The 906,814-nt window shown below is 64.1% G+C and carries 851 protein-coding genes, 14 tRNA genes, 3 rRNA genes, 1 other RNA gene and 16 pseudogenes (2 of these 885 cut by a window edge); 448 read left to right on the top strand and 437 right to left on the bottom strand.

Translation table 11 applies throughout. The features are described 5' to 3' along the window. The 5 genes from RJT37_RS15965 to RJT37_RS15945 form a co-directional block, all read right to left on the bottom strand. On the bottom strand, nt 1-407 hold the 5' end (the start) of the coding sequence (locus RJT37_RS15965) for a DUF5305 family protein (RefSeq protein ID WP_313686002.1). Its footprint begins 616 nt before the window's first position; the window shows 407 of its 1,023 coding nt (coding positions 1-407); it begins with the start codon at nt 405-407; its stop codon lies off the left edge, out of view. A 106-nt stretch (nt 408-513) separates the two neighbouring features. Then, nucleotides 514-1,338, bottom strand: coding sequence for a hypothetical protein (locus RJT37_RS15960; RefSeq protein ID WP_313686001.1), 825 nt, complete (start codon nt 1,336-1,338; stop codon nt 514-516). 222 nt (nt 1,339-1,560) lie between these two features. Beyond that, nucleotides 1,561-3,633, bottom strand: coding sequence for a PKD domain-containing protein (locus tag RJT37_RS15955; RefSeq protein WP_313686000.1), 2,073 nt, complete (start codon nt 3,631-3,633; stop codon nt 1,561-1,563). 146 nt (nt 3,634-3,779) lie between these two features. Further along, nucleotides 3,780-4,304 carry a hypothetical protein gene (locus RJT37_RS15950; protein ID WP_313685999.1) on the bottom strand — a complete coding sequence of 175 codons (525 nt, stop codon included), beginning with the start codon at nt 4,302-4,304 and terminating at the stop codon, nt 3,780-3,782. 278 nt (nt 4,305-4,582) lie between these two features. Further along, a complete protein-coding gene (locus RJT37_RS15945; protein ID WP_313685998.1) occupies nt 4,583-5,131 on the bottom strand; it encodes a hypothetical protein in 549 nt (182 codons plus the stop codon). Nucleotides 5,132-5,475: 344 nt separating this feature from the next. Between RJT37_RS15945 and RJT37_RS15940 the strand changes: the two genes are divergently transcribed. Next, nucleotides 5,476-6,030, top strand: coding sequence for a DUF7344 domain-containing protein (locus tag RJT37_RS15940; protein ID WP_313685996.1), 555 nt, complete (start codon nt 5,476-5,478; stop codon nt 6,028-6,030). Between the two features lie 42 nt (nt 6,031-6,072). On the opposite strand, the gene RJT37_RS15935 is transcribed toward RJT37_RS15940, so the two are convergent. Then, nucleotides 6,073-6,885 carry a DUF7504 family protein gene (locus RJT37_RS15935; protein ID WP_313685994.1) on the bottom strand — a complete coding sequence of 271 codons (813 nt, stop codon included), beginning with the start codon at nt 6,883-6,885 and terminating at the stop codon, nt 6,073-6,075. Nucleotides 6,886-7,294: 409 nt separating this feature from the next. On the opposite strand from RJT37_RS15935, the gene RJT37_RS15930 reads away from it, so the two are divergent. Continuing rightward, nucleotides 7,295-8,824 carry a hypothetical protein gene (locus RJT37_RS15930; RefSeq protein WP_313685992.1) on the top strand — a complete coding sequence of 510 codons (1,530 nt, stop codon included), beginning with the start codon at nt 7,295-7,297 and terminating at the stop codon, nt 8,822-8,824. Between the two features lie 156 nt (nt 8,825-8,980). Further along, the gene (locus RJT37_RS15925; RefSeq protein ID WP_313685990.1) at nt 8,981-9,544 is read left to right on the top strand and encodes a response regulator; all 564 of its coding nucleotides are present in this window, start codon (nt 8,981-8,983) and stop codon (nt 9,542-9,544) included. Between the two features lie 139 nt (nt 9,545-9,683). Here RJT37_RS15925 and RJT37_RS15920 read toward each other — a convergent pair whose 3' ends face one another. Beyond that, the gene (locus RJT37_RS15920) at nt 9,684-10,040 is read right to left on the bottom strand and encodes a response regulator (protein WP_313685988.1); all 357 of its coding nucleotides are present in this window, start codon (nt 10,038-10,040) and stop codon (nt 9,684-9,686) included. 243 nt (nt 10,041-10,283) lie between these two features. Here RJT37_RS15920 and RJT37_RS15915 point away from each other — a divergent pair, with 243 nt between their 5' ends. The 3 genes from RJT37_RS15915 (at nt 10,284) to RJT37_RS15905 (ending at nt 12,468) form a co-directional block, all read left to right on the top strand. Next, on the top strand, nt 10,284-11,351 hold the full coding sequence (locus tag RJT37_RS15915; RefSeq protein ID WP_313685986.1) for a sensor histidine kinase: 1,068 nt from the start codon (nt 10,284-10,286) through the stop codon (nt 11,349-11,351). 91 nt (nt 11,352-11,442) lie between these two features. Beyond that, nucleotides 11,443-11,513, top strand: a tRNA-Gly gene (locus tag RJT37_RS15910). Nucleotides 11,514-11,742: 229 nt separating this feature from the next. Beyond that, the gene (locus RJT37_RS15905) at nt 11,743-12,468 is read left to right on the top strand and encodes a CPBP family intramembrane glutamic endopeptidase (RefSeq protein ID WP_313685984.1); all 726 of its coding nucleotides are present in this window, start codon (nt 11,743-11,745) and stop codon (nt 12,466-12,468) included. 30 nt (nt 12,469-12,498) lie between these two features. On the opposite strand, the gene RJT37_RS15900 is transcribed toward RJT37_RS15905, so the two are convergent. Next, the gene (locus RJT37_RS15900; protein ID WP_313685983.1) at nt 12,499-13,401 is read right to left on the bottom strand and encodes an acyltransferase; all 903 of its coding nucleotides are present in this window, start codon (nt 13,399-13,401) and stop codon (nt 12,499-12,501) included. A 119-nt stretch (nt 13,402-13,520) separates the two neighbouring features. After that, a pseudogene (locus RJT37_RS15895) lies at nt 13,521-13,908 on the bottom strand (heavy metal translocating P-type ATPase); the annotation flags it as partial. 58 nt (nt 13,909-13,966) lie between these two features. On the opposite strand from RJT37_RS15895, the gene RJT37_RS15890 reads away from it, so the two are divergent. After that, a complete protein-coding gene (locus RJT37_RS15890) occupies nt 13,967-15,823 on the top strand; it encodes an SLC13 family permease (RefSeq protein WP_313685982.1) in 1,857 nt (618 codons plus the stop codon). 44 nt (nt 15,824-15,867) lie between these two features. Here the strand turns inward: RJT37_RS15890 and RJT37_RS15885 are convergent, their stop codons facing one another. The 3 genes from RJT37_RS15885 to RJT37_RS15875 form a co-directional block, all read right to left on the bottom strand. Then, complete coding sequence (locus RJT37_RS15885) at nt 15,868-16,167, bottom strand: DUF6360 family protein (protein ID WP_313685980.1); 300 nt, start codon at nt 16,165-16,167, stop codon at nt 15,868-15,870. Nucleotides 16,168-16,319: 152 nt separating this feature from the next. Beyond that, nucleotides 16,320-18,113: a nitrite/sulfite reductase gene (locus tag RJT37_RS15880; protein WP_313685978.1), complete on the bottom strand. Its 1,794-nt coding sequence runs from the start codon at nt 18,111-18,113 to the stop codon at nt 16,320-16,322. 68 nt (nt 18,114-18,181) lie between these two features. After that, nucleotides 18,182-18,514 carry a DUF8134 family protein gene (locus RJT37_RS15875; RefSeq protein ID WP_313685976.1) on the bottom strand — a complete coding sequence of 111 codons (333 nt, stop codon included), beginning with the start codon at nt 18,512-18,514 and terminating at the stop codon, nt 18,182-18,184. Between the two features lie 218 nt (nt 18,515-18,732). Between RJT37_RS15875 and RJT37_RS15870 the strand changes: the two genes are divergently transcribed. From RJT37_RS15870 to RJT37_RS15860, 3 genes are all read left to right on the top strand, one after another. Then, nucleotides 18,733-18,915: a hypothetical protein gene (locus tag RJT37_RS15870; protein ID WP_313685974.1), complete on the top strand. Its 183-nt coding sequence runs from the start codon at nt 18,733-18,735 to the stop codon at nt 18,913-18,915. Continuing rightward, nucleotides 18,912-19,055: a hypothetical protein gene (locus tag RJT37_RS15865; protein ID WP_313690067.1), complete on the top strand. Its 144-nt coding sequence runs from the start codon at nt 18,912-18,914 to the stop codon at nt 19,053-19,055. Before RJT37_RS15870 ends, RJT37_RS15865 begins: the two co-directional genes overlap by 4 nt. A 103-nt stretch (nt 19,056-19,158) precedes the next feature. Beyond that, a complete protein-coding gene (locus RJT37_RS15860) occupies nt 19,159-19,848 on the top strand; it encodes a DUF7119 family protein (protein WP_313685972.1) in 690 nt (229 codons plus the stop codon). 77 nt (nt 19,849-19,925) lie between these two features. Here the strand turns inward: RJT37_RS15860 and RJT37_RS15855 are convergent, their stop codons facing one another. After that, on the bottom strand, nt 19,926-22,211 hold the full coding sequence (locus RJT37_RS15855; protein WP_313685970.1) for a PAS domain S-box protein: 2,286 nt from the start codon (nt 22,209-22,211) through the stop codon (nt 19,926-19,928). A 196-nt stretch (nt 22,212-22,407) separates the two neighbouring features. Here RJT37_RS15855 and RJT37_RS15850 point away from each other — a divergent pair. Together RJT37_RS15850 and RJT37_RS15845 are read left to right on the top strand one after the other, a co-directional pair. Continuing rightward, nucleotides 22,408-22,481, top strand: a tRNA-Lys gene (locus RJT37_RS15850). Nucleotides 22,482-22,683: 202 nt separating this feature from the next. Further along, on the top strand, nt 22,684-23,103 hold the full coding sequence (locus RJT37_RS15845) for a universal stress protein (RefSeq protein ID WP_313685969.1): 420 nt from the start codon (nt 22,684-22,686) through the stop codon (nt 23,101-23,103). A gap of 127 nt (nt 23,104-23,230) precedes the next feature. Here RJT37_RS15845 and RJT37_RS15840 read toward each other — a convergent pair whose 3' ends face one another. Further along, nucleotides 23,231-24,661, bottom strand: coding sequence for an FAD-dependent oxidoreductase (locus RJT37_RS15840; protein WP_313685967.1), 1,431 nt, complete (start codon nt 24,659-24,661; stop codon nt 23,231-23,233). A gap of 226 nt (nt 24,662-24,887) precedes the next feature. Here RJT37_RS15840 and glpK point away from each other — a divergent pair, with 226 nt between their 5' ends. Further along, nucleotides 24,888-26,426, top strand: coding sequence for a glycerol kinase GlpK (gene glpK / locus RJT37_RS15835; RefSeq protein ID WP_313685965.1), 1,539 nt, complete (start codon nt 24,888-24,890; stop codon nt 26,424-26,426). After that, nucleotides 26,426-27,196 (top strand): carbon-nitrogen family hydrolase, encoded by a 771-nt coding sequence (locus tag RJT37_RS15830; protein WP_313685964.1) that lies wholly within the window; start codon nt 26,426-26,428, stop codon nt 27,194-27,196. The genes glpK and RJT37_RS15830 overlap by 1 nt, the downstream gene beginning before the upstream one ends. Before the next feature lie 166 nt (nt 27,197-27,362). Here RJT37_RS15830 and RJT37_RS15825 read toward each other — a convergent pair whose 3' ends face one another. Then, complete coding sequence (locus RJT37_RS15825) at nt 27,363-28,670, bottom strand: dihydroorotase (RefSeq protein WP_345785371.1); 1,308 nt, start codon at nt 28,668-28,670, stop codon at nt 27,363-27,365. 67 nt (nt 28,671-28,737) lie between these two features. Beyond that, nucleotides 28,738-29,370, bottom strand: a complete 633-nt coding sequence (locus RJT37_RS15820; protein WP_313690013.1) for a lipoate--protein ligase family protein — start codon at nt 29,368-29,370, stop codon at nt 28,738-28,740. Between the two features lie 204 nt (nt 29,371-29,574). On the opposite strand from RJT37_RS15820, the gene RJT37_RS15815 reads away from it, so the two are divergent. After that, the gene (locus tag RJT37_RS15815) at nt 29,575-30,579 is read left to right on the top strand and encodes a DUF8155 domain-containing protein (protein WP_313690010.1); all 1,005 of its coding nucleotides are present in this window, start codon (nt 29,575-29,577) and stop codon (nt 30,577-30,579) included. Between the two features lie 72 nt (nt 30,580-30,651). Here RJT37_RS15815 and RJT37_RS15810 read toward each other — a convergent pair whose 3' ends face one another. Beyond that, a complete protein-coding gene (locus RJT37_RS15810; RefSeq protein ID WP_313685962.1) occupies nt 30,652-31,233 on the bottom strand; it encodes a cysteine hydrolase family protein in 582 nt (193 codons plus the stop codon). Nucleotides 31,234-31,349: 116 nt separating this feature from the next. On the opposite strand from RJT37_RS15810, the gene RJT37_RS15805 reads away from it, so the two are divergent. Both RJT37_RS15805 and RJT37_RS15800 read left to right on the top strand, forming a co-directional pair. Beyond that, the gene (locus RJT37_RS15805; protein ID WP_390209100.1) at nt 31,350-32,807 is read left to right on the top strand and encodes an Hvo_1808 family surface protein; all 1,458 of its coding nucleotides are present in this window, start codon (nt 31,350-31,352) and stop codon (nt 32,805-32,807) included. Between the two features lie 107 nt (nt 32,808-32,914). Beyond that, nucleotides 32,915-34,072, top strand: coding sequence for a nicotinate phosphoribosyltransferase (locus tag RJT37_RS15800; protein WP_313685961.1), 1,158 nt, complete (start codon nt 32,915-32,917; stop codon nt 34,070-34,072). Between the two features lie 21 nt (nt 34,073-34,093). Here RJT37_RS15800 and RJT37_RS15795 read toward each other — a convergent pair whose 3' ends face one another. Further along, on the bottom strand, nt 34,094-34,696 hold the full coding sequence (locus RJT37_RS15795) for a TIGR00296 family protein (RefSeq protein WP_313685959.1): 603 nt from the start codon (nt 34,694-34,696) through the stop codon (nt 34,094-34,096). A 195-nt stretch (nt 34,697-34,891) separates the two neighbouring features. Here RJT37_RS15795 and rnpB point away from each other — a divergent pair. The 3 genes from rnpB (at nt 34,892) to RJT37_RS15780 (ending at nt 37,110) form a co-directional block, all read left to right on the top strand. After that, nucleotides 34,892-35,301, top strand: an RNA gene (gene rnpB, locus RJT37_RS15790) — RNase P RNA component. Nucleotides 35,302-35,566: 265 nt separating this feature from the next. Next, the gene (locus tag RJT37_RS15785; protein WP_313685957.1) at nt 35,567-36,673 is read left to right on the top strand and encodes a matrixin family metalloprotease; all 1,107 of its coding nucleotides are present in this window, start codon (nt 35,567-35,569) and stop codon (nt 36,671-36,673) included. Nucleotides 36,674-36,777: 104 nt separating this feature from the next. Next, on the top strand, nt 36,778-37,110 hold the full coding sequence (locus RJT37_RS15780) for a WNWW family protein (RefSeq protein WP_313685955.1): 333 nt from the start codon (nt 36,778-36,780) through the stop codon (nt 37,108-37,110). Between the two features lie 14 nt (nt 37,111-37,124). Here the strand turns inward: RJT37_RS15780 and RJT37_RS15775 are convergent, their stop codons facing one another. Further along, the gene (locus tag RJT37_RS15775) at nt 37,125-38,363 is read right to left on the bottom strand and encodes an MBL fold metallo-hydrolase (RefSeq protein WP_313685953.1); all 1,239 of its coding nucleotides are present in this window, start codon (nt 38,361-38,363) and stop codon (nt 37,125-37,127) included. Nucleotides 38,364-38,472: 109 nt separating this feature from the next. On the opposite strand from RJT37_RS15775, the gene RJT37_RS15770 reads away from it, so the two are divergent. Then, complete coding sequence (locus RJT37_RS15770) at nt 38,473-38,796, top strand: IS1096 element passenger TnpR family protein (protein ID WP_313685951.1); 324 nt, start codon at nt 38,473-38,475, stop codon at nt 38,794-38,796. Nucleotides 38,797-38,934: 138 nt separating this feature from the next. Then, complete coding sequence (locus RJT37_RS15765) at nt 38,935-40,239, top strand: acetamidase/formamidase family protein (protein ID WP_313685949.1); 1,305 nt, start codon at nt 38,935-38,937, stop codon at nt 40,237-40,239. 48 nt (nt 40,240-40,287) lie between these two features. Here RJT37_RS15765 and RJT37_RS15760 read toward each other — a convergent pair whose 3' ends face one another. Next, nucleotides 40,288-40,548, bottom strand: coding sequence for a ubiquitin-like small modifier protein 1 (locus RJT37_RS15760; protein ID WP_313685947.1), 261 nt, complete (start codon nt 40,546-40,548; stop codon nt 40,288-40,290). 193 nt (nt 40,549-40,741) lie between these two features. Further along, nucleotides 40,742-41,614: a DUF5806 family protein gene (locus tag RJT37_RS15755; protein WP_313685945.1), complete on the bottom strand. Its 873-nt coding sequence runs from the start codon at nt 41,612-41,614 to the stop codon at nt 40,742-40,744. 106 nt (nt 41,615-41,720) lie between these two features. On the opposite strand from RJT37_RS15755, the gene RJT37_RS15750 reads away from it, so the two are divergent. The 3 genes from RJT37_RS15750 (at nt 41,721) to RJT37_RS15740 (ending at nt 45,426) form a co-directional block, all read left to right on the top strand. Next, entirely contained in the window at nt 41,721-42,089 is a 369-nt protein-coding gene (locus RJT37_RS15750; RefSeq protein ID WP_311173895.1) for a universal stress protein, read from the top strand. Next, nucleotides 42,086-42,634, top strand: a complete 549-nt coding sequence (locus RJT37_RS15745) for a GNAT family N-acetyltransferase (protein WP_313685943.1) — start codon at nt 42,086-42,088, stop codon at nt 42,632-42,634. Before RJT37_RS15750 ends, RJT37_RS15745 begins: the two co-directional genes overlap by 4 nt. Nucleotides 42,635-43,035: 401 nt before the next feature. Continuing rightward, nucleotides 43,036-45,426 carry an amino acid permease gene (locus RJT37_RS15740; protein ID WP_313685941.1) on the top strand — a complete coding sequence of 797 codons (2,391 nt, stop codon included), beginning with the start codon at nt 43,036-43,038 and terminating at the stop codon, nt 45,424-45,426. Nucleotides 45,427-45,483: 57 nt separating this feature from the next. On the opposite strand, the gene RJT37_RS15735 is transcribed toward RJT37_RS15740, so the two are convergent. Continuing rightward, nucleotides 45,484-45,942, bottom strand: a complete 459-nt coding sequence (locus RJT37_RS15735; protein ID WP_313685939.1) for a universal stress protein — start codon at nt 45,940-45,942, stop codon at nt 45,484-45,486. 116 nt (nt 45,943-46,058) lie between these two features. Here RJT37_RS15735 and RJT37_RS15730 point away from each other — a divergent pair, with 116 nt between their 5' ends. Then, entirely contained in the window at nt 46,059-47,288 is a 1,230-nt protein-coding gene (locus tag RJT37_RS15730; protein ID WP_313685937.1) for a hypothetical protein, read from the top strand. Nucleotides 47,289-47,309: 21 nt separating this feature from the next. Here the strand turns inward: RJT37_RS15730 and RJT37_RS15725 are convergent, their stop codons facing one another. Further along, nucleotides 47,310-48,986 carry a hypothetical protein gene (locus RJT37_RS15725; RefSeq protein ID WP_313685935.1) on the bottom strand — a complete coding sequence of 559 codons (1,677 nt, stop codon included), beginning with the start codon at nt 48,984-48,986 and terminating at the stop codon, nt 47,310-47,312. Nucleotides 48,987-49,068: 82 nt separating this feature from the next. Here RJT37_RS15725 and RJT37_RS15720 point away from each other — a divergent pair, with 82 nt between their 5' ends. Both RJT37_RS15720 and RJT37_RS15715 read left to right on the top strand, forming a co-directional pair. Further along, nucleotides 49,069-50,880 carry an ABC transporter substrate-binding protein gene (locus RJT37_RS15720; RefSeq protein WP_313685933.1) on the top strand — a complete coding sequence of 604 codons (1,812 nt, stop codon included), beginning with the start codon at nt 49,069-49,071 and terminating at the stop codon, nt 50,878-50,880. After that, nucleotides 50,880-51,764 (top strand): phosphatase PAP2 family protein, encoded by an 885-nt coding sequence (locus tag RJT37_RS15715; RefSeq protein ID WP_313685932.1) that lies wholly within the window; start codon nt 50,880-50,882, stop codon nt 51,762-51,764. The genes RJT37_RS15720 and RJT37_RS15715 overlap by 1 nt, the downstream gene beginning before the upstream one ends. An 88-nt stretch (nt 51,765-51,852) precedes the next feature. Here the strand turns inward: RJT37_RS15715 and RJT37_RS15710 are convergent, their stop codons facing one another. The 4 genes from RJT37_RS15710 to RJT37_RS15695 form a co-directional block, all read right to left on the bottom strand. Beyond that, the gene (locus RJT37_RS15710; protein ID WP_313685930.1) at nt 51,853-52,611 is read right to left on the bottom strand and encodes an ABC transporter ATP-binding protein; all 759 of its coding nucleotides are present in this window, start codon (nt 52,609-52,611) and stop codon (nt 51,853-51,855) included. Further along, nucleotides 52,608-53,414 carry an ABC transporter permease gene (locus RJT37_RS15705; RefSeq protein WP_313685928.1) on the bottom strand — a complete coding sequence of 269 codons (807 nt, stop codon included), beginning with the start codon at nt 53,412-53,414 and terminating at the stop codon, nt 52,608-52,610. The genes RJT37_RS15710 and RJT37_RS15705 overlap by 4 nt, the downstream gene beginning before the upstream one ends. A gap of 21 nt (nt 53,415-53,435) precedes the next feature. After that, a complete protein-coding gene (locus RJT37_RS15700; RefSeq protein WP_313685926.1) occupies nt 53,436-54,446 on the bottom strand; it encodes an ABC transporter substrate-binding protein in 1,011 nt (336 codons plus the stop codon). 263 nt (nt 54,447-54,709) lie between these two features. Further along, complete coding sequence (locus RJT37_RS15695) at nt 54,710-56,311, bottom strand: Na+/H+ antiporter NhaC family protein (protein ID WP_313685924.1); 1,602 nt, start codon at nt 56,309-56,311, stop codon at nt 54,710-54,712. A gap of 477 nt (nt 56,312-56,788) precedes the next feature. Between RJT37_RS15695 and RJT37_RS15690 the strand changes: the two genes are divergently transcribed. The 4 genes from RJT37_RS15690 (at nt 56,789) to RJT37_RS15675 (ending at nt 60,286) form a co-directional block, all read left to right on the top strand. Next, complete coding sequence (locus tag RJT37_RS15690) at nt 56,789-57,214, top strand: universal stress protein (RefSeq protein WP_313685922.1); 426 nt, start codon at nt 56,789-56,791, stop codon at nt 57,212-57,214. A 99-nt stretch (nt 57,215-57,313) separates the two neighbouring features. Beyond that, nucleotides 57,314-58,996 carry an outer membrane protein assembly factor BamB family protein gene (locus RJT37_RS15685; RefSeq protein ID WP_313685921.1) on the top strand — a complete coding sequence of 561 codons (1,683 nt, stop codon included), beginning with the start codon at nt 57,314-57,316 and terminating at the stop codon, nt 58,994-58,996. A gap of 295 nt (nt 58,997-59,291) precedes the next feature. Next, nucleotides 59,292-59,741 carry an FKBP-type peptidyl-prolyl cis-trans isomerase gene (locus RJT37_RS15680; RefSeq protein ID WP_313690006.1) on the top strand — a complete coding sequence of 150 codons (450 nt, stop codon included), beginning with the start codon at nt 59,292-59,294 and terminating at the stop codon, nt 59,739-59,741. A 167-nt stretch (nt 59,742-59,908) separates the two neighbouring features. After that, nucleotides 59,909-60,286 (top strand): cupin domain-containing protein, encoded by a 378-nt coding sequence (locus RJT37_RS15675; RefSeq protein WP_313685920.1) that lies wholly within the window; start codon nt 59,909-59,911, stop codon nt 60,284-60,286. A gap of 324 nt (nt 60,287-60,610) precedes the next feature. On the opposite strand, the gene RJT37_RS15670 is transcribed toward RJT37_RS15675, so the two are convergent. Further along, nucleotides 60,611-60,760, bottom strand: a complete 150-nt coding sequence (locus RJT37_RS15670; RefSeq protein ID WP_313685919.1) for a hypothetical protein — start codon at nt 60,758-60,760, stop codon at nt 60,611-60,613. Between the two features lie 485 nt (nt 60,761-61,245). Between RJT37_RS15670 and RJT37_RS15665 the strand changes: the two genes are divergently transcribed. The 3 genes from RJT37_RS15665 to RJT37_RS15655 are packed head-to-tail and all read left to right on the top strand — an operon-like array spanning nt 61,246 to nt 63,150. Further along, nucleotides 61,246-61,692, top strand: coding sequence for a cytochrome c maturation protein CcmE domain-containing protein (locus RJT37_RS15665; protein ID WP_313685917.1), 447 nt, complete (start codon nt 61,246-61,248; stop codon nt 61,690-61,692). Further along, nucleotides 61,689-62,456, top strand: coding sequence for an ABC transporter ATP-binding protein (locus RJT37_RS15660; RefSeq protein ID WP_313685915.1), 768 nt, complete (start codon nt 61,689-61,691; stop codon nt 62,454-62,456). Before RJT37_RS15665 ends, RJT37_RS15660 begins: the two co-directional genes overlap by 4 nt. A 19-nt stretch (nt 62,457-62,475) precedes the next feature. After that, the gene (locus RJT37_RS15655) at nt 62,476-63,150 is read left to right on the top strand and encodes a heme exporter protein CcmB (protein ID WP_313685913.1); all 675 of its coding nucleotides are present in this window, start codon (nt 62,476-62,478) and stop codon (nt 63,148-63,150) included. A gap of 34 nt (nt 63,151-63,184) precedes the next feature. Here the strand turns inward: RJT37_RS15655 and RJT37_RS15650 are convergent, their stop codons facing one another. The 5 genes from RJT37_RS15650 to RJT37_RS15630 form a co-directional block, all read right to left on the bottom strand. After that, the gene (locus RJT37_RS15650) at nt 63,185-63,898 is read right to left on the bottom strand and encodes a halocyanin domain-containing protein (RefSeq protein ID WP_313685911.1); all 714 of its coding nucleotides are present in this window, start codon (nt 63,896-63,898) and stop codon (nt 63,185-63,187) included. 82 nt (nt 63,899-63,980) lie between these two features. Beyond that, the gene (locus RJT37_RS15645) at nt 63,981-64,100 is read right to left on the bottom strand and encodes a CcmD family protein (protein WP_313685909.1); all 120 of its coding nucleotides are present in this window, start codon (nt 64,098-64,100) and stop codon (nt 63,981-63,983) included. A gap of 2 nt (nt 64,101-64,102) precedes the next feature. Beyond that, nucleotides 64,103-64,888: a cytochrome c biogenesis protein CcsA gene (gene ccsA / locus RJT37_RS15640; RefSeq protein ID WP_313685907.1), complete on the bottom strand. Its 786-nt coding sequence runs from the start codon at nt 64,886-64,888 to the stop codon at nt 64,103-64,105. A gap of 3 nt (nt 64,889-64,891) precedes the next feature. Beyond that, nucleotides 64,892-65,509 (bottom strand): cytochrome c biogenesis CcdA family protein, encoded by a 618-nt coding sequence (locus RJT37_RS15635; RefSeq protein ID WP_313685906.1) that lies wholly within the window; start codon nt 65,507-65,509, stop codon nt 64,892-64,894. 99 nt (nt 65,510-65,608) lie between these two features. After that, nucleotides 65,609-66,970 (bottom strand): c-type cytochrome, encoded by a 1,362-nt coding sequence (locus tag RJT37_RS15630; protein ID WP_313685904.1) that lies wholly within the window; start codon nt 66,968-66,970, stop codon nt 65,609-65,611. Between the two features lie 238 nt (nt 66,971-67,208). Between RJT37_RS15630 and RJT37_RS15625 the strand changes: the two genes are divergently transcribed. From RJT37_RS15625 to RJT37_RS15615, 3 genes are read left to right on the top strand one after another with little or no spacing between them, the layout of a single operon-like run. Continuing rightward, complete coding sequence (locus RJT37_RS15625) at nt 67,209-67,778, top strand: thioredoxin family protein (protein WP_313685902.1); 570 nt, start codon at nt 67,209-67,211, stop codon at nt 67,776-67,778. Further along, nucleotides 67,775-70,225 carry a cytochrome c biogenesis protein CcsA gene (ccsA, locus tag RJT37_RS15620; RefSeq protein WP_313685900.1) on the top strand — a complete coding sequence of 817 codons (2,451 nt, stop codon included), beginning with the start codon at nt 67,775-67,777 and terminating at the stop codon, nt 70,223-70,225. The genes RJT37_RS15625 and ccsA (RJT37_RS15620) overlap by 4 nt, the downstream gene beginning before the upstream one ends. Continuing rightward, the gene (locus tag RJT37_RS15615) at nt 70,222-71,442 is read left to right on the top strand and encodes a carboxypeptidase-like regulatory domain-containing protein (RefSeq protein ID WP_313685898.1); all 1,221 of its coding nucleotides are present in this window, start codon (nt 70,222-70,224) and stop codon (nt 71,440-71,442) included. The genes ccsA (RJT37_RS15620) and RJT37_RS15615 overlap by 4 nt, the downstream gene beginning before the upstream one ends. Nucleotides 71,443-71,574: 132 nt before the next feature. Here the strand turns inward: RJT37_RS15615 and RJT37_RS15610 are convergent, their stop codons facing one another. Together RJT37_RS15610 and RJT37_RS15605 are read right to left on the bottom strand one after the other, a co-directional pair. Next, nucleotides 71,575-72,795, bottom strand: coding sequence for a carboxypeptidase-like regulatory domain-containing protein (locus RJT37_RS15610; protein WP_313685896.1), 1,221 nt, complete (start codon nt 72,793-72,795; stop codon nt 71,575-71,577). A 135-nt stretch (nt 72,796-72,930) separates the two neighbouring features. Beyond that, complete coding sequence (locus RJT37_RS15605; protein ID WP_313685894.1) at nt 72,931-73,071, bottom strand: hypothetical protein; 141 nt, start codon at nt 73,069-73,071, stop codon at nt 72,931-72,933. A 78-nt stretch (nt 73,072-73,149) separates the two neighbouring features. Here RJT37_RS15605 and RJT37_RS15600 point away from each other — a divergent pair. Continuing rightward, nucleotides 73,150-73,662 (top strand): annotated as a pseudogene (locus RJT37_RS15600) (transposase domain-containing protein); the annotation flags it as partial. 60 nt (nt 73,663-73,722) lie between these two features. Beyond that, nucleotides 73,723-74,859: a mandelate racemase/muconate lactonizing enzyme family protein gene (locus tag RJT37_RS15595; RefSeq protein WP_313690004.1), complete on the top strand. Its 1,137-nt coding sequence runs from the start codon at nt 73,723-73,725 to the stop codon at nt 74,857-74,859. A gap of 295 nt (nt 74,860-75,154) precedes the next feature. Here the strand turns inward: RJT37_RS15595 and RJT37_RS15590 are convergent, their stop codons facing one another. Next, nucleotides 75,155-76,453 carry a TRAP transporter large permease gene (locus tag RJT37_RS15590; protein WP_313685892.1) on the bottom strand — a complete coding sequence of 433 codons (1,299 nt, stop codon included), beginning with the start codon at nt 76,451-76,453 and terminating at the stop codon, nt 75,155-75,157. Between the two features lie 106 nt (nt 76,454-76,559). Between RJT37_RS15590 and RJT37_RS15585 the strand changes: the two genes are divergently transcribed. Next, nucleotides 76,560-77,375 (top strand): IS5 family transposase, encoded by an 816-nt coding sequence (locus RJT37_RS15585; protein WP_313684617.1) that lies wholly within the window; start codon nt 76,560-76,562, stop codon nt 77,373-77,375. 215 nt (nt 77,376-77,590) lie between these two features. Here RJT37_RS15585 and RJT37_RS15580 read toward each other — a convergent pair whose 3' ends face one another. From RJT37_RS15580 to RJT37_RS15565, 4 genes are all read right to left on the bottom strand, one after another. Continuing rightward, nucleotides 77,591-78,022: a TRAP transporter small permease gene (locus tag RJT37_RS15580; protein WP_313685890.1), complete on the bottom strand. Its 432-nt coding sequence runs from the start codon at nt 78,020-78,022 to the stop codon at nt 77,591-77,593. 92 nt (nt 78,023-78,114) lie between these two features. Continuing rightward, a complete protein-coding gene (locus RJT37_RS15575; RefSeq protein WP_313685889.1) occupies nt 78,115-79,194 on the bottom strand; it encodes a TRAP transporter substrate-binding protein in 1,080 nt (359 codons plus the stop codon). Nucleotides 79,195-79,264: 70 nt separating this feature from the next. Further along, nucleotides 79,265-80,209, bottom strand: a complete 945-nt coding sequence (locus RJT37_RS15570; protein ID WP_313685887.1) for an NAD-dependent epimerase/dehydratase family protein — start codon at nt 80,207-80,209, stop codon at nt 79,265-79,267. Nucleotides 80,210-80,327: 118 nt separating this feature from the next. Beyond that, the gene (locus RJT37_RS15565; protein WP_313685886.1) at nt 80,328-81,335 is read right to left on the bottom strand and encodes a Gfo/Idh/MocA family protein; all 1,008 of its coding nucleotides are present in this window, start codon (nt 81,333-81,335) and stop codon (nt 80,328-80,330) included. Nucleotides 81,336-81,523: 188 nt separating this feature from the next. Here RJT37_RS15565 and RJT37_RS15560 point away from each other — a divergent pair, with 188 nt between their 5' ends. The 3 genes from RJT37_RS15560 to RJT37_RS15550 all read left to right on the top strand — a co-directional run bounded on the left by RJT37_RS15560 (nt 81,524) and on the right by RJT37_RS15550 (nt 85,056). Next, nucleotides 81,524-82,291 (top strand): IclR family transcriptional regulator, encoded by a 768-nt coding sequence (locus RJT37_RS15560; RefSeq protein WP_313685885.1) that lies wholly within the window; start codon nt 81,524-81,526, stop codon nt 82,289-82,291. Nucleotides 82,292-82,751: 460 nt separating this feature from the next. Then, complete coding sequence (locus tag RJT37_RS15555) at nt 82,752-84,383, top strand: thiamine pyrophosphate-binding protein (RefSeq protein WP_313685883.1); 1,632 nt, start codon at nt 82,752-82,754, stop codon at nt 84,381-84,383. A 94-nt stretch (nt 84,384-84,477) separates the two neighbouring features. Further along, the gene (locus RJT37_RS15550; RefSeq protein WP_313685881.1) at nt 84,478-85,056 is read left to right on the top strand and encodes a hypothetical protein; all 579 of its coding nucleotides are present in this window, start codon (nt 84,478-84,480) and stop codon (nt 85,054-85,056) included. A 163-nt stretch (nt 85,057-85,219) separates the two neighbouring features. Here the strand turns inward: RJT37_RS15550 and RJT37_RS15545 are convergent, their stop codons facing one another. Continuing rightward, nucleotides 85,220-86,035 (bottom strand): IS5 family transposase, encoded by an 816-nt coding sequence (locus RJT37_RS15545; protein ID WP_313684617.1) that lies wholly within the window; start codon nt 86,033-86,035, stop codon nt 85,220-85,222. 125 nt (nt 86,036-86,160) lie between these two features. Here RJT37_RS15545 and RJT37_RS15540 point away from each other — a divergent pair, with 125 nt between their 5' ends. After that, nucleotides 86,161-87,015 carry a hypothetical protein gene (locus RJT37_RS15540; protein ID WP_313685879.1) on the top strand — a complete coding sequence of 285 codons (855 nt, stop codon included), beginning with the start codon at nt 86,161-86,163 and terminating at the stop codon, nt 87,013-87,015. A 724-nt stretch (nt 87,016-87,739) separates the two neighbouring features. Continuing rightward, entirely contained in the window at nt 87,740-88,750 is a 1,011-nt protein-coding gene (locus RJT37_RS15535; protein ID WP_313685877.1) for a tyrosine-type recombinase/integrase, read from the top strand. Between the two features lie 436 nt (nt 88,751-89,186). On the opposite strand, the gene RJT37_RS15530 is transcribed toward RJT37_RS15535, so the two are convergent. The 3 genes from RJT37_RS15530 to RJT37_RS15520 form a co-directional block, all read right to left on the bottom strand. Then, on the bottom strand, nt 89,187-90,182 hold the full coding sequence (locus RJT37_RS15530) for a tyrosine-type recombinase/integrase (RefSeq protein ID WP_313685876.1): 996 nt from the start codon (nt 90,180-90,182) through the stop codon (nt 89,187-89,189). A 117-nt stretch (nt 90,183-90,299) separates the two neighbouring features. Continuing rightward, nucleotides 90,300-91,241, bottom strand: a complete 942-nt coding sequence (locus RJT37_RS15525; RefSeq protein ID WP_313685875.1) for a hypothetical protein — start codon at nt 91,239-91,241, stop codon at nt 90,300-90,302. A 257-nt stretch (nt 91,242-91,498) separates the two neighbouring features. Beyond that, the gene (locus RJT37_RS15520) at nt 91,499-92,314 is read right to left on the bottom strand and encodes an IS5 family transposase (protein WP_313684617.1); all 816 of its coding nucleotides are present in this window, start codon (nt 92,312-92,314) and stop codon (nt 91,499-91,501) included. Nucleotides 92,315-92,566: 252 nt separating this feature from the next. Between RJT37_RS15520 and RJT37_RS15515 the strand changes: the two genes are divergently transcribed. Together RJT37_RS15515 and RJT37_RS15510 are read left to right on the top strand one after the other, a co-directional pair. Further along, entirely contained in the window at nt 92,567-93,028 is a 462-nt protein-coding gene (locus RJT37_RS15515) for a hypothetical protein (RefSeq protein ID WP_313685874.1), read from the top strand. Between the two features lie 119 nt (nt 93,029-93,147). Continuing rightward, nucleotides 93,148-93,639 carry a hypothetical protein gene (locus RJT37_RS15510; RefSeq protein ID WP_313685872.1) on the top strand — a complete coding sequence of 164 codons (492 nt, stop codon included), beginning with the start codon at nt 93,148-93,150 and terminating at the stop codon, nt 93,637-93,639. A 174-nt stretch (nt 93,640-93,813) separates the two neighbouring features. Here RJT37_RS15510 and RJT37_RS15505 read toward each other — a convergent pair whose 3' ends face one another. The 4 genes from RJT37_RS15505 to RJT37_RS15490 form a co-directional block, all read right to left on the bottom strand. Beyond that, nucleotides 93,814-94,968, bottom strand: a complete 1,155-nt coding sequence (locus RJT37_RS15505; RefSeq protein WP_313685871.1) for a tyrosine-type recombinase/integrase — start codon at nt 94,966-94,968, stop codon at nt 93,814-93,816. Nucleotides 94,969-95,018: 50 nt separating this feature from the next. Further along, nucleotides 95,019-95,102 (bottom strand) — tRNA-Leu (locus tag RJT37_RS15500). Nucleotides 95,103-95,170: 68 nt separating this feature from the next. Then, entirely contained in the window at nt 95,171-95,413 is a 243-nt protein-coding gene (locus RJT37_RS15495; RefSeq protein WP_313685869.1) for a hypothetical protein, read from the bottom strand. A gap of 95 nt (nt 95,414-95,508) precedes the next feature. Next, complete coding sequence (locus RJT37_RS15490) at nt 95,509-96,222, bottom strand: SDR family NAD(P)-dependent oxidoreductase (RefSeq protein WP_313685867.1); 714 nt, start codon at nt 96,220-96,222, stop codon at nt 95,509-95,511. 97 nt (nt 96,223-96,319) lie between these two features. Between RJT37_RS15490 and RJT37_RS15485 the strand changes: the two genes are divergently transcribed. Next, nucleotides 96,320-97,441 (top strand): pyridoxal phosphate-dependent aminotransferase, encoded by a 1,122-nt coding sequence (locus tag RJT37_RS15485; RefSeq protein ID WP_313685865.1) that lies wholly within the window; start codon nt 96,320-96,322, stop codon nt 97,439-97,441. 42 nt (nt 97,442-97,483) lie between these two features. Here RJT37_RS15485 and RJT37_RS15480 read toward each other — a convergent pair whose 3' ends face one another. Both RJT37_RS15480 and RJT37_RS15475 read right to left on the bottom strand, forming a co-directional pair. After that, on the bottom strand, nt 97,484-98,659 hold the full coding sequence (locus RJT37_RS15480; protein ID WP_313685864.1) for a redox-regulated ATPase YchF: 1,176 nt from the start codon (nt 98,657-98,659) through the stop codon (nt 97,484-97,486). 83 nt (nt 98,660-98,742) lie between these two features. Next, the gene (locus RJT37_RS15475) at nt 98,743-98,973 is read right to left on the bottom strand and encodes a hypothetical protein (RefSeq protein WP_313685863.1); all 231 of its coding nucleotides are present in this window, start codon (nt 98,971-98,973) and stop codon (nt 98,743-98,745) included. Nucleotides 98,974-99,199: 226 nt separating this feature from the next. Here RJT37_RS15475 and RJT37_RS15470 point away from each other — a divergent pair, with 226 nt between their 5' ends. Further along, nucleotides 99,200-100,120 carry a DUF368 domain-containing protein gene (locus RJT37_RS15470; RefSeq protein ID WP_390209051.1) on the top strand — a complete coding sequence of 307 codons (921 nt, stop codon included), beginning with the start codon at nt 99,200-99,202 and terminating at the stop codon, nt 100,118-100,120. Nucleotides 100,121-100,609: 489 nt separating this feature from the next. Here the strand turns inward: RJT37_RS15470 and RJT37_RS15465 are convergent, their stop codons facing one another. Beyond that, entirely contained in the window at nt 100,610-100,759 is a 150-nt protein-coding gene (locus tag RJT37_RS15465) for a rubrerythrin-like domain-containing protein (protein ID WP_311171850.1), read from the bottom strand. A gap of 108 nt (nt 100,760-100,867) precedes the next feature. Then, nucleotides 100,868-101,422 carry a class I SAM-dependent methyltransferase gene (locus RJT37_RS15460; RefSeq protein ID WP_313685858.1) on the bottom strand — a complete coding sequence of 185 codons (555 nt, stop codon included), beginning with the start codon at nt 101,420-101,422 and terminating at the stop codon, nt 100,868-100,870. 101 nt (nt 101,423-101,523) lie between these two features. On the opposite strand from RJT37_RS15460, the gene RJT37_RS15455 reads away from it, so the two are divergent. Then, on the top strand, nt 101,524-101,733 hold the full coding sequence (locus RJT37_RS15455) for an HEWD family protein (RefSeq protein ID WP_313685856.1): 210 nt from the start codon (nt 101,524-101,526) through the stop codon (nt 101,731-101,733). Nucleotides 101,734-101,838: 105 nt separating this feature from the next. On the opposite strand, the gene RJT37_RS15450 is transcribed toward RJT37_RS15455, so the two are convergent. Continuing rightward, nucleotides 101,839-102,519 carry an HAD-IIB family hydrolase gene (locus RJT37_RS15450; RefSeq protein ID WP_313685854.1) on the bottom strand — a complete coding sequence of 227 codons (681 nt, stop codon included), beginning with the start codon at nt 102,517-102,519 and terminating at the stop codon, nt 101,839-101,841. A 234-nt stretch (nt 102,520-102,753) separates the two neighbouring features. Here RJT37_RS15450 and glpA point away from each other — a divergent pair, with 234 nt between their 5' ends. The 3 genes from glpA to RJT37_RS15435 are packed head-to-tail and all read left to right on the top strand — an operon-like array spanning nt 102,754 to nt 107,189. Next, nucleotides 102,754-104,565 carry an anaerobic glycerol-3-phosphate dehydrogenase subunit GlpA gene (glpA, locus tag RJT37_RS15445; protein ID WP_313685852.1) on the top strand — a complete coding sequence of 604 codons (1,812 nt, stop codon included), beginning with the start codon at nt 102,754-102,756 and terminating at the stop codon, nt 104,563-104,565. Beyond that, entirely contained in the window at nt 104,552-105,808 is a 1,257-nt protein-coding gene (glpB, locus tag RJT37_RS15440; RefSeq protein WP_313685851.1) for a glycerol-3-phosphate dehydrogenase subunit GlpB, read from the top strand. Before glpA ends, glpB begins: the two co-directional genes overlap by 14 nt. A gap of 22 nt (nt 105,809-105,830) precedes the next feature. Beyond that, nucleotides 105,831-107,189: an anaerobic glycerol-3-phosphate dehydrogenase subunit C gene (locus RJT37_RS15435; protein ID WP_313685850.1), complete on the top strand. Its 1,359-nt coding sequence runs from the start codon at nt 105,831-105,833 to the stop codon at nt 107,187-107,189. A gap of 51 nt (nt 107,190-107,240) precedes the next feature. Here RJT37_RS15435 and ileS read toward each other — a convergent pair whose 3' ends face one another. The 3 genes from ileS to RJT37_RS15420 all read right to left on the bottom strand — a co-directional run bounded on the left by ileS (nt 107,241) and on the right by RJT37_RS15420 (nt 111,885). Then, the gene (ileS, locus tag RJT37_RS15430) at nt 107,241-110,375 is read right to left on the bottom strand and encodes an isoleucine--tRNA ligase (RefSeq protein ID WP_313685848.1); all 3,135 of its coding nucleotides are present in this window, start codon (nt 110,373-110,375) and stop codon (nt 107,241-107,243) included. A gap of 318 nt (nt 110,376-110,693) precedes the next feature. Next, the gene (locus RJT37_RS15425) at nt 110,694-111,005 is read right to left on the bottom strand and encodes a UPF0058 family protein (protein ID WP_313685847.1); all 312 of its coding nucleotides are present in this window, start codon (nt 111,003-111,005) and stop codon (nt 110,694-110,696) included. A 229-nt stretch (nt 111,006-111,234) separates the two neighbouring features. Continuing rightward, nucleotides 111,235-111,885 carry an HVO_2922 family protein gene (locus RJT37_RS15420; RefSeq protein WP_313685845.1) on the bottom strand — a complete coding sequence of 217 codons (651 nt, stop codon included), beginning with the start codon at nt 111,883-111,885 and terminating at the stop codon, nt 111,235-111,237. 299 nt (nt 111,886-112,184) lie between these two features. Between RJT37_RS15420 and RJT37_RS15415 the strand changes: the two genes are divergently transcribed. Continuing rightward, nucleotides 112,185-112,643 (top strand): DUF7992 family protein, encoded by a 459-nt coding sequence (locus RJT37_RS15415; protein WP_313685843.1) that lies wholly within the window; start codon nt 112,185-112,187, stop codon nt 112,641-112,643. A 42-nt stretch (nt 112,644-112,685) separates the two neighbouring features. On the opposite strand, the gene RJT37_RS15410 is transcribed toward RJT37_RS15415, so the two are convergent. After that, the gene (locus RJT37_RS15410) at nt 112,686-113,981 is read right to left on the bottom strand and encodes an MFS transporter (RefSeq protein WP_313685841.1); all 1,296 of its coding nucleotides are present in this window, start codon (nt 113,979-113,981) and stop codon (nt 112,686-112,688) included. 186 nt (nt 113,982-114,167) lie between these two features. Between RJT37_RS15410 and RJT37_RS15405 the strand changes: the two genes are divergently transcribed. The 4 genes from RJT37_RS15405 to RJT37_RS15390 all read left to right on the top strand — a co-directional run bounded on the left by RJT37_RS15405 (nt 114,168) and on the right by RJT37_RS15390 (nt 119,900). Continuing rightward, a complete protein-coding gene (locus tag RJT37_RS15405) occupies nt 114,168-114,620 on the top strand; it encodes an OB-like fold-containing membrane protein (RefSeq protein ID WP_313685840.1) in 453 nt (150 codons plus the stop codon). Further along, nucleotides 114,620-115,105, top strand: coding sequence for a metal-dependent hydrolase (locus RJT37_RS15400; protein ID WP_313685839.1), 486 nt, complete (start codon nt 114,620-114,622; stop codon nt 115,103-115,105). The genes RJT37_RS15405 and RJT37_RS15400 overlap by 1 nt, the downstream gene beginning before the upstream one ends. Before the next feature lie 179 nt (nt 115,106-115,284). Then, nucleotides 115,285-117,432: a catalase/peroxidase HPI gene (gene katG, locus RJT37_RS15395; protein WP_313685838.1), complete on the top strand. Its 2,148-nt coding sequence runs from the start codon at nt 115,285-115,287 to the stop codon at nt 117,430-117,432. Nucleotides 117,433-117,755: 323 nt separating this feature from the next. Next, nucleotides 117,756-119,900, top strand: a complete 2,145-nt coding sequence (locus RJT37_RS15390; RefSeq protein WP_313685837.1) for a hypothetical protein — start codon at nt 117,756-117,758, stop codon at nt 119,898-119,900. Nucleotides 119,901-120,070: 170 nt separating this feature from the next. Here the strand turns inward: RJT37_RS15390 and RJT37_RS15385 are convergent. Next, nucleotides 120,071-120,145: transfer RNA gene (locus RJT37_RS15385), tRNA-Val, on the bottom strand. Between the two features lie 256 nt (nt 120,146-120,401). Between RJT37_RS15385 and trpD the strand changes: the two genes are divergently transcribed. From trpD to RJT37_RS15365, 4 genes are read left to right on the top strand one after another with little or no spacing between them, the layout of a single operon-like run. Beyond that, on the top strand, nt 120,402-121,424 hold the full coding sequence (trpD, locus tag RJT37_RS15380; RefSeq protein WP_313685835.1) for an anthranilate phosphoribosyltransferase: 1,023 nt from the start codon (nt 120,402-120,404) through the stop codon (nt 121,422-121,424). Nucleotides 121,425-121,428: 4 nt separating this feature from the next. Further along, nucleotides 121,429-122,118: a phosphoribosylanthranilate isomerase gene (locus RJT37_RS15375; RefSeq protein WP_313685834.1), complete on the top strand. Its 690-nt coding sequence runs from the start codon at nt 121,429-121,431 to the stop codon at nt 122,116-122,118. Continuing rightward, nucleotides 122,115-123,878, top strand: a complete 1,764-nt coding sequence (trpE, locus tag RJT37_RS15370) for an anthranilate synthase component I (RefSeq protein ID WP_313685832.1) — start codon at nt 122,115-122,117, stop codon at nt 123,876-123,878. Before RJT37_RS15375 ends, trpE begins: the two co-directional genes overlap by 4 nt. Beyond that, nucleotides 123,875-124,591 (top strand): glutamine amidotransferase-related protein, encoded by a 717-nt coding sequence (locus tag RJT37_RS15365; protein ID WP_313685830.1) that lies wholly within the window; start codon nt 123,875-123,877, stop codon nt 124,589-124,591. Before trpE ends, RJT37_RS15365 begins: the two co-directional genes overlap by 4 nt. A gap of 54 nt (nt 124,592-124,645) precedes the next feature. Here RJT37_RS15365 and RJT37_RS15360 read toward each other — a convergent pair whose 3' ends face one another. Continuing rightward, entirely contained in the window at nt 124,646-124,870 is a 225-nt protein-coding gene (locus RJT37_RS15360; RefSeq protein ID WP_313685828.1) for a DUF8029 family protein, read from the bottom strand. A 501-nt stretch (nt 124,871-125,371) separates the two neighbouring features. Here RJT37_RS15360 and RJT37_RS15350 point away from each other — a divergent pair. Further along, entirely contained in the window at nt 125,372-131,050 is a 5,679-nt protein-coding gene (locus RJT37_RS15350; protein ID WP_390209049.1) for an LAGLIDADG family homing endonuclease, read from the top strand. Nucleotides 131,051-131,271: 221 nt separating this feature from the next. On the opposite strand, the gene RJT37_RS15345 is transcribed toward RJT37_RS15350, so the two are convergent. Beyond that, nucleotides 131,272-131,574 (bottom strand): hypothetical protein, encoded by a 303-nt coding sequence (locus RJT37_RS15345; RefSeq protein WP_313685826.1) that lies wholly within the window; start codon nt 131,572-131,574, stop codon nt 131,272-131,274. A gap of 360 nt (nt 131,575-131,934) precedes the next feature. Here RJT37_RS15345 and RJT37_RS15340 point away from each other — a divergent pair, with 360 nt between their 5' ends. After that, the gene (locus tag RJT37_RS15340; RefSeq protein WP_313685824.1) at nt 131,935-132,081 is read left to right on the top strand and encodes an HVO_2523 family zinc finger protein; all 147 of its coding nucleotides are present in this window, start codon (nt 131,935-131,937) and stop codon (nt 132,079-132,081) included. A 239-nt stretch (nt 132,082-132,320) separates the two neighbouring features. Then, complete coding sequence (locus RJT37_RS15335) at nt 132,321-133,343, top strand: phytoene/squalene synthase family protein (RefSeq protein ID WP_313685823.1); 1,023 nt, start codon at nt 132,321-132,323, stop codon at nt 133,341-133,343. A gap of 53 nt (nt 133,344-133,396) precedes the next feature. Here the strand turns inward: RJT37_RS15335 and cruF are convergent, their stop codons facing one another. The 3 genes from cruF to RJT37_RS15320 are packed head-to-tail and all read right to left on the bottom strand — an operon-like array spanning nt 133,397 to nt 136,612. Beyond that, the gene (cruF, locus tag RJT37_RS15330; RefSeq protein WP_313685821.1) at nt 133,397-134,278 is read right to left on the bottom strand and encodes a bisanhydrobacterioruberin hydratase; all 882 of its coding nucleotides are present in this window, start codon (nt 134,276-134,278) and stop codon (nt 133,397-133,399) included. Beyond that, the gene (locus tag RJT37_RS15325; RefSeq protein ID WP_313685819.1) at nt 134,271-135,107 is read right to left on the bottom strand and encodes a prenyltransferase; all 837 of its coding nucleotides are present in this window, start codon (nt 135,105-135,107) and stop codon (nt 134,271-134,273) included. Before RJT37_RS15325 ends, cruF begins: the two co-directional genes overlap by 8 nt. Before the next feature lie 2 nt (nt 135,108-135,109). Beyond that, nucleotides 135,110-136,612, bottom strand: a complete 1,503-nt coding sequence (locus tag RJT37_RS15320) for a phytoene desaturase family protein (protein WP_313685817.1) — start codon at nt 136,610-136,612, stop codon at nt 135,110-135,112. 177 nt (nt 136,613-136,789) lie between these two features. On the opposite strand from RJT37_RS15320, the gene RJT37_RS15315 reads away from it, so the two are divergent. The 11 genes from RJT37_RS15315 to RJT37_RS15265 all read left to right on the top strand — a co-directional run bounded on the left by RJT37_RS15315 (nt 136,790) and on the right by RJT37_RS15265 (nt 145,222). Then, nucleotides 136,790-137,572: an SDR family NAD(P)-dependent oxidoreductase gene (locus RJT37_RS15315; RefSeq protein WP_313685815.1), complete on the top strand. Its 783-nt coding sequence runs from the start codon at nt 136,790-136,792 to the stop codon at nt 137,570-137,572. A 176-nt stretch (nt 137,573-137,748) separates the two neighbouring features. Next, on the top strand, nt 137,749-138,579 hold the full coding sequence (locus tag RJT37_RS15310; protein WP_313685813.1) for a ZIP family metal transporter: 831 nt from the start codon (nt 137,749-137,751) through the stop codon (nt 138,577-138,579). A gap of 68 nt (nt 138,580-138,647) precedes the next feature. After that, entirely contained in the window at nt 138,648-139,007 is a 360-nt protein-coding gene (locus tag RJT37_RS15305) for a DUF8147 domain-containing protein (RefSeq protein WP_313685812.1), read from the top strand. 88 nt (nt 139,008-139,095) lie between these two features. Further along, nucleotides 139,096-139,563 (top strand): CBS domain-containing protein, encoded by a 468-nt coding sequence (locus RJT37_RS15300; RefSeq protein ID WP_313685810.1) that lies wholly within the window; start codon nt 139,096-139,098, stop codon nt 139,561-139,563. 213 nt (nt 139,564-139,776) lie between these two features. Beyond that, nucleotides 139,777-140,181, top strand: a complete 405-nt coding sequence (locus tag RJT37_RS15295; RefSeq protein ID WP_311171759.1) for a universal stress protein — start codon at nt 139,777-139,779, stop codon at nt 140,179-140,181. Between the two features lie 181 nt (nt 140,182-140,362). Next, nucleotides 140,363-140,788: a secondary thiamine-phosphate synthase enzyme YjbQ gene (locus tag RJT37_RS15290; RefSeq protein WP_313685808.1), complete on the top strand. Its 426-nt coding sequence runs from the start codon at nt 140,363-140,365 to the stop codon at nt 140,786-140,788. Between the two features lie 46 nt (nt 140,789-140,834). Beyond that, entirely contained in the window at nt 140,835-141,620 is a 786-nt protein-coding gene (locus RJT37_RS15285; protein WP_313685806.1) for a class I fructose-bisphosphate aldolase, read from the top strand. A gap of 3 nt (nt 141,621-141,623) precedes the next feature. Continuing rightward, nucleotides 141,624-142,301, top strand: a complete 678-nt coding sequence (locus RJT37_RS15280) for a triose-phosphate isomerase (protein ID WP_313685804.1) — start codon at nt 141,624-141,626, stop codon at nt 142,299-142,301. A 67-nt stretch (nt 142,302-142,368) separates the two neighbouring features. Continuing rightward, complete coding sequence (locus tag RJT37_RS15275; protein WP_313685802.1) at nt 142,369-142,671, top strand: PTS sugar transporter subunit IIB; 303 nt, start codon at nt 142,369-142,371, stop codon at nt 142,669-142,671. 541 nt (nt 142,672-143,212) lie between these two features. Then, nucleotides 143,213-144,742 (top strand): PTS galactitol transporter subunit IIC, encoded by a 1,530-nt coding sequence (locus RJT37_RS15270; protein ID WP_313685800.1) that lies wholly within the window; start codon nt 143,213-143,215, stop codon nt 144,740-144,742. A 27-nt stretch (nt 144,743-144,769) separates the two neighbouring features. Then, nucleotides 144,770-145,222 (top strand): PTS sugar transporter subunit IIA, encoded by a 453-nt coding sequence (locus RJT37_RS15265; RefSeq protein WP_313685798.1) that lies wholly within the window; start codon nt 144,770-144,772, stop codon nt 145,220-145,222. A gap of 3 nt (nt 145,223-145,225) precedes the next feature. Here the strand turns inward: RJT37_RS15265 and RJT37_RS15260 are convergent, their stop codons facing one another. The 5 genes from RJT37_RS15260 to RJT37_RS15240 all read right to left on the bottom strand — a co-directional run bounded on the left by RJT37_RS15260 (nt 145,226) and on the right by RJT37_RS15240 (nt 148,691). Continuing rightward, a complete protein-coding gene (locus RJT37_RS15260; protein ID WP_313685796.1) occupies nt 145,226-145,600 on the bottom strand; it encodes an HPr family phosphocarrier protein in 375 nt (124 codons plus the stop codon). Between the two features lie 56 nt (nt 145,601-145,656). After that, on the bottom strand, nt 145,657-146,631 hold the full coding sequence (locus tag RJT37_RS15255) for an alpha/beta hydrolase (protein ID WP_313685794.1): 975 nt from the start codon (nt 146,629-146,631) through the stop codon (nt 145,657-145,659). Then, on the bottom strand, nt 146,628-146,978 hold the full coding sequence (locus tag RJT37_RS15250) for a DUF8159 domain-containing protein (protein WP_313685792.1): 351 nt from the start codon (nt 146,976-146,978) through the stop codon (nt 146,628-146,630). The genes RJT37_RS15255 and RJT37_RS15250 overlap by 4 nt, the downstream gene beginning before the upstream one ends. 179 nt (nt 146,979-147,157) lie before the next feature. Beyond that, the gene (locus RJT37_RS15245; RefSeq protein WP_313685790.1) at nt 147,158-147,733 is read right to left on the bottom strand and encodes a pyridoxamine 5'-phosphate oxidase family protein; all 576 of its coding nucleotides are present in this window, start codon (nt 147,731-147,733) and stop codon (nt 147,158-147,160) included. A 139-nt stretch (nt 147,734-147,872) separates the two neighbouring features. Then, nucleotides 147,873-148,691 carry a M14 family metallopeptidase gene (locus RJT37_RS15240; protein ID WP_313685788.1) on the bottom strand — a complete coding sequence of 273 codons (819 nt, stop codon included), beginning with the start codon at nt 148,689-148,691 and terminating at the stop codon, nt 147,873-147,875. Nucleotides 148,692-148,753: 62 nt separating this feature from the next. On the opposite strand from RJT37_RS15240, the gene RJT37_RS15235 reads away from it, so the two are divergent. Continuing rightward, nucleotides 148,754-149,248 (top strand): DUF309 domain-containing protein, encoded by a 495-nt coding sequence (locus tag RJT37_RS15235; protein ID WP_313685786.1) that lies wholly within the window; start codon nt 148,754-148,756, stop codon nt 149,246-149,248. Nucleotides 149,249-149,293: 45 nt separating this feature from the next. On the opposite strand, the gene RJT37_RS15230 is transcribed toward RJT37_RS15235, so the two are convergent. Beyond that, nucleotides 149,294-150,319 (bottom strand): AIR synthase family protein, encoded by a 1,026-nt coding sequence (locus RJT37_RS15230; protein ID WP_313685784.1) that lies wholly within the window; start codon nt 150,317-150,319, stop codon nt 149,294-149,296. A gap of 67 nt (nt 150,320-150,386) precedes the next feature. Continuing rightward, nucleotides 150,387-151,079, bottom strand: a complete 693-nt coding sequence (gene udk, locus RJT37_RS15225) for a uridine kinase (RefSeq protein WP_313685782.1) — start codon at nt 151,077-151,079, stop codon at nt 150,387-150,389. 274 nt (nt 151,080-151,353) lie between these two features. Here udk and RJT37_RS15220 point away from each other — a divergent pair, with 274 nt between their 5' ends. Beyond that, complete coding sequence (locus RJT37_RS15220) at nt 151,354-152,739, top strand: ABC transporter substrate-binding protein (protein ID WP_313685780.1); 1,386 nt, start codon at nt 151,354-151,356, stop codon at nt 152,737-152,739. 280 nt (nt 152,740-153,019) lie between these two features. Here the strand turns inward: RJT37_RS15220 and RJT37_RS15215 are convergent, their stop codons facing one another. The 6 genes from RJT37_RS15215 to RJT37_RS15190 form a co-directional block, all read right to left on the bottom strand. Continuing rightward, nucleotides 153,020-153,832: an ABC transporter ATP-binding protein gene (locus tag RJT37_RS15215; protein ID WP_313685778.1), complete on the bottom strand. Its 813-nt coding sequence runs from the start codon at nt 153,830-153,832 to the stop codon at nt 153,020-153,022. Then, the gene (locus RJT37_RS15210) at nt 153,829-154,704 is read right to left on the bottom strand and encodes an ABC transporter ATP-binding protein (protein ID WP_311171742.1); all 876 of its coding nucleotides are present in this window, start codon (nt 154,702-154,704) and stop codon (nt 153,829-153,831) included. The genes RJT37_RS15215 and RJT37_RS15210 overlap by 4 nt, the downstream gene beginning before the upstream one ends. Beyond that, nucleotides 154,697-156,031 (bottom strand): branched-chain amino acid ABC transporter permease, encoded by a 1,335-nt coding sequence (locus RJT37_RS15205; RefSeq protein ID WP_313685777.1) that lies wholly within the window; start codon nt 156,029-156,031, stop codon nt 154,697-154,699. The genes RJT37_RS15210 and RJT37_RS15205 overlap by 8 nt, the downstream gene beginning before the upstream one ends. Beyond that, nucleotides 156,028-157,134, bottom strand: coding sequence for a branched-chain amino acid ABC transporter permease (locus RJT37_RS15200; protein WP_313685776.1), 1,107 nt, complete (start codon nt 157,132-157,134; stop codon nt 156,028-156,030). The genes RJT37_RS15205 and RJT37_RS15200 overlap by 4 nt, the downstream gene beginning before the upstream one ends. A gap of 356 nt (nt 157,135-157,490) precedes the next feature. Beyond that, complete coding sequence (locus tag RJT37_RS15195; RefSeq protein WP_313685775.1) at nt 157,491-158,039, bottom strand: DUF7344 domain-containing protein; 549 nt, start codon at nt 158,037-158,039, stop codon at nt 157,491-157,493. A gap of 123 nt (nt 158,040-158,162) precedes the next feature. Then, nucleotides 158,163-159,008, bottom strand: a complete 846-nt coding sequence (locus RJT37_RS15190) for a ubiquinol-cytochrome c reductase iron-sulfur subunit (RefSeq protein WP_313685774.1) — start codon at nt 159,006-159,008, stop codon at nt 158,163-158,165. Between the two features lie 170 nt (nt 159,009-159,178). Here RJT37_RS15190 and ppc point away from each other — a divergent pair, with 170 nt between their 5' ends. Then, a complete protein-coding gene (gene ppc, locus RJT37_RS15185) occupies nt 159,179-161,872 on the top strand; it encodes a phosphoenolpyruvate carboxylase (RefSeq protein ID WP_313685772.1) in 2,694 nt (897 codons plus the stop codon). Nucleotides 161,873-161,917: 45 nt separating this feature from the next. Here the strand turns inward: ppc and RJT37_RS15180 are convergent, their stop codons facing one another. Next, on the bottom strand, nt 161,918-162,718 hold the full coding sequence (locus RJT37_RS15180; RefSeq protein WP_313685770.1) for an aldo/keto reductase: 801 nt from the start codon (nt 162,716-162,718) through the stop codon (nt 161,918-161,920). A gap of 158 nt (nt 162,719-162,876) precedes the next feature. On the opposite strand from RJT37_RS15180, the gene RJT37_RS15175 reads away from it, so the two are divergent. From RJT37_RS15175 to RJT37_RS15160, 4 genes are all read left to right on the top strand, one after another. Beyond that, entirely contained in the window at nt 162,877-164,019 is a 1,143-nt protein-coding gene (locus RJT37_RS15175) for a saccharopine dehydrogenase family protein (RefSeq protein ID WP_313685768.1), read from the top strand. Nucleotides 164,020-164,132: 113 nt separating this feature from the next. After that, nucleotides 164,133-165,791, top strand: a complete 1,659-nt coding sequence (gene pyrG, locus RJT37_RS15170; protein WP_313685766.1) for a glutamine hydrolyzing CTP synthase — start codon at nt 164,133-164,135, stop codon at nt 165,789-165,791. Beyond that, the gene (gene guaA, locus RJT37_RS15165; protein ID WP_313685764.1) at nt 165,791-166,708 is read left to right on the top strand and encodes a glutamine-hydrolyzing GMP synthase; all 918 of its coding nucleotides are present in this window, start codon (nt 165,791-165,793) and stop codon (nt 166,706-166,708) included. Before pyrG ends, guaA begins: the two co-directional genes overlap by 1 nt. Nucleotides 166,709-166,710: 2 nt before the next feature. Beyond that, nucleotides 166,711-167,046, top strand: a complete 336-nt coding sequence (locus RJT37_RS15160) for a DUF7126 family protein (RefSeq protein ID WP_390209048.1) — start codon at nt 166,711-166,713, stop codon at nt 167,044-167,046. Nucleotides 167,047-167,154: 108 nt separating this feature from the next. On the opposite strand, the gene RJT37_RS15155 is transcribed toward RJT37_RS15160, so the two are convergent. Further along, entirely contained in the window at nt 167,155-168,081 is a 927-nt protein-coding gene (locus RJT37_RS15155; protein ID WP_313685760.1) for a hypothetical protein, read from the bottom strand. Between the two features lie 103 nt (nt 168,082-168,184). On the opposite strand from RJT37_RS15155, the gene cofD reads away from it, so the two are divergent. The 5 genes from cofD (at nt 168,185) to RJT37_RS15130 (ending at nt 172,207) form a co-directional block, all read left to right on the top strand. Further along, entirely contained in the window at nt 168,185-169,177 is a 993-nt protein-coding gene (gene cofD, locus RJT37_RS15150) for a 2-phospho-L-lactate transferase (RefSeq protein ID WP_313685759.1), read from the top strand. After that, entirely contained in the window at nt 169,177-169,926 is a 750-nt protein-coding gene (locus tag RJT37_RS15145; protein WP_313685757.1) for a tRNA-dihydrouridine synthase, read from the top strand. The genes cofD and RJT37_RS15145 overlap by 1 nt, the downstream gene beginning before the upstream one ends. Further along, a complete protein-coding gene (locus RJT37_RS15140; RefSeq protein ID WP_313685755.1) occupies nt 169,923-170,816 on the top strand; it encodes a triphosphoribosyl-dephospho-CoA synthase in 894 nt (297 codons plus the stop codon). Before RJT37_RS15145 ends, RJT37_RS15140 begins: the two co-directional genes overlap by 4 nt. Beyond that, nucleotides 170,813-171,520, top strand: a complete 708-nt coding sequence (locus RJT37_RS15135) for a DUF447 domain-containing protein (protein WP_313685753.1) — start codon at nt 170,813-170,815, stop codon at nt 171,518-171,520. The genes RJT37_RS15140 and RJT37_RS15135 overlap by 4 nt, the downstream gene beginning before the upstream one ends. Nucleotides 171,521-171,598: 78 nt before the next feature. Beyond that, nucleotides 171,599-172,207 (top strand): NUDIX hydrolase, encoded by a 609-nt coding sequence (locus RJT37_RS15130; RefSeq protein WP_313685752.1) that lies wholly within the window; start codon nt 171,599-171,601, stop codon nt 172,205-172,207. A gap of 33 nt (nt 172,208-172,240) precedes the next feature. On the opposite strand, the gene RJT37_RS15125 is transcribed toward RJT37_RS15130, so the two are convergent. After that, nucleotides 172,241-172,447 carry a hypothetical protein gene (locus tag RJT37_RS15125; RefSeq protein WP_313690065.1) on the bottom strand — a complete coding sequence of 69 codons (207 nt, stop codon included), beginning with the start codon at nt 172,445-172,447 and terminating at the stop codon, nt 172,241-172,243. Nucleotides 172,448-172,565: 118 nt separating this feature from the next. Between RJT37_RS15125 and RJT37_RS15120 the strand changes: the two genes are divergently transcribed. Further along, the gene (locus RJT37_RS15120) at nt 172,566-173,915 is read left to right on the top strand and encodes a DEAD/DEAH box helicase (RefSeq protein WP_313685751.1); all 1,350 of its coding nucleotides are present in this window, start codon (nt 172,566-172,568) and stop codon (nt 173,913-173,915) included. A gap of 36 nt (nt 173,916-173,951) precedes the next feature. Here the strand turns inward: RJT37_RS15120 and RJT37_RS15115 are convergent, their stop codons facing one another. After that, nucleotides 173,952-175,298: an APC family permease gene (locus RJT37_RS15115; protein ID WP_313685750.1), complete on the bottom strand. Its 1,347-nt coding sequence runs from the start codon at nt 175,296-175,298 to the stop codon at nt 173,952-173,954. Nucleotides 175,299-175,517: 219 nt separating this feature from the next. Further along, nucleotides 175,518-175,919 carry a transcriptional initiation protein Tat gene (locus tag RJT37_RS15110; RefSeq protein WP_313685748.1) on the bottom strand — a complete coding sequence of 134 codons (402 nt, stop codon included), beginning with the start codon at nt 175,917-175,919 and terminating at the stop codon, nt 175,518-175,520. Nucleotides 175,920-176,038: 119 nt separating this feature from the next. Here RJT37_RS15110 and RJT37_RS15105 point away from each other — a divergent pair, with 119 nt between their 5' ends. Continuing rightward, entirely contained in the window at nt 176,039-177,682 is a 1,644-nt protein-coding gene (locus tag RJT37_RS15105; RefSeq protein WP_313685746.1) for a DUF790 family protein, read from the top strand. A gap of 5 nt (nt 177,683-177,687) precedes the next feature. Here RJT37_RS15105 and RJT37_RS15100 read toward each other — a convergent pair whose 3' ends face one another. Further along, nucleotides 177,688-178,269: a DUF7122 family protein gene (locus tag RJT37_RS15100; RefSeq protein WP_313685744.1), complete on the bottom strand. Its 582-nt coding sequence runs from the start codon at nt 178,267-178,269 to the stop codon at nt 177,688-177,690. Beyond that, nucleotides 178,266-179,204, bottom strand: coding sequence for an RsmB/NOP family class I SAM-dependent RNA methyltransferase (locus tag RJT37_RS15095; RefSeq protein WP_313685742.1), 939 nt, complete (start codon nt 179,202-179,204; stop codon nt 178,266-178,268). The genes RJT37_RS15100 and RJT37_RS15095 overlap by 4 nt, the downstream gene beginning before the upstream one ends. Before the next feature lie 89 nt (nt 179,205-179,293). Between RJT37_RS15095 and RJT37_RS15090 the strand changes: the two genes are divergently transcribed. Both RJT37_RS15090 and RJT37_RS15085 read left to right on the top strand, forming a co-directional pair. Then, nucleotides 179,294-180,034 carry a proteasome assembly chaperone family protein gene (locus tag RJT37_RS15090; protein WP_313685740.1) on the top strand — a complete coding sequence of 247 codons (741 nt, stop codon included), beginning with the start codon at nt 179,294-179,296 and terminating at the stop codon, nt 180,032-180,034. Between the two features lie 119 nt (nt 180,035-180,153). Further along, the gene (locus RJT37_RS15085) at nt 180,154-180,903 is read left to right on the top strand and encodes a nucleotide exchange factor GrpE (RefSeq protein ID WP_313685738.1); all 750 of its coding nucleotides are present in this window, start codon (nt 180,154-180,156) and stop codon (nt 180,901-180,903) included. Between the two features lie 23 nt (nt 180,904-180,926). Here the strand turns inward: RJT37_RS15085 and RJT37_RS15080 are convergent, their stop codons facing one another. After that, nucleotides 180,927-181,985, bottom strand: a complete 1,059-nt coding sequence (locus tag RJT37_RS15080; RefSeq protein WP_313685736.1) for a DUF4349 domain-containing protein — start codon at nt 181,983-181,985, stop codon at nt 180,927-180,929. A 118-nt stretch (nt 181,986-182,103) separates the two neighbouring features. Next, nucleotides 182,104-182,955 carry a polymer-forming cytoskeletal protein gene (locus RJT37_RS15075; protein WP_313685734.1) on the bottom strand — a complete coding sequence of 284 codons (852 nt, stop codon included), beginning with the start codon at nt 182,953-182,955 and terminating at the stop codon, nt 182,104-182,106. Between the two features lie 289 nt (nt 182,956-183,244). Between RJT37_RS15075 and RJT37_RS15070 the strand changes: the two genes are divergently transcribed. Continuing rightward, entirely contained in the window at nt 183,245-183,442 is a 198-nt protein-coding gene (locus RJT37_RS15070; protein ID WP_313685732.1) for a DUF5800 family protein, read from the top strand. Between the two features lie 54 nt (nt 183,443-183,496). Here the strand turns inward: RJT37_RS15070 and RJT37_RS15065 are convergent, their stop codons facing one another. Further along, nucleotides 183,497-184,180 carry a dolichyl-phosphate hexose transferase gene (locus RJT37_RS15065; protein ID WP_313685730.1) on the bottom strand — a complete coding sequence of 228 codons (684 nt, stop codon included), beginning with the start codon at nt 184,178-184,180 and terminating at the stop codon, nt 183,497-183,499. A gap of 76 nt (nt 184,181-184,256) precedes the next feature. Continuing rightward, nucleotides 184,257-185,042 (bottom strand): ribonuclease H-like domain-containing protein, encoded by a 786-nt coding sequence (locus RJT37_RS15060; protein WP_313685728.1) that lies wholly within the window; start codon nt 185,040-185,042, stop codon nt 184,257-184,259. A gap of 137 nt (nt 185,043-185,179) precedes the next feature. On the opposite strand from RJT37_RS15060, the gene RJT37_RS15055 reads away from it, so the two are divergent. Further along, nucleotides 185,180-185,905 carry an SOS response-associated peptidase gene (locus RJT37_RS15055; RefSeq protein ID WP_313685727.1) on the top strand — a complete coding sequence of 242 codons (726 nt, stop codon included), beginning with the start codon at nt 185,180-185,182 and terminating at the stop codon, nt 185,903-185,905. Nucleotides 185,906-185,929: 24 nt separating this feature from the next. Here RJT37_RS15055 and RJT37_RS15050 read toward each other — a convergent pair whose 3' ends face one another. Genes RJT37_RS15050 through RJT37_RS15040 form a run of 3 tightly spaced genes read right to left on the bottom strand, consistent with a single transcriptional unit; the run spans nt 185,930 to nt 189,061 of the window. Continuing rightward, entirely contained in the window at nt 185,930-186,928 is a 999-nt protein-coding gene (locus tag RJT37_RS15050) for an ABC transporter ATP-binding protein (protein WP_313685725.1), read from the bottom strand. Then, nucleotides 186,925-187,914 (bottom strand): ABC transporter permease, encoded by a 990-nt coding sequence (locus RJT37_RS15045; protein ID WP_313685723.1) that lies wholly within the window; start codon nt 187,912-187,914, stop codon nt 186,925-186,927. The genes RJT37_RS15050 and RJT37_RS15045 overlap by 4 nt, the downstream gene beginning before the upstream one ends. Before the next feature lie 25 nt (nt 187,915-187,939). Next, entirely contained in the window at nt 187,940-189,061 is a 1,122-nt protein-coding gene (locus RJT37_RS15040) for an extracellular solute-binding protein (protein WP_313685722.1), read from the bottom strand. Between the two features lie 64 nt (nt 189,062-189,125). On the opposite strand from RJT37_RS15040, the gene RJT37_RS15035 reads away from it, so the two are divergent. The 4 genes from RJT37_RS15035 (at nt 189,126) to RJT37_RS15020 (ending at nt 192,757) form a co-directional block, all read left to right on the top strand. Then, entirely contained in the window at nt 189,126-189,812 is a 687-nt protein-coding gene (locus RJT37_RS15035; protein ID WP_313685720.1) for a TOBE domain-containing protein, read from the top strand. Nucleotides 189,813-189,972: 160 nt separating this feature from the next. Further along, the gene (locus tag RJT37_RS15030) at nt 189,973-191,070 is read left to right on the top strand and encodes a putative sulfate/molybdate transporter (protein WP_313685718.1); all 1,098 of its coding nucleotides are present in this window, start codon (nt 189,973-189,975) and stop codon (nt 191,068-191,070) included. A gap of 38 nt (nt 191,071-191,108) precedes the next feature. Further along, nucleotides 191,109-191,273: a hypothetical protein gene (locus RJT37_RS15025; protein ID WP_313685716.1), complete on the top strand. Its 165-nt coding sequence runs from the start codon at nt 191,109-191,111 to the stop codon at nt 191,271-191,273. After that, nucleotides 191,270-192,757, top strand: a complete 1,488-nt coding sequence (locus RJT37_RS15020) for an MATE family efflux transporter (protein WP_313685714.1) — start codon at nt 191,270-191,272, stop codon at nt 192,755-192,757. The genes RJT37_RS15025 and RJT37_RS15020 overlap by 4 nt, the downstream gene beginning before the upstream one ends. 110 nt (nt 192,758-192,867) lie before the next feature. Here the strand turns inward: RJT37_RS15020 and RJT37_RS15015 are convergent, their stop codons facing one another. From RJT37_RS15015 to RJT37_RS14990, 6 genes are all read right to left on the bottom strand, one after another. After that, nucleotides 192,868-193,263: a hypothetical protein gene (locus tag RJT37_RS15015; RefSeq protein WP_313685713.1), complete on the bottom strand. Its 396-nt coding sequence runs from the start codon at nt 193,261-193,263 to the stop codon at nt 192,868-192,870. 21 nt (nt 193,264-193,284) lie between these two features. Then, nucleotides 193,285-193,746, bottom strand: a complete 462-nt coding sequence (locus tag RJT37_RS15010) for a hypothetical protein (protein ID WP_313685712.1) — start codon at nt 193,744-193,746, stop codon at nt 193,285-193,287. Nucleotides 193,747-193,964: 218 nt separating this feature from the next. Then, the gene (locus RJT37_RS15005) at nt 193,965-194,666 is read right to left on the bottom strand and encodes an energy-coupling factor ABC transporter ATP-binding protein (RefSeq protein WP_313685710.1); all 702 of its coding nucleotides are present in this window, start codon (nt 194,664-194,666) and stop codon (nt 193,965-193,967) included. Then, complete coding sequence (cbiQ, locus tag RJT37_RS15000; RefSeq protein ID WP_313685708.1) at nt 194,663-195,388, bottom strand: cobalt ECF transporter T component CbiQ; 726 nt, start codon at nt 195,386-195,388, stop codon at nt 194,663-194,665. Before cbiQ ends, RJT37_RS15005 begins: the two co-directional genes overlap by 4 nt. Then, a complete protein-coding gene (locus tag RJT37_RS14995; RefSeq protein WP_313685706.1) occupies nt 195,372-195,644 on the bottom strand; it encodes an energy-coupling factor ABC transporter substrate-binding protein in 273 nt (90 codons plus the stop codon). Before RJT37_RS14995 ends, cbiQ begins: the two co-directional genes overlap by 17 nt. Continuing rightward, the gene (locus tag RJT37_RS14990) at nt 195,641-196,303 is read right to left on the bottom strand and encodes an energy-coupling factor ABC transporter permease (protein ID WP_313685704.1); all 663 of its coding nucleotides are present in this window, start codon (nt 196,301-196,303) and stop codon (nt 195,641-195,643) included. Before RJT37_RS14990 ends, RJT37_RS14995 begins: the two co-directional genes overlap by 4 nt. Nucleotides 196,304-196,585: 282 nt before the next feature. On the opposite strand from RJT37_RS14990, the gene cbiT reads away from it, so the two are divergent. From cbiT to RJT37_RS14940, 10 genes are read left to right on the top strand one after another with little or no spacing between them, the layout of a single operon-like run. Continuing rightward, nucleotides 196,586-197,137: a precorrin-6Y C5,15-methyltransferase (decarboxylating) subunit CbiT gene (gene cbiT / locus RJT37_RS14985; protein WP_313685702.1), complete on the top strand. Its 552-nt coding sequence runs from the start codon at nt 196,586-196,588 to the stop codon at nt 197,135-197,137. Next, the gene (locus RJT37_RS14980) at nt 197,134-197,841 is read left to right on the top strand and encodes a cobalt-factor II C(20)-methyltransferase (protein WP_313685700.1); all 708 of its coding nucleotides are present in this window, start codon (nt 197,134-197,136) and stop codon (nt 197,839-197,841) included. The genes cbiT and RJT37_RS14980 overlap by 4 nt, the downstream gene beginning before the upstream one ends. A 26-nt stretch (nt 197,842-197,867) precedes the next feature. After that, nucleotides 197,868-198,701 carry a cobalt-precorrin-4/precorrin-4 C(11)-methyltransferase gene (locus tag RJT37_RS14975; protein ID WP_313690001.1) on the top strand — a complete coding sequence of 278 codons (834 nt, stop codon included), beginning with the start codon at nt 197,868-197,870 and terminating at the stop codon, nt 198,699-198,701. 33 nt (nt 198,702-198,734) lie between these two features. Further along, the gene (gene cbiG, locus RJT37_RS14970; RefSeq protein WP_313685698.1) at nt 198,735-199,703 is read left to right on the top strand and encodes a cobalt-precorrin 5A hydrolase; all 969 of its coding nucleotides are present in this window, start codon (nt 198,735-198,737) and stop codon (nt 199,701-199,703) included. Beyond that, nucleotides 199,700-200,512 carry a precorrin-3B C(17)-methyltransferase gene (locus RJT37_RS14965; protein WP_313685696.1) on the top strand — a complete coding sequence of 271 codons (813 nt, stop codon included), beginning with the start codon at nt 199,700-199,702 and terminating at the stop codon, nt 200,510-200,512. The genes cbiG and RJT37_RS14965 overlap by 4 nt, the downstream gene beginning before the upstream one ends. Nucleotides 200,513-200,514: 2 nt before the next feature. Then, nucleotides 200,515-201,588, top strand: coding sequence for a precorrin-3B C(17)-methyltransferase (cobJ, locus tag RJT37_RS14960; RefSeq protein WP_313685694.1), 1,074 nt, complete (start codon nt 200,515-200,517; stop codon nt 201,586-201,588). After that, nucleotides 201,588-201,860: a ferredoxin gene (locus RJT37_RS14955; RefSeq protein ID WP_313685692.1), complete on the top strand. Its 273-nt coding sequence runs from the start codon at nt 201,588-201,590 to the stop codon at nt 201,858-201,860. The genes cobJ and RJT37_RS14955 overlap by 1 nt, the downstream gene beginning before the upstream one ends. Next, nucleotides 201,857-202,519 (top strand): cobalamin biosynthesis protein, encoded by a 663-nt coding sequence (locus tag RJT37_RS14950; protein ID WP_313685690.1) that lies wholly within the window; start codon nt 201,857-201,859, stop codon nt 202,517-202,519. Before RJT37_RS14955 ends, RJT37_RS14950 begins: the two co-directional genes overlap by 4 nt. After that, nucleotides 202,516-203,727 carry a CbiX/SirB N-terminal domain-containing protein gene (locus RJT37_RS14945; RefSeq protein ID WP_313685688.1) on the top strand — a complete coding sequence of 404 codons (1,212 nt, stop codon included), beginning with the start codon at nt 202,516-202,518 and terminating at the stop codon, nt 203,725-203,727. The genes RJT37_RS14950 and RJT37_RS14945 overlap by 4 nt, the downstream gene beginning before the upstream one ends. A gap of 1 nt (nt 203,728) precedes the next feature. Continuing rightward, a complete protein-coding gene (locus tag RJT37_RS14940) occupies nt 203,729-204,106 on the top strand; it encodes a DUF3209 family protein (RefSeq protein ID WP_313685686.1) in 378 nt (125 codons plus the stop codon). Nucleotides 204,107-204,128: 22 nt separating this feature from the next. Here RJT37_RS14940 and RJT37_RS14935 read toward each other — a convergent pair whose 3' ends face one another. Then, entirely contained in the window at nt 204,129-206,279 is a 2,151-nt protein-coding gene (locus tag RJT37_RS14935; RefSeq protein WP_313685684.1) for an ATP-binding protein, read from the bottom strand. A gap of 48 nt (nt 206,280-206,327) precedes the next feature. On the opposite strand from RJT37_RS14935, the gene cobN reads away from it, so the two are divergent. The 4 genes from cobN (at nt 206,328) to RJT37_RS14915 (ending at nt 213,095) form a co-directional block, all read left to right on the top strand. Further along, entirely contained in the window at nt 206,328-210,209 is a 3,882-nt protein-coding gene (gene cobN / locus RJT37_RS14930) for a cobaltochelatase subunit CobN (RefSeq protein WP_313685682.1), read from the top strand. A gap of 112 nt (nt 210,210-210,321) precedes the next feature. Beyond that, nucleotides 210,322-210,984 (top strand): precorrin-8X methylmutase, encoded by a 663-nt coding sequence (locus RJT37_RS14925; protein ID WP_313689999.1) that lies wholly within the window; start codon nt 210,322-210,324, stop codon nt 210,982-210,984. Next, on the top strand, nt 210,977-211,762 hold the full coding sequence (locus tag RJT37_RS14920) for a cobalt-precorrin-7 (C(5))-methyltransferase (protein ID WP_313685680.1): 786 nt from the start codon (nt 210,977-210,979) through the stop codon (nt 211,760-211,762). Before RJT37_RS14925 ends, RJT37_RS14920 begins: the two co-directional genes overlap by 8 nt. A gap of 13 nt (nt 211,763-211,775) precedes the next feature. Continuing rightward, nucleotides 211,776-213,095 carry a cobyrinic acid a,c-diamide synthase gene (locus tag RJT37_RS14915; protein ID WP_313685678.1) on the top strand — a complete coding sequence of 440 codons (1,320 nt, stop codon included), beginning with the start codon at nt 211,776-211,778 and terminating at the stop codon, nt 213,093-213,095. 70 nt (nt 213,096-213,165) lie between these two features. Here the strand turns inward: RJT37_RS14915 and RJT37_RS14910 are convergent, their stop codons facing one another. Next, a complete protein-coding gene (locus RJT37_RS14910) occupies nt 213,166-213,900 on the bottom strand; it encodes a helix-turn-helix domain-containing protein (protein ID WP_313685676.1) in 735 nt (244 codons plus the stop codon). 89 nt (nt 213,901-213,989) lie between these two features. Here RJT37_RS14910 and RJT37_RS14905 point away from each other — a divergent pair, with 89 nt between their 5' ends. The 4 genes from RJT37_RS14905 (at nt 213,990) to RJT37_RS14890 (ending at nt 218,551) form a co-directional block, all read left to right on the top strand. Beyond that, nucleotides 213,990-215,099, top strand: a complete 1,110-nt coding sequence (locus tag RJT37_RS14905; protein ID WP_313685674.1) for an MBL fold metallo-hydrolase — start codon at nt 213,990-213,992, stop codon at nt 215,097-215,099. A 3-nt stretch (nt 215,100-215,102) separates the two neighbouring features. After that, the gene (locus RJT37_RS14900; protein WP_313685672.1) at nt 215,103-216,374 is read left to right on the top strand and encodes an MFS transporter; all 1,272 of its coding nucleotides are present in this window, start codon (nt 215,103-215,105) and stop codon (nt 216,372-216,374) included. 120 nt (nt 216,375-216,494) lie between these two features. After that, a complete protein-coding gene (locus tag RJT37_RS14895; RefSeq protein ID WP_313685670.1) occupies nt 216,495-216,962 on the top strand; it encodes a DUF4260 domain-containing protein in 468 nt (155 codons plus the stop codon). A 26-nt stretch (nt 216,963-216,988) separates the two neighbouring features. Beyond that, the gene (locus RJT37_RS14890; protein ID WP_313685668.1) at nt 216,989-218,551 is read left to right on the top strand and encodes an ATP-binding protein; all 1,563 of its coding nucleotides are present in this window, start codon (nt 216,989-216,991) and stop codon (nt 218,549-218,551) included. 73 nt (nt 218,552-218,624) lie between these two features. Here RJT37_RS14890 and RJT37_RS14885 read toward each other — a convergent pair whose 3' ends face one another. Beyond that, nucleotides 218,625-220,631 (bottom strand): SLC13 family permease, encoded by a 2,007-nt coding sequence (locus tag RJT37_RS14885; RefSeq protein WP_313685666.1) that lies wholly within the window; start codon nt 220,629-220,631, stop codon nt 218,625-218,627. 247 nt (nt 220,632-220,878) lie between these two features. Between RJT37_RS14885 and RJT37_RS14880 the strand changes: the two genes are divergently transcribed. Continuing rightward, entirely contained in the window at nt 220,879-221,376 is a 498-nt protein-coding gene (locus RJT37_RS14880; protein ID WP_313685664.1) for a hypothetical protein, read from the top strand. Nucleotides 221,377-221,737: 361 nt separating this feature from the next. Here the strand turns inward: RJT37_RS14880 and RJT37_RS14875 are convergent, their stop codons facing one another. From RJT37_RS14875 to RJT37_RS14865, 3 genes are read right to left on the bottom strand one after another with little or no spacing between them, the layout of a single operon-like run. After that, entirely contained in the window at nt 221,738-222,397 is a 660-nt protein-coding gene (locus RJT37_RS14875) for a hypothetical protein (protein ID WP_313685662.1), read from the bottom strand. Nucleotides 222,398-222,437: 40 nt separating this feature from the next. After that, nucleotides 222,438-224,363, bottom strand: a complete 1,926-nt coding sequence (locus tag RJT37_RS14870; RefSeq protein ID WP_313685660.1) for a heavy metal translocating P-type ATPase — start codon at nt 224,361-224,363, stop codon at nt 222,438-222,440. 11 nt (nt 224,364-224,374) lie between these two features. Then, nucleotides 224,375-224,590: a heavy-metal-associated domain-containing protein gene (locus RJT37_RS14865; RefSeq protein ID WP_313685658.1), complete on the bottom strand. Its 216-nt coding sequence runs from the start codon at nt 224,588-224,590 to the stop codon at nt 224,375-224,377. A 188-nt stretch (nt 224,591-224,778) separates the two neighbouring features. Here RJT37_RS14865 and RJT37_RS14860 point away from each other — a divergent pair, with 188 nt between their 5' ends. Next, nucleotides 224,779-225,330, top strand: coding sequence for an ArsR/SmtB family transcription factor (locus RJT37_RS14860; protein ID WP_313685656.1), 552 nt, complete (start codon nt 224,779-224,781; stop codon nt 225,328-225,330). 323 nt (nt 225,331-225,653) lie between these two features. Here the strand turns inward: RJT37_RS14860 and RJT37_RS14855 are convergent. Together RJT37_RS14855 and RJT37_RS14850 are read right to left on the bottom strand one after the other, a co-directional pair. After that, nucleotides 225,654-225,908: pseudogene (locus RJT37_RS14855) on the bottom strand (type II toxin-antitoxin system HicA family toxin). A gap of 3 nt (nt 225,909-225,911) precedes the next feature. Beyond that, on the bottom strand, nt 225,912-226,193 hold the full coding sequence (locus tag RJT37_RS14850) for a type II toxin-antitoxin system HicB family antitoxin (RefSeq protein WP_313685655.1): 282 nt from the start codon (nt 226,191-226,193) through the stop codon (nt 225,912-225,914). Nucleotides 226,194-226,362: 169 nt separating this feature from the next. Here RJT37_RS14850 and RJT37_RS14845 point away from each other — a divergent pair, with 169 nt between their 5' ends. Then, a complete protein-coding gene (locus tag RJT37_RS14845) occupies nt 226,363-227,454 on the top strand; it encodes a DUF7972 family membrane protein (RefSeq protein ID WP_313685654.1) in 1,092 nt (363 codons plus the stop codon). A gap of 579 nt (nt 227,455-228,033) precedes the next feature. Here RJT37_RS14845 and RJT37_RS14840 read toward each other — a convergent pair. After that, nucleotides 228,034-228,495, bottom strand: a complete 462-nt coding sequence (locus RJT37_RS14840; protein ID WP_313685653.1) for a DUF4112 domain-containing protein — start codon at nt 228,493-228,495, stop codon at nt 228,034-228,036. Between the two features lie 574 nt (nt 228,496-229,069). Here RJT37_RS14840 and RJT37_RS14835 point away from each other — a divergent pair. After that, complete coding sequence (locus RJT37_RS14835) at nt 229,070-229,735, top strand: DUF4396 domain-containing protein (RefSeq protein ID WP_313685651.1); 666 nt, start codon at nt 229,070-229,072, stop codon at nt 229,733-229,735. A 150-nt stretch (nt 229,736-229,885) separates the two neighbouring features. Here the strand turns inward: RJT37_RS14835 and RJT37_RS14830 are convergent, their stop codons facing one another. The 3 genes from RJT37_RS14830 to RJT37_RS14820 form a co-directional block, all read right to left on the bottom strand. Then, a complete protein-coding gene (locus tag RJT37_RS14830; protein WP_313685649.1) occupies nt 229,886-231,241 on the bottom strand; it encodes an APC family permease in 1,356 nt (451 codons plus the stop codon). A gap of 446 nt (nt 231,242-231,687) precedes the next feature. Further along, nucleotides 231,688-232,032, bottom strand: coding sequence for a DUF5615 family PIN-like protein (locus RJT37_RS14825; protein WP_313685647.1), 345 nt, complete (start codon nt 232,030-232,032; stop codon nt 231,688-231,690). A gap of 1 nt (nt 232,033) precedes the next feature. Beyond that, nucleotides 232,034-232,327 (bottom strand): DUF433 domain-containing protein, encoded by a 294-nt coding sequence (locus RJT37_RS14820; protein WP_313685645.1) that lies wholly within the window; start codon nt 232,325-232,327, stop codon nt 232,034-232,036. A 270-nt stretch (nt 232,328-232,597) separates the two neighbouring features. Between RJT37_RS14820 and RJT37_RS14815 the strand changes: the two genes are divergently transcribed. Together RJT37_RS14815 and RJT37_RS14810 are read left to right on the top strand one after the other, a co-directional pair. Continuing rightward, nucleotides 232,598-232,879: a DUF433 domain-containing protein gene (locus RJT37_RS14815; RefSeq protein WP_313685643.1), complete on the top strand. Its 282-nt coding sequence runs from the start codon at nt 232,598-232,600 to the stop codon at nt 232,877-232,879. Beyond that, nucleotides 232,879-233,220 (top strand): DUF5615 family PIN-like protein, encoded by a 342-nt coding sequence (locus RJT37_RS14810; protein WP_313685641.1) that lies wholly within the window; start codon nt 232,879-232,881, stop codon nt 233,218-233,220. The genes RJT37_RS14815 and RJT37_RS14810 overlap by 1 nt, the downstream gene beginning before the upstream one ends. A 327-nt stretch (nt 233,221-233,547) precedes the next feature. On the opposite strand, the gene RJT37_RS14805 is transcribed toward RJT37_RS14810, so the two are convergent. The 3 genes from RJT37_RS14805 to RJT37_RS14795 are packed head-to-tail and all read right to left on the bottom strand — an operon-like array spanning nt 233,548 to nt 236,905. After that, on the bottom strand, nt 233,548-233,808 hold the full coding sequence (locus RJT37_RS14805) for a hypothetical protein (RefSeq protein ID WP_313685639.1): 261 nt from the start codon (nt 233,806-233,808) through the stop codon (nt 233,548-233,550). A 52-nt stretch (nt 233,809-233,860) separates the two neighbouring features. Beyond that, nucleotides 233,861-235,240 (bottom strand): NAD(P)/FAD-dependent oxidoreductase, encoded by a 1,380-nt coding sequence (locus tag RJT37_RS14800; RefSeq protein WP_313685638.1) that lies wholly within the window; start codon nt 235,238-235,240, stop codon nt 233,861-233,863. Between the two features lie 57 nt (nt 235,241-235,297). Beyond that, nucleotides 235,298-236,905 carry a hypothetical protein gene (locus RJT37_RS14795; protein WP_313685636.1) on the bottom strand — a complete coding sequence of 536 codons (1,608 nt, stop codon included), beginning with the start codon at nt 236,903-236,905 and terminating at the stop codon, nt 235,298-235,300. Nucleotides 236,906-237,151: 246 nt separating this feature from the next. On the opposite strand from RJT37_RS14795, the gene RJT37_RS14790 reads away from it, so the two are divergent. The 5 genes from RJT37_RS14790 (at nt 237,152) to RJT37_RS14770 (ending at nt 242,595) form a co-directional block, all read left to right on the top strand. Continuing rightward, complete coding sequence (locus RJT37_RS14790) at nt 237,152-238,171, top strand: D-2-hydroxyacid dehydrogenase (protein WP_345785370.1); 1,020 nt, start codon at nt 237,152-237,154, stop codon at nt 238,169-238,171. Nucleotides 238,172-238,609: 438 nt separating this feature from the next. Then, entirely contained in the window at nt 238,610-239,836 is a 1,227-nt protein-coding gene (locus RJT37_RS14785; RefSeq protein ID WP_313685634.1) for an RNA-guided endonuclease InsQ/TnpB family protein, read from the top strand. Between the two features lie 67 nt (nt 239,837-239,903). Next, nucleotides 239,904-240,521: a hypothetical protein gene (locus RJT37_RS14780; RefSeq protein WP_313685632.1), complete on the top strand. Its 618-nt coding sequence runs from the start codon at nt 239,904-239,906 to the stop codon at nt 240,519-240,521. Between the two features lie 123 nt (nt 240,522-240,644). Next, nucleotides 240,645-241,361 carry a ferredoxin Fer gene (gene fer / locus RJT37_RS14775; RefSeq protein WP_313685630.1) on the top strand — a complete coding sequence of 239 codons (717 nt, stop codon included), beginning with the start codon at nt 240,645-240,647 and terminating at the stop codon, nt 241,359-241,361. 88 nt (nt 241,362-241,449) lie between these two features. Continuing rightward, nucleotides 241,450-242,595, top strand: coding sequence for a CBS domain-containing protein (locus RJT37_RS14770; protein ID WP_313685628.1), 1,146 nt, complete (start codon nt 241,450-241,452; stop codon nt 242,593-242,595). 47 nt (nt 242,596-242,642) lie between these two features. Here the strand turns inward: RJT37_RS14770 and radB are convergent, their stop codons facing one another. Next, the gene (gene radB, locus RJT37_RS14765; protein WP_313685627.1) at nt 242,643-243,335 is read right to left on the bottom strand and encodes a DNA repair and recombination protein RadB; all 693 of its coding nucleotides are present in this window, start codon (nt 243,333-243,335) and stop codon (nt 242,643-242,645) included. A 125-nt stretch (nt 243,336-243,460) separates the two neighbouring features. Between radB and RJT37_RS14760 the strand changes: the two genes are divergently transcribed. Continuing rightward, the gene (locus RJT37_RS14760) at nt 243,461-244,261 is read left to right on the top strand and encodes a hypothetical protein (protein ID WP_313685625.1); all 801 of its coding nucleotides are present in this window, start codon (nt 243,461-243,463) and stop codon (nt 244,259-244,261) included. Between the two features lie 5 nt (nt 244,262-244,266). On the opposite strand, the gene larC is transcribed toward RJT37_RS14760, so the two are convergent. Further along, on the bottom strand, nt 244,267-245,745 hold the full coding sequence (larC, locus tag RJT37_RS14755; RefSeq protein ID WP_313685623.1) for a nickel pincer cofactor biosynthesis protein LarC: 1,479 nt from the start codon (nt 245,743-245,745) through the stop codon (nt 244,267-244,269). 183 nt (nt 245,746-245,928) lie between these two features. Here larC and RJT37_RS14750 point away from each other — a divergent pair, with 183 nt between their 5' ends. After that, nucleotides 245,929-248,154, top strand: coding sequence for a CDC48 family AAA ATPase (locus RJT37_RS14750; RefSeq protein ID WP_311171659.1), 2,226 nt, complete (start codon nt 245,929-245,931; stop codon nt 248,152-248,154). A gap of 149 nt (nt 248,155-248,303) precedes the next feature. Then, on the top strand, nt 248,304-248,960 hold the full coding sequence (locus RJT37_RS14745) for a lactate utilization protein (RefSeq protein ID WP_313685620.1): 657 nt from the start codon (nt 248,304-248,306) through the stop codon (nt 248,958-248,960). Nucleotides 248,961-249,049: 89 nt separating this feature from the next. Here the strand turns inward: RJT37_RS14745 and RJT37_RS14740 are convergent, their stop codons facing one another. Then, on the bottom strand, nt 249,050-249,472 hold the full coding sequence (locus tag RJT37_RS14740; RefSeq protein WP_313685618.1) for a universal stress protein: 423 nt from the start codon (nt 249,470-249,472) through the stop codon (nt 249,050-249,052). Nucleotides 249,473-250,146: 674 nt separating this feature from the next. Then, nucleotides 250,147-252,027 (bottom strand): ATP-binding protein, encoded by a 1,881-nt coding sequence (locus RJT37_RS14735; protein ID WP_313685616.1) that lies wholly within the window; start codon nt 252,025-252,027, stop codon nt 250,147-250,149. A 144-nt stretch (nt 252,028-252,171) separates the two neighbouring features. Here RJT37_RS14735 and RJT37_RS14730 point away from each other — a divergent pair, with 144 nt between their 5' ends. Beyond that, nucleotides 252,172-252,519 carry a DUF7113 family protein gene (locus tag RJT37_RS14730; protein ID WP_311171654.1) on the top strand — a complete coding sequence of 116 codons (348 nt, stop codon included), beginning with the start codon at nt 252,172-252,174 and terminating at the stop codon, nt 252,517-252,519. A gap of 66 nt (nt 252,520-252,585) precedes the next feature. Here RJT37_RS14730 and RJT37_RS14725 read toward each other — a convergent pair whose 3' ends face one another. Beyond that, nucleotides 252,586-253,866 carry a DNA double-strand break repair nuclease NurA gene (locus tag RJT37_RS14725; protein ID WP_313685615.1) on the bottom strand — a complete coding sequence of 427 codons (1,281 nt, stop codon included), beginning with the start codon at nt 253,864-253,866 and terminating at the stop codon, nt 252,586-252,588. 59 nt (nt 253,867-253,925) lie between these two features. Here RJT37_RS14725 and RJT37_RS14720 point away from each other — a divergent pair, with 59 nt between their 5' ends. After that, the gene (locus RJT37_RS14720; RefSeq protein ID WP_313685613.1) at nt 253,926-254,585 is read left to right on the top strand and encodes an HAD family hydrolase; all 660 of its coding nucleotides are present in this window, start codon (nt 253,926-253,928) and stop codon (nt 254,583-254,585) included. Between the two features lie 26 nt (nt 254,586-254,611). Here RJT37_RS14720 and RJT37_RS14715 read toward each other — a convergent pair whose 3' ends face one another. From RJT37_RS14715 to RJT37_RS14695, 5 genes are all read right to left on the bottom strand, one after another. Then, nucleotides 254,612-254,995 (bottom strand): DUF7993 family protein, encoded by a 384-nt coding sequence (locus RJT37_RS14715; RefSeq protein WP_313685611.1) that lies wholly within the window; start codon nt 254,993-254,995, stop codon nt 254,612-254,614. Nucleotides 254,996-255,076: 81 nt separating this feature from the next. Continuing rightward, a complete protein-coding gene (locus RJT37_RS14710; RefSeq protein WP_313685610.1) occupies nt 255,077-255,523 on the bottom strand; it encodes a DUF2240 family protein in 447 nt (148 codons plus the stop codon). A gap of 64 nt (nt 255,524-255,587) precedes the next feature. Continuing rightward, nucleotides 255,588-255,788 (bottom strand): hypothetical protein, encoded by a 201-nt coding sequence (locus RJT37_RS14705; RefSeq protein ID WP_313685609.1) that lies wholly within the window; start codon nt 255,786-255,788, stop codon nt 255,588-255,590. 37 nt (nt 255,789-255,825) lie between these two features. Then, on the bottom strand, nt 255,826-256,581 hold the full coding sequence (locus tag RJT37_RS14700) for an AMP-binding protein (protein WP_313689993.1): 756 nt from the start codon (nt 256,579-256,581) through the stop codon (nt 255,826-255,828). Nucleotides 256,582-256,824: 243 nt separating this feature from the next. Further along, complete coding sequence (locus tag RJT37_RS14695) at nt 256,825-257,142, bottom strand: cupin domain-containing protein (protein ID WP_313685607.1); 318 nt, start codon at nt 257,140-257,142, stop codon at nt 256,825-256,827. 127 nt (nt 257,143-257,269) lie between these two features. Between RJT37_RS14695 and RJT37_RS14690 the strand changes: the two genes are divergently transcribed. Next, a complete protein-coding gene (locus RJT37_RS14690; RefSeq protein WP_313685605.1) occupies nt 257,270-257,671 on the top strand; it encodes a hypothetical protein in 402 nt (133 codons plus the stop codon). A gap of 91 nt (nt 257,672-257,762) precedes the next feature. Here RJT37_RS14690 and dnaJ read toward each other — a convergent pair whose 3' ends face one another. Beyond that, complete coding sequence (gene dnaJ, locus RJT37_RS14685) at nt 257,763-258,929, bottom strand: molecular chaperone DnaJ (protein ID WP_313685603.1); 1,167 nt, start codon at nt 258,927-258,929, stop codon at nt 257,763-257,765. A gap of 105 nt (nt 258,930-259,034) precedes the next feature. Here dnaJ and RJT37_RS14680 point away from each other — a divergent pair, with 105 nt between their 5' ends. The 8 genes from RJT37_RS14680 to RJT37_RS14645 all read left to right on the top strand — a co-directional run bounded on the left by RJT37_RS14680 (nt 259,035) and on the right by RJT37_RS14645 (nt 265,760). Then, nucleotides 259,035-260,084 carry a zinc-binding dehydrogenase gene (locus tag RJT37_RS14680; protein WP_313685601.1) on the top strand — a complete coding sequence of 350 codons (1,050 nt, stop codon included), beginning with the start codon at nt 259,035-259,037 and terminating at the stop codon, nt 260,082-260,084. Further along, nucleotides 260,074-260,370, top strand: coding sequence for a DUF7977 family protein (locus tag RJT37_RS14675; RefSeq protein WP_313685599.1), 297 nt, complete (start codon nt 260,074-260,076; stop codon nt 260,368-260,370). The genes RJT37_RS14680 and RJT37_RS14675 overlap by 11 nt, the downstream gene beginning before the upstream one ends. A gap of 198 nt (nt 260,371-260,568) precedes the next feature. Then, nucleotides 260,569-261,516 carry a methyl-accepting chemotaxis protein gene (locus RJT37_RS14670; RefSeq protein WP_313685597.1) on the top strand — a complete coding sequence of 316 codons (948 nt, stop codon included), beginning with the start codon at nt 260,569-260,571 and terminating at the stop codon, nt 261,514-261,516. Between the two features lie 137 nt (nt 261,517-261,653). Next, nucleotides 261,654-262,004 (top strand): DUF5802 family protein, encoded by a 351-nt coding sequence (locus tag RJT37_RS14665; RefSeq protein WP_313685596.1) that lies wholly within the window; start codon nt 261,654-261,656, stop codon nt 262,002-262,004. A gap of 108 nt (nt 262,005-262,112) precedes the next feature. Continuing rightward, the gene (locus RJT37_RS14660; protein WP_313685594.1) at nt 262,113-263,060 is read left to right on the top strand and encodes a Vms1/Ankzf1 family peptidyl-tRNA hydrolase; all 948 of its coding nucleotides are present in this window, start codon (nt 262,113-262,115) and stop codon (nt 263,058-263,060) included. Nucleotides 263,061-263,136: 76 nt separating this feature from the next. Next, nucleotides 263,137-264,177, top strand: a complete 1,041-nt coding sequence (locus RJT37_RS14655) for an N-acetyltransferase DgcN family protein (RefSeq protein ID WP_313685593.1) — start codon at nt 263,137-263,139, stop codon at nt 264,175-264,177. Nucleotides 264,178-264,179: 2 nt separating this feature from the next. Then, nucleotides 264,180-265,241, top strand: coding sequence for a dipeptide epimerase (locus RJT37_RS14650; protein WP_313685591.1), 1,062 nt, complete (start codon nt 264,180-264,182; stop codon nt 265,239-265,241). Between the two features lie 69 nt (nt 265,242-265,310). Beyond that, nucleotides 265,311-265,760 carry a UPF0179 family protein gene (locus RJT37_RS14645; RefSeq protein ID WP_313685589.1) on the top strand — a complete coding sequence of 150 codons (450 nt, stop codon included), beginning with the start codon at nt 265,311-265,313 and terminating at the stop codon, nt 265,758-265,760. A gap of 6 nt (nt 265,761-265,766) precedes the next feature. On the opposite strand, the gene RJT37_RS14640 is transcribed toward RJT37_RS14645, so the two are convergent. Beyond that, entirely contained in the window at nt 265,767-266,516 is a 750-nt protein-coding gene (locus RJT37_RS14640; RefSeq protein WP_313685587.1) for an MBL fold metallo-hydrolase, read from the bottom strand. A 267-nt stretch (nt 266,517-266,783) separates the two neighbouring features. Here RJT37_RS14640 and RJT37_RS14635 point away from each other — a divergent pair, with 267 nt between their 5' ends. Continuing rightward, nucleotides 266,784-269,660, top strand: a complete 2,877-nt coding sequence (locus RJT37_RS14635; protein WP_313685585.1) for an ATP-dependent helicase — start codon at nt 266,784-266,786, stop codon at nt 269,658-269,660. Between the two features lie 102 nt (nt 269,661-269,762). Continuing rightward, a complete protein-coding gene (locus RJT37_RS14630; RefSeq protein ID WP_313685583.1) occupies nt 269,763-271,940 on the top strand; it encodes an N-6 DNA methylase in 2,178 nt (725 codons plus the stop codon). Here the strand turns inward: RJT37_RS14630 and RJT37_RS14625 are convergent. From RJT37_RS14625 to RJT37_RS14540, 18 genes are all read right to left on the bottom strand, one after another. Then, nucleotides 271,937-274,750 carry an AAA domain-containing protein gene (locus tag RJT37_RS14625; protein WP_313685581.1) on the bottom strand — a complete coding sequence of 938 codons (2,814 nt, stop codon included), beginning with the start codon at nt 274,748-274,750 and terminating at the stop codon, nt 271,937-271,939. The two genes, RJT37_RS14630 and RJT37_RS14625, sit on opposite strands and share 4 nt — an antisense overlap. A 31-nt stretch (nt 274,751-274,781) precedes the next feature. After that, nucleotides 274,782-275,027 (bottom strand): hypothetical protein, encoded by a 246-nt coding sequence (locus RJT37_RS14620; RefSeq protein WP_313685579.1) that lies wholly within the window; start codon nt 275,025-275,027, stop codon nt 274,782-274,784. Nucleotides 275,028-275,068: 41 nt separating this feature from the next. Further along, nucleotides 275,069-275,626, bottom strand: coding sequence for a hypothetical protein (locus RJT37_RS14615; protein ID WP_313685578.1), 558 nt, complete (start codon nt 275,624-275,626; stop codon nt 275,069-275,071). A 72-nt stretch (nt 275,627-275,698) separates the two neighbouring features. Next, nucleotides 275,699-276,667 carry a zinc-dependent metalloprotease gene (locus tag RJT37_RS14610; RefSeq protein WP_313685577.1) on the bottom strand — a complete coding sequence of 323 codons (969 nt, stop codon included), beginning with the start codon at nt 276,665-276,667 and terminating at the stop codon, nt 275,699-275,701. A 64-nt stretch (nt 276,668-276,731) separates the two neighbouring features. After that, a complete protein-coding gene (locus RJT37_RS14605) occupies nt 276,732-277,883 on the bottom strand; it encodes an MBL fold metallo-hydrolase (protein WP_313685576.1) in 1,152 nt (383 codons plus the stop codon). A 144-nt stretch (nt 277,884-278,027) separates the two neighbouring features. After that, nucleotides 278,028-278,849: a 30S ribosomal protein S2 gene (rpsB, locus tag RJT37_RS14600; RefSeq protein ID WP_313685575.1), complete on the bottom strand. Its 822-nt coding sequence runs from the start codon at nt 278,847-278,849 to the stop codon at nt 278,028-278,030. Continuing rightward, nucleotides 278,846-280,051: a phosphopyruvate hydratase gene (eno, locus tag RJT37_RS14595; RefSeq protein WP_313685573.1), complete on the bottom strand. Its 1,206-nt coding sequence runs from the start codon at nt 280,049-280,051 to the stop codon at nt 278,846-278,848. Before eno ends, rpsB begins: the two co-directional genes overlap by 4 nt. A gap of 1 nt (nt 280,052) precedes the next feature. Beyond that, on the bottom strand, nt 280,053-280,235 hold the full coding sequence (locus tag RJT37_RS14590) for a DNA-directed RNA polymerase subunit K (RefSeq protein ID WP_311171627.1): 183 nt from the start codon (nt 280,233-280,235) through the stop codon (nt 280,053-280,055). Then, nucleotides 280,232-280,426, bottom strand: a complete 195-nt coding sequence (locus tag RJT37_RS14585) for a DNA-directed RNA polymerase subunit N (RefSeq protein WP_313685571.1) — start codon at nt 280,424-280,426, stop codon at nt 280,232-280,234. Before RJT37_RS14585 ends, RJT37_RS14590 begins: the two co-directional genes overlap by 4 nt. A gap of 12 nt (nt 280,427-280,438) precedes the next feature. Then, complete coding sequence (locus RJT37_RS14580; protein ID WP_313685569.1) at nt 280,439-280,837, bottom strand: 30S ribosomal protein S9; 399 nt, start codon at nt 280,835-280,837, stop codon at nt 280,439-280,441. Beyond that, nucleotides 280,831-281,268, bottom strand: coding sequence for a 50S ribosomal protein L13 (locus RJT37_RS14575; RefSeq protein ID WP_313685567.1), 438 nt, complete (start codon nt 281,266-281,268; stop codon nt 280,831-280,833). Before RJT37_RS14575 ends, RJT37_RS14580 begins: the two co-directional genes overlap by 7 nt. After that, nucleotides 281,265-281,615: a 50S ribosomal protein L18e gene (locus RJT37_RS14570; RefSeq protein WP_313685565.1), complete on the bottom strand. Its 351-nt coding sequence runs from the start codon at nt 281,613-281,615 to the stop codon at nt 281,265-281,267. Before RJT37_RS14570 ends, RJT37_RS14575 begins: the two co-directional genes overlap by 4 nt. 149 nt (nt 281,616-281,764) lie before the next feature. Continuing rightward, a tRNA-Leu gene (locus RJT37_RS14565) sits at nt 281,765-281,849 on the bottom strand. Between the two features lie 190 nt (nt 281,850-282,039). Beyond that, complete coding sequence (locus RJT37_RS14560; protein ID WP_313685564.1) at nt 282,040-282,822, bottom strand: DNA-directed RNA polymerase subunit D; 783 nt, start codon at nt 282,820-282,822, stop codon at nt 282,040-282,042. 9 nt (nt 282,823-282,831) lie between these two features. After that, nucleotides 282,832-283,227 (bottom strand): 30S ribosomal protein S11, encoded by a 396-nt coding sequence (locus RJT37_RS14555; protein WP_121559362.1) that lies wholly within the window; start codon nt 283,225-283,227, stop codon nt 282,832-282,834. Nucleotides 283,228-283,230: 3 nt separating this feature from the next. Continuing rightward, complete coding sequence (locus RJT37_RS14550; RefSeq protein ID WP_311171619.1) at nt 283,231-283,758, bottom strand: 30S ribosomal protein S4; 528 nt, start codon at nt 283,756-283,758, stop codon at nt 283,231-283,233. 1 nt (nt 283,759) lies between these two features. After that, nucleotides 283,760-284,299, bottom strand: coding sequence for a 30S ribosomal protein S13 (locus tag RJT37_RS14545; RefSeq protein WP_313685560.1), 540 nt, complete (start codon nt 284,297-284,299; stop codon nt 283,760-283,762). Nucleotides 284,300-284,322: 23 nt separating this feature from the next. Further along, nucleotides 284,323-284,407: transfer RNA gene (locus tag RJT37_RS14540), tRNA-Ser, on the bottom strand. A 367-nt stretch (nt 284,408-284,774) separates the two neighbouring features. On the opposite strand from RJT37_RS14540, the gene RJT37_RS14535 reads away from it, so the two are divergent. Continuing rightward, nucleotides 284,775-285,131: a thioredoxin family protein gene (locus tag RJT37_RS14535; RefSeq protein ID WP_313685558.1), complete on the top strand. Its 357-nt coding sequence runs from the start codon at nt 284,775-284,777 to the stop codon at nt 285,129-285,131. Between the two features lie 148 nt (nt 285,132-285,279). Here RJT37_RS14535 and RJT37_RS14530 read toward each other — a convergent pair whose 3' ends face one another. Beyond that, on the bottom strand, nt 285,280-286,317 hold the full coding sequence (locus RJT37_RS14530) for a methyl-accepting chemotaxis protein (RefSeq protein WP_313685556.1): 1,038 nt from the start codon (nt 286,315-286,317) through the stop codon (nt 285,280-285,282). 145 nt (nt 286,318-286,462) lie between these two features. Here RJT37_RS14530 and RJT37_RS14525 point away from each other — a divergent pair, with 145 nt between their 5' ends. Next, nucleotides 286,463-287,716 (top strand): RNA-guided endonuclease InsQ/TnpB family protein, encoded by a 1,254-nt coding sequence (locus tag RJT37_RS14525; protein ID WP_313685554.1) that lies wholly within the window; start codon nt 286,463-286,465, stop codon nt 287,714-287,716. On the opposite strand, the gene RJT37_RS14520 is transcribed toward RJT37_RS14525, so the two are convergent. From RJT37_RS14520 to moaA, 3 genes are all read right to left on the bottom strand, one after another. Next, on the bottom strand, nt 287,692-288,084 hold the full coding sequence (locus RJT37_RS14520; protein WP_313685552.1) for a hypothetical protein: 393 nt from the start codon (nt 288,082-288,084) through the stop codon (nt 287,692-287,694). The genes RJT37_RS14525 and RJT37_RS14520 overlap by 25 nt on opposite strands. A 170-nt stretch (nt 288,085-288,254) precedes the next feature. Continuing rightward, the gene (locus RJT37_RS14515) at nt 288,255-288,986 is read right to left on the bottom strand and encodes a type 1 glutamine amidotransferase (RefSeq protein WP_313685550.1); all 732 of its coding nucleotides are present in this window, start codon (nt 288,984-288,986) and stop codon (nt 288,255-288,257) included. A 184-nt stretch (nt 288,987-289,170) separates the two neighbouring features. After that, nucleotides 289,171-290,166 (bottom strand): GTP 3',8-cyclase MoaA, encoded by a 996-nt coding sequence (moaA, locus tag RJT37_RS14510; RefSeq protein ID WP_313685548.1) that lies wholly within the window; start codon nt 290,164-290,166, stop codon nt 289,171-289,173. A gap of 148 nt (nt 290,167-290,314) precedes the next feature. Between moaA and RJT37_RS14505 the strand changes: the two genes are divergently transcribed. The 3 genes from RJT37_RS14505 to RJT37_RS14495 are packed head-to-tail and all read left to right on the top strand — an operon-like array spanning nt 290,315 to nt 292,800. Next, nucleotides 290,315-291,358 carry an Mrp/NBP35 family ATP-binding protein gene (locus tag RJT37_RS14505; RefSeq protein WP_313685547.1) on the top strand — a complete coding sequence of 348 codons (1,044 nt, stop codon included), beginning with the start codon at nt 290,315-290,317 and terminating at the stop codon, nt 291,356-291,358. Between the two features lie 2 nt (nt 291,359-291,360). Continuing rightward, nucleotides 291,361-291,996: a uracil-DNA glycosylase gene (locus RJT37_RS14500; RefSeq protein WP_313685546.1), complete on the top strand. Its 636-nt coding sequence runs from the start codon at nt 291,361-291,363 to the stop codon at nt 291,994-291,996. A 45-nt stretch (nt 291,997-292,041) separates the two neighbouring features. After that, nucleotides 292,042-292,800 carry a TIGR04282 family arsenosugar biosynthesis glycosyltransferase gene (locus tag RJT37_RS14495; RefSeq protein WP_313685545.1) on the top strand — a complete coding sequence of 253 codons (759 nt, stop codon included), beginning with the start codon at nt 292,042-292,044 and terminating at the stop codon, nt 292,798-292,800. A 166-nt stretch (nt 292,801-292,966) separates the two neighbouring features. Here RJT37_RS14495 and RJT37_RS20700 read toward each other — a convergent pair whose 3' ends face one another. Together RJT37_RS20700 and RJT37_RS14490 are read right to left on the bottom strand one after the other, a co-directional pair. Next, complete coding sequence (locus RJT37_RS20700; protein WP_425604918.1) at nt 292,967-293,110, bottom strand: HalOD1 output domain-containing protein; 144 nt, start codon at nt 293,108-293,110, stop codon at nt 292,967-292,969. A 442-nt stretch (nt 293,111-293,552) separates the two neighbouring features. After that, nucleotides 293,553-294,407, bottom strand: a complete 855-nt coding sequence (locus tag RJT37_RS14490; protein ID WP_313685543.1) for a coenzyme F420-0:L-glutamate ligase — start codon at nt 294,405-294,407, stop codon at nt 293,553-293,555. Nucleotides 294,408-294,809: 402 nt separating this feature from the next. Between RJT37_RS14490 and RJT37_RS14485 the strand changes: the two genes are divergently transcribed. Further along, nucleotides 294,810-294,893: transfer RNA gene (locus RJT37_RS14485), tRNA-Ser, on the top strand. A 493-nt stretch (nt 294,894-295,386) separates the two neighbouring features. Beyond that, nucleotides 295,387-296,658: pseudogene (locus RJT37_RS14480) on the top strand (IS4 family transposase). 563 nt (nt 296,659-297,221) lie between these two features. On the opposite strand, the gene RJT37_RS14475 reads toward RJT37_RS14480, so the two are convergent. From RJT37_RS14475 to RJT37_RS14460, 4 genes are all read right to left on the bottom strand, one after another. Next, nucleotides 297,222-297,644 (bottom strand): DUF8133 family membrane protein, encoded by a 423-nt coding sequence (locus tag RJT37_RS14475; protein WP_313685542.1) that lies wholly within the window; start codon nt 297,642-297,644, stop codon nt 297,222-297,224. 114 nt (nt 297,645-297,758) lie between these two features. Continuing rightward, complete coding sequence (locus RJT37_RS14470; RefSeq protein ID WP_313685540.1) at nt 297,759-298,844, bottom strand: DUF7096 domain-containing protein; 1,086 nt, start codon at nt 298,842-298,844, stop codon at nt 297,759-297,761. A gap of 124 nt (nt 298,845-298,968) precedes the next feature. Next, nucleotides 298,969-300,321: a helix-turn-helix transcriptional regulator gene (locus tag RJT37_RS14465; RefSeq protein WP_313685538.1), complete on the bottom strand. Its 1,353-nt coding sequence runs from the start codon at nt 300,319-300,321 to the stop codon at nt 298,969-298,971. 94 nt (nt 300,322-300,415) lie between these two features. Continuing rightward, nucleotides 300,416-300,862 carry an archease gene (locus RJT37_RS14460; RefSeq protein ID WP_313685536.1) on the bottom strand — a complete coding sequence of 149 codons (447 nt, stop codon included), beginning with the start codon at nt 300,860-300,862 and terminating at the stop codon, nt 300,416-300,418. A 117-nt stretch (nt 300,863-300,979) separates the two neighbouring features. Here RJT37_RS14460 and RJT37_RS14455 point away from each other — a divergent pair, with 117 nt between their 5' ends. The 4 genes from RJT37_RS14455 (at nt 300,980) to RJT37_RS14440 (ending at nt 304,976) form a co-directional block, all read left to right on the top strand. Continuing rightward, the gene (locus RJT37_RS14455; protein WP_313685534.1) at nt 300,980-301,666 is read left to right on the top strand and encodes a hypothetical protein; all 687 of its coding nucleotides are present in this window, start codon (nt 300,980-300,982) and stop codon (nt 301,664-301,666) included. A 372-nt stretch (nt 301,667-302,038) separates the two neighbouring features. Then, nucleotides 302,039-303,397: an RNase J family beta-CASP ribonuclease gene (locus tag RJT37_RS14450; RefSeq protein ID WP_313685532.1), complete on the top strand. Its 1,359-nt coding sequence runs from the start codon at nt 302,039-302,041 to the stop codon at nt 303,395-303,397. A 1-nt stretch (nt 303,398) separates the two neighbouring features. Continuing rightward, nucleotides 303,399-304,445: a geranylfarnesyl diphosphate synthase gene (idsA3, locus tag RJT37_RS14445; RefSeq protein ID WP_313685530.1), complete on the top strand. Its 1,047-nt coding sequence runs from the start codon at nt 303,399-303,401 to the stop codon at nt 304,443-304,445. 138 nt (nt 304,446-304,583) lie between these two features. Next, the gene (locus RJT37_RS14440; RefSeq protein WP_313685528.1) at nt 304,584-304,976 is read left to right on the top strand and encodes a DUF7344 domain-containing protein; all 393 of its coding nucleotides are present in this window, start codon (nt 304,584-304,586) and stop codon (nt 304,974-304,976) included. A 352-nt stretch (nt 304,977-305,328) separates the two neighbouring features. On the opposite strand, the gene RJT37_RS14435 is transcribed toward RJT37_RS14440, so the two are convergent. Beyond that, nucleotides 305,329-306,012, bottom strand: coding sequence for a haloacid dehalogenase type II (locus RJT37_RS14435; RefSeq protein ID WP_313685526.1), 684 nt, complete (start codon nt 306,010-306,012; stop codon nt 305,329-305,331). A gap of 134 nt (nt 306,013-306,146) precedes the next feature. On the opposite strand from RJT37_RS14435, the gene RJT37_RS14430 reads away from it, so the two are divergent. The 4 genes from RJT37_RS14430 to RJT37_RS14415 all read left to right on the top strand — a co-directional run bounded on the left by RJT37_RS14430 (nt 306,147) and on the right by RJT37_RS14415 (nt 310,745). Continuing rightward, a complete protein-coding gene (locus RJT37_RS14430; RefSeq protein WP_313685524.1) occupies nt 306,147-307,862 on the top strand; it encodes a glutamate--tRNA ligase in 1,716 nt (571 codons plus the stop codon). A gap of 168 nt (nt 307,863-308,030) precedes the next feature. Then, complete coding sequence (locus RJT37_RS14425; protein WP_313685523.1) at nt 308,031-308,579, top strand: hypothetical protein; 549 nt, start codon at nt 308,031-308,033, stop codon at nt 308,577-308,579. 63 nt (nt 308,580-308,642) lie between these two features. Continuing rightward, the gene (gene hisD, locus RJT37_RS14420) at nt 308,643-309,947 is read left to right on the top strand and encodes a histidinol dehydrogenase (protein WP_313685521.1); all 1,305 of its coding nucleotides are present in this window, start codon (nt 308,643-308,645) and stop codon (nt 309,945-309,947) included. Nucleotides 309,948-309,953: 6 nt separating this feature from the next. After that, nucleotides 309,954-310,745, top strand: coding sequence for a class I SAM-dependent methyltransferase (locus tag RJT37_RS14415; protein ID WP_313685519.1), 792 nt, complete (start codon nt 309,954-309,956; stop codon nt 310,743-310,745). Between the two features lie 6 nt (nt 310,746-310,751). On the opposite strand, the gene RJT37_RS14410 is transcribed toward RJT37_RS14415, so the two are convergent. Continuing rightward, on the bottom strand, nt 310,752-311,177 hold the full coding sequence (locus tag RJT37_RS14410; RefSeq protein WP_313685518.1) for a universal stress protein: 426 nt from the start codon (nt 311,175-311,177) through the stop codon (nt 310,752-310,754). A gap of 134 nt (nt 311,178-311,311) precedes the next feature. On the opposite strand from RJT37_RS14410, the gene RJT37_RS14405 reads away from it, so the two are divergent. The 6 genes from RJT37_RS14405 to RJT37_RS14380 all read left to right on the top strand — a co-directional run bounded on the left by RJT37_RS14405 (nt 311,312) and on the right by RJT37_RS14380 (nt 315,169). Beyond that, nucleotides 311,312-311,680 (top strand): HesB/IscA family protein, encoded by a 369-nt coding sequence (locus tag RJT37_RS14405; protein ID WP_311171595.1) that lies wholly within the window; start codon nt 311,312-311,314, stop codon nt 311,678-311,680. 65 nt (nt 311,681-311,745) lie between these two features. After that, nucleotides 311,746-311,997, top strand: a complete 252-nt coding sequence (locus tag RJT37_RS14400; RefSeq protein ID WP_313685517.1) for a DUF5816 domain-containing protein — start codon at nt 311,746-311,748, stop codon at nt 311,995-311,997. A gap of 202 nt (nt 311,998-312,199) precedes the next feature. Continuing rightward, nucleotides 312,200-312,541 carry a DUF7116 family protein gene (locus RJT37_RS14395; protein ID WP_313685514.1) on the top strand — a complete coding sequence of 114 codons (342 nt, stop codon included), beginning with the start codon at nt 312,200-312,202 and terminating at the stop codon, nt 312,539-312,541. A 287-nt stretch (nt 312,542-312,828) separates the two neighbouring features. After that, nucleotides 312,829-313,035: a dodecin gene (locus RJT37_RS14390; RefSeq protein WP_313685512.1), complete on the top strand. Its 207-nt coding sequence runs from the start codon at nt 312,829-312,831 to the stop codon at nt 313,033-313,035. An 81-nt stretch (nt 313,036-313,116) separates the two neighbouring features. After that, nucleotides 313,117-314,499, top strand: coding sequence for a bifunctional metallophosphatase/5'-nucleotidase (locus RJT37_RS14385; protein ID WP_313685510.1), 1,383 nt, complete (start codon nt 313,117-313,119; stop codon nt 314,497-314,499). Nucleotides 314,500-314,761: 262 nt separating this feature from the next. Continuing rightward, a complete protein-coding gene (locus RJT37_RS14380; protein WP_311171965.1) occupies nt 314,762-315,169 on the top strand; it encodes a universal stress protein in 408 nt (135 codons plus the stop codon). A gap of 115 nt (nt 315,170-315,284) precedes the next feature. Here RJT37_RS14380 and RJT37_RS14375 read toward each other — a convergent pair whose 3' ends face one another. Beyond that, nucleotides 315,285-316,262, bottom strand: a complete 978-nt coding sequence (locus RJT37_RS14375; protein ID WP_313685508.1) for a mechanosensitive ion channel family protein — start codon at nt 316,260-316,262, stop codon at nt 315,285-315,287. A gap of 302 nt (nt 316,263-316,564) precedes the next feature. On the opposite strand from RJT37_RS14375, the gene trmB reads away from it, so the two are divergent. From trmB to RJT37_RS14360, 3 genes are all read left to right on the top strand, one after another. Further along, nucleotides 316,565-317,623: an HTH-type sugar sensing transcriptional regulator TrmB gene (gene trmB, locus RJT37_RS14370; RefSeq protein WP_313685506.1), complete on the top strand. Its 1,059-nt coding sequence runs from the start codon at nt 316,565-316,567 to the stop codon at nt 317,621-317,623. Between the two features lie 108 nt (nt 317,624-317,731). Next, the gene (gene priS / locus RJT37_RS14365; protein ID WP_313685504.1) at nt 317,732-318,889 is read left to right on the top strand and encodes a DNA primase small subunit PriS; all 1,158 of its coding nucleotides are present in this window, start codon (nt 317,732-317,734) and stop codon (nt 318,887-318,889) included. A gap of 10 nt (nt 318,890-318,899) precedes the next feature. Then, nucleotides 318,900-319,886: a hypothetical protein gene (locus RJT37_RS14360; protein ID WP_313685503.1), complete on the top strand. Its 987-nt coding sequence runs from the start codon at nt 318,900-318,902 to the stop codon at nt 319,884-319,886. 42 nt (nt 319,887-319,928) lie between these two features. Here the strand turns inward: RJT37_RS14360 and RJT37_RS14355 are convergent, their stop codons facing one another. Next, nucleotides 319,929-321,605 carry an outer membrane protein assembly factor BamB family protein gene (locus RJT37_RS14355; protein ID WP_313685502.1) on the bottom strand — a complete coding sequence of 559 codons (1,677 nt, stop codon included), beginning with the start codon at nt 321,603-321,605 and terminating at the stop codon, nt 319,929-319,931. A 204-nt stretch (nt 321,606-321,809) separates the two neighbouring features. Between RJT37_RS14355 and RJT37_RS14350 the strand changes: the two genes are divergently transcribed. After that, nucleotides 321,810-323,048, top strand: a complete 1,239-nt coding sequence (locus RJT37_RS14350) for an MFS transporter (RefSeq protein ID WP_313685500.1) — start codon at nt 321,810-321,812, stop codon at nt 323,046-323,048. Nucleotides 323,049-323,051: 3 nt separating this feature from the next. Here RJT37_RS14350 and RJT37_RS14345 read toward each other — a convergent pair whose 3' ends face one another. The 3 genes and pseudogenes from RJT37_RS14345 to RJT37_RS14335 all read right to left on the bottom strand — a co-directional run. After that, a complete protein-coding gene (locus RJT37_RS14345; RefSeq protein WP_313685498.1) occupies nt 323,052-324,671 on the bottom strand; it encodes an outer membrane protein assembly factor BamB family protein in 1,620 nt (539 codons plus the stop codon). Between the two features lie 418 nt (nt 324,672-325,089). Further along, nucleotides 325,090-325,278: pseudogene (locus tag RJT37_RS14340) on the bottom strand (cold-shock protein); the annotation flags it as partial. A gap of 221 nt (nt 325,279-325,499) precedes the next feature. Continuing rightward, nucleotides 325,500-325,790: pseudogene (locus RJT37_RS14335) on the bottom strand (hypothetical protein); the annotation flags it as partial. Nucleotides 325,791-325,882: 92 nt separating this feature from the next. On the opposite strand from RJT37_RS14335, the pseudogene RJT37_RS14330 reads away from it, so the two are divergent. Then, nucleotides 325,883-326,185: pseudogene (locus RJT37_RS14330) on the top strand (non-histone chromosomal MC1 family protein); the annotation flags it as partial. 162 nt (nt 326,186-326,347) lie between these two features. On the opposite strand, the gene RJT37_RS14325 reads toward RJT37_RS14330, so the two are convergent. The 10 genes from RJT37_RS14325 to RJT37_RS14280 form a co-directional block, all read right to left on the bottom strand. Beyond that, entirely contained in the window at nt 326,348-326,821 is a 474-nt protein-coding gene (locus RJT37_RS14325) for a CAP domain-containing protein (RefSeq protein WP_313685497.1), read from the bottom strand. Between the two features lie 3 nt (nt 326,822-326,824). Beyond that, nucleotides 326,825-328,636 (bottom strand): protein phosphatase 2C domain-containing protein, encoded by a 1,812-nt coding sequence (locus RJT37_RS14320; RefSeq protein ID WP_313685496.1) that lies wholly within the window; start codon nt 328,634-328,636, stop codon nt 326,825-326,827. After that, entirely contained in the window at nt 328,637-329,857 is a 1,221-nt protein-coding gene (locus tag RJT37_RS14315; protein ID WP_313685495.1) for an FHA domain-containing serine/threonine-protein kinase, read from the bottom strand. It lies immediately after the preceding gene. A gap of 6 nt (nt 329,858-329,863) precedes the next feature. Then, a complete protein-coding gene (locus RJT37_RS14310) occupies nt 329,864-331,075 on the bottom strand; it encodes a vWA domain-containing protein (protein ID WP_313685493.1) in 1,212 nt (403 codons plus the stop codon). Nucleotides 331,076-331,226: 151 nt separating this feature from the next. Next, nucleotides 331,227-332,156 (bottom strand): double zinc ribbon domain-containing protein, encoded by a 930-nt coding sequence (locus tag RJT37_RS14305; RefSeq protein WP_313685491.1) that lies wholly within the window; start codon nt 332,154-332,156, stop codon nt 331,227-331,229. A gap of 95 nt (nt 332,157-332,251) precedes the next feature. After that, the gene (locus RJT37_RS14300) at nt 332,252-332,575 is read right to left on the bottom strand and encodes a hypothetical protein (protein ID WP_313685489.1); all 324 of its coding nucleotides are present in this window, start codon (nt 332,573-332,575) and stop codon (nt 332,252-332,254) included. 170 nt (nt 332,576-332,745) lie between these two features. Further along, nucleotides 332,746-333,150, bottom strand: a complete 405-nt coding sequence (locus RJT37_RS14295; RefSeq protein WP_313685487.1) for a hypothetical protein — start codon at nt 333,148-333,150, stop codon at nt 332,746-332,748. A 268-nt stretch (nt 333,151-333,418) separates the two neighbouring features. Beyond that, on the bottom strand, nt 333,419-334,084 hold the full coding sequence (locus RJT37_RS14290; RefSeq protein WP_313685485.1) for a hypothetical protein: 666 nt from the start codon (nt 334,082-334,084) through the stop codon (nt 333,419-333,421). Nucleotides 334,085-334,185: 101 nt separating this feature from the next. Next, on the bottom strand, nt 334,186-335,388 hold the full coding sequence (locus tag RJT37_RS14285) for a protein kinase domain-containing protein (RefSeq protein WP_313685483.1): 1,203 nt from the start codon (nt 335,386-335,388) through the stop codon (nt 334,186-334,188). A gap of 143 nt (nt 335,389-335,531) precedes the next feature. After that, a complete protein-coding gene (locus RJT37_RS14280; RefSeq protein ID WP_313685481.1) occupies nt 335,532-336,641 on the bottom strand; it encodes a hypothetical protein in 1,110 nt (369 codons plus the stop codon). Between the two features lie 197 nt (nt 336,642-336,838). On the opposite strand from RJT37_RS14280, the gene bcp reads away from it, so the two are divergent. Beyond that, the gene (gene bcp, locus RJT37_RS14275) at nt 336,839-337,315 is read left to right on the top strand and encodes a thioredoxin-dependent thiol peroxidase (protein WP_313685479.1); all 477 of its coding nucleotides are present in this window, start codon (nt 336,839-336,841) and stop codon (nt 337,313-337,315) included. 166 nt (nt 337,316-337,481) lie between these two features. Here the strand turns inward: bcp and RJT37_RS14270 are convergent, their stop codons facing one another. Beyond that, nucleotides 337,482-339,743: a CDC48 family AAA ATPase gene (locus tag RJT37_RS14270; RefSeq protein WP_313685478.1), complete on the bottom strand. Its 2,262-nt coding sequence runs from the start codon at nt 339,741-339,743 to the stop codon at nt 337,482-337,484. Further along, nucleotides 339,740-339,988, bottom strand: a complete 249-nt coding sequence (locus RJT37_RS14265) for an Hsp20/alpha crystallin family protein (protein WP_313685477.1) — start codon at nt 339,986-339,988, stop codon at nt 339,740-339,742. Before RJT37_RS14265 ends, RJT37_RS14270 begins: the two co-directional genes overlap by 4 nt. Before the next feature lie 169 nt (nt 339,989-340,157). Between RJT37_RS14265 and RJT37_RS14260 the strand changes: the two genes are divergently transcribed. Next, nucleotides 340,158-340,928: an alpha/beta fold hydrolase gene (locus RJT37_RS14260; protein ID WP_313685476.1), complete on the top strand. Its 771-nt coding sequence runs from the start codon at nt 340,158-340,160 to the stop codon at nt 340,926-340,928. Nucleotides 340,929-341,033: 105 nt separating this feature from the next. On the opposite strand, the gene panB is transcribed toward RJT37_RS14260, so the two are convergent. Continuing rightward, nucleotides 341,034-341,840 carry a 3-methyl-2-oxobutanoate hydroxymethyltransferase gene (panB, locus tag RJT37_RS14255; RefSeq protein ID WP_313689990.1) on the bottom strand — a complete coding sequence of 269 codons (807 nt, stop codon included), beginning with the start codon at nt 341,838-341,840 and terminating at the stop codon, nt 341,034-341,036. 353 nt (nt 341,841-342,193) lie between these two features. On the opposite strand from panB, the gene RJT37_RS14250 reads away from it, so the two are divergent. From RJT37_RS14250 to RJT37_RS14240, 3 genes are all read left to right on the top strand, one after another. Next, entirely contained in the window at nt 342,194-342,397 is a 204-nt protein-coding gene (locus RJT37_RS14250; RefSeq protein WP_390209043.1) for a DUF5822 domain-containing protein, read from the top strand. A 288-nt stretch (nt 342,398-342,685) separates the two neighbouring features. Beyond that, a complete protein-coding gene (locus RJT37_RS14245) occupies nt 342,686-343,606 on the top strand; it encodes a hypothetical protein (RefSeq protein ID WP_313685473.1) in 921 nt (306 codons plus the stop codon). Between the two features lie 96 nt (nt 343,607-343,702). Then, nucleotides 343,703-344,551 carry an eIF2B alpha/beta/delta subunit family protein gene (locus RJT37_RS14240; protein ID WP_313685471.1) on the top strand — a complete coding sequence of 283 codons (849 nt, stop codon included), beginning with the start codon at nt 343,703-343,705 and terminating at the stop codon, nt 344,549-344,551. Nucleotides 344,552-344,662: 111 nt separating this feature from the next. Here RJT37_RS14240 and RJT37_RS14235 read toward each other — a convergent pair whose 3' ends face one another. After that, on the bottom strand, nt 344,663-345,154 hold the full coding sequence (locus RJT37_RS14235) for a GNAT family N-acetyltransferase (RefSeq protein ID WP_311171565.1): 492 nt from the start codon (nt 345,152-345,154) through the stop codon (nt 344,663-344,665). A 95-nt stretch (nt 345,155-345,249) separates the two neighbouring features. Continuing rightward, complete coding sequence (locus RJT37_RS14230; protein ID WP_313685469.1) at nt 345,250-345,534, bottom strand: DUF5779 family protein; 285 nt, start codon at nt 345,532-345,534, stop codon at nt 345,250-345,252. 433 nt (nt 345,535-345,967) lie between these two features. Here RJT37_RS14230 and ddfA point away from each other — a divergent pair, with 433 nt between their 5' ends. Beyond that, complete coding sequence (gene ddfA / locus RJT37_RS14225; protein ID WP_313685467.1) at nt 345,968-346,258, top strand: DdfA family disk-determining factor; 291 nt, start codon at nt 345,968-345,970, stop codon at nt 346,256-346,258. A gap of 94 nt (nt 346,259-346,352) precedes the next feature. Here ddfA and RJT37_RS14220 read toward each other — a convergent pair whose 3' ends face one another. After that, entirely contained in the window at nt 346,353-348,161 is a 1,809-nt protein-coding gene (locus RJT37_RS14220; RefSeq protein WP_313685466.1) for a PKD domain-containing protein, read from the bottom strand. A gap of 669 nt (nt 348,162-348,830) precedes the next feature. Between RJT37_RS14220 and RJT37_RS14215 the strand changes: the two genes are divergently transcribed. The 7 genes from RJT37_RS14215 (at nt 348,831) to leuB (ending at nt 357,097) form a co-directional block, all read left to right on the top strand. Continuing rightward, a complete protein-coding gene (locus tag RJT37_RS14215; protein ID WP_345784741.1) occupies nt 348,831-350,102 on the top strand; it encodes a LeuA family protein in 1,272 nt (423 codons plus the stop codon). Nucleotides 350,103-350,537: 435 nt separating this feature from the next. Beyond that, nucleotides 350,538-352,316, top strand: a complete 1,779-nt coding sequence (ilvB, locus tag RJT37_RS14210; protein ID WP_313685465.1) for a biosynthetic-type acetolactate synthase large subunit — start codon at nt 350,538-350,540, stop codon at nt 352,314-352,316. Then, on the top strand, nt 352,313-352,996 hold the full coding sequence (gene ilvN, locus RJT37_RS14205) for an acetolactate synthase small subunit (RefSeq protein WP_313685463.1): 684 nt from the start codon (nt 352,313-352,315) through the stop codon (nt 352,994-352,996). Before ilvB ends, ilvN begins: the two co-directional genes overlap by 4 nt. Beyond that, entirely contained in the window at nt 352,993-354,042 is a 1,050-nt protein-coding gene (gene ilvC, locus RJT37_RS14200) for a ketol-acid reductoisomerase (protein ID WP_313685461.1), read from the top strand. Before ilvN ends, ilvC begins: the two co-directional genes overlap by 4 nt. Before the next feature lie 55 nt (nt 354,043-354,097). Beyond that, nucleotides 354,098-355,519, top strand: a complete 1,422-nt coding sequence (gene leuC / locus RJT37_RS14195) for a 3-isopropylmalate dehydratase large subunit (RefSeq protein WP_313685459.1) — start codon at nt 354,098-354,100, stop codon at nt 355,517-355,519. Next, the gene (gene leuD, locus RJT37_RS14190) at nt 355,516-356,124 is read left to right on the top strand and encodes a 3-isopropylmalate dehydratase small subunit (RefSeq protein ID WP_313685457.1); all 609 of its coding nucleotides are present in this window, start codon (nt 355,516-355,518) and stop codon (nt 356,122-356,124) included. The genes leuC and leuD overlap by 4 nt, the downstream gene beginning before the upstream one ends. Then, nucleotides 356,117-357,097: a 3-isopropylmalate dehydrogenase gene (gene leuB / locus RJT37_RS14185; RefSeq protein ID WP_313685455.1), complete on the top strand. Its 981-nt coding sequence runs from the start codon at nt 356,117-356,119 to the stop codon at nt 357,095-357,097. The genes leuD and leuB overlap by 8 nt, the downstream gene beginning before the upstream one ends. A gap of 39 nt (nt 357,098-357,136) precedes the next feature. Here leuB and RJT37_RS14180 read toward each other — a convergent pair whose 3' ends face one another. Genes RJT37_RS14180 through RJT37_RS14165 form a run of 4 tightly spaced genes read right to left on the bottom strand, consistent with a single transcriptional unit; the run spans nt 357,137 to nt 360,564 of the window. Continuing rightward, a complete protein-coding gene (locus RJT37_RS14180) occupies nt 357,137-358,318 on the bottom strand; it encodes an inorganic phosphate transporter (RefSeq protein WP_313685453.1) in 1,182 nt (393 codons plus the stop codon). Nucleotides 358,319-358,345: 27 nt separating this feature from the next. Beyond that, nucleotides 358,346-358,804, bottom strand: a complete 459-nt coding sequence (locus RJT37_RS14175) for a YeeE/YedE family protein (protein WP_313685451.1) — start codon at nt 358,802-358,804, stop codon at nt 358,346-358,348. Continuing rightward, entirely contained in the window at nt 358,805-359,362 is a 558-nt protein-coding gene (locus tag RJT37_RS14170) for a YeeE/YedE family protein (protein ID WP_313685449.1), read from the bottom strand. It lies immediately after the preceding gene. 8 nt (nt 359,363-359,370) lie between these two features. Further along, entirely contained in the window at nt 359,371-360,564 is a 1,194-nt protein-coding gene (locus RJT37_RS14165; RefSeq protein WP_313685447.1) for an MBL fold metallo-hydrolase, read from the bottom strand. A gap of 244 nt (nt 360,565-360,808) precedes the next feature. Here RJT37_RS14165 and RJT37_RS14160 point away from each other — a divergent pair, with 244 nt between their 5' ends. Together RJT37_RS14160 and RJT37_RS14155 are read left to right on the top strand one after the other, a co-directional pair. Next, nucleotides 360,809-361,054 carry a sulfurtransferase TusA family protein gene (locus RJT37_RS14160; protein WP_313685445.1) on the top strand — a complete coding sequence of 82 codons (246 nt, stop codon included), beginning with the start codon at nt 360,809-360,811 and terminating at the stop codon, nt 361,052-361,054. A 2-nt stretch (nt 361,055-361,056) separates the two neighbouring features. Beyond that, nucleotides 361,057-361,629 carry a DsrE/DsrF/DrsH-like family protein gene (locus RJT37_RS14155; RefSeq protein WP_313685443.1) on the top strand — a complete coding sequence of 191 codons (573 nt, stop codon included), beginning with the start codon at nt 361,057-361,059 and terminating at the stop codon, nt 361,627-361,629. Between the two features lie 124 nt (nt 361,630-361,753). Here the strand turns inward: RJT37_RS14155 and RJT37_RS14150 are convergent, their stop codons facing one another. Genes RJT37_RS14150 through RJT37_RS14140 form a run of 3 tightly spaced genes read right to left on the bottom strand, consistent with a single transcriptional unit; the run spans nt 361,754 to nt 363,796 of the window. Then, a complete protein-coding gene (locus RJT37_RS14150; RefSeq protein ID WP_313685441.1) occupies nt 361,754-362,410 on the bottom strand; it encodes a helical membrane plugin domain-containing protein in 657 nt (218 codons plus the stop codon). Nucleotide 362,411: 1 nt separating this feature from the next. Next, on the bottom strand, nt 362,412-363,557 hold the full coding sequence (locus tag RJT37_RS14145) for an NAD(P)/FAD-dependent oxidoreductase (protein WP_313685439.1): 1,146 nt from the start codon (nt 363,555-363,557) through the stop codon (nt 362,412-362,414). Next, complete coding sequence (locus RJT37_RS14140; protein WP_313685437.1) at nt 363,554-363,796, bottom strand: sulfurtransferase TusA family protein; 243 nt, start codon at nt 363,794-363,796, stop codon at nt 363,554-363,556. The genes RJT37_RS14145 and RJT37_RS14140 overlap by 4 nt, the downstream gene beginning before the upstream one ends. 387 nt (nt 363,797-364,183) lie before the next feature. On the opposite strand from RJT37_RS14140, the gene glpR reads away from it, so the two are divergent. The 7 genes from glpR to RJT37_RS14105 all read left to right on the top strand — a co-directional run bounded on the left by glpR (nt 364,184) and on the right by RJT37_RS14105 (nt 370,195). Then, nucleotides 364,184-364,948 carry an HTH-type transcriptional regulator GlpR gene (gene glpR / locus RJT37_RS14135; protein ID WP_313685436.1) on the top strand — a complete coding sequence of 255 codons (765 nt, stop codon included), beginning with the start codon at nt 364,184-364,186 and terminating at the stop codon, nt 364,946-364,948. Further along, nucleotides 364,948-365,871: a 1-phosphofructokinase gene (pfkB, locus tag RJT37_RS14130; RefSeq protein ID WP_313685434.1), complete on the top strand. Its 924-nt coding sequence runs from the start codon at nt 364,948-364,950 to the stop codon at nt 365,869-365,871. The genes glpR and pfkB overlap by 1 nt, the downstream gene beginning before the upstream one ends. A gap of 105 nt (nt 365,872-365,976) precedes the next feature. Next, the gene (locus RJT37_RS14125; RefSeq protein WP_313685432.1) at nt 365,977-367,131 is read left to right on the top strand and encodes a PTS fructose transporter subunit IIC; all 1,155 of its coding nucleotides are present in this window, start codon (nt 365,977-365,979) and stop codon (nt 367,129-367,131) included. A 184-nt stretch (nt 367,132-367,315) separates the two neighbouring features. Further along, entirely contained in the window at nt 367,316-367,780 is a 465-nt protein-coding gene (locus tag RJT37_RS14120; protein WP_313685430.1) for a PTS sugar transporter subunit IIA, read from the top strand. After that, entirely contained in the window at nt 367,780-368,049 is a 270-nt protein-coding gene (locus RJT37_RS14115; RefSeq protein WP_313685429.1) for an HPr family phosphocarrier protein, read from the top strand. Before RJT37_RS14120 ends, RJT37_RS14115 begins: the two co-directional genes overlap by 1 nt. Continuing rightward, nucleotides 368,049-369,749, top strand: a complete 1,701-nt coding sequence (gene ptsP, locus RJT37_RS14110) for a phosphoenolpyruvate--protein phosphotransferase (RefSeq protein WP_313685428.1) — start codon at nt 368,049-368,051, stop codon at nt 369,747-369,749. The genes RJT37_RS14115 and ptsP overlap by 1 nt, the downstream gene beginning before the upstream one ends. Continuing rightward, nucleotides 369,746-370,195, top strand: coding sequence for a PTS fructose transporter subunit IIB (locus RJT37_RS14105; protein WP_345785369.1), 450 nt, complete (start codon nt 369,746-369,748; stop codon nt 370,193-370,195). Before ptsP ends, RJT37_RS14105 begins: the two co-directional genes overlap by 4 nt. 65 nt (nt 370,196-370,260) lie before the next feature. On the opposite strand, the gene RJT37_RS14100 is transcribed toward RJT37_RS14105, so the two are convergent. After that, nucleotides 370,261-371,061 (bottom strand): class I fructose-bisphosphate aldolase, encoded by an 801-nt coding sequence (locus RJT37_RS14100; RefSeq protein WP_313685427.1) that lies wholly within the window; start codon nt 371,059-371,061, stop codon nt 370,261-370,263. A 66-nt stretch (nt 371,062-371,127) separates the two neighbouring features. After that, the gene (locus RJT37_RS14095; protein ID WP_313685425.1) at nt 371,128-371,610 is read right to left on the bottom strand and encodes a DUF7529 family protein; all 483 of its coding nucleotides are present in this window, start codon (nt 371,608-371,610) and stop codon (nt 371,128-371,130) included. Between the two features lie 86 nt (nt 371,611-371,696). Between RJT37_RS14095 and RJT37_RS14090 the strand changes: the two genes are divergently transcribed. The 6 genes from RJT37_RS14090 to RJT37_RS14065 all read left to right on the top strand — a co-directional run bounded on the left by RJT37_RS14090 (nt 371,697) and on the right by RJT37_RS14065 (nt 378,834). After that, nucleotides 371,697-374,429, top strand: a complete 2,733-nt coding sequence (locus RJT37_RS14090) for an ABC transporter ATP-binding protein (RefSeq protein WP_313685423.1) — start codon at nt 371,697-371,699, stop codon at nt 374,427-374,429. A gap of 50 nt (nt 374,430-374,479) precedes the next feature. Further along, complete coding sequence (locus RJT37_RS14085; RefSeq protein WP_313685421.1) at nt 374,480-376,204, top strand: ABC transporter substrate-binding protein; 1,725 nt, start codon at nt 374,480-374,482, stop codon at nt 376,202-376,204. A gap of 41 nt (nt 376,205-376,245) precedes the next feature. After that, nucleotides 376,246-377,259, top strand: coding sequence for an ABC transporter permease (locus tag RJT37_RS14080; RefSeq protein ID WP_313685419.1), 1,014 nt, complete (start codon nt 376,246-376,248; stop codon nt 377,257-377,259). Beyond that, nucleotides 377,256-378,173, top strand: coding sequence for an ABC transporter permease (locus RJT37_RS14075; protein ID WP_313685417.1), 918 nt, complete (start codon nt 377,256-377,258; stop codon nt 378,171-378,173). Before RJT37_RS14080 ends, RJT37_RS14075 begins: the two co-directional genes overlap by 4 nt. Then, on the top strand, nt 378,166-378,513 hold the full coding sequence (locus RJT37_RS14070; RefSeq protein WP_313685415.1) for a DUF7268 family protein: 348 nt from the start codon (nt 378,166-378,168) through the stop codon (nt 378,511-378,513). The genes RJT37_RS14075 and RJT37_RS14070 overlap by 8 nt, the downstream gene beginning before the upstream one ends. A 171-nt stretch (nt 378,514-378,684) precedes the next feature. Then, the gene (locus RJT37_RS14065) at nt 378,685-378,834 is read left to right on the top strand and encodes a DUF7557 family protein (RefSeq protein WP_311171530.1); all 150 of its coding nucleotides are present in this window, start codon (nt 378,685-378,687) and stop codon (nt 378,832-378,834) included. Between the two features lie 49 nt (nt 378,835-378,883). On the opposite strand, the gene RJT37_RS14060 is transcribed toward RJT37_RS14065, so the two are convergent. From RJT37_RS14060 to RJT37_RS14030, 7 genes are all read right to left on the bottom strand, one after another. Continuing rightward, on the bottom strand, nt 378,884-379,123 hold the full coding sequence (locus RJT37_RS14060; protein WP_311171528.1) for a TrmB family transcriptional regulator: 240 nt from the start codon (nt 379,121-379,123) through the stop codon (nt 378,884-378,886). A gap of 196 nt (nt 379,124-379,319) precedes the next feature. Then, nucleotides 379,320-379,413: transfer RNA gene (locus RJT37_RS14055), tRNA-OTHER, on the bottom strand. A gap of 75 nt (nt 379,414-379,488) precedes the next feature. Next, complete coding sequence (locus RJT37_RS14050) at nt 379,489-381,339, bottom strand: FAD-binding protein (RefSeq protein WP_313685413.1); 1,851 nt, start codon at nt 381,337-381,339, stop codon at nt 379,489-379,491. Nucleotides 381,340-381,354: 15 nt separating this feature from the next. Continuing rightward, complete coding sequence (locus RJT37_RS14045; protein ID WP_313685411.1) at nt 381,355-382,245, bottom strand: succinate dehydrogenase/fumarate reductase iron-sulfur subunit; 891 nt, start codon at nt 382,243-382,245, stop codon at nt 381,355-381,357. 2 nt (nt 382,246-382,247) lie between these two features. After that, nucleotides 382,248-382,619 (bottom strand): succinate dehydrogenase hydrophobic membrane anchor subunit, encoded by a 372-nt coding sequence (locus RJT37_RS14040; RefSeq protein WP_313685409.1) that lies wholly within the window; start codon nt 382,617-382,619, stop codon nt 382,248-382,250. Next, a complete protein-coding gene (gene sdhC / locus RJT37_RS14035; RefSeq protein ID WP_313685407.1) occupies nt 382,619-383,014 on the bottom strand; it encodes a succinate dehydrogenase, cytochrome b556 subunit in 396 nt (131 codons plus the stop codon). The genes RJT37_RS14040 and sdhC overlap by 1 nt, the downstream gene beginning before the upstream one ends. 136 nt (nt 383,015-383,150) lie before the next feature. After that, nucleotides 383,151-384,173 (bottom strand): succinylglutamate desuccinylase/aspartoacylase family protein, encoded by a 1,023-nt coding sequence (locus RJT37_RS14030; protein ID WP_313685406.1) that lies wholly within the window; start codon nt 384,171-384,173, stop codon nt 383,151-383,153. Nucleotides 384,174-384,287: 114 nt separating this feature from the next. Here RJT37_RS14030 and RJT37_RS14025 point away from each other — a divergent pair, with 114 nt between their 5' ends. From RJT37_RS14025 to RJT37_RS13985, 9 genes are all read left to right on the top strand, one after another. Further along, nucleotides 384,288-385,646 (top strand): putative ATP-dependent zinc protease, encoded by a 1,359-nt coding sequence (locus RJT37_RS14025; RefSeq protein ID WP_313685404.1) that lies wholly within the window; start codon nt 384,288-384,290, stop codon nt 385,644-385,646. A 73-nt stretch (nt 385,647-385,719) separates the two neighbouring features. After that, on the top strand, nt 385,720-386,823 hold the full coding sequence (locus tag RJT37_RS14020; RefSeq protein ID WP_313685402.1) for a hypothetical protein: 1,104 nt from the start codon (nt 385,720-385,722) through the stop codon (nt 386,821-386,823). Continuing rightward, complete coding sequence (locus tag RJT37_RS14015; protein WP_313685400.1) at nt 386,820-387,428, top strand: DUF8135 domain-containing protein; 609 nt, start codon at nt 386,820-386,822, stop codon at nt 387,426-387,428. Before RJT37_RS14020 ends, RJT37_RS14015 begins: the two co-directional genes overlap by 4 nt. A 670-nt stretch (nt 387,429-388,098) precedes the next feature. Continuing rightward, a complete protein-coding gene (locus RJT37_RS14010) occupies nt 388,099-388,710 on the top strand; it encodes a hypothetical protein (protein ID WP_313685398.1) in 612 nt (203 codons plus the stop codon). 5 nt (nt 388,711-388,715) lie between these two features. Then, on the top strand, nt 388,716-389,201 hold the full coding sequence (locus RJT37_RS14005; protein WP_313685397.1) for a redoxin domain-containing protein: 486 nt from the start codon (nt 388,716-388,718) through the stop codon (nt 389,199-389,201). Beyond that, nucleotides 389,191-390,714, top strand: coding sequence for a hypothetical protein (locus RJT37_RS14000; protein WP_313685396.1), 1,524 nt, complete (start codon nt 389,191-389,193; stop codon nt 390,712-390,714). The genes RJT37_RS14005 and RJT37_RS14000 overlap by 11 nt, the downstream gene beginning before the upstream one ends. Nucleotides 390,715-390,720: 6 nt before the next feature. Beyond that, a complete protein-coding gene (locus RJT37_RS13995; RefSeq protein ID WP_313685395.1) occupies nt 390,721-391,161 on the top strand; it encodes a type IV pilin N-terminal domain-containing protein in 441 nt (146 codons plus the stop codon). 466 nt (nt 391,162-391,627) lie between these two features. Continuing rightward, the gene (locus RJT37_RS13990) at nt 391,628-391,957 is read left to right on the top strand and encodes a transcription factor S (RefSeq protein ID WP_313685394.1); all 330 of its coding nucleotides are present in this window, start codon (nt 391,628-391,630) and stop codon (nt 391,955-391,957) included. A 62-nt stretch (nt 391,958-392,019) separates the two neighbouring features. After that, a complete protein-coding gene (locus RJT37_RS13985) occupies nt 392,020-392,463 on the top strand; it encodes a hypothetical protein (protein WP_313685393.1) in 444 nt (147 codons plus the stop codon). 19 nt (nt 392,464-392,482) lie between these two features. Here RJT37_RS13985 and RJT37_RS13980 read toward each other — a convergent pair whose 3' ends face one another. Next, nucleotides 392,483-393,220: an alpha/beta hydrolase gene (locus RJT37_RS13980; RefSeq protein WP_313685391.1), complete on the bottom strand. Its 738-nt coding sequence runs from the start codon at nt 393,218-393,220 to the stop codon at nt 392,483-392,485. Nucleotides 393,221-393,280: 60 nt separating this feature from the next. Here RJT37_RS13980 and RJT37_RS13975 point away from each other — a divergent pair, with 60 nt between their 5' ends. The 3 genes and pseudogenes from RJT37_RS13975 to RJT37_RS13965 all read left to right on the top strand — a co-directional run bounded on the left by RJT37_RS13975 (nt 393,281) and on the right by RJT37_RS13965 (nt 396,967). Further along, nucleotides 393,281-394,099 (top strand): PspA/IM30 family protein, encoded by an 819-nt coding sequence (locus tag RJT37_RS13975; RefSeq protein ID WP_313685389.1) that lies wholly within the window; start codon nt 393,281-393,283, stop codon nt 394,097-394,099. A gap of 124 nt (nt 394,100-394,223) precedes the next feature. Then, nucleotides 394,224-395,346: pseudogene (locus RJT37_RS13970) on the top strand (DUF7972 family membrane protein). Between the two features lie 70 nt (nt 395,347-395,416). Continuing rightward, the gene (locus RJT37_RS13965) at nt 395,417-396,967 is read left to right on the top strand and encodes a glutamate-cysteine ligase family protein (protein WP_313685385.1); all 1,551 of its coding nucleotides are present in this window, start codon (nt 395,417-395,419) and stop codon (nt 396,965-396,967) included. Nucleotides 396,968-396,984: 17 nt separating this feature from the next. On the opposite strand, the gene RJT37_RS13960 is transcribed toward RJT37_RS13965, so the two are convergent. Continuing rightward, complete coding sequence (locus RJT37_RS13960; protein ID WP_313685383.1) at nt 396,985-397,404, bottom strand: DUF5820 family protein; 420 nt, start codon at nt 397,402-397,404, stop codon at nt 396,985-396,987. A 362-nt stretch (nt 397,405-397,766) separates the two neighbouring features. Here RJT37_RS13960 and RJT37_RS13955 point away from each other — a divergent pair, with 362 nt between their 5' ends. From RJT37_RS13955 to RJT37_RS13940, 4 genes are all read left to right on the top strand, one after another. After that, nucleotides 397,767-399,836, top strand: a complete 2,070-nt coding sequence (locus RJT37_RS13955) for a PrkA family serine protein kinase (protein ID WP_313685381.1) — start codon at nt 397,767-397,769, stop codon at nt 399,834-399,836. Between the two features lie 124 nt (nt 399,837-399,960). Next, nucleotides 399,961-402,174 (top strand): PrkA family serine protein kinase, encoded by a 2,214-nt coding sequence (locus RJT37_RS13950; RefSeq protein WP_313689986.1) that lies wholly within the window; start codon nt 399,961-399,963, stop codon nt 402,172-402,174. Further along, on the top strand, nt 402,165-403,523 hold the full coding sequence (locus RJT37_RS13945; protein WP_313685379.1) for a YeaH/YhbH family protein: 1,359 nt from the start codon (nt 402,165-402,167) through the stop codon (nt 403,521-403,523). The genes RJT37_RS13950 and RJT37_RS13945 overlap by 10 nt, the downstream gene beginning before the upstream one ends. A gap of 37 nt (nt 403,524-403,560) precedes the next feature. Next, complete coding sequence (locus tag RJT37_RS13940) at nt 403,561-405,576, top strand: SpoVR family protein (RefSeq protein ID WP_313685378.1); 2,016 nt, start codon at nt 403,561-403,563, stop codon at nt 405,574-405,576. A gap of 36 nt (nt 405,577-405,612) precedes the next feature. Here RJT37_RS13940 and RJT37_RS13935 read toward each other — a convergent pair whose 3' ends face one another. From RJT37_RS13935 to RJT37_RS13900, 8 genes are all read right to left on the bottom strand, one after another. Next, nucleotides 405,613-405,888 carry a ubiquitin-like small modifier protein 1 gene (locus RJT37_RS13935; protein ID WP_313685376.1) on the bottom strand — a complete coding sequence of 92 codons (276 nt, stop codon included), beginning with the start codon at nt 405,886-405,888 and terminating at the stop codon, nt 405,613-405,615. A gap of 54 nt (nt 405,889-405,942) precedes the next feature. Next, nucleotides 405,943-406,161, bottom strand: coding sequence for a hypothetical protein (locus RJT37_RS13930; protein ID WP_313685374.1), 219 nt, complete (start codon nt 406,159-406,161; stop codon nt 405,943-405,945). A gap of 62 nt (nt 406,162-406,223) precedes the next feature. Then, nucleotides 406,224-407,384 (bottom strand): AbrB/MazE/SpoVT family DNA-binding domain-containing protein, encoded by a 1,161-nt coding sequence (locus tag RJT37_RS13925; RefSeq protein ID WP_313685373.1) that lies wholly within the window; start codon nt 407,382-407,384, stop codon nt 406,224-406,226. A gap of 3 nt (nt 407,385-407,387) precedes the next feature. After that, the gene (phoU, locus tag RJT37_RS13920) at nt 407,388-408,062 is read right to left on the bottom strand and encodes a phosphate signaling complex protein PhoU (RefSeq protein WP_313685371.1); all 675 of its coding nucleotides are present in this window, start codon (nt 408,060-408,062) and stop codon (nt 407,388-407,390) included. A 4-nt stretch (nt 408,063-408,066) separates the two neighbouring features. Continuing rightward, the gene (pstB, locus tag RJT37_RS13915) at nt 408,067-408,978 is read right to left on the bottom strand and encodes a phosphate ABC transporter ATP-binding protein PstB (RefSeq protein WP_313685370.1); all 912 of its coding nucleotides are present in this window, start codon (nt 408,976-408,978) and stop codon (nt 408,067-408,069) included. Next, nucleotides 408,971-410,581: a phosphate ABC transporter permease PstA gene (pstA, locus tag RJT37_RS13910; RefSeq protein ID WP_313685369.1), complete on the bottom strand. Its 1,611-nt coding sequence runs from the start codon at nt 410,579-410,581 to the stop codon at nt 408,971-408,973. Before pstA ends, pstB begins: the two co-directional genes overlap by 8 nt. After that, nucleotides 410,581-411,702: a phosphate ABC transporter permease subunit PstC gene (gene pstC, locus RJT37_RS13905; RefSeq protein WP_313685367.1), complete on the bottom strand. Its 1,122-nt coding sequence runs from the start codon at nt 411,700-411,702 to the stop codon at nt 410,581-410,583. The genes pstA and pstC overlap by 1 nt, the downstream gene beginning before the upstream one ends. Nucleotides 411,703-411,765: 63 nt before the next feature. Then, nucleotides 411,766-412,959, bottom strand: a complete 1,194-nt coding sequence (locus RJT37_RS13900) for a substrate-binding domain-containing protein (RefSeq protein WP_313685366.1) — start codon at nt 412,957-412,959, stop codon at nt 411,766-411,768. A gap of 199 nt (nt 412,960-413,158) precedes the next feature. On the opposite strand from RJT37_RS13900, the gene RJT37_RS13895 reads away from it, so the two are divergent. From RJT37_RS13895 to RJT37_RS13885, 3 genes are all read left to right on the top strand, one after another. After that, on the top strand, nt 413,159-414,091 hold the full coding sequence (locus tag RJT37_RS13895; RefSeq protein ID WP_313685365.1) for a halo transducer protein: 933 nt from the start codon (nt 413,159-413,161) through the stop codon (nt 414,089-414,091). A 104-nt stretch (nt 414,092-414,195) separates the two neighbouring features. Continuing rightward, the gene (locus RJT37_RS13890; RefSeq protein ID WP_313685363.1) at nt 414,196-414,438 is read left to right on the top strand and encodes a DUF7511 domain-containing protein; all 243 of its coding nucleotides are present in this window, start codon (nt 414,196-414,198) and stop codon (nt 414,436-414,438) included. A gap of 61 nt (nt 414,439-414,499) precedes the next feature. Next, nucleotides 414,500-415,771, top strand: a complete 1,272-nt coding sequence (locus RJT37_RS13885; protein ID WP_313685361.1) for an NAD-binding protein — start codon at nt 414,500-414,502, stop codon at nt 415,769-415,771. A 28-nt stretch (nt 415,772-415,799) separates the two neighbouring features. Here the strand turns inward: RJT37_RS13885 and RJT37_RS13880 are convergent, their stop codons facing one another. From RJT37_RS13880 to RJT37_RS13860, 5 genes are all read right to left on the bottom strand, one after another. Further along, the gene (locus RJT37_RS13880) at nt 415,800-417,236 is read right to left on the bottom strand and encodes a universal stress protein (protein ID WP_313685360.1); all 1,437 of its coding nucleotides are present in this window, start codon (nt 417,234-417,236) and stop codon (nt 415,800-415,802) included. Nucleotide 417,237: 1 nt separating this feature from the next. Beyond that, the gene (locus RJT37_RS13875) at nt 417,238-417,966 is read right to left on the bottom strand and encodes a guanosine phosphorylase (RefSeq protein WP_313685359.1); all 729 of its coding nucleotides are present in this window, start codon (nt 417,964-417,966) and stop codon (nt 417,238-417,240) included. Nucleotides 417,967-418,027: 61 nt separating this feature from the next. Further along, nucleotides 418,028-418,597 (bottom strand): hypothetical protein, encoded by a 570-nt coding sequence (locus RJT37_RS13870; protein WP_313685358.1) that lies wholly within the window; start codon nt 418,595-418,597, stop codon nt 418,028-418,030. Continuing rightward, complete coding sequence (locus RJT37_RS13865) at nt 418,594-419,454, bottom strand: ATP-dependent ribose-1-phosphate kinase (protein WP_313685356.1); 861 nt, start codon at nt 419,452-419,454, stop codon at nt 418,594-418,596. The genes RJT37_RS13870 and RJT37_RS13865 overlap by 4 nt, the downstream gene beginning before the upstream one ends. A gap of 110 nt (nt 419,455-419,564) precedes the next feature. After that, nucleotides 419,565-420,383, bottom strand: coding sequence for a DUF63 family protein (locus RJT37_RS13860; protein ID WP_313685354.1), 819 nt, complete (start codon nt 420,381-420,383; stop codon nt 419,565-419,567). A gap of 175 nt (nt 420,384-420,558) precedes the next feature. Between RJT37_RS13860 and deoC the strand changes: the two genes are divergently transcribed. Then, complete coding sequence (deoC, locus tag RJT37_RS13855) at nt 420,559-421,194, top strand: deoxyribose-phosphate aldolase (RefSeq protein WP_313685352.1); 636 nt, start codon at nt 420,559-420,561, stop codon at nt 421,192-421,194. Here the strand turns inward: deoC and RJT37_RS13850 are convergent, their stop codons facing one another. Continuing rightward, nucleotides 421,195-421,365, bottom strand: coding sequence for a DUF5786 family protein (locus RJT37_RS13850; RefSeq protein ID WP_311171482.1), 171 nt, complete (start codon nt 421,363-421,365; stop codon nt 421,195-421,197). It lies immediately after the preceding gene. A gap of 133 nt (nt 421,366-421,498) precedes the next feature. After that, nucleotides 421,499-421,726 carry a universal stress protein gene (locus RJT37_RS20695; RefSeq protein WP_425604917.1) on the bottom strand — a complete coding sequence of 76 codons (228 nt, stop codon included), beginning with the start codon at nt 421,724-421,726 and terminating at the stop codon, nt 421,499-421,501. Nucleotides 421,727-421,977: 251 nt separating this feature from the next. Between RJT37_RS20695 and RJT37_RS13845 the strand changes: the two genes are divergently transcribed. Continuing rightward, the gene (locus RJT37_RS13845; RefSeq protein ID WP_313685349.1) at nt 421,978-424,716 is read left to right on the top strand and encodes a cation-translocating P-type ATPase; all 2,739 of its coding nucleotides are present in this window, start codon (nt 421,978-421,980) and stop codon (nt 424,714-424,716) included. A 208-nt stretch (nt 424,717-424,924) separates the two neighbouring features. Here RJT37_RS13845 and RJT37_RS13840 read toward each other — a convergent pair. From RJT37_RS13840 to RJT37_RS13825, 4 genes and pseudogenes are all read right to left on the bottom strand, one after another. Then, nucleotides 424,925-425,487 (bottom strand): annotated as a pseudogene (locus RJT37_RS13840) (CBS domain-containing protein); the annotation flags it as partial. A 62-nt stretch (nt 425,488-425,549) separates the two neighbouring features. Then, nucleotides 425,550-426,419 carry a universal stress protein gene (locus RJT37_RS13835; RefSeq protein WP_313685348.1) on the bottom strand — a complete coding sequence of 290 codons (870 nt, stop codon included), beginning with the start codon at nt 426,417-426,419 and terminating at the stop codon, nt 425,550-425,552. A 63-nt stretch (nt 426,420-426,482) separates the two neighbouring features. Further along, nucleotides 426,483-427,361: a universal stress protein gene (locus tag RJT37_RS13830; protein WP_313685346.1), complete on the bottom strand. Its 879-nt coding sequence runs from the start codon at nt 427,359-427,361 to the stop codon at nt 426,483-426,485. Nucleotides 427,362-427,387: 26 nt separating this feature from the next. Next, entirely contained in the window at nt 427,388-427,675 is a 288-nt protein-coding gene (locus tag RJT37_RS13825) for an amphi-Trp domain-containing protein (RefSeq protein ID WP_313685344.1), read from the bottom strand. Nucleotides 427,676-429,481: 1,806 nt separating this feature from the next. On the opposite strand from RJT37_RS13825, the gene RJT37_RS13820 reads away from it, so the two are divergent. From RJT37_RS13820 to RJT37_RS13810, 3 genes are all read left to right on the top strand, one after another. Then, a complete protein-coding gene (locus RJT37_RS13820) occupies nt 429,482-429,907 on the top strand; it encodes a DUF5805 domain-containing protein (RefSeq protein ID WP_313685343.1) in 426 nt (141 codons plus the stop codon). Further along, nucleotides 429,904-430,974 (top strand): tyrosine-type recombinase/integrase, encoded by a 1,071-nt coding sequence (locus RJT37_RS13815; RefSeq protein ID WP_313685342.1) that lies wholly within the window; start codon nt 429,904-429,906, stop codon nt 430,972-430,974. Before RJT37_RS13820 ends, RJT37_RS13815 begins: the two co-directional genes overlap by 4 nt. 155 nt (nt 430,975-431,129) lie before the next feature. Further along, the gene (locus RJT37_RS13810; RefSeq protein ID WP_313685340.1) at nt 431,130-431,651 is read left to right on the top strand and encodes a phosphopantetheine adenylyltransferase; all 522 of its coding nucleotides are present in this window, start codon (nt 431,130-431,132) and stop codon (nt 431,649-431,651) included. A 37-nt stretch (nt 431,652-431,688) separates the two neighbouring features. Here the strand turns inward: RJT37_RS13810 and RJT37_RS13805 are convergent, their stop codons facing one another. Continuing rightward, nucleotides 431,689-431,997 carry a transcription initiation factor IIB family protein gene (locus RJT37_RS13805; protein WP_313685339.1) on the bottom strand — a complete coding sequence of 103 codons (309 nt, stop codon included), beginning with the start codon at nt 431,995-431,997 and terminating at the stop codon, nt 431,689-431,691. 82 nt (nt 431,998-432,079) lie between these two features. Between RJT37_RS13805 and RJT37_RS13800 the strand changes: the two genes are divergently transcribed. Continuing rightward, nucleotides 432,080-432,162: transfer RNA gene (locus tag RJT37_RS13800), tRNA-Leu, on the top strand. A 202-nt stretch (nt 432,163-432,364) separates the two neighbouring features. Here the strand turns inward: RJT37_RS13800 and RJT37_RS13795 are convergent. Further along, nucleotides 432,365-433,219 (bottom strand): hypothetical protein, encoded by an 855-nt coding sequence (locus tag RJT37_RS13795; protein ID WP_313685338.1) that lies wholly within the window; start codon nt 433,217-433,219, stop codon nt 432,365-432,367. Between the two features lie 195 nt (nt 433,220-433,414). Between RJT37_RS13795 and RJT37_RS13790 the strand changes: the two genes are divergently transcribed. Next, nucleotides 433,415-433,930, top strand: coding sequence for a DUF1643 domain-containing protein (locus RJT37_RS13790; RefSeq protein ID WP_313685336.1), 516 nt, complete (start codon nt 433,415-433,417; stop codon nt 433,928-433,930). Nucleotides 433,931-433,945: 15 nt separating this feature from the next. Here the strand turns inward: RJT37_RS13790 and RJT37_RS13785 are convergent, their stop codons facing one another. The 3 genes from RJT37_RS13785 to RJT37_RS13775 form a co-directional block, all read right to left on the bottom strand. Then, on the bottom strand, nt 433,946-435,781 hold the full coding sequence (locus RJT37_RS13785; protein WP_313689983.1) for a cation:proton antiporter domain-containing protein: 1,836 nt from the start codon (nt 435,779-435,781) through the stop codon (nt 433,946-433,948). A gap of 122 nt (nt 435,782-435,903) precedes the next feature. Further along, entirely contained in the window at nt 435,904-436,347 is a 444-nt protein-coding gene (locus RJT37_RS13780) for an SRPBCC family protein (protein WP_313685334.1), read from the bottom strand. Nucleotides 436,348-436,401: 54 nt separating this feature from the next. Next, nucleotides 436,402-437,853: a DHH family phosphoesterase gene (locus RJT37_RS13775; RefSeq protein WP_313685332.1), complete on the bottom strand. Its 1,452-nt coding sequence runs from the start codon at nt 437,851-437,853 to the stop codon at nt 436,402-436,404. Between the two features lie 134 nt (nt 437,854-437,987). Here RJT37_RS13775 and RJT37_RS13770 point away from each other — a divergent pair. Beyond that, nucleotides 437,988-438,061, top strand: a tRNA-Lys gene (locus RJT37_RS13770). A 168-nt stretch (nt 438,062-438,229) separates the two neighbouring features. Here the strand turns inward: RJT37_RS13770 and RJT37_RS13765 are convergent. Then, nucleotides 438,230-438,715, bottom strand: coding sequence for an Lrp/AsnC family transcriptional regulator (locus RJT37_RS13765; RefSeq protein WP_313685331.1), 486 nt, complete (start codon nt 438,713-438,715; stop codon nt 438,230-438,232). Between the two features lie 282 nt (nt 438,716-438,997). On the opposite strand from RJT37_RS13765, the gene RJT37_RS13760 reads away from it, so the two are divergent. From RJT37_RS13760 to RJT37_RS13750, 3 genes are all read left to right on the top strand, one after another. After that, nucleotides 438,998-440,656: a potassium channel family protein gene (locus RJT37_RS13760; protein ID WP_313685330.1), complete on the top strand. Its 1,659-nt coding sequence runs from the start codon at nt 438,998-439,000 to the stop codon at nt 440,654-440,656. Between the two features lie 158 nt (nt 440,657-440,814). Further along, nucleotides 440,815-441,648 (top strand): bacteriorhodopsin, encoded by an 834-nt coding sequence (locus tag RJT37_RS13755; RefSeq protein ID WP_313685328.1) that lies wholly within the window; start codon nt 440,815-440,817, stop codon nt 441,646-441,648. A gap of 89 nt (nt 441,649-441,737) precedes the next feature. Further along, nucleotides 441,738-442,070, top strand: a complete 333-nt coding sequence (locus RJT37_RS13750) for an FUN14 domain-containing protein (RefSeq protein WP_313685326.1) — start codon at nt 441,738-441,740, stop codon at nt 442,068-442,070. Nucleotides 442,071-442,087: 17 nt separating this feature from the next. Here the strand turns inward: RJT37_RS13750 and RJT37_RS13745 are convergent, their stop codons facing one another. Continuing rightward, nucleotides 442,088-442,813, bottom strand: a complete 726-nt coding sequence (locus RJT37_RS13745) for a ribosome assembly factor SBDS (RefSeq protein ID WP_313685325.1) — start codon at nt 442,811-442,813, stop codon at nt 442,088-442,090. Between the two features lie 454 nt (nt 442,814-443,267). Here RJT37_RS13745 and RJT37_RS13740 point away from each other — a divergent pair, with 454 nt between their 5' ends. After that, nucleotides 443,268-443,453 carry a hypothetical protein gene (locus RJT37_RS13740; RefSeq protein WP_313685323.1) on the top strand — a complete coding sequence of 62 codons (186 nt, stop codon included), beginning with the start codon at nt 443,268-443,270 and terminating at the stop codon, nt 443,451-443,453. Between the two features lie 21 nt (nt 443,454-443,474). Here RJT37_RS13740 and trxA read toward each other — a convergent pair whose 3' ends face one another. Both trxA and RJT37_RS13730 read right to left on the bottom strand, forming a co-directional pair. Continuing rightward, nucleotides 443,475-443,813: a thioredoxin gene (gene trxA, locus RJT37_RS13735; protein ID WP_313685322.1), complete on the bottom strand. Its 339-nt coding sequence runs from the start codon at nt 443,811-443,813 to the stop codon at nt 443,475-443,477. Nucleotides 443,814-443,938: 125 nt separating this feature from the next. After that, nucleotides 443,939-444,616: a 2,5-diamino-6-(ribosylamino)-4(3H)-pyrimidinone 5'-phosphate reductase gene (locus tag RJT37_RS13730; protein ID WP_313685320.1), complete on the bottom strand. Its 678-nt coding sequence runs from the start codon at nt 444,614-444,616 to the stop codon at nt 443,939-443,941. A 168-nt stretch (nt 444,617-444,784) separates the two neighbouring features. Here RJT37_RS13730 and RJT37_RS13725 point away from each other — a divergent pair, with 168 nt between their 5' ends. Beyond that, nucleotides 444,785-445,810, top strand: coding sequence for a glycosyltransferase family 4 protein (locus RJT37_RS13725; RefSeq protein ID WP_313689981.1), 1,026 nt, complete (start codon nt 444,785-444,787; stop codon nt 445,808-445,810). Between the two features lie 4 nt (nt 445,811-445,814). Here the strand turns inward: RJT37_RS13725 and RJT37_RS13720 are convergent, their stop codons facing one another. After that, nucleotides 445,815-446,267 (bottom strand): DUF7510 family protein, encoded by a 453-nt coding sequence (locus tag RJT37_RS13720; protein ID WP_313685318.1) that lies wholly within the window; start codon nt 446,265-446,267, stop codon nt 445,815-445,817. A 125-nt stretch (nt 446,268-446,392) separates the two neighbouring features. Between RJT37_RS13720 and RJT37_RS13715 the strand changes: the two genes are divergently transcribed. Then, entirely contained in the window at nt 446,393-447,151 is a 759-nt protein-coding gene (locus RJT37_RS13715; protein WP_313685316.1) for a GNAT family N-acetyltransferase, read from the top strand. A gap of 54 nt (nt 447,152-447,205) precedes the next feature. Here RJT37_RS13715 and acs read toward each other — a convergent pair whose 3' ends face one another. Further along, nucleotides 447,206-449,188, bottom strand: coding sequence for an acetate--CoA ligase (gene acs / locus RJT37_RS13710; protein ID WP_313685314.1), 1,983 nt, complete (start codon nt 449,186-449,188; stop codon nt 447,206-447,208). Between the two features lie 169 nt (nt 449,189-449,357). Here acs and RJT37_RS13705 point away from each other — a divergent pair, with 169 nt between their 5' ends. The 4 genes from RJT37_RS13705 (at nt 449,358) to RJT37_RS13690 (ending at nt 453,795) form a co-directional block, all read left to right on the top strand. Beyond that, nucleotides 449,358-449,969 (top strand): nitrous oxide reductase accessory protein NosL, encoded by a 612-nt coding sequence (locus tag RJT37_RS13705; protein WP_313685312.1) that lies wholly within the window; start codon nt 449,358-449,360, stop codon nt 449,967-449,969. Next, a complete protein-coding gene (locus tag RJT37_RS13700; RefSeq protein ID WP_313685310.1) occupies nt 449,969-451,975 on the top strand; it encodes a NosD domain-containing protein in 2,007 nt (668 codons plus the stop codon). The genes RJT37_RS13705 and RJT37_RS13700 overlap by 1 nt, the downstream gene beginning before the upstream one ends. A gap of 22 nt (nt 451,976-451,997) precedes the next feature. Continuing rightward, nucleotides 451,998-452,786 carry an ABC transporter ATP-binding protein gene (locus tag RJT37_RS13695; protein ID WP_313685308.1) on the top strand — a complete coding sequence of 263 codons (789 nt, stop codon included), beginning with the start codon at nt 451,998-452,000 and terminating at the stop codon, nt 452,784-452,786. A gap of 157 nt (nt 452,787-452,943) precedes the next feature. Continuing rightward, on the top strand, nt 452,944-453,795 hold the full coding sequence (locus RJT37_RS13690) for an ABC transporter permease (protein WP_313689978.1): 852 nt from the start codon (nt 452,944-452,946) through the stop codon (nt 453,793-453,795). Between the two features lie 48 nt (nt 453,796-453,843). Here the strand turns inward: RJT37_RS13690 and RJT37_RS13685 are convergent, their stop codons facing one another. Then, complete coding sequence (locus RJT37_RS13685) at nt 453,844-454,482, bottom strand: FAD-dependent oxidoreductase (RefSeq protein WP_313685306.1); 639 nt, start codon at nt 454,480-454,482, stop codon at nt 453,844-453,846. A 326-nt stretch (nt 454,483-454,808) separates the two neighbouring features. Here RJT37_RS13685 and RJT37_RS13680 point away from each other — a divergent pair, with 326 nt between their 5' ends. The 6 genes from RJT37_RS13680 (at nt 454,809) to RJT37_RS13655 (ending at nt 461,488) form a co-directional block, all read left to right on the top strand. Continuing rightward, a complete protein-coding gene (locus tag RJT37_RS13680) occupies nt 454,809-456,563 on the top strand; it encodes a 2-oxoacid:acceptor oxidoreductase subunit alpha (protein ID WP_313685304.1) in 1,755 nt (584 codons plus the stop codon). Continuing rightward, nucleotides 456,560-457,423, top strand: coding sequence for a 2-oxoacid:ferredoxin oxidoreductase subunit beta (locus RJT37_RS13675; protein WP_311174042.1), 864 nt, complete (start codon nt 456,560-456,562; stop codon nt 457,421-457,423). The genes RJT37_RS13680 and RJT37_RS13675 overlap by 4 nt, the downstream gene beginning before the upstream one ends. 114 nt (nt 457,424-457,537) lie before the next feature. Beyond that, nucleotides 457,538-458,626 (top strand): DoxX family protein, encoded by a 1,089-nt coding sequence (locus RJT37_RS13670; protein ID WP_313685293.1) that lies wholly within the window; start codon nt 457,538-457,540, stop codon nt 458,624-458,626. A 363-nt stretch (nt 458,627-458,989) separates the two neighbouring features. Further along, nucleotides 458,990-460,225, top strand: coding sequence for a digeranylgeranylglycerophospholipid reductase (locus RJT37_RS13665; RefSeq protein ID WP_313685291.1), 1,236 nt, complete (start codon nt 458,990-458,992; stop codon nt 460,223-460,225). 95 nt (nt 460,226-460,320) lie between these two features. Beyond that, complete coding sequence (locus RJT37_RS13660) at nt 460,321-461,103, top strand: aldo/keto reductase (RefSeq protein ID WP_313689975.1); 783 nt, start codon at nt 460,321-460,323, stop codon at nt 461,101-461,103. 190 nt (nt 461,104-461,293) lie between these two features. Further along, nucleotides 461,294-461,488 (top strand): DUF7333 family protein, encoded by a 195-nt coding sequence (locus RJT37_RS13655; RefSeq protein WP_311174045.1) that lies wholly within the window; start codon nt 461,294-461,296, stop codon nt 461,486-461,488. A gap of 30 nt (nt 461,489-461,518) precedes the next feature. On the opposite strand, the gene RJT37_RS13650 is transcribed toward RJT37_RS13655, so the two are convergent. Together RJT37_RS13650 and RJT37_RS13645 are read right to left on the bottom strand one after the other, a co-directional pair. Next, complete coding sequence (locus RJT37_RS13650) at nt 461,519-462,625, bottom strand: DUF373 family protein (RefSeq protein WP_313685288.1); 1,107 nt, start codon at nt 462,623-462,625, stop codon at nt 461,519-461,521. Between the two features lie 125 nt (nt 462,626-462,750). After that, nucleotides 462,751-463,674 carry a coiled-coil protein gene (locus RJT37_RS13645; protein WP_313685286.1) on the bottom strand — a complete coding sequence of 308 codons (924 nt, stop codon included), beginning with the start codon at nt 463,672-463,674 and terminating at the stop codon, nt 462,751-462,753. Nucleotides 463,675-464,027: 353 nt separating this feature from the next. On the opposite strand from RJT37_RS13645, the gene RJT37_RS13640 reads away from it, so the two are divergent. After that, a complete protein-coding gene (locus tag RJT37_RS13640) occupies nt 464,028-464,468 on the top strand; it encodes a DUF371 domain-containing protein (protein WP_345785395.1) in 441 nt (146 codons plus the stop codon). 106 nt (nt 464,469-464,574) lie between these two features. Then, complete coding sequence (locus tag RJT37_RS13635; RefSeq protein ID WP_313685282.1) at nt 464,575-465,429, top strand: endonuclease III domain-containing protein; 855 nt, start codon at nt 464,575-464,577, stop codon at nt 465,427-465,429. A 31-nt stretch (nt 465,430-465,460) separates the two neighbouring features. Here the strand turns inward: RJT37_RS13635 and RJT37_RS13630 are convergent, their stop codons facing one another. From RJT37_RS13630 to RJT37_RS13615, 4 genes are all read right to left on the bottom strand, one after another. Beyond that, nucleotides 465,461-465,958: a VOC family protein gene (locus RJT37_RS13630; RefSeq protein WP_313685280.1), complete on the bottom strand. Its 498-nt coding sequence runs from the start codon at nt 465,956-465,958 to the stop codon at nt 465,461-465,463. A 99-nt stretch (nt 465,959-466,057) separates the two neighbouring features. Then, on the bottom strand, nt 466,058-466,540 hold the full coding sequence (locus tag RJT37_RS13625) for a DUF7332 family protein (RefSeq protein WP_313685278.1): 483 nt from the start codon (nt 466,538-466,540) through the stop codon (nt 466,058-466,060). 539 nt (nt 466,541-467,079) lie between these two features. Continuing rightward, a complete protein-coding gene (locus tag RJT37_RS13620) occupies nt 467,080-467,268 on the bottom strand; it encodes a hypothetical protein (RefSeq protein ID WP_313685276.1) in 189 nt (62 codons plus the stop codon). 127 nt (nt 467,269-467,395) lie between these two features. Beyond that, the gene (locus RJT37_RS13615) at nt 467,396-469,312 is read right to left on the bottom strand and encodes a beta-CASP ribonuclease aCPSF1 (RefSeq protein ID WP_313685275.1); all 1,917 of its coding nucleotides are present in this window, start codon (nt 469,310-469,312) and stop codon (nt 467,396-467,398) included. 227 nt (nt 469,313-469,539) lie between these two features. Here RJT37_RS13615 and RJT37_RS13610 point away from each other — a divergent pair, with 227 nt between their 5' ends. The 4 genes from RJT37_RS13610 (at nt 469,540) to RJT37_RS13595 (ending at nt 473,338) form a co-directional block, all read left to right on the top strand. Next, nucleotides 469,540-470,031 (top strand): DUF7984 family protein, encoded by a 492-nt coding sequence (locus tag RJT37_RS13610; protein WP_313685274.1) that lies wholly within the window; start codon nt 469,540-469,542, stop codon nt 470,029-470,031. Nucleotides 470,032-470,114: 83 nt separating this feature from the next. Next, nucleotides 470,115-471,581 (top strand): proline--tRNA ligase, encoded by a 1,467-nt coding sequence (gene proS / locus RJT37_RS13605; RefSeq protein WP_313685273.1) that lies wholly within the window; start codon nt 470,115-470,117, stop codon nt 471,579-471,581. Nucleotides 471,582-471,671: 90 nt separating this feature from the next. Continuing rightward, nucleotides 471,672-472,487, top strand: coding sequence for a diadenylate cyclase (gene dacZ / locus RJT37_RS13600; protein ID WP_313685271.1), 816 nt, complete (start codon nt 471,672-471,674; stop codon nt 472,485-472,487). Continuing rightward, nucleotides 472,487-473,338 (top strand): mechanosensitive ion channel domain-containing protein, encoded by an 852-nt coding sequence (locus RJT37_RS13595; protein ID WP_313685269.1) that lies wholly within the window; start codon nt 472,487-472,489, stop codon nt 473,336-473,338. Before dacZ ends, RJT37_RS13595 begins: the two co-directional genes overlap by 1 nt. A 33-nt stretch (nt 473,339-473,371) precedes the next feature. On the opposite strand, the gene RJT37_RS13590 is transcribed toward RJT37_RS13595, so the two are convergent. Together RJT37_RS13590 and purD are read right to left on the bottom strand one after the other, a co-directional pair. Next, nucleotides 473,372-473,881 carry an acyltransferase gene (locus tag RJT37_RS13590; protein WP_313689973.1) on the bottom strand — a complete coding sequence of 170 codons (510 nt, stop codon included), beginning with the start codon at nt 473,879-473,881 and terminating at the stop codon, nt 473,372-473,374. A gap of 186 nt (nt 473,882-474,067) precedes the next feature. After that, nucleotides 474,068-475,366 carry a phosphoribosylamine--glycine ligase gene (gene purD / locus RJT37_RS13585; RefSeq protein ID WP_313685267.1) on the bottom strand — a complete coding sequence of 433 codons (1,299 nt, stop codon included), beginning with the start codon at nt 475,364-475,366 and terminating at the stop codon, nt 474,068-474,070. A 217-nt stretch (nt 475,367-475,583) separates the two neighbouring features. Between purD and RJT37_RS13580 the strand changes: the two genes are divergently transcribed. Continuing rightward, a complete protein-coding gene (locus RJT37_RS13580) occupies nt 475,584-477,839 on the top strand; it encodes a thioredoxin domain-containing protein (protein ID WP_313685265.1) in 2,256 nt (751 codons plus the stop codon). A 42-nt stretch (nt 477,840-477,881) separates the two neighbouring features. On the opposite strand, the gene RJT37_RS13575 is transcribed toward RJT37_RS13580, so the two are convergent. Next, nucleotides 477,882-478,601, bottom strand: a complete 720-nt coding sequence (locus RJT37_RS13575; RefSeq protein WP_313685264.1) for a sensor domain-containing protein — start codon at nt 478,599-478,601, stop codon at nt 477,882-477,884. Nucleotides 478,602-478,804: 203 nt separating this feature from the next. After that, nucleotides 478,805-479,203 (bottom strand): thioredoxin family protein, encoded by a 399-nt coding sequence (locus tag RJT37_RS13570; protein WP_313685262.1) that lies wholly within the window; start codon nt 479,201-479,203, stop codon nt 478,805-478,807. 129 nt (nt 479,204-479,332) lie between these two features. On the opposite strand from RJT37_RS13570, the gene RJT37_RS13565 reads away from it, so the two are divergent. Next, nucleotides 479,333-480,340: a PLP-dependent cysteine synthase family protein gene (locus tag RJT37_RS13565; protein ID WP_313685260.1), complete on the top strand. Its 1,008-nt coding sequence runs from the start codon at nt 479,333-479,335 to the stop codon at nt 480,338-480,340. A 29-nt stretch (nt 480,341-480,369) separates the two neighbouring features. Here the strand turns inward: RJT37_RS13565 and RJT37_RS13560 are convergent, their stop codons facing one another. After that, a complete protein-coding gene (locus tag RJT37_RS13560) occupies nt 480,370-482,589 on the bottom strand; it encodes an LUD domain-containing protein (RefSeq protein WP_313685258.1) in 2,220 nt (739 codons plus the stop codon). Beyond that, complete coding sequence (locus RJT37_RS13555) at nt 482,582-483,091, bottom strand: LUD domain-containing protein (RefSeq protein WP_313685257.1); 510 nt, start codon at nt 483,089-483,091, stop codon at nt 482,582-482,584. Before RJT37_RS13555 ends, RJT37_RS13560 begins: the two co-directional genes overlap by 8 nt. A gap of 312 nt (nt 483,092-483,403) precedes the next feature. On the opposite strand from RJT37_RS13555, the gene RJT37_RS13550 reads away from it, so the two are divergent. From RJT37_RS13550 to RJT37_RS13530, 5 genes are all read left to right on the top strand, one after another. Next, nucleotides 483,404-484,096, top strand: coding sequence for a 2-phosphosulfolactate phosphatase (locus tag RJT37_RS13550; protein WP_390209041.1), 693 nt, complete (start codon nt 483,404-483,406; stop codon nt 484,094-484,096). Further along, nucleotides 484,096-484,863: a PHP domain-containing protein gene (locus RJT37_RS13545; protein WP_313685255.1), complete on the top strand. Its 768-nt coding sequence runs from the start codon at nt 484,096-484,098 to the stop codon at nt 484,861-484,863. Before RJT37_RS13550 ends, RJT37_RS13545 begins: the two co-directional genes overlap by 1 nt. A gap of 268 nt (nt 484,864-485,131) precedes the next feature. After that, entirely contained in the window at nt 485,132-485,989 is an 858-nt protein-coding gene (locus RJT37_RS13540) for a DUF8171 family membrane protein (RefSeq protein WP_313685254.1), read from the top strand. 9 nt (nt 485,990-485,998) lie between these two features. Continuing rightward, nucleotides 485,999-487,795 (top strand): ABC transporter ATP-binding protein, encoded by a 1,797-nt coding sequence (locus RJT37_RS13535; RefSeq protein WP_313685253.1) that lies wholly within the window; start codon nt 485,999-486,001, stop codon nt 487,793-487,795. Next, on the top strand, nt 487,792-488,751 hold the full coding sequence (locus RJT37_RS13530; protein ID WP_313685251.1) for an energy-coupling factor transporter transmembrane component T family protein: 960 nt from the start codon (nt 487,792-487,794) through the stop codon (nt 488,749-488,751). Before RJT37_RS13535 ends, RJT37_RS13530 begins: the two co-directional genes overlap by 4 nt. Before the next feature lie 154 nt (nt 488,752-488,905). On the opposite strand, the gene RJT37_RS13525 is transcribed toward RJT37_RS13530, so the two are convergent. Both RJT37_RS13525 and RJT37_RS13520 read right to left on the bottom strand, forming a co-directional pair. Next, nucleotides 488,906-490,870, bottom strand: a complete 1,965-nt coding sequence (locus RJT37_RS13525) for an Nramp family divalent metal transporter (RefSeq protein WP_313685249.1) — start codon at nt 490,868-490,870, stop codon at nt 488,906-488,908. Nucleotides 490,871-491,392: 522 nt separating this feature from the next. Continuing rightward, nucleotides 491,393-492,019 (bottom strand): Fic family protein, encoded by a 627-nt coding sequence (locus RJT37_RS13520; RefSeq protein WP_313685247.1) that lies wholly within the window; start codon nt 492,017-492,019, stop codon nt 491,393-491,395. Nucleotides 492,020-492,404: 385 nt separating this feature from the next. On the opposite strand from RJT37_RS13520, the gene RJT37_RS13515 reads away from it, so the two are divergent. Both RJT37_RS13515 and RJT37_RS13510 read left to right on the top strand, forming a co-directional pair. After that, nucleotides 492,405-494,144, top strand: a complete 1,740-nt coding sequence (locus RJT37_RS13515) for an L-lactate permease (protein WP_313685245.1) — start codon at nt 492,405-492,407, stop codon at nt 494,142-494,144. A gap of 266 nt (nt 494,145-494,410) precedes the next feature. After that, complete coding sequence (locus RJT37_RS13510) at nt 494,411-497,494, top strand: FAD-binding and (Fe-S)-binding domain-containing protein (protein ID WP_313685243.1); 3,084 nt, start codon at nt 494,411-494,413, stop codon at nt 497,492-497,494. Between the two features lie 247 nt (nt 497,495-497,741). Here RJT37_RS13510 and RJT37_RS13505 read toward each other — a convergent pair whose 3' ends face one another. Next, on the bottom strand, nt 497,742-498,326 hold the full coding sequence (locus RJT37_RS13505) for a GIY-YIG nuclease family protein (RefSeq protein ID WP_313685241.1): 585 nt from the start codon (nt 498,324-498,326) through the stop codon (nt 497,742-497,744). Next, nucleotides 498,323-498,751, bottom strand: a complete 429-nt coding sequence (locus tag RJT37_RS13500; protein WP_313685239.1) for a DCC1-like thiol-disulfide oxidoreductase family protein — start codon at nt 498,749-498,751, stop codon at nt 498,323-498,325. The genes RJT37_RS13505 and RJT37_RS13500 overlap by 4 nt, the downstream gene beginning before the upstream one ends. Nucleotides 498,752-498,878: 127 nt before the next feature. Here RJT37_RS13500 and RJT37_RS13495 point away from each other — a divergent pair, with 127 nt between their 5' ends. From RJT37_RS13495 to RJT37_RS13470, 6 genes are all read left to right on the top strand, one after another. Continuing rightward, entirely contained in the window at nt 498,879-501,260 is a 2,382-nt protein-coding gene (locus RJT37_RS13495; protein ID WP_313685237.1) for a DEAD/DEAH box helicase, read from the top strand. 103 nt (nt 501,261-501,363) lie between these two features. Then, the gene (locus RJT37_RS13490) at nt 501,364-502,536 is read left to right on the top strand and encodes an alpha-1 4-glucan-protein synthase (RefSeq protein ID WP_313685235.1); all 1,173 of its coding nucleotides are present in this window, start codon (nt 501,364-501,366) and stop codon (nt 502,534-502,536) included. A 45-nt stretch (nt 502,537-502,581) separates the two neighbouring features. Continuing rightward, a complete protein-coding gene (locus RJT37_RS13485; protein ID WP_313685233.1) occupies nt 502,582-503,760 on the top strand; it encodes an extracellular solute-binding protein in 1,179 nt (392 codons plus the stop codon). 19 nt (nt 503,761-503,779) lie between these two features. Further along, nucleotides 503,780-505,384, top strand: a complete 1,605-nt coding sequence (locus RJT37_RS13480) for an ABC transporter permease (protein ID WP_313685231.1) — start codon at nt 503,780-503,782, stop codon at nt 505,382-505,384. Continuing rightward, nucleotides 505,374-506,585 carry an ABC transporter ATP-binding protein gene (locus tag RJT37_RS13475; protein WP_313685230.1) on the top strand — a complete coding sequence of 404 codons (1,212 nt, stop codon included), beginning with the start codon at nt 505,374-505,376 and terminating at the stop codon, nt 506,583-506,585. The genes RJT37_RS13480 and RJT37_RS13475 overlap by 11 nt, the downstream gene beginning before the upstream one ends. Nucleotides 506,586-506,710: 125 nt before the next feature. Then, nucleotides 506,711-508,873 (top strand): DUF7846 domain-containing protein, encoded by a 2,163-nt coding sequence (locus RJT37_RS13470; protein ID WP_313685228.1) that lies wholly within the window; start codon nt 506,711-506,713, stop codon nt 508,871-508,873. Nucleotides 508,874-508,882: 9 nt separating this feature from the next. Here RJT37_RS13470 and RJT37_RS13465 read toward each other — a convergent pair whose 3' ends face one another. Continuing rightward, nucleotides 508,883-509,134, bottom strand: a complete 252-nt coding sequence (locus tag RJT37_RS13465; protein ID WP_313685226.1) for a hypothetical protein — start codon at nt 509,132-509,134, stop codon at nt 508,883-508,885. Between the two features lie 112 nt (nt 509,135-509,246). After that, nucleotides 509,247-511,415 carry an alpha-amylase MalA gene (malA, locus tag RJT37_RS13460; RefSeq protein WP_313685224.1) on the bottom strand — a complete coding sequence of 723 codons (2,169 nt, stop codon included), beginning with the start codon at nt 511,413-511,415 and terminating at the stop codon, nt 509,247-509,249. Between the two features lie 172 nt (nt 511,416-511,587). Between malA and RJT37_RS13455 the strand changes: the two genes are divergently transcribed. The 3 genes from RJT37_RS13455 (at nt 511,588) to RJT37_RS13445 (ending at nt 519,503) form a co-directional block, all read left to right on the top strand. After that, on the top strand, nt 511,588-516,129 hold the full coding sequence (locus tag RJT37_RS13455) for a DUF7997 domain-containing protein (protein ID WP_313685223.1): 4,542 nt from the start codon (nt 511,588-511,590) through the stop codon (nt 516,127-516,129). A gap of 169 nt (nt 516,130-516,298) precedes the next feature. Then, complete coding sequence (locus tag RJT37_RS13450) at nt 516,299-516,778, top strand: SRPBCC family protein (protein WP_313685221.1); 480 nt, start codon at nt 516,299-516,301, stop codon at nt 516,776-516,778. A gap of 142 nt (nt 516,779-516,920) precedes the next feature. Next, nucleotides 516,921-519,503 (top strand): PQQ-binding-like beta-propeller repeat protein, encoded by a 2,583-nt coding sequence (locus tag RJT37_RS13445; RefSeq protein WP_313685219.1) that lies wholly within the window; start codon nt 516,921-516,923, stop codon nt 519,501-519,503. Between the two features lie 44 nt (nt 519,504-519,547). Here RJT37_RS13445 and cutA read toward each other — a convergent pair whose 3' ends face one another. Next, a complete protein-coding gene (gene cutA / locus RJT37_RS13440) occupies nt 519,548-519,853 on the bottom strand; it encodes a divalent-cation tolerance protein CutA (RefSeq protein WP_313685218.1) in 306 nt (101 codons plus the stop codon). Further along, nucleotides 519,853-520,080: a hypothetical protein gene (locus tag RJT37_RS13435; protein WP_313685217.1), complete on the bottom strand. Its 228-nt coding sequence runs from the start codon at nt 520,078-520,080 to the stop codon at nt 519,853-519,855. The genes cutA and RJT37_RS13435 overlap by 1 nt, the downstream gene beginning before the upstream one ends. A gap of 101 nt (nt 520,081-520,181) precedes the next feature. Here RJT37_RS13435 and RJT37_RS13430 point away from each other — a divergent pair, with 101 nt between their 5' ends. Further along, nucleotides 520,182-520,901 (top strand): SDR family NAD(P)-dependent oxidoreductase, encoded by a 720-nt coding sequence (locus RJT37_RS13430; RefSeq protein ID WP_313685216.1) that lies wholly within the window; start codon nt 520,182-520,184, stop codon nt 520,899-520,901. A gap of 170 nt (nt 520,902-521,071) precedes the next feature. Here the strand turns inward: RJT37_RS13430 and RJT37_RS13425 are convergent, their stop codons facing one another. The 3 genes from RJT37_RS13425 to RJT37_RS13415 form a co-directional block, all read right to left on the bottom strand. Beyond that, complete coding sequence (locus tag RJT37_RS13425) at nt 521,072-522,466, bottom strand: FAD-dependent oxidoreductase (protein ID WP_313685214.1); 1,395 nt, start codon at nt 522,464-522,466, stop codon at nt 521,072-521,074. Between the two features lie 566 nt (nt 522,467-523,032). After that, nucleotides 523,033-523,362, bottom strand: coding sequence for an ArsR/SmtB family transcription factor (locus tag RJT37_RS13420; RefSeq protein ID WP_313685213.1), 330 nt, complete (start codon nt 523,360-523,362; stop codon nt 523,033-523,035). Nucleotides 523,363-523,422: 60 nt separating this feature from the next. Further along, on the bottom strand, nt 523,423-524,805 hold the full coding sequence (locus tag RJT37_RS13415; RefSeq protein WP_313685211.1) for a M20 family metallopeptidase: 1,383 nt from the start codon (nt 524,803-524,805) through the stop codon (nt 523,423-523,425). Nucleotides 524,806-525,538: 733 nt separating this feature from the next. Here RJT37_RS13415 and RJT37_RS13410 point away from each other — a divergent pair. The 3 genes from RJT37_RS13410 to RJT37_RS13400 all read left to right on the top strand — a co-directional run bounded on the left by RJT37_RS13410 (nt 525,539) and on the right by RJT37_RS13400 (nt 528,612). Further along, a complete protein-coding gene (locus tag RJT37_RS13410) occupies nt 525,539-526,600 on the top strand; it encodes an ABC transporter ATP-binding protein (protein ID WP_313685209.1) in 1,062 nt (353 codons plus the stop codon). Continuing rightward, nucleotides 526,597-527,595: an ABC transporter permease gene (locus tag RJT37_RS13405; RefSeq protein WP_313685207.1), complete on the top strand. Its 999-nt coding sequence runs from the start codon at nt 526,597-526,599 to the stop codon at nt 527,593-527,595. Before RJT37_RS13410 ends, RJT37_RS13405 begins: the two co-directional genes overlap by 4 nt. A 198-nt stretch (nt 527,596-527,793) precedes the next feature. Continuing rightward, nucleotides 527,794-528,612, top strand: coding sequence for a universal stress protein (locus tag RJT37_RS13400; protein WP_313685205.1), 819 nt, complete (start codon nt 527,794-527,796; stop codon nt 528,610-528,612). A gap of 33 nt (nt 528,613-528,645) precedes the next feature. On the opposite strand, the gene RJT37_RS13395 is transcribed toward RJT37_RS13400, so the two are convergent. The 3 genes from RJT37_RS13395 to RJT37_RS13385 form a co-directional block, all read right to left on the bottom strand. Next, complete coding sequence (locus tag RJT37_RS13395) at nt 528,646-530,151, bottom strand: carotenoid oxygenase family protein (protein ID WP_313685203.1); 1,506 nt, start codon at nt 530,149-530,151, stop codon at nt 528,646-528,648. Between the two features lie 495 nt (nt 530,152-530,646). After that, a tRNA-Tyr gene (locus RJT37_RS13390) sits at nt 530,647-530,720 on the bottom strand. A gap of 86 nt (nt 530,721-530,806) precedes the next feature. Further along, nucleotides 530,807-532,894, bottom strand: coding sequence for a DEAD/DEAH box helicase (locus RJT37_RS13385; protein WP_313685201.1), 2,088 nt, complete (start codon nt 532,892-532,894; stop codon nt 530,807-530,809). Between the two features lie 911 nt (nt 532,895-533,805). On the opposite strand from RJT37_RS13385, the gene RJT37_RS13380 reads away from it, so the two are divergent. Then, nucleotides 533,806-535,011 (top strand): Cdc6/Cdc18 family protein, encoded by a 1,206-nt coding sequence (locus tag RJT37_RS13380; RefSeq protein ID WP_313685200.1) that lies wholly within the window; start codon nt 533,806-533,808, stop codon nt 535,009-535,011. Nucleotides 535,012-535,044: 33 nt separating this feature from the next. Here the strand turns inward: RJT37_RS13380 and RJT37_RS13375 are convergent, their stop codons facing one another. The 9 genes from RJT37_RS13375 to RJT37_RS13335 all read right to left on the bottom strand — a co-directional run bounded on the left by RJT37_RS13375 (nt 535,045) and on the right by RJT37_RS13335 (nt 545,537). Then, nucleotides 535,045-535,719 (bottom strand): glycerophosphodiester phosphodiesterase, encoded by a 675-nt coding sequence (locus tag RJT37_RS13375; protein WP_313685198.1) that lies wholly within the window; start codon nt 535,717-535,719, stop codon nt 535,045-535,047. A 184-nt stretch (nt 535,720-535,903) separates the two neighbouring features. Then, nucleotides 535,904-536,686, bottom strand: coding sequence for an HAD-IIA family hydrolase (locus RJT37_RS13370; protein WP_313685196.1), 783 nt, complete (start codon nt 536,684-536,686; stop codon nt 535,904-535,906). Nucleotides 536,687-536,855: 169 nt separating this feature from the next. Next, nucleotides 536,856-538,190, bottom strand: a complete 1,335-nt coding sequence (locus tag RJT37_RS13365; RefSeq protein ID WP_313685194.1) for a hypothetical protein — start codon at nt 538,188-538,190, stop codon at nt 536,856-536,858. A gap of 133 nt (nt 538,191-538,323) precedes the next feature. Next, nucleotides 538,324-539,352, bottom strand: a complete 1,029-nt coding sequence (locus RJT37_RS13360; protein ID WP_313685192.1) for an ABC transporter ATP-binding protein — start codon at nt 539,350-539,352, stop codon at nt 538,324-538,326. After that, the gene (locus RJT37_RS13355) at nt 539,353-540,276 is read right to left on the bottom strand and encodes an ABC transporter permease (RefSeq protein ID WP_313685190.1); all 924 of its coding nucleotides are present in this window, start codon (nt 540,274-540,276) and stop codon (nt 539,353-539,355) included. It abuts the gene before it with no gap. Beyond that, the gene (locus tag RJT37_RS13350; protein ID WP_313685188.1) at nt 540,273-541,253 is read right to left on the bottom strand and encodes an ABC transporter permease; all 981 of its coding nucleotides are present in this window, start codon (nt 541,251-541,253) and stop codon (nt 540,273-540,275) included. Before RJT37_RS13350 ends, RJT37_RS13355 begins: the two co-directional genes overlap by 4 nt. Before the next feature lie 4 nt (nt 541,254-541,257). Then, nucleotides 541,258-542,487, bottom strand: a complete 1,230-nt coding sequence (locus RJT37_RS13345) for an extracellular solute-binding protein (RefSeq protein ID WP_313685187.1) — start codon at nt 542,485-542,487, stop codon at nt 541,258-541,260. Nucleotides 542,488-542,841: 354 nt separating this feature from the next. Further along, the gene (locus RJT37_RS13340) at nt 542,842-544,389 is read right to left on the bottom strand and encodes an FGGY family carbohydrate kinase (protein WP_313685186.1); all 1,548 of its coding nucleotides are present in this window, start codon (nt 544,387-544,389) and stop codon (nt 542,842-542,844) included. Beyond that, nucleotides 544,386-545,537, bottom strand: a complete 1,152-nt coding sequence (locus tag RJT37_RS13335) for a Cdc6/Cdc18 family protein (RefSeq protein WP_313685185.1) — start codon at nt 545,535-545,537, stop codon at nt 544,386-544,388. The genes RJT37_RS13340 and RJT37_RS13335 overlap by 4 nt, the downstream gene beginning before the upstream one ends. Before the next feature lie 125 nt (nt 545,538-545,662). Between RJT37_RS13335 and RJT37_RS13330 the strand changes: the two genes are divergently transcribed. Then, nucleotides 545,663-545,914: a DUF7542 family protein gene (locus tag RJT37_RS13330; protein WP_313685183.1), complete on the top strand. Its 252-nt coding sequence runs from the start codon at nt 545,663-545,665 to the stop codon at nt 545,912-545,914. Between the two features lie 752 nt (nt 545,915-546,666). On the opposite strand, the gene RJT37_RS13325 is transcribed toward RJT37_RS13330, so the two are convergent. From RJT37_RS13325 to RJT37_RS13315, 3 genes are all read right to left on the bottom strand, one after another. Further along, nucleotides 546,667-547,482 carry an IS5 family transposase gene (locus tag RJT37_RS13325; RefSeq protein ID WP_313684617.1) on the bottom strand — a complete coding sequence of 272 codons (816 nt, stop codon included), beginning with the start codon at nt 547,480-547,482 and terminating at the stop codon, nt 546,667-546,669. Between the two features lie 92 nt (nt 547,483-547,574). Then, nucleotides 547,575-548,429: a helix-turn-helix transcriptional regulator gene (locus RJT37_RS13320; RefSeq protein ID WP_313685182.1), complete on the bottom strand. Its 855-nt coding sequence runs from the start codon at nt 548,427-548,429 to the stop codon at nt 547,575-547,577. A 262-nt stretch (nt 548,430-548,691) separates the two neighbouring features. Next, on the bottom strand, nt 548,692-549,252 hold the full coding sequence (locus RJT37_RS13315) for a TATA-box-binding protein (RefSeq protein ID WP_313685180.1): 561 nt from the start codon (nt 549,250-549,252) through the stop codon (nt 548,692-548,694). 705 nt (nt 549,253-549,957) lie between these two features. On the opposite strand from RJT37_RS13315, the gene RJT37_RS13310 reads away from it, so the two are divergent. From RJT37_RS13310 to RJT37_RS13290, 5 genes are all read left to right on the top strand, one after another. Then, a 16S ribosomal RNA gene (locus tag RJT37_RS13310) occupies nt 549,958-551,430 on the top strand. Nucleotides 551,431-551,548: 118 nt separating this feature from the next. Next, nucleotides 551,549-551,620, top strand: a tRNA-Ala gene (locus tag RJT37_RS13305). Between the two features lie 306 nt (nt 551,621-551,926). Continuing rightward, nucleotides 551,927-554,849: ribosomal RNA gene (locus RJT37_RS13300) — 23S ribosomal RNA — on the top strand. 265 nt (nt 554,850-555,114) lie between these two features. After that, nucleotides 555,115-555,236 (top strand): 5S ribosomal RNA (rrf, locus tag RJT37_RS13295). The 16S, 23S and 5S rRNA genes sit together here with 1 tRNA gene alongside, the layout of an rRNA operon. A 352-nt stretch (nt 555,237-555,588) precedes the next feature. Continuing rightward, nucleotides 555,589-556,980 (top strand): hypothetical protein, encoded by a 1,392-nt coding sequence (locus RJT37_RS13290; RefSeq protein ID WP_313685178.1) that lies wholly within the window; start codon nt 555,589-555,591, stop codon nt 556,978-556,980. A 101-nt stretch (nt 556,981-557,081) separates the two neighbouring features. Here the strand turns inward: RJT37_RS13290 and RJT37_RS13285 are convergent, their stop codons facing one another. Together RJT37_RS13285 and RJT37_RS13280 are read right to left on the bottom strand one after the other, a co-directional pair. Continuing rightward, nucleotides 557,082-557,534, bottom strand: a complete 453-nt coding sequence (locus RJT37_RS13285) for a hypothetical protein (RefSeq protein WP_313685176.1) — start codon at nt 557,532-557,534, stop codon at nt 557,082-557,084. Continuing rightward, entirely contained in the window at nt 557,531-557,854 is a 324-nt protein-coding gene (locus tag RJT37_RS13280; RefSeq protein WP_313689971.1) for a DUF8124 family protein, read from the bottom strand. Before RJT37_RS13280 ends, RJT37_RS13285 begins: the two co-directional genes overlap by 4 nt. 241 nt (nt 557,855-558,095) lie before the next feature. Between RJT37_RS13280 and RJT37_RS13275 the strand changes: the two genes are divergently transcribed. Both RJT37_RS13275 and RJT37_RS13270 read left to right on the top strand, forming a co-directional pair. Then, nucleotides 558,096-559,286, top strand: a complete 1,191-nt coding sequence (locus RJT37_RS13275; protein ID WP_313685174.1) for a redox-regulated ATPase YchF — start codon at nt 558,096-558,098, stop codon at nt 559,284-559,286. Nucleotides 559,287-559,429: 143 nt separating this feature from the next. Beyond that, complete coding sequence (locus tag RJT37_RS13270; RefSeq protein WP_313685172.1) at nt 559,430-560,131, top strand: cyclodeaminase/cyclohydrolase family protein; 702 nt, start codon at nt 559,430-559,432, stop codon at nt 560,129-560,131. Nucleotides 560,132-560,194: 63 nt separating this feature from the next. Here the strand turns inward: RJT37_RS13270 and RJT37_RS13265 are convergent, their stop codons facing one another. Then, nucleotides 560,195-561,220, bottom strand: a complete 1,026-nt coding sequence (locus tag RJT37_RS13265; RefSeq protein WP_313685170.1) for a hypothetical protein — start codon at nt 561,218-561,220, stop codon at nt 560,195-560,197. Between the two features lie 63 nt (nt 561,221-561,283). Beyond that, nucleotides 561,284-561,733 (bottom strand): universal stress protein, encoded by a 450-nt coding sequence (locus RJT37_RS13260; protein WP_313685168.1) that lies wholly within the window; start codon nt 561,731-561,733, stop codon nt 561,284-561,286. 486 nt (nt 561,734-562,219) lie between these two features. On the opposite strand from RJT37_RS13260, the gene RJT37_RS13255 reads away from it, so the two are divergent. Both RJT37_RS13255 and RJT37_RS13250 read left to right on the top strand, forming a co-directional pair. Beyond that, nucleotides 562,220-562,729: an LUD domain-containing protein gene (locus tag RJT37_RS13255; RefSeq protein ID WP_313685166.1), complete on the top strand. Its 510-nt coding sequence runs from the start codon at nt 562,220-562,222 to the stop codon at nt 562,727-562,729. Next, nucleotides 562,726-564,951 (top strand): LUD domain-containing protein, encoded by a 2,226-nt coding sequence (locus RJT37_RS13250; RefSeq protein WP_313685164.1) that lies wholly within the window; start codon nt 562,726-562,728, stop codon nt 564,949-564,951. Before RJT37_RS13255 ends, RJT37_RS13250 begins: the two co-directional genes overlap by 4 nt. 36 nt (nt 564,952-564,987) lie before the next feature. Here RJT37_RS13250 and RJT37_RS13245 read toward each other — a convergent pair whose 3' ends face one another. The 3 genes from RJT37_RS13245 to RJT37_RS13235 form a co-directional block, all read right to left on the bottom strand. After that, a complete protein-coding gene (locus tag RJT37_RS13245; protein WP_313689968.1) occupies nt 564,988-565,332 on the bottom strand; it encodes an ABC transporter permease in 345 nt (114 codons plus the stop codon). Further along, nucleotides 565,266-566,024, bottom strand: a complete 759-nt coding sequence (locus tag RJT37_RS13240; RefSeq protein WP_313685162.1) for an amidohydrolase family protein — start codon at nt 566,022-566,024, stop codon at nt 565,266-565,268. The genes RJT37_RS13245 and RJT37_RS13240 overlap by 67 nt, the downstream gene beginning before the upstream one ends. A gap of 186 nt (nt 566,025-566,210) precedes the next feature. Further along, nucleotides 566,211-566,720: a universal stress protein gene (locus RJT37_RS13235; protein ID WP_313685160.1), complete on the bottom strand. Its 510-nt coding sequence runs from the start codon at nt 566,718-566,720 to the stop codon at nt 566,211-566,213. A gap of 138 nt (nt 566,721-566,858) precedes the next feature. On the opposite strand from RJT37_RS13235, the gene RJT37_RS13230 reads away from it, so the two are divergent. The 4 genes and pseudogenes from RJT37_RS13230 to lpdA all read left to right on the top strand — a co-directional run bounded on the left by RJT37_RS13230 (nt 566,859) and on the right by lpdA (nt 569,928). After that, a complete protein-coding gene (locus RJT37_RS13230; RefSeq protein ID WP_313685158.1) occupies nt 566,859-567,026 on the top strand; it encodes a hypothetical protein in 168 nt (55 codons plus the stop codon). Nucleotides 567,027-567,047: 21 nt separating this feature from the next. After that, nucleotides 567,048-567,827, top strand: a pseudogene (locus RJT37_RS13225) (thiamine pyrophosphate-dependent enzyme); the annotation flags it as partial. Nucleotides 567,828-567,948: 121 nt separating this feature from the next. Further along, nucleotides 567,949-568,410 (top strand): annotated as a pseudogene (locus tag RJT37_RS13220) (2-oxo acid dehydrogenase subunit E2); the annotation flags it as partial. Nucleotides 568,411-568,503: 93 nt separating this feature from the next. After that, nucleotides 568,504-569,928, top strand: a complete 1,425-nt coding sequence (gene lpdA / locus RJT37_RS13215; RefSeq protein ID WP_313685156.1) for a dihydrolipoyl dehydrogenase — start codon at nt 568,504-568,506, stop codon at nt 569,926-569,928. 147 nt (nt 569,929-570,075) lie between these two features. Here the strand turns inward: lpdA and RJT37_RS20690 are convergent. The 3 genes and pseudogenes from RJT37_RS20690 to mvaD all read right to left on the bottom strand — a co-directional run. Continuing rightward, nucleotides 570,076-570,309 (bottom strand): annotated as a pseudogene (locus RJT37_RS20690) (IclR family transcriptional regulator domain-containing protein); the annotation flags it as partial. Nucleotides 570,310-570,358: 49 nt separating this feature from the next. After that, nucleotides 570,359-570,757 (bottom strand): DUF3237 family protein, encoded by a 399-nt coding sequence (locus RJT37_RS13210; protein ID WP_313689967.1) that lies wholly within the window; start codon nt 570,755-570,757, stop codon nt 570,359-570,361. Nucleotides 570,758-571,513: 756 nt separating this feature from the next. Continuing rightward, nucleotides 571,514-572,488, bottom strand: coding sequence for a phosphomevalonate decarboxylase MvaD (mvaD, locus tag RJT37_RS13205; RefSeq protein ID WP_313685154.1), 975 nt, complete (start codon nt 572,486-572,488; stop codon nt 571,514-571,516). A 418-nt stretch (nt 572,489-572,906) separates the two neighbouring features. On the opposite strand from mvaD, the gene RJT37_RS13200 reads away from it, so the two are divergent. Genes RJT37_RS13200 through RJT37_RS13190 form a run of 3 tightly spaced genes read left to right on the top strand, consistent with a single transcriptional unit; the run spans nt 572,907 to nt 577,834 of the window. Next, nucleotides 572,907-574,445 (top strand): COG1361 S-layer family protein, encoded by a 1,539-nt coding sequence (locus tag RJT37_RS13200; protein WP_313685152.1) that lies wholly within the window; start codon nt 572,907-572,909, stop codon nt 574,443-574,445. 3 nt (nt 574,446-574,448) lie between these two features. Further along, nucleotides 574,449-577,037, top strand: coding sequence for an efflux RND transporter permease subunit (locus tag RJT37_RS13195; protein WP_313685150.1), 2,589 nt, complete (start codon nt 574,449-574,451; stop codon nt 577,035-577,037). After that, a complete protein-coding gene (locus tag RJT37_RS13190) occupies nt 577,034-577,834 on the top strand; it encodes a TrmB family transcriptional regulator (protein ID WP_313685148.1) in 801 nt (266 codons plus the stop codon). Before RJT37_RS13195 ends, RJT37_RS13190 begins: the two co-directional genes overlap by 4 nt. A 29-nt stretch (nt 577,835-577,863) precedes the next feature. On the opposite strand, the gene RJT37_RS13185 is transcribed toward RJT37_RS13190, so the two are convergent. Then, entirely contained in the window at nt 577,864-578,145 is a 282-nt protein-coding gene (locus tag RJT37_RS13185) for an acylphosphatase (RefSeq protein WP_313685146.1), read from the bottom strand. Nucleotides 578,146-578,242: 97 nt separating this feature from the next. Between RJT37_RS13185 and RJT37_RS13180 the strand changes: the two genes are divergently transcribed. The 9 genes from RJT37_RS13180 to RJT37_RS13140 all read left to right on the top strand — a co-directional run bounded on the left by RJT37_RS13180 (nt 578,243) and on the right by RJT37_RS13140 (nt 589,749). Next, the gene (locus tag RJT37_RS13180; protein WP_313685144.1) at nt 578,243-579,625 is read left to right on the top strand and encodes a phosphohexomutase domain-containing protein; all 1,383 of its coding nucleotides are present in this window, start codon (nt 578,243-578,245) and stop codon (nt 579,623-579,625) included. Between the two features lie 307 nt (nt 579,626-579,932). After that, nucleotides 579,933-581,057 carry a BMP family lipoprotein gene (locus tag RJT37_RS13175; protein ID WP_313685142.1) on the top strand — a complete coding sequence of 375 codons (1,125 nt, stop codon included), beginning with the start codon at nt 579,933-579,935 and terminating at the stop codon, nt 581,055-581,057. A 160-nt stretch (nt 581,058-581,217) separates the two neighbouring features. Next, the gene (locus RJT37_RS13170; RefSeq protein ID WP_313685140.1) at nt 581,218-582,807 is read left to right on the top strand and encodes an ABC transporter ATP-binding protein; all 1,590 of its coding nucleotides are present in this window, start codon (nt 581,218-581,220) and stop codon (nt 582,805-582,807) included. Continuing rightward, complete coding sequence (locus RJT37_RS13165) at nt 582,804-584,036, top strand: ABC transporter permease (protein ID WP_313685138.1); 1,233 nt, start codon at nt 582,804-582,806, stop codon at nt 584,034-584,036. The genes RJT37_RS13170 and RJT37_RS13165 overlap by 4 nt, the downstream gene beginning before the upstream one ends. Further along, nucleotides 584,029-585,099 carry an ABC transporter permease gene (locus RJT37_RS13160; protein ID WP_313685136.1) on the top strand — a complete coding sequence of 357 codons (1,071 nt, stop codon included), beginning with the start codon at nt 584,029-584,031 and terminating at the stop codon, nt 585,097-585,099. The genes RJT37_RS13165 and RJT37_RS13160 overlap by 8 nt, the downstream gene beginning before the upstream one ends. Before the next feature lie 158 nt (nt 585,100-585,257). Then, nucleotides 585,258-586,184 (top strand): sulfide-dependent adenosine diphosphate thiazole synthase, encoded by a 927-nt coding sequence (locus tag RJT37_RS13155; protein ID WP_313685134.1) that lies wholly within the window; start codon nt 585,258-585,260, stop codon nt 586,182-586,184. Continuing rightward, on the top strand, nt 586,184-586,849 hold the full coding sequence (tenA, locus tag RJT37_RS13150) for a thiaminase II (protein ID WP_313685133.1): 666 nt from the start codon (nt 586,184-586,186) through the stop codon (nt 586,847-586,849). The genes RJT37_RS13155 and tenA overlap by 1 nt, the downstream gene beginning before the upstream one ends. Further along, nucleotides 586,849-588,237 carry a bifunctional hydroxymethylpyrimidine kinase/phosphomethylpyrimidine kinase gene (gene thiD, locus RJT37_RS13145; RefSeq protein ID WP_313685131.1) on the top strand — a complete coding sequence of 463 codons (1,389 nt, stop codon included), beginning with the start codon at nt 586,849-586,851 and terminating at the stop codon, nt 588,235-588,237. The genes tenA and thiD overlap by 1 nt, the downstream gene beginning before the upstream one ends. A gap of 138 nt (nt 588,238-588,375) precedes the next feature. Then, the gene (locus tag RJT37_RS13140; protein ID WP_313685129.1) at nt 588,376-589,749 is read left to right on the top strand and encodes a geranylgeranyl reductase family protein; all 1,374 of its coding nucleotides are present in this window, start codon (nt 588,376-588,378) and stop codon (nt 589,747-589,749) included. 19 nt (nt 589,750-589,768) lie between these two features. Here the strand turns inward: RJT37_RS13140 and RJT37_RS13135 are convergent, their stop codons facing one another. Both RJT37_RS13135 and RJT37_RS13130 read right to left on the bottom strand, forming a co-directional pair. Further along, the gene (locus tag RJT37_RS13135) at nt 589,769-591,040 is read right to left on the bottom strand and encodes an amidohydrolase (protein WP_313685127.1); all 1,272 of its coding nucleotides are present in this window, start codon (nt 591,038-591,040) and stop codon (nt 589,769-589,771) included. A 155-nt stretch (nt 591,041-591,195) separates the two neighbouring features. Continuing rightward, nucleotides 591,196-592,620, bottom strand: coding sequence for a sodium-dependent transporter (locus RJT37_RS13130; RefSeq protein WP_313685126.1), 1,425 nt, complete (start codon nt 592,618-592,620; stop codon nt 591,196-591,198). A gap of 167 nt (nt 592,621-592,787) precedes the next feature. On the opposite strand from RJT37_RS13130, the gene RJT37_RS13125 reads away from it, so the two are divergent. Further along, the gene (locus tag RJT37_RS13125) at nt 592,788-593,531 is read left to right on the top strand and encodes a proteasome assembly chaperone family protein (RefSeq protein ID WP_313685124.1); all 744 of its coding nucleotides are present in this window, start codon (nt 592,788-592,790) and stop codon (nt 593,529-593,531) included. Nucleotides 593,532-593,634: 103 nt separating this feature from the next. Here the strand turns inward: RJT37_RS13125 and RJT37_RS13120 are convergent, their stop codons facing one another. Continuing rightward, nucleotides 593,635-593,967, bottom strand: a complete 333-nt coding sequence (locus RJT37_RS13120; protein ID WP_311173754.1) for a 30S ribosomal protein S10 — start codon at nt 593,965-593,967, stop codon at nt 593,635-593,637. 261 nt (nt 593,968-594,228) lie between these two features. On the opposite strand from RJT37_RS13120, the gene RJT37_RS13115 reads away from it, so the two are divergent. Continuing rightward, nucleotides 594,229-594,687, top strand: a complete 459-nt coding sequence (locus RJT37_RS13115; protein ID WP_313685123.1) for a bis(5'-nucleosyl)-tetraphosphatase — start codon at nt 594,229-594,231, stop codon at nt 594,685-594,687. A 98-nt stretch (nt 594,688-594,785) separates the two neighbouring features. Beyond that, nucleotides 594,786-595,778 (top strand): DUF5787 family protein, encoded by a 993-nt coding sequence (locus RJT37_RS13110; protein ID WP_313685122.1) that lies wholly within the window; start codon nt 594,786-594,788, stop codon nt 595,776-595,778. A gap of 130 nt (nt 595,779-595,908) precedes the next feature. Here RJT37_RS13110 and RJT37_RS13105 read toward each other — a convergent pair whose 3' ends face one another. Continuing rightward, nucleotides 595,909-596,430: a DUF5797 family protein gene (locus RJT37_RS13105; protein WP_313685120.1), complete on the bottom strand. Its 522-nt coding sequence runs from the start codon at nt 596,428-596,430 to the stop codon at nt 595,909-595,911. A 219-nt stretch (nt 596,431-596,649) separates the two neighbouring features. On the opposite strand from RJT37_RS13105, the gene RJT37_RS13100 reads away from it, so the two are divergent. Beyond that, on the top strand, nt 596,650-596,973 hold the full coding sequence (locus RJT37_RS13100; RefSeq protein ID WP_313685118.1) for a transcription factor S: 324 nt from the start codon (nt 596,650-596,652) through the stop codon (nt 596,971-596,973). Between the two features lie 208 nt (nt 596,974-597,181). Further along, complete coding sequence (locus RJT37_RS13095; protein WP_313685116.1) at nt 597,182-597,736, top strand: DUF6517 family protein; 555 nt, start codon at nt 597,182-597,184, stop codon at nt 597,734-597,736. Between the two features lie 32 nt (nt 597,737-597,768). On the opposite strand, the gene RJT37_RS13090 is transcribed toward RJT37_RS13095, so the two are convergent. From RJT37_RS13090 to RJT37_RS13075, 4 genes are all read right to left on the bottom strand, one after another. After that, the gene (locus tag RJT37_RS13090; RefSeq protein WP_313685115.1) at nt 597,769-598,503 is read right to left on the bottom strand and encodes a methyltransferase domain-containing protein; all 735 of its coding nucleotides are present in this window, start codon (nt 598,501-598,503) and stop codon (nt 597,769-597,771) included. Next, nucleotides 598,500-598,886 carry a nascent polypeptide-associated complex protein gene (locus tag RJT37_RS13085; protein ID WP_313685114.1) on the bottom strand — a complete coding sequence of 129 codons (387 nt, stop codon included), beginning with the start codon at nt 598,884-598,886 and terminating at the stop codon, nt 598,500-598,502. Before RJT37_RS13085 ends, RJT37_RS13090 begins: the two co-directional genes overlap by 4 nt. A 260-nt stretch (nt 598,887-599,146) precedes the next feature. Then, on the bottom strand, nt 599,147-599,614 hold the full coding sequence (locus RJT37_RS13080; RefSeq protein ID WP_313685113.1) for a pyridoxamine 5'-phosphate oxidase family protein: 468 nt from the start codon (nt 599,612-599,614) through the stop codon (nt 599,147-599,149). A gap of 127 nt (nt 599,615-599,741) precedes the next feature. Further along, nucleotides 599,742-600,227 (bottom strand): universal stress protein, encoded by a 486-nt coding sequence (locus RJT37_RS13075; RefSeq protein ID WP_313685112.1) that lies wholly within the window; start codon nt 600,225-600,227, stop codon nt 599,742-599,744. 425 nt (nt 600,228-600,652) lie between these two features. Here RJT37_RS13075 and RJT37_RS13070 point away from each other — a divergent pair, with 425 nt between their 5' ends. Beyond that, nucleotides 600,653-600,916, top strand: coding sequence for a hypothetical protein (locus RJT37_RS13070; RefSeq protein WP_313685111.1), 264 nt, complete (start codon nt 600,653-600,655; stop codon nt 600,914-600,916). A 72-nt stretch (nt 600,917-600,988) separates the two neighbouring features. On the opposite strand, the gene RJT37_RS13065 is transcribed toward RJT37_RS13070, so the two are convergent. Beyond that, a complete protein-coding gene (locus RJT37_RS13065) occupies nt 600,989-605,278 on the bottom strand; it encodes a HEAT repeat domain-containing protein (RefSeq protein ID WP_313685109.1) in 4,290 nt (1,429 codons plus the stop codon). 112 nt (nt 605,279-605,390) lie between these two features. Between RJT37_RS13065 and RJT37_RS13060 the strand changes: the two genes are divergently transcribed. Continuing rightward, on the top strand, nt 605,391-607,229 hold the full coding sequence (locus RJT37_RS13060) for an ATP-binding protein (RefSeq protein WP_313685107.1): 1,839 nt from the start codon (nt 605,391-605,393) through the stop codon (nt 607,227-607,229). A gap of 42 nt (nt 607,230-607,271) precedes the next feature. On the opposite strand, the gene RJT37_RS13055 is transcribed toward RJT37_RS13060, so the two are convergent. From RJT37_RS13055 to RJT37_RS13020, 8 genes are all read right to left on the bottom strand, one after another. Next, nucleotides 607,272-608,027 carry a DICT sensory domain-containing protein gene (locus RJT37_RS13055; RefSeq protein WP_313685106.1) on the bottom strand — a complete coding sequence of 252 codons (756 nt, stop codon included), beginning with the start codon at nt 608,025-608,027 and terminating at the stop codon, nt 607,272-607,274. Nucleotides 608,028-608,051: 24 nt separating this feature from the next. Then, on the bottom strand, nt 608,052-608,696 hold the full coding sequence (tpiA, locus tag RJT37_RS13050) for a triose-phosphate isomerase (protein WP_311173740.1): 645 nt from the start codon (nt 608,694-608,696) through the stop codon (nt 608,052-608,054). Between the two features lie 75 nt (nt 608,697-608,771). Further along, entirely contained in the window at nt 608,772-609,305 is a 534-nt protein-coding gene (locus tag RJT37_RS13045; RefSeq protein ID WP_311173739.1) for a multiprotein bridging factor aMBF1, read from the bottom strand. Nucleotides 609,306-609,357: 52 nt separating this feature from the next. Continuing rightward, a complete protein-coding gene (locus RJT37_RS13040) occupies nt 609,358-610,434 on the bottom strand; it encodes a S1C family serine protease (protein ID WP_313685104.1) in 1,077 nt (358 codons plus the stop codon). A 26-nt stretch (nt 610,435-610,460) separates the two neighbouring features. Beyond that, nucleotides 610,461-610,655, bottom strand: coding sequence for a DUF8143 family protein (locus tag RJT37_RS13035; protein WP_313685102.1), 195 nt, complete (start codon nt 610,653-610,655; stop codon nt 610,461-610,463). Next, on the bottom strand, nt 610,655-610,870 hold the full coding sequence (locus RJT37_RS13030; RefSeq protein ID WP_311173736.1) for a zinc ribbon domain-containing protein: 216 nt from the start codon (nt 610,868-610,870) through the stop codon (nt 610,655-610,657). Before RJT37_RS13030 ends, RJT37_RS13035 begins: the two co-directional genes overlap by 1 nt. Nucleotides 610,871-611,125: 255 nt before the next feature. After that, nucleotides 611,126-612,811, bottom strand: a complete 1,686-nt coding sequence (locus tag RJT37_RS13025; protein WP_313685099.1) for a hydantoinase B/oxoprolinase family protein — start codon at nt 612,809-612,811, stop codon at nt 611,126-611,128. Continuing rightward, a complete protein-coding gene (locus RJT37_RS13020; protein ID WP_313685097.1) occupies nt 612,808-614,823 on the bottom strand; it encodes a hydantoinase/oxoprolinase family protein in 2,016 nt (671 codons plus the stop codon). The genes RJT37_RS13025 and RJT37_RS13020 overlap by 4 nt, the downstream gene beginning before the upstream one ends. Nucleotides 614,824-615,367: 544 nt before the next feature. Between RJT37_RS13020 and RJT37_RS13015 the strand changes: the two genes are divergently transcribed. Continuing rightward, on the top strand, nt 615,368-615,607 hold the full coding sequence (locus tag RJT37_RS13015; protein WP_313685095.1) for a DUF7120 family protein: 240 nt from the start codon (nt 615,368-615,370) through the stop codon (nt 615,605-615,607). A gap of 158 nt (nt 615,608-615,765) precedes the next feature. Here RJT37_RS13015 and RJT37_RS13010 read toward each other — a convergent pair whose 3' ends face one another. The 6 genes from RJT37_RS13010 to RJT37_RS12985 all read right to left on the bottom strand — a co-directional run bounded on the left by RJT37_RS13010 (nt 615,766) and on the right by RJT37_RS12985 (nt 619,757). Beyond that, a complete protein-coding gene (locus tag RJT37_RS13010; protein WP_313685093.1) occupies nt 615,766-617,232 on the bottom strand; it encodes an MATE family efflux transporter in 1,467 nt (488 codons plus the stop codon). Beyond that, the gene (locus RJT37_RS13005) at nt 617,229-617,864 is read right to left on the bottom strand and encodes a TetR/AcrR family transcriptional regulator (protein ID WP_313685091.1); all 636 of its coding nucleotides are present in this window, start codon (nt 617,862-617,864) and stop codon (nt 617,229-617,231) included. The genes RJT37_RS13010 and RJT37_RS13005 overlap by 4 nt, the downstream gene beginning before the upstream one ends. A 185-nt stretch (nt 617,865-618,049) precedes the next feature. Further along, nucleotides 618,050-618,649 (bottom strand): DUF7998 family protein, encoded by a 600-nt coding sequence (locus tag RJT37_RS13000; protein WP_313685090.1) that lies wholly within the window; start codon nt 618,647-618,649, stop codon nt 618,050-618,052. Between the two features lie 63 nt (nt 618,650-618,712). Next, on the bottom strand, nt 618,713-619,033 hold the full coding sequence (locus RJT37_RS12995; RefSeq protein ID WP_313685089.1) for a CGCGG family putative rSAM-modified RiPP protein: 321 nt from the start codon (nt 619,031-619,033) through the stop codon (nt 618,713-618,715). An 80-nt stretch (nt 619,034-619,113) separates the two neighbouring features. Continuing rightward, nucleotides 619,114-619,515, bottom strand: a complete 402-nt coding sequence (locus RJT37_RS12990) for an SRPBCC family protein (RefSeq protein WP_313685087.1) — start codon at nt 619,513-619,515, stop codon at nt 619,114-619,116. Nucleotides 619,516-619,523: 8 nt separating this feature from the next. After that, a complete protein-coding gene (locus RJT37_RS12985) occupies nt 619,524-619,757 on the bottom strand; it encodes a DUF2249 domain-containing protein (protein ID WP_313685085.1) in 234 nt (77 codons plus the stop codon). 174 nt (nt 619,758-619,931) lie between these two features. Here RJT37_RS12985 and RJT37_RS12980 point away from each other — a divergent pair, with 174 nt between their 5' ends. Both RJT37_RS12980 and RJT37_RS12975 read left to right on the top strand, forming a co-directional pair. Then, nucleotides 619,932-620,360, top strand: coding sequence for a universal stress protein (locus RJT37_RS12980; RefSeq protein ID WP_313685083.1), 429 nt, complete (start codon nt 619,932-619,934; stop codon nt 620,358-620,360). A 63-nt stretch (nt 620,361-620,423) separates the two neighbouring features. Further along, nucleotides 620,424-621,650, top strand: a complete 1,227-nt coding sequence (locus tag RJT37_RS12975) for an MFS transporter (RefSeq protein ID WP_313685081.1) — start codon at nt 620,424-620,426, stop codon at nt 621,648-621,650. Nucleotides 621,651-621,687: 37 nt separating this feature from the next. Here the strand turns inward: RJT37_RS12975 and RJT37_RS12970 are convergent, their stop codons facing one another. Beyond that, nucleotides 621,688-622,329, bottom strand: coding sequence for a helix-turn-helix domain-containing protein (locus RJT37_RS12970; protein WP_313685079.1), 642 nt, complete (start codon nt 622,327-622,329; stop codon nt 621,688-621,690). A gap of 123 nt (nt 622,330-622,452) precedes the next feature. Here RJT37_RS12970 and RJT37_RS12965 point away from each other — a divergent pair, with 123 nt between their 5' ends. Continuing rightward, nucleotides 622,453-623,184, top strand: coding sequence for a halocyanin domain-containing protein (locus tag RJT37_RS12965; protein ID WP_313685077.1), 732 nt, complete (start codon nt 622,453-622,455; stop codon nt 623,182-623,184). 173 nt (nt 623,185-623,357) lie between these two features. On the opposite strand, the gene RJT37_RS12960 is transcribed toward RJT37_RS12965, so the two are convergent. Further along, entirely contained in the window at nt 623,358-623,726 is a 369-nt protein-coding gene (locus tag RJT37_RS12960) for a helix-turn-helix domain-containing protein (protein WP_313685075.1), read from the bottom strand. 196 nt (nt 623,727-623,922) lie between these two features. Between RJT37_RS12960 and RJT37_RS12955 the strand changes: the two genes are divergently transcribed. Continuing rightward, the gene (locus tag RJT37_RS12955; protein ID WP_313685073.1) at nt 623,923-625,077 is read left to right on the top strand and encodes a multicopper oxidase domain-containing protein; all 1,155 of its coding nucleotides are present in this window, start codon (nt 623,923-623,925) and stop codon (nt 625,075-625,077) included. Nucleotides 625,078-625,239: 162 nt separating this feature from the next. Beyond that, nucleotides 625,240-627,519: a nitric-oxide reductase large subunit gene (locus RJT37_RS12950; protein WP_313685071.1), complete on the top strand. Its 2,280-nt coding sequence runs from the start codon at nt 625,240-625,242 to the stop codon at nt 627,517-627,519. A gap of 189 nt (nt 627,520-627,708) precedes the next feature. Here RJT37_RS12950 and RJT37_RS12945 read toward each other — a convergent pair whose 3' ends face one another. Further along, nucleotides 627,709-628,902 carry a TIGR04053 family radical SAM/SPASM domain-containing protein gene (locus RJT37_RS12945; RefSeq protein ID WP_313685069.1) on the bottom strand — a complete coding sequence of 398 codons (1,194 nt, stop codon included), beginning with the start codon at nt 628,900-628,902 and terminating at the stop codon, nt 627,709-627,711. Between the two features lie 125 nt (nt 628,903-629,027). Between RJT37_RS12945 and RJT37_RS12940 the strand changes: the two genes are divergently transcribed. Both RJT37_RS12940 and nirK read left to right on the top strand, forming a co-directional pair. Then, entirely contained in the window at nt 629,028-629,297 is a 270-nt protein-coding gene (locus RJT37_RS12940; RefSeq protein ID WP_313685067.1) for a DUF2249 domain-containing protein, read from the top strand. Between the two features lie 220 nt (nt 629,298-629,517). Further along, on the top strand, nt 629,518-630,591 hold the full coding sequence (gene nirK / locus RJT37_RS12935; RefSeq protein WP_313685065.1) for a copper-containing nitrite reductase: 1,074 nt from the start codon (nt 629,518-629,520) through the stop codon (nt 630,589-630,591). Between the two features lie 183 nt (nt 630,592-630,774). Here the strand turns inward: nirK and RJT37_RS12930 are convergent, their stop codons facing one another. From RJT37_RS12930 to RJT37_RS12920, 3 genes are all read right to left on the bottom strand, one after another. Beyond that, the gene (locus RJT37_RS12930) at nt 630,775-631,080 is read right to left on the bottom strand and encodes a cupin domain-containing protein (protein WP_313685063.1); all 306 of its coding nucleotides are present in this window, start codon (nt 631,078-631,080) and stop codon (nt 630,775-630,777) included. Continuing rightward, a complete protein-coding gene (locus RJT37_RS12925; RefSeq protein WP_313685061.1) occupies nt 631,080-631,508 on the bottom strand; it encodes a cupin domain-containing protein in 429 nt (142 codons plus the stop codon). Before RJT37_RS12925 ends, RJT37_RS12930 begins: the two co-directional genes overlap by 1 nt. 76 nt (nt 631,509-631,584) lie before the next feature. Then, nucleotides 631,585-631,893: a hypothetical protein gene (locus tag RJT37_RS12920; RefSeq protein WP_313685059.1), complete on the bottom strand. Its 309-nt coding sequence runs from the start codon at nt 631,891-631,893 to the stop codon at nt 631,585-631,587. A gap of 88 nt (nt 631,894-631,981) precedes the next feature. Here RJT37_RS12920 and RJT37_RS12915 point away from each other — a divergent pair, with 88 nt between their 5' ends. After that, a complete protein-coding gene (locus RJT37_RS12915) occupies nt 631,982-633,328 on the top strand; it encodes a hypothetical protein (RefSeq protein ID WP_313685057.1) in 1,347 nt (448 codons plus the stop codon). Nucleotides 633,329-633,626: 298 nt separating this feature from the next. Next, nucleotides 633,627-634,307: a DUF1405 domain-containing protein gene (locus RJT37_RS12910; protein ID WP_313685055.1), complete on the top strand. Its 681-nt coding sequence runs from the start codon at nt 633,627-633,629 to the stop codon at nt 634,305-634,307. A 29-nt stretch (nt 634,308-634,336) separates the two neighbouring features. On the opposite strand, the gene RJT37_RS12905 is transcribed toward RJT37_RS12910, so the two are convergent. Continuing rightward, a complete protein-coding gene (locus RJT37_RS12905) occupies nt 634,337-634,969 on the bottom strand; it encodes an IS6 family transposase (protein WP_313685053.1) in 633 nt (210 codons plus the stop codon). Between the two features lie 144 nt (nt 634,970-635,113). Beyond that, nucleotides 635,114-635,272 (bottom strand): hypothetical protein, encoded by a 159-nt coding sequence (locus tag RJT37_RS12900; RefSeq protein WP_313685051.1) that lies wholly within the window; start codon nt 635,270-635,272, stop codon nt 635,114-635,116. Nucleotides 635,273-635,377: 105 nt separating this feature from the next. On the opposite strand from RJT37_RS12900, the gene RJT37_RS12895 reads away from it, so the two are divergent. Beyond that, nucleotides 635,378-636,175, top strand: coding sequence for an SDR family oxidoreductase (locus tag RJT37_RS12895; protein WP_313685049.1), 798 nt, complete (start codon nt 635,378-635,380; stop codon nt 636,173-636,175). Nucleotides 636,176-636,350: 175 nt separating this feature from the next. Next, a complete protein-coding gene (locus RJT37_RS12890; RefSeq protein WP_313689965.1) occupies nt 636,351-637,475 on the top strand; it encodes an MFS transporter in 1,125 nt (374 codons plus the stop codon). Nucleotides 637,476-637,520: 45 nt separating this feature from the next. Here the strand turns inward: RJT37_RS12890 and RJT37_RS12885 are convergent, their stop codons facing one another. Genes RJT37_RS12885 through RJT37_RS12875 form a run of 3 tightly spaced genes read right to left on the bottom strand, consistent with a single transcriptional unit; the run spans nt 637,521 to nt 640,816 of the window. Beyond that, nucleotides 637,521-638,498: a YncE family protein gene (locus tag RJT37_RS12885; protein ID WP_313685047.1), complete on the bottom strand. Its 978-nt coding sequence runs from the start codon at nt 638,496-638,498 to the stop codon at nt 637,521-637,523. Next, entirely contained in the window at nt 638,498-639,529 is a 1,032-nt protein-coding gene (locus RJT37_RS12880) for a sulfurtransferase (protein ID WP_313685045.1), read from the bottom strand. The genes RJT37_RS12885 and RJT37_RS12880 overlap by 1 nt, the downstream gene beginning before the upstream one ends. Then, the gene (locus RJT37_RS12875; RefSeq protein ID WP_313685043.1) at nt 639,530-640,816 is read right to left on the bottom strand and encodes a YncE family protein; all 1,287 of its coding nucleotides are present in this window, start codon (nt 640,814-640,816) and stop codon (nt 639,530-639,532) included. A gap of 154 nt (nt 640,817-640,970) precedes the next feature. On the opposite strand from RJT37_RS12875, the gene RJT37_RS12870 reads away from it, so the two are divergent. Then, nucleotides 640,971-642,179, top strand: coding sequence for a YeeE/YedE family protein (locus tag RJT37_RS12870; protein WP_313685041.1), 1,209 nt, complete (start codon nt 640,971-640,973; stop codon nt 642,177-642,179). A gap of 51 nt (nt 642,180-642,230) precedes the next feature. Beyond that, a complete protein-coding gene (locus tag RJT37_RS12865) occupies nt 642,231-643,256 on the top strand; it encodes a PLP-dependent cysteine synthase family protein (protein ID WP_313685039.1) in 1,026 nt (341 codons plus the stop codon). A 34-nt stretch (nt 643,257-643,290) separates the two neighbouring features. Here RJT37_RS12865 and RJT37_RS12860 read toward each other — a convergent pair whose 3' ends face one another. Further along, complete coding sequence (locus RJT37_RS12860) at nt 643,291-643,572, bottom strand: MoaD/ThiS family protein (RefSeq protein ID WP_313685037.1); 282 nt, start codon at nt 643,570-643,572, stop codon at nt 643,291-643,293. 229 nt (nt 643,573-643,801) lie between these two features. On the opposite strand from RJT37_RS12860, the gene ubaA reads away from it, so the two are divergent. Both ubaA and RJT37_RS12850 read left to right on the top strand, forming a co-directional pair. After that, entirely contained in the window at nt 643,802-644,650 is an 849-nt protein-coding gene (gene ubaA, locus RJT37_RS12855) for an SAMP-activating enzyme E1 (protein ID WP_313685035.1), read from the top strand. Between the two features lie 148 nt (nt 644,651-644,798). Continuing rightward, the gene (locus RJT37_RS12850) at nt 644,799-646,004 is read left to right on the top strand and encodes an inorganic phosphate transporter (protein ID WP_313685033.1); all 1,206 of its coding nucleotides are present in this window, start codon (nt 644,799-644,801) and stop codon (nt 646,002-646,004) included. A 1-nt stretch (nt 646,005) separates the two neighbouring features. Here RJT37_RS12850 and RJT37_RS12845 read toward each other — a convergent pair whose 3' ends face one another. The 4 genes from RJT37_RS12845 to RJT37_RS12830 all read right to left on the bottom strand — a co-directional run bounded on the left by RJT37_RS12845 (nt 646,006) and on the right by RJT37_RS12830 (nt 647,604). Then, entirely contained in the window at nt 646,006-646,437 is a 432-nt protein-coding gene (locus RJT37_RS12845) for a universal stress protein (protein WP_313685031.1), read from the bottom strand. Between the two features lie 107 nt (nt 646,438-646,544). Continuing rightward, the gene (locus RJT37_RS12840; protein WP_313685029.1) at nt 646,545-646,955 is read right to left on the bottom strand and encodes a desampylase; all 411 of its coding nucleotides are present in this window, start codon (nt 646,953-646,955) and stop codon (nt 646,545-646,547) included. Between the two features lie 3 nt (nt 646,956-646,958). Continuing rightward, nucleotides 646,959-647,303 carry a rhodanese-like domain-containing protein gene (locus RJT37_RS12835; protein ID WP_313685027.1) on the bottom strand — a complete coding sequence of 115 codons (345 nt, stop codon included), beginning with the start codon at nt 647,301-647,303 and terminating at the stop codon, nt 646,959-646,961. 1 nt (nt 647,304) lies between these two features. Then, nucleotides 647,305-647,604 carry a sulfurtransferase TusA family protein gene (locus RJT37_RS12830; RefSeq protein WP_313685025.1) on the bottom strand — a complete coding sequence of 100 codons (300 nt, stop codon included), beginning with the start codon at nt 647,602-647,604 and terminating at the stop codon, nt 647,305-647,307. Nucleotides 647,605-647,740: 136 nt separating this feature from the next. On the opposite strand from RJT37_RS12830, the gene RJT37_RS12825 reads away from it, so the two are divergent. Continuing rightward, nucleotides 647,741-648,226, top strand: a complete 486-nt coding sequence (locus tag RJT37_RS12825) for a dihydrofolate reductase (protein WP_313685023.1) — start codon at nt 647,741-647,743, stop codon at nt 648,224-648,226. A 98-nt stretch (nt 648,227-648,324) separates the two neighbouring features. On the opposite strand, the gene msrA is transcribed toward RJT37_RS12825, so the two are convergent. The 9 genes from msrA to RJT37_RS12780 form a co-directional block, all read right to left on the bottom strand. Further along, nucleotides 648,325-648,855 carry a peptide-methionine (S)-S-oxide reductase MsrA gene (gene msrA, locus RJT37_RS12820; RefSeq protein ID WP_313685021.1) on the bottom strand — a complete coding sequence of 177 codons (531 nt, stop codon included), beginning with the start codon at nt 648,853-648,855 and terminating at the stop codon, nt 648,325-648,327. Nucleotides 648,856-649,265: 410 nt separating this feature from the next. Continuing rightward, nucleotides 649,266-650,546: a right-handed parallel beta-helix repeat-containing protein gene (locus RJT37_RS12815; RefSeq protein ID WP_313685019.1), complete on the bottom strand. Its 1,281-nt coding sequence runs from the start codon at nt 650,544-650,546 to the stop codon at nt 649,266-649,268. A gap of 240 nt (nt 650,547-650,786) precedes the next feature. Further along, nucleotides 650,787-652,130 carry a glutamate-5-semialdehyde dehydrogenase gene (locus RJT37_RS12810; protein ID WP_313685017.1) on the bottom strand — a complete coding sequence of 448 codons (1,344 nt, stop codon included), beginning with the start codon at nt 652,128-652,130 and terminating at the stop codon, nt 650,787-650,789. Then, a complete protein-coding gene (proB, locus tag RJT37_RS12805; protein ID WP_313685015.1) occupies nt 652,127-652,957 on the bottom strand; it encodes a glutamate 5-kinase in 831 nt (276 codons plus the stop codon). The genes RJT37_RS12810 and proB overlap by 4 nt, the downstream gene beginning before the upstream one ends. 52 nt (nt 652,958-653,009) lie before the next feature. Continuing rightward, nucleotides 653,010-653,783 carry a pyrroline-5-carboxylate reductase gene (proC, locus tag RJT37_RS12800; RefSeq protein ID WP_345785368.1) on the bottom strand — a complete coding sequence of 258 codons (774 nt, stop codon included), beginning with the start codon at nt 653,781-653,783 and terminating at the stop codon, nt 653,010-653,012. A 118-nt stretch (nt 653,784-653,901) separates the two neighbouring features. Then, nucleotides 653,902-654,195, bottom strand: a complete 294-nt coding sequence (locus RJT37_RS12795) for a DUF7521 family protein (protein ID WP_311173683.1) — start codon at nt 654,193-654,195, stop codon at nt 653,902-653,904. Then, nucleotides 654,195-654,569, bottom strand: coding sequence for a helix-turn-helix domain-containing protein (locus RJT37_RS12790; RefSeq protein ID WP_311173682.1), 375 nt, complete (start codon nt 654,567-654,569; stop codon nt 654,195-654,197). Before RJT37_RS12790 ends, RJT37_RS12795 begins: the two co-directional genes overlap by 1 nt. Nucleotides 654,570-654,698: 129 nt before the next feature. Beyond that, nucleotides 654,699-654,977, bottom strand: coding sequence for a DUF8145 family protein (locus RJT37_RS12785; protein WP_313685011.1), 279 nt, complete (start codon nt 654,975-654,977; stop codon nt 654,699-654,701). 3 nt (nt 654,978-654,980) lie between these two features. Further along, nucleotides 654,981-655,487 (bottom strand): macro domain-containing protein, encoded by a 507-nt coding sequence (locus RJT37_RS12780; protein ID WP_313685009.1) that lies wholly within the window; start codon nt 655,485-655,487, stop codon nt 654,981-654,983. A gap of 107 nt (nt 655,488-655,594) precedes the next feature. Between RJT37_RS12780 and RJT37_RS12775 the strand changes: the two genes are divergently transcribed. The 6 genes from RJT37_RS12775 (at nt 655,595) to RJT37_RS12750 (ending at nt 660,828) form a co-directional block, all read left to right on the top strand. Next, nucleotides 655,595-656,461 (top strand): inositol monophosphatase family protein, encoded by an 867-nt coding sequence (locus RJT37_RS12775; protein ID WP_313685007.1) that lies wholly within the window; start codon nt 655,595-655,597, stop codon nt 656,459-656,461. 49 nt (nt 656,462-656,510) lie between these two features. Beyond that, nucleotides 656,511-657,194, top strand: a complete 684-nt coding sequence (locus RJT37_RS12770; protein ID WP_313685005.1) for a YqjF family protein — start codon at nt 656,511-656,513, stop codon at nt 657,192-657,194. A gap of 124 nt (nt 657,195-657,318) precedes the next feature. Then, the gene (locus RJT37_RS12765) at nt 657,319-657,777 is read left to right on the top strand and encodes a CopD family protein (protein ID WP_313685003.1); all 459 of its coding nucleotides are present in this window, start codon (nt 657,319-657,321) and stop codon (nt 657,775-657,777) included. A 6-nt stretch (nt 657,778-657,783) separates the two neighbouring features. Beyond that, entirely contained in the window at nt 657,784-658,251 is a 468-nt protein-coding gene (locus RJT37_RS12760) for a PH domain-containing protein (protein WP_313685002.1), read from the top strand. A gap of 1 nt (nt 658,252) precedes the next feature. Further along, the gene (locus tag RJT37_RS12755) at nt 658,253-660,091 is read left to right on the top strand and encodes a PH domain-containing protein (RefSeq protein WP_313685000.1); all 1,839 of its coding nucleotides are present in this window, start codon (nt 658,253-658,255) and stop codon (nt 660,089-660,091) included. A gap of 26 nt (nt 660,092-660,117) precedes the next feature. Further along, on the top strand, nt 660,118-660,828 hold the full coding sequence (locus RJT37_RS12750; protein WP_313684998.1) for a carbonic anhydrase: 711 nt from the start codon (nt 660,118-660,120) through the stop codon (nt 660,826-660,828). Nucleotides 660,829-660,861: 33 nt separating this feature from the next. Here the strand turns inward: RJT37_RS12750 and RJT37_RS12745 are convergent, their stop codons facing one another. From RJT37_RS12745 to RJT37_RS12735, 3 genes are all read right to left on the bottom strand, one after another. Next, on the bottom strand, nt 660,862-661,521 hold the full coding sequence (locus tag RJT37_RS12745; RefSeq protein WP_313684996.1) for a bifunctional 4-hydroxy-2-oxoglutarate aldolase/2-dehydro-3-deoxy-phosphogluconate aldolase: 660 nt from the start codon (nt 661,519-661,521) through the stop codon (nt 660,862-660,864). 123 nt (nt 661,522-661,644) lie between these two features. Further along, the gene (locus RJT37_RS12740) at nt 661,645-662,406 is read right to left on the bottom strand and encodes an ABC transporter permease (protein WP_313684994.1); all 762 of its coding nucleotides are present in this window, start codon (nt 662,404-662,406) and stop codon (nt 661,645-661,647) included. Further along, a complete protein-coding gene (locus RJT37_RS12735) occupies nt 662,403-663,338 on the bottom strand; it encodes an ABC transporter ATP-binding protein (RefSeq protein ID WP_313684992.1) in 936 nt (311 codons plus the stop codon). Before RJT37_RS12735 ends, RJT37_RS12740 begins: the two co-directional genes overlap by 4 nt. 107 nt (nt 663,339-663,445) lie before the next feature. Between RJT37_RS12735 and RJT37_RS12730 the strand changes: the two genes are divergently transcribed. Continuing rightward, on the top strand, nt 663,446-664,873 hold the full coding sequence (locus RJT37_RS12730; RefSeq protein ID WP_313684990.1) for a PQQ-dependent sugar dehydrogenase: 1,428 nt from the start codon (nt 663,446-663,448) through the stop codon (nt 664,871-664,873). Between the two features lie 48 nt (nt 664,874-664,921). Here RJT37_RS12730 and RJT37_RS12725 read toward each other — a convergent pair whose 3' ends face one another. Beyond that, the gene (locus RJT37_RS12725; RefSeq protein ID WP_313684988.1) at nt 664,922-665,971 is read right to left on the bottom strand and encodes a DUF7547 family protein; all 1,050 of its coding nucleotides are present in this window, start codon (nt 665,969-665,971) and stop codon (nt 664,922-664,924) included. A gap of 85 nt (nt 665,972-666,056) precedes the next feature. Beyond that, nucleotides 666,057-667,145, bottom strand: coding sequence for an NADH:flavin oxidoreductase/NADH oxidase (locus RJT37_RS12720; protein WP_313684986.1), 1,089 nt, complete (start codon nt 667,143-667,145; stop codon nt 666,057-666,059). Between the two features lie 93 nt (nt 667,146-667,238). Between RJT37_RS12720 and RJT37_RS12715 the strand changes: the two genes are divergently transcribed. From RJT37_RS12715 to RJT37_RS12690, 6 genes are all read left to right on the top strand, one after another. Next, nucleotides 667,239-668,915 (top strand): acyl-CoA mutase large subunit family protein, encoded by a 1,677-nt coding sequence (locus tag RJT37_RS12715; RefSeq protein ID WP_313684984.1) that lies wholly within the window; start codon nt 667,239-667,241, stop codon nt 668,913-668,915. A gap of 167 nt (nt 668,916-669,082) precedes the next feature. After that, a complete protein-coding gene (locus tag RJT37_RS12710; RefSeq protein WP_313684982.1) occupies nt 669,083-669,886 on the top strand; it encodes a YihY/virulence factor BrkB family protein in 804 nt (267 codons plus the stop codon). A 160-nt stretch (nt 669,887-670,046) separates the two neighbouring features. Further along, nucleotides 670,047-670,433: a methylmalonyl-CoA epimerase gene (gene mce, locus RJT37_RS12705; protein ID WP_313689961.1), complete on the top strand. Its 387-nt coding sequence runs from the start codon at nt 670,047-670,049 to the stop codon at nt 670,431-670,433. A 57-nt stretch (nt 670,434-670,490) separates the two neighbouring features. Then, nucleotides 670,491-672,152, top strand: coding sequence for a class I adenylate-forming enzyme family protein (locus tag RJT37_RS12700; RefSeq protein ID WP_313684980.1), 1,662 nt, complete (start codon nt 670,491-670,493; stop codon nt 672,150-672,152). 68 nt (nt 672,153-672,220) lie between these two features. After that, nucleotides 672,221-673,372 (top strand): acyl-CoA dehydrogenase family protein, encoded by a 1,152-nt coding sequence (locus tag RJT37_RS12695; protein WP_313684978.1) that lies wholly within the window; start codon nt 672,221-672,223, stop codon nt 673,370-673,372. Nucleotides 673,373-673,442: 70 nt separating this feature from the next. Next, entirely contained in the window at nt 673,443-673,643 is a 201-nt protein-coding gene (locus RJT37_RS12690; RefSeq protein WP_313684976.1) for a DUF7835 family putative zinc beta-ribbon protein, read from the top strand. A 159-nt stretch (nt 673,644-673,802) separates the two neighbouring features. On the opposite strand, the gene RJT37_RS12685 is transcribed toward RJT37_RS12690, so the two are convergent. After that, nucleotides 673,803-675,608 (bottom strand): bacterio-opsin activator domain-containing protein, encoded by a 1,806-nt coding sequence (locus RJT37_RS12685; protein ID WP_313684974.1) that lies wholly within the window; start codon nt 675,606-675,608, stop codon nt 673,803-673,805. A gap of 259 nt (nt 675,609-675,867) precedes the next feature. Between RJT37_RS12685 and RJT37_RS20685 the strand changes: the two genes are divergently transcribed. From RJT37_RS20685 to RJT37_RS12675, 3 genes are all read left to right on the top strand, one after another. After that, nucleotides 675,868-676,032, top strand: a complete 165-nt coding sequence (locus tag RJT37_RS20685; protein ID WP_425604731.1) for a DUF7563 family protein — start codon at nt 675,868-675,870, stop codon at nt 676,030-676,032. A gap of 92 nt (nt 676,033-676,124) precedes the next feature. After that, entirely contained in the window at nt 676,125-677,870 is a 1,746-nt protein-coding gene (locus RJT37_RS12680) for a MutS-related protein (RefSeq protein ID WP_313684972.1), read from the top strand. A gap of 49 nt (nt 677,871-677,919) precedes the next feature. Then, entirely contained in the window at nt 677,920-678,180 is a 261-nt protein-coding gene (locus tag RJT37_RS12675) for a hypothetical protein (protein ID WP_313684970.1), read from the top strand. A gap of 90 nt (nt 678,181-678,270) precedes the next feature. On the opposite strand, the gene RJT37_RS12670 is transcribed toward RJT37_RS12675, so the two are convergent. From RJT37_RS12670 to RJT37_RS12650, 5 genes are read right to left on the bottom strand one after another with little or no spacing between them, the layout of a single operon-like run. Beyond that, on the bottom strand, nt 678,271-679,155 hold the full coding sequence (locus tag RJT37_RS12670; RefSeq protein ID WP_313684969.1) for a CheF family chemotaxis protein: 885 nt from the start codon (nt 679,153-679,155) through the stop codon (nt 678,271-678,273). A gap of 6 nt (nt 679,156-679,161) precedes the next feature. Further along, nucleotides 679,162-680,004, bottom strand: a complete 843-nt coding sequence (locus tag RJT37_RS12665; protein ID WP_313684968.1) for a CheR family methyltransferase — start codon at nt 680,002-680,004, stop codon at nt 679,162-679,164. Continuing rightward, nucleotides 680,004-682,640: a chemotaxis protein CheA gene (locus RJT37_RS12660; protein WP_313684966.1), complete on the bottom strand. Its 2,637-nt coding sequence runs from the start codon at nt 682,638-682,640 to the stop codon at nt 680,004-680,006. The genes RJT37_RS12665 and RJT37_RS12660 overlap by 1 nt, the downstream gene beginning before the upstream one ends. A 3-nt stretch (nt 682,641-682,643) precedes the next feature. Next, nucleotides 682,644-683,846, bottom strand: a complete 1,203-nt coding sequence (gene cheB / locus RJT37_RS12655; RefSeq protein ID WP_313684965.1) for a chemotaxis-specific protein-glutamate methyltransferase CheB — start codon at nt 683,844-683,846, stop codon at nt 682,644-682,646. After that, nucleotides 683,843-683,980, bottom strand: a complete 138-nt coding sequence (locus RJT37_RS12650; RefSeq protein ID WP_313684963.1) for a hypothetical protein — start codon at nt 683,978-683,980, stop codon at nt 683,843-683,845. Before RJT37_RS12650 ends, cheB begins: the two co-directional genes overlap by 4 nt. A gap of 142 nt (nt 683,981-684,122) precedes the next feature. On the opposite strand from RJT37_RS12650, the gene RJT37_RS12645 reads away from it, so the two are divergent. Next, the gene (locus tag RJT37_RS12645; RefSeq protein WP_313684962.1) at nt 684,123-684,611 is read left to right on the top strand and encodes a chemotaxis protein CheW; all 489 of its coding nucleotides are present in this window, start codon (nt 684,123-684,125) and stop codon (nt 684,609-684,611) included. Between the two features lie 4 nt (nt 684,612-684,615). On the opposite strand, the gene RJT37_RS12640 is transcribed toward RJT37_RS12645, so the two are convergent. Then, nucleotides 684,616-686,187: an MFS transporter gene (locus RJT37_RS12640; protein WP_313684961.1), complete on the bottom strand. Its 1,572-nt coding sequence runs from the start codon at nt 686,185-686,187 to the stop codon at nt 684,616-684,618. A gap of 74 nt (nt 686,188-686,261) precedes the next feature. Between RJT37_RS12640 and RJT37_RS12635 the strand changes: the two genes are divergently transcribed. Beyond that, nucleotides 686,262-686,774, top strand: a complete 513-nt coding sequence (locus tag RJT37_RS12635; RefSeq protein WP_313684960.1) for a metal-dependent hydrolase — start codon at nt 686,262-686,264, stop codon at nt 686,772-686,774. A 95-nt stretch (nt 686,775-686,869) separates the two neighbouring features. Continuing rightward, entirely contained in the window at nt 686,870-687,064 is a 195-nt protein-coding gene (locus tag RJT37_RS12630) for a cold-shock protein (RefSeq protein WP_313684958.1), read from the top strand. A 244-nt stretch (nt 687,065-687,308) separates the two neighbouring features. On the opposite strand, the gene RJT37_RS12625 is transcribed toward RJT37_RS12630, so the two are convergent. Next, nucleotides 687,309-688,856 (bottom strand): cryptochrome/photolyase family protein, encoded by a 1,548-nt coding sequence (locus tag RJT37_RS12625; RefSeq protein WP_313684956.1) that lies wholly within the window; start codon nt 688,854-688,856, stop codon nt 687,309-687,311. A gap of 345 nt (nt 688,857-689,201) precedes the next feature. Between RJT37_RS12625 and RJT37_RS12620 the strand changes: the two genes are divergently transcribed. The 5 genes from RJT37_RS12620 to RJT37_RS12600 all read left to right on the top strand — a co-directional run bounded on the left by RJT37_RS12620 (nt 689,202) and on the right by RJT37_RS12600 (nt 694,537). Next, entirely contained in the window at nt 689,202-689,789 is a 588-nt protein-coding gene (locus RJT37_RS12620; protein ID WP_313684954.1) for a response regulator transcription factor, read from the top strand. Nucleotides 689,790-690,130: 341 nt separating this feature from the next. Further along, complete coding sequence (locus RJT37_RS12615) at nt 690,131-690,748, top strand: SRPBCC family protein (protein ID WP_313684952.1); 618 nt, start codon at nt 690,131-690,133, stop codon at nt 690,746-690,748. A gap of 51 nt (nt 690,749-690,799) precedes the next feature. Then, on the top strand, nt 690,800-691,291 hold the full coding sequence (locus RJT37_RS12610; protein WP_313684950.1) for a (2Fe-2S)-binding protein: 492 nt from the start codon (nt 690,800-690,802) through the stop codon (nt 691,289-691,291). Nucleotide 691,292: 1 nt separating this feature from the next. Further along, on the top strand, nt 691,293-693,668 hold the full coding sequence (locus RJT37_RS12605) for a xanthine dehydrogenase family protein molybdopterin-binding subunit (protein ID WP_313684948.1): 2,376 nt from the start codon (nt 691,293-691,295) through the stop codon (nt 693,666-693,668). Further along, nucleotides 693,668-694,537, top strand: coding sequence for an FAD binding domain-containing protein (locus RJT37_RS12600; RefSeq protein ID WP_313684946.1), 870 nt, complete (start codon nt 693,668-693,670; stop codon nt 694,535-694,537). Before RJT37_RS12605 ends, RJT37_RS12600 begins: the two co-directional genes overlap by 1 nt. A gap of 189 nt (nt 694,538-694,726) precedes the next feature. Here the strand turns inward: RJT37_RS12600 and RJT37_RS12595 are convergent, their stop codons facing one another. Further along, a complete protein-coding gene (locus RJT37_RS12595; RefSeq protein WP_313684944.1) occupies nt 694,727-695,527 on the bottom strand; it encodes a creatininase family protein in 801 nt (266 codons plus the stop codon). Nucleotides 695,528-695,607: 80 nt separating this feature from the next. Continuing rightward, nucleotides 695,608-696,741: a bactofilin family protein gene (locus RJT37_RS12590; protein WP_313684942.1), complete on the bottom strand. Its 1,134-nt coding sequence runs from the start codon at nt 696,739-696,741 to the stop codon at nt 695,608-695,610. A gap of 116 nt (nt 696,742-696,857) precedes the next feature. On the opposite strand from RJT37_RS12590, the gene RJT37_RS12585 reads away from it, so the two are divergent. Then, nucleotides 696,858-697,835: an aldo/keto reductase gene (locus RJT37_RS12585; RefSeq protein ID WP_313684940.1), complete on the top strand. Its 978-nt coding sequence runs from the start codon at nt 696,858-696,860 to the stop codon at nt 697,833-697,835. Between the two features lie 45 nt (nt 697,836-697,880). On the opposite strand, the gene RJT37_RS12580 is transcribed toward RJT37_RS12585, so the two are convergent. After that, a complete protein-coding gene (locus RJT37_RS12580; RefSeq protein WP_313684938.1) occupies nt 697,881-699,080 on the bottom strand; it encodes an MFS transporter in 1,200 nt (399 codons plus the stop codon). A 121-nt stretch (nt 699,081-699,201) separates the two neighbouring features. On the opposite strand from RJT37_RS12580, the gene RJT37_RS12575 reads away from it, so the two are divergent. Further along, a complete protein-coding gene (locus RJT37_RS12575) occupies nt 699,202-700,503 on the top strand; it encodes a DUF7405 family protein (protein WP_313684937.1) in 1,302 nt (433 codons plus the stop codon). A 124-nt stretch (nt 700,504-700,627) separates the two neighbouring features. On the opposite strand, the gene RJT37_RS12570 is transcribed toward RJT37_RS12575, so the two are convergent. After that, entirely contained in the window at nt 700,628-701,296 is a 669-nt protein-coding gene (locus RJT37_RS12570) for a DsbA family protein (protein WP_313684936.1), read from the bottom strand. A gap of 119 nt (nt 701,297-701,415) precedes the next feature. Between RJT37_RS12570 and RJT37_RS12565 the strand changes: the two genes are divergently transcribed. Together RJT37_RS12565 and RJT37_RS12560 are read left to right on the top strand one after the other, a co-directional pair. Continuing rightward, on the top strand, nt 701,416-701,637 hold the full coding sequence (locus tag RJT37_RS12565; RefSeq protein ID WP_313684935.1) for a DUF1918 domain-containing protein: 222 nt from the start codon (nt 701,416-701,418) through the stop codon (nt 701,635-701,637). 36 nt (nt 701,638-701,673) lie between these two features. After that, complete coding sequence (locus tag RJT37_RS12560) at nt 701,674-702,132, top strand: RNA-binding protein (RefSeq protein ID WP_313684933.1); 459 nt, start codon at nt 701,674-701,676, stop codon at nt 702,130-702,132. 225 nt (nt 702,133-702,357) lie between these two features. Here the strand turns inward: RJT37_RS12560 and RJT37_RS12555 are convergent, their stop codons facing one another. The 9 genes from RJT37_RS12555 to RJT37_RS12515 form a co-directional block, all read right to left on the bottom strand. Further along, the gene (locus tag RJT37_RS12555; protein ID WP_313684931.1) at nt 702,358-702,921 is read right to left on the bottom strand and encodes a thioredoxin family protein; all 564 of its coding nucleotides are present in this window, start codon (nt 702,919-702,921) and stop codon (nt 702,358-702,360) included. Nucleotides 702,922-703,028: 107 nt separating this feature from the next. Further along, on the bottom strand, nt 703,029-703,454 hold the full coding sequence (locus RJT37_RS12550) for an EamA family transporter (RefSeq protein WP_313684929.1): 426 nt from the start codon (nt 703,452-703,454) through the stop codon (nt 703,029-703,031). Between the two features lie 71 nt (nt 703,455-703,525). Continuing rightward, nucleotides 703,526-704,776 (bottom strand): MFS transporter, encoded by a 1,251-nt coding sequence (locus tag RJT37_RS12545; RefSeq protein WP_313684927.1) that lies wholly within the window; start codon nt 704,774-704,776, stop codon nt 703,526-703,528. A gap of 76 nt (nt 704,777-704,852) precedes the next feature. Beyond that, entirely contained in the window at nt 704,853-705,755 is a 903-nt protein-coding gene (locus RJT37_RS12540; RefSeq protein ID WP_313684925.1) for a DUF58 domain-containing protein, read from the bottom strand. 2 nt (nt 705,756-705,757) lie between these two features. Then, a complete protein-coding gene (locus tag RJT37_RS12535) occupies nt 705,758-706,705 on the bottom strand; it encodes an AAA family ATPase (protein ID WP_313684923.1) in 948 nt (315 codons plus the stop codon). A 60-nt stretch (nt 706,706-706,765) separates the two neighbouring features. After that, nucleotides 706,766-707,851 (bottom strand): DUF7502 family protein, encoded by a 1,086-nt coding sequence (locus tag RJT37_RS12530; RefSeq protein WP_313684921.1) that lies wholly within the window; start codon nt 707,849-707,851, stop codon nt 706,766-706,768. Then, entirely contained in the window at nt 707,841-708,200 is a 360-nt protein-coding gene (locus tag RJT37_RS12525) for a hypothetical protein (RefSeq protein ID WP_313684919.1), read from the bottom strand. The genes RJT37_RS12530 and RJT37_RS12525 overlap by 11 nt, the downstream gene beginning before the upstream one ends. Further along, nucleotides 708,197-710,632 (bottom strand): VWA domain-containing protein, encoded by a 2,436-nt coding sequence (locus RJT37_RS12520; RefSeq protein WP_313684917.1) that lies wholly within the window; start codon nt 710,630-710,632, stop codon nt 708,197-708,199. The genes RJT37_RS12525 and RJT37_RS12520 overlap by 4 nt, the downstream gene beginning before the upstream one ends. Further along, complete coding sequence (locus RJT37_RS12515; protein WP_313684915.1) at nt 710,632-712,443, bottom strand: DUF7408 domain-containing protein; 1,812 nt, start codon at nt 712,441-712,443, stop codon at nt 710,632-710,634. The genes RJT37_RS12520 and RJT37_RS12515 overlap by 1 nt, the downstream gene beginning before the upstream one ends. Before the next feature lie 155 nt (nt 712,444-712,598). On the opposite strand from RJT37_RS12515, the gene RJT37_RS12510 reads away from it, so the two are divergent. Both RJT37_RS12510 and RJT37_RS12505 read left to right on the top strand, forming a co-directional pair. Then, on the top strand, nt 712,599-713,087 hold the full coding sequence (locus RJT37_RS12510; RefSeq protein ID WP_311173625.1) for an Lrp/AsnC family transcriptional regulator: 489 nt from the start codon (nt 712,599-712,601) through the stop codon (nt 713,085-713,087). Beyond that, nucleotides 713,084-714,250, top strand: coding sequence for a pyridoxal phosphate-dependent aminotransferase (locus tag RJT37_RS12505; protein WP_313684911.1), 1,167 nt, complete (start codon nt 713,084-713,086; stop codon nt 714,248-714,250). The genes RJT37_RS12510 and RJT37_RS12505 overlap by 4 nt, the downstream gene beginning before the upstream one ends. A gap of 96 nt (nt 714,251-714,346) precedes the next feature. On the opposite strand, the gene RJT37_RS12500 is transcribed toward RJT37_RS12505, so the two are convergent. Further along, nucleotides 714,347-714,955, bottom strand: coding sequence for a response regulator transcription factor (locus RJT37_RS12500; RefSeq protein WP_313684909.1), 609 nt, complete (start codon nt 714,953-714,955; stop codon nt 714,347-714,349). Between the two features lie 182 nt (nt 714,956-715,137). Continuing rightward, nucleotides 715,138-716,637, bottom strand: a complete 1,500-nt coding sequence (gene guaB / locus RJT37_RS12495) for an IMP dehydrogenase (protein WP_313684907.1) — start codon at nt 716,635-716,637, stop codon at nt 715,138-715,140. Nucleotides 716,638-716,963: 326 nt separating this feature from the next. Between guaB and RJT37_RS20800 the strand changes: the two genes are divergently transcribed. The 8 genes from RJT37_RS20800 to RJT37_RS12460 all read left to right on the top strand — a co-directional run bounded on the left by RJT37_RS20800 (nt 716,964) and on the right by RJT37_RS12460 (nt 722,242). Next, nucleotides 716,964-717,173, top strand: a complete 210-nt coding sequence (locus RJT37_RS20800) for a DUF8099 family protein (protein ID WP_465260711.1) — start codon at nt 716,964-716,966, stop codon at nt 717,171-717,173. Nucleotides 717,174-717,179: 6 nt separating this feature from the next. Beyond that, a complete protein-coding gene (locus RJT37_RS12490) occupies nt 717,180-718,109 on the top strand; it encodes a DUF5794 domain-containing protein (RefSeq protein WP_313684905.1) in 930 nt (309 codons plus the stop codon). A gap of 75 nt (nt 718,110-718,184) precedes the next feature. After that, on the top strand, nt 718,185-718,379 hold the full coding sequence (locus RJT37_RS12485; protein ID WP_313689959.1) for a DUF5795 family protein: 195 nt from the start codon (nt 718,185-718,187) through the stop codon (nt 718,377-718,379). A gap of 80 nt (nt 718,380-718,459) precedes the next feature. After that, nucleotides 718,460-718,638, top strand: a tRNA-Trp gene (locus RJT37_RS12480). Nucleotides 718,639-718,933: 295 nt separating this feature from the next. Then, on the top strand, nt 718,934-719,806 hold the full coding sequence (locus RJT37_RS12475) for a hypothetical protein (RefSeq protein WP_313684904.1): 873 nt from the start codon (nt 718,934-718,936) through the stop codon (nt 719,804-719,806). Between the two features lie 351 nt (nt 719,807-720,157). After that, a complete protein-coding gene (locus tag RJT37_RS12470) occupies nt 720,158-720,520 on the top strand; it encodes an Ig-like domain-containing protein (RefSeq protein WP_313684902.1) in 363 nt (120 codons plus the stop codon). Between the two features lie 533 nt (nt 720,521-721,053). Continuing rightward, nucleotides 721,054-721,842 carry an SDR family NAD(P)-dependent oxidoreductase gene (locus RJT37_RS12465; RefSeq protein ID WP_313684900.1) on the top strand — a complete coding sequence of 263 codons (789 nt, stop codon included), beginning with the start codon at nt 721,054-721,056 and terminating at the stop codon, nt 721,840-721,842. A 256-nt stretch (nt 721,843-722,098) separates the two neighbouring features. Then, the gene (locus RJT37_RS12460) at nt 722,099-722,242 is read left to right on the top strand and encodes a hypothetical protein (RefSeq protein WP_311173956.1); all 144 of its coding nucleotides are present in this window, start codon (nt 722,099-722,101) and stop codon (nt 722,240-722,242) included. Between the two features lie 197 nt (nt 722,243-722,439). Here RJT37_RS12460 and RJT37_RS12455 read toward each other — a convergent pair whose 3' ends face one another. After that, entirely contained in the window at nt 722,440-722,787 is a 348-nt protein-coding gene (locus RJT37_RS12455) for a hypothetical protein (RefSeq protein ID WP_313684896.1), read from the bottom strand. A 166-nt stretch (nt 722,788-722,953) separates the two neighbouring features. Here RJT37_RS12455 and RJT37_RS12450 point away from each other — a divergent pair, with 166 nt between their 5' ends. Both RJT37_RS12450 and RJT37_RS12445 read left to right on the top strand, forming a co-directional pair. Continuing rightward, a complete protein-coding gene (locus tag RJT37_RS12450; protein ID WP_313684894.1) occupies nt 722,954-723,157 on the top strand; it encodes a hypothetical protein in 204 nt (67 codons plus the stop codon). 535 nt (nt 723,158-723,692) lie between these two features. After that, on the top strand, nt 723,693-724,169 hold the full coding sequence (locus RJT37_RS12445) for a hypothetical protein (protein ID WP_313684892.1): 477 nt from the start codon (nt 723,693-723,695) through the stop codon (nt 724,167-724,169). Between the two features lie 75 nt (nt 724,170-724,244). Here RJT37_RS12445 and RJT37_RS12440 read toward each other — a convergent pair whose 3' ends face one another. The 4 genes from RJT37_RS12440 to RJT37_RS12425 all read right to left on the bottom strand — a co-directional run bounded on the left by RJT37_RS12440 (nt 724,245) and on the right by RJT37_RS12425 (nt 728,960). Next, complete coding sequence (locus RJT37_RS12440; RefSeq protein ID WP_313684890.1) at nt 724,245-726,416, bottom strand: type B DNA-directed DNA polymerase; 2,172 nt, start codon at nt 726,414-726,416, stop codon at nt 724,245-724,247. A gap of 2 nt (nt 726,417-726,418) precedes the next feature. Further along, nucleotides 726,419-726,787, bottom strand: coding sequence for a DUF8156 family protein (locus tag RJT37_RS12435; protein ID WP_313684888.1), 369 nt, complete (start codon nt 726,785-726,787; stop codon nt 726,419-726,421). Nucleotide 726,788: 1 nt separating this feature from the next. Continuing rightward, complete coding sequence (locus RJT37_RS12430) at nt 726,789-727,730, bottom strand: hypothetical protein (RefSeq protein ID WP_313684886.1); 942 nt, start codon at nt 727,728-727,730, stop codon at nt 726,789-726,791. Between the two features lie 216 nt (nt 727,731-727,946). After that, nucleotides 727,947-728,960: a Cdc6/Cdc18 family protein gene (locus RJT37_RS12425; RefSeq protein WP_313684884.1), complete on the bottom strand. Its 1,014-nt coding sequence runs from the start codon at nt 728,958-728,960 to the stop codon at nt 727,947-727,949. Between the two features lie 309 nt (nt 728,961-729,269). On the opposite strand from RJT37_RS12425, the gene RJT37_RS12420 reads away from it, so the two are divergent. Continuing rightward, the gene (locus tag RJT37_RS12420) at nt 729,270-729,767 is read left to right on the top strand and encodes a hypothetical protein (protein WP_313684883.1); all 498 of its coding nucleotides are present in this window, start codon (nt 729,270-729,272) and stop codon (nt 729,765-729,767) included. Nucleotides 729,768-729,832: 65 nt separating this feature from the next. Here RJT37_RS12420 and RJT37_RS12415 read toward each other — a convergent pair whose 3' ends face one another. The 6 genes from RJT37_RS12415 to aroC form a co-directional block, all read right to left on the bottom strand. After that, nucleotides 729,833-730,057: a DUF8106 domain-containing protein gene (locus tag RJT37_RS12415; protein ID WP_313684882.1), complete on the bottom strand. Its 225-nt coding sequence runs from the start codon at nt 730,055-730,057 to the stop codon at nt 729,833-729,835. Nucleotides 730,058-730,126: 69 nt separating this feature from the next. Continuing rightward, entirely contained in the window at nt 730,127-731,398 is a 1,272-nt protein-coding gene (gene dinB / locus RJT37_RS12410; RefSeq protein ID WP_313684881.1) for a DNA polymerase IV, read from the bottom strand. A 261-nt stretch (nt 731,399-731,659) separates the two neighbouring features. Next, nucleotides 731,660-732,088, bottom strand: coding sequence for an HTH-type transcriptional regulator LrpA1 (lrpA1, locus tag RJT37_RS12405; protein ID WP_313684879.1), 429 nt, complete (start codon nt 732,086-732,088; stop codon nt 731,660-731,662). A 108-nt stretch (nt 732,089-732,196) separates the two neighbouring features. Then, nucleotides 732,197-733,135: a thiamine pyrophosphate-dependent enzyme gene (locus RJT37_RS12400; protein ID WP_313684877.1), complete on the bottom strand. Its 939-nt coding sequence runs from the start codon at nt 733,133-733,135 to the stop codon at nt 732,197-732,199. Nucleotides 733,136-733,137: 2 nt separating this feature from the next. Then, nucleotides 733,138-735,033, bottom strand: coding sequence for a 2-oxoacid:acceptor oxidoreductase subunit alpha (locus RJT37_RS12395; protein ID WP_313684876.1), 1,896 nt, complete (start codon nt 735,031-735,033; stop codon nt 733,138-733,140). Between the two features lie 382 nt (nt 735,034-735,415). After that, the gene (gene aroC, locus RJT37_RS12390; RefSeq protein ID WP_313684874.1) at nt 735,416-736,621 is read right to left on the bottom strand and encodes a chorismate synthase; all 1,206 of its coding nucleotides are present in this window, start codon (nt 736,619-736,621) and stop codon (nt 735,416-735,418) included. 121 nt (nt 736,622-736,742) lie between these two features. Here aroC and RJT37_RS12385 point away from each other — a divergent pair, with 121 nt between their 5' ends. Further along, nucleotides 736,743-737,204: a pyridoxamine 5'-phosphate oxidase family protein gene (locus tag RJT37_RS12385; protein ID WP_313684872.1), complete on the top strand. Its 462-nt coding sequence runs from the start codon at nt 736,743-736,745 to the stop codon at nt 737,202-737,204. A gap of 97 nt (nt 737,205-737,301) precedes the next feature. Here RJT37_RS12385 and aroA read toward each other — a convergent pair whose 3' ends face one another. From aroA to RJT37_RS12370, 3 genes are read right to left on the bottom strand one after another with little or no spacing between them, the layout of a single operon-like run. Continuing rightward, nucleotides 737,302-738,603, bottom strand: a complete 1,302-nt coding sequence (gene aroA / locus RJT37_RS12380; RefSeq protein WP_313684870.1) for a 3-phosphoshikimate 1-carboxyvinyltransferase — start codon at nt 738,601-738,603, stop codon at nt 737,302-737,304. Nucleotides 738,604-738,635: 32 nt separating this feature from the next. Continuing rightward, nucleotides 738,636-739,085, bottom strand: coding sequence for an acyl-CoA thioesterase (locus RJT37_RS12375; protein ID WP_313684869.1), 450 nt, complete (start codon nt 739,083-739,085; stop codon nt 738,636-738,638). A gap of 46 nt (nt 739,086-739,131) precedes the next feature. Beyond that, on the bottom strand, nt 739,132-740,295 hold the full coding sequence (locus RJT37_RS12370) for a PGF-CTERM-anchored ABC transporter substrate-binding protein (protein ID WP_313684867.1): 1,164 nt from the start codon (nt 740,293-740,295) through the stop codon (nt 739,132-739,134). Between the two features lie 60 nt (nt 740,296-740,355). On the opposite strand from RJT37_RS12370, the gene btuC reads away from it, so the two are divergent. The 3 genes from btuC (at nt 740,356) to RJT37_RS12355 (ending at nt 743,878) form a co-directional block, all read left to right on the top strand. Further along, nucleotides 740,356-741,375, top strand: coding sequence for a vitamin B12 ABC transporter permease BtuC (btuC, locus tag RJT37_RS12365; protein ID WP_313684865.1), 1,020 nt, complete (start codon nt 740,356-740,358; stop codon nt 741,373-741,375). Next, nucleotides 741,372-742,724: a heme ABC transporter ATP-binding protein gene (locus RJT37_RS12360; RefSeq protein WP_390209025.1), complete on the top strand. Its 1,353-nt coding sequence runs from the start codon at nt 741,372-741,374 to the stop codon at nt 742,722-742,724. Before btuC ends, RJT37_RS12360 begins: the two co-directional genes overlap by 4 nt. Nucleotides 742,725-742,855: 131 nt before the next feature. Beyond that, nucleotides 742,856-743,878, top strand: a complete 1,023-nt coding sequence (locus RJT37_RS12355) for a transcription initiation factor IIB (protein WP_313684863.1) — start codon at nt 742,856-742,858, stop codon at nt 743,876-743,878. 27 nt (nt 743,879-743,905) lie between these two features. Here the strand turns inward: RJT37_RS12355 and RJT37_RS12350 are convergent, their stop codons facing one another. Next, nucleotides 743,906-744,436: a halocyanin domain-containing protein gene (locus tag RJT37_RS12350; RefSeq protein ID WP_313684861.1), complete on the bottom strand. Its 531-nt coding sequence runs from the start codon at nt 744,434-744,436 to the stop codon at nt 743,906-743,908. Nucleotides 744,437-744,536: 100 nt separating this feature from the next. Here RJT37_RS12350 and RJT37_RS12345 point away from each other — a divergent pair, with 100 nt between their 5' ends. The 4 genes from RJT37_RS12345 to RJT37_RS12330 all read left to right on the top strand — a co-directional run bounded on the left by RJT37_RS12345 (nt 744,537) and on the right by RJT37_RS12330 (nt 749,486). Further along, on the top strand, nt 744,537-744,815 hold the full coding sequence (locus tag RJT37_RS12345) for an Htur_1727 family rSAM-partnered candidate RiPP (protein WP_313684859.1): 279 nt from the start codon (nt 744,537-744,539) through the stop codon (nt 744,813-744,815). Continuing rightward, complete coding sequence (locus RJT37_RS12340) at nt 744,812-746,026, top strand: TIGR04347 family pseudo-SAM/SPASM protein (RefSeq protein WP_313684857.1); 1,215 nt, start codon at nt 744,812-744,814, stop codon at nt 746,024-746,026. Before RJT37_RS12345 ends, RJT37_RS12340 begins: the two co-directional genes overlap by 4 nt. A 247-nt stretch (nt 746,027-746,273) precedes the next feature. Beyond that, complete coding sequence (locus RJT37_RS12335) at nt 746,274-747,386, top strand: NAD(P)-dependent alcohol dehydrogenase (protein WP_313684855.1); 1,113 nt, start codon at nt 746,274-746,276, stop codon at nt 747,384-747,386. A 180-nt stretch (nt 747,387-747,566) separates the two neighbouring features. Further along, entirely contained in the window at nt 747,567-749,486 is a 1,920-nt protein-coding gene (locus tag RJT37_RS12330) for a beta-CASP ribonuclease aCPSF1 (RefSeq protein ID WP_313684853.1), read from the top strand. Nucleotides 749,487-749,576: 90 nt separating this feature from the next. On the opposite strand, the gene RJT37_RS12325 is transcribed toward RJT37_RS12330, so the two are convergent. The 3 genes from RJT37_RS12325 to RJT37_RS12315 form a co-directional block, all read right to left on the bottom strand. After that, complete coding sequence (locus tag RJT37_RS12325) at nt 749,577-749,978, bottom strand: helix-turn-helix domain-containing protein (RefSeq protein WP_313684852.1); 402 nt, start codon at nt 749,976-749,978, stop codon at nt 749,577-749,579. 121 nt (nt 749,979-750,099) lie between these two features. Beyond that, the gene (locus RJT37_RS12320) at nt 750,100-751,134 is read right to left on the bottom strand and encodes a sulfite exporter TauE/SafE family protein (RefSeq protein WP_313684850.1); all 1,035 of its coding nucleotides are present in this window, start codon (nt 751,132-751,134) and stop codon (nt 750,100-750,102) included. Then, the gene (locus RJT37_RS12315) at nt 751,135-751,299 is read right to left on the bottom strand and encodes a DUF7512 family protein (protein ID WP_313684848.1); all 165 of its coding nucleotides are present in this window, start codon (nt 751,297-751,299) and stop codon (nt 751,135-751,137) included. A 495-nt stretch (nt 751,300-751,794) separates the two neighbouring features. Between RJT37_RS12315 and eif1A the strand changes: the two genes are divergently transcribed. Next, nucleotides 751,795-752,079 carry a translation initiation factor eIF-1A gene (gene eif1A, locus RJT37_RS12310; RefSeq protein ID WP_311173985.1) on the top strand — a complete coding sequence of 95 codons (285 nt, stop codon included), beginning with the start codon at nt 751,795-751,797 and terminating at the stop codon, nt 752,077-752,079. A gap of 61 nt (nt 752,080-752,140) precedes the next feature. On the opposite strand, the gene RJT37_RS12305 is transcribed toward eif1A, so the two are convergent. Both RJT37_RS12305 and RJT37_RS12300 read right to left on the bottom strand, forming a co-directional pair. Further along, nucleotides 752,141-752,506: a DUF7475 family protein gene (locus RJT37_RS12305; protein WP_313684844.1), complete on the bottom strand. Its 366-nt coding sequence runs from the start codon at nt 752,504-752,506 to the stop codon at nt 752,141-752,143. A 26-nt stretch (nt 752,507-752,532) separates the two neighbouring features. After that, entirely contained in the window at nt 752,533-753,669 is a 1,137-nt protein-coding gene (locus tag RJT37_RS12300) for a glycosyltransferase (RefSeq protein ID WP_313684842.1), read from the bottom strand. A 102-nt stretch (nt 753,670-753,771) separates the two neighbouring features. On the opposite strand from RJT37_RS12300, the gene RJT37_RS12295 reads away from it, so the two are divergent. Beyond that, nucleotides 753,772-755,790 (top strand): aldo/keto reductase, encoded by a 2,019-nt coding sequence (locus RJT37_RS12295; RefSeq protein WP_313684840.1) that lies wholly within the window; start codon nt 753,772-753,774, stop codon nt 755,788-755,790. Then, nucleotides 755,787-756,620: a CDP-alcohol phosphatidyltransferase family protein gene (locus RJT37_RS12290; protein ID WP_313684838.1), complete on the top strand. Its 834-nt coding sequence runs from the start codon at nt 755,787-755,789 to the stop codon at nt 756,618-756,620. Before RJT37_RS12295 ends, RJT37_RS12290 begins: the two co-directional genes overlap by 4 nt. Nucleotides 756,621-756,915: 295 nt before the next feature. Here the strand turns inward: RJT37_RS12290 and RJT37_RS12285 are convergent, their stop codons facing one another. The 6 genes from RJT37_RS12285 to RJT37_RS12260 all read right to left on the bottom strand — a co-directional run bounded on the left by RJT37_RS12285 (nt 756,916) and on the right by RJT37_RS12260 (nt 763,960). Beyond that, nucleotides 756,916-758,238 (bottom strand): class II aldolase/adducin family protein, encoded by a 1,323-nt coding sequence (locus tag RJT37_RS12285; protein ID WP_313684836.1) that lies wholly within the window; start codon nt 758,236-758,238, stop codon nt 756,916-756,918. Between the two features lie 96 nt (nt 758,239-758,334). Beyond that, nucleotides 758,335-759,513, bottom strand: a complete 1,179-nt coding sequence (locus RJT37_RS12280) for an ABC transporter ATP-binding protein (protein WP_313684835.1) — start codon at nt 759,511-759,513, stop codon at nt 758,335-758,337. Beyond that, nucleotides 759,513-760,619, bottom strand: coding sequence for a 2-hydroxyacid dehydrogenase (locus RJT37_RS12275; protein WP_313684833.1), 1,107 nt, complete (start codon nt 760,617-760,619; stop codon nt 759,513-759,515). Before RJT37_RS12275 ends, RJT37_RS12280 begins: the two co-directional genes overlap by 1 nt. After that, nucleotides 760,616-761,497, bottom strand: coding sequence for a carbohydrate ABC transporter permease (locus RJT37_RS12270; protein WP_313684832.1), 882 nt, complete (start codon nt 761,495-761,497; stop codon nt 760,616-760,618). Before RJT37_RS12270 ends, RJT37_RS12275 begins: the two co-directional genes overlap by 4 nt. Then, nucleotides 761,494-762,429 carry a carbohydrate ABC transporter permease gene (locus RJT37_RS12265; RefSeq protein WP_313684830.1) on the bottom strand — a complete coding sequence of 312 codons (936 nt, stop codon included), beginning with the start codon at nt 762,427-762,429 and terminating at the stop codon, nt 761,494-761,496. The genes RJT37_RS12270 and RJT37_RS12265 overlap by 4 nt, the downstream gene beginning before the upstream one ends. A gap of 43 nt (nt 762,430-762,472) precedes the next feature. Further along, a complete protein-coding gene (locus RJT37_RS12260) occupies nt 762,473-763,960 on the bottom strand; it encodes an ABC transporter substrate-binding protein (protein ID WP_313684828.1) in 1,488 nt (495 codons plus the stop codon). Nucleotides 763,961-764,227: 267 nt separating this feature from the next. Here RJT37_RS12260 and RJT37_RS12255 point away from each other — a divergent pair, with 267 nt between their 5' ends. Then, nucleotides 764,228-764,983 carry an IclR family transcriptional regulator gene (locus RJT37_RS12255; RefSeq protein WP_313684826.1) on the top strand — a complete coding sequence of 252 codons (756 nt, stop codon included), beginning with the start codon at nt 764,228-764,230 and terminating at the stop codon, nt 764,981-764,983. 563 nt (nt 764,984-765,546) lie between these two features. Here RJT37_RS12255 and dgoD read toward each other — a convergent pair. The 3 genes and pseudogenes from dgoD to RJT37_RS12240 form a co-directional block, all read right to left on the bottom strand. Further along, a complete protein-coding gene (gene dgoD / locus RJT37_RS12250; protein ID WP_313684824.1) occupies nt 765,547-766,698 on the bottom strand; it encodes a galactonate dehydratase in 1,152 nt (383 codons plus the stop codon). Between the two features lie 107 nt (nt 766,699-766,805). Next, entirely contained in the window at nt 766,806-768,335 is a 1,530-nt protein-coding gene (locus RJT37_RS12245) for an FGGY-family carbohydrate kinase (RefSeq protein WP_313684822.1), read from the bottom strand. 68 nt (nt 768,336-768,403) lie between these two features. Next, nucleotides 768,404-769,699, bottom strand: a pseudogene (locus RJT37_RS12240) (RNA-guided endonuclease InsQ/TnpB family protein). A 234-nt stretch (nt 769,700-769,933) separates the two neighbouring features. Between RJT37_RS12240 and pdxA the strand changes: the two are divergent. The 3 genes from pdxA to RJT37_RS12225 all read left to right on the top strand — a co-directional run bounded on the left by pdxA (nt 769,934) and on the right by RJT37_RS12225 (nt 774,050). Then, complete coding sequence (gene pdxA / locus RJT37_RS12235) at nt 769,934-770,941, top strand: 4-hydroxythreonine-4-phosphate dehydrogenase PdxA (protein ID WP_313684820.1); 1,008 nt, start codon at nt 769,934-769,936, stop codon at nt 770,939-770,941. 122 nt (nt 770,942-771,063) lie between these two features. Next, nucleotides 771,064-772,596 (top strand): FGGY-family carbohydrate kinase, encoded by a 1,533-nt coding sequence (locus tag RJT37_RS12230; RefSeq protein WP_313684818.1) that lies wholly within the window; start codon nt 771,064-771,066, stop codon nt 772,594-772,596. Nucleotides 772,597-772,823: 227 nt separating this feature from the next. Then, complete coding sequence (locus tag RJT37_RS12225) at nt 772,824-774,050, top strand: iron-containing alcohol dehydrogenase family protein (RefSeq protein WP_313684816.1); 1,227 nt, start codon at nt 772,824-772,826, stop codon at nt 774,048-774,050. 24 nt (nt 774,051-774,074) lie between these two features. Here the strand turns inward: RJT37_RS12225 and RJT37_RS12220 are convergent, their stop codons facing one another. Beyond that, nucleotides 774,075-774,662, bottom strand: a complete 588-nt coding sequence (locus tag RJT37_RS12220) for a hypothetical protein (protein WP_313684814.1) — start codon at nt 774,660-774,662, stop codon at nt 774,075-774,077. 144 nt (nt 774,663-774,806) lie between these two features. Between RJT37_RS12220 and RJT37_RS12215 the strand changes: the two genes are divergently transcribed. After that, nucleotides 774,807-775,433, top strand: a complete 627-nt coding sequence (locus RJT37_RS12215) for a molybdenum cofactor guanylyltransferase (RefSeq protein ID WP_313684812.1) — start codon at nt 774,807-774,809, stop codon at nt 775,431-775,433. Here the strand turns inward: RJT37_RS12215 and yqeC are convergent, their stop codons facing one another. The 3 genes from yqeC to epsC all read right to left on the bottom strand — a co-directional run bounded on the left by yqeC (nt 775,434) and on the right by epsC (nt 777,712). Beyond that, complete coding sequence (gene yqeC / locus RJT37_RS12210) at nt 775,434-776,204, bottom strand: selenium cofactor biosynthesis protein YqeC (protein ID WP_313684810.1); 771 nt, start codon at nt 776,202-776,204, stop codon at nt 775,434-775,436. A gap of 60 nt (nt 776,205-776,264) precedes the next feature. Next, the gene (locus tag RJT37_RS12205; protein WP_313684808.1) at nt 776,265-776,603 is read right to left on the bottom strand and encodes a CBS domain-containing protein; all 339 of its coding nucleotides are present in this window, start codon (nt 776,601-776,603) and stop codon (nt 776,265-776,267) included. Nucleotides 776,604-776,848: 245 nt separating this feature from the next. Then, nucleotides 776,849-777,712, bottom strand: a complete 864-nt coding sequence (gene epsC / locus RJT37_RS12200) for a serine O-acetyltransferase EpsC (protein ID WP_313684806.1) — start codon at nt 777,710-777,712, stop codon at nt 776,849-776,851. A gap of 508 nt (nt 777,713-778,220) precedes the next feature. Here epsC and RJT37_RS12195 point away from each other — a divergent pair. After that, nucleotides 778,221-778,796: a DUF1684 domain-containing protein gene (locus tag RJT37_RS12195; protein WP_390209033.1), complete on the top strand. Its 576-nt coding sequence runs from the start codon at nt 778,221-778,223 to the stop codon at nt 778,794-778,796. A gap of 50 nt (nt 778,797-778,846) precedes the next feature. Here RJT37_RS12195 and RJT37_RS12190 read toward each other — a convergent pair whose 3' ends face one another. After that, nucleotides 778,847-779,863 carry a BGTF surface domain-containing protein gene (locus tag RJT37_RS12190; RefSeq protein WP_313684802.1) on the bottom strand — a complete coding sequence of 339 codons (1,017 nt, stop codon included), beginning with the start codon at nt 779,861-779,863 and terminating at the stop codon, nt 778,847-778,849. Between the two features lie 217 nt (nt 779,864-780,080). On the opposite strand from RJT37_RS12190, the gene RJT37_RS12185 reads away from it, so the two are divergent. From RJT37_RS12185 to RJT37_RS12160, 6 genes are all read left to right on the top strand, one after another. Then, nucleotides 780,081-781,460: a S8 family serine peptidase gene (locus RJT37_RS12185; protein WP_313684800.1), complete on the top strand. Its 1,380-nt coding sequence runs from the start codon at nt 780,081-780,083 to the stop codon at nt 781,458-781,460. Between the two features lie 112 nt (nt 781,461-781,572). Then, the gene (locus tag RJT37_RS12180) at nt 781,573-782,178 is read left to right on the top strand and encodes an ArsR/SmtB family transcription factor (RefSeq protein ID WP_313684798.1); all 606 of its coding nucleotides are present in this window, start codon (nt 781,573-781,575) and stop codon (nt 782,176-782,178) included. Between the two features lie 104 nt (nt 782,179-782,282). Further along, nucleotides 782,283-782,948, top strand: a complete 666-nt coding sequence (locus RJT37_RS12175) for an SCO family protein (RefSeq protein WP_313684796.1) — start codon at nt 782,283-782,285, stop codon at nt 782,946-782,948. Continuing rightward, nucleotides 782,945-783,484: a TlpA family protein disulfide reductase gene (locus RJT37_RS12170; RefSeq protein ID WP_313684794.1), complete on the top strand. Its 540-nt coding sequence runs from the start codon at nt 782,945-782,947 to the stop codon at nt 783,482-783,484. Before RJT37_RS12175 ends, RJT37_RS12170 begins: the two co-directional genes overlap by 4 nt. After that, nucleotides 783,481-784,134 (top strand): cytochrome c biogenesis CcdA family protein, encoded by a 654-nt coding sequence (locus tag RJT37_RS12165; protein WP_313684792.1) that lies wholly within the window; start codon nt 783,481-783,483, stop codon nt 784,132-784,134. The genes RJT37_RS12170 and RJT37_RS12165 overlap by 4 nt, the downstream gene beginning before the upstream one ends. 52 nt (nt 784,135-784,186) lie before the next feature. Continuing rightward, nucleotides 784,187-785,032 (top strand): VOC family protein, encoded by an 846-nt coding sequence (locus tag RJT37_RS12160; protein ID WP_313684790.1) that lies wholly within the window; start codon nt 784,187-784,189, stop codon nt 785,030-785,032. Nucleotides 785,033-785,065: 33 nt separating this feature from the next. Here RJT37_RS12160 and RJT37_RS12155 read toward each other — a convergent pair whose 3' ends face one another. Both RJT37_RS12155 and RJT37_RS12150 read right to left on the bottom strand, forming a co-directional pair. Continuing rightward, complete coding sequence (locus RJT37_RS12155) at nt 785,066-786,514, bottom strand: hypothetical protein (RefSeq protein WP_313684788.1); 1,449 nt, start codon at nt 786,512-786,514, stop codon at nt 785,066-785,068. 43 nt (nt 786,515-786,557) lie between these two features. Beyond that, a complete protein-coding gene (locus RJT37_RS12150; protein ID WP_313684786.1) occupies nt 786,558-788,924 on the bottom strand; it encodes a heavy metal translocating P-type ATPase in 2,367 nt (788 codons plus the stop codon). A gap of 236 nt (nt 788,925-789,160) precedes the next feature. Between RJT37_RS12150 and RJT37_RS12145 the strand changes: the two genes are divergently transcribed. The 6 genes from RJT37_RS12145 to RJT37_RS12120 all read left to right on the top strand — a co-directional run bounded on the left by RJT37_RS12145 (nt 789,161) and on the right by RJT37_RS12120 (nt 794,957). Then, entirely contained in the window at nt 789,161-789,808 is a 648-nt protein-coding gene (locus RJT37_RS12145) for a nitrous oxide reductase accessory protein NosL (protein WP_313684784.1), read from the top strand. A gap of 4 nt (nt 789,809-789,812) precedes the next feature. Beyond that, nucleotides 789,813-791,741 carry a NosD domain-containing protein gene (locus tag RJT37_RS12140; protein WP_313684782.1) on the top strand — a complete coding sequence of 643 codons (1,929 nt, stop codon included), beginning with the start codon at nt 789,813-789,815 and terminating at the stop codon, nt 791,739-791,741. Continuing rightward, nucleotides 791,738-792,481: an ABC transporter ATP-binding protein gene (locus tag RJT37_RS12135; RefSeq protein ID WP_313684780.1), complete on the top strand. Its 744-nt coding sequence runs from the start codon at nt 791,738-791,740 to the stop codon at nt 792,479-792,481. Before RJT37_RS12140 ends, RJT37_RS12135 begins: the two co-directional genes overlap by 4 nt. Beyond that, nucleotides 792,478-793,290, top strand: coding sequence for an ABC transporter permease (locus RJT37_RS12130; protein WP_313684778.1), 813 nt, complete (start codon nt 792,478-792,480; stop codon nt 793,288-793,290). Before RJT37_RS12135 ends, RJT37_RS12130 begins: the two co-directional genes overlap by 4 nt. A 144-nt stretch (nt 793,291-793,434) precedes the next feature. Further along, a complete protein-coding gene (locus RJT37_RS12125; protein ID WP_313684776.1) occupies nt 793,435-794,118 on the top strand; it encodes an SCO family protein in 684 nt (227 codons plus the stop codon). Between the two features lie 2 nt (nt 794,119-794,120). Then, the gene (locus tag RJT37_RS12120) at nt 794,121-794,957 is read left to right on the top strand and encodes a sulfite exporter TauE/SafE family protein (protein WP_313684774.1); all 837 of its coding nucleotides are present in this window, start codon (nt 794,121-794,123) and stop codon (nt 794,955-794,957) included. 39 nt (nt 794,958-794,996) lie between these two features. Here the strand turns inward: RJT37_RS12120 and RJT37_RS12115 are convergent, their stop codons facing one another. Further along, entirely contained in the window at nt 794,997-795,509 is a 513-nt protein-coding gene (locus RJT37_RS12115) for a winged helix-turn-helix transcriptional regulator (protein WP_313684772.1), read from the bottom strand. Nucleotides 795,510-795,624: 115 nt separating this feature from the next. Then, nucleotides 795,625-795,957 carry a DUF7471 family protein gene (locus RJT37_RS12110; protein ID WP_313684770.1) on the bottom strand — a complete coding sequence of 111 codons (333 nt, stop codon included), beginning with the start codon at nt 795,955-795,957 and terminating at the stop codon, nt 795,625-795,627. Between the two features lie 135 nt (nt 795,958-796,092). Between RJT37_RS12110 and RJT37_RS12105 the strand changes: the two genes are divergently transcribed. From RJT37_RS12105 to RJT37_RS12065, 9 genes are all read left to right on the top strand, one after another. Further along, a complete protein-coding gene (locus RJT37_RS12105; protein ID WP_313684768.1) occupies nt 796,093-797,103 on the top strand; it encodes a zinc-dependent alcohol dehydrogenase in 1,011 nt (336 codons plus the stop codon). Between the two features lie 48 nt (nt 797,104-797,151). Beyond that, nucleotides 797,152-797,568, top strand: a complete 417-nt coding sequence (locus tag RJT37_RS12100) for a 6-pyruvoyl trahydropterin synthase family protein (protein ID WP_313684766.1) — start codon at nt 797,152-797,154, stop codon at nt 797,566-797,568. Beyond that, the gene (locus RJT37_RS12095; RefSeq protein ID WP_313684765.1) at nt 797,565-798,434 is read left to right on the top strand and encodes a class I SAM-dependent methyltransferase; all 870 of its coding nucleotides are present in this window, start codon (nt 797,565-797,567) and stop codon (nt 798,432-798,434) included. Before RJT37_RS12100 ends, RJT37_RS12095 begins: the two co-directional genes overlap by 4 nt. A 137-nt stretch (nt 798,435-798,571) precedes the next feature. Then, nucleotides 798,572-799,573 (top strand): DUF7544 domain-containing protein, encoded by a 1,002-nt coding sequence (locus RJT37_RS12090; RefSeq protein WP_313684764.1) that lies wholly within the window; start codon nt 798,572-798,574, stop codon nt 799,571-799,573. Nucleotides 799,574-799,830: 257 nt separating this feature from the next. Next, nucleotides 799,831-800,427, top strand: coding sequence for an NADPH-dependent FMN reductase (locus RJT37_RS12085; RefSeq protein WP_313684762.1), 597 nt, complete (start codon nt 799,831-799,833; stop codon nt 800,425-800,427). A gap of 86 nt (nt 800,428-800,513) precedes the next feature. Then, nucleotides 800,514-801,101 carry a thymidine kinase gene (locus RJT37_RS12080; RefSeq protein WP_313684760.1) on the top strand — a complete coding sequence of 196 codons (588 nt, stop codon included), beginning with the start codon at nt 800,514-800,516 and terminating at the stop codon, nt 801,099-801,101. Between the two features lie 13 nt (nt 801,102-801,114). Beyond that, nucleotides 801,115-801,717, top strand: coding sequence for a YIP1 family protein (locus RJT37_RS12075; RefSeq protein WP_313684759.1), 603 nt, complete (start codon nt 801,115-801,117; stop codon nt 801,715-801,717). A 75-nt stretch (nt 801,718-801,792) separates the two neighbouring features. Next, nucleotides 801,793-803,940: an OB-fold nucleic acid binding domain-containing protein gene (locus tag RJT37_RS12070; RefSeq protein ID WP_313684758.1), complete on the top strand. Its 2,148-nt coding sequence runs from the start codon at nt 801,793-801,795 to the stop codon at nt 803,938-803,940. Nucleotides 803,941-804,073: 133 nt separating this feature from the next. Next, nucleotides 804,074-805,756 carry a tRNA uridine(34) 5-carboxymethylaminomethyl modification radical SAM/GNAT enzyme Elp3 gene (locus RJT37_RS12065; protein WP_313684756.1) on the top strand — a complete coding sequence of 561 codons (1,683 nt, stop codon included), beginning with the start codon at nt 804,074-804,076 and terminating at the stop codon, nt 805,754-805,756. A gap of 260 nt (nt 805,757-806,016) precedes the next feature. On the opposite strand, the gene RJT37_RS12060 is transcribed toward RJT37_RS12065, so the two are convergent. The 4 genes from RJT37_RS12060 to sod all read right to left on the bottom strand — a co-directional run bounded on the left by RJT37_RS12060 (nt 806,017) and on the right by sod (nt 808,621). Continuing rightward, nucleotides 806,017-806,568 (bottom strand): GNAT family N-acetyltransferase, encoded by a 552-nt coding sequence (locus RJT37_RS12060; RefSeq protein WP_390209029.1) that lies wholly within the window; start codon nt 806,566-806,568, stop codon nt 806,017-806,019. 174 nt (nt 806,569-806,742) lie between these two features. Continuing rightward, nucleotides 806,743-806,937, bottom strand: a complete 195-nt coding sequence (locus RJT37_RS12055) for a cold-shock protein (RefSeq protein ID WP_311172251.1) — start codon at nt 806,935-806,937, stop codon at nt 806,743-806,745. 126 nt (nt 806,938-807,063) lie between these two features. Beyond that, nucleotides 807,064-807,795, bottom strand: a complete 732-nt coding sequence (locus RJT37_RS12050; protein WP_313684753.1) for a DUF7847 domain-containing protein — start codon at nt 807,793-807,795, stop codon at nt 807,064-807,066. Between the two features lie 226 nt (nt 807,796-808,021). Continuing rightward, the gene (gene sod, locus RJT37_RS12045) at nt 808,022-808,621 is read right to left on the bottom strand and encodes a superoxide dismutase (RefSeq protein WP_313684751.1); all 600 of its coding nucleotides are present in this window, start codon (nt 808,619-808,621) and stop codon (nt 808,022-808,024) included. Nucleotides 808,622-808,779: 158 nt separating this feature from the next. On the opposite strand from sod, the gene RJT37_RS12040 reads away from it, so the two are divergent. Continuing rightward, complete coding sequence (locus RJT37_RS12040; RefSeq protein WP_390209034.1) at nt 808,780-809,166, top strand: DUF2237 family protein; 387 nt, start codon at nt 808,780-808,782, stop codon at nt 809,164-809,166. A 10-nt stretch (nt 809,167-809,176) separates the two neighbouring features. On the opposite strand, the gene RJT37_RS12035 is transcribed toward RJT37_RS12040, so the two are convergent. The 3 genes from RJT37_RS12035 to folP form a co-directional block, all read right to left on the bottom strand. Continuing rightward, on the bottom strand, nt 809,177-810,658 hold the full coding sequence (locus RJT37_RS12035) for a cryptochrome/photolyase family protein (protein WP_313684747.1): 1,482 nt from the start codon (nt 810,656-810,658) through the stop codon (nt 809,177-809,179). Nucleotides 810,659-810,751: 93 nt separating this feature from the next. Further along, nucleotides 810,752-811,432, bottom strand: coding sequence for a 6-hydroxymethylpterin diphosphokinase MptE-like protein (locus RJT37_RS12030; RefSeq protein ID WP_313684745.1), 681 nt, complete (start codon nt 811,430-811,432; stop codon nt 810,752-810,754). 157 nt (nt 811,433-811,589) lie between these two features. Further along, on the bottom strand, nt 811,590-812,834 hold the full coding sequence (gene folP / locus RJT37_RS12025; protein WP_313684743.1) for a dihydropteroate synthase: 1,245 nt from the start codon (nt 812,832-812,834) through the stop codon (nt 811,590-811,592). A 479-nt stretch (nt 812,835-813,313) separates the two neighbouring features. Here folP and RJT37_RS12020 point away from each other — a divergent pair, with 479 nt between their 5' ends. Further along, nucleotides 813,314-813,643, top strand: a complete 330-nt coding sequence (locus RJT37_RS12020) for a DUF5827 family protein (RefSeq protein WP_313684742.1) — start codon at nt 813,314-813,316, stop codon at nt 813,641-813,643. Nucleotides 813,644-813,666: 23 nt separating this feature from the next. On the opposite strand, the gene RJT37_RS12015 is transcribed toward RJT37_RS12020, so the two are convergent. Next, complete coding sequence (locus RJT37_RS12015) at nt 813,667-814,245, bottom strand: MBL fold metallo-hydrolase (RefSeq protein ID WP_313684741.1); 579 nt, start codon at nt 814,243-814,245, stop codon at nt 813,667-813,669. Nucleotides 814,246-814,394: 149 nt separating this feature from the next. On the opposite strand from RJT37_RS12015, the gene thyA reads away from it, so the two are divergent. After that, entirely contained in the window at nt 814,395-815,393 is a 999-nt protein-coding gene (thyA, locus tag RJT37_RS12010) for a thymidylate synthase (protein ID WP_313684740.1), read from the top strand. Beyond that, nucleotides 815,390-815,899 (top strand): dihydrofolate reductase, encoded by a 510-nt coding sequence (locus RJT37_RS12005; protein WP_313684738.1) that lies wholly within the window; start codon nt 815,390-815,392, stop codon nt 815,897-815,899. Before thyA ends, RJT37_RS12005 begins: the two co-directional genes overlap by 4 nt. A 93-nt stretch (nt 815,900-815,992) precedes the next feature. Here the strand turns inward: RJT37_RS12005 and RJT37_RS12000 are convergent, their stop codons facing one another. From RJT37_RS12000 to RJT37_RS11990, 3 genes are all read right to left on the bottom strand, one after another. After that, nucleotides 815,993-817,648, bottom strand: coding sequence for a histidine kinase N-terminal 7TM domain-containing protein (locus RJT37_RS12000; protein WP_313684736.1), 1,656 nt, complete (start codon nt 817,646-817,648; stop codon nt 815,993-815,995). Nucleotides 817,649-817,801: 153 nt separating this feature from the next. After that, nucleotides 817,802-818,185: a response regulator transcription factor gene (locus RJT37_RS11995; RefSeq protein WP_313684734.1), complete on the bottom strand. Its 384-nt coding sequence runs from the start codon at nt 818,183-818,185 to the stop codon at nt 817,802-817,804. Nucleotides 818,186-818,617: 432 nt separating this feature from the next. Beyond that, nucleotides 818,618-819,892 (bottom strand): IS4-like element ISH8C family transposase, encoded by a 1,275-nt coding sequence (locus tag RJT37_RS11990; protein WP_313689887.1) that lies wholly within the window; start codon nt 819,890-819,892, stop codon nt 818,618-818,620. A 138-nt stretch (nt 819,893-820,030) separates the two neighbouring features. On the opposite strand from RJT37_RS11990, the gene RJT37_RS11985 reads away from it, so the two are divergent. Continuing rightward, the gene (locus tag RJT37_RS11985) at nt 820,031-820,804 is read left to right on the top strand and encodes a dihydrodipicolinate synthase family protein (protein WP_313684733.1); all 774 of its coding nucleotides are present in this window, start codon (nt 820,031-820,033) and stop codon (nt 820,802-820,804) included. Nucleotides 820,805-821,423: 619 nt separating this feature from the next. Next, nucleotides 821,424-822,266 (top strand): IclR family transcriptional regulator, encoded by an 843-nt coding sequence (locus RJT37_RS11980; protein WP_313684732.1) that lies wholly within the window; start codon nt 821,424-821,426, stop codon nt 822,264-822,266. A 31-nt stretch (nt 822,267-822,297) separates the two neighbouring features. Here the strand turns inward: RJT37_RS11980 and RJT37_RS11975 are convergent, their stop codons facing one another. After that, nucleotides 822,298-822,990: an HAD family hydrolase gene (locus tag RJT37_RS11975; RefSeq protein ID WP_313684730.1), complete on the bottom strand. Its 693-nt coding sequence runs from the start codon at nt 822,988-822,990 to the stop codon at nt 822,298-822,300. 130 nt (nt 822,991-823,120) lie between these two features. Between RJT37_RS11975 and RJT37_RS11970 the strand changes: the two genes are divergently transcribed. Beyond that, the gene (locus tag RJT37_RS11970; protein WP_313684728.1) at nt 823,121-824,323 is read left to right on the top strand and encodes an MFS transporter; all 1,203 of its coding nucleotides are present in this window, start codon (nt 823,121-823,123) and stop codon (nt 824,321-824,323) included. A gap of 102 nt (nt 824,324-824,425) precedes the next feature. Beyond that, complete coding sequence (locus RJT37_RS11965) at nt 824,426-825,586, top strand: ABC transporter ATP-binding protein (protein WP_313684726.1); 1,161 nt, start codon at nt 824,426-824,428, stop codon at nt 825,584-825,586. A gap of 28 nt (nt 825,587-825,614) precedes the next feature. Here RJT37_RS11965 and RJT37_RS11960 read toward each other — a convergent pair whose 3' ends face one another. Continuing rightward, nucleotides 825,615-826,415 carry a sugar phosphate isomerase/epimerase family protein gene (locus tag RJT37_RS11960; protein WP_313684725.1) on the bottom strand — a complete coding sequence of 267 codons (801 nt, stop codon included), beginning with the start codon at nt 826,413-826,415 and terminating at the stop codon, nt 825,615-825,617. 122 nt (nt 826,416-826,537) lie between these two features. On the opposite strand from RJT37_RS11960, the gene RJT37_RS11955 reads away from it, so the two are divergent. From RJT37_RS11955 to RJT37_RS11945, 3 genes are read left to right on the top strand one after another with little or no spacing between them, the layout of a single operon-like run. Then, on the top strand, nt 826,538-827,965 hold the full coding sequence (locus RJT37_RS11955; protein WP_313684723.1) for an ABC transporter substrate-binding protein: 1,428 nt from the start codon (nt 826,538-826,540) through the stop codon (nt 827,963-827,965). A 36-nt stretch (nt 827,966-828,001) separates the two neighbouring features. After that, nucleotides 828,002-828,889: a carbohydrate ABC transporter permease gene (locus RJT37_RS11950; RefSeq protein WP_313684721.1), complete on the top strand. Its 888-nt coding sequence runs from the start codon at nt 828,002-828,004 to the stop codon at nt 828,887-828,889. 1 nt (nt 828,890) lies between these two features. Continuing rightward, entirely contained in the window at nt 828,891-829,769 is an 879-nt protein-coding gene (locus tag RJT37_RS11945; RefSeq protein ID WP_313684719.1) for a carbohydrate ABC transporter permease, read from the top strand. Nucleotides 829,770-830,360: 591 nt separating this feature from the next. Here RJT37_RS11945 and RJT37_RS11940 read toward each other — a convergent pair. After that, nucleotides 830,361-831,875 carry an aldehyde dehydrogenase family protein gene (locus RJT37_RS11940; RefSeq protein WP_313684717.1) on the bottom strand — a complete coding sequence of 505 codons (1,515 nt, stop codon included), beginning with the start codon at nt 831,873-831,875 and terminating at the stop codon, nt 830,361-830,363. Nucleotides 831,876-832,071: 196 nt separating this feature from the next. On the opposite strand from RJT37_RS11940, the gene RJT37_RS11935 reads away from it, so the two are divergent. Both RJT37_RS11935 and RJT37_RS11930 read left to right on the top strand, forming a co-directional pair. Continuing rightward, nucleotides 832,072-833,271 carry an iron-containing alcohol dehydrogenase gene (locus RJT37_RS11935; RefSeq protein ID WP_313684716.1) on the top strand — a complete coding sequence of 400 codons (1,200 nt, stop codon included), beginning with the start codon at nt 832,072-832,074 and terminating at the stop codon, nt 833,269-833,271. Nucleotides 833,272-833,507: 236 nt separating this feature from the next. Next, entirely contained in the window at nt 833,508-835,094 is a 1,587-nt protein-coding gene (locus RJT37_RS11930) for an APC family permease (RefSeq protein ID WP_313684715.1), read from the top strand. Between the two features lie 206 nt (nt 835,095-835,300). Here the strand turns inward: RJT37_RS11930 and RJT37_RS11925 are convergent, their stop codons facing one another. The 4 genes from RJT37_RS11925 to RJT37_RS11910 all read right to left on the bottom strand — a co-directional run bounded on the left by RJT37_RS11925 (nt 835,301) and on the right by RJT37_RS11910 (nt 839,576). Next, complete coding sequence (locus RJT37_RS11925; protein ID WP_313684714.1) at nt 835,301-836,053, bottom strand: hypothetical protein; 753 nt, start codon at nt 836,051-836,053, stop codon at nt 835,301-835,303. A 48-nt stretch (nt 836,054-836,101) separates the two neighbouring features. Next, complete coding sequence (locus tag RJT37_RS11920) at nt 836,102-837,124, bottom strand: metallophosphoesterase family protein (protein ID WP_313684713.1); 1,023 nt, start codon at nt 837,122-837,124, stop codon at nt 836,102-836,104. A gap of 375 nt (nt 837,125-837,499) precedes the next feature. Further along, a complete protein-coding gene (locus tag RJT37_RS11915; protein WP_313684712.1) occupies nt 837,500-838,300 on the bottom strand; it encodes an IclR family transcriptional regulator in 801 nt (266 codons plus the stop codon). A gap of 499 nt (nt 838,301-838,799) precedes the next feature. Then, entirely contained in the window at nt 838,800-839,576 is a 777-nt protein-coding gene (locus RJT37_RS11910) for an enoyl-CoA hydratase/isomerase family protein (RefSeq protein WP_313684710.1), read from the bottom strand. Between the two features lie 226 nt (nt 839,577-839,802). Between RJT37_RS11910 and RJT37_RS11905 the strand changes: the two genes are divergently transcribed. From RJT37_RS11905 to RJT37_RS11885, 5 genes are all read left to right on the top strand, one after another. After that, entirely contained in the window at nt 839,803-840,306 is a 504-nt protein-coding gene (locus tag RJT37_RS11905; RefSeq protein ID WP_311172225.1) for a hypothetical protein, read from the top strand. Continuing rightward, nucleotides 840,303-841,886 carry a UbiD family decarboxylase gene (locus RJT37_RS11900; RefSeq protein ID WP_313684708.1) on the top strand — a complete coding sequence of 528 codons (1,584 nt, stop codon included), beginning with the start codon at nt 840,303-840,305 and terminating at the stop codon, nt 841,884-841,886. The genes RJT37_RS11905 and RJT37_RS11900 overlap by 4 nt, the downstream gene beginning before the upstream one ends. Next, nucleotides 841,883-843,442 carry a UbiD family decarboxylase domain-containing protein gene (locus RJT37_RS11895; protein WP_313684706.1) on the top strand — a complete coding sequence of 520 codons (1,560 nt, stop codon included), beginning with the start codon at nt 841,883-841,885 and terminating at the stop codon, nt 843,440-843,442. The genes RJT37_RS11900 and RJT37_RS11895 overlap by 4 nt, the downstream gene beginning before the upstream one ends. Nucleotides 843,443-843,445: 3 nt before the next feature. Next, nucleotides 843,446-844,570 (top strand): MBL fold metallo-hydrolase, encoded by a 1,125-nt coding sequence (locus RJT37_RS11890; RefSeq protein ID WP_313684704.1) that lies wholly within the window; start codon nt 843,446-843,448, stop codon nt 844,568-844,570. Nucleotides 844,571-844,748: 178 nt separating this feature from the next. After that, nucleotides 844,749-845,903: an acyl-CoA dehydrogenase family protein gene (locus RJT37_RS11885; protein ID WP_313684702.1), complete on the top strand. Its 1,155-nt coding sequence runs from the start codon at nt 844,749-844,751 to the stop codon at nt 845,901-845,903. A 267-nt stretch (nt 845,904-846,170) separates the two neighbouring features. Here the strand turns inward: RJT37_RS11885 and RJT37_RS11880 are convergent, their stop codons facing one another. From RJT37_RS11880 to RJT37_RS11860, 5 genes are read right to left on the bottom strand one after another with little or no spacing between them, the layout of a single operon-like run. Then, nucleotides 846,171-846,425, bottom strand: a complete 255-nt coding sequence (locus RJT37_RS11880) for a PaaD-like zinc ribbon domain-containing protein (protein ID WP_313684700.1) — start codon at nt 846,423-846,425, stop codon at nt 846,171-846,173. Beyond that, complete coding sequence (locus RJT37_RS11875; RefSeq protein ID WP_313684698.1) at nt 846,422-847,201, bottom strand: Phenylacetic acid catabolic protein; 780 nt, start codon at nt 847,199-847,201, stop codon at nt 846,422-846,424. Before RJT37_RS11875 ends, RJT37_RS11880 begins: the two co-directional genes overlap by 4 nt. Further along, nucleotides 847,198-847,401, bottom strand: coding sequence for a phenylacetic acid degradation PaaB family protein (locus RJT37_RS11870; protein ID WP_313684696.1), 204 nt, complete (start codon nt 847,399-847,401; stop codon nt 847,198-847,200). Before RJT37_RS11870 ends, RJT37_RS11875 begins: the two co-directional genes overlap by 4 nt. Further along, nucleotides 847,398-847,772, bottom strand: a complete 375-nt coding sequence (locus RJT37_RS11865; protein WP_313684694.1) for a metal-sulfur cluster assembly factor — start codon at nt 847,770-847,772, stop codon at nt 847,398-847,400. The genes RJT37_RS11870 and RJT37_RS11865 overlap by 4 nt, the downstream gene beginning before the upstream one ends. A gap of 1 nt (nt 847,773) precedes the next feature. Next, nucleotides 847,774-848,694: a Phenylacetic acid catabolic protein gene (locus RJT37_RS11860; RefSeq protein WP_313684692.1), complete on the bottom strand. Its 921-nt coding sequence runs from the start codon at nt 848,692-848,694 to the stop codon at nt 847,774-847,776. Between the two features lie 208 nt (nt 848,695-848,902). Here RJT37_RS11860 and RJT37_RS11855 point away from each other — a divergent pair, with 208 nt between their 5' ends. The 6 genes from RJT37_RS11855 to RJT37_RS11830 all read left to right on the top strand — a co-directional run bounded on the left by RJT37_RS11855 (nt 848,903) and on the right by RJT37_RS11830 (nt 854,933). Further along, complete coding sequence (locus tag RJT37_RS11855) at nt 848,903-849,388, top strand: GNAT family N-acetyltransferase (protein WP_313684690.1); 486 nt, start codon at nt 848,903-848,905, stop codon at nt 849,386-849,388. 1 nt (nt 849,389) lies between these two features. After that, the gene (locus tag RJT37_RS11850; RefSeq protein ID WP_311172214.1) at nt 849,390-849,674 is read left to right on the top strand and encodes a 2Fe-2S iron-sulfur cluster-binding protein; all 285 of its coding nucleotides are present in this window, start codon (nt 849,390-849,392) and stop codon (nt 849,672-849,674) included. 539 nt (nt 849,675-850,213) lie between these two features. Next, a complete protein-coding gene (locus RJT37_RS11845; RefSeq protein WP_313684687.1) occupies nt 850,214-851,098 on the top strand; it encodes a 3-hydroxyacyl-CoA dehydrogenase family protein in 885 nt (294 codons plus the stop codon). Beyond that, on the top strand, nt 851,095-851,901 hold the full coding sequence (locus RJT37_RS11840) for an enoyl-CoA hydratase/isomerase family protein (RefSeq protein WP_313684686.1): 807 nt from the start codon (nt 851,095-851,097) through the stop codon (nt 851,899-851,901). The genes RJT37_RS11845 and RJT37_RS11840 overlap by 4 nt, the downstream gene beginning before the upstream one ends. A gap of 147 nt (nt 851,902-852,048) precedes the next feature. Further along, nucleotides 852,049-853,428 (top strand): FAD-binding oxidoreductase, encoded by a 1,380-nt coding sequence (locus RJT37_RS11835; RefSeq protein WP_313684684.1) that lies wholly within the window; start codon nt 852,049-852,051, stop codon nt 853,426-853,428. Between the two features lie 671 nt (nt 853,429-854,099). Further along, on the top strand, nt 854,100-854,933 hold the full coding sequence (locus RJT37_RS11830; RefSeq protein ID WP_313684683.1) for an enoyl-CoA hydratase/isomerase family protein: 834 nt from the start codon (nt 854,100-854,102) through the stop codon (nt 854,931-854,933). 45 nt (nt 854,934-854,978) lie between these two features. Here the strand turns inward: RJT37_RS11830 and RJT37_RS11825 are convergent, their stop codons facing one another. After that, nucleotides 854,979-855,746, bottom strand: a complete 768-nt coding sequence (locus tag RJT37_RS11825) for an enoyl-CoA hydratase/isomerase family protein (RefSeq protein WP_313684681.1) — start codon at nt 855,744-855,746, stop codon at nt 854,979-854,981. Nucleotides 855,747-855,823: 77 nt separating this feature from the next. Between RJT37_RS11825 and RJT37_RS11820 the strand changes: the two genes are divergently transcribed. Both RJT37_RS11820 and RJT37_RS11815 read left to right on the top strand, forming a co-directional pair. After that, on the top strand, nt 855,824-856,999 hold the full coding sequence (locus RJT37_RS11820; RefSeq protein WP_313684679.1) for a thiolase domain-containing protein: 1,176 nt from the start codon (nt 855,824-855,826) through the stop codon (nt 856,997-856,999). Next, entirely contained in the window at nt 856,996-858,429 is a 1,434-nt protein-coding gene (locus RJT37_RS11815) for a zinc ribbon domain-containing protein (protein WP_313684677.1), read from the top strand. Before RJT37_RS11820 ends, RJT37_RS11815 begins: the two co-directional genes overlap by 4 nt. A gap of 269 nt (nt 858,430-858,698) precedes the next feature. Here RJT37_RS11815 and RJT37_RS11810 read toward each other — a convergent pair whose 3' ends face one another. Both RJT37_RS11810 and RJT37_RS11805 read right to left on the bottom strand, forming a co-directional pair. Beyond that, nucleotides 858,699-860,339 carry an acetate--CoA ligase gene (locus RJT37_RS11810; protein WP_313684675.1) on the bottom strand — a complete coding sequence of 547 codons (1,641 nt, stop codon included), beginning with the start codon at nt 860,337-860,339 and terminating at the stop codon, nt 858,699-858,701. Nucleotides 860,340-860,686: 347 nt separating this feature from the next. Further along, the gene (locus RJT37_RS11805; RefSeq protein WP_313684673.1) at nt 860,687-861,280 is read right to left on the bottom strand and encodes a flavin reductase family protein; all 594 of its coding nucleotides are present in this window, start codon (nt 861,278-861,280) and stop codon (nt 860,687-860,689) included. A 467-nt stretch (nt 861,281-861,747) separates the two neighbouring features. On the opposite strand from RJT37_RS11805, the gene RJT37_RS11800 reads away from it, so the two are divergent. Then, nucleotides 861,748-862,590, top strand: coding sequence for an acyl-CoA thioesterase (locus RJT37_RS11800; RefSeq protein WP_313684671.1), 843 nt, complete (start codon nt 861,748-861,750; stop codon nt 862,588-862,590). Between the two features lie 34 nt (nt 862,591-862,624). Here the strand turns inward: RJT37_RS11800 and RJT37_RS11795 are convergent, their stop codons facing one another. The 7 genes from RJT37_RS11795 to RJT37_RS11765 all read right to left on the bottom strand — a co-directional run bounded on the left by RJT37_RS11795 (nt 862,625) and on the right by RJT37_RS11765 (nt 870,059). Beyond that, a complete protein-coding gene (locus tag RJT37_RS11795) occupies nt 862,625-863,095 on the bottom strand; it encodes a MaoC family dehydratase (RefSeq protein WP_313684670.1) in 471 nt (156 codons plus the stop codon). Nucleotides 863,096-863,100: 5 nt separating this feature from the next. Beyond that, nucleotides 863,101-863,793 carry an ABC transporter ATP-binding protein gene (locus RJT37_RS11790; protein WP_313684669.1) on the bottom strand — a complete coding sequence of 231 codons (693 nt, stop codon included), beginning with the start codon at nt 863,791-863,793 and terminating at the stop codon, nt 863,101-863,103. After that, a complete protein-coding gene (locus RJT37_RS11785) occupies nt 863,790-864,521 on the bottom strand; it encodes an ABC transporter ATP-binding protein (protein ID WP_313684667.1) in 732 nt (243 codons plus the stop codon). The genes RJT37_RS11790 and RJT37_RS11785 overlap by 4 nt, the downstream gene beginning before the upstream one ends. Nucleotides 864,522-864,608: 87 nt before the next feature. Further along, the gene (locus tag RJT37_RS11780) at nt 864,609-865,628 is read right to left on the bottom strand and encodes a branched-chain amino acid ABC transporter permease (RefSeq protein WP_313684665.1); all 1,020 of its coding nucleotides are present in this window, start codon (nt 865,626-865,628) and stop codon (nt 864,609-864,611) included. Beyond that, nucleotides 865,625-866,488: a branched-chain amino acid ABC transporter permease gene (locus RJT37_RS11775; protein ID WP_313684663.1), complete on the bottom strand. Its 864-nt coding sequence runs from the start codon at nt 866,486-866,488 to the stop codon at nt 865,625-865,627. The genes RJT37_RS11780 and RJT37_RS11775 overlap by 4 nt, the downstream gene beginning before the upstream one ends. Before the next feature lie 254 nt (nt 866,489-866,742). Beyond that, a complete protein-coding gene (locus RJT37_RS11770) occupies nt 866,743-868,029 on the bottom strand; it encodes an ABC transporter substrate-binding protein (protein WP_313684661.1) in 1,287 nt (428 codons plus the stop codon). 497 nt (nt 868,030-868,526) lie between these two features. Then, a complete protein-coding gene (locus RJT37_RS11765; protein ID WP_313684660.1) occupies nt 868,527-870,059 on the bottom strand; it encodes a class I adenylate-forming enzyme family protein in 1,533 nt (510 codons plus the stop codon). A gap of 502 nt (nt 870,060-870,561) precedes the next feature. On the opposite strand from RJT37_RS11765, the gene RJT37_RS11760 reads away from it, so the two are divergent. The 9 genes from RJT37_RS11760 (at nt 870,562) to RJT37_RS11720 (ending at nt 880,146) form a co-directional block, all read left to right on the top strand. Next, a complete protein-coding gene (locus RJT37_RS11760; protein WP_313684658.1) occupies nt 870,562-870,945 on the top strand; it encodes a Rid family detoxifying hydrolase in 384 nt (127 codons plus the stop codon). Nucleotides 870,946-871,229: 284 nt separating this feature from the next. After that, nucleotides 871,230-872,201, top strand: coding sequence for a VOC family protein (locus RJT37_RS11755; protein WP_313684656.1), 972 nt, complete (start codon nt 871,230-871,232; stop codon nt 872,199-872,201). A gap of 327 nt (nt 872,202-872,528) precedes the next feature. After that, complete coding sequence (locus RJT37_RS11750; RefSeq protein ID WP_313684654.1) at nt 872,529-874,517, top strand: ABC transporter permease; 1,989 nt, start codon at nt 872,529-872,531, stop codon at nt 874,515-874,517. Further along, nucleotides 874,510-875,298: an ABC transporter ATP-binding protein gene (locus RJT37_RS11745; RefSeq protein ID WP_313684652.1), complete on the top strand. Its 789-nt coding sequence runs from the start codon at nt 874,510-874,512 to the stop codon at nt 875,296-875,298. The genes RJT37_RS11750 and RJT37_RS11745 overlap by 8 nt, the downstream gene beginning before the upstream one ends. Further along, nucleotides 875,295-876,074, top strand: a complete 780-nt coding sequence (locus tag RJT37_RS11740; protein ID WP_313684650.1) for an ABC transporter ATP-binding protein — start codon at nt 875,295-875,297, stop codon at nt 876,072-876,074. Before RJT37_RS11745 ends, RJT37_RS11740 begins: the two co-directional genes overlap by 4 nt. Nucleotides 876,075-876,127: 53 nt before the next feature. Then, nucleotides 876,128-877,474 carry an ABC transporter substrate-binding protein gene (locus tag RJT37_RS11735; RefSeq protein ID WP_313684648.1) on the top strand — a complete coding sequence of 449 codons (1,347 nt, stop codon included), beginning with the start codon at nt 876,128-876,130 and terminating at the stop codon, nt 877,472-877,474. Between the two features lie 58 nt (nt 877,475-877,532). Beyond that, entirely contained in the window at nt 877,533-879,056 is a 1,524-nt protein-coding gene (locus RJT37_RS11730; RefSeq protein ID WP_313684646.1) for an FGGY family carbohydrate kinase, read from the top strand. A gap of 155 nt (nt 879,057-879,211) precedes the next feature. Then, the gene (gene psmA, locus RJT37_RS11725; protein ID WP_311172183.1) at nt 879,212-879,961 is read left to right on the top strand and encodes an archaeal proteasome endopeptidase complex subunit alpha; all 750 of its coding nucleotides are present in this window, start codon (nt 879,212-879,214) and stop codon (nt 879,959-879,961) included. A gap of 110 nt (nt 879,962-880,071) precedes the next feature. Further along, nucleotides 880,072-880,146 (top strand) — tRNA-Glu (locus tag RJT37_RS11720). Between the two features lie 448 nt (nt 880,147-880,594). On the opposite strand, the pseudogene RJT37_RS11715 reads toward RJT37_RS11720, so the two are convergent. After that, a pseudogene (locus RJT37_RS11715) lies at nt 880,595-881,342 on the bottom strand (IS5 family transposase). Nucleotides 881,343-881,854: 512 nt separating this feature from the next. Then, entirely contained in the window at nt 881,855-882,994 is a 1,140-nt protein-coding gene (locus RJT37_RS11710) for an ABC transporter ATP-binding protein (RefSeq protein ID WP_313684644.1), read from the bottom strand. 192 nt (nt 882,995-883,186) lie between these two features. Here RJT37_RS11710 and RJT37_RS11705 point away from each other — a divergent pair, with 192 nt between their 5' ends. The 6 genes from RJT37_RS11705 to RJT37_RS11680 all read left to right on the top strand — a co-directional run bounded on the left by RJT37_RS11705 (nt 883,187) and on the right by RJT37_RS11680 (nt 886,498). Beyond that, nucleotides 883,187-883,804 carry a DUF7437 domain-containing protein gene (locus RJT37_RS11705; protein ID WP_313684642.1) on the top strand — a complete coding sequence of 206 codons (618 nt, stop codon included), beginning with the start codon at nt 883,187-883,189 and terminating at the stop codon, nt 883,802-883,804. Between the two features lie 154 nt (nt 883,805-883,958). Continuing rightward, nucleotides 883,959-884,189: a hypothetical protein gene (locus RJT37_RS11700; protein WP_313684640.1), complete on the top strand. Its 231-nt coding sequence runs from the start codon at nt 883,959-883,961 to the stop codon at nt 884,187-884,189. Between the two features lie 7 nt (nt 884,190-884,196). After that, nucleotides 884,197-884,610: a PIN domain-containing protein gene (locus RJT37_RS11695; protein ID WP_313684638.1), complete on the top strand. Its 414-nt coding sequence runs from the start codon at nt 884,197-884,199 to the stop codon at nt 884,608-884,610. Between the two features lie 178 nt (nt 884,611-884,788). Next, nucleotides 884,789-885,091: an outer membrane protein assembly factor BamB family protein gene (locus RJT37_RS20795; RefSeq protein ID WP_313689951.1), complete on the top strand. Its 303-nt coding sequence runs from the start codon at nt 884,789-884,791 to the stop codon at nt 885,089-885,091. A 39-nt stretch (nt 885,092-885,130) separates the two neighbouring features. Then, nucleotides 885,131-885,889 (top strand): PQQ-binding-like beta-propeller repeat protein, encoded by a 759-nt coding sequence (locus tag RJT37_RS11685; protein ID WP_313684636.1) that lies wholly within the window; start codon nt 885,131-885,133, stop codon nt 885,887-885,889. A 411-nt stretch (nt 885,890-886,300) separates the two neighbouring features. After that, nucleotides 886,301-886,498 carry a hypothetical protein gene (locus RJT37_RS11680; protein WP_313684634.1) on the top strand — a complete coding sequence of 66 codons (198 nt, stop codon included), beginning with the start codon at nt 886,301-886,303 and terminating at the stop codon, nt 886,496-886,498. A 220-nt stretch (nt 886,499-886,718) separates the two neighbouring features. Here RJT37_RS11680 and RJT37_RS11675 read toward each other — a convergent pair whose 3' ends face one another. From RJT37_RS11675 to RJT37_RS11640, 8 genes are all read right to left on the bottom strand, one after another. Next, on the bottom strand, nt 886,719-886,859 hold the full coding sequence (locus RJT37_RS11675) for a hypothetical protein (protein WP_313684632.1): 141 nt from the start codon (nt 886,857-886,859) through the stop codon (nt 886,719-886,721). A gap of 304 nt (nt 886,860-887,163) precedes the next feature. Continuing rightward, on the bottom strand, nt 887,164-887,532 hold the full coding sequence (locus RJT37_RS11670) for a DUF5615 family PIN-like protein (RefSeq protein WP_313684630.1): 369 nt from the start codon (nt 887,530-887,532) through the stop codon (nt 887,164-887,166). Further along, the gene (locus tag RJT37_RS11665) at nt 887,529-887,804 is read right to left on the bottom strand and encodes a DUF433 domain-containing protein (RefSeq protein ID WP_313684628.1); all 276 of its coding nucleotides are present in this window, start codon (nt 887,802-887,804) and stop codon (nt 887,529-887,531) included. The genes RJT37_RS11670 and RJT37_RS11665 overlap by 4 nt, the downstream gene beginning before the upstream one ends. Before the next feature lie 241 nt (nt 887,805-888,045). Then, the gene (locus tag RJT37_RS11660; RefSeq protein WP_313684626.1) at nt 888,046-889,239 is read right to left on the bottom strand and encodes an HNH endonuclease; all 1,194 of its coding nucleotides are present in this window, start codon (nt 889,237-889,239) and stop codon (nt 888,046-888,048) included. A 188-nt stretch (nt 889,240-889,427) separates the two neighbouring features. Next, nucleotides 889,428-889,796, bottom strand: a complete 369-nt coding sequence (locus RJT37_RS11655) for a hypothetical protein (RefSeq protein ID WP_313684624.1) — start codon at nt 889,794-889,796, stop codon at nt 889,428-889,430. A 51-nt stretch (nt 889,797-889,847) separates the two neighbouring features. Then, nucleotides 889,848-890,081 carry a hypothetical protein gene (locus tag RJT37_RS11650; protein WP_313684622.1) on the bottom strand — a complete coding sequence of 78 codons (234 nt, stop codon included), beginning with the start codon at nt 890,079-890,081 and terminating at the stop codon, nt 889,848-889,850. A gap of 58 nt (nt 890,082-890,139) precedes the next feature. Next, nucleotides 890,140-890,430 (bottom strand): hypothetical protein, encoded by a 291-nt coding sequence (locus tag RJT37_RS11645; RefSeq protein WP_313684620.1) that lies wholly within the window; start codon nt 890,428-890,430, stop codon nt 890,140-890,142. Next, nucleotides 890,427-891,038, bottom strand: coding sequence for a DUF8168 family protein (locus RJT37_RS11640; protein ID WP_313684619.1), 612 nt, complete (start codon nt 891,036-891,038; stop codon nt 890,427-890,429). The genes RJT37_RS11645 and RJT37_RS11640 overlap by 4 nt, the downstream gene beginning before the upstream one ends. On the opposite strand from RJT37_RS11640, the gene RJT37_RS20675 reads away from it, so the two are divergent. After that, the gene (locus RJT37_RS20675; protein WP_425604916.1) at nt 891,032-891,268 is read left to right on the top strand and encodes a hypothetical protein; all 237 of its coding nucleotides are present in this window, start codon (nt 891,032-891,034) and stop codon (nt 891,266-891,268) included. The genes RJT37_RS11640 and RJT37_RS20675 overlap by 7 nt on opposite strands. A gap of 163 nt (nt 891,269-891,431) precedes the next feature. Here the strand turns inward: RJT37_RS20675 and RJT37_RS11635 are convergent, their stop codons facing one another. Next, on the bottom strand, nt 891,432-892,247 hold the full coding sequence (locus RJT37_RS11635) for an IS5 family transposase (RefSeq protein ID WP_313684617.1): 816 nt from the start codon (nt 892,245-892,247) through the stop codon (nt 891,432-891,434). A gap of 96 nt (nt 892,248-892,343) precedes the next feature. On the opposite strand from RJT37_RS11635, the gene RJT37_RS11630 reads away from it, so the two are divergent. Further along, entirely contained in the window at nt 892,344-892,709 is a 366-nt protein-coding gene (locus RJT37_RS11630) for a type I glutamate--ammonia ligase (protein WP_313684615.1), read from the top strand. A 6-nt stretch (nt 892,710-892,715) separates the two neighbouring features. Here RJT37_RS11630 and RJT37_RS11625 read toward each other — a convergent pair whose 3' ends face one another. The 4 genes from RJT37_RS11625 to RJT37_RS11610 all read right to left on the bottom strand — a co-directional run bounded on the left by RJT37_RS11625 (nt 892,716) and on the right by RJT37_RS11610 (nt 896,242). After that, a complete protein-coding gene (locus RJT37_RS11625; RefSeq protein WP_313684613.1) occupies nt 892,716-893,651 on the bottom strand; it encodes a glycosyltransferase family 2 protein in 936 nt (311 codons plus the stop codon). Between the two features lie 117 nt (nt 893,652-893,768). Then, nucleotides 893,769-894,626 carry a glycosyltransferase family 2 protein gene (locus RJT37_RS11620; RefSeq protein ID WP_313684611.1) on the bottom strand — a complete coding sequence of 286 codons (858 nt, stop codon included), beginning with the start codon at nt 894,624-894,626 and terminating at the stop codon, nt 893,769-893,771. A gap of 93 nt (nt 894,627-894,719) precedes the next feature. Continuing rightward, nucleotides 894,720-895,532 carry an aldo/keto reductase gene (locus tag RJT37_RS11615; protein WP_313684609.1) on the bottom strand — a complete coding sequence of 271 codons (813 nt, stop codon included), beginning with the start codon at nt 895,530-895,532 and terminating at the stop codon, nt 894,720-894,722. After that, on the bottom strand, nt 895,532-896,242 hold the full coding sequence (locus RJT37_RS11610) for a sugar nucleotidyltransferase (protein WP_313684607.1): 711 nt from the start codon (nt 896,240-896,242) through the stop codon (nt 895,532-895,534). Before RJT37_RS11610 ends, RJT37_RS11615 begins: the two co-directional genes overlap by 1 nt. 261 nt (nt 896,243-896,503) lie before the next feature. Here RJT37_RS11610 and RJT37_RS11605 point away from each other — a divergent pair, with 261 nt between their 5' ends. Further along, on the top strand, nt 896,504-897,616 hold the full coding sequence (locus tag RJT37_RS11605) for an alanine racemase (RefSeq protein ID WP_313684605.1): 1,113 nt from the start codon (nt 896,504-896,506) through the stop codon (nt 897,614-897,616). 46 nt (nt 897,617-897,662) lie between these two features. Here the strand turns inward: RJT37_RS11605 and RJT37_RS11600 are convergent. After that, nucleotides 897,663-898,546, bottom strand: a pseudogene (locus tag RJT37_RS11600) (IS1595 family transposase). A gap of 133 nt (nt 898,547-898,679) precedes the next feature. Here RJT37_RS11600 and RJT37_RS11595 point away from each other — a divergent pair. Together RJT37_RS11595 and RJT37_RS11590 are read left to right on the top strand one after the other, a co-directional pair. Beyond that, complete coding sequence (locus RJT37_RS11595; RefSeq protein WP_313684603.1) at nt 898,680-900,761, top strand: hypothetical protein; 2,082 nt, start codon at nt 898,680-898,682, stop codon at nt 900,759-900,761. A gap of 38 nt (nt 900,762-900,799) precedes the next feature. Beyond that, nucleotides 900,800-901,801 (top strand): N-acetyltransferase DgcN family protein, encoded by a 1,002-nt coding sequence (locus RJT37_RS11590; RefSeq protein ID WP_345785367.1) that lies wholly within the window; start codon nt 900,800-900,802, stop codon nt 901,799-901,801. Between the two features lie 553 nt (nt 901,802-902,354). Here the strand turns inward: RJT37_RS11590 and RJT37_RS11585 are convergent. Beyond that, the gene (locus tag RJT37_RS11585) at nt 902,355-903,215 is read right to left on the bottom strand and encodes a formyltransferase family protein (protein WP_313684599.1); all 861 of its coding nucleotides are present in this window, start codon (nt 903,213-903,215) and stop codon (nt 902,355-902,357) included. Nucleotides 903,216-903,350: 135 nt separating this feature from the next. Here RJT37_RS11585 and RJT37_RS11580 point away from each other — a divergent pair, with 135 nt between their 5' ends. Next, complete coding sequence (locus RJT37_RS11580) at nt 903,351-904,904, top strand: glutamate-cysteine ligase family protein (RefSeq protein WP_313684597.1); 1,554 nt, start codon at nt 903,351-903,353, stop codon at nt 904,902-904,904. Between the two features lie 147 nt (nt 904,905-905,051). Then, on the top strand, nt 905,052-905,867 hold the full coding sequence (locus tag RJT37_RS11575; RefSeq protein ID WP_313684595.1) for an IS5 family transposase: 816 nt from the start codon (nt 905,052-905,054) through the stop codon (nt 905,865-905,867). Between the two features lie 266 nt (nt 905,868-906,133). Here RJT37_RS11575 and RJT37_RS11570 read toward each other — a convergent pair. Beyond that, a pseudogene (locus RJT37_RS11570) lies at nt 906,134-906,814 on the bottom strand (IS4 family transposase) (its annotated part continues 432 nt past the right edge of the window); the annotation flags it as partial.

Here is a 906,814-nt window from a genome sequence, read left to right as displayed (position 1 = left end):
GTCTGGTCGGCAGCGACGAGCTGCTGGTCCTCGTAGAACGTCTGCCCGTCGCGGGTCGCCCGGAGCTGGATGACGTGCCGCTGGGAGACGTTGACCTGCTGGTCGCCCGGCACATCGGTTCGGATGCGCAACGTCAGATCCGGCGACGCCTCGAAGAAGTAGATCGGCATATCGCGCAACACCTGCCCCTCCTCGTAGAGGGGTGTGGCGTTCCGGACGACGGCTGACGTCTCCGTCGACGTCTGGATCGTCTGCGTGTTGGTGTTCTCGGTGACCTCCTCGACGGGCGGGTTCAGGTACGTGTTCGCCGCGCCGCCTACGGCGACGAGTCCCAGAACTACCATCCCGAGGGCGATGAACCGGCCGTACCGGCCGATCACCAGCTCGATCTGCTTTGTTACCGACATAGTCCCCGTGGCCTTCCCGGCATCTATCCGGAATCGTTATTCGAGCGACAAAACTGCTTCGCAGGTCGGTATCGGTCGTGGAACGTTCGGTCGGACGACAGCGGAATCAGGCCGTGTCCTGCACCGTCGCCGTCGAGAAGTTGCCGTCGGCGTCGTATGCGGTCACGGTGAGGGTGTACAGTTGGCCTTTCGCGACGTTGTATTTCGAGTCGTCCGGCTGGATCGTCTCCTTGTTGTTCTTGTAATCGAAGGTGCCGCCGAGCGTGATAGTTTTCGAGGCGACGACCGTGCCGCCGGACTCGCCCTCGGTGACTTCGAGTTCGATCCGGTCGAGGTCACCGTCGCCGTCGTTGTCTTCCACGAAGACTTTCGTCTCCCACTCGTCTTTGTTCCGCCGCGCGCTGAACTCGTTGTCCTTCGTCGGCTTCTTGATCCGGACGACGCCCTTCACGTTGCCGGATTCGGCGTCGACGCTTCCGGAGGTGTCCAGCGAGAAGTTCGAGCCGCTGATACTGACGCTGTACGGAATCGTTCCCGTGACGGCCGCGTCGATGTCGACGTACTGTTCGTTCCCGCTCATCACGTTGAACGTCACCGAACAGCCCGATTCGCCGTCGTTGTCGTAGAGCGTCCCGTCCGAACAGGTGTCGAGCGAGACCGTGATGTCCAGTGCGGCGGGCCTGTTGTTCTCGAATTTGACCATCGGCTCCCGGCTGTTCTTTTTCACGGTCCCCTGGCCGACGACGCCGACCATCGCGTTGTCCGCGGACGCGACGCTGAAGTTCCCGGTTCTCTGCGCGTTCACCGAACTGAACGCCCCCGTCGCGATGTTCTCGCCGCCGAGGCCGATGACGGTCGCCGCGCTACCGAGGACGAGTAGGAATTTGCGGCGACTGCCGCCGCCGGACCGCCGGCGTCGCTTGCGAGGCATCTTATGCACCCCCGCGTTGGCTCCGACAGACGACGATGGGATGGCTGTTGGTCATAGGGGTTCGGTGCCCGCGAGAGACGGTATTCGGGCCTGCTGGTGGTCCGTCGAATATCGACGCTCTGTCGTGTTATTTAGGCTTCACGATGGTAAATGCTTCGCACGATTGTCAGCGCGGCGCAAATGCGGCAGAAGAGCGTCGTCGGCCGCCGCCGACATCGACGATCAGTCGGCGGACATCCCCCGATCGAACCGCGGCTCGAACGTCGGCAGGAACTGCAGCGCCGAGGTCGCAGTGTCCTCGTTTTCGTTCGTATCGGCGGCCCGAATCCGGACGAGGTACTTCTGTGAGGGGTCCACGTCGGCCGTCGGAATTCCCGGGATGTACACGGGCGAAGCCTCGTAAACGTCCGTCCGCCCGAAGTCGACGGTCTGGCGGGCGACTTCGGTCCCCCCGGCCGTGCGGATGGAGATCTCGACGGTCTCGAGGTCGCCGTTCGGATCCTCCACGCGCAGCGTCGAGATCTCGAACTCGTTGCGGTGGGTGTCCCAGGAGGGGTCTTCGAAGGCCGTGATCCGGGGTCCCTGGCGTCGCCGAATCGGGATCGCGACCCAGCCCGGCAGCGACGGGAGGCCGTACCACCACAGCCGGAGCGCCACGATGGGAACGAGGATGAGTAGACTCGCCGTCACGAGCCACGAGAGCACTGGGATCCCCCGAGATGAGACGATACTGAGTACGCCACTGCCGCCGGCAGTAGCGGGACCGACAGTGATCGTCGTCTCCGCTGTCGCGTTCGCGCCGTACTCGTCTTCCGCCGTCGCCGTCACGTCGTAGGATCCGTTCTCGAACGTGTAGTTGACCGTCCGTCCCTCCGCCTGGGTGCCGTTCGGGAGGTCCCAGGTGACGGTGACGTTCCCGACCTCGTCGGTGACGTTGGCGCGGAGGGTCGTCGAGTTGTTCGCGGTGACGCGCTCGGGCGTCTCGATGGCGATCTCCGGTTCGTCGTTCACGAGGATCCGATAGTCCGTCGTGTCCGTATTCCCGAGCGCGTCGGTGACTCGCAGGGTGACGTTGTAGATGCCGGGCTCTTCGAACTCCGACTGGACGTTCTCGCCCTGCACGGTGGTGCCGTCCGGGAGCGTCCACTGGTAGGTGACCTCCGGGCTACTGAACACGGCGAAGGGGCTGAAACCGGTGGTCCGCGCCTCCAGGACGACCGCCTCCTCGGTCGTCGAGACCACGTTCGTCCTGAGTAGCTCCCACCCGTTCTCGGTCAGATGGCCGATCCGGGCGTTCGCGGGATCGGTCACCCCGAGTCGCTCTCTCGACACTTCCATCCGGACCATCGCCGGCTGATCCTCCTGGCCGGGAGGCGCCTGAATGTCGACGGCTTTGACGATCCGGCGCTCGCGGTCGACGCCGTTCGTCCGGTTGATCGTCGACCGCCTGCCGTCCAGTGTGACCTCCTCGCCGACGAGGGTGAGCGTGTCGACACCGCGCGAACGGAGCTGCTCGGTCTGTTTGGCCGATTGCTCCGAGAAGTCTGCCCGCGTGATCACCGCACGCGGCTCAGGCTTCGAGCCGGGGTTCGGATCGTCGGGGATCGTCTCGGGGTCCATCTCCTCGACGGTGAACGATTCCGCCGGTTCCGACTCGGTCCCGTTGTCGGTGCCGTTCTCGGAGACCACCGTCTCCGGGGAGATGGGCTCGACTTCCACGCCTGTCGGTTCCTCCGAGACTCCCGGGCCACCCGTAGTCTCGTTCCCGCCCGTGCTCTCAGTCGTCTCGGGCAGCCGCGCGTGCAGGGAGATCTCGGACAGGAGCCTGTCGCCGACGGCCGTCTCCTCGGACCGCGTATCGACGGCGATGCTCACGACGAGCTGTTCGCCGGGCGCGAGCGTCCTGTCGTTTTCGGCGCCCTGGATCGCCCGCTGCTCGATGACGGGTTCGGTGCGGACGCCGCTCGAAAGCGCCTCGTAGAGGATGACCGAATCGGTCGCGTCGTGCGTGAGCCACACCCGCGCGTCGCGGTCGCCGCGGTTCTCGATCACGAAGACCTGCCGGATGACCGTCCGGCCGTTGTTGTTGACCCCGGGATCGGTCACGTCGACGCTGAGGTTCCCGTCCGCGCCGACGCTGGCGTACTCCCCGTTCGGCCCGTCGTAAGGGGCGAGGACGACGCCGTTGTCGTCGAAGACGTCGTCGGTGGCACCGATCGTGACCGCCCCGGTCGGGACGGCCAAGGCGAGAGCGACGGCGACGAGGAGTATTGGGGTGAGTTTGGTTGACGCCATTTTGTGTAGTCTCAGGGATGAATACGGCTATGTGGCTGTAGACGGTGCAGTGGCTCACGGGAGCAGCGGTAGGGCCGCCGAAGCAGCACCACAGGCTACTTATAGGATCCGCGAAAGATCGGATAACTTCGATTGTCGGGCGGACGTTACGGGTTAGACACGTTGGCGTATATCGTAATGTTGTTCAGGAGCTCAGCGTTCGGATCCACGTTCGTCGTGTCGATGGTCATAGAGACGTTAGCGGAATCTCCCGAACCGAGCTCCAGGTTATCGGGATTGTCACCTGCGCTGTCGACGGTGATGTTGTCGCCCGTGGTAGCGGAGCCGTTGTAGAACGTAACTGCGGTTGCGTTACCTCCTTCGCGGAGAATTTTCACATCGACGCCCTGCGACCCTTGATTCGTAATATTAATCACTTTATCCACTTCGGTAGTCGCATTGGTGTTCACGTTGGTGAGTTGGATTTCTACCTCTCCGTTGTTTACGCTCGCGTACTCCTCACCGTTATTGCTGTCGGCGGGTTGAATTGCCAGCAGCGCGTTCGCGTCACCGGCAGTGTTCACTTCGGCCGTCCGTTCCGCCTGCACGGTCGTGAACGCACCGCTCGCAGTCACCAGGCCGATGGCGGCGAAGACTGCGAACAGCGCGAACAGTTTTCCTTTGGGTCTCATAGTTGGATCGTTGGTTTCGTGTTTTCGTTGCCCGAGAGCCGACGCGACCGTCGCGCCAGCCCGTCAGGGCTTACTACCCCCTACACATCCCACCCCCTTTGTAAGCCCTACCTACCTGATGGTTAGCGGCTGCTAACAGTCGCTGTCAACACGGTTAGCATACGCTAATATTCGCTGAGATGGCAGTTAGGGAGGGCTAACAGCGCGTATTCGGGCAGTACGGGAAGCAGACCGATACGGATACAAACTGGGAAAGCGGCTTGGAAAGCGAGTCGAAGTTAGTTGGTCGTCGCCTGCGCGGTGACGGTGATCTGTCGGATCAGGTTTTCGTTCGCGCCGATGTTGGTCGTATCGACCTTGATGCTGACCGTCACCGACTCGCCGGGGGTCAGCGTATATGCCGTTCCGCCCTCGTCGGGTTCGAGTCCTCCGTCGGATGCTGAAGGGGTCTGGTCAGACGCGTTGTAGAACGTCACCACGTCCGGATTATCACCACTGTCGTTGATACTCACCTCGACCTCCTGGCTTCCCTGATTCGTGATGACGAACACCGACTGTACGTCCGTCGTCGCGTTGGGATTGACCCCGGTGGCGCTGGAGGTGTAGCCGGCGAGGTTAATTTCAAGTTCGCCGTTCGAGATGCGGGCGTACTCGTCGCCGTTCGGCCCCTCAGCGGGGTCCATCGCGAGCAGGGCGCTGCCGTCGCCCGCGACGTTCACTGTCGCCGTCCGGGACGCTTCGACAGAGGTGAACGCGCCGGTCGCGGTCACGAGGCTGACCGCCGCGAAGATAGCGAGGAGTCCGAACAGCCGTGTTTTGCGTCCCATAGTCGTGTGAGGCCGCCGTGCGCTCGTCTGAACGATACGGATCGACGGTGTTGGGGACGCGTACCCGCCTCGATCGAACGCCGCCGAGCGGAGCAGTCGGGTTGTGGCCCCCGCAACGACCGTCGATAAGCCTCTCCTAACTGTCCGTTCGTATCCAAGCCTCTTGTAGGATCCGGTTCTGAAGTCGAGAAGTAGTGGACATTGAAGCTCTTAACCAGCGATTTAGCCCACCATCGCTACAGCACTCGACGAAAGGGACGACAACCGTTGGTCGAGACAAGCGACAACTTTACGCCGAATCAGTCGGTCAAGTCATTTGTTACAGTTAACAGATGGCTACCGAGGTGTCCGAGAGCGAAACCGAGTCTTTATCGAACGACGTCCTCTACGATGCGCTCTCACAGACGCGACGCCGGTACGCGCTGCATTACCTCAAACAGCGCGGCGAACCTGTTTCCGTGCAGGAGCTGGCCGAACAGGTGGCCGCCTGGGAGAACGAAAAGGAGATCGAGGAACTCACCTCCCAGGAGCGAAAACGGGTCTATATCGCGTTCTACCAGTCTCACCTGCAGACGATGGACGACAACGGACTGGTCGAGTACGACGATGACGACGGAACAGTCACCCTCTCGGAGTCGATGCGGGATATCGATCTCTACCTGGAAGTCGTCCCCGAAGAAAGCGTCCCCTGGAGCCTCTATTACGCCGGGCTAGCGGTCGCAAACGCCGCGATCCTGCTGCTCGCGTGGTTGGAGATCCGTCCGTTTACGATGCTTCCCGACCTGGCCTGGGGTGCGGTCGTGCTCGTGACGTTCGGCGTGTCGGCGTTCGTCCAGTTCTACTACAGCCGACAGATGCACATCGGTGACGACGGGCCGCCGCCGGAACTCGCGGAGTGAGTGAATCCGACGCAGGTTACAGGCGGGGCAGGCCGAGGCGGTTCACGGCGCGGAGACGATTTCGAGGTCGCCGTCGTCGGTGATCCGGACGACGGTGTCGAACAGCGATCTGAACACGCCCACGGTCTGTTTGTCGTGCGCGTCGGGGTCCATATGGTAGTGTGCCATCGCGTCGACCGACGACAGTTTCCCCCGGAAGATGTGCAGAAACCGAAACAGACGGCGCGGTTCGACGTACTGAAGCAGCGCGGTCAACGAGTGGACACAGACTGCCGTTCGCTCCTCTTCCGTCGAGATATCGGAGATAAGCCGACTGAGCGTGATTCCGAGGCGGGTGAGATCCGAGGGGTCCGAGACGGTCTCGATCGTGATTTGCTCCGGCCCGCTCTGGGTCGAGATGGTCGTCGAGGCGGGCGCACCACCAGTCTCCTCACCCAGAGAAACGACGACCATACTGGCGGGCGACCCGGAACTGTACCGCTGCCACATCGAGAGCCAGTCGTTCGCGGAGCGCGTGACCGTAACCGCGAGGATGTTCGTCCGGTCCGGAACGGCGTACGACAGAAGCGCTGTACAGTTTCGGTCGCAGTCGGCCCCCTGGACCGGGCCGAGCACCAGGACGTCGGAGGCGTCGTCGATCGTCTCGAAGGGGATGCTGTCGGTCGTTTGTGTCTCCTCCTGCTCCGGGACGTTGACCCACTCGAAGGAATTATCCTCGCGTCGCCCTTTGTCATCCGAGCGTCGCTTCTTGCCCTGTCGCTCCCGGACCGAATTCGCGAGGTCTTCCAGGGAGGCAGAGAGAGATTCCCCGTCGTCGGCCTCATCGTCGGGTTGCAAGTCGTCAGTGCCGTTCATTGCTGTGTTCCTGGGTCAGGGGGCCCTGCATCGGGAGTGAGTCCGTCGAAGAGCGCACGGCAACGGACTGCTCTTTCTGTCCCGCACGTCCCGTGAGTCGATCGCACAGTGTCGCGTCGGCGTCGGGGCAAACGCCGACGGAAGAGGCGCTGCGATCCCTCCGGGGATACCGAGGAATACGTTGGATAGCGAATAAATATACCGGAATTTGTATCGACGGCTGCAGAGAGCGGGCAGGGCGTCCAACGCGCCGCCGTCTCTCCGGAGCGGAGTCATCGGTGGCACCTTGGTATCAATCTACAGAGACATCGGGACCCAATGCGCCGAAGTGCCGAAACTTGGCAAACAGGAGCGGTAACAAAGCTTTTACTCGTACAATCTTTAGTTTCACTCACCGAACAATATCGAGATGTCGGAAGAGTTTCCGGACCCGGGCGGCGATCCGTTCGAAGAGGAGTCCTTCGACGAGTGGCTCGAGCAGCAGGCCGCAACGCAGGGGCTCTCCCGGGAGGAGCTCTTCGAGCAGTTGATCTCTTCGTACTGGACGCTCACCGAGATGACGCAACTGCTTGAGAACACCGGAAGCACCGATCCGCCGTTCGATCCGTCCCAGTCGGAGAGTTCGACCCCGCTGCCGACAGACATCGGATCTGAGGGGACGGACGCCGATCGTCGGGAGCCGAACGAAATACCGTCCGACGACGCCGCGGAAACAGACCGCGGCCACGAAGCCATCGTCGACCGTCTCGATGAACTCCAAGACCGGGTCGACGAACTAGAGTCGACGCTCGAATCGGAAGTCGAGCGCGGGCAATCGCTGGATGCGGTCGCAGAAGCGGTAGTCGAACGGATCTCCGAGATAGAAGCTGAGCTCGACGGACTGGCGACGGAACTGGATTCGACACGCGAGTCAGTAACCGACGACTACGACTCGCTTGCAGAGGACATCGACGACCTGGAGGCTGAACTCAGCCGCGAAAAGGACACGCGTGCCACGGCACAGCAGAAATTAACGGCCGAGCAAGACCAGATCCGTTCGTGGCTGGACACGGAATTCGACAATCTAGAGACAGTTCTCGAGTACCTTATCTCCCGGACCGACGAACTGGAAACCGACATCGAGAGTGCGGACTCACACTACGGGGACGCACTCTCACGGCTCCGCTGGGAGCGCGATGTACTGGATTCGCTCAAACGTGATGCCGCAGCGGCGGGTGTACACGCCGGCGAATGTGAGTCGTGTGCCGAGACAGTCGATCTCGATCTGCTGTCGCGGCCCTACTGTCCGAACTGTGAAAGCATTCTGACTGGGATCGAAGAGCGCGACAAGTGGCTGTTCTTCTCCGAAGCCGTCGTGACGACAAAAGGAAACGGCGCCGGATCCGACGCACACGGGAGTACGAGAGCCGGCGCCGGGATCGAGCCGGCAGAGCACACCACGGCATCGTCTCCCTCTCAAGCAGGACCCGGACAGGACCCCGACGCTCGATCGGCCGACTCAGACCGAACCACTCAGGCCGACGCGTTCGAGAAAGAGCCCGTCGGTGGGGAATCGACCGAGAATGGCGGCGGAGACTTCGGAACTACCGACCGGCCGAAGACAGAGCAGGACAGTTCCCCGGGAGCAGCAATCGATCGCGACGCGTCGTCGTCCGCTTCCCGCGAGTACGGATCGAACGAACCGGAGGAGAGTCCGACGGAAGATACCCCCTTCGAGTTCACCGATGCGATCGAAAACTCACCACCGGAAGAAACCGCCGACCGATCCGGGAATCGCGACGACGCGCAGTCGTTCTCAGCGGACGGCAACCGCGAGCCGATGGATCGCGAAAGGGACGACAGCGACGTGGAGTCTACCTTCGACAACCTCGGAGAGTGGGTGCGACAGGAAGAGCAAAAAACGGACTCCGCAGACGGAAACTCGCGGCGACGTGAGTGATTCTGACTGGGGCCGATCAGCGGGCGCAAAGTCCTTAGGAGAGGTATCACCCGCGAGAGAGGCCGACGTCGGAAGGTCCGCCTGTGGGACGACGGCCGACCCGAAGGCCAGATTTATTCTTTCGGCGGTCAACTAATCTCACACTGTTGGGGTCGTATGGACAATCAATCACACGTACTGGTCGTAGACGACGAAGCGGATCTCGCAGATCTGTACGCTTCGTGGCTCTCGGCGAAGCACACCGTCGAAACAGCCCACAGCGGCTCCGAGGCGATCGAGAACGTCCACGACTCGATCGACGTGGTGCTTCTGGATCGCCGGATGCCGGGGCTCTCCGGGAACGCGGTGCTCGAGGAGATCCGCGAGCGCCACCCCGAGTGCCCCGTGGCGATGATCACGGCAGTCGATCCCGACTTCGACATCCTAGAGATGGGCTTCGACGCCTACGTGACGAAACCGATCTCCGCGGAGGAACTCACGACGGTCGTCGACTGTCTCCTGCGGCGCTCCGAGTACACCGAGACGCTACAGGAGTTCTTCGCCAAACTCTCGAAACGCGAAACGCTTTCCTCCCAGAAGCCACAGTTCGAACTCGAATCGAACGAGCAGTATCGAAAACTGGAGGAGGACATCGAGCGCCTCCGGAAACAGTCGGAAGAACACATCACCGAACTCGACGACGAGGACTTCGAGGCGCTGTTCCACCGCCTGGATGCGTGACGGGTGGTGTCGCCGTCGCTGCAGCCGATCGAAAGATTCGTCACGATCACTCCCGTTTTTTTCCGCCGAGCGCCACCCCCGTGGACGGCACTCGGCGGGAAACAGTGAGCGTAATCGAGATCAGAACACCGCTCCGGTGCTATGCTATCGTCTCTTCGATCGTTTCTAGCAGGTCTTGCCGGCTATACGGTTTGAAGAGATACGCATCGGCGCCGGCTTCGACCGCGCGCATCTTCACCTCGTTACTGACATAGACGGTACTGACGATGACCGAAATAGTGGTGTCGAGTGATTTGATCGACTCAGTCGCGTCGATGCCATTGCCCTCCGCCAGATTGAGATCCATCACGACGACGTCGGGGTTCGTCTCGCGTGCGAGTTCGACCGCGTCGTCGGCGCCGCACACTGTCCCGACGATCGTGTGTTCCTTCTGGACGTAGTTGCGTAACAGCGTCGCCTGCACGTCCGTATCTTCGACGAGTAAGATGGATGCCATATGTAGCTGGTGTGAGCGAATGCGGCAGCGAGCGCGCATTTGCTGCGGGACTCTCTGGAATGTGACTCGTCCTATACGTTCGGCACGTGTATCCTTCACGATTCGTTGCCGGACGTGCGAGACGGTGACAGACGGTAGCCACACAACGCTTTTTCCGAACGCCAACAAAGTTACAGAGGCTATCGGGGCCAACTGGCGAGCAGGACACTGCTGTCGGTCAACCCGATGAAAACAGTGAGTAGGATGTCGACAGAGAGGTGGCCGTACGCCATCGCGGGGACGGGAGCCCTCCTGAGTCTCACCCTCGTCGGGGAACTGTTCGTGTACGTGTCCGTCTCGGGGATGCCGTACAGTGGATTCCCCATCGGGATCCTCACCTCGGTTCCGTTCGTGATCGGCCTCGTGTACGGCGGATACTGGCTCGCCGACAGCGAGTTGCCATCCGAGCGGTACGACCAGGTGGGTCGCTGGTGGGTCGGCGGAACGATCGGGATGATTCTCCTAGTGTTGGTCGTCAACATCCAGATACAGCCTCTCTCGACGATACTCGTCGTCGGGACAGTCCGGTGGAGCGCTGCGATCGGTGGCGGTGCGGGGCTCCTGATGGGGATTCTTCAGGCACAGGCAATTTTGCGGGGCATCGAGGCCGAAAAGGCGCGCAAGCAACGGCAACAAGCCGAACGGGAGAGGGACAATCTCGAGGAGTTCACCCGGATCGTCTCTCACGACCTGCAGAACCCCCTCCACGTCGCGCAGGGTAATCTCGAACTGCTGCGTGAGGACTGCGAGAGCCCACGGATCGACACCATCGAACGGGCGCACGATCGGATGTCGACGATTATCGAGCGAACGCTGACCCTCGCGCGGGCGAGTCGCCCGATCAGTGAGACCGGGCCGGTGGATCTCGCCGCGGTCGCCGAGAGGTCGTGGGAGATGATCGAGTCGGCCGACGCGACGCTCCAGAGAGAAGGCACACAAACGATCTGTGCCGACAGCGACGCGCTCCAGCACCTCTTCGAGAACGTGTTTCGGAACGCGATCGAGCACGGGGGCGACGAGGTCACGGTCCGGGTCGGGGTACTCGAGACCGGGGCGGGGTTTTACGTCGAGGACGACGGCCCCGGGATCCCGGACGCCGATCGCGAGCAGGTGTTCGAATCCGGGTACTCGACCGCGCCAGAGAACCTGGGGTTCGGACTCAGTATCGTCAGGCGGGTCGTCCAGCGTCACGAGTGGGAGATCACGGTCGGAGAAAACGACGACGGCGGGGCGAGATTCGAGATTCGCGGAGTCGAAACACCCGACGACTAGACGCCGGTCCGCTCCGAACCTTTTATACCAGCGGACTGGTGTTCATTACGTACACAGCGGCCCGCCGAAGCAGCACGGGCGGGGTGCTAGCGCGCCAGTGGTCCAGTGGTAGGACAGTGGCTTCCCAAGCCACTAGCCCGGGTTCAATTCTCGGCTGGCGCATTTTCGGCCGAGCACAGTGAGGCGGCCATCGCGACTACCGGGAATCGAATCAGGGAGCGGAGCGACCGTGGTGCAGTTTTCAGATAGGGCACTCCTCTTCTCGTCAACGGCCACACCCGTCGGTGAGTTCCACGTGAGACACCGTCGGCACGCTCGCGTGGGCCTGACCCCGGCCGGCGGTCTGATAGATCGGTGATAATTTCACCGTCGGACTGCGAAGTGGCCCAGTATGGTGGTTTCGACGGCCCGCCTCGAACGGACCGCTGCCCCGTTCGCTGCCCTCCCCGCCCGCTGGCTGCTCCTCCCGCTGGCCCCCGTAGCCCTCACGGCGCTCGTGATCACGATCGGGTACGTCGCGGCCGGCGGCGACGCCCCCGGCTTCCCGCCGCAGTTCCCGACGCTCGCCTACGGCGTCGCGAACGTCGTCGTCGTCGCTCTCCTCTACCGGCGGGTGCCGACAGACGTCTGGAAGGCGGCCGCGCTCTTCCGGAGGCCGTCGAGCCGCGAGATCGCGGTCGGCATCGCGGCGACCGCAGTGGGCATTCTCGTCGGCTGGCCCGCGACAACACTCCTCGCCGACGCGGTCGGCGTGGCGCGCTATACGGTCCCGGAGGTCTCCGGGCCGATCGGGATCGGTTCGCTGTTCTTCGGCGCCGTGATCGTCGCCCCGTTCGCCGAGGAACTGCTCTTCCGCGGGCTGCTCGTGGGGATCCTGCTGGAACGCGGCGTCGACACGGCGGTCGTTGCCGCGGGATCGCTCCTCGTCTTCGCCGCGATACACGTCTTCACCGCGGGCGTCGGCGGCGTCGTCAACGCCGTGCTGCTCGGCGCCCTCCTGACGTGGCTCCGGTTTCGCTTCGACAACCTCGCCGGCGCGTGGCTGATGCACGCGTTCAACAACGCCGCGGAACTGCTCGTGGCGCTGTCGATGGTGCCGTCGCTGTACGCGCTCTAATTCGGTCTATCAGCGACCAACGACGGCGACTCACTCTCCGGGCGGCGCCAGGTCCCGCTGGAACTCGTCGAAGACGTCGAGATCCGCCGGCAGATCGTAGTCGATCCGGCGCTCGGACTGTCGCTTCGGGAGCGAATCCTCGACCGGCGCCGCGACCGACTCCCAGCCCGGTTTGACCTTCAGGCTCTTGGCGGGGATGCCCGCCGCGATGTGGTGGTCCGGGACGTCGCCCTGCACGACCGACCGGGCACCGACGACGGCGTTCTCGCCGATCCGACACCCGGCGCGGACCATCGCGTCGTAGGTGACCCGGGCGTCGTCGCCGACGATGGTGTGGTAGTTTTCGACCGCGGTCTGATCGACGACGTCGTGATCGTGGCTGTAGATGTGGGCGTTGTCGGAGATGGAAGCCCGGTCGCCGATGGTGAGCTTGCCGCGGTCGTCCAGGTGGACGTCGTCGTGGATCACGACGTTGTCGCCGACAGAGATGTTGTGGCCGTACGTGAAGGTGATCCCCTTGAAGAACCGACAGTCGTCGCCGCAGTCCGCAAAGAGGTGAGTGGCGAGCATCTGCCGGAAGCGGAGCGCAAAGGCGACGTTGTCGGCCATCGGCGTCGCGTCGAACTGTCGCCAGAGCCACTGGAGATACTTCGAGCGCTGGAAACGCTCTTCGTCCTTCTCGGCGTAGTACTCGGATTCGAGCGTCGCGTTGCAGGGGTCGTATCCCTGCAGGCGGACGCGTTCGGCCGGAGATATGTCCTCGCCCGCCTGCCAGCGCTCGTACGCTTCACGGTCGCCGTGTAAGTCGACGAGCGTCTCCGTGACGACGCGGCAGGTGTCCTCGTCGGAGGCGAGTCGGTCGTCGACCTCCTCGATGAACGCATCCACGTTCGCTTCCGCCTCCGGAGGAAGGGAGACGTTGACTTTTGTCATCGGCGCCGGGTTCGGACTCCGGCGGCATATCCGTTCGGTTGTGTACTGCGGTCGACAGACCGCGTCGGGGCGGCGAAAATTCCGTCAAGCGTCGGGACGGACACAGCCTCGCTATCTGTCACCGCCGCAAAGGAACCCAGCACTGCGAACTCGAACAGAGAGACGGCGCCGCCGGCCGCGGCCGGACCGCCCGCGACGACGCCCCACAGGGAGAGCGTCCCGACGAACCCTGCGAGTGCCTCGGGGGAGAGGCCCCAGAGGTCGTCCACAGCACGGCGTTGACGATGACCGCGTGGACGAAGTACGCCGAGGTCCGGTCGGCGAGGGTCTGGATCTCCGGCTGCCGGGACTGGGCTTCCTTGACCGTCTGAACGGTCTGCTGGATCGACGTATCCGCCCCGACCCTCGTCGCCTGGACGGCGAGTACGCCGTTTTGTTCACCGTCGAGCCCAGGACCTCGCCGCCGATGCGCTCCCTGCGACTCTCGCCCGGCACGGTGTGCCCACTGCTCGCCCCGTTCGATGCCCCGTAATGTATACCCCGATGCAAGACACTCGGAGAGAGTATGCCGCTTGTCGAGGTGCCCGGCGTCGCCGTCGTCTTCGCCTTGGTCGTCCTCGCGCTCGTCGCGTTCGTCACGGAGGTCGTTCCGAACGACGTCACGGCGATCGCGTTGATGGCCATCCTCGTCGTTCTCGAACCGTGGACCGGTGTCGGCGCCCGCGGCGCCATCTCCGGGTTCGCAAACCCCGCGACGGTGACGATCATCGCGATGTATATGCTGAGTGCCGGGGTCCAGGAAACGGGGCTGATCGACCGCCTCGGCGTCTATCTGGCGGCGTTCACGCGCGGCGACGAGTTCCGGGCGCTGCTTGCGACGGTCGGCACGACCGGGCCGATCGCCGGATTCATCAACAACACCCCGGTCGTCGCCGTCTTCATCCCGATGATCACGGACTTAGCGAAGCGATCGAACACCAGCCCCTCGAAGCTCCTGTTGCCGCTGTCCTACGCGGCGATCCTCGGCGGGACGCTCACGCTCGTGGGGACGTCGACCAACCTCCTCGCCAGCGACTTTGCCCGCCGACTCATCGACGGCCGCGACGGGATCGGGATGTTCGAGTTCACCGCCCTCGGCGCCGTGTTGCTCGTCGTCGGTACCGCGTACCTCCTGACGGTCGGCCGGTGGCTCACGCCCGCCCGGATTCCGGCCGACGCCGACCGCGTCGCGGAGTTCGATCTGTCGGACCATCTCGCGATGGTGCGCGTCCGTTCGGAGTCGCCCGCGGTCGGGACGCCGCTGGACGTATTCGACGAGGCTCAGGCGGAGATCAGATTGCTTCAGCTCCGCCGGGACGGCGACGCGCTCGCAGGGCCGGGAGCGGACACGCCGATCGAAGCCGAGGACGTCCTCGTCGTCCACGGCTCGCTGCAGGCGGTAAACCGCTTCCGGGAGACGGCGGACGTGAGCCACCTCCTCCGGAAGTCCGTCACGGAGGATACGTTCGAGGCGACCGCGACCGACGGCACCCTGGCGCGGGCGCTCGTCCCCGATGACTCCCCGTACGTCGGCGAGAGAGTGGCCGAGACCGGCCTCCGTAAATATCACGCGACGACCGTGCTGGCGGTCCGGCGCGGGGGCGAACTGTTGCGCACCGACCTCGACGATCGGACGCTCCGCGCCGGCGATCTGCTGCTCGTCCGGACGACGCCGTCGTCGATCGGGTACTTCCGCGATACGGGGAAACTCGTCGTCGTCGACGACGGCGCCGCCGCGGGATCGGCTGGCGATAGCGATAGTGGCGACGCCGACGGGGCTCTGCCTCCGATATCGTCGAAGGCGCCGCTCGCGGTCGGGATCCTGCTCGGCGTCGTCGCGGCCGCGGCGCTCGATCTCCTGCCGGTCGTGATCGCTGCCCTCGCGGGCGTCGTCGTGATGGTCGTGACGGGCTGTCTCACCACCGCCGACGCCTACGACGCCGTCTCCTGGAACATCGTCTTCCTGCTCGCGGGCGTCATCCCGCTCGGACTCGCCTTAGACGAGACCGGCGGTGCGGCGTTGCTCGCGGAGTTGCTCGTCGCGGCCGGTGAGGTCCTCCCGCTCGTGGGCGTCGTGTTCGTGCTCTATCTGGCTGTCGGCGTGCTCGCGAGCGTCATCACGCCAGTCGCGACCATCGTGCTCGCGATCCCGGTCGCCGTCGACGCCGCCGCTCGCCTCGGCGCCAACGAGTTTTCGTTCCTCCTCGCGGCGATGTTCGCCGCCGCGACGTCCTTTGCGACGCCCATCGGCTATCAGACCAACCTGATGGTCTACGGTCCGGGCGGCTACGAGTTCGCGGACTTCCTCAGAGTCGGCGGACCGCTGCAGGTGCTCCTGGCCGTCGTGACGACGGTCGGCGTCGCTACGATGTGGGGGCTGTAGCCGGATCGTCGGCGACGCATTCGGCACCCGATCGATGGCTGCCGTCACTCCGCTCTGTCGTCACCGTCACTCGCGGCTTCGACCTTGTCGGCGTGGGACTGCAGCGCATCGGCGACCGTTCGCGCCTCGTCGGGCGAGAGCGTCACCTCGTCGGCGTGGGCCGGCAGCGACTCCAGTTGCGTGTTGTCGAGTTCCAGTTGGAGCTCGACGTGGTCGGGATTCTCGCGCGGTGACGTGACGTTCAGCACTGCGACCGCGGAGTCCTCGAAGTCGTGACTGCGTGCCGTGGCGTCAACGAGATCAAGCGTCGTGTAGGCGTTTACCTTGAGCAGTCGGTTCGGCATCGGTTATATTGGGTGGCGTATCCGTAAGTCGCTGCCGCTCCGGTCGGTGGGAGGGAGTCAGCGCAGCGTTCGGAGGGCCGAGCGCTTTGGGAGGCCCTGCACCTCGGAGGGCTGAATGCCGTCACGCGTTCGAAGAGCCGAGGACGGTCCGATCAGTCGTCAGCGGGCGCCGGCGGCTGTGCGTCCATCCCGTCCTCCTCGGCGTAGGGATACCAGGTCATCTTGGTGTTGTGCATCATCGGATCCTCGTAGTCGGTCTCCTCGGGTTCGATGACTTCTGCGAGTTCCTCGTCGTCGTGGCGGGCGACGAACGCGCGGAAGGATTCACCGTCCTCGCGCTCGGCCGCGAAGTGCTCGATCAGGTTCGCGAGCGCGCCGGGGACCTCGTCGACGGGGACGCGCTGGGTGACCCAGCGGGCGAACTGCGGTTCGTCTCCGAGGCCGCCGCCGAGTCCCACGTCGAGGGCCTCGACCGCGTCGCCGTCCTTGCGGGTCTTCATCCCGCGGAGACTCACGTCGGCGATCTGCGGCTGGGCACACGAGGCGGTGCAGCCGGAGAGGTGGACGTGGAACTGGTCGACGTCCGCGGGCAGATCGACGTTCTCCTTCAGCCAGCGCGCGTAGCGCACCTGGCGGTTCTTCGTCTCGACGATCGACAGCGAACAGAACTCCGTACCCGTACAGGCGACCGAGCCGCGCATAAACGGCGAGGGGTCCGGGGAGTAGTGTTCGAGCAGATCCTCGGCGAGGAAGTCGTCGAGTTCCGAGTCGGGCACGTCGGTGACGATGACGTTCTGCCGCTGGGAGAGCCGAACCTCGCCGGAGCCGTACTCCTCGGCGAGGTCGGCGAGTTCGAGGACATCCGCGGCGCCCATCCGGCCGACCAGGACGTTCAGGCCGACGAAGTTTTTCCCGTCCTTCTGCTCGTGGACGCCGATCAGGTCGTTGCGTTCGCCCTCGCCGGTGTTGTAGGTGTACTCCTCGCGGACGTCACGGCCGGCAGTGTGGAGGTCGAAGTCGACGTACTCCTCCTGGAGCGTCTCTCGGACCTTCTCGGCGCCCCACTCGTCGACCAGGAACTTGATGCGGGCGTTGTAGCGGTCCTCGCGGTCGCCGTAGTCCCGGAAGAGCGCAGAGAGGCCGTCCGCGACGGCGGCGACGTTCTCGGGCCGGGTCCACACGTCGATGTCGCGGGCGAAGCGCGGCTCGTTGCGGGCGAGGCCGCCGCCGACGCGGACGTTGAAGCCGACGACGTCCTCTCCGTCGCCGGACTGCGTCCGGCTGCTCGTCGAGGTCCCCTCGACGGCGTCGACCTCCTTGTACGCGGGCTCGAAAGCGAGGTCGTTGATGTCGCCCTGCCCGGAACCGTCGGCGGAGCCGGTGACCGAGACCTTCCACTTCCGCGGGAGGTTCGAGTGGTCGTCGTTGCCTTTGAACGTCTCGTTGAGGTCGCGGATGACCGGCCAGGCGTCGATGACTTCCTGTGCGTCTTTGCCGGCGACGGGGTTGCCGACGATGTTCCGCCAGGAGTCGCCACACGCCTGCTGTGTCGAGAGGCCGTTCTCCTCGAGTTTCTCGAAGATGTCCGGCACGTCCGAGAGTTCGATCCAGTGCAGCTGGATCGCCTGCCGGGTCGTGAAGTCGGCGTAGGCGTCGCCGAAGATCGGGTTCGTGCCCGGGCCGCGTGCGTATTCGTCGGCAATCTCGCCGACGACGCGCAGTTGGCCGGGTTCGAGCACGCCGTTCGGCGTCCCGATCCGCATCATAAAGTAGCCTTCCTGCCCGTTCCGCTGGTGGTACAGCCCCCACCACTTGAAGCGCTCGAACCACGCGTCGCGCTCGTCGTCGGGGATCGTCTCGAAGCCTTCCTCCGCGAATCTAAACAGGTGGTCCCGGATCTCGTTCCCGTAGACCTCCGATTTCCAGTTTTCGACGTCCGATGGCATCGTTGTCCGATACAGTACCCCCACCTTCAAAGAGGAACTCGTGGCGTCAACCCTTCCCGCTGCTCCCGCTAATCGGAGTCTTTTGCCGGTTCGTCGTCGGGGCGTGCACGGAGGACGCCCTCGCGGTCGAGATCGACGAACTCGCCGTCGACGATCCGGCCGACCGGGACCCACCCAGTCGTCGATTTCGCCCCGCAGACGATACACTGGCCGTAGACGCGCACTTCGACGGTTCGGCCGTCGACCCCGACCTCGAGGAAGTTCTCGACCACCATATCCGCGAGGTCGCAGTCGCAGAACCGCTCGGAGTCGAGCCGCCAGAGTTCGCTCACGCTCACACGGCGTTCGTCGTCGACAGAGAGCCACGCGCCGTCGTCGAGGATGCGGAGTCGAGTCGTCACACCCGACCGTACGGGCCCCGTGACCCCGTCTCTGACGGCGGTCACAAACCGCGACGCTGTCGCTGACGTCGGCTGTGGGGAAGATCCGACCGCTGTCGTGCGATCATCGGCGAATCACCTCGTCGTAGGAGCCGGAACAACGTTCCGGTATCCGGGAGTAGTGGTCCGAATTACTCCGGAAGCGCCCCTTTTACGGGACGGGTCCGTACGGCTGTTCGATGAGTGATACGGTCTCGACTGAGGACGACGCCGCTATCGACGGCGACGCGGGCGGGGTGCGACAGCACGCACCGGCCGACGTCGCGCCGGAGTTGTACCAGCCGACGACGAGCGACACAGTGACAGGCGATCCGACGGCGGACAGTGCAACGACGCGAGACACCGCGACGGAGTACCGATGAGCCAGACGATGGGACTGGAGTCTGACGACGACGCGACCGAGGAGTCGGACGACGACGAGTACAGTCATCTCAAGGATCTCTCTGACGGCGCCGGCTGCACGGAAATCTGGGAGCACCTCTCGGACAGCCGCGAGGAGTAGTTCCGCGACTTTGCGCCGACCGTACGGGGAGCCGGCTGGGCTTCTCGCTGCGGGCGCACGAGGGGGAGAGCCTTTTAATCGCAGCCCCGTTACGTGAACCAAGATGGCAAACGACGACGCCGCCGACCGGGCCGGACGACTCCCGGCCGACCGCGAGGAGCCCGTTGGCGAGCCGGTCGTCCGCGCCGACCCGGCCGTCACCGGGGAGCGCGCCCAGGAGGCGGTGGGGTTCGACCCGGACGACCCCGAAAGCGTCGCCGAGGCCGCCGAAACGGTCCGGGCGTTCTCGGAGAACACCGTCGGCGCCGCGGACAACGTCTATATGCTCCGCGGGGCGGCCGCCTGTGCAGCGCTCGTCAGGGGGGTCGGCTCCTACAAGGAGGCGGTCGAGCGGGCCGGCGGCGACGTCTCAGTCTCCTTCGTCCGCAAGTGGGCGCGCGTCCACGACCTCCCGCAGGCGATCCGCCGGCACGTCGCCCGTGGCGACATCGCGCCGACGGCGGCCAAGCACATTGCCCGCGTCTCCGGCGTCGACCGGTTCGACCTCGCGTGGGCCGTCGTCGACGCCGATCTCACCGTCCGGCAGGTGCGGCGGATCGCAAGCGAAGTCGACGGCGACACGACCGCTGCCGCCGCCCTCGCCGCCCGCGGGATCGAACTCGGGCGGATCGAACTGTCGCTACCGCTCGACGTCTACCGGGAACTGCGGCGACGGGCCTCGATCGAGAACCGCGAACCGGGCGACCTGGTGGCCGAGGCGCTCGAATCGCACTTCGCCGATACCTCACAGTAACTATTGGATTCGCTCCTCGGTGCGCATCGGTATCGAAGTGGTGAGCACCGGGACACAGTTACCACAATCAGTATCGATCAATCGCGGGCGAACGAGTCGGGATCGCCAACCGCCGATTCTTCCGGACCCGACGCACCCGGCGAGTCGAGAACGGCACCCCCCGAATCCGACGGTGCGGACCCGACGTCGGACGATTCCACAGGGACCGGCAGATACAGTTCGGCGACGGTGCCGATGGAGTCGTCGTCGCCATCGTCAGTCTCCGGCGTATCGAACCGCAAGGAGCCGCCGGAGCGACGCGCGACGTGGTGGACGAACTGCAACCCCAGCCCGGACCCGTGGAACAGCGGGGTGATGTCGGTCACCGTCCCTGCCGACTCCCGTTCCATCTCCGGGATCCCAGGGCCACGGTCGGCGACGCTGACGACGATCCGGTCGCCGTCTCGGCGCACCGACACCGACACGTCCGGCGTCTCGCCGCCGTGGGTGATGGCGTTCTCGATCAGTTCCGCCACCGCGTCGCGGAGTTCGGGGATGGCTCGCACCTCGTGGGCGGTGGAGCACTCGAGCGTGATCGGGTAGTCGGGGTACGCGTCACGGAGATCCACGACGACCGTCTCCAGAAGCGGGCGGACGTCGAGCCGTCGTGGCTCCGACTGATTGGTGAGTAGCTCCACGACGCGCCGCTCCTTGTCGGCGAGTCCGACGAGTTCGTCGCCCGTTCGTTGAATCTGCTGTGCGGAGTCCTGCAGTTTCCCGCTCGTCCCCGCTTCGAGGAGTTCCGCGTGGCCCTGGATCAGGTTCATCTTGTTGTAGAGGTTGTGCCGGAGGATCCGATCGAGCACCCGGAGGTGGTGCTCGCGCTCGGCGCGCTCGGTGACGTCCCGACAGATCGCGACCGTCCCGTCGACCTCGCCGTCCTCGCCGTAGTGGGGGTACCGGGTCGTGATGAACGAGCGCTCGCCCTTCGTAGGGAACGTTGGCTCGATCTCGTAGGTGATCGCCCGATCCGCCTCGATGACACGGGCTTTCCGCTCTTGGATCAGCCGCGCCGAGTGATCGTCCATAAACGCGAACTCGTCTTCGCCGGTCAGTTCCGCTTTCGACAGCCCGGCGTAGGTGGCGACCGCATCGTTGACGATCTCGAAGTCCCCGTCGCGATCCTGGAACATAATCGGATCTCCCAGGCGATGGACGATCTCCCGGAAGGTTTCGAGTCGCTCCTTCGTGTGGACCTGTTCGGTGACGTCGGTCTGGATCGCGACGAACCCCTCGATCTCGCCGTCGGCGACGATGGGCGCGATCGTCTCGGAGGCGTGGTAGTGCTCGCCGGATTTCCGCGCGTTGACGATCGGTTCGGACCACACCGCTCCCGAGAGGATCGTGTTCCACAGCCGAGTGTAGTACTCTTGGTCCATCTCCCCGGATTTGAGGATCGACGGATCCCTGCCGATCGCCTCCGCGGCGTCGTAGCCGGTGATCTCCTCGAACGCGGGGTTGACGTACTCGATCGTGCCGTCCTGTGCGGTGATGAAGATCGCGTGCCCGGCGGCCTCGACCGCGCGCTCGAACCGCCGGACGTTCTCCTGGCTCCGCTTCCGCTCGGTGACGTCCTGGAACGCCCCGCGAACACCGACGACCTCGCCGTCCTCGACGATCGGCACGCCGCGGGAGCGGACCCAGCGCTGCTCGCCGTCAGCCTTATAGAATCGGTACGTCTCGTCGAACGGTTCGCCCGCGAGCGCCCCCTCGACGTCGGCACGGACCGACTCCCGGTCGTCGGGATGGTAGAACTCGATCGCCTCCGCCAGCGTCGGTTCGTACGATTCCGAGACGCCGTGAAGCTGGTAGGTCTCGCTCGTCCATCGAAGTTCCTCGCGGTCGGCGTCGAGTTCCCAGCCGCCGACGTCGGCGATCGACGACGTCTGCGCCAGGAGGTCACGCTGTGCTTCGAGTTCGTCGTCGCGCTGGGCAAGTGCATCCTCGACCGCATCCACCAGGAGGGCGCGGTCGGCGGTATCGATCGCACCCGGCACGTACCGGACCGCGTCGCCGTCGGCCGCCGCACGGGCGAATGCGGACACGGGAGTCGACGGAGTCAGGATGACCGGGCAGTCGGTGGCCATCTCGCGGATGTCGTCGACCGGTGACGGGGTGGCTCGATCGGAGTCAATCGTCGAGGATGGTGTGTCCGCCCAGACGACGCAGTCGACCGGGGTGGCAGCGAGCGTCGCCCGCCACGTCGACGCAGGCGTCGTCTCAACGCGAACAGGCGGCGAGCACGCTTCGAGGGCGGCACGGAGCGTCGAGGCGAGTGCGTCGTCCTCGGACACCAGAACCACGAGGTGGGCGGCGGCAGTCATCGTCCACCGCGCGGCCCGGTTCGTCCCCGGCAACGGACAGCCGTCTTCTTCCCCCAGATACCCCCTGTCACAATCACTTTGGGCACCGTTCCGTCGCGAGCGGTTATATCCCTTTTTCTGTGCTGTCAGGTTCGGTCGGGAGCGCAGAGCCCCGAGAGTAAACGCTTATCCCGGCCGCCGGGTTATGCCCCACTGCGGGCCGGTAGCTCAGTTCGGCAGAGCGTCTGGCTTTTAACCAGACGGTCGGGGGTTCAAGTCCCTCCCGGCCCGCTGGTCGTCTCCGAACGACAGTGAGGAGCGACGCGAATACCCGGAGACTTGAACCCGGCTGGGCGCGCGCAGCGGAGCGAGCACGTCCGGGCTCGGTCCAAGTCCCTCCCGGCCCGCTGGTCGTCTCCGAACGACAGTGAGGAGCGACAGGACTCCGACAATCGGACCATCATTTTATCCACATCTGTAGCGTAGTCAAGATATGATCACACGAATTCTCGTCCCGATGGACGGCTCGGAGATGGCCCAGCGGGCGCTCGAGTACGCCCTCGAGAACCATCCCGACGCGGAGGTCACCGTCCTGCACGTCGTGGGCGGACCGTCACCGTGGGGCAGAGAAGCCACGTCACTTGCGCTCGCCGAGGATATCGAAGCGGCCGCAGAGGAGCGCTCGAAGGAGGTGTTCGACGACGCCCGGGAACTCGCCGCCGAGTACGACGCCGAGATCACCACCGAGGTGCAACTGGGGCATCCGGCCCGGGCGATTCTGAACAGGGCCGGCGACTTCGATGCGGTCGTGATCGGGAGCCACAGCGGCTCGTTGTCCGACCGACTGGTCGTCGGGAACGTCACCCAGAAAGTGTTCCGCAACTCGCCCGTCCCAGTCATCACTGCCCGGTAAGCAGCCACCAACTGCGGTCGGCACAGCAACGCGCCTTGGGGTGCTATTCGCTAACGCGATTAGCAACGTGCCTCCGGGTTCCGTTCGTTGACGCGATTGCAAGAAGCGCGGCCGCTCCGCCAGCAGTTCAGGACAGCGAGCCGTTCAGCACCTTCGCCGCGACGAGCACCGGATCCCACACAGGGCTGAACGGCGGCGCGTAGCCGAGATCCTGCCGTTCGAGTTCCGCAACCGTGAGTTCCCCACCGAGCGCGGTCGCGATCGTGTCGATCCGGATCGCCGCCCGATCGGTGCCGACGACGGTCCCGCCGAGGAGCCGTCCGGTCGATCGATCGGCGGTGAGCGTGACAGTCGTCTCCGCCGCGCCGGGGTAGTATCCCGACCGCGACCCACCGGTGATCGTCTCCGAGACGGGGTCGAACCCGGCCTCGTGGGCGAGCTCGTGGTCGATGATCCCTGTTCGGCCGCATTCGAGGTCGAACGCCTTCACCATCGCCGTGTTCGCGACGCTGCCGACCGGTGTCGGGTCGCCGCCGACAGTCGATCCGATCGCGCGGCCGGCGCGGTTCGCCGGGAGGCCGAGCGGGTTCCAGGTCGGGTCGCCGGTGACCATATGCGGCATCTCCGCGACGTCGCCGGCGGCATAGATGTCGTCGACGGACGTCTGCCCGTACGCGTCGGTCGCGACTGCTCCCGACGCGCCGAGTTCGACGGGCGTGCCGTCGAGAAGCGCCGTGTTCGGCCGGATGCCGATCCCGACGAGCGCGGCGTCGATCGCGAGTTCCGCGCCGCTCTCACAGACCAGGCCGGCGACGTGACCGTCGTCCCCGCGGAGGCGGACAACTTCCTCGCCGAGGTGCAGCGTAACGCCGGCGTCGCGGAGGTGCTCGGTGACCGCCTCGCCGACCGCCTCGCCGAAGCCCGGGACCGGACGAGGGCCGCGCTGGAACAGGTGGACTTCCCGGTCCCACGCCCTGAACGCCTCCGCCATCTCGACGCCAACGTACCCACCCCCGACGATGGCGACCGTCTCCGGCGGCTTCATCGCGCCGTACCGCGCTGCGACCGCCTCGTCGAGCGCGTCGCCGCCGCCCAGTGCCGCGACGTCGAACGCGGACGGTTGCGTCAGGTACGCCCGGATCGCGGCCGCGTGATCTAGCCCGTGGAGCGTGAAGACGCCGTCCAGCGAGGCCCCGTCGATCGGCTCCGAGACGGCGTGGGCGCCCGTCGCGACGAGGAGGTCGCCGTAGGGCTGTTCGAACCGCTCGCCGTCGCTCTCGACAGTGACCGTCTTCGCTTCGGTGTCGACGGCGACGACCTCGTGGCCGCGTTGGAGGTCGATCCCGCGCTCGTCGGCCGCCTCCGGCGACAGCGACAGGAGGTCTTCGAGGCGGTCGACCTCGCGTTTCACGAAGTACGGCGTGCCGCAGTGGGCGTAGGATATCCACTGGCCTTTCTCGAAGACAACGACATCCCGGTCCGGATCGGTGCGGAGACACTTGCTCGCCGCCGAGAGACCGGCGGCGTCGCCACCGACGACGACAAACGGAGCAGACATACCGTGGAGTGTGCGGGCCGCCCGTAGATAGCTTTCGCCGGACAGCAACGCTGGTGCACACCCGGCGGCGTCGATGACGGAAACCGAAGTCGTCGACGGCCGAGACCGACGCCTTTTATTCGCCCGGATGTGAGAGTAGTCAACACTCGACACCCGCGGCGTCCACCGCCGCAGCCGCGATCGATCGGAACCGTCACCACACCGAACCGGCTCAGACACACAACAGATGCAGGAGAACACCTACGTCGGCGCGATCGACCAGGGGACGACCGGCACGCGCTTTATCGTCTTCGATCACGCCGGCCAGCCAGTCACAAACGCCTACGAAACGCACGAACAGTACTACCCCGAACCCGGGTGGGTCGAACACGACCCCGAGGAGATCTGGCAGAACACGATCGCTGTCATCCGACGGGCGCTCGCCGACGCTGGGATCGACGCCGCGCAGTTGGCGGCGATCGGGATCACGAACCAGCGGGAGACGACCGTCGTCTGGGATCGAGAATCGGGGATGCCCGTCTACGACGCCATCGTCTGGCAGGATCGCCGGACTACAGAGCGCATCGAGGAACTCGAACGCGAGGGCAAAGACGAGTGGATCCGCGAGCGGACCGGGCTCGAACCCGACGCGTACTTCTCGGCGACGAAAGTCGAGTGGCTCCTGGAGAACGCCGATCCGATCAAACTCCAGCGGATGCGTCCGGAAGACGTCCGCGATCGCGCCGAAGCGGGGGAACTCTGTTTCGGCACGGTCGACTCGTGGCTGATCTACAAGCTGACCGGCGAACACGTGACGGACGTGACGAACGCCTCCCGGACGATGCTCTTCGACATCCACGACCTGGCGTGGGACGACGACCTGCTCGCGGAGTTTGACGTCCCGGCGGCGATGCTGCCCGAGGTCCGCCCCTCCGCTGACGAGTCGTACTACGGCCACACCGATCCCGAGGGGTTCCTCGGCGAGACCGTCCCGGTTGCCGGCGCCCTGGGCGACCAGCAGGCGGCGCTGTTCGGACAGACCTGTTTCGACGCCGGCGACGCGAAGAATACCTACGGGACAGGCTCGTTTATGCTCCAGCACACCGGGACGGAGGCCGTCGCGTCCGACAACGGGCTGCTCACGACGGTGGCGTTTCAGCGCTCCGGCGAGCCCGCGCAGTACGCCCTGGAGGGGTCGATCTTCGTCACCGGCGCGGCGATCGAGTGGCTCGAAGATATGACGCTCATCGACGATCCCGCCGAGAGCGAGGCGCTCGCACGGTCGGTCGATTCGACCGACGGGGTCTACGTCGTGCCGGCGTTCACGGGACTCGGCGCGCCGCACTGGGACGGTCGGGCCCGGGGGACGATTGTCGGAATGACGCGGGGGACGCGCCGCGAGCACGTCGTCCGCGCGACGCTTGAATCGATCGCGTTCCAGACCCGCGACGTCGCCGAGGCGATGGTCGAAGACAGCGGGATCGAACTCACGAGCCTGCAGGTCGACGGCGGCGCGGTGAAGAACAACTTCCTCTGTCAGCTCCAGGCCGACATCATCGGGACTGATATCGTCCGCCCGGAAGTCGACGAGACGACGGCACTCGGCGTGGCCTACGCGGCCGGCCTCGCGGTCGGCTACTGGGACTCGCTGACGGAACTCCGCGAGAACTGGCGCATAGACCGGGATTTCTCTCCCGGCGAGAGCGACGCCGACGAGCGCTACGAGCGCTGGCAGGCCGCCGTCGAGCGGTCGCTCGACTGGGCGCAGGACGGAAAAGGAGAATAATGCAGGTCGCCACCATCCAACTCGCTGCCGAGAACGACCCCGGCGCGAACCGGGACCGCGCCGGTTCCCGGATCCGAGCAGCGGCGGACGCCGGCGCAGATCTGGTGGTCCTGCCCGAACTGTGGCCGGTTGGCTACTTCGCGTTCGACGCCTACGCGGACGCTGCCGAACCGGTTCCCGGGCCGACGACGGAACAACTCGGTGCAGTCGCCGACAAGCACTCGATTGCCCTCCACGGCGGTAGCATCCTCGAACGAGATGGCGAGGATCTGTACAATACCTCACTCCTGTTCGGTCCCGAGGGGGAGTTGCTGGCGACGTACCGGAAGATGCACCTCTTCGGCTACGACTCCGAAGAAGCGACGCGGCTCACCGCCGGTTCGGAGGTCTGTACGGTCGAAACCGATCTCGCGACCGTCGGACTGACCACCTGCTACGACCTCCGGTTCCCGTCGCTGTACCGCTCGCTCGTCGACGCGGGCGTCGAACTCATCCTCGTGACCTCTGCGTGGCCCCGCGAGCGGCTCGATCACTGGCACCTGTTCACCCGCACGCGGGCTGTCGAGAACCAGGCGTTTCTCGTCGCCGCGAACCTCACGGGATCGATCCGCGGCGTCGACCTGGCGGGCGAAAGCGTCGTGGTCGACCCGTGGGGCGTCGAGCGCGCGAACGCCGGAACCGGCGTCCGGACGGCGCACGCACAGATCGATATCGAGGAAGTTCGGGAGACCCGCGAGTCGTTCCCGGCGCTCGCCGACCGGCAGCTCTGAGAAACGACGACGCCCAGTTCGGCGAGAGTTTATATACGATCGCGGGACCACCGATCCCGTGACGTAGCGTCAGCCCCGCGCCGAGCAGCGATTGTCCGGCACATCGGCGCGGGATGCGGTCGTGCCGGCTGTCAGCCCTTCGTCACTGCACTCCCGGTCCGCGTCCTCACGTCGACCGTCGAGCGTTCTCGCCGACCGGCTCGTCGGCGAACTCGCCGTCCTCGTAGACGACGGTCCCGCGAACGACCGTCAACGTCGGGAAGACGCCGTGTTCCCCCTCGAACGGCGTCCACCCGCACTTCGAGTGGAGGTCCTCCCCCCGGATCTCCCGGCTGTCCTCGGGATCGACGAGCACCAGGTCCGCGTCGTAGCCCTCGGCGATCCGACCCTTCTGCGGCAGGTCGAAGATCCGCGCGACGTTCGTCGCGGTGACGTCACGGACGCGCTCGTAGCCGATCTGTCCCAGACGGGCGCGTTCGAGGAGCAGCGGCAGCATCGTCTCGACGCCGGGGACGCCGCTCGGCGCGTCCCAGAGATCGGCGTCTTTCTCGGCTACCGTGTGCGGTGCGTGGTCGGTCGCGACGATGTCGACGTCGCCGCCGACGAGCCGATCCCACAGCGCCGCGCGGCGCTCCTCGCTCCTGAGCGGCGGGTTCATCCGCCCGTAGGTGCCGAGTTCGGTCGCGTCCTCGCGAGAGAGAAAGAGGTGATGCGGCGTCACCTCACAGGTCGCACCGGCCGCGACGGCGGCGTCGACACCCTCGGGTGTGCTCGTGTGGGCGATGTGGATCTCGGCGCCGGCCTCACGACCGACGTCGACGGCGCGCTCGACAGCGGCCGCTTCGGCGTCCGCGCTGCGGTACTGGCTCCAGACGTCCGCGTCGGCGTCGCGGCCGACACCGCTCGCGTCGCGGTCGCGTGCCGACTCGTCGAAGCGGTCGGCGTCCTCAGCGTGGACAGTCACGACGACGTCCGCGGCCGCAGCGCGTTCGACGGCGTCGGCGAATCGGTCGATGTCGATCCCCATCTCGCCCGTCGAGTCCGCGAGGAACACCTCGCCGAGTGCAAACAGCGGCCGCTCGAACAAAGATTCGGGATCCCACTCGGGTGTGACACCGCCGTTGATGCCGTAATCGACGTACGACGCCGCGGCCAGGTCGGCCTTGTCGTCGAACGCCGTGCCCGTGACTGTCGGTGGCGACGTGTTCGGCTGATCGACGACGGTGGTCACGCCGCCCGCCGCCGCGCTCTGTGAACCGGTTGTCCAGGTCTCCTTCTGCGGATCGCCGGGCTCCCGGAAGTGGACGTGGGCGTCGATCGCCCCCGGCAGCAGTAGTTGGCCGCCGGCGTCGATCACGCGATCGGCCGACTCGGCGTCGACCGAGTCGGCGACGGCCACGATCCGCTCGCCCTCGGTTCGGACGTCGCAGACCCGTCCGTCGGCGAGTCGCGCGTCGCGAAAGAGTATCGACATACCCGGGGGTCGCCCGCAGGCGACCTAAGCCCGACGGTTCCGCGCGATCGGTCGCAGAGGCGCAGCTTCAATCGTCGAGCAGAGCCGCAGCCGAGACCCTCTGTCGGGATAGCTCCCCACAGAAGGCGTCGACGAGCGCCTCGATCACGGCCTCGGGGTCTGCGGGCCCCCCGCCGCGTTCGACGCTCCCGACCGAATCCGGGTCGAAGGGAACACCGAGCGCGGCGTAGACCGGATCGAGGACAGCAGCGAGTTCCTCGTGACTGTTCACGACGACGATGCCCGAGACGAGCGCGACGTCCTGACGGATGCGCTGGGCGATTCCGACGATTTTCCCGTGGGCCTGCACGGAGTGATCGCCGGGACAGAACGAGGCCGCCGGTTCTCCCCGGCGTGCGTGAACACCCAGCGCACGGAGTGCGCGCACCACGGCGGTCGTCGCGGCGTCGTACCGGGCCGCCAATCCTCGGCGCGCGTCGGCGATCGGGACCGCGACGGCGAACGCCACGGTCGTGCCCGTGTATGCCACCGCTCGTCCGCCGACGCTCCGCTCGACCGGCGGATAGCCATCGGCTTCAGCGACCGCCCGAGCGAGGTCGTAGCCGTCCGCACGCGTATCCCGGCGGCCGAACGCCACTTGCTGGGGCGGCGTCCACGCGCGAACAGCCGGGACGTCGGTCTCGGCCATCGTGTTCAGCATCGCGGTCGTCACCGACCGGTCGGTCTCGATAGTGGCCGTCCGGTCGCGGAGGACCCGGACCGTCTCGGCGTCGGGAACGGTCTCCTCGATCACGGCCACACCTGCGTGCCGACGCACCTAAGCGCTCCCGGTCCCGCACCGACGTATGATCGGTGATTCCGAGTGACGGGATCGAACGGAAGCGACGGCGGTGAAGAGTCGACAGTGGAGACCGAATACGCCAGCGCAGTTCGGGTTCCGGAATCGACGCTCCAGCGGTACCGACGGTTCTCGCTGTACAACTCGCCGTATCCCGCCCACGACCGGGGCTGTGCGATCGATCTGTATCCGGCGACGAACGATGGCATTTCTCCGGTCGCTGGCGAGGTGCTGGAGACGCGGACGGTCCGCGCACCCTCGAAGCCGTACGGCCACGACGAGGAGTACCTCATCCTCGTCGACGTCGACTGGGAACGGAGCGGTCTCGGATCAGCGGCCGCCACGGGATCTGAATCCGGAAGGGATCATCTCGTCGCACGCATCCTGCACGTGCAGCCGCGCGTATCGGCAGGCGACCGCGTCGCCGTCGGCGACTCCCTCGGTCAGATGGTCCGCTCCGGCTTCTTCGCTCCCTGGGTCGCAAACCACGTCCACCTCGGGTTCCGCCGGAGCGAACAGCACCTCCACCGCGCGGGCGAATCGCTTCTCGTCGTCCCGGATGTCGACGTCGTGCCGGTACCGTGGGACGGGGTCGGAACCGTTGTGGAGACTGGGCCGACGTACGCCCGCCTCGACGCACCTCCCCATCCCGCTCCGGGCGATCGCTTCGCCGGAATCGCCGGGCGATGCACATCCCAGGACGGAGAGACTACCGTAGGAGAGGCAACTCCCGTCGACAGCGAGCGGTCGGTTCTCGACGGTGGCTTCACCCACTACGCCTGCGGCGGCATATTGACCCGCGAAAGAGAGAGAAACGAGACGGCCACCAGTGACACCGGAGAGACGATCTCGTTCCTCGATCACACGGTCGGCGACGTCTCCGGACGAAACGTCACGTGGCGCGATATCGACGTTGTCGCGAACGACGACCGGATCACCGGGCTTTCGCTGTTCGCGGGGATCGGCCCGGAGTTCGGGACGAAACTGGTCTGTCCGGACGGGGAGTTCCAGGAGGGACAGCAGGTTCGGGTGACGATCCGGGACAGCGACGACCCGATCCGACTGGGATAGGTGGATCGCCCGTCGGCCGGTTTTCGGTGTCGCTATCGCCGCCGGAGCGGGGCGATTCGTCGCTTCCGCGACTTACCGGAACGCCACGTCCGAGCGGGCGAGCACTTCCCCGAACAGCCACTCGGCGTGGTCGAGGGCGTACTCCTTGTGGTCGTCCTCGATTGCACCGATCGCGTCCTCGACGAGCGCTGGCCGGTAGTCGCGCAAGCCGGCGCTGCCGGCGGTGTGGAGGACGCAGACGTTCGCGAGCGTCCCGCAGAAAAGCAGGCTGTCGATGCCGCGGGCCTGCAACCACCCGTGGAGTTCGGTCCGGTGGAAGGCGTCGTAGGTGTGTTTTTCCACGACGAGATCGTCTTCACGGACGTCGAGTTCGTCGACGAGTTCGGCGTCCCACGACCCTTCCAGGACGTGTTCGCCCCATCGGTCGAACTCGTCGTAGTAGTGTGCGTCGTCGAACTGCTCCGGCGGGTGAACGTCGCGCGTGTAGACCACCCGCGCGCCGGCATCGCGCGCGTCGGCGACGAGCGCCGCGACGTCGTCGGTGACCGCTTCGCTCCCGGGCGCATAGAGGCTGCCTTCGGGGTGGCAGAACCCGTTCTGCATATCGACGACCACGACGGCGGTTCGGTCAGGATCGAACGACTCCACTGACATACGCGTTGTTCGTCGGTGCAGCGGCAAATGGATTTCTCCTGGCTGGGGTCGTCCGATCCAGCGACGGAGGCGCCGATGCGGAAAGGTACTTTGCCGCGTAGTCCCTCCTGCCCGTAATGACGCAGCGACGCGGACTCGTCGTGGCGGCCGTCGCGCTGCTTATCGTCCTCACCGGGTGCGGCGCGCCGACGATGGAGGCCGGTCCCGAGTCGACGGGCGTGGATGCGGGAAATGAGGCCGTCGCGACGCCCAACGCCGACTTCGACGACCCAGAGCGGGACCTCCTCGGGTGGGAAGACGGCTACTGGTACAACGAGTCGATCGACGTCGATCAGTCCGACGGACTGAGCGACGAGGAACTGCGGGCGTTCGTCGCCCGGTCGATGGCGCGCGTCGAGTACCTCCGCGGTGAAGAGTTCGAAGAGCGCGTGCCGGTGTCCGTTCTCTCCCGAGAGGAGTACGGCAACCGATCGTCCGGCGGCACCACCGACGATCCCAGCGAGTACGACCGCTGGAACGATCAGGTGTGGGAAGCACTGTTCGTCACCGGCGAGTCCGAAAGCAGCGGCACGGCGATCAGTTCGACCCGAACCGCTGCAGTCGCCGGCTTCTACTCGCCGTCTGACGACGAGATCAAGATCATCACCGACGATCCGGAGTCACCGACGATCAACAACGCGACGCTTGTCCACGAGCTCGTCCACGCGCTGCAGGATCAGAAATACGACCTCACGAAAGCGAAATACGGCGGCGACACCCAGGACGAACAGCTCGCGGCCGACGGACTCATCGAGGGCGACGCGAGCTACATCGAGCGGCAGTACGCAGCCAAGTGCGGCGGCGCGTGGGACTGCGTCGACACGCCGGCCAGCAGCGGTGGCGGCGGTGGCGGGGGTGGCGGCGGACAGAACCTGGGGATCCTCCTGACGATCTTCCAGCCGTACTCCGACGGCCCGGTGTACGTCCACGATCTCGTCACCGACGGCGGGTGGGACGCCATCGATCGGCGCTTCGTGAATCCGCCGGTCTCCTCGGAGCAAGTCATCCACCGGACGGACGAACGGCCGGTTCCGATCGAGTACCGCGACCGCGCACAGAACGGGTGGGAGACGTTCGAGAACCAGGGCGAAGACGGCTCCGACACCGTCGGCGAGGCATCGATGTACGTGATGTTCTGGTACCAGGCACGGGAGACAGGTGCGGACACGATCAACCCCGGGAGTATCACCGACGCCGAGAGCCGCTACGACACGTACAACTACGAGTCCGAACCGTCCGCGGGCTGGGGCAACGACCGGCTGTTCCCCTACCAGAAGGGCGAGGGTGAACAGGCCGAGTTCGGCTACGTCTGGGTGACCGAGTGGGACAGCGAGGCCGACGCCCGGGAGTTCAGACGCGCCTACCAAGCGATTCTCGACGCCCACGACGCCGAAAAACGGGCGGAGAACACCTACGTGATCCCCGACGGCGAGTTCGAAGACGCGTTCCGCGTCACCCGCTCGGGGACGCGCGTAACGATCGTCAACGGCCCCGAGGTCGACGACCTCGACGACATCCGGCCGCGGCCGTCCTGACTGCCGGCCCACCGAAACTTCAGCAGTGGACTCGGTTGAAGAAATATGCCCTTCGGAGCGTCGAGCCGAACGAGTGAACTTTTCAACGACCCCGGCGAACGGCGCGTATGGAGTTCGACATCGTCGGTCCCGACGCCATCTCCGAGGGGTCGGCGACGGACGCGTACTTCGATCGGACGGAGACGACGCTCCGGCACGCGGGGCGAAACCCCCGCGTCGTCGCGGAGATCACGGCCGATCAGTTCCCCGACGGCGACTACGAACTGCTCGCAGGCGTGAAAGACGTCGCGGCGCTGCTCGAAGGCCGCGACGTCGACGTCGACGTCATCCCGCCGGGGCGGCTGTTCGACGGCGGCCCGGTGATGCGGATCGAGGGCGACTACCTGGAGTTCGCCCGCTTCGAGACCTCGATTCTGGGGTTTCTCTCCCACGCCTCGGGTGTCGCGACCGCCGCGCTCGACGTTCGGCGGGCCGCCCCCGAGTCGCTCGTGCTCTCCTTCGGCGCGCGGCACGTCCACCCCTCGATCGCCGCGATGATCGAGCGGAGCGCATTGGTCGCCGGCCTCGACGGCTTCTCCCACGTCGCGGGCGGTGAGGTGATCGGACGCGAGGCCGGCGGCACGATGCCGCACGCACTGCTCATCTGTTTCGGCCGCGGGAACCAGGAGGAAGCGTGGCAGGCGTTCGACGAGGCGGTCGGTCCCGACGTCCCCCGGGTGGCGCTGTGTGACACCTACAGCGACGAGACCGACGAGGCACTGCAGGCCGCCGAGGCGCTCGGCGATCGCCTCGACAGCGTCCGCCTGGATACCACGGGATCGCGACGCGGCGACTTCCGGCACATCATCCGCGAAGTCCGCTGGACGCTGGACGCCCACGACCACGAGGACGTCGGTATCTTCGTCTCCGGCGGTCTCGGCCCGGCGGACCTCCGGGAACTCGGAGACGTCGCGGACGGCTTCGGCGTCGGCGGCTACGTCTCCAACGCCGACCCGGTGGATTTCGCGCTCGACATCGTCGAGTTGGAGGGCGAGCCGGCGGCCAAACGCGGCAAACTTACCGGCGTGAAAGAGGTCTATCGGACAGCGGACGGCGGCCACCACGTCGGCCTGCGCGGCCAGGAGGGTCCCGCAGAGGGGGAACCGTTACTCAGGCCGCTGCTCCGTGACGGTGTCCTCGTCGATGAGATCGATCTCGGCATCGACGCCGCCGCAGACCGGGCCGCCGCCGACGCTGGACGGTGTGACTACGGAGCTGAGACCTGAGAAGCACGCGCAGAATCGCCGCTACAGTTCTTCGACGCTGCCGCCGTCGGCGCGCTCGCGGAAGACCTGCCCGTCGAAGAGCGTCACCGTCGTATCGTCGTCCTGCCACGCCAGCGGCGAGAGACCCGCTTTTCGGCAGGCGTGGGTGAGGAACTGCTCTTCGTTCCAGTCGTTCTCGATCGGGATCGTCGGGTAGAGCCAGCCGTGGTTGCCGTCCTTGTCGACGACGACGCCGTGTTTTCCCAGTTCGATGTCGTCGAGCGGACGGTCCGTCTCCGCGTACTCGGAGACGACACACACCGAGACGGTGAGATTCGAGAGCTCCGGCTGTTCGATCTCCGAGCCGCAGGAACTCCCCGAGGCGGCCTGGATTGCGGCGTCGACGATCGCGTGCCCCAGTTGATCGCCACCGCGATACTCGCCCGCACAGCCTCGCAGCCGACCCCGTCCCCGCGTCGATCGGATTCGAACGAACGCCCCGGTTCGGGCGTAGAACGCGTCCCGCATACTGCCCGGTTGCTCACGTTGACCGTGGAGAACGTACGATTCGACCGATTCACGCGCTAATTCGACCGCCCTCGCCCCATCATCGTAGGTGAGACGAACGGTCTGCGCCTCGGACATACTCCGGTAGAAGCGCTCGCCTGACTTGAACGCTTCCCTTCTTTCGGCACCTAATGGGCCTCAGACGGGATATTGGGGGAGTCTGCGGATGGCCGTCGGGTGATTTCGCGGCCTCACGACGGGACTGGGGCAGCGGCAGCGTCCCGTTTCCGGGCGACCGAACGCCTTATTGGACTCACTCGCCTCGGATCGAACGGCAGAGAGAGCTCGGCCCCCGTCGATCCACCAGGATCGATGAGGAAAGTCCCCCCACCGTCCGGACGGGTGACCGGGCGCAAGCCCGGAGTCGGAGACGGCTGGCTCTGGAACAGAGACGAGACCCCTCGGCCCGACCGATGAGACGCGAGCGGCGGATTCCGCCGCCGGCGCCAGCGGGGTGACCCGCGAGCGCGCGAACCGACCCGCAAGGGGAGGGAGTTGACCCGTCGAGGGTCGCGGTCGGGGAACGACCCCGACCGCGTGCGCGATCCCGCGCAGACGGCCGAGAACGGATGGAACGGCGAATCCTCACCGGTGCAAGTCCGCGCCGCAAAGGTAGTCCGGACAGGGCGCGGACGCTCAGCCGAATGCCGAGACGAACAGAAGGGGGCTTACTCCTCTCAGCCGCTCAATACCCCGAGCACCGACTCCGTCCGTATTCCTCCCCGAGCACCGACTCCGTCCGTATTCCTCCCCGAGCACCGACTCCGTCCGTATTCCTCCCCGAGCACCGACTCCGTCCGTATTCCTCCCCGAGCACCGACTCCGTCCGTGTTCCTCCCCCCGAATATCGACTCCGTGCTACAGTCCAGCGCTCACAGTCTCCGGAAGGACGGCAGTAGCCGGGGTCGCGGGCGAACATTCTTATCTATCTCTGCCTTCCGCACGCCTGTGTCGACTCGTCTCTCCCGGGCGGTCCCGCTTGCGCTCGCAGTCCTCATCCTGCTGGCGGGGTGTGCCGGTCCCGTCGTCGACCTCCCCGAAACGGAGCCGACGCCAGCCGCGGACGCGACCGGGACGGAGCAGTCCTCGTCGATCGCCGAGGCGACGACGGAGAGCACACAGAGGACCGACCGCGAGCCAACCCCGACGCCCACCGCCGTCCCGCAGTCGAAGAACCCGTGGGGCTCGGAACCGATCGTCGTCGCCGTCGAGGACACCGCCGGAACCGGACGGGAGTGGACGCCGCTGGTTCGTGAAGCGACGGCGTACTGGGAGGAGAAAGCCGAACGCTTCGCCGGCTTCCCCGTCGAGTACGAGGTCGATCCCGACGCGACGAACCCGGATCTCGTCGTCGAATTCGTCGACGAGGTCCCCGAGTGCGACGGTGCGGCGGACGCCGCGGGCTGTGCGCCACTGATCGATGACAGCCGGGAGATCGACCGCCCGGAGACGGTGTTCGTCCGGACGGACTTTTCCGACGACTCGACGGTCCTGGTGGCCGAACACGAACTCGGGCACACGCTCGGGCTGACCCACGAGGACGCGCCGCAGGACGTGATGGCGAGTCGGTCGGTCCTCTACACGGAGCCGCTGCCGAATGCGACCGAGCGGGCGTTCCCCTGGGACGACGGCGACTTTACGGTCTACATCGACGACGACAACGCCTCGGACCCCGACGGATTCAGGAAGCAGGTCACCCACGCCCTGGAGTACTACGAGGACGACCCGCCGGGGATGCCGACGAACCTCACCTTCACCACAGTCGACGAGCCCGACGACGCCGAGATCGTCGTCAGACCCGCCGAGACGTCGCCGTGCGGCGAGGGCGCGGCCTCCTGCGGCGGCACGATCGGCTGGGATCCCGACGGCGACGGCGCCATCGAGACCTACTCGGAGCTGCGGGTCTCGCTCGTCGATCTCGACACCGACGCAGTCGGCTGGCACGTGGGTTACTGGCTGGCGTACGGCTTCGGTGCCGAGGACGACGACGAGAAGCCGCCGCCGTTCCGCGACGCCTCCTACGAGGAGCGCCGAAGCGAGTGGTGGGAGGAGTAGATCGTTGCGTCGGCGGCGGATCGATCTCGGGCACACGTCGACGACGAGTCGGTCTCGGACACCGCGTCGGCGGTTTCTTCTCTCTGGAGCACGAATCTCGCGGTATGACCAGAAACAGGGATGCAGGCGGCGACGGGGCCCTTTCGACGGCCGAGTTCGACGCCGACGAACTGGCCGCGGCACTTGCGGACGCGTTCGCGGGCACGGACGCGGAGTTCCGCGTCGTCGCCAGACAGGCACGCGACCTCGCGGACGCCGGCATCGTCGCCGCCGACCGCGGGGAACCACTCGCCGTCGACGAGGTGGTTCGGAACCTCGCGGACGCCCCCGACGGATCGAGCGTCGCGGACCGCTGGAACTGGTGGCTCGGCGCCCTGGAGGCGGCCTACGGAGGCTACCGCGAGTTCGAGATCAGGGCGGTTCCGACCGAGGAGTGAGGCACCGGAGAGGGCTATTCTCCGACGACGACCGTCTCCCCGTTTTCAGGGGCGCTCGCGTCGAACCCGTCGGCCGTGAGTTCCGCGGCGAACGCCGAACAGCGGTCGCCGTGGTTCACGAGAATCTCGGCGTCCCGGTAGCCGTCGAGAAACGCCCGGAGACCATCGCGGTCGGCGTGCGCCGAGAAGTCGTACTGTTCGACCTGCGCGCTTACCGGCAGTACCCGACCGTCGATCTCGGCGCTGCCGGTCTCGACCAGGCGCCGCCCGGGCGTTCCCTCGACCTGATAGCCGGTCAGCGTGATCTTGTTCGTCGGGTTCGACCTGATCGCGGGGATGTACGTCATCGCGGGGCCGCCGGAGAGCATCCCGCTCGTGGTGACGATCGCCGCCGGCTGGTCGGTGATCCGTTCCCGCTGCCCGTTTCTGCCGGTGACGAACCGAGCGTGAGACTTCGCCCGCCGGAGCGCGGTGGGATCGCGGACAAACTCGGGGTACCGCAGCAGCATCTCGGTGACGCCCTTGCCCATCCCGTCGACGTAACAGGGGATGTCGTACGCCTCACAGATCAGTAGCATCTCCTGCGTTCGGCCGATCGCGAACGCGGGCACGACGACCGTGCCGCCCTCCCACAGCGTCGTCTCGACGCTCTCGACGAATCGCTCCTCGACGGTCGACCGGGCCTCGTGGTCGACGTCACTGTACGTACTCTCGCAGATGATGACGTCGGCGTCCGGGCGAGCGGTCGTACCGGAGACGAGTCGCTGGTCGTCGGTGTGGAAATCCCCCGTATAGAGGAGCCGCGCGTCGCCGTCGTCGACGAGGACGTGTGCGCTCCCGGGGATATGGCCGGCGTTGGAGAACGTGACCTCGTGGCCCGCTGTCTCGAACGTCTCCTCGTACCCGTGTGTCTCGGAGACCTGCGTGACGCGCCGGACGTCCGTCTCGGTGAACGGACACTGGAGCGTGCCACCGTGGAGTTTCAGCGTGTCGCGGGCGAGGGTGAGCGCCAGTTCGCGGGTCGGCGGCGTCCAGTGGATCGGCGGGCGGGCGTCGCCGGAGAGTAGCGCCGGGACCGCCCCCGCGTGATCCAGGTGCCCGTGGCCCACCACGACAGCCTCGGGCTCTGGGACGTCGATCGGATACTGCGGCGGTTCCCCGGCGAGCATCCCGTAATCCAAGAGCAGCCGGTCGTTGACGAGGATCGCGCTCCGGCCGACCTCGCGGGCGCCGCCGAGAAACTGGAGGTCCATCGCGACAGTGTAGAGAGGTGGGACGTTTGACGGCACCGGTTCGATGAAACGGGAATTCTCCCTCCGAGTCAGCAAATACATAGAGCAACGCCGGCATAGCTGGATCCAGATGACGGCGTATCGCTTCCGCGTGAAGTTCGACCCGGATCCGACGTCGCTGTGGCGCGATGTCGTGGTCGGGTCGGACCGCACGCTCGACGAGCTGCAAAGGACGATCAATACTGCCGTAGGGCTGGATCAGGGTCACCTCTGGTTCTTTGGCGTCGGTGAGGAGTACTGGGATAGCGACGTGAAATATCAGTGTCCCCAGGAGTTCGAAGGGTCACAGGGTAACCCACTGGTGGGACTCGACGAGGAGACGTACGATGCCGCCGAGACGACAGTCGGTGACGCCGTCGATCGCGTCGCTCCATCCACCGGGGATTCATACTGATTACTCTCGTCTCTTCCCGCCGAGCGCCGCCGACGGGGATGGCGCTCGGCGGTACACAGTGAGAGTAATCAGTATCACAGGTGCCGTCTCGTGGACGAGGCTAACGCTTAACCAATCTCAAACGAAAGATCATACACAATGTCTCAGCAAGTCGTCTCCGAACTCGACGTCGACGAGTACACGCTCGGTCTGGTCGGTCCGGATCAGGAGTGGGCGGGAACCGTCGCCGACGGCGGCACCGTGCGGACACACACGCCGCCCGCGTGCTGGGGACCGATGATCACGCCGAAGTTCCGCGGCGGCCACGAGGTCACCAAGCCGATCGCCGTCGAGGGCGCGGCGGTCGGCGACGCCGTCGCGATCAAGATCCGCGACATCGAGGTGACGAGCGTCGCGACGAGCACCGGTTCGATGGACGAACGGGAAGAGGCGTTCGGCGACGACCCCTTCGTCGATCACAAGTGTCCCGAGTGCGGTGCCGAGTGGCCCGAGAGCGTCGTCGAGGGGACCGGCGAGGAGTCGATCCGGTGTGCGGAATGCGGAGCGAACGCCTCGTCGTTCGCCTTCGAGTACGGCATCACGACGGTGTTCGACGACGACTACGAGGTCGGAATCACGGTCGACGAGGCGGCCGCTCACGATCTGGCCGAACGCGCCGCGGAGGCGAGCGCCCTCCCGGAGAACTCGCGGCAACACCCCATTCTCCTCTATGAGCCCTCGGAGATGCCCGGGACGCTCGGACACCTTCGACCGTTCGTCGGGAACATCGGGACGACGCCGCCGATCGAACTCCCGGACTCGCACAACGCCGGCGACTTCGGACAGTTCCTCATCGGCGCCGACCACGACTGGGGGCTCGAAAGCGAGGCGGAACTCGACGCCCGAACCGACGGCCACATGGACATCAACGCGGTCCGGGAGGGCTCGATCCTGATCTGTCCGGTAAAGGTCGACGGCGGCGGCATCTACGTCGGCGATATGCACGCCAATCAGGGCGACGGCGAACTCGCCTTGCACACGACGGACGTCAGCGGGTACACCGAGTTCGAGGTCGAACTCATCGAGGACCTCGATATCGGCGGTCCGCTCCTCCTTCCCAACGAGGAGGACCTCTCGCACATCAGCAAGCCGTACACGGAGGATGACAAAGAGCGCGGACGCGAACTCGGCGCGGAGTACGGCGTCGATGTCGAGACTGAGATGGGACCGATCCAGGTGATCGGGTCGGGCGCGACCGTCAACGACGCGACCGACAACGCTTTCGACCGCGCCGGCGACCTGCTCGGGATGAGCGAGGGCGAGGTCCGCACTCGGTGTACGTTCACCGGCGGCGTCGAGATCGGTCGGCTCCCCGGCGTGGTTCAGCTCACGATGCTCGCACCGATGGACGTCCTCGACGACCGCGGGCTGGCACACCTCGTACGCGAGCAGTACGGGATCTGAGCGGAGCCGACGTCCGGGAATCTCCCAGCAGAGGACCGCAACGGTCGGTCATCCGCCCCGCATCGCAGGATGAACTGCAAGCGTTGCGTCCGCCGGGCACGGTTCGTCGGGATCGGCGGCCCTTCCGTCGACGGAGAGGCGGACGCTCGGCACGAGTCGCCCGTCGGCGTCGAACAGGTGTCGCTCGGCGCGCGGATACGCGTCGACGAAGGCGTCGACGGCATCCGCTACGGTTCCGCCGTCGAAGTCGACGCTGACGCGTTTCCCGCCGGTCGCACTCCGGAGCGGTCCGTACACAGTAACCTCCATAGCCAGTCGTTCGCGTTCGGGACAGTTGGATGCTTCTACGTCGCCGACGCTCGAGTGACTCTGCAGAATCCGGCCGGACGAAGAGAGAGACGGCGGCGGAATCGGGGGTTTCAACCCGACTGTTGTCGTCCCTTCCCGGTGCTCGCCGGCGCCAGGGATGGTGAGCACCCCTGAAGCGGTACAACAGTCCGTATCAGTTGTCGTCGCTTTCGGCGTCCGAGTCGGGGTCGTCCTCCCCGGCTAACTCCTCGGCGCGGAGGTCGGCGCTGGCCTCCCGGACTTCCCGCATCACCGTCGAGATCCGGTCTTCGGCCTCCAGTTCTTCCTCGACGGAGAGGTCGACGCCCTCGACCTCCAAGAGGAACTTCGCGATTTCGGTGACGTCGTACATCAGTTCGTCGAGTTCCTCGGCGGTGAAAAAGCCCGACATCGCCCCGTAGAGGAACGTCGCCCCCGACTTGCGGATCTTGTCCTCGAACGAGGAGCGGGCCTGATTGACCGCCTGCGGGGAGTAGGTGTCCGTCATAAACGGCACGAGTTCCGGGAGGTTCTCGCCGATCTTGGTCATCTCGACCCCCGTCTCGGTCCGGAAATCGGCACACAGCCGGGCGATGGCCCACTCGCGGGCGGTGATGTAGGTTCGGTCCCGGAGGAAGTCGTTGACGCGGTCGTACTGTGCGCCGTCGACTTTCTTGAACCGGGCGTACTTGCGCACGTCCGCGGGCGTGTCGTCGTCCGCGTCAGGTCCGTCGGCAGGAGTCTCCGAATCAGGTCCGTCGGCAGGAGTCTCCGAATCAGGTCCGTCGGCAGGAGTCTCCGAATCAGGTCCGTCAGCAGAAGTCTCCGAATCAGGTCCGTCAGCAGAAGTCTCCGAATCGGCTTCGCCGCTGGTCCCCACCGCCGCTGGATTACCGTCGGTATCGCCGGCGGCCGCCTCCCGCTCGCCGGCGTCCGCTCCATCGTCGGAGACGCCCGATTGCTCCGCCCCCCTCGACCGCGAATCCGACGCGTCGACGTCGCGTCGGGACGCAGCGTCGGCCGACGTCTCGGCGTCGTCGTCGTCCATACTGCGGGGTGTCGTTCCCACGGCAAAAAGCGTTCCCTCGTTCCACGCCGGCGGACGCGGCGGCACACCCGACGATTTTTCTACTCCCGCGGAGACATCCGGGTATATGAGGATCCTCTTGGGCGTCGGCGGCGCCGACGACTCACTCAACGCACTGGAACGGACCGCCAGGCGGGCAGTCGATGCGGGCGACGAGGTGACGGTTGCGATCATCGAGTCGGAACTCGGGGAGCGACCGCTCGCTGACGTCGAAGCCGACGTCGAGCGGGCGCTCGACGAACAGGGTCTCGACGGAGACATCCGTTATATCGACGGCAATGCCGGGAGCAAACTGGTCGACATCGCCGAATCGGAGGGGTTCGACCGAATCGCCTTAGGCGGGGGGACGACCAGCCCGATGGGGAAGATCCAACTCGGGAGCACCGCCGAGTTCGTCCTGCTGAACTCCCACGTCAGCGTGCTTCTCATCCGATGAGTACCGATCGTCACTACCCCGACGAGATCGCGGGTCCGTTCGAAGCGCCGCCGATCGGGTTCGAGGATCGAGAGGGTCGTGAGATCGAGATTCGCGCCTACGAGGGGACCGACGAGGAGTACGAGGCGCTGGCCTCGATGTACGTCGCGTTCGATCCCAGCGACCGCGCACAGGGAATTCCTCCGAGCGACGAAAAGCGGATCCGCGAATGGCTCGACAACATCCTGGCCGATGAGTGTCTGAACGTAATCGCGTGGGACGGTGATCAGGCGGCAGGCCACGCGACGCTCGTCCCGGACGACGACGTCTACGAACTGGCGATCTTCGTCCTGCAGACGTACCAGGAAGCCGGCATCGGCACGCGCCTGATGAAGGCGCTGCTGGGCTACGGCGCCGAATCGGGCGTCGAACGGGTGTGGCTCACCGTCGAACGGTGGAACAAAGCGGCGGTCGGCCTCTACAAGAAGATCGGCTTCGAGGTCAGCGATTCGGAGAGCTTCGAGCTGGAGATGGCGATCCGGCTGGGAGTCGGGGACGAGGACTAGCGGCTGCTGCCGATAGTGGGGTGGGATCGTTCAAAAGAATTATTTCACATTCTTGAGGATGAATCGACCGTTAGACCGAGTGTGCGTGTTGAGCATCCGCGAGCGGAGCGAGCGGAGCGAGCGGTTCACCGGACCCGACCGTAGGGAGGGTCCGGCCTTTTGGCATCAACGGGTTTTCCCGGGGTTTGACCGAGCGATGCGAGGGAAGACCCCGGGAAAAGAGGTTGCTGCAGTGAGCGACTCCGTACGGAGAAGTGCGGACAAAATCGACTATCTCGCTTTCCACGGGCGAAACCGTCGCAGCACGACGGGATACGTCTCTCGGTGGGGGGGCAGACCCCCCACCCGATTTGCACAGGACGAATTATTTTTAGGTCTGGTGTATACATCTGCGCAATATAATGGTGGAGCACACCCGGACGCTGGATTTCAAGATCGCGTTTGCAATCGGGTTAGGGACGATGATCGCTGCAGGTATTTTTTCACTGTCCGGGACTGCAGTCGCCGAGATCGGGAGCAGTGCTGTCATCGCGTTCGTCATCGCGGCACTCGTCGCCGCATTGACTGCGGCATCCTACTCGGAGTTCGCCTCGATCTACTCCGAAAACGGTGGCGGGTATCTCTTTGCGTCCCGAACCTTCGAACACGAGACGCTCATCTACACTGTCGGGGCGATGTTGTTTCTCGGCTACACCGGCACGACCGCGTTTTACCTCGCGACGATGGACGAGTGGGTCGTCCGATTTATTCTTCCCGAATCCCTGCAGTGGCTGCCACACGGCACTTCAGGGGTGGCAGCGGCTATCCTGCTTGGCGTCCTCAACGCTCGCGGCACCGAAGAGAGTGGAACCTTTCAACTGTTTGTGACAGGGGCAAAGGTGGCAGTGTTACTGGCGTTCATCGGCGGAGCCGTTGCCTTCCGTGGCCCGACGACTGCTGTGGGTAACTTCGCCGGAAACTTCTCGGCAGATCCAGTCGGAATCGTCACCATCGCGGCACTCGCGTTCATCACGTTCTTCGGGTTCTCGGCTATCGCGGCCAGCGCCGGGGAGATCATCGAACCACGTCGGACAGTCCCCCTCGCGATCGCCGCGAGTATTGTCACCGTCACGGTCCTCTACGCGCTCGTCATCGTGTCGATGGTCAACTCCCCGGTTCCGGCGGAGATTATCGCAGAGGAAGGCGAGACGGCGATGGGACGCGTCGCCGCGGGATTCCTCGGTCCGGTCGGCCGGTCACTCATCGTCGCTGGTGCGATATTCAGTATGGTCAGTGCCTCGAATGCGAGTATTCTCGCCGCCAGCGGGATCGGGTCGCTGATGGGACGACAGGGCCAGGCACCGCGGCCGTTTTCGCGTATCCACCGCCAGTACAGCACCCCCTTCTGGAGCGTAGTGTCCGCGACAGGGCTCATTGTCGCGCTCATCGTGGTTTTTATCGGTCTCTTTCCGTCGGAGGGAGGCATCGTTCCGTTGGATCTGACAGTCCCGTTTCCCCTCCTCGGATCACTCACACTCACTGAGTTGGGGCTCACGACGCTAACCGGGTTCGCAACGCTGAATCTCCTGTTGCCGCTCTCGGTTGTCAACGTTGCACTCATTTACTCACGGCGGCGGTTCCCCGATATCGACCGCGGGTTCCGCGTGCCTGGCGTCCCGGTGCTCCCGACCGTTGGGGTCATCGCTAACGTCGGCCTCATCTATAACCTTCCAGTAAAGGGTGTCATCGTTGGGATCTTCCTCGTTCTCACGCTCCTTGGAGGCTATCTCGTCTGGGGTGGTGCACCGGACATCGAGGAGCTATACGAGCAGGTGGTTCCACCTACCTCACCGACAGCTCCGGCTGGCGAGACTGCAGGTGTGTCAGCCGACGAGAGTGAAGAAGTGGTGCCTGCCGCAGACGACGCCTACAGAGTACTCGTTGCGGTCGGGCGGCCCGAACGTGCGGCGCGGTATGTCAGGCTGGCAGCGACACTCGGCCAATTTCAGGCTGAGGATCCGTTCATCCAGGTACTTACCGTCACGGAAATTCCCGATCAGACCCCACACGAGGCAGTCAGGGAAACTGCACGCGGGCGGGTTCAGCGGATTCAGGAAATCCTCGCAGCTGAAGAGATTGATGCGGACTACGCTGTCGAGGGCCACACGTGTCGGGATATCGCATTCGACATCGTCCAGACCGCAAGAGATGACGGCGCTGACTTGATTCTGATGGGATACCCCGAGGAGCACACCGACGTCACCGAGCAGGTCGAATACAAGGCCCCCTGTGGCGTGTTGTTCGCCAGCGGCGCGATAGAACCGGCAGATGTAGAGACAATTAATGTCGGTGCCGGCGGCGGCCCCCACCATCTGGATCTGCTGTCGCTCATCGAACGGATGGGCGAGCAGGGGTCAGACGTTCACGTCATCAACGTCACTCCCGAAGGTGGTCCAGGTCGTCCAGAGAACACCGAGGCAACTATTGCTGGGCTGTCGAACGCTCCCTCCGTGCAGGTTCACAATATCACAGCGGGGACAGTCGCGGACGGACTGGTCGATCAGGCCGTCGAGAACGGTGGGATTTTGTTCATCGGTGCAACTCGGACACGGCGTCTCCGACGTCGCGTATTCGGGAGCACGCCCGACAACGTCATCAAACTCGCCAAAGGAACTCCCCTCCCGGTTCTCGTATATGCGAGTGCGCGCGGGGTACAGGGTCCACTCGAGGACTACCTCTATCCCATCTACCGCTACATCAAGGGCAAACGGCGCAGTCCGCCCGAATCAGCAGGAACGGAAATAAAAGAATGAGAAATCTGCTATAGCACATATTCCTGCCATCGTAGCATCTGCAACTGATTGCGCCCGCTACACCGACAGCACCGGCTGACTCGCGTACAGCAGTACGTACTCGGCAGCCTTCGCGAGTACCTCGCCGGGGTCGCCCGACAGCGGCTCCCGCGGGACGACCAGAAAGTCGGCGTCGACCTCCTCGGCTGTATCGAGAACGACGCTCCCTGGATGTCTGAGCTTCATCTTCGTCGAGAAGCCGTACGCGACCGACGTCGAGAGTTCGACGTCGTGGTCGGCGGCGATCCCCTCTGCAGACTCCATTATCGCTTCGCCATCGGCGGCGACCTGCGCCTTGTCGACGTCGCCGTTCTCGATCGCTCGCACGTCGTCCTCCGCGAGCACGTGGACGGCGTGGACGCTCGCGTCGTATTCGGCGGCGATCGCGGCGGCGCACGCGATTGCGTCGACCGACTCGTCGCTGGCGTCCACCGGAACGAGCACGAGATCGACCGAAAGCGGCCGGCGGGTGGGCATACGCCTACGTCCGACGCCCGGCGGCAAAAAGGCTCACTTCGACAACGGGGACGCTTCCTACTCACACACCTGCGCCGGCACGGAGATTCATTACCGATGGGGAACCATACTCGGCCGTGCAATACCGCTGGGTGCTTCTGTTCCTCCTACTCGTCGGCGTCGGCGCGCTGGGGAGCGCCTTCGTCGGCCCCGACGACGTCGGGGAGAGACAGGAGCCGCCGCGGGAGCAACTCCTCCAACCGGCCGACAGTGGAACCTACGTGTGGCCCTACACGAGCCGGAGTCGGTCGGTCGAGGGGCGGACGCTCGCGCTGAACGTCGTGATCGTCGGCACGCCGCGGGAGGTCCACAGCGTTCTCACCGACCGCTCGGAGCTGGAGTGGTCGACGGCGGACGGCGACCAGGGGCTTAACGACTCGCGGTCGGTCTCTCCCTGGCGGTCGGCCCGCGGCGCGGCACGCTACACGTACGTCGGAACCGATGCCGACGATGGGAGGTGGGTCGAATCGGAGTACCAGCTCGCGACCGGGACGTACCTCGGTAGCCGGACGCACATTCGCGCGTATCCCGGGCCGTCCGACGAGTGGACGGCACTGCAGACGCACACGGAGTACTGGGACTGGTACCGGCTGCGACACTCCGTGACCGGCGTCACCGAGGGCGCACGCACCCTCGAAGGCGACCTGCGCAACGAGCCGTTCATCGATTCGGTCAGCCGCGTCTACCACGGCCACGGCGGCGGCGGCAGCGACGGCTGGATGACGGTGATCGAACTCACCGCCGCGGCGCGGGTCGTGAGCGCCGACCCGGTCGAAAATAGCCTCGTCCCCACGCCAGTCGGCGGGATAGAATCAGTCCCGGTCGTCGCGCTCGCGGCCGCACCCCTGGTCGCGAGACTCGCACGCCGGATCCCCCCGGCTCGTCGGGAAGCGGCCAGGGACGCCGTCCTCCCGCTCGTGCTCGTCGGGATCGTTCTCGGCGTCCGCTCGGTCGGGATCGCCGCCGAGGGGCTGTTTCCGGCGGCGAACCCGAAGCTGTTCGCCGGGGTGCTGTATCCGCTTTTGATTGTGGCGCCGCTCGGCGCGACCATACTCTTGGGCCGGGGGCGTCCCGCGACGCGAAGCGCCCTGCTCGCCGCGGCGGGCCTCGGTGCGGGTTTCGTACTCGACCTGGGGGCCGTGGGTGTCACGGTCGTCCCCGTCAGACTCGTCCTCCACCGAACGGCGCTCGTGGGGGCCCTGGGGCTGTTCACCCTCGGTGTCGCTCGCGGCGATCGACGGACGGTCGCCGCCGGCCTGCTCGCCTGGGTCGGGTTCCTCGTCGGCTCGCTTTTCGGGATAGTGTGATCGCGATGCCGCATCGCGTGATCACCTGGGATCGGTGTCACCGACCGCCTCGTAGATCACGACTCCGTCGTTCTCGTAGACCCGCTCCCAGCCGTCGGCACGCTCGAACGAACGCACGAGCGTCCCCGAGTTGGTCGCAAGCTCCCCACGGACCGTGTACCGGTCTTTCGGCACGTAGATGTGGGAGGGATCGCCAGCGACGCCGGCCGCGACGTCCTCGACGCACGCGACGCTTTCGCACCGCGACACCGTCTCGTAGGCCGTCACCTGTCGCTGGTACGCGTCTCCGCTCTCCCACTCGACGCCCCACGGCCCGACGAGGATCGTCCGGTCCGACAGTGCGGGGAACCACTCGGCGGCGTCGCCGAGGACGACGAACGTCGCGTCGGCGTCGGTCTTCGACGCAACCCACTCCGTCGCCGCGACCGCGTCGTCGTCGAGGTATTCGGGCGTCGACGGATCGCTCGGGGACGTGGTCTCGTGGGCGAAGTACGCTCCCCCGGCTACCGTCCCCAAGAGTATCAGGATCACCGCTCCCGCGGCACGTCGGTCGCGGGCGCGGCGGGGGCCGAAACCGATCGCCGTCGACCCGACCGCTTTCGCCCGCGCGAACGCGGCCACAGCCGCCGGGACCAGCAGCGACGCCACCGTGTAGGCGAACCGGGGCTGTCTGAACAGGAGCTCCGCCGCGACGAGCCACGTCGGGAGGAAAACGGACCGTCGGGAGAGGTAATAGAGAACGGCGGGCACCGCAAGCACCAGCCCGGGCGAGAGGCTGCCCCGGAGGGCGTCGGCGCCGCCCCCGATCCCGCCGTGGGTGCCCGCCGCGACGGCGAACACGCCCGGTCCGTGGGTGGCGACGACCCACCACAGCCACGGTGCGGCCAGCAACGCGCCGCCGAGCCCGACGGCGAGACCCGATAGGAGTCCTCGCGGCGTGCGGTGCAGCGTCCCCCAGAGGACGAGGTAGCTTACGACGACGAACAACGCGTACACCGGGTGGGTGAGCACCGTCACGCCGAACGCGACTGCGCCGAACGCGATCACACGCCAGGGGAGGGCCTCCTCACGGTTCGTCCGCGTAAAGATGTGGTACCCCGCGTAGATCGCGACTACCGCGTAGAGGAATCCGAACGCCCGGACGACGCCGCCAGCAGAGACGTGCCACTCGAGAACCTGCGGGTTCAGCGCGACCAGTCCGGCCGCGGCGGCCCCCGCCGGGCGGGAGTCCGCGATGTCGCGGCCGAGCAGATAGAGCGGGACCGACGCAGCCACGACGGCGAAGCCTGGCAAAAGCCGGGAGACGGCGATCGGATCGGCGCCGAGGTCGAGCAGCACAGCGAACACGTAGAACTGCAGCGGGGGATAGGCGAAGGGGACGCCGGTAGCGGTGTACCCCGGGATCCGGACGGGGAGCGCGTAGCCGTTCGCGAGGAGTTCCACAGCAATCTGCGCGTACAGGCCCGCCCCGTGAGCGGGGTAGGCGTTCGTCGCGAGGTAGATGGCGACGGCGACGACGCCCGGGAGTACGGCGAGCACGAGCCAGGGCCGATCCCGGGTGTCGACCGGAAGCGCGCCGCGGATCCGGCGACTGACGGCGCGGGCATCGGTCGATCGCGGTTTCGCGTCGGAGTCGGCGCTCTCGTCCGCTGCCGCCGGTTCACGGTCCGGGTCGTCCGTCGGTTCGTCGCAATTCATAGATCAGAGGGCACAAGGAACGATAGTCGTCCCAGACAGCCAAACCCAAGCGCTATTACTTTCGTCCGGCTACAACATAGCTATGGCGCAGTCGTCGAACGACAGGACTGTCCGGCGGCGAGCGGTACTCGGTACCCTCGCAGCGGGAACCTCGGCCAGTCTCGGCGGCTGTCTCCGGCGCGCTCGGTCGATTGCGGGGTGGAACGCGCAGGACCAGATCAGTCTCCGTATCAAGACGCTGCCGGCGGATTCTGACCCCTACGCGCTCGGGGCCGCCCGGTCGATCGCGTCGTGGTACGGGGCGGCGGGGATCGACGCCCAGGTGGTGCCGGTCTCCGAGGAAGAACTTCTCCGGCAGGTCCTCCTGGGCAACGACTTCGACGTGTTCGTCGCCCGAGGACCGGGCCGGAACCCCGATCCCGACGTCCTCTATGGACTGTTACACTCTCAGTTCGCCGACACGCGCGGGTGGCAGAACCCCTTCGGGTTCGTCGACCTCGACGTCGACGAGTGGCTCGAAACCCAAAGACGGGTCGACGGCGACCGGCGACGAGAGGTGGCCGCCGACCTCCAGCGGTCGATCGTCCGCTCCCAGCCGTTCACCGTCCTCGCGTTCCCCGACGACATTCGCGCCGTCCGACGCGCGAACTACGAGAACTGGCGGATCGCGAACCTCCAGTCATCGCTGGGCTACCTGGTGCTCGAACGGACCACCGAGACCGAAGAGTCGGCGGACGTGCTCCGAATCGCGACGACTGACCGCCGCGCGACGGAGAATCTGAACCCGCTGTCGGTCGAGTACCGTCGATCAGGCGTGTTCACGGGGCTGGTGTACGACACAATCGGCTATTTTACGCCCGAGGGAACGAGCCCGTGGTTGGCCGACTCGTGGACGTTCACCGAGACCGGCGACTCCCCCCGTGTGAGGGTACAGTTGCGATCGGACCAACAGTGGCACGACGGGGAGCCAGTGACCGCCGAGGACGTCGCATTCACGTACGCACTGCTCGCCGACACGTCACTCGGAAAAGCGGGCGAAGAGACGGATACACCGGCGGATTCGCGGATTCCCGCGCCGCGGTTTCAGGGGCGCACAGACCTGGTCGACGACGTCATAGCCGCCGAGCAGGACGTCGCAATCTTCCAGTTTGCCGACTGTTCGCCGCGCGTGGCGACGCGCGCGTTCACTGTCCCGATCCTCCCGGAACACGTCTGGAGGGAGCGGACGGAACCGGCGTCGATCAGCGGCATCGAGGTGGGAACCGCGACGGAGGCGCTCGTGACGAACAACATTCCGCCCGTGGGCAGCGGTCCGTTCCGGTTCGTCCGCAACACGCCGCGGGAGTCGCTGGTACTCGAAGCCAACCCTGATCACTTCCTCGTCGGCGGGACGGACAGCGAGGCGTCGCGGACCGTCGGCCCGCCGGCGTTCGACCGATTCGTCGTCCAGGTCGTCGGCTCCGACGACGCTGCAGTCGGGGTCGTCGCCGAGGGCGACGCCGACGCGACCGGAACCCCCGCCGGGGCGAGCACCGTTCCACGGATCGGCCGGACCCAGTCGCTCGAACTGGTGGTGAAGGAGTCACATATTCCCTATCTCGTCGGATACAACACGCGGACGGCCCCGCTTTCGAACCCCCGGTTCCGGCAGACGCTCGCCCGGATCGTCGACAAAGAATACCTCACCCGCGAGGTGTTCGAAGGATATGCCCGCCCCGCGACGACGCTGCTTTCGGGAACGGAGTGGGAGCCATCGGACCTTCAGTGGGACGGCGGCGATCCGGTTGCGCCGTTTCTCGGCACGGACGGCGAGGTCGACGTCGAACGGGCCCGCACGGCGTTCCGGGACGCCGGATTCAGATACGAAGACGGTCGGCTCGTCGGGGGGGCATAATGGCGCTCGTCGACGTCCTGCTCCAGGTGGCGGTCGTGGTCGTTCTCCTGCATCTCGGCTCGTACTGGCTGGTCGTCACCGGGCGTGCGGATCGCGGGTCGGGCCTCAGGGGGGATCACCTGGACCGGCTCCTGTCGGCGGGCCGGCAGGTGTGGCGGAACCTCACTACCGTCGCCCCAACGCTGGGCGTGCTCGCAGCCGTCCTCGCGGTCAACAAGGTCGTCCGCGACGTCGGTGTCGAGCTCTCGTGGCTCATCGGGATCAACCTGACCCGCTACATCTATCTACTGGAATCGCAGTTCGTCGCGTTCGTCCAGAGCTTCGCCAATCCGGCCCTGACGGCGTACTTCGGCTTCGTGTACGTGTTCGGCTACACGTTCCTGCTGACGTTTCCCATCGTCGCGTACGCCGTCCACGACGACGCCCGGCCGCTGCGTGTGCTGTTCGGCGCGTACATCCTGAACTACGGGCTGGGGCTGCTCTGTTACGTGCTGTTCGTCGCCTACGGGCCGCGGAACTTCATGCCCGAACTGGTCGAGCCGCTTTTGTACACGAGCTGGCCGCAGTCTCAGTTGCTCGTCCAGCAGGTGAACACGAACACGAACGTGTTCCCCTCCCTGCACACGTCGCTTTCGGTGACGGTCGCCCTGCTTGCCTCACGGTTCCGCTCGGTCTATCCCCGCTGGTTCCCCATCGCGGTCGTGCTGGCTGCCTCGATCACCGCCTCGACGATGTACCTCGGGATCCACTGGGCGACGGACGTCGTCGCGGGCATCGGCGTGGCCTGGGTGAGTGTCGCGGTCGCGGAGCGACTCGACCGGGAGTCGCTGAAACGGTTGCGCCGCCGGTGGCGACAGCGGAAGTCCAGAACGCTCTCGAAGTGAGCGAGTCGCCGGGAAACGGAATCCTGTCGTGACTGCAACGGCGCCGCGGATCCGACTGGCTACGCAAGCGGCGGTCGGGCGGGGCCGCCTACGATTGGATGAGATCCAGAATCCGTTCGTAGTACTCGCCGAACCGGGCGCTCGACCGGGAGCGCGGTCGGTCGATGTCGATCTCGACGTGTTCGCGGACGTGTCCCGGCTCCGTCCCCATCACGATGACCCGGTCGGCGAGGGTGATCGCCTCGTCGACATCGTGGGTGACAAAGAGGATCGTCTTTCCCGTCTCCGCCCAGATATCGAGCAGTTCCGCCTGCAGCATCCGCTTGGTCTGGGCGTCGACGGCGCCGAACGGCTCGTCCATCAGCAGCAGTTCCGGATCGACCGCGAGCGCCCGGGCCAGCGCCACCCGCTGTTTCATCCCGCCCGAGAGGTCCCGTGGGTAGCTGTCGGCGAAGTCGTCGAGGCCGACCAGATCGAGCAGTTCGTCCACCCGACGCTGCCGTTCTGCGGCACCGACGTCCTGCCGCTCCAGCCCGAAGCCGACGTTGCCCGAGACGGTCCGCCACGGGAAGAGGTGATACTCCTGGAAGACGAGGCCGAGGTTCGGGCCGGGGCCTTCGACGGGGTCGCCATCGAGGGAGACCGTCCCCGATGTCGGCGATTCGAGGCCGGCGATAATCCGAAACAGCGTCGTCTTGCCGCTGCCCGACGGCCCCACGATGCAGACGAATTCGCCGGTCTCGACGTCGAATGAGACGTCCTGCAGCGCCTGGACGGTCCCCTGCGGGCTGTCGTACCGCCGGCCGATGCCGTCGACGCGGACGCGGGGGTAGTCCTCGCCCGTCATCGCCACGAGAGCGCCCTCCGTTGGATCGCGCGGAAGCCGGTGTCGACGACAAGAAAGAGGAGGCTCAACACCAGGATGTAGGTGATGACGACGTCGACCCGGAGGTTGTTCGATGCGCGGAGGATCTCCCGGCCGATGCCGGGGACGCCGAAGATCTCGGAGGCGACGACCAGCATCCAACAGCGGCCGATGCCGGTCCGGATCCCGGTGGTGATCTCCGGGAGCGAGGCCGGCAGAACGACCGAGCGGATCAGTTCGAGGTCGCCCTGCACGCCGAGGCTCCGCGCCACGTCCAGCAGGTCCTCCGAGACGCCCTCGACGCCGCCGTAGGCGGCGTAGAAGTTGATCCAGAAGGCGCCGACCGCGATGATGAATGCGGCGCCGGCGTGGTTGATCCCCAGCCAGGCGATCGCAAAGCCGATGAGCGCAAGCGGTGGCACCGGTCGCAAGACCCGTACGACGGGCGCCGAGAAGTCATCGAGATACGGGCTCCACCCGAGCGCGACGCCCGCGGCGATGCCCAGCCCGGTGCCGATCACCGCGCCGGGCATCCAGTGGAGGATACTGCTGGCCAGTGCCGCCGTCATCGTGCCGGACGCCGCCTCGGCGACGAACGTCTCGGCGACGGAAAGCGGGGTCGGCAGGATGTACGAGGGCTGCGTCAGCGCGACGGCCCACCAGAGTGCGAGGAAGGCGACGATGCCGCCGAACCCCCGGACCGCCCGCCGCGGATCGAGGTCGGACAGTCCCGACGCAGCCGCTGTGTCGCCCCGGGCCACCTCGTCACCGACGTCGACTGCCATCGTCACCTCTCTTGGCTCCGCTCATAGGCTGTCGTACACACTGTAATCGAAGATGTCGTCGAGCGCGAGCTGTTCGTCGATTTGGCCGTTCTCGTTTGCGAACGCCGAGAAGATCTCGGTCCCGTTTTCGATCTCCTGTGGGTCCGTGACGAAGTTCGAGAGCGGCCCTTCCAGCGCGGACTGCGCCTGATCGGCCGCCATCCCGATGCCCGATTCGACGATGTCGGCCGTCGCCGCGGTGTTGTCCCGGATGAACTCCGTCGCCCTGACGTGCCCCTCGAGGAACTGCCCCGCGACGTCCGAGTCCCGCACCTCGTCGCTCATCAGCGTCACCGCCGCGGGCTGGCCCGGCATCACCTCGGCAGCGGTCCGGAACGTCTGGACGGGAACGCCTTCCTCGGCGGCCCGCGTCGGCACCGGCTCCATAATTGAGGAGCCGTCGATCTCGCCGTTGGCGATGGCCTGCCACACCGCGTTCGCGCCGCCGATCTCGATGATCTCGACGGTCGACTCGTCGACGCCCTCCTGTTGGAGCCAGTATCGGAGGAGGACGTCCGGGACCGATCCCTGCGGGAAGGTGCCGAAGCGGAACTTCCGGCCGCGTTCTTCCTCCCAGACGGCGAAGGCGTCGCTGCCGTGTTCGTCCCACAGCGGCCGCAGGTCGTCGTGGGCCATAATCGCCATCGGCTCTTTGATGTTCGCCGCGGCCACCTTCGCCGGGATGCCCCTGTCGATGACGATCATCGATGGGACGATCCCGAACATCGCGACGTCGAGTTCGCCGCTCCCGTAGGCCTGGACGATCGCCGGCCCGTCGGTGAACTCGCGGTCGTCGATGGTCGCGTCAATCTCGTCGAGGTATCCCTCCTCCTCCATCACAAACCACTGGAGGTCGGGGAAGATCGGCATATACGCCACCGTCAACTCGTCGATGCCGTCGGACCCGAGACAGCCTGCTACGCCGAGGGTTGCGGCCGCCCCGGCGCCCTGCAGATAGGTGCGTCTGGAGAGGAGCGTTCGTTCGGTTTCCATTCACGACGCGTACGCGCTGTAGATTCATATGTCGCACACCGGAGGCAACGACGGCATCTTTCGGTGATGTCCGTATAGCGGCGTTACAGCGGTGTGCTGTCTATTGCGGTGGAAATCTCGTCGTTGTATGGTCCCCTCTCTGTCATCGATACAAGCAACGATTTCTGCCTCTGGCGTATCTGGTTTCCCATACGACGGTCGCAACCGGCAGGTTAGCACGGTCGCCGTCGTCACAACGTCCGTTTCACAGTGACAGTCTCTTCTCAGTCGTCCTCAGCCGGCGCGATATCGGACGCATCGACCGCCTGGATGGGCTCTAGACCGCGCATCCTGGCGTGGAGTTCCGAGAGCCCATACACGAGTCCGACGAGGATGACGATCCCGGCCAAAAGCAGCAGGACCGGGGAAATACCGGTGAATCCCCAGACGAGCATCAGCACCGCCACCACGATGGCGACGGTCCCGGCGTAGTACAGTTGCGTTCGGACGTGGTCGATGAGGTCGGCGCCCGTGAACGTCGAGGACAACACAGTCGTATCCGAGATGGGCGAGCAGTGATCCCCGAAGATCGCCCCGGAGAAGATCATCCCGACCATCACCGACACTAGCTGGTGGCTGCCGGCAAGATCCCAGGCAACGGGGATCGCGATCGGCGTCAGGATCGTCATCGTCCCCCAGGAACTGCCGGTCGTGAAGGCGATGAACCCGGCGGTGACGAACACGACCACCGGCAGGAGTTCGGGCGTGAGGAATGCGTTGACGACGCTGGCGACGTAATCGCCCGTGCCCAACGCGGAGACGACCTCGCCCAGCGACCACGCGAGCACCAGGATGGTGACCGCCGTGAGCATAATCCCGAACCCGTCGATCGTCGTATCGACGCTCTCGCCCAGCGAGAGGATGTCGAAGACGTACCCGAGGATGTACGTCGAGACGACCATCGCAAAGGACCCGAGGACGAGCGCCAGCGCGTAGTCGGCGTTTTCGATCGCGCCGCGGAGCGTCGCGTCACCGAAGAGCCCCCCACTCCACAGCGCGGTCACGAGGACGCCCGCGATCAACACGAGGATCGGGACGATGAACGACGACAGTCGGGGGTCGTCGACGTTCGGGCTGCCAAGGTCGCCCTCGACGTCCTGCATCGGTCTGGCGTCGTCGCGGGTGACCTTCCCGGTCTCGGCGGCGCGTCGCTCGGCGGTCAGCATCTCCCCGTAGTCCCGCTGGGAGAGGACGATGATGCCGACCATCGCGATGGCGAGGATCGAGTACATATTGTACGGGATCGAGTTCAGAAAGACGGTAAAGGAGTCCGGAATCTGTCCCTGGGGGATCCCCGTCGCCTCGTACCCCTGTTCGATCATCGAAAGCTGGAACGCGACCCACGAGGAGATGGCGAGCGTCGCCACCGGCGCGGCCGTCGAGTCGACGAGGTAGGAGAGTTTCTCCCGGGAGACGTGGAGGTTGTCGGAGATGTCCTTCATCGTGCTCCCGACGACGGCCGTGTTGGCGTAGTCGTCGAAGAACAGGATGACGCCCAGGACCCACGCCATCACCCCGGCCTTGCGCTGGGTGTCGACCTTCTCGAGCGCCCAGTTGCGGATCGCGTGTGAGCCTCCGAGTCGCCACATCATCGCCACGGACGACCCCAAAAGCAGCGTGAAGATGATGATCTGTGCGTGGAACACGCTCTCCCCGACCGCCGTCGCGACCCAGTCGAACGTCTGGACGATCCCGAGGTTCTCGGCGTAGATAATACCGCCGGTCCAGATGCCCAGGAAAAGCGAGAGGACTGCCTTGCGGGTGACGATCGCCATCACGATGGCGATCAGGGGCGGGACAACCGAGAGGAATCCACCTTCAGCCATGAGAGTTGCTATCTAATAACAGCTATTTATACGTGTGGGAATAAACGCCGACTGCGGTGGACGATTGCTCGGTCGGCGCGGGGGCAGGTGCAAAGACGCATATCGTCCAACGTCGTTGTGGATCTCATCGAACGTTCACAGAGTGGATGCTATCGTACGGTAGACGTCCTGGGGAGAGCGTCCGCGAGCGAGGCCGAAAGCCGAGTGAGCGGCCCGTTTTTGGTCCACCGTGAGACGCAAGCGTCTCACGAGCCTCGCTTCGCTCCGCTCAGCGAGACAGCTTTTTGCAAGGAGGGCGAGACGGCGGAGTCGTCTCGCTTCCCCACGGGCGACCTGCGGGTCGCCCGTGGAGAGCGGTGGGCCGCAAGCGCACCCGACGCAGTAAAAAGCTGGGCTGTACTGACCGATTCTGTTTTGAGTGTGGTGCCATCCTTATCACACCCTTGTTATTAGTATCCGAATACAGACATACGCGGTATGGACACCGTCTTGATCCCATACGACGGATCGACGATGGCACGCGGGGCACTGGAGTTCGCCTGCGAGACGTTCGACGACGCTGAGCTGGTCGTTCTGTACGTCGTCAACACCTCGATCACCTTCGAACCGGAGACGTACGTCGGGGTGAAGTTGGGCGAGATCTACGAGAAACGGGAAAAAGAGGGGGAGAAACATCTCGACGAGGCAGTAGAGATCGCCGAGGAGTACGGCCGGTCGATCACGACGGTGCTCGACCACGGCGAGCCGTCGAAGGTGATCCTCAAGCAGATCGAGGAACGTGACGTCGATCACGTGGTGATGGGGAGTCACAGCCAGGGAACCATCGAGCGGTTCTTCCTCGGCAGCGTCTCCGAGCGCGTCGTCGAACGGGCGCCCGCGTCCGTGAGCGTCATCCGGGAGTGACGCGCCCCGGGAGCGAGGTGCGGAAGGATTTATTCTATGACAGGTACGAGTGAGGGGTATGGCTACAAGGACACTGTCGTCGTTCGGTGATTCGGAGCGATGACACTCACGGCCGAGTGGGAACGAGACGTCGAGCGGACGGCCCGCATCCGGTACTGTCGGCCCGGTGTCGTCTGCGTGCCGATCCCCGAGTCCGAAGACGGGCCGGCTGTGAGACTACTCTCTGCGGCGACCGGCACCGAACGCAGCAGCATCGAACTTTCCAGGGGGTTCCGAGGCGCCGTCTACCGCGAAGCCCCGGACCTCCTCTTCGTCCTCACAACCGGGGACGACGTGTACGCTGTCGACCCGGAGACGGGCGAAACGCAGTGGGAGGCGAACGCCGCGTCCGTCGGCCCGGCGACCGAAGATATGGTGTACACGTACGGTGGCTCCACCGTGTGGGCGGTCCGAGCCGTCGACGGCACGCGTGAGTGGACGGCGGTCCTGCCCGATGCAGTGAGCAGCGTCCACAGTCCTGACCGGCTGGACGGGGAGACGCTGCGTCTGACCGTCGGCGACCACCGCGACACCAGTCTCGTGGGAATCGACGCCGACACCGGAACGGAGCGGTTCCACCACCAGTCCCCGGACGTCAAGGAGTATCTCGTCGACGGACGAACGATCCTCGCGCTCGTCGAGGACGAATATCAGGTACAGGAGGTCGTCCGAATCGACGAGCGAACGGGCGGGGAGCAGTGGTCGCATACGCTCGCGGACCCAGGCAACGTCGACCAAGATACCGTCGAGGTTCGCGACGATGCGATCTACCTCGGCACGGCCGAGGACGACGGAATCACCGTCCTGGATCCGGTGACCGGCCGGCTGATAGAAACGCTGTCGGGATACAACGGGCTCTTTTTCGACTCCGGGATGCTCTACTCGACGAAGAACGGCGCCGTCGATTCGCTCGAACTCCACGCGATCGACCCGGAAACGCGGCGGGTCGCGTGGCGCACGGGAATCGATCACCAACTGGCTGGTATCGCGTTCGACGGCGAGTCCGAGGACCTCTACCTGAGCGGTGGCGGCGAGGACGAACCCAGCACAGTGTATCGAATCAACGGGGCAACAGGACAGGTCAGGTGGGAGTGTCCGATCGGCGAGACGGTCGATTCGATGCTGGCCGAGGCGTCGCCGCTTCTGGCGCACAGTTCGCTCCATCCGATGATGGCTGAGATGTTCAGCGGCGACGACAGAGCCGATCAGAGCATCTACGCGATCGACAAACGGCGCGGCCGCGCCGTCTGGAACTTCTCCGCCGGAAGCGCGGACGTGAGCGCCGCGACCGACAGACACGTCGTGATTCCGGACGACGGCAAACTCTTCGTGCTCGACCGGGACGACGGCCGGATCGAACTGGAAGTCGACTACGACGACTACGATCTCGATGCCGACGCGCTGTTTTCGGTGACGGGAACGACGCTGTCGGCGTATCCCCTGAGCGAAACGTCGGCCGCGTTCTCAGCCGGGGGCGCGGCGACGGACGACGACGGGGATACGGCGATCTACGACGATACGGAAACAGCGACCCGGGAAACGGACCTCGGAGCGGCGAACACGAGCGCGACGGAGCGACGGAGCGAGGACGACGACGAGACGTCCCCTTCGGAAGGAGCCACCAGGGCGTTTGTCAGCAGTGATTCCGGCTCCCCGTCGTTCTGTCCCGGGTGTGGCACCGATCTCGGTTCCCACTCCGACGCCAGCTTCTGTCCCGACTGCGGGACCAGCCTCACCGACTGATACTGATTACTCTCACTTTTCACCGCCGAGCGCCACCCCCGTTGGCGGCGTTCGGCGGCAAGAGACGAGGGTAATCATACTGTCGGACATAAGTTCGTGGAACATTTCGGCACCTCGTGGTGCCGAGAATTTCCAGATAGTTACGTCCGACAATATCAGTATCAGAGCCCTGATCCCTGTTCGAAGAAGCTTGCGGGAGTTTGCGCGGAGGATCGGCGGAGGTGAGCCGACAAATACGATGGGTTTTCCGTACGGGGAGCGTTGTTCTAGTGTGACAATAGCTACTGGCGACGCGGTGACGTTCGAGTACACTGGACGGCTGGACGATGACGGCGTCGTCTTCGACACCTCGCGGAAATCGATCGCGGAAGAGACCGGCCTCGCCGACGCCCAACCGCAGCGGGAGTACGGAGCAATAACGGTTGAAGTCGGCGCCGAGCAGGTAATCCAGGGCCTGGACGAAGGACTCGTCGGATTGGAACCGGGCGAGACGAAGACGTTCGCGGTCCCCCCGGAGAAGGCCTACGGCAAGTGGAGCGACGAGCGAGTCCAGGAGTTCGAAACGGACGAACTCCGCGAGGTCCTCGGCGGGAAAACCCCCGAAGAAGGCACATTCCTAGAGGCTCAAAGCGGCGAGCAGGGCGAAGTGATCGACGTCGACGACGACCTCACCAGGGTGGATTTCAACTCCGAACTCGCAGGAGAGACGCTGGAGTTCGAGGTCGAGATCGTCTCGATCGACTGATCCTGTCGGCCGGCCAGGACCGCGGTTTTGCCGACTGACAAGGCTTTTGCAACTGTCTTCGGGGAGCACAGTAGGGCGGCTGACTGACGACCGATGAGCCCCGCCCCACCCCAGAAGCAGCAAAGACCGTGGATAAATCCAAGTTCTCGCCCACGAATACGTGCGTGATGGCAGAGACAGATTCGACACCGCGCATCCGCCGGGCAGCCGAAATCGCCTACGAGTCGGTCGAGTTGGCCGAGGGACTGCAGAAAGGCGTCCTGTTAGGTGACGAACAGGGCACCCCGAACTTCAATATGCGCCGCTTCGTGCTCGAACCGGGCGCACGCGTCCCGCGGCACACGAACGAGGTCGAACACGAACAGTTCGTGGTCGAGGGCGAATACGAGGTTGGGATCGGTGAGGAGACACACACCGTCTCGGCGGGCGATTCCCTGCTGATTCCGGCCGGCGTCGAGCACTGGTACCGGAACGACAGCGACCGGCAAGGGTCGTTCCTCTGTGTCGTCCCGAAGGACGACGATCAGATCACCGTGCGCGAGTAAACGCCGTCGCTTCGGGGGTTCTTGCCCGCTCGCTCACTCCGTTCGCTCGCGGTGCGCAGCTCCACTGTCGCCCAACAGCGACGATATGATGATACTGATTACTCTCGTCTCTTCCCACCGAGCGCCGCCACCGGGGGTGGCGCTCGGTGGTAAACAGTGAGAGTAATAAGTATGAGTCGCTCGATTCCACGTCGGAGGAGACCACTGGCTGCAGGTTGCGAGATGTCCAGATCAGTGGCGATGACGAAGGTTTCTGGGAACGGTCCGGTTCGATTGGTCGACACTGGAGTGGGTCGGATGCTGTTGGTCTTTCGACAGGAGAATCTACTTCCGCGGTCCGACCTGGTGGTTGAATAGCGTGGCCCAGAGACCCTCGAACCGGCTACTCATAAATGACGGGCCAACCCCGGCGGGGAGGTAGAATTTCGGGTCAGTCGCTCTGGCTCGGTCGTCGGTGTGGTTCCGCTGTGCCATACAGAGAATGGACGACCGGTAACCGTATGATTCTGTAGCTTAACCGTTTAATCGACTTATACCGGGTTCAGAATACTTGATGGATTCCGGACCGCTTCCGCCCGTTACTCGGTGGCAACGGTGAGAACGACGGAAGAGGAGAGATACTGTCGGTGCAGTCGCTCGCCTCGCTGCGGGCGAGCAGGCGTCTCATACTATCGGCTGTACGTCTGTGAAGCATTTCGCGACCCCGGGGTCGCGAATGTCTTGAAATATAGTAGCGTTTGCAAGTCTTCACTCACACGATCGCAGGCAGTCGTGCGATCGGATGTGCAATCAGTTGCAAACGCTACTATAGGTACAGCCGACAGTATCAGGACGTTCGACAGGACAGTAGTGTTTGTCGGCCTTCGATCACGCGGTCGCACGACAGCACGTGGTCGGCTGCGCAATCAGTTCCGAACCCGACGACGGTTTTCGAGCGGCAGTGCCGTCCGGAACACCTGATGCAGCCAGGGTCCCGACCGCAGTTGTTCGGTACAATGAAGGGCGACCACGTACGAACCACACAAGTGCGCCGGAAGAACAAACTGCTCGTCGCAACCGTCGGGATACTCGTCCTCTTGGCCGCACTGGGCGTGACGAGTATGAACGCCTCGGCCGCGTTCGTATCACCGACGCAACTCTCCGAATCGGACGGAACGTATCAGGAGGAGTGGGTCAACCTCGAAGGCGTCGTCACCGACCTCAATGTCGACGGAGAGACGATCACCTTCGAGGTGACAGACGAGAACCACACCGTTCCCGTGGTATACGAGGGGACAGTCCCCGACACGCTCCAAGACGGCCGTATCGTCGTCGCCAAAGGGCAGTTCGAGGGAGACCGGCTGGTCGCAAACAAGCTCTCCGTCCGCGCCCACGAAGGCGAGGAACGGCCAGAGAGCGCTCGATGACGCCGGACGTGGAACGCGCGGAGACGACCTCGAAACGACCGGCTATCGAGGTCGAACGCGTGACGAAATCCTACGGCCACTTCACTGCCGTCGATGATCTGTCGTTCGCCGTCGAGCGCGGCTCGACGCTCGGGCTGTTCGGCCCGAACGGTGCGGGCAAGACGACGTTGCTTCGGATGATGGCGGGGCTCGCGCGACCGACTCACGGAACGATCACGATCGACAGCGTGGAAGTCACCCCGGACGACCACACCATCTACCGAACGATCGGTGTCGTCACTCACGAGACGATGCTGTACGACGACCTCACCGCCCGAGAGAACCTCAGGTTCCACGCGGACCTCCACCGCGTCGACGACCCTGCAGATCGGTGTGCGTCGGTGCTCGATACAGTCGGCCTCTCCCACCGCGGGAGCGGCCGACCGGCAGCGTTCTCACACGGCCTGCGAAAGCGGCTGTCGCTCGCCCGAGCACTGCTCCACGACCCGGACGTGCTGTTGCTCGATGAACCGTACACCGGACTCGACCAGCGCTCCGTCGCAGATCTCGAATCCGTCCTCGACGGCTTCGACGATCGGACCGTCGTTCTGACGACGCACGACCTCGAACGCGGGGTCGCCCGCTGCGACCGGGCACTCGTCGTCGACCGTGGTCGTCTCGAAACGGATCTCGCGCTCGACGACGCGGCGTCGTTCCCCGCGGAGTATCGGCGGGCGATCGGGGTCGAGTCCGACCCGGAACGCACCGGAGAAACGGCGCGATGACAACCGCCGGCACGAGGCGATGAAGGCATTTCTCCAAGCGATCTACCGGGTGTTCAGGAAGGATATCCGGATCGAACAGCGGACGAAGCAGGTGACGACAACTGTCGTCGTTTTCGCGCTGCTCGTCGTGCTCGCGTTCGCATTCAGTTTCGTCCAGACGCTACAGCGTTCGACGGTGCTCGGACGCGGTGCGCTGTGGATCGCCTTCGTGTTCGCCGGGACCGTCGGCGTCACGAAGATAGTCGAACTCGAAGACCGAAACGGGGCACTCGACGGGATGCTGGTCGCCCCGGTCGACCGGTCGGCAATCTACCTGGGGAAGGTGCTCAGTGCAGCAGTGTTCATTTTTGCGGTGAGTCTGGTGACGCTCGGCGCGACCACGGTCTTTCTTGGGTACAGTCCGTCGATCCCCACGGCAGTCTCGGTCGCGGCAGTACTCCTCGTTGCCGCCATCGGATTTGCCGCTATCGGCGTCGTCGTCTCGGTGCTGACGTTCCGGTCGGGCCTCGACGAACTCGCGCTGCCGGTCCTCCTCGTTCCGCTCGTCGTTCCGCTGCTCCTCGCCGGGGTCGAACTCACCGCGGCGCTCGAGAGCGGGTCGCCGCTTGGCGGTTGGCTCAGATTGCTCGGGCTGTACACCGGGATCGTGCTACTCGCTGGCGTCGCAACCTTCGAGTACGTCGTCGAGACGTGACACCGGACGCGACGCTCGTGGAGTGCCCCGTAGTTCACTCGGTTCTCGTCGGCGGTTCCGCGGAGTCGGGTTCCTGTAACAGGAGGAAGATGCCGAAAAAGATCGGAGAGAGGATTCCGAGGGCGAGGATGGTGATGAATGTCCCAATCTCGAAGGAGATCGGCGTCCCGGACCCATCGGAGTCGCTCTCCGAGCCGCCGTCAGATTCAGCTTCCGATTCGCCACCCTCGCCGCTGGCTTCGAGAAGCGGCTGTTCGACCTGGCTCGAATCCAGGCCGCCGCTGCCGCCGACGACCACTGCCCCGAGCATTCCGAGCGACTGGTGCGGCACACAGTAGTACTTGTACATCCCCTCGCTCTCGAAGGTATGTTCGAACGTCTCGCCGGGAGCGCTGTAGAGTTCGCTCTCGAAGCTCCCGTCCTCGGCGACGACGTTGTGACTGTTCCCTTCGCCGGTCCACTCCCAGACGACGGTGGTCCCGGGGTCGACCCGGATCGCCGCGGGGCCGAACCCGAAGTATCCACCGTTGGCCTCGGAGCCGACCGCGACGGTCACCTCCGATTGGCCGGTGTAGTCGTAGGTCCCCTCGAAGTTGGACACCCCCTCGAACCAGCCGCCGTAGTCCGGTTCAGATTGCGCGGCCACGGTGTCGCTGGCGAGGCCGATCGTCGCTGCCGCGCCGATTCCAGTCGCGGTCCGGCGCAGGAACGCTCGTCGGTCGGTCGATCTGTTGAGTTGCGCTGACATAGTGTATCGGTCGTAAATCGCCTGTGTTTTCGGTGTGCTGTCGGATTCGATCGGTCGACGGGATCGACCCGCCGGATCGGTCTTACGCCTGTACGTCTTCGAGTCGTCGTTCGAGCCGGGCCATCCGGCGTTGCAGGTACGTCACGTATCCGAAGAGCGCGACGAAGAGCGCGGAATAGCCGACCAAGAGTAGTGGTTCCATCGTTATCTCCTCTGTGAGAGCCGTGCTGTGCGAACGTCCTGTTCGAGTTCGTCGATGCGGATCCGAATGCCCAGAAGGTAGAGATAGAGGAACGTCGCCGCGACGAGCGTCACGACGAGCGTCAGCGGGTCGATGTTCGCGCTGACGCCACTGTTTCCGATCGTCGTCTCGTGGAACGTCGGCGTCCAGAGCCGCGTGGACGCGTACGACAGCGGCACGGTCACGAATCCGACGACGCCGTAGACCGCCGCGTACCGGTCGCCGGACTGGGCGTCGGTCGCGGAGTAGACGACGAGATAGCCGGCGTAGATGAACCACACGATCAGGAACGTCACCAGCCTGACGTCGGTCCACTCCCACCAGGAGTTCCAGATGACGCGTCCCCACGCACTGCCGAGGAGCAGTGTCAACGTCGCAAAGAGGAAACCCAGTTCACCGGAGCTGTGTGCAAGCCGGCTCCAGAACGGTCCCCGATAGCGTAGATACAGCGCGCTGCCGACGAACGTCGATCCGAGTGCGGCTGCAGCCACCCACGCGAGCGAGATGTGCCAGTACGCGAGGAGGTTCGCGCCGTGTTCGATCCCGTACATCGTGTCCGAGGCGGCTCCGAAGATCAGCACAAAAGAGAGCAGCCCGAAGCCGAACGCCCCCCACGCGACGAAGCGACTTCTCGTCACCCGGTGGAGGAAGGCCGTGACCGCTCCGAGGATTCGGGCGAACCGAACGTTGCTGCCGCTGTTCCCGCGAGCGCGCGAATCGCCGTCATCCGTCGATGGGTTGCCGTTCATATGTTAGAGCCACGTCGTCACCGACGTGAGTGCAAGTTTGTCGAGACCAAAGAGCACAGCGATCCCGAGTGCGACGAGCGCGTAGCCGGTCGCCGTCCTGAACAGTTCGGTGGACGCTCCGCTCGTAACCGAGTCGAGCAGTCGGGTGCTGCCGGCCTGCCCGAGGTACGCGACGCCCAAGAGCGGGACTGAAAAACCGGCCCCGTACGTCGCCAACAGCCAAGCGCTGCCGACGATGTCCGACGTCGTCCCGACGTACGCCAAGACACCACCGAGAACGGGCCCGACGCAGGGAAGCCAGATGACGCCCAGAAGCAACCCGACCGCGAACGCGTTACCCAGCGGGTGAGCGTTCTCGTCGATACGGCCGGTGAGCCGCGACGCCCGCCCGGCGAGACGAGAGGCATACCGCGAGTAGAGTTCGTTGAGGTCGTCGTCGGCCATCACGGCCCCGAACACCAGCATCAAGATAGCGAACGGCGCGCGGACGGTGTCCGGCGTCACGGAGCCAACCATTCCGGTCAGGACGCCGAGCGCGGTGAAGGTCAGCGTGCTCCCGACGACGATTGCGACCGGCCGCAGCGCGTGCCCGTTCGCGCCGACGACGAGAACGGGAACCATCGGGAGACAACACGGGGTCAGGATCGTTAAAAACCCCGCGAGAAAGACGGTGACAGCGGTCGGGTCAGTTATCATTCGATACTGATCGTCGTGGGGTCGTTAGCTCGCCGTCTCGCTTGTGGATTGCTCGGTCGCAAAGGCAGTCGTGACCGCGTCCTGTGCGGTCACCGACGACTGGTTTGCGGCATCGTCACTCGTCGAGTTGTCGACGTCCTCGTAGGTCCGGATCCACGTCGTCTCCCACGAGCCGTCGACGGATTCGTTCCGAAGCGGCTGGTCGTACCGTTCGACGTTGTCGGGGATCACGCTCTCGTTGATCTCCGAGTCGTCGATCGGGATGTCCGCGAGCATGAGCTTCTTCGTCATCGGGTTCATATCGTATCCGAGACGCTGCTGCGTGCGGTTGTAGTAGACCGCTTCGTCGGGCGCACCGGCGGCAGCCCAGTCTTTGGGCTGTCGGGGGAGGTGCGGTCGCTTGTGAGCGTTCATAAACCCGGCGACGTCCTGGACGTCCTCCCAGTCGGAGAACGTATGTGCTGCGCCGTAGGGCATCGCCTCGCGAGTGAAGCCTGCGGACGTGTAGATGCGGCCCATTCCGGCCCCATCGTTGAACGAGCCCTCACCCCAAAGCGGCGGATACTGCCCCTCGACCCCCTGTCCGTCGGCCCCGTGACAGGAGGCGCAGTTCTCGAGGTACAGTTCGGCCCCGCGGACGGGATTGACCTCCGAGACCGGGACCTTCTCGTCGCCTTCAGGCTTTTCGATGTGCCGCCAGTAGGGGACGGTCTCGCTCGGCGTCCCCTTGTTAAGCCAGACCATATACGACTCCATCGCCTGGATCTCTCGGCTGTCGTACGCGGGGACGCCCTCCTCGGAGCCCGGGGAGTTCATACTCCGGAGGAAACAGCCCATAATCCGCTGACGCATGTCCCGCATCCGCTGGGTGCGGCCGGTCCACTCCGGATAGCCCGCCGCGGTCCCGACGAGCGGGATCATATTGATGTCCTGTCCGACCATTCCGGTGGTCGTGGGGAGGTCGCCGCCGCCGTGACAGTTCGCACACGAGAGGTCGTTCCCGACGTGTTTGGGCATCTCATTGGACGTGTTCGCGAAGATCGCACGCCCCTCACGGATGAGCTCCCGGCGGTGTTCGTTTTCCGGGAGCGTCGAGTTGTTCATCTCCTTGGGGACGAAGTTGACCTCCTCGCCCGCAGTCGCGTTCTTGTACTCGAATCCCTGCTCGCGCAGGTCTTCGCTGTACCACTTGCTGCCGTTCCACGTGCCAGGGAGTTCGCGGACCTCGCCACCGCCACCGTCGGCGCTCGGGGCCGGTGCGTCCGCCGGGCCGCCAAGGAACGCGATGGCACCGTTGATGGCGAACACGACCACGATGGCCGCGAAAACCGTCCCAAAGAGGAGAAGGACGGGTTTGAGCAGAAGCGTCGAGTCGCCCTGACTCATCCGTTGATCCACCTGGAAGTTAGCTCGTCTGTCATATACTGTATCCCTCGACAGTACCGTGTTTCCGAATCAGGCAGGTGGATAATAAAGGTGATCCTCTACACAACCGTAAGGGCAGGATTCCGAATACCGGTGGGCGGCAACTACTGTATCGTGTTGAGTAAGTTCAATGTTGTACTCGACTAGTGGGACAACTGCGGTAGACTTTACTGTCACAGTCCAGTAGCCGGGGATATCGATGAACCCTCGAAAGGCGATGACGATCGCCTTCTTGGCCGCACTGCTCGGAATCGGCTACTTCTCGATGAACGCGGCACCCGTGCTCTCCGGAGAGGGATACTCCTCCCACGGAGAGACGCGGTGGCAGACCGATTACGCCGACGCCGTCGAAACCGCCGCCGCCGAGGACGAACCGGTTGTGATCTATTTTTGGACGACGTGGTGTACGTACTGTGAGGACTACAACCAGAACCACTACAGCGATCCGGCGGTGCGGTCTGAGCTCGACGGATTCACGAAGGTAGCGGTGAACTTAGACAGCGACGCCGAGGATGCCACGCAGTTACAGCAGCGCTACAACGTCAATTATCCGCCGCAGCACGTCATCGTGACGCCGGAGGGAGAGGTGCTCACGCGGATTCCCGGCTACGCCCCGACGGAGGACTTCCTCGCGTACCTGGAGTCGGCCAAGGAACGCTATCAGTCCGGTGGGACGGCCGGTAACGGGTCGACGACGGGGACGCCCAGTGCCGGACCGACCGAGACTGCCGGAACCGGGACGGAGCCGACGACGGAGGCCGCACAGTGAACCCCGGAACGATCCTGCTGGCGCTCGCGTTCCTCGCCGGATTAGCGAGTACGTCCCTTCTCACGCGCTCGTATCTCGTCGACGACGACCAGTACCTCTCGTACGTCCCGGAACTGACCGCGGGGACGGCGGTGCTTCTGGTTGCCGCCCTGGCGCACCTCACCTACCAGTTCGTGAGTCTCGACTACTCGAACGCGTACGTGTGGGAGAACACCGCAGCGTACCTTTCGATGCTCTACCGCGTGACAGGCGTGTACGCGGCCAACGAGGGGTCGGTGCTCCTGTGGGCGTCGATCGTCGCCGTCGTCGCGATGGTCGCCGGCGCGACGCGGGGCTTCCCGACGCGACGCGGTAAACTCGTCCACGCGCTCACCATCGGCGTCGTGACGTACTTCTCGGCGATGCTGTTGCTGCAGAGCCCGTTCGCCTCGATTCGGACGGCGTTCCCCAACGCGCCGCCGGGGTTCACACCGACGAGCGGGCAGGGACTGAATCCCCTCCTCGTCGACCCGTATATGGCGATCCACCCGCCGGTGATGTTCGTCTCTTATGCGCTGCTGACGATGCCGTTCGCAATCGGGGCTGCACACTTTATTGCGCTGTTCCGCGGCGATGACGGCCTCTTCTCGGCGTGGGTCGGTAGCGTTACCCGCTGGCTTCGACTCGGGTGGCTGTTTCTCACCGCCGCCGTCGCGCTGGGTGGACTCTGGTCGTACACGGTGCTCGGCTGGGGCGGTATCTGGGCGTGGGACCCGGTCGAGACGGCCATCCTGATCCCGTGGCTGTTCCTGACGGCGACGTTGCACGCGGTCACGAACTACCGCCCGGGCGGGCGGTATCGGATCCTCGCCCCCGCGATGACGGCCAGCGTGTTCGCGCTCGCGGTGTACACGACGTCAGTGGTCCGCAGCGGCGTCTTCAGGAGCGTCCACTCGTTCGCCGACGGAGGAATCGGCGCGTCGTTCCTCGTGCTGATGGGCGTGACAACCGTTCTCGGCGTCGTGCTGCCGCTCACCTACTGGGCACTGACCGAGGAGAGCGGCGACGACACGTCGGACGCCGAGGCGACCGATGAGAGCCGTCTCGCAAGATGGATCACCCGCTCGAACCTGCTTCACCTCGCCGTCCTCCTCTTCGGACTGCTGACCTTCGTTTCGCTGTGGGGGCTCTCGTTCCCGGTACTGCGGAGCGCGATGACGGGGCTCGAGGTGTCGGTCGAGTCGCGCTACTACAACCTGTGGAGTTTCCCGCTCGTCCTCGCGGTGTTGCTCCTCCTCGGGTTCTATATGGATTACGACCGGGAGGGCCTGCACCGGAGCCTCGCCGGACTGGCGGTGTTCGGCCTCGCGACGCTCGTCGGTGCCGCTGTCGCGCCCTCGGAGATGTGGCGACTGGCGTCCACTCGCCCGGGCGACGCCCTCATCTATCAGGTAATCGGGAACGCGAGCGCGCTCTCGGTGCTGCCACCCGTCGCGTACGCGATTCTCGGGACCGTCAAGCGAACAGGGGGACGGATCGCCGCGACGGAGAGTCGAGACGCGAAACTGAAAGAGACGGGGATCACGCTGATCCACGTCGGCGCGGCGCTGCTCGTGCTCTCGTTGCCGTTTATGTATCTCTTTGCCGGACAGGCGTCGGTGATAGCAACCGGCGTCGCGGCCGGCGCAGTCGACACATCCCAGCGCGACGTCGGTGCATCCTCGTACGACATCCGCGTCCTCGGGTACGAGCGAAACGAGTTCCCGAACGATCCCGAGCCGGGAACGTACGCGCTCACCTCGTCGCAGGTCCTCACTCGCGGCCAGTCGTTGAACACGTCGGTGCAGACCGTCCACGGGACGGTGACGGCGATACGCGAGGGACCACAGGCGACAGTGGTACAACTCGACGACTCCCAGCTGTGGGTCGGCATCGCAGGGAACGGAACGGTGGGCGTCGAAACCGGCCAAGAGATCGTCGCCCGCGGGCAGGTGATGTGGGAGTTCGTCCCGACCGCTGATGCCATCGTTCTCGCCGGACCCGAAACCGTCGGGCCCGCCGACGACCCCCCGGACGCGGCTGTTCCGACTCGGGTGATTGCCACCGGCGTGTCGGCCGCAGTGTACGACGATAGCGGTCTCGTCGTCTCCGGCGTCGCCGGACAGCGAGAGTACCCCGAGCAGGGCGGGCTTCAGGTCAGAGACGTGCTGATCGATCGCGGACCGCTCGTCGACACGTACGTCATCGCCGGAGTCAGTGACGGGACCGCCTCGATTTCCGTCAAGCGGGTTCCCTTTATGACGCTGATGCGGCTGAGTATCGTGTCGCTACTCGTCGGTATGGTACTCGTTTTAATCTTCGACCCGCGACACGGCGTTCGAACGAACTCGATCGCCGGGTCCGGAGAGTCAGCCTCGTCGTCGGCGCAGAGTCGTCCGGCGGGCGTCAGGGAGGTGTCGGACCGATGAGGAGACTGCTCGCGCTCCTCGTCGTCCTCAGCGCGCTCGGGTACGTCCCCGTCGCCAGTGCGACGACGACAGTGGGCGGCACGGTCACCGTAGCCGACGGGAGTGCAGACGGCGCTCGCGTCGAGGTTGTGCCCCTCACCGAGCAGCGGCAGCGGGCGGAGGACGCGGTGACTACGACGGTCGAGGGATCGTCCTTCTCGGTCGACGCGCCGGATGCGCCGGCGTATGCCGTCCGGGTCGAACACGGCGGCGCGACGCACTACGAGGTGCTGCAGAACCGAACGCAGGTCGAATTCGAGCTTTCCCAGCGGCTCTCTGGGCAGGTTGTCGACGCCAACGGGACCGCACAGTCCGGCGCGGTCGTCGAACTGATCGACGAAAACGAGTTCGTCGTCGACACCCGACGGACGAACAAGACAGGCGCGTTCGCGTTCGGCCCCCTCGAATCCGACGAGACCTACGAACTCCGCACCACGGTCGGGGATGCGGAGTACCGGCAGACAGTGGACCCCTCGACGAGCCAGAGCGTGACGGTCACTGCGCGGCCGCCGACGAACGACACGTCCGTACTCGGGGTTGCGAACCGGACCCCGACCGGCCACGTCGTCCAGATCGTGCCTCCCGGGAACGACTCGGAGGCCCCGAGCGCCATCGAGACGATAGCCTTCGAGAATCCGAGTGACCGGCCGTTCCTCGGGACCGTGACGATCGGACTGCCCGCCGACGCGTCGCCGTACGCCGCGATGGTCGACGGCTCACGGGCGGAGTATCGCCAGGCGGATGCGGGCGTCGAACTGAACGTCAGCGTTCCGGCGAACGGAAGTGCGCAAGTCGGCGTGGCCTACGACCTCACCGGGACGCAGTTCGAAAAAGTAATCCGACGGAATACGACATCGCTCGCGGTCGTGCTACAGGGTTACGATCCGTCCCGGGTGCGTCACTCCGAAAACCTCCGAACCGGATCGGCACCGATCCCGATGCTCACCACGAACGAGTCGTTGGAGGCAGGCGAGACGATCAGCGTCGATGTCGCCGGTGCCCGGACGAACGCTGCGGAGTCGACAGCGGGCAGCGACTCGGCGTCCAATGCGGTCGGGGCATCGTCGTCCGAAAGCGGGTCAATCCCCGCTTTCCCGGGCGTCCCGATACTCGTCGGGATCTTTGGAACAGTCACCGTCGGTCTAGGCGCGTACCGAGTGACTCGTTCAGAGGGCTAATTGCGGCGCGCTCGCCGGCGTCGCGGGCGGGCGAACTGTTGACGACCTCGCGGGGATGGCAGAAGGCGCGCCGGTCGCTCGCCCTGGTCGGGCCGCCAGCCCACGGACGTCGGCCGCTAATCGGCCCCGCGCTCAGCGACGACGGAGCGCGAAGATCGAAAGCGACACGACGATAGCGAGTACCGCAGTGAGGGGCGTGAAGCCCGGAGTACTGGAGCCGGAACCGGGCGAGGTCTCGGCCGTCGTCAGCGTCTGCGTCGACGTTTCCGTCGCCGTCTCCCCCTCCTCGGGAATTGCGCGGATTGTCACCGAAGAGGAGTTCAAGCCGTCCTTGGTGGCGGCGAGCGTGTGATTCCCCGGCTCCTCGACGGTCACTACCGCACGGCCGTCGGCGTCGGTGGCGCTGACGTCCTCACCGTCGAGCAGGATGGTTGCGCCCTCGACGGGTTCGGAGTACTCGTCGACGACTCTGACACCCAGCCGTTCGCCCGCCACGACGCGCGTGTTCATCGGTTCGAGCTGCAATGACGGTGTCCGGTTCGCCGAGACGTTCACGCGGAGATCGGATTCTTCGACCGCTACGCGCTTCGTTACGTCGTTGTACTCCTCCTTCTCGACTGTGATCGACAGGTCGGTGTTGACCGGCACGCTGACGCGTGCCTCTCCGCCGGCGAGCGTCTGGAGTTGACCGACTGAGCCGACACGAACTGTGGCATTATTGATGGGACGGGGTGGCGAGAAGTGCGGGTCCCGCACTGTGACGGTCAGCGAGACGGTTCCGCGTTCGACGAGTATTCGAGTCCGATTCGACGCGCCGACCTGCACGGTAGTGACGTTCCGGAAGTACCCCGGCTTCACTACGGCGACAGTGTACTCGCCTTGCTCTATGGGTTCCGAGGCGAACACCCCGCTTTCGTTGGTCCTCACCTGCGACACGATCCGTCCGTTCTGCCGGAGGACGATTCGCGCGTCGGCGACTCCCCCGCTATCGTCGGCGACGACGACCGACAACTGACCCTGCTGGTACGCCGGGACCGTTATGTCCTGCTCGGTCGCGTTCTGAACGACGAACGGTTGGTTGCGGATATACTCGGGGTGTGATACGGTGATTGTGACGTTCGCCCCCTGTTCGACGTCAATGAACGCCTTGCCGTTGTTTGCGGTCATTTCGGTCACCGAACCGTTCTCCCAGGTCGCCGTCAACGCGACGTTGCCGATCGGATCACCGTCCTGATCGACGATCGAGACGGTCAGCGTGACCGGATCGGACGACTGCGCGGCCACCGTCGTTGCCGCCGGACCGGTCAGGAGAAGACCGGTCACCGCTAGCGCGACCAAAAGCCGGGCTCTCATACAGTGTGGTTGTTCTGAAATGATTAAATTATGGGCCGATTACTCGGCCTGAGCGGGGTACGCGCAGCGAGAATTACCACGCCCTCCTCGTGCATACAGCGTCGTATGACTCCCCTGCGTGGGCCAAAACCCCACCTACCGTCTCTCGCATTTCGTCTCGGCGCGGCGTTCGGAGATGATCTGATCGACCGTCGAGGCTTTCAGCCCCCGACGCCGTTTTTCGGCGCGGCGTTCCCAGTCGTCTCTCGCGGCTTCGATCTCCGACTCGCGGGTCAAATTCGCTCGGTGGAACTGTGGACGGCTTGAACGATATATGCCCGTCGCACAATTACATTGCTGTTCGGATCTGCTATACTCTTGCTTTCGAATACAATTTCTTATATTGATATATTTGGTGTCCAGCGTGCTCGATCAACCGTCCATAATTGGGATCATATGACCGATCTACAGCCCGAATCTGATCGGTGTCCGGATCACGTTTCGGTTGACGAAGCCGTGATCCGACTCATCGATGAGCAAAATGGCTGTATGCCGCTGTCGATCCCGAGGCAAACAAATTGCTCCATACTAAGCTCGAGACGACAAGAAAAAGGTTATCGCTAATTCGTTTCTTGCGGAGCTCTTCGAGGAACACGACGTCTCCGACGCCCTGTGTCTCATCGGAGGATCGCACTCCTTACAAGATGCGTGTCAGCGACACGGCTTCGATTTCAGATACGAAAATATGGAAATTGGAATACTGTTGAACATATATTTAAATATATAAAACGGAGAAATGTTCGTTTTTCAAACCTTTTCAGCAACGCCGAAGCAGAAACCGCGGACGACTGGATCAGAGCGGTCAGTTTCGTATGGAATCAGCTCATCTGGACACTCGGAGTCTCCCACAGCCGAGATTTATATAGTTTGGTAATCTTTATAGTTTGTATGGAAGTCGAGTCCATCGAAGCGATTCCGTTATCGTATACTCTCGACGGCGGTCGAGAATACGGAAGCTCACGAAACACTATCCCGACTCGAACTGCAACGCTGGTTCGAGTTGAAACTACGGACGGCATCATTGGGTGGGGAGAAGCTTTCGGACCACCGAAAACCAACGCTGCGCTGCTAGAGGAAGTCGTCTCCGACTTCGTCATAGGAATCGATCCGTACGATGTCCAAAGCCTGTTTGAGCGAGTATATGGGCGGCTCTATCATCTCGGATATGGCGGCATCCTCGCCTGTGTTCTAAGCGCGGTCGACATTGCACTCTGGGATGTAATTGGTAAATCCGTCGGGCGTCCTGTCGGAGAGATCCTCGGTGCTAGACGTCGAGACGCGGTGACACCATACGCGTCGACGCTATACATTACGAATTGGGAGCAAGACTGCGAATCTAGCATTGAGGCAGTCGTTGATGAGGGATTCAACGCGGTAAAGATCAAGATCGGGCGTGGCGTTGATGACGACCGTGCTCGCGTGGAAGCCACACGTGAAGCACTGGGCGAGGACGGCCTTATTATGATAGATTTCAACGGTAACTACCGTCCTGCTCAGGCCGTTCAAACGATACGCGAGGTTTCGAAGTATAATATTCACTGGGTCGAGGAACCAGTTCCACCTGAGAATGCTGCGGGATACCAACAAATCAAGGGCAAGACAAATGTGTCACTTGCGGCCGGTGAGGCAGCGTATACCCGTTTTTCATTTCAAGAGATCCTCTCACAACACCTTGTCGACGTGATCCAACCAGACGTCACGAAGTGTGGCGGTTTATCGGAAGCACGACTTATAGCTGAAATGGCTATGACCGAATCGATTGCGGTCTCACCACACTGTTGGTCGACAGGCGTGGGATTTGCTGCTGGCCTGCAGCTCGCGAGTGTCATACCAGAATATCCCCATACTAGCAACCGACCAGAACCGGTACTATTTGAGGTCGACCGCGGGGAGAACGAACTGCGAGAAGAACTCGTCGAGGAGACTTTTAGCGTCTCTAATGGACGATTAGAGATTCCACGGAAATCTGGGTTGGGCGTTACGATCGACCGCGATGCATTGGAAAAATATCGAATCACTGAGTAATGACCTACTGAGTGGCTATTCGTTGAAGCATATTCCACCATTTGTGATTCTACTGAGAAGTAATTCTTTCTGGGCTAAGTTCGAAAACGGATTTCAGACGCGCTAAGCGCCGAAAGAATCTATCCGATGGAGTTCTACAAGATACGCCTATGTCCGCAGCGTTCCGGAACGGCGTCAGCGGTTCGTGGACTGATTCCGAAACCGGCGGGTCCTTCGAGATGTACAATCCAGCTACCTACTCTGCTCGGTAAATGGGGGGTATGAAGAACATTCACGACCAAGGCCGTTAGGGGCGTCAACCGAAGTAGTGGTTCGGGATGTACATCGTTAGTTCGGGGAACAGGATAATGATGAGAATCGTAATGATCAGGGGAATGTAGAACGGTAGCATCGATCGAGATATTAGCTCCACCGACGTGTCGGTTACCTTCGAGAGGACGAACAACACAGGCCCGACCGGGGGCGTCAGTAACCCAAGCATCAGAGCCAGCATTATGACTATTCCGGCGTGCACTGGATCAAGTCCGAGCGTATGCATCTCGGGGGCGAGGATGGGCACGATTAGGATCAGGATTGTTAACGGGTAGAGGCCAATGCCCAGAATAACCATACTGGCTGCGATGATCATCAATATCCCGGTCGGACCCAAGTTGAGACCGACGAGCGCGTCAACGAGCAGTCCAGGGATGCCCGTCCGGAGAACAGTGAACGAGTATATCTCCGTCGTCGCGAGGATGAGCATTATCGCGGTCACGTCGTGTAGCGATTCACGCGCCGCCTCCCAGATACCCGCGAGCGACAGATCGCGATAAAAGAGCATCCCGATCGCGATTGACCAGATGACGGCTATCGCACCGGCCTCCGTGGCGGTGAACGTGCCTGTCAGGATACCGCCGATGATCAAAATGATCGTGAATATGGCGGGTCCGGCGTACAGTGCCGTCCGTCCGATGCGGGCGACGTTCCAGTCCTCACCGCTGGGATAATTCCTCCTTTTCGACAGGTACACGATGAGGACCATAATGGAAACGCCCATCAGGAGTCCGGGGACAATGCCCGCCAAGAAGAGGCGTCCAATAGACTGACCAGCGAGGACCCCGTATACGATCAGCAGGATGCTCGGCGGGATAATCGGACCGATAACCGCCGAGGAGCCGATGACGGAAACAATGAACCCGTCGTCATATCCGGAGTTTTTCATCATCTCGTATTCGATCTTTCCGAGTCCGGCGGCGTCTGCGACCGCAGAGCCGCTCATCCCCGAGAAGATGATGCTCGCGATGACGTTTACGTGTGCCAGTCCGCCTTGTATAGGGCCCGTCACTGCCTTCGAGAACTCGAATATGGCCTCCGTTGCGGAACTCGCGCTCAAGAGGCGACCAGCGAATAAATAAAACGGGATGGCCAGGAGGATGAAACTCGTGCTCGAACGGAGCATCCGGATTGCTACCGGACGCAGCGTTAATGAAGGACCGATCGGCAGCAGCATTATGACAAGCGCGCTTATCCCGATAGCGTAGGCAACCGGAACTCCAAGAAGCAGGGGGACGAAAAGGACCACGATGAAGACGAGGACCAGGGAAAGCAGTTCCATTATTGAAGATCAGTTGCCTTGTTTTGCCGCTAGCTGACTGTAGTTTCAGACGCTCTCACAGGAAAATACCGTCAAGCTAACCGGGAATTGGACGCCGTCTGGCGATATGGGATCGCTCAGACGGCTCGCTCGGATGTGTCGAGATCTTGCCAAACAGCACGTAGATGACCCTGACGTACCCGCCGCGCCGAACGGCGCGGACGGGTACGCCAAGTGGACACAGATTGCGTTGATTTTGTTCCGCGTTGAGTTGGAGAAGAGTCTTCGTGAGACTGAAGACTACCTCAACGAGATGCCCGGTATCCTCGCCGTATTTGATCTCAACGAGGCACCACACTACAGTTCGTTCTGCCGGTGGGAAGACGAGTATCGGATGCGTGAACTCCGCCGCCTGCTCCGCGCTTCGGCGGAGCAGGCGGGCTGGAGTGGTGAAGCCGCAATCGATGCAAGTGGCTTCCAGCGTGATCAGACCAGCTATCACTACCGTGACCGTGCGAACTACTCGTTCCAGTCGATGAAGACAACCATCTTGATCGACGTGAACTCGCTAGCGATCAAAGACGTTCATTTCACGACACAGAAGGCGTGGGACGGCCACATCGGGATGCAGGTCTTCCGCCGGAACGCGGAAGACCTGCGTGTATTGTCTGCTGACGCGAACTACTCGTGGGGCGAACTCCGTGAGGAGTGTCGCTCGAACTCAACGCGACCACTGATCAAGCACAGGGAACAAACACCGTTGCAGAAGGCCCACAACGCCCGAATGACCGAGGATTACAACCAACGCTGGATGAGTGAGACGGGCTTCTCGCAGTTGAAAGAAGACGACGGCGAGAAGCTCCGCTCCCGGAGCTGGCACGGCCAGTTCCGGGAGCTGACTCGGAAGTGCATCGTCCATAACCTAACGCAGGCGGCGAGTTAGGGCTCGCCGCCTGCTCCCCTTCTCCGGACGTATCCGGGAGAGGCATCGCCGTCGTCACCGAAACAACGAAGCAAGATACCATAGTTTTGACCCTTCGGCAACCGCTGTCAGTAACAGCCGCTGTATCTTCTGACTGTAAGAACGCACCTCTGACAGCGTGAGACTACAAACAATCGACCCTACCCCGTCGCTGTCTTGCGTTCAACAAGGCAAGATCAGTTGTCGGGAATTCGGTTGCGCTCGGCGCGCCACTCCGCGAGGTTGCGAGCCGCCAGTGCCGCCTCCGAAATCGCGATCAACGAGAAACCCATCAGGATGAATGCGTACAGGTAGCCGGAATGGAACCACTGGATGGCGAGTCCACCGCTCCCCCAAGCCGCACGTGTCTGGGCGTACGCGGCGGAGACCACCACTCCTGCGAAGACGAGTCCGAACAGGTGGATCAACACCTCATACAGGTACGGTACCCGCTCGGTGATGCGGTCGCTTACGATCGTGATCTTGATGTGTTCTCCGCGGATCTGCGTCGCTGCGGAGCCGACGAATATAACGAAGATGAACATATTCGTCGCCAGCTCTGCCGTCCAGATGAACGAGAGACTGCCGCCGAGTTGGTCGGGAAGAAACCGCGATAGGACCTGTAACACGGCCAGAGCTATAATCAGCAGAAAAGCGAAAACACTGATTGCTTCGAATAGACGGAACGGACGACCCTCCGACAGCTTCGTGTGGTCCATTTCTAAGGCGCGAGGTCTTGGATCTCGTCCAGGGTCAATACGGCGTCGTTCTCTTCGATGAGTCGCTCCATAGCAGGCGTGGCGGCCTCACGGAAAGACGAGAGTTCGGTGTTTCGAACGATAGTCATACTCTCTGATAGAGACTCGATCTGGTCCTCTTCCGCGGCTCTAATCTCCTCAGCAGCGTTTTGACCAGCTGAGGTCGCCGCTTCTGACACAAGATCTTGGTCTTCCTCGGGAAGGTCGTCGTAGAGGTTGGTGTTGATGTGTAAGCTATTCTGCGTGGGGTAGTGAGACGTGAAGCTCAGGTGACTCTGTACCTCATCCCACGACTCCGCGGCGATCTGGAAAGGGTCGCCTTCGGCCGCGGACACAGTCCCCGCCTGCAACGCCTGGTACACCTCGTCGAGGGCCAGCGAAGTCGGCTCGAAGCCGATGGCACTCCAGATTGCGTGCCAGCCGAGGAGTTCCGGCACCCGAATCGTGATGCCTTCCGTGTCAGATGCCGACCGGATCGCCGTGTTCGAGGTGTGGTGGCGCATTCCGGCGTAGTTCGGATCGCCGAGGATTTTGGCGCCAGATTCCTCGAGTTGATCATACATACCGATCCTGTTGTCGACCTCTTCGATCATATTGAGCCAGTGCTCCCACACGGGTTCTTGATAGATGAACGAACTCGCGAGCGTGGCGATCACGGGTGCGTCGAACTCCACGTTGAGCACGATCACGAATCCGCTGGAGGTCATCTCGATGCCGCCCGACTGGAGTGTCTCGAGTTGCTCAACATCGCCGCCGAACGCTCCACCGGAGGCGACATCAATACTGAACCGACCGTCGGACATTGACTCCAATTCCTGTTTAAAAGCCGATGCAGCACGCTCGAACGCATGGCCTTCGCTCGCTGCGGTTGCGATCGTCCAGTCGTATGACTGCTGACCTCCACCATTTCCTTGGGTTGTCGTGACACCGGATCCGTCACCATCGCCACCACCATTTCCTGCGCACCCAGCGACACCGGCAATTCCGGCTGCCCCAACAGTTTTGAGGAATCGACGTCTACCCTCTCGATTAATTGTTCCCATACTTACTACATCTTGTTATAGCATATATATCTTTTGCCGGTGTCTATATTTGTGGCGGGATGACGGCGTGTTATTCTCTGAGAGTCTCTACGTAAGTTCGGACTCCTTCTTCAAGTCCGTATTCAGGAGCGTATCCGAGATCGGCACGTGCAGCGCTGTCATCGATTCTCTGGGTCCACGGCAACTTACCCTCATTCGATACCGTAATGTCAGCGTCGGGTAGCACCGACCGGACGACGTCGGCCATCTCGGAGATAGTCGACGCTTCCCCCCCGGCGTTGTATACTCTCTGTGAGAGTGCCGACTCCGGGGCTGTGAGCGCACACACGAATGCCTGTGCGAAGTCCGCGATGTACTGCCAATTGATGTACTGGTCCCCGTACTCGACGCTAACCGGTTTGCCTCGTGCCGGTTGTTCAATAAGATCTCGAACGAAGGTAGCTGCCCCTCGCTGGCGGTACGGACCGTACGCGAGTCCGAGCCGTAACCCGACAGTCGTCACATCATACTCGCTTGCGTACGTGTTCGCCTGGCTCTCGTTGTACGCCTTTGTCGCCCCATATAGTGAATCCGGCTGTGTGAGTTCCGCTTCAGTAACCGGGAACTGTTGGTAACGGTTTGGTGGGGCGTAGACCGCTGCACTCGATGCCCAGACGACACGTTCAACAGTCTCGTCCAGAATCCGTGACGTCTCGAACACCGAATTAGTTCCACAGATATTGACGTCGATTCCCACTCGGGGATTTGCTGGTACAGCATCGGCCAGCAGGGCTGCTAGGTGGAGGATCAACGAACTTCCAGTGCGCTGAGTCGTCCGGACGATGTCGAGCGGGTCTGTCACGTCACCTTTCACTACCTCAACGTCGTTTGCGACACCGAGTGCCTCCAAAATACTGGTATCTGTTGATGTGTCGTACGCTACCACGTCGAATCCCTCTTTGAGAAGGGCACGGCAAGAGTATGACCCGATGAACCCGGTTCCACCCGTTATGAGTACCGTTTGATCGTCTGCCATCTATCGATGTAGGTATTTCCGCAGGGGGCAATAACCTTGTCATATGTTGCCGAGTAGTCCCCTGGTAGAAGTGGCCCGCGTCTCGGGACGAACGGACCCGCAGCCAATATTCTTCGAGTTACGGTTCGAAATCCTCGAGGGAGATCCAGTCACCCTGATCGGCTGACTGGCGAGCAGCGAAGGCTATTCGGAGTGAACGAAGGTTATCTTCGGCTGTCGTCGGTGCTGGTTCATTCTCTCGGACTGCGGCGACGAACTGTTCGAAGTAGCCGATAAACGCATCCGGAACGTAGGATGTGGTGATAGGCGTCACTGTTTCCGAAACCTTCCCGGCGGGCGTATAGACGACCTCTGGAGGGATCATCTCCGGCTTATAAGCTTCGTGACCTCGAACAGTCCCCTCTGAGCCCCCGAGTCTGAATTGCCATCGCAAGGTCGTACTCGAGGAGAGTTCATCCCACACCTGGGCCATAAGTTCATCTTCAAACTCGATCCAAGTCGCAAATACGTATCGATCATCGGATGTCTGTCTCTTGTGCCAAGCGTTCACTCGTACCGGCTCTCGTCCGGCCCAGTATCGAAGCAGATCGAAGTTGTGGACCGAGAACGCAACTCGCCGCTCCTTCCCCGCAAATGGTAGGTCAGAAGAGATGCGGACTGTCCGGAGCGTCCCAAGGTCACCGTGGGAGATCAGTGACTTCGCCTTCGTAAATGCGCCCGCGTAGCGTGCCTGCTGATTCACCGAAAGAATTTGATCTACCGCGTCGGCCTTCTCTGCAAGTTGCTGACCAGTCCTGTATTCTGTGACGAACGGCTTCTGGCACGTTACGTGTAGTCCGTTCTCTAAGGCTGTATGTATGGCACTTTCCTTTGCCTCGCCTGCAGGAATCGTTATATCGACAAAATCTAGGTCCTCGGTATTTACCAACGCCTCGTAGTCAGAGAACTCCGAAACGTCTAGGTGACCGTGTTTACGGAGGCAGGTCTGTGCGCCTGCTCGTGCTGATTTGTCTGGGTCAGCAATTCCCACGATATCTACACCGTCTAGTACGCTCCAAGCAGGTATATGCGCGTGCTGGCTTATCATACCGGTCCCGATGAGACCGGCACGTACTGAGTTACCCATACGTCAAACGACCACACCGTACTGTATAAAGTTACGTCTCACACGACCTACGGCCTTCTGTACGCTATGACGCCTCGGCATATCACCGAACCGGTAGCCAAAACAATCTGTTCGGAAGGACGATACCGGAATTCGGGAGAGGAAAACGGTAGCATAATGTTTTGTACTTACAGCACTTCTTCAATTATATGCAACGCCAGTCCGGAAATCGGGTGCCGGTCCAAGCTGTCGAGACGACACTCGGTATTCTCCACCTCCTTCAGGAGAGCGAGCGAAAAATCACTGAAATCGCCGACGAACTCGATATCGCAAAGAGTACTGCACACAGCCACCTCAAAACCCTGGAACAGTCCGCCTATGTCGTTTGTGAAGACAACGAATATCGGCTTGGATATAGGTGCCTTAATTTGGGCGGTCACGTTCAGGCGTCTGAGCCACTTTACCACGCCGCAAAAGAAGAGGTCAATGAACTGGCCGAAGAGACGGGCGAGCGGTGTCAGGTAATGGCAGAACAACACGGACGTGGCACGTATCTCTATCAGGCCAGCGGTGAGCGGGCAATTCAGACCGACTCTCACATTGGAACTCGCGTTTACCTCCATTCAACCGCTCAGGGAAAAGCGATTCTTGCGCATCTACCCACTGAGCGAGTGAATGAAGTCATCGAACGTCATGGGCTTCCAGCGAAGACAGATCGAACAGTCACGACCAAAGAGGAGCTATTTGCGGAACTTGAACAGATTCGTGAGTATGGCGTCTCTTACGACGATGGAGAGCGTATAAAGGGTATGCGGTGTGTCGCTGCACCGATCTGTAACGAAGACGCGGAGGCAGTCGGAGCAATTAGCATTTCTGGACCAGTAAAGCGGTTAAAAAGCGAGTACTACCGAGAAACCCTCCCAGAGATAGTCTCAAGTACAGCTCGGACGATCGAAATAAAAACGATGTATTCGTAATGCTGCCATAGCTTCTGCGCACCTTCTCCCACCAAAAAGTGCTTAATCACCCCCTCATCCGTTCGTATTTGCATAGGTCGAATGGTTGTTCCGTTAGTGCGAACAGATTAGGTCGAACTAGTGGATCCAGTATATGGCATATGTACTAATGATGCCACGTGGACGCCCTCCTCGCTGACAGAGTTTGGAAACGGGGAGCGAGTGCTTTACACTAATAGTATTGTAATTCCTTTATCGCCCGCTATGTTGAGGGCAGTCACAGTTAGCGTTGCTCCGCGATAGCTGTCGAACCTTCGGAACAGCTGTTTGTACTGGGCGAACGGCTCAATTAAACCGAGCTAGCACTTTCCTCAGAAGGACCACAATCACACTAGTTGTTCTTAGCCCCGGATTTGCCCGAACGTCACTCAGTACTAAGCCAACGCACAGATTTATAAGTCCTCATTCGGTTGGTAGGGGTATGTCAATACGAGACGCCGTGCTAGACCAGCTACTAGCCGCTGGAATCGACACGGTGTTCGGGATTCCGGGCACACAGACACTTCCACTGAACAAGGGAATACAGAATCGGCAGGACATTAGATACGTAATGGCGCGTCACGAGACCGCGGTTACACACCAGGCGTGGGGCTACACTGAAACGACTGGCCAAATTGCAGCTACGCTCGTCGTTCCTGGTCCTGGGGATATGAACGCTATGAACGGGCTTAAGAACGCATTGAACGACTGCACGCCGCTCCTCCACATTTCGATCGAGACTGAACCCGAAGTACGGGGGGGAGAGGGGATCCACGAAACACCACCGGACACGTACGACAACGTAGTGAAAGAAAATATTACAGTCGAAACACCCGAGAGTACCCCCGTTGCAGTTAAACGTGCTATTGCGAAGTCATTGACTCCCCCGAAGGGTCCGGTCCGCGTTGGCATTCCAAAATCGTTCTTCGATAAGGATGTATCCGCTGCAGAATCGAGTTCATTTACTCATACCTACTTGACAGATGTTCCGGAGTTAGCCTTAGACGATGCGGCCAAAAAGCTCGATAGCGCGACTCAACCGTCAATCCTCGCTGGAGGTGGCATTCGATCGGCGAACGCTAGCGATGAGTTACAGGCCATTGCGGAGCGGTTAGACGCCCCAGTCGTGACGACATACAAGGGAAAGGGTGTTCTCCCCGAAGATCACGAGTTGAGTGCCGGGGTTCTCTGTGGCGGCTCTCCGCCCGAATTGATCGACACACTGGCCGATTCAGACGTTTTACTGGCCATAGGAACTGACTTCGATGCAGTCGCGACTCAGAAGTGGACCGTCGAAATGGGCGAAATGCTGATCCACATCACGCTCAATGAGGATGATGTGGGCAACGGCTACAATCCAGCGATCGGCATCGTTGCTGATGCGAAGGACGCCCTCGACTACCTCATTTCGACGACCTCGCCCGGTGAGCGCGAAGGGACGGATCGCGCTCAAACCGCACGAAACGGCGTCTGGGACCGAATCCCAGAACTGCTTGACATAGAGGAAGCACCCTTTACAGCGGCGCGAACTCTCAAGACGGTGCGTGAATCAATTCCTAACGAAACAATCGTCACTGTTGACGCCGGTGGGTTCAGGCTATGGACGCTCGTGATGTTCAAAGCAATGGGGCCACACCGGTATGTTAACCCTGGTTCGTGGGCTACAATGGGTACAGGCGTCCCGTCAGCAATCGGTGCGCAGACAGGGAATCCGGATACGCCGGTCGTCGCTCTAACGGGTGACGGAGGGCTAATGATGTGCCTGCACGAACTCCACACAGCAGTCGCGGAGGAACTTCCGATAGTCGTTGTGTTGTTAAATAACAACGACTATGCTGTGATCTCTGATGACGCAGAGTCGAACTACGGGTTCGAAAAAGGAACGTATGCTTGGCGGGAGGCACCAATCGACTTTAATGCGATCGCCGAAGGTGTCGGAATGGATGCCAGCAAAATAGGGTCGATTGACGAACTTGAACAATCTATACGTGATGCCCTCGAAAACAATCAGCCGACACTGCTGGAGGTCCCTATCGTTTCGACGGATCCGCAGGCGTACACCCTGGTCGACTAGCGCCTCTGTCTCAAACGTTTCTGTGGTTAGAGTAATCGTCTGATTTCGAGTGCCGTAACTTATTTACGGAGTCGAATTATCTATCAGATAGGCAATGAGCTACCAGACTTTAGAGGATATCCTCCCACCTAGCCGTGAGATCGCCGATTGGTTCCGCGGGATGGATATCAAACATACCGTGTATTCGCCTTCTGACGCTAGCGCATTTCCCGACGAATATACGAACTGGATCGAAGAACAACGAGCGGTACAGGAAACGTGTGTGCTTGTGGATCAGTCACACCATATGATTTCTCTGCACGTCGAGGGTCCTGACGCATTGCAGTTGTTCTCTGATCTAGGAGTGAATAGTTTTGAAAATTTCAAGACGGGAGAACCGCCGCAAGCGAAGCATCTCGTGATGTGTAACCACGAAGGCTACCAGATACGAGACACAGTGCTGTTTTACCTCGATGCGAACAAGTTTGTCTCAGTCGGATCTCCAGTCGGGAATAATTGGATCGCATACAACCTAGAAACCGGCGACTACGATGCCTCTATCGACAGACCAGTGTATAGTCCGAACGGGGAGTATCACCCGCTCGGTTCTGGTGACGTGTCTCCTCCGGACTGTAGGTTCGAGATTGCCTTGTTGAACGCAAGACAGCGACGGGGTAGGGTCGATTGTTTGTAGTCTCACGCTGTCAGAGGTGCGTTCTTACAGTCAGAAGATACAGCGGCTGTTACTGACAGCGGTTGCCGAAGGGTCAAAACTATGGTATCTTGCTTCGTTGTTTCGGTGACGACGGCGATGCCTCTCCCGGATACGTCCGGAGAAGGGGAGCAGGCGGCGAGCCCTAACTCGCCGCCTGCGTTAGGTTATGGACGATGCACTTCCGAGTCAGCTCCCGGAACTGGCCGTGCCAGCTCCGGGAGCGGAGCTTCTCGCCGTCGTCTTCTTTCAACTGCGAGAAGCCCGTCTCACTCATCCAGCGTTGGTTGTAATCCTCGGTCATTCGGGCGTTGTGGGCCTTCTGCAACGGTGTTTGTTCCCTGTGCTTGATCAGTGGTCGCGTTGAGTTCGAGCGACACTCCTCACGGAGTTCGCCCCACGAGTAGTTCGCGTCAGCAGACAATACACGCAGGTCTTCCGCGTTCCGGCGGAAGACCTGCATCCCGATGTGGCCGTCCCACGCCTTCTGTGTCGTGAAATGAACGTCTTTGATCGCTAGCGAGTTCACGTCGATCAAGATGGTTGTCTTCATCGACTGGAACGAGTAGTTCGCACGGTCACGGTAGTGATAGCTGGTCTGATCACGCTGGAAGCCACTTGCATCGATTGCGGCTTCACCACTCCAGCCCGCCTGCTCCGCCGAAGCGCGGAGCAGGCGGCGGAGTTCACGCATCCGATACTCGTCTTCCCACCGGCAGAACGAACTGTAGTGTGGTGCCTCGTTGAGATCAAATACGGCGAGGATACCGGGCATCTCGTTGAGGTAGTCTTCAGTCTCACGAAGACTCTTCTCCAACTCAACGCGGAACAAAATCAACGCAATCTGTGTCCACTTGGCGTACCCGTCCGCGCCGTTCGGCGCGGCGGGTACGTCAGGGTCATCTACGTGCTGTTTGGCAAGATCTCGACACATCCGAGCGAGCCGTCTGAGCGATCCCATATCGCCAGACGGCGTCCAATTCCCGGTTAGCTTGACGGTATTTTCCTGTGAGAGCGTCTGAAACTACAGTCAGCTAGCGGCAAAACAAGGCATTCGAGATCCAGGGTCCAAATGCCTTCGAAGTAATGGAAGAGGTGACTGACGATCCGCTACCGAAAATCCCCTTCTTCAAGATGGCTGAGATCTCGATTAACGGACGTGATCTGTACGCTCTGGGACACGGTATGGCCGAAGCACCGGGTCTGGAAATCTTTGGTCCCTACGAGTACCACCACGAGGTCAGAGATACTATCTTAGAGGCTGGTCAGGAGTATGGGATGCGGCAGCTCGGTTCGATGGTATACAAAACCGGCAAGATCGGTTCGGGCTGGATCAAGCTCCCTGTGCCAGCAATCTATGACAGCGATGAAATGAAGGGGTACAGACAGTGGCTAGGGGCAGATACTATAGAAGCCAATATGTCCATCGGCGGGAGTTTCAACTCGGACGACATCACTGACTACTATATGGAACCTGTCGAACTTGGCTACGAGCGTCATATTTCCTTCGACCACGATTTTATCGGACGGGAGGCGCTCGAGAAACGAGTTGATACTCCACGGCGAAAGAAGGTCACATTCGTCTGGGATGCCGACGATGTTGTTGACGTCTACGCCTCACTATTTCGAGATGGAGAGACCTACAAGTATATCGATATCCCTGATACCGCCAACCGTTGGTCAAAGACACACTACGATAAAGTATTGAAAGGCGGAGATATTGTCGGTATATCAAAGTATCCAGGATATCTTATATATAAACGTGAAATGCTCTCCTTAGGGGTTATTGATATCGAACACAGTGATCCAGGAACAGAAGTTACATTCGTATGGGGAGAAAAAAATTCGAATAAATCGCGGGTAGAACGTCACGAAGAAAAAGAAATTCGGGCTAAAGTTGAACCATCCCCCTATGTACACGGTGGCAGGCGAGAAATATAACCAATCTAATAAGTTTGATTATATTATTCTATTATTACCATAATTTTGGATTATACTATAGCACATACTACGCAATTAATCTATTTAGTTAGGAGTGAAATCGGAGGATCGAGGACTTTGGAAGCCCGCGCTCTCGATATCCTCAGACGAGGCGCCGACTGCCAGAGGCACCAGGGATTCCCTCCTTGGCTGCGACTCGCTGTCGTTCGGAAGAGGCTCTTTGCCTTTCGTGATGTCGGCAGAACCCGTAGGATTCTGCCCGGCTGCAAGAGTAAATCTATCAAAGACGAGAGGGCTCCTCTCTCGAACCACGGTCCTCAAACTGCGTCCGACGGTCCTTGCGTTGTATCGCTCCTGGAGAGTGCAGCCCCTTCCGTTCCCACCCGAAAGCAGTTTCCCGGCCAGCGATCGCCTAACTAAACACGACCACACCCACCACCCAAAGGATTCAGTACACCTCCGTTGTATGTATTTACGAACCGCAAGACGGCGACGACCCCGTTACGCTAGGTGACGAACTCAAAATCGTAAGAACGGTATTGGCTTATATACACCCGCCGCCGTCCGTTGAATTCGCCCCGTCAGAAAATCTGACGGACCCGACGGGCCTTGGGCATTCTGCGTGACCACACGTCCTTTTGCCCGAGTCAGTCGCTATCACCGCTGGTTCGTGATTGGGAGCACCCGGGACTCACACGATTCGTGCCCTTGGAGTAAACCAACTATGAGTCTCGAACCAATCGATGCCGAGTCCGCGTTAGAATTGTACCTCACAGACAGAGCCACCGAGCTCTCCGAAGCCTCACTGAAGAGCCACGAATACCAGCTCAAGCATTTCATCCGCTGGTGTGACGAGCAAGAGATTGAGAACCTCAATTCACTCGGGGGACGGGACCTGCAGAGGTTTCGTCTCTGGCGGCGTGAGGATGGTGATCTGAACAAGGTCAGTGAGCGATCTCAGATGAACACGTTCCGGGTTTTCATTCGGTGGTTAGAATCGATGGATGGTGTCGAACAAGATCTGAGTCAGAAGGTGATGTCGCCATCGCTCACTCCTGATGAGAACGCTCGGGATGTGATGCTGGACAGCGATCGTGCACCGGCTGTACTCGCCCATCTGGAAAAATACGAGTACGCCACAGTCCCGCACGTTGCTATCTCCCTGATGTGGCATACGATGATGCGTGTCGGCGGTGTTCACGCACTCGACGTAGACGACTACTCGCCGGATGATCAGTGTGTTGAGGTTCAGCATCGTCCGGATACGGGAACCCCGATCAAGAACCAAAGTAAGGGTGAGCGGTTGGTCGCACTCTCAGATCAGGTATGTGACCTGCTCGACGACTGGTTATCCACTCAGCGACCCGACGTGACTGACGAGTACGGACGGACGCCGTTGTTAGCCTCTCGCCAGGGACGGACGAAAAAGTCCACACTTCGAAGCTACGTCTACCGATGGACACGACCGTGCGTCTACGACGACGAGTGTCCCCACGACCGTAACCCAGATGAGTGCGAAGCGATGACCCGTGATTCTGCATCGCGGTGTCCGTCAAGCGTGAGTCCACACGCGATTCGCCGCGGGAGTATCACGCATAGCCTAAACAACAATATGCCTGATAAGGTGGTCAGCGACAGGGCCAACGTCAGCCAGCGAGTGCTCGACAAGCACTACGACCGCCGCACAGACCGCGAAAAGATGGAGCAACGGCGCGAATACCTAGACAACATCTAGTACACTATCGAATACGGCTTCGGATTCTTCTCTTACAATCTTTTTCGGTATTTGCGTAGCCTCTATAAGAGAAAGCCATAGAGGATTTTCCGCAGCAAACAGGAATGTTCAGTACAGAGAAGTCACCGACCGATTTACATCGAATAGGTTGGATGGCGGAATATGTCCGACCGCACAGATCGACTGCTGGCTGTTCTCGTCATCCTATTGGCCTTGCTGGTTGTGTCTCAGACGACCGTCGTACCACGAAACCAACTCTTGGGTACGATAGGACTCCTGTTCGGAGTCAGCGCTATCCTTTATGCACTCTTCGAGTTGGTGAAAGCACGCTAACTTCCACCGTCCGAATCAGTATGTTCGCACGTACGTCCTAACGGCTGATTCAGCTGTTTCTCCGAAAAATAAACCACCGTGGTAAGACTTCTATCACACCTCGCTATGGTGCTGGGGTTGTGGCTTCTGATCCGTCGGATTCCAACAGGCGTGTGTATCCTCGGGTGTCCAGCATCGACACGTATGCGCGGTCGATATCCCGGCCCGACAAATGTACGTATCTTCCTGGAACTCGTGAGCCGGGCACCCACCCGAACCACGTGCACATCTGTGCTTCTGTCAGGTGATTCGCTAGGTAGGTTGCGCGGCTGTGCCTGAAGTGATGGGGATTCACTGGCTTGTTGATGCCTGCCTGTTCTCGGGCTTTGTCTAAGATCCGGAGTCTGATGTACTGGTAACTGATCGTTTCATCAGGCGATCCTTGTTTCGTATCGATTTTACACCACAACGGCGCGTCAGTTTGCCAGTTCGGATGAACTGTCAGCCACGAGTCGAGGTACGATTCCGATTCAAGCAAGAGTAACCGACGCGACCCGGTTTTTCCAGACACAATCATTTGCCTGCCGAATGCCGATTGTTCGATGTCGCCCACTTGTAGGTCGATGAGTTCTCCGATACGAGCTCCGGTTTCCCACAGAACCGCGATAAACGCCCGATCGCGGTTATTGTGACAGGCTTCCAGTAGTGACTGAATGTCTGCTGGTGTAAGCAGACTCTGTGGAAGGATCCGTTTCTGTTCGATCGGCCCGCGTTTGATCCATTTCGTCTCTTCAGGATCCTCACCGTTGTTGAGCCATTTCCAGAACTGTTTGATCGCCTGCTTGTAATCAACGACTGTTGACGGGGCTGTTCCGCGGGTGTACAACCACGCGACTAACTCAGTTATATCATCCTTGTCTAAATCCACGAACCGTGTTTCGCCTACGTGATCGGTTATGATCTTGAAGTGGGCGAGGACTTTCTGCTGTTGTGCGGCGCTGATGTCTGCAAGAAGCATATCTCGGTGATAGTCTTTGATCAACTGCTTGTTCTCCGGGTGAATGTGATCCGCAGAGTCGATATATGCGAGTATTCGTGCTGCAGCTGCCTCATAATCCATCGTAGGCATACTCCTCTCAGAAGCGTCCGGAGACGATAACACGAACGGAACTTGACTCAAAGAGAAACGTCGTCATCTATACTAGCGACACGCTGGGGATCGAACTTGATTCTCGGTTCAACTATGATCGAATCCGGAGTCTGAATCATTTTCCGCATTCCTAAATTCGTTATCGTAGCGCTCGCGCTCTTCGGTCTGGTCAGGCAAGTCGTAGTGCCGGTCCTGTACGCGGGGCGATGCATCACACCGCTGCTCGATTGCATCCGATGAGACGCCTCGATTCCGTTGATCAGTAATATAGCCAGTTCGGATATGGTGAGGCGCACGGCTACTCGGACATCTGAATGCGTCGTTATTGCTCTGTGCTGCCTCACACGAGGTCGGATCACGATCGTGCGGACACTCTTCGCCGACCTTGCACGGGCGCGTCCACTTATACACGAGTTTCTTCAGGTACGACGGACTGATTCTTCCGTCTCCTTTCGTCAGCAGGGGGTTCCGTCCGTGTTCATCGGTTACCGGCGGGCGCCGCTCATCGAGGTGGTCCTGAATGATCTCCGGGACCTCACCGTACAAATCGACTTCCCGCTCGCTTTCTTCATCCTTCTTTAGTGGTGTCGAGGGTCGATGCGCGTAATTGAGGATACAGTTATCGTACTCGAAGTCCTGGACATCACGCCCCCATACTCCTGACTTCCGTGGCCCTGAATGACAGAACAACTCCATCGCCACGTGGTCTACGTCGGCGTAGTGGTACTTCCGTAGGTACTCCAAGATCGTCTTCGCTCGCTCCGGAGTAAGTCTTTTTTCATCAACACCATCCCTATCTCCGCGGTCTGTGTCTGGGATCTCGACAGCGTTCTCGAAGCGCTTGGGGGCCAGTCGGTGTTTGACCAAATACTCGATGAACTCACGGAACAGGTACATATCATCCTGCAACGTGGTTGTCCCCAGCGGTTTCTCACGATCTAACGATTCGTATTTCCGCCACTTACTGTACCGCTCAACATCCTCACTACCAAACTCCTCAGTCGTTTCCAGTTCAAGTTCTTCCAGCAAGTACGTCTCAATATAATCTAACTTTCTGCTGTATTGCTTTTCAGATGCCTTGTTGAACGCAAGACAGCGACGGGGTAGGGTCGATTGTTTGTAGTCTCACGCTGTCAGAGGTGCGTTCTTACAGTCAGAAGATACAGCGGCTGTTACTGACAGCGGTTGCCGAAGGGTCAAAACTATGGTATCTTGCTTCGTTGTTTCGGTGACGACGGCGATGCCTCTCCCGGATACGTCCGGAGAAGGGGAGCAGGCGGCGAGCCCTAACTCGCCGCCTGCGTTAGGTTATGGACGATGCACTTCCGAGTCAGCTCCCGGAACTGGCCGTGCCAGCTCCGGGAGCGGAGCTTCTCGCCGTCGTCTTCTTTCAACTGCGAGAAGCCCGTCTCACTCATCCAGCGTTGGTTGTAATCCTCGGTCATTCGGGCGTTGTGGGCCTTCTGCAACGGTGTTTGTTCCCTGTGCTTGATCAGTGGTCGCGTTGAGTTCGAGCGACACTCCTCACGGAGTTCGCCCCACGAGTAGTTCGCGTCAGCAGACAATACACGCAGGTCTTCCGCGTTCCGGCGGAAGACCTGCATCCCGATGTGGCCGTCCCACGCCTTCTGTGTCGTGAAATGAACGTCTTTGATCGCTAGCGAGTTCACGTCGATCAAGATGGTTGTCTTCATCGACTGGAACGAGTAGTTCGCACGGTCACGGTAGTGATAGCTGGTCTGATCACGCTGGAAGCCACTTGCATCGATTGCGGCTTCACCACTCCAGCCCGCCTGCTCCGCCGAAGCGCGGAGCAGGCGGCGGAGTTCACGCATCCGATACTCGTCTTCCCACCGGCAGAACGAACTGTAGTGTGGTGCCTCGTTGAGATCAAATACGGCGAGGATACCGGGCATCTCGTTGAGGTAGTCTTCAGTCTCACGAAGACTCTTCTCCAACTCAACGCGGAACAAAATCAACGCAATCTGTGTCCACTTGGCGTACCCGTCCGCGCCGTTCGGCGCGGCGGGTACGTCAGGGTCATCTACGTGCTGTTTGGCAAGATCTCGACACATCCGAGCGAGCCGTCTGAGCGATCCCATATCGCCAGACGGCGTCCAATTCCCGGTTAGCTTGACGGTATTTTCCTGTGAGAGCGTCTGAAACTACAGTCAGCTAGCGGCAAAACAAGGCATCTTGACTTCTACTTCAAACACATCACGACGGTCAAAGCAGGAGGCTACTACGAGTACCGCTCACAGTACGTCGAAAAGCTTCCCTGCATCACCTCAGAACCTAATGGCGAATTCGCTACGCTCCGGGACAAAGCAGACAAAATCACGGATACAATCGACTTGGAGAGTAGGACTGAGCGCTTCCCTGAAGCCTACCTCGGCGACTTCGACGGCGACCTCGGATACATCGACTACGAGTGGCAGACTCGGCGCTACCCGGTGAACGCCGACATTCAGGAAAAGGCAGATCAACGATTTGCCGTGACCGCTGGTCGCTCCGACGAAATCACGGACCCATTGATGGATAGAGGCGACAGAGAAGAGCAGAAGCTTCGAGCAAAGTACGTCCACGCCGCCGTTGATGGGCGGAGTATGAAGAGCGGCGAAGAGCAGACGATCCCGATTCCGCAGTCTCGGGACGGCGTAGAACAACTTATTGAGGCGTTGGAGGCTGACCGGCAGACGGTTGAAGAAACAAGTATCGAAGACCTCGAAGCTGAGATTGATCAGACGGTGTACGATCTGTTCGATCTAACGGAGGATGAGCGGGAAGTTATCGAGAACTACCTCGAAGTCTTCTAAGTAATCGGTTTGAAGGGGTAAGCTTCGTATCGCCGGCTTTCCGCCTGTACAGATTGGAATCTATGAGATTGGAGCCATTGGAGAGATAAATCTATCTTCTACCTCTCCTTTCGAGATTTATGGATTGCGAAAAAAAGAAGCATACCTATTCAGTCAGCGAGTATACGCATTATGTACCCGCGAGATATTGGCTCAACAAACACTTCTGGTTTGAGGATTATGAGCGGGTTGAGGATTTATTCGAGAGACAAGAACGCGGAGAATTGAATCTCGACATATTAGATACGGACAATCATACGATCTTGGAAGTTCGGTTCGATATTAACCAAACGCCAAATGAATCCAAGTGGAACCCTGATGGAAGGAGTATTTGGCTTAGCATTCGGGCCGACTATGAAACTGATTTCCCTTCCGATAATCCCCATTATGCCCCGACGTTAGAAGAGTGTTCAGTGGGTGATATGTATCTAACAAAAACTGAGACGATACTAAATCACCTTGGCTATGATTATGATACCCACGAAGTTATTGCTGTGAGAACGGCTGAGGACAAAGATGGAGTGTATGTGACTGTCAGAGAGCGATTGAATCATCCGACAAAATTGGAATAGATCTCGCGTGCCTCTCACTTCTTAATCCGTTTTAGCTCTATTGAAGCGCCCGCAAACCCGCTTGTCCGTTCGGAAATAGTACCGACAGAAGACCCGCATTCAGAGTTGGTGTGATGTGGGGTCTCCGAAGCGTGTGCGCGGCTTTCCGCTGGGAGACTAAACTGTAGCCCGCCGTTATCCCATCCGAGTGAGAGAGTCCGTTCGATCCTCAGTAGGGGCGGCGTCGTACTTCATCGTCGTCTCGGGTCGCTTGTGACGTAACTGCTCTTTCGTAGAAGCGAGATCCCGGTCATCGGTCATATACGTCCCAACAGAGTGACGAATGGAGTACCACGAGACTTTCCGATTCTCCGTTTCAATGCCCGCCTTATCGCAGACGTGATGAAGGAGATTTCGGAGCGAATTTGATCCGTAGGGTTTGCTCTGAGTCGTTAGCCACAGTTTGTCGGTGTCGTCGTACTTCGGATAGTGACGACGCTCGTAGCGCCAATTTTCGAGCGCGGTGGAAGTCTTCGGGTGAAGGGCAACTTTCCAATTCCCCTCGTTCTTCGTGGAGTCCTCTTTCGGAATCAGTAGACGATTGTTTTCGAGATCAAGCCATTTCGTGCTGGCCTTGGCTACTTCGGCTGGTCGGAGTCCTGCATCAAGGCTGGTCCACACTAAGGAGGTGAACTTCCACGATTCGACCCCGTCCCAATCATCTATCGACACCAACTCAGTAGGTTTGTCTCGGTATTCGGCTACGTATGGCTTGAGGCGTTGTAGTCGCTCCCCATCCGATTTGACAGTCGAATACGATGGTATCTCTCCGATCTGTAAGGCGGCCTGTCGTAGCTTGAACCGTTCCTCTTTGGTGAAGTAGTCCTGCGGCTGCTGCCCGTTTCCGTTGGAGGCGAAAGATCTGGCCGGTTCCCAATCTTCCTCTCCGTACTTGTGGTGTCGCCATTTGAAGTACCGCTTGAGTGCGTGGAGACACCCGTGCTTGTGGCTCTGTGATTTCTCTGAGTAGGCAAGCGCCTCAATGTATTGATCCGCGTGACCGTGATCGAGGATAGGGATGTACTGTTCGTACTCGCGCCAGATCACGCGTTCACAGTACGAGAGACGGTACATCGAGCGCTTAACCGTATCCGTGCTGTATCCCTTCGCTTCTTGAGGATCTTTGCCCTCCATCAATAGCCACGTTGCGAGGGCTTTCCGGTTTTCCGTATAGTCCACTAATTCCTTCTTTGAGAGCATCTGCTCCGTCTTTTCAGGAACAAGCGGGAAGGAAATCTCTACGTCTCGTCGGTCGCCAAGTACCATTTCTTCGGTGGAACCGAGTTTCATCGTTGGTCCTACACCGATTCCGCGGTTTTCGGGCGCGTGAGCGCCTGAAGTGCGAGGGGAGGGATTTGAACCCACGGACTCCTACGAGAGCGGATCTTGAGTCCGCCGCCTTTTCCAGACTCGGCCACCCTCGCGCAGTCACCGATTCGATTCCGCGGCGGTTTAAGCCTCCGGTTTTTTCCCGTCCGGTCGGCCGCGGACCCTACGCAAGATACTCCCGAACCCGCGACGGAACTTCGAGGGCGACTAGTGCCGCAATGGCGGGGACGAGGACCGCGAGGAGGACGAGCGCGACACCACCGCCCACGATCACGAGCCCGAGCAGGCCGACGAGCAACAGCGGAACGGCAGCGACGATCAGCCCGCGTGCGACCACGTCGCCGACGCCCGCGGCGTAGTCCGCGATGACTCCCGGGAGTTCGCGGAGTCCCACGTCTTCGGTCATACCGGGAGAAAGGCGGCCCGGGATCAAAGCGTTGTCCCACGCGGTTCGCTTCCGCAAGCCGGATCGCAGTCGGCCGGGATGCCTGCGTCGACCGCTCACCACTCGATGATCTCGCGATCGCGCCAGAAGTGCCCGGCCGGCGAGCCCGGCTGGAACCGACAGAGCCACGTCGGCGTCTCCGCGCCCTCCTCGATCGATCGGTCGGCCTCCTCGCCGCCCATCTCGGTCCGGACCCAGCCCGGGGACACCGAGTTGGCGAGCAGTCCCTCGTCGGCGTACTCACCGTGCAGGTACGCGGTGAGGCCGTTCACGCCGGTCTTCGAGACACGGTAGGCGGGGGAGCCGCCGGTCTGTTCCTCCGCGAGTGCACCCATCCCCGAAGAGAGGTTGACCACGCGCCCGCCGTTGGTCTGGAGCAGCAGCGGTACAGTGTGCTTGCAGACGAGCATCGGCCCGCGCAGGTTCGTCGCGAGCGTCCTGTCGATCGTCTCGACGGGTTCGGAGACGATGTCGGAATCGAACTCCGCGATCCCGGCGTTGTTGACGACGATGTCCAACCGCCCCGCGGACTGGAAGATTTCGTCGGCCGCGCCGGAGATCTCCCCCTCCTGAGTGACGTCCACGAGCAGGTGTTCCCACTCGTCGGGGACGTCGTGCTGCATCGACCGCGTGGCGGCGAAGACGGTCGCCCCGAGATCGTGCAGGTTCGCGGCGATCTGTCGGCCGAGTCCGCGGTTGGCGCCCGTGACGAGCGCGACCTGTCCCTCCAGCGAATCGTACAGTTCCGGCTCCGGGCGGTTCTCAGTCATCGCCCGGGTCGACGGCGCGGGCGCCAAAGGGCGTTCCGCATCGGGTCGCTCGACCGAGGAAGCAAAACCTAACCCGGTGGCCGACACCGGAGAGAGTATGGCGCACTTTTCGGACCGAGTCGAGCAGGTGTCGATCAGCGGGATCCGCGAGGTCTTCGAGGCCGCGGGCGAAGACGCGATCAACCTCGGGCTGGGACAGCCGGACTTTGCGGCGCCGGCCCACGCCCGCGAGGCCGCCGCCGAGGCCATCCGCGAGGGACTCGCCGACGGCTACACCGAGAACAAGGGGATGCAGTCGCTCCGCGAAGCCATCGCCGACAAACACGCCCGCGATCAGGGCGTCGATGTCGACCCCGGCGACGTGATCGCCACCGCGGGCGGGTCGGAAGCGCTCCACATCGCCCTGGAGGCCCACGTCGACGCCGGCGACGAGGTGCTGATCCCCGATCCGGGCTTCGTCTCCTACGACGCGCTCACGCGACTCACTGGGGGCTCACCCGTCCCGGTTCCGCTCCGCGACGATCTGACGCTCGATCCAGCGGCGGTCGAGGCGGCGATCACCGACGACACCGTCGCGTTCGTCGTCAACAGCCCCGGGAACCCGACTGGCGCCGTCTCGCCGCCGGAAGACATCCGCGAGTTCGCGCGCATCGCTGACGAACACGACGTCCTGTGCATCTCGGACGAGGTATACGAGTACACCGTCTTCGACGGCGAGTTCCGCTCCCCCATCGAATTCGCCGACAGCGACAACGTCGTCGTCGTCAACTCCGCCTCGAAACTGTACTCGATGACGGGCTGGCGGCTCGGATGGGTCACGGCCTCCACGCCCCGGATCGAGCGGATGCTCCGCGTCCACCAGTACGCGCAGGCCTGTGCCGCCGCACCCTCGCAGTTCGCGGCCGAGGCGGCGCTCACCGGGCCGCAGGACCTCGTCGGAGAGATGACCGAGTCCTTCCGCCGCCGCCGCGACATCGTCGTCGACGGCCTCACCGACATCGGACTGGACGTCCCCACGCCCGGCGGCGCGTTCTACTGTATGCCGGAGGTGCCAGAGGGCTTCGTCGACGAGTGTCTGGACCGTGGCGTCGTCGTCGTCCCGGGCGAAGCGTTCGGCGACGCCGGAGCGGGCTACGCGCGACTCTCCTATGCGACAGACGAGGAATCGCTGCGCGAGGCGCTGGAGATAATGGAAGACGCCTACGACGCGGTCGCCTGATCGTCGACTCCGCCGATCCGAGATCTCCCTGCTCTCCGCCGGCTACGTCGCCGTGCTGACGATCTTCACGACGTCCCCCTCGTCGAGTTCGTAGTCTTCGGCGATCCGGCGGTTCGACCGGGCGTCGACGGCGTGGAGGTAGCCCTCGCCGATGTCCGAGTGGACCGCGTAGGCGAGATCCCGCGGCGTCGACCCGCGGGGCAGGAGGAAGGCGTCAGGGAGCATCTCGCCGGTCCCGTCGGTCCATCTGGTCTCGTTTTCGACGGGGTAGGCGGTCACCATATCCAGGACGTCGTAGACCGCGGTGTCGATCGCGGCCTGGACGCCGGTTCCGCCGTATTCGCTCATCACCTCCCGGATCGTCTCGAGGCCGTTCCGCTGGGTGTCGGAGACGTCGCCGACGACGTCGAAATCCTCATCGCCTGGAAGATACTCCACGACGCCAGCCTCGGCGGCGTTCCGCAGCGCGAGTTCGCCGTCGGCGGTGGCGGGAACGACCGGCTTTTCGACCTCGCCCAGCCGATCGAGGTTCTCTGCCGGCGCGATGTCGGCCTTGTTGGCGACGAGCACGATCGGCTTCGTCCGTTCCCGGACGTCACGTGCGAGCCGTTCGCGGTCCTCGTCGCTCCACTGCTGTGGGTCGCCGGGGTACTCGACCGCCCGCAGCGACGCCGCGACGTCGTACTCCGATGCACCGAAGCCCGTCAGCATCTCCGTGAGCGCCGCGTCGATGTCGAAGTCGGGCGAGCGGGATTTCCGGACGACCGTCTCCCAGTTCCGCTCGATGATCCCCGCGAGCCACTGTTCGAGTTCCGCCTCGACGAAGTCGGCCTCTTCGAGCGGGTCGTACGTGCCCACCTCGACCGGTTCGCCCTCGGCGTCCGTGCCGCCTGCGGCGTCGAGGACGGTGAGAATGGCGTCAGCGTCGGTGAGCGCGTCGAGGAATTGGTTTCCAAGCCCGCGTCCTTCGTGTGCGCCGGGGACGAGTCCGGCGACGTCTAAGAGTTCGACCGGGACGTACCGGACGCCGTCCTCGCAGTTGCCGCAGCGTTCCTCGCGGTCGAGGCAGGGACAGCGCGTTCGGGCGTGGGTCACCCCGCGGTTGGGGTCGATCGTGGTGAACGGGTAGTTGCCGACGTCGACATCGGCCATCGTCGCGGCCCGATAGAAGGTAGACTTGCCCGCGTTGGGCTTGCCCGCGAGCGCAAGCGAGAGCATACCGGAAGGAGAATCGACGGCGGGAAGTAGGTTTCCGTCCCGTCGCCCCCGACGGCGCGATTTGCCCAGTATTTTGCTACTGACTACCGCGACTCCGCCTCGATACGCTCCCGGGCGATCTCGTCCATCTTCGACGCCAGTTCCTCGGCGTCCGCCTCGGTGAGTTCCGTCTCCTCGGTGAGTTCTTCGAGCAGTTCGAGTTTTTCCAGCCGCTCTCTGATGGCCTGCTGGACGACTTCGTCCCAGTCGGCGTCCGGCTGCTCGTCCATCCGCTGTTTGAGATCCCGGTCGACTTCGACGGTGATTATTGGCATATGCGAACATATCTCAATGCAAACTACTGTTTCTTTCGGCGGATTCCCTCGTTCGCTGTCCACGCCACGAAACGAAAGCCCGGAGTGGGGGGCTCCCGAACGGGGTGGTATGTCGAAAGAGCGGGACGGGTCGCGAACCGCCGGGGAGACGAGAAGCGAGAGCGCGGCGGCGGCGCTCGATCCGACGGGGACGTCGTGGCTCGTCGTCTACCTGAAAGGCGTCTGTATGGGGGCAGCAGACGCCGTCCCCGGGGTTTCGGGCGGGACGATCGCACTCGTGACCGGCATCTACGAGCGGCTGATCGTCGCGATCACCGCCGTCTCGCCCGCTCGCATCTACGCGGTCCTGACTGGGATACTCCCGGACCGCCGCGCGGACGCGATCGAAGCGCTCCGCGCGGTCGACGCGGGATTCCTCGTCGTCCTCGGTGCGGGGATCGCAACCGCTATTGTCACGATCACTCGCGTAGTCCATATCGGAATTCAGACGGTCCCGGTCGTCACATTCGGGTTCTTCTTCGGACTCATCGCGGCCTCGGCGTGGGTACTGTTCTCCGAGGTCGCCGTGGATACGCCGGCGCGTGTCGGTGCCGCCATCGCGGGATTCGTCTTCGCCTTCGTCGTTTCGGGGCGCGCGGCCGCGACGCTGGGCACCGGGCTCCCTGTGACCGTCGTCGCGGGTGCAATCGCTGTGAGTGCGATGATTCTGCCGGGCGTCTCCGGGTCGTTGCTGCTCATCATCCTCGGCCAGTACGAGTATATGACCGGGACGCTCTCGTCGTTCGTCGACGCCCTGCTCGCGCTCGTAACGGGCGGGCCGATCGCGCCGCTCCGGGAACACGGCGCCGTCGTGGTCGCGTTCCTGCTCGGTGCGGTCGTGGGCCTGTTCACGGTCGCCCACGCGGTCCGCTGGGCGCTCGCACGTGCCCGGGCAGCGACCCTCGCGTTCCTCGTCGCGCTGATCGTCGGCGCACTTCGCGCACCGGTCGCCCGAGCAGGGACGCACCTCGCGGAACTGGGACGGACCTGGACGCCGACTGCGGTCGCGGCGTTCTCGGCGGCCGCGGTCGTCGGAGCGCTCCTCGTCGTCCTCCTCGATCGATATACTGGGATCGCCGAGATCGACGGAGAGACGCAACCTGACTGAGCCTCAGCGCGCTTTCGAGTATTCGGAGCCGACGTATTGAGGCGCAAAGCCGATGGACAGTCCCGCCCAGCAAGCAACGGCAGAACAGAATCCGATGCCGGATCGAACGCGCGGCGGAGTAGAGGCAGAGGTAGTCCGAGCGGTTCCAGCAGCGTTCGTCGTCGACAATCGTGCACACAGTGGCACGGACTACCGGATTCGACCGTGTCGGCGGTCGGGGAGCCGCCGGCAGAGCAGACGGCGACGCCCCGAGCGATCCGGCGAACTCGGGGGATCCGCACGGTCGAATTGTGTGGCCAGTTGTAGTAGCGTTTGCAACTGATTACTCACCCGGTCGCACGGCGGCGTGCGATCGGGTGAGCGAAGACGTGCAAACGCTACTGTCGTGCCGGCGGCCGACGGGAGTAGATGCCACCCGACCGACGGGACTGCATCCCGCGTGGCATCGCCCGTCCGGCGTCGCCGGCGGTTTCGCGTTCCCCAGCCAGATCACTCCCGTGGGACCGCGATGTTCTGTAACGATTCACTGCCACAGGCGTCGCAGACGCCGCCGGAGTCTGCGCGTGCGCCGCAGACACAACATTCGTACCGGCTCTCTTCCGGATGGTATGGATCGATGTCTCGGTTGTATATCACCATATATGGTAGCAGTTCACAAGGACTCAAAAGGGTTCCGTTAATATAGCAGAATGAATATACATACCTATAATCTCTTAATATTAGGTCGATTATTAGCCGCTTTTGAACCTATCTGGACGCGACGTGGACGAACGTCTCTCGCCGTGAGGACGCTTCGACCGTCGTGAATCCGGCCTCCTCGAACGCCTCGACGGCGTCTGCGAGCCCGAAGCGTTCGTCCATCGGCGGACCGTCTGCGCCCGCGCCAGTCTTCGACCAGTCGACGGTAACGACGCGATCACCGGGGCGGATCACCCGCGCCAGTTCCGCGAACGCCTCGGGGGCGGCGAACTCGTGGTAGGTCATCGTCGAGAAGACGCCGTCGAGTTCGTCGTCAGCGAAGGGAAGCGACGCGGCGTCGGTCGTCACGAACTCGACGTTGTCCGGGACACCGTTCTCCCGGTACAGGTCGTGCATCTCGGGCTGTACGTCGATCGCATAGACTCGGTCTGCGTGTGGCGCGACCTCGTCGGTGTAAAAGCCCGTCCCGCTCCCGATGTCGGCGACAACGTCTTTGGGAGCGAGGTCCAGGGCGGCCAAAAGCTCCTCGCGCGAACAGAACCGGTAGCGACCGGGGTCCTCGAGGTCGGCGGCCCGCTCGTGGTCGAACGTGTGGAATCCCATACGCAACGAACGAGTGGCGCGGGCAAAAGGCTGTTCGACCTGACTTGCGGCCGCTGCCGAAGGAGTCACTGTTAAATCACTCGGGCGTGCCATCTCCAGTAATGACATCGGGACTCCGCACACCGAGCGAACGGATCTGCGAACGCTGCGGACGGATCGAAGAGTGGGACGACGACGCCGGTAGATGGCAACTCGCCGTGAACGACGAGGGTGAACCCCACACTGTGGGAAGTCCCTACTGTATCCACGAGTGGGACATCAACGGCACGTTCGTCCCGTTCGACGACAAGAGCGACGCCGCCGAAGCGTAGCGACACCCCCGAACGAATTTCATCCTCCGACTCGGTCACCTCGACCTGAGCGAACCGTTCTTGCGACCAGTCACGCCGACCTGAGCGAACCCTTCCCGTGACCGGTTACGCCGACCTGAGCGAGTCCAGTACCGAACTCGTCCCGTCGAAGTACGATTTCTCCACGACAGTGCCGGCGGCCTCGCGCGCGTCGGTGTCAGCGTTGGCGACGGCGAACGACCGGCCCGCGGCCCGGAACAGCGAGACGTCGTTCACGCTGTCGCCGATCGCGACGAAGTCCGTCGGTTCGCGGTCGAGCACGTCGGCGACGGCTTCGAGGCCGGTGCCTTTCTCGACGCCCGGCGTCTTGACGTGGTAGGCGTAGCCGGTATCGAAAACTTCCAGGTCGTACTCGGCGGCGACCGTCCGCAGGAGGTCCAGGTCGGCCGCGGTGTTGACAGCGACCTCCGTCTCGCGCCACTCGTTGAGTGCAGCGAAGCCGGGCCAGCCGAGATCGCCCCCCCGCGCGACGAATTCGTCGGCAACGGCCTGCGCGCGGTCGCGATCGCCCTGATACGAGACGGCCCCCTTAGCGAGCACGACGCCGCCGTTCTCGGCGATCACGTTGTTTTCGAGGCCGAAGTAGTGACAGAGGCTCACTGGGTACGGAAACGCCTTTCCCGTCGCGAGTACGACGGGTGCATCCCAGTGCGGCAGATACTCGAACGTCCGCGGGTCGAGGCGGCCCGAGCCGTCAGTGAGTGTTCCATCGATATCGAGGACGAGCGGCGGTGTGTCGGCAGTCATTGCTCCGGCTTAGCGCCGGTGGCTGAAATGTCCACCGTTGCGGGACTCGACGACGGCGCCGATGATCCACCGTTGCGGGACTCGACGACGGCACCGATGGTCCACCGTTGCGGGACTCGACGACGGCGCCGATGATCCACCGTTGCAGGACTCGACGATGGTGCCGATGGTCTACCCTCACGGTCCCGACAGACGCTACTCTAAAGTGCGTGCTGGCAAAGATAAAACTGGGAAATGAGTAAAGAACCGAGCGTCCTCGTCATCGGCGGGGGATCGACCGGCTGCGGCATCGCGCGGGATCTCGCGATGCGCGGCCTTGAGGTCACCCTCGTCGAGAAGGGCAACCTGACCCACGGGACGACCGGGCGGATGCACGGGCTCCTCCACAGCGGCGGCCGCTATGCGGTTTCCGACCAGGCGTCCGCCGAGGAATGTATCCGGGAGAATCGCGTGCTCCGCCGGATCGCCGGTCACTGCGTCGAGATGACCGGCGGGCTGTTCGTCCAGCGCCCCGAGGACGACGACGAGTACTTCGAGCGAAAGCTCGAAGGCTGCCACGACTGTGGGATCCCCGCCGAAGTGCTCTCCGCCGACGAAGCGAAGGCGTTGGAACCGTACCTCGCCGAGGACATCGAACGCGCGATCCGAGTCCCCGACGGTGCCGTCGATCCCTTCCGCCTCTGTGTCGCCAACGCTGCCGACGCTGTCCAGCACGGCGCGCGCGTCGAGACCCACAGCGAGGTCACCGACGTGCTCGTCGAGGAGGGCGACGTCGTCGGCGTCGAGGTCGAACACGACGCCGGGACCGGGACGTACGAGCACGGAACGGAAACAGAGACGGAGGAACTGTATGCCGATTACGTCGTCAACGCCACCGGCGCGTGGGCCGGCCAGATCGGCGAGATGGCCGGCGTCGACATCGCCGTCCGGCCCTCGAAGGGCGTGATGACGATTATGAACGTCCGGCAGGTCGACACCGTCATCAACCGCTGCCGGCCGAAGGGCGACGCCGACATCGTCGTTCCCCACGAGACCACCTGTATCCTCGGCACGACCGACGAGGAGGTCGACGACCCCGAGGACTACCCAGAGGAGGGATGGGAAGTGGATATGATGATCGACACCCTCTCCGAGTTGGTGCCGATCCTCGCGGAGGCCCGAACGATCCGCTCCTTTTGGGGCGTGCGGCCGCTGTACGAGCCTCCAGAGGTCGGTAGCGAGGACCCGACCGACATCACCCGGCAGTTCTTCCTCTTGGATCACGACGAGCGCGACGACCTGGGGGGAATGACCTCGATCGTCGGCGGCAAGCTCACGACCTACCGGCTGATGGCCGAGGAGATTTCCGATCACGTCTGTGGGAAACTCGGCGTCGACGCCGACTGCCGAACCGCCGAGGAGCCGCTGCCGGGCTCGGAGGACTTCTCGATCCTCCGCGACTGGATGGACGAGTTCGGCCTCCGCTCGCCGATCGGCCGACGGAGCGGTCAGCGGCTCGGATCGCGAGTCGACGAGGTGCTCGGCGAGTGGGAGGGTCCCAACCCGACCGTCTGTGAGTGTGAGGCCGTCACGCGCGCGGAGATCCACGACGCGATCGACGGCGCCGGCTCGGAACTCAACGCCGTCCGCATCCGGACCCGGGCGTCGATGGGGAACTGTCAGGGCGCCTTTTGCTGTCACCGGATGGCGAACGAACTCTATCCGACGTACGATGAGCCGACTGCCCGCGCCGCGCTCGACGACCTCTACCAGGAGCGCTGGAAGGGCGAACGACACGCGCTGTGGGGCGAACAGCTCTCGCAGGCGATGCTGAAGCATCTCCTCCACGCGACGACAATGAACCGCGACAGCGACCCTGCAGCGTCGGACGACCCGGTCGACTTCGGGGCGTTCGACACAGGAGCGAGCGAGGACTCCGGCGACGGACGGGCGAACGCCGCCGAGAGATCGGGGGAGAACGGCCACGTCGGCGTCACCGACGGCGGGACGCCGAACGAGAATCCCACTGCCGACCGCGACCCCGGAGGGACCGATGCCGATCCGTGACGACGTCCTCGTCGTCGGCGGCGGCATCGCCGGGATGACGGCGGCGCTGGCTGCCGCGGAGTCGGGCGTGCAGGTCCGCCTGCTCTCCCACAAGAAGAGCACGCTCCGGCAGGCCAGCGGCCTGGTGGACGTCCTCGGCGCCGTCGACGGCGAGGGTCCGATCGCCGACCCGTTTGAGGCCATCGACCGTCTGCCGGAGACCCACCCGTACCGCATCGTCGGCGTCGACGCGATTCGGGACGGACTGGGGATCTTCGACTCGGCCGTCGGCGACGCCTACGTGGGCAGCCACACCGACCGCAATGCCCTCGTGCTCACCCACGGCGGGACGATCAAGCCGACAGCGCGGTATCCGGCGTCGGTGGAGCCCGGACTCGCGAGCGTGCCCGAGGACACCCTGCTCGTCGGATTCAGGGAGCTGACGGACTTCGACGCCCCGGCCGCCGCGGACCATCTCGCGGCGACCGGCGTCCCCTTCGAAGTCGACGGCGCGACGGTCGAGTTCCCGATCACGTTCCGCGACGACGCGCGGACGACACGGCTGGCGAAGGCGCTCGACGACGACGAGGAAAACGTTCGGGAGCGCCTCGCCGAGGCCGTTGCCGCCGAACTCGACGGCCACGGACGCGTCGGCTTTCCGGCGATGCTCGGCGACGACCACGACGACGCGGTCCGCGCGGAGCTCGAAGACCGCCTCGGTGCGGCGGTGTTCGACATCCCGACCGGGCCGCCGAGCCTGCTCGGGATGCAACTGGAGGACCGCCTGATCTCCGCGCTCGACGCCGCCGGTGTCCGGATGGCATCCGGCAACCCGGCAGTCGGCTACGAGGCCGACGAGGGCCGGATCGAGTCCGTGCTCGTCGACCGGCGCGGAACCGAGGTGCCGTACTACGCCGACGAGTTCGTCCTCGCGACGGGCGGCCTCGTCGGCAAGGGGATCGACTCCGACCGGGAGTCGGTCACGGAGCCGCTTTTCGGCTGTCACGTGCCGCATCCCGACGACCGCTACGAGTGGTCCGAGGCAGCGGCGTTCGGCGACCACGCCTTCGCGCGTTTCGGCGTCGACCCGGACGACGACCTGCGGCCGAGAGACGAATCGGGCGACGAACACTTCGCGAACCTCCGGGCTGCCGGCGGCGTCCTCGGCGGCGCCGACGTGGCCCGCGAGAAGTCCGCCGCGGGCGTCTCGCTCGCGACGGGCGCGTACGCCGGGCGACGCGCGGGCGAGGAGGTGACACAATGAGTATACGGGAGACTATCATCAGATGAGCGACGCAGAGAACCCCACGGAGCCGATGGAACCGATCGCACAGGACGACGCCGACTTCGAACCGGTCTCCGTCTTCGGCGACGACGACGGCGCGATGGACCTGCGGCCGGGCGCGGACAACTGCTACAAGTGCTCCGTCTGTGATACCTCCTGTCCGGTCGCCGAGGTCGACGACGACTTCCCGGGGCCGAAGTTCCAAGGTCCCGAGCAGTGGCGCCTCAAGCGGAAGGACGACATCGACATCGACGACTCGATCATGTCCTGCTCGAACTGTATGCGGTGCGACGACGCCTGTCCGTCGGAGGTCCCGCTCTCGCAGATGCACAACACCGCCCGCGGGGCGTACGTCGACGAGCAGATGAGCAAACTCTCTCTCAAGTACATCCGCAACCGGATCCTCGCGAACTACCGGACATCGGCGTGGTTTGCGAGCAAACTCCCCCGCGTCGCGAACGCCGTGATGAACTTCGGACCGGCCCGGTGGGTGATGGAGAAGACGCTTGGCGTGACGGCCGAACGCGAGTTCCCCGCCTTCGCCACCGAGACCTTCCAGGAGTGGTGGCGCAAGCGCGGCGGCGCGGACGCCTCACGACAGAACGCTCGCGCGGCGCGAGAACGGCGCGGCGACCCCGTCGACGCTGACAAGAAAGTGGCGTACTTCCACGGCTGTTACTCCAACTTCAACACCCCGGAGGTCGGCAAGGCGCTCGTCCGCGTCTACGAGTCGTTCGGCTACGAGATCGTCGCCCCTGAACAGCGGTGTTCGGGCACGCCGATGTTCGCAAACGGGATGCTCGACGACGCCGAGCGCGCCGCGGAGGTCAACGTCTCCTCCTTTTCCGACCTGATCGCGGAGGGGTACGACGCGGTCGCCTCCTGTACCTCCTGTTCGATGGCGCTCAGACAGGAGTACCCGGAACTGTTCGACATCGACGGCATCGAGGACCTCGCGGAGAACACCTCCGAGTCGCTCGAGTACCTCCGGATCCACGAGGATCTGGAGGCCGAACTCGCCGACGCGAGCGTCGAGGAGGGCGACTTCGCCTACCACGCGCCGTGTCACGCCCGCAACCAGGGGCTCGACCGCCAGGCCATCGAACTGTTCCGCGACCTCGACGGCGTGACAGTCGAGGACGTCGGCGACTCCTGTTCGGGCATCTCGGGCACGTACGGCTGGAAAGACGAAAAGTACGACAACTCGATGGAGATCGCCGAGGAGATGTTCGAGCATATGTACGACGCCGAGGGGGACACCGGGATGACCGAGTGTCCGACCTGCGCGATGCAGATGGAACACGGCACGGGCTACGAGATCAAACACCCGCTCGAAGTGCTCGAAAGCGCGCTGTGCTGAGGTTCGCCGTTTGAAGGCGCGCGCTGCTGAATTTGTCCCTTACAGCGCCCGCTACGCGCCGTCGACCGGTTCGACGCCGATCGTGACCGTCACGCCCTCGACGTCCCACTCTTCGACGAGTGCCGACTCGCCGTCGGTCGCCAACTCGGGACCGTCGACGAACTCCCGAGTTCGGGTCTCCTCGGCGACCACGTCGCGGTGACGGTCGACGAAGTCGGCGACGCGGTCGTCGGCGACGTCGAGGTAGGTGTCGATCTCGGCGTCGACGTCCAGTTCCAGCCGCTTTCGCATCTCCTGGATCCGGCGGACGACGTCGCGGGCGTACCCCTCGGCTTCGATCTCCTCGGTGAGTTGGGTGTCGACGTACACCGTCCCGCCGTCGAAGTCGGCCGCCGAGATGTGCTCGGGCGGTTCGGCCTCGTAACTCACCATTTCGTCTTCCAGTTCGTAGGTCTCGCCGTCGACAGTGACGCCGGTCTCGACCTCATCACGCGTCAGTCCCTGGACTGCCTCCATCACCTTCTGGGCGTCGGCGCCGAACTCGGGGCCGATCACGCCCATCTCAGGGCTGGCGCGCTCGACGAGTTCGTCGAACTCGGCGACAACGTCGACCGAGCGGGCGTTGACGCGCTCGGAAAGGAGGTCCGAGAGCGATTCGACCGCTGCTCTGACGTCGTCGTTCTCACTGGCGACGATCACGCGCGAGACGGGCCAGCGGAGCTTCCGGCCGCCCTGCTGGCGCGCGTTCGCAGCCGCCTCTTCGACGTCTCTGAGCACGGCCATCTGCCGTTCGAGTTCCTCGTCGCGCAGCGTCTCGTCGGCGCTCGGGTACGACAGCGCGTGGACGGTCGTCTCGCTCCCGTCGAAGTGCTGGTACATCCGCTCTGCGAGGTAGGGCGTGATCGGTGCCAGCAGCCTGATCGTCTCGTCGAGCACCGTCGCGAGCGTGGCGTACGCGCCGCGTTTGGAGGCCGAATCCTCCTCCTCCCACATCCGCTCGCGGATCGCCTTCACGTAGAACCGGGAGACGTCCTCCGTGAGGAAGTCGAGCACGGCGTTGACGGCGGTGCTGACCTCGTAGTTCTCCCAGGCCTCTGCCGCCTCAGCCTCGACGGTCTGGAGCCGCGAGAGCACCCACTCGTCGACGACCGTGAGTTCACCCTCATCGAGGTCGGCGTCGGCGGGGTCGTAGTCGTCGAGATCCATATACGGCAGCGGGAACCGGAAGACGTTCCAGAAGATGTTGAGCGTCGACTGCATCTCTCCTAACCCCTCCCACTCGAAGGAGAGATCGACGCCCTGCTGGTCGTGGCTGAGCAGGTACGCCCGCAGCGGGTCGCGGCCGGCCCGCTCGATGGCCTCTTCCGGGGTGACGATGTTCCCGAGCGACTTCGACATCTTTCTTCCATCTTCGTCGTTGACGAAGCCGTGCATCATCACTTCCTCGTAGGGGGCTCTTCCGACTGCGGCCGTGCCCATTCCGAGTTGCGACCAGAACCAGCCGCGGGTCTGGTCGTGTGCCTCGACGATCCAGTCGGCGGGCCACAGTTCCTCGTAGGCCGCCGTCTCGCTCGGGTAGTCGATCGTCCCCCACGTCGCGACCGAGGAGTCGATCCAGACGTCGAAGACGTCCGGGACGCGCTCGTAGGTCGTCCCCTCTTCGGTGATCGTCAGCGGATCCACCGAGGGCCGGTGCAGGTCGATCTCGTCGGGATCGATGTCCTGGTCGACGCGCGCTGCGAGTTCCTCTCGCGTGCCGACGACGATCCACTCGCCGTCCTCAGACTGCCAGATCGGCAGCGGGATCCCCCAGTAGCGCTGGCGGGAGATGTTCCAGTCCGGCGCGTCGGCGACGAAGTCGTGGAAGCGGTTGTCGCGGGCCCACTGCGGATACCACTCGGTCTCCTGGATGTTGTCGAGCAGTTCGTCTTTGATGTCGGTGACCGTGATGAACCACTGGTCGGTCGCCAGGAAGATGATGTCCGTGTCGCACCGCCAGCAGTGGCCGTACCGGTGCTCGTGGGTCCCGGACGCGAGCAGGTGTCCGGACTCCTCTAAATCCTCGATGATCGGGTCGTTGGCGTCGCGGACGAAGGTGCCGGCGTAGTCTCCCCCTTCCTCGGTGAACTCGCCGCGGTCGTCGACGGGAACGAAGGTGTCGAGGCCGAGTTCCTGCCCGCGAGCGAAGTCCTCTTGCCCGTGTCCCGGTGCGGAGTGGACCAGTCCGGTGCGGTCGGCCTCGACGTAGTCGGCGGTGTACACCTCGCCCGCGCCCTCGAAGTCGGCGTGCTCGTTCAGGTGTGCGGCGAGCGGGTGGTCGTACGTCCAGCCGACCAGTTCCTCGCCGGTGAACTCCTCGATCACCTCGTAGTCCTCGTAGCGCCCCTTCTTCAGGACGTCCTCGACGCAGGGTTCGGCGATGTAGAGCGTCTCGGTCTCGCCGTCTTTCTCGGCGCGGACGGCCTGGTAGGTCATCGCCTCGTCGACGGCGACGAATGTGTTCGCTGGGATGGTCCACGGCGTCGTCGTCCAGATGACGAGGCTCCCTTCCCGGTCGGAGAGTGGGAACTTTACGTAGATCGAGGGGGAGGTGATCTCGTCGTACTCGACCTCGTTTGCGGCGATGGCGGTCTGACACCGCGGGCAGTAGTTGACCGAGCGCTTGCCCTGCTCGACGAGATCGCGCTCTGCGACCTGCTGGAAGGCCCACCACGCGGCCTCCATATACTCGGGTGTGATCGTCTCGTAGGGGTCGTCCCAGTCCATCCAGACGCCGATCGACTGGAAGTCCTCGTCCATCGCCTTCCGGTTCCGTTCGGCGAACTCCTTGCACTCCTCGATGAATGCCTCGATGCCGTACTCCTCGATGTCGCGTTTGGTCTCGAAGCCGAGTTCCTCCTCGACTTTCACCTCGATCGGGAGGCCGTGCATGTCGTATCCCGGCCGGTCCGTCACCCGGTGGCCGGTCATCCGCTTGTATCGGATGACGGCGTCCTTCAGTGTCTTGTTCCACGCCGTCCCGAGGTGCATCTGCCCGGAGGTGTACGGCGGCCCGTCGACGAAGAAGAAGGCGGGGTCGTCGGCGTGTGCCTCCTTCGTCGCCTCGTAGGCGTCGGCATCGTCCCAGTACGTCTCCACCGCGGCCTCGACGTCCGCGGGCGTGTACTGGTCGTCGACTTCGTCCATACGAGTGGAGAACCGGCGAACGTATATGAAATCCGTGGAACCGCCGCGAGCGACTACTGGTTCGGCGTGCCGCCGCTGCGGTGGCTCTCAGCCCGGAGGAGCGAGCGGGAACAGGGTCGGTGTGGGTTCCTGGGATTCGGGTTTTGGTGCTATCGTAGCGGTTGCAAGTCTTCGCTCACCCGATCGTACCACGTCGTGCGATCTGACGAACAATGAGTTGCAACCGCGACTATAGTCGAAGGTGTCATAGAAGGGTTAATATGGGTGAATTTCCGCACACAGACTCGCTCACTGCTGGGTGTGTTTCGGCGGTATTGGTCACTGAGCCGACATAACTGACTGCTCCTCTGTCGGCTGTGCAAGTTCCTCCCCAAGGGTGTTCGCAAGTAGCAGGACCGCCTCTTCGTGTTGTCCTTTAGGTGCGTGAACAGAATACGCATTTGTATGGAGCGCCTCGTACTCGTTCCATACCTCATCCGGGACCGCGCCTCCGTCAGCAAACGATTGTGTGATTTCGACCAGTAAGTGGTGAAGGTGTACGAGTTCTTGTTTGTGCATTGTCTTCCTCAGCGAAGTGAACTCCGCTTCATCATACGTGTTCGAGGCTACGGGAAGATCAATCGGGCACATTTTACTCCTCTAGTGTGTTTTTATTAAATGAGTGACCGGAATCCTCACCGAGGGCCGCAAAATGTGCAATCCGCAGGTTTCCTCCCACAGATTTCGACTACTCTCACAGTGAATCGATCACCGTGTGAGTAGTTCGATGGCACTCTCGTTATACTGTCGGATGTCCCTCTCTGGAAATTCTCGGCACCACGAGGTGTCGAAATATTCCACGAACGGACGTCCGACAGTATTAGTCCTCCAGTTCGACCGGGGCACCGCGGACGTTCTCCTTGACACTGTCGAGTCCCTGTTTGGCCTTCTGTTTCGAGGCGTACCCCTGCCCGCTGTCGGCGATGATCTGGCCGTTGTCGTGGACGAGTCGCCAGCGCCACTTGCCGCCTTTGTCCTCGAACAGCTCGAAGGCCGCGTCGCTGCCGCTCTCGGTGTCTTCGGACCCGTCGTCCTTCGACTGGTCGACGACGGCGGCGCCCGGGGCGTTGGTTCTGACGCTTTCGAGTCCCTGTTTGGCCTTTTGAGTCGAGGCGTACCCCTCGCCGCTGTCGGCGATGATGTTGCCGTTGTCGTGGACGAGTCGCCAGCGGCGCTGTCCAGCGGTGTCCTCGTAGAGCTCGAAGGTCGCTTTACTGCCGCCGGCGTCGATGTCGAGGTCGCCATCCTCCTCCACCCACTCCATTTCGACATCGAGGCTGAGTTTGTCGCCGGTGCGCTCGACTTCGACCGCCAGTTCGGGCTCCATCGGCGGGTCGACCGTAACTGTCTGTTCCTCGTCCGCCGGGAGGGGGTCGCCGCGTCCGAGGGCGCGTGCCAGCCGTCGCAGGTAGGTGGCGATCCCGTTCCGGCTTCGCGTCTCCTCCGATTCGTAGAGTGTCTCCTCTGACATACGGCGGATAATGGGGCGGTGCTCATTTAGTAATACTCCCGGAACAATCGGTGATTGGGCCTCATACTGTCGGACGTAACTATCTGGAGATTCTCGGCACCCCGAGGTGTCGAAATATTCCACGAACTTACGTCCGACAGTATCAGTATGCGGGTACGGCGCCGTCGCCGGGATCGACACAGGTGGCTGATACAGAATGGGTCGGTTGCGCTCTGTCAATCAGTTCGCGATCCGAGCCGTGACGAACTGTGCAGGTGTCACGTCCGACAGTATATGAGCGTCGACGCCGAAGACCCGGTATGTCTCTGAACGTCGACGTTCCGGCGCCGCCCGAACTCGAGGAGATGGATCCGAACGACTACGAGGACGCCGAGGTGGTGGGCGACACCGACTACAAGCGCGAAGAGATCGAACAGCTACTTCGGGACGGCGCCTGGGAGGAGGCGTTCACCGACTGGGCCGCGCGGACAGACCTCGACGAGGACGACTTCGCAATCGTCACCGACCTCGCATTGCTCCGTGAGTTCGACTTCTTCTGGGACTCCTTCGCCGAGCGGGTCGGCTATCACGCCCCGGGGATCCCTGAAGACTGGAAAGAGCGGAACTACCACCCCGACCTCGACTCGTGGGGGTCGGTGTCGGCGATCAACGCTGGTCTGACCGAACTGGGACAGACCGTCTGTGACGTCCTGAAAGACGAGTACATCACCTGGGAAACCGAGTACGAGGCGCCCGACGACCTGCCCGACTTCGACTGAGCCGGTACTGTCGCTCCGACGGTTCGACCCCGCCGATAGTGCTCACTGCGACGGGGGTGACTCGCCTGCCGCTGCGCCAGTCCGTACCGGACGGAGAGCAAACGTTCCGACTCCTGCACCAACCACCAGCACGGCGCCAACGTAGAAGGCGGTCGACCAGTCAAGGAGGGCGATCATCGCGCCGGTGACGGTGCCGCCGAACACGCCACCGGGGACTTTCGCGGTGTAGATCGCCGCGTAATTCTCCGAGGAGCGCGCCTCGCCGTAGTAGTGGCCGACGAGACTCGGAAAGATCGCGAACACCGGGCTTCGGAAGAACGCTGCTGCGCCAACCAACACGACGAACAGCGTCCCGTACCCACGAACCCCGCTCGCGACTGCCCCGGCGAGTGAGAGTCCACACAACACGAGCGAGGTGCCGGCGGTCCGCTCGCCGCCGAACCGATCCGACAGGCCACCGAGAACCAGGATCCCGCCGCCGTCGGCCAGCGCGATGACCGAGGCCACGGTCGTTGCTGTCGCCGGCGAGAGTCCGAGTCCGGTCGTGAACCCGACCGACTGGCCGATCAGCATCAGTCCCACGCCGTTGACGACGACCATCACGCCGTAGAACACCCAGAACTGCCACGTTCGTGCCGCGGTCCGCCACCCGACTGCCTCCGTCGACGGCGCGGGCGCGTCGTCAGTATCTCCCCGGGTATCGGAATCGGCATCCGAACTGGAATCGGGCCCCTGCTCCGTCGACGCGCTCGACGTGGATTCGCCGGTCTCACGGCGGGGATCGCGGAGCACGCCCGCCGCGAGCAGTCCGACGACACCGACGGCCACCGCCATCACGAGAAGCGTCCGGGTGAAGGCGGCGTCGATCGCCCCTCGCACCAGCGGAATCAGCACGAAACTCACGCCGCCGTAGGCCATCGAAACGATCCCGGTGGCCAGGCCGCGGTACTCGTCGAACCACTTGACCGGGGTGTTGATCGCGACAGTGTAGGCAATTCCGGCGCCGAGACCGCCGATAGCGTACGACGCAAAGGCCACCGGGAGTATCGGGGCGACGGCGAGGCCGACGTATCCCGCGAACATCAGGATCCCCGAGACGGCGAGGAGTTTCCGTGGGCCGTAGCGATCGCGGATGCTCCCCGCCGGCAGTTGCACGAGCGTCTGCGTCACCACGAAAAGCGTGAAGACGGTCCCGAGCGCCGCCTGTGAGGCAGGGATCCGCGTCCCCACCGCGGCACTGAGCGACGACCAGATGAACTGGTAGGTCCCGGCTGCGCCCATAACGGCCGCACCCAGCGCCACGAACACCCACCGGCGCGTCGATCGTTGGTTATTCACCGTAATCTCCTCTCCCGCTCCCGGTAATAGACTTTTTTGTCGGTGACTGATACTGTCGGACACAACTGTTTCAAGATATTTGCCGCACGGGGCGGCGAAATTCTTCATAGACTTGTGTCCGACAGTATGAAACGGCGACCACACCGGAGCGAAAAGGTAAATACACGGAGACGTCCCTTTGTCCGTGTGCGTCGTCTCCCAGTTCTCGTCGTCCTGTGTCTCCTCCTTGCCGGACTCGTCGCGGGGTTCGGGATCCAGTTCAACGGATCCGATAGCTACCCGGACGCCGAGGCGATCGAGGAGGAGTATCCGAGTCACGTGGGTGAGCGGATACACCTGTGGGGGGCGGTCGTGGGAGTCGACGACGGGACCGTCGTGGTCGGAACCGAAGGGCTACGGCTCAGAGTGACTTCCCCTCGGCCGGACGCAGTCGCGGTCGGCGACCAGATCCAGCTGTACGGCACGCTGGCCCCCGACCGGCGGTTCGAGACGACCGCGTACCACGTGCAGTCGACAGGTGACCGGCAGTATATGTACGGTATCTCGGTAGTCGGCAGTCTCCTGGCTGCGGGGGCCTTTCTCCGACGCTGGCGGATCGATACCGACGGGTGGCGGTTCGTTCCGCGGGAGGACCCCTGATGCCCGACGTGCTCACACACGTGCTGATCGCGTACGCCGTCGGTGCGGTTGCCGTGCGACTCACCGCCCTTCCGGACCGACATCTCCCGGTCGTGATGGTCGGGGCCGTGATGCCTGACGTGATGAAGGCGACCGTGCTGCTGGACGTTTCGGTCGGCAGCGTCTCGGGCGTCCCCTACTCCTTCTGGGCGGTCCATACGCTCGGGGGAGTCGTCGTCCTCGGGGGACTCGGCGCGCTGACGGTACGCGGTTCCGATCGGCGCGTCGCGTTCCTGTCGCTCCTGGCCGGCGGCGTCAGTCACCTGTTCTTGGATCTGTTCGTGATTCGGGTCGACGGGCTCGCGCCGCCGTATCTCTTCCCCTTCGTGGGGTGGCTCCCACCGGCCGGGAACCTCTATGCCAGCACGGATGTCTGGCCCGCCGGCGTGGCAATCGCCGTGGCTCTCCTCGTCTGGATCGGTCGACGGCGAACCCCGGTCAGATGAGAATACTGGCGCATCACTACGAAATCCGCTGAGAACGATCGTTCGACAGGTGCGTGTGTCCGATGGACCGGTCGCCGGTCGCCGATACGTTTTCACAGATCCGATAATCGCTTTGCGGCAGTGAAGGATCGCTTTCCAGATTAGTCAATATTATATGCCGAAGCGACAATCAGTAAACGATGAACAGGTCCAACCAAGATTGGTGGCCGAACCAGCTGAACTTGAAGATCCTCGACCAGAACACACAGGACGTGAGTCCGCTGGGCGAGGAGTTCGACTACGCTGAGGAGTTCGAGAAACTCGACTACGAGGCGCTGAAAGAAGATCTCGAGGAGGCAATGACCACCTCCCAGGACTGGTGGCCGGCCGACTACGGCACCTACGGTCCGCTCTTCATTCGGATGGCGTGGCACAGCGCCGGCACGTACCGCACCACTGACGGGCGCGGGGGGGCAGCGGGCGGCCGACAGCGGCTTCCGCCGATCGACAGTTGGCCGGACAACGTGAACCTCGACAAGGCTCGACGGCTGCTCTGGCCGGTCAAGCAGAAGTACGGCCAAAAAATCTCGTGGGCCGACCTGATTGTCCTCGCCGGCAACGTCGCCCTGGAGTCGATGGGCTTCGAGACGTTCGGCTTCGCCGGCGGCCGCGAGGACGACTTCACGCCCGACGAGGCCGTCGACTGGGGCCCCGAAAGCGAGTGGGAGACCACCTCGCCCGACCGCTTCGACGAGGATGGGAGCCTCGCGGGAAAGCTTGGCAACACCGTGATGGGCCTCATCTACGTGAACCCGGAGGGGCCCAACGGCGAACCGGACGTCGAAGGCTCCGCGAAGAACATCCGGGAGTCCTTCAGCCGGATGGCGATGAACGACAAGGAGACCGTCGCGCTCATCGCCGGCGGCCACACCTTCGGGAAGGTCCACGGCGCCGACGATCCCGAGGAACACGTCGGTCCCGAGCCCGCGGCGGCCCCTATCGAACAGGAGGGACTCGGCTGGGAGAACGACTTCGGTGAGGGGAAGGGCCCCGACACGATCACGAGCGGGATCGAAGGTCCCTGGAACACCACGCCGACCCAGTGGGACATGAGCTACATCAACAACCTGCTCGACCACGAGTGGGAGCCGGAGAAGGGTCCCGGCGGGGCGTGGCAGTGGACCACGGAAGACGGCGAACTCGACAACGCCGCCCCCGGCGTCCAGGACCCCGCCGAGAAGGAAGACGTGATGATGCTGACGACGGACGTCGCGCTGAAGAAGGATCCGGACTACCGGGAGGTCCTCGAAGAGTTCCGCGAGGACCCGATGGAATTCCAGGATGCCTTCGCGAAAGCGTGGTACAAGCTCATTCACCGCGATATGGGTCCGCCGGAACGGTTCCTCGGGCCGGAGGTTCCCGAGCAGACGATGCTCTGGCAGGATCCCCTGCCGGACGCCGACTACGACCTGATCGACGAGGCGGACGCCGCCGAGCTCAAATCCGACCTGCTCGACTCGGAGCTGTCCATCTCACAACTCGTCAAGACCGCGTGGGCGGCGGCATCGACGTACCGCGACAGCGACAAGCGCGGCGGCGCAAACGGCGCTCGCATCCGCCTCGAACCCCAGCGAAGCTGGGAAGCCAACGAGCCAGAGCAGCTTGAATCGGTGCTTGCGACGTACGAGGCGATCCAGGCGGACTTCAACGACGCCCAGTCGGACGATACGAGAGTCTCCCTCGCCGATCTGATCGTGCTGGGCGGGTACGCGGCCGTCGAACAGGCCGCAGCGAATGCTGGCTACGACGTCTCCGTCCCGTTCGAGCCGGGACGCACCGACGCCACGCAGGAGCAGACAGACGTCGAATCGTTCGAGGTACTCGAACCGGATGCGGACGGCTTCCGGAACTACCTCAGCGACGACGCCGAACAGAGCGCCGAGGACCTGCTCGTCGACAAGGCCGATCTGCTGGACCTCACGCCCGCGGAGATGACGGTGCTGGTCGGCGGGATGCGGACGCTGGGTGCGACCTACGAGGGCTCGGCCCTCGGCGTCTTCACCGACGATACCGACGCGTTGACTAACGACTTCTTCGAGACCCTGCTCGACAACGATCTGGAGTGGGATGTCGTAGACGAGTCCGAAAACCGCTACGAACTCCGCGACCGCGACACGGGCGAAGTTCACTGGGAAGCGACCCGCGCTGATCTGGTCTTCGGATCGAACTCCCGGCTCCGCGCCATCGCGGAGGTCTACGGGTCTGCCGACGGCGAAGAGGAGTTCGTTGAGGACTTCGTCGACGCCTGGCACAAAGTGATGACCCACGACCGCTTCGACCTCGAATAGACGGGAGAACGGCTTACGGCGGAATTTCGCGGTTCGATTTTTCGCGGCGCACTACGTCGTCCGAGCCTGCAACGATCAATCGATCCCGGGTGTTTCGGGCGAAACTGCCGGGAAGAACCCGTTCTTGAGGGTTTGACGACGCTTCGAGTCTCGAAATCAGAGCCACCGCTCTCTGCGGGTGATGCCGTACGAAAAGAAGGCTCCTGTCAGGGGGACGAGGGGGTGGACACTGTTTGGGAGCAATGCCGTTCGGAGACCGTCGGACCCAATCCCGACCAGCGCCGAGTCAAAGTATTTCCCCTCAGGCCGGAAATAGACGCGCTATGCCTGGGGATGAGGAACAAAAGCGATCCGGTGGGTCGAGTCGACGGCGCGTCCTTGGCGCCTTCGCCGCGGGCGTGTTGACCGGAGGGGGCGCCGCGACGGCGTGGCTCCAGACACGCCCGGTCGAGCAACCGGCCGACCCGGAACCGACACCCGAACCGACTCCAGAGCCCACCGTCACCGACACGCCGGAGCCGACCGCCCCAGCCATCGTGCAGCGGTACGCGCCGGACCTGTACTTCGGCCGGCTCGAAGAGTGGTACCCGACCGACCCCACGGAGTTACTCGGCGCCGGCGATCGCGTCCTGGATGGCTTCGACGCCCTCGATAGCTACGCCGCGGCCTTCACCGACCCCGGGTCGCCGCCGTGGCCCACGGTCTATTACAACGTGGTCGAGGACGCCGGCAGTCCTGGGATTGACGCCATCCAGTACTGGATGTACTCGGCGTTCGACCAGTTCACGGTGAACTTCCACTGGCACGACTGGGAACTACTCCAGGTGTTCGTCGACCGCGAGACGGGGACACCCCTGCTGCTGTCGGCCAGCGCCCACTCCCGGAAGGTACCCAACAACGAATATGCCGACCCGCCCACCCCGGAGGAACGTCGGCCCGGGGTGCTGTCGGAGGTTGGTTCCCACTCCAGCACCTGCGAGATCAACGCCGTCGTCCCGACGTTCGAACGGATTCCGTCCGATGACTGGGACTCCGACATCACGAACGATGCCGTCGATATCTCTACGCGGGTCCGCGCCCCATTCGCCTACGGCCTGCCACGCGGCGAGGGGGCGCGGCTGCCGTTCGTGATGCCGGAACTGGACGGCCAGCCGCTGGACGAGCACCCGGACCTGTCGGTCAACCGCGAGGACTTCATCGACGAGCGGGTCACTGTCGGCTCGTGGAACGGTCTCCCGCGGCCGCCCACGGAGATCCCGGTTCGGGAGTCGGGGCTCGTGCTGACCAGCCCCGAGAGCCGGACCGACGGCGACGTCACCTACGCGCTGGAACCGATGGCGCGGGTCCGCGAGGCCATCGACGATTTCGGCGGTCCCCAGCTGAGCTTCGAGTTTGCCGTGCCGGGTTTTGTCGAGGACCGACTCGCCAGCCACATCACGTCAGTCGGCATCCCGTGGGAGCAGCCCCGGTTTACGGACCCGCTGGCGGACGTGACCGACCCGGAACACCGCCGCGGTATCGATGGCGACGTGCCCAGTGGACTCGCCGACCGTGTCGTCGGCAGAGTTCGACAGCTCCGGGCAGGCGCGGAAGGGACCGTAGAGCGGGTGAGCGACGACGCCCGGTCGGCCCTGGCAGACCAGATTCCAGTCTCGCTGTTCGGGGTCCCGGTCGAGGCCGCCGTCAGGCTGGCCAGTCCGGACCCGGTCGCGACGGTCACCCGCGGCGGCGTCTTCGGTCTGTTGCACGTCGAGCGGGGCGACCACCTGCTGGTGGTCAACGGCCCCGGCTACGCGCCGGTCGCCGAGCGGTTCGACCACGATGGCGGACTGGTCCGTGCCGGCGCCGGCGGGGAACTCACCGTCGTCGCCAGCGAGGACGCCGCGACGATTCGGGGCGACGGCCGCGCTGCGGACGGTGTCGAGCGCGTGCGAGTCGTCGAGGACTACGCCGGCACGGTGTACGACGGCCGCCCTGTCGAACCGGATCGATACAAGATTCCGGTCCACCGCGCGGGGACCTACACGGTTGCGGTCGTCGACGGGGACGGGCGACGTGGCGCCTACCGCGTCACTCCTTCCGATTTCGGTGATGCCGACGACTACGTCAGGGAGACCGTGGCAACGGGCAAGGCATCGCTGGCCCGTTCGCTGTCGGCCTTCCTGGGGGACCTGCGTGACCTCGCGGGTGACCTGGCGGAGAGAGATGGCGCGCGGGGGCAGGTGCTCGAACTGCTATCGAGCGCCCAGAGAGCCGTCGAGGACGCGGTCGCCGCCGCCGAGGAGGGCGCGGCCGAGCGGTCGAACAGCCGACTCCGTGCTGCTGTCGAGGACCTCCAGCGCGCTCGGGAACGCCTCCAGAGTGACGGCCAGGACGGCTACACCGACAGTTCGGTGGCCGCGCTCGTCCCCCGCATCAGCCGCGCCATCGACGACGCCCAGGTGGCGATCGAGACGCCGCTGGGTTGAGACCGAAGAATACGAGAATATCTTCGGACCGCGTATGGGTTGGGGCGGATTCTGAACCACGGTCGTTCCGCTCGCGGTGCCCGCTTCACTCCCTGCTTCAAATCCACCCGGAACCACTTCCGATTCCACGGACCCCTCGCTGGCGCTCGTCGTTGCGAGGAATCAGAAAGTGGGTTGGGGCGGATTTGAACCGCCGGCCTCCTCCATGTCAAGGAGGTGTCATAACCAACCTAGACCACCAACCCGGCCTGTTTGCTTGCGTCGTCTGAACGCATTACCTGCTTCCGCGGGGACGTAATTGAAGGTTTCGCTTCGGTGCGACCGACGCTGTCGTTCGATTTCTCCCCTCTCGCGGTCATCTCACTGTCCTGCCCTGCTCGGTACGACGCCCGGGTCCGTCAGGAAACACCGGTTCGTATCCGACGATTCGCCGCTCCGACAACCTTATACAGATGAACGGATTTGTTCAATACAACCCGAAATAGTACATCGGTGACCACGATGACACTCCAGGACTACATCGAACGCGCGACCGACGGCGGCGACCTGACGCAGACTGAATCTCGCGAGGCGGCACGCCTCGTCTTCGAGGAGGCGACAGAGGCGCAGATCGGCGCGCTGCTCGCGGCCCTCCGGGCCAAGGGCGAAACCGAGACCGAAATCGCCGGCTTCGCTCAGGGGATGCGGGACGCAGCGCGGCGGATCGAACCGGACCGCGATCCGCTCGTCGACACCTGCGGGACCGGCGGCGACGACTACGACACCATCAACGTCTCGACGACGAGCGCCATCATCGCCGCGGGCGCGGGCGCCGCGGTCGCGAAACACGGCAACTACTCCGTCTCTTCTTCCTCCGGCAGCGCCGACGTCCTCGAAGTCGCCGGCGCCGACGTCGAGGCCGAACCACCGGCCGTCGAGGCAGCCATCGAGCGCGACGGGATCGGATTCATGCTCGCGCCCGTGTTCCACCCCGCGATGAAGGCGGTCATCGGCCCGCGGAAGGAACTCGGGATGCGGACGATCTTCAACGTCCTCGGGCCGCTGACGAACCCGGCCGGCGCGGACGCGCAGGTCGTCGGCGTCTACGACCCAGATCTCGTGCCCGTCCTCGCCGACGCCCTCGCACAGATGTCGGTCGACCGCGCGCTCGTCGTCCACGGGTCCGGGATGGACGAGATCGCGCTCCACGACGAGACGCGCGTCGCGGAGGTCGACGGCGACGACACCGAGGAGTACACGCTCACGCCCGAGGAGATCGGTCTCAGTTCGGCCCCGATCGACGCCGTCGCCGGGGGGTCACCCGAAGAGAACGCAGCGGATCTCCGCGGGATCGTGACCGGCGAGACCGACGGTCCGAAGCGGGACATCATCCTCGCGAACGCGGGGGCGGCACTGTACGTCGCCGGGATCGCAGACAGCATCGAAGATGGCGCCGAAGCGGCCGCAAACGCCATCGACGAGGGCGACGCGGCAGCGACGTTCTCGGCGCTCTGTGGCCCGGCCGACGCCGCGGTGGAGCGCTGAGCCGATGGTCCGGGTGAAGATCTGCGGCGTCACAAGCGAGTCGGACCTGCGGACCGTCGAAGCGGCGGGCGCGGACGCCTTCGGTGTGATTGCCGACGTTCCCGTCGAGACGCCGCGGGAGGTGTCGACGGAGAGGGCAGCGGAGTTAGTCGACGCCGCCCCGCCGTTCATCACGGCCACGCTCGTGACGATGCCCGAGACGCCCGAGGAGGCAATCAGCGCGGCCGAACTGGTCGCCCCCGACGTACTCCAACTCCACGGCGACTTCTCGGCCGAGGAACTCCGTTCCATCCGCGACGCCGTCACGGCCGACCTCGTGGCCGTCGTCGACGCCGCAAAAGCCGACCGCGCTCGGTCGGTCGCGCCCGCGGTCGATGCGGTCCTCGTCGATTCGATCGACGACGCGGGCGCGGGCGGCACCGGCGAGACGCACGACTGGGCGGCGACCGCTGAGGTGGTGGCGACGCTCGATGTGCCCGTCATCCTGGCCGGGGGGCTGACGCCCGACAACGTCGCGGAGGCGGTGTCGACCGTTCGTCCGTTCGCGGTCGACGTCGCCAGCGGCGTCGAGCGCAGCGGGGGCGTGAAAGATGCCGAGGCCGTCCGCGCGTTCGTCGCCAACGCGTCCGGCGCGGTCGATTCGAGTGGGTCGGAGGAGTCTGATCCAGCGGCCGCAGAGGGGGTGTCGTCGTGACCGACATCGACGCGCCGCTCTCACAATCCCGGAGGGGGTTCGTCGAGACTGTCGAAGCGGCGACGGATGGCAACGACGGCCCGGTGGTCGCACACGTAACTGCGGACCTCCCCGAAGTCACGCCGCTCACCGCCTACGCCGCGCTCTCGGGGCAGAGCGACTACGGGTTCCTGCTCGAAAGCGCCGAGAAGACGCCGTCGAGCGACCCCGCGGGCGCGTTCGCGCCGGAGCACGCGACGGCGGACCGCCACGCCCGCTTTTCATTTGTCGGCTACGATCCCGACGCGGTCATCACGGTCGATCCCGACGGCGTCGAGATCGATCGGCTCGGCGGCTGGGCGGCCGAGTACGCGGGCGGCGTCGGTGAGGCGGCCGCAGACGCTGAAGCAGTGGACGACGAAGCCGCCGACCCGGACGTCCTCGATCGACTCCGCGGGGCGTTCCCGACGCTCCCTCGGGTTGGATTCCCGGACGACGACCGTCAGCAACTCCGCGGCGGCCTCGTCGGCTTCCTCGCGTACGAAGCCGTCTACGACCTCTGGCTCTCAGAGGTCGGCGTCGAACGCCCGGAGACCGACACGCCCGACGCGCAGTTCGTCCTCACGACGAAGACGCTCTCGTTCGATCACGCGCGCTCGTCGGTCTCGCTCGTGCTCACACCCGTCGTCGATCCCGACGACGACCCCGGCGCGGTCTACGACGACCTGCAGGCGGAGGCCGACGAGGTAGCGGCCACGCTCGCGGCGGCGTCAGCCCCCGAGACCGGCGGATTCGTCCGTACGGGCGAGTCGGCCGGCCCGAAAGACGAGTACGAGGCGGCCGTCCGGGCGACCAAAGAGCACGTCCTCGACGGCGACATCTATCAGGGGGTCATCTCCCGCGTCCGCGAACTCCGCGGCGAGATCGATCCGGTCGGCCTCTACGAGGCGCTCCGGGAGATCAACCCGTCACCGTATATGTACCTGCTCCGGCACGACGACCGGCACATCGTCGGCGCGAGCCCCGAGACGCTCGTGTCCGTCACCGGTGACCGGGTCGTCTCGAATCCGATCGCGGGGACGTGTCCGCGCGGGACGAGCCCCGTCGAGGACCGCCGCCTCGCCGGCGAGATGCTCGCGGACGGCAAGGAGCGCGCCGAGCACACGATGCTCGTCGACCTCGCGCGCAACGACGTCCGCCGGGTCTCCGAACCGGGGTCCGTCCGCGTCGAGGAGTTTATGAACGTCCTGAAGTACAGCCACGTCCAGCACATCGAGTCGACCGTGACGGGGACGCTCGCGGGGAGCGACAGCGGAGCGAGCGCCGGGACGACGACCGGTGAGCAGGGAGCAGACGCCTTCGATGCGACCCGGGCGACGTTCCCGGCGGGCACGCTGACTGGGGCCCCGAAGGTCCGGGCGATGGAGATCATCGACGACCTCGAAACGATCCCGCGGGGCGTCTACGGCGGCGGCGTCGGCTACTACTCGTGGTCCGGCGACGCCGACTTCGCGATCGTGATCCGGACGGCGACTGTCGCCCGCGACGGCGACGAGGACGTCGTCTCGGTCCGTGCGGGCGCCGGCATCGTCGCCGACAGCGATCCCGAGTCCGAGTACGAGGAGACCGAACAGAAGATGGACGGCGTCCTCTCGGCGATCGAGCGGATCGAGGAGGAGGCCGACGGCGGTGATGCGGACGAGCGGACCGACGCGGACGAGGGAACCGACTCTGATGCCGACGCCGACGAACGGGCCCCCTCGGAGGAGGTGCTCCGATGACGCTCACGCTCCTCGTCGTCGACAACTTCGACTCCTTCACGTACAACCTCGTGGAGTACTTCTCCGAGCAGCGCGTCGGCGGCGAGCGCGTCGAGGTGGTCGTCCGGAAGAACACCGCCTCGCTCGAAGACCTCCGCGAGATCGATCCCGACGCGATCGTCATCAGCCCCGGTCCCGGCCATCCGAAGAACGAACGAGACGTGGGCGTGACGACCGAGGTGTTGCAGACCCTCTCGCAGACGATCCCGACGCTCGGCGTCTGCCTCGGCCTCGAAGCGGCCGTCTACGCCTACGGCGGCGAGATCGGCCACGCGCCCGAACCGATCCACGGCAAGGCCTACCCCGTCGACCACGACGGCCGCGGCGTGTTCGCGGGACTCGACGACGGCTTCCAGGGCGGTCGCTATCACTCCTTGATCGCGACGTCCGTCCCCGACTGTTTCGAGGTGTCGGCGACGACGCCGCACGCCGTTTCCGACGACGCCGACTCGGCAGGCGAGGCTGCCAGTGATGATCCAGCAGACGACGTTGCGACCGGGGAAACCGGCGCGGCGACGGAACTCGTGATGGGTATCCGGCACCGCGAGTACCCGATCGAGGCGGTCCAGTTCCACCCCGAGTCGGTGCTCACGGGCGTCGGTCACGACATCGTCCGGAACTTCATCGACGAGTGGGTGCTCGGGCGGTCGGTCGGCGAGACCGTCGAGATCTGAGACGGGGACGCTCGGTAGTGTCCGCTTCAGCCGAAGAGAGGCGAAATCGCCCCGCTACAGTACGTTGATGCCGAAGAACGAAAGCAGCAGCAGCGCCCCAACCACGACGGCCGCGATGGTGACGAGCCGCCACGCGACCTTCAGTGCGACGCGACCGACCAACACGACGACCGCGATCGCGACGATGACAGCGAGGGCCTGTCCGAGTGGCTCCGACAGAAGCCCTCCGAGTTGCAGAGGCGCGAGCGACGCCGCGGCTGACCCGAGTAGGGATACCATACCCCTGCTACTGCCGGACAGAGGCATAAGTCTGTGGGGGGTCGCCGGCGTTGCGTTCGGTGATTTGATCGATTGCTATTCGCGAATCAATAAGCTTTGTGATGATTTGAGCCCTCGATCCGGGCTGCGAGTGGCGCTGCTTCCACGGCCGCCAGCCGGGAACGAGCCGATGACCACGACCTCGCCGGCCGTCGTGACCCCTCCGGTTCGGTTGGATTATCGCAAGACTGCGGGGATTTCTCCGGGGCAATTTTCCACTTTCACTTCGGTCTGAATACCTTGATAATCCGCCAACCCCAACGTTGCGCCGTCACGTCACACGCGTGGCGCAGCCGGTGGGGGGAGGGATATCGGAGCTGATACTTATCGAGGCAAAACCCGGATCCCGAAGCCTTAACCGACCTGCCACACTCACAAGCCATCGTTACAAATGACCGGAATCGTCACAGCGACCACGCCGACATCGCCCGGTGTGACCACACTGGGCCGGAGGAACAGCCGATGAGTGAAACGCCCGCGAGAGTGGACGATCTGACGCTCCCAGTCAAGCGGACCGACGGGGACACACTCGAGGAGCGACTCACCGCGAACGCCTACCACAACATTCTGCCGGCGCGGTACCTCCGCAAGGACGCCGAGGGCGAACCGATCGAGTCCCAGGAAGACCTCTTCCCGCGCGTCGCGAAGAACGTCGCCCTCGCCGAAGCCGTCTTCGAGGCGGAGAATCAAGACGTCGAGATCACCGTCACGCCCGATCAGCTCAAGCCCGATCACCCCCGACGGGACGAACTCGCCGAGGAGGTGTTCGGCAAAGGCGTCGACGCCGACGCCGACGCGGAGACGACGCTTTCGGTGTACAACGTCAACAAGTTCGCCTACGACACCATCGTCCCCGAACTCCCCGAGGACGTCCGCGAGACGGTCGAGACCACGCGGGAGGAGTTCGAGTCGCTGATGGACTCGCTTTCCTTTATGCCGAACTCGCCGACGCTGATGAACGCCGGCGACGAGCTCCAGCAGCTCTCGGCGTGTTTCGTCGACTCGCCGGAGGACGACATCGACGACATCCACCAGACCGCAAAGGAGGCCGCACAGGTCTTCCAGTGTCTGACCGAGGACGCGACGGTCGCCGTCGAGGGGAAAGGCGTTGTCTCCATCGCTGACGTCGAACCCGGCGATCGGATCGTCCAGCGGGACGCCGACGGCCACCGCGTCCGAACCGTCGACGAGGTTCACGCTTACGACGACGCGCCGACGAAACGGCTCGTCACAGAGGGCGGTGTCTCGGTCCGGGGAACGCCGAACCACCGGCTTCTGGTCGACGACGAATGGCGCGAGATCGACGACGTTGAACCGGGTGAGACGCTCTCGATCAGACTCGGCTGGCTCACGGACGAGGACGCGACGGAGCCGCTGGAAACCGTCGCGGCCGGCGGCCAGTGGGAGAACGCCCGGACCGTCTCGAACGAGGCGATCGCGGAGCTTCACGCCGACGGACACAGCGACTACGAAATCGCTGCGGCGCTCGACTGCTCGCCCTCGACTGTCCAGCGCCGTCGCGCCAACGAGCTCGATCTCCCGGCGAACGGAAGCGGCGGCCGACCCGCCGGCACGAGCTTCGACGAGGACGCGTTCGACACGCTCTACGACAAAGGAGGTTCGGACAGCGAGATCGCCGCGGCGCTGGATGTCAGTCCCGCGACGATCCAGCAGCATCGGAGCGCCCGGAGCCTGGAACCGAACGGGCAGCCGGTCAAGACGGTGACCCAGCCCGAGGAGCTGACCGCCGAGCTCGCGGAACTGCTCGGAATCTGGATCGGCGACGGATCGGTCCATCAGGACGGTATCCGCTTCCACGTCAACCGCGAGGACGTGCTCAACCACATCGACACGCTCTCGCGTGACCTCTTCGACGTCGGGATCGACTACACCTGGTCCGAGGGCTGCTACGAAGCCGTGATCCACAGCCACGAGATCAAGCGCTTCTGGCTCCGGAACTTCGGCGACGCCAAACCCTCCTCGGCGGAGGCGTGCGTCCCCGACTCCATTCGGCAGACGGACCACGAGCGCGTCTGCGCGTTCCTCCGCGGGCTGTTCTCGACCGACGGGACGCTCACGAAGGGACGCTACCCGCGGCTCTACAGCGCCTCCGAAGAACTCATCGAGGAGACGCTGCAGCTGCTTCTCGGCGTCGGCATCCCGGCGACGAAGTGGGAGTGGGAGAACGACGACCGCGAGTACTTCAGCGTGGCCCCGACCGATTCGACCGGCCTCGAACGCTTTGCGGCCGACGTAGGCTACGTCGACACCCGTTCGACAGAGCTGTCGGCGTCGCTCTCCGAAACCCCGCCGGGACCGACGCAGTGCGGCACCGTCGTCGACGGACACACCTGGGAACAGGAGGTCGTCGCCGTCGAGGACACCGAGTCCGAAACCGTCTACGACGTCACCGTCGCCGAAAATCACGAGTACGTCGCAAACGGCGTCGTCTCGCACAACAGCGGCGGCGGGATGGGGTATGCCTTCTGGCGACTCCGCCCCTACGGCGACCCCGTCGGTTCGACCGGCGGCATCGCCTCCGGGCCGATCACGTTTATGCGGACGTACGACCAGCTGTGTGAGACGATCGCACAGGGGGGTGCGCGCCGCGGCGCCCAGATGGGCGTAATGAGAGTCAGTCACCCCGACGTCATCCAGTTCCTGCACGCGAAGAACAAGGACGTCTCGCTTGCGCACACGCTCCGTCTCAACGACCCCGACGACTTCACGCACAACTCCTTCCAGGACGCACTCGAGGAAGCGCGGGAACTCATCGACGACGAGGGCCGCGTCCCCAAGCACCTTCGAAATGCGGTCGAGGGTCACCTCTCGAACTTCAACATCTCCGTGGGGATTACAGACGAGTTCATGGACGCGCTGGAGGCGGGCGAGGAGTTCACGTTCACGAACCCCCGCACTGAGGAACCGCACGTCGCCACGCCCGAGACCAAGGAACTGTACGATATGTTCGGCCTCGGGGAGCACGTGGAGGTCGGCGAGGAGCTTTCGATCCCCGCCGAGAAGCTCTGGGATCAGATCGTCGACGGCGCCCACGAGAACGGCGAACCGGGCGTCATCTACCTCGAACGGGTGAACAAGCAGCACTCCTTCGACGTCGACGAGCATCCGGAGCATCGGATCCTCGCGACGAATCCGTGCGTTACGGGAGAAACGCGGATCAGTACCGAGAATGGGCTCGTTCCGGCCGAAGAACTCTACGAGGAGGGCTTCGCTCGCGATGTCGTCGTCGACGGTCGGCTCAGCGAGGATCGGGTGAAGGAAGCGAGTAGCGTCTACAAGACCGGCGAGAAGGACGTCTACGAGCTAACGACAGCCGAGGGGTACGAACTCAGGCTGACTGATGACCACCGCGTGATGACCGACGAAGGGTGGGTCGACGCCGGCGAGTTGGAGCCGGGCGACACCGTACACGTCCAGAACCGAAAGGGCGAGTTCGGTCAGCACGGCTCCGCTTCGGAGGGACGGGTCCTCGGGTGGCTGGTCGGCGACGGCCACTTCAAAGACGGTGAAGAGCGGGCCGTACTCAACTTCTACGACGAGGACACGGCCGTATCCGAAGCATTCGCCGAGGACGTCAACGACGTCGTCAGGGAACCGCTCGGTAACGCCGACTACGAGGTCGGCGTGAGTGAAATCGCACGCAGCGACGGCTACCGAGGCGCCGGGGCGGTCGAACAGCGGATCCGCTCGGCTCGGCTCTACGAGTATGCCGAGACCGCCGGGCTAGTCGACGAGAAGCTACGGGTTCCCGACGCCGTCGAGCGGGGCAGCGAGGAGATGGCCCGCGGATTCCTCCGGGCGCTCTTCAGCGCCGACGGCCAGGTTTCGGGGACCGTCGAAAAAGGCGTCTCGGTTCGGTTGACGAGCACGAGCACCGACCTGCTCAAAGACGTTCAGCGACTGCTCCTCAACTTCGGCGTCTTCAGCAAGATCTACGAAGACCGCCACGAAGCAGGCGAAAGCGAACTTCCGGACGGGAACGGCGGCACAGCGATGTACGAGACGCAGGCGGATCACGACCTCGTCATCGCGAAGGAGAACCTCGTCCGCTTCGCGGAGGAGATTGGTTTCCTCCTCGACTCGAAGACCGAAGCACTCGAATCCCGGCTCGACGACTACGACCGCGGCCCGTACGCCGAGCGCTTCGAGGCCACCGTCGAGTCCGTTGAGTACGACGGTCACGAGGCCGTCTACGATCTGACGGAGCCCGACACCAATTCGTTCGTCGCGAACGGGCTCGTGGTCCACAACTGCGGCGAGCAGCCGCTCGAGGAGTACGAGGCCTGCAACCTCGGCCACATCAACCTCTCGACGCTCGTCGACTTCGGCGCGCCGGACTGGCGCGTTTGGTACGACAACAACGGCGACGAGTACGACGAGTTCGGCGAGGCCGTCGACGCGTTCCTCGCGGAGGCGATCGACTGGGAGGAGTTCGACTACCGTATCGACCGCGGGACGCAGTTCTTAGAGAACGTCGTCACGATGTCGGACTTCCCGGTCCCGGAGATCGAACAGAAGGTCCGCGAGATGCGGAAGATCGGCCTCGGCGTGATGGGGCTGGCGCAGCTGTACATCCAGCTCGGCATCCAGTACGGCACGGAGGCGGGCAACGAGGTCGCCCGCCAGCTGATGACCCACATCAACCACGAATCGAAGTGGAGCAGCCACGAGCTCGCCGAAGAGCGCGGCACCTTCGCCGACTGGGAGGATTCGAAGTACGCCGATCCGACGGAGTACCGCGAGTGGTTCGAGCACCACACCGGCCTCGACGCCGACGAGTGGGCAGAGGGGTTCCCCATCCGGAACCACAACACGACCACTGTGGCGCCGACCGGCACGACTTCAATGGTCGGAAATACGACAGGTGGGATCGAGCCGATCTACAACGTCGCCTACTACAAGAACGTCTCCGACGACGTCCAGGGCGACGAGATGCTCGTCGAGTTCGACGACTACTTCCTCCGCGTCCTGGAGGACAACGACATCGACGTCGCGGCCGTGAAGAAAGAGGCGCAAGAACAGATGGCCGAAAACGAGTTCGACGGCGTCTCCTCGCTGTCGACCGTACCGGATGCCATCTCTGAGCTGTTCGTCGTCACCGGCGACCTCTCGGGCAAACAGCACGCCGCGGTGCAGTGTGCGACCCAGGAGGGCGTCGACTCGGCCATCTCGAAGACCTGCAACTTCCCGAACACCGCGACGAAGGAGGATATGGACGAGGTCTACCGCTACATCTACGAGAACGGCGGGAAGGGCGTCACCGTCTACCGGGACGGCACGCGCTCGAAGCAGGTCCTCACCACTCGCGCGCAGAACACCGACTTCGCCGACGAGAACGAGGCCGCCGAGACACTCGTCGAGCAGATCGAGGAGGTCTTCGGCGGCCTCGACGGCTTCCTCGAAAACGACGCCGTGCAGGACGCCCTCGACCGCGAGGTCGAGCGCCTGCTGTCGGCGGCGGACGGCGAGACCGACCTCGGCAAGAAGCGCCCGCGGCCGGACGTCCTCTACGGCGTGACTCAGCGGATCGACACGGGCTACGGCAAACTGTACGTCAACATCAACGAGGACGAACACGGCCAGCCCTTCGAGCTCTTCGCGAACATCGGCAACTCCGGCGGCTTCACCGCCTCCTTCACCGAGGCGCTGGCGAAGACCATCTCGACGGCGCTCCGGTCGGGCGTCGATCCGAGCGAGATTGCGAGCGAACTGCAGGGCATCCGCAGCCCGAAAGTCGCCTGGGACAAGGGCGAACAGATCAACTCCATCCCGGACGCCATCGGGACCGCGATGCGCCGGTATCTCGACGGCGAGATCGAGAAGGGATACCCACAGCAGCAGAACCTGACGGAACTCTCCGAGGACGCAGAGGCGACGATCGGACGCGAGACCGACGGCGGCGCCGCCGTCGACGTCGAGGACGCAGACGTCGGCGTCGAACCGAACCAACCCGAGGTCGGGGAAGCGGACGTGACGGACGCACCCGGTGACGCTGCCGACGCGATGGACGACCTCCTCGCGGCCGGCGAGAGCCCCGAGTGCCCCGAGTGCGGCAGTATGTCGCTGTACTACTCGGAGGGCTGCAAGACCTGCGAGTCCTGCGGCTGGTCCGAGTGCTGAGATAGTACTCCCGCCACGCGGGAGTCTTAGCACGGTTCTCAAACCGTCCGATTGTCGCAGATCGGGTCGTTCAGTTCAGACGAACGCTATATCACGGCCATCCCGTGACTATCCATACCCTGTCAAGAACCGCCTGCTGAACATAGGGGTTATATCTATCAGTTAGTATCCCTTGATCTCGCACTCATTCGGATGAATCACCTGCTCAGTAGCTCAATTGGTCACATCCGATCGTTGATAATCTCAAGACTCTCGTCACTAACGTCACTTGGACTATCTGAATAATGCATCTCTTGCAATGCTTCAAGAACCGGCTTCGCATCTTCTACACTATCAGATAGCAGTATCGCAAGAAGCTCATTTAAACCGCCAACTCCCGTAGAGGCACCGATCATAGTGTCACAATTGGGACATACCAACTCCATTGCGTCACTGTTACTGTTCATAACATTAGGCTCATCGAATTCCGCCTCACAATGAGGACACTTTGCCGAGTCGACTACTTTGCTTTCGTCCACGTCCATAGTCCACCTTCCGGAAGGCGTATCATAAAAAACCCGCCATTTAGAGACTCTCCACGCCCACTCCTCGTCGGGGCTCGGAAACGAGATACTAACCCCGCCTCGGTACGACGGCGATCGTAGGAACTCAGTTTCGACATCCCAACGGTCGCAGACGGTAGAGTGCTGTATTCGAACTGTTTATTCAGCGCAGTTCTCTGGATGCCGACAACATTTGATAGGATATCCAATAAGGGGTTCGCAGGCATATTCTAACAGCTAATTTAGCTTTTAAGGCCGTGAAATAAACACCTGGCAAGAACTCTACCACACTTTAGCTCCGCAACGCGAACCTTCTTGTCGACCGCGGCCGGCGATTTCTGTATGGACGGGGGCGAAAAGAGGGCCGACACCGAGACGCCGCCGGGTCGCCCGTGTCCGCTCTGTGAGCAGCCGATGGCCCGCCGTCACTGCAAGTACGTTTGTCCCGAACACGGCGTCGTCTACGACTGCAGCGACACGTTCTGGTGACCGGTCGCTGGACTGGCCCGTTCACAAAGATACCAAATCCGACACCCCGCCGCAGTCGTCCGGTAGCGCGTCCGCGCCCAAACGACCCTAAATGAATCTACTGGCCGATACTGCTGCCGCTATGCGATTTGCTCCCCAGGCGGCGAGAAGGATTATATGACTTCGGTTCGTTCTCTCAATTGAGAGATGAGAGGCCCGACGGCACGGCGACGAGACGCCCTGAGCCCCGATACGTGACGATGGTCAAACAGGAACAGATCCGACAGAGCAAGGCGATCCAGCGGCAAACCGGAAAGACGTTCCACCTTGCGACGCGCGTCCTCCCCGAGCGCGTCCGACACGACACGTACGTGTTGTATGCGTTCTTCCGGGTTGCCGACGAGGTCGTGGACGCAGAAGACACGGCCCCGCCAGAAGAACAGCGGCAGCGCCTGGAGACGCTTCGCCGGCAGGCGCTCGGCCGCGAGTCGACCGACGATCCCGTCCTTTCGGCCTTCGCTGAGGTTCGCGAGCGACACGGTATCCCAGACTCCGACGTCGACGCGTTCATCGACGCGATGCTCGCGGACATCGAGACGGATCGCTACGAGACCTACGCGGATCTGGAGGCGTATATGGACGGCTCCGCCGCCGCCGTCGGCCGGATGATGACCGAGATTATGGAGACCGAGCGGACCGAGGAGGCGCTGCCGCACGCCACGGCGCTCGGCGAGGCGTTCCAGCTTTCGAATTTCCTCCGTGACGTCCGGGAAGACGTCGTCGAGCGTGATCGAATCTACCTCCCACAGGAGACCCTCCGCGAACACGGTGTCACCGAAGCACAAGTGGTGAACTTCGAGTACGACGAGAACTTCCGGGCCGCGATGGAGGCGGAGATCCGCCGGGCGGAATCGCTCTACCGCGAGGGCGTCGAAGGTATCAGGTACCTCCCCGAGGACTGCCAGTTCGCGGTCCTGCTGGCGGCGGTACTCTACGCGGATCACCACCGCGAGATCCGCCGCCTCGACTGCGACGTCCTCTCGACGACGCCGTCGCTTTCGACCACGCGAAAACTGTCTCTCCTGGCGAAAACCCGGCTGTTCTGGGCGATCGAGCGGGACCCGGTCGCGGTGTTCCGGCGGGTCAGCGTCGTTCCATACCCCGAGGAGAGTGAAGCCACGCACGGCCCCGGCCACTCGGGACCGACGACGGAACGGACGGGCGTCGGGCGGTTCGGCGGGTGGGTCTCCGGCTTGCTCCGGAGTGCCACCCGCAGCGAATAACGGAGCCGAGCCACCGATTTTCCTTGCCGACGGAGTTGAATCAGGTACTTTCCTTACTGCCAGAGCAGCGGAAACTCGTCCAGCGGCGTGTCGAACCGATCCGTCCACAGCAGTCCGATCCCGAACAGCCCGGCAACCGCGACCGGCAGCCAGTTGCCGAACCACGCGTTGATCCCGCCCCAGAGGATGACAAAGGAGACCAGATCGTCGAGGAGGAACTCACACTCGTCGAGTCTGGCTACCAGCGCCTGGCCGTCGTACCCCTGATCGAGCGCGAGGACGGCGACCGTCGCTGAGACCACCCAGCCGGCGTAGTTGGAGAGCGGCACGTCGTAGAACGCCCCACCCGCCGGATACACCCAGAAGCCGAGCGCGACCGCGCCGGGATCCAAAACGACGTCCATCGCCAGCACGGCAGCGATGACTGCAGAGAGGCGAACCGCCGCCTGCGCAGCTCGGTCGCCGAGCAGCAGCAGACAGAGGAGATAGGCGTTCATCACCAGCGGGATGAAGAAGATCGGGAGTCCCAGCGGGACGCCGGCGACGATCGGCCCGAGATCGACGCCGTAGAAGAACTCGCCGTAGGGGACGCCCGTATGAACGCCCAGATACTCGATTCCGTACGCGTACAGCGTCAGTGCGCCGACCCAGGCGGCCGCCCGGCGGTCGGTCAGCGGGAGCACACCGACGATGAGCGGCGAGCGCATCACTGCCGTCCCCAGAAGAATCAGGAACCCGTTGAACGCGAGCGGCGCCGGGAGGAGGCCTTCAGCGCTCGCGAGCAACAGGACGATGCCGTTCAGCGGAAAGAACACCGAGATGGTGAAGCGGTTCTCGCGAACGAGTCGCTCCAGCCGCGTCTCCCACTCCGCGCGCGTTCGGGGCAGTCGGCGGCGCAGCGACGCAGCTACAGCGGCTTCGCCGCGGTCACGCATGGACGAGCCTCCAGAGCGCCCCGAGCGTGAGGAGCGTTCCGACCGCAGTGTTGAGCGCGGGGAACCACCAGTACGCGCGGTCGACGGCGACAGACGACAGCCCGACGCCGAGCACCATCAGCGGGTACGCGGCGAGCACCAATCCCAGGCGGACGTCCACAAGGCCGAAGACGACCGCGGCGGCGAGCCAGCAGCCGAAGCAGTACGCGAGCGTTCGGGACTCGCCGAGCATCGTCGCTGTCGTCCGGATGCCCGCGGCCCGGTCGGGTTCGATGTCAGGGATGGCCGAGAAGGTGTGCATACCCATCGTCCACAGCCACGCGCCGGCGAGCGCGGCAAGGGGCGGCTGCGCCCCTGCGACGGCAGCGTAGGCGGCCGCCCCCGGGAGGATGTACAGACCGTTCGAAAGCGAGTCGAAGACCGGCGTGGTCTTGAACCGCAGCGGCGGCGCCGAGTACTGAAACCCCAGGAGGAAAAAGCCCGCCAGGTACGGCCAGGCGACCTTCGGGGTGAGCGCGAACGTGACCGCGCCAAGGAGCGTCGACGCCACGATGACGACCGCGACGATGGGGTCTCCCTGCCAGCGGGCCTCTTTTGCTTCCTTCTTCGGGTTGTCGGTGTCGACGTCAGCATCGAAGACGTCGTTGATGCCGTACAGGAAGACGTTCGCCGGGAGCAGAAAGTACGCGAAGAGGGGAATCGTCGTTTCCGTGAACAGGTCGGCCGTCGTCCCCGCCCCGTAGGCGACCCCGACGACGACTGGACCGGCCAGATACAGCCAGAAACGCGGCCGCGACAGCGTCAGCAGGTAGCGGAGGCGACCGAACATCCCTACGTCGCCCGTTCGGCCATCGCTTCGGCGGTCAGCTGCCCACTGATGAGGCACATCGGCACGCCGATGCCCGGCGTGGTAAAGGCGCCGGTGAAGTAGAGCCCGTCGACGGCCGAGGAGTGGTGCGGCGGCCGGAACAGCGCCGTCTGCCGCAGGGTGTGTGCGAGGCCGAGCGCGGTCCCCTTCGTGCTGTTGTACCGGTCGGCGAAGTCGTTCACGCAGAAGGACTCCTCGACGACGATCCGATCGCGGAGGTCCACGCCCGTGTTGGCCTCGATGTCGTCCAAAACGAGGTCGCGGAACTGTTCTCGGCGCTCGGGGGTGTCTTCCAGCCCCGCGGCGATCGGGACCAAGGCGAACAGGTTCGAGTGCCCGTCGGGCGCGACGCTGTCGTCGGTCTCGGAGGGGACACAGAGGTAGTACGCCGGGTCCTTGGGCCAGGAGGGGTCCTCGAAGATCCGCTCGAAGTGGTCGTCCCAGTCGGTCGGGAGTATCAGCGTGTGGTGTTCCAGCGGGTCGACGTCGCCCTCCACGCCGAGATACAGGAGAAACGCCGAGGGTGCGTACGTCCGCGACTCCCAGTAGTCGGCGTCGTACTGGCGTTTCTCCGGCGGGAGCAGTTCCATCTCGGTGTGGCGGTAGTCGGCGTTGCTGACGACGGAATCCGAATAAAACTCCTGTCCGTCCTCTGTCCGCGTGACGAAGGCGCCCTCGCGGCCGCGGATCTCCGAGACCGGCGTGTCGGTTCGGAAGTCCACTCCCAGCTCCTCTCCGAGGTCGACGATGCCGTCGACGACGCCGCCGAGGCCGCCCTCGGGGTAGTAGACGCCCATATTGAAATCGACGTGGCTCATCAGGTTGTACAGCGCCGGCGTGTTGTTCGGCGCGCCGCCGAGAAACACCAGCGTGTACTGCATTATCTGCTGCAGTTTGGGGTGATCGAAGTACTTCTCGACGTGGTCCTGCATCGAGCCGAGCAGCGAGAGCCCCCGGGCGTGTCTAGCCACGTTCCAATCGAGGTAGTCCGACAGCGACGTGCGGTCCTCGTAGACGAAATGTTCCATCCCGATCTCGTAGTTCTCCCGGGATTTCTCCAGATAGTCCTCGAAGCGCTCGCCGGCGCCGGGTTCGTAGGACTCGAAGATTTCCTTGTTCCGCTCTCTGTCCGGCACCATATCCACGCTGTCGTTGTCTTTGAAGAAGATCCGGTAGTGCGGATCGAGCCGCGTCAGGTCGTAGTAGTCGGACGGCTCGTGGTCGAAGTGCCCGAAGAATCGCTCGAAGACGTCGGGCATCAGATACCAGGAGGGGCCCATATCGAACCGGAACCCGTCGACTTCGAGGCGGCTGGCTCGGCCGCCGAGTTGGTCGTTCTTTTCTAGGAGTGTCACGTTCGCGCCGACGTCGGCCAGGTAACACGCAGTCGAGAGTCCACCGAACCCGCCGCCGATCACGGTCACATCGGCATCGGCGAGCGAGCGGAGATCCGCCGGAGAGTCCATATCGATCGATAGGGGCGTGGAAAATATAAAACGACTGACCGAGCGTTCCACAATTCCGGCGACGGCGGCCACCGATTGCAGGGGTTTCGAGAACTGGTCGCCGCCGGGGGCATCCTTCGGAAACCAGCCGCCGCACCGGCAAGAATCTTTAGGCACAATCGGTCCCAAACGACTGGTATGGAACTCACCGACGCGACGGTCGTTGTGACCGGCGCGAGCCGCGGGATCGGACGGGCACTGCTCTCGGCGTTCGCCGCCCAGGGTGCGACCGTGGTCGGTTGTGCGCGCGACGCCGAGGCGTTAGCAGCGGCGGTCTCCGCGGCCGAATCTGACGGGGACGCTGCTACCGAATCCGAAGGGGACGCTGCTACCGAATCCGTCGGCGGCGACGCGGCCGACGACGGCTCGCCGACAGTGCAAGGAGTCACCGCCGACGTCAGAAACGAGGCCGCTGTCGGTCGCCTGATGGAGACCGCCGACGCGGTCGGCGACACCGACGGGATCGACCTCTTGGTCGCCAACGCGGGTGTCAAACTCGGCGCCTCGGGCGAGTCGCCGATCCACGAGGAGCCGTACGACCGCTTCGACGACACGCTCGCGACGAACCTGCGCGGCGTCTTCGCCACCGCGAAAGAAGCGATCGAGCGGATGCCGCCCGAAGGTCGCATCCTCGTCCCCTCGGGGTCGATCGCAGTCGATCCGAAACCCGGGATGGGCGCATACGCCGTCTCGAAAGGCGCTGTCGAAACGCTCGTTCGGCAACTGGCCGTCGACGCCGAGCAGACGGCCGCCGTCGTCGATCCGGGACTCGTCGATACCGATCTGAGTGCGTCCGGCGGCCGCAGCCCTGACGACGTCGCCCCGATGTTCGTCTGGGCCGCAAGCGAGGCAGCGGGCGGAGAAATCGACGGCGAGCGCGTCGATCTCCGGCTTTGGAAGCAGGCGACGCGCTCGCGATAGGTGCGGCTTGTTATAGAGGCGGCTCGCGATAAATGAGGCTTGTTATAGGGGCGACTCGCGATAGGTGCGGCTCGCGACAGCGATGGCACTTCTGCCTGTCGTGGGAGATGGAGTAGTAAACCCCCCACTCAGATAATAACGCGAATGTTATTAACCAAGAGTATCGAGTTCATATTGTGACCCGAATCTCTCGCGTCGGGGTCGTCGCGACCCTGACGCTCGTCGTGTTGTCCGCACTCGCCGTACTCCTGGAGACGTCCAGTGCGGGGAAACTTGTCGGAATCTCGTGGGTCGCGTTTCTCGCAATGGCGCTGGCAGCGCCGTTCGGTGCGCGCTCCGACGACGACAGCGCGGGGACACTCGTGTGGGGATACGGGCTGGCCGCGGGCGCGATGGTAACGAGCGCTGCCGTGTTTCTGGTGCCCCAGGCGATCAGCCAACATCCGCAGTGGGGCGGATTCGGCATCGCGTTCGGTCTGCTTGCGGGCTTTGCGTCCCACAGCATCGGCCATCGGCTGTCGCATCTGAATCTCCCGATGGACCGGACGGTCGCGGAACTGACCGCCCACGCGTTCTCCGCGGGGGCGATTATCGGCATCATCTACGGGAATATGCCGGCGCTCGGTCCGCTTTTGGGACTGGCCATCGTCTCCCACAAGGGGCCGGCCGGCTACGCCGCCGCGCGACGACTCGCGAACGCGGGCCGCGATCCGTCGGTGTTGTTGCTACCGGCGACGGGCGTCGGAATCGGCGCGATCGTGACCTCGCTGATCGCACTGCCGGTGACGGGATCGACCCGTGGAATCGTCTTCGGGTTCGCGGCCGGCGTCTTCCTCCACGTGGCGATGGACTTCCTGCCGCGATGTGAGATCGGCAGCGAGATCCACGGGCTGCTGTCGGTCTCGGGCGACGCCCACGCCCTCCTCGATCGCCTTCGCCTCCATGCGGTCGCCTCAACGTCGATGGGGGGCCTCGCGGTGCTTTTCGCGTGGCTCGTGATCGCGTGACCGTTGACTGATCATCGCCAACTGGGATTGACAGGTACACCTATGCCGCCCAGCGGCGTTTTGCCGGTATGGAGTCCAGAACACTCGCCTCCGCGGCAGCGGCGGGCATCGCCGCGTTGCTGGTGACAGTGGTCGCCGTCACGGAGCTACTGCTGCCGATCGTCGAGTTCTCCGTGCTCGTCGGGTTGCCGGCCGGTATCGCGGTCGGCGTCGCCGTCGCTGCGGCCGTGTTGTTACGATCCGGCGAGGAATCCCGTCGGCTGGGCCGCTCGCTCGCGGCGTTCGTGGTCGTCTTTCTCGCGGTCTTGGCTGTCGGCGTCGTCCTCGCCGGCCCGCGGACCAGCATCCTCGCTGGGTCAGTCGCCGGTGTCGCGTTGGGGATCGTGGCCGGAATCGCGATGTTCTTGCTCTCCGGTTCGCGGTCCTGACGGACTCGCCCTGAGGTGGCGAGATCCGGCGGTCGCCTGATACTGGTTACAGTGCATTTTAATGTCGTGCGGTTACCCCAGTATACCTATGAATATCTCCGCGATTGTCAGCGAAGACGTCGTGACAGTCGATATCGAAGACACCATCCTCGACGTCGCCACCGTGCTCCGTGAGGAGCGGGTCGGGAGCGCAGTCGTGCTGAACGCCAACGGTGAGGTAGCGGGGATGGTCACGGACCGCGATCTCGTCGTTTACGGGCAGATGTACGCCGACTCGCTCGATCAGACCCTCGTTAACGAGGTCCTCACGGTCGACGTTGTCTCTGTCTCCCCCGACACCAGCATCGAGGCGGTGACAGAAACGATGCGCGAGGAAGGTGTGCGGCGGGTGCCGGTCGTCGAATACGGCGACTTACACGGGATCGTGACGCTCGACGATATCGTTGTCCACCTCGCCGGGGAGCTGGACAACCAGAAGCTCCGGAACATCGCAGCCGTCATCGAGAGCGAATCACCGACACGGTCGGCGGATAGTCTCGAAAGCGAGACCGAGTGACTTCGCTGAACGCTCTCGGCAACAAGGTGGACTCTCGTTACAGCGGTAGCGAGGCGAAAGCCCACCCGTTCACAGACTGATACGACGGCGCTGTCGTCCGCATCTGTCACCTCTGGGACTGCAGAACCGACATCGCGGTCCCTCTCCCGACCGAGATCTTACGGCCGGCCAGAGGGAGGTGCCTTTTTGGTCCCGCCACGCGCCCCTCGTAGTATGACGACCTACGTACTCGCGACGAACCACGTCGACACCAGCGCCCGGGTGTGTGATTACCTGGTCGACCGCGTCTCCCGGAGCGACACCGTCCACGCGGTCAACTCCCTGCCCGGCGGCGACGACACCGACAGCCAGGACGTCCGGGACGGCGAGGAGGCGCTGACCGTGGTCTCCTCTCGACTCGGCGCGCTCACGACGGTCGAGACCCACCAGTTCGTTCGGGGCAAAGATCCATACGAGGACATCCTCGCGAAGGCCGACGACGTCGACGCCGACGAACTGGTCATCGGTATCCGCAAGCGCAACCCGACCGCGAAGGTCGTCTTCGGTAGCACCGCCCAACGGACGCTGCTGCACTCCGATCGACCCATCGTCGTCATCCCGCTCGAAGAGATCGACTGACGCCGTCTTCCCGCTCGAAGAGATCGACTGACCTCGCCTCTCTGCTCGATAGACTCGACTGACGCCGTCTTCCCGCTCACTGGTGAGCGACGGCGTCCGCTCGGTCTCTCCGTAACGACGCCAGTGATGGCGTCCGTCGACGGGTAACATCTAAGGTCCAGTCCTCGGTTGTAGAGTGTGTATGCAAATCACAGAAGGGAGCTTCGAGATCGAGACGGGCGACGTCTTCGACATCCAGAACGTCACCCCACAGGTCGAGGCAGTCGTCGAAGACACCGGCGCGGAAGACGGCCTCGTGTACGTTTCGACGCCGCACACGTCGGCCGCCCTCTCGACGAACGAGTACGAGACGAAGTTGCTCTACGATATGATCGATTTCTTCGAGGAACTCGCACCCCCGGATGCGGGATACGCCCACGACGTCGACCACTACGAACGCGACGAACAGCCCAACGCCCACGCACACATCCTCTCGGCGATGATAAAGCGGCCCGTCCTCCTGATGCTCCGGGACGGTGAACTCGATCTCGGCACGTGGGAGGAAGTGATGTTCTACGAGCTGTGTGGCCCGCGCACTCGCACCGTCGACGTCGCAGTACTTCGCTGAGCACCGATAGCTTTTCTTTTCCTGCCCGTGCAGTTCATTCTGAGATATGTTCACACGATTCGGTGACTCTGTCGTCGTTGCGATCGACCACGGCCTCCACTGGGGCGTCTTCGAGGGCTTCGAGGACCCGGAGGAAACGCTCGAACTCGTCCTCGAGAGCGGACCGGACGGAATCCTGGCGAGCGTTCCGTTCCTGCGTCGGTTCGAGGAAACGATAAACGACTACGACGTCGCGACGATCGCGACGCTCGATTTGCTCCACGACTCGACGCTTCCGGGCGACCACGAGGACCAGGAGATCCACCGCCAGGTGTTCAGCGTCGATGCCGCGGCCGAACTCGGTGCCGACGCGATGAAAGTCGCGCTCGTCTACGGCCGCGAGGACGTCGGCGTCCTCGAAGAGAACGTTCAGTTCGTCGCTGATGCGGCCGAGCGCGGCGAGGAACTCGGGATTCCACTGGTCGTCGAACCGACTCTATGGGGCCAACGGGCCGACGACGAACTCGACCCGTCGTATCTCGCCGACGCCAACCGGATCGCGTTCGAACTCGGCGCCCACATCCTCAAGAGTCCGTACCCGGGCGAAGGAGCGTTCGATCCGATCGTCGAGAACGCGCCGCTGCCCGTCTACATCGCGGGCGGTCCCCCTGTCGAGACGGACGTCGAGGTACTGGAGATGGTACGCGGGGCCGTCGACGCCGGGTCGTGCGGCGTGATGTTCGGCCGTAACGTCTGGCAACGTGATGACCCCTCGGCCATCATCGACGCTCTCAAAGCCATCGTCCACGACGACGCGACAGTCGACGACGCGGCGACTCACCTCACGGAGTAACCGATGAACCTCGAATACCCCTACTTCCAGATCAACTTCAAGATATACCCCGGAACGACCGGCGAGGACGGCCTCGAATTCGCTCGTCTCATCGAACGCGTCGAACGGGAGACGGGCGCAAACTTCGTGTTGACACCACAGATTCCCGACATCAGACTCATCGCCGAGGAGACGGACCTCACGGTGACCGCGCCCTATATGGACGCCGTCGAACCCGGCCGCGGGATGGGGCGTATCCTTCCGGAGACCATTCGGGAGGCGGGTGCGGAGGGCGTCGTCATCAACCACGCCGAAAACCGAGAGACACTCGCGGATCTCGCCCGAAAGATCGAGCGCTGTCGGGAGGTCGGCCTCGACTCCATCGTCTGTGTCGACAGCATCGCGATGGGCGAGGCCGTCGCGCCGTTCGACCCCGACTCCGTGGTCTTCGAGAAACCGGAGGACATCTCGACGGACCGCGCCATCACGCAGACCCATCCGGACCTCGTCCGGGAGTTCATCGATGTGATGGCCTCGGAGAACGAACGGACGAAAGTGCTCGTCGGCGGGGGCATCGGGTCGGCCGACGACGTCCGTCTCGCCTTCGAACAGGGAGCAGACGCCACCGGCGCCGCCTCGGCCGTCTCACTCGCGGATGACCCCGAGACGCTTTTGACCGAGATCGGGAACGTCTTTCCGTAGCAGGTTCCCGCCTGGAGTGTACCGACGCAATCTTTTTCGCGGTATACGACAACAATAGGCGTGAAGTATGCCCGATAAAAAGAACATCCTCGTCGTCTGTGGAACCTCAGTCGCAACGTCGACCGTCGTCAAAGAGGCGCTGAAGAACAAACTGCCGGAACGGGGAGTCGAGATCGGAAACATCGCGAAGGCCAAAGCCACCGAAGCCCAAGGGAAAGCCTCCTCCGGCAACTTCGATCTCATCGTCACGACGACGTCGCTCAACGAAGATAAATTCGACATCCCGATCATTCACACGACGGCGTTTATGACGGGAATCGGTGAAGACGAGGAACTGGACAACATCGCAGAAGCCCTCAAAAACTCGTAGTCGGATAGCACTCTCTTCTTCGGAGCGTGTCGGTAGGGGCGACCCACCTGAGGGTCAAAGAGGACGAGGAAACCACCGTCAACGGTGTCCCAACCCTCTGATTCCGCTGGATATGTCCGGGTCGGGGTCGATACACGGGACGTGTTTGGGTCGGGGGTGGCACATCGGACTCGTTTGAGGGTCGATGCGCCGGACGTGTTTGGGTCGGGGGTGGCACATCGGACTCGTTTGAGGGTCGATGCACCGGACGTGTTCGGGTCGAGGGCGGCACATCGGACTTGTTCCTGGGTCGGCACGCCGAGTCCGTTACACCTGGTTCGACTGGATGACGGTGTCATTTGCCCCACCGCCGCTCTGTCCTCCCGGTCAGTATCGGCACCTGTGAGAGACGTCGACGACATTCGCCCGGTGACACGTTCTCTCGGCTTGATCCACCGTCCGACACCGGCGCTGCTTACGTCTTGGAGATCATACACACTCCTCATCCGTGGTAATGTTTATTACATATGTTTCCCGATATTGAACTTGGGTGTCAATGCCCATGGTACTACAAACCGTGGCGATGCAAGCGGGGTTGAGCTCGATTCTGAACACAGTCAACGACGTCATCCAGGGTCTCGGACCGACTGTCCTGTTGCCCATTATCATCTTCGTCATCGCGATGGTGTTTCGCGTCCCGTTGGGACGGGCCGTCCGCTCGTCCGTCCTCATCGGTGTCGGCTTCCAGGGGATCTTCCTCGTACTGGGGCTCTTCTCGGACAACATCAGTCCACTCGCACAGCGGATGGTGGAGGTCACGGGCATCTCTTTGCCTGCCGTCGACGTCGGGTGGCCCGCCGCGGCCGCCATCGCCTTCGGGATCGCAGAGATCGGTGTGTGGATGATCCCCGTCTTCGTGGTATTGAACCTCGCCCTGTTCGCCATCGGGTTCACGTTCACGCTCGACGTGGACATCTGGAACTACTGGCACTTCGCGTTCATCGCCGGCCTGGTCTATATGGTGACGGACTCGCTCATCTACTCGTTCGCGACGGGGCTGACGCTCGGTCTGTTCGTGTTGGTGGCGGCCGACTGGACGCAACCGGCGGTCGAGGAGACGTTCGACACCGAGGGCATCTCTATTCCACACGGCGGGTCCGTCCCCTTCGCGATCGCTGCGATTCCGATAAACTGGGTGATCGACCAGACGCCGCTCGGTAACGTCGACGCCGATCCCGACTCGGTCCAGGACAAACTCGGCCTGTTCGGCGAACCGATCTTCGTCGGCCTCATCCTGGGTATCCTCCTCGGAATCGCCGCCTACAGCAACGCGCTGTTTGAGGCGAGCAGTTGGTACACCATCCTCGGTGCCGGTGTCGCGTTCGCCGCCGTGATGTACATCCTGCCGATGATGGTCGGCATCCTGATGGAGGGACTGACGCCGCTCTCGGAATCCATCCGCGATTATATGACTTCCCGATTCGAAGGGCGGGACTTCGCTATCGGTCTCGACTCGGCCATCCTCATCGGCCACGAGTCGACCATTGCCGCGAGTCTCATTATGGTCCCCATCGCCATCGTGATGTCGATTATCCTCCCCTTCAACGATATGCTGTGGGGAGTCGACCTCGCTACCTTCCCGTTCCTGCTCGCCCTGATGGTGCCCATTATGGACGGGAACGTGGTCAAGATGGTCATCTCGATGACCGTCCTCCTCATCCCGCTTCACTACATCGCGAGCCAGGTTGCACCGGCTATGACGCGAGCCGCGGGCCAGGCCGGATTCGATCTAGGCGGCAACGACCTCATCACGGCCGGGAGCGACCCGGGGTCCCCCGCGACTGGAATCCTGATGCTCGGTGAACCCGCCGGTCTCATCGCCGGCCTCGTCGTCACGCTTGCGTGCTGGCTCGCACTCCGGACGTGGCCCAAGCGGATGTACATGGTCGCCGGCGCGTCCGAGGAGAAAGCCCAAGAGACGGTTCGTATCCGGCACAGTGGCCCCTCTGCGGGTATCCTGCCCAACAAGATCGGCGGGGAGCCCGAAGTCGTCGAACCCGAACCCGAAGACGAACCGGCCACCGACGACTAAACGCTGTCTGCGCGTTTTTGTCATTCGATGCACACCGAACACCTCACACTCACCGGAGCGTCGCACGAACGAGCACTCGAAGAACTGGGCGCGTACGTCGTCGAGAGAGGGTACGCCGAATCCGAGTACGTCGACGCGCTGCTCGAACGCGAGGCGTCGTATCCCACAGGCCTGGACATTCCGACGGCGGAGTTCGGACTCGCCATCCCGCACGCCGACCCGGAGTACGTCTCCGAACAGGCTGTCATTGTCGGGTTTCCCGAGGACACGCTCACGTTCCAGAGTATGGACGACCCCGATAAGACAGTCGACGTCGACGTCGTCATTCTCCTCTTGGTCACCGAAACCGAGGGCTATACGACGTTCCTCTCGAGTCTGACGAAACTGTTCCAGGACGATGAGTTCGTCCGCCTCGCACGCGAACGCGACGGCGACGCCCTCCTGAACCTCATCACCGACCGCTGTCTCGACTCGACCTGACGCCTACGAGTCGAGCTCGAAGTCCGATTCGACGAGTTCGACGAGGCGCTCGATGGCAGCCTCGCTGTCGTCACCCTCTGCGGTGATCTGTATCTCCTCGCCCGGTCCGACGCCGAGCGAGATGACGGCGATGCTACTTTTGGCGTTGGCCTCCTCGCCGTCCTTTCGGATCTGTATCTCGCTCTCGAACTGCGATGCGGTCTGGACGAACTTCGACGCGGGGCGTGCGTGGAGCCCTGTCTCGTGGTGAACGACGACGCTTCCTTCTGCCGTTGCCATCTCGCTTGCCAACTCCGCCGACGCGATAGTAAACCTTCTCCCTCCCGGATCGGTCGTTCCGCCGTTGCTCGGAAGGCTCGCTACCTGTTCAGGTTGCATACGCGGGCAATCGGCGGTGACTGACCGGATCGAGCGTCCCGCCTCCTCGTCCGGACTCACTTGTCGACGGCGCTGTCGAGGAACGCGAGCCCGTGGCCCACCGTCCGGGCGACCCCGGCGCCGTCGTACGGATCGAAGTGGTCGACGGGGAGCCGAACGAGCGTCGCATTCGGTATCGAATCGGCAACTGTCTCGACCGATTCGACGGGAACGACGTCGTCGCGCGTCCCGCCGACGACGAGGACGGGACAGGTCAGCCGCGCGTCCCGGTCGCCGCCCGTGTGCCGGGCGAGCGCGAGAAACGACCGCGCAGGCGTTCGATTCTCCCAGTCACCGCCAGCGAGGTCCCGATACCGACGGGCTGCGGCGGGCGCCGAAACCAGCGCCGGACCGCCCTCCCTCTCGTCGACAACGGGCACCGTATGTGTCCCGAACAGCGGCGACTGGGCCACGTCGCGGACGCCGGCGAGGAGGCCTCTCGTGACGGTTCCGACGCCGCGCGAGCGGAGGAACGCCCGCCCGGACCGGATCGGCGTCTGTGCGACGACGCCGCGGATGCGCGCATCGTCGGCCGCGACGTCGAGTGCGATCCCGCCGGCGAGGCCGACGCCCCAGAGAACGACCCGATCGGTGGCGACGTCCCGGCGAGCGCGAAGCCCGGCGAGTGCCGCCTCCCAGTCGGCCCGGCCCCGCGTCGGCGAAAGGAGCGTCCGCGGTTCCCCCTCGCTTTCGCCCAGATGGCGACCGTCGAAGAGGAAGGCAGCGTAGCCCGCCGCCGCGAGCCGTTCGGCGTACGGCTCGAGTGTGGCCGCACCCACGCCGAGCGGCCCGCCGGACAGGACAACGAGGGCGGGCTCGGCCGGCCGATCCGGACGGTAGAGCCGGCCAACACACTTGACGCCGTCACTCCGGAAGGTCAGCGTGACGGTCGAAAACGCATCGCGGGACGGGCGGCGGTATCGAGTCTTCCGATCGCTTTGCTCCGCGCTTTCGCCGTTCGCAGTGGTTCCCACCGACGGCGGCGACGTCACGGCTCGTCCTCCGAGAGCGTGTCGATGACGCGCGCCGAGAACTCCTCGGCGCTGATGTCGTACTCGATGTACTGCCGGAACCACTCCGGTTCGGCGTACCAGGTCCCCTGAACGTCCTCCTGGTGCCGGAGCACGGTCGCTTCGACGCGTACGGGCTCCCACTCGTCCTTCTCGGCGGCGGCGATGAAGGTGTTCAGCGCGCGCCCCATCTCTTGGTGGTTCACGTCGACGTCGGGAAACGCCGTGAGGTAGATCAACTCGACGGTGTCGCCGTCGAGATCGATCGATTCGACGTTGATCCCGTTAGACCTGAGCTCTCCTTCGATTCCGGAGATGACGCCGGGCATACTCGCCTGTTCGACACGGAGGGAGTAAACAGTTGCCGCGGCAACTGGGTAGATCTGTCCGGTGCCCGGCACCCACGGTGTCGCCTAACAATGATTACTCTCGTCTCTTACCACTGAGCGCCGCCACCGGGGGTGGCGCTCGGCGGTAAACAGTGAGCGTAATCAGTATCACTGGGGGATCACTCCGACTTCGAGACCGAATCGAGGTCGTAGGCACCTTGTCGTTCGGGGTCCTTCCAGCCGCGTTTGCCGCTCCAGGATTCGACGTCGAGACGGTAGACGGCCGTCCGGTCGACCGACTCGTCGGTCATCGCCTCGTAATCCTCCCCCTCGGTCAACTGCGGCGCGAACTTCTCCATAAACTGGTGGAGGATGTGTCGTTTCCGCTCGTCGTCGCCGAGGAGGCCGATAGTTCCGTACGCGACCACGCTGGAATACTCGACGGTGAAGTTCACTGGCTCCTCGGCCGGGATATACCGTCCTTTTTCGCTGGTCGTGAAGGTGGCTCGCGGCTGGTCACCGTCCGCAACGAGGCCGTGCGCTCGTCCCGCCTGCGCGCCGTGCATAAAGATCGCCCCCTCGTCGCCGTCGTAGACGAAGAGCTGTGTCACGAGGTGCGGCGTGTCGCCGTCGACGAGACCGAGCACCCCCGTCTCCTGGTCTGTGAGGAATTCGGGGATCCAGCTCGAATCGCGCACCGCCTTTCCCTGATACCGGATCGAGTCGGACACGTCCTCGGGTGGAGTCCCGCCCATATGCCACAGAGTACCAAGGGAACTATAACGGTACGCATTGCTGACGTCGAACTCCGGACGAGGCCCCGATGGGCTCTCCGTCTCGATTCGGGGCTCCCCGTGGTCCGCCGCGGTCGAGGCGACCGGACGCGCCCCGTCCTCAGGCCAGCGTGCCGACGCGATCGGCGGCGTAGCCGAAGACGTCCTCGTACCCGTTCGCCGAGAGCAACACGGGATAGAACTCGCTGTCGGCGCTGTACGTGTCGCTGTCGGCGGCGGCGACGGGATCGCCCCGCCGGACCCGCTGGAAGTTGTTCACGAACACCTCATAGCGCTCTGCGGGCGCCTTCGGGATCTGATCGAGCAGGCGGAAGACGGTCACCTCGTCCGCGTCGCGGCGGTGCAGCGACAGCGGCGGTTCGGCGTCGCCCTCGATGGGCGCCGCGAGGACGCCGGTCGCAGCCAGGAACGCCCGGGCGATCCAGTAGGCGTTCGTCGCCGCCTCCTCGCTCCACTGGAGGCCACACTCGACCTCGATGGTGTGGGCGTGCTCGATGAGCCGTCCGCGGGAGAACTTCCCGGTCTCGACGAGGTGTTCGATCGGCAGGTGCGGACAGACCGACCGCGACACGGCGTCGACCTCGTCGATCAGCGCGAAGGGCTCAGCGTACGACTGCGTCGAGTGCAGCGACAGCACCGTCGTCCCGCGAACCTCGCGGAGCAGGTCGTGTGCCAGCCGGCCTTCGTGCGTCTCCGCGTTCGGATCGCCCGGGAACGCCCGATTGAGATCCTCATCGAGGTACCGAACACCCGCATCGAGCGCTTCCTCGTTCGCGACGATGAGTTTGACCGGTCGCTCGACGGTGGGTTCGTCAGCCAACAGCCGCTCGATCGCCCGCTCCCCACAGGGTTCGTCCCCGTGGATCGATCCGACGACGGCGACCTCGGGTGTCTCCTCCCCGAGTTCGTAGATTCGCATTACCTGGTGTCAGAGGACGGAGGGTCAAATCTCTTTATTTGTGCGGCTCTAACTTCTTGGTAGTGACCGATCACACCCGCGACGACGCCGTCGGCCCGCCGACCACCGGCCAGCCCACCGGCTGGGACCCCGATCGCGCGGTATCGAACGGGTGGGAGCACGGAACGCTCCGGCGCGCGACTGTCCACGGCGTTCGTCTGTACAACGCCGGTGAGTTCCACGAGGCGCACGACTGCTTCGAGATCGAGTGGTACAACTACGGCGCCGGGACGACCGAGAGCGCCTTCCTCCACGGGATGGTCCAGGTCGCCGCGGGCGCGTACAAACACTTCGACTTCGAGGACGACGACGGGATGCGCTCGCTGTTTCGAACCGCGCTGCAGTACCTCCAGGGGGTGCCGGACGACTACTACGGGGTCGACGTCGCCGACGTTCGCGACCGACTCGCCGTCGCACTCGACGATCCAGACGCTCTCAGCGGGTGGCGGATCGAACTCGACGGCACACGGCCGAAAGCGGATCGACTGGACCGCGAATACGCGGCGGGGCTGGAGTGAGGCGACGGAGCGGTCGGCGACGCGCTCCGTCCGTCGTCGCGTCGCTCACTCCTCCTCGCTGTCGGCCTGTGCGGCGAGTTCCGCGTAGGCCGCCCAGGAGGGGTCGACGTCGGGATGAGAGATCTCCGCGCCGTCGACGACGACGCCCGACCCCGATTCGACGGTACCGGCGACGCCAACGGGCGTCCCTTCGGCTTCCAGCGCCGCCACGACGTCGTCAGTGCGGTCCGGATCGACAGCGATGACGAGCGTGCCGCCGGTGGTCGACGTCCAGGGGTCGATCCCCAGTTCCTCGCAGACCGCCCGGACGCCCGGGCGAACCGGAATCCGATCGGTGTCGACGTCGAACCGGACGCCCGACCCCTCGGCCATCTCGACGAGCGCGCCGAAGAGGCCGCCCTCGGTGGCGTCGTGCACCGCGTGGACGCCGCCGACCGCGCTCGCGGTCATCGCATCGCGCACGCAGGCCGCCTCGTCGAGTCGCTTCTGGGCGGTCGAGAGCGTCTCCGGAGCCAACTCGAATGCGTCCGGGAACAGCGTCGTCAGCAGCCCGGTCGTCTCCACGGCCGGCCCGTTCGTCACGAGCAGATCGTCGCCGACGCGGGCGCCGTCCGGGCGGATGACGTCAGCCGGGTCGCCGACGGCCAGCGCGGTCGCGCCGCCGACCCAGGGGAACGAACAACCGTCGTACCGCGCGGTGTGGCCGGTTACGATGGCGACGCCTAGGTCTTCGGCTTCCTCGTGCATCGCCTCCCACAGCCTCCCGAAGGAGTCCTCCGAGAGGTCGGGCGGAAACGTAAACGAGATGGCCAGATGCGACGGGGCGAGCCCCGAGACGGCGACGTCCGCGAGGACGAAATCGAGCGCGAACCGGCCGGCGCGGGCAAATCCGAGGTCCGGGAGGATCGAGACCGGGTCCGTCGCGATCGCCACGGCCGTCCCATCGAGATTCAGGAGTCCGAAGTCGACGCCGTGCGTCGGTCCGAGGGTCACGTCGTCGCGCTCGGCACCGAGCCGCGGGAAGACGTGCCGCTCGAAAAAGGACCGGTCGACCTTGCCGAGTTCCGCCATAGGGGATCGTCTCGGCCGGTCAATTTTAACATAACGCCCTGCCTGCGGGTGTGAGCGCAGACGATCCCTATTCGTCAATCTCGGCCGATAGCTCGTCTAGCAGGTCGTCCTCGACCGTCTCCCGCTCCCAGTCGCGGCGGTCCGAACTCGCGACCTCGGCTTTGATCTTCTCTTCGAGGAGGTTCACCGCCACGCTGTTTGCTCCTTCGGGGACGATGAGATCGGCGTGTCGCTTGGTCGGTTCGACGAACTGATCGTGCATCGGTTTGACTGTCGAGAGATACTGCTCGATGACGCCCTCCAGATCGCGGTCGCGCTCGATGACGTCCCGCTGGATGCGCCGGAGGATCCGCACGTCCGCATCGGTCTCGACGTACAGGCGGAGATCGAGCATCTCGTTTATCTCCTCGTCGTAGAGCGCGAGAATCCCCTCGACGACGACGACGTCGGTGGGTTCGACCCGTTCAGGGTCGTCCGTCCGGTTGTGAATCTCGAAGTCGTAGGTCGGCATCTCGATGGGCTGTCCGGACAGCAACGTCGAGAGCTGCTCCCGCAGCAGTTCCCACTCGAACGCCGATGGGTGATCGTAGTTCACCTCCTCGCGCTCTTCGAGCGTCAGGTGACTCAGGTCCTCGTAGTAGTTGTCCAGGGGGATGCGTGCGACTGCGTCGCCGACGTTCCGCGTGATGAGGCGTGCGACGGTGGTCTTCCCCGCGCCGGTTCCCCCGGCGATGCCGATGACGAACGAGGGGATGGTCATCCAGTAGAGGAGATACCTCGGAGCGCTTCAGCGTGGCGATTCGGTCGATCGAACCGTCCCGCACGACCGTCGAGATATTCCGACTCCGATCTGTCGAAACAAGAATTACCAGATGCTCGACGTAATGGGTGTGGAGCTGATCGTGACGGGTCCCGGAGATGCTGAGTGAGGGTCGACGGTCGTCTGATAACGTCGGTTATCGACCGTTGGGGATTCCTTAACTGCCAGTGTCGTAACGGATACATTTATAATGAGGAGCCACAATCCAACCCATATGGCACGTGATATCGTCCGGCGTGACTTTATAAAGCGCGTCGGCGCGGCAGGAGCGATCGGAGCGAGTGGACTCGCCGGCTGTATCGGCAGCCCCGACGACGGCGGTGGCGACAGCGGTGGGGACAGTGACGGAGACAGCGGGGACAGCGGCGGCAGCACCGAGACGGACAGCGGCGGTTCCTCCGGCGAGGGGCCGGAGGGGCTCGTTATGATCGGCTACCCGCAAAGCGGGATCCAGCTGTTCCGCGACTACTACAGCGCCTCCGACGGCAGCGAGGAGATCCTGGTATCCGACGGCCTCCGCGATCCGGCGATGCCCGGGCAGGTCGGCAACGATATGGCCAACGTGACCGGGACGGCACCCGCCGCGGGCGGGCCAAGCCAGGAGGCGTTCAACGAGCTGTTCCAAGAGGAGTACGACGCTTCCCCCGGCGTGTTCACAGCCCAGTCGTACGACTCGGTGGCGATCCAGTTGCTCGCGAACGCGGCCGCCGGCGAGAACGACGGGACCGCGATCCGAGACCAGATGCGGAACGTCGCCAACCCCGGCGGGATGGAGGTCACTCCCGACAACCTCATCGCAGGTATCGAGGCGGCAGCGAACGGCGAGGACGTCAACTATCAGGGCGCCTCGTCGGTAACGAACTTCAACGAGGCCGGCGATCCCGCCTCGGCGGCGTACAACATCTGGGAGTTCAACGCCGACGAGGAGGCCGTAGAGAACGTCGAGAAACAGAACTTCGAGGGTGAGAATCCCGACGGTGCCGGGCCCTCGGCCGACAGTATGCCGGGCGGAACCGACCGCGAGATATCGGTCGGGATCCTCCTGCCGGAGACGGGTGACCTCGCCTCGGTGGGGGCGCCGATGATCCAGGCCGCCCAGTTGCCGGTCACGCAGGTCAACGACGCCAACCCCGCCGGTCTTTCGGTCAACGCCCAACTAGAAGACACCCAGACGTCGCCGAGCGCCGGCACCGCCGCCGCCGAATCGCTCGTGAGCGCAGGCGTCCCCAGCGTCTGTGGATCGGCGTCGTCGGGCGTGAACGTCCCGGTCTCCCAGGAGGTGTTCATCCCGAACGAGGTCGTCGGATGCTCGCCGTCCTCGACTGCGCTGTCGGTGACGAACCTGGATGACAACGACTACATCTTCCGGACCGCGCCCTCCGATCTCCTCCAGGGCCGCGTGATGGCGCAGGTGATGTCCGAACGGCTCGGGGCCGACAGCGTGTCGGTGCTGCACGTCAACAACGACTACGGCCAACAGCTCGCCGGCCGGTTCGCCGAGACGTTCGACGGCGAGGTCTACCACCAGGTCGCGTTCAACAAGGGCGCGTCGTCGTACTCCTCCGTGATCAACACGGCGCTGTCGCCGCCGGACAACTGACGGCCGCGGCGCCGCTCAATCCAGATTCTTTCGATCGACGAACCGTTCGGAGCTGCGTGACCGTCGATCGGACGGCCGACACGGGTTTATATGCGATGACGGGACCACGTCCCGTGTGACGTAGGAGTCGCCCCGCGTCGGGCTGCGGTCGCTCGGCACGTCGACGCGGGAATCGCCACGGACGGATCCCATCGCGCGCCCCGGAGCGACCGGACCCGACCTGTCTGTGCCGACTGTTCGCCCCACACTCCGAACCCCGTCTGCGAGTCCGGAACCTCCCCTACCCGCCGAGGAAGTCCTGCCGGACCTGCTCGTCGTTCAACAGCACGTCGCCGTCGTCCATATATCGGTTCTGCCCGTTCGCGAGGACGTATCCGCGGTCGCAGCGGCGGAGCGCCTCCTTGGCGTTCTGTTCGACCATCAGCACCGCCGTCCCGTCGTCGTTGATCGCGTCGATCCGGTCGAACATATCGTCGACGAGGTCGGGCGCGAGCCCCGCCGACGGCTCATCGAGCAAGAGCAGCGAGGGCTCGAGCATCAGCGCCCGACCCATCGCCAGCATCTGCTGTTGGCCGCCGGACATCGTTCCGGCCTTCTGCTCTTTGCGCTCCTCTAAGATGGGGAACCGCTCGAAGACGGCATCGAGAGCATCCTGCGGGATCGAGTCGAGGATGTACGCCCCCATCTCGAGGTTCTCTTGGACCGTCAGAGAGGGGAAGACGTTGTCGCTCTGGGGGACGTAGCCGACTCCCTCGCGGATGATCTCCTCGGGTCGGAGGCCGGTGATGTCGGCACCCTCGAACCGGACCGTCCCGCCCATCAGGTTCGTGAGCCCGAAGACCGACTTCATCACGGTCGACTTCCCGGCGCCGTTCGGACCGACGATAGTGACGTATTCGCCGTCGGTGACGTCGATGTCGACGTCGGTGAGGATCTGGAGATCCCCGTAGCCCGCGTCGAGATTGCGAACTTCGAGGAGCGCCTCGTCCGCTCTACCCGGCACCGTCTCGCGGGAGACGTCGGCGTCTTCGACGGCCCCGTAGTCGGTACTCCCGCTCCCGTTGCCGTCCGCCGCGTCAGCGTCGGCGCTCATACGTTCCCCCCGAGGTACGCCTCGATGACTTCCTCGTTCGCCTGTATCTCCGCCGGGGTGCCCTCCGTCAGGACGCGACCCTGGTGGAGGACGATGACGCGCTCGCAGTTCTCCATTATCAGGTCCATATCGTGTTCGACGAGCAGGAACGTATACCCCTGGTCGCAGAGTTCGTGAATGTGACCCAGGAGTCGCTTCTCAAGCGAGGGGTTGACGCCCGCGAACGGCTCGTCGAGCAGCAGCATATCCGGATCGGTGAGTAGCGCGCGCGCCAACTCCAGGAGTTTGCGCTGTCCGCCCGAGAGGTTGCCGGCGTACTCTTCGGCGATGTGGTCGATCTCGAAGAACTCCAAGACGCTCCAGGCGCGTTCGAGGAGTTCGGATTCCTGGGCGATCATATCGTCTCGGAATCCCGGCGTGACCGAGCGCCACAGGGTCTCGCCGCGCTGGTCTTTCGGTGCCAGCATCATATTCTCCAGCACCGTCATCTCCTGGAGTTCGCGGGCGATCTGGAACGTCCGGACGAGCCCCTTGTTGGCGATGGTGTGTGGATCCTGGCCGGTGATGTCCTCGCCGTCGAAATGGACCGTCCCGCCGTCGGGCTGGAGCATCCCCGTGATCAGGTTGAACGTTGTCGATTTCCCGGCACCGTTCGGGCCGATGAGTCCGGTGAGACTCCCACGCTCGACCCGGAACGACGCCGAGTCGACGGCCGTGATCCCGCCGAAGGACTTGTCGAGGTTCTCCACCTGGAGTGGATACTCCTCATCGACGCTCGGACCGGCCGAGCCGACGTTCAGCGTGCGGGCCCGATTCGTCTGCGTGGGCGCATCCGCGGTCCCCTCAGTGCCATCGGCGTCGGTTTCACTCATCGGACTCACCTCCCGCTTCGCCGCCGTCCGTCGGGGGTCCTGCCTGGGCCTGTGCCGCGGTCAGCGGGATTCCGGCCGCGGTCTCCTTGCGGTGCCCGAGCATCCCCTGGGGTCGGTTGTGCATCAGCCAGATGAGCACCAGGCCCATGAACACGAGCTGCAGCTGCCGGATGCTGTCGATCGTATAGAAGAAAAGGGGCGCGGGATCCAGATTCGAGATGAGCGGCGCGATCGCCGGGCCGAACCCGGAGGGCGCATCCGCGTTGGGGAGGACGGTGTCGATGAGGTTCTTCAGGTAGCGCGGGCCCTGGTACAGCAGCGCGGCGAAGACTGCCCCCCCGAGGACGCTGCCGGTGTTCGACCCGGCGCCGCCGATGATGAGCGCGATCCACACGAAGAAGGTGATCCGCGGACGGAAGAAGTTCGGGGTGACAGCGCCGCTTGTCATCAGCCAGAGGATCCCGGCGAGACCCATCAGGCCACAGCCGAGCATAAAGGCCTTGATCTTGAAGCGGTTCGTGTTCTTCCCCAGAGAGTTTGCGACGTCCTCGTCCTCGCGGATTGCCTTGAGCACGCGGCCGAACGGCGATTCGCCGGTCCGCTTGAGCAGCCAGAAGTAGCCGGCAACGAAGAGCAGAAGAACGAGGCCATACACGAGCCCGTCGACGACCGGTTTCGGGTTCGACGGTACGATTGCCTCGAAGGCGGTCACGAGGCCCAGATAGGCGTCCCAGAGACCGAAAAACCGGAAAAAGGCCTCGAGCGGGTTCATAAAGTCGAGGATGAGCCCCGACCCGCCCCCGAAGCCGACGCGCTCGCCGAACAGCTGGAACTGCTGGAGGTCCCCGGAGAGGAAGGAAAAGCGGACGATCTCGGACATCGCGATCGTCACGATCGCGAGGTAGTCCGCTCGCAACCGCAGCGCCGGCAGCGCGACCACCAACCCCAGGAGCGCCGCGGCGGCCATTCCGGCGATGATACCGACGATCAGCGGGAGGCCGAGGCCGCCGACCTGTGCCGACCCGCCGGCCTCGTACAGCGGCTTCGAGACCAGCGCCATCACGTAGATGCCGACCGCCATGAAGCCGACGATGCCGATGTTGAACAGCCCGGTGTACCCCCAGTGGAGGTTGAGCGCCAGCGCCAGCATCGCGAAGACGCCGATGTAGAACGTCAACACGCCGATGGTGTTGAGCTGTCCCCGCAGCGAGTAGCCGAGACCGACGCCGATCAGCACGTACGCGGCATAGATCACGAGGAGGACGGCCACGATGAGCCCCGCGTCGCCGCCCGGGATGCGATCGGCGATGTCGTTGCGGACGCTCATGCTGTCGACCTCCCGGCGAAGAGCCCCTCTGGTTTCACCAGAAGCAGGATGATCATCACCGCGAACGCCGCCGCACGGGCAAACGCCGAGGGAATCCAGATGATCGACACCGACGCCGTCAGGCCGATCGCCAGCCCCCCGACGATAGCGCCGTAGATCGAGCCGATCCCCCCGAGGATCACCGCCGCGAAGATGAGAAGCAACAGCAGCCAGCCGTCGTTGAAGCCGAGAGTACCCTTCCAGAGGATGAACATATACCCGGCCATCCCCGTCAGCCCGCCGCCGATGATCCATACCGCACGAACAACGCGCTCGGTCGGAATACCGGTGATCCGCGCGAGATCCTCGTTGTCCGCCATCGCCCGCATCGCCTTGCCGAGTTTCGTGAGTTGTAAGAGCAGGTGGACGCCCAGCATCAGTCCGCCGGCGACGACGACGAGCGTGATGTCGTGGGCGTCGACCCGGACGACACCGTCGACGAAATACAGCGAAACCGAGAGCGGCTGGGAGGTCGTTCCGCGGACGCTGGGGCCGAAGACGAACTGGATGAGATACCGGAGCGCAAAGGCGACGCCGATCGAAGTAATGAGCAGCGTGATCCCGTCGGCGTCCCGGATCGGACGGAAGACCGTCCGGTCGACGAACAGCGCCAGCGCGACCGTGGCGACGCCCGCGACGAGAATGCCGGCGACGACGGCGAGCGGCGTCCCCGTGATGCCGATCCCGAGCGCACCACCGAAGACGGAGCCGCCGGCGCCGACGAGCAGCAGCGATCCGACGTCGGCCCGCCCGAAGCCGGCGACGAAGTACGTCGTCGCCCACCCGGAGAACGCGCCCGCCGTGATGTAATCACCGTGGGCGAAGTTTGCGAAGTTCAGGATGCTGTACGTCATCGAAAGCCCGATGCCCGCGAGGCCGATCACCAGTCCGCGCATCAGCCCGTCCCAGACGAGCGAGCCGAGGCCGCTGAACGACTGCCCGCCGGTTGCCAGACTTGCGACGAGGTCGAAGAGAAGGATGACCCCGACGAGTCCGAGAAGGACGGAACCGGGCCGCTCGACGGCGAACTGGCGTCCGCGTGCGAATGTCTCGACGAACCCCATTGATAATTGTCCTCACGATGTGTGCGGTCGGGAAACGATCATAAGTCTTTCCTCCCGCGACCGCGGGGCAGATTCCGATAGCGGTGCGTTCGAGCCGGCGCCCCGTGCCGCCTCGGACGTGACACGCCGGACTCGCGTCCCCATCGAATTCACGATCGTCGAGACGAGAGGGAGCCGGTACTTCAGCCTGGGGCTGGGGCTCGTTCCCTGCGAAATCTGCGGTATCAGCGGATCTCTCTGCTCGCGTTCGTCTTCGTGACGGCTGCCGTCACAGTCGCGTGGGCGGGGGCGCGGTAGGTGAAAAGTGGTGAGCGTCCCGCTCATACTGTCGACTGTAAAAAGTGAGGTAACCATTATCAGTCGCCGCGCAGTCGGTCCCACAGCGTACTCTCCTGCTCGAACAACCGGTAGAGCGACGACGTCAACACGAGCACCGAGAGCCCGAGGCCAATCCCCGTCGGGCCGATTGCCCGAAGTACCGGGACCCCGACCACGGCTCCAACGATCGAGAGCAGCCCCAGCAGTCCCACGCCGAGGTAATACTCCGCCCAGGAGATGCCGTACTGGGGGACGACCTCCATATAGACGCCGACGTCAGCAGCGTTGTCGGCGAGCGAGACCGTCTTCGCGTCCGAATCGTACTCAACGATGCCCAGTTCGTCGAGTTTCGGCAGATGCGTCTGGTGGAGCGAGACGTAGACGCTCTGGCGGACGTTTCGCGGCGGCGGCGACTCGCCGGATTCGACGCCGCCGATGTGTTCTGCGAGTTCCGAAACCGTGCTCGTCCCGTCGCCCGAGCGGAGGCGTTCCAAAACCAGGCGGCGGCGATCGTTCCGCAGGACGTCGTGGATATCCGACGCCGCGAGCCCCGCGTCGCCGTCGTGATCGCCCTCCTCTCCGCTCATACACCACTGTCCCTGACAGACATATATAAATCGTCCTACATTCCGTGGCGGATCGGTTTCGCGCCCGCTACGGGGTTCGATCACGCCTGACGGAACGGGACACGACGGCGCCGGCCGACGGCGCTACTCTTCGGGACGCGGCCGGGCGATGAACAGCGTTTCGACGATGCTGAAGGGATCGTACACCGACTGGTGGCACTGACAGTAGACGTCGTCCTCGGCGTTGAACTTCGCCGAGCCTTCGTTTTTGTACTTTGGCACACAACAGAAGTGCGTGCATTTGTTCAGCCACGCGATGAAGCCATCCTGGGTCGAGGCTTCGAGCCACGGATCGTTCTGAGCCATCTCAGTGATCCGGTCTGATTTGATGACCTGGATCGGGATGACGTCCTCGGCCTCCTCCGAGCGCCAGCGGCCGGTGGCCGGCTTTCCGAGCCCTGGGGTGCCGACGCCGTTCGACCAGTCCTGGTAATCGGAGAAGTCGTCGACGTGGAGGCGGTCGCCCTCCGAGTACGCCTCGCTTTGCCACTCGTACCCGGGCGCGGCCCCGGACCGGAAGTAGTTCTCCGAGTCGAACTCGGGGCCGAGTCCAGCGTAGGATTCGACGCCGCAGAACTGGAACCACTCCTGGGAGTAGGTCACGCCGGAGCCTTTGAAGTCCTCGATTTCGGCGATCTGGACCTGGATGCCCCCCTGATCGACCGTCTTGACGTCCGGCCAGACGCCTTTGAGATATCCCTCGTCGTCGATCTCGACGGGGATCTGCGGCATCCCGCGCGGGGCGGGACCGTCCGTGTTCTCGATGGCGTACGCCTGCGTCGACCCGCCGCCAGCGCCGGACGCCTGGGTCGCGGAGTTAATCGCGGCCGCACCAGTCGCGCCGACGCCGGCGAGTGCCGCGCCCCCGACAACGCCCTTGACGAACCGGCGACGCCCCGATTCCGCCGGGTACTTGTCGTTCTCGCTCATACCTGAACCTTCGTCCCGCCGGTAAAAAGGATGACGAAACCCCCCCGTCGTGTCCCCCGACCCCGAACGTCGTCGGATTGGGCGTCGCACGGCAGCGAGGAGGGTGGCCGGTCGAATAGTTTCTTCCCGTAGTCGGGGGTTTTTACTCACCCTGTAGTGTATGGTGCGGTATGGATTTACACGGCAGGGACGTCAAACAGGACGTCCGGGAACTCGGCGCACTGCTGGGTGACGTACTGGCCGAACAGACCTCCGAGGCATCCTTCGAGACCGTCGAAGACATCCGCAACGCCGCTATCGACTACCGCGAGGGCAAGCGGGAGTCCCGCACGGAACTGGATCGCCTTCTGGAAGGCCTCTCGCCCGAGGGCGAAAGCACGGTCGCGCGCGCCTTTACGACCTACTTCGAACTCATCAACCTCGCCGAGGAGCGCGAGCGCGCGAGGGTAATTCGCGAAGCGTCGCAGGCGGACACGCTCGACGATGGTCTCGTCGCGACGGTCGAGACGCTCGTCGAGTCGGACGCCGACCCCGAGACTGTCCAGCGGGTGCTCGACGACGTACTCATCGAGCCGACGTTCACCGCCCACCCGACCGAGGCCAGACGGAAGACGGTCAAAGCGAAGCTCCGCTCGATCGCCAGCCGTCTCGAGGAACTCGACGAACGCCGACTCACGGACCGCGAGCAGGATCAGCTGTGGCGGAAGGTCGACGCGGAGGTCACGAGCCTCTGGCAGACCTCGCAGGTCCGCGACCGACGCCCCGAACCACAGGACGAGGCGCGGAACGTGCAGTGGTACCTCGAAAACATTCTCTTCGACGTCGTCGGCGAGGTTTACGCGGAACTGGAGGACCTCCTCGCCGAAGAGTACCCCGAGGTCGACGTCCCGAAGCTCTTCGAGTTCCGGTCGTGGGCCGGCTCCGACCGCGACGGTAACCCCTTCGTCACACCGGAGGTGACGACGGACACCCTCGAACGACAGCGGTCGGTCGTCCTGGAGAAGTATCGGCAGGCGCTCAAAGAGCTCTCCGGAATCCTGAGCCAGGACGGCAGCCGGGCCGACTTCGGGGCGGAGCTCGAACGGTCGCTGAAGGCCGACCGCGACCGCCTTCCGGGCGTGGCGAGAGAAGCGGAGGAACGGTATCCCGACGAGCCGTACCGACAGAAGCTCAAACTGATGCGCGAGCGGCTCCGCCGCATCGAGGACGTCCGCCCGGACGGGTACGGCGAGAAGGACGAACTCCTCGAAGATCTCGGGGTAATCGACCGGAGCCTCCGCTCTTTGGGCGCCGAGGTCGTCGCCGACGAGTACGTCGAGCCGCTGATACGCCAGGTCGACACGTTCGGCTTCACGCTCGCGAGTCTGGACCTGCGCGACCACCAGGAGAATCACACCGAGGCAGTCCACGAGGCACTGGCCGGCGAAGGGATTGACTACTGCAGCCGCGACGAGGAGGGACGGATCGAGGTCCTGACGGACGCGATCCTCCAGGAGGAACAGGTCGTCGACCTCGAAGAACCCGGCGACGTCTCCGAGACGGCCGCGCGCGTCCTGCGACGGTTCGAGAAACTCGGCGAGTGGCAGCGGGAGTTCGGCGTGGCCGCCATCGACACGTACTGTATCTCGATGACCGAGGAGCCGAGCCACGTTCTCGAAGTGCTGTTCCTGGCAGACCAGGCGGGCGTCGTCTCCCTGCCGGACCACTGCGGCCTCGACATCGTCCCCCTCCTGGAGACGGAGTCGGCGCTCAACGGCGCGCGCCGCATTATGGGCACGCTGTTCGAGAACGAGGCGTACGCCGAGGCGCTGGACGCGCGCCGGAACATCCAGGAGATTATGCTCGGCTACTCCGACTCCAACAAGGAGAACGGTTTCCTGGCTGCAAACTGGGACCTCTACAAGAACCAGCGGCGCCTCGCTGGCATCTGTGACGACTTCGACGTGCGGATGCGGCTGTTCCACGGCCGCGGCGGATCCATCTCCCGCGGTGGCGGCCCGATGAACGAGGCGATGCTCGCACTCCCCAACGAGACAGTCACGGGACAGATCAAGTTTACCGAGCAGGGCGAGGCGATCGCCGAGAAGTACGCCAACCCCCAGATCGCCGAGCGCAACGTCGAACAGATGCTGAACGCACAGGTCCGCTCGCGCCTCCAGTCGATCCGCGAACCCGAAGAGGACGTCCACGACGAGTGGATCGACGCGATGGACGAGATGGCGGTGACTGCCCGCGCGCAGTACACCGATCTGCTCGAATCCGACGGCTTCGTCACGTACTTCGGCCAGGCGACGCCGATCGGCGTCATCGAGAACCTCAACCTCGGTTCACGGCCGGCCTCCCGCTCGGGCGAGCGGACCGTCGAGGACCTGCGGGCGATCCCGTGGGTGTTCTCCTGGACGCAGTCGCGGTGCATCATCACCGGCTGGTACGCACTCGGGACCGGGATCGGGACGTACCTCGACGAGGGCGGCGACATCGAGACGCTTCGGGAGATGTACCAGGAGTGGCCGTTCTTTAGAACGACGCTCGACAACGCCTCCCTGGCACTCGCGCGGACCGACTTCGAGATCGCCGCCTACTACGCCGACCTCGCGGATCCGGACCTCCGCGAGGAGTTCTTCCCGCACCTTCAGGAGGAGTACGAGCGCACCCGCGACATCGTCCTCGACGTCACGGGTCGAGAAACGCTGCTCAAACGCGAGTGGCTCGACGACAGCCTCCGCCGGCGAAACCCCTACGTCGACCCGCTGAACCTGCTGCAGACGCAACTGCTCGAACAGACTCACCGGACCGACGACGAGGAACAGACCCTGCGGCTGACGGTCAAGGGGATCGCCGCGGGGATGAAAAACACCGGATAGTCGACGGCTGCGGGGCGCGTCGCAGCGGCCTCTGGCAACCGAGCCTCAGACCTGGTTCCAGGGCGCACCTTCGAAGTCGACGATACGATGCCGGCGGTCGACGCCGTCGATCTTCGCGACGTCCTCGTCGTCCAGTTTCAGATCGAGCGCCGCGTAGTTCTCGCGGATGTGCGCCGGCGAGGCCGCCTTCGGAATCGGGGTGACGTTCCCCTTGGCGTGGAGCCACGAAAGCGACACCTGCGCCGGGGTGGCGTCGTGTTTCTCGGCGACGTCGACGATTGCGGGGACCTCCGCGACCTTCCCGCGCGCGATCGGCGAGTACGCGACCAGCCGATGCCCGCGTTCGACGGCCAGTTCGTGGAGTTCCGGCTGCGGGCACAGCGGGTGCATCTCGACCTGGTGGGCGAAAATCGGCGCGTCGAGGCGATCGAGCGCCTCGGTCAACTGATCCGGGCGGAAGTTGCTCAGCCCGATCCGATCCACGAGGCCGCCGTCGACGAGTTCCTCCAGCGCCGGCAGCGTCTCCGCGGGGTCGTAGGTGTCCGTCGGCCAGTGGACGTAGAGCAGATCGATCGCGTCGACGTCGAGTCGGTTCGCACTCCGGCGTGCGGTGTCGATCACGTCGTCGTACCCCAGGTGGTCGGTGTCGAGTTTCGTCGCGACGAGCACGTCATCTGCGTCGCGGTCGGCGCGGGCGAGTCCGTCCGCCACGAGCGCCTCGTTCCCGTAGCTCTGGGCGGTGTCGACGTGGTCGTAGCCGAGGTCGACAGCCGTTGCGACGGCGGTCGCACAGGTCTCCGGATCGGTCATATCGTACGTCCCGAGTCCGAGTGGTGGCAGGTCCATACCCGCCCGCTCGGTCTCCGGCCTCTCGACGGTTTCGGTGTGTCTGCCGATGTCTCCTGTCGCTGGCGTGCCGTCCGGACCCGACGCTGTCGGCGTCTGCGGAACCCGCCGCGGACCGGCCCGGTGTTCCTTTGTCGGTCCCGGCCGAACTGAACCGTATGAGCGACACCAAAGCGTCCCGATCGGCCGCCGACGACGACGGCGCGCGACTGCTCGTGTACGGCGCGTACGGTTACACCGGCCGGCTGATCGTCGAAGCGGCAGCCGAACGCGGCCACGAGCCGATCGTCGCGGGCCGGAACAGGCAGAAAGCACGCGGGGTGGCCTCATCGCTGGGTCTCCAGGCGCGCTGCTTCGCCGTCGAGGATGCGGCGAGCCACCTCGGCGACGTCGACGTCGTCCTCAACTGTGCCGGCCCGTTTTCGGAGACCGCGGACGCGCTCGTCGACGCCTGCATCGAGACCGGCACCCACTATCTCGACATCACCGGCGAGTTGGCCGTCTTCGAGCGGATCAGCCGGCGCGCCGACGCCGCAGCGGATGCGGGCGTGACGCTCCTCCCCGGCGTCGGGTTCGACGTCGTTCCGACCGACTGCCTCGCGGCGCACCTCCACCGCCGTCTCCCCGATGCGACGCATCTCTCACTCGCCATCGAAGCCGACGGCGGCGTCTCGCCCGGGACGCTGAAGACCGTCCTCTCGGATCTGGGCTCCGGCGGGGCCGTGCGGCGCGACGGCCGGTTGCGGCACGAGGCGGTCGGTGCGCGTACCCGCGCCGTCGACTTCGGAGACGGCTTCCGGCGCGCGGTGTCGATCCCGTGGGGCGACGTCTCGACGGCCTACCACACCACCGGGATTCCGAACATCGACGTGTACCTCTCACTGCCGGCGAACGCCCGCCGCGCCGTCGCGCTTTCGTCGTCTCTGAACAGCGTGCTCGACACCGACGCTGTCAAGCGAGCCTTGACGTGGCTCGTGGACCGCTCCATCGAGGGTCCTGACGAGGCGACGCGGGCGGAAGGCGAAGCGCGCGTCTGGGGCGAGGCCAGAACGGACGACGAGCGCGTCGTCGCCCGCCTCCGGACGCCGGAGACCTACGAACTGACCGTCGAGACCGCGCTCCGCTGCACCGAAAACGTGCTCGCCGGCGACGCGGCGCCCGGCTACGAGACGCCGGCCGGCGCGTTCGGTCCCGACTTCGTGCTGGAGATCCCTGGTGTCGAACGCGTCGACGGTGAGGTCGTCGATCGTGAGACGGCAGCAGGCGAAACGGCAGCGGACGAGACAGCGGCGGGCGAGTAGCCGTCTGTGCGCCGCCTGTGCGGGGCCTGTCGCCGTCGCGCCCATCGTGTGTATGGCTGGCAAAGCGTTGGTCGCTCCGAAACGGTTTTGACGCGGCCTCGCGCACACTCGGTATGCCGAAGGAACCCGATACCGGGTACGACCCCACGCTGGGTCGGAAGTTCGTTTTCGTAACCGGCGGGGTGATGTCCGGACTGGGCAAGGGGATCACCGCCGCCAGTACCGGACGGCTGCTGTCGAACGCGGGCTTCGACGTGACAGCCGTCAAGATCGACCCGTACCTCAACGTCGACGCGGGGACGATGAATCCCTACCAGCACGGGGAGGTCTACGTCCTCAAGGACGGCGGCGAGGTCGACCTCGATTTAGGGAACTACGAGCGGTTCCTCGGGGTCGATATGACCTCCGATCACAACGTCACCACGGGGAAGACCTACCAGCACGTCATCGAGAAGGAGCGCGCGGGCGATTACCTGGGCAAGACCGTCCAGATCATCCCGCATATCACCGACGACATCAAGCGGCGCATCCGGGAGGCCGCCGAGGGGACCGACGTCTGCATCGTCGAGGTCGGCGGCACCGTCGGCGACATCGAGGGGATGCCCTACCTGGAGGCGCTCCGGCAGTTCGCCCACGAGGAGGACGACGGCGACATTCTCTTTACGCACGTCACGCTCGTCCCCTACTCGAAGAACGGCGAACAGAAGACCAAGCCGACCCAGCACTCCGTGAAGGAGCTCCGGTCGATCGGGCTCCAACCCGACATCCTCGTGGGCCGGTGTGAGGACGAACTCGACCCGAAGACCAAAGAGAAGATCGCGCTGTTCTGCGACGTGCCGACGGAGGCCGTCTTCTCGAACGCCGACGTCGAGGACGTCTATCACGTCCCGCTGATGGTCGAGTCCGAGGGCCTCGACGAGTACGTGATGGAACGGCTCGATCTGGAATCCGAGGCGCTGCCGCCGGAAGAGCGCGAGAACCGCTGGCGCGAACTGGTGACCCGCGACCGGACCGACGAGGTCGACATCGCTCTGGTCGGGAAATACGACCTGGAAGACGCCTATATGTCCGTCCACGAGGCGCTGAAGCACGCCGGGATCGAGCGCCGCACCGAGGTGAACGTGCTGTGGGTCGACTCCGACGAGATGCTCGACCGCCACGAGAACCGGCTGAAGGAGGCCGACGGCGTCGTCGTACCGGGCGGCTTCGGCTCCCGCGGCATCGAGGGCAAACTGAAAGCCATCGAGTACTGCCGCGAGCACGACGTGCCCTTCCTCGGCCTCTGTCTCGGCTTCCAGATGGCGGTCGTCGAGCACGCGCGGAACGTTCTCGGTCTCGAGGGCGCTCACTCCGCCGAACTGGACGCCGACACCGACCATCCCGTCATCGACATCCTGCCCGAGCAGTACGAGGTCGACAATATGGGTGGGACGATGCGGCTCGGCGCCCACGACACGGTGATCGAACCCAGATCCCTCGCCGAGCGGATCTACGACGACACCGTCTGTACCGAGCGGCACCGCCACCGCTACGAGGTCAACCCCGAGTATATCGACCGCTTAGAGGAGGGCGCGCTCGACTTCTCGGGCGCGGCCGAAAACCGGATGGAGATCCTCGAACGGACGGATCACCCGTTCTTCTTCGGGACGCAGTTCCACCCCGAGTTCCGCTCGCGACCCGATCGGGCAAGCCCGCCGTTCGTGGGCTTCCTGAAGGCCGTCGCCGGAGAGTTGGACGCGCGTAACCTCGCGGACACGGAGGTGCAGGCCTGATGGTCGACGCGAGTTCCTTCATCGAGGAGGCGGTCGCGGAGATCGAATCCGAAGTCGACGATCACAACGCCGTCATCGCGCTCTCGGGCGGCGTCGACTCCTCTGTCGCCGCGGCCCTGGCATACCGCGCCATCGGCGACCGCCTGACGCCGGTCTACGTCGACACCGGGCTGATGCGGAAGGGCGAGACCGAGGCGATCCGCGAGACGTTCTCGTATATGGACTCCCTGCGGATCGTCGAGGCGCAGGACCGCTTCCTCGACGCCTTAGAGGGCGTCACCGACCCCGAGGAGAAGCGCCACGTCATCGGCGAGCAGTTCATCCGCGAGTTCGAGCGGGAGGCGAAATCCGCCGAGGCCGACTACCTGGTCCAGGGGACGATCTACCCCGACCGCATCGAGAGTGAGGGCAACATCAAGTCCCACCACAACGTCGGCGGCCTCCCCGAAGTCGTCGACTTCGACGGGATCGTCGAGCCGGTCCGGGACCTGTACAAAGACGAGGTCCGGGAGGTCGCCCGCGAACTCGGTTTAGAGGAGGTCACCTCCGAGCGGATGCCGTTCCCCGGGCCGGGGCTGGCGGTCCGCGTCGTCGGCGAGGCAACACGGGAGAAAGTCGACGTCGCCCGCGAGGCGTGTCACGTCGTCGAGGAGGAGACCGCCGACCACGACCCCTGGCAGGCGTTCGGCGCGGTCATCGGCAAAGGGACCGGCGTGAAAGGCGACAACCGCGTGCACGGGTGGATCGTCGCGGTCCGGTCCGTCGAGTCCCGCGACGGGATGACCGCCCGCGCCCAGGAACTGCCCTGGGAGACGCTCCAGCGCATCCAATCGCGCATCACGGGCGAAAACGAGAACGTCGCCCGCGTCGTCTACGACGTGACGCACAAACCGCCCGCGACCATCGAGTACGAGTGACGATGATCCTGATCGCGGGCGCAGACGTCGACGGCCTCGGAGATGCGCTGGAAGCGGCGGGCGCGAACGTCGTCCGCCTGGAGGGCATCGCCACCCGGGAGTCGCTTTCGGCGGCCGGCCTCGCCGACGCCGACACCCTGGTGCTCACCGAGATGGACGACGCCTCCGCCATCCCGGTCGCGAAAGAAGCCAATCCCGACGTCCGGGTCGTCACGTACGCGCCCGACTCCCTGCCGGAGTTCGCACGCGGGCAGACGGATCTGGCGGTCGATCCCGCGTTGCTCTCGGCCGACGTCGTGGCCGAGGAACTGGTCAACGGCGCGGCTGACGGGCTGTAATAGGGATCATCGTAACTATCCATAGATTCTCGTCGGACCGGTCGGCGAGAAATCTATGAGGACTTACGATGATCCCTATAAGTCGACCGCGACGCTGCCCGCCGCCCGCTACTCCTCGTGTTCTATCCGATGTCTGAAGCAGCGCGACGGCCCCGGCACGAGCGAGTCGTCGGTGCCGGCCTCCGGGAGTCCGACGTGCGGACGCCCGCCGTCGCCGACGAAGACCGAGAGGCCGTTCCAGGAGACCGCCTCGGGATCGGTGAGCGTCCATTTCGCGGTCGTTTGGCGGTCGCTTTCCGGGACGTCGACGCCGACTCTGTACTCGCCCGTCCGCACGGCGACGTTCGAGAGCACGTACTCGTAGGCCGGGTCGGGGCCGTCCGGACTCGGCTCGACGGTCCGGGAGAACACCCGCCGGGGCGCCCCCGCGTCGAGATAGTCGACGGCCACGGAGACGGCGCGCTCCCCTCCGTCGAACCGGAAGAGGTGGATCTCGGCTCCGGGTCCCTCGCCGGGCACCACGGCGTTCTCTTCGGCGTCGGCGGCGGCGTACGCCTCGCCCGTGGCGCCACAGACGACCGCGCTCCACCCCCCGACCTCGTGAGTCCCGTCGCGGCCGACGAAGTGCGGCACCTCGTGGCGGTTGATTCCGTACCCGCCGCGCTCGCCGTAGCGGGCGTCGGCGCTGCAGGCGCCGAATATGTAGAATCCTGCGTCGGCGACGACGACGAGGGCCGCGGCCGGGTCGCCGATCTCGGGGTTTCTCGCGGGCGCGCCGTCGCCATACTCGACCACCTCGTTGCGGGCGGCGACGCGCTCGTATTCGCGGACGAACGACAGCGCGTCGGCCTCGTCGGGTGAATCCGGCGGGTCGGGGAGCGGTTCCGTCTCGGTCAGCGGCGTCGCCGTGGTCTTCGGGGTCGATCGTGTCGACGTCTCCGTCGGGCGCTGCGTCGTCGGTCCGGTGCGGCCGCCGCACCCGGCGAGTGCAGCGGGGAGGGTAGACAGGGCGGCGAGCAGTCGTCTGCGTCGCATCGCCTCGGTGTCGGTCGCGGAGGGGCAAAATCGTACCGTCGGGGGGACGGGTGGGATCTGCCGGGGTGGGAACGTTGAAACCGCCTTCGGCCCTACCCCGGATATGGTCACGTTCCTCGCGGGGGGGACCGGCACGCCGAAGCTTTTGGACGGCGCGGCGGCGGTGTTCGACCCCGCGGCGACGACAGTGGTCGCGAACACGGGTGACGACGTCGAACTCGGCGGGCACCTCGTCTGCCCGGACGTCGACACCGTGCTGTTCGCCGGCGGCGGCGTCATCGATCGGGACACGTGGTGGGGCATCGACGGCGACACGACAGCGACACACGCTGAACTCCGCCGACTGGCCGACGCGGCGGGATTCGAGGCGGGGCCGCGGTATCTTGACGACGATGCCCAGACTGCCGGCCGCGAGATCGCGCGCTGGCGTCGCTTCTCGGGTGTCGCCGAGTTTATGGAGATCGGCGACCGCGACCGGGCGGTCCACGTCACCCGCACGTCGCTCCTGGACGAGGGGCGGTCGCTCACCGACGTCACCCGAACGCTCGCGGCCGCGTTCGATCTCGACGTCGACCTCCTGCCGATGAGCGACGACCCCGTCGCGACGATCATCCACACCGACGAGGGCTCGATGCACTTTCAGGAGTACTGGGTCCAACACCGCGGGGTGCCCGACGTCCGCGACGTGGAGTTTCGCGGGGCTGAGACAGCGACACCGACCGAACACGTCCGCGAGGCGCTCGCAGACCCGGTCGTCATCGGGCCGTCGAATCCGGTAACGAGCATCGGGCCGATGCTCTCGATGGACGGCTTCGCCGCCGCGCTCGAATCGACGCCAGTCGTCGCCGTCTCGCCGTTCGTCGAGAGCGAGGTATTCTCCGGGCCCGCTGCGGACCTGATGGCGGGCGTCGGCCGCGAGCCCTCGACGGCGGGCGTCGCCGAAGCGTACCCCTTCGCGGACGCGTTCGTCCTTGATACAGACGACGGAACCGCACTCGACCGGCCGGTGGTCCGAACCGACACGCGGATCGACGACGAAGACGACGCCGAACGCGTCGCCCGGGCCGCCGAGCGAGCGCTCCAGGAGGTGTCCTGATGTTCGAGCCACGCGTCGCACTCGCGAGTCTCAGCGGCGAGGCCGACGCCGAGTGGGCCCGTGAGGGCAGCGACCACGCCGGTGCGGCGTTCCTCGGCGGCATCGCGCTCGACGACGAGACGCGCGCGGCGGCGCGAAAAATGGTGGCCCGGGACCGCAGCGAGTTCCTCCCGCCGGATCCGCTCTCGTTCGTCGAGGACGAACTCGACGCGCTCGCGGACGTGCCGATCAGGCCGGGCGTCAACGTCCGGAGCGCGACGCTGGAGCCGGTTCGTGCGGTCGCGGCGGCGTGTGCCGAACGCGATGCGATCGTCGAGATCAACGCCCACTGCCGGCAGGCGGAGATGTGTGCGGTCGGCTGCGGCGAGGCGCTCCTGCGCGACACCGACCGGTTGTGCGAGTACGTCGCCGCCGCCGACGAGGCGGGCGCGGCAGTCAGCGTGAAAGTGAGGGCAGAGGTCTCAGGCGTCGATCTCACTACTACGGCCCGCGAAGTCCAATCGGCCGGCGCGGATGCGATCCACGTCGACGCGATGGACACCGAATCGGTGGTCGGGGATGTCGTCGACGCCGCGCCGGACCTGTTCGTGATCGCAAACAACGGCGTCCGCGGCCCCGAGAGCGTCCGTGAGTACCTCCAGTACGGCGCCGATGCGGTGAGCATCGGACGGCCGAGTACCGACGAGCGTGTCCGGCGGCGCGTGCACGGCGCCGTCGAGGAGTGGTTCGGGGAGGTCGGGACGGCGTGACCGGAGACTGTGGCGGTCGCGGGGCGAAGCGGTCTCCCGCAGCCAACGCCCAGCTCGCGCTCCTGTTGGACGTCGCGGCGGCTCCCAAGCCGGGGAACGTCGACCGGGATCACGACCTCGCCGATCTCCGGATCGAGCACTTCCTCGCGGGTGCGGTTGGGGCCGGTGCCGGACTCCGCCGGGCGGCGGCCGGCGCACCGGTGGGCGTCGCCCTCGAGCGCGCGGTCGCCGGGATGAGCCGGCAGTCCGGCGGCAACACCCAGTTCGGTGCGCTCCTCCTCCTCGTTCCGCTGGTCCGTGCGGCCGCGGAGGTAGCAGGGACTTCCCGAGCGGCAGACGCCCGCGGGGCGCTTCAGCGGGCTGACGCCGCGGCCGTCGTCGAGGAAACGACCGTCTCCGACGCGGCCGACTTCTACCGTGCGTTCGAGCACGTCGACGTCGCCGTCGCGGACCCGCCCGAGGGGATGGACGCCCTCGACGTCCGCCGGGGCGCGGACGCGATTCCGGCAGTACGCGAGCGCGGGCTAACGCTCTCCGATGTTTTGGCACGGAGCGACGGCGACGGCAACGCCACGGAGTGGACGACGGAATTCGAGCGCACGTTCGAGACGGCCGCAGCGATCCGGACCGACGACGGGCCACTCGCCGATCGGATCGCGCGGGCGTTCGTTGCTCGACTCGCCAAGGAGCCGGACACGCTCGTCAGGATCCGGCACGGCCCTGAGATCGCCGCAGATGTCCGACGCCGTGCAGCCGAGGCGCGCGGGGATCCCAAAGCGGTCGCTGCTCTCGATGGCGACCTCCGCGAGGCCGGGATCAATCCCGGGACGACGGCCGATCTGGTGACGGCGGCGACGTTCGTCGCCCTCGAACGGGGGGTCGACCTGTGACCGACAGCGGCGAGGCGGACGTCTCCGCCGAATCGCTCCCCGAGTGGCCGGTCGCGCTCCGTGGCGTCACCGAGTCCGTCGTGACCACGCTCGGCCCGAACGATCGGTGGAACGTGGCTGCGCTGGGACTTCACGCGCCAGATGGCGCGGATGCGACAGTTGAGAGTGACGAACCGAGGTCGGCCGCGCCGGTCACGGCGACGACCTGGGGCAACACCCGGACGCGACGGAACTTCCACCGGGAGGGCGGCGGCGTGGTCCAGTTCGTTTCGGACCCGCGGACGTTCGTCGAAAGCGCGGTGACGATCCGGGAGGAAGCGGAGCCAGTCCTGCCGGAAGCCCACGCTTGGGTCGAGATCGAGGCCGAGCAGGTCGCGTCGGGTGAGTCCGAGGGAACCCGGTGGGAACGGTGGGAACTCCACCCCGTCGAGACAGCAGTGACCGAGCAGACGGTACCGACGATCAACCGCGGCTTTGGGGCCGTGATCGAAGCCACCGTCGCGGCCTCGCGGCTCGAGGTCCCCGCATACGACACCGACGTTCTCCTCGCACGACTCCGCCACCTGGCCGACGTCGTCGATCGCTGCGGCGGTCACCCGGAGCGGGCGGCGTTCGCGACCCTCGACGAGGCGACGGGGTGGCGAGACCGGCTCTCGGCGGACGTCGCCGACGACGTCCCGCAGTTCGACGAGGCGCGGCGCTGACGCTTTCACCCACGGTGATGACGTCTGCGGCCGGCACGCATCGAAGATTCCTTGTTCTCCCTCCGCGAGAACACGGATATGAGTACGGATCAGGGCGACGACGCCGGAGAACCCGCCACCACGCCGGGAGACGACGCGGAGACCGAGGTCCACGAGAACGCCCTCCAGGACGTGATCGCGGTCGACACCGACGACAACCGAACCGGGTTGGCCAACCGCCTCGATGCCCATACTGGCGATGGCATCCGTCACCGGGCTTTCACCTGTCTCGTCTTCGACGGCGACGGGCGTATCCTGCTGGCCCAGCGCGCACCGAACAAACGCCTCTGGGATACCCACTGGGACGGGACGGTCGCCTCACACCCGGTAGAGGGGCAGACGCAACTCGACGCTACCCGGCAGCGACTGGAGGAGGAACTGGGGATCGTCCCGGACCAGTACACCGACCTCCGGGTGACGGACAAATTCGAGTACAAGCGCTACTACGAGAACGCGGGCCTCGAGTGGGAGGTCTGCTCGGTGCTCAAGGTCACACTCGACGACACGTCGCTGTCGCCCGACGAAAACGAGATCGCCGGACTGCTGTGGGCCGACTACGAACACCTCCACGAGCACCCCGAGTGGTACCGACAGCTCCGCCTGTGCCCGTGGTTCGAGATCGCGATGCGCCGTGACTTCGAAGAGTAGGGGGCAAACGCGTTCGCTGTCGTTTCTCTCTGCCTATTCGGCGTCGTGTGCCTCCCGCAGGCGCTCGACGTGCGTCATCACGACCGACAGCGTCGCGTCCGCGTCAGTGTATCCTCGCTCGTAGTCTTCGTGGGCGGCGTCGATATCGCTGAGGACGCCCTCGACCACGTCTCTAAGCTGCTCCTCGCGGTCCTCGGTCGCGTTCTCGCCATCCGTCGCTACGGCCGAATCGTCCGTCATTACGCTTACTCGCGCGGCGACGTTGAAAAGCACGCCGTCACGTCGCGGGCGGTTCGAGCATCAGGAGAACGACGCGGCCGGCCGACAGTATATATACGATCGCGACGCAGTCACGACCGTGATCACGCTGCGGTTCGAGGACGGGACGATCCGGCTCGACGGGCTCGCGGAGTCGGATGTAGCCAGCGGGTCGCTCCCCGGGGTCGGGTGGGACGACCGTGGACTCGTCGCCCGTGCGCCGGCCTATCGGTACGCGGAGGTCCGCGCAGCGCTCGACGACGAGGGGCTCGCTTTCGAGGACCGGGTGCTCGAAGACACGGCCTTGTCGCTGTCGCACTCCTACGACCTCCGCGAGTACCAGCGGGCGGCGGTCGCGGCCTGGCGCGAAAACGGCGACCGCGGCGTCGTCGAACTCCCGACCGGCGCGGGCAAGACGGTGCTTGCGGTCGACGCGATCGCGAAACTCGGGGTGCCGACGCTCGTGGTCGTGCCGACGATCGACCTCCTCGAACAGTGGCGGCGCGAACTCGAAACCGAGTTCGACGTGCCGGTGGGGCAGTTCGGCGGCGGCGAACAGCGCCAGGAGGCGATCACGGTCTCGACGTACGACTCGGCGTACCTGCGCGCTGAGGACGTCGGCGGCGCGTTCGGGTTCGTCGTCTTCGACGAGGTCCACCACCTCGGCGGCGAGGGGTACCGCGACGCCGCGCGGTTGCTCGCCGCGCCCGCACGTTTGGGACTGACGGCGACGTTCGAGCGCCCGGACGGCGCTCACGAGGTCGTCGAAGACCTCGTCGGGCCGAAGGTCTACGAGGCGACCGTCGACGACCTCGCGGGGGAGCATCTCGCCGACTACGAACTCCGGCGGATCGAGGTCTCGCTCGGCCCCGAAGAACGGTCGGCATACGACGAGGCGCAGGGCACGTTCGTCGACTACCTGAAGCGGTCGAACCTCTCGCTGCGGAGCGGGTCTGACTACCGGAAGCTCGTGATGCGGTCGGGGACAGACCCGAAAGCCCGTGAGGCCCTGCTCGCGAAACAGCGCGCCCGCCGGATTATGATGAACGCCGACGCGAAAGTCGAGACGCTCGGCCGGCTTTTGGACCGCCACCGGGACGACCGGGTCATCGTCTTCACCGCCCACACCGACCTCGTCTACCGGCTCTCGGAGCGGTATCTGCTGCCAGCGATCACGAGCGAGACCGGGACGGAGGAGCGCCGGGAGACGCTGGATCGCTTCCGCGACGGCACCTACTCGCGCGTCGTGACGGCGAACGTCCTCGACGAGGGGGTCGACGTCCCCGACGCCAACGTCGCGGTCGTCCTCGCCGGCTCTGGGTCCGAGCGGGAGTTCACCCAGCGGCTGGGGCGAATACTCAGGCCGAAGGAGAACGGGGATCGGGCGCTGCTCTATGAGGTCGTCTCCGAGGAGACGGCAGAGGAACGGGTCGCGAACCGTCGCCACTGACGGACGAAACCGCGTTCGCGTGGCGGAAACCCCATACTACACAGTATCGTCCGCGTCGGGGGTATACGAACTCCGCTCGACGTAGAGATACTCGATGGAGAAGACCACTGCAAAGATGCCGGCGATCCAGAACAGAATCTCGATATCGGTCCGATAGAGGTGAAAGAGAACGACCGGGAGAGCGATTCCCGTGCCGGCCAGACCGAGTATGGGGACGAGGCGGTTCGACCCCGTCTCTTCGGCGAGCACGACGTTCGTGTAGTTCGTGACCGCAAACGAGATCAGAAACGCCACAGATCCGAACTCGGTGATCTGTTTGAGCGTCCCGAGCGCAGCCAGGGCTGCCGTCAGGGCGCCGATGATCAAAAGCGAATAGACGGGGATGCCTTCGCGGTTCCGGAACGAGAAGAGCCGCGGCAGCGCCCCCTCTGTCGCGATCTCGTGGACGAGCCGAGAAGTGCCAAAGAGCGTCGCGTTGATGCCGGAGGAGGTGCTTTTCAGCGCCGAGAGGATCACCAGGACGAAGCCGGCACTCCCTAAAACCGGAATGTTGGCGACAGCTTCCGCGAGTGCGACCTCCTGGTGTGCGAGCAGTTGCTCCGGCGAGAGATGCAGCGTCGCCATAAACGACACCGAGACGTAGATCAGGATCGCGATCCCGATGGCGAGATACATCCCGACTGGCAACACCCGTTCGACGTCCTCGATGTCCTCGTAGTCGTAGACTAACAGCTGAAACCCTTCGTAGGAGACGAAAATGATGGCGAACCCGGCAACCGGGCTGACGACGCCCCTGTTGAAGAAGTCAAGCGCCGTTACGCTCCCGTCGTAGAAGACGATGCCGAGTGTCGCAAGCGACAGCAAGATGACGATTTTGATGTACACCGCGATGTCTTCGTACAGGCCAGTCTCGTGGACGCCCCGGAGATTGAGCCCGACGAACGCGGCGACGACCAGCGTCGAGATGATCGGCCGCAGCAGCTGGGGGAGTTCCATTCCCGCGATGGCCCGCACAGCAGTGAGCGTGTACGCACCGAAGGCGAACGCGTACATCGCCATCACCCCTACGTATCCGACGACGAGCACCCAGCCGACGTACGCGGCGACGGTCGGACTGTCCACGATGTGCTCGACGAACGAAAAGACGCCGCCGTGCTCCTCGAAGTGCAGAGTAAGTTTGAGATACGAATAGGCAGTCAGTAGCGTGATAACACCCGCGATGAGATACGACAGCGGGACGGCGTTGCCCGCCTGTCTCATCGCGACGCCGAGGACGGCGTAGATTCCGCCGGAGACCATCCCACCGACGCCCATCGCGACGACTTCCGGGAGACCCAGCTTCCCGGAACGGGTCCGCCTGAGCAGCGCAGAGAGCGAGCTCATATCAGGTGGTGTGATTCGTCATTCGGAATGCCGGTCCGAGTGAATCCGGCAGCGTACCTGTTTCTCCCGCAACCACTTCGGTTTTCCTCCCAAGGCCGCTTCGGTTTCGCATCGCTACCGTGTTGTCGGTTTTCGGCTCGCCCAGTTACGTGTTTTGCAGGGAGCCAACGCAGGGGCAAGGCATCGTCGTCGCCGCTCCTGACCGCGAAGCTGCGACTGTTACACCAATTCGACGTTGAGGTCGCCGCCGCTCGTGAACGCGTCGTAGGCGACGTCGAAGGTGACCGCCCACTCGGCAGTCTCCCCCGGTTCGACGGTCACGTCAGTTTCCCGGGCGACTTCGTCGCCGTCGATCCTGATATTGACGCGGACGGTCGCCGTCCGCTGGACGTCGCCGCGGTTTTCGACCGTCCCGAAGACCCGAAGCGTCCCGTCTTCGGTCCGTTCGAAGTCGAACGAGCCGACGGCGAGCGCCGGCTGATCAGCCGTCTGCCGGGGCTCTCCCTCCGGCGCCGACGGCGGGTTTCGCGGGCCTGTCGCGCCCGGCAGCGAGTCGAGGCACCCCCCCAAGAGCGCTGCGACCGCGGGGACGATGGCGCGAAGAGCGCTTCGTCGGTCCATTATGCGCGAGAGGTCGGCCCGAGCGTATGAGTCTTCTCCTCGGTGCATCCGTTTTTCATCGTCGCTGCCGACGGCGGCGCGGCGGTACGCTCTTGACCCGACGTTACAAAGCAGACGTCGTGCTGCGAAAGGACCTCCTCCGGGTCTCCCGCGCGGGCGGCGGCTATCACCCGCAGTTCGCCGACCGGGCGGATCGGCCGCTTGCCGCCCGGGTCATCGGGGTCTTTCAGGGACACGTCGGCGAACCGCGGCGCCGCCTCGACGACGCGCTCGACGAATTGGAGGCCGACGCCGACGACTTCAAACTCGTCCGGGGGTTCGCCGCGCTGCTCGAACGGGAGGCGACGTTCGAGACGCGCGCGCCGTTGCCGCCGGCCCGCGTCCGCCGGGTCGTCTTCGAGGCGGCGGAAGACCAGGGAGTGGTGGTCACGGACGACGACCGGCGGGCGGCGCTCGCAGCCGCGGCGGATCGGCTGGGAACCGGCGCCGACGCGGTCGAACAGTCACTCTACGCCGACCGCGAGGTCAACGAGGTCCTGGCGTCGATCGACCCACGCTGGAGCCCCGATCAACTCATCGAACAGTACAATCTCTCTTTGGCGCAGACGGCGCTGTTCGATGCCACCGAGGTCCGGATACGGAGTTCGGACCCCAAGCGCCTCGTCTCGGCGATCAAGCGACTCGGCCTCCTGTACGAAATTCGAAGGCTCGGGGGCGACGAGGAGCGCGAACTCGTCGTCACGGGCCCGGACGCCCTTTTCAGACGCACGCGGCGCTACGGCACCGCCTTCGCCCGCCTGCTACGGAGCGTCGCGACCGCCGCGGAGTGGTCACTGACGGCGACGATCGACGACCGGGGCACCGACCGAGAGCTCCATCTCGGACCCGAGGACGTCTCGGTGCCGGACGTCGAACCGGTCGCGGAACCGACCTACGACAGCGGTGTCGAGGCCGATTTCGCTGCCCGGTTTTCGGGGCTGGATCTCGACTGGGAACTCTCCCGCGAACCCGAACCGCTCGCGGCCGGCGCGCGAGCGATGATTCCGGATTTCGCGTTCGACTACCGACCCGGCGGCACGAGCGACGAAAGCGACGACGCGAGGAGCGAGTCCGGCGACTTACCGGCGACCTCCGCGGACGCATCCGGTGCAGCGCCGTCGTTCCGCGTCTACTTCGAGGTGATGGGCTTCTGGACGCCCGAGTACGTCGAGAAGAAACTCGACCAGTTCGGGAGCGTCGCCGACGACGTCGAACTCCTCGTCGCCGTCGACGAGTCCCTCGGGGTCGGCGAGGAGATCGAAGCCCTCGATCACCGAGTCATCACTTACTCCGGAAACGTCCGTGTCAAGGACGTCGTCGACGCGCTCAGAGCGTACGAGTCGGATCTCGTCGCCTCGGCGGCGGCGTCGCTGCCGGACGAACTCGATCCCGCAGCGGACGTGGTCGAACTGGACGCGCTCGCGACAGAGCGGGGCGTGAGCGTCGACGCACTCGATTCGGTGTCGTTCCCCGAACACGAGCGCGTGGGGCAGACGCTCGTCCGGCCGGCCGTGCTGGACGGGCTGGAGAAAGAAATCGAACCGGGAATGTCGCTCGCGGCCGCGGAGTCGCTCCTGGACGATCGGGAGATCGACGACGCGTCCGCAGTCCTGTCGCGCCTCGGCTACCGGGTGGCGTGGGAAGGGCTCGGCGGCGGGACGATCGAGGCGAAAGAGGAGAACGAGGAGACCCGAGAGGAGACGGGAACGGAGACGGAGCCGTAGCCGCGCTACCCGAGGTCCTCGCGCCGCCCTTTCGGCACCGTCGACCGGAGTTCGCCGTGGAGATACAGGCCCACACCGATCGGTTCGACGTCACCGCCTTCGCCGGTTGCCCGAGGCGTCTCCGACGCCTCGCTGTCGCCGGCGATCTCGTGGGCGGCGATCACGTAGCCCCAGTCGCCGTCCCACCGGGGCAACTCCTGATCGTCACCCGCCGCGAAGCGGACCGCCTCCTCGCTGTCCAGCACGACGACGTTCTCCGTCGCCGCCCGCCCGAACCGCTGGACGGCGTTCGTCGACGGCTTCCAGTGCTCCTGGCGGGTCCGCAGGATCCGCAGGCCGAGTCCCTCGATTTCGATCGGGGAGACCACGTCGGCGGCGAACGCCCACAGTTTCCCGTTGCCCTTCTCCCAGAACGTATGCCCGTCCCAGGTTTCCGGCGGGATGCCGTACCGTTCCTCCCACCACTCGACGACTTCCCTGCGACTCGGCCGGCCGGTGACGACTCGTTCCGCGGCCGTCGCCGGCAGTCGATCGAACTGCTGACCGTCGTTTTCGGGGCCCGCCCGTCCCTCGTCGGTGTCGGTCATCCGGTCACCTCCAGTTTGGCGCAGAAGAACCCGCCCGTATCGTTGCGGTGCGGATAGACGCGGTGGGCCAGTTCGACGGCGGGGTCGTACTCGGTGCCGTTCCACTCGGTGACGCCCGGATCGGTCTCGAAACCGTCGGGCGTGTCCCACTCGCGGATCTCGCAGTCTGCCTCGCTGAGCACGTGATTCAGCACGGCCTCGTTCTCCTCGGGCGCGAACGTACAGGTCGAGTAGACGACGGTTCCGCCGACCCGGGTCGCCTGGATCGCGCGCCGGAGGATCCCCTTCTGGATTCCCGCGACTCCCTGGACGTGGTCCATCGTCCAGCGATCCAGGGCGTCGGGGTTCTTGCGGATCGTCCCCTCACAGGAGCACGGCGCGTCGACGAGGGCGCGATCGAACGCCTCGATCCGTTCCGGACGGTCGGTGCGGTCGCCGAACGGTTTCAGCGAGAAGTTCCGGGCGTCTTGGTTCGTCACCGCGAGGTTGGTGATCCCGAGGCGTTCGGCGTTGTGCCGCAGCGCCGAGAGCCGCCCGAGGTTGTTGTCGTTGCCGACGAGCAACCCCTCGTCGTCCATCAGATCAGCCACCTGGGTGGTCTTGCTGCCGGGCGCCGCGCAGGCGTCCCAGACCGCCTCGCCGGGCTGCGGATCGAGCGCCAGGGCGGGCAGCGCCGACACCTCCTCCTGGCCGTGGAGCCAGCCGTGGAAGTACGGCCACGACGTCCCGGGTCCGCGTTCGGCGAGGCGGAATATCCCGGGATGCCAGTCGCTCACCTCGTAATCGACGCCCTCGGCGTCGAGCGCTTCCCGGGCGCGCTCGATCGACGCTTTCAGCGTGTTGACGCGGACGACCGAGGGGAGCGGCCGGTCGCACGCCGCGCGGAACGCGTCGAAGTCGTCGACGAGCGACGCGTACCGCTCGAGTGGTTGCATACCGGTTCGGTCACGGCGCGGGCGTTTGTGGGTGTCGGTTCGGGGCGTGCTCCCCGCGGTTTTACCACCGTTGCCGTCGTACCGCCGGTATGGCTCGGATCTCCGTACTCGCAGACGACGTGTCGCTGTCGGAACCGTCGATGGTCGAGGGATTCCCCGGCGTCGGCCTCGTCGGGAAGATCGCCGCCGACCACCTCGTTGGGGAGTTCGAGATGACCCACTACGGCAACGTCTACTGCGATAGCCTGCCACAGGTCGCGGTGTACCGCGAGAACGACCCCGAACTCCAGCCGCCGGTTCGGGTCTACGCCGACGAGGGGCGGGACCTGCTGGTTCTCCAGAGCGACGTTCCAGTCGGTCCCGACGCCGCCGCGGAACTCGGCGACTGCCTTTCGGGGTGGTTCGACGAGCACGACGTGACCCCGGTCTACCTCTCGGGGATCCCCCGCGAGAAGGAGGAGGGGCCGCCCGCACTGTACGGGCTCGGCGTGGCCGGGGGCACCGATCGCATCGCCGAGGAGGGGATCACTGCGCCGAGCGAGACCGGTCTCGTCTCCGGGCCGACCGGCGTGCTTCTGAGCGACGCCGTGGAGACCGGGCGGACGGCAATCGGCCTGATCGTCGAATCAGATCCGCGGTTCCCAGATCCCGAGGCCGCCCGCGTGCTGATCAAAAACGGGATCGAACCCCTCGTCGGTATCGAGGTCCCCGTCGACGACCTGGTCGACCGGGCCGAACAGATCCGGGAGGCGAAAGAGCGCCTCGCAAAACGGATGCAGAGCGGCGGCGAGGAGAGCACGCAGGCGCGACCGATCGGGATGTATCAGTAACGACCTCGTATACGCCTCACTCTCGTATACGCCTCACTCGGCTCCCAAACGGGATTCGCGATCGGGCGCGCGAGACCGCTTTCTACACGTTTAAGGCTCGCCGACCGCTCCGTACGGATATGAGCGAAGAGTCCCCCGAGAGTCGCGCAGCGGCGAGTGCCGAAACGGACGAGGATGTCGGGAGCGAGCGGGACGACAACGCTGCCGACGACGCGGTGGACGGGGAGGACGCCCGCGAGAACGGCGTCGTCGAGGAGGGTGAGGCGGCGGAGGCGAAAGCCGACGAAGCGTCAGATCTCACGGCGCGCGTAGCCGAACACGACGAGGACCTCGCCGCCGAGGTCGAAGACCTGCAGTCGCGGCTGGCCGACGCGGAGGCCGAAATCGACGAACGCGAGGAACGGATCGAAGAACTCGAGGGCGCGCTGAAGCGCTCGAAGGCGGACTTCAAGAACTACAAGAAGCGCGCAAAAAAGCGGGAGGAGGAGATCCGCGAGCGCGCCACCGAGGACTTCGTCGGCCGCGTCGTCAGCGTCCGCGACAACCTCGTCCGCGCCCTCGATCAGGACGAGGGGGCCGACATCCGCCCGGGTATCGAATCAACGCTCGAGGAGTTCGACCGCATCCTCGAAGAGGAGAACGTGACGCCGATCGATCCCGACCGCGGGGAGGACGTCGATCCGACGCGCCACGAGGTGCTGATGCGTGTCGACGATAGCCAGCCCGAAGGCGCCGTCGTCGACGTCTATCGACCGGGATACGAGATGGCCGGCGCCGTCATCCGCGAGGCGCAGGTGACCGTCAGTACGGGAGCGGGCGAGGAGAGCGACGGAGAGAGCGCAGAAGAATCCGACGAGAGCGACGAATAGCGAGCGGCCTTCCCGCGTCGGCGTCAGTTCTCCGGCTCCGACTCGGACTCTTGCTCCGAGTCGGCATCCGACTCAGGCCCCTGCTCGGATCCTGACTCCGATGCTGCTTCGGTCTCTGAATCCGATCTGCCGCCCGACCGCCAACGGCGACGGCCGTATCGCACGAGCGCGCCGGCGACAAGGACGACCGGGACCGCGAACGCGAGGATGTACGGCAGCGCGAACGCCACCCCGACCACGAGCGCCCGAGCCACCACGACGACGCCGTCGACGGACTGCATAAACGCCGAGATGACGGGCGTGTCGTACCAGCGGTCCGGCGCGACGCGCCCCGGCGTCGGTCGCGGCTCCTCCAGCCGGACGGTCAGCGTCGAGTACGCGACCCGATCCTGGAGCGACTGCTGTCTGGCTTCGAGCCGTTCGATCTCGCCTTGGACGTCAGAGAGTTCGCGTTGGACCGCGAGGACGTCCTCGGTGGAGTTGGCCTGATCGTAGAGTTCGCGGAGCCGGTCTCTTTCGGCGCGGAGGTTCTCCAGTCGCGCCTCGATGTCGACGAGCTGGTCGGTCACGTCACGGGAGTTCACCTCGACCGTCTGCACCTCGCCGAGGGCCTGCGCGTCCTCGACGAGCGCATCGAAGTCCTCACTCGGCACCCGGAGCACCATCTCGCCGCGGACCCACGTCTCGTTGCCGATCGTCCGGCGGTCCTGCCGGGTGTCGCTGACGTAGCCGCCGTAGCTTTCGACGGTCGTCGTCAGGTTCGCCTGTGCCGACTCGACGTCCGCGACTTCGACGGCGACGGTGCCAGTGCGGATGATCGCCCGTTGGTCCCCCTGGACGACGTCACCCGCGGAGCCGTCACCGTCAACCGCCTCTGCCCCTCCGCTTGCCCCGTCGCCTGCGCCTTCAGCCGCCGGTTCCGGTGTGCCGGTTGCCTCCACTGGCTGGTCGGCCTCGACGTTCGTTGCCTGCTCGTAGTCGCCGCCCGCGCCCCCGTCGGCGCCGCCGGTCGAGGCGCCGCACCCGGCGAGCACGACAAGCGCGAGCACGGCGACGGTCGCGAGTGTGCGTCTCGTTGCCATCTTGGGTACCACTACAACGGAGTATGGGAAAACCGCGCCGGTGGCACAAAGGGGTCTTTGAGTTATGCGAGGAAGCCGGGCCGTGGGCGATCCCGGTGTGCTTCACCGGCCCCTTCGGTCACTCTCCGCCGTCTGACGCCTTCGACCGCACGAGTCGCATATCGCCCGAGGCGCGAATCGTTCCGTCGACGTCGCCGCTGTCGTGCAGTTCGAGGTCCGAACAGGAGACGTCGCCGAGGATTCGGGCGCTGTCGGCGATCGTGACGGTCCCGTCCCGGGTCGTCACGTCGCCGTGCACCTGCGTGCCCTCGCCGACCTCGATGTCGCCGCGGGCGCGGAGGCTGCCGAAGATGTTGTTGTCGCGCCCGACAGTGATCGTCTCCGCGCGGACGTTTCCGTGCAACCGACAGTCGTCGCCGATCGTCGCGGGCGTCGAGGCCTGCCACGCGTCGTCGGAGACGGTCGCCCCGCGCGGGATCACCAGGGGGTCGTGTTCGCTGTCTCCGGAGAGCGCCTCGGCGAGTTCCTCGGCGGCCTCGTTCTCGCCGATCCGCAGCAGTTGCGAGAGTACGACGAAGTAGAACACGAGTGCCGGGACCGGATTGCGGATGACGATCCAGCCGTTGGCCTCGAAACCCTCCTCGATGTCGACGTCGTCGCCGATGTCCAGATCGCCGGAGACCATCAGGCGGCCGCCGATGTGGACGCGCTCCCCGAGGTAGGCGTCGTCGCCGACCAGGACGTTCCCCGCGACGTCGCACCAGACGTCGAGGCGGCAGTCGCTCTCAGCCTCGATGTCGCCGCCGAAGGTGACGCGCTCGCCGGCGAGGACGTTCCGCCCCCGCACGCCGAACTCGACGGTGGCCTGGCCGCCGACGACGACGTCCCCGTCAGTCACCAGATCGTGCTCCTCGACGGTCGTCCCGTCGGGGATCTCCAGGGTGTCGAGGCGGTCCTGACCGAGTACCACACTCCGGACCAACACGTGCGGCGTAATAAACGACGCGTCAGACAATTGTCTGACGGTAGCACGGGCCACTTTTCGGCGACCAATCGACTCCGGGGTCACTATAGTAGCGTTCGCAACTGATTGCTCATCCGGTGGCACGCAGTCCTGCGATCGGACGAGCGAAGACTTGCGTACGCTACTTAGGAGTCACAGCTATGCAAGGCGGAGGCCCACGACTTCAGTCGTGGCTCACGGACTCCAGCGGGACCAGATTGATGCGTTTTTACTCCGTGACCGATTACCGGCAGGTATGACTGCACTTTCGTTCGACGAAGATGGGGTCGACGTTGTCTACGAGGGGACGGAGTTCCGCCTCGAAAAGACGCTGATCGAGGAGGCCACGGAGAAATCGTACCCGGACGTGACGGATCACGAGGTCCTCCAGATCGTCGAGGAGAACCCGTCGCTGGACGGTGAACCGCGGCGGATCAAAGACATCATCCGCTAAGGGTAGCGGGCGGCGTCCAGCGTTTCCGCCGGCGCTGTCAGTCGTTGCAGTCGATTACCCGAACCGCTCTTCGAGGCACACCTTCACGATCGACTTCGCGATCGCGGCCCCGCCGCCGAGCGGATCGAGTTTCGTCTCGCCGGCGCGCTCGCGGTAGGGAATCGGCTCCTCGCGGATCTCGTAGCCGCGCATCAGCGGGCGGATCAGTAGTTCCGCCGAGAGGCCGGTGTTCTCGGTCCACTCGATCTCGTGGAGCAGTTCACGTCGGTAGGCGCGCATCCCCGTCGTGGTGTCGTGGACGCGCTCGCCCATCAGCGCCGACGCCACCAGCGCGAAGACCGCGTTGCCGAAGCGGTTGAAAGCCGGCATCGCCTCGGCGCCGTGGTAGAGCCGGTCCCCGGAGACGACGTCGTAGCCCTCGTTGATGAGATCGAGAAACTCCGGGAGCTTCTTCATCGGATAGGTGTCGTCGCAGTCGGTGGTGACGACGACCGGACGGTCGGGTGTCAAAACGGCCTCACGGACCGCGTGGCCGTAGCCCCTCGGCGGCTGTTCGATCACGGTCGCACCGTGCTCGCGAGCGATTTCCGGCGTCCGGTCGGTCGAACTGTCGACGCAGACGACCTCAGCGCGGCCGTCGGTGACGTCGTCGATATCCGATAGCACCGTCCCGACGGCCGCCTCCTCGTTGTAGGTGCCCATCACGACGGCGAGGTCGTCGAACGTGTACTCGGTCATACCCGTCGTTTTTCGCGGGTATATTTGAACTTTTAGGTTCGCCAAAAACAGGCAGTCGTCGGAGGTAGCACCCCGGCTACGAACGCGGATCCGGAACCCTGGCCGGTTCGTCGGCGACGGCGCCGATCGAATTCTCGTGGAGCCGTCGGGCGACGACGTCCGCGAGGTTCCGGAGGTTCTCGGTGTCGTCGCGGTTGTACGAAACGAGCGTCCCCAGGGCGTCCTCGTCTCCGTCGCGGGCGTACTGGTGCCAGAGTCGGACGGCGTCCCGGCCTGAGAGATCCGGCCGGTCGCGGTCGATGCCGATTTCGGATTCGATCGCCTTCAGCCCGCCCGTGAGGTCGATCCGGCGACAAGGATACATCAGGTCGAGGTGCGGCGCGTCGACGGACAGCTCGAAGTTCTCTTCGAGGAACGGCACGTCGAACTGTTTGCCGTTGAAGGAGACCACCAGGGGTGCGCCGCGGAACTGCTCGCGGAGCGCGTTGACGGTCAGATCCTCACCGCGGATCAGCGTCGTCGTCTCCCCGGCCTGTGTGAACGAGACGGTGGTGACGTCCGCGCTGTGGGCATCCAGGCCGGTTGTCTCGATGTCGAAGAAGAGCGCGTCCGACCGGAAGTTCTCGTAGAGCCGCCATATCTCGCTCGCGGGGAAGCGATCGCCGAAGTACCGGGCGTCGCCGTCGTCGAGTCGCTCCAGGGCTTCGGCGACGAACGACTCCACGCGTTGGCCGGTCTTCTCCCCGAGCGGCGCACGCGTCGGGTCGAACTCTTCCCAGGTGAGAATGCCCGACTCCCACAGCGAGCGCTCGCGGCGCTCGCCGATCCCGCGTGCGGGGACGAAACTGTTCTCGATGCGCATACCCGTCTCGGGGAGCGGCGGATGCGTAAACCCTTCGAGGCTGCCCCGAGTCCGACGTCGTGACACTCCATCACCCACCCGACTGCCCGACGATCACCGGCCACACCCGTTTTTACGATCCAGCACGAATGACGCGTATGTGCGGTCGCTACACTCTGTTCACTCCTGCCGCGGACCTCGAATCCCGTTTCGACGCCACCTTCGCGGACCCGCCGGAGCCCCGGTACAACTGTTCGCCGGGGCAGTCGCTGCCGGTGATCACGAACGACGCGCCCGACGAGTTCCGACGGCTGCGGTGGGGGCTGATCCCCTCGTGGGCCGACGACGAGGCGGCCGGAAACGACCGGATCAACGCCCGCGCCGAGACGCTCGACGAGAAGCCCAGCTTTCGGGACGCCTACCAGCAGCGGCGGTGTCTCGTTCCCGCGGACGGCTTCTACGAGTGGGTTCAGGACGGCGACGAAAAACGCCCTTACCGGGTCGCCTTCGCGGACGACCGCCCGTTCGCGATGGCGGGGCTGTGGGAGCGGTGGGAGCCGAGCCACACACAGACCGGCCTCGGCGACTTCGGTAGTGGCGGAGCAGGCGGGCGCGGCGGCATCGATTCCGACTCGGACGTCGTCGAGTCGTTTTCGATCGTCACGACCGAGCCGAACGACGCCGTCGCCGACCTCCACCACCGGATGGCGGTCGTGCTCGATCCCGACGAGGAGTCAATATGGCTCGACGGCGACACCGAAGATGTCGCCCGTCTGCTCGAACCACACCGGGGCGACGACTGGCAGGCGTATCCGGTCTCGACCCGAGTAAACAGTCCCGCGAACGACGATCCGAGCCTGCTTGAACGGGTCGAAGCGGAGTGAAAAGCGTCCGCAGGAGGGCGATCGTCAGCAGGGATGAACTCTGTCCCGGGGGAACGAAAGGGCCACCTCGGTACCGACCGTCGGCGGCTGATCGGCGAACGCTTCGACGGTCACGCCGTCGAACGCGAGCGTGACCCGGTTCGTCGCGTCTTCGCGCACGACCCGCTCGACCGTCGCGCGGACCTCGCCGTCGGCACCGCCGAACGAGATCGCTTCCGGCCTGATCGATACCCGTCCGGGGTGGGAGCCGCCAGTGCCGTTCTGTTCGGAATCTACGAGATCACCGTTCAGGAGCGTGCGCAGCGACGGGGCGGATTCGAGATCGACCACGTTCGATCCGGTAAAGTTCGCGACCGTCGGCGACTCGGGCCGCTCGAAGACGTCCTCCGGGGTGCCCCGCTGGACGACCTGTCCGTCCTGCATCACGAGGATCCGGTCGGCGATCGCCCGCGCGGTCGTCCGGTTGTGCGTGACGTAGACGGAGGTCACGTCCGCGAGGACGTCCACGAGGTCGTCGCGGAGCGACTGCCGGGTCGGCACGTCGAGCGCAGCGAGCGGCTCGTCCAAGAGGAGCACCTCGGGACGCACCGCAAGGGCACGCGCGAGCGCGACGCGCTGTTTCTCCCCACCCGAGAGAGTGGGTGGATTTCGCTCGGCCAGGTGCGCCACGCCCAACTCCGCGAGCAGTTCGTCGGCGTCTCTGGGTGACTCCCGGTAGCGGGCGCCGTACTCGACGTTCTCGCGGACGGTCATATGCGGAAACAGCGCGTAGTCCTGGAACACGAAGCCGAAGTCGCGGTCCTCCGGCGGACGATCCTGGATCTCCGTCCCCCCGACGGTTACGGTCCCGTCGTGGCCGTGGAACCCCGCGATCGACTCCAGCAGGAGCGTCTTCCCGCTCCCGCTCGGTCCCAGGATGACGATGTTCTCGTCGGTGCCGACTTCGAATCCGGCGTCGACGGTGAACGGCTCCGCTCCCTCGGCCGTGAACGTCGATATGACGTCGGCGGTGAGGTATGTCACGGCATCCCACCTCCCGCGTCGTCGTCAGTCAGATACCGGACGATCAGGAAGATGAGTGCCGAGACCGCCAAAAGCAGGAACGCCACCGCCCCGCTCTCTTCGAGGCCGCCCTGCAGATAGGTGTTGTAGACGAACACCGGCGCGTGCTGGGCGGTCACCTTCTCCCCCGCGAACGGATAGAAGAACTTCACGCTGTAGGCGACGACGGCGACCGCCCCGAACTCTGAGACGGCGCGGGCCCACGCCAGCACGCCGCCGGTGATCATCCCGCGGGCGGCGAGCGGACCGGTCACCCGACGGAAGGTCTCCCAGCGGTTTGCGCCGTGGATTCGGGAGGCGTACTCGAGGCGGTTGTCGATCGCCTCGAACGCCTCGCGGGTGGCGTTGACGGCGTACGGGGCCGCCACGAAGGCCATCGCGAGCACCATCCCGATCATCGACCCCAGGACGGAGACGTTCGGGAAGGCACCACCCTTCCCGAAGCCGAAGAGGATCAGGATCCCGGCGACGGAGTGGGGGACCACGAGCGGCAGGTCGACCAGGCTCTCGACGAGCGGCTGACCGGAGAATCCCTCCGCCAGCAGGTGTGCCAGGGGGATGCCGAACGCGAGACTGAGAAGCGCCGCCAGGAGCGGGCCGTAGACACCCAGATACAGGACCCGGTGCACGTCGGGATCGAGCGCCTTCTCGACCACGAGCGAGGGCGTCTGTCGCGCGACGAACATAAACAGCGGCAGCCCGAGTGCGACGACCAGGACGCTCCCGAGAGTCGCCGTCGCCACGGTGAACGATGTGCCGTCCAGGAAATACGCGGTGACGGCAGTGCTGCCGACGATGAAGTAGGCGTACCACGTCGGACGACCCGTGGTGTACGCCGCGACGAATGCTACCACTTGGAGCGCGACGAACGCGACGACGAGTGCGACGCCGGGGACATCGTCGGTCGGAGCGTCCACCCGAGGTCCTGGTCCTGTCTCTGTTGCCATCGTGTATACTGGATGTGAGGGCCGTCTAAAGCTCCAGCGGACCGAGCGTCTCTTGGGCGCTCGCGACCTCCATCACGCGGTCGGGGACGGCGTCCTCGGCGGCTGCGGGGACGACGACCGGATCGACCGGGACCAGCCCGAGTTCCTTGAGGATCGTCCGACCGGGCTCTGTGGCGAAGTACTCGACCCACTGGGCGCCGCGTTCGGGCGCCTCCGCGACGCCCGGGACGGTGATCCCGTAGGCGATCGGTGCGCCGGTGAACGTCCCGGAACCGGTCTCGACCTCTGCCTTCGCGTAGTGCTGTGCGTACTCGCTGGTCGCCTGTGAGAGGTCCACCTCCGGCTGGAGGTCCACGTACGGGAGCCCGGAACTCGCCGAGATGGACTGGTAGTAGAAGACGTAGTCCAGTTCGCCGGATTCCAGCTGCCCCTCGAGATTCGTCTCCGTGCCCGTCGGAACCGTCGAGTTCTCCCGGAGCTTCTGGTACGTGGCGTCGTCGTAGAGTCGCTCGCCGTTGAAATTCTCGGTACCGAGCTGCTGCGTCATCACCGCACGGTAGCCGCCAGGGTCGACGGCGGGATCGGAGTGGCCGATCGTGATGTCGTCGCGGGTGAGAACCTCCCACCAGTTGTCTTTCGATATCTCGTCGGCGCCCGGCGAATCCTCCCGGTACTGGATCGACATCGAGTTCGTTGTGAAGATGGCGTACCAGTCGCCGTAGTCGGGGACGATCCGGTTGCGGATCAGCCGGAAGTCAGAGACGCCGAGAACGTCGGCCGAGCGACCCTGTTGGGTGATTTTCTGTGTCGAAGCCACGGACCCCTTCGCCTCGCGATTCACGTCGACGCCGTACTCGTCTTCGAACTTCGGTTCGGCCTCGCTGAACGGCGGGGCCAGCGACCCGGCGTGGAAGATCGTCATCGAATCAGCCATCGGCGTCTCCGTGGCCGTGTCCGTCGACATCGACGTCGACTCCCCACCCGACGCCTCGGTCGTCGTCGAGTCCGAGCCGTCGCCGCCGCCCGAACAGCCCGCGAGGGCAGTCACGGTCGCCGCACCTGCGGCTGCCAGAAACCGTCGACGCGAGGCCGTCTGCGATTGGTCCGTCTCTCCCGATGATCCGCGATCAAATCGTTGTTTCGACATCGATATATCCCGGTATTGTCAGCGATGACATAACGCTTTTGCTCGGGACCGAGTAGACTGGGGTATGGACCTCCGGCCCTCGTTCGACGCCTACATCCGAACCGACGGCGTGACGCTCGACGACCGCGACGCGGCGCTCCTGCGGGCCATCGAGCGGGAGGGCTCGCTCAACCACGCCGCGGAGGTTCTCGGCCGGTCGTACGCCCACGCCCAGCGCCGGATCGTCGAACTCGAAGAGGCGTTCGGGTCGCTCGTCGAGCGGCGCCGCGGCGGCTCCGGCGGGGGCGGAAGCGAACTCACCGGGACCGCCAGGGAACTCCTGACGGCGTTCGAGCGGACCCAGCGAAGCTTCGCGGGCGTCGCCGACATCGCCGAGACGGTTCTGAGTGGCGAGATCACGGATCGCGACGGCGAACTGGTCACCGTCGAGACCGACGCGGGACCCGTTCGCGCGCTCGTTCCGGAGGGCGAGGGCCGCGTGCAGTTGACGATCCGTGCGGACGCCGTGACGCTCACCGATCCGGAAGATACGCCGGTCCCGGAGCATACGAGCGCCCGCAACCGCTTTGCGGGGACGGTCACAGGCGTCGAATCCGGCGAGCGGATCGTTCGGATCGCTGTCGACGTCGGGGCCGACGATCCGCTGTTGGCGCTGGTGACCGAAGACAGCCGCGAGAAACTGGCGCTGACGCGCGGCAGCGACGTGGTCGTCTCCTTCAAGGCGACCGCGACGCGCGGCATCTCGGTTTGATTGCTCGGTTCAGCCTGGCGGACACCTCGAAAGTGATGAAACTGAATTCGGTTTCTTCTTTCGAATAGATAACTGCCGTTTCGACGACCAGTCGATGAGACCACGGCGTACGGAGTGAGAACCCAAGCGATTATGTGAGCCCGGAGACTGCTGGAAATTGATGGACGTCTTCGTCCGCAACCGGTACCTCACGGGCTTCGAGCTCTCCCGGAGCGAGCTAACCGGGGCGTTAGGGGATTCAGTTACGGTCCTCCCGGTCGTCGTCGCCGTCGCCGCGCTGACGGAGCTGTCGCTTTCCCACCTTCTACTCGGATTCGCGGTCTTTCAGGTCGTCTGGGGCCTCTACTACGGCCTCCCGGTCTCCGTGGAGCCGATGAAGGCGCTCGCGGCGCTCGTGATCGCCGGCGGGCTCACGACCGGCGAACTCGCCGTCGCAGGGCTTCTGGCCGGCCTGGTGCTCCTCGTGGTCGGGGCGACCGGAACCCTCGGTCGAGTCGTGGAGTACATCGGGACGCCGGTCGTGCGGGGTGTGCAGCTGGCTGTCGGGCTGGTACTCCTCGAAACTGGCATCCAGTTGAGCCTCGACGGCGTCTGGTTCGCGCTCCTGGCGCTCGCGGTCGTCGCCGTCAGCGTCGCCAGCGGTCACCGGCGAGCGAGCACGCTCGCAGTCGTCGCCGTCGGGATCGCGGTCGCGCTCTGGAGCAACGGAGCGCCGACGCCACAGTTGCCGACAATCGCGGTGACGGTTCCGAACGCGGCGGCGGTGACCTCGGCGTCCCTGGGCTCGACTGCCGCACAGCTCGCGATGACCGTCGGGAACGCGGCGGTCGCGACGTCGCTCTTACTCTCGGATTACTACGACGCGGACGTCTCCGCGGACGCGCTCGCGACCAGTATGGGGGCGATGAATCTGCTCGCGATCCCGCTGGGTGCGATGCCGATGTGTCACGGCAGCGGCGGCGTCGCCGGCAAGTACGCCTTCGGCGCGCGGACCGCCGGGGCGAACCTGATCCTCGGCGTCCTCTATGCGCTCGCGGCGGTCGTCGCCGTGGGGGTCGTCGCGGCCTTCCCGCTCGCGATGCTCGGGGTCGTGCTCGCCGTGATCGCCGCCGAACTCGGCCGCGCGGGGCTCGACACCGACGACCTGCCCCTGGCGGTCGGGATCGGCGTTCTCGGGCTCCTGTCGAACGTCGGGGTCGCGTTCGTCGTCGGGATCGGGGTCTACCAGCTGCGCGAGCGGTTCGCCGGATCCCCGTGAGCAACCCGAAAGCGAAGGCGTATCACCGTCGAGTGGATATGTATATTGAAGTGACAGCAGTCAGTGCGCTCCTCGAATCTCCCTTCTTCGAGGGCGCGATACTCGGCCCGGAGATTCAGCGCGTGACCGACGGAGAAGCCGTGACGACCGTCCACGACCAGTTCCACGTGTCCCTCCGGACACACCCCTCGGTCGAACGATGAGTGGCCCGCGAGGCTCGGACCGCTCGGTAAACGTCACCGACGGGCCGCTTCTGAAGCCGCTTTTCGTCCTCTCGATCCCGATCGTGCTGGCGAACCTCCTGCAGGTCGGCTACAACCTCGCCGACACCTTCTGGGTCGGGCGCCTCGGCAGCGACGCGGTCAGCGCCATCTCCTTTTCGTGGGCGATCGTGTTCCTCACGATCACGCTCGCGGCCGGGTTCACCGTCGCGGGCACGGTGCTCGTCGCACAAAACAAGGGCGCAGGAAATCTCGACCGGATTAGCGAGGTCGCGGGTGGCACGATCACGTTCGTCGTCGGGCTCTCCGTGATCTTCTCGATCTTCGGCTACGCCCTGGCGCCGTGGCTCCTCCAGCTCGTCGGATCGACCCCCGGCACGGAGGTGTTCCGCCTGGCGGTGACGTACACGCGGACGATGTTCCTCGGCATCCCCTTCGTCTTCGGCTTCTTCATCTTCCAGTCGCTCCTCCAGGGGTGGGGCGACACGCGAACGCCGCTTTACCTGATGCTCCTGGGCGTCGTTCTCAACGTCGTCATCGACCCCTTCCTGATTCTCGGCTTCCAGAACAACCTGGTGTTCGAGGTCGCCGGGCAGACCGCGCTGCAGTCGAGTCTCTACGCGACGACCGGCTTCTCGGGCTTCGGCGTGCAGGGGGCAGCGATCGCGACGATCGCTTCCCGCGGCGTCGGCGCGGCCATCGCGATGGGACTGCTGCTCTCGGGACGTGTCGGGATCCAACTGGACCCGACCGACTTTCTGCCGACGCGCGGAATCCTCCGCAAGATCTTCCGGATCGGTGCGCCCGCCAGCATCGAGATGAGTACGCAGTCGCTTGGCGTGACGATCATCACGGCACTCGTCGCAATCGCGGGCGCCGAGTCGGTCGCCGCGTTCGGGATCGGCACGCGTGTCACGTCCCTAGTCGTGCTTCCTGCGCTCGGCCTCGCCCGCGGCACGGAGACCGCCGTCGGGCAGAACCTCGGCGCGAAACAGCCCGGGCGGGCCAAGCGGGCTGTGCTGGCGAGTGCGGCCGTCACAGCGGGGGTCCTCGCAGTCGTCACGGTCGCCGTCTACGTCAACGCGGCCGCGATTATCGGCTTTTTCATCACTGGCGAGGCGGCCGCATCCGTGATCGCGACCGGTGCGGACTACCTCCGGATCGTCGGCGCAACCTACGTCTTCCTCGGCGTCTTTCACATCGTACAGGGTGCCTACCGTGGCAGCGGGAGCACTCGGATCGCGATGATCTTCGGAATCGTCGGCCTCATCCTGCTTCGTGTGCCCCCGGCGTACGCGCTCGTCGCCTGGTCCGATCTCGGCGCGACGGGCGTCTGGTACGGCATCGCCGCGGCGAACGTCCTGATGGTGTTGCTCTCGGGGGCGTATCTGCTGCGCGGCACGTGGACCGAGGGCATCGTCGACCGGGAACGACCGGGACGGGGCGTGCCGGCCGCCGACGATTGACTGCCTGTCCGAGTCGCAGTCACCTCGGCGACTCCGCAGGCATATGATCAATATACTGATCGACGCGAGAACAGATCGAGCGAGTCCGCGGCTCTCACCTCAAAGGACCGTTACGCTCCGGGGACGCCCAGCGCCGACACCGCACCGATACCGAACAGCTCCAGCGCGGCGAGAACGACGACTGCGGCCGCCCAGGCCGCCGCGCCGGTGACGGCCGCTCTAGTCCAGCCGCCGGGATATCGCCATCGGATGACGGCGATCCAGCCGATCAGTCCCAGCAGGGAGCCGATCAGTGGAATCCAGGCCAGCAGGGCCCAGGCGAGGGCGCCCAGCAGGGCTGTCAGCACAGCGTGCTCGAACGTTAGTCCACCTGGTTCGTCCCGGTAGGCGACCCGGCCGGCGGCGACGTAGATAGCGAGGCCGCCGATTAGCAGGCTGACCGCGAACACGACCAGCCCTTCGAGGGGGTCGAACCCACCGAGCAGTAGGGGTGTTTCGGAAATCATACTGAAAATGAGGGGACGTTACTACGCCTCGTCAGCGGCGTCCGCGGGCGTGTCGGTAGTGACGTCGCTGATCGCCTCGCCGAGCGAGCCGTCGAGGCTACCCGCGAGCGACTGCCGGATCAGTTCGTGGATCTCGGTCACGTGATCGGGGACCTGTTCGGGCAGATCGGCGTTCGGCCCCTGCTGGTCAGCCGCGCTCGCGCCCTCGTCACCGCCTGACGCGTCTTCGTTTTCATCACTTTCGGCTGCGTTCTCCCCCTCACCCGCGGACGCCTTTTCCTCCACGTCGGCGGCGCCGTCCGTGTCAGCGTCCGCGTTCTCACTTGCCGCGGCGGATGCGTCCTCGGCCGGGACGCCGTCGTCGACCCCGTCCGCTGCATCGGTTGGTGCGTCTGCCTGTGCGCCGCCGGGTGCAGCCACGGCCGCGCCTGTCATCGCGACCAGCGCGGCGAGTGCGACTGCGATCAGGGTTTGTGCTTTCATCGTTGCTGCCTCCGGTCCTCGCTACCGCCCCGATGCATATCAAGGGGGAAAGCCGTGAGTGCGGTTTTCGGCGGACTCAGTCCGGTTTTCGCTCCGATTTAACGGAATTAGTCCGGTTTTACCGTCAATCAATGCTCCCACGTAGCGCGACTGTTCGAAACGGGTCGCAGAGGAACAGGACGATCGATCACGCGAACAAGGGGTTCCCTCGCGACGACTCAGACGTCGAAGTCACGGAGCCCGAACTCCTCGGCGGGCACGTCCGCCAGCGTTCGGTCACAGTACGCGATCCGTCCGTCGTCGAGCACAGCGAACGCGTCGCCGACGGCGGATGCAAAGCCCGGATAGTGGGTCGATATCACGAACGTGAGCCCTTCCTCGGTCAAGTCGTCGATCAGATCCACGAGCGCGCGGGCCCCGTCGCCGTCGAGTCCCGCGGTCGGTTCGTCGAGGACGACGTAGTCGGGATCCAGCGCCAGCACGCCCGCCAGCGCGACCCGCTTCCGCTCGCCGTTGCTCAGGCGGCTACAGAGCCGATCCCCGTAGCCGTCGAGACCGACTCTGGAGAGCGCCCAGTCGACGTTTTCCGCGGGCACGTCAGGATGGTTCGCCGGCCCGAACGCGACGTCCTGCCTGACGGTCGGGGCGACGAGCTGGTCGTCCGGACGCTGAAAGACGAAGCCGACGCGGCGGCGGAGCGCCGTCAGCGCGTCGTCGTCGTATGTCACTCGGGTTCCGTCGACCCTGACGATCCCCTCGTCGGGCGTCAGCAAGCCGTTGAACTGCTTGAGCAGGGTCGACTTGCCGGCCCCGTTGCGGCCGAGCAGGACCGTCACTTCCGCGGTCGCAGCCGTGAAGTCGACGGCGCGGAGGACCGTCCGGTCGCCGTACGCGAACCCGAGGTCGACCGTTTCGATCACGTGAGCCACCTCGCCGCGACGAGCAGACAGAACACTGCACCGACGACGGCGTGACCGTCGCTCTCGTAGCCCGGGACCGGCATCTCTCCCGCGTAGTTCCGCGCCTCCATCGCGGTGCCGACGGCCTCGGCCCGATCGATCGAACTCACGAGCAGCGAGGCGCCGATCAGCTTCGTCGTGCGGAACAGACTCCGACGGGAGGTGAACCCCCCGCGAAGGCGGGCCGCCGTCGTCAGTCTCGCAGACTGCTCGATCAGTACCTGAATGCCGCGGTAGACTAAAAGTAGCAGTTCGACGATCGGCGCCGGGAGCCGCAGCCCGTCGAGGGCGGCCACCAGTTGCGGCGCGGTCGTCGTCAGCACCAGAAAGGAGAGGACCGAGAGAGAGGCAACCGCCCGCACGCCGGTGGCGGCCGCGACGTCGATGCCGCGCGCGGAGACGGTCAGAACCCAGAATTCCGCCACCGGCTCGCCCGGCAGCGTGATCGCGATCAAAAGCAGACTCGAAAGGAGAAACGAAAGCGGGTACCGAAGCAGCCTGACGTAGGCGCGGCCGACGGCGTGGACCGACAGGAGGGCGAACGCGGCCATCGCGGCGACGTGCGTAGCGAGGTCTGTCGTCAATGCGGTCACAACCAGGGCCGAGAAGACGAAGTACACCCTGAGCGGGCCGTTCACCGCGGGCGTCGCGTCCACCTGAATCCGCTCAAGCGTCCCGTGCATCGTCCATCTCTCGGAGTCTCGTCAGATAATAGCCCAGCAGGACGGCACCGAGACCACCCTGTGCGGCGAACAGCAGCGATTCGCCGAGCGATCCGGGCGGCGTCCACACGGGCGAGATCCAGGGGTCGTACGTCGGCGCGCGCTCCTCGACGGCGGCGGCCGCTTGCTGATCGGTCCCAGGCAGGCCGCTTGCGAGCGTTGCGAGCAGGAGGACAGTCAGCGCGACCACGACGCCGAACAGCAGCGCACGTCTCACGAGGGCACCCCCAGACGTCGCTCGGTGTCCGTCTCCAGTCTGAGCAGATAGCCGACCATCGCCGCCGCCAAAGCGCCTTCCAGCACTCCGATCGGCAGTTGCGTGAGCGAAAAGATGCCGGCGAAGTTGAGTGAAGCCGTCAGCACGCCGCCGGGGTCGTTGCCGGCGGGGAACGCCAACCCGAGTTGCAGCGACGTCACCAGATACGTGACCCAGTCGGTGACCGTCGCCGCGACGAACGTGGCCTGCTGAATCGAGAGCCTCGACCGGGCCAATCGATAAGCCACCCAGCCGACGACCGGGCCCACGACTCCCATCGCGATCACGTTGGCACCGAGCGTCGATAGCCCGCCGTGGGCGAGCAGCACGGCCTGATAGAGGAGGACGATGGCCGAGACGAACGCGGTGATCGCCGGACCGAACAGGACGACCAGCACACCCGTCCCCGTCGGGTGGGCCGAGCTGCCGGCTACGGAGGGCAGCTTGAGCGCCGAGAGGACGAACACGAACGCCGCGGCGACGGCGACGAGCGCCTTTGTCCGGGCGTCGGTCCGGACGACAGTCACTGTCCGGCGGGCGCCGTACGCGACGACCGGGAGCGCGACGGCGGTCCAGACGACCGCCCAGACCGGGGGCAGGAACCCTTCGATGATGTGCACGTCGGAGTCACTCCGTGTACCGGCCAATTGCATCCCCCGTCTAAAACAATTCTGCTTGCAGTAATATCAAAGTATTTGCGGGAGAGAGTAAGAATCTAGTCCCGCGAGGAGACCAGTCGTCACTGCCTGAAAACCCAGGAATCACCGGATGTTTCCCGATTCGCTCTCAGCAGTCCACTCTCCGAGCCACGGTCCGAGCCGGTTTCGACCGGAGAGTAAGAAACCTAACTTTTGGTATAACAAGCAAAATTGTTTTCACACCGGGCGGAAATGGTGGGGGTGATGCCTCAGGTGGCACTCCCCCACGACGCGAAGGCCGGCCCAACGAAGCCGGAGATCCGCGCGATGTCGATCGAGAAACTGGCGCTCGGCCCATCGGATCACGTCGTCGACGTCGGCTCCTGCACCGGCGCGGTCACGATCGAGGCCGCGCGTCGGGCCGGCCGAGTGACGGCGATCGAACGGAAGCCGGATCGGTTGGACGTGACGCGCAAGAACCTCGCAGCCAACGACTACGACGCAGCGGTGTCGCTCCGCGAGGCCGAGGCGCCCGCGGGGCTTCCAGACGACGCCGACGCGATGTTCCTCGGCGGCAGTCGGAACTTCACTGAAGTCCTCGATCACGCCGTCGAGACGGGTGTCGACCGGCTCGTGATGAACGTCTCCCGCGTCGAAGTCGCGGGCGAGGCCATCGAGGCGTTCCGGGAACGGGATCTGCTCTCGGAGGTCCTGCAGGTCCAGGTGAACCACGGGTACGAACTCGCCGGCGCGACGAGTTTCAAGGCCGACAATCCGGTGTACGTCCTCGTGGGAGCCCGCGGAGGCGACGAATGACTGTCTACGGCGTCGGCCTCGGTCCGGGTGAGGCCGACCTGATCACCCTGAAGGGAAAACGCGTCCTCGAATCCGCAGACGTCGTCTACTCGCCGGGACGGCTCTCCCGGACGGTCGCGCGCCAGTACGTCCCGGACTCGGCGCTCGGCGACCTCGATTTCCCGATGACGCGGGATCCCGAGAAACTCCGCAGCGCGTGGCGGGAGGCCGCCGCGGCCGTAGCGGAGGCAGCAGACGACGGCGACGTCGCGTTCGTGACGCTCGGCGATCCGAACGTCTACTCGACGTTCGGCCACCTCCGGCGGACGCTCTCGGCGTTCCATCCCGAGGTCGACGTCGACGTCGTTCCCGGGGTGAGCGCGGTCACGGCCTTCGCGACCGCCCTCGGCGTCGAAATCGAGGCCGGAACAGGACTCTCGCTGCGTGAGGCGGCCGACGGGGCGGCGCCGACGGGGCCCGACCGGATGATCCTGTTCAAAATCACCGACGCGGTCGCGACCCACGAAGGACTCGTCGCGGCGGGCTACGACGTCCGCTACGGCCGGCGGCTGTTTATGGAACAGGGCGAGACGGTTATCACCGACGATCCGACCGAGATCACCGAACGCGACTACTACACGCTCGCGTACGCCGAGAAACGAGGACTCGACCGTGACCTCGCGACCGCCGAGTTCGAGGGGCTCGAATCGGAGGGGTCGGCGTGAGCGACGAGGCAGACAAGTCCGCCGAGATGTATGAGAACGACTCCCACACAGCGGGCGACGTCCGTGAGGGCATCCCATTCATCGGCGCCGGACCCGGTGATCCGGGGCTGCTCACGGTCACTGGTAAGCGACTCGTGGAAGACGCCGACCTGGTGGTCCACGCGGGGTCGCTGGTGAACAGCGAACTCCTCGACGCCTACTGTGCGGACGCCGAACAGGTGTCGAGCGTCGGGAAGGACCTCGAGGAACTCGTCCCGCTGATGACCGACGCCTACGGGGCCGACCGGACGGTCGTGCGCCTCCACAGCGGCGACCCCGCGATCTACGGCGCGGCGCTGGAGCAGATGGACGCCCTGGAAGCGAACGGTGTCCCGACGTACTTCGTCCCCGGCGTCACCTCGGCGTTCGCGGCCAGCGCGACGCTCGGGACGCAGTTGACCCTCAACGAGGTGGCCAACCACGTCGCGTTCACCCGCCCACAGGGGAAGACCCTCTCGCCCGACGAGGACCACATCGGCGACTTCCTCGACCACGGCGACGTGACGGTCTGCATCTACCTCGGGACGCACGCCGTCGACGAGACGATGGACCGGTTGCTCGCGGAGGGCCACGATCCCGAAACGCCGGTCGCGGTGGTCTACCACGCCTCGTGGCCGGACGAGGACGTGATCCGGGGGACGATCGGGACGATCGGCGAGAAAATCGAGGAGGCAGGCTACCGCGCCTCGGCGCTGGTCATCATCGGCGAGGCGGCGACGGGCGCCGGGTACGAACGCTCCTACCTGTACGGCGACTGGGCGCGGGGGGACGACGGTTCGACCGAGAGCGCCAGCGGGATCGAGAGCGAGACAGACGACTGAGTAAACGACAGATGACTGATACGGAGGTGCGAAATGACTGAGACGACAACACATTCGGACGACAGCGACTGTAGCACGGCCGACAGCGACGGCGAGGTCGCCCGCGAGATCGCGATCGTGAGCTTCGAGCGGAAGCGCGAGACGGCCGAAGAGATCAAAACGGGCCTCGCCGACGAGTACGACCGGATCGACATCCTCGAATACCACGGTGAGGTGTTCGAGGAGCACTGGGGCGCGTACGACTGCTTCGTCGGGCTGATGGCGAGCGGGATCGCGATGCGGAAGACCGCACCGCTGCTCGACGACAAGTGGGCGGACCCGGCGGTCGTCGTCGTCGACGAGGAGTTGACGTGGGCGATTCCGCTGACTGGGGGGCACCACGGCGCCAACCAGGTCGCACACGACCTCTCGACGATGGGCGCGGTCCCCGCGATGACGACTGCCTCGGAGGCGGCGGGCAAGCAGGGCGTCGAGAGCCGCGCGAAGGCGCTCGACACCCACGTCGTCAACGGCGACTCGACTGTCGCGACGAACCTCGCGGTCCTCAACGACGAACTGGGGCCGGTGGCGCGGCTCGACGGCCCGAAGGCAGTCCTCGTCGACGACGACGTGACCGTCCTCAAGCGGAACGCCGAGGACGGCGTCGTCCTCGGGACCGGCAGCGTCTCCGGCGCGGGCGCCGAGCAGTTCCTGACGGCCTGGCACGACGCTCTCGATGCGGCCGACTGCGCGACCGAGGACGTCGAGTTCGTCGCGACGGCGACCCGCAAGGAGGGCGAGGAGGGACTGATCGAGGCGGCCCGTAAACTCGGTGTCGGTGTCGCCTACCTCGACAAGGAGACGCTGCTGGAATTCGAGGGGCCGACGCCCTCCCGCTCGAAGGAACTCATCGGCTGGCCCGGGATCGCTGAGGCAAGCGCCATCGCGGCGGGGCGCGACCACGAATTGCTCGTGGAGAAGCGGCGCCACGACGACGCCGTGACCGTGGCGGTGGGCCGATGAGCGGCCACGGCACGCTCTACGTCGTCGGCATCGGCCCGGGGCTCCCAGAGCATATGACCCAGCGGGCCCGCGAGGTCATCACCGACGCCGACTGCGTCATCGCCTCGAACCTCTATCAGGCGTTCCTGCGTGAGGACGGGACGCTCCCGCCCGAGGGCGAGGCGGGGCCGGAGGATCCCGAGATCGTCCGCTCGTCGATGGGCAAGCAGATCGAACTCACCCGCGAGGCCTTCGAGCGCGTCCGGGAGGGCGAGGAGGTCGCGCACGTCTCCGGCGGCGACCCGAACGTCTACGGCAAGTCGGACCTGGTGTTCACGATGGCCGACGCCGACGACGCTACGGATATTCCGATCGAGATTGTCCCCGGCGTCACGGCGGCGCTCGGTGGCGCGGCAATGATGGGCGCGCCGCTGTCGAACGACTTCTGTACGATCTCGCTGTCGGACAAGTGGCGCGGCTGGGACGAGATCGAGGAGAAACTCCGCGCCGCCGCGGTGGCCGACTTCGTCGTCGTCCTGTACAACTGCTGGCGGAACTACGAGCGGGCGATCGAGGTCCTCCGCGAGGAGCGCGCCGACGACGTCCCCGTCGGCATCTTCAACGACGCCGGCCGGGGCGACGCGGGCCGAAACGTCGAGGGTGAGACGTACACACTGACGACGCTTGGCGACGCCGCGGCCCACGAGGAGAGCGTCGGCGGGATGGGCACGTCGATCCTCGTCGGTACCCACGAAACCGAGACCTGGCGCAACGACCACAAAACGCACCTCGTCACCCCGCGCGGCGGGCGTGACGTCGACGACTTCTGACAATGAGTGATACAGCAACAGACACGGACGCGGACAGAACGTGTGGCGCGGCAACCGAGACGGAGACAGGAGCCGAAGAGGCGGCGGAAACGACCGGTCCGGCGTGCGGAGCGTCGACGTCAGACACTTCGGTGTCCTCTGGAGCGTCGACCGAGTCGACACCGACGGACTCGTCCGGGTCGGCCTGCGGCGCGTCGACGTCGGACGACTCTTCGGCGAGCGACGCCTCCACGTCCTCCTGCGGCGGCTCGAACTCCTCGACCGACGAGAAGGTCGCCGCGGCCGTCGACGATTTCGAGGCCGATCCGGGGCGACTCGTCGCGGTCGGCCTCGGTCCCGGAGAGCCCAGCGGGATGACCACGCGGGCGAAGGCGGCGCTCCGCGAGGTCGATCAGATCGTCGGCTACACCACCTACATCGACCTGCTGCCCGAGGAGATCGTCGAGGGCGCCGACGACGTCTACTCCACGCCGATGTGCGGCGAGGTCTCCCGGACGGAGGAGGCGATCGACCGCACGCTCGCCGGGAACGACGTCGCGATCGTCGGCAGCGGCGACCCGAACGTCTACGCGCTCGGCGGACTCGCGCTCGAGATCCTCGAATCGAAAGGCGGCACCGCAAGCGCCGTCGACTTCGAGGTGGTGCCGGGGGTCCCGGCTGCCCAGTCCTGTGCCGCGCGGCTGGGCGCGCCGCTGGTGAACGACACCGTCAGCATCAGCCTCTCGGATCACCTGACGTCGATGCCGACGATCGAATCGCGGCTGCACGCGGTCGCCAAGGAGGGCTTCACGATCGCGATCTACAACCCCTGGAGCCGAAAGCGCCGCGAGAACTACGAGAAGTGCTGTGAGATCCTGCTGGAACACCGCGATCCGGAGACGCCGGTCGGGATCGTCCACGCCGCCGGACGCGAGGACGAGGAGGTCGAGATCGTCGAACTCGGCGAGTTGCCGGAATTGGGCGAGACCGACCTCGTCGATATGACGACCACGCTGCTCGTCGGCAACGAGGAGACGTACGTCTGGGACGACCGGATGGTGACGCCCCGCGGCTACGAGCGGAAGTACGAGTACTGATGTTCCGTGTCGAACTCGATCGGGACGCCTGCGAGGGGATCTTCGCGTGTCTCGTCCGCGACGACCGGTTCGTCGAAGACGAGGCGGGACTGGCGACAGTCGACCCGGACGCTGCAGGCGTCGTCGACGTCGACCGCGAGGGCGAGCGCGTGATCGCCACGTTCGAGGGCGGCGTCGACGACGCGGAGTTGGCCGCAGCGGCCTGTCCGCCCAACGCGATCACGGTCCGTGCGGAAGACGACACGACGACCGACCCGGGGGGTGAGCGATGACCGACGACACGCCCGGCGGACTGCTGTCGAGTCACCCGGAGACGGCCTACTTCTGGGGCTCCGTTGCCGGCGACGGGGACCTCCAGGAGGATCAGATTACCGTCCGCGCCTGCGACGAAGCGAGCGCCGAGCGACTCCGCTCCATCGCGGGCGGCGGGTCGATCGACCACCAGCAGACCGATCGCCCGTACGCTCACGACACCGACCTGACGCGGACCGACGAGGAGTACGAGGTGACCGTCCGCGGCGGCGTCGCCGCCCGCGGGAGCGCCGCCTTCGGCCTCCCGACCGGCACGGAGTCGGGCGGCTACCGATTCGACGCCCTGTCGGAGCACGACAGACAGCTGCTCAGAGGGCTGCTCGAGAGCTGCGGGACGGTCTGTTTCAAGTCTTCCAGCGGGACCGTCGGCGTCTCGTTCGTCCACGACGACCGGCGGTTGCTGGAACGGATCGACGGACTGCTCGCTGGCTGCGCCGTCGACGCCCCGACCGGGGAGATCGCGGAGACCTCCGCGGGCGGCTACTGGTTCGGGATCGACGACGAGGCTGCCGGCCGGTTCGGCGAGTGGGTCTACAAGGGAAGCGAGGCGACCGGCCTGTTCGCGCCGACGCGGCGCCGGAAACTCCGGCAGAGCATCGAACAGGCGGCCGAGCTATGAGCACCACCGAAGCCTCCCTCGACGACGATGCGGTCCTGCTCGTCGGCCACGGCTCCCGCCGGGAGAAGTCGAACGAACAGGTCCGGACGCTCGCAGCGAAACTCGAAGCTGCGCTCGATTTACCGGTCGACGTCGCGTTCCTCGAACTCGCAGAGCCGTCGATCTCGGCCGCAATCGAGGGCTTGGCGCCGACGTGTGAGCAACTGACCGTCGTCCCGCTGTCGCTGTTCGGTGCGAGCCACGTCAAAAGCGACATCCCGCTCGCGGTCCAGACCGCACGGGCCGAACACGACGGGCTGACGATCCAGTATGGCTCTCATCTCGGTGTCCATCCATCGCTCGTCGCGCTGCTCGACGAGCGGGTCGGTGTCGTCGAGTCGTCACTCGGTGTCGACCGGGAGACCGACGACGTCGCCGTCGTGGTCTGTGCGCGCGGATCGAGCGATCCCGACTCGAACGCCGACGTCCACAAACTGACGCGGTTGCTCTACGAAGGCCGCGACCTGGACCGCGTCGAAGCGTCGTTCATCGGTGTCACGACACCGAAACTGGACGACACGCTGCATTCGGTCGCCAAAGAGCGGCCAGACGGGATCGCGGTCGTCCCGTATATGCTCGGCGACGGGAAACTGACCCAGCGGATCGTCGAGACGACCCGGGAGTTCGACGAGTCGTACCCCTACGTCGACGCCGCGGCGGGTGACCCGCTGGGCACCCACGGCCGCGTCGTCGACGTGCTCGCCGACCGCTTTCGGGAGGCTCGCGCCGACAGCGTCGAAATGTCCTGCGACACCTGCAAGTACAAGGTCGAACTGTCCGGCTACGAGGAGGATCAGGGCGGCGCACGGGCGATGCTTCGCTCGCTCGTCCACCAGGCGGAACACGAGGACCGCGAGGACGTCGACGACGACCCGCACGTCCACGACGCGCCGGCGAAACACGTCGCGGTCTGCACGAACCAGACCTGTGCCGAGAGCGGTGCGGCCAGCGTCATCGAGGGATTGCGGAACGCCGCACGCGACGCCGACTGCGACGCCCGCATCACCAGAAGTTCCTGTCTCGGCCAGTGCGGCGACGGCCCGATGGTCGCCGTCTACCCCGACGGGATCTGGTATGGCGGCGTGACCACAGGCGACACCGACAGGATCGTTTCGTCCCACCTGCAGCGGGACCGCATCGTCTCCGACCTCGTCCACCAGACACTGTAAGATGACCTGTGAAGAACTCGAAGCGCTCCGACTCGCACTGATGAACGTGACCGGCACCGCCGACGAAAGCGTCCGACAGCACGCCGAGGCCGAACTCGGCGAGACGCTCGACGACGACGGACCGATCGCCGCGCTCGCCGACGCTACGACGCTCGCGGAGATCCAGCGCCACCTCGACGCCGCCCTCGTCGACTTGGAGGAAGAAGCGATGCAAGCCGACCCCGACGACCCGCAGGGCGCGTATCTTCGCGGTCGGGTCGTCGCTGTCAGGGACGCCCAGCGGACCGTTCGGCGGCTTCGCACCGAGACCGATGCGCTCCTCGACGACCTCGGTGAGGCGCATCACACGCTCCACGAGACGTTCCCCGTCGAGGAGTAACATTGCGGCGTGAGCTCACGGCTCAGCGATCCTGAGAAGCCGCTGACGCCGCGGCGTGAGCAACCCGCTCCGCCGAGAGTTCCGACAGCGACACTCTGCGCGCGTCGGTCTCGCGCTCGATGATGTCAGTCAGTCCGGCACCGTCGTCGCCTGCGTCGACGAGGACCACCGACGACTCCGTCCCCGCAAGCCGGCGGGCGGCGTCCCGGGTCGCCGCCGTCGGACTCCCCTCGGCGACGTTCGCGCGCCCGTCGGTGACGACCACTGCGAGGCCCGCTTCGGCTTCAGTGCGGTCGAGGAGACGGGTCGCCGCGTCGAGGCCGGCCGGCAGCGGCGTCCGGTCGCCGGTCGGGAGTTCCTTCAGGTGGCGAGCGGCCAGCGTCACGCTGTCCGTCGGGGGCAGAAGCACCTCGGCGTCGTCGCCCGCGACGGCGACGAAGGCCACCTCGTCGCGCTGTTCGTAGGCGTCTTCCAAGAGCGACAGCACCGTCCCCTTCGCGCGGCGCATCGCCGGTCGCATCGACGCGCTGGCGTCGACGACGAAGATCACGAGGGTCCCCGCGGTGCCGGTCCGGACCGACGTCCGGAGATCCCGTGCTTCGACCTCGGCGCGTCCGTCGGTCGCAGCGGCCCGGACTGATGCGGCGGCATCGACGGTATCTGCGGAGTCCGCCCGTTCGGTCCGCACGCGGGATCCCCGGGCCTGTGTCGAGGGGTCGGCGTTGGCACGCGACCCGTCGGTCGCCGTTGCCGACGCTGACTCGACCTCGTCGACCGGCGGAGCGACCGCGTCGCCGACCTCGGCCCGCTGCCCTGGCACGAGCGGCGTCGCGGTCCGCTCCTCGTCGGCGCCGTCTTCCGGTGGCCCATCCCCGTCCTCGTCCGAAGACGAGTCGCCACCGTCGTCTCGGTCTCGGGACGCCCCAGCAGGCCGCTGGGCGCCACTGGGGTCGTCGTCGGACTCGTTTGCGTCGTCGCTTCTGCCGTCCGGATTCTGTTGCTCGGAATTGTCGGTTCCGCTGCCCCCGTCTTCACCGTCGGTTCCATCCGCGTCCGACTCGTCGCGAGTGTCGTCTCCCTCGCCATCTGGACACCTCTCCGCTGTCGACTCGCCGTCCTCGTTGCCGTCGGACTCCGAATCACCGTCTTCCGGGCTACTGTCTCCCGAGTCGTCGAAGTGATCGTCGAGCACGTCGTCGACGTCGGGCGAGTCCTCGAACGGGCGACCCTGGAGACGATGCGGGAGCGCCAGCGTCGCCGCCTCCCGGACGTCGGACTCGATCACTTTCGTGCGGCTGTCGAGCGCCGCGAGTGTCATCGCCGTCCGGGCGGTCGCGATGTCCGCGCGGTGACCGTCGACGCCGGCGTCGCCGCAGAGTTCGGCGATCTCGGCTTTGAACTCCGCGGGGAGGTCGACGTCCGAGAGCAGGTCCCGGGCGCGGAGCAGCCGATCTCGCACTGCTTCGGTCTCCGATTCGTACCCGTCGGCGAACCGCGAGGGATTCTCGTGTCTGTCGAGCGCCCGGTTGATCACCTCGACGCGGTCCTCGACCGACTCGACGCCGGTGACCGTCGCCTGGAGCGCGAACCGATCGCGGAGTTGCGGCCGGAGATCACCCTCCTCGGGGTTCATTGTCCCGACGAGCGTGAAGTCGGCGGGGTGTTCGACGCTCACGCCGTCGCGCTCGACGCGGTTGACGCCGCTCGCGGCCGCGTCGAGCAGGACGTCCACGAGGTGGTCCTCCAGCAGGTTCACCTCGTCGACGTAGAGGACGCCGCGGTTCGCCCGCGCGAGGAGTCCGGGCTCGAACTCTGCGGCCCCGTCGAGCGCGTCGGCGACCGAGAGGGTCCCGGTCACTCGTTCACGCGTCGCGCCGAGCGGGAGCGTCACGAGCGGCACGGCCCGGGTTTCGACCTCGTGGTCGGACCGTTCTCGGCACGCTGAACACTGTCGGTCGGGGCCGTCGGGGTGACAACCGTACGGACAGCCGGCGACCGCGCGCTGTTCGGGGAGCAACTCGACCAGCGCCCGGACTGCAGTCGATTTGGCCGTCCCCTTCTCGCCGCGGACGAGGAGTCCATCGAGCGCGTCGTTGGCAGCAACGGCCAGAAGCGCCCGTTTCAGCTCCGCTTGTCCGACGATCGCAGGGAACGGCGTGTAGCGGCGAGGCATACAGATATGCAACCTTACTTGTAGTAGGGCAATAACGCTTTATCAACGATGGCGACGATCGGGCTGTACACGGCGACGGAGAACGAACTGGGCGCGGTCCAGCAGGCGGCGGCGCGACTCGACGGGATCGATCTGGCGGTGCGCTCGGAGGGAGACCTCGACGACATCGACGACGTCGACGCCTTCGTCGACGAGGTCGTAGAGGCGACGGCGGTCGTGCTGTGGCTGCACGGCGCCGAGGAGAGTCTCCCCGGCTACGAGCACGCCGTCGAACGACTGACCGACGCCGGCGTTCCGCTGATCGTGAAATCGACCGGCGACGCCTACGCTGTCGAGGACACGACCGTCGCTGCGAGCGACAGAGACCAGGTGTACGAGTACCTCGACTGCGGCGGGGTCGTGAACCTCGCGAACTGCTGCCGGTTCCTGGCCGCGGAGTACGGGAATCCTGGGGAAGGGCCGTCCGAAGCCGAGTACGACGACCCAGTCTCACTGCCGACCGAGGGCGTCTATCACCCGGACCATCCCGGGATCGACTACGAGGAACTGCGAGCGACGCACGACCCCGAGAAACCCACGATCGGCGTCTGGTTCTACGAGTCGCACTGGACGCACGCCAACACCCGCTACGTCGACGCGCTCGTGCGGGCCTTGGAAGCCCAGGGCGCGGACGTCCTCCCCGCCTTCTGTAATCCGGCGACCGACGAGGACGGGCAGGAGAACGCCGAGTGGGTCGCCCGCAACTGGTTCCGGGATGAGGATGGCCCGGTCGTCGACGCGGTCGTGAGTTCGTTTATGTTCTCACTGTCGATGAGCGAGCGCGGCCGCGACGCCGACGACGAGGGCAAAGACGCCGAGGAGGTCTTCCTCCGGGAACTCGGGGTCCCGGTGTTGCAGGCGATCACGACGATGCGTTCCGAGTCGCGGTACGAGCGGAGCGACACGGGCGTGATGGGTTTCGAACTCGCGCTGTCGGTTGCGCTGCCCGAGTTCGATGGCAACGTCGTCACCCACCCGATCAGCGGCAAAGAGCGGATGGACGACGAGGCGGGGATCGGCAGCGCGCCGAAGCAACATTTCCCGATCGACGACCGGATCGACCACGTCGCCCGACTTGCCGTCAACTGGGCACGGCTGCGACACCTCCCGAACGACGAGAAGGACGTCGCGGTCGTGCTTCACAACTACCCGCCGAGCGACGACGGCATCGGTACGGCGTTCGGCCTCGACAGTCCCGAGAGCACCGTCAACCTCCTCGATGAACTCCGGAGGCGTGGCTACGACGTTGACGACCCACCCGAGGACGGTGCAACGCTCATCGACCGGCTCACCTCGCAGTTGACCCTCGATTCGCGGTGGGTCGCCCCCGAAGACGTCGCCGAGTTGAGCGTCGATACGGTGTCGCCGGCGCAGTACGCCGAGTGGTTCGACGCGGCGGACGACCGGTTCCGGGAGGCCGTCATCGACGAGTGGGGCGATCCGCCGGACCGGCCCTTCGCGATCCCCGGGGTCGAGTACGGGAACGTCCTCGTGACGGTCCAGCCGCCCCGCGGGTTCGGAATGGATCCGTCGAAGGTCTACCACGACTCCGACCTCCAGCCCCCGCACGACTACTACGCCTTCTATGCGTGGCTCCGCAACGAGTTCGACGCCGACGCCGTCGTCCACCTCGGGACACACGGAAGTCTGGAGTGGCTTCCCGGGAAGACGGTAGGGCTGAACGGCGCGAGCGCCCCCGACGCGCTGATCGACGACCTGCCGAACGTCTACCCGTACATCATCAACAACCCCGGCGAGGGGACGCAGGCCAAGCGCCGGTCGTACGCGGCGGTCGTCGACTATCTGACGCCCGTGATGCGTGCCGCCGGGACGTACGACGAACTGGCGGACCTCGAAGAACTGGTTCGCGAATACCGCGAGGCCGGGATGGAGGACGCCCGGTCGGACAGCGGCGCCCAGTTGCGCGAGCGGATCCGCGCGTCGGTGGCTGCGCAGGATCTCGCAACCGACCTCGGATTCGAGTCGGTCGAGGACGTCGCGTTCGACGACCTGATCGAACGGATCCACGAGTATCTCACCGACGTGAAGACCACACAGATTCGGCTGGGACTGCACACGATGGGCGAACCGCCCGCCGGCGACCGCCTCGTGGAGTACCTCGTCGCGCTCACCCGGCTCTCGAATCCCGGCGCACCGAGCCTCAGAGAGAGCGTCGCGGGTGTCCTCGGCGTCGACTACGACCGGATGTTGAACGAGCCAGGGACCTACGACGAGGAACTCGGGATGTACCTCTCGGAGGCGGCAGATCGCGTCCGCGAGGAGTCGCTGTCGCTCGTGGCGGAACTCGCCGCCCACGACTTCGACGTGCCGGCCTCCGAGCAGGAGGCGGGGCCGGACGACGAGGTGACGATGAACCTCCTGGTCGTCGACATCGACCCCCTGGGCGACGCGCGCGTCGCGGGTGGCGCCCACGACTCGCTCCGGGAGGTGCTGGAGTTCATCTGCGAGGAGGCCGCACCGCGTGTCGCGGGCGCGGCCGACGAGATTCCGCGGACCGCAGACGCGCTGAACGGCGCGTACGTCCCGCCGGGCGGCAGCGGCGCGCCCACGCGCGGCGGCGTCGACCTCCTGCCGACGGCGCGGAACTTCTACACGCTCGACCCCCGGAAGGTCCCCGCGAAGACGGCCTGGGACGTCGGCAAGCGCGTCGCCGACGGCGTCGCCGAGCGCCACCGGGAGGAGAGCGCGACGCGGAGCGCCGCGGAACAGTCGAGCGCTGCGCGGAGCGACCCGCGAGACGACGAGGGCGCCTATCCCGAGGAGATCGGGGTCGTCGCCTGGGGGACGCCGACGGTGCGTACCCGCGGCGAGACGATCGCGCAGGTGCTGGCGCTGATGGGCGTTCGGCCGGTCTGGACCGACGCCGGGCGGATCGACGACGTGGAGCCGATCCCCCTCGACGAACTGGACCGGCCGCGGATCGACGTGACGACGCGCGTCTCCGGGCTGTTCCGTGACGCGTTCCCGCAGGCGGCGAGCGTCGTCCACGACGCGGTCGACGCAGTCGTCGACCTCGACGAACCGCACGAGATGAACTACGTCAAGAAGCACGTCGAGGAGGAGGCCGCAGATCTCGAAGCCGACGGCGTCGACGCCGAGGAGGCGACGTCGCTGGCGAAACAGCGCGTTTTCACGACGAAGCCCGGCGGGTACGGCGCCGGCACGAACAAAGCCGTCGACGAGGGCAACTGGGACGATCGCTCGGACCTCGCGGACGTGTACGTCCAGTGGGGCGGCTACGCACTCGGGAAGCGCGGGCGGGTGAGTGAGGCAAAAGAGAGCTTCGAACGGCGACTCGGCTCCGTCGAGGCGACGGTCAAGATCGAGGACACAGGCGAGCAAGACGAGTTCGACTCCTCGGACTGGTACGCGTTCCACGGCGGGTTCATCTCCGCCGTCGGCGAGATCGCCGGGAGCGACCCGGCCTCCTACGTCGGCGACTCCTCCGATCCCGACAACGTCTCCGTCTATACAAACGAGGAAAAAGTCAGGAAGACGATGCGGGCGCGGGTACTCAACCCCGAGTGGCTGGACAGTATGGAGGAACACGGCTACAAGGGCGCCGGCGACCTCTCGACGACCGTCGACGTCGCGCTCGGCTGGGACGCCACGACCGGCGTCGTGAGCGACACGCTCTGGGAAGACGTCGCCGAGGCGTACGCGTTCGATGCGGACCGTCGGGAGTGGATGCGCGAGGTCAACCCCTGGGCCCTCGAAAGCATCACGTCCACCCTTCTCGAAGCGATCGACCGCGACCTGTGGGACGCCGAGGACGGCGTCGCCGATCGACTGCGGGACATCAACCTCTCCGTCGAGGGCGACCTCGAAGCGGAAGCGAGCGGCGCGAGCGAGGCAATCTCAGATGACTGACGACACTCCAACCGACGACGCAAACGAATCGAACGGGTCGGGACACTCGGGGACGGCCGGGGGGTCTTCGACCGCCGACTACGCGGACCTGGGCGCGACGACCGAGGCGGCGATGGACATCGCGGAGACGAGTATGGACATCGTTCGCTCGTTCGTCCCCGACGAGAGCCTGCACGACCGTATCCGGCAGAAAGCCGTGCACGCGACCGGGTCGCCGGAGTTCCAGCATCTGGTTCGCTTCCAGAACGACCCCGTGCTCGCTGGCGCCCACGCCGTCCTCGACGAGCGGCCGATCGTGACAGACATCACGATGGTCAAAGCGGGGATCACGGGCCGCGGCCACGACTGCCCGGTGCGGAAGGCGATCGGCGAAGGTGCCGATCTGGCCGCCGAGACGGGGATGACCCGGACCGCAGCGTCGGTGCTGGAACTGGACCGGCAGGGGGTCTACGACGGTGCAATCGCTGTCGTCGGGAACGCGCCGACCGGTGCACTGGCGCTGGCCGACTGCATCGAGGACGGAACGCGGCCGGCCGTCGTCGTGGCGACCCCGGTCGGCTTCGTGAAGGCGGCCGAGAGCCGCGAGCGGATCCGCGCGGTCGCCGCCGAATACGGGGTTCCAGCGATCACGACCGTCGGGACGCGCGGCGGGAGCGGCCTCGGCGCGGGACTCGTGAACGAACTCGTCCACGTCGCCAGCGACGCGCGGGAGGGAGCGGTCGATCTCTCGGCCCGCGAGCAGGACGCAGATCACAACTTCCCGACCGATGAGTGACGACTACGACCTCGACGCCGGGGGGGACCCCGCGACGGTCGCCGCTGCGACGCCAGAAGCGACCAGTGTGGCCGAGGCCGATCCCGTCTTCGCGGTGGGCATCGGACCGGGCGATCCGGCGTACCTCACCCGGCGCGGCGCGCGCGCCATCAGCGAGGCGGACGTCGTGGTCGGCTTCGAGACCGTGGTCGACCTCGTCGCCGCGGAGACCGACGCCGACCTGCTCACCTGCGGATACGCGGACGAAGCGGCGACGCTCGACTCCTTCGCGGATCGCGTGGGCGACGGCGAGCGCGGGACGGCCGTCCTGATGGGCGATCCGAACCACTCGGGCTATCAGTTCCTCGGCAAGGTCCAGCGGGCGGTGGACGCCCCGGTGCGGGTCATTCCTGGAATTTCGTCGCTCCAGGTCGCCGCGAGTCGCGCGCGGACGCCGATGGAGGACAGCACGTTCGTCACCCTTCACAAGAGCGGCTCCCTCGACGACGATCTGGATCGCCTCGCCAGCACCGTGGGCGACCGGCATCTGCTCGTCCTGCCGCGACCGTTCGACTGGATGCCCGGCGACATCGCCGCCTTACTCGTCGAGAGTGGGGCGGACCCGACGCTCGACGCGCTGGTGTTAGAACGACTGACGCGCTCGGACGAAGCAGTGACGAAAACCACGCTCGGTGGCCTCGCCGACTCCGCAGGCGGAGCGGACCGTGATTCGACACCGTACTCGGATCTCTCGGTACTCGTCGTTCGCGCGGACGTCTCCGCGGAGGTGGAGAGATGAGTGAGGTGGACCGATGAAGGGATTCGTCGTCGGCGGCACGCGGTCGGGTGTCGGCAAGACCGTCGCGACGCTCGCGATCATCCGGGCGCTCCGGAACGGCGGCGACGACGTCCAGCCCGCGAAGGCCGGCCCGGATTTCATCGATCCCAGCCATCACGAGTACGTAGCTGGAAAGCCCTCGCGGACGCTCGATCTGTGGCTGGAAGGTCGCGAGGGCCTCCGTCGGAACTACTACCGCGGCGACGGCGACGTCTGTGTCGTCGAGGGCGTGATGGGCCTCTACGACGGCGACTGCTCCAGCACCGCGATGGTCGCCGAGGCGCTCGACCTCCCGGTCGTGCTCGTCGTCGACGCGAAGGCGGGGATGGAGAGCGTCGCCGCGACGGCCCACGGCTTCCGGGAGTACGCGTCGCAGGCAGGCAGCGAGGTGGAGGTCGCCGGCGTCGTCGCACAGCGCGCACACGGCGGGCGCCACGCGGAGGGGATCCGTGACGCGCTGCCCGAGGGTCTCAGGTATTTCGGGCGGATTCCCCCGCGTTCGGAACTCGAAATCCCCGACCGACACCTGGGCCTGCAGATGGGCGAGGAGGCAGCGCTCGACGACGACGCGCTCGACGAGGCGGCCGAATCGATCAGCGTCGAAGAACTGCGCTCCGTCGCTCGCGCGCCCCCACGTCCCGATTCGGATCCGGGGCCGTCAGGCGAGCCGATAGACGCCCGAATCGCCGTTGCCCGCGACGCAGCGTTCTGTTTTTCCTATCCCGCGACGCTCGAACGCCTGCGGGAGCGCGCCGACGTGGTCACGTTCTCGCCGCTCGCGGGCGATCCGCTCCCCGTTTGCGACGGCGTCTACCTCCCGGGCGGCTACCCCGAACTCCACGCGTCGGCCCTCGCAGACAGCCAGGCGCTCGCAGCCCTCCCGGATCGCGCTGCGGAGGGCCTGCCCATCCTCGGCGAGTGCGGCGGCCTGATGGCGCTGTCGGAGTCGCTGACGACCGCCGCGGGGGAGCGGCGTGAGATGGCTGGCGTGCTCCCGGCAACGGTCCGGATGTGCGACCGCTATCAGGCGCTGGATCACGTCGAACTGGAAGCGACGTCACGGACGGCAACCGCCGATGTGGGCGAGCGACGACGCGGCCACGAGTTTCACTACTCCGAGGCCGACGTCGACACCGACGCCCGGTTCGCGTTCGAGGTGCGTCGGGGGAGCGGCATCACCGACGAGCGCGACGGCCTGACCGAACACCGGACGCTCGGCACCTACTGTCACCTCCATCCGGAGAGCGGCGCGTTCGATACGTTCATCGAGCGTGCGGCGAGCAGCCGTCAGTAGCGGCCGTTTGTCGACCGGTCGCCGGACGCTTCTCAATCGGTCGCGCTTCGACCGGTCGCCCGACGATCCCTCAGTCGGCCGTCCCTTCGACCTGCTGTGTCCTGTCTACCTTCAGCGGGTTCCCTGTCGACGTCGCGGTAACCAGCCGCAGGAACTGCCCGGCGTTCGTGAGGAGTTTGTTCTCCGCTTTCCGGAGGTGCTCTTCGTACGTCGAGCGTGCGACCGCGGTCTGCTCGGCGAGGTCGCGGAGCGACGTCTTCCGGGGCTGTTCGTAGTAGCCGCTCTCTAAGGCCAGGCGGAGCGCCGCCAGTTGCCGCTCGGTCACGTCGTCGAACAGCTGATCGACCGGCGCCAGCATACTGTGGGGGATCTCTTGCTCGGTGATCGCCGTCTTCGAGAGCACGTCGACGTTCCGGTCGGCTTCGAGGTCGTTCAGCAGCGCGCGGACGTCGCGCTCGTCGAACGCGATGACCGAGTAGTGTTCCCAGCCCTGTCGGTGGATCGTCGGCGGCTGGTACAGACAGTTGTACTCCTCGAACCGTTCGATGATCGAGTCCTCCAGCGAACAGAGACAGGACTGGGTGACGACGTGGAGGCCGGAGTCGTCGACGGATCGGTGGAGGATCGTGCCCAACCGGTCGATCTCGTCGAGCAGGTCCTCGCTCGGTGATTCCGAGGAGGTGATCTCGATCACCTGACAGTCGCTGAGATACCACTCCCTGATCGTGAGGTCCGGGTAGTGCTCCGAGATCTCCCGATACGGACACTCGTGTCTGACCCGGAAGGAGGCCTCATAGAGGCTCATACGAACACAGACGAGCCCGTATGAATTAAGGGTGCCGGCTATGTCCGGCATCACTTATATCGGATAACCTGTCTTACGTACGAGCACCTATGTCAGCGATGGCTCCCGATGAACTCGGGAAACGGTTGCAGACAGATGACGACGTACTCGTGCTCGATATTCGCCACGAGGAAGATTTCGACGACTGGCATATCCCCGCGAGTGTCAACGTCGACGTCTACGACGAACTCACGACGGAACCGGACGCGGCGAAAGACGACCTCTCGGAACTCCCCGACGAGAAAGAGATCGTGACCGTGTGTGCAGAAGGTGTCGTCTCACAGACCGCGACGGACGTCCTCGACGAACTCGGCTACGACGCGACGACGCTCACCGACGGGATGTCCGGGTGGAGTCGGGTTCACCGACACGCGCCGGTCTCCGTCGACCTCGATGGCACGCTCGTACAGGTCGCCCGACCCGGGAAGGGCTGTCTCTCGCACGTCCTGATCTCCGAGGGGGAGGCGGCCGTGTTCGACCCCTCGCACTACCTCGCGGAGTACGAGGCGGTGATCGACGACCACGACGCCGAACTCGTCGCCGTACTCGACACGCACGCCCACGCCGACCACGTGTCCGGCGGGCACGAACTCGCTGCTCGCCACGACGTCCCGTACTACCTCCACCCGAAGGACGCACTCGCTGTAGAGACGGCACCCATCGAAGACGGCGATACCGTCCAGATCGGTGCTGTCGAAATCGAAGTGATCCACACGCCCGGCCACAGCGAGGGTAGCGTCTCGTTCGATCTGGAGGGAAAAGCGTTGCTTACCGGTGACACGCTCTTCCACGAGAGCGTCGGGCGCGTCGAACTGGGCGTCGAGGCCGGGATCGAGGACTCGGACGTCGAGGCGAACGCCGCGACGCTCTACGAGAGTCTCCAGCGGTTGCTGGAGCGGCCGGACGATGCCGTGGTCCTGCCGGCACACGACCCGGGGTCCCCGGAGCCGCCGGTGACAGCGACGCTCGGGGAAGTCAGAGCCGGGAACGAGGATCTGGGGCGCGACCGCGAGGCGTTCATTCGGGAACTCGCCGACGACATCCCGGACCACCCGCCGAACTTCGAGCGCGTAAAGCGGACGAACGTGGGACAGGAGTCGGTTCCCGCCGACGAACTGGCCGACCTGGAACTGGGTCCGAACAACTGCGCGGCCGAGTAATCGATGAGTACCGGAACTGAACTCAAACAGGGGATCCGCGAGCACCTCGGGCAGTTCTCGTTACACATCCTGCTGGTGTTCGCCACGGGGCTGACGATCGGGTCCGAACGGGCGGTCGTGCCCGTTCTGGGCCGGGACGTGCTCGGTGTCGAGTCGCTTTTCGTCATCGGCTCGTTCGTCGTCTCGTTCGGGTTCGTCAAGGCGATCCTCAACCTCTATGCCGGCAAGTGGGGCGGCGAATACGGCCGCAAGCCCGTGCTCGTCCTCGGGTGGGCGACGGCGCTGCCGCTCCCGCTGATCCTCATCTTCGCGCCCAGTTGGGGCTGGATCACCCTCGGGAACATCCTGCTGGGGGTCAACCAGGCGCTGACCTGGAGTATGGCGATCAACGCCAAGATCGACCTCGCCGGGCCCGATCAACGCGGACTGGCCGTCGGCATCGACGAGGCGTTCGGGTACAGCGGTGTCGCCGTCGGTGCCTGGATTACCGGCGTGATCGCCGGCCAGTTTAGCCTCCGCCCCGAGCCGTTCTACTTCCTCGCGGTCGTGGTCGTGCTGGCGTTCCTCATCGCGATCTTCCTCATCGAGGAGACTGTCCAGTACGCGCAACTGGAGGTCGACGACGAGGATCACCACGACGCGAACCTCCCGTTCGTGGAAGTCTTAAAGCGCGCGACCTACGGCGACCGGACGCTGTTCGCTGCGGCACAGGCCGGCCACATCGAGAAGTTCGTCGACACGCTGTACTGGCTGGCTGTCCCGCTGTATCTCACGAGCGAGGGCGTCGGCATCGCGTCGGTCGGGTTCATCGTCGGCGTCCACAGCGCGATGTACTTCCTCCAGATCGCGACCGGCGGACTCGCAGACCGGATCGGCCGCCGTCCGCCGGTGATCGCCGGGATGTTCCTGACCGCCGCGGGCGTCCTCGGGATGGTACTCTTCGAGGGGTATCTCCTGTGGGTCGTGCTTTCCGCCGTGTCAGGTCTCGGGATGGCGCTGCTCTACCCGAACCTGATGACCGTTCCGGGAGATGCCGCGCATCCGACGTGGCGTGCGACCGGGATGGGCGTCTATCGGATGTGGCGCGACTCCGGCTACGGCATCGGCGCGATCCTGATCGGGCTCACGATGGAGTTTGCGAACGTCGAGGCAGCCTTCTATATGACTGCTATCCTGATGTTCGTCTCCGGCGTGGTCGTGTATATCTGGATGGAGGAAACCCACCCCGAGTTCGGCACGCACGAGCCACCTGCTCCCGCGGAACCGTCGGTCTGAGCAGTCGCCGCAAAAACATTTTCCGCTCTTTCACGCATTGTAACGCCCCGGAGCTGACGGGCCGTCGCTATCGACTGCTAACGCGGCTATATTTATGATCTCGGCGAGCGTCTCAGTGTTATGAATCCGAAAACGACGCTACGATTCGAGGGTCTCGCGCTCTTTGCGGCCGCGACTGCGGCGTATTTCACACTCGGCGGGCCCGTATGGCTGTTCCTGCTGCTCGCGCTGGCACCGGACGTCTCGATGCTCGGGTATCGTGCCGGCCCGGTCGCCGGGAGTCGCCTCTACAACGTGTTCCACACGACTGTCGGCCCAGTCGCCCTCGGGGCGGCCGGCGTCCTGCTGGGCGTCACACCGCTCGTCTGGATCGCGCTCGTCTGGGGTGCTCACATCGGTGCTGACCGCGCGATCGGCTACGGATTGAAGTACCCGACCGGGTTCACGGACACGCACCTCGGGTCCAGGAACGTCCGGAATGGCCCGGCAGTCGAACTCTCGGGCGATTCCGGAGGGATCTCCCTTTCGGAGACAACTGAGCGGACACAGCGCGGCGAGCTGTTCGACGATGAGGCCGGCAGAGTTTAGCTGTGACCAGTCATACAGTCCGGGCAATGCAATCTGTGGAATATCGGGAGCAGATATACGATATTCTCAGCGATCCGACAAAGTCGATCGCGACGAGGATCGACGACGCGCTCGACGTTGGGGTCGACTATCTCGACGTTTCTATCGGATTTTTCACCCGGATCGAGGACGACGTCCAAAAGATCGTCCAATCGACCGGAAACCACACGCTGATTCAGCCCGGCGAAACGTGCCCACTCGACGACGCGTACTGCCGTCGAACGATCGAAATCGAGAGTCCGCTGGCGATACAGGACGCAGACGCCTCGTCGGCGGTTGCCGACTCGGCGGTCGAGACGTTCGGGCTCGGGGCGTACATCGGTGCCCGTATCCTCGTCAAAAACGAGGTGTACGGGACGATCTGTTTTGCCGACACCGAGTCCCGGGAAACCGACTTTACCGCGGCCGAGAGCTACTTCGTGGAACTCGCCGCCAGACTCGTCGCGCAGGCCCTCGAACAACAGTCGTACGAACGCGAACTGGCGGAACGCGAGACGGAGATCAACACGAAAGAGGAAGTGTCTCGTGCACTCATCGATGCCAGCTTCGATCTGGTGTTTCAGATCGGCTCAGAGGGACAGTTTACGTACGTTTCACCCGCTGTTGAGGATCTGCTCGGATATTCCGCCGACGACTATCTCGGCCAACCGTTCACCTCGATGCTGCCGGATCAATCGACGATCGCCGTCGCCGAGGAGATATACGAGTCGGTGATGGCCGGTGAGACTGTCGTCCGGGAGTACTTCCCACTCGAACACCGGACCAAAGAGCAGGTGCTCGTCGACATTCGGGTGACGCCGCTGTATTCCGGAGAGGTTTCACCCGAAGACCGAACGCCCGCGGACATCGTCGGGGTACAGGGGATGGCGCGGGATGCGAGCGGCCGCCACCACCGGTACCGCCTGATCCGGGTCCTCAACCGCGTCCTCCGACACAATCTCCGGAACGATACGAACGTCATTAGCGGGTACGCGGAGATGCTCCGCGACCGTCTCGAAGACGAGGACGCGGCGTACGCGCGCAAGATTATCGAGACGACCGAGCGACTGATAACGCTCAGCGAAACTGCACAGAAACTGGAGTCGAATCTCGAGGCACCGCCCGAGATCGAAATCGTGGATATTGTGCCTCTCGTCGTCCAGACTGTCAATCAGATCGACGAACAGTATCCGGGGGCGTCGATTTCAGTACACACCCCGGATGTAGCGATGGCGAAAAGTGCACCTCGGCTGGAGGCAGCCGTGTGGGAACTGCTGGACAACGCAGCCAACCACGCCGGTGCGGCGCCGTCGATAACGGTCACGGTCCGGATAGCGGACGAACAGGCGGTGATCCAGATCAAAGATGACGGCCCCGGGATTCCGGCGGACGAAAAGGCGGTGCTCCTGTCCGGACAGGAAACCCCGCTGGAACACGGGAGTGGGCTCGGGCTGCTGCTCGTCCACTGGATCGTCGAGAGCCTCGGCGGGGAGCTCACCGTCCGGGACAGTGAGGCAGGCGCGTGTGTCGAGATCGCACTCGGACGAACCGGGGAACCGTCGTCCGAGTGATCAGAGGACTTCCGAGAGCAATTCAGCAACAGCGACGCTGTCCCTGTTCGGTCGCTTCCTGTCCCTCGGGGTTTCAGATTCCCCAGAAGAATACGATGCCGACTGTCGTGACGACAGTCAGGATCAGTTGTAACGGCGCACCGACGCGTGCGAAGTCAGTGAACTTGTACCCGCCTGGTCCGTAGACCATCAGGTTCGTCTGGTAGCCGACAGGGGTCAGAAGCGGTGTGCTGGCGGCAAAGGTCACAGCCATTACGAACGCGAAGGGGTTGGCGCCGAGTTGGCCGGCCACCTCGACCCCGATTGGCAACAGCAATACGACGCTGGCGGAGTTGCTGACCATTTCCGTGATGATCGCGGTTCCAAGGTAGAACAGCCCCAGGACCACGATCACTGGAAAGAGGGCACTGACGGACACGACGAGGTCGGCGATGAGGTCCGCCGTGCCCGAGGCTTCGACGGCGATGCCGAGCGGGATGACACCCGCCACCATGAAGATCACTTCCCAGTCGATGGCTTCGTATGCGTCCTCGGGCGTGAGAATGCCCGTGAAGAACATCGCCGCAACGCCCGTCAGCGCACTCACCATGAGCGTGAGGACGTCGAGTGCCGCGAGTCCGAGGGCGCCGGCGAGGATCCCCAGCGCGATGGGGATCTTCGACCGATCGAAATCCTCCCATCTGTCCTCGCCCGCGATGGCGACATTCGTGTCCCTCGCAATGCGATCGAGCACTTGGTCGGGCGCCTGAACGAGGATGACGTCGCCGGCCTGCAACCGAACCTCTCGGAGGCGCTGGCGGATCACCTCGTCGCCGCGCCGGATCGCCAGCACTGTCACGTCGTAGTCGCGCTCGAAGTCTGCAACTCCGCTGCGCCGACTCGACCAGGGGCCGGGCAATAGCACGACTTCGGTGAGTTCGATCTCTTCGTCGTCGGCCTCCTCGGCCGACTCTTTGCCGTCTTCCTCCGTATCTTCGCCCGACGCCTCGTCCTCGACGGGAGAGCCGCTTCGCTCCGCGTCGACCGATTCCCAGCCGTGACGCCGTGGCGAGAAGCCGGGCGGGAGAGACGCATCGTCCTCCGTGGCTGCCTCCATTACCTCCGGTAACAGCTGCAGGTGTTCCTGCTCGATGACCTCCTGGAGGGTTTCCTGGTCGGCCCTGACGGAGAGGACGTCGCCGGCCTGGAGCCGTTCCCATCCCAGTCCGTGGGCGAGCGTCCGGTTGCCACGAACGATCTGGAACACGTCGAGGTCGAGGTCCTCCTCGCCCAGTTCCCCGACCCGGGAACCGACGAGCGGCGAGTCCTCCATAACGACGACATCGGTGAGGTAGTCGGTCATACCGAACGCGTCGGTGGGCGACTCCGCCGGTTTGATCCGCGCCGGAGTGAGGTATCGACCGATGGTGAGCAGGTACACGACCCCCACGAGCAAGACGATGGCGCCCAGGTGCGTGAACTCGAGCAGCGCGAACGGTTCCGCATCGGGACCACCCACCTGAACCCACACCTCGCTCGCCAGGAGGTTCGTTATCGTCCCGACGACGGTGAGCATCCCGCCGAGCATCGAGGCGAACGACAGTGGTATCAGGAGCTTCGAGGGCGACGTCTTCGTTTGCCGAGCGAGGTTCATTATCGCCGGTATCAACACGGCGACGACCGAGACGTTGCTGACGACTCCGCCCGGCGGCCCGGAGAGTGTGACCGTGGCGAGCAACTGTTTGAACTCGTTGTCCCCGGCGAACGCGATCAGTTTCCGCGTGAGGATCTGGATAATGCCGGTCCGCCGGACGCCTTCGCTCAGGACGAACATCGCAAGTACAGTGAGCGTCGCGGGGTTCGAGAACCCCGAAACGCCCTGCCCCGGTGACACGCCAGTCCACTCTCCGAGGAGGACGAGTGCGACGACGAGGCCGACTGCGGTGGCGTCGATCGGAACCGGCTGGGTAACGAAGAGGACGAAGACGACGGCGATGATCGCCAGTACGACGACCACGTCGAACGAGACCGGAAGCTGTACGGGGAGTTGTTGTAGGGGGAATCCATTGCTCCATACAAAATGCAAGAACAGAGAACTCATCGATTCGTCGTTCTCCGGGAGTTCTTCGACTGATCACATAGAATTTGTGCTATATATTCAGCAGGGTATCCACGTCTGATAGTGTGAGTCCTCTCGGCAGTCCGCATCCCTGGCTCGTCATCGTCGATTAGTTCCCAAAATCCGCCTTTCGTGTAGATTTCGAGGTGTTCGTCCCGATAGCATTGACACCCCGAAGTACAGGCTCTCGCCGAACGTTTTTTGGGCGATAACGCGGGCACCGATCAACGTGCGCGAAACGATAGAGGAGCGAACCGTCAACGGGTGTAAGGCAACGTTAGTGTTTGATACGGGCGGACCAGTCGGTAGTGATCACTTGCTGATCGTCAAGCCGGTCGATACCGAAGGGGATTGGCTGGTGAACCGGTGGTTCTACTTCGACGAGCAAACCGAGGCGTACATATGGAACTTTGCCGAGAAGGTCTGTACCGACGAAGAGTATCGACAGCAGTCGCTGGAAGAAATGGCGGACTGGAAACGCGTCGCCAACCTGTATGAGCCCCTCGCTCGCAGGCTCTATCAGGAACTGTCCCAGTCCGAACAGAGTGAGTTCCCGATTATGAAGGAAAGCTCCAGGCTCGATTCTGAGAAGTTGGAATCGCTTTGTGAAGAGCTGTTCGAGGAGAGCAAAGCCATCGTCCGTCAGGGAAAGGATCGGCATCCGGACGCAGTCTACGACGAGAAAGAAGCCGAACTACAGCGGTGGCTCGCTGCCGAATCCACATAATCCGATGCGAGAGGCGCACACGTGCGCCCCGGACACATCGGAATCCCTGTCGCGGTCGAATGACTCCCTCCGATCGTCCCCCGAGCCTTTGCTCGCTACCGCTCGCAAAGACGCCAGTTCACTCGCGCGAGCGAATGTGAGCGCGAGGCCAAGGAAGGGGCGAAGCCCCTGACGCAGGCTTTTGGTCGAGCTTTTGCAAGCGAGCAGCGCGGGACCCTCCGCGTCCCGCTGGCCGTACGGGCGACTCGTGGGTCGCCCGTACGACGGAGCGAGCGCTGCAAAAGGTCGATGTACGCCCGAAACACTACCGGGTGAGGAACTACTAGTAGGCTCGGTGGAAGTGAGAACAAGCGCCCTATGGTTAGTGTTCGAGAGCCGTCACGGTGAATAGCGAGTCGTCCGAGAGGACACTCTGGACGCGGCCGTGCCACACGTCGGCGAACAGCTCGCGGTCGTCTTCGCTCGCGGTCCCGTCGATGATCTGCTGGAGGTTGCCGAGGGCTGGCCCGCCGTCCGGAACGTCGCCGACGTGGTAAGTCACCTCGACAGCCTCGTCGGTGTCGGTCCGACGGAAGCGGAACGTCGGATCAGCACTCTCGGGGTCGAACGCGTCGAACGTCAGCATGTTCTGGCGATCACCGTAACCGCCGGCGAGCCCACCGAAGCCGTCTTCCTGCGCGGCGCCGGTCACGAACGAGATGAGGCGCCCCATAACGCCGTACGTGGCGTCGTCGCGTGGCCCCGCGGCGAGTACTTCGACTTCGCTCCGGACGGGGAGGTCGTCGGGATACAGCGCGTCGAGGTCCAGCTGGACGATGCGATAGGCGCCCGAGGCGGTCGGACAGGAGTGCCCCGCCGCCTTCACCACGTCCGCGTAGGTGACGATGAACGGGTCGCCGGGATCGAGGACGGCGAGTGCTTCTGCGACGGGGTCACGGATCCGGATCGGTTCGACGTCGTGTTCGACGGCTATGTTCGAGTCGGTACGATTCGCGTCGGTCGGAGTCGTGCTTTCTGACATCGTGAGTTGGTTGTAATCACTGGTTCGTGGTCGATGCTGTTCAATACCGTAACAGCCGCATCCCGTTGCCGATCACGGCAAGGACGCTGGCCTCGTGGACGAGCATCCCGAGCGCGAGCGTAACGTAGCTCGTCAGGACGCCCGCCAGTAGGAGCGTCACCGTCAGCACCGCGAGACCGACGTTCTCGTAGATATTCCACCGCGTGGCCTTGCTGAGTTTCACCGCGTACGGGATACGTTCGAGATCGTCGGCCATCAGCGCCATATCCGCCGTCTCGATGGCGGTGTCGGTCCCGGCGGCGCCCATGGCGATGCCAACGTCGGCGGTCGCCAGCGACGGCGCGTCGTTGATGCCGTCGCCGACCATCGCCACGACGTGGCCGTCCTCGCGGTACTCGTCGATGACCGCCTGCTTGTCTTCGGGGAGCAGTTCGGCGCGGTAGTCGTCGATACCGACTTCTTCGGCGACCGCGGCGGCGGTCCGCTCGTTGTCGCCGGTGAGCATCACCATCCCGATGCCGGCGTCCTGGAGTTGCTGGACGACGCCGGGCGTGGCCTCGCGCAGTTCGTCTCGGAGGGCGATGACGCCGACGACGACGCCGTCGAGGACGACGTGGACGGCAGTTTCGCCGCGCTCTTCGCGCCCCCGGACGTACTCGGCGACATCGGCGTGGAGCTCGAATCCGCGCTCCTCGAGCAGGGCGCGGTTCCCGACGACGATCTCGCGGCCATCGTGGTGGGCGATGACGCCCTTGCCGGCGACTACGTCGAAATTGTCCGGGTCAGGGAGCGACCGCGCGTCCGTGGTTGCTGAATCGTCGGCCGCCTGGGCAGTCGTCGTCCCGCCATCGGTCACAGGGTCCTGCCGGTTCTGCGCCGCCTCGAGGATCGCGTCGCCGAGGTGGTGTTCGCTCTTCTTCTCGGCAATGGCCGCGAGTTCAAGCACGTCACTGGCCTCGGCGTTGAAGCCGGCAACGTCGGCGACGGCCGTCTCACCCTTCGTCAGCGTGCCGGTCTTGTCGAAGGCGACGAGGTCGATCTTGCCGGCCTGTTCGAGGTGTTCACCACCCTTCATCAGGACGCCGCTTCGGGCAGCGTTGCCGACGGCGGAGACGATGCTGACCGGCGGCCCGATCACCAGCGCTCCCGGACAGCCGATGACCAGCAGCGTCAGTGACAGAATTGCGTTCTGCGTGACCGCGTAGGCCCCGATGGACAGTGCAATCACGCCGGGCGTGTAGTACTTCGCAAAGCGGTCGATGAGGCTCTCCGTCGGCGACTGGGCCTCTTGAGCTTCCTCAACGCGGTGGATGATCCGCTGGAGCGTCGTGTCCGACCCGGCGCCCGTCGTCTCAACCTCCAGCGAGCCTTCCTGGTTGATAGTGCCGGCGTACACCTCGTCGCCGTCGGCTTTGTGGACGGGCGCGCTCTCGCCGGTCACCGGCGCCTGGTTGACGGCGCTCTCGCCCTCGACAACGTCGCCATCCACGGGAATCTTTTCGCCGGGTTTGACGATGACAATCTCGCCTTCCTCGACTTCGCGGGCGGGTACCTCTTTTTGCTCGCCGTCGCGGCGCACGGTGGCCGTGTCGGGCGTCATCTCCAGCAGTTCTTCGAGGGCGTTGCGCGTTTTGCGCATCGTCCGCCCCTCGAGGTACGATCCCAGTGCGAACAGGAAGACCACCGCGGCGGCCTCCCAGTACGAGCCGATGGCGATTGCGCCGACGGCGGCCAGCGTCACCAGCGTCTTGATGCCGAGCGTCCGGCTTTTCACCTCGTGGTAGGCGGTCTTGGCGATGTCGTAGCCGCCGACGATTGCTGCGAGGATCAAGATCGCGGCGCTCGCCGTGTCGAAGGCCGAAACGTAGCCAATCGTCCAGCCGCTAGCGTACAACAGGCCGCTCATCGCGACGATGATGGCCTTCCGGTGTTTGCGGTAGTACTGTTTGATCGATTGGGTATCCATAATTTTCCTCGTTATGCGAGCTGGGGCGTGTAACCCTGGTTCTCGATTGTCTGTTCGAACGATGCCGGGTCGGCGACGCTGTCGTCGTAGTCGATTTCGACGCGACCGGTCGTGTAGTGTACTTCAACGTCTTCGACGCCCTCCTGATTCGACAGAGCGCGTTCGACGGTGCTTGCACAACTCGGACAGTCGAAGTCCATCACGCGGAACTGGGTCGTTTCGCTCATTGCAATTCAACGTAGTGCCCACACCCACTAAAGTATTTTTTAAATGATATGTTTGAATGACTACATAGGGTGTTTGAGCGGACAAACGAGTCGTCTAGAGCTTTCACTGAATCAGCGGAAAAAGGCGTCAAACAGGGGTCTGTGCAGCGGTCGGTACTACTTAGCGTGTACACGCCGTCGGTTCACATATGACCACGTCCGATGGCGAGAATGCACTAGAAGATATCGCCGTTCGAGATACGCGGGTGTCTGATGCCATTGACGAACCGATGCGGGCGATGATTCTCGATATTCTCGCTGACGAGACGCTAACAGCAAGCGAGGTCCACGAACGTCTCGCCGACCGGGGAATCGACCGGACTGAAAACACGGTTCGTCACCATATCAACGAGCTTCGAGATGCGGGACTCGTCGACGTCGTCCGGTTTGAAGAGGGACGGGGCGGGACGACAAAATACTACGGAGCGAACACGACCGTCCTCTCCTACTCGCTGCCGGACTCAGCCGACCCGGCGATCGAGGAGATGATCGATGCCGTCCAACCACAACTCGAGGCAGTTCTAGACACCCTGACCGACGAGTACGAAGACGTGATCGACGATATCACGGCAGAGATGCAACCCTGTGAGCACTGCCGAACCCAGAAATACGAGACGTACGTGTTGTTGACGGTCCTCCGACGGGCCTTCGTCCGAGCACATCAAGACGGAGAGTCGGCATACCACACGACAGAATGCTAAGACGTATCGTTTTGACCTGAGAAATTGTGCGTTCGCGCGTTGCATACAGCCCGGTCATCCGAAGCCGATAGATGCCAGTATTCCCGGCAGACCTCACTCCAGGATCGCCATTCACTGGGGGTTTCCGAGATCCGGCGAGAACGAGAGGCTACTAGGGGCAAATCTCGTTCAACGGTAGACTCTGACTGAAGTAACTATATTATTTTCAAATAGTCCTACTAGCATACTCAAAATGTACGCCCGGAACACAACCGGGCGAGTTTCTACTAGTAGCTTCGCCTCTGGGCGATAGGAGAGCGAACCACCGGGCTGACCGCCACAGATTAGCTATTGCGCTCGATCCACGCACAGAATTCGTCGAAATCTCTCGCACCGGCCTGCTCGGCGATGCTCCGCAACGTTCCCATATCAACCTCGTCGTGCAGCGGCACCGACACGATCCGGGCATCTGAACCGTGCTCATCGGGCGGTTCCTAGCGAAGAATCGCGTGGTCGCCGTTCGTCCGGTCCCACTCGTAGATACCGCTGTTCACCATTACCTTCACGATCTCCCTGCCGGAGAACGGTCCGCGGCCCATCCCTCACTCGAATACGTCAGACTCGTCCAGCGAGCCAGAGGTGTTCTGTTCCGGGTCGATACCCATCTCCCGGAGGGCGTCATCGCTCGGGGACTCACCGGCACCGTGATACCCGGAGACGGCCTCGTCGAGGTTTTCGAGCGCGGCCTGTCGGGTCCCGCCCTGTGAGGTGACACCAGTGTCCTCGTCGTGGGCGACCCACACCTCGCCGCTCTCGCCCAGCGACAGCGAGATGTTGACCGGCCCAGGGTTCTCATCGCCGGAACCGTCGGTGTCTGTGCTCATATCTCCAGGGAGGTTCGGTAGCCGAATAAATCTGGTGTGTCCAGTAGCTGGTCCAGACGACTCATGAGTGGCCCACCGCTGATCGAATGTAAACGAGAGTCGCCGCGCGGCCGTTCCCATCGGTTGTGGGGGCTCAAGAATATTTAATCGTGAGCGGAATACGGCTGGTATGAGCGACAATGATGGAAGTCGGCCGAGCGACACGATGCGGGAGCGCGTGCCGGAGAACAGTCGGAAGTTCTGGCTCCTGTTGAACGCGAACCGGTGGCTGGTCGCCACCGTGATCTCGGGCGCCGTGTTCCTCGCGCTCGCCATTATCGGGCACCTCCACCCGACCGGAATGCCGGCGCTGTTCAGCCAGGGAGACCCTATGGAGACGCTGTTCCAGGGGCTGCTGACGTCCATTATCACGGGTGTCACGCTCGTGCTCGCGCTCAGTCAGCTCGTCCTCTCTCAGGAACTGGGACCGGTCGGGGATCAGCGCGAGCGCATGGAGGGCGCGATGACGTTCCGGAAGGACGTCGAGGACGTCATCGAGGAGCCCGTGAGTCCCGCCCAGCCCTCGGCGTTCCTGCGGTCGCTCGTGAAACTCACGAAGCGACGCGCCGAAGCCGTCTCGGACGCCATCCAGGGCATTGACGACGAGACCCTCACCGATCAGGTGACCGCGTTCACAGGGAACGTGAAGGGGAACGCGGACGCCGTCGAGAACGGCCTCAAGGACGCCCAGTTCGGGGAGTTCGACGTGGTGTTCTCCGCGCTGAACTACAACTACTCGTGGAAGCTCTACGCCGCCCGCCGCATCCGTGCGGAGAACGATGACGCACTTACCGAGGATGCTCGCGCGGCGTTCGACGAACTCATCGACGCGCTCGAACTGTTCGGGCCGGCGCGCGAGCACTTCAAGACGCTGTACTTCCAGTGGGCGCTCATCGACCTCTCCCGGACGATGCTGTACGCGTCCATACCGGCGCTCCTCACGGCGGTCGCGGGCATCGTCTACCTCGAACCTGCGCTGTTCCCGGGGACCGTGTTCGGCGTGCGCCCGCTCGTCGTGGTGGTGAGCGCGGGCGTGGCCGTCTCCCTGCTGCCGTTCGCGTTCCTGTTATCCTACATTCTTCGCATCGTCACCGTGACGAAGCGCACGCTCTCCATCGGACCGTTCATCCTCCGGGAGACCGACCGGTCCCGAGACCTCACCTGGGGCGACACCGAAGCGAAGACCGGGGAGAGCGCAGGCGTTGGCGATGAGAGTACGTAACGCGGACGTCGGCTGTTCAATCGGCCCAGCGGACGTTCTCGTAGCCGAGGTGTCGGGACGAGTTACAGTCCGGGTTCATACCATAGCCGACAGACTTGTTAGAACCCCCGATTACGACGCGTGTAGAAAACTGCGAGTCCGAGTACACAGAGACCAACCCCTACCAAAGGCCATCTCCGGGCAGTAGTGTGAGAAGATGGTCACGATTCTGATGTCAGAAGCGACCATCCAAGCGTTGTCTGAGATGATATAGTGGTCATAGCGGTGGAGAGGGTTAAATCACCTGAAGATTCGAAACATACGCAGATGCGCTCTACCAGATGATTCTGGGATAGACAAGAGAAACAAACTGCCATCCTCCGCTGCACACACTCTGTATCTCGCACGCATATTCTGAGGGAGGGTCGCTCTGGCTCTGCAAGAGGCAGCACGCGAATGCAGTACGAGGTAGCCCTAGTGCCTCTTCAACGCTGGGCTGCTAGATTGAATTCGCCAACAAACCAACAATATCGGCCGCATCGAGGTCTACACGCAGATCGTAGATTTCCTCGACGGTCACGTTGAGTCCAGCGATTCGCCTCAGTCGTCAGGTTCGATAGGAATGTCGACGCCGTCGTCTGTCCTGCCGCCGGCCCCATCTGTCTCCACCGCCTCGGCGAGGTCTTCCAGTGTGAGCGCGACGTTGCGCTTGTTCGCCTTCCAGAGCGCGTCGATCACAGTTCCGACGTAGGGGATGGATCCCCCCACCACGTCGATAGTGATGTTGGCGAGCATCTCCACAAGCGTCGTGAAGGAGACACCGAGATACGCCGACTCGGCGACGATGTACAGGGAGAAGGCGCCACTCACTAGGTCGCCAGCGACGGGGAGTGCTCCCAGAACGGGGTCGATTCCGATGCGAAAACCGATGCCGGGTACGCGCACGCTCTCGTCGAGTATATACGCGACCGTCTCCATCCGCTTGAGGGCGGCCTCATCGACGTTCTCCGGTAGTTCACCATCGAAGTCTATGTCGAACCGCGATTCGAAGGCCGCGGGCATAAAGAGATGGTTCGGACGGGAGACGGAAAACCTGTGCGGTGGATTTCGTGCGACACGAGTTGGAGTTCGATCGTGAGTTACTACTTCCCAGTATGGGCCGTTTATCGGCTGTATCTGGCAGTTCGAGTCTGAAGCGGCTCTAGTAGGGGACTCTGAAGGAGTGGAAACCCCAGATATTCCCCTCGTCAGCGACAACCCTGTGGTATGGCTGAACTCTGTGATAAGTGTGGGACTGAACTTGACCCATCGCAGGCCCGCCACCAGCAATACCAAATCGAGCACGCATCGGATTCGGTCGAGACGCTGGAGGGCCGTCTGTGTTCGGATTGTTTCTGGGACTTAAAGGAGTGGCTCGAAACGGAGCAGGTCACCTAACGGCATTCCGAAGATTGCCCGATACATACTCTGTGTCGGGCCCCGCGTTTCTGACCGTATTTACGGAGTTTGTCAAGCGAGTGCTGAACGTATCGCACGTATGTCCCACTGAACGATGTGACCTGAAACGAGTGATGTCCGGTCCCATATCACGAAACTCACCAAAACATGATAAAGGCTATAGCCGCTTTAATTGACAATGGGATTTCAGCAGACCTTACAAAGTCTTCTCACGAATCCGATGTACCTCACAACGTGGGGGGTACTCGTCGCGCTTTCACTCTCGGTGCTCGTATGGGATCTCTGGAAGAACAACTCGGAACTCCCCAGTTTGATGAAGTTCGTCTGGGGGTTCACGGTACTGTACTCCGGGCCAATCGGTCTCGCCGGCTACTGGTGGTCGGGACGCACGCAGATTAACCACGACTCACTCTGGCGGAGGGGCTTTCGCTCGGTCAGCCATTGTTATTCAGGGTGCGGGACCGGGGAGGTCCTCGGCGTCTCCATTGCAGTCGGTCTGCTTTCGTTCAAAACAACCGGGACAATTCTTCTCTCCTTCACCTTGGCGTACTTGGGCGGATATCTGTTGACGGTCGGGCCGCTGATGCAGGAAGGTGTCGGGCTCAATGAGGCGCTCAAAGACGCCTTCTATTCGGAGACCGCCAGCATCACCGTCATGGAGATCGTCGCCATCGGAACCGATGTCTGGCTCGCCGGCGAAGCCGGGATGGGCGAGATACTGTTCTGGACGGCACTGGTGTTCTCACTCACGATGGGGCTCATCGCGGCCTATCCAGTCAACCTCCTGCTCATCAACTTTGGCGTCAAGGAAGGGATGATGAACCCAGCGAAGATGAGTGCCTGAACAGTTGGTTCTGAAGCATAGCCCATGATGTCAGTGCTGAAGTAAGCTGCTGTGTCGGCCCCCGCGTTTCTAACCGTATTTGCGGAGCTAGTCAAGCGAGTGCTGAACGTATCGCGGGTATTCACTTGAAAAGACGGTGAACAGACAGGGTCAGTTGCTCTCGTCGATATCTCCGGGAATCGGCTCGAATTCCGTGACTTCCTCTTCAATGATGTCGCGCTCGAAGTAGAGGAGTTCAACGGCAAGCACGAGAACGGCGATACCAAGCACCATATAGAACGTGTTCGGCTCCCGAGTGTACAGGTTGTACATCATCAGCGGGAAGAACGCCAGCGCACCGACTGTTCCGATTGCGGGGATGACAGCGTTCACCTCGTCGTGATCACGCTGGCGGAACGCAAGGTAGCTCATTGACCCGAAAACGAGGATGAACGATAGCGATGCGAACGAGGTGATGGCACCGAGCCCACCGAACCACGTAAACGCCCCAGTGATGGCACCCAGTACGAGGACTGTCCGCTCGGGAATGCCGTCAGCATCCGAACTCCCGATCTGATCGGGGAGGATGTCGTCACCGAGCATTCCCTTGGCGAAATACGCCGACGAGAACAGGGTCGCGTTGATGGCGCTCCCCGTCGAGAACAACGCCGACAGCGCAAGGATGACTGCTCCGAGTTGTGCCAGCCCGTAGGGCTGCATCATCAGTGAGGCGGCGTCCTTCAGCGCGACGTGCGGGTGGGACGTGAGCGCCTGCGGAACGAGGTTTACCGTCACCATTCCCACTAGAATATAGATTGCAACGGCGACCGGGATGGAGATGTACACGGCCTTCCGGATAGTATCGACGGGGTTCTCGATACCCTCTTGATCGTAGTACAGGAGCTGCCAGCCCTGAAACGCCACGAACGAGATGGCCGCCGCCATGAGGGGACCGAATCCACCAAGCTGGCTAACACCATACTCGAACTGCGCACCACTGAATCCAAACGCATACACCAGCCCGAGAAGACCGAACACGACGAGAATGCCAACCTTCAGTGCAACAAGGACGTTCTCTGCGGCTCCGGTGGTCCGCGACCCGAGCAGGTTGAGGCCGACGAACCCGGCTACCGCCAAGACCGAGATGAGCGGTCTGGTCGGGACCTCCAGAACGCTCCCTGGGATGATGCCGAAAGCAACCGAGAACTCACCGAATGCGAAGGCGTACATCGCCATCGAACCGATGTAGCCAAACAGGAGCGTCCAGCCGACGATTCCAGCCAGAGTGGAGTTGCCGAGATAACACTGGACGAACGTCACAGAGCCGCCCTGGTTGTCCGTGAGACTGTTGAGCTTGTTGTACGAGTAGCCCGCACACGTGGCAACGATTCCGGCGGCGAGAAACGCGACCCAGATGGCGGACATCGTTATGTTTGCCACCACACCGAGTACGGCGTAGATGCCACCTCCGATCATACCGCCGAGTGCCATTGAGATACTCTCTTTCAGTCCGAGGCTGTCAGTCATGGCAATCGAGCTCCATTCAATTCCCTCCTTTTTAGGTCAGAGAGGCTTGCGAGAGGTGAAATCTTCGCTTGTTGCGGCAGGATAATTGCGAGGTTCCACTCTGATGTGGACTCCCTCTAAACTGAATGAATGGTCTCGTTTTGACTCTACGCGCTGTTTGCAGCACGGACATCTAAACCTGACAGATGTAGAACTCCCGATAGGCCTCATCCCAGGCTTGTCACCATCGACAATTTTCGATATTTGCTTAGACAGAGGTGTCAATACGGCGGTTTTTCTTCAGCGATAGGCAGTAGTTAGAGCAATTCATATTATTGGTAGATAATTCTAATAACACACTCAAAATGTACGCCCGGAACACTACCGGACGAGTTTCTACTAGTAGGCTCGGTGGAAGTGTCTTGGCTGATTTGAAGGTCTCAAGGTCGTACAATCAGCATCCTCGATCAAACCCACGGGTCGAGTTCCTCGCGTCCACCGAACGAATCTCGATTCGGATACGCTTCGGTCATCGTAATTAGGCCAGATGCGACCTGATACGCCGGCATCGTATCGTCATAGAGCAGGACGATACCAGCGTGAGCGTCGGATGGTAACCCACCGAAATCGTTCACGTCGCTCGTCACGACGATCAGTTCGTGTTCTCGGGCGTACGGTAAGACATCTGCTTCGTCATCGGCTCCTTGCCAGAGCACGTCACGGACGTGCTCGGCGTAAATCTCTTCTTTCGCTAAATACGTGGCTGTCTTTGGATCGATGTTCTCATCGAGGAGAAAGCGCCACCCGCTCATCTCAGGCGGCATCGGGATCGACGCCTTCGGGACGATCGATCGACTCGCGGAAGTCCGCTATCGCATCGTCGCGCTCCTCTTCTGCGTCACGCATCTCTCGCGGGTGGTCGTGATAGTACGCCAGCGCGTGGTACACGTCAGCGATGTCGAGATCGTACCGATCGGCAACAGCCTCGGGGCCTTCATCACGTTCTTCGACGAGGGCGTACACCTGACGGACGCTGATTCGGCGGCCACGGATGTGGGGCTCGCTCAGCAGGTCGTGTGCGATCCGCCGGGCATCTCCCTCGGACATACCTATACATTGCTGCTACTCCCGCAAAAACATACTGCTGGCGTATAGACGAAATGATGTGGCTGCTCGATTTCGATCGGGTTGTCTTCATTTATTAGCGGGGGAACGTGGATGCCCTGAGGCAATTCGATACCAGCAACTACCTTAGCACATCTGAAATGTACGCCCGGAACACTACCGAACGAATTTCTACTAGTAGGTTCGGTGAAACTGAAACCAGACAGAAGCCCAGTCCAGACGTTCAAGTATGATGGCGGCGTAGCGTACAGTATGAGCCAGGTGACGAGGCGTATCGTGCGGGAAATCCACGACGAGCCGCATCTCGAAGGCCGACGGATTACCGTTCAGTTTCTCAAAGAACAGGTCGAAGAGCGGGGGCTCTCTCCGAGAACGGTCGCCGATCGCCACGACCTCGACGTGGCCGATGTCTATCGGGCGCTCACCTACTATTATGACCATCCTGAAGAGATGCGTACGATCGAACGCCAGCGGCGATCCGCGATTGAAGAACACGACCACTTGACGACCGATCCCGACAGTGTGCGTGACTAATGGGGTATCGCATCCTCGCTGACGAAAACGTCGAGCAGGCGACGATCAACTACCTGCGGAAACTCGGTCACGATGTCGAATGGGTTGGAGATATCGAAGAACTCCGTCTTGGCGCTGGCGATGGATCGATCGCTACGTACGGACGCGAGACGAACCGCCTCATTCTTACTCAGGATGACGACTTCTTTACCCAGCTGGATATTGGGGATACCGCTGGCATTCTCTTCCAGAAGGATCAGACACTTTCGGCCCGAGAGGTCGGAGACATCATCCACGAACTTTCCGAGTACATCGACCAGTCCGATGTGACGCTCGAATACGTGAGTCGGAACTGGTTATAGAGGTTTTTCAGTGAGTATATGGAAATTTCGCCCGGAACACTAACGACCGGCCTCATCCCGGGGCTGCGTGCCGCGTCGGCCGGGAAACCCTCGTGTCGGGCGGTCCGTCTTTCGGGCACGGACAGTCCACAGGTGTCGCACACCCGGGTTCGCCGTCGATTCATCGCTCCCGTGATGGGAGAACTCGGACGGGGACTGAGGGTGCGCACCTGTCTGTAGGGCATCGAGACTCAAGGCCGTTCCGACTCCAGGAACGGCGAACTCGAGCGCGGGAGTGGCGGCTCCCCCCATCGCTTCCGACCGTTCATCAGTCGTGGTGCCCGGGCGTCAGCCGATCGTCCGTCGGTGGTACGCCCATCCCCACAGGAACGTGAATACGACTAGGAGACCGATCGTGCCGGTGCTCACCAGAAGGTCCGGTCGAGTGACTACCCCGACCTGTTCGAGCGTTCGTCTGGCCACAGCGTTCGCGTACGCGACGAGTTCCCGCGTACTCACGAGGTGTCGAAGGATGTCCTTCAGATAGGAAGCCGAAACCATCGCGACTAACGCGGCGACAGCGTGGGAGGCACCCGTTCGGTGCGGCATATCGTCCCGTCGTCGTGTCGGTGTAAAAATAGTTTCGCGAACTACCGCGCCGCTACACCGAATACTCGGATTCGGTAAGCTGGACGTACTTGCCCTTCCGGTAGGAGAACTTCGTCCGTTTGTAGCTTGTGACGAGCCTTGCCGCACCGAAACCAGCGCGGACGTTGCTCGTGTCGAACAGGCCGTACCCGTCGCTTTTGTCCATCAGTTTCTGTGCCGTCGAGAACGCCCAGTCCCAGTCGTCCGGTTCGTAGTCGCGGACCACCTCTGCCATCGCGACGTTCCGGAGGACCTCGTCGCCGATCGCGTCTTTCCAGCGATCGTTGTACCCGGAGAGATCACCGCTGGCGGCGAGTTCGCCCGCGATCGCTCCCGTTCGGACCGCCGTGTGATCGCCGCCTTCGTGGAAGGCCGACGTCGCTCCCATCGCGCCGCCGACGACCGCGATCCCGGCGGCAGTCGGCGAATCGATCGGTCGGGTCGAGGAGATGGCGTACGTCTCCGTGCCGTCGGACTTCCCCCGGTCCTCGACAAGTGGGAAGTCTCCGGGGACGTCGTACTCGTCGCCGTACTCCTGCTCTAAGAGTCGGCGAAGGTACTCCTTACCCTGGGGGATCCGCTCGTCGTCGGGTTCGATGAGCGGGTACGCCCCCCGGTTCTCGATATCGGCGATGTCCAGCCCGATCGGCATCGTCAGCCCGATCCGTGCCACGTTGTCGTCGTTCGGGAAGATCCACGGGTAGGCGGTGTGGCCGGGCATGTGCCCCCACCAGAACTTGATCGCTCCCGAAACTTCGGCGAAGACTTCCTCGGGGAGCCGACGGTGTTCCTGGTAGGCGATGTGGTTGGCCTCGCGGGTCGAGAGCCGCTCGGTCACGTCGAACGGCAGCAACTCGTCTAAGACGCCGTTCGTGACCTGTCGCTGTGGGCCGTCGGCGAGGATCAGGAGGTCGGCGCCGATCGGCTCGCCGCTCGCGAGTTCGAGCCGATGACGCGGCCCCTCGTCGCGGTCGACCTCGACGCCACGGACCGACATCCCCGTTCGGTAGCTTGCGCCCGCCCCCTCGGCGCGGTCGCGAAGGAAGTCGTCGAACCGGGCCCGCTGCATACAGAACCCGAACTCGTCGTACGATGATTCGATCCCGGTCGAACGCAGCGTCAGCGACTCGGTGGGGCCGATGAACTCCGCGCGGTCGAGCGTCCCGAGGACGACGTCGTCGGGCATCTCGTCGGGGTGGATACCCATAATGTCGACCCAGTAGTCCAGAATGCCCGCTGCGTCCGTCGAATCCGGGCCCAGTCGATCGGGCCGATCGGACCGCGGCACACCCTTCTCCAACACCACCGCCGACGCGCCGGCCGACGCCGCGGCGTGGGCGGCCGACGACCCCGCGGGACCGCCGCCGACGATCGCCACGTCGAATCGCTCCATATGTCCAAGCGATGCCGGTTCGGTATTATACTGTCGGAGGGACGGCGGGCGTCCGCTTCACCCCTTCGCCGTCACGTTGGTGCCGGTCGCGTTCCTGCCGGTCGAGTTCGTGTTGCTCCCCTGAACGATGCGGACGCTCTCGTTCCCATAGACTTCGAGCGTCTCGACGACGGTTCCGTTCGGCGCGACCCGTTCGATCACGAGCGACGGCGTCCGTTCGTCGTCCCCGCCGGCATCCGCCGGTTGTGTCGTCACGTCGCGTCCCTCGAGGAAGGCGGTCACTTCCGGCGTGGTACTGACCTCGCGGACGTCACTCGACCGGGCGTTCACGAACGCCGTGTACGCGATTCCGCTGCTGTCGGTCGGGACGACTCTGACCTCCCAGTAGAGTTGGCCATCGACGACGACCGGGATCGGCTCCGACGGCGTGAACCGGTTCCAGTCGGTCGTCCGAGCCGCCTGGCGGACGTAGTCCGTTGCCTTCCGAGCCCCGAACAGCGATTCAGTCGGGGTGTACACCTCGTATTCGCCGGTTCGGCCGTCGATTATCCAGACCTCTTTCAGCCCCTGGGCCTGGCCGTACGGTTCGACTGCGACGACGTACTGCGGCCCGTCGTCGGTGAAGACGAGGAACGGTTGGTCGTTGTTCTCACCGGGAACGGGCGCCACCTCGACCTCGTCGCGGTGGCTGGTGAACGTGTTGACGATCCCGTTTCTGTACTTCGTTGCGGCGACTTTCTGGCGTGCCAACTCGAACGGGTAGAGCTTCTGTTCCTGCAGGGCCGGGTGGTTTCGGGCCGCCTGCGGCGAGAGATCCTCGACGGTGCCGTCGCGGTCGATCAGGACCACGCCGCCCCATTCGGGCGTCGTGTAGGGCAGCGGCAGCCAGTGGAACTCCGGTTTCGTGTACGGCACCGCGATGTGCTGTTCGCCCTCGTGGACGACCAGATACGGATCCTCGTAGTTGACCAGGTAGTTCCCCCGTTTGAGCATCGTGAAACGGTAGTTGTTGTAGAACGCCGGCCCGATTCCCTTCCGGAAGTCCCCGACGACGGTGTCGACCTCGGCGTTCTGTTCGGTCATATCGACCAGCACCGTGCCGTGTTGCTGTTTCGTGTAGTAGTTGAACGCGCCGTCGGGCGCGAGCGCGTACGACCAGTACGGCGTTCCGTTCCGGACGGTGATGTCACCGCCGGCGATGCGGTATTGGGGGAAGTTGAGCGTGTTCGAGGCGTACCGCGAGGCGACGCTCTTCGGGACGACGCGTGGCTTCGTCGGGTCGGTCTCCGAGAGGTTCTCCGCCGTAGTCGCCGTGTCGATGGTACGCTTCCCGAGATCTTCGCCGGCCAGCAGACCGGTGCCTCCTGCACCGGCGACGAGGACGAGGACGACGACGGTGATCCCGATCTGTCCACCCGCCAGAGCGCCGAACTGTCGACGAACGAGGAGCGTGATTCCGATTCCGAGCACGACAGCAAGGGGGACGATCGGCGTCGTGTAGATCCCGTAAACGATGCCCTGGAGCCACGGCCGGAAATACCAGGCGAGCACGGCCGCAACGATCGCTGCCGTCGCCGTCAGGGCGGCGAGTCGTCGTGGGCTCCGGGCGCGCATCCGGGCCAGTCGCTGCCACATCGCGACGATGAGTTCGTCGAGGGAGGGCATACACTGCGACATCGTGATTGAAGGCGCATTACAGCATCGACATGGATCCGTGTGCAGTCCAGCCAAAGGCCTCCCAGGGTGGTGGCTGGGTGTAACCGAGACGGCGGGCAGCGAGCCGAGGGCAGAACTACTTGCCTTGAAGATCCCGGGCCCCTATCGCGCCCACTCCGATCCGGTTCTCGGCGGCGGAACGGCGCCCGACCGAAGATACATACAAGTGGTGGACGCAGGTCACCGTGACTCACGATGGTGCCTGAGGATCCAGACGCTGTGACCGATGCCGCCGCGAGGCCGACCGAGCAGCACGCTGCTGACGATCCAGACGTGGTCGTGCTTCGCCGCACCGCCAACGGCCTCTCGGCGGCTGACTACGCGCAGACGCTTCGCGACCGACTTCCGGAACGGGAGGTGGTCCACGCACGGACGCCGGAGGCGGAGCGACGACTCATCCGGGAGGCGTCGATCGCAACCGGCCTCGCGATCGACGAGGCACTGCTCGCCGAGGCCGCCAACCTCGATCTGTTTGCTGCGACTGTCGCCGGGACTGACCACCTCCCGCTCGAAGCGTTCGAGGAGCGCGGGATTCCCGTGACCAACGCTTCGGGCGTCCACGCGACCCCGATCGCCGAATACGTGGTCGGGTGGTTGCTGTCCTTTTCCGCGCGCTTCCACAAAGCCGAGCGGCAGCGGGCCGACGGGGAGTGGCGATCGTACCCCAAAGACGAACTCGCGGGGTCGACGGTGACCGTGATCGGCCTGGGGGCAATCGGGACGGCCGTCGTCGATCGGCTGGCACCCTTCGGCGTCGAGACGATCGGGATCCGGTACACGCCGGAAAAGGGTGGCCCAACAGACGAGGTCGTCGGCTTCGATCAGGTGGCCGTCCACGACGCGCTCTCCCGCTCGGAGTACGTCGTCCTCGCCTGCCCGCTCACCGACGTCACCGAAGGACTGCTCGATCACGACGCGTTCCAGACGATGCCCTCGGAGGCCGTCCTCGTCAACATCGCCCGCGGGCCGGTCGTCGACACCGACGCCCTCGTGTGGGCGCTCGGGGAGAACGCGATCCGCGGGGCCGCACTCGACGTGACCGATCCCGAACCGCTCCCGAACGATCACCCGCTGTGGGACTTCGGGAACGTCCACATCACGCCCCACAACGCCGGATACACGCCGAAGTACTGGGAGCGGATGGCCGACATCATCGCCGAGAACGTAAAGCGTATGGAAGCAGGTAGCGACGACCTGCGTAACCGGGTCGTGTGACCCGTTCTTACGAGTGGCGGACGGTGTGCCGCACCAAATCGGTCTTTCACGCGCTTTATCACTTCTGATTAAATGAGTCTCCGTGTGGGTTGATAACATTCCGGATCTAAGACCTTGTTGGGGGACGACCGTTCGACATCTAGCCCCACCGACACGTGCCCCCACCACACAACGCGTCTCCCACAGGAGGGCGGGCTCCCTATGGGCCGTCGCCGCCCGCCCTCGTCGTCTCCACGCTGTCCCCATTTTTGACATCGGCGGTGACCGTCGGTGCTGCTCTGCGGCTGTGTTGTCCCGTGCTCAGTGCTTGCTCGCGAGCCCCCGCAGTCAGATTTACAGAATGCAAGGAGAATGCCCCCGGGGCTTGACCCCGGGGTTGAATCCGACAACTCGTGATACAATACATTAAGTGAACACGTCTTTAACCAGAAGACAGCGATGGAGTGCAGTCACCGGTACCCCGCATATCCGACACAAGGGGTAGCGGCTGAACTGGAACGTCACATCGACATTCATCGCCAAGCGTACAACTACACCTTGTACGAGTACGAAAACGTGGACGCCGAGGACATCGGCTCCGCGTACAAACATCATTCTCGACTCCCCGACTGGAAAGACGAGTTCCCCATCTTTTCGGAAGTCAATTCGAAGGCTCTGCAACGAACTGTCACACGGTTCTACCACAACCTCGATGGACTCTCTGAAAAGAAACAAAACGGGCGAAAGGTCGGGAAACTCAAGTGGAAGTCGCCACGGGAGTTTCAGAGTATGACGTTTTCGCAGTCCGGCTTCGAACTCAAAAACACGAGTGGCCGACACGCGACACTCTGGCTCTCCAAAATCGGAGACATCAACATCCGCTACCACCGCGACATCCCTGACGAAGCGTCCATCAAAGAGGTCACGGTCAAGAAGGAGACGACTGGCGACTGGTTCGTCTCGTTCGGCCTCGAATCCGACGAGGCTGACCGTCCCGAGAAACCTGATGTGGACTCGCTTGATTCGAGCAACAGTATCGGCGTTGACCTCGGTATTCTCAACTACATCCACACCAGCGACGGTAAGACTGTGGACTGGCTTGATCTCGAAGATAAGTACGAGCGACTCCGCCGTGAGCAACGCAAGCTCTCACGGAAGCAGAAAGGGTCGAACAACTTCGAGAAGCAACGCCGAGAAGTGGCGAAGGTGAAGCGGCATATCCGGCGGAAGGTGCTGGATTACCAGCATAAGATAACGACGTGGCTCGTCCGTGAGTATGACGCAGTTTTTGTTGAGGATTTGGACGTGAAGGGGATGCTGGAAGACTCGCACAACGCTCGGAACAAGCAGGACGCGGCGTGGCGACAGTTCATCTCCCTTCTTGAATACAAAGGCGAGTTGTACGGCACGCACGTCGTTCAGGTAGAACCCGAGGGGACGACGAAGGAGTGTGCGTCGTGCGGTGTAGAAACAGCGAAGCCCGTTTGGGTGCGGGAACACTCCTGCCCGTCGTGTGGGCTTGAGTGTGACCGTGACGCGAACGCGGCGATGAATGTCCTTCAACGCGGCTTTTCTGAACTAGGGCTGGGATGGCCCGAAGACACGCCTGTGGAGACTGCGCTCCCTACGGACACCACTCAGGTGTCTGCAAAGCGCGTCGTAGAAGCAGGAAGCCTCGGGGCTTGACCCCGAGGTGATTCACGCGAAACCTTCCACCGACAGATCCTTACACGGCACGCCGGGAGTACTGCCGATGATCTGTCCATACTGCGGGACTGTCGACGACGCCACGCCGACACCGACGAAGACGTCGAAGGGAACCACCGAGGCGCTCGGCGACTGTCCGGACTGCAGGCGGACGGTCTGGGCCTATCCCACCGGAAAATCGAGCGAAGCGAGCCAACTGGCGACCGTTCGGGCCGGCGAGACCCGCGAGGTCGCGCTCGCGGACGCCTACGTCGACTATGCGGGCGGCGCAACCCACGAGGACCGCGGCCGTACCGCCGACATCGACCGCCGGGTCGTCGACGAGGACGGCGACCTGCTGTACTTCCTGGAGATCAAGGAGCGCTCCTGTTCGCTGAACGGTTACCGGAAGACGATGTTCCCGTACGCGAAGATCGAGGCCGCCGAGCGACTGATCGACGAGCACGACGCGCCAGTCCATGTGGTCCTGAAATTCCTCGACTGCTGGGCCCGGGACGTCGTCGACCCGGACCGTGACTACGAGTCGGGCGACGAGCCGTTCTTCCCCGGCTACCGCCCCAGCCAGGCCACGAGCGATCGACAGGTCCCGGTCCGGATTCCCGTCGAGGACCTCGAAGTCCTGTCGCTGCGGGACGGCTGTGAGGTCCTCGACGGCGACCGGTGACGATCACGCGAGTGACTCCCACGATGCCGCGAAGGACCCCCCTTCCAGCCGCCGAATCGAGGGGAGAAATCAAGCTCTGGCCGAAGGGGAGGACTTAAGCGCGTTATGTCCTAAGACGGGCGCGTGGCGACGCCGTACGACGTCCTCGGGATCGATGCCGGCGCCGACGAGGCGGCCGTGGTCCGGGCCTACCGGCAACGGGTAAAGGAAGCCCACCCCGATCACGGAGGATCGCTGGAGGAGTTCGAACGCGTCAGGCGTGCCTACGAACATCTCTCCGCCGGACGAGACCCCGAGACATTCGAGACAGGAGCCGACGATCGAAGTGGGACCGCAGACTCCTCGGCGGCCGGCGATGGCGCGGAGGGAGACCGGGAAGACGGAACCGAGGACACAGACGACGACGGCCGGACGCTCGGGCCGACCGTCGAATATCTCGATTATGCGGTCATCGAGGCCCAGGGCTGGGCACTGAGCGATGAAGACCTCTTCGAGAAGGCGGAGGCGGCGGACCTCGACGTCGACCGGTATGGGCTCTTGGTGATGGAAGACAGAGAGACCATCCTCGAGGCCGCCGAACGGTACGGGTTCTCGTGGCCGTACGCGTGCCGGGGCGGTGCGTGTGCGAACTGTGCCGTGGCGGTCGTCGAGGGCGAAGTCGAGATGCCAGTCAGCACCGTTCTGACCGAGGAGATGAAAGAGCAAGGCGTCCGGCTTTCCTGTATCGCCGAACCCGTGACCGACGAGCTCAAAGTCGTCTTCAACATCGAGCGGTTACCGGGGCTCGCGGAACTCCGGCTTCCCGCGGAGGGGTTCGAGAGCGCCGGAGCCGGCGACTGACGCGGTATCCCCGCTACCAACGCAGTGAGAACGGGACGAAGTTTCAAGACGGCAGCCAGCATACGGGCGAATGGAGGCTACTCCGACTATGGATATTACTGATATTGCAACTCCTGAGTTCGTCGAAGTCGATGCTGGCAAACGCCTGGGCAAGATCCGCGCGATATTCGAGCGCGAGAACCCTCGTGGGATCGTCGTGACGGAAGACGGCGAGTACGCCGGCATCATCGGCGAAAAGCAGCTGGTGCGGTCACGGATGGAAGATGACACGAAGGCCTCCGTCGTGATGAAGTCCGCGCCTGGCGTCGACCGCCACGAGGACGTCCGCGAAACCGCGCGGATGCTCGTCGAGGGCGACGTCAAGGCCGCGCCCGTCTACGAAGGTGAAAAGCTCTACGGCGTCATCACCAGCGACGCGATCCTCGAAGCAGTACTCGACAGCCTCGATGCGATCTCCGTCGGCGACATCCTGACCGAGGATATCGTCACCGTCGGCGAGCAGGCCCGCGTCGGGCAGGCGATCAACAGACTCCGGGAGCACGGGATCTCGCGGTTGCCCGTCGTGGACGAGGACGACGGCACGCTCGCGGGAATCGTCACCACTCACGACCTCGTCGAGTTCGTCGTCCGCGACGACACGCGACAGGGCCGCGGGGACCGCCGCGGCGACCTCGATCGAATGCTCGATCTCCCCGTCTACGATCTGATGTCCGCACCGGTCGTGACGGCGACCCCCGAGGAGGCTGTCGACACCGTCGTCAAGCGGATGTTCGAAAACGACATCTCCGGCCTGGTCGTGACGCCCGCCGACAACGAGGGAGCCGTCGCCGGAATCGTCACGAAGACGGACATCCTGCGCGCGCTGACGTTCACCGAGGAGGACAGTATGGACGTCCAGATCACCAACGTCCGCCTCTTGGAGACGCTCTCCCGGGCGGAGGTCGTCGAGTCGATCACCTCCGTCGTCGACAAGTACCAGCAGATGCAGGTCCTCCACGCCCACGTGCGCTTCCACCAGCACAAAGAGAAGCTCCGCGGGACGCCGCTGATCCAGTGTCAGATCCGGCTTCGGACGAGCCAGGGACAGGTGGCCGGCAGCGGCGAGGGCTACGGCGCGGAACACGCCTTCCACGTCGCCCTGGATAAGCTCGAACGCAACGTGCTCGAAATCAAAGGTATCAACGCCGACGAGAAACAGCGCGGACAGCTCCTCCGGAAACTCGGCGAACTGTAGGCAGACGACCGCCGCTCGTTTCGAGCGCGGGTCGTTCTTCTCCTCCGCTACTCGACGCCAGCGATCCCGTCTCCGGTGATCTCGAACGTCACCGACTCCCCGGCCGCTTTCGCCCGGTGTTTTTCCAGCGTCGCGCGGCGCTTGCCGCCGCGGAACCGCTCGAGCCGGACGACCGCTCCGGTCCAGTGTTCCAGGGTATGGCCGCCGAGCGCCCGCGCGCGGTCGGTGTCGGGATCAGTGAACACCTGGTTCGTGATGACAGCCGCCAGATCGTGTTTTCGCGCCAAAGAGAGCAGGTGCGTCACCTGCCGGGCGACGCCGCGGAGTGACTCGCCGTCGTCGCTGTCGCCGGTTCGCTCCAGCCGGTAAAACCCGGTCGCACTGTCGAGGACGATGAGGTCGGCCCGCGGGGCGAACTCGGCGGCGTCGCGGACGGCCTCCTCCTGCTGCTCGAAGTCGTGCGCTTCCGAGATAATCAGCCGCGACGTGACGTCCTCGATCGACTGCTCATCGTCCGCGGCAGCTTCGGCGAGCTGTCGGAACCGATCGGCGGAGAGGCCCTCGGTGTCGATGTAGACGGCCGTCTCCCCGGCGGCGGCGACGCGAACGGCCGCCGAGAGCGCCACGTTCGTCTTCCCCGCGGCGGGCGGCCCGTAAAGCTGCGTCACGGTGCCGCGCTCGAAGCCCCCGCCGAGGAGGGAATCGAGCGAGCGGCACCCCGTGGTGAGTGCGTCGGACACGCGACGTCATCGGTCGGCTCCGGCGAAAAACCCCCCGGATCCGCGCCAGGATTTTTCGGCGTGTTCTCCCAGCCACTCCGACCTCGGCGCGATACCTTTTGTAGCAGGGCGCCGAAACCCCGCCAGTGATCGTCGTCGCGACAGAGGATTTCGAGCTATACCACGACGCGGTCGACGAGCTACGGGACCGCGGCGTGACGTTCACGACGCAGGAACCCGGTGCGGACCTGCCGGATCGAACCGAAGTCGTGATTCGCTCGCCCGCGGACGACCCGCCGGCGGGCGGCGTGGAGTCGGTCGTCGCCACCGCCGAGGAGGCCCGCCGCGCCGTCGAAGAAGCGATCTCGATTCTCCGGGGCGGCGGCGGGCGAACGGTCGTCGGCGTCGACCCCGGGACGCGGCCGGGGATCGCCGTGCTCGCGGGCGAAACTGTCGTCGCCGCGTTCCAGGTTCCGCTGTCGGACGCCGTCGAGACCGTCCGCCGGGAGGTGTCGGACACGCCCGATCCGCTGGTCAGGATCGGCGACGGCGCGCGACTGCAGGGGGCACAGCTCGTCAACGAACTCGACGACGTGACCGTCGAACTGGTCGACGAGACCGGGACGACGCCCTACCTCGGGACAGGCGCGCGCGGGATGGGCGACGTCCTCGCGGCGGTCAACATCGCGCGGCTCTCCGGCGAGGAGGTCGGCTCCCGCGAGATCGAGCCCACCGCGGGCGAACTCCAGCGGATCAAGGATCGCTCGCGCCGGGAGTCACGCGACGACCGAACCATCGACGAGGGACTCGCCCGGCGGGTGGCGGCCGGGGAGCTGAGCGTCGACGAGGCGCTCGCGACGCATCGGGAGCGCGACGAGGGAACTGTAGACGGCAGGGACCGCGAGGGCGGCGAGGAGGCGGCAGACGGCACCAGCGACGAGGCCTAATTCGCTCACTCCGCCGACCGGGCGGCGTCCTCGGCGCGGCGCATCACATCTCTGACGGGGACGCCGGTCGCCTCCGCGACAGCGAGGGCGTCGTCGTACTCCGCGCTGTAGTCGTATGGCTCGCCTGCGTCGTCGCTTGCGACCTTGACCGCGACCTCGTGACGCTCGTCGTCGATCTCGATCGAGACGGCCAGGAGTTCCCGCTCGGCGATCCAGCGGTGTCCCGATCCGTGTTCGCGGACGCCGAGCGTGCCGGTCTCCATCGCCAGCCGGTGGGCGACCCGTTCGGCGTCCTCGGGACGCACGATCACCTTTACGAGGTGGCCAGGCCGGGACTTCTTCATCGTCGCGGGGAGGACGCTCACGTCCCGCGCACCCGCCTCGGTGAGCGTTCGCTGGAGGCTCCCGAGTTCCTCGGGCGTCGCGTCGTCGAGGTTCGTCTCCAGGACGGTGATCGATTCGCGGGTGAGTCCGCCGCTGCCGTCCCCGAGGAGGGCCCGCAGGACGTTCGGCCGGCCGGGGAAGTCGTAGCCGCCCGCGCCGTAGCCCGTGGCAGTCACGTTCAACGTGGGCAGCGCCTCGACACCCTCGGCGATGTGTGCGAGGATCGCTGCCCCCGTCGGCGTGAGCAATTCCGCCTCGACCGGGCCGCCGCGAAGCGACCAGTCGGCCGCGGCCGCGATCTCGGCGACCGCCGGCGCCGGGACCGGATACTCGCCGTGCGCCATCGGTTCGCTGCCGCCGCCCGTCGAAAGCGGGGTCGTGACGACGCGCTCGACGTCGAGATCGTCGAGGAGGAGTGCGACCCCGACGACGTCCGCGATGGCGTCGTCGGCGCCGACCTCGTGGAAGGCCGTCTCCGTGAGATCCGTGTCGTGGACCGCCGCCTCGGCCTCGCCGAGGATTCGGAATATGGCTTTCGTGTCCGCTTCGACGGCCGCGGGCAGGTCCATCGATTCGACGATCTCGATCACTTCCGGGTAGGTGCGATGCGGCCCGTGCCCCTCCGCCGGTGTCGCCCCGTGTTCGTCGTGTGCGTGCTCGTGCGAGTGAGTGTGCTGGTGACTGTGTCCGTGTTCGTCGTGTGCGTGCTCGTGCGAGTGAGTGTGCTGGTGACTGTGTCCGTGTTCGTCGTGTGCGTTATCGTGCGAGTGAGTGTGCTGGTGACTGTGTCCGTGTTTTGCGTCGTCGTGACCGGCGTCCTCGTCGTTGTCGCCTCCGCCGAAAGCGTCAGCATCTTCGGAGTCCTCTGAACCTTCGGCGTCCTCTGCACCTTCGGAGCCCTCTGTACCCTCCTCCGACAGCAGGACACTGACGTCCGTCGCGGCGATTCCGTGTTCGTTGACGGTCCCGACAGCGTAGCGGACGTCGAGCGCCTCCTCGACGGGCACGAGCACGTCGGGATCGGCGCCGGCGTCGACGAGCACGCCGAGCAGCATATCGCCGCTGGCGCCCATCCGGCCGTCGAAGGCGAGTGTACGCATACAGGGCGATTCGGGGCGGCGACGAAAAGAGCCACGCATCGATGCCGCGGGCGGTAAGGATTTGTGTCTTCGACCGAAAGAGTGTATTAAGATGTCACACTCCGGATTTCGTGGCGTTCGAGCCGCGAGAGGACTCTCCCGGAGCTGTGACCGATTGGCGGGACGTATCCCCGCGACCCAACTATGAACGAAGTTCAACTCGAAGTGGCGAAGGCGTACCCGAACGACTCGGGCCGCGGCATCGCCCGTCTCGATCCGGACACGCTGCTCCACCTCAAACTCTCACCCGGCGACATCATCGAAATCGAGGGCGCCGAAACCACCGCGGCGAAGGTGTGGCGCGCTGACCGACAGGACTGGAACACCGACACGGTTCGCATCGACGGCTTCACGCGCCAGAACGCCGACGTCAGCATCGGCGAGCGGGTGACGATCCGAAAGGCAGAGGAGACGAAGGCCGAGAAACTCGTCCTCGCGCCGCCGGAGGAGGCGAGCGTGCAGTTCGGCTCCGACGCGGCCGGGATGGTCAAACGGCAGATCCTCAAACGCCCGGTCGTTGAGCGCGACATCGTCCCGGTGATGTCCTCGACGAACCATCCGTTTATGCGCTCGCCGGGCCAGGCGATCCCGCTCATCGCCGTCGAGACGGAGCCGGACGGCGTCTGTCTGGTGACCGAGGACACGGAGGTCGAACTCCGGGAGGAGCCCATCTCCGGCTTCGAGAAGACGGGCGGCGGCATCACCTACGAGGATATCGGCGGCCTCAAAAGCGAGATACAGCGGGTCCGGGAGATGGTCGAACTCCCGATGAAGCACCCGCAGATCTTCAAGAAACTCGGTATCGAGCCGCCGCAGGGCGTGCTGCTCCACGGGCCGCCCGGCACCGGCAAGACGCTGCTGGCGAAGGCCGTCGCCAACGAGACCTCCGCGAGTTTCTTCTCGATCGCCGGCCCGGAGATCATCTCGAAGTACTACGGCGAGTCCGAACAGCAGTTGCGCGAGATCTTCGAGGACGCGACCGAGGAGTCGCCGTCGATCATCTTCATCGACGAACTCGACTCGATCGCGCCGAAACGCGACGACGTGACCGGCGAGGTCGAGCGCCGCGTCGTCGCCCAGCTGCTGACGATGATGGACGGCCTGGAGACGCGCGGGGAAGTCATCGTCATCGCGGCGACGAACCGCGTCGACAGCGTCGACCCCGCGCTGCGCCGGCCGGGGCGGTTCGATCGCGAGATCGAGATCGGCGTCCCCGACGAAGTGGGTCGCAAGGAGATCCTCCAGATCCACACCCGCGGGATGCCGCTGTCCGACGACGTCTCGCTCGATCACCTCGCCGACGAGACTCACGGCTTCGTCGGCGCCGACATCGAGTCGCTGACGAAGGAGGCGGCGATGAAGGCGCTCCGGCGGTACCTCCCTGAGATCGATCTCGACGAGGAGGACATCCCGCCGAGCCTGATCGACCGGATGATCGTCAAGCGCGAGGACTTCCGCGGCGCCTTAGCGGACGTCGAACCCTCGGCGATGCGGGAGGTGCTCGTCGAACTCCCCAAGGTGTCGTGGGACGACGTCGGCGGGCTCGAAGACCCCAAACAGACCGTCAAGGAGAGCGTCGAGTGGCCGCTGACGTCGCAGGGGCGCTTCGAGCGGATGGGGATCGACCCGCCGAAGGGGGTGCTGCTGTACGGCCCACCCGGGACCGGAAAGACCCTCATCGCGAAGGCCGTCGCCAACGAGACGAACGCGAACTTCATCTCCGTGCGCGGCCCACAACTGCTCTCGAAGTGGGTCGGCGAGTCGGAGAAGGCGATCCGGCAGACCTTCCGGAAGGCCCGGCAGGTCAGCCCGACGATCATCTTCTTCGACGAACTGGACAGCCTCGCGCCCAGCCGCGGCGGCGAGACGGGCAACAACGTCTCCGAACGCGTCGTCAACCAGCTTTTGACCGAACTCGACGGGCTCGAGGAGAACGGCAACGTGATGGTGATCGGCGCGACCAACCGCCCGGATATGATCGACCCCGCGCTCATCCGCTCGGGGCGGTTCGACCGCCTCGTGCTCATCGGCCAGCCCAGCGAAGAGGGCCGCGAGCAGATCCTGAAGATCCACACCCGCGACTCTCCGCTCGCGCCCGACGTGAGCCTGCGTGAAATCGCCGAGATCACCGACGGGTACGTCGGCTCGGATCTAGAGACGATCACCCGCGAGGCCGCCATCGAGGCGCTGCGCGACGACGACGACGCCGAGGAGATCGAGATGCGGCACTTCCGGGAGGCGATCGACTCCGTCCGCCCGACGATCACCGACGAACTGATGGACTACTACGAGCAGATGCAGGATCAGTTCAAGGGCGGCACCCGAGACGGTCTCGGGGAGCGCCGCGACGGCCGGATCGGCTTCCAGTAGCGGGGTCGAACTCGTTTTCCGAGGTGGTGAACTGTTCGGTTCCTCGACAACACGATAACGCCCGTGTAACCACCTGATACCGGTGTCCGCGAGAGGTTAAGTGGTTCACGGACCTACCGACGGGTGTCGAAAGCGACAACCCACATCAGATGTCTCAGCAGAAATCCGACTACGCAGACGACACCGAAATCGACGTAACGCTCGACGAACTCCCCGACGACGAGACCATCCGAGAGACCGTCGAAAGCCTCGAAGCGAACGGGTTCGAGGTCGTCGTGGTCGACTCAGTCGACGACGCGCTGGAAGCGATCAAATCGCAGATCCCCGCTGGCGCGTCCGTGATGAACGGCCACTCGACGACGCTCGAAGAGATCGGGTTCGAGGACTACCTCTCGGGGGGTGACCACGAGTGGGAGAGTCTCCCGGACCAGATCTGGAGTATCGACGACGACGAGGAACGGCAGGCCGCCCGCCGGGAGTCCCAGACCGCCGACTACTTCCTCGGTGGGATCAACGCCATCTCCCAGACCGGTGAACTCGTCGCCGCGGACCTCTCGGGCAGCCGAATCGGTGCCTACCCGTTCGCTGCGGGCAACGTGATTATCGTCAGCGGCGCGAACAAGATCGTGCCGACGCTCGACGATGCGCTCGATCGACTCGAATCCGTCGCGTATCCGCTGGAGAACGAGCGCGCACAGGAGGCCTACGGCGTCGAATCTGCCATCGCGAAACAGCTCATCTTCCGCCGGGAAGCCGAGGAGGGTCGGACGACGCTCGTACTCGTCCGCGAGCAGTTAGGGTACTGATACTCTCGGACATCGGTCTGTGCCGGATCGTTTAAAAAGAGTTGTGTCCGACAGTATCCGGCCTCGAACCCACCACGAAACGCTGACTCTCACCGAACGACCGTGACCGGCACGGGCGAGTGGCGGACGACATCCTCGGCGACGCTGCCGAGGACGAGCCGCGAGACCCCCTGTCGGCCGTGGCTCCCGACGACGACGTGGTCCACGTCGCGCTCGTCTGCTGCTTCTACGATGGTCGCGGCCGGTCGCCCGACCTCCGTATCGGCCGTCACCTCGCCGCCGGTGTCGAGTCGCTCTCGCGCCTCCCGCAGAATCTCGTCGGCCTCGACTTTCGCCTCCTGATACCATTCCTCGGAGCCGGTGGGAAGGGCGCCGGCACTGTAGCCCGCCTGGACGGGGTCGATGACGTGCAGAAGCGTCACCCGAGCGTCGTCCCACTCCTCGGAGACGAACGCAAGCGCCTGAAGCGACTGCGGCGAGCCGTCGACCGGGACGAGCACGTGTTTCGGCATACCCGGGGGTACGTCGCGGGGTTACAAAAAACGGGGTCCGGAAGGTCGCGTAGTGCTGGCGTCCGATAGTTTTCCGCGTATGGAGGTAACGTAGGAGAGCTTCCGTACTTGGGGGGAATCATTCAGTGCAGACAAAGAATTTAGTGACCAACTGTGTGGCAGTACGTGATGAAGCGACGCTCCGTACTCGTCTCGTTCGCTGGGCTCGTCACTCTCTCGGGATGTTCGACCTCTCGTACTGAAAGTGGGAATATTCAGATTGCAAATCAGACTGGCCAAGAAGTATGGAAGGAGATAACCATTCAGAGAGAAGGTGGACTGTTTTCGGAGTCAGAGACGGTTTACGAGACGAGAACGCGAACACCACCAACAGAGGATTATCGTTCGACGCTCACTGATGTCGCTCCTCCGGGGACATACGAAGTACAGGTCGCGTTCGAATCGAGAGAAACGGACCGAGAAAGCGGTGTCCATACGACGCAGTGGTCCCCAACAGGCGAAAAGAGCGAGTCACTAATCGTTAGTTTAGCTCCTGACTTCGACGTTGAATTTCTTACTCAATAACTGAAGTGGAGTCGGTCAGTTCGCACGCGAGGTCTAATGACCGATGCAGCTGTCATTTTATGAAATAAACCACTGTAACAACGTTCCACGACACCCGCTCCAACAGATACTTACTCGCCGTGACGCGTCAGACAGACCGGCAGGCCGACGAGTTCGACGGGCTCGGAGTTGTCCGGGGAGTAGACGACCAGCTGTCCCTTCTCCATGTAGGGCACTTTGTCCTCCAGTTCCGGCGGGATGTTGACGCTCTTGATCGCGTCCTCGTCGCCGAGGTTGAGCACGAGCCGCGTGTTGATCTGTTTGAACACCGGCTCGGCGATGTCCTGTGGGTCCTGCGTGACCAGAAACAGGCCCAGCCGCTCTTTGCGGCCCTGCTTTGCGGCCTCGGTGAACTTCGAGATCACCTTCCGCGCCTGGACGGTGTCGGCGTCCGCGAGGAAGTTGTGCGCCTCGTCCATCCCCAACAGCAGCGGCGTCTCCTTGATCCGGTCGGAGTCGGGAGCGTTCGAGAGTTTGTTGTCGATCAAAAGACTCGACACCGCGAGGACGAAAAGCTCCTTCGCGCGGCTCGTCGAGAGGTGGTACGTCGGGATCACCGTCAGTCCGCCCGGCCGGACGAGCTGGTGGTCGAGGTCGGTGATCGGCCGCGCCGACTGGTCGAAGACGCCGTCGGGAACGCCGTGGACGCGCCGTTTGACCGCGTCGAAGGTCGCTTCGTGGACCCGGCCCGACTCGTCGAGTTCCTCGCGCAACGCCTGATCGTCCAGGAACGTCAGGAACTCCTCGTAGGTGCCGGCGTCGCCGTACTCACGGAAGAAGCGCTTCAGCAGGTGGACGAGTGCGGGATACTGGTTCTCGTTGAGGCTGCTGCCAGCCACGAGCCACGGCCGGTTGCGGGCCATCGAGAAGGGGATGGTGAACGCCTGCTGTTCCGCGCGGTGGCCCTTGCCGCCGTAGGCGACGCCGTCCTCCTTCGGGACCAGCGCCAGCGTGTCGTCGTGACCGCCGTGGACGATCCCCTCCCGTTCGTACCGGCGCGCGGTCGCGTCGTCCATCGCGGGGTTGTCGTCGTGCATCTGGGCGTACTCGTCCTGCGGGTCGAACTGGACGACCGCGAGCCGCGCCGAGCGGCCGTCGTCCATCTCGTAGGTCCGGTCCTCTGCCAGAAGCTGCCGCAGGACGTTCTTCGTTGCGTGGGTCTTCCCGGAGCCGGTGCCACCGGCGACCAGGGCGTGTCGGAACACGAGCGGATCGCCGTCGCCGTAGTCGTCCCGGAGCCGGTAGTCGATCGTTGGGGGCTCGGCCGCGGTCCGGACCTTCTCGCCGCCGACCGAGAGGTGCCCGAGGAAGATGCCGTCGCCGGGGATCTTCAGCCCGGTCTTGATCTGTTCGGGGTCGGTCGCCTCGGCGGCGATGGCGCCGGGCTTCGGCACGCGGTCGACCATCCGGCGCTTGAGTTCCCCATCGTCCTCGAATAGGACCGCGAGCGGGTCCAACGACGCGACGAACTTGTAGTCCCGCTCTTCGAACTCCTCGCGGCGCATCGCCCGGCGGGCGTGGATCTCGGTCGCGTCGTCGGTCTGGAACTCCTGGGCGTACTCTAAGGCGGTGATCCGCGCAAACAGCAGTTCGTCGTCCGGATAGGGCACGAGAAGGTACTTGCCGAGTCTGACGGTGTCGCGGTTGTTCGTGGTCACGTACGCCCGCAGCGTCGTCTCGTCGCCGTCCTCGGCGACGCGGAGCCCTTGCGAGACTGCGATCGCGCCGATTCCGCGGTCCTGGCCCCTCGGTGCGGCTTCGTAGCGGTCGAACGCGACGTCCTCCTCTGGGTCGTCCGACCCCGACGTCGGGCTCTCGTCGGCGGCACCGCGTGTTTCTGTTGTGCTGTCCGTGTCCGTCGACGCACCGCCGTCCCCTGCCGTCGATCGGTCCCCCTCGGTCCCGTCCGAGGGCCGATCGTCGGAACCGGGCTCGAAGTCGCCGAGATCCATCTTGGGTCTCACTGCGCCGCCGACGAATAAAACACCTCGCCCGTGCTCAGCGTTCGGTGCCGCCCGCCGCTTGCGTCTCCCGGGGTGCCGCCCGCCGCTTGCGTCTCCCGGACTGCTTTTCCCGCCTCGGATCCAATCACGGGTATGCTTCTGGTGCGCGGTCACGGTGGGGGGACGACGCTGACGGGGACGATCTTCGAGCGGGGCGAGCGTGCTCCCTCGTATAAAGGGGCGCCAGACGAGGACGCCCCGTACGTCTGGGTCTGCGACGAGTTCTACGAGGTCGAAAGCGGCGGGTCGGAGACGACGATCGACGGCGAGACGGTCAACGTCGCGTTCGAGTCGCCGATGCCCCGCGGGTTCGAGACGCGCGAGCGGGCGCTGGACGCGGCGGAGGCCCACGTGCGGACGCAGTTCGCCCGCGTTGGCGTCCCCGAGTCCGAGGTCGACGTCGAAGTGATCAAGCAGGATCCCGGCGCCGAGCATCCGTAGCCATCCCGTTACGGCGCCGAGTCGTTCTCTCGGACGTCGATATCGCCCGGAACCGCGGGTCGGCCACTACTCGGAGTCGTCCCACCGCAGGTCGTCGTACCGCTTGACCTCGCCGCTTTCGAGCGTCTCGGTGAACTTCTGCCGGAGCGAGGACTTCTCGCCCGTGCTGATGCGCGCGAGTTTGTCCGCCTTCGCGACCGCCTCCGGTGGCCCGCGTCGGGCCGCGACGTCACCGAGTATCTGTCTGGTGATCGCTTCCCGTGTTGCGTCGTCGCGGGCGAACACGTAGGGCGTCTCGACCCGGTAGAGCACGTCGGTCTGGGGTTCGTAGATGACGAAGAAACACGTCTCGTACAGTTCGGGATCGAGGTGTCGCTCGACGCCGTAGACGTCGCCGTCACTCGCAATCGTCGCGTCCGCGCCGTCGTGGGAGTGGAACCAGCCCGTGAAGGTCAACTCCTCCGTCCGACGTCCCTCCGGGCCGTGGTGTGATCCGTCCCGATGCTCGCCCTCCTCGCGCCGTTCGAGCAACCGAGTGAAAAAGGCCGCGTCGTCGGTCCAGGGGACCTCGAACCCGCGCTCCCGGTTGCGGAGCGTGCCCACGATTCGCTTGGACGCAGGGTTCTTGACGAACCCACACAGCGGGACGTCGCGCTCGACGAACCGCTCGACGAGACGGACGTAGTTCTCGACGATCGAACGCGGCTGCAACTCCTCGGCGATCGCCTGCAGTTCGGCGTCCCTGTCCCGCCAACTGAGCAGTTCCAGCGGATACAGCGGCCCGTCGAGGACGAGCAGTTCCGACACCGACTCGGCGTGTTCCAGCGCGTGGGAACTTTCCGCGAGATACAGCGCCAGCGCGTGGACGATCCGCTCGGCGTAGCGGTTGACGCGGGGGACGCGCAACACGCGCCACCGGCAGTAGCCGTCGTCGACGTCCCGCCAGGACTCCTCGATCGGAACGGTCTCGTCGTTGAGGTGGGTCGCCGCGACGATACTCCGGTGGCGGTGGAGGTCGAGATCCGACGGCACCGCGGCCATCGCGGCCTGTGCGAGGTCGACGACCAGGCCGTTTTTGAACGTCGTCGGGTTGATCGTCCCCGAATCCAGCCCGTGGACCGTCCCGAACGGCGACGCGGCCAAGGCGACGTCCTCGGCGTCGACCGCGCGCAGGCGCTTTTCGCCGAGCGGTTCCACGACGACGTCGCCGTCGGGGCCATAGAGCGGGTCGAGAAAGTCTTCCCAGATCCGCGCGGCGACGTCGACGTGGTCGGAATCGTCGACCTGTCGGGCGAGGTACGCCGCGAGATCCGCGATGCCGTCGACGTGGACGGGATCGAGTGTCACGTTCGGCACCTCGCGTCGAGACGAGAAAAGTCATACGTCGTGGCGACCTACCGGCGGCCGTGACAATCACCGCGGTCGGCTTCGACCTCGACGAGACGCTCGCCGTCCCCACGCGGGACCGGACTGCGATCCTCGCCGACGCCGTCGAGACGGTCGACGCGCCGCCGCTGTCCCGCGAATCGTATCTGCGAGTCCACGGGCGCAACCTCACGCGGGAGAGTCGGACGCCGATCTTCGCCGATCTGCTGGCCGAACACGACGCCGAGACCGATCCGGAGACGCTGGCGCGGGTCTACCGGGAGGAGATCGCCGACGCCATCGCGCCCCTCGAGGGCGTCGAATCGTTCATCGAGCGCCTGCGCGAGCGGTACCGCGTTGGCCTGCTCACGAACGGCCCACAGATGGCCCAGCGGGACAAACTCCGGACGCTCGGGTGGGCCGACGCCTTCGACGCCTCGCTCGTGACCGGCGAACTCGACGCCGGCAAGCCCGACCCCGCAGCGTTCGAGGCGCTCGTCGACGCGCTCGGCAGCGATCCCGGCGAGACGGTCTACGTCGGCGACGACGTCGACGCTGACATCGCAGGCGCATCGGACGCCGGACTGCTCGCCGTGCAGGTGACGTACGACGGCGGTCCGGAACCCTCGCCGCGGGCGGCCGCACACATTCCGCGGGAGCGGCTGATCGCCGACCTCCCAGACCTGTTGGCGTCGCTGTAGCAGCCTCCTGGGAGCTTCAGACTGACCTACGACGTGCTTTCGCCGGAAGCCACAGCCCGGAGCACCGGCAGCAACCACTTGACCTGCGCGCCGTCCTCGACGAAGACCAGCGTCCGCGGGGGCTCGACCGCTTTCGGACGGACCCGAAGCCCTTCCTCCCGTGCGGCGTCGGCGGCGACGTCGACGCCGCGCTCGAACTCGACACGGGCCCGTTCGGGCTGGACGAACACCGAGGCGACTCGCTGGTCACCACGGTCGATCGCGTAGGCGAACGCCCCGTCGGGAGAGGGCTCGACGTCCTGGGCCGCCCCGGTCACCGCGAACCGTTCGAGTTCGCCACTGTGTCCGGTCACCTCGGAGGCGAGCAGTTCCGCGATGCGGTGCCCGTCGTTCAGTCGGTCCTCGACCATACCACTCGTTCCGGCCGCTGGGAGAAGAGGGCTCCGTTCGAATGCGTGAAAACGGGGAGTCGGCCGTCGCTCCCGAACGAGCTACTCGCCGAGTTCTCCTCTCGCCGCCCGCGCAGCCCCGCCGATATCGACGTTCTCCTGCCGCGCGTACAGCGCCGCGGCCGCCTCGACCGTGATGTCGAGCCGTCGCTGCCGTTCGTTGACGGCGGCGACCGCCTCCTGTTTGTCGTGGCCGGCGGCGACCAGCGAATCGAGGATGCGCTCGAACGTCGACTGTTCGCGGAGGATCGACTCGTCTGGTTCGTACTCCGCCGGGACGGTAACCGACGACGGATCGAAGCCGGCTACGACCTCGCCGTCGTCGCGTTCGAGCAGCCCTCGGCCGGTCGCCACGTCGATGAGTCGTTTGGCCTGATCCGGCGAGAACCAGTTCCGGTCCAGCGAGAGCGCGACGACGAACTCCCCCTCACCGAGTCGGGTCTGCCCGCGCTGTTTGAACGGGACGGCGACCGCTACCTCCAGCGTCATACCGGAACCACGACCAGCGGGGCACAAGGAGTCCCCGGTTCCCGTCCCGACCTGCCGGATCCTGTCACGCCTCCCCCGATCCGGACCGACCGCGGGTCAGCGCCCAGACGACGAGTGCGACACCCTCGATCCGGGCGGCGGTGTACACCCACGAGCGGAGGTCGACGTCCCCCTCGGCCGCGAGGGACATCCAGAAGTCGACCACCTTTCGCGGGGCGAGCAGTTCGAGGATTCCGATGACTAGCGCCGCTACTCTGAGGAGCATATTCGAATTTCGCCAGACCGTGAATATAAATCTGCTGTCAATTCTCGCCGCCTTCGAACGGTGCGCTCTCGACAATCTCGGTGGCGGTCACTGTGTGATCGGTCCGGTGAGAATCGCCCGTGTCCGCCGCCGCTTCCTTCGACGCATACCCACCCGTCGCTTCCGTCGACTCTGCTGGGAAAACGATCGTCGCCCCCACCAGAATCGGCGCCAAGAGACCGGCGACGACGACTTCCGGATCGGCGAGCGAACCGCGGACGACCATCTCGTCGCCCGGCCCGAGATCGGCGTCGGCCGCGACACGGGCTGCCCCGGAGAGCAACTCGGCGTGCGTGTACGTGCGATCGTCGGCAACCAGAGCGGGATCGGAGCCGGCGACGTCGACGGGGTGGACCGCCGGGTTCTCGCTCCAGACCTCCGCCTCCCAGTGGGTCGTGGCAGGATCGTCCGGCGGGCCGCCGTGCACCGCGAGGCGGTGCCCGGGCGGGAGATCGAACTCGCTCTCGCGGTCGACCGGCGCAAGGACGGCCCGGGGCGGATCGTCAGTGACTGTCTCGGCGAAGCGGGTCACTGCGCCCAACTGGGCCGCGCCGTAGAACGCCAACACCGGTTCCGGGAGCGCGTCAGGGACGACGAGCACCTCGTCGCCGGGGCGCACGCCCAGATACCGGAGCACGTTCCCGGCCTTGTAGGAGGTCGTGATGAAATCGCGGTAGCTGTAACTCCGCCCCGGTGCGGCCGCCCGGAGCGCGTCGCCGTCAGTGCGCCGCTCGCGGGCGACGACCGCGCCGATAGTCGCGGGATCGTCACACTGCGGCGGAAAGGTTGGCGTCCGTCCGGAACTCTGGTCGTGGGCGGTTTCGGCCTCCCTGTCGGGCCCAGCTCCGGCGTCGCCTGCGTCGGAATCGTCGGTCACACTGCAGGCTCGTCGGCCCGATACAAAAACAGCGTCGGCCGGGGCCCGGATCCGCGGTCAGGTGCACCCGCGACAGCTAACGTCCGTGGCAGGGCGCTCCCGCGACGACAAATGTCCGCGTCAGGGCGCTCCCGCGACGACGAACGTACTCGGTTCGTCGGTATGCAGGCTTCGGGTCGATTCTGGCGCGACGCGGACTGCGTCGCCGGCAGCCATCGCCACCTCGTCGCCGTCGACGACGATGGTCGCCGATCCCTCGGCGAGGTAGTACACCTCCTCGTGACCCCTGTCGGCGTGGTCGTGTTCCATCCCGGCCCAGTCGGCGTCGGCGTCGATGACGGTCACGCCCAGGTTCTCGCAGTCGAGCGTCTCCCGGAGGAAGAACATCCCGTCGGCCTTCTCGTCGCCGTCCGCGTAGTTCGCTTTTGTATACGACATCGACCGGATCTACGGGCGATAGCCACGTGAAGGTGGGGGTGCGGAAACCCAGTCGGCTGCGACAGCGGTCCGCGGAAGACGCATCGTCCCGTACCACTATGTCTCCGGTCCGTTTTTGGGACGAGTGATGAGGGGTGAGTTCAGCATCGTCCGCCCCAAGGAAGTTCCGACGGAACAGTTCAACACCTGCGAGACGTCCGTCCGGAAGCTGACGGGGCCGCTCGGCAGCACCGAACTGCGAGTCAATCAGGTGATCGTCGAACCCGGCAAGGTGACCACACCCCACACCCATACCGCCTCCGACGACGAGCCGGGCCAGGAGGAAGTTTTCGTCGCGATGACGCCCGGACAGATCGCGATCGAGGGCAGGGAGCACGACGTCCCGCAGGGCGGCGTCGTCCGTGTCGCGCCCGACGTTGAGCGGAACCTGCTCAACCGCACCGACGACGAGACGCACGTGTGGCTGGCGTTCGGCGCGCCGCCGGTCGGCACCGTCGACGACTTCGGGGCCTACGAGGTCAGCGAGTAGGGAAGACAGGCGTCATACTGTTGGACACGAGTCTGTGAAGAATTTCGCCGCCGGGGTGGCGAATATCTTGAAACAGTTGTGCCCGACAGTATCAGAAGGAGTTTTTGATCTTCTCGAAGAAGCCCTCGTTGACGTCGACGTCCTCGCCGCCGGCCTCGGCGAACGCCTCTAAGGCCTCTTTCTGTTCCTCGTTGAGGTCGTCCGGCGTCACGACCTGCACTTGGACGTAGAGATCGCCGTGGCCGCGACCGCGGAGATGCGGCATCCCCTCGCCGCGGATCCGGAACTCCTCGCCGCTTTGGGTGCCCGCTGGGATGTCCAGATCCGCCGCCCCGTCGACGGTCGGCACCTCGACGGTCGCTCCGAAGACGGCCTTCGGGAACGAGATCGGGAGCCGGAAGTACAGGTCGTCGCCGTCGCGCTCGAAGTTCTCGTGGTCGCGGACGGCGACGTCGATGAGCAGATCCCCTTTCGGCCCGCCGTTCTCGCCCGGGGCGCCCTCTCCCTCCATCCGGAGCGTCTGTCCGTCCCGGATCCCTGCAGGGATGTCGACCGAGAGCGTCGCTTCCTCGCGAGTGATGCCGTCGCCGCGACAGACCGAACAGGTCTCGCTGTAGATCTCGCCCGATCCCTCACACCGGGGACAGGTCTGGGTCTGCTGGACGCGGCCGAGTGGCGTATCGCGGACGGTGGTGGTCTGACCGCGACCGTTACACTCCGGACAGGAGTTCACGTCGGCGTCGGGCGGGTGGCCGCGGCCGTTACACTCCGGACACTCCTCGGGGCGGGTGACGGTGAACTGCTTTTCGACGCCCTCGTACACCTCTTCGAGGTCTAAGGTGACCTGCGTCCGGAGGTTCTGGCCCTGTCGCGGGCGGTCCTGCCCGCGGCCGCCGCCCCCGCGGCCGCCGCCGAAGAACTGGTTGAAGATGTCCTCGAAGGGGCTTCCCTGGCCGCCGCCCATCCCACCGAAGGGATCGCCGCCGCGGCCACGGCCGCCGGCACCGCCGCCGTCGACGCCGCCACGCTTTTCGGCCTGTTGGAAGCGCTCGTGGCCCAGCTGGTCGTACATCTGGCGCTTTTCCTCGTCGGTGAGGACCTCTTTGGCCTTCTGGGCTTTCTTGAATTTCTCCTCGGCCTCGGGGTCCTCGGAGACGTCCGGGTGATACTCCGCGGCCTTCTTGCGGTAGGCCTGCTTGATCTCGTCCTCGGTGGCGTCCCGGGAGACACCGAGCACGTCGTAGAAGTCCTCGCTCATTCGTTGTTGTGGGTTATCCGTTGAGCTACTTCAACGGAACGGGTCGTCGAAGCCAGCGGCGATGCGCAGGGCTGGGCTTTTGCCCCTGCCGGCGAAGTGGGGTGTATGCAAGCCGTCAAGTTCACTTCCCACGGCGATCGCGACGTTATCGAGTACGGCGAGGTTCCGGACCCCGAGGTCGACCGGGGCGAGGTGCTCGTCGACGTGAAAGCCGCTGCGCTGAACCACCTCGATGTCTGGACGCGGCGCGGGCTCCCGGGGATCGATCTCTCCTTCCCGCACGTGCCCGGCAGCGATATGGCGGGCGTCGTCGACGCTGTCGGGGAAGCTGTCACCCGATTCGAGCCGGGCGACCGCGTCGCGTTCTTCGCGGCGACCACCGACAGCGACGGAGAACGCGGCGACGGCCCTCCCCGTGACGACCCCACGCTCTCGTCGGATTTCAGCATCATCGGCGAACACAGCCAGGGCGTCCACGCGGAGTACGCCGCCGTGCCGGCAGCGAACCTGATTCCCGTTCCCGAGGGCGTCGACTGGGAAGTCGCCGGATCGGCCGCGCTCGTCTTCGGAACTGCCTGGCGGATGTTAATCCACCGCGCCGAGGTGCAGGCGGGCGAGCACGTGCTCGTCCACGGCGCCTCCGGGGGCGTCGGCCACGCGGCCGTCCAGATCGCCGACCACGCCGGCTGTACGGTGTACGCGACCGGATCGTCGGAAGCAAAGCTCGATCACGCCGCCGACTGCGGGGCCGACCACGCCATCAACTACGAGGAGACTGACTTCGCGGCGGCTGTCGACGACCTGACCGACGGCCGCGGCGTCGACGTCGTCGTCGACCACGTCGGCGAGGCCACGTACGACGGGTCGCTGCGGAGTCTCCGGAAGGGCGGCCGGTTCGTCACCTGTGGCGCGACGACGGGCGGGAACCCCGACGCCGGACTGCGACGCATCTTCTGGAACCAGCTCTCGGTGATCGGGTCGACGATGGCCACGCCCGAACAGGTCGCGGAAGTCCTCGATCTCGTCTGGGCGGGCGACCTCGAACCGGAGATTCGGGCGACGCTGCCGATGAGCGAGACCGCCCGCGCCCACGAACTGATCGAGAACCGTGAGGGCTTTGGCAAGGTGGTCGTAATTCCGGACAGTGAGCTCTGACGACGAGGGATACGTCCACCGGCCGGGTGAGGCGGAGGCGAACGAACCCCCGGACGGTGACGCGGCAGCGACTGGCGAGGGCGGCTTCGGCGCCCGCGGCTGGGTCCTCGTCGCCGTGCTCGCGGTATGTACGCTCGTCGTCCCCGGAATCATCTACGTCCGACCGGGTATCCTCTCGGCTGTGGGTATCCCGTACATCGCCTCGCTGCTTGTGCTCCCGCTTCTTCCCGCCGCCGCGCTGGGACTCACCGCAGTCTGGGCGATGGCAGCGACGAGCCGCGACTGAGGGTCGAATAGTCAGAAATCAGATATCGACGAACCGCTCCGAATTCTCTCTGAGTGAGAGGCTTTCCCGGAACGGTCTCATTGCCTGGGATGGTGAGGTGTAACGGCCACAATGCTTTTATTCGATTTCCCGATTCAATATCAGATGTGAAAAGTCGGGCCCAGGGCTTATTGGATTTGTCTCACCATTTTGGCACGAATGTCGTCCGAATCACAGCAGTCGACCGCAGATGGCGAAAACCACTCCGACGACAAGGTTGTGATCGACCGCGAGCGATTGGAGGATCTCCAGGCCTCGACGCAGGAACTCGCCTCCGCGGCCGAGCAGATCTCCGAGAGTACAGCGGAGATCAACGGGGTCGCCGCCGAGCAAGCGGAGAACCTGACGACCGTAACCCAGGAGGTCTCGAATCTGAGTGCGGCGGTCGAAGAGATCGCCTCCAGCGCCGACCAGGTCCGCAGCGAGAGTCGACGGGCCCGGGAACTCGCCGAGGAATCGCAGGCGGCCGCCGACGACGCCATCGACGCGATGAATTCGGTCGATGCGGCGACCGCCGAAGTGACGGAGGACATCTCGGCTCTCCGCGAGGACGTCGACGAGATCGACACCGTCGTGACTGTCATCCAGGACATCGCCGATCAGACGAACCTGCTCGCGCTGAACGCCTCGATCGAGGCCGCCCGGGCCGGCGAGGCCGGAGACGGGTTCGCAGTCGTCGCCGACGAGATCAAGACACTCGCCGAAGAGACCCAAGAGCAGGCGGTCGACATCGAGGAGTTGGCCGACCGGATCAAATCGAACACCGACGAGACCGTCGCGAGTATCGACCGGGCGAACGACGAGATCGACACCGGGATCGACCGGGTCGACACGGCCCTGGATAGTCTGGAATCAATCGCGGACGCCGTGAGCGAGGTCAACGACGGCATCGAGGAGGTCGCCGACGCGACCGACGAGCAGGCCGCAAGCACCGAAGAGGTCGCGGCAATGACCGACGGGGCGAACGACCGCGCGCGGACGATGGCCGACGAGATCGACGAACTGGCCGCCGCCAACCAGGAGCAGACGGCGAAGGTCGGCGAGATCGCCGACACCGTCGCGGAGTTCAGCGAATCGTGGGGGTCGGCAGTCTCGGTTGACGACTGAGGTCGATTTTCTCCCGAGTTCGTCTGGTCCAGTATTGGACTGGTCCCGTGTTCGTTTTCGGGGACGACTAATTGCCCCATAGCGTCGACCCGCCGGAAAGACTTATTACGGATGGTGTGTGAGATTCTCTCGCACAGATGTTCGAGGCATTCTCCACGAGCTACTACCTGGGACGGCTGTACGTCGAACCGTCCGACCGGGACGTCCCGGCGATCCAACGAGCGGATCACGAGCGGGTCAACGAGGAGCTCTACGGCGACGAGGGGCTCTTCCGGACCGACGCGCCGCTCGTGATGAAACTCGATCAGGGACACATTCCGGTCCTCGGCGACGAGGATGTGCCCTCCGGGACGCTCGTCGTCCCCGAGACCGTCGACGACGGCGACCTTCCGGCCGAGCGCGACGTGTTGCTGGCGAAGTCTGATCGCGCGGCAGAACTGCTTCGCTACTCGGGCTATCGCTTCGGCGACGACAGCGCGGTGGCGTGATACTGACCGTTGTCGTCTCTTCGCGGTGCTCGCCGGGAACGGGGGCGGCGCTCGGCGGGAGGAGACGAGAGTAATCATTATAAGTGGCCCGCGGCCGCGGATCGAGATATGCTCGACGAGTTGCTCGGCCGCGCCGAACTCAAAGCGCGGATCGAGGAGCTGGAGGAGGAAAAACGGCATCTCGAACGCCGGGCGGAAGCGGAAGAGGAACGGCGATCGGAGGCCGCACGCAAGCGCCAGGAGGCCGAGGCGACGATCAACCGCCTGGAGGACCGCATCGAGGGCCTCGAAGAGCGGATCGAGCGACTCTCCGGGGACGACGAGACCGAGGTCGCATTCCGCGGCATCGAGGAGTTCCACGGCGAGCGTCGTGAGGAGGTCCTCTCGCGGCTCTCCTCCTTCGAGACAGGACCCGAGGGGGCACTGACGGCGATGGTTCACGACGACGTCCCCGACGCCGTCTCCGACGTCCTCGGAGATCGCTCGGCACTCGTCCGCCGTGCCGCTCCGTGTCTCGTCTGTCTCGACGATGCCGGGCTGGTCACAGTCGCGCTTGCGCCGCCGACGCCACCCGCGGCGTTCGTCGAGTGGGGGAGCGGCTTCCGCCTCGACCGTTCGTGGTTCACGCCCACAGAGCCCAGATGGGTCGCGCTGGTCCGCTCTGACCTGTTCGCGCTCGGGATCTACGACGGCGATAACGTCACGCTCGTCGACGAGGTCGAATCCGACGTGATGGGTGCCCACTCGAAGGGCGGCTTCTCGCAGGCGCGCTTCGAGCGGCGGCGCGATCAGCAGATCGACGAGCATCTCGACCGTGCGCGGGCGGTCATCGAGACCCACGTCGAGGCCGCCGCAGGCGACGACTCCGAACGGGATCAGACGGGACCACCCATCCCGACGGATCCGGGCGTGATCGTGCTCGGCGAGGAGACAGTCCTCGGGCAGTTCACGGACCTCGCAGACCGGACGGCTACCGTCGACGCCACGGGAGATCCCGGCGATGCCCTCCGCTCGGCTGTGCGGGAATTCTGGACGGTCCGGCTCTCGTTGCTGTAGCCACACGCCCCGGCGGAGTGGGTGGATGCCGGCGTCGAACACGGGCATTATATTCTCCCTCGTCGTGGCCTGAGGTATGACAGACTCCGCACCCGATCGGGTCGTCGTCCTCGCACACGAGAAGTTCCCAGAGCGGGCGAAGACGGCCACTGGCGTGCTCAAATACGCGGATTACGATGTCGTCGCCGTTCTCGACCGCGAACACGCCGGCACCTACACGACCGACCACCGGAGCGATCTCCCCTCGGTTCCGATCGTCGCGTCGATGGCTGACGCCCCAAAGGCCGACGCGCTCCTGATCGGAATCGCGCCGATCGGGGGCGGCTTCGAGGAATCCTGGCGGCCGGACGTCCGCACGGCGATCGAACGCGGCTGTGACGTCGTTGCCGGGTTGCACTACTTCCTCTCGGACGACGAGGAGTTCGCTGCACTCGCCGACGAGCACGGCGTGGCTCTCCGCGACGTCCGCAAGCCCGACCCGGACCTGACCGTCGCCGAGGGTCGGAGCGCCGAAGTCGACGCCGAGGTGGTGCTGACGGTCGGGACCGACTGTTCGGTCGGAAAGATGACGGTCGCGCTCGAACTGACCGCAGCAGCCCGCAACCGTGGGATCGACGCCGGATTCGTCCCGACCGGACAGACGGGGATTATGATCGCCGGCTGGGGCCACCCGATCGACCGCGTCATCTCCGATTTTACCGCGGGCGCCGTCGAGGAGATGATCCTCTCGGCCGGCGAGGAGCACGACGTGCTCTTCGTAGAAGGGCAGGGGAGCATCGTCCACCCGGCGTACTCTGCAGTCACCTGCGGAATCCTCCACGGGGCGATGCCGGACTCGATGGTGCTGTGTCACACAGCGGGACGTGAGGCGATCCACGGGTACGAGTCGTTCTCGCTACCCCCGCTTGCGGAGTACGTCGACCTCTACGAGCAACTCGCCGCGCCGGTCCACGAGGGCACCGTCACCGCCGGTGCGCTGAACACGGCCGACTTGGGGGCAGACGCGGAGGCGCGAACTGCCCTCGACGACTACGCGGCCGAGATCGACGCTCCCGCGACCGACGTCGTCCGCTTCGACGCCGGCGAACTGCTCGATCCGATTCTCGGGGTGGAGTGAGGATGACCCTCACAACTGAGTTCGAGCGCGTCTCGCTCCCGCTGTCGGACGAGTTCACGATCGCCCGGGGGACCCAGGAGACCGCCGAGAACGTGATCGTCCGCATCAGCGACGAGTCGGGGACGACGGGCCTGGGCGCCGCCGCACCCGCGGCTCACTACGGCGAGACGGCGGCGACCGTCGAAGCGGTCCTCCCGGACCTGCTCTCTGTGGTCGATTCAGTCGGCGATCCCCACGCAATCGAGCGGATCGAACGGGAGCGCCGCGAGGTCGTCGCCGACAACCCCGCAGCCCACGCTGCCGTGGATATTGCGCTTCACGATCTCGCCGCGAAACGGCTCGACGTACCGCTCTTCAGACAGTGGGGGCTGGATCCCGACTCCGTCCCGAAGACCTCCTTTACGATCGGTCTCGATTCGACCGAGCGGATGCTGGAGAAGACACGGACAGCCGTCGATACGGGGTACGACGTCCTGAAGGTGAAACTCGGGACCGACCGCGACGAGGAGATCGTCGCGACCGTCCGCGAGGCGGCGCCGGAGGCGCGAGTCCGCGTCGACGCCAACGAAGCCTGGACGCCGCGGGAGGCGGTCCGGATGACCGAACTGCTCGCCGAGTACGACGTCGAGTTCGTCGAGCAGCCAGTGCCCGCGAGCGACCCCGCGGGGCTCCGGTTCGTATACGAACGGTCTCCCTTGCCGATCGCCGCCGACGAGTCCTGCGTTCGGCTCCCGGACGTCCCGGCGGTCGCAGAGTGCGTCGACATCGTGAACCTGAAACTGATGAAGTGCGGCGGGCTCGCGGCGACACGGCGGATGATCCACGCCGCGCGGGCCCACGGACTCGAGGTGATGCTCGGCTGTATGATCGAGACGAACGTCTCGATCGCTGCGGCCTGTCACCTCGCGCCGCTCGTCGATTACGCCGACCTCGACGGCGCGCTGCTGCTCGCCGAGGAGGAGTACCGCGGCGTCCCGATAGACGGGAGCGAGATCCGACTTGCCGACCTGGGTACCAGCGAGACCCCGGGGACAGGTGCCCGACCGACGGGAGACTCCGGCTGAAGACGCCGTGGCGACTCGTCGCCCCCGGACGCACACGCTTAACCGCACGCGTCGATTAAGGCCGGATAGATGTCCCAGGTCACGCTCATCGGCGATCGACTCGCGTCCCCGGGGACGGAGTTCGTCTACGAGGGCGAGTCGACGGCGTGTGAGGGCTGTCCCTACCGGAAGCAGTGTCTGAATCTCTCGGAGGGCGTCCGCTACGAGGTGACGGAGGTCCGGGAGAGCGGTCAGTTGCTCGACTGTGCCGTCCACGACACAGGCGTCCGCGCAGTCGAGGTCGAGCCGGCGTCGATCGCTGCCAACGTGTCCTCGCAGGGCGCCTACGCGGGCAGCAAGGTGAGCCTCGAAGGCCCGTGTCCGCACACGGAGTGTCCGAGCCACGAGTACTGCGTCCCGGCCGGTGCCGACTTCGAGACGGAGTACCGGATCGCGGAAGTGAACGGTGACCCGCCGCACGAGTTCTGTTACCTCGACCGGGACCTGACGCTCGTGGAACTGGAACCGCCGGAGGAGTAGCGGCGCTCAGACCTCGAGACGCAGTCCGTCGCGGGCGAACCGCACGTCCCCGTCGTAGTGTTCGCTGATCGAATCCAGCATCTCCTTGTGGCGACCTTCCGTGGGCGGATACAGGTGCGTCAGGTAGACGCGACCGATGTCTCTCCCCGCCAGAACCGCTCCGAGTTCCGACGGCGACGGATGCGTCTCGACGTCGACGCCGTCGGGGAAGGAGCAGTCGTGTGCGAGCACGGCCGCGCCGTCGGCGAAGTTCGCGAGCGACGCCGACGCCTGGCCGTCGCCGGAGAAGACGATGTCTCCTTCTCCCTCCGTTACCCCGGCAAAGCGGTAGGCGAGACAGTCCATCGAGTGTTGCATCTCGGTCGCAGAGACGTCGAACCCGGCTACGGAGAACTCGGTCGGGCCGACCTCCCGGACGCTCAGGTCCACGCGACCGTCGAGGTACTCGTGGACGTCGAGCAGGCCGTCGATCAGGGATTTCGTTCCCCCAGGACCGACCACTTCGAGGTGTTCCTCGCCGGCCAGCCACCGCGCTTTCAGGAGGGGGAGCAGATCCGCGACGTGGTCGAGATGGTGGTGCGTCAGTAGCACTGTCGAGACGCCCTCGTAGCCGACGTCGGTGCCGGCGAGTCGGTGGAGCACGCCGCTGCCGCAGTCGACGAGGAGCCGTCTGTCGTCCCGTTCGAGCAGGAGTCCCGCCTGCACGCGGTCGGGGAGCGGCATCGCGGTTCCGGTGCCGAGGAAAGTCAGGCGCATCGACGGCCGCTACGGTGCGGTGGCCGATAGGCGTTCGGGACGAGTTCTCGAATCCGAGTGAGCGAACAGTCGGCACGAGAGACGCGTTCGCGGTGGTTCCCACGCCGACGTGCCGAACAACCGCTGCCCGGCGCGGGGCCCTTGTCAGGTCACACGGTCGCTGGCCGCGGGATCGCATATAAACCTCAGTCCGAGATTGCTGTCACGTCTACGAGCCGGAGCGCTCGGGGAGAACCCACTTACTCCTGCGGCCCAACCCCCCACATAATGCCGGAGCGCGGGCGGGAACTGCTCAAGCGGATCGCCGCCGACGTCGACGGGGAAGACAGCGGCGTCCAAGCCGGCGGAGAAGACAGCGGCGTCGCCGACTCGCCCCCCGATCGCGACGGGACCGAAGGCGCGAGCAGCGCAGACGGGGGCGCTTCCGAGGCCGGGGCGACCGATCCGTTCGACTTCGACCCCGACACGGTCGAGATCGCCGACGGCGACGTCCTCGAACGGTTAGAACCGTCTGTCAGGGAGTGGTGGGTCGACGAGTTCGGTCGGTACGTCGAGCAGAACGGCGGCTTCTTCACGCCGCCCCAGCGCGGAGCGATCCCTCTCATCGACGAGGGTCGGAACGCGCTGGTCTGTGCGCCGACGGGGTCGGGGAAAACGCTAGCCTCCTTCTCCGCCATTCTCAACGATCTCTTCGCACGCGGTCGAGAGCGCGAAGACGGGCTGAAAAATTCGGTGTACTGCCTGTACGTCTCGCCGCTGAAGTCCCTCGCGAACGACATCCACCGTAACCTCACGGTCCCGCTGTCGGGGATCCGCGAGCGTCTCGACGAACGGGGTGCGGACGTCGACGTGCGGCACGCGATCCGCCACGGCGACACCGACTCGGCGGCGCGCCAGAAGATGCTCGAACAGACGCCCCACATCCTCAACACGACGCCGGAGACGCTCGCGATCCTGCTGAATGCGCCGAAATTCCGCGAGAAACTCCGCTCCGTCGAGTACGTGATCGTCGACGAGATCCACAGCCTCGCGGCGAACAAGCGGGGCACTCACCTCTCGGTCTCGCTCGAACGCTTGGAGGACCTCGCTGAAACCTCCCCGACTCGGATCGGCTGCTCGGCGACGGTCGAACCGATCGACGGGATCGCCGACTTCCTCGTCGGCCGCGACGACGACGGCGAGCCACGGGACTGTGAGGTCGTCGACACGCGCTTCGCCCGCGATTTCGATCTCAAACTCGAGTGTCCGACCGACGATCTGATCCACACGCCCCGCGCGGAGGTGCAGACGGGCTTCTACGACCGACTGCACGAACTCGTCGACGACCACCGGAACACCCTCGTGTTCACGAACTCCCGGTCCGGCGCCGAGCGCGTGCTGGAGAATCTCCGCGAGCGCTTCGACGCCTACGACGATTCGAACTCGGGGTGTCACCACGGCAGCCTCTCGAAGGAGCGCCGCCAGGACGTCGAGGAGGGCCTGAAGGAGGGGAGTCTCGACGTGGTGACGACGTCGACGAGCCTGGAACTCGGGATCGATATGCCGCATCTGGATCTGGTCGTCCAGGTCGGATCGCCGAAGTCGGTCGCCGCACTTCTCCAGCGAGTCGGTCGCGCGGGCCACAGCCTCGGACAGACGGTCGAGGGGCGCGTGATCGCCCTCGACCGCGACGAACTCGTCGAGTGCGCGGTGATGTTGCAGAAGGCAGAAGACGGCTTCGTCGACCGGGTGTTCGTGCCAGAGAAGCCCCACGACGTCGCCGCCCAGCACGTCTACGGAATGGCGATCAACGCTGTGCGGCGCGAGGCCGACGTCCGGGGGACGCTGCGGCGGGCCTACCCGTACCGGAACTACGGCGACGACGACTGGGAGCGGCTGCTCCGCTATCTCACTGCCGACTACGACGGACTCGAAGAACAGAACGTCTACGCGAAGATCTGGCGCGACACCAACGACCCACCTGACGGCGAGCACCACTACGCGGAGTTCGACGTTGGCGAACCGCTCGTCGGCAAGCGCGGTCGGATGGCGCGCGTCATCTATATGACGAACATCGGGACGATCCCCGACTCGTTCACCTGCGAGGTCATCACTCGACAGGGCGACGAGTGGGTCGGGACCCTCGACGAGAATTACCTCGATACCTTAGAGGAGGGCGACGTGTTCGTCCTCGGCGGGGAGCGCTTTGCCTACCGGTACCGCCGCGGCTCGAAAGTCTACGTCGATCGGACGTCCGCGCGGGCAACCGTCCCCTCCTGGTTCTCCGAACGGCTGCCGCTGTCGTACGATCTCGGCCGGGAGATCGCCGCCTTCCAGCGTGATCTCCTCGATCGGCTGGATACTGGCGGCTCGCCCGCCGTCCGCGAGTGGCTCCGGACGTTCCCGATCGACGAGCACGCCGTCCGCGCGATCACGCGGCTCTTCGACGAACAGTGTCGCTACGCCGGGCCGGAGAGCGTCGCCACCGAGGGCCGGTTCGTCGTCGAGGAGGAACTCGACCGGGAGACGTACCGCCGGCACTTCTACGTCCACTCGACGTACGGCCGACGGTTCAACGACGGGCTCTCGCGGCTCGTCGCCGTCCGGTGTGCGAACCGCTCGAACGCGAACGTCCAGATCGCCGTCGCCGACAACGGCTTCTCGCTGTCGATGCCGCTGAACCGCAAGGTCGACGTCGGCGCCGTCCTCCGGGATCTCGACCCCGACTCGGTCCGTGCGGAACTGCGGGAGGCACTGGACGGGACGGACCTCCTGAAGCGGTACTTCCGGATCAACGCCACGCGTGCGCTGATGATCCTGAAACGCTACAAGGGCTACGAGAAGTCGGCGGCCGAACAGCAGGTCTCCGCGGAGATGCTCCTCTCACTCGCCGAGGACTTGGATGACTTCGCGGTGATCGAGGAGACCTACCGCGAGATCGTCGAGGACAAACTCAACGTGGCGGCGATCGAAGATGTCCTCTCGGCGATCGGCAGCGGCGACGTCGAGGTCGTCTCCCACCGCGTCGACTCACCGACGCCGCGAGCCTTCGGGCTTGCGACCTTACTTGACAGTGACGTCGTCCTCGCCGAAGACGAGAGCGCGGTCCTGCAGGAGTTCCACGCGAGGGTGCAGGCGGCGATCGATGCGGACGGTGACGACTGATACTGACTGTTGTCATCGCTTCCTGACGGTCACCGCGTCCCGCCCGATGCCGAAGATACTAATCGACGCGGAGAAACGGGACACCCGGACGGGAGTCTCACAATGGCTGGCCACGCCGCCGCCGTCGCTGCCTGGGGACGCGACAGCGACCGCTACGAGCGCTACACGTCGACCGTCGCGACGCGACTGGCCGACGATGACGCTCTACAGACGGCAAAGCGGGAGTGGGAACGGCTGTTCGTCGATAGCCACGGCGACGTCTTCGGGGACGTCGACGTCGAGCGGCCGCGGGAACGGCTGTTCGTCGACTCGGTGTACTACGATTTCGTCGTCGACAGTCTCATCCGGTCGCTGGAGCGGCGGTTCGACTTCCGCCTCGTCAATCCCGAACCGGGTGACAACACCGACGCCCTCGCCGTCGACTTCCGAAGCCTGCACGAGCAGATTGTCGGACCCGACGCGATCGACGACGCAGCCGACGCCTTCCTCGACGCAGTCGGCCCCGGGAACCTGGGACCGGCGTTCCTCCGCACGCTCTACGAGCAGGTCATTTCGGCCGAGCTCAGGCGTCATCTTGGGGAGTACTACACGCCGCGGGGTGTGGCGGAACTGGCGATCGACGAACTCGATCCCGACGCCGCCGAAACCGTGCTGGATCCGGGCTGTGGCTCGGGCGCGTTCCTCGCTGTCTGTGTCGCCGTAAAGCGGGGGGCACTCGCGGACGAGCGGCCGGCGGCCGTCGTCGATGCGATCACTGACACCGTGGTCGGGATCGACCTCAACCCCGTGGCGGTCAGGGGCGCGAAGCTGTCCTACCTCGGCGCGTTGCTCCCGCTCCTGGGGGAAGGCGAGGTTGACGAGGTCGAACTCCCCGTGTTTCTGACGGACGCGCTCGGACTGACGCGTGACGACACACTGAGTCTGGGGGGGAGACCGATCGATCTCACTGTCGACCACCTCGTCGGGAACCCCCCGTGGCTCACGTGGGGGGCGCTCTCCGAGTCAGTCCGCGACGCGTGGCGGGAGACGTACGTCGAGCGGCTGGGTCTCCTCCAGCAATCGGGTGTCGAGGCCAGACTCGGCCACGCAAACGACGACGTCTCCGTGCCGTTCGTCTGGGCGTGCATCCACCGGTATCTCGCGCCCGACGGCGACGCCGCCTTCGTGCTGAAGCGGGGGCTCACGAAGGGACCGGCCGGTCGGCTGTTCCGAGCCGGCAGGGTCGGCGACCGTCCGGTCGCCGTGCGGCACGTCCACGACTTCACCGATCTGCGACCTTTCGGCGGCGACGTCGACGTCGGGGCCGCCGTGTACACGCTGAATACCGGTACCGACACCTCGTTTCCGGTTCCGGCGACGGCGTGGACGAGTCGCAGCGGGAGCCCTGACTACGCCACCGTCGACGCGCTCCGAGCGACGACCGACCGCGAGGCGACGGGGTTCGTACCGGTGAGTGACGATCCGGCCTCCTCGTGGGTCAGAGCGGACGCGGAAGACCGGGCGCTCGGTGAGTGTAGCCACCGGATCCGGCACGGGCTAAAGGACGATGCCAAGGAGGTGTTCAGCGTCGATCGCGAGCGACTCGACGACCTGGAACCCGACCACGTCTACCCGTACCTCCGATCGAAACACATCGTCAAATACGGCCTGTTCGGCCACGACCTCCATCTGGTTCCGCTGTCGTCGGCCAACGAGGACAACGCAGCCGAACTGCGACGGGAGACGCCGGCGACCTACGACTACCTCGAAGCCAACAGGGCGGCCCTCGAAGCCCGGTCGTCGTCGTGGCTGGAGTCGGGGACGTTCTACAACCTGTTCGGACTCGGCACCTACACCTGGTCGCCCTACAAGGTCGTCTGGTGCCGGCTGGGCTACAAACCGCACTTCGCGGTCGTCTCGACCGTCGAAGACGACGATATCGGCGAGAAACCGGTGGTCCCGGGCGACCACTGTATGTTCATCCCGACGGACGACGAGTACGAGGCGCACTTTCTCTGTGCTCTCCTGAACTCTACGCCCTACCAGCGGTGTCTCGACGGGCTCACCGACGGGGGGAAATCCGGCCTCTCGAAGACGGTCGTCTCGCAGCTCTCGTTGCCGACCTACGAGGCCTCGGATTCGAGTCGACGGCTCGCGGAGCTCTCGATGGCGGCCCACGAGATCGTCCCCGAACACGTAGACGTCAGCAAGCGAGAGTACAACCGGACGACTATCGAAGCACTGGACGCCGTTCAGGCCGACATCGACGCCCTCGTCGAGGATTCCCTGACCAACGATTAGCCTGACCGCTGCGCCCACGAGAGCAGCCGTTCGTAGAACGGCTCCGAGGCGAGCGCGTCGGCGTCGCCGACGAGCGCGAGCGCCTTCTTCGCACGGGTGAGCGCGACGTTCACGCGGCGGTAGTCCTCGAAGAGCGGGCCGTCCAGCGAACCGGTCGCGACGAAGGAGACCACGATCACCTCCTTCGCGGAGCCCTGGAAGCGGTCGACCGTGTCGACGGTGACGTCGACTCGACGGGCTATCTCGGCCACCTGCGCGCGGAACGGTGCGATCACCCCGATGTCGTCGGGATCGACGCCCGCCGCGAGGTATGCGTCGACAACCTCGGCCACCTGGTCGGCCTCGGTCGGATTCGTGTTGCCGACCCGTTCACCGCTGGGATCGACGAACGCGACGGGATCGCGGAGTTCCGGCGGCAGGGCGGCCTCGTCGGCGCCGAGATCCGAGAGCCGCTGTGCCGCGACCGCGCCGTTCGCCGGGCGGAGCTCGCCGTCGTAGAACTCCCGCGACGAGAAGGCCTGAATGCGCTGGGCCATCCGGTATTGTCGGTCCAGCAGGACCGACGCCTCCGGGTAGGTCTCGATCAGCCGCTCGAACAGCGAGGTCTGTAACGTGGATCCGGGCCCCGATCCGTCCTCGGCCGGCGAATCGCCGCCGGCAGCCGTATCCGAGTCGGTCCCTCCGGCTGTCGTCTCTTCGGCGTCCCCCGCGTCCCCGCCTGCCTGCACGACCGGCGGGAGCTGCTGGTGGTCGCCGACGAGGACGAACCGGTCGGCCAGATCGATCGCCGCGAGCGTCCCCGGCTCGGTGAGTTGCGAGGCTTCGTCGACCAGCGCGACGTCGAAGGACTCCTCGCGCATCACTCGCGAGCCACAGGTGGCGGTGGTGGCGGCGACGACCGGCGCCTCGCGCAGCGCCGCGGCGCGGTCGTTCGGCTCGCCGTCCCGTTCCAGCCGGACGTCGAGCATATCCTCGCGGATGCCGTTCTCGGTGCCGACGCGGACCACGTCGTCGACGCCCGCCTCGCGGATCGACTCCAGGGCGTTGTCGACCGCGCGGTTGGTGAACGCAGACAGGAGCACGCGGTCCCCGCGGTCGACGAGTTCTTCGACAATCTGTGCGATCGTATACGTCTTCCCCGTCCCGGGCGGCCCGTGGACGAGCGCGAAATCCTCCGCGTCAATCGCGAGTCGGACCGCCTGGTTCTGTGCCTCGTTGTTGTCGACGAATGGTTCGCTGCGGTCGTCGGCCCCTGCGTCGCGGTCGCCGTCCCCCGCTGATCGCTCCGCGAACGCGGGCTCCCGCCGGCCGAACAGGACGTCCTTGCGGTCGGGATCGCCCTTCAACACGAAGTCGTGGAGCGCGGTGTGCATCCGATCGACGCCGATCTCGGAGGGGTAGACGTCGAGCCGACGGACCGAGAGGGGTTCGTCTGCGGTGACGACGACTTCCGAGCCGAGTTCGACGATGCGACAGAGCTCCGCGTGTCCGGAGACCGGATCGCCGTCGCTCGCTAAGGCGACGTCGCCGGCCCGGAGCTTCGAGACGGCGTCGTCGGACTTCTCTGCGCGGAGTTCCCACCGGCCGTCGTCGAGTTCGCGCCGCCCGATCGGTTCGAGACCGAGCAGCGCCCGGTCGTCGTCGGCCCGTTCGTCGGCGGACTGCTCCCAGAGCTTTCGGTACTCGGCGTGGACCGCCCGGCGCTCGGCCTCGATGGCGCGGTAGAAGCGGTCGAAGTAGCTCCGCTCGGCTTCGGGGACCGCGTCGCCGATCTGTCCCGCCTTCGACTCCTGGTCGAGTCGACCTGAGACGACCATACAGGTGTCCTGCTCGAAGCAGTACTCACAGCGGGCGTCGGCCTCGTAGCCCGTCGGAACGTCGGTCTCGAATTCCATCGCGGCGATCTCGTTCCGTTTCCGGACGACGAACTGGAGCAGGCCGTCGCCGATGGAAAACTCCTTCGCGGGCGAGAGATCGCCCGTCTCCTCGGTCCGTTCGAGGGCGGTGTTTTTGGTGTACAGGAGGGTGCCGGTGTCGGCCGGGACACCGCGTTCCGAGAGCACGAGCGCGTAGGCGGCCGCCTGGATCTTGTCGTGGAAGCGTGGCTCCCGTTTGGTGTTCTTCCCGGTCTTGAGTTCGACCGGCATCCCGCGGCGGAGCGCGTCGGCGCGGCCCTTGATCCCGAACGTCGGCGAGATCAGCGTGTACTCCGAGCGCCAGGCGTCCTCCTCGGTGAGCGTTCCCTGATTGAGCCACCCCTCAATCGCGGCGGCGTTCCGGCGCACCTCGTCGCGCACCTCGGCGGCTTCCCTGCCCAGGAGTCCGAGTTCCAGGCCCGCCTCGCGCACCCGGTCGTCGATCGCCGTCTCCAGGTCCCGATCGCGGAGGAGGTCCCCGAACACCTCGTGGACGATCGTCCCCTTCACGACGGGGTAGTTCAGCGGGATCCCCGACAGTTTGTTCAGGTAGTACATCCGCGGGCACTGCACCCACGACCGGATGTCGGTCACGTCGACGAGGAAGCCGGGTTCCAGAACGACGAACGACTCGCCCGTGGTCGCGTAGGTCGTCTCTCCCTGGTACTCCGACTCCTCGATCTCGGTGGCGACCAGTTCCATCCCTGCCTCGGCGTGGTCGACGGTGTGGGTCCACTTCCCCCACAGCGTGAGTCGGCACGTCGCCGCGCCCGACGCTTTGATGTCGGATTCCCCGTCCGGCCGGACCGACACCTCCGCGAGCGACCGCGAGCCGTACTTCGTGTCCACCTCGCGTTCGTCCCCGACGTCGACGATGCGGCCGCGCAGTTGCACGTGGCGTACCTGCCGTTCGTGCGGTAAGACGCTATCGGTCGCGTCGATCGCCGGTGTCGGGGTTCGGGAGGAACTCCGCCCACCACCGCAGGATGAACCACAGAAGGGCCCACCCCAGCACGAGGCCGCTCGCGACCCCGGCGGCGATGATCACGGGCGAGCCGCCGGCCTGGAGCGCGATCAAGCCGCCCGAGACAGCCACCAGTGCGACGAAACTGGCCTTGAGCCGACGGCTCGCCACGTCGCGCTCGGCGTCGGTCATACTCGGTCCGACCACTCAGATCCCTCCGCTGTGGCCGGCGCGGGGAGAGCAGGGGCTCACTGGAACCCGCGGTCGACGCCGTCGGACTCGACGAGGTCGTCGAGGTCCTTCGAGAGCAGTTCGTCCGCGTCGGCGAACTCCTCGGAGAGGTCCTCCAGCCGGTCCGGCCGGCCGTCGAACTCGTACTCCATCGGACCGAACGCGGGGCTGTCCAGCGCATCCATCACGTCCTCGAAGAAGTCGTCGGGTGTCGTCGGCGCCTCGGCGTGGACCTTCACGGTCTCTTCGAGACGCGTCGCCATCGTCTCGGCGTGCGCTTCGTCCTCGGGCGGCGACTGGACGGCAAAGCGGCCGGCGTCCTCGCGCTCCTCCCGCGGCAACAGCGGTTCGAGGTCCTCGTCGATCCGCCGGGCGACGCGCGCTCCGACGCCGCGGAGTTCGGTGGGGTTCTTCGTGTACGTCTTCAGCGCGTACACGCCAGCGTTCGGGTGGCCGAGGTAGAGGTCCTCGCCGAGTCCGCCGCGTCTATCGCCCGCGACGGCCCGCCAGCCGTCCGGGTCGACGTCGGCGTCGGTCACGTCCGCGAGGATGTCCTGCCAGTCTCTGACGCGCATACGTACTCGGCCGTACTCACCCGGAGCGAAAGAGTATGACGGTTGGCGGTCGGCCGCCGCGTGGAATACAGCCTACGGATCGACCCGGGCGAGCCACCGCGCTGGGTCGTCCAGCTCCGCCTCGGTCGGCAGGTTCGCCGGCTCCTCCCAGACGGCGGCCGCCGCCGCGACTCCCCGCTGGTCCGCGACCGTGCTGAAGAATTGGGCACCGCGTTCGTACTGCCGCCGCTTCAACCCCAGGCCGAGCAGTCGCCGCGCGATGCGCGCCACCGGGCCGCCGCCGCGCCGCCGGGCGTCGAGTTTCGCGCGCAGATCGGCGTACTCCTCGTCGAACGCCCGGTCCATCAGCATCTCGGCGTACCCCTCGACGGCGGTCATCGCCACGTCGAGGTCGCGGAACGCCTCGCGGTCGAACGTGCCGCTCGTGAGCGACTCGAGGCCGTCTTTCATTCGGGATTCCAGGTGCTCGGGCAGCCACGGGGCGGCGCCGAACTCGGCGGCGTGGGCGACCTCGTGGAAGGCGATCCAGCGCCGAAACCGCGGGTAGTCGACGTCGAGTTCCGTCGCGGCGTCGACAATGTTGGGGTGGACGAAGTAGAGTTCGTGCTCGGCGTCGCCGTCGGCCAAGAGGAGCGGGTCGTACTGCCCGAGGACGTGCGAGGCCAGAAACGAGAGCATAAACGACATCGATCCGGTGTTGAGCACACGCGTTGCGGCCGGGAAGGTGACCTCGATGTTCGACTCAAGCGGGCGCATCACGCGTCGGAAGGTGGTGATGTTCGAGTCGATCCAGTGGTGGCGGTTCTGCACTTCGATCGCGTTCGGGACGTCGAACTCGACGCCGCCGACAGAGCGGAGTCGGCTCCGGGCGTCGCGGACGTCGGCGGCGTAGCCCTCCTTTTCGGCGGGCGTCAGATCCAGCGATCCGGGTTCGGTGGCGCTCTTGGCGGCCGTCGCGACGGCCGGCCAGTCGATGTATGCCGACGCGCCGTCGCCGCTGGACGCACCCGCGATCGCCTGCACGCTCCGAAAGAGGTTCATACGCATATCTGGGGACGGGCGCGCAAAACCCTTGTTCCGGTAGTGTCACCTCGGCGGGGACACGCTACACCGCGCAGTTGTTCGGCCCGAGTTCCAGGCCGGTCGCCTCCTCTTCTTCGAGGTCGAGGATCCCGCGGTTCGCGTCGATGACGACCTCGTAGTTCGGCGGCTTCTCGCTCGTCTGCCCGGACACGCGGTCGACGAACGCGGAGCGATCGAGGGAAAACAGTTCGAGTTCCGCCCGGAGGTCGCCCAGCGGCGCAGCGACGAGTTCGCCCGGTTTCCCAGCGCCGAAGCGCCCGTCGGCGTCGACGGAGACGTGGCCGGGGAGCACCACGACGTCGTCTTCGAGCGGCGCATACCGCTCGTGTAACGTCTCATAGAGGAGTTCTGCGCCCCGCTCGGCGCCACCCTCTCCGAACTCCAGTTCCGTCCGGCCGACCGACTCGACGAACAGCGCGTCCGCCGAGAGGAGATAGCGGCCGTCGACGAGCAGATTCACGAGGTCGGTGGTATGCCCCGGCGCGGCGAGTACCTCTACGTCGACATCGCCGACCGAGAGCGTCTCACCGTCCGCGATCGGTTTGTACTCGTATGTGACCCCACGCTCTTCGGCGGTTTCGCTCAGGTAATACGGCACGTCACACCGATCGGCGAGCGTGCGCCCGCCCGAAAGGTGATCGGCGTGAATATGCGTGTCGACGACGCCGTCGACCACCATCCCGGCGTCGGCAGCGAGGAGTTCGAACTCGTGGCTCTGGCGGGTCGGGTCGACGGCGAGAGCCTTCCCCGCGGCGCGGTCGCCGACGACGTAGCCGAGACAGCCCTTCGCGCGCCGCTGGATCTGTGCGAGGAACAGGTTGCCCTCGGTCTCGATCTCGACGACGTCGTACAGTTTGCTCCAGTCTTCCATTCCGCCCTTGACGACTTTGACGTCCTGTCCGCGGCTGCCGAGCTCGAAGCCGAACGACGTCGAGGAAAGCCCCTTCCCGCAGATGATCGCCGTGGGGCCCGCTGCTGCTATCGCCTCGACGTCCGCCCAGTCGTGACCGTCGCCCAGCCCCTCGATCGGGTGGTACGGAATATTCACTGCGCCCGGGACGTGCCAGGCGTCGAAGCTCTCCGGGGGGCGGGTGTCGATCACGGTAAGGTCCTCGTCGGCGTCGATCGCCGCCGCGAGTTCCTCCACAGTGAGCTGATCGAGCAGTTCGGGCATACTACCCGCTATGAGGCAGACGCGAATAACGATACTGGCAAGCGTCTGAGCGGTTCGAGAGCCTGTGGCTGCCGCTTCTATTGCGGACGAGCGCTGCGACTCGCGGTCAGTGACAGGACGGAAAAGCGTCGAGCGTCGAAACGGTTAGATCTCGTCCTCGAAGTCTTCGAGGGCGTAGACGGTGTCGCTGCCGCGGCGGTCGAGCGTCTCGTTCGCCAGGAGCCAGTAGACGACAGACAGCGCGCGGCGCCCCTTGTTGTTCGTCGGGACGACGAGGTCGACGTTGCTGGTCTGGTTGTTGGAGTCGCACATCGCGATGACCGGGATGCCGACCGTGATTGCCTCCTTGACCGCCTGGGCGTCACCGATCGGGTCGGTGACGACGACGACGTCCGGCTCGATGTAGCCGTCGTAGTCGGGGTTCGTCAGCGTCCCCGGGATGAATCGGCCGGTGCGGGCGCGGGCGCCGACCGCGTCGGCGAACTTCGTCGCCGGGAAGCGGCCGTACTGCCGGGAGCTCGTCACCAGGATCTGCTCGGGGTTGTAGTTCGCGAGGAAGTCTGCGGCCGTCCGGATCCGCGAGTCCGTCTGACTGACGTCTAGGACGTACAGCCCGTCGTCGCGGACCCGGTGGATGAACCGCTCCATATCCTGGGTCTTCTGCTGGGTCCCGATGTGGACCCCCGCCGAGAGGTAGTCCTCGACGGGGATGAGGAGATCGGCCTCCTCGTCGGGCATCACGTTCTCGTCGAACGTCGGGCCCGATTCCTCTGTCTGTTCGGCCTCGGCAGCCTCCTCGGCGGCCGCGCCGTCGTCGGCGGCGACCTCGTCTTCGGCGGCCTCGGCGACCGGTTCGGTCGGTTCGGCGTTGGCCTCGGTCGTCGCTTCGACGTCGTCGTCGGCCGCCGTTTCGGCCTCCGAGTCGTCGTCGACGACTTCGACCGCGTCGTTGTCGTTGTCTGTCATACTGCGTCGTCCGCGATGCGGATGAGTTCGTTGAGTTTGGCGGTTCGCTCGCCGCCCACCGTGCCGGTCTTGATGAAGCCGGCGTCGGTGGCGACAGCAAGGTGTGCGATCGTCGTATCCTCCGTCTCGCCGGAGCGGTGGGAGACGACCGTCTCGTAGCCGTTCTCGGTCGCCAGTTCGATCGCGTCGAAGGCGTCCGACAGCGTGCCGATCTGGTTGGGCTTGACGAGGATCGCGTTGCCGGCATCGGCGTCGATGCCGGCCTGCAGGCGCTCGACGTTCGTCACGAAGAGGTCGTCGCCGCAGATCAGCGTGCGGTCGCCGACGCGGGCTGTCAGCTCCGCGAAGCCCTCGTAATCGTCCTCGTCGAGTGGGTCCTCGACGTAGGCGAGGTCGTATTCGTCGACCATCTCGGCGACGTAGTCGACCTGTTCGGCGGTCGATTTCACGTCGTCGCCGTAGACGTAGCCGCCTTCGTCGGGGTCGTACAGCTCCGCGGCGGCCATATCCAGGCCGAAGCTGATCTCGAACCCGAGTTCGTCGGCGACGTCGTCGACGGCTTCGTCGACGACCTCGAAGGCCTCGGCATCTGAGATCGGCGGCGCCCACGCTCCCTCGTCGCCCTTCGCCGCGGGCACGCCGCGATCGTCGAGGATCTCGGAGATGCGTGCGTGGACGGCCGCGTTCGCGAAGACGGCCTCGGAGACGTTCGGGGCGCCGACTGGCGCGGCGAGGAACTCCTGGATGTGGGTCGCCTCCTTGGCGTGTTCACCGCCGCCGACGACGTTCCCGAGCGGCGTCGGGAACGACTCGCCGCGGAATGTACCACCTAAATGCTGGTACAGCGGCGCACCGAGCACGTCGGCGCCGGCCTTCGCGGCCGCCATCGAGATGGCGACGGCGCTGTTGGCGCCGATCTCCGAGAAGTTCCCGGTACCGTCGGCGGCGTGCAGCGCGGCATCGACGTCCCGCTGGTTGCCGGCGAACACTTCGCCGACCAGCCGGGGAATCGCGTGCTCCCGGGCGGCGGCGATGGCCTCGCTCGGCGGGAGTTCGATGGCCTCGTACTCGCCAGTGCTCGCTCCGCTGGGGGCCGCAGCACGGCCGAAGCCGCCGGATTCGGTCAGGACGTCGGCCTCGACGGTCGCGTTGCCGCGGGAGTCGAGGATCCGACGGAGCGAGACGTTCGTGATACGCGTCATCTCAGTTGCCCTCGCGGTTGACGGTGAAGGGCAGGACGCCGGCGTCGTACTCCTCGGCGGCGACTAAGATGGGTTCCGACTGGTCGGTGTCGATCAGCACCGGCGCGCCGTAGGACACCTGCAGCGCTCGCGCGCCGAGGATGCGAGCCTTCTCGTACCGGTTGTAGTGGACGTTCTCGCTCATTGGTAGGGGGCGACGACGTCGACGAGGTCCTTGTGCGACACCATCATCCGTCGGCAACAGTGTCGCTCGACACCGAGTTCGTCCAGCACCTTGCCGGGGTCCTCGTCGCCCTCACGGGCGCGCTCTTTGAACTCGTCCCAGTGTTCGCCGACGACGTTGCCGCAGGTGAAACACCGGACTGGTATCATCATAGCTGGATCACCTCAGCGGTAGGACTTCTGGTAGCGGGCCCGTGCGCCGGGGCCGCCCCACTTTTTGGGTTCGGACTGGCGCACGTCGTTGACGAGCAGCGAGCGATCGAACTCCATGTACGCGTCACGGAGTTCGGCGTCGTTGAGATGTTGCACCAGGCCGCGGGCGATGGCCGTCCGCGTGGCGTCAGCCTGCCCGGCGAAGCCGCCGCCGGAGACGCTGACGTCGATGTCGACCTGCGACCGGAGGTCCTCGCCGGCGATGCGGAACGGTTCCAGCATCTTCAGGCGGGCCATCTCCGGTTCGATCAGTTCGACGGGCTGGGAGTCGATTCGGACCCGACCCTCGCCGTCGCGCACGGTGGCGCGGGCGATGGCCGTCTTCTTCTTTCCGGACGTGTTCGTTACCATGTGACGTTCGCACCCAGGTTCTCGGAAACCTCCCCGAGCGAGAGGAACTTGATGTTCGAAAGGCGGTCCAGCGTGGTGTCCTCGAGCGTCTCGCCGTCCTCGTCGAACGGGTTGCCGACGTAGACGCGGACGTTCGAGAGCGCCTCGCGACCGCGCTTTTCCTTGTACGGCAGCATTCCGCGCACGCCGCGCTTGAAGATGCCGTCGGGACGCTTCGGGTAGTGGGGTCCGCGGTCGGAGCCCAGTTCCGCGCGCTTGCGGTACGTGGACATTACGTCCGACTCGGAGCCGGTGATGACTGCGTCCTCGGCGTTGATGATCGCGACCTTCTCGCCGTCGAGGGCGCGCGTTGCGACCTGACTGGCGACGCGACCGAAGATGCAGTTCCGTGCGTCGATGACGACGTCTGCATCGAACTCCGCGAGGCTCATCGGATCACCCGCACGTTGCTTCCGTCGGGGTTCTCCTCGATCGCGCGTTCGAGCGCGACCGTGTCCCCGACCTGTTCGATCTTGGTTCGAGCGGACGACGAGAAGTCGACCGCCGCGACTGTGACGTTCTTTTGCAGCACACCGCTCCCCAGCACCTTGCCGGGGACGACGACGGTCTCGTCCTCGCGTGCGTATCGTTCGATACGCCCGAGATTGACCTCCGCGTGGGTGCGCCGCGGCTTCTCGAGACGGTCCGCGACGTCCTGCCAGACAGTGGCACCGGATTCGCGGGAGACCGCCTTCAGCTCGGCGATGAGACTATTGAGTCTCGGATTCGTCTTACTCATTGTGTACCTCCTGAGAGAAAACGGAGTGCAGGGAGCAGGATTTGAACCGCCGGGAGACGATCGGTCTCGCTGCGCTCGACCGCTGCGGCTCCCGTGGCTCCAATCTGCGTTCCGATTTTACGGCTCGCCCGTTCGGCCGAGCCGAAAAATGCAGGGAGCAGGATTTGAACCTGCGGACCCCTATGGGACAGCGCCCTGAACGCTGCGCCGTTGGCCAGACTTGGCTATCCCTGCTCGCACTCCGAGTTACTGCGTGCCCCTTCAAACTCCTTTCGGTCCGACGGCGCCGACCGTGACGGCACCGGCTCGCGTCGATCGCGGCGCTCGCAGCCTGTGACGGCGGGAACGCCGGCGACGACGCTGCCGGCGGCACGGCGGGCGGGCGTCGGACGGGGAGTGAAGGGACAGACATCGTGCTGTGGTGTTAGATCGCGACTTTCGTTTCGAGTTCGGCCGCGCGGTCGCCGAGCGACTCGGCGGCGCGCAGCACCAACTCCTCGACGCTGAACGAGCCGTCCGTCTCCACGTGGAAGACGAAGGCGTCGGACACGTCGTGTACTTCGAGTTCTTTGCCCGGATACCGGTTCGTGAGGTCGTTGTCGAACGCGTCCGTGGGGACGAGATCGCCGTCGGCGGCGCTCCCGTCTGCGGCGTGCTCGGCCGCGGCCTCCTCGATGACTCCCCTGAGGATGTTCGGCTCCTCGTCGTCGAACTCGCCGGCGTCGCCGACGGCCTCCACGCGCTGGAGATGTCGGTAGCCGACGGAGACGCCGCCCTGGTGTTTGGCGTGAGCCTTCCCGGTGTCGAGCACCGCGTCGGCCTCCAGTTCCAGGTGCTGGTTCTCCTTCAGTTCGATGATGGGGATGTTCTCGTCGGCGGGCTGAACGAGGCTGTCGGCCGACTCGAGGTCGCCCGAGTACGCCGTCGCCGGCCCCTCGACGTCGAGCGCGAGCGTGACGACGTCGCCCTCCTCGAAGTCGTCGAGGGGCGTCGTCAGCGGGACGAGTCCGAGTCGCAGCCCGATCATCTCGTCGAACATCACCGAGGAGTTCTCGACGAACCGGACGGTGTCGATACTGAACGTGGGCACGTCGGCGATCATCGCCCGGCGGATACCGTTTGCGATGGCCGGCGAGGCGCCACGGACCAGGAATCTGGCCGTCCGGTCGCCGCGTTCGATGAACTCGACCTCGAAATCGTTCGTCATCTGTTGATCTTAGAGTCGGCTGTTTTTGGGCGCTCGCGTCCCGTCGTGTGGGATCGGCGTGACGTCCTCGATGCGGCCGATCTCGAGGCCGGCGCGAGCCAGCGCACGGATCGTCGCCTGTGCGCCGGGGCCGGGGCTCTTGTTGCCGTTCCCGCCCGGACCGCGGACGCGGACGTGCAGGCCCTCGATTCCGGCTGCCTTGATCTCCTCGGCGACGGATTCGGCCATCTGCATCGCCGCGTACGGCGATGCCTCGTCTCGGTTCTGCTTCACCACGGCGCCGCCTGACGACTTCACAATCGTCTCCGCGCCCGTCAGGTCCGTCACCGTGATGAGCGTGTTGTTGAACGACGCGTGGACGTGGGCGATACCCCACTTGTCTCTGGTTGTTTCGGATTCGCTCATGGGTTACTCCTGTCCCTCCGCACGTTCGGGGTGGAGGTCGTCCGCGAGCGGACTCGTCTCGTCGAACGCGAGGCTGTCTTCCTCGGCCGACTCCACCATCTTCGCGGGGCGCGTGACGCGTGCGCCGTCGACGGTGACGTGGCCGTGAACGATGAACTGTCGCGCCTGCTCGGGCGTGCTTGCGAGGCCCTTGCGGTACGCGACGGTCTGCAGTCGGCGTTCGAGAATGTCCGTGACGTCCAGCTCGAGGACGCGGCTGATGTCGTCCTCCGTCGCGAGGATCCCGTAGCGACGGAGCCGTGCGAGGAACTCCTCGCCGGCCGCCTCGGCCGCTGTCAGGTCGCCCTGCGCCTCGCCGATGAGGCGCCGGGCCTCCCGTCGGTAGTTCCGGAGTTCCGACTGGGCGCGCCACAGTTCCTCTTTGTTCTTCAGTCCGTAGCGGCCGAGCATATCGCCCTCCTGGGCGATGCGCTCACCCTGGAACGGGTGATTCGGGGTCTCGTACCGCTTCGTGTTGTTTCCGGTCGCCATATTATAGTTCGCCGCCTCCTTCCTCTTCTTCGGCGGCGGCCTCCTCGGCCGCCTCCTCTTTGATCGCCTCGACGTTGACGCCGATCGTCCCCTCGGTCCGGCCGGTGGACTTCGTCCGCTGTCCGCGGACCTTCTGTCCGCGCTTGTGGCGGACGCCTTTGTAGGAGTCGATCATCTTCATCCGGTTGATGTCGTGCCGTCGCTTCTCTTCGAGGTCGGACCCGGTCTTGTGGGTGGTTTCGCCGCTGAAGAAGTCGTTGCGGCGGTTCGCCATCCACTCGGGAACGTACTCGTCGAAGTTCTCGACGACGTCGACGACTGCGTCGATCTCGTCGTCGTCGAGCAGACCGAACGTCGCGTGTCGGTCCACGCCGGCGGCGTCGGAGACGATGCGCGCGGTGCGCTTGCCGATTCCTTTCATGTCGGTGAGACTCCGCTCGACCGACTTCGTCCCGTCTAGATCGGTAGTCCCGATCCTGACGAAGTATCGGAGGTCTTCTTCCTCCTCGGGAGCGTCGTCCTGTGGTTCTTCTGCACTCATGGAGTTTTGGTAAGTCCGGTGAGCGTTGCGGCGGGGATTCGAACCCCGGGGGCTTGACGCCACTGAGTTAGCAACCCAGCGCCTTGGGCCAGGCTTGGCTACCGCAACACACGGTCTCGTACTGTCGCCCTCTCGGACTCGGGGGCCATCCCCCTACAGCGTATCGCAGTCTGAACAAGCCGTGGTCGCTACTTAAACATCACGATAGGGTACCGGAATGCGAGCGGTCCGCATACTCCGGTATGGGCAGGGCTGACACGCTCTCCGGCCGTCAACGCCGGTCCCGTCCTCGTTACGATCGCGCCCACCGCGTTCGACTGCGCCGGGGGCCGCTCGTCTCCCCGCCCCCAAATCCCAGCGGATCGTGCCCCCGAGTGGGGAATGCTATTGCTTCCCGGGCGTGCGGACCGCACGGATGTGCGTAACCTTGGACATTGCGCCCACGATATATACCGCTGGACGCCCAACTGGTAGTATGAGTACGAACACGTCCACAACTTCGGCACCCGACCGTCCCATTGCCCTCGAAGGCGAAGCCGATCTCGACGCCCTCCTCGCCGAACACGACCGCGTTCTCGTCGAGTTCTACACCGACGGCTGCGCGCTGTGTGCGAGCATCGAACCCGTGATCGGAAACGTCGCCCGCGCCCACGAGGACCTCACGGTCGCGACTGTCAACCCCCGCGACGACCCGCCGCTGATCGACCGGTTCCAGATCAAAAGCGTCCCGACGCTGCTCTTCTTCGAGGACGGCGAGGTCGTCGGCCGGTTAGCGAGTGGCTTCCAGGGCGGCGACGCTATCGATGCCTTCCTGACGGAGGCGACGGAGTAGGCCGACGAGTCAAAGAACGGTCCTTCCAGCGACGGTGTTGCAGTAGCTGTGTCTGCCAGTCTATCCGATAACCGACAGTACGAGGTAGACCGTCTCGTTTGCGAGTCCTCATCGTCCCGCGCGGTAGCGGGGACGAATCCAGCCTAAATCACAGATCACTCTGTACGTCGAGGGCGTTCATCTCGTCGACCTCCCTGCTGATTTCTCCGATTCGCTCGGTCTGTTGTTCGTTTGCGGCGGCGATAGCCTCCGCCTCGTCTGCGACCCGTTCGAACTCTTCGGCCGTCTGATCGACCATACTGGCGATCTCTTCGGTACTGGCCGCCTGATCGTCGGTAGCATCGGCGACCTCCGTGACGCCGGTGGAGACGTCCTCGACTACCTCGGCGATATGTTTGAATGTCTCACCCGAGCTACGGACCTTCTCGCTGCCGACATCCAGGATCTCGTTCGTCTCGTCGAGGCTCTCGACCGTTTCCGTCGTATCTTCCCGGATTTCGGCGACGATCTCTTCGATTTCGCTGGCACGTTGCTGTGACTCCTCGGCGAGGTTCTTGACTTCGTCTGCGACGACGGCGAACCCGTCCCCAGCCTCCCCCGCACGCGCGGCCTCGATCGATGCGTTCAGCGCGAGCAGATTCGTCTGATCGGCGATGTCGTTGATGACGTCCACCAGTTCGTCGATCTGCTGGATACTCTCGTCGAGTTCGCGAACGTCCTCGGTCACGCCCTGCGCGGCGGATTCGAGGTCGGCCATAATGTCGATGACTGCTTCGGCCTCCTCGCCGCCTGATTCGGCTTGTTCCCGTGCCTGTTCACTCGTCGCTTTCACGTCGTCAGCGGTGGCAGCGATCTCTTCGATCGTGGCGCTGAGCGACGACACCTCGTCGGCCACCTCCGTGATCGCCTCCACCTGATCGGCGGCCTGGGTGCTGATCTCGCGGGAGTTCTGCTCGATGCTTTCCGCGGACGCTTCCAGTTCGTTGACTGCGGATTTGATGCTCCCCGTCGCGCGCTTCTTGCCGGAGAGATCGCGGAACGTCTCGCTGATGGCGACGACCTCCCCTTCCTCGCCGTGAATGGGTCTGACGACCAGTTCTGTCGGAATCACCCGTCCGTCGTAGCTCTCTTTTTCCACTTCGACGCGGATCTCTTCTTGTCCGCCGTCGACGATCTGTTTCAGCATACTACAAGGTGGAGCCTCCGACCTCAAGGAGCGAGTCAAGCGAGCGAGTAGGTCGGAGAGGAAACCGACGGAAGATGACGCAACCACAGGACAGTTGCCACCCGACTCCCGAGCATATAAGTACCGTTAGATAACGATCTGAAATATGGAGGTGCGTCGAACCGCGGCGGTCAAACTCATCGTTCCCGATGAGCGGTGCGACGACCTCCACGAATCTGCGCGACAGTTCCTCTACTGCGCTAACCGTGCCGCAGACTACTGTTGGGCTGAATCTTCCTACAAGGATTGTGTCACTGCGAATACGACAGCGCGTGACGCGCTCTATGGGGAGCTGCGGGAGGAAACTGATCTCACCGCAAACCTCGTCCAAGAAGCCATCCGACGTGCCGTCCAAGCAACGAAAGGCGTCGTTGAACGGTGGAAGCAGGGGAAGCGTGTGAGTCAACCGGAGTTCACCTCGTGGAGTATGCTCTACGACAAGCGGAGTGCAACGTTCTACCGGAACAACGTCTCACTTTCCACAGTCAACGGTCGCGTCGAGTGTGAGTACGAACTCCCATCAGACAGCCCGACGCCGTACGAACAGTACGTACTGTCCGAAGACTACGAGTTCCGAGCAAGCACACTCCAATACGACAAGGCGACCGACGAGTTCTACTTCCACATCACCACACAGAAGGTCGATTCTGGCGGGGGAGACGACGTTGAGGGTTCAGCAGATACCGGGCACCAAACAGTCCTCGGTATCGACCTCGGCGTTAATAGCCTCGCCGTCTCCTCAACCGGACGCTTCTGGCAGGGAGACGACTACGACCATTGGTGCCGTGAGTTCGAGAAGCGACGAGGGGAGATGCAACAGCGCGGGACGCAGGCCGCACACAACGCCCTGCTTCGCCTTGGAAAGCGTGAAGAAGCGTGGCGAAAACAGTACATTCACACGGTTGCGAACGACATCGTCTCGGAAGCCGTCGAACACGATTGCGATGTAATCGTGTTTGAGGATTTAACCGACATCCGTGAGCGGCTTCCGCACGCGAAGTGGCACCACGTTTGGGCGTTCCGACGGCTGTTCGAGTACGTCTCCTACAAGGCACCAGAACGGGACGTCTCCGTGGAGCAAGTCGAGCCGAACCACACGTCCCAACGCTGTTCTCGGACGGACTGTGGATTCACGCACGACTCAAACCGTGACGGCGAACACTTCTGTTGTTTGAAGTGTGGATACGAAGTGAACGCGGATTACAACGCTGCGAAGAACATTGGCGTGCGGTACGCCCGGATGCGACAACACAAACTCCGTTCCTCGCCCACGTCGGGGAGCGGAGACGCACCAGTAGACGTGCGTTTGAATGGTGGGACGTTGAATGGCGAGAGTCACCAGCCTATTGCTGACGACTGATTGCCGGGAGTCCACATCAAAGCTCCACCCTCAAGGACTGAGGCGCGTATGCGCCGAAGGAGTAGGGTGGGGTAGTTTACCGTGCAGTTTTCGGTACCACAGACTTCCGGGTTGCAGAACTGATCGTAGCAGTTGATCGCTTCACTCCCTTCGGCTTCGACGCCGCCCATCTCTTTCATCTGCTGGTTTTCCACAACGACGTTGAAGTCGAGGTCGAGGATCCGCATCGCAGCCCCAGTCGACTCCATTACCTGCCGAAGATTGCTCGTGAGAACGTCCCAGAGCCCCTCCTCCGGGACATCTTTCCCGCCGCGGATCGGCTGGGATAAATCCCGTCCCGCCGTCGAACCGTCCTGTGATTTGGCCATAAGATTAATGCGCTAAGTCGAGACTTCATAGTTTCCATAGATTATCACCTTTGAGAAAGAACAGGGGCTCAGGCGTCTCCTCGTTGGGCCTGTGGCAGCTCCGCAACGATTCTTGACGTCTTTTCCGGTGGGAATGTCTGATAGAGAAATCACAGCTACGGCGGTCCATGTCAGTCCTCGACCGTAGCGATTCCCTGGTCACGCGTCCGTTCGACGACCGCCAGGAAGTTGTCGAACACGTCCGTCGCGGCCGCCGCTTCGGCGTAGCGGTCCGGCGTCGCGTCGGCCAGGACTGCGTCGATCCGCTCGTCGGGAACGCCCTCCTCGCGTTTGCGTTCGGTGACCATCCGGGCCGTCTCCAGATCGTACTCCGGGTGGAACTGTACTCCGAAGGTCATCCCGACCGCGAAGGCCTGGCAGGACTGGTCGTTGCCGGCGAGTTCGCTCCCGCCCGGCGGGAGCCTGAGCACCTCGTCGGAGTGCGTCTCGAAGGCGACGAACTCCGCGGGCATCCCCTCGAACAGCGGCGACTCGTCGTATCGTTCGATCCGCCGGTAGCCGAGTTCGTACTCGCCCATATCGGCCACACAGCCGCCGAGGGCCTGTGCCAGGAACTGGTGGCCCCAGCAGACGCCCAGCATCGGCACGCCGAGTTCGTGGAGGTCACGGACCAGCTCCGCGAGCGTCGCCATCCACGGCTCGTGTTCGTAGACGGACGTCTGTGACCCGGAGATGACCGCACCGTCGTACGCCCACGACCCGTCGGCCCCCGGCCACTCCGGAAACTCGCCTTCGCTCGTCTTGAACGTCGTCACCGTCGCGTCGAGTTCGCGTCGGAAGTTGCGTTCGGCGGGCGTGTCGCCCACCGACGCGTCGAAAAGCGCGATGTGAGGTGTACTCATACCAGGACGTACGTCCCCACGTGGCATTAATATTGTTCAGACTGTTCAATCTCGTGCACAACCGGATCCCGCGGAGGCGACCGCCCAGAGTTCGGGATGCTATGGCCAATCGTCGCTCTGCGACGCGATCACCGGTTCGAGGTCGGATCCGACAGACAATGGGGGCGGCGTCGCGCTTGAACGGTCAGACGTTCGTCACTGGTGCGTCGATGTACTCGTCGTTGACGACCCACTCGCCGTCCTCGCGAACCATATACTCGCCGTAGTAGGGAACGCGGTTCGCAACCGTCTCCCGGAACGTCTCGCGGATCTCCTCGCGGCTCATATCGCCCATCGACCGGAGGTCGTCGTTGCGGTTCAGACAGCCCTTCAGATACCCCTCGTGGGTGACGCGGACGCGGTGGCAGTTCGCACAGAAGTTCGGGTTCTCCACGGGATCGACGATCTCGACCATTCCGCCTTCCCCGTTCGGATCGTCGTCCTCGCCGACGTAGTAGCGGCGGCGGTTGTGCATCTCCCGGGTCTCGACCCGATCTGCCCGCTCTTCGAGCCAGTCGTGGACGCGGTCGATGTCGATACTCCACTCGGGGTGGCCCGTCAGTTCGGGCATGTACTCGATGAGCTGGAGCTGGAGACCGGAGTTCTCCGCGACGTGGTCGACCATCCCCTCGACGTAGCCCGCGGTGTGTTTGAAGACGACCATATTCAGCTTCACCGGATCCAGGCCGGCGTCGAGAGCGGCCTCGACGCCCTCGATCACCTTCTCGTACGCCCCGGATTTCGTGATCTCCGCGAACGCGTCAGGTTCGATCGCGTCCTGGGAGACGTTGACCCGTTCGAGGCCGGCCTCCCGGAGGTCCTCGGCGCGGCCGGGGAGGAAGGTCCCGTTGGTCGTCATCGACACTTCCATAGAATCGGGCACGCGCCGGATAATCTCCTCTAGGTCTCCTCTGAGCATCGGCTCCCCACCGGTGAACTTCACCTTGCGGACGCCGAACTCCGAGACGACCTCGAGGAAGCGCACGACCTCGTCGGCTGTCATCTCGTCGTCCTGTGGATCCATCGGGCCGCGGGTGTCGCCGAGCCCCTCGTTGTGACAGTAGACGCAATCGAAGTTGCATCGGTCGGTCAGAGAGACGCGGACCCCGGACACCTCGCGCCCGAAGTCGTCTTCGAGCATTATCGGATCCTTCGGCCCAACGGTCATAAATTCGGCGTCAATCTCCCGCCGTAAGTAACCTATTACGGTTACGTCACGGCGGCAAATTGGATGAGAGTCACTAGAACCGTTCAAAACGCTTATCGGCGGATCCGACCCATATGATCGTATGAACGAGGAAGCCGTCCGCGAGCGGCTCGGTACGGTCTCCGACCCGGATCTCGGCGACGACATCGTCTCGTTGGGGCTGATCAACGCTGTCGACGTCGACGACGACGCGTCGGTCGTGCGTATTTCGCTTGCGCTCGGCGCGCCCTACTCACCGAACGAGACGGAGATCGCAAGCGGCGTCCGCGAGGCGCTGTCCGACACCGGCTACGACGTCGACCTCACGGCGAACGTCCCATCGGAGGTCGATCCCGAGGAGGACGTCCTCCCCGGCGTCGAGAACGTGATCGCCGTCGCCTCCGGCAAGGGTGGTGTCGGGAAGTCGACCGTAGCGGTCAACCTCGCGGCCGGCCTCGCGGAACTCGGCGCGCGCGTCGGACTGTTCGACGCGGACGTCTACGGGCCGAACGTCCCGCGGATGGTTGACGCCGACGAGGCACCGCAGGCGACCGGGAAAGACACCATCATCCCGCCCGAGAACTACGGGATGAAGCTGATGTCGATGGCGTTTCTGGTCGGCGAGGACGACCCGGTGATCTGGCGCGGGCCGATGGTGCATCAGCTGCTCACCCAGCTCGTCGAGGACGTCCAGTGGGGGGACCTCGACTATATGATCCTGGATCTGCCGCCGGGCACCGGCGACACCCAGCTCACGGTGTTGCAGACGCTGCCGCTGACGGGCGCCGTGATCGTCACGACGCCGCAGGACGTCGCCGTCGACGACGCCCGCAAGGGCCTGGAGATGTTCGGCAAACACGACACGAACGTCCTCGGCATCGTCGAGAATATGTCCACGTTCCGCTGTCCCGACTGTGGCTCGAACCACGACATCTTCGGCGCGGGCGGCGGCGAGGCGTTCGCCGCGGAGAACAGCCTCCCGTTCCTCGGGTCGATTCCCCTCGATCCGTCGGTGCGGACCGGCGGCGACGGCGGGAAGCCGATCGTCTTAGAGGAGGGCGAGACGGCCGACGCGTTCCGCCTGCTCACCGAGAACGTGGCTGATATGGCCGGCGTGGTCCGGCGGCGAGAGGCCGCCAAGCGGTAAGGATGGACGCCAATCAGGGCTCCCTCGAGAACCCCTTCGGGATGGACGAGGCGTGTCGAAACTGCGACGACCTCTGTGGGCCCCGGGAACACGTCGTCCACGGCTACGGCGACGTCGGCGGGGAGTTCTGCTTCGTCGCCGAGCGGCCGTCGGCGGGGGCTGACAGAACAGGGGTTCCGTTCACGGGCGATGCCGCCGGCGAGCGACTCCAGCGAATCCTCGGCGAGCTCGGCTTTGCGCGCTCGCCGCCCGACGCTGCGGAACCCGACCTCCAGAACGCCTTCATCACGTATCTCACGCGGTGTCGGCATCCGGAGCGCGCGCCGACCGACCAGGAGATCCGGACCTGCGAGCCGTATCTCAACGCGGAGTTGCGGATGATCAACCCCGAGATCATCGTCCCGATCGGCCAGCGGACCCTCGACGCGCTCGCGATCGACTACACGATGAACCGACCCGGCGACGTCGACGTCGCCGAGGCTCACGCGACGACGATACGCGGCCGTGGGTTCGAACTCGTCCCGATGATCGCCCTCGACGAGCAGACGGACGAGGAGACCCGGGCGTTCATCGATCACTTCCTGGAGAACGTCTTCACTCGGGATTACCGGCAGACCAAGGGCCGCCGCAGTCGGTAGCACCGGAAACGCCGGGTTGAAGAGCGACGACCGCCCAGAGGTGGTATGACCGTCGTCGCCGTTCTGGCCGACCCGCCGCGTCCCGGACTCACATTCTCTCGCCTCGCGGAGACGAGCCCGCTCTCGAACGCGGACGCCGCAGCGCTCTCGGAGGCTTTGCTCTGTGACACGCTGCAGGCTGTCGAGCGCTCCGGCGGGGAACTGCTCGTGAACTACCGCTCCGACGACAGCCTCCCGGACGCACACGTCGATCCCGAGGAGTCCGCCGAGGACGCGCTCCGCGCCATCGCGGACGAGACCCTGGAGGACCCATCGGAGGCCCGCTTCGAGGTGCAGGTCGGCTCGGACTTTTCGGCGCGCGCGGGTAACACCGTCACCCACCTCCTCCGCGAAGAGGGAGTCAGATCCGCGGCTGTCGTCCGCGGCGATGCGCCGTTCCTCCTCCGCTCGACCGTCGACTCGGGGGCGATGAAACTCCGGACGAACGAGGTCGTCCTCGGGCCGTCGACGGACGGCCGCGTCTTCTTCGCGGGCTTCCGCGCGCCGATCGACTTCGAGAACGCCTACGCGTCCCCCGAACTGGAGACGCTCGTCGACTGCGCGAACGAGGCCGACCGCGACGTCGGATTCCTGGAGATGCAACCGACGGTTCGAACGGGCGCGGACCTGGCGACGCTCGTTTCGACGATCCGCGCGCGGTGGCAGGCCGACCGGGTCGTTCCCGAACACACCGCTTCCTTCGTCGTCGACAACGACCTCTTCGTCAGCGACGACGGAGACGGCCTTACCATCGTCCGGGAATAGTACACCGGCGGGCGAACGACAACTCTTGGACCCCGACAACGCCCGTCCGTGGTGGGATGGCGGAGTGGCCTAATGCGCCTGGCTTGAAAGCAGGTATCTTCACGGATTGCTTGGGTTCCCAAAAATCAGGGAGTACAGCGAATCTTTATATTGAGACTCTGGGGCGCTACTCTTGTAGGGTGACGTCACCTTCTTGAACAATTACCTCGTGCCCTTCGTACCTGAATTTCACTCGGACAGACGAATTGGAAGAGGTTAGATCCTCAAGGGCGTCTGGATCAATGATTTTGTGAAGCTCTTTAATCTCCATTGGGGAATTATTCTCCGCTTCGGCTACTTTTGTGGCGACTTCGTGGGGGATCGAATCTACTCCGTTAGACATCCACACGTGAATTATATTGTGTTAACTGTAAAATATCATTCGCTCTCTCATTTTATCAGAAGCCTCGATAAGATCACAAACAAAATACACAGCGGAATTTATGCCCGCAGTTTGATTCTCTTCGTCAACGATTACCGCCGAGAGGATGTCACTTCACGCGGTACGTGTGTAATAAGACAGTAAAACAAGCCTGCGAGTCACACGTGAGGCTGTTCGCGTCTCACACAGCTGTTGATGTCCAGCCCAAAACCACCGACTCGCAATACCAGTGTTTGGTGGTAGCTAAATATCGGTCTCGTCGGAAACCCTCTTTCGGAATTTTCCGCTGGTCTTCCAGCCACTTATCGATGTGTACATCCTAAAGTTGCTGTCAGAGCCATTCACGGGCTTTCAGGCGGGCCGTCAGTTGTACACTCTTGCGAAGTCCGCGACGGACGACACCGCCTGAATTCGGCACCCCCTCTCCATCTTCGTACTCCAGCCCTCGGACGACCGTAACGGGGATCTGTTCGTCCGCCTGTCCGAACAGTAATGCTGACCCGGCTGTGAGCTCGTCAGCAACGAGGTCAACGCCGCCCACCTTCGGCTGATCATACAGGTCGGTCTGTCCGAAGTTGCTATCGATCGCTTCGATCCCTGAGCACCCGATCGCCAGATCCATCGATCCTGGGCCGGCAATTTCCGAGTCCGCCAAGACGACGGCCACATCGGCGCCCGTTTGTGCCTCGATTCCCTCGCGGAGGCGACGCGCACTCTCATCGGGATCTTCCGGCAGTAACGTCATCATCCCGTCCGGACTGTTTGACCAATCGACACCCGCGTTCGTACAGAGTCGACCGTTACGCTCGGTCACGAGCATCGCTGGGACCTCCTCAAGTGCTTCCTGCGCCGCCTCGGGGTCGACAGCGTGTTCCAACAGCACATCTTTGCCGATCTCTGCGATCGGGATCGCGCCGATGATCTCGCTTTCATCGTAGACCACGGCGACTTCCCGCGGATCGATGCCGGTGATGTCGGCCACTCGACGGTCGCGGTCAGTAACTTCGACCTCGTCGGCCTCAACGAGTCGATTCTCGGCGAACGATACGACCTTCGCGGTGACGACGACGATATCGCCGTCTGATAGGGGATACTCTTCAGATGTCGTTTCGACGATTCGGTCGACCAGGTCGTCGTTCGGCTCGACTCGCCCGATGTCGAGTCCGTGGAATGTTACTTCTGGCATCAGCTGAATATTAGAGAGATCACACTTCAACGGCGGGACTATTGCATATCGATGGGAACAGACGAGGTTTTCCGAGATGTATTCCGCCCAGCCTACCGACTGTGCTGAGCGATTCTTATTTGATGTGGGAAGTCTCCTGTGACACCCTCTTTGCAACTGTTAATACGGCTTCGTGATTGACGGTATTTTACCGTTCGTTGAGATAATCCCGGCTTGAGCCGGGGATAATAACGATACCTTCAACTTTATCGGGCTTAGACGTTGATACAAGCCCCTATGATGCTGGTTTCGCGGCTTTTCGAGCGGTTCGATCCCGCTTCGATAGTCGCGTTCGATCGTGTTAAATTCGTGGTGTAAAACCACGAAAACGCACGACATCGAAGGGGTGAGAGATATCAAATGGGTGGGATGGCGGAGTGGCCTAACGCGCCTGCCTTGAAAGCAGGTATCCTCACGGATTCCTGGGTTCAAATCCCAGTCCCACCGTCTCTTGCGCGAGCGACAGCGAGCGCTATCGCGGAGACTGCTGGGATTTGAATCAGAGAGCAGATCTCCGATCCGAGACCGTGGTTCAAATCCCAGTCCCACCGGTACTCTGTGCGAACGAAGTGAGCACTGTTGCGGATACGAGGGGATTTTGAACCCGACGAGTCGCAGCGCCCGAACGAAGTAGGAGCGACCGTCTCGGCTCGGTTCAAATCCCAGTCCCACCGGTACTCTGTGCGAACGAAGTGAGCACTGTTGCGGATACGAGGGGATTTTGAACCCGACGAGTCGCAGCGCCCGAACGAAGTAGGAGCGACCGTCTCGGCTCGGTTCAAATCCCAGTCCCACCGGTACTCTGTGCGAACGAAGTGGGCACTGCATCCGTCTTTAGCTAAGAGAGAAACCGCGTGACAGCAGCGGCTTATCGAGGCTTCTTTTCGAGAGGAATGAGGAGGCGGCAAGTGTGTACCAAGACGCCTCCTCATCGAGAATTATGCGTCGGCTCACTACACTGTTTCCCTCCGAGTTCCTCGAAGAGCACGCCGAGGAACTCGGCGTGGTCGAGCGTGAGGGGAAGCTTCAGATTCCCGTTCTCGTGTGGGCGCTCGTGTTCGGCTTCGCCGCAGGCGAGAGCCGAACACTCGCCGGGTTCAGACGCTGCTACAACTCAACAGCTGATGAAACGATCTCTCCCGGTGGCTTCTATCACCGGTTGACACCAACGCTGGCGGAGTACCTCCGCGACCTCGTCGAGTGGTCTCGACGAGGTCGCTGTTCCCGACACCGTTGACGCTGATATCGACCGATTCAGGGACGTGATGATCGCCGATGGAACGGTATTGCGGTTACACGAGTTCCTTTCTGATGAGTTCCAAGCCCGTCACGAGGAGCAGGCTGGAGCGAAGCTCCACCTGCTCCACAACGCCACCGATGAGACGATTGAACGGATCGACGTGACGGACGAGAAAACGCACGACAGCACGCTGTTCAAGACGGGATCGTGGCTACAAGAACGGCTCGTTCTGTTCGATCGAGCGTACTTCAAGTACCGCCGCTTCGCGTTGATCGATGAGAACGACGGCTACTTCGTGAGTCGGCTGAAAGAGAACGCGAATCCGCTGATAACGGAGGAATTGCGGGAATGGCGCGGGCGCGCCATTCCCTTGAGGGTAAGCAGATCCACGATGTGGTCGATGATCTCTCGCGGAAGTACATCGACGTAGAGGTCGAAGCGGAGTTCAAGCGGGGCCAGTACGAGGGAACGCGCTCGCTGGATACGAAGCGATTCCGCGTCGTCGGCGTCCGCGACGAGGACGCCGACGACTACCACCTGTACATCACGAATCTGCCGAGAGAGGAGTTTTTCCCGGCGGATTTAGCAACGTTGTATCGGTGTCGGTGGGAGGTAGAAACGCTGTTTCGTGAACTGAAGACGCAGTACGAGTTGGACGAGTTCGACACAAGCGACCCGGATGTGGTGAAAATTCTGCTGTATGCGGCGTTGCTGTCACTGCTGGTGAGTCGTGAGCTGTTGGATCTGGTCACCGAGCAGGCCGACGACGAGATCGTGTTTCCGCCGGAACGCTGGGCGGCGACCTTCCGGTCGCACGCCCAGCTCATCCTCCACGAACTCGGAGAGTACCTTGGCTACTCGCCACCGCCGTTGCTGGAGCGGCTGATCGAGGATGCTCAGAAGATCCACCAACAACGACCGATCTTACAGGAGACGCTCGCTACCGCTACACAACCGAGGTGTGAGTCTTAGCTAAAGACGAATGGTGGGCACTGTTGCGGATACGAGGAGATTTTGAACCCGACGAGTCGCAGCGCCCGAACGAAGTAGGAGCGACCGTCTCGGCTCGGTTCAAATCCCAGTCCCACCGATGTTTTCGGTCCTGCGGGCCGCTTGCGGAGTCAGATAGCCCGCTTTGCCGCGGCCTGGTGACGATTTGAAGGGTTGGCTGTCCATACCCACCGTGGACTCGACGCTGATTCACAGAATAGTTCAATCGGAATCCTCGAGACCACGTACTCTTCTCAGCCCCAGTGCGAGGGCCGATCGCCTCTGGCACGGAATCGTCTACCGCACGACGACTTGCTCGTCAGGTACTGTGATCGCAGCAGGTGGAGGAATGCGTCAGCGGGGTTGCCCCGTAGGAGGGCCACCGACCAGGAAGGGTGGGGGGGAAGGGGAGAGGGGGGGCGAACCAGGTCGGATCGAACTGCGTCGCGTCGGCGGGGACCGACTCGTGGACGGCCCAACCGGGGCACTTTCGACTACGACGGGTGTGTACCTAAAACCGATCTTGTCTCAAAGAACCGTTTTACTTATCGAACGTTCATCGCCGGCCGGACGGCAGCAGAATCAGCGCGCCCGGAATCGAAAGCGTCGCGAGTCGGAGGGGGGTTCTCCCGGATGTCGAAGTCAGGGTCGAGTGGTTCCCCCTGGACGTCGGTGATCCGGAGCGACGAGTAGTAGACGATCAGATGCGTGGCAACGTACGCGATCGTGAAGGGAACGAGCATCGGGTACTGCATCCCGAACTGCGTCGCGAGCAGATCGAAGACGATGGCCGTGACCGACGACACGGACAGAAAGTCCCCGATCTGCAGGGTCGCGCCGGTGAACGCCGTGATGGCCGTATCGACCGTCGAAGCCGTCGTCGGCGTGTACAGAAACGCCGTAAAGACACTGGTCGCGACCAGCGCCATTCCTGCGATAAACCCGACGACCGGGTACGCATACTCCATCGTGTCGGCGGTAATCGTGGAACGATAATAATCCTGCTCCTCCGCTATCAAAATTGAGTCTGGAAGTTACGGAAGCGCCGAAATATCTGCCGTGGCGGAAAGTCTGTCGCCGTATCAGTCGTCTGCAGCCGCATTTTCGCCCGCTTCGCCGTTACCGGAGTTGTCAGAATTGTCCGGCGGTCCCCCATTTCCGCTGTTATCATTTCCCGAACCACGGTCCGTCGGGCCGGAACTGCTCCTGCTGCCCTCAGGGGACGTGTTTCGATCATCGTTCCCGTTGCCGCCGGTGGCGTCACTGCCGCTAGCTCCGGCTGCGCCGGCGTCTGACGCGTTCGTGGGTCCGCCAGCGGCCGCCTCGTTCGAGGGGGTTCCGGGACCCCCGGCGCTATTGCTTGAAGAAACGTTCGCGGCAGCACCAGTGACGCCGTCAGTCCCGTTTCCCGGACTCCCGTTCCGTTCGGGTGCGTTACCTGCTTGTCCAGGGCCTGTACCGGCTGTGCCGAGTCCCTGTCCGGCGTTTCTGCCCGCAATGCCACGGGCGATTGCGGCCGTCTCCGGGCCCGAGAGATTGCTCGCCTCGTTTCTGAGCCGTTCGATGTTCGAGGTGTTGATTCCCTTCCGCTCTCGAACCTCTGCCGGCAGCGACGAGGCCGACTCGTTGGTCTGGTTTAGTCGGCGTTCGATCGCGTTGATTTTGGCACTCAGCCCGGCGACCCGAGCACGGTACTGACCCTTCGAGATTTCACCGGCCTCGTAGGCCTGCTCCAGTTCCGCACGGCGATCACTCAGGGTTTCGAGCCGATCACGCGTGGCGTTCAGTTCGTTGGCGACGACGGTCGCCTTGGATTCATTCGACGCTGCGGCGGCCACACGCAGTCCGAACGCGCGGGATCCGACTTCCTCGCTGACTTCGGTCCCCTGGACGGAGACGACCCCCGCAAGCTGTGCACCGGGCTCGATTTCGCTCGTCGAGCCGTTCGCGTCCGACGTGTTCTCTTCGGCCGTCTCGTTTGCTGTCGGCGTCGCAGTTTCCGTCGATCCGTTCGCGGGCGTGGCGGTCGCAGTCTCGTTGACCTGTGCGACTCCCGCCGAGAGCGCACCCGACGGCGACGCGTCTCCCGACGACGCGGCGGCGACGCCGACCGGGGCCATCCCGATCACGACGACGAGCGCGACGACGAGAGCAGATACGGTTTTCATCACCTGTCTGTTACTCACCTGGACCCATATAGCATCGACATCGTTACGCCCATTTAGTCCGGATTAAGTCGGGTTAGACCCCGTCACAGTCGTCGGATTTTGTCGCTCGTCGAGCAGCCGCGCCTCACTCTTCGTCAGGACCGCTGGGACCGAACTCCTCGTCGGGGAGGACGAGGACGTTTTCCCGTCCCAGCCGGAACGCGTCGAGTTCACCTTCGTCGCGCATCTTCCTGACCACCTGGCTCGTCTTCGCGTCGGTCCAGTCGAGTGTCCCTGCAACCTCCTGCTGTTTCATCCGTCCGCCCTCGTGTTCGACGAGCGCGAGCACGCGCTCCTGGTTGCTCAGCAGTTCGTCCTCCCAGGGATCCACGTCGGCCGTGTCTTCCTCGCCGCTCGCGGCGGCCGATTCGTCCGCTTCGCTTTCGGTCTCGTCGTCGGTGCCGGCGGCGGCACCTGCCGCGGCGCCGGCTGTGGCCCCTGCAGCCCCCGCGCCAGCGTCCGGCTCAGCGGCCGCTGCTTCGTCCCCTCCGGCCGTTCCGTTTCCGGCCCCGGCACTCATATCGTCCGACTGCGAGGCTTCCGGAGTTGCTGCGGCGCCCGGAGAGCCACCGTCTCGACCGTCACCTGCGGCCGTGACTGGGCTTCCTCTGTCGTCCCCACCCTGCCGCAACACGTACCAGCCACCGACGACGACCACGAGCACAAGCACCACCAGCGCGGCGACGAGCGGCAGGCTACCGAGTCCGTCGTCGGTTCCGCTCCCGTCGTCGCCGCTTCCGCCCCCGTCGTCGCCGCCTCCGTCGACAGCGGCGGTAGTGGTGTCACCGCCGGCCGCCACCTCTGTGACGACGAGCGTGGGCTCTTCGGGGCCGAAATCGAGTGGGCCGGACCAGACGACCACCTGCGAGTCCTCGCGTCTGTCCGTCGGTTCCGGCTGAACCGTCTCGATCCCGTAGCCCGCCGGCCAGGAGAACTGCAGCGACGTCTCGCTGTCGAGGAAGAGTCCCGCGAGGGCGTCACCTGCCCGGATCTCTCCGTCCTCGACGGCGGCGAAGTTCGTCCAGACGAACGTGTACGTGACGACGCCGTAGTCCTGCGGGAGTTGCTGTCGCGTCGCCGACACCGAGACGTTCTCGATCGCCATCTCCCGGCCGGTCGCGTTCTCAGCGGTCCCCGCCGTCGCCGTCATCCGGTCGCGGAACTGCCCGGAGTACTGCGATTCGTTGGCCTCAATGTCGTCACGGAGCGAGAGAAACGCCTCCGTCGCGTTGTCGTCGTCGAGGCGGACCCGATACTCGACGGTCCACGCGGCGGAGCCATCCGAGCGAAGATCGATCTGCAGCGAGACGTCGTCCGGATCGATCTGCGTATCGGCGATCGTCCCCGTCGGCTGCGCCGTCGCCCCCGGTGCTGCTGCACCGAGGAGTGCGACGACCACGAGGCCGAGACAGGCGAGGCGCGCTGCGCGGTCGGGCATCTTACACTCTACTCGAAGCGGGGGGCACAAACAACTTCCGAGAAGGAAAGGCTCGTTTCCGAGGAACCGCCGTCGCGTCGGAGGGGTTTCACCATTAGACGTCGAACACGACGTACGCGTCCCACCCTGAATCGGTCTCCCGGATCCGCATCTCCGAGTAAGTGACCGCTTTTACCTCTCTGGCGTCGACCGCCGAGAGCGGAATCCCGCGTGCGGTGCCGGCCAGTTTCCACTGGGACTCCGTCTCCTCGGTCCCGTCGTCGTTCTCCGCCTCCGGCGGGTCGACCTCCACCTGATTGTCGACGGGAAGGACGTCGCGGACGTCGCGCTCGTAGATGAGTTGATCGAGGTAGTCGAAAAGCAGCGCCTCCCGGTTTTCGGCCGCGACGGTGACCTCGAACTCCGACCCTCCGTCGTCCGGGATCTCCTCACAGGACGCCGCCGCAAGCCCGTCGGCGACCGATCCGAAAAGCGTCGAAAGATCGGGAGCCGTCGCTTCGACCGCGACGTCAGCGGTGTGATTGCGGAGTTCGAAGCTCATACCTCCCGGAGGGCGTCCCGCGCGGGAGTGTCTTCCGGTCGGCGGCGAGTGCGGGAGGGATCCTCCACCGGCGACGGCGGCGAGGAGGTTTATCCTGCCCGCGCCCGTGGACTACGTATGACGAGTCAGGACGACACACACGCGGCGTACCGCGAGATCGACCGCTGGGACCGGGGCGTCGGCTGGATCGGGCGCCCCGACGAGAAGATGCAGCGCGCGAGCCACGCGCTCGTCGGCGACGAGGGCGGTGTCTGGGTGATCGACCCTGTCGACGCGCGGGGCCTCGACGACCTGCTGGCCGAATTCGGCGAGGTCGTCGGCGTCGTCGTCGGCCTCGACAGACACAAGCGGGACGCCGCGCGGGTCGCGAACCGCCACGACGTCCCCGTCTTCATTCCGGAGTGGATGTCAGGCGTGGCTGCGAAACTCGACGCGCCGGTCGAGCGGTTCGCGGGCACGCTCGGCGAATCGGGCTACGAGGCCTTCACCATCCGCGACGCCTCGTTCCCGCCGTGGCAGGAGGTCGGCCTGTATCACCGCGAGGACGGGACGCTCGTGATTCCGGAGGCTGTCGGCACTGTCTCCTTCTTCTGTGCGCCCGGCGAGCGGCTGGGTGTTCACCCGATGCTGCGTCCGGTCCCGCCGCGGGACGCGCTGAGTGGGTTTGCCCCCGACCGCATCCTCGTCGGCCACGGCGCGGGGGTAACGACTGACGCGGCCGCGGCGCTCCGGGACGCACTCGACGGGGCGAGGCGGAATCTTCCGGGTGCGTACGGCAAGGCCCTCAAGGAACTGCTGTCGTAGGCGAGTCCGGAGACGAGCTGTTGCCGGAGAGACGAGTCTCCCCGTTCATTCCTCTCGTCCGATCGTTCGCCTCCGGCCGAATCCGTGCTGTGTGCCCCGAACCGGCGCTTGCGTGACACGCGAGCACACGCGCTGGCTCCGACCCGGTTAGTTTTTAGTACCGGGCCGTGAATCGATCAGTATCAGACTTCCCGCGGGCAAGTGCTCCGGAGCGTCCGGAGCACGCGGGGCCGACGCCGACGCGCTGTAAGACGCCGGGGCCGATCGGTCCCGAGACGGTCCGTCCGCGACGACTGACGGCCGTCGAACCACGTGGGACGTTTCAGTGAGCACCCTCGCCACGTCAGTGGCTTTCGATGCTCGGATACGACTATGGAAATCGAAATCGCAACAATCGGCGGATACGAAGAAGTCGGTCGACAGATGACGGCCGTTCGCGCGGGCGACGACGTCGTCATCTTCGACATGGGCCTGAACCTCAGTCAGGTCCTGATCCACGACAACGTGGAGACCGAAAAGATGCACAGCCTCGATCTGATCGACATGGGCGCCATCCCGGACGACCGGGTGATGTCCGACATCGAGGGCGACGTCCAGGCAATCGTGCCGACGCACGGCCACCTCGACCACATCGGCGCCATCTCGAAGCTCGCCCACCGGTACAACGCCCCCATCGTGGCGGCGCCGTTCACGATCGAACTCGTCAAACAGCAGGTCGAAAGCGAGACCAAGTTCAGCGGGAGCTTCGACAACGACCTCGTGAAGATGGAGTCGGGCGAGACGATGACGATCGACGACGCGGGCAACGTCGAACTCGAATTTGTCCACGTCACCCACTCGATCATCGACGCGATCAACCCTGTCATCCACACGCCCGAGGGCTCGATCGTCTACGGCCTCGACAAGCGGATCGACCACGATCCCGTGCTGGAAGATCCGATCGATATGGAGCGCTTCCGCGAGATCGGCCGCGAGGGCAACGGCGTCCTCTGTTACATCGAGGACTGTACGAACGCCGGCCGGAAGGGGCGGACGCCCTCCGAGTCTCACGCTCGGAACCACCTCAAGGACACGATCCGGTCGATCGAGGACTACGACGGTGGGATCGTCGCGACGACGTTCTCGTCGCACGTCTCTCGGGTCTCCTCGCTCGTGGAGTTCGCGAAGGACATCGGCCGTCAACCGGTACTGCTCGGTCGCTCGATGGAGAAATACTCCGGGACCGCAGAGCGACTCGGCTTCGTCGACTTCCCCGACGACGTGGGGATGTACGGCCACCGCAAGTCCGTCGACCGGACGTTCAAGCGGATTATGAAGGAGGGCAAGGAGAAGTATCTCCCCGTCGTCACGGGCCACCAGGGTGAGCCGCGCGCGATGCTCACGCGGATGGGCCGCGGCGAGACCCCATACGAGATCGAGGACGGTGACAAGGTCATCTTCTCGGCGCGGGTCATCCCCGAACCGACGAACGAGGGCCAGCGCTACCAGTCCGAGCGTCTCCTGAAGATGCAGGGCGCCCGGATCTACGACGAGATCCACGTCTCCGGCCACCTGCGCGAGGAGGGGCACTACCAGATGCTCGATGCGCTGCAGCCCCAGCACGTCATCCCCGCCCACCAGGACCTGCAGGGCTTCGCGCCGTACGTCGACCTTGCGGAGTCGCAGGGCTACGCGCTCGGGCGCGACCTGCACGTCACGCGGAACGGGAATATGATCCAGCTGGTGGAGTGAGATGAGTTCGGAAGCGACGGAGGAGCGGGTACTCGAGGCGGTCGCCGAGCGACGCGAACTCGTCAACGGCGCCCTCGACGAGGAGATCCCGATGCAGTCGCCCGAGCGGCTCTACGAGGCGACGCGTCACCTGCTTTTGGCCGGCGGCAAACGCCTCCGGCCGACCGTCTCGCTTCTGACCGCGGAGGCTTTGGCCGACGTCGAGCCGCTGTCGGTCGATTACCGCTCGTTTCCCGCGCTCGACGGCACGGAGATCGATATGCTCGCGGCGGCCACGAGCATCGAGGTCATCCAGTCGTTCACGCTGATCCACGACGACATCATGGACGACGACGACCTCCGTCGCGGCGTCCCGGCGGTGCACAAGGCCTACGACACCGAGATGGCGATTCTCGCAGGCGACACGCTCTATGCAAAGGCCTTCGAGTTGCTCTCGGAGACCGGCGCCGACCCCGCAAACGGGATCGAGGCCGTCCGCCGGCTCGCGACCACCTGCACGCAGATCTGCGAGGGCCAGGCTCTGGACGTCGAGTTCGAGCACCGAACTGGGGTGATTCCCGACGAGTACCTCGAGATGATCGAACTGAAGACGGCGGTACTGTACGGGGCCGCAACCGCCACCGCGGCGGTCCTGATGGACGCCGACGACGAGACCGTCGAGGCGCTGTACCGCTACGGGATCGATTCCGGGCGAGCGTTCCAGATCCAAGACGACGTCCTCGATCTGACCGTGCCGTCCGAAAAGCTGGGCAAACAGCGCGGTTCGGACCTCGTCGAGAACAAGGAGACGCTCATCACGCTTCACGCGCGCCAGCAGGGTGTCGACGTCGACGGACTCGTCGACGCCGACGACGTCGAGTCGGTGTCGGAACCGGAGATCGAAGCGGCCGTCTCGGAACTCGACGCCGCCGGCTCGATCGACTACGCGGAGGCGAAGGCTCGCGAACTCACAGAGAACGCGAAGGACCATCTCGCGGTCCTCCCTGACAACGAGGCGCGGACGCTGCTTTCGGACCTCGCCGAGTATCTCATCACTCGCGGGTACTGACCGCCGCCGCTCCGACAGGCCCCCAGTCCCTCGCTACGGGGGATTCCCCGCGTTCCTCGGTCTGTGGCCTCCGGTGCTTACCTCGGTAGCGACCATCGCACGAGTAGATTTTTATATTATGTTACATATTTGAACATTATGGATGACTCACAGGGAAATCGTCAGCAAGACGATCGAGGGGAAGAACGTCCTCCGCCACGGTTGGCTGAGGACCAGTTCTATCGGGTGCTGGCGGCATCCAACCGTCGACGTCTCCTCTATCATTTGCTCGCGGAGGAAGAAAGCAGCGTCGACGAACTCGCTACTGTCCTTAGCGAGTGGCAAGCGACGACCACCGGGACGACGCATACGTCAGCGGACCGATCGGAACTTCGTCTCACGCTGGTCCACAATCACTTGCCTGGACTCGACGAGGCAGGACTGATCGACTACAATCCGCAAAGCGAATCCGTCCAGCTCTCAGCGCTACACCCGCAGGTTACCGATATAATTCGCCAGAGTATCGAGGCGGAACAGCGTCCAGACCCGTAACGCCGCTGGATCCGTTGATTCCCGAGGTTCGAGAGCGCGAGCATCAGTTACCATCTCCCGGAGTGGCAACCGACCCGACATCGAAGCGTGCCTCACAGACCCAGCGTCGCTGTTGAATCTCGCTTCCTTCTAGGAGTTCGGAGCCGTTCATCGAAATAAAAGTCTGGACCGAACGATTCGATCCACCACAACGTGGACGTGCGGATCGTTCTGCGACGCTCTCTCGATCTGGCACCCCCACGCCGACCCCGCCGAATCCGCACCGCCTTTCATACTGATTACTCTCGTCGCCTTCCACCGAGCGCCGTCAACGAGGATGGCGCCTCGCGGGGAAAGGTGAGTGCACTCAGTATCAGACCCCGAGCGCCTCGCAGAGGTCGTGGAACGAGTCGATCGTCAGATCCGGTTCCCCATCGAACGGGTCCCACGGCGACCCCTTCCGATCGACACGAACCCCCTGCATTCCGGCGTGTTTCGCGCCCTGCACGTCGAACCAGCCGGCACTCACGTGGGCGATCTCGTCGATCGGCGTGCCGGTTCGCGCGGCAGCGTGGCGGTAGATCTCGGGGGCTGGCTTGAACGTCTCCACCTCGTCGGCGCTGATCGTGTCTTCGATCAGATCGCCGATATCGGCGTGTCCGACCATCGACGCGAGCATCTCCGGATTCCCGTTCGAGACGACGTAGCAGTCGTACCCCCCGACGCGCAGCCGTTCGATGCCGTCGCGGACGTCGTCGAACACGTCGAGTTCGTGATAGACCGCCAGGATCTCGTCGCGCGCTTCCCGAGAGATGTCGGCCCCGTGGGCGTCGAGGGCGTACTGCAGGGCGTCGCGGTTCATCTCGTAGAACGGCTGGTAGGCGTCGATGTGGTTCGCGACGAACGTGTACTCGAGCGACCGCGCGCGCCAGAGCTTCGAGACCGGTGCGGGGTCCTCGACGCGGGCCTCAAGCGCCGATTCGGCGGCGTCGACGTCGACGAGCGTGCTGTAGGAGTCGAACGTGATCGTGGTCACGCGAGCAGGATCGAGTGTCATCGTCCGACGAACGGACGCCGGACGGATATATGCTGCCGGGCGGCGGGGCGCTCGGCCCGCGGCTGTCAGGAGTGGGCCGCGCGGAACCCCGAATCCGGACCCCTTTTTTACCGCGGAGACCGCACCGACACGTAATGGACGACGATCTGCGCGAACGTATCGAGCGCGAGGCCGAAAAGCACGCGCTCCTGAACGCGGTGAAATACGAGAGCGACGCCGACGTCGGCGCGATTATGGGCCCGCTGATGGGCGAGAATCCGGATTTCCGACCGCACGGGGACGAGATCCCCGGCGTCGTCGGCGGGGTCGTCGCCCGTGTCAACGACCTCTCGACGGCCGAGAAGCGCGAGCGACTGGCGGACCTGGCGCCCGAGGAACTCGAAGAACTCGAGGCCGAAGACGAGGGTGAGGAACACGACCTGCCGGACCTCCCGAACGTCGACGACTACGACGAGGTGCGGATGCGCGCGGCCCCGAACCCGAACGGCCCCTGGCACATCGGCCACGCCCGGATGCCCGCAGTGATCGGTCGGTACAAAGATCGGTACGACGGCTCCTTTATCGTCCGGTTCGACGACACCGACCCCGAGACGAAGCGACCGGACCTCGACGCCTACGACGCCATCCTCGAGGACATCGACTACCTCGGCTTCGAACCGGACGACGTCATCATCGCCTCCGATCGGCTGGAGACGTACTACGACCACGCGCGGGAACTGATCGACGCCGGCGGCGCGTACACGTGTTCGTGTTCCGGCGAGGAGTTCTCGGCGCTGAAAAACGACGCCGAACCGTGCCCGCACCGCGACAAAGACGCCGATACCACCCGCGAGGAGTTCGAGGCGATGGTCGACGGCGACTATGCGGCCGGAGAGATGGTCCTGCGCGTTCGGACGGACATCGAACACAAGAACCCCGCGCTGCGCGATTGGGTCGCCTTCCGGATGATCGACACGCCGCACCCGCGTCCCGAAGCCGCCGAGTACCGGTGTTGGCCGATGCTGGACTTCCAATCGGGCGTCGACGATCACCTCACCGGGATCACGCACATCATCCGCGGCATCGACCTCCAGGACTCCGCGAAGCGCCAGCGGTTCGTCTACGACTACTTCGAGTGGGACTACCCGGAAGTGATCCACTGGGGCCACGTCCAGGTCGACGCCTACGACGTGGAGATCTCGACGTCGACGCTGAAAGCCAAGATCGACGCGGGAGAACTCGACGGCTGGGACGACCCGCGCGCGCCGACACTGAAGAGCCTCCGGCGCCGCGGGATTCGGGGCGAGGCCGTCGTCGAGGCGCTGGCCGCGCTCGGGACCTCCACCTCGAACGTCGATCTCTCCGTGAGTTCGATCTACGCCGCGAACCGCGAACTCGTCGACGACGAGGCAGAGCGGTACTTCCTCGTCCGCGACGGCGAGCGGTTCGCCGTCGACGGCGGTCGCGACGCGGGCCACCCGCCGCTGCATCCCGATCACGAGGAACGCGGAAAGCGGACGGTACCAGCCGACAGGGGCGTCCTCGTCGAATCCGAGGACGTGCCGGCAGCAGGCGAGCGCGTCTGGCTGAAAGGCTACGCGTGTGTCCGGCGGGAGGGCGACTCCCTCGTCGCGACCGGCGACGATATCGAGGTAGTGCGCTCGGGCGACGTGGACGTCGTCCACTGGGCGCCCGCGGAGAGCGGCATCGACGTGCGGATGCGAACGCCGGACGGCGACGTCACCGGCGTCGCCGAACCCGATTTCGCGACGACCGACGTCGACGACGTGGTGCAGTTCGAGCGGGTCGGGTTCGCGCGAGTGGACGCCCACGACGACGAGGAGTCGGTGACCTACTGGACGCACCCGTAGCTGCCGATCCGGTCTTCGTGGCGTGGCCGCCCGCCACTCCACTGTGATGCAAGCGCCCCGAATTCTCTGTGCACCGCGAAAAATGAGCCAAAACGGGGCGAATTGCAGTTGACGGCGAACCCCATTTATCCGTCGCAGGCTCCGAGCCCCGAGCGAGATTCGACACCTATGAACACAAAACTGATCGTGGCTGTCGTTCTGATCGTGGCTCTCGGAGCGGGGGCTGTTGTGGTGGGGGGAGACCTGCTTTCGGGCGGGAATAGTGACGATACCGAACCGTTCCCGACAGCGACGGCGACACAGACACCTGCGAGCGGCGACGACGGGGGAGCGGAGGGGGCAACGACAGCGGCGTCGGCGGGGACGCCGACGCCACCCTTCGCGTTTACCATCGACAACATCGAGGAGTGCGGCCAGACCTGCCGTGACGTCACCTCGACGCTGACGAACCAGCAGGACACGACTGCTGAGGACGTCACCGTCTACACCCGGATGTTCGCCGGCAACGAGACCAACGAGGACGACGAGGTCTGGCGCGGCAGCGCCGACGTCGGCACGCTGGAACCCGGCGAGTCTCACACCGAGACCCGTCGCGTCGAACTGTCGCTGTCGGACGGGCTGGCGATCCAGAACGCGGGCGGCTGGATCACCATCCAGACCACCGTCGAGACCGCCGATCAGACGATCACGTTCTCCGAGCGGCGGAAGGTCGCCTGATCCGGGGACTCCCAGCCGTAGGGATCCGGAACGTCCTTACCCGAAGCCGGCGAACCTGCGGGTATGACACTGGGAGTTCGGGCCGTCTCGGAACTCTCGCCCGCCGAGCGCGCGGCCTTTTTCGACCGCGACGCGGGGGTCGACGAGGTCCGGGGCGACGTGCGAGAGATCGTCGGCCGCGTCCGCGAGGAGGGCGACGTCGCCGTCCGCGAGTTCTGTCGGAAGTTCGACGACGTCGAGGTCGGGAATCTGGACGTGACCGACGACGCGGAACGCGCCTACGAGGCAATCGACGACGACGTGCGCGAGGCGATCGAAACCGCCGCGGCGAACGTCCGAGCGTTTCACGAACGGCAGGTCCCCGACGACTGGCGGGACTCGTTCGGCGACGAGGGGACGACCGGCCACCGCGAACTCGGCCGTCGCTTCCGCCCGCTGGACTCGGTCGGCGTCTACGCCCCCGGCGGGACGGCCGCGTATCCGTCGAGCGTGCTGATGGGCGTCGTGCCGGCGACGGTCGCGGGCGTCGAACACGTCGCGCTCGCGACGCCGCCGGCCGATGAAATCAATCCGGTTACGCTCGCGGCCGCTCACGTCGCCGGCGCCGATCGGATCTACAGCGTCGGCGGCGCGCAGGCGATCGGCGCGCTCGCGTACGGCACCGAAACCGTCACGAGCGTCGGGAAGGTCGTCGGACCGGGCAACAAGTGGGTCACCGCCGCGAAGGCCGAGGTACGAGGCGACGTCGATATCGACTTCCTGGCGGGTCCCTCCGAGGTGCTGGTCCTGGCTGACGACACCGCCGATCCCGACCTGGTGGCGGCCGACCTCCTCGCACAGGCCGAACACGATCCGAACGCGTCGGTCGTGGCCGTAACCGACGACGAGCGCGTCGCGGAGGCCGTCGTCGACGCCGCCGAGGCGCAGATCGACGACCGCGAGCGGGCGGACGTGATCCGTGCGGCGCTCGATAACGACGCCTCGGGGGTCCTGTGCGCCCGGTCGATGTCGGAGGCCGTCCTGTTCGCCGAGGAGTACGCCGCCGAGCACCTGTCGATCCTGGCCGACGACGACGAGGCGTTACTCGACCGGATCACGAACGCCGGCAGCGTCTTTTTGGGTCCATACACGCCGGTCGCCGCCGGCGATTACGCCTCGGGGACGAACCACGTCCTGCCGACCTCCGGCGGGGCGAAGCGCTACGGGGGGCTCTCGGTCGACACCTTCCTCCGATCGACGACCGTCCAGCGACTCGACCGCGAGGGGCTGGACGCGCTGTCGGAGACGATCACGACGCTCGCGGGTGCAGAGGGACTGGAGGCACACGCCGAGAGCGTCCGAGCCCGGTTCGACGGGGACGACGAGTAACAGGGGATGGCCGACGACCGCCGCCCGCCGACGTTTTCAGATGCCTGTGCGGCCGTGCTGGCGGATCCAGAAGGCACCCACTCGGTGACCACGACCCTCGCGCCCATCTACGCTCGAACGCGCTCGGGCGAGTGGGGGAAGCGGCGCGCCCGCCTCGTCACTTCGCGCTTCCTCGCGGACGTCGACCGCGTCCTCGAACTCGGGTGCGGCGTCGGCACGGTCCTACAGCGACTCGGCGAACGATACGAGGCGATCGGTGTCGACGACCGGGGCGCACAGCTCCGGTTTCCCGCCACCCGCGGCGAGGCGGTCGTCCGCGGCGATCCGTCGCAGCCACCCCTCCGATCCACCTTCGACGCCGTCTGCGCCGTCGAGGACGCGACCGGCCGTTCGTCGGCGATCGACCTCTGTGTGGCCGGGTACACTGTTTTGCGACCGGGCGGTATCGCCGTGATCGCAGCCCCGACCGATCCATCGGCCATCGCTGAACCTGGGGTCGAGACGTACAGCGGGTCCCGATACCTCCTGGAGCGTGCGGTCGACGTGACAGACTCGGCCATCGTCGTCGATTACCGAGTCACCGACCGTCGGGACGGTGAGCGTGCGGTTACGACGGAACGACGGGCCGTCGAAACCACGACAGCCGATAAACTAACCGCTGCGTTCCGGGCTGCGGGGTTCGAGGAGGTCCTCGTGGCCGCCGAGAGCGACCTTCCCGGTGTCGTGGTCGGCCGGGGGGTCAGACCCGTCGATACCGGCGATTCCGCGGAGCCGCTCCTCCCGGGAACAGCGGAGTGAGTACTGTTACGATTCGTCCCCCTGAAGCGTCAGTACCGGGATATCGGAGAGCCTGACCACTCGTTCGGTGGTACTCCCGAGCAGATAGCGGTCGACGCCCCGGCGTCCCTGGGTTCCCATCACGATCAGGTCCGCGTCCACCACGTCGGCGTAGTTGAGGATCGTGTCGACGGGATCGCCCGTTTCGACGGCCTCGACGATGTCGACGTGCGGGGCGACACGATCGGCGGCCTTCTCGATGATCCGTTCGCCCTCGTGTTCGAGCGCGTCGACGACCTCGGTACCCAGCATGGTCACGCTGTCGCGGTTGGTGTCGGCGACGTAGAGGAGGTGCAACGTCGCATCGTGCGCCGCAGCGAGTTTGGCGGCATAATCGATCGCGGCGTCGGCCTGGTCGCTCCCGTCGGTCGGGGCGAGAATCGTTTCGTACATACGGGTCAGTTCGGCGGGGAGTTGGATATATCTCCGGTCGTCGAGACAACGCCCTGTAATAACCGATATCGGTTACTCCCCGGACAGTTGAGTAGCGTCACCATTAACTCCATCCGTCTGCTACTGGTTCGCATATGAGCACAGAAACAGCCGGCGGTGACGGCGGCGAGGGGACAGTGACCGTCACACAGGAGGCCGCAGCGGAGGCGCTTCGGCTCATCGAGTCGGAGGGACTCGACACCGACGAGGCCGGACTTCGGCTGTTCGTCCAGCAGGGCGGTTGCGCGGGGCTCTCCTACGGAATGCGGTTCGATCACGAACCCGAACCGGACGATGCGATTGTCGAACAGCACGGACTCAGAGTGTTCGTCGATCCGGCGAGTCAGAACTACGTCGGCGGCTCGACGCTGCAGTACGAGGGCGGCCTCCAGGGTGCGGGCTTCCACGTCGAGAACCCGAACGTCGTCAGCGAGTGCGGGTGCGGCGAGTCGTTCCGGACCTGACCCGTCCGCGCCGACCGCGGCGTGTTTTCCCCCGAGACTATATCGCCCTGTCCCGAAGTGGCCGTATGGCAACAGAACTCGATGCCGTCCAGAGCCCCGACGGGGAGACGTTGTACGTCGACCGATCCGACGCCGAAGTCGGTGCGCAGGCGCCGTTTTTCGTCGTGTACGCCACACCGGACCGTCTCGACCGCTGGGGCTTTTTCTGTGGAAACTGCGAGTCGACCGACACTGCGATGGACACGATGGGCCGCATCGAGTGCAACGTCTGCGGTAACGTGCGAAAACCTGACGAGTGGGACGCGGCCCACGAGTGAGGCCGGGGCCCATCGCTGGACTCTGCACCCACTCGTCGCCTAAACTTGGACGGATTCGTCGCCTAAAGCTGGACTGACTCGCCGCTACTTTGGAGTCGACTCGCGGGAGGTCCTGGATCGATCCGGCCTCGTCACCTGCTGTTCTCAGAGTGTGGTAGCCGGTGCCAAGATTTATGCTACCCGGTATCGTAGCAGCAAGTACATGCCCCCTGTCAGCATGCCTCCCTCGGAGGACGCCCGGGCGATCTTCCGTCGGCTGGGCTACAGTGTTTCGGGCGACGGACCGGACTTCGTCGCCGAGCGAAAGTGGCGCACGGTTCGCGTCACGGCCGTTTCCGATGGCGACGACCTCAATGGACGCCGTCTGCTCGCCGACGGTGGCGAGCCGTCGGGCGAGTATCGATTCCGTTGCTTTGTCGCACCGAAGGAAGCCACAGGGGACGTACAGCACCGACTCGCGAGCGTCGATCCCGGCTACGAGTGGGCGGTGATCGGCGTCGGCGACGACGGCGACTACGACGTCCATCGGCCCGAGGCGAGCTGATTCGGGCCGCTGTTCCCGCGTTCGACGACCTGCCTCACCCTGACACTGGTTGCTCTCATTTTTCCCGCCGAGCGTCACCCCCGCTGACGGCACTCGGCGGGACCAGAGTAATCAGTATGAGTGACATCTGACGCCGCGTGGGGTCGACGTCACCACTCACGCCGCGTGGGGTCGGCGTCACCACTCACGCCGCGTGCGCGAGGTCGCAGTCGCAACTCACGCCGCGTGCGCGAGGTCGGCGTCGCCCCCGAGATTTATCGTGTTCCGTGCAGTAGATTCGAGCGACGATGGTATTCAAGAAAGTCACCCTGATCGGCCGGAGCGGAGAGAGCTTTGACGACGCAGTCGACGATGCGATCGACCGAGCCGAGGCAACACTCGATAACGTCCACTGGATCGAGGTCGACGAACTCGGCGTCGAGGTCGCGTCGGTCGACGGCCGGGAGTATCAGGCCGAAGTCACCGTCGCCTTCCAGCTGCGCGACGGCGAGTAATCGACAACCGACGAACCGGCACCCACGCAGGTCGCCCTGCGACCGACGGCTTCTTTTTTATTGCCCGACCAGGGCGCGTGAATGGCGCGTCTGCTCCACTACTCGGACGTCGAGAACGTCTACGACGACCCGGTCCGCGCAGCCCGGCTGGCGGGCGCGCTCCGAACTCGAAACGGCGACGACACGCTCGTCTGCGGCACTGGCGACAACACCGCACCAGGGGTGCTCGCGCTGATCGAGCGCGGACGACAGGCGCTCGATCTGTTCGCCGCCGTCGACGCCGACCTCGAAACCTTCGGCAACCACGATTTCGACTACGGACCCGAAGCGACACGCTCGCTCGTCGCCGCCGCGCCGCAGCAGTGGGTGTCGGCGAACGTCCACACGAGCGACGGCAACCGATTCGCTGCCGACGACGTGGTTCCCCACACTGTCGAGACCGTCGACGACGTCCGCATCGGCTTCTTCGGCGTCACCGATCCCGCGACGCCGTCGTTGAATCCGATGGCCGGCGATCTGCAGTTCACCGACCCATACGAGGCTGCAGAGCGGGCCGGCGACGAACTGACCGCGGCTGGCGTCGATCGGATCGTCGCGCTCTCGCATCTCGGCAGCGGCGACGACGAACTCGCACGCCGCGTCGACGTCGACGTGATCCTCGGCGGCCACGTCCACGTCGAACGCGACGAGGTGGTCGCGGGGACGCGGCTGCTCCGCCCGGGCGCGAACGGACACGTGATCTACGAGGTGATGTTCGATGCGGACGGTGCAGTCGACGTGACGCGGCACGAAACCGCCGACGCCCCGATCGCAGACGACGTCGTGAACGCGCTTCAGGGTCGGATCGAGGCGGCGGGCCTCGACGAGGTGGTGGCTGTGGTCGACCGGCCGCTGGACCGGCGCGGGTCGACAGTGTACGGCGGCGAGTCGCGAATCGGCAACTTCGTCGCCGACGCCTATCGGTGGGCGATGGCGACCGATGTCGGCCTGCAGAACAGCGGAGGGATCCGCGAGGGCCCACCGCTCGCCGGGGAGGTGACCGTCGCGGATCTCGTGAGCGTCATTCCGTTCGAGGAGCCAGTCGTCCGCGCGGAACTGACCGGCGCGGAACTGCTCGCCGTGTTTCGGGAGTCTTCGGCCGCCGTCGTCGACTTCGGGGAACCGAGCTGGTGGCATAGCCACCTCTCCGGTGCGACGGTCGTCTGGGACGACGACGCGAACGAACTCCGGTCGGCGAGAGTCGGGGGCGAGCCGGTCGATCCGGACCGCACCTACACGCTCGCGACATCGGCGTTCCTCCTCCACACCGACCACGAGTTCCTCACGCTCACAGAGCGCCATCGTGCCGGCGAGGGCGATATCCAGTTCGAGGTGCTGGCTGCGTACGCACGCGAGTGCGGGATAGACCCCGAGATCGAGGGGCGAATCCGCCGGATTTCCGGGAGTGGTGACGCTGAGGACTGATAGGGATAGCCGTTCTCGCGTCCTGTTGACTGTGACCCTACATTGCGTGACTCCGAAACGGGTTCGTACACCTTACTGCTCACCGCGAGCGAACGCAGTGAGCGAGCGGGCCAACGAACCCTCGAAGCGCGGCGTAGCCGCGCTGAGGGGGAGAGGCAGTGTTTTTGGTCCAGCTTTTGCCGAGGGGCGGCTCCGCCGGCCCGCAGCGCAAAAGTGGGTCTGTATGGAAACGTTCAGGGGCCGTCGCATCCTCCCTCTGGACGTGACGCGCGTCGTTGTCCCTGTCCGGTACCCGCTATCGACCCACTCGAAGACCACGCTCTCGGAGGCCATCCGGATCGCCGAGGAGCGGTCGGCGGAGTTGACGGTCCTCCACGTGGATCTCTACCAGTCAGGGAAGGACGTCTCGCGGGCCGACCTGAAACAGGCCGTCGAGTCCGAGTTCGGACCTCTCGAACGGACCCGGTACGTGGTCCGACGCGGCTTCCTCGTCGAGGAGACGATCCTCGAAGAGGTGGCCGCCGACGAGGCCGACATCGTCGTCATCGGCGCCAAGCAGGCGGGTCGGTGGCGACAGATGATCCGGCGCGTACTCGACGATCCGGACATCGAATCCTTCCTGCGGCAGGAACTCGACTCTACCGTGATCTCGGTCCGTGCCGACGAGTGAACGGCTGATTTCGGCTCGGAACCTTTCTCAGAGTCGATCCACAGACGAGTCGGGAACGGCACAGAAACCTGCCGGCGGACAGGGAACGACCCGGCAATCCGCCGCCGACTTCGGTTCACTCGGCTTCGAACACTTCCGAGGAAGAGTCCTCGTGATCCGCATTTGACCCGACCGGCCGCGACTGTGACCGGTCACCGACAGTTGCCTCCAGCGTGCCGCTGGTCTCGTCGAACACGAGGTGGCGGTGGGGGTACGCGAACTCGATCTCCGCATCGGAGTCGTGGAACGCGTCCGCGATTCGGTCCCGGACGTGGGACTGGACCGTGGGGATCTTGTACGGTTGCTTCGCCCAGTAGCGAAGCCTGAGTTCCACACCGTCGTCGCCGAACGAGTCCCGCAAGACGGTCGGTTGGGCCGGATAGCGCGCGCTCCCGATCCGGATGTCGGGTCCGCCGGTGATGACCGCCTCGATGTCGGCGGCCGCACGTCGCATCAGCTGCATCGCTCGGTCGATATCGGATTCGTAGGTGACGACCACGTCGAGCTTCAGCCGAACCCGTTCGTCCTCAGCGGAGAAGTTCGTCACCAGATGCTGTCTGATCTCTGAGTTCGGGATGACGAGAAAGGTGTTGTCGAGGGTGAAAAGCTTCGTGTAGCGAATCGTGATATCGTCGACGAAGCCGCGGTGGCCGTTGTCCAGTTCGATCATATCGCCGATCTCGTAGGGCTGATCTGCCAGGATGAACAGGCCGTTGATCGTACTCCCGACGATCGGTGCGAGCACGATACCGAGGACCGCAGAGAACACCGTCACCGAGAGAACGATATCACCGATCTGAAAGCCGAGCACGCCCGCGGCGACGGTGGTCGAGAGGAACACGACCGCCAGCCGAATTAGTCTGAGAACCGTCTGTGCGACGCTCTCTCTGGGGAACTGCCGGGCGACCGACCGGCCCAGAAGCTGGACGACGTACCGTGATACGAGTACACCGACGGCGATAATTACGGCGGCGAGGATCCACCGCCAACCCGGGAAGAACACCCACTCCGGGAGCGGACTCGCGGGAGCCGGCTCCGGCGTCTCGACTTGCAAGACAGCAAGCTCTACGACCCTCCTCCAAATTGCCTCTGTCCAAGCATCTCCCTGGCCCCATACCGCCGCTGCCCGTCCGGGGAGTGCCGGCTGCGACCACATACCACCGACCACGAGAGCCCCGAATAAAAAGGGTCGCTCACGACGGGCGATCACAGATAAGAGAGGGGTTGCGAAAGCAGAAAGGAGCGGCTGATCCACCACAGGCCGGCATCGATCGGGGCCGAAATTCCGGCGTTTCGTAATCTCGTGCTACTCAAAATATAGTAAATAGTAAGTATGCAGGCCGAGCAGAAGCGTCTATGACGGACGAACTCCACGCGACGCTCGAGGGGGTTGGAGAGCGGTTCGATCTCGGCGAGTACGAAATCGAAGCCTACCTGGCCGTACTCGAACACGGGGAACTGACGGCTTCGGAAATCGCGGATCGGACCGAGATCCCCCAGCCCCGGGTGTACGACACGGTTCGAAGCCTCTCGGACCGGGGCCTGGTCGAACTCCGGGAGTCGCGGCCGATGAAGATCGTCGCCGTCGATCCGGAGGACGCCTTCGGCAACGTCAAACAGTCGCTGGAGGACCTCATCTCGGAACTCGAAGCGAGGTACACCGCCCCTGCGCGGGACACCGAAGCAGTCTCGCTCGTCAAATCGCGGTCGACGATCCTGCGGTACGTCGAGGAGATCATCGAGAGCGCCGAGTACGAACTAGTGCTCTCTTTGACCCCCGATCTGCTGCGTCGGTTCCGCGACGACCTCGCGGCGAAAGTCGACGCAGGCGTCAGTGTGGATCTACTGGTGACTCCACAGTCGCACGCGCCCGACCCAGAGGAGTTCGACTACCTCGAAGTCGCGACTGTCGCGCGTGCCCGCCGCGGTATCACCACCCCGGTCCTCGCGGTCGCCGACGGCAACTACTCGATTTACGCGACCCAGGACGCGCTCCGCGACGACCGCGACCGCTACGGCGTCATCTTCAACCGTTCGGCGCTCGGGTTTCTGGTCTCGGGCTTCTTTGGCACAGTCCTGTGGACGACGGCGGAGACGCTCGCCGCCGACGGCAAGCGCCGGCCGTTCCCCCGGCGGTACGCCTCGATCCGACGCGCCGTGAAGGACGTTCGCGAACTCGAGGGGCCGTTCTACGCGTCGGTGACGGGCCGCGACGTCGAAACGGGCGATCCGGTGGTCGTCGAGGGCGAGGTGCAGACTACCCGGTTCGAGGACAGCGAGGAGGTCGCCTCGCTCAACCTCGAGACCGACGACGGCGTCCTCGAAATCGGGGGCCTGGTCGCGGCATTCGAAGACGTCGAGGCCCAGGAGATCCTCCTCGGGCGCGACGGGATTCCGGATCGCGAGCGGTTCTGAGACTGGTCGACGTCTCCATCCGCCGGTATTCGACCCTGGCGTGTCGAATTCGTTCACGCCGGCGAGGCACAACGGCTTTACTCCTCCCTCCGCTATCGTCATCGACCGATGGAGGCGCGCACGCGGACGTATCTCGAAGGGCGCTTCGGCGACTACTACCGCCGGAGCGACGTCTCAGTGCCGCCCGCCGCCGATCGTCGCGAGTGGGGACACATCCCCTGGAGCGCCGGGCGGACGACGATGATCCGTCACCAGTCGCTGCTCGATATCGGTGACCTCGACGACTTCCTGCACCGGACCGCGCCCCGGCACGTCTACTTCTCGTCGGCCCGCTTTGCGGATCCCGGCGCGTCGTCGATGGACGAGAAGGGCTGGCAGTCCGCGGATCTCGTGTTCGACCTCGACGCCGACCACCTCCCCGGCGTCGACCCCGAGGAGACCTCCTACGCGGAGATGCTTGCGGCCTGCAAGACGGAACTCCGTAACCTCCTTTCGTTTATCGACGACGACTTCGGATTCGAGGAGACCGAGGTCGTCTTCTCCGGCGGACGCGGCTATCACGTCCACGTCCGCGACCCTGCCGTCCGGGAACTCAAAAGCGAGGCCCGCCGGGAGATCGTCGACTACGTGCGCGCGATCGATCTCGACGTCGACGGCCTGATCACTACGGAATCGAACCGTGGGACGACCCGCCGGATGCTCCGCCGTCGCGGGGGGTGGGGTGCGCGGGTCCACCGACGGCTAGTCGACCTCGCGGAGCGCCTGCGGGAGATGGAAGAGACGGCCGCCCTCGAACGGCTCCAAGAACTCGAAGGCATCGGCGAGGGGCGAGCGAAGACCATCCTCGGACAGATCCAGCACAACTTCGAGGCGATCCGCGAGGGCAACGTCGAAGCGGGAGGTCCCGGCACGCGAATCCTCGTTGACGCGCTTGCGGCCGAGGCAATCGAAGCCGAGAGCGCGCCGATCGACGAGCCGGTGACGACCGACACGAAGCGGCTGATCCGCTTGCCCGGGAGCCTCCACGGCGGCTCCGGGCTGGTGGTGACCCCGCTCGATCGGTCTGAACTCGATGATTTCCGGCCGCTGTCCGACGCGATCCCCGAACGGTTCCGCGGCCGCGAGATCAGAGTCGACGTCACCGATCCGGGCCCGACTACGTTCGACGGCGACACGTTTACTATCCCGGCGGGCGAGCAATCCGTCGAGGAAAGCCTCGGGATATTCTTGATGACCCGGGGACGCGCAGAGAAGATCAAGGAGTGACCCACAACATATGGATTTAGACGAGTTACGGGGCGTCCGACGGACTGAGCGCCAGAAGGACAGCCTCCAGCATCTCCGTGACTCGTTTTACGAGGACGTCGCCGACTACATCGCCGAGCGCAAAGCCGAGCGCCAGCGCGCGGCCGAGGCGGCCGACGACCCTTTCGGCGACCCACAGGTCGGCGAACTCACAGACGAAATCGAGACCGCAGAGGACGTCGTCGAGGCGATCTACGAGCGCCGCGTCGGCAAGGTCGTGAAACTCGCGTCGTTCGCGGCCGCGGATATGAGCACCGACACTGCCGGACTCACCGCAGAGGAGCGCGCCCTGTTCGACGATCTGGTCGCGCGCATCAAGCAGAACCGGAGCGCGGTCCTGGATGTTCTCTCCGGCGAAGGGGCCAAAAGCGCCGAACCGGAAGCGACCGTCACCGCAGACGAAGACCACGGCACCACCGACGGGGCACCGACCCCACCGCCGATCTCAGAGGAGTCTGCGGAGTCGGAGACGAGCCCGGAGGACGTACTCGCGGCGGCGATGGGTGAGGAAGCGACGGGCTTCGAGCCCGACGGCGGCTCCGAGTCCGCGTCGGGCGAACCGAATCCCGTTCCGGACGTGCCCTCGGAACCGTCACCGTCTGGGGCTCCGGAACCGACAGCAGACGCGCCTGTCGCGGACGCATCCGAGAGCTCCGACACCGACCCGCCGGTCGTCGAAGCCAACGACGAAACCGCTGCCGAACCCGATCGCTCGGCGTCGCAGGTCGACGCCCAGGCGGATCAGGGAGTCGGCGGAACCGCGGCTACCTCACGGGCAAGGGGCGATCGCACCGCCGACGATCCCGACCGTGTCACGCTCCGAATCACCGAGGACGTGGGGCGGATTCTCGCTGTCGACGACCGCGAGTACGACCTCGCCGCGGAGGACGTCGTGACCCTCCCGTCGACGAACGCCGGTCCCCTTATGGATCGGGACGCCGCGGAACGGCTCGACTAACCCGACCTGGAGGACGGGCGTCTCCGGTAACGCCGAGAGGACCTATTCTGTCGAGAGGTCCGCGCCGCACTCCGGACAGAAGTTGACGTCGCCAAAGGCTGCGAGGTCGGTCCCGCAGTTCGGACAGTAGGAGACTGCCGTCGTTTCGCTGTCGGTCCACCCCACTGCTTCCTCGGCGTCGGCTTCGCGTGCTTCATACACGTCGGTCTCTCCGGACGACTCCCCGGAACTCGGGTAGACTTCGGTGTTCGTTCCGGAGCGATCGTCGGGACTGGCGAACACTGCCGGCTGGCTCGCTATCGGATACGCCTCGATCGCCGTTCCGCTCGAGGCGAACAGCGCGCCGCCGCCCGTGTGGTATACTTCGCTCGTCGTCGCAAACTCGACTGTCCCGTCCGCCCGATCGAGGACGTGTAGGTCCTTCTCGTCTCCCTTTCCGACGACGACCACGCGCCGGTCGGAGGCGGCCTCGAAGTGGAGGTATTCGCCCGACGAGGACCACTGCTGTCGCCCGCTGTCCGCGTCGACGCCGTGAATCTGAGAGGTCTCCTCGCCGACTATGACTGGATCCCCGTCCCCGGCGATCCACGCGACCCGCTCGTCGGTCTCGAAGGTCCAGTCGATGCGGCCGGTGACCGCGTTCAGCTGATACGCCGCTGGGCCGTCTTCGACGATTGACCCGTCCCGATGGGTCTCGCGCGTCCCGACGTAGAGCCGTCCCCCGTCGCCCGCGAGTCTGTCTGTCACGGTGGTCGTGGTTCTGATCTCTGTCTCCCACATCGCCCGGCCCGAGTCGGGATCCAGTCTGACGAAGCGGCTGTCGTCCGCCGTTTCGACCACGCCGTACAGTGCCTCGCCAGCGATCGAAAAGAACTCGAAACTGTCGTACTCGGGCGACTGCCAGATCTTGCTGCCGCTTTCGGGGTCGAGCGCGGAGACCGTTCCGCTCTCTTTGACGTACACCCGCCCGGATCGCGGAACTACCGACACGGTGGTCCCGAGCACCGAGCCGTCGTTCAGTGAGTACGACCACTGCTCTGTCCCCGCGTCCGGATCGAACAGCGGTGAGACCGCCTGGTCGTCCGCCCCTGTCGCCTCCGCGTCGGTCGCGATTCGAACCAGTTCGTCCCGGGCGCTGATCTGTGCGTACACGCCGTGATCGGTGAACCAGGCCTCCCGGATCGACCGCTCCCGCTCATAGTCCCACTGTTCTTCGCCCGTCGCCGGGTCGACGGCCACGACGCGTTCGATGCTCGAGTCGCCGACGCCGACGAGGAGGGTTCCTGCCAGCTGTGCGATCTGGCCGGCGACGCTGTCCGGAAGTGTCGTCTGCCATTTCCGGCTTCCATCAGAGATATCGTACGCCCAGAGCGTCCGATCTGCGGACAGAAACACCCGTCCGTCGGCAACGGTGGCAACCGAAGCAGCCCACGCGTCCCACAGACGGCTCCCGCGTTCGGGATCGATCGCGTAGACGTGGTCGTCGTCGGTGATCGCAAAGAGCGTCCCCGAAGTCGGGTCGTACTCTGTCTCGCGCAGCGCCCCCGTCGTCTCGATCGATCCGCGAGCGGTCCCCTCTGCGGCGGAGAGCAGTTCGATCCGGGGTCCGCTTGAGCCCTCTGTGTCCGTCCCCACCACGAGAAGTCCAGGGGACGGATGATACTGTATCGCATCGGGCACTGTGTCGATCTCTTCGGTCCACTCTGGCTTCAACGACATCTTGCCTCCGTCCCGTCCCGTGAACGTCCCATAGGGGTGGCCTGGAACGAGATCGAGTAAAATCTGTCTGCTTTTCCCCCCGTCAGATCGCGCGGTCGACTCAGCCCCGTCCGAGTACTCCCGGACGAGCCGTCTCGGTTACGCTCTCGGATAGCAACCGCCAACCGCCAGGACTATTTTCGAACTCCATCAAGTCTCCCTGTGGTGGATATCTGGCCGACAGGCGGCCCTGATCTGGCCGAAGGTTCGACGTGGCGGATCGTAACCGTCGCGGTCGGCTGGCTACTGCTTCTGTTTGTCGGTGCGTACCTGATCACCCCGGCCAGCATTCTCACGCTGATGATGGCCGACCTGGGCATCACCGAGGCGACGGCCGCCGCGCTCGTCTCGATGCCACAGGTCACCGCGACAGTGATCGGCATCCCCAACGGCGTCTATCTCGACCGAGTCGAGACCCGTGCGGTGGTCCCGGCCGCGGCGGTCATCCTCCTCGTCGGCAGCATCGGAGACTGGTTCGCCGCATCCGGCGGGAACGTCTCGCTTTTGATCGGGACTCGGTTGTTCGCGGGCGTCGGGATGTTCGTGCTGTGGGTAGTCAGCGTCAATATCGCCTCGAGCACGTTCCCGGCCCACAGACGGGCGACGGCGACGTCGGTGCTCATCTCGGGCTATCCCGCCGGATACGCGCTCGGCCAACTCGGTGCGCCGCGGCTCGCCGCCGTCATCGGCTGGCCGGGGGTGTTCCCCGTCTTCGGTGGCGCGGTGCTTTTGACGTCGATCGGGCTCTACGTCGCGGGTGGACAGGTCTCACGGTACCGGACGTCCACGGAACCGATCTCGCTGCTCGGCTTCAAGCGGGTGGTGCGAAACCGGAACGTGTGGATGGTCGTCGTCGTGACGATCCTCGGCTACTCGCTGTATATGGTCTTCAACTCGTGGATGCCGACGTACATCACTCGCCAGTTCGGCGTCTCCCTGGCCGACAGCGGCGCGTTCGTCGCGCTGTTTCCCGCGGTGGGGATTCTCGCACGGCCCACGGGTGGCTGGCTCTCGGATACCGTTTTGGCCCAGCGACGACGGCCTGTCTTCGCCGCCTCGTTCGTCGGTACGACCGTGCTGGCGGTGGCAATGTTCTACAGCGGCACGATCGCAGTTCTGGTCGCGATGCTCGTCCTCGCTGGGGTTTTTATCCAACTCCAGATCGGGCTGTTGTACCAGTCGATTCAGGAGTTCGTCGACGCCAGTGCCGCGGGGACGGCTGTTGCGCTCGCGAGCGTGGCCGGGTGGCTGGGGTCGTTCGTCGCCCCTGTCGTGGCCGGCGAACTGGTCGCCACCGCTGGCACCTACGCCGTCCTGTTCGCGTTCGCAGTCGGGATGGGCGTAACGGGAGCGCTCACCGTCTGGCTGATGGCCGAATCCGGCGGCCGTGCGACGCTGGCCTGACACTCAGCGCAGTTCCATCCCGCACTCCGGACAGAAATTCACGTCGCCGAAGGCGTCCAGATCCGTCCCGCAGTTCGGACAGAACGAAACCGTCGAGGTAGTGTTCTGCGCCTCGGCGGTGTCGCCTCCCGCGTCAGGGTCCCCGTCCGCCGCCGCCGAATCGGCCGCCTCGTCGTAGACGCCCGTCTCGCCGGCGACCTCGGCCGTATCATCGTACACCTTCGTGTTCGACCCCGCCTTCTCAGCCGCGTCGCCTCCGAAGGCCCCCGGGCGTTCGGCGACAGCGGAGGCAGTCACGAGCGAGCCGTCCGCCTCGAAGAGGGCCCCGTCGAACGCTGTGACGGGGCCGTCGGTGTCGATCGTGGCCTCGACCGCTCCGGTCTCACGATCGAGGACGTACTGACGCCCGCTGCCCGCGAGCACGACGCGTCGGTCCGCAGCCAGATTCACAAACAGACTCTCGTCGGCGAAAGACCACGCTGCCCGCCCCGTTTCGGTGTCGACTGCATACAGCGTATTGCTCGAAAGCGTCAAAACAGGGTCGCCTTCGCCAGCAATGTCGTTAATCGTCTCGTCGACGGGGAACTCCCAGTACGGACTCCCGGTGGCACCGTTCAGCCGATACAGGACGGCCTCGTCGTCGTGGTAGTCGTCGGTGCCGACGTAGACGTCCCCGTCGTCGGCTGTCAATCCCGCCGTCGACCAGTTTTGGTTCTTGAGGTCGATCTCCCACAGCGTCCGGCCGGTGTCGGGGTCGAGTCTGACGAAACTGTAATCGTGGAGGTCGGGCGTCTCGACGCACCCGTAGACGTTTCCGTCCTCGACCAGCAGCTCCTCGAAGTCGTAATACTCCTCGGAGGTCCAGATCTCCCGGCCAGTCACCGGATTCAGCGCGACAGCGGTGTTTTGCTTCCGGAGATACACGGCCGACTCGGTCGGCTCTACCGAGAGATACGAGCGGCCCGTGTCGTAGGCCCACTGTTCCACCCCCGTCGTACTGTTGAGAGACGCCAGTTCGGTCTCCCGATCCTCGTCGTCGAAGCCGGTGTATATTCCGTGGTCACCGACGAGTACGTTCTCAGCCGCCCCGGGCCGGTAGTACCACTCTTCTTTGCCAGTCGCTGCGTCGATCGCGACCACGCCTTCGTCCCGCCATTCCCCCACCTGAACGAACAGCGTTCCGTCGACGTATGTCGACCCCCCGTAGACCGTGTCAGGGAGTGCCTGACGCCACTTGCGAGTGCCGCTCTCGGCGTCGTGCGCCCAGACGGTGCTTCCGCCCCGGAGGAATACGGTCTCGTCGGTGGCTGCCGCGATAGCCGAGGCCTGCGTATCCCATCGCAGGTCGGCCGTTTCGGGATCGATCGCGTACACGTGATCGTCGTCGGTGACGGCGAAGACCAACTCCGCACGGTCGTGATACTCGGTTCGCTGGAGGCTCCCGGTCGTCTCGAGCGTCCCCATTCGGGTCCCGTCGCTCGCCCACGCCCACAGGAACGCCACCCCCGGTCCCGCCGCGGAGTCCTCGTCGATGCCGACGGCGAGCAGCCCCGGTGTGGCGTGATACTGGAGTTTCGTCGCGGTTCCGCCGACGTCCTGGGTCCACTCCGGCGTCAGCGACATTCCCGTCGCACCCCTTGCAGTCTGTCGTCTCTCATATCTGCCGTATCGCGTTCGGCTGATTAAAAAGTGTTCAGTCACCCGTCACTTCGAACGCTGATCGGTGCCTGAATTCGGGCACAGCGCTAGCGGAATACCGGCGGTAGTCATCCGTGTCTATCCGGGGAGATTACCGCGGTCCTCGTCACTCCCCGACCGTCAGTTCGCTCCCACAGCCCGGACAGAAGTCCGGATCGGGATACGCGGCGAGTGCCTCGCCGCAGTTCGGGCAGTACGCTGGGTCTTCCCCGTCGTACACGTCGGTCGATTCGGCCTCCCCGTAGACTTCGGTGTGCGTGCTGTCCTCTACCTCGCTCGCTCCCACCTGGTCGTAGACGTCGGTGTTGTCGTCGCCCCCCTCGTCGTCTGGACCGTCCGGATCCCGCCGGACGTGTATCGCTCGCGGCCCCTTCTCGGCGTGCTCCACCTCGAATTCGACTTCCTCGCCCTCCGTGAGGTCCGGGCCGTCGATATCCTCCATATGGAAGAACACGTCCTTCTCGACGTCGTCAGACTGGATAAAGCCGTATCCGCCCGTATCGTTGAAGAAATCGACCTCGCCACGTAGCATTTCAGTTGGCTAAACGACACGTGTGCAAAAAGCTCTTTTCGTCGTCTCGTCGGTGCCGGCGTCGGCCTGTAGGTGGTCTCTGTGTGGCGATTTGCTGTGCCTCGAAACTCTCCGCGAATCTCCGCTCGACAGTATCACTCCCTGTAAATCCGCGTCTCGTCCCCGGCCCCGTCCTCGAAGCTATCCTCGGACCCGGCGTCGTCGTGGTCGACGACTTCCGTGGAACCGTCGCCGATCCTGGCGGCTATCAGCCGGTCGCGAAGGTCCTCGAGCCGCTCGTTTGCGCCGTCGGCGAACGCGTCGAGCTGCTCTGTCGTGACGGCACCCTTCGCTGTGGGCTCGATCAGCTCTTCTTCCTCCAGCACTTCCAGCGAGTATCGGACCTTGTGATCTGGGATGGACAGGTCCTTCGACAGACGGACGATCCCGATCGGTTCATCGGCGGCGACAGTCCGGAGAACTCGAAGGTGCCGATCCAGCATCTCCACTTCGCTCTCGATTCTGTCGATCACACACCCTCATCTCTCAGGAAGGTATTGATACTGTCGACTGTTTGATCGCCGACAGTTTATTCATCGTTGTCCAATATACTCCGTACACATCGATGGCACGAGACGACGGCACGCGAACGTTTACACGGCGACTGACGGACGGGAGCGAAGCAGGAGAGTTCACGGGACAGCGACCCAGACAGGCCGCAATGAAGGTGGCGCGACGGCTGGAACCGGCAGACAGCGAAGCGGCGGCGACCCCCGAGGAGATCAAACTGCGGGAGCGGGGGACCGACGACGTGCACGTGTACGACGCGTGGGCGTGGCGTGAGGCTGCCGACGACGACGCCCCGGAGTGGCTCGGTGACGAGATTACGGAGGCGAACGTCTCGAAGAAACGAGTCGAAGACGCTGACGGCGGCGGGAGCGCGTCGGGACCCGAGGAGGACGGCGGCAGTCCGTCGGCTGCCGCAACCGACTCCGGAACCGAAACAGAAGTGTACGAGTCGTCGTCACCGTCGGACGAGACACGAATCTACGACGCCTGACGGAGGTCGACGCGCAGATCCACTCCCGGCCTACGAGAAGTTCTGCGTGACGAACAGCTGTTCGGGCGTCGTCGACTCCCGGACGCTGGCGCCGATCCCCTCCCGCTTCCAGTTCTCGTCGAGGAGGTTCTTCCGGTGCTCCGGAGAGTTGAGCCACTGATCGACGATCGCCTGCGCCGTCTCCACGAGGATCCGCGAGCGATCCTCCTCCGGGCGGCGGTCGATCCGGCTCAGTGGAAACGATCGCTGGGCGATGTTCTCGCCCCAGCGGTTGCGTCGTGGGTAATCCACGTGGTACTCGTGGGCGCGGTAGCGATCGCCGATGTCCCGGCCCTCCGGCGTCGTGTGCGAAAAGAAGACCCGATCGACCATATCGGAACTGTGACTGCGCGCGATCGCAGCGAGGTCGGCGTCGTAGTCGAGTTCCCGCAGTCCTCGGTCGCTGCGGACCTCGTTGACGTAGTAGTGCACCAACGATTCGACGTGGACTGGCCTCGTCACCATTGCTCAGAGGCGGAACTCGAAGACGCAGTCCTCGTGTCGCTTGCCGAGGGCGAGCAGCGTCCCGGAATCCAGCGGTGGCGTTCGCGTGTGTTTGACGCGCTTCCACTCGCCGGCGGCCTCGACGTACGTTCCCCCGCTGGACTGATCCGCGAGTCGCCACTCGTCGTCGCCAGTCAGTACCACCCGGGCGTGAACGCGTGAGATGGTGTTGGGGCCCTCTATCTGAACGTCGGCGTCGCTTCCCCGCCCGAAGGTATCGCCTTCCGTGACAGTGTACGATTCTCCGGACGCGGCTACCAGGCGGACGGTCGGGTACTCCTGCTCTGCTGAATCGCCGGCCTCGTCGTCAGCCTCTGCGGCCTCTTCGCTCGGCTGGGCGGCGGATTCATCAGGTGCTTCGTCCGCAGTCGCCCCGTCTTCGGTGGTCTGTCCCGCCGATGCGGACCCGTCCGGTTGCGTGTCGGGTCCGTCGGTCTCAGCGGCTGCGCTGTCGGCCGATTCTGCGTCCTCGGCCGGCGCAGCAGATCCGCCTGACGCCTCCCGTGAATCTGCAGCCTCCCCGTCGGATGCCGCCGCTTCGGGATCCTCGTCGGCTGTCATCGTGTCGGCGTCGTCGGTGCTCGCGTCCGCCGCTTCCGAGTCGGCTGCCGACTCGCCGTTGGCGGAGGCCTGGGGCGGCGTCTCGGCCGTCGATGCCGCTTCCGACTCCGATCCCGCTTCGCCGTCGTCGGAATCCTCCGGCGGGATGATCGCCGTTTCCTGACTCGTGACGTCCTCTTCCTCCCGTTCTTCGAACCCGCGTGGCGGCAGTGGGTCGGGCGTCGGCGGCAACGTCTCCCCGCGAGCCAGGAGGATCGAGAGGTTGTCCTTGCCGCCCTTCTCGTTCGAGAACTCGATGAAGCGTTCTGCGGTGGTGTCCAGTGAGTCGCCCTCCAGGACGATTTTTTGGATGTCGTCGTCCGTGACCACTGTCTCTTTTATTTCCTGGGCGACGGCCTCCTTCTCGTCGCCGGTGGCGGCCTGATACCGTCGGTGCAGGGGATCGATGTCGGGGTAAGCGTCGATGAGGCCGTCGCTCGTGAACAGCAACACGTCGTCCTCGTAGACCGGTACCGACCCGGTGTCGACCTCGACGCCGTTTTCCGGATCGCTGAACGACGTTCCGCCCACTGCGCGTCTGATCTTGTGGCTGTCCGGGTGCACCAGGGCCTCGGTCTCGTTGACCGCCCCGGCGTCTTCGAGCGCCTGGACCTCCGAGTGGTCCTTCGTCAGCGGCGAGATCCGTTCCGCTGCGGTGTTGATGACGTACGCGCGACTGTCTCCCACCCAGCCGTAGTGGAGCCGTTCGCCGTCGTAGATTCCGGCGACGACCGTCGTGTACGCTCTGAAGGGATTGTTCGGATCCGCGTTCTCGTCTTCGGCGGCCTTCGCGTACTCGACGATCCGGGCCTGAGCGGCCTGGACTGCCTCCTCGATGGCCGTCTCGGGATCGATGCGGTCGCCGCCCGGACTGACTTCCGCCGGGATGTCGATGTCGGCGTCGCTCGGATCCTCGGTGAGCGTGGTGACGACGTACTCCGCGAGGTCCTCGCTGATGACGGATGTCGCGAGATACGACGCGACGTCGCCCGCATCTTCGCCGCCGGCCCCGTCTGCCACGACGAAGACCCCCGCCTCCCGTTCGGTACTCCGGTGGATGTCGTCGAAGACGAGCGCCGCGGTGCTGTCCTCGTTGACGTACTGTTCCCCGGGCGGGAGCCTGTCGTTTTGTTTTCGCTTCCGGTCCCCCAGATCACAACGTGACGCGTAGTACATTCAGTTCTCACCCTGGAAAATAAACCACGTCTGCTTGTCGTAGTTCGGATCGACCAACGCGAAGGTGTCGCCGGGTTCGAGCCGCTTCGTGTCGGTCGTCGCCTCGACGTCCCGGCCCTTGCTTCGGAGTTTCTGTCTGCCGTTCGGCGAGAGGATTTCGACCCAGTCGCCGTCCTCGTGGTAGTACGTGCCGTTGGTGCTTTCGTCTTCCAGTACCCACGACCCTGTCGCATCGCGGGTGATCCGGCAGTGGACGCGGGAGACGTACTTCGCCGGAATCGAGATGCTGGTCTTCGGCGGGTCGTCGCGGCCGATCGTATCGCCCTCTTCGATATCGTAGGTGCGGTCGGCCCCGACGTGGTACAGTTCGGCCGTCTGCGGCGGCGTGGGATCTTTCCGTTCCAGCGCGTTCTTCAGCGCGGTCGCACTGCTGTACCGCTCTGTGGGGTCTCTCGCCGTCGCCCGCTCGACGATCTCGTCGAGGTAACTCGGACTCGTCCCGCCGACGTCGCTGGGGGTGAGCCCGTCCGTCTCGAACTTCTGAGCCGTGATCATAAAGAAGAGGATCTTCCCGAGCGAGTAGACGTCGCTCCAGGGGCCCTGATCGCTGTCGATCCCGTCTGGGAGCACCTCCGGGGGCTTGAACGCGGGGTCGCCGCCGACCTCCGTGTTGGTCCCGCTGTCGGACGTCCCCTTGCTCGCCCGGGAGAGATCGGACACATCGACCTGTTTCGCCGTCGTGAAGTCGATGATCGTCGGCGTGCGCTGACCGTCCAGCAGGACGTTGTCGGGCTTCAGATCGCGGTAGACGATCTCGTGCTGGTGGAGAAACGACATCGCATCGCAGATGTCGATCCCGATGTCGCGCGCTTCGTCGGCGCCGAACCCCGATCGATCTTCGACGATTTCGCCGAGTTCGTCGCCGCCGACGAAGTCCACGACGAGGATCACGTCGCCGTCGTTGGAGACGCTATCCTTGAGATTCATCAGGTTCGGGTGGCCGCCGACGGTCCTGATCTCCTTGAGCGCCTGTAGCTCCCGGTTGACGTACTTATCCAGGAGCGTCTCGCTGACCTTGTCGTGGCGGGGTATCTTCAGTGCAACCTCATCGCCCGTCGTCCGATCCTCGGCCAGCCATACGCGGCCGAACCCCCCGACGCCGACCTCGTCTTTGAGCCGATAGTTGCCGATGATCGCCCCCTGCTTCGGTTCCGTGCTCATAGCCGATTATTGGAACGCGTCTTCGTCCGGAACGATCGTCGACTCCTGTTTGGCTTCCTTCTCGGCCTCACCCTTCCCGCTTTCCTCGACGTTCGTGACGCTGGTTTCGAGGTTCGTCGCGATCTGGGTGTCGCCCGCGACAGCGTTGACCATCTCCGTCTTCTCTTTGGCCTCGTCGAGCGCCGCCTGCGTGTCCGCCGTCGCGAGCGTGGTGCGCGCGTCGGCGTCGTGGTACTTCGCCCAGACGTCGATGTTCCGCTCCTGCTGGAGGTCCGTGTCGGCCGTGTACTCGACCTGGAGGCTCTCCGAGAGCGACTGCTGTCCGGCGTCCAGGTGGATGTCGCCCAGTTGCACCTCGCCCTCGGGCCGCCCCGGGACTTCGAGTTCGAACATCACCTGCTGTTGTTGCCGCTTCAGCAGGTCTGGCAGCCCCACGGCGTACGTGCCGCCGGCCTCCGAGAGGTTCACTTCCTGGACCTGCGGCCGCCGGCGGAACGCCCCCAGCACTTCGACGCCGCTCACCGCGTCGATCCGAACCTGCGGGTTGCTGATGACCGTCTTGCCCGCGTCCTCGATGGCGCTGCCGAAGAACTGCAGGATGCCCTGCGCGTCGTCGAGGTGGTCCCACGACCCTTGGGACGCCTCGCCGATCGTCTTGATCGTCGGCTGGTCGTACGCCGCGCCCAGTCCTGCAGAGACGATCGAGATCCCGTTGTTGCCGATCTCGGTGGCCAGCGGCTCGAAGTCGGGCGCCTCCTTGTCGTTGTCCTCGCCGTCCGAGAGCAGCAGGATGCGCTTCGTGGTGTTCTGCCCGCCCGGGAGTCCATCGAGCATATCCCGGGACCGCTCTAGGGCGCCGTAGATGTCGGTCCCGCCGTTCGCGGTGATGCCATCGATCTTCGTCCGAACGTCGTTCTCGTCGAGGTCGCCGAACTGCTGGATGTCCTGCGTGACGGACGTGCGGCTGTTGAACGAGACGATCCCGAGGTGGTCGTCGTCGTTCAACAGCCCCAGCACGTTCTTGGCGCCCTCCTGAGCCTGCTCGATCTTCGCCTCCCCCGTGCTGAACATCGAGTCCATCGAGCCGCTCCGGTCGATGCAGATCACGACCTGCCGCGTCGCGGTTCCCGGCTGACTCCCCGGATCGATGTCGACTTCGGCGAAAACAGTGGACCGCTCTTCCGGCGGTACGTACGGGCGATCGAGCTCAACATTCATACTCGTCGTCATGTATGAGTCGCTTTCTCTCCGGATACCATAACCTTTTGGGAGATTGTACTCGCTCCTGTCCGGCGGTATAGATTGCTTACTGCCGGTGGGGCCTCGTTACACGAAGAAAAGAACCCGTCCGCGTCTGCAGGCGAGTCCGTCAGTTGTCCAGTTGCACGACTGCTGTCACCGCGCCGGCGCCGAGGTCGATCGTGTCACCGTCGTTCAGCTGTCGTTCCTCGTCCTGATCGAAGTCGTCGCCGTTGTACTTCGTGGGGTTTCGCCCCTCGTTCGTCACGTAACAGTCGTCGCCGTCGACGCGGAAGGAGAGGTAGTCGCGGTGGATCTGACGCGCGGTGCTGGCGTCGACGCCTTCGGCCTGGGCCGCCCGCCGCGCGTCGGTCCCGAACACGTCGGCGCTCTTCTCGTCGTCGTCGACGGTGATCTCCCCGTCTTCGATCACGTCGTACGCCTGGGATCCGATTTCGAGAGTGACTGACGGCCCCTCCGAGGCGCCGCCGCTGACGTTGTCGGGGATCGATTCGCCGCACTCCGGACAGAACTGGGCGTCTGCGTCGACCTCGTGGCCGTTCGGACAGGTCGGCGGTCCCTCGTCTTCCACCGCTCCGGTGTCGTCGGGGATCGATTCGCCACACTGCGGACAGAACTGCGCGTCGGGGTCGACCTCGTGGCCGTTCGGACAGGTCGGCGGTCCGCTTTCGCCTCCTTGCTCGCCGCCCGTGTCGAATTCCGTTCCGCGCTCGGTCCCACACGCCGAACAGTAGTCCGCTCCCGCCGCGATAGTGCCCGAACAGTCCGGATCCGGACACGAAACTTCCGGCTTCGATTCGTCGCCGCCCGAGCCGGTGTCGTCGCCGCCCGAGCCGGTGTCGTCGCCGCCTCCGCCGCCAGTGTCGTCGCCGCCCGAGCCGGTGTCGTCGCCGCCTCCGCCGCCAGTGTCGTCGCCGCCCGGGCCGGTCGTCGTTGCGTCCGGGTGTGGGGTCTGGCAACTCGGACACGATCCGCCGGTCTGGTCGGGGTCGAATACCTCACCACAGTTCGGCCGCACGCACTCGACAGTATCTGCCATACGTACGACGTGTTCGCAGTGCGAAACATATTCTTTGTGATTGTTGGTTGTCTTGTCACGCCGCGAACGTAGGGTCACTCTTCGAGGGCATAGGATCACCCTTCGAAGATCTGCGTGTCTCCGTCGCCGAGGTCGCCCGCGTCACCCTGATTCAGCGCGGTCCGAATGTCGTCTTCGCGACGTCGGACTATCGTCCGGATCTCGCCGATCACCTCCTCTTCGTCTCCCTCCATCTCTCTGGCCTGTTCGTCGGATATCTCGTCGGTCAGGACGCCGATCAGCACCATCTCGAGCATCCCCAAAACGTACTCTGTCGAGACCGGCCCCTCGTCCGTGTCGACGAGCGCGAGTTCGACGAGGAACTCCTCGATCGACTCGTCGGCGGCTACCTCCAGTTCACCCCGCAGTGAAGGATCCATTTGGGTCCGCTTAATTCGTCGGTCTCACATTAAGCTACTGTCGAGGGCGCGACTCCATCCGACGCGGTCGGCTGTGCTCTCGCCCTGTGCGATCGATATCTCCCAAACGTACGACGCGTTCGCAGTACTGGACATATTCTGACTGTTGATGTCGGCCGAGGGAAGATCGATCAGGAGTCGAAGAGCGTTGTATCTCCGGCGTCGGCAGCGTCGTCCCGGTTCAGGGCGGCCCGGATATCGTCCTCGCGACGACGGACGATCTTTCGGACGTCGCCGAGGAGTTCCCACGCGTCGTCGGTACCGACATCGCTGTCGGGGGCGACAAAGCGCTCATTGCTGTCCGATGAGCCATCCGGATGGGGTGTCTGGCACTCCGGACAACTTCCCCCATTCCGAACGAGGTCAAACACTTCGTCGCAGTTCGGCCGCACGCATTCGACAATTTCACCTCTACCCAACTCTTGGATCTCTTCTCTGGAGATTTCGTCGACCAGTCTGTCGACTAGTGTCATTTCGAGCATCCCGAGGACATACTCCGTCGACATAACCTCCTCGTCGGTCTCGACGAGCGCCATCTCGATGAGAAACTCGTCGATCGATTCGTCTGCGGCTTCCTCCAACTCATTTCGCAGTTTGGGATCCATTCGGGTCCGCATAAATTTTCGATGTCACATCAATTTACTGTCAGCGGACGGGGAAGCGTTGAGAGAGATACTACCAGATGAACAGATGTCCGTGTTTCCTCTCGTTTCGCTTCGATAGTCGGGACGGTTCTGTACCGAAGGCGACACACAGCGATCCACCAGTGAGTATGACGTGTCCTCTTTTGTTTACCTGAATTCTTCAAATCTCCGTTCCGCAGTGGGGACAGAAGTTCGGAGCGGATGTTTCCCGCAGGTCCGTCCCGCAGTGCGAACAGAAGTTCGGGACGTCCGAGTGCCCGGCCGTCTGGTCGTCCCCGGGTCCAGTTCCGTACACGTCAGTGTCCGACTGTCCGCCGTTTGGCTCTTCACCGGAAACGTCCGTCTCCGAGTTCGCATCCGGGTCGTAGACGTCAGTGTCCGAGCCACCCGCCGCGTCCGGATCGAACACGTCGGTATCCCCGCCGTCGTCGCTCGTGTCGGCCGACTCCGGGAGCGAGGCCCGTGCTAACGAATTCCGGGCGGTCGCCGCGGTCGAGCGCACCTCACGATCCGTGGCGGTCCGCTGCTGTTTGGCCAGTGCGTCGACCGCCCGCCCGTCGACGCGGCCGATGTGTCCGAGCGCGCGACAGGCGTCCTTGCGGATCGACGTCGAGCGCCCGTCGTCCGCGATCTCGGCGAGTTCGTCCACACACTCCGTCATCTCCTCCGGGGCGACGTACGCCACCTTCCGGGCGGCGCTCGTCGCGTGGCGCCGCTCGTCGTAGTATGCAGCGGTCAGACAGTCGTTGATTTCGTCGATCTCGTCCACGAGCGCCCGCGGGTCCGACTCGGCCCGCCGCCTGAGTGAGGCAGCCTTCGACGACATTACCTGACGTAACTGTTGGTGAGGATAAATATACTGTGGGCTTGCGGCGCGAAATCCGGTCACGGGAGCACGTCGCCGTGGAGATCCGAGAGTAATCATTATCACTCCTCGTGGAACCGCAGCGTCAGTTCGAACTCCGGGGCGACCGGACGCACGAGGGTGCCGTCGGTCAGTCGCTGTCGGCGTGGCGGTTGCCGACCGTCGGCGCCGCGGTCGACGCCCGCGTTCTGCTGTTTCCGGAAGCCGCGATCCGAGAGCGCGGGCACCCAGCCGTCGCCGCGGTCGACGTACGTCCCGTTGGTGCTCAGGTCCCGAAGGCTCCAGCCGGTCCCCCAGGCCTCGAACCGGGCCTGCTCGGGAGAGACGTACTGCTCTCCGTCGGGGAGCACCAGATCGGCCGCATCGGTGTCTCGACCGAGAATATCGCCGGATCGGACCTCGAACGCCTGGCCGGTGTCCGTGTGTTCCAGACGGGCGGTCTGTGTCTCGCCGCGGTGGATCGCTCGGAGCGCTCGCTCGAAGGCCCGACAGGAGCGGAAGCGCGACTCGGGGTACCGTGCGGTCGCGCGCCGGAGGGCGTTCGCGAGTCGCTCCGGATACGCCGCCGCGTCCGGATCGAGGTCGACCGTCTCGGACGTCCGGCTCTCGTCGCCGTGCTTCTCGCCGGTCAGGAGATACGCGAGCAGGTGGCCGCAGGCGTAGACGTCCGCCGGTTTTCCCGTCTCGATGTCGCTCCCCTCGTCGGGCGTCTGTTCGATCGGTTTGAAGGGGTTCTCGTAGAAAAGCGTCGTGTCCCCCTCGGCGGTGGCGGCGGTGTTGAAATCGATGATAACCGGGTCGCCGCGCTCGGTGAGTCTGACGTTCGTCGGATTGACGTCGAGGTGGAGCACGTCGTTGTCGTGGAGGAACGCGAGCGCGTCGCAGATCTCGGTCCCCATCCCACGGACGGTGTCGATACCGGGCGTGACCGTCCCGCGATCGACCGCGGTCTCCAGCATCGGTCCGTCCAAGAGATCCGTCACCAGAAAGGCGTCGTTCTCGGAGATCCGGCCGTCGTGAGCGCTCACGACGGCCGGATGCCCGCCGGCCCGCTGGACTGCCTGCAGGGCGTCGAACTCGCGCTGGAAGTGCCGCCGGGTCTGTTCCCAGTCGTGTGAGGTTCCCCGCGAGATCTTGATCGCGACCTCGCGGTCCTCGTCGGTGTCGCGTGCCCGCCAGACGGTCGAAAATCCCCCGCTACCCAGGCGTTCGAGGAGACGGTAGCGGTCGATGATCGTGACGCCGGGGGCGGGGTCGGGGAGCATTCCTGTATGTCCTCTCCTGTCGTTCGTCGTTCATTACCTGTTCGGTCCGTCGCCGTCGGTCGGTCGGGACGCCTCCGACAACGTAGCCGTCGGTTGGTCGGGACGCCCCGGACGACGTCGCCGTCGAGTTCGGGCGGCGGCCCTCAAGGGAACTCAAACCCACAGCCGGTACAGAACGACGGATCCGACCACTGTCTGAGGTCCTCGCCGCAGTTCGGACAGAACGACACTCCGCTAGATCCGTCCCGGTCGTCGCCCGCGCCGGTTTCACCCGTGGTACGGCTCCCGTTTGCAGCCTCGCCCCCGACGTCGGCGGGCGCGACCTCGGTGGTTTCCGACCCGTCGAACACCTGTGTCTCCTCGCCGCCGGCCTGCCCTCCACCCGAGTCTGTAGTGTGGGCACCCGTCCGGCCGGCGAGATACTCCTGAATCGCCTCGACGCGCTTTCTGTCGTCGGACCACAGCGAGACCTCCTCGTCGTCGCCGGCGGCGAGGATCTCGAGGCGTTCGTCGTAGAGCCCCGGCGCGAGATCCATCGACGGATGCTCCGTGAGTGCGGCCAGAGACGCCAGCGCGCCCTCGACGGCCGTCGACTCGCGGGATTCCAGAAGCGTCGACAGCGAGTCGCCCTCCGGTCGGACGGTCGTCGACTCCGCGGCCGCGAGGCCGTACGTCTTGGCCGCGTGGCCGCGGATCTTCAGGTATTCGGAGCCGTCGTCGACGACCTCGACGAACTCCGCGAGATGGGGAGTGATCCTGCCGGGTGCCTCGTCTGCGACCTTCGAGAGCGCGTAGTGAGCGTTGTTGCGTTCCGGCTGTGAGTCGCTGTCGGTCCGCGAGCGGAGGAAGTTCAGAACCTCGTCGTCATCGACGGCTGCGGCGACGACGGCGTCGGTGAAACTGAAGAACCGCCACGGCTTCATCGTGAACTCGAAGAGGGTCTGTGCGACGGGCACCACTTCCTCGGGCGCGACGAGACCGATCTGACTCAGCGTCTCCCCGAGGTACGACTGCCGCGTAGAGTCCTGGTCCGGTTCGGTGACGCGGGAGCGAAACTCCGGGGCGTACTCCCGGAGTCCGGCGGCGTGGTCCTTCGAGTGGGAACTCAGCGCCTTCGCGGCGACCCCGCGGGCCTCCTCGTCGTCGCTGTCGAGGAGTTCGATCAGCGTTTCGACGTCGCTGTCGGTCAACTCTTCGTCGCCGGCGCGTTCTTTGAGATCTTCCGCGCGGTCGAGATCTGTTGTCGTAGTCATACGAATCGTCTGCTACCTGAACGCTCACCTTCGTTGAAATTATCGGTTGTGTCTGGCGGCGCTGGAAAGCGGCAGACGGTATAGCAAGAATCGGACGGCGAACGGCGCCCCAGAATACGACAGCAATCGGTACGGTCAACTACCACACACCACCCGCCTTCGACGTCTTGAAGCCGCCGACCGCGCAAGGGAGGACGATGCTAGCTCCCGGTATGCCTGCCCCAGACTTCGAGTTGCCCGATCAGGACGGCGAGACGGTCTCGCTCTCCTCGTACCGCGGCGAGTACGTCGTGGTCTACTTCTACCCGCGAGCGGACACGCCCGGCTGTACGACGGAGGCCTGCGGCTTCCGCGACGCCTACGACGAGTATGCTGCCCGCGACGTGCGTGTCCTCGGGGTTAGCGACGACCCCGTCGACGATCTGGCGCCGTTCGCCGCGGAGTACGACCTCCCGTTCCGCCTGCTCTCCGACGAGGATGGTGCCGTCTCGACGGCCTACGACTCCTACGGCGAGAAGAATATGTTCGGCAACACCTTCGACGGCGTCTTCCGCAACACGTACGTCGTCGGCCCCGAGGGCGACATCGTCCTCGCCTACGAGGGGGTCTCCCCGGAGGGTCACGCCGAGCGGATTCTCGCCGATCTCGACGAGGTCCTCGACGGCGACGACTGACCCGGCCGAAAGCGGCGAAACAAGTCCGTGGGGACACCGCGTTTCCGGTGAAATAAACAAGAAATCGTTTCTTGGTTTATCAAGGCGGAGCCGCGAGCGATCGCGTATGCCGGCGTCGAAAACGTAAAAATCGTCGTAAGTCCCGGCTATCCGCAGCCAGCCGCCCCTACTGGAAGGTGCGGCTGACGCCGCCTTCGGGTTCGCGCTCGACCTCGCTGGTCTGGAAGCGCTTTTCGATCTCCTGGTACCGTTCGCGGGTCTCCGGGGTCACGCTCGGACCCACCTCGTCGAGGGCCTGCTCGAAGTGGTCCATCGTCACGCGGACGTTGCCGATCGATTCGGCCACTTCCTCGCGGGAGACGCTGTTGATGAACTCCCGGGAGGCAGCCATCGACGCCTCGCGGCAGACGGCCTCGATGTCGGCGCCGACGTAGCCCCCCGTACGGCCCGCGAGCCTGTCGAGGTCGACGTCGTCGGCGAGCGGTTTCTCCCCGGTGTGGACCGCGAAGATGGCCCGGCGAGCCTCCTCGTCGGGGACGGGCACGTGGACGTGGCGGTCCAGGCGGCCCGGCCGCAGCAGCGCCGAGTCGATGAGGTCCGGCCGGTTCGTCGTCGCGACGACGACGACGTCTTCGAGGGTTTCCAGCCCGTCGAGCTCCGTCAGCAGTTGGGAGACGACACGCTCGGAGACGCCCGAATCGCCGGTGTTGCTGCCGCGCTCGGTTGCGATGGCGTCGATCTCGTCGAAGAACACCACCGTCGGCGCGTTCTCGCGGGCCTTCTGGAAGATCTCGCGGACGCCCTTCTCGGACTCGCCGACGTACTTGTCGAGCAGTTCCGGTCCCTTCACCGAGATGAAGTTCGACTCGGACTCGTTGGCGACGGCCTTCGCGAGCAGGGTCTTCCCCGTACCCGGCGGGCCGTACATCAGCACGCCCTTGGCGGACTGCATGTCCATCGCCTCGTACACCTCGGGGTACTCGAGCGGCCACTGGATCGTCTCGCGGAGGCGCTCTTTGGTGTCTTCGAGGCCGCCGACGTGCTCCCAGGAGACGTCGGGGACTTCGACGAACACCTCACGCAGCGCCGAGGGTTCGATCCCCTTGATGGCCTGCTTGAAGTCCTTCGAGGTGACCGACAGCGACTCCAAGATCTCGGCGTCGATCTCGTCGGATTCGAGGTCGAGTTCGGGCCGGATGCGCCGCAGCGCGTTCATCGCGGCCTCCTTCGTGAGACTGGCGATGTCCGCGCCGACGAAGCCGTGGGTGTTGTCGGCGTAGGCGTCGAGGTCGACGTCGTCCGACAGCGGCATGTTCCGCGTGTGGACCTGAAGGATCTCCTTGCGGCCCTCGCGGTCCGGTACGCCGATCTCGATCTCGCGGTCGAAGCGGCCGCCCCGGCGGAGCGCCGGGTCGATCGCGTCGACGCGGTTGGTCGCGCCGATGACGACGACCTCGCCGCGCTCGTCGAGGCCGTCCATCAGCGAGAGCAACTGCGCCACGACGCGGCGTTCGACGTCGCCGCCGGCTTCGCCGCGCTTCGGCGCGATGGAGTCGATCTCGTCGATGAAGACGATCGCGGGAGCTTCCTCTTCGGCCTCCTCGAAGATCTCGCGGAGTTGCTCTTCGGACTCGCCGTAGTACTTCGACATGATCTCCGGCCCGGAGATCGTATGGAAGGAGGCGTCGATCTCGTTGGCGACGGCCTTCGCGATGAGCGTCTTCCCGGTCCCCGGCGGGCCGTGGAGGAGGACGCCCTTCGGCGGCTCGATGCCGAGCCGCTGGAACAGTTCGGGGTGCCGCATCGGGAGTTCGATCATCTCCCGGACCTGTTCGAGTTCCCTGTCGAGGCCCCCGATGTCCTCGTAGGCGACGGAGGGCGTGTCGCTTTCCTCCTCGGCGCCCGCGGCGATCTCCTCGGCGGGCGTCTGGCTGATCGACACCTCGGTGGAGTCGGTGACGACGACCGTGCCGTCCGGCTCCGTGGAGGCGATCTTCAGCGGGATCGGCTGGCTCGACGACGACATGAAGCCGAAGCCGAAGGGGACGCGGATGTTCTGTCCCTTCGTGACGGGCTGGCCGGCGAGTTTATCGCGGAGGTGGGCACCGATGTTGCCGCTGATCCGGAGGTTCTGCGGCAATGCGACGGAGACCGCCTTCGCGGGCTTGACGTCGGCCTTCTCGACCTCGACGTGGTCGTCGATGCCGACGTTCGCCTGCTGGCGAAGCCGCCCGTCGATTCGGATGACGCCCGTGCCGCTGTCTTCGGGGTATCCCGGCCAGACGCGGGCAATAGCGGTGCCGCCCTTGCCCTCGATCCGGATGTAATCGCCGCCCTCCAGGTCGAGTTCGGCAGCCGCCTCGCGGTCCATCGCCGCCAGGCCGCGCCCGGCGTCCTTCTGCTTGAGTGGCTTGACAGTGAGCTTCATTTCTCGACCGTGATCGTCAGTACGCCGTTTTTCGTCTCGACCGATGCGTCCGATCCGGGGAGTTCGAACTCCGCTTCGGAAACTCCCTCGGGCGTGTCGGCGACGACGATCGCCGTCTCCCCGACGACGTCGACGTCGATGTCCTCGTCGGCGAAGCCGAGCTCAGCCGCGAGAACCCAGCTGTCCTCGTATTCGTACCGGCGGACTATCTGCTCGTCTTCGCCGGCCAGTTGCTTGGTACTCATCGTGATTCCTAACTCCACGTTAGTCTCATTTATATTTAAACCTTTCGCAGATTAATCGCAAGACAGCGGTCGAAACTCGGAACGAACGGTCGAATTGCGATTCGGCCATATTCGACCGACCGGGAGACCGATAGGGGATTTATACTCCCACCGGACCTACCGTTTCAGTATGGAAACGGTCACACACCACGGTCGGGAGACCGCTTACCGGGAGTTCGATCGAGGGGCAAGCGGTCCGCGCGTGCTCGCTGTCCACGGCAGCGGTGGGACACACCGCGTTTGGAGCGCCCAAGTGGAGCTGGCGTCGGACTACCCTTTCGTCGCTCTCGACCTCAGCGGGCACGGCGGGAGCGACGACGTGGCGGCCGAACCGGGGTACGAGACGCTCTCGGCGTACGTCGACGACACGCTGGCCGTCGCCGAGGCTGTCGATCCCGACGTGCTCCTCGGCAACTCCCTCGGCGGCGCGGTCATCATCACGGCGCTCTTGGAACGCGAGGTCGACGTCGACGGAGTAGTTCTCGCGGGGACGGGCCCGCGACTGCCCGTGCTGGACGATCTGCTCAGATGGGTCTCCGAGGACTTCGACCGCGTTGTAGAGTTCTTCCACGAACCGGATCACCTCTTTCACGACGCCGATGCCGCCACGCTGGACGTCTCGCGGGCGGCGCTACGGAAGACTGGCCCGGAGATCCTCGAACGGGATTTCCGGACGGCCCACGCCTTCGACCGGCGCGGTGACCTGGCCGCGATCGACCTTCCGGTGCTCACGATCGTCGGCGAGTACGACCGGCTGACGCCAGTCCACTACCACGAGGCGCTCTGCGAGGAACTCCCGGAGTGTGACCTAACTGTCGTCGACGACGCCGCGCACCTCGCGATGCTTGAATCCCCCACGCCGTTCAACGACGCAGTGCGGTCGTTCCTCGCGGAGTTGTGACTGCGGGTCACCGTCGACACATCTGAGTTTTCACTCCCTGGCAGGCGGCTTCGACGGGTTCGCGCCACCCCTTCGGTTGGAAGCGCCCTGTCCCACGAGCGACCTCTACCCCGCTTCGGTCCCGTCGCTGTCGGCCCCGTCGTCAGGGAACGACCCTGACTCGACGGCCTCCCGGTACGCCGCTGCGGCATCGCGCATCTCCTCTCTGAGAGACGCAAACCGCCGTGCGAAGGGCGGCGACCGCTCGCTCAGACCGAGAACGTCGTCGACGACCAGTACCTGGCCGTCGCAGTCGGGGCCAGCGCCGATGCCGATCGTCGGGATATCGAGTTCGGCAGTGATCTCCGCCGCTAGCTCCGCGGGCACGTGTTCGAGGACGATCGAGAACGCGCCGGCCGCTTCGTGCCGCACCGCCAGATCCAGAATCCGCTCGGCATCCCCCTCACCAGTGCCCTGCTTCTCGTAACCGAGTTCCTTGACGCGCTGCGGCGTCAGACCGACGTGCGCCATCACTGGGATCCCGAGTTCCACCAGCCGCTCGGTGAGTTCGACGGTGTGGTCGCCGGACTCGATTTTGACGGCGTCGACGCCTGCTTCCTTCAGCAGCCGGCCACAGTTCCGGATGCTCTCGCTTTCGTCGACGCCGACGGAGAGAAACGGCATATCTGCCACGACCAGTGCGTCGTCAGCCGCGCGGGCGACCGCGGCGCTCCGGGAGCGGATCTCGTCGTAGGTCACCGGCAGTGTCGAATCGTAGCCCAGGGCGGTATCACCGGCGCTGTCGCCGACGAGGATCATATCGATGCCGACCTCCTCGAGGACGGACGCCGTCGTGGCGTCGTAGGCGGTCAGCATTGTGACCGGTTCTGTCTCGAGGTGGGCCCGTTCGCGGATGTCACGTACCGTCGTCACGGGGTCGACTTTCCCGCCGGAGCGATTAAAGGATTCGTTGTCCCGGCGGACGTGGCCGATCGTGTGACGGACAGTCGGCACAGTCGTTTGTGGCGAACAGTCGGCACAGCCGCTTTTGCGACGGTTTCCCGCCCGATCCCCACGCCGACGTGCCGAGCAACCGCTACCCGACGCGGGGCCGCTCCTACGTCACAGGCTCGGTGGCCGCGCTATCGCGTATAAACGTCCGCAACGGGTCGAGTCTGAGGCGACGAAGCGCCGCGAACCGGCACCGCTTTGGGGCGGCCGACGAAGTCCCGAACGTGCAACCAGTCGAGACCACAGACCCCGAGGGGGTCGACTACGGGTGGGTGATGCAGACGACGTTCGTCCTCACCATCCTCGTCGGCGCGCCGATCGTGGCGGTGCTCTCGCTCGGGACTCCGCTCCCCACGTGGGCCGCGCGGGTCGAGTTCGCGGTGCGCGTGGGCGCGGTGGTCTGGGTTGTCGTCGCGCTCGCGGTCTTCGGCTACGCGTGGCGGTTCGACGCCGGGGACGGCGGGCGCGATTCCGACTAAGTGCCGCTGTACGCCCACAGGTGCGAGTCCTCAATCTTCCGTTTCAGAATCCGATCCAACGAATTTCTCCGACACGGTGCAGGATGCACAGCACGTCCTCCGCGAGGGATCCGATCTGGAGATCCGTTTTTCCGATTACTGTCGACGACCCCGGCAGCACAGCAAAATAGCCAAGGCATTCATCACCTTCGTTCATACTTAATGACCGATCGTCTGCAATGGAGGGTGGCCTTTTTTGGATTATTTGTCCTTGCAGTTCCGGCGATAAGCCTGGTGGGAGTTGCGGTGTTGGGCGCCATCCGCGAAGGGGGATCTATCGTTCTCGGCGGATTGTTCCTCCTGATCGCCCTTTTGGCTCTCCGTGGCATCGTGGTCGAACTCCGCATCGTCCAGGCTGCACCGGGGATCGAGTCGATCGAACGGACCGAACTCTTCTGGACCGCCGGTGCGATTATGCTTGGTGGTTTCGTAACCTTCGTGCTCGTCGTCGAGGGGCAACTGACCCCGGTGGTTGCCGCGAGCCTCACAGGCCTCTCGGCAGTCGTTGTGCGGCGTCAGCTTGCCGTTCCAGCCTACTGTGGAGCATTCGTCGGGATGACCTCGCCAACCCTGTTTCCGACCTACTGGCAGGGTCTCGTCGCGGCACTACTGGCAGTCGCGGTCTTTCTTCTGGCCAACCCGGTGTTTCACGGGGTGGGAGGGAAACTCGGGACTACCGCCTTCGTGGGAGCCGCCATCACGGTCCTTGGGACACAGACGTGGTTTCTGAGCGATCCGCTGCCGGCGGCGAGTACTGCCGGCCTCGTGGTACTGTGTTCGGTCGTCGCTGCGGTGGCTACCTTCGTACTCCACGATCGATCGTCATTTGAACCGGTGTCGGCGTCCGGTATTGTCGGGATACTTGGCGGGCTTGCACTCCCGTGGCTGTTCCCAGCCGTTGGCGACCTCCTGGCAGCGGCAGTCTACGGAGCCTCGTTTGCGGGGATGAGCGATTCGGCCCGGATTCCGGACGAACGCTGGATGGCGCTGGCAGGTTTCGCTGTTGGGCTGATACTGGTATACTCCGCCCCGTATCTGGGTGGATCTGGTGGCAAACTCGGGACGATTGCATTCGTTTCGTGTCTCGCTGTCTATGGATTGTTGGAGTCGCTCCACCACGTACTCACGAAGACGCAGATCGAACGACTGTCCCGCAGGGATATCTCCTGACCCGACATCCGGGGACGGTGAGAAAACTACTGTCGCTGTCGGGGCGCCCCGGCGTCCCGTCGGAAAGTCTTTGACCCGAGTCACCGACGTGTCAGTATGATCGACGAGACGATCGCGGAGATCCGGGAGATGCAGACGCACAGTTCGTCGGTCGTCGCGGTCAAGGCGACGCGGGCGCTCTCGGAGCTTCTGGAGCGCGATCACGCCACAGTCGAGGAGTTCGAGCGCGACCTCGAACGCAACGCCAGCGCGCTCAAGCGGGCGAACCCCTCTCACGCCTCGCTTTTCAACGCCATCCAGACGGTCGTCGTGAACGTCGTCGACCGGAAGGACAGCGTCGCGGAGGCGAAATCCCTCCTGGACGAGGTGATCGACCGTGTCGTCGAGGACGTCCAGCAGGGGAAGTCCCGCGCGGCCGACAACGCAGTGTCGCTCTTCGAGGAGGGGGGAACCTTTCTCACCCACGACTATTCGTCGACCGTTCTCGAAGCCGTCGAGCGGGCCGTGGGCGATGGCGCAGAATTGACGATGTACGTAACGGAGGCCCGGCCCCGCTTTCTCGGGCGCAAGACTGCCCGCCGGCTCGCCGAAGTCGACGGCGTCGAGCCCCACCTGATCGTCGATGGCGCCGCCGGGACGTTCCTCGCGGACTGTGACCGCCTCGTCGTCGGGATGGACTGTATCGTCGACGACACGCTGTACAACCGGGTCGGCACCTACCCGATCGTCGCGACCGCGAACCACCTCGACGTCCCTGTCACGGTCGTCGGCTCGGCGGCGAAGATCGTCGAGGGGAGCTTCGTCTTCGAAAACGAGATCCGCTCGTCGGCGGAGGTCTCCCTGGAGCCGATCGAGAACGTCGTGATCGAAAACCCGGCCTACGACGCGACCCCGGTCGAACTGATCGACGAAGTGATCACCGACAACGGCGTCGAAAACATCTGATACTGATCACTCTCGTCTCTTCCCGCCGAGCGCCACCCACGGTGGCGGCGCTCGGTGGTACAAAGTGAGAGTAATCAGTATGAAGGCACGACCCGCTCTCCGCGGTGACCCTCACTCGCCGACGACCGAGCGCCGGAAGAACTCGGCGAACTTCTCCCGCAGGGAGGAGTTCTCGCCCAGTCGGAGGTAGTACGCGTCGCCGCCGTCCTCGTAGTAATCGGAGATTCGGCGCTTGATCTCGAAGCCGAGGTGCTCGTAGAAGGACAACGCCGATTCGTTCGTCGCTCGCGCGTGACACGAGATCGAATCGTGGTCCTGGAGCGCGGCGGCGACAAGCCGTTTGCCGTACCCCTCGCCGCGGTACTCCGGGGCGACGGCCAGAAACAGAATGTACCCGTCCCGTCGGACCGACGCGAACCCGACGAGTTCGTCGTTCTCGAAGAGGAGATGATCGCGCGCGCGGCGATAGGCATCGACGAAGAAGGCCCGGCGCTGCTTGAGCACGTTCTCGCGTTCCCGGATGCGCTCTTTGAGGTCCCAGGTCTCCTCGACGTACTCCGCGGCGCCCGGGGCGTCCACCCGCACCTCGACGTTGACGCTCACACCGCCGATTAGAACCAGGAACGATATAAATCCGCCGTCCGCGGTGGTTTCCCCGTGGTGTCGTAAACGACCACGGGTCGGGTGACCCGTGGCTTTTAGAGGCGGTCGGTGTTGACCTCGATTCCCGGGGGCGTCACGACCAGGAATTCCCGGAAGTGGGTGAGGCCGCCGCCCATATCCCGGACCGGGCGGGCAAAGCCCTTCGCGAGTTCGTTGAGGTCGCCCTCGACCGAGAGGACGAGAACGTTCCCCGCCTCGACGGTCTCGACCCACTCCGTCGGCTTCGTAGTCCCATCCAGGATACCGAGCACCACGTCGCCTTCCGGTTCGTCGTCGAGATGTTCCTCGGCCTCCGAGAGGTTCAGATTGAAGTCGCTCATACCCGGGTAGACGGAAAGGGGGACGAAAAGGATTCGGACGTTCCGAACTCACCGGAGGCATCGACATCCGGCACTGATTTCCCAGCCGGCTCGCGTTCCGATGTCGCCTCCGGTACGGCTCCATCGCGCATCCGCTGTCCATTATCACAAATAAGTAATCCGCTCGATAGGTGAGGGTGTCATAGAAGTATCCTCAAAGGGATTCTTCCACTTGTGGTTCGCTGAATCAGCTCTTAGAGTGCGTTTAGGTGGTGAAAACAGGAATTTCTACCAGGTCACAGAACTGTTTCGATAGCCGTGCGAGATGGAACACGCGAATGCAACAGCAGAGTTGATACCGGTTTTGATGTTTGCGGGATGTTTATTTCGGGAAAATTCTGTTAATGAGAAGGTCTGACGGAACTTTATATATAATATACACTTAGGTAAGTATATGGCAACTAAAACACAACAACGGAACCTCCCGGCCGAGAGTGGCGCGGCCTTGAGTGCTCTCGTCGTGGAAGCAGTGAGTGCCGCGACGGAGACGCCAGTCGATGAACTTCCGCCCTTGTACCAGGTGATCGATCCCGATGCTCTCGATGTGTTGTTCTCCGGCCGCCACACAGATGGTTCCGTGGAGTTCCAGTACGCTGGACAGACCGTGACCGTCTCTGCAGATCGAACGGTAAGGGTTTCTCCAGCCGCTAACACTCAGAATCGGCCGGCCAATCCGCAAGCGTAACTCCACCGGGCGTGCGTTGCGAGTGGGAGAATCCTCTCCGTCGTGTTCTGGGCCTCTGACCGCGGAACTCCACGGCTTCGCTCTTGGGAGGACGTCAGTTTTCTCCCCAACTGGTGAGTGCGTATGCCGCTCCGCCAATACTGGTGACGGCGGCGGCGATTCCGAACCCCGGCGCACTACCCTCGGTCTCTCCAGTTGTCGAGTTCACGACTTCCGAGTCGGCGGTCGTTTCGGTTGCTACCGAGGTTGGATCAGCGGGTGTCCCCGTTGTCTCTGATTTCGATGCGGGGGAAGACTGCGTGGTGGTCTCGGCGGTTGATTCCGAAGCGCCCGCGTTCGAATGCCCGCCGACAGTGATGCTCGTTGTCGTTGTCGCAGCACGGCCTTTGCTGTCGATCGCTCGGAGCGTCACCGAGTACTCGCCAGGATCGGTGAACCGGTGCCTTACCGACTCTCCGGCGGCAGTCTCCTCGTTGGCGAACTGCCACGTGTACGCGAGAATTTCGCCAACACCGAGAGTGGACGGACTCGCGTCGAATTCGATCGCCTCACCCGGCGCAGGTCGCTCGGGGGTGTACTCGAACGTCGGTCGGAGGCCGAGTTCCTGCCCGAAGTCGGTCACGTCTTCGCCATCGAGGCTCCGCTGGTGGAACTCGACGATGTCGTCGATGGCCGGCCGTGGTGTGTGTCCGACCCCTTCGTAGACTTTGAACTGGGCGTCGACAGCGGCCTCCTCGTAGGCCCGCTGGCAGGTCGGGAACCGGTCCGCGACCATATCCTCTCCGTAGACGTCGAGCGCGATCTCCCGCATCTCCTGACCCCAGGCGTCGTCGTACGGGATGGTATCGTTGCCGTCGTCTTCCCCCATATAGAGGAACTGGTTCGTGGCATCGAGGGCGTCGAGGTCGACAGCGTCGCCGGTGAGCGCTTCGACATCCGCGATGCCGATATGGAAGGGTAGCCGGTGGCCGGCCGCTTCCTCGATGGGAAGCATCGCAGTTCCGTTCAACCCACCGGCAGTGACGGAGCGCACCCGGTCGGGATGCAGGAGGGTGAACCGATCGACGAAGTTGCCGGCAGCGGAGAAGCCGTTGAGCAGAACCTGGTCGTCGACCGGGTAAGACCGCTCGCCGAGTCGCTCCCCGGCGTCTTCGACCATCCGCAACAACTGGAGATCCACACGCTCTATGGGACCGTCGTCTATCTGCATCGTCTGGCGATCCAGGGCGTGAACGTAGTGACGCCAGTCGACGGGGTCAGAACTCGGCCGTGGGAACACCGGCACCAGCAACGGGACGGCAAGACGGTCAGCGATCGTCCGTGAGGTCCCGTTCCGGATACGGTCGTCGGCGGACTGTCTCTGGACCCCGAAGTCGTCGGTCGCCTGCCCGCTGTTGGTCGGTTGGACGAGAATCGAGACGGACTGCTGATCGTCGACCCGCGGTGGGGCGTAGAGATAGTACGGGTAGTTGAACCCCGAATCGGGGTCCGGTTCGACGAACGTCGGCTCCATCCCGGATACGAGTTCGGGCGGATTGTCGACGCGTATCTCCGCCGTTTCGCGTGCGATGCCCTGGCCGTCGGCGTCGTAGAGGTTCGCGGAGATGCGCTCGGTCTCGGATAACGGCGGCAGCAACTCCACCTCGTAGTCCTCGAGGACAGTCCCCGCCTCCAACTCGGTGGGGCCGCCGATCACGTTCGAATCGGAGTCACGGACGACGAACCGGGCAGCGACGTCCGTTGCGACTCTCTCTACCGTTACCGCTGTGCCGTTCGTGCGCTGGTGGGTGAACGTGATTGAGGACTCTGGGACGTCGTCGTCAGTTGCCCCCGCAGATCGACCGGGCACAGTCGCTCCAAGCAACACGGTCCCTGCAGCAGACAACGCGTCACGGCGGTTCATCGGGGACGACCCCCTGCCGACCGGTCCGCGCTCGCAGCGGTGCCCACCCGGAGTTGGCGTTGCTTCCGATCCGATCCGTCGCTGGCCTCCCGAATGGAGGATTGGGCGACGTTCTGGCGGTGATGACGACAGTCACAGTGTTTCTATGGAGACTGTTCGTGGCCTGCTCTCGCTGTACCATACGTCCACCATCTCCGGGATGGGTGCTAAATCGACCCTTTTTACTGACATATATTCCCTGAGAGATCTGCAAGCCGTTACAAGAACGTAATGTACGCCGACCCCTGAGGGACCGGGAGTTTGTACGCCGACACCGGAGGAACCGGGAGTTTGTACGCCGACACCGGAGGGATGGGGGTTTTGGAGCAAGTACACCCTGGGATCCGATCGCAACCGCCTGCACGTCCGTGGACATTCGTCCACTCACTGCCGCGCGCGCGCCGGAATGCTGACTCATCTGCCCATTTTCGGCGAGAATCGCGCCGGATCGGAAGCGATCGCACGGTTCTGTGACCTGACAGTGGGAATCAGCAGATAGGTTGGCACGGACGCCCGATACCCGGCGGAACGGCCTCCTCTAAGCCGCTGACGCGAACTCCGCCGTTCGGAAACTTCACTGTCGCCATCGCCGCCGTTCCGCGATTCTGCTGCCCACAGCGAAAGGCTTTAATATCGTTCCACGGCAGGGGACAAACACAATGTCTCACGACACGGAGGCTCAGTCGGACACCCCGGCTGGTCGAGTTCTTCCAGGGCACATTAGCCCACATAACTGAATCCGAGATTGACGAAGTACGGATTTTCGACACCACGCTCCGCGACGGCGAACAGTCACCACGTACCTCGTTCGATTACGAGGAGAAGCGTGACATCGCGGCGACGCTCGACGAGATGGGGACCCACGTCATCGAGGCGGGCTTCCCGGTCAACTCAGACGCCGAGTTCGAATCGGTGAGCGACATCGCCGCCGCGACGAACACGACCGTCTGCGGGCTGGCGCGCGTCGTCGACAAAGACGTCGAGGCCGCACTCGACTCCGGCGTCGGGCTGGTCCACGTCTTCGTCAGCACGAGCGACGTCCAGCTGGCCGATTCGATGCACGCCTCCCGCGAGGAAGCCGTCGAACGGGCCGTCGCGAGCGTCGAACGGGTCAAAGATGCCGGCGTCGAGGTGATGTTCTCACCGATGGACGCCACCCGAACCGACATCGACTTCCTGGCCGAGATCCTGGGCGCCGTCGACGAGGCGGGCGTCGACTGGGTCAACATTCCGGACACCACCGGGGTCGCGACGCCGACTCGCTTCGCCAGTATGGTCCGCGAGGTGCGAAAGCACACCGACGCGCGGATCGACGTCCACGCCCACGACGACTTCGGACTGGCCACCGCAAACGCGATGGCCGGCTTCGAGGCGGGTGCCTCACAGGCGCAGGTCTCGGTCAACGGCATCGGCGAGCGCGCCGGCAACGCCGCCTTCGAGGAGGTCGTGATGTCGGCGGAGGCGCTCTACGACGTCGACACCGGCATCGACACCACCCGAATTACCGAACTGTCGCGGATCGTCGAGGAGGCAAGCGACATCCCGGTCCCGGGCAACAAACCGGTTGTGGGCCAGAACGCCTTCTCACACGAGAGCGGGATCCACGCCGCGGGCGTCCTCGAAAACAGCGACACGTTCGAGCCGGGCGTGATGACGCCAGAGATGGTCGGGGCCCAAAGGGAGTTCGTCCTCGGCAAGCACACCGGCCGCCACTCGGTGCGCAAGCGCCTGGAGGAATCCGGGTTCGCGCCGAACGAGACCGAGGTCACCGAGGTCACCCGACGCGTCAAGGACTACGGGGCCGAAAAAGAGCGCGTCACCGTCGAAGTGTTGACGCGCTTCGCCCGCGACGTCGGCGTCGACCGCGCCGACGACGAAGAGGAGGAGGAGGTCCGCGCCTGATGGCCCAGGCCCCGTTCGCTCGACCCGACGAGCCACGGGTACACCGTCGACTGACTCCGGCCGCGGGCAACCGCACACGTAACGGTCGGTGCGGACGAGGAAAAGCTCGAAACGTTAATTACGGACGAGGAGAATCTCGTAGGTACGATGCGACGACGGCTCATCCACGCGACGCCCGCCGCCACGAAGACGGCGGCGTCCGCGCAGCGGCCGTCGCCCGGCGTCGGCGCCGACGTCGATTCGCGGATCATTGTAGGGGCGTCCTAGCCCCGTATCCACAGTTTTCGTCCGCTCGACCCGTCCGCACCCACCCTGTGACCGACCAGCGACCGTCATCACTATGACCCACGCCCGATCCACACGACCGACCCCGACGTATCGCACGCAAACCGAACTGACACACACTCACCGACCGGCAACAGGAGGTGATCACCGATGAGCAAACAGGCACCCGCCGATTCCGAGGAGGCGACCGCCGACACGTCAGATGCGGCTGCCGAATCGACAGAGACTGAAGAGCGCACGCCAGTGACGACCGGCTCCGAAGCCGTCGTGCGCGCCCTCGAACAGGAGGGCATCGAGGCGGCGTTCGGCGTCCAGGGCGGGGCGATCATGCCCGTCTACGACGCGCTGTATCACTCCGACATCCGGCACATCACGATGGCCCACGAGCAGGGTGCGGCACACGCCGCCGACGCCTTCAGCGTCGTCAGAAACGAGCCCGGCGTCTGTCTGGCGACGTCGGGGCCGGGCGCGACGAACCTGGTCACCGGCATCGCCGACGCGAATATGGACTCCGACCGCCTGCTCGCGCTTACCGGCCAGGTCCCCTCGGACATCGTCGGCTCCGACGCGTTCCAGGAGACCGACACCATCGGGGTGACCGCACCGATCACGAAGCACAACTACTTCGCGGACGACCCCGACACCGTCGGCGACACCGTCGGCGAGGCGATCGCGCTGGCCGACGAGGGCCGTCCGGGCCCGACGCTCGTCGACCTGCCGAAGAACGTCACGCTCGGCGACAGCGAGGGCGACGTCGCCCCGGCCGAACCGCCGGCGACGACCCGGCCGCAGTACGTCGCCGACGAGGAGAACGTCGAGGAAGCCGCCGAGGCGATCGAGGCCGCCGAACGGCCCCTCTTGCTCTTCGGCGGCGGCGTGATCAAGGCCGACGCGACCGACGAGGCGCGGGCGTTCGCCCGCGAGTACGAGATCCCGGTCGTGACGACGATGCCGGGCATCGGCTCGTTCCCCGAGGACGACGACCTCTGTCTGTCGTGGGCGGGGATGCACGGCACCGGCTACGCGAATATGGCGATCACGCACACGGACCTGCTGATCGCCGTCGGAACCCGCTTCGACGACCGCCTGACCGGCGGGATCGACACGTTCGCGCCGGAGGCGGAGGTCATCCACATCGACATCGACCCCGCGGAGATCTCGAAGAACATCCACGCGGACTACCCGCTGATCGGCGATGCGGGGATCGTCATCGACCAACTCGACGACGCACTCACGTCGGCACCCGACGCCGACGAGTGGCGCGAGCAGTGTCTGACCTGGCAAGACGAGTATCCGATGGACTACGCGACGCCGGACGACGAGCCGCTGAAGCCGCAGTTCGTCGTCGAGGTGCTCGACGAGGCGACTGACGACGACACCATCGTCACGAGCGGCGTCGGCCAGCACCAGATGTGGGCCTCCCAGTACTGGACGTACAGTGAGCCGCGAACGTGGGTGTCGAGCCACGGGCTCGGCACGATGGGCTACGGCCTGCCGGCTGCCATCGGCGCACGCGTCGCTGCCGACGACGACCAGGACGTCGTCTGTGTCGACGGCGACGGCTCCTTCCTGATGACGATCCAGGAACTCTCGGTCGCGGTCAGAGAGGAGATGGACATCACCGTCGCGGTGCTGAACAACGAGTACATCGGGATGGTCCGCCAGTGGCAGGACGCCTTCTTCGAGGGCCGCCGGATGGCCGCGGAGTACAACTGGTGTCCCGAGTTCGATATGCTGGCGGAGGCGTTCGGCGCCCGCGGCTGGCGCGTCGACGACTACGACGAGGTCGCAGACACCGTCGAGGAGGCCCTCGCGTACGACGGCCCCTCCGTCATCGACTTCCACATCGATCCGGCGGAGAACGTCTACCCGATGGTCCCCTCCGGCGGCGCAAACGGCAAGTTCGCACTCACGGAGGACCAGCTATGAGTTCCGACGAGACCGACCAGACTGACGACGAACTCCCGAAGCACGGACTGAAAGGCCCGGCGCCCGACGAACGCCCGCACCCCGAGGGGCGGCGGAACACCCAGGGAATCCGCATCGATCCCGAGGCCGAGGCCGAACCCGAAACCCGCCGTGCGGTGCTGTCGGCGCTGGTGGAGGACGACCCCGGCGTGCTCTCGCGCGTCTCGGGGCTGGTCTCCCGGCGGCAGTTCAACATCGACAGCCTCACCGTCGGCCCGACGACCGTCGAGAACCACTCCCGGATCACGATGGTCGTCGAGGAGTCCGAGCCGGGCATCGACCAGGTGAAGAAGCAACTCGGAAAACTCAAGCCCGTCATCGCCATCGGTGAACTCGACGACGACGCGGTGCGGACCGAACTCGTCCTCCTGAAGGTCGAGGGCGACGAGCCCGACAAGGTCCACGCCGTCACCGAGATGTACGACGGCCAGACCCTCGACGCCGGCCCGGAGACGATCACCGTGCAACTGACCGGCGGCGAACAGGAGATCGACGACGCGATCGACGCGTTCAGGCAGTTCGGGATCATCGAGATCGCTCGAACCGGCTACACGGCGCTGGCACGCGGGAATCAAGCGACCGTTCCGGGCGAAAAGCCCGGGACCGCGGACGAACCAACACAACCGACGAACGTACAATGACAGACTCAGAGCTGAACACGACAGTATACTACGACGACGACGCGGATCGCTCCCACATCGACGACAAGACGGTAGCCGTCATCGGCTACGGTAGTCAGGGCCACGCCCACTCACAGAACCTCGCCGAGAGCGGGGTCGACGTGGTGGTCGGCCTGCGCGAGGACTCCTCCTCGCGCGCGGCGGCCGAAGCCGACGGCCTGCGGGTCGAGACGCCCGCCGAGGCGGCCGCGGAAGCCGACATCGTCTCGATCCTCGTGCCGGACACCGTCCAACCGGCGGTCTTCGAGAACATCCGCGGCGGCATCGAGGCCGGCGACACGGTCCAGTTCGCCCACGGCTTCAACATCCACTACAACCAGATCCGCCCGCCCGAAGACGTCGACGTGACGATGGTCGCGCCGAAGTCCCCCGGGCACCTCGTCCGCCGGAACTACGAGTCCGGGCAGGGCACGCCCGGTCTCGTCGCCGTCTACCAGAACGTCACGGGCGACGCGCGCGAGGAAGCGCTGGCGTACGCCCACGGAATCGGCTGCACCCGCGCGGGCGTCATCGAGACCACGTTCCGCGAGGAGACCGAGACCGACCTCTTCGGCGAGCAGGCCGTCCTCTGCGGCGGGATGACCGCCCTCGTCAAGGAGGGCTACGAGACGCTCGTCGACGCCGGCTACTCCCCGGAGATGGCGTACTTCGAGTGCCTCAACGAGATGAAGCTCATCGTCGACCTGATGTACGAGGGCGGCCTCTCGAATATGTGGGACTCCGTCTCCGACACCGCCGAGTACGGCGGCCTCACCCGCGGCGACGACGTCATCGACGACCACGCCCGCGAGCGGATGGAGGAGATTCTCGAAGCCGTCCAGGACGGCACGTTCGCCCGCGAGTGGATCGCGGAGAACCAGGCGGGCCGCCCCTCCTACACCCAGCTGAAGCACGCCGAGGAAACCCACCACATCGAGCAGGTCGGCGAGCCGCTGCGTGACCTGTTCGCGTGGGCCGACGAGGAGTCCGACGACGCCGAGACAGCGGAGGCAGCCGCAGACGACTGACGATGACGATGAGAGTATACAAAAAGACGACACCGAACCGAACGGGGGAGCGCAGATGAGCGAAGGAACCCTGTACGACAAGGTCTGGGAGGAGCACACCGTCTCCGAACTGCCGACCGGACAGACGCAGTTGTTCGTCGGCCTTCATCTCATCCACGAGGTGACGAGCCCGCAGGCGTTCGGGATGCTCGAGGAGCGCGGCCTGGAGGTCGCGTACCCCGAACTCACGCACGCCACGGTGGACCACATCGTCCCGACGGCGGACCAATCGCGCCCCTACAGCGACGACGCCGCCGAGGAGATGATGAGCGAACTCGAAGAGAACGTCCGCGCAGCGGGCATCGACTTTTCGGATCCCACCTCGGGCGAACAGGGCATCGTCCACGTCATCGGCCCCGAGAAGGGACTCACCCAACCCGGCAAGACCATCGTCTGCGGCGACTCCCACACCTCGACGCACGGCGCCTTCGGGGCCCTGGCGTTCGGGATCGGGACGAGCCAGATCCGCGACGTCCTCGCGACAGGGACCGTCGCGATGGAGAAAAAGAAGGTCCGGAAGATCGAGGTCACGGGCGAACTCGGTCCCGGCGTCGAGGCCAAGGACATCATCCTCGAAGTGATCCGCCGCCTCGGCACCGAGGGCGGCGTCGGCTACGTCTACGAATACGCGGGCGAGGCCATCGAGAGCCTCGATATGGAAGGCCGGATGAGCATCTGCAATATGTCGATCGAGGGCGGCGCCCGCGCGGGCTACGTCAACCCCGACGAGACCACCTACGAGTGGCTCGAAGACACCGACTACTTCCGGGAGAACCCGGAGCGATTCGAGGAGCTCAAGCCCTACTGGGAGTCGATCCGCTCGGACGACGACGCCGTCTACGACGACGTCGTCACCATCGACGGCGGCGAACTGGAACCCGTCGTCACGTGGGGCACCACACCCGGCCAGGGGATCGGGATCTCCGAACCCATCCCCGAACCGGAATCGCTGCCGGAAGACAAACAGGACACCGCGCGACGCGCACAGGAACACATGCGCGTCACCCCCGGCGACACGATGGAGGGCTACGAGATCGACGTCGCCTTCCTCGGGTCGTGTACGAACGCGCGGCTCCCCGACCTGCGTCGGGCCGCGAAGATCGTCGAGGGCCGGCAGGTCGACGAGGAGGTCCGCGCGATGGTCGTCCCCGGCAGCCAGCGCGTGAAGGCCGCCGCCGAGGCCGAGGGCCTCGACGAGATCTTCGAGGCAGCCGGCTTCGAGTGGCGGAACGCGGGCTGTTCGATGTGCCTCGGGATGAACGAGGACCAGTTGGAGGGCGACGAGGCCTGCGCCTCCTCCTCGAATCGGAACTTCATCGGCCGGCAGGGTTCGAAGGACGGGCGGACCGTCCTGATGAACCCCCGGATGGTCGCCGCGGCGGCGATCGAAGGGGAAGTGACTGACGTCCGCGACCTGAAGGAGGTGGCTCGCGTATGACCGACGAGATCCCCGAGATCGACTCCGTCACCGGATCGGGCGTTCCGATCCGCGGCAACGACATCGACACCGACCAGATCATCCCGGCGCGGTTCATGAAGGTCGTCACCTTCGACGGCCTCGGCGAGTTCGCGTTCTTCGATCAGCGGTTCGACGACGACGACAACCCGAAGGACCACCCGTTCAACGAACCGCAGTTCCAGGACTCCTCGGTCCTCGTCGTCAACGCGAACTTCGGCTGCGGGTCCTCCCGCGAGCACGCCCCCCAGGCGCTGATGCGCTGGGGCATCGACGCCATCGTCGGCGAGTCCTTCGCCGAGATCTTCGCGGGGAACTGCCTCGCGCTCGGCATCCCGACGGTCACAGCGGACCACGAGACTATCGAGGAACTCCAGGCGTGGATCGACGAGAATCCCGACGAAGAGATCCACGTCGACGTCGAAGCGGAGACCGTTGCCTACGACGACACGACAGTCGAGGCCACGGTCGACGACGCACAGCGGCGGGCGCTCACCGAGGGCGTCTGGGACACGACGGCGCTGATGAAGTCCAACGCCGACGCGGTCGCGGAAAAGGCCGCTGAACTCCCCTACACCGATGTCTGAGCGGATCGTCGTCATCGAGGGCGACGGCATCGGCCGGGAGGTCGTTCCCGCGGCCGTCTCCGTCCTGGAGGCCGTCGGCGACTTCGAGTTCGTCGAGGCCGAAGCGGGCGACGCCGTCGAGGCGGAGACCGGCGAGGCGCTCCCGGCGGAGACCTACGAGACCGTCGCCGACGCCGACGCGACGCTGTTCGGCGCGGCCGGGCAGACTGCCGCAGATGTCATCCTCCCGCTCCGGGAGGCCGTCGGCTCCTTCGTCAACATCCGGCCCGCGCGGGCCTACCCTGGCGTCGACGCCGTCCGACCGGAAACGGATCTGGTTTTCCTGCGTGAGAACACCGAGGGAGTCTATTCGGGCCACGAGGACCGCCTCTCGGCGGACCTCTCGACGCTGACGCGCGTCGTGACGACCTCCGCCTCCGAGCGGCTGGCGGAGTTCGCCTGCGAGTACGTCACGGACCGCGGCGAGTCCAGTTTCCACGTCGCCCACAAGGCGAACGTGATGCGGGAGACCGACGGCCGCTTCCGCGACGCCGTCGTCGACGTCGCCGACTCGAAGGGCGTCGTCGCGGAGGAGGTCCTGATGGACGCCTTCGCGACGCGGGTCTGTCTGAACCCCGAGCAGTTCGACGTCGTCGTCTGTCCGAACCTCGCGGGCGACGTCCTCTCGGACCTCGCGGCGGGCCTCGTCGGCGGCCTGGGGCTGCTTCCGTCCGCGAACGTCGGCCCCGACAACGCGCTGTTCGAGCCGGTTCACGGGACTGCACCCGACATCGCAGGCGAAGGGGTCGCAAACCCCTCGGCGGCGATCCTCTCGGCTGCGATGCTGCTCGATCACCTCGGCTATGACGAGGCCGCGGCCGACGTCAACGACGCCGTCGAGTCCGTCCTCGCAGACGGCCCACGGACGGCCGATCTCGGCGGCGACGCGGGGACCGCCGAAGTCACCGAGGCGATTCTCGACCGGCTGGAGTAACCAGCAGCAGACGATCCTTTTGTCCGTTCACTCTCGTCGTCAGCCCATCTGGAGCGCGTAGCTCGCGCCGTATCCCAGCACGAATGCAACCCCGAACGAGCCGGCCCACGCACCCACAGTGACGCCGATCTTCCGAGCGCTGATCGCGTCTCTCCCGCCGACGGCCGCGCCACTGCCGATGATCGCACTCACGATGATCTCGTTGAACGAGACCGGCACGCCGAGCAGGACGGCCATCTGGGCGATCAGAAACGAGGGGACGAGCGCCGCGATCGAGCGCCGCGGCCCGAGCGACGAGTAGTCCTGCGCGAGCGATTTGATCATCCGCGGGGCGCCAGTCCAGGAGCCGACGAGGATCCCGAGACCGCCGCCGGCCAGGACCCAGATCACCGGAATCGGGCCGACGTCGCCCAGAAGGGGCAGCAGCGGACCGACAGCCAGCCCGACCTGGCTGCCCCCGGCGGAGAAAGCGACGAGCGAGCCGAACGCGAGCAGCACCCGCCGGAGCCCGCCGGCCCGGTCGCGACGGACGTCCCACCAGACGACCGCGGCAACCGCGGCCGCGACGGAGAGCGAGACAGCCCACGGAAGCAGCGGATGCTCGATTCCGAGCGTACGCCCGCTCAACGCCACGAGCGAGCCCGCCGTGCCACCCGGTCCGAGCCCGGTGAACTGCAGGTTGGCGACGACCGCGCCGACGAGGCCGGCCAGCGGCGGGACGCTGTACCGCTCGGGGACGTCCTCGCGCGGGAGCACGCTCGCGATCACGTAGGCAATCCCGCCGCCGACGAACGGCGTCAGGACCCAGACCGCGCCGATCTGGCGGTATTTCGGCCAGACGGGAGTGCCGCCGAGCGCGAGACCGACGCCGATCACCGCGCCGGTCACGGTGAAGGCAGTCGCGATCGGATAGCCCGTCTTGATGCCGATCGCCATCAGCCCGGCGCCGATCAGCAGGACGGCGATGACGCCCTCCGCAGGGAGGCTGACGCCGCCGACGAGTCCGCGACCGACGGCCTCGGAGACGTTCGCCCCCTGGATTACCGCGCCGGCGAACCCGAAGATCCCGACGACGAACGCCGCGCGCATCGTCGAGATCGCGTTGGCGCCGACGGCCGGCGCGAAGGGCGTCGCGCCGCTGGATCCGGCGCCGATGACCCACGCCATAAATAGACTTGCGAGTCCGGCAACCAAGAAGAGAGCGAGTACAGAAGGTTCCATTAGTAGTTGAGAATTGAGAACGGGTAGTTAGTCCGCACCTGCGGCGAGGGGTTCACTATCGGCCGTTCGACTCCGCCAGTAGCCCTGGACGTACGCGCCGACGAACATCCCGGCGAGCGCCCAGAGGATCGTGACGTTGCCGACCCCCAGGCTGGCGTAGGCCGCGCCTGGACAGATGCCGGAGAGCCCCCAGCCGACGCCGAAGACGGCGCCACCGACGAGGACGTTCCGATCGAACGGCTTCAGACGACGCTCGTAGGGGGCGCCGGTGAGCGGCGCGGCGTCTCGAATCCGCGGGAGCAGCGCGAAGGCGACGCCAGAGACGATGGCGGCCCCGAACATAACGAACGGCAGGCCGAGATCCTCGAACAGGAGGAAGTTCAGCACGACCTCCGGGCGCGCCATGTGGCTGAACCCGAGCCCGAACCCGAAGATCAGGCCGCCGACGAAGACCAGCGGCTTGAACAGGGGATGGCGGTCGGCCATCTACGGGCTCACCCCCAGTGCGGCGACGACCTGTGCGGTCCCGATCGCTACCGTCAGGAACGTGACCACGCCGAGGATGGACGTCTTCGAGGCCGAGCCGACGCCACAAACGCCGTGACCGGACGTACACCCCTTGCCGACACGGGTGCCGATACCGACGAGGATGCCGCCCAGGAACAGTCGCCACGGCTGGACGTCGGTCATCCACAGCGTCACGCCGGCGACCTCGTACAGTTGCCCGGTCGTTCCGGGCTCGTACAGGGAACTCGTGACCAGGCCGGACTGGAACGTCGCGGCGAAGGCCAGCGCGCCGAGGACGATGCCGGCCGTGAACACGAGCCGCCAGTCACGGGACCCGACGTACTGCTGGAACCGCGGCAGGTCGGAGACGTACGACAGCGTCGACTCGAGGAACGTGCTCGCCCCGGCGGGGATACCCGTCCCGAGGTAGATCACGACGGTGCCGAGACCGACGAGCAGTCCGCCGACGGCGTAGCGACTGATCCCGTTGGGGAACAGCTCGGCGACAACCTGTGCGAAGACCGGATCAGTCACCATCGGCGGTCTCAGTCACCCGCAAGCGACTCTTGGCTCGCAGCGCAGTTGTTCGGGCCGAGTTCGAGCGTGAACGCCTCCTCGTCGTCGACGGTGTTCTGGCCGAGGTTCGTCGCGATGATGTCCTCGTAGTTGGCCGGCCGGGGCGGCATATCCGAGAGGATCAGTTCGACGAAGTCGTCCTCGTCCATCCGCAGCGCGTCCATCTCCTCGACGAGGTCGCCGATCGGGGCGGTGTACGTCCCATCGTCGGCGGGTTCGGCGGCGTCGCTGAAGTGCGCCCCGCCGATAAGTGTGTCGTCGGGGAGCGTCAGCACGCGCTCCTGCAGCGACTCGTAGAGCATCCGCGCCGCGTCGGGGGCGCCTTCGTCACCTTCTTCGAGATCCGGGCGGGCGACGCTCTCGACGAACAGTCCGTCGCCGGTCGCGAGCAGGCTGTCGTCGACGAGATACGAGGTCATCCCGGTCGTGTGGCCGGGGGTGTAGACGGTTTCGATGGTCGCGTCGCCGACCTGGAACGTGTCGCCGTCGGCTGCCGTCGTCAGTTCGTCGGCGTACGTGACGCCGCGGGGGACGGCGTTCTCGGGGATGACGCCCTCGACGCCTTCCTCGTCGAGATCCCGCACGCCGGAGATGTGGTCGGCGTGGATGTGCGTATCCAGCGCGTACTTCAGGTCGACGCCGAGTTCCTCGGCGTCATCGAGATACCGGTCGGTGAACGCCCGGAGTGGATCGATGATTGCCGCTTCGCCGTCGTCGTAGAGCAGGTATCCGAGACAGCCCGAGGATGGCCGCTGGTACTGCAGCAGCGTCCCCGCGCCGTCGTACTCGGTCACTTCGACGGCCTCGTAGATGCTCGCCCAGCCGTTCATCCCGTCTTCCAGGTGGTTGACGTCGTAACCGCGTTCCGCGAGGGTCCCGGCGACGTACTCGCTTGCGCCGCCCTTCGCACACAGGACGGTCACCTCACGGTCGTCGGGGATCTCATCGAGGACGTCCTCGTCGACCTCCTCGTCGAGGAACTCGAAGTAGGGGACGTTGATCGACTCGACGTTCTCGCCGTCGATGTGCCACTCCTCGTACTCGGAGGTCATCCGCGTGTCGAGCAGGGTGACCTCTTCGCCAGCGTCGATACGATCCTTCAGCGTCTCCGGGGTGACTGTCTCCACGTCGGCGTCCGGAGTCGGGAAGTCTTCTGGATTCATATGGTGCATTCCACCGTACCGGACGGAGATACAAAAGAGTTTGTATAGTAATCCGCTAAATATACAATACCATACGCGGCGGTTTTACAGATGATAGTATGATTACCCGCGTGTATGTGTGAAATAGGGCCGTATTCAACACCTGAGAGTAATTCACAGTCCGTACAAGAATCAACATTCTTTTAACCGGGTAGAGTATATTGTGCGGTAGCTCCAATACAGACGCACGGAGCAGATCAAAACTATGAGTGCAGAATTCGATATCGCGGAGACGCTCGACGTGAAAGGTGCATCGTGTCCAATGCCGGTCGTGAAGACAAAATCCGCCGTCGACGACATCGAGGTGGGACAGGTCCTCGAAGTGCTCGCCACCGATCCGGGGAGTATGAGTGACCTCGAGGGCTGGGCGAACGGAACAGATGGTGTCGAGCTACTCGACCAGGAGGAAGGCAACGACGTGTTCAAACACTACGTCCGGAAGACGGAGTGACGATGAGTACGGACACCCCCTCCGCATCGGCGGATGACGCCCCCTCGCGGGCGGAACTCCAGGCACGCATCGAAGATCTGGAGGAGTCGCTGGCCGAGGCTACCGACGAGGACGACGCGAAGAAGATGAGCATCATCGCCACGAAGGGGACGCTCGATATGGCGTACCCGCCGCTCATCCTCGCCAGCACTGCGGCCGCCTTCGGCTACGACGTGACTGTCTTTCACACGTTCTGGGGGCTCGAAATCCTCCACGAGAAACGGTCGAAGAACCTCAAGCTGAGTTCCGTCGGCAACCCCAATATGCCGGTCCCGAACTTCGTGGGCGCGCTCCCCGGGATGGACCGGGTGACGACGACGATGATGGAACGGAAAATCGACAATAACGACACCGCGACCATCGAAGAACTCGTCGAGACGAGCCTCGATATGGGCGTGGAATTCCAGGCCTGTCAGATGACCATCGACCTGATGGGCTACGACGAGGACGAGTTCTACGACGGTGTCAGGACTGGGGTCGGGGCGGCGACGGCGCTCCAGGATATGGCCGATGCCGACATCCAGCTACTCGTCTAGGGCCGCCGAGTCTCTTTTGTTCCGATCCGTCTTCGGGTCTCAGTAAGGGCAGCACCGCTATTCGGCGGTTCGCGAGACCAACCCGGCGAAGGCGCCATCTCCGGTGGCGAAAACCGCGAGACGGTTACCGCGAGTCGGCTCCGTCGTCCGACTGTGACCGACCGATCGCACGCGAGAGCGACAGCAGATAGCCCAGGCCACGCTTGACCTCCGGGTCCCGGGTCGCTTTTATCAGCCCCAGGGCGCCAACCGGTTCCGACGTGTCGCGTTCGGCTGCACCGACACTGGACAGCAGGGTGTCCAGTCCCTCGCGAGTCTCCTCGTCGGCGGCGGTCTGAGCGAGTTCGCCCAGTCCGGAGCCAGTCCCCGCGAGCGACCGCACCATCTCGTCGTCGAGTGCCGCCGTCAGAAGCGAGACGACCTCCGCGAGCTCGACCAGTTCTTCGAGCGTTCCGGACCGCTGAAGCGCGAGCACTGATTCGAGCGCGGCTTCGATCTCGGCGCCGTTCTCCCCGACGGTCTCGGCCAGCGCCGCCGTCTCGTCGGTCGCGATGCCGTCCGCAGACTCCGCCAGTGTGGCCGTCGTTCCGGCGACGTCGCGCGCCATCTCGTCAGTGAGCGCGCTCTCGCCGAGCGCGAGCACGTCGAGCAGTTCGTTGACGGCGTCCAGTCGCTCGACGAACTCCGCGACCGCCTCGGGGTTCTCGGCGATGGCCGCTTGCAGTTCGGACTGGTTCGCTTCTCCCTCGTTGGACTCTTCGGCCCCTACTTCTTCGGACATCTCAGAGTAACCCCCGTGCAGTGAGCCAGTAGGACTCGTTGTACGCCAGTTTCGACCAGTGGAGCTTCTGGGACGGCGGAGCGGGCGACGGCGGATCCTCGTAGTTGAACTCCACGAAGGACGCCGCGTCCATCCCCGTCTCGATGAAGCAGAGGGTCTTGCCGTCGTACGTCTCTGTCGCCGGTCGGCCGCGGATCTCGCTTGCCAGGCGCTGTCCGACGACGCCCGCCTGATAGTGGGCGACGCTGCCGGCGTTCGGGACGCCAGTGTCGGCCGTGTCGCCGATAGCGTACACGTTCTCCGCGTGTTCGGCCTCGAGGGTGTGTTTGTCGACGTCGACCCAGCCGTCCTCGCCGAGTCCGGCCTCGGCGATCAGATCGACGCCGGTGTGCGGCGGAATCGAGACGAGGAGGTCGTAGTCGATTTCGCTCCCGCCCATCCCGATGATCGTCTCCGCGTCGGGGTCGACCTCCTCGGCGTTGAAGTACGTCTCGATGGCGATGTCGCGCTCCTCCATCAGCGGCTTCGCCCACTCGGCGATGTGCGGGTTGCCGTGGACCCGTCCGATGGGATACGTATACGTGATCTCGACGTCGTCGCGGAGCCCCCGCTCTCGGAACCAGTCGTCGGTCATGAACACGAACTCCAGCGGCGCGGCCGGACACATATGCGGCGTGCCGATGACGCTCAGCACGATGTGGCCCTCGGTGAAAGACAGTAGCTCCTCTCTGAGCGCCTCCGAGCCGGATTCGCTGTAGTAGTCGTGGCCACCGGCTTCGAGGCCAGGGATCCGGTCGGGGGCCAGCGTCGACCCCGTCGCGAGGACGAGTTTGTCGTACTCGGTCGGTACGCGACCTTCGCGCGTTTCGAGTTCCTGTGCGTCGGTGTCGATTTCGGATACGCGATCGATGCGGAGATTCACCCGGTCGTCGAGGAGTTCCGACAGCGGCCGACGGCCATCGCTGGGCTCCCGTTGACCGAAGGGGACGTACAGCCACACCGGCTTGTACACGTGATCCGAACTGTCGTTGATCAGCGTGATTCGGACGTCCCCACGGTCCAGTTCGGGCGACAGGCGGTCCGCCAGGTCGTTCGCTAGTACGGTCCCGCCAGTCCCGCCGCCGCCGATGACGATTTCCTCTGTCATGTTTTCTCCACGTAGAACGCGTAGTGGTCGTCGCGCTCTTCGATCCCCAGCACCTCGTTGCCGGACTCCTCGGCCCACTCCGGCACGTCGGTCTTCGATTGTTCGTTATCGCTCAGTAGCAGTACCACTGTCCCGGGATCGACACCACGGATCTTGCCGATGAGATCCATAAGCGGGCCGGGACACGCCGCACCGCGGGCGTCGACTGTCTCTTGCGCTTCGAAATCAGATTCGGACATTGTCACAGGTGACACTCGGCTCCCTGGCGTATTAATATTGTGCGTAGAATCCAATACAATGGGAATACGGAGGCGCGGGAAGATACGGTTACGGCGACGCGATCTCACCCGTTGGTTCCGAACGGTGGGAGAATCGAAAAACGAGTCCGAAGTGATATGGGAGGAGTTCGACCTACCGTTCCAGCGAAAACGCCGACGCGTCTTCGACACACTCCGCTGGCTCATAATCGTCTCCCTCAGTGCGGGCTTCTGACTCCGCTCTCGATCCAGGAATCCAGCGGGTCTGTTTGTTTGTGATCGAATCGACTCTATCTCGGAGAAGACTCGCGAGCATACGAACACAAACCATTAACAATACACAGAGTGAAGGTGAAACGAGCAACTCATATGCTACCCGCTGAGAGAAAACGTCGCATCGTCGAACTCGTTACCGGGAAGGACGGACAGTCGGTCGAAGCGCTCGCCGAGGACCTCGGGTTCTCGAAAGCGACGATCCGGCGTGATCTCCAGGAGCTCGAAGAGCGCGGGCGGATCGAACGGTCCCACGGTGGCGCGGTCCCTGTCACGAGCGTCGGCCACGAACAGGCGTACGGGCAAAAGGAGGTCCAGAATCTCAAAGAGAAGCGAGCAATCGCCGAACGGGCGGTCGAGGAGATCACCGACGGACAGGTCGTCTTCTTCGATGCGGGCACGACGACGATGCAGGTGGCCACGCAGGCGCCGAAGGACGGCTCGATGCTCGCGGTGACGAACTCCCCGCGGCTGGCGGTCGAACTGGGTAAGGAGGAAAACGACGTGAAACTGACCGGCGGAACGCTCCGCCGGCGGACCCGCTCTCTGGTCGGACCGACCGCAGAATCGTTCCTCGAACGGACGAACTTCGATCTGCTCTTCCTGGGAGCGAACGCGATCGATCACGAGACGGGCTTGACGACCCCCAACGAGGAGGAGGCCCGCGTCAAAGAGCTGATGGTCGAGCGGGCCTCGCGGGTCGTCCTCGTCGCCGACGCCTCGAAGATCGGCGAACGGTCGTTTGTGAGCTTTGCCCGTCTCGATGACGTCGATCTGTTCGTCACCGCCGGCGGAATCCCGGCGGAGGCCCGCGAGTGGTTCGAGGCTGCAGAGGTCCCCGTTGTGGAGGCGAGGTCGTGATGAGCGACGGCGACGACGTGCTGACGGTGACGATGAACCCGGCGGTCGACCACACGATTAGCCTCGACGAACCGCTGGAAGCAGGCGGCGTCGCCAGGACCGACGACGCGCAGTTCGACGCCGGCGGGAAGGGCATCAACGTCTCGCAGTACCTGACTGCCCTCGACGTGGACGCGCCCGCAACCGGCTTCCTGGGTGGGTCCTTCGGACTGATGATTCAGGAGGCACTCGACGACGACGGCGTCGCCCACGACTTCGTCGAAATCGCGGGACGGACGCGACTCAATACGACGATCCTGAGCCCCGACGGCGAGTACAAGATCAACCACGACGGCCCGCTGGTCGGCGGCGACGACGTCGACACACTCGTCGAGCGCGTCCGCGAACGGTCACCCTCCCGACTCGTGATTGCCGGGAGTCTCCCCCGGGGCGTCGACGTCGACGCCGTCGATCGGCTGGCACGCGCCGGCCCCTGGGAGACCGCGGTGGATATGGGGGGCTCGTTTCTGCAGCGCCTGGATGCCGACTACCTGGTCTGTAAGCCAAACCGCGAGGAACTCGGGACGGCGACGGGCCGTGATGTGGGGACCATCGAGGACTGCGCCGCGGCCGCCCGGGTGCTTCGCGAACGCGGGTTTCGCCACGTGCTCGCGTCGCTCGGCCCCGACGGCGGGCTCCTCGTTTCCGAGGCGGAGGCGCTCTACGCCCCGGCTCTCCCCGTCGACGTCGTCGACACCGTGGGTGCGGGCGACGCGATGCTTTCGGGCTTTCTCGCCGGACTCGTCCGCGGACAGCCGCAAGCGAGTGCGCTCCGGACGGCGATCGTCGTCGCCGCGCGAGTCGTCTCGGTCCCCGGAACTCGGGTCCCGTCCTTCGACGACGTCGTCGCGGATCGGGAGACGGTCGAGGTCCGGTCGGTCTGAGCCGGGCGCTGTGTGCTTTCGACTATCTTAGCTATATCTCGATCAGAAACAAACACGAACGAAAGTTCTTAGTCGTTCGTTGGAAAACAATCGTGAGGAAGACGTATGTCAAGCAAAGCTGAGAGCAAGATGCGGTCCCACCTGACGAAGGTCAAAGAGGACCTTATGACCGGCGTATCGTTTATGATCCCGTTCGTGACGATCGGCGGGATCTTCCTCGCACTCGGGTACGCCGTCTCGGGTGCGACGGGGACGGGCGTGCAGGACGTCTTCGGCGCGACCGGCACGTTCGGCTGGTTCCTCGCGCAGATCGGCGTCGCCGGCCTGACGATTATGGTCCCGATCCTCGGGGCCTACATCGCGTACGCGATCGCCGACCGCCCGGGCCTGGCGCCGGGGTTCCTGCTGTCGTACATCATCCAACAGGGGAACGTGCTGGCGGCGGCGGGCGAAGTGATGGGCCTGCAAGCCGGTGAGGCCGCGGCCGGCTACCTCGGCGCCCTCGTGGCCGGCCTGCTCGCGGGGTACGTCGCCCGGTGGATCAAAAACTGGGAGGTGCCCGACTTCATCCAGCCGATGATGCCGGTGCTCATCGTGCCGGTGTTGACGATGGCAATCCTCTCGCCGATCGTCATCCTGGTCCTCGGGGTCCCGGTCGCGATCGCCAACGCGGCGCTGACTGCGTATCTGGAGGGTCTCCAGGGCGGGCAGGCGATCCTGGTCGGCGGACTGCTCGGGGCGATGATGGCGTTCGATATGGGCGGCCCGGTCAACAAGGTCGCCTACGTCTTCGGCGTCGGTCTGGTTTCCGAGGGCGTCACCGAACCGATGGCTGCGGTGATGATCGCCGGAATGATCCCGCCGATCGGACTGGCGATCTCGAATTTCATCGCGCCGCACAAGTACGCCGAGGAGATGTACGAGAACGCCAAATCCGGGATCGTCCTCGGGTTCTCGTTCATCACCGAAGGTGCCATCCCGTACGCGTCGGCGGATCCGCTCCGGGTCATCCCCTCGATCATGGTCGGGAGTGCCGTCGGCGGCGCGATGGCGATGTCTCTGGACATCACGATGCCGGCCCCCCACGGCGGCATCTTCGTCGTCCCGCTATCGAACAGTCCGTTTATGTTCCTCGCGGCGATTCTCATTGGATCGCTCGTGACGGCGGCGCTCGCGACCCTTCTCAAACCTGACTACGAGGAGGGCGTCGGCGCGCCCGAGGAGGCTGATGCCACTGCGGGGGCAAGCGCGGGCGACTGAGACGGACTGCGGCAGTTTCGTCCCGTCCATCGCCACACCGTCTTGGGCGACGGACGGTGAAACCTCACAGCAGTCCGTCCGACGGTCGGTCCTCACGTTTGGGTCGCGCCGCCAGACTCCACTCACCGCTGGGGGCCGCATCGAACACGAATCCTTACGGTTCCAGTCAACGAATTCAGTACCTATGCTCGAAGATGACATCGATCGACTGTTCCCGCAGGCGCATATCTCGCTGACCGAACCGCCCGCCGAGAAGGAAGCAGCAGTCGAGTTCCTCCTCGATCTCATCGCGGACAACGGCCGCGTCACCGACAGGGAAGCGGCACTGAACGCGCTCCGTGAACGGGAAAAGGAGGCGACCACGGGCGTCGGGATGGGCATCGGGATCCCGCACGCGAAGACGAGCGCCGTCGAGGAGCCGTCCGTCGCGTTCGCTCGCTCGGATGCGGGCATCGACTTCGACGCGATGGACGACAAGCCGGCGCATTTGCTGTTTATGATCCTCGTGCCCGCGGAGGGCGGCGAGGAACACTTACAGATCTTGAGCGCGCTCTCTCGGGCACTGATGCACGAGGATGTCCGCGAGACTCTGTTGGCAGCGGAGGACCCCGAAACCGTCCAGAACACCGTCCGGGAGGCGGTCAACTGATGCCCGAACGCGTCGTCACCGTCGTCCCCGAGGACGGCCTGCACGCGCGGCCGGCATCGAAGTTCGTCGAGGCGGCCAGCGAGTTCGGCGCGGAGATCCGCGTCGGCCACGTCGACGGCGACCTCGTGAACGCCGCGAGTATGCTCGCGGTGACCGGCCTGGGGGTTGCGACCGGCGAGGACGTCCGTCTGACCGCGGAGGGCGAGGACGACGAGGCCGCACTGGACGAACTGGAACGGATCCTGACAACCCCGGAGGATGAACTCTGATGGCGGAGCAACGACTCTCCGGGGTGGGCGTCACGCCGCTTTCGGGCGTCGGCACGGTCGTCTGGTACGCGCCGGACGCGGAACTCGACGAGCCGCCGGCGCCCGAGTCGGTCGACCCCGACGCCGAACGGGAGCGGTTCGAGGCGGCCCGCGACGAGGCACGCGAGGAGATCCGCGCCGAGCGCGAGCGAACGGCCGAACGCGTCGGCGAGGCGGAGGCCGAGGTCTTCGACGCGCACATCCAGTTCCTCGAGGATCCCCAGATCACCGAGGGCGTCGAGACTGCCATCGACGAGGGACTTCCCGCCGAACACGCCGTCACCCGGACATTCGATCGGTTCGTCGAGCAGTTCGCCGAGATGGAAGGCCGGATGGCCGAGCGCGCCGACGACCTCCGCGACGTCCGCGATCGCCTAGTGCGGGTACTGGTCGGCGGCGATCGAGTCGACCTCTCGGCGCTGCCCGAGGGAAGCGTCGTGCTCGCTGAACGGCTAACACCGAGTGACACCGCTCAGCTCGACCCCGAGCGCGTGGCCGGATTCGCGACCGTGACCGGCGGCCGGACGTCTCACGCGGCGATCTTCGCGCGCTCACTGGCGCTGCCAGCGGTGGTCGGTATCGGAGACGCCCTGAACGACGTCGCTGACGGCGCCGATGTCGTCGTCGACGGCACGGAGGGAACGCTCGTCGTTGACCCCGACGACGAGACGCGAGAGGCAGCCGCGGGCGGCGAGGACGTCGAAATCCGCGCGGATCCGGTCGCGACGGCCGACGGGACGCCGATCGAGGTCGCCGCTAACGTCGGTACGGAGGCTGATGTCGGGCCTGCGGCCGACCGCGGCGCCGACGGGATCGGCCTGTATCGCACGGAGTTTCTCTTCCTCGATCGGACGTCGCCGCCGGACGAGGACGAGCAGTACACGGCGTACCGGGGGGCTCTGGAGGCGTTCCCGGAGGGCCGGGTGATCGTCAGGACGCTCGACATCGGCGGCGACAAGCCGGTGGAGTACCTGGATCTCCCCGACGAGGAGAACCCCTTCCTCGGCGAGCGCGGCATCAGGCGATCGCTGGGTCCCGACGCGGATCTCTTCGAGACGCAACTGCGCGCACTCCTGCGTGCGGCCGGCGACGATGCGGGTGGGGACCTCTCGGTGATGCTCCCGCTGGTCACAACCGTCGAGGAGGTCCGGAAGGCCCGGGACGTCCTCGAGTCGGTCGCGGCCGACCTCGACGCCGAGGGCGAAGAGTACGCCCTCCCGGAGTTCGGCGTGATGATCGAGACGCCGGCGGCTGCGTTCCTCGCGGCCGACCTCGTCGAGTACGTCGAGTTCTTCAGCATCGGGACGAACGACCTCGCACAGTACGTAATGGCCGCAGAGCGCGGCAACGACCGGGTGGCGGACCTCGGCGATTATCGCCAGCCTGCGGTGCTCCGTGCGATCCGAATGACCGTCGAGGCGACCGAGGGCACGGACGTCTGGGTCGGGATGTGCGGCGAGATGGCGGGCGATCCCGATCTGACGGAACTGCTCGTCGGTCTCGGCCTCGACGAACTGAGTATGAGCGCTGTCACGGTGCCGCAGGTGAAAGGAGCCGTGACGGAGACGACGCTGGCTGACGCCCGTGATGTCGCGGAACGGGCGCTTGCGGCCAGCACAAAAGATCAAGTCGAAGACGTGTTAACAGAGACCACACAATGAACGTTGTCGCAGTCACTTCCTGTCCGACCGGAATCGCGCACAGCCAGATGGCCGCCGAGAACCTCGAACAGACCGCCGAACGGCTCGGCCACGAAATCAAAGTCGAGGTGCAGGGCGCGATGGGCGCTCAGAACGAACTCACGACCGCGGAGATCGACGACGCCGACGCGGTCATCATCGCCTCGGATACGGCCGTCAGCCGGGAACGATTCGAGGGCAAGCCGCTCGTGAAGGGAACGGTGAAGGACGGCGTCAACGACCCCGAGAGCCTCTTCGAGCAGGCCGCCGAGTTAGTCGAGGAGGGCGAAACGAGTGCGGTCGAGGCTGGCGGAGGGGACGACGACGCTGCCGAGGAACCGGCTGCGGGCGGCGACGCCGGCGGGCAACGGCGCGGTGGCGACCGAGAGAAGGGCCTCTTCGCGCGCCTGAAGAAGCTGTTCTCCTGACCGCACGACGTCGGGCGATCGAGTGGCGACTACTTGCGAACGCAACTATCCATCTCGTCGGAGCTCTACTCCTCGAAGAGGACTGTTTCGAGTTTGTCCAGCAGTCCCTCGGGGTTCTCGCGCTGGAAGATGTTCCGCCCGACTGCAAGGCCGTTACCGCCGGCCTCGACCGTCGCGGACACGTCCGCGAGGAACTCCTCGTCGCTCCGCTTCGATCCGCCGCTCATCACGGTCTTCAGATCGCCGACGGCGTCTTCGAGTTGCCGCCAGCCTTCCTGGCTGCCGGGATACTTGCATTTGACCACGTCGGCGCCGAGTTCGAGCCCCAGGCGGCCGCCGTACGCGACGACGTCCGGGTCGTCCTGACCGCTGTAGGCGTCGTTCTCCTGGATCCCTTTACCGCGCGGGTAGCTCCACATCACGATGGGAACGCTGTACTGCCGTGCGGCCTCCTGGACCTCGCGGAACTCCTTCCACATCTCGTCTTCGTGGAGCGACCCCGCGTACATCGTGTAGCCGACCGCGTCAGCGTCGAGGTGTTCGACGGCGTACTCCACCGAGCACTGTTTGGGGGAGTAGTAGTCGTCGCGTTTCGCGAGGTTCGAGTTCCCGTTCAGCTTCACGAGCAGCGGCGCCGCGTCCTCGACGGCGTGTTCGGTCTCCCAGTTCCGGTAGTACTCGGCGTTGCCCTTCTGCAGTGCGATGGCCGTGACTGCATCGTGTCTCCCGACCTCGAAGACGTGTGTGGGGTCGGCGCTTTTCGGCATCGGTTCGAAGTCGACCGGGCCGTGTTCCGTCCCGTGGTCGTACGCGAGGATCAGAGAGTTTCCGTTTCGGGTGATCGGGGAGTCGTCAACAGATTCCATATCGAGAGGTATCTCCCCGAGACTGTTTCAATTTTCCGTCCTTCCTGAAAGGGATCTAACACAGCGCTACGCCGTCTCCGGGAGGAACGGTGAGGGGTCGTCGTGGGCGAACTCCACGGTGTCGTCGTTCAGCCGACGACAGAACAGTTTGAACGTCCCGTCTTCCTCGATCGACTCGAGCGTCTCGCTCGACGAAATCGGGTCGTAGTAGGCGGGAACGAGCACCACGGTTTCCTTCTGCGGATCCCGCTCGACGACGAGCAGGTACAGCAGGCCGCCGCTTTCGGCGCGGAACACCTCGACGTCGGTGAACAACCCCGATTCGACGGCGGCCTCCAGTTCCTCGAACTCGGGCCCGGGGAGGAGGACATCGAGTCCCCGGCGGCGGTCGGAGTCGACGAGCACCGAATCCCCCGGGTGGAGTTCGAGCGCCCGCCAGCCCTGCTCGCGGTACGTCGTTGCGGTCGCTTCCATATCCTCGACGACGGCGTCCCACCCTTCCTGGGCCTGGACGTTCGTGGGCGCATCACTCGGCGACGGGCCGGTCATATTCCTTGGAGCGGCGCCGTCCGCAAAAAGCGTTCCCACCGGACCCTCCATAAGCTATTTTTCCCGTGGCACGTGTATCCCTCTCAGTGACCGACCTCCTCTCTCTTTCGAACCTCCGAACCCAATTCAGAACCGAGCGAGGCGCTGTCAAGGCCGTCGACGGAATCGACCTCACCATCGAGGCGGGCGAGACCGTCGGTCTGGTCGGCGAGTCCGGATCCGGGAAGAGCGTCACCGCCCTCTCCGCGATGGATATCGTCGACGACCCGGGCGAGATTGTCGACGGTCGGGTCACGTTCCAGGACGCGGCCCTGGCGGGGAGACTGCTTTCGGAGTTCGGCGGCGCCCTCGTGGAGTACCCGTTCGATCCGATCGACGCGGCACACGCCGTCTGTGACGACCTCCGTTCGGAGGCGGACGCCCGGGGAGCGGCCGGAGACCTTCGTTCGCTGGCCGACGACCTCGCCCGATTGGACGATCCGGCCGACCTCGCGTCCGATCTCCGGGAGTCGGCGCGGCGCCTGGACGATCACGACGACCCCGACGCCGTCGGTGACGCCCTCCGCCGGGCGATCGAGGACGCGACCGACGGGTTCGTCTACGTCGACGATCGGGCGCGGGACCGGATCCGGGGCGGGACCGACCCGAGTGACGCCGGGATCGAGAGGGGGATCGTCGACGTGACGGCCGCCCCCGAGGAGGCCGTCCGCCGGATCCGCGGCGGCGAGATGGGGATGATCTTCCAGGATCCGATGACCTCCCTGAACCCCGCGGTGACGATCGGCGAGCAGATCGCCGAGTCCCTGCGGCTCCACCGCTACGGCGGCCAAAAGCGGGACTCCTGGCTCAACGGCATCCGCGAGATCCTCCCGAAGATCGGGGGGCGGACGGGCGACGAGGAGGTGATCGCGGAGGTCGTCGAGATGCTCCGGGAGGTCGGGATTCCCGAGGCGAAGGCGCGACTCGACGACTACCCGCACGAGTTCTCCGGCGGAATGCGCCAGCGAGTCCTGATCGCGATCGCTCTGGCCTGTCGGCCCAACCTGCTGATCGCCGACGAGCCGACAACCGCACTGGACGTGACGATCCAAGCGCAGATCCTCGATCTCATCGACGACCTCCAGACGCAGTTCGGGATGTCGGTCCTGATGATCACTCACGATCTCGGAGTCGTCGCCGAGACCTGCGACCGCGTGGCCGTGATGTACGCGGGCGAGATCGTCGAAGAAGGGCCCGTCGAGGAGATCTTCCACAACCCCAGCCACCCCTACACCTACACGCTGCTCGAGTCCATCCCGACCGAGGAGAAGGATCGGCTCACCCCCATCGAGGGGAACGTTCCAGATCTGATCGATATGCCCGAGGGATGTCACTTCGCGCCACGGTGTCCCTGGGCCCAACCGGAGTGTCGCGAGGGGGAGATCCAGGAGCTACAGCACGGCCCCGACACCGTGGATCACCGATCGAAGTGCATCCACGAGTCCTTCGAGAAGTCGGAGTACGGATCTGACGAAGGCGTCGTCGCGGCCGGTTCCGAGATCGGCGAACTTCTCCTGGAGACCAGGGGGATGCGAAAGTACTACCAACAGGAAGACGGCGTCTTAGACCGGCTGCTGGCGGGCGAGCATCCGAGCGTCAAGGCCGTCGACGGCGTCGACCTGGACGTCCACGAGGGCGAGACGCTCGGTCTCGTCGGCGAGTCCGGCTGCGGGAAGTCCACCGCGGGTCGGGCGATCCTCCATCTCGACCCCCCGACGGACGGAACGGTCGTCTTCGCCGGCGAAGAGCTTGGCTCGCTTTCGAAGTCGGAGCTCCGCGAGCGGCGGAAAGATATGCAGATGGTGTTCCAGGACCCGATGTCGAGTCTCGATCCCCGGATGACCGCCGGGCAGACGATTATGGAGCCGCTGAAGATCCACGGGCTCGCGAAAGGCGAGCGGCGCAAACGGGTCTTCGAGCTGCTGGAAGCCGTCGGGCTCGAACGGGCGCAGTACGACCGCTACCCGCACGAACTCTCCGGCGGGCAGCGCCAGCGCGTCGGCATCGCGCGGGCGCTCGCGGTGGACCCAGACTTCATCGTCGCCGACGAACCGGTGTCGGCGCTGGACGTCTCGGTGCAGGCGCAGATCATCAACCTCCTGGAGGACCTCCAGGAGGAGTTCGGACTCACGTACCTCTTTATCGCCCACGACCTCAGCGTCGTCCGGCACATTTCCGATCGGGTCGCCGTGATGTACCTGGGAAAGATCGTCGAGGTGGCCGACACCGACGAACTGTTCGAGACGCCGAAACATCCGTACACACGGGCGCTCCTGTCGGCGATCCCGGAACCTGACCCGACGGCGGCGACCGGCGATCGAACTATCCTGCGGGGGGACGTCCCCTCCCCTATCGATCCTCCCTCGAACTGCCGGTTCCGCACGCGCTGTCCGTCGATCATCCCGCCGGAGGACTTAGACATCGACCAGGAGCGCTACCGCGAAGTGATGTTCTACCGGCAGCGCGTCGAATCCGGCGACATCAGCCTGGAGGCCATCGAGGCGGACGCGGGCAGTGCCGTCGACGCGGCCCCTAACGCCGTCGCCGACGGCGGCGGCGAACACGCCGCGCTCTTCGAGTATTTCTTCGATGGTCCCCTCTCAGGCGAGGCCGAAGCCGCCGTCGTGGAGTCCTTCGAGCACCTGAAAGCCGACCGCTGGGACGAGGCCGAAGCAGTGCTCAGAGAGACTTTCGAGAGCGTCTGCGAGCGCGAGGAGCCACTCCTCGACGACGGGGACCACCCGACGGCATGTCATCTGCACACCGACGAAATGCAATGATCATTTGACACACCAGTAGAACTATCAAATAGCAGTATATATAGCTAGGCATGCCCCGCGAAGCGGAGCAAGTCCCCAGGCGTAGTTTTCTCAAAGTTGCCGGTGCGACCGCCGCGACGGCGTCGATCACGTCGCTCGCTGGCTGCGGCGGCGGTGGCGGCGACTCGGGCGGCGATTCAGACGGTGACTCGGGCGACGACACCGGCGACTCGGGCGACGACACCGGCGACTCGGGCGACGACAGCGGAGGCGGCGGTACCTCCCTCCGGTACGGCCGCGGCGCCCACTCCAGCACGCTCGACCCGCAGAACACCACCAGCGGCGAGGTGGCGAAAGTCACGAACCAGGCCTACGAGGGCCTGATCGCCTTCCAGCCCGGCGAGGCGGCCCTCACCGAGTCCCTCGCCACCGACTGGTCGCTGGACGGCGATTCGGTGACGCTCACGCTCAGGGAGGACGTCACGTTCCACGATGGGTCGGACTTCACCGCCGACGACTTCATCGCCACCTACCGGCGGTTCGTCGACGACGACTACGAGTACCACTTCGAGGACTCCTCGGTCTACGGGCCGTTCACGCTGGGGAACTGGATCGACGAGGTCGAGGCCCCGGGCGACTACGAGCTGTCGATCTCGCTGACCCAGACGTACGCTCCGTTCCTGCGAAACCTCGCGATGTTCGCGGCCGTCGTCATCTCACAGGAGGCCATCGAGGGCGACACGAACCTCGACGACGAGATGGTCGGGACCGGCCCGTTCCAGCTCGAGACGCTCGACGACGCGAACAACCGGATTCAGCTGACCGCCTACGACGACTACTGGGGCGAGGGGGCGAACGTCGACGAGGTGCTCTTTCTCACCCGCGGGCAGAACTCCACGCGGGCGCAGGCGCTCGTCGAGGAGGAACTCGACATCATTGACGGGCTCGACCCCGACAGTATGCAGATCATCGAGGGCTCGGACACTGCGGAGAACCGCACGGCGACGGGGATCAACATCGGCTATATGGCGTTCAACCTCTCCCGGGTCGAGGCCTTCCGCGACCGTCGGGTCCGCCAGGCGATCAGCCACGCCATCGACACCGCAACGATCGTCGAGGAGATCTACTCGGGCATCGCCACACAGGCCGACCAGCCGATCCCGCCGGCGCTGTTCGGTCACAACGACGACATCAGCCCCTACGAGTACGACCCCGAGCAGGCCCAGAGCCTGCTCGAAGAGGCCGGCTACGGGGACGGCTTCTCCTTCACGCTGACGACCTTCCAGAACCCACGGGGGTACAACCCCGCGCCGCTGCCGACCGCAGAGACGATCCGTTCGAACCTCGCGGACGTGGGAATCGAGATGGAGATCGACGACCGGCAGTTCTCCGATTATCTCACCTACACCAGCGAGGGCCGCCACGACGCGACGCTGGCCGGGTGGTACACCGACAACGCCGACCCGGACAACTTCTGTTATGTCCTCTTGCATCCGCAGGTGGAGGTTCCCGAAGGACAGGACTGGGTCTCCTGGGACACCGAGGGGTTCAACACCTCGAACAACGCCGCCTGGGCCAACAGCGAGTATATGAGTCTCGTCGAGGAGGCCCAGCGGACCACGAACCAGGACGACCGCGCTGATCTGTACAGCCAGGCTGCCCAGATCGCTCACGACGAGGCGCCCTGGGTGTTCATCGACTACGCCGACGAGGTCCGCGGCGTCAGAAACGCCGTGAGCAACTATACGGTCGCTGCCATCGGCGGTCCCTTCCTCGAACAGGTCGAACTCGAGTAACAGGCATAGATTTTTCACCCTCGAATCCAGGCCTTTCGTTGATGATCTCCAAGCAGTTCGTCCTGAAACGGCTTCTCCTCCTTTTCCCAGTGCTGTTCGGGGTCGCGACTGTCGTCTTCGCGATCCTCCATCTGTCTCCGGGCGATCCCGCGGTGACTATCGCGGGCGAACGGGCCAGCCAGGAGTTCGTAAACGAGGTCCGCGCGGATCTCGGCCTCGACGACCCGCTGTGGCAGCAGTACGTTCGCTTCCTGGGCGACGTCGCCGCTCTCGATTTCGGCGAGTCCTACCAGATCCAGCGCGGCACCCCGGTGAGCAACATCCTCGCGGATCGACTGCCGATCACCGTCGAACTCGCCCTGCTCGGGGAGGTCGCGGGGCTCCTGTTCGGCCTCCCGCTCGGGATTCTCAGCGCGGTCAAACAGGACACCTGGACCGATCATCTGACGCGCGTCGGCGCGCTCAGCGGGATCAGCGTCCCGATCTACTGGAGCGGTCCCCTCCTGATCCTGCTTTTCGCGCAGTTCCTCGGCGTGCTTCCCACCAGCGGGCGGATCGGCTCGGAGTTCTTCATCGAGCCGACGACCGGGTTCATCCTCGTCGATACGCTCCTGGCGGGGAACACCGAGGCGTTCCGGTCGGCGGTCCGACACCTGCTTTTGCCGGTGATCGTGCTCGGTATCTATCAGATGGCGCTCATCTCGCGGATGATGCGCTCCTCGCTGGTCGAGGTGATCCGCCAGGACTACATGCGGACCGCGCGCGCGAAGGGCCAGGGGGCGAAGATCACGATTATGAAACACGGCCTCCGCAACGCCTTCATCCCCGTCATCACCGTCATCGGGATCCAGTTCGGGTCGCTTCTGGGCGGCGCCGTGCTCACCGAGACCGTCTTCGAGATCAACGGCATCGGCACGCTGCTCGTCGACGCGATAAACCGGAGCGACTACCCGGTCGTCCAGGCGACGGTGCTCGTGTTCGCCGTCCTGTACACGCTCGTCAACCTGTTCGTCGACGTGACCTACTCCGTACTTGACCCCCGCATCGAACAATGAGCACCGAAACCACAACCCAAGACGTCGACCGGGGCATCGTCGAGCGGGTCCGCGCGAGCCCGTTTCTCTCGCAACTGTTCTCGAACCGGCTCGCGGTGACGGGGCTGGCTATCATCGCCGTCGTCGTCGTGCTGGCGATCTACGCGCGCTTCACCTACGACCTGAGTGAGCTGATGTCGACGCAGTTCGGCAGGAACCCCTCGGAGGCGCCACCGAGCCCCGAGTACCCGTTCGGGACCGACGGACAGGCCCGCGACATCTTCCCGCGGGTGCTGTACGGCGCCTGGTACGCGATACTCTACGGTACTGTCACCGTCGCCGCCTCGACGGTCCTCGGGGTGGGGCTGGGCATCATCGCGGCCTACTACGGCGACCTCACCGACAACGTGATTATGCGGACGATGGACGTGCTGCTTTCGTTCCCGTCGCTGCTTTTGGCTCTCGCACTGGTGACGATCTTTCCGGAGGAACTGGGGCTCTGGCGGGCGGTCGCGGCCCTGACGCTGGTCTACACTCCGCGCTTTGCCCGGGTCGTCCGCGGCGCCGCGCTGAAAGTCTTAGAGGACGAGTACGTCGAGGCCACCGAGGCGCTGGGCGCGACGGACCCGCGGCTTTTGGTGCGGCATATCCTCCCGAACTGCCTGGCGCCGATCACCGTCCAGTCGACGCTGAACTACGGGCTGGCGATCATCGACATCGCGGCGCTTTCGTTCCTCGGGTTCGGCGCCAGCCCCGGGGAGCCGACCTGGGGGATGATGCTCTCGAACGGCGTCGAGTTCGGCCTGTTCTCCGGGGCGTGGTGGTGGTCCTTCTTCCCCGGCCTGATCTTGGCGCTGACGGTGCTCGGGTTCAACCTCGTCGGCGACGGGATGCGCGACGCGCTCGACCCGCGAATGCGGGAGACCGTTGACTGACTCCGGCCTGCGGGCGACCGGTCGATCGGCCGGCCGGTGGATTGCCAGGGGGGCAGCCCTCGGGCTCGCTGTCGCCGTACTCCTGCTTGCAGTCGCCTCGCCACGGGAAGCGACCGATACGGCCTTCGCGCTCGGCGCGCTGGTGTTGGGGTTCGGCGTCACCGCCTGGTCGGGTACCGTCGGCCTCGGGGAGTCACTGACGGAGGTACAGCGGCACCTCAGCTCCGATTCCGGGTGGACACAGGCCGGCGCCCGGCGGGCGTTCGCGGTGCTGACCTGGGTCGGGACGGGGTGGACGCTCGCTTCGGTTGTTCTCTCTGTCGCCTTGGTCGGGCTCTGAAACATCGGTGAGTGTCCGTCCCTGCGAGCAGCGACCGGTATCGCGGTTTCGACCCGCCTCCCCGTTACCGACCAACATCCTGCCCGTGTCGTGCGGTTTTCCCGCTTGGGGGGGGGCGGTTCGCTCCGATACCCCCCGGCGTTTAAATTCCTCCGTGCCGTAGCTTCGCGTATGCCCCAGGTGCATCTCGACGAGGAGACGGTGGCCCGACTCGACTCTCTCCGGCAGGAAGGCGAAGACTACGACGAAATCGTCACCGAGCTCATCAACATCTACGAGGCCGAGGAACTGACGTTGTTCCGCTCCGGCGACGAAGTATAGGGGCGACTGCTGAAGCTACTGTCGGGAGCGTCGGCGCGGATGGACGGCTTCAGCAGAGCCGGTAGCGCTCGGCGTCCTGATTGATCAGGCCGCGTTCACACAACGTCGAAAGAATGCTGTACAGCGAGATCTTCTTCATATCGAGACCCGACTGGAGCTCGGAGATGGTCGCTTCCCCGTGCGTCGAAAGGAACAGATAGACGAGTTTCGCGCGCGGCGATTCGAGTTGCGACGGAATCGACGGTGTCTCGATCCCCCCTGTCGGTCGCGTGTGCATCGTGCCCTGCATCGTTGTTGTCTTACTCTTGGATTCGACGATAATAAAACCCTCCCACGACGATTGTCGAATGTTCCCGGCTCGATAAACTGCCGGAGAACCCGCCTACCGTCTGTTCTCCGATTTTTGGACGATTGTTCATTTCTTTTTGGCGGTCGAATGGGGGCGATTTTTTCGACTCGTGACGATAATTCACAACGAGCTAAGATGGAAGGGGCGGGATTCGAACCACGCGAAGCCGTAAGCCGGCGCGACCGAACGACGGCCGCCGCCGGACCGCTCTACCACTGAGCTACCCTTCCCGGAGTAACCTACACAGCGCCACGGTATATGGGTGACGGCGGGGAATTCGCGCGTGTTGCGGGCCCCAGCGTCGTTCAGTAACTCCGGATCTTCGGTTCGTAGCGCTTCGACTCGCCCTCGAGCAGCACCGGTCGGAACCACAGTTCCGGGGAGCCGTCGTTCCACGACAGCATCGTGTGCTTCAACCACTCCTCGTCGTCGCGCTCCTGGTGTTCCTTCCGCCAGTGGGCACCGCGGAACTCCTCGCGGGCGAGCGCTCCGAGCGTGATCGCCTCCGCGAGGTCGATCACGTTCCGCGTTTCGATCGTGTGGATGAGATCCGTGTTGAACGTTCTCGATTGGTCGGCGACGCCGACGTCGCTGTATGCCTCCCGCGCCTCGCGGATGTCCCGCAGGGCGTCTTCGAGGCTCTCCTTCTCGCGGAAGACGTTGACGTTCTCAGTCATCGACTGCTGGACCTCCGAGCGGATCTCCGAGTGGTTGCGGCCGTCGTTGTTCAAAAGCGCCTCGACGCGCTCTCTCGCCCGCTCGGTCTCCCGTTCGACCAACTCCGTCGGCCCCAGATCCGCGGTCGCCCCGCCGTCTGCGACGGCGTCGGCGTCGCCGCCGGAGAGGCTGTCGGGTGAGACCGAACCGGGTTCGACCGGCGTGTCGACGTCGCCGGCTTCCCACTCGCCGCGCTTCCCGGTGGGGATTTCGGCCTCGCCGAGGTCGCGTCCGGCGGCGTGGTGACCCGCGCGTGCGCCGAAGACGATCAGTTCCGGGAGGGCGTTGCCGCCGAGGCGGTTCGAGCCGTGGACCGAGGCGCAGGCGCACTCCCCGGCCGCGTACAGGCCCTCGATACAGGTCTCGCCGTTCTCGTCGGTCTCGATCCCGCCCATCGCGTAGTGCTGGCCGGGCTTGACCGGCATCGGCTCCTCGAGGGGGTTGACGCCCTCGAAGTCCTCCGACAGGTGGATGATGTTCTCGAGGCGGTCGACGATGCGCTCCTCGCCGAGGTGGCGCATGTCGAGGTGGACGTACTCGTCCTCGATGCCGCGCCCCTCGTTGATCTCGGTGAGTTCGGCGCGGGAGACCACGTCCCGGGAGGCGAGTTCGCCGTCGTTGTTCGCGTACGCGTACTCGAACATGAAGCGCTCGCCCTCGCTGTTGTAGAGGATCCCGCCTTCGCCCCGGACGCCCTCGGTGATCAGGACGCCGGTCGAGGGGAGCGTGGTCGGGTGGAACTGGATGAACTCCATGTCCTCCATCGGGACGCCCGCGCGATACGCCATCGCGACGCCGTCGCCGGTGTTCGCGACGGCGTTTGTGGTGTGGTCGTACACCTGGCCGGGGCCGCCGGTCGCGAGGACGACGCCGTCGCGAGCGTGGAAGCCCTCGATCGACCCCGACTGGATGTCGTAGCCGACGACGCCGTGACAGGTCCGCTCCTCCGGCGTCTCCTCGTCGCTGACCGCCAGATCGAGGACGTACCACTCGTCGTACACCTCGATGCCGCGTTTGACCAGCTGTTCGTACATCGTATGCAGGAGCTGGTGGCCCGTCTCCGCGCCGGCGTAGGTCGTCCGCGGGAACGAGAGGCCGCCGAAGGGGCGCTGGCTGACTCGGCCGTCGTCCTCCCGGGAGAAGGCCATTCCCCAGTGCTCGAGTTGGATGACTTCCTCGGGGCTATCCTGGGCCAGCGTCTCGATGGCCGGCGCGTCGCCGAGGTAGTCCGACCCTTTCATCGTGTCGTAGGCGTGGTCCTGCCAGGAGTCGCCCTCGCGGAGCGCGGCGTTGATGCCGCCCTCCGCGGCCCCCGTGTGGCTGCGGACCGGGTGTAGTTTCGAGACGATGGCCACGTCGGCCCCCTCTTCCTGTGCGGCGATGGCCGCGCGGAGGCCTGCGCCCCCCGCGCCGACCACGATGACGTCGTGTTCGTGCATAGTGTACTCTCCGTGTTACCAGAACTTGAGGTTGTTCTTGACCGCTTCGCGCTTCAGTTCCTGGATGTGCTCGGTCAGCGGGATGTCCTTCGGACAGACCTCAGTACAGGAAAACTGCGTCTGACACCGCCAGACGCCGTGTTCCTGTTCGAGGATCTCCAGGCGTTGCTGCTTCATCTCCTCGCCCTCGCGTTCGTCCATCGTGAAGCGGTACGCCTTGTTGATCGCCGCCGGCCCGAGGTACTCGTTGTCGCCCGCCGCGATGTTACAGGAGGACATACACGCGCCACACCAGATGCAGCGCGTGGACATCTTCACCTTCTCGCGGTTCTCCCGTGACTGTCGCTGCTCTTCGAGTTCGCCGTCCGGCAGTTCGTTCGTCTGGAAGTACGGCTCGACCGCCTCCATCTGGTCGTAGAAGTGCTCCATGTCGACGACGAGATCTTTCACGACCTCGGCGTGCGGGAGCGGTTCGACGCGGACCGGCTCTTCGAGATCCGACAGCTGGGTCTTACAGCAGAGCCGCTGTGACCCGTTGACGAACATCGCATCCGAGCCACAGATCGCCTGTCGGCAGGAGTGCCGGAAGGTGAGGCTCGAATCGTACGTGTCCCGGGCGTACATCAGCGCGTCGAGGACGGTCATTCCCTTGTGGTAGGGGACGTGGAAGTCGTCGAAGCGGGGTTCCTGCTTGCCCGCGATCTCGGGATCGTACCGGAACACCTTCAGGTGGTACGTCTCCTCGTCGTCGAGCGCCTTCTCGGCTTCCTCTGCCTGCCGCTTCTCCTCCCGCGCTGCGGCGCGCTCGCGTTTCTTCTCCTGCCGGCGTTCGGCCGGCGTCGACTCCGCCGGCGGTTCGGTCGTGGACGATTCCTCCTCGGTCTGTTCGGGTACTTGCGTGCTCATTGTTAGAGTGGGACTCCCCCGGCCCACGCGAGTGCGGTTCTGATGCCCTGGACGATCACGACGACGCTCGCGAGACCCAGGATCGCCTTCGCGGCGGTCTTCTTGGTCCCGGAGATGCCCTGGTTGATGAGGGCGTTGTACACGCCGTTGACCCCGTGGAACGTCGCCGTCACGAGAAACAGGATCATCAGCGAGAAGTACGTCAACTGCTCCATCCGCGCCTGTGACATCGCGAAGGTCACCTCGTCGGCGTGGTTGACGAAATGCAGGAGGAAAAAGTGGAAGGCGAGCACGACCACGAGGAACGCGGCCGTGATGCGCTGCCAGAGCCACCGGCGGCCCCCCGGCTGGAACGACGAGTAGCGTTCGGCCATCAGCCGAACACCCCCGCGAGGAACGTCGGGACGCTCGCGACGGCGATGGCGCCCGTCAGCAGCAGCGACGCGTAGAAGCTCTTGTCCTGCGCCTCAAGGCCGATACCCAGATCGACGAACAGCAGCCGAAGGCCGTTGAGAATGTGGAACACGGCGACCGAAAGCAGCCCGACTTCGAGAATCCGAACGACGAGCAGGCTCTCCAGCGACTGGATCGTCGTCGTGTACGCGTCCGGGCTCTGCAGCGCCGTCGAGAGGACGGCGATATGGGTGAAGAGATAGCCCACGAGCACCCAGCCCGTGAACTTGTGGAACACCCAGGCCCACATCCCCGCAGAGAACTCCCGCCAGCGGCCGAAGTCCTCGATGCGGCCCCGATTGTAAGACTGACTCATACTCTTCTGGACCTCAGGCCGGACCCACTATAGAACTTACGTGTACGGTCGCAAAGCCCGGCGACGAAACCCGAATCCAGGGTGACGCTGCGGTCAGCTTTTCGCCGGGCTTCACCACTTCTGAGCCGGGATTCGACTATCCGCCGTCGCTGTGGTCCGACTGCTCGCGCTCGACGACCTGCTGGACGTCGGCTTCGAGTTCGACGAGGTGACACAGCGGGTTGCCGGGATAGACCACCGGATTCTCAAGTACGCCGACGAGCAGGCCGGTGAACGGGGCAGTGACGTAGACGTTGTCGTCTTTGAACGGGTTTGTCAGCGTGCAGATGCGCTCGCCCTCGTGGACGAGAGAGCCTCGCTCGTGGTGCATATCGACGATCCCGCCCGCGTCGGCGCGGATCCACGTCTTCTCGCTGTCGTCGCCGATGACGGTCCGCCACCCCGGCCACCGGACGCCCGGTTCCGGACCCAGGCCGTACTCGGTGAAGACGCTCGCGACCCCCGCGAGTGCGTCGTCGATCAGCCCGCGCTGGAAGCGGTGTGCCTCGCCCATCTCGATGGTCACCGTCGGGATGCCGATGCGGGTGGCTTCGGTCCGCAGGATGCCGTCGCTGCCCTCGGTGTCGATGATCACGTTCGACCCGAAGGCCTTCGCGAGGCGCGCGACGGCGTCGTCGGACATATCTGCGCGGACGTGGAGCATATTCGTACGCCCGCGCGTGGACGTGTGAAAGTCCAAGCCGAAATCGCAGGGCGCGATGAAGTTATCGAAGATTCGCGCCGCCATCCGCTTTGCGCTGGTCGACTCCTCGTCGCCGGGAAACGAGCGATTGAGGTCGCGGTCGTAGATCGGGAGGTACCGCTGCTGTGCGAGAAACCCCGGGACGTTCATCACCGGGAGGCAGACGAGCGTGCCGGCGAGATCCGAGAGGTCCCATTCGTGGGCGATCTCGCGGACCACCTCGATGCCGTTGAGTTCGTCGCCGTGGGCCGCCGCCGAGAGAAAAACGGTCGGGCCGTCCGCTTCGCCGTTGATCACGGTAACCGGAATTCGGATCGGATCCCCGAGGTACGTCTCGCTGATACCGTATCTGAGGTTCTGTCGCTCCCCGGGTTCGACCTTCCCGCCGTTGTAGGTGAAGGTCGGATCGGTGCTCATACCCCCCTCTGGATCCCCCGGCGGTATAAGCGCTCTCAACCGACACCGCGGGTATGCCCCGACATCGACCGCCCTATCGGCACCTCTTTGAAACCGCAGGTGAGTATCACGAATATGTCTACCGACGGAGATCCGGTTCGGGTTGGCGTCCTCTCGTTGCACAACAGCAAGGAGACGAAGGCGATTCTGAATGCGGTCGACGACCTCGGCCACGAAGGCATCTGGCTGCGCCGGGAGAACACGGCGATCAGCGTCGAGGACGGCGACGTCACGGTCGAACCCGAGGTCGACGTCGTCGCGAATCGGCTCTTGCTCTCGAACTCCCAGGAGCCGGCCGAACTGCTCGGACTCGCGACGACCTTCGAGCGGATCCGACCGATGCTCAACGACCCCGCCGCGGTGCTCACCGCGATCCACAAGTTCGCGACGGCGGCGACGCTCGCAAACTGGAACATCAAGGTCCCCGACGCGCTGCTGGCGCTCTCGAACGACAGACTGAACCGGGACCGGGCACGGTTCGGCGACGTCGGCGTCTACAAGTCTGCGATCGGCACGCACGGCGGCGGCACCTGGAAGGTCGACCTCACGGAGCCGGTGAATCCGAAGGTCGGCAACAGACAGGCGTTCCTGCAGGACCTCATCGACAGAGACGAGGACGAACACCGGGACCTCCGCGTCTACGTCGTCGACGGATCGATCGTCGGCGCGATGTACCGGTACGCGCCTGAGGGCGAGTGGCGCACGAACGTCGCGCTCGGCGGCGACGTCCTCGATGCCACGGAAGATCTGCCGACGGAGGCCAAAGAGACCGCCCTCTACGCCACGGAGGTGATGGGGCTGGACTACGTCGGTGTCGACCTCATCGAGGGCGACGACGGCTGGTTCGTCCTCGAAGTCAACCCGACGGCCGGATTCAAAGGGCTCTACGAGGCGACCGGTCGCAGTCCAGCGCCGTACATCGCCAAACTCGCCATCGAGGAGGTCGGCGGGGCGGTCGACGACGAACGCGTCGAGGAGTTGTCGGCGACGCTCGATGACTCCCGTCCCGCGGGGATGCCACGGGTCGACACCACGCCGAGCGGCGACCGGCCGACGATCGGCTACATCGAGGAGGTCGTCGTCTCCGGGACGAGCGGGTCGACGCAGGCGAAGGCGAAATCCGACACCGGAGCGACGCGGACGAGCATCGACACCGGCCTTGCCGCCGAGATCGGAGCGGGACCGATCAAGAGTATGACCCGTATCCGCTCCGGATCAATGAAATCCGGGAAGGCCCGCCCGGTCGTCGACCTGGTGATCGGGATCGGCGGCACTCAACACACTGTCACCGCGAGCGTCGAGGACCGCTCACATATGGACTATCCCCTGCTTCTCGGCCGCGACATCCTCGAACACTATCAGGTCGACGTCACGCGACGGGTCGACGAGACCGGTGCTGACGACGCAGAACGCGAAGAGGAGTTCTTAGAGTAGCGGTTCGTCCGCGTGGGCGCTCGGGCGAACGCCCGGCAGTGATTTAAGTTAAGACCACCCTACTTTCAGGTGAATGGGGACCGAGCGTATCGAAGAACTGCCGGACGAACTCGAATCGTGGGTAGCGGAGCGGGCCGCGGCTGAAGGCATCCCACGCGACGAGTACGTCCGCCGACTCTTGGCGGCCCACCGGGAGGTCGAGCGAGCCGAAGAGTCCCCCAATCGGACTGACGGATCCGGGAGCTTCCCGGGCGACGTTCCCCCGCTTTCCGTGCCCGAAGAGGGCAATCCCGCCCCGACTGACGGGTCTGCCGCTGACCGGTCCGACTCGGAACTGGAATCGCTGTCGACGGAATTCGAAGAGCTGGCCGACCGCCTCGACGCCGTCGAAGCGGACCTCGACGAGAGGATCGAGGAAATCGAGGATCGCCTCGACGATGTCACGCGCGAGACCGACCAGGACACGGCGTCGGCGTCGGCGGTCGAGGCGCTCGCGGACGAGGTCGAGGAACTGACCGCCCGCGTCAGCAGGCTCGAAGAGGACCTCGACGCGAAAATCAAAGACGTCAGAGAGCGGGTCATCCAGGTCAAACGCGAGACCGACACGAAGGCGCCAGCCGATCACGGCCATCCGGATATGGAGCAGAAACTGCAGAGCGGGTTCGAGAACTACGAGAGGATCCTCGAACACCTCACCGACCAAACCGACGAGCACGATGCGAAACTCGACGCCATCGCCGGCGCGATCGTCGACCTTCGGAAGCGGGCGGTCGCCCTGGAGCGCAATTCCGCCGAGCGCGCTGCCGTTTCCGACCTCCACCGGGAGGCAAACCAGCTCGGCGTCACGACGGCCGTCTGTGATTCCTGCGGGGAGAGCGTCAGCGTCGGACTGCTCGACGAACCGTACTGCCCGCACTGCGAGTCGTCGTTCGACGGCGTCGAATCGAAAAGCGGCTTCTTCGGCTCCCACCGGCTCACCGTCGGGGATCGGCCGGCGCTGGAGGCGGGCGATTCCGACGTAGACCCCGCGACCGACGGTTCCCCGGCCGATCTCGGTGGGCCGTTCGATACGGAGGGAGAGGGCGCTGATTCCGGCGTCGAGTCCTCGCAGAACGCTCATCCCTCGGACGACAGCGATGAGACCCGCCACGGCTCCGAGGAGGGGAGCGAGGAATGAGCGACGAGGAAGCCGACGACGGGGCTGATCGCTCCCGACCGTTCGACGAAACGGAAGCGGACGACCAGGCGGAATCGACTGTGGCTGATCCCACGCTGACCGATCCGACCGTGTCGAACCACAGCCAACCCTCCTCCGGCGGGGCGGGCGAGCACGATCGTACCGTCGACGGTGCCGCAGACGGCGAGGACGACGTCCCGCTCGCCGACCTGGCTCGTCGTATTTCCGACCGTAACTCGGAGGGACCGGAGACGGTCGGACCGGAACCGGGAGAAGACGGAGCGACCGGCAGCCCCTTCGAGGAGATGTCCGTCTCCGAGATCGACGAGGAGACGCTCTGGTCCTCGCTCGGCGCGGCGGAGGACCCGGCGGCGGGCGTCGGGATCGGCGAACCCGCGGAGCCGGTCTCCGAGGGCGGCCACGAAATCCGGGAGTACGTCGTCTCCAAAGCGAAGTACTGCCAGCAGTGTCCTCATCTCTCTGACCCACCGAATCTGACCTGTACCCACGAGGGGACGGAGATCGTCGAAGTGGTCGACAGCGAACACTTCCGCGTCCGGAACTGTCCGATCGTCGAGGACAACCGTGTCGACGACGAAGAGTGAGACACTTGTGTCCGTAGCCGTACCCGGCATACAGTTTTGCGGGGACCTACGAGCCACAAACGGCAGGGTTCCTCGCTTGCGGGACATCGCGCGTCCCTACCAGTGCCGGTACTCGTGCGGGATTATCGAGTTCTGCTGGACCTCATATGTTTCGCGGGAGCATAGACGCGCTGATCCTTCACGGTAATGTGGCTGAACGAGCGGTCAGAACGAGCGTACGCACTCTCATCGTTGCTTTGAGCGGATCGTACCTGTGGGACAAGCGTACGAAGGACTAGCTACCCACAGGTTCGGTAGGTGGATACCCACAAATCAGTAGAACCGCTCTGCGTTCGCGTTATGTTCTGCTTATCGGCGTCTTACTTGTCGCCGGACTCGCAGTCGTTCGCCACCTCGTGATTGATCTGAATATCCCCCAGCGAATTCCGCAGTAGAAGCCAATTACCCGTTTGGAGCACGGTTAGGAGCTTTTTATCGCGAATAACCGGAAATTAAGCATTTCGGATACCGCTCACAGAGGCAACGTTAAGGCGTTTTAGCGGCACTTTAGTCCGTTTCTCTGGGACTGGTCTGGCAGGCGGGACGTGAACTCTAGAAAGTTCCTAACAGATATTATATTACTCATTACAAACCGTACGATGGTATTTACGGTTAGATGGCGGTTCGGAAAATGTCTAACCAAAGCCTACCAGACAACGAATTCGACTGGGGACCACCCCCATCGAAATCCGACGGGAACCGACGCGGATGGATCGTCGCTACCGTGATCATACTGACAGTGACGACGGGGATGTTGGTTTTCACGATCGGGGGCGCGAGCGCGCACACCGATTTTGCGGCCAACGACGTCGCCATCACGAGCAACGGTGGCAACGTCAAGTCGCTCACGGTGACGCCGACCGGTGACGTCCACTACGAGGGACTGGAGACAGCCCCCTCGTCAGTCGACGTCGTCGTTGAGATCAAGAGATCGTCGTCGTCTTCCTGGGATACGCTGGACCAGAAGTCGCTCTCTGCCTCCGGGCAGGAGGGCGAGGTCGGGTACAATTTCAGCACGATCGACGTCCTCTCGGAGTCGTCGCTCACGAGAGCCGACTTCAAATCCAGCGACGGGCAGACCTCAACTACCGATCTCGACATCCGTGTCACGGCAACACTCGTCGGAGCGGGATCGAACGGAAACGACGTCACGGCGGCCGCGACGGAGACGTTCACAGTCTCAGTCGAGAACATTCCCGCTGGCGGCAACGTCGGTGGAAAGGCCAACACGAACGGGAACTGATGGTAATGAGCAAGAACTCACAATACCCCCGGTTGGATGACAAGCCCGAGCTCCCGACAGAGGCGCCCGGGTTCACGGTCCCCGGCAGGACCGCCGTCGAAGGGCGCGTCTATCGGCTCCGGGAGTATACGGGCGAGGGCGTCACGGTCGTCGCGTTCGTTCCCGCCGAGTCGATTCGGGAGGCGAGGTTCCTCGACTGGCTGACCCTCACGGACGATGTCGATGCACTCGTGGTTTCGAACCACCAGTCTCCGGCGTTGAACCGGGCGGAAACGCCAATGGAACTGTGTGTCCCGGTTCTCTCCGATGCCGACGGCTCCGTCGCTTGCGCCTACGGCCTCGACTACGACCGGATGACCGGCAAACGGATACTGCTGATCGACTCGAATAATCGCATCCGGCGGATCTGGACGGGTCGGATCGATCCGACCGACGTCTACCGCGCCGCGAAACGACATCTCGAAGAGGAGAACGAGACCGATGACAACTAACGAAACCAACCACACGAGGTACGACACGAGTGTACAGGAAACGCAATCGACTACCGACGGGTACTTGAATCTCACAGGGGTGACCGCCGAAAAATCGGTGACGGTGACTGCCGACGACACGCTCCTGATCACGTTCGACGTCAATTCGACGCGGACGGAGCCGATCAACGTCGAAATTCGGGACGCCCTGCCCGAGAACTTCCCGCTCGATCGGATCGGATTCCACCCCGACTACGGCAGGGAACACTGGTCGATCGACGATGGACACGAGGCCGTCTACGAGTCGACACTCGAACCGCAAAGCAACCTTCGTACGCTCTACGCAATCAAGCCCGACGGGCAGGGTGATCCATCGATCATATCCACAGAGACAGAGATGACCGCATCGATCGACGGCGAGCCAGCCCGAGGCGGGGTGGACCACCAATCGCCCCCGGCCACTGACGGGACTGACCTGTCCGAGCAGATCCGTGACCAGAGGGAAGTCTCCGAGGGCGATTCCGACGAGGTGGACACGTTCGAACTCGCGGATCCGAACGAAGAGACGCAGGTCCCACCACAGGCCGAAGCCCCCGTTGCGGAGGATACTATGGACGAGAAGCAGACCACAGCCGAGACCGACAGCGATACCACGACCGACGATAGCGGACCCAACGACGACCACTCCCGCGACTCACAGTCGGAGGAGAGCGGTGGATGCGACGGGAGTCTGATCTCCCAGTTGACGTCCGAACTGGCAGACGCAGGCGACAGCGACGAGGACCTGGAGGCACTCGGCGAACAGCTCTCGTCGCTCGTGGAAAACGAAAGCCGGGGACGGAACAGTTTCGATGCTCGCCTCCAGCGCACCGAGCGCGAACTCAACGAACTGTCCGCCTACACGGACGCGCTGTCGGAATTGCTCGACGAGCGCGGATCGGGCCAGGCGATACTCGACGACCTGGAAGACCAGACAGCGGAGGTGCAGTCGCGACTGGAGACGACCGTCGACAGGGTGGAGGAGCTGGACGAGCGACTGGAGGCGGCCGAAACCCGTGACGAGCGGTTCGCGGAGCGGTTCGACGCCGTCGACGATCGTCACGAGGAGACGACCGACCGGATCGACGGCGTAACTGATCGCCTCGACACGGTAGACCACCAGATCGACACGCTCGAAGGCGACCTGTCGACTCTCCGCGACGCCCACGACGAGGCGGGCGACCGCGTCGATCGGATCAAGGAATCCGTCGAGCGGATTGACGAACGGCTCGACGCCGCCGAGGAAGAACGGGACGCACACCGGGAGTCCCTGTCCACAGAGATCGAATCGGTGGCCGAGGAGTTCGAAGAGATGCGGAACTGGCACCGCGACTTTGAACGGCTGCTGGAGGAGTTCGGGACGGTCGGCTCCGAAGCGACGAACCGCGAGGAAGACGCGTCACGGGAAGAGACCGCTCCCGATACGGCGACAGACGGACCGTCTGCGGCGGCCAGCGAACCGGAAGACGACGATGCGGAACGCAACTCCAACTGAAAGACAATGAAACTGAAACAACTATTCGACGACGATAGCGCAGTCTCACCAGTCATCGGTGTGATTCTGATGGTCGCAATAACCGTGATCCTGGCAGCCGTGGTCGGGGCCTTCGTCCTGAGCCTCGGTCAGAATGTCCAGAAGACCAGCCCACAGGCAAGCTTTGGTTTCGCGTACAACGAAACCGGTGATTCGATAACGATCACCCACGAAACCGGTGATTCCATCCCGGCAAGCGAACTAAACGTCACCTCGACTGCATCGATTGATTACACTGACGATGGAACGGAAACGTTCGAAGACGTCGGTGGTGAAATCTCCGCCGGTGACTCTGCAACGTACGTGAAGGGGTCTGACTGGAATGGTGAGACACTCCGTGTGGTCTGGACTTCGGAGTCCGGCGAAAACTCCGCAACACTTGGTCGGTCGACCGCACCGACTGAGTAAGTAGTGGTCGTTGACTGTTCGGGGGACAAGAGATATCCCCGAATTCGGTCACCGTCTCTGACCACACTTCGGAACTAGGTGGGAAATACGTCGCCTCTCCTGTGCGAATCTTGAAGAGTATAGGTACTCGCCGTTGACTCCTTCTGCCGTGGTTCACGGTATTCGTCGTTCTCCGCCGATTCGCCCGTGGCGCGTCCGACGAGGGCCGAAATATTACGGCGTATGAGCCGCGGATCACGTCGACGGTGTCCGCCACTCCGAGAACGGTTCGAGAGTGACGTTCGGGGTCGGCGACGGTGTCTGACTGGTGGTCGCCCGGAAGGGATGAGTGAGGGAGAGTTTTGTGCGGGTCGACCGCGCACGGCCCCCGACCAGCCGACTCGGCCGTCGTCTCCCGAGTCGGGCGACATCCCACCAGCCGACACGTCCAAATGGCTCCGACGTGTTGCGAACGGTAGGTGTTCAAATGCAGTTCTGCGACGAATGCGGTTCGATGATGGTCTCCCGTGACGGGACGATGGTCTGCACGAACGACGACTGCGGGGCGGAGGCCGAACAGGACGCCGAACGGGCCGCCGAGTTCGTCTCGACCGAGAAACAGACTCACGACGACGTGATCGAGACGACCGAAGACGCGAACTTCGAGGGCAAACCGACCGCCACGGACGTCGTCTGCGACGAGTGCGGGAACGGGGAGGCCTGGTATACGATCAAGCAGACCGGTTCCGCCGACGAACCGCCGACCCGCTTCTTCAAGTGTACCGAATGTGGGCATCGGTGGCGAGGATACAGCTGATACGGGCTGTCGTGACTCCATCCCGGCGGTATCCTTTTGAACGACAGCGACGAATCCGGGCTATGGTCCCCTCTCTGCGTCTCCGCGGTCGCTTCCGTCCGTGGTACCTCCTCGATGTCGCTGCCTTCCTGTTCGGAGCGGGTGGCTCGCTCGAACGCACACTGGCGGGCGAACTCACGCGCGGTCCCGCGGCGATTGGCGCGATCACCCCCTTCGACGTCGTCGTCGCGGTCGCTTCGGGGCTGCTGGCAGTCGTTGTCCTCCGGTTCACGCTCGGAAACGTCTGGGCGTACGCGGTCGAGTACGCAAACGCGGGCGGCCGGTGGAGCGACCTCGCGTTTCTGCTCCCAGTCTGTGGCGGCGTCGTGGCGCTCGCCGTTACATACGCGACGACCTCGAACCTCTGGGCAGCCGCGTGGGCGGGATTTTGGATCTTCGCCGGCCTCGCAGCCGTCGTGGCGGTCGTGGCCTCTGTCGCCGCGGGCTACGCCGACGTTCCGGCCTGAGAATGCTTACTCTCACTGTTTACCGCCGAGCGCCACTCTCGTTGGCGGCGCTCGGCGGGAAGAGACGAGAGTACTCATTATGAAGCGGTGGCGCCAGGAAGTCGGCGACGTCGGCCGCGACCGTTCCGGCTTGCCCGACGAAGAAGTGGTCCGCCGCGAACTCGACGACCTGGTACCCCCGTTCGCGCGCAGCCTCAACGACCGGTATGACGTCGGCGACGTCGTCGCGGCTGCCGTAACAGACCTGCCCCGGGATCTCCGTCGGTAGTTCCTCGAGGTCGGCGACGACGTCGATTCCGCCGAGGTCGCTGTCGTCCGGGGCGTCCGGGGCCGACCGTTCGGTCCCGATGCGGGCGGGCGGCGCAAGCGCGGAGGTCGCCTCGACATCGGCGCCGTGGGCCGCAGCGGACAGTGCAACTGTCCCGCCGAAACTGTAACCGAATAGGCCGATGCGGTCGTAACGCTCTCCCGCCCAGTCGACGGCGTTGAGCGCGTCGGTCCGCTCCCCTCGCCCCCCGTCCCAGGCGCCGTAGTCGAACCGGAGGCAGTCGACCCCCTCGGCGGAGAGTGCCTCACTTACCGCCCGGAGACGCTCGTCGGTGCGGTTCCCACCGTGCTGCGGGTGCGGCGGACACGCGACGACGCAGGCGGCGTGCTCGCCCGCCTCGTTTGTCGACTTCGACGCCGAGCGCGCGCCGGCCACGTCGAGCGTCCCGCGGGCGTCGCGGCCGCCCGGGAAGAATACAGTCTCGGCCATTCGAGTGGCCGGGGGTTCGGCACGGGAGGTTTTAATTCCGGCGCCCCTAACGTGGCGTATATGGGAATTCTCTCACGCGCGTCCTACGTCGTCCGCTCGAAGGTGAACGCCCTCCTCAATCGCGCGGAGGACCCGACCGAGACGCTCGATTACTCCTACGAGCAGATGCGCGACGAACTGCAGGACGTCAAACAGGGCATCGCCGATCTGACAACCCAGAAGAAGCGCCTGGAGATCCAGAAGCGACGCTTAGAGGAGAACGTCGAGAAACACAACGAACAGGCCCGCGAAGCCGTCCGCCAGGACCGCGACGACCTCGCGCGGCAGGCGCTCGAAAAGAAGCAGGCGAAGATGTCCCAGATCGAGGAGTTAGAGGGTCAGATCGCCGACCTCCAGGGGACGCAGGAGGACCTCGTCGAGAAGAAGAACGAACTCCAGAACCGCATCGAGGAGTTCCGGACAAAAAAGGAGACGATGAAAGCGCGGTACGAGGCCGCGGAGGCGTCCTCGCGCGTCTCGGAGGCGATGACGGGCGTCGGCGACGAGATGAGCGACGTCTCACGGGCGATCGAACGGGCCGAAGAGCGGACCGACGAGATGGAGGCCCGCTCGGAAGCGATGGACGAACTCGTCGACACGGGCGCCTTCGACGACGCGCTCTCTGATAAGGACAGCATCGACCGTGAACTCGAAAGCGGGCGAACGAGCGCCGAGGTCGACACGGAACTCGAGACGCTCAAAAGCGAGATGGGCGAGCCAGCCGAGGAGGATGGGGGCGCCGACGCGGAGGCCGAAACCGAGGTCGACGCCGCTGATCTCGACGTCGCCGACTCCGAGGTCGAAGCCGAACTTGAGGAACTGAAGGACGACGAGAACTGAACCCGACTGCTTGGTCCATTCCTGTGCCACACGGGGCTGTGATCGGCGGTACACTGTCACAGCAGTCCGTATGAGACGGACCGGGGATGCGGTCGGAGCCGACGAGCGCCCCGAGAGAACTTCGATGGACACGAAAGCCACTTCCACGGACGAAGAACCGAGCGATACGATGCAGCGGCGGGGCGAGGAGAGCACCCTGAAACTCTGGATTCCGTTGGAGGCGAACCGGTGGGTCGTCGCCGCGGCCGTCCTGTGTGTTCGTTCTCGGCACGCTCGGATCCGCCGCTGTCCTCCCGCACCGGGTCCTCCTGGAGTCGGGGGATCCGGTCGAGACGCTGTTTCAGGCGCTCATGACGGCGACGGTCACGAGCGTGACGCTCGTCGTCTCGATCAACTCGCTCGTGCTCTCGCAGGAACTCGGGCCGCTCGGCGACCAGCGCGAGCGGATGGAGGGCGCGATATCGTTCCGGCGGGACGTAGAGGAGGAACTCGGGATCGACGTGGCGGCCCCGACGCCCGCGGCGTTTCTGCGGGAACTGGTCGCGGCCGTGGGAGAGCGGGCGCGGTTTCTCTCTGCGGCCGCCGACGCGGATAGAAGCGACGACGTCGAGCGTGTCGCAGATTACGCGGCAGATCTCCGACGGCACGCCGACTCGGTCGAAGCAGACCTCCGAGGCGAGGAGTTCGGAACCTTCGGCGTGCTGTCGGCCGCGCTGAACTTCAACTACTCGTGGAAGATCTACGAGGCACGGAAACTGCGGGCGCTATTCGCGGACGGGGACGAACCGACGCCGAGTGACCGGACGACGGAGGGGACGACGACGGATGAAACGACTGCCGAGAACGACGCCTCGGACCCACCCGAGGGCCGCCGGGACCTGTCCGCAGCGCTCGACGAGGTCGTGGCCGTGCTGGTGCTTTTCGGTCCGGCCAGAGAACATATCAAGACGCTGTACTTCCAGTGGGTCGATCTCTCCCGTGCGATGCTGTACAGCGGCGTTCCGGCGCTCCTGGTCGGGACGAACCTGCTTCTCTTTCACGGCGCGCTGTCCGGGTTTTCGGCGACGGCACTCGGGCTTCCACACTACGTCTGGATCGTCGCGGTCGCGGCGGCGGTCACCATCGCTCCGTTCGCGGTCCTGCTGTCGTTCGTCCTGCGGATCGGGACGGTCGCAAAGCGGACGCTCTCGATCGAACCGCTCATCCTGCGGACGACCAGCACCGACAACGGCGACCGGGGATCCTGAGTGTAATCCGGGACGGGCGGGAGCGCCGAGCCGACAGTATCAGTACCCGTCGGCTTCGATGGGGAAGGTAATGACGGAGACGATCGATGCCGTGCGGGCGGCGCTCGACGCTGAGAGACGCGATGCGTTCGAGCGCCGTGTCCAGCGCGAGGCCGATTCGTTACGGGAGGACGTCGCTGCCGGCCGCTACGACGCTTCTGACTTCGCGGTCGGTATGGAACTGGAAGCCTACGTGGTCGACGACGCGACCCAACTCGCTGAAGCGCCGGAGGAACTGTTCGACATCGACGGCTGCAGCCCGGAGCTCGGCGTTCACAACCTGGAACTTCACACGGCGCCGGACGTACTCTGTGATACCGGCATCAGACGGCAGTTCGACGAACTCTCCGGGGTCGAATCGCAGGTTCGGGACCTTCTCGGCGCGGTCGACAGACGGCTCGTCCTGGATGCGATGTGGACGATTCCGCCGGCGGAGGGAACGCGGGCGTACCTCGGCGCGGGGACTGAGACCGACGGCATCTTTCTGGCGGAGAATATGCGCCCGATCCCGCGGTATCTCGCCCTCGACGGGGAGATCCGCGAGCGGAACGGCGGGCAGATCACGCTGAATCTGCCGGGGCTCGAAACCGCGGACTCGATGCTGGTCGAGTCGCTGGCGACCTCGATGCAGCCGCACCTGCAGATTCCGGACCCCTCGACCGTGCCGCGGTATCTGAACGTCGCCACGCGGACGATGGGACCGATCCTCTCGCTTTCGGCGAATTCGCCGTTTCTGCCGGCTGATCTGTACGAGGAAGACGATCCCGATCTCCTGGATCGAACGCCGCACGAACTCCGCATTCCCATCTTCGAGCGCTCGGTCGACGAAGGATCGGAAAAGTGCCGCGTCGCCCGCGACGTCGACGACGTCGACGAACTGATCGGGCGGATCGCCGACGATCCGACACTCGTCGCCCCGCCGGATCTCGGGGACGACGAATCCGGTGCCGGCGGAGCGAAAGGGGACGACGGCGGGGAGCGATATCCCGCCTTCGGCGCCAAGCGCGGGACGTACTGGCGGTGGGTGCGGCCAGTCTTCGGCGGCGACGTTCCGCGCTCGCCCGATGGTGAGACCCCACCGGATGCGGACGGCGCATCTGTCCGTATCGAGTACCGGCCGCTGCCGACCCAGCCGACGCTCCGCGACACCGTCGGCGTCCAGGCCCTCGTCGTGGGCGTGCTCTGCGGCGTCGACGCGGCCGACCACCCGCTCGCGACGCTCCCGTGGGCGGACGCCCGGGATTCTTTCTACGCCGCGGTCGACGACGGTCCCGACGCCGACCTCCACTGGGTGACGCGCGACGGCGACCGGACCACCGCAACACCCCGGATCTACGACGAACTGTTCTCTTTGGCGCGCCGCGGGCTGGCTGACCTCGGCGTCGGCGAGAAGACGATCGAATGGGCACTCACGCCGGTCGCGGAGCGCCGTGAGCGGACCCATACGTCGCCGAGCGCGTGGAAGCGGGCGAAGGTCCGCGAGGCGCTCGATGCGGGCGCGACAGTCCCCGAGGCGATCCGCGAGATGCAGACGACCTACGTCGAGCGGGCCGCAAGCGACACGCCCTTCGCGCGCTGGTAGTCGGTCGGCGCCCGGACCTACGCTTCGCCGCCCAGTACCGCATCGAGTTGCGCGAAGTACGACTCCCGGGGCACCTGATACGGCTCCCGGTAGTCGATCTCGCCGTCGGCAAACCGCCGCCCGAGGTCGTTGGCCCCCTCGACGGCGGCCTCGCGACTCTCGTACGAGTCGACGACCGCCTCGATCTCCGGTTCGAGCGTCAGCACGACGTGCCAGGTGTCGGTCGGGACGTGTGCGGCGCCCGGACGCTGCGCGCGCGAGCGATTCGAGATCATAATTGTCGGAATACACTCCGCCGGGAGGTCGTTGTCCTCGTTGAAGACGTCCGGGCGGAACACGAGGATTCGACGTCCCCGCGGCTCGTCGTTCCAGAGTGTCCAGCCCGGGGGCGGCGCATCCGCTTTGTCGCGCTCGGCTCTGTCGTCGGTGCCGTCCATACAGCCCATTCATCGCCGCTCGTACAAACCCGTTCTGTCCGTCGAGGCCGCCGGGTCGTGACTCCGTCCTGCAATTTAGGAATGATCTCGAAGGAAGGCTTATGTGTGTCGATCACTCACACACGTCTCGTCTCGGTCAATCGGATCGAGCGACTACCCGCACACGCACTGCCAGACTGCCTCGACGTTCTGTCGCCCGTCGCCGTCCTGTCGCCGTCGTTCCGTGACGTCCCGTCGCGCGTGTGTGACTGTGGTACGTAAAGACGTATCACATAGGGCCGCCAGTGCACGACGCGGTCGTGCGCTTTCATCCCCCGTCGACCGGACGGGGGCGCGGCGTCGCTCCCCGGGACGGACAAACAATGAACGGTGACAGAGCAACCCTCGAATCCCTGAGTCGGCAGTACAAGGAGTCGGTGCCCGAGGACCTCCGCGAAGCCAAGCGCTTCGAGTGGTACCTCGACGCCGTGTACGACGACCCCAAGATCGCGCGGAACGCCCACCAGCGCGTGGCGGATATGTTCGACCATTACGGCACCGACTACGACGAGGACGCCGGCGTCGTCGAGTACCGGATGGCCTCGGAAGATCCCCTCCACGACGGTGAGAATACCTTCTACGGCCGGGAGGTCCACGAATCGATCCACGAGTTCGTCAACAAGGTGAAATCCGGCGCCCGAGGACTGGGGCCGCAAAAGCGGATCAAACTCCTTCTCGGGCCGGTCGGCTCCGGGAAGTCACACTTCGATTGGATGGTCCGCCGGTACTTCGAAGACTACACCACGAAGGACGCCGGCCGGATGTACACCTTCCGCTGGACGGATCTCTGCGACGTGATCCGCGATCAGGATCCCGACGACGACGTCGTCCGCTCGCCGATGAACCAGGACCCCCTGGTGTTGCTCCCGCAGGAACAGCGCGACGGCGTCATCGAACGGCTCAACGACCGCCTGGACGCGCCCTACACCATCCGAAACGACCAGACGCTCGATCCGGCCTCGGAGTTCTACCTCGATTCGCTGCTTGCCCACTACGACGACGACCTCCGTGCCGTCTTAGAGAACCACGTCGAGATCGTCCGGCTTGTCGCTTCCGAGAACAAGCGCCAGTGCGTCGAGACGTTCGAGCCGAAGGACAAGAAGAACCAAGACGAGACCGAACTGACCGGCGACGTCAACTACTCCAAACTCGCGGTCTACGGCGAGTCGGACCCGCGGGCATTCGACTATGCGGGCGCGTTCTGCAACGCAAACCGCGGGCTGTTCTCCGGCGAGGAACTGCTGAAACTCCAGCGGGAGTTCCTCTATGACTTCCTGCACGCCTCCCAGGAGCAGACGATCAAACCGAAGAACAACCCCCGGATCGACATCGATCAGGTGATCGTCGGCCGGACGAACATGCCCGAGTACCGCGAGAAGAAGGGCGACGAGAAGATGGAGGCGTTCAACGACCGGACCAAGCGGATCGACTTCCCGTACATCCTCGAGTACGACGAGGAGGCCGAGATCTACCGGAAGATGCTCCGGAACGCCGACGTGCCCGATATGCACATCGAACCGCACGCCTTAGAGATGGCCGGCCTGTTCGGCGTCCTCACCCGCATCACCGAACCGGACGGTGGCGTCTCGCTCGTCCAGAAGGCCAAAGCCTACAACGGCGAGATCGACGACGGCGACGACATCGACGTCCGGAAACTCCGGGAGGGCGGCGAGACGAAGGCCGACATCGCCGAGGGGATGGAAGGCGTCTCCGCGCGGTTCATCGGCGACGAGATCGCCGAGGCCATCATGGATTCGACCCACCGTGGCCGATCGTACCTGTCGCCGCTCTCGGTGTTCTCTCACTTCGAGGCCAACCTGGAGAACCACGGGTCGATCCCGGAGGACAACCTCGATCGGTACTACCGCTACCTCGAACTGGTCCGCGAGGAGTACAAGGAACGCGCGATCGAGGACGTCAGACACGCCCTCGCCTACGACATCGACGAGATTCAGCGGCAGGGCGAGAAGTATATGGATCACGTGATGGCCTACATCGACGACGACACCGTCGAGGACGAACTCACGGGCCGCGAACAGGACCCCGACGAGACGTTCCTCCGGTCGGTCGAGGAGAAACTCGAAATCCCCGAGGATCGGAAGAACGACTTCCGCCAGGAAGTCTCGAACTGGGTCTCCCGCCGGGCCCGCGACGGCACCTCCTTCGACCCGCAGGACAACGACCGCCTCCGGCGCGCCTTAGAGCGGAAACTCTGGGAAGACAAGAAGCACAACATCAACTTCTCGGCGCTGGTCAGCGCCAACGACCTCGACGACGACGAACGGAGCGCGTGGATCGACGCGCTGATCGAGCAGGGGTACTCCCCGGAGGGCGCCCGCGAGGTGCTCGAGTTCGCCGGCGCGGAGGTGGCAAAGAGCGAACTCGAGGAGTGAGCCGATGACCGCAAACTCCTACCCTGGCCCCGGTTCCGACCCAAGTTCGGGGTCGGGCCCCGACGCCGCGCGGGACTACGTCGAGGCCGCCGACGACCACCTCCGCGGCACCTACGAGGAGCCGATGAGCCTCGCAGAGTACGTCGATGCCGCCTTCGAGCGACCGTCGGTCGCCGCTCACGCCTCGAAGTACCTGCTGGACGCGATCGAATCGATGGGCACGCGGACGGTCCTCGAAGAAGGGGAGACGCGCGAGCGGTACCGCTTCTTCGACGACCCCGAGAACGACGGCGAACACGCCGTCCTCGGCAACACGGAGGTGCTGAACCGCTTTGTCGACGACCTCCGGACCATCGCGGCCGACCGGGGGAAATCGGAGAAGATCCTCTGGTTCGACGGCCCGACTGCGACGGGGAAGTCCGAACTGAAACGCTGCCTGATCAACGGATTGCGCGCGTACTCGAAGACCCCGGCCGGCCGGCGCTACACGGTCGAGTGGAACATCGCCGCCGCGGACGACACCCGCGGCCTCTCGTACGGCGGCGAGACGACCGCCACCGATCGGGAATCGGACTGGTACGAGAGCCCGGTCCAGTCGCACCCGCTGTCGGTGTTCCCGCCGAGCGTGCGCGAGGAGTTGCTGGCGGCGCTGAACCGGGAAGCCGACGGCCACGTCCCGATCACGGTCGCAGAGGAACTCGACCCGTTCAGCCGGGAGGCCTACGAGTATCTGGAGGAGCAGTACCGCCGCGAGGGGACGCGGGACCTGTTTTCGGCGGTGACTGACCCCGCTCACCTGCGTGTGAAGAATTACGTCGTCGACGTCGGTCAGGGGATCGGCGTCCTCCACTCCGAGGACGACGGAACGCCAAAAGAACGGCTCGTCGGGTCGTGGATGCCGGGAATGCTTCGCGAACTCGACTCCCGCGGGCGGAAGAACCCGCAGGCGTTCAGCTACGACGGCGTGCTCTCGCAGGGCAACGGCCTCCTGACGGTCGTCGAGGACGCCGCCCAGCACGCGGACCTGCTCCGGAAACTCCTGAACGTCCCCGACGAGGGGCGCGTGAAACTGGACAAGGGCATCGGGATGGACGTCGACACGCAACTGGTCATCATCTCGAACCCCGACCTGGACGCCGAACTCGACAAGTACGCCGACCGCAACGGCCGCGACCCGCTGAAGGCGCTGAAGCGCCGGCTGGACAAACACGAGTTCCGGTACCTCACGAACGTCTCCCTCGAAGCGGAACTGATCCGCCGAGAACTCACAGCGGAGACGACTGTCTGGGCCGTCGACGACGAGGAAGAACTCCGCGAGCGGGTCCGCGCCCCCCTCTCGATCGACGTTCGCAGCGGGAAGGGAACGGTCAGGGCCCGGGAACTGGCACCGCACGCGGTCGAGGCCGCGGCGATGTACAGCGTCCTCACGCGGCTCGACGCCGAGGACGTGCCGGCGGGCTATGACCTTCTCGACAAAGCGTTGCTCTTCGACTTCGGCTACCTCCGGGAGGACGACGGCCGAACCTCGATCGAGGAGTTCAATTTCGACAGCGACGACGAGGGGATTCACGGGATCCCCGTGACCTTCACGCGCGACGTCATCGCCGATCTGTTACACGAGGACACCGAGCGGCGGCACGCCGACCTCGACGTCGAGCGGGTCGTGCTCCCCGAGGACGTGCTCGATGCGATGGCCGACGGACTGGGGAACGCCCCCGTCTTCTCCCGCTCGGAACGCGCCGAGTACGAGGGCCGAGTGTCGATGGCGAAGGCGTACGTCCGCGACAGACAGGAGACCGACGTGCTCGCGGCGCTGCTCTCGGAGCACTCCGTCGAGCGTGAGACCGTCGCCGAGTACGTCGAACACGTCTACGCGTGGGACGGCGACGAACAGGTCGAAACCGAGCGCGGCCCGGCGGATCCGGATCCGCTTTTGATGAAGCTCTTCGAGACCGAACAGCTCGGACGGTTCGGCGACGGCGACTACCGCGGCAACGAGCCGAAAGACCGCGTCGAGGAGTTCCGCCGCGAGCGGATCATCACCGCGTTGAACCGCTACGCGTGGCAGAACCGCGACGAGGGGTTCACCGTCGACGACGTCGATCTGACCGAGATTCCGGTGATCCGCTCGGTGCTCGACACCTACGACTGGGACGACGTCCGCCGGCTCTACGAGGACTTCGACCCCGCACACTGGGAGGACCCGCCGGAGAACACGGAGACTGAACGGCTGAAGGAACGGACTATCGCGGAACTGACCGACCGGGGCTACACGCCCGCGTCGGCGGAGTTGACCAGCCGCGCGGTGATGCGCGAGGTGAGACACCGATGGGACTGAGAGAGGACCTCGAACGGTTCCGGGAAGTCGGCGAGGAACGGCGCGAGGACCTCGAATCGTTCATCCGCTACGGCGACCTCAGCGGCTCCGACGCCGACCACATCGAGATCCCGATCAAGGTCGTCGATCTGCCGGAGTTCACGTACGACCAACTCGACCGCGGCGGCGTCGGCCAGGGCGACGGCGACACGCCGGACGTCGGCCAGCCCATCGGCCAACCCCAGCCACAGCCCGGTGAGGGCGACGGCGACGAGGACGGCGAGGAGGGAGAGCCCGGCGAGGAAGGCGGCGATCACGGGCACTACGAGATGGACCCCGAGGAGTTCGCAGAAGAACTCGACGAGGAACTCGGCTTGGATCTGGAACCGAAGGGCAAGGAAGTGATCGAGGAGATCGAGGGCGACTTCACCGACGTCACTCGGACGGGCCCGAACAGCACCCTCGATTTCGAGCGGCTGTTCAAACGCGGCCTCAAGCGGAAGCTCGCGACCGACTTCGACGAGTCATTCGTCCGCGAGGCGATGAGGGTCGCGGGCGCGACGCCCCGGTCCGTGTTCGAGTGGTGTCGGGAGGAGAACATCCTCGTCTCGCTGTCGTGGATCGAGTCCGAGTGGGACGAGATCGACGACGACCAACGCGGCCGCTGGGGCTCCTTCGAGGAGATGGCAGAGAACGTCGAGCGCACGACCACAGTCCAGCGGATCCGCCGCGACGGATTGAAACAGATCCCCTTCCGGCCGGACGACGAGCGGTACCGACATCCGGAGATAGAGGAGAAAAAGCAGAAGAACGTCGTCGTCGTCAACATCCGCGACGTCTCGGGGTCGATGCGGGAGACCAAACGCGAACTCGTCGAGCGGACGTTCACGCCGCTTGATTGGTATCTTCAGGGCAAGTACGACAACGCGGAGTTCGTCTACATCGCCCACGACGCCGACGCCTGGGAGGTCGACCGCGAGGACTTCTTCGGCATCCGCTCGGGCGGCGGGACGCGGATCTCCAGCGCCTACGAACTCGCAAAGGAAATCCTCGAAGCGGAGTACCCGTGGGCGGAGTGGAACCGGTACGTCTTCGCCGCGGGCGACTCGGAGAACTCCTCGAACGACACCACGGAGAATGTCGTCCCGCTGATGCGAGAGATCCCCGCGAACCTCCACGCGTACGTGGAGACCCAGCCCGGCGGCACCGCGATCAACGCGACGCACGCCGAGGAGGTCGCACGGGCGTTCTCCGACCGCGACGACGTCGTAGTCGCCTCGGTCGGATCGGCCGAAGACGTCACCGACGCGATCTACCAGATCCTGCAGCCGGAATCGGAGACGACCACGGACGCGCCGGAGGCATCGTGATGCAGCCGAACGAAGCACCGCGACACGAACCACGACTATGACCGCACGACCACGAAGTTTCAGACGGGCGGCACGCGAGGAGGCCGAGCGGCTCGAAGAGCCGGTGCAGGAGGCCGCCGCGCTGGCGCGAAAGCTCGGCCTCGACCCCTACCCGGTGAACTACTGGATCGTCGACCACGACGAGATGAACGAACTCATCGCCTACGGCGGGTTCCAGTCCCGCTACCCGCACTGGCGCTGGGGGATGACCTACGACCGCCAGAAGAAGCAAGACCAGTTCGGGATGGGCAAGGCCTTCGAGATCGTCAACAACGACGATCCCAGCCACGCCTTCCTGCAGGAGTCGAACTCCCTGGCAGATCAGAAGGCGGTCATCACCCACGTCGAGGCCCACGCGGACTTCTTCCGCAACAACGAGTGGTTCAGCCGCTTCTCGGGCGACGGCGACCTCGACGCGGCCGCGATGTTGGAGCGACACGCCGAGACGATCGAGCGGTACATCGACGATCCCGACATCGACCGCGAGGACGTCGAGCGCTTCGTCGACGCCGTCACCTGCCTGGAAGACACGATCGACCAGCACTGGCCGCTGTCGGTCGACAGGGGCGGCGAGCGAACCCAGCCCGAGGACCTCCGGGACCGGCTCGAGGAGATGGACGTCTCCGAGACGGTCCGCGGGGAGGTCTTCGACGACGAGTGGCTCGACGACCTCGCCGAATCGGAGGCGGCCGCCGCCGACCTCGACCGCCCGCGAACCGACGTGCTCGGCTTCCTCAGAGAGCACGGAACGGTCTACGACGAGGAGGACGGCGAGGCCGTCGAGATGGAAGCCTGGCAGAAGGACATCCTGGATCTGCTCCGCCGGGAGGCGTACTACTTCGCCCCGCAGAAGATGACGAAGACGATGAACGAGGGGTGGGCAGCCTTCTGGGAATCGATGATGATGGGCGAAGAGCGCTTCGCGGGCACCGACGAGTTCCTTACCTACGCCGACCACCAAGCGCGGGTGCTGGGCTCGCCGGGGATGAACCCCTACAAGCTCGGCAAGGAACTGTGGGAGTACGTCGAGAACACCGCCAACCGCCGCGAGGTGGCCGACAAACTGCTCCGCGTCGAGGGCATCACCTGGCGGAACTTCCACGACGCCGTCGACTTCGAGCGCGTGCAGTCGCTTCTGGAGCCACCGGAGGCGATCGATTCGATCCGATCCGACACCCTGACTGACCTCGCCGCGCTCCCCGACGACGACTCGCGGGTCGACTGGGAGACGCTGGATCGGGCGCTGTCTGATCCCGACGCGGTCGACGTCGACCGCTACCCGTGGAAGGTCCTCACCTACGAGGGCCTGGCCGAGCGGCACTTCTCGCTCGTGAAACCCCAGAATAGGGGATTCGTCCGCCGGATTCGGCGTTCGGAACTCGAACAGCTGTCGCGGTATATGTTCGACGACACGAAGTACGAGAGCGTCGAGGCGGCGATCGACGATGTCGACAAAACCGCCGGCTGGGACCGGATGGCGGAGATCAGAGAGAGCCACAACGACGTGACCTTCGTCGACGCGTTCCTCTCTCCGGAGTTCGTCGAGGCGAACGACTACTTCACGTACGAGTACACGCGGTCGACCGGCGACTTCCGCGTCGCCTCCACTGATCCCGAGGACGTGAAAAAGAAGCTCCTGCTGCAGTTCACGAATTTCGGGAAGCCGACGATCGCGGTGTTCGACGACAACTTCGAGAACCGCGGCGAACTCCTCGTTGGCCACCGGTACAACGGCATTATGCTCGATCTCGACGAGGCCCGGGACGTCCTCGAACGCGTCCACGAACTGTGGGGCCGGCCGGTGAACCTGATGACGATCCGCAAGGAGTACGACGACCACGAGGTCGAGGTCGCCCGCCGGCGCAATCGCGAACCGGAACCGACCGAGGTCGGGATCAGGATCCGCTACGACGGCGACGCCTTCGAGGAACACGAACTCGACCCCGAACTGGAGGCGCGGATCGAGGCCGCCGACGTCGACTACGACACGAAGCCCGACGAGTGGCTGTCGTAGGCGAGTCCGGCGCTGTCGCTGTCTTTCTCTCGCCCGCTATCGCGCGCCACCGGTGACCGGCGGGAACATCGCGAGTTCGTCTTCGGCCTCCACCGGGTCGGAGAGGGACGCAGGCGAGCCGTTCCGCATCAGGTTCACGTCCTCGGCCAGCGCGTCTCCGTCGAACACGCGATCGCGCAGGGCCTCGCGGTCAGCCAGCAGTGCGTCGAGTGCGTCTTCGACGACCGCGTCGGAGTCGATCGAGACGGTGTGTTCCCGACCGTCCGCGACTTCGGCCAGATCGGCGAACAGTCGCCAGGTAACCGTGTGCATACTCCCACTCGCGTGCCGGGCGAGTTGAGCGTTACGGGGTTGGACGAGCCGCCCTTACTTCCGCTCCGATGCTGCCGCCTCCCTGGCGACCTTCCGGAGCCGTTCCGGGCGGGCAACGAGATACAGTTCGTCGCCCGATACAAGCGTTCGACTTCGTGCCGGAATCGGTTCGATGCCGCCTCCCTCGCTCCGAACCGCGGCGACGGTTACATCGATGCTCCCGACGGTCGCGCCGTCGAGTTGGCTGCCGGCGCCGACGGTGACGACGTCCATCGTCTCGTCGGCGGCGCCGAGCGAGACACCGGTCGCGCACTGAGGTCAGCGCGGAGCTCGAGTTACTGTGTCTCGTCGTCGCCGTCGACCGGTGTCGACGGGGTTGGAGAATCAGAGCTAGTCGCGATATCGTCGTCGACCGATGTCGACGCATCCGAAGAGTCAGTTTCCCTGGCCGTTCTCTCGCCTGTGGTCACGACGTCGTCGTCGACGGGCCCGTCGACACCCAACTCGCCGCGACGGATCGCCCGCCGCAGCGCCAGTTCGGCAATGTTGCCGCCGTGTTCGGCCGTCCGCCGGAGTCGATCGTAGGCCAGTCGGTACCCCGGATCTATGGTCACAGCTGACTCGGAGCCCGCTTCGAGTGCATCGAGGTCGGTCAGCACGGCGTCACGGTCGCTCAGCACGCGCTGTGCGACGCCGACATCGAGATCACCCACGACGACGCCCACGGCGTCGGCGACGACCTCCCGAGCCCGTTCGGCGAGCGTGGCGGTCCGTTCCCGCACGGTGTCCGTCATCGGCGCGTCTGTCGTCGCTGCGACCGTGGTGAGCCCCTCGGCGTGGTCGGCCACGCGCTCCAGTTCGCGTGTGGTCAGCCACAGCTCGAACAGCTCCGAGCGGGTGACGCCGAGGGCGTCCACTTCGTCGAGTCGGGAGAGCCCCCGACCGAGTGACCGTTCGATCAGCGCGTACAGCCGGTCGGCCTGTTCGTCGCGTCCAGCGAGCGACTCCGGCGACGCCGCTCCGGTTAACGCGGCGGTCGCATCCCGGTGCATCGACAGGGCGACGAACCGGAGCTGTCTGACCGATTGGTGGACCGAGATTTCTCCGGGATCCAGCGGCGTCACGAGGCGGATCGACGCTTCGCTTTCTTCGAAGATTGAGATGCCGGTGAGGTTCTGGACGGTCCGCTCGACGACCCGTCGCTGCTCGGCGGTGAATCCGTCTTCGGATTGGAGCGTCACCTCGGTGACGCCGGCAGCGTACGCCGCGCGGATAATCTGTTCGAGGGGTCCCGCCTCGTCGTTCTCCACGCCGATGGTAACCGCTGCCGGAAGCTCGTCGGTCTCAGCCTCGGTCTGGATCACCACGACACCGTCGATGTGAGTGTGGAGGTTCACGACGTCGCCTGCGTCGAGACCCTGGGACGCTGCCCACTCCCGCGGGAGCGACACGGTGTAGGTGCCGCCGCCGACCGACTGTATCTTGCGAGTCTCCATCGGTCAGTAGATGAGCTCCGGATCGTTTTCGATCATATACAGCGTCCGTGCGGCGATGTTGACGGCGTGATCGGCGATCCGTTCTACGTCCCGGATCGTCAGGAGGATCCGCGAGACGTCGTCGAGGATCCGCTCGACCGCCCACGGATCGGTCTTGGTCTCGTTCTCGATCAATCCCCGGGTGACGGTCTCGCTCGCCCGCTGACAGACGGCGTCGATCTCGTCGTCGCGGTCGGCGATCTCACGACAGGCGGCCGCGTCCGCTGCGGCGTAGGCGTCGAGGCTCCGCTCGAACAGTGCCCTCGCGTCGCGGCCGATGTCGCGAAGGTCGAGGTCGATCCCACTCGACTGTCGGACCGAGCGCGTGTACTGGACGAGGTTGACCGCCAGATCGCCGACGCGTTCGATGTCTGTGAGTATCTTGAAGGAAGCGACGACGGTCCGGAGATCACCAGCAACGGGCTGTTGCAGTGCGATCAGATCGATACAGCGACGTTCGAGATCGAGATAGCGATCGTTTATCTCTTCGTCCCCGGCAGCGAGAGCGAACGACTGGGGCGCTTCGGTGGCTCCGATGCCGCTTACGGCCACTTCGAGCCGTTCGAGGACCAACTCACCCATCGCCAGCACGTCCGCGCGGAGCTCAGAGAGCGACTCCTGATACGATTCACGCGGCACGGAATCACCCGAACTTGCCGGTGATGTAATCCTCGACGCGTTCGCTTTGGGGGTTTTCGAAGACTTGATCTGTGTCGCCGTACTCGACGAGTTTCCCACCGGTGAGGAACACAGCCGTCTGATCTGAAATCCGCGCGGCCTGCTGCATATTGTGGGTGACGATCACGACGGTGTACTCCTCGCTGAGTTCGTCGATGAGGTCTTCGATCTTGGCGGTCGCGATCGGATCGAGTGCGGAGGCCGGCTCGTCCATCAGGATGACCTCCGGGTCCACGGAGAGACACCGGGCAATGCAGAGGCGTTGCTGCTGGCCGCCGGAGAGGCCGAGCGCGTTGTCGTCGAGTCGGGCTTCGACCTCGTCCCACAGCGCAGCATCGCGGAGACACCGCTCGACCAGTTCGTCGCGGTCGGCCTCGTTGCTGCGGCCGAGCAGTCTGGCGAGCAGACCGGTGTTGATGTCGCCGTGCTTTTCGGGACCGTACGCGACGTTCTCTCGGATGGACTTCGGGAACGGGTTCGGCGACTGGAACACCATCCCGACGCGCTTGCGGAGCTCGACGAGGTTCACACCCTCCTGGTAGATCTCCTGGCCGTCCAGGGCGACGGAGCCGTCTATCCGTGCGCTGGACACGCGGTCGTTCATCCGATTGAGACACCGGAGGAACGTGGATTTGCCGCAGCCGGACGGCCCGATGAGCGCGGTGACACTCTGCTCGGGAATCTCCATCGAAACCCCATCCAGCGCCTGGTCGTCGCCGTAGTACACGTCGAGGTCCTCGACGGCGACCTTCGTGCGGCCGTCGAAGGAGTAGTCGCGCCACTTCTCGCGCACGCGTTCGTCAGTCTCGCCCGCAGTCGTCTCCACTGCGCCGTCGGTGCCTCCTGTGTCGGTCGACATCTGTTGTGATTTACTCATAGTTGAGCTTCCTCCGGAAGTAGTACCGCGCCCCGATCCCGATCGCGTAGAACGAAAGCACCACCAGAAGGAGAACGAACGCGGTTGCCCACTGGAACTGCTCGGGTGAGGTGACGCTGTCGCCCAGTCCGACGCCGGCCGTGATCAGGGCGTACAGTTGGAACGGGAGTGCGGTCGTCGCCTGGAGGAGTTCGGGGTTGGCGACGAACGGCGGCGTCGAGGTGAACTGGAAGCCGCCGATGACGTCGACTGTCTGTCCGCCCGGCACGAACGTGCCGCCCGTCATCGTCAGCAGGATCGGCGCTGTCTCGCCGGCGATCCGTCCGACGCCGAGGATGACGCCGGTCACGACGCCGGGAAGCGCTGCGGGGACCACGACGCTCCGGATGGTCTGCCACTTCGAGACGCCGAGTGCCGCGCTCGCATCGCGGTATTCGTCTGGGACCGCGAGCATCGCCTCGCGGCTCGTGATCAGCACCAGCGGCAAGAGCATAAACCCGAGTGTCAGCATCCCGGAGAGCAGGGACTTGCCGCCGCCGAACCGCGGGACGAGGAAGGCAAAGCCGAAGAGCCCGAACACGATGCTCGGCGTGCTCCAGAGCCCGTTGGTCGCGATCTCGACCACCTGAGTGAACCGTCCGCGCTCGGCGTATTCGGTCAGGAAGATCGCCGCGCCGACGCCCAGCGGGACGGAAAACAGGACCGCCCCGACGACCAGCCAGATCGTCCCGGCGATCGCCGGTAGCACGCCTTGGAAGTCGTTGAGCAGCGCCACGCCGTTCATCACGAACGGGAGAGACACCGGGAGGGAGATGCCGAAGACCGCCGGGCCGGCTCCGGGGCCGACCTCGGCGCCGGTGAACAGTCCCGGTAGCCCCTTGAACGTGGTGAACGCGACCAGAATGAACAGGACGCCGACGATCGAGCCGGCGTTGAGGTAGATGAGCAGGTACGCCCCCATCCGCCGGCCGCGGGCGCCGAAGCCGCCGTAGGCCTTCGCGGCCGCCCACCCGGTCAGGAGGGCACAGAACAGGGTGGCAACTGGAATCACGAACTCCGCGGTCAGCGACGCCTGTTGCTCGAAACGCAGCTCCCAGACCCACCCGGGACCGATCGTGCCGGTGACGTACGCCGCGCCAGTGAGCAGGCTCACCGCGCCCGCCGGGAGTGTCGATCCGACGTCCTCGCGCGGGACGGCGGTCACTGCGAAGGCCGCGCCGCCGACGAGGAGGGCAGCGACGATCGAGCCGATCTCGCCTGCGTTTACGACCTGCGCCGCGATCGCTCCCCCGATCGTCAACCACACGATCGAGAACGCCGCCGCCGCGACGAGGCCGGCGCTCTCGCTGGGTTGGGTCTCGACGACGCCCAGATACGAGCCGACGCCGAACACGATCACGGCCCCCCCGAGCAGCAGCAGGACGCCGCCCAGTATCGCGACGACCGGCACGCCGCCGACCGGGTCGCTGATCGTGAGTACCTCGAAGAGAGCCGCAAACGACAGTACGAAGAGCACCGCCGCGAGCCCGATGGCCACGGCCGCGACCGCCGTCGCCCGAGAGGTGTCCCGGCTGACGAGCCGAGTCTCGGTCGCACCCGCCATCAGTTCTCACCTCCCAGCTTCCGTCGCATCTGCCATTCGATGTACTGCGAACCGATCGAGATAACGAGAACGGTGAGAAAGAGGATGACGCCCGCGGCGAACAGCGCGTCCATCTGCAGGCCGTCGGCCTCGCCGTAGTTGTTCGCGATCAGCGACGTGAGCGTTGCCTGGCCGTAGAACGCGTTGTACAGCGGCTTCGTCAACTGCGGGACGCCCCGGAGCATCACCGTCGCCGCCATCGTCTCGCCGATCGCGCGCCCGACTCCGAGCAGGACCGCCGCGGAGACGCCGGAGAACGCGGCCGGCAGCGTGATGGACGTCATCGTCTGCCAGTCTGTGGTCCCCATCGCGAGCGACCCGCTCTTCATCGATTCGGGCACGCTGCTCAGGGCGTCTTCGGCGACCGAGACGACCGTGGGAAGCGCCATCAACCCGACGACGATTCCGACGAACAGGTACGATCCCTGGCCGGTCGTCCGGAACTGATCGGCAGCCCACGGGCTCAGGATGGTGAATCCGATGAATCCGTACACGATCGAGGGGATGCCCGCGAGGATCTCGACGCCGGGTTTGACGACCTCTCTGACCGTCGCAGGGGCGATCTCGGAGAGGAAAAGCGCCGCGGAGACGCCGAGCGGCGCGGCGACGGCGGTCGCGATGATCGTCACCATCGCCGTGCCGTGGATCATCGGCACCATCGAGTACCGGACCGGGTCCGACACCGCATCCCACCGGGCCTGCGTGAACATCCGGAGCCCCGGCACGCTGATCCCGAGGACTGTCCCGCTCTCGTAGACGAACACCGGAATCGACTCCACGAGGATGAACAGGGTGATCAAAAGCAGGATCAGGATGGTCGAAGCCGTCATCGCGAGGGTCAGCATCCGTGCGGTCAGCCCCTGGTGTCGGACCCACCCGTAGCCGGCCGTCGCGAGAAAGGCCGTAAAGGGGACGATCGTCAGCGGGGAGACGAGGAGGAACCCGGCGAGCGCCGCGAGGAGCGACCCCACCATCAGCCCGACAGTGAGGACTGCCTGCGGCTCCTGGTCGGCGACGAATCCCGAAAGCTGCTGCCACCGCCGCGTGAGCGCGTCGCGCGCGTCGGTTTGTACCCTCGTCATATCGTGTCTAGTGTCTGTAGTGTGACAAAAAATCCGAACTGTGTGCGGGCCACGGACGGCTCGTTACGCCTGGTCCGGCAGCTTCGCCGCCTCGGACTCGATGTCTGCGGTCGGAAGCGGGATGTAGTTGTTCTGCTCGACGAAGACTGTCTGGCCGAACGTGGTCAGGAACATATTTAGGAACGCGCCTTCCCGCAGATCGGTCCCGCTCGGGGTGTCATCGGTGATTTTCGTGTACATATGGAGATCGCGGTTGAGCGGGTAGGCGCTGTCGAAGATCGTGTTCTCGGCGTCCTTGTCCGGCTCATAGAGCGTTCCCTCGAACTCGATACCGATCGGCTGGACGGACTCGCTCGTGAACGCCAGCGCCATATACGCGATCGCGCCGTCGTTGTTGGCGACGGCCTCGGCGACCTGCTGATTCTGTCCGAAGCGCGAGTCGACGCCCGGCATCGGCGCGTCGGCGCCGCCGAGCATGTTCAGACGGAACGCGGTGTCGGTACCAGAGCCCTCAGCACGGCCGATGACGAATATTTCCTGGTCGGGGCCCCCGATCTCCGACCAGTTCGTGATCTCGTCCTGGTAGATCCCGCGGATCTGCTCACCGGTGAGCTGCGTGACGCCGGCATCGTAGATGTCGCTGCTGACGACGACCGGCTGGCCGTCGCGGCCGACCACGTGGTCGACGAACTGCTCTTCGGCTTCGGAGTCGCTGAGGTCGAGTTCCGCGGTGATCGGCCCCGAGGAGTTGCCGATGTCGACGAGGCCGTCGCGGACCGCCTTACACCCGGTTCCGGAGTGGCTCAGGCTCACCGTCGTCGGGAACGGCGCCTCGGAACGCTGGTTCGTCGGCTCGAACCCGTACAGCCCCGCGAAGTGGTCGGCGAGGTTCTGGTCGGTGTCGAGTTCGTCCCACCCGGGGACGGTGCTTTCGTCGTTCGACCCCCAGTACTCGCCGTCGCTCGGCGGCGCATTCGCGTTCCAGTAGGAACTGCCCTTGTTCGAGATGGGGTACACCGTCGACGACCCCTCGGCGTTGAGCAGGCTCGTGTTCATTCCGTCGTCGCTGCTCGAACTGCTACTGTCGCCCCCGTTCCCGCCCGAATCGCTGCCGCTGTCCCCCGAGGCCTCGTTACCGCCGTTTCCGCCTTCTCCTTCGGCGGAACAGCCGGCCAGGCCAGCCGCCCCGATCGCCCCCGACGTGAGGAGGAATTTCCGGCGTGATACTCCTGTGCCGCCCGAGTTGCCTTCTGGCATCACCTGTTGATACCCCGATCTCTAATAAACCGGTTTATAATACCCCTATCGGGCAGTCCGTGTGACTGGGCACCGCCCTGGAGCGCTCTGTCCCAGGCAAGACCGATATATAGCGCTCCGGAGCTGTCTGGACGACTCAATTTACCTCGGTACCGGAATTACCGAAGATATACGGAGTAGAGGTGGTGAGACAACGGATATGAGTACATCGGGTTCGATCGGACTCCCGGTCGACGACGTGATCGACGCGGTCGACGACTGCGACGCCGACGCTGCGCGGGCGGCGCTCGATCCGATCACCGACGACGGGACGGTCACCCGGAACGCAATCGAGACTGCAGTTTCGGACACGTCGAAGCTCCTCGCCACCGCCGAGACGCGAGTCGAACTTGTCGGGAACGCCTACGAGGACGCAGTCGCGGCGGCCGATCCTGTCGCCGACCTGGACATCGTCCGCGTGCGACTCGACGGGTTCGCCGAACGGCTCTCTGCGGTCGAATCGCGGATTTCGGAGCTACGGCCCGATCTGACGGTTCCTACGGACCTCTCGGAGCGTCCGGAGTCGGCGTACGAACTTGCCACGGAGCTTCGAGCGGTCGCGACCGACGCACAGGGCATCGCCACGACGGCGGACGACCTCTCGTTCGACATCGAGGAGTTCAGGTCGTGGCTGGCACGGCCCGCCCGACGGCACGACGAGTTCGACGAGGACGTCGACCTCGTCTACGATTCGGTCGAGGAACTCGCGGCTGTCGTGGCGGATTTGCCGGGTGAGACGGCTGACCCGGCAGCTCAGTGGGCAGCTGCGAGGATGCGGGCGCACGTGTTGTCGCTTCTGGCCTCCGACCTCCGCGCCGAACTCCGAGACCTCCGTGCCCTCGCCGAGCGCGACGGGACCGAGGTCCCGGCGGACTTTTCAGAGCGGCTGGAGCGGATCGAGATCCACACCGCCGAGATCGAGGCCGAACTCGAAGCGCCTGCCGACCGGGCGTGGCGCGACCGGTTCGGAAGCGACCTCGCGGCTTTCGAGGATGCTCTCGATCCGTTCGAGCCGCCGGTCGATTGGGGCGCCGTCGAGCGAATCGTCGCGGAACATCGGCCGGAGACAACAACGGCAAGCGACGCCGATTGAGCGATATCCCGGAGTGCTACTCTCTGCTATTGTCTCCTGTATAGCCGTCCGGACCACAATTAGCAGCGACTATGCCGCGGTCCCGAGAACCGCCGACTGTCACGATGAGCGGTTCAGAGTCTCCCACCAAAAGCGGTGACGACCCGATCAGTCAACGTGCGGCGAGAGACGTGAGGTCGCCGCGGCGGTCCGACCGCGAGCCAGCGTTACGCTTGGCGGTCGTCGACCAGGATGGTCGCCCCGACCGCGCGACGATTCACCCGCCCGGACTGACTGGGACCGCTCGGCTCGAAACCTGGCTGTCCGTCGACCTCTCCGTCGTGGTCGAACTTTCGGCGTGGCGGTGACTCGGACATCGCCCACGACGCGTACGAGTCTTTTTAAATCAGCAGGGTGGGAGAGTGAGATATGGCGCTCTCGCGGGACTGGCTCGGCGCGCGCGCGGCGGTCGTCCTGACGCTTCTGGTCGGCCTGCTGTCGGTCGTGACCGGGATCGCCAACATCGGTGTCGGCAGCGCCGCGGTCTTCCAGTTGCTCGGCCTGACCGTCCCTGGAGTGGTTCGTCAGGTGACTGCGTTCACGGGGACACTGACGGGATTCGTCCTGCTTTTGACCGCGTTCGGGCTCCGGCGGCGACTGCGCACGGCGTGGTACGCGACGCTGCTTCTGTGTCCGGTCACGGCCGTACAGGGGATCCTGCAGTCATCACAGTTTTCGTTCCCGCTGATCGGGCTGTCGATTCTGACGCTGGTCGTGGTCGGGCTGAACATCCGGGCGTTCGACCGGGATCTGTCCCTGACGACGAGCCAGATCGCGTCCCTATCGGCGCTGGCGGGGGCCCAGGCCTACGGGACCGCCGGCGCCTTCGCCCTGCGAGAAGAGTTCGACGGCGTCGAAACCCTGCTGGACGCGTTCTACTTCACTCTCGTGACCGGCAGCACCGTCGGCTACGGCGACATCACCCCCAACTCCCCGGTAGGCGAACTGTTCGCGCTGTCGGTCGTGCTCGTGACCGTCTCGTCGTTCGCCGTCGTTCTCGGGGTAGTCTTCACACCGCTTATCGAAGCGCGACTCTCGAAAGCACTCGGACGTATGACAGAAGAACAACTCGACGTACTGACAAACCACGTCCTCGTTCTCGGATACGGGGACCTGACGGAACCGATTCTCGAAGAACTCAGCGGCAAAGCCGACGTCCTGGTCGTCGTGCCCGACGAGGCCCGCGCCCGTCGACTCTCGGACCGTGGCTACACCGTCCTCACTGACGACCCCAGCGACGAGAACGCCCAGCAGCGTGGCAGAGTCGACGTCGCACGGGCCGTCGTGGCCGCGACGGAGAACGACGCGGAGGACGCACTCACGATTCTGACCGCGAGACAGCTCAACCCCGAGGTGACGATCGTGGCCGCCGCCACACAGCGGGAGAACGTGAACAAACTGAAGCGGGCCGGCGCCGACACAGTCATCAGTCCGGCGGCGCTCGGAGCGCACTTCCTCGCGGAGTCCGCGCTCGGCGGAGAGGGTGCCGAGACGCTCGAAACCCGACTGCTCGGGACCGCGGGCGATGATGATATGGAGGCGGCCGCCGAGGCCGTCGAAGAAACTGATGGCTCGAACACCGATCGTGTCGCTGATCACGGCGATACAGATACGGATCCAGACTCTACACTGGGAGAATGAGCCCGAAGCGTCGATCGGTCTCGGTCGCCTACGGCGCCCCGCGATCGAACACTGCGACGTCGCAGTCGAGGTCGCGGACACGGCGGAACGTCGGCGGCGAGACGAGCCGCGAGACGGGCGAGCGGTCGCCGCTGGACCCGAGCACGAGCAGGTCGTAGCTGTCGGCGTTGGCCGCGATGAAGTCGTCGACCGACGACCGCGCGACGCGGGTTTCGACGTTCGCATCGACCGTATCGACGAGGTGATCGAGGTGGGTCTCGGCCCGCCGACGCTCCACTTCGCTGTCGATGCAGGTCGTGACGCTCACCGTCCCCCGTCCCCGGATGAGTCTGGTCCCGAAATCGATCATCGCGTGGGCGATATCACCTGGCCTGGATACCAACACCAGCACCCGGTTCCAGCGGCGGCGCTCGGTGGCCGGTCGGAACGCCACCGAGTCGATACGGCTGTTGAAGATACTCCGGACGAATCCGGACAGTGCGCCGCTTTCTTCCTCGTACGGCGTCACGATCAGGTCGCAGTTGGCCGTCTCCGCCGCTTCGAGCGTCGCCCCGGCGGGGTCACCCGCGACGACGACCACCTCACAGGGGACGCCGACCTTGGTGCGGAGCATCGACGCGACGGCTTCCAGTCGCCGGACGCGGTCGTCGGTCGTCGCTGTGAGTGCAGGATCCGCCGCAGCCGACGCTCCCTCGCCGTCGGCAGTGGTATCACTCGTGGCGTCCGCCTCGACGACTTCACAGAGGACCACCTTCCCGGCGTCGTGTGCGGCCGCGAGCCACGCGCCGAAAAACGCCGTCTGTTCGCCCGCTTCGCCACGCATCGGGATGAGGACGTGGTCGTCGCCCCGGACCGTGTCGTACAGGAAACTCGCGCGCTTCTCGTAGAACGCCTCGCGCCAGATCACGAACGCGACCGCAACGACCGACGCGGCCAGGACGATGCTGACGACGTACGCCGCCGGCTCGATGTCGCCGGTCACGAGCGCCAGCAGGGCCGTCGAGAACGCCGAGGGCGCCTCGATGTCGGCCGCCCAGGTCACCAGCCCGGTGAGGAAGATTGCGAGCGCGGCACTTTCCGGGAGGACGCTTCCGCCGCCGATTCCGCCGTAGACCCAGCGGGTTGCCGTGTGTGCGGCAAGCCCGCAGAAACCGCCCGCGCTCAGACTCGCGACGAACCTGACCGGGTCGGCGTAGGGGCCTTCGGGATCCGAAACGAGCGTGTACGTCCCCGAGGCCAGCGGCGGGAACAGCAGGAACGACAGCGTCTGGACCTGATTCGAGAGGTAGGTGACGAAGCCGATGATCACCGGGACGAAAAGCACGATCGACAGGTGCAGCAGGTTGGTCGTGTTCTGTATCCAGCGACGGAACTCCGACAGTTCGCGCCGCTCGATCCGCCGGACGCGACTCCTGAGTGCTCTGAGGCGTTCGACCACGACTTCGAGGAGTCGCTGTCCGGCCATCCTACGCGAGTGCGACGACTGCGTCGAGCGTGAGCGCGATTGCCCGCTCGACGTTGTTCTTCGCCTTTTCGGGCAGTTCCGAGTCGGAGTCGGCGCCCTTCTGTGTCCCTTCGACCAGGTTGCCGTCGACCGTACAGATCGCACCGGCCGCCATCCCCTTGCGCCGCGCGAGCGCGAACACCGCGGCGGCCTCCATCTCGATCGCCAGCAGGTTCGCGGCCTCCCACGACTCGACGTAGGCGTCGGTTTCGTTGTAGAACGCGTCGTCGGAGACGATCGGGCCGACGTGGACGTCCTCGTCGTTATCCTCGGCGGCGTCGACCAGCGCCGAGAGGACGTCGTAGTCAGGGACGGCCGGGATCACGGCGTCTTCGTAGCGCTTCGAGGTGCCTTCCTCCTTGGCTGCGCCGGTCGCGACGACCATATCGCCGATCTCGATTCCTTCCTGTAGCGCGCCCGTCGTCCCAACGCGGATGACGGTTTCGACGCCCACGCGGGAGAGTTCCTCCACCGCGATCGCGGCTGACGGACAGCCGATACCGGTCGAACAGATCGTCAGCGGAACGCCCTCGTAGGTGGCGTTGACGATCTTGTACTCGCGGTTCTCTGCGACCGTCTCCGGGTTCTCACACTGGCCGGCGATGCGGTCGACGCGGCCGGGATCGCCCGGAATGAGCGCCACGTCGTTCACGTCGCCGGGTTCGATCAGCAGGTGGGGTTGTTTCGCCATACCGGGGTACTCGGTGGTTGCGGTGAAAAGCGACGCGGTCAGTCCGCCGGTACAGGACTGTTCACAGCGCTGTCGTCAGCGTCGGAACGATGACGCCGACGCCCACGCCGAAGACCACCGCGGCACGGAGCCACTGGCCGCGAACCGCGGTCGCCCGCTCCTCGTAGATTCGTCGGCTCGCACGCGGGAATACGAAGTGTGCGAAAAAACCGTAGATGAACGCGGCGACGGCGATCGTGGCAGCGAGGTGCGGCACCAGACCGACGCCGCCGACGGCCATCACACCCGGAATGAGTGACGATGCCGAGAGGTACACGACGCCGTAGAGTCCGCCCGCGAGGATTCCGACCACGTGGTGGACGACCATCGCAGCCGCGAATTTGACTTCCGACGGCGTCGTGCGTTTGAGCACGGCGGTCGCGACGTAGGCCGGTGTGAATCCGTCTTCACCCTGCGACATCGGAACGTCCATCGCGATCGCTGCGAGCAGTCCCGACACGCTACAGACGAGGAGAAACCGTCCGAGCAACCCGGGAGTCCCTGCCACGGCGTCGAATGAGACTGCTGCAACTGCCGCGATGTGGCTCGGTGCGGCCCTCGTGACGGCGAGTGTGAATGGCAGGTCGATCATTCGCCGATGAACGCGTCGACGTCGTCCCAGGTGAGCGAGGTTCGTGCGCCCGGGGCTTGCGAGACGAGCGCACCGCAGGCGTTCGCGACAGCGAGTGCCCGTTCACGGTCCGCGCCGTCGACGAGCGCGGCGATGAACCCCGCAGCGAAGGCATCGCCCGCACCGGTCGTATCGACGACGTCGATCGGGTAGCCCGGGTGGGCGACTCGTTCACCGTCTCTGATCTCCGCGCCCTCCGGCCCGCGTTTGAGAACGAGCGTCTGCTCAGTCAGGTCGAACGCATCGAGCGCGAGTGCGGCTTCGCGGTCGTTCAAGAACAGATACTCCACGGCGGAAATCGCCGGTCCGTAGCCACGATCACCGATCCGGCGGCCGGGGTCGAAACTGACCGTAAGCCCGTGCGCTTTGGCACGTTCCGCGAGTCGTGCTGCCGTCTCGGGGTCCTGACTCGTCAAATGGAGATGTTCGGCGTCCGCGAGGGAAGACTCCGGGAGATCCGACGCCTCGAACGTCTCGTTGGCACCGTCGCAGCCGAGCACCATCACCTCCCCCGAGGAGTCGACGACAATGTACTTCCGCGTCGTCGGCAGGTCCGGCGCCGTGACGACGTGGGATGCGTCGACACCCGCATCGGTCAGTTCCTCCCGGGCGCGCCGTCCCTCCTCGTCGTCGCCGACGCTCCCGAGGAGCGCCACGTCGAGGCCGAGATCAGCCAGTCCTGTCGCCACGTTCCCGGCGCTCCCGCCCCCACCGGCACGCCGGTCCGTGACCGGAACCTCGCCGTCGGGGTCCGGCAGGGAGTCGACGCGGAGCGTCACGTCCCAGTTCAGGTGCCCGGCGCAGATGACTCGTGGCATTTCTCGGAGTGACGGCGCCGGATCACAAAAGCGCTCGGTGTTCCTGGCAGTGCGGTGACATCCCGCCAGTCAGTCCGAGTACCCGTGTAGAACAACTCACTCGGAAATTGTCACGGAACCGTCGTGACGGTGAAGAGGAGGAGATTGTGAACGCCCGGGCCGAGTCCGACGGCCGCGACGACCCCGAGTAACACCTGCGCTTCGGTCGGCTCCTCGCTGACGAAGTCGGCGAAGAGCCACACCACGATCGAGACGACGGCGATCTTGACGAGGACGAAGAGCCATCCCGAGCCGATGAGCGGTTCCGTGGGTAGTCCGTGCGCGAATTCGATGATGATGCGCGATAGCGGCGTCCGCTCGTCGAATCCCAGGACGTCGATTCCGACCGCCGTCGACACGCCGTCGAGAACGTGCGCGAAGACGGCCAGTGCCCCGAGCGACCCCGTCTGGCGGATTTCCGGCACCAGCCGTGTCAGTGTCACCCAGACGGCGGCTGCGACGACCACGGCGAGCGCGAGTCCGGCAAGCGGGACAGCAGGTGCGAACGTCCCTCCCTCCGCACCAACGACGAGAACGCCACCCACGGCACCGAGAGCGAGCAGCCCGCCAACAGACGCGAGCGTCCGGGCTACCCCCCACTCTCCGACTGCGTCGATCACGACCCACGTCCCCACAGCGATGATACCGACGGTAAGATAGACTGCTGGCGTTCCCGCCAGCGGTCGAACCGGTTCCGGAAGGCCGCCGATCACGTAGAGGACGTGTAAGGCCGAACCGAGGACCATCCACGGCGCAAAGGCCAAGATTCGATCGGCGGTCACGGTAGGACGGCGTCGAGAGACCGCTCCGGCGACGAGGACCACCCCCACGACGAGAACCGCAAGATAGGGAAGCGGCGGGAGGGCAAACCCCTCCGGGAGTATTGCCATATCCGGACGTTCGGACCCGACGGCAAAACGCTACCGGAGCGGCACGCCTGATACTGGTTACTCTCACTGTTTCCCGCCGAGCGTCACCTCCGTCGACGGCGCTCGGCGGGAAGAGACGAGAGGAACCAGTATGAGACACCCGACTGCTTTTTTCGTCTGCCCACGAGGTACCGGTATGGACAGATCGGAACTCGCTGCCCGGATCGATCACACTGTTCTTGGCCCCGCCACAACGCCGGCCGACGTCGAGCGTGTCGTCTCGGAAGCGTCGGAGTACGGGATGAACGTCTGCATCCCTCCGTGTTACCTCGAGGAGGTCCCGACGATGGAGCTGACGGTCGCGACCGTGATCGGATTCCCACACGGGCAACACTCGACGGCAGCAAAGCACGGCGAGGCGGTCGACGCCTGGCAGCGCGGCGCCGACGAACTGGATATGGTTCTCAACGTGGGACTGCTGAAAGCGGGCAACCACGAGGAGGTCGTCGCGGATATCGCCGAAGTCGTCGCCGCAGTTCCCGTCCCCGTGAAGGTCATCCTGGAGACGCCGCTGCTGACTGACGACGAGAAACGACGCGGCTGTGAGGCGGCTGTCGACGCCGGCGCCGACTTCGTGAAAACGGCGACGGGCTTTGCGGACGGTGGAGCGACTGTCGACGACGTCGAACTGATGGCGGAGTACCTGCCGGTCAAAGCCAGCGGGGGAATCGGCTCCTACGAGGAGGCGCGGGCGATGATCGAAGCGGGAGCCGAGCGCATCGGGGCGTCGTCCGGTGTCGCTATCGTGAAGGGTGCTCCTGACGCGGAGTGACTACTCCTCGCGCATCTCGCCGAGCCGTTCGACGAGGTCGTCGGTCTCGACGTCGGATTCGACGCTGACGTCGCCGTCGTGGTCGTGCTCGTGGACGTTGACCGCCTCGGTTTCGTCGTCCGTAGTGGTCTGTTCCTGCTGTTCGGACTCGTCGTAGCTTCCGAAGCCCATACCAGGTAGTTCCGGTGGTCCTGTATGAATCATCCGAACTCGCGTGGGGACACCCTCTTGGAAGGTGAAACTACAACGGGTTTAGCGCGGGGAGGGTGTCAATATCCTCTCTGTCTAACAGCGCACAAATACCTCACCGAATCGTCGTTACTGATACTGGGAAGCGGAAGAATACGGTTTCGGCCACCCGACCGACTAATGATCTATCTTCCTCCGCTCGCCCGTGTACCCCCATTACGATATGATCGACAGCGTTCTCTCTGGCGTAGTCGGGAATCAGACGCTGTGGATCACCGAAAGCCGAGTCGGTGTCGATCCCTCGGTCGTACTCGGCAGCGGTCTCTTCTGCCGCCGAGAGCAGGTAGTCTGCCGCCTCTCGTTCTATTTTGTCCCGCCTCTCGTCTCTTCTCGCCGAGCGCCGTCGACGGGGGTGGCGCTCGGCGGGAAACAGTGAGAGTAACCATTATGAGGAATAGATGGTCTTCGGGATGGTTTTGAGTACCCCGACTGTGTTTTCACACCACCCGTGATATCTGAGAGAGTAACGCTTTACGGTTCCAAAGAGAGAACCGGATCACCTGTAGCATCCCTCGATTGAAGCCTCGAGATAATATGGCCAGCCCTAATGCAGACACGACCCCCCCGGAACCCTGGTATGCGAAACCGACTGACGAGATCTTCTCGGCGTTGAAGACCGATGAAACGGGGATTTCGTCCGACGAGGCAGGTCGCAGACTGTCGGAGTACGGACCAAACGAGATCCACGAGGCCGAACGGACATCGGTCCTCGATCTACTCCTCTCCCAGTTCCGTAACCCGCTCATCTATCTTCTCGTCGTGGCGGCACTTTTGTCACTCGGCACCGGATTCCTCCCAGGTGGTGAGCCGAGTTACACTGAGGCAGTGTTCATCGTACTCATCATCGTTGCCAACGGCGTGTTCGGATTCGTCCAGGATTACCAGGCCACCCGGTCTATCGAAGCTCTTCGTGAACTCGCAACGCCGGATGCGACCGTCCTCCGTGACGGAGAGAAACGGTCAATCGATGCAGAAAAGGTCGTCCCGGGGGATGTCATCTATCTCGAACAGGGAGACGCGATTCCGGCCGACGCCAGAGTACTCGCCACCGAGGAGTTACGGACGAACGAGTCCCCACTCACCGGAGAGAGCACGCCCGTCGAGAAGACAACCGGGACCGTAGACGAAGACACGCCACTGGCCGAGCGCCGCAACATCGTGTACAAGAACACGACCGTCGTGAAAGGCCGAGGCAGGGCGGTCGTCGTCGAGACGGGTATGGAGACGGAGGTCGGTGGAATCGCCACCCAGTTGGACGAGGCTGAGGACCGACAGACGCCGTTCCAAGCCGAAGTCGAACATCTTGGCAAGCAGATCGGGGTACTCGTCGTTTCCCTGATCGTCCTGGTCGTTGCTGTCCAGTATCTGTTCACGGCGACCGAGCCGACCGCGATTCTCCTCGTCGGCATCACACTCGCCGTTGCGGGCGTTCCGGAGGGGCTACCTGCAGTCGTGACGTTCACGCTGGCGCTGGGCGCACGGGAGATGGTCGACCGGAATGCGCTGGTCAGGCGGCTTCCGGTAGTCGAAAGCCTCGGCTCGGTCGACGTTATCGTCACAGACAAGACGGGTACGGTGACGGAAAACGAGATGACGGTGACGCGGCTCTACGCCTCGGGATCTGTCATCGACTTCTCCGGGTCGAGTCCGAGTTCAGCGACCGGTGACGGGAACAGCCAGCGGGTTGCTGCTAACGGCAATCAAAGATGTGATTCAGAAGTTTCGCCGCTGTTGCGATGTGGAAGACTTTGCAATAACGTGGCCCGGACGGACGACGGCGAGTATCGCGGTGAGCCGACCGAGATCGCACTCCGGCGAATAGCGGACGACGCGGAGATCGACCCGGCCGGAGAGCGGGTCCGAGAGATCCAGTTTTCCTCGGAGCGAAAGCGGATGACCGTCGTCGTCGAAGATGGGGGGCCAACGGCCTATATGAAGGGGGCACCGGGAACGGTCTTAGAACGGTGCGACTCTGTCCTCGAAGGCGGCGACGTGCAGGAACTCACCGACGAAAAGCGACAGGACATCCTCGACAAGACAGAGTCGTTCGCAGCTGACGCGCTCCGAGTGTTGGGGTTCGCGTCCAAGTCCCTCGACGACCCATCGGCCGACGCGGAGCAGATCGAGGACGGGATGGTATTTCTCGGCTTACAGGGGATGCTCGATCCCCCCCGAGAGGAGGTCGAGGACGCAATCGCGGACTGTCGGTCGGCCGGCATTCGAACAGTACTGGCGACCGGTGATAATCTCACGACGGCCCGGGCCGTCGGTGAGCAAATCGGACTCGATCCCGATGGTGCGCTCACAGGAGGTGACATCACCGAACAATCCGACGACGAACTGGGGAGAACTATCGAAGACGTGGACGTGTTCGCCCGGGTGGAACCAGATCACAAGGTCCGCGTTCTGAACGCGCTGCAGGGCAACGGACACAACGTCGTGATGACCGGTGACGGTGTCAACGACGCGCCGGCACTCACACAGGCCGACGTTGGGGTGGCGATGGGACAGCGGGGCACCGACGTCGCTCGGCAGGCGTCCGATATGATTCTGCAAGACGACAACTTCGCTACGATTCGTGACGCCATTCGAGAGGGACGAGGCATCTTTGAAAACGTCCGTAAGTTCGTCAACTACCTCGTCTCGACTAACACCGGCGAGGTACTGGTGGTGTTTCTCGGCGTGTTACTCGGAAGTTTGCTCTTCCCGTCACAGTTCTCGGCGACATCACAAGCGCTGATCTTGACGCCGATCCTGATTCTCTGGATCAACCTCGCCGCAGATACGCTCCCCGCGCTCGCGTTGGGTGCAGACCCACACGCGGATGGACTCATGGACCGGCCTCCGAGACCCACTGACGAAGGGGTGATCAACGCCCGCGTACTCGTGTCGATACTGACGATCGCGGTTCTCTTAGCAGTGACGGGATTGGGAATATTTTTCTACACTCTGGATCGCACCGGATCGATTCTCCGCGCTCAGACGCTCCTGTTTACGTTCATCGTCGTCGTTGAGCTAATCCGCATCCAGGTTATCCGTTCGCGGTACGACCAGACGCTTCGCTCGAATCGATGGCTGGTCGGTGCCATCGGCGTGTCACTTCTCATCCAACTCGCAGTCCTGTACACACCGCTCAACGACTTCTTCCAGGTCGTTCCCCCCACCCTCGTCGAGTGGGGATGGATCGCCGTTGGATTCGGCGTGTTCCTCCTGCTCAACGTGGTCGTATCCGCGCTGAATAGCCGAATTTTCGAATCTCGGATATCGGAGTAGTCACAACTACCGGAACGACCAGGGGCCGGGATCCGATTTCGGGTTCGCTTCCGATTTCTCTGTCTTCCGCCTATCCGAGTTCAAACTCGATACTCGCCTCTTTCGCCCGTCGATAAGTCTTTCTTGTTCTGCTTTCACCTCGAACGGTGGCTATGATGCAGGCCGATAGTGAGGTACCGAGTCGTCGCCTGACTGGAGGATGACCGCGTCAAGTTGATGTCTGCTGGTCAAGCGGGTCTTCGAGTCCGCCCATCACCGCTTCGAGAGTATCCGCCGCCGTGAGGAATCCCACTACTTCACTGTCTTCGAGGACGAGCGCGAGTTCCTGATCCTCGGCTTGGAACTGATCGGCTGCGTCGCTGACGTTCGTCTCCGCCGCGAGCGTCATCGGGGGGCCGCTATCTCGGTACAGGTGACGCTGCCGTCTACGAGATCCTCGTAGTAGTCGATGATCGACGGTGCGTACACGATGCCGGGGAAGTCGGTCAGCTCCTCACCGACTGGTGGAAATCGGGTGTGTGGCGTGTTTCGGATATTGTCGAAGTTCTCGTCGACCGAGAGCGTGGTCGAGAGCGCGACGATGTCGTCTGCCGGGACCATAATCTCGCTCACCGAGAGTTCGTCGACGTCGAGCGCTCCAAGGACTTCGTCGCGCCGCTCCTCTGGAAGTTCGCCCTCTTCGAGAAGCGAGTGCAGCCGATTGCGGAGCTGAGCTCGTGATTCGAGGACCTCCGCTTCGGTTTCGAGCCACGCCCCAGTCATCTCGGTGCCGGGGAATCTATGTGGACGTACAAGAACCCCTATAGATAGAGGGAAGCGGTCTCACAGAACCGCTACTCCCCGCGTCCAACCGTGATGACGGGTACTGGTGCAGAGCGGACGGTTTTCTCTGCGACGCTCCCGAGAAGGATTCGATCGCTCCCGCGTCTCCCTGTTGTCCCCATCACGACGGCGTGGATATCGTTCGATTCGATGGTCTCGAGTATCACCTCGATCGGGGACCCGTGTTCGACGTGCCGGATACTGTCCGAGACGCCGCGTGTCTCCGCCTCGGACACGACGTCGTCCACGGCATCGGTCGCTGCCTGTTCACCGTCCCGTCCCGAAGTCGTTGAGCGAACGTCCAGATCCAGGGAGGTGTCGTCGACGACAGACAGCACGTGAACAGTCGCATCGAGAGCCGATGCGAGGGAGAGACCATGCTCGGCAGCATAGGCCGCACCGGCACTCCCGTCGGTCGGGAGCAGGATGGTCTCGTAGGGAAACACCAGTTGTTCGTCGGGTTGCATCCGCGCTGTGAGCACCGGGACCGAAGACAGACGGACGACCTTCTCCGTGACGCTTCCGATGAGGTATCGTGATACCCCCTCCCGACCGTGGGTCGGCATCACGATCACGTCGTACTCGTACTGCTCGGCGTACTCGGCGATTGTCGGCGCTGGATGCCCCTGAACGACGTCGGAATCGTAGTCGACACCGAGTGTGTTCAGTGTCTTCTCTGCTTCCGCGACGATGTCCTCGCCCTCCTGAACAAGGGCGTCAACGACCTGGGTCTCGACGACGGTGACACTATCGCGTGTCGTATCTGCGACGAACAGAACGTGGATCGTTGCGTCGGCCCAATGTGCAATCTCGGCCGCGTGATGCAACGCCTCCGCAGCCCCATCGCTTCCATCGAACGGGAGCAGAATGTCCTCGTACATATGCACTGTGAGTACTTACGGGCATCCCTCTCAAGTGGTTTGTCACCCACCAGCAGGGGCGGCTCACTCACCCGTCGAGTCCGGATCCCGAACCCACATCACCGGAACTGGCGACGTTCGGACGATTTTCGCACTCACGCCACCCATCATATATCGGCTGAAATCGGTCGTGCCGTGCGTTCCGAGGATCGCGAAGTCGATCTCGTGTGTGTCGATGTAGTTCCGGATTTCTCTCGACGGGACACCGAATTCGATTTCACTCGCGATGCGGTCGACGGTCGCCGCCTCTGCGGCCTCGATGGCATCTGCGATGATCTCGTCTGCTCGGGTGGTGAGTTCCTCCTCTTTCGACAGAGAGCGAGCATCTGGACCGAGGCTTCCTGTCTCGACAACGTGGAGTAGGTGAAGCGTGGCACCAGTTGCGTTTGCGAGGGCGACCCCTTCGGATACCGCGAGTTCAGAACCACGGCTGCCGTCCGTCGGAACCAGAAGCTCCTGGCACGGATAGGCGAGTGGTTGGGTCCCGGGGTTGACAGCAATCACAGGGGCATCTGCGGTGTTGATTACGCGTTCTGTAACGCTTCCCAGGAGAAACCGCTGCAATCCACGCCGTCCGTGGGTCGGCATCACGATCAACTCGATGCCTGACTGCGTACCATACTCGACAATCGCCTCGGAGGGGTCACCGTGGAGTACCTCCGAGACCGCGGTGACGCCGCGTTCTGTCGCGCGCCGTGCTGCTTCGTTCACGATCTCTGTTCCTTCCTGCTCCAGAGCGTCGTCCACGTCGTCTTGCGTTCCGCTAAGGCTGGCGTGGCTGGTGTCTACGACATTGAGGACGTGGATCGTAGCCTCGTGCTCGGAGGCTATCTGGAGGGCGTATTCGAGGATCGATTCTGCTGGCTCGCTCCCATCTGTGGGAAAGAGGATCTGATCGTACATAGGACGGACTGAGGGAAGAATGGGCGTTACTGACCCTCGGCAGTGATATCCAACGCCCCTTCTTCTGCCGTTTGGACCTCACGCCACCAGACGAGCTCGAACTCGATACTCTGTTTTGCCTCGGTATCTCCTTCAGACCAGTCCGACTCGCCTTCCAGTTTGAATGTCACCGGGTTCGTCGGGTCCAACTGAACCTGCTGCCCACCGAGTTCGAGCGTCACAGCGCCATTGCCGTCGAGTTGCTCGGCTAGTTCGCGGAGGTACGATGCAATTTCGGACCGCGTTTTCTCGGCTTCTGTTTCGAGTTCTCCCATACGTACGGGTACGCCGGAAGTCCGGATAAACGAAAGGGGATATTCTCTATCCGGAAGAATTGCTCACCGGTGCCAGATCAGAGATACGCTGCATAAGCCAGGTTGATGCGGCGTTTCATAATGATTACTCTCACTGTTTCCCGCCGAGCGCCACCCGCGTCGACGGCGGTCGGCGGGAAGAGACGAGAGTAATCATTATCAGTTTTCTCACCGAGCAGCAGTCTCTACGCGTATGCACTGGGAGCCTCCGTCTCGACGTCTCGCACCCCCATTTCATATAGCGATATACCCTTTACGTGTTCGGAGACGACCTCGATTCTGTTGTATCTTGTCCAATGAGATCTGGTTCGGTTGATGCTCGTGGACACTGGCGGCCGCGACGCGGGGTAGTTGTCCGGCCTGAGGAACGTCTCGGCTTCCGGTCTTCAGGACTCCCTGTCGAATCAAATAAATCGGAGGGGAACCGAGATTGCTCCACTGAGCCCTTCGTACCGCGATTCCCGGGCGTAACCCCAGAGCTGAAGGCCAAGTGTCTAGCGAATAGAATCGACGAACCGGTATCTTCGTTCCTCGGGACGCAACTCGACCTGCTCCTCGGGAAGCGTCTGCTCGTGACCCGAAACGACAGTCTGGACGTCGCGGTACGTCGCATTCAGCACATCACGGGCTACCTTCGAAGGCAAAGTGTCGACGACTGTATCAGCACCTAATAGATATCGAGCCAGGGTCCAGAGGATCGCATCTACACCGGTGGCGACGAGCCGACTCCGTTCACGATGAGCTCGCGAGTAGCCAACGCCCAGATCGCCGTCACGACGTTTCTCAGGCCCTGGACTCCGATTCGATGGACGCACACGCCTTGATCGTCATAGTAATATCGGGGATTTCTCCGATACGAGTTCGAGAAGCTGGTACCGCTGGTGAGACGGAGCCGTCGGTTGTGGGCCGGCGTCGTCCGATGGCGGTCTGGTTACGAGCTCTCCCGTGCGGTCACGGACGATCTCTATCTATGGGGGGACTGCCCTTTGGAATGACTCTGCACGTTGATTCGTCTCAGCAGTAGTCCTCATCGACTACGATCAGGCATCACCGACGGTCAGGTATCTCTCGTCGATGTACGCGGACAGGCAAGTGTAGGTACAGAAGTAGGTCGTCGACCCGAACGCGGCCGCGCGATTGTGCGGACCGGATTAGGCCGCGACCGAAACGAGACGAGCCTCGCAGAAGACACGAATCCGCTTCGTCGGGTGTCGTAACCACTGCGTGTGAACTCGAATACCCAGTCCACGGATACGCACCGACGCGACACCGTAACGCTCTCAGAATAGATTCATCAGACTCGGGAACAAGGTTTCTTGTCTCCTTTCGGCGGTCACGACGCCAAGCGGTTCGCGATTTCGGTGACTCACCCGTTGTGAAGGCATCCACCAGTAGTTCGATAATTGAGGATGGATGGTGCTCAGTCAAGTGTCACCATATTTCGGTTCCTGAAATCCGATATCGCTCTGGACGGTCGTCTTCCCCCACTGAACCCCAGGGGTTGCGATCGGAAGAGAGGGCTCTCGATTTTCGGTACTCAGCACGAGGAGCCAGCACAGGAACTCTGAGATCTTCAGAGAGACCCAATCCGATCAGCGCAGGAAAGTATTTTTATTCGGGCCAGTGCTACCAATCACCAGAAGTATACAATCAGTTCTACAAATATATAATCTATACCGCTGACTATACACTCATAGATTCCAGTCTAAGTAAGGTTATCCTCGCATATGCAATAAAGTAAAGTGGCAGGCAGTCCAGCCGGTTTGTATGCCGGCGGATCAACTCGACGAGGAACGTGCGACGGTGATGACCTACGTTCCAGGCTATCAGAAGGAGCGGTGGAAAGAACACGCCGAGGAGTTGGGGATGAGCCAAAGCGAATTTATCCGGACGATGGTCCAGGCCGGCCGTCGCGACTTCGAGGTCCCCGAGTCCGGGAGTGCAAACGCTCCATCGGACGAACGAGTTACCGAGTCAGATCCTGCAGACGAGTCGAACGCGTTCGAGGAACGGGTCGTCGCAGCACTCTCGGCCTCCGAGTTCCGCTCGTGGGACGAGTTGCACGAGGAACTCTCCACGGACCTCGAAGCACGGCTCGAAGACGCCTTACAGCGATTACAGGCGTCCGACAGGGTCCGACACAGTGGCCGCCACGGCGGATATGCGCTCACGGACGCGGAGAGTGACCGATGAGCATCCAATCGCCCGACGGCGATGCCATCGACGATCCGATCGCGTACTTCCTCGAAGATATGACGTACCACGGGAAATCTGACCGGACCAGGGAGGCCTACGAGCGCGTCCTCCGCGAGTTCGAGGCGTTTCTGGCGGAGCCATCGCGGAACCCTCGGGACGAACCCGGAACGATCGCGGCAGCGACGCATCGCGACTGTATGGCCTGGATCCACTCGCTCAGGGGTTCAGCGGCCGCAGACAGCACGATTGCGACATACGCCTCCTATCTCCACCGGTTTTACGCGTATATGACGCAGGTTGGCGTCTTCGATTCGAACCCGATGACGCTCGTGAAAGAAGAGATGGACGAGCGGATCGACACTAACCCTTCACGGCGGGAGATTCCGCTCTCGGAGATGCGCGCGTTCGTTCGGAGTATCACACACCCGCTGGAATACGCCGTCGTCGTTACGCTGCTGAAGACCGGGATTCGGGTCGGAGAGCTCTGCAACCTCGACCTCCGGGACGTCGCTCTCGCCGACGACAGTCCACTCCTCGCTGTCGCGGATGCGGAGATCGACCAGCGACCGCAACTGAACGGCCGGGGGCCGTCGCTATACATCGATTCGGATCCGCAGGCTGGGGCAGTCTACGCGGGCGAGGAGCGGTCGGCCTCGAACAAGCGGAAGCGGTCGACAGTTATCCCGATCGACGACGAACTGGAGGTCGCCCTGCGTCGCTGGCTCTCGATCCGCCCGAACGTCCGTTCGTCCGCAGAACCGCTCTTCGTCAGCACGTCAGGCCGCTGGGGCAGTCGGCTGACACCCGATATGGTTCACCATCTCGTCGAAGGTCACGCCAGTGAGGCGGGTTGGCACCGATCGGGCGGCACCGCCGAAGAGAACGTCACACCTCACTATTTCCGGCACTTCTTCACCACGCACCTCCGTGATCGAACCGGAGACCGGGGCATCGTCAAGTACCTGCGGGGGGACGTCGGCGGCGACATCATCGATACCTACACGCACAACTGGGGAGATCGCGTTCGCGAGACCTACGAGGAACACATATACTCTCTCGCTTAACTCTCCGCGGGACCCGGGAGCGCTATTGTTCGCCTCCCAGCACATAAATCATATACCGCTATATAAAATTCGTTGCCGGCTTCAGGAATCCGTCACCTCCGAGAGGACAGATCGCGACCCGACCCGTTTAAGTTTCGGGCGGTCGTCGGCCGGGTATGCACGTCGCGCTGGGCGGGACGTTCGATCCAGTCCACGACGGCCACCGCGCGCTCTTCGAGCGCGCCTTCGAGTTGGGTGACGTCACCGTGGGGCTGACAAGCGACGAGCTCGCGCCGAAGACCCGCCACGTCGACCGCTACGTCCGGACGTTCGAGGACCGCAAGCGGGATCTCATAGCCGAACTGGAACCGCTCGCGGAGGCGTACGACCGGGAGTTCGAGGTGCGGAAACTCGAGGAACCCACCGGGATCGCGACCGAACCGAAGTTCGACGTTCTCGTCGTCTCTCCCGAGACGAAAGACGGTGGTGAACGGATCAACGAGATCCGCAAGGAGCGTGGACACGATCCCCTCGATATCGAAGTCGTCGATCACGTCACCGCGGATGACGGCGAGCGGATCTCCTCGACCCGAATCATCAGCGGCGAAATCGACAGACACGGAAACCTTACGCCGGAACGGGACGGGCGGGGACCCGATCGTCCCGAGGGCGGCGAGGCCGGCTGTCCCGAACAGTAGCCCGATTTAGTGGAGGGTTGGTCGCTGCATTGCAGACTCACCACGACGGTGGCTGGAACCCGGCGGATTCGAGCGTCGACTTCCATCGTTGCTGGACGCTCAGTCGGGTGACGTCCATTACCTCGGCGACGCGCTTCTGAGAACGCTCCTCTCCGGCAATCAATGCCCCGGCGTAGAGACTCGCAGCCGCGGCAGCGCGTTTCGATCGGTCCTCGTCCGGTACTTCGGAGAGAAACATATCCGCTGCAAACGAGCGGGCCTCGCTGCCGAGGCCAAGTCGGTCGGCGCCGCGTTCGATCCGGGTCAGCCACTCCTCGTTGGCCACGCGGTCCCGGGCGCTGTACATACCTGGAATGGGACGGCCGCAGGGAAGAACCCTCCGCGCGGAACGACAGGTTGATTTGGTCGATGGAAGTAGTTATACCCGCGCGCGGGTAGCCAAGTGGTCAACGGCGCAGCGCTTAGGACGCTGTCCCATAGGGGTCCGCAGGTTCGAATCCTGTCCCGCGCAGTGAGGAGCGAAGCGACGAGCGAGCAGGCACGGATTCGAGCCCTGCGAGTCGCAGCGCGCGAACGGAGTGAGCACGACCGTCTCGCTCCGGTTCGAATCCTGTCCCACGCATCGCGAGGTCGAAGGAAGTGAGAACTCGATTGGCGAACGTGGAGCGAAGCGAGCAGTGAGCAGTGAGAAGTGTGCCGACCGGTAGTGGCGGTTAACGATCCTCGCTATTCGACTCGAGCAGATCCAGCGCCCGGGCGGCCGCCGCACTGGTCGCTTCTTCGTCACTCGTCCGCTCGGATAGCGTCCCGACGTCGATCGCCGAGCGAACAGAGGCCGAGTCGACAGCAGCGAGTGCAGCGATCGTTTTCGTCGCAAGCAGCCGAGAAACCTCGTCAGAGTCGTCGAGGTAGCGATCGAGTTCAGCGGCGACCATCCCGGGATCCGCGACAGTGTCGGCGGCATCGACTTCCTGCCACAGCGTCGTGAGCGTCTCACGGCGACGGGTACGCTCCCGCGGCGAGTCGCCGTCGATCGCGGACAGACAGCCAGCGATCAGATCGATCGGGCCGCCGCCGCAGTGGACCACCGCCTCGGCGATGTGCCGGTCCGTCTCTGGGTCATCGAAGGACAAAAGCGGCCGGAGTTTTGCCGGAGTGCCGTACGTCGTCATTCGGGCGAGATCGGCCGCATCGTACGCCTCTCGGCGCGCTCGCTCGACCGTCTCAACGTCCGCCAGTTGGAGGTCGGCCGGCAGTTCGTCTCCCTCGGCAGCGTTGAACTCCGCGGAGTCGTCGACTGTCTCCCGGACTACGGCCGGAGAAACTCCCGAGACGAACACCCGATCTGCCGACCGTTCGACCTCGCCGGCCACCGAATTGGCGAGGTGAGACGCGAGATTCGCAAGCGACTCGTGGCCGTCTCCTGCAAGCGACGAATCGAACCCCCACACGACGACCTCGGGATCGGTGCCCCCCTGAACGGTCCCGATGGACGGTTCGCGTGCGTCGTCGATCGGATCACAGACGCAGAGTTCGGCGGGGAGCCCACACGTCTCACAGTTCGTCATACCGCTCACGTCTCGCTGCCGGGCAAGTAATTCTATCCCTCAATGTGAGTCCCGTCGTGGGATCCTCGGGCGCTGTTCGGTTTCGCTGTCGGTTCGACTGCGAGGACCCGACCGGGCGCGTCCGCACCGATCAGAGACCGAGGTGATCAGTCCCCGAACCCCTGGGGATAAGTTCTCGGCGGCTCGATCCTCACCGTGGCCGAAGACAGTGCACCGAACGGCGAGCAGTGGCGGTCCGACACAGCGGAGCGTGGCGCCGTCTTCGACGAGGACCGAGAGTACCGGTATCGGCTCTGGCGGGAGTGGGATCCCGACGAACCGACCGTGGCGTTCGTGGCGCTCAACCCGTCGACGGCCGACGAGACCGACAACGACCCGACCATCTCGACCTGCGTCCGGTTCGCGAAGGCGTGGGGCTACGGTCGCGTCGAGGTCGGGAACCTCTTTGCCGTCCGCGCGACCGACCCCGCGGAGATGAAACAGCATTCCAGTCCGGTCGGTCCAGCGAACGACCGCCATTTGCGGGCGATTGCGGCCTCGGCGGACCGCGTCGTCGTCGCCTGGGGCGTCCACGGCACTCACCGAAACCGGGACCAGGAAGTCGTCGACTTGCTCGACACCGAGTTGTACGCGCTGACGACGACGAAGGACGGCCACCCCGGACATCCGCTTCGGAAATCGCGTGAACTCCGTCCGGAGCCGTGGCCGTAGCGCCCCCCGTCGCTGTCAATCGTGTGGGTGGAATCGCCGCACGGCCTTTTTGACCGCCGCAGCGTCCCCGAGGAACGTGATGTGATCGCCCAGTTTCAGCACCTCGTCGGGGTCCGGTACGTGGGAATCCTCTCCCTGTCCGATCTCGGCGATCAGACAGCCGCCGGGTATCTCCTCGTTGAGATCCCTGATTGCTCTCCCGGCGAACGCATCGGCAGTCATCTCGATCTCCTGAATGTCGTGTCCGTCACCGGGATCGTACATCCAGTTCGCCAGCTCCGGCCGCTCGATTTCGTTGTCGATCGCGAACGCGGTCGCCATCGGAGAGTCGACCGCAGTAACCGAAAGCGCCTCGAACGCGTCCATATTCTGCGGATCGTTGACGCGGGCGTACACCTTTTCGACGTCGAACTTGGTCCGTGCCATCTGACAGATGAGGAGGTTGACGTTGTCGTCACGTGTTGCTGCGACCGCGATCTTCGCCTCCTCGATACCCGCCTCCCGGAGGACGTCGACCTCGGTTCCGTCGCCGTCGTAGACGGTGAACCCCTCCTCCCGTGCCTTGCGTTTCTGTTTCTCGTCGTCCTCGATCAGGACCACGAACTCGCCTCGTTGCTCCAGTCGCGTGGCGAGCGCCAGCCCGACCCGGCCCCCGCCGACGATTATCGTGCGCATTGGTGTTACTCCTAGCCGCTCGCCGATCTGTCGCGCCAGCCCTGCCTCGAGCACGTCTGTGGCCCCGATAACGATGAACACGGTCCCCAGAAGTGTCTGACTGGCTGTCTGATTCCCTGCCGTTGCAAGTTCGATCGCAAAGAGCGTCGCGACGCTCGCCGGAATGATGCCACGGGGACCGACAGCCGCCAGGAACAGGCGCTCGGAACGGTTGAACCGTTCGACGCCGACGGTCGCGACCCAGGCCACCACCGGTCGGAGGACGAACATCACCACGACGACCAAAAGGATCCCGCCGACGCCGAGTTGGCGGATTGCGCCGAGGTCGATCAGCGCCGCGAGCGAGACGAAGACGAACGCCAGAACAATAAGCGTCGCATCGCGGGCGAACTCCTCAATCGTCTCACGGTGGGGAAGATCCAGATTCCCGAGCGCGATCCCCGCAGTCGCTGCGGCCGCAATGCCTGCTTCTGCGGCGACGGCCTCCGCAAGCGCGAAAGAGCCGATCGCAGCACTGAAGACCAGGAATCGGGCCGTCTGTGGGCCCTCTTCCGGCCTCAACTCGTGTTCGAGGAGGAAGTATATCAGCCCGGTCGCAAGAAGTCCAGCGAAGACACCAACACCGGCCCGTTCGACGAACGCGATGGCCGTCTGTGAGATCCCCAGGTCGTCGAGCAACATCGTCTCGAAGATGACGACGGCCGCGATGGCTGCGGTCACGTCGTTGATGATCCCCTCCGTTTCCAACGCTGTCGCGACGTGTTCTCTGACACGGACGACCTCCAGGATCGGCGTGATGACTGTCGGCCCCGTCGCAACGAGTAGCGCGCCGACGACGAGTGCAATTTCCCACGCGGCGCCTTCAAGGACCCGGACGGCTACTGCTACTCCCAGAAACGTCACCACTGCACCGATCGTTACCAGCCGTAACGAGGTCCGCGAGGCCTCCCGGATCCGTTCGAATCGGAGCGCGAACGCACCGTCGAAGACGATGATGGCAACGCTGAGACCGACTACTGTCTCCAGTCCATCGCCGAACGTTTCGACTGTTACGAGCCCCAGCACCTCCGGTCCGAGGAGGAGCCCGAGGCCGAGGTAGAAGACGACACTGGGAACCCGGAACCGTCGAGCGAGCAACTGAACACCGATCCCTGCGACGAGAATCAGTGCGACGATCGGGAGGAGGCTGCTGGCCACGTTCGCTCTGCTATTGCTGTGTGTGAGAGTCGCATATATCCTTTTGCCCTGCGAGTGACCGCAGCCGACGCCGAACCTCGGCTGCCGTATCGGCTATTCTCTCAGGAATCCGCCGGTTCAGTCAGCTTCTCGTCGAGATTCCGGAGGGTTCGGTCGAGCTCCCGTTGGTTGAACCGCGCGGTCACCGGCGCCAAAAGCCACCGGAGCACCGTCGGCAGGCCGAGGTCGTAGGTGGTCGCGTACGTAACCCGAGTACCCTCCTCTGTCGGCTCGAACGTCCACTCGATGCGGCCTTCGACGTCCCCCGAAAGCTCGAAGCTGATCCGTTCCGGCGGGTCGTGGACAACACCGTGGACCTCGCCATCGAAGTCGAGGCCGAGCAGTCGGTACGTGTACCGCGCCCGCTTTCCGCCGTTATCCCGCGTCCCGAGCGTCTCCACAGCGGTCAACCGCGGAGAGATCCGTGCCTGGTTTTCCGGAACGTCCATATACTCGAACACGGCCTCCGGCGGCCGGGGGATCTCGATCTCGGCGACAGCTTTCATATTCGTCTCTCCGTCCGGCAGCGACAAAACACTCCGGGAGACTCGCGACTGCGTCTAGCTTCCGTTACCGCTGTCGGAACTGTCGACGCCCATCGCCTCGAAGAGCTTCCGGCGAACGGCTTCCTCCGTCAGTTGCAGGAGCGTATCGCGGTTGTCGTCGCTCGTCTCGATCCCGGTGAAGATCCCGAGCGGGATTTCGACGTCGCCCTGCGTGGAGTGGCCGCCGGTCTCGCCCATCTCCGAAAAGGCGTCCTCGAGCGTCTTGCCGATGTTCATCCGGATGTCCTTCGAGCGCGCCGACAGGAAGATCCGGTCGTCGGCGATGCCGAACACGGCAGTCGTGGTGATCCCTTCCAGTTTCAGGAGATGCTGGGCCGCCTGGCCGAGCGCGTCGCGGTCGCGGATGAATCCGGCGTTCGAGACGAGATGGCTCCCCTGCACCTGTCGGTTCTGGATAGCCTCGGCGAGCACGTCGAGCGTCTCCGGCGACATCGACGGCGATTCGACCTGTTCGAGCGTGTCGTGGTCGGCGAAGGGATAGAGGTACGCCGCCGCGGTGAGGTCCGCAGGCGTCGTCTCCCGCTTGAAATCCAGCGTTTCAGCACGGATACCGTACAGCAGCGCTGTCGCGACGGCCGCGCTCGGCGAGAGGTTGAACTCCTGGAGGTACTTCGTGAGGATCGTCGACGTCGAGGAGACGTTCGGCCGGACGTCCACGAAGGCTGCCTCGATTTCGTTCTCTGGCTCGTAGTGGTCGATGAAGATGTCGACCTCGTAGTCGCGGTCGGAGTCGCCCGATTTCGTGTGATCGACCAGCGCCACGGCGCCGTACTCCGGGAGCGACTTCCCCTCCGACAGCGGCACGAGTTCGATCCCGAGCAGGTTGACGAACGCGCGGTTCTCCTGGTGGCCGATCTCCCCCTCGTAGTTGATGACCGCGTCGATCCCGTGCTCCCTGGCGATGGCCTGCAACGCGACGGCGGAGGCGATCGAGTCGGGATCAGGATTGTCGTGTGTTAGTATCGCCAGGCCCTCCGTGGCGTCTTCGAGAATCTCCGCGAGCTGTCGCGCTTTGTACTCGAGTTCGCCGGATTCCAGCGATCGCAGCGCCGAGTCGGCGATCACCTCCGAGGGATTGATGACGACGTCGGCGCCCAGTTCGTCGAGTTCGTCCTCCGTCACCGGGTCGGAGGCGCGCACGACGATGAACTGATCGTCCCCTCGCTCGCGGATCGCCGAAACTGCCGCTTTGTTCGCTTTGACCTCCGACGCGAGGATGAGGAGGACGTCCCTGTCGGCGACGACGTCGGCAACGTCGGGATCCGTGATATCGATCTGTTTGGCGTTCAGGTCCTGATCGCGGAGGGATTCGACGCGGCTCTCGTCCTTGTCGAGGATGAGGACGTCTTTCCCCTCCTCGACGAGTTCCTCGGCCACCGCGTAGCCGACGCTCCCGCAGCCTAGGATAGCGTAGGTGGACGAGGGAATCGTGATCCCGGCGCTCATTCTGACGTCACCTCGGGTCGGCCAACACTTAACAGCACCCGTTCGTCCGAGTTCCTGATAATCGAGTGCGTTCTCCCGCTCGCCACGTGAAAGGAAACATCTTTAATCGCGCCACCGGAATTGCCTGTTGTTGAGGGCCGGTAGCTCAGTCCGGCAGAGCGTCTGACTCTTAATCAGACGGTCGCGCGTTCAAATCGCGTCCGGCCCGTCTTCTCGCCGCGAGCAACTTCGCGAGCGGCGAGTCTCGAACTCGGCGGGATTTGTAACCCTGCCAGTCGCAGCCCGGAACGGCCCGTCGGGCCGCACGCCCGGACCGTCTGGCTCCGGTTCAAATCGCGTCCGGCCCGTTTCATCCCGTTGGCTCTGCGCCCGAGAGCTACTCGTCCGCGAGCTCCGACAGCAACGTGTCGAGATCGTAGTTCTGCAGGGCGCGGTGGCTGTGTCGCAGCGTCGAGACGACGAACGTCGAGTTCGTCCGGCGAACCTCCTCGATCGTTTCGAGGTCGGTAATCAGCCGTTCGACCATTTCGCGGTCGGGCAGGTGGGCGACCACGACGAAGTCTGTCTCGCCCATCGTGAAGTACGCTTGGGAGACGCCCTCGACGGCGAGGATCTCGTCTTCGAAGTCGTGATGGGAGCCGTGATAGTCGGTGAGGAGTTCGACCAGCACGGTCACGCCGAGGCCGACCGATTCGAGGTCGATGTCGTACAGGTCGTTTTTGATGATGCCCGCCTCCCGGAGGTTGTTCAGCCGGTAGTGGATCGTCGAAACGGGGATGTCCGTCTCTTCGTGGAGCGCTTCGGGGCTCCCGGTTCCGAGATCCGCGATCGCCTTCAACAGGCGGATGTCGCGTTCGTCCATACGCAGGTACTGCCCGTTTTGTGCGGGACAGGTTGTAAGTTGTGCCTCGCGAGACCGGCACGGGATATGAACGTGTCCAGGGCAAGACCGCCACGGATTCCTTACGAGCGCCTCCCAGAGCCGCTGCGGTCTGATACTGTCGGACGTAACTATCTGGAAATTCTCGGCACCCCGAGGTGCCGAAATATTCCACGAACTTGCGTCCGACAGTATGAGCGTGCGGACGGACGCCCCGACGCACGCCGGTCTTTTGGGAGGCCAGATGAAAGAGGAAAGCGTCGAATGCGACTGCCCACCTCCGTCGAGGATCTCCAGCCCCGGAATCTCACCCGGCGACAGCGGCTGATCCTCGTGTTCTTCGGCGCGCTCGTCTCCATCGTGCTCGTCTTTACCATCACCTACTACTGGGGGATGCGGACCGTCGAGGACCGTCCCCGGTCGATCTTCCAGTCGTTCAACACGGTCATCGAAACGATGACCACGACGGGGTACGGCGCAGACTCCCCGTGGTCGACGCCGGTGATGAACCTGTTCGTGGCCACGATGCAGATCAGTGGCGTCGTCATCGGCTTCGTGACGCTGCGCGTCCTCGTCATCCCGCTGTTCGAGCGCACTCCGGTCAACCTCGACGATCAGCTCTCGGTGAAAGACGGTCACGTCGTGGTCGCCGAGTACCAGCGTGACACCGGCGTCCTGCTCGACGAACTCGAAGCGCTCGACATCGATTACGTCCTGCTCGAATCCGACCTCGAGGAGGCCAAGCGCCTCTCCGACGAGGGGTATCAGGCCATCGACGGCGACCCTGAGCGGCGGGCGGATCTGGAGCGAGCGGGGATCGAGCGGGCTTCGATACTCATCACCGACGCGGGAGATAGCACCGCGAGCATCGTGCTGACTGCGCTCGAAGCCAACGAGGCGCTGCGCGTGATCAGTTTCACACCCTCGACACGGCAGAAGGCCGCACTGACCGAGATCGGCGTCGACCGCAGCGTCGCGCCACATGCGCTCATCGGCCAGCAACTCGCCGAAAAGGCGACGCTCCCGGTGGCGGTCGATCCGGAGCTCGAGGGCGAGTCGATCGTCATCCGGGAGATTCTCATCCGGCGCGAGAGTCCGCTTCACGGGGTCAGTATTCGGGATTCTCCGATATCGAAACATCCCGATCTAACGCTCGTGGCAGGATGGTTCGACGGCGACCTCAAGCTGTCACCGTCGCCGGCCACCCGGCTCACCCCGAACACGGTCCTCGTCGTCGCCGGGCCGGAGAGCGAAGTCACCGCGCTCCCGGACGAGATGACCGAGGTGATGACCTCGCGTGTTCGGGATCACTCGACCGTCGTCGTGGCCGGCCTGGGTGAGGGCGGCGCTGCCGCAGTCGAGCGCCTCCGCGAGGGGACGTCGCACACGACTGTCGACCGGGATCCGGAGATGGCACCTGACGTCGTGGGCGACGCCACCGAACCCGAGACGCTCCGCGAGGCAGGAATCGAGGATGCGACGGTGCTGATCGTCACCGTCGACGACGACGCGACCGCTCTTTTGACTGTTGCGATGGCTCGCTCGATGGCCCCGGACCTCGAGATTCTCGTGCGGGTGACCGACAGCGAGAAGGCCTCCGTGGCGTTCCGGGCGGGGGCGGATTACGTCCTCTCCGTCCAGCGGGTCTGCGCCCGGTTGGTTGCCGCGGAGGTCCACGGCGAACGGGTGATGGATCCCATCAGCCAGATCAGACTGGTCAGGGCCGACGGCGACCCGTTCGAGGGGAAGACGCTGGCGGCCTGCCGGCGCGGGGACGACCGCGAGTGGAGCGTTGTCGGCTTAGTTCGGGACGGGAGGGTTCGGACCGACGGTCGGACGGAGGTGCGGGCGGACGACGACATATTCGTTGTCGGGGACGACACCGCGATCCGGGAGTTCGAGCGGACGGTCGATCGCTCCTGAGGCGGCGTCGATCGGCGTCTCGGCATCACGCCGCCGGGAGATGATTTTGAATTTTGGGCGATCGGCCCGATCGACAATAACGGTTCGGTATCTAACGACACGGTGATTACCGGATCGGCCGTATTTTTTATTACTGCAAAGACGAATCAATAGATTGTATGGCACTACAAGGGTCGATCGGCACACAAGGCGTACTGCTACAGACACAGAGCGAGGCGCTCTCACAGATTCAAAACAACGTCCTCCTAAACTCGTCGCTGTGGGTGAACATCGCGCTTGCCGGCCTCGCGATCCTGCTTTTCGTGTATATGGGACGGAACGTGACGGATCAGCGAGCACGCCTCATCTGGGGCGCGACGCTGATGATCCCGCTCGTGTCGATATCTAGTTATCTCGGCCTCGCTTCCGGGCTGACTGTCGGATTCATCCAGATGCCGGCGGGACACCCACTCGCCGGTCAGGAAGTGATGAGCCAGTGGGGGCGCTATCTCACGTGGGCGCTGTCGACACCGATGATCCTGCTCGCGCTCGGGTTGCTGGCCGACGTCGATACGGGAAGCCTGTTCACGGTCATCGCCGCGGACATCGGAATGTGTGTGACTGGTCTGGCCGCCGCGCTGACGACTTCGTCCCTTTTGTTCCGCTGGTTCTACTACTTCGTCAGTTGTGCCTTCTTCCTCGTGGTGCTGTACGCTCTCTTGACCACGTGGCCGAAGGCTGCGGCCGAGGCAGGGACCGACGACATCTTTGCGACGCTCCGGATCCTGACGGTAGTGCTGTGGCTCGGCTACCCGATCATCTGGGCTGTGGGCGTCGAGGGACTGGCCATCGTCCAGTCGGTCGGCCTGACGTCGTGGGGATACTCCGCACTCGACGTCCTCGCGAAGTACGTCTTCTCGTTCCTCCTGCTGCGGTGGGTCGCGGCCAACGAATCGGCGGTCTCCGTCGCGACGGGCGGCGCCTCCTCCGGCGCGGCTCCCGCTGACGACTGATCGCCTCGGATTCGAGCCCTCACTTCTCCGGGGCGGCCTGACCTGGCGGTCCCACAAACCACTTATACTCCGGCCGGAGACGATTCCGTATGTTCGAATCGCTGCAGCTGTCGGTCGACCCGACGCAACTCGGCTTAGAGTTCGGGAGCGGCGCGGTCATCGGCGGCATCATCGGCTTCGCGGCGAAGAAACTCGCGAAGGTCATCGCGGTGATCGTCGGCCTCGAACTTGCGCTCTTCAAGTTCCTCGAATCCCGTGGCATCCTCACCGTCGACTGGGAGCGGCTCACCTCGGGGCTCGTGAAGACGACAGAGAACGCCGCCACCGGGGCGCCACCGGACTGGATCTCGACGATCCTCTCGACGCTTTCGGTCTCCGCGGGGTTCACCGGCGGCTTCCTGGCCGGGTTCAAGAAAGGATAAGCCGGGCTTCGACGCCGTTATCGGGTACTGAGTTCGTCTTTGTCCTTGAGGATCCGCGTTTCGGCCTCCCCGGAGGTCATCTCGTTGACCATATCGTAGAAGTCGTTTTGCATCCCCGCAGGGAAGGTCACGACGCCGACCCACGAGCCGTCCGGCTGCCACTCTTCCCGTTCGAGATCGCCGTACTGTCGGACCTGATTCTGCGTCTTCCCGGCATAATTAGCCGGGACCTGCACCGCTACGGTCACCTCGTCGAAGCGGATCGGGATCACCGGCCGCAACGCGTCCAGCGCGTCGTCGACCTGCGACTCGACGGGCTCCATCGGGTCGACACGGAAGCCAGCCTCCTCTAAGGCGCGCTCGATTCGTTCCGGTGGGTGCGGCGCGTTGTCCATCTGGGGGTTCACCGCGTTGCGCGCGATGCGGTTGATGAGGTTTTTCCGCTTTTGTTCCTGCATCTCCCGGCGCTGTTCGGCGGTGATCTGGATCTCGCCCTGCTTGATGACCTCCGGGATGATCTCCAGCGGATCCGTCGTCCCGAAGACGGTCTCCAGTGCGGATTCGGCCGGTCTGTCGCCACGGGAGGCGTCCTCGAACACGTCCTCGGCGGCGATGACGTCCTCTAACTCGCCCTCGAACTCGTCGCGCTTGATCGCGAGGGCGGCGTCGGGATCGACGAGTACCTCGAACCGCTCGCCGTGCGATTCGAGCCGTGCCGTCACCGCGTCTTCGAGTGATATCATACCACTTCCTTCACGCTCTGAGGTAAAAAGGCCTCGCCGCTGGGTCGCGACCGAGAGTTTGCGACTGGCTGCTGTTCGACCGCCCGCTGTCGTGCGTTCGTCCGATCGAACACGTGCAAACGATCCTGTCGTCTGATACTGACTGTTGAACCTTTCACCGGCGCTCGTCGTCCCCGGTACCGCCGAACACTGGTAAGAGACGACAACGGTCAGTATGAGAAACACACCAACTGCAGTTGCCAGCCGCGCTGTCGGCCTCTGTGATCGGAGCCGTTCTGTTCGCGATCGTGTTTTGTGTTATCATACCGATTCCGAAACCGGTGACACCGGTATGGGACTACTTCACCGGATCACTCGCTTCTCTTCCCAATACCGGGTGATTAACCGTTGCTTTCACTCAGTTCTCGGGATCTAATCCGCAATTAACTATACAGGGGTACGCCGAACGCGCGGTATGGCACACGCGATCGACGGTGATGCTGAACACGAAGAAGTACTCTACCACGTCGTCTGTCACGACTGCGAGACGGAGTTTCTCTCCCACGGCGAGCGCGAAGCCGAGGAACGGCTCTCCGAGCACCAATCCTCGACCGGCCACAACGTCGAGTACGCGGCGCTGAGCGAAACTGGCGGGAACTGACGGCGCCGCCGTTCGGCCTCGTTACGCCGACAGCGACTCGATGATGTCGATGAGGTCGTCTTTGTCCTGGACGCCGATCACGCGTTCCGCCTGCTCCCCGTTTTTGTAGAACTCGAGTGTCGGGACCGAGCGGACACCTGCCTTCTGGGCGAGTGACTGGTGTTCGTCGATGTCGACTTTCAGGACGACTGCGTCGGTCTCCTCGGCGATCGCCTCGACAGTCGGTTCGAGCATCTTACACGGACCGCACCAATCCGCGTGATAGTCGACGAGAACGACGTCGTGTTCGGCGACGAGGTCGTCGAAGTGTTCCTGACTCTCGATGTGGATCGGGGCGCCGGTCGCTTCTGGTGTACTCATATCACCTGATTGGACGGGGAGCCCTTTACCTATTTCGTGGGTTGGGCGCCGCATCGCACGACCGAAAGTTGGGGGCGGGCGGCGTCGCCGGCGTGCTCTCCGATCGTTCGAGCGCCCGGCTCGGTTTATGCCGTTCCGCGCCCGTCCACGTCGTATTGCAGGAGTACCCCATCGTCGATCCGGGTGACGTCCCGGAGCGATAGGTCGGGAAACGTCCCGACGAACCCCGGGCCGTCCGCGAGCGTCGGCGAATCGCGGCCGCCGATGACCATCGACCCGACGTACAGAGACAGTTCGTCGACGAGCCCCGCCGAGAACAGCGAAAAGATGATCTCGCCGCCGCCCTCGACCAGCAGCCTTTCGACGCCACGATCGGCCAATTCCTCGAACGCCGCCGGCAGCGACACCTGTTCCTCCCCGGCGACGACGACCTCGACACCCGCGTCGGCCAGTGCGTCCCGGCGCTCAGACGGTGCGGCCGCGGACACGAGCACGTACGTCGTCGCCGCATCGTCGAGAATACGGGCGTCAAGCGGCGTTCGTCCCGAGGAATCGACGACGATCCGGGCAGGCGAGGGGGCCTCGTTCCGCGCGGTCCGCTCGGTGCGGAGGTCCTCGTCGTCGAGCGTGAGGTGAGGGTCGTCGGCGAGTACCGTCCCGATCCCGACCAGTACGGCGTCGCTGTCGGCGCGCAATCGGTCGACGCGGGCGAAATCCTCCGGGCCGCTGATCCGCACCTGTTCGCGGCGACGCGTCGAGAGTTTCCCGTCGACGCTCGTCGCGGCGTTGACGACGACCTGCATACGCTTCTCGTGGGGCGGCCGGGACAAGCGGGTTTCGGTCCGCCTGTGCGGGTTTCGATCCGCCTGTCTGGGACGCGCCTGCGGGCCCCAAACGGTCGCGAAGCTCCACGGACAGGACTTATGTGGGCGAACGTGATAGACTCTCGCAGAATGGCGCCGAACGTCCTGATGCTCGGGTGGGGGTTTCCGCCGAACGTGAGCGGCGGCCTGGACACGCACGTCGGGGAACTGTTCGACGGGCTCTCGGACCGCGGCGTCGACGTCGAACTCGTTCTCCCCGCGGAGTACGCACCCGAGGATCGGTCGGGGGTCATCGGCGTCCCGACCGGAGACGGCGACATCATCACGAGGGTCGGACGGATGAGTTCGACCTTCGCCGAACGCGCGGCCGAGGCGGACATCGTCCACACCCACGACTGGTTCGGCTACGGCCCCGGTTCCCGGGCGAAGGCCAACGCGGACGTCGAGTGGGTGACGACGTTCCACTCGCTGTCGACGGATCGGAACCTCGACCCCCCGCAACGGGAGATCGAGACCGAACGGCGCCTCGCCGAGCGCGCCGACCACCGGATCGCCGTCAGCGAACTCACCGCAAAGGACGTTTACGAGCAGTACGGCGCGGAGTGTGAGGTCATCTACAACGGCTTCTCGGAGTGTGAGACGACGGGCCGGGACTTCAAGGCCGAACTCGGAATCGACGGCAAGATGCTGTTTTTCGTCGGTCGGCACACCGACCAGAAGGGGATCAGTCACTTGGTATACGCGATGGAGAAACTCCGGCGCGACGACGTCACGCTCGTGGTCGGCGGCTCCGGCCACCTCACGGACCAACTGAAACGCTTCGCGGAACTGTTGGGTATCGAGGATCGAATCGAGTGGGTCGGCTACGTCCCCGAGGAGGAACTCGGCGACTACTACGCCTCGGCTGATCTGTTCGTTTCGCCCTCGCTGGCAGAACCGTTCGGGATCACCATCACGGAGGCGCTTTCGGCCGGAACTCGGGTGGTCGCCACCGAGAGCGGCGTCAACGAGGTCCTGCCCGAGGACTGCGTCGTCGAGGTCGAACCCGACTCCGAATCGCTCGCCGCCGGGATCAGCCGCGGGCTGAATCTCGAAGGGATGCCGGAATACGACCCGATCACGTGGGACGAGGTCGTCGAGGAGACGCTCGCGTTCTACGAGCGCGTCCTGTAGGCCATCACCGCAGGACGCGAACGTCCGTCACCGGCTCGGGGTGGCGGATCCGGTAGCCATCGGCCGTCGAAATCATCCCCTCGCTGGGGAGACTCTCCCGTGCGGCCTGGTAGGGACTGTCGCTTTCGATGCCCCGGTACGGGCTGTCGCTTTCGACGCCGCGGTACGGACTGGCGCTTTCTGCCCCCCGAACGGGAGTATCGCTCGACCCGCGATACGGGCTCTCGTCGTGTGCCGGCTGATACGAACTGTCGTCTCTCCCGCCCGCCTCTCGCTCGAAATCCTCCGGCGGAAGGTAGATCCGTTCGCCCGTCACCGAGCGGACGATCACGGCGGTGTCGCGGTCGCCGTCCATCGTGATGACCGTCTCGCCGTCCTCGACAGTCACCGAGAATTTGACCCGTTCGGCGCCCGCAGACGCCGCAGCGTCGCCGGTGCCGTCCTCACGTCTGTCCATACCCAAACGAGAGACTCCCGCGCACTTATATTTCCGCTACTAACTCCCGAAATGACGTATCACATTGTCAATGATACGCACATATACACCCCGAACGTCAAGTACCAGAGTCACGAATTGGGGGTATGGACGTCCGTGATGCAACGAGGGAAGACGTCGACGGCGTTCGTCGCGTCGCAACCGAATCGTTGAGCGCTTCGTACGGACACGCGATCGACGAAGCAACGATCACCGCCGCCGTCGAAGAGTGGTACAGCACCGACCGACTGACGGAATCGCTCGACGACGATAGCGAGGTCTTCGTCGTCGCCGTCGACGAGGGCACCGTCGTCGGGTTCGCACAGAGTGAAGTGTCCGACGGGCGCGAGACCGTCGGGTACCTCGATTGGCTTCACGTCCTCCCGGACTACCGCGGCGAGGGGATCGCCTCCCAACTGCTGGCACGGCTGAAACAGGCGCTCGTGGCCGAAGACGTCGACCGCGTCGAGGGGCGAGTTCTCACCGAAAACGAGGAGGGTATCTCCTTCTACGAGGAGCAGGGCTTCAGCGAGTTCGGGGAGCGCACCGTCGAGATTCACGGCGAGTCGTTCACCGAACGCGTGTACACGGTGTTTCTCGACGACACGGAGGCCGAACCGACCGGCCTCGCGGCGCGGGAGACGGACGACGGTCGGACCGTCTACGTCGCCTACGATGAGTCGGCTCGCGGCTCCGACGCGCCCTTCTTCGCGGTGTATCTCGACGAAGCGCGAACGGAGCGGTACGGCTGGCTGTGCGGCCGCGAGGAGAGTCTGAACGTCGCGATCGATACGATGGAACGGCTGGAGTGCAACGACTGCGGGAACCGCCGCAAGCCCGTCCGCTGGGACGCGGCGTATCTCTAAGGAACGGACCGGTCCTCGCCGGCTATTCGCCCGAACCGCCGTTCTTTCGTCGCGCTACTGCTCGACTTTCGACTGGATGTCTGAGACGACGTCCGGGTTCCGGAGCGTCGTGGTGTCGCCGAGTTCCTCGCCGTTTGCGATCTCCTCGAGCAGTCGCCGCATGATCTTCCCCGAGCGCGTCTTCGGCAGTTCCGGCGTGAAGATCACTTCCTCGGGGCGAGCGATCGGCCCGATGTCCTCTTCGACCCCCGCGACGATCTGCTCGCGCATCTCCTCGCTCCCCTCGTAGCCGTCTTCCAGGATCACGTACGCGTAGACCGCCTCGCCCGTCACCTCGTGGTCGCCGCCGACGACCGCGGCCTCGGCGACGCCCTCGACGCCGACGATGGCCGACTCGATCTCCATCGTCCCGAGCCGATGCCCCGAGACGTTGAGCACGTCGTCGACCCGGCCGAGAATCGTGATGTAGCCCTCGTCGTCGATCTTCGCGCCGTCCTCCGGGAAGTACACCCACTCGTCGGCCTCCGCATCCGAGTACTCGTTCCAGTACTCGTCGATGAACCGCTCGTCGTTCTTGTAGAGCGTCCGCAACATCCCGGGCCAGGGCCTGTTCACGGTAAGGTAGCCCGCGCGGCCCGCGTCGACCTCCTCACCGGCGGTGTCGACGACGCGAGCGTCGATCCCCGGCAGCGGTGGGCCGGCGGAGCCGGGTTTCATCGTGCCCACGCCCGGCAGCGTCGTGACCATCATCCCGCCGGTTTCCGTCTGCCACCATGTGTCCACGACCGGGCACTCCTCGTTGCCGATGTGTTTGTAGTACCACTTCCACGCGCGCGGGTTGATCGGCTCGCCGACCGTGCCGAGCAGTCGGAGACTGGAGAGGTCGTGCCGTTCGGGGTACTCCGTGCCCCACTTCATAAACGCCCGGATCGCCGTGGGTGCCGTATAGAACACGTCGACAGCGTACTTCTCGACGAGTTCCCACAGGCGGTCGCGGTCGGGGTAGTCCGGCGTTCCCTCGTACATCACCGTCGTTGTCCCGAGCGCGAGCGGCCCGTAGACGATGTACGAGTGACCCGTGATCCACCCGATGTCGGCCGAACACCAGTAGGTGTCTTCGGGCTCTAAATCGAGCACTGCGTGGGATGTCCACGCCGTGTACGCGAGGTAGCCGCCGGTCGTGTGTTTGACGCCCTTCGGCTCCCCGGTGGTTCCCGAGGTGTACATCAAAAAGAGCATGTCCTCCGCGTCACGTTCGACCGGGTCGACGCGTTCGCCCTGGTGGTCGGCCAGTAGCTCGTCCCAGTCGTGCTGGTTGCCCTTCAGGTCGTGGCCGAAGCCGTCGTCGCCGAGGCGGTCGACGACCACCGTCGCGTCGACGCCGTGATCGACGTTCGACAGACCCTCGTTGGCCTTGTCGAGGTGATCGAGCGGGTCGCCGCGGCGGTAGTAGCCGTCGCAGGTGATGAGGTATCGTGAGTCGGCGGAGTTCATCCGCGTCGCGAGGGCGTTCGCGGAGAAGCCGGCGAAGACGACCGAGTGCGGCGCGCCGATCCGGGCGCAGGCCAGCATCGCGATGGGGAGTTCCGGCACCATCGGCATATACAGGGTGACGACGTCGTCCTCTTGGACGCCGAGGTCCCGCAGCGAGGCGGCGAACTCGTTGACCTCGCGGTAGAGGTCCTGATACGTGTAGGTTCGCGTCTCGCCGTGTTCGCCCTCCCACTTGATGGCGACTCGGTTCTTGTCGCCGTTCTCGACGTGGCGGTCGACGCAGTTGTAGGCGGCGTTGAGGGTGCCGTCGGCGAACCACTCGTAAAACGGTTCTTCGGAGTCGTCGAGGACCTGGCTGTACTCGGTCTCCCAATCGAGGAGATCCGCCGCGCGAGTCCACGAGCGCGGCCAGTTGTCCTCGAATTCCTCGTAGATCGACTCGTCGGAGACGTTCGCCTGTTCGACGAACTCCGCGGGTGGCTCGAAGGTTTCCTGTTCGACAAGCCGTGCTTCGAGTTCTCCGTCAGCCTCGTCGTCTGCCATATTCATCCTCATAATTCGAAGGCCAGTTCATAAATCCCTGCGCCGGAGATTCACCGTCGGGGAGCGGCCCAGTCGAACCGGTATACCACCTCAGCGGTCGGCTCGTGGTGACTTTCACTGTGTAGGAATCTCCGGGGGTGTTTTTCCCGGCTATCGCGTAGTTTCTCGTATGTCACGCGTGCGGATTCGGCAGCCGGACAGGGCAGCGCAGCCGATGTCGCTCAGTCGCCGTCGCTTCCTCCTTGCCAGTGCGGGCGTCGCCAGTGCTTCCACAGCCGGGTGTCTCGGCGGTGGCGACGATGCCGACGCTCCCGAACCGATCACGGTCCCGGAGGGGGCGACCTGTGAGGTCTGCGGGATGGTGATCCGCCAGCATCCCGGACCGACGACCGAGATCTTCTACCGGGACCAACAGCCGAGCGGTCACGAGAACCCTGCCCGCTTCGACAGCGTCTGGGAGGCCTACCAGTACGAGTTCGAGAAAGACGATGCAGGCTGGGAGGACGTCGCTTTCTACGTCACTGACTACTCGTCGGTCGACTACGAGACCTTCGAGGACGGCGGCGACACGCTGATCACCAGACATTACGAGGCGTCGTCGTTTGCTCCTGCAAGCGAGGTGACGTACGTCGTCAACTCCGAGGTGAAAGGCACGATGGGCCGTGATCTGCTCGGGTTCACCGAGCGGAGCGACGCCGAGGCGTTCCAGTCGGAGTGGGGCGGGTCGCTCACGACGCACGACGGTGTCACGCCGGAGATCATCGCCGGACTCGGAACGTGATGGCGATCCTCTCGCCGAGCGCCACGGGCTGGCTCACCGTGGCCGTCACGGGTGTTCTCGTCCTCGCCAGCGTCTCCTTCGCGTTGACGCCTGCCGGCGGGGACTCACTGCGCCCGGTCGATTTCGATGACACCGTGACGATGGGCGGCACCGGTGTCGACACGCGCCGCGCCGAGGCCGAGGGCTTCGTCCTCCCGCGGGCGCAGGTGTTCTTCTCCGGCTACCGGTACGTCGTGGGCTACGTCGGCGTCGAGACGGCCGCGATCGAACTGAGCGACGGCAACGCGCGACGACAGTTCGGTGATCCGCTGACGGTGTACGTCTCCGATTTCTCGGATATCTCCCCGACGCTCACCGAGGAGGGCTACGTGGTTCCCGAGCGCGGCCGATCCGTCGGCTGGACGCCCGCGGAGACGGCCGCTTTCGTGGTCGGGAGCGACGCCGCGATCCCGTCGGGGTCGGTCGCACTCCCGTTCTCCGAGCGGGATGACGCGGAAGCCTTCGCCGCGGCGCACGGCGGCGAGGTCGTCGACTGGGAGACGCTGCAGGCGACCGTCGGGGACCCCTTGCCGGATCGCCTCGCCCGCTTCGAGGCGTCGATCGAGCGGCTGCAGGCCTGGGGGGATCGAACCGCCGCGGCCGCCCGAGAGCGCAGGGACCGACCCGTGAGCGTGGTCGTCGGTGACAGATCGGCCGTGCCGGCGGACCGCGTGAGCGACCGCAACGGGCGAGACGGGATCGCGACCGCCGCGACGATCGCCGATGCCATCGCTGCCGCACCGCCGAACACCACCGTCTACGTCCCACCGGGAACGTACGAGGTGGACGGTGTCGTTGTCAACCGTTCGGTGACACTCGCCGGTGCCGGGAACGACACGACGGTCCGCGGCGACGGTAACGGCAGCGTCGTCCACGTCCGCGCCGACGGCGCGGCGCTCACGGACCTCCGGATCACCGGGGTCGGCGAGGTGGGTAGTCGCGGCAGCGACCGCCGGAACGATACGACTGACTGGGATACTACCGTGCAGTTGGCGTACGGGTACGGCGACGCGGGCGTGGTCCTCGACGGGGCGGCGAACGCCTCCGTCGCCGGCGTCGCGATCGACACGCCTGCAAGCGGCGTGATCGTCCGCGAGAGCCCCGGATCGGCGCTGACGAATCTGACCGTCCGGGGGGCCGAAACCGCCCGCGAGGGGTTTATGGGTGTCGTGCTCATCGGGGCGCCCAGTCTCGTGCAGGAGTCGACGTTCATCGACGGTCGTGACGGCGTCTACACGCACCGCGCCGACGGAAGCGTGATACGTGATAACGACGCCGATCCCGGCCGGTACGGCGTCCACGAGATGTACACGTCCGCGTCGCTGGTTGCGAACAACACGGTCCGGAATTCGCAGGCGGGAGTCATCGTGATGACGCGGCCGACGCGGAACCTCGTCGTCGGCAACGACGTCCGCCGGAGCACGTTCGGCGTCGTGCCCGCGGGCGGAGATTCCTATTACGCACACAACGTCGTGGTCGACAACAAATACGGCCTACAGGTGGCCGGCGATCGGAACGTCTTCGCCGCGAACGTCGTCGTCGACAACGAGATCGGCGCTCGGGCGAACGAGATTCTCCCGTCGAACCGCGTCCTCCGGAACGACTTCGTCGGCAACGACCGCGCAGTCGAATCGAACATCGGGCCGCTCCGGACGTGGACGCACCGCGGCGTCGGCAACCACTGGGGGACGCTACCGATCACCGACGGCGACGACGACGGCGTCTACGACCGCCCCTACCGTCCCTCGGGAACGGTCGACTCGCGACTGAATACAGTCCCGGGGGCGACGTCGCTCGCAGAGTCGCCCGCCGTCGCGACGCTCCGCCGGGTGCAGCAGGCCGTATCCGGTCTCCGGCAGTCGGGCATCGTCGACACCGCCGCGCGAACGAGACCGTACCAACCTGAAGTCGTTGGGAACGTGACTGGAGAACAACGGAACACGACGACTGGAGGTGTCGCAACGTGAACGCGACCGGAGGTGTCGCATCGTGAGTGAGGAGCCAGCGCCGTTGCGAGCGACCGGGATCGACCAGTCGTTCGGCGACGTCGAGGTGCTGTCCGACGTTTCGCTGTCGGTCGACCGCGGCGAGGTCGCCGCCATCGTCGGTCCGAACGGCTCCGGGAAATCGACGCTGCTCCGGATCCTGGCGGGCATCAGCCCGCCCGACGATGGGACGGTGACTGTGCCAGCCGACGCGGGCGGCGCCCGCAGCCTCGGATTCCTCCCCCAGCGGCCGGCGTTCCGGGAGGGATTCACCGCCCGGGACACCCTGGGCTTCTACGCGCAGTTGCTCGACGGCGTTGACAACGAGGACGTCGCGGAGACGCTGGATCTCGTCGGACTCGCGGGCGTGGCCGATCGTGCCGTAGGCTCGCTCTCCGGCGGAATGACCCGGCTGCTCGGACTGGGGCAGGCTGTGCTCGGCGACCCAGCGGTGTTGATCCTGGACGAGCCCGGCAGCGGGCTCGATCCGGCGATGGTCGAACGGCTGTTCGGCATCGTCGGAAACCTCGCGGCCGACGGGACGGCAATCGTCGTCGCATCGCACGAACTGCCCGCTGTCGAGGCACACGCCGATACCGTTTTCCTCCTCGACGAAGGCGATTTCCTTGCGAGCGGTTCCCCGACGGCGCTCCTCGAAGAGACGGGGACGGAGACGCTGTCGGAGGCGTTCCTGCAGATCGTCGGGACCCGCGCCGGCGAAACTACGGTCAGAGCGGGGGTCGGTCGGCGGGCGAACGAGACCGAGACTGGAGGTAAACGGGACGATGAGTAAGGAAGCAGCGACCGAAGAGGACGCGACGACGGAAGAGGAACCGGTGACGGAAGACGATTCGGCGAACCGAGAGCCCAGCGACGGATCTGATACCGATTCGACACCGGAGCCTGACGCCGATCGGGAGGACGAATCCGCCGGCGAGTCGGATGGCAGAATGGATTATGGCTCGCTCGTAAACGTGCGGCAGGACCTCCTGACGGTCGCAACGCGTGAACTCCGGACAATCGCTCGGACGCCCGCGCTCCTGGCCATCTCGGCGGCCTTCGCAGTGAGCGTCTTCGGCGTCGCGTGGGCCGGCACCGGCGGTGGGGGCGGGTTCGTCCCGCTGACGCTCGATCTACTGACGTTCGTCGAGGTTTTAGTCCCGCTTCTGGCGATCGCGTTCGGCTACCGGTCGATCCTCGGCGACAGAGGGACCGGCGAACTGGACGTGCTCCGGACGTTCGACGTGACCAGAGTCGCCTACGTTGGCGGTGTCTATCTCGGACGGGCGCTGGCACTCGTCTCGCTCGTCGTCGTCACGCTCCTGGGCGTCGGCCTGCTCGTGCCCTTTCTCACGGCCGACATCCCGACGTTCCTTGCGATCAACGAGGCGGCAGATTCGGGCATCAGATACGTCCGGTTCGTCGTGCTCTCCGGGTTCTTTACGCTCGTCGTGCTCGCGGCGACGGTCGCGATCTCGGCTGCGACGAGGACTGTCCGGACGGCACTCGCCTTTGCGATCGCGCTCGCAGTGGCACTCGTCCTCGGGATCGATACCGCGCTCGTCGCCGGTCTCGCCGGCGGCGTGGTTCCCGAAGACGGCCTCGCCGTCCTCCTGGCGCTCAGTCCCAACAGCGCCTTTCGCGGACTGGTGCTCTCGACTGCGGTCGGGGTGGTCGGCGGCGCAGACGTCGCTGCCGGACACTCGCTTTTGAATTTGGTGGGCCTGCTCGTGTGGTGGCTCGGCAGCCTCGCGATCGCCGTCTGGCGCGTCTGGCCGGCCGTCGAAGAGATCGAAGCGTGAGGGAGCGCTCTGTATGAGACGTCGATCCAGTTCCGGGCTCCTGCGGTCTCACCCGAAGTTTTCGACCTTGGCCGCCTCGGGATCGGCGTCAGTGGATCCGAGCGCGGTCAGCGCGTCGTCGACGAAGTCCGCGAACCCGTAGACGAACACCTGTTCGTCCGTCGAGCCGATGACGGCGTCGGCGACAGCGTCCGAAAAGTCCGTTTCGGCCACGAACACCGACGCGCCGGCCTCGCGGAGGGCATCGAGGCGTTCGCCGTGTGCCGGCGCATCCGTCCGGTAGACGATCGCGGCCTCATTGCCGTCGGCGACGGCGGCTTCAGCGATGCCGACAGCCGGGCCGATGCCGGGACCGCCGGCGAGTACCACGACGCGCGACTCGCCGTCGTAGAACGTCTGTCCGAACGGGCCGGAGATCTCGATCGCATCACCCGGTTCCAGATCCAGGAGAAACCGGCTGAACGGCCCGGATTCGTCGGGATCGACCCCCACGGTGATCTCGAACGTCTCCACGACGTCCGGCGAGGACAGCGTGTAGAACCGACCGTACTCCTCACCGTCGATGGTCGCCGAGAGCTTCAAAAACTGGCCGGGGACGGCATCGAAGCCGTCGGGCGATTCCAACTGTAGCGCGACCGTCTCGGGTCCGACATCGTCGACCTCAGTGACGGCGACTGTCGCGTTCATACCGACGCGTTCGGCACCCGAAGAGAAGGGTCTTTACCTTCGTCGGCGAACCCCCGCCGCGAAGACACGCGGGCGACCGGGATTCCCGGGGCCGACCTCCCTCTCATTTTGGGGGTTTCGACATCGTTTGTCAACACTTCGCACTGCCTGAACTTATGGATAAACATTCATCTCAAAAAAGAGAATAAAATTTTAATATATAGATTTATACCTCGTTATATGCGGTTCAAACTAATTATTTGTAAAATTAAGTCAGGGGTTTGGCGGCCGTTTTTTGAAGGGCTTTCAGAAGGCTTTTCTTCAATCCCGCGGAAGAGCTAGTTCACATGCCTGCGGACTTCAACTGGGCCATCGGCGGGGAAGCCGGCGATGGCATCGACTCGACGGGAAAAATCTTCGCCCAGGCACTCTCCCGGGCCGGGCGACACGTGTTCACGTCGAAGGACTTCGCGTCCCGGATCCGTGGCGGCTACACGGCGTACAAGGTACGGACCGCGGTGGACCCGGTCCAGAGCGTCGTCGACAGACTCGACGTGCTCATCGCCTTGACCCCGCGGACGATCGAGGAGAACCTCGACGAACTCCACGAGGGATCCGTCATCATCTACGACGGCGAGCGGACCACGATGGCGAACGTCGAGATCCCCGAGGGGATGATCGGCCTCGACGTCCCGCTCAAACGACTGGCCGAGGAGGCCGGTGGGGCGATTATGCGCAACGTCGTCGCGCTCGGGGCCGCCTGCGAGGTCGCGGACTTCCCAATCGAGAACCTCGACAGCGCCCTGGAGAAGCGCTTCGGGTCGAAGGGCCGCGCACTCGTCGAAAACAACCAGGAAGCCGCCCGCAGCGGACAGGACTACGTCGCCGAGGAGTACGACCACGACCTCGATTACGAACTCGAGACGACCGACGCCGACTACGTCCTCCTGAACGGTGACGAGGCGATCGGGATGGGGGCGATCGCCGCGGGCTGTAAGTTCTACGCGGGGTACCCGATCACGCCGGCGACGGACGTGATGGAGTACCTGATGGGGCGGATCGAACAGTTCGGCGGTCACGTCGTGCAGGCCGAGGACGAACTGTCCGCGATCAACATCGCCCTCGGCGCCGCACGCGCGGGTGCCCGATCGATGACAGCGACGTCCGGGCCCGGGATCGATCTGATGTCCGAGACGTTCGGCCTCGTGGCCACGAGCGAGACGCCGCTCGTCATCGTCGACGTGATGCGCTCGGGTCCCTCCACGGGGATGCCGACGAAACAGGAGCAGGGCGACCTGAATATGATGCTGTACGGCGGCCACGGTGAGATTCCGCGGTTCGTCCTCGGCCCGACTACTATCTCGGAGTGCTTCTGGAAGACCGTCGAGGCGTTCAACCTCGCCGAGAAGTACCAGACGCCGGTCTACATCGCTGCGGACCTCTCGCTTGCGGTGACCGAACAGACGTTCTCGCCGGAGACGTTCGATATGGACGAGGTCGAAATCGACCGCGGGAAGGTCGTCGACGAGGAGACCGTCGCGGAGTGGCAAAACGAGAAAGAGCAGTTCAAGCCACACGCGATCACCGACGACGGCGTCTCGCCACGGGCATTCCCCGGCACGGACGGCGGCGTGCACATGTCGACGGGCCTCGAACACGACGAACTCGGCAGACGGACCGAAGACACGGAAATGCGCGTCGAGCAGGTCGACAAGCGCAACCGGAAGGTCGAGACCGCACGGACCGAAGAGGACTTCTCGTCGCGGGAGTTCGGCGATCCCGACTCGGAGAATCTCGTGATCTCGTGGGGATCCAACGAGGGCGCGATGACGGAGGCGATCGACATCCTCGAAGCGGAGGGCGTCGACGTGCGGTTCCTCTCGGTTCCGTATCTGTTCCCCCGACCGGACCTGACCGAGGAGGTCGAGGCGGCGGAGAACGTCGTCGTCGTCGAGTGTAACGCCACCGGCCAGTTCGCGGACGTCGTCGAACACGACACGCTCTCGCGGGTCGACCGGGTGAACAAGTACGACGGCGTGCGGTTCAAGGCCGACGAACTCGCAGGGGAAATCAAGGCGGCGCTCCAGGAGGCAACCCAATGAGCTCAGACGTACGATTCACGGATTTCAAATCCGACAAGCAACCGACGTGGTGTCCCGGCTGCGGCGACTTCGGGACGATGAACGGAATGATGAAAGCACTGGCGAACACGGGCAACGATCCCGACAACACGTTCATCGTCGCCGGGATCGGCTGTTCCGGCAAGATCGGGACGTATATGCGCTCGTACGCGCTGCACGGCGTTCACGGCCGCGCGCTCCCGGTCGGGACGGGCGTCAAACTCGCCAATCCCAACCTCGAAGTGATGGTCGCTGGCGGCGACGGGGACGGTTACTCGATCGGCGCGGGCCACTTCGTCCACGCCGTCCGACGGAACGTCGATATGTCCTACGTCGTGATGGACAACCGCATCTACGGCCTCACGAAGGGGCAGGCGTCCCCGACGTCACGGAAGGACTTCGAGACGCCGACAACGCCCGAGGGGCCGCAACAGCCGCCGGTCAACCCACTCGCGCTCGCGCTCGCCTCGGGCGCGACGTTCATCGCGCAGTCCTTCTCGACGGACGCCCAGCGGCACGCCGAGATCGTCCAGGAGGCGATCGAACACGACGGGTTCGGCTTCGTGAACGTGTTCAGTCCCTGCGTGACGTTCAACGACGTCGACACCTACGACTACTTCCGGGAGAATCTGGTCGACGTCGCCGAGGAGGGCCACGACCGCACCGACTACGACGCCGCCAAGGAGAAGATCTTAGACGCCAGCAAGGAGTACCAGGGCGTCATCTGGCAGTCGGAGAAGTCGATCCCGTACAGCGAGAAACGCGGCCTCGACACCGATATGTCACAGGTCGACGACGGCGCGCCCGAGGGCGCGATGGATCTGGTTCGGGAGTTCTACTGATCGGCGACGCTCGGATCGCTCGCTGACCGTATTTCCGCCGCAGGCATCCGGAACCCGCCCTAGCTGCCCGGGTCTGGCCGCCCGCCTTTTCCCCGTCGGACCCGTAGCGTCGTTGTGAAATCACGAGCCCTCCTTTCTGTCGTGGGTGTAGTCGCACTGCTGCACGCGGCGACTGGTTCCGCTGTCGCTCACGTCGATTACGTCACCGACGGGACAGCCCCCGGATCCGCTGGCGAACTCTTCGCGGCGGTGTTTTCATCCCCGCTTGCGCTCGTGCTGCTGGCTTCCGGCGGCATCCTCGTTACGGTTGCCGCGGTCGGATACCTCCGGTTTTCCGGATCGCTTCGGGACATCGAGGTGGCGCGGCGCACGCTCGCATCCTACCGTCCGTACCTCCCCTGGATGCTCCGGCTCTCGATCGGGCTGCCGCTCGTGGGGGCGGGTTTCGCGGGGTACCTGTTCTCCCCGAGCGTCGCCGTGAACGCACGACTGCTGCAGGTCGGCATCGGCTTCCTGTTGCTCTTCGGGCTCGCGACGCGCGCGGTCGCCATCGTCGGGCTGTTGACCTATCTGTGGGCGCTCGCGGGGCAGTTCCCCGACCTCCTCCTGGCGAGTGAGTACATCGCCGGGTTCCTCGGCATCTTCCTCGTCGGCCCCGGCCAGCCCAGCGCAGATATGATGCTCCGCCGGATGGTGGCCACCGAAGGCACCCTTCTCAGTCGGTTCCAGGGGCTCCCGAAGCCTGAAGATGTCCTCTCGGCGCTCGGCCTCACGTCCGAGGCGGCGCCGCTCGCAATCAGGGCGTTCCTCGGGGCCAACTTCGTCTACCTCGGAGTGGTTCAGAAGTGGCTCCAGCCGGCACAGGCGGCCGCCGTCGTCGCGAAGTACGACCTCACGGCGGTCGTTCCCGTCTCCCCGGAACTGTGGGTGTTCGGTGCCGGCCTCGTCGAGGCCGCAGTCGGCGTTTTCCTCCTCACCGGCACGCTCACCCGCGGGGCCGCGGCGGCGGCGTTCGTCATCCTGACGACCACGCTCTTCGGTCTCCCGGACGACCCGGTTTTGGCGCACGTCACGCTCTTCGGGCTTTCGTCGGCGCTGATGGTGACCGGCGCGGGGCGATTCTCGCTGGATACGGCGGTTCTGCCCGAACTTCATCGTCGACTTGGCGCCGGAACAACGAACCCCGATCCCTCGTCGGCGTAGACGGGCGTTATCGTAGCGTTCGTAACTGATTGCCATCCGATCGCACGACCGCGTGCGATCGTGTGAGCGAAGACTTGCGAACGCTGCGATAGCAACCGCTCCCGACACCAGCGTCTGGGACGCCAGCGACGTCACGGAATCGCGAACTTTCAACAGCGGGATTCCGCCCTCTCGCGGGCATCAGGAATGTTCCGGCGCGTTTTTTACCCGCGCGCCAATGCAAGGTAACAATAGTGACTTCGGACGCCGCGACGGCCGGTCGAGGACGCGAGCAGACCGGACAGCACTCGCGGCGCGGCGTTCGCGCGACCACTGCACCGGCACACCGGTGTCCGCAGCCCATACACACTACGGAAATACGCTATGTCTGAGAACTACGACGTCGTCATCGCCGGCGCAGGCCCGGCCGGAGCACAGTGCGCGCGGGACCTCGCACAGCGCGAGTACGACGTACTCGTGTTAGAAGCCGAACCCGAAGACGGGTTCCCGCGGCAGTCGAACAAGTCCACGGCGGGGACGTTCGCGGCGATGACCGGCGCGTTCGGGGTTCCCGACGACGTCGTGATGAACTACACCGACGAGGTCATCCTCGAGTCGCCCCACGAGCACTTCGTCCAGAAACAGCCCGGCGCAGTGCTGGAGTTCGCGGACTTCAAACGGTGGCTGGTCGCGGAAGGACGCGAGCACGGCGCGGAGTACCGCTTCGGCGCGCGCGCAAACAATCCCATCGTCGAGGACGACGAGGTGGTCGGCGTTCAGTACGCCGGCGACGAGGAGGTATACGCCGATATCGTCGTCGACGCCACGGGGCCGGCGGCGCCGCTCGCCAAAAAACTCGACGTCTGCAACCTCGAACGGGAGAACCAGGCAGTCGGCATCGAGTGGGAGATGGAAGGCGTCGACGTCGACCATCCCGAGTTCGCTGATCTGACCGACGCGATGATGCTGCGTCTGGACCACGAGTACGCGCCCGGCGGCTACTCGTGGATCTTCCACACGGGCGGCGACACCGCGAAGGTCGGCCTGTGTTACATCCAGAACAAAAGTTACCAGCAGTACGGCGACACGTCGAAGAGCATCGACGACCACCTCACCCACTGGCTGGAGACCGACCCCCGCTTTGCGGATGCCGAGCGGATCGCAGACAAACAACAGCACCGCGGGAGCGCACACATCCAGATGCCGGACGGCCTCAGCACGGACAGCTTTATGGCAATCGGTGATACCGTCCCGACCATCGATCCGCTGTGGGGAGAAGGCATCCACAAGTGTATGGAATCCGCGCGCGCGGCCGCCATCACGGCCGACCGGTGTCTGATGGGATCGGAGCGGGACACCTCCGCGAACGCGATGGCGACCTACGACGACCTCTGGCACGCCCGCGTCGCGCCGAATATGCGCACGCGGTTGACGATGACCCAGTTGCTGTACCTCGCGTCGAACGACCGCTACGACCGCCTGATGAACGACCTGAACGCGATGGACGTCGAGACGCTCAGCGACGCCAACACCGGCAGCATCCGCAGCCTCTCGAAACTCGTCCACCTCGACGACGTCCCCTTACTCGCGCGGTTCGCGAAGCAGCGGCTCGCTGAATGACGCGTCGGGCCGCCGCCCGAACACCTAACTGGACCGCGATTCTGTGCGTTCGTATGAGTCACGACGAGGAGCGACGCGCTCCGCTCGCGAACGGGATGCCGATGCTCGGACTCGGAACCTGGCAGAACGACGACCCAGCGACGTGTGCCGACACCGTCGAGACGGCGCTGGAGGCGGGCTACCGGCACATCGACACCGCACAGGCGTACGGGAACGAAGAGCACGTGGGGCGCGGCATCGCCGCCGCGGACGTCCCCCGCGAGGAAGTCTTCCTCGCGACGAAAGTCTGGATCAGCGAGCTCTCGTACGAAGACGTGCTCGCATCGACAGAAGAGAGCCTCGACAAACTCGGCGTCGACTACGTGGACCTGCTGTACGTCCACTGGCCGTCGGGCGAATACGACCCCCCGGAGACGCTTCGGGCGTTCGACGAACTCTCCGATGCGGGCAAGATCGAAAACGTCGGCGTCAGCAACTTCCTCCCCGAGCAGGTCGACGAAGCGATCGAGCTGACCGAGGCGCCGATCTTCGCGAACCAGGTCGAAATGCATCCCCTGTTCCAGCAGGAGCGGCTCCGTGAGCACTGTGCTGCCCGCGATGTCGAACTGGTCGCGTACTCGCCGCTCGCACGCGGCGAGGTGTTCGAGGTTCCGACAGTATCGGAGATCGCTGAGAAACACGGCGTGAGCGAGGCGCAGGTGTCGCTCGCGTGGCTCCGCGAGAAAGGCGTCACCGCAATTCCCAAAGCCTCGACGGAGGCGCACATTCTCGACAACTGGCGCTCGCTGGATGTAGACCTCGATGACGAGGACATCGCAGCAATCGACGCGATCGATCGGACCGAACGGCAGCTCGATCCGAGCTTCGCTCCCTGGTGAGGGTCGGGGCCAGCGATCGCCTGATACTGATAACTCTCACTGTTTACCGCCGAGCGCCATCCCCGTTGGCGGCGCTCGGCGGGAAGAGACGAGAGTAATCAGTATGAGGATTGACTGGCTCTCCCAGGTGAGCTTTGCGAATGCGCGACAGGGATAACCGATTTGAGACCCCGACCCTAAGGACATCTGTATGGACTTTACCCTATCGACGACTGCCGCGATACTGCTCGCGTTGGTCGTCGCCGGTACCGCCGTCCTGATCGGTGCCGGTGTGATGGCCACGGGCACAGTGTTGATGATGGTCACTCCCGCGATGCTGGTTTTCGGCGTAATCTGTGTCGCTCTGGGCGTCAAGCACGGCGAACACCGGACGCGGGCCTCCTGAGCCGTCGCCGCCCTCCGTCGCGCGGCGTGCTCACTGCACGACGTCGTCGAGCGATTCGCCGGTCACGCTCGCGGCCACCCTGACGCCGACGAGGCTGACGACGATCCCCGCGACGATGAATGCTGCAAGCCGCTGTTGGGGCGTAATCACGTAGCCCCACAGCCGTGGATCCGCGAGGACGGCCTCACGCTGGAGGAACCAGCCGGCGAATCCACGAACCACGAACCCCAGCGCGACGACCCCGAACGGGAGATTCAGATACGGTGTGCTCACCTCCTCGGCGCCGATGAGTTCATCGAGGAGTCGTCCCGCGCTCGCGGTCAACGCAGCGAGCGCGAGCCAGGGGACGGCGCTGTAAGTGAACTGCATCGTCCGGACGACGACGGACTCGGGGCCTGCGCCCGGACTCACCGAGAGCGCACCCAGGAAGATGCCCACCAGGCCCAGTCCGAGGCTGACTGCGTACGTAACGACCGACACGCGTCCGGAGTACAGCGCCGCACGCACGCGTTCCGGCATCTCCGAGAGGTACTCGTCTATCGCTAGCCCCTTGTACAGCAGCGCGGCACCGAGCGGCGCCGCGAGCCCCGCAAGCGCCACCGCGGGCGGAAACTGCGTCAGCAATATCGGTAGCAAAAGCAGCGTTGCGCCGAGCGGTACCAACACTGTCGTCCGGAGCTCCTCGTCGGCCAGGAACTGCTTCAGCAGGTAGTACGTCGATTCGATATCGTGGGCCTGTCGGACGACCACCCGGTCGACGGAATCGACGCGGACCCGGCTTTCGATCACTGGCACGACACGCTCGTCGTTCGCGGAGTCGAGCACGACAATGGCAGACTCGGGTTCGTACTCCTCGACGAGGGTGTCCACCTGGGCTGACAGCGACCGGTCGGCCCCGACCAGCGAGTCGGTCCCGCCGGAGACGACAGCCAGGACTGTCTCCTCGCGTTCGTCACGGAGGTCGCGGGCGACCCGCAGCGACTCAAGGATGCAGTTGACGCTCGAATCCTCGGGATCGGCCAGTCCGACGTCCGTCACGAGCGACTGGATGGCCTCCCAGCCGACGATGGGCGTCTCCAGCCCCGCGGCTCGGCCGATGTCGCCCGACCGATCCACACAGAGGACGAGCGTCGTCACGGGTGTGCGAAGGATTCACTAAGTTAAAACCTTCGTGGTTGGGACCGCTCGTATCGACAGCGCCGAGGCTCGTCGATCGACAAAAAGCGAAAAACGGTCCGGACGAATCCGTGGATCTCCGGCGTCTACAGCAGCCCCGTCTTCTGGAGCTTCATCAGGTCCTCGGTGTCGAGAGTCTCGCCTTCCTTGAACTTCTGGTAGATCTCCTCGGCCTCCTCTTTGGCGGCCTCGCGCTCCTCTTCGCGTTCGTCTTCGCGCTCCTGCTCTTCCTGTTTGTCGAGTTCGCGAAGGCGCTTTTGGACGCGGACGAAGTCCTCGTGGTGCTGGTCGGCGGCCTCCTGGGCCTCGACGAACAGCTCGTGCATCTCGTCGGCCTCGTCGCGGATATCGTCGGCCTCGCGGTAGGCCTCGATCATCTGGTTGTGATGTTCCTGGGCCTCGTCGGCGAGCTCCGTCACCTTCTGGTGGTGCTGTGAGGCTTCCGAGCGGACCTCTTCTGCCTCCTCGATGAGCGCTTCGAGTTCACCGCTGTCCTCGACTTTCTCCTTCTTCTCGCGGAGTTCGTCGCGTTTGTCCTCGATCTTCTCGATGAGTTCGCGCTCGTCCTCCGTGGAGAGCACCTCGGTCTGCTGGCGGAACTCGAGCTGCTCGATCTCCTCTTCGAGCTCCTCGATGTCTTTGCCGTCGTCGAGCTCGAGGTCCTCTTTCATCTCCTCGACCTTGTCGAAGAGTTCGTTGGCCTTCGCGTTGAGCTCGTTCCGCTTTTCTTTGTGCTCTTGGACCTGCTCGTTGAGCTCGTCGCGCTTCTCGCGGTGCTCTTGGGCCTCGTCGACTTTCTCACGGGTCTTCGCGTTGAGGTCGTCGCGCTTGGAGGCGCGCTCGGAGGCCATCTGGTTCAGCTCGTTTCGTCGATCCCGGAGCTGTCCGGCGATCTTGATGAGCTGGCCTTTCGAGCCGTTCTCGAGCTTGTCGTCGGTAAGCTCGATGTTATCCGTGTCTTTGAGTTCCTGTACGTCGTACTCTTGAAGTACTTCTTCTTGTGTCACCATACGTAATCAATCCTCGATACCATCACCGCTCCGGACCGTGGCGGCCGCTCTTCGATCGCTGTCAACCGTGGATAAGAATTCCCGATCATTCTGCGTGCTGTGCCGCCGGAACGCCGGAGGCGTTCTGGTGACTACACATTGACCACTACCGTATATAAACTTGCCGGTGAATCGATCGCCTGAAAACCGCTCACACATCGCGTGACTGTGGCGTGTGAGGGATTCCCAGTGTTCGGGAGAGGGTATATAAAGAAGTGTGAGGGTGACACCCACGGTCGACGGCTCTTCGGACCGAGCGAGACTTACCGCGCCGCCGTCCAACCGGGGATATGGAAGACAGTCCACCCGGGGAGATGCGAGAAGTCGTGCACGCACGAGGCCACGAGAACGTCTCCGCAGAACACGGGAGCACCTTCGAGATCACGACCGACGACTGGCTCACGCCCGCGGGCGACTGTATCCTCGCCGTCGAAGCCGATCGGGCTCCCGCGGCTTTTGCGGACGCGTTCGTCGACGCCTGCCGCAACCGCGACGCGACGATCCGAGCTACTCTGACGGCGACGACCGACGAGGGTGACACGCACACAGCCACGATCGTCGGCCGTGGACATCCGGGGCTCTCTTTCGAGAACGAACGCAGCCACGTCGGTCGGACGAGCGACTACGTGGACGATCGCACGATCCTCGTCGACGCCGACGCGGCCGCGGCCGATCTGGACCGCGACCTCGTCGACGCCCTCGCAGCGGGTGCGGATCTCCGCGTCGAACTGGCGGTCGAACCCGCAGACGGTTGAATGGCGTAGGCGCTCTGGCGACATCCGCGCGTCCGACTTACGGCCCGACGTCCCGCGTCCGACTTACGGCCCGACGGCTTTTGTCGCTCCCCCACAAACGGCGTCTATGGCCGAGGAACCGCAGGAGAACATCAGCGGCGACGACGCCGCGGCAGCGGCGTTCGGCGTCGGGGACGCTGGCACACGTGCGGAGGCTGTCGTCGACGAACTGGGCGAGTTGTACTGGCAGAAGACCTACGGCGGCAAGGACGCCTTCGAGTCGCTGGTGCGGACGATCCTCTCACAGAACACGAGCGACGTCGCGAGCCAGCCCGCCCACGACGCCCTGATGCAGCGGTACGGGATGAAGGGCGGGGGGAGCGCTACGGGCGACCCCGAGCAGGACGCTGCCGCCGGACACGATCTGGCGGCCGCCCTCGCCGACGCCGAGCAGTCGGTGTTGGCGGAGACCATCTCCTCGGCGGGCCTGTACAACCAGAAGTCGGAGATGATCATCGGCGCGGCCCAGCGGATCTGCGAGGAGTACGGCGGCGCGGTCGGGTTCGATCGGTTCGTCAGGGAGGAACCGCCGGGCGACGTGCGGGAGGCGCTCTTGGACATCCACGGCGTCGGCCCGAAGACCGCCGACTGCGTGCTTCTCTTCGCCGGCGGGCGCGACGGCGTCTTCCCCGTCGACACGCACGTCCACCGCATCGCCCGCCGGATGGGCTTTGCGCCCGCCGACGCCGACCACGAGACGGTTCGGGAGCATCTGGAAGCCGACGTCCCGGGAGAAAAGTGCGGCTTCGGCCACACGGCGATGATCCAGTTTGGCCGCGAGTACTGCACGGCCCGCAAGCCGGCCTGTCTCGACGGGCCGGAAGCGTGTCCGCTCTACGATCTCTGTGACAGGGTCGGCGTCGACGAGGTCGGCGAATCAGTCGTCGATCCTGCAGACACGCTGTCGAACGACGAGGCGTAGTCAGTCGGCAGCGAGTCCTACGATTGGCGTCTCACTCGTCCATATAGATCGGTGCCGGCTCCTCGTCCCCGTCGGGCCAGTCGATGTCGGTGCGGTCGATCAGATTCGGCACGATCGACTCGTCGAGGGCGTCGGCATCGGGTGCGTTCACCTCGACGAGGTTCCCCGCTGGGTCCCGAATGTAGAACTGGATCTCCCCCGAGGGGAGCACGTAGACCGGCGGTTCACCGTCGACGAACCCGGGTTCGATCTGGGGGAGTGGCTCCACCTCAGCGGACCCGTGATCGCGAATCGACTGATAGACCGTCTCGAAGTCGTCGACGTGGAGCGCGTGGTGGTTGAACGCGGGGGGATCGCCGTCGCGCTCGACGAGGTGGAGTTGGAGATCGCCACACTTCAGCCACTGTATCCGCTCGTGGAACGCCGGGGCCGGAATCCGCTCAAGTCCGAACACCGACTCGTAGAACTCCGTCGACTCTTCGAGGTCATTCGCAACGATGCTGACGTGTGTGTATCGTGACTCGACCACAGTGGGACTACTGACGACGTGCGGCGATAAAACCGTTCGCGTCGTGAGTTCCCATCCCGAGCGTAGTTCCGCGGAGTCGTCCATCGAACGGTGCCGGATTCAACACTGGCGGGTCTCCACGCCCGAGACGGGCCCGTTGGTCGGTTCGTACGTCGAACCGCCGGTCGCGCCGGCGAACATCGGCAGCGACAGACGGTAATCGAAGAGTATCACGAACGAGTCCCAGACCGCAGCCGTCGACACCTCGTCGGGAGTCTCGTCCAATAGCACGCCCGTCCGGAGCGCGACGATGTCGGAATCGAGCGCGACCCCGCTGGCGGACAGGCCGAGCGCGCTCGGCGGGGCCGGCGAGGTGAAAAGCGAGGTGTGGACGGTCACGTTGATGTGGGGATTGCCGTCCCCGATCGAGAGATGGTGGCCACCGGAGGGGAAACAGCGCCGCTCGTCGGTCGTGGACGTCGAATCCCCGGACGAGTCCGCGGTCGTCTGCGCTTCGGCCGGCACGGCCGCGGCGCCGGCGGCAGACGTCACGAGTACGACCGCGACGAGGAGGCGAACGGCGAACGAGGGACGACCGCACATACACCCCGGTTCGAGATACCCCAAATTAAGTCCCGCGACGCAGTTCTCAGCCTTGATACGGTCGTTCGAACCGGTGCTTCGGTCGATCGGATACAACCTGTGATCGGTACTTTTCTGACCCCCCGAAAGAGTGAGCAGGAACTCACATTACGGTCTATGGCGCATCCGAATCAGCCCGGAGAACTTCGTGCGAACTGTGTGAAACCGCCGATCCCACGTGTCTCTGGCGTTGCTAATGACGGTAATGACGCTCCGTTCGGGGTACAATCCGCGCTGAGTTTCCGCTCGAAATGGTGGTTTTATTGTGTTGACGACAAGTAGCAATGAATGGTACAGGGGGAGGAGGGGTGCCACTGAACTGCCTTCTCCTTCCCTTTGTGCCGATTTCACAATCGGCATCGATATCTATGCTTCGGGGGGATTTGAGTGCTTTGCGGTTGGGCCCGTTCTGAACCCAATCTCGTCTGTCTTGGACGAGCCGCAGTAGTGTATTCGACAAAACTCACCGAATCAACCGTCGAATCGCTCTTTCGCGTAGGTTAGTCGGACTTTGGCGAATCGGCCCAAGCAATGAGTTTCTCGAAGCCGACGAAGACGACGAGAAAGAGCGCTATGAACACACTCCATCTGATTACGTCGAATTCGCCAGTGAAGGCTAATACGTTGAAGATATAGGAGATCGAGGCACCGATAATCCCCGCCAAGTAGAGCTGTCCGCGTACGTGCATACTCTGATATCGACCCCATTACCAATAGCTGTCGGGGAAGAGTTCGATGCGGTAGACGCTCTCTCTACTGAACGGTCACCGTACTGGATTCTTTCGTCTTCGCAGAGGTGCAAATACGGATGACTGCCTACCGGAACCGGAACGTTTCGAGATTCTTCGGCGTGAAGGTCCGGAGGTTGTGATCGTGATACAGCCCCGAAGAGAGGTCCTGGACGGCGCTTTCTTCGCCGTGGACACACAGGACCTTCTCCGGGCGGGGGTTCATCGTCGTCACGAAGTTCTCCAGGCCCTGGCGGTCCGCGTGCCCCGAGAAGCCGTCGACCGTGTCGACTTCCAGTCCCAGCGAGACCGTTTCCTGGCGTCCGCCGGTACTGCCCCGGTCGATCGTGACCTCCTCGGCGCCGTTCTGAATCCGGCGGCCGGGCGTGTCTTTCGGCTGGTAGCCGACGAAGATCAGCCGGGAGTCCGGATCGGGGCCGACCTGCCGGAGCCACGACAACACTGGTCCGCCGGTGACCATCCCGGAGGGAGCGAGCACGATGCTCGGCTCCCCGTCTGCGGCCGCCGCCCGTTCGTCGTCGCCCTCGATACTGGTGAACGCCTCTGCGAGGAATGGATTGTCCTCGGTGTCGAGGAGGCGGTCCCGCAGGTCGTCGCGGAGATACTCCGGATAGGTGGTGTGGATCGCTGTCGCCTCCCAGATCATCCCGTCGAGGTGGATCGGCATCGTCGGGATTTCGTCCGTCCGCATCGCCTCCGCGAGCGCGAGCATCAGTTCCTGCGACCGGCCGACTGCGGGCGTCGGGATGACGACTGTGCCGCCCCGCTCGTAGGTTTCGGTCACGAGGTCAGCGAGTTTCCGTTCGGCGTCTTCCCCGTCCGTCTGGTAGTCGTTGCGGCCGCCGTAGGTCGACTCCATCACGAGCGTTTCCACCCGCGGGAAGTCGTTCACTGCGCCGTCGAGCAGCCGCGAGTCCGTATACCGGATGTCGCCGGAGAACGCGACGTTGTAGAGGCCGTCGCCGATGTGGAAGTGCGCGATCGCCGACCCAAGCACGTGGCCGGCGTTGTGCAGCGTGAGCTTGATGTCGGGCGCGATGTCCGTGACGTTGCCGTAGTCCAGCGTGATCGTGTGCTTGATCGCCTCGCGGACCATTTCGGGGCCGTACGGCGGCACCCTGTCCTCGCTCGCCTGCTCGAGGTAATCCAACTGGAGCAGTCCCATCAGATCCCGCGTCGGTTCTGTCGTGTACACCGGCCCGTCGTAGCCCTCGTCGAAGAGCAGCGGGACGAGCGCGGAGTGATCCAGATGTGCGTGCGTGAGCACGACGGCATCGATCGAGTTCGCCCCCGCACCGAGCGCTTCCGGAATCTGTAGGTACGGCCGCTCCTCTCTTCCCTTCTTGATGCCGCAGTCGACGAGGATTCGCGTCTCCGCCGTCGAGATGATAAACGCCGATCGGCCGACCTCGCGACACCCGCCGAGCATCGAGATCCGGACCCACTCCTCGTCTGCGAGCCCCTCGCGGTGGATCCCGCGGCCGACCCGCTCGAGGATCTCACGGCGCTCTTCGCGTTCCTGTCTGAGGAAGTTCCGGACGTTCTCGACGGTCGAGGATTCGATCGGCGGCGTCCGGACGACGTCCGGCGTCCACCCGACCTCGCGGGTGATCTCCCGGAGCGTCGCGCCGCTGTGCCCGATCACTACGCCGGGCTTTTCGGCTTCGATGACGACCTCGCCGGTGTCTTCGTAGAAATCGAGGTGGGTGACGCCGGCGTCGTCGGAGATGATCTCACGGATCCGTGAGCGGGCCTGTTCCGGCGGCGTCAACGCCGTCGGGTCAGGACGGACAGAGATTCGTTTCCGGAACTTTCCCGCCAACTCACGGACCAGATCGCCGTTTTCGGCGAACCGCCGCGGGTCCCGGGTGTAGATGACCAGTTCCGGGCCCTCGTAGGTGACATCTGTCACCGAGACGTCGGCCGGTAGTTCCGCCGTGACTTCGCGTTTCAATTCCTCGAGTTGAGTGTCGACTGAATTCATAACTGAGAGCGGCCCGTCGGAGTCCTCGGGGACGGCCGTTGGATCGGGTGTCCCTTCCTCGGTGTGACGTCGGACGGGGATGCGTCAGCGAAACGCCCCGCGTCCTGTGCGACTGTCGTCTGCGACATCTGCGCGGAGAGAGGGAGAACCCGCTTGCTTCGGGTTATATCCGCCGGCATATAAAAGCCTTCGCAAAGCCAAAACCCCTTCGCTGCTTCCGGGTGCGTATGAACGTCACGCCGGAACGCGTCGAGTCGGAGGCAAAGTGGGTCCGCGAGCGCGCCGGGACGGTCGTCCCGCTGATCAACGAGACCCGGCGGCGACTCGGGGAGGTTTTCGAGACGGACGTCGACGCCGTGTCCGAGGCGGGATACCACGAGGAGGTCGCAACCGTGTTCGCTGCGGGCGACGTCGCTGTCAACGCCGCCGCCTACGTCGGATTACTCCGCGAACTGGACGTCAGCGACGACTATCCCGGGTTCGTCGTCGACGAGATGCTGGGACGGGAACTCGCAGCCACCATCGCGGGCGGCGCGCCGCTGTCGCTCCTCGCGCAGGCGACGTTCCACTACGCGGACGTCACGACCAATTCGGCTGGTGGCGCCGGCGCCGACGATCTCGACGCCGCGCTGGCGGCGGGGTTCCAGACCAGGCTCCCCGGGTGGTCCTGGCAGGAGGCCGAGAGCCCCTTCGCGGTCGATCCGGCGGATCTGGAGTGATCGCCGGCCGGACCCCAATCCGCTCTTCGGCCGCGGCGGGCGGTTCAGGAGATTTAAGGCCGCCGTGGGGCTCGAAAGAGGTAATGAGCGACGACCAGGAACTCGGCATCACCGAGTCCAAAGAGTACAACACCGGGGAGTGGTACGCCGAGGTAGTCCAGAAGGCCGGGCTGGCGAACTACGCGCCCGAGGGGATGAGCGGCTTCATCGTCACACGGCCGCGGGCGTACGAACTGTGGGAGCGGGTGCAGGCGCACCTCGACGGCCTGTTCAAGGAGACAGGCGTGCAGAACGCCTACTTCCCGCTTTTCATCCCGGAGAGCTACCTCGAACGCGAGAAGGACATCGTCGAGGGGTTCGATCCCGAGGTCGCGTGGGTCGAACGCGCGGGCAATCAAGAACTGGAAGAGCGACTCGCCGTCCGTCCCACCTCCGAGTCGATCATCACCCCCTATATCTCCCAGTGGGTTCGCAGTCACCGCGACCTCCCGCTGCGGGTCAATCAGTGGGCCTCTGTGGTCCGCTGGGAAGCGACCGAGACCAAGCCGTTCTTCCGCACGAAGGAGTTCCTCTGGCAGGAGGGCCACACCGCACACGCCACCCGCGAGGACGCGTGGGCGGAGACGACCCGCCGACTCGACCAGTACGAGGCGACCTACGAGGACCTGCTCGCGATGCCGGTGCTCCGCGGTGCCAAGCCCGAACACGACAAGTTCCCCGGCGCGGACACGACGACGACCGTCGAGGCGCTGATGCCCGACGGCAAATCCGTCCAGGGGGCGACCTCCCACTACCTCGGCACGTCCTTCGCGGAGGCGTTCGACATCACCTACACCGACGAGGACGAGGAGACCCAGATGGCGCACACGACCTCGTGGGGGCTCTCCTGGCGGGCGCTGGGTGCGCTGATTATGACGCACTCGGACGATCAGGGGCTCGTGGTGCCGCCCGCGATCGCGCCCGAGCAGGTCGTCGTGGTCCCGATCTGGCAGGCCGATACCAAAGACGAGGTCCTCGAATACTCTGCGGACATCGCCGACGACCTCGAGGAGGCGGGTATCCGCGTCGAATTCGACGACCGCGACGAGCGCAACCCCGGATTCAAGTTCAACGAGTGGGAGCTGAAGGGCGTCCCGCTGCGGATCGAGATCGGTCCCAACGAGGCCGAGGAGGGGTCGGTCACGCTCGTCCACCGGCCGGACGGCGAGTCGACCGAAGCTGACCGCAACGACATCGCCGACACCGTCCAGTCGAATCTCGACGAGATCTACGCGAAACTGTACGCCGCCGCCGAGGAGAACCTCGCGGAGAACGTCCGCGAGGCAGACAGCCGCGCGGAGATCCTGGGGACGATCGGCCAGCACGGCGGCTACGTCAAGGCGCCGTGGTGCGGCGACGAGGCCTGCGAGGGCGAGATCAAAGACCAGATCGCCGCCGAGATCGTGATGGTGCCGCTGGACGACCCCGACGCCGAGATCCACGACGGCGAGGCGTGTGCGATCTGCGACGACGCCGCCGCCGAGACGGCGTACTTCGCGAAGTCGTACTGACTCTGCGACTCTCTCGACCGAGAATCGTCCGTCTGACGGCCGTGTGACGACTCCCAAACGCTTTACAGCACCCGGCGAGTACCGCTAGTAATGTCGGCGTTATCGGACCTCCTGGGAGATGTCGTGTCGGACGTAGACGGCGTGTTTCTGTTCTCGCCGAGCAGTTCCCACTACCAGCGGTTCGCTGACGCCGATCTCGACGCCGAGACGGTCGTCGTCGCCCCGGAGAACGCCGTCGACGCCGAGACGTACGTCGAACTCCCCCTGGAGTTCGACAACGTCAGAGACCGGATCAAGTTCGGCATCGAGGGCGCGTTCGAGCGCGGACTCGTCGAGGAGGGCCACGTCATCGTCTGTAGCGTCCGGATATTCGACGGCGATCCCGACAGCGTCGTCCGCGTTCGGGTCGACGAGTCGATGCAGTCGGGCATCTACGACCTCTTTTCGAACTCCCGGGCGGACCCCAGCGTCATCCGGGACGTCTTCGAGGTGGCGATCGAACTCGGCAAAAAGGGCCAGAAGGGCAAGCCCGTCGGCGCGCTGTTTGTCGTCGGCGACGCCGGGAAGGTGATGAACAAGTCCCGGCCGCTGTCGTACAACCCCTTCGAGAAGTCCCACGTCCACGTGGGCGATCCGATCGTGAACGTGATGCTCAAGGAGTTCTCGCGGCTGGACGGCGCGTTCGTGATCTCCGATTCCGGCAAGATTGTGAGCGCGTACCGCTACCTCGAACCCGGTGCCGAGGGCGTCGACATCCCCAAGGGCCTCGGCGCGCGGCACATGGCCGGCGCGGCGATTACCCGCGACACGAACGCGACGGCGATCGTGCTCTCCGAATCTGACGGCCTCGTCCGGGCGTTCAAGAGCGGCGAGATCATCCTGGAGATCGATCCGGAGGAGTACTGATGACTCGGAGTGAGTTCGCCCCGCCTGAGGCCAGCGGCGTGGACGCAGCCGTGGACGCCCCGCTGCAGTTGGATCCCTCGCCGTTCGTCGACATCTTCTCGGCGCTGCCCCGGCGGATCTGGGCGACGCTGCTCGTCGTGGTCGTCGGCATTCTGCTGGCGATCGTACTTGGCGCCTTCACGAAACGGGTGTTGGTCCGCCTCGGTGTTCCCGAAGCGATCGAGGGGACGGCCTTCGAGCGGACGGCCCGCGAGTTCGACACGTCGACAGTCGAGGTACTCGGAACCTTGGTCCGGTTTTTCATCCTCGGCGTCACCTTCTTGGCGGTGCTGTCGGTCGCCAACATCGCCGTCGCAGGCAGCTTCTGGGGGCGAGCAATCGAGTTCCTGCCGCAGTTGTTCTTCGCGATCGTGATCCTCATCGTCGGCATCGTCGTCGGCGATAAGGTTCAGCTCATCGTCGGCGAATGGCTCACCGGGATCAAGATCGCCCAGATCGGCGTCTTTCCGCGGCTCGCAAAGTTCACCGTGTTCTACGTGGCGGTGCTCATTGCACTGTCACAGCTCGGCGTCGCGACCCTCGCGCTTCTCGTTCTGCTTGCTGCGTACCTCTTTGCGGTGGTCTTCCTGACCGCTATTGCCCTCTCAGATCTGTTGAAATCGGGCGCCGCGGGATCGTATCTCCTGTTGAACCAGCCTTTTACGATCGGTGACGAGGTCCGCATCGGCGAGACGCGGGGAATCGTCCAGGAGGTGAACCTGTTCGTGACTCACGTCGAAAACGACGGCGAGGAGTTCATCGTCCCCAACAGCGTGGTCTTCGAGGACGGCGTCGTTCGGATTCGCGAGTAGTCAGAGGTCGCCGTCGTCCGGGTCCGCGAGTAATCAGGCATCAGAGTCGTCTGCCTCGTCGTCCCCGTCCGCATCACTGCCCATCGGCCGCGCTGGGACGCCGGCGACGGTGGTGTTCGGGGGAACGTCGCGGGTCACGAGTGAGTTCGCTGCCACCTCCGCGCCGTCGCCGATCCGGACGCCCGGCAGCAACACCGCTTTCGCGCCGATCATCGCGCCGTCGCCGACGACGACCTCGCCGGTCCGGTACTCGTCCTGCAGGAACTCGTGGCAGAGAATCACCGAATCGTAGCCGACGACGACCCCGTCGCCGAGCGTGATCAGTTCCGGCCAGAACACGTCCGGGGTCGCCTCGAGCCCCCACGAGACGCCCTCGCCGACAGTCACCCCCAGTCGTCGGAGCGCCCAACTGCGAACCCGGAGCGAGGGAGCGATCCGCGCGACCCACACCAGGAGGTAGTTGAGAACGACGCGCCACACCGGCTTCGCATCAGTCCAGTTGCGCAGAGAGTTTGCTACGTCGGGTGTCTGATAGTGCGTCAGGCGGTCGTGTCTGGGCTCCTCGTCATCGAACCCGTCTGTATCGGCCGGTCCGTCTGGAGTCTCGGCTCCGGGTTCGCCGCCTGCGCCGTCGTCTCTACCGTCGTCGTCGCTCACGACCGTCCCTAAGCCGCCGGGCACCAAAAGGTTCGCTCGTCTTCGGCTGCCGCGGACCTGGCCGGGAAGCCGTCAGTCACCGCGGAGTTCGTTCATATGGTCGATCCGCCGCTGGACCAGGTCCGCCTTCCCGACGTCGTGGCGGACGCGGAGCCCGTCGCCGGCGGCCGCGAGCGCGTCTTCGGCTTGCTCTTCTGCGGCCGCGATCGAGTCGGCCACGCCCACGACGGCAAATGAGCGCGAGGTCGTGGTGTAGAGGCCGTCCTCGCGCTCGTCGACGCTCGCGTAGAACAAGAGCGCGTCGCCGGCGCTCTCCTCGTCGACGGTGATCTTTGCACCGCTTTCGGGGTCCGTAGGGTAGCCGTCGGGAACGGCGTACTTGCAGACGGTAGCCTGTGCGGCGAAGTCAAGCTCCGGCAGCGACTCACCGTCGCGGGCGGCGGTCAGGACGTCGAGGAACGACGTTTCGAGCACCGGCAGGGTGTTCATCGCCTCGGGGTCGCCGAAGCGGGCGTTGAACTCGACGACCTTCGGGCCGTCGGCCGTGAGCATAAACTGACCGTAGAGGACGCCCTTGTACTCCGGCAGGGCGTCGACGGTCGCCTCCAGAATGTCGACCGCGTCGGCGTAATCGGCCGGGGTCATAAACGGCAGTTCGGGACTGGCGTCGCTGTAACTGCCCATCCCCCCGGTGTTCGGCCCCTGGTCGCCCTCGTAGGCGCGCTTGTGATCCTGGACCGCGGGCGTCGTGCGGACCTCGCCGTTGGCGACGAACGCCTGGACGGTGAACTCCTCACCGACGAGCCGTTCCTCTAAGACGACCCGGTCGTAGTCGTTCTCGCGGAGATACTCCTTTGCCTCCGCCGCAGTCACCTGATCGCCGATGACTTTCACGCCCTTCCCGCCCGTGAGGCCGGCGGGCTTGACCGCGAGGTCGCCGTCGTACTCGTCGATGTAGTCGCAGGCGGCCGCCATCTCGTCGAAGACGGCAAAGTCCGGACAGCCGGGGATCGACTCCGACTGCATAAACTCCCGCTGGAACGCCTTGTCCGTCTCGATGCGGGCGGCCTCCGCGCCGGGGCCGAACGTGTAGACGCCCGCCTCGTTGAGCGCGTCCGCGACGCCGACTTCCAGAGCCGCCTCCGGACCGACGATGGCGAGATCGGCGTCGACCTCCTCGGCGTAGCCGACGACCGCCTCGACGGCCGTCTCCTCGATGGTCTCGAAGCCCGCGGCGAGCGCCGCGATCCCGGGGTTGCGGTTGCTCGCACACGCGTACAGTTCACACGCCGAATTGTCCGTCAGCGCGCGGGCGATCGCGTGCTCGCGTCCGCCGCCGCCGACGAGAAGCACCGTCTCCGTGGTGGACATATCCGGAGGACGTGGGCACGCCGGCGTAAAGGTTGCTCTTCTGCGGCCGCGAAGTGCGCATCATCGTGCATTGTCCTCGTCTCAGCCACCGGGAGTCGATCGCCGGGATGGACCGTTTCAGCCACCGGGAGTCGAACGCCGGAATGGGCCGTTTCTGCCACCGGGAATCGATCGCCGGGGTCAACCGCTTTTTCCGCGCGGGCGACGTACGGGCGGTATGGACGATCCCCTTTCGCGGAACCGACTCGACGGGGAGGAGAGCCCGTACCTCCGGCAGCACGCCGACAACCCGGTGAACTGGCAGCCGTGGGACGAGGCGGCGCTGACTGCCGCGCAGGCGACAGACCGACCGATCTTCCTCTCGATCGGCTACTCTGCCTGCCACTGGTGTCACGTGATGGCCGACGAGAGCTTCGAGGACGAGGACGTCGCGGCAGTTCTCAACGATTCCTTCGTGCCGGTCAAGGTCGACCGCGAGGAGCGGCCCGACCTCGATAGCGTGTACCAGACGATCTGTCAACTCGTCACCGGCGGCGGCGGGTGGCCGCTGTCGGTGTGGCTCACGCCCGAGGGCAAGCCCTTCTACGTCGGTACGTACTTCCCGAAGACCGAGGATCCGCAGCGGGGGAACGTCCCCGGCTTTCTCGACATCTGCCGGTCGTTCGCCTCGTCGTGGGAGACAGACCGCGAGGAGATCGAAAACCGCGCCGAGCAGTGGACCGACGCGCTCCGCGACGAACTGGAGACGACGCCGTCGAGCGGAGCGGATTCCCAAGAGAGCCCCGGTGCGGGCGCAGGGGGGCCCGGAACAGGTGGCGGCAGCGAGGCAGCGGACGCCGACACACTCGGCGCGGTCGCGACGTCCGCACTCCGGGCGACCGACAGGGAGTACGGCGGGTTCGGCTCCGGCGGCCCGAAGTTCCCCCAACCGGGGCGGGTAGAAGCGCTGCTCCGCTCGCACGCGAAGACCGGAAGCGAAGACGCGCTGTCGGCGGCGACGACGACGCTCGATGCGATGGCCGGCGGCGGGATGTACGACCACGTCGGCGGCGGCTTCCACCGCTACGCCACCGACCGGGAGTGGACGGTGCCGCACTTCGAGAAGATGCTGTACGACAACGCCGAACTCCCGCGGGTGTACCTCTCGGCGTACCAACTCACCGGCGAGGAGACCTACGCGACGGTCGCCCGCGAGACGTTCGACTTCCTCCAGCGGGAATTCCGGCACGCTGAGGGCGGCTTCTTCAGCACCTTCGACGCCCAGAGCGACGGCGAGGAGGGGAAATTCTACGTCTGGACGCCGGAAGCGATCGACGCCGCGATCGACGACGAACGCACGGCCGAACTCGCACGCGAGCGGTTCGGCGTGACCGAGACGGGTAACTTCGAGGGGAAAACAGTCCTCACGATCGCCGCGTCGATCCCGGATCTGGCGGAACGGCACGATCTTTCCGAATCGGAAGTCGTAGACTCCCTCGCCAAAGCGCGGAGCGCGCTGTTCGAGGCCCGCGAGTCGCGCATAAGACCCGCGCGCGACGAGAAAATCCTCACGTCGTGGAACGGCCTCGCGATCGGCAGCCTCGCCCGCGGCGGGCTGGTGCTCGGCGACGACACCTACACCGAGCTTGCGGAAGATGCGCTCGCCTTCGTCCGCGAACACCTCTGGGACGGCGAGCGACTCGCCAGGCGCTACAAAGACGGCGACGTGAAGGGCGAGGGCTACCTCGACGACTACGCCTTCCTGGCCCGCGGTGCCTTCGAGTTGTATCAGACGACCGGCGACGTCTCACACCTGAAGTTCGCGCTCGATCTGGTGCGTGTCGTCGTCGAGGCGTTCTACGACGACGACGCGGAAACGCTGTATCTCACCGCAGCAGACGGCGAGACGCTCGTAACGCGGCCGCAGGAACTGACTGACCAATCGACGCCATCGAGTGCAGGGGTTGCGGCGTCGTTGCTTCTCGATCTCGACGCGTTCGCCCCCGACGAGGAGTTCGCGGAGATCGCCGGATCCGTCCTCGATACCCACGCCGACCGGATCCGCGGGCGCCCGCTCGAACACGTCTCGTTGGCACTCGCGGCGGACAAACGCGCCGGCGGCGGGTCGGAAATCGTCATCGCGAACGACGGAGAGGCCGATGGCTCCGGCGAAGGAGCGGCCGGCGGATCCGACGTGGAAGCCCCCGAGGCGGCCGTCGGGGTTCCGGCCTCGTTCCGCGAGTCGCTCGCGTCGACGTACCTCCCTGGCGTCGTGATCTCTCCGCGCCCAGCGACGGACGACGCACTCGACGGATGGCTCGACGCGCTCGACCTGGACGAGGCGCCACCGATCTGGAAGGGACGGGAGGCGCGTGACGGTGAATCCACTGTGTACGCCTGTGAGGGTCGTGCCTGCTCGCCGCCGGCGCACTCGCTGTCGGAGGCGCTTGCGTGGTTCGGCCGCTCCGCCGACGAACCTGGTGCGGCGGACTGATCGCGAAAGGGAAGGTGCCGGCAGGTGCGACAAATACCGCTCTCAGGGCCTATTCCCGACGCGCAGGAGTTTCGCCGTATAGAGCGCGTGGAAGCGAGCCAGAGCGTTCAGGAGATTCAGCGCGACGAACAGGAACACGACGCCGGCGGCAGCGACGGCGAGCGCCTGGGGGAGGGTCGTCACTACCCAGGAACCCACCGTGTACGCACCGCTCGGTGCACTGCCGAGGAAACTGATCGTTCCCGCCGGGGCGTCGTAGACGAACGGCGCCGCAAGCAGCGCGGCGCTGACGGACGCACTCGTGACGACGGCGACGAACGAGACGATGCCGAACACGAATTTCGCGAGGAGGAGAACCACGGCCGTCCACGTCGAGGGCGCGGTCACGAGCCGTTTGACGGCTGCGAGGAAGCCGTCTCCGGGCAATGCGATTCCCTCCCGAACGTCGAGATCGCGAAGGAACGCGGGGACCGCGGCCTCGACACCGACGAGCCGTCGCGCGAGGTGGGCCTCGAAGCCGGCGACGGCGGCCGCGGCCGCCAGCGTCCCCAGCAAGATCGGCAGACCGACCCAGGTGAGCAGGAGTCCGACGCCGATGGTCCCGCCCGTCAGAAGGCCGACGAAGTACGCGATACCGAGTGGGAACGCGAGGAGGAGATAGAGGAGGTTCTTGTACGTCTGTACACGGACCGGTGCGCCGAGAAGTCGACGGCCCAGTCCGCGGAGGGTCTCCGGGGAACCGGTCGTTTCAGCGGTGGACATCGCCACCCGTGAGTTCGTCGCCGGCGGTTGTTAATCAGTTGAAAGGTGAAACGGCAATTTAACTGACGCTCGCCGACGATCGAAACTTCACTGCACCCGCAGCGGGAGTGTCGCCCCCGACCGACCGGTTACGTTTACAGTCGTTCCGCGATTGTGTTTACAGTCGTTCCGCGATTGTGTTTACAGTCGTTCCGCGGTTACGTTTACAGTCGTTCCGCGAGGTAGACCGCGATCGGTACCCGTTCGTCCTCGACGTACCGGGCAACCTCCTCACCGTCGCGTTCGACGACGACGGTCGGAATCAGTTCGATGTCGTATTCGTCGACGAGCGGGCCGGTCTTGCTGCCGTCGTCTTCCTTCTCGACAGGATAGTGGTGGACGCGCTCGTCAGGAACGTCCGCTGCGTCGAGTGCGGCGCCGAAATCAGGCAGCTGGCCGCGGCAGTCGCCGCACCAGTCGCCGCCCCACACGCGGAAGACGAGTCCGTCCTCGCTCAGTGCCTCGACGGCATCTTCGTAGGACTCAGCGTCCCACGCGGGGTTCGGTCGCATCGTTTCGAGTCGCCCGCCCGTCGCGTCGCCTTCGCTGTCTGCTTCTGACATATCCAGCAGGTACGACGCCCGCGGGCGTAAAGCTCGCGGTGCGGTCGGTCGGGGAGCCGCGGTGGCGGGGACAGTGGAGCGTCGCCGCCGTCGTCACCGTCTTGTGTCCCTCCGTCGAAGAGTCGGACGATGCACGCGAACGTGTTGGAAGCCATCGGGTCGCCGCTGGTCCGCGTCGACTCCCCGGCAGGGGCGACGGTGGCGGCGAAGATCGAATCGAAGAATCCCGGCGGTTCCGCGAAGGATCGGCCGGCGCTCGCGATGGTCGAGCGCGCCGAGCGGGATGGAGAAATTTCACCGGACGATGCCCTCGTCGAACCGACGAGCGGGAACACCGGGATCGGCCTCGCGGTCGTCGCTGCGGCGAAGGGCTACGACCTCACGGTCGTGATGCCGGGCTCGAAGTCGCCCGAACGGCGCGAGATAATGAACGCCTACGGCGCCGACATCGAACTCGTCGACGGCGACATCTCGGCGGCGAAAGACCGGGCGGACGAACTTGAGGAAAAGGAAGGAATGGTGCAGCTCCGGCAGTTCGAGAACCCCGCAAACCCCGAGGCGCACTACCTGACGACCGGGCCGGAGATCCTCGAAGGGATCGGCGATCGGACCGTCGACGCGCTCGTGGCGGGCGTCGGCACCGGGGGGACGATCACCGGGATCGGCCGACGGCTCCGCGAGGAGTTTCCGGAGATGGATATCGTGGCCGTCGAGCCCGCGGACAACGCGGTCCTCTCCGGCGGCGAGCCCGGGATCGACGACTTCCAGGGGATGGGCCCGGGGTTCGTGAGCCCGAACCTCGACACGGATCTGATCGACGACGTCGAGACGGTCACCATCGACGCGGCCGAGGCGGAGTGCCGCCGACTCGCCCGCGAGGAGGGGATCCTCGTCGGGCAGTCCTCCGGTGCCTCGAACCTCGCCGCAAAGCGCGTCGCCGAGCGGATCGCTGACCCCGACGCAGCCGCCGAGTCCGAGCCTGGCTACGTCATCGATGGGCTCGGCGAGAGCGACGCGCAGGGAGAAAGCGAAGCAGCGGGCGACGACGCGGCCGGCACGAGCGATGACCCGCCGCTGGTCATCACAGTGTTCTGGGACAGCGGCGAGCGGTATATGTCGACGGGAATGTTCGATTGAAAGTACGGTAGCACAGCCGTCGGGCGCGGTCAGCCGTCGGGCGCGATCAGTTCGATCGGGTGCGTCGACGGCCGATCGAGGAGCGAATCCAGTTGCTCCAGACAGGAGGTCCCGGAGGCGACGACGGTCCGATCGCGGGCGACGTCGGATCGGAACCCCTCGGCTAAATCCTCGCCGACGGCCACGCTCAGGTCGTAGTACTCGGATTTGTACCCGAACGAGCCGGCCATCCCGCAGCACTCGGCATCTGAGGTGACCACGTCGTACCCCAGGCGATCGAGAACCGCCTCGGTGTGGCGTTCCAGGCCGAGCGTGCGCTGCTGACAGTGGCTGTGATACGCGACTCTCTCGCCGCCGTCGGCGCCGTCGGCCGATTCAGGGGCGGATAGTGCCGATAGCTCGCCATCGGCTTCGAGCAGGCCGTAGACGTACTCCACAACCTCATACGAGTTTCCGGCGAGTCGCTCGTAGTTCTCCCTCGGGAGCAGGCGCTCGTACTCCCGCTGGAACATCGCCAGATCGGAGGGTTCGATCACGACCACGTCGCGGTCGGCCTCGAGATACGGGTCCAGATCCGCGAAGGCCTCTCTGGCCTTCGACTCGGCGGTGGCGACCATTCCTTGTGAGAGCGGCGCCCGCCCCGAGGCGCCGACGTCGGGGACCACGACGTCGACGTTCAGCGCTTCGAGCGTTCGGACGGCGGCCTTCCCGCGTTCGACCTGTACGTGATTCGTGTACACGTCGGGGTAGAGCACGACACGCCGCACCGGATCGGAAACGGTCGAGTCGCGCGCCCGGAACCACGCGCGGAAGGTCTCCCGCTCGAAGGTCGGGAGGTCCCGGCGGCTGTCGACGCCGAGGAAGCGTTCCATCGCCGCCCGGACTGGGCCGGCGTCGGCGAGCCAGTTCGAGAGCGGCGCGGTCGCGCTCCCGAGTCGCGCGAGCGTCTCGAAGTTGCCGAACAGCCGCTTCTGGAGGTCGACGCCGCCGGGTTCGGCGTCAGGTGTGAGCCCCTCGACGGCGTCGAGCGCGAGGCCGACATCGGGGTTGATCCGGTCGCGGACGACTGTGTTGATCCACGGGATATCGATCTTCACCGGGCAGGCGTCGACACAGCGCGAGCAGCCGGTGCAGAGATCGTTGAACTCGCCGGCCGTGTCGAGTCCCTCGATCCCGGCCTCCCAGCCGGTAGCGATACCGCCGGAGTAGGTCTCCCCGCCGAAGGCGTGGCCGCCCACCTGCTGGAAGTTGGCGCAGACGTTCGAGCAGGCCGAACACCGGATGCAGTACAGCGTCTCGCGGAGGTCCTCGTCCTCGCGCATCGCCATCCGTCCGTTGTCGATCAACACCAGGTGGAACTCCCGGTCGTCGCTCCCCCCGGGGACTGCTGCCGCGCCGTCGTCGAAGTCGATTGTCGGCGAGTCAACCGGCGGCGTCAGGATGGAGATGTAGGAGGTGATGTCCTGCCCCGTGCCCGATCGGCCGATGAGTTCGACGAACGGCTGGAGGTCCTCGACGGTCGGGATGACCTTCTCGACGCCGGCGACCGCGATCTGTGTGTCCGTCGCAGCGATCGTCTTCCGCGCGTTGCCCTCGCTCGTGACGAGCGCCATCGTGCCGGTATCGGCGGTGACGAAGTTCGCGCCCGTCATTCCCACGTCGGCGTCCTCGATCAGTTCGCCAAGTTGCTCCCGGGCGAACATTGTGAGTTCCTCCGCCGTCTCCGGAGGGTCCGCCGGATCGAACTCCGCGGCGAACAACTCGGCGATCCCTTCCCGGGATTTGTGGATGGCGGGCGCGACAATGTGTGACGGTGCCTCGTCGGCCAGTTGTAGCACCCACTCGCCGAGATCCGTCTCGACGACGTCGAGGCCATCTTCCGCCAGCGCCTCGTTGACCTCGATCTCCTCGGAGGTCATCGACTTCGACTTCACGACCCGATCTGCGTCCTGTTCTGCGCAGACCTCGCGGATGTACCGGTTCGCGTCCGCCTCGTCGTCGGCGAGGTAGAGCGTGCCGCCGTTGTCCTCGACACTCTCGCGCAACTCCTCGATCAGCGACGGCAGGCGGTCGATCGCGTCCTCCTTGATCTCCCGGGCGCGGTCTTTGAGGCCGCTGTAGTCGTCGAGCGATTCCACCGAGTCGTACCGGCCTTGGTTGAACCCCTGTGTATTGCCTGCGACGGCCTCGCCCTCAGTGGTCAGAAGCCGGCGGATCTCCGCTGCCTTCGCCTTCCGTGCTTTACTCATCGAGCATCACCACGTGGACGGTTTTCGGCCCGTGGGCTCCGCGCACGAGCGCGCCCATATCGGCGGTCGCGCTCGGCCCCGTCGCGACGATCGCCGACCCCGTGGCGTCGTCGTTGCGAATCGTCTCGCCGAGCCACGCGAACGCCTCCGGCATCCCCTCAACGACGTCCGAGCGGTCGAGAACGGCCACGTGCCGGTCGACGAAGAGACTGGCCGGCTCCGACCCCCGGTCAGTCATCGGCAACACGACGCTGCCGTAGTCGGCGATCCCGATGCCTGCGACGGTGACTCCCGTCCGGGCCGCGCGGAGATCGTCGGTCGTCGGATCCGTTTCGATCCACTCCGGGAGCGCGACGTTCTGGTCCCCGAGCGACGTCCCGATCGTCGGGTCACTGCAGACATCCCGAAGTGTCGCGTCGAGTCCGTCGACGTCGGTGTACGTCCACTCGACGTCCAGCCGTTCGAGCGAATCCTCGAACGTCGCAAGCGTTCCCCTACTCATACGCGGTGGTTCGACCCTGCGGATATTGCTCTTTGGATACGCCCGCCCTGTGGTAAACGTGCGCGGGTCTGCACAGCGCTCTTGATTGTCTCCCCGCGCTGAAATGCGAGGCTTTCTCTTCGCTGTTCCGTAACTGGCAGCGATCCGGCGTCACGACTCGCAGATACCCGGTCGTCTCTATCGCTTCGGTTCGATACCGAGCCCTCTGTTCGATCATATAGGCCTCATAGTTACACTCAAACGGCATTCGGGTGAAATTTCGGTGTGACCCTCATAGCAGACGAGACGACCGACTCACTCCCGGTTGAACGGATGATTCCCGCACGGGCGCAGATACCCGACGACCCCGAATCGGGGAACTACGTCGTCGTCGACGTCGCACAGTTCTCGACGACGGTGCCGGAACTGTTCGCCAACGGTGCGAAATACATCCATATCACCGAAAACCGCGGCGAGGAACCGGCGTTTCAGGAGGAGCACCCGGACGCAAAGATCGGTGGAGCCTCCGGCCCAAACTACCGGGGCGAGGAGGGCTATGACTTCTTCAACTCCCCGAGTTTCGTCCAGGATGTCGATGTGGCCGGCCGCCCGACGGCGATGACGTCCACCAACGGCGGCAACGCCGTCACCGACCTCCGGCTTGCCGGTGACGACAGTGTGAACGTGTACGTCGGTGGACTGACCAACGGTGTCGCACTGGCAGACCACCTCCGGACACGGGACGAAGAGACGTATTTCGTGGCCGCCGGATCCAGCGGGAAACCCTCCCCGGAGGATGTCGCGGGGGCGTTGTTCATCGCCCGTCATCTACACGACGATCCGCCGACGGATCGCGAACGCGCGGTGTATCGCGAGATGGTCGAGTTCTCGAAGGGAGCCAAGTACGAACGGCGGCCACAGATCAAACGGACCGATCTCTACGAATACGCGCTCGACTTCGACAGCCGCAAAGTCGTCCCGAAACTCGACGGACAGAAGCTCTACGACGTCGCTGACGACAGCTGATGCGGACGGACGTTCACGCGCACACGACGTACTCTGACGGCTCAGATCTGTCGGCGATGATCGAAGCGGCTGAAGCGGCCGGAGTCGACGGACTCGGGCTCACCGACCACTGTATTCTGACGGCGGACGCGTTCGGTCGCCACGAAACGTACGACCTCGACGAGACGTACGAACGGCGCCGAGAACACATCGACCGGGCCCGTGAGACCACCGATCTGACGCTGTACGACGCAGCGGAGTTGAGCTACGTCCCCGAAGATAGCGATCGGATTGCAGAATTCCTTACGACGGCCGACTTCGATTACACCATCGGGAGCGTCCACTTCGCCTCCGGCTACGATTACACCTCCGACACTCAGTACGTCGATAGCTCTGACGGCGTCCGGCGGGAGGCCGTCGAGTGTTACTACGATGCCGTCGTCGAGCTGGTCGAGACCGAACTGTTCGACGTGCTCGGCCACCTCGACCTGCCTGAGCGACTGGAGACGCTGCGCGGCCATACACGCCCGAGCGATTACGACCGCGTCGCTGCGGCACTGAGTGACTCCCGAACGGTTCCCGAACTCAACGCCGGACGGGTCAACGGCTCGCTAGGACGGCTCCATCCCAACCCCGCGATGCTGTCCACCTTTGCCGACCGCGGCGTCGATTTCGTTCTCGGGACCGACAGTCATCGACCCGACGAACTGAGGAGGCGAGTGCCGACGCTTCGCGACCGCGTCGCCCAGTCGCAAATCGACCTCCTCTGTATCGACGCTCTGCTGTAATCACAGTCGGGGTCATCCGCCACTACAGGCTTCGTGCTGCGAGTCGGCAGCGAGTCCGATCTTTTCGACGCTCCTCTTGCTGTCAGATGTCCGATCAAGCGAGCGGAGACGAACGAATCCCAGATTATGTACGGCTCAATAGCCGGCAGGAGCCGTTCGGATCGCTCCGAACCTTGCGTACGGTTGGGTATCCAGCAGTACGGTCTTTGGGGAGAAAATATCAAAAATATAATGTATTATATGGCCACCTGCTGGTATATGCTCCTGTATGGGAGCGTCAACCCCTGCAGATTCGAAGAGCGTGTTCAGTTTCGACCACAGGGACATGATGGTGTTCATCCTCGTGATGTCCCTGCACGGGTTCCAAAGTATGATTACGGAACTCCTTCCGGAGTTCTCAGTGGGCGGACTCGGGATCGAAATCGGGCCGTTCTGGTTCGTCGCGATGTCGGTCGTCCTGTTGTTCCGCTCTTTTTGGGCCTGCCTCGCGATCCCCGTCGGAGGCATCGTGTTCGGCGAGATACTGATCGGCGACTTCAGCGCGTTGGGCGCGGTAGAGGGACTGATCGTCATCACGATGTCGTGGTTCTTCGCGATGTCATTGATCACGGATCCGACCGACGTGAAACAGATCGCGAGCGTCGGCTTCCTCGCGAAGGCGATGGAAGAAATCGCAGCCTGGTTCATCGACGTCGGAAAGTTCTACGTCGGTGTCGAAGAGCTGGAAGCCATCTCGTGGCTGCCCGAAACCGTCTGGGCAACTGAGGGGATAGGTGCTTTCGTCCAGATCATCGGCGCCGGCCTCGTCTTCGGTGCGATTCCGACGCTCTATCTGTACCCTCGCCTGCGTGGAAAGATCGAACCGCTGCTCGGTATGAACCCGGTCGAAGGCCGCGACGGCCCGACGTTCACCAGTTCGTCGCTGAAGCGGCTGGTCGCCTGGTTCATCCTACTGCCGATCGCGTTCGTCGTCGAGACGTTCAGCGAGACCAGCGGCGGCCTCATCGTCTTCGAGCCGGAGTTCGTCGAGACCTACGGGCAAGAGTTCCTGTTCATTCCGATCGTGATCTCGGCGCTCGTCGCGTTCGGGATCGTCTACTACCGCCAGCAAAAAGCCGAGGTCTGAAGCGACAGTATGACCGAGGACGACATCGTCGTCGACGATCTGACGTTTCGGTATCCTGGCGGTGACGAGCCGGTGTTGCGCGGTGCGAACCTCACTATCGAGCCGGGGGAGTTCACAGCCATCGTCGGCGGGAACGGGAGCGGGAAGACGACGTTGTGCAAGACGTTCAACGGACTGATCCCCCACTTTTTCGATGGCGAACTCGACGGGACGGTGCGAGTCGCCGGGATCGATACAAGTGATTCGAGCGTCGGTGAACTGTCCAGACACGTCGGCTACGTGTTTCAGGACTTCGAGAACCAGCTGGTTCAGGAGACGGTGCGAAACGACGTCGAGTTCGCACCGTTGAATTACGGCCTCGACGACTACGAAGAGCGGGCCACGCGCGCGCTGGAGGCGGTCGGGCTCGCGGAGTTGGACGACCGGTTCATCTGGGAGCTGAGCGGCGGCCAACAACACCTGGTCGCCCTTGCCGGCGTGCTCGCGATGGATCCCGAATTTATTCTCATCGACGAGCCGGCCGCCCAACTGGACCCACACAATGCACACGAGACGTACGAGCAACTCCGCCGGCTTCACGAGGAACACGACAAGACGATCATCGTCATCGAACACCACTCGGAGTTCATCGGTGACTACTGCGATCAGATGGCGCTGGTCTCCGACGGCGACATCGCTTGGAAGGAGCCTACGGCGGTCGGCCTCAACCGCATCGACGACCTGCTCGCTCACGACATCCATCCGCCACAGGTGACACAGGTCGCCGATGGCCTGCCGACCGGCCAGGGGACGCTTCGCGACGACCGCTATCCCGTCACCGTCGACGAAGCGGTGACGGCCTTCCCGGACGCCCCTCGTCAGGTCGCCGACGGCGGTCACGAGTCGACGACACCGACTGGAAGTGCGTTCGACGCGACAGTCGGCGGCACCGAGCCGCTCGTTACCTTCGACGACGTTACCCACGGCTATCCAACGCTCCGGGAGGGCTACAATCAGGTCCTCGACGGGTTCGACCTCGAACTGTACGCCGGCGACCGTGTCGCGCTCGTCGGGGCCAACGGCGCCGGCAAGTCGACACTCCTGCGGTTGATCACCGGTGTGGAGTCACCGGAAACCGGGACGGTGACGGTATTAGACCGGGATACGAGCGACACGCTCCCGGAGGTGCTGGCGGAGGACACCGTCTACATCCATCAAAACCCCGAGGAGATGTTCGTGGAGGACACCGTCCGCAAAGACATCGCTTACTACCTCAAAAACCGCGGTGCCGACGGCGTCGACGACCGCGTCGACGAGATTATTCGATATCTCGACCTCGAAGCGCTGGCCGACCGAGACGGTCGGCTGATGAGTCTGGGACAACAGCGCCGGGCCTCCCTCGGAATCGGACTGGCGACGGATCCCACGGTCGTCCTGCTGGACGAACCGACCGGAAGCCTCGACCTCCAGAGCCGCCGCGAGGTGACGGGAATGCTCAGGAAAGCCGAGAGCCGCGTCGAAACTGTCGTTATTGCGTCTCACGACCTCCAGTTGGTGGCTGCCTGGGCTGACAGGGTGATCGTGATGGGCGACGGCGAGATCCTCGCTGACGCGCCGCCGGCCGCGGTCTTCGACGACGTGGAACTGCTGGCGGAGGCCGACCTCCGCCAACCGCAAGTCGTCGAACTGAGCGAACGTCTCGACGTCGCGTCGCCGGTGCTCACTGCCGATGCGATGGTCGAAACGATCACGTCGGTCGAACCTGATACCTCCGCGGACGAATCAGTATCCTACGAGCGCGATACATACATCACGGAGGGCCGATGAAGTACCTCGACGCGTTCTCCGATATCTCGGTCGCGGACGTCAAAATCGACCTGATGCGGACGGCGTACGACAACGAAAGAGCGCTGTTGAACACGTTCGATCCGCGGGTCGTGCTACTGTGGACTGTCCTGTTTATGGTCGTTCCGTGGCTGTTCTACGATACGCTTCCCCTGGCTGTGATGCTCGGGGCGGCGTTCGTCCTCGCGGCACTCTCACAGGTCAGCAAGTACTTGCTGGCCTTGCTCCTGTTCGGTCAGCTCACGAACATCGGGTTCTTCGTGGTCGTCGTGCCGCTGATGGGTGGATTCCTCCGCGCTATCGGGTATCTCGGTGCCAACGTGGGGCGCATCACCGACGCCGCCGTGGCCCTCGACCTCGACGTGTTTGCCGAGGCAGGTACGATCGTCGCGACTGCCACTGGGCGCGGCATTCATACGGCGATGACGAGCCAGGAGGTCGGTATCGACGCCGTCGGCGCAGTCATCCCCTTTTTCCTCAAGCTGACGATCATCTCGGTGATCAGCCTGGCCGTCTTCTCGGCGATGAGTCCACAGAAGATCAGCAAGGGGATGCTCCGGCTCGGCGTGCCACGCCAGCTCACCTTCGCTATCGCGTACGGCTACCGGATGATGCCGCTGCTCGTCGAGGAGTACCATGCTCTGGTCAACTCCTTCAGACTCCGGAGTAGCGTCCCCGAAAAGACGGGTGTGCTGAAATGGCGGTACTTCTACTACCTGCTGAAACTCTCTATCAAGGCGTTCTATCCGCTCATCTTCAACGTTGCCAAGCGTGCCCGCGTCACGGTCGAAGCGATGGAGACGAAGGGGTTCTCGCGGTCGCTCGACGACTCCGAGAGCCGAGCACTCCGGACCAGCGATATGACGATCCGCCCGCGTGACGTGTCCTTCGTCTCCGGATCGCTGTTGTTCGTCGTCGGACTCTCGGTCGTCTTCTGACCCCATTCCGGGACGATACTCCCTTTCGGGCGGACCGGCGCCACAGTTTACCGGTCCCCGCCGCATCCGATCTCGACGCACACCGGGACGAGACGACAGCAGCCCGTTGCAGGGACGCGGCGGGACCTCGGGCGGAGACGGAATCAGATTTCGGTCAGTCCGCAAAGGGCCCCGTCGCCTCGTCGGCGCCGGACACCGTCCCGCGGGCCCGTCGCTTCGCGCGGATGGAGACGACGACCGCGTAGGTCTCGACGGCGAGGAACATCCCCCACAGCAGGTAGCCGCCGGGGGCGCTCCCGACAACGACGCCCGTTGTCGCGAACCAGTCGATCCCCACCTCCCCGAGCGTCCGCCCCACGAGCAGGATGCTGAAGTAGCCGTAGAAGCCGCTGGCCCACCACATCGCGACGACGCGGGGCCAGCCCGGCTGGAGGTGCTCCGGGAGCCGGTTCGTGTTCATCAAAAGCGTCAGCGTGATGTACGGCCACATAATGATTCCCGAGAGCGCGGCGCCGACGACGAGGAAGAAGAAGGGCTCCCGCCCCTCGAAGGGCGCCGAGAACACGAGGATGATGACGATCCCCCACAGGCAAAAGCCCGTCAGCAGCCGCCAGAAGATCGTCGAGAGGTCCCAGTCGGCCGCGCGGCCGTAGCCCTCGTAGATGGCGTCGGCACTGTTGCGGACGAACGACTCGACGATAGCGTACTCGGTGGTGAAAAGCGCAACGAAGAGCACGACGATGACGAGCCCCCCGCCGATCGAACCGAGCTGGGGCGCGACGTCGACGAGCCACATCCGGATCGCGTCGGTCGATGCACCGGACGCATAGCGGGCAGCGACGGCCATAAGCAGCGTCGCGCCGACGAGCAGACCGACCACGAACGTCAGGAAGTGTTCCAACTGGACGACGCGCCACCAGCCGCGCCACCGCTTGAGATTCGTCTCAGAGGGCGGGAACGCGAAGCCGTTCTCGCGGATGGGTTCGGGGTCGTCGCCCCGCAGCGGGTTCCGGACTCGCCCCTGGTAGTTCCCCATTCCGTATCCCTTCTCGCGCATCCACAGCGACTGCGAGAGGTTCAGATAGCCGCCCGCGCCCGCGAACGCCAGCCCGCCGAGGAAGAGTGCGAGATCCAGTTCCGGCGGGAGTCGGCCGAACCCCGAGACGACGTCGCCGGCGTTGGCGAGTTCCTGCCCCGCGCCGGCAACATACGCCAGTGCGATCGATCCGATGACGGCCACGAACAGGAGGCCGATCTGGAAGGCCTCGACGACGTTGTACATCACCGAAGAGAGCTGATAGGAGAGCCACACGAGTACCATCAGCCCGACGGCGACGAGTTTCCACGCCGGAAGTTGGATTCCCAGCGCCGACACCGGCCCCTGGAGGCCGAAGACCGTCGTCGTGACCTGGGCCGCGCCCGCGGCCCATCCCGGCCAACCGAGGCTCAGGAGTCCCCCGAGCAAGAACACCCAGGGCCAGCCGTTGTGGAGCCGCGCGAACGCCCGAAAGACGCTCTCGCCCGTCGCGAGCGTCCACCGCTGGAGTTCGGTGTTGACCACGAACTGCGTCGCCACACCGACCACGAACGCCCAGTAGACTGCCCAGCCGTACTGTGCGGTCAACGACGGCCAGAAGAGCGTTTCACCGCTCCCCAGCGAGGCGCCGAGCATAATCGCCGAGGGGCCGACGACGTGGCTCACCTTCGGGACTCGCGGCAGGTCCGCAAGCCGGAACCGGCCACCCGTCCCCTCCTCCGGATACGACTCGTCGGACGGCGCACGATCGAGCGCGTCGTAATCGAGCGGCAGATACCAGGTCCCCCGGTACTGTTTCCCCTCAACGTCGGAGGCGTACACCTCGTCGCCACCGGTCGTCGACGGCCCGCGTGCGGCTGCCCCTTCGGGATCGTCCGGGGACGTACTGTCGACGACTACGTCGGAATCACTGGGGGCGTCGTCTCCAGGATTCTCCGTGCCGGGTTTCCCAGCCTCCGCGGATCCTCCGGTCGATTCCTCTCCGGAACCGACGGAACTCCCCCACGTATCCACGCGGGAGTCGCTTCCGCTCTCTGCGTCCTGCGGGGGACGTTCCCCCTCGTCACCGTCGGATGGGTTCATCTCGATTGGATGGGCCGGATTCGGGCATCACACCGACACGTCGGCACCGGGACGGCCCACGAGCGATACATATCGAGCGATGGCGAGCGACCACAGATAAATCTACAGGCTGAGCAGGCCGAGTGCCTCGGGGCTTGACCCCGAGGGTGAAGGCCGTCGAAAGATTAACCAAATCACGGTTCGTACAGTTAATACAGTCAGAAACCCACAAAGACGGGTTAAAGACCTTAATCCAACGCTGACTGAGGCGATTTGGGACTGCGGCTCCTCTCAAAACCCGCGTCTTTGGCGCGGTGCGACGGGAGTTGTCGGGCGGGGTGGAGCCGCCGACCCTCACGGACGCACCGAGCGTTCGGGTGTTAATTCCAGCCGACCTATCTCGGGAAGGTCGAGGGGAATTAAATTCGCCTGCGACGGCACGGCCCGTTTTGGGACGTGTGGTCAAGACGGCGAAGCCTCGGGGCTTGTCCCCGAGGTACTTCACAGTATCTTCACGGACGGTTTGTGGCTTCCAGCAGCCACCTACCCGCCGAGGAAATGCCAGATGTGCTCGCGTTCGTCCGGCGGATCGACGTCGGGGAGGTCCTTCAGCGCGGGCTGGATCGCGTTCCACCACGCTTCAGCCGAGCGGAATCCGGCCGGATGCTCGCTGTATACGTCGCGCAGGAAGTCGGACTTCGTCGCCTCCGGATAGTCGGTGAGGTAGGCATAGGCCGCCGACAGAGCTTCCCGGCGTGCGTCGAGTTGCGGGCCGCTCCCCGGCAGATCCGCGTCCTCGATGGCGTCTCTTACCGCCGGACGGCGACGCGACTGCGCCGGGGACGTCGACTCGGGGGCCTCGTCCATCCCCTCTTCGGATTCCGGTGTGACGAGGGCCGATGGATCGAGGTCCTCAGGATCGATCGGAACCCACCAGACACGGCTCCGGGCGCCGACTTTTCTGGTTTCGAGGTCACCGCGTTCGACGAGTTCGCCGAGTTTGTTGTGGGCGGTCCGACGCGAGCACTCGAGAGCCTCCATCACGTCGTTGGCTGTCAGCGGACGGCCCATATCCTCCCGGGACTGAAACGCCTCGAGCACCCGCTCCGGCGGAATCCGGTCGTCGTACTGCCCGCGGTCGTCCCGGGTCCGATCGTGGGTGTCGCTCACGTGCGGGCTACGGCGCGGACTCGTCATAAGCCTTTGCACACGAATACATCTCCTCTATATTCGAGTGAAATTCCTTTACACACGAATAATTAGGCCATACCGACTGGCCCGGAAGAGCCTCCTGAACGAAGAGACGACAGTTTGCGTATATCCCGAATTTTCGGGCGGAACGGGCGGTTTCCTCCTCTTTACTCGTGTACAGAAGCTGAATAGACGGATGACCGACCGCGAGACGGAGCACCACGGGATTCTCGAAGAACTATAAATGAACGATAAGTATATATAATGGTAGTCGATGGCGTGGGGGTATGGTGCGTCGAATCAGGCACGTATCTGGAATGGACCGTTCGAGACATCAACCGCGGCTCCCGGAGGGTGACGGATAATGGCAGGGTTGGTCGACGTCGGGATCGCGTTGCTGCCGCTCGTCGTGATCGCGTATCTGATGGTGGGTCGCTTCTGGCCGGCGACACGCGCGATGCCCGTCGCGTGGGTCGTCGCCGTCGGCGCAGGCGTCATCGGGTGGGGAATGAACGCCCAGTGGATCGCGGCGGCGTCGATTGTCGGGTTCATCACCGCCTCGAATATCCTGTACATCGTCTTCGGGGCGATACTGCTCCTGTACACGCTCAAGCGGACGGGCGCGTTCGACGCGATCAACGACGGCTTCGCGTCGGTCAGTGAGGATCGCCGCGTACAGGTCGTCCTGCTCGTGTTCCTGATGGGTTCGTTCATCGAGGGTGCCGCCGGATTCGGAACGCCCGCGGCCATCGTCGGGCCGCTGCTCGTCGGGCTCGGCTTCCCGCCGATGGCGGCCGTCGTCGTCGCGCTCACCGGGAACCTGATGGCGATCACGTTCGGCGCCGTCGGGACGCCGCTGATCATCGGGATGATTGACATCTTCGGCAGCGTCGATCGGATCGCGACCGAGGTCGTTGCACAGTCCGCCTACGCGGGCGCCGGTGGCTCCGATGCCGCCGTCGCTCAGTGGGTCGGTGACATCGCCGTGTGGGCGGCTTCGTACCACGTCATCGTCGGCGTCATCCTGCCGTTAATCGGCGTTGCGATGATGACGCGGTTCTTCGGCGAGGAACGCTCGATCAGGCCCGCCCTGGAAGTGCTGCCGCTGACGCTTTTCGCGTGGGCGGCCTTCTCGATCCCGTACTTCCTGACGGCGTACTTCCTGGGGCCGGAGTTCCCGGCGCTCATCGGATCGATGGTCGGTCTGTTCGTGACGGTCGGCGCGCTGAACGCCGGCTTTTTCCACCCGGACGAGGACTGGGACTTCGAGCCGCAGGAGGCGTGGCCCGATCACTGGGTCGGCGAGATCCAGCCCGGCGAATCGACGTCCGGCAACGCGACGGTCGCGGCCGACGGCGGGCAGACGCAGATGTCGCTCGTCCAGGCGTGGACGCCCTACGCGCTCGTTGCCGTGCTGCTCGTGGTCACGCGGGTCGTCGACCCGGTCAACAGCTTCGTCACGATGGATCTGTTCACGCTCAAGTGGGCCGACATCCTCGGGACGGGGCTGAGCGGGTCCTTCGCGATCCTCTATCTCCCGGGCGCCGTGTTCATCGCCGTTCACCTGCTCACGATCCCGCTGCACGGGATGAACCGCGAGGAGATCGTCGGCTCCTGGAGCGAGACGATCGAGAAGGTCGCGCCGGCCGTGGTCGCGCTGCTGTTTGCGGTCGCGACGGTGCAGATTATGCTCCAGTCGGGTGAAGCGACCGGACAGGACAGTATGCTGATCCTGCTGTCGAACGAGATGGCGGGCGCCGTCGGCGGCGCGTACCCGTTCTTCGCGGCGTACGTCGGCGCCTTCGGGGCGTTCCTCGCGGGGTCGAACACGGTCTCGGACATCCTCTTCGGGACGTTCCAGTACGGCGTCGGCGACAGCATCGGCACGCCGAAGACACTCCTGCTCGGTGCGCAGGCGGTCGGCGGCGCGATCGGGAACCTGATCGCGATTCACAACGTCGTCGCGGCGCTGGCGGTCGTCGGCCTCGTCGGCGAGGAAGGTCGGGTCATCCGACTGGAACTGATTCCGCTCGTGTACTACGCGACGTTCACCGGCATCCTGACGATGCTGTTCAGCTACGTCCTCTTCCCGGGGGTGTTCTGAACTCCACTACCGGGCTCTGATACGGATTACTCTCGTCACTTACCGCCGAGCTCCATCCACCGTCGACTGCGCTCGGCGGTAAAAAGTGAGAGTAATCAGTACGAGACGACTTCCGCCGACAGCGACATTGTGATAGACACCCACGGATGCGATTGTGAACCCGAGGAGCGATTGCGGACCCACTCACGGTAGCGGCTGCGGGCAGACACCCACGGTAGCGGTTGCGGACTCACACCCACGACAACGACTGCGGACTCACTCCGACGATGGCAACTGAACCAGACAAACCACGGCGGGCCGCGCGGGACGAACGGGCGAACTACGACTACGTGAACGAGGACGTCGAACGGCCGGGGCTGGTCTCGGACCTCGCGGCGCTCGTCGACGGTGACGTCCGCTTCGACACGTACACGCGACAGTTGTACGCCACGGACGCCTCGGCGTACGAGCAGACCCCGATCGGCGTCGTGCTTCCGAAACACACAGACGACGTCGCCGCCGTGATGGAGTACTGCGCCGAGGAGGGGATTCCGGTGCTCCCGCGCGGCGGCGGCACGAGCCTCGCCGGCCAGACGGTCAACGAGGCTGTCGTCCTCGACCTCGCGAAGGAGATGACCGAGGTCGTCGAAATCGACGTCGACGCTGGGACGGCGCGGGCGCAGGCCGGTGTCAAACTCGGTGATCTCAACGCCGAACTCGAAGCGGACGGACTCAAATTCGCTCCGGATCCCGCGTGGGGCGACAAGTCGGTGCTCGGCGGCGCCATCGGCAACAACTCCACCGGGGCCCACTCACTGCAATACGGCAAGACCGACTACTACATCGAGGAGGCGGAGGTCGTCCTCGCCGACGGAACGGTGACGACGTTCGGCGAGGTCGACATCGAGACGCTCCGTGAGCGCGGCGAGGAAGACGACGGCCTCGAAGCGGAGATCTACGGCACTGTCGCCCGGATTCTCGACGAGGAGGCCGACGAGATCGCCGAGCGGTATCCGGATCTCAAGCGCAACGTCTCGGGGTACAATCTCGATATGCTCGTCGACGAACTGCGCGGGCAGCGCCGGCTTCCGGACGATTCCGGCCTCGACCCGGACAGCGAACCGGGATCGATCAATCTCGCACGGCTGCTTGCGGGCTCTGAGGGGACGCTCGCGACCGTCACGGAGGCGACGGTCTCACTTGAGCCGATCCCGAACACGGCGTCGGTCGCGCTGCTCACCTACGACGACGTCATCGGGGCGATGGAGGACGTCGCGCCGATCCTCGAACACGATCCGGCCGCCGTCGAAGTGATGGACGACGTCCTCTTAGATCTCGCCCGGGACACCACCGAGTTCGCGGACGTCGTCGGGCTCCTCCCCGACGGCACCGACGCGGTGCTCCTCGTGGAGTTCTACGCCGACGACGACGCGGAGGGGAAACAGAGAGTAGCGGATCTCGTGGCCGATAGAGTGCGGGATGGGGAAACCGAGGCCGATCCGAGCGAGGGGGCCGCGGCAATGACCGAAACGCCCCGGACCGCCGTCGGGGCGATGGAGGCCCACGACGCTGCCACGCGCGACAAATTCTGGAAGATGCGGAAGTCGGGACTGCCGATCCTGCTTTCGCGGACGAGCGACGAGAAACACATCGCGTACATCGAGGACACCGCCATCCCGGCGGAGAACCTCCCGGCGTACGTCGCCGACTTCCAGGAGATCCTCGCCGAACACGACACGTTCGCCTCCTACTACGCCCACGCTGGCCCGGGAGTGCTCCACATCCGGCCGCTGATCAACACGAAGACCGTCGACGGGCTCGACACGTTCGAGTCCATCGCCGAAGCCGTGACGGACCTCGTCGTCGAGTACGGCGGCTCGGTCTCCGGCGAGCACGGCGACGGCCGCGCGCGGACCCAGTGGAACCGGAAGCTGTACGGCGACGACCTGTGGGAGACGTTCCGCGAACTCAAATCCGCGTTCGACCCCGACTGGCTCCTGAACCCCGGGAACATCTGCGGGGAGCACGATATGACGGAGCAGCTCCGGTTCGACTCCGACTACGACTTCGACGCCGGGTTCGACCCGAAACTGAACTGGGATATCGACAACGGCTTCGAGGGAATGGTGGAGCTGTGTCACGGCTGCGGCGGCTGTCGCGGCCCGCAGGAGACGACCGGCGGCGTGATGTGTCCGACCTACCGCGCGGCCGAGGAAGAGATCCAGAGCACGCGCGGCCGGGCGAATATGCTCCGACAGGCGATGAGCGGCGACCTCGACGACGAGCCGTTCGACGACGAGTTCGTCGAGGAAGTGCTCGACCTCTGTGTCGGCTGCAAGGGCTGCGCGAAGGACTGCCCCAGCGGCGTCGATATGGCGAAGCTGAAGGCCGAACTGACCCACGAGTACCACCAGCGGCACGGCTCCAGCCTCCGCGACAAGCTCTTCGCGAACTTCACGACGCTCGCGGCGATCGGTTCGCGCCTCGCACCGGTCTCGAACCTTGCCCAGCAGCTCCCCGGGAGCGGGTTGCTGCAGGAGAAGCTCCTCGGCATCGCACGCCAGCGATCGCTTCCGACGTTCCACCGCGAGACGTTCGTCGACTGGTTCACGCGACGCGGCGGCGCGGGCGTCGCTCGGGCGGATGCCGACCGCGAGGTCCTCCTGTTCCCGGATACGTACACGAACCACAACCATCCCGAGGCCGGCAAAGCTGCGGTCCGCGCGCTCGAAGCACTGAACGTCCACGTTCAAATCCCCGACGGCGTTGCCGGATCCGGGCGGCCGCCGCACTCGAAGGGATTCGTCGACAAGGCGCGCGAGGCGGCTCGGACGAACGTCGACGTCCTCGCACCGCTCGTTGCTGAGGGCTGGGACGTCGTCGTGGTCGAGCCCTCGGACGCGGTGATGTTTCAGCACGATTACCTTGATCTGCTGTCCGGCGACGACGTCGAGCGGGTAGCGGCGAACAGCTACGGGGTGCTGGAGTACGTCGATACCTTCCGGTTGCTGGCCGAAGCCGACGTGGAACCGACGCCCGACGCCACGCGGCAGTCGCTGACGTACCACGGCCACTGTCACCAGAAGTCGACCAAGAAGGACCACCACGCTGTCGGCGTCCTCCGCCGAGCGGGCTACGACGTCGATCCGCTCGACTCGAGTTGCTGCGGGATGGCCGGCAGCTTCGGCTACGAGGCTGAACACTACTCGATGTCGAAAGCGATCGCAAGCATCCTCTTCGATCAGATCGACGACAGCGACGGCGAGGTGCTGATCGCCCCCGGTGCCTCCTGTCGGTCACAGTTGGGTGATCGGGACGACGGCGACGAGCCACCCCATCCGGTCGAGTTGCTGGATGCCGCACTGACCTGAGCCGGACTATCGCTGCGTCCGCGAGGGATATCGACATTCGAGCAGGCGAACGATCGGATCTGATCACGACCGACGGTGTGAGAATCTCGACCGACTCGGCTTTTTGTTCGCCCCAAATCGTGAAAATAGAGTTACTCGTTGATGAATTATAAATAGTATGCTGTTGAACGAATAGATGCCGGGGTGCCTCTGACATCCGGCGCGTACCGCGTCGGCCTTGCCCGGACCGACGCAGTTCGTTGCAGTTCTACCGTTCGATTCGTCGGAACACGTCCAGAACCCACGAGCGGAGGGTCTCCGCATCCTCGGCGCCGACGAGATGGGTCGGGCAGTCACAGTCGGACGCGCCGAAGCCGTCCACCGGACGACACTTGATAGCGTGCGACGACGCGGCTTTGCTGTCGTCGCTGCCTGACGACGCCACCAACTCCCGCAGTTCCCTCGCTAGGCGACACTCGACGTCCGCGTGCGGGGCGGCCACAACGGTTTCCAGCGTCGTTGCCTCGTGGTCGCCGAAATAGTCGATATGCCAGTGCGTGACGTCGTGGCTGCCCTCGGCGACACGCCGGTGGCGGTCGACGCGGCCGAGGCCGTTCGACCCGAACGCGCTCCCGACGTAGGCATACCCCCCGGCAGCGAATTTCGCCGTTCCGAGTGCCCCAACGGTGATCTCCGCTGGGTTCGGAAGCGAATACACGAGCGAGTACGTGCCCGGCGGCGCGTCGCCGGTGCCGATATCGAGCGTATCGTTCCCGGCCTCAATTGCTGTCGGTGTCACGGTGACCGCTGATTCGCTCGCTTCCGCCGGCGAACTGCCCCGGTCGCCGGTCACGCCAGCGCCTCCGGGCGCGCTGCTGCCGCGTCGACGAGTTCGTCGAACAGCTCTGCTGCGTCCTCGGTGAGCGGGTAGATCTCGTGGTAGTCGTCCGGGTCGCGGCCGCGACCGCTCGCCAGGCCGACGACGTGGGCGATCCGATCGTAGTTCTCGCGGACGAGCGACCCGACGATTCCGGGCGTGCCCGCGCGATCGGCCAGTTCCTCCGCGGCCGATCGGCCGGCGTAGACGCGGTTCCGACGGCGGTCGACGAGGAACATCGCAAAGGGCGTCTCGTCGAACTGGGCCCGCAGAAATTCCTGGGCGGCCTCGTCGTACCACGAGATGGCGCCGACGTCGTCGAGTTTTCCGAGCGCTCGCGCGGCGACCGAACAGTAGGGGCACTCGCCGTCGTACACGAGTACCGCGTCGTAATCGTCCATACTCGAATGTAGGTTCCGCACGGGCAAAACCGTGCTGGGCGACTGGCCGTAATCAGACGATACTGCCGCCTCCGAACGGCTGATCGACCGTAACGGTCAGGTCGCCGTCGCCCGAAGCGGAGACAACGTGGACGAACTCGTCGCCTGGCTGCGAGAGCGACCCTACTACGCGGGACAGATCCGCGACCATCGGCGCGTCGACGGTCGCGACCCCGACTTCGCCGACGTCGACCTCGAATCGCGCCTGGACGGGGCGCTTACCGAGGCGGGGATCGAGCGGCTCTATCGACACCAGGCCGATTCGATCGCTGCAATCAGGGAGGGCGAGAACCTCGTCCTCGCGACCCCGACGGCGAGCGGGAAGAGCCTCGCGTACACCGTGCCGGCATTCGAGCGTGCGATGGATCACGGCGGCCGGACGCTCTATCTCGGGCCGCAGAACGCCCTGATCGCCGATCAGGAGGCGACGCTCTCCTCGCTCGCGCGGGGACTCGGCTTCGGCAGTCGCGTGTCGGTGGCGGAGTACACCGGCCGGCTCTCGAAGTCGGAGAAGCGCGACGTGCGGGACCGCCGGCCGACAGTCCTGCTCTCGAACCCCGATATGCTCCACTACGGCCTGCTCCCGCACGCACACCGCCTCTGGGAGTGGTTCTTCGGCTCGCTGGAGACCATCGTGGTCGACGAGATCCACGGCTACCGCGGCGTCTTCGGCAGTCACGTCGCCCTGACGCTCCGTCGGCTGAATCGGCTCTGCGAGCGGTTCGGGAGCGACCCGCAGTACGTCTGCTGTTCGGCGACGATCGGCAACCCGATCGACCACGCCGCCCGCGTGACCGGCCGCAACGCGGACACGTTCCGCCTCGTCGACGAGGACACGAGCGCGACGGGACCGAAGCACTGGGTGCTGTGGAATCCGCCGGAGTACGACGCCGAGGGAGGGGGATCAGTCCCGGGAGACACGAACGGCGCTGGGCCCAGCAGCGAATCGGACAGCACCCCGGGGAGCGGCCGCCGCCGGTCCAGTCACGTCGAGACGAAGCAACTCTTCGTCGACCTCGTCGCCCGCGGCTACCAGACGCTGGCGTTCACCCGCGCCAGGCAGACAGCCGAGCGGTACGCCACCGAGAGCGCCTCCGACCTCCGGGAGCGGGGCGACCACGACGCCGCGGCGTCGGTCACCGCCTATCAGGGAACGCTGCGGAACGATCGACGGCGCGAAATCGAGGCGGGCTTACACGACGGCTCGGTCCGCGGCGTCTGGTCGACGAACGCGCTGGAACTCGGCGTCGACGTCGGTGAACTCGACGCCGTCCTCATCGACGGCTACCCCGGAACGCGGATGTCGGCGTTTCAGCAGGCCGGCCGGGCCGGGCGCGGCGACGACGCGGCCCTCGTGGTCCTCGTCGGCGGCGAGGACCAGCTCGACCAGTACCTGCTCCGGCATCCGGAAGAGTTCTGGGACGGCGATCCCGAAAAGGCCGTCTGCGACCCCGAGAACGGCGAACTGCTCCCCGACCACGTCGCGTCCGCCGCCACCGAGAACTGGCTGCGGACGGAAGACGAGGCGCACTTCGGCGAGACGTTCCCGGAGGTCGTGACCTCGCTCACGGCCGCGGGTCGGCTGGACCGGCGCGAAACGGACGATGGGATCCGCTGGCTCCACGACGGCGACAGCAGCCCCCAACACGAGATGAGCCTGCGGACGATCGAGCGTCGGGAGGTCGACCTCGTGGACGACCGCTCCAAGGAGGTGCTCGCGTCACTCTCGTTTTCGGATGCGCTGCGGGACGCCCACGAGGGGGCGATCTACCATCACCAGGGGACCACCTACGAGGTGCGGGAACTGGATCTCGATCGCGACACTGCCGTGCTCCAGCCTTCGTGGGCGGACTACTACACGCAGGTCCTCCACGAGAAGTCGATGACGGTGGAGGCGGATCGGCGGGCGAAGCCGCTGTCGGCCCGCTCGGACGTCGAGGTCCGGTTCGCCGAGGTGACGATGAGAAAGCAGATCACGGGCTTCGAGCGGCGGGACCCGCGCCGGGGCGAGGCCATCGGCCGGGAGACGCTCGATCTCCCGGAGACGACGCTGCGGACGTCGGCGCTGTACTTTACTGTGCCCGAGGACGTCGAGCGCGAGATGCGCGAACAGGGCGGAGAGTACGGCTTCAACGGCGGCATCCACGCTGCGGAACACGGGATGATCTCGCTGTTTCCGCTATCCTTCCTCTGCGACCGCGGCGACATCGGCGGGCTGTCGACGCCGTATCACCCGCATACCGATCGCTCGACGATCTTCGTCTACGACGGCTATCCCGGCGGCGTCGGCCTCACCGAGAGCGGGTACGAGGAGGTCGAGACCCTGCTCCGTCGCACCCGGGAGATGATCGACGAGTGCGACTGCGCTGACGGCTGCCCCGCCTGCGTCCAGTCCCCGCACTGCGGGAACGCGAACGACCCGCTCTCGAAGGACGAGGCGGTACTGCTGCTCGATGCGCTAACGCCGTGAGACGGCTCCGAGTCTCGCGACCTGAGCGGCCGTGTCGACCGAACCGACGGTGGGCGACCGGAGAGCGATAGAACTTTTAGGCCTGCCTAAAGAGACACAGGCGATGACCCAGGACGTCTGCGTCGTGGTTCCGACGATCCGCGACTACGACTGTATGCGCGCGTACTTCGAGAACGCACGCGAGCACGGCTTCGACCTCGATCGGTTGTTCGTCCTCCTCGTGACCGAGGACTTCTGTGACGTCGAGGCGATGGAACAGATGCTGGAGGAGGAGGGCGTCGACGGTGCCGTCTACGACGGCTCCCGCCGCGAAGCGTGGTTCGAAGAGCGCGGGCTGTCGGCGTACTCGCATCTGATTCCGGCCGCCTCGCACGCCCAGACCAGTTTCGGCCTCCTGTATATGTGGGCCCACCCCAGGTTCGAGCGCGGCGTCTTCATCGACGACGACACGCTCCCGCACGACGAGTGGGACTTTTTCGGCCGGCATATGGAGAATCTCGACCGGACCGACGAGGTCGAGTCCGTCCGCTCCGACGAGCGCTGGGTGAACGTGCTCTACGAGCACGCCGACGAACACGGCCTCTACCCGCGCGGCTATCCCTACTCCGCGATGGACGAGACCGTCGAAACGGGCCGGCGGGAACTGACCGACGTCGTCGCCTCCCAGGGCCTGTGGACGAACGTGCCGGACCTGGATGCGGTCCGGATCCTGATGGACGGCGACCTGCGGGGACAGGCACAGACCCGGACCGAAAAGGCGGATTTCGACGGCGACTTCGTCGCCGACCCGGGCCAGTACCTCACCGTCTGCTCGATGAACCTGGCGTTCGAGCGGGAGATCATCCCGGCGTTCTACCAGCTCCCGATGGACGAAAACGAGTGGGACGTCGGCCGCTTCGACGACATCTGGTCGGGCGTGTTCCTCAAGCGTGCCGCCGACGTGCTGGGCAAGGAGATCGTCAACGGCTACCCGCTGTGTGAGCACAACAAGGCGCCGCGACCGACCTTCGACGACCTGAACAACGAGGTTCCCGGTTTGGAACTCAACGAACACGTCTGGGAGGTCGTCGACGACGTCGCTGCCGACGCGGATTCCTGGCGGGCGGCGGCCACCGCGATGGCGCGAGCGCTCGCCCAGGGCGACTTCTCGGAGTGGAACAACGGCGCGTTCCTCAACCACTGCGGCCAGTATTGGCTCGACTGGCTGGACTGCCTGGCGGAGCTTTCGGGCGCCACCGGGGAGCGCCGTCCGGAGGCCGCCGTCGCCGACGACTGACGGGTATCGGAAGGTATAAACGTTTTAGGCTGACCTAAATCCAATATGTACGATCCCAACGGCACAGCAGAATCACCGACCCGGCGCCGCTTCCTGCGAGCGGCGGCCGCGGCGGGTATCGTCGGAATGGCCGGCTGTAACACGCCGGGCAACGGTGGCACAGCGACGGAAACCGAGACGGGTAACGGCGGTGGCGACGGGGGGACACCCGAACAGATCGGCTCCGGTTCCTCGCCGTTCGGCGACCGCGAACTCGGCGGCACCTCGATGGCCGAGATGCCGGACCTCGAAGGCGAACTCACCCTCTACTCCGGGCGCGGCGAGGCGCTCGTCGGCGAACTGGTCGGGTTCATCGAGGATCGGTACCCGGACCTGACGATCCGTCCGCTGTATAACTCCGCGGCGGAACTTGTCAGTCAGCTAGAAACCGAGGGAGACAACAGCCCCGCCGACGTCTTCTACTCCGTGAACGCGGGTGCCCTCGGAGCGCTGGCCGACCGGGGGCGCACCCAGCCGCTCCCCCAGGAGGTCCTGGATTTCGTCCCCGCGAACTTCCGGGACCCCGACGGCGCGTGGATCGGGACCTCGGGCCGCGCACGCTCGGTTCCCTATAACACGAACACGTTCTCCAATTCGGACATTCCGGACAGCATAATGGCGTTCCCGGAGATGGAGGCCTTCGAGAACGACATCGGCTGGGCGCCGACCTACTCCTCGTTCCAGGCGTTCATCACGGCGATGCGGATCCTCGAAGGCGAGGAGGCCACCCGCGAGTGGCTGAACGGGATGCAGGAACTCGGCGTGAGCCAGTACGGCGACGAGTTCCAGATCGCCCGCGCGGTGGCCGACGGCGAGATCGCCGCCGGACTCACGAACCACTACTACATCCAGCGGGTCCTGGCCCGGCGCGGGACTGGGGCGCCGCTCGAAACCGCGTTCACGCAGAACGACGCGGGCGCGGTCTTCAACGTGGCGGGCGCCTGCGTCCTCGACACCGCCTCGGACGACACCCTGGCCGCCAACTTCGTCCGCCATCTCCTCTCGGCGGAGGCACAGGACTACTTCGCGCGGACGACCTTCGAGTACCCACTCGTTCCCGAGGTCGAGCCGATCGGCCGCCTGCCGACGATCGACGAGTTGAACCCGCCGGACGATTTAGACCTCTCACAACTGTCGGACCTCGAGACCACGATCGAACTCCTCCGGGACACAGGCGTGCTCTGAGAGGTCCGGCGACCTCACGATGGCCACGGAGCACCGACAAACCGAGGACGACGCGCCCGACGAGGAGTCGCCGCTCCCGCTCGGGCTCTCCGTGGCGGCCGCTGCCGTCGCCGCCGCGGTGGTCCTCCCGCTTCTGTGGCTCGTCAGGACCGGGCTGGCCGTCGGCTTCGAGGAGGCGATCGCGCTGCTCACCCGTCCGACGACGCTCGAAGTGTTTCTCAACAGCGGGCTGCTCGTCGTGCTGTCGACGGCGGCCTGCGTGCTGATCGGCGTCCCGCTTGCCTACCTTACGGTCAGGACAGACCTCCCGTTCCGACGGTTCTGGACGGTCGCGGTCTCGTTGCCGCTTGTCATCCCGAGCTACGTCGGCGCCTTCGCGTTCGTCTCCGCCTTCGGGCCCCAGGGGGGGTTTCAGCGGTTGCTCGCGCCGATCGGCATCGAGCGTATCCCCGCAATCTACGGCCTCGAAGGGACGGTGCTGATCCTGACGCTCTACACGTATCCGTACGTCTACATCACCACGCGGGCATCGCTGAAATCGATGGACACGACATTGGTCGACGCCGCGCGGACCCTGGAACACGACCGCTGGGAGACGTTCCGGCGGGTGACGCTCCCGCAGATCCGGCCGGCGGTCGCCGCGGGCGCGTTGCTCTCGGGCCTGTACGTGCTGGCGGACTTCGGGACGCCGTCGATTATGCGCTACGACGTCTTCACGCGCGTCATCTACGTCGAGTTCGGGGCGTTCGGTCGCGATACGGCGACGCTCCTGTCGTTGCAGTTGGTGGGGGTGACCCTCGTCATTCTCTGGCTGGAGTCGCGGATCCGCGGCGAGGAGCGGACGTCGGCGGGGGGCCGCTCGCGGGCGCTCGTATCGCTCGGCCGGTGGCGCTATCTGGCGCTGGCGTTCGTCGTCACTATCGCCACTCTCGCGCTCGCCGTCCCAATCCTCATTCTGCTGTCGTGGCTCGGGACCGCCTCCGCGTCGGTGAACCAGTCGCTCGCGTTCCAGTGGTCATATGCGTTCAACTCCGTCACAGTTGCCGCCGCCGCTGCGGCGGTCGCCGTCGTCGCCGGCATCCCGGTGGCGTACCTCTCGGCGCGGCACGACGGGCTGCTCCCGACGGTCTTCGAGCGCATCTCCTACGTCGGATACGCCGTCCCGGGCGTCGTCCTCGGCCTCGCGCTCGTCTTCTTCGGGAGCCAGTACGCGACGCCGATCTACCAGACGCTGTATCTGCTCGTATTTGCGTACGTGATCCGCTTTCTGCCGCAGTCTGTCGGCTCGCTCCGGGCCTCGTTCCTGTCGGTCGATCCGTCGCTGCCGGAGGCCGCCCGGACGCTAGGGCAGACCTCTGTCGGTGCGTTCCGGTACGTGACGCTGCCGCTCGTCGCGCCGGGGCTATTCGGTGGCGCCGCGCTCGTATTCCTGACGACGATGAAGGAACTGCCGGCGACGCTGCTGCTTCGACCGTCGGGTTTTACCACCTTGGTCACGCATATCTGGACAGCGTATGAATCGGGGTACTTCGGACAGGCAGCGGTGCCGGCTTTGGTCTTACTTCTGGTCTCTGGGCTCTCGATGCTGGTAATTCTCACACAGGAGGGATACGATGTCAAATAGTACGCAGACGTCGGTTGATTCGGACGCAGAGCGCCGCTCGGAGACGGTCGTCGACGGCCCCGTCGAAGCGACGCCGGGATCGGCAACCTCGGAGGACACTGACGACGTCGTTCTCGAACTCGACGGGCTGACAAAGTCCTACGGGACGGAGAACGTCGTCGAGGGGCTGTCGCTGACAGTTCGCGAGGGCGAGATCCTGACGCTCCTGGGACCGTCAGGTTGCGGGAAGACGACGACGCTCAGACTCGTTGCCGGCCTCGAACGGCCGGACGGTGGTGCGGTCCGGTTGAACGGCCGTTCGGTCTCCGGCTCGTCTTTCGTGCCGCCGGAGGAACGCGGCGTCGGCGTCGTCTTCCAGGAGTTCGCGCTCTTTCCGCACCTCACGGCGCGAGAGAACGTCGCGTTCGGCCTGAAGGACCGTCCCGACGCGGAGGTCGAACGGCGCGTCGACGAACTGCTGGAACTGGTCGATCTCGTCGGACAGGGCGACAGCTACCCGGACCAGCTCTCCGGCGGGCAGCAACAGCGCGTCGCGCTCGCTCGCTCGCTGGCGCCCGAACCGGAGATACTGCTGCTCGATGAACCGTTCTCGAATCTCGACGTCGACCTCCGCGTGGAGATGCGCGAGGAGGTCCGCAAAATCATCAAAGAGACCGGCGTGACCGCGATTTCGGTCACCCACGATCAGGAGGAGGCGCTGTCGATCTCCGACCGCGTGGCCGTGATGAACGACGGCCAGATCGAGCAGGTCGGCGATCCGGAGGGCGTCTTCCAGCACCCCGAATCACGATTCGTTGCCGCCTTCCTCGGCTACGCGAGTTTCATCCCGGGCTACGTCTCCGGCGACGTCGTCGAGACGGAACTCGGGACGGTTCCGCGCGAGCAGATCCACGGCCTCGCCCGCGAGTACGACCACACGAAGATCGACCTGCTCGTTCGGCCCGACGACGTGAGTGTCAAGCGGGTCGACGGGCACATCACCGACTCCGCGTGCGGGCACGTCGTGGGCCGGCGGTATCTGGGCCCGACGTTCCTCTACGAGGTCGAACTCGACACCGGCGAGTCCGTCCAGTGTATGCACAACCACGACGAGAACATCCCCGAGAACGGGCCCGTCGAACTCGAACTCGAAGCCGACCACGAACTCGCGTGGTTCCCGCGGGAACAGCGCCCCGAAGACGAATCGCGATACGGCGACTGAGCGTGTCGTGGCGCCCCTTAGCGGACGTTGGCGGTCCGCGCGGTTCGCTGCGTCGGTGGGCCGGTTCGCTGCGTCGGTGGGCTGCTTCCCTCCCCCGCCGCTCTCGCGAACATCCGGAACGCGTCGTGGCTGCCGTTTTGGTCCTCGCGGTCGGCGGCCTGATCTACTTCCTCGCGGTCGATCTCTTCCCGTATCACTCCGTCAACGACGACGAGGGCGTCTATCTGTATCAGGCGGCGATGCTGCTCGACGGGACCGTCTTTCTCAGACCCGGCGAGATCCCGTGGGAGGCGGTCCGGCCGTGGTTCTTCGTCGTCGACGAGGCCGGCGGCGAGATCCGGATGTACGGCAAGTACTCGCCGGTCGCGCCCGCGATCTTCGCCGTCGGGCGCTTGCTTGGCGACTGGAACCTCGCGCTCCCGCTCGTGGCGTCGGGGACCGCTGCGGGCGTCTACGCGCTCGGTACCGCCGCGTTCGACCGGCGCGTCGGCCTGCTTTCGATCCCCGCACTCGCGGGCGCACCGCTCTTTTTCCTCACGTCCGCGACGTTCCTCTCGTATGCGCCAGCGACGCTCCTGAACGTCGCGTTCGCCGTCGCGTACGTCCGCGCGGCCCGGCGGGGGAGCGTCCGATGGGGCGCGGCAGCGGGCGTCGGGATCGGCCTGGCGTTCTTCTGTCGGCCGTACACGGCGGTCCTCTTCGCGCTTCCGTTCATCGGCCACACCCTCATCTCGCTTGCCGTCGGCTGGCGGCGGTGGGGGTGGGAGGCCCCGTTCCGCGGGGTGCTAACCCGTGCGCTCGCGATCGCACTCCCCGGCGTGGCGTTCGTCGGCGTCACGCTCGGATACAACGCGCTCGTGACGGGGGATCCGCTCGTGTTCCCGTACGCCGCGTTCGCCCCGAACGACGGCATCGGGTTCGGGACGCGGGAGATCCTCAACTACGAACGGGACTACACGCCCGAGCTGGCGGCGGACGTCACCCGTCGAGTGACGGAGTACTTCTTCACCGAGTGGGTCGCTGCCGGCCCGCTCGGGACCGCACTCGCGGCCGTTGGCGTCGTCGCCGCGGCGTGGCGGGAGCGCGCGGTTCTCCAGGGCCTCAGAGCGCGCACGCCGAGTCTCCGGTTCGATCCGTCCGCGGGGATGTCAGAGGGTGAGGTCGCCGGCGTGCTCTTCGCGATCGTCCCCTCGGTGTTCCTCGGGGAGGCGTACTTCTGGGGGACGCACAACGGCCTGCGGAACGGCCTGATCGACCTGCTCGGTCCGTTCTATCACTTCGACGCGCTGATTCCGGTCGCGGTTTTCACCGCTGCAGGGGCCCTCTTTCTCGTTCGTGGCGCCGGGTCCGTGCTCCGCGAACTGACCACCCGCCGCCGGGCGCGACTGCTCGTCCTCGTCGGCCTCGTCGTCTCCGCGCCGGTCGTGGCATCTGCAGAGATAGCCGCAGTGGAGCGACCGCTCGACGCCAACGAACTGCGGACCGAGAATCTGGCGAGCACGTACGAACCGTTCGAGGACCGATCGTTCGACGACGCCGTCGTGTTCACGCCGGATCCCTACGGCGACTGGCAGGCGCATCCGTTCCAGTATCTCCGGTCGGACCCGGGCTTCGACGGCGACGTCGTTTACGCCACCGACGGCGGTCCCGAGCGGGATCTCGCCGTATTGGCCGCGACGAACCGGACGCCGTACCGGTTCACGTATCGCGGCACGTGGACGGGCGCGGTCACGCCGGTGAATCCCGACGTACAGCGCCTCCGCGTCCTCGATGGGGAGTCCGTAAAAGCTGAGACGCAGGTGGGCGTGCCCGCGCAGGCGACGAGCGCGAGCATCCGCGTCGAGACGCCCGACGGATACGCCCGGTATTCGGTTCCGGACGCCGCCCGGTCGAACGGGACGGTCTCGATCGACTGGGTGATCGGTCCGGAGACGGCGCGGGCGAGCAATCTCCGGTTCGAGGGAGGGTCCTCCGAGGCGGATGGAGACGCTGAGGAGGGCGGCTCGGTCGCGTCGGGTGTCCCGCTGGCTGCCGACCGCGCGGAGGTCGACCTGGTGGTGACCTTCGTCGGCGTCGGCGGGTCCAGCGTCACCTATCGGCAGGAGGCGACGGTCGCGGCCGACGGTGACGGCATTCGGGTGGTCTGGCCGCCGGAAACGCGCGTCTGTCGGCTGACTGCCGAATGCGGATACGAGGGGACCTGGGTCGGTCCCGAGGGCAACTACGTGGCTGGAGTCTCCGTCGAGACCGACGCTCGCGTGACGCCGCGGGGGTCATCTGAGGGGTAGTTCCCGCTCTCAGAGCGGGCCCGTGAAGCTGATTTCGAGGAGACCCTCCTCGATGGCGAACCGAAGCCGATCGTCGAGCGGCATCTCGCTCCAGTCGTCGGGGCGGTCGGCGTCCGGGATCTCGTCGAGTCGCTCCACCAGCGACTCGTGGATGAACCGCCCGTTCAGTCCGCAGTCCGGGCAGGTCAGGATGATGAGTCGGACGCGGTAGGGCCGATCTTCGAGACGTCCGCAGTGCGGACACACGTACGATTCAGTCACTGCGTTTCGCTACGGACCGAGGTAACTCGTATCTGTGGGTCGGAACGCTGTCCGGCCGCGGCCTCACAAAGCTGACGTCCCCCATCCGTCTCGAAACCGGAGCCGCCACTTTTTATCCAGCGTGGAAGACGGCGACGTCGTCGATTTCGAGTCCGTCGGCGGTCAGAAGCGATTCACCCGTGACGAGGTCAGTGTCGTCCACCGGTTCAACGAGCGTCACCGTCGCGGGCGACTCGCCGAAATTCAGGACACAAACGTACGCGCTGTCGTCAAGTTCCCGTCGGAACGCGACCGCACGATCGGTGTCGGTCTCGTATGAGACCCGGGAGAAGCCGCCCGCCGTGCCCAGTGCGGGAATCTCGTTGCGGAGATCCAGCAATCGCTCGTAGTGCTCGCGGAACTCCTCGCGGGCGTCCTCCCAGGCGAGCGCGTCGCGGCGGCCGCGCTGCCCGAGTTCCTGGCCGCCGTAGAGCATCGGCACGCCAGGGAGCGTGACGAGCGCGCCCGCGGCGGCCATCGCCGCCTCGTCGCCGCATTCGACGACGTAGCGCGTCTCGTCGTGGTTCTCGATGTAGAGCATAAACGCCGCGTGCGGCGGGAACCCGATCTCGTCGCGGCCCTCGACCGCATCGAGGACGGCGTCGGCGTCGGCGTGGCCGCGGCCGACCTGCCGCAGCGTGAAGTACAGCGTGGTGTCGAAGTGCATATCGAACATCCCGTTGTGGAAATCCGCGACGTAGGGGATGGTCTCATCGAGGAGCAGAAACTCCGGGTCCCGCGATTTCACCCGATCGCGAAGCTCCTGCCAGAAGGTGTCGGGGACGGCCCACGCCATATCACAGCGGAAGCCGTCGGCCACCTCGAACCACGTGTCGACCGCATCCAGTAGGTGGCGTCGCACGGCGAGGTTCTCGAAGTTCCAGTTAGCGATGTACTCCCACTCGAAGTACGTCTCCGGTTCGCCGCTGTCCTGCCAGTCGTACCAGTCGTAGTACTCCGAATCTGGATTGCCGTAGGCGTCCTGAAAGAACGGGTGATCGCGCGCGGAGTGGTTCAACACGAGATCGAAGAGCACCTTCATCCCGCGGTCGTGTGCGGCCGAAACGAAGCGTTCGTAATCCTCGCGGTCGCCGAGATCCTCGGCGATGCTGAAGAAGTCGGTGATGTTGTAGCCGTGGGGCGCGTGGTCGTTCTGCAGCACCGGCGTCAGCCACAGGCAGTCGACCCCGAGTTCTTCGAGGTAATCCAGGCGGTCTGCGATCCGATCGAAGACGCTCCGCCCGTCGGTGTGGGTTGCTGTCGCGCTTTCGTCACTCTCGGCGCCCGTCTCGCCTCCGGGGTCGTCCGCCTCGCTTCCGAGATTGGCCGCCTCGCTTCCGAGATTGGCCGCCTCGCTTTCGGGGTCGTCCGCCTCGCTTCCGGGATCGTCCGCCTCGGTCATCGCTTCGTCGCCGAGGAAGCCGCGGACATAGATCTCGTACAGTGTCACATCGGTCGCCCACTCCGGCGGATCGTTCGGCCGCCGGGCAACGAAGGCATCAGTTCTGATTTCGCCGTCGTCGGCCGTCGTGTCTGTGGGCTTTGTGACTGTCCGGCTCTCCCCGCCATCGACGACGACCTCGCGGGAGAAATCGATCGTGTCGGGGACGCTGTAGGTCTCGCCGACCGCGACGCCGTGAACCCGGACGCGGTCGCCGACGGCCGAGATCGGGATCCGAAGCTCCCGTCCGTCGCGCTGGATCGCGCCCTCCTTGACCTCATCGCGGTCGTCGACGAGGAATTCCACGTCGAGGTCCTCGCCGGCGTGCTCGTTCCCCGGGTGTGGCAACGGATTCGCCCAAACGACCAGTTCGTCGCCGTCGACGGTGCCGTGGAGCTGCACCCGCGGTCGTCCGCCGGTTTCTGTCCCGGAACGTGCGCCCGATCCCGACCCGGAAACGGCACCGTGTTCCGGAACCGAGCGGGCTGATCCGCTCTGCGGACCGCTCACTCCGCTTACGCCGCTGGCCGAGCCTCCGACATCGCCGGGCGCGAACTCGCTTGCGAACGCTCGGATCGTGAGGGTGTACGTCTTCTCTCGGGCGTCGAGTTCGAGCGTGTACCTCCCCGGTGCGTCGGGCGTGAAATCGATAACTGCCGTTCCGTCGGGTGGTTCGACGGTACTCGATACGGGCGCGCTCCGGATCCGCCACTCGTAGGGCGCATCCGGATCCGGATCGCGCGGTGCCAGTTGGACCGACTCGCCGACTGCTATAAACCGCGGGGGCCCAGGGTGTTCCATACACGTCTCCACGGGACGTCAGGCCTTTGTCTTTGCCCCACCCCACAGAAAGCGCCCGATTGTTGACCTCATCTTGTCGAAACCCAGGCACGGGAACCTTTCCTAAACGGCGCTCCGCTCTGGGCCCGCATATCCGCCAATACTTATGCCCTGGGACCTCTCGTCCGAGTATATGAGACTACGGACCGTGCTGAACGAGTACAAACGCGACCGGAGTGGGCGGTTCCCCGGGGAAGTGCCCACTATCGACGGCGCGTTTTCGGGGCACGGGGATCGGCTCGTCTACGTCGATCCTGAGGGGGCGATCCGCGATTATTCGGCAGCGCTCTCCGGGTTGTACGGGATCGACCGCTCCCGATTCGCCATCGAGGCCGACGGCGAGATCCGGTGGTTCGACGATCTGGAACCGGTTCGGCAGCATTACTATCGCGAAACGAGTCTGGTGGAAACGGAGTATAACGCGGGTTCGTATACGGTCCATCAGTACGACCTGACACTCGGGCGGGCGCACGTCACGCACGTCGAACTCCGCGGCGCGATCCCGACTGACGCCCATCTGACGGCGTTTCTGACGCTCGCACCCGGTGGCCGGGAGACGCAAGTCGGCCGGCTCATCCACGAGACCGGTGGCCCGAACGGGACGCAGGCCGTCGAGGTGTTTCACCGGAACGAGCACGACTATGTCACCGCCTCGACCGGCCTCGACGACGTCCGGGGACAGATCCCCGAGCGGTTCGAGGAGATACTCTCGGCGGAGGCGTTCGACTTCCCACGCGACGCCGTCCTCGAACGCTACGAGGACACCCACCTCAGCGGCGACATCGTCGTTTCCGCACCGCTGGAACGGGAAGGCCGCGGCGTCCAGACGACGCTTGTCACCCAGCTTTCGGACCACCGCGAGGTGGATCGGGAGGCGGCGATGGCTGATCTCCGACACTGTGCGCTCGCCCACGAGAGCGCCGACGACATCCGCGCGGCCGCTCGCGAGCGCGCTGATATCTCTGTCCCCGAGCACGTCCCTCGGCAACAGACAGTCCGGGCGGACCTGCGCGCGCTGTCGCTTTTGACTGCACCGTCCGGTGCACACATCGCCGGGCCGGAATTCGATCCGTTCTACACGCACACCGGCGGCTACGGCTACACCTGGTTCCGCGACGAGGCCGAGTGTGCGCGACATCTCCTTGCGAGCGACGATCTGCTCGATCTCGACGTGGGCGAGCGGGCGTCGACGATCGCGGCGTTCTTCTGTGACACGCAACTCGACGACGGCTCGTGGCCGCACCGGGTCTGGGCCATCGACGGGTCGCTCGCGCCGGGGTGGGCGAACGCGCCGATCGAGGGCTCGTCGGACCCCGAGTACCAGGCCGATCAGACCGCAAGCGTCGTGACCTATCTGGCGACGGTGCTTTCAGAGCGGGAGGCGGAACTCTCACCGACGCTCAAATCCCGGATCCGAACGGCGATTCAGGACGGTGTCGAGGCACTCGACGACGCGCTGGGCGAGGACGGGCTCCCGGAACCGTGTCAGAACGCCTGGGAGAATATGATCGGTCGGTTCGTTCACACGGCGGCGACGTTCCTGCAGGCGTACGCGACGGTCGCGACCGTCACCGTCGATTCAGACCTCGCGGCCCACGCCGAAGCGCAGGCCGACGCGGTCTTCGAGGGACTCGACCGTCTCTGGGACGACGATGCGGAGATATACGCACTCCGACTGCAGAACAGCAACCGCGACGTGCGGCTCGATTCGGGCTCGTTCGCGCTCGTCGAAGCCTTTTCGAGCTACGAGACGCTGAGTGGTCTGCCCGCGAAGACGCTCTCGCGGCTCGAAGCCCATATGCGGACCGCGCTCGACGAGCTGTACCGGGAATCCCCCGACGGCGACGTCGCCGGACTCGTCCGGTTCGAGGGCGACACCTGGCGGAGCGCCGACCAGGACGGCGAGAAGATCTGGTCGGTCGCCACCGCCTGGGGGGCGGTAGCGGCGACCGAGTTGGCAAGCCTGCTCGAATCGAGCGGCGAGTCGGCCGTCGCAGCGGAGTTCCTCGAACGTGGGACGGCGCTGTACGAGCTACTGCGGTCTGACGGCCCACTCTGTACGGACGCGGGTTATCTGGCCGAACAGGTGTTCGACGACGGGACGCCGGACAGCGCGACGCCGCTGGGGTGGTCGCACGCGTTGCGATTGCGGGCCACGGGACTTCTGGCCGCCAAGGACGCGCTGCCGGCCCCGAAGCCGGCGCCCTCGGGGCCCACGGGGCGGCCGCGCTGGACGACCGGTGAAAAGTACGGCGTCGGGACGGTCGCCGACCACCACGCGACCGATCCCTCCCGGCTGTGGTTCACACTGACCGAGGGATCGCTCACGGAGGTCCGCTTCCCGCGGGTCGATCTGATGAACCTGCGGACGCTCGACCTGCTCGTCGTCGACGCCAGCGAGGACGAAACGTACACCGCGCGGACGCACAACGAGACGCGGCGGGACGACGACGCCGACACCATCGAGCGGCGAGCGGAGATCGTGGACGACGACGCGCTGCTCTACAGACACACCGTTGCAGAGACCGGCGACGGGCGGGGTCACGAGTGGACGCTCACCGCCGAGTACGTCACCGATCCGGAACACGACGCACTGCTCGTCGACGTCGACTTCGAGGCCCACGACGACACCGACTACGAGGTGTACGCGGTTGCGGATCTGGCGCTCACGAACACCGGCTCGACGGACCGCGGCATTCGGCTCGGCGGATCCGGGAGCTACCATCTGGTCGCCCGAGACGCGAGCGCGTACGATCAGGCCGGCGTCGCCGACCCGCTCTTGATCGACGAGGATGGGACCGAGTACAGCGTCGCTGCGGCGCTGACAGCGAGCGATCGCTTCGAGTGGGCGACCGTCGGCGTCGCGGGGACCGACTACCTGGAGGAACTGTTCGCCGAGGGGACCGCTCCGGATCCCGAACGCAGCGTCGACGACGAGAACGTCGTTCTGGTGGGGCGCATCGGTACGGGCGAGACGGTCGGCGAGACGCTGGCGCTGGGATTCGCTCGCCAGGCCGACACGGCGGCAGCACTCGGCGAGGCCGCCGGCGCCCTCAGCCGCGGGTACGAAACGGTCCGGCGAGGGTATCTCGACTCCTGGGCCGACTTCCTCGCCGACAAGGAGTTGCCGGCCGCGGTTCGTGACGACGAGTTGCTCAGCAAGCAGTACAAGACGTGTCTGATGTGTCTGCGCGCGGTCGAGGACAAGACGTTCCTCGGCGCCGGCATCGCCTCCCCGTCGGTGCCGTGGGGCGTGGCAGTCGCGGCTGAGGAGTCTCGCGGATACGGGTACAACTTCGTGTGGTCCAGAGACCTCTATCAGGTGTTCACCGCCTTCGAGGCCGCCGGCGACATCCAGACCGGCGTGGAGGCACTGGAATACATCTACCACTACCAGCAGGACGACCACGGTTTCATCCCGCAGAACACGTATCTGAACGGCCGGACCCGGTGGGGCGGCGAGCAGATGGACAACATCTCGTTCCCGCAGGTGATGGCGTGGATGCTGTGGGAGCACGGCATCGACTTCGCGGACGTGGAGTACGACTACACCAACGTCAAACGCTCCGCGGACTACGTCGCCCGCAACGGCCCCGAAACCGCCCAGGAGCGATGGGAAGAGGAGGCCGGTTACTCGCCGTCGTCGATCGCGGCCGAAATCGCGGGCCTGGGCTGTGCCGCCGACATCGCGGCCGCTGAGGGCCACGATGACGACGCGCTCATCTGGCAGGCGCTGGCCGACGAGTGGGCCGCCCGCGTCGAGGAGTGGACGGCGACCGAGACGGGCACCAAGCGGCACACCAACACGCCGTACTACGTCCGAATCACGCGCGACGGCGACCCTGACGCCGGCCACCTGCGGACGCTCGCGAACAACGGCCCGACGCTCGACGAGCGAGAGATCATCGACGCTGGCTTCCTGGAACTCACCCGCCTGGGGATCAAGCCCCCGGACGACGAAATCATTCGTAATTCGATCGCGGAGGTCGACGGTACCCTCCGCGTCGACACGCCGCACGGCCCGGCGTTCTACCGCTACAACGGGGACGGGTACGGCGAGCGCGCGGTCGACGAGGAGGGCGCTCCGTGGTCGATCGAGTCAAAGGGTAAAGGCCGGCTGTGGCCCATCTTCACCGGCGAGCGTGGCGAGTACGAACTCCGCTACGGAACGGAATCGGGGAAGTTGGCGCCGGAGAACCTTCTGGAGACGATGGCCGGATTCGCCAACTCCGGACGGATGCTCGCAGAACAGGTCTGGGACCGCGAGCACAGCACCGAGTACAACTGGGCGTTCGGCGAGGGAACCGGCGCGGCGACACCCCTGGCGTGGTCGATGGCACAGTTCGTCCGACTGGCCCACGGGATCGACGCCGGGCGGCCGGTCGAGACGCCGGACGTGCTCCGGGAGCGATATCTCGAAAGCGACCTCCCGACGGGACCTGATCTCCAGGTCAGTACGCGGTTCGCGGGCGGCGGGCTCGTCGTCTCCGGGAAGACGGACGCTGCTGTCGTCGCAGTCAAGACCCCGTCGGAGACGACGCTCGCGACGCCCGAGAACGGAGCCTTCGAGGCGCGGCTCGACATCGCCCACGGCGAGAACCAGATCATCGTCGCCGCTGCGACCGACGAGGACCTGGCGGGGGCCGGGACGAGCGTAACGCGGTTTACGCTATAGGAGTCGCCGTTTTCGGGGCGTCTGCCGTCAATCTGCTCTTCAGGGCATCTTTCGTCAATCTGCTCTTCAGGTCGTCTCTGCGAATCCGCTCTTTAGGTCGTCTCTGCGAATCCGCTCTTTAGGTCGTCTCTGCCAATCCGCTTTTGGTTCGGCGGGTCCACTCTCGAGTATGGCAACATACTCTCGGCTGACGCGCGTCGCTGCGCCGCTGTCTGACGTGTGGGAGTTTCACTCCAAAATCTCCGGGCTGGAGGCGCTGACCCCCGACTGGATGAATCTCCGGGTCGAAGCCGTCACGGGACCCGATGGAGAGGCTGACCCTGAGATCCTGGAGAGCGGCTCTGAGATCCGAATGTCGATGCGGCCGTTCGGCGTCGGGCCGCGACAGCACTGGACGTCGGTGATTCTCGATCGGGAGGCGGACGACGAGCGGGCAGTCTTCCGCGACGAGATGCGTGGCGGCCCCTTCGAGCAGTGGGTCCACACCCATCGATTCATCGCCGACGGCGACGAGACGATCATCGACGACAACGTCGAGTACGAACTCCCCGGCGGGGGTGTCGGCCGGCGAATCTCGCCGCTTGCCGTCGTCGGATTCGAGCCGATGTTTCGTGCGCGTCACCGGAAGACGAAGGAACTCCTCGAATAGGGCTATTGCGGCGGGACAACCGCCTTGGAAGGCGCTTTTTCTCCGTGGCTACGGACCTGGCTGTTGGCATCAGCCCTTCAGGACTCGATTTTAGCCCAAAATTCACCGAAAGCACTTACCTGACCGTGGGAGAGTCCCGTGTATGCCGAGCCCTCCACGATCGAATCGGACCGACGATTCGGCGGCATCAACGCGGCGGCGATTCCTCGTCGGTCTCACCGGCCTCACAACCAGTCTATCCCTGGCGGGATGTGGCGGACGGTGGACGGGAAACGGCGCTCCTAATCAGGGAGCGGACCGTCCCGCACCGGAACTGACTGGTCCCTGGCCACAGGCCCGCGCCGACGCGGGAAACAGCGGGTTCGTCGACGCGCCCGCACCGACAGCCGAACCGAGTGTTCGATGGACAACGCGGAGCGCTGGAACGGTCGGAGCGATGGTCGCCACGAGCGGAAACACCACAGAAAGCGCCGACGGGAGTCCCGACACAACACAGGGAGTGTACGTCGCCGCTGAGGACGGCCGCCTGATCGCCGTCGATCCAGACGGCGAGGAGCGCTGGCGTAGCGTCGTCGCGGCCGCGCTCTTTCCCCCCGCAGTCGGCGCCGGCCGCGTGGTCGTCCCGACTCGGGACCAACTGACCGTAATCGACGCTGCGACCGGCGACGTGCTCCGTAGTATCGAAATCTCGGACGGCGTTCTCAACTCACCGACGCTCGTCGGGGACCGTGCGTTTGTCGGAACGTTCTCCGGGGGGGTCGTCGCCGTCGATGTCGCAACCGGAGAGCGCCTCTGGCAGACAGGCGCACCGAGCCGTGCATATCCACCGCTCGTCGTCGACGGGGTAGCGTACGTCACTGCCCGGCGATGGGAGAGCGCGGACGGAGATGACGAGGGGGGAGATAGCGACGGCGGCGGCGAACCGGCCGGTATCCTTGCGGCCCTCGACACTGACACGGGCGACCGACTGTGGGAGGTCGCTCTCGATGGCCATCCCACGGCACCACCGGGATACCACGACGGCGTCACGTTTGCCGGGACGAATCGCGGGCAGGTGGTGGCTGTCGATGTTGCGTCCGGCGACCCGCAGTTTCGCGAGACCGTCGGCGACTGGGTGACCCGAGGGCCGACGGCTGCTGCGGACGGAATCTACGTCGTCGTCCTCAACGATGGAGTGGTGAAGTTGGATCAACAGGGAGTCGTTCAGTGGCGGTCCGAGGCCGGCGGCGGGACGAACCCGGTTCTGGGTGGCGACGTCGCGATTGTCGGGACGAACGACGGAGTGGTCGCGGTCGACCGAGACGACGGACAGGTTCGCTGGCGGGAGGAGACTGACGCCGGCGTGGAGTTCGACGTGGCTATCGGCGGCGACACCGGAACTGGGGGCGGTGACGACACCGATGGATCGGATAGCGGCGGAAGCGGAGCGCCCGGTGTCGTGTATGCCGGTGACCGGATCGGAACTATCACCGCTTTCGACCTCGACACCGGCGACCGGCGCTTGCGGTTTCCCTTCCGGCCGCGGACGATGCCCGGCCCGATCGTTGGGCCGCGAACGGTGGCCGGCGGCAGTCGTGACGGTGGCGCGTACGACCTGCTTGCGGCCGACGGCACCGAGTTCCCCCTCGCCGGAAACCCAGTCGAGTCGGGCGTGTCTCCAGTCTGTTTGGACAGCAGCGATCTGGATGCTGTTGACTCCGGAACGACATCACCGGACGCGGCGTCGTCCGAGGAATCGACTCAGGACGCGTCCGAGCCATCGGGTGAATCGTCGACTGGCGAACGGGATAGCACCTCGGAACGCTCCGAGACCCTCCTCGGCGGCGGGGCGGGCGGATCGCTCTTTCGGGTACGGACGGTTGACTACGGGGAGTCGCCGCAGACTCCGCTCCCGCCGACGTCGACGCCGACGGCCACGGCCGGGCCGGACGAACCCACGCGTACGCCGACGCCGCATATCGACTTCCCCGAACCCGAGACGGTCTGGGAACGGCGGTTGGACGTCACGATCCGTTCGCCGATTACCTACGCCGACGGACTGGCGTACTTCGGCACCGGAGACGGCATCGCGGCGGTGGATCCCCGAGACGGGCGGCTTCGCTGGCGGTTCGACCTCGAAGCGAGCGTCCCTGGAGCACCGGCTGTTCGGCAGGCCCGAGTGTTCGCGGTCACGCGCGATGGTCGAGTTGTCTCTGTGAAGAGGGATTCCGACACGACCGACCTGAGCAGTGGAGAAATCGACTGGGAAGAGTCACTTGCGACGACGTTTCTGTCCGGACCAGCGGTCGATGACGGGGCGGTGTTCGTCGCCGACGAAGCCGGCCAGGTGACCGCCTTCGGGACCGACGGCGCAGAACGGTTCCAGGAAGACGTTGGGGGTGCTGTCTCCGGCGGACCGTCGGTTACAGCGACACGCGTCTTTGTTGGCACCGAAGGGGGCGAACTGCTCGCGCTCGACCGGGCCGACGGCTCCATCGCCTGGCGGTCCTCGGCGACTGGGCCGATTCGCGGAGCGCCCGCGGTCGCCGGCGAGAGCGAGGGTGACCGGACGGTTTTCGTCGGCGATCACGAGGGGACGCTCTCGGCGTTCGACACGACTGACGGCGACCGTCGCTGGCAGGCAGATCTCGGTCAGTGGGTCGACGCTCCCCCGGCCGTCGGCCACGGCGCCGTGTTCGTCGCGGACCAGACCGGACAGGTTTACGCCGTCGTCGGTGACAGCTAAGAGAGGTTTCGTGGCCGCTCTCGACCCCTGGAGTTTCCGTCGGTCTACTTGACTTCCTCGTCGATCCAGTCGCCGTAGGAGTCGAGCACGTCGATCTCGTCGAACAGTTCGATGCAGGGGACATCGAACGGGTGTTCGTCCTCGACAGCGGCTTCCAGTTCCGGATACCGCGCTTTCGTCGTCTTCGCGAACAGGATCGACTCCTCGCTACCGGCATAGACGTCGCCGTCCCATCGGTAGTACGAATCGCAGTCGACGACGTTGACACACGCCGCCAACTTCTCTTCGACGAGGAACTCCGCGAGGTCGCTGGCGGCCTTTCGAGGCGCTGTGATGTAGGCTGTGGGCATTATTCGACGATTTCGATGCGCTCAGCTGGGTCCTCGGTTGAGGACCTGCCATCCAGATATCTGTGGACGTCATCATACGCTTCTATTTTCTTGGTCGCCTCCATCGCCGCCGCTATGTGGTCCACATCCAGCGCTTCGAGGCGTTCCTGTTCCGCTTCGGCTTTGCGCTCGTCGAGGAACGTCCGAAGGCGGTCGACGCGCACGCGGTCGATGTGTGTATCCAACATACATCTCTCAACGAACAGGTGCCTGTTGAAACCTCCTGTGCCGCGAGAGCGTTTGCGGATTCCGATCCAACCTTTTTGATGTTACCGAACAACCAATCGGTATGACTCGGACTGCAGTCATCGCCGGTGTCGGCCCCGGACTCGGTGAATCACTCGCGCGGACGTTCGCCGCCGAAGGGTGTCGAGTGGCGCTTTTCGCCCGGACGGAGTCGGTCATCGAGGAACTGGCGGCTGACCTCCCCGAACCGGGTGAGGGGCTGGCAGTTCCCACCGATCTCAGCGACGTCGACGAAATCCGTGCCGGCTTCGCGACCGTCCGGGAGGAGTTCGGCCCGGTCGACGTGCTCGTCAACCACGCCAGCGCGGCATCCTGGCAGGGACTACTGGACTTGGACGTCGAGGAGTTCGAGCGGGCCTGGGCGGTCGGCGGCCGGGGGGCCTTTGTCTGCTCGAAGGAGGCGGTCGGCGATATGGTCGAATCGGGCGGCGGGACGGTCATCTTCACCGGCGCGACCTCCGCGGTCCGAAGTCTCGGCGGGACGATCGGCTTCGCCGCCGCGAAATTCGCCGCACGGGGGATGGCGATGGATATCGCCCAGGAGTACGGCCCCGAGGGAGTCCACGTCGCTCACGTCGTCATCGACGGACAGATCGACGGTCCGGGCACTCGCGAGCAGCATCCCGACCGCTCCGGCGACACGTTCCTCGACCCCGACGAGATGGCGGAGACGTACTGGCACCTGGTCGAACAGGACAACATCGACACGATGCCCTTCGAGGTCCACATCACCAACGGCCCGCAGAACACGGAATTCCTCTGATAAGGGCGTGAAATAGGTTCTCCGACAGTAGTAGACACGCCCGCACAGGGGAGTGGGACTCGCTCCGCAATCGTGTGTTCGACGACGAATACCGCTCTGTGGTTGGGATACCGTCGCGATTCCGGAGCGGAGACGACAGAACGTCCGCGGCCGACTCCTCTCGCGGAGCTTCAGCGGCTGTCGATCGTCCCGTTGAGGACCTTCGCTGCGGTCAGCACCGGATCCCAGGTCGGACTGAACGGGGGCGCGTACGCGAAGTCGAACCGTTCTAATTCGTCGACAGTCACTCCGGTATGGAGTGCTGTCGCGACCGAGTTGATACGCTGAGCGACCCCCTCCCGACCGACCATACTGGCACCGAGCACGCGTCCGGTCGTCTCGTCGGCGACGAGAGTAACGGTGATCTCCTCGCTTCCGGGATAGTAATGGGCCCGCGACGGGAGTTCGAGGGTCTTCGAGACGGGGTCGAATCCAACATCTTCGGCTCGCTCGGGATCGACGATGCCGGTCCGGGCGGCTTCGAGATCGAAGGCCTTCAACGCCGCCGTCCCGGCGATCGGCCCTGTTGGAGTGGGATCGCCGGCGATCGTTGCCCCGACCGCTCGACCGTGACGGTTCGCCGTCAGCGCCAGCGGGACGTAATCCGGAGCTCCCGTCACGGTATGCGTCGCTTCCGCACAGTCGCCGGCCGCGTACACGTCCTGGACGTTCGTCTCGCCGTACTGGTCAGTCGCGATCGCGCCAGTCGGCCCAGTTTCGATGCCCGCTTGCTCTGCCAACTCGACGCGGGGTTCGACGCCCACTCCGAGGATCGCGAGATCGACGGGAACCGTCTCCTCCGGCGTTTCGATACTGCGGACACGTCCGTGTTCTCCGTTGAACGCTTCGACCCGTGTCCCCAGGGAGAGGTCGACGTCGTGTTCGCGCAGATGCTCCTCGACGACCCGAGCGGTCGACTCCCCGAACGGGTTCAACACGTGAGGAAGCATCTCGAAGAGGTGGACCTCCAGTCCCCGTTCGTGGAACGCTTCGGCCAGTTCGACACCGACGTACCCGCCGCCGACGATACCAACCCGTTCCGGTTCGATGACCTCATCCGCTCCCTCGATGCCGTGTTCGACTGCCTTACGGATGTCTCCGCCCGCGTCCATCGTCTGCAACGTGAACAACCCATCGAGATCAGCCCCGTCGATCGGCGGGACTAACGCCCGCGCCCCGGTCGCAATCACGAGGTTGTCGTAGGACTGCTCGAACTTGCCGTCGTCTGCTTCCACGACGACCGTCCGTTCGTCAACGTCGATCTCGACCACTTCGTGGCCCGTTCTGAGGTCGATGTCGCGCTCCTCTCGGAACGTTTCAGCGTCGTTGACGACTAGGTCGTCCAGCCGGTCGATGTCCCCCTTCACGTAGTACGGGAGCCCACACGCACCGTAGGATACCCACTCGCCGCGCTCGAAGACGATGACCTCCTGCTCCGGGGCGTCCCGTTTGAGCTTGCTTGCCGCGCTCAATCCAGCCGCATCGCCACCGACCACGACCGTCGTATCGTCGTTGTTTGTCGCCATACTTTATATTTGAATATGCGAATATTTGATTCCTTCGAGGGCTGTCTCAAACTGCGGTACCGTGGCCCCGTACCTTTCGACCGCCGGGTGAAACGGGATGATGTCGGCCACCGCGGCGGTTGACCGCTCAGATCCGGGGTCGAGCGTGACCGATCTGACGAAGACCACTCTCGGGTCCGTTCGCCACAGCCCGCGGAGACGATGTCGGTCGTGTTGCCATCGGGATGATCGGTCGTGTTGCCATCGGGATGATCGGTCGTGTCGCCATCGAGATGAGACTTCAAGCAGGTTTCCACTTCCGCCTGTTTCAATTCACCCCGACGTACTGTCGGCGGAGCGTCTCCGATCGTGCTCCCGGCGTCCGTGGCTGTTTCCCCGTTTGTCGACGCCGAGCGAACCTCCAGGAGTATGGCAACGAGTGCGAGAGCGACGAGTGGTGGCAACGAGTGCGAGGGCGACGAGTGATGGCAACGAGTGCGAGGGCGACGAGTGATGGCAACGAGTGCGAGGGCGACGAGGATGGCGACGTTACGTGGCGTCGGTTTCCAACGCCTCTTTGGGCATCGTCAGGCTTCGAGCCCGAGCGTTTGCTCCTCCTCAAGCGTGTCGAAGAGGACTTCCCGGATCTTCATCGACGCCTCGACGAGACGGTCGTCGCGGATCGTGTAGTAGCTGCGATTCCCCTCCGTTCGCTTCGTCACGACTCCCTTATCCCGCATTTTGCGGAGGTGTTGTGACACCGTCGGCTGTGGAATGTCGGTGGTCTCTGCGAGATCAGTCACCGTCCGCTCCCCGTCTTTGAGGACGTAGAGCATTTTTTGCCGCTTTGCGTTACACAGCACCTGGCAGAGATCGGCGTGTCGCTCGAAGATTTCGTCGGCGGGAAGTTCGGTCATCTGTATATTCTAACACGCTAATATACAAAAAGTTATGCGACCGCCTCGGGCAATGTGCGATCAGTTGGAACCGCTATCCTCGCTTTCCGATAAGCCAACAGCCTCCGTCAGTGCGGCGAATCCGAACGGCAGTTTGGTGAAGACCCGGGCATTATTCCGCAGTGCTTGGACCGTGATGTACTCGTCCGCGGCGTGGGCCGTGTCCGTCCCGAATGCGAATTCGATCGTGGGAACGCCCTCGTTCCGCAGCGTTTTCGCGTCTCCGCCACCGGTTGCACTCCGCCGGAGAACCGTTTCGTTGGCGACTGACTCTGCGAGCGTGGCCGTCGCCTCGACCAGCGGGCTATCGAACGGTTCGTAGGTGCCGATGCTCCACGAGACGTCTGCTATCTCGACTGCAGGGTGGTCCTGTATCAGCGTTTCTATTTGATCGAGAATCGACGGCGTGTGGACTCCTGCAGTCAGTCGGATATCGAGTTCCGCGGTGGCGGCTTCGGGAACGCTGTTGACGGTGCCTCCCCCCTCGAACGTGCCGACGTTCACTGTTGGCGTTGTGAAGAGTCGCCACGCTGTCTCGCGGTCCATTCGTGGCGTATAGAACGAGACCGACTCCTCGACGATCGGGGTAATCTCGTCGTCGAGAGCGAAATCGACCTGCCGCAAGCGTTCGCGCAGTTCCGTGATAGCCTCGAACAGTCTGTCGATGGCGTTCTCGCCGAGCGGCGGTCGTGAACCGTGTGCGGCCTTCCCAGTCGCTTCGAGCGTGAGCCAGATACTCCCCTTGTCGGCGATCGTGACAGAGTGTGAGCCGGCTTCGCAGGTCGTTTCCCCGATGACACAGGCGTCTGCTGTGAGTCGGTCCTGATCGAGAAGAGCGCGAAGACCTGCATCTCCCGCAGTTTCTTCATCGCTGACGACGGCCAGCTGAAGCGTGACCGGTGGCACGACACCCGTTTCGACGTACGCCCGGACGGCGTGCAACATCGCAGCGATGGCGCTCTTCATATCGGTTGCCCCGCGACCGTAGATCTGATCGCCGTCACGCTCGCCGAGCGGGTCGTGCGTCCACACGTCTGGCTCGTACGGGACGGTATCGACGTGCCCGTTGTACAGAAGCGTGGTCTCCTTCTTTCCCGGAAGCGTAATCAGCAGGTTCGGTTTGGCCTCATCCTCGACGACCAGTTCAGTCCGAAGCCCGAGAGTGGTCGCGTACTGCTCGATATACTCGATGATCTCACGGGTGTCTCCCGGCGGATTCTGGCTCTCGATCCCGATCAGATCCTGTGTCAGTTCGATTAGATCTGCCTCGTGTTCGTCGAGAAACGCCAGTAATACCTCAGAGTCCTCGTCGACCTTCTCTGGAAGCGTCTCGGTCGTCTGGTCTCCGAAGCAGAAGGGACAGCATCCTTCGGCGTCTTCCTCCGATCTTTCGAACCCGGGCATAGTGTGGGAGTTGTGTCGGTTTGGCTGGCTTGGCTCACGAGGGTATTCAGCGGACGACGTTGCTATAATTGGGAATCGAAGCTCTGTGGATAAAAGTATTCGTATAACCAAATATAAGTTGACAGCATTTTGGAGTGTCCTCTGTACCGCTCCCTCACGGCGTTCCCAGTACCGTTACTGCGGACAGATTTAGGGGGTTCCGTGGGTTTGGCATCGCATCTCGAACGGATGGTTCCGTGGGTTTGGCATCGCATCTCGAACGGATGGTTCCGTGGGTTTGGCATCGCATCTCGAACGGATGGTTCCGTGGGTTTGGCATCGCATCTCGAACGGATGGTTCCGTGGGTTTGGCATCGCATCTCGAACGTATCGTACACAGCCCGCGCGCGGACGTCGTCCAGACACGGCTGTTCGTCACCGACATCGACTGCTGAGAAGTAATCACCGAAACCCACGGCTGGGAGGTTCGAATAACCGACGTATCCCAGGGTGGTGCCCGGTCTGAGACCACCGGTGTCGAGTTCACTTCGGAGTGGATTTCCCGGATTCGGCAGCCGACCTTCGACCGAGGTACATCGATGGAGATGGAAGGTTCCATTTTTGATTGCAGATCGGATGTGGCTGCCGCTACGGCGCGTGACCCGCAACCCAATTCCACTGTTTCGAGAGCTCACGGCCGCGGAGGATTGTCCAGACGGACGCGACTAAATGCGTTCAGTCCCTACGTCCGGTAATGGTGAAGACCGCGATGAGGGATCGTGAGCCAGTCGGAGTCGATGCGACGACGGACCGTAAGACGGCTGGTCGCGACAGTTCGGGCGAGTCGGCGCTCGCGATCGACGGGGTCTCGAAGCGGTTCGGGAGCGGCGAGGATGCAGTCCTGGCGGTCGACGACGTGAGTCTGGACGTTACCCGCGGTTCCGTTGTCGGGTTGCTTGGGCCAAACGGCGCCGGCAAGACGACACTGATCAAGTGCGTGCTCGGAATCGTCATCCCCGACGCTGGCTCGGTTCGCATCTTCGGCACTGACGTGGCCGACGGCCGTCGGGCGGCGTACGCAGATGTCGACGCAATGTTGGAGGGCGCGCGCAACGATTATTGGCGGCTCACGGTCCGCGAAAACCTGCGGTACTTCTCGACGATTCACGGCGTCGATCCGGATTCGGTGACGGAGCGACACGACCGGCTGCTGGACCGGTTCGATCTCGCAGCGAAGGCCGACACGCCGGTACGGGAGCTCTCCCGGGGAATGAAACAGAAAGTGTCGCTCGCGAGCGTGCTCGCAGGCGGGGCAGAGCTCGTTTTCCTCGACGAGCCGACGCTCGGACTCGACGTCGAAAGCTCCCGCACGTTGCGGCGGGAGCTGCGCCGACTCGTTCGCGAGGAGGACCTCACCGTCGTCCTCAGCAGCCACGATATGGGCGTCATCGAAGACGTCTGCGATCGCGTCGTGATGATGGCAGACGGGCGGATCGTCGCCGACGACTCCGTCACGGCACTGCTGTCCGGGACGAGTCGGGACTCAGTGCGTGTGACGAGCGTCGACATCGACGAAGCGGTCCTCACGACGCTTCGAAGGCGATTCGAGATCCAGGCCATCGAGTCAGTCGACGGTCGCACACAGATCGAGGTTAGCGCGGCGGGCGACGCGCTGTACGAGTTGCTGGACGAACTCCGCGAAGCCGGGGTTACCGTCGAAGACATCAGAACCGTGCAACCGGATCTGGAGGAGGTGTTCGTCGATCTGACCGGGTCCGGAACCGCTACCCCCGGCAGCCAGGAGCGATCATCGTGACTCGGGACACCGTAACAGCGGCCTGTGACGGCGGTAGCGAGCCGTCAACCACCGATGTCGTCGCAGGAGACGATTCCCAATCAGCCACCGATGTCGTCGCAGGAGACGATTCCCAATCAGCCACCGATGCCGTCGCGGGCGACGATCGTCAGTCAGCCACCGATGCCGTCGCGGGCGACGATTCCCAGCCAAACACCGATTTCGTCGACGACAATCCCCGGCCAGCCACCTATTACCACCTCGCGAGGGCGGTCCTCTACCGCGAGTATCTGATCTTCGTCCGCTATCCTGCCAACGCGATCGGCGGGATCGTCATCGCACTGTTCTTTTTCGGAGTCCTGTTTTACGGCGGGCGACTCCTCGCCGGGCAGGCGTTGACTGATTCCCTGGAGGGGATCATCGTGGGATACTTCCTGTGGACGCTGTCCGTCGGCGCGTACTCGTCTGTGTCGAACGACATCGGCAGCGAAGTGCAGTGGGGAACCCTCGAACGCCACATTACCACCCCGTTCGGATTCGCACCGGTGGCGCTACTGAAGGGGATTGCGAAGGTTGTCCGGACGTTTCTCACCAGTGCAGCCGTCCTTGCCGTGATGCTACTGCTCACCGGCACCCGACTCAGTCTCGACCCGATAACGGTGATCACGGTGGCCGGACTGGCGATCACCTCCGTGCTGGGACTCGGCTTCGCCGCCGGCGGCATCACGGTCCTCTACAAGCGGATCGGCAACTGGCTGAATCTCCTGCAGTTCGGGTTCGTCGTGTTGATCTCGGCGCCGGTACTCGACGCCCCGTGGACCCGGTTTCTCCCCCTCGCTCACGGGAGCGCTCTGCTCCAGCGGGCGATGGTCGACGGCGTCAGACTGTGGGAGTTCGGTGTCTTGGATATCGGGCTGCTCGTCGGTGTCGCTGTCGGCTACCTCGTCGGGGGGTACATCGTCTTTCACTACGCGACGCGACGAGCGCGACGACTCGGCGTGCTCGGGGATTACTGAGGCACGTTCTTGCGGCACAGGACGTGGAATTGTCTCCTGCACAAGAATTTCCACTCTGGAAACGGAACACCCCTGGAACCACGGTGACAGTTTGCTGTAATCCGGTCTCGACTGGAGGACACGTTCGAGAGGTATTCGCCCCTCCCCGATGGGGTCGAAGGCCTGTCGAAGACAGCCATCGGCTGATCTCCGTCGGCGATGAGTGAGTACTGTGTCGTGGTGGCGGTATCGAACCCTGCCTCCGTCGATCCGCTCACGAAAATGGGATGCACACTCGCTGAAGCAAACGACGGGATAATCAAAATAGCGAGTGTAAAGCAGACACCGCCACAACTGCCGGCAGCGACGTACGACGAGTTTGGCTCGAAGGAGGAAGCAATCATCGACCGTGCGCTGGCGGTGGCCGACTCGTTCGATGCCCGCACTGAGGGAGTGACACCGTTTAGTCGTGACACCGCAGAGTCTATCGTGTCGCTCATCGATCGGGTGGACGCTTCGGCGCTCCTCGTGGGTGCCAGCGAACTGACGCCGTTCAAGGAATCGTGGCTGGGACGATCACTGATCGAGACGATTACCGAACGGGTGACCTGTGACGTCTACGCCGAGCGGATCGGCCCGGGACTGGCAGTGCCGGGCGGTTCGATTCTGGTTCCGATTGCTGACGGTACACACGCCGACGCTGTAGTTCGCGTGGCAACCGATATCGGACGTGTCCACGATATGCGTGTCGAGCTGGTGACAGTCGTATCGCCAACGGCCGATCCGCAGACGATCAGCCGGAGTGAAAAACGCCTCGGTGCTCACGTTCCCGACGGTTCCGACCCAACCGTTCAGACTGACGTCGTTCTCGGCGACTCGATCGTAGCGACTCTCGTGGAACTGACAGGCGACCACGATGTGACTGTCTTGGGCGCCACCGAGCAATCTTCGTTCGAACAACTTCTCTCCGGGACGATTCCGACAGCGCTGGCCAGACGGAGCCGAAATCCGTTAGTGTTGGTCAACAGCAGTTCCTGATCGGTGCCGGAAGTCGGGAACATCGGGTCGGTTTCAATCGGCCGGCTTCGCCCGGATCTCCGGAAAGTACCGGCCGTGGAAGTCGAACGGCGCGGGGTGGGGGAGGTCGATCCGCGCTCGTTCGTCGAAGTGCTCGCCGTCGAGGACGAGCAGGCGCGAGTGGCCGGCGTCGACGTCCAAGGCGACCGTGAGCACCACGCCCGCGTCTTCGGCAGTGGTCGTGCCTGCTCCATCGCCGGCTCCGGGCACGAAGATCGGCTCGCCGAAGTAGTCGCCGCCGCTCTCGAACTCTGTTATGGCGCCGGTCTTCACATCGTATTTCATCACGCCGGTTGCCCACTCGGTCGCGGGCTGGTCCATACTCATCGCGTAGACGTAGCGGTGCGGCTGGCACCACCGTGCGGGTGAGATAGTGGGCAGTGCCGTCCCCTCGTCGTACAGCATTTCCCGAGTTATCGTCACATTGCCGGTCCCGTATCGGGCCTTTCCCGTCACCCCACCAAGATCGACTGTGAATCGTTCGAGACGCCCGGCGATAGCGTCGAGGTCCCCGTCCCGAAGAGTTTCCAGGGAGAGTTCTTCGATTGCCGTCGCATCCGGGATCGTCTCCAGGTCGAAGACCAGTTCCGTCCCGGCGTCCCGCTCGAAGGCGTTGACGTGGTGGAAACCGAACAGCGCATCCGTAATCGGGTCGGCGACGACCTCGCCGCTGCCCCGATCGATGACGATCACTCGCGTCCCGCGGTCGGGTTGCCACTCGAACTGCTCGATGAAGGGTGCCTGACGCCCGGGTTTGAAGAACGAGAGCGGGTTCACCCGGAGCGGGAATTCCGTGAGCACGACGTAGTGTGGCGTCAGCGCGAAACTGTGCATATACGCCGGGGCGTCCGTATCGACGCTGCCGACGTGGCGTCGCTCGCCGTCCTCGGTCAGCGCTTGGACGTGGTACGTGCTGGTGCGGCCGAACGCCGTCTCGACGTTGAACAGCGTTCCCGTCGCTGGGTCGCGTTTCAGGTGCGCACACGCCAGTTGGCCGGCAGGCTCCGGACCGTCGTACTGGAAGTGTCCCTCGACGGCGAACGTCTCTGGATCCAACACGACCGCCCGCGGGGATTCCGTCAGCGCGAGATATCGATCCCCGACGCGCTCGACGATGATGTTGGTGTTGTCGTACGGCTCGGTGAACAGCGCTTTGACACGGTCTCGGAGTGTCGTCTCGCCAGTCGCGAAACCGCCGGTGAAATCACCCTTCTGTGCCTCCTCGTAGGCGTCGGTTTCGAGGAACCGATTTCGGTAGTGAACGGCGTCTTCGGCCCCGTCGACGGCGGCTCCCGCCCGGTTTTCAGGGTCGAACGTGAACCGATAGCACATCGCCAACCCGTCGAACCAGTGGTCGACGCTCTTCCCGCCGGGGAGCGAGAAGGTTCCGGGCCCGGTGCGGATGAGGCTTCCAGTCAACCACCCGGGCAGGGATCCGTCGACCGCGAGTGACGCCGTCCGCTCGTCGTCGAGCGAGCGGAAGCCAGGATGCGATTCCATATTCTCATAGCCGGTCGGCAGCGAGTAAACGATACTGGCCCTGCCTGTCGGTCGCATACGGCCCATTGATGATTTCCGCAGATACTGATGCGGTGTTGACGATTGCTTCAATGTCCGGTGAGCCCCTGTAGTGTTGGGAGGACGAAGCGAGATATCGTGGATAGCCGTTCACTGACGGGACACGGAGATTTGGGCGCGGTCACCCAGTCGAAGCGTGGGTTTGAGACGCTCGGAATCTCCGATGGGGATGAGTTAGTATCGGAGCGGCGGGTTAGTGCGCGATATAGAACGTGGCGTGAACGGGAAAGCGGTATCACTTCCCTCCACACTGGGATCAAGACCAGTCGCTTTCGCGTTTTCGGACCCACTGAAGTCCAGCGACTGGTCGTTCCCGATATTGACCGAGGAGATTTGACGAGGATGCCAGTTCCCTCCGCTCACGAGGACGAGGGACAAGCCAACCGACAGTCGGCTACAAATCGGCTGGTAAGGAAGTCCGCCCTCCCCGAATTGAACGGGGGACAAGCCGATCTACAGTCGGCTGCTCTACCAGGCTGAGCTAAGGGCGGGCACCTGAACGTAGCACGGCTGTGAGACTTAAGGGTTACTCATCAGGTCTGTCGATTATCGGCGACGACTCTGCTTTGGAAGGGGTTTACTCCGATTGCGTCTCGCGTTCTGTGCCCTGTCCGAGGTTTCGTTCCGATTCAGTCACGCGTACCCCCTTCTCGGCAAGATGGCGCATCTGTCGCTGGGCGAAGTCCTCCTCGGAGGTGCCCCGGGTCGCGAGCACGTACACCATCGACCCGCCTGCTGGTCGCATCGTCCGACCCGCACGCTGTGCTCCCTGGCGACGTGAGCCGCCGAGCCCGGAGGCGACGATCGCCAACTCCGCGTTCGGGAGGTCGATTCCCTCGTCGCCGACGCGTGAGATGACTAGGGTCCGAAGCTCGCCCTCGCGGAACGACTCGAACACTCTCTCCCGTCGGTAGTGTGGCATCTCGCCGCTGACGAAGGGGATGTCGAGCGCTTCGGCCAGCGTCTCGCCTTGATCGAGCCAGTCGACGAAGACGAGCGCCTTCGCGTCGGGGTGTGCTTCGAGCAACCGGCGGGTCTCGGCGATCTTCTGTGGGTTTTCGGCGGCGATCCGGTGTCGGTCGCGGCCGTCGGCGCTCGCATATTCGTTGCGCGCAGTGTCGTCGGCCCACGGGACGTACTGGATCCGGACCTCCGGCTCCTGCACGTAGCCGGCCTCGAAGAGCTTCGACCAGTCGGTCCCGATCGGTGGCCCGATGAGCGTGAAGATCTCCTTTTCCTTGTCGTCCTCTCGGACGGGAGTCGCCGAGAGCCCCAGCCGGTGTTTCGTCTGGAGATCCGCGCTCCGGCGGTAGATCCGCGCGGGGATGTGGTGGACTTCGTCGTAGACGACGAGCCCCCACGCTCGGGAGTCGAACAAGGATCGATGCCGGTCCATTCCGGCGGTCTGGTAGGTCGCGATCGTGACCGGGCGGATCTCCTTTTGTCCGCCGTGATACTCGCCGATCTGCTCGTCGGAGAGTGTCGTGTGCCGGCAGAGTTCCGCACGCCACTGCGACGCGAGTTCGCGGGATGGCACGAGGATCAGCGTCTCGCCGCCGACTTCCGCGAGGGTGGCGATTGCCGTCACGGTCTTGCCGGCGCCGGAGGGCCCGACGAGCACACCGGATTTCTGTTCCAGGAAGCGGTCGACCCAGTCACGCTGATAGTCTCGGAGGTCGACAGTCAGGTCCGTATCGAGCGGGTCGCCAGGATCGAGTTCACGATCGTCCTCGACTGGATAGCCCGCCTCGTAGAGCACGCGCTTGATCTCCGCTTCGGCACCCTCACGCACCCAACTCTCCGTATCGGAGATTGGTGCGACCAACTGTTCGTCGTCGAGTTTCTGCCTGGCGACGTTTCCCATCAGGTTCTCGGAGGCGGCTTCGAGGACCACGTAGTCGTCCTCGTGGGTGAACAGCCTGAATCGGTTCGCCCGCTTCCACTGCGTTTCGATCCACTCTTCGAACTGCGGCGAACGACGGGGGAGGACCGAGCGGATTACCCCCAGCAGATCGTCGACGTCGTCGAATGGTGCCTGCCAGATGTCCTCCTGTCTCACCGTATAGAGGTAGCCACGGGAGTCGGTGTTCCCCTCAGCGGCGATTCGTTCGCGCTCGCCCGTCGAGTCGACCAGGTGGGCGAACTGCGAGAGTTGAGCGCGCGTGTACTGCGTCGGCTGGTCGACGACGATCTCTCTGCGCTCGGGGAACAGGACGACACGCTCCCTGTCGGCGAGTTGCTGCCACTCGGTCGGAAAGTACACGACTGGGTCGGGTTCGACCTCGACCCGCTGGACACTCCCCGCATCCGTCAATGCATCCAGGTCGGCAGCGGCCGCGGCCTGTGCCGTGTCGAGCCGTCGGGCGACTTCCGAGGCTGTCACGACCGGGCGGCCTTCGGCCTGTAGCGCGTCACGGAACCGGTCTAGATCGATTGTGGTCGTGTTGCGTTCGTAGGCTGGTCTCTTGCCGCGCTTTGGATCGGTGTCCTGATCTGCGGTAGTAGCCGGGTAATCATCCGGACTGGCGTCGGTAACTTTGGTGTTCGAGTCAGGATCAGCACCGTCATCTGAGTCCGAACGAGCGTCGTCATCCGTACCGGAAGCCGGGAGGTCGGCACCGTCGTCTGTAGTTCCGTCGGGGCGAGCCCCCGTCTCCTCTGTCATTACACGGAGGGAGGGCCCCGATCGGGAAACGGTTTGCGACTACATATTTTTCAGATTCGGACGCACACCGGGTTTCCGGTGAAGCGGTTGTAAACGGGGTCCCTCTGTAGTGAAGCGAGGCACACCGTGTTTCCGGTGAAATAATCCGATTATCGATGTGACCGACTAAGCGATTCTCGTAAGACGCCATCTGATGATATCTCCCCGACGAATAGGTCGGACCTCAGCGTTCACACACCGCGTTTCCGGTGAAATACCTCATTTTAGTTCCAATCTGGAGTTGCCTTCGCGGCCGATCTATAGTAGCGTCTGCAAGTCGTCGCTCACACGATCGCACAGTGTCGTGCGATTGGATGAGTAATCAGTTGCAAACGCTACAATAAAGTTCCCTTCACGGCGGTATTCTGACCTTCAAATAGCAACATATTTATCCTATAGTTTGGTATAGTCCATTAAGACGGTTCTCGAAGACAGAGTCATCGGTTCATAGCGGCGCAGGCGAAACTTCCAAATCCCTTGGACTCGGTATGACACCCTTTTCGGCGCCGGTATGACACCCTTTTCGGCGCCGGTATGACGCCGTATTCTACGCCGGTATGACGCCGTATTCTACGCCGGTATGACGCCGTATTCTACGCCGGTATGACGCCGTATTCTACGCTGGTATGACGCCGTATTCGGTGCTCAGATCTCTGCCTCCAGCTTCATTGAAGCGCGCGTTCGTTCACACACCGACTTTCCGGTGAATCGAAACCCCCGCTTCATCTCCGCCTATCTCTCTTCTCTTCCTGTTCACCGGAAACACGGTGTGTGTGTCGACGGTGTGATTTCCGTCCGCCAACCGGACCACATTCGCCCGATCCCCTCCCAGAATGACAACGTATTTCACCGGAAACCCGGTGTCCTGCAGTATGTCGAACACGAGCGACGATCTCTTCACCCGGGAGGATCCCATCTTCGCCAACAAGGAACTCCTCGAAATCAACCACCTCCCCGGGGAGAGACGCATCGTCGGCCGCGACGACGAAATCGCCGACCTCGCCGCGGCAGTAAACCCCGCGATATTCGGGCAGAGCCCCAGCAACGTCCTCATCTACGGGAAGACGGGAACGGGCAAGTCCCTGTGTGCGAAGTACGTTTCCCAGCGGCTGGTCGAGACGGCCCGCGAAGAGGACGTCGAGGCCACCTTCGCCTACGTCGACTGCGCGCAGGACACCACCGAGACGCAGGCGGTCCAGACCATCGCCGACAGCGTCAACGAACCAGACGTCACCGAAATCAAAGTTCCCGACAAGGGACTCAGCACCTCGACGTACTACAAGCGACTCTGGCGCATTCTCGATGCGCAGTACGATGTCGTCCTGATTCTCCTGGACGAGATTGACAAACTCTCCGACGACGACATCCTGATGCAACTGTCACGGGCGGGCGAGGCCGGGAAGATCGACGACTGCAAACTCGGAGTGCTCGGGATCAGCAACAAGATCCAGTACAAAGATCGGATGGACGAACGGGTCAAATCGAGCCTCTGTGAACGGGAGTTTGTCTTCCCGCCGTACGACGCGAACCAACTCAGGAACATTATGGAGGCCCGGTCGGACGCCTTCCGCGACGGCATCCTCGAACCCTCGACAATTCCACGGGCGGCGGCACTCGCTGCGCGGGAGCACGGGGACGCCCGGAAAGCGATCGACATCCTCCGATACGCCGGCGAGATCGCCCAATCCGAGGGCGCTCGCACCGTCCGCGAGGAGTTCGTTACCCAGGCCCGCGAGCGCGCGGAGACCGACCGCTTCCGGGAACTGATCCGCGGGTCGACACCTCACTCCCGGTACGTGCTCCAGGCGCTTGCGATTCTCTCCCTGTCGAGCGACCGACAGGAGGGATTCCGGACGAGTCGGGTCTACGAGGTCTACGAGAACATCTGCGAGGGGCAGGGCTCGGATACGCTCTCGTTGCGTCGGGTCCGAGACCTCCTGAAGGAACACGCCTTCCTAGATATCATCGAACAGTCGAAACACAGCGGCGGGAGCGCCGAGGGGAGTTACACCAAACACCAGCTGCTGGAAGATCCGGGCGTCGTCAAGGAGGTCCTGACGGAGGAGACGGCCACCTGACCGTATTCGACTGAAAACTCACCGGAGTTCGGTTCAACGGCCTGTTATCCGTTCGAGAAGCGCTACCTTGTTCACGCTGATCCCATCGACGCCTGCCTCCCGGAGTTCGACGATGTCTTCCGGCGTCTCGCCGGTCCAGACGTTGACTTTGACCCCGCGGTCGTGTGCACGCTCGACGATATCGGACTCGATACACAGCTCTTTTGGCGGGTGGATGTAGTCGGCGTCGAGTTCGTCTGCCACCGAGAGTGCCCCGTCGGGGTCCTCGTGACAGAGGACGGCCAGGGACGACGCTCCCGCCGCCTCGCTCCGGCGGAGTTCCTCCCAGTAGAACGAGGAGACGATCACCTCGTTTTCGACGGTCCGGACACGCTCGACGACTTCCGATGCGATACCCTCCGCCTTGAGTTCGACTGTGATGCCCGTATCGGCTGGCACCGCCCGAAGGACCTCATCCAAAAGCGGGATACGCTCCCCGGACCCGTGGACGTCCAGTTCACGGAGGCGGCTCCAGTCCCTCTCGTCGACTCGGCCGCTTCCGTCGGTTACCCGCTCTACGGTCTCGTCGTGAAACACGACGAGTTCCCCGGACCGACACCGCTGTACGTCACACTCGACGATGTCTGCCTTGGGGGCGACTGCCCGAAACGCCGCCTCGGTGTTCTCCGGATAATCGTCCATACACCCGCGGTGTGCGATGGCTAACATCCGTCGCACCCGTGATGTTTCGACGGGGTTGCGGCCATCCGATCGGATCTCGAGAGGCCTGCAGCCGGCACAGCTGGATTTGAGAGGCCTGTAAACGGCGTCCCTGCTTTTTGTTGGTCTGCAGCCGGCGTCCCTGCTTTTTGTTGGTCTGCAGACGGCGTGTCTGCTTTTTCTGGGCCTGCGGTCATCCTATTCGTCCTCCGAGTTCGGCCAGCGATTCGATGACGTAATCCGGGGATATCTCCGATTCCTGGAGGATTTTTCGGTCTGTCACCCCAGACAACACGAGCACCGTCGTCATCCCGGCTCGTTCTCCCATCTTGATGTCGGTCTCGATACGGTCGCCGATCATCAGACACGATTCCGGTTCCACACCGACCTTGTCGAGCGCAGTTTCGACCATCGTCGGCGACGGTTTCCCGAGGATCTCGTCGACGGTCTGGCCGGTAACGCCCTCGATGGCGCCGATCATCCCCGCAGCGTCCGGAATCGCCCCGCCCTCGACCGGGCAAGTCCGATCCGGGTTGGTCGCGACGAACGGCGCCCCACCATTTAGCGTCTCCATCGCAAGTTCGAGGGCCTCATAGTCGAACTGTCGATCCATCGAGGCCACGACGAGATCTCCAGGACTTTCGGTAGTCGCCGAGACTCCTGCATCGTGAAACTCTTCGAGCAACGGCGTCTCCCCGACGACGAACGCCTCTGCGGTGGGATGTTTCTCCTTGAGGTACTGGGCTGTCACCCATCCCGAGTTGATGACGTCGCTCTCCGTGGTCTCGATGCCCAGCGCCGTCAGTTTCTCGCTGTAATCCAGTCGACGGGCGATCGCCTTGTTGGTGAGAAACAGCACCTCCGTTCCACGATCGCGGAGCCACTGAACGCTCTCGTCGGCGCCGGGAACGAGGCCGTCGCCGAGATAGACCGTCCCGTCCAGGTCCAGGATGGCTGCCTCGTATGTCTCGTTCATCTCACACACCGGATCTGACGTGGTTCCGATCCCGACTGGCGGCGGTGGATCACTCCCGACCCACACCGATCGTCGCCGCGCCTGTGGAGTTCCGACGCCGCTCCAGTTACCGATACTGTCCAACCGTTCAGTAAACGAGCAGTGCGTTCTCTCATTGGTCTCTCAGCCCCTATCTTTCGGCGTCGACGTACGGGTTTGGTGCGACGGTTGCCGTGATCTCTGTCTGTGTGTGTGATTCGACCTTCGGATTGGGGGAGTTGCCGCCCTCTTCGCCCCAGACGAGCGTCACCTCCGTGCCGGGTTCGCTGTACTCCTGATCGACGAGCGCCAGGGACAGCACCGACCGCTCGTTGTAGGTGTAGCCGAAGTACTTCGCGAGGCCGACGGTCTCGTCGCCGTCGAGCACCTCGTCGTAGTGGAAGACCGCCCAGTACGGCATCGAGAGATCGAAGTATTTGTACGTCTCTCCCTCGCTCAAGAGCGACCTGAACAGGTCGAGCACGTCCTCGTCGTCCCACACGAGCGTCACCTTCTCCCGCTGTTGCTCGTCGACCATCGTCTCCACCGCCTCCTTGCCGACGAAGTCGTGATCGAAGTCGATGAAGCGCTCGTAGCCGAGTTCGATCGGATTCAGGTAGTACTCGGAGATGTCCTCGGAGTAGAAACTCCCGCCGAGCGTGCTGATCGCCTCGTAGGTGTCGGCGTCCAGCCACTCCCGGTACTCGGCCATCTCGTCGCCGTAGATCGCCGGCAGCGGGCGAGCGATCCACCCTTTTTCCTGCCCCTGTGCCTTGTAACTCTTCTCGCCGAGCTGTCTGAGGCCGTGGGGTTCGCCCGCTTCGAGGAGTGCATTCCGGACTGCCTCGCCTTCCTCCCAGGGGCCCCAGATCTCGAAGCCGGCGTTCGACGCCATCGAGTGCTTCAGCGCCCGGACGTCCACGCCCGCGATGGTCACCTCGTCGAAGTTGAAGAACGGAATCTCCGGGAGCGGCCCCTCGACGGCGGCTTTCATCACGTCCAGTGCGTTCGGCCCCTGCAACTGGTACCGGAACGTCCGGTGTGGCTCGTCCTTGTCGTGGTACCGCTCGTCGGCCGTCGATGTCGCGTCGTACTCGCCGGTTTCGAGGTTGTACTCGACCCAGTTCGGTGACACCGGCGTCCCGGTCAGCTTCAGTCGGTTTTCGTCCAGGTAAAACAGGATCGCGTCGCCGATCAGGTAGCCGTTCGGATTGCAGGCGACGAACTGCTTGGCCTGTCCCGGCTCGAAGTTCGTGAAGTCGTTGACGCCCAGATCCGCGAAGACGTCAAGCGCCTCGGGGCCCTCCACGTAGAGATCCTTCTGGTGATGAGAGAGATCCGAGAGGCTGCAGGTCTCCCGCCAACTCCGGACTTCTTCGATCCAGTTCGTGTGTTCTTCGGGGACCGGGTAGGGATGGCGGCCACTATTCCCTCGCAGGAACTCCGTGGGACTTTCCGCCGAATCAAGGGCTTCTTCAAGATTCATATCGCTCATTCCTCCGGTAGACGTACTCGGGATTCGGACTTAAATATTATCACCAATACGGGTAGTGTTGGTAAAGATCTCTCAGTCCTCTTTTGAGCAGCTCTCGAACGATGGTAGGTTCCGTTTCAGCGGGTCAGGACTCCTTGATGAAGTGGATGTCCGCCGGATCGACGGCCAACGTGATCGTCTCGCCCGCGGGGTAGGATTCCCGAGGGTCGAGATGTAGCGTGATCGACTCACCGTCCGGGAGTGTCGCCATCACCTGCACGTGCTCGCCGAGGTAGAACGTCTCCTCTACCGTCGCCTCGAACGGACCCGAATCGGCTACCTCGAAGGCCTCCGGGCGAATCGTCGCGGTGACTTCTCCCCGCAGATCAGTCCGTCCGACGTCGATCGTTCCGTACCCGAGGTCGAAGCGACCGTTCTCGATAGTGCCCGAGAGCAGATTCGATGCGCCGATGAAATCGGCGACGAACGCGTTGGCGGGTTCGGCGTACACCTCCTTTGGTTCGCCCACCTGTTCGACGATTCCCTCGTTCATCACCGCGATCCGGTCGCACATCACCATCGCCTCCTCTTGGTCGTGCGTGACGTAGAGGGCCGTGACGTCCAGATCCTCGAGCAGACTTCCGATCTCCCGCTGGAGGCGGTTCTTCAACTGCGCATCCAGCCCGGTCATCGGTTCGTCGAGCAGCAGGATCCGGGGCTCGATCGCCAGCGCACGGGCGAGTCCGACCCGTTGCTGTTGGCCGCCCGAGAGCGTCGTCGGGTCCCGGTCGGCCAGTTCGCCGATGTCCAGCATCTCGAGTATCTCTGTCGCGCGCCGGTCCCGTTCGTCCGACGGGACGTCGCGCATCTTCAGTCCGAACTCGATGTTCTGCTGGACGGTCATATTGTCGAACAGTGCGTACGACTGGAAGACGAGGCCGACGTTGCGCTGTTCGGGCGGCACGTTCGTGACCGGTTCGTCTCCGAAGAGGACCTCCCCTTCGGTGGGCGTCTCGAACCCGGCGATGGTCCTGAGCGTCGTCGTCTTTCCGCATCCCGACGGGCCCACGATACCGAGGGTTTCGCCCGCTTCGACCGTCAACGAGATATCGTCGACGGCGACCGTCTCGTCGAACTGCTTCGTGATATTCCGGAGTTGAACAGTTTCACCCATCTATCGAGCACCTCCGACAGAGAAGCCGCGCTGTCCGGTCGCCTGCAGCAGCATCGTCACGCCGGCCACGATCAGGAAGTAAATCGAGACCGCGGCGGCCGTCTGCAGGATCGGACTGTTGGTGATGTTGTTGTACAGGAAGATCGAGAACGGGCGCGGACCGCGGGAGTACACCATATACGTGAAGTTGAACTCTGCGGCCGCAAGCGTCCAGCAGACGATGGACCCCGCGATGATACCCGTTTTCGCGTTCGGGATGATGATCGTGAAGAAGGTCCGCGGCCACGACGCCCCAAGCGACCGGGCGCTCTCTTCGAGTTGGCGGAGGTCCATCGACTCGAACGACGACTGAACCGCGAGGACCATATACGGGACCTTCAAAAGCGAGTACCCGATGACCAGCGAGATCGCACTCGGAAGGTTGGGATACGTTCTGAGGAACGCGATCCCGAGGATGACCCCCGGCACGATGGGCAGGACTGCGAACGTGTTGACCCAGCCCCGTCCGAAGAAGTCGTACCGGGTTACGGCGTAGGCGATCGGAATTCCGACGATGAGATTGATCACGACGCCCCCGAGCGCGAGCATAACGCTGAAGACGAGCGACAGGAACGGGACCGTGATCGTATATCCCAGCGCACTGAAGGACGCGGTCCCGAGCGCGCGTTCCGCGCCGACGACCTCAGCCAACCCGAGCACGTGTCGCCAGTGTTCGAGCGTGAAAAAGCCGGTCGGGATCACGCCGGTCCACTCGGCGGCGAACGAGGCGATCACCGTGATGAGGACCGGCGCAATGAGGAACACCACTGTCAGCGCGATGACGGCGGTGACGATCCGACGACCGAACGCCGCCGAGAGGCGACCGAACCTGCCCGGATTCCGTTCGGGAACCGTCCCGGTCTGGATGGAACGTTCGTTGCTCATCCTGTCACCTCCGCGCTGCTGTAACGCAGCCCGAGGAACGTGAACAGGAGCGTGAAGACGAAGAACACCGTCGCGAGCGCGGAGGCGTTCGCGAGGTTGAACCCGACCTGGATCTCCTGATCGAACCGGAACGTGATGACTGAGAGGGCCTTCAGGACGAGCACCGTGCCGAAGATGGCCAGCGCCGTCCGGAAGGTGAGGATCAGCGCGCCCACGATCCCCGGTCGGACCTGCGGGAGCGTGACGTATCGGAACGTCTCAAGTGGGGTGGCGCCGAGTGCCCGCGCTGCCTCCTCAGCGTCGGTGTTGACCTCCGCATAGCTCCCGCGGAGCAGGAACGTCGCTCGCGGGATCATCGAGTAGAGGTACCCGAGGAACAGCCCCGCAATCGCGAGGAGCGATCCAGACGGCTGTCCCGTCAGTGCGATCGTGACGGGGTTTGCGCCGGAAAGCCACGCGAAGAAGTTCGTGAGGATACCCGTCTGGCTGAACCACACGATGATCATGAACGCGGCGACGATGCCGGGGAGGCTGATCGGGAACGAGATGAGCGTCACCAACAGCCCCTCCCGCGGCAGGTCGTACTTTTCGAGCCCGTGTGCGATGCCGATGCCGAAGATTACGCTCACGACCGTCGTCAGCGCACCGAACCAGAGGGAGTTCCAGACGACGAGCCCGTACACCGGGTTCACGTCCATCCCGGCCCCCACCCCGGGGAGGTACGCGATCATCGACGTGAACAGGACCTCGTAACTCCTAAGCTGGAACCCCTGCAGAGCGAAGTTCGACTCGGAGACGCTCATCCGGACCATCACCGCGAGGGGGACGAACGCACCGAATATCGCCAAGATGAGGAACGGGATAGTCAATACTGTGATACGACGTCGCTTCCTGTCGGTCTCCGTGACGGGCGTCACGAGCCGGGCCGTCCCGGCTCGGAGCCGTCCGAGGAGCGCCCAACGATCACTCGTCGCCATCGTTTCAGTAGCCCGTCAGTCCCACGCCCTCGCCGATTCCTTCGATGATCGATTCCTGGTTGTCGACGAGCTTTCCGTAGTCGACCGTGAACTGCGTCTCCTCGTACCGGCTCTGCGGCGGGAACTCGTCGGGCATCTCCAGTTCTGACGCGCGGATCGGACGCACGTACGCGTCGAGGAACTTCCGCTGGCCCTCCAGGGAGAGGACGTAGTCCATGAAGAGCTTGCACGCCTCGGGGTTCGGCGCGCCCTTGAGCATCCCGTAGCCGTACGGCTGGTTGAGCGCGCCCTTCTCACCGTTCGGACCGGTCAGGAGCCGCACGCCGACCTTGTCCTCGGCGATCGCGTCGGAGTTGTACTTGAGGTCCAGCCCCGTGTAGTCGTACTCGACGAAGGTGCCGATGTTCCCGGCGGTGAAGTCGCCCTCGAGGTTGCCCCGGAACGTCGCACCCATCTCCTGCAGTTCGTTGAAGTAGTCGATGACGGGTTGGATGTCGTCGAGCGACCCGCCGTAGGCGTTGTTGATCGACAGCGCGCCCGCGAGACCGACCGCCGCCTGGGGCGGCTGGAACACGAGATCCTGCGCGATGTCGGGGTTCTTGAGGTCCTCCCACGTCTCCGGCGGCTCGATGCCCCGCTCCTCGTAGATGTCCGATCGGTACGTGACCGTCGTCGTCATCCGACGGGTCGCGGTCATGTGGCCGTTGTCCGTCTTGAGGTTGTCCGGGACCTTGTCCCAGTTTGCGGGCTTGTACGCCTGCGTCAGGCCGTCCCGCATCGCCAGGATGCCGAAGGTGTACCCGCCGTTGTACGCCGAATGCGTCGGATCCTGCGCGTTGGCCCGGAGGTCGGACAGTGCCTCGCCCGAGGAGCGCTGGTCATCGTTGAGCGCGACGCCGTACTCATCCTGGAACGCTTCCATAATCGCCCCCCAGTTCGACCACCCGGTCTGGACCGCGTAGACGTACAGCTTCTCGGGGAAGTTCTCCGCGCTGACCGTCGTCTCGAAGTCCCCGTAGCCGACGTCGTACGTCTCCCCGCCGCCGCCGCTCGTCGTGGTTTCGCCGCCACCGCTGTCACCGCCACTGTCGCCGCCGCTATCGCCGCCGCTGTCGCCGCCGCTGTCGCCACCTCCGCCGTTACTGCTGATACAACCTGCCAGGCTTCCGCCCAGAATTGCGCCACTCGATGCGATAATCTTCCGTCGGGTCGTTGGCTTGTCTATCGGTGACATAGCTACCAACGATAAAAGAGTTGACTGTTAATAGTGATAAATTCTTTGGTGAAATGAAGTCGTCCCGTCCCTACGGATGGTCCTGGTTCCGGGACGTGGGCGAAAGTGGATCATTTCGGGTACTATCTGTCGAATTCTCTCGTGAATACGGAATTTCGATCGAAATATTCGAATCATTCAGCCGATGACAGGTAATCTCGCCGTGGCTCGCTGATATATAGATTATTTATGCACCGGGTGCTTCCGGTAAACCTCCGTATTTCTCGATATCAAATACTCAGCGAATCCTCCGTTCGGACTTGGCCCGGCTTCGAGGTCGCGTGCGATCGGTGATAGGGGTATCCGGACTGACGCTTATCGGCCCGTGCCGTCGGACGGCTCAGTCCTCGCGTGCCGACTCCGGGCGATCGAATCGACGACCGTCCGCCACTCACGGTACGCCTCGTCGGATTCTTCAGCGCTTCCGGACGGGCTGAACGTCCGACTCCTCGACCGCGGCGGGGCGATTCCGTCGATCGAATCCCACACACCCGCCGCCAGGCCAGCCGCCAGGCCGACACCCAGGGCGGCGGTTCCGGTCACGTTCGATCTGATCAGCGGTCGGTCGATGAGGTCCGCCTGCAGTTGCGCGAAGTTGTCGTCCTGGATCGCGCCGCCATCGACGAGCAGCCGGCTGTGCTCGCTGTCGCTCGCCCGTTCGGCCGCCTCGATCACTGCCCGCGTCCCGAACGCGATCGCCTCGACGGCCGCTCTGAGGATGTCCGCCGCCTCGGTGTTCCGTTGTATCCCCAGGATCCCCGCATCGAGTTCGGGCACCCAGTCGGGAGCCCCGAGGCCGCCGAACCCCGGGACCAGGGTGACTGTGCCCGGCGATGCTGTCCTGCGAAGCTGGTCGAACCCCGCGGCGTCGTCGAGGAGACCGACCTCCCGGAGCCACTCCAGGATCGCACCGGTCGCAAAGACTGGCCCCTCCAGCCCGTACTGGGGCTTCTCGCCGGCCTGCTGGAACCAGATCGTCGTCAGTAGCTCTCCTTCGGCGTCGACCGGCTCAGTCCCCGTGTTCTGAAGAAAGAAGTTCCCCGTCCCGTAGGTGACCTTCGCGTCGGCTTCGTCGCAGGCGACGCGGCCCAGCAGGGATGCCTGCTGGTCTCCCATCACGCCCGTCACGGGGACTTCCGCATTCAGGATCCCCTCCGGATCGGTCGTTCCGAACCCGTCCGGATCGCTGGAGGGGTGGACTGTCGGGAGCGCGGCCGTCGGAACGTCGAACAGCGCCAGCAACTCCTCGTCCCACTCGCAGTCGTAGATGTCGAAGAGCATCGTCTGGGCCGCGTTGGTGACGTCTGTCGCGTGCGTGCCCGTGAGGTTGTACAGAAGCCACGAGTCGACCGTTCCGAGCAGCACCTCTCCAGCCGCCGCCCGCTCGTGCAGACTGGCAGCGGCCCCAGTACTCTCAGGACCGTGGGTCAGCAACCACTCGACGTTCGGCGCGGCGAAGTACGCGTCGGGGACGAGTCCCGTGCGCTCTCTGATCAGTCGCCGGTCGTCAGTATCCAACTCCGCGACCCGGTCGGTCGTCCGTCGATCCCGCCAGCTGACGGCGTTTGTGACGGGCTCTCCGGACTCGGCCTCCCACAGCAGCACGGTCTGCCGCTGGCTCGAAATGCCGAGCGTGGAGAGCCGCTCGGAGTCGATGTCCGCCTGCACGAGCCCCCGTCGGATCGCATCGGTCGCACAGCTCCACAGCGCCAGCGGATCGTACTCGACGCGATCGGGCGCCGGGGTCAGCCGCTCGTGGGCAGTGAACGCCTCCGAGATCCGCTCGCCGTCGCTGTCGAACACGACGAATCGGGTTCCGCCCGTGCCACCGTCGAGGGCGCCGATGTAGGTCCCGGTACTCATCGATCTCTCAGCGTCGCGAACAGCCGCGCCGAGAAGTTCGGCGCCACGCCGCTGGGGCGACGGCCGTTCGTCGCGCCGCTGACAGCCACTGCCCGCCGTTCGAGCACACCGAACTGCGCGAGTTCGTACAGCAGGCGCTTTACGGTGCCCTCGGTCAGGTCGGTCTGATCGGCGATCCGTGCCGCCACAGCGTCGATCCGCTCGTCGCCGTCGGCTGAGAGATCGAGCACCTGTTCGAGGACCCGTGTCTCGTTGTCAGAGAGCGCCAGTACCTGGCCCATCGAGACGCCGTCGGTCGGGACCGCTTCGATCCCGGCGTCGATGTGGGCGTCCCGAAGTCGGGTCGCGCCGTCGGCTTCCGCTTCCGTCGCGGCGACGAACAGCGCGGCGAGGGCGTCGTGGGCGTCGCCGTCGGCCCACTCCGCGATCCGCTGGGTGTGGGCGTGATCGAGGGTCTGGGAGAGCCCGCGAGACCCCCTGACGGTGAGGATGTCGACGAGTTCGTACGTGTACGCGGGGACGTGGACCTGCTGTTCCGGGAGCGGCATCGACAGTTCCTCGGGCGGGTCGCGGCCGATGCCCAGCCAGGCGAGGTTGTCAAACGGTTCGAAGAACGACCCCAGTTCGGAGACCTCGGTCGTCGTCGCCTCGCCGAGGTGGTCGACGGCGACGAGGACGGTTTCGCTCGCCCCGAGTACGGAGGTAATCCGCTCTTCCAGTGCGTCTGTACTCACGCCGCGCTCAGGGACAGTGTCGACGAGCAGCCCATCCAGGAGTTCGCGGTAGATCCGGAACCGGCTGTTTGCGTACCGCGCGTCGAGGTAGACGAACCGGACGTCGGCGCGGTCGCTGCCGCTCCGTGTGGCCGTATAGAACGGCCGTTGCCCGGTCATTTCGGATTCCAGTGCCGAAATCAGCGCTGTAACGATTGCCGACTTGCCCGCTCCGGGGGGCCCCCAGACGTACGTGTTTGGCGGCACTGCCCGGTCGAAAAGCGGGTCGATCGCGTCCAGCATCGCCTCGAAGAGCGTCTCCCGTCCGACCGGTTCGGGGGGATGCACCGCCGGATTCAACGCGTCGCGGTCGACAATGAGATCGTTTTCCTGGCTCCGGCTTCGTCGCCGATCGATCCGTTCGGTGAGGTCCATAGGACTATTTAGATATCTACTCTTTCTATACCAGCCGTAAATTTCTTGTTGCGGTTCTCGCAATAATTGCCGCTCGTTCCGCCGAGATCCGCGCAGTTATTTGTGTTCCAGGGGAATGGACACCAATGGCCGCACAACGCGCGACAGTTACTTGCACCGAGTGCGAGCGGACGGAAACCTTCGACAGACTTGCGCGGGCGCGATCGTTTATCGAAACGCACCGCGCGGAGACCGGGCACGAAGCGACGTGGGAACTGCACCGACTCGCTCCGGGTGTCGAGCGCGCCGGCGACGACGCCGGCGTCTGTGGCCGTCCCGGGTGTACATCCGAAGATTCGCCGCTGTATCTGGACGACGAGACGAGCGTCCGCGACTGATACGACTGTTGTAACTGTTTCTCGGTGTTCGCCACCCGGTACCGACGATCACCGGGAAGAGACTACAACAGTCAGTCTGAGAGTATCTTCCTTCTCCCACATCGGTTCGGGGGCCGTCGATCTACCCCGTTTTTCACCGTTCGGTAGCGCGGAGGCCCCGTCCTCAGCGAGCGAAGTGAGCAGGGCGGGGAGGAAGCGCGTTCGCATATGTTTAACACCCCCCGAGACAGACCCTGTTACACTCCACGGGGATCAAAACGGACCGCGTGGAGGGGCCGCCGTAGACCGGCCCTGAATCCGGGAACAACGAAGCCAGACGAATGGCCGAGAACACCGGAAATTAAAGTCGGGTGAGACGGCTTCGGACTTCGACCACGGGACGAAACACCGCGCAGGAATCCCCTCCGCGTGCTCGTCCTGCCGCCGTGAACCGCGCCACGTCCGTACACGGGGGCGGATGGAAACCGTAACCACGGGGAAAGCCCCGCCCTCAACAAGCGAGCCGAACGGCGAGCGAGTAGGGCGGGGTAGTTTACAACTTGCCTTGTTGAACGCAAGACAGCGACGGGGTAGGGTCGATTGTTTGTAGTCTCACGCTGTCAGAGGTGCGTTCTTACAGTCAGAAGATACAGCGGCTGTTACTGACAGCGGTTGCCGAAGGGTCAAAACTATGGTATCTTGCTTCGTTGTTTCGGTGACGACGGCGATGCCTCTCCCGGATACGTCCGGAGAAGGGGAGCAGGCGGCGAGCCCTAACTCGCCGCCTGCGTTAGGTTATGGACGATGCACTTCCGAGTCAGCTCCCGGAACTGGCCGTGCCAGCTCCGGGAGCGGAGCTTCTCGCCGTCGTCTTCTTTCAACTGCGAGAAGCCCGTCTCACTCATCCAGCGTTGGTTGTAATCCTCGGTCATTCGGGCGTTGTGGGCCTTCTGCAACGGTGTTTGTTCCCTGTGCTTGATCAGTGGTCGCGTTGAGTTCGAGCGACACTCCTCACGGAGTTCGCCCCACGAGTAGTTCGCGTCAGCAGACAATACACGCAGGTCTTCCGCGTTCCGGCGGAAGACCTGCATCCCGATGTGGCCGTCCCACGCCTTCTGTGTCGTGAAATGAACGTCTTTGATCGCTAGCGAGTTCACGTCGATCAAGATGGTTGTCTTCATCGACTGGAACGAGTAGTTCGCACGGTCACGGTAGTGATAGCTGGTCTGATCACGCTGGAAGCCACTTGCATCGATTGCGGCTTCACCACTCCAGCCCGCCTGCTCCGCCGAAGCGCGGAGCAGGCGGCGGAGTTCACGCATCCGATACTCGTCTTCCCACCGGCAGAACGAACTGTAGTGTGGTGCCTCGTTGAGATCAAATACGGCGAGGATACCGGGCATCTCGTTGAGGTAGTCTTCAGTCTCACGAAGACTCTTCTCCAACTCAACGCGGAACAAAATCAACGCAATCTGTGTCCACTTGGCGTACCCGTCCGCGCCGTTCGGCGCGGCGGGTACGTCAGGGTCATCTACGTGCTGTTTGGCAAGATCTCGACACATCCGAGCGAGCCGTCTGAGCGATCCCATATCGCCAGACGGCGTCCAATTCCCGGTTAGCTTGACGGTATTTTCCTGTGAGAGCGTCTGAAACTACAGTCAGCTAGCGGCAAAACAAGGCATTACAACTCCTGTCGACTCGCCCGCTCGCGAATCCGTGAGAACGTCCGGTCCGCCCAGGTGACGAACGCGTCGTCGGTGCCGTCGACGCTTGCGACCAAGTTCCCGTCTTCGTCGTACGCACCCAGGTACGCGTGGTCGTCGACAGCCATCAATCCGAACTCAAGCGGTTCCGCGGCGACGTACAGCTCGAATCCCGGCAGTTCGGCTGCTCGCTCGAAATCCTGTCGATACTCCTCCATCGACGCTTGCAGGACGTTCTCGTCGACGACGAGTTCGACGTGACTCTCGGGGCCGATGGCCCGGTCCGCCGCTCTGTTGAAGATCTGGCTCACGATCGGCGTTATCCCGTAGAACTCATCGATGGGCCTGCCGTCGACGACCGAGAGAAACCGATTCAGCGGCGCGTGGGGGCTTTCGGCGGTCGATTCGGCGTGCGTGAGACTCGTGAGCGTCTCGTATTCCAGCGCCGAGACGACGTCGACGCCGCGGAGGTTCCGAAGCAGTTTCCGGCACCGGATCGTCGCCTCCGCTCGCGCCTCGAACTCCTCGTACCCCTTCGCGAGCAGTTCACCCGCGGGGGTGAGCCGGTAACCTTCGGCCGTCGAGACCTTCTCCGCCCAGCCGCGCTCGACGAACGCGCCGACCGTTCGCTGTGCAGTCTCGCGGGCGCAGCCACACTCGGCGGCGAGTTCACTCGGCCGATAGGTTCCCTCCCGCAACGTCCGGAAGATGTCGACGCGTACCGCCGATCCGACGAGAAACGAGATGTGGTCGCGGGTGTGTGCCGCCGCCGTGGCCGCTCCGGTGGCTGGTTCGTCGGTCGTTTCTGTCGACGTTTCCTTTTCAGGTCTCATTGGCATCCGATCGTCTTCGTCTCCATTTTTGTCTTCTCGTGCGATCGTTTGCGTGTGCACACAGGACGTCAAGCGGGCGTACCGTTACGCGCGTTATAGCTTCCGCGCCGTCACGCACGCTATCGCATTCCGGTACCGGTACGCACGGTGCCGTACAACGGTCACGCCCTCACGCCCGCCACGTCTGGGCGTCCGTTATGCCGTTACCGTTATCTGGGTCATCGCGCGGTCCGACTACCGACGCGAGCCGATACGACCCGTATTAGCCGAGCAGACCCAGATCGTCGATCCGCTTTACGATCTCTTCGACGGCCGTCTTCGCGTCGTCGGTCCGCTTGCCCCCGGTGATGACGATCTTGCCCGAGCCGAAAAGGAGGATGACGACTTCGGGTTCGTCCATCCGGTAGACGAGGCCCGGGAACTGCTCGGGTTCGTACTCGACGTCTTCGAGTCCCAGCCCGATCGCCAGCGCGTTCAGGTTGAGGTTGTGGCCGAGATCCGCACTGGAGACGATGTTCTGGACGGTGATCTCGGGGTCCTCGTCGACCGGAATTTCCAGCCCACGGAGCTTCTCGAAGATGATCCCGAGCGCCTCGTGGACGTCGTCGATGCTCTTTGCTCCCGTACAGACGATCTTCCCCGAGCGGAAGATCAGTGCTGCAGCCTTCGGCTCCTGCGTCCGATAGACGAGCCCTGGGAAGTTATCGGGGTTGAAGTCCGCACCGGGCAGGTCCTCTGCGAGCGCTTCGAGGTCAAGCTCCTGTCCGATCCCAGTCGATGCGACAACGTTCTGTATCTCGATTGAATCTGCCGGCGCACTCATACTCTGTCGGAATATCTTCCCCCTCCCTTATAAAGGCCCCCGTTATAAAGAGTTGGCTCGGTCGCGGATTCACGCCCAGGCGCACACGGAGAATCATTTTCAACGGAGACGATCTCCCGCATCTCCATCGTAGACGATCCCCCGCATCCTCCCGCATCTCCATTGTAAACGATCTCCCGCATCCTCCCGTATCTCCCTCGTAGACGATCTTCTCCCGACAAACTTTTTCGTCGACAGGCCGGTTTGGCCCCCGGTGGGCAAACGGTCACTCGCTTTCGACGACCGTTCGTGTTATTAGACGAACACACATATTCTACACAATTTTTCGAAATTCGTTCGGAACCAACGGGGTTAAGTACAACCCGGGCATCAGACGGTAATGCGAAGAACACGACGCGATTGGGTGCGGTTCAACTCCGCACGCACTCGCCGTCCGGATCCCCCGCGGCGTCGCCGTGGGCGGGACGGATTCAACGGGTTTATACCCGTACACCGTTTCGATCAATCCGGACACGAGATGAGGATTCCACCCCTGCGGTCCGCCGTACAGATGGGATCTGATGTTAGCCTTGGTGGTTCGGTGACACCTGTCTGGTGACACTGAACGACCAACGAACGGACCACGCAATGAAGTGATTTGATGGTGATTCCCTTCCCTCTGGGAAGGAATCCCGCCACACCCTCTTCCCCTCGCGGGGAAGAAACATTCCGGTTGATCCTGCCGGAGGCCATTGCTATCGGAGTCCGATTTAGCCATGCTAGTCGCACGAGGGTAACCTCGTGGCGGATAGCTCAGTAACACGTGGCCAAACTACCCTACAGAGCGGGACAACCTCGGGAAACTGAGGCTAATCCCGCATACGGCTCTCAGGTTTGAACGACAGAGAGTTCCAAACGCGTCAGCGCTGTAGGATGTGGCTGCGGCCGATTAGGTAGACGGTGGGGTAACGGCCCACCGTGCCCATAATCGGTACGGGTTGTGAGAGCAAGAGCCCGGAGACGGTATCTGAGACAAGATACCGGGCCCTACGGGGCGCAGCAGGCGCGAAACCTTTACACTGCACGCAAGTGCGATAAGGGGACTCCGAGTGCGAGGGCATATCGTCCTCGCTTTCGTGTACCGTAGGGTGGTACACAAACAAGAGCTGGGCAAGACCGGTGCCAGCCGCCGCGGTAATACCGGCAGCTCAAGTGATGGCCGATCTTATTGGGCCTAAAGCGTCCGTAGCTGGCCTCGCAAGTCCGTCGGGAAATCCACACGCCCAACGTGTGGGCGTCCGGCGGAAACTCCGAGGCTTGGGACCGGAAGGCTCGAGGGGTACGTCCGGGGTAGGAGTGAAATCCCGTAATCCCGGACGGACCACCGATGGCGAAAGCACCTCGAGAAGACGGATCCGACAGTGAGGGACGAAAGCTAGGGTCTCGAACCGGATTAGATACCCGGGTAGTCCTAGCCGTAAACGATGCTCGCTAGGTGTGGCACAGGCTACGCGCCTGTGCTGTGCCGTAGGGAAGCCGAGAAGCGAGCCGCCTGGGAAGTACGTCTGCAAGGATGAAACTTAAAGGAATTGGCGGGGGAGCACTACAACCGGAGGAGCCTGCGGTTTAATTGGACTCAACGCCGGACATCTCACCAGCTCCGACTACAGTAATGACGGTCAGGTTGATGACCTCATCACGAGCTGTAGAGAGGAGGTGCATGGCCGCCGTCAGCTCGTACCGTGAGGCGTCCTGTTAAGTCAGGCAACGAGCGAGACCCGCACTCCTAATTGCCAGCAGCAGTTTCGACTGGCTGGGTACATTAGGAGGACTGCCAGTGCCAAACTGGAGGAAGGAACGGGCAACGGTAGGTCAGTATGCCCCGAATGAGCTGGGCTACACGCGGGCTACAATGGCCGGGACAATGGGTTGCAACCGCGAAAGCGGGCGCTAATCTCCGAAACCCGGTCGTAGTTCGGACTGAGGGCTGAAACTCGCCCTCACGAAGCTGGATTCGGTAGTAATCGCATTTCACAAGAGTGCGGTGAATACGTCCCTGCTCCTTGCACACACCGCCCGTCAAAGCACCCGAGTGAGGTCCGGATGAGGCTGTCGCAAGACAGTCGAATCTGGGCTTCGCAAGGGGGCTTAAGTCGTAACAAGGTAGCCGTAGGGGAATCTGCGGCTGGATCACCTCCTACTGACCGGGATCAGGCCGACGGCCTGACCCACCTTTCACACTCATCACTTCCATCGTGACCGTTCGTCGGCACGCCACTGTCGCCAGACAGGCACTTTAGAACCACCAAGGCTAACAGGGCCCGTAGCTCAGCGGTAGAGCACCTCCTTTGCAAGGAGGACGCCCTGGGTTCAAATCCCAGCGGGTCCATCGCCCACTCCACTCGACGCAGAACGTGCCCCTTAAGTAGGGCAACCAACTCGACTGGAGTGGACACGAACTGATGCACTATCCCGTGAAAGCGCGGATAGGAAGGGTTCGACGAACGCTCCGGACGCCACCGGACGTTCCATGACAACCGTATGTACGCGTGCAATCCAGACGCCCACTGAACTCGTCTGGCCGACGTGACGTCAGTCACTCGCCCAGACGCAGTGTGGACGTCTACAGATCACCGTTGCCACAGTACGTGACAACGATGACGATTAACGACAACAGCAACACAGTAAACGACACTCAAACTGGCTACTGTGCTGGCTGGTGAATGGCTCGGCTCGAGAGCCGACGACGGACGTGCCAAGCTGCGAAAAGCCTGAGGGAGCCGCACGGAGGCAAAGAACTCAGGATCTCCGAATGGGAATCCCCACCGCAATTGCCTCGCGCAATGGGGAACGCACCGAATTGAAACATCTCAGTAGGTGCAGGAACAGAAAGCAACCGCGATATCGTTAGTAACCGCGAGTGAACGCGACACAGTCCAAACCGAATCCGCAAGGAAATGTGGTGTGACGGACTAGCCATAAGAGATCGACAACGCCGGAGAAATCTCCTGGAACGGAGTGCGACACAGGGTGACAGCCCCGTATCCGGTCGCGTCGATCTTGGGCTACCTCCAGAGTAGCGAGGGTTGGATATCCCTCGTGAATCCCGCAGGCATCCCCTGCGAAGACTAAACACTCCTCGAGACCGATAGCGAACAAGTAGCGTGAGCGAACGCTGAAAAGCACCCCGAACAGGGCGGTGCAATAGGGCCTGAACTCAGTCAGCGATAGAACGACGGGGCATACAAGGTCCCGAGATAAACGACCGTGGAGCGATCCACCAGTAGGACTCTCGGGAAGCCGATGTCGCGTCGTGCGTTTTGAAAAACGACCCAGGGAGTGCACTCACATGGCGAGTCTAACCGGATCATCCGGGCAGGCACAGGGAAACCGATACGGCCGCAGTCTCCGATTCTTCGGAGACCAGGGCCACCGTGCTCAAGCGCGGGGAGCCACGTGGGTGCGACCCGAAACCGAGTGATCTACGCGCGGGCAAGGTGAAGCGTGGCGAAAGCTGCGTGGAGGCCTGCAGGGATGGTGTCCTACAATACCCTCCCGTGACCCGTGCGTAGGGGTGAAAGGCCCATCGAACTCGGCAACAGCTGGTTCCAGCCGAAACATGTCGAAGCATGACCTCAGCCGAGGTAGTCTGCGAGGTAGAGCGACCGATTGGACGCCCCGCCTCCGAGAGGAGTCGGCCGTCCTGTCAAACTCCGAACTTGCAGACGCCGGAGACGCTGGGAATCCGGATTGCGGGGTAAGCCTGTGATCCGTGAGGGAGACAACCCAGAGCCGGGTTAAGGTCCCCAAGTGTGGATTAAGTGCGATCGAAGGTGGTCTCGAGCCCTAAACAGCCGGGAGGTGAGCTTAGAAGCAGCTACCCTCTAAGAAAAGCGTAACAGCTTACCGGCCGAGGTTCGAGGCGCCCAAAATGATCGGGGCTCAAATCCACCACCGAGACCTGGCAGCGTCCTTCATCGGACGACCTAGTAGGCTAGGCGTACTGATCGGGCGGAAGCACGGCCGAGAGTTCGTGTGGACCGATTAGTAACGAAAATCCTGGTCACAGTAGCAGCGAGAGTCGGGTGCGAACCCCGACGGCCAAACGAGCAAGGGTTCCTCGGCACTGCCACTCAGCCGAGGGTTAGCCGGTCCTAAGTCCTACCGTAACTCGACTAGGACAAACAGGGAAACTGGTTAATATTCCAGTGCCGCCGTACATTCTGTCGACGCTTTTGGAAACAGCGAGCGAGGCTTTCGCCTCGTCCAATCGCGGAAGATCGTGGACGCCGTAATGGCACGAAGCGATCGAAACGCGAGAGAGCGCAAGTCGCTGGTACCGAGAGCCCGTGAAAAGACGTACGGCGACCGTACCGAGATCCGACACAGGTGCTCAGGCGGAGAAAGCCACGGCCTGTCGGGAGCAACCGGCGTTAGGGAATTCGGCAAGTTAGTCCCGTACCTTCGGAAGAAGGGATGCCTGCTTTTGATCGAGCAGGTCGCAGTGACTCGGACGCTCCGACTGTCTAGTAACAACATAGGTGACCGCAAATCCGCAAGGACTCGTACGGTCACTGAATCCTGCCCAGTGCGGGTATCTGAACACCTCGTACAAGAGGACGAAGGACCCGTCAACGGCGGGGGTAACTATGACCCTCTTAAGGTAGCGTAGTACCTTGCCGCTTCAGTAGCGGCTTGCATGAATGGATCAACGAGAGCGTCACTGTCCCAACGCTGGGCCCGGTGAACTGTACGTTCCAGTGCGGAGTCTGGAGACCCCCAGGGGGAAGCGAAGACCCTATAGAGCTTTACTGCAGGCTGTCGCTGGGACATGGTCGCTGATGTGCAGGATAGGTAGGAGCCATTACACAGGTACCCGCGCCAGCGGGCCACCGAGGCAATCGTGAAATACTACCCGTCAGTGACTGTGACCCTCACTCCGGGAGGAGGACACCGGTAGCCGGGCAGTTTGACTGGGGCGGTACGCGCTCGAAAAGATATCGAGCGCGCCCAAAGGTTTCCTCAGGCGAGTCGGAAACTCGCCGGAGAGCGCAAGAGCACACGGAAGCCTGACAGTGATCTTCCCAACGAGGATCGCTGACGCGAAAGCGTGGTTTAGCGAACCAACGAGGCTCCAGGATGGGGCCCGTTGATGACAGAAAAGCTACCTTAGGGATAACAGAGTCGTCACCCGCAAGAGCACATATCGACCGGGTGGCTTGCTACCTCGATGTCGGTTCCCTCCATCCTGCCTGTGCAGAAGCAGGCAAGGGTGAGGTTGTTCGCCTATTAAAGGAGGTCGTGAGCTGGGTTTAGACCGTCGTGAGACAGGTCGGCTGCTATCTACTGGGGGTGTTATAGGTACCTGCGCGGAACGCTCGTATAGTACGAGAGGAACTACGAGTGGGTGCCACTGGTGTATCGGTTGTCCGAGAGGGCAGATGCCGAGCAGCCACGCACCACGGGGTAAGAGCTGAACGCATCTAAGCTCGAAACCCACCGCAAAAAGAGGTACCACCGAGGATACTCGTAGAAGACGAGTTAGATAGACTCGGGGTGTACGCACCGAGGCAACGAGGTGTTAAGCCCGCGAGCACTAACAATCCGAGCCACACTCATACCACAGAGGACATATCGAGTGTCACTGTGTTGGTAAAGTCGTGGACACTACCTTACTCGCAACGAACACGAGCAAGGTCTCTAAGACACAGCACTGCACTGTCTGGCCGAAGTGACCGGACGTCACTCGGGCAGGCGAGTTCAGGCGGAAACTGGATTGCACGCGATCATACGGTTGTAGTACGCAGCGAGCGTCCTGACCGACGATGGTCACCACGCGCTCTTTCGAGCGTGTGTAGACGGTTCGAGTCCGTCAGTCGGTTTTGAGGCGGCCACAGCGGCAGGGTCACACCCGTACCCATCCCGAACACGGAAGTTAAGCCTGCCAGCGTGTGAGGTAGTACTGGAGTGAGCGATCCTCTGGGAACACTGACTCGCCGCCTCGCCACTCATACTCATAATTTCAAGCGCCCACGGGGCAGTACCAGACCGTCCCGTGGGCGTTTTTCATTTCGAACGAGGGCGAGAGCCATCAGTGAGTCGTCAGTACTGGATTCGTGACCTTCCCAGTCGGGCAAGCACCGTCCGCCGGGGCAAACATAGCGATCGGCAGCGCCGTTGACCGCGCGGGCGAGCGCGGGCAACGGTGATCTGCCGTCCTCCCGAGTGGTGAGCGCTGTGCACGCCCTTGGCGACAGGCTCACCAACAGTTAATCGGGTTAAATCGGGCTAAATGGGCGGAAGACGGCCTGAGCGAGTTCCCGCTTTATACGGGTAGGTGGGGAAGGAAGCGATGTAATGAATCGCAGCAGAGCGCTCACGATCGGCGTGGTACTCGCGGTCGTCGGAATGGCGGCGTTCCCGATGGCGGCGAGTGCAGCCACAGACGTCGCAGTCGATATCGAACAGTCCCCCGAGACAGGTGAGGCCCTCGTCACGGTCACAGAGAACGAAACCGCCGTCGAGAACGCGACAGTGAACGTCTCCTCAGAGTCGGCGTATGCCGGCAACGGCTCCTACGATACCGACGAAAACGGAACAGTCACGCTGCCGAACCCCAACGAGACGGTCACCGTCCAGGTGAACGTGACTGCCAACGGAACGACCGAGAGCACGCAGGTCGAACTCGTGCCCTACGAGCAGTCGCTGGACGTCTCGGCGGAACAGCAGGAGGACAACACGACGCTCGTGACGGTCACCCAGTACGACGACCCCGTCGAGAACGCAACCGTCGAAGTAGAGGGTGACGACGCCATCGCGGGCAACTACACGACCGACGAAAACGGAACGGTCACGCTCGAACAGCCCGAAAACGACGGCAACGTGACGATTACAGCAACGGCCGACGATCTCAGCGCCCAGACGACAGTTGAACTCGACGGGTACGCAGAGCTCGGCGTGACCGCTGAACAGCAGTCCGACGGCGTCTACGTGACGGTCACGTACGGCTCCGAGGCTGTCGAGAATGCGACGGTCGATGTCGAAGCCGACGGCGACTACGCCGGAACGGGAACGCACACGACCGACGAGAACGGTGAGGTCGCCCTCCCGCTCCCGCAGGAGAACGTCACGATCACCGTGACGGCGACGGCCGAAAACGAGACGGCCGAGACGACGACCGACCTGACCGTCGAGTTCGTCGAGGAATCCGGGCCGTTCGGACAGGCGGTCTCGTCGTTCGTCAGTGCGCTCCAGACGGCCGGATTCGACGGCCCGCCGGGGCAGGCGGTCTCCGACTTCGTGACGGGGAACAACCCCGGCAACGCGGATGAAGCGCCCGGTCAGTCCGGTGACGCGCCCGGGCAGTCCGGCGATGCATCCGGTCAGTCGGACGACGACGGCAACGAGACCGACGACGCACCCGGCCAGTCTGGTGACGCCCCTGGCCAGTCAGATGACGACGGCAACGAGACTGACGACGCACCCGGCCAGTCCGGTGACGCGCCCGGTCAGTCGGACGACGACGGCAACGAGACCGACGACGCACCCGGTCAGTCCGATAACGACGGCAACGAAACGGACGAGAACGACGGCGATGCGGACGAGATAGAGGCGGCTGATGAGGAAGACGAGGCGGACGAAGACGACGAGGATGACGACGGGGGCGACTCCGACGCCGACGATAGCGGCAACAACGGCGGCTCAGATGACGCACCTGGTAACTCCGGAAACGCACCCGGCCAGAACTGAACGCCGGCAGCGAACGTCGGGCTGATTCGTTTCGATACGCTTTTTCAGGGCCGACGACGTCCCAGCGGTAGCTATGTCGACTCTGCTGTAAAGCCCTGCAGTTATGCCTGTGGATCCGGGAAGGCAGCCCGATGGCGAGCGAGTTCGTCGCGACTGAGTCCCGAGCGGGCCACGAGAACCTGGATGTCGACATCGAAGCGTCGAGACGCTGCGGCGGCGCCGGCTCCGACGAGTTCGGCGTGCGTGTCCTGCCCAGGTGACCACGCCCCGACGTCGATTTCGGCGCCCTCCGGGTCGTCGAGCAGTTCGACCGCGAGGGTGCTCATCAGGGCCGCCCCGAGCGGTCCCACTCGATCCTCCGAACCGTCGAGCGACGCTCCTGCGTGATCGATCGACTCGGATGCAACCGTTCCGGTGGCTGTTCCCGCTCTGTCTCCGTCGATTCGGGCCCGTTCGAGCGCCCCGGCGAGGGCGAAGTACCGGCGGGCGTCGGATGCCGAAAGGAGCGCCCGTTCGAGAGCGGCGTCAACGACGGCGTCGAGCGCGTCCGTCACGACTCGGCCACGCCCTCGTTGAAGGTCGTGTCGACGACGGTCCCATCGGGCAGAAGCGTCACGCGTCCGAGCGTAACCGTCTCGCCGACGTCGGCTGTTTTCCCGATTTCGCGGAGCGTCGCCTCCCGATCGAGTCGATCCCAGACAGCCTCTTCGACGAGTCGCTGGAACGCGTGCGGGTCGGTCCACCCTGCATCGATATCCGATGGCACGTGGACGACGAACTGGAACTCGGATTCCGTGACCGCGATTCCGACACCGAACGTGTCGCCGTCGGCAGCCGTGTCGGGGCTCTCGTCGACGGCTCCGTCAGAACTTATGTCCGGGCTATCGTCGACGGCTTCGTCGGAATCTACGTCCCGGTCGTCGTCGACGGCGTCGTCCCCGCTGTCGCTTCCCTCCATACAAGCACGTCGGGTCGGATCGGCAAAATACCCGCTGGTCACGTCGCTGCCCGTTGCCGCCCTACTGCCCGGACGCTCAGGTGTGGCTTGTGCCAGCACACCCCGACGAGACCGCGAATAACACGGCTTTTGGCCGACGAACGATTCCGGACGAGCAATGAGTTATCGGATCGGACTCGTCGGCAAACCCTCCGTCGGCAAGTCCTCGTTTTTCAACGCGGCGACGATGAACGACATCCCCGAGGGCGCGTACCCGTTCACGACGATCGATCCCTCGGTCGGCGAGGCGTACGTGCGGGTCGACTGCGCGGCCCCGGAGTTCGAGGAGGCCTGCACGCCCTCGGTCGGCTTCTGTGACGGCGGCACCCGGTTCGTCCCGGTGAAACTCGTCGACGTCGCGGGGCTGATCCCCGGTGCCCACGAAGGGAAAGGACTCGGCAATCAGTTCCTGACTGACCTCAACGAGGCGGACGTGCTCGTGCACGTCGTCGACTTCTCCGGCGAGACCGATCGGGAGGGCGAACCGACCGAGGACCACGACCCGCGCGCGGACATCGACTTCCTCGAGAACGAACTCGATATGTGGTATCTCGACGTCCTGGAGAAGGGGCTCGAACGCCACCGCACGGGCTACAACGGCGCCGAGGGGAATATCGAGGAGGATCTCGCCGAACAGATGTCGGCGTTCAGGACGAACAAAGACGAGATCAAGCAGGTGCTGCTGTCGACGGGCGCAGGCATCGACCCCGACGAGTGGGAGGAGGCGACGAAAGCGACGGTCGCCCGCGAGATCCGCAAGCGGACGAAGCCGATCGTGATCGCGGCGAACAAGATGGACAAACCGGCCGCGCAGGCGAGCTTCGAGTCGATCACCGCCGACCCCGATTACGACCATCTCACCTTCGTCCCGACCAGCGCTCACGCCGAGAAGGCGCTCAAGGAGGCCGACGACGCGGGCGTGGTCGACTACAAGCCGGGCGCGGCCGAGTTCGAAATCGTCGGCGATCCCTCCACGGAACAGGCCGCCGGCCTCGAACAGATCCGCGAGTACATCACGGAGTTTGGCGGCACGGGCGTCCAGCAGGTGCTGGAATCGGCACTGTTCGACGTGCTGGACGCCATCGCGGTGTTTCCCGGCAGCGCGAACGGGCGAGCGGACTCCCAGGGCGTCTTCCGCGACTGCTTCATCCTCCCGGACGGCGCGACCACCGAGGATTTCGCGCATCACATCCACTCCGACATCGGGGAAGGCCTGCTTCACGGGATCGACTGCCGCTCGAACCGGCAGATCGGTGCCGAGCACGAACTCGGCCACCGCGACGTCGTCGAACTCGTCACCACGAACTGAGTGTCCTTCTCCGGGACAGTTGGTCTCCGGGACAGTTGATCGGGGAGCGCCGACCTCGAGGCCGCGATGCCGGGTGGGTTGGTCCGCCGATACTACCGACCAGCCCGTACCTACTTACCGTCGCCAACCGAATCCCCGACCCCGTGGCATCCGACGACCGCACGATCGAGGAGTATCTCGCGGCGATCGCTTCCGAGCAGGTCGCGCCAGCGGGTGGGTCCGCGGTGGCGATTGCGGGCGCGATGGGCGCAGCGCTCTGTGAAATGGTCTGTATTCACACGCTCGCGGCCCGGGAGGATCCGAATCGTGACGCCACCGCCGATACTGACTGCCCCGACACCAACATCCGAGCGGACGGAGAGCCGACGCTCCGCGAACTGCAAACCGACCTCGAACGGGAACGAGGCCGGCTTCTGGCGCTCGCGGGCGGCGACGCGGAACTCGTCGAGGACCTCTTCGGCGGGGGTGCCGACGGGTCGACCGCGCGCCTCCGGAAACGGGCGACCGGAGTTCCGCTCGCGATTGCCGAAGCGTCCGTGACCGTGCTGGAGGGCGCGACAATCGCCAGTGAACGGGGACGACCCGGCGTCGCAGCCGATGCGACGACCGGTGCGTACCTGGCGGACGCCGCGATCCGTGCGTCGCTGGCGACGGTCAGGACGAACCTGGAAACCCTTTCGGATGACGAGTTTGCGGCCGACGTCGCCGAGCGGATGGCGACGATAGAGGCAGCGGCCGCTGCGCTGAGAACGGAAGCGTTCGATGCGGACTTCGCTCCGCCGAACGGGTCCGATCCAGCCGAGCAGGACGGGAGGCAGGCTCCGAACGGGCCTCCCGATAGCTGATCGTCTCGGAACTACTCGAGGAACCTCCAGGAGGACTGCCCGGCCAACGGCGTGCGGCGGTCGTCAGTCTCCGTGAAAGCGCAGGCTGTAGTGGTAGTAGATCCCGTCGTATCGGATCAACCGGCGCCCGGTCCGCTCGACGCCGGCGTCGCGCTCGATGTTCCCATCGAGATACGCGCGTCGGTCCATCAACCGAAGGAGCTCCTCGTAGGCCGCCGAATACGGATGCGTCTCCTCGTACCCGTCGCCCCGAGCGCGGCGGACGATTTCGCGCGCCTCCGAGGACAGGTCGTCCGCTCTGAATCGCGCCTGGACGTGGTGTGCGCGCAGGATCGCCTCCATCCGCTCGGGCGACTCCGCGACGGGTTCGACTGTAGCCCGATAGCGGGGCTCGTAGAACACTTCGCGGGCGATGTCGACTCCGTACCGGCGGTCGCGATACCGCACGTGCGACGGTGCCTCGTCGCCGAGCAGTTCGCTTTCGGTCATTCGCTCCTCGTTGCGGTAGACGTAGCCGCCGCGCTGGACGAGTCCCCACGGCGCACCGCCGTCGTTCCCGCGCGCCCGGGCGGCGAGATGGGCGATGTGCACCGCGCGGGCATCGATTTCGGGGAGTTCCTCGGTGGGGACTGTCCGCGTGCCATTCGCTTCGTCCGTGCCTGGGGAGTCGGTGCCGTCTGCGGCACTTCCCTCGTCTTCGGCGTCGGCGAACAGTCGGAGCACCGGCCGGGTGGTTTCGACCTCGTCGATGACGACCGAACTGAGCCGGTAGTACGTCCCGTCATACTCCGCGTAGGCGGGATCGTCCGCATTGCCGGGGAACGGTTTCCGGTACTGTGTGGTGTACTCCTCGCCGTCGAGCGTCGCCTCGAAGGCGTCCTCGTCCCACTCGGGCCTCGTCGCCGCGAAGTCAGTCACGAACTGCTCGCGGAGACTGTCGCCCCGGCGAGTGAGATCCAATGTGAGGGTCCGAGCGTCGCTGTCGCTTTTCGTGGCTTCACTGTTCGAGTCGAGACAGCCGGCGGAGGCTGCGAGCGTCGCGCCAGCGATTGCGCCGAGGAACCGGCGCCTGGAGGGCAGTCGTGACATCGGGACCACAGAGACGTCTCGCTCCCGCTCCACTAAAAATCCCGCAGTCTCTGCTGTTCGCGCCTACGGTTCGACCGGCGTCTTGACGACCGTCACCGGCATCACCGCGAGTCGGAGGACGCGGTCCGTCACGCTCCCGAGGAGACTCCGGTATTCGTCGGAGCGTCGCCGCGTCCCCATCACGACGAGGTCGGCGCCCGCGTCCTCGGCAAACTTCACGATGGTCTCCGGCGGCCGCCCGTGTCGGATGTGGGTCTCGACATCGACGCCGCGCGCTTCGGCCTTCGCAGCCACCTCCGAGAGGGCGTCCTCGCCGATTTCTTCGAGACCGTGTTCCGGTCCCTCGCTTTCGTCCACGTACTCGTCGCCACTGTAGGCGTCGTACACGTCGCTGTCGACCACGAACAGCACGTGCAAGGTGGCGTCGTGGTGTGCGGCCAGATCGATCGCGTGGTCGACCGCACGATCCGACGCGACTTCACCGCCCGTCGCGAGCAGAATCTCGTCGTACATACGCGACTGTACGCGACTTCGGATAAAAAATCGATATGGTTGCACTCACGCGCGAAGAATAGTATAATATGTTTCATTTATCAAAAACATAGAAAAGCATATAATATTATCTGGTAGGGAAAAGCTGTTGAAGCGGGTTTTAGACCAATATCAAAAATTAATATAATATCTGTATACATCAAATTTACTAATTATAAGTAATTATGTACGAGCCGTTCCATATCCGACCCCCCTCCCCGGTTTTCCTGGTAACATCCATTGTCCGCGACACTGATTGGAAGAACGTCGGACGTAGGGTGATGCGGCACCGGTGACAGCGTAGGGTGATGCGGCACCGGTGACAGCGTAGGGTGATGCGGCACCGGTGACAGGGACGACAGACGAGCGGATCTATCGAGAGGAAGTTGGGGACTCGCGGCCTCAAATCGTGACACTCCCAGCACGTGACCGGTAAGCATAAGCCCGGTCTATCACCATTTGTGGCCAATGAAAACAGACAGCGTAGACGACTTCGCGTCGTCGCTTTCCGAGGCCGGGGGCGAATACACACGCACGACGGCGAGGGAGTTCGAGACAGCGCTTTCTGCGGCCGTCGAACTCCCGGCGGTCGGCGCACCGCTCGGTCTGGACAGTGTCTCGCTCGGCGGGACCGACGTCCAGTTGCCACCGACACCGCGGCTCCTGCTGGAGGCCGAAACCGGCGTCACGCGCGTCCACGGCGGCGTCATCGAACACGGAAGCTTCGTGATTCGGTCGGACGAGACGGGGACTGAACCGGTCAGTCTCTACCCGCCCAAACACGTCGGCGTCCTTCGGGCGAGCGACCTGCACGACGATTTCGACGCGACCGCATCGTGGCTCGACGGGGAGTTCCAGTCGGGCCGCGACTCCGCAGTCGTTGCGACCGGAGCAAGCGCCACGGCCGATATGGGCAAGATCGTCGACGGCGTGCACGGGCCACAGACCGTCCACGCGATCATCCTCACGGACCGATGACGGGGAGCGGGAACGCAAACCGGGAAGCGAAGGCCGAGCACATCAGGGAGTTGTTGGCGACCGAAGGCGACGCCGTCTTCGAGAACACGACGCACGTCAATCAGGGTCGGTACGACGCGAACGCGCGCCGGACTGACATCGAAGAACTGCGGAGCGAGGCGCGGGCGATCAAAGAGGACGCGATCGAGCGGATCCCCGAACTGATCGAGACGGTCACCGAGAGCGTCGAGGCGAACGGCGGGACTGTGTACGTCGCCGACGACGCCGCGGACGCGAACCGCTACATCGAGGAGACCGTCGAGGACCGCGACGCCGAGGTCGTCGCGAAGTCGAAGTCGATGACGACCGAAGAGATCGAGGTCAACGAGGCGCTGGAATCTATTGGAGTCGAGGTCTGTGAGACGGACCTTGGCGAATTCGTCATCCAGGTCGCCGACGAGGCGCCCTCGCATCTGGTCGGGCCGGCCTTCCACAAATCGACCGAGGACATCGCAACGCTGTTCAATGGCTACTTCGACCTCGAGGAGCCGCTGGAGACCGCCGAAGACCTCACCCAGTTCGCCCGCGACCACGTCGGCGAACAGATCAGGGAGGCGGACGTCGGGATGACGGGCGCGAACTTCGTCTTCGCCGAGTCCGGCAGCATCGCAATCGTGACGAACGAGGGCAACGCCCGGAAGTGCGCCGTGACGGCCGACACGCACGTCGCGGTGGCGGGCGTCGAGAAACTGATTCCGAGCGTCGAGGACCTGCCGCCCTTCGCGGAACTCATCGCGCGGGCGGCCGGCGGCCAGGACTTCGCGACGTATCTCTCCTTGCTCTCCCCGCCCGTCGACTCCCCGACGATCGACTTCGACCGGCCGGACGAACCGCTCGGCGACGGCGACCGCGAGTTCCACCTGGTGCTTCTCGACAACGGCCGGATGACGATGCGCGAGGACGAGGACCTCCGCGAGACGCTCTACTGCATCCGGTGTGGCGCGTGTGCGAACTCGTGTTCGAACTTCCAGCACGTCGGCGGCCACGCCTTCGGTGGGGAAACCTACACCGGCGGCATCGCGACCGGGTGGGAGGCCGGCGTCCACGGACTCGACGCCGCGGCGGAGTTCAACGACCTCTGTACCGGCTGCTCGCGGTGTGTCAACGCGTGTCCCGTGAAGATCGACATCCCGTGGATCAACACGGTGGTCCGCGACCGGATCAACCGCGGCGCCGACCCGAGTACCTTCGACTCGCTGGTCGAGGGGCTCACACCCGACGCGGATCCGGGCGGCGTCGGCATCCAGAAGCGCCTGTTCGGCAACTTCGGCACGCTGGCGCGCCTCGGCAGCGCGACTGCGCCGCTCTCGAACTGGCTGGCCGACGCCGGGCCCGTCCGGGCGGTGATGGACCGGTTCCTCGGCGTCGACCGCCGGCGCGACCTCCCGACCTTCGAGCGGGAGACCCTGGTCGAGTGGTTCGAGAACCGCGAACGCCGGACGTCGCTGGCGCACGCTGACCGCTCCGCGGTGCTGTATCCCGACGCCTACACCAACCACGTCCTCGTCGACCGCGGGAAGGCAGCGGTCCGGACGCTCGAAGCCCTGGGCGTCGACGTGGAACTCGCGCCGTGTCACGAGAGCGGCCGCGCACCGCTGTCGCAGGGGATGATCGAAACCGCCCGGGCGAACGCGACACAGGTCACCGAGGACCTCGACCCGTATATCTCGGCCGGGTACGACGTCGTGGTCATCGAACCATCGGATCTCGCGGCCTTCAGAAACGAGTACGAACGGCTGCTGCCGGCCGACCGTGCGCGGCGACTGGCCGAGACCAGTTACGAGATTATGGAATACGTCTACGGCCTGCTCGAAAACGGCAGTGATCCGTCGGTGCTGTCCGGCCCAAAGTCGAGGGACGAAAGCGGCGGCGTCGCTTACCACAGCCACTGCCAGCAGCGGACGCTCGGCCTCGACGGCCACACCGAAACGGTGCTCGAACGGCTCGGATACGACGTGGTGACCTCCGACGTGGAGTGCTGTGGGATGGCAGGCTCGTTCGGCTACAAATCGGAGTACTACGAACTCAGCGTCGACGTCGGGGAGACGCTCGAAGCGCAGTTCGAGGGGCCGGTAGCCGACGGGAGAGCGGTAATCGCGAGCGGCGCCTCGTGCACCGAACAGCTCGAATCGCTGTTCCCGCAGGCGACGACGCATCCGATCGAACTGGTCGCGCCAGAATAGCCCGTCAGCCCCGGCATCGAAGAATGCGCCCGTATGTTACGTCCACGCAAGCAGGCGACGTCGGACGACCCGCAGCGCCCGGTCGAGCGTGAGGCCGACGATCCTTATCGCGAAGATGGCGGTGTACACCTGCGGCGAATCGAACCCTCTGACGCCCCGAATCTCCAGGTAGCCGAGGCCGCCGCCGGCCACCATCTCGAAGATGAACGTGATGATGAGCGAGATCGGCAGCGCGATCTGGATTCCGGTGAGGATCCCCGGCGCCGAGACCGGAATGATGACCTTCCAGAGGAGCTTCCGGTCCGAGGTCTCCATCATCCGCGCCGACCACAGGAGGTTCTCGTCGACGTTCTGGGTGCTGTTCCGCGCGTTGACCGCGATGGGCCAGAAGATCCCGAGCGCGACCAGGAGGAGCTCTCGATCATCTCCTCGGAGCCCGCGCGGACGTAGTCGTCGAGGCCGGACCCGCCAGTGTGGAAGACGACCGGGAGCCAAAGTTTCTCTAGTCGCTCGTAGATCGGGTCGTACTTCCGGTTGCCCAGCGGCGGCGTCGCGCCGGCCGTGATCAGTACCGCCCCTCTGATCGCTTCCTCGTCTTCGATCCGATCGAGGACGTGCATCGAGGCGTCGATGTCGTGATACGGCATCGGTGCGAGGCCGTAGATCCCCTCGTCGGGATCGAGGATATGTTCGAGCAGGAACTCGATATGTCCCTCGACGAACGACTCGACCCGGCGGTCGTCGGCACTGATGCCGCCCATCGCCAGGATCAGGTGCGAAATCTGGAGGGTGACGTCGATATCGAGTTCCGCCATCGCCTCGATCACGTCCGCCTGGGAATCGCCGCCGTCAGGGTATTCGGAGAACTCCCGGTCGATCTTCCCGTAGTTCATCCGGTTACCCGTCGATGCCGGGAAGAAGGCACTGAGATTCTGTTTCACGCCGGTACCGCCCCAACTGCTCTTCTGGAACTTCGTCCGCCAGGGTCCCCGCATATACGGCGCGGCCTGCTCGAAGGTATCAGCGAAGTGGTAGTCGCAGTCGACGACGAGGTGTTCGCTCGGATCGATCATAGTACCACCTCTGGCGCGGGGGAACGTGCCATACGTGTGAGGTGCGAAGTAATATAATAAATTTTTGAACAAGATCGATCGGCGGCGAATAGGCCCCTACAGTCTCTCGTTCCGGAGTCGACAGAAAATCGACGGCGAACGACGAAATCGGAGCTGCCCAAGATTTCCTGATGGGGCCCTCACCCGCTACTCGCCCGTCATCACGGTGACGACGGGCCGGTCCGCCTCGAGGAGGACCGACTGGGTTTTGCTGCCGAACAGCGCTTTGCCGGTCGGCGACCGTTTCCGACCGCCGATGACGAGATACTGGGCGTCTCGTCGCTTGGCTTCTGAGAGGATCTCCTGGACCGGTTCGCCGACGCGGCCCTTGAGTGTCGTTCCGGACACCTCTCCGAGCGTCTCTTCGACGACGTCGCGTGCGACGCCGGTTGCGTGGCGTTCGCCGTCTTGGATCGTGTAGTTCTCGTCTTTGCCGACGGTGTAGGAGGGCGGCTCGTCCGGGGAACCGTACGAGGCCGGCGTCGTGAGCGTGGGATTCGCTGAGCCGCCGGTCGAAGAACGGAAGTCCTCGAAGAGGTCCTGCGGCATCACGTGCAGGACGATGTGCTCGACACCGTAGGCGTCTGCCAGTTCAGCGCCGCGCTCGACCGCCTCACTCGGCACCGTTTCGCCGTCGACCGCTGTCAGTATCGTCATACCTGATACCTCCTCCCGGGTGCTAATAAATCGTGGTGCCAATTTTCATCGTCGTGTCTGTGACTCCCTGCTGACGCCGTGGTGGTCTTTCCCACTCGCGATTTTATTACCGGGCGCATACAACCGTCGGCCCGTCGAATGAGCGACAGAGAGTCAGACATACGAGCACCTCCGGCAACCGGCGACGACGGCGGCAGTGAGGTGCGGTACCTCTCCCAGTCCGATCTGGAGATACCCACCCACCAGATCGTCGATCGGGACGGATCGTACGACGAACGTGCGGTCCCGGACCTCACCGACGAGTAGTTCCGCGACCTGTATCGGTGGATGGTGACCGACCGGGTGTTCTCCCGGTGGATGGTGAACATCCAGCGGCGGGGCGAACTCGGGACGTTCGGGACGACCCGCGGCCAGGAGGCGAGCATCATCGGGAGCGCGTTCACGCTTCAGCCGGACGACTGGCTGTACGTCGGCCGCGCGTGGACGCCGATGTTTATGCGCGGGGCGTCGATGCGGGATATGATCCTCTTTTGGCGCGGGATCGAAGAGGGCCAACAGGAGTTCGCGAAACACAACTCCCAGATCGCGATCTCGATCGGCTCTCACGTCCCGCTGATCGCCGGTATCGCGTGGGGGATCTCCCTCGACGACGCCGACGCGGTCGCGACCGCGTGTCTGGGCCACGGCGCGACGAGTACCGGCGCAGCACACGAGGGCACCAACCTCGCGGGCGCGCTCGGTCTCCCCGCGCTGTTCTTCTGTCAGAACAACCAGTACGCCATCTCGATGCCCTACGAGCAACAGAGCGGCGCGACCACGATCGTCCAGAAGGCGCTCGCCTACGGCATCGACGCCGTCCGCGTCGACGGGCAGGACGTCCTCGCGGTCTACGACGCCGTCCAGAGCGCCCGCGAACGGGTCAAGGAGGGTGACCCGGTCTTCGTCGAATCGGTGACGTACCGGCTCGACGCCCACACGACCAGCGACGACCCGACCCGCTACCGAGACGACGAGGAGGTACAGCGGTGGGAGGAGAACGATCCGATCGAGCGCTACCGCGAGTTCCTGAAGGCTGAGGGACTGTGGGCCGACATCGACCACGACGCCATCGTCGACGAGATCGAAACCGAATTCGACGAGGCGCTCGCGGCCGCCAACGACTTCGAGGAGCGGGCGGTTTCGGAGATGTTCACTCACCTCTACGACGAACTGCCGCCGGAGCTCGCTCGCCAGCCTCGACGAGAAAAACGAGGAGATCGTGCTCCACGACGAGTACAACATCGGCATCGCCGTCGCGACCGGCGCCGGCCTGATGGTGCCGATCGTCGACGACGCCGACCAGAAAGGCCTGAAACGGCTGGCACGGGAGATCAAAGACCTCGCCGACCGGGCCCGGGATCGGCAGATCAAGCCCGGAGAGATGCAGGGTGGCACCTTCACCATCACCAACATCGGCGTCATCGGCGGCGAGTTCTCCTCGCCGATCATCAACTATCCCGCGGCCGCCATCTTCGCGATGGGCCCGATCAAAAAGCGGCCCTGGGTGGTCGATGACGAGGTCGTCGCTCGCGAGACGATGCGCTTCTCGATGTCGGTCGATCATCGACTCGTCGACGGCGCCGACGCCGCGCGGTTCTCGAACCGCGTCAAGGAACTGCTCGCAGAACCGACGCGGCTGCTGCTGGAGTGATCGGGCAACGAGACACACAACGGCGGTGCGGAATCGACTCACAGTGCAGCCGCAACGGATGAATTTTTGACCCGGGGGCGAGAGATGACGCATATGGTAATGGGCGACATCGCGACGTCGACGGATCTGCTGGTGATCGGTGCGGGGCCGGGCGGCTACGTGGCCGCCATCAGAGGCGCACAGCTGGGCTTGGACACGACGCTCGTCGAGAAAGACGCCTACGGCGGCGTCTGCCTCAACCGCGGCTGCATCCCCTCGAAGGCGTTCATCCACGGCGCGGACCTCGCACACGGGGCAGGCACTGCCGAGGAACTGGGTATCCACGCCGATCCGGCGGTCGATATGAGCCGGATGCAAGCCTGGAAGTCGGAGGTGGTCGATCAACTCACGAGCGGGGTCGAGAAGCTGTGTAAGGCTAACGGCGTCTCGCTGCTGGAGGGAACCGCGGCGTTCGAGGACGAACACACGGTCCGTATCGCTCACGGTGGCGAGGGACAGGGGATGGAGACCGTCGAGTTCGAGCACGCGGTGATCGCGACGGGCTCGCGACCAATCCAGATCCCGGGGTTCGACTACGCCGACGAGCCGGTTCTCTCCTCTGCGGCTCTCCTGGAGATGGAGTCGGTTCCGGATCGGCTCGTCGTCGTCGGGGCTGGCTACATCGGGATGGAACTGTCGACGATGCTTGCGAAACTCGGCACCGACGTGACCGTCGTGGAGATGCTCGACGACGTCCTGCCCGGATACGAGGACGACATCAAGCGCATCGTCCGCTCCCGAGCCGAGAATCTCGGCGTCGATTTCCACTTCGGCGAGGGCGCTACCGGCTGGGAGCAGGTCCCCGAGGGGGTGGTGGTGACGACGGAAACCGAAGACGGCGAGCAATTGGAATATTCCGGCGACGCGGTGCTCGTCGCCGTGGGCCGGCAGCCGGTCACCGACACGCTCGAAATCGATGAGATCGGGCTCGAACCGAACGAGAACGGATTCCTCGAAACCGACGACCGCGCCCGGACCGACGTCGAGAACGTCTTTGCCGTCGGCGACGTGGCGGGCGAACCGATGCTCGCACACAAGGCGAGCGCCGAGGGGATCGTCGCGGCCGAGGTGGCTGCGGGTGAACCCGCTGCGCTCGATCATCAGGCGATCCCGGCCGCGGTGTTCACCGATCCGGAAATCGCGACCGTCGGAATGACGAGTGACGAGGCCGAAGAGGCCGGCTTCGAGCCGGCCGTCGGCGAGATGCCGCTGCGGGCCAGCGGTCGCGCGCTCACGATGAACGAGACCGACGGCTTCGTTCGGATCGTCGCCGACGCGGATAGCGGCATCGTCCTCGGGGGGCAGCTGGTGGCGCCCGAGGCTTCCGAACTCGTCGCCGAAGTCGCGCTGGCTGTCGAGATGAGCGCGACGCTGGAAGACCTGGGTGGCACCGTCCACACGCATCCGACCCTGGCGGAGGCTGTGATGGAGGCCGCCGAAAACGCCCAGGATCAGGCGATCCACACGCTCAACCGGTAGAGGGCGTCGGCCCCGTTCTTCCGCGGGCATTCCTCGCCTGTTTGGTTCGCTGATGTTGGCTGGCCGCCGGAGTTCCGGGAGGATGTCGTCGTTGAGAACCGGGATCGCGACGCAGTTCAGCCCCTTGATGCGTTCCTCACGGTCGGATGCATACTCCCGCTGTCGGATGCTGTCCAGTCCATCGAACAGCGCCTCGCGGTCGGTGATCGTCTGATCGGTCATCGCGAGCAACCCCTGTCGGTCGATTATGGCCTCGACTCGGTCGCGGGGGAGATATGCGAGCACCGTTTTGCCCAGCGCAGTCGTATGGAGGTGTCCCGACTGCCCGGTGTACGAGTCGAGGCTGACCGCGCTTTCGCCGCGTTCTCGCGTAATAAACACACCAGTAGAGGCGAACACCCGTTCGATTCAGAGAACAGTTCGGCTGCTGTCACCCGGCCTGATAGACAGCGAGACGCACCCCGTTGGGTTGGCGGATCCCGGCAGCCACGAAGACGTTCTCCTCGAGCCACTGCAGGTCCGGGTCGGGAGTCCCGAACTCCGGGACGGAGCAGAAGTAGACGTCCTCGGATTCGACAGGCTCCCCGTCGCGCAACCGCTGTTTGGTCTCTGGAGCCGCGACCCGTATCCCCCAGTTTTCGACGTACACACGCGAGCCGTCCGTGGTCTCGAAGGCGTATTTCGCTCCCAACTCCGTGGGTCGGCGTTTGCGGTAGAGCTGATAGTCCGCGCCTGCTTCGAGCACGGTTCCCTCGCAGCGACCGGTGACTGTCCCACCGAGAATAGGGATGCTGCGTCGCTTGCCGTCTCCCGTCTCGCCGACCTCTATGGGTGATTCGACGTCGATTTGAGTTCCAAAACCCGTTCGAGACCCAGTTCGAGGTTCGGATCGTCGGTTTGCCAAGCATCATCGACCATACTCTACCCCCTCCTGTCGAACCTGCATAATCGTTTGCGCTGATTTCTCCGCGACTGTGTGGAGATTTTCCTCCGCAGGTCAGCCGAACAACTAACAAACGTACTTGTGTTATCGGTGACCGGTGGACGGCTCGCTCTTGTAATCGCTCCGTATTTTGCGATCGCTGACTCACTAACGAGCCGCCTTACGAGGCAGAAATCTAAAAATTATTTGTATATAGTTCATATTGTACTTGATATGGAAAAGCCCGTTCTCTGCCACCTGAATAGTACCTGAGACCGAAGACACTGGAGACGAAACTGCTGAGGACATCGGTGAGTCGGTTACCGTTTGATGATCTCAGATAATTCTACACTCATATACCGATACCGTGGTTGCAGCGGTAACAGTACAAACTTTCTCTCAACCAATGTGCTCCGTGCTTATCCCGAATACAGGAATCGTAACAGTCCTCCAATGTTCTTCGAGCATTCGATCAAACGACTCCTGTGCCACCCCTGGTAGATAAAATCACATCTCGGCTTCAGAAATTAAACATAGTAACAAATTCAATATAATTACAGAAATATCATATTTATTGGACTACGAACAGATCGACGACTGCCACGGCTCGAACAGAGACGAGCTACGACGGACAAGTGGATCTCTGCTCTGCTCCCGATCTGATCAGAACAACGCTTGCGACTCGGGGAGGATCTCCGCCGGTCCGCCAACCTCCCACACGTCCGTATCGACGCCGACAGCGGCGACTGCCTCCTCGACAGCATCAGCGTGGTCCGCAGTGGTATTCACGTACACGCTGGCTCCCGTATCCGTCGAGAAGTAGACCGGGATCTCCTCCTCGCTCCGGAGTTCCCGGACCGCGTTGAACACCGCAATCGTATCGGGCTGCCAGTACACCCAGCCCGCCGGTCCGGTCATCGTCGTCGCCGTCAGCGACAGTGAATCGTGTTCGGCGAGTTCGAAGGCCGTCCCGAAGTCAGCCTTGAAGAGCGCATCGCGCATCGCGTCGATCTGGTGATGAACGTGGGCCATCCGAGCCTGGAACATATGACTCTCGGCCGCTTCTCGGTGGGCCTGTTCGGTCTCCTTGTAAGCAGGGACGTGAGCAGCGACGATCCGAAGGTCCTCTTCGAGGTCCGTTTGGATCCGTTCGGAGCGGCAGTCTTCGTCGTTCATCCCCGAGTAGAGTTGGGAGAACGCCCCGGTGACCGCACGGGCGGCCGACGAGGATCCGCGACGAGCGATCGTGGAGACCTCCGGGGGCGTCAGATCCAGCCCCGCGGCCGTCGCCAGCGCCATCGCTGCCGCCGCAAAGCCCGAGGACGACGAGCCGAACCCGATGTTCGGGGGGAAGGAGTTCTCCGATTCGAGCCGAACCGGGTGGTCGATATCGGCCAACTCGCGGACGTGATTCACGACGGCGTCGATGCGCTCGGCACCGCGCCCCGAGACCCGTTCGTCGCCGATCCGGTAGACGTCCTCCGCGGCGTCCGGCCGGAATTCGACAGTCGTTCTCGTGTGACTCGGCGCGGTACAGACGCTGATGCTGTCGTGGTACGGGAGCCGCAACTGCTCGTCGCGCATCCCGTGGTATTTGATCAGGCCCTGAATCGGGTGTGCCTTCGCGGTCGCCTTCATACCCCAACGCGGGAGGGACGTGGGGTTAAACGTCCCGATGGCGAAAAGTCGTCACAGGCGCCCCCGTTCGTTCGCTTCTCCGGAGTGATTTCGATCGCATCCGGCCACGAATTCTCCGCCACCGTAAAAAGACGAGAGCCCGCCAAGCAACGCGAGGTCCTTCCGGAAGTTCGTTGGTCTCCCAATCGATCCCCTATACGGGTTTCCGGATACCGGCGACACCGGGTGATAGCGGTGTCTGGTGGTGAAGTTTCCGCTCGGTAAGAATCACTCGTGGAACTCCGAGGCTGTTTGTAGAAATTTACAATACCTTATATACGAGAGGTCCGACTGTGGCGTATTAGCAGTCGTTCGTGCCGGAGACCGCGGTCGTTGCCGGCCCTCCGGAGCGTTCGACGACACCTACTGGTCCCCAAAAATGAGACGAAAGGTACTCGTGGTTCTGCTTGTCGCATCGCTTCTGGTCAGTGCGGTTCCGGTGGCGGGGCTTACCTCCAACCCCGACCTCCGCACGGTGACTGCCGACCGGACGATTACGCCTGGTAGCGTCAACGAGGTGTCGTTCCAGTTAGTGAACGATCCCGACGGCCCCGACGACAAGGTTCGGACGGCGACGAGCGTTCGCGTCCGCCCCGGAAACACCGGTCCGCTGAACGTAGAGACGAACGAACTGTTCGTCCCAGAACTGGCCGACAGCGACCCGGCGGATCTGTCTATCCAGGTGGACGTCCCGAAGGATGTCGACAGCGGCACGTACCGGATTCCGCTGCATCTCACCTACGAGTTCGACAACGGGGCAGCCAACACTGTCGAGCGCCGCGTCACCGAGTACCTCAAAGTGCGCGTCAAACCCGGTCCGCGGTTCACCGTCGTCGGCACCGACTCGACGGCGGCAGTCAACGGGCAGGGTACCCTGGAAGTGACGATGCAGAACGTCGGCGACCGCGAGGCGCTCGACTCGACGCTGACGCTTTCGTCGTCGAGTCCCGACGTGTCGCTGGGTTCCGACAAGTCGAGCACGCGGTTCGTCGACACCTGGGCGGAGGGTGAAAATCGCACCTTCGAGTTCGACGCGCGCGTGAGCGACGCGGCACAGCCCAGCAACTACTCGCTGGATGCCCAGGTCGACTACGAGCGCCCCGACGGCACGACCGGGTCGAGCACGTCGCTCACTGTCCCGATGCGAGCACTCCCCGAAATGCGCTTTTCGGTCTCGGACGTGAGCAGTTCGCTCCGCGTCGGGGAGACGAACACGCTGTCCGGCACGGTCACGAACAACGGCCCGAAGGTCGCCGAGGACGCCGTGGTCACTTTCGAGGATCCGGGACCGACGGTCTCGCCGACTGAGACCTCGGTCGCCGTCGGGTCGCTGGACCCCGGCGAGTCCGCGCAGTTCTCCTTCGAGGTCGAGGTGACAAGCAGCGCCGACTCGGGACCGAGACAGTTCGATCTCGCCGTCGACTACTGGGACGAGGAGGGAACGCAACGACAGTCCGATACCATCCCCACACGCGTCGACGTCGGTCAGGAGTCGGCGGAATTCGACGTCGAACCGGTGAACGGGACCTTCACCGCTGGCTCCGGCGGCGAGTTCTCGGTCACCGTGACGAACACGCGCGATTACACCGTCACCGACGTCTCCGCGAAGATCTACACCGACTCGCCGCTCTCGACCAGCGACGACGAGGCGTTCGTCGACGAACTTCAGCCGGGCGAGTCCCGCGAACTGATCTTCCAGTTGAGCGCCGACGGCAGCGCGACCGCGAAAACCTATCCGGTCAAGATGGACTTCCAGTACGACGACGACGGCGGCGACACCATCGTCTCAGACACGTACCAGGTGCCCGTCGACGTCACGGGCGCCCCCGAGGGCGGCCTCCCGGTCGTTCCAATCGCAATCGGCGTGCTGGTCGTTCTCGCCGCTGGCGGGTTCCTCTACTACCGACGACAGGGCTGACTGATGCGCCTGGACTACCAGCGCTTCGTCGACTGGGCCGACGACAACATCGTCAACCGGCCGGAGAAGGTGATGTTAGCCTTCCTCCTCGTGACTATCGTGTTTGCGGCCGGGCTCGGCAGCGTCTCCACCGAAGCCGGAACCCAGCAGTTCGCGGAGGACATCCCCTCGGCGAACGCGCTCGAACGGATCGAAAACGAGTTCCTCCCCGCCTTCGACGAGAGCGGGGGCAGCACCCAGTTGGTCCAGCGCGACGCCAACGTCCTCTCGAAGCGCTCGCTGCTCGCGATGCTCAGAGCCCAGCAAGCGATGGAGGAGCGCAGCGATATGTACGTTTCCAGCACCTCTTCGGCGGCTGGGCTCGTCGCGCAAACCATCGATCCGGACGCCACGACCTTGGAGCAACAGATCAGGGCGCTCGAACGCGCACCCCAGGGGGAGGTACGGCAGGCAGTCCGTGAGAACGCCGACAACCCCGCTCTGACCGGCATCGTGAGCAACGACTTCAACGCGAAATCGGCGTCGGCGTCGGCCACGATCGGGGTCGTGCAGCACGACCTGCCCGGCGGGGCTGGCGGCGGGACAGCCGGACAGTCCGGCGAGAGTCCCCTGACGTCAGTCCAAAACGACGCCCAGCGGATCATCGACGCCGAACTCGACGCCGACATCACTGTCTTCGGGAGCGGTATCATCGCCGACGAGTTCAGCACCGTGATCAACGACTCGCTGCTCATCGTCACGCCCGCGGCGGTCCTCCTCATCGTGGGGTTTCTCGTCGTCGCGTACCGTGATCTGCTGGATCTCCTCCTCGGAACCCTCTCGCTCGGGTTAGCTATCATCTGGACCTTCGGCTTCCTCGGCCTCGCGGGGATCCCGTTCAACAACATTATGATCTCGATCCCGCCGTTGCTTCTGGCAGTCGGGATCGACTTCGGCATTCACGCGATCAACCGCTACCGCGAGGACCGCGCGACGGGCCTCGACATCGAGTCAGCGATGACCGTCGCGACCGACCAGCTTCTGGTGGCATTCTTCATCGTCACTGGGACCACCGTCATCGGCTTCCTCTCGAATCTCGCGTCGGATCTCCCCCCGATCCGGGACTTCGGCGTCGTCGCCGGCGTCGGAATCATCTTCACGTTCTTCATCTTCGGAATCTTCCTGCCGGCCGCGAAAGTCTGGATCGATCGGCGGCGTGACGGCTGGCCCATCCCGACGTTCAGCCAGCGGCCGCTCGGCGAGGAGGGGTCGGCACTCGGTGCGGTGCTCTCGGTCGGGGTGACGCTCGCACGGATCGCTCCGGTCGCCGTACTCGTGCTCGCACTCGTGTTCAGTGCGGGCGCTGCGGGCTATGCGACCGGTGTCGACACGTCGTTCACCCAGGAGGACTTCCTGCCGCCCGAAGAGGTGTCACCGTTCCTGAAGTCGCTGCCGGAGCCCTTCGCGCCGTCCGACTACAGCGCCGTCGCGACGTTGAATTTCCTCGAAGACAAGTTCACGAGCACGCAGGGGGGATCGATCACGATATACTTGGAGGGGCGGATGGAGAACGACGCCGCCCTCGAACGGATCCACCGCGCGGGGGAGGACCCCCCCGACGAGTTCGTCGAGGCCGAAAACCGGCGCGCGGAATCGACGAGCATCGTGACGATCATCCAGGACCGCGCCGACGAGGATCCGGAGTTCGCGGCGCTGGTCGAGCGGAACGACCGGAACGACAACGGCGTTCCCGACGACAACCTCGCGAAGATCTACAGCGAACTGGAGGAATCGCCCGCGGGCGATCGAGCCTCGGAGTATCTCGCCGACGACCACCGGAGCGCCCGCATCGTCTACACCGTCTCCGCCGACGCCTCTGACAGCGAGGCGGTCGCAGCCGGTTCCGAGGTCTCGGACCGCTTCCGCGCGGACGCGACCCTGACTGGCAACACCGTGGTCTTCCAGGAGGTCTCGGATCTGATCTTCGAGTCGGCCATCCAGAGCCTCGCGCTGGCGCTCGGGTTGACCGTGGTGTTTCTGATGTTCATCTACTGGGTGCTGGAAGGGCTTCCCTCTCTGGGGATTGCGAACCTCGCCCCGATAGTCGTGTCGGTAACGGCGGTCGCGGGCACGATGCGGGTGCTGGGCATCTCCTTTAACGCCTTCACCGCGACGATTCTTTCGCTGACGATCGGCCTGGGGATCGACTACTCGGTCCACATCGTCCACCGCTTCATCGACGAACGGCGGGAGCGACCGCTGATCCCGGCGCTCCGCCGGACCGTCGTCGGGACCGGGGGCGCACTCCTCGGGAGTATGGCGACCACCGCCTTCGGCATCGGCGTCCTCGTGTTGGCCGTTCTGTCTGTGCTCGGCCAGTTCGGGGTGCTGACGGCGATTTCGATCGTCTACTCCTTCCTGGCCTCGCTGCTCGTGCTCCCCTCGGCGCTCGTCGTCTGGGACCGGATCGTCAACGGCGATCCCGACACGGCGATGGGCCCCAGACCGGCAGCCGACGGGGGAGCGGTATCCGGGACGAACCCGGACGACCGGGACGGAGCGCTCGCGATCACGGCGGAGGACCGACCCCGCAACACGGAGGGATCACAATGACGGAACCAGACGACGGAGACGGGGCTCCCTCGGAGCACGACGCCGTCGAGTCGCTGGAACGACTCGGGCTCTCGAACTACGCCGCGCGGGTGTTCATCGCGCTCCAGCGGCTCGGTGTCGGGACGGCGAAGGGGATCCACGAGGAGACGGGGGTGCCCCGCTCGCAGGTGTACGGGGCGGCCGAGGAACTCGCCGAGGTCGGGCTGGTCGAACTCCAGCAGTCGACGCCGAAGCGATACCGACCGGTGGGTCTCGAAACCGCCCGACGGCGACTCGCGGAGGAACTGAAGGCCGAGGCTGATCGGGCCTTCGCGTTTCTGGAGGCACAGCGGCGGGCCGGGACCGAGCGGGAGACCCGCGACGACGTCTGGACGGTCCGCGGCCGCGAACCGATAAATAGCCGCGTGGTCGAACTCGTCAGACAGGCGACCGAGACCGTTCTGATCGGGGCGCCGGCCCCGGCGTTCGTTCCCGAGGAGTTGGTCGCGACCGTCGAGGACCGGCACGCTGCCGGCGTCGCCGTTCGGGTCATCAGCGAGAGCGAGGCGGTCAGGGATATCTTCGCGGCCATCAACAGCGTGGAAGTGACCGCACCGCTGGAGTCGGGGACGATGGACTACACCGGGCGCGTGCTGCTCGTCGACGACCGGGTCGTTCTCCTCTCTGCGGCAGCGTCGGACGATCCCGCAGAGGAGACTGCGATCTGGTCTGCGGACACCGCGATGGCCGAGATCCTCTCACGCGCTATCGCCAGCAGTATCGACTCGCTCGTCCGGGGACCGGAGGACGGGGCGTAGCGGGCGGCGTCGCCGTCACGGTTCCCTCATCACCACCTGACCTGGAAGCCGGATTCGCCAGTTGGCTCCTCGTAGGAGACCTCGACGTCCTCGACCGAGGCGGCGCTGCTGCCCGTGTGGCACCACTCGATCATCTCCTCGACCGCGGATTCGTCGCCCTCGAAGACCGCTTCCACGCGCCCGTCGTCGAGGTTTTTGACCCAGCCGTCGACGCCGCGTTCGCGCGCGGCGTCCCGCGTCGACGCGCGGTAGTAGACGCCCTGTACCCTCCCGCTGACGAACACGTGCGCTCTAATTCGCTCGTCGCTCATCACGCCGGGGTACGCCCTACGGCGTAAAATATCGTCGCGTTCCGAATCTCGACTGCGGAGCGTGAGTTTATAACCCGTCGGCGAACCAGGTGGATGTATGGAACTGTTCGGGACCGCGGGGATTCGCGGGTCGGCGACCGAGCGGGTGACGCCCGAGTTCGCGCTCGCGATCGGTCGTGCGGTCGGTGCTGACGCAATCGAGTCGGCCGGCGGCGACGCGTCCGACGGAGCGGCCGAGGTGGTGGTCGGCCGGGACGGACGCACCACGGGACCGGCGCTCGCGGCCGCCGTCGAGGCAGGTGTCGAATCGGCGGGCGCCGAGGTCCGTCGGATCGGTACCGTTCCGACGCCGACGCTCGCCTACGTGTCGCAGGGTCGCCGCGGAGTGATGCTCACCGCCTCTCACAACCCGCCGACGGACAACGGAATCAAACTCTTCGCCGACGGCGAGGAGTACGACCGTGAGGGGGAAAACCGGATCGAGCGCCGCGTCGCCGAGGAGACGAAGCCGGTGGAGTGGGCCGACTGGGGCAATTCAGAGGATCTCGACGTCTTGCCCGCCTACCGGCAGGCGGTCGTCGACTACGCGCTGGACCACGGCGCAGACGCAGCAGACCTCGCTGTCGCGGTCGACTGCGGGAACGGGATGGGTGCGCTCGGAACGCCGCAGTTCCTCCGGGAACTGGGCGCTCGCGTCGTCACGCTGAACGGGCAGGTCGACGGCCACTTCCCCGGCCGGGAGTCGAAACCGACGCCCGAGTCGCTTGCGGACCTCAGAGCGTTCGTCAGCGACCGCGACTTCGCGTTCGGGATCGGACACGACGGCGATGCAGACCGGATTGTGGTCGTCGATGCCGACGGCGGCGTCGTCCACGAAGACACCGTGGTCGCGATCCTCGCCGAGCACTTTGTCCGCGCGTCGGCCGCGACGGACCCGGTCGTGGTGACGACACCGAACGCCTCCGGGCGGATCGACGAACGGGTCCGGGAAGCCGGCGGTCGTATCGAACGCGTCCGACTCGGCGCCCTGCACGAGGGAATCGCCGCCACTCGCGCGGACGGCGGCGAAGTTGTCTTTGCCGCCGAACCGTGGAAACACATTCACCCCGACCACGGCGGCTGGATCGACGGCATCGCCTCCGCAGCGGTTCTGACGCGACTCGTCGCCGCAACGGGGCTCGACGGACTCCGAGAACCCGTCACCGAGCGCCCCTACCGGAAGGTGAGCGTCGAGTGTTCGGACGACAGAAAGAGGGAGGCGATGGAGCGTGTAGCGTCGACGCTGCCGGACGCCTTCCCCGAAGCGACGACCGACACCGAGTACGGCGTCCGACTGGAGTTGCCTGACGGATCGTGGACGCTCGTTCGCCCCTCCGGAACGGAGCCGTACGTACGTATCTACGCCGAAGCCGACGACGTCGATTCCCTCATCGAGGACGTGCGGGCGGTCGTCGTCGACGCTGTCGATAGAGCGGACTGACGTCCGCCAACGACTGATTCTGAGTACTCTCGTCTCTTCCCACCGAGCGCCGCCAACGGGGATGGCGCTCGGCGGTAACAAGTGAGCGTAATCAGTATGAACGGGCGGGCGCTCTCCTCGAATCTCTGTACCCGCCCTCCCCCTAGAAGGGGAAACAACGGTCGGGGTGGCACAGGAGGCAGCCGATCGATCCGCAGTAAGGTCTGATGTCTGTCCACTTTTCCCTCGAAGGGAGTGTGTGTTCGGAGCCAGAAGCGACGAATTTATGCATATATCGCTACCCACTGTTGGATAGGTGTCAAACGCTATGGATAGACGGACGTTCGTGAAGGCGACGGGTGTGGCGGGAATCGCAGGACTAGCCGGCTGTAGCGGCGGTCCATCGGGCGGATCGGACACGGAGACGACCGAACCGAGCGGTGACGACGACGGGATGGAGACCACGGCCGCCGAGACGACCGAAAGCGGCCCGGCGGCGAACATCGGGATGGTGTACGCGACCGGCGGTCTCGGCGATGGGTCGTTCAACGACCAGGCGCAACAGGGCGTACTGGAGGCCGAAGAGGAACTGAACATCGCGTTCAACGAGGCACAACCGGACGAGGTGGCCCAGTTCAGCACCTTCCAGCAGCAGTTCGCCCAGTCGACCGATCCCAATTACGACCTGGTCTGCTGTATCGGGTTCCTGCAGGCCGACGCGCTCTCGGAGACGGCCGCGGACTACCCCGACCAGAACTTTATGCTGGTCGACGCCGCCGTCGAACCGTCGAACGTGGCGAACTACGTGTTCAAGGAACACGAGGGCTCGTATCTGGCAGGCCTGATGGCCAGCCTGCTCACGACGCGTGACTTCTCCGCGGGCGCGGGCTCGACGAGCGGCGACTCCACGAGCGTCGGGTTCGTCGGCGGCGTCGAGTCGGACCTGATCCGGAAGTTCCAGGCCGGCTTCGAGGCCGGCGTCGCTGCCGGCAACGAGGACGTCGACGTCAGCACGAACTACACCGGCAGCTTCAACGATCCCGCAGCGGGCCGCGAAGCGGCGACGGCGATGTACAACAGCGGCGCCGACATCGTCTACCACGCGTCCGGCAACACCGGGACGGGCGTCTTCCAGGCAGCGCAGGAGGAAGGCAAGTTCGCCATCGGGGTCGACCGCGACCAGTCGATCACGAAGCCCTCGTATGCGGATGTCATCCTCGGAAGTATGGTCAAGCGGGTCGACACCGCGGTGTACAACTCCATCGAATCGGTCGTCAACGACAACTTCCAGGGCGGTAGCGCCGTCCAACTCGGCCTGGAAGAGGAGGGCGTCGCCCTCGTGTACGGTGACTCGCTGGGCTCCGAGATCCCCGACGACGTCGCCGACGAGGTCGCAACTGCACGCGATGAGATCATCGCGGGCGACATCTCGGTGCCGTCGACGCCGCAGTAAGGCGGTCCGGATCGTCGCCGCGACAGCATCCGGACCGTCGGCGCGACAGCATCCGGACGGGACGGCGGCACGACCGGGGGAGTGGGGACCGGTCGTCCGCCACGTCTGAGCACAGATCCAAACCTATTCGGGGATGCCACGAACAGGGGCAAACAGATATATGGAAACTGCCGTCCACCTCGACGGGATCACGAAACGGTTCCCAGGCGTCGTCGCCAACGACGACGTGGACCTGTCCGTCGAGCGTGGGACCGTCCACGCGCTCTTGGGTGAGAACGGCGCCGGAAAGACGACGCTCGTGAACGTCCTGTACGGGCTCTATGAGCCGACTGCGGGCCGAGTCGTGGTTGACGGCGAGGAGCGGATGTTCGACTCTCCGCGGGACGCCATCGACGCCGGCGTGGGGATGATCCATCAGCACTTCATGCTCGTCGATCCGATGACCGTCGCCGAGAACATCACCCTCGGTAACGAGCCGCGGAAGTGGGGAGGCCTTGGCATCGACCGGGCGGCCGCCCGCGAGGCTGTCGTCGAACTCGCGGACCGGTACGGCTTCGACGTCGATCCCGACGCGCGGATCGAGGACGTCTCCGTGGGTGAACAGCAGCGGGTGGAGATTCTCAAAGCGCTCTACCGCGGCGCGGACGTGCTGATCCTCGACGAGCCGACGGCGGTGTTGACGCCTCAGGAGGTCGAGGAGCTCTTCGAGGTGCTCGAAGAGCTGACCGCCCAGGGGAAGACGATCATCTTCATCACGCACAAACTCGGCGAGGCGATGCGCGCCGCCGACGAGATCACGGTCCTCCGGGACGGAAAGAACGTCGGTACCGTCGACGCCGACGCGACGACACGGGAGGAGCTCGCGGAACTGATGGTCGGCCGCGAAGTGCTCTTGGACGTGAATCGGCCCCCGGCCGAGGCCGGGGATGTCGTCGCCGCCGCCTCGGACATCGTCGTCGACGACGACCGGGGCGTCCGCGCGGTCGACGGCGTCTCCTTCGAGATCCGGGCGGGCGAAGTGTTCGGCATCGCCGGCGTCGACGGCAACGGCCAGTCCGAACTCGTCGCCGCCCTGACCGGACTCCAGCCGCCGGACGACGGTCAAATCAGATTCTTGGGCGAGGAGATCACCGACACCTCCCGCCGGCGTCGGATCGAGTCGGGGATGGCGTACATCCCCGAAGACAGACAGGAGCGGGGGATCGTGATGGACTTCGACCTGATCGAGAACGCGCTCCTGGGCAGCCAACACAGCCCGGAATTCGGTCCCAACGGACGGATCGACTGGGACGCCACACGGGACCACGCCGAACAGATTATCGACGACTACGATGTCAGAACACCGGGCGCCACGACGAGTTCGGAGTCGCTTTCGGGGGGCAACCAACAGAAGTTCATCGTCGGGCGGGAGTTCGCACGCGACCCCGAACTGGTGGTCGCTTCGCATCCGACCCGCGGTGTCGACGTGGGGTCGATCGAATTCATCCACGAGCGACTGCTGGAACTCAGACAACAGGGCGTTGCGATATTGCTCGTCTCCTCGAAACTGGAGGAGGTGCAGGGACTGTCGGACCGCCTCGCCGTGATGTACGAAGGGGAGTTCATCGACGTCGTCGACCCCACGGAGACGACCGAAGAGGAACTCGGGCTGTTGATGGCGGGCGAGCGGCCGGAGTCGCGAGGGACCGAGGACGCGAAGACGACAGGAACGACACCGGAAGACGCGCCGACCGGCGGTGAGAACGCGTGAGCGCCGCTGACCGGGCTAGAGACGCCCTCACACGGCTGATCGACGCGTCTGCGGCAGAGCGGATCCTGATCAGCACGGCGGCGCTCGTGCTGTCGATCCTCGTCGGTGCCGCTATCGTCCTCGTCGCGGGGCGGATGACGACCTGCTCGCCCGGCGATGCGGTGTACTATTTCGGAGCGGGCTTCTGTTATGACCCGGTCCTCGTGTTCGATCGGCTGTTCCTCGGCGCCCTCGGGGACCCGCTGAGCGGGTCGTGGTCCCCGGAGGGGCAGTTCTCCGTGACGCTCCGGGAGACGACGCTTCTGCTCTTCACCGGGCTTTCTGTGGCGCTTGCGTTCCGCGCGGGCATCTTCAACATCGGGACGCAGGGACAGATGGTCGTCGGCGGCCTGGCGACGGCGCTTCTGGTGCTTTGGGCCTCGACGCTCGTCTCCGGCGTCGTCGGAACCGTCCTTCTCGTTCCGTTCGGCGTCCTCGTCGGTGCGGTGTTCGGCGGCCTCTACGGCGCGATTCCGGGGCTGCTCAAGGCGTACGCCGAGGCCAACGAGGTCATCACGACGATTATGCTCAACTTCATCGCCACGGGGGTGACGCTGTATCTCGTCTCCGACACGTTCAAAGACCCCAACAGCGCGGCGAATCAGACGGTCACGCTGCCGGACTACGCGCAGTTTCCGACCGTCCTCTTCGGGGGGCGGCAGGATTTCTCCCTTGTTGCGCTCTTTTTCGGCCTCGTGGCGATTGTCGGCCTCTACTACGTCCTCGAACACACGGCCTTCGGCTACGACGTCCGGACGTCCGGCATCCAGCCGGCGGCCGCGGAGTACGGCGGCGTCGACGCCGCCCGAACGATCGTCGCGAGTCTCACCCTCTCGGGCGCGCTCGGCGGCGTCGCCGGCGCGATGTACGTGATGATGGTGCTGGGCTCGTTCCAGTCCGGCGTCCCCGCCTACGGCTTCGACGGGATCACCGTCTCGATCCTCGCCGGGAACAACCCCCTCGGTGTCGGCTTTGCGGCGCTGCTCTTCGGGGTGCTCAAAAGCGGGACGATAGTCGTTCAGTTCGCGACCGACGTCCCGCCGCAACTCGTGGGCGTCCTCCGCGGACTCATCATCCTCTTCGTGGCGATGCCGGAGTTCTTCCGCCTGGTCGGTCGGCGGATGACCGACCTGGGATCACGGCCCGTGGCGACCGATGGCGGCCAAACGGAAGGTGAAACCGATGAGTGACGCAGACGGATCGGGAGTGACGTCGTTCTTCGCGGAGTACTCAACGCGGGCGCTCTCTGCGGCGGTCGTCGTCGTCGCGACCGTCGTCCTGTTGATCCTCGGCGTTCTGTTCCCGGATTCGCTCGCCGGGACGCTCGCCGACGCCATCACCAGCCGAAACACTCTGGCTTCCGCGCTTCGGCTCTCGGTCCCGATCGCGTTCGCGGCACTCGGGGGGATCTTCTCGGAGAAATCCGGCGTCATCAACATCGGGCTCGAGGGCCTGCTCATCATCTCGGCGTTCACCGCGGTCTACGTGACAGACCTCACCGGCGGGGTCTGGATCGGCTTCGGCGGCGGAATCCTCGCGAGTACCCTGCTCGCGCTACTGTTTGCGATCGTCACGATCGAGTTCCGCGCTGATCAGATCATCGCCGGCCTCGCCGTCTGGCTGATCGCGCTCGGGCTGGCACCCTTCGCCTCGCAGGTGATCTACGGCGGGCCGAACACGCCGACGGTCGCCTCGCCGGGATCGATATCGGTTCCGGTACTCTCCGAGATCCCCTTCTTCGGCGCGCTCTTCTCGGCGTCGCCGTCGGTGTACCTGCTCTTCGTCGCCGTCGCGGCCTCGTGGTACGTCTTCGAGCGAACCGCATTCGGGCGCTGGATCCGCGCCAGCGGGGAGAACCCGAAAGCCCTCGATACGGCCGGCGTGAACGTCTCACGGGTGCGCTACGCCGCGGTATTGGTCTCGGGCGTCCTCGCGGGAATCGGCGGTTCGGCGCTCTCTTTGGACCTCGGACAGTTCACCGGAAACGGCCCGACGATGGTCAACGGCAAGGGCTTCATCGCCATCGTGGCGTATCTGTTCGGCAACTACAATCCGATCGGAGCGTTCTTCTCGACGCTGCTTTTCGCCGGTCTGGACGCGATCCAGACCGTCCTCCAGTTGGAGGGTATCGGCCTGCCCAGACAGCTAATCCGCATCATTCCCTTCGTGGTCGTCATCATCGTGCTCGCACTCGTCGGGCGCACGCGGATCCCGGAGGCCGCGGGCGACCACTACGAGTCGGGTGAGGAGTAGGCGGCCGGTCCTGCGCTCTCTTGTTCTCCCGTTCGTCGCTGTCGAGTCACTGAGCGACTGCTGCGTCACTGCCGTTGCCGCGACGGTCTTCTCGCCGTCCAGAGACTGACCGACTCGCGACCGCAACGACTAATTAGTTGGTAGTAACACTAGGTGGTATGTCGTTCAGCGGCTTCAGCGACGCGACGGATGCACAGGTCACGAACGCTATCGCCAGGTCCTGGAGCGAGGAGTTCCTGGACTTCACCGACACGGAGGTCATCGTCGTCGGCGGCGGTCCGTCCGGACTGGTCACGGCGAAGGAACTGGCCGAGCGCGGAGTCGAGGTGATGGTCGTCGAGAAGAACAACTACCTCGGCGGCGGCTTCTGGCTCGGCGGGTTTCTGATGAACAAACTCACCGTACGAGAGCCCGCTGATGCGGTTCTCGACGAACTCGGGGTGCCCCACGAGGAATCCGACACGGAGGGGCTCCATCTCGCCGACGGACCGCACGCCTGTTCTGCGCTCATCCAGGCCGCCTGCGACGCCGGCGCGAAAATCCAGAATATGACCGAGTTCACCGACGTCGTCGTCCGTGACGGGCACCGCGTCGCGGGCATCGTGATGAACTGGTCGCCCGTCCACGCGCTGCCCCGGGAACTCACCTGCGTCGATCCGATCGCCGTCGAGGCCGACCTCGTCGTCGACGCGACCGGCCACGAGGCCGTCGTGGTCTCCAAACTCCAAGAGCGGGGGGCGATCGACGCGCCGGGGATCGAACACGCCGAGACGCACGCGACAGGTATGGACACGACCGCAGAGGGCGAGTACGGCGCGCCGGGTCACGACTCCCCGGGCCACGACTCGATGTGGGCCCAGGACAGCGAGGACAAAGTCGTCGAGAAGACGGGCAAAGTCCACGACGGACTTCTCACGGCCGGACTCTCGACGGCCACGACGCACGGCCTCACCCGTATGGGGCCGACCTTCGGCGCGATGCTGCTCTCCGGCAAGCGCGCCGCCCAGGTCGCGCTGGACGAGCTCGGGGCGAACGCGCCGGTCGTTGACCTCCCGGGCGACGCGCCCGCCTCCGCGGACGACTGATGGCCTTCAGCGAGCAACTGCTCGCGGACGGCGCGGACCTCTGGGCCGCCCAGAAGGACCACCCCTTCGTTCGCGAACTCGCGGCCGGCACCCTCGACGAGGCAGCCTTCCGCCACTGGGTCACCCAGGACTATCGGTACCTGCTGGATTACGCTCGGGTGTTCGCTATCGCGGGCACGAAGGCGACAGAGGAAGCGCGGATGCGGCGCCTCCTCCACATCGCCCACGCGATCGTCGACGACGAACTGGATCTCCACCGGGAGTTCGCCGCTGAGTACGGGCTGACGCCCGCGGACCTGCGGGCGACAGAGAAGGCGCCGACCTGCGTCGCGTACACCAACTTCCTGCTTCGAACCGCCCACGAGGGATCGCTTGCGACCATCGCCGCGGCAATCTACCCCTGCGGGCAGGGCTATCTGGACGTTGCCGAGCATATGGCGGATCTGGCGACCGCAGAGCACCGCTACACGCCGTTCATCGAGAAGTACACGAGCGATGCGTTCCGCGAGTCGGTGTCCTGGATGCGTGACCTAGTCGACGACTGCGCCGCCGAAAGTCCGGGAAAGCGCGCCGCGATGCGGGAGGCGTTCCTGCAAAGTACGCGGCTCGAACACCGCTTCTGGGAGATGGCCTACACGCGGGAGTCCTGGGAGGTGCCTGCCTGATGACCTCCGAAACCGGGCCCCGATTCGACGACAGACGCCGCCCGGCGCCGGTTTCGCTCCCGGTCTCGCTAACGATCGCGGGGAGCGACTCGGGCGGCGGCGCCGGGATCCAGGCTGACCTCAGAGCGATGGCGGCCCACGAGACGTTCCCGACCAGCGTCGTGACGAGCGTCACGGCCCAGCACACCCGCGGCGTCGAGCGGTCGACGGTCCTCGCTCCCGACGACGTCCGCGCGCAGTACGAAGCAGTCGCAGACGACTTCGCCGTGGGCGCCGCCAAAACGGGGATGCTCGGCACCGCCGACGTCGTCCGGACGGTCCGGGCGTGCGTCGCCGAGGCGACCTTCCCGCTCGTCGTCGATCCGGTGATAGTCGCGACGTCCGGCGATCGGCTGCTGGATTCCGCCGGCGAGCGCGCCTACGAGGATCTCGTTGGCGAGGCCACACTCGTCACGCCGAACCGCGACGAGGCGGCCGTTCTGGTCGGAAGCGACGGCACGGAACCGACACCCCGCGAGGCGGCCGAGCGGCTACTCGAGATGGGTGCGGACGCGGCACTCGTGACGGGCGGCCACGGCGGCGGCGACACTGTGCGTGACGTCCTGGTGACGGATTCTGGCGTCCGGGAGTTCGCCCACCCGCGGATCGACACCGCCGCGACCCACGGCTCCGGCTGTTCGCTATCTGCGGCGATCACCGCGAATCTGGCCCGCGGTCGGGACCTCGAAGCCGCGGTCAGGGCCGGAATCACGTTCGCCAGTCGGGCCGTCCGCTACCCCCTTGACGTCGGCGGCGGACCGGGAGCCGTCCACCCGCTGGTCGAGGTACGCAACGACGCCGAGGCGCAGTCGACGGTCGCCACCGTCCGCGGCCTCGTCGATCAGTTCGTCGAGATGGATGTGGGCCCGTTGGTGGCTGAGGTCGGGATGAACGTCGTCGGCGCGACCCCATACGCGGAAGCGATCGACGAGACGGCGGCCGTCGAGGGGCGCATCACCCGGACACTGGACGGCGTCGAACCCAATCGGGGGGTCCGCTTCGGCGCCTCGAGCCATCTCGCCCGGTTTCTCCTGGCCGCTCGCGAGCACGACCCGGCTCTCCGGTTCGCGACGAACTGTCGGCTCACTGCGTCCACGCGCCGCGGACTGGAGACACTCGATGCACCGGTCGCGTGGTTCGATCGAACCGCCGAACCCGACGAGGCCTCGACGATGGACTGGGCGGCCGATCGAGTGTTCGATCGCGCCGATGAGCCGCCGCGCGCCGTCGCCGACGAGGGCGCCGTCGGGAAAGAGCCGATGATCCGCGTCGTCGGCGGGACACCCGCCGAAGTCGGGTCACTCGTCGAGCATCTGCTGGACGAGGCCGCCGCCGGTGGCGAGCCGTAGCGTCCCCCTGACACCGGGTGTGACCAGTGCACGGAACCTCCTGCTGCCCGTCACCACCCCAAGTGCTCGCCGGTCGCCCCCGGAGCGGGGGTTTCCGACAAATAAAGAGTTTTCCGCTCGGACGCGAGAGACTGAACGATGAGTACCTCCCACGAGTACGACGTCGTCGTCGTCGGAGCCGGGACCGCCGGGTGTTACGCCGCGGCCACGGCGGCCGACGCGGGCCTCGACGTCGCCGTCGTCGAGCGGAAATCCGCCGAAGAAGCCGGTCACATCGCCTGCGGCGATGCGCTGAAGGGTGCCGACGCGTTCCCCGAAGCGATCCCGAAATCGCAGATCGAGGGCGCGTTCACGAACACGGGCGTCGACCACGGCCGGTTCGAGATCCCGCAGGAAGACACCGTCCTCGACATCCCGGTCCCCGGCGAACTCGCGGTCATCGACCGCTGGGAGTACGGTCACCTGATCATCGAGGGTGCGGAGTCCGCCGGCGCAGAGTTCCACTACGACACCGTCGTCCAGGACGTCACGCAGGCCGACGACGGCACCGTCACGGGCGTCCGCGGCAAGCGGAACGGCGACGTCGTCGAGTACGACGCCGACGTGGTGATCGACGGTGCAGGGTCGCTTTCGATCCTCCAAGACAAGACGGACTTCTCGGAGTCGCGATTCGACACGAACGTCGCCTACTCGCAGTTCTGCTCGGCGTACCGTGAGATCGTCGAAGTGCCGGAACCGGTAGAGTGGGACGACGCCCTGGTCTTCAAGCCGACCGAGCGCGCGGCCGGATATCTCTGGTACTTCCCGCGGACCGAGACGGAGATCAACGCCGGCCTCGGGTTCCAGATGAACGAGGAGCCGATGAAGCTGGTCGACGACCTGCGGCGGGATCTGCAGAACCGCCCCGAGTTCGAGGGCGCGACCGTAACGGACAAACTCGGCGCGGCGCTGCCGACCCGCCGGCCCTACGACTCGGCTGTCGCGCCCGGATTCATCGCCGTCGGCGACGCTGCCGGTCACGTCAATCCGACGACCGGCGGCGGGATCGCCGGCGCGGCCTACGCCGGCACGTATGCGGCTGAACAGGCCATCAGCGCCATCTCCGCGGGCGACGTGAGCGAGTCGGCGCTGTGGCGCTACAACGAGCGCGTGATGGACCACTTCGGCGCGCGGTACGCCGGCCTCGACGTCTACAACATCCTGTCGACGGCGATCGACGTCGACAATCTGATGGGGCTTTTGGCGTCGCTGCCCGGGGAGAAACTCGCGGAGGCGCTGTACTCCGGGACGACCTCTTTCGGCCCGACGCTGCTCGCGAAGACGGCCAAAGAGTCCTACGGACACTGGGGGCAGATCCTGCACTTCTACCGGACGAAGCAACTCGCCGACGAACTGATGGAACACTACGGGCGCTATCCCGGCCGTCCCGAGGCCCTCGACGTCTGGCAGGACGAGCGCGACCGGTTGATGGACGACATCTACGAGGTCACCGGCGCAGAGTCGAAGTACTGACGCGCTCCCTACTGTTCAGTTAGGGCCGCCGTTTTCCGATCTCGACGATGGCTGTCGAGAGCACCTCGACGCCGAGTCCGATGTCCGCCTCGTCGACGTCGAAGGTCCCCGTGTGGTGGCCACCAGGATGGTCAGTGCCGACGCCGACGTAGGCCGCCTTCCCATCGTTCTCCTGTACGCGACGCATCAGATACGTCGCGTCCTCGCTGCCGCCGAGGTGGTCAGTTTCGAGTATGGAGGTGACGCCGTCGGTCCCGCGAGCCACGTCGGCGACGACCGCCCGCAGTTCGTCGTCGCTCCGTGCTGACGGGGCCTGTCCAGCGGTGTGAATCTCGGTCTCACAGCCGTGCATCTCCGCGGCCGAGCGGAGCACCCGACGGGCCTTCCCATACATGTACTCCATCAGTTCCGTGGTCTCTCCACGCACCTCGCCCTCGATTCCGACGCGTTCCGCGACGATGTTCGAGGCAGTGCCGCCCTCGATGACGCCGACGTTGACGCGGGTCGCGCCGTCGCCGTGGCGAGAGATCCCGTAGAGGTTCTCGACCGCGGTCGCCGCCGCCTGCATCGCGTTGTCTCCCTCCTCGGGACGGGCACCGGCGTGTGCGGACTCGCCGACGAACGCCGCCTCGAACTGGGAGACTGCCAGGAAGCCGTCGATGCCGGCGACGATCTCGCCCGAGGGATGATCGAGGCCGACGTGGACCGCGAGCAGGTAGTCGACGTCGTCGAGGTGCCCCGACTTTGCCATCGGCTCGCCGCCGACGATCCGTTCCTCGCCCGGCTGGAAGCACACCTTCAGCGTCCCCGAGAAGTCGCTTTCGAGGATGGCGTCCAGGACGCCGATGCCGATCGTCGTGTGGGCGTCGTGCCCGCAGGCGTGCATATAGCCCTCGTTCCCCGATCGGAAACCCTCGCTTGCGGGGTAGTGGTCCTCGGCAGACGACTCCGTGATCGGCAGCGCGTCGATGTCGACCCGGAGTGCGACTGTCGGCCCATCGCCACGCTCGACGACGGCGACGGCGCCGGTATATCCGCCTTCGAGTCGGTCGAGAACGTCCGTGCGGGCGCCCGCTGCCTCGGCGCGCTCCATCCATTCGTCGAGTTCCTCCTCGTCGGGGACGCCCACGCGGTCGCCATCGGCGAGGACCTCGGGACCCACGTAGAGCGCGTCGAGGTCGCGCGTCTCGAGTTCGTCGACGATCCGTGCGGTCGTGTAGAACTCTCGCCAGGCGGGTTCCGGATGCTTGTGGAGGTCACGACGGAGTTCTCGGAGGTCGTCTGCGGTCATACGTCTACGTTGGCGGCATCAAATAAAGTCGCGTCGGCGCCGGGTCCCGATTCAGGTCTGTCGTCCTCTCCTGCAACAGCGGTATGCGTGACCGCAGTGGGCTACACAGAACGGCTCTCACGCTCGTTTTGATGAGTTCCCGTCGACGGATCGATTCATCGTCGCTTTCCTCGGAGGCGCGGAGGGGGAGGGAGCCGGTCACGGGCCACCCATCCGAGTCCGGCGAAGACCACGAAGAGACACGCCGCAACGATCACTCCGACGGAGCCGCTCCGAGCCCGATTCACGAGAAGCCGCCACGCCGGTTGCGCGATCCCGATCGCTTTTGCGGCGGTCACCACCACCAGGATGACCGGGATGAGGTATCTGACGAACGGATAGAGGATACCGAGGTCGTCGTGGACGGTATCGAGGTCGACAGCCCACACGAAGACGAACAGGATAAGGATCGCAGAAATCGGCAGCGCGAACGTTCCGACAGACTCGTCGACAATATCCAACACGGGACGGCCGAACGCGGCGAGTCGCATCGGACTGTAGCTGAGCGCCGAGGGGACGCCCACGAAAAAAACGCCGACAGTGAGTGCTATCGTCGCGCGTGGTCTTGAGAGCCGTGTCGAGTTCGTCGCCGCAGCAACGCCAACCTCCAGAAGCGAGACCCCCGAACTGAGCGCGGCGAAAAAGAGCAGCCCGAAAAACGCGACCGCGACGATGCGGCCGAAGGGCATCGTCTCGAACGCCGTGGGGAGTGTCGTGAAGGCGAGTTCCGTCCCGAGGGTTGGCTCGAGGCCGAAACTGAAGACGATCGGGAATATCACCAGACCAGCGACGATGGCCGCACCGATGTCGGTGACTGTGACGAGCAACGCGGAGTTGCGGAGGTTCGCCCCCTCGTCGACGTAGCTTCCGTAGGTGAGCATAATCCCCTGACCGACGGACATCGAGAAAAACACCTGTCCGAACGCGGCACTCCAGATCCCCGCGTCAGTGAGTACCGAGAACCGGGGTGTAAACAGGAACCTCGCTGCCTGTCCCCACGCTGGAAGCGTCACCGCATACAACGCGAGTCCGAGAAGGATCGCAAACACGGTGGGCATCACGACCTTTGCCATCCGTTCGATGCCGTCGCGGACGCCCAGCGAGACGACGCCTCCCGTGAGGACTGTTGCTCCGACGAAGTAGCCCACCGGCTCCCACCCCGCTGTGAACGCACCGAACGTCGTTTCCGTCCCGCCCAGCCACGATAGCAGGAAGCCGAATACCCATCCCGTAAGAACCAGATAATAGCTCAAAACGAGGAGAACCCCGCCAGTCACGAGCCAGCCGAATGCGGTGTACTCGGGTTTCACTGACCGGAACGCGGACACCACGTCCGTCCGGAGTCGTCGTCCGACCGCCAGTTCGAGTACGAGCAAGGGGACTGCACACACGAAGGCTGCGATGAGATACGGAACGAGATAGGCGCCCCCTCCGTTCTGGCCAACGACTGCGGAGAACCGCCAGATGTTCCCGAGACCGACAGCGGCACCGACGGTCGCAAGTAGAAAGCCCAGTCGGGAGCCCCAGCGCTCCGTAACCATCTGTAATCTCATAGTAAGGACGTGCACAAACCATCTTAAATCTACGACTTGAGCGAGTGCGCCGGGGGACCGTCTCCAAAACTGGTCGTCTCTCTCCGCGGTCGCGATTTGTGTCATATTACATAGATTCTCGCAATTATTATTGCTTGCCGACGAGAATAACTGGTATGGCTACCGACCCATCCTCCCGCCCGTCATTCCGCATCACCCACGAGGCCAGCGCCTCGGAGAGACTCGTTGCCGGCTTCTCGTCGTTTGGACTGGCCGGGCTCACTGCGGTCGACTTCCTGGTCGATCAACTCGAACTCGAGGAAACCGGCTATATCACCACCGAGGAACTCCCGTCGATGACGCCGTTCGAAAACGGGACCCCGCGCCACCACACTCGGCTGTTTTCCCGCCCCGACCTGGATCTCACGCTCCTGGTGAGCGAGCTCTTCGTCCCGCTGTGGGCGGCTGACCCGTTCGCGAAGTCGATTCTCGACTGGACCGAAAGCAATCGCATCGAGGAGATTACGATCCTCTCTGGAGTCCCCCTCCCCCACGGGCCGACGGACCACAGAGTGTTCTACGTTGCCACCGAAGATTACCAGGACGAACAGCTAGCCGCTTCCGATATTACGGCGATGGGAACAGGATTCCTCGACGGCGTGAATGCGAGCGTCGTCGGTCGTGGGATGGACACTGATCTGCGTGTCGGTGTCTTCATCACGCCGGTCCACCCCCGAGTCCCCGACGTCGAAGCGGCGCTCCGACTCCTTGTCGCCGTCGAGCAGTTGTACGATATCGAGGTCGACACGACCGCATTAGAGCAGTTCGCAGGCGAAATTGAACAGTACTACCGTGATCTCGAAGAACGATTACAGGCGGTCGACCAATCGGAGATTCACGAAGACCGGATGTATATGTGAGGTCGGTTCGACGTTCCGGTGCTCGTACTGTCGGACGTAACTATCCGGAAATTCTCGGCACCACGGGGTGCCGAACTGTTCCACGAACGTACGTCCGACAGTATCAGTCCCGCAGATGGCCGGCCGGCTTCTTCTGTTCGACCTCGATCTCGACGTGGAGGCTCTCCGGAAAGTCCATGTGGCCGACCTCCCGCGCGATGTGGTCGTTGCCGTGGATCTCCAGTTTCCGGGAGTAGACCGTGTAGCTCCACGGCGAGAACTCTTCGCCGGGCTGGAGCGTTCGATACTGCGGTACTGAGTGGTTTTCGGGAGGGTCCGCGTGCGGTCCCTTGCATTCGGCGCCCTTGCGTTCGAGCATCGATTTGAGGTCCGACACTGCCGATTCCAGTTCGTATCGGTTCCCCGATTGGAAGCGTAGTTTTGTGACGAAGGTCATAGGCTGGGTTCCGCTGGGTTAGGAAACATATCGGCACCGAGCCGTAAAAACACACCTATCGTCGTTGCTTCTCGGTGTGTGTCGACTTCCACCACGGCGAGCGGGCGGTTCTGATACTGATTACTCTCACTTTTTATCGCCGAGCACCGGAGGCGGGGATGTCGCTCGGCGGGAGAGACGAGAGTAATCAGTATGAGAGACTGCAGGGGCCCCTCGAAGCGTCCGATAGTCTCTTAACTCCTTGTACGGTTATTTCAGGTAATGACAGTCGAAGCGGTCAGCGCTGGAGCCATCCTCTTCCGCGACACCCGCGGCGAACGGGAGTATTTACTCCTGAAGAGCCGGCCGGGGGACTGGGAGTTCCCCAAAGGCGGGGTCGAGGGCGAAGAGGAGCTCCAGCAGACGGCGATCAGGGAAGTCAAAGAGGAGGCTGGGATCGAAGATTTCCGCCTCATCGACGGGTTCCGCGAGGAGTACGACTACGTCTTCGAGGCCAACGGCAGGACGATCCACAAGACGGTGCATCTGTTTATCGCCCGGTCGTTCGAGGCGAGCGCAGAGCTCTCGAAAGAACACCGCGACCTCCAGTGGCGCGACTACGAACAGGCGCTCAACACGATCACACAGGACGGGCCGCGGGAGATCTTCGAGCAAGCACACGAGTATCTCGACCAACTGGCCGCCGACGGCGAGGAACAGGACGGCAAGTACCTCGCGTAGGCCGGAGTCGTACGCGTGATACCGACTATCGTCGTCTCTTCCCGGTGCGCACCGGCTCGGGGTGTGGTGAGCGCCGGTAAACAGTTACAGCAGTCGTTATGACACCCGGAACCGGCGAATTCGGCTTCGAGCTTTTCGTGTGCCGGTGGGCAGAGACGGCGTGGCCCCCTGACGAAAAGCGAGAAGCCCCAGTCGTCGTCGCCCGCCAACTCGGCACGCAGGCGCGCCGGTGGGACACCGTCGTTCTCGAATGCGATCCAGAGGGACTCAGGGCCCGGGCGCAGTTCGGCGAGCGCGAACTCGATTCGGACCTCCTCCACGTGGTTCGCAACGCGCCCGCCGACTGGGCGTGGTACCGCGACGCGCTCCCGCACCCCGGGTATCCCTGGCGGTACGTTCGTGCAGCGGTCCACCGCGCGGCCGACCGCGGCGTCGTCGAGAAACGCCGGGACGGAAACCGGATCGAGATCAGACGTATCGCACCCTATCCCGACTGGCTCCGGCGGATCATCGCTATCGAGAACAAGCCCGACCTCGACGCGTCGGCCGCCCGCGCGCTCTCCGAACAGTTGACTCACGACGTCGAGACAGCGCTCGCCGACGAGGTGTGGGTGGCGACTGAGGCGACAGGCGAAAGCGTCGAACCCGCGCTTCTCGAGGATCTGCCCGTCGAGGTCGGCATCCTGGCGCTCTCGTTTCCAACCGAAGCGAGCGTCGAGTGGCATCCCAGTGCGGTGACGCCGCCGGAGGCCGCTACCGACGCGGCCCGACAGCGACGCCGACTCGAACTCGGAGAGCGGGCCTACGGGCGCGGCTGGCGCGATTACCACGAGACGATGCGGCCGGACTGCCGGCACTTCGAGCTTCGACGCGCGGGCAGAACGTTCGTGCCGAACTGTCGGGCGAAGCAGCGTTCACAGACTGCCGCCGAGTGTTCCGGGTCGTGTCCGGACTTCGAACCGGAACCGCCGGCGTGGCGGACGAAGGGCTGGCCGATCGAAGGCGGTCCGGGGAAGGGAATCAAACGGCTGCTCCGGAGGCGTCGGGAGTGGGTTCGGGAGCGGGACCGAATCCACACAGAAGACGACTGATACTGGTTACTCTCACTGTTTCCCGACGAGCGCCACCCCCCTCGACGGCGCTCGGTGGGACGAGACGAGAGTAATCAGTGTGATTGGTTCGTTCGCGATCGCTCAGAAATCGATCATCCGGAAGTCTCGCTCAGGAATCGGATATTTCGACGTCGATCTCCGCGCGGTGGGCCGCCAGCCGGAACGTCGGGACCGTCCGATAGATCACTTCCACGACACCCTTCCGTCGGAGGTTCTGCAGCGCCTGTCGGACGTCCTCGACGGGCGGATCCACGTCGTAGGCGTCGCGGACCTTGTTCAGGACGCTCACGACGCTCTCGGATCGGTCGTTCGGACCGGCGACGACCGCGAACACCTGCGATTCGAGTTCCGGGACCCGGATGACGGCGGGCACGCCGCCGTCGTCTCCGTCACCGCTTTCGACTCCGGGCTCGACATCGACGAGATCGGCGGCGTCCGCCGTTGCGCGGATGAGGCTGTTGTCGTCGCGGTAGTAGTACTCCTTGAGTTCCCCTTCGAGATAGCTGTGGACCTCGCTGCCGGACTCCAGCCCCCACGCCTCCTGGAGTTCCTTGTTCTTCGTCGGTTGCAGGCGGACCACGTCGGCGAGTCGCTCTCTGGCCTCTTCGGAGAGAGTTCCGTCGTCTGTCACAGGCGCCCGTTCGTCCCGAGGTAGTAATAAGGGCTGTTGTAGGCGCCTGTCGCCTCCCGCGGGATCGGACTGCGGAATCGACGAGAAAGCGTTCCGAGCCTCTCTCGGTTCGTCGTTCGTCGCTGCGACGCTCGAACCTGGATTTTCGGAACACGGGCCGGACCGATTCGCCCGGCGATCCCGGCGTTTAAGTCGATGAAGCGTCTGATTGGGGGTAGAATGGAGTTTTGCGACGACTGCGGTTCGATGATGAAGACCGAGGGAGACGTCTGGGTCTGCGGCAACTGCGGGGCCGAGAAGCCCCGCGATTCGGCCAACGAGGCGCATATGACTTCGACGGACGCCCGCGAGGAGACCGAAGTGGTCGATATGTCCGAGGTCGACGACGAGGAGATCGGGCCGACCACGACGGTGATCTGTCCGGAGTGCGGACACGACCGCGCACGCTACGAGATGAAGCAGATCCGCTCGGCCGACGAATCGGAGACGCGCTTTTTCACCTGTACAGAGTGCGGCCACAAGTGGCGCGAGGACGATCACTGATCGGCAGCGGGCCGTTTCGCTCCAGTGCCGGGCAGTACGGTCAATTCTGTCGCGCTGAATCGCATTGCCCCGTCTCGGTTCACCTCCGCCCCGGCGAATTAATACTGTCGGACGTAACTATCCGGAAATTCTCGGCACCACGAGGTGCCGAACTGTTCCACGAACGTACGTCCGACAGTATAAGTCACGCGCGGGCGAACCCGCGAGCGTGGACGCCGACATAGACCCGCCGGAACTCGACGTCCCCGAGGGGTGGCGGCTCGTCTCCGAGGAGGTGACGACGCCGTTCGACGCCCGACTCGTGACCGCCCGGGCCCACACCCGTCTCTACGAGGACGTCCACCTCAGGGAGCGGCTCCGGGAGGTAACCGGGACCGAGACGACGTGGCGGTTCGTGTTCGCGAGTCGGCTCCGAATCAGCCCGAAATCCCCCGGTTCCCCGGCGCTCACGCGGCTTGTCTCGGACCGCGCGTCGGGGACATTTCTCACCGTGCTGGAGTCACGAGGGTTCTCAGAGATCGCACGCGCCGACACGCACCGGTTTGCCGTCGGGGACGTCGATGTCGATGCGACGCGGTACCGTGCGGAGGTGGCCGTCGGCGGGGAAAATCTGCCGGTGGAGGCGTACTTCGCAGCGTGGCCTGCGGGCGCCGAGTACCTCCTCGGCGGGGGCGCCTACCCGCTCTCACTCCCCGGGAACGAAACCTTCGATCCCGAACAGGGGCGCGAGGAACTGTTCGAGATGCTTCGCTCGATGGAGTGACTGGACGTTCCCCTATCGCTGCACCCTGGGAGTTACCGCTCTCTCCGCGCGAACGTGAGATAGCCGGTGTGGCCGACGCCTGCGGTCGACGGGCGGGAGCCGCGCTCGCCGAAGTCCATCTCCCGCTGGATGGTCTCGAACGTGTCGATATCGACGAGCCCCGCTTCCCGGGCGGCCTCGACTGCCTCGCGGCTGTGTTCGACGAACGGCGAGTAGACCGCGACGTGGCCGCCGTCTGCAAGCAGTGCGGGAGCGCGTCTGACGACGGCGGGTGCATCCCCCGTATCGAGAGTGATGGCGTCGAACGGCCCCTCCTCGACGACCTCGTCGAGCCGCGCTGTGAGGTCGCCGGTCCGGACGTCTACGCGGTCGTCGACGCCAGCGAGCCGCATATTCTCTCGGGCAACGTCCGCGAATTCGCCGTCGATCTCGTAGCTGACGACATCGGCGTGCATCCGGCCCAGGTATGCCGCGAGCACGCCGGTTCCGGTGCCGGCGTCCAGCACTCGGTCACCGGCAGCGATGCCGGTGTGACCGACCACGAGGCCGACGTCCCGGGGGAGCATCGGGGCGCCCGTCCGTTCGAAGTGGTTGAACAGGTCCGGCCCGCGCAGGCGCCTGACCACGAACGGCGTTCCCAGATGCGTCTCGATGACGTCGCCGGGTTCGACGTCCTCCGGAATCTCGAGGACGCCCAGATCCGTCTGCAGTTCATCACCCGGCGCGCGGAGGTACTCCCGGTCCTCGTGAACGAGCAGGTAGCTCACTCCAGGTCGGCGATGGCGTCCGCCAGTCGGCCGTCGTTGGCTTCGAGGGCTTCCCGTGCCGTGTCGGCGTCGACACCTGCCTGATTCGCGACGAGTTCGATGTCGTCGGCCGGGATTCCGTCGTCACCCTCCTCGATAGCGGGCGCGTCGTCGCTCTCGTCGCCGTCGTCGGTCTCCAGTTCGCGTGAGTCGGGGTCGCCGACGACCTGGTAGGTCTGCTGGCCCTGCGCGTCCATCCGGGTGACTTGCGCGTCCGAGAACACCAGCTCCTCGTCGGCCGTCCGGATGATGACCTCCTCTGCATCGAGTTCGTCGACGTCGATGCCCATCTGTTTCATCATCTGTTTCATCTTCCGCGGATTCATTCCGCCGCCACCAAACATAGTTGCCCGAATCGATGGCGGCCGACAGCAAAAGCGTGGCGAACGCCGCCGCTCGTCCCCGCTTTTCTTCTGGAAGAAATCGTCTCGATACTTCTCATACGGACTGCTGTCGTCTCTTGCCCCTGCTCACCGGTACTGGTTGTGATTAGCACCGGTAAACAGTCACAGCAGTCCGTCTCATAATGGTCACTCTCACTTTTTACCGCCGAGCGCCACCCCCGTTGACGGCGCTCGGCGGGAAGAGACGAGAGTAATCAGTATCAGGGGTCGTCGTCCGCGGCGGTCCGTTTGAGCCCCGTCGCCTCCTCGATGTCCATCTCGTACCCCACGACGGTCAGCCGACGCCCGCCAACCATCGAGAGGTCCGGCGACCACGCGTTGTCGTCCATCAGTTCCCCGAGTTGGCTCCACTCCTTCTGTGTCAACTCTCGGAGACTGCCAAAGGCGAGTACGCTCCGCCACTCGAACTGTGATTCGATGTCGTACACCGCCAGACACGCCCGTTCGGTCGCCTCACTGTAGGCGAGCTTCTCGCTTTCGTCGCCGAACTGCCAGTAGGCGAATACGGCACGACCCCGCTCGTATCCGAACGAGATCGGCACCGCATAGGCGTTGTTCCCGTCGGCCAGCGAGAGGACACCGGTCCCCTGATCCCGCAGAAATTCGTCGATTTCCGCGTCGGACATCCGGCCACCGCGGAATCCCTCGGGGAAAGTTTCCTCGGTCATAGACTCCCGTTCGTCGGGGTCCGTAAAGGACCTTGTTCTCTGACGGCGGCGACCGTCCCCACTCCGATCAGTAAACGGGAGGATCGTCCGACCGAGTACCGGCCTGCAGCCTCCCTGAGCGACGGACTTACCGGTGGACTGTGTCCTCGGCAGAGGGCAGCATCCACTGGAGGGATTCGGTCGGTCGTTTGTACACGACGGTGACCGGCTTGTCGACGAGCCGGACCACTTTGTCGGCGGTGCTTCCGAGCAACATCTCTTCGACTCCGCCGAGGCCGCGTGAACCGATCACAACCATATCGATGTCGTGATCCTCGACGTACGCCTGGATTTTCTTGTGTGCGATCCCCGTCTGGACAGCGGTCACACAGTCGACGCCCGCGTCAGCGGCCACCCCGGCGACCTCGTCGGTGATCTTTTCGCCGTACTCGATGTACTCCTCGCGTTTTTTATCCTGTTCTCCCGTGATCGGGACGATCTTCGCCTCGAACTCGTCGACGACGTGGAGCGCGTGAACGGTCGCGCCCAGTTGTTCGGCAAGGCGGATGCCTTCCTCGACGGCGTTGCCCGCCTGCTCGCTCCCATCCGTCGGGATCAGAATGCTGTCGTACATACAATCTGATACATCCACCAGCTAACCATTAAAGGTGTTGCCGAGTACCACATATCGGATCTGACGGCGTCTGCCGGATAAGGGTCGGGTTTCCTCGACCCACGCTCCCCGCGGTCGACCTGTTCAAAAGGCGGCGACCACGGAGGATCGACATCCGCTGATCCCCGCAGGCAGCAGATTCCTGGGCGGTACGTGTCGACGCCTCTGAGCGAACCCGGAGCCGACCGCCACCCGACCTGTGCCGATTGCCCCGCGTGTGGACAAAACTACACCGGGATTCCGTACACTATCGAAATCCGCCCGCTGGGACCGGCTTAACTCGGTTTATCCGGAATTACATCCGCATTAAAACGGCCAAATCCGGTCGCAATCCGGCTGCAGCACTGCACCCCCTTATCCCACCTCGGCCGATACGTCGAGTTGCAATGATCGAAGCAGACCCACTGACGATCGCACAGTTCGCACACGAAACCGCCGGGATGGCGCTGCAGGCCGGACCGCCCTCGGACCTGCCGGGAGCGGTGCCGGATTTCGTTGGCGGTATCCTCGATGAGATCGGCGCCTCCGCGGGCGAGGCGACGGACGGCCTCGGTGAAACCATCAGCGGCCTGACGCCGGGCGGGAGCGAAACGTCCGAGAGCGTTGGGTCGGCCGCGGGCGCTGCTGCGGAGAACGCCCCCGACCAGTAACTATCTCCTCTTTGCCCGGATAGCCCCGAGCTTCACCCCCGCTGACGCACGAGATCCTCCGGCCCGCCCACGCTATCCCTCTCCGGCCTCCGGGATCCGTTCTCGGAGCCGCTCCAGCGCAGCCGACGCTTCCGCTCGAACGCGCGGCTGTGATTCGTCGTCACTCGCCAGTGCCGCGATCGACGGTTCGTCCTCGACAGTGCCGATGAACCCCAGACAGCGACACGCTTCGGCCCGTACCACGGGATTCCGGTCGGAAAGCCCCTCCCGAACCCGCTCGCGAACCGGATACGAGACCGCAGCCAGCAGCCGCTCGACCGTCGCTGCGTCGTGAGCGGCCACAATCGTGGTCACACTCTCCAGTGCGTTCCGGCGGGCCCACAGATCCGACGCGGCGAAGGCATCTTCGAGGGCCTCGAGCGCCCGTATCGGACTCCCGTCGGGTCCGTTCGCTTCGCTCACTCCCCCGACGACTTCCCACTCGCTGGCGCTCGTGGGAATCCCATCGGTTTCGCCGAGTTTCCCGACGGCCAGGATGCTGCCTCGCCGCTCGAGGGAGTCACCCGCCTCCAGCAGCGTGAGGACTCGGCTTTCGATGTCGAACGTCTCGCGAACGTCCGCCGGCAACCGATCGAGAATCTCCGCGGCACGGCGGCGCACGTGCCCGTGTTCGTCGCCGAGCCCCGCGACAGCCACATCGACGACGGTCTCGTACTCCTCGATGCCCGCGCGTCCTGCGGCGAGTACGGCCTCGATCGCCCGATAGGCTTCGCTTCTGACTGCCCAGCTCCCGTCGTCCGCACAATCAAGCAGCGCCGGTAGCACGGTCGTTTCCAGCACTGTCGCGTCGTCGGGGCGACCCAGTTTTCCAACCGCTTCAGCGATCGAGAACGCGGCGTGCTGGCGAACGGCTGCTTCCGGGTCGGCGAGTTTCTCAGTCAGCGCACCGAGCACCGCCGCCGTGCGCGATGGATTCTCTCGTATCACCGGTCCGATCGCGTCGATTACGGCTTCCCTCCGTTCTCGCCGTGGCGCCGACACCGCGTAATCGACGACCGTATCCAGTTCTGTGAGAGGCGTCTCGGCTCGGTTGCGGATCGCCTCCCGGAGGTGATCCGGATAGTCTTGCGAGTAGAGACGGGCGAGAGTCTCACGCGTGTGCGGTTCGTCGGAGCGATCTGCAAGCTCCGTCTCGTACTCTCGCACTGCCTCCGGGTACTCCGCCGCGACCGCCGCGACAGCCGCCCGGATCGACCGTCGGCCGAGTTCCGACATCAGTCGGTCGAGTTCGCCGACGAGGGCCCCGGCATCTGCCGTAGCCAGGGATCCGAGTGCGGCGGCAGCGTCGTCCTGTGCCCGCCCGGAGTCCTCGTCCTGGAGGAAGCCCACGAGGCGTCGCGACGCGCCCGGAAGCGACGCGAGCGCCTCGGGTGGCGCATATTTCAGCACCGAGACAGCCGCCAGGCGAACGAAATCGACGGGATCCGTGAGTCGGCGGGTCAGCGCCTCGACCGCGTCGGTCAGGAGGTCCGGATCGACTGTTGCGAGCCGATCGAGCGCCCCGACGATGTGCGCCCTCGTCGTCGGGTCCTCGTCGTCCAGGCGGCCAGCCAGGGCCCCGATGTGCGGTCGGACCGCCTCCGGGGAAGTCGCCCCGACCACCCCCACCGAACGGATCGCCCACTGCCGGACGAGTGGTTCCTCGTCGTCGAGGTGTGCGCCCAACGCGTCGATCAGCGCGGCTGGGTCTGCTGTGGGCTCGTCCGCAGTCGCACCGACACCGTATGCTGCCATCGCCCGTTCCAGTGGGTCGGCGGAATCGAGCCAGTCGACGAACGCTGCCGGGAGATCGATCGCGAAGCCGTCGCCGTCCGTCACCTCGACGAGGAGTTCCCGGATCCGATCCCGGGTGCGTGCGTCCGCTTGGCGGGCGGCGACGACGCAACGCGCTAGAAACCGGTCCGGAGCCTGAGCCGCCATCTCCCTGCGTGTCGTCCGTGCTCGCTTCCGTCCAGTCGAGAGGTATTCGAAAACGTCTTCCAGACCCTCGTCGCTGTCGCTGCCGCCCTCGCCCCGGGGGGCGTCGAGTCGCTGCCCGGCCGTTTCTGCAGCGTTCCGAACTTCGAATCGCGGGTGTGCGGTGAACGGTTCGATCGCACTGCGAACCGTCCCGTCACCGACGCGTCCGAGCGCCCGCAACGACCACTCGGGAACGCGGCTGTTCCAGTCGTCGAGGGCCTCAATCAACTCCGGTACGTAGCTGCGAACCCACCGCGGATGGTCGGCTGCGATCACGGCGAAGGCCTCCGCGCCGTCCCACCGCACCCAGTCGTCGCCCGCTTCGAGTGCGAATCGACACAGCTCCATCGTGAGCGGCGCGACCCGCACGTCGGCGCTCCCGAGTTCGCCCAGTTCGTGGATCCACCAGTTGACGGCGAAGTGATCGTCGACGGCGCGGATCTCGTGCTCCAATTCCGTCGCAATTCGCAGCGCAAACAGCGGCCGAAGGCTCGCAAGCCGGACCACGGCGGGCGCCAGCGCCTTGGCCTCGTAGTCGCTGATCACCCGCTCGATCACCCGGTCGTCGACGGCCCCGACCGCCAACAGCGCGTCGAGCAGAAAGCCCGCATCCGGCTGTCGTCCCTCCCCGAGCAGTTGCCCTTCCAGCGAGGCGGCGAACGGACGGACCGCATCGGGATCGGCGGCCGCGACGGCGGCGAGCGCTCTCGGGAGATTGTGCGTCTCCGGCGTGTTCTCGTCGATCAACACGTCCACGAGTCGCCCGACGGACGGCGAAATCGAGGTGGGATACTCGTGGGCGACGACGACCAGGCCGTCGAGGAGGGCCTTCTGTCGGTCGGTCAGGTGGGCGTCACTCGAGTACGGGGTCGGCTCGTCGGGCGCATCGTCGGCTTGAAACGACTCGAAGGCGCCGACGAACCTGTCGACCAGCACCTCGACGACGGGTGCGGCTTCCAGCCGGCAGGCCGTTTCCGCGACCGTCTCGGCGTGGTCGGGATCGTCGAGATGGCCGATCAGGGCGGCGCGGACACCCGCCGTGTTCCCAGCGCGGGCGAGTGCCTCGAAGGCGTCTTCACGGACCAACCGCTCGTCGTCTCGCGTAGCCGATACGAGCGTCTTGCGGAGTTTCGGCGAAGGCTCCTCCCACCGCCCGAGGCGGTCGGCGATGGCGTCGATGGCCTCGCGTTGGACCGCTGCGGCATCCGCCCTCGCTCCCTCGGCGAGCGCCTGCTCGATCGACGCCTCCGCCGTCGACCCCGGGGCGATCCGGCCCAGCACCCGGAGTGAGGCCTTTCGTTCGTCGATTGGCTGCGTCGGCGCTGCCGCGGCCGTGAGGAGGTCGACCTTGTTCGGATCAATCGTCTCCGTCTCGGTGAGTCGCTGCAGCGCTTGCAGTAGCGCGACCCGCACGGATTCCGCGGCGGCGGTCGACAGCCGATCGAGGAGCCGTTCGATCGCCCGCTCCCTCCGATCACCGCGGTGGGCCGCGGCCCGCGCTACCGATGTCGCTGCCGCGGCGCCGACGCTCGGCGCCGACGCGTCGAGTGCCCTCGTGATGGTCTCGAAGAGGTCGGTATCGGCCCCGTTCCAGGGGACCCCGAACGGCGCGTCAGTCCACGTTTCCGTCCCGGCGATTCGTCCCAGCGCCGAAACCGCCGCGGATCGGAGTTGCTCGTCGTCTGCATCTACAAGGGCACTGATTTCAGGAACCGCTGATTCGACCATCTCCGGGGCGACGAGCCCCAGCTGCCCGAGCCGTTCGAGCGCCGCCTTTCGGTCGGCTGCGTCCCCGGAGAGGTCGTCTCGGAGCGCCCCCACTACTGGCTCGAACGCCGTCGGATCGGTCCTGTGTGCCCGCGCGATTGCCCAGCCCCGATGGGGTCGGACCGTTTGGCCCTCGTACTCGGGATCGGTGAGGATCTCTAACTCCCCCGCGAGGAACTCCGGGTTGCGCTGCCCCATCGTTATCAGGAACGCCTCGATAGCCCACTCGTCGAATCCGAGCTCTTCGGCGGCCCCGAGGAGATCCGAAATCGTCCCGGCCGACGCCGGATCGATCCGTGCCAGATCGAGTGCGAGCACCACCCCCGTCTGTCGATAGACGGCGTCCTGCCGCTCCAGCCCGTCGAGCACCCACGTCGAGACCTGTGGCAGGATCTCCGCGACGACCTCGGGGTGTTCGCGGGCGATTTCCCGGGTCGCGTCGGCGGCGACTGCGCGGAAGGCTTCCCCGTTCACGATCTGCTCTACCAGCGCCGTCGCCGTCTCCGTGGCCTGGTCGCTGCTGTCGTCGTCTATACAGGCCCGCTTGCGGTGGACAATCTCGTCGGGGGTGAGCATCGAAACCCTCTCGGATCGGGGAGTCTCGCTACGTGTTCTTAAATTGACGGCCGGCAGGGACCCGACTGTCAGGGGGAAGGAACTATGCCGCGCGAGGGAGACGAGTCGATAGATGACCGAGGACACGGAGACCATCGCCGTCGCGAACGTCAGCGAGGGGCCGGGCGGCGACGGCGACCAGGAGCCGGGAACGGGGGTCGAACTGCCGGTTGTCGACATCCTGACCGGGCGGGGGTTCATTACGGGGAAGTCGGGGTCGGGGAAGTCGAACACGGCGTCGGTGATCATCGAGAATCTGCTCGAGAAGAACTTCCCCGTGCTCATCGTCGACACCGACGGCGAGTACTACGGCCTCAAAGAGCAGTTCGAGCTCCTCCACGCGGGCGCTGACGACGAGTGCGACATCGTCGTCAACCCCGAACACGCCGAGAAACTTGCTTCGCTGGCGCTCGACAGCAACGTTCCGATCATCCTCGACGTCTCGGGCTACATCGACGAGGACGAGGCGCAGGAGCTCCTGCTCGCGGTCGCACGGAACCTCTTTGCGAAAGAGAAGAAGCTCAAGAAGCCGTTTCTGATGCTCATCGAGGAGTGTCACGAGTACATCCCGGAAGGCGGCGGGATGACGGAGGCGGGCAAGATGCTCATCAAGATCGGCAAGCGGGGCCGGAAACACGGGCTGGGGATCGTCGGTATCTCACAGCGCCCCGCCGACGTGAAGAAGGACTTCATCACGCAGTGCGACTGGCTCGTCTGGCACCGGCTGACCTGGAATAACGACACGAAGGTCGTCGGTCGGATCCTCGGCTCGGAGTACGCGAACGCGATCGAAGATATGGGCGACGGCGAAGCCTTCCTCGTCACCGACTGGTCTGCCTCACTCCGGCGAGTCCAGTTTCACAAAAAGCAGACCTTCGACGCGGGCGCGACGCCCGGTCTCGATGACTTCGAGCGCCCGGACCTGAAATCCGTCGACGGCGATCTCGTCTCGGAGTTAGAGGAGATATCCGCGGAGAAGGCCCGTCGCGAGAGCGAGATCGCGGATCTCAAACAGGAGCTCGAAAAGAAGGAGGCGCGGATCCGGGAACTCGAACGCGAACTGGAGGAGGCGCGGGATCTCTCGCAGATGGCCGATCAGTTCGCACAGGCGATGTTCCAGACCGCAGAGGCGCCGTACCGCGGCGGGAGCGGCCGGAACCTCGCCCGCTCCGGAGACGGGCAGGCCGCCCTGGATCAGTACGACGACATCGACGCAGACGTCGCCGACGCGGCCGACACCGCCCCTGCCGACACGGATGCAGTCGACCCCGAGGACGCGGAGTCGACGTCGGACGACGAGACGTCGTCTGTCGACGAATCGGACGTCGTCACCGCCGCCGCGGCCGGCGCGTATCCCGGCCTCGACGTCGAGAACGGTTTCGGCACCGACAGCGGGAGCGGTCCGAACGGCGGCGACGTCCCCCCGGAGCGCGCCCACGAGGAAACGGCGGATCTGACCGGGCGTGCGGACGTCATCAAGCGACTGCGCGGGGTCGTGACGTCGCTCCCGCCGGCGGCACAGCGGATGCTCGCGTTCTATCGACAGGTCGACGCCTGCGATCCCGTCGATGCCCACGTCGCCGCGGGTGAGGTCGGCGACAAACAACTCGCGTACAGCCGGAATCGGGCCCTCCGCCGGGCCGGCTTCGTCGAACACGTGGGTCGCGGCCGGTACGCGTACGCGCTCCCGGAACTGGTCCGCGAGGAGTTCGCCGACCGCCTCGACGAAGCGGAGCTTCGGGACGTCGTCGCGGCCGTCGAGGACGCGTTCCGGCCGGACAGCGGGGACGAATCCAGTGCGGACGGTGACGACGCTGCGATGTCTGGGGCCAAAGGTGACGATGCAAGCGACTCTGGCTCCGACGACGCCACTGCGGAGTCGGACCCCGGAACCGAGACTGCCGACGACTAGCGGCGTCGGTTCCCTCGGCTCGGCTGTCGGTCTTCCGCCCTGCTACAGCTCCTGTTCGACGTAGTCGTTGATGTCTTTCACCAGCGACTTCCGGTAGGTCCAGAAGCCGGTCCACTCGTTTGGACCATCTTCGAGAGCGAGGAGGGCTACGTGCCCCTCTCCGCCTTCCGGCGGCGTGTAGACGACGAACCACGATTCAAGGAAATCCTCCTCGTATCCGATGTGGGCGGTGATGGTGGACGCCGGCGACGGCTCCCAGCCGGGCGCCCCGTAAACGTGGACGTCGACCGGGGAGTCGTCGAGTCGCCGGTAAACTTGCTGTGTTCCGATCTCGTCCTGAATCCGGTCCAGCGACTGGAAGGACGTCCTGAGCGTTCCAGCTCCCTGTTCCCACGCGGTCCGCTCGATGTATCGCGAGACTAGAATCAAAAGCAGCTTTTCGGTGTGTGACTCCGGGTATCCACGGAGGAAGAAGGGCACATCGTGGAGTTCGTCCAGCGCGGCCGGGAGTGTCACTTCGTCCAGTTCCCGCGAGCCAGTGATAAAGAGATCCGAGTTGACCATCAGGATCGAATCCTGCAGCTCCGAAAGCGGCGATCTGGCGACGACCGTATCGTCTTCGACCACCAGCACCTGATCGTCGGCCTCGCGAGCCAGATCGACCTCCTCGACGCTGATCGGCTGGTTCTCGAACATCTTCTCTAACATCCGCTGGAGCGGCTCAGGCGCCTTGCGGTTCAGGATGACGAGCGATCGATCCGGCGGATCGACCTCGTCGAGGAATTTTCTGAGGGTCATCGGTCGAATCTCGGCGACTGGGGACTACAGCGGTTCGACGAGCGATTCCAGCGCGGCGCGCGGGTCCTCGGCCTTGGCGACGCCGGAGGCGAGCAGGATCCCCGACGCGCCGAGGTCGCCCGCAGTCACGACATCGTCGCCCGAGGAGATGCCTGCGCCGCAGAAGACCTCGACCGAGTCGTCGACAGCGGCTGCTGCGGCGACCGCGTCTTCGACGATGCCGGGGTCGGCCGTCGCGACCGAGACGTCGCCGCCGATGAGTTCCGGCGGCTCGACCGCGACGCTGTCGGGGCCGAGGGCGGCGACTGCGCCGATCTGCGCCGGGTTGTTCGCGCAGACGCACGTCTCCAGGCCGGCACGTTCGGCCGCGCGGACGGAGCCGTCGATGTCCGCGAGTTTCAGGCGCTTCTCGGAGTGGTTGATCAGTGTTCCCTCCGCCCCGGCCTCGGCGACCGCTTCCGCCAGCGTGCTGCCGGTGTGGCTGCCGTAGTCGTTCGGGTCGACGTGCTGTGCCCACGTCTCGACGCCGGTCTCGGCGACCCGCGCGAGGTCTGCGGCCTGCGGTGCGACGGCGATTCGAACGTCTGCCGCCTCGGCGACGTCGCGGGCAGCCGTCGCTACTTCGATCGGATCACACGGGTACGCTTTGAGATTTACTACGATGAACATAGTGACGTGTGCGTGCCAAGGGAGGAAATAGGTTGCTCATCGGGGGGCGTCGATGCCGTCGGCTGGCGATCCGAATCAGTCTTTTCGCTTGACGACGTCGCCGAGCGTCGTGGTCGTCGAGGAGCCGCCGGACCATTCGTTGTCCTCGCCGTCGCTTCCTTCGACCAGCGATATCTCCAGTTTCCGTTCGAGCTTCTTCCGGACGTCGTCGGAGGGGAGGATGTCGCCGCGTTCGAGCTTGCGGATCAGGCTCGCCTTCTCGTTGAGCGAGTCCGCGAGATCCTCCTGGCTCAGGTCGCGCCCTTCGCGAGCCTCGCGGATCTTTTGGTCGTAGTCGGCAGCGATCTCGTCCATATCGTCGAACATATCGCGCCGCCTGGTCGAGCCGCCGGAGGAGCCCCCCGACCCTGCGCCCGAGGAGCCGCCCGAACTCGACGAGGAATCGCCGGAACTCGACGTCGAATACTTCGTCGACGCCGAGGAACTCGACTCAGTGCGGACCTCGGTGCCGAACTCCTTGCAATCCTCGCACAGTTCGAGTTCGGCCCCTTCGACCTTGACCGTCGTGAGGGACGACTGCTGGCTGCCGCACATCTCGCACTGGGGCATACTCGCCCGTAATCGAGGGGACGGTATAAAGGACACGCCGGTGGTGCGACCGCTACGCCGACGGTCGCGTGCCGAGTTCCAGATCGAGCGTCACCGTCGATCCGTCCCGGCGAACTGAAAACGTCACTTCCTCGCCCGGTCTCGTGTTCAGCGCGAGATAACTTCCCAGATCCTCGGTGGTACGGAGCGGCTCACCGTCGATTTCGAGGAGAACGTCGCCGCCGACACGGACGCTGGTTCCGTCGACGAGTCGGTCCTCGGTGCCGCCCCGGAGGATCCCCTCCGCCGGGCCGTCATCGAGGATTTGCGTGACAAGCAGGCCCCGCGCCTCGCTCATCTCGATCGCCTCCGCGATGGCCGGCGTCACGGGACGGATTCTGACGCCGACGAAGGAGTGGTCGTACTCCCCATCCTCGATGAGTCGCGGGACGACCCGGCTGGCCAGCGCGGCGGAGATGCCGAACGCGATGTTCTCCCCGCCGCCGGAGTTGATGACCGCGACCACCTCCCCGTCGAGCGACACCAGCGGGCCGCCGCTGTTGCCGGGGTTGACCGCCGCGTCGGTTTGGATCGCGTCCGGGATCCGCGAACCCGTCGGGGCCGGAATCGAGCGGTCGACGCCGCTGACGATCCCGGCGGTGACCGTTCCGCCGAGGTCGAACGGGTTGCCGATGGCGACGACTTCCTGCCCGACGGTCGGCGGCCGCTCGGCGAACGACAGCGGACCGGCCTCCGGGACGGGGTCGTCGACGTCGATCACCGCGAGGTCGCTGTGGGGGTCGGTGCCGACGACCTCGCCCGTGCTCCATCGCCCCTCGCTGTATCTGATCTCAACGGTCGAGGCGTCGTCGACGACGTGGGCGTTCGTGACCACGTACGGCCGCCGCGGGACGAATCCGGTTCCCTGGCCGCTGTCCGCACGGACCAACACGACCGAATCGACGGTCTGGCGATATACTCGCGTGTACGGACTCGTCGCCGTCGCTGTCGATGTCTGCGTGTCATCAGACGTCGTGGCAGGGTCGGTGCCGGCGGTCGGCGCTTGCGTGCTGCAGCCCGCCAGCGCGGCAAGGCCCAGGCCGCCGGCGAGTTCGAGCACGCGTCGCCGCGTCGGAGTCGGATCGCCCATCCTTGCCGACGGTTCGGTTGGCGGCCTTATCCGTGCTCCGCATCGGAGCCGTCACGTCGGTCTTCGTCCGCGTCCGGCGTATCCCGCCGCGCCGACTGCTCGGCCGCACGCCGATCCATCGTCTCCCGCGCGTCGTGTTCGCTCCGGACGAGCGCATAGAGGACCAACGGAGCGAGAACGGCGATCAGGACGAACACGACGACGAACGCGCCGGCGGCCATCACCCCAGGAAGACGTCGACGATGTCGCTCGTCCCGGAGGTGGTGTCGCGGTACAGTTCCGAGTAGCCGCAGTTCGTACACGAGACCACTTTGAAACTGTTCGTCTGGATGTCGAACATCTTCGAGAGGCCGCCGCCGGTGGTCGAGATCTTCCCGACGTCGGTCTCTGTGTGACCGCACTTCGGACAGCCGCGATCGTCGCTATCGGGGACCATATCAGCAAGCAATCCAGTGACCGATATCAGTTTTCTGCTCGTCACCTGGCGTATATTTATATACGAAACCGCGGCCATCGACCCCGTGAGGTAAGCCACGCCCCGCGTCGGGCAGCGGGTGTTCGGCACGTCGACGCGGGGAGGGGTGAATGCGGGACTTCCCTGCTCGAACACGTAGGTCGACGGCGATACTCGGGCCGAATGAGCTCCCGCACTCACCGCTTTCGTGCCGACTGCAAGCCCCTCGACCGATGGTCACCGTTTCCCGTCGCGTCGGTCGGCCTCACGGGCCTCTGAATCACGGTCCGCCGGTGGGCCGTGGCCGCCGCCGCCCGGCGTGCGAATCGTGACCGTCGTCCCGGCGTCGACGTCGACGGTCGTCTTCGCGGCGACCGGGTCGCCGTCGATCCGGTTCTCGCCGGTCGCGCCGTCTTCGCCGCCGTCGATCCCCCGCGGGCGAGTGCGGCGGCGCTCGGTGAGAAGCGACACCGACGCGTCGCAGTCGACGGTCAGCGCGCGATCGAGGCCGAGGCCGCCGCGGTGTTCCCCCTCGCCGCCGGTCCCCGGCCGGAGCGCGTACCGCTCGACGGTCAGCGGGTACTCGGCTTCCAGCACCTCGACCGGCGTGTTCAGGGTGTTCGTCATCCCGACCTGCGCCCCGTCGATGCCGTCGGTGGCGGCCGTGGCGCCGCCGCCGCCGCCGATGGTCTCGTAGTAGGTGAACTCGTCCGTCCGGGACCCGATGATCAGGTTGTTCATCGTCCCCTGCCCGCCGGCCGGTGCGCGCTCGGGCACCGCCTCGGCGAGCGCCGCGAACACGACGTCCGTGACGCGCTGGCTCGTCTCCACGTTGCCGCCGACCACCGCCGCCGGCGGCTCGGGGTTCAGGAGCGACCCGGACGGCGCCGAGACCGACACGGGATCGTAACACCCCTGATTCGGCGGGATCTCCGGGTCCGTGAGACACCGGACGACGAAGTAGACCGCGCTCTTCGCGACCGCCAGGGGTGCGTTGAGGTTCCCCGCGACCTGTTTGGCCGTCCCCGTGAAGTCGACGTCGAGGTCGGTCCCGTCGACGGTGACGGTCACCTCGATCGGGATGTCGTCGTCAGCGACGCCGTCGCCTTCGAGCACGTCGCGGGCGGCGTATACCCCGTCCGGGACGGTTTCGAGTTCGGCCTCGATCCGGTCTCTGGAGTAGTCGATGATCGCGTCGAACGCTTCCAGGACTGTCCGGCCCCACTGCTCGAACAGGTCGCCGAGGCGTTCCTCGGCCCGGTCGTGGGCGGCGAGCTGGGCCCGGACGTCCGCCCGCCGCTCGTCCGGCGTCCGGACGTTCGCCAGCAGCAGCGAGAACACGTCCTCGACAAGTTCGCCGTCGCGGACGATCCGGACGCCCGGTATGCGAAGGCCTTCTTCGTAAATCTCCCGGGCGCCGGCGGGCATACTCCCCGGCGTCGAGCCGCCGACGTCGGCGTGGTGGGCACGCGAGACCGCGTAGCCGACGATTTCGTCTCCGCAGTCGGGGCCATCGCCGACTCCGTCTGCGGTCTCGGGAGAGAGTGGCGACACGAGGGTGATGTCCGGGAGATGCGTCCCGCCCGCGAAGGGATCGTTCAGCGCCCAGACGTCGCCCGGTTCCGGGTCCCGCTGCCTGACCGCCTCGACCGCTTCCGGCATCGCGCCGAGATGGACCGGGATGTGTTCCGCCTGCGCGATCATCCGCCCGTCAGCGTCGAAGACCGCGGTCGAACAGTCCTGACGCTCCTTGATGTTCGGCGAGTACGCGCCGCGGATCAGGACCTGCCCCATCTCCTCGGCGATCCCTTCGAGTTGGTTCCGGAGGATCTCCAGGGTCACCGCGTCGACGGCGTCCGTGACTTCGCTTTCGCTTCCACCACTCCGGCGGTCGGCTTTGTCTTCGTCACTATCGCGCGTCATTGGTCTCCCTCCACCAGCAGGAGCGACCCGTCGGGGCGGACGGTCGCCTCCCACGCGGGGGGGACGACGACGGTGCTCTCCGTGCCCTCGATCACGGCGGGGCCGCCGATCGTCCGACCGGCTGCGAGGCCCGGGCGGTCGTACACGGGGGTCTCGTAGCGAGCACCGTCCTCGAACCGCGCCTCCCGCGTTCCGGGGTGACTGTCACCGCTCGCCGCCGAGGCGACCGCCGGTCCCTTCCGGGGGACCGACGCGGAAACGCGAAGGTTCACGAGATCGACCGCGTCGTCCATCCGGTAGCCGTACGTCGACTCGTGGGTTTCGTGGAACCGATCCGCAACGGCGGTCGGATCGAAACTGTCTCCCACATCCACCGTCAGTTCGAAGCTCTGCCCGGTGTAGCGGAGGTCGGCCTGTCGCCGTACCCGCGCGGCTGCAGGGTTTCGGACGTCCGCCAGGACCGCCGACTCCAGTTCCGCGTAGTACTCGTCGATACGTCCGGGTTCGGCGTCGTCGAGCGCGACCCGATGGGTCCGAACCGCGTCGTGTTTCTCGTCGGCCGCGAGCAGTCCGTAGGCCGACAGCACCCCGCAGGCACGGGGGACGACGACCGTTCCGATTCCGAGGTCGGCAGCGAGTGCTCCGGCGTGCATCGGCCCTGCACCGCCGAAGGCGACCAGACCGAACTCGCGGGGGTCGTGCCCCCGTTCGACCGTCACGCTCCGGATCGCCCGGGCCATATTCGCGTTCGCGACGCGGTAGACGCCGCGGGCGGCCGCCACTGGTCCGTCGAGGCCCGCTTCCGCCGCCAGTTCCGCGAGCGCGTCGTGGGCGGCGGCGACGTCCAGTGAGAGTTCGCCGCCGAGTTCGGTGCGCTCGCCGATGTACCCGAGCACGAGGTTCGCGTCGGTCACTGTGGGTTCGGTCCCGCCCATCCCGTAACAAGCTGGTCCCGGATCAGCCCCTGCGGACCGCGGGCCGACGCGCAGCGCGCCGCCGCTGTCGACCCACGCGATCGACCCGCCGCCCGCGCCCACCGTCGTCACGTCGACCATCGGCGTGCGGACCGGCTGGCCGGCCAGTTCCGCGTCGGTCGTCCGTTCGGCCTCGCCGTCCCGAACGAGGCTCACGTCGCTCGAGGTGCCGCCCATATCGAAGGTCACCAGCCCTCGAAGGTCACGCTCTTTAGGCAGGTCGGCGGCGCTTTCGCTCGCGCCCACGACTCCCGCTGCCGGCCCGGACATCGTCGTCGTCACCGCGTGCTCGCGGACGGTGTCGATGGCTGCGATACCGCCGTTGGCCTGCATTACGAGCGGTTTCGGGAGGCCGGCCTCCGCCGCGCGTTCTGAGAGTCGCCCGAGGTAGCTGTCGATCTTCGGGGTGACGTACGCGTCGACGACGGTGGTCGAGGTCCGCTCGTACTCCCGGAACTCCGCGAGCACCTCGTGGGAGGCCGACACCGACACGTCGAGTTCGGATCCCAGGATCTCTGCGACCCGCCGTTCGTTCTCGGCATCGGCGTAGGCGTGAAGCAAAGAGACCGCAACGCTCTCGGCGTCGCACTCGCGGATCTCCGCGGCGACCTCACGAACGGCGTCCTCGTCGACGGTCTCTGTCACCCCCTCGGGCGTCGCCCGCTCTCCGATCTCGAATCGGCGGCGACGCGGAACCAGCGGTTCCGGGCGCGTGGCGTCGAGATCGTAGAGGTCCGGCCGATCCTGTCGGCCGATTTCGAGAACGTCCCGAAACCCCGCTGTGGTGACGAGCGCGGTCTTCGCCCCGGACCGTTCGAGCAGGGCGTTGACCGAGACCGTCATCGCGTGGGTGAACTCATCCACGTCTGCCGGGTCGATCTCTGCCGATTTGCATGCCTTCCGGACTCCGTTCATCACGCCGACGCTTTGATCGTCGGTGCTCGGGACCTTCGCGGTCACGAGTCCATCGTCGGTCGCGAGCACCACGTCGGTGAATGTGCCGCCGACGTCGGCGCCGAGTCTGACCTCGCCTGTCATCGGTCAGATCACCCGGGATTCTGCCGTGGATGTCCCCGTTCCTGCTCCGAGGCGAACGATCGCTGCAGGAACGACGGGCTGTGACTGGTTAGTGACGTCAACTCGCATCCTGATATCTGTCGAGAAAACGCTTCACAACTAATAATGATTATCCTCGACGGCGGAGTGAGCCTGATCGCGGTTCGACCGAGGATAGGTGCGATGAATCGATGCTTAGAGCCCGCGTAGTTGGTTGAGGGACGCAACTGTCTTCGACGCGATCCTGGCCCAGTGGCCCACACTGGTGTGGGCTGACATTGCTGAGCGCGTGGGACCCGTCCCCGACCCGAAACAGGGCGATCTGCTCGCCGGCGACGGTCGCGCCCCGGTGGAGAGATCAACCGCCGGACGTGTCTGACATACCTCCTTTCCCGAGGTCGCAATACCGCGTTTACCATTGTACGCTGTTCGCCGCTCATCGAGCCGATAGGGCGGGCGGCATCACCGCCGAGAACGAACGGCCGAAGCCGGAGACTCAAGTACCCGGGGGACAAAGGCGCTGACAATGCCAATCGTGGAAGTGACCCTCCCGGACGAACTGCTCAGCGAGTTCGAACAGCTGGTCGACGAGGAGTTCGTCACCGAGGAACAGGCGGTCGAGGAACTGCTCAGTATGGGTATCGACGCGTACAACGTCGATGTCGTGGACGACGACGAACCCGGAGACGACTTTATGGAGGGCGCGGAGAACAACCTCTTCGATACGGCCTCGGACCCCGGCGGCATCGACGACGACACGCTGTAATTCGGGGAGATCCGGTTCGATCTCGGCGTAGCCGCTCACTGTTCCACAGCCGAAGTCGCAACTGATCGTATATAACTGAAGTTCTCGTCACACGGTCGGAGCGACTGCTTACCCGAGTCCCCGGGAACGATCTTCGATCGCTTCGCAGTCCCTCAGTGTCAATCGTCCGCCGGCGTCGGCCCCCGCACGGACCCGGTCTGCCAGGTCCCACGGCGGTACCACGCGAATGCGATGAGCGCCCCAGCGACGTTCGAGACCGGGAAGGCGAGCCAGATCCCCGGTGGCCCCCAACTGAGCGAGACCAGGTACGCGACCGGGATCCGGATGAGACCGAGCATCACCACCGAGATGGCCGCGGCGGTGAGCGTCTTGCCGGCACCGCGGAAACTGCCGGTGTACGCGCGCATCACACCGATGAAACCGAACGACGGCGCTACCCACCGGAGGAAATCCACCCCGACGCGGATCACCTCGGGATCGTTAGTGAAGATTGCCACGATCGGTTTGGTTGCGACCAGGGCGACGACCCCGAGTCCAGTCAGCAGCAGGAACATCACCTTCGCCGCGAAGTCGGCGGCCGTTCCCGCGCGATCGGGCTTCTCGGCCCCGATATTCTGCCCTGTCATCGTCTCGACGCCGCGGGCGACTGCGATTGCCGGGAGGAAGATGACCGAGAAGATCCGGACGCCGATCCCGAAGGCGGCGACGACCGTGGTCGGAAACATCCCGACGACCAGAAGAAGGAGGTTCACCGACAGCGCCCGCCCGGTTCCCTCGACGGATGCCGGAATGCCGATGTCGAGGAGGCGCCGCAGGTAGGTGAGGTCGGGCCGCATCTGCCGCGGATAGATTTTCACGCCGCGGACGCCCTGGAACATCACGCCGATGCCGACGATGAACGCGAGTGCGCGGGAGAAGATGGTCGCGATCGCTGCACCGGTGATCCCGGATCCCGTGTAACCGGTCGCTGCCAGGAGCGACGTCTCGACCCCTCTGATCCCCAACATTCCGAACAGCGGGTTCCCCTCGAACCCGAAGATCAGGATCGGATCGATCGCGATGTTCAGGACCACCGAGCCGAACATTACGAGCATCGGCGTCACCGTGTCCCCGTACCCGCGCATCAGCGCGATGAAGACGAAGAAGCCGAACATAAACGGCATCCCCGCAGCGATCACCTGCATGTAGCCTGTTGCGAGCGGCAGTACGTCCGGTGATGCTCCGAGGAACGCGATGAACGGGCCGACACCGAAGTAGCCCACTACACCGAGCAGGATCGAGCCGAGGATCGAGAACGCGACCGTCTGCGACGCCGCGTACTCCGCCTCCGACTCCTCGTCGGCGCCGATGTGCTGGGCGACGAGGACGCTCCCGGCCACGGACAGCCCCATCCCCATCGAGATCAGGAGAAACACCATCGGGAACGCGAAACTGATCGCGGCCAGCGCCTCAGTGCTGTACTGACCCAGCCAGAAGGTGTCGGCGAGGTTGTAGGCCGTCTGCAGCAGGTTCGTGATGACGATCGGCAGGGAGAGATAAAACAGCGGCCGCCCGATCCCGCCGCTCGTCAGGTTCAGATCCTCGGGCCCCTTGAAAACGGAGCTGAACCACTCGCGAGGGCTCATTCGGCTGCGCCTCCTGAGTCGGTCTGCCCCGTGTTCGACGCGTCCGAGTCGTCTCCAGGATCCGACTCACAGCACACCATTTCGTCGATGTACGCGTCCAGGGCCGCCGTCGACTCCTCGACCGGGTGGCCGGCGCCGACGTGTCTGGTCTGTACCCCGTTGACGAACGTCGTGAGAAACGAGGCGACCTTGTCGGGATCGACGTCGTCGCGGAACGAGCCGTCTTCGATCCCCTCCTCGACGATCGTTCGGACCGCCGCGGCGAAGGTGTCGTCGAAGCGGCGAAGCCGCTCGCGGAACGCGTCGTCGTACGGCGATTGGGCCTTGATCTCCAGCAACGCCGTCTGAAACGCCGGCGCGTCGCTCTGCCGTGTGACGATCGAATCGACGAGCGACCGGAGTTTCGCTTCCGGTGTCGCTCCCTCCGGATCGGCGATCCGTGCCTCGAACCGCTCGTAGAGGTGATCGAGAAACGCGAGGAGGAGATCGTGTTTGCAGTCGTAGTGGTAGTGGATCGACGCTTTGCTCAGATCGGTCTCGTCGGCGATATCCTGCATCGTCAGCTCCGCATAGCCGTGTTCGCAGAGCGCGCGGTGGGTCGCGTGGAGGATCTCGGTGGGGGCGTCAGTCATCTGGCGGTGAGAGGGTTAGTATCCAAACTGACTGTCCGGTCAGTCAAAAAGGGTTCGAAATCCGGGGTCTATGCGGCACGCTCTCATCCGTCTCGAGTGGCTCTGCTATGGGTGAGTTACGGATAGAAGGGGACACAAAACGGGCGCGCGGCGGCCAGAGAGTATGTCGGGTGATTGCGCGGAGATCAGAACGGTGCGTCGGGGCCGTAGCCGGCCTCCTCCGGCCCCTCGTCGCCGATTCCCGGTGAGATCTCGTCCGAGGAAGGCATCCTCCCGGATTTCGGAGTCGGATCGTCCGGAATCGCCCCGGTCTCCCGAAAGGCCGCTTCGAGATCGGCTAACTGCTCGTTGATCCGTTCGGCCTCGTTGTGCATCGGGTGGACCCGGATGCGGACCAGTTCGTAGTCGTGCCGGTCGGCGAGGCCGTTCCAGGCGCGGAAGGAGCCGATGGTGAGCGTGTGACTCTGCGGACAGAACGGCGTCGTCGGCGTGAACTCGGCCCGGAGGACGTCTGCAGACTCCTCCGCGTATCGGTAGCCCGCCGACGGATGCCGTGTGTCTTGGTTCAGACGGGCCAGGTTGTAGCCGAAGGTCATATCGTACACCGTCCGCTCCTCGAAGACCTCCCGGGCGATTTCGTGCACTGCCAGGTGATCCTCGCCGGTGAGGACCTGTTCGTCCTCCAGGAATGGACCGGGATCGGGGACGTGTTCGGGAACGAACTCCCCGGCGTCGTCGAAGAGGTCCGCCTCGTCGCTGCCGAAGGGGGAAGGGATTCCGACCATACCCTACCTGCGGCCGCGAGCCCGGTAGGGATACTCGCGAATATGTTCGGATCCTCGCCCTACTTACGTGTAGACGCGGACGACGTGGCCGCCGCAGCCGCACTGATCGACGTACTCCCACTCGACGGCGTCATCGTAGGACTCGTCCAGCGCCTCGTAGAGGTACGTCTCCGGATGCCCGTGGTCGCCGTGCGTCACGAGATTGACGTGGTTGTCGGGTGCGGTGTGTTCAACTGCCGAGAGCGCCTGCTCGACGAGGTACGCTCTGTCCGCGGCGTGTTCCGGGCCTTCGAGGTTCGCCGACCACGAATTGTCGTGCACGCGGTCTGTGACGGGGTCGGCAGCCTCGTGGCCGTGGTCCTCGGCGTCTGTGTCGGTTGACATACGCACTACTTGGGGCCACTCACCGACGAGGCTTCCCCCGAATATGTTCTGATGGCTGTGTAGGCTGCCGAGTTGTCGGGCTACTCCAGATAATCGAGCTGCGCGGTGAGTTCCCGTCGCCGCTGCCGCTTGATCACCGTCGCGTCGAGGAACGAGCCGATGATGGCGGCGTCGAGGGCGAATTCGGTCTCCGCTTCGATGACTGTCGATCCGTCGCCCTCGGTCACGGTGTACGTCGTCGTCATCTCCTCGAAAATACCGTCGACCTGCCGGTAGGCGAGGTCCGCGTCCGGATCGTCGTAGAGTTCGAGGAACAGTTCGATCGTCACGGGGCCGACTTCGTTGGCGATTTCGACGCTGGAATCGGTGTGGCGAACCTCGTCGAATCCCGCCGCGAGCATAAACGGCTCGATGTTGTGCATCCGCTCTCGAACAGCGTCGGCGTCGCGAGCCACCTCTCGGCGGACGGAGACTCGTTCCATCCTTGCGGTTACTTTTTCGGGAGTCGGGCGACGAACTCGGTGGCTCCGCGCTGTTCGACCTCGTAGGCGTCGGCGTCGAAGTCCTCGACTTCCGCCTGGAACTCGTAGAACAGCGGCTTCGGTTCGTGGTCGTTGACGATTTCGAGGGTTTCGCCGCTGCCCAGAGCCTGGAAGGCGTCGTGGATCTTCGGATGTCGTTCCGAGGGCGGGACGTCCCTGATGTCGAGTGTCGTGGCGGCCATACGGACTACCATTGTCTCCTGCCGCAGGAACCTCTGTGGGCGAATATGTTCGAGCAGCCCGTTCGATTCGGAATCTCACATTCTCTCGGGCCCGAGTGAGGGCACTCGTCGGTCGGTGACTTCGGAGGGTGACTCCCTCCCCAGGATTTTATTATCGGCTTCCGATTGTGGGCTATGGAATACGACCGAATCCTGGCGCCGACAGACGGCAGCGAGCCGTCGGATCGCGGCGTCGATCGGGCGATCGAACTGGCCGCCCGGTTCGAGGCAACTATCCACGCGCTCTACGTCATCGACCAGGGCGGTCGGCCCGGTGACTGGGATATCGCCGTCGAACGACAGGAAGCGACGGGCGAAGCAGCGCTGGATTCCGCCGGGGAACGGGGAGCGGCCGCCGGGGTCGAGGTTGAAAAGCATCTGCGTCGCGGCACCCCCGCCGAGGAGATCCTCGCGTGCGTCGACGAGGCCGACATCGACCTGATCGTGATGGGTACCCACGGATGGAGCGGGATCGACCGACTCCGCCACGCGGGCAGTACGACCGAACGGGTGATCCGCGGCGCGACGATCCCGGTGTTTGCGGTTCCGCCAGACGAAGATTGATACTCACTGTCGTGGTCCACGGGGACTGTTTTATATTTAACAGGCAGGCGAGACATTCGGCCGATGGCCGGGAGCGACGAAACTGACGCCGACGGGTCGGAGATGTGGGGACTAAGTCGCGCGAGGACCGCTGGGTTGGTCCTCGGCGCGAGTCTCGTCTCGATCGGACTCGCTGCCTACGAGATCGTTCCCGCGAGCGTCACGCCGCTGATCCGCGAGTCGCTGGGCGTCGGATCGACGCGGGCAGGGTTTCTCGTCGGGATTATGTTCGGGACCGCCGTCGTGGCGAGTCTGCCGGCCGGCGCGGTTCTCGACCGGACCGACTCCCGGCGAGTGATGGCGCTTGCCGTCCTGGGGCTGGTCGTCGCCGGGGTCTGGGGGTGGGTCGCGGGCAGGAACGGCAACTACTGGTCGGTGATCGCCTCCCGTGCGGTGGGTGGTGTCGCGTTCGTGGTCGTCTGGAACGCCGGCATCGACATCGTGAGCCAGGGAGCGAGCCCGGAGAACCGCGCCACGGTGGTCGGTGTCTTCACTGCGAGCGGGCCGATCGGGTTCGCGCTGGGGCAGAGCACCGGACCGATCGTCGCCGGCCGGTTCGGTTGGCCCGCGATTTTCATCGCGTACACGGGCGTCGCACTCGTCGGACTCACCATCTTCTGGCCGATGAGCCGCGGTCTCGGCGCCGCTCGGGGTGAGACGCCCTCGCTTTCGGAGTTCGGAACGGTCCTGCAGAGCGGCACCGTCTGGCGGATCGGCACGCTGGGCTTTCTCAGCTACGCCCTGTATCTGTTTATCAACAGCTGGGGGTCCTCGTACCTCACCGGAGAGATCGGCCTCTCACTCGCCCTCAGCGGCGCGCTTGTGGCCGTATTTCCGGCTATCGGCGCGCTCTCGAGGGTCAGCAGCGGCGTGCTTTCCGACCGCGTCTTCGGCGGCAAACGACGCCCAGTCCTGATCGGCTCGTTCGGACTGGCGACGCCGCTGATGTTCGTGTTCACCCAGTTCGGCACGATCCCGGTGCTGATCGCGATGCTCTTTCTGTCGGGCTTTGCGATCCAGTTGACGCTGGGGCTCTCGTTTACGTACGTTCGAGAGATCGTGGAGCCTCACGTCGCGGCGACGGCCGTCGCGTTCCAGACCAGCGTTGGGCTGGCAGGCGCGTTCCTGTCGCCCATCGCCGGCGGAGCTGTCATCGATGCGGCCGGCTTCGACGTCGCGTTCGCGCTTGCCGGCGGGTTGGGTGCAGTCGGCGTGCTGCTGGCGTGGCGCGCTCCCGAACCCTCTCTGTGACGAGTCCGCGCCCGCGAGAGTGCGAGAATCCGGGCTCTCAAACGATTTCCGCTTCTTCCCGACCAATGAACTTCTTCATCACTTTGCCTTCCGCGCGGTGGAGTTTCTCGCTCGTCGTCGACTTCGCGAGCCCGACCTTTTCGGCCAACTCGGTGAGCGTACAGGTTCTGGGAGTGTCGTAGTACCCATGTTCGATCGCGGTTTCGAGCAGGTCGTACTGATCCTCTGTGAGCAACGACTGGGTATCGATCGACTGCGTGATCGAGATGAGTTCGAACGGAATTCCGAACCCGTCGAGCAGCGAACCCAGTTCGGAGAGTTTCTCCCGCGGCGCGGTCAGTTCGACCGTCACCTCGCCGTCGACGATGGTGATCGGTAGCTCGAGCGGGATGCCGGCCTCGCTGAGCGACTGGATCAAAAGCGGCTCCGTCGTCTCGAACTGGACGAGCGCTCGATCCGCCTGCGCCTCTAAGATCGTGACAGACACGACCGATTCGTACCCGTCGATCGTCGTCACAATCGGTTCGATGTCGTCGTCGGAGATCTCGACGAGCCCGACACCCGTTTCGTCTGCGGGCATCGCTGCGAGGACAGTGAACTCGGCGGCCGGATACTGTCGGGACAGCGCCGAGACCCATACTTGTTCGGGGAGGTCGAGCGAAAGTGTTGCCCGGGGCATCGTTGTCGGTAGCTACTGGACGCCCGCTGAGTAAAGTACCTGCGAATATGTTCGGGCCAGAACGATCTGAGCGGGAACGGTCGGCCGGGTTATCCCCGTGAGGAGCGTATCATCTCCCAGCCAATGACCGCAACTGAACCCCCTGTTCCGGAGTGCGACGACGATCAATCAGCTGTCACGGACAGCCGAAGCGAAGAGCGGACAGACGACCGAACGATATCCCGGCGTGGCGCGCTCCGTGCGATCGGTGGCGGCGTTGCGGCAACCGCTGCAGCCGGTGCCGTCCCGGCGACGGCCAGCGCCCAGTCGGACGGGACCGACCTGGAGGCGTGGTTCGACAACGTCTCTAACTACGACGGCGTCGTCGACCGGACCGAAAGCGACGCGGTGACAGTGGAGGTCGGCGTCGAGGCCAACGACGGGGCGTTCGGATTCGGCCCGGCGGCGATCCGCGTGACTCCGGAAACGACCGTCACCTGGGAGTGGACGGGGGCGGGCAGTTCCCACAACGTCGTCGACACCGACGGCGCCTTCGAGTCGGAGCTGGTCGATGAAGCGGGGCACACGTTCGAACACACTTTCGAGAGCGAGGGCACGTCCACGTACGTCTGCGTCCCCCACGAGACGCTGGGAATGAAAGGCGCAGTCGTCGTGAGCGAAAGCGGCGGGAGTGGAGACGGCTCCGGCGGCGGAACCGAATCCGTCGCCGCGCCGTTCGGCGATCCCGGGGCGCGCCGACTCGGCGGCCTCGTGCTCGGCGGCGTCTTCGCCCTCGCGCTGGCGTCGCCGGGGCTGTTCGGCCTCTTCGTCTTGTTGAAAGAGCGATCCGGCGGAGCAGATCGAGTGAACGAGTGATACGGGCTGCTCTCGTCGCTTCCCGGCGATCACCGCCAACGGGAGTGGCGATCGGCGGTAATCGGTGAGTGCAGTCAGTATGATACTGTCGGCCGGAAACTGCCGGAACATTCTTTCGCGTCAGCGACAGTAATCGCCCCGTTCAGCGGCACTACCCGTCCCGACCGGCGGCGTTACTCGTCCCGGGATTCAGCGCGCACTTTGCCCCAGAGCTCCGAAAGCTGTTCTGCGGCCGATCGCGACGGCGGCGTGACCTCCAGTTCCAGATCGCCCTTCGGGTTTCGCACCACAACCTCCTCGAAGTCGACCGTATACCGTGCGGCCTCTTCCCGGTCGTGTTTCCGGAGGAGGCCGGCCTCGACCATCCGTTCCAGTTTGCCGTACACCGTCGACCGCGGGAGATCGCAGGCCTCGGCGATTTCGGCGGCCGTCATCGGCGTATCGAGCGAGCGGAGCACCTGCTGACACTGTCCGTTTTTGAGCGCAGCGAACACTGTCGACGGATCGGGCTCCAGCGCGTCAGAGAGTGGGTTTTCGGACATCAGTTCGGTGGGGACCGGGCCTCCGTTATCGTCGGAAGGGACCGGGTGTAAGGGCTACGGTCGATCCTGGTGCGCTTACGCGTGTGCATTCGACCGTGAACCGGTTCGGCGCTACCCCGAACATATTCGATCTCCTCCGGACGGACTGGAAGCGGATCGACCTTATACGGCTTTCCCACCCTCAGCATCGAGTGTAATGGGAAGATACGTTGGCGCACCCGGATCGACGATGTCCCGTCGCGAGTTCGTCGCCGCCACGGGCGGCGGGGGTATTCTCGGTCTTGCGGGCTGTACCGCACCGACGAACGATCGGCGGCAGGACGCGCTGGACAAAGAAACCGCCACCGCGGCGGCACAGGACGCCTCACTGCCGGCGACGAGTCCGCCGGAGGTAGTGAACGTAGACGAGCAGGGCGGATCTGTCACGATGAAATCCCTCCCCGCTCGGCACTCGGCGCATCCGCTCGAAACGATGGGCGGACCGGTCGAACTGCCGCAGGTCTGGGCGTTCCAGGCCGGCGACGGCGACCCGAGCGTTCCGGGGCCGATCCTCCGGACAACGGAGGGAGAGGATATGGAGGTCACCCTCGACAACACCGAGGGCAAGCGGCCGCACACGCTACACTTCCACGGCGTCCGGAAGGCCTGGAAGGACGACGGCGTCCCGACGACGACGGGCATCCGCGTGGACGCGGGCGAGAAACACACGTACACCATTCCGGCGAACGTTCCCGGAACGCACCTGTATCACTGCCACTACCAGACCCACCGGCACATCGAGATGGGGATGTACGGCATCTTCCGGGTCGACCCGAAGGGCTACGAACCGGCCGACCGGGAGTACTTTATGACGGTCAAAGACTGGGATTCCCGGCTCTCGCGGATGATGGCCGGCGAGGACGCCAGTTACGACCCCCGGAATCGCAACCCCGACGTCTTCACCGTCAACGGCAAGAGCGCGCCGCGGACGCTGCACCCCGAGGACGGGTCGCCCATCATCGTCAGCGAGGGCGATCAGGTCCGGCTTCACCTGGCCAACAACGGCTATATGAGCCACCCGCTGCACATCCACAACCACCGGTTCCAGCTGACCGAGAAGGACGGTGGTACGATTCCCGAGAGCGCTCGGTATGATATGGACATCACGAACGTCGCGCCCGCGGAACGGCACACCATCGAGTTCACCGCCGATGCCGAACCGGGGATCTACCTGCTGCACTGCCACAAGGTGAACCACGTGATGAACGGCGGCTTCTACCCGGGCGGAATGCTCGGCGGCGTCGTCTACGAGGACGCGATGGACACCGATATCTTCGCGCAGTTGATGGAGTACGCGGGCTACGAAGGCTAGCAGCGGAACCAATCCGGCCCGGAATCGACGACGACCGTCTTCCGGTTTTTGGCGGCAGGTCACACTCCGCTTCCGGAGTGAAACGAATATGTTCGGCGTGTCGCGGCCGATTCGAAAATCGGTCTCCCGTTTGTATACCGTCCGTCCCGGACCTCCACGTGTATGAAGCTCCGACGCAAAACGATCGCGAAAGCCATTGTCGCCGTATTCGTTTTCAATCTCGTCGTGATGGGGGCTGGCGCCTGGTTCGCCTACCAGGAGGCGCCGCCGATCCCCGAGGAAGTCGTCGGGCCCGACGGCGAGGTTGTCCTGACGGGCGAGGAGATCCGCGACGGCAAGCGGACGTTCCAGAAGAACGGTCTGATGAATCACGGCTCGATCCTGGGCAACGGCGCGTACTACGGGACTGATTACACAGCCGACGCGCTGGCGCTGAAGACCCAGTATATGCGCGAGTACTACGCGCAGGAACGCCACGGTCAGTCCTACGACGACCTCAGTTCCGCGCAGCGGGCCGCGATCGGTGACGTCGTGAAACAGGACCTCGACGGCGCCTACGACGGCGCCATCGAGTACTCCGCGGCCGAACTGTACGCCCACGAGCAGGTCCGCGAGGAGTACGTCGAGCGGTACCACGAGGGCTCTCACGAGCGCGGCGTGCCCAAATCGATGATCCACTCCGCGTCCGACGCCCGCGACTTCGCGGACTTCGCGATGTGGACCGCGTGGTTCTCTCACACCGATCGGCCCGGGAGTTCCCACTCCTACACCAACGACTGGCCCTACCAGCCCGGCGCCGGCAACGACGCCACGCCCGCCGCGATGACCTGGAGCGTCATCGCGATGGTGCTGCTCGTCGCTGGCGCGGGCGCGGGCATCTGGCTGTACCGCTCGGTGGAACTGCCCGAACCGGAGGCCGACGGCATCTCGGTCCCCGAACCCGGGGACGTGAGCGTCTTCCCCAGCCAGCGCTCGGCGCTCCGATTCGTGCCGGTCGCCGCCGGGTTGTTCCTCGCCCAGGTCCTGCTCGGCGGCTTGCTCGCGCACTTCTATATCGAGCGTGCGGGCTTCTTCGGGATCGAGAAGCTGTTCGGCGTCCACATTCTGCAACTGCTCCCCTTTGCAATCGCGAAGACCTGGCACATCGACCTCGGGATCCTGTGGATCGCGGCGACGTGGCTGGGCGCGGGACTCTTTCTCCCGCCGCTCTTGACGGGCCACGAGCCCGCGAACCAGTCGACGTACGTCGACGGCCTGCTGGTGGCGATCGTCGTGGTCGTCGTCGGTGGCCTCGCCGGCATCTGGTTCGGATCCAACGGCTACATCGACGGGGAAATGTGGTGGCTCCTCGGCAACGAGGGGCTCGAATACCTCGAAGTCGGGAAGATCTGGCAGTTCGGCATCCTCGTCGGCTTCGGAATCTGGGCGGTCCTGGCGGTCAGAGGGCTGAAGCCCTTGCTCGACCGGGAACCGCTCTACGGACTGGCGCATATGATCCTCTACGCCGGGGGCTCGATCGCCCTGCTTTTCACCGCGGGGTTCCTCTTCACGCCCTCGACGAACATCGCCGTCACCGAGTTCTGGCGGTGGTGGGTGGTCCATATGTGGGTCGAGGGCGCCTTCGAGTTCTTCATCGTCGCCATCGTCGGGCTGACGCTCGTCTCGATGAACCTGCTGTCGCGTCGCAGCGCCGAGAAGGCCGTGATGCTCCAGGCGCTGCTCGTGATGGGGACCGGCGTCATCGGCGTCTCCCACCACTACTGGTGGATCGGGATGCCCGATATGTGGGTCCCCATCGGGAGCGTCTTTTCGACGCTCGAACTCCTCCCGCTTGTGTTCATCCTCTACGAGGCGCTCGGCCAGTACGGCGCGATGTCGGCCGACGAGTTCCCCTACCGGCTCCCCTTCCTGTTCATCGTCGCCAGCGGCGTCTGGAACTTCGTCGGGGCCGGGGTGCTCGGCTTCTTCATCAACCTCCCGCTGATCAACTACTACGAGCACGGGACCTACCTCACGGTCGGTCACGCCCACGCGGCGATGTTCGGCGCGTTCGGCTTCCTGGCGCTCGGGATGGTCACGTATATGCTCCAGATCGCGATCGAACCCGACCGCTGGGACGGCTCGTGGCTGCGTGCGGCATTCTGGTGCTGGAACGTCGGCCTCGCGCTGATGGTGTTCGTCTCCGTGCTCCCGGTCGGGTTCCTCCAGCTCGAGGCGGTGTTTACCCAGGGGTACGCCGCGGGACGCAGTCTGGCGTTCTACAATCAGCCGATCATCCAGTCGCTGTTCTGGGCGCGGCTGCCCGGTGACACGCTCATCATCCTCGGCACCGCGATCTACGCGGCCGACCTGATCAGGAAACGGTTCGTCCTTCGCGTCTCCGAGGAGGATCCGACCGTCGACGATATGGCGGTCGCGGAAGGCGTGCTGAGCGACGACTGAACCGGGTTCCTCGTTTTCGCTGCCGCACCAGTCTCCGTCCGCTTCCGCCGAGCATTTTTATGCGATAACGAGGCCACTGTCTCCGTGACGTAGGAACCACCCCGCGTCGGGCAGCGATCGTTCGGCACACCGACGCGGGACGCGACCGTGCCGACTGTTCGCCAAAACGGTGTCGCGGAGAAGCTGCCGTCAGTCCGCCCATCCCGCCGGCATCGATCCCTCGTACCCGTCTGGTACGTAGGCACACAGGGGATCACTCGCCAGGGGGTCACCTGTGTACGCGTACGCCCGGGAACGGCTGCCGCCGCAGATGTGGCGGAACTCGCAGGCCCCGCACTTCCCGCGGAACTCGTCGGGGTCCCGAAGCGACTCGAAGAGGTCGCTCTCGCGATAGCGTTCGACGAGTCCGCCGTTCCGGACCGACCCCGCCGACTCCGGGAGAAATCCGGACGGATACAGCTCCCCGGTGTGGCTGACGAACGCGAAGCCGTCGCCTGCTCTGATCCCGAGTCGGCGGCCGATCTCGTCGGCAGACGGCGCGTCGCTGGCGTCGCGTCGGCGCTTGATGGCGACACGCCGGTAGTGCGGCGCCTCCGTCGTCTTCACACCGAACGGCGCGTCCTCGCTCACCGTCGAGAGCCACGTCAGGAGTTCCTCCGCCCGCTCGGGGGAGACCGGATCGAGCACGCGGCCGCGTCCCACCGGGACGAGGAAGAACACCGACCAGAGCACGGCCCCGAGGTCGGCGACGCGGTCGCGAAGGGTCGGCAGATCCCCGGCTGTCGCCGCACAGACGGTGGTGTTGATCTGCAGCGGGATCCCGGCGCGCGTGGCGGCCTCCGCTGCCTCGATGGTCTGTGCGAAGCTCCCGGATTCGCCGCGGAAGTCGTCGTGGGACGCCGCCGAGGCGCCGTCGAGACTCAACGCCAACCGCTCGATCCCCGCCTCGGCGAGTCGTTCGATCACTTCCGGCGTCAGCGACGACGTTCCACTGGGGGTCAGCGTCATCCTGAGTCCCTGCTCGGTCCCGTATTCGACGAGTTCTATCAGATCGGGACGGGCCAGCGGGTCGCCGCCGGAGAGCACGACGAGCTGGCCCTCCCCGAAGGCCCGCGCCTGGTCGAGCAGCCGTTTTCCCTCCTCCGTGGTGAGTTCCGCGGGATCCCGCGCCGGTTGGGCGTCCGCCCGACAGTGGTCGCAGGCGAGATCACACGCCTGCGTCACCTCCCAGACGAGGACGAACGGCCGACGACTGGTATCGATCGCGCTCGGATCCGGTGGTTTCCTCGGTCGACTTCCACCGTCACCCGGCGGTCCTGCTCGCTCGGATCCCGTACTCGAATCAGGCTTCGCTGTCCCTGATTGATCCTGAGGCGCAGTCATATAGATGAGCGTACGACCTCGGGGGTCCAGATAGGTATGCCGAATATATTCGACTGCGATCCGCACCACCGTGGAGAACATATTCGGCGTCGCTTATCTGAGGATCGGCGGTCTATCTCCGGTGTATGAATCCCGAAACCTACCTCGCGGACGTCGACGTCTCGGCTGATCGCGCAATCGACTTCCTCGACGCGCGTGACCTGCCGCCGCCGGAACCGCTCCAGGAGACGATGAATCGCCTGTCTGACCTCGATGAATCGAGCGTGTTCGTCCAGCTCAACGACCGAGTCCCGCAGTTCCTCTTCCCGAAACTCGACGACCAGGGGATCGCCTACCAGACCGTCGAGACCGACGAGGGCGTCGTCACCGCCATCTGGCGCCCGGCGTCCGAATAGGATTGATCGAACGACTCCGTCGCTTCGGTGAGACCCGACTGATCTCGAAATGGAGCGTATGTGTGGTCCAGAAGCGACGACTGTTGATCGTTCGTCCGCTTTCTCCGGATTTTCTATTAATGTGCGAGCAGAATATGTTCGTGCTATCCCATAGAGAGGAGAACCGACCACCTCTTATACGCAATCCGGGGTCCTTCGTCCAAACAGAGGTTGAACACAAATGCTCGAAGTCACCCGACGCCGGACGTTACAAGCCCTCGGACTCGGCGGCGCTGCATCGGTCGCCGGCTGTGCCTCGAACGCACCGACGGCGGGCGGATCGACAGCGACGACGGTCCAGGACACCAGCACACCAGCGCCGACCGACGTCGACCGGATCGCGGCGGATCCGACCGACATCCCCGATCCGATCGATCGGGACGCGCCGACGGAACACGACATCACGCTGCGGTCCGAAGAGGTGACCGCCGAAATCGAAGACGGCGTCACCTTCACGTATATGACCTACGGCGGCCAGGTGCCCGGACCGTTCATCCGGGTGCGCCTGGGCGACACAGTGAACCTGACGTTCGAGAACCCCGAATCGAACTCGCTGCCGCACAACGTGGACTTCCACGCCTGCGCCGGCCCCGGAGGCGGTGCCGAAGCGACGACGACTGCGCCCGGCGAGTCCGCAGAACTCCGATTCCAGGCCACCTACCCCGGAGCGTACATCTACCACTGCGCCGTCCCGAACCTGGACATGCACATCAGCGCCGGAATGTTCGGGATCATCCTCGTCGAACCCGAAGAGGGAATGCCCGAGGTCGACCACGAGATGTATCTCGGCCAGCACGAACTCTACACCGACAAGGCGGCCGGCACGGACGGCCACCACGAGTTCGATATGGAAGCGATGCGGAACGAGGAGCCGTCGTACGTCCTGATGAACGGCGAGAAGTACGCCTGGACGCCGGGCGTCCACGGCCCGGCTGTGACGGCCGAGACCGACGAGACCGTCCGGGTATTCTTTGTCGACGGTGGGCCGAACCTCGCGAGCAGTTTCCACCCGATCGGCAGCGTCTGGGAGAAGCTCTACCCGGACGGCTCGCTAAGCACGGAGCCACAGACGCACATCCAGACGCGTGAAGTCCCGCCGGGCAGCACGACGATCGCGACGATGAACTCGCCGGTCCCCGGCGACTTCAAGATCGTCGACCACTCCCTCTCGCGGGTCGCACGGAAGGGCTGTATGGCGGTCGTCCGCGCCGAGGGCGAAGAACGGCCGGAGATCTTCGACGCCGATCCGGAGTGAGGCTGACCAGCACCGGCGGCGGTGACCTGTCGCCGTCTGCAGTTGCCACAGCCACTGGAGAATCGTCCTCGAAACGTCCGCTTTTGCGCTGACGGTCTCAGTTCAGCGGCAGTCGGTCGACCGCCGCCGGAGTCAGTAATCACGTCGCTGTCATCGACGTCGAGCGAACCCCGGCTCCGTCCGCTATTCTGTCGCGCGAGTAGCCAGAACGACAAGCGCCGTACTGGACTCCGTTGCAACCGGCGAAATCTCTCGCTCGCCGTCGAATCTGGCGATATCGCCAGCTTCCAAGGAGTGCGTCTCTTCGTCGAGGTGTAGCTCGATCGCCCCTTCCAGCAGGTAGAGGACGACGTCGCGGCCGGGATGGGTGTGCGGGTCGACCCCCTCCCCGGCCGCGAGCGTCAGTCGGATCGTCTTCGGCTCCGACGACGGGAACACGTTTGCGTGCGGTTGTCCATCGAGCGTCGCGAGATGCTCGATCTCCGTCATCAGTCGACCTCTGTTCCTTGCGCGGCGGATTCCTCGTCGACTTCCCGATCCGAGAGCGATGGCTCGAACTCGTCGTTCCGCAGGCCGCGTCTGACGGGTTCGTGCTCCGCATCCGTCGGAGGTGGTGCGGTCACGAGCAGGGCTTCCAGCCGCTCGCCCTCGTCCGCGAGTATCCCTCGCCGCGTGCCGGCTTCGATCGCGACAACGTCGCCGGGGCCCACGCGGTGCTCCCGCTCTCCCTCCCTGACGAGTCCGCCCCCGGTACGGACGTCGACGACGACGTCACTGTCGGGCGCGTGCACCGGGATGAACTGCCCGGGCTCGAAGCAGGCGTAGACGACTTTGCTTCCCTCGCTTCGGAACACGCCGTTGGCGCCGAAACCCTCCGCGACGTAGTCCCGAGATCCGTCGATGTCGATCTGTGGCATCGTTTGTCCCGAGGGGCCAGGGCGGGATCGGCGTTCGCACGAACATATTCGGCCGTTACCTCACCCTTCGACGGCTTTAATCGACGACGTAGGACTGATGTTCGCCGCGCGTCTCGCTGTCGACGAACTGGTGTCTGGTGGTGTCGCCGAAAGTACCTGCCGAGGAGCCATCCGCCTCGTCGCGGTCGTACACCTCGTTAGCACCGTAGCAGCCGTGTTCCTCGAAGAGTGCGATCAGGCCCGATGGAACCTCGCTTTCGTCCGATTCGAGATCGACAACCAGCAGGCGATCGGTGAAGCTTTTCGCGATGAACGCATCTGCGACCGCGTCGTACTCACACGCTCGCTCGGCGAGGGTTTCGAGTTCCGCCTCCCGGTCAGTCATCGTCGAACGGACGCCGCCGACGGGCCTAACGCTGTTCACGAACATATTCGCCCGGATATACAGGCGGCTTCGCCACTGAGACGTCGATATGGGCGCGATACCTGCAGGGGTCGAGACGGACGCGGGGCCGCCGACGGCGATTCCGCTACGGCACTTCCTCGTCGGCCTCGGCTTTCTCCTGGCCGGCGCGGTCGTGGGCGTCCTTTCGTCGCTCGGCGTGCTTCCCGGGACCGCTGCACTCGCGCACGTGCATCTCCTTCTTGCCGGGTGGGTGTGTGTCACGATCCTCGGCGCGATGACGCAGTTCGTTCCGGTCTGGTCCGGCACGACGCTGTACTCCCGGCGTCTGTCGAGACTGCAACTGTGGGCCGTCACCGGCGGGCTGGCGGGCTTCGTCGGCTGTCTGCTCGGCGGCTACTACGCGTGGCTGCCAGTCTTCGGCGGCGTGTTGCTCGTCGGGTTCTGGACCTTCGTCTACAACGTCGGGCGGACGCTGCTCTCTGTCCGTCCGTGGGACGTGACGGAACGGCACTTCGCGCTCGCGCTCGGATTCTTCCTCGTCGTGACGGCCTTCGGTCTCGTGCTCGCGGTGGGCTACACCCGACCGGTCCTCGCGGATCTCCCAGTCTCGCGCTCCGGCCTCAGGGATGCCCACGCGACGCTTGCGGTTTTCGGTGCCGTCCTGACGACCGTCTTCGGCGCCCTGTACCAACTCGGCACGATGTTCACCCAGTCTGATCTCCACGGCCTCGACATCCCGCTGCAACGGTTCGAGGAAATCGGGTATCCGATCGGCGTCGTCCTCCTTGCGACCGGACGGCTGTTCGAGGCCGCGCTCGTGGCTCGGGTCGGCGGGGTGTTGGTCGCCCTCGGCGTCGCGTCGCTGGGGCTGGTTCTCGGCCGTCGCCTCGTCGAGACCGCCGTCCAGTGGAACCCGATGCTGCGACGGTACGCTGTTTCTGCCGTCGCGATGATCCTCTGGACGGTGCTCGCCATCCCCGCGTGGATCGCCGACCCGCTGGACCCGGCGGCGACGTTCGGCGCGGCCGGGACCGCTCATCTGCTCCTCTTCGGCATCGTGGGCTTCGTCGTCGCGGGCACGCTGTATCACGTCATTCCCTTCATCGTCTGGGTCGATCGCTACAGCGACCGGTTGGGGTTCGAGTCGGTGCCGATGATCGACGACCTCTACGACGACCGACTGGCGCGGATCGATCTGGCCGCGCTCGTCGTCGGCTGTGGGCTCCTCGTCCTCGCGGAGGCGCTTCCCGCCCCGATCCTCGGATCGCGAACGACCGCCCTGCTCCTTTTCGCCGGGAGCCTGTCGACCGTCGGGTTCGCGCTCTTTGCGGGTAACCTGTTCTTGACGATCCGCCGCCACGCATCCGGAGGGACGCCGTCTGCCGACGGTCCAGGCGGCTCCGAGTTCAACTGATACTGATTACTCTCACTGTTTACCGCCGAGCGCAACCCTCGTTGACGGCGCTCGGCGGGAAGAGACGAGAGTAATCAGTATGAGCGGATACGGCCACCGGGAACCGGAGGCGGTGATTCTAGACGGTCTGCCGAGACGCTGCGCTCTCCGTCAACTCTTAACGCTGCGCCGTCGAAGTATCGGCCGTGTCCGACCGAGACGTCGACGCCTCGCGGCGACGCCGACGGCCAGTTGGTGTCGATCCCGTTAGTATCGCTATCCCTATAGCTGAGCCGCTCTCCCGGACCCAGTAACCACGATGGCCTCGCTCCCCGCTGCAGACGATCTCCCGGCATATCTCGCCCCGTTGCCCACGCGGATCGAAACGCTCACACTCCGGTTCGCCTGGGTGATCGTCGCCATCAATCTCGCCGGCACCGCGTTCGGATTCTGGTACTACCGGTTTCAGCTCATGAACACGGCGCCGGTGATGTGGCCTTTCGTGCCCGACAGCCCGGTAGCGACGCTTCTGATGATCGCGAGTCTCGTGTCCTGGCGGATCGGGCGGAACCGGAACTGGATTCACGCCCTGGCGTTCGTCGGAAATCTCAAGTACGGCTTTTGGGTGGTGATTGTCCAACTCACGATCAACAACGTGCTCGCTACCGGGGACCCCTATCACTGGTTTCTCCTCGTCAGCCACTTCGGGATGGGGCTGCAGGCGTTCGTGATCTACCGATACGCGGACTTTTCCGTTCCAGCCGTCGGCGTCGCCGCTGGCTGGTTCGGGTTCAACGACGTCGTCGACTACTTTCTCCCCATCGTCGGCACCTATCACCACTCGTACTTCGGGCCGAGACTGGTCGGTCCCGGCGACCACGACGTCCTCGCACACGACATTGCTGCTGCCGCCGCAGTCAGTCTGACGCTCCTCGCGACGTTTCTCGCACTCGCGGTCCGCGTCCGACGACTCGAATCTACGAGCGGCCTCGACGGATAAGACCGCGAGATCATCAGGTCGTGTTAATTTTAGCGTGAGTTGTGACGGACAGCGAGGGCTTGGAGCCACGATTCTGCTGTCGGTGGGTTGATATGGCTAAAACTCGTTGCAAACGAAGACGTTCGTCGTTCTATTTCCCAAAAGACACGTTCGATGGCATTCCGATTCCCGTGTGAAATCATCTGGAATCGGTATCCGTCTTCATCAAGGACATTGACTAAGTAATCGGCATCGTCGACGAGAAACTCGACTCCATCCAGCTGATATCGTCGATGTAGATCGGCCAGAAACCATCGCGTTGTCTGTTTTGTTGTCGTCGGAAATAGTCTGAACTGCAATATTTCGTTTGTTTCGGGATCGACGGCACCGTACAGCCAGTAGTCGTCGCCGTTGACGCGGATCACTTTCTCGTCCACCGCGACCTGATCCGCAGTTACCGTTGAAATCGGCTGTAGATCAGCCTTGTGCACCCAGTTGTGAACAGCGACGTGACTCCGCTGGACTCCCAACTCATCGAGAAACTGACTGGCATCCCTTGTTGACATACCTGCAAGATGACACCGGATGCCTACTTGAATCGCCCACTCGGGAGTCCGCTTTCGCTCCACAAACGACAAGTCGATCCACTCGATACATCCGCTGAGGCGTTCGGATTCTGCCATAGACACTCAGAACTCGAACGCCTCATCCTCTAACTTAACGCGACCGATCATCAGCACCGAAACGGCCACGGGTGCTGATCTCAAGTAGTCGTCACCTAAATTCGACTGTTCCGAACCCTGACACCTCGAAGGTACTGCCGCGGATCAGTCTTTGAGCGCCTCGATCCGCTCTTCGAGGCTGTCGATCGCGTCTTCGACTTCGGACTGGGCCTCTTCGGTTATCTGTTCGGCCTCGGCTGTGGCGTTGTCGACCGCCTCGCGAACCCGCTCGAACGCTTCGTCGATACTGTCTGAGTCGCTCATTGCGAGTCGACGCCTTACAGTTCGCGAGATAAAAATCCCTCGCACACCTGGCATTTCCCTCGTGGCGCTATCAACGCTTTTGTCCCAGCCTCCACACCTACGGCTATGGATCTGGAACTGACGGACAACGCGGCACTTGTGACCGCGTCGAGCAGCGGTCTCGGGAAGGCTTCGGCACGGGCGCTCGCCGCCGACGGCGCGAACGTCGTCCTGAACGGCCGCGACGAGGAGCGACTCGCTGCCGCCGTGGAGGATGTTCGCGGGGACGCGGCCGACGGTGCGACCGTGATCGGCCACGCTGCGGACCTCACCGAACCCGACGAGATCGAGGGGCTCGTCCGGCGACCGGTCGACGAGTTCGGAGGGCTCGACCACCTCGTGACCTCTGCCGGTGGCCCGCCCGCGAAACCGTTTCTCGAAACGACCGACGAGGAGTGGTACGAGGCGTTCGACCTCCTCGTGATGAGCGTGGTCCGCACAGTCCGCGCGGCGGCACCGCACCTCCGGGACGGCGACGGCGGGACGATCGTGAACATCGCGTCGATTACGGTGAAGGAAGCTGTCGACGACCTCGCGCTCTCGAACTCCGTCCGGATGGGCGTCGTCGGTCTCGAAAAGACCATCTCGACGGAACTCGCTCCGGAGATCCGCGCAAACGCCGTCCTGCCGGGAACCCACGAAACTCCGCGTGTCGAAGAGGTGGTCGAAGAGCGGATCGAGCGCGGCGAGTACGAGAACTACGATGCGGCTACCGGGGAACTCAGCGCGGAGATTCCGGTCGGTCGCCTCGGTGAGCCGATGGACCTCGGACGAACCGTCGCGTTCCTCTCCTCGCCGGCATCCGCGTTTCTCTCCGGCGTGGCCCTCCCGATCGACGGCGGCGAGAGCGCCTCCAACCTCTGAGCGGAGCCGTGGCCGCAGGCTTCGCCTGAACTACCTCATTCGGCCGTCCCAGCACGAGGACTGAACCTGACGACCGGATGACATTGCCCGACATACGCGCGATCAAATCGGAAGCCACCTTACGGTTCGACGACGACGCGAGACTGTGACCGAGACGTCCGGCTACGCGCGACGAATGCTGGTGACGGTTTCACTGGGATGGGCGATCCTCCAGACCGGCCGGTTTCTCCTGTCGCCGCTTCTGCCGACGATCATCACGGACCTCGGGATCACGGAAGCGACGGCGGGGATCGCGCTGTCGGTCTTCACTGTCGCCTATGCGCTGACGCAGTATCCAGCCGGCGAGTACTCGGATCGGTGGACGCGGACGACGCTTCTCGTACCCGCGTTGATCACCCTCACGATCGGCTTTGCGCTCTTCGGGCTGACGGCCGGACTGTCGACGTTTATGCTCGCGGCGATCGTCGTCGGGGTCGGCAAGGGATTCTTCGCGAGCCCCTCGCGGGCGCTGCTCTCAGACCTTTTCACGGCAAAGCGGGGGCGTGCGCTCGGGATCTACGCCGCCGGCACCGACGTCGGGGGCTTGCTCTCCTCGGGAATCGCGGTCATCGCGCTGACGTACTTCACCTGGCGGACGCCGTTTTTCCCCGTCGCCATCGGTCTCGGGATCCTCACCGTGGTCTACGCGGCGATCACGCGGGAGGGGTACCGGGTGGGCGAACCGTCCCTGGATCTCAAAGGGACCGTCGCACGGCTGGTGAAAAGCAGCCAGCAGCGGGAGACGCTCGTCGCGTTCGCGCTGTTTTACTTCATGGTCGGTGGCTTCATCAACTTCGTCCCGACGTACCTCGCGGCGACGAAGGGGTTCTCCGAGAGCCTCGCCGGGCTGACGTTCGCCATCGTCTTCGCGGTCGGTTTCGCGGTGAAGCCCATCGCCGGAACCCTCGGCGATCGGTTCTCGCGCCGTGGGGTGGGTGTCTCCGGGCTCCTGGTCGCCGCTGCGGGGCTGATCGCCCTCATCGTCGCCTCCGCTAACCTCGCTGTGTGGCTGGCTGTGGGGCTGCTCGCGCTCGGGTACAAGACCGGGTTCCCGCTCGCCGACGCGATCATCCTGGATGGGGCGCCCGCCGGCGGGATGGGTGCGGATATCGGCGCGGCACGAGCGTTATTTCTGACCGCGAACGCGCTCGGCCCCGCGTACGTCGGAATCGTCGCGACCTACGGTAGTTACGACCTCGCGTTCGGCGGGTTCGTCGTCTGTCTGCTCGTTGCTGCCGGCTTACTCGCCCGCCGCGACTAAGCCGGTTCGTTATCTCACCGACCCGCCGCGTCTCGGATTGGCCCGTTAGATCACTTCGGGTTCGAACGGTCGAGCGGCCGTCTCCGCCGTCCAGGTGACGCGGCCCGCAGCGACGTCCACGGCGCTCACGGCGTCGTCGTCGTAGTGAGAGACGTACAGGCGCGTGTCGTCCGTCGGATGGACTGCCGCGGCGAACGACGGGAACGGCAGGTCGACAGTCTGCCGCTCCCCGGATCGGTCGGCATCGAGCGCGACTAGCCGCGGTCGCTCACGGTCCAGCACCCACGCGCTTCCGGCCGCGAGAGCGACATCGGCGGGCGTTCCCCCGACCTCGCGAGTCCGGGCCTCGCCCGGCCCCGACTCTCCCGTCGCACCTCGCGGCACCTCGGTGACCGTTCCGTCACCCCGACCGGCGACGAGCACCCGCGAGTCGTCGACGACTGCGTCGTAAGGGTTTGCGCCAACATCCCACGACGATTCGATGCCCTCGACCGTCAGCCGATGCAGGCGGGCGTTCCGCTGATCGACGGCGTAGACGTACTCGCTGGCGGCCTCGACGCCCTGGATGCGGGCCTCCGGGTCGAACTCGTGCGTCGCGTGGACGGTCCCGCCCGAGGGATCGACGACGGTCACAGTCCCGTCCGCGCGACTCCCGACGAACGCGAGGCCGTCGCGGACGGCGACGTCGTGGGGTTCGGCGCCGACACCGATCCGGTCGCGGAGTTCCAGTCGCTCGACGTCGATGACGGTCAGCACGTCGCCGCCGGTACACGGGACGAGAACCTCGCCGTCGGTCGTCGCGAAGTGTGACGGGCCGAGAACGCCGGTTTCGACGCGCTCCACCCGGCCGTCGACGACGACGCTCACGGCACGCTCGCCCATCGTCGCGACGAAGGTCCGCCCGTCGACCGTCGTCAGGTGGACCGGGTGCGCGCCGACGGCGATCCGGCCCTGTTCGGTTCCGCGTTCGGCGTCCAGGAGGACGACGCAGTCGTCCTCCGAACAGGGCACGGCGACGAGCATCAGCCCGTACAGGAGAACCCGCCGTCCCCGCCGCCGCCGACGGAGCCGCTGGTCTCGACGACGGTCGTGGTCTTCGTCTCGACGGGGTAGTCGCCGCGCAGCGACTCCCCGACGTTCGCCCACTCGCCGAACCCGCCGTCGTAGAGTCTGACGTCCGCGGCGCCGAGTGCACGGAGCATCAGCCACGTGTTCGTCGGGTCGATGTTGCCCTGCCCGTAGACGACGATCGTCCCCGACTGATCGAGGCCGGCGGCACTGAAATACAGTTCCGCGAGCGTCGCGGGCTCGGTCATCGTCCGGCCGTCGACGTTCCCCGTCCAGTGGACGTCGATCGCACCCGGAATGTGGCCGTGCCGGTCGTTCGACGCGACGAGCGCGTCGGACTGCCGCGCGGCGAGATACGCCTCGGGCGGTCTGACGTCGACGAGTCCCGGGCCGCCGTCGTTGAACGAGCCGAGTTGCTCCGAGAGCCACTCCCGGGTGACGATCAGATCGTCCTGGGGTTCCGCTTCGTAGGTCGTCGGGTCGCGGCTCCGCCGGCCGACGCCGACGCGGCCGTTCCACGCCTCGTACCCGCCGTTCAGGACCCAAACGTCGCCCCCGTGGCCGAGGTACTTCAGCGCGAAGACGACCCGGGAGACGCGCGAGCCGACGCTGCTGCCGTAGACGACGATGTCGTCGTCCCGGGAGACGCCGATCGATTCCAGCGACGCCGAGATCGCGTCCACGTCGGGGACGCGTCCCGCGTCGGTCTCCGTTCTCGCCGTGAGCTTCTCGACCGGGGCGTGGCGTGCGCCGTAGACGTGCTCGTTCCGGTACTGTTCCGCAGAGCGCGCATCGAGGAACACCGCGTCATCGGCGTCGATCTGTGAGGCGCCCCGGAAGTAGCCGACGTTGCCCTCGACGCTGGCGGCGCTTGCGACGTCGGTGGGGGTCGTAATTCCCGCACAGCCGGCGGTGCTCGCGACGCCCGTCCCCGCCGCCGCGGCGAGTAGCGACCGTCGCGTGACCTCGTAGCCGTCGTCGCTCATCTACAGCTGGTGGCCGCAGGCGCAGTTGCCGATGCAGTACGTCGTCCCCGCATCGGAGAGTTCGACGCCGAGGGTCGCCATCGTCGCCATCAGGTTCCCGGCGGTGTCGTCTTCGGGCCGAACGCGCCCGGCGGTCGCGCCGTACGGCTTCGCGCCCACGGAGATGGTCTCGACGATCTCACGGGAGGCGTGTTCGATGACTTTCACTTCGTCACTGGTCTGTACCGGGACGTACAGTTTCTCGCCCGCCGGGTCCCAGGTGCCGACGAACGCCGAGCCGCCGAGGTCGATCGACTCGATCACCTCGCCCGCCGGGATGTCCAGCACCGTGACGCTCTCGGAGTTCGCGGTGAACACGTAGCCGATCTCGGAGTCGGGGCCGATCTCGCTGGTCAGCGGCAGTTCCCCGAGGCCGTCGTCGTTCGTCAGTCGCACGCGCTCTTCGGGTTCGGTCGGGTCGCTGATGTCCCAGATGCTCTCGGTGCCGGCCTCGCCCTCGTTGTTCTCGACGAGGAGCGTCTCGCCGTCCCACGAGACGGTGTCCATCCACGGCGCGACGGCGTCGGCGCCGCCGACCGGCGACACCGACACCTGGTTGACGACCTCGAAGTCGGCGATGTCGATGACGGAGAGCGTGTCGGCGTAGATGTCCGGGACGTACGCGTACTCCCCGTCGGGGTGGATCGAGACGTCACACGGCCCCGGACCGTCGTTGTCGCCGCGGCCGCCCTCGGGTTTCCTGTCGATCTCGGCCGTCACGTCGCCGAAGGAGTCCGACCCCGGATCGGCGTCGAGGCGGTACTGTTTGTGTGTCGGTTCGCGGGCGCTGACAACGAGATGCGACCCGTCCGGCGTCACTTCCTGCCAGTTCGCGCCGGATCCCGTATCGAGCGAGGTCATCTCCGAGAGCGACCCGGCGTTGACCGCCCGGACGCCATTATTGACGTTCAGCCACATCGCATCGTCGGCACTGTCGAGGAGGTTCGGGAGAAACTGGTTCGACGGGAACGACGCCGTCGCGCCGAGATACGTCGTGGTGAGCAGTTCGTCGTTCTCGGCGTCGATCACGCTGACGGTGTTGTCGCCCGTGTTGAACACGAACACCGTCGGGGGGGCCGCCTCGTCGCCGCCCCCGTCCGATCCAGTGATAGCACCGGTACACCCGGCTGTCGCGGTCGCGCCGGCCGCGGCCGAACCGGCCAGCAGTCGCCGACGCGATACGCCCGACGTCGAGTCACTCTCTCCGCGGTTCGGATAGAGATTCTCGTCTACAGCGTCCTCGGTCATAGGGCGCCATAACGGGTCCGGGGAGATAGGGACACCGGCACACCCCTGCGTTGCCCGTTGTCTCCGAAACCGGTTCTTGTTGCTGGTACCTGCGTGAGGGGGCAAGGCTGTACTAGACCGTCAAGGGAACTTGGCCGCGTGTGTATGTGCTGGTATGCCGACTCTCTCGCCGCTCGCGTACGTCGTCCTCTCGGTGGGCGTCGGACTCGCCTTCGGGATCCTCCTCCAGAAGGCCCGGTTCTGTTTCGTGAGTGCCTTCCGCGATTTCGTGGCGTTCAAAGACACCCGCGTGCTGAAGGGCGTCATCGCCGGCGTCCTCGTGATGACGCTGTTCTGGAGCGCGCAGGCCACCCTGGGGTACTTTCGCGGCTTCTGGACCCCCGCGTGGGGTCTCGCGTCGCTTTTCGGCGGGTTCGTCTTCGGGATCGGGATGACGATGGCCGGCGGGTGTGCCTCGGGGACCCTCTACCGCGCCGGGCAGGGGTACGTCCAGTTCTGGATCACGCTCCTGTTTATGGGGGTCGGCTACGTGCTCTTCGCGTACGCGTTCCCCACGCTCCGCTCGGTGTACTTCGAGCCGCTGCGGTTCGGCGAAGGGGCGACGCTGTATCTCGCCTTCCCGTGGCCGCCGGCGCTGACGGGCGTGCTCGTGACGGCGGTGCTGGTTCTGCTGTACGCGTTCGTCCGCGGCCGGGCGTCGCTACCGGATGAACCCCGACGCGGCACCGAGGCCGGTTCGGGAACCCGCGCGCAGGCGACGCTGCCGACGCGCTCGCTGACGGCGCTCGGCGTCGGCCTCAGGGAACTCGGCGAGGGCACGCGGACCTACCTCCGCGGCTTCGTCGAGGACGACCGCCCCGTCGCGGCCCGCCTGCGGGATTCGTGGGACGCCCGGACGGCCGGCATCGGGCTGGCGCTCGTCGCCAGCGTCTGGTTCTGGGTGTACGGCGCGTGGGCGATCACCGGCAGCGAGGCCAAGTGGGCGGGCTGGCTCCTCGCACAAGGCGGCGTCGACGTCGGAAACGTCGAGTACTGGGGCTCGGTGCTGTTCCGCGGCGGCGACATCTCGGTCACCATCGATATGCTGATGATCGCAGCGGTGATCGTCGGCTCTTTCCTGGCGGCGAAGGCCTCCGGCGACTTCCGCCTCCGCTGGCCGAAGGTCCAGCGCCTGCACAACCCCGTGGTCGGCGGACTGCTGATGGGCGTCGGCTCCCGACTCGCGCCCGGCTGCAACATCGCGAACCTGTTCAGCGGTGTCGCGCTGCTGTCGCTGCACTCGCTTCTTGCCGGCCTGGGGATCATTCTCGGAACGTACGTGATGACCCACTACCTCTACCGGGAGGTCGGCTGTGCGATCTGATGGCGAGAGCCGGACGTACCGCTTATCGGGCTCAACCACGGAGGACACACGATGACTGACACGACGATCGACGAGAGCCGAATCGGCCGGACGCCGCTCGTGGAACTCGACGTGGAGGTCCCTGCGACGGTCTGTGCAAAAGTCGAGTGGTTCAATCTCTATACCGCTGACCACGGGGGCGGCTCGATCAAATCGCGGATCGCCCGCGAGATGCTCGACGGCGCCGAGGAATCCGGCGAGTTGACGCCGGACCGGACCGTGATCGAACCCACCAGCGGCAACACCGGCAGCGAGATCGCCCGCCTGGCGACCGAACGCGGGTACGACGTCGAGATCGTGATGCCCGACAACGCAAGCGGCGGCAAGATCGAGGCCGTCCGCGACGCCGGCGCGGAGATCCACTTCGTCGACGCCGACAAGGGCTACGACGCGGTCATCGAACGCTGCGAGGAACTCGTCGCCAGCGACCCCGAGGGATACTACCGACCGAACCAGTACGAGAACCCCGACAACCCGGGCGCCCACGAGCGGACGACCGCCCCGGAGATCTGGGAGCAGACCGACGGCGACGTGACGCACTTCATCGCCGGCGCGGGGACGGGCGGAACGGTCACCGGCACCGGCCGCGGCCTCCACGACCGCGGCGACGTGACCGTCGTGGGCTTCGAGCCGGCGAACCCGCTGCACGCCATCGACGGGCTCAAATACCTCAGAACCGGCGAGCATTACCACCCGAAAACGTACGACGAGTCCGTCCTCGACGAGAAGCTCTACGTCGACACCGGCGACGCTTACGACCGCGCGCGAGCGCTCCGGGAGCGCTACCTCGACGAGAACCCCGAGGTCGTCGACACCGGGCAGTACGATCACGAGACCGTCGCAGAACACCTCCGCATCGAGGATCAGTTCGTGGTCGGGACGTCCAGCGGCGCGGGCGTTCGAGCGGCCGAGCGACTCCACGAGACGGTCGGTCTCGCTGCCGACGACGTCGTGGTGATTATGCTCTGCGACCGCGGCGACAAGTACGCCGACATCCCGCTGTGGGAGGGCTACCTCGGCGACGACGGAGAAACGTAGGCCAGTTCGCGCGGGAGGGAGGTGATGAAGGTCCTCAGAACGAAGGTCGACCCGCTGTCGTACCGCCGCTGGCTGCCGGAATCACCCGGATCCGGCTGTCTTCCTCGACCGACGCGTCCGGGTCGGAAACCTCGCTCCCGTCGACGTAGACGTTGATGAACTCCTTGATCTCGCCGTCCTCGAAGACGCTGTTCTGGAGGCCGGGACCGTGCTCGGCGGCGTGGTTCTCGAAGACTTCTCCCAGCGTCGACCCGGCGACTTCGACCGTCGACGCGCCGCGGTCGCCCAGGACTGCAGGAATCTTGATCTCGGGCATACACTCTCTTGGACGATAGAGCGTAAAAATGACCGGCCACCGGCAACGGGGACCTGGCGCCTGTGACGGCGTCGACGGACCGAAAAACTCTGCCGCTCGTTCGGTAGGCCGAGGAGCGGCTCCGCTTCCCGGATCGCATCGTGGCGGAGAGTATAGCCCGCGTCATCGACGGCGGCGAGGCGTGTACCCCTCCAACGGGCTTATTCGGTAAGCTCTCATAACAGAGTCTATGAGCGGCCTCGATCTCGACCCGACACAACTCGATCGGTACTCTCGGCACATCATTATGGACGACGTGGGGCCGGAGGGGCAGCGGGACCTCCTCGACGCCGAGATACTCGTACTCGGGGCCGGCGGCCTCGGCGCGCCAATTATCCAGTATCTGGCCGCGGCGGGAATCGGCACCATCGGCATCGCCGACGACGACGAGGTCGAACTGTCGAACCTCCAGCGGCAGGTCATCCACGGCAACGACGACGTCGGCCGCAAGAAGGTCGACAGCGCCGCCGAGTTCGTCGCGAGCCTGAACCCCGACATCGACGTCCGAACTCACGACCTCCGTGTGAGTCCCGACAACGTCGAGGACCTGATCGACGGCTACGACTTCGTCGTCGACGGGACCGACAACTTCCAGACGCGGTATCTGGTCAACGACGCCTGTACGCTCGCCGGGATTCCCTTCTCCCACGGCTCGATCTTCCAGTTCGAGGGGCAGGTGACGACCTTCGCCGGCACCGACGACTCGCCGTGTTACCGCTGTATGTTCCCCGAAGCGCCGCCCGCCGGGATGGTCCCGAACTGCGCGACTGCGGGCGTCCTCGGCGTCCTGCCGGGGACAGTCGGCTGCATCCAGGCCACCGAGGCGGTCAAGGCCACGCTCGGAAAGGGTCAGCTACTCGACGGCCGGATGGTGTTCTACGACGCCCTGGAGATGGAGTTCGACACCGTCGAGATCACCAAGAAAGACGAGTGTCCGGTCTGTGGCGACGACCCCGCGATCGACTCCGTCCACGACGTCGAGTACACCGAGTCCTGTGCGATCACCCGCGAGAGCGACCCGGAAATCTCCGCGAACTGACCGTTCCGCGCCGCGTTCGGGGTGAATCGAGCCGCCCGGCGCTGTCCGCGGTGAGCAGCCAGACGTCGACTCCACGGCGAACGTTTATTCACGTACTCGTTGAATCCCCTGGTATGATAGCCACCGCTCCCCGTGGAGGTCGCTGAGAGTGCCGGGATTGGTCTTCTGGGCGCTCGTCGTTCTGGCGACACTCACCAGTCTCGCGACGGCGTGGGCGCTCGGCGCCAACAGCAACTCGCCGCCCTTCGCGCCGGCGATCGGCGCCAACGCCATCTCGACGATGCGTGCGGCCTTCCTCATCGGAATCCTCGCTGCGCTCGGCGCGCTGACGCAGGGCGGAGCCATCTCCGAGACGGTCGGTGCAGGGCTGATAAACGGCGTCCAGATCACGTCGCTCGCGGCGACGGCCGGTCTGCTGACCGCCACCGGTTTTATGGCGTTCGGCGTCTACTCCGGCTATCCGGTGCCCGCGGCGTTCGCGACGACCGGCGCGATGGTCGGCGTCGGCCTCTCGCTCGGCGGCGACCCGGCCATCGACACCTATCGGCGGATCGTGACCTTCTGGGCGCTCGTCCCGCCGGTCTCGGGCGGCCTCGCGTATCTCACCGCCACGCTGCTCCGCCGCGACGACATCCCGGAGACCGTCGGTGTGCCGCTGCTTGCGGCCCTGGTCGGCGGAATCATCGCCAACGTCCAGTTGGCGATCGTTCCCTCGCCGCCCGACGCCACACAGAGCTCTATTGCGGGGTTCCTCGGCAGGCTGGTGGGGCTTCCCACTGTCGGCGGAGTCGACCCCGTAGTGGTTCTGGTGACCGTTCTCGCCGCCGCGGTGAGCTTCCAGTTCATCCGTCGACGGACCCAGGCGTCGGTCGAGAAGGGAGTCCGGACGTTTCTCGTCCTGTTGGGAAGCGTCGTCGCCTTCTCCAGCGGCGGCAGTCAGGTCGGACTCGCGACGGGGCCGCTCGAAAACCTCTACGGCGCCGAACTCGGCCTGCCGGGGATCGTCCTCCTGACGCTCGGCGCGGTCGGCATCCTCGGCGGCGCGTGGATGGGGGCGCCCAGACTCCTCCAGGCCACCTCCCGGGAGTACGCACAGCTGGGGATCAGACGCTCCATCGCGGCGCTGGTGCCCGGGTTCATCATCGCCCAACTCGCCATCGCGCTCGGCATCCCGATCTCGTTCAACAACATCATCATCTCGGGCGTCATCGGCGGCGGGTTGGCCGGCGGGTCGGCGGGCGTCTCCCGCCGGAAGATCGGCGTGACGATCGCCTTCTGGCTCATCACGCTTGTCACCTCGATCACGATCGGCTACGGGCTCTACAAGGTCTTCGCTGCGGTACTCGGCGGGTGAGTCACCGAACGACGGTGACAGTCACGGGCGCCTTGCCGACCACGGTCGTCGCCACCGTTCCGAGCAACCGGCGGCCGATGTCGCTGCGGCCGCCGCCGTGGCCGCCCATCACGACGTGATCGATGTCGTGCTCGTCGACGTACCCGAGAATAGTGTCTGCCGGGTCCCCCGTCTCGACAGCCGTTTCGACCTCCCGGTCGGCCTCGGCGGCCCGTGTTTTGGCCCGGTCGACGATGCGGTCGGCCCTGTCGAGGGCGCGCTCCTGGCGCTCGCTTCCCGGTTCCAGAATCCCGCCCTCGCTCATATTGGCGTCCATCGGCGTCACTACGTTCAGGACCGTCACCGAACAGTCGAAGGTCTCGAGCGCGTGGACGAGCGCCTTGTCCGAGAGCGGCGACCCGTCCAGCGGAACGAGGACGTGCGAAGGTGCCATAGGATCTCCTCGGGACGGGGGCACAAATTCCCGGCGGTCGGCCGGTGCAGTGTCTGGAGATTGACCGAAACTCGAACGGTGCCGCCTCTGAAACCGAGAGAGCGGTGCTACTCCTCGACGACGACGCGCTCGCCCTCGAACTCGTCGCCGGTCCACCGCCAGGAGCCGAGGAAGGGGTACCCGTCGAACGCACAGATCGCATAGGAGTAGCCCGGCCAGGTCGCGCGGTCGGCGTCGGTCTCGCTCGGATGCGTCGGTCCCGATGGGTGGCTGTGGTAGAACCCCACGACCTCGTGACCGGCGGCTTCGAGCTCCTCTATCACCGCCAGTTGCTCTTCGGGATCCATCGCATAGCGGATCTGCGGGGTCTCGGCGGCGTTTTCGACCGGATACACGTCGGCGACGTGGCTCTCAGTCTCGTCGTACTCACCGGCGAGGACGCCGCAGATTTCCTCGTCGCCGCCGTCGTAGCCCTGGTAGACGATCTCGTCGTAGGCCGCTCGGGTGAACGTGATCACGGGTCAGGAGTCGTCGTCGCACTCCTCGGGGCCGGTCTCGAGGTCGTAGTCCCAGTCCTGGTACCCGCCGGCCATACTCTTGACCGCCGACCCATCGTCGACGCCCTCGTAGCTGCCGATGAGCCGTGCCGCCTGGACGGAGGATTGCCCGATCGGACAGGCGACGACCACGTCGTCGCCCCACTCGACCTCGTCGACGCGGCGCGGAAGTTCGGCCATCGGGATGTTCTTTGCGCCGGGAATGTGTCCACGCTCGAACTGTGCCGGCTGGCGAATGTCGATAATCTGGGTGTCCTCGCCCGCCTCTAGCTTCTTTTTGACTTCTTCGGTGGAGACTTCTTCGACCATCTTACTGTTTCCGGAGGAAGATCCGGTATCGACCGTCGCCGCTCTTCCAGACGTTCGCCTCGGCCTGGTCAGCGACCGCCTTCGGGACGTTCTCGGTGCTCGGGACGTGGTCAGTCTCCTGGACCAGCAGATCGCCCGATTCGAGCCCCTGAATGGCCTTTTTGGCTTCTACCTGCGGGTACGGACACACCTCGCCGGTCATATCCTGTACCTCCGTTGCACGGTCGAACAGTTCCTGGGCCGTTTCGCCGTCGAGCTCGTCGGGAAGGTCGACGACGTCCTCCCAGCTTGAATCTGCCATAGTGGGTTTCAGGGTCTCTCGGGCCATACCCATTTCGGAGGGCGCAGAGCTGACCTCTATCTCTGACATCGCGGCTTGCGAGTGCGGACCGCCCCGGCCGTATGGGTTATACTCGCGCCGCCCGGAATGGAATACGATGGAACTCGTCGCCGTCGCTGCGCTGGCTGAAAACCTCGTGATCGGTCGCAACGGTGAACTCCCGTGGGAGAGCATCCCGGCTGACAAGCGCCAGTACCGCGAACGCGTCGCCGACGCGCCAGTCATCCTCGGCCGGCGGACCTTCGAGTCGATGCTGGAGAACCTCCCGGGCAGTCACCAGATCGTTCTGAGCCGCACCGAACGCGACTATCCTGTCGAGACGGCGTCGCACGCCAGCGACGTCGAGGCCGCTATCGCGGTGGCCGAGTCGCTCACCGACGAGGAGGTGTACGTTCTCGGCGGCGCAAAGATCTACGAACTGTTCCAGCCCCACGTCGACCGGATGGTGCTGAGCCGTGTCCCCGGCGAGTACGAGGGGGACGTCTGGTATCCGGAGTGGGACGAAGCCGAGTGGTTGCTGACGTCTGCCTCCGAGGAGGCGGGCTTCACGCTGGAACAGTGGGTTCGACAGGCGGCTGACTGATCCACGGAGTCCGTCTGGTACTGATTACGCTCACGTATCACCGTCGAGTGCCACCCCCGTCGACGGCGCTTTGCGGGAAGAGACGAGCGTACTCTGTATCAGGCTTCTCCGATCTTCGCCGCGAACTTCTCTCTGACTTTCTCGACTTTCGGTGCCGCGTGCATCCGGCAGTACGCGTCGTTGGGGTGCTTCTCGAAGTAATCCTGGTGTTTCTCCTCGGCGCGGTAGAACGTCTCTAACGGCGCCAGTTCGGTAACGACCTCGTCGTCGTATTCCGAATCGAGCGCGTCGATGTAGGCGGCCGCCTGTTCGCGTTGGGTCTCGTCGTGAAACAGGACGATCGAGCGATACTGTGATCCGACATCCGGGCCCTGGCGGTTCAGTTGCGTCGGGTCGTGCGTCGCGAAAAACACCTCAAGCAGTTCGTCGTAGGCTAAGACCTCCGGGTCGTAGGTCACCTGCACGACCTCGGCGTGGCCGGTCTGTCCGGAACAGACCTCCCGGTAGGTGGGGTCCTCCGTGTGACCGCCGGCGTAGCCTGATGTGACCGACTGCACGCCGCCGAGTTCCTTCATCGCCGCTTCGGTACACCAGAAACAGCCGCCGCCGAACGTCGCAGATTCGGACATACGCGCAGTAGGGTTCCGATCCGTATGTATGTGGCGCGCGGACCCGTTGTAGTGTGTTGTTGAGGGTGTCGGAGAACTCTCATCGTGGTGGTATTATACGCTCTTGCAGCCGAACCAGCCGTGAGAACCTGTCTGTACTGCCCCAGGAGCCGAGAACTCTCGTCTGTGGAAATTCACGCGGCAGGTGCGTTGCTATCTGCTTTTTTCCACTGGGGAGTTGCGTTCGCTGTGTTCGGCTGAATGTCACTGAACCACCCGGAGAGTCGCGCTTCCACACCGACCGACCCGGGATCGAAGCGCTGTCGAGACAACCGCAGAGACGGGCCGCGCGTATCCCCACACTGTACTCGACCAAGCAGCCGAGGGGGACCGCTGTTCGAAGAGTGGATGATACGTTTCTTCCGGGAATCTCAGGGATCGAATGGTGCGACCTTGGTTGCAGTTCCTTCGTCTTCGATCCGGGTATCGAAGCCGGTGATCGTGTTCTGAATGAGTTTGTTGTTGTCCGCGACGGGAACGAATTCGTTGTCGACGTTGTCCTCGAGGAGGATGCCAACACCGATGTTCCCGTCCGGGTCTGCCGTCCCTTCGTCGTCCTCGATGCGGTTGTTGACGACCTTGTTGTTACTCGTCGAGGGGCCACGGTTCGTGAGAACGCCACCATATGGTTCTGCGACAGCTTCGATGAGTGCGCCGAACTCCGCGTCGACGACGTGGTTTTTCAGGAACATATTACCGTCCGCGGACTGCCGGAGCCACCCCCACGAGCCACACGAAAGCGCGACATCGGCGTTCTCGACGCGGTTGCCCTGAACGGCAACGCCGTCGCTTTCGAAGATCAGAATCCCAGAGGCAACAGGGCTTTCGTCACTGTATCGGTTGTCGATGACCTCGTTGTTCCGGACGGCCCCCGCCGCACCGAAACCGATCTGGATCCCGTTCGGTCCCCACGCTTCTCCCAGTCCAGTCGAACCCCGGACTGTGTTGTTCCGGATTCGAGCAGTCGGTGAGGGATGTACGCCCCCGTCTCCGTTCGCTCCGATCCCGCCACGTTCGTACTCGCGGATGCTGTTGGCGACGATCGTCACGTCGGAATCACCGTACGCGAGGATGCCAAACGTTTCCTTCCCCCCGACCCCCATATTCTCGATAGTGTTCTCCGAGACCGTTCCGGAGGCATTTCGCAGGAGCACGCCGGGTTTCCGACGGGCAGACGGCTGTGTTCCTCCTCCGTCGAGCGTGAATCCGGACAGGGCCACGTCGATCGTCCCCGGTCCGCTCACGTCCCCGGCCTGCTCGCTCCCACCGTAGGCAAACACCAGAGGCTCCCAGGCCGGCCCACTCTCCGCGATCGTGAACTCCCCTGGCGACGATTCCGGTGTAATCGTCGGCGACGAACCGGGGGCACTGCGTAGTGTGAGGGACTTGTTGATCACGATCTGTTCGGGATACGTGCCATCTTTCACGCAGATCGTGTCACCCGCATCCGCGGCGTCGACGGCGTCCTGAATCGTGACGTGGTCGTCCGGGACGACGAGGTCACAAGGGTCCTGTCCGCGTGAGTTGCCTTTTCCGGGGCTTCCGGCAGCGCCGCCTCCGAATGCGAGAAGGCTCGTCCCACCGATAGTGAGTCCTTTCAGTGCGTTTCGCCGGGTTAGCCTGGCCTCTGGAGATCCTGTATTTTTTGCCATAGTGTACCAGGGCCGTTTTTTCCAGGCCCTTCCCGACTACATCTGTGTACGCCGACATAGTTAGACAGTGATTACCACTGATATGACAAATATATGTCAATTATTGTGCCGGTAAAATCTCTCTGTTGAGCTCCTTGACTCTCTCCTGTGCCGTCAGGAGTGAACTCCGGAAGCCCGGTTCGGTGAAGATCCGAATTTCCCCGCGGTCTCGACTCGCCGCCGCGAAGCGTGGGGCTTCGACTACCGGTCTGCGAGCCGTCCGGGCGACCACTCGCCCTCGAAGTCGCGGTGCGTGTAGGGTTTCGCGTCCTCGCCCGCGTAGGTCGCGACGAGCTGGCCGTCACCCTCCAGGTGGTACTTGTAGGTCGTCAGCCCATCCAGACCGACCGGGCCGCGGGCGTGCGTCTTCCCCGTACTGATCCCGACTTCCGCGCCGAGGCCGAACCGGTAACCGTCGGCAAAACGGGTAGAGGCGTTGTGGAAGACGGATGCGGCGTCGACGCTCTGCATAAACTCGGCGGCGTGGTCGGAATCTTCAGTGATGATCGACTCGGTGTGCTTCGAGCCGTAGGTGTTGACGTGGTCGATGGCGTCCTCGGCGGAGTCGACGATCTTGATCGAGAGGATCAGATCGCCGTACTCCGTCGACCAGTCCTCCTCGCTCGCGGCGTCCATTTCGACGATCTCGCGGGAGCGGTCGTCGCCCCGGAGTTCGACGCCCGCGTCGCGATAGCGGGCTGTGAGGCCGGGCAGTAGGTCCGCCGCGATCGACTCGTGGACTAAGAGCGTCTCGACGGCGTTGCAGACGGCGGGGTACTGCACCTTGGCGTCGAAGGCGATGTCGGCCGCCATCTCCAGATCTGCCTCGGAGTCGACGTAGACGTGACAGACGCCCTCAGTGTGGCCGAGGACGGGGATACTCGTGTTCTCCTCGACGTAGCTCACGAACGCCGAACTCCCCCGCGGCATCAGGAGGTCGACGGCGTCGTCGCGGTCCAGCAGGGTCTCGACGTCCTCGCGGGCCTCGATGAGTTGCGCCCATCCGTCCGGGACGTCCGAGGCGGCCTCACGGATGATCTCGTAGAGGATCCGGTTGGATTCGGCGGCCTCGCTGCCGCCCTTGAGGATGACCGCGTTACCTGATTTGAGGCTCAGCGCGGCGATCTGGACCAGGGCGTCGGGGCGGGACTCGAAGACGGTGCCGAGGACGCCGATCGGGACCGACACCTTGTACAGTTCCAGGTCCTCGTCGAGTTCCCGCGCGGCCAGCGTCCGGCCGAGGGGATCCTCTTGGCCAGCGACGCTGCGGACCATCTCGGCGATGTCGGCCAGTTTCGAGTCCGAGAGCTTCAGTCGGTCGACGAACGCCTGGGTGTACTCGCCGGCTTCGAGCAGCTTCTCGGCCTCGGCGACGTCGCGCTCGTTGGCTTCGAGGATCTCCTCGCTTTTCGCTTCGATCGCGTCGGCGATCGCGTGCAGCGCCTCGTTCCGCGTCGCCTCCGAGAGGTTCGCGAGTTCGAGTGCTGCGGACTGTGCTTCAGTGATTTTCGTTTCGGTGGACTTCTCGGTGGTTCCTTCGCTCATAGGTGATCGTTGATCGGCGTGAAGATAGTTCCCACGGGGCGTTCGGTTGCGACCTTCTCTAAGACGTCCTCCTCTGTCGAACGGGCGATGACCGCCGGGATGCCGTGCTCGCTGACGGTGCGTGCGCCCTGGACCTTCGTGCGGATCCCGCCGAACGAGCCGCTGGCGCTCTCTTCGACGATCGCCTCGACCTCGTCGTAGTTGCGGCCGACTGCCTCGATGAGTTCTGCGTCGGGATTCTCCTTGGGGTTGCCGGTGTAGACGCCGCCGACGTCCGTCAGCGTGACCAACAGATCCGCGTCGACGCCGATGGCGATCGACGACGAGATCATGTCGTTGTCGCCGATCCGGATCTCCTCGGTCGCGACGGCGTCGTTCTCGTTGACGATCGGGACCACGCCCCACCCGAGGAGCGTCTCGATGGTGTTCTTGAAGTTCGTGAACCGCTCGGGGTCTTCGAGGTCGTGTTCGGTCACCAGGATCTGTGCGACGGTGAGCCCGTACCGCTCGAAGCTCTCGGTGTAGCGCCGCATCAGGTGGCTCTGTCCGATCGTCGACAGCGCCTGCGACTCCTCGACGGTATCGTCGCTGGCGAAGCCGATCCGGCCCTTTCCGGCGCCGATCGCTCCCGACGAGACCAGGATAATTTCCTTGTCCCGTTCGACCAGCCCCGCGACGTCGTCGACGAGTTTGTCGAGTTTCCCATCGTCGAGATTCGAGGATTCGTCGGTGAGGGAGTTCGTTCCGGCCTTGACGACGACGCGGCCCGCGTTCGCGGCCAGCGAGCGCGCACTGGAGACTTCCTCGGCGGCGACGCCACCGCTCATTGTCGTCCTCCGACGGCGAACCCGCCTCTGCTCTCTGTGCGATCGGTGCTGTTCATTCGTCGGCTTCCTCCGACAACTCGACCGAGCGCCGCCGGGCGGCGCTCAGTGCGTCACCGACGACCGTATCGACGTCGCTGTCGAACAGAACGTCCATTCCCTCGATCGTCGTGCCGCCCGGCGAGCAGACGGCGTCGATCAGCGAGTCGATGTCCCTGTCGGACTGGAGGACGGTCTCGGCAGCGCCGACGAACGTCTGTGCGGCGAGTACCCTCGCGTCCTCGGCGTCCAGTCCTTCCTCGACGGCGCGGTCCCGCATTGCTTGAATCAGGTAGAATACGAACGCGGGGCCGCTCCCGTTCAGCGCCGTGGCGACGTGCATCAGGTCCTCGTCGATCTCGACGAACGACCCGAGATCCGAGAGCATCTGCCGGACGTTCTCGTCGGGTTCGTCCCACGAGACGGCTGCGGCCATATTCCGCGTCTCGGCCGCCAGATTCGGCATCACGCGGATCACTGTCGCTTCGGTCTCGGCCTGGACGACCTCGCGCGAGACGCCCGCCGCGATGGTAACGAGCGTCCCGTCGGCGTCGAGAGCAAGATCCTCGAGCACAAGCGGGACGATATCGGGCTTCACCGCGAGGACGACGACGTCAGATCCCTGTACGTCTTCGAGGTTCGTCGTCGTCCGATCACAGTAGGCCCCGACTCCCTCGAAGGCGTCGGGGTCGACGTCGTACCCCGTGATTCTGTAATTTTCCGCCTTCGAGAGCCCTGTGATGAGGGCGCTGCCCATATTTCCACAGCCGATCACGCTGACGTCAATCATCTTGTGGAGACGTAGGAGTGGCCGCCGATATACGAACTTTGGTTTCGCTCCGGAATTCGGCGGCCGTCGGGTCCCTCCAAAACCGCCGTTCCGGTGCGGGCCGTCGGCCGCCGGCGCCCTACTCGGCGTACAGCGAGTACGTGATGACAGCGAGGCCGACGAATGTCAGAATCGCGTCGATCAACAGCCCGGTCGCGAGGTCGACGCCGAGGATGAAGTCCAGCGTGCCGCCCAGGAGTGCGCCGAGCGTGATGATTCCGAAGCCGATCCCGAGTGCCCGGAGGGACCGGGAACCGCTTTTCCGGTAGGCCTTCATCGAAAAGTACGTGATGAGGCCGCCGAGGACGAGAATACCCGTCTTCACCACGACAATTCCCGTTGCGATGCTCGCGGATGTACCAGTGTGTACCATTATGTTTCCTCCTTGACAGCAGTCCAGATGTCTGCGAGCCGTTCTTCGGGCCCGTGGTCGGGGCGCGAGATCCGAACGTCGAGTTTCCGCGTCTCGGTGAGCGCGATGCGGACCTCCTCGAATGCGACCGCGTACGTCGTCGTGTGGTGTCCGTCCGATCGGATCTCCGTCCCCTCCTCGAGCAACTCCGCATCGGTCAGTAAATCCAGTTTGCGATACGTCGTCGAGAGTGGAATGTCACACCGCTCGGAGATCTCGCTCGCCGTACGCGGCTCCTCCAGCTCCCTGATAATCGCCCTCGCATCCTCGTCGTCGAGCGCGTCGAGAACGGATCGGAGGTCCGACGGTTCCTTCGCGGACGGCTCGCTCGCCATTACCGGATCCTCGGACACGAGCGGTATTAATCTCCCGGGATCGATATCAGGGCCGGTAGCGGTGATCTGCCCGATACCTTGCACACAGCGCCGCCGAGACCGAGGTACTGAGTGTCTCTGGTGGCGGATTCACACATCCCCGCCGTTCAGAACACTCTCCGTCCCCGTTGTCGGCGAGTCTGCTGTCGGTGGCCGATCACCGGACTTCCCAACGGCCACCTGTTCGTGTGTATGATGGTAAAACCGGAGCCGCGGGCTCCCGTCGACCAGCAGCGGCTCGAAACAGACGCGCCGGTACCGCTCGTTGTCGAGTAGATTGACCGCGATCCCTGCCTCGTGCTCGGAGATCGAGTCGTACGCTGTCTCACAGACGGGACACAGTTCGGGTGCGTCGTCCGGAACCCGCATCAGTCAGGACGTCTCCTCTGCGAGGGCTCGGTTCGCCGTCTCGTATTCGGCATCGCTGTAGATGATAAACCGGACGTCGTCGAGCGATTCGGGGTCGAACGACTGGATTTCCTCACCGATGATGGCTGCGCCGTCCTCGGTCGAAAACCCGGCGACCCCGCATCCGAGCGCGGGGATCACCAGAGATTCACAGCCGCGTTCGTCGGCCGCTTCGAGGGCGTTTCGCGTCGCGTTGCGAATGCTCGCTTCGGTCGCTTGCCCGTCGCCGTAGTGGGGCATCGCCGCGGCGTGGATCACGTACTCGGCGTCGAGGCCGTAGGCGTCGGTCACGGCGACGTCGCCGAGTTCGACCGGGCCCTTCGAGACGGCGGCGTCGTTCAACTGCTCGCCACCGACGCGACGGAGTGCGCCGGCGACGCCCGACCCCATCTGGAGGCTCGTCCCCGCGGCGTTGACCAGCGCGTCCGCGGACTGCTGTGCGATGTCGCCCTGGATGAGCGTGAACTCCATATCGCGGCGTTCGGCCGCCAGGATCAAAAACGTCGGCGCCCGCGGTGAGGGCGGTGTTCCAGCTCCGGACCGAACGGCTCTTGATGCGGTCGGGGCCTTTGTGGTGTATGAATGGGACTCCCTCGGCGCCGGCGGACGCCGAAGCGGTCGCCGCGCGGGCGGTTCGGGCCGGCGGCGAGTACCTCCGCGACGGCTTCCGTGACACTTCGATAGAAGCCGAATACGGCACCGACGACGTGAAGTCGGCCGCCGATCGCGCGGCCGAAAAACGCGTTTGCGAGGTACTCCGCGATGCGTACCCGGACCACGCGATCCACGGAGAGGAGTCGGGGCGGAACGGCAACGGCCGCCACGAGTGGGTCGTCGATCCGCTCGACGGGACGAACAACTACGCGGCCGGATTCCCGTCGTTCGCGACGGCTGTCTGTCTCCTCAGAGAGGAGACGCCGCTCGTTTCGGCGATCTACGAACCGCTCCCGGACTCTCTGTATCTCGCCCGGCGCGGCGAGGGCGCGACCGTCGACGGTGATCCGCTCGCGGCCGAAAGCGAATTGTCGTTGTCGCGGGCGACGGTCTCGTTTGTCATCGGACTGCCCGCGCTCCGTGACAACGCTGCGCGGGCGCGGGGTGACCGGATCGAGGCTGCGCTCGATACCCGCTGCAAGCGCGTCCTCGATACCTGGTCGCCCTGCGTCGACTGGGGACTGCTCGCCCGCGGCGGCATAGAGGGACTGGTCGCGTACAAACCCGACGTCTACGAGCAGTATGCGGGTGAGCTTCTGGCCGCCGAGGCCGGGATCGAGCATCGAATCTTCGACCTGGACGACGGTGTTGCGAGCGAAGTCGACCGAGACAGTCTCGATTCCAGCGACCACGTCTCCGGCGTCGGGCGGCTGTACGTCGCTGCCACCGACCAGGAGCGCTGCGAAGATCTGGTTACGACGACGCTCGACGTGCTCGATACCGAGGTGTGACACCACACCCCGAGGAAGCGGAAAGTGCCTCAGGGACGTATCTTCTCGTATGGACCTCCTCGAAATGCGGTGGCGCGACGCGCTGTTTGTTCACTGGCGGGTCGACCCCGCGGTCGTGGCCGCGCGGCTCCCAGAGGGGCTCGACGTGGCGACCTACGACGGCGAGGCCTGGCTCGGGGTCGTCGGCTTCGAGATGACGGACATTCGTCCGCGCGGCGCTCCTGTCGGCCTCTCGTTTCCGGAGTTGAACCTCCGGACGTACGTCCGAGGCCCGGGCGACCACGACCACGCTGTCTACTTCTTCAGTCTCGACGCCGACGATCCCCTCGGCGTCCTCGTCGCCCGCGGGCTCTTCCGGCTTCCGTACTACCGGGCCGAAATACGGCTGACCCGCGATGCCGACGGAGCAGTGACGCTCCGGAGTCGGCGTACGAGCGACGCGCCCGCGGCCCGGTTCGACGGGACCTACCGACCGACCGGCGAGCAGTTCGTTCCCCAGGAAGGGACGCTCGAAGCGTTTCTGACCGAGAACTACCGGTTCTATACTGGAACTGGGACGCTCTACTACGGCGACATCTCCCACCCGCCGTGGCCGCTTATGGACGCCACCCTCGACATCGAATCTAACACCCTGTTCGCGGCGAACGGGTTCGAGGCGCCCGCGGGCGATCCGCTGGTTCACTACTCTCCGGGCGTCCGGGTGACGGCGGATCGGATTCGACGCACCAGGTGAGGTCAGGCAGACGGATCCGGTGTGGGGGTATGGCACAGGATCGGAGCCCACTGTCTGGACTTTCCTGACCCGAACTCGTCGCGAACCGCCGGGTTTCAAGCGTCCCGGGTCCCTCCCGGTTTCTATGGTACTCGACACTGTGATGACGACCCTGCACGTCCTCGTCGGGGCGCTTTGGGTCGGCAGCGTCGTCTTCGTCGCTGGGGCGATCCTGCCCGCGGCGGTCTCGGGCGATCTCGATGCGGCGCCGCTCGAAGCAATCGCCGACCGGTTGGTCTACTTCTCCCGAGGTGCGTCCGTCGTGATGCTCCTCACGGGCGGACACCTCGCCGGGACGGGCTACACCGTCGCCACGCTGACGGGGTCCTGGCGCGGCCACCTCGTGCTCGCGATGCTCCTGCTGTGGCTCGTCCTCTCCGCGCTCGTCGAGATCGGACGGAGCCGGCTCGTCGACGGCCTGCAACAAAAGCGGGTGCGTGCCCCTGCAAAAGCCGCAACGACCGTGTTTCGCGCGGCAGCCGTCGTCGGCGTGCTCCTCCTCGTCGATGCCGGGTTGCTCGCCTCAGGGATGTCCCTGTACTGAGCCACAATGAACCGTCTCCACCCCCGGGTTCGGCTCATCTGGATCGGCAGGTCGGTGCTGACTTCGGCCCTACTCGCCGGTGCCGTATTCGGTGTGGGGCGGTTTTTCCGGCCCGCGTGGCTGCCATCCTGGGCGCCCATCGCCGTGTTCGGTGTCCTTGCAACGCTCGGCGTCACGTTCGCGATACTGCGATACCGCTCGTGGCGGTGGGAGGTCCGGGAGGACTCGCTGTATCTCGAACGGGGCGTGCTCACTCACGTCCGGACAGTCGTGCCGTTCGTCCGGATCCAACACGTCGACACCGCACGTTCGCCGATCCAGCGGTTCCTGGGCCTCGCCAGCACCGTGGTCTACACCGCCGGCTCCCGCGGCGCCGACGTCTCCGTCCCGGGACTCGAAGTGGGCGGTGCCGACGACCTCCGCGAGCGGCTCAAGCGGCTGGCAATCCGCTCGGAGGGCGAAGACGCCGTCTGAGATGACCCGGACGCTCTCTCCGCTGTCGATCCCGTATCGTGTCCTCCAGCGAGGCGGCGGTATCGTCGTCGGGATCGCGTTCGTGCTCTTCAGCGGCGGTTCACTGCCCGGGATGGAAACCGCCGCTCCGCTTCTGTTCCTCGGCGCACTGCTCGCCGCCGCAGCCCTGATCGGCTACGAAGTGGCCTACGTGCGCCGGTTCAGTTACGAACTGGCGGGCGACACGCTCGACATCGATTCGGGTGTGCTCTCCCGGCGGAGCCGAGAAATCCCGCTTCGCCGGGTCCAGAACGTCGATATCTCCCGAAACGTGTTCCAGCGACTGCTCGGGATCGCGGTCGTCTCTTTCGAGACCGCCGGCGGCGGCGAAACCGAAGCCGAACTCCGGTTCGTCTCGTACACTGAGGCAAAGCGGCTCCAGCGCGAACTCGGCCGGCTCAAGCGCGGGGACGCAGCGAGTGCCGGGACCGAAGCGGACGCCCACGAAACGTCGGGCGAGGACGTCGTCGACGATGTCGCGACTGACACTGGCCCGGAACGGTCGGAACTGTTCGCGCTGGGGCGGTCCGAACTCGCGCTGCTGGCCGTCTTCTCGATCGATCTCCGTGTGCCCGGAATCCTCTTCGTGCTCGTTTCGACCGCCGGCTCGGCTGTCGTTTCGAACTTCCTTTCGACGGTCTCCGGACTGCTCTTCGTCCTCGGCGGCGTCCTCATCGTCGTCGGCGTCGCGCTGCTCTCGTGGATCGTGGGCGCAGCGGCGGCCATCCTCAACTACTACGATTTCCGGCTGGTTCGTTCCGGCGAGGAACTCCAGTACGAACGCGGCCTGCTGCAGCGGTACGACGGGTCGATCCCGTTCGAGAAGGTCCAGACGCTGACGATCGCCGACAACCCGCTGAAACGGTACTTCGGGTACGCGTCGCTCTACATCGAGACGGCGGGCTACGCGCCGGGGTCGGGCGGCGGCTCCCGCGGGTCGGAGGCGGCGATTCCGATCGCCGACCGCGAGCGGATCCTCGATCTCGTCGAGGAACTGGAACCGGTCGGCGACGTCGACTTCCGGCGGCCACCGAAGCGTGCCCGGGAGCGATACGTCATCCGCTATTTGCTCGTGATTGCAGTGCTGACGGCGGGTCTCTACGCCGCCGACGCGTTCCTCGGCGCGCGGATTCCGTGGTGGCCGCCGCTTCTTTTGGTCCCCTTCGCGATCGCGTTCGCTCACGCCAACTGGAAACACCGCGGCCACTGGCTCGGCGAGCACCACGCCGTCACTCGGAACGGCGTCCTCCGGCGGGAGACGAAGATCGTTCCGTACTATCGGATCCAGACGGTCATCGACTCCCGGACCGTCTTCCAGCGCCGCCGCAATCTCGCGACGGTGGCAATCGACACTGCTGGCTCGCTCTCTCTCGGCGGCAAAGACGCCGCGGCCGTCGACATCGCCGACGAGCGGGCGGACGAACTGCTGACCGAACTCGAAGCCCGATTGAAACGCGCCGTCGACGCCTTCAGAGCCGGACGCGCGGGCGTCGGCATCGCCGATCCGGAGGAAGACGGTCCTGTAGAAGCGCCGGAAGAAGACGGTCCTGCAGAAGCGCCGGAAGAAGACGGTCCTGTAGAGGCGCCGAAAGAAGACGGTCCTGTAGAAGCGCCGGAAGAAGACGGTCCTGCAGAAGCGCCGAGAGAAGACGGTCCTGCCGAAACGGCGGAGAATGACGGCGACACTGGCGACGCAAAACAGGAACCTCCCCAATCCGACGACGACACTGAGGCCTCGCCCGACGACGAGTCGTCGAACCGGAACCAGACGACGGATGGCCGGGACGATCCGGGCGATTGAAACGAATGTCCGTGGACAGTTTGGGTATGGAATCGCTGGAACGCATACTGCGGGGCAACGACGAACACGTTGCATCGATCGGCGAAGATCACTTCGAAGGCATTCGCGAGCGGCAGGACCCGCCGATCGTTTCCGTCTCGTGTTCCGACTCGCGCGTTCCCGGCGAAGGGGTCTGGAACGCGGCATCCGACGGAGACCTGTTCACGTCGGTCAACGTCGGCAACCAGGTCTGGACCGACATCGACGACCAACGCGTCGTCAACGACGCCGTCGGCTACGCCGTTTCCTCGCTGTCTGTAGACCTGATCGCCGTTCTCGGACACACCGGATGCGGTGCGATTACGGCCGCATACGAGGCCGTATTCGGCGACAGCGCGGACGTCGGTCCGCCCCCGGACAGGCACGCCCAGCCGGCAGTCGATGCGGCCGTCGGGCGTCTGATTCCGATCGTCGAGGACGCCAGGGGGGCAGGCGTCGTCGACGCGTCGACGCCGCCACTGCGGGCGATCAACCGTCTCGTCGAGTATGCGGTCCGCGAACAGGTCGAATTCCTGGTCGACGACGAGAGCGTCCCCGAGGATGTCGTCGTCGCCGGGTTCGTCTACGACTTTCAGCGCGCGTACGGCGATGCCGATGGAGCCGCCTATCTCGTCTCTCTCGACGGCGAGACGGACGGGGAGCAGCTACGCAACAGCCTCACAGCAGAATATCACGACCGCGTCGTCTCGCTGCTGTAAGCCCCAGGTCCACCGACGGCGTGAGTTACCCCATCACTCCTCGCGCACCTCGTCGATGACCCTCGTGAACTCCCGGGCGGTTTCGGTAATCGCCTCGAAGTCTCCGCGAGCGATCGCAGCGTCGTCCATAATCGCGCTGCCGGCGCCGACGACGACAGCGCCGGCCTCGATGTAGTCTGCCACGTTCTCGACGTCGATCCCGCCGGTCGGCATCAGTGGAATCTGCGGCAGCGGCCCGGCGATGCTCGACAGATGTGAGGGTCCCAGCGAGGCGGCCGGAAACACCTTCACGATGTCTGCGCCGGCCTCGTAAGCGTTCAGCGCCTCCGTCGGCGTCATTGCTCCGGGAGCGACGAGCGTTCCGTAGCGATTGCACGTCGTTACGACATCAGATTCGAAGGTCGGGCTGACGACGAACTCCGCGCCGCTTCTGATCGCCGCCTGCGCAGTTTCGCTGTCGAGCACCGTCCCGGCGCCGACGATTGCTTCCGACTCGGAGAAGGAGCCGGACACTTCCGCGAGCAACTCCATCGCGTCCGGATTGTCGGCGGTGACCTCGAAGGCGGTGATGCCGCCCGCGGCGAGCGCGTCGGCGACGTCGATGACGGTGTCCGCGTCGGCGCCGCGCATCACTGCCACGACGCCGCTTTCAACGAAGCGCTGCAGGTCCTCGCTCGCATCGAGTGTGACCATCTCGTCCGATATCGGTTCCGCGGCCGAATAAAGCCCGATGGCGGATCCGCGCGCGGATCATCCGGCCGCTCTATCGGCGCGTCGCTCGGCCAGTCGCTCCTAGCCCGTCGAACGGACTGTGTCTCACTCCGTTCGCGGGACCGCGAACGCTCCGGCGGCGAAGAACACGACCGCGAGCACCGCCGCAACCGCGAGGTTCGGGACGGCCGCTGTCGTCGCATCCGCGTAGGTCACCGCGCGGATGCCCCGGGCGACGTACGTCAACGGCGAGAGCTCCAGCGCCGGACGGAACCACGCCGGCAGCAGCGACGGGGTGACGAACGTCTCCGAAAGGAAAAGCACGGGGAGGGCGATCGCGTTCGAGGCTGCGATGACGCCGTCCTGGGAGTCGGCAACCCGGCCGATGATAGCCCCGAGACCGCAGAACAGCACGACGCCGAAGGCGACGAACGGGACGACGAAAAGCGTCGCCGGCGTCAGTGGGATTTCGGTCCCGGTCACGAGGACGGACAGCGCGAGCAACAGGAGCGCGGCGATACCGATCACGACGACGTTCACGAGCGACTGCGCGAACAGCCACTCCGCGCGGGTCAAAGGCGTCGTCGCGAGCTTCTCGAACCGGCGACCGTCCCGATAGCGGGCCACCGTGCTCCCGATCCGGGAAAGCGGCGTGAACAGCACGACGACCGCCAGATAGCCCGCGATGTAGTAGCCCTTCGGTTCCGCGAACAGACCGCCGCCGGTCGGCTGTGTCTGCACCAGCGCGCCGAAGATGACGACGATGATCGCCGGGAAGAAGAACGTGAAAAACACCGCCGTGCGGCGCCGGAGGAACGCGTGCCAGGAGGCCGTAAACTCCGCGCGAATCCGGCCGGCGCGACTCACCGGCCGCCACCCCCGGAAACCGCGTGATCGCGATCCGCGGTGAGATGCTCGCCCGTCAGTTCGAGATACACGTCCTCGAGATCCGGCTGTTTCCACGTCAAGGAGTCGAACTCGATGCCCCCCCGCTCGAAGGCGGCGACGACGTCGCCGATCTCACGTGGCCCCACGTCCTCCACGACGATCTCGCCATCCCGGACTAAAGCGCCGAATCCGAGGTCGATGTCGTCCACCGCCGCGGCATCGACGCCGCTTTCGACGATGAGGCGGCTTCGACCGCCGTGAGCTTCGATCAGTTCCCGGGGCGGACCGACGGCGACCAGTCGGCCACCGTTGAGGAATCCGACCCGATCGGAGAGCTGTTCGACTTCGGCCATCGAGTGACTCGTGAGGAGTACCGTCGTCCCGCCGTCCGCGAGGGTTTCGAGCAGCCCCCACAGTGCGCGCCGGCCTGCCGGGTCGATCCCGGTCGTCGGCTCGTCGAGGAAGAGCACGTCCGGATCGTTGACGAGCGCGATGGCGACGCAGACGCGACGCTTTTGTCCCCCGGAGAGCGTCTCGTACCACTGTTCGGCCGTTTGGCCTTCGATTCCGACCTCCGCGAGGACTGCGTCGACGTCCCGCGCTTCGTCGTACAGGCCCGCGTATTGCGATATCAGTTCTCGGGCTGTGAGCCGCCCGGCGGGGGAGAACGACTGCGGGAGGAGGCCGATCCGTGACTTCGCAACCGCTCCGGGCGCCTGGCCCAGTACCGAAATGTCCCCGTCGACGCGCGTCGTTCCGGTAAGCGCGCGGACTAGCGTCGTCTTCCCCGCGCCGTTGGGCCCGATGAGGCCGAACACTTCACCGGTGTCGATCTCGATGGAGACGCCGTCGAGGGCCGTCACGTCGCCGTAGGACTTCCGCACCTCCTCGGCGACGAGTACCGCTGACATACGGTCACGTCTGAGCCCTCGGATGGTAAGCCGTTCGGATCTCGCCAGACGTTGTCGACGCCCACCACCGGCGAATCATCCTTGTGCGTTCGAGCCGTGACGTCGGTATGAACGAGTCGTCATCTGCGGCTTTCCTCCGTCGGCGTCGGTTCCTCCAGTCCGGCCTCGCTGTCGGCCTCGCATCGATCGCGGGATGTGCCGCAACCGACGGTCCCGACGATAGCGACACGGATGGATCGACTGGATACGGGACTGATTCGGCGTCGACGGGCGGGAGCACTCCGTCGACGCGGATTCCGACGCCCGCCGACGCCGACGGCCCTCGTCCGGACTTGGAGAGCGCTCGCGTCGGAGTCGAACGGGTTGCATCGGGCTTTTCGGCGCCGCTTGATTTCGTTGCTCCGGCGGGAACCGACCGGCAGTTCGTCGTCGACCGCGTCGGAGTGGTCTCCGAGTTGACCGACGCCGGCCGGAGCGACACGGCGCTTCTGGACCTCTCGGACCGCGTGGTTCTCGGGGGCGAGCGGGGCCTGCTCGGCGTCGCAGCGCATCCGGAGTTCGCGGATACCGGCCGCCTGTACGTCCGATACAGCACGTCGCCCGGTGGAGGGACGCCCGACAACTACAGCCACACGGCGGTCCTCGCGGAGGTCACCGTCGATCCCGAAGCGGACGCCGCGGACGATTTCACCGAGCGGACGCTGCTTGCGGTACCACAGCCGCAGTCGAATCACAACGCCGGGGCGCTCGCCTTCGGTCCCGACGGGTACCTCTACGTCGCGTTCGGCGACGGCGGCGGCGCGAACGACGTCGGCACGGGGCACGTCGAGGACTGGTACGACGCCGTCGCTGGCGGTAACGGGCAGGACCTCACGGAGAATCTGCTGGGGAGCATCCTGCGGATCGACGTCGACGAACGCGGCGGTGTGGATGGCTCCGGCAACGACAAACCCTACGGCATCCCGGCCTCGAACCCCCTCGTCGGCCGCGAGGGGCTCTCAGAGCAGTACGCGTGGGGCTTTCGGAACCCCTGGCGACTCTCATTTGCCGGCAGCGACCTCTACGCTGCCGACGTCGGACAGGACGCCTGGGAGGAACTGAATATCGTCGAACGCGGCGGCAACTACGGCTGGAACGTCCGCGAGGGAGCCCACTGTTTCCGGGAAGATACCTGTCCGGCCACGACACCGACGGGCGAGCAGTTCGTCGATCCGGTCGCGGAGTACGCCCACGACGGCGACCTCGGGGGCGTCTCGATCATCGGCGGGTACGTCGCCGAGAGCGACGCAGTGCCCGATCTCCAGGGGGCCTACGTTTTCGCCGACTACGTCGCCAAGGGGCGACTGTTCGCGGTGGATCCGGGTGCGACACCCCCGTGGGAGATCGAGACGCTGCCGGTCGCCGGGGAGACGGATCTCGGACGCTACGTGCTCGGCTTCGGTCGCGGGCAGGCGGGCGACCTGTACGTGCTCACTACCGACGACCCCGGCGGTGAGGGCGACGACGGGCAGGTGTTCCGGATCAGTGAGCCCTGAAAACGTGGAATGGTGCTATCATTGAAGCGGCTTCAGCGAGTTTGAGCCTCAGGATTCGTCCTCGTCCGGTTCGTTGCCAGAGTTGTCGCCGGAGTCGGATGAATTCCCCTCCGGGGAGTCGCTGTCGGTCTCTTCGCTAGCCCTCTCGACGTCGCCCTCTTCGCTAGCCCTCTCGACGTCGCCCTCCTCGCCCGCTTTCCTGTCGACCCCGTCGGCAGAACCGCTGTCGGTTGCAGATTCATCTCTCTCACCGCGTGGTTCGACTTCGTCTTTGATCGAGGCCAGTTCCGCCTCGACGTCGATCTCGACCTCCTCGGTCGACGGTTGTTTCTGCATTTCACCGTCCGTACTACTCTCGGACTCACTCTCGTCTCGATCAGTAGCCAGATCGTTGGTGACGTCGATCGTGACCGCGTCGGAGCCGGTGTCGGGCGCAGCCTGTGAATCGTCGCTTTCGCCGCGATATCCGTACCGTTCGGATTCGGCCTCAGTTTGCGCCGCCGCGAGTCGTTCCGCGACTTCCCCGGAGAGCCGCTGGGCGTCCTGGAGTAGCTCGCGAGATGTCTCCTCTTCGGGGAGGTCAGACTCCGAGAGCGCCCGCTGGAGTTCCGAGAGGGTCCGTTCCAGGCCTGAGACCGCGCCGCGTCCCATCCCCGAGACCGCGTCGCGGCCGGCCCTGGTAACTTCGTCGCCGAGGTCAGTCGCTCGCGTCCGGCCGCCCCCCGAGTCGCGGGGATCGAACGCAGACCGCTCCGGGTCCGCGACGCGAAGTACCCCTCGGAGGAGTTCAAGCGACTGGATCGTCGTCTCCAGTAGCGAAATCACGGTCGGCAGCGTGTACTGCTCGGTGAAGCGGAACAGTTCGCGCAGCGACGGTGGACGCGGCGGGCCTCGTCCCGATCGACCGCGGGGCGAGTCCGGATCGATCCTGGTCGATCCCCGCCGATCCCGGCTTCCGTCTCCCGCCTGATCGTCGGCGGGCGGACGCCCGGACTCGGCGCTCAGTTCATTCTGAAGCGCCGAGAGGGTGGTTTCGAGATCGTCGAGAAGCACGCGCAGATCCGCTTCGTCGCGGTCGGCGTCGTCGCGGGAGGACATACCAGTCGTAGGGAACGAGCGGACAAAAGGGTATGCGCCGGGGGTGAGTTTCGGCGCCGATTGGGATCAGTCGAACCGACCACGATCAGTCGAACCGACCGCGTTCGTACTGTTTCGGCCACTCGACGTCGACGCCGAGTTCGTGGGCGGCCTCAAGGGTGAAATAGGGGTTTCGGAGGTGTTCACGGCCGACGATCGCGAGATCTGCGCGATCGTTCCGGATCAACTGATCGGCCTGCTGGGGCGTCGTGATCCCACCGACAGCCCCGACGGCGGCCTCGGTTGCCGCGTTCACGCGTTCGGCGTACGGCACCTGATAGCCCGGCCCGCTCTCGGGGACCTGCTGGTCCGGATGGATACCCCCGGAGCTGACATCGATCAAGTCGGCGCCCGCGTCGGCGAGCAGCGGAGCGAGTCCCGCGGAGTCGTCGAGGTCCCACGACTGGCGGTCCGGCAGCCAATCGGTCGCCGAGATCCGGACGAACACCGGCTGGTCGTCGGGCCACACGTCCCGGACCGCCTCTGTGACCTCGCAGGCGAGTCGGGCGCGGTTCTCGAAGGAGCCGCCGTACTCGTCGTCGCGGTCGTTCGTGACCGGCGAGAGGAACTCGTGGAGCAGGTAGCCGTGCGCGGCGTGGACCTCGGCGATCCCGAAGCCGACGTCGCGTGCGCGCTCTGCGGCCAAGCGGAACTGGTCGACGACGCGCTCGATGTCCTCCGACGTCATCCGCCTCGTCGGAACGGGATCGCCGTCCGGATGTGGATACGGCGTCGCCGTCGGTGCCAGCGTCTCCCAGCCGCCCGTTTCCACCGGGACCGGGCCGCCGCCGTCCCAGGGCGGGCGGGTGCTGGCCTTCCGCCCGGCGTGGGCGAGTTGGATACCCGGGACGCTCCCCTGCTCGCGGATGAACGAGACAGGGTCTCGCAGCGCCTCGGCGTGGTCGTCGGACCAGATTCCGAGGTCACGCCGCGAGATCCGTCCGGCGGGGGAGACGGCGGTCGCTTCGGTCATCACGGTGCCGGCACCGCCGACGGCGCGGCTCCCCAGATGCACCTGATGCCAGTCGGTCGCGTATCCGTCAGGCGCCGAGTACTGACACATCGGAGACACCATTACGCGGTTCGGGAGCTCCGTCCCGTGGAGCGACAGCGGCGTAAACAGCGAATCGGTCATCGGGGGGGCTCAACACGGCGAGGCCAAAGGCCTGCTGACTCCCTCTCAGCGGGAGCGGACAGTTTCAAGAGCACCGGGCCGCCACCATCGGGTATGTTCGACCCCGACGAGCTCGCCGAGATCCGGGCGGCCAAACGCGAGTGGGAAGAAGAGACGCTCGCGCCCACGCTCGACCGGTTCGGGGAGCGCCGGGAGACGTTCACAACGGATACCGGCGGGCAGGAGGTCAAGCGGCTCTACACCCCCGAGGACGTCTCAGACCTCGACTACGACGAGGACCTGGGCTTTCCGGGAGAGGACCCCTACACCCGCGGCGTCTACCCGACGATGCACCGCGGGCGGCTCTGGACGATGCGGCAGTACGCCGGGATGGGAACCGCCGCGGAGACGAACGAACGCTTCCGCTATTTGATCGAACAGGGTTCCTCTGGCCTGTCGATGGCGTTCGACCTCCCGACGCAGAAGGGCTACGATTCCGACGCCGCGATGGCCGCCGGCGAGGTGGGGAAAGCCGGGGTCGCGATCGACAGCCTCCGGGATATGGAGGTCGTCTTCGACGGCATTCCCCTGGACGACGTGTCGACGTCGATGACGATCAACGCGCCCGCGGCGGTGCTCTTTGCGATGTACGTCGCGATCGGCGACCAGCAGGGCGTTCCTCGTGAGGAACTCCGCGGGACGATCCAAAACGACGTGCTCAAAGAGTACATCGCCCGCAATCTCTACATTTACCCGCCGGGGCCGTCGATGCGGCTCGTGACCGACATCTTCGAGTTCTGCGCCGAGGAGACGCCGAATTTCAACACGATCTCCATCTCGGGCTACCACATCCGCGAGGCCGGGTCGACGGCCGCCCAGGAAGTGGCGTTCACGCTCGGCGACGGCATCGAGTACGTCGAGGCGGCTCTCGACGCCGGACTCGACGTCGACGAGTTCGCTCCGCAACTCTCCTTTTTCTTCAACGCACACAACAACATCTTCGAGGAAGTCGCGAAGTTCCGCGCCGCCCGCCGGATGTGGGCGAAAATCCTCGAAGAACGGTTCGGCGCCGAGGACCCGAAGTCAAAACAGCTGAAGTTCCACGCCCAGACCGGCGGGTCGACGCTCACCGCCCAGCAGGTCGAGAACAACGTGGTCAGGGTGGCCTACCAGGCGCTTGCGGCCGTCCTCGGTGGGGCCCAGAGCCTCCACACCAACGGGAAAGACGAGGCGCTCTCGCTGCCGACCGAGCAGTCCGTCAGGACGGCGCTCCGAACCCAGCAGATCCTCGCCCACGAGTCCGGCGTCGCGGACACGATCGATCCGCTGGCGGGGAGTTACTACGTCGAATCGCTCACCGACGATATCGAGGCGGAGGCCACGGAGATCCTCGAGGAAGTCGACGAGCGCGGCGGGATGCTCTCGGCCGTCGAATCCGGCTGGGTGAAACGGCAGATCCAGGACGTCGCCTTCGAGCGGCAACGGGAGATCGAATCGGGCGACCGGATCGTCGTCGGCGTCAACGAATACGAGGTCGACGAGGAGCCGCACGTCGACATCGAGGAAGTCGAGAAGGAAGACGAGAGACGACAGCAGGAGCGATTGACGGCAGTGAAAGCCGAACGCGACGAGGAGGCCGTCGAGGCCACACTGTCGGCGCTTCGGGAGGCCGCCGCCGGCGACGACAACCTCGTCCCGCCGATCATCGACGCGGTGAAGGCCTACGCGACCGTCGGCGAAATCTCCGATGTGCTCCGTGATGAATTCGGCGAGTACCGACCGAGCATTTAGCGGTGTTCGCAGGCGGGAGCGTCATAGACTTTCTTCTCTCGGTTTCTGTTTCACTCCTGCACCTTGGATTGCAAAACTCGGCAACTCCCTCGCAACCCTGGGTTTCGCTCCGTGAGGAGTGTGTGAGCGAGACAACCACTATCTGTCTACATCTCCGTAACTGGGCTATGAGACGCTTGGGCCACGCCTTCGAGTTCATTTTGACTGTCGGTCAGATGGCCGGGAAGCACAGCATCAAATATCCGGCGGCTGCCCTCGCGTATTATGCCTTCGTCTCGCAAGTTCCGCTTCTGATACTGGTGGTAGCGGTGCTCAGTGACCAGCTCGTCACACAGATCCAAAGGACTACGCCCGATTTTCTCACCCCTGATGCCCAGCAGCTACTCTCCGAAGCGCTGGTCACTGCGTCAGGGCAAACTGGGGCAGCGTTGCTCGCAGTCAGCGTGCTCGCTTGGAGCGGAGCAAACATCGTGATTGGCTTTCAGGAGGTGGTCAACCGGGTCGAACACACTCCCCGAGAATCGTTTCGCACGCAGCTTCGTGATGCCAGTAGTGTACTGGGCTCCTTCGGCCTAGTGATTGTCGCGGTCATCATCACAACCGTGGCATTTACGCTCCTCCCGATCGGTCGGGTTCTCTCCTATGGCGAACCGCTGGTCCAATTTGGTATGCTGACGATCGCGTTCCTGCCACTCTATTATGGTCCATCGCGAGTGGTGCGGTCACTGACGGCGGCGCTGCCAGGTGCGATGACAGCCGCGATCGGGTGGACTGTCTTGCTGACAGCGATCCGGTTTTACGCCAATAATGCCTCTCAGTATGCACTCTACGGTGTGCTCAGCGGGATTATCATCATCCTCACGAGCTTCTATCTGGGCGCGATTGTACTGATGCTCGGAGCAATCGTGAACACTGTGACTGCCGATACGAACCATCTCGAGGGGTGGGAAGGGAGTACCCGAAGACGATAGTTCTAATTCGACCGAAGGGACCTCTCTCGTTTTTCCAGGCGATTCTCGTGTATAACAACCCGATGTGAGACTCCGTCCGGCCGCTCGTATTGATAATCTCGCAATCTTCCGATTCTCGATAACCGTTATGTCGTCCTCCCCCAAGAGTGATCGTATGCCGATGGCTTTCGACCACCTCGGGGTGGCGACGACCGACGCCGACGGCCTCGCGGGGCGATTCGAGATGATCTTCGGGGCCCCGATCGCTCACGAGGAACAGTTCGACGGAATGGACGTCCGGTTCCTCGAACTCGACGGTGGCTACTTCGAACTGCTCGAACCGCACGACGAAGGGCCGATCCGGGGGTTTCTCGACAGTCACGGCCCGGGAATCCACCACGTCGCACTCCGAACCGACGACATCGACGCGGCGCTCGACCGGGCACGCGAGGTAGGCGTCGATCTGGTGGACGAAGAGCCTCGTCAGGGTGCCTGGGGTCACGAGGTGGCGTTCCTGCACCCCTCGTCGACCGGCGGCGTTCTCGTCGAGTTCGTCGCGGGCGAGTGAGCGTAGCGCGTCCGACGAACGGAGGGATTTAGGCGGTCGGGCCCGCCCACACGAACGATGCGTGATTGGCTCTCCCACCGGGCCCGGATCGATCCCGACGACGAGGCGCTCATCGAGGCCGAAACCGGTGACATATATCGGTTTTCGGATCTCGACGCGCTCGTCGACGACGTCGCCGGTCGGCTCGCGAGCCTCGGCGTCGAGCGAGGAGACCACCTCGGGACCGTGTTGCAACCGAGCCTGGAGTACGTGTGTCTGCTCCACGCCGCGATGCGACTCGGCGTGACGATCGTGCCGATGGGCGCCGGGCTCACCGCTCGGGAACTCGCCGGAAAGATAGCGACCGCCGACGTGACGATAGTTCTCTGTGACGCATCGACCGAAGGCAGCGTCGTCGACGCCGTGGCCCGCGTCGCGGACGGCACGGGAGCCGATATCGGAGTCGGGTCGGACACGAAAGCGCCCAGCACCGACGGGGGAGCCGACCGCGACGGGGAGGCGGCTGACCCACCGGCCGTCGTCTCTGTCGACGACCCGCAGGGCGACCGCACGGAACCGCTCTCGGCTGCGACCCCCGAGCAGGTGACGGCCGCGGACCTGTCGCTTTCGGATACCCAGTTGATCGTCTACACGTCGGGCACGACCGGCGATCCGAAGCCGGTTCGGCTGACAGTCAAGAATGTCCTCGCCAGCGCTGTCACTTCCGCGTTCCGGCTCGGGCTCGACCCGGCCGATCGCTGGCTGGCGACGCTGCCGTTACACCACGTCGGAGGGCTCACGCCGCTGCTCCGGATGCCGCTGTACGGGATGACTGTCGTCCTCCGGCAGTCGTTCGAGGCCGGTTCGGCAGCCGACGATCTGGACCGCTACGACGCGACTGCCGTTTCGCTCGTCCCGACGATGCTCAGGCGGATGCTCGATAAACGCGGAACGCTCACGGACTCGCTGCGGATCGTGTTGCTCGGGGGGGCCCCGGTCCCCACCGAACTTATCGAGCGGTGTCGGGACTACGGGGTCCCGGTTCATCCCACGTACGGGATGACGGAAACGGCGTCACAGGCCGCGACCGCGACCCCGAAAGAGGCGTTTGCGGACCCCGAAACCGTCGGCCGACCGCTTTTGTTCACCGAGGTGACCATCGTCGATGGAAGCGGGACGCCGCTGCCGCGCGGCGAGTCGGGGGAACTCGTGGTCGACGGCCCGACCGTGACTCCGGGGTATTACGGGAACGAACCGGCCGCTTCCGACTCGTTCGGCGAGTTCGGTCTCCACACGGGTGATGTGGCCGTCGTCGAAGAATCCGGGACGCTGAACGTTCTGAATCGCGTCGACGACCGGATCATCACGGGCGGCGAGATCGTCGACCCCGGCGAGGTTTCGAACGTCCTCGTTTCACATCCTGCGGTACGCGATGCGGTTGTCGTCGGGGTTCCCGACGCGGAGTGGGGCGAACGGGTCGCTGCACTCGTCGTTCCGGACAACAGGGTCGGGTCGGGTAACTCTGATAGCGGTTCCCCCGCGGAGGCCCCCATCGATCGCAGCGAACTCCTCGACTACTCGCGTGAGCTACTGGCTGGGTTCAAGCTCCCGAAAACGATCGCGTTCACCGACGAACTCCCGCGGACCGTCTCCGGAACGGCAGACCGCCAGGCGGTGCGCAAGACTCTTTCCAACAGTAGTTCGGAGTCTTCGGCCCCTGATCGCTCGGACAGCACATAAACTCGTAGCACGTTTGAAGTTTTTCACCGTTCCGAGAGTTATTTGCTGGTGGCACGACAGAGCGACTTATGGACTTGCTCGACGAGTCGATCGTCCCAGAACACGCCCGCGGTGTCAAACAGGAAGCCCGGGAGTTCGCCGACGAACATATCCGACCGAACGCCGAGGAGTACTTCGAGTCCGCCGAGTACCCCTGGGAGATCCTCGAAGCGGGGATGGACGCGGGGCTGGTCGCCCAGGACATCGGCGAGGAGTACGGGGGCCGGGGGCTCGACCTCGAACAGATCCTCGCGATAAACGAGGAGTTCTACGCGGCCGACGCCGGGATCGCGCTGACGCTGATGCTGGCCTCCTTCGGCTGTGAGATCGTCGAAACGTACGGCAGCGACGCGCAGAAAGAGAAGTATCTCCGGCCGGTGGCGGCGAACGACCAGATCTCGGGACTCGCTGTCTCGGAGCCGCACACGGGATCGGATATGGCCGGGATGACGACGACCGCCGAGCGAACCGACGACGGGTGGGTTCTCAACGGCGAAAAGTACTGGATCGGCAACGCGGTCGAGGCCGACTGGCTTACCGTCTACGCGAAGACCGGCGAGGGCGACGACCGGTACGGCAACTACTCGCTTTTCATCGTCGAGACCGACACACCCGGCTACGAGGCCGAACACATCCCCGAGAAGATCGGGATGCGCGCCTCCAAACAGGGCCACATCGTCTTCGACGACTGTGAGATCCCCGAGGAGAACCTCGTCGGCGCCGAGGGCGGAGGATTCTACGCGCTGGCGGACTTCTTCAACCACGGCCGGGTGGTCGTCGGCGGCCACGGCATCGGCCTCGCCGCTCGGGCGATCGAGGAGACCTGGAAGTTCGTCCACGACCGGGAGGCGTTCGGCCGCGAAGTCGCCGAGTTCCAGTCGACGCAGCACACCATCGCGGATATGCGGATGGAATTCGAGGCCGCGCGGGCGCTCAACTGGCGGGCCGCCGAGAAGGTCGCCACGAACGAAAACGCCGGATTCTGGGCGGCCGCGACGAAGACCAAGTCGACGGAGGTCGCCGTCGACTGTGCGGAACGCGGAATGCAACTCCACGGCGGCCGTTCGATCCTCGAGGAGTACCCGATCTCCCGCGTGTACCGCGACGTCCGAATCCCGGTTATCTACGAGGGGGCAAACGAGATCCAGCGGAACCTCGTCTACCGACAGGGGTCGATCTGACTCTCGCACCTAATCTTGTAGGGTCGCGAGTGAATGGGATAGTGCCCCTCGTATCAGGTACTGAAACACAATGTCGAAAACACAATCGACCCAGGCCGAACTGCGGGAGCACTGCGATGAATGTGGCACGACGACGCCGCACGCGGTTTCGATCGAACTCAAGACGGAGAGCAAAAAGAAGACGAACCGGGCGTTCTCCCGGGAGCCCTACCGAGTGACGAAGTGTCGTGTCTGCGGCGACCAGTACGCCCAGCGGATGAACAACGCGTAGGCGTCGCCCCGGGGGATTCTCCCCTCCCCCTGCGAGATCCGCCCTCCTCGATGACCGCCGGGCTCGCTCGTCGGTTTTTCGTACTCTCGGCTGCCGGTCTGTAAAGAAATTCGATATCTCGGAGTCGCGAATATCCCGCAACAGTTAGAGACGAGAGTATCAGTCGTCCCCGGCGGCGTTCTCGACGTCCCGCTTCGCGCGTGATCCCTCCGCCTCCGCGAAGAACGATTCCACGAGCTTCCGCTCCCCCGAGCGGAGATGTTCGTGGAACGTCGGGGCGGAAATCCCCAGGGACTCGGCGACCTCCTCGGCGGTACTCTCCCGGGGCCACTCGAAGTACCCCGAGACCATCGCCGTCTCCATCACATCACGCTGCCGGTCAGTGAGCTTCGCTTCGAGCTGTCGGCGGAAGGAGGTCGGTGACTGGACGTCGTCTTCGACCTCTCGTTTCGCCACGACCGAGACGTCCGGATACGACGACTGAATGGCGTCGGTGAGTGCGCGCAGATCCGAGCCCGCCGGCGTCCGGAGGACGAGCGTGCCCTCGCCGCCGGTCGCCGTAAACGACTCGACGGTCGCGCCGAGTTCGGTCAACGTGACCAGCACCGAGGCGTCCGTCAGCCGTAGCTCGAACAGCACTTCGTCGCTCTCCTCGGAGACGATTCGAGCCTCGACCAGCGCTTCCAGAGAGTCGACGGCGGACAGCACCTGCTCGGCCTCCACATCCTCGATCGTGAGATAACACGACACGGCGCCGTCACCCGCAGGGGCGACGTTCTCGAGTCGGACGGTCGTGTCGAACTCCAGAGAGAGATCGACGACGACGTCCCGGGTGTCGGTGTGGTCGAATTCGAGTTCGACCGCGCTGTCGCTGTAGAGTAACTCCTTGGACGTCGCAGCGTCGATACCGTTCCCGATCGTTCCGCCGATCTCACCCAGCACCGACCGTTCTTCGTCTGTGAGGGTACCGCTCACGTAGACGACGAGCGCCCCGTAGGTCGACTCGCGGTATCGGATCGGGACCGCGACGACGTCGTATCCGCCCTCTGCGGTGTCGCCGCCCGTGTCGATCACCGGAACCGCTCCGTCGGTGACTGTCGTTGTGACAACTGCGCCGTCGTCGACGGCATCACTAACGACGTCGAGCGCGACGGGTTGCCGATCCACGTCGGCGCCTCTGTCGCGGATCGCATCGATATCCACGGCATCGGTCGTCGCCCTCGGCTCGACTGTCCCCAGTGTCGCCTCGTATCTGGCGATCCACGCGCCGAGGTACGGCGAGGACTCGAAGGCCGAACAGACCGCCGTCTCGATATCCTCACGCGTCGTCGCGTCGACGAGTGCCCCATCGACGTCCCGAAGCAGTTCGTTGATCCGGCGCACCCGTGTCAGTTGTTGCTGGCGACGTTCGATCTCCGAGGCTCGTTTCTGCTTGAGGTCCCGGATCCGCTCGGTCAGAGCTTCCAGCGCTGCCGGATCACCGAGGTCGCCTGCCTTCCGCGTGTCGAGCGCCTCTTCGGTCGATTCGAGGGCGAAATACTCCCGCACCTCCTCGTCGAACTCCGAGCGGACGAGCAGTTCTTCGACCGTCTCCTGGAGTCCGTCCTGGCCGACGGGCTTGACGAGGTACTCGTCGAACGGCATCTCGACGATGTCGGTGTCGGGATCGACCGCCGTCATCATCGCCACGCGGCAGTCGTAGCCGCGGTCGTCGATCGCTTCGAGTACCTCGTCGCCGGACAGGTCCGGCATCCGCCTGTCCAAAAGCACGACGTCGACGGCGTCGTCCATCTTTTCCAGCGCTTCCTCGCCCCCGTAGGCGACACGGACGTCGTACTCCTCGCGCAGCCAGTACGCACAGGTGTCCGTCAGATCCCTGTCGTCGTCGACGATGAGGACGACTGGATCGTCGGCCTCCGGATCGCTCCCGTGTTCAGACTTCTCTGACCTCCGATCCGTTGACATCCTGATACGCGGAGAAAACGGGGCGACGAACTAATACCTGCCCCCTTCGCCGTCCGACCGACCGGGCGCCGAAACCTATCAGAAAGACCCTCTCCTGCCGAGTCGCTGCCGACTGGTATGACCCGCCGATCCGATGACTGCTGAAGCTTGTCAGAGGATATCAGCCGAACCCTACTATCTTAGGGTCCTGTGTTAGGAGTACACACTCGGTAGAGATAGATGGATATGATAGATCGAACCGTCGTCGAGGTGGCCTCCGATGCCTGAATGCCAGAACTGTGGCTCGTTCGTTTCACGCGATTACGTGCGAGTGTTCGCGCCCGAGGGCGTCAAGGACGCGCGGGTGTGCCCGAACTGTGAGGATGCGATCAGGGAGGGTGCAAAAGTGCGAGATGCCCGGGCGCGGCGCGTCTCGTCCCTGTAGACCGCTCCCGTCCCCCGTGACCCGAAGAGCGGCCCCGCGAACCGTCGTGTGAACCGCCAACCTACAAGGTGGTGCCGCGGGACGTCGGGTGTATGCGACTGGAGGACTACTGGGGGGTGGGCCCGAAGACGAGCGAACAGCTCCGGGAGTCGATGGGCATCGAGCGCGCTGTCGAGGCCATCGAAAGCGCCGACATCCGGGCGCTTGCAGAGGCTGGTCTCCCGCGGGGCCGGGCGGTCCGGATCCTCCGCCGGGCGAACGGCGCTACGGGAATCGAAACCCTCGGGACGCGAGACACCCGCGAGGTGTACGACGAACTGCTCGAACTGGCGAGCCAACACGCGTTGACGGCGCACGCCGCAGACCGAATCCGCGTCCTGACCCCACTGCCCGACGTCGAAGACCGTGAGGAACGGCTCGACCGAGTGCTTGCGGCCCGCGACGCGTGGCTCGGACTCGACGACGAGGAGCGCGACGCCGTTCGCTCGGCGTTCGCCTCCTACGACGAGGCCGACGGCTCCGACCGCGCGGCCGTGGAGACAGCGTTGGAACTCCGCGAAGCGGGGCTCCGCGGCGAAACCTTCGAATCGCTCGAAGTCCTCGACGACGACGCGCTCTCGGCGGCGGCCGACGCGCTGGGGACCGTCTCCGAGGACGGATCGGTCGCCACAGGGGTCGACGACGAACTCGACCGGCTCCGTGACCGCCGCGACGAGGTCGCTGCCCTCCAGTCGAGTGCGCTGGACGTCCTCGAATCCGTCCGCGAGCGCGGGGTGCGGTCCTTCGAGGAGTTCCGCGCGGCATTCGTCGAATACGTCGCCGCCGAAACGGACGTGCCCCGCGGCCGCGTCGAGGCCGCCGTCGCCGAGGACGCCCGCGACGAGGCGGACTTCGCGGCGACGTCGCTCCGGAACCTTCTGGCGGAACTCGACGAGGAGGTCGACGAGCGCGAGGCGACCGTCGCCGCGGACCTGCGCGAGTCGGTCGAGGAAGCCCGCCGGGACGTCGACGTCGCCGTCGCGGCCGTCTCCGACATCGCGTTCGAAATTTCGCTGGGTCGATTCGCCGCCGCCCACGAGTTAACCCGCCCGCGACTCGTCGACGACGGACTCGCCGTCGCCGGCGCCCGCAACCTCACGCTCTCCGGGGACGTCCAGCCCGTGAACTACGCGGTCGGGGCTCACGAACTGAACCTCGCCGGCGAATCGCCGCCCTCGGACGACCGGGTCGCCGTCCTCACAGGCGCCAACTCCGGCGGGAAGACGACGCTCTTGGAGACGCTCGCACAGGTCGTCCTGCTGGCAGCGATGGGGTTGCCTGTCCCCGCAGAACGCGCCGAAGTCGGTGGGTTCGACACCGTCGTGTTCCACCGCCGGCACGCGAGTTTCAACGCGGGGGTCCTGGAATCCACGCTGAAGTCGATCGTGCCCCCGCTGTCGACCGGCGACCGGACGCTGATGCTCGTCGACGAGTTCGAGGCGATCACCGAACCCGGCCGCGCGGCGGACCTCCTGAACGGCCTGGTCGATCTGACCGTCGACCGCGGCGCGCTCGGGGTCTACGTCACCCATCTGGCCGACGATCTGAGCCCGCTCCCGCCGGAGGCTCGCATCGACGGGATCTTCGCTGAGGGCCTGACCGAGGACCTGGAACTCAGAGTCGACTACCAGCCCCGCTTCGGGACGATCGGCAAATCGACGCCGGAGTTCATCGTCTCCCGACTCGTCGCGAACGCCCGCGATCCTGTGGAACGACAGGGGTTCGAGGCACTCGCGGCCGCTGTGGGCGAGGAGGCAGTCCAGCGGACGCTTTCGGACGCCGCGTGGTCGGACGGATGAACCGGGGTATGACCCTGATTTATATCACCGCCCCACGTTACACTTAGGGATGAGTGAACCATTTACTGACACGGAGGCGGAGACGAGCGAGTGGGTCGACGTCCGGATGACGGACCCCGAGAAGAGCGAGTGGGACGTGGATTTCGTCGTTGCGGAGGGCAGCGTCGAGTACATCGACCTCCGAATCCGTCCCGACCTCCTCTCGGCGTTCTTGGACTGTCTCATCACCGATGTCGGCGACGACAGGGCCCGCGAGTTGCTCGCAGGCGCCGCCGAACGCAACGGTATCGATCTCGTCGGCGAGGAGTGAGCCGACAGCGACCCTGGCAGCGAAAGTGAGCCGGCAGGGCTTCCGACTCGCCCGAGCGGAGCGATAGCGATCCCCACTCGCAGCCGACGCTCACATCTCGGCGCCCTGCTCGTCGATCGCGTCGGCCGCAATCGACCGCCCGCGGGCGTTCAACTCGACCTCGTGACGGACGCGCACCTCGTCGAGGACGTCGTGGTCGATGAGTCTGACGAACAGTTCCTCGACCTCGTCGACGTCGATGCCGAGGAACGCGGGGATGTCGAACGGCGAGACGCCGGAGTACAGCGCCATCAGCACCTGTTTGTCCTGCTGAGAGAGGTCCAGCGAGGTCTCGGTCTGCTCGTCGCCGATCTGCAGCAACGATTTCAGGTTGTCGACCGCGTCCTTGGGTCCGGAGATGTACGTCTGGACGCTCGTTCCCTCGTCGTCGGAGTGTTCGACCTCGATGACCTCACGCTGCTCTTCGCGGACGGTCCGCCGGCCCATCTCGATGTCGCCGATGTCGTCGAGTTTGACCTCGACGAACGTGCCGTTGACCGTCGCGATGCTGACCGACTCTTCTTCGACTTTCATCCGCGCACCCTCCCACTCGGTGTTCTGGACGACGCCGCCCTCGACGGCGGGGTGCCGGATCAGGAACTTCGTCGACGACAGCAGCGCGTCGTAGAACTCCATCTCGAACTCCTCGTAGTCGGCCGGCGCGACGAGAATGACGTTCTCCCCGTTGTCGAACTGCAACGCCAGGTAATCGGAGACGGTCGCGACGCGCTGGTTGACGTCGAACCGACCGCCGACGCGGTCGATCGCCGACAGCGGGAAGGTGCGTTTGCCGCCGGTACCGGCCAGGACGATCCGACGGTTCGAAAGCAGTATGCGCCCGTTTGTCCAGGCCGCGTCGTTCCGCTCTCGACCGTCCCGGATCGCCTGCAGGAACCGGCCGCGCGTGTCCGCAATCTTCGTCTCGCCGGATTTCACCTCAGCTCACCCCCGAGAGTCACCCGGCTCGCCCTCCCCGGTATCGCGGTAGATTCGGAGTCGTTTCTCGACCGGGTCGAACTGATCCCGACAGGAGGCCGGGATCGTCTCGGTCATCCCGATCGTCAGGTACCCGCGGGGCTTGACGGCGGAGCCGAGCGTCTCAAAGATAGCCTGTTTCGCCTCCCGATTGATGTAGATGAAGAGGTTCCGACAGATGACGAGATCGAACGTCCGCGGTGGATCCTCCTGCACGAGATCGTGACGCTCGAACGACACCAGATCGCGCACCTCGTCGGTGACGCGGTAGGTGTCGCCGTCCTGCTCGACGTACCGTTCGTAGTCGCTCAGCGGTTCGAGTTGCGACTTGAGGTCGTTCGTTTCCGACGCCTCGTACTCACCCCGACGGGCTGCACGGAGAATCTCCGGTTTGATGTCGGTTCCGAGGATGTTCACTTTCCTCGCGTCCACACGGTCGTCGTCGAGAGCGAGCATCGCGACGGAGTACGCCTCGCGGCCGTCCGAACTGGCCGCGCTCCAGACGTTGATCCGCCGCTCGTCGTTCAGTTCGGCCAGGATGTCCCGGATTCCTTCCCAGACGTCGGGGTTCCGGAAGAAGCTGGTCACGTTGACGGAAAGCGCGTTCAAAAGCGCCTCCTGCTCGTCCCTATCGTCCGTCAGCAGGTCGAGGTACTCGTCGTACTCGTCGACGTGACGGCGGCGCATCCGCGCGGAGATGCGGCGGTCGAGGTACGAGCGGTTGTAGACGCTGGTCGCAAACGACAGCGACGACTCGACGTACGAGAGCAGTTCATCGAAGTCGTCGTCGCCCTCGGCTTCCAGCGCCATCAGTCAGCCACCCCTTCGGCCTCGGCGCCCTCATCTTCCTCCAGGGGCACCCACTGTCTGCGAGCCTGTTTGCCCTCGTCTGGGATGCGCAGGGAGTTCACATCCAGGATTGGGACGACGTTGCCGTCGCCGACGACGGCCGTCCCGGAGAGTCCCTCGGTTCCGCGGAGCGGCCCCTGCAGCGGGGTGACCACGACCTCCTCCTGCCGGGAGACGCCCTCACACTGGAGCGCGACCTGCCGGTCGGCGGGCCGGATCCGCACGACCATCCCGTCGTCGATCGGATCGGTCTCCAGATCCAGCGCCTCCCGGAGTCTGATCAGCGGGAAGATGCGCTCCTCGTGGACGATCACCTCCGCGCCGTCGACGCGCTGGATGCGCGTCTCCCGGGAGATCTCGTCGATGTACTTGATCGGGACGCCGAACTCCCGGTCGCCGACCTCGACGAAGAGCACCTTGATGATCGCGACCGACACCGGCAGCCGGATCGAGACCGTCGTCCCCTCGCCGAGGGTGCTGTCGACGTCGACCGACCCGTCCAGGGATTCGACGGTGGTCTTGACGACGTCCATCCCGACCCCGCGGCCGCTGACGTCGGTAATCTCCTCGTTCGTCGACAGACCGGGATGGAAGATGAAGTCGTAAATCTCCTCGTCTGGCAGTTCCGCGAGTTCCTCGCGGGTCCGGATTCCCTCTTCTGCGACCGTCTCGCGGAGGGCGTCGGCGTCGATCCCGCCGCCGTCGTCCTCGACGGTGATGACGACGGTGTCGTGTTCGCGCTCGGCGCGGAGTTCGACCGACCCCATCGCGGGTTTGCCGATCGCCTCGCGCTCCTCCGGCGCCTCGATCCCGTGATCGACCGCGTTCCGGAGCACGTGCATCAGCGGATCGGAGATCTCATCGAGGATCGTCCGGTCGAGTTCGATGTTCTCGCCCTCCACGGAGAAGTTCACCCGCTTTTCCTCCTCGCGGGCGAGATCGCGAACGAGCCGCGGGAACTTGTCGAACACCTTCTTCAGCGGGATGAGCCGCATGTCCATCACGGTGTCCTGAAGGTTCGAGGAGATCTTGTCCAGTTCGTCGAGCGTGTCGCGGCCGCCCGCGGAGGTCCCCTCCTCGACGGCCTGCCGGAGCTTGATCCGGCTCGTGACCAGCTGTTCGACCAGGCTGTGGAGCTCGTCGAGCTGGTCGACGTCGACGCGGACCGACTTCACCTCCGAGATCGACGGCGTCGACTCGCCCCCGTCCGGGTCGTCGTCCTCGTCGTTTGATTTCGGGCCGCCCGATCCGCCGCTGTCGTCCGTGTCCGAGCTATCGGCGTCAGCTGCATCAGCCTCGTCTTCGGACGCTTCCGTCCCGGATGCTTCGGAGCTCGCTGCCCCGTTTCTGGATCCGCTGGCAGTTCCAGACGCCGATTCGTCCGGATCTGAGCCATCCGTGGTTGCGCTCTCGTCGCCCGTGGAGTCCGCCGCCGCGGTGTCGTCAACACTGCTTCCTGCGTCCGCCCCATCGCCCCCGGGTGCCGCTCCGCCGCCGCTCGCCTCCCCGCCCGTCTCGTCCGTCCTCTCGGAGGAGTAGGCGTCGACGACGGCGTCGACCGCCGCGGCGGCAGAGTTCGGGTCGACGTCGCTTTCGGGCACAGAGTTGCCGGCCGGTGCTGTATCGGCGGTTTCGTCGCGGGCGTCAGTGGGAGCCGCGTTGCCGGCCGAACTGCCGTCGTTAGCCGATCCTTCGTCGCTCGAACTGCCGCCGTTCGCTAATCCTTCGTCGGCCGAATCGCTGTCGGCTGCCGATCCTTCGTCGGCCGCCGACTCCGGGACGTCGCCGTCGAGGAACGCACTCACGTCGGTGAGCGAGACCGACTCGACCTTCCAGAGATCGCGGAGGATCGCATCGAGTTCGTCCTCCGCCTCGTCGGCGACGAAGACGACAAAGGTCTCGCCGAAGTCGCCCTCCTCGATCCGGTCGAGGCTCGGCTTGGCGCCGACCACAGCCAGGTCTTCGGGGAGACCGTCGACGAACAGGCCGCCGTCGACGCCTTTCATCTCGCCCGCATCGAGCGCGACTTCCGCGTGAAAGAGCGACTCGGCGTCGGCGAGCGCGGGATCCTCGGGATCGAGCACCTCCGCGGCGCGTTCGAGCTCCTCGCTGGATTCCGGCGTCTCTTCTGCGTCCGTCGTATCGTCGGCGTCTTCCGCACCGTCGCTCGCTGCGTCCGCTCCGTCGGTACCGGCCGCGTCGGACTCGTCGCTACCTGACTCCGGTTCGGCCGCTGCGCGGATCTCGTCGACGAGAGCGCTCGGATCGCGAGTGGACTCCCCTTCTTCCTCGATCTCGTGGAGGATGTCGAGGATCTCGTCCATCCCGTCGAAGACCAGATCCATCCGCTCGTGGGTAACTTCGATCTCCCCCTGTCGGACGGCGTCGAGCAGATCCTCCACCGCGTGGGCGACCGTCGAGGCGTTGTCGAACCCCATCGCCCCGAAGTTGCCCTTGAGGGTGTGTGCCTGCCTGAAGATGTCGTCGATCGCCTCCTCGTCGTCCGGGTTCGCCTCCAGATCCAGCAGGGAGTTGTTCAACTGCGTGATGCTCTCTTCCGACTCCGTGATGAATTCCTGGTAGAGTTCCTCGTCCATCTGTCAGTCCTCCGCGAAGTACTGCAGTGCGCTCTCGGCGATCTCCTCGGCCGGTGCGACCGTATCGACGCGTCCCGTTTCGATCGCCCGCTTCGGCATCCCGAAGATGGCAGAGGTCGCTTCGTCCTGGGCGATCGTGTGCCCCCCGGCGTCGGCGGTGCGGCCCATCCCGTCGACCCCATCCCGGCCCATCCCGGTGAGCAGGACGGCACACAGCGGGTGTGCGGCGTTCTCTGCCGCGGACGCCATCGCAACATCGACCGCCGGTCGGACGCCGTGGATCGGCTCCGTCTCGGTCAGTTCCAGGCGGAGTCGCCCGTTCCGATCACCGCTGACGACCAGATGATGGCCGCCGGGAGCGACCCGTGCCTCGCCGGGGCCGATCCGCTCGCTCTCGTCGGCCTCCCGGACTTCGTACTCCGATTTGTCGTCCAGCCGGGCCGAAAACCGACTCGTGAACCCCTCGGGCATATGCTGTACGACGAGGACACGGAGGTTCGCAGCGCGCGGGAGCCCCGAAAGCACGCGTTCGACCACGTTCGGGCCGCCGGTCGAGGCGCCGATCACCAGCGTCCCGGCGTCGGGGTAGGTCCGGCCTGCGGGCGCCGCGGCCGTCGAGTCCGTCCCGCCCGTCGTCGGCGCGGACGACGCCGTCGCCTCACTCTTTGCACCGCCCGCGGTCGCCGTCCCGGCACGTCCGGCCGAGGACGCCGACGCCGTCGACGCCGACGACCCGGCGGACGCGCTCGCCGACGACATCCGCGTGTCCGCCGAGAGGTCGACTCTGGCCGCGGACTCGACTTTCTCGACCAGCTCCCGCTTGACGGACGGCATCGACGACGTCACCTCGCCGCCCGGCTTGGTGACGAAGTCGACCGCGCCGCGGTCCAACGCCTCGAAGGTGACGTCCGCGTCCTCCTCTGCGTGTGCGGACAGCATCAACACGGGCGTCGGGTGCTCGTCCATAATGGCTTCGACGGCCTCGATGCCGTTCATCGTCGGCATCTCGATGTCCATCGTCACCACGTCGGGGTCGTGTTCGACGACCGCATCCACGGCTTCCGACCCGTCGTCGGCCTCGCCGACGACCTCGATGCCGCCCTCCTCGAGCAGCCGTCGAATCAGCGTCCGCATAAACCGCGAATCGTCGACGATGACCGCCCGGGTCGCGGATCCGCGCCCCCCGGATTCCGAAGCCGTGCTCATCGCATCGACGCCTCCGTCACGGCGCCGATCCTAAACCGGACCGCGTGCGTCGGATGCGCGGCCCGGACCGTCGGCGGCTCCCGTCGTACCGCAGGTTCCGTCGGTCGACCCGCGTCGTGCTCGTGCCCGCTCATCTCGATTTGCACTTTCCAACTGGGGAACTTAAGCGCTCGCCGGTGAAAATCAGGCCTGATAACGGCGGCCGTACATTTATTGATGCCGTGTGCTCCTTCGGAAACAACGACCGGCGGCGGAGGCGTCGCCGGAGAACCCCCTATGTCACAGGAACAAACCGCAGCGGCGGGCGTCACCCGCGCCGCCGCAGACGACGACTCAGAACCCGCGGCCGAACAGATGCAGGTCCTCGAGTTCGAGCTGGGTGGCGAGCGCTACTGCGTCGACATCGACTACGTCTCCGAAATCGTCGACCGAGGCTCCGTCACGAAGGTGCCCAACGCCCCCGAGTTCGTGGAGGGCGTGATGGACCTCCGCGGGCGAACCACCTCCATCGTCAACCCGAAAACGCTCCTGAACGTCGAGGGTGACGACACCGAGGCGGGGCGGATCGTGATCTTCGATGCGAGCAAATTCGAAGACGAGGCAGCCGTCGGTTGGATGGTCGACGAAGTGTTCCAGGTCATTCGCGTCTCGATGGACGACGTCGAGGAACCGCCGATGGAGCGCGGCGACTTCATCGAGGGAATCGTCCGGCGGGAGGACGACCTCGTCGTCTGGATCACGCCGACGAAGGCCACAGAAGCGTAGCCCGTTACTCGCGGAGGGATCGCGCCGTCGTGGGCGACGATTCCGTGGTCCCGCGCAACCCGTCCAATGCGATGACTGTTCCGGCCACGACACAGATTCCCGCCACGAGAAAGGCGGGCAGATAACCGACTGTGTCCGCGAGGGCACCGCCGAGGACGCTCCCGAGTCCGGCACCGAGGCTTCCGATAGCGGTGTAGGCGCCGAGTGCCTCAGCGCGGACGGGCGCGGGCGCCAAGCGCGTGACCAACCCCACTGCAGTGACCGCGATTACCGCCCACGAGGCACCGATCGCTATGAAGAACGCTGCCACGAGGACGAGACCGAGAGGTGGGGCAACGGCCGCTCCGACCACCGCGACGACCGGGAACGCACCGGCGCGGAAGAGCAACGCGCCGACCTGCAGCCTGAACGGGTCGGCGGCGGCAGCGAGTGTCCCGACAGCCGCGTACGAGACGGCTGCAGCCGCAGAGGTGAGGATGAACAGCGCGAACACCTCGTCGGTCGCATAGCCCGCGTCGACGAGGTACGCCGGGAGGGGGGCGAAGAAGGCCGAGAAGCCGGCGAAGAACACGACCGCCGCGAGGAGATACCGGACGAGGGGTCCGGAGAACCGATCGCTCAGCCGTGATCGGATTCCGCGGCCGAGTCCGAGGTCGCGGAGCGACCAGTACATCCGGGTGGGACCGAACGGGATCGCCTGGATCGCCCGTATTCCGGTCCCCTGTGGTGACCTGATGCGCCGGGAGAGCCGCCGGAATCGTTGGTTCGAGATCGTCGGCGGCTCCGGATAACGGTTCAATACCAGTAGAAACCCACCCAAGGTCACGAGCGCACTCCCGATGAAGAAGACCCGTTTCGCAGCCAGGGGCGCCAGTCCGACTCGGGTGCCGGCGAGCGACGACCAGATGCCGCCAGCCACGAGGCCGATCAACCACCCGTAGCCCTGATAGTGGTTCAGCAGTCCGAACCGGCGGTTCCAGTCGGCCGGCCGGTATCCCTCGACGACGACGACGTTGAGTACGGGCGCGGCGGCGGCGACGACAAACCAGAGTGCGGCGTTAGCGATCAGGACAGTCCACGGTGATGCAAGAAACGGCAGAAGGAGGAAGACGATCCCCGTCAATCCGAGCGCAACCAGGATGAACGGTCGTCGACGATCCGTCCGCGTCACGAGCCGGCCCCAGAGGATCGCGCCCGGAATGCCCGCAAACGCTGCCGTCGCGGCCACCAGACTCACGATCAATGCGCCGGCTCCCAGATCGATCGCGTAGAGCGGGACGAGCAGCGAGGCAGCCCCCACCGCAGCGTATCCGAGCGCCCAGCCGTACAGCCACGCGTCCGATCCCGTTTCGTCGGCAGTGACGCCGACGCCGCTCCTGTCGGCCGCTACGATAGCACCGCTTCCGTCAGCCGTAGCATCGACGCCGCTTCCGTCAGCCGTAGCATCGACGCCGCTTTCGTCGGTCGATTCGGTGGCGCCACCGTCAGAGAAGACGGCGCGTACGTCGGATACGCCTTCCGCTTGGGTACGCTCGTTTGGACTTGCCGCAGCCGTCGAGTTCCTCTCTTCGTCCACGTCACGTCGAACACGAGGGGCCCGTATATATTTCAGGCAGGACGCTTTTCCCCGCCCCAGTCCGAGGTAGGTGTATGTACCGCAAGGGCCACTTCGGCGTTTCGCTGCTCGTCTTCTCCCCCATCGCCTTCGTCCTCGTCGCCGTCGAGCAGATCGGCCTGGCGCTCGTCGTCGGTGGGGTGATGGTGTGGCTCTCGATGCTCCCTGACCTCGACCACCGAGTTCCGGGTATCCCACACCGGGGACCCACGCACTCGCTTCTCTTTGCGGCCCTCGTCGGCGCGGTCTTCGCCGGACTGGGGATCGCACTGAAATCAGCAGGTATGGGATCGGAATCGTTCGCGGTCGGCATCGCCGGGGGACTCTCGCTGGCGGTGCTCGGATTCGCCGTCGGGTCGATCTCGGTCGTCGCGCACCTCCTCGGCGACGCGCTCACGCCGGCGGGCGTCAACTTCCTGTGGCCCTTGTCGAGCCGAACGTACACGCTCTCCCTCTGGCGAGCGAACAACACACTCGCGAACTACGGACTGTTCGCCGTCGGAATCTTCGCGACCGGCGCCGCGACGTACCTCGGATTCGCGTTGTGAGACCGTCCGGCGAATCCCGGAAGCCCCCCGAACGGCCCGCTCTCCCGGTCCACGGCACAAATCTTAAATATCGCCTTCTCGTGATACAAACTGCAATGGCGACAGGCACGGTTGCGTTCTTTAACGACACAGGCGGTTACGGCTTCATCGAGACTGAGGATTCTGACGAGGACGTCTTCTTCCACATGGAGGACGTCGGGGGTCCCGACCTCGAAGAAGGACAGGAAGTGGAGTTCGACATCGAGCAGGCCGACAAGGGCCCGCGCGCGACGAATCTCCAGCGCCTGTAAGGACGCACCACGATAGCGGCACTGCGGTCGGCGGTTCCGTCGAGTCTCACCACGAACCTCTATTTCTCACGTGACGAGCGCTGAGTATCGCAGGCGTTCGTAGGGCAACCGGTACAGCCGTTCGTCCCACGTTCTTCTCCTTGCTCATACTGTCGGACGTACCTATCTGGAAATTCTCGGCACTACGAGGTGCCGAAATGTTCCACGAACGTACGTCCGACAGTATCAGCCCTCCGAGCGTTCCTCACAACTCGCCGGCTTCGGCCTGCTCTCTGATCTCGGCCACACGCTCCCGGATCGCCGCCCACTCGTCGTCGTCTTTCCGGTCGACGTGTGAGTACATCAGCCCCATCCGGCCGGTCCCGCGAAGCGTCTCCTCGTTGCGTTTCAGGAAGTCCCAGTAGAGGGCGTTGAACGGGCAGGCGTTCTCCCCGGTGGTCTTCGATTTCGCGTACGGACAGTGTCCACAGTGGTCGCTCATCCGGTCGATGTAGTTCGCAGACGACGCGTACGGCTTCGAGGAGAGGACGTCGGTGCCGAACGACCCCATCCCGACGACGTTCGGCGTCGTCACCCAGTGATAGGCGTCGACGAATCCCAGATGGAACCACTCGTTGAGTTCCGCAGGGTCGACGCCGTACAGCAGGGCGAAGTTCGAGAGGACCATCAGCCGCTCGATGTGGTGTGCGTACCCTCGCGTGTGAACGTGGTCGACGGCCGCCGAGAGACAGCGCATCTCCGTCTCGCCGTCCCAGTACACCGGCGGGAGCGACGCCGTCGCACCGAGCCGATTCGCCGACGCCAGTTCCGGCATCGCCCGACGGTAGACGTGGCGCATAAACTCCCGCCACCCGAGCACCTGCCTGACGAAGCCTTCGACGCTGTTGAGCGGTGCGTCCCCGGCTTCGTACGCCGTAACGGCCGCGTCGATCGCCTCCCGCGGGTGCAGCAACCCGAGATTGAGCGACGCCGAGAGCAGCGAGTGACACAGCGCCCACTCGTCGTCGACCATCGCGTCCTGATATGTGCCGAACTCTGGCAACCGCGCCGACACGAACGCGTCGAGCGCGCGCTTTGCCGCGGCCCGGGTCACCGGCCACCGGAAGCCGTCCGGCTCACCCCAGAGGTCGTCGTAGCGCTCGGCTACGAACGATTGGACCCCGCGGGTGATCCGGTCTGGCTCGAACTGCGGCACCTCCGGCGGCGTCCACTCCGGCGGCGGCGTCTCCCTGTTTTCCTCGTCGTAGTTCCACGCGCCGCCGACAGGGTCGCCGTCGTCCATCAGAATACCCGTCTTCCGGCGGACGTGGCGGTACCAGTTTTCCTGTCGGTAAGGGCCGACGTTCACCGGATCGTCGTCACCGTCGCTTGCGGATTCGCCATCGGATCGGCCGTCATCGGCCCACGCCTCGAACGTCTCGCGGGTCGTCAGAAACAGGTCGTTTTCGACCAGCGTCAGCGTGCCGTCGCGGTCGGCCACTAGCTGCTGCCGACGTTCGTCCGACCCGTGGCTGGGCGATCGCATCCCCACGAGTTCGTCGTTGGGATTCGCCGCGAAGTAGCGATCGAGCGCGTCTCCGAACGTCTCCGCCTGCAGATATGTGACGTCGTAGCCACGGTCACGAAGGGCGTCACGGAAGTGACGCATCGCGCTGAACACCAGCGTGAGCTTCTGCGGGTGGTACCGATGCCGCTCGGCGAACGCGTGCGCTTCGATCAGCAGGACGCGCTCTGCGGACTGTAGCGGAGCAGCCTCCGGATAGAGTTGATCCCCGAGGAGCCAGACTGTCATTACCGAGGGTTTGCAAGGCGGCGTAAAAACCACCACGGCCGTTCCACGTCGGCGTCGCATCGTGTCTCAGCCGCCGACGGAAACAACGATCCGTCGCATCCTCTAGTAGCGTTCGCAACTGGTGGCTCATCCGATCGCAAGACCGCGTGCGATCACGTGAGCGAAGACTTGCGAACGCTACTATAGTGGTGATACTGTCGGCTGCCGGTCCGTGAAGATTTCCACGACCCCGGAGTCGCGAATATCTTGAAACAGTGACAGCCGCCGGTATGAGAACCCCCCCGCAGTGTAGGACTCGGGGACAAGAATTTAGATGGCGGCCTCCGTCGAGGTCGATAACGAGCTATGGACAGTTCCACACCCCGGATTGTCGTGGTCGAAGACGAGACCGATCTGGCGGAACTCTATGCTATCTATCTCTCGGACGAGTACGACGTCGAGACGGCGACCGACGGCGAGTCCGCCCTGTCGATCATCGACGAAGACACTGACGTAGTTCTCCTCGACCGGCGGATGCCGCAGATGACCGGCGACGAGGTGCTGGGAGAGATCAGATCCCGAGGGATCGACTGCCGTGTCGCGATGATCACGGCAGTCGAGCCCGACGTCGACATCGTCGAGATGCCGTTCGACGACTACCTGGTGAAGCCCGTCACCCGGGAGGACCTCCAGAGTCTCGTGGAGGTGCTGCTCCGACGCTCCGACTACGACAGTCGAACACAGGAGTTCTTCCAACTGGCCTCGAAGAAGGCCGCCCTCGAATCCGCTCCCGACGTCACTGTCGAGGAGGAAGCGGAGTACCAGGAACTGAAAGATCGAATGGAGAAGATCCGAGCCGACCTCGACGAGCAGCTCGCGGAGTTGAGCGACGAGGACTTCCGGACCGCATTTGCATCGTTTCCCGACATCGAGATGGACGACGATCCGACGTAGGCGCTCTCCTGAGGAAGGTCGGTGCGCCTCCGGGACATTCTCTTCCGAAGACGGCAAATCTGCTGTTGAGTGGTCTCACCGGCTACTGGTGAGTGCTTCCCCCGATGACGGCGCTTACCGGGAAGCCCCGAGAACGATCAACGCGCTACCTTCAGCATCACCAGGGCCGCTAAAATAGTAGCAAGCTTCTCCCGGGGCGACTGTCTGATGAATCTCCGTGAGGAGCGGCGGCCGGTGGAGGTGATCTATCCTCTCCTGTGGCGCGTTTTGATCACAAGACACGCGTTAGTTTTATTGAACTGATGATCTGTAATATGTAGTATGGTATCAAAGGCTCAATTATGAAATTCGATGGAACCTTCGAAATCGATAATGTCTCCCTCGAGGAAGTCTGGCTGGCGCTTTCAGATCCCTATATGATCAAAGCGTCCCTGCCGGGCTGTCAATTCCTCGTTCCGGTCGAAGACGGTGGGGACGTAGACTTCGAGCAGCTTCGGACGGAAGCAGAAAACGACGGAGAGGATCCGCCGATCCTCCCGGACGCAACACCCGAGGACGTCGCTGAACGGGCCTTTGTGGAAGGGAACACGTACGCCACGCTCATCGAACTCAGTGTCGGGAACGTGAAACCGAGCTTCGAGTCGACGGTTACCATCACAGAACGGGACTTTCCGCGGATGAGCGCAGCAGGCGAAGGCTCAGCTGCGAACAGCGCCTTCGAGATGTCGGCGTGGATGGAGCTTTCGGAGGTCGAAGACGGCGTCGCTGTCGAATGGGAAGCTGAAGCGGACGTGTTCGGCAAGATCGCACAGCTCGGCGGTCGAGTCATCAAACCGGTGGCCAACCGCGTCGTCAAACGGTTCTTCGACCAGGTTGCCGACCGCCTGAAGGAAGTCGGCGATGCGGCCGAGGAGGAAACACAGAGCAGTCTCCGTGACCGGGTGTCAGGATTGTTCTGACACCATCCGAGCTACCGCAACGAATACAAAAATGTTCAAAGATACACTATGATGGAAGAAAAACACGAAATCACACTCGAAGTAAACGGCGAGGAACGGAACTTAAGCGTGACACCGGAGACGCTTTTGGTTCACGCGCTCCGGGAGGAACTGGGCTATACCGGCCCGAAAGTCGGCTGCGAGAGCAGTCTCTGCGGGGCCTGTACGGTCCACGTCGACGGCGACCCGATCAAATCCTGTACGATGCTCGCAGTTCGTGCGGACGGTGCGGAAATCACGACTGTCGAGGGGCTCAGCGACGGCGAAGAGTTCCACCCGCTTCAGGAGACGTTTCAGCAGGAACACGGGCTGCAGTGTGGATACTGCACCCCGGGGATGCTGATGACCGCAACCTCGCTGCTGGAGGAGAATCCAAACCCGTCTCGGGAAGAGATCCGTGAGTCGATCGACGGGAACCTCTGTCGATGTACCGGCTACCAGAACATCGTCAACGCGGTCGAATCCGCAGCAGAGGAACTGTCCAGCCAGGGAGCGGGTGATTAGAATGGCGTCCGAGCAACAAGCAGTCGACGACGTATTCGGATCGACCGTGGAACGGCGAGAGGACTCCTCGCTGCTCACGGGGGAAGCGGAGTTCACGGACGATAAGCTTCCCGACGCTGCTCACGTCTCGATCGTTCGAAGCCAGTACGCTCACGCCCGCATCGAGAACATCGACCTGAGCGAGGCCGAGGCACAAGACGGCGTGATCGCCGCGTTCACCGGCGAAGATATCGAGTCCAGCGGCATCCCAAACAACATCCCGACGGCGTGGATGCTTCCGGGCCTTGTGACACCGCAGTACCGGATTATGGCGACCGACAAAGTCCGTCACACAGGTGACGCGGTCGCCGCCGTCGTTGCTGAAGACCGGTACAAAGCCCACCAGGCCGCCAACCTCGTCGACGTCGAGTATGAGCGTCTCGAATCGGTGACGGAACCGACGGAAGCAGTCGGTGCCGAACCGACGGTCCACGAGGAGGCCGAGGACAACGTGGCATTCGACTTCGAACTCGGCGACAGTGATGCCGTCGACCAGGCATTCGCCGAGGCTGACAACGTCGCGAGTGTCGAACTCGAACAGCCAAAGATCATCCCCAACGCCGTCGAGCCACGAGCCGCGGCGGCTAGCTATAACCCGGGCAGCGACGAGTTGACTCTCTGGATGACATCACAGAATCCGCATATCCACCGGATGCTGCTGTCGACAGCGACGCTCGGGCATCCGGAACACAAACTTCAGGTTATCGCACCAGAAGTTGGTGGCGGATTCGGGAAGAAGATCTATCACTACCCGGACGAGGCCATCACTGCCTGGTGTGCAAAGCAACTCGGACGTGACGTCAAGTGGCAGGCTGCCCGCAGCGAGGACTACGCCACCGGAAGTCACGGACGGGACCACGTCACTGAAGCCGAAATCGCGGTCGACGACGACGGCACAATCCGTGGACTGAGGGCCGAAACGCACGCTGGTCTCGGCGCACACCTCCTCCAGTTCGCGACGGCAACCCCCTCGTACCTCTATGCGACGATCCTCTCGGGCGAGTACGAGATCCCCGCCATCCACTGTCGAGTCGTCGGTGCCTTCACGAACACAGCCCCGGTCGACGCATACCGCGGCGCAGGACGCGCGGAGGGGATCTACGTGACCGAGCGAATCCTCGATGTCGCCGCAAGTGAACTCGGGATGGACCCGACGGAACTCCGACGCAAAAACCTGATTGACCCCGACGATTTCCCCTATGCGTCGCCGGTCGGCGTCCACTACGACAGCGGCGAGTACGAGCGGGCGATGGACCGCGCCCTGGAGTTGATCGACTACGAAGCGCAGCGGGAGCGACAAAAGCGGCTCCGTGAGGAGGAAGACCGGTACCTGGGGATCGGCGTCGCGAACTTCGTCGAGTCGGCAGGGCTCTCACCGTCGAAAGCTGCCGGTGAACTCGGCTCTGTCGTCGGCGGCTGGGAGGCTGGCGTCGTTCGCTTCCATCCCTCGGGGAAGGTCACCGTGTACTGTGGAACCTCGGATCAAGGCCAGGGCCACCGGACGACCCTCGCGCAAGTCGCCGCCCAGGAGCTCGGTGTGCCGCTCGACGACGTCGAAGTCATCGAGGGCGATACCGACGAAGTCCCGCAGGGAATGGGGACCTACGGGAGCCGAAGTGCTCCTGTCGGCGGCGCCGCTGTGTCGACAAGTGCCGAGAAGGTAATCGAAAAAGCTCGATCGATCGCTGCACATCAACTCGAAGCCGACGAGGAAGACGTCGAGTTCGAAGACGGAGAGTTCCACATCGCTGGGGCACCCGATCGTTCGATGAGTATCCAGACGATTGCCCACGAGGCCTACATCAGCCACGATATCCCCGACGAGATGGAACCGGGGTTGGAAGCGACATCCTACTACGACCCCGAGAACTTCACCTTCCCGTTTGGAACCCACATCGCGCTCGTGGAAGTCGAGCCGGAGACTGGCGAGGTCGAGATCGAGCGGTACGTTGCAGTAGACGACTGTGGCGAGCAGATCAACCCGATGATCGTCGAAGGGCAGATACACGGCGGCATCGCCCAAGGGATCGGCGCAGCGCTCCTGGAGTCGGGCGAATACGACGACGAGGGGAACCTCGTCACGGGATCGATGAACGACTACGCCCTTCCGCGCGCGAACGACCTCCCCGAGTACGAGACGGACAGTACGGTGACACCGAGCCCACACAACCCACTTGGGGTGAAAGGCGTCGGGGAGTCCGCAACGATCGGTGCGACACCGACGGTCGTCAACGCCGTTGTCGACGCGCTGGAGCCGTTTGGGATCGATCACCTCGATATGCCGCTCACCAACGAGACAATCTGGTCAGCTGTCCGCGAAAAGGAGGGTGATACATAATGTACCCGTCCTCATTCGAGTATCATACGCCCCAGGACGTCGAGGCGGCCGTCGATCTCCTTGTCGAACACAGCGAAGACGACGTCGAACTGATGGCAGGGGGACACAGCCTCCTTCCGGCGATGAAATCCGGCCTCTCGAACCCGGATGTGATTATCGACGTCGAGGACGTCGATTCCCTGTACGGGATCGACCACGGGGACGAGTCGAGTAGCGTCGGTGCGATGACCACCTACGCGACTGTGGCCGACGACGACGTGCTTGGGCGGAAAACGATCGTCTCGGAGGCTGCCGCCGAGATCGGCGATATGCAGATCCGGAACGCGGGGACGGTCGGCGGGAACATCGCTCACGCCGATCCGGCAGCCGACCTACCTGCCGCAGTCCTCGTCTCCGACGCGACGATTCACGCTCGCGGGCGGGATGGTGAACGGACGATCCCCGCCACCGACTTCTTCGAGATGATGTTCACCACTGCGCTCGCCGAGGACGAAGTCCTCACCCGGATCGAAATTCCACACCTCGAACAGGAGTCGTCGGGGGCGTACATAAAGAAGGAGAGCCCCTCGTCGGGGTACGCGCTGGTCGGCGTCGCCGCAGTGCTGGAGACGGACGGTGAGACGATCACTGACGCCCGTATCGCGGCAAACGGCGCGTTCGATCACGCGATGCGGCTCGGACCCACCGAGGACGTGCTGACCGGCGAACCGATCGACGCGGACCTCGCCGAGCAGGCCGCAGCGCACGCGACCGACGACGTCGAATCCTATATGCTGATGGAAGATACCAACGCCTCCGCGGAGTTCCGGAGCCACCTTCTCGAGGTGTACACGGCGCGGGCGATCGAGACGGCGGTCAGTCGTCTCTGAGAGACGGGAACACCGGCGAGTGAACCCCCTTCTTACTTCGCTCGTCTGTGGGCCGAACCGTGTCCCAGTCCCGATTCCATTCCCCGGATCGATTTCTGGGAGTTTCGCGAGTCCTCGTAGGTTTCTCGCCGAACGGAGCGGCGGGAATCGACGGCGAGGACGATCCTCCCGCTCAGGACTGATCACCCACTACCCACGCCGGCTTCCCGGCTGCGGATCCACGTGGGCCGGCGCCAGCAGGTCCTCGATCGGCCGCTCGTCGAGCCACTCCAGGAGCTGGACGAGTTGCTCCGTGGCCGCCTCGAACAGGCGCTCGCCGATCTCGGGCGTCGCGTCCGTCTGGTCGCCGAAGACGCCGTTCTCGGAGTTCTCGATCGCGTCGTAGAAGGTCCGCGCGCCGTACTTCTGGATGTGTTCGGCGGCGTCGACGTCAGGGAGTCCGTTGTCCCGGGCGGCGGTGAGTTTCTCTTCTCGGACCAGGTCGGGGGCGAGGTGCTGGATCATCGCCGTCTCCTTCGGCCCGCCGTGGGGGCCGTTCCGCTCGAAGACCTCCTCGACGAGGTCCGGGATCGACTCGTCCCACATCCACTCGACCGCATAACACGTGCCGTCGTCGCGAAGGCGTCGGCCGACCTCGCGGAGATGTTGAACGTTGCCGCCGTGGGCGTTGACGTAGACGACCCGGTCGATCCCGTGGTAGGTGAGGTTCCGCGTCAGCGACTCGACGTAGTCGCGGAACTGCGGCGCGTCGACCCACATCGTCCCGTGGAACTGGCGGTGATGCGGACTAACGCCGACGTTGACGGTGGGCGTGCAGAGAAAACCCGTCCGCTCGCTCGCCTCGCGCGCTAACCCCTCGGCGATCAGGTGGTCGGTCGCAAGCGGGAGATGCGGGCCGTGCTGTTCGGTCGATCCGAGCGGGACGATCGCGACCGACTCCTCGGCGACGTAGTCTCCGAGTTCCGGCCAGGTCCGGTCTGCAACGTACATACCGGAGGAAGGCGGCGCGGCGCCAAGAATGTACGCCACGGAGACGGGATGTGGACCGTGACGCCGAACCGACCCGCGAACTATTCGCCACCGACGACGCCGGTGAGATCGTCAGGCTCCGTCTCCGCTCCGCCGCGCCGGTAATCGTACGCCGCGAGCGCGAACGCGCCGAATCCGAGTATGAGGACCACGAACTGGACGAGCCCGCCCACGACCGGGATCGCCTCCAGCAGTCCGACGACCACGACACCGACCAGCAGCGCGGCCCACCGGTTCTCGTAGTCCGCGAGCGACAGCGCATTCGTCCCCACGATCAGCGCCCCGTACACGGACGTCACCCAGAGGAGAAGCAGGAAGGTGACGAGGCCGGCGAGCGAGAGGGGTATGCCGATGATCGTGATAGCCGTGAGCAAAAGCAGGATCGGGACGCCGACGATCGAGAGGAGACCCGTGCCGGCGCTGCGAAGCGCCCGCGACGTGCCTGTCGTGACGAGTCGGCGCGAGAAGGTCGGCACGGCAGCCAGGAGGACCGCACCGAGGAGTAGTTCAGCCAGGCTGCCGTAGAGAGGGCCGACCCAGCCCGGGATATCCGAGAGTGGTGAACTGCCACCGCCGGCCCCGAAGGTGTCAGGACCGGCGAGTTCGACTGAGTCCTGTTGACTGACCGATCCCGAGATGCTCGCATCGTCAGCGACTGTGACGTCCTCGCCGGCGTAGGTGAGCGACCCGCCGACCGTGGCCGTCGAGCCGACGGCCAGCGTGTCAGCGCTGAGCGTGACGTCGCCGTCGACGGCGCCATCGAGGCGGATGTCCGCCGCACCCGCTTCCAGCGCCCCGCCGACCTGGGAACCTTCGCGAAGTTCGAAGGCTGCGGCGCCGACCGAGACGTCGCCGTCGACGGTGCCCTCGATCACGACGCTCCCGGCGGCGGCGTCGAGCGACCCGGTCACCCGTCCCGATTCGGTGACGATGACCGATCCCGCCGACGCCGACACGTCGCCCTCGACAGTGCCTGCGATCACGACCGATGCGGCCGTCGCGTCGATCGATCCTTCGTAGGTTTCGCCGGCGTCGACGCGGACGACGCTGCTGAACTGGCTGTCGCCGTCGACGGTCGACCCGGCCTGCTGTGCACCTGCGACGGCTGGCAGCCCGCCAACCACGAGGAGGGCTACGAGAAGAACTGTGAGTCGTCTGCGGTTGTGTTGCGACATAGTGTCACACGAGAGGGGGACCTCTCGTTGCGGCACTACGACGGTATCCGGTTTAATTGTTGTCAGATCGCTGCAGGGTCGCGTAGCTTTTTGCATCCCCGCTCCGTGACGCCGCTATGGAATATACGACACTCGGTGAAACGGGCACTACCGTCTCGAAGATCTGTCTGGGCTGTATGAGCTTCGGGACGAGCGACTGGCGGGAGTGGGTACTCGACGAAGAGGAGGGCAAAGCACTCGTCGACCGGGCGATCGAACTCGGGGTGAACTTTTTCGACACCGCGAATATGTACTCCGAAGGCGAGTCCGAGCGGGTGCTCGGTGAGGCGCTCTCGAAGTACGACCGCGACCGGTTCGTCGTGGCCTCGAAGGTGTACTTCCAGATGGACGAGGACGATCCGAACTCCGGCGGCCTCTCCCGGAAGGCGATCGAACAGGAACTCGACAACTCACTGGACCGACTGGGAATGGAGACGCTTGATCTCCTCCAAATTCACCGCTGGGACGACGACACGCCGATCGAGGCGACGATGCGGGCGCTCGACGACGTCGTCCGGCGGGGGAAGGCCAGATACATCGGCGCCTCGTCGATGTGGGCCCACCAGTTCGCGGAGGCACAGCACGTCGCCGATCTGGAGGGGTTGACGCCGTTCGCGACGATGCAGAACCACTACAACCTGCTGTACCGGGAAGAAGAGCGTGAGATGCTCCCGCTCTGTGAGAAACAGGGCGTCGGCGTCATCCCGTGGTCGCCGCTGGCCCGCGGGTGGGTGGCGCGTCCACACCAGGAAGCCAGAGCGACCACCCGCGGCGAAACTGACGACCACGCGCACGAACATCCGTATCTCGAAGGCGGGGGACGCGAGATCAACGAGCGCGTGGCCGAACTCGCCGAAGAGAAAGGCGTGAAGATGGCCCAGATCGGGCTCGCGTGGCTGTTTTCTGACGACCGTGTCGACGCCCCGATCGTCGGCACGACGAGCATCGAACACCTCGAAGACGCGGTGGAGGCGCTCTCGATCGACCTCACCGACTCGGAGATAGAGTACCTCGAAGCGCCCTACGAACCGGTCCGGGTCTCCGGCCACGAGTGACCGCTGTCCGGAGCGAGCGTCGTCGAGCACCGGTATCGATCCGCCTCATCCGGGATCGATTTCGGTCTTGGGGCCGGGATCGGAACCGGAAATCCGCCAGACGGCCCGGGCGGCGACGAGTGCGATCCCGACCTCCGAGAGTCCGACTACGAGGAACGCCGCCGTATAACCAGCAGTCGCAGTCGTCGATCCGCCGAGGAGGAAGCCGGCGAGAAAGCCGAGGCTGCCGAAGACGTTGAAGCCGCCGAGCGCCGCGCCACGAGTCTCCGGGGAGGCGACGTCGGTCACGAGCGCCATCGTCGCTGGCGCGACGAGCGCGCCCAGCGCGCCGACGATGGCCATCGCACCGATGGCGAGAACGAGGACGGGTGCGATCCCGACGGCGATGATACCGAGCCCGTAGCAGACAGACCCGACGACGACCGGAACCGCCCGGCCGATCCGATCGGAGAGGACCCCCGCTGGATACTGCAAGAGGGCGAACGGAACGAAGAACGCGGCGAGTGCGAGGCCCGCGCCCGCGGCGTCGAGTCCGAACGACTCCCGGAAGTAGAAGACCCCGACGAGCGCGAAGAACCCCGCCGTCATTCGATCGATGAATCCGAACGCGAACGGCACGAGCAGGGCCGGGCGGCGCCGGATTCGCGTGAACACGTCGCCGACGCGCAGGGGATCCGTGTCCGGCAGGCTCTCAGTCACGGTGAGAAACAGGATCGCGACGGCGACGAGCGTGACCGCGGCGGCGAACAGCGGATAGAGGGGATCGGCGTCCGCGAGCCAGCCGCCGAGTACCGATCCGAGCGCCGCCCCGAGTCCGATCGCGATGCCGGCCGCGCCCATATTCTGCCCGTGGCCCCCTGAGAGATCCGCGAGCGCGGTGATCGAAAGCGAGAAGGCGCCGATCGTCGCCGCGCCGCCGACCAGTCGGATGACGATGACGCCCGCGAACGGAACGCCGATCGTCGGGACCGCCGTCAGGAGCAGATAGCAGGCCGCACCCCCGAGTGCGCCGACGGCAGCGAGCGGCATCCGCCGGCCGACGGCGTCGCTGACGGCGCCCCACACGCTGGCGAAGGTGACGAACGCCGCGAACTCCGCGACGAGAAACCACATCCCCGCCTGGATGGTGTCGTCCCCGCCGAGTGCGACGACGATGTCCTCGACACCGGGGTAGAGAAACACCTGCGAGACGAGTACGCCCCAGACACCGACTGCCAGTCGGATTCGCGTCCCGCGGGGAGTCACAGCGGCGGTTGATGCTCCGAACAAATATCCGCGTCGTTTTGCGAGGCGTCCGTCGCTCGTTCACCGTGAGGCTCGCGCTCCGGATCAGAATCCACTTTGCCGCGGCTTCCATAGACCGTATATGTTCGACCGGGGTGGGAACCTGACTCGTCGGGAGCTGCTGAAGGCGGCCGTCGCTGCCGGCGGCACCGCGGCGCTTTCCGCGTGTCTCGACCGCTCGGGGGACCCGGTCCCCAGCGGCCCCGACGATCCGTCGACGCTCCCCGAACGGCAGCACGCCTGGAACGAACGCGTGCGAACCGACGAGCACGGGAACAGACTTCTCCCCCGTCATCAGGTGTTGCTCTACCTCACGCTCCCCGGTGACGGGGTACCCGATCCCGCGGCCAGGCAGACGGTCGAATCCGCGCTGACCGCGCTCGATCGGGCGTACGAGCGGAGCAGCGACGGGCTTCTGTCGTCGATCGCGTATACTCCACGGTACTTCGATCGCTTCGATACGGCGCTCCCCGACTCGATCGATCTCCCCGAGCCGCGGCCGCTGTCGCCGTTCGAGTCGCCCGCGCTCGACCGACAGGACGCGCTGCTGCATCTCGCTTCGGACCGGCCCGAGGTGGTCCTCGCCGCGGAAGAGGCGCTGCGCGGCAACGAACCGAGGGCAAACGGGGTTGCCGTCGAGACGCCCCTCACGTCGGTCTTCGAGGTTGCGGACCGCCGCACGGGATTCGTCGGCGCCGGGATGCCCGCCGAGCGACAGGAGGGACTGGCCGGCATCCCCGACTCGAATCCGGTCCCGGCGGAATCGCCGCTGTTTATGGGCTTTATCGCGGGCTTCAGGGAGAATCAGGCGACCGAGGACTACGTGACGCTTTCGGCGGGTCCCTTCGCCGGCGGCACGACGAAGCACGTCTCGAACCTCCGGATGCGCCTGGACGACTGGTACGAAGAGCAGACCTTCGAGCAGCGGGTCGCGGAGATGTTCTCCCCGGTTCACGCCGAGCGCGGGCTGGTCGAGGGCGTCGGCGAGAATCTCGGCGACGACAGCGGGCTCACACCCGAGATGATCGAAAACGTGCGCGAACACGCCCGGGAATACGCCCGGGTGGGTCACGCTCAGAAAGCAGCGCGGGGCAATCGTGACGCCGATGGGAACGTCCGGCTGTTGCGACGCCACTTCGAGTCCACGGACGACGACGAGGCCAGCCTCCACTTCCCGAGTCTCCAGCGGGGAATCACCGCGTTCGAGGAGGTTCGCGAGGCGATGAACGGGACGGACCTCACCGATGTGCCGACGATTCGGCAACGCGTGAACAACGGTATTCTCGAATACGTCTTTGTGAAGCGCCGAGGGAACTTCCTGGTCCCGCCGCGTTCGCTGCGCGCGTTGCCGACACCGGAGGGAGCGACACCCGGACTCGATTGAAGTCGGCGAGGGGAGCGACACCTGGGCTCGCCTGAGGTCGACAGAGAGAACGACACCGGGTCTCGAATAGGGTCGGAGGGTCCCTGATCGCGAACGGCGCCGACGATCCCGGAGGGGCGATCAGTTAGCCATCGAGAGCGCTGGCAATGGCAGCGTCGACAGTGTCCCACTCGTATCCGCGGAGTAGTTCTCCATCGACGTAGACAGCGGGAGTGCCGGGTACGCCGCGATCGCTGCCGGTCTGCCGGTCGGCCTCGACTACCTCGCGGTACGGTTCCTGCTCGGCGGCCGCGGCGACCGTGCAGCCGTCGACCCCGGCGTCATCTGCGAGGTCGTGGACGATCTCGTACCCGTTGCTACCCAGATCGCTCTGGTTCTCGTAGACGCCTTTCGCGAAGGCGAAGAACGTCTCGGCGTCGCTTCGATCCTGCACCGCTCGGGCGGCGGAGGCAGCCCGGTAGGACCACTCCTCGTCGACGGGGATGGGGAAATCGAAGTACCGATACTGTACTTCGCCGGGATCGATGTAGGTGGACTTGATTTCCGGGTACGTCTCTAAGGTGAACGTCTGACAGTGCGGACAGGCGAAATCCTCGAAGACGTCGACGGTGACGGCGGCGTCCTCGGGGCCGAGAGCGGGACGGGACATCGAGGAGACGGAATCGAGTGACCCGACGTCACAGCCCTCAGGAAGCGGACCGCTGCCCCCGGAGCCACCGAGGCAGCCGGCTGTCGCGGCGAGTGTTGCCGCGCCACCGAGCGCAGCGAGATACGATCGTCTGGTCGTTGGCATACCAGCCTGGAGGACCCCCGGCCTTATATATCGCCTGTCAGAGGACGGTGATTCCGCATTGTTTGTCCCCCCGCTCCCGAACCAGACGACTTTTCACCGCTGCAGGACGCTTCTCGTGTATGGAGTTCGACGAAGACGACAGCGTGGTACTGCACGACAAACACAGCGAGTTCGACGGCGAGGTCGGAACGATCACGCAGGTCGTCGAGACGATGTTCGGCGACGCCACCTACACGGTGAGCTTCGACGACGGTCAAGAGGTCGGCATCGCCGCGGATCAGCTCGAACCCGCAGACGGCGACGACACCGACGTCTACGACGACGACGCGGCCGACGAGTAACCGGAGTTTTTCCGTTTCGCCCCCGAACCACCTCCAATGCCCCGAATCCCGTTTCATTACGTCGATCTGCGGACCTTCTGCTACGAGACCGAAGACCAAAAGCGTGTGGAGCGGGCGCTGCGGACGTTCCTGCCCGAAGACTTCGAGATCACACGAACCGAAAGCGAGGGCCACCACGGTGATCGGATCGTCGTCCTCTCCGCGCGGGTGGAGAACGCCGACGAGGTCCGCTACGTCCTCGCTCGCCTCACAGAGTTACCGGAGTTCGAGGGGCTTTTGGCCGAACTCGACGAGCGTGTCACAGAGAACACTGAACTGTTCCTGCGCCTGGACAAGCAGGCGGCGTTCGGTGGCGAGGTCCGCCGCGGCGACGGGATCACGCTCAGAGCGAAGGTCGAGGCCTATCCGGCAAAGAAGGAGACGGCCGTCGAGAACGCCCGCGAGGCGCTGGAACGCGCGGAAGCGCTCGATCCGCCATCTGACGACGGCGAGTGACCGTCATTCGTCCCGCCGACGACGAACCAAGTCGAACTCGCCGGGAGACAGGCACAAACCTTGGTCGGACTTGCCGGCAGACGGCGACAAATGGCGAACAGGTAGCACTACGGCATCCGCAGGACGGCGTGCTACACACCCGCGGAACGCCCTGCGGCGGGTCTCACCGCACGGCGGTCGTGGTCCCGGGCTAGTATATAAACTCTCGCCAACGCCTCGTGAGTGTCACTCCTCTGTCCACTTGATCGAACAGCCCTGCGAGGGCGTCTCATCGATCGGAATCTCGTCGCCGGCGAGCAGCGCCTCGACGACCTCCCGCATCTCGTAGCGGTTCGGTTCCGCGTCCGGGTTCATCGCGTCGTCGAGACGAGAGTGGAACGCGAGCCGGAAGGTTCCGCCGTCGTTTTCGAAGAGGAACGGATCCGGAGTACAGACGGCGCCGTATTCGCGGGCGACGTCTTGGGACTCGTCGCGCAGATAGGCGGTGAACTGGATTTCGCCCGCCTCGACGCGCTCCTGCATCCGCTCGTAGGAGTCGTCGGGGTACTCCTCGGCGTCGTTCGGGTTGATCCCGACGACAGCGAGGTCCTCGTAGGCAGAGGCGAGGTGGTTCAGTTCGTCGACCTTCGCCTCCGCGTAGGGGCAGTGGTTGCAGGTGAAGACGATCAAAAGCGCCTCGTACTCCGCGAAGTCCGAGAGCGCGTACGTGTTCCCGTCCGCAGCCGGGAGTTCGAACGCCGGTGCCTCGTCTCCCTGAGACAGTTCGGAATCGGATTCGAGTACGACCATACCTTCGTGTACGCACGTTGGATGTAAAGATGCTGTCCGTTCGCCGTCGACTATCCTGTGCGCCGTCAACGATACCGTCCACCGTCGATCATTCCACTCGCCGTCGACTATTCGACGCTGACGAGGTAGATCGCGACCAGTCCGAGGCCGATTCCGAGCAGTTTCCGGGCGGTCAGAGATTCGTTGAGGAACGCGAACCCGATGGCCGAACTGAGAACCAGAAACATCCCGAAGATCGGCGAGACGACGCTCACCGGCCCGAGCGACAGGGCGCGGTAGTACGCGAGGATGCCGACGGTCACGCAGACGCCTGCGATCAACACGTAGATGGCTTTCGGATGGCCGATGTAGCCGAGCGGGTCCTCGCGGTTGACGACCACGACGAGGGCGGACAACACCACCAGGACGAAGTTCGTCATCAGCGTCGCCACGTTGCTCGGAATCGCCGTCGATCCGGTCGTCGCGACGCTCATCAGCGGCGGTACGACAGAGTAGGTGGCAAGCGCGAGCAGCGCCCAGGGAAGATAGCTCATACACCCGTCTGGGATGACCTGCCGATTCATCGTTTCGGTCCTGACCGGTGATGCGGACCCCTCGTCGCAGATCAATCGTCGGCGGCCGGCGCCGTCGCGGAGCGTCGGCGCGCTGCATCGCGGACGATCCACCACCCGATTCCCAGCGAGAGGACTCCGAGGGCTGAAACGGCAGCAAACGAGATCCCGAGTCCCGCGGTGTCGACGAGATAACCGAAGAAGGGGGGCGCGACAGCCCCGCCGAGGGAGATCCCGATCGTGACGAGGGCGAAAATCTTCCCCAGGTCCGCACGCGCCGATAGCTCGTCTGCGAGCGTCGAGCGCGCCGGCCGCGACAGGCTGATACTCCCGCTGAGAACCAGGACGATCCCGACCGCGAAGATCGGGAGCGCGAGCGTCGCAAGCAGCGCGGCGACGACCGCAAGGAGACCGTATCCGCCGATCAGGATCGGGGCGGGCCCGAGCCTGTCGGTGAGCCCCCCGCCGAGGAGGATCAGACCAGCACCAACCCCCAACATTGCGGACGTGAGGACGTTCGCGGTTCCCTCAGGGAGGCTATAGCCCGCCGCCAGCAGACTCGGCGTGTAGGTCCGGATCGCCCACGCCGCCGCGGAGGTTGAAAACGCCAGCACCGTCAGCGCGAGGATCCCATTCGATGCGGTCAGTGTACGGAGGAGGCGTCGCAACCGCCCCGGGATCGAACGGAGCGTCGGCCGGCCGTCGGGCCGCTCAGCCAGGCCGGGTTGCGTGATCGACTCGTCGACGTTCCGGAACTGTAGGAGACAGTACGCGGCGTACAGAGCGCCCAATGCTGCGACGGAGCCGATCGCGACGCGCCACGAGAACCCGAGCGCAGCGGTAGCCGCGACGACCGCGTACGGCGCCGCGAGGCCGACTGACCCCCCGAAGGCGTGGGCGCTGTATGCGCGGCCGCGGTTGCTATCCGTGGAGACGGCCGCAAGCAGCGGATAGTGGGCCGGGTGATGGCCCGCCACCCCGACGCCGACAACCACCTGTGCTGCCAGGAGCCACGCGTAGGACGTCGCAAGCGCGGTGAGGGCGGCGCCGACTGTTCCGACGACCAGCGATATCGCGAGGACGAGCCTCCGGCTGTAGGCGTCGGAGACGTAGCCAAAGGGGAGCTGCAGGAGGAGGACGACCGCGTTCTGGATCCCGATCGCCAGCCCGATCCCCGCGATACTCACGTCGAACCGCCCAGCGAGCACTGTCACGAGCGGGGCCAACATTACGAGATAGGTGTGGTTCACGAAGTGCGACCCGGCGATCAGCGCGACCACTCGACGATCCTGCGCGGCGGACACGGACGAAACTCACACACGGACTGAAATATACCCGCCGAATCGCGTCGCGCCGGTCAAAATCTGGCCCCCCTACAGGTCACCGACCCCGCGAGCCGCGGCCCGGCGTCCCCCGACGCTCCTGTCGCGCCCAGACGTCGGCGAACGCCCGGAAAAAGTCGGCATCGGTGTCGACGACGACGTGTTCCGCGCGGAGCGATCGTGCCCGCGCGGCGACGTCGTCGATGTGCCCCGAGAGCCGATCGCGGTACGCCTCGACTGTCGAACCCGCAAAGTACGAACGATGCGTCTCGCCCGTCTCGGGATCCTCGAACACGGCGTCGCCGACGACGTCGGGGTCCCGTTCCGCTGGCGCGACGACGTGGACCAGGAGAACATCGCTGTGGCCGAGCGCCGCGAGGCCGTCTTCGATCTCGTCGGGGTCTTCGAGGAAATCGCTGATGACGATGACGAGCGACCGAGACCGGATGGTTCGAGCGTACGTCTCCAGGGATTCCCGAAAGTCGGTCCGGCCGTCGGGATCGACGGCGTTCACCGAATCGAGGAGTCGGAGCAGTTCGCCGCGCGTCGAGCGGCCGCGGTCGAGTCGCTCGACGTCGGTTCGGAACGTCGAGACGCGGAACGAGTCGTGGGCCGCAGCCGCGAAGTAGGCGAACGCCAGGGCGAATCGCGCGCCGAACTCGAATTTGTGTTCGGCGCCGTCGCCGAAATCCATCGATGCGGAGGTGTCAAGCAGGATGTGGATGGTGAGGTTGCGCTCGGCCTCGAACTGCTTGATGAAGTGTTCGTCAGTCCGGGCGTAGACGCGCCAGTCGATCAGTCGCACGTCGTCGCCGGGGGTGTATCGGCGGTAGTCGCTGAACGTCAATCCCTCGCCGACGTTCGACGATTCCGTCCGGCCCTGTCGCAGGGCGTCGGTCTGTGCGCGCAGCGACCCCTCGAACCGCGCCAGTTCGTCGAGAAATGAGGGATCGATCGCCATCGTCACAGGAGATCCGCGACGATCTCGTCGGGGGTGATTCCCTCTCGCTCGGCCCGGAAATCGACGATGAGGCGGTGTCTGAGCACCGGATGCGCCATCGCCTCGACGTCTTCCCAGGAGACGTGCGAGCGTCCTTTTAGGAACGCGCGGGCCTTCGCCGCGAGGACGAGCCCCATACTCGCACGCGGACTCGCGCCGAACTCGACGTCCTCGGCCGTCCGCGTCGCCCGAACCAGGTCGATCACCCGATCGCGGATGTCGTCGGCGATGGGCACCTGGCGAGTCAACTGCTGTGCACGCATCAGATCCTGCCGGGACAGCACGCGATCCACAGCGGGATCCGGCGCACCTGTCGTATACCGGTCCACGATGGCTCGCTCCTCGTCGCGGCTGGGGTACTCGACGAGAATCTTCAGGAGGAAGCGGTCGGTCTGTGCTTCCGGAAGCGGATAGGTCCCCTCCTGGTCGATCGGGTTCTGGGTCGCGAGCACGAAGAAGGGGCGCGGCAGCTCCCGGGTTTCGCCCGCGGTCGTCACCTGCTTTTCCTGCATCGCTTCCAGCAGTGCCGCCTGCGTCTTCGGCGTCGCGCGGTTGATCTCGTCGGCGAGGACCAGGTTCGCGAACACCGGCCCCTCCTCGAAGACGAACTCGCGGGTGTTGCCGGACTCGCGGATGATCTCCGTCCCGGTTATGTCGGCTGGCATCAGATCCGGCGTGTTCTGGATCCGGGAGAAGGACAGATCGGTCGCCTCGGCGATCGTCCCCACGAGCGTCGTCTTTCCCAGTCCGGGGTTGCTCTCGATCAGAGCGTTGCCGTCGCAGAGCAGACAGGTCATCAGCTGTTCGACCACCGCCGACTGGCCGACGATCCGCTTTGCGACCTCCTCGCGGAGGGCGGCGAGTCCGTGCTGAATCCGATCGATGTCGTCAGTGTCGTGTGGTCCGTTCATAGTGGCTGCATCTGTCGGGTCCTCGTGGTATCGTGTTCCACATCGTCTGCGTCTCCGTCTTCAGTTCGTCCCTTCGGTTCCATCGTCCTCTCTGTCGTCGAACTGCCTGATCCGGACGTTGTACTCACGGACGAGTTCGGCGTCCTCGAACCGCTCTTCGCCGGCGAATCCGGCTTCCTGGCTGTCGAATTCGCCGCTGCCGCCGCCACCGCCGCCGAGGCCGCCGTCGGGGGCAGTCGAGCCATCACCGGTCCCCTCCCCGGTGCCCGGCACGGTGATGTTCTCCAGTTCGTCACCGGCCGCGACGTCCTCCTCGTCGCCGAGGATCTCCTCGCCGTCCTGAAGTTCGTCGTCGTCCGGGCGGTCCACGCCGGGCGTGTCGGCCGTGCCGCCCAGGATCCCGCCCAGGTCGGGATCGACGACCGCGACCTGGATGCTCGCGAGACTGACCAGGGCGACGAGCAGGACCGTGACGGCGACACGCCGGGCTTCGACCAGTTCGCGACTCGACGTCTCCCTGAGCGTGTCGATCACGTCGTCGTAGAGGCGGCGCGCCATCTCGGTGTCGGCGCCGCCGTCGACCGCGTCGCGGGCGGTCCTGAGCGCCTCCCGAACCGGCGGGTTCGCGGCCTCGAACTGCTCGACGAGCGGTCTCCGGAGTCGGACGAGGGAGGCCGCGACGAACGCGACGAGGCCGACTGCGATTGCCGCGAGTGCGGTGATGCGGATCGTCCGCGGGGCGACATCGCCGAGCAGCGGGAGGCCGCGGAGTGCCCCGACGACGACACCAGGGAGGCCGAGGCTTCCCGAAAGCCACGATGGGTCGGCGACTGCGAGCACGAGATTCGCCACGAGCGCCAAAAGCGTCGCCTCGACGGTCGCGTGGACGAGAGCAGCTTTGCGGACCTCCCAGCGGACTTCCGCGAGGGCGGCTTTGATACGGTCGGTCGTCGCGTCGACGTCCTCCCCGCCTCCGAGGGACTTCCCCCCGTCGCCGCCGAACCCGGGATCCGCGTCGAACGTCACGGGCTCGGTGGACGTATCGCCGGCCGCTGCCGACCCGTCGGGATCGCCGGACTCGGATCGGCGGTCGTTCTCGTAGTCGCCTTCGTGATCGTCCTCGTGGTCGTCACGCTCACTCGACATTTTCGCACTCCTCCGGGAGGCTCTCGTTGCCCTCGCGTATTCCCTCACAGACCGCGCGCAGGTCCTCGCGGTAGGCGTCGCGCTCGGACCGGACCTCGGCGAGCGTCTCGTTTGTCGCCGCGAGGCGTTCTTCCAGCCGATCGACCTCGGAGCGCAGCGAGTCGATCCGGTCGCGTGCCGATTGCAGATCCTCGCGAAGCTGTTCGTTCTGTGCCCGCAACTGTTCGTTCTGGGCCTCGACGTCGGCGACGCCGGACTGGTACAGCACCGTGGCTCCGACGGTCCCCGCAGCGAGGACGATGAGGGCGACGACCAGCGCGAGGTTCAGGCTACGACCGACGTACGTCACGGGAGACCTCCGTCGGCGGGTCTATTTCGGCGACGGACTTGAAGCCGCCGGTAGCTCACCTCGATCGTGAAGAGCAGGAGTCCAAAGAGGATCGGAAGCCACGTCCAGTCGGTCCTGACCGGTCGCACGCCGACGGACCGCTGTGCAGCGGCTCGAGCGATCCGCTGCCCCTGGGCCACGGTGTACTCCTCGCCGCCGGTCCCCTCGACCAGCGTCCGGAGCGCCGGATCGGGGCCGAACGCCGCGTACTCCCGCGGGTAGTTCGCGGCGTAGGTGGCGTTCAACACTTCGTAGTATCCCGCCTCGTCCGGCGTCAGCGACGCGCGGTACGTCTCCTCGCCGACCCGCTGGAACGATACATCGGCTGCCTCCGGGCGCTCCGTGCCCCGATACGTCACGCTCGTCGATTCGCCGACGCGGGTGTCGGGGACGCCGACCACGCCGGTGGCCTTCCGCTCGGGGTCGCCGACGGCGTAGTTCGTCGTCCGCGTCAAAAGCAGCGAGTCGGGCTCCCGGAGCAGGCCGTCGAGCGTCCCGTCCTCGCCGTGGGCGGTGACTGTCGCCACCCGACCCAGGCCGTACCGCCACGTCGCGAGCGCGGGCTGGCCGTTCTCGCCGGCGACGAGGAACGACGCCCCCGAGCGGACCGAGACGTCGTTGAAGGAGTCCGGCGAGGCGGTGAGAGTGACGCCGGAGGTCACGAAGTGGGTGCGGTCCAGGACGACGAGCCCGGAGGCACCGGGCGCCCCCGCGCTGCCGAAGAGGATGCCGAGCTGGGTCGTCTCCGTCGCACGGAAGTAACTGCCGCCGCCCGCGCCGGCGATCGTTCGGAGCGTCCGCTCGTTGATCCGCTCGCCCGCGCCGACGGTCACGACCCTGATGCCGCGGTCGGCGAGCCCAGAAGCGACAGCTGCAGCCTCGTCAGGGCTGTCGTGGCCGTCGCTGACGAGGATGACGGTGCCCCGGCGGTCGCCCAGGAGTTCGCCGCCGCCGCGGACGCCCGCCGCGATGTCTGTCGCACCGCCGGACCGGAGGCGCCGGATCTTGTCCCGCAGTTCGCCGCGGTTCTCCGAGAGCGGTTCGACCGACGCGACGCGGTACGCCTGGAAATTGAAGCCGACCAGCCCGACCTCGTTCTCGTCGCCGAGCTGATCGAGCACCGAGAGCGCGGTGGCTTTCTGAATCCGCATCCCCTCCTCGGCGCTGCCGGAGACGTCCACGGCGAGGACGATGTTGGTCGCGCTCCGTTGCCCCTCGCCGACGGTCACCGGCAACATCGACGCGAGGTTCGAGCCCTCGTAGCCGCCGCGCTCGAAGGAGTTCTGGCCGCCGACGACCACCAGGCCGCCGCCCTCGATGACGAACTCCTGCAGGTGGTCGACGTTCCCGACCGAGTCCGCGGGGGCGTCCTGTACCACGACGGCGTAGTACTCCGAGAGATCCTCCGGGACCTCCTCGGCGGTGTCGACGTCGTACAACTGGCCGAGGTAGTCACGGTAGGGATACTCGCCCGGCGAGACGTAGAGGATCTCCGGCTGTTCGACTACCCGGACCGTCTTCCGGTAGACGTCGTTCTCGGAGAACCGATCGAGCGCGTCGATTTCGGCGGTTACCGTGTGGCTCCCGGTCGAATTGAACGTGTGGTTGAACTCGACGGTCGTCGGAACCGTCTCCGTCGTCCGCTCGGCGACCTGCTCGCCGTCGACGCGCACGGTGAGCGTCGCCGACGTGTTGGGGCCGACGCCGTCGATCCGTGCGGCGAACCGGTTCTCGACGCCGCGGCTGGCCTTGTCGGGCCCCGCGACGGTCACGTATCGTTCGGTCGTCCGCGGATCCGGGGAGACGACCGAGACGGTGGCGTTGACCGAGCGGGCGAGCGCGGTGGCCTCGCCGAGCGGCTGGCCGCTCGTCACCCGGCCGTCGCTGAGGAGGACGACCTCGCCGCCCTCCCGGAGGTTCGCCGCGACGGCGTCGCCGACCGGCGAGGTGTCGTTCGTCCCGACGGGCACCCGCCGAACCGAGACTCCCTCCGATTCGATGGACGACTCGAGGCGGTTCGATACGTCCGGCGAGACGGCCATACTGTCGGAGCGGTCGACGAGCAGCGTCACGGTCGGTTCCCCGGCCGTCTCCCGGGACTGGACGGTGTACGGGCCGGCGGCGCCGAGGACAACGAGCGCGACGACCAGCACCCGCGCGGCGAAGAGCAAGCGTCGCGAGCGCTCGGAAGCCGTGCCCTCGGCGCCGTGGAAGAGGAGCGCCCAGATCGCGAGGACGCCCAACGGGAGCGCAATGAGGAACAGCGGACGGGCCAGGCCGACCGAGAGCGCCTCCGTGAGTTCGACCGAAACGGACGCGATCGGGGCCTCGGTCGGGACGGCCGCCATCTCGGATCCGCCGCGAATCCCTACTGTCGCCGCGAGCTCCAACATCAGAGATCACCCCGCTGGCGGAGGAACGCGAGTTCGCCCAGCGCGACCGCGACGATGCCGAGGGCGACGAACTCCGTCAGCGGGTCGGGCGCCGTCCGCCGCTCCTGACGTATCGTCGGGCCACCGGCCGCATCCGAATCGATCTCCGAGGCCGAGACGTCGGACTCTGCGGCGCTAAGCAGTGATGCACTGTACCGGTCACCGTCCGCGACGTAGAAGCCCGCGTCCTGAACATCGATCGCTGTGGCCCTGACCTCCCCGCGCGGCGTCTCCACGGTCGTCTCGTTGCCGAACCGGAGTCGGTCGCCGGTTGCGCGGTTGAGTTCGGAGAGGGATTCACGGTCAGCGAGCGCGAAGACGCTTCGCTTCCAGAAGATCGGGTACTCGAAGTCGTATTTGAACGACGACGCCGACTCGATGTAGCCGTAGTAGAGGATCCGTCCCTCGCCTCGGTCGGCCGTCGCGATGAGCGGCGAGCCGTCGGTCGTCGAGACGAGCGCGCGACCCGACCGGAGGTCGCCGCTGACGTAGCGTTCCGGCGGCGGGAAGGTGATGTCTCGCGTGAGGTCGTCGTCGACGGGGGTATCGAGCGTCGGGTTCGAGGCCAGACGGTCCGGCGCGATCAGGAGTAGATCGCCGTAGGCGGCCGTCGGCATCGACGTCCCGGCTTGGATCCCGACGCCGCCGCCGGCAGCGATCGCCTCGCGGCCGGCAGCGACGTAGCGATCCCCGAACTGCTCGGGGTCGACGTTGCTGTAGAGGACGATGTCGTACGCGTCCGCCGGCGGATCCGGGATCGAATTCGGCGGTTCGACTACTGTCACGGAAACCGGATCGATCACCGACAGGGCGGTCAAAAGATAGCGGTTCCGGTCGTTCGTCACGACCAGGACGTCCACGGCGGCGTCTGTCGGCGCGGCGACGTAGGCGACGTCGTCGGTCGGGAACGAATCCGACGGCGACAGTCGGATCTCGCCGCCGCCAGCGGGCACCGGGAGCGTGACGCTGCGGACGTCGCCGGGAGCCAGCGTCAGCGTCTCTTCGGCGTCCCCAAGGGAGACGCGACGGGTGGCTTCCGAGTCTCCGAAGTTCCCGACCGAGACGGTCACGTTGTCGCCCGAGAACTCGCGGTCGACGATGCCGACGTTGTCCGCGCCACCGCCGTCGAACTGCCGGAGGTCGACCGTGAGGCCGCGGGCACGCGCCGCCCGAACGGCCGACTCCCAGTCGCTGTCGCCGGCGAAGTCGCTGAGGACGACGATCCGGGCGTTCTCGCCGGCCACGCTCGTCGCCCGCGCGATCGACGTTCGGAGGTTCCCGGGCGCGTCAGTCGACTCGATGGCTGCCAGGGTCTCACGGGCGTCGGCCGCAGTCCCGTCGCGGATGGCGATCGACCCTCGCCCGTCAGCGAGGACGACCGACGTGGTCGAGGTGACCGCGCCGTCGGCCGAATCAACCGCCCGATCGAACCGCGTCGTGCCGCCGTCTTCGACGTTCATACTCGCGCTCGCATCGAGAACCACGACGGTCTCTTCGACGGTCTCCGACTGCGAGACTGCCACGTAGGGCGCCGCAAGCGCCGTCGCAAAGAGGAGGATCGCGAGCAACTGCAGGAGAAGCGGGATGCTTCGCTTCAGTCGCTCGAACAGCGGCGACGACGACGATGTCCCCGCAGCCTCAGAGAGGAATCGCACTGTCGGCAGTGTCACGCGGCGGGGATCCGGACGAACCAGGTACAGGAAGATAACCGGCACCGCTGCGAGGAGGGCGGCGAACCCGAGTGGAGAGAGGAAGACGTCCGAGAGGGCCATCGTATGAGCGGGGGGCCGCCGGGGTATTGGACCTTTCCCACCGCCGGCGCGCCGTGCCGATCCGGAACGGCATCGGGGGTCGCGGTGGCAGCCGCCGCCGAACCCCCCGAGACCGGAGAGCAAACCATTTCAACGGGGGCCGCATCGGATCGAGTATGGAAGCGAAGCGGGAACTGCTCGACCTGTTGCTGAGTGACGCTCGCGAGAGCACCGAAGACATCGCCCGACAGCTCGGTGTCGACGCAGCAACGGTCGAGACGCTGGTCGACGAGCTGGAATCCGAGGGCGCGATCCGCGGCTACCAGGCCGTCGTCGACTGGGACAACGTGGACGAGCCCCACGTCAGCGCGGAGGTCGAGCTGAACGTCGAACTCGACCGCGAGACCGGGTACGAGGAGATCGCCCGGCGGATTGCGAAGTTCCCCGAGGTCTCCTCTTTGCGGCTCATCTCCGGGAGCTACGACTTCGCCGTCGACGTCGAGGGCGAGTCGATGCGGGACGTCTCGATGTTCGTCTCCGAGCAGATCGCGCCGATCCCGGAAGTCACCCAGACGGTGACGCACTTCGTGATGACGACGTACAAGGAACGCGGCGTCTACTTCGGCGACGGCGACGACGACGATCGCCTGGCCGTCTCGCCATGAGGGAGGCCGCGTCCAGCCCGCTCTCCCAGCGGGTGCGGGAGACGCCACCCTCGGGGATCCGACGCTTCTTCGAACTCGCCGAGGAGATGGACGACCTCATCTCGCTGGGCGTCGGTGAGCCGGACTTCTCGGCGCCGTGGGCCGCCCGTGCGGCCGCCATCGACTCCCTGGAACGCGGGCGAACATCGTATACAGCAAACCGGGGTCGGAGCGACCTCAGAGAGCTGATCGCCGAGCACGTCCGCCGGTACGACCTCTCGTACACCCCCGAAGAGGAGATTCTCGTCACTACCGGTGCCAGCGAGGCAGTCGATCTGGCGATGCGCGCGCTCGTCGATCCCGGCGACGCCGTCGCCGTCCCCCAGCCCTCGTACATCTCCTACGGGCCCACGGTGTCGTTCGCGGGGGGCGAGCCGCTTCCTGTCCGAACGCGCGCGGAGAACAACTTCGCGCTCACCTACGAGGACCTCGAACGCGACGGCGCGGCAGAGGCGTCGGTGCTCGTGCTCTGTTATCCGAACAATCCGACGGGCGCGGTGATGACTCGCGAGGAACTCACAGAGGTCGCCGAGTTCGCCCGCGAGCACGATATCTTCGTCCTCTCAGATGAGATCTACGCGGCGCTCCGCTACGAGGACGACCACGTGTCGATCGCGACGCTCCCCGGAATGTTTGACCGGACCGTCGTGTTCAACGGGTTCTCGAAGGCGTACGCGATGACCGGGATGCGCCTGGGGTACGCGCTCGGTCCCGCCGAAGCGATCGGCGCGATGAACCGTATCCACCAGTATACGATGCTGTCGGCGCCGACGACCGCGCAGTTCGCCGCCATCGAGGCACTGCAGTCCTGTGACGGCGCCGTCGAGGAGATGCGCCGCGCCTTCGACCGCCGCCGGCAGTTCGTCATCTCGCGGTTCAACGAGATCGGAATGGACTGCTTCGAGGCGAAAGGCGCCTTCTACGTCTTCCCCGAGTGTCCGCCGGGCTGGGAGGACGACGAGGAGTTCGCTGAGACGCTGATCCACGAGGAGCGGGTCGCACTCGTCCCCGGCCGGGTCTTCGGCGACGGCGGCGAGGGTCACCTTCGCGTGTCCTACGCTGCCGGGATGGACGACCTGAAAGAAGCGCTGAACCGGATCGAGTCGTTTATCGACGAGACGTAATTCCTCGCTCGACCACTCGACCCGCTCAGACGTCTGTGTTCACTCCTTCGACCCGCGCAGACGTCCGCGCTCACCTTCTCGACCCGCTCAGACGTCTTAGTCCGCTCCGTCGTCCATCTCGAAGGCAGCCTCGAAATCATCCCCGATGTCGCGGTACATCGCCGCGACGTCCTCCTCGTCGTCGAATTCGCCGACCGTCCGGTCGAGCTGTTCACGGAGCTCTTCGACTCGCGCCGAAAGTTGCTGGTACTCCTCGTTGTTTTCGAGAGCGACAGCGTCTTTCTCCGCCTCCAGAATGGCCTTCTTCGAGGCCAAAGAGAAGAGTTCCTGCATTCCCTCGTCGTAGGACTCCCGGAGGCGAAGCCCCTCGACAGTCTCCGTCAGCGACTCGCGGGAGACGGGCTTTACGAGGTAGTCGTCGAAGCCCATCTCGACGATGTCGAAGTCGGGTTCGACCGCCGTGACCATCGCGACGCGGCAGTCGAAGCCGCGCTCTCGGATCTCCTTGAGGGCTTCGTCACCCGAGAGATCCGGCATCCGCCGGTCGAGAAGGACGACTTCGACTTCGTCGTCGAGCTTTTCGAGCGCCTCGCGTCCCCCATAGGCGACGCGGACGCGATACTCGCTTCGGAGCCACGTTGCGTATAAGTCAGCGAGGTCCGGCTCGTCTTCGACGACGAGCACCAGCGGCAGATCATCGCTCATAGATGGATTCCTGGTGTTTCGAGGACACCGATACAAAGGAATGACGTGCGGGGGTATATCAAGATACCCCTTGGACGCTCCCGGCGTGGGACGGTCATACTGATTACTCTCACTGTTTCCCGCCGAGCGCCACCCTCGTTGGCAGACCTCTGCGGGAAGAGACGAGAGTAATCAGTATCAGGTTAGTTCCCCTCCGGGCTGTAGTTCGGCGCTTCGTCGGTGATCATCACGTCGTGGGGGTGGCCCTCGGTCTGGCCGGCACTGGAGACGCGGACGAACTCCGAGCGGGTTTTGAACGCCGGAATCGTCTCTGCGCCGACGTAGCCCATCCCGGAGCGCATCCCGCCGACGAGCTGGTGAATCTCAGACGCGAGGGTTCCCTTGTACGGGGTCGCGGCCTCGACACCCTCAGGCACGAACTCGTCGTCCTCTTCGGTGTCTTTGAGGTACCGTTCGCCGCCGCCGGATTTCATCGCCCCGACCGAGCCCATCCCGCGGTACTGCTTGTACTTCTTGCCGTTCATCGTGATGACACGCCCGGGCGCCTCCCTGGTGCCGGCAAAGTACGAGCCGAGCATCACTGCGTCTGCCCCGGCCGCGATAGCCTTGATCGCGTCGCCGGAGTACCGGATTCCGCCGTCGGCGATGACGGGCACCCCCTCGGGCGCGGCGACGTCTGCAACCTCCGCGATTGCGGTGATCTGTGGCATCCCCGCGCCGGAGACGACGCGTGTGGTACAGATCGAGCCGGGACCGATACCGACTTTCACTCCGTCCGCGAAGTCGGCGGCGGCTTCGGCCGCCTCGCGAGTCCCGATATTGCCGACGACGACGTCGGCGTCGACTGTCGCTTTGATTTCCCGGGCGCTGTCGAGGACATCGAGGTTGTGCGCGTGCGCACAGTCGATGAACACGATATCGGCGCCGGCCTCGTCGGCGGCCTCGGCGCGGGCAGCCTCGAAGGGGCCGACGGCGGCTCCCACGCGCAGTCGCCCGTCCTCATCGCGCGCGGCGTTCTCGTGCTCGCGGCGCTGTAAGATTCCCTGCATCGTCACGAGGCCGACCAGTTGCTCTTCGTCGTCGACGATCGGGACACGCTCTATCTTGTGGTCGTACATCAGTTCGAGCGCCTCGCGGGCGCCGACGTCGCGTAACGCGGTGATGACCTCGTCGGTCATCGCCTCGCGCACTTCGTCGGACTCGCCGACTTCCAGATACGGGCGGATGTCCGTCGCCGAGATGATACCGAGCACGGTGTCGTCGTCGTCGACGACGGGCGCCCCCGAGACGCCTTCCCGCTCCATCATCTCGTCAACCTCCCGGACCGTCTGCTCGGGGTTCGCAGTCACGACGTTCTCGCGGCGGATCACCAACTCGTCGGCGCGCTTGACGCGTTCGATCTCGGCGACCATCCGCTCGATGTCCATATTCCGATGGAGCACCCCGAGACCGCCTTCGCGGGCCATCGCGACTGCCATCTCTCCTTCGGTGACAGTGTCCATCGCTGCCGAGAGGATCGGGATGTTCAGTTCGACGTTTTTCGAGACTCGCGTCGAGACGTCCGCGGCGTCGGGTTCGACGCGACTCTCTTTCGGTCGAAGCAGCACGTCGTCGAACGTCAGCGCCTCCGGCACCTGCAGTTTCTCCGAGAATGAACCGTGTTCGGGAACGTCGTTCGCCATATAAACGGTCCCAGGGCGACCGACAAAAGCGTTGCGAGACACCACGGCCCTGTCGATCGTTGCCACGTTTCGGCCCGGAATCGACACGATCGTGGATATATCTTGGCCTCCAGGCAGTCGGAGCGGCCGGACGGCCGCCCGCCGAGAACGCTCCGAGGAGATAGTTGCCCTCGCCACCATTCGCGTACTTAGTCGCCAGTTTGTCGAATAACCCCCGGCACTTCTCGAAGCCCGACGGTTCTTCCGGCAGTATGGTGAAAGAGGCCAAGATCCGTGAGCACTCGTCCCACACAACGTTTAATATCCCACTCCGATTGATATGAAGTATGGACTCCGAGTGTCCCTCTGCATCGCGCATCGCGGGTCAGCCGATCGACCGCCACGATGCCACCTTTACATTTACAGCGATGCAGAATTTCAAACGTGGGAACTGGTTCCCCACGCGCGATTCGCTCGGAGTGCTCGGGAGCGCCCGCGGCGCCGCGCCGTCGGGCTTGCGCCCATATCGCCGTTTGGCCGATGGTGACGGCCGCTAGTCCCGGATGAGCGTTTCACGTCACCCCGTCGCACTCCGCTTAGAGCAACAGGTAGGTGGGGCGACCAAGCTCCTCGCGACGGTGATGGCCCTGCCGCTCGTCGACGGCATCTTCCCCGCACTCATCATTGCGGGTGCGCTGTCCAGCCCGCTCGGTATCATCGAGACCGGGCTGCTGATCTTCGGCGGATCGGCCACGGTCGCGGTCATCCTCGCGGAGATGGAGGGGACGCGCCGCGAACAGGTCACGGCCATCCTCATCCTCGGCGCCGTGCTGCTGCCTCTCGCAGGAGTCGAAGCGCTCTTCGCGGAGACGCTGAAGGCCGTCCTCAACTTCGAGGTGTTCCACCGCTTTGCGGGCCTCGTCATCCTCGCCGTCGCGGCGAAGACGGCCTCCGCGAAGGTGGGAGAGTATCTCCCCTCGCCGAGCATCATCATCGGTCTCGGGCTGGTCGCCAGCGTCGACATCAACGGCGCCGCGCTGTCTCTCGAACCCAACGTCTCGACGGTCGCACCGGCTGTCGCGGCCGCGGGCGTGGGCGTCGCGTTCGCCCTCGCGGTCGCGCTCGCCGCGCCGCAGCTCCGCGGTGCGGTGGACATCGACCGCTTCCGCTTCGGGAGTTCCGTCGCCCTCGGAATGCTCGCGATCGACGTGCTGGGCCTCCTCCCCACGGAAGCCCCCGTCGCCCTGGGCGTGCTGGGCGTCACGGCGCTTTTCGCCTACGACCCCTCGGCGGGGCCAATCGGGGACGAGGACGTCGCCCCATCGGAGGCTGACCCCTCCTCGGCGTCGAGTGCGGCCGTCGCCGACGGCGGCGACCCCGACGACTCTGACGCCGATGTCGACGACCAGGACGCTGACGACGTCAGCGGTTCGGACAGCGACGTCGGATACGGCTACTCCGAGGCCAACGGCTCCAGAGCGCCCTGGCTGTAGGGGGCGCTCCCGCGACGCATTTACCACCCTCCGCGTTCTTCCCGGCGTATGAGCAACCGCGTCGTCGAAGGACGGATGGTCACGCCCGAGCGGCTCGCCGAACTCGTCGAGGGTGAGCGGCCGATGGAAGCCGAAGCGATCGAAGACGCCGAGATGGACTGCCCGGAGTGCGGTGAGAACGTCCTCTCGGTCGGGTATATGCCGAGCGTCACGGAGTTCGTGACGGCCTACAAGTGCCAGGAGTGTTCGTGGGCGGATACGGATCGGTGACCGTCTCCGATCGCCACGTGTGACTGGCGACCGATCGTAATTCCTTTATGCGGTATCGGCATACGGACGAGTGCGTACCAGGGGTCGTGGCCAAGCCCGGCATGGCGACTGACTCCAGAGGCTTTGCGCCCGGTGACGACACTCCAGACTGATATACCGAGCGGCCGACTGATCATCGGTCGCGACGACGACCCTCTGGAGTACCGAGGCGCGTACCGGAGATATCAGTCGATCGGGGGTTCAAATCCCTCCGACCCCACTCCGCTCATTCTTCGCGGAAACCGCACCGCACAGAGCCGTTACGCCGTGTCTCTGCTTTGATGACCTAAGCCGTTCGACAGGATTTCATTTGATTTGAACCCCTGAACGATGACCGGAGCATACCGTCACGCGGTTGTCCTGATTTCACAATCCAACTTGAAATTATTTATGAAAGTACAAATCCATCCCGATCACTCTATTCGGGGGGTGATGAGTACTATATTACTTTGCACCACTCTACACATATCACTGACCTCAAAATTATATAGCGGGTGGTCTAAATGGTCATCTAAATGGCTACTGGGACACTGATTTTGTCAGTCGGGTTTGCAATATATCTAGGTATTCGACTTGAACAACTAGAAAATATTTGGGTTGAATTAGACAGATACGAACAGGAAATTGAAAATGAGTACTTGGAATTTATCAATGATGAACTCCTTTCTCCGTTCCTGAATGAGCTACTCCCAGAATCTGTTGTAGAGGAGACTACGTCGAGTTTCCCCCTGACTAATGAAAAGATGGAAAAATTGGATGAAGAAATGGATAGGTTGGAAAGAGAGGGGGTTCCAGCCGAAGAAAGAAAACTAATATTAGAAGAGCTTATACTTGAAGAATATACGAGAAATAGTGAAAACAACCCCGATAATGTGGACATTGTCCCAAAAAGTGTGGAATTTGAAGATATGATTGGACATATATTTGAAATGATTCCGGACGACGAAGGGATCGAAATGCTAAGTGATGAATCTAATCAAGAATCCAGTAGTACTGATGAAATAGGCTTTGATACTGACAATACGAACCTATCGGATGGGATGGAGGGTCTGTTAAAAATATATAATATGAATGAAGATATATTAGATCCTAGTGGTATTTTCAACCAAACGAGAGGGTATTATCGCAAACATATTTGGCCGTATAGGCTATTCGGTGTGATCCAATTGGCTATGCTAATAATTATACTGGGCATCAGTATATTCTTAATATTTAGTGTCCTTGGGAACCAGTTACCAAGGTACCTAAAAGAAGTAATTGCGGTTTTTTCAGCTATCTGGATAATCACAGAAATAAGTCTATGGTACTTTCTTAATTTGAAAGTGGATATGGATACAAGAACACCAATTGGGAAAATACTCAAACCAGATCCAAGAAATATATTTTAATTTTGATAAATTCTTTAATTTTTATTTCTATTTAGTCTTCGAGAGCTAGTACGGGAATTCGAGGGGGAATACAGCATCGAACTGGGAGAGTGACCCGACTCAATGCGGTAATCCCCGTCGGTTGGAACTTTCGTCGGCGTAAGCGAGCGTATAGTGAGTAGCCCGCCCTCAGAAATATGTGAACGAGAGTCTGGTTTTCTTCACGTCCATTCGAGTGAATCTGCCGTGGGAGCGTCCTTGAGTACCTCGTATTGTGGGAAACTGGAGCCACCGATGGAGGAGTACCCTTTACGGTAAATAGTCGTTTGTCCCAAGACTGGGTTTTTGATTGGAGCGTCTCATCAACGAACTGTGAACCGACGCCAGTGCCTCGCTGCTTTGACGAGTATACTCTCTCTTGGTGGCTGTACCGGAAGCCCGGGAGATCCTATTACGATGCTCGCTGTCAACGAAGACGATGTTTCCCATACCGTCACAGTTTGGACTATCCAGCGGGAGAAACTGGCCGTGGCAAACACGGTTGACGTTGCAAGTAAGGAGACCTCCCAACTCGGTCAAATGCCGTGGAAGAGTGGCCAGTACCGAGTAACGGTTCAGTTGGACGGCGATGTAGTTCTAGCCAGGGAATTTCGATCCGATGAATGGTTCAATCAACTCGATGTGTTCATCGACAGCGACGGCTCAGTCGAGTTGAACCGAGCGCGAGCAGCGTGAACTCGTAGTCCATAGCCGGTTTGAACTGAACGATTCTCATTTCGGGTGAGGCCACTCTTCTCTGACTCCCTCATTTACAATCTGTCCAGCATCCGTTTTCGACTCGCTGTTTCTCATACTGTCGGACGTAAGTTCGTGGAATATTTCGGCATCTCAGGGTGCCGAGAATTTCCAGATAGTTACGCCCGACAGTATCACCCGCTTTTCTGGCGTCGTAGAGGTTTCCAGTATACCCCACCTACATACGCTCTACCGCTGATATACTGCTTTGAGATGACCTGATTCATAGATAATTGCGCGTCTGCGCAGTGGGTGTGTTAAGAGTGACAACGAACAGCTGATGCAAATATCTGAAACGAATTGCGAGACCTGAAGACATCGTATCAAAACCACCTGCAAGCCTTGCTTTCGACGTGCTGGTTGCCGGACACTGGCAACGGACCAGCGCGGCAACGTCGTTCTCGTCGCCGAGGGGATGGACTGGGGGCATCGCTGGGCACGAACCTTTTACGACTGGTGCCCAAGCGTCGGATATGGACATTGACCTCGGACTGGAGGGCAACGTTGCGCTGGTCACCGGGAGTGCGACCGGGCTCGGCCACGCCTGTGCGGAAGCGTTCTCGCGCCAGGGTGCGAACGTCGCCCTTGCCGCGCCGAATCTGGACGACCTCGCGTACGCCAGCGACAGACTCCACGCCCTCGGTGAGGGCGAGATTCTCGGTCTCGAAGTCGACGTGCGCAACCGTGACCATCTGGCGGCGCTCGTCGAGGAGACCGTCGACCAGTACGGCGGCATCGACCACCTCGTCACGGGACCCCGACCACTCGAACCGGAGCGGTTTCTTGACGTCTCCGACGAGGACTGGTTCCGGGGGTTCGATCGGCTGTTTATGAGCGTCGTCTGGGCCATTCGTGAGTCCTACGCTCACCTCGAAGAGTCCGATCAGGGGTCGGTCGTCACCGTAGCAAACCCCGCTATCCCCGCACTCACCGACGAACTGTCGGTGGCGACTGCGTACGGGCGGGCGGTCCAGGGTCTCACCGAAAGCCAGGCGAAGAAGTTCGCGCCCGAGGTCCGCGTGAACGCAGTCGTCCCGGGGCCCCACGAGACCGCAGACCTGGAGAAGTTCCTGGGCCGACGGGTCGACGCCGGCGAGTTCACCGACGTCCCGTCGGCCTGGGAGGCCGTGCTCGCGGACTGTCCCTACGAGTCGCCGGGCGATCCGCTCGACCTGGGGAAGGTGGTCACCTTTCTGTCCAGCCAGCACGCGAGTTTCGTCAACGGCGCGACCATCCCGGTCGACGGCGGGTCCGGGCTCTGATAGGGGCTGCTGTCGTCTCTTCCCGCTGGTCACAGCACCGTGTGGCGTGAACAGCGACAAGCAGGTACAGCAGTCCATATGAGGGGCGGACTCGAAACCGAAGCGTGTTTCTCAGTCCGCGCACGGTGGCGTGGGAATCTGGTCCTCAGGGATATACAAGGCGGAAGCCTACGACTTCACTCGTGGGTGAACGGGAGACGATCTACCCATCCCGGAGAAAATTTAATATTTCTACCCGCTCCGAATGTCAACTAGCGTGAATTTACCCTACGAGTGTCCCGAGTGCGGAAACGACCCCGTCGTCGTGAGTGAGGTTCCGCCGGACAATCACGACCGCGGAGAAACGTTCGTCACCCGGGTCCGTTGTCCCAACTGCGAGTACGTCGACTGGTACGACTAACCGGTCGGCAGGCCTACCTGGATAGTCTCTGCTATGCCGGACGTCGGTGACTCACGACTGAACTCGGGGGCTTCCGCCTCGTATATCTGTGAACAGTATGCACAGTACCGGAAACTGTACCTCGATTTCTTTCCGCAGGAGCGGTGCTCGTGGGAAAACGGAGGACACTGATGACGGATCGGAAAAATTGCAGTCGGCTATAGTACCTCGGGCGTGATGAGCCCCTCGTTGACGATGACGCCGACGACGAGGATGGCGGCGACGGTCCAGCGACCGAACGTGATGCCGTAGTTCTCGCGGAGATATCGGCGGACCGGCGGTGCCGCAAACAGCGCGAGTCCCGCGTGGATCGCGGTGCCGGCGAGCATCCGGATCGGCGTTCCCGGAACGCTGACTGTCAGCGTTCCCACCGCGAGCAGTGCAAGCAGCACAACTGCGAGCCACGAGGCGGCGAACGCGACGCGGTCCATCAGCGAACGTCCGGCCGCAGGGGTAGATTCGAAGGGTTCGATGCGCTCGGAGCGCGACTGTGAAGTAGAGGTCATAGAGGTATTCACCACACTCACACACGCGCTCTGAGAAAATAAAGCAGTAGTGAGCCGTGCTATCGGCAGTCCGTAGCGGTCGTATGGTCGTCCGTAGCGCTCTCCGTTCGCCTGCTGTTCGATCGGGAGCGGCCAATTATGCGGCAAGAAAACACAAGGTTACAGTATGACAGACAGCGTTCCGAAAGACAAATTCGCGGACCTATTCGAGGCGACGGGTGCCGCGTTTTCCTCGTATCTCGAGGCGGGAGAACTCACAGACACCATCGAAGTGGCGACGAGTGAACTGTCCGGGGCCCTCGATGCGACGGGGTTTTCGCTGGTCGGCGGTGGTGACACCGCAGGACCGGTGACACTGGAGAGTCGCTGAATCTGCTGGCGGTGACCATCGGCTCCCGCCCGCCGAGAATTGGATTCGAAACTGGGTTTTGATCTCCCCGTCAAAACGACGGGATTCCCCACCTCGTTCTCCCGGCCGTATCCGTCGTGGGTCGTCAGATTCCGCGCTATAGTAGCGTTTGCAACTGATTGCACATCCGATCGCACGACCGCGTGCGATCGTGTGAGTGAAGACTTGCAAACGCTACTATAGTTCGTGCTCAACTCGTACTGCGACTGATGGGAATGCTTCGCTCCTTCGTAGGCGTCGTCCGCACGGACGCGGTCGAGATAGTCCTTGGAGACGAGCGCCACCTCGCGTTTCTCCTCGTCGTACCACTCCTGTGGCTCCCGCTATTTGCGGTTTCCCTCCTGGTCGCGCTCGTACTTCTTTCCGCCGAGATACTTCGCGTAGCGCATCGCCCGGCGCAGACCGCTACGCTCGGCCGGGCGACCGCCTGCGACGTGGCCGCCCGCTTGACCGAACGGCCGATAGTTCCAAACGCGCCGCGGTTGCACCCTCCTCTATGGCTTTCGGCGAACTCGCTTCGGCACCGTCCGTGGTCCGCTTTCCGATCGGACTCAGTGCGGCGATCGTCTCGGTGCTCGTGATGGACGAAATAATGAAACGGGTTCCAGAGGGGACAACGCCCCCGTACGTCGCTGCAAGCGTGTTGACGCGGACGACCGTCGATCGCGCGCCGGCCCGACTCGCAGCCGTCGCTCACTATCTGGCCGGCCTCGGAACCGGCTTGCTTTTCACGTATTTCCTGCTCGGTGCCGAGTGGTTCTTCGGCGGCTCCTCGCTGCTGTCGGTCGTCTCGGTGACGGTGCTTCTGTACGTGCTAATGGTCGCCTTCTTCGTCGCCGTTCCGCTGCCCCGCGCCTCCGGCGTCGACGCGTCCCGGCGCACCGCCATCAGCCGCGGGTGGGCCCTCGCGGCCGCCGGCTATCTCCTCGTGCTCGTCCCCGTCTCCGTCGGCCTCACGCTACTGGTGGCGTAGCCGCCCTCTTTTGACACCCGGCTTGAGAAATCCAACAGTCCGCGTGGCACCGCGAATACCTACACCGCGGTTCGGCTACTCTCTCTTGCCGGTCTGTCCGGCGCCGAACACCGTCAGATCGGTCGGTCGCGTCTCGTCAAGTGCCTCCCGGATCTCCGTTCGGTCCCAGCCGAGCGGTGCGAGGACGCTCTCGGCGGCGCGTACCAGTTGCGTTTCGTAGTATGCGGGATCGTACGACTCGGGGTTCTCGTGAGCGAGTGCGACCCGGTCCCGTGACGTCTTCGCGTCGTCGACGACGACGTACTCGACCGTCTGGCCCGGTTGCACCGCCAGTCCGTCGTCCTCTGCGCGTTCGAGCGCGGCCACGTTTTTCGTGTACTGTGAGTAGGCCGCACGTGGTTTCGACACGCGGTTTCGTTCGACGAGTCGCTCGGGGTCGACGACGCCGGCGTGGAGCCGATCGATCGCCGTTCGGAGCGCTTCCAGGATTGCCGTCGGATCCCGGTTCGCGGCGAACCGTTCGAGGAACGTCCGCTGGGTGGCCGCGACGAACGGCGCCGTCGACCGCTGGCGGGCCTCGACCCCGCGGATCTTGAACTCGTCTTCCCCCGCGACCTTCCCGAAATACTTCGTCAGCGCCCCGGCGTCGCTGTCCCGCTGCGGAACGAACGCGACCCACTCGTATTCGGCTTCGTGTTCGAGTCGGACCTCGACCGCGTCGGAAATCTCGGCCGCGAGGGTGTCGAGGTCCGCTCGTGCTGCTGAGTCGATGTCGGGAGCCGGCGTCACCCAGACCGAATCGACGATCCCGTGGACGACGCGCCAGCCGCCCGCTTCGAGGCGCTCCTTGGCGGTCAGGAGGATCTCGCGGGCGAAGGCGTTGATCGCCTCGTGGCACTCGATGCGGCCGAACTTCGCGTTGCTGAACCCCTGGTAGCCGAAGCAGGCGACGAGGATCCACTTCAGGGCGGCCGATCTGCCCTCCAGCGCCTCCAGTCGGTCCGGATCCGGCTCGGAGCCCTCCGTTTCGCGGTCGATCGCGGCTTTGATCTCGTCGCGGGCGTCGATGAGCGGCTGGAGCACGTCGACGAGGTAGCCGCGGTCGTCGCAGATCGCATAGCCCAGTTCGGGGACATCCTCGCGGTCCCGGTGGCACCCACAGCGGATGACGTCCGGCGAGACGTTCCGCGTACAGATAATGTTGGGATAGAGGCTCGAGAAGTCCAGTTCGTGGACCCGCTCGTGGACGCCGACCGCCGGCGCGAAGATGAAGCCGCCGCGGTCGGCGTCGTGCAGCGTCCCCATCGGCTTGAAGAACTCGTGCCGCCAGGAGTTCCACGGCACCAACACCCCGCGGTCGTGTGCTTCCCGGATCTGGATCGCCGTGAGCACGTTCCCGATCGACGCCCAGGCGAGTTCCTGCAGCGGCTTCCACGACCGCGAGACGAGATCCAGAACGCCCGCCAGGTTCGTCTCGCCGTAGAAGAACGTGTTCGACTCGTCGACGATCGCCCGCCCGGGGACGTTGTACCGCGCCGGCGAGTGGCCCACCCGCCCGTAACTCGCGTACGTCGACTCCCCGGCGAGCTGCTGGTAGTCGACCCCGGGCCGCCGGCTCAGCGTGAAGTCGTCCATCCCAGCCGCTGCCGCCATCCGGGAGAGCGTCGGCACGATCTCGGCCGTCGAACAGACGATGACGTCCGGATCCTGCGCATCGACCGCTGCGGCGACGGCGGTCAGCACGTCCGCCGGCGGTCCGGAGACGCGCTCGCCGTCCACGGTGAGTTCGCTGTATGTGTCGTCGGTCGTCTCGGCAACCGGAACCGCGAGGCGGAGCGTCGTCAGATCCGTTGCGGGCGTCGGATCGGTATCGGTTTCGAGGCAGTAGCGGAACTCCGGGGAGAAATCGACGTTGAAACAGGCGACGTCGCCGACCGGGGACCCGGGCAGCTGTCGCGCCTGTCGCGCGAGCGTGGTGATCCGGTCGACGTGATCGACGTCGACGGCGAGCACGCGCTCCTCGTCCCGACGAAAGCCGGGCCGACGGGTCGTGGTCTCCGTGCCGACGACGTTCGGATGCCCTTCGTAGAACGCCCGGAGGCGCGTCAGGTCCACCTCGTCGTCGGGCGACCGACTCGCGAGGAAGAATCGCGGGGTGTACGACCGCACGATCTCGGCCGCCCCGTCCGGCGTCGACTCCCACGTGCGGACGCGCCCGTCGTCGAGGAAATCGACCGTGAACGGCATCGCTATCCCTCGTCGCTCGGTGCGTCGGCATCTCGTTCGCGTCGGCCCCCGAGCGCGTCTTCGAGTTCGTCGAGTCGATCCTCGTGGGAATCGAGCCGCTCTTCGTGGGAATCGAGTCGTTTCCCGTGGGACTTGAGGCGCTCCTCGTGGGTGTCGAGACGGGCCTCCTGCTCGACGTCGACGCTGAACAGCGCGGGAAACAGCGGGTTCTCGTGGTTCAGCATTCCGCTCGCGTCGGCGTGCTCCCGGGCGTAGCCGAACAGCCGATCAAACCGGGGCTGATCGCGCCGCCGCAGCGCCCGCCGGAAGTCGGCCCAGCGGTCCCGGATCGCCCGCAGGGCGTCCCGGTACGTGGGATCGGTTCGCCCCATCTCAGCGCCCCCCGGCTCCGGGCCACGCGTCCAAGAGCGGGTTCGCGGTGAACGACGCCGCTGCTCCCGTCGCCGTCACGGCGGTCCCGACCGATTCGGACGGACCGTCCGCCGGGGTCGCCGGCGACAGATCCACCCCCACCTGCTCGGCGCGCGCGCCGAGTACCCGTCGCCAGTACGCGAGCGTCGTCTGGTAGTACGCGCCGGCGGGATAGACGAGCGTCTCGAACTCCTCGCCGACGAACCGCGGCCCCAGCCGGGTCCGCTCGCACTCCAGGATTCGTCCCGCGGCGGTCTCGATGGCGGCGGTGAAGTCGTCGGTTGCGGTCCGCGTCACGAGCACGGGGACGTCGTAAGACTCGGCGTACGTCTGTAGTCGGGCAAGCGTGCGCGCCTGCAGCGTCCGGGCGTGACAGTCCGCGAGCGCGTCGGCGGCGCGGTACTGGCTGTCGAGCGCCGGCGCGACGACGAGCGACGGCGTCGCCGGGCCGTCATCGCTGGCGCGCCTGGGAGACTCTCCTTCCGCCGTATCGGTCGACCGCGACGCGATCGCTCTGATCCGCCGGTTGACCGCCGTCGACAGGTCGCGGACGGCGCTGTAGTGCTGGTAGGGCGTGAAGCCGCGGGCGACAGCGATTCGATCGAGCAGGCGTCGGCTCGGGGCGATCCTGGCCAGTCCCGCCGTGGTCGCGTGGCCGTCGGCGTCGACCCAGAATGCGGGGCCGTCGCACAACAGGAGGTGATCCAACACGAGCGCCTGCAGGACCGACACACCCCGCCGCTCCTCGACGTCAAGCAGGGTGAGACCGCGCTCCAGCGACGGGAGCAGCGGATTCTCGATTCCGGGTGCGGTACGGTCGACGAGGTCGCGGTTTCGCTCCGCGGGGCGCGTCTGCCGTCCCGTCGTTGCCGCAGCGACCGAGGACGCGTCGTCGTGTGACATACCTCGATAGACGCCCGGCGGGCCGATAAGCCGCGGCGTGTCGGTTCCGCGTTTCAGGGATCGCGGCCCGACCGGGACGAGCGGCTACCCTGTGCCGGATTTCGGCATCTGTGAGGGTTTTCCGCGAACGGTTCCGAGGACGGTGATATCGGCTCCAGAAACCCGGCCCCCTCGTCTCACCTGTCGCGGTCCGGGGGCGCGAGCGCCCGGCGCTGACTAGCTGGCGTCGGGGTCCACGAGCGCGTACTCCCGGTCGCGGCTCGTCCCCTCGGCCGTCAGGAGGTTGTACTGCTCCATCTTCGCGAGGTAGGTTCGGACGGTCCGTTTCGTCCGCGGATCCTCGACGACCTCGGCGTAGCGTTCGTGGATATCGCTCGGACTCAGCGGCCCGTGTTCGTCGAGGACGTCGTAGACGACGCGCTGATGCGGCGTGAGCGAGTCGAGGCTCTTCTGTCTGATCCGGGCGCGGCTGTCCTCGGCAGCGTCGAAAAGCATCTCGTCGGTGATCCGATCGCGGTTCTCGCGGTCGGCGGTGCTCGCCGCGGTCCGGAGAATGCCGATCGCGAGCCGTGCGTCGCCGGCGGCCGCGTCCGCGATCCGGTAGAGCTGTTCGTCGGTGATGGCGTCCGGCTCCAGCCCCCACCTGACGCGGGCCTGCAGAATGTCGAACAGCTGCTCGTTGTGGTACTTCTCCATCCGGACGTGCTCGCTGGCGCGGAGACGACTCACGAGGCGGTCGTCGACGCGGCTAAACAGTTCCTCCTCGTTGTTCGCGATGCAGATGATCGCAAACTGCGGGAGGCTGTGGAGGTCGTAAATCAGACCGGGGTCCTCGAGCTGATCCGCCTCGTCGAGGATCACGACCGTCCGACCCTCGTACTGCTGGAGGCGGTCGACGAGTTCGTCGTGGGGCGTCGACTGCCGGTGGATGTCGATCGTCCCCCCGAGGTCGTCGAGAATCGTATACAGCGTCCGAAAGCGGGTGTAGTTCCGCCAGCAGTTCACGTACGTGGCTTCGACGTCGAGCACCTCCTCGCGGAGCCGCTCGATGACGAACTTCGAGATGCAGGTCTTTCCGGTCCCGCTCGGCCCAGTCACGACTGCGGTATCCGCGGGTTCGCCGTTCGTGATCGGTTCGAGCACGCTGGAGAGGTGGTTGACCTCGGCGTCGCGATGCTCCACCTCGCGGGGGACGAAGCCGGCACGGAGTACCCGAGCATCGCGGATCATACGGGGGTCGGTATCTCCTTTCGTGTGAACTCACAAAAGGATGCGTGGGTCGCTTCCGGGAAACGACCCTGCGGACGTGATACCGACGGGTTTTCACCCGCAGTGTGGCGATTATTTTGTGGAAACGGGCTACTTCCGGAAACGTCCGGGGCGCGCTATCACAAATAAACAAGACGGAAGCCCACGGCTTCACTCGTGGGTTACTGACACAAAACGGGGCAAACTGGGCGAACAGCCGGATTGGTTACAGTGTCAGCGAGTCTGAACTATAACCACAGATTTATCAACTCATAATCATCACTCACTCATATGCCACTCAGTAACGTGGTACGGCAGGGGTATCGCCTCTACGGCCTCGGCACTCTCGTCTGGGCCGGGTGGTCAGCAGCGTGGATGGGGCTGGGACTGAATATGTCCCCGACAGTAATCGGGTCCGGCTGGTTCGCCATCGCCGGTCTCGGAGCGCTGCTCGCGATCGGGATGGGGGCAACCAACCTCTCCGATGAATACCAGCTTTTCAAGACCCAGACCAACCGGGGACGGATCCGGCGGTTCAACAGTCACCTGTTGAGCAGCGCGCCGCTGCATCTGTACGCAATCGCTCTCGCGGCCTGGAGTTTCCTCACCGTCGAGTGGTGGGCCGTCAACCTCGGGATCGTCGGACAGACGGTCGTGGCGTACGGGTGGTTCCTGATCGCGCTGTACGGACTCGGCCTGACGATCGGCCTGACGGTCAAACACGACGAGGCGGTCGTCGAGGAACTCGACGAGGTGACGCCGTCCGAAGTCGAACTCGGCTCGACGTAAGCGTCGTCCGAACGCGACCCGGTCACTTCGATCCGGGACCGACGATTACAGCTGTCGGCTTCTTGTCAGTCGTCGGCGGATACGAACAGCGGCTTACTGCGCCCTGCGGGCAGGTCCTCGGGATCGCGACGGGAGTCGATCGTCGTCCCGCACTCGGGACACCCGTAGTCGACGGAGTCGGGACGGACTTCGAGGAGCCAGTCGCCGTTGATTCGGCTCTCGTGACCGCAGTCGGGGCAGTACAGCGTCGCCTTCGTCACCGAGACGGGATTGGACTTGGAGGGAGTCATTCCCGTATTTACTATTTGCCGGGGGATAACGGTGTCGTACTGTGTGTCGGAACTGTTAGCCGGCTGTTATTACCGCTCGAACTCGCCGAGCGAGGCCTGCCCGCGGCCGGTCGGATCATCCCCGTCTCGACCGTTCGCTTCGGAGCCACCGCCGCCGACGCCGTCCTCCTCGTCCCATCCGTCGAGTCGGGCCTGTTCGCCGGACGCGAAGGACAGATTCGAGACGCGAACGCCCACCTTGCGGGCGGCCTCGCCGTCGAACTCCGCGAGGAGTTCGAGTGCGACCTCCTCGACGAGGCCCGGGTCGTCGACGGGCCCGGAGAGCGACCGCTCGCGGGTGTTGACCTCGTACGGCGGGACGACGACCTTGATACCGATCGTCCGATACGTCGCCCCGCGGTTCTGTGCGCGTGCGGCCACGTCGGCAGCGAGCGTCGTCACCGTCTCCCGCTTTTTCGTGTCGTCGTCGGTCGCTTCCGCGAACGCCGACTCCCGCGAGAGGCTCTTCGGCCGGCCCGTCGGGGTGACTTCCCGGTCGTCGATTCCGCGGGCCCGCTCGTGGAGTTCGACGCCGCGGGAGCCGAACACCTCCCGCAACTCGACGGGATCGGCGCTCGCCAGGTCGCCGGCGGTCTCGATCCCCATCGACGCGAGCCGATCCGCCGTGACGGGGCCGACGCCGTGGACCGCCTCGACCGAAAGCGGTGCCTGGAATTCGCGGACTTCGCCGGGCTCGACGACGACGAGTCCGTCGGGTTTGTCGTGGTCCGAGGCGATCTTGGCGGCCGAGAGGTTCGGCGCGACACCGACGCTCGCGGGGACGCCCACCTCGCGAGCGATCCGCTGTTTCACGTATCGGGCGTACCCCTCCGCGAGGGTCCGGTCGCCGTCGGGGACCCGACGCCAGGCGGTCCGCTCTGTCACGTCCAGATACGCCTCGTCGATACTCACCTCGCGAACGACGTCAGCGCAGTCGTGGAGGATCTCTTTGACCGCATCGGCGACCGACTGGTAGAAGTCCAGATCGACGGGGCGGTAGTAGCCCACTGGCTCGGTGTCGTCCTCGGCAGCGTCGTCTGCCGCCGCACGCGGAAGGCGATCCAGCGCCTGCGAGATCGGCTGAGCGCTCTCGACGCCGAACTCGCGTGCCTCGTAGCTCGCGGTGGCGACCGCGCCGATCGTGTCTCCGGGTTCGTACCCCATCCCCACGACGACGGGCTGGCCGCGGAGGGCGGGCTCCCGCAACCGCTCACAGGAGGCGTAGAAGCAGTCCATATCGACGTGCAGGACGATCCGCGGGGGATCGTCCCGCTCGACGCCCGGCAGCGTCTCACCGCTCATCTGCGTCCTCTGGGGCGTTCGCCTCGGTCGTCCGGTCGATTCGGGGCATCTCGATCACTCGGTCGACAACCGGGTAGGTATCGGGCGAGCGGCCACTATAGCGTTTGCCACGCGCGGCGGAAGTAAAACTCCAGTCGGACGATCGGTGTTCGGTCGAACTGAGACGGTCGATTTCGACGTCCGCTGAGGCGGCGAGACGGAGGAAACGGCAGTGAGCCGTCGGATCGGTGTGCCTGTCGTTACGGCGGTGCGTCGTTCCGACTACTTCAGCCGCTCCTGCAGGAACGACGGGTGTGCCGCGGTGATCCCGTCGATCGTGAGCAGCGTCTCGGAGATGACGTCGCCCAGGGCGTCGCCGTCGGGCGCGCGGACCTCGGCCATCAACATGTGATCGCCCGAGGAGGTAAACAGCGACTCGACGGCGTCGAGTTCCTTCAGTTCCTTCGTCGCCTCGACGTAGCGTTCGGAGGCGACGTCAAGCCCCACGAGCGCGATCGACGTTTCCGAGAGCTTCTTGGGATCGACGTCGGCGGAGTAGCCGACGATGATCCCCTCTTCCTCCATCTTCCGGATGTACTTGCGGACGGTCGGCTTCGAGACGTCGGCCCGTTCTGCGATCTCTGAGTACGACGCCTGGGCGTCTTCCTCGAGGACATCGAGGATCCGGCCCTCCGTCGAGGTGGCTTCCATACCTCTAACTTTCGGTTGCCGGAAAAAATACCTTCCGAACCTGAAAAGCGAACTCGCCGCAGGAAAACTGTCGGCCGCGGGCCGTGAGATCGGTGACGTCTGTGTGCGTTACTTGTGTTTGTCCAGGAACGTATCGTAGACGCGCTCCCACTCGTAGTCGTCGTCGAAGTACCGCTCGGCGAGCGGCTCTTCGGGGAGTTCACCGATCGTCTGTTTCTCCTGCTGGTAGGACGGGCGCTCCTCGTCGACGTAGTAGCGGCCGGTCAGGACGGTCCCCTCGTGGAGGACGGTCTCGGTCTCGTACATCATCTCGGAGGCTTCCGAGCGGTCCGTCTTGTCGAACTCGTAGTCCTCGGAGTCGTTGATGTCGATGTACGGGACGTACTGCTTTGCGTCCTTGTTCCAGGTCGGACACTGCGTGAGGAAGTCGATGTGGGAGAAGCCGTCGTGTTCGATCGCCTCGACGATGATGTCCTTCGCCTGGTTGGGGTTGACCGCGGCGGTCCGCGCGATGTAGGACGCGCCGGCGTTCAGCGAGAGCGACAGCGGCCGGACCGGGTCCTTCGCGGAGCCGTGCGGCTGCGTCTTCGATTTGTGACCCTTCGGCGACGTCGGGGACGTCTGGCCCTTGGTCAGCCCGAAGATCTCGTTGTTGAACACGATGTAGGTGATGTCGTGGTTCTCGCGGGCCGTGTGGGTGAAGTGGTTGCCGCCGATCCCGTAGCCGTCGCCGTCGCCGCCGGCGGCAACGACCGTCAGGCCGGTGTTGGCGAGCTTTGCGGCCCGCGCGACCGGCAGCGACCGGCCGTGGATCGTGTGGAAGCCGTAGCTCTCGAAGTAACTGTTCAGTTTGCCCGAGCAGCCGATGCCGGTACAGACCAGCATCTCCTCGGGCGAGAGCCCAAGTTCGGCGGCGGCGCCTTTCAGGGCCTTCAGGACCCCGAAGTCGCCACAGCCGGGACACCACGTCGGTTGCGGTTCCAGTCCGGGCGTGTACTCGTCTCTGTCGTGTTCGGCCTCGTCGCCGATTGCACTGAATGCGCTCATTGTTAATCACTCGCTGCGGGTACGAACTTGGTCTCGTGGCCGGGCAGCGTCCCGTCCTCGACGATACTGGTGACGAACCCGTCGACGATCTCGGCGGGCTCGAAGGGGTTGCCGTTGTACTTCAGGAGGCTCGAGAGCTTCTCGCCGAAGCGGCCGATCTCCTTCTGCGTCAGGCCGCGGAACTGCCCGGAGGCGTTCATCTCGACGACCAGCACCTCGTCGACGCTCTCGATGAACTCGGTGACCTCCTCGACCGGATACGGCGCAAGCTGGGAGACGCCGAGCAGCTTCACCGAGTGGCCCGCCTCGTTGAGTTCGTCGACGGCCTCCTTTGCGGTCCCCTGCTGGGAGCCGAACGTCATAATCCCGTAGTCGGCCGCCTCGGGGCCGTAGTGGAAGTTGATGCTCTCTTCGGCAGCGAGCTCCGCGCGGATGGCCTCCATCTTCTCCATCCGTCGGTTGACCTGATTGACGCGGTTGTCCGGGCTCTCGGCGATGTGCCCCGCGGGGGTGTGTTCGTTGCCCGTCGCGAGGTAGCGGCCGCCTTTCTGCCCCGGGATCGACCGCGGGCTGACGCCGTCGTCGACGTCGTGCTGGAAGCGGTTGTACTTCCCGGAGGGGTCGTGCGGCGCGTCTTCGAGTTCCGCCTCGGTCAGCACCGAGCCGGGGTCGGGATTCGGCTCCTCGTCGAAGACGGAAGCGGGCACGTTCTGCAGTTCGCCCCCGTTCTTCTGATCGTACAGGACGATCGAGGGAATCTGGTACTCGTAGGCGATCTGGAACGCCCGCCGGGTCTGTCTGTACGCCTCCTCGGCGCCCGCGGGGGCGAAGACGATCCGGTGGGAGTCGCCCTGGGAGGTGTAGAGGACGTGTTCGAGGTCGGCCTGCTCCGGCTTGGTAGGCATTCCGGTCGACGGCCCGGCCCGCATCGCTTCCACGAGGACGACCGGCGTCTCTGTCATCTCTGCGAGGCCGAGCGGCTCGGACATCAGCGCGAAGCCGCCGCCGGAGGAGCCGGACATCGCCTTGACACCCGCGTGGGAGGCGCCCAGCGCGAGTGCGGCCGCCGCGATCTCGTCTTCGACCTGTTCGGAGATCCCCCCGACCTCGGGGAGGTTCTGCGACATGATGGTGAAGACCTCGGTCCACGGCGTCATCGGGTAGCCCGCGATGAAGCGGCAGCCCTCGTCGAGGGCGCCGTAGGCGATGGAGTCCGACCCGGAGATGAGCACCTGTTCGTCGTCGTGCTCGCCCGAGGGGACCGACACGTCCGGCGCGTCGGCGTCGTACTCCTCGCGGACGGTCTCGTAGGCGTCGTCGAACACCGACATGTTCGGCTCGAAGACCTTCTCCGGCATCGTGTCGTCCATCAGGCTCTTGATGACCTCGGGCTCGATGCCCGCGATGGCACACGTGACGGCGACGCCGGCGGTGTTCCGCATCACTTCGCGGCCGTGTTCCCGGGCCATCGTCCGGAGGTCGATGTCGTAGACGTGCCAGTCGTTCTCCTCGACCCGCTCGTCGAAGTTCGGGATCTCTTCTGTGTCCAACAGCCCCGAGTCGTAGACGATGACGCCGCCCTCGTTGAGTTCGTCGAGGTTCTCCGAGAGCGGCTTGATCTCCTCGTTGCCGTAGTAGGCGTTCTCCTGAGGGTTCCGTGCGAAGGAGTCGCCCAAAGCGAGGAGGAAGTTGTACCCGTCGCCGCGCGAACTGATCGGCTCCGCCGACACCCGTACTTCGGTGTAGGTGTGGCCGCCGCGGATGCGGGACGGATAGTGTCGATGCGTGAATACGTGGAGCCCCGCGCGCATTAGGGCCTTTGCGAAGTTCTGGCTGGTCGAGGCGATTCCGTCTCCGGAACCTCCTGCGATGCGCCAGATGAGTTCGTCGTCAGTCATATCTGAGCTCACGGCCCGTGTGGGCCACTACCGAACGTTTCGGCGAGACTCGACTAAAGGCTTTGCTATAAGTTACCAAGGAAAGATGATGAAAGACCTATTATACGTCCGATATTCATTTTACATTCGGTCGAAATATCGATTATATCAATTAGTGGGTTCACAGCTGAATGTCTTTACAAATGCGGCGAAGTTGACAGCCGGGATGTCACAGATCAGACAGCTGTACGTCAGATATCTGGCACCGAAAAACGTCGTCGACGCGCCGACCATCCCACGATCAGCCGTCGACTGACTCCTGATTGACCAGCGGGCGGCTCCAGATCAGCCGTCGACTGACTCCTGATTGATCAGCGGGCGGCTCCAGATCAGCCGTCGTCCATCACTCGTTGTCCGGGCTCGACGGGTGGTAATCGGTGTCGTACTTGCCCGGGGAGTCGTCGAGTCGGTCGGGGTTGATGCGGCCGCCGAGGAGCATAAAGTCGAGGATCGTGAGGTTCAACATCGCCTCCACGACCGGGACCGCCCGCGGCGGGAGAACCGGATCGTGTCGTCCGACGACCTGGATCTCCTTTGCCTCGCCGGTCTCCCAGTCGACAGTACGCTGTTGCTTCGGGATCGACGTCGGGGCGTGCCAGGTGATCTCGCCGTAGATCGGCTGGCCGATCGTGATGCCGCCCTGAAGGCCGCCGTGTTTGTTACCTTCGGGGACCGGGTCGCCTCGCACTTGCGGCTCGTCGCCGCTCGCCTCCTCCGAGGCGCTTTGCGCCTCGCTGTCGTCGGAGAACTCCCAGTCCTCGTTTCTGTCCTTCCCGGTCCACTCTCTGGCCTCCCGACCGAGGCCGAACTCGAACGCCGTCGTCGCCGGGATCGACATCATTGCCTGCCCCAGGCGCGCGGGGAACGAATCGAAACGCGGCGCGCCGAGCCCTCGCGGGACGCCCTGGGCCTCGAAGTAGATCGAGCCGCCGATCGAGTCGCCCGCCTCCTGGTACTCGTCGATGAGTTCGCGCATCTCCGCCGCCGTTTCGGGGTCCGCACACCGCACTTCGTTCTCCTCTGTGTGTTCGAGCATCTCCTCGAAGCTCACCGGCGGCGCTTCGATCTCGCCGATCTGGTTCACGTGGGCTTTCACCTGCACGTCCTCGGTTTCGAGGACCTTCTTCGCGATCGCGCCCGCAGCGACCCAGTTTACGGTCTCTCTGGCCGACGAGCGGCCGCCGCCGCCCCAGTTGCGCGTCCCGAACTTCGCGGAGTAGGTGAAGTCGCCGTGACTCGGCCGCGGCGCCGTGACGTAGGGCTCGTACTTGCCCGAGCGGGCGTCCTTGTTCTCGATGACCATCCCGATCGGAGTGCCGGTGGTGTAGCCGTCCTGCAGTCCGGAGTTGATCGACACCGCGTCCGGTTCCCCTCGGGAGGTGGTGATCATCGACTGCCCCGGCTTCCGTCTGTCCAGTTCCGCCTGGACGTCCTCCTCGTCGAGTTCGAGCCCGGCCGGACACCCCGAGACGGTCACGCCCATCGCGTCGCCGTGGCTCTCGCCGTAGGTGGTGACCTGAAAGAGCCGGCCGAATCGGTTCCCGTTCATTACCTCGCCGTCGTGGTTCCGGGCATATATACGTTGCAGTAAGGCACAATCTGCGGGGCGTCACGAGAACACATATCACACTGGGGCGCGTACGACCAGCCCCGTCTCCCGGGAGTTCCGTATGGACCACATCGACTACGCATACACGTTCGGGATGGACGACTCGGCGATCGACGAGCGACTACGCACGACGGAAACGGGCGTTCTCTCGCTCGCCGACGGTGACGACAGCTACGCGGTTCCCCTGGCGCACTACTACGACGGCGAGCGGCTCTACTTCCGCCTCGGCGTGACCGAGGGGAGCACGAAAGACGAATTCCTCTCGGCAACCGGGACGGTGACGTACGTCCTCCACGGAACGACGCCGACGGATGACCCGCGCGGCATCGACTCCTGGAGCGTCCTCGTCACCGGGCAACTGACCGAACTCCCGGAATCGGAACACGAACGCTTCGACACCGCTGAAATAAACCGCGCGTTCTCGCCGATCCGCGTCTTCGACGAGGACGTCGAGGAGATGGAGGTCCGCATCGTCGAACTGGAAATCGACTCGGTCACCGGGCGGCGGACCGGCGAGGCGTAGGCCGACAGGGACCTCTGGCGGCAGACCACCGGACCCCGTCGGCGAGAATTTCGGCCTGCAGACTACCGAGACGTAGCCGACCGGAACGTCAGCCGAACTACTCGGTCCGCTCGACGTCGGCGCCGAGCGACGCCATCGTCTCGAAGAAGTCCGGGAACGAGACGTCGACGTGCTCGCCGCCCTCGATGACGGTCTCGCCCTCGGCCGCGAGGCCGGCGACCGCGAGCGACATCACGATCCGGTGGTCCGCGCGGCCGTCGACGCGCGCCCCGACGAGGTCGCTCTCGCCGCCGTGGACCGTCAGCCGATCCTGTTCTTCGGTCACTGACGCACCCAACGTTTCGAGTTCTTCGGCCATCGCGCTCACCCGATCGGTCTCCTTGTACCGGACGTGTTCGCAGTTCTCGATGACGGTGTCGCCGCCGGCAACTGCACCGAGCGCAGCGATCGTCGGCAGGAGATCGGGCGTATCACTGACGTCGACGGTCGTCCCCGACAGCGGCGCTCGCTGGATCGTGATCTCGCCGATCCCCCGATTCCACGCGATCGACGCACCCATCGATTCGAGGATCTCGAGGATGGCGCTGTCGCCCTGTGCGCTCGGCCGCGCGCCCTCGACGACGACGGCCTCACCCTCCGCGGCGGCGACGGCCCCCGCCGCAAGCAGATACGACATCGACGAGAAGTCGCCCGGGACGGCGTACTCGCCGCCCGGCGGGTCGTAGGACTGGCCGCCAGGCACGGCGAACCCTGCCGCTGTCCGTTCGGCGTCGACGCCGAAGTCGGAGAGTACCTCAAGTGTGATGTCGACGTACGGCGCCGACTTCAGTTCGGTCTCCAGTTCGATCTCGATGCCTTCGGCCGTCACAGCGCCGGCCATCAACAGCGCGGTGATGTACTGCGAGGAGACGTCACCGGGGATCGACACCTCGCCGCCGCCGGTTTCGCCACCGACGACGAGCGGCGCCTGCCCGTTGCCACGCGTCGACTCCGCGCGGCCGCCCAACTGTTCGATCGCGTCCAGCAGCGGGCCCTGCGGGCGCGACCGGAGTGATTCGTCGCCGGTGAAGACACAGAGACCGTCCGCCAGCGCTCCGCAGGCGGTGACCAGCCGGGTCGTCGTCCCGGAGTTCCCACAGTCGACCACGTCGTCCGGAACCTCGGGTCGGCCCGCGAACCCCGAGACGACGAGGCGGTCGTTGTCCTCGTCGCGCTCGACGGTCCCGCCGAAGGCCTCGACGGCCCGCATCGTCGCGCGCGTGTCGGCGCTGACGAGCGGGTCCGTGACGGTCGCTTCCTCGCCGTACCCGGCAGCAAGGATGGCCCGGTGCGTGTAACTCTTCGAGGACGGTGCACGGACCCGTCCGGCGACGCGCGACTGCGAGATAGTGACGTCCATACTGGTCGTTCGCTCCGGAGAGGGTATGATCCTTACCCTCGCTGTCCGGATTCGCCGGCCAGCGCCGCCTCCCGCAACTGCTTACACCGGTCGCTCTCGACGGTGAGTTCAGGCACCGGCGTCGGGGAGCCGTCCTCGTCGATCGCGACGAAGACGAAGTAGGAATCGGTGGTCTGCTCGCGCTCACCCGTCTGTGGGATCTCACGGAACGCCTGTAGCCGAACCCGGAGGCTCGTCCCGCCCGTCGCGTAGACGTAACCCCTCACGACGCAGGTGTCGCCCTGCGGGATCGGGCGCTTGAAATCCAGATTGTTGACGTACGCCGTCACGCACGTCTCGCCCGCGTGCCGCATCGCCGAGAGCGCGCCGACCTCGTCCATCCAGCGCATCACGTTGCCACCGTGGGCGCTCCCGTAGTTGTTGGTGTCGTTCGGCTGGATCCGCTCTCTGTTCTCGATGTGAGTTTCGCTGACAGTCGCCATACTGTCCCGTGTGGACCGACACACAAAAACGGGGCCTCGCGCGTCGCTACCGACGGCCCGAGAGCAGCGCCGCGGCCGCAAGCGCGATGACCGCCACGACGATGCCGAATCCGGGCGTTCCCGTCGACGTCGGCGTCGGCGACGTCTCGGGCGTCACCGTCTCGGGCGGCGTGCCGTCGTCGCTGGCTGTCGTCGTTGGCTCCCCGGACTCGAGCGAGCGGTACTCCTCGTAGGCCTCGGGGTGGACGCGCCGCATAATCACCTCGGCGGCCTGAACCGACCGGGGTGCGGGCTGTTGGAGGTAGTTCGTGTCCACGCGGACGATGTTCCCTTCTTGAACCGCAGTGGTGCTGTTGTACGCCGCGTTCTCCGGGACCGGACTCTCCTCGGGCACGACGATCCACTCCGGGCTCATATTGACGACCGTCTCGTCGTTGATCACCTGGAAGCCCGAGATTCCGGCCTCTGCGGCACCGTTCCGCAGGCCGGCGGTCTCCATCAGGTCGCCGATGAACGTGTCACCGCCCGACGTGTAGCCGAAGAAGACGTTGAGGCCGACCGGTCGCTCGGTCCCGTCGAGCGCCTGCTCCATGTGCTCGACCGACTGGCGAATCTCCGCTGCGCGCGCGGTGCCCGCCTCGCAGTTGCCACTGAGGCGGCCGATCCGTTCAGTCTTGTCGGCGACGAACGCAAGCGAGGTGGGCTGGCCGAACACGTACACGGGAATCCCCTGCGTGCGCAGTTGCTCGACTCGGTCTGCGGCCGCACCGTGAGAGCTGTTCGGCACCAGAATCAGGTCAGGGTTCGTTTCGAGTACCTTCTCCACGCTCGGCCCGCCGGCGCCGGAGACGTTCACCTTCTCCTCGGCGCCGTCGAGGTAACTCGCGTACTGGGAGACGCCGACGACCTCCTCGCGTGCGCCGATCTCCCACATCGTCTGTGCGGCGCTGGGATTCAGCGTGACGATCCGGTCGGGATCGGACGTGATGTTTACCTCGGAACCCGTCGCGTCGGTGGTTTCGTAGGGGAACTCACAGGTCTCCGAGTCGTGATCTGCTGGGTGGCTAGCTCCCCCGTCAGTCACGGCACCGACGGCGCCACTTTCAGCCGCGGCCGCGGCTGTCCCATCTGTGATGGCCGCGGCCCCGACGCCAGGGACGACGGCGGCAAACACGAGCAATGTCGCGACGACGAGAACGCTCCGATGCATACCCCTCCGTGGACGCTATTGCAACAAGTACTTGGCTAATCCAACTCAGTTTGTGTAGTAGTGAGTCTCCGAACGCGGACCGTCGCCTGGGCAGGCGCCCTCACAGGTGCGCTCGCAGCCGTCGTCGTCGTCAGCGCCGGCATCGGCCCCGTGTCGATCCCGCCGGCGACTGTGGCGAAGGTGCTGCTCTCGGCGGAGCCGTCGCCGCTTTCCTTCCCGGTCGAACGGACGAGTCGCATCATCGTTCTCGACGTCCGACTGCCCCGGATCGCCCTCGCCGCCTTCGTCGGCTTCGCGCTCGCGACGGCCGGCGTCGTGATGCAGGGGTTCTTCCGGAACCCGATGGCAGATCCCTCCATCATCGGCGTCTCCTCGGGCGCGGCCGTCGGTGCCGTGGCGACCGTCGTGCTTCCGTTTGCGTTCCCGTTCGGTCTCGAACTCCAGGGCGCCGCCTTCGTCTCGGCGATCATCACGGCGTTTGCGGTCTATCTCATCGCCACCCAGAACGGGCGAACGCCCACGGCGACGCTGCTTCTGGCCGGCGTCGCGGTCCAGACGCTCCTCGGCGCGATCATCTCGCTTCTGCTCCTCTACAGCGGGCAGAGCCTCCGGCGTGTGGTCTACTGGCTGATGGGTCACCTCGGCGGGACGACGTGGGCCGAAGTGCGGGTCATCGCCATCGTGCTCCCGCCGCTTTTCCTCATTTTGCTCCTCTACGCGCGGGATCTGAACGTGCTCCTGCTCGGGGAGGAGGACGCTCACACCCTCGGTATCGAGGTCGAGCGGACGAAACGGCTGCTGCTCGCGGCGTCGAGCGTCGTCACCGCCGCTGCAGTCGCCGTCACCGGCGTCATCGGCTTTGTCGGCCTGATCGTCCCGCACGCGATGCGGCTGCTCGTCGGCCCGGACCACCGGATCCTGCTTCCGACCAGCGCGCTCGCCGGCGCGTCCTTTCTCGTGGCGACGGACACCCTCGCTCGTTCGGGGTCGACGGAGATTCCGGTGGGTATCGTCACCGCCGCGCTCGGTGCACCCTTCTTCCTGTATCTGCTCCGCTCACAGGAGGTGACGGGGCTGTGAGCGGCGATACGGAGTCGGGTAGTCCTCTCCGAACGAGCCCCGATCCGCTCGTCGAGATTGCGGACCTCCGCGTCGGCTTCGGCGACGCGACCGTGCTCGCAGGGATCGACGCGACCGTCGACTCCGGGACCTTCCTCGGGCTCATCGGCCCCAACGGCGCGGGGAAGACCACGCTGCTCCGGACGCTCAACGGCACGCTCAGTCCGGACACCGGCGGCGTGTCTATCGACGGTCGGGACGTCCACACCCTCTCTTCGAAAGCGGCGAGCCGGCTCGTGGCCACCGTCCCGCAGGATACGACCGTCACGTTCGAGTTCGACGCCCGCTCCGTGGTCGAGATGGGCCGTAACCCACACCGTTCGCGATTCGGCACCTGGCGGGAGGCCGACAATGACGCGGTCGACCGTGCTCTCGATCGGACCGACACGCGCCAATTTGCCGACCGACCGATCACGACGCTCTCCGGCGGCGAACGGCAGCGCGTCCTCCTGGCACGCTCGCTGGCGCAGGAGACGCCGCTTTTGCTCCTGGACGAACCGACCGCGAGCCTCGACATCAACCACCAGATCCGGACGCTCGAACTCGTCCGGAAGCTGGTGGCGACGGGGAAGACGGTCATCGCGGCGATCCACGACCTCAACCTCGCGGCACACTACTGCGACGAACTGCTGCTCCTCGCGGACGGTGACGTAGCCGCCCACGGCCCGCCAGCGTCGGTACTCACCGAATCGGCCCTCGAGGACGCTTTCGACGCCAATGCTGTGGTGTCCCGCCATCCGGTCACCGGCTCGGTGTACGTCACGGCGCTGCCGGACGGGCGCGCCGCCGATTCCGAGCGAGCAGCGGGACGCGTCCACGTCGTCGGCGGTGGTGGGACCGCCGCACGGCACCTGTACGTGCTCGATGCGGCCGGATTCGACGTCTCCGTGGGTGCGCTCAACGAGGGCGATACCGACACCGAGGCCGCCCGGAGTCTCGGCCTCGACGTCGTGACCGTCGATCCCTTCGCCGGAGTCGATCCGGCGGCACGGGAAGCGGTCGAACGGCGGATCGACGACGCCGACTGCGTCGTCGTCGCGGATGTCGAGGTCGGCACCGGAAACCTCCCGAACCTCCGGGCCGCTGCGAGCGCCGACGAAATCCTGCTGATCGAGGAGCGGCCCTTTTCGGACCGGAACTACGTCGGACCCGAGGCAGAGGCGGTCTACGACCGGCTTCGTGAGCGCGGACGCGTCGTCGATCCGGCGAACCTTCGACGCGCCGTCGTCGAGACTGTGGGCGGTACCCACCGGGAGTTCGGAAGTGCTCCGGCGCGCCGCGAAGGTCTCCCGACTGACCGCTCACGATGACGCTCGCACCGTCCAGCGACCGGAGCGGCATTGTGTTCGCACACGGCCGACAGATTTTTTAGGCTCGCCTACAACGGTGTATATGTGAGCGAGGCGGTGGTTCGGTTCTCGCCGTCCTCCCGTAAGACAAAATGAGTGATGCCCTTCACGCGCGCACGCGCGACAGCACGGAGCGAGAGTGGCGTGACCACGATGCGGAATCGACGGATACGGCACGCGAAGAGACAGTAGAGGAAACGGAATCGGCGTCTGAGTCGGAGTCTGTCGAGTGCCCGGAGTGTGGATCCTCGGACCTCGTGACCGACGACGAGCGCGGCGAGACCGTCTGTGCGGACTGTGGGCTCGTCATCGACGAAGACTCGATCGATCGCGGTCCCGAGTGGCGCGCCTTCGACAGCGCCGAGCGCGACGAAAAGTCACGCGTGGGTGCGCCGACGACGAACCTGATGCACGACAAGGGGCTGTCGACGAACATCGGCTGGCAGAACAAAGACGCCTACGGCAACTCCCTGTCGTCGACCCAGCGGCAGAAGATGCAGCGGCTGCGGACCTGGAACGAGCGGTTCCGCACCCGGGACTCGAAAGAACGCAACCTCAAGCAGGCCCTCGGCGAGATCGACCGGATGGCGTCGGCGCTCGGCCTCCCCGAGAACGTCCGGGAAACCGCCTCGGTCATCTACCGCCGCGCGCTCGACGAGGATCTGCTCCCGGGCCGGTCGATCGAGGGGATCGCCACGGCATCGCTGCACGCCGCCGCGCGGATGGCGCAGGTGCCGCGCAGCATCGACGAGGTCGCCCGAGTCTCCCGCGTCGAGGAGTCGGAGTTCGAGCGGGCCTACCGCTATCTGGTCCGTGAACTCTCCCTGGAGATCCAGCCGGCCGACCCCGCCGAGTACGTCCCCCGGTTTGCGTCGGATCTGGAGCTGCCGAAGGAAACCGAGCGGACGGCCCGCGAACTGCTCGAAAACGCGAAGCGGGAGAACGTCCACTCGGGCAAGTCGCCGGTCGGGCTCGCCGCCGCCGCGCTGTACGCCGCCGCGCAGTTGACGAACGAGCAACTGACCCAGGCGGACGTCAGCGACGTGACTGACATCTCGGAAGTCACGATCCGCAACCGGTATCAGGAACTGCTCGAAGCCTGGGACCTGCAGTAACGGTCCCGGTTCGGCCGACGGTCGCAGCTATTCTTCGGCGACGACGACGCCCTTCATTCCGAGCGTCTCGTGGGGCGTACAGTAGTATTTCGCCGTGCCCGCTTCCTCGAAGGTGTGAGTGAAAGTAAAGCCCTCCTCGTCGGTCTGTTCGGACTCGAAGGAGCCGTCCTCTGCGATGACGTTGTGGAGCGAGCCCTGCCCGGTCCACTCCCAGACCACGGTCGTCCCGGTCGAGACGCGGACGGCCGCGGGCCCGAAGCCGAAGTAGCCGCCGTTGGCCTCCGTCCCGACCTTGACGGTAACCTCCGAACTCCCGGTCTCATCGACCACGCCGTCGTAGTTGGACGTCTCTTCGAGGTAGCCGTCGAACGAGGGTGTGGATCCGCCGTCGGAATCGGTACCGGAACCGCCGTCGCTGCCCCCGTCGCTATCCCCCGATCCGCTGTCCCCGGATCCGCTGTCGCCGCCCGATCCACCGGAACAACCGGCGAGGCCGGCGACGGTGATCGCAGCGGCGGTACCGAGAAACCGTCTCCGCGTCGTATCTCTCTTTGACATCGGTATCGCAAGGGAGGTTCCTTTTAAGGATACCACTTCCGTTCCCAGTCTCCGAAAACGGCCGGAAGTCGTTCGGATATCAACCTATATACACCGGATGATGAGTAACACCAGACGGATGCGCGTGAGTGAACCGCGGGGCGACACCACCCCGGAGTGGGAGGTGTTTCTCCGCAGCGACGGGGAGGAACCGCTGCGGCACGTCGGGAGCGTCTCCGCGCCGACCGAGGAGGTCGCCCACGAGCAGGCGTCCTCGCTGTTCGAGTGGACGGCGGAGACGCTGTGGCTCTGTCGGGCCGACGACGTGGCGCGCTTTACCGACCGCAGCCTGGAAGCGGCGGCCCCAGCGGGAGACGTCCCGGAGGGTGATGAATCGTGATCTCGATCAGCAAACTCCTGTGTGATCTGGACGCCGAGGGCGACGGCCTCCGGTACGACGACGGCCGCGACTCCGACCGCGAACAGATCACCGAAGAGCGGACGACCAAACCGGTAGTCGTCTGGAACCTCACGCGGCAGTGTAACCTCTACTGTCAGCACTGTTACGCCGGCGCCGACCTGGATGCGGCACCGGGCGAACTGTCGACGGCCGAGGGGAAGGCGATGCTCGCGGAGCTCGCCGACTACGGCGTCCCGGTCGTGCTCTTCTCCGGCGGCGAGCCGATGGTTCGGGACGACCTCGAAGAGCTGGTCGCCTACGCGGACGATGTCGGTATCCGGCCGGTGCTCTCGACGAACGGGACGCTTGCGACGCCCGAACGGGCCGCTGCGCTCCGTGAGGCCGGCCTGAAGTACGCGGGCGTCTCGGTAGACGGGATGCCCGAGCGCAACGACGCCTTCCGGGGGGAAGAGGGCGCCTTCGACGCAGCCGTCCGGGGGATCGAGAACTTCCTCGACGCCGGACTGAAGACGGGGCTCCGATACACGATCACCGAGAAGAACGCCGCGGACATGGAGTCGGTCGTCGAACTGCTCTCGGAGGTCGGTCTCGATCGCTTCTGTTTCTACCACCTCGATTACGGCGGCCGCGGCGGCGAGATCGCCGACGCCGACCTCTCACCGCAGGAACGCCGCGAGGCGGTCGAACGGTTGTGTGAGATGACCCTGGAGTACCACGACGAGGGCGAGGAGATCGAGACGCTGCTCGTCGGCAACTACGCCGACGCCGCGTTCCTCGTCGAGTACGCCCGGGAGCAGTTCAGCGACGAGAAAGCCGCCGCAGTCCGGCGGTATCTGGAGGTCAACGGCGGCGATCCGACCGGCGAGCGCGTCGCCGACGTCGACTACCAGGGAAACGTCCACCTCACGCAGTTCTGGCAGGGCTACAGCCTGGGGAACGTCCGGGACCGGCCGTTCGGCGCGATCTGGGAGGACGAGTCGAACCCGCTCCTCCACGCGCTGCGGAACCGCGAGGACCACCTCACCGGCAAGTGCGCGGAGTGCCAGTATCAAGACATTTGTCGCGGCGGGTCCCGGCTCCGCGCGCTGGCCGGCGACGGCGACGTGTTCGGTCCCGACCCGCAGTGTTACCTGACAAAGGGCGAGCGACTCGGGCCGGCAGCGGACGTCGGCGGCACGGCCGCGGACTGATACCGAGTACTCCCATCTGGTACCGCCGAGCGCCACCCCTGTCGACGACGCTTGACGGGAAGAGACGAGAGTAGTCATTTGCGACGCTTCGAAGACGTGCCGCCGGAACTCGCGGCTTCTTTGACCCAGGGGGACGCAGCGGCCTCTCGCGTTTTCGAATATTCCGAGGGAGACGTCGCCAGGAACGTCAGCCGTCTGATACTGGGGCCGATACACTTTAGCACGCGTCTCTGGTACACTATGTGGCATGCAAATACAAGCCGCAGTCGTCGAGGAGGAGGGTGGTCCGTTCACGATCGAAGACGTGGAACTGGAGGATCCACAGGGCGCGGAGGTGCTGGTTCGGGTCGTCGGGGCCGGCGTCTGCCACACCGATATGATCGTCCGCGATCAACTGTATCCGACACCGCTCCCGGCGGTACTCGGCCACGAGGGATCGGGCGTCGTCGAGGCGGTCGGCGACGACGTGACCGGCGTCGAACCGGGCGATCGGGTCGTCTTGAGTTTCGACTACGACGACGACTGCTCCAGCTGCCGCGCGGGACATCCCGCGTTCTGTGAGGACTTTTTCGAGCACAACTTCGGCGGGCGACGCCCGGAGGACGGGACGTCGCCGCTCTCGCGCGACGGTGAAACGCTGAGCGGCCGGTTCTTCGGTCAGTCGTCGTTTGCAACCCACGCGATCGCCACGGAGCGAAACGTCGTGGTCGTCGACGACGACGTCCCCCTGGAACTGCTCGGGCCGCTCGGCTGTGGCATCCAGACCGGCGCCGGCGCGGTGATCAACTCGCTGAACCCGCAGGCCGGGTCGTCGATCGCGATCTTCGGCGCCGGCTCGGTCGGGCTGTCGGCGGTGCTGGCAGCGGATCTCAAAGGCTGTACCGACATCGTCTCCATCGATCTCAAGGAGAACCGGCTGGAGAAGGCCGCGGAGCTCGGTGCCACTGCGACGGTCAATCCCGAGGAAGTCGACGACGTGGTCACGGCCGTTCAGGAGGCGGTCGGCGGCGGCGTCGACTACGCCGTCGAGTCGACCGGCGTCGCAGACGTCGCCGAACAGGCCGTCGACACGCTCACACAGCGAGGGACGCTCGGGGTCGTCGGTGCCCCGGCGCTGGGGACACGAGCCAGCTACGACGTCAACGATCTCATCCTCAACGGCCGGTCGATCACTGGGATCGTCGAGGGCGACAGCAACCCCAAGGAGTTCATCCCCGACCTGATCGAACTGTACCGGCAGGGGAAATTCCCGTTCGACGAACTCGTGACCTACTACGACTTCGACGAGATCGAGGCGGCGGTCGAAGCCTCCGAGGAGGGCACCGCGATCAAACCCATCCTCCGGATGGGCGAGCCGTAGCGGCCACAGCGAAAAACGTTTATATACTCTCTGGGGTAAGAGACGATAGACGATTTCGACCGTTCGTGTGGAGGACGTTGGGGCACGGACGCCGAGACGGCGTGCGTTCGCCCGGCGTCGAGGTGCCCCATCCGGTTTCCGTACCGAGCTGTCCTTCCCCGTACGGCGTTTCAGACACGTATGAGTACTAACGACACTACCGACCCGCTCGAACGGGTCAGATCACAGCTGGAAGACGAGATCCCCGAGGACCTCGTCGTCTCGCGCGTCGCCTACGAGGGCCCGGAACTGGTCATCTACACCGAAACCCCGCGGAAGTTCGCCGAACGCGACGGCCTGATCCGCCGCCTCGCCAGCACGCTCCGGAAGCGAATCACCGTTCGGCCCGCCGCGGGTACCCAACTGGATCCGGCGGAGGCGAAGCCGAAGATTATGGAGCTCATCCCCGACGATGCCGGGATCACGAACCTCCAGTTTTATCCGGCGACCGGGGAAGTGCTGATCGAGGCCGAAAAGCCGGGGCTCGTCATCGGCCGGCGAGCGAGCACGCTGCGGGAGATCACCCAGGAGGTCGGGTGGACGCCCGACGTTCTCCGGACGCCGCCGATGGAGTCCTCGACGGTCGACAACGTCCGGAACTTCCTGATGGAGGCACGGGACGACCGCCGGGACTTTCTCGAACGCGTCGGCGGCGAGATCCACCGGGAACCGAGCGGCGAGACCGACTGGGTCCGCGTGACCACGCTCGGCTGCTGTCGTGAGGTCGGCCGGGCGAGTTTCGTCCTCAGCACCCCCGAGACGCGGATTCTCGTCGACTGCGGCGACAAACCGGGCGCAGAGGGCGAGGTCCCATACCTCCAGGTCCCGGAGGCGAACCCGATCGCCGACCTCGACGCGGTCGTCCTCACGCACGCACACCTCGATCACTCCGCCCTGCTGCCGCTTCTGTTCAAGTACGGCTTCGACGGGCCGGTGTACACGACAGAGCCGACCCGGGACCTGATGGGGTTGCTCCAGCTGGACTACCTCGACGTCGCGGCGAAGGAGGGCCGGACGCCGCCGTACGACTCGGAGATGGTTCGCGAGGAGCTGAAACACACGATCACGCTGGAATACGGCGACGTCACCGACATCGCGCCCGACATCAAACTCACGTTCCACAACGCCGGGCACATCCTCGGCAGCACGGTCTCGCACTTCCACATCGGCGACGGGTTCCACAACATCGTCTTCTCCGGCGACATCCACTACACCGATACGCGTCTGTTCAACGGCGCCTCGAACGACTTCCCGCGGGTGGAGACGCTCGTGATGGAGTCGACGTACGGCCGCCGAGACGACTACCAGACCGATCAGGAGGACTCCGAGCGGAAACTCACAGAGCTGATAAACCGGACCTACGAGCGGGGTGGGAAGGTCGTCATGCCCGCCTTCGCCGTCGGTCGGTCACAGGAACTGATGCTATTTTTGGAGGAGTCGATGCGGGAAGGTCGACTCCCCACGATGCCGGTGTATCTCGACGGGATGATCCGGGAAGCGACCGCGATCCACACCGCGTATCCGGAGTTCCTGCGGGACGGCCTCCGGGATCGGATCCTCCACGAGGACGAGAACCCGTTCCTCGCCGATCACTTCCAGCAGGTCGACGGCGGGCAGGAGATGCGGCAGGACATCGCCGACGACGAGCCCTGTGTCATCCTTTCGACGTCGGGGATGGTCACCGGCGGACCGATTATGTCGTGGCTCGAACTCCTCGGCAGCGAAGAGGAAAACCAGCTCATATTTGTCGGGTATCAGGCACAGGGTACGCTGGGCCGTCGCATCCAGAGCGGGCGCAGAGAGATCCCCTTCAGTGATCGCGGGGGACGGAGCGAACAGCTGACCCTTCGGCTCGACGTCGAGTCAGTCAGCGGCTTCTCCGGACACGCGGATCGGAGCGGACTGGAGAACTTCGTCGGGACGATGAACCCCCGCCCGGAGGAGATCCTCTGCGTGCACGGCGACGAATCCTCCACGGATCAGCTCTCGTCGGGACTTTACCAGAAGTACAATGTGCGCACGTACGCGCCGCGGAACCTGGAGACGTTCAGATTCGACTGATTAGGGCGAAGGAGGCAACTCCATCGTTTGCTCTGGCTCACGCACGAAGACACATCCGGATGCCAGAGAAGCGATCTGTGGAAAACGCGCTCAGCTCTTGACGGGGATCTCGGCGTTCTGCGGGTCGTATTTCTCCTCGAACTCCTGGATTAGCTGGCCCATCTTCGCGTACCAGTCGTTGAGCATCCGCTGCATCTCGTCGGAGATCTGCTCGGGGTTCGTCGGCGAGTACACGTGATAGTAGCCGCCCTGCTCGTAGTTCACCTGTTCCTTCTGGATGAACCCCGACTGGAGCAGCCGCTGGATCGACCGGTACGCAGTCGACCGTTCGCGATCGACAAACTCGGCGATCTCGTCGACCGTGAGCGGTTCCTCGGCGCGGACGAGCACCTGGAAACACTCCTTGTCGAGCTGTTTGAGCCCGTGGAAACACTCGAGCAACCCCTCACACTCCATATCCCGCTGTAGTTGTTCTGACATCGAATCCGGCATCTTTCTACCGACGGTTAGATGCCAGCGACCAAAAGGCTTGTGTGGGATTCGTACAATCTCGCACTACCCTCCTCGTCGAGCGCGGTCGTTTTCGGAAAAACCGCAGGTGTTCCGCGTGGCCTCACTCCGGAGTAACGGACTGCTGACCCGCTCCGCGCCGCAACTCCACGAGGCTACTGTACACGACCATTCCGCTGACCAGAAGTGCGGATCCGAGAATCAACACGAGGCTGACGGTGTCGAGCACCGGTATCTCCAGATACGAGCCGACCTCACGCACGGCGACGGCGACGGATCCACCGAGCAACATCAGGCCGAAGTAGACCTTTATTTCGCTCTCGTCGACGATGCTGGTCGCCGCCGAACCGAGGCGAGCGCCCAGCGCGCTCCCGGCCAGGAGCGGCACGACGATCGAGAGGTCGACGCCACCGTCCATCGCGTACAGGAAGCTCCCGATCCCGCCCGAGAAGACGATCTCGAAGAGGTCAGTCCCGACGGCGATCGGAACGGGCACGCCGATCAGGTAGAACAGCGCCGGCATCCGGATGAAGCCACCGCCGACGCCCAGGAATCCCGAAAGGAGCCCGGTCGCGAAGGCGACGCCGAGAATCATCCACAGCGAGACGCTGATTCCGCCGCGGAGACTGATCATCGGCGGCACGCGGTACGACTGGATCTTCTTCGCGATGTCTGGGATGTCCTCGGCGTCGACCTCGGCGTCCGCCGCCTCGTGGTCGACACCGCCCCCGTCGTCGCCCCGAATCGCTTCGTAGGTGACGAACAGTCCGATGCCGCCCAGGAGCACGACGTAGGTGACGCTGATGATGCTCCCGGCCAGACCCAGGGTTTCGAGGTAGAGCACCATCCGTTTCCCCACCTCGATCCCGAGCGTCGTTCCGGCGATCATCAGGACGCCCAGTTTGTAGTCGACCTGTCCGAGGTCGCGGTGTTTCAGCGTCGCAATGACCGACGTCCCGAAGACGAACGCGAGGCCGCTCCCCACGGCGACGCGCGAGGGATACCCCATCACCAGCAGTGCCGGTGTCACGAGGAACGACCCGCCCATCCCGAAGAATCCGAAGAGGATCCCGATGAGCAGGCCGAAGCCGACGAAGAGCGCCAGCGTCCCGGCACCGATTCCGAATAGTTCTATCATTTATTCTTTTACGATCAGCCGACGAACGGTTGGTTCCAGTGCGTTCGTGAGGGCACCGTACCCGACATAGAGGATGATCGCCTCCACGAGCACGGTCCCGACGAGCGTCACTGCTGCCCGTGCCTCCGGCCCCGAAGCACTGATGGCGGCGCCAACGTCTACCATACTTTCCCTCCGTTCGCGTTGTGTAGTTGTGTATGCATCATACTATACTGGTCAGCGCAAGGTATCCGGTAGCCACTAATAACGCTTTTGGGTCGATTGCACAATACTAAATCCAGTGGCAACCGATAAGTTACAGGAAACGCATCCATCGCTATCGGTCTCCCACCTGAGGTCGATGCGGGCGTATACACCCTTCTCAGATCCCCTCTAATGGATATGCACGCGGTCACGCGCACCCAGGATTCCCGCGAAGTGCCGGGGCGCCCCCGAGTCATTTGCAACCGTATCCGATCTCTCGGTGCCGGCCGGATCTGTCGGAGAGACGGCCCAGGATCCCGAAGCCGGCAATCTCAGATCGTGTGCTATATTCCCATAAGCTATCATTATTCTCGTCGTGTTTCACACATCGACAATGCCTATATTTTGACACTGAATACTCGACGGCTCCACCGACGCTAACCGATACTTTATCCGTCTGCCTGACGTACTACAAGCGTGACAGAAGAAACAGGGCGTCGCAACCTACGAATGCCCAACGGAGACGAGCTGTTCGCCGTGGTCACCGAGCACAACGGCGGCAATCACGTCCGTGTCCGCTGCAACGACGGCAAAAATCGGATGGGCCGGATCCCCGGCAGGATGAAGTACCGGACCTGGATCAACGAGGGCGACGTGGTCCTCGTGGAGCCGTGGGACTGGCAGGACGAGAAAGCGAACATCGAGTGGCGGTACTCGGAGCAGGACGCACAGCAACTGCGCGAAGAAGGCCACATCGAATGACCCGGCTGCTCGCGTCGACGCTCGGCTGATTCTCCATAACTGGTCGCCGTGAGGCCTCTGTTCAGGCTTCCCGACGGTAGAGGACGATCAACACCACGATCAGAACGATCTGTACGGCCTTGTCGGCGTATCCCGGCGGTGAAAAGTCCGGCGCGTTGAGGACGTACCACGCGACGATCTGTCCCGCAGTGAACGGAATGCCAAGCAGATACATCAGACGTCGCTTGTAGTCGACAAGCACGGCACCCGCCCCTGCGAAGAATCCGATGGCAGCGAGCAGAAACGCCCATCCGAGCGGTTCCGCGATGAAATTCACGCCTAATACGAGGTGGATGATCCCGCTTATCAGGGCCAACGCAACACCGAGCCAGTGGAGTCCGGTCAACGAGCCGGTTTGGATCGACAACCCTCGATCTGCTGTTGCCATACGTTTACGAAGACCACACGACAACTTCAAGCTACGGCTCGATTCACGATCCTGCGAACCGATTCGCGGAAGCGCCGACTGGCGAAGCGGTCCCGGGGGAGGGCCGGTCGGTCGTCAGCCTCGATTGCGGCGGACAGCAGGTCGACCGCCTCCTCGACAGACTCGAACAGTCGGTCCGTCCGTTCGTCGAGGACCTCACGCTGGCCGCCGCTGTCGGGTGCGAACGCGACCATCCCGGCAGCAACGTATTCGGCGACGGCCATTCCGAAGTGTTCCCGCGGCTTGAGGTTCAGTCCGTACTTGTGCGTCCGGAGAAGCGTCTCGATGCGTGATCGCGGGACATCCACCTCGACGGAGACGTAGGAGCGCTCGGTAGCAGCCGTCTCGACCCGACTGACATACTGTCGGTACGCCCGCGGCGCTCCGCCGACGATGTGGAGATGGATGTCGTGGTCGCGCGCCCGTACCCGATCGACCACACGAATCGCGTCCAGAATCCGCTTGTCGGGCGCAAGCCGTCCGACCACGACGACGCCCGGTTCCCGGTCGGCCCAGTCGCGGCCGCCCTCGATCGGATCGACGGGCGGGTGGAGAACCGCCGGTTTCACCCCGTAAAGACGGTCGACGACTCCGGCCGTCCACGCCGAATTCGCCACGAGCGTGGTGGTTGGTGAGGCGAGTGCCTCGTCTTCCGGACCGGCGACGCGACTCAGGATCCGGGCACCGACCCCGTCGCTGGCGTCCTCTGTGTCGGAGTGTGTGAGCCGATGGGTGTGAAACTGCGGGTAGTGCACATACTGAACGGAGGGGATCGGAAACGCGAGTTCGTTTGCGGTGCTCACCGCCAGGTCGAAATCACTCGCGTCCCGGGCGAAATATCGCCCGAGAAGTACACTCCGGAGAGCCAACTGTGGTCCAGCAAGCGGGGCGAAAGACGACAGTACGCCGGCGATCGCCCCGGCGAACGGCGGCATCCGAACGGTGAGCGCCTCGTGGTCGATGTCCACACCGAAGCGATCGGCGAGTGCCGCGGGATCTGTTTCTGACAGGGTGTACAGGGTGACGGTATGGTCGCGCTGCAGGGCGCTGCAGACTGTGAGGCAGACGACGTCCGCACCCCCCTGGAAGTCGAGTGTGTTGTGGACCACCGCGACGCGAGCCATACATACCGTTCGACTTCCTCCCGTGAGTCACTTTCCGTCCAGTTCTCACCGTTGCGGCACACCGCCGTCGCGCTTTTGCCCCCTCCCTTCGATATGCCCCTGATGGAGTGCGCGTTTGTCGGTGCGGGCGCGGTCGCCGAAAAATACGCTGCCGGTCTCGCCGACTCGTCGCTGGAGTTGGCCGCCGTCTGTGACCTCGATCGGGAGCGTGCCGAGGCGCTGGGAGCGGACTACGGCGCGACGGCCTACGAGAGGGTAGACTCGATGCTGTCCGCGGAGCCGGCTCCGCTCGTGGTGAACCTCACGAGTCACACCGCTCACGCGACGGTCACTGATCGCTGTCTCGCTGCCGATCGACACGTCTGGAGCGAAAAGCCGCTGGCCCTCGATGTCGAGCGCGCGTTCGAGCTCGTCGCCACCGCGGAACGGCGCGGCCTCGCACTCGGCTGTGCGCCGATCAACGATCGCTGCGACCCACAGCGACACGCCCGCTGGTTTCTCGGGGACGGACGGTTCGGGGCCGTCCGGCTCGGGTATGCGCACGCACACGTGGGGCGTGTCACCGACTGGCACGAAAGCCCCGATTCGTTTCTGGACGTGGGGCCGTTGTACGACGGCGCGGTCTACCCGTTGACGCTGCTTGTCTCCTGGTTCGGGCCCGTACGGGAGGTTCGGAACGCAGCCGCGCTCGACGTCTGGCCGGAACGCGAGGACAGAGCACCGACGCGCCCGCCACACGTCGAAGCGATGCTGGAGTTCGAGACGGGGCCGACAGTGCGATTGACAACGAGTTTCTACGTTCCGCACCGGGCCCGTGAATTCAACAGCCTGGAACTCCACGGCGACGGCGGATCGCTGTATCTCGCGGACAGTGGCGCGCTCGCGGCAGACCGAGCGACCGTCTCCGTCGGCGGAAATGGTCGGTCCTCTGTCCCTGCTCCGCATCCGGCCCCCAGGCGGGAGCGTTCGTATCTCGACGGGCCGGAACAACTCGCGACGACGATCGAGGCCGGTGGCGCGCCGACCGATAGCGCCCGAAGAGCCGCTCACGTGGTGGGCGTCTGTAACGCGATCGAAGCGGCGGCGGCGGAAGGTGAAGACGTGGAAGTGCGGAATATCGAGTTCGAGACCGGCGCGCTGCAGTCGCCACCAGTTCGACCGCCGGCGGACGCCACGAAGACAAAGGCGGCGAAGAGAGCCGGCGGCGAGCAGATGCACTCGAAACTCGAACAGGGACGGAGTGCCGCGGTCCGCCTCCCGCCCGTCGGCTTCGGCTGCTCCCGGTACCGCGACGGCGAGTACGTCGATCGCGTCGAATCGATTGCGACCGCGATCGATGCCGGCTATCGCCTGCTGGACTCGGCCGAACTGTACGGCAACGAGTTCCGGATCGGCGAGCTCCTCGACTCGCCGGGCACGCCCGACCGCGAGGGGCTCTTTCTCGTCGGCAAAGTCTGGAACACGAACCACGAACACGTCGCGGAAGCCTGTCGCGGGAGCCTCGCGGAGCTGGGGATCGACGCCTTCGATTCGTACCTTCTCCACTGGCCAGCGGCCTGGGCATACCAGGGGCCGCTCTCGAAACTGGCGTCGAAGTCGCCGGCGGAGCAGGAGGCGCTGACGTTCCCGACCGACGACGACGGCGAGCCAGCGACCGTCGACGTGCCGCTGACTGCGACGTGGCGCCGCCTGGAGCGACTCGTCGACCGAGGGCTCACGCGGACACTCGGCGTCTGTAACGTTTCGCTCGGGCAGTTGGAGACGATCCTGGATTCCGCGCGTGTGCCGCCGGCGATCGTCCAGGTCGAATCGCATCCGTATCTTCCCCGAACGGAGCTCGTGGAGACGTGCCACGAACACGGGATCCGGGTGATGGCACACTCGCCGCTCTCGGCGCCCGGATTGCTCGACGAGCCGATCCTGGCCGAAATCGCCGACGAGCACGACGTCACGCCCGCGGCAGTCGCCGTCGCGTTCCACGTCGACCGCGGTGTCGTCCCGATCCCAGCGAGCAACGATCCCGACCACGTCGTCGACAACCTCGCGGCCGCACGGCTCCGTCTCACCGACGCGGACCGCGAGCGACTGGCGACGCTCGCCGAGCCGGAGTTCGAGCGGTGACCGACCGGATGACTCCTCCCGACACTCTCCGTCGCCAGTGGGGAGTTGTCGGCGTCGTGGCGATCGCTGGGCTCCTCGCAGTCGCATCCGGTGTCCAGGTGGTCGTCAGCGGACCGGGCGTTCGGACCGTGCTGAGGTGGCTCCTCCCCACGGCGGCGGTGGCGGGATTCGGCCTGTGGTTCACCCACCACCATCTGGGGGCGAATCGTCCAGCAGATTCGGGGGAGTCGGATGGAGATATCGATGGGATCCGCCTCTACCGCTCACTCGGCGTGCCGAACCTCGTGACGCTGTTTCGCGGCTTTCTCTTCGCCGCGCTCGCGGGGTTCGGGGCTCTCTCTCCCCGACCCGCGATCGCGTGGATTCCAGCACTCCTCTACGGCGCAGGCTGTGCGCTGGACGCCGTGGACGGCTTTCTCGCACGGCGGGCCGACCGACGAACGGTTCTCGGTGCGAAACTGGATCTGGCGTTCGACACGACGGGTTTTCTCGTCGCGCCGGTCGTCGCCGTGCTCTGGGGGCAGCTACCGGTCTGGTACCTGTCGCTGTCGGCCGCGCGGTATCTCTTCAAGGCGGGCCGACAGTGGCGACGTCGACGCGGCAAGCCGGTCTACGACCTTCCCGACAGCCGCCTGCGTCGGCCTCTCGCGGGCCTCCAGATGGCGTTCATCACGTTCGCGCTGGCGCCGCTTTTCCCGCTCGCGGCGATCCGGCCGATGGCGGCCGCCGTGTTGGTGCCGTCGCTCGCGGTCTTTGTTCGGGACTACAGCGTCGTGGCCGGGTGGGTTCGCAGCGACACCGATCGGGACGGTAGTCGCGCCGAGTCCTGACGAAGACGGGCGTGGCTCGGGGCAGCCGTTGACGGCTGGTCGCTGGCGGGGTACGTCGTGGCTGTCTCTTCCCCCTTCTACCGAAAGGTAATTATAAAATAATTTTCTCGATAATGTCGTATAATATATATTTACTGACGAGTATAAATTCGAACAATAATCGGCTAAAAGTAATATAGCGTTATTTATTTCTGAGTAAGCTGTAAATAAGACTAATAGGCTCGGTATTAATCAGATATATTCCAATGACGGCCTCAAAATAATATATAATCTGTCTATCTTAATTTATTTATATTTATCCGCTCTGGCCGTAGTCGCTGAAGCGATCGAACAGATGTTCGAGTTCGGCGTCGGGGAGGTGCGTGGGTTCGCCGATGTTGCTGCCCTGATAGTGGATCCGGGCACAGTATTCGACCATCAGTGCCACCTCGAAGGCGGCTTCTGCGTCTTCGCCGACCGTGATCACCCCGTGATTCCCCAGGAGGCAGGCGTTGTTGTCCTCGCCGAGTGCGTCAACGGCCGCTTGCCCGAGTCTCTCGGTTCCCGGTTCGTAGTAGTCTGTCACCGGGACCTCCTTGCCGGCGAAGGCGATGAGATAGTGCGTCGCCGGGATGGGTTCCTGCAGGCTGGCGAAGGTGCTCGCGTACGGCGAGTGGGTGTGGACGACCGCGCCCACGTCGTCGCGTTCGCGCATAATCTGCAGGTGCATCGGCTTCTCGGAGGAGGCTCCGAGTTCGCCTGCCACCTGTTCGCCGTCGATAGAGACGAGCGGGACGTCCTCGGGGTCGATCTCTTCGTAGGGCACGCCCGAAGGGTTGATCGCGACCCGGTCGCCGTTCCGGTAGCTGATATTGCCGCCAGTTCCTTCTGTGAGTCCCTGCGCGAGCATCTCCCGGCCGAGATCGGCGACCGCCTCCCGTTCGCTCCGGAGGTCAGTTGCCGGCTCCGCGATTGCTGTCTCGGTGTCGCTACTCTGGCCGTACCCCTCGAAGATCTCGATCAGATCCTGGATGCGCTCGTCTGGGAGGAGTTCGGGGTCGCCGGCGTTCAACGCCTGGTAGTGGATCCGTGAGACGTACTCCACCATCAGGGCCACCTCGTAGGCGGCCTCGGCATCTTCACCGACGGCGATGACGCCGTGGTTCTTCAGTAGACAGGCGTTGTAATCGTCGCCGAGCGTCTCTAAGGCAGCCTCCGCGAGTTCGGCGGTGCCGTAGGTCTCGTACGGTGCAACCGGGATTTCGTCGCCGACAAAGGCGATAAGATAATGCGAGGGGAGGACGGACTGGTCCAGGCTCGCGAACGTGCTCGCGTACGGCGAGTGGGTGTGCACGACGGCACCGACGTCGTCGCGCTCGCGAATGATTCCGGAGTGCATCCGGAATTCGCTGGATGGATCTGTATCGCCGGCGATCCGTTCGCCCTCGAGGTCGATTACCGGGACGTCCTCGGGATCGATCTCGTCGTACGGGATGCCGGAGGGGCTGATCGCGATCTGATCGCCCTCGCGCACGCTGATGTTGCCGCCGGTTCCTTTCGTGAGCCCCTGCCGGAGCATCTTCCGGCCGAGTTCGCTTACTGTCCGTCGCTTCTCGTCGAGTACTGGATTCTGTGACATCGTGGTTTGGTTTCGTGGATCGGTAGTGGGTTTGGATGGGCGATTCCCGGTATCGGGCGCCCGTTCGCTGATATTTTGGAATGGCCGCAGGGAGCCTCAGGCCGTCCTGAGGATCCCCTTGTCGTGGAACGACTGCTCGCTCATACCCTGGGATTTGAGCGTCCTCCCATCCTCGTCGAACAGGTGGAGGGCGCTCTCGTCGAATGCGACAGCGACCTGGGTTCCGACTTCCGGCGCGTACGCCGAGTCGACCCTGGCGTCCCACTGTTCGTCGGAGCCGTTGACGTCGAGCGTGAGATAGTTGTCGCTTCCCATCGGCTCGACGACCTTGATGGTCGCATCGAACAGTTCCCGCTGTTCCCAGTTGCTCGGATCACGAACGACCTGGAGGTCTTCGGGGCGAATGCCCAGGCGAACCTTATCGCCGGGCGCTATGTCGATCTCCCCGACGATGGCGTCGTCCAGCGGGTATTCGGTTTTGCCGTCGGTGCTCACGAGCGTGGCCGACCCGTCCCGCTTCTCGTAATTAGTCGACATGAAGTTCATCGACGGCGACCCGATGAAGCCGGCAACGAACTCGTTTGCCGGGTGGTTGTACACCTCGTTCGGCGGGGCCGCCTGCTGGAGCTCCCCGTCGTTCATCACGGCGACGATGTCGCCCATCGTCATCGCTTCGGCCTGGTCGTGCGTGACGTAGATCGACGTGATCCCCAGTTCGTTCTGGAGTTGGGAGATCTCGGTCCGCATCTTCGTCCGGAGTTTCGCATCGAGGTTCGAGAGCGGCTCGTCGAACAGGAACACCTGCGGCTGGCGGACGATCGCCCGCCCGAGCGCGACCCGTTGCCGCTGCCCGCCCGACATCTGATCCGGCTTCTCGTCGAGTTGGGTGGCGATACCCATCATCTCGGCAGTCTCGCGAACCCGTTCGTTGATCTCGCTTTTCGAGAGGTCGCTCGAGTATTTGAGCCCGAACGCCATATTCTGTCGGACGGTCTTGTGCGGATACAGCGCGTAGTTCTGGAACACCATCGCGATGTCCCGCTCTCTGGGTTCGAGCCCGTTGACGACGGTGTCACCGATGCTGATGGTCCCTTCGGTGATCGTTTCCAGCCCGGCGACCATCCGCAGAGTCGTCGACTTCCCACAGCCCGACGGGCCGACGAGCACCAGGAAGTCACCGTCGTCGATCTCAAGGTTCAGATCCTCGACGGCGACGATATCCTCGTTCGGATCCTTGTAGATCTTCGTCACGTCCTCGAACGAGACTCCGGCCATCAATCATCACCTCTTGTGTCGGCTGCGAGAACTTCTTCGTTGGCGAGGTGCGCCGGTTCCCCGTCGTTCAGCAGCGCGTCGATGTCGTCGACGATCATCTCCGAGTGGCGATCGATGACTTCCTCGGCTGCGCCCGCGAGATGTGGGGTCGTGACGACGTTGGGCATCTCCAATAGCGGGTGGTCGTCCGGGAGCGGCTCTTCGTCGTACACGTCCAGGGCAGCACCGCGTAGCGTCCCGGCTTCGAGTTCCGCTTGCAGCGCGTCCTGATCGATGATCGCCCCGCGGGCGGTGTTGATGAAGTACGCGGAGTCGGCCATAAGATCGAACTCCTCCGCGCCGATCAGTCCGCGGGTCGCGTCTGTCACCGGCACGTGGACCGTGACGATGTCGGAACTGCGGCACAGTTCGTCCAGATCGACCTTCTCGACGCCCCACTCGGCCATCCCCTCGGCGTCGATGTAGGGGTCGTAGCCGACGAGGTCCACCCCGAACCCGGCCGCACGCTCGGCGACCCGCTGGCCGATCGCACCGAGACCGACGATCCCGAGCGTCTTGTCTTCGAGTTCCGGTCCTTTCAGTTCGACGTACGGCGAGCCTTTCGCGATGCCCCAGGTGACGTCTTCCCGTTCACCGCCCGCAGCGGAGTCCGACTGGGGTTCTCCCGTGTAGGTCCCCGTGTGGAGCAAGTGATGCGAGTGGGCGATGTGCCGTGTCACCGCCAGAATCAGGCCGAGGGTGAAGTCGGCGACGCTGACGGCGTTCCTGCCGGGCGCATACAGCACGGGAATGCCGCGTTCGGTCGCGGCGCTAATATCCACGTTTGCGTCCGGGCCGCCGCGCGTGCACGCGACGATGCGGAGATCCTCTGCGGCGTCCAGCACCTCCTCGGAGACGCCCTCGAACCCGACGATGAGGATTTCGACGCCGTCCAGCAGGTCGATGAACTCGTCGGTGTCGAACCGGCCTTCCCGCTCGGCGATCGGATGATACTCCACGTCGAGGCCGTTTTCGCTTTCGAGCCGATACAAGTTGTCGTCGTCGATGTTCGCGGTAATCAGGGTCTTCATAGCTTCGGTGTCGCCTCTCTCAGTCGCGATGCTCATTGCTTGACCGCCCCCATCGTGAGTCCTTCCACCAGGTGGTTGCGCAGTGCCAAACTGATCAGAATGACGGGAAGGACGGTGAGCGTCCCGGCGGCCCCGAGCATCCCCCAGTTGATGGAGAGATACCCCATCGACGACTGAATGACGAGCGGCGCCGTCCGGGTGTCGCCTCCGGTCAGGACCAACGCGAGAAGGAAGTTGTTCCACGAGAAGATAAAGGAGATGAACGCGGCGGCGGCGATGCCGGGCATCACGAGCGGCACCACGATCTCACGGAACGCCTGGATGCGGTTGCAGCCGTCGACCATCGCCGACTCCTCCATCGACTGTGGCAGTTCGTCGATGAACCCCTTCACGATCCAGATGATCATCGGGAGCGTGATGAGAAAGTGTACGATCGTCAGCCCGATCAGGCTCCGGTCGAGTCCGACGCCGCTCAGGAAGATGAAAAGCGGCACCATGATCGACAGCGGCGGGATCATCCGGGTCGAGAGGATCCAAAAGCCGATGTGGTGGCCACCGTACACGTCCATTCGAGAGAGACTGTAAGCCGCCGGAACGCCGATGATGACGCTTATCGACACCGCCCCAACCGCGACCACGAGGCTGTTGAACAGGTACTGTGCGAAGTTCTGTTCGACGAACAGCGTGATGTAGTTCTCGAGAACCGGCGTATAGAAGAGGAACTTCGGTGGCCAGTTCATAATAGTCTCCTTCTGCTGGATGCTCACCGTCACCATCCAGTAGATGGGAAAGAGCATCCAGAGGCTGACGACGAACCCGACCGCGTACTTGGCGGCCGTGGTCAGTGCTGCCAGCGGCTCGTCTGCCGCGGATTCCATCGCCGCACCGACGTCCGGAAGTCGTCTCGTACTCATTGCATACCAAGCCCCCTGATGATCCCCATCGTGATTCCGATCGTCACGATGAGGAGGATGATACCGAGGGCGGCAGCCTCACCGCCCCGGAGGTTGACGAACGCGACCCGATAGAGGTAGATGTTCAGAATCTCTGTCGCCGTCCCGGGACCGCCGCTTGTCACGAGCCAGATGATGTCGAAGCTACGGAAACTCCGCATCAGCCGGAAGACAACCGCGATTCCGATCATATATTTGATCTGCGGCAGCGTGATATGTCGGAACACCGCAAGCCGCGGTGCTCCGTCGACGCGCGCCGCTTCGTACATCGTCTCGGGGATGGATAACAGCCCTGCGTACACGATCATCACGATGAGCGGCGTCCACTGCCAGATGTCGATCATTATCACCGTCGCCATCGCGACCGTCGCCGACGACGTCCAGGCGGGCGGCGACATCCCGAGGAAGTTGATGATCATCCAGTTCACGACGCCGATCTGACCGTTGAGCAGCAACCGCCACATCAGCCCCGTCGCGATCGGTGTCATCACCATCGGGAGGATGAAAATCGTCCTGAATATCGGCCGCCAGTTGCTGGAGAGCGACCGCAGGTACAGCGCCAGGGCGACACCGAGTATCAGTTCGAGCGTCACCGAGACGCCGGTGAAGATCACGGTTGCTCTGGCAGACCCCTGGAAGCGATCGGAGTTCAGAAGCGCCTCGTAGTTGGCGAGACCGACCCACGCCCGCGTGTCGGCTGCGAGCGGCCACTCGTGGAAGCTCATCCAGATCCCCTGGATAAACGGGTAGATCGCGAGGAAGGCCAAGATTGCGACCGAGGGGAGCAGGAACAGCCACTTGAGCGTCCGGTCGGAGATATCGAGCCGGTTCAGCAGCGGCTGCCGGGAGCCGACCCGTCCCAACCGCGAACGTACGTATTTTGCTCCGAGCATAATAATGAGAGGAAGTCAGTCCGATGTGTCCTCTCGAAGGAGGTTACAGGTACTCCTCCGGGATTTCCTTCGCGTACTCCGTGATCGTCGGGGCCGCGTCGTTGAGCGCCTCCGAGGCGCTCTTGCTGTCGGTCACGGCGCTGTTCATCGCGATCGCCGCTTCCGTCATCATATCCATATTCTGCGGCGTGTGGAGCGGCACCGGCGGCGGGTCCGAGGGCACCATCTCCATTCCCTGCCTGTGCGCCTCGTTCCAGGACTCCTTCGGACCCAGCTCCTGGTACTCCTCCTGCTCGAACAGCCAGTTGGAGCGTGCGGGACCGTAGACGGCCTGTCCCTCCCACTGCTGGGTGTTCGTGAGCAGCATCATCGGCCGCGAGAGCGCCCACTGCATAAAGAGCCACGCGGCGCCGGGGTTCTCGGTGTACTCGCTGATCCCGAGTCCCCACTCCCAGGTGCTCGCGAGTTGGGTGCCGTCCGGGCCGGGAAGCGGCGGCAGCCACTCAGTCCGGTCGATCTGTTCCTGCGTCCACGGACCGATCGCCGACGGCGTGTGCAGCGCCATTCCGACGTTGCCGTTGCCCATCGCCTGGTTCGAGCGGTACCAATCGAAGTTCCCGATGTCGCTTGGCCCGTAATCGCCCATCATCTCCGCGAAGATCTCCAGCGACGCGATCCCCTGCTCGGAGTTCAGCGTCGCTTCGCGCGCTTCGTAGTCGAGCCACTCGGCGTCGTACGACTTGAACACCGTGGCCCAGTTAGCCGACGACAGCGTCGTCGAACTTGCACGCGACGCGATTCCCGCGCGGTCGACTTCGTCGGATTCGTGGATCGCCTTTGCGAGGTCGCGGAGTTCCGGGTAGCTGGACGGCGGCTCCATCCCGACCGCCTCCACTGATGGCACGTCGTACGCCACTGCGCCGTACGCCTCGACACCGAACGGGAGCGAGATCAGATCGTCGTCGCCGTATGTGAAGGCGTTCAGCGCCGACTCGGGCCAGTCTCCCATCGCGAGCCAGTCTTGGTCGGTCAGGCTCGAATCGCTGATGTACTGGTTGAGGTCCTTGACCCAGCCCGCGTTGTGATAGCGGGCGCTGGGCCACAGCCCGAGGAAGAAGCCGTCGAAGACACCACTCTCGTTGTTGAGGTCGAGCGTGAGCTTCTGCCAGAGCTGGTCCTCCGGGAACGTGTTGTAGGTGACTGAGATCCCCGTCAGTTCCTCGAAGTACGGGAGCAGCGGTTCGGTGACTGACGTGAACGGATGGACGTTCATCCCGAAAATCAGGGACGTCCCCTCGAACTGCTGCCAGTCGATGCCGGACTGCCGCGCGTACTCGTTGATCCGCTGTCCCCACTCTTCGACGGCTTCGGACTGAGACGGGAGGCCGTCGTCGCCTCCGCTGTCGCCGCCGCTGTCGCCTGAGCCATCGGAGTCGCCGCTGCCGCTGTCTGTCTCGGTCGATCCGCCGTTACCGCCGCCTCCACAGCCGGCCAGGCCGACTGACGCGGAGACGCCGAGCGACTGCAGCATTCGTCGCCGTGAGATCCATGTTCGATTATTGTCTGCCATATATTCTACTCCGAAACAGGAGACGCCCGCACCGACAATCCGCACCTCGGCTGGGCACTCCCGTCCCGTCAGAAGCAGTTGTAATCTATCATCATAAATATTTCCCCGAGACTGGATCAATTTCAGTTTCGGGCTCGGCGGCGAGCAGACCCGTATCTCGCAGATGGATTCACCCTGTTTGTTCGACGATTCCGAACAATTATGCAGGTCGCGAACCAGAAAGCACGTATGGGCCGAGACGATCCGCCGGTGAAGGCGACGGCGACCAGTGCGCGGGTGATCGACGCGTTGCTGGAACTGGATGGAGCCACAGTGACAGAGGTCGCAGACCACCTCGATCTTTCCAAAAGTTCGACCCACAACCACCTCGAGACGCTGCAACGCCTGGGATATATCAAACAGGACGGCTGGCAGTACCACGCGAGCCTGAAATTTCTGGAGATCGGGACGACGGTCCGCCGTCGATACGAACTCTACCAGTCCGGGGCTGAAGAGGCCGAACGGTTGGCTAACGCCGGATTTACGGCGAATCTAGTGGTCCTCGAAGACGATGCCGCGGTCTGCATCGAAACGGCAATCGCAGAGGACAAAGAGACGGTAGTCGATACCGGCGACCGCTTGCCGTTGCACTGCACCGCTGCCGGGAAGGCATTGCTCGCTGCCCTCAGCCGTGAGGAGGCGGAATCACTCCTCAGAGAGACCCAGTTGACCGAGTGGACGGACAACACGCTCACAGACCAAGCCGCGCTGTTTGAAGATCTCGCCGAGGCACAGAATCGCGGGCTCGCCTCGAACCGTGAAGAGTGGCACGAGGGTGTTCGTGGCATCGCTGCGGCCATCACCGACGCGGACGATGCACTGCTCGGCGCGATAAGCGTCACCGGAAGCACCGAACAACTGTCCGGAAAGACGTTCCAGCAGGACGTCTCGGGGCTCGTTCTCAGCTCAGCGAACCGGATTCGAAAGCGAATACGGCAGGAGTAGTTCGTCCCGATATCAAATTGTTCTCTAATAGCGAAAAACGCCGATTCGGTGCGGCGTGTATCCGCCCGGTTACGACTGAGGATCTACCATAATCGTACACAACAGATACGAATCTTCGGCAATACCGAACAAAATTCCCCTGCCGGATCACGATCTTAGAGGATATTACCAGGATCCGATAGCGAGTCCCTCCTCATCGAAACTGAACAGGTCCGTTTCATAACATCTGTACTTTTGTTACACTCTCCGGGGAGTACGGGAGCATCGACGAGTGACCCATAGGGAGGCAGGTCCTAACAGTGGTACTGAGAAGATGCCATATCCTGCCGTGAACATTCTGAACGCCCGTCGACTGCCGTTATCATCTGAAGCGGTTCGAACCGTTCGAATCTCGCTTCGCTCTCCCGCTTCGAGGGGCCGGGGAGAGCGAACCGCGATCGATCAGTTCACTTCGCCCGTACGAATATCCGAAAGCGAGGCAACGAAGTCCACGGTGAGAATTTGTTCGGTGTTACAAAATATATTGTCTCGGCTCTCCCTTCCCATCCCCGATGATCGGTCGCTTACCACTCGGCGATGCTGCCGTCGTGGTGATACCAGATGGGATTCTGCCAGTCGAGTTCGGTCTGGGACTGACGGCGGACGTATTCCTCGTCGATATCGATGCCCAGTCCCGGTCCGTCAGGCGGCGTGACGTAGCCGTTCTTGAAGTCGAAGACGGTCGGGTCCTCGAGATACGCCAGATGCTCGTTGTTCGTCGGGTCGTGGATATCGAGATTCTGGGCCTGGTTTATCGCGTTATGGACGGACATATCCAACTGGACACAGGCGGCGAAAGCGATCGGCCCCAGGGGACAGTGCAGGGCCACCTGGATGTCGGCCGCTTCGGCCATATTGGCGATCTTCTTCGTCTCGGAGATCCCCCCTGCGTGGGAGGGGTCAGGCTGGATAATGTCGACGAGGCCGTTGTCGATGGTGTGTTTGAACTCCCACCGGGAGTATATCCGCTCCCCGGAGGCAAAGGGCGTCTTGCTGTGTGCGGCGATGTCCGGCAGCGCCTCGAAGTGTTCCGGCAACAGCGGTTCCTCGTAGAACATCGGATCGTACTCGTCCATCTCTGTCGCGGCCCACTTGGCCATCCCCTTCGTCACCCGTCCGCGGAAGTCGACCGCGATATCGATACTGTCGCCGACTGCGTCCCGGACGGCAGCGACCCGCTCACACGCCTTGTTGACGGTCTCGGGGGAGTCGATTCGACGGAACTGGCCGATCGGCGCCATCTTGAGCGTGTTGTATCCGTTTTCGACCTCCGAGACCGCGGCGTCGGCGACGGCGGCGGGACTGTCACCGCCGATCCACTGGTAGATCTGGATTCTGTCCCGTGCTCGTCCGCCGAGGAGGTCGTAAATCGGCGCGTCGTAGTGTTTTCCCTTGATATCCCACAGCGCCTGGTCGATGCCGGCGATCGAACTCATCAGAATCGGCCCACCGCGGAAGTGTCGACCCCGGTACATCGCCTGCCAGTGTCGTTCGATGTCGAGCGGATCCTTCCCGATGAGGTAGTTGTCGATGATCTCCGAAACCGCAGCGACGGTGGTCCGGGCGTGACCCTCCACAATCGGCTCACCCCACCCGACGAGCCCCGTATCGGTCTCCAGTTTGAGGAACACCCATCGGGGGGGCACCTCGAACAGTTCGTAGCTGCTGATTTCCATACGTCTCCAAGGGTCAGTGACCTCATATACGTTTGGCAGACAGCCCCGACCCTGACGTGCGATGTAGGGAGTATGGAGCGCCTCTTTCACTCGACGCCGCGGCCAGCTCAGAGATCGAAGGAGAGTCGTGTTTCCGCCTGAAGGCGGTCGATACTCTCCGTGCGCGTCTGCCAGAGATCTTGCATCCCCTCGTACGTTTCTCTGTACGTCTCGTACCATTCGTCGTAGATCGGAACCGATGCCTCGCGCGGTTCGTTGACGCTTTCGTATGTCGTTGTTTCTCTGACAGTGTCTTCGAGATTATCGATCGCGCCCGCGCCGACCCCCGCAAGCAGCGCGACACCTCTGGCACCGAATTCCTCTCCAGCCGGGACAGCGATCTCGGCGTCCAGGCAGTCGGCGAACAGCTGACACCACAGGTCCGATCGGGCGCCGCCGCCGCTCATCCGGATCCGGTCGGCGTCAGCGTCGATATGTTCGTAGCAGTCCCGCATCGCCAGCGCGACGCCCTCGTAGACGGCTCTGAGGACGTGTTCGCGGTCGTGATCCGGAGTGAGACCGACGAACTGGCCGCGCGCGTTGGGGTCGTTGAAAGGGCTCCGTTCGCCCGAGGTGCTCAGGTAGGGGTGATACAGCAGTCCGCCGGCCGTCGCCGGCGCCGATCGTGCGGCCCGCTCCGCCCGCTCGAACCCCCAGTCCGGCGTCAACTCGGCCAGCGCCCAGTCGAGATTCGGCGTCCCGGCCATCGACGCCATCACGCGGCTGTAGAGTCCCTCGAAGAGCGCGATCGTAAATCCGTGCCCCTGCAGGTCCGCCGGCGGTTCCGAGAGGAACGACTGGTTCAGCGATGTCGTCCCCACCACGGAGGAACTGTCACCGGGTGCGACCGCGCCGCACCCGATCGCGCTCGCGACGACGTCGATCAGCCCGGAGACGACCGGCGTCTCGGCCGGGAGCCCGGTTTCTTCGGCTGCATCGGCGGTCAGCGTGCCGATCACGTCGGTCCCCGGGACGAGGCGCGGCAGCATATCAGTCAAGCCAGGAACGTCGGCGAGTTCCGGGATCTCGGTCGAATACGAAAGGGAGTCGATGTCGAGAAACGGCAGCGACGCCCCGCTGTAATCCATCGTCCGTTCACCGGTCAGCCGGTATTTGATCCAGTCCTTGCAGAAGAAGGCCGTCTCCGCGTCGGCGATCGTTCCCGGTTCGTTGTCCGCGAGCCACTGGAGTATCGGGAGCGCCGCGCCCGGGAAGAGGTCCGAGCCGGTTATCTGCCGCACGCGCTCGGCTGTGCCGTCCTCCTTCCAGTCGGTGACGTACTCGGCTGCGCGGCCGTCGGACCAGAGGATCGCCTCCCGAACCGGGTCCCCCTCCTCGTCGATCAACCAACAGCCGTCGCCCTGGCCCGTGATCCCGATCGCGACTACCTCCGCGTCGTCCAGTGCGTCGACGGTCTCCCGGATCGTCGCGGCGGTTCGTTCCCAGGTCGTGTTCATCCCCTGTTCGACCCATCCAGCGCGCGGCGTTTCCAGCGGCGTCTCCCGGGTCGTCTTCGTCAACTCCTCGCCACCGAGCGTGAACGCGGCGGTTTTGATGTTGGTGGTGCCCGCATCGACACCAATCAGTACGCGCTCCATACCCCGTAGTGAGTGAACGGGCCGATTTGAATGTTACCCCGCGCACGGTGGCGCGGGGAATCCTGCTCTCACGAGACGAGGCTTCCTGTTTCCACGACGTGACTTGCAGACACTTCATAGATGTCATCCGTGTCCGTAGTGGTCACAGTCTCGACAGGTCGTTCGAAAATCGAAGATTTTCGTGATCACGAGAGACGAAGTCTCTCGGACGACGTTGATTCGGGCCATCCCAGCCCTAGTGCAGCAAATCCACGCTTGAGAACGTTCATCGCCGCATTCGCATCTCTAGCTGTTTCGAACCCGCACGCTGGACAGGAGTGGTCCCTGACCCAGATCGGTTTCGCCGTCTCCACACCACACCGGGCGCACTCTTTCGTTGTCCCCTCGGGTTCGACCTGCACGACGTGCGTGCCGTACAGGTCGGCCTTGTATTCGAGGAGAGTGATGAACTGCCGCCACGCGGCATCCTGCTTGTTGCGACTGTTGTGCGACTGCTCCACCATCTCCTTCACGTCTAAGTCCTCGACAAACACCGCGTCGTACTCACGGACGAGCCACGTCGTAATCTTGTGCTGGTAATCCAGCACTTTGCGACGAATTCGACGCTTCACCTTGGCAACCACTCGACGGTGGTTCTCCCAGTTGTTCGATCCATTCTCCTTGCGAGACAACTTCTGTTGCTCGCGGCGCAGACGCTCGTATTCGTCTTCGAGATCGAGCCACTCTACAGTCGTCCCGTCCGAGGTGTGGATGTAGTTGAGAATGCCGAGGTCAATCCCAACACTGTTGCTCGCGTCTAACGAGTCCACGTCGGGCTTCTCGGGCAGAGCGGTATCATCTGTTTCCAATCCGAAGGAGACGAACCACTCGCCGGTCGTCTCCTTTTTAATCGTGACTTCTTTGATCGTGGCGTAGTCGGGGATTGGACGCGAGTAGCGGATTTTCACCCACCCGATCTTACTGAAGCGGAGGTAGGCGTCTGTGTCGTGGCCCCTCTTTTCATCGAGGTCGAAACCAGACTGGTTGTACGTCACACTCCGGTAGTCGGTGGGCGCTTGGCGTGTGAGCCGACCGACGTTGTACCCCTTCTCCTTGAGTTTGCTCAGGACGGTGAGATTGTGGTGGAAGCGTGCGACGGTGGCTTGGGCGGCTTTCGAGTGCAGTTCACCAAATATCGGCCACCGCTGTTTCCACTTGGGGAGTTTGTTGTTCTGGTCATACTCGCTCGGCTTGTCGTCCGCTGGGCTGTTCTCGTACTCCCAGCGGACATGATTGTAGAGTTGGCGATGAACGTCGAGATGGTGCTCCAGTCGCTCCGCTACCTCGTCTGTCGGGTAGGCTTGATAGCGGTGACTGTATTCCATCGCTGTCTATTGATTATCGATATGTCGACTCAGTGGTTTGTATCTTAGTGTGACGGCTTCATTGCCGACCACGGTGGGTCGGAGTATCCACCTCGATCTATATATAAATTCCCCTGCGGAGCCGATCAGCTCCGGATTGCTGATCGAATCGCTCCTCGGACGGTCGCAGGAACGAAACGCCGACGAGTCAAGGGCGAGCGAAAGTTTAAATATCATCATCGAGCAGGATCGACCGTGTCAGAACAACAGCCATTTATCGCGTTGACGATGGGCGATCCGGCCGGCATCGGCCCCGAAGTGACGCTGAAAGCCGTCGCGACCGACCGCGTCCACGAGGCGGCGAAGGTCGTGGTTCTCGGGGACTACGACCACCTCACCGGCCTCGCCGATCGCCTCGATATCGACGTCGATCTCCGACGGGTCGATAGTATCGATGCGGTCACCGCCGGCAGACCGGTCGACGTGATCGATTTCGACAACGTCACCGACTTCGAGTACGGCGACCTCCGGGCAGAGAACGGACGGGTGAGTCTCGAATACGTCGAGCGGAGTATCGATCTCGCGATCTCCGGCGAGGTCGACGGGCTCTGTAACGCGCCGATCCACAAGCAGGCAATCAATATGGCGGGCAGCGAGTACGCCGGCCACACGGATATGATGGCCGATCGGACCGACACCGAGCGATACACCGCGCTCCTGACCGACGGCGACATCAACGTCACCCACCTCAGTATCCACGTCCCACTGTCCGAAGCCATCGAGCGTGTGACCGAAGAAAACGTCCTGGACGCGATTCGGGTCACTCACGAGCGGATGCCCGAAGCGGGTATTGAGGACCCGTCACTCGGAGTGGTCGGAATCAACCCGCACGCGGGCGACGGGGGCGTAATCGGGACGCTGGACGACGAGGAAATCGCCCCCGCAGTCGAGCGAGCGCGCGAGGAAGGGATCGATGCCGAGGGGCCGCTCCCGCCGGACAGCGCGTTCAATCGCGCGCTCGACGACGACTACGACTGTATGGTCGCGATGTACCACGACCAAGGCCACATCCCGCTTTTCGTGAACAGCCACGTTGAGGGCGGTGGCGTCGGCGCGACGGTGCTCATCCTCGGCTTTCCGTTCGTGCGGGCGACGACGCTCCACGGGACCGCATACGATATCGCGGGGCGAGGGATCGCGGCGCCGCACAGTATGATCACCGGGATCACGCTGGCGGCGGACGCCGTTCGGCACGGTTCATAGCCGCTCGGCGGGAAGCGACAAGAGTACTCAGTATCGGCCGCCCGACTCGACTTCCGGTGGCTTCCCGAACCGCGCTCTCCCCACGAAACATCCTTATACTTTAATTATTAATTGGAAACTTGATGGATCGATACCTGCTCGGTTACGACATCGGGACCACGAACTCGAAGGGCATCCTCGTCGACGCCGACCTGAATCTGGTGGCGGAAGCATCGATTCCGCACGGGGTCTCTACCCCGAAACCCGGGTGGGTCGAACAGGACGGCGAGACGGTCTGGTGGGGCGAGTTCACACAGATCGCCAGGCGGTTGATCGAGGAGTCAGACGTCGCGCCCGAAGCGATCGCGGGCGTTGGAATCAGCGCGCTGGCACCGAGCGTACTGCCCCTCGACGACGACGGGACTCCGCTCCGTCCCGGCATCCTCTATGGGGTCGACAGCCGCTCGGAGGCGGAGATCGATCTGCTGAACGAGCAAATCGGCGAGGACCGGATCTACGAGGTCTGCGGAAACACGCTCACATATCAGTCGGCCGGGCCGAAGATTCTCTGGTACAAGCGGAACGAGCCCGACCGGTTCGAGCGCACCGAGAAGATCGTCGACGCCGTGGGATACGTCGTCTCGCAACTCACCGGGGAGTACGTGATGGACAACGCCGTGGCGTCGTTCTTCCATCCCCTGTACAACCTCTCGACGCTGGAGTGGGAAGACGAGATGTTCGCGGAGCTGGGTCTCGATCGCGACCTGTTGCCCGAGACGAAGTGGTCGACCGAAGTCGCGGGGGAGGTAACGCCCGAGGGCGCCGAAGCGACCGGGCTCGCGGTCGGGACGCCCATCGTCACCGGGACCGTCGACGCTGTGGCCTCGCTTTTGAGCGTCGGCGGCGTCGACCCGGGCGACACTGTATTTATGTACGGGACGACCGGCGTCATCTACACGACGCTCGCCGAGGAACGGAGCGCCCCGGAGCTTTGGGCGACGCCACACTGTCTGCCCGGGAAGTACGCCATCGCCGGCGGGATGGCGACGTCGGGGGCGGTCACCGAGTGGTTCGCCGATCAGTTCGCCGGCGAGGCGGCCTTAGACGAGGGAACGGGCAAGGAGAGCTACGAACTGCTGAGCGAACGGGCCGCGGAGATCGAACCGGGGTCGGACGGACTCGTCGTCCTCCCGTACTTCAACGGATCGCGCACCCCGATCAACGACGACGGTGCGCGCGGGACGATCGCGGGACTGACGCTTTCGCACACGAAGTATCACGTCTATCGGGCGATCCTGGAGGGCGTCGGCTACGGGTTCCGGCACAACCTCACGGTGATGGACCGCGAGAACGTGCCGATCGAGCGGGTGTTCGCGATCGGCGGCGGCGCCCGGAGCGACCTGTGGCGACAGATCGTCAGCGACATCACCGGGTTCGAGCAGGACTACATCAGTACGCCGCTCGGGTCGCCGCTGGGCGGGGCCTACCTCGCTGGGCTTGGCACGGACGTGTTCGACGGATTCCGGACGTTGAAGGCAGCAACGTCGGTCTCGACGACGACGATTCCTGATTCGTCGGCCAAAGAGCGGTACGACGAGTATTATTCGATCTACGAGGACCTCTATCCGTCGATGAGAGACGAGATGCACCGGTTGGCGTCGCTAGGAGAAGAGTAATAATTATATTTATAATCAGTTAAATTATATAAAGTTTAGAGTATTAAACATATCGTAGCCTCTAAAAGCTTTTCAGCGGATAAGACATCCTATTGAATTATAAAATACTATATGTTTATTCTAAAACATTCGATATATTACTAATTTATCAGTCGCTGAACGGAGCATAAACGCACGTTCCATTTTAAGAGGTAAGATTTTGTCATATCTTCGCATACTCCGAATCGATGGCTAACGTAGATGGATTCACCTTCGACTTCCATCCGGGGAAAATCGACGTCGGATCCGGGGCCGTGGGTCGACTCGGCGACGAACTCGAAGCACTGGGATACGAGCAAGCGCTGCTCGTCAGTGGTCGCACCGTCGGGACGACGCCGGCGGTGATAGAGCCGATCCGGCGAGGCCTCGGTGACCACCTCGCAGCGGAGTTCCCGCAGACGACGCCCGCGAAGACGCTCGGGACGGCGCTTGCCGGCGTCCAGCAGGCGATAGCCGCAGACGCCGATGTCGTCGTCGCCGTCGGTGGCGGGAGTACCTTGGACACCGCGAAGGTGCTGTGTGCACTGTCTTCGCACGGGGCGTCCGCGGCTGCTGTCGCGGAGCGTGCGGTCGAAACTGGGAATATTCCGATCGACGACGAGCCCCTTCCGCTGATCGCGGTGCCGACCACGCTGGCCGGTGCAGACCTCTCAGACATCGCCGGTGTGACGCTCACACTCGATCGCGTTGCAGAGATCGACGAGAGTGGCACAGACCCCGACAGCGGCGGGGTTCGCGACCCGCGGTTGATGCCAGAGGCGTTGTTTTACGACACCGACCTCTATCGGACGACGCCGACGTCGGTACTCGCTGCATCCGCGATGAACGGCTTCGACAAGGGAATCGAGGCGCTTTACTCCCGTCTCTCGACGCCGATTACTGACGGGACCGCGGCACGCGGGTTGCGGCTACTCAGTTCGGGACTCGGCACGGTCCACGAAGAGTCGATGGACGAGTCACGACTCGCAGACGTCCTCGCGGGAATCGTCTGCGTCCAGTACGGACTCGCGGGGGCAGACGGGTACCGGGCGTCGATCATCCACGCGTTCGGCCACGGCTTCTCACACGGGTACGACGTCCATCAAGGGACGATTCACGGGATCGTCGCCCCGCACGTCCTCCGGTACGTGTTCGACGAAGTCGACGGGCGGCGGGAGTTGCTCGCGGAGGCGCTGGGCGTCAGGAACACGGCTGACTCTTCGAGTACCGTCGCGGAGCGCGTGATCGACGCCGTGGCGGCCGTCCGCGACGACCTCGGCCTCCCGCGCCGCCTCCGCGATCTCGACGCCGTCGACCAGCGAGAGTTCCCGATGGTCGCCGAGGCGATCCACGACGACAGGCTGCTGGCTGTCGCGCCCGAAGGCGTCGATCCGAGCGTCGAGGACATCGTCGGCGTGTTAGAGCGTGCGTGGTGACTGCTGGTTATTGACTGACCCGCCTCACTCGTCGAAACTGACATCAGCCGCCGAGAGCGCCTCGGCCAATCTGGAGTCCGCGGGAACGGCCTGCCGGAAAGCCCCCGAGTCGATTTCGATATCGCCGTTGACTGAGAGAAAGCCCAGTCCCCCCGTCGATGCGTCTTCGAGGTTGACGAGAAAGGCGACTTTCCGGACGGCGCCGACGCCGTCGACGGACAGTTCCGGCTCGATCGACCCATAGAGGTGCCGGTACTCGAAGACGTGTTCGACGCATCGGGCCGTGGGGGCAAAGAGCAAAAGCAGATGCACACCGGGACCGTCACGGGCGAGTCGTGTTCTGAGGTCGTGCTCGTCGTCCGCGTAAAAGTACCGCTCCATCCGGCGGTACTGCCGGATGATGTCGTTTGCGCCGCCGGCCATCCTGACTGCGGGATCGGCTTTCAGTTCGACCAGGTACGCGACGCGCTCGGGTGGTTGGGTTCGCGCGTACACGTCGACGGCACCGCGGTTGCCGTAGTAGTCGTACGGCTCTTCGAGCCCGACGTCGGGATCCTTGAAGGCCGCCTCGAAGTGCTCGACCACGGCAGACGCCAGTTCGTCCTCCCGCATCAGTTTCACCGACACCCTCATCGGATATATGCGCTCCGCCCTGCACCTGGGTCGTGAACGATCAACGGCAAAGCGCAGCTGCTGAGTGAACGCCCCCGGTTGCGACTCGCCACGTTCTTTGTGATCCCCCGACTACTGAGTTGTATGCCAGCAGGAGTCGTGCTCGCGGGCGGTCGCTCGACCCGGTTCGGCGACCGCGACAAGGTGGTGGCGGATCTCGCTGGAACGCCGATGATCCGCCGTGTGACGGACCGAATCGGCACTGTCGTCGACGAACTGGTGGTCAACTGTCGCGAGGACCAGGTCGACCCGATCAACGATGCGCTCGCGGGGAGCGGCTTCGACCCGTCGTTTGCGCTCGATCGGACGCCGGACGAGGGGCCAATGGCGGGCATCAGATACGGGCTGGAAGAAACCGCCGCCGAGTACGCTCTCGTCATCGCCTGTGATATGCCCTTCGTTGACCCCGCGTTCGTCGAACACCTGTTCGACCGCGCTGCGGGTCACGACGCCGCCGTCCCGCGTCCCGACGAGTGGTACCAGACGACGCAGGCAGTCTACCGAGCGGCACCGATGGCCGCCGCCTGTCGACGCGCGCTGGATCGCGGCGACCGGAAGATCATCGAACCGCTATCCGACCTCGACCGGGTCGTCGTCGACCGCCAGGAAATCGAGCGAGTGACTTCGATGGAGACGTTCGAGAACGTCAATACCCAAGAGGAACTGGAGGCCGCCGCGGCGCGGCTTCTGGCGGCTGGGGAAGAGGAGTAATCAGACGACGTCGACGATCGGATCGCCGGCGCGCATCTCCGCGAGAACGACGCGCGGGACGTCGACCCGGTCGTGAATCTCCGCCGCGACCTTTCGGGCAGTCGTCGCCAACTCCGGGGTGTCCACCATATTCAGGAGTGGAATCGTCTGTGCACCCGCAGGCACGTCCTTGCGACCCCCCGATTCGCTTGCGAGCACCGCGGCGACGTCCGCCGGACGGATCTCTTCGCCCGGCTGCAGCCCTGTCAGATCCGCCACGTGATCGACCCGATGGACCAGTTCCTTGGAAAGCGGCTCACCGACGACGTGGACGCTCGCGATCGGGATCACGGTGTCCGCCGTCGACGGTAGCTGTGGTTCCTTCTCCGAGGGTGCCTTGAAGCGTCGCATCCGCGCGCCGTCGGCCTTCACGAGCACGGGAAGGTCGAGCGGCGCGAGTCGATCGACCACCGCGGGATCGTACCCCAGGTATCGGTCGTCGCGTTTCTCCTCCCGTGCGGGGACGACGCCGAGGGGCCACCCGGCCGAATCGTTCCCGTCGCTGGCCGCTGGCTGTGCCGGCTCAGTCAGGGCCGATTCGACGATTGCTGCCGGCTCCTCGGTAACCTCGACGCGAGCCACCCACTCGTCGAAGATTGGAATCCGGACGGTGGCGGTCACCACTGCCCGTTCCAGGCGTGCGGCGAGTGCTGCCATCGTGGTCTTCTTGCCGCCGGCCCCGACCACGCAGGTCGTACCCGAACCGGCGTCGAACGCGTCTACGAGGTTCATACCGTAGAGAACGTCCGCAGGAATTTGAATCGTATGTTTCGGGCGTGATGCGGCGCCCCTTCAGGAGAGTTCCGCGGTGATGTCGGTCGAGGAGACCATGCCGATCAGGTCGTCGTCGACGACGGGGAGGTGGCTAAAGCCGAAGTTCTCCATCATCGCTGCCGCCTCCGTGAGTCTGAGCGACGGCGGGACCGTCTCGACCGATCTGGTCATCACCTCCGAAACGGTGGTCTCCGCGGGGTCCAGTTCCCGGGCGACGGCGTCGAGCACGTCCGTACTCGTCACGATGGCAATCTCCGTCGTCGGAACCAGCAGAGCGTTGATGTTCTCCTCGCGCATCCGTTTCGACGCCTCGACGAGTGTCGTCTGCGGGCTGATCGTTACAAGGTTCCTGGACATTACATCACGGACTAACGTGGACTCGGTCGCCATATCGATATGCACGGCGAGGGGGGATTTCGTCTTTTCTACTGTCGGCTGTCCCTATTGCAAGATATTCGCGACTCTGGGGTCGCAAAGTGCTTCACAGACGTCCAGCAGACAGTATCGTCACCGGCGTCGTCGGTCGTGGATGCGATCGCCCGGGTAGGAGTCGGTCTCGGCCCGCTCTTCGGGAAAGTCGAGGTCGTCTCCGAGATCCGTCGTCACTCGTACCGTTTCAGTTCCTGCGTCGGATGATCCTTGACGTACACCTTCGAGTGATCCGGGACGTCCTCCGTGATCCAGGAGTTCGCGCCGATGCTTGTGTGATCGCCCACCGAGATATCGCCGAGCACCTTCGTGCCGGCGCCGATGACGACGTGGTCGCCGATCGTCGGATGCCGCTGGTAGCCTTTCTTAAGGGCGTGTTCCTCACCTTCCTCCTCCTCGAAATGCAGCGCGCCCAGTGTGACGTCCTGATAGAGTCTCACCCACTCCCCGACAGTCGCGGTCTCGCCGATGACGACGCCGGTGCCGTGGTCAATGAAGAAGTACTCGCCGATCTCCGCGCCCGGGTGGATGTCGATTCCGGTCTCCGTCTTCCCGTACTCGGTGAGTTCGCGGGCGTACTCCTCGGCGCCGATATCGTAGAGGACGTGAGCGACGCGCTGGATCTGAATCGCCAAAAAGCCCGGATACGAGCGGATGATCTCCATGTGCGTCTTCGCCGCGGGGTCGCCCTTGTACGCGGCTTCGACGTCTCGCTTGAGCAACCGGCGAATTCGAGGAAGACTGTCGAGGACGGCCGCGACGATCTCGTCCGGGCGTCCGTCGATGTACGGACAGATCCCCGCTTTGAACAGGCTCCCTAACTCGTCGAGGTGATCGAGGACGGCCAGTTCGTCCCGAACCAGCGTCGGTGCGTTCCAGCAGGTCGGGAAAAACAGTTCCTGCAACAGGGTAATCTCGTCGCGCCGGTGTTCGCGATCGGGGAAACACGCGCTCACGCTGGTCGGAAACGGTTCCTCGTCGTCAGCATACGACGCGGACAGTCGTTCGTGGGCGTCGCCGGCGTACCGATATTCCATATCGCTGGTTCGGGATATGAACGTATTATAGTAGCGTTTGCAACCCGTTACCGATGCGATCGGTCCTGAGCATCCACTCGTGATGGTGGAGACGTGGAGAGGCGCGACTATCGGGGCGCTCCCCGCCCGTTATCCCGCCGCCGCTGCCGTCGCATATCGAGAGGTCAATCGACGTTGCAGTGCTCATAATCAGTCAATCGGCGCCTCGTAGTCTGGCGATAAGTCCCGACGTGGATTCTCGGAAAGCCTATCATATCCGTCGATTCAGTTCGAAATTTCGACCTTTTACTCGGAGTCTGACAGGCGAAAACAGTTTCATCGTGCCCGCCACCACAAAACCGGTAGAGTCCATCGAAGCGGTGATACACCCACCGGTCGTGCGCCTTCGACTGCCGACCGCGCAAGTGTTTTTGTGTACAATGCACAATACCGAGGTGAAGCGACGAAAGCAGAGAGCGTGTGTACTGGATCCACTCGTTTCAGCTGCCACGCTCGCTCTGCAGCCCATATAGATAGTATGACACGCAACGACAATTGGCGCGAGGCCATCGAGCAGGACCGCGAGCAGAAGGAACGATACTTCCGAGAACACCACCGATCACCCATCCCACCGGACCTCCGGGGGGAGGCGTTCCCGGGGCTCGAGTACTACGAGGTAGATCCCGCCTACCGGTTCGAACTCGAACTCGACCGATACGACGACGCCGAGACCGTCACAGTCGAGACGACCGCCGAGGGAGAACAAACGTACCGGCGAGTTGGGCAGTTCCGATTCGAGGTCGAGGACACGGAGGTGTCGCTCGACGCCTTCGAGCCCACGGACGGAAGCGACCGGCTCTGGGTCCCCTTCCGCGATGCGACCAGCGGAGACGAGACGTACGGTGCCGGCCGGTACATCGACCTCGAACCCGACGAACATCGCACGGCGGACGGAACGTGGATCCTCGATCTCAACCGCGCGTACAACCCGACCTGTGCGTACAACCCCGCCTACGAGTGTCCGCTGGTCCCGCCGTCGAACTGGCTCGAGATCCCGATCGAAGCCGGCGAACGCGACTTCCCGGCCGAGGTCCACACACACTAATCGCGAGCGTTTCGGCGGGCCGACGACAGCAGCGGTGGAAAACGGTCCCGCTACCGTTTCACGAGAACCGCGGCCAGGACTGCCCCGGCGACGATGAAGGCGCCACTCAGGAGGCCGCCGATTGCCAGCGACCCAAGCCCGGTCCCCGCGGTTCCGGTTCCGCCGGTCGGTGCGGCAGTCGTTTCGCCGGTCGGCGTGCGGGTCGTCGGTGACTGGACGACGAGGGTGCCGACGTCGACGGGATCGTCGCCTCGTGTGGCTCCGGCGTACAGCGAGACGTCGTAATCGGCGGGAGAAAGCGCCGAGTCGAGATCTGTCTCCGCCTGGAGTTCGACCGTGTCGCCGCCAGAGGTGCTGAGGCTGTCGCCGCCGCGTCCCGCCAACGAGGTGTCGACGTAGAGGACCGCCTGGCCGTCGCCGTCTTCGTCGCGGACGATCGCTTCAAGCTCGTAGTTCGAGTCGCTCTCGTTGCCGAGCACGACAACGGCCTCGTCAGTGCTGTCGCTCTCACCCTCGAAGGCGATCGGAATCGCGGCGACGCCGCCCTGGTCGACCAGGAAGATGTTCTCGCCGAACGCTACCGGCGCGGCGGGGCCGTCAGTTTGCGTCGGCGTCGTCGTCTGTTCCGGAATCGGCGTGGGCGTGCCGCTCGGGGTCGTTCCCGCACAGTCCCCGCCACAGGCGACGATCTCGCCCGGAACCTCGGTTTCCGCGGACCCGTTCTCGAATCGGGCCGTCAGCGTAAACGAGTCACCTGCTGCCTGGGAATCGAAGTCGAAGGCGACGGCCCACGTTCCGTTTTCGGTAACGACCCCGCTCGCGGTTTTGAGAAAGGCGGGTGTCGTCTCACTCGTCGAGCGAACCCGCACCAGTATCTCGGTGCCGGCCGGCGCGGTGGCCGTCCCGCGTACCACCTGCGCAGAGCCGTTTGCGACCGTCAGCTCCTCGCCGTCGTGATCGACAGTCACCGTCGGCTCACCCGCGACCGGCATCGCAAGCACTGCCGGCGCGAGTGTTGCCGAGAGGAGCACCACCGCGAGCAGGAGCGATCCGCTGCGGCTACGCATCCGCCACCTCTGCACGGCCGAGCAGCGTGGTCGTCGATTCCGGTACGCGATCGTTCAGCATCGGACTGGAGGGCATACAGGTCCACCGAGGTCCGGGATCGATTAAGAAGGTCCGATTGCTTCGAGAGCCGTTTTATCTATTCTCCTCCCGTATAGGCAGTCTCTCGTTCGCTCCGACCGACAGCATCAAGCCGCCTCGTGGAATAGCTCCGGAAACGTGACGGACGACAGACGTGACAGATCGGGTCTCCAGATCAGCCGCCGTCGGGCCCTGACCGTCGGCGGCGCGGCCGCCGTGAGCCTCCTCGCCTCCGGACGGGTCCCAACCATCGACAGCCTGGCAGTGACTCGAGAACGCACTGTCGGCAACCGTCCGGTCTCGCTCCAGCACCTCCACGACGCGGGGATCACTGGCGAGGGCGTGGATGTCGCCGTTCTCGATCCGACCGGCTTCGATCCCAATCACGATGCCATCGCAGGCACGATCGACGCAATCAGGCAGTTCGGTGACGAAAGCGCCGTCGTCGAGGGGACCAGTCACGGGACTGCCGCCGGGGCAGCCGTCGTTCGCCTCGCGCCCGATGCCCGACTCTCGCTGGCGTCCTTTCGCCGACCGTCGGAGTTCGTCGCTGCTATCGAGTGGGCACGGTCGCGTGGCGCGGATGTAATCTTGGCCCCGGTTGCGGCACACGGCACCGCCGCGACGCCCAGGTCTGCGGTCTACAGAGCCGCCCGTCGGACGGTCGAATCCGGATCTGTCTTCGTCGCGCCGACCGGCAACGCGGCACGCGGTCACTGGGAAGGGCCGTACGGAGCGCTGGCTGACGATGGATCGACACGGCGTCGGCTGCGAATTCGGCCGCGCCCGGGTACCGACTCGGTCGCCGGCCGGTTCCGGGCGTGGCTCGTGACCGACCCCGCGATTGAGATCGATCTGACGCTTTCGCTTCTCCGCTCGGTGGACGACGGCCGCCGGTGGAACCTGGTCGCGCTCTCGCAGGCGACGGAGGACCGCCTCGGACAGCGTCTCGTGGCCGACATCTCTCCGGGAACGTACGCGCTTTTCGTCCGCCCGACCAGTAGTGACGGGGCCGGGTCAACAGATCCTGGGAGAGAGAGCCCCGACCAGACGGGTCGTGTGTCGGTGACGACGACGACACACGCCCTCGCATCTCCTCGGCCGCTGGGGAGCATCGCGGCCCCCGCGAGCGTTCCCGGCGTCATCGGCGTCGGCGTGACAGCCGACCCGGAGAACGAAGAATCCACCGACGGGGTCGCCGCGGAATCTCCATCCGGGAACGGGGTGTCACCGTACAGCGGCCGTGGACCGACCGCGCAGGGCCGGACCGGCGTGGATGTTATCGCGCCACCGGTGCCGTGGGTCGCCGAGGAGGACGCTGGAACGTCTGCGGCGGCCGCGCGGGCCGCTGGCGCCGCGGCGCTGGTATTGGACGCGGCCCCAACTCTCGATACCGGGGAGGTTGCAACCCTCCTCCGGGCTTCGGCGGGTGATGTCGGTCGGTCCGGCCGCGACCTGGCATCCGGTGCGGGTCGGCTGGACGTGACCGCCGCCGTCCAGCGTGCCCGGGCACGGTGAAAGGGGCGACAATCGCGGAATCGCTTCCCCGTTGCCGCCCGATCGGATCCTCAAAGACTCGCTTGAGCTACGCACGGTTTGATAGGCTTCGTTGCCGTAGGCCCTGACAAAGATGTCGTCACCGCTTTCACGACTGGCTCCGCGGACGCGGGCGCCTGACGCCTCGCCAGCAGTGGTCGACGTCGCCGACGACACGGCCGGCGAACTGGTCGATGCGCTGGGTTCGGAGACGGCGCGTCTGCTGTTCAGCAGACTCCACGAGGATCCCGCACCGCCCTCGGAACTCGCCCGCGATCTGGACACCTCCGTGCAGAACGTCCACTATCACCTCTCGAAACTGGAAACCGCGGGCATCGTCGAATCCGTCGGGACCGAACTCTCGGAGAAGGGCAACCAGATGACGGTCTACGGGCCGGCCGCTGATCCGATCGTCTTTGTCGGCACTGGTTCCGCGGCCGAGCGAGAGGGGCTCAGCGAACGCCTCTCCGACTGGGCCGCCGGTCTGGCAGTTCTCGCGCTCACGAGTCTCGCTGTGCAGGTCGCTGCCGAACGGCTGCTCGGCGGGGCTATCGCCTCCCCATTCGAGCCGGCGAGTCTGGGGGTCGCTGACGGGAACGCGCTGCTGCGCGGCGTCCTGCTTTTCGCCGAACCCGGACTACTGTTTTTCCTCGGTGGCCTGGTCGTGTTCCTCGCTGTCGCGTTCACGCAGTCACGGTAGGGATTTGGTACTTTTCGGAACCGTCCCGCCTGAACCTCCGTTTTCACTCTTCGAGACCGACCACATCCCTTATAGCCGTGCATATATGATACAATACAACAGGTATGCACAGACGGACATTTCTCCGCGGCGCTGTCTCAGCCGGTCTGATCGGGAGTGCGGGCTGTCTCGGCGTGGGCAACGGGAACCCTGACGTCGCGCTCGCTGAACCGGACCGGCAGTACACGAGCGAGGAACTGCCCTATCCCGCCTGGGGACAGCGCGTTCCCGACGTGACGCTCCCCGCACCGATCGAAGGGGGTGAGATTTCGGTCCGATCCGTGGAGCGGCCGTCCCTTCTCACCTTCTTTTACAGCCACTGTCAGACCGTCTGTCCAGTGTTGATCAGCGCGATGCGGAACGTCCAGGCGCACGCTATCGAGGAAGGGTATGCAGAATCGGTCAGGTTCCTCCCGGTCACGTTCGACCCCGAACGCGACGACGCCGAACGCCTGACGGCGTACGCGGAGCAGATGAACGTCGCTCTCGACGCCGGCAACTGGACCTTCCTCAGGCCCGAATCACCCGAACGGGCGAAAGCGACTGTTTCAGAGCAGTTCGGCGTGACCTTCGAGCGCACACACCCCGAGGATATGGATATGTGCATGTTCGCTCACACGCCGATGACCTACCTCGTCAACGGCGACGGATACATCGAGCGGGCGTACCGGACTGATTCGCCGGACACGGAACGGATCATCGCGGATCTCGATACGGTGAGGAACCGATGAACCGACGCCGGCTGCTGACCGCTCTCGGCGGCCTCGGTATCACCGGCGCGAGCGTGATGGCACTCCGTGGAGGTTTCTCAGGACTCCCGCTGGGGGAGTCCGACAGGCTCCCGCTGGAAGTGAAGACGATCGACGCACGGGGGTCTGAAGCGGGTGTGGCCTCGGTTCCACAGCAGGGACAACCGACGCTGATCGACCTCTTCGCGACGTGGTGTGCCCCGTGCAAAGAACAGATGAACGAGCTATCGACCCTCTACGAAGAGTACGGCGACCGCGTCACGTTCATCTCGATCACGAACGAGCGGCTCGGCGGCACGTTCACCGCGGACGACATCCGCTCGTGGTGGCGTCGGCACCACGGCGAGTGGACGGTCGGCGTCGACCCGGAAAGCGATCTGATGGCGGCGCTGGGCGCCGGCGGAGTTCCGTACCACGCGATCGCCGACGCATCCGGCGAAATCAGGTGGCAAGACGCGGGACTGTCACCCGCCGAGACCCTGCGCCCGAAACTAGATCGGGTGCTCGACGAGTCGTGACCTCCGCTGCCTTCCTCGGGACGCTGGGATTCGCCGCCGGCGCGGGAATCGCGACGTTCTTCGCGCCGTGTGCGTTCCCGTTGCTGCCCGGCTACGTGGGCTATTACCTCAAGCAGAACAGCGAACAGCCGGCACTCGTCTCCGGCGCGGCAGCCGCGGCGGGCGCGATCGTCACGCTCGGCGGCGTGGCGGCACTCGCGTTCGCCCTTGGAACCCGGCTGACGTCCATTCTGCCCCTGTTCGAGCCACTCATCGGCGCCGCGCTCGTCGTTTTCGGCGTGGCGGTGCTTGCCGGCAAGACCGCACCGACGATCCCGCTGCCGGAACGGCCGGAGTCGCTCCTCGGATTCGGAATCTTCGGCGCCGTGTACGCCGTCGCAGCGGCCGGCTGTGTGGTGCCGGTGTTTCTCGGGGTGATCGCGCAGGCGTCGGCGTTGTCGACCGGGCGGGGGCTGGCTGTCCTCGGGACCTACGCCGGCGCGGTCGCGCTCCCGCTGGTCGGCGTGACGTTGCTCACCGATGCGGGCGTCACGGAGTGGCGGAACGTCGGCCGCTATTCCGGCCGACTGAAGCAGGCCGCCGGCGTCCTTCTCATCGTCGCGGGCGTCGGCCAGCTTTACCTCTCGATAGTCGTTCTCGACGTGCTCTGACGGCGAAACCTTGGTCATTGAATAGCTCTCCCGACGTCAGTGCAGCCAACGAATGGACCACCCAGCTGATTCGCCCACGTTGCCCGACGGGACGCGCCTCGGTCGGACGGCGCTTCGCGTGGCCGACCTCGAGGCGTTGACGGAATTCTATCGATCGGTCGTCGGTCTCGCGGTGCAAGAGCAGACCCCGGAGACCGCGACACTGGGCGTCGACGGAACGTCGCTGCTCGTCTTGGAACGGACGGACGCCGCGCAACGGGATCCCGACGCAGCCGGCCTCTTTCACAATGCCTTCCGGGTCCCGTCTCGGGCGGCGCTGGGCGACGCCGTGGAACGGATCCGAACCCACTGGCAACTGGACGGCGCCTCAGACCACCGGGTGAGCGAGGCGCTGTATCTCTCGGATCCCGAGGACAACGGCGTCGAAATTTATCGGGACTTGCCGCGGGACCGGTGGCCTCGCTCCGCCGACGGGACTGTCGAGATGGCGACGCTGCCCCTGGATCTCGACTCGCTCACCGCCGAGTCGGACGGCGCGACCAGCGTACCGCCGGAAACGACGCTCGGCCACGTCCACCTCGAAGCGACCGCCATCGGCAACGCGCGGGATTTCTACGTCGATACACTCGGCTTCGAGATCCAGATGGACGCCGGCGCCGCGCTCTTTGTATCGGCCGGCGGCTACCATCACCACCTCGGCATCAACACCTGGAACGGGCACTCGGAACCGGCGTCCGCTCGCGGCCTCGCGTGGTTCGAGGTAGTGGTTCCGGGTGCAGACGCGGTGCAGGCGATTCGAGACCGACTGGGGAAAAGCGATGTCTCCGTCAGCGACTTGAGCGGTGGGATCGCGTTCACCGACCCGGACGGGATCACTGTCAGGCTGCGAGTCGAGTGACGGGGTTCATCGCGTCCCGACTGATGGAAGTAGTCACCGGCGAACGTCGATCCGCACCGCGAACGGGAACTCCATCTGCGGATACCCCTGTCCGGTGTCCGCGTTCGTCCAGGAGACGGTGAACCGGCCCCAACTCCGGTACGTCCCGGCGGGGACCGCATCGGGAATCCGATACGTCGTCGAGAGCGCGTCGTCTCCTGACACCGACGCCCGATCGATGTTCCGGATCCGCCGATCGACCGAGTCCGCTTCGGCCGGTTCCCAGCTGACACTTTCGTACGCGTCGCTCGGAAGCAGCCGACGGCCCGTCGGGCTCTGGAGCCAGAGGACGCTCGGCACGGCACCTCTCGCTTCGAGTTCGAGACCGTCGTCGAGCGGCGGATGATCCCCTGCAGTGGACGGGCTGAGCCTGACGACTATCGCCGGGTCATCCACATCCGCCGCTGTCGAGGCGGTCAGTTCGACCGGGAGTTTTCCCTGTCTGGTCTCCTGGGCACGAACGCTGTACATCCTGCCCTCGAACTTCACGTACGGGCGGTCGGAAACGCCCTTCTCACCCTGAAGTCGCTCCCAGAATGCCTCCGGAACTTCGTCAGTTCGGTATTCGGACCACTCCGGCGGCAGCGCGGGTGCGCGTCGATCCGATTCGATTGTCCGGGTCAGTAGTCGTCTCACCGGGTCTGGAATCGATTCCCACGCGACGACAGGATGTCCCCAGAGGTCCTCTTCGGTCAGCTCTCGGACAGAAATCGTGTACGGCGGCCCTGGATCGATCCGCTCGGCTTCGATCCGACTGATGCCGACCGAATCTTCGATGTAGTCGTATTCGTCCAGAAACTCCTCGATTCCCGCAGGCAGCACCGAGATCCGGTACTCGTCGCGGGGTGCCTGCGCACTGAACGCTCCCATCGTTCGGACGAGCTCTCGAACCGGGTCGGCGAAGCTATCGATGTCTCCTTGACGAACTGTGCGACCAGGATCGGCCTCATCGGCGTCGCTCGACGCCAATCGCGCCCGGACGGTCGGGACTGTGGGGTCGAACGAGATGGGGGTGCCCGCCAGTTCGACGTACGGTTGGAACCGATAGCCGATTCCGTGATCGCGGAACCGATCGACACTCTCCAGCACGGACTCGGATACCTCGTCGACCTCGTAGCCGTCCTCCCGCGCGGTTTCGAGCACGTCCCGAAAGGATGGATCGAGTTCGGTAGCGGTCACGATATCGTCGGGATCGATCACCCGCTCGTCGGGGATCAGTTCGTCCGCGTAGAGGAAATATCTCGACGTTTCGATCCCGACATCGACGATCGGACCATCCCCTCTTTCCGTCCCAGTCGTATCCGACTTCTCAGCGGTCGGTTTACCTGGTGAACCGTTCGTTATCGAGCCGGACGTGGTGGTCGATGAATCTGTCGGGGCCGCACAACCGGCAAAACCGGCGCTTCCGAGGGCGAAGACCGAGAGGAGTCGGCGACGGTGCATTGACAGACGTTCGCACTCGATCGAGCAAAAACCTGAGCGTGACTCAAACACTCGTTTGAGTTGTATCGTCGGGCCGCACCCGCGACAGTCGCATCGCGTTGCCGGTCACGCCGATGGTCATCCCGGCGTCACCCGCCAGGACGGCCAACCAGATCGGTACCAGGCCGAAGGGAACACCGATCGCAAGCAGCGCTTTGATTCCCAGACTCGCCCAGATGTTCTGTCTGATGACGCCGTTTGCGTCGTGGGCGAGTTCGTAGAGGTAGGGGAGCTTCGAGAGGTCGTCGGCCATCAGCGCGACGTCGGCGGTTTCGAGTGCGGTATCCGTCCCCGCCGCGCCCATCGCGATGCCGACCGTCGCCGTCGCGAGCGCAGGGGCGTCGTTGACGCCGTCGCCCACCATCGCGACCCCGCCATCGTCCGGCGACTCCTCGACGAGTTCCCGGAGTGCCGCCACCTTCTCTTCGGGAAGCAGTTCCGCGCGGAACTCGTCGACGCCGACCCGCTCGGCGATCGCTCGGGCGGTCCGCTCGTTGTCGCCGGTGAGCATCACCGTCCGCTCGACGCCGAGGTCCTTCAGCCGGGCGATCGTCCGCTCGGCTTCCGGTCTGACCTCGTCGGCGACCGCGATGACGCCCTCCAGTTCGTCTTCGGTCCCGACGAGGATCACCGTCTTACCCTCCGCCTGAAGCTCCGGGACGGTGTCGTCGAGGAGATCCAGGCAGTTGTTCCGCTCACAGAGGCGGCGCGCCGTCTTCGTCACGACCCCGCCGTCGGTCGTGGCGTGGACGTGCGAGAGGTCGAATCCGAACTCCTCGAACAGGCCCGGCTTGCCCGCAAGGTGCGGCGTGCCGCCGAGATCCGCGCGGACGCCCTTCCCGGTCAGACTCTCGAATTCCGCGACCTCGTCGACACCGTCGATTCCCGCGTCGGCGGCGGCGGCCACGATCGCCTCGCCGACCGGGTGTTCGCTGCGCTGTTCGAGGCCGCGGGCACAGCGGAGCACGTCGGCCTCGGTGTTCCCGTTCAGCGGGACGACGTCCGTCACGGCCAGTTCGCCGGTGGTCAGCGTGCCGGTCTTGTCAAAGGCGACGGCGTCGACAGCGCCCATCGCCTCCAGGTGTTTCCCGCCCTTGATGAGGACGCCGTTCTTCGCGGCGCTCGTAATTCCGGAAACGACGGAGACCGGCGTCGAGATGACGAACGCGCAAGGGCAGGCCAAAACGAGAAGCGTCAGCCCGTAGACGACCGCGGTTGGCCATCCGACGCCGAAGACGAACGGCGTGCCGAGCGTGACGAGGATGGCGAAGGCGACCACGACCGGCGTGTAGTACGACGCGAACCGCTCGACGAACTGCTCGCGTTCGGTCTGTTTTGCGCCGGCGTCCTCGACTAGCTCGACGATCCGCGAGAGGGTGTTGTCGCTCGCCGTCGCGGTGACACGGATCTCCAGATAGCCACCCTCGTTGATCGTCCCGGCGTACACCTCGTCGCCGACGGTCTTGTCGACGGGCACGCTCTCGCCCGTGATCGGTGCCTGGTTGACCGCGCTCTCGCCCTCGATCACCTCGCCGTCCATCGGGATCTTTTCGCCCGGGCGGACGACCACGACGTCGCCGGGCGTCACCGCAGCGACGGGAACCGTCTCCTCGTCGCCGCCACGCTTGATCGTCGCCTCGTTCGGCGAGAGATCCATCAGCTCCCGCATCGAGTTTCGCGCCCGGTCCATCGCCTCGTCTTCGAGTAGTTCGGCGACGCTGAACAGGAACGCGAGCGTCGCCGCCTCGAAGTACAGCGCCTCGCCGAAGCCGACGCTTGCGAGCAACGCGCCGAGGATCGCGACCGACATCAGGAAGTCGATGTCGAGGTTCAGGTTGCGCGCCGAGTAGTAGCCGTCCCGGAGAATCGCCTGTCCGCCGCTCGCGACCGCGAGTAGAAACAGCGCGTCGGCCACGAAGAGTTCGGTGCCCAGCAGGCTCCCGACGGGTGCGTTCCAGGCGACCAGCAGGAACTCGACTGCGAGACCGACAGCGAGGAACGCGCCGCTGATCCACGTCTTGATCCCGCGTTTGCTCGTCCAGATCTCCCGTCCGTCGGCCATCTCCGGGGCGGCGTCCTCGTCTTCGCCTCCCACGGGAGTATACCCGGCATCCTCGATCGCGTTCACGAGATCCTCCTGTGAGACGCGTTCCTCGTCGTAGGAGACCGTCACGCGACCTGTCGTCGGTCTGGTCTCGCGAGAGCGAATCCCCTCGACGCGGTCGAGCGCGCTCTCGACTTTCCCGGCACAGGTCGGACAGTCCATATCCGGCACGTCGAACGACGCCGCGGCGTCGCGATCGCCGTCGTCGCCGCGCTCCCGACGCTCCGGCCTTCTGTCTTCCTGCGGCCCGGAATCTGCTGTCGTCATAGTGGTTGCTTATTTAAACCAAATGCCTCCGTGTTTATTAATTCAGCTGCTATCTTTCCGGTGGTTGATCACAAGAAATGATAAATTAAGGGGATAGAATTAATAATCCGGCGAGCATTCTGTATCAGCGGAATACCATATCGAAGCATCGGGGGCGAAAATATGCGAACGAACCCCACGCAGTCTTCGAGAATCCTACCAGACCGGCTTTGACGGTGTGGCGCCAACGTCCGCATATGTCCGGAACACCTGATTCGGACGGCCTGACGCGTCGTCGTACACTCGGAATCGGCAGTTCGTTACTCGCGGTGGCAGTAGCGGGGTGTACAGGCGGTGACAACGGAGGCGGAGCGGAGACCGAATCTGCGACGGCCACACCGACTGAGACGGCCACACCGACGGAGACCGAGACCGAAACACCGACGGAGACCGAGAAGGCCTCCCTGGACCCGCTTTCGGTTCCCGAAGACGCCTCCTGTGCGGTCTGTAATATGATGCCGGCGAAGTTCCCGGACTACAACGCCCAGGCGCAGTACGAATCCGCCGAACCACAGTTCTTCTGCTCGAACGGTTGTCTCGCTGCGTTCGTGGCCGATCCCGGCCACTTCTCGGACTCGCACGCGGATGCCACGATCGCCGCGGCGTTCGTCCACGACCACGACACCACGGAGTGGATCGACGGGCAGGCGGCGACGTACGTACTGGAGATGGACTCCGAGCGCGTCGACGACCCGATGCGGATCAATCCGCTCGCGTTCGATACCCGCTCGGATGCGATGGCCTACGTCGAGGAGTACGACGACCTGACCGAAGACGACCTCGCAGCCTTCGGCGACTTCGATCGCGACCTCGCAGAGCAGTATCGCGGGAGCTTCTTCGAGTGATTCGATGCAGTGGGGCGCCGCCGTCCTGGTGTCGTGTCTCCTGCTCGCGGCTGTGTACGGTGGGGCCTTCGCCGTCGATGCCACGCGGGAGCCACAGCCGGTCCCCTTCGGCTCGACGGCGAAATCCGGCCTGACCGCGGAGACAGTGCGGACTACACAGGCCGACGGCGCCGTGGTTCCGAAGGCTCAGGTGTCCTACGCGCAGTTCGAGACGGTCGTGGGCTACTACGGAGTGGGATCGCTCGTCGCGGCGCTCGGTCGCGAAGGGCATCGACAGCAGTTCGGGCCGCCGCTCGGCGTCTTCGTCAGCGACTTCGCCGGCACCGACCCGGCGGTGAGCGAAGCCGGGTATCCGATTCCCAGCGACGGTCGCCCCGATTGGGTCGCCGTCGAGGCGGCCAGTTTCGTCGCCGTCTCCTCGCAGGACGCGACCACCCGGCGGGTCCTGGTCCCCTTCAGCGACAGGAGCGCTGCCCAGCAGTTCGCCGGTCGCGTCGACGCCCAGGTCGCGGTCTGGCAGTGGGAGACCGTCCGGGAACGGGTCGACGGGCCGATCGGCGAGGGCTCGTGGGAGGAAACCGTCGCAGTCCGCCAGCAAACTGCGAATCGAACGGCCACTACACTCTCTCCCCTCGCAGAGCGCCCGGTCTCGGTGGTCGTCGGGGTCGATGCTCCCGATATCGGGACCGCAGTCGACAGGGCGCCACCGAACACGACAGTGTACGTCCCACCTGGCACGTATCACGAGCGCGTCGAGATCGACCGGCCGATAACGCTCCGCGGCGCGGGCCCAGCCACCACCCTCTCCGCGGGCGGCAACGGGACCGCTGTGACTGTCAGGAGCGACCGCGTCGCCGTCACTGACCTCGCAATCGATGACGTCGGTACCGCTCGGATCGACATCGATGCGGACACCGAAGAGTGGGACGGTCACGTCAGGGGGACCTACGGACGCGGGGATGCCGGCGTTGCAGCGGTGAACACCAGTTCGGTCGTCGTCGCTGACGTTTCGATCCGGACGCCCTCGAACGGGGTGCTGTTACGCGAGACGGAGCGAAGCCTCGTCGAGAACTTGACTGTCCACGGGACCGCACCGGACGGCGACGGGTATATGGGAGTGATGGCGATGGGAGCAGCGGACGCCATCGTCCGGAACGCCACCGTCGTGGGGACCCTCGACGGTGTCTACGCTCACCGCTCCGACGGACTCGTCGTGCGGGACAGTCGGATGTGCGACCTCCGGTTCGGCGTCCACCTGATGTTCACTTCCGAGAGCCTGCTGGCGGACAACGCTGCCCGCCGGGCGGAGACCGGGCTCGTGGTAATGACGCGGCCCACCGGCAACGTCCTCATCGGCAACGACGTTCGGCAGTCGAGTCACGGTATCGTCACCGCCGGGACTGACTCGTACGTCGCGCGGAACCGCCTCGTGGCGAACGACGTAGGCCTGGAGATCGGCACGCGACAGTCGCTCTACCGGCACAATGTCCTTGTTCGGAACGACGTCGGCGCCGATGCGGCGTCGATCGTGGCCTCAAACCGGGTGATCGGCAACGATTTCCTCGGCAACGGCCGCCCGGCGACTGCCACCGGCGGTTCACTGCGTGTCTGGTCCGGCGGCCGGGAGGGGAACTACTGGTCGCGGACGGACGCAGTCCCCGACACGAGAGACCGACAGTATCGCCCGACGAACCCGGTCGATAGCCGCCTGGGTGACCCGGGCGCCGAGCTCCTGTCGAATGCACCGGCAGTCGTCGCGCTGCGCGAACTTCGCGGTACCGTACCGGGGATGCGGAGCGGCGGAATCGTCGATCGACACCCGGAACCCCGCCCAGTCAATCCCGACCGATTGACTCTCGCCCGCACCGCCGGTGCGAACTGTTCGATCGCCCTGGCGCAATCACGAACAGCAGATGAACACATAGCACTATGACGGAGAATCCAGTCGTGTCGGCGACGGATATCGACTACGAGTACGGACCAGTATCAGTCCTGCGGGGACTGTCACTCGCTATCGAGGCAGGGACGGTCGTTGCTGTCGTCGGTCCGAACGGCGGCGGCAAATCGACGCTGCTGCAGACCCTCGCGGGCGTCGCAACGCCGACGAGTGGGACTGTAAAATACCCTGCGACCGGAGATATCCACCCGGTTGGATACCTCCCGCAGTCGTTCCATCCGCGGGCGGATCTGACGGTCGTAGAAACGGTGGCGTATTACGATCGCCTCGCCGGGACAGGCCCGACCCCGAAGACGCTCGTCGACCAGGTCGGTCTCGGGGCAGTCGCGAACCGTCGGGTGAGAGCTCTTTCCGGCGGAATGCGTCGATTGCTGGGGGTCGCTGTCGCCGCGGCCGGCGACCCCGAATTGCTCGTCCTCGACGAACCGACAAGCGGCCTCGACCGGACGATGACTCGGCGCGTTTTCGACCAGTGTCACTCGCTGGCGACAGATGACCGCAGCGTCGTCATCGCGACACACGACTTGCCTGCCGTCGAAGAGGTTGCCGATCGGGCGCTTCTCCTCGACCGCGGTCGACTTCGCCTCGATCGGCAACTGCCGATACGGGACGCCGCGTTTGCAACCGCATACGACCGCGCTGTCGACGGCGAAATCACGGTCCGAAGCGGTCGTGAAGACCGCGACGATGACTCGACAGGGGGTGTCCGATCGTGAATCCGCTCGACGTTCGACACGTCGTTGCCGTCGCCCGTCGGGAACTCAAGACTACGACACGCAGCAGCGGGACCGTCGTTCTGTTTGGCGGACTCGCGGCGATCCTTCTGGGATTCACCTGGATCGGCGAGGGCCACGCCGCCGGGTTCGCGCCGACGGTCGTCGACCTGCTGACGCCCGTCGAACTCCTGGTCCCCTTGATCGCCTATGCGATCGGATACCGAGTTTTCGTCGCCGATCGGAAGCGGGGCGAACTCCCGATCCACTCGACCCTCCCCGTCTCGCGCGGATCGGTCGTCCTCGGAACCTTCATCGGTCGGGGAGCGGTCCTCGCGCTCGGTGTCGCTGCCGCGGCGCTGCCGGCGCTGTGTTTGGTGTTGCTCTCCGGTGATGGGGTGAACCCGCTGTACGCGGCACAGCGCGGCGCCGACTCCCCACTGCTTTTCCTCCGTTTCGTCGCTGTCGCGACGTTGCTCGCACTCTGTGCCCTGGCGCTGGCACTCGCGGTGTCGGCAGTGGCCACGAGCGCCAAAGGGGCCGTGGGCCTGTCGCTCGGTTTCTGGGCGGTATCCGCGACTGGCGCCGACGCCCTCGCGCTTGCGGCGTTGCGACTGGGACTGCTCGGGACAGAGATGCTTCCCACTGCCGTGGTTCTCGGCCCCGGCGGCGCCTACCGGGGCCTGGTCTTCGCAACTGTCTTAGACGCGGCGACCGCTGGGACTGCCGCCGTCGCACCGTCGGTCGGTGTGTTGGCGCTTTTCGGCTGGACCGCAGCCGGTCTGACGCTTGCGAGCGCTATGCTCTGGTGATCGTGGCTACTCCGCTGCGGTAAGCCTTTTTAGGCGTGGCTGATTGCGGCCCTACTTCTGCTCACACGTATTCTCTCCCGTCCACAGCAGCGTTCGAGAGACGTACCAGACGGCATTTGCCCTGAAACTACCTACGTTCGGACGATGCGACGACGCACGTTTCTCACGACGGCAGCGGGATCAGGGCTCGCAGCATCTGCAGGGTGTCTCGGCAGCGTCGGGGCCGTCCTCGGCGACGGTTCGCAGCACACCGTCCTGGGAAAGCCGGAGACGCAGCCGACTCGAAGCGCGAACCTGCCGTATCCGGCGTACGGCGAAAAGCTGCCGGACGCCACGCTTCCAGCCGCGATCGCCGATCGGACCGTCTCCGTCGGCGATCTGGAGACGGCGGTGGTGATGACGTTCTTCTACAGCCACTGCAACACGGTCTGTCCGTTTCTGATCTCATCGATGCGGAAGGTGCAGACGAACGCAATTGAAGGAGGGTACGGGGATCAGGTGACGTTCCTGCCCGTGACGTTCGACCCGGCGCGCGACGACGCAGAGCGCCTCCGCGAGTACGCGGAGATGATGAATGTCGACCTCGACGCGGGCAACTGGTATTTCCTCCGGCCTGACGACCACGAGCACGCGAAGGAGGTCGTCGAGGAACGATACGGCGTCACGTTCGAGAAGACCGGCGCTACCGACAGCAGTATGTATATGTACAACCATCTCGGCCTCCTCCTGGTCGTCAACGCCGAGGGCTACGTGGAGCGTGCCTACACCGGCGACGATCCGAAGGGAACCCGCGTGTGGTCCGCACTCGAGACGGTGCTTCAGGCGTGACGGTGGGACCCGTATTGCAGGCCGGCGGTACCTGTGTCGCCCCGGGCGCAACTCCGACGACTCGAACGGTCGAACTCGGACTCTTCGTCCTCGTAGGACTGTTCGGGACGGGCCACTGTCTCGGGATGTGTGGACCGCTCGTATCCCTGTACGCTGACCGAATGGAAGACGATACCGACGGCCCGGCCGCTCGCCACGGCGACTTCCTGACACTGTTCGCCGTCCGACAGCACCTCCTTTTCAACGCAGGCCGGATAGCGATCTACACGATCCTCGGAGCCGTGTTCGGGCTCGTGGGCGCGCTCCTGTTCACGTCGGCGAGGACCTCGCTCCCGTTCGGAGACGCGATTCGCGCCACCGCCGGTATCGCTGTCGGGGTCGCGATCATCGCCGCCGGCCTCGGATACCTGTCTGGCGGCGGGACGCGCCGTCTCGGCGGGCTCCCCCTGGTCGATCGGGTGTTCCAGCGTGTCCACGCGGTGCTGTCACCGCGGATCGACGAGTGGGTCGGGTCCAAGCGGATCTTCGCCCTCGGCTTCGTCCACGGTTTCCTGCCGTGTCCGCTGCTCTATCCGGCGTTCCTGTATGCGTTCGGCAGAGCCGATCCCTCGTCCGGCGCAATCTCGCTGGCGGCACTCGGCGTCGGAACCTTTCCGGGGGTGTTTCTCTACGGGACACTGTTTCAGTCACTGGGGACGCAAAACCGTCGCCTCGTCCACCGGGCACTCGGGGCCGTCTTCGTCGTTCTGGGGGCTCACACGTTGTTCACCGGCCTCCGACTGTTCGGGATTGCGGCTCCGCACCTGTTCGGGATTCCACACTACCAACCGCTCCGGTGAGGGCCCCGCCCTCTCGGGCCACCTGGTGACCCGCGGTCGTCAGTCAGCGAAGAGGTCGTCGACCAAGACCACGAAGCGATCGATGAGCCGGTCCGGCAACGATGGCTCGATAGCAGCTAACAGGTCTGCAGTCGCCTCCGGGTCCGAAACCGAGAGTGTGACTCGGTTCCCCTCACCGTACTCCTTGTCGATGAGGTCCTGCTCGCGGAGCCGATCGACGTGATATTCGACCGTGGCGCGTGCGATGCCGACGTCGTCCGCGACGTCGTCCGGATGTGCCGGACCCTCTTCCAGGAGGACAAAGAGAATTTCCCGCGCCGTCTCCCGGCACAACAACGCGAGTGCGCTCCGTTGCCACTCGTCGTAACTGGGCGGGTAGAAATGCGTTCGGCCGTACAGTCGCTTTCGGGCGAGCGCGTCGCCGCGAACGAGCTTCCGGACGTGGTACTGCACCTGACCGGTTGCGAGGTCCAGTTCGCGGGATAGTTCACTGAAGTGCGCTCCTGGGTGCTCCGCAACGTAGGTCTCGATCCGCTGGCGCTGAGGATGCATAGCTGAGAGGGTGGTTTGCGCTGTGGGACTGCTACCGATATTAGCGGCCGAGTGAACAAACCCCGGTTGTTGATTCCCAGTCGCTGGGATTCGGCTGTGTCTCACTGACAGTGTCTCACCGAGTGTGATAGACCGCATACAGGACCAGTACCGCCACGAGGAAATCCAGCGAGTGGCTGAGGAGGTGATGGATCGTCATCGGAAGGAGTCCGTACGCCGTGGCGAGGCCGACCCCTGTACGAACGACTAGCGCTCCCAGCGCCAGCGTGATCAGGAGGTAGTGGAACTCGCGCCGACGCCGGTACGCGACGACGCCGAGGAGAAACACGACCAGCGTGCCGATGCCGGCCAGCAGGATTCCGGCGAACAACACCAGCGCGTACTGCTGGTCTATCCACTCCGCCGGGAGGAACGCGAACGCAGCGATCGAAGCGGGTGTCACGCTCACAGCCAGCGGTACTGGCAGCACCGGTTAAATTATTCCGTTCGTTGGGAGCGTAGCGGGATTGGCCGACAGTATGATAATCACTTAGGATAGTAGATTCTCTATCGTCTATCGGTATCCGTTCGCTCGTACCAAGGAATGAACCGGAATTCGCTCTACTTCACTGGTGAAACCGAGGCCGCGATCAAATCGACGCCGCTGGAACCGGAGGTCGAGGAGGTCGTCGTCGAAACCCGCGTATCTGCCATCAGCGCCGGCACGGAGTTGCTCGTGTACCGGGGCGAAGCCCCGACGGATCTCCCAGCCGACGAGACGCTCGAGGCACTCGACGGCGACCTCTCGTTTCCGGTCGCCTACGGCTACGCCGCCGTCGGCGACGTCGTCTCGACCGGAAGCGCGGTCGACGACCGGTGGCAGGGGCGGACCGTGTTCGCCTTCCAACCGCATCAGACGCGATTTTCGGCCGATCCCGAGACGCTGATTCCCGTTCCGGAATCGGTCAGTCCCGAGGAGATGTCCCTGTTTCCATCCGTCGAGACGGCGACGTCGCTCGTCCTGGACGGTCGCCCGCGGGTCGGCGAGGAAATCGTCGTCTTCGGGGCCGGCGTCGTCGGACTCTGTACGATCGGCATCCTCTCGTCGTTCCCGCTGGCTCGCCTGATTGCGGTCGAACCGCTCTCGAATCGCCGGGAGCACGCCCGTGAGATGGGCGCCGACGTCGCCGTCCCGCCCGATGCACTCGACGACGTGCTCGAATCGAGTGCCGGCGACTGCGACGGCGCCGACCTGGTGTATGAACTCTCCGGGCACCCGGCGACCTTGGACGACGCTATCGGCGCAACTGGCTACGACGGCCGCGTGATCGTCGGATCGTGGTACGGCGAGAAACCCGCGATGCTCGATCTCGGGACGTCGTTTCACCGGGACCGGATCTCGCTTGAGTCTAGCCAGGTGAGCACACTCGCCCCCGAATCGCGTGGCAGGTGGACCAGATCGCGCCGTGCCGAGACCGCAGTGAATCGACTTCGAGACCTGGACGTCGGATCGCTCGTTACCCACCGGTTCCCGTTTTCCGAAGCGCCGGAGGCGTACCGACTGCTCGACGAGCGTGACGACGACGTCCTACAGGTCCTGCTCACGTACTCCTGAACAGATGGTGGCGACAAATACAACCGCGCTTCCCGCGCGTAACACACGATGACCCATCCGACCGACACCTACGAACTGACCGTCACGAGAGAGTTCATCGCACAGCATTTCCTCACCGTCCCGGATCCCGGACCGGAAGGGGAAGTCAACAGCCACCACTTCACAGTGGAGTTGCGCTTCGCCGGCCCGGAGCTCGGCGAGTACGGCTATCTGGTCGATATCGACGCCGTCGAGAGGATTCTGGACGACCTCGAAGCGCGCTACCGGGACACGCTGCTCAACGATCTGCCGGAGTTCGAGGGGTTGAATCCGAGTATCGAGCACTTCGCGCGGCTGTTCGGCGACCGCGTCGCAGCGGCGCTCGAGGACCCGACACCGAGGCGTCTCACCGTTCGGATCTGGGAAGACGACGTCTCGTGGGCGAGTCACACTCGCCGGCTCGATACCGACGGCCACGACGAATGACGCACGCGCGACCGCGGTACCTGGAGGCGAAACGCTCGGTCGACGACCGCGCGCTCTCCCGACGGGTGCGAAATCGGCTCCTGGAGACGCTTCCTGCCGATCCCCGCGTCCTCGAAGTCGGATGCGGAACGGGAGTATCCGTGCCCCGACTCCGTTCGTGGGGCGTCGACGCGGGACAGTACCGCGGTGTCGATACCGACGAGGGGGTCGTCGCCTTTGCCCGCGACGTCCGGCCGAAGACGCTTCGATACGCCGACGATGGTGTCGAGGTCGGGCTGGCTGCTCCCGACGCCGATTTCACGGTCGCAGATCTCTCGGTTCGCTTCGAGGTGGGCGATGCACTGGCTGCACTGGACGACGCCACTGATGTCGACCTGGTGATCGCGGGGGCGTTCGCGGACCTGGTTTCGCTCTCGCGACTCGTTCCGGCCGTCGGGTCCGCACTCCATCCCGGCGGACTGGCGTATTTCCCGATCACGTTCGACGGCGGCACGATATTCGGGCCGGCGCTCCCCGGGGACGATGCCGTCGAGCGTGCGTATCACGAGGCGATCGACGCTCGGTCCGGCCGGGACGTCCGCGCCGGTCGCCACCTCGCGGAACGCCTGAACGACCGCGACGGCGACCTCCTCGCGATGGCGAGTTCCGACTGGGTGGTCCGACCGCACGGATCCGAATATCCGGCCGACGAGCGTCACTTCCTCTCCCGAATTCTGGGATTCGTCGAGGAGGCAGTTTCGGCGGCTGATCGACCCGTCCAAGGGTTCGACTCGTGGCTCGCGACACGGCGGGAACAGCTCGCAACCGGGGAGCTGTTCTACGTCGCTCACCAGTACGACCTGCTTTATCGATCTGCGGAGCGGTGAGGCAGATCGGATCACAAGTATTATTTGATCTGTGACAAGTAGCACAGATCGATGCCCCTGGTTGGTCCCTCCCCCCGCGAACAGCGACGAAAGCAGACCGAACCGCTCGATGAGCGGTTCTCCCGGAGGCGAAATCGATGAGCCTCCACGCCGTCGAGGCCATCGACGACGCCGTCGACGCGACGCGAGCGTTCCTCTGGCCATTCGACCGCGGGCGATGGGGGCGGCTGGCGCTGATCGTCTTTTTCGTCGGCGGCGCCGGCGGCTTTCCCGGCTTTCAGTTCAGCGGCGGTTCGCCCGGGGGAACGAGTCCCGAGGCGCCGAGCGTTTCCAACCCGGCGGATGCCGTCTCCTCCATCGGCGGGCCGGAACTGGCCGTGATCGCCGCCGTTTTTGGAGTGGTTTTGCTACTGGTGCTCGGATTCGCCTTCGTCGGCTCGGTGATGGAGTTCGTGCTGTTCGAGTCACTCCGCCAGGAGTCGGTGACGATCCGTGAGTACTGGCGTCGACGATGGCGGCAGGGCGTGCGCCTCTTCGGATTTCGAATCCTCCTAGGGGTGCTCACCCTGGGGACGTTCGGCGCCCTCGCGGTCGCTGTCCTGAGCCCGGTCGTCTTCGGTGATGGGGGTCTCTCGATTGCCCTCTTGGTGGTGGCACTCCCCGTCTTTCTCGTGGTGCTCCTTGTGAGCAGTCTCGTCGACGGATTCACGACGGTCTTTGTCGTTCCGGTGATGATCGTCGAGGATCGACGGCTCCTGTCGGCCTGGCGCCGATTTTGGCCCACGCTCACGGAACACTGGAAGCAGTACGCCGCGTACGTGGTGCTCCGTTTCGTCCTCGGAATCGTCGCCGGCATCCTGACCGGAATCGGGACCGTCCTGGGCGCGATTGCGATCGGGATCCCGCTCGGCATCGTCGCCGCCGTCGGCGTCGGTCTGCTCGGCGTCGCGGAGATTATCGGCTGGGCGGTGATCGCGCTCGTGGCGGCTCTGTTCGTGCTCGGACTGCTGGTGATCGGGCTGCTCGTCGCCGTTCCGGTGAAGACGTACTTCCGCTATTACGCGCTGTTCGTTCTCGGGGACACGAACGACGCGTTCGATCTGATCGCCGACCGGCGGCGGACGGTCCGGAGCGAGTAACCGGTGATCGCCTTTCGGACCGCTACTGGGAGTCTCGGAGGCTGACAGGCGGCGCATTACCCAGATTGCCGCGACGGCGCGCCACACACCCGCCCTGACCGTCGCGGCCACTCTTCAGATCACAGGCCGTCTGCCTCGGAATCACACAAAAACGTTTGGCGCTCGTAGTTCGTCAGTACCGCGAGTATCTCGGTACCCACACCCACCGGCCTCATAGTCGACGGTGGATTATTGACGGATCGGTTCGACGGACGGGTATGTCGGAGACAACGACTTCAGAGAGCATTCACGTCGTTGCCGTCTGTGGCAGCCTGCGCGACGGGAGTTACACGCGACGTGCACTCACACGCGCGCTCGACGGAGTGCGTGCGGCGGGCGGGACCGGCGAAGTGCTGGATCTCAGACAGTACCGGCTGCCGCCGTTCGACGCGGACGAGGAACGCCCCGGTGACAGCGTCGCAGTCGTCCGTCGGATCCGGGAGGCTGATGCCGTCCTGCTCGGAACGCCGATGTATCACGGCTCGTATTCTGGGGTTCTCAAGAACGCCCTGGACTACTGCGGTTTCGACGAGTTCGAGGGCAAGACCGTCGGACTCCTCGCGGTTGCCGGCGGAGGATTTCCGGTCGCGGCCCTAGAGCATCTCCGGTCGGTCTGCCGCGCTCTCGACGCGTGGGTGCTTCCCCATCAGGCGGCGTTGCCGAACGTCTCCGCGCAGTTCGACGAAGCGGGGATCGTCGACGAGGGACTCGACGAACGAGTTCGGATTCTTGGGCGCCGCGTGGTCCAGTACGCCCGGATCGAGCCCGACCCCTCGACGTTCGAAGCCGACGAAAACGTGGGGGCAGACGGATGAGAGTCGCCGCTGGCAATGCTGCGTACCGGGGCCGACTGACCGCGAATGAACAACGGTTTTGCCCCTCGGTCGCGGTCTGACATCGTATGCACGCTATTACGAACAGCGGGTGGATCGAGGTCGTCACCGGCTCGATGTTCTCCGGCAAGACCGAGGAGATTCTCCGACGCCTCCGGCGCGCTGAAATCGCGGGGCAGGAGATCGCCGTGTTCAAACCCGCCGTCGACGACCGGTACGGCGACACCTCCGTCGGCTCGCACGTGGGGCGTCAGTGGGAAGCGGACGTCGTCCCCAGCGAGGGCGAGGGCGTCTGGCAGATCCGCGAGGGGCTGAACGGCGAAGACGTCGTCGCCGTCGACGAAGCCAATTTCTTCGGCCGCGAGTTGGTCGACGTCTGTCAGCAGCTCGCCGACGACGGCCGCCGGGTTCTGGTCTCCGGGATCGACCAGACCTACCGGGGGGAGCCGTTCGAGCCACTGCCGCAGTTGATGGCCGTCGCGGAGTACGTCGACAAACTGCAGGCGATCTGTTCGGTGTGTGGGGAGCCGGCGACCCGGAACCAGCGACTCGTAGAGGGTGAGCCCGCTCACGCCGACGAACCCACTATCGTCGTCGGCGCCGACGAGTCCTACGAAGCGCGCTGCCGGAACTGCCATTCGGTCCGGCGAGGATGAGGGGGCGGAAGCCGTGACAACCTGGGTCGAGAACCCCGAAGGCGGCCGAGAACGTGGTCCACGCGGGCTCCTCCGTGCGTGGATCGAAGTGTTAGTCCGCCCGCGGCAGTTCTTCAGGAACGGCGTCGCCCCCGGGGATCAGGCTCCAGGACTGGTCTTCGCAGTCGTCGTCGCCACCGTATACGTGACCGGTCTCTTCGCCTTCACCCCCGAACGGATCCCGAATCTCGCCGGTGGCTCGGCGGTCTCCGCGGGGATTTCACTCGTCGCAGTCGCCCTGCTGATTGCTCCCGGAACGCTCCACCTGACGGCGGCACTGCAGACGATTATTCTGATCGTAACAGTTCCGGATCGGGGCGGCGTCTCCGAAACGGTGCAGGTGATCGCCTACGCCGCCGCACCCTGTGTAATCGCCGGCATTCCGTCACCCGCACTCCGGGTCGTCGTTACCCTCTATGCGGGTGCGCTGCTTGTGGTCGGTCTGCGAGAAGTACACGAGACCACGACGCTGCGAGCCCTGATCGCTGCGACCGTGCCGGCGACGTTACTCTTCGGCACCGTCTTCGGCGGTATTCCTGCGTTTGAGGATCTCATCCGATCGATTGGACTGATCTGACACGTCTGGAACCCCTGTGCAACTGACGAGCGGGATTCGACAACCGTTTTAGGCGTGGCATATTTGATACACCCAATGGATTGGATTACGCACGACGAGGACGTTTGGTTCGATTTCAGGGGCAATTCGCCCGAGCAGCTCACGCCCGGTCGCTATTACAAGGGAACTGTGGACGGTTTCGCGGAGTTCGGTGTGTTTGTCGACCTCGCGCGGGGAGTCACCGGCCTGCTCCACCGTAGCGAACTCGATCGCCGCCTCGAGACGCTCGATTGGGAATCCGGAGATACAGTGTTCGTCCAGGTAAAGAACGTCAGAGACAACGGGAACATCGATCTCGGCTGGTCGATCCGCCAGTCAGAATCGGAGTTCCGCGGGGCGCGCGTTCACGATCCCAACGGTGACGCCGACGGCGAACCGATCGAAAGCGAGGAGGACGATAGCGGACCGAAGCCCGTCAAGAAGACGCCGAAGGGCGTCTCGACGAAGTCGCGGAGCCAGTCCCCGTCGACCAGCTCCGATACCGGCGACGACGATACGACGTCAGCCTCTGTTGCTCCGGCCACCAACGGAGAGCAAACGGAAGCGGTGACCACGAGCGGCGACGCCGAGGCTGACGATGACGGATTCGAGTTCGAGACGGAGGCGGCCGATGCCGAGTCCGCTGTGAGCGACGAAAGCGACGAAAGCGACGAACCACAGTCGCAGGAGCGCGAGGCCGACGTCGAACCCGAGCGCGTTTCGGTCGATTCGCTGGGCGACCGTGTCGACGACCTGGTTCGGATCGAAGGCGAGGTCGTCGGTGCCCGACAGACCGGCGGCCCGACGATATTCGAGATTCGCGACGAAACGGCAGTCGTCGACTGTGCCGCGTTCGTCGAAGCGGGCGTCCGCGCGTACCCTGACGTCGAAGAGGGAGACATCGTGCGCCTCGACGGCGAAGTCGAGATGCGCCGCGGTGAACTCCAGGTCGAAACCGAAGACCTGACTCCACTCGAGGGCGACGAGGCCGAGACTGTCGAGACGCGACTCGCAGACGCGCTCTCGGAGAAGGCACGCCCCGACGAGGTCGAACCGCTCGGCGACCACGACGCGGTGGCCGCCGTCACCGATCAACTCACCGACGCCGCCGAGGCGATCCGGACTGCCGTGCTGCAGTCGCGGCCGATCGTGGTCCGACACGCTGCCACAGCGGACGGATACGTGGCCGGCGCAGCCATCGAGCGCGCGACGCTGCCGTTGATCCGCGAGGAACACGCCCGCGCGGACGCCGAGTACCACTTCTTCACGCGCCGGCCCCTCGACGACCCTGTCTACGGGATGGACGCTGCCACGAGCGACGTCACGCGGATGCTCCAGGACTCGGAGCGCCACGACGAGAAACTCCCGCTCGTGGTTCTCGTCGGGGTTGGCGGGACCACAGACTCGCTGGACGGTCTCGGCCTGCTCGGGGTCTACGGCGCCTCCCGCATCGTCGTCGACGCCGAGACGGTCGATACCGAAATCGTCGACGAGGCGAGCGTCGTCGTCTCGCCGAGCCTCACCGACGTCGCCGCCGGCGACCTCTCGACGGGCGCCCTGGGCGCGAATCTCGGGGCGGCCGTCAATGCCGACGATCGGGCGGAGTTCGCCCACCTCCCCGCGGTGAGCTACTGGACGGAGACGCCGACGGTGTACGCCGAACTCGCCGCCGAATCCGGGTACGACGCCGATCGAACCCGCGAACTGCGTGAGGCCATCGCCCTGGAAGCGTACTACCAGTCCTACCAGGACAAACGCGAACTCATCACCGACCTCCTGTTCGATGACGACGGCGGACTCGCCGGCCACGTCTCCGAACAGTTCCGGATCAAACTCGACGACGAGGTCGAGACGGCGGAGGCAAACCTCGAATACCGTGAGATCGACGGGAGAGAGGTTGCTGTCCTCGACGCCGATTCCTACAGTCACAAGTACGACTTCCCGCCGACGTCGCTGCTCGCGGATGCGCTCCACCGGAACGCCGACGAGAGTCGCGCGGCAACCGTCGTCTACGCCACGGACGAACTGTTCGTCCGGACTTCGGACGACGTCGACGTCCGCGCCGCTGCGGCAGATGCGAGTGCAGCCGTTCCCGAAGGCGGCGTAACCGCGGTCGGGATCCGACAGAATCGCGTCGAGTTCCTCTCGGGTGCCCGCAGAGCCGTCGTCGACGCCGTCGCTGAGGCTGTCATCGACCAGCTGTAAGCCGGCTCTTTTCGGTTTACCGGTCTCGCTTTCGCCGTTTTCGATTCCCCGGAGCGACACGCTTAACCCCGAAACGGGACGAGAGTTGGCTAATGAGTTACCGTCACCCGGGCTATACGGAGGTGAGCCGCCAGTGAGCACTGACGCGGATACTGACCCGGATGCGGAACCGGACCCCACGGAGACGGACGCGTTCCGCCGCACCTGCGAGGATCTCGTCGAGCGGATCCTCGACGGCGACGTCGACCGCGAAAGTCTGGAGTCAGCGAAACTCGACGCGTGTTCGACGCACTCCTCGCCGAAGGTTCCGAAGAACACGGCGATCCTCCAGCACGCGCCCGACAGTCGCCGCGAAGAAGTGAAGAAAGTCGTCCAGCGGAAGCCCGTGCGGACAGCCTCCGGCGTCTCGCCGGTGGCCATTATGACCTCGCCGCATATGTGCCCGCACGGGAAGTGTCTCTACTGCCCGGGTGGCCCGGCTTCGGAGTTCGACTCCGCGCAGTCGTACACCGGCCACGAACCTGCGGCCGCCCGCGGCGAGCAGAACGATTACGATCCGTACGGCCAGGTGACGCTCCGGCTCGAACAACTCAGACATATCGGCCACCCCGTCGACAAGGTCGAACTCATCCTGATGGGCGGGACGATGACGGCGCGGAGCCACGACTATCAGGAGTGGTTCGTCAAGCGCGCTCTCCAGGCACTGAACGACTACGATCTCGACTCCCAGCCGGATCCCGCGGAGGGCGAGTCGTTCAAGCCAGACCCCGAGAATACCGAATTTAGGTATCTGGAGGACGTAATCGCCGAAAACGAGACGGCCGACATCCGGAACGTCGGGACGACGTTCGAGACCAAGCCGGACTGGTGTGATCCCGAACAGATCGATCGAATGCTGGACCTCGGCGCGACGAAGGTCGAAGTCGGCGTCCAGACGACCTATGAACGCATCAACCGCGAGATGCACCGCGGCCACGGCGTCGACGCCTCGATCGAGGCTAACCGGCGGCTTCGGGACTCGGGATTCAAGGTCGGCTTCCATATGATGCCGGGACAGCCGGGAATGACGAAGGAGATGATTCTCGAAGACTTCCGGCAGCTGTTCGAGCGGGAGGAGTACCGCCCGGACTACCTGAAGATCTACCCGACGCTGGTCGTTCGCGGGACACGGGTGTACGACCAGTGGCGCCGCGACGAGTTCGAGCCACTCGGCAACGAGGAGGCAGCGGAGATCGTCGCCGAGGTGATGGGAATGATCCCCGAGTACACGCGTCTGCAGCGCGTCCAGCGGGACATCCCCGCGGACTTCATCGACGCCGGGGTCTGGAAGTCGAACCTCAGACAGCTGGCCGCCCAGCGCGCCGAAGAGAAGGGGATCGAGTCCCGCGACATCCGTGCCCGCGAAGCCGGGATGAACGAGGTCGACCCCGATCCCGAACGGGTGGAATTGAACGTCACGACCTACGACGTCGCCGGCGGGACCGAACACTTCCTCGCGTTCGAGGATCCGATCGAGGACCTGCTGGTCGGGTTCTGCCGGCTCCGCTTCCCGAACGATCCCGTCAGGCGGGAACTCGAAGACGCCGCGATCGTCCGCGAGCTACACGTTTACGGCAGCGAGGCCGGGATCGGTACCGGCGAAGGGGAGTGGCAGCACAAGGGGTACGGCCGGCGACTGATCCGCCGCGCCGAGGAGATCGCCGCCGACGCGGGCTACCGGAATCTCGCGATCATCTCGGGGATCGGCGTCCGCGAGTACTACCGGAAGAAACTCGGGTATCACCAGGACGGGCCGTACGTCTCGAAGCGGCTCTGATACTGAGTACTCTCACGTTTTTTCGCCGAGCGCCATCCCGTTGACGGCGCTCGGCGGGGAGAGACGAGGGTAACCATTCTGATGGGGGGCGAGCAGTCGGCACGGCAGCAGTCGGGCGAGTCCCCGATTCCCCACGTCGGCGTGCCGAACAACCGCGACACGACGCGGGGCAGTCGTCAGGTCACACCGACCTTGCTCGCGTCTCCGCTTATAAACTCTCAGCCGACCACGTCTTCGGACTACCTGGCAGCAACTCCCGTTCAGGATGTTTCGTCTCGAAGGGACTTGTCCATCGCGATGTGCGGAATCCCAGCCTCCTCGAACTCCTCGCCGTACGCTTCGTAGCCGAGGCGCTCGTAGAACTCCCGGACGTGTGTCTGCGCGTTGAGAACGAACCGTGTGTATCCCGCCTCACGGCCCCACGATTCGACAGATTCCATTATTTGCCGCCCCCAACCCTCGCCGCGACTGTCCGCCGCGACGGCGACCCGTTCGACCTTGGCGGTTTTCGGATCGTCGGACGTCGACGGGGCGTCTCCCTTCCCGGCCACCGGTCGGATCCGGGCTGCACCCACGACATTCCCACCGTCGTACGCGACGAAGTGCGTGGCCGGGGCGTCAGGATCGTCGTATTCGTCGTACTCGATCGATTCGTCGACGCCCTGCTCGGCGACGAACACCCGCTGTCGGACTGCGAAAGCGTCGTCGCGCTTGGCCTTCGTGTCTGCGACGAACACGCCAGTGCTGTCGGTCGCAGTACTGGCGCCGGAGCCGTGAGTCGTTCCCTCGTCCGATCCGTTCTCGGCGGTCACATCGGGGAGAGCGCACGCAGTACACTGAGCGTTTCGACTCCGCGCTCTCGGTGCAGGCCAGCCAGCGAACTACCGTCCTCGATGTCGACGCAACTGTTCGCTGTGATCACTGTCGACGTAGCGTCTGGAAAAGTGGTGCCGTCTGCTGTCGCCTTCCGGCGACGGAAGCCGGTGTTAGTTACGGACGACGTTCGTCGCGCGCGGGCCCTTGGGGGCCTGCTCGATGTCGAAATCGATGTCCTGTCCTTCTTCGAGATCCGGTCCGCCAACGTCCTCCATGTGGAAGAAAACGTCATCGTCCGAGTCGTCAGTCGAAATGAAACCGTAGCCGCCAGTGTCGTTGAAGAAATCAACCTTACCGTTTGCCATTGCAAACAAACGTACGCCCGGTTCCGGTATAACGCTTCCGAGGGTAACGCTACCACGACCGTCGGTTTCGTCGTCATTTGCGACGGCAGTGCGGGTTTGTCACCGATTTCTCCGATATTGAGGCCTTCAGTATTGATCAGTCGTGTGGTGGCCCTCGGTCGCCGTTCCAGAGCGGCCGGATGGACCGACACCTCCATCACGAACCTGAAGGTAGGCCTCCGCCATAATCCCGTAGAGCACGACGAACAGCGCACTGCTGATAGTGTTGGTGGCGATTTCCGAAACGGCTGGCGAAGCAGCCAGCTCGAACACCGCTCCCACGGCTCCCACCACGCCTCCGATGACGCCCGACAGCAGCACGATGACCCCGAGTTTGATCCGGTGTCCCCGCGAGAGGCTCCAACTCCGCTTCAGCGCCGGAATCGCCCGGCGGTCCTCGACGCCGACGGCGAAGATGAAAAACAGGAAACAGGCGCCCAGGAACAGCCCCGGGAGGACGAAGAACACGAGCCCGACGGAGACCGCGAGCCCGACGACGAAGCCGCCGCCGATCATCGAGACCGATGCGCGGCCGACCCGCCGCGTGTATAGCTCGCGCGGTAGCGTCGCGAGTTCGGTCGTCGGGCGAGCGAGCGCGCGCGAGACGACCACAAAGAACGCGGAACTGAGGAGGGTCGTGAGTACGAACAACAGTGCACCGGCGGTTCCGGGGATCGGAAGCGTCAGCCCGATCATCCCTTCCAACTGGCTCGTTGCCTCCGGCGGAAAGAATCCGAGAAGGGCGGTGTTGATCGAGACCTGAGTGAGAAACTGGATCGCCAGCAGACCGGCGAAGAGCAGCAGACCGGTTCGGCTCACTATGCGACTGAAACCGTCAGCCAGTGTCCGACCAATTCGGATCGACATACGTCGGATAGGGATGCGGACCCGCAAAAGGCTACGCAAGACTCAGATCCCGATTTCAGTGTTAGATCCTCACAGTTCGATGTGGCTGCCGCGATGCCTGTAGTCTCGCTCGGTGAGCGGAGCTATTGGATTGATCGGCGCCAAAAAATATCGGGGTGTGCGACAGCGACTCGTCGCGTTACTCGAAGAGTTCGACGGCCTGCTCGTAGCGGGCGCTGGGCTCCTCCCAGTCGACGACCTCGAAGAAGTTGTCGATGAAGTCGCCGCGGGCCGGACCGTAGTCGTGGTAGTAGGAGTGCTCCCAGACGTCCAGCGCGAGCACCGGGTGACTGCCCCAGAGTGCGCCTTCGTCGTGGTTGTCGACGACTACGTTGCGCAGCTGGTTCGAAAAGGAGTCGTACACCAGAAGCGCCCAGCCACTTGCGCTGGATGCTGCGGCCTCGAACTCGCCCTTCCAGGCCTCGTAGGAGCCGAAGTCCTCTTCGATGCGGTCGGCGAGCGCCCCGGTGGGCTCGTCGCCGCCCGCCGGCGACATACTCTGCCAGAACAGGTCGTGCAGGATGTGTCCGCTGCCGTTGTGGGTGACGTTCCGAATCGCACCCGCCGACGACGAGAAGTCCCCGGCCTCGCGGTTCTCGGCGAGCGTCTCCTCGGCGGCGTTCCAGCCGTTGACGTAGCCCTGATGGTGCGTGTCGTGATGCCACGTCAGGACCTGTTCGGAGATGTGCGGTTCTAAGGCGTCGTAATCGTACGGGAGGGGATCGAGTTCGTAGCTCATAATTGTACCACCATCTCCTACCACGGGCGGATTCCTGTTAAACGTTAAGAGAGGTGTGCTAACATGTTTACACAGCTGCGGCGGTGAGACTACTTCCGGTTCCGTCACGGCAGGACCAGAGTTTTGCCGAGTCCGGCCCTGGAGCCAGTATGGCACGGATGAGCAATGGCACCCCCGGGACCGACGAACGGAACGTCCGTGGCGACCCGCTGGAACCCTGCAGTCGCGATCCCGAGACCGGCTATCTCAGGGACGGCCACTGCCGGCACCTCCCTCGGGATCCGGGGCGCCACGAGGTGTGTGCGGAACTCACAGACGAGTTCCTGCAGTACAGCAAGCGCCAGGGAAACGATCTGATCACCCCGCGGCCGGAGTTCGGTTTCCCCGGATTGTCGGCGGGCGATCGCTGGTGTCTCTGCCTCCCGCGCTGGCTGGAAGCCCACGAGGCCGACTGCGCGCCGCCGGTCGTGTTGGCGGCGACCAACGAGGCCGTACTGGAGCGCGTGTCGCTGTCGACGCTCGAGGCAAACGCAGTCGAGAAATGAAATAAAAGCGTCAATCGTCGCCGCGGGCCGCCTCGAACATCGAAAGCGCCGCTTCACGCCGTTCGCTGTGGTCGACGATCGGTGCCGGGTAGTCCGGCGCGACACCGTGGCGTTGCGTCGGCGTCAGATCGTCCCACTCGTGGATCAGATCCGCTTCGGCGTCGCGCAGTTCGGGCACGTGGGTTTTGATGTACTCGGCGTCGGAGTCGTATCGTTCGCCCTGTGTCATCGGGTTGAAGACGCGGAAGTACGGTTGAGCGTCGGTCCCCGTCGAGGCTGCCCACTGCCAGCCGCCGTTGTCGTTTGCGGTGTCGTGATCCGCCAGATACTCCCGGAAGTGGGCGTAGCCCTCGCGCCAGTCGATGAGTAGGTCCTTCGTGAGAAACGACGCCACGATCATCCGGACGCGGTTGTGCATATACGCTTCCGATTTCAACTGCCGCATCCCGGCGTCGACGATCGGATACCCGGTCTCGCCGTCCTTCCAGGCCTGCAACTCCTCGGGATCGTTGCGCCACTCGATGTCGTGTTCGTACTCGCGGTAGTTCCCTGTCACCACATTCGGGTTGAAAAACAGGACGTGCGTGTAGAACTCCCGCCACGCGAGCTGTGACTGAAACTCCTCGATCGAGTCGATCCGCTCGTCGTCGGGATCCGCGTCACCATTTGTCTCCACATCCACGATCCGCTCCCGTGCCGACTCGGTCGCCGCGTACACCTCACGGACGCCGATCGTTCCGAATTTCAGATCCACGGAGAGCCGGGAAACCGCGTCGCGGGTCGGATAATCACGGTCCTCCTCGTACCGGTAGATGCCGTCCGCACAGAAGGCCTCCAGGCGCTCCCGGGCGGGTTCGGTGCCCGCCTCCGGAACGTCGGCGTCGGGGTCCTCGAACCCCAGTTCTTCGATCGTCGGGAGATCGTCGCCCGAGACGTCCGCGAGCGTCTCCGCTCGCGGGGGCGAAACCGGATCCGGCTTCTCCCGCGCCTGCCACTTCCGGCCGAAGTAGGTAAACACCGAGTAGGGGTCGCCGTCGTTGGTCGTGATCGATCCTGGCGGGTGGATGATATCGTCGTGGAACGACTCGCGCTCGACGTCGTGCTCGTTGAGTGCCCGCCTGACGGCCGCGTCGCGCTCGCGGGCGAGTCCGGAGTAGTCTCTGTTCCAGACCACCCGCTCCGCGTCGTAGGTCGCCGCCAACTCCGGCAGCACCTCCGCCGGATCGCCCGATGCAACCACGAGATCCGAGCCGCGCTCGCGGTACCACGAACGGAGCGCCGAGAGCGAATCCAGCATATATCGAACGCGGGGGTTGCCGGCGTGTTCGAGGACGTCGTCGTCGAAAACGAACACCGGGATAACCGTCCCTCTCGGGGCTGCTCCGTCTGCGTCGCCAGGGGACTCGGTGTTCCCGGCTGCTGCCGCGGCGGCGGATGCCAGCGCGCGGTTGTCCGCCGCCCGGAGGTCCTGCCGGTGCCAGTGAATCTGCATACCGGCAGGAAGGGCGCCCTCGCCGTCAACGTAACGGCAGCTTTCCGGGAACAATGGCGTCGCGACGGGAACGTCACCGATCGGCCCGGCGGATCAGTCGCTGATCGGCTCGATTTCGTCGCGGCGACCGTCGAGCACCGCGAACCGTTCGTCGCGACGCCGTTCCAGCAGCTCCAGTAACCGTTCCGCCCAGCGGAGCTTTTTCGCTTTCGCCGCCGATACCGATGGGTCCTCGAAGTCCCAGCCCACGAACTGGAGTTCCGCGGCGTCGAACTCGTCGGCCAGGAACGCCGCCCTGTCCCCGTCGGTGAAGCCTCCGAAATTGTAGACGGCACCGACAGGCTCGGCCTGCGTCGTCGCGAGGACGTGCGCCTGGTCGAGTCGTGGCAGCCACGTCTCAAGCAACGGGATGTTATCGCCGTGAGCGTGGGCCGCGACCGGCGTCCCCGCCCCCGTCAGATCGCGCGCCGTCTCCGGATTCTTGTCGAGGTCCGTGACGAACAGATCCACGTCGTAGCCGGCATCAGCGACTGTATCGGCCGCCGTCGAGGCAGCGAAGATTCGGTCGGCGTCGGCTACGCGGTCGACTTCCCTTGGGAGCGAAGGACCCGCTCCCACGACTGCGACCGTCTCGCCCGTGCAGTCGAGGCGCTCCAGATCGAACGGCGTCGCCGACGCAGCGAGTACGTCGCGGGCGCGTTCGTCTCCCGTCCGCGGGTAGCCGAAGTCACGGAGGATCGACTCGTAGATCGGTTCCCAGGTTTCGAATCGCATAGCTACGGCTCACGGGTGTTACGGTGCGGGCCGGAATGGCACCAAGTACCCCTACCCGCGTGCCCTTCCGGCGTCCAGTCGGCCCATTTTAAACGATCCGGCATAAGTTTTCTCGTGTCTGTGCGCGTCTGACGCACCCCTACACCGACAGACCGGGTCACGCGAGCGACGCGGAGATCCGCCGCAGTGCGTCTGCGAGCGCGGCCGACTGATCGTCGACTGCGTCGTCGAGTGCGGTGAAGGCACGCGGTGTCCCGAAGACCACAGCCGTTCGACCGGTCGAATCGGTTGCCGAGAAATTCCCGTTCCCGTCGGCCAGGACGGACTGATTCGGGGCTTCCGAACCCGCCGAAACGACCGTCACGCCAACCTCTGCGGCCGCCGTGGACAGAACGCCGACGTCCCCGTCGGACAGCCCCGTCAGCTCGAACACGCGAACGACGGCCGTCGCTGATGCGGCCCGTGGATCGCTCTCGCCACCAGCCGATTCGGAACTTCCGCCAATGCGTTCGAGATGGCGTTCGGCCTCCCGCGTCGTCGTCACGTCCAGTTCCTCGATACCGACGTCGCCCGTCCGGTGATCCCGGAGCCGATCGCGGGCGAATTCCTTGCCGATGAGTGCCGCATCGCGCGTCTCGGCCACGTCGTGCGTCCGGATGATGTGAGCCCCTCGTTCGACCGCCATCGACGTCGCCGCGAGCGACACCGGAAGCGCCTCCTCGGTCGACCGGCCGGCGACCGACCGGAGGAAGTTCTTCCGGTTGATCGACACCAGAATCGGGTAGCCGAGGCCCCGGAACTCCCGAAGTCGCCGGAAGGTCTCTCGGTCGTCGTCGAGGGTCTTTGCCTCGGACCAGCCGCCGAACGCCGGGTCGACGATGGTCTTGTCGGTGAACCCGTTCAGGCCGAGCGCCTCGTAGATGTCGTCGACGTCCTCGATCGCCCCCGGTCGGGTGAGATCGGGCGGCGACGCCATCTTCGCGACCGCGACGTCGTGCGCAGAACAGACTCGCGGCATCTCCGGATCCGCGAAGCCGCAGATGTCGTTGACCATATCGAAGCCCTGTGAGAGCGCCGCGTCGGCGACTTCGTGGTAGCGTGTCTCGATCGAGAAGATTGCGTCGCCGGAGACGCTTTCGAGCGTTTCGACGGCGGTGTCAAGGCGGTCGAGTTCCTGCTCGGCCGAGAGCACCTCGAATCGCTTGTTCGCGGATTCGAGGCCGATGTCGACGATGTCGGCCCCCTCGTCGATCAGTTCCCGGTCGACGTATTCGGCGGCGTCGCCGGGATCGTCGAAGACGCTCGGATCGTACGGTGATTCCTTCGAGACGTTCAGCACGCCCATAATACGTGGTGGGTGTTCGTCGCCGATCTTCAGGCCGGCGGCGTCCACAGTTCGCATACCCGATGGAAGGACGGAGGGCACATATACTGACTGGCCGATTGCCGGCCGGCGGCCCGCGGGCAGATCTACCGGCGGGACAAGGTGAGTGCCTCGGGGCTTGACCCCGAGGATGAAACAGACACGATTATGACATAAGCCACCGTATCTTATAGCACAGTTGCGACGTGGGTTAAGGACCTTAATCCGAAGCAACTGCGCGCAGTTGCAGAGAAATGCGACACCTCTCAAAACCCACGCCGAAGGCGTGGTGCGACGGGTGTTGTCGGGCGAGGTGGAGTCGCTGACCCTCACGGACGCACCGGGCGTTCGGGTGTTAATTTCAACCGACCCGTTTCGGGGAGGCCGAGGGGAATTAAATTCGCCTGCGTCTGTCCGTCCGTTTCTGGACGACACAGACAAAACGGTGAAGCCTCGGGGCTTGTCCCCGAGGTACTTCACTCGGCGGGACTTTTATCGTCCGCCGACAACGGTGCAGTATGCCGAAGCCGAAAGACGACTTCGAGACGCTCTACCCGTACCGCCTGTACGAGCCAACGGAGATCCTCGATCCGGAGTTGATGTACACCGTCCCAGAGATCGCACGCCTGCTTCAGGGCCTCGATCCAGCAACGGAACTCGACGCCGACACCGAGGACCGCGTCGTCGCGTGGACGATTCCCTGGTTGATACAACACGCCGACACGCTGGTGATCAACGATCCCGTCGGCGACGAACCCGGATACTTCGGCCTCGCGGAGGATGCCGACGAGGTCGACGAGATCCCCGAAGACGCCGACGAGACTCGGACGGAGGTCTTCGACGGATAACGGGGCGCCGAAACGACGCCTGATCAGCGGGTTCGCGCCGCTCTTGCTGCGAGTTCCAGATCGTCGCCGGGGCGCTCCGTGATGGTCGGCCCGTGACCGACATACAGCGCGGTCAGTTCGTCGTCGACCGTGTCCCGGAGCCTGTCGATACTCTCGATGAGGGTCTCCCGGTCGCCGCCTTCGAGATCGGTACGACCGAACGATCCGTTGGCGAAGACGAGATCACCCGCGAAACAGACGCCCGTCGAACGGGCGTAGAAACAGAGGTGGTCCGGCTTGTGGCCCGGGGTGTGCAGCGCCTCGTAGTCGTCGTCGCCGATCGGGACGATCTCGCCGTCGGCGACAGCGTTGTCAACGTACTCGCTGCCTGGGTCGAATCCCCACGTCTCGACGTCGAACGCCTCCTTCACGGCCGGCACCTTCTCGACGTGGTCCGGGTGGGTGTGGGTCAGATAGAGGCGATCCAGGGAGTCGACGTGGTCTCTGATCCGCGCGACGACGTCGAAGTTCGCGCCCGCGTCGATCAGTGCGGTCGTGTCGCCGGTGGCCAGAAAGACGTTGGCGGTGAACGCCTGGACGTCGCGTGCGAGATTGTGAATCACGGGCGTTGATAGCGGACGGGCCGACTTCCCTCTTTCCGATCCCACCCGTCACAGCGGGATATCGCCGCTGGATCGAACGCGCCCGGATGTCTCACCTTCCGGATACGAACAATCAAGATTCCGGGCCGCGGAGTGACGATCAAGACACGATGCGTCAGTATCTCGATCTCGTTCACGACGTGCTCGCAAACGGGGGCTACAAGCCGAACCGCACGGGCGTCGATACGATCTCGGCGTTCAGCCGCCACTACCGGGTGGATCTCTCGGAGGGCTATCCGCTCCTCACGACGAAGGACCTCTCCGGGAGCCGGTGGAACTCGCTGATCCACGAGTTCGTCTGGTATCTCTCGGGCGAGGAACACATCCGCAACCTCCGTGAGGAGACCGGCATCTGGGACGCCTGGGCCGATCACGAAGGCAACCTCGACACCGCCTACGGCCGTTTCTGGCGTCGGTTTCCGGTTCCGGAGGAGGGATTGCCGGGCGAGTCCTGGCCCGACGACGATCACCGCTGGATCAACGACGAAGGGACGTTCGACCAGATCGCATACGCCCTGGATCAACTGCGCGAGAACCCCAACTCCCGGCGGATCGTCGTCAACGCCTGGCACCCCGCCAACGCCGCCGTCTCGACGCTCCCGCCGTGTCACTACACGTTCGTTCTCAACGTCCAGGGCGACGAACTCAACGTTCACCTGCATCAGCGCTCCGGAGACGTCGCTCTGGGAATCCCGTTCAACATTGCCGCGTACGCGCTGCTTGCAATCGCAATCGCTCAGCGGACGGGATTCGACCCGGGAACCTTCGCCCACTCCGTCGTCGACGCACACGTCTATTGTGGGTCCGGCGAGCGCGGTGAGTGGTACGCGGACAATCTGGACGCGCTGCAGTCGCGGCTGGCGGCGATAGAGGATCGGAGCGACTACCGCGACGTCAAGAAGTGGCTCGATGAGACGGCGCCGCCGGAGCCGGAGGACAAGGAGCGATATGATCACATCCCCGGGCTGCTCGAACAGTGTTCCCGGGAGCCGCGGGAGCGGCCGACGATCGACGTCGCGGACGTCCCACTCGACGACCTCACGTTCGCGGACGTCGAACTCTCGGGGTACGACCCCGCGCCGGGGATTCGCTTTGCGGTGGCCGAATGACCGCCGACGTCGAGATCGTCCTGATCGCCGCCGTCGCGAACAACGGAATCATCGGCCGCGACGGCGAGATGCCGTGGCACTACGGCGAGGACCTCCGCTTTTTCAAGCGGACCACGACCGGGCATCCGGTGATCGTCGGACGGAAGACCTACGAGGCCGTCGTCGCGGCGCTCGGCGAGCCGTTTCCGGAGCGGACGACAGTCGTGCTCTCCTCGCAGTCACTCGATCTCCCGGCGGGTGCGGTACTGGCAAATTCCGTCGAAGAGGCCATCGAGGCCGCCGCTGCCGACGCCGAGGACCGCGGCGTCGACACGGCGTACGTCGCAGGCGGCGGTCGCGTCTACGAGCAGTTTCTCCCGTATGCAGACCGGCTGATACTCACCGAACTCCACGAATCATACGAGGGTGACACCGAGTTTCCGGAGTGGAACGAGTCGGCGTGGGAAGAGACGGGCAGAGAATCGAGAGCGGCCTTCGATTTCGTGACCTACGAACGGCAGCCGTGACGGACGATCTCCCGGAATGGCTGCGTGTTTTGACTTTCGGGCGCGGTTGAGTTTCGGCGGCCTTCGGTCTTCGAGCGTCGCGACCTCGGGTTGCTATTCGGCGACGAACTCGACGTCGGTTATCTCGAACCGTGCGCCACCCCTCGACCCGTTCTTCACCCGGATCTGCCACTCGTGGGCCTCGACGATCTGTCGCACGATATTCAACCCGAGTCCCGTTCCCTCGTCGCTCGTCGAGAAGCCCTCCTCGAACACCTGGTCGAGCCGGGATTCGGGGATCCCGTTGCCGTCGTCCTCGACGTAGAACCCCTCAGGGAGCTCTCCGACAGTGATCGTTACGTCGCCGCCGCCGTGTTCGATCGCGTTCCGGAAGAGGTTCTCGAACGCCTGTCGGAGCCGGCTAGGATCCGCCGCAATCGTTCGCTCGATGTCGGTCTCGATGGTGGCCTCGGGTGATTCGATCGTCGCCCAGGCACGGGTGGCAAGCTCTTCGACTGAAACGGCCTCCCTGTCGCCGACGCTCCGTCCGCCTCGGGCCATCGCGAGGAGATCCTCGATCAGTTCGTCCATCCGGGCGTGGGCGTCCGCGGCGGCCGTCAGGTGCTCGCTGTCACACTCTTCGCGAGCCAGCTCGAGCCGTCCCTGGGCGACGTTCAACGGGTTCCGGAGATCGTGTGAAATCACCGAGGTGAACTGATCGAGGCGCTCGTTTTGGGCGGCAAGTCGACGTTGCTGCAGTTTGAGGGTCGTGACGTCGTTGATGACGACAACACGACTGTCCCGTCCCCCCTGGCCGGGGTTCGTCGGTGTCACGGACACCTCGTAGTACCGCGTTTCGGACTCGGAATCGTCGATCCTGATGATCTCCTGGATTCGCCCTGTTCCGTCGACGAGATCGGCGAGGGCAGTCGTGGGAACGATCTCCCGAAACCGCGCGCCGATCACGTCCTCGGAGACGCCGAACAGTTCCATTCCGGCCCCATTGATATCCACGACTCTGTCGTGTCTGTCCAGCACGCAGACGGCCGACGAGATGTTCTCGAACACCGTTCGGAGAGCGACCGGGCCGACTTCGGCGAGGCGATAGCGGAACATCGCCACCCAGATCGCGCTTACCGTAACCAGGAGTGAAATCGGTGTGAAATCAGCGGTCATCAACTGCAAGGAGTGAGGAATGTTCGCCGCCCACGGCGCTGCGACTGCGATGATCAGCATCGCACTCTGGCGCCGGTAGAGATTCGGTGCGGTGACGACGTATCTGAGGAACAGAAACGACCCGAACAATAGCAGTACGTACGTGAACACGACGAAAGCCAGAAATCCCGGCCCCGGAGTCGTCGAGAGTCCTGCGGGCACGGGGGCCGAATAGTCGATCCGGGCCCAGTAGAGATGGTGGCTCGGATTCGTCCAGACGAGGAGTAGAAACCCTCCGGCGAATCCACCGAGAACGGCGGCGGCACGCGTCGGAAACGACTCGACGTAGCCAGTGTAGAGGACCGCGAGGAGGACAAACCCGACCGGTGAGGCAACGATCCCGAAATACGATATCTGCAACCATCGCAGTTCGGCTATCGGTGTCGAGACGGTCACGAGTCCGAATGACCCGCCTGCCCAGACTACCGCGGCAACACAGGTCAGGACCAGCGGGCGTGCCCCGAGAATCTCGCGGTGAGCCCACGCGGAATACGCGATGCCGACGCCCAATATACAGGTCACCGCGAGCAGCGTCAGATATACTATTTGTAACATCTTTTCAGTCAGTTGTTCCCGAGACAGCCATCCCCTCCCCCGGACGAAATTGTTGAATACACTAACTGTTACTTTCGCTATTCAACGAGACGGTATAAAAGGCTGTCTGGGCACGACTGCACCGATGGGTAGTTTGCACTTTTTTCACGTAAGTCAACACCAGTGCTCCAACACGGTTTCTGTGACCTGTTCGACGGACGGTGGTTTTGTCAGATAGACGTCCGGGTCGACGGAGAGATTCGATTCGGCGTCGACGGCCGAAATAATGCCGACTGGCGTCTCATATCCCTCGTTTCGAACCTCACGAATGACTTCTTCTCCGCGTAAATCCGGCATTCGCCGATCGAAGAACGCGAAGTCGATGTGATCGCCGAATTCCTGCAGTGCGGTTTCGCCACTCGTGGCAGTCACGACAGTAAACTCCGCGCTGTACTGTGCCTCATAGAGGGCCGTCAGTTGCGGGTCATCGTCGACAAACAGGACCGTGGGTTCTGCCTCGTCCGGACTGGAACCATCTGCTGATTCCTGTATGGCCATACTATCAGTATTGGTTACGGAAACCTGACGCTCCGACCTACAATGTTAGGATTAAAATCAGATTACAGTTTGTTGTTCTGTCGGGATGTCGAACGCATATTTCGTTGACTGCGAAGGCCAGTCGGAATTAAATTCCCTCTGCCAGCTGAGCGCGCCGTCTACCGTCCACACTCTATCAATGTAGTGATAAGATATCGGAAGCGCCATTCCGAGTAATGAGAACGCTATTTGTTTGCCGCAGGCGGGGATTCGAGTCGCAGCCTCGCGTGTACATTCTCCGGAGGCTCTTTTCGACTGACTCCCCTCGTTTTATGTGCAGTATCGTTCGTAACAAACGTATGGATCCGAATCTCCGCGCACTCGAGGGCATCTCGCCGCCGCTTGCGACACCGATGGTCGACGGGGAGATCGACTGGAACCATTCGTCTTTAGCTAAGACTCACACCTCGGTTGTGTAGCGGTAGCGAGCGTCTCCTGTAAGATCGGTCGTTGTTGGTGGATCTTCTGAGCATCCTCGATCAGCCGCTCCAGCAACGGCGGTGGCGAGTAGCCAAGGTACTCTCCGAGTTCGTGGAGGATGAGCTGGGCGTGCGACCGGAAGGTCGCCGCCCAGCGTTCCGGCGGAAACACGATCTCGTCGTCGGCCTGCTCGGTGACCAGATCCAACAGCTCACGACTCACCAGCAGTGACAGCAACGCCGCATACAGCAGAATTTTCACCACATCCGGGTCGCTTGTGTCGAACTCGTCCAACTCGTACTGCGTCTTCAGTTCACGAAACAGCGTTTCTACCTCCCACCGACACCGATACAACGTTGCTAAATCCGCCGGGAAAAACTCCTCTCTCGGCAGATTCGTGATGTACAGGTGGTAGTCGTCGGCGTCCTCGTCGCGGACGCCGACGACGCGGAATCGCTTCGTATCCAGCGAGCGCGTTCCCTCGTACTGGCCCCGCTTGAACTCCGCTTCGACCTCTACGTCGATGTACTTCCGCGAGAGATCATCGACCACATCGTGGATCTGCTTACCCTCCAAGGGAATGGCGCGCCCGCGCCATTCCCGCAATTCCTCCGTTATCAGCGGATTCGCGTTCTCTTTCAGCCGACTCACGAAGTAGCCGTCGTTCTCATCGATCAACGCGAAGCGGCGGTACTTGAAGTACGCTCGATCGAACAGAACGAGCCGTTCTTGTAGCCACGATCCCGTCTTGAACAGCGTGCTGTCGTGCGTTTTCTCGTCCGTCACGTCGATCCGTTCAATCGTCTCATCGGTGGCGTTGTGGAGCAGGTGGAGCTTCGCTCCAGCCTGCTCCTCGTGACGGGCTTGGAACTCATCAGAAAGGAACTCGTGTAACCGCAATACCGTTCCATCGGCGATCATCACGTCCCTGAATCGGTCGATATCAGCGTCAACGGTGTCGGGAACAGCGACCTCGTCGAGACCATGCTCGACGAGGTCGCGGAGGTACTCCGCCAGCGTTGGTGTCAACCGGTGATAGAAGCCACCGGGAGAGATCGTTTCATCAGCTGTTGAGTTGTAGCAGCGTCTGAACCCGGCGAGTGTTCGGCTCTCGCCTGCGGCGAAGCCGAACACGAGCGCCCACACGAGAACGGGAATCTGAAGCTTCCCCTCACGCTCGACCACGCCGAGTTCCTCGGCGTGCTCTTCGAGGAACTCGGAGGGAAACAGTGTAGTGAGCCGACGCATAATTCTCGATGAGGAGGCGTCTTGGTACACACTTGCCGCCTCCTCATTCCTCTCGAAAAGAAGCCTCGATAAGCCGCTGCTGTCACGCGGTTTCTCTCTTAGCTAAAGACGGATGTCGACTGGAACTCTTTCGAGCAGTTGCTCGCGCACGTCGGCGACGGCGGCGTCAGCGGCGTCTTCCCGTGCGGGACGACCGGGGAGTCAGCGAGTCTGACTCGGACAGAGCGACGACAGTTAGTCGAACGGACTATCGAATCCGTCGGGGCGGATACCCCGGTCATTGCTGGTGGCAGCGGGACGAACGTCGCTGAGACCGTCGACTGGATCGAAACGCTTGCCGACATCGGCGTGAACGCTGCCGTCGTCACCGGGCCGTACTTCCACAACTCGAACCGGGAACCGGGACTCGAACGATTCTTCACGAGCGTCGCTGACAGGAGTCCGCTTCCACTGATTCTGTACAATATCCCGTCGTGTGTCGGTGAATCGATTCCGATCGAGACTGTCGCTTCGCTCGCCACTCACGAGCAGATATCCGGACTGAAGGATTCCAGTGGTGACCTCGCTTACGGCCTTCGGGCGAAGCATCAGACGCCGAAGGACTTTCTGCTTTTCCAGGGGTACGACCCGCTTTTGCTCCCCTCCTTGCGAATGGGGTTCGATGGAGGAATCAACGCGCTCGCGAACGTGGTTCCCTCCGTGTATACCGAACTCTATCGGACGACAGCCACCGAGGACGCTGCACACCAGCATCATCGGATGATCGAACCCCTTTTCGAGGTGTGCAAGCGGGACGGGTTTGCCCCCGCGACGAAAGCATTGCTCGTCGAACGCGATATCATCGCTTCGTCCGACGTGCGACCACCGTTGACTGCAACCGATGTCGATAGTGACCTGAAAATACCCCCCTAAAGAACATAGACCCCTGGAGGGTAGCACCCGATACTATCAAATTGCGTAGTATATTATTATAAAGTAATTAAAATACTCTGTATTTGATTGTGGCTCTATAATGCCTCAGTAGGCCTAAATTCGCGTTACAATAGATGAGTATTAAAAAGAGAATTGATAAATACGATAAAGTATCATTTTTCATATAAAAATGTGATACGATAAGCCCAGTTCATCGTAACAAATGTACGTTTGGTAGCTATACTTAGAACTATATAAAAAAGAAATCGGGGGCATAAAAACGACCCGTAATCCCATAAACTGGGATATTTATAAGCTAACCCTGTTTTTGTCCTCACGAGACCGACAGCCAAAACGACAGACCGGTTCAATCGTCCCAATTACTGAAAGAACGGTACTGACGGAGTTATTCTGCGGAACGGATGCTTCGATATGTGATGTTTCGGTTGGATCCTTCCGGTGGGCTCGTCGAACAGTTTCGAATCGATCAGCTGCAGAACTGACCTGAGTCGCCTGACAGCGAGGACTCGATAGTTGAGGAAAAACGTCCCACGCGTAGTCGTATTTAGTGGTTCCATTCTGGGGTATTTTTAAAAGGGTCAAGCACGTACCGCTGCGTATGACAGACGGCCCCTCGGGCGCCTCGGTAAAGACTACCCGTACCTCGCTCGACATCCTCCAGATCATCCGTCGAGAGAAGGGCGCCGATCTGAACGGAATCGCCGACGAACTGAACAAAGCGACGAGTACGGTACATCGGCACCTGAGGACACTCCAGAGGGCCGGTTTCGTAACCCGATATGGGGAAACGTTTCATCTGGGACTGAAGTTCCTCGATTTCGGGGAGTACGTCAGGAGCCAGTGGCCGTTGCAGGCGATCGAAGACGCCGTCTCGCAACTCAACGACGAGACCGGCGAAGAAGTGGACTTCCTGACGGAAGATCGTGGCCGGGTGATCACGATCGGCAAATCGTACCGAAAGTACCACAGGATGGTCAGATACTCCGATAGCGGAGACGGTGGTGATCCGAAACGACGTCGGTCTCAGGTTGGTAACTACTACCATATGCACGTGACCGGCGCCGGCAAAGCGATCCTCGCGGAGTACCCCGATCGGAAAGTCGAACGGATCATCGACCAGTGGGGGTTACCTGCACGAACTGAAAACACGCTTACTTCTGAGACGGAGTTCTTCGCAGAACTGGAACAGATCCGGGAACGAGGGTACGCGATCAGCGACGGAGAGTACGCCGAGGGTCTCAGAAGCGTCGCGAAAGTCGTCGAAAATCCGAACGGTGGCGTGTTCGGAGCGTTGAACGTGGCCGGGCCGACCTATCGGATGAACGGAGTCGTGCTGGAGCGAGAGATCCCGAACGCGCTCGAAGAGGCTAGTGAGGCGCTCGAAGAGGCGATCGTCGATCGATCGAGCGTCGTCGAGAGACAACCGCTCGGTTCGACGTGAGATGCAGAAGGCGTCGCTCGCCCCTCGGATTTCAGGAAACGATCTCCAGGAGGCCTTCGAGCCCGTCGATCTCGTACTTCGGTGATTCCGTGAGCTGGTAGGACGCCCGATGGTCCCGGTGGAGGAACGCGGAGTCGATCCCGAGACGGTCGGCCGTCTGGATGTCGACGATGCTGTCGCCCACGAAAAGCACCTGATCGCCGCCGAACTCCGTTAAGATCTTTTCGGCGTAGTAGGTGTTCGGCTTCCGTCGATCGAGCCCGGCAAGCGTCGGTTCCCGCCCGTAGATCGCATCGAAGTGTGGAGCGAGGTCGAACGCCTCGAGGGAGTTCGTGACCGTCCCTGCCTGATTGTTGCTGACGACTGCGAGCGTCAGGTCCTTCGCTGGCGCATCCAAGATGTTGACGACGCCGATATCGGGATACGTGCACTTTCGGCCCCGCTCGACTTCCTCGGCCTGTGCCTCCACAGCGAGTTGCTCCCGCCGACGCCAGAACTGTTCGGGTTCGATTCCGAACTCCTCGCAGACGCGACGGACGTTCGCCGCCGAGAGTTTGTCACGTTCGTCACCGGTAATTTCGACCAGGTACTCGACCGTCTCGGCGTCGACGTCCACCACGCCGAATTCGAGAAACGCTTTGCGGACGGCAGTTCGGTGGACGGCCGGGTCTGTCGGCTCGACGAGCACCCCGTCGCTGTCGAAGATGATCGTATCGTAGTTCATATCGAATCCTCTCGTCCGCTCCGGATGTCCGTATCTATGCGCTTCCAATGGAGACATAAGAAATTTTCTCTGAGGCGCTCCCCCGGCGGAACAATTAGGTACCCTGCCCAGAGGAGTTGTGGATAGACGGATGCGTTCGTTCCACCGGCAGCGCCACGGTTTACTGGCAGTCTACACGCTTTCGTACTTTGCGACACGGATCGAACCGCTGGCAGTCGCGCCGTTGGTTCCGGAAATAACGACGTCACTCGAAACGACCTCTGGCGCGGTCGGTACCGCAATGACAGGCCTCTGGGCGGCGTACGCGATCGCACAACTGCCGAGCGGGATCCTGGCGGATCGGTACGGACGGCGTCGACTGATACTTTTTGTGCTGGTGTGCGGGGCTCTCGGGAGCGTGTTGCTCGCAGCCGCGCCGTCGATCCTGATTTTCGCGGTCGTGGTCGTGTTGCTGGGTGGCAGTCTCGGCCTCTACTACAACGTGGGCGTTCTGTCGCTCGACGATCAGTTTGAGGGAACCGGCTGGGCGCTTGGTATCCATCGCATCGGATCACAGGCCGCGGGGCTTGTCGTCCCAATCGTTGCAGCCACGATCGGCGCCTGGTACTCGTGGCGGATCGGACTCCTGCTCGGAGCGGCCGTCGCGCTGCCGGTGGCTGGATTGGCAGCCGTTTTTATGGAACCGACACGGCCGACTGAGCCGACGGCTCCGGCCACAGGTTTGCTTGATCAGCTCCGTTCCGGGGTGGGCTATCTGCGAAGGATCGGCTCAATAACGACTGTCGCGGGCATCGGCGAGTTCGTCGCGTTGGCGAACATTACGTTTCTGCCGACGTTTCTCATTCGCCATCACGGCTTCGACTCCGTGCTGGCGGGCGCTGTGTTTTCGCTATACTTTCTGATCGTCAGCGCGACGCATCCGATCGCTGGCTGGTGTAGCGACCGCTTTCGGCCGATTGTGGTCGTCGGTGCAGCGCTCGCAATCGGTGTCATCAGTCACAGCTTCCTCGTCGTCGCACCGACGCGTCCCGCGGTGATCGTCGGTGCGGGGACTGCGGCTCTGACGATGGGATTCAACGTTCCGTTGCAGTCGAAACTGCTCGCGGCGAGTGACCAAGGCGACCGTGCGGAGTCATTCGGCGTGTTCCGAACCGCATACATCCTGCTTGGCTCTCTCGGCGGAACGGTGACGGGAACAATCGCAGACACGGCTGGATGGGGTCTCGCATATGCGTTCGTGTCTGCAATCCTGCTGGTGGGCCTCGCTCTCCTCTTGGTATCTCGGGACTCGTCAAGACTGGGAGGTCACGATGCGATTGACAGCTCATTCTGAACTGAAGCGGCGCTAACAACGGGGTATAGACTCTCAGAACTGCCATCTCTCGGTGCCGGCACAAATATTAAGTACGGTGCAGGCGGAGATTTCGAAGAACATATGGATCCATCGTCGGAGACCAGCGTCTCGCTGCAGGACCTCACGAAGGATTACGGGTCACTCATCGCGGTCAAAGGAATCGACCTCGAGGTCGAACCAGGGGAGTTCATCGTGATCGTCGGGCCGAGCGGCTGCGGCAAGAGCACGACCTTGCGGATGATTGCTGGGCTCGAAGACATCACGTCGGGGGAACTGTACTTCGACGACCAGTTGATGAACGGCACGCCACCGAAAGACAGGAACGTCGCGATGGTGTTCCAGAACTACGCACTGTACCCGCATATGAGCGCCCGGCGAAATATGACGTTCGGGATGAACTCGGGCTCCGAGACGTATTCCAGCGACGAGATCGACGAACGGGTCCGGGAAGCCGCCGACACACTCGGCATCGCGGACCTCCTTGACCGCAAGCCCAAGCAGCTTTCCGGCGGCGAGCGCCAGCGCGTCGCGCTCGGACGGGCCCTCGTCAGAGATCCCGACGTACTCCTGCTCGACGAACCCCTCTCGAACCTCGATGCGAAACTCCGGATCGAGATGCGGACCGAACTCGACGAACTCCACCAGGAACTCGGGACCACGACCGTGTACGTGACACACGATCAGACGGAGGCGATGACGCTCGGCGACAAGGTGGTCGTGATGAACGAAGGGCAGATCCAACAGGTCGACCCGCCGCAGACACTCTATGACTTCCCGGACAACGAGTTCGTCGCGGAGTTCATCGGCTCGCCGCCGATCAACCTGATCCCGGCGGAGTTCCGACAGGAGGGCGGCGAGTTTTCCATCGAGGCCCAACACGCCCGTGAGGACTTCGAGATCACGCTCCCCGCGAACGACGATCTCCGGCGGGCCGACCTCGGTGAAGTCACGTTCGGCATCAGACCCGAGGACATCCATCTCGCGTCCACCTCCGACTTCGAACAGGAGACCCCGCTGTCGCTTACCGTCGACGTGATCGAACCGCTCGGTGACAGTTCGCTCGTGTACGGGATGATCGGCGAGCAGGAGGTCCGGATTCAACTCGATGCGCACGCCGACGTGTCCCGCGGCGACACGGTGTCGCTGGTCTGTAACCCCGAGCGACTCCATCTCTTCGACGCCGAGACCGGTGACGTACTGTATCACTCGGCTCACGCAATCGAGCGAGAAGTTACCGCCTGAGGGGCTTGCGTCTCTCCCGGGCGACGATTCAGGCGAGGATCCGTTTCAGCCGTCGTTTACTCATCTCGAGATACTCGAAGTCCGCAGTGTCCAGTTCGATAGAGAGCGTGCCGTCCCAGATTCCCTCCCGAACGGGCTGGAGCGCCGTCGCAAAGTCGAGGCCTCCGTACCCCAGCGGCAGATGTTCGTCTTTCTCCTGATACCCGGTGTCCGGGTGCCGCGTGTCGTTGAGATGGAGATGTGAGACCCGCTCGCTGTGTTCGGTGAGGAACGAGGCCATCTCCGATTCCGTCATTCCCGAGATCGCCGCGTGACCGGTATCGAACGTCATCGAGGTATCCGTTTCCGAAAGGATCACATCGAAGCCGTGGACGTCGAGTGAGCCGACGTCGTCGTAATGGTTCTCCAGGCAGATCTCGAATTCGTGTTCTGCGGCGAACTCATCCAGTTCGCGAACTGAGGGGACGAGCATCGAGTTCAGTTCGTCACGGTCCCAGAGGCGCCGCCAGGCGTACGAGTCGGGGTGGAGAACCCCCTTCTCGGCGCCCAGTGTAGCTGCGACCTCGATACACCGCTTCAGCTCCTCGACAGCGCCCGTCCGCTGGTGGCGGTGCGGCGAGCCGATGAGCATCGGATACGGGAGGTGGACGAGAAGATCGACATCGTGGGTCGCGAGCGCGTCGGTCACGACGTCGCTATCACGTTCGAGTTGATCACGGTGGGCGTCGCCGTCCATCATAAGTTCGACGTAATCGAAGCCGAGTTCGTCTGCGTGGGCGATCGATTCCGAGTACGCTTCCCGATCGAAACTGACGAATCCTGTACGCATCAGTCACGTCAAAAGCCTGTTTCAAAGTAGCTTTTTCCCCGCCGATGGCTGATTCATTCGAATAGTGTCAGTCTCGTTAAGAAATATTAATACTAATCGGTTCAAAACAGTGCGATGCAACTATGTCACGTAGCCATTCCGACAAAAGCGGAGGCCGTTACTCCCGGCGTCGATTCCTCGTGGCCGGCGGCACCACGGCGGCGATGGGGTTAGCCGGTTGTACGGGAGACGGTGGTTCCGAGGACACCGAAACCGAAGGCGATGGTGGGTCCACAGCGACGGAGACGGACTCGGAAGGGACCACCGTCGGCGACGCTGGCGAGGAGCAGGTAACGGTGAGCTTCTGGCCTGCGTGGGGTGGGTACTACGAGGAGACGTTCACCCAGATGGTGGCGAATTTCGAGGAGGAACACCCGAACATCACCATCGATATGTCCGCCCAGGGCAGTTACGCGGAGTCGCGCTCGGCGCTTTTCAACGCGGCCAACGCGGGCAATCCCCCGGACGTCGGCCATCTCGACAAGGGTGACGCGATCATCGCCAAGGACAGCGGCTTCTTCACCCCGGTCGAGGAGATCTGGCCGGATATGAACCCGGACGACTACATCGGGCCGGCCATCGGGACAAGCGTCATCGAGGGGACCACGTGGTCGATCCCGTTCAACAACTCCCAGATCATCATGTACTACAACAAAGATCACTTCGAGGAGGCGGGACTCGACCCGGAATCCCCGCCTGACAACTGGGAGGAACTGGCGAGCGCCGCCAATACAATCGTCGACGAGGGCGTCGCCGACTACGGCGTCAGTTGGCCGAACCACAACTGGTGGATCAACAGCTGGATGGCCGAACGGGAGCAGTTCGTCTGCGATCAGAAGAACGGGCGCGCGGGCGAACCGACCGAAGTGTACTACAACACCGAGGACGCACAGGCAGTGTTCGACTTCTGGATCAACGACATCGGGGACGCCTACCACAACCCCGGCATCAAGAACTGGGGCGCCTCCGAGCAGGCGTTCCAGAACGGCGTCGCGTCGATGCATATGAACTCCTCGGGCTCGCTGGCCTACAGCCTCTCGGGCTTCGAGGAGAACGACATCAACGTCGGCGTGGCCGCGCTGCCGGTGCCGGGCGACCGGATCGGCCACAGTATGGGCGGTGCGGCGGTCTGGGTCTCCGACAAGGATCGCAGCGACGCCGAGCGCGAGGCGATCGCGACGTTCCTGGAGAATATGACCGGCGCCGAGCAGCAGGCGTACTACTCGAAACAGACCGGCTACTTCCCGTCGCACAAGGAGTCGTTCACCGTCCTCGAAGACCAGGGCTTCTACGAGGACAACCCGGACACCTACAAGGTCTCCTACGAGCAGTACAAGGCCTGGGAGAAACACGAGATGAACCAGGGCATCCTGATGGGTCCTGCGTCGGATATCTACCAGGAAGTCGAGAGCCAGTCGGACGAGATGCTCCAGGGCAAGGCGATCAACGAGGCGGCACAGGCCATCAAGGACTTCGGCGACCGCCAGCTCGAACGGTACGAGCGGGTCTGAGAGCGCGACTGAACCTATTTGTCACGTCACCGATTTATGAGCGAAATATATCAATCCAGATGGAAGGCGCTCCTGCTTCTGCTCCCGACGCTGGCCGCGAGTGTCGCATTTCTCTACTACCCCGCGATCGAGACGTTCCGACTCAGTCTGTACAAGACCGTCGCAGCGGGCGCACGCCAACAGTACGTCGGACTCGCGAACTTCGAGTGGCTGCTGACGAGCGGCCGATACCAGTACAGTTTCCTGATCACGCTGGCGTTCGCGGTTGTCGTCGTCATCGGAGCGCTGGCGATTGCGCTGCTCCTCGGGTATCTCGTCTATCAGATCGAGTTCGCCAAGTCGTTTTACCTGGTGTCGGCGATCCTGTCGTATTCCTTTTCCTTTGCGATCGTCGCGACGATAATGCTGTTTCTGCTGCACCCGACTGTCGGGATCTTCACGTTCGCGCTCGAGGCCGCGACCGGCATCGAGTTCAACTGGCTCTCGAACGATCTCCAGGCGTTAGCTGTCGTCTCGGGGACGACCATCCTGAAGATGATCGGGTACAACGTCATCTTCATCGTCGGCGCCTTCAGCAGTATCCCGAAGACGATCGACGAGACCGCAAAGCTCGATGGCGTCGGTCACCTGAAGCTGCTAAGTCGGGTGTACGTCCCGCTCATCTCGCCGACAATCGGGTTCCTGATCATTATGAACACCGTCTACGCGTTCTTCCTCCCGTTTCCGGTCATCGACATTATGACCAGCGGCGGTCCGGGGAACACGACGACGGTACTGATCTACGAACTGTACCAGACTGCGTTCAGCTCCAGCCAGATGGGACTCGCCGCGGCACAGTCGCTCATCCTGTTCGCCCTCGTCGGGGGGCTGATGATCGTCCAGCTACTTATGTCAGATCGGTACGCACACTACGGAGGCGGGTGAGATGAGCGTCGTCGACATCCCCGACATCGAGACGGTATCGAACAACGCCGACGTGTACAAACGTCGGATCAGACGCCAGTGGCAACTACACGGTGCACTGCTGATATCGCTGGCAATCCTGCTCCTGCCGGTGGTGCTCGTTGCGCTGATGAGCACGCAGACGAAGGCCGAGATCCTGAATTTCACTTTCCTCGGAATCGGAAGTGACGGGCTCAGCAACTACACGACTGTCTTACAGGAACACGGTTTCCTCACCTACCTGAAAAACAGCCTCGTGATGGCCACGCTCATCTCCGTCGGCAAGGTCGGCATTTCGCTTCTGGCAGCGCTGGCCATCGTGTTCTTCGACTTCCGGTTCAAGCGGGCCATCTTCATCTTCATTCTCCTCACGCTGACGCTGCCGGTCCCGATCCGGATCGTCCCGCTGTTCGAGCTTATGGTCAAGCTCAACTGGAACGACACGATGCTGGCGCTGGTGATGCCGTACTTCGCCAGTGCGACGTCGGTGTTGCTGCTTCGTCAGCACTTCGAGTCCATCTCGGAGTCGATCGTCGAAACAGCGAAACTCGACGGGATCGGCCCGATCAAGTTCCTGGTGTACGTGTTGATTCCGATGTCGAAGAGTATGCTCATCGGCCTGTACGTCATCGCGTTCATCTGGAGTTGGAACCAGTACCTCTGGCCGCTGGTCGCGATCCAATCGGAGAGCAACCAGGTCGTCCAGGTCGGTCTGAAACAGCTCCAGGGTGCGCAGGCGGCCGGCGAGACGCTGTGGGGCCTGATTATGGCGGGGACGATCCTCGCGCTGCTCCCGCCGCTCGTCATCCTGATCCTCGCCAACAAGCCGCTGCTCGAGACGTTCAACGTGCAGACGAAGTAGCCCGTTTTCGTTCCGTTTTTTCGACGCGTTTCCAGCCGTTTCACGAAACCTCACGGCTGGCAGTAGTCGGGGGTCGCAGTCACGTTCACCGGTCCACAAATTGTACAATTCCAATGTCATCATCGAAGCCGGTTCGCTGATCGTAGTCCTGAATCGAACTATTATATACTATCACCGGGACACCACCACAGAGACAGTTTGGTTCGTCTCCGCTGTCGCTGTGAATCGTGCAGTCCCCGAGAGATAACATAGGTACATCCGTTATGCGTCCGCTGACCGCCCGGTTGCTCCGGTTAGAATTTCGCTGAGTCGAACTACAACTGCATTCCGGACCGCCGCTGGTGCACCCCTCACGCTGTGTGTTACCACAGATTCGGCGGGCGACTCTCGGTGTTTTTTGCTGCTTCAGGGTCGATGTCGTTCCGGCGACGAGCGACTCCCGAGTCCACTCGTTTCGTTTAACGAAACCACGGCGAGTGCCGAAGCGAAGGCACGACCCGGAGAGAACTCATAATGGTTACTCTCACTTTTTACCGCCGAGCATAACCCCCGTTGACGGCGCTCGGCGGGAAGAGACGAGAGTAATCATTATCACAGTTCGGGGTCGTCGAGGTTGACGTAGACGCTCTTCTGACGCTGGTAGTGTTCGAGTGCTTCCAGGCCCAGATCTTTGCCGAATCCGGACTGTTTGAACCCACCGTATGGGGCGTCAGGAAGAATCGGGCCGTACTCGTTGACGTACACCAGCCCTGCATCCAGGTCGTCTGCGGTCTGGTGGACGAGTGTGGTGCGCTCTGTTCCGATTCCGGAGGCGAGGCCGTACTGTGTCTCGTTTGCGAGTTCGATCGCCTCGTCGTAATCCTCGAACGTCATAATCGTCTGGACCGGGCCGAAGATCTCCTCGCTACCGATCGTCATCTCGTTTGTCACCCCGCCGAAGACGGTCGGTTCGACGTACCACCCGTCTGATAGTTCGGGGTCGTCGGGGGTGCCGCCGCCACTGAGCAACTCCGCTTCCGATTTGCCGGTCTCGATGTACTCTGTGACTGTCTCGAATTGGCTCTGCGACGTCAACGGACCCATCGTCGTCTCCTCGGAGAGCGGGTCTCCGAGTACGTAGGATTCGGCGGCTTCGACGAACCGCTCGGTGAACTCCTCGGCGATCGATTCATGCACGAGGGCCCGGGAGAAGGCGTCACAGATCTCGCCAGTGCTGTAGAAGATCCCGTCGGCGACCGCCTGCACGACTTTCTCCAGATCCGCATCCGGGAAGACGATGAACGGGGATTTGCCGCCGAGTTCGAGCGTGACCGGAGCGACCCGTTCCGCGGCGGCCCGCATCACCCCGCTTCCGACGTCGGTGCTGCCGGTGAACGAAACCTTTCGAACGTCGTCGTGTTCGGCGATCGCCTGCCCGACCTCGGATCCCGATCCCGGAACGATGTTGAGGACGCCGTCGGGGAAGATTCCCTCCGAGAGCTGTGCCGCCCGGATCGTCGAGAGTGGGGTGTCGCTCGCAGGCTTCAACACACATGCGTTACCGGCGGCGAGTGCGGGCCCCAGCTTCCAGGCGGCCGCCCAAAGCGGGTAGTTCCACGGGACGATCTGCCCGACGACGCCGTACGGCTCCTGGGTCGTGTAGAGATGGAGGTCGTCGCCGGCCGGAACCTCGCTTCCGCGCTGTGCCCGGCAGACAGATGCGTAGAATTCGATGGTATCGATCGCCCCTTCGACTTCGCCGCGCGCCTGCGTAATCGGTTTGCCGCAATCCAGACATTCCAGGAGAGTCAGTTCCTCGACGTGATCCGACAGGACATCGGCCCACTCGAACAGGCGAGCAGACCGGTCGCGGGCGCTCGCCTCCTCCCAGCGATTCTCGAAGGCGTCCCAGGCGCCCTCGACCGCCTCGTCGACCGCCGCGGTACTGGAGTGGGGGATCTCGACGATCGCCTCGTCGATCACCGGATCACGGACAGCCTGCTCTGTTCCGCCCGGCTGATGCTCTCCGCCGATCCACGGACCGAAATCGAACTCGGCTCTCACTTCCTGGTGCTTCGATCGATGTCTATCGGTGACGGTACCGCCCTCTGGTGAGGAACTCGCCATACGGGCACTCTCGTTTCGGAACTCAAAAATCTTTACGCGACGCTCGGATCCGTCGGACAAGAATAAGCAATATTCACGCTAACAAACACCTTTTATACTAGTGTTGTTCGAGTCTACCACGGATGCGACGAAACAGCTACGCCCGATCAGACAGTAATCCGAACCGAAACTGGATCCCCGCCGGCCGGGTACAACGATGAGTCTCGGCGAGTACACGCTCTCGTTTCCGATCTGGGTCGAGTTCGGGAATGGGAAAAGCAAACGGGCGGGCGAAGTGATCGACGCGAAAGGGTGGAACAGTGCCCTGCTAGTCACCGATCAGGGAATTCGGGCCGCCGGAATCCTCGATGGGGTTGAGGCCTCACTGGAAGCCGAGGGCATCGAATACGACGTCTACGACGGGGTCGAACCGAATCCGACCGCCGAGATGGTACACGATACACTCGATGTCCTGTCGGGTGGCGGATACGACGTCGTCGTCGCGGTCGGCGGCGGCAGCGTCATCGACACGGCGAAGTGTGCGACGCTGATGAAGACCAACTCCGGGAGTCTCGCCGACTACGAGGTCAATACACCGGAAGATGTGACCGCTGGGACGGTCGAGAACCACACCCACCCACTGATCACGATCCCGACGACCGCCGGCACCGGAAGTGAGGTCGACTACTGGGCCGTGATCACGGCACAGGAGCGGGAGTTCAAGATGGCGATCGGCCAACCGCCGCTGTACCCCGACGGGCCGTATCTTGGCGCGGACGTCTCGCTCGTCGATCCCGAACTGACGGCGTCGCTGCCGCCACGACAGACCGCTGCGACGGGATTCGATGCGTTCTCACACGCGCTGGAGAACCACGTCGCCGCGGGCGCGCCCGAACTCGTAAAGCCCTACACGAAACACGTGATGGGGCTCGTGCCGGAATACCTGGGTGACGCCTACGAGACGGGGAATATGGAAGCACGCGAACAGATGCTGTTCGGGTCGCATATGGCCGGCTTCTGTGAGAACTTCGCCGGCTTCGGCGCGATCCACTCGCTTGCGGAGGTCACCGGCGGGATGTATCCGGAGATCCCCCACGGGGAGGCGATCGCCGTATTCACGCCTCCAGTGATGCGGTACAACCTGGAGGAGTATCCCGGCCGGTACGCCGAGGTCGCTGATGCGATGGGTAGCGACGTCTCTGGACTCTCGGACGTCGAAGCCGCTCACGAAGCCGTCGACGCCGTCGAGGCTCTGATCGACGAAGTGGATCTCCCGTCGAGTCTCAGCGAACTGGACGTCGCGGAGGACGATCTCGAAACGATCGCGGAGAAATCACTCGACACCATCGAAATCCACGATAACCCCCGCGACGCCGACGCGGCTGATCTGCTCGAAGTCGCCCGCGACGCATACTGATACTGATTACTCTCGTCTCTTCCCGCAGAGCTCCGCCATCCGGGGTGGCGCTCGGCGGGACGCAGTTTCCCTCTTCTCATACCGTTCGCCGACGAGAATCCCGGCTCCCCCACCTTCAAACCTCTTTCCCTCCGCTACTGCACGCTCCTACCCCACGTGTATAGCTGAAGTGTTTTATACGCGTGACCGATACTATTAAATGTTATCGCGAAATGGTCTCATCTTAGAGGTGTAGTATGTCAGGTGATGACACCCTCTTCGTCAGAGAAGCGACGGGACTGGTACGGGACTGGTCATCGTACGATGCAGGAATCTACGCATTCCTGTCAGTAAACATCGTCACGTTGGGCTTCTACATATGGACGTTCAACGCGTTCATCCCGCAGGGAAGCCCGATACTGGCGACCCTCATCGCGGTCGTCGCGATCACGTTGCAGAACGCAGTTTACGCGACGCTCGTGGCCTCGATGCCGCGGGTCGGTGGCGACTACGTGTGGCAGAGTCGTCTGTTGAGTGGGTTCTGGGGCTTCTTCCTCTCGTGGCCCGGCTGGGTGTTCATTCTCTGGCTCTGGGTCCCGATCTACGGATCGATCCTCTCGTGGCTCGTGTTAGGGCCGGTGTCGGCGCTTTTCGGATTCGTCGAACTGGCCAACTTCTGGAACTCGAGCCAGGGACTTCTGGTCTCCTCTTTGATCGTCATCGCGTTCGTGTTCATCTACGTCAGCCTCGGAATGAAGTGGTACGCGCGGATCCAGCAAGCGCTGTTCTACGTCGGCGTCGTGGGACTGGTGATCTTCATCGGCGGGCTGCTCACAACGAACCCATCGCAGTTCCAGAGCGCCTTCAATTCCCAGATGAGCACGTGGGGGATGGACGCGACCTACAACGGGATCATCGAAGGCACGTCGGTGGACTTCGCTCCGATGTGGAACCTCAACTGGGGTGCGTCGTTCAAACTGGTTCCCATGCTTCTGTTCTGGATTATGTGGACCGTGTGGGGCTCGACGCTGTTCGGTGAAGTCCGCGAAGCCGGGGAGTTCAAGAAGATGTTCGGCGTCTTCGAGGGCGCGCTGATCGCGGCCGGTGGGCTTGCGATCCTTCTGTGGCCGCTGTTCGATTCCGCGGTCGGGTACACGTTCTACCAGGCGCTGAACTACAACTACTTCGTCGGCGCGGGCGCCCAGCAGTGGCTCTCCTCGCCGACGACCATCGCGGCCATCGCGATGGGGAACGGGATCCTCGCGAAGCTGATGGCGATCCTGATGGCGGGATGGTTCTTCGCGTGGTCCGGAACGGTGTTCCTCTCGTCGACCCGGGTCATCTTCGCGACGGCGTTCGACCGGACCATCCCCGAGGTGTTCGCGGAGGTCAAGGGCCGGTACAACACGCCGTTCTACGCCATCCTGCTGATGGCGATCCCGGCAGCGATCCTCACGGTGATCTACTTCTTCGCACCGGGCTTCCAGACGCTCACGCTGGCGGCGACGTTCGCGATTGCGGTCACGTTCTTCGGCTCCACGATCGCGTGTATGCTATTCCCGTGGCGGCGGCCGGAACTGTTCTCGAAGAACCCGGTCTCGAAGTACGAGATCGGCGGGATTCCCGTCATCTCGATCGTCGCCGGCGTGTTCGCCCTCTTCTTGCTCGTCGTCTTCTACTACTGGGCGACCGAGAGCGTCTACGGGCTCAACAACGTCCGGTCGATGGGTTTCCTCGGGATCCTCTATCTCCTGTCGGCCGGCATCTACCTCGTGATGAAGCGCCGCAGAGCAAGCCAGGGCGTCGATCTGGACAATCTCCACTCGGAGATCCCGAAGGACTGATGCTGATCACTCTCGTCGCTTCCCGCCGAGCGCCAGTCCGTTGACGGCGCTCGGCGGTGAAAAGTGAGGTAATCGGTATGACGCCGGGGCCGACACGTCGGTTGCAGTAACGCGGCGCGATTTTTTTCGGACGACGCGAGAGGACAGTCGCAAGTCGGCGGTCCGTCGATCCCGAGCGAGTGGATTCCGCGGGCGTCGGTCTGTCGCTAGCCGAGTTCGGGCTGCTTGTACCACTGCTTGTGTTCGCCGACGATAGAGCGGAGCTTCCACCGGAGGCTCTTCGGATGATCGTCGATCTCGTCGCGGAGGGCCTCCATCCGGGAGTCCAGTTCCGACTCGTCGACCGGGAGGTCGTTCGAATCGACGTACTCCTGTACCCGGTCGAGGCTGTACGTGACTGTCCGCCATAGCCCCCAGTCGCCACCTAAGAGGTCGGCGATGTACTCGCTGTTGATGATTTCGGTGTCGTCGGCGCCCGATTCGATCGGGTGATCCGTGAGCATCGCGATGATGTCCCGAACGTCGCGGTCGCTGACCTCGACGATCTGGAGTTTCGAGAGCAGGAGATCCTCGATGGGGACAGTCGGGTAATCCTCGTCGATCCGGTCGCGCAGGCTCCAGGTGTGACAGAAGTCGAAGCGGTCGATGATGTAGTCGGCCTTCCGCTCGTTGACCGGATCCGTGAACTCCAGGCGGAAGCGACGCATCGTGTTGAACCGCTCGCTCGGCTCGTAGCCAAGTTCTTCCATCATCTCGACTGTTTCATCCTCCTCCTCCCGTCTGATGACGAAGTCGACGTCCCGGTAGCCCCGTTTGAACGGCTCCTCCCTCGCGGTTTCCGCGTGCCGGTTGATGGCCGTCCCACCGATCATCCGGACCGTCAAATCCCGGTCGTCGGCCGTCTCAACGACTCGCTTCGCCTCCTTGACCGGATCGGATCTGGGCTCGGTCTGGCTCACACGAGTAGCACCTTGTTATCAAGAGTCACCTCGGGGTGGTATTTAATATTACCCCCTGACGAGTCCGACCACGTCGACCTCGGGTTCGAGATCGATGATCGCGCCCTGCAGCGACGCCTCGGAGTAGACGCTCCCCGGATTGATCGCGTCGGTCCTGCCGATCTTCGTGTGGCCACGCGACTCGTGGATGTGGCCGTGCAGCGACAGCGGCGGCTGGTACTCTTCGATAATGTCACGGATGACCTTGCTCCCGACCGGTTCGGTCGACTGGGCTCCGAACTTCGGCCGGAGGTCCTCGTCGAGTTCGGGCGCCTCGTCCAACTGGGAGTCGTACGGCGGCTCGTGGAAGTTGAAGATCGCCCGATCGAAGTCGTCGATGCCGCTGATGATGCCCTCGATGCGCTTCCGCAGGTCCTCCTCGGACTCCTCGCGGTCTGTATCCCACGGCGTCGGATGGGTCCATCCGGTACTGGCCATCTGGTACCCCGGACCGATCTCGACGACGTCGCCCTCGACGAGGTCTATCGTGTCGGAGGAATCCCACACCTCGTCGATCTCGAAGGGATCGTCGTTTCCGGGACAGGCGTACACCGGCGTGTCGTCGAGGTTCTCCTCGGCGAACGCGATCCACTCCTCGATCCGGTCGCACATCTCGGAGATGAAGATCTCGTCTTGGCGCTCCTGGGCGTCGTCGGCGTTCTGGAGCGCGTCGTACTCCGCTTCGTCCATCACGTAGGGGTAGTAGCCGGTGTCCTCCAGGGAATCGAGGAGGTCTTCGAGTTCCGATTCGTCGGTGATGGTGTGTTCGTCACCCTGCCGGGTGTACGTGTACTTGTCGCCCTCGTCGACGATGGGGAAGATCGCTTTCCCGGTAGTGTCGCCGCCGAGGATCAACACGTCGGCGTCGTAGAAGTCGGCGCTGTTGATGAACTTCCGCCAACACGCCGTCGATCCGTGAACGTCTGTGGCGAAGAAAATTCGGGTAGCGTCGGGATCTTTGTCCACTCCGGCTGTCTCCTGGGAGGTGGTCTCCTGGTTGAGTTTGTCTTTTAGATTGGAAAGCAGTCCCATAGGTGACCCTAACCTCTTTTTTGCAGTGTGAAAAGTTTTGGCCGGTCCGACTCCCTTGCACTCGGTCCACACCACCTCAGCGTCGTCGTTGCGGGGAGCATCGTTCCACGGAGTTTCCGATAGTAGCGCAAGGAACTGGTTGCGTATCCGATCACACGAAACGTTCGGTTCTGCTGGTGAAGACCGGCCAACGACACGACATCGGAGACGACACTGCACTCGACATCGGGTCAAGAGTTCGGTGAACAGGCTATCCTCGGCCGGATGTGGCAAGGTACGGGCGGGTTGTCGACGGCACGCCGAGCCCGGGATCGTATCGACTCGACACGAAAACCCACGGCCACCACCTCGGATGGTTCAACGCGGCCTTCGGGTTCAGTTCGCCGTCCCGACGTGCTCCTCTAACTCGCTGGCGACGTCGGTGAGAGCGTTAGGGATCTCCTCTTCGAGCACTGCGCCGTCGATCCGATAGGTCGGACCGGAGACGCTGAGCGCACCGATCACCCTGTCGCCCGGTCCGTGGATAGCCTTTCCGACGCTCCGCATCCCTTCGGTGTAGCCCTGGTTGTCGACCGCGATGCCGCGCTCCCGGATCTGATCGAGTTTCTCGTACAGATTCTCGCGCGTGGTGATCGTGTAATCGGTGCGCGCGGGGAGCCCCCACCGATCGATGATCGCCTCGATACGGTCCCGAGAGTACGTCGAGAGGATTGCCAGCCCCGAGGCGGTCGCGTGCATCCGATAGTACGATCCCGTCCGCGCGCGGTACTCCTTGGAGGAACTGCCGTCCGTGCCCTCGTACTTCGCCCACTTGTGATACGACTCGGCGATCGTGATGACCCGACCTCGATCGGGCGCCACGAAGTCACACTCCTCTTCGGTCAACTCGGTCAGCCTCGCGATCGCCTCTTCGATGTGCGTGTAGCCCGGCCACTGGCTCCGCGCGCGCTCACCGAGGTTCAGGGATTTCAGCCCGACGTCGTACGTCTCGCCGTGCTTCACCAGGAGACCGTTCTCCCGCAGTGTCGTCAGGTGCTTGTGCGCGGTGCTCTTTGCCACATCGAACTCCTCGACCACGCCACGAAGACGCACCCCATCCCGTTCGGCGACGAGATCTAAAATGTCTAGCGACAGTTGCGTCGTCTCCACCCCGCTGCTGTCACCTGTCGACGTCATACTACGTCGGTTCGCCCGTGGGGGAATTAATAGTTCGGTAGGATAGAACGAATCCGTGGCGATGGGCGCACTACCGCCTCCACCCGTTTCTTCGATCGTTCGTTAGTTCGGTTCAACGAAACTATTTGACCTTCGCGGTCGCTGGCGATCAGAAAATAATAAGCGTACAAATATTATTTCACGTCTCTCATCGTATCGAACGCACCCGTCACAGGCCTTTGTCGACGAGAACAACGTATGGAGCACCGCTGGACTGTGTTTTTGCAGTTCGATTCATCGAAACTGATTCAATTGATATGGATCTCTCTTCGGAGAACTGGAGATGAATATATTGAAAATAATATGTTTTGATTTAAATAATAGATCTTTTATGATATACTACGTAGCAACTGCACACTACAGAGCGGGACCGAATCGCTGATATCGCAACGTTACAAATCAGATCCACTGTGCTCCGATAGCTAAATATTGATCTAAATTATATTCTTATTTTTATATATTATTCCCCTGTAAATTCTGGATCCCGGTCCTCACGGAACGCTTCGAGACCCTCTTTGTGATCTGCGGTTTCGATCAGGGTGCTCTGTGCGAGTGACTCGACGAAACCGGCCGTCTGCAGATCCGCATCCCGTGCTGTGTTGACGGTTCGTTTCGCCAACCCAAGCGCCTGCGGGGGTTTCGAGAGGAGCGATTCGGCGTACTCGCTGGCCGCCTCGTCCGGATCGTCGACGACTCGCTCGGCGAGACCAATCTCCTCTGCCTCCTCCCCGTCGATGAGCCGACCGCTGAAGATCAGATCCTTCGCTTTGCCGGGGCCGACGAGATGGACGAACCGCGAACAACCGCCGAGTCCGGGAATCAGCCCGATGTTGTGCTCCGGGAACCCCAACGTCGCAGCCGGCGAGACGAGACGAACGTCACAGGCGAGTGCGAGTTCGAGACCGCCGCCGACACACGTGCCTTCGATCGCGGCGAGCATCGGTTTCTCGATCGTTTCGATCGACTCGAAAACCTGCCCGAGTACCTTGCTGTTCTTCCGAAACGCGGCGGTCGTCCAGTCTTGCGCCTCCTCGAAGAGGCTGATGTCGGCCCCGACCGAGAACACGTCGGGCGTGCCGGTGAAAATTCCGACGCGGACACGGTCTTCCTGGAGGACGTCGACAGCCTCGGACAGTTCGTACCGCATCTCCTGGCTGATCGCGTTCACGGGGTCGTTCGCAAGACGGACTGTAGCGACCCCCTCGTCGACGGTGACGTCTAGTGTGTCGAAACCCATATCGGCGGTTCGATGCTCCGACGGCATAAAACAGTATGTTGCGACGAATCTTCGTAGCGTTTGCAGGTCCTCGCTCATCCGATCGCGAGACCACATTTCACGGGACATCGATCCGCCCCACTCGATCTGAGCGGCACGGCTGCTGGAATCGCCGGGAAGATTTTATAACGACTCGCCGCCGGAATTTCCATATGAACACGGCTCCCGGACTCGGCGGGGTGGTCGCGTGAGCGACCAGTACATCACCTCCGAGGATCATCTGCCTGCGGACACTGACGGAGAGATTACGATGCAGGTGATGGATCAGGAGACGAAGCACATTTTCACCACGCGGGCGCGGATCGCTCGCGATCCCGCGGAGCTGTCGGACCCGGCCCCGTTGACGATCCTGCGCGGACCGCACGAAAACCGCGAGGAGCAGTGGTACATCGAGATTATCGAGACCGACGTCGAGGAGACGAGTATCGACGAGGACGTGCTGCGGGAGTGCTTTCGGCAGAGTCGGGAGGGCTCGAACGTCCTGACTGCCCGCGGAGAGGACGTGAAGACACTGGTGTCGTACCTGGTCGAGACCGGCGAGTACGACTCCGTCTCGACGGCAGTTCGGTCGTTACTCCGGGATCACCTCTCCGAAACCCGGCCCGAACTGGTCGACCGGTACGTCGACCTTCGCACCGAACGCGAGCGCGAGGAGATGGAGTTGCGACTGCGAAGCGGTGATGAGGAATGAAACGATCCGAAGGAAGCACCGACGGGACGCACCCGCTCTCGGATGGCGGCACTGTCGTCGCTCCAGGTCCCGACGAACCGGCCGATAGCCTGCGCGCGTATCTGGCCGGTCTGGACGCCGCAGACGAACTGACGCGGATCGAACGGGATATCTCCTGGAACCTGGAAGCCAGCGCGATAACAATGCTGGCGAACAACCGGGACGACCGGATTCCGGTCTTCGAGTCGGTCACGGACAGCGAGATCACGGCCCGGTTGGTCGGGGATCCGTACCGCGGCTCACGTGCGCGGCCGTGGGATCGGGTCGCGCGGGCGCTCGGACTGCCGCCCGATCTGGACGGCGATACGTACTACGAGACGCTCATCGACCGCCTGCGCTCTCCGATAGAACCGACGACCGTCGACGCCGATTCGGCACCGTGCAAAGACGTCATCCACCGGGGCAGCGACGCGGATCTGTTTGCGCTCCCGTGGCCGTACATCCACGCCGCCGACGGCGGCCGGTACTCGAATCTCCACACGATGGTGGTTCCGGACCCGGATTCCTCGTGGACGGACTGGTCGTCCCACCGCGCGATGATACAGGACGGCGACAGAGCGAGCGTACTCCTTCTGGCCGGCGAGCAGGCGCCGAACCTGTTTTATTACCGGTACGAGCGGCAGAACGATCCGATGCCGGTCGCGGTCGCGGTCGGGGTCGAGCCGGCGGCGCAGTTCACCGCCTCGATGTGGATCCCCACCGGCAGCGACGAGGCGGCCTTTGCCGGCGGTCTCAAACGCGAACCGGTCGAACTCGTCGAGTGTACGACCAATAGCCTGAAAGTGCCGGCCAGCGCCGAACTGGTCATCGAGGGGCAGATCCTCCCCGGAGAGCGCCTCGACGAGGGGCCGTTCGGCGATTACTTCGGCTATATGCACGGGCCGCGACGCTCGATGCCCGTGCTCGAAGTCGAGGCGATCACCCACCGATCGGAGCCGCTGATCCCGTTCTGCGTCGAAGGCTCGGGTGTGGGCTACTCGCTGAACACGAGTTCGACCACCGAGGTGGCCTGTATCGGCCCGGACGCGACGCTCGGACTGCGCGCGGCGGGGTACGACGTCGAGAAGTGCGTCCCCTGGCGATTCACCCCCCGGACGGCCTACGTGGTCTCGACGGACGTGCCCCGGCCGGGCTATCTCCACGAACTGGCGAACTTCATCTTCACCACCTGGGGGATGCTTCACGTCGATTTCTTCGTGTTCGTCGATCCCGACGTGGATCCGCTTGCGACGCGGGACGTCCTGGAGGCGCTTGCACTCTCGGCTGATCCCGACGCGGACTTCCACCAGTTCGGCGTCGAAGCGATGCCGAAAGTCCCGCTGAACATCTATCAGACCCCGGAGGAGAAAGGCGACGCGGAGACGGGGACGTCCCGATCCAAGACGGCAAAGGCCTACATCGATGCGACGACCGACGGGGACGATCCCGGGTACTCGCCGTCCGATGCGGCGCTTCGCGAACGCGCCCGCGAGGTACTCTCGCGGGCCGGCGTCGAATTCGACGCCGACGGGGGGACGGTGGGAGGAGGTGTCGTCTGGTGACGGATCTCCGCTCCCTGCTGGCGGAACTCGACGCGGCCGACGACCTGCTCGAAATCGACGAGCGGACACACTGGGCCGATACCGCCGCGGCTGTTGCCGCCGAAGCGGCCCGTGGGAACGGGCCGGCGGTTCTCCTGACGGATACCGGGGGTACGGCTCGGCCCGTCTCGGGGACGCTCGGCGGTCCCGACCGGCTCTCCGTGCGCCCCCGAGACCCGTGGTCACGGGTCGCGGCCGCCCTGGGTCTCGGGATCGATGCGGATTATCTCGACGTTCTCGACACGCTCGAGAGAGCGCGTCGGGGGGGAACGGCGCCGCCCGTCGCTACCCTATCCGCGACGGAGCGCGAATCCGAGCTTCGATCTCTCGGCATCCCGGCGATCGACGGAGCAGATCTCCCCGTCGTAACTCTGGGACTGGCCGCGGTCCCGGCGGAGAACGAATCCGAACGGGAGATCGCGGATCGACCGACAGGCGAGTCGGACGGGGCCGAGCACACGGACGCCGCTGGCGGTTCGGACGGCCAGCGTGTCGACGTCGACGCCGTCAACTGGCTTCCCGTCCGGGGATCGATCCACGGAAGCGATGGGCTACGGCTCTCGGTCCCGGCGACGCCGGCAGGCGAGTTATCGTCGGGAGCACCCCTGTCTCTCGTCCTGGGAGCACCGCCCACGGCGCTGATCGGGGCGACGATGCGGTGGATCGGCGAGTCGCACATCGACGGCGCGCCACGCGTCGCAAACAGCCTGGGCGACGTACCGGTCGCGCCGACGGCGGGCGGTGGGGTCCCCGCCGACAGCGAAATCGTCGTCGAGGCGACCGTCACGGAACCGGACGCCGACACTGAGCCTGCGGGACCGAAATCGCCGTGGGAGAATGCCGTGACGACTGCGACGATGACGGCGCAGGTCGAGTCGGTCCGAACACGGCCGGATCCGTTGCTCCCCTTCTCGCCGACCGGGGCGGCGATGTCAGACGGCCGCAGCCTGCTTTCGATCATCGAATCCGCCCGTCTCTACGGCCGGGTGAACAACTACTGGGGGGTGAGGCCGGTCGAGTGGCTCGCACTACCCGCAGAGGCGGGACTCGGCGTCTGTCTGGTCGCAAGCGAGATTCTCTACGCGGGCTTCGAGTGGCAACTGGCGAACACGCTCTTTTCCTTTTCGCGGCTGTTCGACAAGGTCGTCGTCCTGGATACGGAGACGGCACCGATGGATCTCGGCCGCGCGTTCGACGACATCTGGGTGAAGGCCCACCCGGCAAACGACTGGGAGTTCTCGGATCCGGAAGCCCCGGCCGCGACTGCGACACACTACCGGGGGGACGGGTCGACAGGTTCGAACGTCTACGTCAACGCTGCCTGGGACCCCCGATGGGACGAGGAGTACATCGCTCCCCGAGTCACCTTCGAGACGACCTACCCCAGAAATCTCAGAGAGGCGGTCCGTGCTGAATGGGAGGCGCTCGGCTTCGACCACGGCCCGGAGTACGAGGCGGGACATTACCACCGCGAGGAGTCGGGCGAAATTGACGCAGAAAACGGGGCCGAGGAGTAACGTATGGACCGCCGAGCTGATCCGCCGTCGATCGAACGCATCGGCCATCCCGGTGGGAGTCCGGAGGGCACGAACAGCACCTACGTGCTCCCGGAGCGGGGGCTCGTCCTCGACCCGGGACCGCCGAGAGATGCGTCGTGGACGGTACTGACTGAAGGACTATCGGCGGTGGGGCTGTCACTCGCCTCGATTGACACCGTCGTCGTCACGCACTGGCACGCCGACCACGCGGGGCTGGCACCTCGATTAGCTGCGGAGGCGAACGCGGAGCTGATTCTCCACGATGACGATGCGCCGCTGGTTGGCGAGTACGGAACGGAACGAGAGCGGCGAGTCGAACGGGACGTGCGACGGCTCCGCGAGTGGGGGGTGCCTGACTCCGTACTGACGCAGATCGAAGCGACCGACGAGCCGTCGCCGATGCCGGACCGATGTCCGGTGAGATCAGTGACGGACGGCGAGCGGACCGATGGTGTAGAATTCGTGCACACGCCTGGCCACACGGCTGGACACCTGGGGATCGAAGTCGGTGACGCGCTTCTACTCGGTGATGCGGTGTTACCGACGTATACGCCGAACGTCGGCGGGTCCGACACCCGGATGGACGATCCGCTGTCCAGCTATCTGCGGACGCTCGACGAGATTACCCGACGATTCGAGCGGCTTCAGGACGAGTGGGCGACTGTCAGAACGCTGCCCGGACACGGGCCGACGGTCGAGTTACCGTCCCGGATCGAGACCATTCGAACGCACCACGCCGAACGACTATTCGACGTTGTCGACGCCCTGTCTCCGTCACCTTCGTCGGCTGAGGGGTCGTCGACTACTGAATCGACGGCCGCATCAGATGCTGCCGACGACGACCCCGACAGAGACTGGGACGACGTCCCCGACAGAGCCCGGGACGACGTCCGAGGTCGGACTCCGTGGGCGGTGGCGCGTGCGCTCTTCGGAGAGATGACAGGGATCCACGCGAAGATGGGTGCCGGAGAGGCCGCGGCACATCTCCGGTTCGCGGCCGAGATGGGGTTCACTGAACGGGTCGAGACGGAGCCGGATCGATACGTACGGACCGATACCGAACTCACGGAAGCGGCTGCGAGACGCGCTGTCTCGTCGGGATACTGAGATAACCGTATTGTAAGAAATATGATGACATCGTGTCGTCAGGATACCGAAACCACCGTATCGTCAGAAAATTGAGGCTACCGTGTCGTCGGGATACCGAAACCACCGTATCGTCAGAAAACTGAGGCTACCGTGTCGTCGCGATACTGATAAGTATCCTACCCGTCCAGGGGTAGGTATGACGCTACTGGATCGCGCACTATCCGAGGAGCACCGTGATGTTCTCGACCGCGCCGAGGAGTTTGCGACGGAAATAGTCGGCCCCCGCGCCGAGGACATCGAAGACACGCGAGAGTTCCCCCGCGACGTCGTCGAGGCAGCGGGAGACGCGGGACTTCTGGGCATTCTCGTCCCCGAGGAGTACGGCGGGATGGGGAGCGACTTTCTCTCGTACTGCCTGGCGCTGGAACGGATCGCCGAGGAAAGCGGTGCGGTCGCCGAAATCATTCAGGGCCACACCTTCGCGACGCTGCCGGTGTTGAACTTCGGCACCGACGCGCAGCGCGAGCGGTTGCTGCCGAAGATGGTGGCCGGCGAGTCGGTGGGGGCGATGCTGCTGACGGAACCGGGCGCGGGCTCGTCGCCGACGGAACTGCAAACCGTCGCGGCGGCGACCGACGACGGCTACGCGATCTCCGGCGAGAAGTCCTTCGGCACCAACGCGGGCGTCGCCGACGTCCACCTCGTGGTCGCACGCAGACGACCGCAACCCGAGGATTCTCACGGCGTGAGCGTCTTTCTGGTCCCGAGCCCCGAGGAGGTCGAGGGGTTCACCTTCGAGCGCGGGGAGTATCTGGGAATGCACGGTCACGTGACTGGCGACGCGTCGTTCGACGAGGTCGCGGTCGACGCCGACGCGCTCTTGGGCTCTGTCGGCGAGGGATTCCGGATCGCGATGGGCACGATCGATATGGCCCGGACCGGCCTGGGCGCGATCGGCTGCGGGATCGCCGAGGCGGCCTTCTCGGAGGCGATCGAGTACGCAGGCGATCGCGAACAAGGAGGGAAGGCGGTCGGCGAGTACCAGGCAGTCCAGGTGCTCGTCGCGGAGATGGACTCCCGGCTCGAATCCGCCCGGCATCTCGTCTACGATTCGGCGGTCCGGATCGCCGACGGCGAGGGCGACACCCGGGTGTCCTCCCGGGCGAAGTTCACGGCGAGCGACGCGGCGGAGTTTTGCACCCGGAACGCGATGCAGATCTTCGGCGGGAAGGGGTACCGGACGGACTATCCGCTGGAGCGGTACTACCGCGATGCGCGGATCCTCTCGATCATCGGCGGCACCTCCGAGATCCAAAAGACAACCGTGGCGAGCGAAGCATTGGGCCTCTGACCGGCGATACCACGTGCCGAGGACGGTTCTGACCGGCGCTGCAACGTGCCGAGGACGGGATAGTGCTCATCGACGAGTGTCACGAGGAACCGGTCGCGAAAGCCGACGGCGAACGCTGCTTCGGGACCGACGCGGATTCGGTGAGGGTCGCGCTCTCTGCGGAGCGGACTTTTTTAGACGTCAGTAAACACGGCGAAAAGACGAGTACGGATGTCGCTAGCCCCGTATCTGGTCGTCTACGAAGCGCGTGAAAGCGGAGACAGAGGCTCAGCGGGACCCGTCGGCGTCCCGGCCCGTATCGGGCATTGCGCCGTCGTATTTGATCCGCTCGAAGAGGGTATGGCAGCCGTTGCAGTAGTACTGGCTCTTCGATATCTCCGTGCCGAACGTCGATTCCTTCTCGACGTCCTCGGAGCCGCAGAACGGACAGGCCGGCCGGAACGTGCCGTTCTCCTCGGGCCCTTCGCCCGCCTGCTCGGGCGTCGGATCGGAGTCGCTGTCCGGGGTGGTGTTCGAGCTCATTCGATGACGTACTCCTTGTTGGACAGCCCCTGTAGCTGGTCGACCACGTCGGGTTCGACGTGTCCGTCGCCGGTCCGGCGGCGCGTCTCGTCCCACTCGTCGGGGTCGGGAACGCTGTCGTCGAGCGGCGGCATCGACACCTCGGTACCTTCGAGCAGGGTCGCGAAGTGGTCGTGGACTGCCCGGCGGATCTCCGAGACCGGCCGGTCGGTGAACCCCACATTCACGAGCGGGTCCGACTCCTCGTCGTAGGAAGCCGGGCCGATGAACGTGAGAATCTCCGGGAAGTACTGTTCGAGGGCCTCCTCGACGGCTTCCGGGTGAGTCTTCGCGAGCTGTTCCAGACGACCGTCGTGGTGTTCGAGATGGAAGTACTCGTCTTCGCCCATCTTCTGGACCATCCCCGTGAAGTCGTCGTGGTCGATCGCGTCCAAGAGCAGCCAGGCCGTCCGGTCGGTCAGCGCGGCCTGGACGATAAACGCGGGCCACTGCGTTTCCTCCTCGTCGAGGGTCGGCGCGTTGGCGTACTCCTCGGGGTCGCGTTCCGACTCCAGCCAGTCGTCGCCGACACCTTGCTGCTTGAGCAAGCGGAACAGCTGTCGGACCTGTCCGATCTCGTCCTGTGCGTTGCTCGCCCCGGAGATGTCGTCCTCGAGGTTCGGTGCTTTCAGCATCCACTCCCCGTACCGCTGTCCGAGGAGCAGCTTCGTGTCCGCAATCGCCTGCACGTAGTCGACTGCCTTTGCCGGCCATCCGGCTTCTGCTTCTGCGCTCATGGCGAGAGTCCTCCTGCGATAGCTTCGGTTTTGACTTCCAGCAGATCGTCCTCACGCACGACGCCCATAAAGTCCCAGTCTTCCTCGTCGTAGGTTCGGTGGGCGTAGATGCGTGCCAGTCGGTCGGAGTCGGCCTGTACGGTGCCGGCGTGAATCAGATCGTCGCCTGCGTTGACGCGGGTGAAAACGTGGTACTTCATAAGCTGATTCCTGCCTCCTTGAGTTCCTCGTGGGCGCCCTCAGTCAGCATCTCTTTCGACCAGACGGGATCCCACGTGATTTCGATCTCGACGTCCTCGACGCCGCGCATCGTCCGCAGCGCCGCGCGGACGTCGTGTTTGATCATATCGTACGCCGGACAGCCCATACACGGGAAGGTCATCGTGACGGTCACCGTGCCATCGTCGACCTCGACGTCGTAGATCATCGCCATCTCGACGAGGCTGACCGGGATGTGCGGATCCGGGACGGTGTCGAGCGTTTCCCAGACCTCCCGCTCGAACTCGTCGGCGTCGTCGTCCGGGCCGATCTCGAAGCCCGGCGTCCCAGCGTTCGCCGTGTTGACGCTCATCTCAGACCCCCACTTCGATGGCACCGGACTGGAGCATATTGACGTACTTCTCGTTGGCCGGGCCGCGGTCCCGCCAGCGGTCGATGACGTCGTCCCAGGAGATCGGCTCGTCGAACCGCCACTCCTTGTTGTCGGCGTCGAACGCCACGGGCATATCGTATTCGAGGATGTACTCCTCGGACTCCTCGTCGTAGTGAGCCGGTACGTCCAGGCCCAGTTCGTTGGCCAGCGGGACGGTGTGGCTCATCCACTCCTGCCGGAGTTCGTCGTTGGTCTTTCCCTTGATGCGGTAGTCTAGCTGGTCGGTGTTGTGCTTTTTGTCGTCCGGGAGCCCGAACCATTCGACGCCCATCGGGAACATCCAGTCGACGGCCTCCTGGACGCGCTGCTTCGTCTTGTCGGATTTGTTGGCCAGCCGGCGCATCCACGTCTCGCCGTGTCGGAGGTGGAACTGTTCTTCCTTCCCGACCTTCCGGAGCGCGCGTTTCCACGGCGCGTACGAGGTATTCGCTTCGATGTCGCTCAGAAGGACCATCCCGGCACGGTCGAACATCCCGTGACCGCAGACGAGCTCCGCGAACGTCTCCAGATGCTGGTCGAACCCGTAGGTGTTCCGGAACTCGTGGGGTTCACGCTCGTACAGCAGTTCCTCGCGATCCTCGCCGAGGTCCTCCAGCAGCCGGTAGGCGATGTGGCCGTGACCGAGTTCGTCCTGAATAACACTCACGCACGATGCGCGGGCGTCCAGCGTCGGCGCGTTCATCGACTGCTCGTAGTACGCCGGCGCGCTCATCAGTTCGGTGTCGGCCGAGACTTTGAGGGTGGCTTTGAGCGTCTTCTTGTAGCCCTCTGTCATCTCGGATGCGTCTTCGATCATCCGACCGTTCTGTAACTGCTCTTTGAATCGTTTTTCCGTTGGCATAGCTCGAAATTCGCCTCGCTGAGAAGTGAGGATGCAACGGTAATAAACCTTCTCCCCGCCGGCCAGTACGGGAGACGGAATCTCCTTAGGAGCCGTAGCGAGGGGGTCACAGTTCGAGGCTCGGCGTTTTCGAAAAGCCCGTGTCGCTTGCAATTGTGAGCAGCCATCGACGCGAATCTTTTAGGATGCCCGGTCCGGAACGGTGGGTATGGACGTTCGAACACGGCACGCCACCGAAGCAGACGGCGACGAAATTCTCGAGCTATGGCACGGGTTCACAGCGCACCTCTCGAAATACGACGAACGGTACAGTCACGGCGATCAGGCTGACGACCGCTGGCTCAGTTACTTCGAGAACCAGCTTGTGGACTCGAAGTACGGCACGGTCCTCTTAGCCGAGAGCGACGAGGCCGACGAACCGCTGGGCGTTCTCGAAGCGCGGGTGATGGGCGATCACCCGATTTTCCAGCTGGAAAATCACGGGTACGTCAACGGGCTGTTCGTCCGCGAGGACCACCGCCAGGAAGGGGTCGCCGCCGCGCTGTTGGATGCGGCCGCCGAGTGGTTCAGGGAGGACCCCCGGGAGGTCAATTACTACCGAATTGACGTGCTCGCGGACGACGACACTGCAAAACGGATGCTCGAATCCCACGGGCTCGAACCGGTCGAATACGTCTACGAGCAGCGACTCTAATATGGTCGAGTACTACGAGGTCGAGTTCGTCGACGAAGGACGGGTCATCGAGGTCGCCGAGAACAAACCCATCCTGGAGGCGGCCGAAGAGGCCGGCCTCGATCTACCGTATCAGTGCCGGATGGGCGTCTGTGGGGTCTGTTCGGCGCTCAAAGTCGAGGAAGGCGAGACGAGTCAGGTCGAAGGGATGTTCCTCTCGGGGTCCGAAAAGGAGGAGGGATACGTCCTCACGTGCGTCGCGAAGCCGCGGTCGGACCTGAAGCTCCGGTCGAACGAGAGCCCCTGATACGGACTGCTGTCGTCTCTTGCCGCTCTCACGCCAGACAGTGCTGTGATAAGCGGAACAGAAGGATAGCAGTCCGGACACGCCGAACGATAACAGCGGTTTGACGTCTTCACGGCCCAGTCTCGGCACGGCCTCCAGTTGACCGGTTGGAAACCCGAGTGTCGGTGCGCACAGGCTCAACAACCTCAGTTATGTAACAGTACCCACAGGCTGGTACCGGGCGTCCGAAACGCCGGTCCGGCCTTCGAGACGAGGTGTATACAACTCCGTATACATTATCGGGAACGAACGCCACTCGACCGTCGTCGCGTGCGACGAATCTGTAACAGATGTACTTCCGTTATTTATGCGAAGGTCGCTGCGTGATCCGTCAGTGGGCTCCTGAGCGGTGAATTTGTATACGAACCCGTATACGTTCACTCACAAATCTGATCCGCACCCCTGCGCGCCCCTCTATTCGAACCTTCGTTACAACGATCTCACACCGTGACGGGGCGGATTGTAATGTTTAAGTTCCCGCCCGGAGTGAATTTGCCTGAATGAAGGTAACTGTACTCGGAGCCGGGACGATGGGTCACGGTATTTCGCAGGTGAGTGCGATGGCGGGACACAGCGTCACTCTGCGGGATCTGGAGGCGGAATTGGTCGAAGACGGGATCGAATCGATCCGCTCGAACCTGCAGGGGGGCGTCGACCGGGGCAAGGTCTCCGAAGCAGAAATGGAGGCGACGCTGAGTAATATTTCCGGGGAGACCGACCTCGAAACGGCGACGAGCGACGCCGACCTCGTCGTCGAGGCCGTCCCGGAGGACCCGGACCTGAAAAAAGACGTCCTCACCGACGCCGAAGCCGTCGCAGAGGAGGACGCAGTCCTGGCGACAAACACCTCCTCAATCCCGGTGACTGAACTGGCGAGTTCGCTGGACCGGCCCGGGAGATTCATCGGACTGCACTTCTTCAATCCGGTACACATTATGGCGCTCGTCGAAGTGATCGTCGGTGAGCGGACCGACGACGACACCCGAGTGTTCGCCACGGAGTTCGTCGAGGGGATCGAAAAGACGCCGGTCGTCGTCCGCGATACTCCCGGATTCGCATCCTCACGACTGGGTGTCGCACTCGGCGTGGAGGCGATCAGGATGGTCGAAGAAGGCGTCGCGTCGCCGGAGGATATCGACACGGCGATGGAACTCGGATACAACCATCCGATGGGGCCACTCGAACTCACGGACGTCGTCGGGCTCGACGTCCGTCTTGACATCCTCGAGAATCTCCGAACCGAACTGGGCGAGCGGTTCAAGCCCCCCCAGCTGCTGAAGCGGAAAGTCCGGGCCGGGAAGCTCGGCAAGAAATCAGGTGAGGGGTTCTACGTCTGGGAGGACGGCGAGGCCGTCGAACCGAGCGGAGAGTGGGGCGACAGATGAGCGAGTCGGACGACCTCCTCGATGCCGAGTACGAGTCTTTGCTCCTCGATCGAGACGACGGCATCGTGACGATCACCATCGATCGGCCGGAGAACCGGAATGCGCTGAACGCGACCGTCAGAGAGGAACTCAAAACCGTCCTGCCAGCCGTCGAAAACTCGGACGCCCGCGTGGGTGTGATCAAAGGGTCAGACGACTGCAACGCCTTCGTCGCCGGTGCCGACGTCACTGAACTCCGCGAACGGGATCTCCTCGAACAGCGCGAAGCGAGCGCCCGTCCGCGGATCTACGAACTCGTCGACGACTTGCGCATACCCGTGATCGCACAGATCAACGGGCACGCGCTGGGTGGCGGCCTGGAACTGGCTACAGCGTGTGACGTCCGTATCGCTGGGGAAGGAGCGAAACTCGGACAGCCCGAAATCAACCTCGGATTGATTCCCGGCGGTGGCGGAACACAGCGTCTCCCTCGACTCGTGGGAGAGGGCCAGGCGATGCGGCTGATCCTCTCGGGCGAACTGATCGACGCCGAGGAGGCACAGCAAATCGGGCTGGTCGACCAACTCTGCTCGCGAACGGAACTCGGCGACCGAGTCGAAGAGCTTGCAGCATCCATCGCGGAAAAGAGCCCGGTTGCGCTGGAGTTCGCAAAGGAGAGCGTCCGCTCGGCATCGCGGCTCCCGCTCGACGACGGGATCGACTACGAGGCCCAGTTGTTCGTCCAACTGTTCGCGACCGAGGATAAAAACGAGGGGATCGACGCGTTCTTCGAGGACAGAGAGCCCGAGTGGCAGGGAAACTGAGATCAGCTATCGATCTTGGATTCGGTGCACTGGCCCCTGAGAGATCTCCTCTTCGAGGTTTGTTTCTGTCCGGGACAGAGGTGACCCCATCGAGGGTCGAGCCGGGGCAACGATGGAATTTTACTGCCGGACGTGAACCTGCCGGGTATGCCCGTCGACTGCACGTTCGTAACCGATCTTCCCCTCTCCGAGGATCAGTATTCGTTTGCAGACGAGGACCGAGCGGATTTCGCCACCGACTACGGGACCACCTCCGCCGACGCGAGCCCTCCCGACGTGGTCGTCTATCCCCGGTCGACCGAGGACGTATCGACTGTGCTCGCTGCGGCGAACGAACGGGGGGTTCCCGTGACACCGTACGCCGCCGGGTCGGGAACCGAGAGCAACGCGGTCCCGGTACAGGGCGGGATTTCGCTTTCGATGGCGGACTTCGACCGGTTGCTGGAATTTCGACCGGATGATATGCAGATCGACGTCGAACCGGGTGTGGTCGGTGCGGACCTCGAAGAATACGTTTCCGAGGAGGGGCTGTACTTTCCGGCATTCCCCCAGTCGGCGAAATTCTCGACCATCGGCGGGATGATCGCAAACGACGCGAGCGGCATTCGGACGGTCAAATACGGCGAAGTCCGCGATTGGGTTCTCGAACTAGAGGTCGTGCGCGCCGACGGCGTCGTCATCGAGGTGGGGAGTAACGCCAAGAAGTCCTCCGCGGGCTACAATCTCACCGACCTCTTCGTCGGGAGCGAGGGGACGCTCGGTGTAATCACGAGAGCGACCCTGGATCTCGCCGTCGAACCGGCAGAGAGACTCGCCGGGCGCGCGATCTTCAGCGATCTGTCGGATGCAGCTGACGCCATCGCGGAAACGATCCGCGCCGGCATCGACGTGGCGACACTGGAACTGATGGATTCGCTGACGGCCGAGATATCCAACACGTACACCGGTACTGGGCTCCCCGCAAAACCGATGCTCCTCTTCGAACTTCACGGGCGAGGAATCGAGGCAGAGTACGCTGCGCTGGCCGAGATACTGGAGCGCTACAATCCCGAACAGATAGACACGGCCTTCGATGCGATGCAACGGGACACCCTCTGGCGGGCGCGCCGTGAGATCGGGAAGGCACTACAGGCGTACGATCCCACGCGTCAACTGGAGGTCGCTGGGGACATCACCGTTCCAATCGGGAGTTACGCGGAGATGGTTCGATTCGTCGGAGAAGTCGCCGACTCGTTCGACCTTCCGATTCCAGCCTTCGGGCACGCAGGGGACGGTAATTTACACTATGCGATCCTCGCGAACCCCGACGCGACCGCGGAACTGGAACGCGTCCACGAGGCCTCCCAGCGGATCGTCGAGGAAGCTATTGCACATGGAGGGACCTGTACCGGAGAGCACGGGATCGGCGTGGGGAAGCGCGAATACCTCCGCCAGGAGGCGGATGCGGCGGCCATCGAAACGATGCAGTCGATCAAATCAGCACTCGATCCGAACAATATTCTCAACCCGGGGAAGATATTCATATAGCGCTCGGTGAGTACTGTAACAGAGTTATCTCGTCAGGGAGCATCGATCACGGTGTCCTACAGTTTGACCGTGCGGAATCTGTGAAAGCGTCGACCGAGAGCCCCCGGAAAACACGATTGCAGCGATACCAACTTCAACCCAGGTCGCGTCAGCGATTCTCCGCAATCCGGTCCGCTTCCGTTCAGCCCGAGGTTGTATACAATCACGTATACACTCCGCGGCGGGAGAGCACGCTCCGAAACATTCCAGATCTGCTATGCGTCGCTGATTACTTTCTCCCCCGAGACGTCAGGGAAACACTGTCTCTCGATAGAACCACTGAGAAGTATTCTCAGTAAACCCAGTATTCGATTCACAAGTAAACTGGAACAAACGTACGCCTGTTAGAACTTGTGCAAATCCGACTCCGGCGAGTGACGTTTGAGAGGGTCGCCTGTAGTATACAGTAAGCGTATACACTCCTATATATTTTGATGAATATCTGATTGTCGGGGACGCGTCGAGACTGTGTAGACGAAATAGGCAGTCACTAAAAAAAGAAGTTGGTTGATAGTTTGGTCGAATCTCTGATGGCCTCTTCTTGTTACAGACGTATTTCAACCGCTGGCGGGTCAGACTCGGGGTCCCTTATCAAAAACTATTTATCTCGTTAGTAGCGTTTCACGAACGCAATGAAGGCATTCGAGGAACTTGATTTAGAGTACTTTACGACAGACGTCCGTGATCACATCGGCGTTCTCCGCATCGACCGCCCCCCCGTAAACGCGCACAACATCGATGTCCTGCTGGAACTCCAACGAGCGGTCGAGGGAGTTCGCTTCGACGAAAACGTTCGTATCTGTGTCTTCGGCAGTACGAACGACAACATCTTCTCTACGGGATTCGACATCAACGACCTGCGAGAAAAAAGCGGGAAGCAGGTCGGCTACGCCAGCCAGACCTCCAAGGAGATTATCATGAAGATGCGGACGACGGACACGCTGTTCATCGCGGCCGTTGACGGCCACTGTATGGGCGGCGGTCTCGAACTCGCTCTCGCGTGTGACTTCCGGTTCGTCGGCGACGACGACGACTACCGCATCGGAATGCCGGAGGTCCACCTCGGTCTCATCGCCGGCGAGGCGGGCACCCAGTTGCTGCCGCGCTACATCGACCGCTCCGAGGCGCTCCGGATGATGGTCACCGGCGAGGAGCTGACCCCCGAAGAGGCCACCGAGAAGGGCATCTTCGACGAACTCCACGACCCGGAGGATCTCGAAGACGCCGTCTTCGAGTTTGCCGAGATGATCGTTCAAAAGCCCGCCGGCGCCGTCGGCCACAACAAACTCGCCGTCAACGAGGGGCTCGAACTGCCGCTTTGGGACGCGCTCGCCCACGAACGGGAACTCCAGAACCAGCTTCTGGGCTCCGACATCGCCAAGGAGGGCGTCGAGGCCTTCCTCAACGACCGCGAACCGGACTTCCTCGGCGTCGAACTCGGCGAGAAGGAACCCGGCTCCGAATAGCGGCCCGGTACTCGGCTCTCCCGCGTCGCTTTTCTCCGAGATCCCTCACCGGAAGTCCGGTCGCTCGTCGTTCAAAAACGCGTTCACCCCGGTCTCGTGCGGCTCACTGCCGTACGCGAGGACCTGCAGGTGTGCCTCTCGATCGAGTGCGTCACGGAACGGGCGCCCGATGTTCTCGTGGATGCCGCGTTTCGTGAGTCCGAGCGTTTCGGTGGGTTTCTTCGCGAGCGTCGCCAGTATCTCGTCGACCGCGTCGTCGAGGGCGTCGCTCTCGACGGCCTCGTTGATGAGGTCCATCTCTGCGGCTTCTTCGGCGTCGAAGATCCGCCCGGTCATCGTGAGCTCTTTTGCGGTTCTGAGACCCACGAGCGCTGGCAGAATGAATGTCCCTCCGGAGTCGGGGATGAGCCCGACGTTGCCGAACACCTCACCGAATCGAGCGTCCGCATCCGCGTAGGCGAAATCACAGGCCGCGACGATGTTCGTCCCCGCACCGACTGCATCGCCGTTGACTTTCGCGATGACCGGGATCGGAATCGTCAGGAGGCGTTCGATCAGTGCATTCAGGGTCGACTGGACACGGTCGTACGCCTCCCGCGGTGTCTCGTCGCGCGCAGCCATCGCCTCGATGTCGCCGCCTGCACTGAACGCGTCGCCGTCGCCGGTCAGGACGACGGCGCGGGCGTCGGAATCCGCCGTCTCGTCGAGCGCTTCGATCAGTTCGGTCGCCGCCGTAGCGGTGAATGCGTTCTTCGAGTCGGGACGATTGAACGAGAGCGTCCGGACGCGGCCGTCTGTCTCCACTCGTACCATACCGCGAGTGGCAATCGGAGGTGTATAAATCCATCCGAAGCCCGTACCTTTTAGTCAGTCGTCGTCATCCTCGGAGTATGACCGATGCGTACGTCATCGGGGCCGGACAGTCCGATTTCGGGTCCTTCCCCGGTGAGTCATACCGATCGCTCTTCGCCGATGCGTTCGACGAGATGCTCGAAAGCGTCGACGGCGACTTTCCCACTGCAGAGATCGACGAGGCGTTCCTCGGAACGCTCGGTGTGGGTGGCCGACAACTCGGATTGAGCGGACCCGCAGTGACCGAACATCTCGGGCTACACGGGATTCCGACGACCCGGGTCGAAAATGCGTGTGCGGCCTCGGGGTACGCCCTTCGGCAGGCCGTGATGGCGGTCAAATCGGGGATGGTCGACGTCGCAATGGCCGGCGGCTACGAGATAATGACCGATATGAGCGGCGACCACACCAAGTGGTGGCTGGGCGTGAGCGGCGAGACCGAGTGGGAGCGGTTGTCGGGCACCACCTTCGCGGGCGTGTACGCACAGATGGCCAGCGCGTATCTCCGGGAGTACGACGCGACCGTCGAGGACCTCTCGCGGGTCGCCGTCAAAAACCACGGGAACGGCGCACAGAACCCACACGCACAGCTTGGATTCGAGTGTACCCTCGAAGACGCGATGAACGCGCCGGACGTCGCCGCGCCGCTGAATCTCTATCACTGCTGTCCGACGACTGACGGGGCAAGCGCCGTGCTCGTCGCAAACGAGGAGGTCGCAAAGGAGTTCTCCGATGAGCCGGTACGGGTGGCCGGTGCCGGGGCTGCGAGTGGACGGGTCGGACTGTTCCAGCGCGATTCGCTCACGGGGATCCCGGCGTCGGAGACGGCCGCGGAGCGCGCATACGAGGATGCCGGCATCTCCCCGGACGATCTCGACTTCGCGGAGGTCCACGACTGCTTCGCGATCGCAGAACTCGCCGCCTACGAGGATCTCGGCTTCTGTGACCGCGGCGAGGCCGCGCCTCTCCTCAGGGAGGGGGAGACGGATCCCGACGGGCGGCTGCCCGTCAACACCTCGGGTGGGCTCAAATCGAAGGGGCACCCGATCGGAGCGACCGGCACCGGCCAGGTCGTCGAAGCGTACTCGCAGTTGCGCGGGGAGGCACACGTCCAGGTCGACGATCCGGAGATCGGCCTCACCCACAACGTCGGCGGCTCCGGCGGCGGCGTAACCGTCCACGTGTTCGAGCGGGTCGACGGAGGTGAACTATGAGTTCCGAGCGCGGGATCGTGGCGACGGGTCTGTACGTGCCGCGACAGCGACTGAGCGGCGACGAGATCCAAGCCGCCTGGGGGACGTCCGCGCCGGTCGATCAGGCCGCCATCCCGACCGCCGACGAAGACACCCTCACGATGTCTGTCGCCGCGGGCAGGAAGGCCCTGGCGAACGCCGACCTCGACGCGGCGGGGGTCTCGCATCTGGCCGTGGCGACGACGACACCGCCGCTGGAAGAAGAGGAGTTCGCGCCGCGGGTCGGCGCCGCTCTGGGTACCTCGGCTGAGTTGACTACCGAGACGGCGACGCAGAGTCCCGTTGCCGGGGCAGAGGCGCTGCTTTCCGGGGCCGACGCCGACGGCACCGCGCTCGTGATCGTTGCGGATGCACCGGGTGGCGATCCAGCCGAAGCCGGCCAGCGTCTCGGGGCGGGCGCAGCGGCGTTCGTCTTCGACGAGGGTGGCGACGCGAAGTTGATCGACAGTGCCCAACAGTCACGCGACGCGCCGGGGATTCGATTCCGCGGAGGGGGGAGTCAATCGGTCACCGGACTCGACATCACGACGTACGAACGGGAGACGATCCGGGAGCTTGTGTCGGCCGCTGTCGAGGGGTTATCGATCGATCACGAGGCGGTCGACGCGGTGAGCCTTTACCAGCCGACGGGCGGGCTTCCACATCGCATCGCGCGCTCGCTCCCGTACGGGGGTGGCGCCGTCGGGGCCGGTATCGTGGTGGACGAAATCGGCGATGCCGGTGCCGCCACGACGGCGATCGGTCTGCTGGCTGCGCTGGCGGCGAGCGACCCCGGGTCGCTCACTGTGGCCGGCTTCTTCGGTAGTGGTGCGTCCGCGATTACCCTGGCTTTCGAGTCCCCTGCTGAACTGGATGTGGACGTCGATGCCGCCTTAGCGGGCGGCGAACAGATCTCGTACGCCGAGGCGCTCCGGGAGCGGGGGACGATCGGCACGGCCGAGGTCGCCGGTGGCGGCGCACACGTGAGTCTGCCGTCCTGGCAACGGACGCTGGCACAACGATATCGGCTCGAAGCGGGCCGCTGTCCCGAGTGTGGCGCGGTTGCCTTCCCGCCTGAGGGCGCCTGTCCCGACTGTCACGAACGGGTGACCTTCGAGACGGAGTCGCTCGCCCGGACCGGCGAAATCGTCGCCGTTACGGTCATCGGACAGGGCGGCGCGCCGCCGGAATTCGTCGAACTGCAGCGCCGCGATGGCCCCTTTGCGGTGGCGATCGTCGAGGTGGAGACCGCGGGGGAACGGGACGGCACAGCCCGGTTCCCGGTGCAGTTGACGGACTGTAATCCAGAAGACGTCTCAGTAGGTGACGAGATAGCGGGTCGGTTCCGCCGTATCTACAGTGTCGAAGGTGTCACCCGGTACGGGCTCAAGTTCGTCCCGGAACAACGGTAGCCGGTCTCGGCCGTATCCGCCGTGAGATAACGATTTTATCTAACTGCCGCGAAAAACCGGGTTTGGGCAACTGCCGCGAAATACCGGCTTTATTCTACTGCCGTGAGTCTCGAACCCGTCAAATACCTTCGACAGTCACTCCTCAGCCGACGCTGAAAACCCCGACCGGGACGATACCGGCGCTTCTCATACTGATTACTCTCACTTTTTCCCGCCGAGCGCCGTCAACGGGGACCGCGCTCGGCGGGAAGAGACGAGAGTAATCAGTATCAGTCCTCGTACTGCTGGCGTTCCCGCTCCCGGAGTTTGACGCGCTGGATCTTGCCGGTCTCGGTGCGCGGGAGTTCGTCGGTGAACTCGATGCGTCGGGGGTATTTGTACGGTGCCAGCGTGTTCTTGACGTGGTTCTGCAGCGTCTCGGTCAGCTCGTCGCCGGGCGTCGCATCATCGGAGACGACCACGAACGCCTTCACGACCTGGCCGCGTTCCTCGTCGGGTGAACCGACGACGGCGACTTCCGAGACCTCCTCGCGCTCTTCGAGGACCGCCTCGACCTCCGGACCGGGGATGTTGTAGCCGCTCGACACGATGAGGTCGTCCTCGCGGGACTTGTATTCGAGTCGGCCGTCCTCGCGGTGCACGTAGATGTCACCCGGGAGGCTCCAGCCGTCGACGAGCGCCTCGTCCTGCTTTTCCGGGCGGTTCCAGTAGGAGATGCCCGTCGGCCCACGGACCGCGAGGAGCCCGGCCTCGCCGCGCGGGAGTTCCTCGCCAGTGTCCGGATCGATGACCTTGCACTCGTAGCCGGGAACCGGATAGCCGGTCGCGCCGGGGTCGATCTCCTCTCCCTCACGGTGGCTCACGAAGATGTGCAGCATCTCGGTGGTCCCGATCCCGTCGTAGATCTCGACACCGTAGCTGTCTTTGAACTTGTTGAACGTGCTGTGCGTGAGTGGTTCGCCGGCGCTCACGGCCAGCCGCAGCGAGTGGGTCTCGTACTCGTCAGGCCCGTCGGGGTGTTTCGCGAGAATCTGGTTGAACGCCGTCGGGATCGAACAGAGGATCGTGATTTCGTGCTTCTCGACGGCTTCAAGCAGGTCGGCCGGCGAGGCGTTTTCCACGAGACTCGACGTAGCCCCGAACCGGAGCGGGAACGTCAGGAGGTCGCCGTAACCGTACGCAAAGGGAAGCGGCGGATTGCCGCCGAAGACGTCGTCCTCGGTGACGTTGAGGCAGTAGCGCGCGTAACTGTCCGCGGTCGCGAGCACCTGTCGGTGGGTGTGCGTCGCGCCCTTCGGCTGGCCGGTCGTCCCGGAGGTGTACAGCATCAGCGCGAGGTCCTCGCGGGAGGTGGGATGCGCGTCGAGTTCGTCGTCGGCCGCGTCCGTCAGTTCGTCGTAGTCGAGATGGTCGTGTTCGACGCCGTTCCGCTGGACGACCACGACGTCGTCGACGGTGTCCAGGTCGGGGAGCGCCTCGGTGATCTCTTCGAGGAGGCCGTCGTAGACGACGACCATCGAGGCCTCCGCGTTGTTGATGATGTGGATGAGCTCTTTTGCGCGGAGCAGCTTCATCGACGGCAGCGGCACGGCCCCGATCTTCTGGATTGCGAGACAGGAAATGACGGCCTCCGGACGGTTAGTGAAGCGGACGACGACCCGGTCGCCCGGTTCGACACCTTGCCCTGCGAGCGCGTTTCCGAACCGGTTGACCCGCGTTTGCAGTTCGTCGTACGTGATCTCTTCGTCTTTGAACCGGATAGCGACGTTGTCGCCACGACCCTCGCGGACGTGACGGTCTACCAACTCGTCGGCGACGTTGATCTCCTCCGGGTAGTGAAGTTCCGGGAGCGGATGAACGAGGTCCGGTCCGTCATCTGGCAGATACGAGGCTGGTACGTTTTCTTGCATCGCTTATTACGGCAATCAAGATATGTCTCAAAGTACTTTACGGTCGAATATGAGAGACGGCCGTCGGCGGGGGTCGAAAAACTGCGTGAGGCAGTCGTCTTCCGATCGCGGATTCCCCCGGTAGATTCGGCCGACTTATCCCGGTTCGGCGGTTCCGTGATCGTCTGGCATTCCACTTCGCAGATCATCGTCCCAGGACGGCATTCTGCCCCTCAAGTTCGCCCCGGAGGTCGGTACGCACCCGATACCTTGGAGGGGTATTCGATTCGGTGGGGAGCGTTGAGGGCCGGGCGAAAGTACGTCCTGCATTTCTGGCTGGCCGGGAGTTTCGTATCCTATCGTTCGAATCAGTAATTTTCTCGTTGGAAATCAAGCGGTTCGGTACGAGTATAGAAGGGGCCGCCGAGACGGCCGATCGGAGCCACTTTCGTCGCGTCGATGACGCCATCCGTGGTTATATCGTCGGATATATGATAATATTCGACCTCTCCGAGGATCATAATTCGGTCGTGAATCTCGAGATGATCGAAGAGAGTGCACTCCATCGTCACGGGGGCCTCGGCAACCCTCGGCGGTCGAATTCGCCGACAGGGTGCACGCGGGATCGCCGATAGCTCGAATTCGTTCTCTTCGGGAGGGAGGTTCTGACCCGTCTGGTCGACCCGTTCGAGATATTCTTCGGTGACGATGTTGATCGCAAATTCTTCGGTGCAAAGAGCGTTCCGAGCCGTATCCTTGTACTCTCCGTTCTCCCGGAGTGAGGTGTTAAATACCACGACTGGATCGCTTGAATCGATGTAGTTGTAGGAGCTGAATGGGGCGAGATTTTCGGTTCCGTCCGGGCTCACTGTGCTGATCCAAGCAATTGGACGGGGTGCGACTGCAGTCTTGACGATACGGGCGTTGGTTCGGCCACTGATCTCCGCCGGATCAAGCTTCATATTGCTCTCCATTTCTTTGCGAAGAAATTAATTGCGTTGTTCAGACCCGCGAATAGATACTGACGGTGCAAATTCCACCTGCGTCTCGGATGTGTCTCGACGGGCGTTAGGCGTGGCGCACGTCGGCGCCACGCATTTTCACATTCAAAATTGGAGTGGAGATCAGAGACAGTCACCGAAACGAGTGTCACCCTCCGTCTGGAGAAGTTGTTCGCCGGTTTCCTGAAACGAGCGCTCTGACAGCCAGTTCGAGCCGAAAGCCTCCTCCACCGTTCGTTCTGTATCTCAGAACAGTCAGTCGCAGGACTTGATTCATTTTCTCCGATTCAACGGCGACGCTCCTGCGGCACGGAAACCGGATTAATCCGTCAATGCCTCCCAAGATGAACCGACCGACGACGTGGGGACGCGCCTGATTGTAGCTCCAGCCCGAAACGCTATTATCACCGGATTCCCTGGGGGGTGATATGCGTACCATTGACGACCACCAGGTACGGTTTGGTGAACTCGCTGGGCCGCTCGTCCACGGCGCAATGTTCTTCGATTGGCAACTGATCTCGACGCAGGAACTCGCCGCCGCGGTGGAGTATCCGTTCCCGTATCTCGTCGAAAACGACGCAATTCCGTACGCACCGGTCGGGCTCGATACGACCGTCCACCGGTATCCGACGTTCGACGACACCGTCTCCGTGGAAGTCACCCCCACGAGAGTCGGCGACTCCAGCCTCGAGTTGGTGTACGAGATGATCGATAAAGACGGCGAGGCCCTCTCGACGGCTCAGATGACCCACGTTACGATCGCACCCGAGGGCGGCGCGCTGCCGATTCCGGAAGAGACCCAGACGCTGATCAAGAACCTCGTCGGCGACAAATCAGTTGCAGTCGGTCCCAGCAGGGACGGCGATACCGGTTCGCAATATCCGACGTTCGAGGAGACGTTCCAAATTCACAGTCCCTACATCGAGGGGTCGGAACTGGCCTATTTCGAGGAGTACCCCCGATTTGCGGGAATCGCACTCGAACGGTACCTCGCCGCACAGGGGGTCCAGCTGAGCGACCTCGCCGGCGACAGGCAGCCGTTCCGGCTACGCGACTGGCACTGGGAGTTCAAATCGCCGGTCCGCTATGACTCGCTTCTCTCCGTGGAGTGCGACGTCCAGGCGGTGACCGAGGACACCGTCCGAGTGGCGCACACCTTCAGGACCGACGGCGAGGTCCGGATCGAGGGCCTCACCGAGTACGGGTGCTTCACGTCGGAGGGCGAACCGAGTACCTTCACCGACGCGATGCTGTCTCCCTTCGAGAACTAATCCGGTCGGGACTCAACAAGCCGAGAGAGTTCCGTTACTCCGAGAGCGGCCAGTCGCTTTCGGCCTCGCGCGTGAGAAAGATGTTCGTCGAGCGCCAGTAGAGGACGGTCTCCCCGTTTTGGTTTTCGGCCGTGACGTCGTTTGTGACGTACCCGCGGTCATCTCGGCTCTCGGAAGCCGTGGTCTCTACGACCTCGACGGTTGCCGTCACCGTATCGTCGGGCCGGACAGGCGTCGGCCAGCGGAGTTCCTCCAGGCCGAAGGAGCCGAGCGTCGCCGTCTTCGAGAGGAATCCCTCGTACAGCAGCGCCATACAGGAGCCTGCCGTGTGCCAGCCGCTGGCGATGAGGCCCCCGTACATCGTCTGTTCGGCTGCGGCGGGATCGACGTGGATCGGCTGCGGATCGTAGCGGCGCGCAAACGAGAGCAACTCCGCTTTGTCGGCCGTGTACGATCCGAGTTCGTGCGTCTCGCCGTCGTCGATGTCCTCGAAATACCGAACCATCGCGCTCAGAGGTAGGCGTCCTTGACGTGTTCGCTCTCCAGCAGCCCCTGACCGGTGTCCTCGCGAACGATCCGGCCGTTTTCGAGCAGGTACGCACGGTCCGCCATCTTGAGCGCCCGGTTGACGTGCTGCTCGACGAGCAGCACGGTGATCTCCTCGCTGATCCCCTCGATCTTCTCGAAGACCCTGTCGGTGATCTGGGGCGCCAGCCCTTCCGACGGCTCGTCGAGCGCGAGGATCCGCGGTTTCGCCATCAGTCCCCGACCGATCGCGAGCATCTGTTGCTGCCCGCCGCTCATCGATCGTGCGAGCTGATCGGAGCGCTCCTCGAGGATCGGGAAGACCTCGAAGACCTCCTCCATCATCTCGTCTAATTCCTCACGCTTGGTGTAAGCGCCCATCTCCAGGTTCTCCCGAACGGTCATCTGCCCGAAGAGGTTCCGCTCCTCGGAGACGTGGACGAAGCCCCGACGAACGATGTCCGACGGGGTGAGCGTGGCGACGTCTTCGTCCCACACCGTCACCGTCCCGGCGTCGACCGGGTGGAGTCCCGACATCACCCGAAGCAGTGTCGATTTGCCCGCGCCGTTGGGACCGACGAGTGACACGACGCCGTCGTCCTCGGAGACGGCCATATCGAGGTCCCAGATCACCTGGATGTTCCCGTAGGAGACGTCGATGCCGTCGAGTTCGATCACGAATCTTCCTCCGCGCCGAGGTACGCCTCGGTCACCGCTTGATTGTTTCTGATCTCCTCGGGCGTCCCCTCGGCGATCTTCTCGCCGCTCTTGAGGACGATGATGCGGTCTGCGGTTCCCATAATCGCGTCCATAATGTGTTCGATCCAGAACACCGAGATGTTGCGTTCGTCGCGGAGCCGACGAATCGTGTCCGATAGCTCCTGGATCTCGACGGGGGTCAGTCCGCTCGCGATCTCGTCGAGGAGCACGAGATCCGGATCGGACGCCACGGTCCGGGCCAGTTCGAGCTGTTTCTGCTGGGCGATCGGAAGGTTCCCGGCCTTCATATCGGCCTTCTCTGCCAGGCCGACGAATTCGAGCGCCTCGCGGCCGCGCTCTTCGGCTTCCTCTCGCGAGATCGACTCGTCCGTGCCGAAAAGCGCCCCCGCGACGGCGTTTTCCATCACCGTCATCTCGCCGAACACGCGGACGATCTGAAACGTCCGCAGGAGGCCGGCTCGGGCGATCTCGTGGGTGTCCAGCGCGAGGAGATCGTCCCCGTTGAACGAGATCTTCGTCTCCTCTTCGGGGTCGAGGACACCCGTGATCGTGTTGAACAACGTCGTCTTTCCGGCTCCGTTGGGCCCGATGAGCCCGACGATCTCGCCCCGGCCGATCTCCAGGTCGACCCCGTCGACGGCGACGAGACCACCGAACTTCTTGCGAATGTTCGCGGCCTCAAGCATTGGTACCTACATACAGATTGGCGTCCGGTAATAACGGTTTTGCCTCGTCGTTCCTCACAGAAGAGAACACTCCTTCTCCGAGCGCCGTCAGCCGTCCATCTCAGCCTCGGCGGGCGTCCCCCCGTTGCCACCGCCCAGCGTGACGTCCCGCTTCTCGAGGAACTCCTGGACAGCGACGATGACGCCGCTCCGGAAGTACAGGAACAAAAGAATCAGCAACGCGCCGAAGATCGCCGTCCGCCAGTTGGCGGCGTAGGTCCCGAGAGCCGCCTCGATGATCTCGACGATGACCGCGCCGACGATCGGGCCGTACGCCTGCCGGATTCCACCCACGATGAGGACGATCAGCGCGATCACGTCGACCGCGAGGAACGTGAATATCGAGGGCGTGATGTACGTCGCCTCTCTCGCGAGCATCGTGCCGGCGATCGCGATGATGACGCCGGCGATGAACCCGGCGATGGCTTTGTAACGGACCACGTCGATCCCGATCGATTCCGCCGCCATCTCGTCTTCCCGGATGGCCTCGAAGGCGAGCCCGTAGTGGGAGTTGATGAGCCACAGGTACAGCACCATCCCGGCCAGCAGGAACGCGAGCAACACGTAGTAGATCACGACCGCCGAGGGCAAGCCGACGGCTTCCGCGATTCCGGTGATCGAGAAGAGTTCGTAGGGGAACCCCGTCGAGCCGCCGGTGTAGTCTCTGGCGCCGACGAACCCTTCCTCGAGCACGAGTTGGAGGTTCAGCGTGAGAATGGAGATCAGGATGACCGTGAACTTCCGACGCGCGGAGATCCAACTCACAGAGAGCGCGACGATCCCACAGAGGAGTGCGGCGACCGGCAGCGCCACCCAGGCGGTAATACCGACCGTATCGGCGATCAGTGCCGTAGCGTACGCGCCGAGGCCACCCAAGCCACCCATAAAGAGGAACAGCTGATCGTTGTGCCCGAAGACGATGTTCAAAGCGAGCGCGAAAAGCGCAAATAGCAGGATCCGCGAAAGCACGCCGATGAAGTAGCCGCTGCCCATCACCGGCAGCGGCGCGATGACGAACACCAGGCCGACGATGGCCAGCTTGCGCTTGCCCGGAACGAGCTCTCTCACGACGACATCACCTCCGGACGGAAGAGGAGGAAAATCACGGCCGAGCCGAACAGGATGATCGTCGCGAAGTACGAGCCGACGAAGAAGTTAGCCATCGTGTTGACCAGCCCGAGCAACAGCCCCGCGACGACCGCGCCGACGAGACTGCGGACGCCGCCGACGATGGAGACGATCAGCGCGAACGTCGTGAACTCGAAGCTGCTCGCCACGCTGACGTTCGATCGGGAGGCCGCGAGAATGCCCGCCAGGCCGGCGACGATCGCCGAGAGGACGAACACGAGCGTCCGGATCTTCCGGGGATCGATCCCCACCAGTTGGGCCCCGCGCTCGTCCTGGAAGATGGTCCGCGCCGCCTTCCCGAGGAACGTCCGGTTGAGAAAGAGGAATAGCACGGCGAGGATTACGCCCGCGATAATGATGCTTGCGACGGAGACGCCGGTGACGACCGTCGTCCCGAGGTCGATCGGCGACAGCCCGAGATCGATCGAATACTGCGAGGAGACGTAGTTGACCATCACGCCTTCGAGCAGGACCGTCAGTCCGAGCGTGGTGAAGATCCCAAGCAGGATCCGTTCTTCGCCTTCCGAACGGTAGACGAGCGACAGGAGCGTCCGGTCGACGATCAGACCGAAGACGCCGACGGCGACGAGTCCGCCCAAGATCGCCACCGGGAGCGCTATCCCGCTACTCGTCATCAACGCTGCCAGGATCGCCGCGATCACCGCAAATGCGCCGATTGCCAGATTCAACACCTCTCCGAGCCCGTAGACGAGCGTGATTCCGACGCCGAGTAGGGCTAAGGTCGCGCCGAACGAGAGCCCGTCCACGGCGAGCGCCGCTAGCGTGCTAACTGTGACCATTTAGTGCCCCGAATGATAGACGGTGGTGTATAGTTTACGAATTTCCAAACGTTGTCGCAGTTGAGGAAGGTGCCGCCAGTATTCGTGTTCTCTCGCCCGACGGTTGCTGTATCGACGTTCGGTGTCAGGGAAAAACGGCCTGATCGTTCGCCCCGGTCGGCGGGGAGCGGTGAAATCGTCCTGTCGACCACAACTGCTTCGGGAGGCGCCTCCTCCCGTCGACGGGAGTGAGAGACGTCTGTCCAGCCGACAGATCAGGCCTCTGGCGGCAGCGCCGGCAGCGGATCGGTACGGAACAGCTCTTCGAGACTGTAATTTCCGTCGGGGTAATAGGAGGGCGATTCGGCCGTGACGGAACTGTACAGTTGCACCTGGTTTTTGAGCTCGCCGTACTCGGAGTACTGTATCGGTTCGGCGAACAGCGTGTCGAACTCGATAGACCGGATCGCCTCGGTGATCGCTTCGGGGCTTGCCTCGCCGGCGTTCTCGATGGCCTGCGCGATCATCTGCCCGGTGACGTACCCGTACGACGTGTGGGTGTCGAACTGGCTGCCGACCTCCTCGCCGTAGCGCTGTGCCACCTCGGCAAACGCATCAGAGGCGACGTCGGCCATGTGGAGGTGGGTGAATCCGGTGTCGGCGACGTTCTCACCGAGGGCGGACCGAATGACCGTTCCCGGGAATCCCGGACCGGTGATGACCTCCGGATTGTACCCGAGCTCCGAGAGCTGTCCGGTAATCGTCAGCGACCCCGGTGGATGGCCGGTCGCGACGAACATCTCGACGTCCGTGGAGATCTGCCGGATGTACGACGAGAAGTCGTCGGCGCCGACCGGCGCGACGTGGATATCCACGTCCATCTCGAAGTTGTCTTCGATGCCGGATTTGATCGACTGTCCCCAGGCGTAGTCGCCGACGATCGCGGCGACGTTCTCGTAGCCGGCGTCGGCGGCGAACTGCGCTTGCGCCTGCATCGTCGTTGCGGCGGGCAGCAGTCCGAGCCGGAACGAGTGCAGCGTCTCGGGCGTGATCGTCTCGTCCGATCCGGCCATGTGCATAATCATCGGGATGCCGAGTTCCTGGGCCGTCCGCGAGGTGCGGATCCCGACGTCGGAACTCACCGGACCGGTCGCGGCCACGATGTCGTTCTGTTCAGCCAACCGCTCGAAGATCGACGACGCCTCCGCGGGGTCGCTTTCGGAGTTCGATTCGACGATGTTCAGTTGTCGACCGCCCAGGACGCCGCCGTTGGCGTTGATCTCCTGGACGGCGAACGCGAGACCCGCCGAGTGCGTCTGGCCCCACGGCGCGAAGCCACCCGACAGCGGCTGGACGGAGCCGATGTTGATCTGTTCTCCGCCGTCGTCTCCGGAACTGGCTGTCGTCGTGGTCTCGCCGCCACCGGTGTCGGTGCTGGTGTCCCCATCCGAGTCGCCGCCATCTCCGTTGCCGTTGCCTGAACAGCCTGCAAGCAGGCTGACAGTCGCCGCTCCGCCGGTTACTTTCAGGATCTCCCGTCGATTTAGCCTCTGCTTAGACATCTTCGCACGAACCTTATCTTTTATTATATTTTAATGTGGTGGTTTTTACGACGGAATTGAGTTTTCGAGGGTGCATCGCGTGCGGTGTCGGAAGACCGCTCGTTCGCGATTCTTCGAGGCGAAAGCCCACGAGTGACATCGCGGAATAAAATCCACTGCCGGCGGCGACTCTGTCAGCGGTCGTCGGATGTGGAACCGCGGCCGGGGAAGGGGGAGGCACGCTCTGCGGAGGGAACAGACGCCTGCTATCCCGGTCGACGGCCGCACTGACACGGCACAGATTCTCGCCGTCGATGGGGGGACCCTGCCGAAGTCGGGACGCGTGTTGTGTCCGATGAAGCCCACGACGGCACTCGTGGACGGACGTCACTGGATGGCTGTTCTCGAAGGTATCCAAAATACGTAGAAACGACCGGAACGGGCCACTCGACAGCAATCGGCGACCGATCATCGGGAGCGGAGGACCACCGTGCCACGCGTGTTCGGTGGGTACTTCGCTACTCCTCGGTGCGGGATTCGAGTTTGTACCGCTCGATCTTGCCGCTTGGATTCCGTGGAAGCCCATCGACGAAGTGGTACTGGCGCGGTCGCTTGTAGTCCGCCAACTCGTCGCTGTCGCGGCACCACTCGTCCAGTTCCGCCTCGGTGACGCTGTCGCTCCGCTCGACGAACGCGACGACCATTTCGCCCCACTTCTCGTTCGGATGACCCACGACCCCCGCGTCGGCAACGTCGGGGTGGGTGAGGAGCACGTCTTCGACCTCCGACGGATAGATATTCTCGCCCCCACTGATGATCATATCGTCGACTCGGCCAGTGATTATGATTCTGTTCTCTTCGGTCCGACGCGCCGCATCCCCCGTGAAGAACCAGCCGTCGTGGATCCGCTTTTCGGTCGCCTTCGGCTTGTTCCAGTAGCCGTTGAAGGTAACCGGCGAGTTCGTTTTGACGATGAGTTCCCCCTGTGTGCCCGTCTCGACCGTGTCTTCGGGGCCCTCACTGTCGAAGTCGACGATCCGGGTCGTCATCCCGACGTTCGCGGGGCCGCTCACCGTCGGATCGTTGATGTCGTGGAGTTCGACGTGGGCGAGGGTCCCGTAGGCTTCGGTCGTCCCGTAGAGGTTCGCGATGTGGTCGGGATCGAACGCCTCCATCGTCCGATCGAAGACCGACTGGCTCATCGGCGCGCCGGAGTAGCCGATCGTTTGGACCGACGAGACGTCCACCTCATCGATCGCGTCGCTGTCGAGCAGACTCGCAAAGATCGTCGGTGCCTCGTGGAGCGCCGAGACCTCGTACTCCTCGATGCCGCGAACAGCGAGATCAGGATCGAAGTCCGACATACACAGATAGGTTCCGCTCATCGAGAGCAGCCCACAGAGGATCCCGTGGAGGCCGACCGTGTGGTACAGCGGCATCACACCGAGCATGTTCTCGTCGAGATAGTAGTGCTGGCCGAGGGCGTTGATGAGCCACCGCGAGGCGGTCGCCTCGTGATCGAGCGGGATCCCTTTCGGATCGCCCGTCGTCCCCGAACTGTACAGCATCACGCTCGGATCTCTGTAGTCGACCTCGACGTCTGGATCCACGGCCGGCGCATCGGCGAACTCCCCGAAGGATTCTGCGAACTCGGGTGTGTCCGCGCCGGCGTGTACCATCGGGACGTCGATCTCCTCGGCGATAGCGGTGACCGCGTCCCGCGACAACTCGTCGAAGAGCAACAGTTCGGGATCGGAATCCTCGACGTGGTAGCGAACGCCGCTCGCTGCCACGCGGAAATTGAACGGAACGGCGACGACGCCAGCCAGCTGGGTTGCGACAAACGCCACGACGTGCTCGGGGGAATTCGCCATACAGATCGCCACCCGATCACCGGACTCCAGCCCCCGATCCCGAAGCGCGTTGGCGACGCGGTAGGCTCGGGACTGAAGTTCCGAGTACGTGAGTTCGGTGTCGTCGTTCAGATGAACAACCGCGGACCGATCGGGTGTCCGTGCGACCGATTGCTCAAACGTGAGTGGGAATAACATACGCAGCGGTGTACTCCCAAGACTGTAATAATCTTTCTTCTCGCACCACCGCTGCCGTGTGCGTCCGCACCAGTCAGTACTGATTGGTTCCCAGTGATTTCTTGGGCGGTTGGCCGGACGTTCTGAATCAGGTCGACGCCGGAATCGTCTCGTTCGGGCAGACTGCTCGGACAGGCGACCGGGATACTCGACCGAGAGGAACCGGCTTCGATTGGGGGAGGCCGAACAATCGCCCGATAAAGGCGAGTCGATTACACGGTGAGCGAATTGAAACCGACGGAATCACGACGGACGCGGATCACTCGACCGCGATAGTCCTACGAATCGACGCCACCTCCCGGAGACGACCATCTACGGTTGCGATCCCCATCCGAGGGACTGATCCCAAAACGTCAGAAAGACGACTCACGCCTCGGCCGGAGTTCTCCCAACTCGTTTGAGCAGTACCCATACCCATTTTTAGGAAAACTTTATATAATAACCAGTATGAATTCAGAGGCGTATGGAAGAAGTTAAGACGGACGACGCGCCGGCACCGATCGGACCGTTCTCGCAAGGCATCATCGATGGCGACGTGCTCCACGTTTCCGGGCAGGGACCCGCAGACCCTGAGACGAGAGAGGTACTGGTCGACGGTGTCCAAGAACAGACAGAGCAAGTACTAGAAAACATCGCTGCCGTTCTCGAGGCTGGCGGCGCATCGATGGACGATGTGGTCAAAACAACTGTCTATATGGCGGATATGGACAATTACGGTGAGGTCAACGAGGTCTATGGCGAATATATGAGTGAGCCGTATCCCGCCCGAGCGGCTGTCGAAGCTGCCCGCCTACCGCTCGACAATATCCACGTCGAAATTCGCGCTACCGCATCGCTCAAAGAGTAGATAACACTCGCTGCCGGTATTTATTATCCCACTGAGCTGAGTAGTTACGACGACCGACACTCTCGCCCGTACCGGCAGTCGATCGAGTCACTTCAGCGGATCAGTGCCCGCATCACCGATCGTCTAACGTCGGAAGACCTGCCAACCACTGCCGGAGAATCGACGGCAAACTGTGCTCTTCTCACCGAACCACTGTGTTCGGTCCGGGGTTCGTTCCTCTGTTCTCTCGATTATGATTTCGGATTTACATAATGTATTTATATCTTTAACCGATGATCCTACTTATGGTAGCTCCGACAAGCGCTCCTATCGCAAAGTTGGGTCACGTTGCTATCGAGACGACGGACCTCGAAGAGTCGCTGTGGTTCTTTCGTGATCTGATCGGCCTCAACGTGGTCGAAGTGGTAGACGATACCGCGTATCTCCGTGCTGCCCGAGACTGGGAGCATCACACACTCAGTATCACCGAAACGGGCTCGCAAGGCGTAAACCACGTAGCCTTCCGCGCGTCGAGTGAGGAGGCGCTCGAGGAACTCGCCGCGGATCTCGAGGGGCAGGGTATCGACGTCGAATGGAAGGAAGCCGGGACCGAACGGGGCGTCGGTCGGTTGTTCCGGTTCGTGTCGCCGCACGACCATCACTTCGAGGTGTACCGGGACGTCGAACGGCCGGAGGCGCCGGAAGACAGACGCTCGAAGCTCAAACTCCGACGGTACGACCCGACGGATGCGAATCTGGTCAATCCGCAACGCCTGGATCACACGCACGTCCAGGGCCCGGAGGGGCGCGAGCAAACTGACTGGATTATGGACACGTTCGGAATGGGCCTCAACGAGATCTTCACGAAGGGCGATGGCAAAGAGTGGGCCTGGTGGCTCAGTTCGACGCCGCTACCTCACGATATCGCGGTCCACGACGACCCTGACCTCCCCGAATCGGAGTTCCATCACCTCGCGTATCACCTGAACCACCTCGAGGACCTCTGGAACGCAGCGGATATTCTGAGCGAAAACGGGATCACCGTCGACGCTGGCCCCGGCCGCCACGCGATTACCTATATGGACTACCTCTACGTGATCGAACCGGCCAGCGGTGTCCGCCTCGAACTCGTTCGTGGACCGGGGTATCTCAACTTCGAGTCGGACTGGGAGCCCGTCGTCTGGGAGGAATCCGAGATCGGCCCCGCGGACGAACACCAGTGGATCGGCGACCAGTACTCGAATTACTCCTCCCCGTACACCGGGCCGTTCCCGTAGGAAGAACACCCTGGAACTGTGACCCGCTGCAAACGGGTCGGTTTCGCGGTGGAAACCAAAGAGGGTCGCCCGCGAGTACGAGCACCAGTGATCTGAGCCCGGATGAGAAGGTGCCATTGTAGCGTTTGCAAGGCTTCGCTCACACGATCGCACGCTGTCGTGCGGTCGGATGAGTAATCAGTTGCAAACGCGACTAGAGGCTCTCTTTGGCGTCGCCGCTGCTGAAATCCGAGCCGAAGCAGCCCACAGTGCGTCTCGGCGAACGTTCCGAATCGCAACCCGATACTTTTAACGACGCACACCGGTTCCCACACAGATAGCTTCGCGATGGTTTCGGCTGTACAGCTACTCGACATCCTGCTCAACGGGCTGACGATCGGAATGGTCTACGTGCTCGTGGCGGCCGGTCTCTCGATCGTCTTCGGCGTGATGGGCGTGTTGAACCTCGCTCACGGGGAGTTGCTCGCGCTCGGCGCCTACTTTGCGTTCTCGCTGGTCACGGGATTCAGCGTCGGCGGCTTCTGGGTGGCGTTGATCGTGGTTCCCCTCATCGTGGGACTGCTCGGCGCGCTCGTCGAACGCAAACTCATAAATCGCGTGTACGGCCGCGGACAGTTGGCGCAGATTCTGCTCACGTTCGGCCTGCTCTTGATCATTTACGATCTGAAGCGGTTCGTCTGGGGAAAGAGTCCCAAGTTCTTTTCGCCGCCGGAACTCATCGACCAGACAGTCACCCTCGCCGGATTCTCCTACTCCGGATACAGCTACTTCATCATCGCCTCCGGTGGACTGATCGCGCTCGGTATCTGGGCGTTGCTGCGGTTCACGCGATTCGGCCTGGTCATCCGGGCCGGCTCCGAGGACCGGGCGATGGTGCGGAACCTCGGTGTGGACATCGACCGCTACTACACGCTCGTGTTCGGGTTCGGCGCGGCGCTTGCGGCCTTCGGCGGCGTCGTGCTGGGCGGGTACCAGAACGTCAGCCTGGAAATGGGTAATGCGGTCATCATTCCGGCGTTCGTGATCGTCGTCCTCGGCGGCCTCGGCAGCTTTCGCGGTGCCGTCGTCGGCGGCCTGTTGGTCGGGATCATCCAGAGCGCGGTCAGTACCTTCGTCCCGCAGATCCAGGGTGTCGTCATCTTTCTTCTGATGATCGGTGTCCTCCTCGCCCGCCCGGAGGGACTGTTCGGCGGATCGAAGGAGCAACTCGACGCGGGCCGATCCGAGCCCAGCGAGTTCGTCAGCGGGCTGGGCGGCGGCGTGCTCGGCGACCGCCTGCGGTCCCGGCTGGGAATCGGCGTCGTCGCCGTGCTGGCGCTGGTCCCGGTGTTCAACGGGATCCTCTACTCGGAGTTCGTGGTCTCGCTTCTGATCACCGTGCTGATCTGGGCGCTCTTTGCAATGAGTCTCGATATCGTCCTCGGATACACCGGCCTGATCTCGCTCGGCCACGCGTTGTTCTACGGGCTCGGGGCGTACGCCACCTTGCTCACGCTGTTACACGTCTCGCCGTCGGCGTTCGTCGCCCTCGGGATCGCACTGACCGTGACTGCAGTCACCGCCTGGATCGTCGGGCACCTCGCGATTCGCGTCTCCGGCGTTTACTTCGTGATGATCACCCTGGCGTTCGCGGAGATCGTCCGCCAGGCAGTCTTCAAAATCGATGCGACGGGCGGAAGCAGCGGCCTCTTCGGCGCACCCGAACCGCTGTACGGGGTCGGTGGCGTCGGCATCCGGTTCAGCGAGGTCCTGATCGGTATCGAACCGCTGGCCTTCACGGGAACCTCGCTGTTCTACTACTTCCTCCTCGCGATCGTCGTCGCCGCGTATCTGGCCGTGCGACGGATGATGAACGCCCCGTTCGGGACGGTGCTGCAGTCGATCCGGGAAAGCGAGTTGCGAGCGCGCTTCGTCGGCTACGAGGTGCGTTCGGTGAAGCGCCAGGCGTTCGTCATCAGTAGCACGCTCGCCGGGCTCTCTGGCGCGCTGTTTGCCCTCTTCAATGGGTTCGTCGCGCCGGATCTGCTGAACTGGATCAACAGCGGCAACGCGATCATTATGGTCGTGCTCGGCGGCTCGGGCACGCTCTACGGGCCGATGGTCGGCGCGGCCGTGTTTACGCTCATCGAGCGGCAACTCTCCTCGCTCATCCCCTGGTGGCGCCTGTTGCTCGGGACCCTCTTCGTGCTCGTGGTCCTGTTCCTCCCGAAGGGGCTGGTGTCGCTGCCGACGCGACTTCGCGACCTCCAGCGGTCTCGAGTGGGGGGCAAGCCGCTCTCGACCGACGAGCAACCGGAGGTGGAAGCCGATGACTGAACCGGAACAGACGGACGCCGACGCGGCGCTTCTGCAAACCGCGGGGCTCACGAAGCGGTTCGGGGAGTTCACCGCGGTCGACCACGTCGATCTGATGATCGAGCGGGGCGAGTTCCGGAGCATCATCGGGCCGAACGGCGCCGGGAAGACGACGCTTTTCAACCTCATCAGCGGCGCGATGCGTCCGACCGAGGGGACGATCACGCTCGCGGGGCGGGACATCACCGCCCTCTCGCCTGCCGAGCGGGTCGCGAAAAATATGGCTCGCTCGTTTCAGCTGACGACGGTGTTCAACGGTCTGTCGGTGCACGAAAACGTCCGGTTGGCGGCGCAGTCCGCTCGGTTCGGCACGATGTCTCCCGTCGAGCGGCTGTTCGCTGATCCGGATCGGTTCGACGCGATCAACGATCGGACAGCCGCGATCATCGACGACCTCGGACTTCGAGAGGTCGCGACCGCACAGGCGAGCGATCTCTCATACGGCGACCGACGGCGACTCGAAGTCGCCCTCGTTTTGGCGACTGATCCGGAAGTAGTCCTGCTCGACGAACCGACTGCGGGGATGAGCGGCGACGAGACGGCGGCCACGATCGAACTCATCGAGGAGGTCCTGACGGACAAGACGGTCGTGCTCGTCGAGCACAACGTCGATCTGGTGATGCGAGTCTCCGATCGCATCACGACGCTCAACGACGGGGCGGTAGTCGCCACGGGAACGCCCGACGAGATCGCGAAAAACGAGCAGGTTCGGGAGGCATACCTCGGGGGGTATACCGCGTGACGCCGGACGACGACGCGCCACGGTCGGAGTCCCGACGCCTCGACGATCCGCTGCTGCGTGTGGACGAGGTCACAGCCGGGTACGGCGCGACGACAGTGTTGCAGGGTGTAAGCTTCGACGTCGGCGACGGCGAAGTCGTGGGGATCGTCGGCCGCAACGGCGTCGGCAAGACGACGACACTGCGGACGATTATGGGCTCTTTGACGCCGCGAACAGGGGAGATAACCTACGAGGGACGTTCGATAGCGGACCTCGAACCCGAAGACACCGTCCGTCGGGGGATCGCGCTCGTCCCCGAGGAGCGGCGTATCTTCGGCGGCCTCAGCGTCCGCGAGAATCTCGAACTCGCGCGACTCGGCGGGGGCGACGGAACCAGCGAGTGGGACATCAAAGCGGTTCTGGACACGTTCGAGAATCTGGCGGCGCGGGAGACGGCGGCGGGCAGTACCCTGAGCGGCGGCGAACAGCAGATGCTCGCAATCGGGCGAGCGCTCGTCAGCAACGCCCGTACCTTGCTCCTCGATGAACCGACAGAGGGACTCGCGCCGTACGTCGTCGAACAGGTCGTGGAGACGATCGAAGCGCTGCAGGAGCAGGGACTGACGATCCTGCTGGTCGAACAGAACGTCCGGATGGCACTGGACGTCTGTGATTACATCTACGTGATGGACAACGGCCGGATCGTCCACGAAAGTTCGAGCGATGCGCTCCGCGACGACAACGCGGTACTCGATCGGTATCTGAGTGTCTCACTCGACGGTTCGGCGGAGGACTGACAGCGACGGTGGAAGTCCGTATTATTTTATATCAGCCTTCAATTACGAGTGGTATGGACGGACGCGAGGAGAAGACGACAGGGGTCGACAGATCGACGACCCGTGGAGTGCGGCGACGGCGAGCACTACAGTATCTCGGCGGCGGCGCACTCGCTGCGACGCTCGGAACCGCCGGTTGTATCCAGCAGACGGGAGACGACGGCGGCACCGACACGGCGACGGATACCGACACGGCGACCGACGACGGGTCGACAGCGACGACGGAAAGCGACGGCGGATCGGACGCCGAAGCTCTCACCCTCGGCGTCCTGGTGCCGGAGAGCGGTCCGTCGGCGCCGCTGGGAGGGGCGCAACGTCAGGGGGCCGAACTCGGTGTGCAGTACGTCAACGACAGCGACGAGTTCGACTTCACGATCGAGCCGGTCTACGAGGATACGCAGACGGATCCCTCGACCGGCCTTCAGCGGGCACAGCAGGTCGTCGAGAACGACGGCGCCGACTACATCGTCGGCGCCCTGGAAAGTTCGGTCGCGCTCGCAGTCGCCGATTACGTGAGCGATCAGGACGTCCTCTACACCTCCGGGGCCGCGACGATCGAACTGACAGGCGAGAACTGCAACGCGAACACGTTCCGGACGGAGACGAACGCCGCCCAGCAGATGGCCGGCCTCGTCGACTTCGCCGCCGCGGAACTCGGGTCGAACCTGTGGATTCACACCACCGACGACACGTACGGCAACTCCGCGGTCACGCAGATCAAACGACGGATCGAGGCGCAGGGACTGGATCTGACCGTCGTCGGCGAGACGATGCCCGACAAGGGCACGAGCAACTACGGGCCACAGATCAGCAACATCTCGAACTCCGAGGCGGACGTGTTGGCCCTTCCGGACACCGGGGCGGACCTGATCAACTTTATGAAGCAGGCCAAAAGCAGCGGCCTGACCGACGAGATCGACGTCATCGGGACGGCGATCTTCGCGCAGGTGAGTCGCCAGGCGCTGGGCTCCGATGCGATCGGCGCCTACTCCTCGACGCTGTACAACCACACCCTGGAGACTGGGGACAACCGCCAGTTCGTCGAGGCCTACCGCAACGAGTACGACGGCGTCCCGGGGAGTTTCGCCCGCGTGGGCTACGATATGGTTCGGATGACCGCCCGCGGGATTCAAGCGGCGGATTCGAACGACCCGGTCGACGTCAGCTCGGCGCTCGAAGGACTGGAGATGACGACGGCGCTCGGAACGACGCGGTTCCGCGAGTGTGACCACCAGGCGGTCAATCCGGTCTGGACCGGGCAGGTCGTCGAGGGCGAAGAGATTCCGGGTGTGGAACTGCTCACGAAAGTCTCCGGCGAGGACGCGATCCGGCCCTGTGCGGAGACCGGCTGTAGCCTCTGAGTCCGGATCGACGAGACAGACGACACGGGAGTTCATTCGACCGAACGAGTACTTCGCTATGAACGAAACAAACGTGCTCCTGGCTGTCGACGCCGGAACCTCGACGATCAAGACGGTGGCGTTCGACACGGCCGGGAACGAACTGGCGACGGCGACGCGGGAGACGGAGACGATCCGACCGGCGCCGGGGCACGTCGAACAGGGGATGGTGACCGTCTGGGAGCGGACCGCGGCGACACTCCGTGAGGTGAGCGCAGCGCTCCCCGAGGAGGCTGCACCGATCGGTGTGAGCATCACTGGACAGGGCGATGGCCTCTGGGCGATCACCGACGACGGCGACCCTGTAAGGAACGCCATCCTCTGGTCTGACAGCCGAGCGGCGGGCGTCTTGGAGGAATGGGAAGCAAACGGCCAGTTAGCGTCGATCATCGACCAGTGTGGATCGGCGCCGTATCCGGGGATGAGCCTCCCGCTTTTGGCGTGGCTGGCCCGGGAAGAACCGGCACAGTTCGAGCAGGTGTCGACGATCCTCTCGTGTAAAGACTGGCTCAAGTACAAACTGACCGGTGAGCGGACGCTCGACAACACCGAGGCGACCGTCCCCTATCTGAACAAATCGACCGAGCGCTACGATTCCAGCGTCTTCGAGTTGGTCGATCTCCCGGCGGCAGCGGACACGCTGCCACGGCTGGCGGCGCCGACCGAAACGATCGGTACGATCACGGCTGCTGCCGCCGAATCGACGGGCCTCGAAGCGGGTCTGCCGGTCGTCTCGGGCGTGTTCGACGTGCCCGCCTCGGCGATCGGCAGCGGCGCCGCGACAGCCGGCGGGACCGCCGTGACGCTCGGAACGTCGCTGACTCACCAGGTGCTCGTCGACGGTGCACAGCCGGAAACGTCGGGCATCCAGATGAGTCTCGGTCTGAATGGCCTCTGGACGTACGCGATCGGATCGAACGCCGGCACTCCGAGTCTGGAATGGGCGGCCGAAACGCTCGCGGGAGGCGAAGACGTCGCCGCACTCGAAGATATCGCAACGGCAGCGCCTCCGGGAAGTAACGGCGTCGTGTATCACCCGTATCTGAGCACGACCGGCGAACGCGGCCCGTTCGTCGATCCGAACGCACGTGGCCAGTTCGTGGGGCTGACACCGGAACACGGGACCGAGCACCTCGTTCGGGCGGTTTACGAGGGGCTCTCGCTCGCGATCCGGGACTGCGTTGAGCATTTGCCCGCCGACACCGGCCGGGTGACACTGAGCGGCGGCGGGTCGCGGTCGGACCTATGGTGTCAACTCATCGCCGACTGTCTCGACTGTCCGGTCGCTGTACCTGCAAGCTCCGAGCCGGGGGCGAAAGGTGCAGCAGTCTTGCTAGCGCTGTCGCAAGCGGAGTACCCCTCACTGGAAGCCGCAGTCGACCGGATGGTCACGATCGACCGACGGTTCGAACCGCGGGACGAGGTGGCCGCTCAGTATGAAGCGCTGTATGAGTTCTTCGCGGAGTCCAGACGGGAGATGCAGTCGGTCTGGGCGGACCGCGCGGCAGTGTACAATGAGGCGATTTCGGACCGAACGGAGTGAAAGGCGGATGCAGATGGGTGAATGAACGTAACACGCATCCACGTAGGTTCCTGAAGACTGTGAGGGCAGCGTTCATCGTCAGACTCGCCGACCGATTCCGGTAATATCGGGGGCCGGTGGAGCCTTTATCCGTGCCCGGGCCGGAATAGGAGTAGATGAACCGAAACGACCAGCAAGCGTACGATCGGGGGACGTCGCTTTTCTCCCCGGACGGACGCATCTACCAGGTCGAGTACGCCCGCGAAGCGGTCAAGCGTGGGGCGCCGAGTCTCGGGATCCGAACCACAGAGGGCGTCGTGTTCGCAGCGCGGCGTCGGACGAGTTCGTCGCTGATGGAAAGCGATAGCATCGAGAAACTCCACAAACTCGACGACTATCTGGGGACCGCATCGGCAGGCCACGTCGCTGACGCCCGACGGCTGATCGACGACGCCCGGCGGGCAGCACAGGGAAACCGGCTTCGCTACGGCGAACCGCTCGGTGTCGAGGCCCTCGCGAAGACTCTCTCCGACGAAATTCAGGAAACGACGCAGATCGGCGGCACGCGTCCATTCGGAGCAGCTCTGCTGATCGGCGGTGTCGACGACACCGAGACGGATCCCAGTCCACGGCTGTTCCAGACCGATCCCTCTGGCGCCCCACAGGAGTGGCGCGCCGTTGCGATCGGGTCGGGTCGAGACGACCTCCAGGAGTTCCTCGAGGACAACTGGGCTGACGATCTCTCGCTCGACGAGGGGATCACGGTCGCCGTTCGAGCGCTGCTGGACACGGACGAGGAACTCGATGCGGAGGGAGTGACCGTCGCCACCGTTACGGCCGATGGGTACCGTTCGGTTTCGGACGACCGGATCGGCGAAATCATCGCCGAGTACGGAGCCAACGGCGACTCCGAAAACGAGGAATAAGCCGCCGTTCCGCGGTTTCGACGTGGGGCTCGCCCACGGGACACCACCGCACAGCGTGGCCAAAACGGAACCGTTTTAATTGTCCCACTGATATCGGGAAGTGAAGTAAGGCTCCGTTGGTGTAGTCCGGCCAATCATCTTGCCCTCTCACGGCAAGGACCAGGGTTCGAATCCCTGACGGAGCACTCCCCCCGACGCCTTCTGGCGGTTTTGTCCATTGCGAATGGAGAGTCATAATGTCGCATCAGGGCAATTACACTCGACGGAACCGCTACCCCGACGCAGTCCTTCGATTGTCGAATTGCCTCGCCAAACAGATTCGCCGGAACTCTTCGGAAGGTCATAATGGTTGATCTTGGCGGTATCACCCTCGTACCAGAACCCTCTGCGGAGTACCTCAATCAACGACAACAACTAGACTTGCCTTGTTGAACGCAAGACGGCGACGAGGTTGGGTCGATTGTTTGTAGTCTCAAGCTGTTAGAGGCGCGTTCTTACAGTCAGAAGATGCAGTAGCTGTTACTGACGGCGGTTGTCGAAGGGTCAAAACTATGGTATTTTGCTTCGTTGTGTCAGTGACGACGGCGATGCCTCTCCCAGATACGTCCGGAGAAAGGGAGCAGGCGGCGAGGCCTAACTCGCCGCCTGCGTGAGGTTATGTACGATGCACTTCCGCGTGAGCTCCCGGAACTGGCCGTGCCAGCTCCGGGAGCGCAGCTTCTCGCCGTCGTCTTCCTTCAACTGCGAGAACCCCGTTTCACTCATTCACCGCTGGTTGTAATCCTCGTTCATCCGGGCGTTGTGAGCCTTCTGAAGCGGTGTCTGCTCCCTGTCCTTGATCAACGGTCGCGTTGAGTTTGAGCGACACTCCTCACGGAACTCGCTCCACGAGTAGTTCGCGTCAGCGGACAACACACGCAGGTCTTCCGCGTTCCGGCGGAAGACCTGCATCCCGATGTGGCCGTCCCACGCCTTCTGTGTCGTGTAATGAACGTCTTTGATCGCTAGCGAGTTCACGTCGATCAAGATCGTCGTCTTCATCGACTGCAACGAGTAGTTCGCGCGGTCGCGGTAGTGGTAGCTGGTTTGATCGCACTGGAAGCCACTCGCATCAATCGCGGCTTCACCACTCCAGCCCGTCTGCTCCACAGTGCGGAGCAGGCGGCGGAGTTCACGCATCTACTCGTTTTCCCACCGGCAAAACGAGCTGTAGAGTCTCACGGAGACTCTTTTTGAGCTCGACGCGGTACAGAATCAACGCGATCTGTACCCACTCGGCGTACCCGTCCGCGCCGTCCGGCGCGGCGGGTACGTCCGAGTCATCAACATGCTGTTTGGCAAGGTCTCGACACATCCAAGCAAGCCGTCTGAGCGATGCCATATCGCCAGACGGCGTCCATTTCCGGGTTAATCTGGCGGAAGATCACAGTAAGAGCGTTTGAGACTGTCGTCACTAGGCGGCAAAACAAGGCATCCTGTCTTCAAGCAGTTCTCGAATATCCGACATATCCTTGTTCGGGATCAACTGGTCTTCGATCGGTTCGTGACCACGTTAACGCTGCCGCGCACGGCTATCGAGATGACTTTGCTGCGATGTGCCGAGCCGTAACAAGGGGGAGCACAGATGTGTCTGGTATGAACACTAACCTCGTACCCCTCCTCGATTGTTCGGTTCGTGATATGCTTGAGTGTGCGCGAGTAGGAGGCCGTTGTCGTATCGACCTGCATCTCGAAGTCGGCGGTGGATCGAGACGCGTCCGGACGTGCTCGAACGTCGTCGCGCCACGGGAATGATCGTAGAGCACTTATGATCTATGTGGGATCTCGAAGAATCAATTCCGTGCTCAAGTGGGCACTGGGTAACCGCTCGAACAGAGGATACCGATGGGATCGTTACGCCGGATCCACTACTGAGGGGGAGGTTCGCTCGCTCTTCCCCTTCGCGACGAGCTCGTCCGTCGTCGAGTCGAAGACGTAGAGGCCGTCTCTGTCTATCACAATCGGAATCGAATCTCCCTCGCTAACCTGATTTTCAACGGGGATTGTGATTTGGACCGATTTGTCTGCGAACTCAAGTGTCCCTAGGACTCGATCACCGATCTGTTCCAGCAATCTGACCTGTCCTACCAAGTCCGCCTGTTCCTCGTCGACGATCGTCGCTTCACTGGGACGGAAACCAACGTAGACCTGTTCGTCGGTCGATTCATTTTTGACATAGTCAACGTCAAACCCAATCGTCGTCTCTTGGAAGGTAACCTCTCCATCACTCTCGTCGAGATGCCGAAGCGTCGCCTCAAACATATTCATACTTGGCAACCCGATGAACTCCGCTACAAACCGACTGGTCGGATGGCGGTACAACTCCTCTGGAGTTCCAACCTGTTCGAGGTTGCCATCCCGCATTACTCCGATACGATCGCTCATCGTGAGCGCTTCCTCCTGATTGTGAGTCACATATAATGTCGGTTTACCCATCTTTCTGTGGAGCTTTTGAATCTCCTGGCGTATTTCCAGCTGTAACTTGGCGTCCAAGTCACTCAACGGTTCGTCCATCAAGAACCCGACCGGTTCTTGGATAGCGACTCTCGCTAACGCGGCACGCTGGCGTTGCCCACCGCTTAGTTCACCGGGATACTTTTCGAGTAGCTCCCTGATCTGCATCATCTCGGCGACATCCGCTGCCTTCTGTTTCCGCTCCTCAAGCGGGACCCGTCTGATTTTCAACGGATACGCAATATTCTCTGTTATAGTCATATGCGGGTACAGAGCGATGCTCTGAAACATCATCGCTAGTTCCCGCTTGTTCGGAGGCGTATTGGTAACGTCCTTGTTTCCGAATTTTATCGTACCGTTGGTCGGGTCTTCGAGCCCAGCGATACAGCGAAGGGTCGTCGTTTTTCCACACCCGGACGGACCGACCAGGGTGAAAAATTCTCCTTCGTTGATCTGTAAGTCGATGTCGTCTACAGCTGTGATGGTACCTTCTGGAGTCGCGAACTCCTTCCGTAGCGATTGGACTTGGATTTTCGTCATTATTATCTTGTATTGTTGGTGTTTGTTTTTATGTAGTTTTCCTAATTTGTAATCTATTCTGTGATTGTCTTGCGACTAGACACCTCCCGCACTGAAGCCTTTGAGCAGGTACTTTTGAAGGGAGTACACGAAGATGAACGCGGGGAGTACGATCAAGGCACACGCGGCCATCACCTCTCCCCAGAGGATTTGATGCTGCTGGGTGAAGGCGAAAACTCCGACGGTCAGCGGCCAGAGTTCTTCGCTGTCCAGAAGTTGTTGAGTACGCCCGAACTCGCTCGGTTCTACACTGACTTGTTGATTCACTCCCCCACGACGATTCCTGCGGTACGGGAGCGACAGGACCCCTCGAAAAGCACTGCGTACAAATATGCGAACACGCTGGCTGAACTCGGGGTTGCGGAAGAACTCGACGAGTATGATGAAGGCTCAGCACGGTGGCGTGCTGACCCTGTGAGCGGTGACTGGACCGGTGAGATGACCTTGGAAATCGGACCAACCATCATTGCCGTCTACGGGGCAGTCAGCGTTGACGAGGATCTCAAACTCTTCGTTGATCAGCACGGGCAAGCATCACTCGCAGCTGCTGTGATGGCGACCCTAGAGTATCTACACGGGGCGACGACACGCCGCGGTGTGGCGGATGATCTCGGCATCCCCGCTGTCGAAGCGATCGCCGTCACACAAGCCATCGAACGAATCGTGGCCGTGGTTCAGGAGTACGATCCAACGCTCAGTGACACGGCGTTCGACGTCGATATTCACGAGCGAGCGATTGCGCAGGGGCCCTACCAAGTGATCGATGAGTGACGAACACCCCTCGCCACTTCCCTGCGCCCTGATTCTCGACATAAGCTTTCTCCGAACGATCGGGGGGACAGACACGTCTCAGTATCAAACAGAAGGTTCTCAAATCAGCCGGAAACCGCAAAACACAATATTCTGTATTTACAAAGTTTTCTGTATGCCCAGTATCACGGTCAACGTAGATGACGATCTCAAAGACCGAATGGAGAACCACCCAGAAATCAACTGGAGTGAGGTCACTCGACAGGCCATCCAAGAGAAAATCGAGACGCTCGAAGTGATGGATGAACTCACCAGCCAAAGCAACCTCACCGAGAGCGACGTGACAGAGATTGCAGACCGAATCAACAAGAGCGGGCGCGAACGCGTCGAAGAACAGTCGAACTAGCTCTTAGATGAAGCTGGTTATCGACGCTAACGTCGTCATCTCCGCGCTTATCGCAGATTCGAAAACGCGCGAACTCATCGTCACGCTCGACCCGGACCTATTGACGCCAGCGTTTGTCCACGACGAAATCGATAACTACGAAGATCTGATCGTCGAGAAGTCCGGGATGAAACCGCATCGCGTCCAGCAGTTCGTTGACCTCCTGTTCCAGTACATCGAGGTCATCCCCGTAGACGAGTTCTATCCCTCCATCGAGAATGCCAAGGCGGCAATCGGTGAGACCGACCCTGACGACGTGCTGTACGTCGCGTGTGCTCTGGCGTATGATGCCGACATCTGGAGCGACGATTCCGATTTCGACGAACAGGACGTCGTCGAGACGCACTCGACGAGCGACGTAATCGACTCGTTCGACACCTAGTAACCGACCGAGACTGACGGTTACAGAATACGACGAGGTCCAACTCCGTCAGGACAGGGGTGCTTCGTGATGGTTGTGTTGGTACTCAATTTGACGAAGATAGCCGGGTTCAAAGGCCGCAAAAAATAAAGTTGGATGGGTTCTCTCTCGGAACTATGGCTGACCGGAACGTGCGGATATTCAATCCGACTCACCGGTAGATACAACAGGATATTCTGGACTGACTGACAACCCCACCGTTCAGTGGTCTCACAGTTTCCCCACAAAGATACGGGAAATCGCTGTCTGGGACAGACAAGTGTACGCTACAGGAGAGGATACAAGCATCACGGCGTTTGGTATAGATGGTGCCCCGGAATGGCGGTTCGAAACTGATGGATCGGTAGACTCGTCGCCAGTAGTGGTCGATGGAACTGTCTACGTTGGGAGTATGGACAACCACGTCTACGCATTAGACGCGGCCAGTGGGACCGAACAATAGTGCTTCGAGACTGCTGGTTCTGCGTCATCACCAGCGGTGGTGGACGGGACTGTTTACGCTGGGAGCTTATCCCAAGGGAACGGTCACGTCTACGCGATCGACGCGGCAAGTGGAACCGAACAGTGGCGGTTCGAGACTACTGGGCCAGTAGCCTCATCACCAGCAGTGGTGGACGGCACTGTCTACGTTGGGAGTAACGATGAGCACGTCTATGCGATTGACACAGCAAACGGGACCGAACAGTGGCGGTTTGAGGCTGATGGGCCAGTAACCTCGTCACCTGTGGTCGTTGACCACACCGTCTACGTTGGAAGTGGCGGTGGTTTGCATAGTAATGAGTATAACGTCTACGCGGTAGAAGCGGCCAGCGGAACTCAACGCTGGCGCTTCGAAGCTGAGGAGGCAGTGACGTCATCACCAGCGATAGTGGACGGCAGCGTCTACATCGGGAGTGGCGATGTTTTTGATGATGAGTGTTGCGTCTACGCATTGAATGCAGCACTCGGAACCGAACAGTGGCGGTTTGCGGCTGATGGGCCAGTCACCTCGTCACCTGCAGTAGTGGACGGCACTGTCTACGTTGGGAGCGATGATGGTCACGTCTACGCGGTGGACGCAGCCAGTGGGACCGAACAGTGGTGCTTCGAGACTGATGGGCAAGTGCGGTCGTCACCAGTAGTGGTAGACGGGACTGTCTACGTCGCTGGCGGAGGAACCGTGTATGCGCTGGCTGGTACGGGGACGGAAGTCTTCGGGGAGGAAACTGAGCAGACAGGAACCGACACACGGATCTACTAGTCGTGCTCAAGTTGCGAGGTCGACCTCCCCGGGTACGACAATCTAAAGTTCAGCCGGTGTATGGTGTGAAACAGTGACTCTGCGGTAGTTGGAATACAGCGTTCGATGAATCTGCTTGTGCTGACTGTCTCCTCCCTATGTTGTATGCCATTTCTGATTCGCATCTGATAGATACCGCTCGTCGATCACTCTTCAGTCTGGACTGACCGATTCCTGTGGCGGTGTGAGACGTCTTCTATGACCCCCTCGTTGAGTTCAGCTGTCATCTCATTCACTCAGACTTCATTTTACCTGTTATTTCTCTTGGTGGTGCGCGCCACATTCACGATTCGATTGGACTACTCGGAACCGGTGATACTGTTTTATCCTTTTAACACCAACAGTTGTCTTACCGCAAGGACGTGATGACTGATGGTACAGCAAAGCACTCCGTACGCACTCACTGGTCTGGGACTCGTCGTCGGTCTTATGACTCTTCTGTTCGAACCATTCTCGACGCCGATAGTGAACCACTTCGTTGGTGGACTCTTCCTTGCAATCGCCACCGCCAGCGTCGCATATATGATAGTTGCATTTAGTGGCCCGGACGAACGGCGCCCGGATTTCTGAGCCACCATTGCATAGGCATAAGATAGAATCAAGTACTATATTGTCACGCCTGTTCTCCCAGGGATGCGCCGCCACGATCGCTGCAACTCCACTGTCCTTTCGCTAAACACCCCCCACGGAGTACAGTTCCAACAGGGACCGACCACCGGGCCCCAGACCCACCAAGGCCCTCTTCACGACGAACCGCTTCGATCACGCCCGGCGCGTCGACCGGTCCGTCCTACTCCAACGCGTCGGCGACGGCTTCGAGCGCTGCGATCGCCGCCCGCACTTCCGCTTCGACGTCCGCGTCGGCTTTCCCAGTAGCGTCCCGACCGGCGTCAGCCGCTGCGGACGTCGCCCCCGAAGCCACGTCACTCACGTCTCCTCCGACCGCATCGAGTCGCTGCTGTGTGTCCTGGTGACCGGTTCACTATCACCGTCACCCTGAGCGTGTCCATTCGGCTCCCCAGCTACCTCTGGGTCCGAAGTCGATCCTGGTTCTAGTCCGAGCAGTGAGTCTGTAAGCGAAATCCGTCACTCACGGTGAGCATCCATCACCGAGGTCATTGACGGACCGTTCGAGACCCACAAGCAGCCTGATGGCTCAGTCAGCGACTCCTGACTTGACATACCGAACGAGAACTGCTCAGTACAAGTGAGGTATGCGGTACGGAGGGCCGACGTTACTCGTGGAGCCACTCGTACCACTCCCCAAGATCGACGAGTCGATTGTCGACTCCTTCGGGCCCGTACTGATTGAACACCACGTCAACGGTTCGGGCAAGCCCTTCCGGGTCAGTGTCGGGACGGGTCTGGTCGTAGTAAAGCAGGATCCCCGCGTGAGTGTATTCGTGGTGTAATGACTCGAAATCTTTTGCGTTGTTCGTCACCAGGACAGTACCGGACTCGCCACACCACGATACCAGGTCGGCGTCGCTCGTGTGTTCACCAAATCGGTCTTTCGCCTGTTCCACATCATAGCCGCGTTCTCGGAGTACGCGCTCGAAAACTCGCCCGACGTGTTCATCAAGCAGAATCTGAACCCCTGTCACTTGACCGGTTCTTTGGGCTTCAGTGATGAGTCCCGAACGCGCTCAAACGCCGATTCGTTCTCCCGTTCCAGCTCACGCAGTTCGTCGATGTGCGCGTAGTAGTAGGAGAGCGACTCGTAAACATCTGTGAGGCGAACATCCAGCTGATCTGCAACGTACGCAGGAGACTGCCCGCTGTCAATCACCCGTGCGGCAATGTGGCGAACGCCGATCCGTGTGCCGTCGATTCGTGGCTCGCCGCCGAGCACATCTTCGTCGTGGGTGATACTCATACAACCTGGTAGGTCTGCCTGTCGGTTATATCTTTCCGGCACTCCAGTCCGTCGTCCCGAATCAATACGCACGCCTGTCCGAGCGGGGATGTGCCGCCACGATCGCTGTAACTCAACGATCACGTCCGCTGGGCACCGCCACGGCGTACAGATTCAACAGGCACCGACCACCGACTGCCAGACCCACCACGTCCTTCTTCACGATGGACCCGTTCGCTGTCAGCGCGTCGCGTGGCCTGCCCTACTCCAACGCGTCGGCGACGGCTTCGAGCGCTGCGATCGCTTCCCGTACTGCTTCGTCGACAGCAGCGTCGGTCTCCCCAGCAGTGTCCCGACCAGCGTCCGTCGCTGCGGACGTCCGTTCCGGCGTCGTGTCACTCACGTCCCCGCCGACCGCATCGAGTCGCTGCTGGGCGGCACTCGCTGCAGCAGCGGCGTCCGCGTCATCGGTCGGTTCGCCAGCCGACGCTCGGTCCGTCTCCGTGGTCGTGTCGGGCCCCGCGTCCTCGAACGTCCCGGTACTGGTCGGGCGCCCACCCCGATTGGAGTACGCATCCGCAGGGAACCCGTACGCTCGGGCGCGCTTCTCCTTGTTGAACGTCGTGCGGCGCGTGATGCCGAGGACGTCAGCGACAGTCCGCCGATCACATCCCCGATCGATCGCTTGCCGGACCTGCTCGTCCTCCATTCGCTGTAGGAGTTCCTGTGGGTCTTCCGGGATGTGCCCGCGGGCCGAGGTGTCGATCTGCCCGGTGAGCCCCCACTGGTTCGTCTCGACGTCCTTGTCGACGAGTTGCGTGTCGCGTTCCGCAACACGGTCGTCCAACCCCATCAACACCCACAGGCGTTCCCGCACCGCTGAGACGGTTAACTCCCCGGTGACCTCCGCCGCCACATCGCCGGTTCGCGCCGGGCCGTCTTCTTCGAGCACCCGGAGGATGTCGATGTCCTGCGGGAGCAGCGCACTCACGTCCGCCTCCGAGAGGTCAACCGGGGCGTCATCGCGCGTCGCTTGCTGGTGATGCCAGGTGTGACACCTCCGACACACCACCGTCAGATTATCCGGGTGGTGGACGTCCACATCACTCCGATTTCGGTCTATGTGATGGATCTGTAGCGTCGCTAACCCACCTTCCTCCGGGCCGCGCCGCCCACACAGTTGACATCGGTAGCCCGCGTCCGCTAGCATTTCCTCCCGCGTCTCCGGCGGCAACACCGACGCGTCCGACTCCTGTACTTCGTCGTCCCGGTCGGCCTCGGCATCGCTCTCCGGATCCCGATCGGTCGTGTTCGTCTCCGTCCGAGTGTCCGCGTCCGATTCCGTCTCCGTGGACGTCGCCGACTCGTCGTCCGCGTCCGCATCGGTGTCCGCATCCGCGTCGGTTGGTGGCTGTTCAACTGGATCGTGGTCGTCGTTCGAGTGTGGTTTCGACATATTCGCTAGCGCAGTCGCTGATTACTCGGTCGTTCACTCCGCCCAGCCCGCTCACGGCGTCTCGAACGCCGGTCACCCGGGTTCCAGCGACTCCGCCCAGCCACGCAGCTTCATCACGAACCCCGCAGGACGGCGCCCCGGCCCGACCGCGGCCACGCCGCTCTCGGTCACACTCCTGTCGTGACGTCTCATTCGGACCCCCCGCCCGACGCACTCGATTCACTGACACCGGTGCGCGCCGGGACGCGGTCCGCCTCCGGCGGTCGGACTCGGACCTCTCCGAACCCGAACCGTGAATGCGTGCCGATCCGTCGCACGCCGTTTTTCGCCGTTTCGACGATCCGGTCGGGGTCCCCGGCGAACCCGACGCGTTGCCCGTGATCCAGGACTTCTAAGTCGTACGTCGTGTCGTCAGCGACGAGTCGTGCCGCCCGCCGCCGCATCCCCGTCGCCTTCGAGTAGTTCCCCGGCCCCGACTGGTCCGACGTGTCCCACCACCACGGCACCGGTTGGGACTCCGCGCCTGGATAGTCGGACTGGGCGACGTACGGCGTCACCAGTTCGATCCGACACGGGTCCGCAGCGCGGGCCGCATCCCGCAGCCGGGTCTACTCCAGGTCATCCAGCTCCACGAGTTGGGAATCGACGAGCTCGAACAGGCCGAACCCGTAGTTCCGCGCCCCGCCCAGCCGGAGCCCGTCCAACACCACGTCGTCAACCGGGAGGATCTCGTCGCGTGTCCCCTCCGGGACGTGCAGGTAACACTGCACATACCAGTCCACGGTGCGGCGCCGGTGCCGCTGCCCGTCGGGTCGCCCGAACGTCGTGGTCGGCGCCATCACCACCCGGTCCCCGTACGTTTGGAGTGGGACCGCGTTGTGCGCATCCCGAGGCCGGGAGTCAAGCAGCCACCGCTGAGCCGCCTTCCCGGAACACGAACAGATCTTCATACTGCTCAACAGCGGGCAGCGACCCCCCTTGCTTGCCCGCAGAGCCCGGATTCGAATGGGAATCCGGGAACGACGCGTACTCCCCCGGGACGAACTGCCCGTGACTCACGTGTAGATGTTGGCGGGTCTGGTCGTCCGCTCGTCGCGCGATCGCGTGATACAGGGCGTTGCCCGTCACGAAGTACGGATGCCCGTAGTACGGTATCTCCACAGCGAACAACACCTGTTGCACCAGCGTCACCGCCCGTCACCTCCCAGGGGTGCGTCGGCGTTGGTGTCGGTGACAGCAGCGCCCCACCCGCGCCACCGGTGGACGTCCTCCACGTACTGGAGGGCCGTCGAGACCGCGCGGATCCGGCGCAGCTGCGCGTCCAGCACCCGCGTCGCGTGCGTCGATACATCGAGCGGGTGGGCGGGAAGGCGCCCCCACACGTCCGCAGAGCACCGCGCCGGAACCGTTCCCAACTGTGCCGCCGGGCCCGAGGGGTCACCCGTGACCGTCACGGTCACACGTGGTGTCGCAAGCACCGTTCGAATCGGTGTCACCACGTCGGCTCGGGCGAGCGTTCCCGGCGCCGGACACACCGCGTCGATCCCGGTCCCAGAATGGACCTCCAGGGACAACTCGTGGAAGTCATACCCCGCCCGGTAATTATCGAGCAACGCCGCCGTCAGCAGCGTGTGGATCTTCGCTGACGTGTACGGGTAGAACGGTGATTCCGAACAGCGACTCGCCGTTTCCGACGTCAGCCACCGGCGATGCAGCACCTCGGGATCCGTCGACGTGACGAGCGGCGCGAGTTCCTCCTGGGCAAGGGTGCCCGAGTCACCAGCGAACTCGCCTGTCAACAATAGCGCGCTACTTTATCGGAGGAGTAATTAATCACTCGCCTACAATACTAGCTTTTACGGCACCAAATATTACGTCATATCGGCGCCTTCGCCACAGTTCTATATCGGACCTCGCATCTTGGGGTTATGGAAACAGGGACGCTCTCATCCGTGTACCCAAAATTTCTACAACGAATGATGCCTTGTTGAACGCAAGACAGCGACGGGGTAGGGTCGATTGTTTGTAGTCTCACGCTGTCAGAGGTGCGTTCTTACAGTCAGAAGATACAGCGGCTGTTACTGACAGCGGTTGCCGAAGGGTCAAAACTATGGTATCTTGCTTCGTTGTTTCGGTGACGACGGCGATGCCTCTCCCGGATACGTCCGGAGAAGGGGAGCAGGCGGCGAGCCCTAACTCGCCGCCTGCGTTAGGTTATGGACGATGCACTTCCGAGTCAGCTCCCGGAACTGGCCGTGCCAGCTCCGGGAGCGGAGCTTCTCGCCGTCGTCTTCTTTCAACTGCGAGAAGCCCGTCTCACTCATCCAGCGTTGGTTGTAATCCTCGGTCATTCGGGCGTTGTGGGCCTTCTGCAACGGTGTTTGTTCCCTGTGCTTGATCAGTGGTCGCGTTGAGTTCGAGCGACACTCCTCACGGAGTTCGCCCCACGAGTAGTTCGCGTCAGCAGACAATACACGCAGGTCTTCCGCGTTCCGGCGGAAGACCTGCATCCCGATGTGGCCGTCCCACGCCTTCTGTGTCGTGAAATGAACGTCTTTGATCGCTAGCGAGTTCACGTCGATCAAGATGGTTGTCTTCATCGACTGGAACGAGTAGTTCGCACGGTCACGGTAGTGATAGCTGGTCTGATCACGCTGGAAGCCACTTGCATCGATTGCGGCTTCACCACTCCAGCCCGCCTGCTCCGCCGAAGCGCGGAGCAGGCGGCGGAGTTCACGCATCCGATACTCGTCTTCCCACCGGCAGAACGAACTGTAGTGTGGTGCCTCGTTGAGATCAAATACGGCGAGGATACCGGGCATCTCGTTGAGGTAGTCTTCAGTCTCACGAAGACTCTTCTCCAACTCAACGCGGAACAAAATCAACGCAATCTGTGTCCACTTGGCGTACCCGTCCGCGCCGTTCGGCGCGGCGGGTACGTCAGGGTCATCTACGTGCTGTTTGGCAAGATCTCGACACATCCGAGCGAGCCGTCTGAGCGATCCCATATCGCCAGACGGCGTCCAATTCCCGGTTAGCTTGACGGTATTTTCCTGTGAGAGCGTCTGAAACTACAGTTAGCTAGCGGCAAAACAAGGCAACGAATGAAGGACAAACACGAATCGAATTCAAAGCCGTCGATAATACTGCTAACCCCATATCTTGCACTACTAGGAATTCTTGCAGCCGGATATTCAGGTATACAGAACCGGGTTCAGCCAGATAAGCCATTGAGTAAAGACGCTGCTAACCTATCTAAATCAGAAAGACAGGAGAATGCAGTTTCCCCGCTTCCCCACACACTCTCAGAAGCTCTGGATGCATTAGAATCTGATAACACAATAAAGACTGCTTTGGGAGAGAATTTGTCTACCTCATATATCGTTACTAAGCGCCAACAGATCACACATCTTACAGAGTCAGATATGTCGCGAGAAGAATACCGTAATAAGCAATATAAGCTTTTTTAGACCGTATTAGGCGCGTTCTTGCCAATATCCATCCCAGTAACCTTTCAACCAATACCCCACGGAAATATCCCCGGAAGACAACCCGCGTATTATCTGACCTATTGATGGAGACCCCCCTTTCTCACTTGTAATGAACCGAAATAAAGATCGATTCAGATTTACATCAGATACATATTTTTTTCGGAATCTTATACCATTTCGAGCGTACCAATAGGTTCCTGGGTACGAGGATACTGTTCGAGATCCCCCAGAAGCAGTTTCAAGATGATACAATAATGAAGAGGGGTCATAAATTAATTTCTCTCCTTTTTTGTAAAGCCGAGTCATAGTATCCCACTCCTCAAAAATGGACATACCCTTGTACTCCGGGTCAAATCCGCCTATGGCCGTGAGCTTTGACGATTTGAAGGACATATTGGCGCCTCTGAACAACGGGACTGAGACTGCTTGTGGTGGTACCCATCGGCCAGACATATCTGTAACTTCACCATATTCATTAATGGAATTTCTTCCCGTCCCATCCTGAATAGTTTTAGAGACTGGCTCTAAGTCATCATTCGTCTTTAACGCTGGACCACCAACCGCTGCAATGTCCTCATCACTCTCGTAGCGTTGCTGAATCGCGTATAACCAATTTTCAGGGCATACGACATCATCATCAACATAACAGATTATTTCTGATTCAGAACGGTTTAGCAGGATATTTCGCGCTTCAGGAAGCGTCCAGCCTTCCTCCTGTCTTATGTATGTAATATCAATATTATTCATATGGTTTTTCTCACGTATCTCTAATACTAGTTCCTCCGTCTCATCTTGCAAGGATACGCTATCATCAGCAATTAATATTTCATTAGGAAGAACAGACTGTGAGATAATACTTTGGAGTGTGCGATCCAGTTGTTCTGGTCGATCACGAGTAACAATCCCAATGGCAGAATCCATCTTCAGCACCCGATGTTGTAAGGAAATACTTAATTCATTCTAGTTTCATTCGCTAATCGTGCTATATATTTTAATGAAAATAAATATAACTAATTTTTAGGTTTAATTTCGGACCCTTCATCGAAGGAGGTTCTTTCGGACGCTCTCAGTTATATACTCTGGAAGAAATCGATAATCTGTTATTGCGGCTTGTCTTAGATGGTGAAGTCGATCTTCAGTACATCCCAACTCACCATATACCATTGCTAATCGATATTGTTGGTATGCGTAGGACTTTGGATGGTTTTTGTAATCATCTTTGTTTTTCGATAGTATTTGCTTCAAAGCTCCCGCCTGGGTTTCCCGATCTACAGATATACTATCTGTTTGCACAGGAACAACACACAATGGCAGATCAATAAATTTAAATTCATAACTCTTAGAGATTCTCAGAGCTAGTTCCCAATCTTCTAATGCTGATAGTGACTCGTCAAATCCCCCGAGTTGAGTTGCCACATCGCGGTGAAGGACCAATGTTGATGTCGTAATAAAGTTATCTCTAAGTAACTCTTTATAGGTTTCTAAACCCGATAGGCTAGGGTCCGCAATAATCCGTCTAGCATAGTTCTCTGTCACTCTATGAAAACTGCTTGCGACTGCTGCTGGTTCTTTCATTTCTTTGAGGTGTCCCACTTGGCAGGAAAGTTTCATTGGCATCCACACATCATCGCTATCAATAAATGCGATATATTTTCCTGATGCGAGGTCTATCCCGAGGTTACGAGCGATAGCAGGGGATCTCGGGGATTGAGTGTACACATATCTGACCCGGTTGTCAGCGATTGATCTAACAGTTTTATATGTTCCATCATCTGAACCACCGTCAATTATTATACATTCCAAATCACTGAATTCTTGCGATAAAACACTTTTCAAAGCGCGACCAATAGTCTCCCTTCGATTATATGTAGGAAGGACAACTGAAACTTCAGGCATTCTATGGATACCCCGTATTACCCGCATCGTTAACGATAGGATCTAATATGGGAATTTGTTTTGAAACCAGATGAATCACTAACATATCAGAAATTACCAAGGAGAAAAATCATAGTCAACACACCGTTTTGTTCGCTGGATTTGATCAATTCTTCTTATGTCATTTTCAGATAATTCAATATTATGAAGCGCATGATTCTCGTGGAGATATTTCCTTCTGGATCCTGGGACAGCCGCTACCCGGCCCTTGCTCAAAATCCATTTCATAACGACCTTTGCTCGGGATACACAGTTTTCATTAGCGATGTCTAATATCGTCTTATCGTCAAAAACCCCACCTTGACAGAAGGGTGTATGTGCCACGAACCAGATATCATTTTGATTGGTATACTCGACAAGATTCTTGCGTGGCAAGAACGGATGCATTTCCCCCTGTACAGCAAAAATTGGAGCGCCAATCACTGATCTAGCCTCTTCAACCAGGTCTACGGTGAAGTTGCTTAGGCCAATATGTCGTATGGTATTATTAGAGCGAAGTCTCTCAAGTGCAGGAAGCGTTTCTTCCGGCACATACTCGTGGGCTGGCCAGTGGACATAAACTAAGTCTATTCTGTTTATATCGAGCGCATTAAGACTAGCAGAAATCGACTGCTGTACACCTTTCTCAGACAGATTGTCAGAGTGAATTTTTGTCGCTAAAAACACCTCTTCACGTGGTATGTCTGCCCGATCGATTGCAGTCCCAATTGCAGCCTCATTCTCATAGTGTCTTGCTGTGTCAATATGACGATATCCCTCATTCAAAGCAGCCTGGACAGTCTTGGTACACTCTTTCTCAGACCTAAGGGATCCTGTCCCCAAACCAATACGGAAGGAAAGGTTGTCAGCTGTTGGATTTGGGCCCATTAGTTGTCTTGTCTTCTTTGCTCCCTCACTTGTGCTGCTGCCTTGAATATCCCTTCAGGTGTTCCAGCGTCAAACCACTCTCCCTGAATGATCTCGTAATCAATCTCTCCTCTGTCCAAGTAGAACGAATTAACATCGGTTATTTCATACTCGCCACGATCGGAGGGTTGCAAACCCTTAATAACGGAAAAAACGTCCGAGGAATAACAATATAGCCCGATAGCTGCATAATTGGATTGTGGTGACTCTGGTTTTTCATTTAACTCGACTATATCCCCGTCATCAAGGACAGCAATTCCATACGCAGAGGGACGATCAACTTCCTTGAGGAATATTTTCGACTTACTTCCATCTAGCTCAATGTCTGAACCTGATAAATCCTCAAATATAAGATTATCGCCAAGTAACACAACAAAATTGTCATCTACAAAACCTTCAGCTAGAGAGATTGCATGCGCAACTCCTTTAGGTTCATTTTGTACTCGATACTGAAAATCTGCATCAAAGCGCTCCTCAAGGAGGGTGATATATCTGCCGGTATCTTCGACAGTACTTATTAATAGTATCTCATTTATCCCCGCACTTATGAGCGTCTGGACAGGATGGAAAATCATTGGCTGATCATATATTGGAATAAGATGTTTATTCACGACTGCTGTAGTGGGGCGGAGACGTGTACCTCTTCCTCCAGCCAAAACAACACCCTTCATACCTCCGATATTGTACAAATTCTCAGTAAAAAACCTTCGGCATTTCCTTCTACACGAAATCATACATACTATATACGTCACCGTTGAAGAAAGGCGCCAGAGTTTATACAGAGATATGTTCCGCTAAGGCACCAGTGAGTGGTGGATCTGTTCTCTCTTGATAGTTAATCTAAACTCCCGGACCCATATTTATTCTTTAAGATGATGCGGGTATTATTAATACTGTATCCTCATATATCTCTACTTATGCCGCAGACCTATATGAGTCAGTGGCCGGGGTTAGGTGATGTTAAAGAGGATATACAAACACCATCACTCCTTCTCTATGAAGAGATCCTCGAAGAGAATATGCAGTCGTACTTTAGATTTGCTAGGGATAGGGGGGTCTCCCTCCGCCCTCATGTGAAATCACATCGGATTCCAGAGCTGGCCCAGAAACAAGTGAAGCAGGCCGAGTCTGGAATAATGGTCCAGAAATTATCTTTAGCTGAAACGATGGTACGCCATGGACTGGATGATATTGTTATTGTTTGCCCAGTAGTTACTCAATCAAAGCTGGATCGGCTAATGTGGTTGGCAGAACAAGCAACTATTTCTATTGTAGTTGATGGATATGAGAATACACAGGCTCTGGAAGAAGCAACTGAGGGACACAACCAGGATATTAATGCTCTGATAGAGGTAAACGTAGGCGCAGACCGCACTGGCAGTGAACCCGGTCAGGAGACTGCTGAATTAGGGGAGTATATAAACTCAACTGAGTTAATTAAATTTTCTGGTGTCCTCGCCTATGATAACCATATTCTCTATGAGTCAAGCTCTCAAGAGGAGTTCTGCGCTATGGCTGATGAAGTATTATCCAAGTTGAAGTCAACCGTGGATGAAATAAAAAGGAGGGATATAGAAGTCCCAAATGTTCTAGCTGGAACCTCGGGTACATCACGACAAATGTGTAAGGAGTCAGTAGTCACAGAAATCAATCCAGGACGCTATCTGCTCAATGACGCCTCATTCATTAAGCATATTGACAGAGTCCAGAAGGAAGATTGTGCAGCACGTATACTAACCACTGTAATCTCAAAGCCGACGTCAGAGCGAGTGATAATCGATGCAGGTGCAAAGACGTTTTCTTGGATGCATCATGATCAGCCAGTTTGTGTTAATGATGAAGAACTTGAGTATGTTGACTTCTCTTCCGAACATGGAATCATCGATACTAGTGATGCCCAAATTGATCCTTGTGTAGGAGACCAGTTGGAATTCATAGTTGGGAATATTGATGCTACGATTAACTTGCATAGCCAAGCTATTGGGATAAGAGACGGTGTCGTGTCCTCAGTCTGGAGTATTCCTACAGAAGGTCAATGCCGGTGAATAACTAATTACGCAATACGCTCTTGTGGCGTAGATTGTTGGTGAGTTAGAGTACTGTTTCGAGGATGGTTTTCAGCGCTTCTTTCTCTGGTTTTCGGAAGACCTCACATCGGAGTTGGAACGCTCTGAGGTACGGCGTGAGTCGTCTTTGGAGACGCCTCGATGCGGCGAGAGCCACCGTCGCGCCAGCGACGCGTGGCTCTCGCAGGTATTCACGTGTACGTCTCCATCAACGTACTCCCCGTCGCCGTGGACGACGTATTCGTGGTCGAATTCGTCGTCCTCGTCAAGTGGGTTGTACGCTCGAAAGCCGTCAGTATAGACGGTGAGCGACTCCTGCTGGCGGTCGGCCAGCAGGAGTCGAATCATCGATTCATCGGCGGCTTTCGCTGGGATCACGTATCGCCGTCCAGTCCCACGATCCGCGAGAATGAACACAGGTGGCTTGTCTTCGGCGTATGTTCCACGTCCGCGCGTGGACAGGCCACGCGAGCGCGACGGCCCGTCGCGCTCGCGGCCTTTTCGTCCCGCTTTCACATAGAATTCGTCGATTTCGACGGGGCCTTTGAGGTGTGGCCGAGGCGCGTCCAGCGCTCGCAGGAAGCGCTGGACGCGCCGATAGATCGTCTTGTAGGAAACGTCGATTTCCACGTCTAACTGTCTGAGGCTCGTGTTGAAGCGGATGTAGGTGTAGACAGCGAGAAACCACTTTCTGAGTGCCACCGCCGAGTGTTCGAAGACAGTGCCAGTCTGGTCGTTGAACGTGCGGTCGCAATTCTTACAGCGATACCGCTGAAACACCCGATAGCTGCCGTACCGAATCACAGATTCGGCACGGCAGCGTGGGCAATAGACGCCGTTACGCCAGCGAACCTGCTGTAACAGGTTCGCGGCTCGAGACTCCGAGACGAACGTCTTGATTGGGAACATCGTTCGTCGGGTGACGCGGTCGCGTCACCCTTGCCCGCTGTGACTTCCAGCTACTGCTGAGACCTGACCAACAATCCTCTACCCAAGAGCGTTGAGGGAAAGGTCTATTATCTGCGCAAGCTTGCTTAGCGCAATGGTAGATACAGACCTCGAACATAAATTTTGCCTACATCCAAGTGAGGAAAGCGATATAACACAAGTCGAGAAGTCGCCTGTATTCCAACAGGGTAGATGGTACAATACTAATAGTGACGATGGAAAAATTACGTACAGTCTATCTGGCAAGTCAATTACTAAAGACCAATATCTCTGCTTTGATTTTTTACAGCTAGGGGAGAATGCGTCAGTATTTGAGTTGTTGTTTATCGATGACTCAGGGAATGTGCTTGATAAAATTCCAGAGTTAGTTTGGGGTCGATCAGATGAGCGGTTCATTATGAATATCCGCACCCTACCGGAGTGCTCTGCACGAATTCGTCTTCCTCTCGCTGATCTTGAAGATCATACAGTAAAGAAGACCCGAGAAGGAGCCTGGTTAAGCTCCTATTTGGGTGGCAATAAGCTAGCTGCAGAAAATGTAGAAGAGATTGTAATACGTATAAAGGAAATTCGTGGTGAAGAAGCCACGTGGTGTCTGTCACCACTATATATTTCGGAATCAGAGCCTCCACGAGAGACAGATCCATATCTACCGCAAGATAAACTGTTAGACAAATTTGGGCAAAGTACGACTGTAGAATCATTCGAGACTGTGTCCCATGAGAATGAACTGACTACTCTCCTTCAGGAGAGAGCGCAAACCTCGGACACACAACAATGGCCCAATACATATTCAAAATGGGGAGGATGGAAAGCAAAACAATTTGAGGCAACAGGGTTCTTCCGGACCAAGCACGATGGGAGAAGATGGTGGATTATTGACCCAGATGGCCATCCTTTCTGGTCATCAGGTGTTTCCGCAGTACATCCAGTCATAGAATCAGCGTATGCCGATCTCGAGTCAGGGGTTGAATGGATTCCAGATGAAAACGGATCGTTCTCTGATGGCCGGCTTGATGGAGGTGATAATCAAGATTCTTCCCACAGTGATAACGATGAACCTATAGTCAACTACCTATCTACAAACTTTATCAGGGCCTTCACTGATGAGAACTGGCGGTCAAGATGGAGGGAAATAGTCATAGGGGATATCTATGATATCGGGTTCAACACAATCGGCGCTTGGTCTGATGAGAAGTTGACCTCTGAGACCTCACAGCCGTACACACGAACTCTCGAGTATAACTTTCCAGGGGTACCAAATGTTTACAGTGATTTTCAAGATGTTTATCACCCAAATTTTGAGGCAGCAGTCGACGAGTACGCACGTCCATTAGAGAAAACATCAGATGACGAGCAATTAATTGGATACTTCTTGGGGAACTATCCAGACTGGACGGTTTTAGAGCGCGATATTGCATCGGAAATGGTCCTGTCAGAAGGACAGTGTGCGAGTCAGCGAAAGTTAGCTAAGAAGCTACGCGAGAAGTACGGGAGCACTGAGGCGTTATCCGACAGTTGGGGGGTAGAAATTACATTTGAGCAGATTGCACGAGGATCGCCCCTTGAAAGGCTGCCAGAAGGAGCCCAAGATGACCTCTGGGAGTTTAGCCAGGATATGGTCACTCGTCTTATCAGAACAATCGATGCTAAATGTAATAAGTACGATCAGAATCACCTTAATCTAGGCCTTCGGTTTGCGGATTTACCACCGGAATGGGCAATGGAGATTTTAGAGAATATAGACATATTAACAACATATATCTACTCAACGACCGTATCGGAAGCTGACTCAACAGTATCACTCAAAAAGGTGGCTGAAGAATACAACCTCCCAATACTGATAGGAGAGTGGCAATTTGGTGCCCTTGAATCTGGTGTCCCATCCCCAGGACTATCCACTACTCAAACACAGGAGGAACGGTCACGAGCGATGCGTGTCTATCTTGAGGATGCAGTTAGTAAACCATGGTGTGTTGGGGCTCATTATTTTAGGTGGTATGATAATTCAGCAATAGGAGGAGGGCATGGAGAGAATTTCAATGTCGGAATATTTGACACATGTCACAGGAGATACCGGCCGGTTGGCGAGGCGTTTCGTGAGACTCATGAGCGCCTCTATGGAGTCGCAAGTGGCAAATATGAGAAGTATGATTGTCAACCAGAATATCTTTGAGCGTAAGAAATTAATTGGTCCTCCCAGATATGAATTTTATGCGCATAGTAATCCTAGCACACGGACAACTTCCTTATCACGCTAAAACAGCGATCGGACTTCTTCGATATAGTAGAGATGAAATAGTTGCTGTTCTTGATAAAGAGAATGCTGGGGGAAATACCTCCGACTATCTTGATTACGTTTCTGATGTTCCGATTGTGGAATCAGTTGAAGACATATCTGAGGATTTTGATGCGCTGTTTATCGGTGCCTCCTCTATAGGAGGTGGACTTAATCAAGAATGGCGCCATGATATCTGTTCAGCGCTCAAGCGAGGTTGTTCAGTATATTCCGGATTACATTACTTCCTTAGTGAGGACAAGGAATTCAGTAACTTAGCTGATGAGTACGGTGGAACTCTTTATGATATTCGACAGCAACCCGATGATCTATCGGTGAATAGGGGCAGGGTCAAGAATCTCGAAACAGAGATCGTCTTGACGGTGGGGACAGCTTGCGCAACGGGGAAAATGACAACAGCATTAGAGCTAGTAGAAAAGACAAGAGAAAGAGGCATTGATGCTGGTTTTGTTCCAACAGGGCAGACTGGAGTTATGATATCAGGAGGTGGGATTGTTATTGATGGGGTAGTCAGTGATTTTGTGGCAGGTGCCGTTGAAAGGCTCTGCTTGGAAAGATCCAATCATGACATATTGTTTGTCGAGGGTCAGGGTTCGATCATTCATTCTGGAGCTACAATGAGCCTCATTCATGGATCGATGCCGGACAAACTAGTCCTATGCCATGATCCCAGCCGAGATACTATCGTAGCCTACGACGATTCCGAACTTCCACCCGTTTCAAAGATTGCCAAATTATATCAAGACAGTGGTTCGATAATCAGTGAAGCAGAGCTGGTTGCTGGGGCACTAAACACGCAGTCATTATCGGTAGAGGATGCTAACGATGCAGTAGAGGCTTTTTCGAGGGATATTAATGTCCCAGCTACAGACCCATTGCGATTTGGTGTAGACAGAATAATAGATGAGATAATTTGAGTACTTTCTTAGATATGTCTGAGAATCAGACTGAACAGCCTTGCCGTGGGTAAAACTGGTTCCAGTGTGTCGTTCCTATCGACCAAGATACTAACCCGAAGCATCCGTCTTTAGTTAAGGGATCGCAGGGCAGCAGTATTATTCCTTCTCTGTGCGAGTGGCTGACGATGACACACTTCAAACGAAGGTATTCTTCTGGCACCACTTGGACGAAAACATGACGAATAATCTGATCCGTGATTTTCTGCATCAGGTCCGCTTGAAACTTGACGGATATATGACGTTTCTGTGAAACCATATACTGTCCGTACAGCAAACAGAATCAAGCGATTCTTCGAGAATACGATCAGAGGGACAAGATCCGCTTACCAACGGCGTGTCCTGAACTGGACCCGTATGAAGATGTCTAAGACTGGACGAAACTGAACGACATGAGGAAGGTAACACCCAAAAGTTTCGAGAAGTTGGTTTCCCGAAATTCCAGCACCGTGATCATATTCACGATGATGCTACCACTAGGCGGAGATCGAGGTCATCGAGTCTTAGTAGATATTCACACCTCTGGCTCAATTATGAGTTTTTCTTCATCAATTTCCGGATGTTTGACAATTGGTACATCAGATATCCGGCTATCCAGTTTACTCAGATACTCACTAATCATACCATCGTCGAAGTTTTCGTATAGTTGTTTTGTAGCCTCAGGATTATAGTCATCAGAAGTGTGATAATTCTCCTCCTCTGGTTCAGGAGGCTGGTCAATTGAGTGAAGGTCCTCAAACGACCGGACCAACTCAGGATATACTTGCCCGACATCTGAAATAAGTCTGTTTCCAATATCGTGAGGTCCATCATCAGGATGGACTCGGGCACGCAGTTGATGGATTATTTCGCCAGTATCAATTCCTTCATCAATATGCATAAACGTTGCTCCAACATATTCCGGCTTGCGATTCACAAGTGGCCAAAAATTACTCCCTCTACCACGATTATACGGAGATAGACCTAAATGTACATTAAGAAACCTTCCTTCATATTCGTTCAGGAGTGGGTCTTTGACAAGAGAACAGCCATATGAAACTAACAAGTCAGGGTTAAGACTAGTGATTTCTTCATAATACTGGCGTTCGTTAATGTGCCCGCCAGGAATGTCAACAGGAGAACTATAGTCGGGGGTGATATTTACGAATGGTCCAAAGTAGTCATGCTCCGACTGAGCACGCCGTTCTAAATGATTGATTCTAACAGCTTCCTTGTTTTTTCGGGCTTCTTCAAGTAGTTCGCTCCCTGAGGTATGTTCGACCCCTGTTTCACAGTAGGTTCGCAATACATCAATTCCCTCGGCAAGCCCGAATAATTTCCGAATGAAACTATGTCTCAAAGCACCCCGAGTGAGAATCACTATTTCCTTACTCATAGTTCCAAACTGTAAGTGACTGATTTATATATGTATTTGTTGAAAATGCAAAAATCAGTGTCAACTGTATCTCACCGAGGACCCCTGTAGTCTTGCGATTTATAATCCCCGAAATTGGTCGCGAAGGGTAGAAATATGGGGCTTTATCTTATTGAGAGCTATCTATCGGACATGGAGCAACTATGGGAGCGAGTTGCTGCGCTTAAGGAGGCAGATTTCAACGCTTTCGACAAGCAGGTGCAAAAGGAGACAGACAGGCTCAAATCAGCCCTCAACAGTGGGACCTTCGACAATCCACGGGCAACCATCGGACTCGAATACGAATTTTACGGTGTTGACGAATCCTTTGAGGCCTTACGTCGTGTTCCCCGAACAGTTTTCGAACACATCGGTTTCGGAAAGGAGCTTGGGTTGCACAACGCCGAGCTCACGACCAGTCCACAGCCGCTCGGCCCCCACGGGCTAGCAGCTATCCAGAACGCAGTCCAGTCGGCAGTCCTGACGGCCCAGGCCACTTCCACGCGCTGTGAACCAATCAAACTGGCAAGCGACGGGTTCTGGACAATCCCACCAAGTGGCGAGACAGCCGTGGGGTATCTTGACTCTGCGGCGGAGCGATACGGCGTAATAATCTCGTCGAACATGAGCGGGTCACCCCAGTATCACGCTCAGTCGAACGTATCGACGTACGAACCACAGTGTCTGATCGACACACCGAACGTGAGCTTTCACTCCAGAACGATCATGCCTGTGACGCTCACAACCTCAATCCAGCCTCATTATCAAGTACCTGTTGCAGCTGATTTACCAACGTATTTCGGATACGTCCTCCGAATCGCAGGGCCGCTTGTTGCGCTTGCAGTTAACTCCCCGTTTTTTCCGCCGTCGCTGTACGACGAGGACGCTACTGTCGAGAGCGTCCTTACTGACGGCCACCTAGAAAACCGTGTGTTGGCCTACGAGTCTGTTATGCGCGATCCGAATAAGCCTGACAAGGTCCGGTTTCCCCGCGACATCGAAAGTATGGCAGAGGCCGTCGATCGCCTGGCTGGAGACCCTCCGATCGTGCCGCTGGAGCTCGATTCCGGAGATCGTTTTGACGACCAATTCGCGCATCTACGACACAAGCATGGGTCGTACTGGCGGTGGGTCCGTCCCGTCTTTGAGGGCCCATCGAAGTCAGCCGCGAACGTACGCATCGAGTTTCGGCCGCTGCCAGCCCAGCCGACAATCCGGGACTCGGTGGCCTTTCTTGCGGTGTTTGCTGGACTTGTGCACGGACTCGTTCATGCCGACCATCCCGTCGTCGAGTTGCCGTGGGAGACGGCGCGTGAAAATTTCTATAAGGCTGTGAGTAACGGGCTCAGTGCTGATCTCGCCTGGATCACCGCCAATGGCCAACGAACAAGCAACACAGAAGAGATTTACGCCGATCTTTTCGAACATACTCAGCGAGGTCTCGAGCGTCAGGGATTCGGTCCTGAGGACGCTGCACGGGCTTTCCGACCTGTCCGCGAGCGAGTCGACCGTCGCATAACACCCGCAAGCTGGAAATGCGATAGACTACGCCACCACGCCGAGTACGGTGAGACGCTCGCAACTGCCGTGACTGCTGCCCAGCGGGACTATCTAGGTGAACAGGCCGACACGCTCGCCGAGGGAGTCTTTACTGACTGGGCGGGTGTCTAGACACTTCTTGATGGCGAGATGCTTAATCCACTGGGAGAACAGTTTGTTCTATGGATGCCTTGTTTTGCCGCTAGCTGACTGTAGTTTCAGACGCTCTCACAGGAAAATACCGTCAAGCTAACCGGGAATTGGACGCCGTCTGGCGATATGGGATCGCTCAGACGGCTCGCTCGGATGTGTCGAGATCTTGCCAAACAGCACGTAGATGACCCTGACGTACCCGCCGCGCCGAACGGCGCGGACGGGTACGCCAAGTGGACACAGATTGCGTTGATTTTGTTCCGCGTTGAGTTGGAGAAGAGTCTTCGTGAGACTGAAGACTACCTCAACGAGATGCCCGGTATCCTCGCCGTATTTGATCTCAACGAGGCACCACACTACAGTTCGTTCTGCCGGTGGGAAGACGAGTATCGGATGCGTGAACTCCGCCGCCTGCTCCGCGCTTCGGCGGAGCAGGCGGGCTGGAGTGGTGAAGCCGCAATCGATGCAAGTGGCTTCCAGCGTGATCAGACCAGCTATCACTACCGTGACCGTGCGAACTACTCGTTCCAGTCGATGAAGACAACCATCTTGATCGACGTGAACTCGCTAGCGATCAAAGACGTTCATTTCACGACACAGAAGGCGTGGGACGGCCACATCGGGATGCAGGTCTTCCGCCGGAACGCGGAAGACCTGCGTGTATTGTTCGCTGACGCGAACTACTCGTGGGGCGAACTCCGTGAGGAGTGTCGCTCGAACTCAACGCGACCACTGATCAAGCACAGGGAACAAACACCGTTGCAGAAGGCCCACAACGCCCGAATGACCGAGGATTACAACCAACGCTGGATGAGTGAGACGGGCTTCTCGCAGTTGAAAGAAGACGACGGCGAGAAGCTCCGCTCCCGGAGCTGGCACGGCCAGTTCCGGGAGCTGACTCGGAAGTGCATCGTCCATAACCTAACGCAGGCGGCGAGTTAGGGCTCGCCGCCTGCTCCCCTTCTCCGGACGTATCCGGGAGAGGCATCGCCGTCGTCACCGAAACAACGAAGCAAGATACCATAGTTTTGACCCTTCGGCAACCGCTGTCAGTAACAGCCGCTGTATCTTCTGACTGTAAGAACGCACCTCTGACAGCGTGAGACTACAAACAATCGACCCTACCCCGTCGCTGTCTTGCGTTCAACAAGGCATCTATGGATCAACCTCTTCGTCGCCGGTAAAGGGTGAGAGCCATTCGTCTTTAGTTAGGCCTCACCTCTCGGCTGCGTAGCGGTAGCGAGTGTTTCTTGCAGTATCGGTCGTTGCTGGTGGATTTTTTGTGCATCCCCGATCAAGCCGTTCCAACAACGGTGGCGGCGAGTAGCCGATGTACTCACCGAGTTCACAGAGGATGAGTTGGGCGTGCGACCGGAAGGTCGCCGCCCAGCGTTCCGGCGGAAACACGATTTCATTGTCAGTCTGCTCAGTGACCAGAGCCAACAAATTATGACTCACTAACAGCGATAGCAACGCCGGATACAGCAGAATTTCCACGATGTACGTCTTGCTCGTGTCGAACTCGTATAGGTTGTACCGCGGCTTCAGTTCACGAAACAGCAGTTCTACCTCCCACCTAAATCGATAAATCATCGCTAGATCTGCCGGCAGGAAATCGTCTCCCGGCAGATTCGTGATGTACAGATGGTAGTCGTCGGCGTCCACGTTGCAGACGCCGACGACACGGAAGTCTTGCTGTTATGCGATTGCGTGTCCGCGTACTTGCGTCGCTGAAACGTCGCTTCTACCTCCACGTCAATGTGCTCTCGGTAGAGATCGTCCACGACATCTTGGATCTGCTCGCCTGCTAAGGGAATGGCGTCGCCACGCCATTCCCGTAATTCCCTCGTCATCTCCGGATTTGTGTTCGGCTTCAGCCGACTCACAAA

This window comes from Halobellus marinus, from assembly GCF_032113415.1.
In the GTDB taxonomy this organism is placed as follows: domain Archaea; phylum Halobacteriota; class Halobacteria; order Halobacteriales; family Haloferacaceae; genus Haloquadratum; species Haloquadratum marinus.
This window is presented reverse-complemented; position numbering and strand designations above follow the sequence as displayed.

What these genes read in the sequence shown, in the direction of transcription:
- RJT37_RS14395 (WP_313685514.1), top strand. Translation starts at nt 312,200, where the DNA reads ATGCCCCCTGTCAGCATGCCTCCCTCGGAGGACGCCCGGGCGATCTTC.
- RJT37_RS11765 (WP_313684660.1), bottom strand. Translation starts at nt 870,059, where the DNA reads ATGTTATTCCCACTCACGTTTGAGCAATCGGTCGCACGGACACCCGAT.
- RJT37_RS13820 (WP_313685343.1), top strand. Translation starts at nt 429,482, where the DNA reads ATGCCGGCGGATCAACTCGACGAGGAACGTGCGACGGTGATGACCTAC.
- RJT37_RS14535 (WP_313685558.1), top strand. Translation starts at nt 284,775, where the DNA reads ATGAGTACGAACACGTCCACAACTTCGGCACCCGACCGTCCCATTGCC.
- RJT37_RS14345 (WP_313685498.1), bottom strand. Translation starts at nt 324,671, where the DNA reads ATGTCGCTGACGCCGGAGTGGACCCAGGACGTCGGCGGAACCGCGACG.
- RJT37_RS13870 (WP_313685358.1), bottom strand. Translation starts at nt 418,597, where the DNA reads ATGATCGACCTGCCATTCACACTCGCCGTCACGAGGGCCGCACCGAGC.
- RJT37_RS14475 (WP_313685542.1), bottom strand. Translation starts at nt 297,644, where the DNA reads ATGGAGTATGCGTACCCGGTCGTCGGGTTTATCGCAGGAATGGCGCTG.
- RJT37_RS13330 (WP_313685183.1), top strand. Translation starts at nt 545,663, where the DNA reads ATGGCCGCACAACGCGCGACAGTTACTTGCACCGAGTGCGAGCGGACG.
- RJT37_RS14740 (WP_313685618.1), bottom strand. Translation starts at nt 249,472, where the DNA reads ATGCCGAAACACGTGCTCGTCCCGGTCGACGGCTCGCCGCAGTCGCTT.
- malA (WP_313685224.1), bottom strand. Translation starts at nt 511,415, where the DNA reads ATGGAACACCCTGGGCCCCCGCGGTTTATAGCAGTCGGCGAGTCGGTC.
- RJT37_RS11880 (WP_313684700.1), bottom strand. Translation starts at nt 846,425, where the DNA reads ATGAGCTCGAACACCACCCCGGACAGCGACTCCGATCCGACGCCCGAG.
- RJT37_RS13675 (WP_311174042.1), top strand. Translation starts at nt 456,560, where the DNA reads ATGAGCTCAGACGTACGATTCACGGATTTCAAATCCGACAAGCAACCG.
- RJT37_RS14670 (WP_313685597.1), top strand. Translation starts at nt 260,569, where the DNA reads ATGTCGTCCGAATCACAGCAGTCGACCGCAGATGGCGAAAACCACTCC.
- RJT37_RS14865 (WP_313685658.1), bottom strand. Translation starts at nt 224,590, where the DNA reads ATGAGCGAAACGACCCAGTTCCGCGTGATGGACTTCGACTGTCCGAGT.
- RJT37_RS13335 (WP_313685185.1), bottom strand. Translation starts at nt 545,537, where the DNA reads ATGGACCTCACCGAACGGATCGATCGGCGACGAAGCCGGAGCCAGGAA.
- RJT37_RS14610 (WP_313685577.1), bottom strand. Translation starts at nt 276,667, where the DNA reads ATGAACCTCTTTCGGAGCGTGCAGGCGATCGCGGGTGCGTCCAGCGGC.
- RJT37_RS15535 (WP_313685877.1), top strand. Translation starts at nt 87,740, where the DNA reads ATGAGTCTCGAACCAATCGATGCCGAGTCCGCGTTAGAATTGTACCTC.
- RJT37_RS12080 (WP_313684760.1), top strand. Translation starts at nt 800,514, where the DNA reads ATGCACGCTATTACGAACAGCGGGTGGATCGAGGTCGTCACCGGCTCG.
- RJT37_RS14425 (WP_313685523.1), top strand. Translation starts at nt 308,031, where the DNA reads ATGAACACAAAACTGATCGTGGCTGTCGTTCTGATCGTGGCTCTCGGA.
- RJT37_RS15320 (WP_313685817.1), bottom strand. Translation starts at nt 136,612, where the DNA reads ATGGACTCTCCGGCGGATCTCCGCTCGCTCGCCGATGCCGATGTGACC.
- RJT37_RS13845 (WP_313685349.1), top strand. Translation starts at nt 421,978, where the DNA reads ATGGCCAGCCCTAATGCAGACACGACCCCCCCGGAACCCTGGTATGCG.
- RJT37_RS13500 (WP_313685239.1), bottom strand. Translation starts at nt 498,751, where the DNA reads ATGGACGATTACGACGCGGTACTCGTGTACGACGGCGAGTGCCCCTAC.
- pstB (WP_313685370.1), bottom strand. Translation starts at nt 408,978, where the DNA reads ATGAGTAAATCACAACAGATGTCGACCGACACAGGAGGCACCGACGGC.
- proC (WP_345785368.1), bottom strand. Translation starts at nt 653,783, where the DNA reads ATGATTGACGTCAGCGTGATCGGCTGTGGAAATATGGGCAGCGCCCTC.
- RJT37_RS15755 (WP_313685945.1), bottom strand. Translation starts at nt 41,614, where the DNA reads ATGGACGACGACGACGCCGAGACGTCGGCCGACGCTGCGTCCCGACGC.
- RJT37_RS14830 (WP_313685649.1), bottom strand. Translation starts at nt 231,241, where the DNA reads ATGACTGACAGCCTCGGACTGAAAGAGAGTATCTCAATGGCACTCGGC.
- RJT37_RS14450 (WP_313685532.1), top strand. Translation starts at nt 302,039, where the DNA reads ATGGAAATCGAAATCGCAACAATCGGCGGATACGAAGAAGTCGGTCGA.
- RJT37_RS12230 (WP_313684818.1), top strand. Translation starts at nt 771,064, where the DNA reads ATGGATCGATACCTGCTCGGTTACGACATCGGGACCACGAACTCGAAG.
- RJT37_RS13025 (WP_313685099.1), bottom strand. Translation starts at nt 612,811, where the DNA reads ATGACGCGCGATAGTGACGAAGACAAAGCCGACCGCCGGAGTGGTGGA.
- RJT37_RS11930 (WP_313684715.1), top strand. Translation starts at nt 833,508, where the DNA reads ATGTCAGGTGATGACACCCTCTTCGTCAGAGAAGCGACGGGACTGGTA.
- RJT37_RS12140 (WP_313684782.1), top strand. Translation starts at nt 789,813, where the DNA reads ATGCAGTGGGGCGCCGCCGTCCTGGTGTCGTGTCTCCTGCTCGCGGCT.
- RJT37_RS11585 (WP_313684599.1), bottom strand. Translation starts at nt 903,215, where the DNA reads ATGAGTAAGGAAATAGTGATTCTCACTCGGGGTGCTTTGAGACATAGT.
- RJT37_RS14695 (WP_313685607.1), bottom strand. Translation starts at nt 257,142, where the DNA reads ATGTCGTATACAAAAGCGAACTACGCGGACGGCGACGAGAAGGCCGAC.
- RJT37_RS14715 (WP_313685611.1), bottom strand. Translation starts at nt 254,995, where the DNA reads ATGGTCGAGGACCGACTGAACGACGGGCACCGCATCGCGGAACTGCTC.
- RJT37_RS15570 (WP_313685887.1), bottom strand. Translation starts at nt 80,209, where the DNA reads ATGGCAGACGATCAAACGGTACTCATAACGGGTGGAACCGGGTTCATC.
- RJT37_RS14285 (WP_313685483.1), bottom strand. Translation starts at nt 335,388, where the DNA reads ATGCTCCCCGACCCCGCCCCCGGCGTCACGATCATCGACCGCTACCGT.
- RJT37_RS12865 (WP_313685039.1), top strand. Translation starts at nt 642,231, where the DNA reads ATGACTGACACGACGATCGACGAGAGCCGAATCGGCCGGACGCCGCTC.
- RJT37_RS14120 (WP_313685430.1), top strand. Translation starts at nt 367,316, where the DNA reads ATGCTCGAAGATGACATCGATCGACTGTTCCCGCAGGCGCATATCTCG.
- RJT37_RS12585 (WP_313684940.1), top strand. Translation starts at nt 696,858, where the DNA reads ATGGAATATACGACACTCGGTGAAACGGGCACTACCGTCTCGAAGATC.
- RJT37_RS12265 (WP_313684830.1), bottom strand. Translation starts at nt 762,429, where the DNA reads ATGCTCGGAGCAAAATACGTACGTTCGCGGTTGGGACGGGTCGGCTCC.
- RJT37_RS15015 (WP_313685713.1), bottom strand. Translation starts at nt 193,263, where the DNA reads ATGATTTCCGAAACACCCCTACTGCTCGGTGGGTTCGACCCCCTCGAA.
- RJT37_RS14945 (WP_313685688.1), top strand. Translation starts at nt 202,516, where the DNA reads ATGAGCACCACCGAAGCCTCCCTCGACGACGATGCGGTCCTGCTCGTC.
- RJT37_RS13955 (WP_313685381.1), top strand. Translation starts at nt 397,767, where the DNA reads ATGAACGGTGACAGAGCAACCCTCGAATCCCTGAGTCGGCAGTACAAG.
- RJT37_RS15435 (WP_313685850.1), top strand. Translation starts at nt 105,831, where the DNA reads ATGAGCGACGCAGAGAACCCCACGGAGCCGATGGAACCGATCGCACAG.
- RJT37_RS14125 (WP_313685432.1), top strand. Translation starts at nt 365,977, where the DNA reads ATGTCAAGCAAAGCTGAGAGCAAGATGCGGTCCCACCTGACGAAGGTC.
- RJT37_RS13690 (WP_313689978.1), top strand. Translation starts at nt 452,944, where the DNA reads ATGGATTATGGCTCGCTCGTAAACGTGCGGCAGGACCTCCTGACGGTC.
- RJT37_RS12145 (WP_313684784.1), top strand. Translation starts at nt 789,161, where the DNA reads ATGTCCGGAACACCTGATTCGGACGGCCTGACGCGTCGTCGTACACTC.
- RJT37_RS13075 (WP_313685112.1), bottom strand. Translation starts at nt 600,227, where the DNA reads ATGTACGACAGCATTCTGATCCCGACGGATGGGAGCGAGCAGGCGGGC.
- RJT37_RS11605 (WP_313684605.1), top strand. Translation starts at nt 896,504, where the DNA reads ATGAGTCAGTGGCCGGGGTTAGGTGATGTTAAAGAGGATATACAAACA.
- RJT37_RS12115 (WP_313684772.1), bottom strand. Translation starts at nt 795,509, where the DNA reads ATGCATCCTCAGCGCCAGCGGATCGAGACCTACGTTGCGGAGCACCCA.
- pstA (WP_313685369.1), bottom strand. Translation starts at nt 410,581, where the DNA reads ATGGCGGGTGCGACCGAGACTCGGCTCGTCAGCCGGGACACCTCTCGG.
- RJT37_RS14050 (WP_313685413.1), bottom strand. Translation starts at nt 381,339, where the DNA reads ATGCACGAACACGACGTCATCGTGGTCGGCGCGGGGGGCGCAGGCCTC.
- RJT37_RS14520 (WP_313685552.1), bottom strand. Translation starts at nt 288,084, where the DNA reads ATGGCCAAATCACAGGACGGTTCGACGGCGGGACGGGATTTATCCCAG.
- RJT37_RS14280 (WP_313685481.1), bottom strand. Translation starts at nt 336,641, where the DNA reads ATGACTACGACAACAGATCTCGACCGCGCGGAAGATCTCAAAGAACGC.
- RJT37_RS14385 (WP_313685510.1), top strand. Translation starts at nt 313,117, where the DNA reads ATGGCGCGTCTGCTCCACTACTCGGACGTCGAGAACGTCTACGACGAC.
- RJT37_RS15865 (WP_313690067.1), top strand. Translation starts at nt 18,912, where the DNA reads ATGAGCCAGACGATGGGACTGGAGTCTGACGACGACGCGACCGAGGAG.
- RJT37_RS12430 (WP_313684886.1), bottom strand. Translation starts at nt 727,730, where the DNA reads ATGTCACACGACGACGCGTCCTCGGTCGCTGCGGCAACGACGGGACGG.
- RJT37_RS14240 (WP_313685471.1), top strand. Translation starts at nt 343,703, where the DNA reads ATGATCGACGAGACGATCGCGGAGATCCGGGAGATGCAGACGCACAGT.
- RJT37_RS14530 (WP_313685556.1), bottom strand. Translation starts at nt 286,317, where the DNA reads ATGCTGAAACAGATCGTCGACGGCGGACAAGAAGAGATCCGCGTCGAA.
- RJT37_RS15220 (WP_313685780.1), top strand. Translation starts at nt 151,354, where the DNA reads ATGGCACGTGATATCGTCCGGCGTGACTTTATAAAGCGCGTCGGCGCG.
- RJT37_RS13950 (WP_313689986.1), top strand. Translation starts at nt 399,961, where the DNA reads ATGAGCCTCGCAGAGTACGTCGATGCCGCCTTCGAGCGACCGTCGGTC.
- RJT37_RS11625 (WP_313684613.1), bottom strand. Translation starts at nt 893,651, where the DNA reads ATGGATTCTGCCATTGGGATTGTTACTCGTGATCGACCAGAACAACTG.
- msrA (WP_313685021.1), bottom strand. Translation starts at nt 648,855, where the DNA reads ATGTCCGAATCTGCGACGTTCGGCGGCGGCTGTTTCTGGTGTACCGAA.
- RJT37_RS15675 (WP_313685920.1), top strand. Translation starts at nt 59,909, where the DNA reads ATGGCAGAGACAGATTCGACACCGCGCATCCGCCGGGCAGCCGAAATC.
- RJT37_RS14780 (WP_313685632.1), top strand. Translation starts at nt 239,904, where the DNA reads ATGATCTGTCCATACTGCGGGACTGTCGACGACGCCACGCCGACACCG.
- RJT37_RS14040 (WP_313685409.1), bottom strand. Translation starts at nt 382,619, where the DNA reads ATGGCCGAACGCTACTCGTCGTTCCAGCCGGGGGGCCGCCGGTGGCTC.
- RJT37_RS15930 (WP_313685992.1), top strand. Translation starts at nt 7,295, where the DNA reads ATGTCGGAAGAGTTTCCGGACCCGGGCGGCGATCCGTTCGAAGAGGAG.
- RJT37_RS15465 (WP_311171850.1), bottom strand. Translation starts at nt 100,759, where the DNA reads ATGGTGATATACAACCGAGACATCGATCCATACCATCCGGAAGAGAGC.
- RJT37_RS13635 (WP_313685282.1), top strand. Translation starts at nt 464,575, where the DNA reads ATGGCCGAGGAACCGCAGGAGAACATCAGCGGCGACGACGCCGCGGCA.
- RJT37_RS13560 (WP_313685258.1), bottom strand. Translation starts at nt 482,589, where the DNA reads ATGAGTAAAGCACGGAAGGCGAAGGCAGCGGAGATCCGCCGGCTTCTG.
- RJT37_RS15470 (WP_390209051.1), top strand. Translation starts at nt 99,200, where the DNA reads ATGGGGGCAGCAGACGCCGTCCCCGGGGTTTCGGGCGGGACGATCGCA.
- RJT37_RS15725 (WP_313685935.1), bottom strand. Translation starts at nt 48,986, where the DNA reads ATGAATTGCGACGAACCGACGGACGACCCGGACCGTGAACCGGCGGCA.
- RJT37_RS14635 (WP_313685585.1), top strand. Translation starts at nt 266,784, where the DNA reads ATGCCGGAGCGCGGGCGGGAACTGCTCAAGCGGATCGCCGCCGACGTC.
- RJT37_RS14100 (WP_313685427.1), bottom strand. Translation starts at nt 371,061, where the DNA reads ATGGAATCTGTTGACGACTCCCCGATCACCCGAAACGGAAACTCTCTG.
- leuB (WP_313685455.1), top strand. Translation starts at nt 356,117, where the DNA reads ATGTCTGAGCGGATCGTCGTCATCGAGGGCGACGGCATCGGCCGGGAG.
- RJT37_RS11875 (WP_313684698.1), bottom strand. Translation starts at nt 847,201, where the DNA reads ATGAGCGCAGAAGCAGAAGCCGGATGGCCGGCAAAGGCAGTCGACTAC.
- RJT37_RS15885 (WP_313685980.1), bottom strand. Translation starts at nt 16,167, where the DNA reads ATGCCGAACCGACTGCTCAAGGTAAACGCCTACACGACGCTTGATCTC.
- RJT37_RS14175 (WP_313685451.1), bottom strand. Translation starts at nt 358,804, where the DNA reads ATGGCCGACCGCCATCCCCTGTTCAAGCCGCTGGTCTTCGTCGGCGGC.
- purD (WP_313685267.1), bottom strand. Translation starts at nt 475,366, where the DNA reads ATGTCCACCACGGAGACGGTGCTTCTCGTCGGCGGCGGCGGACGCGAG.
- RJT37_RS14705 (WP_313685609.1), bottom strand. Translation starts at nt 255,788, where the DNA reads ATGCTCCTCAGAGTAGCGGCGCTAGTCATCGGAATCCTCGAACTGCTC.
- sod (WP_313684751.1), bottom strand. Translation starts at nt 808,621, where the DNA reads ATGAGCTACGAACTCGATCCCCTCCCGTACGATTACGACGCCTTAGAA.
- RJT37_RS13045 (WP_311173739.1), bottom strand. Translation starts at nt 609,305, where the DNA reads ATGCCCCAGTGCGAGATGTGCGGCAGCCAGCAGTCGTCCCTCACGACG.
- RJT37_RS13140 (WP_313685129.1), top strand. Translation starts at nt 588,376, where the DNA reads ATGAGTACCTCCCACGAGTACGACGTCGTCGTCGTCGGAGCCGGGACC.
- RJT37_RS12260 (WP_313684828.1), bottom strand. Translation starts at nt 763,960, where the DNA reads ATGCTGCAGTCGCTCGGCGTCTCCGCGTCAGTCGGCCTGGCCGGCTGT.
- RJT37_RS15540 (WP_313685879.1), top strand. Translation starts at nt 86,161, where the DNA reads ATGGAAGAGGTGACTGACGATCCGCTACCGAAAATCCCCTTCTTCAAG.
- RJT37_RS14410 (WP_313685518.1), bottom strand. Translation starts at nt 311,177, where the DNA reads ATGTACGAAACGATTCTCGCCCCGACCGACGGGAGCGACCAGGCCGAC.
- RJT37_RS12630 (WP_313684958.1), top strand. Translation starts at nt 686,870, where the DNA reads ATGGCGACAGGCACGGTTGCGTTCTTTAACGACACAGGCGGTTACGGC.
- RJT37_RS15195 (WP_313685775.1), bottom strand. Translation starts at nt 158,039, where the DNA reads ATGAGCGGAGAGGAGGGCGATCACGACGGCGACGCGGGGCTCGCGGCG.
- ccsA (WP_313685907.1), bottom strand. Translation starts at nt 64,888, where the DNA reads ATGAACGGCAACCCATCGACGGATGACGGCGATTCGCGCGCTCGCGGG.
- RJT37_RS12335 (WP_313684855.1), top strand. Translation starts at nt 746,274, where the DNA reads ATGCAAATACAAGCCGCAGTCGTCGAGGAGGAGGGTGGTCCGTTCACG.
- RJT37_RS14745 (WP_313685620.1), top strand. Translation starts at nt 248,304, where the DNA reads ATGTCTCAGCAGAAATCCGACTACGCAGACGACACCGAAATCGACGTA.
- RJT37_RS11730 (WP_313684646.1), top strand. Translation starts at nt 877,533, where the DNA reads ATGAACGAAACAAACGTGCTCCTGGCTGTCGACGCCGGAACCTCGACG.
- ilvC (WP_313685461.1), top strand. Translation starts at nt 352,993, where the DNA reads ATGACAGACTCAGAGCTGAACACGACAGTATACTACGACGACGACGCG.
- RJT37_RS12985 (WP_313685085.1), bottom strand. Translation starts at nt 619,757, where the DNA reads ATGGCCGCCACGACACTCGACATCAGGGACGTCCCGCCCTCGGAACGA.
- RJT37_RS14015 (WP_313685400.1), top strand. Translation starts at nt 386,820, where the DNA reads ATGAGCGACGAGGAAGCCGACGACGGGGCTGATCGCTCCCGACCGTTC.
- RJT37_RS15510 (WP_313685872.1), top strand. Translation starts at nt 93,148, where the DNA reads ATGGATTGCGAAAAAAAGAAGCATACCTATTCAGTCAGCGAGTATACG.
- RJT37_RS13760 (WP_313685330.1), top strand. Translation starts at nt 438,998, where the DNA reads ATGCGACTGCCCACCTCCGTCGAGGATCTCCAGCCCCGGAATCTCACC.
- RJT37_RS11680 (WP_313684634.1), top strand. Translation starts at nt 886,301, where the DNA reads ATGGTACAGCAAAGCACTCCGTACGCACTCACTGGTCTGGGACTCGTC.
- RJT37_RS13850 (WP_311171482.1), bottom strand. Translation starts at nt 421,365, where the DNA reads ATGGGCTTCGGAAGCTACGACGAGTCCGAACAGCAGGAACAGACCACT.
- RJT37_RS12245 (WP_313684822.1), bottom strand. Translation starts at nt 768,335, where the DNA reads ATGGAGCGCGTACTGATTGGTGTCGATGCGGGCACCACCAACATCAAA.
- RJT37_RS15960 (WP_313686001.1), bottom strand. Translation starts at nt 1,338, where the DNA reads ATGCCTCGCAAGCGACGCCGGCGGTCCGGCGGCGGCAGTCGCCGCAAA.
- RJT37_RS12190 (WP_313684802.1), bottom strand. Translation starts at nt 779,863, where the DNA reads ATGCGTAGCCGCAGCGGATCGCTCCTGCTCGCGGTGGTGCTCCTCTCG.
- RJT37_RS11750 (WP_313684654.1), top strand. Translation starts at nt 872,529, where the DNA reads ATGGTTTCGGCTGTACAGCTACTCGACATCCTGCTCAACGGGCTGACG.
- RJT37_RS13930 (WP_313685374.1), bottom strand. Translation starts at nt 406,161, where the DNA reads ATGGACGTCGTCACCGTCGGCGCCGGCAGCCAACTCGACGGCGCGACC.
- RJT37_RS13995 (WP_313685395.1), top strand. Translation starts at nt 390,721, where the DNA reads ATGAAACTGAAACAACTATTCGACGACGATAGCGCAGTCTCACCAGTC.
- RJT37_RS12745 (WP_313684996.1), bottom strand. Translation starts at nt 661,521, where the DNA reads ATGGTCACACTCGATGCGAGCGAGGACCTGCAGCGCTTCGTTGAAAGC.
- RJT37_RS15780 (WP_313685955.1), top strand. Translation starts at nt 36,778, where the DNA reads ATGACCAGAAACAGGGATGCAGGCGGCGACGGGGCCCTTTCGACGGCC.
- RJT37_RS15375 (WP_313685834.1), top strand. Translation starts at nt 121,429, where the DNA reads ATGGTCCGGGTGAAGATCTGCGGCGTCACAAGCGAGTCGGACCTGCGG.
- RJT37_RS12675 (WP_313684970.1), top strand. Translation starts at nt 677,920, where the DNA reads ATGAGTGAACCATTTACTGACACGGAGGCGGAGACGAGCGAGTGGGTC.
- RJT37_RS15555 (WP_313685883.1), top strand. Translation starts at nt 82,752, where the DNA reads ATGTCAATACGAGACGCCGTGCTAGACCAGCTACTAGCCGCTGGAATC.
- RJT37_RS12095 (WP_313684765.1), top strand. Translation starts at nt 797,565, where the DNA reads ATGACGCACGCGCGACCGCGGTACCTGGAGGCGAAACGCTCGGTCGAC.
- ptsP (WP_313685428.1), top strand. Translation starts at nt 368,049, where the DNA reads ATGGCGGAGCAACGACTCTCCGGGGTGGGCGTCACGCCGCTTTCGGGC.
- ddfA (WP_313685467.1), top strand. Translation starts at nt 345,968, where the DNA reads ATGGCAACTAAAACACAACAACGGAACCTCCCGGCCGAGAGTGGCGCG.
- mvaD (WP_313685154.1), bottom strand. Translation starts at nt 572,488, where the DNA reads ATGAAGGCGACCGCGAAGGCACACCCGATTCAGGGCCTGATCAAATAC.
- RJT37_RS12515 (WP_313684915.1), bottom strand. Translation starts at nt 712,443, where the DNA reads ATGGCCCTCTCGGACGTCTTCCTCTCTCCACTCGGGTTCGCCGCCCTC.
- RJT37_RS15710 (WP_313685930.1), bottom strand. Translation starts at nt 52,611, where the DNA reads ATGACGGGCGAGGACTACCCCCGCGTCCGCGTCGACGGCATCGGCCGG.
- RJT37_RS14470 (WP_313685540.1), bottom strand. Translation starts at nt 298,844, where the DNA reads ATGAAAACCGTATCTGCTCTCGTCGTCGCGCTCGTCGTCGTGATCGGG.
- RJT37_RS13490 (WP_313685235.1), top strand. Translation starts at nt 501,364, where the DNA reads ATGACCCAGGACGTCTGCGTCGTGGTTCCGACGATCCGCGACTACGAC.
- RJT37_RS13475 (WP_313685230.1), top strand. Translation starts at nt 505,374, where the DNA reads ATGTCAAATAGTACGCAGACGTCGGTTGATTCGGACGCAGAGCGCCGC.
- RJT37_RS14355 (WP_313685502.1), bottom strand. Translation starts at nt 321,605, where the DNA reads ATGTCGTTGAAGCCAGAGTGGACCGAAGAGATCGACACAGTGCCCGAT.
- RJT37_RS15740 (WP_313685941.1), top strand. Translation starts at nt 43,036, where the DNA reads ATGGTGGAGCACACCCGGACGCTGGATTTCAAGATCGCGTTTGCAATC.
- dinB (WP_313684881.1), bottom strand. Translation starts at nt 731,398, where the DNA reads ATGAGCGGTGAGACGCTGCCGGGCGTCGAGCGGGACGATCCCCCGCGG.
- RJT37_RS11695 (WP_313684638.1), top strand. Translation starts at nt 884,197, where the DNA reads ATGAAGCTGGTTATCGACGCTAACGTCGTCATCTCCGCGCTTATCGCA.
- RJT37_RS13065 (WP_313685109.1), bottom strand. Translation starts at nt 605,278, where the DNA reads ATGCTCACCCCCGACGAGATTGTCCACCGCAAGCGGGCCTGTATAGAC.
- rpsB (WP_313685575.1), bottom strand. Translation starts at nt 278,849, where the DNA reads ATGACAGACAACGACAACGACGCGGTCGAAGTCGTCGACGACGACTCG.
- RJT37_RS15095 (WP_313685742.1), bottom strand. Translation starts at nt 179,204, where the DNA reads ATGCAACCACTCGAGCGGTACGCGTCGCTCGTCGACGACTTCGACGCG.
- RJT37_RS13365 (WP_313685194.1), bottom strand. Translation starts at nt 538,190, where the DNA reads ATGAATCTTGAAGAAGCCCTTGATTCGGCGGAAAGTCCCACGGAGTTC.
- RJT37_RS12575 (WP_313684937.1), top strand. Translation starts at nt 699,202, where the DNA reads ATGTTCGACCGGGGTGGGAACCTGACTCGTCGGGAGCTGCTGAAGGCG.
- leuD (WP_313685457.1), top strand. Translation starts at nt 355,516, where the DNA reads ATGACCGACGAGATCCCCGAGATCGACTCCGTCACCGGATCGGGCGTT.
- RJT37_RS11915 (WP_313684712.1), bottom strand. Translation starts at nt 838,300, where the DNA reads ATGACGTCGACAGGTGACAGCAGCGGGGTGGAGACGACGCAACTGTCG.
- RJT37_RS15590 (WP_313685892.1), bottom strand. Translation starts at nt 76,453, where the DNA reads ATGGAACTGCTTTCCCTGGTCCTCGTCTTCATCGTGGTCCTTTTCGTC.
- RJT37_RS13320 (WP_313685182.1), bottom strand. Translation starts at nt 548,429, where the DNA reads ATGAGACCTGAAAAGGAAACGTCGACAGAAACGACCGACGAACCAGCC.
- RJT37_RS13885 (WP_313685361.1), top strand. Translation starts at nt 414,500, where the DNA reads ATGGCGCTCTCGCGGGACTGGCTCGGCGCGCGCGCGGCGGTCGTCCTG.
- ubaA (WP_313685035.1), top strand. Translation starts at nt 643,802, where the DNA reads ATGAGCGGCCTCGATCTCGACCCGACACAACTCGATCGGTACTCTCGG.
- RJT37_RS15950 (WP_313685999.1), bottom strand. Translation starts at nt 4,304, where the DNA reads ATGAGACCCAAAGGAAAACTGTTCGCGCTGTTCGCAGTCTTCGCCGCC.
- RJT37_RS14220 (WP_313685466.1), bottom strand. Translation starts at nt 348,161, where the DNA reads ATGAACCGCCGTGACGCGTTGTCTGCTGCAGGGACCGTGTTGCTTGGA.
- RJT37_RS13110 (WP_313685122.1), top strand. Translation starts at nt 594,786, where the DNA reads ATGACACCCGGAACCGGCGAATTCGGCTTCGAGCTTTTCGTGTGCCGG.
- RJT37_RS12615 (WP_313684952.1), top strand. Translation starts at nt 690,131, where the DNA reads ATGAAATTCGATGGAACCTTCGAAATCGATAATGTCTCCCTCGAGGAA.
- RJT37_RS13015 (WP_313685095.1), top strand. Translation starts at nt 615,368, where the DNA reads ATGCCAATCGTGGAAGTGACCCTCCCGGACGAACTGCTCAGCGAGTTC.
- ilvN (WP_313685463.1), top strand. Translation starts at nt 352,313, where the DNA reads ATGAGTTCCGACGAGACCGACCAGACTGACGACGAACTCCCGAAGCAC.
- RJT37_RS15025 (WP_313685716.1), top strand. Translation starts at nt 191,109, where the DNA reads ATGTATATTGAAGTGACAGCAGTCAGTGCGCTCCTCGAATCTCCCTTC.
- RJT37_RS15550 (WP_313685881.1), top strand. Translation starts at nt 84,478, where the DNA reads ATGAGCTACCAGACTTTAGAGGATATCCTCCCACCTAGCCGTGAGATC.
- RJT37_RS15035 (WP_313685720.1), top strand. Translation starts at nt 189,126, where the DNA reads ATGGACCTCCGGCCCTCGTTCGACGCCTACATCCGAACCGACGGCGTG.
- RJT37_RS11900 (WP_313684708.1), top strand. Translation starts at nt 840,303, where the DNA reads ATGAAACGATCCGAAGGAAGCACCGACGGGACGCACCCGCTCTCGGAT.
- sdhC (WP_313685407.1), bottom strand. Translation starts at nt 383,014, where the DNA reads ATGAGTCAGTCTTACAATCGGGGCCGCATCGAGGACTTCGGCCGCTGG.
- RJT37_RS12385 (WP_313684872.1), top strand. Translation starts at nt 736,743, where the DNA reads ATGGACCACATCGACTACGCATACACGTTCGGGATGGACGACTCGGCG.
- RJT37_RS12625 (WP_313684956.1), bottom strand. Translation starts at nt 688,856, where the DNA reads ATGACAGTCTGGCTCCTCGGGGATCAACTCTATCCGGAGGCTGCTCCG.
- mce (WP_313689961.1), top strand. Translation starts at nt 670,047, where the DNA reads ATGGCTTTCGACCACCTCGGGGTGGCGACGACCGACGCCGACGGCCTC.
- RJT37_RS14005 (WP_313685397.1), top strand. Translation starts at nt 388,716, where the DNA reads ATGAGCAAGAACTCACAATACCCCCGGTTGGATGACAAGCCCGAGCTC.
- aroA (WP_313684870.1), bottom strand. Translation starts at nt 738,603, where the DNA reads ATGGACGTCACTATCTCGCAGTCGCGCGTCGCCGGACGGGTCCGTGCA.
- RJT37_RS15945 (WP_313685998.1), bottom strand. Translation starts at nt 5,131, where the DNA reads ATGGGACGCAAAACACGGCTGTTCGGACTCCTCGCTATCTTCGCGGCG.
- RJT37_RS15060 (WP_313685728.1), bottom strand. Translation starts at nt 185,042, where the DNA reads ATGCGCATCGAGAACAGTTTCGTCCCCGCACGCGGGATCGGCGAGCGC.
- RJT37_RS15900 (WP_313685983.1), bottom strand. Translation starts at nt 13,401, where the DNA reads ATGACAAAAGTCAACGTCTCCCTTCCTCCGGAGGCGGAAGCGAACGTG.
- RJT37_RS15305 (WP_313685812.1), top strand. Translation starts at nt 138,648, where the DNA reads ATGGAGTCCAGAACACTCGCCTCCGCGGCAGCGGCGGGCATCGCCGCG.
- RJT37_RS13485 (WP_313685233.1), top strand. Translation starts at nt 502,582, where the DNA reads ATGTACGATCCCAACGGCACAGCAGAATCACCGACCCGGCGCCGCTTC.
- RJT37_RS14665 (WP_313685596.1), top strand. Translation starts at nt 261,654, where the DNA reads ATGTTCGAGGCATTCTCCACGAGCTACTACCTGGGACGGCTGTACGTC.
- RJT37_RS12350 (WP_313684861.1), bottom strand. Translation starts at nt 744,436, where the DNA reads ATGTCAAAGAGAGATACGACGCGGAGACGGTTTCTCGGTACCGCCGCT.
- RJT37_RS13515 (WP_313685245.1), top strand. Translation starts at nt 492,405, where the DNA reads ATGGCAGGGTTGGTCGACGTCGGGATCGCGTTGCTGCCGCTCGTCGTG.
- RJT37_RS13070 (WP_313685111.1), top strand. Translation starts at nt 600,653, where the DNA reads ATGATCGAAGCAGACCCACTGACGATCGCACAGTTCGCACACGAAACC.
- RJT37_RS12925 (WP_313685061.1), bottom strand. Translation starts at nt 631,508, where the DNA reads ATGCCACAGATCGACATCGACGGATCTCGGGACTACGTCGCGGAGGGT.
- RJT37_RS14145 (WP_313685439.1), bottom strand. Translation starts at nt 363,557, where the DNA reads ATGACAGAGGAAATCGTCATCGGCGGCGGCGGGACTGGCGGGACCGTA.
- RJT37_RS12450 (WP_313684894.1), top strand. Translation starts at nt 722,954, where the DNA reads ATGACAGACAGCGTTCCGAAAGACAAATTCGCGGACCTATTCGAGGCG.
- RJT37_RS12770 (WP_313685005.1), top strand. Translation starts at nt 656,511, where the DNA reads ATGGACCTCCTCGAAATGCGGTGGCGCGACGCGCTGTTTGTTCACTGG.
- RJT37_RS13655 (WP_311174045.1), top strand. Translation starts at nt 461,294, where the DNA reads ATGGACTTTACCCTATCGACGACTGCCGCGATACTGCTCGCGTTGGTC.
- RJT37_RS13085 (WP_313685114.1), bottom strand. Translation starts at nt 598,886, where the DNA reads ATGTTTGGTGGCGGCGGAATGAATCCGCGGAAGATGAAACAGATGATG.
- RJT37_RS15905 (WP_313685984.1), top strand. Translation starts at nt 11,743, where the DNA reads ATGGTGGTTTCGACGGCCCGCCTCGAACGGACCGCTGCCCCGTTCGCT.
- RJT37_RS15420 (WP_313685845.1), bottom strand. Translation starts at nt 111,885, where the DNA reads ATGTCAGAGGAGACACTCTACGAATCGGAGGAGACGCGAAGCCGGAAC.
- RJT37_RS13020 (WP_313685097.1), bottom strand. Translation starts at nt 614,823, where the DNA reads ATGACAGGCGAGGTCAGACTCGGCGCCGACGTCGGCGGCACATTCACC.
- RJT37_RS13355 (WP_313685190.1), bottom strand. Translation starts at nt 540,276, where the DNA reads ATGAGCAACGAACGTTCCATCCAGACCGGGACGGTTCCCGAACGGAAT.
- RJT37_RS15655 (WP_313685913.1), top strand. Translation starts at nt 62,476, where the DNA reads ATGAAGGCATTTCTCCAAGCGATCTACCGGGTGTTCAGGAAGGATATC.
- RJT37_RS12825 (WP_313685023.1), top strand. Translation starts at nt 647,741, where the DNA reads ATGGAACTCGTCGCCGTCGCTGCGCTGGCTGAAAACCTCGTGATCGGT.
- RJT37_RS13730 (WP_313685320.1), bottom strand. Translation starts at nt 444,616, where the DNA reads ATGCAGGTCGTCGTCAACGCCGCGACGAGCGTCGACGGGAAACTCTCG.
- RJT37_RS11825 (WP_313684681.1), bottom strand. Translation starts at nt 855,746, where the DNA reads ATGGTACGAGTGGAGACAGACGGCCGCGTCCGGACGCTCTCGTTCAAT.
- RJT37_RS15460 (WP_313685858.1), bottom strand. Translation starts at nt 101,422, where the DNA reads ATGGGATTCCACACGTTCGACCACGAGCGGGCCGCCGACCTCGAGGAC.
- RJT37_RS13540 (WP_313685254.1), top strand. Translation starts at nt 485,132, where the DNA reads ATGGGAGCGTCAACCCCTGCAGATTCGAAGAGCGTGTTCAGTTTCGAC.
- RJT37_RS12940 (WP_313685067.1), top strand. Translation starts at nt 629,028, where the DNA reads ATGAATCCCGAAACCTACCTCGCGGACGTCGACGTCTCGGCTGATCGC.
- glpA (WP_313685852.1), top strand. Translation starts at nt 102,754, where the DNA reads ATGAGTAAAGAACCGAGCGTCCTCGTCATCGGCGGGGGATCGACCGGC.
- RJT37_RS13625 (WP_313685278.1), bottom strand. Translation starts at nt 466,540, where the DNA reads ATGTGCGGTCGTCCCTCGTTCGCCGTTCGCCTCCTCGTCGCGGTCGTA.
- RJT37_RS13795 (WP_313685338.1), bottom strand. Translation starts at nt 433,219, where the DNA reads ATGACGAACTGTGAGACGTGTGGGCTCCCCGCCGAACTCTGCGTCTGT.
- RJT37_RS12400 (WP_313684877.1), bottom strand. Translation starts at nt 733,135, where the DNA reads ATGAGCGCATTCAGTGCAATCGGCGACGAGGCCGAACACGACAGAGAC.
- RJT37_RS11865 (WP_313684694.1), bottom strand. Translation starts at nt 847,772, where the DNA reads ATGAGCGTCAACACGGCGAACGCTGGGACGCCGGGCTTCGAGATCGGC.
- RJT37_RS15495 (WP_313685869.1), bottom strand. Translation starts at nt 95,413, where the DNA reads ATGACCGAAGACGTGGGACTCCGCGAACTCCCGGGAGTCATCGCGGAC.
- RJT37_RS13825 (WP_313685344.1), bottom strand. Translation starts at nt 427,675, where the DNA reads ATGGGAGAACTCGAAACAGAAGCCGAGAAAACGCGGTCCGAAATTGCA.
- RJT37_RS12845 (WP_313685031.1), bottom strand. Translation starts at nt 646,437, where the DNA reads ATGGCACCTTCGCACGTCCTCGTTCCGCTGGACGGGTCGCCGCTCTCG.
- RJT37_RS13525 (WP_313685249.1), bottom strand. Translation starts at nt 490,870, where the DNA reads ATGAACCCATCCGACGGTGACGAGGGGGAACGTCCCCCGCAGGACGCA.
- RJT37_RS15685 (WP_313685921.1), top strand. Translation starts at nt 57,314, where the DNA reads ATGACACTCACGGCCGAGTGGGAACGAGACGTCGAGCGGACGGCCCGC.
- RJT37_RS15520 (WP_313684617.1), bottom strand. Translation starts at nt 92,314, where the DNA reads ATGGGATCGCTCAGACGGCTCGCTCGGATGTGTCGAGATCTTGCCAAA.
- RJT37_RS13545 (WP_313685255.1), top strand. Translation starts at nt 484,096, where the DNA reads ATGCGGACGGACGTTCACGCGCACACGACGTACTCTGACGGCTCAGAT.
- RJT37_RS13250 (WP_313685164.1), top strand. Translation starts at nt 562,726, where the DNA reads ATGACGGGGAGCGGGAACGCAAACCGGGAAGCGAAGGCCGAGCACATC.
- RJT37_RS13385 (WP_313685201.1), bottom strand. Translation starts at nt 532,894, where the DNA reads ATGACAGAGGAGACGGGGGCTCGCCCCGACGGAACTACAGACGACGGT.
- RJT37_RS15955 (WP_313686000.1), bottom strand. Translation starts at nt 3,633, where the DNA reads ATGGCGTCAACCAAACTCACCCCAATACTCCTCGTCGCCGTCGCTCTC.
- RJT37_RS13240 (WP_313685162.1), bottom strand. Translation starts at nt 566,024, where the DNA reads ATGATCGATCCGAGCGAACACCTCGTCGTCGACTGCGACTACCACTTC.
- RJT37_RS12055 (WP_311172251.1), bottom strand. Translation starts at nt 806,937, where the DNA reads ATGGCAAACGGTAAGGTTGATTTCTTCAACGACACTGGCGGCTACGGT.
- RJT37_RS15750 (WP_311173895.1), top strand. Translation starts at nt 41,721, where the DNA reads ATGAGGATCCTCTTGGGCGTCGGCGGCGCCGACGACTCACTCAACGCA.
- RJT37_RS12755 (WP_313685000.1), top strand. Translation starts at nt 658,253, where the DNA reads ATGACCCGGACGCTCTCTCCGCTGTCGATCCCGTATCGTGTCCTCCAG.
- RJT37_RS14260 (WP_313685476.1), top strand. Translation starts at nt 340,158, where the DNA reads ATGGAAACGGTCACACACCACGGTCGGGAGACCGCTTACCGGGAGTTC.
- RJT37_RS13425 (WP_313685214.1), bottom strand. Translation starts at nt 522,466, where the DNA reads ATGGCGACAAACAACGACGATACGACGGTCGTGGTCGGTGGCGATGCG.
- RJT37_RS12125 (WP_313684776.1), top strand. Translation starts at nt 793,435, where the DNA reads ATGCGACGACGCACGTTTCTCACGACGGCAGCGGGATCAGGGCTCGCA.
- RJT37_RS14550 (WP_311171619.1), bottom strand. Translation starts at nt 283,758, where the DNA reads ATGGCGACCGGAAACAACACGAAGCGGTACGAGACCCCGAATCACCCG.
- RJT37_RS14585 (WP_313685571.1), bottom strand. Translation starts at nt 280,426, where the DNA reads ATGATGATACCAGTCCGGTGTTTCACCTGCGGCAACGTCGTCGGCGAA.
- RJT37_RS12760 (WP_313685002.1), top strand. Translation starts at nt 657,784, where the DNA reads ATGAACCGTCTCCACCCCCGGGTTCGGCTCATCTGGATCGGCAGGTCG.
- RJT37_RS15215 (WP_313685778.1), bottom strand. Translation starts at nt 153,832, where the DNA reads ATGAGCGCCGACGCTGACGCGGCGGACGGCAACGGGAGCGGGAGTACC.
- RJT37_RS12485 (WP_313689959.1), top strand. Translation starts at nt 718,185, where the DNA reads ATGGTCACGCCCGAGCGGCTCGCCGAACTCGTCGAGGGTGAGCGGCCG.
- acs (WP_313685314.1), bottom strand. Translation starts at nt 449,188, where the DNA reads ATGGCAGACGACGAGGCTGACGGAGAACTCGAAGCACGGCTTGTCGAA.
- RJT37_RS14435 (WP_313685526.1), bottom strand. Translation starts at nt 306,012, where the DNA reads ATGACACTCGATCCTGCTCGCGTGACCACGATCACGTTCGACTCCTAC.
- RJT37_RS14295 (WP_313685487.1), bottom strand. Translation starts at nt 333,150, where the DNA reads ATGGCGCTCGTCGAGACCGACGAGGAGGTTATGTCGACGGAGTATGTC.
- RJT37_RS15825 (WP_345785371.1), bottom strand. Translation starts at nt 28,670, where the DNA reads ATGTCGATACTCTTTCGCGACGCGCGACTCGCCGACGGACGGGTCTGC.
- ppc (WP_313685772.1), top strand. Translation starts at nt 159,179, where the DNA reads ATGGATTTACACGGCAGGGACGTCAAACAGGACGTCCGGGAACTCGGC.
- RJT37_RS13665 (WP_313685291.1), top strand. Translation starts at nt 458,990, where the DNA reads ATGTCTGAGAACTACGACGTCGTCATCGCCGGCGCAGGCCCGGCCGGA.
- RJT37_RS13935 (WP_313685376.1), bottom strand. Translation starts at nt 405,888, where the DNA reads ATGCACACGGTTACCTGGCGACTGTTCGCCGATCTGGCCGAAGTCGCG.
- RJT37_RS14580 (WP_313685569.1), bottom strand. Translation starts at nt 280,837, where the DNA reads ATGGTAACGAACACGTCCGGAAAGAAGAAGACGGCCATCGCCCGCGCC.
- RJT37_RS15085 (WP_313685738.1), top strand. Translation starts at nt 180,154, where the DNA reads ATGAGCGAAGAGTCCCCCGAGAGTCGCGCAGCGGCGAGTGCCGAAACG.
- RJT37_RS12720 (WP_313684986.1), bottom strand. Translation starts at nt 667,145, where the DNA reads ATGACCGATTCGCTGTTTACGCCGCTGTCGCTCCACGGGACGGAGCTC.
- RJT37_RS11835 (WP_313684684.1), top strand. Translation starts at nt 852,049, where the DNA reads ATGCCCGTCGACTGCACGTTCGTAACCGATCTTCCCCTCTCCGAGGAT.
- RJT37_RS14020 (WP_313685402.1), top strand. Translation starts at nt 385,720, where the DNA reads ATGGGGACCGAGCGTATCGAAGAACTGCCGGACGAACTCGAATCGTGG.
- RJT37_RS14500 (WP_313685546.1), top strand. Translation starts at nt 291,361, where the DNA reads ATGGACGCCAATCAGGGCTCCCTCGAGAACCCCTTCGGGATGGACGAG.
- RJT37_RS12795 (WP_311173683.1), bottom strand. Translation starts at nt 654,195, where the DNA reads ATGGTACACACTGGTACATCCGCGAGCATCGCAACGGGAATTGTCGTG.
- RJT37_RS13725 (WP_313689981.1), top strand. Translation starts at nt 444,785, where the DNA reads ATGCTCGGGTGGGGGTTTCCGCCGAACGTGAGCGGCGGCCTGGACACG.
- RJT37_RS14085 (WP_313685421.1), top strand. Translation starts at nt 374,480, where the DNA reads ATGCCCCGCGAAGCGGAGCAAGTCCCCAGGCGTAGTTTTCTCAAAGTT.
- RJT37_RS12660 (WP_313684966.1), bottom strand. Translation starts at nt 682,640, where the DNA reads ATGGACGAGGAACTCTACCAGGAATTCATCACGGAGTCGGAAGAGAGC.
- RJT37_RS13370 (WP_313685196.1), bottom strand. Translation starts at nt 536,686, where the DNA reads ATGAACGAGACATACGAGGCAGCCATCCTGGACCTGGACGGGACGGTC.
- RJT37_RS15695 (WP_313685924.1), bottom strand. Translation starts at nt 56,311, where the DNA reads ATGGCTGAAGGTGGATTCCTCTCGGTTGTCCCGCCCCTGATCGCCATC.
- RJT37_RS13005 (WP_313685091.1), bottom strand. Translation starts at nt 617,864, where the DNA reads ATGACTGACGCCCCCACCGAGATCCTCCACGCGACCCACCGCGCGCTC.
- RJT37_RS15350 (WP_390209049.1), top strand. Translation starts at nt 125,372, where the DNA reads ATGAGTGAAACGCCCGCGAGAGTGGACGATCTGACGCTCCCAGTCAAG.
- RJT37_RS11800 (WP_313684671.1), top strand. Translation starts at nt 861,748, where the DNA reads ATGCGTACCATTGACGACCACCAGGTACGGTTTGGTGAACTCGCTGGG.
- RJT37_RS12280 (WP_313684835.1), bottom strand. Translation starts at nt 759,513, where the DNA reads ATGGCCGGAGTCTCGTTCGAGGACGTGACGAAGATCTACAAGGATCCG.
- RJT37_RS11805 (WP_313684673.1), bottom strand. Translation starts at nt 861,280, where the DNA reads ATGAAGCTTGATCCGGCGGAGATCAGTGGCCGAACCAACGCCCGTATC.
- RJT37_RS12415 (WP_313684882.1), bottom strand. Translation starts at nt 730,057, where the DNA reads ATGACTCCCTCCAAGTCCAATCCCGTCTCGGTGACGAAGGCGACGCTG.
- RJT37_RS15090 (WP_313685740.1), top strand. Translation starts at nt 179,294, where the DNA reads ATGGCTCGGATCTCCGTACTCGCAGACGACGTGTCGCTGTCGGAACCG.
- RJT37_RS13430 (WP_313685216.1), top strand. Translation starts at nt 520,182, where the DNA reads ATGACTCGGACTGCAGTCATCGCCGGTGTCGGCCCCGGACTCGGTGAA.
- RJT37_RS14860 (WP_313685656.1), top strand. Translation starts at nt 224,779, where the DNA reads ATGACCACGTCCGATGGCGAGAATGCACTAGAAGATATCGCCGTTCGA.
- RJT37_RS13765 (WP_313685331.1), bottom strand. Translation starts at nt 438,715, where the DNA reads ATGGACGAACGCGACATCCGCCTGTTGAAGGCGATCGCGGATCTCGGA.
- lrpA1 (WP_313684879.1), bottom strand. Translation starts at nt 732,088, where the DNA reads ATGGAAGCCACCTCGACGGAGGGCCGGATCCTCGATGTCCTCGAGGAA.
- RJT37_RS15625 (WP_313685902.1), top strand. Translation starts at nt 67,209, where the DNA reads ATGAACCCTCGAAAGGCGATGACGATCGCCTTCTTGGCCGCACTGCTC.
- RJT37_RS13080 (WP_313685113.1), bottom strand. Translation starts at nt 599,614, where the DNA reads ATGACCGAGGAAACTTTCCCCGAGGGATTCCGCGGTGGCCGGATGTCC.
- RJT37_RS13510 (WP_313685243.1), top strand. Translation starts at nt 494,411, where the DNA reads ATGGCAACTGAACCAGACAAACCACGGCGGGCCGCGCGGGACGAACGG.
- RJT37_RS11830 (WP_313684683.1), top strand. Translation starts at nt 854,100, where the DNA reads ATGAAGGCATTCGAGGAACTTGATTTAGAGTACTTTACGACAGACGTC.
- RJT37_RS15260 (WP_313685796.1), bottom strand. Translation starts at nt 145,600, where the DNA reads ATGCAACCTGAACAGGTAGCGAGCCTTCCGAGCAACGGCGGAACGACC.
- RJT37_RS13745 (WP_313685325.1), bottom strand. Translation starts at nt 442,813, where the DNA reads ATGATATCACTCGAAGACGCGGTGACGGCACGGCTCGAATCGCACGGC.
- RJT37_RS12725 (WP_313684988.1), bottom strand. Translation starts at nt 665,971, where the DNA reads ATGTCCTCCCGCGACGACGCCGACCGCGACGAAGCGGATCTGCGCGTG.
- RJT37_RS15175 (WP_313685768.1), top strand. Translation starts at nt 162,877, where the DNA reads ATGAGCGACACCAAAGCGTCCCGATCGGCCGCCGACGACGACGGCGCG.
- RJT37_RS12455 (WP_313684896.1), bottom strand. Translation starts at nt 722,787, where the DNA reads ATGACCTCTACTTCACAGTCGCGCTCCGAGCGCATCGAACCCTTCGAA.
- RJT37_RS14810 (WP_313685641.1), top strand. Translation starts at nt 232,879, where the DNA reads ATGGGGTATCGCATCCTCGCTGACGAAAACGTCGAGCAGGCGACGATC.
- RJT37_RS12870 (WP_313685041.1), top strand. Translation starts at nt 640,971, where the DNA reads ATGCCGACTCTCTCGCCGCTCGCGTACGTCGTCCTCTCGGTGGGCGTC.
- RJT37_RS13895 (WP_313685365.1), top strand. Translation starts at nt 413,159, where the DNA reads ATGAGTACATCGGGTTCGATCGGACTCCCGGTCGACGACGTGATCGAC.
- RJT37_RS12915 (WP_313685057.1), top strand. Translation starts at nt 631,982, where the DNA reads ATGGGCGCGATACCTGCAGGGGTCGAGACGGACGCGGGGCCGCCGACG.
- RJT37_RS15475 (WP_313685863.1), bottom strand. Translation starts at nt 98,973, where the DNA reads ATGCCAATAATCACCGTCGAAGTCGACCGGGATCTCAAACAGCGGATG.
- idsA3 (WP_313685530.1), top strand. Translation starts at nt 303,399, where the DNA reads ATGAGTTCGGAAGCGACGGAGGAGCGGGTACTCGAGGCGGTCGCCGAG.
- RJT37_RS15455 (WP_313685856.1), top strand. Translation starts at nt 101,524, where the DNA reads ATGACATCGGGACTCCGCACACCGAGCGAACGGATCTGCGAACGCTGC.
- RJT37_RS12955 (WP_313685073.1), top strand. Translation starts at nt 623,923, where the DNA reads ATGGGAAGATACGTTGGCGCACCCGGATCGACGATGTCCCGTCGCGAG.
- RJT37_RS15295 (WP_311171759.1), top strand. Translation starts at nt 139,777, where the DNA reads ATGACGACCTACGTACTCGCGACGAACCACGTCGACACCAGCGCCCGG.
- RJT37_RS12815 (WP_313685019.1), bottom strand. Translation starts at nt 650,546, where the DNA reads ATGGCAAAAAATACAGGATCTCCAGAGGCCAGGCTAACCCGGCGAAAC.
- RJT37_RS12960 (WP_313685075.1), bottom strand. Translation starts at nt 623,726, where the DNA reads ATGTCCGAAAACCCACTCTCTGACGCGCTGGAGCCCGATCCGTCGACA.
- RJT37_RS14905 (WP_313685674.1), top strand. Translation starts at nt 213,990, where the DNA reads ATGTCAGCGATGGCTCCCGATGAACTCGGGAAACGGTTGCAGACAGAT.
- RJT37_RS12370 (WP_313684867.1), bottom strand. Translation starts at nt 740,295, where the DNA reads ATGCATCGGAGCGTTCTCGTCGTCGCGACATTGCTCGTGTTTGCCGCC.
- RJT37_RS14065 (WP_311171530.1), top strand. Translation starts at nt 378,685, where the DNA reads ATGCCCCAGGTGCATCTCGACGAGGAGACGGTGGCCCGACTCGACTCT.
- RJT37_RS12860 (WP_313685037.1), bottom strand. Translation starts at nt 643,572, where the DNA reads ATGCCCGAGATCAAGATTCCTGCAGTCCTGGGCGACCGCGGCGCGTCG.
- RJT37_RS14080 (WP_313685419.1), top strand. Translation starts at nt 376,246, where the DNA reads ATGATCTCCAAGCAGTTCGTCCTGAAACGGCTTCTCCTCCTTTTCCCA.
- RJT37_RS11840 (WP_313684686.1), top strand. Translation starts at nt 851,095, where the DNA reads ATGAGCGAGTCGGACGACCTCCTCGATGCCGAGTACGAGTCTTTGCTC.
- RJT37_RS15575 (WP_313685889.1), bottom strand. Translation starts at nt 79,194, where the DNA reads ATGGGAACAATTAATCGAGAGGGTAGACGTCGATTCCTCAAAACTGTT.
- RJT37_RS12285 (WP_313684836.1), bottom strand. Translation starts at nt 758,238, where the DNA reads ATGTCACAGAATCCAGTACTCGACGAGAAGCGACGGACAGTAAGCGAA.
- RJT37_RS11785 (WP_313684667.1), bottom strand. Translation starts at nt 864,521, where the DNA reads ATGCTTGAGGCCGCGAACATTCGCAAGAAGTTCGGTGGTCTCGTCGCC.
- RJT37_RS13455 (WP_313685223.1), top strand. Translation starts at nt 511,588, where the DNA reads ATGAGACTACGGACCGTGCTGAACGAGTACAAACGCGACCGGAGTGGG.
- cobJ (WP_313685694.1), top strand. Translation starts at nt 200,515, where the DNA reads ATGAGTGATACAGCAACAGACACGGACGCGGACAGAACGTGTGGCGCG.
- RJT37_RS14850 (WP_313685655.1), bottom strand. Translation starts at nt 226,193, where the DNA reads ATGAGCACAGACACCGACGGTTCCGGCGATGAGAACCCTGGGCCGGTC.
- RJT37_RS14940 (WP_313685686.1), top strand. Translation starts at nt 203,729, where the DNA reads ATGACCTGTGAAGAACTCGAAGCGCTCCGACTCGCACTGATGAACGTG.
- RJT37_RS15080 (WP_313685736.1), bottom strand. Translation starts at nt 181,985, where the DNA reads ATGGCAACGAGACGCACACTCGCGACCGTCGCCGTGCTCGCGCTTGTC.
- RJT37_RS14270 (WP_313685478.1), bottom strand. Translation starts at nt 339,743, where the DNA reads ATGAAGCTCACTGTCAAGCCACTCAAGCAGAAGGACGCCGGGCGCGGC.
- RJT37_RS13780 (WP_313685334.1), bottom strand. Translation starts at nt 436,347, where the DNA reads ATGAAAGCTGTCGCCGAGATCGAGATCCCCCGGCCGCCGGAGGCCGTG.
- RJT37_RS15415 (WP_313685843.1), top strand. Translation starts at nt 112,185, where the DNA reads ATGTCTCTGAACGTCGACGTTCCGGCGCCGCCCGAACTCGAGGAGATG.
- RJT37_RS13750 (WP_313685326.1), top strand. Translation starts at nt 441,738, where the DNA reads ATGTTCGAATCGCTGCAGCTGTCGGTCGACCCGACGCAACTCGGCTTA.
- RJT37_RS12425 (WP_313684884.1), bottom strand. Translation starts at nt 728,960, where the DNA reads ATGATCCGCGATGCTCGGGTACTCCGTGCCGGCTTCGTCCCCCGCGAG.
- RJT37_RS15565 (WP_313685886.1), bottom strand. Translation starts at nt 81,335, where the DNA reads ATGGGTAACTCAGTACGTGCCGGTCTCATCGGGACCGGTATGATAAGC.
- RJT37_RS15585 (WP_313684617.1), top strand. Translation starts at nt 76,560, where the DNA reads ATGGGATCGCTCAGACGGCTCGCTCGGATGTGTCGAGATCTTGCCAAA.
- RJT37_RS15270 (WP_313685800.1), top strand. Translation starts at nt 143,213, where the DNA reads ATGGTACTACAAACCGTGGCGATGCAAGCGGGGTTGAGCTCGATTCTG.
- RJT37_RS12180 (WP_313684798.1), top strand. Translation starts at nt 781,573, where the DNA reads ATGTCGTCACCGCTTTCACGACTGGCTCCGCGGACGCGGGCGCCTGAC.
- RJT37_RS13180 (WP_313685144.1), top strand. Translation starts at nt 578,243, where the DNA reads ATGGAACTGTTCGGGACCGCGGGGATTCGCGGGTCGGCGACCGAGCGG.
- RJT37_RS13170 (WP_313685140.1), top strand. Translation starts at nt 581,218, where the DNA reads ATGGAAACTGCCGTCCACCTCGACGGGATCACGAAACGGTTCCCAGGC.
- RJT37_RS12690 (WP_313684976.1), top strand. Translation starts at nt 673,443, where the DNA reads ATGTCGAAAACACAATCGACCCAGGCCGAACTGCGGGAGCACTGCGAT.
- RJT37_RS20685 (WP_425604731.1), top strand. Translation starts at nt 675,868, where the DNA reads ATGCCTGAATGCCAGAACTGTGGCTCGTTCGTTTCACGCGATTACGTG.
- RJT37_RS13700 (WP_313685310.1), top strand. Translation starts at nt 449,969, where the DNA reads ATGGCGATCCTCTCGCCGAGCGCCACGGGCTGGCTCACCGTGGCCGTC.
- RJT37_RS14785 (WP_313685634.1), top strand. Translation starts at nt 238,610, where the DNA reads ATGGAGTGCAGTCACCGGTACCCCGCATATCCGACACAAGGGGTAGCG.
- RJT37_RS14025 (WP_313685404.1), top strand. Translation starts at nt 384,288, where the DNA reads ATGTCTACCGACGGAGATCCGGTTCGGGTTGGCGTCCTCTCGTTGCAC.
- cbiG (WP_313685698.1), top strand. Translation starts at nt 198,735, where the DNA reads ATGACTGAGACGACAACACATTCGGACGACAGCGACTGTAGCACGGCC.
- RJT37_RS14030 (WP_313685406.1), bottom strand. Translation starts at nt 384,173, where the DNA reads ATGAGCACCGATCCGACCTTCACCTACAACGGCGGGAAGGTCGAACCC.
- RJT37_RS12890 (WP_313689965.1), top strand. Translation starts at nt 636,351, where the DNA reads ATGCTGGTGACGGTTTCACTGGGATGGGCGATCCTCCAGACCGGCCGG.
- RJT37_RS13155 (WP_313685134.1), top strand. Translation starts at nt 585,258, where the DNA reads ATGTCGTTCAGCGGCTTCAGCGACGCGACGGATGCACAGGTCACGAAC.
- RJT37_RS15450 (WP_313685854.1), bottom strand. Translation starts at nt 102,519, where the DNA reads ATGACTGCCGACACACCGCCGCTCGTCCTCGATATCGATGGAACACTC.
- RJT37_RS13040 (WP_313685104.1), bottom strand. Translation starts at nt 610,434, where the DNA reads ATGGGCGATCCGACTCCGACGCGGCGACGCGTGCTCGAACTCGCCGGC.
- RJT37_RS13880 (WP_313685360.1), bottom strand. Translation starts at nt 417,236, where the DNA reads ATGGCCGGACAGCGACTCCTCGAAGTCGTGGTCGAACGCCTCAGAGCA.
- RJT37_RS12215 (WP_313684812.1), top strand. Translation starts at nt 774,807, where the DNA reads ATGCCAGCAGGAGTCGTGCTCGCGGGCGGTCGCTCGACCCGGTTCGGC.
- RJT37_RS12595 (WP_313684944.1), bottom strand. Translation starts at nt 695,527, where the DNA reads ATGTACGTTGCAGACCGGACCTGGCCGGAACTCGGAGACTACGTCGCC.
- RJT37_RS13175 (WP_313685142.1), top strand. Translation starts at nt 579,933, where the DNA reads ATGGATAGACGGACGTTCGTGAAGGCGACGGGTGTGGCGGGAATCGCA.
- RJT37_RS15800 (WP_313685961.1), top strand. Translation starts at nt 32,915, where the DNA reads ATGGAGTTCGACATCGTCGGTCCCGACGCCATCTCCGAGGGGTCGGCG.
- RJT37_RS11935 (WP_313684716.1), top strand. Translation starts at nt 832,072, where the DNA reads ATGAGTCTCGGCGAGTACACGCTCTCGTTTCCGATCTGGGTCGAGTTC.
- RJT37_RS14045 (WP_313685411.1), bottom strand. Translation starts at nt 382,245, where the DNA reads ATGAGCACGCAAGTACCCGAACAGACCGAGGAGGAATCGTCCACGACC.
- hisD (WP_313685521.1), top strand. Translation starts at nt 308,643, where the DNA reads ATGACACTGGGAGTTCGGGCCGTCTCGGAACTCTCGCCCGCCGAGCGC.
- RJT37_RS12665 (WP_313684968.1), bottom strand. Translation starts at nt 680,004, where the DNA reads ATGGCGCTGGAAGCCGAGGGCGACGACGACTTCGATGAACTGCTCTCG.
- RJT37_RS14845 (WP_313685654.1), top strand. Translation starts at nt 226,363, where the DNA reads ATGAGCGACAATGATGGAAGTCGGCCGAGCGACACGATGCGGGAGCGC.
- RJT37_RS15860 (WP_313685972.1), top strand. Translation starts at nt 19,159, where the DNA reads ATGGCAAACGACGACGCCGCCGACCGGGCCGGACGACTCCCGGCCGAC.
- RJT37_RS13660 (WP_313689975.1), top strand. Translation starts at nt 460,321, where the DNA reads ATGCCGATGCTCGGACTCGGAACCTGGCAGAACGACGACCCAGCGACG.
- RJT37_RS15230 (WP_313685784.1), bottom strand. Translation starts at nt 150,319, where the DNA reads ATGGCGGAACTCGGCAAGGTCGACCGGTCCTTTTTCGAGCGGCACGTC.
- RJT37_RS12535 (WP_313684923.1), bottom strand. Translation starts at nt 706,705, where the DNA reads ATGAACGGACCACACGACACTGACGACATCGATCGGATTCAGCACGGA.
- RJT37_RS11965 (WP_313684726.1), top strand. Translation starts at nt 824,426, where the DNA reads ATGGATCCATCGTCGGAGACCAGCGTCTCGCTGCAGGACCTCACGAAG.
- RJT37_RS13315 (WP_313685180.1), bottom strand. Translation starts at nt 549,252, where the DNA reads ATGAGTGCGCCGGCAGATTCAATCGAGATACAGAACGTTGTCGCATCG.
- RJT37_RS12590 (WP_313684942.1), bottom strand. Translation starts at nt 696,741, where the DNA reads ATGTCGCAACACAACCGCAGACGACTCACAGTTCTTCTCGTAGCCCTC.
- RJT37_RS14290 (WP_313685485.1), bottom strand. Translation starts at nt 334,084, where the DNA reads ATGTCGTCGAAGGCTGCCTCACTCAGGCGGCGGGCCGAGTCGGACCCG.
- RJT37_RS15545 (WP_313684617.1), bottom strand. Translation starts at nt 86,035, where the DNA reads ATGGGATCGCTCAGACGGCTCGCTCGGATGTGTCGAGATCTTGCCAAA.
- RJT37_RS14835 (WP_313685651.1), top strand. Translation starts at nt 229,070, where the DNA reads ATGGGATTTCAGCAGACCTTACAAAGTCTTCTCACGAATCCGATGTAC.
- RJT37_RS14735 (WP_313685616.1), bottom strand. Translation starts at nt 252,027, where the DNA reads ATGGATCTCGGCGACTTCGAGCCCGGTTCCGACGATCGGCCCTCGGAC.
- RJT37_RS12510 (WP_311173625.1), top strand. Translation starts at nt 712,599, where the DNA reads ATGGAAGCGAAGCGGGAACTGCTCGACCTGTTGCTGAGTGACGCTCGC.
- RJT37_RS11635 (WP_313684617.1), bottom strand. Translation starts at nt 892,247, where the DNA reads ATGGGATCGCTCAGACGGCTCGCTCGGATGTGTCGAGATCTTGCCAAA.
- RJT37_RS15030 (WP_313685718.1), top strand. Translation starts at nt 189,973, where the DNA reads ATGGACGTCTTCGTCCGCAACCGGTACCTCACGGGCTTCGAGCTCTCC.
- RJT37_RS14820 (WP_313685645.1), bottom strand. Translation starts at nt 232,327, where the DNA reads ATGTCCGAGGGAGATGCCCGGCGGATCGCACACGACCTGCTGAGCGAG.
- RJT37_RS12930 (WP_313685063.1), bottom strand. Translation starts at nt 631,080, where the DNA reads ATGACGGAGATCGAGCATCTCGCGACGCTCGATGGACAACCGCACGCA.
- RJT37_RS15645 (WP_313685909.1), bottom strand. Translation starts at nt 64,100, where the DNA reads ATGGAACCACTACTCTTGGTCGGCTATTCCGCGCTCTTCGTCGCGCTC.
- RJT37_RS13565 (WP_313685260.1), top strand. Translation starts at nt 479,333, where the DNA reads ATGCACGCGAACGTGTTGGAAGCCATCGGGTCGCCGCTGGTCCGCGTC.
- RJT37_RS15210 (WP_311171742.1), bottom strand. Translation starts at nt 154,704, where the DNA reads ATGAGTGAAACCGACGCCGATGGCACTGAGGGGACCGCGGATGCGCCC.
- RJT37_RS13190 (WP_313685148.1), top strand. Translation starts at nt 577,034, where the DNA reads ATGACGGAACCAGACGACGGAGACGGGGCTCCCTCGGAGCACGACGCC.
- RJT37_RS15775 (WP_313685953.1), bottom strand. Translation starts at nt 38,363, where the DNA reads ATGGACCTCCAGTTTCTCGGCGGCGCCCGCGAGGTCGGCCGGAGCGCG.
- ileS (WP_313685848.1), bottom strand. Translation starts at nt 110,375, where the DNA reads ATGGACGAAGTCGACGACCAGTACACGCCCGCGGACGTCGAGGCCGCG.
- RJT37_RS13535 (WP_313685253.1), top strand. Translation starts at nt 485,999, where the DNA reads ATGACCGAGGACGACATCGTCGTCGACGATCTGACGTTTCGGTATCCT.
- RJT37_RS12680 (WP_313684972.1), top strand. Translation starts at nt 676,125, where the DNA reads ATGCGACTGGAGGACTACTGGGGGGTGGGCCCGAAGACGAGCGAACAG.
- RJT37_RS14315 (WP_313685495.1), bottom strand. Translation starts at nt 329,857, where the DNA reads ATGAGCACGGAACCGAAGCAGGGGGCGATCATCGGCAACTATCGGCTC.
- dacZ (WP_313685271.1), top strand. Translation starts at nt 471,672, where the DNA reads ATGTCGGCGTTATCGGACCTCCTGGGAGATGTCGTGTCGGACGTAGAC.
- RJT37_RS13120 (WP_311173754.1), bottom strand. Translation starts at nt 593,967, where the DNA reads ATGACCTTCGTCACAAAACTACGCTTCCAATCGGGGAACCGATACGAA.
- RJT37_RS13125 (WP_313685124.1), top strand. Translation starts at nt 592,788, where the DNA reads ATGGCTACCGACCCATCCTCCCGCCCGTCATTCCGCATCACCCACGAG.
- RJT37_RS15020 (WP_313685714.1), top strand. Translation starts at nt 191,270, where the DNA reads ATGAGTGGCCCGCGAGGCTCGGACCGCTCGGTAAACGTCACCGACGGG.
- RJT37_RS13550 (WP_390209041.1), top strand. Translation starts at nt 483,404, where the DNA reads ATGATTCCCGCACGGGCGCAGATACCCGACGACCCCGAATCGGGGAAC.
- RJT37_RS15280 (WP_313685804.1), top strand. Translation starts at nt 141,624, where the DNA reads ATGAACCTCGAATACCCCTACTTCCAGATCAACTTCAAGATATACCCC.
- RJT37_RS12100 (WP_313684766.1), top strand. Translation starts at nt 797,152, where the DNA reads ATGACCCATCCGACCGACACCTACGAACTGACCGTCACGAGAGAGTTC.
- RJT37_RS15650 (WP_313685911.1), bottom strand. Translation starts at nt 63,898, where the DNA reads ATGTCAGCGCAACTCAACAGATCGACCGACCGACGAGCGTTCCTGCGC.
- RJT37_RS12000 (WP_313684736.1), bottom strand. Translation starts at nt 817,648, where the DNA reads ATGTTACAAATAGTATATCTGACGCTGCTCGCGGTGACCTGTATATTG.
- RJT37_RS14300 (WP_313685489.1), bottom strand. Translation starts at nt 332,575, where the DNA reads ATGGATCCTTCACTGCGGGGTGAACTGGAGGTAGCCGCCGACGAGTCG.
- RJT37_RS14840 (WP_313685653.1), bottom strand. Translation starts at nt 228,495, where the DNA reads ATGCCCGCGGCCTTCGAATCGCGGTTCGACATAGACTTCGATGGTGAA.
- cbiQ (WP_313685708.1), bottom strand. Translation starts at nt 195,388, where the DNA reads ATGCACGGGACGCTTGAGCGGATTCAGGTGGACGCGACGCCCGCGGTG.
- RJT37_RS11940 (WP_313684717.1), bottom strand. Translation starts at nt 831,875, where the DNA reads ATGGCGAGTTCCTCACCAGAGGGCGGTACCGTCACCGATAGACATCGA.
- RJT37_RS11755 (WP_313684656.1), top strand. Translation starts at nt 871,230, where the DNA reads ATGGTAGCTCCGACAAGCGCTCCTATCGCAAAGTTGGGTCACGTTGCT.
- RJT37_RS12035 (WP_313684747.1), bottom strand. Translation starts at nt 810,658, where the DNA reads ATGCAGATTCACTGGCACCGGCAGGACCTCCGGGCGGCGGACAACCGC.
- RJT37_RS13255 (WP_313685166.1), top strand. Translation starts at nt 562,220, where the DNA reads ATGAAAACAGACAGCGTAGACGACTTCGCGTCGTCGCTTTCCGAGGCC.
- RJT37_RS12135 (WP_313684780.1), top strand. Translation starts at nt 791,738, where the DNA reads ATGACGGAGAATCCAGTCGTGTCGGCGACGGATATCGACTACGAGTAC.
- RJT37_RS15770 (WP_313685951.1), top strand. Translation starts at nt 38,473, where the DNA reads ATGACGGCGTATCGCTTCCGCGTGAAGTTCGACCCGGATCCGACGTCG.
- RJT37_RS12830 (WP_313685025.1), bottom strand. Translation starts at nt 647,604, where the DNA reads ATGGCAGATTCAAGCTGGGAGGACGTCGTCGACCTTCCCGACGAGCTC.
- RJT37_RS15250 (WP_313685792.1), bottom strand. Translation starts at nt 146,978, where the DNA reads ATGCCCGGCGTCATCTCCGGAATCGAAGGAGAGCTCAGGTCTAACGGG.
- RJT37_RS13435 (WP_313685217.1), bottom strand. Translation starts at nt 520,080, where the DNA reads ATGTTGGATACACACATCGACCGCGTGCGCGTCGACCGCCTTCGGACG.
- RJT37_RS11620 (WP_313684611.1), bottom strand. Translation starts at nt 894,626, where the DNA reads ATGCCTGAAGTTTCAGTTGTCCTTCCTACATATAATCGAAGGGAGACT.
- RJT37_RS15690 (WP_313685922.1), top strand. Translation starts at nt 56,789, where the DNA reads ATGGACACCGTCTTGATCCCATACGACGGATCGACGATGGCACGCGGG.
- RJT37_RS11710 (WP_313684644.1), bottom strand. Translation starts at nt 882,994, where the DNA reads ATGACGAAAATCCAAGTCCAATCGCTACGGAAGGAGTTCGCGACTCCA.
- RJT37_RS14555 (WP_121559362.1), bottom strand. Translation starts at nt 283,227, where the DNA reads ATGAGCGAATCCGAAACAACCAGAGACAAGTGGGGTATCGCCCACGTC.
- RJT37_RS12600 (WP_313684946.1), top strand. Translation starts at nt 693,668, where the DNA reads ATGTACCCGTCCTCATTCGAGTATCATACGCCCCAGGACGTCGAGGCG.
- RJT37_RS15040 (WP_313685722.1), bottom strand. Translation starts at nt 189,061, where the DNA reads ATGTCGAAACAACGATTTGATCGCGGATCATCGGGAGAGACGGACCAA.
- RJT37_RS15245 (WP_313685790.1), bottom strand. Translation starts at nt 147,733, where the DNA reads ATGGGCGGGACTCCACCCGAGGACGTGTCCGACTCGATCCGGTATCAG.
- RJT37_RS12965 (WP_313685077.1), top strand. Translation starts at nt 622,453, where the DNA reads ATGACCGCAACTGAACCCCCTGTTCCGGAGTGCGACGACGATCAATCA.
- RJT37_RS14010 (WP_313685398.1), top strand. Translation starts at nt 388,099, where the DNA reads ATGTCTAACCAAAGCCTACCAGACAACGAATTCGACTGGGGACCACCC.
- RJT37_RS14525 (WP_313685554.1), top strand. Translation starts at nt 286,463, where the DNA reads ATGGAGGTGCGTCGAACCGCGGCGGTCAAACTCATCGTTCCCGATGAG.
- RJT37_RS14900 (WP_313685672.1), top strand. Translation starts at nt 215,103, where the DNA reads ATGAGTACCGGAACTGAACTCAAACAGGGGATCCGCGAGCACCTCGGG.
- RJT37_RS15935 (WP_313685994.1), bottom strand. Translation starts at nt 6,885, where the DNA reads ATGAACGGCACTGACGACTTGCAACCCGACGATGAGGCCGACGACGGG.
- RJT37_RS13715 (WP_313685316.1), top strand. Translation starts at nt 446,393, where the DNA reads ATGGACGTCCGTGATGCAACGAGGGAAGACGTCGACGGCGTTCGTCGC.
- RJT37_RS11775 (WP_313684663.1), bottom strand. Translation starts at nt 866,488, where the DNA reads ATGGTCACAGTTAGCACGCTAGCGGCGCTCGCCGTGGACGGGCTCTCG.
- RJT37_RS15505 (WP_313685871.1), bottom strand. Translation starts at nt 94,968, where the DNA reads ATGAAACTCGGTTCCACCGAAGAAATGGTACTTGGCGACCGACGAGAC.
- RJT37_RS12295 (WP_313684840.1), top strand. Translation starts at nt 753,772, where the DNA reads ATGGAGTGCGCGTTTGTCGGTGCGGGCGCGGTCGCCGAAAAATACGCT.
- RJT37_RS13275 (WP_313685174.1), top strand. Translation starts at nt 558,096, where the DNA reads ATGAGTTATCGGATCGGACTCGTCGGCAAACCCTCCGTCGGCAAGTCC.
- RJT37_RS11855 (WP_313684690.1), top strand. Translation starts at nt 848,903, where the DNA reads ATGGACGTTCGAACACGGCACGCCACCGAAGCAGACGGCGACGAAATT.
- RJT37_RS20700 (WP_425604918.1), bottom strand. Translation starts at nt 293,110, where the DNA reads ATGGAGATTAAAGAGCTTCACAAAATCATTGATCCAGACGCCCTTGAG.
- RJT37_RS13940 (WP_313685378.1), top strand. Translation starts at nt 403,561, where the DNA reads ATGACCGCACGACCACGAAGTTTCAGACGGGCGGCACGCGAGGAGGCC.
- RJT37_RS15700 (WP_313685926.1), bottom strand. Translation starts at nt 54,446, where the DNA reads ATGGAAACCGAACGAACGCTCCTCTCCAGACGCACCTATCTGCAGGGC.
- RJT37_RS12320 (WP_313684850.1), bottom strand. Translation starts at nt 751,134, where the DNA reads ATGATAGAACTATTCGGAATCGGTGCCGGGACGCTGGCGCTCTTCGTC.
- RJT37_RS14590 (WP_311171627.1), bottom strand. Translation starts at nt 280,235, where the DNA reads ATGAGCGAGAACGTCCACTACAACCGGTACGAGAAGGCTCGCATCCTC.
- RJT37_RS11870 (WP_313684696.1), bottom strand. Translation starts at nt 847,401, where the DNA reads ATGAAGTACCACGTTTTCACCCGCGTCAACGCAGGCGACGATCTGATT.
- RJT37_RS14975 (WP_313690001.1), top strand. Translation starts at nt 197,868, where the DNA reads ATGTATGAGAACGACTCCCACACAGCGGGCGACGTCCGTGAGGGCATC.
- psmA (WP_311172183.1), top strand. Translation starts at nt 879,212, where the DNA reads ATGAACCGAAACGACCAGCAAGCGTACGATCGGGGGACGTCGCTTTTC.
- RJT37_RS12785 (WP_313685011.1), bottom strand. Translation starts at nt 654,977, where the DNA reads ATGCGGGTTCCGGACGACGCACCCGAACTGTGTCCCGTCTGTGAGACA.
- RJT37_RS11795 (WP_313684670.1), bottom strand. Translation starts at nt 863,095, where the DNA reads ATGGTTCGGTATTTCGAGGACATCGACGACGGCGAGACGCACGAACTC.
- cofD (WP_313685759.1), top strand. Translation starts at nt 168,185, where the DNA reads ATGGTCACGTTCCTCGCGGGGGGGACCGGCACGCCGAAGCTTTTGGAC.
- RJT37_RS15870 (WP_313685974.1), top strand. Translation starts at nt 18,733, where the DNA reads ATGAGTGATACGGTCTCGACTGAGGACGACGCCGCTATCGACGGCGAC.
- RJT37_RS14400 (WP_313685517.1), top strand. Translation starts at nt 311,746, where the DNA reads ATGGCAACAGAACTCGATGCCGTCCAGAGCCCCGACGGGGAGACGTTG.
- RJT37_RS12695 (WP_313684978.1), top strand. Translation starts at nt 672,221, where the DNA reads ATGGACTTGCTCGACGAGTCGATCGTCCCAGAACACGCCCGCGGTGTC.
- RJT37_RS13925 (WP_313685373.1), bottom strand. Translation starts at nt 407,384, where the DNA reads ATGGAGACTCGCAAGATACAGTCGGTCGGCGGCGGCACCTACACCGTG.
- cbiT (WP_313685702.1), top strand. Translation starts at nt 196,586, where the DNA reads ATGCCTCAGGTGGCACTCCCCCACGACGCGAAGGCCGGCCCAACGAAG.
- epsC (WP_313684806.1), bottom strand. Translation starts at nt 777,712, where the DNA reads ATGGAATATCGGTACGCCGGCGACGCCCACGAACGACTGTCCGCGTCG.
- RJT37_RS11810 (WP_313684675.1), bottom strand. Translation starts at nt 860,339, where the DNA reads ATGCAAGAAAACGTACCAGCCTCGTATCTGCCAGATGACGGACCGGAC.
- RJT37_RS13375 (WP_313685198.1), bottom strand. Translation starts at nt 535,719, where the DNA reads ATGTTAGCCATCGCACACCGCGGGTGTATGGACGATTATCCGGAGAAC.
- guaA (WP_313685764.1), top strand. Translation starts at nt 165,791, where the DNA reads ATGGTCGACGCGAGTTCCTTCATCGAGGAGGCGGTCGCGGAGATCGAA.
- RJT37_RS12810 (WP_313685017.1), bottom strand. Translation starts at nt 652,130, where the DNA reads ATGAGCGAAGGAACCACCGAGAAGTCCACCGAAACGAAAATCACTGAA.
- RJT37_RS12505 (WP_313684911.1), top strand. Translation starts at nt 713,084, where the DNA reads ATGAGGGAGGCCGCGTCCAGCCCGCTCTCCCAGCGGGTGCGGGAGACG.
- cobN (WP_313685682.1), top strand. Translation starts at nt 206,328, where the DNA reads ATGGCGACGATCGGGCTGTACACGGCGACGGAGAACGAACTGGGCGCG.
- RJT37_RS12875 (WP_313685043.1), bottom strand. Translation starts at nt 640,816, where the DNA reads ATGACCGAGGACGCTGTAGACGAGAATCTCTATCCGAACCGCGGAGAG.
- RJT37_RS14140 (WP_313685437.1), bottom strand. Translation starts at nt 363,796, where the DNA reads ATGTCCGAATCTGATTTCGAAGCGCAAGAGACAGTCGACGCCCGCGGT.
- RJT37_RS14505 (WP_313685547.1), top strand. Translation starts at nt 290,315, where the DNA reads ATGAACGAGGAAGCCGTCCGCGAGCGGCTCGGTACGGTCTCCGACCCG.
- RJT37_RS14320 (WP_313685496.1), bottom strand. Translation starts at nt 328,636, where the DNA reads ATGTACTACGCGTCACGTTGTGATCTGGGGGACCGGAAGCGAAAACAA.
- RJT37_RS13610 (WP_313685274.1), top strand. Translation starts at nt 469,540, where the DNA reads ATGAACGTCACGCCGGAACGCGTCGAGTCGGAGGCAAAGTGGGTCCGC.
- RJT37_RS15315 (WP_313685815.1), top strand. Translation starts at nt 136,790, where the DNA reads ATGGAACTCACCGACGCGACGGTCGTTGTGACCGGCGCGAGCCGCGGG.
- RJT37_RS12650 (WP_313684963.1), bottom strand. Translation starts at nt 683,980, where the DNA reads ATGAGCGGGCACGAGCACGACGCGGGTCGACCGACGGAACCTGCGGTA.
- RJT37_RS14645 (WP_313685589.1), top strand. Translation starts at nt 265,311, where the DNA reads ATGTCCCAGGTCACGCTCATCGGCGATCGACTCGCGTCCCCGGGGACG.
- RJT37_RS12205 (WP_313684808.1), bottom strand. Translation starts at nt 776,603, where the DNA reads ATGTCCAGGAACCTTGTAACGATCAGCCCGCAGACGACACTCGTCGAG.
- RJT37_RS11845 (WP_313684687.1), top strand. Translation starts at nt 850,214, where the DNA reads ATGAAGGTAACTGTACTCGGAGCCGGGACGATGGGTCACGGTATTTCG.
- RJT37_RS12420 (WP_313684883.1), top strand. Translation starts at nt 729,270, where the DNA reads ATGCCACTCAGTAACGTGGTACGGCAGGGGTATCGCCTCTACGGCCTC.
- RJT37_RS12090 (WP_313684764.1), top strand. Translation starts at nt 798,572, where the DNA reads ATGAGCCTCCACGCCGTCGAGGCCATCGACGACGCCGTCGACGCGACG.
- RJT37_RS14060 (WP_311171528.1), bottom strand. Translation starts at nt 379,123, where the DNA reads ATGCAGGGCACGATGCACACGCGACCGACAGGGGGGATCGAGACACCG.
- RJT37_RS13615 (WP_313685275.1), bottom strand. Translation starts at nt 469,312, where the DNA reads ATGAATTCAGTCGACACTCAACTCGAGGAATTGAAACGCGAAGTCACG.
- RJT37_RS15190 (WP_313685774.1), bottom strand. Translation starts at nt 159,008, where the DNA reads ATGAGCGAGAACGACAAGTACCCGGCGGAATCGGGGCGTCGCCGGTTC.
- RJT37_RS15200 (WP_313685776.1), bottom strand. Translation starts at nt 157,134, where the DNA reads ATGGGGTTCGTCGAGACATTCGCACGCGGACGCCAGTTCGCCGTCGAG.
- RJT37_RS15160 (WP_390209048.1), top strand. Translation starts at nt 166,711, where the DNA reads ATGATCCTGATCGCGGGCGCAGACGTCGACGGCCTCGGAGATGCGCTG.
- RJT37_RS15705 (WP_313685928.1), bottom strand. Translation starts at nt 53,414, where the DNA reads ATGGCAGTCGACGTCGGTGACGAGGTGGCCCGGGGCGACACAGCGGCT.
- eno (WP_313685573.1), bottom strand. Translation starts at nt 280,051, where the DNA reads ATGACGCGTATCACGAACGTCTCGCTCCGTCGGATCCTCGACTCCCGC.
- RJT37_RS12030 (WP_313684745.1), bottom strand. Translation starts at nt 811,432, where the DNA reads ATGCGATTCGAAACCTGGGAACCGATCTACGAGTCGATCCTCCGTGAC.
- pyrG (WP_313685766.1), top strand. Translation starts at nt 164,133, where the DNA reads ATGCCGAAGGAACCCGATACCGGGTACGACCCCACGCTGGGTCGGAAG.
- RJT37_RS15480 (WP_313685864.1), bottom strand. Translation starts at nt 98,659, where the DNA reads ATGCTCTCGCTTGCGCTCGCGGGCAAGCCCAACGCGGGCAAGTCTACC.
- glpK (WP_313685965.1), top strand. Translation starts at nt 24,888, where the DNA reads ATGCAGGAGAACACCTACGTCGGCGCGATCGACCAGGGGACGACCGGC.
- pfkB (WP_313685434.1), top strand. Translation starts at nt 364,948, where the DNA reads ATGAGCGACGGCGACGACGTGCTGACGGTGACGATGAACCCGGCGGTC.
- RJT37_RS11735 (WP_313684648.1), top strand. Translation starts at nt 876,128, where the DNA reads ATGGACGGACGCGAGGAGAAGACGACAGGGGTCGACAGATCGACGACC.
- RJT37_RS15915 (WP_313685986.1), top strand. Translation starts at nt 10,284, where the DNA reads ATGTCGACAGAGAGGTGGCCGTACGCCATCGCGGGGACGGGAGCCCTC.
- RJT37_RS13035 (WP_313685102.1), bottom strand. Translation starts at nt 610,655, where the DNA reads ATGGCCGCCGGCGCGTTCGTCGTCGTGTTCGTCCTGATCGCCGTTCTC.
- RJT37_RS14460 (WP_313685536.1), bottom strand. Translation starts at nt 300,862, where the DNA reads ATGAGCTTCGAACTCCGCAATCACACCGCTGACGTCGCGGTCGAAGCG.
- RJT37_RS14770 (WP_313685628.1), top strand. Translation starts at nt 241,450, where the DNA reads ATGGATATTACTGATATTGCAACTCCTGAGTTCGTCGAAGTCGATGCT.
- RJT37_RS14690 (WP_313685605.1), top strand. Translation starts at nt 257,270, where the DNA reads ATGAGGGGTGAGTTCAGCATCGTCCGCCCCAAGGAAGTTCCGACGGAA.
- katG (WP_313685838.1), top strand. Translation starts at nt 115,285, where the DNA reads ATGAACAGGTCCAACCAAGATTGGTGGCCGAACCAGCTGAACTTGAAG.
- RJT37_RS12910 (WP_313685055.1), top strand. Translation starts at nt 633,627, where the DNA reads ATGGCCTCGCTCCCCGCTGCAGACGATCTCCCGGCATATCTCGCCCCG.
- trpD (WP_313685835.1), top strand. Translation starts at nt 120,402, where the DNA reads ATGACACTCCAGGACTACATCGAACGCGCGACCGACGGCGGCGACCTG.
- RJT37_RS11980 (WP_313684732.1), top strand. Translation starts at nt 821,424, where the DNA reads ATGACAGACGGCCCCTCGGGCGCCTCGGTAAAGACTACCCGTACCTCG.
- RJT37_RS11705 (WP_313684642.1), top strand. Translation starts at nt 883,187, where the DNA reads ATGCTGCTGGGTGAAGGCGAAAACTCCGACGGTCAGCGGCCAGAGTTC.
- RJT37_RS15880 (WP_313685978.1), bottom strand. Translation starts at nt 18,113, where the DNA reads ATGCCATCGGACGTCGAAAACTGGAAATCGGAGGTCTACGGGAACGAG.
- RJT37_RS11975 (WP_313684730.1), bottom strand. Translation starts at nt 822,990, where the DNA reads ATGAACTACGATACGATCATCTTCGACAGCGACGGGGTGCTCGTCGAG.
- RJT37_RS12270 (WP_313684832.1), bottom strand. Translation starts at nt 761,497, where the DNA reads ATGAGTACGAGACGACTTCCGGACGTCGGTGCGGCGATGGAATCCGCG.
- RJT37_RS12490 (WP_313684905.1), top strand. Translation starts at nt 717,180, where the DNA reads ATGAGCGTTTCACGTCACCCCGTCGCACTCCGCTTAGAGCAACAGGTA.
- RJT37_RS14980 (WP_313685700.1), top strand. Translation starts at nt 197,134, where the DNA reads ATGACTGTCTACGGCGTCGGCCTCGGTCCGGGTGAGGCCGACCTGATC.
- thyA (WP_313684740.1), top strand. Translation starts at nt 814,395, where the DNA reads ATGCGTCAGTATCTCGATCTCGTTCACGACGTGCTCGCAAACGGGGGC.
- RJT37_RS14405 (WP_311171595.1), top strand. Translation starts at nt 311,312, where the DNA reads ATGAGCACAGAAACAGCCGGCGGTGACGGCGGCGAGGGGACAGTGACC.
- RJT37_RS12355 (WP_313684863.1), top strand. Translation starts at nt 742,856, where the DNA reads ATGAGTGATGCCCTTCACGCGCGCACGCGCGACAGCACGGAGCGAGAG.
- RJT37_RS15055 (WP_313685727.1), top strand. Translation starts at nt 185,180, where the DNA reads ATGTGCGGTCGCTACACTCTGTTCACTCCTGCCGCGGACCTCGAATCC.
- RJT37_RS14515 (WP_313685550.1), bottom strand. Translation starts at nt 288,986, where the DNA reads ATGAGTACACCTCACATCGCGCTTTTCGACGCGTCGGTGGGCGACACG.
- RJT37_RS13680 (WP_313685304.1), top strand. Translation starts at nt 454,809, where the DNA reads ATGCCTGCGGACTTCAACTGGGCCATCGGCGGGGAAGCCGGCGATGGC.
- RJT37_RS14575 (WP_313685567.1), bottom strand. Translation starts at nt 281,268, where the DNA reads ATGAGCCTCGCGGAGTTCGATGCAGACGTCGTCATCGACGCACGGAAC.
- RJT37_RS12900 (WP_313685051.1), bottom strand. Translation starts at nt 635,272, where the DNA reads ATGAGCGACTCAGACAGTATCGACGAAGCGTTCGAGCGGGTTCGCGAG.
- RJT37_RS15810 (WP_313685962.1), bottom strand. Translation starts at nt 31,233, where the DNA reads ATGTCAGTGGAGTCGTTCGATCCTGACCGAACCGCCGTCGTGGTCGTC.
- RJT37_RS13575 (WP_313685264.1), bottom strand. Translation starts at nt 478,601, where the DNA reads ATGTCCACCGCTGAAACGACCGGTTCCCCGGAGACCCTCCGCGGACTG.
- RJT37_RS12440 (WP_313684890.1), bottom strand. Translation starts at nt 726,416, where the DNA reads ATGCCGTTCACGGTCGATTTCCTCGACGACGGGCGCGTCCGCACGTGG.
- RJT37_RS15155 (WP_313685760.1), bottom strand. Translation starts at nt 168,081, where the DNA reads ATGCGACGCAGACGACTGCTCGCCGCCCTGTCTACCCTCCCCGCTGCA.
- RJT37_RS14885 (WP_313685666.1), bottom strand. Translation starts at nt 220,631, where the DNA reads ATGAGTTCTCTGTTCTTGCATTTTGTATGGAGCAATGGATTCCCCCTA.
- RJT37_RS13345 (WP_313685187.1), bottom strand. Translation starts at nt 542,487, where the DNA reads ATGTCACCGATAGACAAGCCAACGACCCGACGGAAGATTATCGCATCG.
- RJT37_RS15145 (WP_313685757.1), top strand. Translation starts at nt 169,177, where the DNA reads ATGTTCGAGCCACGCGTCGCACTCGCGAGTCTCAGCGGCGAGGCCGAC.
- RJT37_RS15925 (WP_313685990.1), top strand. Translation starts at nt 8,981, where the DNA reads ATGGACAATCAATCACACGTACTGGTCGTAGACGACGAAGCGGATCTC.
- RJT37_RS15110 (WP_313685748.1), bottom strand. Translation starts at nt 175,919, where the DNA reads ATGGACCGACGAAGCGCTCTTCGCGCCATCGTCCCCGCGGTCGCAGCG.
- RJT37_RS13395 (WP_313685203.1), bottom strand. Translation starts at nt 530,151, where the DNA reads ATGGAATCGCATCCTGGCTTCCGCTCGCTCGACGACGAGCGGACGGCG.
- RJT37_RS11885 (WP_313684702.1), top strand. Translation starts at nt 844,749, where the DNA reads ATGACGCTACTGGATCGCGCACTATCCGAGGAGCACCGTGATGTTCTC.
- RJT37_RS15615 (WP_313685898.1), top strand. Translation starts at nt 70,222, where the DNA reads ATGAGGAGACTGCTCGCGCTCCTCGTCGTCCTCAGCGCGCTCGGGTAC.
- RJT37_RS13835 (WP_313685348.1), bottom strand. Translation starts at nt 426,419, where the DNA reads ATGTACGAGGACATTCTGCTCCCGTTCGATGGAAGCGATGGGGCTGCG.
- RJT37_RS13135 (WP_313685127.1), bottom strand. Translation starts at nt 591,040, where the DNA reads ATGACCGCAGACGACCTCCGAGAACTCCGTCGTGACCTCCACAAGCAT.
- RJT37_RS12550 (WP_313684929.1), bottom strand. Translation starts at nt 703,454, where the DNA reads ATGAGCTATCTTCCCTGGGCGCTGCTCGCGCTTGCCACCTACTCTGTC.
- RJT37_RS12555 (WP_313684931.1), bottom strand. Translation starts at nt 702,921, where the DNA reads ATGGTCGTACTCGAATCCGATTCCGAACTGTCTCAGGGAGACGAGGCA.
- RJT37_RS11950 (WP_313684721.1), top strand. Translation starts at nt 828,002, where the DNA reads ATGAGCGAAATATATCAATCCAGATGGAAGGCGCTCCTGCTTCTGCTC.
- RJT37_RS15670 (WP_313685919.1), bottom strand. Translation starts at nt 60,760, where the DNA reads ATGGCACAGCGGAACCACACCGACGACCGAGCCAGAGCGACTGACCCG.
- RJT37_RS13010 (WP_313685093.1), bottom strand. Translation starts at nt 617,232, where the DNA reads ATGAGCCCTCGCGAGTGGTTCAGCTCCGTTTTCAAGGGGCCCGAGGAT.
- RJT37_RS14310 (WP_313685493.1), bottom strand. Translation starts at nt 331,075, where the DNA reads ATGAATGTTGAGCTCGATCGCCCGTACGTACCGCCGGAAGAGCGGTCC.
- RJT37_RS13965 (WP_313685385.1), top strand. Translation starts at nt 395,417, where the DNA reads ATGACGGAGACGATCGATGCCGTGCGGGCGGCGCTCGACGCTGAGAGA.
- RJT37_RS15720 (WP_313685933.1), top strand. Translation starts at nt 49,069, where the DNA reads ATGGCGCAGTCGTCGAACGACAGGACTGTCCGGCGGCGAGCGGTACTC.
- RJT37_RS11945 (WP_313684719.1), top strand. Translation starts at nt 828,891, where the DNA reads ATGAGCGTCGTCGACATCCCCGACATCGAGACGGTATCGAACAACGCC.
- RJT37_RS13400 (WP_313685205.1), top strand. Translation starts at nt 527,794, where the DNA reads ATGAGTGAGTACTGTGTCGTGGTGGCGGTATCGAACCCTGCCTCCGTC.
- RJT37_RS15920 (WP_313685988.1), bottom strand. Translation starts at nt 10,040, where the DNA reads ATGGCATCCATCTTACTCGTCGAAGATACGGACGTGCAGGCGACGCTG.
- RJT37_RS12020 (WP_313684742.1), top strand. Translation starts at nt 813,314, where the DNA reads ATGCCGAAGCCGAAAGACGACTTCGAGACGCTCTACCCGTACCGCCTG.
- RJT37_RS12175 (WP_313684796.1), top strand. Translation starts at nt 782,283, where the DNA reads ATGCACAGACGGACATTTCTCCGCGGCGCTGTCTCAGCCGGTCTGATC.
- RJT37_RS11920 (WP_313684713.1), bottom strand. Translation starts at nt 837,124, where the DNA reads ATGGGACTGCTTTCCAATCTAAAAGACAAACTCAACCAGGAGACCACC.
- RJT37_RS12700 (WP_313684980.1), top strand. Translation starts at nt 670,491, where the DNA reads ATGCGTGATTGGCTCTCCCACCGGGCCCGGATCGATCCCGACGACGAG.
- RJT37_RS13235 (WP_313685160.1), bottom strand. Translation starts at nt 566,720, where the DNA reads ATGACGATACTGACAGCGGTCGACGGCGAAACGGTGCCGAGTGAGGCG.
- RJT37_RS13960 (WP_313685383.1), bottom strand. Translation starts at nt 397,404, where the DNA reads ATGGACGGCACCGACGACAGAGCCGAGCGCGACAAAGCGGATGCGCCG.
- RJT37_RS15660 (WP_313685915.1), top strand. Translation starts at nt 61,689, where the DNA reads ATGACGCCGGACGTGGAACGCGCGGAGACGACCTCGAAACGACCGGCT.
- RJT37_RS13265 (WP_313685170.1), bottom strand. Translation starts at nt 561,220, where the DNA reads ATGTCACGACTGCCCTCCAGGCGCCGGTTCCTCGGCGCAATCGCTGGC.
- RJT37_RS14170 (WP_313685449.1), bottom strand. Translation starts at nt 359,362, where the DNA reads ATGGTGACTGATCCGGTCTTCGCACAGGTTGTCGCCGAGCTGTTCCCC.
- RJT37_RS13230 (WP_313685158.1), top strand. Translation starts at nt 566,859, where the DNA reads ATGAGCGACAGAGAGTCAGACATACGAGCACCTCCGGCAACCGGCGAC.
- RJT37_RS11770 (WP_313684661.1), bottom strand. Translation starts at nt 868,029, where the DNA reads ATGTCTAAGCAGAGGCTAAATCGACGGGAGATCCTGAAAGTAACCGGC.
- RJT37_RS13805 (WP_313685339.1), bottom strand. Translation starts at nt 431,997, where the DNA reads ATGTACAGCGCCCGGGACCGCGTGGCCAACGAGGAGTGGCTGACCCGG.
- RJT37_RS13815 (WP_313685342.1), top strand. Translation starts at nt 429,904, where the DNA reads ATGAGCATCCAATCGCCCGACGGCGATGCCATCGACGATCCGATCGCG.
- RJT37_RS12765 (WP_313685003.1), top strand. Translation starts at nt 657,319, where the DNA reads ATGGTACTCGACACTGTGATGACGACCCTGCACGTCCTCGTCGGGGCG.
- RJT37_RS15360 (WP_313685828.1), bottom strand. Translation starts at nt 124,870, where the DNA reads ATGGTATCCCTACTCGGGTCAGCCGCGGCGTCGCTCGCGCCTCTGCAA.
- RJT37_RS13410 (WP_313685209.1), top strand. Translation starts at nt 525,539, where the DNA reads ATGGTGAAGACCGCGATGAGGGATCGTGAGCCAGTCGGAGTCGATGCG.
- RJT37_RS13415 (WP_313685211.1), bottom strand. Translation starts at nt 524,805, where the DNA reads ATGCCCGGGTTCGAAAGATCGGAGGAAGACGCCGAAGGATGCTGTCCC.
- RJT37_RS14895 (WP_313685670.1), top strand. Translation starts at nt 216,495, where the DNA reads ATGAATCCGAAAACGACGCTACGATTCGAGGGTCTCGCGCTCTTTGCG.
- RJT37_RS12880 (WP_313685045.1), bottom strand. Translation starts at nt 639,529, where the DNA reads ATGAGCGACGACGGCTACGAGGTCACGCGACGGTCGCTACTCGCCGCG.
- RJT37_RS15595 (WP_313690004.1), top strand. Translation starts at nt 73,723, where the DNA reads ATGGAAGTCGAGTCCATCGAAGCGATTCCGTTATCGTATACTCTCGAC.
- RJT37_RS14710 (WP_313685610.1), bottom strand. Translation starts at nt 255,523, where the DNA reads ATGACGCTGGAGGTAGCGGTCGCCGTCCCGTTCAAACAGCGCGGGCAG.
- RJT37_RS12070 (WP_313684758.1), top strand. Translation starts at nt 801,793, where the DNA reads ATGGATTGGATTACGCACGACGAGGACGTTTGGTTCGATTTCAGGGGC.
- RJT37_RS12465 (WP_313684900.1), top strand. Translation starts at nt 721,054, where the DNA reads ATGGACATTGACCTCGGACTGGAGGGCAACGTTGCGCTGGTCACCGGG.
- RJT37_RS12040 (WP_390209034.1), top strand. Translation starts at nt 808,780, where the DNA reads ATGAGCAATGGCACCCCCGGGACCGACGAACGGAACGTCCGTGGCGAC.
- RJT37_RS14660 (WP_313685594.1), top strand. Translation starts at nt 262,113, where the DNA reads ATGCTCGACGAGTTGCTCGGCCGCGCCGAACTCAAAGCGCGGATCGAG.
- glpB (WP_313685851.1), top strand. Translation starts at nt 104,552, where the DNA reads ATGCCGATCCGTGACGACGTCCTCGTCGTCGGCGGCGGCATCGCCGGG.
- RJT37_RS13200 (WP_313685152.1), top strand. Translation starts at nt 572,907, where the DNA reads ATGAGACGAAAGGTACTCGTGGTTCTGCTTGTCGCATCGCTTCTGGTC.
- RJT37_RS13030 (WP_311173736.1), bottom strand. Translation starts at nt 610,870, where the DNA reads ATGGTCCCCGATAGCGACGATCGCGGCTGTCCGAAGTGCGGTCACACA.
- RJT37_RS13685 (WP_313685306.1), bottom strand. Translation starts at nt 454,482, where the DNA reads ATGAACGCGACAGTCGCCGTCACTGAGGTCGACGATGTCGGACCCGAG.
- RJT37_RS14955 (WP_313685692.1), top strand. Translation starts at nt 201,588, where the DNA reads ATGTTCCGTGTCGAACTCGATCGGGACGCCTGCGAGGGGATCTTCGCG.
- RJT37_RS11745 (WP_313684652.1), top strand. Translation starts at nt 874,510, where the DNA reads ATGACTGAACCGGAACAGACGGACGCCGACGCGGCGCTTCTGCAAACC.
- RJT37_RS14545 (WP_313685560.1), bottom strand. Translation starts at nt 284,299, where the DNA reads ATGAGTGCAGAAGAACCACAGGACGACGCTCCCGAGGAGGAAGAAGAC.
- RJT37_RS14165 (WP_313685447.1), bottom strand. Translation starts at nt 360,564, where the DNA reads ATGAATCCAGAAGACTTCCCGACTCCGGACGCCGACGTGGAGACAGTC.
- RJT37_RS12790 (WP_311173682.1), bottom strand. Translation starts at nt 654,569, where the DNA reads ATGGCGAGCGAGCCGTCCGCGAAGGAACCGTCGGACCTCCGATCCGTT.
- RJT37_RS13775 (WP_313685332.1), bottom strand. Translation starts at nt 437,853, where the DNA reads ATGAGCGCCGGGATCACGATTCCCTCGTCCACCTACGCTATCCTAGGC.
- RJT37_RS13640 (WP_345785395.1), top strand. Translation starts at nt 464,028, where the DNA reads ATGCGAGAAGTCGTGCACGCACGAGGCCACGAGAACGTCTCCGCAGAA.
- RJT37_RS11860 (WP_313684692.1), bottom strand. Translation starts at nt 848,694, where the DNA reads ATGCCAACGGAAAAACGATTCAAAGAGCAGTTACAGAACGGTCGGATG.
- RJT37_RS14560 (WP_313685564.1), bottom strand. Translation starts at nt 282,822, where the DNA reads ATGACGAACGATTTCGAGGTCGAGTTCATCGAACGCGGCGACCGGACG.
- lpdA (WP_313685156.1), top strand. Translation starts at nt 568,504, where the DNA reads ATGGTAATGGGCGACATCGCGACGTCGACGGATCTGCTGGTGATCGGT.
- RJT37_RS15845 (WP_313685969.1), top strand. Translation starts at nt 22,684, where the DNA reads ATGATCACACGAATTCTCGTCCCGATGGACGGCTCGGAGATGGCCCAG.
- RJT37_RS15890 (WP_313685982.1), top strand. Translation starts at nt 13,967, where the DNA reads ATGCCGCTTGTCGAGGTGCCCGGCGTCGCCGTCGTCTTCGCCTTGGTC.
- RJT37_RS15830 (WP_313685964.1), top strand. Translation starts at nt 26,426, where the DNA reads ATGCAGGTCGCCACCATCCAACTCGCTGCCGAGAACGACCCCGGCGCG.
- trmB (WP_313685506.1), top strand. Translation starts at nt 316,565, where the DNA reads ATGACGGACGAACTCCACGCGACGCTCGAGGGGGTTGGAGAGCGGTTC.
- proS (WP_313685273.1), top strand. Translation starts at nt 470,115, where the DNA reads ATGAGCGACGACCAGGAACTCGGCATCACCGAGTCCAAAGAGTACAAC.
- RJT37_RS13990 (WP_313685394.1), top strand. Translation starts at nt 391,628, where the DNA reads ATGCAGTTCTGCGACGAATGCGGTTCGATGATGGTCTCCCGTGACGGG.
- RJT37_RS14875 (WP_313685662.1), bottom strand. Translation starts at nt 222,397, where the DNA reads ATGTCAGAAAGCACGACTCCGACCGACGCGAATCGTACCGACTCGAAC.
- RJT37_RS12735 (WP_313684992.1), bottom strand. Translation starts at nt 663,338, where the DNA reads ATGTCAGCGGTACTCGTCGCCGAGGAGGTGCGGAAGTCCTACGGCGAC.
- RJT37_RS12950 (WP_313685071.1), top strand. Translation starts at nt 625,240, where the DNA reads ATGAAGCTCCGACGCAAAACGATCGCGAAAGCCATTGTCGCCGTATTC.
- priS (WP_313685504.1), top strand. Translation starts at nt 317,732, where the DNA reads ATGGAGGCGCGCACGCGGACGTATCTCGAAGGGCGCTTCGGCGACTAC.
- RJT37_RS14920 (WP_313685680.1), top strand. Translation starts at nt 210,977, where the DNA reads ATGAGTGACGACTACGACCTCGACGCCGGGGGGGACCCCGCGACGGTC.
- RJT37_RS11820 (WP_313684679.1), top strand. Translation starts at nt 855,824, where the DNA reads ATGACCGATGCGTACGTCATCGGGGCCGGACAGTCCGATTTCGGGTCC.
- RJT37_RS13755 (WP_313685328.1), top strand. Translation starts at nt 440,815, where the DNA reads ATGGCACTACAAGGGTCGATCGGCACACAAGGCGTACTGCTACAGACA.
- RJT37_RS13830 (WP_313685346.1), bottom strand. Translation starts at nt 427,361, where the DNA reads ATGTACGATCAGATCCTCTTTCCCACAGATGGGAGCGAGCCAGCAGAA.
- RJT37_RS14105 (WP_345785369.1), top strand. Translation starts at nt 369,746, where the DNA reads ATGAACGTTGTCGCAGTCACTTCCTGTCCGACCGGAATCGCGCACAGC.
- RJT37_RS14925 (WP_313689999.1), top strand. Translation starts at nt 210,322, where the DNA reads ATGGACATCGCGGAGACGAGTATGGACATCGTTCGCTCGTTCGTCCCC.
- RJT37_RS12980 (WP_313685083.1), top strand. Translation starts at nt 619,932, where the DNA reads ATGGAATACGACCGAATCCTGGCGCCGACAGACGGCAGCGAGCCGTCG.
- RJT37_RS12500 (WP_313684909.1), bottom strand. Translation starts at nt 714,955, where the DNA reads ATGAGCGATGATCTGCCGCTGGTGCTCGTCGTCGAAGACGAGCCGGAC.
- RJT37_RS13900 (WP_313685366.1), bottom strand. Translation starts at nt 412,959, where the DNA reads ATGCCAGAAGGCAACTCGGGCGGCACAGGAGTATCACGCCGGAAATTC.
- RJT37_RS15745 (WP_313685943.1), top strand. Translation starts at nt 42,086, where the DNA reads ATGAGTACCGATCGTCACTACCCCGACGAGATCGCGGGTCCGTTCGAA.
- trxA (WP_313685322.1), bottom strand. Translation starts at nt 443,813, where the DNA reads ATGAGTACACCAGAAGCGACCGGCGCCCCGATCCACATCGAGAGTCAG.
- cutA (WP_313685218.1), bottom strand. Translation starts at nt 519,853, where the DNA reads ATGCCCACAGCCTACATCACAGCGCCTCGAAAGGCCGCCAGCGACCTC.
- RJT37_RS11630 (WP_313684615.1), top strand. Translation starts at nt 892,344, where the DNA reads ATGAAGGACAAACACGAATCGAATTCAAAGCCGTCGATAATACTGCTA.
- aroC (WP_313684874.1), bottom strand. Translation starts at nt 736,621, where the DNA reads ATGAACGGGAACCGATTCGGCCGGCTCTTTCAGGTCACCACCTACGGC.
- RJT37_RS15855 (WP_313685970.1), bottom strand. Translation starts at nt 22,211, where the DNA reads ATGACTGCCGCCGCCCACCTCGTGGTTCTGGTGTCCGAGGACGACGCA.
- RJT37_RS13945 (WP_313685379.1), top strand. Translation starts at nt 402,165, where the DNA reads ATGGGACTGAGAGAGGACCTCGAACGGTTCCGGGAAGTCGGCGAGGAA.
- RJT37_RS14910 (WP_313685676.1), bottom strand. Translation starts at nt 213,900, where the DNA reads ATGAGCCTCTATGAGGCCTCCTTCCGGGTCAGACACGAGTGTCCGTAT.
- RJT37_RS15425 (WP_313685847.1), bottom strand. Translation starts at nt 111,005, where the DNA reads ATGTGCCCGATTGATCTTCCCGTAGCCTCGAACACGTATGATGAAGCG.
- RJT37_RS12715 (WP_313684984.1), top strand. Translation starts at nt 667,239, where the DNA reads ATGTTCGACCCCGACGAGCTCGCCGAGATCCGGGCGGCCAAACGCGAG.
- RJT37_RS13420 (WP_313685213.1), bottom strand. Translation starts at nt 523,362, where the DNA reads ATGACCGAACTTCCCGCCGACGAAATCTTCGAGCGACACGCCGATCTC.
- RJT37_RS12685 (WP_313684974.1), bottom strand. Translation starts at nt 675,608, where the DNA reads ATGTCAACGGATCGGAGGTCAGAGAAGTCTGAACACGGGAGCGATCCG.
- RJT37_RS14455 (WP_313685534.1), top strand. Translation starts at nt 300,980, where the DNA reads ATGACGAGTCAGGACGACACACACGCGGCGTACCGCGAGATCGACCGC.
- RJT37_RS11700 (WP_313684640.1), top strand. Translation starts at nt 883,959, where the DNA reads ATGCCCAGTATCACGGTCAACGTAGATGACGATCTCAAAGACCGAATG.
- RJT37_RS15735 (WP_313685939.1), bottom strand. Translation starts at nt 45,942, where the DNA reads ATGCCCACCCGCCGGCCGCTTTCGGTCGATCTCGTGCTCGTTCCGGTG.
- RJT37_RS13620 (WP_313685276.1), bottom strand. Translation starts at nt 467,268, where the DNA reads ATGCACGTACGCGGACAGCTCTACTTGGCGGGGATTATCGGTGCCTCG.
- RJT37_RS13060 (WP_313685107.1), top strand. Translation starts at nt 605,391, where the DNA reads ATGACCGAGGACACGGAGACCATCGCCGTCGCGAACGTCAGCGAGGGG.
- RJT37_RS13195 (WP_313685150.1), top strand. Translation starts at nt 574,449, where the DNA reads ATGCGCCTGGACTACCAGCGCTTCGTCGACTGGGCCGACGACAACATC.
- RJT37_RS14890 (WP_313685668.1), top strand. Translation starts at nt 216,989, where the DNA reads ATGCAATCTGTGGAATATCGGGAGCAGATATACGATATTCTCAGCGAT.
- RJT37_RS15070 (WP_313685732.1), top strand. Translation starts at nt 183,245, where the DNA reads ATGACTGCACTTTCGTTCGACGAAGATGGGGTCGACGTTGTCTACGAG.
- RJT37_RS14915 (WP_313685678.1), top strand. Translation starts at nt 211,776, where the DNA reads ATGAAGGGATTCGTCGTCGGCGGCACGCGGTCGGGTGTCGGCAAGACC.
- RJT37_RS12885 (WP_313685047.1), bottom strand. Translation starts at nt 638,498, where the DNA reads ATGCTCGTCGCCGTGCCCTGTTCGGAGGACGACTGCGTCGTCCTCCTG.
- RJT37_RS12395 (WP_313684876.1), bottom strand. Translation starts at nt 735,033, where the DNA reads ATGACTGACGACGAACTCATCTGGCGCATCGCAGGAGGTTCCGGAGAC.
- RJT37_RS12345 (WP_313684859.1), top strand. Translation starts at nt 744,537, where the DNA reads ATGAGTAACACCAGACGGATGCGCGTGAGTGAACCGCGGGGCGACACC.
- RJT37_RS14730 (WP_311171654.1), top strand. Translation starts at nt 252,172, where the DNA reads ATGCTTCTGGTGCGCGGTCACGGTGGGGGGACGACGCTGACGGGGACG.
- RJT37_RS13185 (WP_313685146.1), bottom strand. Translation starts at nt 578,145, where the DNA reads ATGAGCGACGAGCGAATTAGAGCGCACGTGTTCGTCAGCGGGAGGGTA.
- RJT37_RS14750 (WP_311171659.1), top strand. Translation starts at nt 245,929, where the DNA reads ATGAACGAAGTTCAACTCGAAGTGGCGAAGGCGTACCCGAACGACTCG.
- cruF (WP_313685821.1), bottom strand. Translation starts at nt 134,278, where the DNA reads ATGCGTGACCGCGGCGAAGCCGCTGTAGCTGCGTCGCTGCGCCGCCGA.
- RJT37_RS12305 (WP_313684844.1), bottom strand. Translation starts at nt 752,506, where the DNA reads ATGGCAACAGCAGATCGAGGGTTGTCGATCCAAACCGGCTCGTTGACC.
- RJT37_RS15490 (WP_313685867.1), bottom strand. Translation starts at nt 96,222, where the DNA reads ATGACTGAGAACCGCCCGGAGCCGGAACTGTACGATTCGCTGGAGGGA.
- RJT37_RS12775 (WP_313685007.1), top strand. Translation starts at nt 655,595, where the DNA reads ATGAATGGGACTCCCTCGGCGCCGGCGGACGCCGAAGCGGTCGCCGCG.
- RJT37_RS12435 (WP_313684888.1), bottom strand. Translation starts at nt 726,787, where the DNA reads ATGGGGCGAACCGATCCCACGTACCGGGACGCCCTGCGGGCGATCCGG.
- RJT37_RS12275 (WP_313684833.1), bottom strand. Translation starts at nt 760,619, where the DNA reads ATGAGCATCGCGACTGAGAGAGGCGACACCGAAGCTATGAAGACCCTG.
- RJT37_RS11595 (WP_313684603.1), top strand. Translation starts at nt 898,680, where the DNA reads ATGGTAGATACAGACCTCGAACATAAATTTTGCCTACATCCAAGTGAG.
- RJT37_RS13325 (WP_313684617.1), bottom strand. Translation starts at nt 547,482, where the DNA reads ATGGGATCGCTCAGACGGCTCGCTCGGATGTGTCGAGATCTTGCCAAA.
- RJT37_RS12710 (WP_313684982.1), top strand. Translation starts at nt 669,083, where the DNA reads ATGAGACGCTTGGGCCACGCCTTCGAGTTCATTTTGACTGTCGGTCAG.
- RJT37_RS12835 (WP_313685027.1), bottom strand. Translation starts at nt 647,303, where the DNA reads ATGGTCGAAGAAGTCTCCACCGAAGAAGTCAAAAAGAAGCTAGAGGCG.
- RJT37_RS15635 (WP_313685906.1), bottom strand. Translation starts at nt 65,509, where the DNA reads ATGGTTCCCGTTCTCGTCGTCGGCGCGAACGGGCACGCGCTGCGGCCG.
- RJT37_RS12970 (WP_313685079.1), bottom strand. Translation starts at nt 622,329, where the DNA reads ATGCCCCGGGCAACACTTTCGCTCGACCTCCCCGAACAAGTATGGGTC.
- RJT37_RS13595 (WP_313685269.1), top strand. Translation starts at nt 472,487, where the DNA reads ATGACTCGGAGTGAGTTCGCCCCGCCTGAGGCCAGCGGCGTGGACGCA.
- RJT37_RS14935 (WP_313685684.1), bottom strand. Translation starts at nt 206,279, where the DNA reads ATGCCTCGCCGCTACACGCCGTTCCCTGCGATCGTCGGACAAGCGGAG.
- RJT37_RS13980 (WP_313685391.1), bottom strand. Translation starts at nt 393,220, where the DNA reads ATGGCCGAGACTGTATTCTTCCCGGGCGGCCGCGACGCCCGCGGGACG.
- RJT37_RS15130 (WP_313685752.1), top strand. Translation starts at nt 171,599, where the DNA reads ATGAGTACGGATCAGGGCGACGACGCCGGAGAACCCGCCACCACGCCG.
- nirK (WP_313685065.1), top strand. Translation starts at nt 629,518, where the DNA reads ATGCTCGAAGTCACCCGACGCCGGACGTTACAAGCCCTCGGACTCGGC.
- RJT37_RS14160 (WP_313685445.1), top strand. Translation starts at nt 360,809, where the DNA reads ATGAGTGCAGAATTCGATATCGCGGAGACGCTCGACGTGAAAGGTGCA.
- RJT37_RS14615 (WP_313685578.1), bottom strand. Translation starts at nt 275,626, where the DNA reads ATGCGCGTCAGAGACTGGCAGGACATCCTCGCGGACGTGACCGACGCC.
- RJT37_RS14075 (WP_313685417.1), top strand. Translation starts at nt 377,256, where the DNA reads ATGAGCACCGAAACCACAACCCAAGACGTCGACCGGGGCATCGTCGAG.
- RJT37_RS15065 (WP_313685730.1), bottom strand. Translation starts at nt 184,180, where the DNA reads ATGACCGAGTACACGTTCGACGACCTCGCCGTCGTGATGGGCACCTAC.
- RJT37_RS15765 (WP_313685949.1), top strand. Translation starts at nt 38,935, where the DNA reads ATGTCTCAGCAAGTCGTCTCCGAACTCGACGTCGACGAGTACACGCTC.
- RJT37_RS12610 (WP_313684950.1), top strand. Translation starts at nt 690,800, where the DNA reads ATGGAAGAAAAACACGAAATCACACTCGAAGTAAACGGCGAGGAACGG.
- RJT37_RS13740 (WP_313685323.1), top strand. Translation starts at nt 443,268, where the DNA reads ATGGCACACGCGATCGACGGTGATGCTGAACACGAAGAAGTACTCTAC.
- RJT37_RS14680 (WP_313685601.1), top strand. Translation starts at nt 259,035, where the DNA reads ATGCAAGCCGTCAAGTTCACTTCCCACGGCGATCGCGACGTTATCGAG.
- RJT37_RS15045 (WP_313685723.1), bottom strand. Translation starts at nt 187,914, where the DNA reads ATGGCAACAGAGACAGGACCAGGACCTCGGGTGGACGCTCCGACCGAC.
- RJT37_RS15010 (WP_313685712.1), bottom strand. Translation starts at nt 193,746, where the DNA reads ATGAAAGCACAAACCCTGATCGCAGTCGCACTCGCCGCGCTGGTCGCG.
- RJT37_RS11850 (WP_311172214.1), top strand. Translation starts at nt 849,390, where the DNA reads ATGGTCGAGTACTACGAGGTCGAGTTCGTCGACGAAGGACGGGTCATC.
- RJT37_RS12730 (WP_313684990.1), top strand. Translation starts at nt 663,446, where the DNA reads ATGAACGAGTCGTCATCTGCGGCTTTCCTCCGTCGGCGTCGGTTCCTC.
- RJT37_RS14150 (WP_313685441.1), bottom strand. Translation starts at nt 362,410, where the DNA reads ATGTCCGAAGAAGTAGGGGCCGAAGAGTCCAACGAGGGAGAAGCGAAC.
- RJT37_RS13000 (WP_313685090.1), bottom strand. Translation starts at nt 618,649, where the DNA reads ATGGTCGGAATCCCTTCCCCCTTCGGCAGCGACGAGGCGGACCTCTTC.
- folP (WP_313684743.1), bottom strand. Translation starts at nt 812,834, where the DNA reads ATGCGAACTGTGGACGCCGCCGGCCTGAAGATCGGCGACGAACACCCA.
- RJT37_RS11990 (WP_313689887.1), bottom strand. Translation starts at nt 819,892, where the DNA reads ATGCGTCGGCTCACTACACTGTTTCCCTCCGAGTTCCTCGAAGAGCAC.
- RJT37_RS12220 (WP_313684814.1), bottom strand. Translation starts at nt 774,662, where the DNA reads ATGCGGGAGGACGAACTGGCGTCTGCCGTGGTCGAGCACTTCGAGGCG.
- RJT37_RS14265 (WP_313685477.1), bottom strand. Translation starts at nt 339,988, where the DNA reads ATGAGTACCAAGCAACTGGCCGGCGAAGACGAGCAGATAGTCCGCCGG.
- RJT37_RS11665 (WP_313684628.1), bottom strand. Translation starts at nt 887,804, where the DNA reads ATGAGTATCACCCACGACGAAGATGTGCTCGGCGGCGAGCCACGAATC.
- RJT37_RS15275 (WP_313685802.1), top strand. Translation starts at nt 142,369, where the DNA reads ATGCCCGATAAAAAGAACATCCTCGTCGTCTGTGGAACCTCAGTCGCA.
- RJT37_RS13130 (WP_313685126.1), bottom strand. Translation starts at nt 592,620, where the DNA reads ATGGTTACGGAGCGCTGGGGCTCCCGACTGGGCTTTCTACTTGCGACC.
- RJT37_RS13570 (WP_313685262.1), bottom strand. Translation starts at nt 479,203, where the DNA reads ATGTCAGAAGCAGACAGCGAAGGCGACGCGACGGGCGGGCGACTCGAA.
- RJT37_RS13350 (WP_313685188.1), bottom strand. Translation starts at nt 541,253, where the DNA reads ATGGCGACGAGTGATCGTTGGGCGCTCCTCGGACGGCTCCGAGCCGGG.
- RJT37_RS13860 (WP_313685354.1), bottom strand. Translation starts at nt 420,383, where the DNA reads ATGGCAATACTCCCGGAGGGGTTTGCCCTCCCGCCGCTTCCCTATCTT.
- RJT37_RS14230 (WP_313685469.1), bottom strand. Translation starts at nt 345,534, where the DNA reads ATGAGCGACTTCAATCTGAACCTCTCGGAGGCCGAGGAACATCTCGAC.
- proB (WP_313685015.1), bottom strand. Translation starts at nt 652,957, where the DNA reads ATGAGCGGTGGCGTCGCCGCCGAGGAAGTCTCCAGTGCGCGCTCGCTG.
- RJT37_RS13360 (WP_313685192.1), bottom strand. Translation starts at nt 539,352, where the DNA reads ATGGGTGAAACTGTTCAACTCCGGAATATCACGAAGCAGTTCGACGAG.
- RJT37_RS12565 (WP_313684935.1), top strand. Translation starts at nt 701,416, where the DNA reads ATGGAGTTCGACGAAGACGACAGCGTGGTACTGCACGACAAACACAGC.
- RJT37_RS15530 (WP_313685876.1), bottom strand. Translation starts at nt 90,182, where the DNA reads ATGGATTATGAGGCAGCTGCAGCACGAATACTCGCATATATCGACTCT.
- RJT37_RS13340 (WP_313685186.1), bottom strand. Translation starts at nt 544,389, where the DNA reads ATGAGTACCGGGACCTACATCGGCGCCCTCGACGGTGGCACGGGCGGA.
- RJT37_RS12330 (WP_313684853.1), top strand. Translation starts at nt 747,567, where the DNA reads ATGAGTACTAACGACACTACCGACCCGCTCGAACGGGTCAGATCACAG.
- RJT37_RS14440 (WP_313685528.1), top strand. Translation starts at nt 304,584, where the DNA reads ATGGATGACTCACAGGGAAATCGTCAGCAAGACGATCGAGGGGAAGAA.
- RJT37_RS15365 (WP_313685830.1), top strand. Translation starts at nt 123,875, where the DNA reads ATGACGCTCACGCTCCTCGTCGTCGACAACTTCGACTCCTTCACGTAC.
- RJT37_RS11760 (WP_313684658.1), top strand. Translation starts at nt 870,562, where the DNA reads ATGGAAGAAGTTAAGACGGACGACGCGCCGGCACCGATCGGACCGTTC.
- cheB (WP_313684965.1), bottom strand. Translation starts at nt 683,846, where the DNA reads ATGAGCACGGCTTCGGAATCCGGGGGGCGCGGATCCGCGACCCGGGCG.
- RJT37_RS20800 (WP_465260711.1), top strand. Translation starts at nt 716,964, where the DNA reads ATGGACTCCGAGTGTCCCTCTGCATCGCGCATCGCGGGTCAGCCGATC.
- RJT37_RS12895 (WP_313685049.1), top strand. Translation starts at nt 635,378, where the DNA reads ATGGATCTGGAACTGACGGACAACGCGGCACTTGTGACCGCGTCGAGC.
- RJT37_RS12300 (WP_313684842.1), bottom strand. Translation starts at nt 753,669, where the DNA reads ATGGCTCGCGTCGCGGTGGTCCACAACACACTCGACTTCCAGGGGGGT.
- RJT37_RS15345 (WP_313685826.1), bottom strand. Translation starts at nt 131,574, where the DNA reads ATGGACGTGGACGAAAGCAAAGTAGTCGACTCGGCAAAGTGTCCTCAT.
- RJT37_RS12780 (WP_313685009.1), bottom strand. Translation starts at nt 655,487, where the DNA reads ATGGAGTTCACGCTCATCCAGGGCGACATCGCACAGCAGTCCGCGGAC.
- RJT37_RS14870 (WP_313685660.1), bottom strand. Translation starts at nt 224,363, where the DNA reads ATGGATACCCAATCGATCAAACAGTACTACCGCAAACACCGGAAGGCC.
- RJT37_RS15715 (WP_313685932.1), top strand. Translation starts at nt 50,880, where the DNA reads ATGGCGCTCGTCGACGTCCTGCTCCAGGTGGCGGTCGTGGTCGTTCTC.
- RJT37_RS13720 (WP_313685318.1), bottom strand. Translation starts at nt 446,267, where the DNA reads ATGGACAGACGTGAGGACGGCACCGGCGACGCTGCGGCGTCTGCGGGC.
- RJT37_RS11890 (WP_313684704.1), top strand. Translation starts at nt 843,446, where the DNA reads ATGGACCGCCGAGCTGATCCGCCGTCGATCGAACGCATCGGCCATCCC.
- RJT37_RS12945 (WP_313685069.1), bottom strand. Translation starts at nt 628,902, where the DNA reads ATGACTGCGCCTCAGGATCAATCAGGGACAGCGAAGCCTGATTCGAGT.
- tenA (WP_313685133.1), top strand. Translation starts at nt 586,184, where the DNA reads ATGGCCTTCAGCGAGCAACTGCTCGCGGACGGCGCGGACCTCTGGGCC.
- RJT37_RS13260 (WP_313685168.1), bottom strand. Translation starts at nt 561,733, where the DNA reads ATGTACGACGAGATTCTGCTCGCGACGGGCGGTGAAGTCGCGTCGGAT.
- RJT37_RS15390 (WP_313685837.1), top strand. Translation starts at nt 117,756, where the DNA reads ATGCCTGGGGATGAGGAACAAAAGCGATCCGGTGGGTCGAGTCGACGG.
- RJT37_RS13555 (WP_313685257.1), bottom strand. Translation starts at nt 483,091, where the DNA reads ATGAGTAGGGGAACGCTTGCGACGTTCGAGGATTCGCTCGAACGGCTG.
- deoC (WP_313685352.1), top strand. Translation starts at nt 420,559, where the DNA reads ATGGACAGATCGGAACTCGCTGCCCGGATCGATCACACTGTTCTTGGC.
- RJT37_RS15240 (WP_313685788.1), bottom strand. Translation starts at nt 148,691, where the DNA reads ATGCGAATCTACGAACTCGGGGAGGAGACACCCGAGGTCGCCGTCGTC.
- RJT37_RS14570 (WP_313685565.1), bottom strand. Translation starts at nt 281,615, where the DNA reads ATGAGTAAGACGAATCCGAGACTCAATAGTCTCATCGCCGAGCTGAAG.
- tpiA (WP_311173740.1), bottom strand. Translation starts at nt 608,696, where the DNA reads ATGTTCATCGTAGTAAATCTCAAAGCGTACCCGTGTGATCCGATCGAA.
- RJT37_RS12255 (WP_313684826.1), top strand. Translation starts at nt 764,228, where the DNA reads ATGGGCCGAGACGATCCGCCGGTGAAGGCGACGGCGACCAGTGCGCGG.
- RJT37_RS13865 (WP_313685356.1), bottom strand. Translation starts at nt 419,454, where the DNA reads ATGCCACGAGTCATCTGCGCCGGGCACCTGAACTGGGACGTGACGCTC.
- RJT37_RS14465 (WP_313685538.1), bottom strand. Translation starts at nt 300,321, where the DNA reads ATGCCCGACCGCGCAGCGCGCCTCGCCTGTCTCGGCCTCGTGGTCGTC.
- RJT37_RS12750 (WP_313684998.1), top strand. Translation starts at nt 660,118, where the DNA reads ATGGAATCGCTGGAACGCATACTGCGGGGCAACGACGAACACGTTGCA.
- RJT37_RS12570 (WP_313684936.1), bottom strand. Translation starts at nt 701,296, where the DNA reads ATGCCAACGACCAGACGATCGTATCTCGCTGCGCTCGGTGGCGCGGCA.
- RJT37_RS15100 (WP_313685744.1), bottom strand. Translation starts at nt 178,269, where the DNA reads ATGACCGACACCGACGAGGGACGGGCGGGCCCCGAAAACGACGGTCAG.
- RJT37_RS13890 (WP_313685363.1), top strand. Translation starts at nt 414,196, where the DNA reads ATGAGCGGTTCAGAGTCTCCCACCAAAAGCGGTGACGACCCGATCAGT.
- RJT37_RS14360 (WP_313685503.1), top strand. Translation starts at nt 318,900, where the DNA reads ATGGATTTAGACGAGTTACGGGGCGTCCGACGGACTGAGCGCCAGAAG.
- RJT37_RS14390 (WP_313685512.1), top strand. Translation starts at nt 312,829, where the DNA reads ATGGTATTCAAGAAAGTCACCCTGATCGGCCGGAGCGGAGAGAGCTTT.
- RJT37_RS12605 (WP_313684948.1), top strand. Translation starts at nt 691,293, where the DNA reads ATGGCGTCCGAGCAACAAGCAGTCGACGACGTATTCGGATCGACCGTG.
- RJT37_RS12005 (WP_313684738.1), top strand. Translation starts at nt 815,390, where the DNA reads ATGACCGCCGACGTCGAGATCGTCCTGATCGCCGCCGTCGCGAACAAC.
- RJT37_RS12995 (WP_313685089.1), bottom strand. Translation starts at nt 619,033, where the DNA reads ATGTCAACCGACACAGACGCCGAGGACCACGGCCACGAGGCTGCCGAC.
- RJT37_RS14825 (WP_313685647.1), bottom strand. Translation starts at nt 232,032, where the DNA reads ATGAGCGGGTGGCGCTTTCTCCTCGATGAGAACATCGATCCAAAGACA.
- yqeC (WP_313684810.1), bottom strand. Translation starts at nt 776,204, where the DNA reads ATGAACCTCGTAGACGCGTTCGACGCCGGTTCGGGTACGACCTGCGTG.
- RJT37_RS12375 (WP_313684869.1), bottom strand. Translation starts at nt 739,085, where the DNA reads ATGGCGACTGTCAGCGAAACTCACATCGAGAACAGAGAGCGGATCCAG.
- RJT37_RS12160 (WP_313684790.1), top strand. Translation starts at nt 784,187, where the DNA reads ATGGACCACCCAGCTGATTCGCCCACGTTGCCCGACGGGACGCGCCTC.
- RJT37_RS12085 (WP_313684762.1), top strand. Translation starts at nt 799,831, where the DNA reads ATGTCGGAGACAACGACTTCAGAGAGCATTCACGTCGTTGCCGTCTGT.
- RJT37_RS12635 (WP_313684960.1), top strand. Translation starts at nt 686,262, where the DNA reads ATGTACCGCAAGGGCCACTTCGGCGTTTCGCTGCTCGTCTTCTCCCCC.
- RJT37_RS12560 (WP_313684933.1), top strand. Translation starts at nt 701,674, where the DNA reads ATGCCCCGAATCCCGTTTCATTACGTCGATCTGCGGACCTTCTGCTAC.
- RJT37_RS14805 (WP_313685639.1), bottom strand. Translation starts at nt 233,808, where the DNA reads ATGCCGCACCGAACGGGTGCCTCCCACGCTGTCGCCGCGTTAGTCGCG.
- RJT37_RS14155 (WP_313685443.1), top strand. Translation starts at nt 361,057, where the DNA reads ATGAGTACGGACACCCCCTCCGCATCGGCGGATGACGCCCCCTCGCGG.
- RJT37_RS15610 (WP_313685896.1), bottom strand. Translation starts at nt 72,795, where the DNA reads ATGAGAGCCCGGCTTTTGGTCGCGCTAGCGGTGACCGGTCTTCTCCTG.
- RJT37_RS15300 (WP_313685810.1), top strand. Translation starts at nt 139,096, where the DNA reads ATGAATATCTCCGCGATTGTCAGCGAAGACGTCGTGACAGTCGATATC.
- RJT37_RS11610 (WP_313684607.1), bottom strand. Translation starts at nt 896,242, where the DNA reads ATGAAGGGTGTTGTTTTGGCTGGAGGAAGAGGTACACGTCTCCGCCCC.
- RJT37_RS14950 (WP_313685690.1), top strand. Translation starts at nt 201,857, where the DNA reads ATGACCGACGACACGCCCGGCGGACTGCTGTCGAGTCACCCGGAGACG.
- RJT37_RS14115 (WP_313685429.1), top strand. Translation starts at nt 367,780, where the DNA reads ATGCCCGAACGCGTCGTCACCGTCGTCCCCGAGGACGGCCTGCACGCG.
- RJT37_RS14180 (WP_313685453.1), bottom strand. Translation starts at nt 358,318, where the DNA reads ATGGAACCTTCTGTACTCGCTCTCTTCTTGGTTGCCGGACTCGCAAGT.
- RJT37_RS14795 (WP_313685636.1), bottom strand. Translation starts at nt 236,905, where the DNA reads ATGCCCTCCCTCGACGAACTCATCGTCGCGATGTGGCAGCGACTGGCC.
- glpR (WP_313685436.1), top strand. Translation starts at nt 364,184, where the DNA reads ATGCTACCCGCTGAGAGAAAACGTCGCATCGTCGAACTCGTTACCGGG.
- RJT37_RS15180 (WP_313685770.1), bottom strand. Translation starts at nt 162,718, where the DNA reads ATGGACCTGCCACCACTCGGACTCGGGACGTACGATATGACCGATCCG.
- RJT37_RS14790 (WP_345785370.1), top strand. Translation starts at nt 237,152, where the DNA reads ATGGTGCCTGAGGATCCAGACGCTGTGACCGATGCCGCCGCGAGGCCG.
- dnaJ (WP_313685603.1), bottom strand. Translation starts at nt 258,929, where the DNA reads ATGAGCGAGGACTTCTACGACGTGCTCGGTGTCTCCCGGGACGCCACC.
- RJT37_RS11970 (WP_313684728.1), top strand. Translation starts at nt 823,121, where the DNA reads ATGCGTTCGTTCCACCGGCAGCGCCACGGTTTACTGGCAGTCTACACG.
- RJT37_RS12225 (WP_313684816.1), top strand. Translation starts at nt 772,824, where the DNA reads ATGGCTAACGTAGATGGATTCACCTTCGACTTCCATCCGGGGAAAATC.
- RJT37_RS11580 (WP_313684597.1), top strand. Translation starts at nt 903,351, where the DNA reads ATGGGGCTTTATCTTATTGAGAGCTATCTATCGGACATGGAGCAACTA.
- RJT37_RS14655 (WP_313685593.1), top strand. Translation starts at nt 263,137, where the DNA reads ATGACAGACTCCGCACCCGATCGGGTCGTCGTCCTCGCACACGAGAAG.
- RJT37_RS13480 (WP_313685231.1), top strand. Translation starts at nt 503,780, where the DNA reads ATGGCCACGGAGCACCGACAAACCGAGGACGACGCGCCCGACGAGGAG.
- RJT37_RS15820 (WP_313690013.1), bottom strand. Translation starts at nt 29,370, where the DNA reads ATGCTGAACACGATGGCCGAGACCGACGTCCCGGCTGTTCGCGCGTGG.
- RJT37_RS11960 (WP_313684725.1), bottom strand. Translation starts at nt 826,415, where the DNA reads ATGCGTACAGGATTCGTCAGTTTCGATCGGGAAGCGTACTCGGAATCG.
- RJT37_RS14000 (WP_313685396.1), top strand. Translation starts at nt 389,191, where the DNA reads ATGACAACTAACGAAACCAACCACACGAGGTACGACACGAGTGTACAG.
- dgoD (WP_313684824.1), bottom strand. Translation starts at nt 766,698, where the DNA reads ATGGAAATCAGCAGCTACGAACTGTTCGAGGTGCCCCCCCGATGGGTG.
- RJT37_RS15325 (WP_313685819.1), bottom strand. Translation starts at nt 135,107, where the DNA reads ATGTTCGGTCGCCTCCGCTACCTGCTGACGCTGTCGCGGCCGCGTTTC.
- RJT37_RS14250 (WP_390209043.1), top strand. Translation starts at nt 342,194, where the DNA reads ATGCAGACGACGTTCGTCCTCACCATCCTCGTCGGCGCGCCGATCGTG.
- RJT37_RS13530 (WP_313685251.1), top strand. Translation starts at nt 487,792, where the DNA reads ATGAAGTACCTCGACGCGTTCTCCGATATCTCGGTCGCGGACGTCAAA.
- guaB (WP_313684907.1), bottom strand. Translation starts at nt 716,637, where the DNA reads ATGGCGAACGACGTTCCCGAACACGGTTCATTCTCGGAGAAACTGCAG.
- RJT37_RS12620 (WP_313684954.1), top strand. Translation starts at nt 689,202, where the DNA reads ATGGACAGTTCCACACCCCGGATTGTCGTGGTCGAAGACGAGACCGAT.
- RJT37_RS12920 (WP_313685059.1), bottom strand. Translation starts at nt 631,893, where the DNA reads ATGACTGACCGGGAGGCGGAACTCGAAACCCTCGCCGAGCGAGCGTGT.
- RJT37_RS14630 (WP_313685583.1), top strand. Translation starts at nt 269,763, where the DNA reads ATGGCTGGCCACGCCGCCGCCGTCGCTGCCTGGGGACGCGACAGCGAC.
- RJT37_RS13645 (WP_313685286.1), bottom strand. Translation starts at nt 463,674, where the DNA reads ATGGTGACACAAGAAGAAGTACTTCAAGAGTACGACGTACAGGAACTC.
- RJT37_RS14415 (WP_313685519.1), top strand. Translation starts at nt 309,954, where the DNA reads ATGGCCGACGACCGCCGCCCGCCGACGTTTTCAGATGCCTGTGCGGCC.
- RJT37_RS14490 (WP_313685543.1), bottom strand. Translation starts at nt 294,407, where the DNA reads ATGCCAGAAGTAACATTCCACGGACTCGACATCGGGCGAGTCGAGCCG.
- RJT37_RS14495 (WP_313685545.1), top strand. Translation starts at nt 292,042, where the DNA reads ATGACCGTCGTCGCCGTTCTGGCCGACCCGCCGCGTCCCGGACTCACA.
- RJT37_RS15840 (WP_313685967.1), bottom strand. Translation starts at nt 24,661, where the DNA reads ATGTCTGCTCCGTTTGTCGTCGTCGGTGGCGACGCCGCCGGTCTCTCG.
- RJT37_RS13810 (WP_313685340.1), top strand. Translation starts at nt 431,130, where the DNA reads ATGCACGTCGCGCTGGGCGGGACGTTCGATCCAGTCCACGACGGCCAC.
- RJT37_RS13115 (WP_313685123.1), top strand. Translation starts at nt 594,229, where the DNA reads ATGACAGTCGAAGCGGTCAGCGCTGGAGCCATCCTCTTCCGCGACACC.
- RJT37_RS13450 (WP_313685221.1), top strand. Translation starts at nt 516,299, where the DNA reads ATGGCAACATACTCTCGGCTGACGCGCGTCGCTGCGCCGCTGTCTGAC.
- RJT37_RS11660 (WP_313684626.1), bottom strand. Translation starts at nt 889,239, where the DNA reads ATGTCGAAACCACACTCGAACGACGACCACGATCCAGTTGAACAGCCA.
- RJT37_RS12905 (WP_313685053.1), bottom strand. Translation starts at nt 634,969, where the DNA reads ATGGCAGAATCCGAACGCCTCAGCGGATGTATCGAGTGGATCGACTTG.
- RJT37_RS12445 (WP_313684892.1), top strand. Translation starts at nt 723,693, where the DNA reads ATGGCTTTCGGCGAACTCGCTTCGGCACCGTCCGTGGTCCGCTTTCCG.
- RJT37_RS13580 (WP_313685265.1), top strand. Translation starts at nt 475,584, where the DNA reads ATGGACGATCCCCTTTCGCGGAACCGACTCGACGGGGAGGAGAGCCCG.
- RJT37_RS12990 (WP_313685087.1), bottom strand. Translation starts at nt 619,515, where the DNA reads ATGGAACGAGTCTCCGTCCGCCGAGAGGTGGCTCGCGACGCCGACGCT.
- RJT37_RS11575 (WP_313684595.1), top strand. Translation starts at nt 905,052, where the DNA reads ATGGGATCGCTCAGACGGCTCGCTCGGATGTGTCGAGATCTTGCCAAA.
- moaA (WP_313685548.1), bottom strand. Translation starts at nt 290,166, where the DNA reads ATGCTCGAAGACGACTTCGGGCGCGAGGTGTCCGGGGTCCGCGTCTCT.
- RJT37_RS11910 (WP_313684710.1), bottom strand. Translation starts at nt 839,576, where the DNA reads ATGGGTTTCGACACACTAGACGTCACCGTCGACGAGGGGGTCGCTACA.
- udk (WP_313685782.1), bottom strand. Translation starts at nt 151,079, where the DNA reads ATGACCATCCCCTCGTTCGTCATCGGCATCGCCGGGGGAACCGGCGCG.
- RJT37_RS12150 (WP_313684786.1), bottom strand. Translation starts at nt 788,924, where the DNA reads ATGACGACAGCAGATTCCGGGCCGCAGGAAGACAGAAGGCCGGAGCGT.
- RJT37_RS14650 (WP_313685591.1), top strand. Translation starts at nt 264,180, where the DNA reads ATGACCCTCACAACTGAGTTCGAGCGCGTCTCGCTCCCGCTGTCGGAC.
- RJT37_RS15340 (WP_313685824.1), top strand. Translation starts at nt 131,935, where the DNA reads ATGGACGGGGGCGAAAAGAGGGCCGACACCGAGACGCCGCCGGGTCGC.
- RJT37_RS15485 (WP_313685865.1), top strand. Translation starts at nt 96,320, where the DNA reads ATGGCGCACTTTTCGGACCGAGTCGAGCAGGTGTCGATCAGCGGGATC.
- RJT37_RS14800 (WP_313685638.1), bottom strand. Translation starts at nt 235,240, where the DNA reads ATGGAGCGATTCGACGTGGCGATCGTCGGCGGCGGTCCCGCGGGGTCG.
- RJT37_RS13160 (WP_313685136.1), top strand. Translation starts at nt 584,029, where the DNA reads ATGAGTGACGCAGACGGATCGGGAGTGACGTCGTTCTTCGCGGAGTAC.
- RJT37_RS13100 (WP_313685118.1), top strand. Translation starts at nt 596,650, where the DNA reads ATGGAGTTTTGCGACGACTGCGGTTCGATGATGAAGACCGAGGGAGAC.
- RJT37_RS15205 (WP_313685777.1), bottom strand. Translation starts at nt 156,031, where the DNA reads ATGAGCGTCCGCAACGACATCGCCGATCGCATCCCGGGCGGCGACGCG.
- RJT37_RS13985 (WP_313685393.1), top strand. Translation starts at nt 392,020, where the DNA reads ATGGTCCCCTCTCTGCGTCTCCGCGGTCGCTTCCGTCCGTGGTACCTC.
- RJT37_RS11590 (WP_345785367.1), top strand. Translation starts at nt 900,800, where the DNA reads ATGCGCATAGTAATCCTAGCACACGGACAACTTCCTTATCACGCTAAA.
- RJT37_RS12530 (WP_313684921.1), bottom strand. Translation starts at nt 707,851, where the DNA reads ATGTCGAGTGAGCGTGACGACCACGAGGACGATCACGAAGGCGACTAC.
- RJT37_RS15400 (WP_313685839.1), top strand. Translation starts at nt 114,620, where the DNA reads ATGCCCGACGTGCTCACACACGTGCTGATCGCGTACGCCGTCGGTGCG.
- RJT37_RS13380 (WP_313685200.1), top strand. Translation starts at nt 533,806, where the DNA reads ATGTCGAACACGAGCGACGATCTCTTCACCCGGGAGGATCCCATCTTC.
- ilvB (WP_313685465.1), top strand. Translation starts at nt 350,538, where the DNA reads ATGAGCAAACAGGCACCCGCCGATTCCGAGGAGGCGACCGCCGACACG.
- RJT37_RS14095 (WP_313685425.1), bottom strand. Translation starts at nt 371,610, where the DNA reads ATGACCGGCCCGTCGCCGAGTGATGCGCCCACGAACGTCCAGGCCCAG.
- RJT37_RS11995 (WP_313684734.1), bottom strand. Translation starts at nt 818,185, where the DNA reads ATGGCCATACAGGAATCAGCAGATGGTTCCAGTCCGGACGAGGCAGAA.
- RJT37_RS12975 (WP_313685081.1), top strand. Translation starts at nt 620,424, where the DNA reads ATGGCCGGGAGCGACGAAACTGACGCCGACGGGTCGGAGATGTGGGGA.
- leuC (WP_313685459.1), top strand. Translation starts at nt 354,098, where the DNA reads ATGAGCGAAGGAACCCTGTACGACAAGGTCTGGGAGGAGCACACCGTC.
- RJT37_RS13445 (WP_313685219.1), top strand. Translation starts at nt 516,921, where the DNA reads ATGCCGAGCCCTCCACGATCGAATCGGACCGACGATTCGGCGGCATCA.
- RJT37_RS13055 (WP_313685106.1), bottom strand. Translation starts at nt 608,027, where the DNA reads ATGACCCTCAGAAAATTCCTCGACGAGGTCGATCCGCCGGATCGATCG.
- RJT37_RS12170 (WP_313684794.1), top strand. Translation starts at nt 782,945, where the DNA reads ATGAACCGACGCCGGCTGCTGACCGCTCTCGGCGGCCTCGGTATCACC.
- RJT37_RS15115 (WP_313685750.1), bottom strand. Translation starts at nt 175,298, where the DNA reads ATGAGCTCGCTCTCTGCGCTGCTCAGGCGGACCCGTTCCGGGAAGCTG.
- RJT37_RS15560 (WP_313685885.1), top strand. Translation starts at nt 81,524, where the DNA reads ATGCAACGCCAGTCCGGAAATCGGGTGCCGGTCCAAGCTGTCGAGACG.
- RJT37_RS14430 (WP_313685524.1), top strand. Translation starts at nt 306,147, where the DNA reads ATGGACGACGATCTGCGCGAACGTATCGAGCGCGAGGCCGAAAAGCAC.
- thiD (WP_313685131.1), top strand. Translation starts at nt 586,849, where the DNA reads ATGACCTCCGAAACCGGGCCCCGATTCGACGACAGACGCCGCCCGGCG.
- RJT37_RS11615 (WP_313684609.1), bottom strand. Translation starts at nt 895,532, where the DNA reads ATGGGCCCAAATCCAACAGCTGACAACCTTTCCTTCCGTATTGGTTTG.
- pstC (WP_313685367.1), bottom strand. Translation starts at nt 411,702, where the DNA reads ATGACGAGGGTACAAACCGACGCGCGCGACGCGCTCACGCGGCGGTGG.
- RJT37_RS15760 (WP_313685947.1), bottom strand. Translation starts at nt 40,548, where the DNA reads ATGGAGGTTACTGTGTACGGACCGCTCCGGAGTGCGACCGGCGGGAAA.
- RJT37_RS13290 (WP_313685178.1), top strand. Translation starts at nt 555,589, where the DNA reads ATGAATCGCAGCAGAGCGCTCACGATCGGCGTGGTACTCGCGGTCGTC.
- RJT37_RS15290 (WP_313685808.1), top strand. Translation starts at nt 140,363, where the DNA reads ATGCAAATCACAGAAGGGAGCTTCGAGATCGAGACGGGCGACGTCTTC.
- RJT37_RS14640 (WP_313685587.1), bottom strand. Translation starts at nt 266,516, where the DNA reads ATGCGCCTGACTTTCCTCGGCACCGGAACCGCGATGCCGCTCCCCGAC.
- RJT37_RS12105 (WP_313684768.1), top strand. Translation starts at nt 796,093, where the DNA reads ATGAACCGGAATTCGCTCTACTTCACTGGTGAAACCGAGGCCGCGATC.
- RJT37_RS14965 (WP_313685696.1), top strand. Translation starts at nt 199,700, where the DNA reads ATGAGCGGCCACGGCACGCTCTACGTCGTCGGCATCGGCCCGGGGCTC.
- RJT37_RS15795 (WP_313685959.1), bottom strand. Translation starts at nt 34,696, where the DNA reads ATGTCCGAGGCGCAGACCGTTCGTCTCACCTACGATGATGGGGCGAGG.
- RJT37_RS12520 (WP_313684917.1), bottom strand. Translation starts at nt 710,632, where the DNA reads ATGTTGGAGCTCGCGGCGACAGTAGGGATTCGCGGCGGATCCGAGATG.
- RJT37_RS15805 (WP_390209100.1), top strand. Translation starts at nt 31,350, where the DNA reads ATGACGCAGCGACGCGGACTCGTCGTGGCGGCCGTCGCGCTGCTTATC.
- RJT37_RS11955 (WP_313684723.1), top strand. Translation starts at nt 826,538, where the DNA reads ATGTCACGTAGCCATTCCGACAAAAGCGGAGGCCGTTACTCCCGGCGT.
- RJT37_RS15125 (WP_313690065.1), bottom strand. Translation starts at nt 172,447, where the DNA reads ATGACGGACGATTCGGCCGTAGCGACGGATGGCGAGAACGCGACCGAG.
- RJT37_RS14305 (WP_313685491.1), bottom strand. Translation starts at nt 332,156, where the DNA reads ATGGCAGATACTGTCGAGTGCGTGCGGCCGAACTGTGGTGAGGTATTC.
- RJT37_RS15285 (WP_313685806.1), top strand. Translation starts at nt 140,835, where the DNA reads ATGTTCACACGATTCGGTGACTCTGTCGTCGTTGCGATCGACCACGGC.
- RJT37_RS12315 (WP_313684848.1), bottom strand. Translation starts at nt 751,299, where the DNA reads ATGGTAGACGTTGGCGCCGCCATCAGTGCTTCGGGGCCGGAGGCACGG.
- RJT37_RS14325 (WP_313685497.1), bottom strand. Translation starts at nt 326,821, where the DNA reads ATGGTGACGAGGCCAGTCCACGTCGAATCGTTGGTGCACTACTACGTC.
- RJT37_RS12155 (WP_313684788.1), bottom strand. Translation starts at nt 786,514, where the DNA reads ATGCACCGTCGCCGACTCCTCTCGGTCTTCGCCCTCGGAAGCGCCGGT.
- RJT37_RS14815 (WP_313685643.1), top strand. Translation starts at nt 232,598, where the DNA reads ATGAGCCAGGTGACGAGGCGTATCGTGCGGGAAATCCACGACGAGCCG.
- RJT37_RS15335 (WP_313685823.1), top strand. Translation starts at nt 132,321, where the DNA reads ATGGTCAAACAGGAACAGATCCGACAGAGCAAGGCGATCCAGCGGCAA.
- RJT37_RS11815 (WP_313684677.1), top strand. Translation starts at nt 856,996, where the DNA reads ATGAGTTCCGAGCGCGGGATCGTGGCGACGGGTCTGTACGTGCCGCGA.
- RJT37_RS14605 (WP_313685576.1), bottom strand. Translation starts at nt 277,883, where the DNA reads ATGCCCGAACTGCTCGATCAGCTCACTGTGGAGGAACTCGCGGCGGCG.
- RJT37_RS15630 (WP_313685904.1), bottom strand. Translation starts at nt 66,970, where the DNA reads ATGAGTCAGGGCGACTCGACGCTTCTGCTCAAACCCGTCCTTCTCCTC.
- RJT37_RS12645 (WP_313684962.1), top strand. Translation starts at nt 684,123, where the DNA reads ATGTCACAGGAACAAACCGCAGCGGCGGGCGTCACCCGCGCCGCCGCA.
- RJT37_RS13705 (WP_313685312.1), top strand. Translation starts at nt 449,358, where the DNA reads ATGTCACGCGTGCGGATTCGGCAGCCGGACAGGGCAGCGCAGCCGATG.
- larC (WP_313685623.1), bottom strand. Translation starts at nt 245,745, where the DNA reads ATGCGTACACTCGCCTTCGACGGCCGGATGGGCGCCAGCGGCGATATG.
- RJT37_RS12540 (WP_313684925.1), bottom strand. Translation starts at nt 705,755, where the DNA reads ATGGCGATCGATCCCTCATTTCTCGACGAACTGGCGCGGTTCGAGGGG.
- RJT37_RS13975 (WP_313685389.1), top strand. Translation starts at nt 393,281, where the DNA reads ATGGGAATTCTCTCACGCGCGTCCTACGTCGTCCGCTCGAAGGTGAAC.
- RJT37_RS15265 (WP_313685798.1), top strand. Translation starts at nt 144,770, where the DNA reads ATGCACACCGAACACCTCACACTCACCGGAGCGTCGCACGAACGAGCA.
- RJT37_RS15665 (WP_313685917.1), top strand. Translation starts at nt 61,246, where the DNA reads ATGCAGCCAGGGTCCCGACCGCAGTTGTTCGGTACAATGAAGGGCGAC.
- RJT37_RS13875 (WP_313685359.1), bottom strand. Translation starts at nt 417,966, where the DNA reads ATGGCGAAACAACCCCACCTGCTGATCGAACCCGGCGACGTGAACGAC.
- bcp (WP_313685479.1), top strand. Translation starts at nt 336,839, where the DNA reads ATGCTAGCTCCCGGTATGCCTGCCCCAGACTTCGAGTTGCCCGATCAG.
- RJT37_RS12475 (WP_313684904.1), top strand. Translation starts at nt 718,934, where the DNA reads ATGGCTACTGGGACACTGATTTTGTCAGTCGGGTTTGCAATATATCTA.
- RJT37_RS12325 (WP_313684852.1), bottom strand. Translation starts at nt 749,978, where the DNA reads ATGCCGGATTCGATGTCAGAACAACTACAGCGGGATATGGAGTGTGAG.